712 protein-coding genes, 3 tRNA genes, 1 other RNA gene, 2 pseudogenes and 1 riboswitch (1 of these 719 cut by a window edge) are annotated in these 797,762 nt (G+C 47.3%); of the genes and pseudogenes, 157 read left to right on the plus strand and 561 right to left on the minus strand.

Annotation, left to right across the window (positions count from 1 at the left end; all coding sequences use genetic code 11):
• From treR to PIL01S_RS01945, 10 genes are all read right to left on the minus strand, one after another.
• Nucleotides 1–210, minus strand: partial view of a trehalose operon repressor gene (gene treR, locus PIL01S_RS01900; RefSeq protein WP_127536022.1) — the beginning only. It extends 501 nt beyond the left edge of the window; only the first 210 of its 711 coding nucleotides appear in the window; the start codon lies at nt 208–210; the stop codon falls past the left edge of the window.
• 113 nt (nt 211–323) lie between these two features.
• Nucleotides 324–977 (minus strand): carboxylesterase family protein, encoded by a 654-nt coding sequence (locus tag PIL01S_RS01905; protein ID WP_127536023.1) that lies wholly within the window; start codon nt 975–977, stop codon nt 324–326.
• A gap of 16 nt (nt 978–993) precedes the next feature.
• The gene (locus PIL01S_RS01910; RefSeq protein ID WP_127536024.1) at nt 994–2,010 is read right to left on the minus strand and encodes an SDR family oxidoreductase; all 1,017 of its coding nucleotides are present in this window, start codon (nt 2,008–2,010) and stop codon (nt 994–996) included.
• A 97-nt stretch (nt 2,011–2,107) separates the two neighbouring features.
• Complete coding sequence (locus tag PIL01S_RS01915; protein WP_095358366.1) at nt 2,108–2,533, minus strand: cupredoxin domain-containing protein; 426 nt, start codon at nt 2,531–2,533, stop codon at nt 2,108–2,110.
• Between the two features lie 229 nt (nt 2,534–2,762).
• A complete protein-coding gene (locus PIL01S_RS01920) occupies nt 2,763–3,710 on the minus strand; it encodes an EamA family transporter (RefSeq protein WP_127536025.1) in 948 nt (315 codons plus the stop codon).
• Nucleotides 3,711–4,050: 340 nt separating this feature from the next.
• Nucleotides 4,051–6,258: a DEAD/DEAH box helicase gene (locus PIL01S_RS01925; protein ID WP_127536026.1), complete on the minus strand. Its 2,208-nt coding sequence runs from the start codon at nt 6,256–6,258 to the stop codon at nt 4,051–4,053.
• On the minus strand, nt 6,255–7,598 hold the full coding sequence (locus PIL01S_RS01930; RefSeq protein WP_127536027.1) for an ATP-binding protein: 1,344 nt from the start codon (nt 7,596–7,598) through the stop codon (nt 6,255–6,257). Before PIL01S_RS01930 ends, PIL01S_RS01925 begins: the two co-directional genes overlap by 4 nt.
• 7 nt (nt 7,599–7,605) lie before the next feature.
• Nucleotides 7,606–9,195 carry a TerB N-terminal domain-containing protein gene (locus PIL01S_RS01935; protein WP_164764149.1) on the minus strand — a complete coding sequence of 530 codons (1,590 nt, stop codon included), beginning with the start codon at nt 9,193–9,195 and terminating at the stop codon, nt 7,606–7,608.
• A gap of 206 nt (nt 9,196–9,401) precedes the next feature.
• Nucleotides 9,402–11,945, minus strand: a complete 2,544-nt coding sequence (locus PIL01S_RS01940) for a diguanylate cyclase domain-containing protein (RefSeq protein ID WP_127536029.1) — start codon at nt 11,943–11,945, stop codon at nt 9,402–9,404.
• Between the two features lie 93 nt (nt 11,946–12,038).
• A complete protein-coding gene (locus PIL01S_RS01945; protein ID WP_127536030.1) occupies nt 12,039–12,632 on the minus strand; it encodes a biliverdin-producing heme oxygenase in 594 nt (197 codons plus the stop codon).
• Between the two features lie 419 nt (nt 12,633–13,051).
• Here PIL01S_RS01945 and PIL01S_RS01950 point away from each other — a divergent pair, with 419 nt between their 5' ends.
• The 4 genes from PIL01S_RS01950 to PIL01S_RS01965 all read left to right on the plus strand — a co-directional run bounded on the left by PIL01S_RS01950 (nt 13,052) and on the right by PIL01S_RS01965 (nt 15,777).
• Nucleotides 13,052–13,849 carry a Nif3-like dinuclear metal center hexameric protein gene (locus PIL01S_RS01950; protein ID WP_127536031.1) on the plus strand — a complete coding sequence of 266 codons (798 nt, stop codon included), beginning with the start codon at nt 13,052–13,054 and terminating at the stop codon, nt 13,847–13,849.
• A gap of 254 nt (nt 13,850–14,103) precedes the next feature.
• The gene (locus PIL01S_RS01955; RefSeq protein WP_110822416.1) at nt 14,104–14,529 is read left to right on the plus strand and encodes a DMT family transporter; all 426 of its coding nucleotides are present in this window, start codon (nt 14,104–14,106) and stop codon (nt 14,527–14,529) included.
• 46 nt (nt 14,530–14,575) lie between these two features.
• A complete protein-coding gene (locus tag PIL01S_RS01960) occupies nt 14,576–15,274 on the plus strand; it encodes a Crp/Fnr family transcriptional regulator (protein WP_127536032.1) in 699 nt (232 codons plus the stop codon).
• A gap of 17 nt (nt 15,275–15,291) precedes the next feature.
• Entirely contained in the window at nt 15,292–15,777 is a 486-nt protein-coding gene (locus tag PIL01S_RS01965; RefSeq protein WP_127536593.1) for a DMT family transporter, read from the plus strand.
• A gap of 96 nt (nt 15,778–15,873) precedes the next feature.
• Here the strand turns inward: PIL01S_RS01965 and PIL01S_RS01970 are convergent, their stop codons facing one another.
• From PIL01S_RS01970 to PIL01S_RS01990, 5 genes are all read right to left on the minus strand, one after another.
• Nucleotides 15,874–16,590, minus strand: a complete 717-nt coding sequence (locus PIL01S_RS01970; protein WP_127536594.1) for a YebC/PmpR family DNA-binding transcriptional regulator — start codon at nt 16,588–16,590, stop codon at nt 15,874–15,876.
• Nucleotides 16,591–16,878: 288 nt separating this feature from the next.
• Entirely contained in the window at nt 16,879–18,600 is a 1,722-nt protein-coding gene (gene cysI / locus PIL01S_RS01975) for an assimilatory sulfite reductase (NADPH) hemoprotein subunit (protein WP_127536033.1), read from the minus strand.
• Between the two features lie 50 nt (nt 18,601–18,650).
• On the minus strand, nt 18,651–20,486 hold the full coding sequence (locus PIL01S_RS01980) for an assimilatory sulfite reductase (NADPH) flavoprotein subunit (protein ID WP_127536034.1): 1,836 nt from the start codon (nt 20,484–20,486) through the stop codon (nt 18,651–18,653).
• A 252-nt stretch (nt 20,487–20,738) separates the two neighbouring features.
• Nucleotides 20,739–25,937 (minus strand): S-layer homology domain-containing protein, encoded by a 5,199-nt coding sequence (locus PIL01S_RS01985; protein ID WP_127536035.1) that lies wholly within the window; start codon nt 25,935–25,937, stop codon nt 20,739–20,741.
• A 487-nt stretch (nt 25,938–26,424) separates the two neighbouring features.
• Nucleotides 26,425–27,981, minus strand: coding sequence for an ABC-F family ATP-binding cassette domain-containing protein (locus tag PIL01S_RS01990; RefSeq protein ID WP_095287476.1), 1,557 nt, complete (start codon nt 27,979–27,981; stop codon nt 26,425–26,427).
• Between the two features lie 160 nt (nt 27,982–28,141).
• On the opposite strand from PIL01S_RS01990, the gene PIL01S_RS01995 reads away from it, so the two are divergent.
• On the plus strand, nt 28,142–28,594 hold the full coding sequence (locus tag PIL01S_RS01995) for an SET domain-containing protein (RefSeq protein WP_127536036.1): 453 nt from the start codon (nt 28,142–28,144) through the stop codon (nt 28,592–28,594).
• Between the two features lie 181 nt (nt 28,595–28,775).
• Here the strand turns inward: PIL01S_RS01995 and PIL01S_RS02000 are convergent, their stop codons facing one another.
• From PIL01S_RS02000 to PIL01S_RS02015, 4 genes are read right to left on the minus strand one after another with little or no spacing between them, the layout of a single operon-like run.
• Entirely contained in the window at nt 28,776–29,387 is a 612-nt protein-coding gene (locus PIL01S_RS02000) for a DUF1349 domain-containing protein (protein WP_127536037.1), read from the minus strand.
• A gap of 29 nt (nt 29,388–29,416) precedes the next feature.
• Nucleotides 29,417–30,760 carry a dihydrolipoyl dehydrogenase family protein gene (locus PIL01S_RS02005; protein WP_127536038.1) on the minus strand — a complete coding sequence of 448 codons (1,344 nt, stop codon included), beginning with the start codon at nt 30,758–30,760 and terminating at the stop codon, nt 29,417–29,419.
• A 35-nt stretch (nt 30,761–30,795) separates the two neighbouring features.
• Nucleotides 30,796–32,310, minus strand: coding sequence for an osmoprotectant update ABC transporter permease/substrate-binding subunit OpuFB (gene opuFB, locus PIL01S_RS02010; RefSeq protein ID WP_127536039.1), 1,515 nt, complete (start codon nt 32,308–32,310; stop codon nt 30,796–30,798).
• Nucleotides 32,303–33,307, minus strand: a complete 1,005-nt coding sequence (locus PIL01S_RS02015) for an ABC transporter ATP-binding protein (protein WP_127536040.1) — start codon at nt 33,305–33,307, stop codon at nt 32,303–32,305. The genes opuFB and PIL01S_RS02015 overlap by 8 nt, the downstream gene beginning before the upstream one ends.
• A gap of 221 nt (nt 33,308–33,528) precedes the next feature.
• Between PIL01S_RS02015 and PIL01S_RS02020 the strand changes: the two genes are divergently transcribed.
• On the plus strand, nt 33,529–33,891 hold the full coding sequence (locus PIL01S_RS02020; protein ID WP_127536041.1) for an iron-sulfur cluster biosynthesis family protein: 363 nt from the start codon (nt 33,529–33,531) through the stop codon (nt 33,889–33,891).
• A 265-nt stretch (nt 33,892–34,156) separates the two neighbouring features.
• The gene (locus PIL01S_RS02025) at nt 34,157–34,933 is read left to right on the plus strand and encodes a M15 family metallopeptidase (RefSeq protein WP_127536042.1); all 777 of its coding nucleotides are present in this window, start codon (nt 34,157–34,159) and stop codon (nt 34,931–34,933) included.
• Between the two features lie 145 nt (nt 34,934–35,078).
• On the opposite strand, the gene PIL01S_RS02030 is transcribed toward PIL01S_RS02025, so the two are convergent.
• Complete coding sequence (locus PIL01S_RS02030; RefSeq protein WP_127536043.1) at nt 35,079–35,318, minus strand: hypothetical protein; 240 nt, start codon at nt 35,316–35,318, stop codon at nt 35,079–35,081.
• Nucleotides 35,319–35,449: 131 nt separating this feature from the next.
• Between PIL01S_RS02030 and PIL01S_RS02035 the strand changes: the two genes are divergently transcribed.
• Together PIL01S_RS02035 and PIL01S_RS02040 are read left to right on the plus strand one after the other, a co-directional pair.
• Nucleotides 35,450–36,082 (plus strand): nitroreductase family protein, encoded by a 633-nt coding sequence (locus PIL01S_RS02035; protein ID WP_127536044.1) that lies wholly within the window; start codon nt 35,450–35,452, stop codon nt 36,080–36,082.
• A 164-nt stretch (nt 36,083–36,246) separates the two neighbouring features.
• Entirely contained in the window at nt 36,247–36,705 is a 459-nt protein-coding gene (locus tag PIL01S_RS02040; RefSeq protein ID WP_127536045.1) for an AraC family transcriptional regulator, read from the plus strand.
• 77 nt (nt 36,706–36,782) lie between these two features.
• Here PIL01S_RS02040 and PIL01S_RS02045 read toward each other — a convergent pair whose 3' ends face one another.
• From PIL01S_RS02045 to PIL01S_RS02055, 3 genes are all read right to left on the minus strand, one after another.
• On the minus strand, nt 36,783–38,027 hold the full coding sequence (locus PIL01S_RS02045; RefSeq protein WP_127536046.1) for an aminopeptidase: 1,245 nt from the start codon (nt 38,025–38,027) through the stop codon (nt 36,783–36,785).
• Between the two features lie 41 nt (nt 38,028–38,068).
• Entirely contained in the window at nt 38,069–39,679 is a 1,611-nt protein-coding gene (gene mbcS / locus PIL01S_RS02050) for an acyl-CoA synthetase MbcS (RefSeq protein ID WP_127536047.1), read from the minus strand.
• A 181-nt stretch (nt 39,680–39,860) separates the two neighbouring features.
• A complete protein-coding gene (locus PIL01S_RS02055) occupies nt 39,861–40,865 on the minus strand; it encodes an aldo/keto reductase (RefSeq protein WP_127536048.1) in 1,005 nt (334 codons plus the stop codon).
• 198 nt (nt 40,866–41,063) lie between these two features.
• On the opposite strand from PIL01S_RS02055, the gene PIL01S_RS02060 reads away from it, so the two are divergent.
• A complete protein-coding gene (locus PIL01S_RS02060; RefSeq protein WP_174818655.1) occupies nt 41,064–41,906 on the plus strand; it encodes an AraC family transcriptional regulator in 843 nt (280 codons plus the stop codon).
• Between the two features lie 89 nt (nt 41,907–41,995).
• Here the strand turns inward: PIL01S_RS02060 and PIL01S_RS02065 are convergent, their stop codons facing one another.
• The 13 genes from PIL01S_RS02065 to PIL01S_RS02125 form a co-directional block, all read right to left on the minus strand.
• Complete coding sequence (locus PIL01S_RS02065) at nt 41,996–42,394, minus strand: Asp23/Gls24 family envelope stress response protein (RefSeq protein ID WP_095358391.1); 399 nt, start codon at nt 42,392–42,394, stop codon at nt 41,996–41,998.
• A 232-nt stretch (nt 42,395–42,626) separates the two neighbouring features.
• The gene (locus PIL01S_RS02070; RefSeq protein WP_127536049.1) at nt 42,627–43,706 is read right to left on the minus strand and encodes an AI-2E family transporter; all 1,080 of its coding nucleotides are present in this window, start codon (nt 43,704–43,706) and stop codon (nt 42,627–42,629) included.
• Between the two features lie 93 nt (nt 43,707–43,799).
• The gene (locus tag PIL01S_RS02075) at nt 43,800–45,239 is read right to left on the minus strand and encodes a sensor histidine kinase (RefSeq protein WP_127536050.1); all 1,440 of its coding nucleotides are present in this window, start codon (nt 45,237–45,239) and stop codon (nt 43,800–43,802) included.
• The gene (locus tag PIL01S_RS02080) at nt 45,217–45,924 is read right to left on the minus strand and encodes a response regulator transcription factor (RefSeq protein ID WP_127536051.1); all 708 of its coding nucleotides are present in this window, start codon (nt 45,922–45,924) and stop codon (nt 45,217–45,219) included. The genes PIL01S_RS02075 and PIL01S_RS02080 overlap by 23 nt, the downstream gene beginning before the upstream one ends.
• Nucleotides 45,925–46,111: 187 nt before the next feature.
• Nucleotides 46,112–47,551 (minus strand): 4-hydroxyphenylacetate 3-hydroxylase family protein, encoded by a 1,440-nt coding sequence (locus tag PIL01S_RS02085; RefSeq protein ID WP_127536052.1) that lies wholly within the window; start codon nt 47,549–47,551, stop codon nt 46,112–46,114.
• 190 nt (nt 47,552–47,741) lie between these two features.
• Nucleotides 47,742–49,703, minus strand: a complete 1,962-nt coding sequence (locus tag PIL01S_RS02090; RefSeq protein WP_127536053.1) for an FtsX-like permease family protein — start codon at nt 49,701–49,703, stop codon at nt 47,742–47,744.
• On the minus strand, nt 49,678–50,448 hold the full coding sequence (locus tag PIL01S_RS02095; RefSeq protein WP_095358397.1) for an ABC transporter ATP-binding protein: 771 nt from the start codon (nt 50,446–50,448) through the stop codon (nt 49,678–49,680). Before PIL01S_RS02095 ends, PIL01S_RS02090 begins: the two co-directional genes overlap by 26 nt.
• Before the next feature lie 277 nt (nt 50,449–50,725).
• The gene (locus PIL01S_RS02100) at nt 50,726–51,709 is read right to left on the minus strand and encodes a sensor histidine kinase (protein WP_127536054.1); all 984 of its coding nucleotides are present in this window, start codon (nt 51,707–51,709) and stop codon (nt 50,726–50,728) included.
• On the minus strand, nt 51,706–52,410 hold the full coding sequence (locus PIL01S_RS02105) for a response regulator transcription factor (protein ID WP_127536055.1): 705 nt from the start codon (nt 52,408–52,410) through the stop codon (nt 51,706–51,708). The genes PIL01S_RS02100 and PIL01S_RS02105 overlap by 4 nt, the downstream gene beginning before the upstream one ends.
• A gap of 78 nt (nt 52,411–52,488) precedes the next feature.
• Nucleotides 52,489–53,835 carry a beta-N-acetylhexosaminidase gene (nagZ, locus tag PIL01S_RS02110; RefSeq protein ID WP_246058065.1) on the minus strand — a complete coding sequence of 449 codons (1,347 nt, stop codon included), beginning with the start codon at nt 53,833–53,835 and terminating at the stop codon, nt 52,489–52,491.
• A gap of 401 nt (nt 53,836–54,236) precedes the next feature.
• Nucleotides 54,237–55,340: an NADH:flavin oxidoreductase gene (locus tag PIL01S_RS02115; RefSeq protein WP_127536056.1), complete on the minus strand. Its 1,104-nt coding sequence runs from the start codon at nt 55,338–55,340 to the stop codon at nt 54,237–54,239.
• 258 nt (nt 55,341–55,598) lie between these two features.
• Entirely contained in the window at nt 55,599–56,912 is a 1,314-nt protein-coding gene (locus PIL01S_RS02120; protein ID WP_127536057.1) for a hypothetical protein, read from the minus strand.
• 215 nt (nt 56,913–57,127) lie between these two features.
• The gene (locus tag PIL01S_RS02125; protein ID WP_127536058.1) at nt 57,128–58,177 is read right to left on the minus strand and encodes a 2,3-butanediol dehydrogenase; all 1,050 of its coding nucleotides are present in this window, start codon (nt 58,175–58,177) and stop codon (nt 57,128–57,130) included.
• A 351-nt stretch (nt 58,178–58,528) separates the two neighbouring features.
• On the opposite strand from PIL01S_RS02125, the gene PIL01S_RS02130 reads away from it, so the two are divergent.
• Nucleotides 58,529–59,560: a LacI family DNA-binding transcriptional regulator gene (locus PIL01S_RS02130; RefSeq protein ID WP_127536059.1), complete on the plus strand. Its 1,032-nt coding sequence runs from the start codon at nt 58,529–58,531 to the stop codon at nt 59,558–59,560.
• Nucleotides 59,561–59,701: 141 nt separating this feature from the next.
• On the opposite strand, the gene PIL01S_RS02135 is transcribed toward PIL01S_RS02130, so the two are convergent.
• The 3 genes from PIL01S_RS02135 to PIL01S_RS02145 form a co-directional block, all read right to left on the minus strand.
• Nucleotides 59,702–60,673 carry a D-2-hydroxyacid dehydrogenase family protein gene (locus PIL01S_RS02135; RefSeq protein ID WP_127536060.1) on the minus strand — a complete coding sequence of 324 codons (972 nt, stop codon included), beginning with the start codon at nt 60,671–60,673 and terminating at the stop codon, nt 59,702–59,704.
• A 140-nt stretch (nt 60,674–60,813) separates the two neighbouring features.
• Complete coding sequence (locus PIL01S_RS02140; protein WP_127536061.1) at nt 60,814–61,902, minus strand: hypothetical protein; 1,089 nt, start codon at nt 61,900–61,902, stop codon at nt 60,814–60,816.
• The gene (locus PIL01S_RS02145) at nt 61,899–62,492 is read right to left on the minus strand and encodes a TetR/AcrR family transcriptional regulator (RefSeq protein ID WP_127536062.1); all 594 of its coding nucleotides are present in this window, start codon (nt 62,490–62,492) and stop codon (nt 61,899–61,901) included. The genes PIL01S_RS02140 and PIL01S_RS02145 overlap by 4 nt, the downstream gene beginning before the upstream one ends.
• A 227-nt stretch (nt 62,493–62,719) precedes the next feature.
• Between PIL01S_RS02145 and PIL01S_RS02150 the strand changes: the two genes are divergently transcribed.
• The gene (locus PIL01S_RS02150) at nt 62,720–63,970 is read left to right on the plus strand and encodes an MFS transporter (RefSeq protein ID WP_127536063.1); all 1,251 of its coding nucleotides are present in this window, start codon (nt 62,720–62,722) and stop codon (nt 63,968–63,970) included.
• A gap of 1 nt (nt 63,971) precedes the next feature.
• Here the strand turns inward: PIL01S_RS02150 and PIL01S_RS29405 are convergent, their stop codons facing one another.
• From PIL01S_RS29405 to PIL01S_RS02190, 9 genes are all read right to left on the minus strand, one after another.
• Nucleotides 63,972–64,133, minus strand: coding sequence for a hypothetical protein (locus tag PIL01S_RS29405; RefSeq protein WP_164764150.1), 162 nt, complete (start codon nt 64,131–64,133; stop codon nt 63,972–63,974).
• Between the two features lie 32 nt (nt 64,134–64,165).
• Nucleotides 64,166–64,627, minus strand: coding sequence for an SRPBCC family protein (locus tag PIL01S_RS02155; RefSeq protein ID WP_307720975.1), 462 nt, complete (start codon nt 64,625–64,627; stop codon nt 64,166–64,168).
• A gap of 152 nt (nt 64,628–64,779) precedes the next feature.
• A complete protein-coding gene (locus PIL01S_RS02160) occupies nt 64,780–65,883 on the minus strand; it encodes an HD-GYP domain-containing protein (RefSeq protein ID WP_127536065.1) in 1,104 nt (367 codons plus the stop codon).
• 276 nt (nt 65,884–66,159) lie between these two features.
• Nucleotides 66,160–67,995, minus strand: a complete 1,836-nt coding sequence (locus PIL01S_RS02165) for a UbiD family decarboxylase (RefSeq protein WP_127536066.1) — start codon at nt 67,993–67,995, stop codon at nt 66,160–66,162.
• A gap of 303 nt (nt 67,996–68,298) precedes the next feature.
• The gene (locus tag PIL01S_RS02170; RefSeq protein WP_127536067.1) at nt 68,299–69,591 is read right to left on the minus strand and encodes an amidohydrolase; all 1,293 of its coding nucleotides are present in this window, start codon (nt 69,589–69,591) and stop codon (nt 68,299–68,301) included.
• A gap of 77 nt (nt 69,592–69,668) precedes the next feature.
• A complete protein-coding gene (locus PIL01S_RS02175) occupies nt 69,669–69,962 on the minus strand; it encodes a hypothetical protein (protein WP_127536068.1) in 294 nt (97 codons plus the stop codon).
• A gap of 403 nt (nt 69,963–70,365) precedes the next feature.
• Nucleotides 70,366–71,235 carry a membrane protein insertase YidC gene (gene yidC, locus PIL01S_RS02180; protein WP_127536069.1) on the minus strand — a complete coding sequence of 290 codons (870 nt, stop codon included), beginning with the start codon at nt 71,233–71,235 and terminating at the stop codon, nt 70,366–70,368.
• Nucleotides 71,172–71,522, minus strand: coding sequence for a hypothetical protein (locus tag PIL01S_RS02185; protein ID WP_174818656.1), 351 nt, complete (start codon nt 71,520–71,522; stop codon nt 71,172–71,174). The genes yidC and PIL01S_RS02185 overlap by 64 nt, the downstream gene beginning before the upstream one ends.
• Before the next feature lie 92 nt (nt 71,523–71,614).
• Entirely contained in the window at nt 71,615–73,240 is a 1,626-nt protein-coding gene (locus PIL01S_RS02190; protein WP_164764151.1) for a DUF4153 domain-containing protein, read from the minus strand.
• Nucleotides 73,241–73,376: 136 nt separating this feature from the next.
• Here PIL01S_RS02190 and PIL01S_RS02195 point away from each other — a divergent pair, with 136 nt between their 5' ends.
• Nucleotides 73,377–75,098 (plus strand): ABC transporter substrate-binding protein, encoded by a 1,722-nt coding sequence (locus PIL01S_RS02195; protein WP_127536071.1) that lies wholly within the window; start codon nt 73,377–73,379, stop codon nt 75,096–75,098.
• Between the two features lie 46 nt (nt 75,099–75,144).
• On the opposite strand, the gene PIL01S_RS02200 is transcribed toward PIL01S_RS02195, so the two are convergent.
• The gene (locus PIL01S_RS02200; protein ID WP_127536072.1) at nt 75,145–76,482 is read right to left on the minus strand and encodes an FtsW/RodA/SpoVE family cell cycle protein; all 1,338 of its coding nucleotides are present in this window, start codon (nt 76,480–76,482) and stop codon (nt 75,145–75,147) included.
• Nucleotides 76,479–76,814, minus strand: a complete 336-nt coding sequence (locus tag PIL01S_RS02205) for a PadR family transcriptional regulator (RefSeq protein WP_127536073.1) — start codon at nt 76,812–76,814, stop codon at nt 76,479–76,481. The genes PIL01S_RS02200 and PIL01S_RS02205 overlap by 4 nt, the downstream gene beginning before the upstream one ends.
• 154 nt (nt 76,815–76,968) lie before the next feature.
• Between PIL01S_RS02205 and PIL01S_RS02210 the strand changes: the two genes are divergently transcribed.
• A complete protein-coding gene (locus PIL01S_RS02210; protein ID WP_127536074.1) occupies nt 76,969–77,553 on the plus strand; it encodes a P-loop nucleotide/nucleoside kinase family protein in 585 nt (194 codons plus the stop codon).
• 114 nt (nt 77,554–77,667) lie between these two features.
• Here PIL01S_RS02210 and PIL01S_RS02215 read toward each other — a convergent pair whose 3' ends face one another.
• Nucleotides 77,668–79,266: a hypothetical protein gene (locus PIL01S_RS02215; RefSeq protein WP_127536075.1), complete on the minus strand. Its 1,599-nt coding sequence runs from the start codon at nt 79,264–79,266 to the stop codon at nt 77,668–77,670.
• Nucleotides 79,267–79,762: 496 nt separating this feature from the next.
• On the minus strand, nt 79,763–80,602 hold the full coding sequence (locus PIL01S_RS02220) for a YitT family protein (protein WP_127536076.1): 840 nt from the start codon (nt 80,600–80,602) through the stop codon (nt 79,763–79,765).
• A 374-nt stretch (nt 80,603–80,976) separates the two neighbouring features.
• Here PIL01S_RS02220 and desA point away from each other — a divergent pair, with 374 nt between their 5' ends.
• From desA to PIL01S_RS02235, 3 genes are all read left to right on the plus strand, one after another.
• Nucleotides 80,977–82,035 (plus strand): Delta(5) desaturase DesA, encoded by a 1,059-nt coding sequence (desA, locus tag PIL01S_RS02225; RefSeq protein ID WP_127536077.1) that lies wholly within the window; start codon nt 80,977–80,979, stop codon nt 82,033–82,035.
• A 96-nt stretch (nt 82,036–82,131) separates the two neighbouring features.
• Complete coding sequence (locus tag PIL01S_RS02230) at nt 82,132–83,274, plus strand: sensor histidine kinase (RefSeq protein WP_127536078.1); 1,143 nt, start codon at nt 82,132–82,134, stop codon at nt 83,272–83,274.
• A 2-nt stretch (nt 83,275–83,276) separates the two neighbouring features.
• On the plus strand, nt 83,277–83,876 hold the full coding sequence (locus tag PIL01S_RS02235) for a response regulator transcription factor (protein WP_127536079.1): 600 nt from the start codon (nt 83,277–83,279) through the stop codon (nt 83,874–83,876).
• An 85-nt stretch (nt 83,877–83,961) separates the two neighbouring features.
• Here the strand turns inward: PIL01S_RS02235 and PIL01S_RS02240 are convergent, their stop codons facing one another.
• The 7 genes from PIL01S_RS02240 to PIL01S_RS02270 all read right to left on the minus strand — a co-directional run bounded on the left by PIL01S_RS02240 (nt 83,962) and on the right by PIL01S_RS02270 (nt 95,806).
• Nucleotides 83,962–84,867, minus strand: a complete 906-nt coding sequence (locus PIL01S_RS02240; RefSeq protein WP_127536080.1) for a hypothetical protein — start codon at nt 84,865–84,867, stop codon at nt 83,962–83,964.
• Between the two features lie 73 nt (nt 84,868–84,940).
• Nucleotides 84,941–85,681 carry a polysaccharide deacetylase family protein gene (locus PIL01S_RS02245; protein WP_127536081.1) on the minus strand — a complete coding sequence of 247 codons (741 nt, stop codon included), beginning with the start codon at nt 85,679–85,681 and terminating at the stop codon, nt 84,941–84,943.
• 395 nt (nt 85,682–86,076) lie between these two features.
• Nucleotides 86,077–86,580 carry a ferritin gene (locus PIL01S_RS02250; protein ID WP_095287527.1) on the minus strand — a complete coding sequence of 168 codons (504 nt, stop codon included), beginning with the start codon at nt 86,578–86,580 and terminating at the stop codon, nt 86,077–86,079.
• Nucleotides 86,581–86,771: 191 nt separating this feature from the next.
• Nucleotides 86,772–86,891, minus strand: coding sequence for a hypothetical protein (locus tag PIL01S_RS02255; RefSeq protein ID WP_017688846.1), 120 nt, complete (start codon nt 86,889–86,891; stop codon nt 86,772–86,774).
• Nucleotides 86,892–86,984: 93 nt separating this feature from the next.
• The gene (locus PIL01S_RS02260; RefSeq protein ID WP_095287528.1) at nt 86,985–87,242 is read right to left on the minus strand and encodes a YolD-like family protein; all 258 of its coding nucleotides are present in this window, start codon (nt 87,240–87,242) and stop codon (nt 86,985–86,987) included.
• 156 nt (nt 87,243–87,398) lie between these two features.
• Entirely contained in the window at nt 87,399–89,090 is a 1,692-nt protein-coding gene (locus tag PIL01S_RS02265; RefSeq protein WP_127536082.1) for a COG1361 family protein, read from the minus strand.
• Entirely contained in the window at nt 89,087–95,806 is a 6,720-nt protein-coding gene (locus PIL01S_RS02270; protein ID WP_246058093.1) for a DUF7507 domain-containing protein, read from the minus strand. The genes PIL01S_RS02265 and PIL01S_RS02270 overlap by 4 nt, the downstream gene beginning before the upstream one ends.
• Before the next feature lie 221 nt (nt 95,807–96,027).
• Between PIL01S_RS02270 and PIL01S_RS02275 the strand changes: the two genes are divergently transcribed.
• Nucleotides 96,028–97,152, plus strand: coding sequence for a GGDEF domain-containing protein (locus PIL01S_RS02275; protein ID WP_127536083.1), 1,125 nt, complete (start codon nt 96,028–96,030; stop codon nt 97,150–97,152).
• Between the two features lie 85 nt (nt 97,153–97,237).
• Here the strand turns inward: PIL01S_RS02275 and PIL01S_RS02280 are convergent, their stop codons facing one another.
• Together PIL01S_RS02280 and PIL01S_RS02285 are read right to left on the minus strand one after the other, a co-directional pair.
• Nucleotides 97,238–97,759 (minus strand): hypothetical protein, encoded by a 522-nt coding sequence (locus PIL01S_RS02280; protein WP_127536084.1) that lies wholly within the window; start codon nt 97,757–97,759, stop codon nt 97,238–97,240.
• A 27-nt stretch (nt 97,760–97,786) separates the two neighbouring features.
• On the minus strand, nt 97,787–99,451 hold the full coding sequence (locus PIL01S_RS02285) for a diguanylate cyclase domain-containing protein (protein ID WP_127536085.1): 1,665 nt from the start codon (nt 99,449–99,451) through the stop codon (nt 97,787–97,789).
• A gap of 321 nt (nt 99,452–99,772) precedes the next feature.
• Between PIL01S_RS02285 and PIL01S_RS02290 the strand changes: the two genes are divergently transcribed.
• The 6 genes from PIL01S_RS02290 to mnhG are packed head-to-tail and all read left to right on the plus strand — an operon-like array spanning nt 99,773 to nt 105,678.
• Nucleotides 99,773–102,724 (plus strand): Na+/H+ antiporter subunit A, encoded by a 2,952-nt coding sequence (locus PIL01S_RS02290; RefSeq protein ID WP_127536086.1) that lies wholly within the window; start codon nt 99,773–99,775, stop codon nt 102,722–102,724.
• 1 nt (nt 102,725) lies between these two features.
• Nucleotides 102,726–103,064, plus strand: a complete 339-nt coding sequence (locus PIL01S_RS02295; protein WP_095287534.1) for a Na(+)/H(+) antiporter subunit C — start codon at nt 102,726–102,728, stop codon at nt 103,062–103,064.
• Nucleotides 103,057–104,535 carry a Na+/H+ antiporter subunit D gene (locus tag PIL01S_RS02300; protein WP_127536087.1) on the plus strand — a complete coding sequence of 493 codons (1,479 nt, stop codon included), beginning with the start codon at nt 103,057–103,059 and terminating at the stop codon, nt 104,533–104,535. The genes PIL01S_RS02295 and PIL01S_RS02300 overlap by 8 nt, the downstream gene beginning before the upstream one ends.
• A gap of 6 nt (nt 104,536–104,541) precedes the next feature.
• Entirely contained in the window at nt 104,542–105,018 is a 477-nt protein-coding gene (locus tag PIL01S_RS02305; RefSeq protein ID WP_095287536.1) for a Na+/H+ antiporter subunit E, read from the plus strand.
• Nucleotides 105,018–105,302, plus strand: a complete 285-nt coding sequence (locus PIL01S_RS02310) for a Na(+)/H(+) antiporter subunit F1 (RefSeq protein WP_095287537.1) — start codon at nt 105,018–105,020, stop codon at nt 105,300–105,302. Before PIL01S_RS02305 ends, PIL01S_RS02310 begins: the two co-directional genes overlap by 1 nt.
• Nucleotides 105,286–105,678 (plus strand): monovalent cation/H(+) antiporter subunit G, encoded by a 393-nt coding sequence (gene mnhG, locus PIL01S_RS02315; protein ID WP_110822468.1) that lies wholly within the window; start codon nt 105,286–105,288, stop codon nt 105,676–105,678. The genes PIL01S_RS02310 and mnhG overlap by 17 nt, the downstream gene beginning before the upstream one ends.
• Before the next feature lie 107 nt (nt 105,679–105,785).
• On the opposite strand, the gene PIL01S_RS02320 is transcribed toward mnhG, so the two are convergent.
• The 4 genes from PIL01S_RS02320 to PIL01S_RS02335 all read right to left on the minus strand — a co-directional run bounded on the left by PIL01S_RS02320 (nt 105,786) and on the right by PIL01S_RS02335 (nt 111,338).
• Nucleotides 105,786–106,805, minus strand: a complete 1,020-nt coding sequence (locus PIL01S_RS02320; RefSeq protein ID WP_127536088.1) for an alpha/beta hydrolase family protein — start codon at nt 106,803–106,805, stop codon at nt 105,786–105,788.
• 288 nt (nt 106,806–107,093) lie between these two features.
• Nucleotides 107,094–109,292, minus strand: coding sequence for an MMPL family transporter (locus tag PIL01S_RS02325; protein ID WP_127536089.1), 2,199 nt, complete (start codon nt 109,290–109,292; stop codon nt 107,094–107,096).
• A gap of 258 nt (nt 109,293–109,550) precedes the next feature.
• Nucleotides 109,551–110,171 (minus strand): flavin reductase family protein, encoded by a 621-nt coding sequence (locus PIL01S_RS02330; protein WP_127536598.1) that lies wholly within the window; start codon nt 110,169–110,171, stop codon nt 109,551–109,553.
• 165 nt (nt 110,172–110,336) lie between these two features.
• Nucleotides 110,337–111,338: an iron-hydroxamate ABC transporter substrate-binding protein gene (locus PIL01S_RS02335; RefSeq protein WP_246058066.1), complete on the minus strand. Its 1,002-nt coding sequence runs from the start codon at nt 111,336–111,338 to the stop codon at nt 110,337–110,339.
• A gap of 250 nt (nt 111,339–111,588) precedes the next feature.
• Between PIL01S_RS02335 and PIL01S_RS02340 the strand changes: the two genes are divergently transcribed.
• Complete coding sequence (locus PIL01S_RS02340) at nt 111,589–112,179, plus strand: hypothetical protein (RefSeq protein WP_127536091.1); 591 nt, start codon at nt 111,589–111,591, stop codon at nt 112,177–112,179.
• A 62-nt stretch (nt 112,180–112,241) separates the two neighbouring features.
• Here the strand turns inward: PIL01S_RS02340 and PIL01S_RS02345 are convergent, their stop codons facing one another.
• Together PIL01S_RS02345 and PIL01S_RS02350 are read right to left on the minus strand one after the other, a co-directional pair.
• Nucleotides 112,242–113,468, minus strand: a complete 1,227-nt coding sequence (locus PIL01S_RS02345; protein ID WP_127536092.1) for a multidrug effflux MFS transporter — start codon at nt 113,466–113,468, stop codon at nt 112,242–112,244.
• 43 nt (nt 113,469–113,511) lie between these two features.
• Complete coding sequence (locus tag PIL01S_RS02350; protein ID WP_127536599.1) at nt 113,512–114,258, minus strand: GTP pyrophosphokinase; 747 nt, start codon at nt 114,256–114,258, stop codon at nt 113,512–113,514.
• Between the two features lie 242 nt (nt 114,259–114,500).
• On the opposite strand from PIL01S_RS02350, the gene PIL01S_RS02355 reads away from it, so the two are divergent.
• Together PIL01S_RS02355 and PIL01S_RS02360 are read left to right on the plus strand one after the other, a co-directional pair.
• Nucleotides 114,501–115,373: an alpha/beta hydrolase family protein gene (locus tag PIL01S_RS02355; protein ID WP_246058067.1), complete on the plus strand. Its 873-nt coding sequence runs from the start codon at nt 114,501–114,503 to the stop codon at nt 115,371–115,373.
• Nucleotides 115,374–115,465: 92 nt separating this feature from the next.
• Nucleotides 115,466–116,182 carry a YoaK family protein gene (locus PIL01S_RS02360; RefSeq protein ID WP_127536093.1) on the plus strand — a complete coding sequence of 239 codons (717 nt, stop codon included), beginning with the start codon at nt 115,466–115,468 and terminating at the stop codon, nt 116,180–116,182.
• Nucleotides 116,183–116,273: 91 nt separating this feature from the next.
• Here PIL01S_RS02360 and PIL01S_RS02365 read toward each other — a convergent pair whose 3' ends face one another.
• On the minus strand, nt 116,274–117,185 hold the full coding sequence (locus tag PIL01S_RS02365) for a LysR family transcriptional regulator (RefSeq protein ID WP_127536094.1): 912 nt from the start codon (nt 117,183–117,185) through the stop codon (nt 116,274–116,276).
• Nucleotides 117,186–117,323: 138 nt separating this feature from the next.
• Between PIL01S_RS02365 and PIL01S_RS02370 the strand changes: the two genes are divergently transcribed.
• From PIL01S_RS02370 to PIL01S_RS02380, 3 genes are all read left to right on the plus strand, one after another.
• Entirely contained in the window at nt 117,324–118,013 is a 690-nt protein-coding gene (locus tag PIL01S_RS02370) for an O-methyltransferase (protein ID WP_127536095.1), read from the plus strand.
• Nucleotides 118,014–118,112: 99 nt separating this feature from the next.
• Entirely contained in the window at nt 118,113–119,432 is a 1,320-nt protein-coding gene (locus PIL01S_RS02375) for an MFS transporter (protein ID WP_127536096.1), read from the plus strand.
• A 148-nt stretch (nt 119,433–119,580) separates the two neighbouring features.
• Nucleotides 119,581–120,702, plus strand: a complete 1,122-nt coding sequence (locus PIL01S_RS02380; RefSeq protein ID WP_246058068.1) for an AbrB family transcriptional regulator — start codon at nt 119,581–119,583, stop codon at nt 120,700–120,702.
• Between the two features lie 111 nt (nt 120,703–120,813).
• On the opposite strand, the gene PIL01S_RS02385 is transcribed toward PIL01S_RS02380, so the two are convergent.
• The 15 genes from PIL01S_RS02385 to PIL01S_RS02455 form a co-directional block, all read right to left on the minus strand.
• Nucleotides 120,814–121,017, minus strand: a complete 204-nt coding sequence (locus PIL01S_RS02385; protein ID WP_127536097.1) for a hypothetical protein — start codon at nt 121,015–121,017, stop codon at nt 120,814–120,816.
• 76 nt (nt 121,018–121,093) lie between these two features.
• Nucleotides 121,094–121,354 (minus strand): YkgJ family cysteine cluster protein, encoded by a 261-nt coding sequence (locus tag PIL01S_RS02390; RefSeq protein ID WP_127536098.1) that lies wholly within the window; start codon nt 121,352–121,354, stop codon nt 121,094–121,096.
• A gap of 42 nt (nt 121,355–121,396) precedes the next feature.
• Complete coding sequence (locus tag PIL01S_RS02395) at nt 121,397–122,248, minus strand: chemotaxis protein (protein ID WP_127536099.1); 852 nt, start codon at nt 122,246–122,248, stop codon at nt 121,397–121,399.
• 228 nt (nt 122,249–122,476) lie between these two features.
• The gene (treP, locus tag PIL01S_RS02400) at nt 122,477–124,492 is read right to left on the minus strand and encodes a PTS system trehalose-specific EIIBC component (protein WP_127536100.1); all 2,016 of its coding nucleotides are present in this window, start codon (nt 124,490–124,492) and stop codon (nt 122,477–122,479) included.
• 29 nt (nt 124,493–124,521) lie between these two features.
• Entirely contained in the window at nt 124,522–126,243 is a 1,722-nt protein-coding gene (gene treC / locus PIL01S_RS02405; RefSeq protein WP_127536101.1) for an alpha,alpha-phosphotrehalase, read from the minus strand.
• Between the two features lie 330 nt (nt 126,244–126,573).
• Nucleotides 126,574–127,926: a C4-dicarboxylate transporter DctA gene (gene dctA / locus PIL01S_RS02410; protein ID WP_127536102.1), complete on the minus strand. Its 1,353-nt coding sequence runs from the start codon at nt 127,924–127,926 to the stop codon at nt 126,574–126,576.
• Nucleotides 127,927–128,211: 285 nt separating this feature from the next.
• A complete protein-coding gene (locus PIL01S_RS02415; protein ID WP_127536103.1) occupies nt 128,212–128,904 on the minus strand; it encodes a metal-dependent hydrolase in 693 nt (230 codons plus the stop codon).
• A gap of 129 nt (nt 128,905–129,033) precedes the next feature.
• Entirely contained in the window at nt 129,034–130,761 is a 1,728-nt protein-coding gene (locus tag PIL01S_RS02420; RefSeq protein ID WP_281280762.1) for a glycoside hydrolase family 13 protein, read from the minus strand.
• A 165-nt stretch (nt 130,762–130,926) separates the two neighbouring features.
• Nucleotides 130,927–131,376 (minus strand): VanZ family protein, encoded by a 450-nt coding sequence (locus PIL01S_RS02425; RefSeq protein WP_127536104.1) that lies wholly within the window; start codon nt 131,374–131,376, stop codon nt 130,927–130,929.
• Nucleotides 131,377–131,418: 42 nt separating this feature from the next.
• A complete protein-coding gene (locus PIL01S_RS02430) occupies nt 131,419–132,285 on the minus strand; it encodes an AraC family transcriptional regulator (RefSeq protein ID WP_127536105.1) in 867 nt (288 codons plus the stop codon).
• Nucleotides 132,286–132,464: 179 nt separating this feature from the next.
• Entirely contained in the window at nt 132,465–134,897 is a 2,433-nt protein-coding gene (locus tag PIL01S_RS02435; RefSeq protein ID WP_127536106.1) for a glycogen/starch/alpha-glucan phosphorylase, read from the minus strand.
• A 299-nt stretch (nt 134,898–135,196) separates the two neighbouring features.
• Nucleotides 135,197–136,300: a glucose-1-phosphate adenylyltransferase subunit GlgD gene (glgD, locus tag PIL01S_RS02440; protein ID WP_127536107.1), complete on the minus strand. Its 1,104-nt coding sequence runs from the start codon at nt 136,298–136,300 to the stop codon at nt 135,197–135,199.
• Between the two features lie 26 nt (nt 136,301–136,326).
• A complete protein-coding gene (locus tag PIL01S_RS02445; RefSeq protein ID WP_127536108.1) occupies nt 136,327–137,496 on the minus strand; it encodes a glucose-1-phosphate adenylyltransferase in 1,170 nt (389 codons plus the stop codon).
• A gap of 551 nt (nt 137,497–138,047) precedes the next feature.
• Nucleotides 138,048–139,199, minus strand: coding sequence for an iron-containing alcohol dehydrogenase (locus PIL01S_RS02450; protein WP_127536109.1), 1,152 nt, complete (start codon nt 139,197–139,199; stop codon nt 138,048–138,050).
• A gap of 288 nt (nt 139,200–139,487) precedes the next feature.
• On the minus strand, nt 139,488–141,182 hold the full coding sequence (locus PIL01S_RS02455; RefSeq protein WP_127536110.1) for a M3 family oligoendopeptidase: 1,695 nt from the start codon (nt 141,180–141,182) through the stop codon (nt 139,488–139,490).
• 697 nt (nt 141,183–141,879) lie between these two features.
• Between PIL01S_RS02455 and PIL01S_RS02460 the strand changes: the two genes are divergently transcribed.
• Both PIL01S_RS02460 and PIL01S_RS02465 read left to right on the plus strand, forming a co-directional pair.
• Nucleotides 141,880–142,620: a hypothetical protein gene (locus PIL01S_RS02460; protein ID WP_127536111.1), complete on the plus strand. Its 741-nt coding sequence runs from the start codon at nt 141,880–141,882 to the stop codon at nt 142,618–142,620.
• 133 nt (nt 142,621–142,753) lie between these two features.
• Nucleotides 142,754–142,966, plus strand: a complete 213-nt coding sequence (locus PIL01S_RS02465) for a hypothetical protein (RefSeq protein ID WP_127536112.1) — start codon at nt 142,754–142,756, stop codon at nt 142,964–142,966.
• A 104-nt stretch (nt 142,967–143,070) separates the two neighbouring features.
• Here the strand turns inward: PIL01S_RS02465 and PIL01S_RS02470 are convergent, their stop codons facing one another.
• Nucleotides 143,071–145,809 (minus strand): PAS domain-containing hybrid sensor histidine kinase/response regulator, encoded by a 2,739-nt coding sequence (locus PIL01S_RS02470; RefSeq protein ID WP_127536113.1) that lies wholly within the window; start codon nt 145,807–145,809, stop codon nt 143,071–143,073.
• Between the two features lie 282 nt (nt 145,810–146,091).
• Here PIL01S_RS02470 and PIL01S_RS02475 point away from each other — a divergent pair, with 282 nt between their 5' ends.
• A complete protein-coding gene (locus PIL01S_RS02475; protein ID WP_127536114.1) occupies nt 146,092–146,916 on the plus strand; it encodes a protein-glutamine gamma-glutamyltransferase in 825 nt (274 codons plus the stop codon).
• Nucleotides 146,917–147,095: 179 nt separating this feature from the next.
• Here PIL01S_RS02475 and infC read toward each other — a convergent pair whose 3' ends face one another.
• From infC to PIL01S_RS02510, 7 genes are all read right to left on the minus strand, one after another.
• Nucleotides 147,096–147,587 (minus strand): translation initiation factor IF-3, encoded by a 492-nt coding sequence (gene infC / locus PIL01S_RS02480; RefSeq protein WP_127536115.1) that lies wholly within the window; start codon nt 147,585–147,587, stop codon nt 147,096–147,098.
• A gap of 97 nt (nt 147,588–147,684) precedes the next feature.
• Nucleotides 147,685–148,617, minus strand: coding sequence for a manganese-dependent inorganic pyrophosphatase (locus tag PIL01S_RS02485; RefSeq protein ID WP_127536116.1), 933 nt, complete (start codon nt 148,615–148,617; stop codon nt 147,685–147,687).
• Nucleotides 148,618–148,786: 169 nt separating this feature from the next.
• Complete coding sequence (locus PIL01S_RS02490) at nt 148,787–149,110, minus strand: (2Fe-2S) ferredoxin domain-containing protein (protein WP_127536603.1); 324 nt, start codon at nt 149,108–149,110, stop codon at nt 148,787–148,789.
• A gap of 107 nt (nt 149,111–149,217) precedes the next feature.
• A complete protein-coding gene (locus PIL01S_RS02495; RefSeq protein WP_246058070.1) occupies nt 149,218–149,991 on the minus strand; it encodes a metallophosphoesterase family protein in 774 nt (257 codons plus the stop codon).
• A 68-nt stretch (nt 149,992–150,059) separates the two neighbouring features.
• The gene (locus PIL01S_RS02500; protein ID WP_127536117.1) at nt 150,060–151,067 is read right to left on the minus strand and encodes an LLM class flavin-dependent oxidoreductase; all 1,008 of its coding nucleotides are present in this window, start codon (nt 151,065–151,067) and stop codon (nt 150,060–150,062) included.
• Nucleotides 151,068–151,311: 244 nt separating this feature from the next.
• On the minus strand, nt 151,312–153,249 hold the full coding sequence (locus PIL01S_RS02505) for an LTA synthase family protein (RefSeq protein WP_127536118.1): 1,938 nt from the start codon (nt 153,247–153,249) through the stop codon (nt 151,312–151,314).
• 218 nt (nt 153,250–153,467) lie between these two features.
• Entirely contained in the window at nt 153,468–155,582 is a 2,115-nt protein-coding gene (locus tag PIL01S_RS02510) for a putative PEP-binding protein (protein WP_164764152.1), read from the minus strand.
• A 251-nt stretch (nt 155,583–155,833) separates the two neighbouring features.
• Between PIL01S_RS02510 and PIL01S_RS02515 the strand changes: the two genes are divergently transcribed.
• Nucleotides 155,834–156,211 carry a VOC family protein gene (locus tag PIL01S_RS02515; RefSeq protein ID WP_127536120.1) on the plus strand — a complete coding sequence of 126 codons (378 nt, stop codon included), beginning with the start codon at nt 155,834–155,836 and terminating at the stop codon, nt 156,209–156,211.
• Nucleotides 156,212–156,317: 106 nt separating this feature from the next.
• On the opposite strand, the gene PIL01S_RS02520 is transcribed toward PIL01S_RS02515, so the two are convergent.
• The 10 genes from PIL01S_RS02520 to PIL01S_RS02565 all read right to left on the minus strand — a co-directional run bounded on the left by PIL01S_RS02520 (nt 156,318) and on the right by PIL01S_RS02565 (nt 165,947).
• Entirely contained in the window at nt 156,318–157,229 is a 912-nt protein-coding gene (locus PIL01S_RS02520; RefSeq protein WP_127536121.1) for a GNAT family N-acetyltransferase, read from the minus strand.
• A gap of 24 nt (nt 157,230–157,253) precedes the next feature.
• Nucleotides 157,254–158,912, minus strand: coding sequence for a helix-turn-helix domain-containing protein (locus tag PIL01S_RS02525; RefSeq protein WP_246058071.1), 1,659 nt, complete (start codon nt 158,910–158,912; stop codon nt 157,254–157,256).
• Between the two features lie 115 nt (nt 158,913–159,027).
• Nucleotides 159,028–160,035: an ABC transporter substrate-binding protein gene (locus PIL01S_RS02530; protein WP_127536122.1), complete on the minus strand. Its 1,008-nt coding sequence runs from the start codon at nt 160,033–160,035 to the stop codon at nt 159,028–159,030.
• 174 nt (nt 160,036–160,209) lie between these two features.
• A complete protein-coding gene (locus PIL01S_RS02535; RefSeq protein WP_127536123.1) occupies nt 160,210–160,587 on the minus strand; it encodes a hypothetical protein in 378 nt (125 codons plus the stop codon).
• The gene (locus PIL01S_RS02540; protein WP_127536124.1) at nt 160,587–161,273 is read right to left on the minus strand and encodes a 3'-5' exonuclease; all 687 of its coding nucleotides are present in this window, start codon (nt 161,271–161,273) and stop codon (nt 160,587–160,589) included. Before PIL01S_RS02540 ends, PIL01S_RS02535 begins: the two co-directional genes overlap by 1 nt.
• Complete coding sequence (locus PIL01S_RS02545) at nt 161,270–161,863, minus strand: histidine phosphatase family protein (protein WP_127536125.1); 594 nt, start codon at nt 161,861–161,863, stop codon at nt 161,270–161,272. The genes PIL01S_RS02540 and PIL01S_RS02545 overlap by 4 nt, the downstream gene beginning before the upstream one ends.
• A complete protein-coding gene (locus tag PIL01S_RS02550; protein WP_127536126.1) occupies nt 161,860–164,040 on the minus strand; it encodes a class I SAM-dependent methyltransferase in 2,181 nt (726 codons plus the stop codon). The genes PIL01S_RS02545 and PIL01S_RS02550 overlap by 4 nt, the downstream gene beginning before the upstream one ends.
• A gap of 30 nt (nt 164,041–164,070) precedes the next feature.
• Nucleotides 164,071–164,886 carry an aminoglycoside phosphotransferase family protein gene (locus tag PIL01S_RS02555; RefSeq protein ID WP_127536127.1) on the minus strand — a complete coding sequence of 272 codons (816 nt, stop codon included), beginning with the start codon at nt 164,884–164,886 and terminating at the stop codon, nt 164,071–164,073.
• A gap of 17 nt (nt 164,887–164,903) precedes the next feature.
• Nucleotides 164,904–165,494 (minus strand): GNAT family N-acetyltransferase, encoded by a 591-nt coding sequence (locus tag PIL01S_RS02560; RefSeq protein ID WP_174818657.1) that lies wholly within the window; start codon nt 165,492–165,494, stop codon nt 164,904–164,906.
• Nucleotides 165,495–165,500: 6 nt separating this feature from the next.
• Nucleotides 165,501–165,947, minus strand: coding sequence for a RidA family protein (locus tag PIL01S_RS02565; RefSeq protein ID WP_127536128.1), 447 nt, complete (start codon nt 165,945–165,947; stop codon nt 165,501–165,503).
• Nucleotides 165,948–166,318: 371 nt separating this feature from the next.
• On the opposite strand from PIL01S_RS02565, the gene PIL01S_RS02570 reads away from it, so the two are divergent.
• Nucleotides 166,319–167,263, plus strand: a complete 945-nt coding sequence (locus PIL01S_RS02570; RefSeq protein WP_127536129.1) for a glycoside hydrolase family protein — start codon at nt 166,319–166,321, stop codon at nt 167,261–167,263.
• Nucleotides 167,264–167,398: 135 nt separating this feature from the next.
• Here PIL01S_RS02570 and PIL01S_RS02575 read toward each other — a convergent pair whose 3' ends face one another.
• Nucleotides 167,399–168,271, minus strand: coding sequence for an AraC family transcriptional regulator (locus PIL01S_RS02575; RefSeq protein WP_127536130.1), 873 nt, complete (start codon nt 168,269–168,271; stop codon nt 167,399–167,401).
• Nucleotides 168,272–168,396: 125 nt separating this feature from the next.
• Between PIL01S_RS02575 and PIL01S_RS02580 the strand changes: the two genes are divergently transcribed.
• The 7 genes from PIL01S_RS02580 to PIL01S_RS02610 all read left to right on the plus strand — a co-directional run bounded on the left by PIL01S_RS02580 (nt 168,397) and on the right by PIL01S_RS02610 (nt 178,140).
• The gene (locus tag PIL01S_RS02580) at nt 168,397–169,686 is read left to right on the plus strand and encodes a Gfo/Idh/MocA family oxidoreductase (protein WP_127536131.1); all 1,290 of its coding nucleotides are present in this window, start codon (nt 168,397–168,399) and stop codon (nt 169,684–169,686) included.
• Nucleotides 169,687–169,819: 133 nt separating this feature from the next.
• Nucleotides 169,820–171,637: a cache domain-containing sensor histidine kinase gene (locus PIL01S_RS02585; RefSeq protein ID WP_127536132.1), complete on the plus strand. Its 1,818-nt coding sequence runs from the start codon at nt 169,820–169,822 to the stop codon at nt 171,635–171,637.
• Nucleotides 171,615–173,216 carry a response regulator transcription factor gene (locus tag PIL01S_RS02590; protein ID WP_127536133.1) on the plus strand — a complete coding sequence of 534 codons (1,602 nt, stop codon included), beginning with the start codon at nt 171,615–171,617 and terminating at the stop codon, nt 173,214–173,216. The genes PIL01S_RS02585 and PIL01S_RS02590 overlap by 23 nt, the downstream gene beginning before the upstream one ends.
• A 126-nt stretch (nt 173,217–173,342) precedes the next feature.
• A complete protein-coding gene (locus PIL01S_RS02595; RefSeq protein WP_127536134.1) occupies nt 173,343–174,257 on the plus strand; it encodes a carbohydrate ABC transporter permease in 915 nt (304 codons plus the stop codon).
• 5 nt (nt 174,258–174,262) lie between these two features.
• On the plus strand, nt 174,263–175,102 hold the full coding sequence (locus PIL01S_RS02600) for a carbohydrate ABC transporter permease (protein WP_127536135.1): 840 nt from the start codon (nt 174,263–174,265) through the stop codon (nt 175,100–175,102).
• A 42-nt stretch (nt 175,103–175,144) separates the two neighbouring features.
• A complete protein-coding gene (locus PIL01S_RS02605; protein ID WP_127536136.1) occupies nt 175,145–176,461 on the plus strand; it encodes an ABC transporter substrate-binding protein in 1,317 nt (438 codons plus the stop codon).
• 32 nt (nt 176,462–176,493) lie between these two features.
• Entirely contained in the window at nt 176,494–178,140 is a 1,647-nt protein-coding gene (locus tag PIL01S_RS02610; protein WP_127536137.1) for an MGH1-like glycoside hydrolase domain-containing protein, read from the plus strand.
• Between the two features lie 125 nt (nt 178,141–178,265).
• Here PIL01S_RS02610 and PIL01S_RS02615 read toward each other — a convergent pair whose 3' ends face one another.
• Nucleotides 178,266–178,610: a hypothetical protein gene (locus PIL01S_RS02615; protein WP_127536138.1), complete on the minus strand. Its 345-nt coding sequence runs from the start codon at nt 178,608–178,610 to the stop codon at nt 178,266–178,268.
• Nucleotides 178,611–178,731: 121 nt separating this feature from the next.
• Here PIL01S_RS02615 and PIL01S_RS02620 point away from each other — a divergent pair, with 121 nt between their 5' ends.
• A complete protein-coding gene (locus tag PIL01S_RS02620) occupies nt 178,732–179,139 on the plus strand; it encodes a hypothetical protein (RefSeq protein WP_095358485.1) in 408 nt (135 codons plus the stop codon).
• 186 nt (nt 179,140–179,325) lie between these two features.
• Here the strand turns inward: PIL01S_RS02620 and PIL01S_RS02625 are convergent, their stop codons facing one another.
• The 13 genes from PIL01S_RS02625 to PIL01S_RS02685 all read right to left on the minus strand — a co-directional run bounded on the left by PIL01S_RS02625 (nt 179,326) and on the right by PIL01S_RS02685 (nt 194,975).
• Nucleotides 179,326–182,499: a bifunctional cytochrome P450/NADPH--P450 reductase gene (locus PIL01S_RS02625; RefSeq protein WP_127536139.1), complete on the minus strand. Its 3,174-nt coding sequence runs from the start codon at nt 182,497–182,499 to the stop codon at nt 179,326–179,328.
• A gap of 363 nt (nt 182,500–182,862) precedes the next feature.
• Complete coding sequence (locus PIL01S_RS02630) at nt 182,863–183,420, minus strand: glutathione peroxidase (RefSeq protein WP_127536140.1); 558 nt, start codon at nt 183,418–183,420, stop codon at nt 182,863–182,865.
• Between the two features lie 236 nt (nt 183,421–183,656).
• Nucleotides 183,657–184,382 carry a LutC/YkgG family protein gene (locus tag PIL01S_RS02635; RefSeq protein WP_127536141.1) on the minus strand — a complete coding sequence of 242 codons (726 nt, stop codon included), beginning with the start codon at nt 184,380–184,382 and terminating at the stop codon, nt 183,657–183,659.
• Complete coding sequence (locus tag PIL01S_RS02640; protein ID WP_127536142.1) at nt 184,372–185,889, minus strand: LutB/LldF family L-lactate oxidation iron-sulfur protein; 1,518 nt, start codon at nt 185,887–185,889, stop codon at nt 184,372–184,374. Before PIL01S_RS02640 ends, PIL01S_RS02635 begins: the two co-directional genes overlap by 11 nt.
• Nucleotides 185,886–186,614, minus strand: a complete 729-nt coding sequence (locus tag PIL01S_RS02645; RefSeq protein ID WP_095287592.1) for a (Fe-S)-binding protein — start codon at nt 186,612–186,614, stop codon at nt 185,886–185,888. Before PIL01S_RS02645 ends, PIL01S_RS02640 begins: the two co-directional genes overlap by 4 nt.
• A gap of 92 nt (nt 186,615–186,706) precedes the next feature.
• Entirely contained in the window at nt 186,707–187,468 is a 762-nt protein-coding gene (locus tag PIL01S_RS02650) for a DeoR/GlpR family DNA-binding transcription regulator (protein WP_127536143.1), read from the minus strand.
• A gap of 2 nt (nt 187,469–187,470) precedes the next feature.
• Nucleotides 187,471–188,964 carry a rhamnulokinase gene (locus tag PIL01S_RS02655; protein WP_127536144.1) on the minus strand — a complete coding sequence of 498 codons (1,494 nt, stop codon included), beginning with the start codon at nt 188,962–188,964 and terminating at the stop codon, nt 187,471–187,473.
• A gap of 204 nt (nt 188,965–189,168) precedes the next feature.
• On the minus strand, nt 189,169–189,684 hold the full coding sequence (locus tag PIL01S_RS02660; protein ID WP_246058072.1) for a DUF2500 domain-containing protein: 516 nt from the start codon (nt 189,682–189,684) through the stop codon (nt 189,169–189,171).
• A gap of 108 nt (nt 189,685–189,792) precedes the next feature.
• Nucleotides 189,793–191,595, minus strand: coding sequence for an oligoendopeptidase F (gene pepF / locus PIL01S_RS02665; protein WP_127536145.1), 1,803 nt, complete (start codon nt 191,593–191,595; stop codon nt 189,793–189,795).
• 179 nt (nt 191,596–191,774) lie between these two features.
• Nucleotides 191,775–192,134 carry a winged helix-turn-helix transcriptional regulator gene (locus PIL01S_RS02670; protein ID WP_095287596.1) on the minus strand — a complete coding sequence of 120 codons (360 nt, stop codon included), beginning with the start codon at nt 192,132–192,134 and terminating at the stop codon, nt 191,775–191,777.
• A gap of 205 nt (nt 192,135–192,339) precedes the next feature.
• Entirely contained in the window at nt 192,340–192,903 is a 564-nt protein-coding gene (gene hxlB / locus PIL01S_RS02675; protein ID WP_127536146.1) for a 6-phospho-3-hexuloisomerase, read from the minus strand.
• 4 nt (nt 192,904–192,907) lie between these two features.
• Complete coding sequence (gene hxlA, locus PIL01S_RS02680; protein ID WP_090993813.1) at nt 192,908–193,540, minus strand: 3-hexulose-6-phosphate synthase; 633 nt, start codon at nt 193,538–193,540, stop codon at nt 192,908–192,910.
• A gap of 352 nt (nt 193,541–193,892) precedes the next feature.
• Nucleotides 193,893–194,975: a lactonase family protein gene (locus tag PIL01S_RS02685; RefSeq protein WP_127536147.1), complete on the minus strand. Its 1,083-nt coding sequence runs from the start codon at nt 194,973–194,975 to the stop codon at nt 193,893–193,895.
• Between the two features lie 214 nt (nt 194,976–195,189).
• Here PIL01S_RS02685 and PIL01S_RS02690 point away from each other — a divergent pair, with 214 nt between their 5' ends.
• Entirely contained in the window at nt 195,190–196,122 is a 933-nt protein-coding gene (locus tag PIL01S_RS02690) for an AEC family transporter (protein WP_127536148.1), read from the plus strand.
• Here PIL01S_RS02690 and PIL01S_RS02695 read toward each other — a convergent pair.
• The 5 genes from PIL01S_RS02695 to PIL01S_RS02715 form a co-directional block, all read right to left on the minus strand.
• Nucleotides 196,097–196,687, minus strand: a complete 591-nt coding sequence (locus tag PIL01S_RS02695; protein ID WP_127536149.1) for a DUF2062 domain-containing protein — start codon at nt 196,685–196,687, stop codon at nt 196,097–196,099. The two genes, PIL01S_RS02690 and PIL01S_RS02695, sit on opposite strands and share 26 nt — an antisense overlap.
• Before the next feature lie 56 nt (nt 196,688–196,743).
• Nucleotides 196,744–197,202, minus strand: a complete 459-nt coding sequence (locus PIL01S_RS02700) for an OsmC family protein (RefSeq protein WP_127536150.1) — start codon at nt 197,200–197,202, stop codon at nt 196,744–196,746.
• A gap of 242 nt (nt 197,203–197,444) precedes the next feature.
• Nucleotides 197,445–198,212 (minus strand): DeoR/GlpR family DNA-binding transcription regulator, encoded by a 768-nt coding sequence (locus PIL01S_RS02705; protein WP_095358499.1) that lies wholly within the window; start codon nt 198,210–198,212, stop codon nt 197,445–197,447.
• Between the two features lie 145 nt (nt 198,213–198,357).
• Nucleotides 198,358–199,488: an NADH-dependent flavin oxidoreductase gene (locus PIL01S_RS02710; protein ID WP_127536151.1), complete on the minus strand. Its 1,131-nt coding sequence runs from the start codon at nt 199,486–199,488 to the stop codon at nt 198,358–198,360.
• A 236-nt stretch (nt 199,489–199,724) separates the two neighbouring features.
• Nucleotides 199,725–200,402: an SOS response-associated peptidase gene (locus tag PIL01S_RS02715; protein ID WP_127536152.1), complete on the minus strand. Its 678-nt coding sequence runs from the start codon at nt 200,400–200,402 to the stop codon at nt 199,725–199,727.
• A 309-nt stretch (nt 200,403–200,711) separates the two neighbouring features.
• Here PIL01S_RS02715 and PIL01S_RS02720 point away from each other — a divergent pair, with 309 nt between their 5' ends.
• Nucleotides 200,712–202,709 (plus strand): beta-galactosidase, encoded by a 1,998-nt coding sequence (locus PIL01S_RS02720; RefSeq protein ID WP_127536153.1) that lies wholly within the window; start codon nt 200,712–200,714, stop codon nt 202,707–202,709.
• Nucleotides 202,710–202,824: 115 nt separating this feature from the next.
• Here PIL01S_RS02720 and PIL01S_RS02725 read toward each other — a convergent pair whose 3' ends face one another.
• From PIL01S_RS02725 to PIL01S_RS02735, 3 genes are all read right to left on the minus strand, one after another.
• Nucleotides 202,825–205,371 (minus strand): beta-mannosidase, encoded by a 2,547-nt coding sequence (locus tag PIL01S_RS02725; RefSeq protein WP_127536154.1) that lies wholly within the window; start codon nt 205,369–205,371, stop codon nt 202,825–202,827.
• Nucleotides 205,372–205,572: 201 nt separating this feature from the next.
• Entirely contained in the window at nt 205,573–206,613 is a 1,041-nt protein-coding gene (locus PIL01S_RS02730; protein WP_127536608.1) for a substrate-binding domain-containing protein, read from the minus strand.
• A 181-nt stretch (nt 206,614–206,794) separates the two neighbouring features.
• Nucleotides 206,795–207,742 (minus strand): DMT family transporter, encoded by a 948-nt coding sequence (locus PIL01S_RS02735; RefSeq protein ID WP_246058073.1) that lies wholly within the window; start codon nt 207,740–207,742, stop codon nt 206,795–206,797.
• 164 nt (nt 207,743–207,906) lie between these two features.
• On the opposite strand from PIL01S_RS02735, the gene PIL01S_RS02740 reads away from it, so the two are divergent.
• Entirely contained in the window at nt 207,907–208,782 is an 876-nt protein-coding gene (locus PIL01S_RS02740; RefSeq protein WP_127536155.1) for a LysR family transcriptional regulator, read from the plus strand.
• A gap of 31 nt (nt 208,783–208,813) precedes the next feature.
• On the opposite strand, the gene PIL01S_RS02745 is transcribed toward PIL01S_RS02740, so the two are convergent.
• From PIL01S_RS02745 to PIL01S_RS02775, 7 genes are all read right to left on the minus strand, one after another.
• The gene (locus PIL01S_RS02745; RefSeq protein ID WP_127536156.1) at nt 208,814–209,017 is read right to left on the minus strand and encodes a hypothetical protein; all 204 of its coding nucleotides are present in this window, start codon (nt 209,015–209,017) and stop codon (nt 208,814–208,816) included.
• Nucleotides 209,018–209,057: 40 nt separating this feature from the next.
• Nucleotides 209,058–209,540: a tetratricopeptide repeat protein gene (locus PIL01S_RS02750; RefSeq protein WP_127536157.1), complete on the minus strand. Its 483-nt coding sequence runs from the start codon at nt 209,538–209,540 to the stop codon at nt 209,058–209,060.
• A gap of 132 nt (nt 209,541–209,672) precedes the next feature.
• The gene (cyoE, locus tag PIL01S_RS02755; RefSeq protein WP_127536158.1) at nt 209,673–210,530 is read right to left on the minus strand and encodes a heme o synthase; all 858 of its coding nucleotides are present in this window, start codon (nt 210,528–210,530) and stop codon (nt 209,673–209,675) included.
• Nucleotides 210,531–210,682: 152 nt separating this feature from the next.
• Nucleotides 210,683–211,249 carry a hypothetical protein gene (locus PIL01S_RS02760; RefSeq protein ID WP_127536159.1) on the minus strand — a complete coding sequence of 189 codons (567 nt, stop codon included), beginning with the start codon at nt 211,247–211,249 and terminating at the stop codon, nt 210,683–210,685.
• A 198-nt stretch (nt 211,250–211,447) separates the two neighbouring features.
• Nucleotides 211,448–211,792, minus strand: coding sequence for a DUF3243 domain-containing protein (locus tag PIL01S_RS02765; RefSeq protein ID WP_095287616.1), 345 nt, complete (start codon nt 211,790–211,792; stop codon nt 211,448–211,450).
• A 94-nt stretch (nt 211,793–211,886) separates the two neighbouring features.
• Complete coding sequence (locus tag PIL01S_RS02770; protein ID WP_127536160.1) at nt 211,887–212,429, minus strand: MFS transporter; 543 nt, start codon at nt 212,427–212,429, stop codon at nt 211,887–211,889.
• Nucleotides 212,430–213,872, minus strand: coding sequence for an FAD-binding oxidoreductase (locus PIL01S_RS02775; protein ID WP_246058074.1), 1,443 nt, complete (start codon nt 213,870–213,872; stop codon nt 212,430–212,432).
• 125 nt (nt 213,873–213,997) lie between these two features.
• On the opposite strand from PIL01S_RS02775, the gene PIL01S_RS02780 reads away from it, so the two are divergent.
• Complete coding sequence (locus tag PIL01S_RS02780; RefSeq protein ID WP_127536161.1) at nt 213,998–214,189, plus strand: hypothetical protein; 192 nt, start codon at nt 213,998–214,000, stop codon at nt 214,187–214,189.
• Between the two features lie 107 nt (nt 214,190–214,296).
• On the opposite strand, the gene PIL01S_RS02785 is transcribed toward PIL01S_RS02780, so the two are convergent.
• From PIL01S_RS02785 to PIL01S_RS02930, 30 genes are all read right to left on the minus strand, one after another.
• The gene (locus tag PIL01S_RS02785; RefSeq protein ID WP_127536162.1) at nt 214,297–215,226 is read right to left on the minus strand and encodes an NAD(P)/FAD-dependent oxidoreductase; all 930 of its coding nucleotides are present in this window, start codon (nt 215,224–215,226) and stop codon (nt 214,297–214,299) included.
• A 187-nt stretch (nt 215,227–215,413) separates the two neighbouring features.
• Nucleotides 215,414–217,045, minus strand: coding sequence for an S-layer homology domain-containing protein (locus PIL01S_RS02790; protein WP_246058075.1), 1,632 nt, complete (start codon nt 217,043–217,045; stop codon nt 215,414–215,416).
• A gap of 104 nt (nt 217,046–217,149) precedes the next feature.
• A complete protein-coding gene (locus PIL01S_RS02795) occupies nt 217,150–217,752 on the minus strand; it encodes a nitroreductase family protein (protein ID WP_095287620.1) in 603 nt (200 codons plus the stop codon).
• 124 nt (nt 217,753–217,876) lie between these two features.
• On the minus strand, nt 217,877–218,125 hold the full coding sequence (locus PIL01S_RS02800) for a hypothetical protein (RefSeq protein ID WP_127536163.1): 249 nt from the start codon (nt 218,123–218,125) through the stop codon (nt 217,877–217,879).
• Between the two features lie 110 nt (nt 218,126–218,235).
• Nucleotides 218,236–218,991, minus strand: a complete 756-nt coding sequence (locus PIL01S_RS02805) for an acyl-[acyl-carrier-protein] thioesterase (protein ID WP_127536164.1) — start codon at nt 218,989–218,991, stop codon at nt 218,236–218,238.
• 70 nt (nt 218,992–219,061) lie between these two features.
• Nucleotides 219,062–219,919 (minus strand): helix-turn-helix transcriptional regulator, encoded by an 858-nt coding sequence (locus PIL01S_RS02810; protein ID WP_127536165.1) that lies wholly within the window; start codon nt 219,917–219,919, stop codon nt 219,062–219,064.
• 101 nt (nt 219,920–220,020) lie between these two features.
• Nucleotides 220,021–220,569, minus strand: coding sequence for a glutathione peroxidase (locus PIL01S_RS02815; protein ID WP_127536166.1), 549 nt, complete (start codon nt 220,567–220,569; stop codon nt 220,021–220,023).
• A 109-nt stretch (nt 220,570–220,678) separates the two neighbouring features.
• Entirely contained in the window at nt 220,679–221,314 is a 636-nt protein-coding gene (locus PIL01S_RS02820; protein WP_127536167.1) for a hypothetical protein, read from the minus strand.
• Between the two features lie 109 nt (nt 221,315–221,423).
• Nucleotides 221,424–222,077, minus strand: coding sequence for a GntR family transcriptional regulator (locus PIL01S_RS02825; RefSeq protein WP_164764153.1), 654 nt, complete (start codon nt 222,075–222,077; stop codon nt 221,424–221,426).
• A 157-nt stretch (nt 222,078–222,234) separates the two neighbouring features.
• Nucleotides 222,235–223,239: a tyrosine-protein phosphatase gene (locus tag PIL01S_RS02830; RefSeq protein ID WP_127536169.1), complete on the minus strand. Its 1,005-nt coding sequence runs from the start codon at nt 223,237–223,239 to the stop codon at nt 222,235–222,237.
• Nucleotides 223,240–223,286: 47 nt separating this feature from the next.
• The gene (phnE, locus tag PIL01S_RS02835; protein ID WP_127536170.1) at nt 223,287–224,126 is read right to left on the minus strand and encodes a phosphonate ABC transporter, permease protein PhnE; all 840 of its coding nucleotides are present in this window, start codon (nt 224,124–224,126) and stop codon (nt 223,287–223,289) included.
• Nucleotides 224,123–224,914 carry a phosphonate ABC transporter, permease protein PhnE gene (gene phnE, locus PIL01S_RS02840; RefSeq protein WP_127536171.1) on the minus strand — a complete coding sequence of 264 codons (792 nt, stop codon included), beginning with the start codon at nt 224,912–224,914 and terminating at the stop codon, nt 224,123–224,125. Before phnE (PIL01S_RS02840) ends, phnE (PIL01S_RS02835) begins: the two co-directional genes overlap by 4 nt.
• 1 nt (nt 224,915) lies before the next feature.
• Nucleotides 224,916–225,683 carry a phosphonate ABC transporter ATP-binding protein gene (gene phnC, locus PIL01S_RS02845; protein WP_127536172.1) on the minus strand — a complete coding sequence of 256 codons (768 nt, stop codon included), beginning with the start codon at nt 225,681–225,683 and terminating at the stop codon, nt 224,916–224,918.
• 32 nt (nt 225,684–225,715) lie between these two features.
• Nucleotides 225,716–226,636 carry a phosphate/phosphite/phosphonate ABC transporter substrate-binding protein gene (locus PIL01S_RS02850; protein WP_246058076.1) on the minus strand — a complete coding sequence of 307 codons (921 nt, stop codon included), beginning with the start codon at nt 226,634–226,636 and terminating at the stop codon, nt 225,716–225,718.
• Nucleotides 226,637–227,038: 402 nt separating this feature from the next.
• On the minus strand, nt 227,039–227,584 hold the full coding sequence (locus tag PIL01S_RS02855) for a GNAT family N-acetyltransferase (protein ID WP_127536173.1): 546 nt from the start codon (nt 227,582–227,584) through the stop codon (nt 227,039–227,041).
• Nucleotides 227,585–227,634: 50 nt separating this feature from the next.
• Nucleotides 227,635–228,129 (minus strand): P-loop NTPase family protein, encoded by a 495-nt coding sequence (locus PIL01S_RS02860; protein ID WP_127536174.1) that lies wholly within the window; start codon nt 228,127–228,129, stop codon nt 227,635–227,637.
• Nucleotides 228,130–228,147: 18 nt separating this feature from the next.
• Nucleotides 228,148–229,029, minus strand: a complete 882-nt coding sequence (locus PIL01S_RS02865; protein WP_127536612.1) for a methyltransferase domain-containing protein — start codon at nt 229,027–229,029, stop codon at nt 228,148–228,150.
• Between the two features lie 277 nt (nt 229,030–229,306).
• Nucleotides 229,307–230,083, minus strand: coding sequence for a class I SAM-dependent methyltransferase (locus PIL01S_RS02875; protein WP_127536175.1), 777 nt, complete (start codon nt 230,081–230,083; stop codon nt 229,307–229,309).
• A 67-nt stretch (nt 230,084–230,150) separates the two neighbouring features.
• Nucleotides 230,151–230,714: a GNAT family N-acetyltransferase gene (locus tag PIL01S_RS02880; RefSeq protein WP_371859915.1), complete on the minus strand. Its 564-nt coding sequence runs from the start codon at nt 230,712–230,714 to the stop codon at nt 230,151–230,153.
• Nucleotides 230,715–230,766: 52 nt separating this feature from the next.
• Complete coding sequence (locus PIL01S_RS29730; RefSeq protein WP_154893529.1) at nt 230,767–230,874, minus strand: creatininase family protein; 108 nt, start codon at nt 230,872–230,874, stop codon at nt 230,767–230,769.
• 83 nt (nt 230,875–230,957) lie between these two features.
• Nucleotides 230,958–231,455, minus strand: coding sequence for a GNAT family N-acetyltransferase (locus tag PIL01S_RS02885; RefSeq protein ID WP_164764154.1), 498 nt, complete (start codon nt 231,453–231,455; stop codon nt 230,958–230,960).
• 54 nt (nt 231,456–231,509) lie between these two features.
• Nucleotides 231,510–232,406 (minus strand): hypothetical protein, encoded by an 897-nt coding sequence (locus PIL01S_RS02890; RefSeq protein ID WP_127536178.1) that lies wholly within the window; start codon nt 232,404–232,406, stop codon nt 231,510–231,512.
• Nucleotides 232,403–232,654 carry a hypothetical protein gene (locus PIL01S_RS02895; RefSeq protein WP_127536179.1) on the minus strand — a complete coding sequence of 84 codons (252 nt, stop codon included), beginning with the start codon at nt 232,652–232,654 and terminating at the stop codon, nt 232,403–232,405. Before PIL01S_RS02895 ends, PIL01S_RS02890 begins: the two co-directional genes overlap by 4 nt.
• Nucleotides 232,655–232,666: 12 nt before the next feature.
• Complete coding sequence (locus PIL01S_RS02900; RefSeq protein WP_127536180.1) at nt 232,667–233,068, minus strand: NUDIX hydrolase; 402 nt, start codon at nt 233,066–233,068, stop codon at nt 232,667–232,669.
• 229 nt (nt 233,069–233,297) lie between these two features.
• Nucleotides 233,298–234,380, minus strand: coding sequence for a Gfo/Idh/MocA family protein (locus tag PIL01S_RS02905; protein ID WP_127536613.1), 1,083 nt, complete (start codon nt 234,378–234,380; stop codon nt 233,298–233,300).
• Nucleotides 234,381–234,446: 66 nt separating this feature from the next.
• On the minus strand, nt 234,447–235,619 hold the full coding sequence (locus PIL01S_RS02910) for a Gfo/Idh/MocA family protein (protein WP_127536181.1): 1,173 nt from the start codon (nt 235,617–235,619) through the stop codon (nt 234,447–234,449).
• On the minus strand, nt 235,616–236,506 hold the full coding sequence (locus tag PIL01S_RS02915; RefSeq protein ID WP_127536182.1) for a sugar phosphate isomerase/epimerase family protein: 891 nt from the start codon (nt 236,504–236,506) through the stop codon (nt 235,616–235,618). Before PIL01S_RS02915 ends, PIL01S_RS02910 begins: the two co-directional genes overlap by 4 nt.
• A gap of 267 nt (nt 236,507–236,773) precedes the next feature.
• Entirely contained in the window at nt 236,774–237,271 is a 498-nt protein-coding gene (locus PIL01S_RS02920; RefSeq protein WP_127536183.1) for a metallophosphoesterase family protein, read from the minus strand.
• A gap of 33 nt (nt 237,272–237,304) precedes the next feature.
• Nucleotides 237,305–237,739 carry an Rrf2 family transcriptional regulator gene (locus PIL01S_RS02925; protein WP_127536184.1) on the minus strand — a complete coding sequence of 145 codons (435 nt, stop codon included), beginning with the start codon at nt 237,737–237,739 and terminating at the stop codon, nt 237,305–237,307.
• A gap of 41 nt (nt 237,740–237,780) precedes the next feature.
• Nucleotides 237,781–238,158: a DivIVA domain-containing protein gene (locus tag PIL01S_RS02930; protein ID WP_095287646.1), complete on the minus strand. Its 378-nt coding sequence runs from the start codon at nt 238,156–238,158 to the stop codon at nt 237,781–237,783.
• A gap of 252 nt (nt 238,159–238,410) precedes the next feature.
• On the opposite strand from PIL01S_RS02930, the gene PIL01S_RS02935 reads away from it, so the two are divergent.
• On the plus strand, nt 238,411–238,977 hold the full coding sequence (locus tag PIL01S_RS02935) for a TraR/DksA C4-type zinc finger protein (protein WP_127536185.1): 567 nt from the start codon (nt 238,411–238,413) through the stop codon (nt 238,975–238,977).
• A gap of 131 nt (nt 238,978–239,108) precedes the next feature.
• On the opposite strand, the gene PIL01S_RS02940 is transcribed toward PIL01S_RS02935, so the two are convergent.
• The 5 genes from PIL01S_RS02940 to PIL01S_RS02960 form a co-directional block, all read right to left on the minus strand.
• Nucleotides 239,109–239,753: an ArsR/SmtB family transcription factor gene (locus tag PIL01S_RS02940; RefSeq protein WP_127536186.1), complete on the minus strand. Its 645-nt coding sequence runs from the start codon at nt 239,751–239,753 to the stop codon at nt 239,109–239,111.
• A 106-nt stretch (nt 239,754–239,859) separates the two neighbouring features.
• Nucleotides 239,860–241,137: an MFS transporter gene (locus PIL01S_RS02945; protein ID WP_127536187.1), complete on the minus strand. Its 1,278-nt coding sequence runs from the start codon at nt 241,135–241,137 to the stop codon at nt 239,860–239,862.
• A gap of 177 nt (nt 241,138–241,314) precedes the next feature.
• Nucleotides 241,315–242,319, minus strand: coding sequence for a Gfo/Idh/MocA family protein (locus PIL01S_RS02950; protein WP_127536188.1), 1,005 nt, complete (start codon nt 242,317–242,319; stop codon nt 241,315–241,317).
• 2 nt (nt 242,320–242,321) lie between these two features.
• Nucleotides 242,322–242,696 carry a helix-turn-helix transcriptional regulator gene (locus PIL01S_RS02955; RefSeq protein WP_095287651.1) on the minus strand — a complete coding sequence of 125 codons (375 nt, stop codon included), beginning with the start codon at nt 242,694–242,696 and terminating at the stop codon, nt 242,322–242,324.
• Between the two features lie 307 nt (nt 242,697–243,003).
• Entirely contained in the window at nt 243,004–244,152 is a 1,149-nt protein-coding gene (locus PIL01S_RS02960; protein ID WP_127536189.1) for an acyltransferase, read from the minus strand.
• Between the two features lie 63 nt (nt 244,153–244,215).
• Between PIL01S_RS02960 and PIL01S_RS02965 the strand changes: the two genes are divergently transcribed.
• Nucleotides 244,216–244,620 (plus strand): YidH family protein, encoded by a 405-nt coding sequence (locus PIL01S_RS02965; protein WP_127536190.1) that lies wholly within the window; start codon nt 244,216–244,218, stop codon nt 244,618–244,620.
• A gap of 193 nt (nt 244,621–244,813) precedes the next feature.
• Here PIL01S_RS02965 and PIL01S_RS02970 read toward each other — a convergent pair whose 3' ends face one another.
• From PIL01S_RS02970 to PIL01S_RS03020, 11 genes are all read right to left on the minus strand, one after another.
• Nucleotides 244,814–245,416, minus strand: a complete 603-nt coding sequence (locus tag PIL01S_RS02970; RefSeq protein ID WP_127536191.1) for a general stress protein — start codon at nt 245,414–245,416, stop codon at nt 244,814–244,816.
• A 233-nt stretch (nt 245,417–245,649) separates the two neighbouring features.
• Nucleotides 245,650–248,163, minus strand: coding sequence for an ATP-dependent helicase HrpB (gene hrpB, locus PIL01S_RS02975; protein WP_127536192.1), 2,514 nt, complete (start codon nt 248,161–248,163; stop codon nt 245,650–245,652).
• A gap of 114 nt (nt 248,164–248,277) precedes the next feature.
• On the minus strand, nt 248,278–249,084 hold the full coding sequence (locus PIL01S_RS02980; RefSeq protein ID WP_127536193.1) for an SDR family oxidoreductase: 807 nt from the start codon (nt 249,082–249,084) through the stop codon (nt 248,278–248,280).
• A gap of 209 nt (nt 249,085–249,293) precedes the next feature.
• Nucleotides 249,294–250,124 (minus strand): protein phosphatase 2C domain-containing protein, encoded by an 831-nt coding sequence (locus PIL01S_RS02985; protein WP_246058095.1) that lies wholly within the window; start codon nt 250,122–250,124, stop codon nt 249,294–249,296.
• 20 nt (nt 250,125–250,144) lie between these two features.
• Nucleotides 250,145–250,897: a vWA domain-containing protein gene (locus tag PIL01S_RS02990; RefSeq protein ID WP_095287658.1), complete on the minus strand. Its 753-nt coding sequence runs from the start codon at nt 250,895–250,897 to the stop codon at nt 250,145–250,147.
• Nucleotides 250,898–250,930: 33 nt separating this feature from the next.
• Complete coding sequence (locus PIL01S_RS02995) at nt 250,931–253,024, minus strand: protein kinase family protein (RefSeq protein WP_127536195.1); 2,094 nt, start codon at nt 253,022–253,024, stop codon at nt 250,931–250,933.
• Between the two features lie 156 nt (nt 253,025–253,180).
• Nucleotides 253,181–253,456 (minus strand): WXG100 family type VII secretion target, encoded by a 276-nt coding sequence (locus PIL01S_RS03000; protein ID WP_017689071.1) that lies wholly within the window; start codon nt 253,454–253,456, stop codon nt 253,181–253,183.
• Nucleotides 253,457–253,653: 197 nt separating this feature from the next.
• The gene (locus PIL01S_RS03005) at nt 253,654–254,202 is read right to left on the minus strand and encodes a WXG100 family type VII secretion target (RefSeq protein ID WP_095287660.1); all 549 of its coding nucleotides are present in this window, start codon (nt 254,200–254,202) and stop codon (nt 253,654–253,656) included.
• 6 nt (nt 254,203–254,208) lie between these two features.
• Nucleotides 254,209–255,039: a hypothetical protein gene (locus PIL01S_RS03010; RefSeq protein ID WP_095287661.1), complete on the minus strand. Its 831-nt coding sequence runs from the start codon at nt 255,037–255,039 to the stop codon at nt 254,209–254,211.
• Nucleotides 255,040–255,055: 16 nt separating this feature from the next.
• Entirely contained in the window at nt 255,056–259,060 is a 4,005-nt protein-coding gene (gene essC, locus PIL01S_RS03015; protein ID WP_127536196.1) for a type VII secretion protein EssC, read from the minus strand.
• 55 nt (nt 259,061–259,115) lie between these two features.
• Nucleotides 259,116–259,436, minus strand: a complete 321-nt coding sequence (locus tag PIL01S_RS03020; RefSeq protein WP_062326145.1) for a hypothetical protein — start codon at nt 259,434–259,436, stop codon at nt 259,116–259,118.
• 422 nt (nt 259,437–259,858) lie between these two features.
• Between PIL01S_RS03020 and PIL01S_RS03025 the strand changes: the two genes are divergently transcribed.
• Complete coding sequence (locus PIL01S_RS03025; protein WP_095287663.1) at nt 259,859–260,098, plus strand: hypothetical protein; 240 nt, start codon at nt 259,859–259,861, stop codon at nt 260,096–260,098.
• A 101-nt stretch (nt 260,099–260,199) separates the two neighbouring features.
• Here the strand turns inward: PIL01S_RS03025 and PIL01S_RS29415 are convergent, their stop codons facing one another.
• From PIL01S_RS29415 to PIL01S_RS03050, 6 genes are all read right to left on the minus strand, one after another.
• Entirely contained in the window at nt 260,200–260,352 is a 153-nt protein-coding gene (locus PIL01S_RS29415; protein WP_164764155.1) for a hypothetical protein, read from the minus strand.
• 202 nt (nt 260,353–260,554) lie between these two features.
• Complete coding sequence (locus PIL01S_RS03030) at nt 260,555–262,030, minus strand: aldehyde dehydrogenase family protein (protein ID WP_127536197.1); 1,476 nt, start codon at nt 262,028–262,030, stop codon at nt 260,555–260,557.
• A gap of 103 nt (nt 262,031–262,133) precedes the next feature.
• The gene (locus PIL01S_RS03035) at nt 262,134–262,679 is read right to left on the minus strand and encodes a GNAT family N-acetyltransferase (RefSeq protein WP_127536198.1); all 546 of its coding nucleotides are present in this window, start codon (nt 262,677–262,679) and stop codon (nt 262,134–262,136) included.
• A 114-nt stretch (nt 262,680–262,793) separates the two neighbouring features.
• The gene (locus PIL01S_RS03040) at nt 262,794–263,132 is read right to left on the minus strand and encodes a L,D-transpeptidase (protein WP_127536199.1); all 339 of its coding nucleotides are present in this window, start codon (nt 263,130–263,132) and stop codon (nt 262,794–262,796) included.
• 55 nt (nt 263,133–263,187) lie between these two features.
• On the minus strand, nt 263,188–264,267 hold the full coding sequence (gene rsgA, locus PIL01S_RS03045) for a ribosome small subunit-dependent GTPase A (RefSeq protein WP_127536614.1): 1,080 nt from the start codon (nt 264,265–264,267) through the stop codon (nt 263,188–263,190).
• A 524-nt stretch (nt 264,268–264,791) separates the two neighbouring features.
• Nucleotides 264,792–265,385 (minus strand): DUF2087 domain-containing protein, encoded by a 594-nt coding sequence (locus PIL01S_RS03050; RefSeq protein ID WP_095358552.1) that lies wholly within the window; start codon nt 265,383–265,385, stop codon nt 264,792–264,794.
• Nucleotides 265,386–265,555: 170 nt separating this feature from the next.
• On the opposite strand from PIL01S_RS03050, the gene PIL01S_RS03055 reads away from it, so the two are divergent.
• The 3 genes from PIL01S_RS03055 (at nt 265,556) to PIL01S_RS03065 (ending at nt 267,699) form a co-directional block, all read left to right on the plus strand.
• A complete protein-coding gene (locus PIL01S_RS03055) occupies nt 265,556–266,554 on the plus strand; it encodes a YpdA family putative bacillithiol disulfide reductase (RefSeq protein WP_127536200.1) in 999 nt (332 codons plus the stop codon).
• 5 nt (nt 266,555–266,559) lie between these two features.
• Complete coding sequence (locus PIL01S_RS03060; RefSeq protein WP_095287669.1) at nt 266,560–267,003, plus strand: DUF441 domain-containing protein; 444 nt, start codon at nt 266,560–266,562, stop codon at nt 267,001–267,003.
• A gap of 183 nt (nt 267,004–267,186) precedes the next feature.
• The gene (locus PIL01S_RS03065) at nt 267,187–267,699 is read left to right on the plus strand and encodes an ADP-heptose synthase (protein WP_095287670.1); all 513 of its coding nucleotides are present in this window, start codon (nt 267,187–267,189) and stop codon (nt 267,697–267,699) included.
• 83 nt (nt 267,700–267,782) lie between these two features.
• Here PIL01S_RS03065 and PIL01S_RS03070 read toward each other — a convergent pair whose 3' ends face one another.
• Complete coding sequence (locus tag PIL01S_RS03070; protein WP_127536201.1) at nt 267,783–268,232, minus strand: NUDIX domain-containing protein; 450 nt, start codon at nt 268,230–268,232, stop codon at nt 267,783–267,785.
• A 125-nt stretch (nt 268,233–268,357) separates the two neighbouring features.
• The gene (locus PIL01S_RS03075; RefSeq protein WP_127536202.1) at nt 268,358–268,654 is read right to left on the minus strand and encodes a HesB/YadR/YfhF family protein; all 297 of its coding nucleotides are present in this window, start codon (nt 268,652–268,654) and stop codon (nt 268,358–268,360) included.
• A 494-nt stretch (nt 268,655–269,148) separates the two neighbouring features.
• Between PIL01S_RS03075 and PIL01S_RS03080 the strand changes: the two genes are divergently transcribed.
• Together PIL01S_RS03080 and PIL01S_RS03085 are read left to right on the plus strand one after the other, a co-directional pair.
• The gene (locus tag PIL01S_RS03080; RefSeq protein ID WP_095358556.1) at nt 269,149–270,894 is read left to right on the plus strand and encodes an ABC transporter ATP-binding protein; all 1,746 of its coding nucleotides are present in this window, start codon (nt 269,149–269,151) and stop codon (nt 270,892–270,894) included.
• 12 nt (nt 270,895–270,906) lie between these two features.
• Entirely contained in the window at nt 270,907–272,997 is a 2,091-nt protein-coding gene (locus tag PIL01S_RS03085; RefSeq protein WP_127536203.1) for an ABC transporter ATP-binding protein, read from the plus strand.
• A 226-nt stretch (nt 272,998–273,223) separates the two neighbouring features.
• On the opposite strand, the gene PIL01S_RS03090 is transcribed toward PIL01S_RS03085, so the two are convergent.
• The 5 genes from PIL01S_RS03090 to argS all read right to left on the minus strand — a co-directional run bounded on the left by PIL01S_RS03090 (nt 273,224) and on the right by argS (nt 278,027).
• The gene (locus PIL01S_RS03090) at nt 273,224–273,871 is read right to left on the minus strand and encodes a YdcF family protein (protein WP_164764156.1); all 648 of its coding nucleotides are present in this window, start codon (nt 273,869–273,871) and stop codon (nt 273,224–273,226) included.
• On the minus strand, nt 273,864–274,418 hold the full coding sequence (locus PIL01S_RS03095) for a hypothetical protein (protein ID WP_246058078.1): 555 nt from the start codon (nt 274,416–274,418) through the stop codon (nt 273,864–273,866). The genes PIL01S_RS03090 and PIL01S_RS03095 overlap by 8 nt, the downstream gene beginning before the upstream one ends.
• Nucleotides 274,419–274,518: 100 nt before the next feature.
• Entirely contained in the window at nt 274,519–275,229 is a 711-nt protein-coding gene (locus PIL01S_RS03100) for a hypothetical protein (RefSeq protein WP_127536205.1), read from the minus strand.
• Nucleotides 275,226–276,293 (minus strand): ATP-binding cassette domain-containing protein, encoded by a 1,068-nt coding sequence (locus PIL01S_RS03105; protein ID WP_127536206.1) that lies wholly within the window; start codon nt 276,291–276,293, stop codon nt 275,226–275,228. Before PIL01S_RS03105 ends, PIL01S_RS03100 begins: the two co-directional genes overlap by 4 nt.
• Before the next feature lie 6 nt (nt 276,294–276,299).
• Nucleotides 276,300–278,027: an arginine--tRNA ligase gene (gene argS, locus PIL01S_RS03110; RefSeq protein WP_127536207.1), complete on the minus strand. Its 1,728-nt coding sequence runs from the start codon at nt 278,025–278,027 to the stop codon at nt 276,300–276,302.
• A 112-nt stretch (nt 278,028–278,139) separates the two neighbouring features.
• Between argS and PIL01S_RS03115 the strand changes: the two genes are divergently transcribed.
• The gene (locus tag PIL01S_RS03115) at nt 278,140–278,433 is read left to right on the plus strand and encodes a hypothetical protein (RefSeq protein ID WP_127536208.1); all 294 of its coding nucleotides are present in this window, start codon (nt 278,140–278,142) and stop codon (nt 278,431–278,433) included.
• 217 nt (nt 278,434–278,650) lie between these two features.
• On the opposite strand, the gene PIL01S_RS03120 is transcribed toward PIL01S_RS03115, so the two are convergent.
• The gene (locus PIL01S_RS03120; protein WP_095287680.1) at nt 278,651–278,986 is read right to left on the minus strand and encodes a four-helix bundle copper-binding protein; all 336 of its coding nucleotides are present in this window, start codon (nt 278,984–278,986) and stop codon (nt 278,651–278,653) included.
• A 67-nt stretch (nt 278,987–279,053) separates the two neighbouring features.
• Nucleotides 279,054–280,112 carry a CobW family GTP-binding protein gene (locus tag PIL01S_RS03125; protein WP_127536209.1) on the minus strand — a complete coding sequence of 353 codons (1,059 nt, stop codon included), beginning with the start codon at nt 280,110–280,112 and terminating at the stop codon, nt 279,054–279,056.
• A gap of 170 nt (nt 280,113–280,282) precedes the next feature.
• Between PIL01S_RS03125 and PIL01S_RS03130 the strand changes: the two genes are divergently transcribed.
• The gene (locus tag PIL01S_RS03130) at nt 280,283–280,801 is read left to right on the plus strand and encodes a MogA/MoaB family molybdenum cofactor biosynthesis protein (RefSeq protein WP_127536210.1); all 519 of its coding nucleotides are present in this window, start codon (nt 280,283–280,285) and stop codon (nt 280,799–280,801) included.
• A 97-nt stretch (nt 280,802–280,898) separates the two neighbouring features.
• Here PIL01S_RS03130 and PIL01S_RS03135 read toward each other — a convergent pair whose 3' ends face one another.
• The 104 genes from PIL01S_RS03135 to PIL01S_RS03650 all read right to left on the minus strand — a co-directional run bounded on the left by PIL01S_RS03135 (nt 280,899) and on the right by PIL01S_RS03650 (nt 388,296).
• Nucleotides 280,899–281,456: a hypothetical protein gene (locus PIL01S_RS03135; RefSeq protein WP_127536211.1), complete on the minus strand. Its 558-nt coding sequence runs from the start codon at nt 281,454–281,456 to the stop codon at nt 280,899–280,901.
• Nucleotides 281,457–281,533: 77 nt separating this feature from the next.
• Nucleotides 281,534–282,553 carry an acrylyl-CoA reductase family protein gene (locus tag PIL01S_RS03140; protein WP_127536212.1) on the minus strand — a complete coding sequence of 340 codons (1,020 nt, stop codon included), beginning with the start codon at nt 282,551–282,553 and terminating at the stop codon, nt 281,534–281,536.
• A gap of 36 nt (nt 282,554–282,589) precedes the next feature.
• Nucleotides 282,590–283,243, minus strand: coding sequence for a hypothetical protein (locus tag PIL01S_RS03145; protein WP_127536213.1), 654 nt, complete (start codon nt 283,241–283,243; stop codon nt 282,590–282,592).
• A 381-nt stretch (nt 283,244–283,624) separates the two neighbouring features.
• On the minus strand, nt 283,625–285,079 hold the full coding sequence (locus PIL01S_RS03150) for a nicotinate phosphoribosyltransferase (protein ID WP_127536214.1): 1,455 nt from the start codon (nt 285,077–285,079) through the stop codon (nt 283,625–283,627).
• Between the two features lie 162 nt (nt 285,080–285,241).
• Nucleotides 285,242–285,805 carry a cysteine hydrolase family protein gene (locus tag PIL01S_RS03155; RefSeq protein WP_127536215.1) on the minus strand — a complete coding sequence of 188 codons (564 nt, stop codon included), beginning with the start codon at nt 285,803–285,805 and terminating at the stop codon, nt 285,242–285,244.
• A gap of 69 nt (nt 285,806–285,874) precedes the next feature.
• Nucleotides 285,875–286,678, minus strand: coding sequence for an NUDIX hydrolase (locus tag PIL01S_RS03160; protein ID WP_095287688.1), 804 nt, complete (start codon nt 286,676–286,678; stop codon nt 285,875–285,877).
• A 58-nt stretch (nt 286,679–286,736) separates the two neighbouring features.
• Nucleotides 286,737–287,162, minus strand: a complete 426-nt coding sequence (locus PIL01S_RS03165) for a PaaI family thioesterase (RefSeq protein WP_095358569.1) — start codon at nt 287,160–287,162, stop codon at nt 286,737–286,739.
• A 299-nt stretch (nt 287,163–287,461) separates the two neighbouring features.
• A complete protein-coding gene (locus tag PIL01S_RS03170) occupies nt 287,462–287,875 on the minus strand; it encodes a YlbF/YmcA family competence regulator (protein WP_095287792.1) in 414 nt (137 codons plus the stop codon).
• A 314-nt stretch (nt 287,876–288,189) separates the two neighbouring features.
• Nucleotides 288,190–289,746: a tRNA (N6-isopentenyl adenosine(37)-C2)-methylthiotransferase MiaB gene (gene miaB, locus PIL01S_RS03175; RefSeq protein ID WP_127536216.1), complete on the minus strand. Its 1,557-nt coding sequence runs from the start codon at nt 289,744–289,746 to the stop codon at nt 288,190–288,192.
• A gap of 408 nt (nt 289,747–290,154) precedes the next feature.
• The gene (pduL, locus tag PIL01S_RS03180) at nt 290,155–290,727 is read right to left on the minus strand and encodes a phosphate propanoyltransferase (protein ID WP_017689107.1); all 573 of its coding nucleotides are present in this window, start codon (nt 290,725–290,727) and stop codon (nt 290,155–290,157) included.
• A gap of 200 nt (nt 290,728–290,927) precedes the next feature.
• A complete protein-coding gene (locus PIL01S_RS03185; RefSeq protein WP_127536217.1) occupies nt 290,928–291,893 on the minus strand; it encodes a dipeptidase in 966 nt (321 codons plus the stop codon).
• A gap of 102 nt (nt 291,894–291,995) precedes the next feature.
• Nucleotides 291,996–292,256 (minus strand): stage V sporulation protein S, encoded by a 261-nt coding sequence (locus tag PIL01S_RS03190; RefSeq protein WP_019005392.1) that lies wholly within the window; start codon nt 292,254–292,256, stop codon nt 291,996–291,998.
• 117 nt (nt 292,257–292,373) lie between these two features.
• On the minus strand, nt 292,374–293,168 hold the full coding sequence (locus tag PIL01S_RS03195) for a TIGR00282 family metallophosphoesterase (protein ID WP_095358572.1): 795 nt from the start codon (nt 293,166–293,168) through the stop codon (nt 292,374–292,376).
• Between the two features lie 155 nt (nt 293,169–293,323).
• On the minus strand, nt 293,324–294,865 hold the full coding sequence (gene rny, locus PIL01S_RS03200) for a ribonuclease Y (protein ID WP_127536218.1): 1,542 nt from the start codon (nt 294,863–294,865) through the stop codon (nt 293,324–293,326).
• 306 nt (nt 294,866–295,171) lie between these two features.
• Nucleotides 295,172–295,909: a regulatory protein RecX gene (locus PIL01S_RS03205; RefSeq protein WP_127536219.1), complete on the minus strand. Its 738-nt coding sequence runs from the start codon at nt 295,907–295,909 to the stop codon at nt 295,172–295,174.
• 265 nt (nt 295,910–296,174) lie between these two features.
• On the minus strand, nt 296,175–297,239 hold the full coding sequence (gene recA, locus PIL01S_RS03210; protein ID WP_095358574.1) for a recombinase RecA: 1,065 nt from the start codon (nt 297,237–297,239) through the stop codon (nt 296,175–296,177).
• A 237-nt stretch (nt 297,240–297,476) separates the two neighbouring features.
• A complete protein-coding gene (locus PIL01S_RS03215) occupies nt 297,477–298,733 on the minus strand; it encodes a competence/damage-inducible protein A (protein ID WP_095358575.1) in 1,257 nt (418 codons plus the stop codon).
• A 108-nt stretch (nt 298,734–298,841) separates the two neighbouring features.
• Entirely contained in the window at nt 298,842–299,429 is a 588-nt protein-coding gene (gene pgsA / locus PIL01S_RS03220; RefSeq protein WP_127536220.1) for a CDP-diacylglycerol--glycerol-3-phosphate 3-phosphatidyltransferase, read from the minus strand.
• Between the two features lie 321 nt (nt 299,430–299,750).
• Nucleotides 299,751–300,242 (minus strand): YajQ family cyclic di-GMP-binding protein, encoded by a 492-nt coding sequence (locus PIL01S_RS03225; protein ID WP_095287698.1) that lies wholly within the window; start codon nt 300,240–300,242, stop codon nt 299,751–299,753.
• A gap of 149 nt (nt 300,243–300,391) precedes the next feature.
• Complete coding sequence (locus PIL01S_RS29420; protein ID WP_164764158.1) at nt 300,392–300,556, minus strand: hypothetical protein; 165 nt, start codon at nt 300,554–300,556, stop codon at nt 300,392–300,394.
• 73 nt (nt 300,557–300,629) lie between these two features.
• A complete protein-coding gene (locus PIL01S_RS03230; protein ID WP_127536221.1) occupies nt 300,630–301,685 on the minus strand; it encodes a helix-turn-helix domain-containing protein in 1,056 nt (351 codons plus the stop codon).
• Between the two features lie 71 nt (nt 301,686–301,756).
• A complete protein-coding gene (locus PIL01S_RS03235; protein ID WP_095287700.1) occupies nt 301,757–302,524 on the minus strand; it encodes a DUF3388 domain-containing protein in 768 nt (255 codons plus the stop codon).
• Between the two features lie 187 nt (nt 302,525–302,711).
• On the minus strand, nt 302,712–302,975 hold the full coding sequence (locus PIL01S_RS03240) for a DUF3243 domain-containing protein (RefSeq protein ID WP_095287701.1): 264 nt from the start codon (nt 302,973–302,975) through the stop codon (nt 302,712–302,714).
• 120 nt (nt 302,976–303,095) lie between these two features.
• On the minus strand, nt 303,096–303,845 hold the full coding sequence (gene ymfI, locus PIL01S_RS03245; protein WP_371859909.1) for an elongation factor P 5-aminopentanone reductase: 750 nt from the start codon (nt 303,843–303,845) through the stop codon (nt 303,096–303,098).
• A gap of 22 nt (nt 303,846–303,867) precedes the next feature.
• Nucleotides 303,868–305,148, minus strand: coding sequence for an EF-P 5-aminopentanol modification-associated protein YfmH (yfmH, locus tag PIL01S_RS03250; protein ID WP_127536223.1), 1,281 nt, complete (start codon nt 305,146–305,148; stop codon nt 303,868–303,870).
• A 3-nt stretch (nt 305,149–305,151) separates the two neighbouring features.
• The gene (gene yfmF / locus PIL01S_RS03255; RefSeq protein WP_127536224.1) at nt 305,152–306,432 is read right to left on the minus strand and encodes an EF-P 5-aminopentanol modification-associated protein YfmF; all 1,281 of its coding nucleotides are present in this window, start codon (nt 306,430–306,432) and stop codon (nt 305,152–305,154) included.
• A gap of 130 nt (nt 306,433–306,562) precedes the next feature.
• Nucleotides 306,563–307,390: a spore cortex-lytic enzyme gene (sleB, locus tag PIL01S_RS03260; protein ID WP_127536225.1), complete on the minus strand. Its 828-nt coding sequence runs from the start codon at nt 307,388–307,390 to the stop codon at nt 306,563–306,565.
• A gap of 190 nt (nt 307,391–307,580) precedes the next feature.
• Nucleotides 307,581–310,310, minus strand: a complete 2,730-nt coding sequence (locus tag PIL01S_RS03265) for an FtsK/SpoIIIE family DNA translocase (protein WP_127536226.1) — start codon at nt 310,308–310,310, stop codon at nt 307,581–307,583.
• Nucleotides 310,311–310,400: 90 nt separating this feature from the next.
• Nucleotides 310,401–310,631 carry a YlzJ-like family protein gene (locus PIL01S_RS03270; protein ID WP_095287706.1) on the minus strand — a complete coding sequence of 77 codons (231 nt, stop codon included), beginning with the start codon at nt 310,629–310,631 and terminating at the stop codon, nt 310,401–310,403.
• Nucleotides 310,628–311,401: a ClpP family protease gene (locus PIL01S_RS03275; protein WP_371859910.1), complete on the minus strand. Its 774-nt coding sequence runs from the start codon at nt 311,399–311,401 to the stop codon at nt 310,628–310,630. Before PIL01S_RS03275 ends, PIL01S_RS03270 begins: the two co-directional genes overlap by 4 nt.
• A 216-nt stretch (nt 311,402–311,617) precedes the next feature.
• Nucleotides 311,618–313,297: a ribonuclease J gene (locus PIL01S_RS03280; RefSeq protein ID WP_095287708.1), complete on the minus strand. Its 1,680-nt coding sequence runs from the start codon at nt 313,295–313,297 to the stop codon at nt 311,618–311,620.
• Between the two features lie 473 nt (nt 313,298–313,770).
• Nucleotides 313,771–314,649 (minus strand): 4-hydroxy-tetrahydrodipicolinate synthase, encoded by an 879-nt coding sequence (gene dapA / locus PIL01S_RS03285; RefSeq protein WP_127536227.1) that lies wholly within the window; start codon nt 314,647–314,649, stop codon nt 313,771–313,773.
• A gap of 45 nt (nt 314,650–314,694) precedes the next feature.
• Nucleotides 314,695–315,912 carry an aspartate kinase gene (gene dapG, locus PIL01S_RS03290; RefSeq protein ID WP_127536228.1) on the minus strand — a complete coding sequence of 406 codons (1,218 nt, stop codon included), beginning with the start codon at nt 315,910–315,912 and terminating at the stop codon, nt 314,695–314,697.
• Nucleotides 315,913–316,328: 416 nt separating this feature from the next.
• On the minus strand, nt 316,329–316,925 hold the full coding sequence (locus tag PIL01S_RS03300) for a dipicolinate synthase subunit B (RefSeq protein ID WP_127536229.1): 597 nt from the start codon (nt 316,923–316,925) through the stop codon (nt 316,329–316,331).
• Nucleotides 316,922–317,821: a dipicolinate synthase subunit DpsA gene (gene dpsA, locus PIL01S_RS03305; protein ID WP_095358588.1), complete on the minus strand. Its 900-nt coding sequence runs from the start codon at nt 317,819–317,821 to the stop codon at nt 316,922–316,924. Before dpsA ends, PIL01S_RS03300 begins: the two co-directional genes overlap by 4 nt.
• A gap of 139 nt (nt 317,822–317,960) precedes the next feature.
• The gene (dut, locus tag PIL01S_RS03310; protein ID WP_170948039.1) at nt 317,961–318,407 is read right to left on the minus strand and encodes a dUTP diphosphatase; all 447 of its coding nucleotides are present in this window, start codon (nt 318,405–318,407) and stop codon (nt 317,961–317,963) included.
• Nucleotides 318,367–319,650 carry a M16 family metallopeptidase gene (locus PIL01S_RS03315; protein WP_127536230.1) on the minus strand — a complete coding sequence of 428 codons (1,284 nt, stop codon included), beginning with the start codon at nt 319,648–319,650 and terminating at the stop codon, nt 318,367–318,369. The genes dut and PIL01S_RS03315 overlap by 41 nt, the downstream gene beginning before the upstream one ends.
• A gap of 94 nt (nt 319,651–319,744) precedes the next feature.
• Complete coding sequence (locus PIL01S_RS03320) at nt 319,745–320,740, minus strand: polysaccharide deacetylase family protein (protein ID WP_127536231.1); 996 nt, start codon at nt 320,738–320,740, stop codon at nt 319,745–319,747.
• Nucleotides 320,741–320,916: 176 nt separating this feature from the next.
• On the minus strand, nt 320,917–323,019 hold the full coding sequence (gene pnp / locus PIL01S_RS03325) for a polyribonucleotide nucleotidyltransferase (protein ID WP_127536232.1): 2,103 nt from the start codon (nt 323,017–323,019) through the stop codon (nt 320,917–320,919).
• Between the two features lie 233 nt (nt 323,020–323,252).
• Nucleotides 323,253–323,522, minus strand: coding sequence for a 30S ribosomal protein S15 (rpsO, locus tag PIL01S_RS03330; protein WP_056700672.1), 270 nt, complete (start codon nt 323,520–323,522; stop codon nt 323,253–323,255).
• Nucleotides 323,523–323,681: 159 nt separating this feature from the next.
• The gene (locus PIL01S_RS03335; RefSeq protein WP_127536233.1) at nt 323,682–324,620 is read right to left on the minus strand and encodes a bifunctional riboflavin kinase/FAD synthetase; all 939 of its coding nucleotides are present in this window, start codon (nt 324,618–324,620) and stop codon (nt 323,682–323,684) included.
• A 70-nt stretch (nt 324,621–324,690) separates the two neighbouring features.
• Nucleotides 324,691–325,614, minus strand: coding sequence for a tRNA pseudouridine(55) synthase TruB (gene truB, locus PIL01S_RS03340; protein WP_127536234.1), 924 nt, complete (start codon nt 325,612–325,614; stop codon nt 324,691–324,693).
• Entirely contained in the window at nt 325,608–326,585 is a 978-nt protein-coding gene (locus PIL01S_RS03345; protein ID WP_127536235.1) for a DHH family phosphoesterase, read from the minus strand. Before PIL01S_RS03345 ends, truB begins: the two co-directional genes overlap by 7 nt.
• Before the next feature lie 19 nt (nt 326,586–326,604).
• Nucleotides 326,605–326,964 carry a 30S ribosome-binding factor RbfA gene (rbfA, locus tag PIL01S_RS03350; protein WP_095358595.1) on the minus strand — a complete coding sequence of 120 codons (360 nt, stop codon included), beginning with the start codon at nt 326,962–326,964 and terminating at the stop codon, nt 326,605–326,607.
• Nucleotides 326,965–326,989: 25 nt separating this feature from the next.
• Nucleotides 326,990–329,590, minus strand: a complete 2,601-nt coding sequence (gene infB / locus PIL01S_RS03355) for a translation initiation factor IF-2 (RefSeq protein ID WP_127536236.1) — start codon at nt 329,588–329,590, stop codon at nt 326,990–326,992.
• Entirely contained in the window at nt 329,583–329,912 is a 330-nt protein-coding gene (locus PIL01S_RS03360) for a L7Ae/L30e/S12e/Gadd45 family ribosomal protein (protein WP_170948040.1), read from the minus strand. Before PIL01S_RS03360 ends, infB begins: the two co-directional genes overlap by 8 nt.
• Nucleotides 329,902–330,210 (minus strand): RNase P modulator RnpM, encoded by a 309-nt coding sequence (rnpM, locus tag PIL01S_RS03365; RefSeq protein ID WP_095287722.1) that lies wholly within the window; start codon nt 330,208–330,210, stop codon nt 329,902–329,904. Before rnpM ends, PIL01S_RS03360 begins: the two co-directional genes overlap by 11 nt.
• A 26-nt stretch (nt 330,211–330,236) precedes the next feature.
• Nucleotides 330,237–331,334, minus strand: coding sequence for a transcription termination factor NusA (nusA, locus tag PIL01S_RS03370; RefSeq protein ID WP_095287723.1), 1,098 nt, complete (start codon nt 331,332–331,334; stop codon nt 330,237–330,239).
• A 123-nt stretch (nt 331,335–331,457) separates the two neighbouring features.
• Complete coding sequence (gene rimP / locus PIL01S_RS03375) at nt 331,458–331,919, minus strand: ribosome maturation factor RimP (protein WP_095287724.1); 462 nt, start codon at nt 331,917–331,919, stop codon at nt 331,458–331,460.
• Nucleotides 331,920–332,175: 256 nt separating this feature from the next.
• Entirely contained in the window at nt 332,176–336,498 is a 4,323-nt protein-coding gene (locus tag PIL01S_RS03380; RefSeq protein ID WP_127536237.1) for a PolC-type DNA polymerase III, read from the minus strand.
• Nucleotides 336,499–336,641: 143 nt separating this feature from the next.
• Nucleotides 336,642–338,096, minus strand: coding sequence for a proline--tRNA ligase (proS, locus tag PIL01S_RS03385; RefSeq protein ID WP_127536238.1), 1,455 nt, complete (start codon nt 338,094–338,096; stop codon nt 336,642–336,644).
• 62 nt (nt 338,097–338,158) lie between these two features.
• Nucleotides 338,159–339,430 (minus strand): RIP metalloprotease RseP, encoded by a 1,272-nt coding sequence (gene rseP / locus PIL01S_RS03390; protein WP_127536239.1) that lies wholly within the window; start codon nt 339,428–339,430, stop codon nt 338,159–338,161.
• A 112-nt stretch (nt 339,431–339,542) separates the two neighbouring features.
• A complete protein-coding gene (locus PIL01S_RS03395; RefSeq protein WP_127536240.1) occupies nt 339,543–340,682 on the minus strand; it encodes a 1-deoxy-D-xylulose-5-phosphate reductoisomerase in 1,140 nt (379 codons plus the stop codon).
• Nucleotides 340,683–340,759: 77 nt separating this feature from the next.
• Nucleotides 340,760–341,554, minus strand: a complete 795-nt coding sequence (locus PIL01S_RS03400; protein ID WP_127536241.1) for a phosphatidate cytidylyltransferase — start codon at nt 341,552–341,554, stop codon at nt 340,760–340,762.
• Nucleotides 341,555–341,570: 16 nt separating this feature from the next.
• A complete protein-coding gene (locus tag PIL01S_RS03405) occupies nt 341,571–342,338 on the minus strand; it encodes an isoprenyl transferase (RefSeq protein ID WP_095358604.1) in 768 nt (255 codons plus the stop codon).
• Between the two features lie 89 nt (nt 342,339–342,427).
• The gene (gene frr, locus PIL01S_RS03410) at nt 342,428–342,982 is read right to left on the minus strand and encodes a ribosome recycling factor (RefSeq protein ID WP_095287800.1); all 555 of its coding nucleotides are present in this window, start codon (nt 342,980–342,982) and stop codon (nt 342,428–342,430) included.
• On the minus strand, nt 342,982–343,710 hold the full coding sequence (pyrH, locus tag PIL01S_RS03415) for a UMP kinase (RefSeq protein ID WP_095287801.1): 729 nt from the start codon (nt 343,708–343,710) through the stop codon (nt 342,982–342,984). The genes frr and pyrH overlap by 1 nt, the downstream gene beginning before the upstream one ends.
• Nucleotides 343,711–343,939: 229 nt before the next feature.
• On the minus strand, nt 343,940–344,590 hold the full coding sequence (tsf, locus tag PIL01S_RS03420; protein ID WP_095287802.1) for a translation elongation factor Ts: 651 nt from the start codon (nt 344,588–344,590) through the stop codon (nt 343,940–343,942).
• Between the two features lie 120 nt (nt 344,591–344,710).
• Entirely contained in the window at nt 344,711–345,409 is a 699-nt protein-coding gene (gene rpsB / locus PIL01S_RS03425) for a 30S ribosomal protein S2 (RefSeq protein WP_047842496.1), read from the minus strand.
• Nucleotides 345,410–345,681: 272 nt separating this feature from the next.
• Nucleotides 345,682–346,317 (minus strand): endolytic transglycosylase MltG, encoded by a 636-nt coding sequence (locus PIL01S_RS03430; RefSeq protein ID WP_127536242.1) that lies wholly within the window; start codon nt 346,315–346,317, stop codon nt 345,682–345,684.
• Between the two features lie 3 nt (nt 346,318–346,320).
• Nucleotides 346,321–346,890: a DUF6115 domain-containing protein gene (locus tag PIL01S_RS03435; RefSeq protein WP_127536243.1), complete on the minus strand. Its 570-nt coding sequence runs from the start codon at nt 346,888–346,890 to the stop codon at nt 346,321–346,323.
• A gap of 66 nt (nt 346,891–346,956) precedes the next feature.
• The gene (locus PIL01S_RS03440) at nt 346,957–347,271 is read right to left on the minus strand and encodes a hypothetical protein (RefSeq protein ID WP_127536244.1); all 315 of its coding nucleotides are present in this window, start codon (nt 347,269–347,271) and stop codon (nt 346,957–346,959) included.
• Between the two features lie 51 nt (nt 347,272–347,322).
• Nucleotides 347,323–348,732: a DUF342 domain-containing protein gene (locus PIL01S_RS03445; protein ID WP_127536245.1), complete on the minus strand. Its 1,410-nt coding sequence runs from the start codon at nt 348,730–348,732 to the stop codon at nt 347,323–347,325.
• A 60-nt stretch (nt 348,733–348,792) separates the two neighbouring features.
• Nucleotides 348,793–349,581, minus strand: coding sequence for a FliA/WhiG family RNA polymerase sigma factor (locus PIL01S_RS03450; RefSeq protein ID WP_095287807.1), 789 nt, complete (start codon nt 349,579–349,581; stop codon nt 348,793–348,795).
• Nucleotides 349,582–349,596: 15 nt separating this feature from the next.
• Nucleotides 349,597–350,040 carry a hypothetical protein gene (locus PIL01S_RS03455; protein ID WP_127536246.1) on the minus strand — a complete coding sequence of 148 codons (444 nt, stop codon included), beginning with the start codon at nt 350,038–350,040 and terminating at the stop codon, nt 349,597–349,599.
• 4 nt (nt 350,041–350,044) lie between these two features.
• Nucleotides 350,045–350,542: a chemotaxis protein CheD gene (locus PIL01S_RS03460; RefSeq protein WP_095287809.1), complete on the minus strand. Its 498-nt coding sequence runs from the start codon at nt 350,540–350,542 to the stop codon at nt 350,045–350,047.
• A complete protein-coding gene (locus tag PIL01S_RS03465; protein WP_127536616.1) occupies nt 350,535–351,128 on the minus strand; it encodes a chemotaxis protein CheC in 594 nt (197 codons plus the stop codon). Before PIL01S_RS03465 ends, PIL01S_RS03460 begins: the two co-directional genes overlap by 8 nt.
• Nucleotides 351,129–351,164: 36 nt before the next feature.
• Entirely contained in the window at nt 351,165–351,623 is a 459-nt protein-coding gene (locus PIL01S_RS03470; protein ID WP_127536247.1) for a chemotaxis protein CheW, read from the minus strand.
• Nucleotides 351,624–351,659: 36 nt separating this feature from the next.
• On the minus strand, nt 351,660–353,726 hold the full coding sequence (locus tag PIL01S_RS03475) for a chemotaxis protein CheA (RefSeq protein WP_127536248.1): 2,067 nt from the start codon (nt 353,724–353,726) through the stop codon (nt 351,660–351,662).
• A gap of 33 nt (nt 353,727–353,759) precedes the next feature.
• Nucleotides 353,760–355,172 carry a protein-glutamate methylesterase/protein-glutamine glutaminase gene (locus PIL01S_RS03480; protein WP_127536249.1) on the minus strand — a complete coding sequence of 471 codons (1,413 nt, stop codon included), beginning with the start codon at nt 355,170–355,172 and terminating at the stop codon, nt 353,760–353,762.
• A 33-nt stretch (nt 355,173–355,205) separates the two neighbouring features.
• On the minus strand, nt 355,206–356,093 hold the full coding sequence (locus tag PIL01S_RS03485) for a MinD/ParA family protein (protein ID WP_127536250.1): 888 nt from the start codon (nt 356,091–356,093) through the stop codon (nt 355,206–355,208).
• A complete protein-coding gene (flhF, locus tag PIL01S_RS03490; RefSeq protein WP_127536251.1) occupies nt 356,090–357,445 on the minus strand; it encodes a flagellar biosynthesis protein FlhF in 1,356 nt (451 codons plus the stop codon). Before flhF ends, PIL01S_RS03485 begins: the two co-directional genes overlap by 4 nt.
• Nucleotides 357,442–359,475, minus strand: coding sequence for a flagellar biosynthesis protein FlhA (gene flhA, locus PIL01S_RS03495; protein ID WP_127536252.1), 2,034 nt, complete (start codon nt 359,473–359,475; stop codon nt 357,442–357,444). Before flhA ends, flhF begins: the two co-directional genes overlap by 4 nt.
• A gap of 24 nt (nt 359,476–359,499) precedes the next feature.
• The gene (gene flhB / locus PIL01S_RS03500; protein ID WP_127536253.1) at nt 359,500–360,582 is read right to left on the minus strand and encodes a flagellar biosynthesis protein FlhB; all 1,083 of its coding nucleotides are present in this window, start codon (nt 360,580–360,582) and stop codon (nt 359,500–359,502) included.
• A 23-nt stretch (nt 360,583–360,605) separates the two neighbouring features.
• Entirely contained in the window at nt 360,606–361,394 is a 789-nt protein-coding gene (fliR, locus tag PIL01S_RS03505; protein WP_127536254.1) for a flagellar biosynthetic protein FliR, read from the minus strand.
• Between the two features lie 10 nt (nt 361,395–361,404).
• Nucleotides 361,405–361,674, minus strand: a complete 270-nt coding sequence (gene fliQ / locus PIL01S_RS03510; protein ID WP_024630226.1) for a flagellar biosynthesis protein FliQ — start codon at nt 361,672–361,674, stop codon at nt 361,405–361,407.
• Nucleotides 361,675–361,699: 25 nt separating this feature from the next.
• Complete coding sequence (fliP, locus tag PIL01S_RS03515; RefSeq protein WP_095358618.1) at nt 361,700–362,455, minus strand: flagellar type III secretion system pore protein FliP; 756 nt, start codon at nt 362,453–362,455, stop codon at nt 361,700–361,702.
• Entirely contained in the window at nt 362,452–362,988 is a 537-nt protein-coding gene (locus PIL01S_RS03520; protein WP_246058098.1) for a flagellar biosynthetic protein FliO, read from the minus strand. The genes fliP and PIL01S_RS03520 overlap by 4 nt, the downstream gene beginning before the upstream one ends.
• A gap of 11 nt (nt 362,989–362,999) precedes the next feature.
• Complete coding sequence (locus PIL01S_RS03525) at nt 363,000–363,365, minus strand: response regulator (protein ID WP_095287820.1); 366 nt, start codon at nt 363,363–363,365, stop codon at nt 363,000–363,002.
• Between the two features lie 28 nt (nt 363,366–363,393).
• A complete protein-coding gene (gene fliY / locus PIL01S_RS03530) occupies nt 363,394–364,662 on the minus strand; it encodes a flagellar motor switch phosphatase FliY (RefSeq protein WP_127536256.1) in 1,269 nt (422 codons plus the stop codon).
• Nucleotides 364,652–365,650 carry a flagellar motor switch protein FliM gene (gene fliM / locus PIL01S_RS03535; protein ID WP_095287822.1) on the minus strand — a complete coding sequence of 333 codons (999 nt, stop codon included), beginning with the start codon at nt 365,648–365,650 and terminating at the stop codon, nt 364,652–364,654. Before fliM ends, fliY begins: the two co-directional genes overlap by 11 nt.
• A 39-nt stretch (nt 365,651–365,689) precedes the next feature.
• Nucleotides 365,690–366,151, minus strand: coding sequence for a flagellar basal body-associated FliL family protein (locus PIL01S_RS03540; protein WP_127536257.1), 462 nt, complete (start codon nt 366,149–366,151; stop codon nt 365,690–365,692).
• On the minus strand, nt 366,151–366,372 hold the full coding sequence (locus PIL01S_RS03545; protein ID WP_024630220.1) for a flagellar FlbD family protein: 222 nt from the start codon (nt 366,370–366,372) through the stop codon (nt 366,151–366,153). The genes PIL01S_RS03540 and PIL01S_RS03545 overlap by 1 nt, the downstream gene beginning before the upstream one ends.
• A gap of 68 nt (nt 366,373–366,440) precedes the next feature.
• A complete protein-coding gene (gene flgG / locus PIL01S_RS03550; RefSeq protein WP_095358621.1) occupies nt 366,441–367,256 on the minus strand; it encodes a flagellar basal body rod protein FlgG in 816 nt (271 codons plus the stop codon).
• 81 nt (nt 367,257–367,337) lie between these two features.
• Nucleotides 367,338–367,721: a TIGR02530 family flagellar biosynthesis protein gene (locus PIL01S_RS03555; RefSeq protein WP_127536258.1), complete on the minus strand. Its 384-nt coding sequence runs from the start codon at nt 367,719–367,721 to the stop codon at nt 367,338–367,340.
• On the minus strand, nt 367,718–368,260 hold the full coding sequence (locus PIL01S_RS03560; protein WP_127536259.1) for a flagellar hook capping FlgD N-terminal domain-containing protein: 543 nt from the start codon (nt 368,258–368,260) through the stop codon (nt 367,718–367,720). Before PIL01S_RS03560 ends, PIL01S_RS03555 begins: the two co-directional genes overlap by 4 nt.
• A gap of 20 nt (nt 368,261–368,280) precedes the next feature.
• Nucleotides 368,281–369,651 carry a flagellar hook-length control protein FliK gene (locus PIL01S_RS03565; RefSeq protein ID WP_127536260.1) on the minus strand — a complete coding sequence of 457 codons (1,371 nt, stop codon included), beginning with the start codon at nt 369,649–369,651 and terminating at the stop codon, nt 368,281–368,283.
• A 35-nt stretch (nt 369,652–369,686) separates the two neighbouring features.
• Entirely contained in the window at nt 369,687–370,625 is a 939-nt protein-coding gene (locus PIL01S_RS03570) for a MotE family protein (RefSeq protein ID WP_127536261.1), read from the minus strand.
• Between the two features lie 44 nt (nt 370,626–370,669).
• Nucleotides 370,670–371,122 carry a flagellar export protein FliJ gene (gene fliJ, locus PIL01S_RS03575; RefSeq protein WP_127536262.1) on the minus strand — a complete coding sequence of 151 codons (453 nt, stop codon included), beginning with the start codon at nt 371,120–371,122 and terminating at the stop codon, nt 370,670–370,672.
• 11 nt (nt 371,123–371,133) lie between these two features.
• Nucleotides 371,134–372,453 (minus strand): flagellar protein export ATPase FliI, encoded by a 1,320-nt coding sequence (gene fliI, locus PIL01S_RS03580; protein ID WP_127536263.1) that lies wholly within the window; start codon nt 372,451–372,453, stop codon nt 371,134–371,136.
• Complete coding sequence (locus PIL01S_RS03585; RefSeq protein ID WP_127536264.1) at nt 372,440–373,294, minus strand: FliH/SctL family protein; 855 nt, start codon at nt 373,292–373,294, stop codon at nt 372,440–372,442. The genes fliI and PIL01S_RS03585 overlap by 14 nt, the downstream gene beginning before the upstream one ends.
• Nucleotides 373,287–374,303: a flagellar motor switch protein FliG gene (gene fliG / locus PIL01S_RS03590; RefSeq protein WP_095287832.1), complete on the minus strand. Its 1,017-nt coding sequence runs from the start codon at nt 374,301–374,303 to the stop codon at nt 373,287–373,289. The genes PIL01S_RS03585 and fliG overlap by 8 nt, the downstream gene beginning before the upstream one ends.
• An 11-nt stretch (nt 374,304–374,314) precedes the next feature.
• On the minus strand, nt 374,315–375,898 hold the full coding sequence (gene fliF, locus PIL01S_RS03595) for a flagellar basal-body MS-ring/collar protein FliF (RefSeq protein WP_127536265.1): 1,584 nt from the start codon (nt 375,896–375,898) through the stop codon (nt 374,315–374,317).
• Nucleotides 375,899–376,045: 147 nt separating this feature from the next.
• Nucleotides 376,046–376,357, minus strand: a complete 312-nt coding sequence (gene fliE, locus PIL01S_RS03600) for a flagellar hook-basal body complex protein FliE (protein ID WP_127536266.1) — start codon at nt 376,355–376,357, stop codon at nt 376,046–376,048.
• Between the two features lie 57 nt (nt 376,358–376,414).
• A complete protein-coding gene (gene flgC, locus PIL01S_RS03605) occupies nt 376,415–376,864 on the minus strand; it encodes a flagellar basal body rod protein FlgC (RefSeq protein ID WP_127536267.1) in 450 nt (149 codons plus the stop codon).
• A gap of 5 nt (nt 376,865–376,869) precedes the next feature.
• Nucleotides 376,870–377,277 carry a flagellar basal body rod protein FlgB gene (flgB, locus tag PIL01S_RS03610; protein WP_127536268.1) on the minus strand — a complete coding sequence of 136 codons (408 nt, stop codon included), beginning with the start codon at nt 377,275–377,277 and terminating at the stop codon, nt 376,870–376,872.
• Between the two features lie 986 nt (nt 377,278–378,263).
• Complete coding sequence (gene hslU, locus PIL01S_RS03615) at nt 378,264–379,664, minus strand: ATP-dependent protease ATPase subunit HslU (protein WP_095287837.1); 1,401 nt, start codon at nt 379,662–379,664, stop codon at nt 378,264–378,266.
• A 129-nt stretch (nt 379,665–379,793) separates the two neighbouring features.
• On the minus strand, nt 379,794–380,336 hold the full coding sequence (hslV, locus tag PIL01S_RS03620; protein ID WP_095287838.1) for an ATP-dependent protease subunit HslV: 543 nt from the start codon (nt 380,334–380,336) through the stop codon (nt 379,794–379,796).
• Nucleotides 380,337–380,363: 27 nt separating this feature from the next.
• A complete protein-coding gene (gene trmFO / locus PIL01S_RS03625) occupies nt 380,364–381,707 on the minus strand; it encodes an FADH(2)-oxidizing methylenetetrahydrofolate--tRNA-(uracil(54)-C(5))-methyltransferase TrmFO (protein ID WP_371859911.1) in 1,344 nt (447 codons plus the stop codon).
• Nucleotides 381,708–381,722: 15 nt separating this feature from the next.
• Nucleotides 381,723–383,822, minus strand: coding sequence for a type I DNA topoisomerase (gene topA / locus PIL01S_RS03630; RefSeq protein ID WP_127536269.1), 2,100 nt, complete (start codon nt 383,820–383,822; stop codon nt 381,723–381,725).
• A gap of 111 nt (nt 383,823–383,933) precedes the next feature.
• The gene (gene dprA, locus PIL01S_RS03635; RefSeq protein WP_127536270.1) at nt 383,934–385,064 is read right to left on the minus strand and encodes a DNA-processing protein DprA; all 1,131 of its coding nucleotides are present in this window, start codon (nt 385,062–385,064) and stop codon (nt 383,934–383,936) included.
• Between the two features lie 243 nt (nt 385,065–385,307).
• The gene (sucD, locus tag PIL01S_RS03640) at nt 385,308–386,237 is read right to left on the minus strand and encodes a succinate--CoA ligase subunit alpha (RefSeq protein WP_095287842.1); all 930 of its coding nucleotides are present in this window, start codon (nt 386,235–386,237) and stop codon (nt 385,308–385,310) included.
• 183 nt (nt 386,238–386,420) lie between these two features.
• On the minus strand, nt 386,421–387,581 hold the full coding sequence (gene sucC / locus PIL01S_RS03645) for an ADP-forming succinate--CoA ligase subunit beta (RefSeq protein ID WP_095287843.1): 1,161 nt from the start codon (nt 387,579–387,581) through the stop codon (nt 386,421–386,423).
• 259 nt (nt 387,582–387,840) lie between these two features.
• Nucleotides 387,841–388,296 (minus strand): MarR family winged helix-turn-helix transcriptional regulator, encoded by a 456-nt coding sequence (locus PIL01S_RS03650; protein WP_095287844.1) that lies wholly within the window; start codon nt 388,294–388,296, stop codon nt 387,841–387,843.
• A gap of 228 nt (nt 388,297–388,524) precedes the next feature.
• Here PIL01S_RS03650 and PIL01S_RS03655 point away from each other — a divergent pair, with 228 nt between their 5' ends.
• Together PIL01S_RS03655 and PIL01S_RS03660 are read left to right on the plus strand one after the other, a co-directional pair.
• Complete coding sequence (locus PIL01S_RS03655) at nt 388,525–388,953, plus strand: organic hydroperoxide resistance protein (RefSeq protein WP_095287845.1); 429 nt, start codon at nt 388,525–388,527, stop codon at nt 388,951–388,953.
• Between the two features lie 275 nt (nt 388,954–389,228).
• Nucleotides 389,229–390,833: a YifB family Mg chelatase-like AAA ATPase gene (locus PIL01S_RS03660; RefSeq protein ID WP_127536271.1), complete on the plus strand. Its 1,605-nt coding sequence runs from the start codon at nt 389,229–389,231 to the stop codon at nt 390,831–390,833.
• Between the two features lie 146 nt (nt 390,834–390,979).
• Here PIL01S_RS03660 and PIL01S_RS03665 read toward each other — a convergent pair whose 3' ends face one another.
• From PIL01S_RS03665 to rplS, 8 genes are all read right to left on the minus strand, one after another.
• A complete protein-coding gene (locus PIL01S_RS03665; RefSeq protein ID WP_127536272.1) occupies nt 390,980–391,537 on the minus strand; it encodes a nitroreductase family protein in 558 nt (185 codons plus the stop codon).
• Nucleotides 391,538–391,796: 259 nt separating this feature from the next.
• The gene (locus PIL01S_RS03670) at nt 391,797–392,204 is read right to left on the minus strand and encodes a YraN family protein (protein ID WP_127536273.1); all 408 of its coding nucleotides are present in this window, start codon (nt 392,202–392,204) and stop codon (nt 391,797–391,799) included.
• Nucleotides 392,198–392,506, minus strand: coding sequence for an EscU/YscU/HrcU family type III secretion system export apparatus switch protein (locus PIL01S_RS03675; protein ID WP_127536274.1), 309 nt, complete (start codon nt 392,504–392,506; stop codon nt 392,198–392,200). Before PIL01S_RS03675 ends, PIL01S_RS03670 begins: the two co-directional genes overlap by 7 nt.
• A complete protein-coding gene (locus PIL01S_RS03680) occupies nt 392,503–394,557 on the minus strand; it encodes a DNA ligase (RefSeq protein ID WP_127536275.1) in 2,055 nt (684 codons plus the stop codon). The genes PIL01S_RS03675 and PIL01S_RS03680 overlap by 4 nt, the downstream gene beginning before the upstream one ends.
• Nucleotides 394,558–394,587: 30 nt before the next feature.
• Nucleotides 394,588–395,286 carry a ribonuclease HII gene (locus tag PIL01S_RS03685; protein ID WP_127536276.1) on the minus strand — a complete coding sequence of 233 codons (699 nt, stop codon included), beginning with the start codon at nt 395,284–395,286 and terminating at the stop codon, nt 394,588–394,590.
• Between the two features lie 547 nt (nt 395,287–395,833).
• Nucleotides 395,834–396,697 (minus strand): ribosome biogenesis GTPase YlqF, encoded by an 864-nt coding sequence (ylqF, locus tag PIL01S_RS03690; protein ID WP_095287850.1) that lies wholly within the window; start codon nt 396,695–396,697, stop codon nt 395,834–395,836.
• A 162-nt stretch (nt 396,698–396,859) separates the two neighbouring features.
• Nucleotides 396,860–397,477: a signal peptidase I gene (lepB, locus tag PIL01S_RS03695; protein ID WP_127536277.1), complete on the minus strand. Its 618-nt coding sequence runs from the start codon at nt 397,475–397,477 to the stop codon at nt 396,860–396,862.
• A gap of 299 nt (nt 397,478–397,776) precedes the next feature.
• Nucleotides 397,777–398,118, minus strand: coding sequence for a 50S ribosomal protein L19 (gene rplS, locus PIL01S_RS03700; protein ID WP_018883527.1), 342 nt, complete (start codon nt 398,116–398,118; stop codon nt 397,777–397,779).
• A 307-nt stretch (nt 398,119–398,425) separates the two neighbouring features.
• Between rplS and PIL01S_RS03705 the strand changes: the two genes are divergently transcribed.
• Nucleotides 398,426–399,391, plus strand: coding sequence for a polysaccharide deacetylase family protein (locus PIL01S_RS03705; RefSeq protein ID WP_127536278.1), 966 nt, complete (start codon nt 398,426–398,428; stop codon nt 399,389–399,391).
• A gap of 3 nt (nt 399,392–399,394) precedes the next feature.
• On the opposite strand, the gene PIL01S_RS03710 is transcribed toward PIL01S_RS03705, so the two are convergent.
• From PIL01S_RS03710 to PIL01S_RS03810, 21 genes are all read right to left on the minus strand, one after another.
• Nucleotides 399,395–400,642 (minus strand): hypothetical protein, encoded by a 1,248-nt coding sequence (locus tag PIL01S_RS03710; protein WP_127536279.1) that lies wholly within the window; start codon nt 400,640–400,642, stop codon nt 399,395–399,397.
• Between the two features lie 148 nt (nt 400,643–400,790).
• Nucleotides 400,791–401,168: a VOC family protein gene (locus PIL01S_RS03715; RefSeq protein ID WP_127536280.1), complete on the minus strand. Its 378-nt coding sequence runs from the start codon at nt 401,166–401,168 to the stop codon at nt 400,791–400,793.
• A gap of 226 nt (nt 401,169–401,394) precedes the next feature.
• Nucleotides 401,395–402,165, minus strand: coding sequence for a tRNA (guanosine(37)-N1)-methyltransferase TrmD (trmD, locus tag PIL01S_RS03720; protein ID WP_127536281.1), 771 nt, complete (start codon nt 402,163–402,165; stop codon nt 401,395–401,397).
• A gap of 1 nt (nt 402,166) precedes the next feature.
• A complete protein-coding gene (rimM, locus tag PIL01S_RS03725) occupies nt 402,167–402,679 on the minus strand; it encodes a ribosome maturation factor RimM (protein WP_127536282.1) in 513 nt (170 codons plus the stop codon).
• Nucleotides 402,680–402,927: 248 nt separating this feature from the next.
• Nucleotides 402,928–403,158, minus strand: a complete 231-nt coding sequence (locus tag PIL01S_RS03730) for a KH domain-containing protein (RefSeq protein ID WP_024630185.1) — start codon at nt 403,156–403,158, stop codon at nt 402,928–402,930.
• Between the two features lie 23 nt (nt 403,159–403,181).
• Nucleotides 403,182–403,454, minus strand: coding sequence for a 30S ribosomal protein S16 (rpsP, locus tag PIL01S_RS03735; protein ID WP_024630184.1), 273 nt, complete (start codon nt 403,452–403,454; stop codon nt 403,182–403,184).
• 54 nt (nt 403,455–403,508) lie between these two features.
• Complete coding sequence (gene ffh, locus PIL01S_RS03740) at nt 403,509–404,885, minus strand: signal recognition particle protein (protein WP_024630183.1); 1,377 nt, start codon at nt 404,883–404,885, stop codon at nt 403,509–403,511.
• Nucleotides 404,886–404,945: 60 nt separating this feature from the next.
• Complete coding sequence (locus PIL01S_RS03745; protein WP_127536283.1) at nt 404,946–405,296, minus strand: putative DNA-binding protein; 351 nt, start codon at nt 405,294–405,296, stop codon at nt 404,946–404,948.
• Between the two features lie 262 nt (nt 405,297–405,558).
• Nucleotides 405,559–406,206 (minus strand): PAQR family membrane homeostasis protein TrhA, encoded by a 648-nt coding sequence (gene trhA / locus PIL01S_RS03750; protein WP_064639088.1) that lies wholly within the window; start codon nt 406,204–406,206, stop codon nt 405,559–405,561.
• Between the two features lie 144 nt (nt 406,207–406,350).
• The gene (ftsY, locus tag PIL01S_RS03755; RefSeq protein WP_095287858.1) at nt 406,351–407,364 is read right to left on the minus strand and encodes a signal recognition particle-docking protein FtsY; all 1,014 of its coding nucleotides are present in this window, start codon (nt 407,362–407,364) and stop codon (nt 406,351–406,353) included.
• Between the two features lie 79 nt (nt 407,365–407,443).
• Nucleotides 407,444–411,019: a chromosome segregation protein SMC gene (smc, locus tag PIL01S_RS03760; protein WP_127536284.1), complete on the minus strand. Its 3,576-nt coding sequence runs from the start codon at nt 411,017–411,019 to the stop codon at nt 407,444–407,446.
• 196 nt (nt 411,020–411,215) lie between these two features.
• Nucleotides 411,216–411,914, minus strand: coding sequence for a ribonuclease III (gene rnc / locus PIL01S_RS03765; RefSeq protein ID WP_095287860.1), 699 nt, complete (start codon nt 411,912–411,914; stop codon nt 411,216–411,218).
• A gap of 13 nt (nt 411,915–411,927) precedes the next feature.
• The gene (gene fabF, locus PIL01S_RS03770) at nt 411,928–413,166 is read right to left on the minus strand and encodes a beta-ketoacyl-ACP synthase II (RefSeq protein ID WP_127536285.1); all 1,239 of its coding nucleotides are present in this window, start codon (nt 413,164–413,166) and stop codon (nt 411,928–411,930) included.
• Between the two features lie 178 nt (nt 413,167–413,344).
• Nucleotides 413,345–413,578 carry an acyl carrier protein gene (gene acpP, locus PIL01S_RS03775; RefSeq protein WP_024630176.1) on the minus strand — a complete coding sequence of 78 codons (234 nt, stop codon included), beginning with the start codon at nt 413,576–413,578 and terminating at the stop codon, nt 413,345–413,347.
• A gap of 152 nt (nt 413,579–413,730) precedes the next feature.
• Nucleotides 413,731–414,480, minus strand: coding sequence for a 3-oxoacyl-[acyl-carrier-protein] reductase (fabG, locus tag PIL01S_RS03780; protein ID WP_095358716.1), 750 nt, complete (start codon nt 414,478–414,480; stop codon nt 413,731–413,733).
• Nucleotides 414,481–414,517: 37 nt separating this feature from the next.
• On the minus strand, nt 414,518–415,450 hold the full coding sequence (gene fabD, locus PIL01S_RS03785) for an ACP S-malonyltransferase (protein ID WP_127536286.1): 933 nt from the start codon (nt 415,448–415,450) through the stop codon (nt 414,518–414,520).
• Between the two features lie 27 nt (nt 415,451–415,477).
• Nucleotides 415,478–416,467: a beta-ketoacyl-ACP synthase III gene (locus tag PIL01S_RS03790; RefSeq protein ID WP_127536287.1), complete on the minus strand. Its 990-nt coding sequence runs from the start codon at nt 416,465–416,467 to the stop codon at nt 415,478–415,480.
• Between the two features lie 8 nt (nt 416,468–416,475).
• Complete coding sequence (plsX, locus tag PIL01S_RS03795; RefSeq protein ID WP_127536288.1) at nt 416,476–417,471, minus strand: phosphate acyltransferase PlsX; 996 nt, start codon at nt 417,469–417,471, stop codon at nt 416,476–416,478.
• The gene (fapR, locus tag PIL01S_RS03800; RefSeq protein WP_221192561.1) at nt 417,468–418,016 is read right to left on the minus strand and encodes a transcription factor FapR; all 549 of its coding nucleotides are present in this window, start codon (nt 418,014–418,016) and stop codon (nt 417,468–417,470) included. The genes plsX and fapR overlap by 4 nt, the downstream gene beginning before the upstream one ends.
• A 416-nt stretch (nt 418,017–418,432) precedes the next feature.
• Entirely contained in the window at nt 418,433–418,606 is a 174-nt protein-coding gene (gene rpmF / locus PIL01S_RS03805) for a 50S ribosomal protein L32 (protein ID WP_090923906.1), read from the minus strand.
• A 63-nt stretch (nt 418,607–418,669) separates the two neighbouring features.
• A complete protein-coding gene (locus PIL01S_RS03810) occupies nt 418,670–419,176 on the minus strand; it encodes a YceD family protein (protein ID WP_127536290.1) in 507 nt (168 codons plus the stop codon).
• Nucleotides 419,177–419,631: 455 nt separating this feature from the next.
• Here PIL01S_RS03810 and hmpA point away from each other — a divergent pair, with 455 nt between their 5' ends.
• Both hmpA and PIL01S_RS03820 read left to right on the plus strand, forming a co-directional pair.
• The gene (gene hmpA / locus PIL01S_RS03815; protein ID WP_127536291.1) at nt 419,632–420,870 is read left to right on the plus strand and encodes an NO-inducible flavohemoprotein; all 1,239 of its coding nucleotides are present in this window, start codon (nt 419,632–419,634) and stop codon (nt 420,868–420,870) included.
• 256 nt (nt 420,871–421,126) lie between these two features.
• Nucleotides 421,127–422,359 carry a nucleotidyltransferase gene (locus PIL01S_RS03820; protein ID WP_127536292.1) on the plus strand — a complete coding sequence of 411 codons (1,233 nt, stop codon included), beginning with the start codon at nt 421,127–421,129 and terminating at the stop codon, nt 422,357–422,359.
• A gap of 160 nt (nt 422,360–422,519) precedes the next feature.
• Here the strand turns inward: PIL01S_RS03820 and PIL01S_RS03825 are convergent, their stop codons facing one another.
• Nucleotides 422,520–423,560, minus strand: coding sequence for a SepM family pheromone-processing serine protease (locus PIL01S_RS03825; protein ID WP_127536293.1), 1,041 nt, complete (start codon nt 423,558–423,560; stop codon nt 422,520–422,522).
• Nucleotides 423,561–423,765: 205 nt separating this feature from the next.
• Between PIL01S_RS03825 and PIL01S_RS03830 the strand changes: the two genes are divergently transcribed.
• Nucleotides 423,766–425,016, plus strand: a complete 1,251-nt coding sequence (locus PIL01S_RS03830) for a nucleoside recognition domain-containing protein (protein ID WP_127536294.1) — start codon at nt 423,766–423,768, stop codon at nt 425,014–425,016.
• Here PIL01S_RS03830 and coaD read toward each other — a convergent pair.
• The 14 genes from coaD to PIL01S_RS03905 all read right to left on the minus strand — a co-directional run bounded on the left by coaD (nt 424,994) and on the right by PIL01S_RS03905 (nt 441,237).
• Complete coding sequence (gene coaD, locus PIL01S_RS03835; RefSeq protein WP_110822714.1) at nt 424,994–425,500, minus strand: pantetheine-phosphate adenylyltransferase; 507 nt, start codon at nt 425,498–425,500, stop codon at nt 424,994–424,996. The genes PIL01S_RS03830 and coaD overlap by 23 nt on opposite strands.
• 1 nt (nt 425,501) lies before the next feature.
• Nucleotides 425,502–426,110 (minus strand): 16S rRNA (guanine(966)-N(2))-methyltransferase RsmD, encoded by a 609-nt coding sequence (gene rsmD / locus PIL01S_RS03840; RefSeq protein WP_095287869.1) that lies wholly within the window; start codon nt 426,108–426,110, stop codon nt 425,502–425,504.
• 415 nt (nt 426,111–426,525) lie between these two features.
• Nucleotides 426,526–426,834: a hypothetical protein gene (locus PIL01S_RS03850; protein WP_127536296.1), complete on the minus strand. Its 309-nt coding sequence runs from the start codon at nt 426,832–426,834 to the stop codon at nt 426,526–426,528.
• A gap of 111 nt (nt 426,835–426,945) precedes the next feature.
• Nucleotides 426,946–427,251 (minus strand): hypothetical protein, encoded by a 306-nt coding sequence (locus tag PIL01S_RS03855; RefSeq protein WP_127536297.1) that lies wholly within the window; start codon nt 427,249–427,251, stop codon nt 426,946–426,948.
• A 156-nt stretch (nt 427,252–427,407) separates the two neighbouring features.
• Nucleotides 427,408–430,455 (minus strand): beta-galactosidase, LacZ type, encoded by a 3,048-nt coding sequence (lacZ, locus tag PIL01S_RS03860; RefSeq protein ID WP_127536298.1) that lies wholly within the window; start codon nt 430,453–430,455, stop codon nt 427,408–427,410.
• A gap of 164 nt (nt 430,456–430,619) precedes the next feature.
• Nucleotides 430,620–431,450, minus strand: a complete 831-nt coding sequence (locus PIL01S_RS03865; RefSeq protein ID WP_127536299.1) for a carbohydrate ABC transporter permease — start codon at nt 431,448–431,450, stop codon at nt 430,620–430,622.
• A complete protein-coding gene (locus PIL01S_RS03870; RefSeq protein WP_095287984.1) occupies nt 431,443–432,330 on the minus strand; it encodes a carbohydrate ABC transporter permease in 888 nt (295 codons plus the stop codon). The genes PIL01S_RS03865 and PIL01S_RS03870 overlap by 8 nt, the downstream gene beginning before the upstream one ends.
• 146 nt (nt 432,331–432,476) lie before the next feature.
• Nucleotides 432,477–433,760: an ABC transporter substrate-binding protein gene (locus tag PIL01S_RS03875; RefSeq protein WP_371859916.1), complete on the minus strand. Its 1,284-nt coding sequence runs from the start codon at nt 433,758–433,760 to the stop codon at nt 432,477–432,479.
• Between the two features lie 364 nt (nt 433,761–434,124).
• Nucleotides 434,125–435,897 (minus strand): sensor histidine kinase, encoded by a 1,773-nt coding sequence (locus PIL01S_RS03880; RefSeq protein WP_127536301.1) that lies wholly within the window; start codon nt 435,895–435,897, stop codon nt 434,125–434,127.
• A gap of 18 nt (nt 435,898–435,915) precedes the next feature.
• Nucleotides 435,916–437,445 (minus strand): response regulator transcription factor, encoded by a 1,530-nt coding sequence (locus tag PIL01S_RS03885; protein ID WP_127536302.1) that lies wholly within the window; start codon nt 437,443–437,445, stop codon nt 435,916–435,918.
• Between the two features lie 353 nt (nt 437,446–437,798).
• On the minus strand, nt 437,799–438,689 hold the full coding sequence (locus tag PIL01S_RS03890; RefSeq protein WP_246058079.1) for an SMP-30/gluconolactonase/LRE family protein: 891 nt from the start codon (nt 438,687–438,689) through the stop codon (nt 437,799–437,801).
• Nucleotides 438,690–438,703: 14 nt separating this feature from the next.
• A complete protein-coding gene (locus tag PIL01S_RS03895) occupies nt 438,704–439,366 on the minus strand; it encodes an SGNH/GDSL hydrolase family protein (RefSeq protein WP_127536304.1) in 663 nt (220 codons plus the stop codon).
• 48 nt (nt 439,367–439,414) lie between these two features.
• The gene (locus PIL01S_RS03900; protein ID WP_174818658.1) at nt 439,415–440,206 is read right to left on the minus strand and encodes an alpha/beta hydrolase; all 792 of its coding nucleotides are present in this window, start codon (nt 440,204–440,206) and stop codon (nt 439,415–439,417) included.
• Between the two features lie 194 nt (nt 440,207–440,400).
• Nucleotides 440,401–441,237 (minus strand): AraC family transcriptional regulator, encoded by an 837-nt coding sequence (locus tag PIL01S_RS03905; RefSeq protein ID WP_127536305.1) that lies wholly within the window; start codon nt 441,235–441,237, stop codon nt 440,401–440,403.
• Between the two features lie 149 nt (nt 441,238–441,386).
• Between PIL01S_RS03905 and PIL01S_RS03910 the strand changes: the two genes are divergently transcribed.
• The 3 genes from PIL01S_RS03910 (at nt 441,387) to PIL01S_RS03920 (ending at nt 445,528) form a co-directional block, all read left to right on the plus strand.
• Nucleotides 441,387–443,414 (plus strand): beta-galactosidase, encoded by a 2,028-nt coding sequence (locus PIL01S_RS03910; RefSeq protein WP_127536307.1) that lies wholly within the window; start codon nt 441,387–441,389, stop codon nt 443,412–443,414.
• A 444-nt stretch (nt 443,415–443,858) separates the two neighbouring features.
• Nucleotides 443,859–444,830, plus strand: a complete 972-nt coding sequence (locus PIL01S_RS03915; RefSeq protein WP_127536309.1) for a helix-turn-helix transcriptional regulator — start codon at nt 443,859–443,861, stop codon at nt 444,828–444,830.
• A 17-nt stretch (nt 444,831–444,847) separates the two neighbouring features.
• Nucleotides 444,848–445,528, plus strand: a complete 681-nt coding sequence (locus PIL01S_RS03920; RefSeq protein ID WP_127536310.1) for an AlkZ-related protein — start codon at nt 444,848–444,850, stop codon at nt 445,526–445,528.
• 175 nt (nt 445,529–445,703) lie between these two features.
• On the opposite strand, the gene PIL01S_RS03925 is transcribed toward PIL01S_RS03920, so the two are convergent.
• Nucleotides 445,704–447,218, minus strand: a complete 1,515-nt coding sequence (locus PIL01S_RS03925) for a UxaA family hydrolase (protein WP_127536312.1) — start codon at nt 447,216–447,218, stop codon at nt 445,704–445,706.
• Entirely contained in the window at nt 447,215–448,732 is a 1,518-nt protein-coding gene (locus PIL01S_RS03930) for a tagaturonate reductase (protein WP_127536313.1), read from the minus strand. Before PIL01S_RS03930 ends, PIL01S_RS03925 begins: the two co-directional genes overlap by 4 nt.
• Nucleotides 448,733–448,930: 198 nt before the next feature.
• On the opposite strand from PIL01S_RS03930, the gene PIL01S_RS03935 reads away from it, so the two are divergent.
• The 3 genes from PIL01S_RS03935 (at nt 448,931) to PIL01S_RS03945 (ending at nt 452,576) form a co-directional block, all read left to right on the plus strand.
• Complete coding sequence (locus PIL01S_RS03935) at nt 448,931–449,800, plus strand: AraC family transcriptional regulator (protein ID WP_127536314.1); 870 nt, start codon at nt 448,931–448,933, stop codon at nt 449,798–449,800.
• Nucleotides 449,801–449,907: 107 nt separating this feature from the next.
• Nucleotides 449,908–451,881 carry an elongation factor G gene (locus PIL01S_RS03940; RefSeq protein ID WP_127536316.1) on the plus strand — a complete coding sequence of 658 codons (1,974 nt, stop codon included), beginning with the start codon at nt 449,908–449,910 and terminating at the stop codon, nt 451,879–451,881.
• 17 nt (nt 451,882–451,898) lie between these two features.
• Entirely contained in the window at nt 451,899–452,576 is a 678-nt protein-coding gene (locus tag PIL01S_RS03945) for a tetratricopeptide repeat protein (RefSeq protein ID WP_127536318.1), read from the plus strand.
• 138 nt (nt 452,577–452,714) lie between these two features.
• Here the strand turns inward: PIL01S_RS03945 and PIL01S_RS03950 are convergent, their stop codons facing one another.
• From PIL01S_RS03950 to rpiA, 13 genes are all read right to left on the minus strand, one after another.
• A complete protein-coding gene (locus PIL01S_RS03950; protein WP_127536319.1) occupies nt 452,715–453,770 on the minus strand; it encodes a phosphotransferase in 1,056 nt (351 codons plus the stop codon).
• Between the two features lie 143 nt (nt 453,771–453,913).
• Complete coding sequence (locus PIL01S_RS03955; protein ID WP_095358742.1) at nt 453,914–454,540, minus strand: GDSL-type esterase/lipase family protein; 627 nt, start codon at nt 454,538–454,540, stop codon at nt 453,914–453,916.
• A gap of 184 nt (nt 454,541–454,724) precedes the next feature.
• The gene (locus PIL01S_RS03960; protein ID WP_127536321.1) at nt 454,725–457,892 is read right to left on the minus strand and encodes an MMPL family transporter; all 3,168 of its coding nucleotides are present in this window, start codon (nt 457,890–457,892) and stop codon (nt 454,725–454,727) included.
• Nucleotides 457,889–458,347 (minus strand): MarR family winged helix-turn-helix transcriptional regulator, encoded by a 459-nt coding sequence (locus tag PIL01S_RS03965; RefSeq protein ID WP_127536322.1) that lies wholly within the window; start codon nt 458,345–458,347, stop codon nt 457,889–457,891. Before PIL01S_RS03965 ends, PIL01S_RS03960 begins: the two co-directional genes overlap by 4 nt.
• A gap of 229 nt (nt 458,348–458,576) precedes the next feature.
• Nucleotides 458,577–459,014 carry a GNAT family N-acetyltransferase gene (locus PIL01S_RS03970; RefSeq protein ID WP_127536324.1) on the minus strand — a complete coding sequence of 146 codons (438 nt, stop codon included), beginning with the start codon at nt 459,012–459,014 and terminating at the stop codon, nt 458,577–458,579.
• Nucleotides 459,015–459,079: 65 nt separating this feature from the next.
• Nucleotides 459,080–460,066 (minus strand): N-acetylglucosamine kinase, encoded by a 987-nt coding sequence (locus PIL01S_RS03975; RefSeq protein ID WP_164764159.1) that lies wholly within the window; start codon nt 460,064–460,066, stop codon nt 459,080–459,082.
• A 105-nt stretch (nt 460,067–460,171) separates the two neighbouring features.
• Entirely contained in the window at nt 460,172–460,885 is a 714-nt protein-coding gene (locus tag PIL01S_RS03980; RefSeq protein ID WP_127536327.1) for a class I SAM-dependent methyltransferase, read from the minus strand.
• 21 nt (nt 460,886–460,906) lie between these two features.
• Nucleotides 460,907–461,257, minus strand: coding sequence for a hypothetical protein (locus tag PIL01S_RS03985; protein ID WP_127536328.1), 351 nt, complete (start codon nt 461,255–461,257; stop codon nt 460,907–460,909).
• A gap of 61 nt (nt 461,258–461,318) precedes the next feature.
• On the minus strand, nt 461,319–462,272 hold the full coding sequence (locus PIL01S_RS03990; RefSeq protein ID WP_127536330.1) for an alpha/beta hydrolase: 954 nt from the start codon (nt 462,270–462,272) through the stop codon (nt 461,319–461,321).
• A gap of 131 nt (nt 462,273–462,403) precedes the next feature.
• Nucleotides 462,404–464,110: a hybrid sensor histidine kinase/response regulator gene (locus PIL01S_RS03995; protein WP_127536331.1), complete on the minus strand. Its 1,707-nt coding sequence runs from the start codon at nt 464,108–464,110 to the stop codon at nt 462,404–462,406.
• 14 nt (nt 464,111–464,124) lie between these two features.
• Nucleotides 464,125–465,213 (minus strand): cobalamin B12-binding domain-containing protein, encoded by a 1,089-nt coding sequence (locus tag PIL01S_RS04000; protein ID WP_127536332.1) that lies wholly within the window; start codon nt 465,211–465,213, stop codon nt 464,125–464,127.
• 240 nt (nt 465,214–465,453) lie between these two features.
• Nucleotides 465,454–465,915, minus strand: coding sequence for a MarR family winged helix-turn-helix transcriptional regulator (locus tag PIL01S_RS04005; protein ID WP_127536334.1), 462 nt, complete (start codon nt 465,913–465,915; stop codon nt 465,454–465,456).
• 145 nt (nt 465,916–466,060) lie between these two features.
• Nucleotides 466,061–466,732, minus strand: a complete 672-nt coding sequence (rpiA, locus tag PIL01S_RS04010) for a ribose-5-phosphate isomerase RpiA (protein WP_095358753.1) — start codon at nt 466,730–466,732, stop codon at nt 466,061–466,063.
• A gap of 666 nt (nt 466,733–467,398) precedes the next feature.
• On the opposite strand from rpiA, the gene PIL01S_RS04015 reads away from it, so the two are divergent.
• Both PIL01S_RS04015 and PIL01S_RS04020 read left to right on the plus strand, forming a co-directional pair.
• A complete protein-coding gene (locus PIL01S_RS04015) occupies nt 467,399–469,141 on the plus strand; it encodes a methyl-accepting chemotaxis protein (RefSeq protein ID WP_127536619.1) in 1,743 nt (580 codons plus the stop codon).
• 42 nt (nt 469,142–469,183) lie between these two features.
• Nucleotides 469,184–472,897 (plus strand): non-ribosomal peptide synthetase family protein, encoded by a 3,714-nt coding sequence (locus PIL01S_RS04020; protein WP_127536335.1) that lies wholly within the window; start codon nt 469,184–469,186, stop codon nt 472,895–472,897.
• 71 nt (nt 472,898–472,968) lie between these two features.
• Here the strand turns inward: PIL01S_RS04020 and PIL01S_RS04025 are convergent, their stop codons facing one another.
• The 3 genes from PIL01S_RS04025 to fucU all read right to left on the minus strand — a co-directional run bounded on the left by PIL01S_RS04025 (nt 472,969) and on the right by fucU (nt 474,826).
• Nucleotides 472,969–473,589, minus strand: coding sequence for a TraX family protein (locus tag PIL01S_RS04025; protein ID WP_246058080.1), 621 nt, complete (start codon nt 473,587–473,589; stop codon nt 472,969–472,971).
• A 57-nt stretch (nt 473,590–473,646) separates the two neighbouring features.
• Nucleotides 473,647–474,114 carry a GNAT family N-acetyltransferase gene (locus PIL01S_RS04030; RefSeq protein WP_127536337.1) on the minus strand — a complete coding sequence of 156 codons (468 nt, stop codon included), beginning with the start codon at nt 474,112–474,114 and terminating at the stop codon, nt 473,647–473,649.
• A gap of 238 nt (nt 474,115–474,352) precedes the next feature.
• The gene (gene fucU, locus PIL01S_RS04035; protein WP_127536339.1) at nt 474,353–474,826 is read right to left on the minus strand and encodes an L-fucose mutarotase; all 474 of its coding nucleotides are present in this window, start codon (nt 474,824–474,826) and stop codon (nt 474,353–474,355) included.
• A 248-nt stretch (nt 474,827–475,074) separates the two neighbouring features.
• Between fucU and PIL01S_RS04040 the strand changes: the two genes are divergently transcribed.
• Both PIL01S_RS04040 and PIL01S_RS04045 read left to right on the plus strand, forming a co-directional pair.
• A complete protein-coding gene (locus PIL01S_RS04040) occupies nt 475,075–475,497 on the plus strand; it encodes a MarR family winged helix-turn-helix transcriptional regulator (RefSeq protein WP_127536340.1) in 423 nt (140 codons plus the stop codon).
• 33 nt (nt 475,498–475,530) lie between these two features.
• Nucleotides 475,531–476,829, plus strand: coding sequence for an MFS transporter (locus tag PIL01S_RS04045; RefSeq protein WP_127536341.1), 1,299 nt, complete (start codon nt 475,531–475,533; stop codon nt 476,827–476,829).
• 96 nt (nt 476,830–476,925) lie between these two features.
• Here the strand turns inward: PIL01S_RS04045 and PIL01S_RS04050 are convergent, their stop codons facing one another.
• From PIL01S_RS04050 to yicI, 4 genes are all read right to left on the minus strand, one after another.
• Entirely contained in the window at nt 476,926–478,224 is a 1,299-nt protein-coding gene (locus PIL01S_RS04050; protein WP_127536343.1) for an MFS transporter, read from the minus strand.
• Nucleotides 478,225–478,415: 191 nt separating this feature from the next.
• On the minus strand, nt 478,416–481,343 hold the full coding sequence (locus PIL01S_RS04055) for a glycoside hydrolase family 3 C-terminal domain-containing protein (protein ID WP_127536344.1): 2,928 nt from the start codon (nt 481,341–481,343) through the stop codon (nt 478,416–478,418).
• A gap of 15 nt (nt 481,344–481,358) precedes the next feature.
• Nucleotides 481,359–482,384 (minus strand): phosphotransferase family protein, encoded by a 1,026-nt coding sequence (locus PIL01S_RS04060; protein WP_164764160.1) that lies wholly within the window; start codon nt 482,382–482,384, stop codon nt 481,359–481,361.
• Between the two features lie 137 nt (nt 482,385–482,521).
• Complete coding sequence (yicI, locus tag PIL01S_RS04065; RefSeq protein ID WP_127536347.1) at nt 482,522–484,840, minus strand: alpha-xylosidase; 2,319 nt, start codon at nt 484,838–484,840, stop codon at nt 482,522–482,524.
• Between the two features lie 174 nt (nt 484,841–485,014).
• Here yicI and PIL01S_RS04070 point away from each other — a divergent pair, with 174 nt between their 5' ends.
• Nucleotides 485,015–485,929 carry a helix-turn-helix domain-containing protein gene (locus PIL01S_RS04070; protein WP_127536348.1) on the plus strand — a complete coding sequence of 305 codons (915 nt, stop codon included), beginning with the start codon at nt 485,015–485,017 and terminating at the stop codon, nt 485,927–485,929.
• Nucleotides 485,930–486,008: 79 nt separating this feature from the next.
• Here PIL01S_RS04070 and PIL01S_RS04075 read toward each other — a convergent pair whose 3' ends face one another.
• The 20 genes from PIL01S_RS04075 to PIL01S_RS04170 form a co-directional block, all read right to left on the minus strand.
• On the minus strand, nt 486,009–486,926 hold the full coding sequence (locus tag PIL01S_RS04075; RefSeq protein ID WP_127536350.1) for a hypothetical protein: 918 nt from the start codon (nt 486,924–486,926) through the stop codon (nt 486,009–486,011).
• A gap of 437 nt (nt 486,927–487,363) precedes the next feature.
• The gene (gene ade, locus PIL01S_RS04080; protein WP_127536352.1) at nt 487,364–489,220 is read right to left on the minus strand and encodes an adenine deaminase; all 1,857 of its coding nucleotides are present in this window, start codon (nt 489,218–489,220) and stop codon (nt 487,364–487,366) included.
• Between the two features lie 279 nt (nt 489,221–489,499).
• Complete coding sequence (helD, locus tag PIL01S_RS04085; protein ID WP_127536353.1) at nt 489,500–491,875, minus strand: RNA polymerase recycling motor HelD; 2,376 nt, start codon at nt 491,873–491,875, stop codon at nt 489,500–489,502.
• A gap of 290 nt (nt 491,876–492,165) precedes the next feature.
• Nucleotides 492,166–492,627, minus strand: a complete 462-nt coding sequence (locus tag PIL01S_RS04090; protein ID WP_127536354.1) for a pyridoxamine 5'-phosphate oxidase family protein — start codon at nt 492,625–492,627, stop codon at nt 492,166–492,168.
• Nucleotides 492,628–492,759: 132 nt separating this feature from the next.
• Nucleotides 492,760–493,824, minus strand: coding sequence for an FUSC family protein (locus PIL01S_RS04095; protein ID WP_127536356.1), 1,065 nt, complete (start codon nt 493,822–493,824; stop codon nt 492,760–492,762).
• A gap of 361 nt (nt 493,825–494,185) precedes the next feature.
• Nucleotides 494,186–494,899 carry an HD domain-containing protein gene (locus PIL01S_RS04100; protein WP_246058081.1) on the minus strand — a complete coding sequence of 238 codons (714 nt, stop codon included), beginning with the start codon at nt 494,897–494,899 and terminating at the stop codon, nt 494,186–494,188.
• Nucleotides 494,900–494,901: 2 nt separating this feature from the next.
• Nucleotides 494,902–496,341: an NAD-dependent malic enzyme gene (locus tag PIL01S_RS04105; RefSeq protein ID WP_127536357.1), complete on the minus strand. Its 1,440-nt coding sequence runs from the start codon at nt 496,339–496,341 to the stop codon at nt 494,902–494,904.
• 176 nt (nt 496,342–496,517) lie between these two features.
• Complete coding sequence (locus PIL01S_RS04110) at nt 496,518–498,590, minus strand: beta-galactosidase (RefSeq protein WP_127536359.1); 2,073 nt, start codon at nt 498,588–498,590, stop codon at nt 496,518–496,520.
• Between the two features lie 36 nt (nt 498,591–498,626).
• Complete coding sequence (locus tag PIL01S_RS04115; RefSeq protein ID WP_246058082.1) at nt 498,627–499,739, minus strand: glycoside hydrolase family 53 protein; 1,113 nt, start codon at nt 499,737–499,739, stop codon at nt 498,627–498,629.
• Between the two features lie 38 nt (nt 499,740–499,777).
• The gene (locus tag PIL01S_RS04120; RefSeq protein WP_062321957.1) at nt 499,778–500,656 is read right to left on the minus strand and encodes a carbohydrate ABC transporter permease; all 879 of its coding nucleotides are present in this window, start codon (nt 500,654–500,656) and stop codon (nt 499,778–499,780) included.
• A 29-nt stretch (nt 500,657–500,685) separates the two neighbouring features.
• On the minus strand, nt 500,686–501,576 hold the full coding sequence (locus tag PIL01S_RS04125; RefSeq protein WP_127536363.1) for an ABC transporter permease: 891 nt from the start codon (nt 501,574–501,576) through the stop codon (nt 500,686–500,688).
• 247 nt (nt 501,577–501,823) lie between these two features.
• Entirely contained in the window at nt 501,824–503,506 is a 1,683-nt protein-coding gene (locus PIL01S_RS04130) for an extracellular solute-binding protein (protein ID WP_127536365.1), read from the minus strand.
• A 128-nt stretch (nt 503,507–503,634) separates the two neighbouring features.
• Complete coding sequence (locus PIL01S_RS04135; RefSeq protein ID WP_127536367.1) at nt 503,635–505,257, minus strand: response regulator; 1,623 nt, start codon at nt 505,255–505,257, stop codon at nt 503,635–503,637.
• Nucleotides 505,258–505,323: 66 nt separating this feature from the next.
• Nucleotides 505,324–507,090 carry a sensor histidine kinase gene (locus PIL01S_RS04140; RefSeq protein WP_127536369.1) on the minus strand — a complete coding sequence of 589 codons (1,767 nt, stop codon included), beginning with the start codon at nt 507,088–507,090 and terminating at the stop codon, nt 505,324–505,326.
• 306 nt (nt 507,091–507,396) lie between these two features.
• Complete coding sequence (locus PIL01S_RS04145) at nt 507,397–508,095, minus strand: hypothetical protein (protein WP_127536371.1); 699 nt, start codon at nt 508,093–508,095, stop codon at nt 507,397–507,399.
• Nucleotides 508,096–508,226: 131 nt separating this feature from the next.
• Nucleotides 508,227–509,750, minus strand: a complete 1,524-nt coding sequence (locus PIL01S_RS04150; protein WP_127536373.1) for an ABC transporter substrate-binding protein — start codon at nt 509,748–509,750, stop codon at nt 508,227–508,229.
• Between the two features lie 151 nt (nt 509,751–509,901).
• Nucleotides 509,902–510,810 carry a carbohydrate ABC transporter permease gene (locus PIL01S_RS04155; protein WP_127536375.1) on the minus strand — a complete coding sequence of 303 codons (909 nt, stop codon included), beginning with the start codon at nt 510,808–510,810 and terminating at the stop codon, nt 509,902–509,904.
• Nucleotides 510,811–510,828: 18 nt separating this feature from the next.
• A complete protein-coding gene (locus PIL01S_RS04160) occupies nt 510,829–511,815 on the minus strand; it encodes an ABC transporter permease (protein ID WP_174818659.1) in 987 nt (328 codons plus the stop codon).
• A gap of 197 nt (nt 511,816–512,012) precedes the next feature.
• The gene (locus tag PIL01S_RS04165) at nt 512,013–513,626 is read right to left on the minus strand and encodes a response regulator transcription factor (protein ID WP_127536376.1); all 1,614 of its coding nucleotides are present in this window, start codon (nt 513,624–513,626) and stop codon (nt 512,013–512,015) included.
• Nucleotides 513,627–513,630: 4 nt separating this feature from the next.
• The gene (locus PIL01S_RS04170; RefSeq protein ID WP_127536377.1) at nt 513,631–515,427 is read right to left on the minus strand and encodes a sensor histidine kinase; all 1,797 of its coding nucleotides are present in this window, start codon (nt 515,425–515,427) and stop codon (nt 513,631–513,633) included.
• Nucleotides 515,428–515,893: 466 nt separating this feature from the next.
• Here PIL01S_RS04170 and PIL01S_RS04175 point away from each other — a divergent pair, with 466 nt between their 5' ends.
• A complete protein-coding gene (locus PIL01S_RS04175; protein ID WP_371859917.1) occupies nt 515,894–517,267 on the plus strand; it encodes a hypothetical protein in 1,374 nt (457 codons plus the stop codon).
• A 14-nt stretch (nt 517,268–517,281) separates the two neighbouring features.
• Here PIL01S_RS04175 and PIL01S_RS04180 read toward each other — a convergent pair whose 3' ends face one another.
• From PIL01S_RS04180 to PIL01S_RS04190, 3 genes are all read right to left on the minus strand, one after another.
• On the minus strand, nt 517,282–517,848 hold the full coding sequence (locus PIL01S_RS04180; RefSeq protein ID WP_164764161.1) for a DUF4269 domain-containing protein: 567 nt from the start codon (nt 517,846–517,848) through the stop codon (nt 517,282–517,284).
• A gap of 49 nt (nt 517,849–517,897) precedes the next feature.
• The gene (locus PIL01S_RS04185; protein WP_095287993.1) at nt 517,898–518,104 is read right to left on the minus strand and encodes a YwbE family protein; all 207 of its coding nucleotides are present in this window, start codon (nt 518,102–518,104) and stop codon (nt 517,898–517,900) included.
• Nucleotides 518,105–518,233: 129 nt separating this feature from the next.
• Nucleotides 518,234–518,698, minus strand: a complete 465-nt coding sequence (locus PIL01S_RS04190; RefSeq protein WP_127536383.1) for a hypothetical protein — start codon at nt 518,696–518,698, stop codon at nt 518,234–518,236.
• Between the two features lie 159 nt (nt 518,699–518,857).
• Between PIL01S_RS04190 and PIL01S_RS04195 the strand changes: the two genes are divergently transcribed.
• Both PIL01S_RS04195 and PIL01S_RS04200 read left to right on the plus strand, forming a co-directional pair.
• A complete protein-coding gene (locus PIL01S_RS04195; protein WP_095287931.1) occupies nt 518,858–519,493 on the plus strand; it encodes an efflux RND transporter periplasmic adaptor subunit in 636 nt (211 codons plus the stop codon).
• Between the two features lie 9 nt (nt 519,494–519,502).
• On the plus strand, nt 519,503–521,044 hold the full coding sequence (locus PIL01S_RS04200; protein WP_127536384.1) for a DHA2 family efflux MFS transporter permease subunit: 1,542 nt from the start codon (nt 519,503–519,505) through the stop codon (nt 521,042–521,044).
• 77 nt (nt 521,045–521,121) lie between these two features.
• On the opposite strand, the gene PIL01S_RS04205 is transcribed toward PIL01S_RS04200, so the two are convergent.
• The 3 genes from PIL01S_RS04205 to PIL01S_RS04215 all read right to left on the minus strand — a co-directional run bounded on the left by PIL01S_RS04205 (nt 521,122) and on the right by PIL01S_RS04215 (nt 525,033).
• Entirely contained in the window at nt 521,122–521,886 is a 765-nt protein-coding gene (locus tag PIL01S_RS04205; protein ID WP_127536386.1) for a polysaccharide deacetylase family protein, read from the minus strand.
• A 67-nt stretch (nt 521,887–521,953) separates the two neighbouring features.
• Nucleotides 521,954–522,892, minus strand: a complete 939-nt coding sequence (locus PIL01S_RS04210; protein WP_127536387.1) for an aldo/keto reductase — start codon at nt 522,890–522,892, stop codon at nt 521,954–521,956.
• Nucleotides 522,893–523,008: 116 nt separating this feature from the next.
• Entirely contained in the window at nt 523,009–525,033 is a 2,025-nt protein-coding gene (locus tag PIL01S_RS04215) for a Na+/H+ antiporter (protein ID WP_127536389.1), read from the minus strand.
• Between the two features lie 210 nt (nt 525,034–525,243).
• Between PIL01S_RS04215 and PIL01S_RS04220 the strand changes: the two genes are divergently transcribed.
• Entirely contained in the window at nt 525,244–525,543 is a 300-nt protein-coding gene (locus PIL01S_RS04220) for a hypothetical protein (RefSeq protein ID WP_095287936.1), read from the plus strand.
• 86 nt (nt 525,544–525,629) lie between these two features.
• Here the strand turns inward: PIL01S_RS04220 and PIL01S_RS04225 are convergent, their stop codons facing one another.
• Nucleotides 525,630–526,112 carry a MarR family winged helix-turn-helix transcriptional regulator gene (locus PIL01S_RS04225; protein WP_095358788.1) on the minus strand — a complete coding sequence of 161 codons (483 nt, stop codon included), beginning with the start codon at nt 526,110–526,112 and terminating at the stop codon, nt 525,630–525,632.
• A gap of 188 nt (nt 526,113–526,300) precedes the next feature.
• Between PIL01S_RS04225 and PIL01S_RS04230 the strand changes: the two genes are divergently transcribed.
• A complete protein-coding gene (locus PIL01S_RS04230) occupies nt 526,301–526,825 on the plus strand; it encodes an NAD(P)H-dependent oxidoreductase (RefSeq protein WP_127536391.1) in 525 nt (174 codons plus the stop codon).
• Nucleotides 526,826–527,068: 243 nt separating this feature from the next.
• Nucleotides 527,069–528,208 (plus strand): FAD-dependent monooxygenase, encoded by a 1,140-nt coding sequence (locus PIL01S_RS04235; RefSeq protein WP_127536393.1) that lies wholly within the window; start codon nt 527,069–527,071, stop codon nt 528,206–528,208.
• A gap of 65 nt (nt 528,209–528,273) precedes the next feature.
• On the opposite strand, the gene PIL01S_RS04240 is transcribed toward PIL01S_RS04235, so the two are convergent.
• The 8 genes from PIL01S_RS04240 to PIL01S_RS04275 all read right to left on the minus strand — a co-directional run bounded on the left by PIL01S_RS04240 (nt 528,274) and on the right by PIL01S_RS04275 (nt 543,077).
• On the minus strand, nt 528,274–530,850 hold the full coding sequence (locus PIL01S_RS04240; protein ID WP_127536623.1) for a beta-mannosidase: 2,577 nt from the start codon (nt 530,848–530,850) through the stop codon (nt 528,274–528,276).
• A gap of 85 nt (nt 530,851–530,935) precedes the next feature.
• Entirely contained in the window at nt 530,936–532,522 is a 1,587-nt protein-coding gene (locus tag PIL01S_RS04245) for a helix-turn-helix domain-containing protein (protein ID WP_127536395.1), read from the minus strand.
• On the minus strand, nt 532,519–534,270 hold the full coding sequence (locus tag PIL01S_RS04250; RefSeq protein ID WP_127536397.1) for a sensor histidine kinase: 1,752 nt from the start codon (nt 534,268–534,270) through the stop codon (nt 532,519–532,521). The genes PIL01S_RS04245 and PIL01S_RS04250 overlap by 4 nt, the downstream gene beginning before the upstream one ends.
• Before the next feature lie 29 nt (nt 534,271–534,299).
• The gene (locus PIL01S_RS04255) at nt 534,300–535,154 is read right to left on the minus strand and encodes a carbohydrate ABC transporter permease (protein ID WP_227779400.1); all 855 of its coding nucleotides are present in this window, start codon (nt 535,152–535,154) and stop codon (nt 534,300–534,302) included.
• A gap of 39 nt (nt 535,155–535,193) precedes the next feature.
• The gene (locus tag PIL01S_RS04260; RefSeq protein ID WP_095287994.1) at nt 535,194–536,072 is read right to left on the minus strand and encodes a carbohydrate ABC transporter permease; all 879 of its coding nucleotides are present in this window, start codon (nt 536,070–536,072) and stop codon (nt 535,194–535,196) included.
• A gap of 171 nt (nt 536,073–536,243) precedes the next feature.
• Nucleotides 536,244–537,557, minus strand: a complete 1,314-nt coding sequence (locus PIL01S_RS04265) for an extracellular solute-binding protein (protein ID WP_127536401.1) — start codon at nt 537,555–537,557, stop codon at nt 536,244–536,246.
• Between the two features lie 207 nt (nt 537,558–537,764).
• Nucleotides 537,765–539,849: an acyltransferase family protein gene (locus PIL01S_RS04270; protein WP_127536404.1), complete on the minus strand. Its 2,085-nt coding sequence runs from the start codon at nt 539,847–539,849 to the stop codon at nt 537,765–537,767.
• A 591-nt stretch (nt 539,850–540,440) separates the two neighbouring features.
• Entirely contained in the window at nt 540,441–543,077 is a 2,637-nt protein-coding gene (locus PIL01S_RS04275) for an adenosylcobalamin-dependent ribonucleoside-diphosphate reductase (RefSeq protein WP_127536405.1), read from the minus strand.
• 334 nt (nt 543,078–543,411) lie between these two features.
• Between PIL01S_RS04275 and PIL01S_RS04280 the strand changes: the two genes are divergently transcribed.
• The 3 genes from PIL01S_RS04280 to PIL01S_RS04290 all read left to right on the plus strand — a co-directional run bounded on the left by PIL01S_RS04280 (nt 543,412) and on the right by PIL01S_RS04290 (nt 547,664).
• Nucleotides 543,412–545,172, plus strand: coding sequence for a DEAD/DEAH box helicase (locus PIL01S_RS04280; RefSeq protein ID WP_127536406.1), 1,761 nt, complete (start codon nt 543,412–543,414; stop codon nt 545,170–545,172).
• 2 nt (nt 545,173–545,174) lie between these two features.
• Nucleotides 545,175–546,425 carry a YqhG family protein gene (locus PIL01S_RS04285; RefSeq protein ID WP_127536407.1) on the plus strand — a complete coding sequence of 417 codons (1,251 nt, stop codon included), beginning with the start codon at nt 545,175–545,177 and terminating at the stop codon, nt 546,423–546,425.
• Nucleotides 546,426–546,605: 180 nt separating this feature from the next.
• Nucleotides 546,606–547,664 carry a hypothetical protein gene (locus tag PIL01S_RS04290; protein WP_127536408.1) on the plus strand — a complete coding sequence of 353 codons (1,059 nt, stop codon included), beginning with the start codon at nt 546,606–546,608 and terminating at the stop codon, nt 547,662–547,664.
• A 93-nt stretch (nt 547,665–547,757) separates the two neighbouring features.
• Here the strand turns inward: PIL01S_RS04290 and PIL01S_RS04295 are convergent, their stop codons facing one another.
• Entirely contained in the window at nt 547,758–547,982 is a 225-nt protein-coding gene (locus PIL01S_RS04295; protein WP_127536409.1) for a YqzE family protein, read from the minus strand.
• A 221-nt stretch (nt 547,983–548,203) separates the two neighbouring features.
• On the opposite strand from PIL01S_RS04295, the gene PIL01S_RS04300 reads away from it, so the two are divergent.
• Nucleotides 548,204–548,965, plus strand: a complete 762-nt coding sequence (locus tag PIL01S_RS04300) for an N-acetylmuramoyl-L-alanine amidase family protein (protein ID WP_127536410.1) — start codon at nt 548,204–548,206, stop codon at nt 548,963–548,965.
• Here PIL01S_RS04300 and PIL01S_RS04305 read toward each other — a convergent pair.
• The 4 genes from PIL01S_RS04305 to PIL01S_RS04320 all read right to left on the minus strand — a co-directional run bounded on the left by PIL01S_RS04305 (nt 548,940) and on the right by PIL01S_RS04320 (nt 553,580).
• Nucleotides 548,940–549,827: a divergent polysaccharide deacetylase family protein gene (locus PIL01S_RS04305; RefSeq protein ID WP_127536411.1), complete on the minus strand. Its 888-nt coding sequence runs from the start codon at nt 549,825–549,827 to the stop codon at nt 548,940–548,942. The two genes, PIL01S_RS04300 and PIL01S_RS04305, sit on opposite strands and share 26 nt — an antisense overlap.
• A 141-nt stretch (nt 549,828–549,968) precedes the next feature.
• The gene (locus PIL01S_RS04310) at nt 549,969–551,579 is read right to left on the minus strand and encodes an extracellular solute-binding protein (protein ID WP_127536412.1); all 1,611 of its coding nucleotides are present in this window, start codon (nt 551,577–551,579) and stop codon (nt 549,969–549,971) included.
• 129 nt (nt 551,580–551,708) lie between these two features.
• Nucleotides 551,709–552,602 (minus strand): carbohydrate ABC transporter permease, encoded by an 894-nt coding sequence (locus PIL01S_RS04315; protein WP_371859912.1) that lies wholly within the window; start codon nt 552,600–552,602, stop codon nt 551,709–551,711.
• Nucleotides 552,603–552,623: 21 nt separating this feature from the next.
• Nucleotides 552,624–553,580, minus strand: coding sequence for an ABC transporter permease (locus tag PIL01S_RS04320; RefSeq protein WP_095358806.1), 957 nt, complete (start codon nt 553,578–553,580; stop codon nt 552,624–552,626).
• Between the two features lie 223 nt (nt 553,581–553,803).
• Between PIL01S_RS04320 and PIL01S_RS04325 the strand changes: the two genes are divergently transcribed.
• Entirely contained in the window at nt 553,804–555,561 is a 1,758-nt protein-coding gene (locus PIL01S_RS04325) for a cache domain-containing sensor histidine kinase (RefSeq protein ID WP_127536414.1), read from the plus strand.
• 79 nt (nt 555,562–555,640) lie between these two features.
• Here PIL01S_RS04325 and PIL01S_RS04330 read toward each other — a convergent pair whose 3' ends face one another.
• The 12 genes from PIL01S_RS04330 to PIL01S_RS04385 form a co-directional block, all read right to left on the minus strand.
• On the minus strand, nt 555,641–559,447 hold the full coding sequence (locus PIL01S_RS04330) for an S-layer homology domain-containing protein (RefSeq protein WP_127536415.1): 3,807 nt from the start codon (nt 559,445–559,447) through the stop codon (nt 555,641–555,643).
• A gap of 257 nt (nt 559,448–559,704) precedes the next feature.
• Nucleotides 559,705–561,246 carry a response regulator gene (locus PIL01S_RS04335; RefSeq protein ID WP_127536416.1) on the minus strand — a complete coding sequence of 514 codons (1,542 nt, stop codon included), beginning with the start codon at nt 561,244–561,246 and terminating at the stop codon, nt 559,705–559,707.
• Between the two features lie 96 nt (nt 561,247–561,342).
• Nucleotides 561,343–563,673 (minus strand): glycoside hydrolase family 95 protein, encoded by a 2,331-nt coding sequence (locus tag PIL01S_RS04340; protein ID WP_127536417.1) that lies wholly within the window; start codon nt 563,671–563,673, stop codon nt 561,343–561,345.
• A 113-nt stretch (nt 563,674–563,786) separates the two neighbouring features.
• The gene (locus PIL01S_RS04345; protein WP_307720973.1) at nt 563,787–565,838 is read right to left on the minus strand and encodes an alpha-galactosidase; all 2,052 of its coding nucleotides are present in this window, start codon (nt 565,836–565,838) and stop codon (nt 563,787–563,789) included.
• A 150-nt stretch (nt 565,839–565,988) separates the two neighbouring features.
• Nucleotides 565,989–568,373, minus strand: coding sequence for a glycoside hydrolase family 95 protein (locus PIL01S_RS04350; protein ID WP_127536419.1), 2,385 nt, complete (start codon nt 568,371–568,373; stop codon nt 565,989–565,991).
• A 12-nt stretch (nt 568,374–568,385) separates the two neighbouring features.
• Nucleotides 568,386–570,155: a right-handed parallel beta-helix repeat-containing protein gene (locus PIL01S_RS04355; RefSeq protein WP_164764162.1), complete on the minus strand. Its 1,770-nt coding sequence runs from the start codon at nt 570,153–570,155 to the stop codon at nt 568,386–568,388.
• A 78-nt stretch (nt 570,156–570,233) separates the two neighbouring features.
• Nucleotides 570,234–571,880, minus strand: a complete 1,647-nt coding sequence (locus PIL01S_RS04360) for an extracellular solute-binding protein (RefSeq protein WP_127536421.1) — start codon at nt 571,878–571,880, stop codon at nt 570,234–570,236.
• A 63-nt stretch (nt 571,881–571,943) separates the two neighbouring features.
• On the minus strand, nt 571,944–572,843 hold the full coding sequence (locus tag PIL01S_RS04365) for a carbohydrate ABC transporter permease (RefSeq protein ID WP_174818660.1): 900 nt from the start codon (nt 572,841–572,843) through the stop codon (nt 571,944–571,946).
• Between the two features lie 17 nt (nt 572,844–572,860).
• Complete coding sequence (locus PIL01S_RS04370; protein ID WP_127536624.1) at nt 572,861–573,745, minus strand: ABC transporter permease; 885 nt, start codon at nt 573,743–573,745, stop codon at nt 572,861–572,863.
• A 322-nt stretch (nt 573,746–574,067) separates the two neighbouring features.
• Nucleotides 574,068–576,278, minus strand: coding sequence for a helix-turn-helix domain-containing protein (locus PIL01S_RS04375; protein ID WP_246058083.1), 2,211 nt, complete (start codon nt 576,276–576,278; stop codon nt 574,068–574,070).
• Between the two features lie 276 nt (nt 576,279–576,554).
• Nucleotides 576,555–580,442 carry a X2-like carbohydrate binding domain-containing protein gene (locus PIL01S_RS04380; RefSeq protein WP_246058100.1) on the minus strand — a complete coding sequence of 1,296 codons (3,888 nt, stop codon included), beginning with the start codon at nt 580,440–580,442 and terminating at the stop codon, nt 576,555–576,557.
• A gap of 339 nt (nt 580,443–580,781) precedes the next feature.
• A tRNA-Leu gene (locus PIL01S_RS04385) sits at nt 580,782–580,866 on the minus strand.
• Nucleotides 580,867–581,227: 361 nt separating this feature from the next.
• A riboswitch (cyclic di-AMP (ydaO/yuaA leader) is annotated at nt 581,228–581,359 on the plus strand.
• Nucleotides 581,360–581,364: 5 nt separating this feature from the next.
• Here PIL01S_RS04385 and PIL01S_RS04390 point away from each other — a divergent pair.
• Nucleotides 581,365–581,829 carry a C40 family peptidase gene (locus PIL01S_RS04390; protein WP_127536424.1) on the plus strand — a complete coding sequence of 155 codons (465 nt, stop codon included), beginning with the start codon at nt 581,365–581,367 and terminating at the stop codon, nt 581,827–581,829.
• An 80-nt stretch (nt 581,830–581,909) separates the two neighbouring features.
• Here PIL01S_RS04390 and PIL01S_RS04395 read toward each other — a convergent pair whose 3' ends face one another.
• The 4 genes from PIL01S_RS04395 to PIL01S_RS04410 all read right to left on the minus strand — a co-directional run bounded on the left by PIL01S_RS04395 (nt 581,910) and on the right by PIL01S_RS04410 (nt 583,709).
• Complete coding sequence (locus PIL01S_RS04395; protein ID WP_095358830.1) at nt 581,910–582,239, minus strand: carboxymuconolactone decarboxylase family protein; 330 nt, start codon at nt 582,237–582,239, stop codon at nt 581,910–581,912.
• A 125-nt stretch (nt 582,240–582,364) separates the two neighbouring features.
• The gene (locus PIL01S_RS04400; RefSeq protein ID WP_095287968.1) at nt 582,365–582,583 is read right to left on the minus strand and encodes a hypothetical protein; all 219 of its coding nucleotides are present in this window, start codon (nt 582,581–582,583) and stop codon (nt 582,365–582,367) included.
• Nucleotides 582,584–582,701: 118 nt separating this feature from the next.
• Entirely contained in the window at nt 582,702–583,031 is a 330-nt protein-coding gene (locus PIL01S_RS04405; protein WP_095287969.1) for a hypothetical protein, read from the minus strand.
• Nucleotides 583,032–583,127: 96 nt separating this feature from the next.
• Nucleotides 583,128–583,709 (minus strand): xanthine phosphoribosyltransferase, encoded by a 582-nt coding sequence (locus PIL01S_RS04410; protein ID WP_095358832.1) that lies wholly within the window; start codon nt 583,707–583,709, stop codon nt 583,128–583,130.
• A gap of 205 nt (nt 583,710–583,914) precedes the next feature.
• Between PIL01S_RS04410 and PIL01S_RS04415 the strand changes: the two genes are divergently transcribed.
• Nucleotides 583,915–584,973: a YkvI family membrane protein gene (locus PIL01S_RS04415; RefSeq protein WP_127536425.1), complete on the plus strand. Its 1,059-nt coding sequence runs from the start codon at nt 583,915–583,917 to the stop codon at nt 584,971–584,973.
• Nucleotides 584,974–585,082: 109 nt separating this feature from the next.
• Here the strand turns inward: PIL01S_RS04415 and PIL01S_RS04420 are convergent, their stop codons facing one another.
• Entirely contained in the window at nt 585,083–586,213 is a 1,131-nt protein-coding gene (locus PIL01S_RS04420) for a glycosyltransferase family 4 protein (RefSeq protein ID WP_127536426.1), read from the minus strand.
• A 190-nt stretch (nt 586,214–586,403) separates the two neighbouring features.
• Here PIL01S_RS04420 and PIL01S_RS04425 point away from each other — a divergent pair, with 190 nt between their 5' ends.
• Entirely contained in the window at nt 586,404–587,798 is a 1,395-nt protein-coding gene (locus PIL01S_RS04425) for an RsmB/NOP family class I SAM-dependent RNA methyltransferase (protein ID WP_127536427.1), read from the plus strand.
• A 121-nt stretch (nt 587,799–587,919) separates the two neighbouring features.
• Here the strand turns inward: PIL01S_RS04425 and PIL01S_RS04430 are convergent, their stop codons facing one another.
• The 3 genes from PIL01S_RS04430 to PIL01S_RS04440 all read right to left on the minus strand — a co-directional run bounded on the left by PIL01S_RS04430 (nt 587,920) and on the right by PIL01S_RS04440 (nt 590,536).
• Nucleotides 587,920–588,465: a GNAT family N-acetyltransferase gene (locus tag PIL01S_RS04430; RefSeq protein ID WP_127536428.1), complete on the minus strand. Its 546-nt coding sequence runs from the start codon at nt 588,463–588,465 to the stop codon at nt 587,920–587,922.
• A 101-nt stretch (nt 588,466–588,566) separates the two neighbouring features.
• Nucleotides 588,567–589,631, minus strand: coding sequence for a hypothetical protein (locus tag PIL01S_RS04435; RefSeq protein ID WP_127536429.1), 1,065 nt, complete (start codon nt 589,629–589,631; stop codon nt 588,567–588,569).
• Nucleotides 589,632–589,732: 101 nt separating this feature from the next.
• Nucleotides 589,733–590,536, minus strand: a complete 804-nt coding sequence (locus PIL01S_RS04440; RefSeq protein WP_127536430.1) for a Cof-type HAD-IIB family hydrolase — start codon at nt 590,534–590,536, stop codon at nt 589,733–589,735.
• A 342-nt stretch (nt 590,537–590,878) separates the two neighbouring features.
• Here PIL01S_RS04440 and PIL01S_RS04445 point away from each other — a divergent pair, with 342 nt between their 5' ends.
• Complete coding sequence (locus PIL01S_RS04445) at nt 590,879–591,142, plus strand: hypothetical protein (protein ID WP_127536431.1); 264 nt, start codon at nt 590,879–590,881, stop codon at nt 591,140–591,142.
• Here the strand turns inward: PIL01S_RS04445 and PIL01S_RS04450 are convergent.
• Together PIL01S_RS04450 and PIL01S_RS04455 are read right to left on the minus strand one after the other, a co-directional pair.
• Nucleotides 591,107–591,853: a pseudouridine synthase gene (locus PIL01S_RS04450; RefSeq protein WP_127536432.1), complete on the minus strand. Its 747-nt coding sequence runs from the start codon at nt 591,851–591,853 to the stop codon at nt 591,107–591,109. The genes PIL01S_RS04445 and PIL01S_RS04450 overlap by 36 nt on opposite strands.
• Nucleotides 591,850–593,505 (minus strand): RsmB/NOP family class I SAM-dependent RNA methyltransferase, encoded by a 1,656-nt coding sequence (locus tag PIL01S_RS04455; protein ID WP_127536433.1) that lies wholly within the window; start codon nt 593,503–593,505, stop codon nt 591,850–591,852. The genes PIL01S_RS04450 and PIL01S_RS04455 overlap by 4 nt, the downstream gene beginning before the upstream one ends.
• Nucleotides 593,506–593,722: 217 nt before the next feature.
• Between PIL01S_RS04455 and PIL01S_RS04460 the strand changes: the two genes are divergently transcribed.
• Entirely contained in the window at nt 593,723–594,268 is a 546-nt protein-coding gene (locus PIL01S_RS04460; protein ID WP_095287999.1) for a thioredoxin family protein, read from the plus strand.
• Between the two features lie 183 nt (nt 594,269–594,451).
• On the opposite strand, the gene PIL01S_RS04465 is transcribed toward PIL01S_RS04460, so the two are convergent.
• From PIL01S_RS04465 to PIL01S_RS04475, 3 genes are all read right to left on the minus strand, one after another.
• Nucleotides 594,452–594,952, minus strand: a complete 501-nt coding sequence (locus PIL01S_RS04465) for a DUF309 domain-containing protein (protein WP_127536434.1) — start codon at nt 594,950–594,952, stop codon at nt 594,452–594,454.
• A complete protein-coding gene (gene yjbM / locus PIL01S_RS04470; RefSeq protein WP_095288001.1) occupies nt 594,939–595,754 on the minus strand; it encodes a GTP diphosphokinase in 816 nt (271 codons plus the stop codon). Before yjbM ends, PIL01S_RS04465 begins: the two co-directional genes overlap by 14 nt.
• Before the next feature lie 140 nt (nt 595,755–595,894).
• Complete coding sequence (locus PIL01S_RS04475) at nt 595,895–596,992, minus strand: quinone-dependent dihydroorotate dehydrogenase (RefSeq protein ID WP_127536626.1); 1,098 nt, start codon at nt 596,990–596,992, stop codon at nt 595,895–595,897.
• Between the two features lie 270 nt (nt 596,993–597,262).
• Between PIL01S_RS04475 and PIL01S_RS29425 the strand changes: the two genes are divergently transcribed.
• A complete protein-coding gene (locus PIL01S_RS29425; RefSeq protein WP_164764163.1) occupies nt 597,263–597,400 on the plus strand; it encodes a hypothetical protein in 138 nt (45 codons plus the stop codon).
• Nucleotides 597,401–597,478: 78 nt separating this feature from the next.
• Here PIL01S_RS29425 and PIL01S_RS04480 read toward each other — a convergent pair whose 3' ends face one another.
• The 3 genes from PIL01S_RS04480 to PIL01S_RS04490 all read right to left on the minus strand — a co-directional run bounded on the left by PIL01S_RS04480 (nt 597,479) and on the right by PIL01S_RS04490 (nt 600,812).
• The gene (locus tag PIL01S_RS04480) at nt 597,479–598,918 is read right to left on the minus strand and encodes a L,D-transpeptidase family protein (RefSeq protein WP_127536435.1); all 1,440 of its coding nucleotides are present in this window, start codon (nt 598,916–598,918) and stop codon (nt 597,479–597,481) included.
• A gap of 231 nt (nt 598,919–599,149) precedes the next feature.
• On the minus strand, nt 599,150–599,392 hold the full coding sequence (locus PIL01S_RS04485) for a ferredoxin (protein ID WP_062322102.1): 243 nt from the start codon (nt 599,390–599,392) through the stop codon (nt 599,150–599,152).
• A 118-nt stretch (nt 599,393–599,510) separates the two neighbouring features.
• Nucleotides 599,511–600,812, minus strand: a complete 1,302-nt coding sequence (locus tag PIL01S_RS04490) for a DNA polymerase IV (protein WP_127536436.1) — start codon at nt 600,810–600,812, stop codon at nt 599,511–599,513.
• Between the two features lie 521 nt (nt 600,813–601,333).
• Between PIL01S_RS04490 and cimA the strand changes: the two genes are divergently transcribed.
• The gene (gene cimA / locus PIL01S_RS04495; RefSeq protein WP_127536437.1) at nt 601,334–602,953 is read left to right on the plus strand and encodes a citramalate synthase; all 1,620 of its coding nucleotides are present in this window, start codon (nt 601,334–601,336) and stop codon (nt 602,951–602,953) included.
• Between the two features lie 74 nt (nt 602,954–603,027).
• Here cimA and PIL01S_RS04500 read toward each other — a convergent pair whose 3' ends face one another.
• A complete protein-coding gene (locus PIL01S_RS04500; protein WP_127536438.1) occupies nt 603,028–603,576 on the minus strand; it encodes a TlpA family protein disulfide reductase in 549 nt (182 codons plus the stop codon).
• Nucleotides 603,577–603,819: 243 nt separating this feature from the next.
• On the opposite strand from PIL01S_RS04500, the gene PIL01S_RS04505 reads away from it, so the two are divergent.
• Nucleotides 603,820–604,308, plus strand: coding sequence for a M67 family metallopeptidase (locus PIL01S_RS04505; RefSeq protein WP_164764164.1), 489 nt, complete (start codon nt 603,820–603,822; stop codon nt 604,306–604,308).
• On the opposite strand, the gene PIL01S_RS04510 is transcribed toward PIL01S_RS04505, so the two are convergent.
• Genes PIL01S_RS04510 through PIL01S_RS04520 form a run of 3 tightly spaced genes read right to left on the minus strand, consistent with a single transcriptional unit; the run spans nt 604,294 to nt 607,559 of the window.
• Nucleotides 604,294–605,031: an exonuclease domain-containing protein gene (locus PIL01S_RS04510; RefSeq protein WP_127536440.1), complete on the minus strand. Its 738-nt coding sequence runs from the start codon at nt 605,029–605,031 to the stop codon at nt 604,294–604,296. The two genes, PIL01S_RS04505 and PIL01S_RS04510, sit on opposite strands and share 15 nt — an antisense overlap.
• A complete protein-coding gene (locus tag PIL01S_RS04515) occupies nt 605,028–606,113 on the minus strand; it encodes a DUF294 nucleotidyltransferase-like domain-containing protein (protein WP_127536627.1) in 1,086 nt (361 codons plus the stop codon). Before PIL01S_RS04515 ends, PIL01S_RS04510 begins: the two co-directional genes overlap by 4 nt.
• A gap of 42 nt (nt 606,114–606,155) precedes the next feature.
• Nucleotides 606,156–607,559, minus strand: coding sequence for an ammonium transporter (locus PIL01S_RS04520; RefSeq protein WP_127536441.1), 1,404 nt, complete (start codon nt 607,557–607,559; stop codon nt 606,156–606,158).
• 355 nt (nt 607,560–607,914) lie between these two features.
• Between PIL01S_RS04520 and PIL01S_RS04525 the strand changes: the two genes are divergently transcribed.
• Together PIL01S_RS04525 and PIL01S_RS04530 are read left to right on the plus strand one after the other, a co-directional pair.
• Nucleotides 607,915–608,343 carry a MerR family transcriptional regulator gene (locus PIL01S_RS04525; protein WP_127536442.1) on the plus strand — a complete coding sequence of 143 codons (429 nt, stop codon included), beginning with the start codon at nt 607,915–607,917 and terminating at the stop codon, nt 608,341–608,343.
• Nucleotides 608,344–608,371: 28 nt separating this feature from the next.
• Nucleotides 608,372–609,052 carry a zinc metallopeptidase gene (locus PIL01S_RS04530; protein ID WP_127536443.1) on the plus strand — a complete coding sequence of 227 codons (681 nt, stop codon included), beginning with the start codon at nt 608,372–608,374 and terminating at the stop codon, nt 609,050–609,052.
• Nucleotides 609,053–609,088: 36 nt separating this feature from the next.
• On the opposite strand, the gene PIL01S_RS04535 is transcribed toward PIL01S_RS04530, so the two are convergent.
• The gene (locus PIL01S_RS04535) at nt 609,089–610,000 is read right to left on the minus strand and encodes a LysR family transcriptional regulator (protein WP_127536444.1); all 912 of its coding nucleotides are present in this window, start codon (nt 609,998–610,000) and stop codon (nt 609,089–609,091) included.
• A 79-nt stretch (nt 610,001–610,079) separates the two neighbouring features.
• Nucleotides 610,080–610,709 carry a rhomboid family intramembrane serine protease gene (locus PIL01S_RS04540; RefSeq protein WP_127536445.1) on the minus strand — a complete coding sequence of 210 codons (630 nt, stop codon included), beginning with the start codon at nt 610,707–610,709 and terminating at the stop codon, nt 610,080–610,082.
• A gap of 146 nt (nt 610,710–610,855) precedes the next feature.
• On the opposite strand from PIL01S_RS04540, the gene tpx reads away from it, so the two are divergent.
• Nucleotides 610,856–611,374, plus strand: coding sequence for a thiol peroxidase (gene tpx, locus PIL01S_RS04545; RefSeq protein WP_095288013.1), 519 nt, complete (start codon nt 610,856–610,858; stop codon nt 611,372–611,374).
• 73 nt (nt 611,375–611,447) lie between these two features.
• Here tpx and PIL01S_RS04550 read toward each other — a convergent pair whose 3' ends face one another.
• The 4 genes from PIL01S_RS04550 to PIL01S_RS04565 all read right to left on the minus strand — a co-directional run bounded on the left by PIL01S_RS04550 (nt 611,448) and on the right by PIL01S_RS04565 (nt 614,858).
• Nucleotides 611,448–611,840, minus strand: coding sequence for a DUF1499 domain-containing protein (locus PIL01S_RS04550; protein WP_095288014.1), 393 nt, complete (start codon nt 611,838–611,840; stop codon nt 611,448–611,450).
• Nucleotides 611,841–612,024: 184 nt separating this feature from the next.
• A non-coding RNA gene (ssrS, locus tag PIL01S_RS04555) (6S RNA) lies at nt 612,025–612,217 on the minus strand.
• Between the two features lie 51 nt (nt 612,218–612,268).
• Nucleotides 612,269–613,078: a YesL family protein gene (locus PIL01S_RS04560; protein WP_127536446.1), complete on the minus strand. Its 810-nt coding sequence runs from the start codon at nt 613,076–613,078 to the stop codon at nt 612,269–612,271.
• A gap of 205 nt (nt 613,079–613,283) precedes the next feature.
• Complete coding sequence (locus PIL01S_RS04565) at nt 613,284–614,858, minus strand: DEAD/DEAH box helicase (protein WP_127536447.1); 1,575 nt, start codon at nt 614,856–614,858, stop codon at nt 613,284–613,286.
• A gap of 302 nt (nt 614,859–615,160) precedes the next feature.
• On the opposite strand from PIL01S_RS04565, the gene PIL01S_RS04570 reads away from it, so the two are divergent.
• The 4 genes from PIL01S_RS04570 (at nt 615,161) to PIL01S_RS04585 (ending at nt 619,234) form a co-directional block, all read left to right on the plus strand.
• Nucleotides 615,161–615,982, plus strand: a complete 822-nt coding sequence (locus PIL01S_RS04570) for a YitT family protein (RefSeq protein ID WP_095288017.1) — start codon at nt 615,161–615,163, stop codon at nt 615,980–615,982.
• A 174-nt stretch (nt 615,983–616,156) separates the two neighbouring features.
• Nucleotides 616,157–616,345, plus strand: coding sequence for a hypothetical protein (locus PIL01S_RS04575; protein WP_170948057.1), 189 nt, complete (start codon nt 616,157–616,159; stop codon nt 616,343–616,345).
• Between the two features lie 162 nt (nt 616,346–616,507).
• Nucleotides 616,508–617,689, plus strand: a complete 1,182-nt coding sequence (locus tag PIL01S_RS04580) for a putative glycoside hydrolase (protein ID WP_127536448.1) — start codon at nt 616,508–616,510, stop codon at nt 617,687–617,689.
• 180 nt (nt 617,690–617,869) lie between these two features.
• Nucleotides 617,870–619,234 (plus strand): MATE family efflux transporter, encoded by a 1,365-nt coding sequence (locus tag PIL01S_RS04585; RefSeq protein ID WP_127536628.1) that lies wholly within the window; start codon nt 617,870–617,872, stop codon nt 619,232–619,234.
• A 93-nt stretch (nt 619,235–619,327) separates the two neighbouring features.
• On the opposite strand, the gene pfkA is transcribed toward PIL01S_RS04585, so the two are convergent.
• Nucleotides 619,328–620,299 carry a 6-phosphofructokinase gene (gene pfkA, locus PIL01S_RS04590; protein WP_127536449.1) on the minus strand — a complete coding sequence of 324 codons (972 nt, stop codon included), beginning with the start codon at nt 620,297–620,299 and terminating at the stop codon, nt 619,328–619,330.
• A gap of 54 nt (nt 620,300–620,353) precedes the next feature.
• Nucleotides 620,354–621,379, minus strand: coding sequence for a tetraprenyl-beta-curcumene synthase family protein (locus PIL01S_RS04595; protein ID WP_127536629.1), 1,026 nt, complete (start codon nt 621,377–621,379; stop codon nt 620,354–620,356).
• A 233-nt stretch (nt 621,380–621,612) separates the two neighbouring features.
• Here PIL01S_RS04595 and PIL01S_RS04600 point away from each other — a divergent pair, with 233 nt between their 5' ends.
• Both PIL01S_RS04600 and PIL01S_RS04605 read left to right on the plus strand, forming a co-directional pair.
• Nucleotides 621,613–622,953, plus strand: coding sequence for a polysaccharide biosynthesis protein (locus PIL01S_RS04600; RefSeq protein WP_127536450.1), 1,341 nt, complete (start codon nt 621,613–621,615; stop codon nt 622,951–622,953).
• 35 nt (nt 622,954–622,988) lie between these two features.
• Nucleotides 622,989–624,167, plus strand: a complete 1,179-nt coding sequence (locus PIL01S_RS04605; RefSeq protein WP_127536451.1) for an MFS transporter — start codon at nt 622,989–622,991, stop codon at nt 624,165–624,167.
• Between the two features lie 128 nt (nt 624,168–624,295).
• On the opposite strand, the gene PIL01S_RS04610 is transcribed toward PIL01S_RS04605, so the two are convergent.
• Nucleotides 624,296–624,493, minus strand: coding sequence for a cold shock domain-containing protein (locus PIL01S_RS04610; protein WP_095288023.1), 198 nt, complete (start codon nt 624,491–624,493; stop codon nt 624,296–624,298).
• A gap of 163 nt (nt 624,494–624,656) precedes the next feature.
• On the opposite strand from PIL01S_RS04610, the gene PIL01S_RS04615 reads away from it, so the two are divergent.
• The 5 genes from PIL01S_RS04615 (at nt 624,657) to PIL01S_RS04635 (ending at nt 628,729) form a co-directional block, all read left to right on the plus strand.
• The gene (locus PIL01S_RS04615; protein ID WP_095288024.1) at nt 624,657–624,890 is read left to right on the plus strand and encodes a hypothetical protein; all 234 of its coding nucleotides are present in this window, start codon (nt 624,657–624,659) and stop codon (nt 624,888–624,890) included.
• A gap of 3 nt (nt 624,891–624,893) precedes the next feature.
• Nucleotides 624,894–625,079 (plus strand): hypothetical protein, encoded by a 186-nt coding sequence (locus PIL01S_RS04620; protein ID WP_095288025.1) that lies wholly within the window; start codon nt 624,894–624,896, stop codon nt 625,077–625,079.
• 197 nt (nt 625,080–625,276) lie between these two features.
• The gene (gene pepF / locus PIL01S_RS04625; RefSeq protein WP_127536452.1) at nt 625,277–627,067 is read left to right on the plus strand and encodes an oligoendopeptidase F; all 1,791 of its coding nucleotides are present in this window, start codon (nt 625,277–625,279) and stop codon (nt 627,065–627,067) included.
• A gap of 137 nt (nt 627,068–627,204) precedes the next feature.
• Nucleotides 627,205–627,588: a LapA family protein gene (locus tag PIL01S_RS04630; protein WP_127536453.1), complete on the plus strand. Its 384-nt coding sequence runs from the start codon at nt 627,205–627,207 to the stop codon at nt 627,586–627,588.
• A gap of 100 nt (nt 627,589–627,688) precedes the next feature.
• Nucleotides 627,689–628,729 carry a M42 family metallopeptidase gene (locus PIL01S_RS04635; RefSeq protein WP_127536454.1) on the plus strand — a complete coding sequence of 347 codons (1,041 nt, stop codon included), beginning with the start codon at nt 627,689–627,691 and terminating at the stop codon, nt 628,727–628,729.
• A 106-nt stretch (nt 628,730–628,835) separates the two neighbouring features.
• Here the strand turns inward: PIL01S_RS04635 and PIL01S_RS04640 are convergent, their stop codons facing one another.
• From PIL01S_RS04640 to PIL01S_RS04680, 9 genes are all read right to left on the minus strand, one after another.
• Nucleotides 628,836–629,774, minus strand: coding sequence for a hypothetical protein (locus tag PIL01S_RS04640; RefSeq protein ID WP_127536455.1), 939 nt, complete (start codon nt 629,772–629,774; stop codon nt 628,836–628,838).
• A 148-nt stretch (nt 629,775–629,922) separates the two neighbouring features.
• Nucleotides 629,923–631,854 carry an ABC-F family ATP-binding cassette domain-containing protein gene (locus tag PIL01S_RS04645; protein WP_127536456.1) on the minus strand — a complete coding sequence of 644 codons (1,932 nt, stop codon included), beginning with the start codon at nt 631,852–631,854 and terminating at the stop codon, nt 629,923–629,925.
• A 67-nt stretch (nt 631,855–631,921) separates the two neighbouring features.
• Nucleotides 631,922–632,500: a TetR/AcrR family transcriptional regulator gene (locus PIL01S_RS04650; protein ID WP_095288031.1), complete on the minus strand. Its 579-nt coding sequence runs from the start codon at nt 632,498–632,500 to the stop codon at nt 631,922–631,924.
• Nucleotides 632,501–632,513: 13 nt separating this feature from the next.
• On the minus strand, nt 632,514–633,323 hold the full coding sequence (locus PIL01S_RS04655; RefSeq protein WP_127536630.1) for a DUF92 domain-containing protein: 810 nt from the start codon (nt 633,321–633,323) through the stop codon (nt 632,514–632,516).
• A gap of 225 nt (nt 633,324–633,548) precedes the next feature.
• Nucleotides 633,549–634,322 carry an ABC transporter permease gene (locus PIL01S_RS04660; protein WP_095288032.1) on the minus strand — a complete coding sequence of 258 codons (774 nt, stop codon included), beginning with the start codon at nt 634,320–634,322 and terminating at the stop codon, nt 633,549–633,551.
• A gap of 17 nt (nt 634,323–634,339) precedes the next feature.
• On the minus strand, nt 634,340–635,116 hold the full coding sequence (locus PIL01S_RS04665; protein ID WP_127536457.1) for an ABC transporter ATP-binding protein: 777 nt from the start codon (nt 635,114–635,116) through the stop codon (nt 634,340–634,342).
• 25 nt (nt 635,117–635,141) lie between these two features.
• On the minus strand, nt 635,142–636,170 hold the full coding sequence (locus tag PIL01S_RS04670) for an ABC transporter substrate-binding protein (protein WP_127536458.1): 1,029 nt from the start codon (nt 636,168–636,170) through the stop codon (nt 635,142–635,144).
• A gap of 39 nt (nt 636,171–636,209) precedes the next feature.
• A complete protein-coding gene (locus PIL01S_RS04675; RefSeq protein WP_127536459.1) occupies nt 636,210–637,658 on the minus strand; it encodes an aryl-sulfate sulfotransferase in 1,449 nt (482 codons plus the stop codon).
• A 51-nt stretch (nt 637,659–637,709) separates the two neighbouring features.
• Entirely contained in the window at nt 637,710–638,267 is a 558-nt protein-coding gene (locus PIL01S_RS04680) for a MarR family winged helix-turn-helix transcriptional regulator (RefSeq protein ID WP_127536460.1), read from the minus strand.
• 356 nt (nt 638,268–638,623) lie between these two features.
• Here PIL01S_RS04680 and PIL01S_RS04685 point away from each other — a divergent pair, with 356 nt between their 5' ends.
• A complete protein-coding gene (locus PIL01S_RS04685) occupies nt 638,624–639,031 on the plus strand; it encodes an SHOCT domain-containing protein (protein WP_127536461.1) in 408 nt (135 codons plus the stop codon).
• A 110-nt stretch (nt 639,032–639,141) separates the two neighbouring features.
• On the opposite strand, the gene PIL01S_RS04690 is transcribed toward PIL01S_RS04685, so the two are convergent.
• The 6 genes from PIL01S_RS04690 to hemE form a co-directional block, all read right to left on the minus strand.
• A complete protein-coding gene (locus PIL01S_RS04690; protein WP_127536462.1) occupies nt 639,142–639,774 on the minus strand; it encodes a fumarylacetoacetate hydrolase family protein in 633 nt (210 codons plus the stop codon).
• A 51-nt stretch (nt 639,775–639,825) separates the two neighbouring features.
• Complete coding sequence (locus tag PIL01S_RS04695; protein WP_127536463.1) at nt 639,826–640,569, minus strand: glycerophosphodiester phosphodiesterase; 744 nt, start codon at nt 640,567–640,569, stop codon at nt 639,826–639,828.
• 34 nt (nt 640,570–640,603) lie between these two features.
• Nucleotides 640,604–642,028, minus strand: coding sequence for a CapA family protein (locus tag PIL01S_RS04700; RefSeq protein ID WP_127536464.1), 1,425 nt, complete (start codon nt 642,026–642,028; stop codon nt 640,604–640,606).
• Between the two features lie 163 nt (nt 642,029–642,191).
• Nucleotides 642,192–643,616 carry a protoporphyrinogen oxidase gene (gene hemY / locus PIL01S_RS04705; RefSeq protein WP_127536465.1) on the minus strand — a complete coding sequence of 475 codons (1,425 nt, stop codon included), beginning with the start codon at nt 643,614–643,616 and terminating at the stop codon, nt 642,192–642,194.
• The gene (hemH, locus tag PIL01S_RS04710; protein ID WP_127536466.1) at nt 643,616–644,566 is read right to left on the minus strand and encodes a ferrochelatase; all 951 of its coding nucleotides are present in this window, start codon (nt 644,564–644,566) and stop codon (nt 643,616–643,618) included. The genes hemY and hemH overlap by 1 nt, the downstream gene beginning before the upstream one ends.
• The gene (gene hemE / locus PIL01S_RS04715; RefSeq protein WP_127536467.1) at nt 644,559–645,623 is read right to left on the minus strand and encodes a uroporphyrinogen decarboxylase; all 1,065 of its coding nucleotides are present in this window, start codon (nt 645,621–645,623) and stop codon (nt 644,559–644,561) included. Before hemE ends, hemH begins: the two co-directional genes overlap by 8 nt.
• A 194-nt stretch (nt 645,624–645,817) precedes the next feature.
• Here hemE and PIL01S_RS04720 point away from each other — a divergent pair, with 194 nt between their 5' ends.
• Complete coding sequence (locus PIL01S_RS04720; protein ID WP_127536468.1) at nt 645,818–647,029, plus strand: MFS transporter; 1,212 nt, start codon at nt 645,818–645,820, stop codon at nt 647,027–647,029.
• Between the two features lie 90 nt (nt 647,030–647,119).
• On the opposite strand, the gene PIL01S_RS04725 is transcribed toward PIL01S_RS04720, so the two are convergent.
• Nucleotides 647,120–648,325, minus strand: coding sequence for a cytochrome P450 (locus PIL01S_RS04725; RefSeq protein ID WP_127536469.1), 1,206 nt, complete (start codon nt 648,323–648,325; stop codon nt 647,120–647,122).
• Between the two features lie 423 nt (nt 648,326–648,748).
• On the opposite strand from PIL01S_RS04725, the gene PIL01S_RS04730 reads away from it, so the two are divergent.
• A complete protein-coding gene (locus PIL01S_RS04730; RefSeq protein ID WP_127536470.1) occupies nt 648,749–649,963 on the plus strand; it encodes an asparaginase in 1,215 nt (404 codons plus the stop codon).
• A 640-nt stretch (nt 649,964–650,603) separates the two neighbouring features.
• Here the strand turns inward: PIL01S_RS04730 and PIL01S_RS04735 are convergent.
• Nucleotides 650,604–651,236: an O-methyltransferase gene (locus tag PIL01S_RS04735; protein ID WP_127536631.1), complete on the minus strand. Its 633-nt coding sequence runs from the start codon at nt 651,234–651,236 to the stop codon at nt 650,604–650,606.
• Nucleotides 651,237–651,478: 242 nt separating this feature from the next.
• On the opposite strand from PIL01S_RS04735, the gene PIL01S_RS04740 reads away from it, so the two are divergent.
• The 4 genes from PIL01S_RS04740 (at nt 651,479) to PIL01S_RS04755 (ending at nt 656,266) form a co-directional block, all read left to right on the plus strand.
• Nucleotides 651,479–652,630, plus strand: a complete 1,152-nt coding sequence (locus PIL01S_RS04740; protein WP_095358946.1) for a THUMP domain-containing class I SAM-dependent RNA methyltransferase — start codon at nt 651,479–651,481, stop codon at nt 652,628–652,630.
• A 202-nt stretch (nt 652,631–652,832) separates the two neighbouring features.
• Nucleotides 652,833–654,827 (plus strand): LTA synthase family protein, encoded by a 1,995-nt coding sequence (locus PIL01S_RS04745; protein WP_127536471.1) that lies wholly within the window; start codon nt 652,833–652,835, stop codon nt 654,825–654,827.
• An 81-nt stretch (nt 654,828–654,908) separates the two neighbouring features.
• The gene (locus tag PIL01S_RS04750) at nt 654,909–655,313 is read left to right on the plus strand and encodes a cytidine deaminase (RefSeq protein ID WP_127536632.1); all 405 of its coding nucleotides are present in this window, start codon (nt 654,909–654,911) and stop codon (nt 655,311–655,313) included.
• A gap of 215 nt (nt 655,314–655,528) precedes the next feature.
• Nucleotides 655,529–656,266 carry a DsbA family oxidoreductase gene (locus tag PIL01S_RS04755; RefSeq protein ID WP_110759554.1) on the plus strand — a complete coding sequence of 246 codons (738 nt, stop codon included), beginning with the start codon at nt 655,529–655,531 and terminating at the stop codon, nt 656,264–656,266.
• A gap of 151 nt (nt 656,267–656,417) precedes the next feature.
• Here PIL01S_RS04755 and PIL01S_RS04760 read toward each other — a convergent pair whose 3' ends face one another.
• From PIL01S_RS04760 to PIL01S_RS04770, 3 genes are all read right to left on the minus strand, one after another.
• Nucleotides 656,418–657,323, minus strand: a complete 906-nt coding sequence (locus PIL01S_RS04760; RefSeq protein WP_127536472.1) for a prenyltransferase — start codon at nt 657,321–657,323, stop codon at nt 656,418–656,420.
• 285 nt (nt 657,324–657,608) lie between these two features.
• A complete protein-coding gene (locus tag PIL01S_RS04765) occupies nt 657,609–658,439 on the minus strand; it encodes an aldo/keto reductase (protein ID WP_127536473.1) in 831 nt (276 codons plus the stop codon).
• 181 nt (nt 658,440–658,620) lie between these two features.
• Nucleotides 658,621–658,902 carry a hypothetical protein gene (locus PIL01S_RS04770; RefSeq protein WP_095358951.1) on the minus strand — a complete coding sequence of 94 codons (282 nt, stop codon included), beginning with the start codon at nt 658,900–658,902 and terminating at the stop codon, nt 658,621–658,623.
• 203 nt (nt 658,903–659,105) lie between these two features.
• On the opposite strand from PIL01S_RS04770, the gene PIL01S_RS04775 reads away from it, so the two are divergent.
• Nucleotides 659,106–659,504 (plus strand): hypothetical protein, encoded by a 399-nt coding sequence (locus tag PIL01S_RS04775; protein WP_164764166.1) that lies wholly within the window; start codon nt 659,106–659,108, stop codon nt 659,502–659,504.
• 81 nt (nt 659,505–659,585) lie between these two features.
• Here PIL01S_RS04775 and PIL01S_RS04780 read toward each other — a convergent pair whose 3' ends face one another.
• From PIL01S_RS04780 to PIL01S_RS04825, 10 genes and pseudogenes are all read right to left on the minus strand, one after another.
• The gene (locus PIL01S_RS04780) at nt 659,586–659,807 is read right to left on the minus strand and encodes a YuzB family protein (RefSeq protein ID WP_127536475.1); all 222 of its coding nucleotides are present in this window, start codon (nt 659,805–659,807) and stop codon (nt 659,586–659,588) included.
• Nucleotides 659,808–659,828: 21 nt separating this feature from the next.
• The gene (locus PIL01S_RS04785; protein WP_095288056.1) at nt 659,829–660,131 is read right to left on the minus strand and encodes a heme biosynthesis protein HemY; all 303 of its coding nucleotides are present in this window, start codon (nt 660,129–660,131) and stop codon (nt 659,829–659,831) included.
• Nucleotides 660,132–660,281: 150 nt separating this feature from the next.
• Nucleotides 660,282–660,533, minus strand: coding sequence for a hypothetical protein (locus tag PIL01S_RS04790; protein ID WP_095288057.1), 252 nt, complete (start codon nt 660,531–660,533; stop codon nt 660,282–660,284).
• Between the two features lie 148 nt (nt 660,534–660,681).
• A complete protein-coding gene (locus tag PIL01S_RS04795; RefSeq protein ID WP_127536476.1) occupies nt 660,682–661,914 on the minus strand; it encodes a M14 family metallopeptidase in 1,233 nt (410 codons plus the stop codon).
• Between the two features lie 238 nt (nt 661,915–662,152).
• Nucleotides 662,153–662,962 (minus strand): glutamate racemase, encoded by an 810-nt coding sequence (gene racE / locus PIL01S_RS04800; protein WP_095288100.1) that lies wholly within the window; start codon nt 662,960–662,962, stop codon nt 662,153–662,155.
• A 229-nt stretch (nt 662,963–663,191) separates the two neighbouring features.
• Complete coding sequence (locus PIL01S_RS04805) at nt 663,192–663,587, minus strand: YtxH domain-containing protein (RefSeq protein ID WP_127536477.1); 396 nt, start codon at nt 663,585–663,587, stop codon at nt 663,192–663,194.
• 179 nt (nt 663,588–663,766) lie between these two features.
• Entirely contained in the window at nt 663,767–664,732 is a 966-nt protein-coding gene (locus PIL01S_RS04810) for a DUF4261 domain-containing protein (RefSeq protein WP_164764167.1), read from the minus strand.
• An 11-nt stretch (nt 664,733–664,743) separates the two neighbouring features.
• Entirely contained in the window at nt 664,744–665,205 is a 462-nt protein-coding gene (locus PIL01S_RS04815; protein ID WP_127536479.1) for a DUF86 domain-containing protein, read from the minus strand.
• Nucleotides 665,206–665,380: 175 nt separating this feature from the next.
• Nucleotides 665,381–665,668, minus strand: coding sequence for a Dabb family protein (locus tag PIL01S_RS04820; RefSeq protein ID WP_127536480.1), 288 nt, complete (start codon nt 665,666–665,668; stop codon nt 665,381–665,383).
• 250 nt (nt 665,669–665,918) lie between these two features.
• Nucleotides 665,919–666,302 (minus strand): annotated as a pseudogene (locus PIL01S_RS04825) (phage holin family protein); the annotation flags it as partial.
• A 447-nt stretch (nt 666,303–666,749) separates the two neighbouring features.
• On the opposite strand from PIL01S_RS04825, the gene PIL01S_RS04830 reads away from it, so the two are divergent.
• Nucleotides 666,750–667,346 carry a helix-turn-helix domain-containing protein gene (locus tag PIL01S_RS04830; RefSeq protein WP_095288064.1) on the plus strand — a complete coding sequence of 199 codons (597 nt, stop codon included), beginning with the start codon at nt 666,750–666,752 and terminating at the stop codon, nt 667,344–667,346.
• 222 nt (nt 667,347–667,568) lie between these two features.
• Here the strand turns inward: PIL01S_RS04830 and PIL01S_RS04835 are convergent, their stop codons facing one another.
• A complete protein-coding gene (locus PIL01S_RS04835) occupies nt 667,569–668,717 on the minus strand; it encodes a sn-glycerol-1-phosphate dehydrogenase (RefSeq protein WP_127536482.1) in 1,149 nt (382 codons plus the stop codon).
• A gap of 158 nt (nt 668,718–668,875) precedes the next feature.
• Here PIL01S_RS04835 and PIL01S_RS04840 point away from each other — a divergent pair, with 158 nt between their 5' ends.
• Nucleotides 668,876–669,067, plus strand: coding sequence for a hypothetical protein (locus PIL01S_RS04840; protein ID WP_095358960.1), 192 nt, complete (start codon nt 668,876–668,878; stop codon nt 669,065–669,067).
• Nucleotides 669,068–669,183: 116 nt separating this feature from the next.
• On the opposite strand, the gene PIL01S_RS04845 is transcribed toward PIL01S_RS04840, so the two are convergent.
• Nucleotides 669,184–669,268: transfer RNA gene (locus PIL01S_RS04845), tRNA-Leu, on the minus strand.
• 218 nt (nt 669,269–669,486) lie between these two features.
• Between PIL01S_RS04845 and PIL01S_RS04850 the strand changes: the two genes are divergently transcribed.
• From PIL01S_RS04850 to PIL01S_RS04860, 3 genes are all read left to right on the plus strand, one after another.
• Nucleotides 669,487–670,680: an adenosylhomocysteinase gene (locus tag PIL01S_RS04850; protein WP_127536483.1), complete on the plus strand. Its 1,194-nt coding sequence runs from the start codon at nt 669,487–669,489 to the stop codon at nt 670,678–670,680.
• Between the two features lie 41 nt (nt 670,681–670,721).
• Nucleotides 670,722–671,714 carry a Gfo/Idh/MocA family protein gene (locus PIL01S_RS04855; RefSeq protein ID WP_127536484.1) on the plus strand — a complete coding sequence of 331 codons (993 nt, stop codon included), beginning with the start codon at nt 670,722–670,724 and terminating at the stop codon, nt 671,712–671,714.
• Between the two features lie 218 nt (nt 671,715–671,932).
• Nucleotides 671,933–672,295, plus strand: a complete 363-nt coding sequence (locus PIL01S_RS04860; RefSeq protein WP_095288069.1) for a winged helix-turn-helix transcriptional regulator — start codon at nt 671,933–671,935, stop codon at nt 672,293–672,295.
• Nucleotides 672,296–672,375: 80 nt separating this feature from the next.
• Here PIL01S_RS04860 and PIL01S_RS04865 read toward each other — a convergent pair whose 3' ends face one another.
• From PIL01S_RS04865 to PIL01S_RS04885, 5 genes are all read right to left on the minus strand, one after another.
• Entirely contained in the window at nt 672,376–673,995 is a 1,620-nt protein-coding gene (locus PIL01S_RS04865; RefSeq protein WP_127536485.1) for a sensor domain-containing diguanylate cyclase, read from the minus strand.
• 165 nt (nt 673,996–674,160) lie between these two features.
• Nucleotides 674,161–674,904, minus strand: a complete 744-nt coding sequence (locus tag PIL01S_RS04870; protein WP_246058084.1) for a spermidine synthase — start codon at nt 674,902–674,904, stop codon at nt 674,161–674,163.
• Nucleotides 674,905–675,135: 231 nt separating this feature from the next.
• Nucleotides 675,136–676,038, minus strand: coding sequence for a LysR family transcriptional regulator (locus PIL01S_RS04875; protein ID WP_127536487.1), 903 nt, complete (start codon nt 676,036–676,038; stop codon nt 675,136–675,138).
• 57 nt (nt 676,039–676,095) lie between these two features.
• A complete protein-coding gene (locus PIL01S_RS04880) occupies nt 676,096–676,833 on the minus strand; it encodes an SDR family oxidoreductase (RefSeq protein WP_127536488.1) in 738 nt (245 codons plus the stop codon).
• A 21-nt stretch (nt 676,834–676,854) separates the two neighbouring features.
• Nucleotides 676,855–677,136 (minus strand): Atu4866 domain-containing protein, encoded by a 282-nt coding sequence (locus PIL01S_RS04885; protein ID WP_127536489.1) that lies wholly within the window; start codon nt 677,134–677,136, stop codon nt 676,855–676,857.
• Nucleotides 677,137–677,298: 162 nt separating this feature from the next.
• Here PIL01S_RS04885 and PIL01S_RS04890 point away from each other — a divergent pair, with 162 nt between their 5' ends.
• A complete protein-coding gene (locus PIL01S_RS04890; RefSeq protein WP_127536490.1) occupies nt 677,299–678,225 on the plus strand; it encodes an AraC family transcriptional regulator in 927 nt (308 codons plus the stop codon).
• A gap of 81 nt (nt 678,226–678,306) precedes the next feature.
• Here PIL01S_RS04890 and PIL01S_RS04895 read toward each other — a convergent pair whose 3' ends face one another.
• Nucleotides 678,307–678,741: a MerR family transcriptional regulator gene (locus tag PIL01S_RS04895; protein WP_127536491.1), complete on the minus strand. Its 435-nt coding sequence runs from the start codon at nt 678,739–678,741 to the stop codon at nt 678,307–678,309.
• A 204-nt stretch (nt 678,742–678,945) separates the two neighbouring features.
• Here PIL01S_RS04895 and PIL01S_RS04900 point away from each other — a divergent pair, with 204 nt between their 5' ends.
• Nucleotides 678,946–679,827, plus strand: coding sequence for an SDR family NAD(P)-dependent oxidoreductase (locus PIL01S_RS04900; protein WP_127536492.1), 882 nt, complete (start codon nt 678,946–678,948; stop codon nt 679,825–679,827).
• 87 nt (nt 679,828–679,914) lie between these two features.
• On the opposite strand, the gene PIL01S_RS04905 is transcribed toward PIL01S_RS04900, so the two are convergent.
• Together PIL01S_RS04905 and PIL01S_RS04910 are read right to left on the minus strand one after the other, a co-directional pair.
• Complete coding sequence (locus PIL01S_RS04905; protein ID WP_127536493.1) at nt 679,915–680,433, minus strand: MarR family transcriptional regulator; 519 nt, start codon at nt 680,431–680,433, stop codon at nt 679,915–679,917.
• A gap of 137 nt (nt 680,434–680,570) precedes the next feature.
• Nucleotides 680,571–681,131: a nitroreductase family protein gene (locus PIL01S_RS04910; RefSeq protein WP_127536494.1), complete on the minus strand. Its 561-nt coding sequence runs from the start codon at nt 681,129–681,131 to the stop codon at nt 680,571–680,573.
• Between the two features lie 287 nt (nt 681,132–681,418).
• Here PIL01S_RS04910 and PIL01S_RS04915 point away from each other — a divergent pair, with 287 nt between their 5' ends.
• Nucleotides 681,419–682,582 carry an oxalate decarboxylase family bicupin gene (locus PIL01S_RS04915; protein ID WP_127536495.1) on the plus strand — a complete coding sequence of 388 codons (1,164 nt, stop codon included), beginning with the start codon at nt 681,419–681,421 and terminating at the stop codon, nt 682,580–682,582.
• Between the two features lie 78 nt (nt 682,583–682,660).
• Entirely contained in the window at nt 682,661–683,800 is a 1,140-nt protein-coding gene (locus PIL01S_RS04920; protein WP_127536496.1) for a zinc-dependent alcohol dehydrogenase, read from the plus strand.
• Nucleotides 683,801–683,917: 117 nt separating this feature from the next.
• Here the strand turns inward: PIL01S_RS04920 and PIL01S_RS04925 are convergent, their stop codons facing one another.
• The 8 genes from PIL01S_RS04925 to PIL01S_RS04960 form a co-directional block, all read right to left on the minus strand.
• Nucleotides 683,918–684,703 (minus strand): class I SAM-dependent methyltransferase, encoded by a 786-nt coding sequence (locus tag PIL01S_RS04925; protein WP_127536497.1) that lies wholly within the window; start codon nt 684,701–684,703, stop codon nt 683,918–683,920.
• A gap of 164 nt (nt 684,704–684,867) precedes the next feature.
• Nucleotides 684,868–686,844, minus strand: a complete 1,977-nt coding sequence (locus PIL01S_RS04930; protein ID WP_127536498.1) for a PTS fructose transporter subunit IIABC — start codon at nt 686,842–686,844, stop codon at nt 684,868–684,870.
• An 86-nt stretch (nt 686,845–686,930) separates the two neighbouring features.
• Nucleotides 686,931–687,842 carry a 1-phosphofructokinase gene (gene pfkB / locus PIL01S_RS04935; protein ID WP_127536499.1) on the minus strand — a complete coding sequence of 304 codons (912 nt, stop codon included), beginning with the start codon at nt 687,840–687,842 and terminating at the stop codon, nt 686,931–686,933.
• A gap of 2 nt (nt 687,843–687,844) precedes the next feature.
• A complete protein-coding gene (locus PIL01S_RS04940) occupies nt 687,845–688,591 on the minus strand; it encodes a DeoR/GlpR family DNA-binding transcription regulator (RefSeq protein ID WP_127536500.1) in 747 nt (248 codons plus the stop codon).
• A gap of 263 nt (nt 688,592–688,854) precedes the next feature.
• Nucleotides 688,855–689,229 (minus strand): hypothetical protein, encoded by a 375-nt coding sequence (locus PIL01S_RS04945; RefSeq protein WP_127536501.1) that lies wholly within the window; start codon nt 689,227–689,229, stop codon nt 688,855–688,857.
• Nucleotides 689,230–689,471: 242 nt separating this feature from the next.
• Nucleotides 689,472–690,899 (minus strand): NAD(P)-binding domain-containing protein, encoded by a 1,428-nt coding sequence (locus tag PIL01S_RS04950; RefSeq protein ID WP_127536502.1) that lies wholly within the window; start codon nt 690,897–690,899, stop codon nt 689,472–689,474.
• Between the two features lie 396 nt (nt 690,900–691,295).
• Nucleotides 691,296–692,249 (minus strand): SDR family NAD(P)-dependent oxidoreductase, encoded by a 954-nt coding sequence (locus PIL01S_RS04955; protein WP_174818663.1) that lies wholly within the window; start codon nt 692,247–692,249, stop codon nt 691,296–691,298.
• A 119-nt stretch (nt 692,250–692,368) separates the two neighbouring features.
• On the minus strand, nt 692,369–692,890 hold the full coding sequence (locus PIL01S_RS04960; protein WP_127536504.1) for a TetR/AcrR family transcriptional regulator: 522 nt from the start codon (nt 692,888–692,890) through the stop codon (nt 692,369–692,371).
• A 406-nt stretch (nt 692,891–693,296) separates the two neighbouring features.
• Here PIL01S_RS04960 and PIL01S_RS04965 point away from each other — a divergent pair, with 406 nt between their 5' ends.
• From PIL01S_RS04965 to PIL01S_RS04975, 3 genes are all read left to right on the plus strand, one after another.
• Nucleotides 693,297–693,716, plus strand: coding sequence for a MarR family winged helix-turn-helix transcriptional regulator (locus tag PIL01S_RS04965; RefSeq protein WP_127536505.1), 420 nt, complete (start codon nt 693,297–693,299; stop codon nt 693,714–693,716).
• A 32-nt stretch (nt 693,717–693,748) separates the two neighbouring features.
• Entirely contained in the window at nt 693,749–694,399 is a 651-nt protein-coding gene (locus PIL01S_RS04970; RefSeq protein WP_095358983.1) for a nitroreductase family protein, read from the plus strand.
• Nucleotides 694,400–694,488: 89 nt separating this feature from the next.
• Complete coding sequence (locus PIL01S_RS04975) at nt 694,489–694,785, plus strand: putative quinol monooxygenase (RefSeq protein ID WP_127536506.1); 297 nt, start codon at nt 694,489–694,491, stop codon at nt 694,783–694,785.
• Between the two features lie 187 nt (nt 694,786–694,972).
• Here the strand turns inward: PIL01S_RS04975 and PIL01S_RS04980 are convergent, their stop codons facing one another.
• From PIL01S_RS04980 to PIL01S_RS04995, 4 genes are all read right to left on the minus strand, one after another.
• The gene (locus PIL01S_RS04980; protein ID WP_174818664.1) at nt 694,973–695,731 is read right to left on the minus strand and encodes a hypothetical protein; all 759 of its coding nucleotides are present in this window, start codon (nt 695,729–695,731) and stop codon (nt 694,973–694,975) included.
• Between the two features lie 61 nt (nt 695,732–695,792).
• The gene (locus tag PIL01S_RS04985) at nt 695,793–696,518 is read right to left on the minus strand and encodes a class I adenylate-forming enzyme family protein (protein WP_164764168.1); all 726 of its coding nucleotides are present in this window, start codon (nt 696,516–696,518) and stop codon (nt 695,793–695,795) included.
• Nucleotides 696,509–697,072: an AMP-binding protein gene (locus tag PIL01S_RS04990; protein WP_127536508.1), complete on the minus strand. Its 564-nt coding sequence runs from the start codon at nt 697,070–697,072 to the stop codon at nt 696,509–696,511. The genes PIL01S_RS04985 and PIL01S_RS04990 overlap by 10 nt, the downstream gene beginning before the upstream one ends.
• Nucleotides 697,073–697,297: 225 nt before the next feature.
• On the minus strand, nt 697,298–698,782 hold the full coding sequence (locus tag PIL01S_RS04995) for an amidase family protein (protein WP_127536509.1): 1,485 nt from the start codon (nt 698,780–698,782) through the stop codon (nt 697,298–697,300).
• A 219-nt stretch (nt 698,783–699,001) separates the two neighbouring features.
• On the opposite strand from PIL01S_RS04995, the gene PIL01S_RS05000 reads away from it, so the two are divergent.
• Nucleotides 699,002–700,504 carry a hypothetical protein gene (locus PIL01S_RS05000; RefSeq protein WP_095288093.1) on the plus strand — a complete coding sequence of 501 codons (1,503 nt, stop codon included), beginning with the start codon at nt 699,002–699,004 and terminating at the stop codon, nt 700,502–700,504.
• A 917-nt stretch (nt 700,505–701,421) separates the two neighbouring features.
• Nucleotides 701,422–702,636, plus strand: a complete 1,215-nt coding sequence (locus tag PIL01S_RS05005; RefSeq protein ID WP_127536510.1) for a helix-turn-helix domain-containing protein — start codon at nt 701,422–701,424, stop codon at nt 702,634–702,636.
• Between the two features lie 636 nt (nt 702,637–703,272).
• Here the strand turns inward: PIL01S_RS05005 and PIL01S_RS05010 are convergent.
• Together PIL01S_RS05010 and PIL01S_RS05015 are read right to left on the minus strand one after the other, a co-directional pair.
• On the minus strand, nt 703,273–703,746 hold the full coding sequence (locus PIL01S_RS05010; protein ID WP_127536511.1) for an NUDIX domain-containing protein: 474 nt from the start codon (nt 703,744–703,746) through the stop codon (nt 703,273–703,275).
• A gap of 10 nt (nt 703,747–703,756) precedes the next feature.
• Nucleotides 703,757–704,602: an AraC family transcriptional regulator gene (locus tag PIL01S_RS05015; protein ID WP_127536512.1), complete on the minus strand. Its 846-nt coding sequence runs from the start codon at nt 704,600–704,602 to the stop codon at nt 703,757–703,759.
• Between the two features lie 241 nt (nt 704,603–704,843).
• Between PIL01S_RS05015 and PIL01S_RS05020 the strand changes: the two genes are divergently transcribed.
• Nucleotides 704,844–705,389 carry an RNA polymerase sigma factor gene (locus PIL01S_RS05020; protein ID WP_127536513.1) on the plus strand — a complete coding sequence of 182 codons (546 nt, stop codon included), beginning with the start codon at nt 704,844–704,846 and terminating at the stop codon, nt 705,387–705,389.
• Nucleotides 705,364–707,013, plus strand: a complete 1,650-nt coding sequence (locus PIL01S_RS05025; protein WP_127536514.1) for a DUF4179 domain-containing protein — start codon at nt 705,364–705,366, stop codon at nt 707,011–707,013. The genes PIL01S_RS05020 and PIL01S_RS05025 overlap by 26 nt, the downstream gene beginning before the upstream one ends.
• A 187-nt stretch (nt 707,014–707,200) precedes the next feature.
• On the opposite strand, the pseudogene PIL01S_RS05030 reads toward PIL01S_RS05025, so the two are convergent.
• From PIL01S_RS05030 to nrdR, 5 genes and pseudogenes are all read right to left on the minus strand, one after another.
• Nucleotides 707,201–707,350: pseudogene (locus PIL01S_RS05030) on the minus strand (BBE domain-containing protein); the annotation flags it as partial.
• Nucleotides 707,351–707,466: 116 nt separating this feature from the next.
• Complete coding sequence (locus tag PIL01S_RS05035; protein ID WP_127536515.1) at nt 707,467–707,988, minus strand: MarR family winged helix-turn-helix transcriptional regulator; 522 nt, start codon at nt 707,986–707,988, stop codon at nt 707,467–707,469.
• A 48-nt stretch (nt 707,989–708,036) separates the two neighbouring features.
• On the minus strand, nt 708,037–708,846 hold the full coding sequence (locus PIL01S_RS05040; RefSeq protein WP_127536516.1) for an alpha/beta hydrolase: 810 nt from the start codon (nt 708,844–708,846) through the stop codon (nt 708,037–708,039).
• A gap of 393 nt (nt 708,847–709,239) precedes the next feature.
• Nucleotides 709,240–709,312, minus strand: a tRNA-Ala gene (locus PIL01S_RS05045).
• Between the two features lie 185 nt (nt 709,313–709,497).
• Complete coding sequence (gene nrdR / locus PIL01S_RS05050) at nt 709,498–709,965, minus strand: transcriptional regulator NrdR (protein ID WP_095288107.1); 468 nt, start codon at nt 709,963–709,965, stop codon at nt 709,498–709,500.
• A 113-nt stretch (nt 709,966–710,078) separates the two neighbouring features.
• Between nrdR and PIL01S_RS05055 the strand changes: the two genes are divergently transcribed.
• A complete protein-coding gene (locus tag PIL01S_RS05055; RefSeq protein WP_095288108.1) occupies nt 710,079–710,303 on the plus strand; it encodes an alpha/beta-type small acid-soluble spore protein in 225 nt (74 codons plus the stop codon).
• 155 nt (nt 710,304–710,458) lie between these two features.
• Here the strand turns inward: PIL01S_RS05055 and PIL01S_RS05060 are convergent, their stop codons facing one another.
• From PIL01S_RS05060 to PIL01S_RS05115, 12 genes are all read right to left on the minus strand, one after another.
• Nucleotides 710,459–711,022 carry a lytic transglycosylase domain-containing protein gene (locus PIL01S_RS05060; protein ID WP_095358995.1) on the minus strand — a complete coding sequence of 188 codons (564 nt, stop codon included), beginning with the start codon at nt 711,020–711,022 and terminating at the stop codon, nt 710,459–710,461.
• A complete protein-coding gene (gene coaE, locus PIL01S_RS05065) occupies nt 711,019–711,615 on the minus strand; it encodes a dephospho-CoA kinase (RefSeq protein ID WP_127536517.1) in 597 nt (198 codons plus the stop codon). The genes PIL01S_RS05060 and coaE overlap by 4 nt, the downstream gene beginning before the upstream one ends.
• A 9-nt stretch (nt 711,616–711,624) precedes the next feature.
• Nucleotides 711,625–712,380: a manganese efflux pump gene (locus PIL01S_RS05070; RefSeq protein ID WP_127536518.1), complete on the minus strand. Its 756-nt coding sequence runs from the start codon at nt 712,378–712,380 to the stop codon at nt 711,625–711,627.
• A gap of 193 nt (nt 712,381–712,573) precedes the next feature.
• Complete coding sequence (mutM, locus tag PIL01S_RS05075) at nt 712,574–713,404, minus strand: DNA-formamidopyrimidine glycosylase (protein WP_095288112.1); 831 nt, start codon at nt 713,402–713,404, stop codon at nt 712,574–712,576.
• Nucleotides 713,405–713,518: 114 nt separating this feature from the next.
• A complete protein-coding gene (polA, locus tag PIL01S_RS05080) occupies nt 713,519–716,173 on the minus strand; it encodes a DNA polymerase I (RefSeq protein WP_127536519.1) in 2,655 nt (884 codons plus the stop codon).
• 222 nt (nt 716,174–716,395) lie between these two features.
• A complete protein-coding gene (gene phoU / locus PIL01S_RS05085) occupies nt 716,396–717,055 on the minus strand; it encodes a phosphate signaling complex protein PhoU (RefSeq protein WP_095288114.1) in 660 nt (219 codons plus the stop codon).
• Between the two features lie 64 nt (nt 717,056–717,119).
• The gene (pstB, locus tag PIL01S_RS05090) at nt 717,120–717,875 is read right to left on the minus strand and encodes a phosphate ABC transporter ATP-binding protein PstB (RefSeq protein ID WP_095288115.1); all 756 of its coding nucleotides are present in this window, start codon (nt 717,873–717,875) and stop codon (nt 717,120–717,122) included.
• A gap of 221 nt (nt 717,876–718,096) precedes the next feature.
• The gene (locus PIL01S_RS05095) at nt 718,097–719,281 is read right to left on the minus strand and encodes a methyl-accepting chemotaxis protein (protein ID WP_127536520.1); all 1,185 of its coding nucleotides are present in this window, start codon (nt 719,279–719,281) and stop codon (nt 718,097–718,099) included.
• Nucleotides 719,282–719,430: 149 nt separating this feature from the next.
• The gene (locus PIL01S_RS05100) at nt 719,431–720,162 is read right to left on the minus strand and encodes a response regulator transcription factor (RefSeq protein ID WP_127536521.1); all 732 of its coding nucleotides are present in this window, start codon (nt 720,160–720,162) and stop codon (nt 719,431–719,433) included.
• 117 nt (nt 720,163–720,279) lie between these two features.
• Complete coding sequence (gene pnpS, locus PIL01S_RS05105; RefSeq protein WP_127536522.1) at nt 720,280–722,109, minus strand: two-component system histidine kinase PnpS; 1,830 nt, start codon at nt 722,107–722,109, stop codon at nt 720,280–720,282.
• A 41-nt stretch (nt 722,110–722,150) separates the two neighbouring features.
• On the minus strand, nt 722,151–722,486 hold the full coding sequence (locus PIL01S_RS05110) for a cupin domain-containing protein (protein ID WP_127536523.1): 336 nt from the start codon (nt 722,484–722,486) through the stop codon (nt 722,151–722,153).
• Between the two features lie 292 nt (nt 722,487–722,778).
• The gene (locus PIL01S_RS05115; RefSeq protein WP_174818665.1) at nt 722,779–723,648 is read right to left on the minus strand and encodes an SDR family oxidoreductase; all 870 of its coding nucleotides are present in this window, start codon (nt 723,646–723,648) and stop codon (nt 722,779–722,781) included.
• 363 nt (nt 723,649–724,011) lie between these two features.
• On the opposite strand from PIL01S_RS05115, the gene PIL01S_RS05120 reads away from it, so the two are divergent.
• A complete protein-coding gene (locus tag PIL01S_RS05120; RefSeq protein WP_127536524.1) occupies nt 724,012–725,571 on the plus strand; it encodes a histidine kinase N-terminal 7TM domain-containing protein in 1,560 nt (519 codons plus the stop codon).
• A 156-nt stretch (nt 725,572–725,727) separates the two neighbouring features.
• On the opposite strand, the gene PIL01S_RS05125 is transcribed toward PIL01S_RS05120, so the two are convergent.
• The 4 genes from PIL01S_RS05125 to citZ all read right to left on the minus strand — a co-directional run bounded on the left by PIL01S_RS05125 (nt 725,728) and on the right by citZ (nt 729,800).
• Complete coding sequence (locus tag PIL01S_RS05125; RefSeq protein ID WP_127536525.1) at nt 725,728–726,153, minus strand: hypothetical protein; 426 nt, start codon at nt 726,151–726,153, stop codon at nt 725,728–725,730.
• Nucleotides 726,154–726,287: 134 nt separating this feature from the next.
• Nucleotides 726,288–727,229, minus strand: coding sequence for a malate dehydrogenase (gene mdh / locus PIL01S_RS05130; RefSeq protein WP_095288122.1), 942 nt, complete (start codon nt 727,227–727,229; stop codon nt 726,288–726,290).
• A 15-nt stretch (nt 727,230–727,244) separates the two neighbouring features.
• Nucleotides 727,245–728,537: an NADP-dependent isocitrate dehydrogenase gene (gene icd, locus PIL01S_RS05135; protein WP_095288123.1), complete on the minus strand. Its 1,293-nt coding sequence runs from the start codon at nt 728,535–728,537 to the stop codon at nt 727,245–727,247.
• 150 nt (nt 728,538–728,687) lie between these two features.
• A complete protein-coding gene (gene citZ, locus PIL01S_RS05140) occupies nt 728,688–729,800 on the minus strand; it encodes a citrate synthase (protein ID WP_127536526.1) in 1,113 nt (370 codons plus the stop codon).
• 469 nt (nt 729,801–730,269) lie between these two features.
• Here citZ and ytvI point away from each other — a divergent pair, with 469 nt between their 5' ends.
• A complete protein-coding gene (gene ytvI, locus PIL01S_RS05145) occupies nt 730,270–731,388 on the plus strand; it encodes a sporulation integral membrane protein YtvI (RefSeq protein WP_127536527.1) in 1,119 nt (372 codons plus the stop codon).
• An 88-nt stretch (nt 731,389–731,476) separates the two neighbouring features.
• Here ytvI and PIL01S_RS05150 read toward each other — a convergent pair whose 3' ends face one another.
• The 8 genes from PIL01S_RS05150 to PIL01S_RS05185 form a co-directional block, all read right to left on the minus strand.
• A complete protein-coding gene (locus tag PIL01S_RS05150) occupies nt 731,477–731,878 on the minus strand; it encodes an FxsA family protein (protein ID WP_127536528.1) in 402 nt (133 codons plus the stop codon).
• Nucleotides 731,879–732,385, minus strand: coding sequence for an acyl-CoA thioesterase (locus PIL01S_RS05155; RefSeq protein WP_127536529.1), 507 nt, complete (start codon nt 732,383–732,385; stop codon nt 731,879–731,881).
• A gap of 134 nt (nt 732,386–732,519) precedes the next feature.
• Nucleotides 732,520–733,947, minus strand: a complete 1,428-nt coding sequence (gene pyk / locus PIL01S_RS05160) for a pyruvate kinase (RefSeq protein ID WP_095288128.1) — start codon at nt 733,945–733,947, stop codon at nt 732,520–732,522.
• Nucleotides 733,948–734,054: 107 nt separating this feature from the next.
• Entirely contained in the window at nt 734,055–735,095 is a 1,041-nt protein-coding gene (locus tag PIL01S_RS05165) for an acetyl-CoA carboxylase carboxyltransferase subunit alpha (RefSeq protein ID WP_095288129.1), read from the minus strand.
• A complete protein-coding gene (gene accD / locus PIL01S_RS05170; RefSeq protein ID WP_095288130.1) occupies nt 735,096–735,989 on the minus strand; it encodes an acetyl-CoA carboxylase, carboxyltransferase subunit beta in 894 nt (297 codons plus the stop codon).
• 409 nt (nt 735,990–736,398) lie between these two features.
• Nucleotides 736,399–736,587, minus strand: coding sequence for a hypothetical protein (locus PIL01S_RS05175; RefSeq protein ID WP_017689496.1), 189 nt, complete (start codon nt 736,585–736,587; stop codon nt 736,399–736,401).
• Nucleotides 736,588–736,838: 251 nt separating this feature from the next.
• On the minus strand, nt 736,839–737,327 hold the full coding sequence (locus tag PIL01S_RS05180) for a phosphatidylglycerophosphatase A family protein (protein ID WP_095288131.1): 489 nt from the start codon (nt 737,325–737,327) through the stop codon (nt 736,839–736,841).
• Nucleotides 737,328–737,552: 225 nt separating this feature from the next.
• On the minus strand, nt 737,553–741,542 hold the full coding sequence (locus tag PIL01S_RS05185; protein ID WP_127536530.1) for a DNA polymerase III subunit alpha: 3,990 nt from the start codon (nt 741,540–741,542) through the stop codon (nt 737,553–737,555).
• Nucleotides 741,543–741,785: 243 nt separating this feature from the next.
• On the opposite strand from PIL01S_RS05185, the gene PIL01S_RS05190 reads away from it, so the two are divergent.
• From PIL01S_RS05190 to PIL01S_RS05200, 3 genes are all read left to right on the plus strand, one after another.
• Nucleotides 741,786–742,115, plus strand: a complete 330-nt coding sequence (locus PIL01S_RS05190) for a YtrH family sporulation protein (protein WP_095288133.1) — start codon at nt 741,786–741,788, stop codon at nt 742,113–742,115.
• 21 nt (nt 742,116–742,136) lie between these two features.
• A complete protein-coding gene (locus PIL01S_RS05195; protein WP_127536531.1) occupies nt 742,137–742,625 on the plus strand; it encodes a hypothetical protein in 489 nt (162 codons plus the stop codon).
• 95 nt (nt 742,626–742,720) lie between these two features.
• The gene (locus tag PIL01S_RS05200) at nt 742,721–743,062 is read left to right on the plus strand and encodes a YtpI family protein (protein ID WP_095359016.1); all 342 of its coding nucleotides are present in this window, start codon (nt 742,721–742,723) and stop codon (nt 743,060–743,062) included.
• A gap of 155 nt (nt 743,063–743,217) precedes the next feature.
• Here PIL01S_RS05200 and PIL01S_RS05205 read toward each other — a convergent pair whose 3' ends face one another.
• The 4 genes from PIL01S_RS05205 to PIL01S_RS29430 form a co-directional block, all read right to left on the minus strand.
• Complete coding sequence (locus PIL01S_RS05205; RefSeq protein WP_127536532.1) at nt 743,218–744,552, minus strand: DRTGG domain-containing protein; 1,335 nt, start codon at nt 744,550–744,552, stop codon at nt 743,218–743,220.
• Between the two features lie 172 nt (nt 744,553–744,724).
• Entirely contained in the window at nt 744,725–745,012 is a 288-nt protein-coding gene (locus tag PIL01S_RS05210; protein ID WP_076289792.1) for a hypothetical protein, read from the minus strand.
• A gap of 96 nt (nt 745,013–745,108) precedes the next feature.
• On the minus strand, nt 745,109–745,456 hold the full coding sequence (locus PIL01S_RS05215) for a YlbF/YmcA family competence regulator (RefSeq protein WP_095288137.1): 348 nt from the start codon (nt 745,454–745,456) through the stop codon (nt 745,109–745,111).
• An 80-nt stretch (nt 745,457–745,536) separates the two neighbouring features.
• Nucleotides 745,537–745,707 carry a hypothetical protein gene (locus PIL01S_RS29430; RefSeq protein WP_164764169.1) on the minus strand — a complete coding sequence of 57 codons (171 nt, stop codon included), beginning with the start codon at nt 745,705–745,707 and terminating at the stop codon, nt 745,537–745,539.
• Nucleotides 745,708–745,735: 28 nt separating this feature from the next.
• On the opposite strand from PIL01S_RS29430, the gene PIL01S_RS05220 reads away from it, so the two are divergent.
• Genes PIL01S_RS05220 through PIL01S_RS05240 form a run of 5 tightly spaced genes read left to right on the plus strand, consistent with a single transcriptional unit; the run spans nt 745,736 to nt 752,096 of the window.
• Nucleotides 745,736–747,103 carry a YheC/YheD family endospore coat-associated protein gene (locus PIL01S_RS05220; RefSeq protein ID WP_127536533.1) on the plus strand — a complete coding sequence of 456 codons (1,368 nt, stop codon included), beginning with the start codon at nt 745,736–745,738 and terminating at the stop codon, nt 747,101–747,103.
• 30 nt (nt 747,104–747,133) lie between these two features.
• Entirely contained in the window at nt 747,134–748,324 is a 1,191-nt protein-coding gene (locus PIL01S_RS05225; protein WP_127536534.1) for a YheC/YheD family endospore coat-associated protein, read from the plus strand.
• 60 nt (nt 748,325–748,384) lie between these two features.
• Entirely contained in the window at nt 748,385–749,758 is a 1,374-nt protein-coding gene (locus PIL01S_RS05230) for a YheC/YheD family endospore coat-associated protein (RefSeq protein WP_095288141.1), read from the plus strand.
• Entirely contained in the window at nt 749,758–750,864 is a 1,107-nt protein-coding gene (locus tag PIL01S_RS05235) for a YheC/YheD family endospore coat-associated protein (protein ID WP_127536535.1), read from the plus strand. The genes PIL01S_RS05230 and PIL01S_RS05235 overlap by 1 nt, the downstream gene beginning before the upstream one ends.
• 35 nt (nt 750,865–750,899) lie before the next feature.
• Complete coding sequence (locus PIL01S_RS05240) at nt 750,900–752,096, plus strand: YheC/YheD family endospore coat-associated protein (RefSeq protein ID WP_246058085.1); 1,197 nt, start codon at nt 750,900–750,902, stop codon at nt 752,094–752,096.
• Between the two features lie 160 nt (nt 752,097–752,256).
• Here PIL01S_RS05240 and PIL01S_RS05245 read toward each other — a convergent pair whose 3' ends face one another.
• A complete protein-coding gene (locus tag PIL01S_RS05245) occupies nt 752,257–752,943 on the minus strand; it encodes an HAD hydrolase-like protein (RefSeq protein ID WP_095359022.1) in 687 nt (228 codons plus the stop codon).
• Nucleotides 752,944–753,236: 293 nt separating this feature from the next.
• Between PIL01S_RS05245 and PIL01S_RS05250 the strand changes: the two genes are divergently transcribed.
• Nucleotides 753,237–754,955: a methyl-accepting chemotaxis protein gene (locus PIL01S_RS05250; protein ID WP_127536536.1), complete on the plus strand. Its 1,719-nt coding sequence runs from the start codon at nt 753,237–753,239 to the stop codon at nt 754,953–754,955.
• A gap of 145 nt (nt 754,956–755,100) precedes the next feature.
• On the opposite strand, the gene PIL01S_RS05255 is transcribed toward PIL01S_RS05250, so the two are convergent.
• On the minus strand, nt 755,101–756,090 hold the full coding sequence (locus PIL01S_RS05255) for a Gfo/Idh/MocA family protein (protein ID WP_127536537.1): 990 nt from the start codon (nt 756,088–756,090) through the stop codon (nt 755,101–755,103).
• A 415-nt stretch (nt 756,091–756,505) separates the two neighbouring features.
• On the opposite strand from PIL01S_RS05255, the gene PIL01S_RS05260 reads away from it, so the two are divergent.
• From PIL01S_RS05260 to PIL01S_RS05275, 4 genes are all read left to right on the plus strand, one after another.
• A complete protein-coding gene (locus PIL01S_RS05260) occupies nt 756,506–758,137 on the plus strand; it encodes a thiamine pyrophosphate-binding protein (RefSeq protein ID WP_127536538.1) in 1,632 nt (543 codons plus the stop codon).
• A gap of 11 nt (nt 758,138–758,148) precedes the next feature.
• On the plus strand, nt 758,149–758,517 hold the full coding sequence (locus PIL01S_RS05265) for a carboxymuconolactone decarboxylase family protein (RefSeq protein WP_127536539.1): 369 nt from the start codon (nt 758,149–758,151) through the stop codon (nt 758,515–758,517).
• 183 nt (nt 758,518–758,700) lie between these two features.
• Complete coding sequence (locus tag PIL01S_RS05270) at nt 758,701–759,051, plus strand: hypothetical protein (protein ID WP_095288149.1); 351 nt, start codon at nt 758,701–758,703, stop codon at nt 759,049–759,051.
• Nucleotides 759,052–759,105: 54 nt separating this feature from the next.
• On the plus strand, nt 759,106–760,098 hold the full coding sequence (locus PIL01S_RS05275) for a 3-oxoacyl-[acyl-carrier-protein] synthase III C-terminal domain-containing protein (protein WP_127536540.1): 993 nt from the start codon (nt 759,106–759,108) through the stop codon (nt 760,096–760,098).
• An 85-nt stretch (nt 760,099–760,183) separates the two neighbouring features.
• On the opposite strand, the gene PIL01S_RS05280 is transcribed toward PIL01S_RS05275, so the two are convergent.
• The 7 genes from PIL01S_RS05280 to PIL01S_RS05310 form a co-directional block, all read right to left on the minus strand.
• Nucleotides 760,184–760,753, minus strand: a complete 570-nt coding sequence (locus tag PIL01S_RS05280) for a manganese catalase family protein (protein ID WP_110821050.1) — start codon at nt 760,751–760,753, stop codon at nt 760,184–760,186.
• Between the two features lie 141 nt (nt 760,754–760,894).
• Nucleotides 760,895–761,170 (minus strand): spore coat protein CotJB, encoded by a 276-nt coding sequence (locus PIL01S_RS05285; protein ID WP_127536541.1) that lies wholly within the window; start codon nt 761,168–761,170, stop codon nt 760,895–760,897.
• Nucleotides 761,160–761,399 (minus strand): spore coat associated protein CotJA, encoded by a 240-nt coding sequence (locus tag PIL01S_RS05290; RefSeq protein WP_095359029.1) that lies wholly within the window; start codon nt 761,397–761,399, stop codon nt 761,160–761,162. The genes PIL01S_RS05285 and PIL01S_RS05290 overlap by 11 nt, the downstream gene beginning before the upstream one ends.
• Nucleotides 761,400–761,634: 235 nt before the next feature.
• Nucleotides 761,635–763,008 carry a hemolysin family protein gene (locus tag PIL01S_RS05295; RefSeq protein WP_127536542.1) on the minus strand — a complete coding sequence of 458 codons (1,374 nt, stop codon included), beginning with the start codon at nt 763,006–763,008 and terminating at the stop codon, nt 761,635–761,637.
• Nucleotides 763,009–763,066: 58 nt separating this feature from the next.
• Nucleotides 763,067–764,203 (minus strand): radical SAM/CxCxxxxC motif protein YfkAB, encoded by a 1,137-nt coding sequence (gene yfkAB, locus PIL01S_RS05300; RefSeq protein WP_095359031.1) that lies wholly within the window; start codon nt 764,201–764,203, stop codon nt 763,067–763,069.
• A 222-nt stretch (nt 764,204–764,425) separates the two neighbouring features.
• A complete protein-coding gene (locus PIL01S_RS05305; protein ID WP_246058086.1) occupies nt 764,426–765,544 on the minus strand; it encodes an HD-GYP domain-containing protein in 1,119 nt (372 codons plus the stop codon).
• Between the two features lie 69 nt (nt 765,545–765,613).
• The gene (locus PIL01S_RS05310; RefSeq protein ID WP_127536543.1) at nt 765,614–767,047 is read right to left on the minus strand and encodes a bifunctional metallophosphatase/5'-nucleotidase; all 1,434 of its coding nucleotides are present in this window, start codon (nt 767,045–767,047) and stop codon (nt 765,614–765,616) included.
• Between the two features lie 121 nt (nt 767,048–767,168).
• Here PIL01S_RS05310 and PIL01S_RS05315 point away from each other — a divergent pair, with 121 nt between their 5' ends.
• Together PIL01S_RS05315 and PIL01S_RS05320 are read left to right on the plus strand one after the other, a co-directional pair.
• Nucleotides 767,169–767,918, plus strand: a complete 750-nt coding sequence (locus tag PIL01S_RS05315; RefSeq protein WP_127536544.1) for a molybdenum cofactor biosynthesis protein — start codon at nt 767,169–767,171, stop codon at nt 767,916–767,918.
• Between the two features lie 120 nt (nt 767,919–768,038).
• Entirely contained in the window at nt 768,039–769,088 is a 1,050-nt protein-coding gene (locus PIL01S_RS05320) for an HD-GYP domain-containing protein (RefSeq protein WP_127536545.1), read from the plus strand.
• A gap of 139 nt (nt 769,089–769,227) precedes the next feature.
• On the opposite strand, the gene PIL01S_RS29735 is transcribed toward PIL01S_RS05320, so the two are convergent.
• The 9 genes from PIL01S_RS29735 to PIL01S_RS05360 form a co-directional block, all read right to left on the minus strand.
• Nucleotides 769,228–769,359 (minus strand): YjcZ family sporulation protein, encoded by a 132-nt coding sequence (locus tag PIL01S_RS29735; RefSeq protein ID WP_218029803.1) that lies wholly within the window; start codon nt 769,357–769,359, stop codon nt 769,228–769,230.
• Nucleotides 769,360–769,494: 135 nt separating this feature from the next.
• Nucleotides 769,495–770,217, minus strand: a complete 723-nt coding sequence (locus PIL01S_RS05325; RefSeq protein WP_127536546.1) for a M23 family metallopeptidase — start codon at nt 770,215–770,217, stop codon at nt 769,495–769,497.
• 200 nt (nt 770,218–770,417) lie between these two features.
• Entirely contained in the window at nt 770,418–771,815 is a 1,398-nt protein-coding gene (gene sufB / locus PIL01S_RS05330; RefSeq protein WP_095288223.1) for a Fe-S cluster assembly protein SufB, read from the minus strand.
• Between the two features lie 20 nt (nt 771,816–771,835).
• Nucleotides 771,836–772,267, minus strand: a complete 432-nt coding sequence (sufU, locus tag PIL01S_RS05335) for a Fe-S cluster assembly sulfur transfer protein SufU (protein ID WP_127536547.1) — start codon at nt 772,265–772,267, stop codon at nt 771,836–771,838.
• Complete coding sequence (locus PIL01S_RS05340) at nt 772,257–773,477, minus strand: cysteine desulfurase (protein ID WP_127536548.1); 1,221 nt, start codon at nt 773,475–773,477, stop codon at nt 772,257–772,259. Before PIL01S_RS05340 ends, sufU begins: the two co-directional genes overlap by 11 nt.
• Nucleotides 773,474–774,778: a Fe-S cluster assembly protein SufD gene (gene sufD, locus PIL01S_RS05345; RefSeq protein ID WP_095288226.1), complete on the minus strand. Its 1,305-nt coding sequence runs from the start codon at nt 774,776–774,778 to the stop codon at nt 773,474–773,476. Before sufD ends, PIL01S_RS05340 begins: the two co-directional genes overlap by 4 nt.
• A 24-nt stretch (nt 774,779–774,802) precedes the next feature.
• The gene (gene sufC, locus PIL01S_RS05350) at nt 774,803–775,585 is read right to left on the minus strand and encodes a Fe-S cluster assembly ATPase SufC (RefSeq protein WP_095288227.1); all 783 of its coding nucleotides are present in this window, start codon (nt 775,583–775,585) and stop codon (nt 774,803–774,805) included.
• 365 nt (nt 775,586–775,950) lie between these two features.
• A complete protein-coding gene (locus PIL01S_RS05355) occupies nt 775,951–776,526 on the minus strand; it encodes a DUF1802 family protein (RefSeq protein ID WP_127536549.1) in 576 nt (191 codons plus the stop codon).
• Nucleotides 776,527–776,664: 138 nt separating this feature from the next.
• A complete protein-coding gene (locus tag PIL01S_RS05360; protein WP_095288229.1) occupies nt 776,665–777,126 on the minus strand; it encodes a Dps family protein in 462 nt (153 codons plus the stop codon).
• A gap of 298 nt (nt 777,127–777,424) precedes the next feature.
• Between PIL01S_RS05360 and mtnK the strand changes: the two genes are divergently transcribed.
• Nucleotides 777,425–778,642, plus strand: a complete 1,218-nt coding sequence (gene mtnK, locus PIL01S_RS05365; protein ID WP_127536550.1) for an S-methyl-5-thioribose kinase — start codon at nt 777,425–777,427, stop codon at nt 778,640–778,642.
• A 22-nt stretch (nt 778,643–778,664) separates the two neighbouring features.
• A complete protein-coding gene (gene mtnA / locus PIL01S_RS05370) occupies nt 778,665–779,738 on the plus strand; it encodes an S-methyl-5-thioribose-1-phosphate isomerase (RefSeq protein ID WP_127536551.1) in 1,074 nt (357 codons plus the stop codon).
• Nucleotides 779,739–779,898: 160 nt separating this feature from the next.
• Here mtnA and PIL01S_RS05375 read toward each other — a convergent pair whose 3' ends face one another.
• Complete coding sequence (locus tag PIL01S_RS05375) at nt 779,899–780,201, minus strand: YunC family protein (RefSeq protein WP_095359044.1); 303 nt, start codon at nt 780,199–780,201, stop codon at nt 779,899–779,901.
• A gap of 336 nt (nt 780,202–780,537) precedes the next feature.
• On the opposite strand from PIL01S_RS05375, the gene PIL01S_RS05380 reads away from it, so the two are divergent.
• Nucleotides 780,538–781,113, plus strand: a complete 576-nt coding sequence (locus PIL01S_RS05380) for a hypothetical protein (RefSeq protein ID WP_127536552.1) — start codon at nt 780,538–780,540, stop codon at nt 781,111–781,113.
• A 139-nt stretch (nt 781,114–781,252) separates the two neighbouring features.
• Here PIL01S_RS05380 and PIL01S_RS05385 read toward each other — a convergent pair whose 3' ends face one another.
• Nucleotides 781,253–781,639 carry a DUF423 domain-containing protein gene (locus PIL01S_RS05385; RefSeq protein ID WP_127536553.1) on the minus strand — a complete coding sequence of 129 codons (387 nt, stop codon included), beginning with the start codon at nt 781,637–781,639 and terminating at the stop codon, nt 781,253–781,255.
• Between the two features lie 282 nt (nt 781,640–781,921).
• Between PIL01S_RS05385 and PIL01S_RS05390 the strand changes: the two genes are divergently transcribed.
• Both PIL01S_RS05390 and PIL01S_RS05395 read left to right on the plus strand, forming a co-directional pair.
• Nucleotides 781,922–782,356 carry a hypothetical protein gene (locus PIL01S_RS05390; protein ID WP_127536554.1) on the plus strand — a complete coding sequence of 145 codons (435 nt, stop codon included), beginning with the start codon at nt 781,922–781,924 and terminating at the stop codon, nt 782,354–782,356.
• Nucleotides 782,357–782,409: 53 nt separating this feature from the next.
• The gene (locus tag PIL01S_RS05395; RefSeq protein WP_127536555.1) at nt 782,410–783,258 is read left to right on the plus strand and encodes a DegV family protein; all 849 of its coding nucleotides are present in this window, start codon (nt 782,410–782,412) and stop codon (nt 783,256–783,258) included.
• A 103-nt stretch (nt 783,259–783,361) separates the two neighbouring features.
• Here the strand turns inward: PIL01S_RS05395 and pdaA are convergent, their stop codons facing one another.
• Both pdaA and PIL01S_RS05405 read right to left on the minus strand, forming a co-directional pair.
• Complete coding sequence (gene pdaA / locus PIL01S_RS05400) at nt 783,362–784,144, minus strand: delta-lactam-biosynthetic de-N-acetylase (RefSeq protein ID WP_127536556.1); 783 nt, start codon at nt 784,142–784,144, stop codon at nt 783,362–783,364.
• Nucleotides 784,145–784,264: 120 nt separating this feature from the next.
• Entirely contained in the window at nt 784,265–784,663 is a 399-nt protein-coding gene (locus PIL01S_RS05405) for a hypothetical protein (protein ID WP_127536557.1), read from the minus strand.
• A gap of 148 nt (nt 784,664–784,811) precedes the next feature.
• On the opposite strand from PIL01S_RS05405, the gene cysC reads away from it, so the two are divergent.
• Entirely contained in the window at nt 784,812–785,447 is a 636-nt protein-coding gene (gene cysC, locus PIL01S_RS05410) for an adenylyl-sulfate kinase (RefSeq protein ID WP_127536558.1), read from the plus strand.
• A gap of 104 nt (nt 785,448–785,551) precedes the next feature.
• On the opposite strand, the gene PIL01S_RS05415 is transcribed toward cysC, so the two are convergent.
• The 9 genes from PIL01S_RS05415 to PIL01S_RS05455 all read right to left on the minus strand — a co-directional run bounded on the left by PIL01S_RS05415 (nt 785,552) and on the right by PIL01S_RS05455 (nt 795,538).
• Nucleotides 785,552–787,390 (minus strand): ABC transporter ATP-binding protein, encoded by a 1,839-nt coding sequence (locus tag PIL01S_RS05415; protein WP_127536559.1) that lies wholly within the window; start codon nt 787,388–787,390, stop codon nt 785,552–785,554.
• 3 nt (nt 787,391–787,393) lie between these two features.
• Nucleotides 787,394–788,584 carry a nucleotidyltransferase domain-containing protein gene (locus PIL01S_RS05420; protein ID WP_127536560.1) on the minus strand — a complete coding sequence of 397 codons (1,191 nt, stop codon included), beginning with the start codon at nt 788,582–788,584 and terminating at the stop codon, nt 787,394–787,396.
• Nucleotides 788,574–789,056 (minus strand): lasso peptide biosynthesis B2 protein, encoded by a 483-nt coding sequence (locus PIL01S_RS05425; protein ID WP_127536561.1) that lies wholly within the window; start codon nt 789,054–789,056, stop codon nt 788,574–788,576. Before PIL01S_RS05425 ends, PIL01S_RS05420 begins: the two co-directional genes overlap by 11 nt.
• 4 nt (nt 789,057–789,060) lie before the next feature.
• Nucleotides 789,061–789,360, minus strand: coding sequence for a lasso peptide biosynthesis PqqD family chaperone (locus PIL01S_RS05430; RefSeq protein WP_127536562.1), 300 nt, complete (start codon nt 789,358–789,360; stop codon nt 789,061–789,063).
• Complete coding sequence (locus PIL01S_RS05435; protein WP_127536563.1) at nt 789,357–790,301, minus strand: HPr kinase/phosphorylase; 945 nt, start codon at nt 790,299–790,301, stop codon at nt 789,357–789,359. Before PIL01S_RS05435 ends, PIL01S_RS05430 begins: the two co-directional genes overlap by 4 nt.
• A gap of 134 nt (nt 790,302–790,435) precedes the next feature.
• On the minus strand, nt 790,436–790,567 hold the full coding sequence (locus PIL01S_RS05440; protein ID WP_127536564.1) for a paeninodin family lasso peptide: 132 nt from the start codon (nt 790,565–790,567) through the stop codon (nt 790,436–790,438).
• Between the two features lie 55 nt (nt 790,568–790,622).
• Entirely contained in the window at nt 790,623–792,560 is a 1,938-nt protein-coding gene (locus PIL01S_RS05445; RefSeq protein WP_127536565.1) for an asparagine synthase-related protein, read from the minus strand.
• On the minus strand, nt 792,557–793,828 hold the full coding sequence (locus PIL01S_RS05450) for a sulfotransferase family protein (protein ID WP_127536566.1): 1,272 nt from the start codon (nt 793,826–793,828) through the stop codon (nt 792,557–792,559). Before PIL01S_RS05450 ends, PIL01S_RS05445 begins: the two co-directional genes overlap by 4 nt.
• A 378-nt stretch (nt 793,829–794,206) precedes the next feature.
• The gene (locus tag PIL01S_RS05455) at nt 794,207–795,538 is read right to left on the minus strand and encodes an MFS transporter (RefSeq protein WP_127536567.1); all 1,332 of its coding nucleotides are present in this window, start codon (nt 795,536–795,538) and stop codon (nt 794,207–794,209) included.
• A 260-nt stretch (nt 795,539–795,798) separates the two neighbouring features.
• Here PIL01S_RS05455 and yhbH point away from each other — a divergent pair, with 260 nt between their 5' ends.
• Entirely contained in the window at nt 795,799–796,965 is a 1,167-nt protein-coding gene (yhbH, locus tag PIL01S_RS05460; RefSeq protein ID WP_095288248.1) for a sporulation protein YhbH, read from the plus strand.
• A partial coding sequence (locus tag PIL01S_RS05465) for a SpoVR family protein (protein ID WP_164764171.1) occupies nt 796,962–797,762 on the plus strand: 801 nt, incomplete at its 3' end. The genes yhbH and PIL01S_RS05465, both read left to right, overlap by 4 nt.

A 797,762-nucleotide genomic window follows, 5' to 3' on the forward strand; every position in this document is an offset into this window, starting at 1 on the left:
GATATCCAGTACAATGGATCCCTTGCCCTGAATTTTCTGAATGTAACCTTCTTCATACAGCATTTTCAGTGCTTTGCGTATCGTCTCTCTGGACGTCTGATAGCTTTCGGACAAATCAAGCTCCGATGGCAGTAGCGAACCTGCCTCGATCTCTCCCGTCCGAATATGTGCTGCGATATCTTCGTAGATTCGGATAAACTTGTTATTCATCATTCATCACCATAGTTCATTACCCTTTTTAATCATATTAGCAACCTATTATAGCATTATTGGCAGGGTTAATGCACTCGGTGGTTCTACCAGCACGGCTGATAAATAAATGTTTACAAGGAGTGACTCAGAAACCACTTATACAGGTCAGGATTGCTGTATGTCTCATCCCAAGCATTATGGTTCCCTTCCGGATAGACGGTCAGCTTCACGTTTGCCTCTATCGCTTCAAGGGCATCCACAATTCCTTGTGATTCCGAGAGAGGAACAACATCATCCTTGGCACCGTGAAATGCCCAGATCGGCACATCACGCAAGGCTTCTGCTCTGGATGGATCGATTCCCCCGCACACAGGGGCTGTTGCAGCAAATACATGGGGGTAGTCGATGGGCAGATGCCACGCCCCGTAACCGCCCATGCTTAATCCGGTTAGATATACTCTCTTCGGATCTGCAGGATAGTTCTCCAGCACATGTTCAACAATGGCATGCAGAGCTTCCTTTTCCATTGCCCAGAATTCATCCTCCGGACATTGAGGTGATATGACGATAAACGGAAAGCTCTTGTCCTGATCTACAATGTTCGGAAGTCCGTTCGCTTTCACCTTATTCAAGTCACTGCCGCGTTCGCCTGATCCATGAAGAAACAGAATAACAGGCCACTTCTGATCTGCTGGTTGGTCTTCCGTATCCGGAATGTGCAGCAAATAGTCCAATGTCAACGTTTTGGTTATTTCTTTGACGATTCGATGCCCCGTCTGGGTCATGACTGTCCCCTCACTTCTATTCTCTAATCTTCTTCAACGCTTCGTCCAAAGCTCCAACCACCTTGTCACACCAAACGTCAAATTCAGGATCTTCGGTTTGCAGCTGTGGATGATCCAGCATATAATGTATCGTTTTCCGTATTCCCTGATCCGCTCTCGTTGTTGCTACAAATTCAGGTACAAGCCTCTTGAGTTTGCTATTGTCGAATACGACCGTGTTGGCCTTATCTCCAAGCAAACCGCCGCGAAGGTCCTGATCACTGCATGCAGCCAAAAATTCCGAAGGGACATGAACCGCATTCAGCTTGACACCAAGTACTCCTGCGATAATTTCATAGATTTGGTTCCACGTCACGGACTCGTCTGAGGTAATATGTACAGACTCACCAATGGCATGGATATTCCCCATAAGACCGATAAAACCTTTGGCAAAATCACTATTATGCGTAATCGTCCATAGCGATGTGCCGTCACCGTGAATGATTACGGGTTTGCCTTCACGAATCCGCTTGAGAACCTGCCAGCTTCCTTTGGCTCCATGCACGCCAAGAGGCACAGACAGGTCACCATACGTATGGCTTGGACGTACAATCGTCACCGGAAAACCATGCTCCCGGTACTGCTTCATCAGATAGTCTTCACAAGCGATCTTATTGCGTGAATACTCCCAGTAGGGATTGGATAATGGTGTACCTTCCGTAATGCGATAGTCGGCAAGTGGTGTCTGATAGGCTGATGCCGAGCTTATAAATATGAACTGTTTGGTTTTGTCTTTAAATAAACGATAATCTCTTTCGAGCTGTGACGGGACAAAAGCGATAAAGTCTGCAACGACATCAAATTCAAGATCCGCAATAAGTTCTGCCACCCGTTCTTCATCGTTGATGTCGGCCTGCAGCACATTGACTTCCGCGGGCAGATCATCATTACGATTGCCGCGATTGATCAAGTAAAGCTCACAACCCTGACTGGCGAGCTGATGCGTAATTGCCGTACTGATTGTACCCGTTCCTCCAATAAATAGCGCTTTCATGTTAGGCCACCTCCAGATGAAATGTCTCACAAGTCCATGATAGCACGCATGCAAAAGAGGAGCAAAGCCAGCTTGTCACTGACTCTGCTCCTCTCGTTTAAACGACCTTAATTGTTCCGTATATCATGTACATGCCGCAGTGAATTTCATATTCTCCAGGCTGCAAATTTTCATCAACCGTGTAGTAGTTGTCTCCTTTTTGCATGTACAAATCCATTCCCAGATCCTGTGAACCAACCGATTTCACATGGGTGACTGACCGGGTAAGAATAAAATTAATTTTAGTGGGAACTCCTGCTTTAACCTCAATCACCCCAGGCTCGAATCCGTCATTACTTACATTCACATCAATGACTTCATATCCTTCCAATTCTTCAGACGTCTTCGCTTGTGCTGTTACCGAACTTCCTGCACCGGGAGACATATCCTTGCCCATGAAATAAACGAGAAATGATCCGAGTAATACAATAACAGCAAGGCCAAGCGTAAGCCACGGCCACATTTTCTTGATCGAGCTATTCATATCAGCATGCCTCTTTTCCTGAAATAAAAGTACAGCCTATATCATACCTTAACCTGCCGCATATGAAAATGGCTCCTATGGGCCATGTCAGATCATACTTAGCAAGTGAGGGCTCTATATCCAACTGAAAACTTCGTTTCATTAGAAAAAGCCTGATTGCTCAGGCTTCTCTAGTGTTTATATTTATATCCATGATAACTCTAGCGCATCCCCGGATTACTGGGGTTAGTTAAGAGGAATACTGCGGAGCACTTCGACTCCGTTTCAGCCTCAGCTTATACAACTCTGGCAGAGCAACGCCGATCAGAACGATAATAACGCCAAGCCATTGCAGTCCGCTGACATGCTCATGAAGTACGATGGAAGATAACAACACCGCAACCGGAAGCTCTACTGCACCCAGAATGCCTGCCATATCGCCCCCAATATGAGGAACCCCAATGGCAAACAACACTGGCGGAATGAAAGCACCGAAGAAACCGAGCAGTAATCCGAACACAAGCAGCTGGCTCCAGATCAGTCCGTTAAACAGGAATGTCGGCGGGAACAGAATGCAGAGCAGAACCAATCCGCCGGTAACCATCCACGCGCTGCGAAAGGCAGGATGTGCTGACGGGACAGCTTTGCCGCTAAACAGCACAAACAGTGAATAACTCACTGCCGCCATCAGTCCGAGTGCAATACCTAGACCGTTAAACTCGCTCAGTCCCTGCTCCAGGAAACCTGCAGCAAGAAGTGTACCTCCAAACAGAATAATCAGAGTTAGGAAGGTTACTTTGTCTGGACGTTGGCGTTTACTTACCGCCTGAATCAACACGCTAATCCAGGTAAACTGGAACAAGAGAATAATCGCGAGGGATGCGGGAATGTAACGTAATGACTGATAGTATACCAAACCTGTTATAACTGTTGGCGTTCCGGCAGCCATTAACAGTAGACGCTGCTTCCATGTCAGTCGCGTAAACACACTGGTCGCTGCTGTTTTGCTAGTCTGTGATCTGCGTTTTGTTTTAAATTTCGTATATAGTGCCAGCAACCAGGACAGGATGAAGCCCGTGACCAGCTGTGAACCAACAACCTCTCCGAGTTGATATCCTTCACCGTATGCCAGCACAACTATAGTGGACAAGATGCCATAGCTCATCGCTCCAGCGAGAACGGACAAATAGTATTTCATTATGAATAAACCTCCTGATGATCGATAATACGTCCGCATGTCTAATCCATGCCAAGGTCACAACCTGCCATCCAAACGCAAAAAATCCTAACTTCGAGCAAGGAATAAATGAAATTCCTGGCATCGTAGTTAGGAAGTATAGGCTTCCCGTAGAGACCCTCGCCCTGTGTACACTTTTGGCCTGCGAGGTTATACGAAATGAAGTATGCTTTTGTGATGTTACGTATGTGACGACTTTTCATATATTACATGGCAGGTGAGATGGTGTCAACCCCATCATTCCATTGAAGATGAAATTGGACAGCTAGGGGTATCGAACGATATCATCCAGGGCATTATCTCATTCAGGAGTCTCCCAAGCCAGCGTTTGTTCCAAACCCTCCTGTAAACCTTGCAGATCCAAGCCGTCCACGGCAAAGGCTTCCCTGATCAATGCAGGTGCCACAAATTCATCGTATTTGCCTAGATACGGGGCCTCGTCTTCCGCCAGCAGTCCTGATGCATCCTCAACGGTTCGGCATTCGCTCATAATCTCTGCCAGAAGTGTTCGTGCATCCACTTTACCAGAGACGACAAAATAATAAGGCTCCATGGGCACGACAGAACGCAGTGCAAATCGATCGGGCAGATTATGCTTCATCAATCGTTCCAGTGTTCGAAACGATTTGCTTCCCACCCAAGGGAGAACGTACAGGGAATCACCGCCAGCCGGAATAACCACCTGCTTCAGCAATCCGCTTTCCCGTGCCAACCGGCGTGCACGCTCCAAGCGATTCACCGCTTGTGGAGACAGATAAGGATAGATCACTGAATCCGATAGAACCTCACGCATTTTCTGAATGACCAGCGTATGAATGTCACCCCCTGCTCCAAGCCACAGGGTGTCCACTTTGCCTTTGGCCGCCTTCACATATACGGCTTTGTGTTTATGATCCACTTCTTCCACTTTCCACAGCTTTCCTGCAAGTGAAAAGCAATAGCCAGGCGGTGGAACTGTCGTAATCGAACCGATTTCCTCTGAACCATTCAGCACCTTGTGTTCCTCATCATCTTTGAAAACCGCGTAAAATCGATAATTATTAACCGTTTTTTCGCCAGTGAGTCCAATGATTAATGTCTGTTCTTCCGTCCACTGCAGATGATCGGTTTCAATCAAATAATTTAAGAACGTCTGGTACTGATCTGCCCGGATCTGACTGAACGGCGCAAGAGACAGCACGGCATACGCGAGTTCGCGTGGCTCCGCCTCCCCCATGCTTTTTAGCATGCTCATCGTCTGATGGTAGAGAACACCCATTGGCATTTTGCGAGCCTCAAGTGGTTCGACCCATTTGGTCTTCACATACAGTTCTATGACTGCAATGGCACGCAGCAGCGTCCATGGCATGCGAGCTGGAAGCTGCGCTTCTTCATCCTCTTCTTCCGGACAAACGAATAACATTTCCGAAGCCATGTCATCCCGTCTTCCTGACCTTCCCAGACGCTGGACAAAACTCGAAGCGCTGTAAGGGGCACCAAGCTGCACAACCCGTTCCAATTCACCAAGGTCAATCCCCAGTTCCAATGTTACCGTAGCCGCAGCTACTGCCGGACCCACCCCGGTCCGCAGGGCCGCTTCCGTCTCTTCGCGAAGCATGGCTGATATGCTTCCGTGATGTACATGGAATACATCCCTTTCTTCCCGCCGTGCAGCGACTCTTCTCATTTCAAGGATGGTCACTTCGGCATCCGTTCGGCTGTTGGTGAAGATTAGCGCCTTTTTGCGATGTGTACTCTCATAGATGAAATCGTAATAGGCTTTGCGTGCGTTGTGCAGATGTTCGGCCTGCTCCTCATCCCGGGCATCAGGAAAAGAGAAATGCTCCACCCGCAAGCGCAGCTTGCGGCCGCCTGGAGAAGACACTACATCTACCCCTTCCTGCGTTCCAGCTGCCAGCCATGAAGTTGCTGCCTCATAATCACTCAGCGTCGCAGATAATCCAACTCTGCGGGGTTTGCAGCCAGCCATCCGTTCAATCCGGGCCAATTCACTCAATACCTGAATGCCCCGATCTGCTCCCATGAATGCATGGACCTCGTCAATAATAACGTACCGCAAATCATGAAACAGGGCTGGTATGGCATTGGGACGGTTCATGAGCAAACCCTCCAGCGATTCCGGTGTAATCTGGAGCACGCCGGACGGATTACGCACCAAACGTGTTTTTTCCGCTTGAGGCACATCCCCGTGCCAGTGCCACACCGGTATGTTTCCCTCAGATAGCAGATCCTTCAGGCGCTCAAATTGATCATTAATCAGTGCCTTAAGTGGTCCGATGTACAGAATGCCCACCGATTTGGAAGGACGTTCATACAGCTCGGTCAGTGCAGGAAAAAAGGCTGCTTCAGTCTTGCCTGAAGCCGTTCCTGCCGCGATCAGCATATGATGCGGAGTATCGAAGCAGATATGACAAGCCTCAATCTGTGCAGGGCGAAGCGAATCCCATCTTTTTTTATAAATAAATTCCTGGACAAAAGGTGCCAGCCTGTAAAAAGGATTGTCCCTCATAATTCAAATTCCGCCAGAAAATCGTCCATCTCATCCGGAGCAGAAGATGCTGCCGTTCCTTTGCCGCCATCCTGTGGCTCGGCTGCCCGCTCCCCAAGCAATTGGGCATAGGTCACTTCCGGATTCTGGTGGAGCGTATGCAGTACATCCATAAAATCTCGCACTACTTCACGGGTTGTTAACAGCTCATCCGCCCCGAGACGGTTCACCGCCGTTTGCATGAAATCAACCAGATCTTCGTCCGTCAAGCTGGCACCGTAACCAAAATGAAGGGCATGAATCTGACGCAGCTTCTGCAACAGGATGAGAATCTCTTCATGAGATAACATCGCAAGCTTTAGAATGGGTCCTGTGTAATTCGCATATTCTCTCGCTGCATAACGACCATCGATCAGTCTGGAACGAAGCGCCTCATAACTAAACAATCCGCGTCTCTCATCCTCTACAAATTGCGGCGTACCGCCAACAAAGATGCCGAGGTGCTCCGCCTTGCCCTGCATTGTATCATTAAACATGGTCAGCAATTTCTCATAATTGCTCTGCCGAGAGATGCTATTTGTGATTTTGTACAGATTCACCGCTTCATCAATAAAGAGCAGCAATCCTTTATAACCTATACGTGCCGTAAACTCCGACCATAATTTGAAATAATCATACCAGTTGTCATCATCGATGATCACGCCGACAGCAAGTTCCTTTTTGGCTTCTGTCTTGGTGGCATACTCCCCTCTGAGCCAGCGAAGCGCAGCCTGTTTGCGATCATCATCTCCCAGCTTGTATCCGTTCCAGTACGAAGCAAGAACTTTGGCAAAATCAAAGCCGTGCACCAGGTTCTGCATTTCGTTCGTGACCGCGTAAATCTGCTTCTCCACCTCGGACGGCAAAGCAGGATCATCAGGTCGCAAGCCCTGGTTCTGCATCGTTTGCTGCTGCAGGGCAGCAATCCACTTTTGCAGGATCGGTTCAAGTGCTCCGCCATCCGGGCGAGTGCGCGTGGACAGACGGGTCATCAGTTCTCGGTACGTTGCAAGTCCTTGACCTTTGGTACCTACCAATCTTCGTTCTGGGGACAGGTCTGCGTCTGCTACAACGAACTCCCGGTCCATCGCATAGTTGCGAATCATTTGTAAAAGAAAGCTTTTCCCGCTGCCGTACCTTCCTGTAATTAGTTTAAATGCTGCTCCGCCTTCGGCAATGTTATCCAAATCACGCAATATTGCCTCTACTTCAGGCTTGCGGCCGACGGCAATCTGCTCCAGTCCAATTCGCGGCACAACACCCGCTGTCAATGAATTCACCAGCGCGGTGGTCAGCCGTTTCGGTATTTTTAGTTCTGTCACTGTCCTCTCACCTCTTCACATGTTCAAATACATTCATATATTCAGAAACAATCCGGTCACTGTCGATCAGCAGGTCACCAATCGTTTCCATGGCCAGATCGTTAATTTCATCAAGCAGAAGTGCAGGCATTGTTCCATATTGTTCAGCCACAAGGTTCAGTTCAGTATTGGGGTCCTCGCTGAGCAGAGCATGAATGGCCAGCACATGCTGAGGAGCAAGCTGGTCCGCCAAGTGGGTCCACTCTTCATCCAATTCCCCGGCAATCGCTTCCTCCCACTGCAAACGGACTGGCTTATGGTTCGTTGAGACGGCTTCGGAACGTTCAGCTAACGCCTCGTCATCCTCTGGTTCGAAAGAGTGATCCTTATTCTGTTCGGTCATGTATTTCACGGTGTCGTTCGCTTCTCCCTCAACGGCAGCCTGATGTTCAAAGGGAGTCGTTTCCTGTACCTTGTCGACATCTTCTTCAATCGTTAAAGCCTTGCGGACATATTCGCTCTCCTGCTGTAATGACGTCAGTTTCTCCGCATCAATTCGAATGATTGGTTTCTCGGCGGCATCTGCTTGTTTAGCGGCATATACCTTGTCCAAATATCGTTCGATCAAGCCTGCGAGTTCAGGTTCCAGAGTCTTTCCACGCAATCGGCCTCTGAATCCGAGCAGTTCCCGGCACTTGTTTTCGGTACATCGAAAGACGCGTGTAACCAATTGAACAAAATCCGAATTCTCTCCAACCGGAACATAGGATAAGGGGACCGTTTTCCCATAAAGGGTATCGTCATATACCGCTTTGCGAAACAGAACCCGCTCCGTTGTTCTCGGCTTATCCTGTATGAACTGGTCCGCGATCCCTGCCTGACGTGTTCGCAGCAGATAGGAATCGACGAGCACCATAACCTTGGGAATAACCTCTTCCAGAACTTCCTGGCCACCATCCCTATAAAATTTGCTGAGCGTGATGTCATAGTCATAATATCGCCGCAGCAGATTCAAGGAAACGTCGGAAATTCGATTCTGCATAATCCGCTGCATCTCCATATCCTGTATCTCAGCAGGAAGATATCCGCTTGAAATGTTCAGAATCTCGGACAACGGCATATCCAGTTGATGAACCAGCGTGTAATCCACGAGCCATTCCTGCATATAACCGTCCAGCTGCGGATTCCGGGCACGGTATTGTATCCATAACTGTTTCAGTTGATCAAAACCCGCTTGAGGATCTCTCCACCCTACTCCGTTAATCAACTCATACGTATGAACGAATACGTAGGACAGATCTGTATCCGGGAAACGTCCTTGCCTCACTTCCGACCTCCAGTACAAGTACCACTCGCGCTGGGACTCGTTCATGACACCATAAGTCGGCCAGTAGCTCATAAAGGGAACAAACGGAGCAGGATCTCCCTCCATTTTTTCAAGCTGCCGCGCCTCTTCCACGAATCGCTTCTCCGAAGACAATATGCTGCCACCAGCAGGGCTTGAATGAAATTGCCTGTAGGGAATGGTTGAACGTTCAGGCACCGGAACAGCCGAAGCTTCTGGCTCTTCGGTCAGATCGATCTCCATAAATTCCAACTGTCTTGAATGGTCTTTCATTGAAACTGTTTCACCATCCTCCATAAATCATAATGCGAACAAGTGTATCCATATGCCTCATTATAGCACTTGTCCTGTGACAATGGCGATGAGAATGCATTTTTCAAAAAAAGAAAGAATGGCGCTCAAACTGTTCTCCAGTTCAAACGCCACCCTATAATTAATCAACAGCCTTGATAAAATGAATCTGTGTCTATTGTGGGATATTATACCATGGTGATCCGATTTTTCCCTTCACTCTTGGATTGAAGCAGAGCCTGCGTTGCCTTTTCAATTAAATAAGACACGGCCAGACTCTCTTCAGGCACCATGACAGCACCGCCCACACTGACGGTAACGACTTCATCCGGGCTTGACGGGTCCCGCTGAATCTGAAGAGCAAGCACATGTTGCCTGATCTCATCTGCAAGCTGGTCAGCCTGTTCGGACGTTGTGCCCTTGAGTTTCAGCATAAACGTTCCTCCGCGCAGGCGGGAGATCAGCGCTTCATTCTGCTCACTAACGACAGCCAGCACTTCTCCAATCCATTGCAGGCAGAGATCACCGCCCTGAAGACCGTAGGTAGCATTATAGGATCGGAAATCATCGATATCAATAATCAGTAATCCCAAGCTGCATTTTTCCTGCAAACACGCATCCCAATCTTCCTGAAGCTGAGATTTAAATATGGATTGAATAGGCATCTCCGTTAATGGATCTGTATTAAGATAGTTTTGCAGCTGATTGGTTGTCTCCGTATAACCTTCCTGCTCGTGGTTGGATACTCCACTGTTCAGGACCACCATGACCGAAGGTTTGCCTGCGTGCGTCACCGAAGCAAGTGTAACTTCCAGGAGCAGGGAAGCTCCTGCAGCTGTTGTGAAATAGGACTGATTTGTGTACAAACGTGTATCATCCAATTTCAACTCCTCCAGATGCTGCTGTAAGACGGTTCTTGCATTATCGGGTACGAATTGGCTGAATTCCATGCCGTTCAGAAGCTTGGAGTTTTCATACCCCAGCAGTTCTGCCGCCCTGTTATTGCAGTATATAATCTTGCCATCCGTCAACGTAAAGAAGGCTACAGGTGAGAATTCCATCAGCTGTAAATAGCGTTGTTCATTTTGCCGCAAAATACGTGCATTTTGCAGTGCCTGCTCTTCGGCCTGAACCAGCTGATTTTCCGTTTGACGACGTACAATGCTTTTGAGCAAAGGCAGCACATTCAGCTCTTTTGTTGTCCATGGATAGGAGGTGGATTGTACAACCTCTCGCCATTTTTCAAACGATTTACGCGGAGAGAGACGCACTCCGTCATCAGTCTTTATAACTGCCTTGGCCGGGTCCCCAGCCCAATCAACAAGCTGGATCACTTCAGGCCGGAACCAGATCATATAATGATGCTCCCCGGGTGAAATTGCAACATAAATTACGCCAGACACTTTCTCCTTGTAGGCTAACGCAGGACCGTACTCCAAACTCAGCTTGGATGTATGATAACTGTAGTCCTCTGATTTACCCGCAAGCCAAGCGGCAAGCTCACGTACTTGTTCACGTGTCGGTGTATCGCCATATAACATTAATTTATCCTGATAGCAGATGGCCGCCCCGGAAGCACTCATGAGACCAAGTAACGTTTGCTCTTCACTCTCAAGCTCTTCCAGAATTCTGGAAGGACTGGTATTCCCGATAAATATGCTCGAAATCCGGGAAGCAGCTTCCCGCGACCTGATCTCTGCCTGATATTCATCCAGCTGTTGACGCTGGAACAATTCACTGGAGAAAAATGCACCGAGGAAGTTGCATAAGTTGCGGACACGGTGAGGTACATATCTGGCGGAGTTATGATGGCATGTAATGAGGCCCCACAGTTGATTGTCATGAATCAGAGAAATCGTTACTGTCGCCCCAACGCCCATGTTCTGTAAATATTCAATATGCAGTGGCGATACACTGCGCAGGACCGAAAGACTCAGATTGAGCGGTTTACCCGTCAAGGGCTGCAGTGTAGGGATGATCTCTACAGGTTTGTAATTGACATTAACGATGGTACGCAGCCAGTTCCGCAAATACAATTCACGTGCCTGTTTAGGAATATCCGAAGCCGGATAATGATGCCCGAGAAATGGTTCAAGCTGTTCCTCACGCGCTTCGGCAATGACCTTACCATTCCATTGCTCGTCAAATTCGTAAATCATAACCCGGTCATAACCGAGCATTTCCTTCACTTGCTCCGCTGCAATCTGACTGGCCTCAATTCGGCTGTCCGTGCTCTTAATCCGTCCAAAAAAGCGTGAGATCCACTCAAAATCATTACCTTCCATTGGTCTGCTCTCATTAGAAGGCTCCATCTCCAATATGAGCAAACCTTCGCTCTCATGGATCACCGACGTGAACACCTGATCATGTCCAGTGATGTTAATTGTGAGATCCATATATTGCAGATCTGAGGTTACAGAAGCACTGAAGCTGCGTGCAAGGATCTGGTGAAGACTTTCTCTGCCAATCAGATTTTCGAGAGGCAGACCGAGCACTTTATCGGTTTCAAGGCCAAGAAGCTCTTCTGTATTCTGACTGCATTGAACAATGGTAGGGACATTTTGGGTATTCACAGCCAAAAGCACACCATGAGGCTGAATGAAGCCGGGTATATGAATCGGTTCTTTATCGCAATTGTTTAGATCTATCGGATCATTGGTGTACACACCTTGATGAAGCAGCGTACGGTTCAGCAGATTATTATTATCTTTCCTGGACTTCGATTCGGCCATGGCCTGAAAAAAACCCCTCTCATGATATTCCAATATATAAATTTAAAAGGATTCTTTCATTACAAGTACTCGCTAATTACAAGTTTATATATCTCATTTTGTATTTATCCATTGGTCAAGCAGCCTGAAAGTTTCCGAAGCCGTATGAACCATTTCATTTTGATCTTCCTCGCTGTGAGCGAATTGAACCAGCTGCGCCATGAATTCGGCCCATCTTGTTCTGGTTTCCGAACCATAAGCGTTGAAATATTCAAGTCCGCGACCCGCTTCAATCGGCAAAAACTGAGAGAGACGTTTGGTTATGATCTGCCCTCCGTTAGTAGACCCTTCAATGACGTACAGATACCCGAACAATCGTGCAGGCGAAGATATATCCGGCAATTCCTCACATCTTGGCAGCCGCTTGATATCGTCATCACTGGAACCTAAATTACGCAGGTCGTTTTCAAGCAAAATGGCTTTGCCCCGGATTCCGTAATCAAGTCCTGTATTCTCCCAAAACGGCTGCTGCAGAGCATGTTCTTCCAGTGGTTTTAAGAAACCGTAAAATTTCTCTAGATATTCCTTATACTCTTCTAAGCTCACGGTTTGATTCATAATAGCCTTCGCATAGTCGTTCTGTTCCACTTGTCTGTGATAGTGAGCAGTCTCACTCTTTAGACGTTCCATAATGGTACTGGCTGTCATGTAATCACACCTTTCTCTACTTCCTTCATCAAGATTAAAACCAAACGAAAACCGCATGTTTAGTGCATGTTAAAAAAGATGCCTTCATTAATCCAGATAAAGATTCTATGTAAGTATACTTTTTCTCGCAGAAGAAAACTACTTGTACCCCGTACTGATACTTTTAGAACGTTTTATAAGGTTGTTAATGTACGTCCTCCCTCATATCTGTAGTCCATTCTCGTTGTATTACGATGTGAAAAGACCCCTAACATCATGTTTGCCGGAAGCCACCATTAATTTATTTCCGCTATTAACATTGTCATTCTAGCAGTGAAATACACCACCCGTTATTTAGCAGCACGTTACAATGGTTAATGCTGGAATTTCATCAAAATGATACACTGAGGATATATTCTTTCACTGGAGGTATCGTATTCATGGAGGTACGTGTTCAAGAAATTATCGATCATTTGACTGCTCATGTAGAATTGCGGGATAACACCGTGGATCAGTTAATTAGCGGATCGATGGATCAACTCGTCTCGGGCATCGTTGTTGCATTTATGCCCACTCAGCAGGTCATTGAACGTGCGGTTCAACAGGGAGCCAATCTGATCATCGCCCATGAGCCGCCCTTCTATAACCACCATAGTCATACGGATTGGCTAACCGGAGATCCTGTCTATCAGACAAAGCGCAACTTCATTGATGAAGCCGGAATTGCCATTTACCGCTGCCATGATTCCATTCACCAAGTTCAACCCGACGGCATCGCCGAAGGTTTAGTTCAAGCATTGGGATGGACATCCTTCCTTGAGAAAAGGAAGCCGGAAGCAGATATTCTTTCCTTTGATACGGGTATGACAGTTCAACAAATTGCAGAATATATCAAACAAACACTTCAAATTGAATATGTGCGCGTTGCCGGTAACTTAGAGATGACTTGCCAGCGTGCAGCGGTATTGGTTGGTTTTCGCGGTAATGGGAATCTAACCATCCCCCTGCTGCATAACGAACGATTGAACCTGATTATCGCAGGCGAGGGCTTCGAATGGGAAACACCGGAATACATACGTGATGCTGTACAGCAAGGCAGGCAGCAGGCTCTTATCATGATCGGACACGCCGAAAGCGAGTCTTCCGGGATGAAACTCCTTGCCATGAAGCTAGATCAAGCCTATCCTGAATTGCCTGTGACTTTTGTTGGAGAACAGCCTGTATATAACGTGCTTTAATTGATTTTGGCTTGATCGCTGCCCTCTGACGAAGAGGGCTTCTTTTTATTTTTCTTCAAAAAATCCTTAGTTGCTCTCTGATTGATTAAGTTTAGATTGTACGACCTCCACTTCGCTCACATGTGGATTTTTATGCTCCAATGTTGTACGCTGATGGCTATGGTTTTGGAGTTCAGGACATTTGTCCTTGGCGATCGGGGCACTTCTATCATTTAATAGAAGTCGAAGTAACACAGTGATAAGGAGCGTACAGCATGAAAGGAATTATTTTTGCATTACTTGGCGGTGCCTGCATTACGCTGCAAGGTGTGGCCAACACTCGGATTAGTACGGACATGGGTACATGGCAAGCCGCCACCATTACACAGTTTACCGGCTTTATCTTGGCAGCCATCATTCTGATGTTTGTCCGTGATGTCAATCTTCAGGGATTAAAACAAGTCAAACCGCTATATCTCGCTGGAGGAGCTTTCGGTGCGGTTATTATTTTCAGTGAAGTGTCTGCCATTCAACAAATTGGGGTAACCTTCACGATCTCTGCCCTGCTGATTGCACAGCTGTTCCTGACTTTTCTGGTCGACAGCAACGGGTGGTTTGGTGTCGTGAAGCAGAAGATGAAGCTGCCGCAATTTCTAGGCATAGCACTCATGATTACGGGTGTTATTATTATGAAACTGTAGTTTCTTTTTTAGTTTGCACAAGAACAGGTCGGGGGCGAAGTACTTTATGGAAGAAATCCATGATGAAAATCAATTGTTATACTACTTGAAGCAGTACCAGCTCGAAACCGTATTTCCCGAACCCCTGCGTCCTTTGATGACCGTATGTCATTTTGAAAAATGTGAATTGATCTGCCGCCAAGGTGAAGCATCCGAATACTTATATGTACTGGTAGAAGGCAAGATCAAGATTTTTACGACGTCCGCCCAGGATAAAACACTCGTGCTCTGCTTCAAAACCCCACTTGAAGTTGTTGGGGACGTGGAGTATGTCCGGGAAAGCCCTATCATTAATACCGTGCAGGCTGTCACACCTGTCGTCATGCTGCGTATCCACTACCGGCACCTGGTCGAACATGCAGGCGACTATGCCCCTTTGCTTAAATTTTTGCTAAAGATCATTTCTCATAAGTTCTACATCGATTCAAACTTCTCAAGCTTCAACCTGATGTACCCGGTTGAGGTACGGTTAGCCAGCTACCTCCTGTCCATCTCCACCGAGGAGGCGGGTGCCGTCGTACATGAGGGGCTGGATTCATTCAATCTGACGGACATTGCCAATCTGATCGGCACAAGCTACCGGCATCTAAACCGGGTCATTCAGAAGCTGTGTACAGACGGGTTCATTGAACGCAACCAAGGTTTTATTCAGGTCAAGGATCGAGCCGGTTTGCGTCAAATTGCAGGTCACAACATCTATGAATAAGGAGATTACAGCTAATGATTGTTACGGGTATTTTGCTCGCATTACTTGCAGGTTCACTCGTCAGTCTGCAAACCGTTTTTAATAGTAAAGTCAATGAAAAGACCGGGTCATGGTCCACGACAACCATGGTTCTTTTCACAGGATTTCTTGCATCGTTCCTGATTTCAATACTGGTAGAAGGCAAAAACACGTTCAGCTTTCAGCATATGCAGCCATGGTATTGGGTTAGTGGTGCTATCGGGGTAGGCGTCGTATTCTGTCTCGTTCAGGGAATGAAGCTGCTCGGGCCTACCTTTGCCATATCCATTGTCCTGACCTCCCAGCTGAGTTTTGCTCTCTTGTTTGATTCGATGGGTTGGCTTGGGCTGGAGAAGATCCCCTTCTCCTGGAATCAGCTGCTCGGGGTGCTTGTAATCGTGGGAGGAATTGTACTGTTCAAATTTGGCGGCAGTAAAAACAATACAGCGGAGAAACCTCGTCGAGCTCTGCGGTCCGATTCTTAATTACACATGCAAAAAAAGAGTGTCTTGCCATCATCAAGATGGATTAGACACTCTTTTTCTTATAGGCATAAGCAATAGGCAAGTATGCAAGTAATCTTATACAAACTCTACGTTGTGGTACACTTGCTGAACATCTTCAAGGTCTTCCAGGGCATCAATCAATTTTTCGAATTGAGCCTGTGCATCCTCGGGAAGTTCAATATGATTTTGTGCCAGCATGGTCAGCTCGGCTACAGTGAACTCGGTAACACCAGCAGCTTTGAAAGCTTCCTGTACGGCATGGAATTGGTCTGGCTCCGCGTATACGATCACGGCTTCATCCTCATCCACGATATCCCGCACATCAACGTCTGCTTCGAGCAGGATTTCCAGCACTTCTTCAGCGTTTTTGCCTTCTACTCCGATGACCGCAGTTGGATCAAACATGTAAGCAACCGAACCGCTGACACCCATGTTCCCGCCGTTTTTGTTGAACGCGGAGCGAACTTCAGGCGCAGTCCGGTTCACATTGTTGGTGAGTGCATCCACGATGACCATCGCACCATTCGGTCCGAAGCCTTCATAACGCAGCTCTTCATAGTTCTCGTCCCCGCTGCCTTTGGCCTTTTCCATCGCACGATCGATAATCGCTTTTGGTACATTATACGTTTTCGCACGTTCCAGCACGACTTTCAGCGCGCGGTTTGCCTCCGGGTCTGGTTCACCCTTCTTGGCAGCTACATAAATCTCAACGCCGAACTTGGCATAAACCCGGCTTGTATTTGCATCTTTTGAAGCTTTTTTTTCCTTAATATTATTCCACTTACGACCCATATCGTTTCCGCTCACTTTCAACATGTAATCTGCATTCTACCTAGTTATTATATCTTGTTGAGACTGCTTCAACAAGTTCAGTATGACGAAATAATGGTAATGTTTCATAGCAAACGGTCGTCAGATGCAGCCTGAAACATCATTTGACCTTTCATTAACCTTCTCGCTATCACCCAAATATGCTTCAGTTCCTATAGTATGACGAGCCTCGCCGAATACCAGTTCAATCAACGAATCTAGCACAAAGAGCATTCCCACAGGAATGCTCTTCTAACGAACGCAATTCAATCAGGCATGAAACTGCTGGCCGTCCAGCACTTCAGGCACATAACCGGCACGAATAACAAAATCACCGAAATGTTCCCCTTCATGACGTTCTCTCGCATACTGATGCACCATTGGAGTCAACGTATCCAGAATCTCTGCTTCACCAATATTTTCTTTATAAAGCTTGTTCAGACGATGACCCGTAAAGCTGCCACCCAGATACATATTGTATTTGCCCGGAGCCTTCCCAATAAACGAAATCTCGGCGAGCATTGGACGTGCACACCCGTTAGGGCATCCCGTCATGCGAATGACGATCTCTTCGTCTCTCAGCCCTGCTTCATCCAGAACTGGTTCCAGCTTGTCGATCAGGGACGGCAGGTAGCGCTCGGACTCTGCCATGGCAAGACCACAGGTTGGCAGTGCCACACACGCCATGGAGCTTCGGCGCAGTGCAGAATAATGAGCACCATCCGTAAGATTATACTGCTGAATCAGCGCTTCGATTTTTTTCTTCTTCTGACTGCTGATGTCCCCGATAATCAGGTTTTGGTTGGCTGTCAGCCGGAAATCGCCACTATGAATCTTGGCAATTTCGCGCAATCCCGTCATAAGCGGATATCCGTCGATATCTTTTACCCGTCCGTTTTGGATAAACAACGTATAATGCCATCTGCCATTGCTGCCTTTGACCCAGCCGTAACGATCTCCGTTATGATCAAAATGGTAAGCACGTGCTGCTTCCAAGCTCCAGCCCAGGCGGTTTGTCAATTCCTCCACGAACCAGGCGAGCCCGCGGTCATCGATGGTATATTTGAAGCGTGCATGCTTCCGTACTGCACGATCTCCATAGTCCCGCTGAATCGTGACCGTTTTCTCCGCAACATCAATCATTTGCTCCGGTGTGCAGAAGCCGATGACTTTGGACACTTGTGGATACGTCTTCGGATCACCATGCGACATCCCCATTCCGCCGCCTACCGACACGTTGAATCCCTGAAGCTTGCCGTTCTCGACGATGGCGATAAACCCGAGATCCTGGGAAAACACATCGACATCATTCGATGGAGGAACCGCAATCCCAATCTTGAACTTCCGCGGCAGATATACTTTGCCGTAGATAGGTTCCACTTCCTCGTCACTCGCTCCGGTATCGATCACTTTCTCCCCATCCAGCCACAACTCATGATATGCCCGAGTACGCGGATCCAGGTGGTTACTCACCTGACAAGCCCACTCATATACTTCTGCGTGCACATCGGACTGATTCGGGTTCGGATTACACATCACGTTCCGGTTCACATCTCCACACGCCGCAAGTGTGCTCAGCAGGGAATCGTTCACTTCACGAATCGTGTTTTTGAGGTCCCATTTCAATACACCATGAAGCTGGAAAGACTGACGTGTAGTCAAACGAATGGTTCCGTTCGCATATTTATGGGCGACTCGGTCCATCATGAGCCATTGCTCAGGAGTTACAATTCCGCCCGAAGCTCGTACACGCAGCATGAACTGGTAAGCAGGCTCAAGCTTCGACTTGTTTCGTTCGTTGCGCAGATCACGGTCATCCTGCATATAGCTTCCGTGATGCTTCATCAACCGGTTGTCATCCTCCGGAATCGAACCGCTAATGCGGTCCGCCAGCGTTTCAGTGAGACTGCCGCGCAAGTAATCACTTTTGATCTTTATATCTTCCACATCACTATTTGCGCGCTGTGGATTCAGTAAGTTATTATAAGCCATGCTGCTTTCTCCTCTCGTCTCTGCGGGTGCCTTCATCCGATATTTCCGAATTAATACACGTCCCGCTGATAACGTTTTTCCTGTTGCAACCTAGTCAGATACTCCGAGGCCTGCTCAGAAGTCAAACCGCCCTCTTGTTCAAGAATGGTAGCAAGTGCGCCATGAACATCATGCGCCATTTTCTTCTCATCACCGCACACATAGATAACTGCGCCTTCCTGAAGCCATTGATAAAGCTCTTTGCTATTCTCCAGCATCCGATGCTGAACATATACCTTATGCTCCGTATCCCGAGAGAAGGCCACATCCATCTTGGTGAGCACGCCGTCTTTGAGCCAGCGCTGCCATTCCGTTTGATATAGGAAATCCGTGAGGAAATGTTGATCCCCGTAAAACAACCACGTTTTGCCCTGTGCTCCCGTTTCTTCACGCTCACCCAGGAACGATCTGAATGGGGCTACTCCTGTTCCAGGCCCAATCATGATGATTGGGGCATCCGGGTTCTCCGGCAATTTGAAGTTCGGATTATGCTGAATGTACACGGGCAGGCTGTCACCTGCCTCAATCCGCTCTGCCAGATGAACTGAACAAACTCCATAACGTTCTCTTCCGCGCGCTTCGTAACGCACCGTACGCACCGTAAGATGTACTTCATCCGGGAATGACTTCGAACTGCTGGCGATGGAATATAAACGTGCAGGGATTTTACGAAGAACGGCAACAAATTCTCCGGCGGGTATGCCCTTCAGATTATAATCCTGTACCAGATCCAGCAGATCGCAGCTGTTCATAACATTGCGGAACTCGGCATCATTTGCGAGCAAATCGGCAAGTCCACTGTCGGGACTTAGTTTTGCAAGCTCCTGGACCACAGGTTTGGTCACAGCGGTAATTTCGAAATAGCGCAGTAACGCTTCATATACCGATACCTGCTCACCGGATTTGTTCACCGTTACACGTTCATCGGCATTCCATCCCATGGCTGCAATCAGCTCATATACCAGGCGAGGATGATTTTCCGGGAATACGCCCAGGCTGTCTCCCGGCTCGTAATCGAGATTGGAACCTTCCAGAGACAATTCGATATGACGAGTCTCCCGATCTGATCCCCTGCCGTTCAGATTAAGATTCTCCAGCACTTCTGCCTTGAATGGATTGGTCCGATTGTATTCAGATTCCCCGCCACTCACCGCAGCGACAACAGCTTCGCTGGATAGGGTGCCCGCAGTCGCTGGCGTGCTGCTAAGGGAGGCCAGAACGTCATTCATCCATTCCGCTGCCGCTTCGTCAAAATCAACGTCACAGTCTACACGAGGAACAATTGGAGTACCACCAAGCTCCTGCAGACGCTGGTCGAAATCCTTGCCAGTTTGGCAGAAGAACTCATACGACGTATCTCCCAGCGCCAGCACGGAATATTTTAATCCATCAAGCTTCGGAGCGCGTTTGCTGTTCAGGAACTCATGAAGCGGAATCGCATTATCCGGCGGCTCGCCTTCACCATGAGTACTGACAACAATGAGCAGATTCTCAATTTTTTTCAGTCCGTTCGGTTTGAAATCTCCCATTGATGATAACGTCACCTGAAGACCTTGCTCTTCCAATTTCTTAGCCAGCTTCTTGGATAATCCGCTGGAATTCCCTGTTTGGGATCCGTAGAGTACCGTTACTTCCCGGGAAGCCGGGGGTACACTGACAGCCGATACCGCTTCCGCTTGTACATTTGATGCTGCACCTGTTCCGGCCGCTACTGCTGCGATCCCCTGAATAGCTGTTAAATATCCGCTAAGCCAAGTCTTTTGTGAATCGTTCAATGTAGGAATAAGACGGTTGAGCAGCTCAACCTGTTCCTGATTAAAAGGGCTGTTTGTCACTTGAAGTTCCACCATTTGCCACCTCGCGCATTGCTTCAATTTTAATTCCTACTAAAATGATCAAATTTATTTCTACTCTCTAGAACCTAACACACCGGGTGTTGGGGGTCAATTTCAATCATTTTATAACATTTATCAGTTTCGCTGATAAAGGAACAATATGTACGAACTCACTCCATCTATGGTCATGCAAAAAAGACTTACTAAGACCTTCAATCCAGGTCTTAGTAAGCCTTTTTCTCCTACTTCGTTATATTGTTTCCGTCAGTTAGGCCACACCAATTTGTCCATCATGGCGTACACAAGCGCAGCCGATTCAGCACGGGTCGCTTCGGCAAGCGGCTTGACCTCGTCGTTGTACCCGCTAACGATACCAAGATCCACTAAAATGGCCACACTGTCCCGGGCATATGAACGGATTGCAGAAGCATCGCGGAAGCGAGCAAGGCTATCCGTGGAAGCCGATTCAAGTTCGACCAGCCCTGCTACCTCCAGAGCTCTTACCGTTAGCGTCATCATTTCCTGACGGGTGATGGTGTCTTCAGGCTTAAAGCGCCCATCTCCCGTGCCGCCAGTAATGCCAAGCGAGCGAGCGGCATTAACTGCTTCGTAGTACGAAGCGTCAGAACTTACATCCGAGAACGGAATGCCAGGCGCGCCATTCAAGCCGAGTGCCATAGTCAGCCACTGCACGTATTGACCGCGCGTCATCTCCTGTTTCGGATGTAATTGACGTTCGCTGCCGTTTTCAGTTGCATCCATGACGCCGCGGACAGCCAGTGCCTCCAATGCATTCTTGGCCCATGGCACCTCGGCAATATCTGCGAATTCCTGCTGTACAGATACGGCTGCATAATTTCCTGCTGCCGACGCTGCGGAGAATGCTACCTCCCTCTTCTCTTGATCGTAACGGCTTTGCGGCAACGGGGCTGCCACATGGTTCGCATTCCACGAGAACGCAACGATTCTATCTCGCTCTGCACCTTGCAGCGTTTGGTAAGGCAGGTGAAGATTCAGCTCATGTGTTTCTGGCCAAGCATCGCCATCCAAAACGAGTTCAAGGCGTACTCCATGCTTCGTTCCAAGTTGATCGGCGACTGTTTTGGGCAGCTCCATGCGGATGAATCGCACCTTAGCCAGTTCGTGGCCTGCCAAGTCTTCTGTTGACAGCGTCGCAGGAAGTTCTAGTGTTCCCAGTTCCGTAACGATATGGAACACACGCGATTCGCCTTGATCCGCCAATGCCGAGGCTGGCAGTGTCAATTCATAAGTGCTTGCCCCTGAGACTGGCTTCTGCCGAAGTTCGACCTGACGGAGGACTTTACCCGTAGAAGGTGCAGCTTGGAAGGCTTCTTGGATTACAGAAGCATCTACTTTCGTCTGCACGACCCCATCCTTATCTGCCACCCCTTGTAACTCAAGAATGGAACGATCCTTTTGTGGTTCAGGTTTTGGCGAAGAATTCCCTGGTGTTGGAGTACCAGACCCCGGTTGTCCTCCGGAATTGCTCGAGCCTCCGTTAGAATTTCCACCTGAACCATCGGAGCCGGATCCGCCCGGGGAAGGCGTATACGCTGGTACGTACACCGTTAACGGCTGGGTCAAGGCTTTGCTTTCATCCGAGGTTCGAGTAACCTCCAGTTCCAATCTCACCGCAGTTTCCTTGGATGGCGGCACGATTGTTCCATCGATTTGAATGACGGATGGTAACGAGCTTGCAGCGATCTTTACTATAAAGCCTTGCGGTACGACCGGTAGTTTTAACTGCTTGGCACCTGCAGAAGGCTCCTCCAAGGTTGTAATGCGTGCAGCCACATCAGCAGCGGTCTCTTCAGCGGTACGCACTAGATAAGCAGTAGATAAACCATGAATGGTACGCCCCGACGCGTCAAAGGCCTCCAATTTGTAATAGTAATCGGTGCCAAGACGCAGCCCGCTGTCGATGTATTCCCGCAGACTGCCGCTGTAAACGACATTATACTCACCCTGTTCCATGTTCGAACGGTAGAGCTTGTAGCTTGCCGCACCTAGCTGAGCATCCCAGCGAATCGAAGCACTCGTTGCATCCGCTATTTCAGCATTCAGCCCGGCCGTGTTGTCCATCGGTGGAACTGCACCCGGCTTGGCGATCACGATCCAGCTAATCAACGGGTCCTGTGATGCCGTATTACGCACCGTCAGTTCAAGCTTATTCTCCGTAACCGCAATACCTGTATGAGCTCTGACATTAGCAGGCGTATACGTCACCGGACCCGTGTTATTGCCGTTAATCAGGAAGTTTGCTCTGCGGGACGTATTGGTCCACGGATCGTTAAATCCTGCGTACACATCATAAGTTCCATTCGGCACTTCAAAGGTGTAGGTGAGATCGCTGCCCTTGGGTGAATTGCTCACATTGCCGCCGTTCAAATAGCGTACGGTGGAGTAGATATCCCCGCCAGCTGAACCGGATGGTAGTGCATCCGCACTAACATAACCCCAGTTTCGTCCTTCCGCCGGCGCATACATCTGGTCCGCCGTTCTCGGATTGGCTAGCGAACCTTTCATATATGCACCCATAAGCTTGTAATCACTCGTTTCGTAGCCGCCACTGTTCACGAAATAGAGCGCGTTCTCCGGTATGACATATACACGGACCGCCTGTTTCTTGTTGCCGTACTCCGGTGTCGTTACCTGCAGCGTAATCGGTCCCGGTTTGGCAAAATCCCCTGCAGTCATCGCCCGGTTATCCACCGTCCATACTGCTGGTGTTGGCACAAGCGACCCTCCATCCCGCACATTAACCGTTGTTGGCAGAGAAGGCACTTTCCCCAGAGGCACGGCCTCAGGCAGCGGATCAGCGATGTCCACTTTGCCCATTGAATTCAGCAGATCCGGTCTCCAGCTGTCATACCATTTTATTGCGATGTCAGATCCAATGCCGAACTCAATCGGTAAGAACACATATTTTGCACCATCATTCGAGAAGTTGCCCCCGTTCCACGTATCCCCCACGTAAATGAATTTCCCTTTTTCCGGGTCAACAGGAATGACCGATGTAGTCTGCGTGCCGAATGCCTTGCCTGGATCAGGATCGCTCGGCAGCGTACGTATGAATGGATTCGTCATCGTGGACCATGGACCAAAAATGTTATCCGCCACAGTTACCTTGTTTTCGTTCGGGGACCATCCTGATGCACCGGAGGTCAAAATGTAATATTTGCCTTGATATTTGAACATGGCGGGTGCCTCGCGTTGTCCACCCGGGAATACTCTGACGTAATCAACGCCGTATTCCGCCTGATACGTAGCATCTCGCACTGGATTGCTTTTCTCATCCGTGAGACCTTGCTTATGCCAGCCTGTAACATCACTGTAATCTTCGTTCAGTTTGGAGATATACAGTGTCAGGTTTTCCTCGCTGGAGTAGATGAGATATCCGGTACCATCCTCGTCCTTGAACAAAGTCATGTCACGCGCCATGCCCCGATCGCTTGGGAAGTAATCTTTCTCCCCTTCCGGGGCTCTATCCATCCGATAGCTCTTCTGGTAAACGAACGGTCCTGTAGGCGAATCGCTAATGGCATAACCCGCCTGCGCCTTTCCGTAATTAGCATTATCGTTGTAGGGATCCTTGTCTCCATCCATATGAGCCCACATGACGTACTTTTTCGTTTTGTCGTTATAGATGACCTTCGGTCGTTCAATGATCCGCCCTCTGCGGATATCCGCCCAGATGTCCACCTTGTCTTCACGTCCCACGTACAATTCGGAAATTAACGGATCCGTTTCGAAATCATCCATGGATTGAATCATCGTGAGTGCCATGCCTTCATCCGTCCAGTTCAGCAGATCTGTCGATGAATACACACGGATGCCAACGGCTGGCCATCCTCCCGTATGATATTCCCCATACCAGTAGTACTTTTCTGTCTGCTCATCGTAGAAAAAGCCAGCCCCATGTGCATCGATAGGCTTGCCATCCAGATCCGGCCATAACTGGCCCGGTGTAAAGCTCGTGCGAATTGTGGCAGCACTCAGCGGTGCAGATGCAGGAGAAGGAACGCCATCCACAGTTGCCTGAAGAATATAATAATATCCTGTGCCCATCGTCAGGCCGCTATCGTTAAACGTGTTAGCACTGCCGCTATAGACCTCCTGATACGTACCGCCTGCACTGGTGGCCCTGGATACGGAATACGTCACTTCGGAACCGGGCAGTGCATTCCACCCCAGGGTAATCGACGTACTGGTTACGTCCGAAACGGTAAATTCAGCGGGGGAATCCATCAAATACGTTGTCACCTCTGCAGCTGTATATTCGGACTCTCCGGCGGCATTGTAAGCCGTTACCCGATAGCTGTAGCCTTGGCCGGATGCAAGACCTTGATCCGTATAATTGAGTTCCTGGCCTTCGTACACCTGCTCATATTGCTCACTGCCCGCCTCAGAACGGACGATACGGTATCCGGTTGCCTTATCCACAGCTGGCCAAGACAATTTCACACTGGATGTATTCAGGGCCAGAGCCTTCAATTCTCCTGGAGCCTGCGGTGCGGTAGCTGCTGTCCGAACCTCAAGCGGTGCCGACCATAACGACTCCGTCATTCCCCCGTATTCGTAGGCGAGCTTGTAATAATAGACCGTATCGGTGATTAAACCATCGTCTACATAACCCAGTGATTCGGTATCCGCCACCAGGGAATATCCCGCTTCAGGCGAGGTGGAACGATACAGGCGATAGCTGGTCGCACCTGCTGTCTCGGTCCATTGCAGCGAGACCGAGGATGACGTCTGCCTATCGGCTGAGAGCACAGCATCGTTTCCTGGCGGCGGCTCGGCGATGATTACGTCATCTGCATGAACGGATTGCCAGCGATTTCGTATGCCGATGCTGCCTGCACTGTATGTCGTATCGATCAGATCGAATACCAAGCGATTTGCTCCGTTTTCGACGATGTACCCGCGAATGGAAGGTCCTGACAGTACTATTTCCAGGGTATACCATGTGTGTTTGGCAAAAGAATAATCCACTGACTTTAAGGTTGTATCCGCTCCATTCACCCGCTTGGAGAAGACGAGTTTATTGGCTGGAACCTGCATTTGAAAATAATAAAAATTGCTCTTATCCTGAAACCGCGGCAGCATTCCCGGATATCCCTGACCATCTCCTGTGTAAAAGCGCATGGACACCGTCATGTCGGACATGATGTCGCCGGTGGAGATGATGCCTTCCCCGGTATCGCTCTGAAAAAGCGTCTGGTTCGATGCGTCTGTAGGATCTGAGCTTACCTCCCATAGACCTGAGCTTACGTTCCATGCGGGTGATTCCGAGAAATCCCCATCAGAAAAATCGTCCTGCAGCAGCGTCCCAGGCATGTTGTAAGCATCAGCATATGTCTTGCCTGGCAGCATCAAAGGTCCGGAAGATAACACGAGCGTAGCAGATAACATGAATATGAGCGGCTTTCTGATTTTATCCAATATCCATTCTCTCCTTTGCCTCGGAAAATGAAAGCACGGTCCTGATAACACGGTGCTGTTATTCGGCATTACCTGTGTATCCAGCGCGCGGTAAGGCGTTTCACCTCCTCCATTAAATGAAATCGGTTTCATTGGAGGGCAAAAAAAGACCTGTCTCCCCTGCTAAGTGCAATGATCCCAATACGGATTACCGTGTCTTCTTTGCCCTAAGTAGTGAAACAGGTTGCTTATGTCATGTTAATGTAAGTGCTTTCTCGCATTATATTATCGCCTTATTGACGCTGTCAACCGCATCACCACTCGAACATTTTTCGCAGAACCACGCAAAAAAACACGCATCCTGCCTGCTTCCGGAAGCAAAATACGTGTTCTTTATTATTGGTTCGAGCTTGTTCGCAATTGTGCTCATTTGGCACCATTTAGCCGGGGCCAGAACGGATGTATTCTCTGATTACGACAAGTCTCATCTTTTCATTTCGACATCAATTTAAAATACTTTGGTTGTCCACGATTCGCAGTTCCATGTTTCCGTCACAACATCACGATAGAATTCCGGTTCGTGCGAAATCAATAGAATGCTGCCTTTGTAGGCTTTGAGCGCGCGTTTCAGCTCATCCTTGGCATCCACGTCTAGATGGTTCGTCGGCTCGTCGAGTACAAGCAGGTTGGTTTCGTTGTTGATCAGTTTGCACAGACGCACTTTAGCCTTTTCTCCACCACTCAGTACAGCAACCTTACTCTCAATGTGTTTCGTAGTCAGTCCACATTTCGCAAGTGCAGCACGAACCTCGAATTGTGTATAGGACGGGAACTCCTGCCAGATCTCTTCGATACAGGTATTGTAGTTCGCATCCTTCATTTCCTGCTGGAAGTACCCGATCTCCAGATGCTCCCCGCGCTGAACTGTTCCTTCCAGGGCCGGAATTTCACCCAAAATGCTGCGCATCAGGGTGGTTTTACCGATTCCGTTTGCACCCACGAGTGCAATCTTCTGACCACGCTCCATACGCAGATCCAGCGGTCTGGACAGTGGCTCGTTGTACCCGATCACCAGCCCTTTGGTTTCAAAAATAAGCTTGCCGGATGTTCTGGCATCACGGAAGTTGAACTGTGGCTTCGGCTTCTCCTTGGCGAGTTCAATCACATCCATTTTGTCGAGCTTCTTCTGTCTGGACATCGCCATGTTGCGTGTCGCCACACTGGCCTTATTACGTGCAACAAAATCCTTCAGATCGGCAATTTCCTGCTGCTGACGCTTGTAAGCCGATTCGAGCTGCTGCTTTTTCATTTCATAAACTTCCTGGAAGTGATCATAATCACCCACGTAACGGGTCAGATCCTGATTTTCCATGTGATAGATCAAGTTAATGACACTGTTCAGGAATGGAATATCATGCGAGATCAGAATAAATGCATTCTCATACTCTTGCAAATAACGCTTCAGCCATTCGATATGCTGTTCATCCAGATAGTTCGTCGGCTCGTCAAGGAGAAGAATATCCGGCTTTTCAAGCAACAGCTTAGCGAGCAGCACTTTGGTCCGTTGACCACCGCTCAGATCATTAACGTCCTTATCGAGACCGATATCCGTCAGACCCAGACCGCGTGCAGTCTCGTCCACTTTTGCATCAATCATATAAAAGTCCTGGTTGGTCAGGGTATCCTGGATGGTCCCGACATCCTCAAGCAGCTGTTCCAGTTCCTCGGGAGTAACGTCTCCCATCTTGCCATACATCTCGTTCATTTCCTGCTCCATGTCGAACAGGTATTGGAACGCACTGCGCAGGATATCACGAATGGATTGTCCCTTGTTCAGCACGGCATGCTGATCGAGATATCCCACGCGCATGCGCTTGGACCACTCGACTTTGCCCTCATCGGGCTGGAGCTTGCCAGTAATAATGTTCATGAAGGTGGATTTACCTTCACCATTGGCCCCAATCAGTCCAATGTGCTCGCCTTTCAACAGGCGGAAAGATACATCGTTAAAGATAGCACGGTCACCAAAACCGTGACTTAATTTTTCCACATTTAATATGCTCATTCATGACACCTTTTCTATATAGACTTCATTCCTGTATATTATAATCGTTATAACCTGCACAACTCAACGCCATATTTGCCTTATGTGCATGAATCGGTTAAAATTTGGCCTTAAACTACTATAGAACGGAGCTCTCTCAAGCGAGCATCAGGTGAACATTATGATTGAAGTAAAACAATCCAAATTGGGTGATGGCGAATTTAATCGAGGGGTTTTTGCCACAGTGGATATTCCCAAAGGCCAATTGATCCATCAGGCCCCGGTTGTCCCTTATCCCAACGAAGACCACGAACATGTCGAAAAAACGATCCTGGAGGATTATGTATTTGAGTACGGTGCCAACCACACCGCCATTTTGCTGGGATACGGCAGCTTGATCAATCATTCGTACGAGCCCAACGCAACCTATGATATCAACTTTGAAAACCATACATTTGACTTCTATGCTTATACAGATATCAAAGCGGGCGAAGAGATCCTGATCAATTACAATGGCGAAGAAGACAACATGGACCCGTTATGGTTCCTGGACGATTATGAAGATCGGATGCGTGAGCTGAACGAAGCTGAGGAACGTAACGAAGAGAATGGTGAGAACAACGAAACGAAGTAATTTGGGTGTAAAAATGAGTAATCCAGAGACAAGACAGAATAATCGCAGCGTTACATCTCGCGGAATTCCTGCTGAACATTCTGTCTGCTCCCTTCTCCAGAACGTAAACAAGCAAGCCTTCCACACAGGAAGGACTTGCTTGTTAGGCATGGAAAGAACCGTTCAACGGTTGCTATCGTTCTCAATCCAGTATCGGAGGATCGGTGTGCAAATCCTCGTCAGGTGTCGTTGTTCTCCACTTCGTGAATGCCACCTCAAACCCTGCACGCTTGGGTGAACACAGAAACGGACCCGCCTGCTTGTCCACCGGATAGGCAAAACGCGCCACCCGAATGGTTCGCCAAGGATGTTCGTCCGTACGCGCCCGAATGACTACCGCTTCGTTGTGGTAAGAAGCTCGAATGGTAACCTTACGTCCACCCCATTCCGGAACGGGAGATAGCGACCAGTCCGAGAAGTGATCCGTTACTACAGCGCCGACATGAACGACCCCATCGTTCACTTCTACTCCAGCCTTGATCCATTGTTCACGACTGTGCCAGAGCATTAAACCTGCTTGATCATAAAGTTCAGTAAAAGAGCTTAGATCAAACGTAATCTCGACGGCTTCTTTTCCGTCCCACGGCGACAGAAGGGCATGTCCATTTTGGTGACTGAATCCATAGAACGTGTTCTCCCAAAAATCACTGCCTTCCTGTGCCTCCACAATGAAACGTTCTCCCTCTTTACGGGTTGCAACCGGTTCAGTGGTCCATTTGGCATCTGATGTACCCAGAAATTGTGCTGCAGACATGTTTTCAACACCCTCCCATAATTAAAACGTTAAATCAAAGAGCTCAAATCCGATGCAGCCGTAGGATATGCAAAATTCAAGGTGCTTAACTGATCCGCTGTCAGTTCGAACTGAATGGCCATGGCAAACAGGTTAATCAGCTCTTCGGTCTCGCTGCCGAGTACATGGGCTCCCAGGATGCGTCCTGAGTCGTTGTCGATCACCACTTTGGCCATGGCATACTTCTCATTTGTCCGTTTATAAGTATACCATTGCGACATGTCATTTACCTTCACCTCGTAGCCTTCCTCCTGCGCTTGATCCACGCTAAGACCAACAGAGCCAAGAGATGGTACGGTAAACACGATGGACGGCATAACATTGTAGTTCGGCTTAGTATGATTGCCCTTCAGCAGATTCATGGCGACAGCCCGTGATTCCTGACCGGCAAGAGGCGTTAGAGGAAGCCCCTTCGTTGCAGCAACGTCACCGGCTGCATATACTTTGGGGTTGCTGGTGCTTTGTAAATACTCATTCACGGTAATACCTCTCTCACTACAACTGACCTTCCCCTTTTCCAGTTCCAACCCATCCACGTTAGGGATACGTCCCGCTCCATGCACGACCCTTCCACCATGCCACTGATGATCGGCTCCGTTCCGGGTACCACCGACCACGAAGGTCTCCCCCTGTTTCCGAATGGACTTCACTTCCGCGTTCAGATGAACGTGAATGCCGATCTCTTCCGATTTTCGAACCAGCAAGTCAACAAGCTCCGGATCAAACTGCTCCAGCGGCTGCTCTCCCCGGTGGATAATGTGCACCTCGCTTCCTGCTCTTGCAGCGATGTGAGCAAATTCAAACGCAATGTAACCTCCGCCCACCAAAACCAGTTGATTCGGAAGCTGTTCCAGTTCCAGAAAATCATCGCTGTAAAGAAGATGCTCTGAGCCATCTATTGGGAGCGGTGCAGGCTGCGCGCCTGTTGCAATCAGAATATGTTTTCCATGCAGAACTTCATCTCCCACACGAATGTGATCTTCATCTACAAAAGAAGCCTTGCCATGGAAGGTATCCATGCCGGCCTGTTTGAATTTATCCTCGCTGGCTCTCGGAATGCTCTCCGTAAATGTTCGTTTGAAGGCCATAAGTTCCCGCCAGTTTATGGTCGTTCTTCCCTGAACACCCTTCCCCAGCATTCGTTCATTCCAGTCGATCAGTTGAGCAGCTCCCGCTAATACTTTCTTCGGATCGCAGCCTCGCAGCGCGCAAGTTCCGCCAAATTCACGCTCATCAATCACGGCTATTTTCCAACCAGCTTCAGCACAGCGAGATACAACTGAATTCGCTGCACTTCCGGTTCCTATTGCGATTAAATCGTATACATGTGTCATGAATTGTCCCTCCTGTTCTCTTTTCCCATTGAAAATTATAGTAAACCCGCCTTCTGTAAATAGTCGGACGCTACCTGCTCCGGACGGGCTCCATTCACATTGACCTCATAATTCATCTGACGCATCTCATCATCAGTAATGCGTCCCGCCAGCTGATTCAGTATCTCGATCAGCTGCGGATAGGCATCTGCCGTCTCCTTGCGCAGCAGCGGAGCTCCCTGATATGGCGGAAATAGCTCCTGATCATCTTCAAGTACCACGAGATTATACTGCCTGAGCTCACTGTCCGTGGAATAGGCATCAACCAGATTAATATCACCTCGCTGAAGAGCTGCATATCGAAGTTTGGGTTCCATTGTGGCGACATTAGGAAACTGAATGCCATATTTCTTCTGTATCCCCAGATAACCGTCCTCACGGTCCGAGAATTCCAGTGTGAACCCAGCCTTAATCTGCTTCTGGGCAGACTTGAGGTCTGATATGGTTTTCAGGTTATATTGGTCGGAAACCTCCTGAGGGACCGCCAGCGTATATGTGTTGTTGTAATTCATCGGGTTCAAGAGCACCATACCAAATTGGCTAAGCATTCCGTCTCTTGCCTGTTCGTAAACCTGCGTGCGATCCGTATTAACAGCCGTTTCCTTCAAGAATTCTGATATTGCTGTACCAGTAAATTCGGGGTAGATATCAATGTCGCCGGATCGTAGAGCATTGAACAAAAACGGAGTCTTCCCCAAACCAGGTTTCAATTCAACCGTAAGATCTGTATGCTCCTCAATCAGCAGCTTGTACATGTTAATGAGAATCTCAGGCTCTGCATCCAGCTTACCCGCAATGACCAGGTCCTTCTGTCCGCCGCGGAATAATAGCGGAAGGGTAATCACAAGTATAGCGATTAAGGCCAGTGTACCAAGTGTACCCACCGTTTTTCGAAAAGACAGCCGTTGGAACTGCCTTAGCAGGACATCGAACAAAATCGCCAGTAATGCTGCCGGTATCGCACCTAAAATAATAAGTGATGTATCATTACGATCGATCCCGAGCAAAATCAGATCACCAAGGCCACCTGCGCCAATTAATGCTGCTAGAGTTGCGGTACCCACGATAAGAACCATTGCCGTACGAATCCCTGCCATAATGACAGGCGTTGCCAGCGGCAGCTCCACTTTGCTCAAACGCTGACGACTATTCATGCCCATCGCATTGGCGGCTTCAATCATGGAAGGGTCCACTTCGGTTATCCCTGTATAAGTATTGCGGAGTATCGGAAGCAGGGCATACACCACTAGTGCAATAATCGCTGGTACTGTACCGATACCGAACAGCGGAATGAGCAACCCAAGAAGAGCAAGTGATGGAATGGTCTGCAAGATAGCTGTAACACCGATGATCGGTTCAGCAACTTTGGGTTTTCGGGTCAGATAAATGCCGAGTGGAATTGCAATGAGAACGGCGAGAAACAGGGCGATAAATGAAATCTGGACATGCTCCAGAAGAGCTGTTAACAACTGCCCTTTGCGCTCATTAAATACCTCTGAGAATTTACTCATGGGTCTCACCCCGCTCTTGCAGCTGACCAGACCAGTACCTCAGCACATCCGCCCTGCTCACTTGTCCTACAATCTGATGATTCTTCTCAACCAGCAAGGTATCGTATGCATCCAAGACATCTAATAAATCCATCAATGTCATAGAAATCGGTACCGCTGTCTTGGCAGACTTCGGAACATGGCCTGGAGCAATAGATGTCATAATCGATTCAAGATTGAATTTTGACTGAATATGAGAAGACAAGTGCACGCTATGATCTTGAATCACATCTGTGCCAGGACTTCCGACAAAATGACGTACAAATTCATCCGCGGGGTTCTGTAACAGCTCTTCAGGTGTTCCCACCTGCAGTACTTGTCCATCCTTCAAAATACATATGCGATCCCCCAGCTTCATGGCTTCTTGTATGTCATGCGTAACAAACACAATCGTTTTCTTCATCTGACGCTGAATCTCCAGAATATCGTCCTGCAATTTCTCCCTGCTCATCGGGTCGAGCGCACTGAACGGTTCATCCATAAGTACAATCTCCGGATCAGCCGCCAGTGCCCGCAGTACGCCAATTCTTTGCTGCTGTCCACCCGACAGTTCTGCTGGTTTGCGATCACTGTAGATCTCTCCGCTTAAACCCACCATATCAAGCAAGTTATGTACCCGTTCATGAATCTGGGCAGGCTTCCATTTTCTCAATTCAGGAACAACAGCGATATTTTCGGCAATCGTCATGTGCGGAAACAAGGCGATCTGCTGCAGTACATACCCGATATTCCAGCGTAATTCGTGAATGTTAAATTCATCGATTGGCCGCTCCTGGATACGAATCGTTCCATCCGTTCGTTCAATCAGGCGATTTATCATTTTGAGCATCGTCGTTTTGCCGCAGCCGCTAGGCCCAATCATGACCAATAGTTCGCCTTTATTGATTTTGAGGTTAACCTGATGAAGAGCCTGGGTCCCATCAGGGTATTGCTTGGATACATTTTCGAATTCAATCATCCGTACGCGTCTCTCCTTTAATTAACCTTTCGTTCTCATCTATTTCCCCAAAAGAACACCCCAATAATCATTACTTTTGGCGAAGACCTTCTTCATATCGCATCGGACGTGTAGAAATTTATTTGCTTTGATTTTGGGGCAAGGTGGTATAATGAAAGGAGACCTTAATTTTCTATCATTTACATTTCAGGACCATTTTCAATATATAAGGAGTGAGCATTATGCATATTCAAATTACAGATCTGGCTGCAGTGAGATTAACTGAGAGCTTGAATGACCAACCTGGCTACTTCAAAGTGTTCTATGACACTGAAGGCTGTGGCTGTAACGGAATTCTGGTCCTCTTGATTGTAGATGAACCTGCTGCACTGGATGAGCAGATCGAGACCAACCTGGTTCCATTCTATGTTGATCCGAAACAACAATTAAATCTCGAACAGCATATGAAGCTGGATACGGAGGAAAACTATCCTTCTTTCACGTTGAGCAGTGATTCCGGTGTACTTAGCAGCAACGTTCGGGTTAGGGATACGCGAGCTGTAAATGCGGGAAAATCCAGTGCACCTGATGCATGCATGCTGTAAACAAGAACCGTTCATTTTCTTAAACAATCGTTGAACATTAAATATCCAGATAAGCAAAGGCTCTGCACTGAATGCAGAGTCTTTTTTTGTGTTCCTTTTGGCCAAATGAACGAAACTATGAATCTCGCATGATTTGTTTACAACTCGGAAACAATTGGAGAACCTCTTGATATAATCCTCTAGTATACTCGGTATATAGAAAAGCATGTCTGGAATTTATCGGATGCAGCATGCGAGAGATTCATCAACCCCGAGGAGGAACATCATGAAATCATCTACACGCAAATCTATCATATCCACGCTGCTCATAGGGTCTGTCTTAGCAGGTACTGCCTTCACTACATTGCCCTTTGGACCATCCATGACGCCAGTCGCATCGGCTGCCAGCTCCAGTTTCACTCAATTTTTGCACGATAACGCGCCAAGCCGCACTATTAAAACAAGCAGCAGCGGTCTCGCAACCGTAACGAATCTATCCAGCACCGTGGTACTGGTGAACAAAAAAAGAAATCTGCCTTCAACCTATGCACCAAAAGATTTGGTTGTACCCAACATTCCATTCAGCTTCTCCGGCTCCAGTCCGAAGAAACAAATGCGCAAGGTCGCTGCTACCGCGATTGAAAAGCTGTTTGCAGCAGCTAAAAAAGACGGCATTGATATCAAGGCCGTATCGGGTTACCGCTCCTATTCCACACAAAAATCGATTTTCGAACGCAATGCAAGTATCAAAGGTGAAGCCGTGGCCAATAAGACAAGTGCCCGCCCAGGTCAAAGTGAACATCAAACCGGGCTTGCCATGGATATCTCCAGTGCATCCGTCGGCTATGATCTGCAGCAAAGTTTCGGGAACACCAAAGAAGGCAAATGGCTGAAAGCCAATGCCCACAAGTACGGATTTATTATCCGCTACGGCAAGGATCAGGAGAAACTGACCGGTTATTCCTATGAACCTTGGCATGTGCGTTACGTCGGGGTTTATATCGCAGGGGAAATCACGAGTCAGAAACTGACCCTTGAACAATATCTGGAGCGTGCCAAATAACGAAGAGGTTGCTGTATATTAAGGAAAAAATGAATGAACCAGGAGCCGGAGCCCGGAAGGGGCATTCTGCTCCTGCATTCTGCACGATAACTACATGGTGCTTATAGTTAAGACATTATACGTTTCTGCAGCAACATTCTTATGATCAAAAACTGACCATTCTTTTGACTGCGAGAGGCAGTCGTTTCAAACCTTCGGTTCCCGCCCAGGAACCTGCTCCTGCCAGGAGTGCATTGTGACACAAATAAAATGCAGCATGGTAGGCAAGCGTGCCAACGATGATTTCCATGACCAAAAATCGCTTCAGTGTGGAGGATTGAATGACATATACCTTGAATTCGTGATAGGAGCTCTCCCTCCTGAATCTGGTGATGAACGTCCTCATGTTTCACCTCTACTGTTTTTATTTAAGGTTATGGCCCTTTGGTCTTGTCTTATTCGAAAATAATACTTACCAAAAGTAACCAAGCGTGTTATAGTCAATTTATACTTTATACATAAGCGAGGTAAACCACCATGAGTGCACTGGAAAACTTGGTCAAAAGCCGTAGATCCGCCGTTATTTTTGAAGAAGGTATCGAAATCCCGGAAGCCGATTTGCAGCAGATGTTCGCGTTAAACAAATTTGCCCCATCAGCCTTTAACCTTCAGCATACCCACTACCTGGTCTTGACCGACCCGGCCCAAAAAGAAAAAGCATACGAAGCCTCACAGCAATACAAAGTAAAAACAGCCTCGGCTGTCATCGTTGTTCTGGGTGATATCAAGGCTCACCACCACATCCGCACGATTAACGAAGGTTTACTGCATTTGGGTGTTCTCAATCCGTTTGAATATGAACAGGAGTCCCAAAGTGTGTTTGATTTCTACGAAGCCCGTGGAAGTGTGTTTCAGCGTGAAGACGCCATTCGTAATGCCAGCCTGTCGGCGATGCAGCTGATGCTGATTGCACAGGATATGGGATGGGATACGTGTCCAATGATTGGTTTTGACGCCGATGAACTGCAGAGCAGTCTGGATGTTCCCGAACATTACGTTCCTGTCATGATGATTACGATCGGTAAAAAGTCAGAAGCCAAACAACGCCCACGCGGCTATCGCAAACCCATTAACGAGTACGTCAGCTTTAATAAAATGCATGCAGAGTAAAATCATTCAAATAGATTTACCAAATGCCACGGTTCCGTGGCTTTTTTACATTTCATAGATCAGCTGCTCCGACTCTCCTTTTTCGAAAAGAGTTATGCAAATTTTTTTATACCATGTTAACATCCATCAAGTAAGAGAATTCCTTTGGGAAGGGAAGATAGAATATGGAAATGTCTATGGAACATCTGGCGGCATGCCGAATCGCTTATGTAAGGCAGGTCGGTCCTTATGGTTCTGCTAACGTCCAAGCTATGGACCAGTTAAAACAGTGGGCAAACGAGAAACGATTACTCACAGAAGCTGCCGTTTTATATGGCATACCTCAGGATAACCCATCAACGACACCACCGCACCACTGCAGATACGATGCCGCAATCGTGCTCCATGAACTTGAACTCCCTGAAGATGACACCATTGAGATTGGAGAGCTTCAGGGCGGGAACTATCTCATCTGCAAGGTTAGACACACGCCAGAAGGTATTCAGCAAGCATGGAATGAAATAATCCCTTATATGCAAAACAACCGTTATATCATGGATCACCAACCGGTTCTGGAGCGATATCGATGGGATCTCCTTGAACAGCATGAGTGTGAACTATGTGTGCCTGTGAAACAGGTCTAATCTAATCCGTTGGATAGCACAAAAAAAGTGACTTCATCATTGAAGTCACTTTTTCACTAGTCAACTCTGTAAAAATATTAAAATGCCCAGTTGCCTTTACGGAATACTGGCTCAATTGTGCCATCCTGCAGTTCGCCGTCAATGTCCAGTTCAGCCGACCCAATCATGAAGTCGACGTGAGTCAAACTCACATTGCACTCATGTTTAAGCAATTCCTCGTTGGACATCGTTGTGCCGTCCTTCATATTAAACGGATATGCGCTGCCTACAGCCAGATGGCAGGATGCATTCTCATCAATTCCGGTATTATAGAAAATACGATTCAGGTTCGAGATAGGTGAATCATGCGGCACAAGTGCCACCTCACCTAGATAACGTGCTCCTTCATCCGTAGCGAACAGGTTCTTCAGATGTTCTTCACCAGAAGCCGCTGTGAAAGCCACAACCTGACCGTCCTTAAACGTTATTCTCATCTGATCTACCAGCTGTCCGTTCAAGTTCAGAGGCATCGTACTGCTGACATAACCATTAACGCCGCTGCGCTTCGGCATGGTGAATACTTCTTCGGTTGGCATATTCGCAACCGTGTACACGCCCGCTTTATTCTCACTTCCGCCGCCACCCCAGATGTGATTGTCTACCAACTCAATTTTCAAGTCCGTTCCTGGTGCGCGGTAGTGTAGGCTCTTATAATTTTTCTCATTCAGCTGATCACTCTTCGTGTTCAGGGTGTCCAGATGCTGTCTCCAGTTCTGGATGGCATCACCGCCATCCACACGATTCATTTTGAAGATGGTGTCCCACATCACATTGATGCGCTCTTCCTCAGGTATGTCGGCAAACACCTTATTCGCCCATGCCTTGGTCGGCGCCTTGATCAGGCACCAGCTGATTTCATGGTTGCGCGTATATTTCGAATAACCGCGGCGTGCCTGGGCAGCCGCCTTGGTAGCACGTGAAACCTTGTCGGAATCAATTCCGTTATACAGTTCCGGGTCCGGTACTTTGATCGTTAAGGTAGCGCCGCCAGCTTCTGCAAATCTCTCCATCATGTCGCCTTTCCATGCCGGATAGTAATCGAAGCTGTCGTCAGAACCTTGCTGGAAACGACTGCGTGTAATTTGATCATCTTCAAAATCCACCTGTACATACTTGGCCCCGGCAGCGTATGCCTTCGCAACGATCAGGCGAGTAAACTCAAGCGTTTCGATAGGAGCTGTAACAAGCAGATCCTGTCCTTTTTGAATGTTCACGCCTACTTTGACCACCAGTTCTGCATATTGTTCCAACGATTGCTCAAACGTTTGCTCGAAATTACTCATAGGTCCATTCACTCCTGGTTCATATAGAATTAATTCATGTTTTACGCGTTTCTCTTTTCTTGCTCACGCAGTTCAATCCGGCGGATTTTGCCGGAGTTCGTCTTCGGCAGATCAGTTACAAATTCAATCTTACGTGGATATTTGTAAGGTGCGGTCCATTCCTTGACGTGATGTTGCAGTTCGCGCATTAGTTCTGGTGAAGCCAGAGACTCATCCCTTAGTACAACAAAGGCTTTGACCACATTCCCCCGAATTTCATCCGGACTGGCAACAACGGCGCACTCCTTCACACTGGCATGTTTCATAAGCGCTTCTTCCACCTCGAACGGTCCAATCGTATAACCCGAACTGATGATAATATCGTCACTGCGGCCTTCAAACCAGAAATACCCTTCTTCGTCTTTGCGCGCGCGGTCTCCGGTTACAAAATAATCCCCCCGCTGACTCGCTTCCTTCCGTCCCTCATCCTGATAGTACGTGCGGAACAAGGCCGGCATATCCTGATGAACCGCGATATCCCCCACTTCACCTGCTGGTTGAGGCTGCCCTTCTTCATTGATAATCTCGATTAGACCCGGCGTAATCGATTGTCCCATGGAGCCGATCCGAACAGGAGCATCCTTCAAACTGCCGATCAGCAATGTACTTTCGGTCTGACCGTAGCCATCACGGATGGTCAGGTTGAAGTGACGCTGGAAGATCTCAATGACTTCCTGATTAAGTGGTTCGCCTGCAGAAACTGCGCTGCGCAGTTTGGACAGGTCATAATGACCAAGATCGTCCGCTTTCGCCATAAGGCGGTACTCGGTCGGGGTGCAGCACAGGACGTTGATGCCATGCTCCTGCATTAGTTCCAGATAACGTTTAGGCTGGAATGACCCGTTATAAACCAGACCTGTTGCCCCTCTTCCGAGAACGGACAGGAACGGGCTCCAGATCCATTTTTGCCATCCCGGCGCGGCCGTGGCCCATACGATATCTGATGGCTGAATATCCAGCCATAACGTGGAAGCGATACGCAGGTGGGCATATCCCCAGCCGTGGCTATGTACAACGCCTTTTGGATTTCCGGTTGTGCCGGAAGTGTAGGCCAGAATGGCGATATCATCACGGTGTGTCTCTACGGCATTCATCTCATCCGACTGACCTTCCATCAGCTGATGTACGTTAACCCAGCCCTCAGCGGGAACGCTGCTATCGCCAGATGGTGATGCCACGATGCGGTGAGCCAGTGCAGGCAGGTCTGCATCCATTTTCTCCACTTCAGCCGTTGTCTCGGACCATACAATGACCGCACGCGCCTCGGAATGCCGCAGGCGGTACTCCAAGTCCTTGGCACGCAGCATTTCGGAAGAAGGAATCACGGCAATCCCGAGTTTCAGACAAGCGATATAAATGACATAGGCAATGATGCGGCGTGGTACCATGACCAGCACCCGATCACCCTTTTCAAAGCCCAAATCACGCAAGCCTCCGGCAAGACGGTTAGCCTGCTTAAACAACTCTCCGTACGTAATCTCTTCTAATTCTTTTTGATCGCTGAGCCATCTAAGTGCAATCCGATCTGACGGGTGGTTCTCCATCTCGGATGTCAGGTTATAGGTTTCAGGCGAAATCCACTGTTCAAAATTCAAATGGAGCCTCTCCTTCATATTTCAAATGTATAGCATCTATATATTATACCCTAAATCCTAGGACCAGGTGCTATGATATGAACACCTTTTTGAAAAAAAATAAACACAGGTCAATTATAATGAACTCTCATTACAACTGACTTGTGTTTATTCTCGCGATTTTATTCGTGATTTCTGAACGATTTGCGTTCCATTTATTTTACCAGGCGTAATTTCCAATCCCGTTCAGAATGCCTTCAATCTCATTCAATTCTTCGGTTGTCAGGCCAGGTGCCTTTAATGCGGCAACATTCTCTTCGATCTGTGAAACACGGCTTGCGCCAATCAATGCAGAGGTTACACGGTTGTCACGGAGTATCCAATTCAGCGCCAATTGGGAAATGGTTTGTTCTCTGCGCTCAGCAACGGCCTGAAGGGCTTCAAACTTGGCAATCCGTTCGTCTGTATAGGCTTCTGTTCTCATATTGCCTGTCGGGTTCGCTCTTTCTTCCTTGATCTTGTCCACGTATTTGTTCGTCAGTTGACCTCGCCCCAGAGGACAGAATGCAATGGAGCCTACGCCCTGCTCATCCAGTACATCCTGTAATCCGTCTTCGATCCAGCGGTTAAGCATGGAATAGTTCGGTTGGTGGACGAGGCAAGGCGTTCCCAGATTACGCAGAATGGCGACCGCTTCTCTTGTCTGCTCTGCATCATAGTTGGATAGTCCGACATACAGCGCTTTGCCCTGTCTTACGATATGATCCAGCGCAGCCATCGTTTCTTCCAGCGGTGTATTCGGATCCGGACGGTGATGATAGAAAATGTCCACATACTCAAGCCCCATCCGTCCAAGGCTCTGATCCAGGCTGGCAATCAGGTTTTTGCGGGAGCCCCACTCGCCATAGGGACCTTTCCACATGTAATATCCTGCTTTCGTCGAGATAAGAAGTTCATCCCGGTATGGACGCAGATGTTTTTTGAACAAGACGCCAAAGTTTTCCTCAGCAGATCCTGGAGGTGGTCCATAGTTGTTCGCCAGATCAAAATGGTTAATTCCCAGATCAAATGAACGCAGAATCATCTCTTCCTGAATATCCAGCGTGCGGTTTCCGCCAAAGTTCTGCCACAGGCCAAGCGCAATCTGCGGCAGTCTGATTCCGGATTTGCCGGAACGTGCATACTTCATCTCATCGTAACGCTGTTCATCAGCAGTATAAGGCATATCATTTTCTCTCATTTCTTGTTAAAGTGGGTGAATACCCTTTCATCTTAGTCAGTTTCGGTCCAAAACGATATGGCATATCGCTATAACCATATGGAATAATACTTGTTGTCTATTCATAAGATCACATCTATAATTCATATCCTCTTACTAAAAATATGTTAAAATGCAAGAATGAACTACACAGGAGTGAATGCCTTGATTACATATATGTTCAAAAACAATCCGTTCCAGGATCTGCAGCTCCTTCATTATGGAACCGAACCCTGCACACCGGGTCACCACTTCGGCCCAGCCATGCGGGATCATTACAAAATCCATTATATTTTGGATGGCAAGGGTACTTTTGAAGTCGGAGGCAAAACTTATGAACTGCATAAAGGGCAGGGCTTTCTCATTGTCCCCCATTCCGTCGTTCACTACAAGGCTGATCTGGAAGATCCGTGGGAATACAGCTGGGTTGCTTTTCAAGGAAATGCCTCCCATTCACTATTACAGCAGGCCTGTCTGTCGGAGCAGCATCCGATCTTCGAACTGGAAAATGACGATGAGATGCGTTCCTGTCTGCATCGCATGATTAGCTCCCGAAATACACACAAAGGTTGGGAGATCAGCATGACCGGATGGTTATACCAATTTTTCTCCATTCTGATTGATCATGCAAACGAAGACATCCTTCCACCCGAGCAAGAATTCTCCAAAGAAACGTATGTCACCCAGGTCATGGACTTTGTTGAGATGAACTATGCGAACCCGATCACGGTGCAATCCATTGCTTCTCATATCGGCTTGCAGCGCAGCTATCTGTGCTCCTTGTTCAAAGACCGGATGGGCACCAGCATTCAATCCTATTTGGTCAACTACCGGATGCGCAAGGCCGCCGAACTGACTCTCGATACCGGGTTGACCATTGGGGATATCTCCCGCTCTGTCGGGTATTCCGATCAGCTTCTCTTCTCCAAAATGTTCAAAAAGGTGATGGGCGAAGCCCCCACCCATTACCGTAAAAACAAAACAGCACCTTCCCGGTTAAGCAGTTAACGGGAAGGTGCTGTTTACTTACATAGAGCTCAGACAGATAACCTGTCCATCGCAAATATTCATTCATTTTCCGGAAGAGACCACCTCAGTCACACTTGCTCCTGCATGGATACACCGACGACATGCACTTTAATTTCATTGACGAGAATGCCTGTCATCTGTTCCACGGCCTGCTGTACATTGTGCTGGAGTTCCTTGCAGACTTGATGCATTTTGAACCCATACTGCACATTAATGCGGAGCTGAATGGAGGCTTGGTCATCTTTTACATCGACGTCAATGCCTTTCTGCAGGCTTTTGCCGCTGATGCTCTTCGCAATGCCTTCGGTCAATCCAACCGACATGGAAGAGATGCCGGAGGTTGCCTGTGCTGCAATCCCCACAATCTTGGATACGACATCATTAGAGATGTGAATGGCACCCATCCGGACGGCTTGAGGTTCGATGTATTCGGGTTCGATATATTCTTTAGGGATGATTTCAGACATGGTTCCCACTCCTTCTATGGTTAATGATAAATAAGATATAAAGTGCGAATAAAATTTTTACACGTTAACGGAGAGTGCAGTACCGATCTGGAGAAGCGAAGCGCTCGCCTTTATCACCAGAGTTTCTCCCTTATAGAGGGAATCAAAGAAACTCGGGGATAACAGCGATCGGAAGATGGTACTGCAATCGGAGTGACTGGGTGTAACAGCCCATCCATTTTATATCCTAAAATCAGGCATTCTGCCATTTCTCCTTGAAGAACAGCTGGTAGACCCGAACCAGAATAATTTTGACGATCATGTAGACAGGGATGATGATCAAGATGGCAATGATGCCGCCGAGATCCCCTGCACCCAGCACCAATATAATGGTGGTCAGCGGATGAATGTCGAGCTTTTTGCCAAACACATACGGAGCGACCAGATTGTCCTGAATTTGCTGGGCCACCAGAATAATAATCAGCGACCAGATCGCCACCGATGGCGACTGAATCAGACCGATAATGACAATGGGGATGGACGATACGATAGCACCGATAAACGGAACAAAGTTCATGATGACCGCAACGACGGTAAGCAGCAGTGCATACGGCAGACCAATGATCAGAAAACCGATATACATCAGTACGCCAAGTGCCAGGTTAACCAGCACTCTTCCGACAATAAAGCCACTCAGTGCCTGATCGATCTCAAGAACAACCTCACGGCTGTCTTTTTGGAACCGTTTTGGTGCGATATGCACCAGTTTGCGGCCGAATTTCTCTCCCTGTTTCAACATGTAGAACAAGATGATCGGGAACGTAAACAGAATGATCGCAAAGCTGGAAATGAGCGAGAACAATCCACTCACATAGTTGGTCACGAAGGTAAACCCTTTATTAATATAGTCCGTAAGCTGAGAAAACGGCGTGGATCCCTCTGGGAATAATGCCTTGATCGCTCCGTTCTGCTCCAGTTCTCTCAGCTGTACACTGAGTGAGTTAATCAAATTCGGTGCATTGTCCACCAGATTGATCAGCTGTTCACGCAAGGACGGCCATAACCCCACAATGAACAGGACGAGCAGCACACCGAAGACCAGATAGATCAGCAATATGCTGAGTGTTCGGTTCAGCTTCTTCCGTTCCATGTAATTCACGAGCGGCCTTAGCAGATAATAAAAGAATACGGACAGCATCATCGGCACTGTGATAACTGTAATCATGGTCACCAGCGGCTGAAAGATAAAGCTGACGCGTGATAGCAGGTAGATATTGACGAGCACCAGAGCCAGCGCGATGCTGAACCGGACAAACGAACTTGCTTTAAACAAAATGTTCCCCTCCACATAAACCTTTTCTTTTTGGGATTTTCTACAGGTTTTTTCTGCCCTCTTCGTTACCCGTTTAAATGTACATTCAACGTATCAGTTTGGAATTTGAATCGTAAACACGGTAGTCTCCTTGCCTCGCTGGGACAGGATCAATCGTCCGCCCATCTTCTCTGTATTTCGCCGGGCAATTGCGAGTCCAAGTCCGGTTCCGCCCGTACCAGTTCGTGCTTCATCTCCTCGTACAAATGGATCAAAAATGGTGCTCCACAGTTCCTGGGGAATACCGACCCCTGTGTCTGCAACCTCGATGACTACATGCGTACCCAGCGGAATCAATTCTACCCGCAGCTCTGTTCCCTTTGGATTGTAGGACAGCGCATTGGTAATGAGGTTTTGAATAACCCGTGACAGCAATTCAGGATCGTATCTGGCGTATATCTCCTGATCAGGTACCAGCACATGAAGCACAAATTGTTTCTGCTCAATCTCACCATAGGTATCGGCCATGACTTCACGCACGAATTCTCCGATCTCTCTTTTCTGGATCTGCATGTGATAATCGGGAGAGTCCACCTTAAGCAGTTCGAGCATATTCTGAATCATTCGTGCTACCTGAACGGACTTGTTATAAATATATCCAAGATAACGCTGCTGCCTTTCCTGATTTTCTACCCGTCCCTCCACGAGGGCCTGAGCATATCCCTGAATGGAGGTAATTGGTGTTTTCAGATCATGCGACAGATCCACGATCAACCGCTGTTTGCTCTCTTCCGCATAGCGCTTTTCTTCTGAGGTATTCTCGATGACATCTGCCATATAATTAAACGTCTCGCCGATCTGGACAAATTCCTTCTCTGCCGAGATGGACAAGCGTGTACTGTAATTTCCTTGAATCATCTGGGTAAGCCCCAGTGATAAAATACTCAGTGGTTTTTTGATTCGGCGTGCGACCCAATAGCTGTATACGAATATCAGGAGCAGAACGAATCCAACTCCGATCATGATGTAAAATGACAAAGGGTGCTTCAAATTGGTAATCAGCAAATTTTCATTCATACGGATACTCACCAGATCACGCGGTATTTTCAGCAGTACATACTTCGCATCTCTCTCTGCTGCGTAGGGAGAAATGGAATAATAATATGTACTATCGCTCCGATTCTCCAGTCCGGCATACAACTCCGACTCACTGTAATATGTAACTGCATCCTGCTTGACACCGATCTGGCGAATGACCGAACGATCTGCATCCAGAATCTCGATCCATCCTCCGCTATCCATCAGACGCTGTATTTCCTTGCTTGATGAGTCATCCTCAAGCCTCTTGCTCAATTCAGCTGCATAGACATGCGCCTCGACGTTCAGATCAGGATCAACCACCTGATCCGAAATGCGGAAATCCACGACATCCAGCGAAACCATGAGATAGACAATCAAGACAAGCAGCAGCAAAAAGAAGTTGAACAGCAGGAAGTCCAGTGTCAGGGACGTTTGCAAAAGTCGCGTTTCTCTAGCTTTCCGTTGGCGCTTCAATTTTGTATCCGAGTCCCCTTATCGTTTTTAAATATTCAGGTTGTCTGGAGTCGCGTTCGATCTTCTCACGAATGTTGCTGATGTGCACCATAATGGTGCTGTCTTCATGCGCGTAATAGTCCCCCCATACCGCCTCGTAGATTTTCTTGCGTGTAAATACCCGGCCAGGCTGCTCCAGCAGCAGATCCACAATTTTGTATTCCGTGGAGGTTAGGGTTACAGGCTTGCCCGATCGAAAAAGCACACATTTGGAGCGATCCAGCATAAGTTCACCAAGAACAAGATTGGTCTCCTGGGGTGCGGCGGATTCATGGGCGTCAAATTGATTCACACGTCTTAACAAAGCTTCTACACGAGCAACAATCTCCAGCGGATTAAACGGCTTTGAAATATAATCATCCGCACCGAGTCCAAGTCCGAGAATCTTGTCATGATCCTGGCTTTTGGCGGATAGAAACAGGACGGGCATATGATGGGTTGCCCTAATTTGCTTGATTAACTGAAGTCCATCCATTACAGGCATCATAATATCCAAAATGACAAGATCGATCGGTACAGAACGAATGCATTCCAGCGCCTCCGCTCCATTCGCGGCAGTCCTGATGTCATAGTCCTTTTCAAGGTACAGTTGAAGCAGTTCCACGATCTCTGGTTCATCATCTGCAATTAATACGGTGTATCTCATGTTATTCCTCTCATTTCTTCATTCCTCAATCATCGGCAGTGTATTCTTTTACATGTATCTTACTACTATATACCACGTCCCTTAAATCCACCTAAATCAAATCTAAAGATAACCTAAATAAAAGCCCTGGCATGTGCCGGGGCTCGTAATTCTATCCATGATCTCCATGCTGCTGAAGCTTCAATGACTACTTCATATGGAGCCAAGGCTCAACCTTTTTATTCAAACTTTCCTTATCATATTGTATATACTGGCCTGCACGGTTGCGAACCGGATCACCTGCGTAGTAACGCTCATAGAGATCATGCCTCGCCCCAAGTGCACTTCCGGTCAGATCCCAAGCCAGCTGAAACAGACGAATTTTCTCTGGCGCTTGCAGTGTCACTCCACCAAGATATTTGGCCATCAATGGTCCTACCGTTTCATCCAGATCGAATCTGCCTGACGGGATCTGAATCAGTCCACCAGCGGCAATGGTTTTCAGAATTTCAACCGCTCTCGGGTAATATCGGCTACCCAGATTACGAGCTGTCTCAATGTATTTGAATGACGGGAGCCAGTTGCCATGCGCATCTGGCTGCGCCTGGGCCTCTGAAGCAACGATCAAGCCCTCAATGGTCTGCATCTGGCTGATCATCTCTCCGAGTTGTTCCTGCACATTCAGGAATGAATCCACACCGATTTCCTGCGCAATGGCTGCTGTGACGGCTGTGATGAATTCCAGCTTGGCGTGCAGCCGAATGATGCTCTGATGGTAGGCCAGACTGGAAGAGGCTGCGTTACAGCGAACCTGCCACACGGCTTCCGGATTGTTGTGCAGCAGTACACGCTCCCATGGAACCAATACATCATCAAAAAATAATACAGCGTCCATCTCATCATAACGGGCACTGAGAGGATGAGCAGCATCCAACTGTGGAGCGGCAAAAGATTCACGGCAAATCAGATGTAAACCCGGACTTCCCACAGCAACAATCACCATATGTGCCAGTTCCGGCAGATGCCCCGGAATCCGCTGAATCGGATACGCAATAATATCATCTGCATAAGGAGCTGCGGTCGCCACCATCTTGGCACCCCGAACAATAATCCCTTCCGAGTTGGTTCTCACAATCCGCAGCATGGCATCTTCATCTTCCCCAACAGGCAGGGATCGGTTGATCTGTGGGTCACGCTGGACAATCGTCAGGAATTTATCTTTTCGTTTGGCCTCCTGATAGTAGGCTGCTATCTTATCTGCATACATGGGATCATGTCGTGTCATATCCTGACGTGTAGCATACCACCCGACAAGACGCGAGCGGGCATAATCCGACAGTCTGCTCATGACTCCATAGGTTCGATCCGACCAGAGTCGAAATGCTGCCGCTCTACAGCTGATATCCTGAAAAGAGTGGGGCACCCGAAAAGCCTGATGCACATAACTCCCCGTCTGTTCATCCCAATATGCCACTGTATCTCGTGTATCCGGATCATCCACCAAATCGAACAAGTTCTTAATGGTCTGCAGTGTTCCCTGAAAGGCGGGATGTTCGGTTACCCGGACACGCTTGCCATCCAGCCATACGTTTCGCTCATCATTCAATCGGTGTATGTAAGCTTGTCCGCGAGACATCGTGATGCTCATGATCCATCCTCCCTCTCAGGCAAAAAGCCTGCTATGGCTACCAATCTCAAAGTACAACTGTCATATACTGAAGTTATGTATGATACACACTTTGATACAATTTGTATCTAATGAAATAGTACTGTGTCCAGGATAGAAAAGTCAACAAACACCGAACGAAGCGTCCGATGTTTGCCTAAGTCATGCAAGTTTAGATTAATTTGGAGTACATATGGCGTAAATACCGCCAGCGCACAAGCGCAAAGAACAGGATCTGCATGGTGGCAAAAACGAAGAAGATACGCAGACTATATCCCATAACTGAAAAATCGACCAACTGCTGCAGCGCCACAAATGCCACCGAACTATGAATCAAAGCAATGAGTAATGGCAGGAAAAACATAAGCAGCAGCTGCTGAGTTACAATTTTACGAAGTTCAGGACGACTGAGTCCCATCTTGCCAATCATGCGATACTGTGCTTCATCCCTTTCCAGATCCGCGTAGAGTCTAAAATAGGTAAAGCTTGCCGCAAAGGTAAAGAAGACAATACCGATCAGACCGCTCAGGATCAAAATGATCCCATTGGTTTGTTTCGAATTCAGCCAGTCCACAACGAGAGCACTGAACATGAAGTAGCCTTTCGTACGCGGCCGATCCTGAATCGAATTAACCAGTTCAGGGGCGAAGGCCCGCGTGCCCATCCAATCCTCCACCACAAATTGAGTCATTTTATTGGAATAGTAATCTTCACTCAAGTCTAGGAATTCATTGTACGCTCGCTTCATCTTTTCAAACAATTCATCGGAAATGACGTAGATGTCCACTTTGAAATCAACAGGGATAACGATTTCGGTAGCTGGAGGAGACAGCTGAACCTGTTGATGATAATTTTCAACTTCAAGATCGACCTGTGTTGGTGAGAACCCCTGCTCCACTTGTTTACGCAGCTCTTTGCGTGCTACCAGATTCGATGGCGTCATAAAGGCCCCATTTTCCGTATCCAACGTGCGTTCTTCGTAACCAAGGGCCTTGGCCAGATAGTTGTATTCACTCAATTTGATGATATTGCTGCCAGTGTTATTCTCATACAGCTGGGTGTAGCTGCCTTTTACATAGGGGACCTCATGGTCAACAAGTGTTTCCTCAATCTGCCTGATATCCCCCTCTGCCTCAGGTGTATCCCATGAATTCGTGTAAGTGAATGCATACGGGTTCGTCATCGACGACAACCCTGGATCAGCGATCGCCAGCATGGTGCCAATGCCGGTAAATGCCGAGGCTGAGATGACACTTACCATGAAAAACATGACAGCATTGTCTTTCATGCGATACGTAAGCTCGGATAGAAACAGTACATTGGTTTTACGGAAAAACAAACGCTGATTTCGTTTTAATGCCCGAATGACATACACACTGAGCTGCGTGAACAGCAGGTATGTACCTGCGATAACCATAATGACACTCCCCAGGAGCAGCGGGAATGAGTATGTCACCCACACAAAAGTGAACACCCCAGCATAGCCACCGCCAATCAACAACACGGATAGAAACGCGAGCAAGCGTGATGCCTTCGGCTCCGGCTTCGGCTTTTCCTCCGATTTCACCAAATCAATCAGCGTTCCCTTGCGGATAAGCAGAGAAGAAGACAGTGCAATGACAGCAAACAGAATAAGGAATGCGACAGCTGTCAGAACGATTGCTTTTAATGGAAAATAAAATCGAAGACTGTTCTCCACAGCCAGCAGGGAACCGCAGATGAGCAGGATCAGTTTTCCGAAGATCATCCCCAGTCCAACACCCGCTGCAATGGCAGCAATCCCGATACACATGTTCTCCATAAACAGGAGCCGATTCATCTGCTTGCGTGTCATGCCGATGATCAGGAAGATACCAAATTCCTTCTTGCGTGTTTTCAGAAATGAACCGACCGAGTATAGCAAGAACAGGAATGAAAAGATAAAAATAATGATCTCTGCAATCATAAAGCCCTGATTGGCAAGCATAGTAACCGTTTCACTTGATCCCCTCAAACCATCCTTCAGATCCGGGTGAAACAGAAGCAGTGCATATGTGAAAAATATCATGACGGAAAATGTGCTGCTCAGAAAATGAGCCAAATAAATCCGTTTGTTGCGAACCACATTGTTAATGGCGAACTGGCGAAAATTCATGTCCTGACCCTCCCATTAGGGATAACACATTAATAATCTTTTGATAAAAAGCCGCTCGGTTATCGCCATAGTGAATCTCGTTATAGAGTTTGCCGTCCTTGATGAAGACGACCCGGCTGCAGTAGCTCGCTGCAACTGCATCATGTGTAACCAGCAGCATCGTCGCCTGATCCTCCTGATTGCGAAGCTCCAGCATCTCCATGACATCACGTGCCGCCTTCGAGTCCAGGTTGCCTGTTGGCTCATCCGCCAATATTAGTTTCGGCGAATGGATTAGTGCTCTGGCAATGGCCGTTCTCTGTGCCTGTCCCCCAGAAATCTCATAAGTCCGCTTGTCCAGAATCCCCTCAATCCCCAGCTTGCTTGCGAGCCGGTCCACACGAGCGTTCATCTCCCCCAGCGGCGTTCCATCGAGCGTAAGCGGCAGCACAATGTTCTCCTTCACCGTAAGGGTATTGAGCAGATTGAACGACTGAAATACAAATCCCAGCTCTTTGCGCCGGAACAGCGCAAGCTCATCCTGGTTCAGCTCGAACGGATTTTTCCCGGCAATGCGCAGTTCTCCTGATGTCGGATGGTCGATCGTGGAGATCATGTTGAGCAGTGTCGTTTTGCCGCTGCCGGATGGACCCATGATTCCTACAAATTCGCCTTCCTGGATGCTGAGGTCAATCCCCGATAATGCTTCATAGGAGACAATCCCTTTATAGATTTTGCTGATCTGTTTTACCGAGCATATTTCCATATGTACCACTCCTTTTTTACGTTGAACATGAGTCAACCATGACCCACTCGCATCTATTTATTCATTGGTTATTCATTAACACTCTTGATGCCCTGACTTCTGACTTCAGTTTAACCGAAGTTTCGGCTAATCTCCTATGGCTTAACCTTTCACTTGCATGACAAAGTTGTAAGGTTGCTTCAATTAAAACAAAAAAAGACGTCATTACCCCGGGGTAACAGACGTCGATTCTCTTGAACATTCCTCTTGGAAATCAATATAGAAAATATTCTACAGACTAGATGCTAAATGTAATCCGGACCGTCGTCCCTTCACCATATACCGATTCCAGATCGATCCGGTGATTCATTCGGGTCAGGACCTCTTTCACGATGTACAGCCCCATACCCGTTGACTCCTTGAAATGACGACCGTTCTCTCCCGTAAAGAAAGGCTGGAACACCCTGTTCAGATCTGACTTCGGAATACCGGCACCCTGATCTTGAACTTCAAGAATAATGGACCGTTCTGCTTTATATGCACGCAGGTATATCTTCTGTCCGTTACCAGAGGAGTATTTGATGGCATTGGAGAGCAGTTGCACGATGACAAAACGAATCCATTTGGCGTCCGATTGCACAATTAGCGAAGCATCCATCTGAATCTCCGGATAGACATGATTGCGAATGAAGAAACGCTTCAGCTCATGAATGGCCTCTTCGCCTGCTACCTTGAGTGTAACCGGTTCAACACTGAAGTCCTGTTCAAATGTGTCCAAACGCGCTACGTACAGCACCGTTTCCAATCCGCGTCTCATCTGATCTGCTTCCTCCCGAATACTCCTGAGACGCGGGTCATCGTCCTCCTGGTCCTGCACGGTCAGTTCAATCACGGATAATGGTGTCTTCATCTGGTGCACCCACTGATTCATAAATGTGAGATACTCCTGCTGGCGCTGCTCCAGACGATGGAGATGAGCATGATAATGACCATATTGTGAATCCAGCAGCTTCTCCAGCGCTACCGATAAGGGAACCATCTCTTCGAGCGGGACAAATTCATTAAGCGAATTCATGGGTTGTGTCATTCGGGTATAGAACGCCCTGTGAGACATATAACGGTACGTCAGGTAACCTGCAAATAAAAATAACCCCAGCGATACGGCATAGACAGCTGTCAGCACATGGTCGTAACCGTCATACCAAAATACGCCGACGACGGTAAGCAAGATGACGACCACCCAGCAAGTTAAAGCAAGGTGTTCTCTCATAAACAGCTTCATGATGGTGAAGCCGTATTCCAGTTTGCGTTTAACCGATAACCGGAACCCCTCACCGTTTCCAAAGCGTCTGTTATGCCTATTTCGGCCAATCGCTTGCGTACACGAGTTACATTGACACTGAGTGTATTGTCGTCTACAAAGGAGTCATCCCACAGTTTCTCCAGAATCGTCTCCCTGCTCACGAGCTTCGGACTACGACGAAGGAGCGTTTCCAGCAGTATCGTTTCCTTCTTCGTCAGCTGCACTTTGCGATCACCGAGCTGAATCTCCAGTCTTTCCAGGTATACGGTCAATCCTTCCAGCTCGACCTTGCGTTCTTCGTCACGGGCTGCGTAATCTCCATATACACGTCGCAGCTGACTTTTGATTTTGGCCATCACGATTTCATGTTCAAACGGCTTCGTAATATAATCATCCGCTCCGTTTTCCAGCGCCATCACCTGATCCATCTTGCCGCTCCGGGCGGAAATAAACAAAATCGGACACGTAGACATCGTACGGATCTGACGACACCAGTAGAATCCGTCATAGCTGGGCAAGTTGATATCCAGAAGAACAACATGTGGCTGGATCTGCTCAAATTGCTGTAACACTCGCTCAAAATCCTCTACCAGAACGGCTCTGTCCCCGTATCGTTCAATATGGGATTTCAGCAGTCCTGCAATTTTCGGATCATCTTCGACGATCATTATGGTATACATAAATGGGCCGCACCCCTAACCTGTAATAATGAAATGTAGTATATTCTCTCTCATTCCAAAATCATAACACAGGATGGATTACTCGGCATGAACCTGTTTGCGCCATTGTACAATGTCTGCGTTCAATTGCTTGAGGTCACCCGATGGTTGCTGCTCATCAGACAGCTTGTAAGACTGCTTCAGTGCCAGAATACGATACACGCTTTCATCAATTCGAGATTCGGTGATTTCCCCATTCTTCACCGCATTTTTCAATGTATCAAATATCGTTTTGGCACTTTCATAGCTGTGAGCCACGAGCAAAATATCACTGCCTGCCTGAACGGTCGCGATTGCAGCTTCATTCAGTTTATAATTTTTGGCGATTGCACCCATGCTGAGATCATCTGTAATGACGACGCCGTCGTAATTGAATTTGCCCCGCAGATGTTCACCAATAATGACATCCGATAACGAAGCAGGATGATCAGGATCCAGCTTAGGGAATAAAATGTGAGCCACCATTACAGCCTCCACATGCTCTTTCACCGCGGCCTGAAACGGAATCCACTCCAGCTCGGCCAGCTGCTTCTCTGTTTTGTTCACCACGGGAAGATCCAGATGGGAGTCCACCGACGTATCCCCATGACCGGGAAAATGCTTCACGACCGGAATCACTCCCTCGCTGCGCAGACCTTTCATCTCAGCGACGCCGAGACGAGACACAAGTTCAGCCGAACTGCCAAAGGAACGGTCGCCAATCACCGGATTGTTCGGATTGCTGTTGACGTCCAACACCGGAGCAAAATCCACATTAAAGCCTGCAAGTTGGATCTGTCTTGCCAGTAACCTACCCATGCTTTCCGCCAGTTCGGCGTCTTTCCTCGCTCCAACTTTACCATTAGAAGGAATACTCTGCACTTCATCCGGCATTCGGCTGACTTTGCCGCCCTCCTGGTCCACACTCATGAAGATCGGCACCGGATTGGAACGGTTTGCTTCCTTGATGGACTGCACAAAATCCGCTGTTCCCTGCAAAGTCGTCACGTTATTACCATAAAAAATGATGCCTCCTACCTTTTGGTCCGCAATCATTTGTTTGGCCTGGTCATCCAAAGCAGTCCCCTGTACCCCGGCCAAAATCATCTGTCCAATCTTTTCATCCAGCGAGAGCTGATCCAGCTGCTCCTGAACCGGATCTGCCTCTTCCTGAGGGGAAGCATTGTTCTGCTCATTATTCTCATCAGCTTCCTCCGCATCGGAATCACCACTGCCTTCCGGTGCAGCTTGTTGTTCCGTAGTAGAGCCTGTAGAGGAATTCGCTGTGGAGCCGGGCTTTTGCGTTTCTCCACATGCGGTAATGAGCATAAGGACTGCAATAATCAGAAATAACATATGCAACGAGTGTCTTCGTTTATTCTTTATAGAATCGTTATGTACATACAAGGAATGTCAACCTCCTAATTCATGTTGGAATGTGTACCGTAATGTTCAGGCATAACATTAACATAAGCAACTCTTTTTTCAAAATCACCTGCTTTAATTCAAAGAGTGAGATACGGGTCTGATTTGCCAAAAAAATGCTTGCATTTGAGCGTTGTAATATGGTTTCTAATGATTTTTTCAACGAAGGGCGTGGGCGTTGTATGGACAATGGGGTACATAAATGCGGGAGAGAAATGGTATTCTGTTGTGAATTTTTCATATGTTGAAATTATTATTATAGCAAGTTGAAAAAGCCGCCTTTCGGCGGCATTAGGTTGCTGTGGATTGCTCATTTTTTGTCTTCCTTTTTTACCTACAAGGAAGACAAAAGAAGAAAAATGCTGATAAATAGCTACTATTCACTAATTCAATGTTTTCAACACTTCAGTTGTAAATGGAATGATCTCGGACTGGCGTCCTTCACGCACTTTTGCAGGCCACTCCGGATCGCTTAGCAGTACACGTCCCAGAGCGATCAGTTCAAACTCCTTGTTCTCTAACATCGTATTCAATTGGTCCAAGTGAGCATCGCCAGTTCCCTGATTCTCGGTTGATCGGTCCACGAATTCGGCTTCCAGACCAACGGACCCAACGGATATCGCAGGTTTCCCGCTTAATTTTTGTGTCCACCCGGCAAGGTTTAATTCAGATCCTTCGAATTCCGGCAGCCAGAAGCGACGAGTCGAGCAATGAAAGATATCTACGCCCGCCGCAGCCAGTGGCGCAAGAAATTGCTCCAACTGTTCCGGGGTATCCACCAGGCGAGCATCATAATTGCCCATTTTCCATTGAGAGAAACGAAGCACGATCGGAAAATCCGGTCCAACTGCCTTGCGGCACGCTTCAATGACCTCGACTGCGAATTGTGTGCGTTTGACCAAGTCACCGCCATACTTGTCTGTACGACGATTGGTATGCTCCCAGAAAAACTGATCAATCAGGTATCCGTGAGCGCCATGCAATTCTATGCCATCGAACCCGATCCGCTTCGCATCTGCAGCTGCTTGTGCGAACGCTTGTACCAGGCCTTGGATCTCTTCTTCGGTTAAAGGTTCCCTGTTCTCTTCCCCTGCCATGCTGATGCCAGAGGGGCTTACAGGCTCCGCTTCTGCATGAGGCAGATCACCCGTACGCCTTGCGGTACCCACATGCCACAATTGAGGCATGATTTTACCGCCTGCGTCATGAACGGCTTGAACCACATTCGACCAGCCCTGGAGGGATTCATCACCATGAAATAACGGAATACTCGCACCACTTACAGAGGAAGGATGGTTAATCCCTGTCCCCTCCGTAATAATGAGCCCCACACCGCCAGCTGCTCTGCGTCTGTAATATTCAGCAACTTCCGGCCCGGGTACACCCTCTGGAGAGAAACCGCGAGTCATGGGTGCCATGACGATCCGATTGGACAATGTAAGCTTGTCTGAAGTGAAGGGTGTAAACAACGCTGAAGGTACATTCATTTGTTTATAGCTCCTTTATCTTGTGGAATGTCAGAACCCAATTACCTTTCCATTTTATGATTTGTGAGTTTTATTTTCAAACTCGCTAATGAAATGATCTATTATGTAACATAAAAAAATAGAGCATCCCCGCAGCAAGTGGCAATAATTACGCTGCTGTACGTGTACGCTCTGTGTTTACGTCTTTTTCATTTTAAATGATAACCAAAAATAGATATGAATCATAATATATACTCCCTACTCTTTCTAGCGTTCCCCTTAATCCGAATTCACAGGAATGTCATGGCGATGAACTCTGAGTATTTTGCCTGATGAAGGTGAGACGACGTCTGGATCCGTGCCCAAACCGAAATAGAAATCCCCTTCATGCTCTTCAAATGACTTCGCATACGTATCCTGGTTAAACCGGAGGATTTCATGCCAATTGATCAGATCCGTGGTTTGGTATACCCGGTTAATATACAGATTTTTATTTTGGAACGTGTAGGTGAGTACATATACTTTGCCGTCGCGCAAAAGCAAGTCTGTTGGCAATGCTTTGGCATCGGGTAAAATCACGCGCCTAGCCTGATTAATGGCTGTCATGACATTCAAGGATTTGGGAAGCAATTGACCGTCATTGAATACGCCACCAGCGATATAGACTAACTTGTTATCAAAGTTAACATTTTTCCCAATCTTGTTATACGGAATCGTGCCCTGCTGATAGGTCAGTCCCGGCAGGATTTTGTTACCGTAGATTACGACGTCTTTCTTCTCCAGGTTCGCATTAATCTCCAGGAAATTGGTTTTGTCATTCCAGATTTTATTGGCAGGATACATCATGCCGGATGCATACAGCTTGCCCCCCAGCTCAAACAGCGTGTATGCCCTTAGCCCGAACGTATTAATGTTTGCAAACTTCTGCCAGCTTACGCCCATATCATGTGAAATCAGAATCGTTGGCTTATCTTCTGTTCCGAGGGCGGCAAACATTTTGCCTTGAAACAGAGCAAGGTCATAAACGTGTACCCCAAGCGGAAGGTTGCGGTATTTCGTCCATACGTCCCCATCCAGCCGATAAAAGTTCCCGAGACTCCATTGCTCTCCGTCAGAATCATTTCCCGGAATATAGAGCTTGTCGTCCAGGACCTTGTAGATATCTATCTGCTCTTCATCCACAACCATTTTGGTTGATGGGACAATTCCCGGATTGCTGTTGCTGACTGCCTGCCTATTAAACGATGAGGTTGCTGTATCAAAATAAATGACCGGGATGGGACCCGAGTTCGGCGCTACCCCCATATTGCTGCTGTTGCCATGACCCAAATAGATCTTGTCTCTGTATAACTGCATATCCCACACATTATTGGCGTAAGGCGTTTTGGCAAAAGGTCGTCCAAGCAGCTCAATCTTGCTTGTCACATCCGCAGAATTGATGGGTACATTGGATACCTTCGCCATGGTCCGTTCAACAGTCGGCTTGCGCTCGGCCTTGTCACTGCTTTTGGGCTTGGCACTCCCTGTAAGCATCCAGCCCACGCTTGCAACGATGGTCAAAATTAGAGCTGCCCATTTCGTGTTGTTATGCACACCCGCTTCCTCCTTCGTTTTGAAATTGAATGCCTTTTCATATAAACGATACATATTGTATCTTTTTATATTATGTAAAACAGAACAAGCATGCAATACATTCCGCCCTTTTCAACAAAAATAGACAGCTTCATCCGAAGATGAGCTGCCTACGCGGGTACTCCATTTAGTCATAATGACTTCGTTTATTGAATTGAGAAGATTTCTGGTTGTGACTACTCGGCTTTGACCAGGATTTTCACCTGATTTTTCTCTTTCAGAAGAGCTTCGAATCCTTGATCCACCACTTCATCCAGCGAAATACGCTTGGTCACCAGCTTGTCTGCCGGGAAGAAGCCTTTATCCATCAGACTAATCACGGCCGGGAAAACATCCCGATAACCGATAATGCCGTTCACTGTACGTTCTTTCATGACGATAGAGTTAGGCAGAATCGGAGCCGCTTGCTCAAAAATGCTGACGATCATCAGCTCTCCGCCAATACGTGTCGAGTCGATCGCCTGCTGCAGCACAGGTGGAACACCTGTCACTTCATAAGCAACGTTCACGCCGCCTTGCGTACGTCTATGAATCTCTTCCACGACATTGTACTGGGTTGGATCAATAACGATAGCGCCGAGCTCTTCGGCTTTCGCTTTGCGTTCTTCAGATAGCTCTACTACATAAATGTCGGAGGCGCCGGAAGCTTTCAATGCTTCAATAACGAGCAAACCGATTGGACCCGCACCAAATACAGCTGCAGTATCGCCTACTTTCAGCTTGCTTTGACGCACGGCATGCAGCGCTACCGCAGAAGGTTCTACCAATGCTCCCTGTTCGTAGGAAATGGAGTCAGGGATGGCGTGTACCATATACTCTTCAGCTGTTACGTATTCGGAGAAACCTCCGCCCCCTCCGGCGAGACCGAGGAAACCCATCTGGTCGCACAGATTGTATCTTCCCTGTTTGCAGGCTTCACAATGTCCGCATGCATAGATAGGTTCAACGACAACACGGTCTCCTGCTTGAAAACGGGTAACACCTTCACCCACTTCAACGACTTGTCCCGAGAACTCGTGTCCCATCACTACAGGTGCTTGTTCGCCTGTTAGCGGATGCGGTGCTTGAGCTGGAATGAAAATCGGTCCTGCAGTGTATTCATGCAGGTCACTGCCGCAAATTCCGCACCATTCCACTTTTATTTTAACTTTCCCTTGTGCCGGGCTAGGTTCATCGATATTTTCCAGACGCAAATCTTTAACACCATGCCAACGTAATGCTTTCATCAATTTCATCTCCCAGATCATAGGTTTGAATATAACCGGAAACGTTTCCGTAGTTAAATATGTCATAGTTTAGATAGTCTGTCAAACACATTTTCCCATAAATACGTCGAATTCATGAATTTTTTGCCTTTACATGCAGCATGATAAAACCTGCTGCGATTGCCTCTATCCAAAGGTTTGCAGATTATACGCTCAAGAACGTATGGAATAAGTTAACACCCTGCTTACAGTTATAGGTCATGGAAAGTCTATTGACTTACAAAAAGTGTTATAATCAGAGTATACACATGAATTCAACACGAAATTACTATAGATTCGGAATCGTTTCCGGTGAAGTGAGGTTAGCCAAACGTGAGCAAAGAACAAAAAGTCACCATCAAGGATGTGGCGGAGTTAGCGGGAGTAGGCATTGCTACCGTCTCAAGAGCCATTAATAATTCTGAGGGTATCAGCAGCAAAACCAGAGATAAGGTCATGCAGGCCATTGAAGAGCTCGGTTTTGTTCCCAACACATCCGCTCAGAGTCTTAAAATTCGCCAGACCCACCAAATTGCCCTCGTTGTTCCGGATATACGAAATGCGATCATTCCAGAGATCTCCTGGTCTGTGGAGCAAACAGCTAAACAGCACGGCTATCACGTGGTACAGATTAATACGGCGGGGAATGCCCGCACAGAACTGGAAACCATTCGAAATATTAAAAAGCTGCATGTGGATGGCCTCATATTCATGCCGCTCGCTTATCCCAAAACGCTGCCAGGCTTGATCGATAAGGCTCCCCTTCCCATCTCCATGATTAACTACGGCAAAAGGCTTGAACCCGGCATGAAGGCAGATATCGTCTCTCTATCTCAGCCTGAGGGAAAGCTTGTGATGGAACATCTGATTAAAATTGGACGAACCCGGATTGCCTATGCGGGTGCCCCCAAGGACATCATTGAAGAGCGTTACCGTGCTTATGAACAAGCTCTGCCCCATGTCGATATATCACTTGTCTATTTCGGAGAAGATTTCTCCCTGAACACTGGAGCAAACGCTGCGGATTACTTCCATGGACTGACCCATATGCCAGACGCAGTCTACGCCATCAATGACATGGTAGCTATCGGATTGGTTAACCGATTCAAAGAATTGGGTATACGTGTGCCCGAAGATGTCGCCGTAGTTGGGGTCGATAATAATCAATGGACTACCGTCTCGTCCCCGAAGATCAGCTCGGTTTCCATTATGGGCGAAGAGGTTGCCAGGCTGGCAACAGAATTGCTGCTCAAACGAATCCGCGAGATGAGTACTTCTGACTATGAGCATATCCAGTTTGAACCCAGACTTATCGTACGCGAATCAAGCGTAGCGATGATTCGTCCCTCGTCACCACGTTCCTAATGGCTCATCCTGGATGGATGAAATGATAAATCACAAGCAAAAAAGGTGTCCCCGCAGCCATTAATCACGGCCTGAGGGTCACCTTTTTGTGGTCTGTATCGATTTAATGAAAACTGACGAGAACTGTGGCATGGTTTGTTATTACTTCACGATCAATTGTCTAATCGGGCTCCCTTTTAGAAACATCTCGATGTTTTCTACCGCATGATTATAATAGATTTCATAATTCCCTCGGGTCACATAACCCAAATGCGGTGTTGCCAGCACATTGGGCAAGGTTCGCATGATATGATTAACGGGTAAAGGTTCCTGTTCAAAGACATCAAGTCCCGCCCCGGCGATCAGACCATTTTGCAATGCCTCTACCATAGCCCCCTGATCCACAATTCCCGCACGGGATGTATTGATCAGCAATGCTGTCTTTTTCATCCGCTGGAATTCACCCTGTCCAATCAGATGACGAGTTCGTTCACTTAGCACCAGATGAATCGACACGATATCACTTTGCTCCAGCAGCTCTTCCTTTGTTTCGCACCAGATTACGCCTTGTTCTCCGGCTTGTCCAGGTGTCAAATTCTGACTCCAGGCCATGACGTTCATGCCAAAAGCCTTGGCAATCGCGGCCATCCGGGAACCGATCTTGCCCAATCCGAGCAGCCCGAGCGTCTTTCCGTACAAATCCATGCCGACCGTACTCTGCCAATTGCGATTGGATTTCAGCGCATTATTTTCTGTAACCAGCTGCCTGGACAGTCCCAAGATAAGCGCCCAGGTTAGTTCCGTCGGTGGATTGGAGCTGCCCTCTGTCCCACACACCGTGACTCCATGGCGTTCCGCAGCCTTAAGATCAATCGAGGCATTTCGCATCCCTGTTGTAATCAGCAGCTTCAGCTTGGGAAGCCTGGATATAACCGATTCAGGAAACGGCGTACGCTCACGCATCAGAATGACGATATCCATATCCTGCAGCTCCTGGATGACCTTTTCTTCCGAGCCCATGTAATGATTAAAGGTCTGAACCTCAACCCGATCTTGGACTGAACTCCAATCAGCCAATGATAGGGCGACGTTTTGGTAATCGTCCAATATGGCGCACCGTAATTTCGTTTGCAATATGTACCCCTCCTTCAAAATGCGTTGTATCCTACACCTACCCGTATTGTACCAATTCGACACCGGTCTGCCCAATGTCCTTAGACATAAAAAAAGAGCCGGAAGTCAGTTCCGCCTCTTCATTAACGAGCAACAAAACCTTAAAGCAAAGCATCCAGTTCAATCTCATGACTAACATATAGCTCCATCCTGGATCTCAATTGATTATACCGTTCTACTAACACATGATCCATTCCGAGTGCTTGCGCGATCACACCTAATATAGAATCATCCACATGTGGTGTACTCCAGCTAAACATCTGCTGATACAGGTTCAACATTGATTCTTGGCTCTGTTTAACATATCTAAGCGGGTGTGAGACGGATTCGAGTTTCAACTGCAGCAAGTCGTGGAACACATGAAACCGATGCTCCGCAGCCACGTTTCTTGTTAAACCTGCTTGAGAAGTCTGCACACTACTCACTTTATCTGTAAATGTAGCTAAGCCAGCTCCGTCCTTAAGATCTCTGATCAAATCCGAGAATGTTAATCCAACCATGGGCATGGCCATGTAGGCCCACCAATGACTGCCTGTTCCATTACCGTACAATTCCCAATTCGGATTCCATAACATACTTCGAATCTGTTCCTTCTGGGATGTTCCATACATCGCAACACCCCATACCAGCCCGCCATTGCAGTCTACTGACGCCTGTTGTCCCCATGCCAGAAGCTTGGGCACCATCTTATCAGCAGGAGCCCATTTTGCACATAATGCAGGGAGGATCTCCGGGAAAATAGCATTTCCGTAAACTTGCTCGAATTTATTTTTCAATCGCTGATGTTGATCCTCACAAGGCATGTGCAGCAAGGCCAAACAAGCATCTTTGGACAAATACCAATCATCTGTCATTACACAATCCACCAGATATTCGGTGCTGAGTGGATATCCCATGTAAGCCAGGACATGCAAAACGTCCCCGGGAACCCCCTCTTTTAGCTTTCCATTCACAAAACTACATTGATGAAGCTGCCGGGCAAGCTCCAAATCACCGCAACGCATGACGACTTCCAGCAGCAGTACATATCGGTAGTCCTCCGGATGCTCCAAATATAACTGGAGCAATGCCGCCGCGTCCTCCCGGTACCCATACCTCGCAATAACTCGGCAATAGGATTGAATCACACCCATATCCAGAGGATGGCCCAAATGAAACCATTCCAGTAATGCTTCGGTGGGCTGAATCATATCCATTCCCCTCCAATAATCAATAACGCCGCCTCAATACTTTGCTCTACAAACGAGCGGTCTGGCCCCGATTTCATTAATACAGTAAGTCCAATCATTGAAATAACCAAAGATTTTGCAGCTGCACTCGCATTCAGATCACCGGACAATTCTCCGGACCGCTGCCCCCGTTCGATCGTCTCCTGAAAAATCACTGCCAGATACATCTGATGCTCCCGGGTTAAAACGGCGAATTTCGAATCGTGCGGAGCCAGTTCAACCATCGTATTAATACAAAAACAACCGTGGCTCGGCTTGGATACATCCCCCTTCGCCCCAATGTGCTCAAACAGCGCACGAAATGCCTGTTTTACAGACCCTTCCTGCTGAAGCCTCGATCTAATTTGCGCGGCATGCAGAGTGGTATATCTGCGCAGCGCCGTCTCAAATAACTCTTTTTTGTCCCCGAACGCAGCATACAAACTGGGGCGTTGAATACCCATTGCGGAAGTCAGGTCAGTCAATGACGCTGCTTCAAACCCTTTATCCCAAAATATGCGCATGGCTGCATCAAGCACTTTATCGGTATCAAACTCCCGTTGTCTCACCATATTCTTTCTCCTTTTTATGTACCAATCGATATATTATATCGTAGCTTTCATTCATCATGATGTCAATTGTATCCCTCCATTAAATCATTGAATTAATAACAAAAATCTACTTTAAAAATATGCACAATTGACATTTGGATGATATATACAGTATGTTAATTCAGAATTATTATGTACTGACCAGTATAAAATTAAATTCAAAAATCCACTCTTGAAAGGTGACTCTCATGAATACTCCGATTCAACAGGTACACCCATCTTCAAAAGCTCATGCTGGCATGTCCCGACTTGTTGCGCTCCTCTTCGCTCTGTGCAGCGGACTTTCCGTAGCCAGCATTTATTATGCTCAGCCCCTTTTGGATGCCATGGCCAGAGATTTCCGGATCTCCCACTCACATATCGGCGTAATCATTACAGTGACCCAAGTCTGTTACGCCCTTGGACTCTTTTTTCTTGTTCCTCTCGGCGATCTGATTAACAGGCGAAAACTGATCATTGTGCAGATGCTCTTCTCCGTCGCGGCTCTGCTTGTCGTTGGCACCACATCATCTAGTTCCATCTTTTTCACAGCAATGGCACTCGTCGGATTACTGGCTGTTAATACTCAAGCGCTCGTTGCCTTTGCCGCAGCACTCGCTTCCCCTTCGGAACGCGGACGGATTGTAGGCCTCGTGACTAGCGGAATCGTGATTGGCATATTGCTCGCTCGAACGGTTGCGGGCACCCTGAATGATTGGATCGGCTGGAGATCGGTTTACCTGTTCTCGGCATCGCTAACATTGCTCGGCGTAGTCGCCCTGCTCCTTCTCCTGCCCAAGCATGAGCCTCAGCGAACAAAATTAAATTATGCTCAATTGCTTATTTCGGTAATACAACTCTATCGGGAGCTACCTATACTTCGAATTCGTGGCGTGCTGGGCATGCTTATTTTTACTGCTTTCAGCATTTTATGGACTGCCATGGTCCTTCCACTCAGCGCACCTCCATTCTCGTTGTCCCATACAGCCATCGGTGCTTTTGGTTTGGCAGGTGCCGCGGGTGCACTGGCTGCTGCCCGTGCCGGCAAACTCGCTGATCGGGGTCTTGGACAGCACACAACTGGATTCTCTCTTCTGCTTCTGCTCCTGTCCTGGCTGCCGATCGGCTTCGTTCATCAATCGTTATGGTTTCTGATCGTTGGCGTCATTGTGCTTGACCTCGCTGTACAGGCAGTCCACGTCACCAACCAGAGCCTGATCTATCAGGTTCGTCCTGAAGCACAGAGCCGTCTTACTGCTGCATACATGATATTTTACTCAGCGGGCAGTGCAACCGGATCTATTGCTTCGACTATGATGTACGCCTGGGCAGGATGGACGGGCGTATGCTGGCTGGGAGCAGCGGTGAGTGCAGCAGCATTCCTGTTCTGGGCTATTGACCGTTACTTACAACGGAATATGATCCAATCCTCTTGTGTTCCGGCACATAAAGGAAACTGAATTATTGTTCTAACTTAGAACATACAACAATGAACAGCGTTGCAAGCGGACCAAACAAGAGGGAGATCAGAAACCAGTTAAGCCCACTTCTGTTTTTCCCTTGAGCAAGTCCGGCATTAATTAACGCAAGGGTGCCCCAACCAACAAAATATTCGTTTCCCATCAAGATCACTCCCTATCACAAGTAATTTGTCGTCAGACCTGTTGGTTCTTCTGTTCCAGTATAGCTTTCAGCTTCGTATTGCGGCTTTGGATAAAAGCATGCATATAATGCTTTAAGACGAGCCGCTCAGCCAGTCTTCCCAACACACCGAGTGGTGCTTCAAATTTCAGCATGTCCCTCATGCAAGTGGTTTGGTCATCAATCCTGCTGAAATGATGTTCGTGACGCATGCTCTGGAATGCCCCTTTTACCATCTGATCGACAAACACATGCGGACGTTCATATTGCACGATACAGGAAGTCAGTTTCTGCCTTATGCCAAAATGAGTTGCTTGAAACGTCACCGTGTCGCCTGCACCTATTCTGCCGGAGGTCACGCCCGAAACAGCTCGTTCCCGTGTATGTTTCCATACCGTCTGTGTATGAACATCAATATCCCGGGCATAATCAAAACATTTTTCAATTGGAGCACGTATTGTAATTTCGGTGACCACTTCAATCAAGGTTTATCGCTCCTCAGGTAAAATGGATTTTGTACCCAGTATACGCTTGCTCTCCTTAGAGAACAATGCACCAAAAGCCGTTACACAAAAAGGTCCCCTGTCATTATGCAGGAGACCTTTTTGTACTCTAAACTTTTATAACCTTAAATAATCAGTTCTTTAATGGCAATGCTGCGTTCTTTGGACAAGTCACGATACTGCTCGGACTCGACCTTGACCAGTGGATTGAAGATGTCCGACGTATTATTCATGATGATTACCCCTTTTTCACCATTGCTCAGAAGCACTTGCTTGCCGATAAAGTTCGGGAGAAGGTGCTGCATCAGAGCCTGAACCGGCTTTTCATTCAACTTGCCAAACCCCATCGCATAGATGTCACGCAGATTATTGATTAGGTTCGGATTGCTGCCCCCGTGAATGCCGGATCTCATACCGATGTATACGTCAGCCACAGACACGATCTGCGTATAGGGATGGATTTCACTTTTATCCATTTGCATTGGATACCCCGAGCCATCCTCACGTTCATGGTGCTGAAGCGCTACAAGCGCAGTAGCCTCATCGGTCATAGAACTTTTGATGATATCATGGCCATAAATGGTATGACGCTGCAATTCCAGCTGTTCATCCGCCGTTAATGGTTCCACTTTGTTACGAATCCGATGGGACACTCTGCATTTGCCTATATCATGCAAATAGCCGCCACGGCTGATCTGATAGCTTTCCTTCTGGGAATAACCCATCCAGCTGGCAATATAGAAGGACAGCAATCCAACCTGAATGGAGTGTGTATAGTTGTTTACATCATCACGTTCCAGCATCATCAGGAGATGTACGACATCCTTTTGCTCGTCCAGTCCATCCACCATTGGCTGCAGTGCATCGTCCACCATGGTAGCATTGAATTTACCCACAGTAAGTGCTTCAAGAAATGCATTTTGGTAGTTATGTACAGTCTGTGTAAATTGGGATTTCATTTCTTCTTCAGGCGGTTCTTCCTTAATGCTCGAACCAGCTGCAATACTCGAACCGGCTGCAAATTTGGCTGCAGCGGCAAAAAACTCAGCTTCTGTTATTTCTTCTTCACGTGATTCAATATCTACATAGTCCACACGGTGCTGCATGAGCAAGGAAATATCCTCACTTTTGATTACAGTCCCTTTCCCGAGAATGTGCAACCCCGCATCGCTAAATGTATCCGCAGTCAGACGGTCTCCGTCTTGCAGGTTCATAATATGGATTCTCAATCGGTATTCCCCCTGAACATTCATTATAGTAACAGTACCCGATGGATTGGGTCCCCAAAATACCTATACTTCTTTATATCGATCATTTTCTTGATTTTCTGCATAGTTCAAACGACCTTAATCGCAAAAGGAAATACGAACGTGTAAGACTTTCTTCTCATTCATATTTCTTAAATAATCCCGGTTTTGCCGAATAAGGAACATGGAATGTTACGTTTCTTAGGATTGGAGAAATATAAAGAGCCCAAACTTCAGTTTGGGCCCTTTCCTATAGAGCTAAATTTTGACCGATGCCAGACTTGCTCCACTGACGAATAAACGTTCGATGCTTTTCTCAACCGCAGGATCAGGTATAAGCGGTGGTGCCTGATGCGGCTTCACCCGGGCATCAATAATCATCTGATCGCAGCCCCAGTGCTTATGCGAATAGCTGCTGTTTACCCCATACATGTCGTGAGATGGATTGCTGCGCGTAAATGTAGCCCATAAGAAGTTGCTGAGGCTTGCACTCAGGAAAGAGCTGTCATCGCACAGAATAATCAATGGACAGGAATCAAGTCCCCCTTGCTCCTTCAGCATATCCGTAAATTGCTGCATTTCCCGCGCCGTCTCTTCATAACTCGTAAAAGCAGACGTCTGAATCGATACAATCCCCGGCATAATCAGCTGCGCATTCGTATAACCACGAATATTCTTCAAGGTATCCGGCACTTCTGTGCACAGCTCCCGAATCTTCTCACCGTAGGCTGCAAAAACAACCTTACTGCCGGTATTTAACCCGGTTCCTGAGTAATCCAGTGTATCGATAGTGGTATTGGTATGGAAATGGATATCCCGCTGCAAATTCATGCGCTCCAGTATATAGGTCAGGAATTCCACTTCACGGTGGGTATCCAGCGGCTGCTGATCCTCAGCTGTAATAAACAGATACTTGGCCAGACTCAGCTGCCCCGTACCCAGAATACGGTTCGCAATGGTCAACAATTCCGTCGGCTGCTTCACCGTCTGATATGGCGTGTAACGCTCACTTCCGATTGCAAATAACAGAGGGTGCACCCCGGCAGCGTCTACGGCATGTACTTCTTTGACACCCGGAATCTCCTGTTTGATCGCATCGCCCGTAATTTCATGGATTAGATCACCAAATGCCGTATCCTCCTGCGGAGGACGACCGACTACCGTAAATGGCCAGATTGCATTAGGCTTTGCATACACTTTGTGCACTTTCATCAGCGGGAACTCATGCGTCAAACTGTAATAGCCCAGATGATCACCAAACGGTCCTTCCGGTTTTGTTTCACCTGGATAAATATCTCCGGTAATGACAAAATCAGCATCATTGCTAATACAGTATCCATCCTTGTAGCTATAACGGAAACGACGTCCAGCGAGCAGACCGGCGAAGGTCAGTTCACTGAGACCTTCAGGCAAGGGCATCACCGCAGACAGGGTATGAGCTGGAGGACCACCAATAAAGATACTGACTTTGAGCGGCTCTCCCTTTTTGACAGCCTTCGCCTGATGTATACCGATCCCGCGATGAATCTGATAGTGCAGCCCGATTTCCTTGTTCATTGCATAATCATTGCCGCTCAGCTGGACGCGGTACATACCCAAATTGGAGTTCATGATCCCCGGTTTATCCGGGTCCTCCGAATAAACCTGCGGCAACGTTACAAAGGCACCCCCATCCATGGGCCAATGCTTAATCAGCGGCAGATCGGAGATTTGAATTTCCTGAGCCGACACGGGCAGACTGATCGACTTCTGTTTGGGTAGCGCCTGCCACGCTGCAAGACCTGTGCTGATGTGCTGCAAAGGCGTCTTGAGCGCCTTCATTGGATCGTCCCGTACTGCCATGACCCGTTGTACGCCTTCGAGCGTGTTACGGAACATGAATTTGCAGCGCTCGAGTGTGCCAAACAGATTGGATACCGCCTGGAACTTCGAGCCTTTTACATTTTCAAACAACAGCGCCGGGCCTTTCGCCTCGTGCACTTTCATATGTATTGCGGCCATTTCCAGATTCGGGTCTACTTCTTCCTTAATCCGGATCAGATGTCCATGCTGCTCCAGATCGTTGATGCAATCTTCCATATTGCGATATTTCATGGGATGGCTCCATTCTTTTAATATAATATATATTTATGTTCATATATTCACATGGACGCGCAAACAAGAATTTGAACCAACCGCCTGAATCCACGTCCTAATCTACTTCATTCTAAAAGACTCACTCTTCACGTCTCTTCTATTTTATCAAATGATCTGCTAGTAAACAAAAAATATATATGATCCTCACTGACTAAGGTTAAAGATGGGAATTCAGAAATTACACTTCCGTGTATAGCAAGAAGGCCAGCTAAGAACCTCGGTTCCAGGCTGGCCTCCTTATCTTTCATACGTAAGAGAATATTAAATTCCCTCAACAATCCGCTTCGCCCTAACTTTCACCTCACGATAAAGTTCATCCTCATCGATCGTTAAGAGCTTCCTTCCTCTCATCAGAACCTGTCCGTTTACAATCGTCGTGTCTACGTCCGCACCATTTACGCTGTATGCAAGTAGAGACTCCAGCTCGTGTACAGGCTGAAGATGGGGCTTCTTCAGATCGATCAGAATCAGATCTGCCTTGCGCCCTGCCTCCAGCGTACCTACATCCTCCTGAAGCTTAAGCAGACCTGCGCTGCCCCGAGTAGCCATCTGCAGCACTTGCCTTGCCGGCAAGCGAGTCGGATCTCCGTAATCGAGTTTTTGCAGCCATGTTGCGGCTTTGATCTCTTCGAACATATCGACAGTTGTCGCACTACCGGCCCCATCTGTTCCGAGTCCGACTTGGATCTCCTGTGCAATCATGTCCGTGATGGGAGCAATACCGCAACCCAGCTTCAGATTGCTGACCGGATTGTGGGCTATGCCTCCACGCATGCCTTTTAGCCTGCCGATATCTCTTCGATTGAGGTGCACTCCGTGTGCAAGCAGCACATGTGCATTCTCGAACATGCCAGCTTCCTCAAGGTATTGCGTTGGGGTCATACCGTAACGTTCACGAATCTTCGCGACTTCTTCCTTCGTTTCGGCCAGATGGATATGAAGAGGGATATCTTCCTTTTCAGCCAGGGCAATGACTTCCATTAACGGTTCCATGGGACAGGTGTATGGCGAGTGCGGCCCGTACATCGTTGTAATTCTTCCATCCGCCTTGCCTGACCAGCGATGAACGAGATCAATGGCTTCCTGCATCCTACGGCCGCCGTCATTCTCCATGAATACCATTCCGCGCGTGAGAGATGCCCGAATGCCCGTTTTGGTTACGGCTTCAGCGATCTCATTCATGTGGATATACATATCTGCATAGGCGGTGGTACCTGATCGAATCATCTCGGCCATGGACAACAGGGCTCCCCAATAGATGTCTTCCGGCGTCATTTGTGCTTCAGCAGGCAGCATTTTGCGGTCCAGCCAGTCCATTAACCTCAGATCATCCGAGAACCCCCGAAGCAGACTCATCGGGGAATGCTGATGTGCATTAATCAGCCCCGGCATGGCAAGCATGTTTTTTCCATTCATGATGTCGTCACCCGGATTGGCCGCAAGGTGATGCGAGATCTCGGCAATCCGGTCTCCTTCAATACGAATATCCCCCAGGAAGGGGGCCTCTCCGTCTTTCATGGATAGAATCATCGCTTGCTGAATCAATATGCCCATTCGTTTCACAGCTCCTCTGGATTCAAGTACATAGCTCAGATCCAAAGGATAAGCCTTCACGTAACGGAAAGGTCAAGTCATGAATATTTCTGCATCGTGATCTTTCGATAACTTTGGATGAAAGGTTTGGGGTCCATTTTCACCATATAGGGATACACCCCAGTGCTTGTATGGAGGTAGAAAAATCCCCCCTCATTTCCCATTCTTCGAAAGGACATGTCGAATACATCCTTGATATGAAACTCGCGATATTTCGTTACAATTCTGTCTGAGTACAGGATCATGGATCGTTCGTTCGACTTGATCTCTTGCGCGAGACCGGTCACTTCCCTCTGTACTTTATAGTATGGCAGCACTGCAATACAGGTCATGATCCCCCTCCGCTCTTGTCATGATTCTGGTTCCATCATAGCAGATTGGAGAGGTCAGCCAAAATAATTAACTTAAATGATGACCAAGATGAGACTTCTGTAGTTTGCATCATTCGATTCCACACACTCCGGGATACTTTATATAGAGGATTAGGGCGTTCTCTATTTATATATTGAAGATTGGATGTGGATGGCTTACCACCCTTCTTCACAGTATATATCGCATTCAATGGTATATCTTATCCCGTTTCCAATTTAAGGATGATCGTGCCGTTTAAGAAAATGACGGAGGAACAAAAAAGAAGCGTAATCCATCTACGGATTACGCTTCTTTTGTTCTATTCGCTTGAGTACACCTAACCAGCTTGCGCTTCTCATAGCGTTTTTTGTTGATAAGTCACACCTAGGATTTTGCGGGTTTGGTTCCTTTGGCTGGTTTGATCTTTTTCTCCTGCAGGATTACCGTTTCCTGAGGATGTTCCACCGGATACAGTTTACGGAACAATAACGTCTGAAGGACAAGGAATGAACCGCCAACCGTCCAATAGAGCGGCATGGCTGCGGGTGCTGTCAGAGAGAAAAAGGCCATCATCAGCGGTGAAATGTACCCCATGATTGCAAACTGTTTCCGCTGTTCAGGTGCCATATTGGCCTGTGAAACTTTTGCCTGAATCAGGTAGATAACCGCAACCACAACAGCAAGCACATAATCGGGTGCCCCGAGTTTGAACCACAAAAAAGAATGTGAAGACAACTCTGGCGTTAGCCGGATTGCCGTGTATATCCCCGAAAGGATCGGCAGCTGAATCAACAGCGGCAAGCAGCCGATATTCAGTGGATTAAAATTATGCTTTTTGTACAACTCCATCGTCTCTTGGGAGAGCTTCTGACGATCTGCTGCGTCATTCTTGCCCTCGTATTTTTTCTTGAGTGCATCCATCTCGGGCTTCATGGCATTCATGATCACACGGGTTCCCTGCTGGGATTTGGCCTGGCGCATCATCAAAGGCAGCAGCGCAAGCCGAATGACCAAAGTAATCACGATAATGGAGACGCCGTAACTGCCACCAAAGATGGATGCAATGTGCTGAATCAGATACGACAGCGGAAATACAATATAGTGATTGAAGAATCCAGGTGTTGAAGCGTTAATCTCCGAAACATTGTTACTGCATCCGGCCAAAAGCATGACTGCAAATAAAATGGCAATCAGCCCATAAATCCGTCCCTTGCCAGATGTAAAAGTGAACCCCTTGCTTGTCTTATGTTCCATATATATCCTCCTCGTTGATTGAGTTTCAATGTGTCCAACGAGGATGTACAATCTGGCTCATCTTCATCCGGTGCTTCTCTACGTCTGATCATCCTGGTTAAATCTTCAGGTCTATGCTGTCCATCCAGCGTCAATGCAGGGAGTCCGGATTCGACGCCGTCTCCGTCTCCGCCTTCCATCCAGTACTCAGTCATTCCACAGTGCAGATGGGCAATGTAGGCATAGCTCACGGTGAAAATAAGCCCTATTGAGAATAAATAAGGTAATAACTCCTGAAGTTCAAACAAGGGATTCACCCCCTTTATAGGTTCATTTTTATATTATAACACTTACATATCCGTTTTGCATAAATTCACGGCTTAAATGCCATCATCGATCGCTATTCCGTTCTCAATTTGGACAATTCCTTCGCAGCCCTATATCTTGCCACATTAAAAGAAGGCCAGGAACTGCTGTTTTCTCTCTCATATATGTAACCTTCACGCTCCAATAAATGATCCTTCAGCGCCGGGAATTCCTCTTGCGCAAACTTCCGTAACTGCGGAATCGCATCGGCTGACAAATTCGCCAGATAAGCTGCATCAATGTTCCCTGTCTTATGGTAACGTTCCACGTTCAGCTCGGCGATCCGGTTATCCATACTCACATAATTGACAGCTGTATAAGCTGTAAGTGACAGTACAATGTACCAGCGAAGCAGTGGAATGGAGGTATATCGGATGCGTAAACCAGCTATGAAAAGCAGCAATGCCAGAAAAATCATAAATGCATGTACCAAGAAACGAATATACGTGTACCCGTAAGCCTGTTCGTACAGATGGAGACGCATAAACGCAGAATACAGCATGATGGCTGTGCAGCCTACAAGAATAAGCAGAAGCACCTGATGAATAATCGAAGCTGTTCTCCCACTCGGTCTGGTACATTGGAGTGCAACAATCAAAATGAAAAAGTTAATACTGGTGACCAGCACAAGTTCGGCAAAACCACTGCGGGCATATTCGGCGTAAGACAGGTCAGAGGGAAGATGCCCACTCCCTGCACCAAACAGGTAGGAAAACTGTACAAATACAAACAATACATACACACAGTTCATAACGAACAGCATGGTGCCCACGATGATGGGATCCAGCTTCACTGTTTCCCTGCCGGTACGGATGGCTTGTACAAGGGCTTTGGCTTCACCCGTCTTGCTTGATTCGGTTTCTGTATTCTGCTGGCCTGCATGGTCATGATCGGAGACCCGCACTGCTGCAGGTGATAACAAGGCTGCATTTTTCCAATGGGCGTTCTCCCTCTTCTCGGCTTCGTACTCCATAGGTTGAACGAATCCCCATACATAACTAAACAACAAAATGCCTCCTATGATAATCCAGAGGATTCTCGGAAATCCAGGTGTTAGAGTCAGATGGTTCAACCATTCCGGAAAACCAGACAAATATTGATTGAATACGCCATCTGCGGAAGTCAGCAATGCAACCACCACAATCAGGATCGGGAAGGATGCGGCCAGTCCAATGAAAACTTTGACCAGAACTGCTTTCTGGGACTTCCCCATTCCACGTCCCCCTGCTTTTACCACAATGCCTGCGATGGTCCCCCAGTGGCGAATCGATTGTGGCAGCAAATGATCCAGGGAGGTACCGATGATTCGGAGATCCCACCACTGCTTCCGCTTACGTCCAGCCAAATAAGTCATATGTAAAATAATCAAACCGGGGACGAACAGAAAATTGAGGACACGCAGCAGTTCATTGTCAAAAAGTAAAAAGGTTAGCGCGAGCATGAGTACGACCGCAGCCATCCATGCGTCAATCAGGGTTAAAGTCCGAATTCGATCCTTCGCAAACACATACATAAATGCATAAAAGAGAAGCACAAAAAGCAGATACGATACGCCCACCTCTCTTTCATAAAACAAATACTGATGAATGACCGCCAGCATCAAGGCAGACAACAGCGTAATCAAAGCACGATTCGGTGAAACCAGTATTTTCTCAATCATGGGAAAAACCTCCATTATCTTTCTAGACTTTATTCTAGATGATAAAATAAGAAGATAAAGAGAAATTATAGGAGATAAAATTTCTTATTTTAGTTCGGTTGCACCACCAGCTCTATTTCCGAGGAGGCTTGAAATCGTGAAACTGCATCAACAGTATTTGCTGCTTCATAACCGCTTTGGTGATATGACCGAGCATGAAGCTACTCTCTCCGAGCTTGCAGAACTGCTCGATTGCACACATCGAAATACGCTTACCATTGTCAAAAAAATGGCGGCCTGCGACTGGATTCGCTGGATCTCTCAGCGTGGCCGAGGTCGCAGGTCAACACTCACGCTGCTCGTACCAGCCGAACAGATCGCAGCAGAATATATGATGCAAGCCCTCAATCGCCGGGAATTACATCAAGCCGCTGAACAGGTGCGTGCCTTCTCCACCTCGACCATGATGCGGGAGCATTTAAACCACTGGCTGCTCGGTTACTCGGGCCATCATACGGAAGCAGGAGAGCATAACGAGCGTATTGATACGTTGAGGCTGCCACTTCAGCAGCAGCTTCATGCTCTTGATCCGCTGTATATTAATCTGCTTGCCGAGTCCTTTGTCACCAGTCATGTGTTTGATGGACTGGTTCAGCGTAATGAGCAAGGAGACATCGTTCCATGTCTTGCCCACACCTGGGATGTTAGCCCAGATCGGAAAACCTGGCTTTTTCATTTGCGCAAAGGTGTCTTGTTTCACAATGGAGTACGATTGACTGCAGGAGATGTAGTGCATACGTTTGCCAGGCTGCAGGCTACCGAGCGACGGACATTGTATCGAGATGTGAGCAGACAGATTCTGTCTGTCGAAGCCCTGAATTCGCTCACCATAGTTTTCCGACTCAAAGCACCGCATGAATTATTTCTGTCCTTTCTAGCCACAAGCCGTGCAGTCATAGTCCCTTCGGACAGTACCATGAAGCCTGGCGATGACAAGTCAGTTGAATCAACGTCCATGCCAAAGCCTGTTGGAACTGGCCCCTTCAAGGTGACGTTATGGGATGAACACCTGTGCAGACTGGAAGCATTCCCGGCCTACTTTCAAGGAAGAGCCCATCTGGACCGGGTGGATATTCTGCAGATTCCTTGGAGCGCCGAGACCGAATGGGGAGAACATGGCGAAGCGGAAACGCCTTTCTTCCACCTTGTTCCGAATCCGGCTGCCGCTAAGGGTGCTGACTGGATACAAATTAGTGCTGGCGTCATGGTGAACAAGCTGCTCACTTGTAACACGCAAAAAACCGGACCGCTCAGCGATCCGGCTATTCGATCTCATCTATATGAGTGTATTTCTGGCGTGATCCAATCCTCTGAAAAACCCTTGGACAAGGATCAGTCGATTCCCTTACAGCTGGCTACCATTCCACAATATCGGAAAGATGCTGCTGTGATAGCAGCCAAACTGGAACAATGTGGATATGCTTGCAAGATTCATACGGCAACGATGGAACAATTCAAAGGTCCATTGCGGATGGAGTCCGATCTCATTTTATTCTCCCTGATCCGGGACCGGGATGAAGAATTACGCAGAACAGACCTCTATCTAACCCTGTCGGAACATCTGGATGAACCCACACAATGGCGTGTGCAGATGATGCTGCAAACCGTTACGGAGTCACCATTAATGACAGATCGAACTGCAGGCCTTGACCGGATTGAACATTTCTTGCTGGACCACCATCTGATGTTTCATTTATCTGAGAAACCGGTGGAAACCGCCTATCTGCCTTCCGTGCGCGGGCTATCGTTTAATAGTCAGGGCTGGGTCAACTTGCGCCATATCTGGTTTCCATCTGGAAGTACAGTGTTAGAAGATTGAAAGACAAAATTACATTCAGTTAATGTCTGCATGATAATAGATCTGCTCATTGTATTGGTCTCGCCGTTTGTTGGCTTTTGTTGTTCTTCAGTGAAACGGTGTCTTTGCGGCGATACACACCAAGAAGCAATCCCATCATGGCATAATCAAAGATGAGATGGTTGCCGTATCCTATAAAAGGAAAGACCACACTTAAAATCGGAACTCTACCAGTGGTCATTGCCAGCGAATAAATCATCTGCAGTGCAAACATGGACGTAATAATGACGATAATCATTCGACCAAAGTCATCCCGAATGCGAGGGAGCGTATTTACCATACTTGCAACAAACCAGATGATAGCCACCAATAGCCCTATTCCGGCTGCCCAACCAAACACATCGATTAGCAGCACACCTGGGTAATCAAAATAACTCGTTTTAAATTGGTCAAATGCTGTGTCTAGCCCATTTCCCCACCATCCAGCTGATTGAAGGATGCCCGCGATGGAATGGTTGTAGTAGCCATTTCCCATTGAATCATCCTCAAGATTGAACACAACCAAGAATCTTTCCAAACGATGGTAAGAATCCGTTGTAAGCAACAACAATAAACCCATACTTGCAGTTATAACTGTGGCTATAGCTGTATAGAGCCATTTACGCGTGATCCAACCAAATAAAAATAGTGAAATGATCCCGAACATCACAAGGCGTACCCAATCCGATATCTGAAACAACAGTGCCGCCGGTAACGCCACCATCGCTATATAAGATAATATGGATTTGGCATTACAATTGAAACGAAGCTTGTCCAGCAAAATAGCACCTACAGCAAGTGGTAATACCCACATTGCAGCAGTAGTCAGATCTAATACAAATCCATATGCGTTATAGTATCTGTAAATCCCATTGATACTTGAGGATATCATTGAATTGATCATTAACATGGTATTAAGCAGGATATATATCCACCAAGCGCCTCTTCTCCATTTGCGATAATCGAAGAACATAAAGAAGGACATAAATAACATTCCTATGATAGTGTAAACCACTTGAATGTTATAAAAGTTCTGAAACCTATCATCCGCTACATTGGTTGTAAAAATCCACATCAAAAACAGGCTAACGATAGCTAAACTGATCAATCCGATTATCAGTCCCCAATGCATCCGATGACGATGCAGCCTATGCATGCTTTTGCCTACTGCTGCGGGATCACCCATTTGCTCTATGGCATACTCGGCTGCTTCTTCCTGAGTTAAGCCCTCCTGTTCCTTATCCAACATCATTTCTCTTATGTGGTTTCCCAATTCATCACGCAGATCGGTATGTACTTCACGAGCTTTGACTTGACTGCACATCTCGTCCAGATAACGTTTAATCTTATCGTGTTGATCCGTCATGTTAAGCCTCCCTCCCCAAGTACACGATCCACAGCACGACGGAATAAAAGCCACTCGGTTTTTTTGTGCTGCAAAGCCTCCACGCCCTTGTCTCGAATGGAATAGTATTTACGTTTTCGGCCATCTACCTCCATCCAATAGGATTCCACCCAACCTTCAATCTCCATGGCATGGAGGATGGGATATAATGTGCCTTCTTTCAAATTAAATACACCTTCCGATTGACGGTGAAGTTCTTTAATCAATTCATAACCGTAAAGTGGCTGATTGTGCAATAACGTCAAAATTAGAGTTTCTGTACTTCCTTTAATCATTTGTTTGTTTACATTCATATGAATTCTCCTCCTTTCTGTCATTCAAATTATTACATCGGAAACCTATGCATAGTTAATCTAGGTATTATACTACCTTATTCTTCCTTTTCTGTCTATCCATCGTTTCGATCTGCTTTGTGATAAAATAACTCTATTAAGGAGGGTGACTCTCATGAGTAAACTGATTTTCTTTCTCGGCGGTGCCGGCAGCGGCAAAACGACCCTGGCCAAGGCCCTTTCCCGTAAATATAAGGCAGCCTTCTTCGATATGGATATCCTGCTCCGCCCGGCAGCCGAGGCAATCATGACGCTTCAGGGACTAGATCCATCTGACCGGGATTCACCAGAATACAAACGCTTATGTCGTGATCTGGGATATCGCATCACAATGGATGCGGCCCTGGATAACGTTCAATTAGGAATCGATACTGTGGTCGTCGGACCTTTTACCAAAGAAACCGAAACAACGAATTGGATTGAGCAAGAGCTCAGCCGAATCGGACGCTCACTGGAAGATACGGATGTTCGCGTAGCCTACATTTATTTGGCGAACGAACAGTTGTATTACAAACGTATTGTGGCAAGACAATCTCCTCTTGATGAATATAAACTGGCTAACTGGGATACCTTCACCGCTTCCCTTGCCCGCAAGCAAGTGGCCTGGCCGCTGCCTGCTTCTTCCGTCGTTTATATTGATAATTCAGAGGAAGATGTGAATGTGGCTCTGTCCGAAGTTGAGAGACACATGTATAGGTAGTGAAAAGATTATTAATCTATTCCAGCAAGTGAATAGAAGTAGACAAAAAAGGATTGGATCGTTCCCATACGGGTTCGTTTCCAATCTCTCACAATCCCTACTAAGTATTTAAGGCTAATCGTATAAAAATTCTTTCCATTCTTTTATTAAACTTTCCAAATCAACATTGTATGTTTCTTTAACTTTTGTAATATCTGCATAAATCACCATGAATTTCTCTTTTCCATATGTTTGAATTAAATAATGGACGAATGAGGCTGCTTTGTTGTAATCATCCAGATCTTCGTTGTATCCTGGGTATCCTGAATTATATTTAAGAGAATCCAGTGGATTTTCCCATCCTTTCTTAGACGCCATATTAGCCCACACGTGCATGACTGCTATTAAATCTATGGGGTTAGATGGTTGATAAGATTGTCCCGTGTATTTTTCATATTTTTGAATTACATTGTAGAGTAGAGTATTTTCGTTTCTTCTTTCATAAGTGAAATTGAGGTCCTCTTTAGACTTGTTGTATACATACTGCCTGTTCTTAGCCTCAAATTCATACATTAAAGCTTCAGCAAGCCCTTCTGTTAAAGGATAGAAATCCGAAAAAATCCCCATACGAAAAGTTATTGCGTGAACAGTCTCATGTACCGCTCTGTAAGGTGGAACTTCAAAGACCTGATACAAGTCAATTGCGTAATCATCTCCTGATTTATATGTGAGCCCACCATAATTAGGCTTATATGCGTTTATATGTGGATAGATTGTAAACGTCAGCGGATGATCCAATGTGTAGTCCATCCAATTCTCTACATCACGAACACCTTGATTCAAATAGTTTTGATACTCAACTACCTGTTGATGAATCCAGTTTTCTTTTTTATATCTCGCTTTAACTTTATCTGAATGAACTTCAAACCAAATCTCTTCATATGAAAAAATATAACGATAACTTGTATCAATATCACTGTTAGGAGTTTCAATGAATTCACTCCAATATTGTCTTAGTAGATTTAAATCTACATTTTTATCCTTCAAGAATATATCAACAACAGACTGTAACTGTTCCTCTTGATCCAGATATTGAACAAACATATAGGCAATCTGTTGTGCTTCTCCCACAACTTCTTCGTCGAGATAATTGGGGATAAACCAGGCATCCCCGAAATCTGGATATCCCCAAGATTTTGCTTTGTTAATCCAATTATGGATACCTCCTTCTAATACGTCAGAGGACCTACTCACTTCATTATCATTTTGCCAATACAATTCCAGTCCAACACTTAACCAAGCAGGAAGTTTATAGTCACTCAAATAACTAACGACTGCCCCAAGAGACTGTTCCCGATCTTCAGATACAAATACACGGGTCAAACTATTATTAAAAGGGATTTCTCCATCCTTATTCAGATAAATTTGAATTGTTTTCTCCTTGCGAGGAATATCCAGATTATTCTGCATATTTCGGATAATGTATTCCACTTGATTTACAAATGCTTTGTTGTCAGCTTCATTAATGGTGCTAAAGTAATACTGAGCGTTCTCAGTGTTAGTTTTGGACACAAATCCTACTGCTTCGATCGAATCTATACTTTCAAAAGTCAACTCTTTTACATGGTGCGTGGATACAGAATCCCCCCATAACAATACGATTAATATAGAAAATACAAGTAATGTGAGAACCAGAGAGCGTTTTGTTATATCAATCACTCCTTCCGTGGTCATTGTTATGTTTTTATTTCAATACATCTTTTTTGTCTATCCTATATATAGAATATTATCCCATATTTATTTTATATTTCTATATATCTATCCTATCTGTGATCTAACTCACTTGGTATTAACTAAATCCAAATATGCTAGCCTTCCATTAAGTCCATTTTGGTATTTTAGACGTTTATATGTTTCCGAAATGATGACCCTTACATAGAATGAACTATCACTAGTCAGGAGGGGTCGCAATGAATAGAAAGAAGCATAGATGTCATCCACCCGTAACGAAATGTTATTACAAAAAGATTACCAAAACTTGTGTTACTAAAATCAAATATGTTCCCACCAAGGTTAAAAAGCACTGTCATGTCACTGTTAAGTACGGTGTAATCAGAAAAGGAACTCATCATTAATGAAAGTCTTAAAGCCCTTCTCGATGGAGAAGGGCTTTTTGGATACCAAAAAAAACCGCGGTCATCATTCACCACGGTTTTCTTCCATATATACATTATGTTTTGGATAGTTCGATAAATCCTTCGCCGAACACGTCACGAACATCGTGAATCGTGATAAACGCGATCTCATCCTCAGCACGTACAATCTTCTTCAACATGGGAACTTCCTGTTTGCTAATGACAATATAGAGAATTTCTTTCGGTGTTTTCGTATAGTAACCATGGCCCGACAGAACCGTTACACCGCGATCCATTTTCTCGATGACCTGCTTCGCAATCGCATCCTGTTTTGTCGAGATGATGGTAACCGCCTTTTTCGGATTCAGCCCTTCTATGATAAACTCCATCGTTTTGGTTCCAATAAACAGCATGACAATCGTACACATGAGTCCCTGTGCCCCGATAATGAAGAAAGAGGAGAACGCCACGATCAGATCAAAAAACAGAAGGCCATAGCTGATGTTCCAATCCAGATACTTATTGGCGAGTCTCGCCAAGATGACGGTTCCCGCGGTTGTGCCGCCAACTCTCACAATCAAACCAATCCCAAGACCGGCAAATAATCCCCCAAAAATCGTATTGATCCACAGCTCATGGGAATCAATCGTCCAACTCTCAGTCAGATGCAGGAACAAGGAATTGAACACCACTGCAATAATCGTATACACCGTCGTGGTCTTGTCCAGAAACCGATAACCCACAATTAACAAAATCCCGTTCAGAATCAAGTTCATTAAGCCGGGCGACCATTCGAGCAGATAATACAAAATAATGGTGATCCCCGTAACGCCACCCTCAGCAAGATCATTTGGAATGACGAACAGATTCACCGCCAGGGCAAATAAGAATGCCCCCGCCATAATAAATAAAATATCCGTTAATCGTTTCTTCATCATGTATTCCTTCCAATCCTTCAAAAATCAACCTATCCATCAGGCTCATAAGTTGTCATGTGCACTCACAATGATAGATTCTACCATGTCACCAGCAAAATTTGTATACATAATACAAATTGTTGCACGAAATGTGCAAAGGAATCGGAAAATCGCCTTCTGGTCAGCTCAATCCTGAGCGCCAAATGGACACCAACCATGACAAACGTCATGTGTCATCCTTGATATTCATCATTACAGATGGCTGACGTTTGTGACTTACCGGATGACATCGATTCTTTTACAATGGTAAAAACGCTTCCCTCCAAGACACATCAGGGAAACGCGGGTTATAGCCGTGCTTGGTTATAACGACTGAAGGAGGACTACCATTCATGAGCAGAGCAAAAGAAATGGCACTGAAAAAAGAAGTTACCCCTTACGAGAAAAATGATCTACGATTAAGTATCCGACAAATCATAAATACGATTCTTCCACTCTTCTTGTTGTGGGCAGCCGCTTACTACAGCTTATCTGTTTCGTATTGGCTAACCTTCCCGATTGCCTTGGTGGCATCCGGATTTGTACTTCGAACCTTCATTATTTTTCATGACTGCTGTCACGGTTCCTTTTTCAAAAACAAACGTGCCAATGACATTCTCGGTACCATTACAGGTGTATTGACCCTTACTCCCTACCAGCAATGGAAAGCGGAGCATTCCATCCACCATGCCACCAGCAGCAATCTCGACAAACGTGGAGTAGGCGATATCTGGGTCATGACGGTTGAAGAATACAAGGCAGCATCTCCTTGGGGACGGCTGTGGTATCGTATCTATCGTAATCCGTTTGTCATGTTTGGACTCGGTCCAATCTATGTATTCCTGATTGCTTATCGTTTTAATCGCAAGGCTGCTCGTCGCAAAGAACGCATCAACACACATCTGACTACGGTATTGATCGTCGCACTTTATGCATTCATGTCCTGGTTGGTCGGATGGCAGGCCTTTGTTATGGTGCAGGCTCCCGTCTTTTTCTTCTCCGGCTTCTTCGGAATCTGGCTGTTCTATGTTCAGCATCAGTTTGAAGACACCTACTTCGAGCATGAGGATGAATGGAGTTACGTTAAGGCTGCTGTAGAAGGCAGTTCGTATTACAAGCTGCCGAAGCTGCTGCAATGGATCAGCGGTAATATTGGATTTCACCATGTGCATCACCTGAGTCCGCGTGTACCGAACTATTACCTGGAAGAGGCACATAATGCGACACCACCGCTGCAAAAGGCAACGACAATTACCCTTCGTTCCAGTCTGGCAGCCCTTCGCTTCCGCCTGTGGGATGAGGAATCCAAACGATTTATCAGCTTCAGGGAAATCAAATCGATATACCGCAAGCCTTATGCCAAGCCACCTATACGCGTAACCAATCAAGCGGGTCTGACAGAGAAGCCTTAAACTCTGTCGGATTCGTTTTCTTGTATTCAGGCTGAAGTCGTGCTACAGTCAGGCTAAAGTTGGAGTACAAGAATCACGCTCAAGGAGGAGAATTCCATTCAAAAGTGGTCACAGCTCTTTTATAAAAATACAGGTTTAAATCCGTACGTATGGCTTGTCTTTTTCATCCTTCCTTTCTATTATATTTCGCAGTATTCAAAACTGTGGACCTTGGTGACAGGAATCGTGATCATTCTTGTCTTCTTTGTCTGTTATTTGCTTGCGTTCATCACCAAAGGCTGGCAGGTATATATGTGGATCGGTCTGCTGATAGCCATTTCCATAACGATGACGATCGCGTATGATTATGCATATTTCTCCCTGTTTCTAGCTTTTTTCATTGGGAATATTAAAAATAAAGCTGGCTTCATCACCCTGTATACGGTAAATCTGGCGGCTAGCTTTCTGACCATAAATTACGGATTTATCATTCAGAGCTCCAGGCTGCTTAGTCAATTTCCATTTGTATTCATCAGTCTGATGGCATCCATTCTTCTCCCGGTAAGCACGTATAACAAAAACAAACGGGAGCAGTTGGAGGGTCAGCTGGAAAATGCCAACAAACGACTGGATGATTTGGTCAAAATGGAAGAACGCCAGCGAATCGCTCGTGATCTGCATGATACCCTCGGACAGAAACTCTCCTTGATCGGCCTCAAAACCGATCTGGCGAAACGCCTGCTTCGTGTCAATCCCGAGCAGGCTGAGGCGGAGCTAAACGACTTGCGTCAAACGGCAAGCACAGCACTCAAGGAAGTTAGGGAAATGGTTACTACCATGCGCGGAACACAGCTGGTTGATGAATTGTACCGTGCCGAGCAGATCCTGAAGGCTGCTGCGATCGAGTTCAAGCTGGATGGCAACCCCAAGCTGCAGGACACCTCTCAGCTTAACGAAAATGTGATGGGGATGTGTCTGAAAGAGGCCGTTACGAATGTGGTCAAGCATAGCCAGGCAACAATGTGTACCATCAGCCTGAAAGAAACACCTTCCGATAACATATTAACTGTTCATGACAATGGAATTGGAATGGAACACAGTAATAACAAAGAACGCCGCGGTACAGGAATTCTTGGCATGAAGGAACGACTGGAATTTGTTAATGGTTGTCTGGATATTCGCTCGGGAACAAACATAGACGGGACGCAGCTTATTATTCAGGTACCGAAGCTGGTGCGCAAACCAATCAAGGAGGAATAAACATGATCAGAATCGTCATCGCCGAAGACCAACGCATGATGCTGGGTGCCCTCTCCTCCCTGCTTAATCTGGAAGAAGACATGGAAGTGGTTGGCCGGGCAAGCAACGGGCAGGAGGCGCTTGAACTCGTCCAGCAGCATACACCGGATATATGCCTAATGGACATTGAAATGCCTATCAAAAGTGGGCTGGAAGCTGCAGAGGAACTGAAAGGAACGAACTGCAAAGTCATTATCTTAACGACCTTTGCTCGAACAGGGTATTTCGAACGTGCACTAAAAGGCGGAGTTAGAGGTTACTTGTTAAAGGACAGTCCGATCGAGGAATTGGCTGAAGCCATACGCCAGGTTATGAACGGACGCCGGATCTTCGCCCCTGATCTGGTGGACGAGGCCTATGTAGAGGAAAATCCGCTTACGGAGCGAGAGAATGCCGTTCTCGGCCTCATGGCTGATGGCAAGAACACGAAGGAAATTGCCAAACACCTCTTTATTACAACCGGTACGGTCCGCAACTATATATCCATCATTTTGAACAAATTAAATGCAAGCAATCGGATTGAAGCCATCACCCGTTCCAAGGAAAAGGGCTGGTTCAAATGAAAGTACCGCTTCAACCCATTACGACACAAATAATAGCTTGGTCAGGAGCTTCCACTCCCAGCCAAGCTATTTTATTTACGTATATTTATTTGACCGATGCAACCATACCTAATGCGTTATTCGGCACCTGGTTCGTTTGCAGCTGATGGATTTGCTTGCCTTCCTGCCATGAGATCGTAACATTCACCGTTTTCCCGCCACTCGGATATTCCACGTTTACGAAGCCTTTGTCCTTCGGAGCAGGCAGTGTATGTGATTCCAGGTACTCGACCATTTTCTTGGCAATTCCCGGATTGTTCATCTTATCTTCGGAAACCGATCGGATTTGCAGCGTCCATCTGCCTTCCTTCCAGGTTAGATACTGACTCCCTGCGGCACCTTCGGCCATGCCTTTGATTCCATGTCCAAGATCAACTGACATTTCATCAGGAATGTTGTCCAGATCCGTATCCGGGAAAATCCCTGAACTATCCGGGTCCTTATAGGTTTTCACTTCATAGAATGCGAGCACCTCTGGTGCTTTAGTGGAAGACGTCAAAGAAGCATCATTGACCGGAATGGACTGATCTACGGAATAGAAATTCACTTTGAAAGCATCTGACGAATTGACAGGAATGGCTGCTGCCAGATGTTTACCTTTATCCAGGGCGAATGAAGTCGGCAGAACAGCATCCTTCATCTTCAACTGGCTGCGAATTTCCTGGATGACATCGTTCATGCTGGACTGTCCTTGTGTTCCGGTTGCCGCAGAAGTACTGGTGGAACCCTCTGAGCTATTTTCATTATTGGCCGTGCCTGCTGCCGTGTTGTTTCCTTCTGATGTGTTCGAAAAATCGGCCCCACCGCTCCCGGATTGAGTTTGCTCTTCAGAAGTCGAAGTAGGCGTATTGCTTGCCTGTGACGTATTGTTATCCTGCCCTCCACAACCTGCAAGCGCAAGTAACACAGCAGTGGTAACAGGAATGATGACCCAACGTTTTTGCTTTTTCATGATGATAGCCTCCTCGATGTCTTTATTTCCAGTGAACTATGTTTCATTATTACTTCCATAGAGTTTAACTAGATTAACGTTTATCGTTCCAGAAGTTAACTGGCTGTACTTTTTTGGTCAATACTTTGAACTGGTATCCTTCTGCTTTCAATGTTTTTAGCAATTGCGGAAGTACTTTTAACGTCGCTTCCTGATCATGCATGAGTACAACCGGTGTTGTACCGCTCTTCTGAACCGTGTGGATCTGCTTCATTACACTGTTGTAGACCTTTTGGTGATCTTTCTTGTATTTCCAATCTTCGGAGTCCACATTCCAATCCCAGAGGTGGAATCCACCCTGAGAAAGCAATACTTTACGGTAAGATGATTTGAGATATGGCTTACTGCCGTATGGTGTACGAACAAGACTTGTTTTAACTCCGGCAACTTTGTTCAGCGTCATATTCGCCTGCTGCATTTCCTTCAAGCCGCTATATGCCGATTGATAAAACTTGCTAGGAACGTGTGTGACACCATGAAGTCCCAAGCCATGCCCATCAGCAACAATCCGTTTCGTTGCTTTTTGAAATTGCTTCATTTCCGGTCCGAGCATAAAGAATGTCGCTTTGGCATGATACTGATCCAAGATATCCAGCAGTTGTCCTGTATGGGCTGTAGGCCCATCATCAAACGTAAGATATATGATCTTCGCATTCGCTTTTGCTCCAGCAGAGCTTGAAGCACTTGGCTTCGCGGATGCTGACTGAGGCAGCAGGAGTGGAATCATAAGTAAGATGGCGAGTGCAGCAATAAATGACTTGCGAATATGTAGCATAAATATAAATCTCCCTTGTGTCTCGTATTTCCCCGGGTGTCTTCGAATCTCTCATTGCATCCCTTGGCGATAATCCTAATACTAACAAAAAGGACATGCCTCATTCTCGCTTCAAATGCTACGTTCGAGTTACACTTTTGTCAGATTAACCAAGGAAATAAAACGAAATTGATAGATTTGCAGTGAAAATCATGCCCGTCAGGATAGATCTTTTTTGACATATGTTTCATTAACCTATTATGAATGATCTGATAGATTCAAGTTAGAAGTTGTTCCTTCTTTGATCCATTAGAACAAAAAAACACAGCAAAAAAGCCTGCACAAGGCAGGCTCTTCATATGTAGAACGGTATACTCCATGAACATGGAATACGTGTGACTAATTTGCACTCGCTATCACTCTGCAGGAGCGGTGAATGAACGTTTACCGAACTCAGCGTCAAGCATGTAGAAGGCATTGCTGTCTTTTTCAATACGGCGCAGCTTCTGAATGATGCTGTCAAACAACGCTTCTTCCTCTACCTGCTCATCAATGAACCATTTCAGGAAATACATTGTGGCATGCTCGCGTTCATTCAAGGCAAGGTCAGCCAGGTTGTAGAATTTTTTCGTGTTTTGCTGTTCATGTGCATATCCGTGCTCGAACACATCCAGCATGGAAGTATACTCATTTTTTGGTTCCGGCAAAGCCTCCAGTGTCGCGCGTTGTCCGCGATCATTCAGGAACTTGTATATTTTCATGCCATGGAATCGCTCTTCTTCAGCCTGTACAATGAAGAAATTCGCGAAGCCGTCCAGACTTTCACTGGAACAGTATGCTGCCATCGCGAGGTATACATGGGCAGAATAAAATTCAAAGTTCATCTGTTGGTTCAATGCTTGTGTTAGCTCTTTACTCATGTTCGACACACCTCATGCTTTCTCTAGGAATGGTCCTATTCTATCATAATGAACGTTCGACTGACATGGATTATCTACCTAATCGGCCAATGAACGAATTTATGTTCTTCATATGAGATGTGCAACGAATCAGAATAAAAGAAAGCTCTGCCGGAATGGCAGAGCTCTCTTCATTCATTTGGAGAAATGAATTATACCAAGAACGCTTTGGAGATGATAACCAACAGGATGAACAGAACCAGAATGGCACCTACAGAAGTGAAACCTCCGTATCCGTAGCCTCTTGTTTCTCCACCTAATACTTCGCTCATTGACCGTACCTCCTCTGCAACAGGTATGGGATATCTTATGCAGGAAGAGCGGGTTTGACCGGGCGAATGCCCTATTATTTAAAATTGCACTTCTTAATAACGGGGAGATTCCACCCGCATGATATCGAGAAAAGGTACTTTTGCCATGAACTCCTCTTCAGTGTGTTCAACATGTACCAGCCGAGTACGGGAATCCAGCTTAACAATAACCCCTTGCACCTGCTCTTCTTTCCCCCATACCGTCAACAGCACTTCCGAACGCTCATGATACGCTTCAACCAATTGATTCCCCAGCTCTTCCAGCTCAAATTCATCCCGTGTAGGTCTTTTTGCAACTTTTGCTTTTGCCAATGTGGAGGCCTCCTCTACAGCTAATCCGACGTCCCGATTCCACGGGTTGTTTGCCGAGGGCATATTCAATTAGTATACCATTCATTTGCGTTCGTGTAATGTCATGGAAGTCATTTGGAGCAAATTTCCCAATTCATCACTGTAAGTTGATTGACGTTATTCATCGCGGTATTCGATAACAATCGTGTACTCGTTCGACCGGGCTTCACCGCTTCTTCTCTGTCCATTGAGTTCATACGTATACAGGGCAGTCAGGAAACCATTCAGCGTTCCCGTCTCCTCTGGCGATAGCTGCGCTACATAAGAGATGTTTTTCTCCGCACCCGGGGCCAGTTCTCCCAGATGCAGATATCTTGGCGAAGAGTATTCGGGTATGTTCCATTGAACTTGACCTTCCGCTTGACCACGCCATTTGGCTCCCGGTGGAAGAACGCCTGTCAATTGTACACGAGCAGACAGAGAGCCTGTATTCTCGACGCGGACCTGAAAAATAACGGATCCTCCCTGCTCGACTAAATTGGGGTTTACTTCAACGTGGACCTTAATCATTGGGCTCTTCAGGTAGACTGTTACTTCGTTGGAAGCGGCCATGCGCTGCACCGTACGTGAATCAGGCAATCGATACGTATACAAGAGACGCGCCTGGTTCACCAGCTCGAATGATTCAGGCATCGCAGTCCCGTGTTCAATAATTTTGGCTTCAAATTGAATGTTAATGACAGACCGTGCTGTCAATGTTCCCAGGCTAACGCCTTTGACCGGATTGGCCCCGGGCCGCTTGACTCCATTCCAGCTAAGACTCCCCTCCAGAAAAGTCATGCCGGCTGGCAATGAATCTGACACCTTGGCATCCACCGCATAATTGCTTTCATTCGCTATAGTAATGTCATATCGTATGGTGTCATCGACTGAGGCAACTACAGGATGTACCCTCTTTTGAATCGAAATAAAAGGCTGGATGACTTCAAGTGTGACTTCGTTGGAATAAACGATCTCCTGCTTGCCCGCAGTAGTATACTCCAGCACCGCCTGAGTTGGAATGCTCTCAGCATCTCTTACCGAAACAACCTGTACCCGATATTGAATGGTAACCGTACTTCCGGGCTCAATGTCACCGATCTCTATTCCAGAATCGGGGGTCATCTGGGGGGCGAACATTCCATTGATTACAACACTTGCGGGAATAAACACAAGACCAGAAGCCAAAGCGATAGTCACCTTGGCACCTGTAGCTGTCAGAAAACCCGGATTGCTCACAACGACACTGTACAAAACAATATCCCCTGAAAAGGTCGGGATATGGTCCGACTGAAGGGCCACCTCCAGACGGGATGAAGCCAGAGTGACCTCAACCGTATTTGAAATTTCTCGCCCTGTAACCGTCCTGCCTTCCGGTGTTAGAAATTCATAGTTTACCTGCGCCTGATTCAACAGCTTCAGTGACGAAGGCAAACGCACAATGGCAACTTGAAAGTGGTAGCGCACTGTAGCTCCCGGTGCCACCTCCGCAGGAGGCAGCCCATGTTCGGGTGATGCCCCCGGTAACGGAATACCATCGCGAAGTACACTGTTCGGAAGGAGTGACGTATCTTCCGATAGCGGGTCGACTACATAAAAGATGGCTGTTCGATTCCCCGTATTCCTGACCTCAATCTGATAAGTTAGTGACTGCCCTAGTGCAGCTACAGTCACATTGCAGCCCTTTCTCACTTCCAGTTTGGGTCCAACCCATGGTGTAACTACGGTGTTGGAATAAGCCACCTGTTCCAGTTCAGTCGTACCCGAGCTGAATCGAACCAGTGACTGATTCTGTAGCCAGTGGGACAACGGACCGGAGGATTGGCTCATATCACCACGACCTCTACTCTGAATGTAACGGTAACCGAAGCACCAGCAGCAATCGATCCGAGCGTGATTCCTGTATTTGGATTACCGGTTGGCCGCGGCACTCCATCCACCGTTACACTTCCGGGTACAAACACCGTTCCTACAGGTACTGGGTCCACCATGACCACATTATTGACCACTTCAATGCCGGCATTCGTAACAACAACCGTGTAAGTAATTACATCACCGACAACAGCATCAATGGCGTTTGTGCTTTTGACAACAGTCACGTTAGGTGCAGATACTGGAATCACAAGGACGTTGGAAGACACCGTACCCGTCAACTGACGACCATCCGGCGGACTAAAGGTATAATCGGCCACGGCCTGGTTGACCAGCTGCTGATTCTGCGGTAATGTGTCCACGGTAACTTGCAGGGTGACGGTCACATTAACAGATCCACCTGGTGGTATGGTACCTACCACGATTCCGGCTTCCGGATTGGCACCTGGCTGTGGAACACCATCAATCAAGACACTGTTCGGAAGAAGCACAGCTCCATCCGGAATATTATCCGTCAATGTCAGATTTGCAGCAAGATTTCCGCTATTATTGATGGAGAACGAATAAACGATGGTGTCTCCGATCGTCGCATTGGATGTGTTTGCTGTCTTGGTCACGGCAATGATTGGTTGATAGATCGGTGTGATTACCGTATTCGAGTAAGAAGCACCCGAGAAGACACCCGATGTGAAGCTTACGGATGATTGACTGCTCACAACGGGTGGAGTAGGAAGCGAATTGACACGGACGGCATAGGATACTGCTACTGAGGCGCCGGGTGCAATTGTGCCGAGAGCAATTCCCAGGGCAGGATTAGCCGAGGCACGCGGCACACCGTCCACCAGAACGCTTCCGGAGACAAATGTTGTGGCAGGATCGATCGGATCACTCAGCACCACATTGTTAATTGGATCTATTCCGTTGTTGGTTACAACCATTTCGTATACGATCGTATCACCGACCACCGCATCTACCGCAGCTGTTGTCTTCGTTACACTTACATCCGGAGCAGACACCTGGATGTTGAGTGAATTGGAGGTTAGACTGCCACCCAGCGTTCTTCCGTCTGGCAGTGTATACGTAAAGGTTGCGGAAGCCTGATTCGTTATGGACTGGCTCAAAGGAAGGGTGACAATGACGACCGAGAACATGACCATGGTCGTTGTGGAAACGACGCCCAGCGGAATACCCGAAGCGGGGTCGGCCCCCGGTGCTGATGCCCCATTGATTATAACGCTATTCGGTACAAGCTCAGTCCCGGCTGGGATCGTATCGGTCAACGTAACGGATGCCCCGTAGTTCCCTGCATTGGAGATGGCGATGCTGTACACAACGGTATCCCCTACCGTGGCTATTGTCTGATCCCCCGTCTTGACGGCCGTCAGGATCGGCTGATACACCGGCGTTGTAACCGTATTGGAAAACGTTGTGGCTGAGAACACGCCTGATGTGAAGCTGACCGTGGACTGATTGTTCAAAACTGCACTTGCCGGGAGAGAAGTAACCCGCACACTAAATACAACGGTCACGGTTGCACCAGGCGCGATGGAACCGATGGTTATTCCGGTGGAAGGGTTGGCACCCGGGCGGAGCACACCATCTACAAATACGCCGGTTGGCGCTAGAACGGTGCTTGCCGGTAATGCATCCGTGAAGACTACATTGTTCACCGTCGCAATTCCGTTATTCGTTACAGCGACGCTGTACGTCACTATATCACCGACAGATACCGCCGTTGACGTCGTTGATTTCACCACATCGACGTCTGGAGCTGAAACCGAAATGGTTAGTACGTTGGACAGCACCGAACCTGTAATGGTCCGTCCGTCAGGCAAGGTGAAGGAAAGAGCCACCGAAGCCTGATTCACCAGCTGCTGTGGAGATGGTAAGGTATCCACGACTACAGAAAAAGTAATGGTTGTTGTTGCACCAGCAGCGACAGTCCCTGCCGAAATGCCTGTGGCTGGATTCGCGGCAGGCAGCGGCTGACCATTCACAATGACACTGTTCGGAACGAGAATGGTTCCCGCAGGGATATTGTCCGTCAAGTTAATTTGGGCACCATAGTTGCCCGTATTGGAAACGGTGACCGTGTAGCTAACCGTATCGCCGACCGTAGCGTTTTGTGTACTTGCTGTCTTTTGTACTGAAAGAATCGGCTGAAATACCGACGTGACCACCGTATTGGAAAATGTCGTGCTTGAGAATGCCCCTGAAGTAAAACTCACTGTGGAGCGATTGCTCAACTGCCCGCTTGGGGGAATCGAGTCGACACGGATACTGAAAGTAATGGTTGCGGAGGCTCCTGGAGCAAGTGTACCCAGCGATATCCCCCCTGCCGGATTGGCTGCGGGTTGCGCCACCCCGTTCACCGTCACACTGCCTGTGACAAAGGATGCGCCTGCAGGAATCGGATCCGACAATTGGATATTGTTTACGGGGGCTATACCGCTGTTCGTTACCAGAATGGAGTAAATAACGGTGTCGCCTAAAGCAGCCGCAGTCGAAGTTGTACTTTTAACGACAGCTACGTTTGGAGATGAAACCGGAAACGTCAGCGTATTCGAGGTAGCTGTTCCTGTTAAGGTTCGTCCGTCAGGAGGTGTAAAGGTAAAGGAAGATGTCGCAAAGTTGCTGAGCTGCTGCGGAGACGGAAGTGTATCCACGACCACAGCAAACGTAACAACTGCGGTTGCTCCAGCTGCTACAACGCCTACCGGGATGCCTGTTCCAGGCGTCGCTCCAGGCTGCGGCACACCAGATACCACAACACTGTTGGCTACAAAAGAAGTTGCAGCAGGAATGGTATCTGTGACGGTAACATTAGCCTGCAAATTGCCTGTGTTGCTGACAGTCACCGTGTATACGACCGTATCACCTACAGTTGCATTAACTGTATTGGCCGTTTTGACAAGTGCAATCTGCGGTTGAATGACCGGAGTCTCTGTTGTATTGGACGATGATGACCCCGAGAATGAACCGGATGTGAAGCTGACCGTCGACTGATTGTTAATCTGCGAAGGGATCGGCATGGTAATCGTCACCTCAAAAGTTACGGTAACCTCAGCTCCTGGAGCCAAAGTACCGATTGGAATGCCGGCGGTCGGATTGGAGAGCGGGAATGAAGTCCCGTTCACAATGACGCTTCCGGGTACAAATGGGGTATTCGGAGGAAGAGGGTTGACATATACCACATTGTTAACGGCTACGGTTCCATTGTTGCGAATAACAGATGTGTACCTGATGACATCCCCGACTACGCCGTACTCTACATTGTCACTGTTAACAATCGTTACATTGGGAAGAGAGACAGGAATCGTGATGGTGTTGGATGACGAGAATCCGGCAATTGTCCTTCCACTTGGAAGTGTGTAGGAGAACGAAGCGACCGCCTGGTTAGTCAACTGTCTTGAATCAGGCAAACTTGTGACCGTTGCGACAAAAGTAACGGTTGTACTTGAGTTCGCTGCAATGGATCCCAAACTAATACCTGTTGCCGGACTTACACCTGGTGTAGGTACACCATTAATGATGACACTGTTCGTACTGAAAACAGCTCCCGCAGGAATCGGATCCGTCAAGGTAACCGAAGCCGCGATATTACCTGTGTTGTTAATCTGAATGCTGTAATTAAAGGTATCTCCTACCGTCAGATTGGTTGTACTTGCTGATTTCACCACTTGAATGACGGGCTGAAATACAGGTGTACTAACCGTGATCGATGTAGAAACCCCATTAAAACTGCCCGACGTAAAAGCTGCACCTGCACGGTTGGTAACCGAACCTGTAGATGGAACAGAAGTCACTCTAGCCTGGTAGGTAACAGTGACGCTGCTTGAGCTGTTCAAGGTACCAACAGCAATGCCCGAAACGGGGCTTGCACTTCCCGCAGCTGTTCCATTAATGGTGACACTGCCTGGTACAAATTCTGAGCCGGACGGTGTATCCGAAATCACGAGATTTTGGACTGCACTTATGCCTGCATTGGTTGCAATGACCGTATAGGTGAGGATGTCGCCTACTGTCGCATCAGGTATATTCACGGTTTTGCTAATGGAAATATTCGGCGCTGATGCAGATATGCGAACGATATTGGACTGGCTGCTGCCTGAGAGATTCCGCCCACTGGGTAGTTGGTACGTATAGGTTGCAGTACCCTGATTCTCCAGTGTGGGCGGAGATGGAAGTGTATTGAGAGTAGCGCGAAACACCACCGTTGCCGTGGCTCCAGGCGAAAGACTGCCCAGCGTTATTCCGGTTAATGGGCTGGTTCCCGGACGCGCAGTACCATTCACCGTTACCGAATTCGGAACAAACGTCAGTCCTGTCGGGATGGTATCGGTTACCGTAACTTGGGCTGCTATGTTTCCGCTGTTTGTCACCACCAGTGTATAAGCAAGCTGATCCCCCAGTGTTGCATTCGTTTGACTCGCCGACTTGTTGATGGCGATGATCGGCTGGTACACAGGGGTTGTAATCGAATTGGAGTTGGAAATGCCCGTAAATGCACCTGAACTATAGGACACAGAAGCCCGATTAAGCAGCGAACCTGATGCAGGCAAGGCTTGAACCGTAAGCTGAAACGTCACCGTCGCGGAACTCCCTGCAGTCAGTGTTCCAATGGAGATACCACTATTCGGGTTAGCCGATGCTACTGCCCCTCCCCTTACAGTCACACTCCCGGGAACAAATGATGTTCCGGCAGGAAGAGAATCCGTAAGAATCACATTGTTAATCGGCTGAATACCGCCGTTCGTGGTCACCACGGTATAGGTGAATGTCTCCCCTACGGCTACATCGCTGACCGAAGCCGATTTAACCGCGGTTACATTGGGCAATGTCACCGGAATCGTCAAGGTGTTTGATGCTATTGTTCCTGTTATGGTCCGTCCGTCAGGCGAGTTGAACGAATATGAAGCGGTAGCCTGATCCACAAGGGTTGGCGGTGTAGGCAAGCTTGTGACAAGCACTTGAAAGGTGACAGTATTCGCGCTGCCTGCAGCAAGGCTGCCCAAATTCACACCAGTCGCCGGATTGGCACCTGCAATAACATTTCCGTTCAGGCGGAAGCTGCCTGCTACATACGAACTGCCACTTGGGATGTTATCTGTCAATGTGACGTTCGCCGCAACATTCCCTCCGTTATTTACCTGAAGCGTGTACGTTACCGTGTCACCCACCGTAGCATTGGTAGTACTCCCCGACTTCACAATGGACAGGTTCGGTGAATATACAGGAAGTGTGGAGTTGTTGGAGGGAATTACTCCTGTTATGGTCGGACCTCCTGCCACACTCTGAAACGTAAAAGCCGCATTGGCCGAATTCACAAGCTGCAGAATGCTTGCATCCTGTCCGATAAGCGCCCGGTAGGTTACAACAATACTGCTGGACAGGTTTAATGAACCCAGCGGAACGCCTGCGGTTATATCCAGTGTTGGACGAGATACACCTGCAACTGTGACGCTCCCTGGAATAAAAGTAAGTCCTGCAGGCAATGAGTCCGATAGCACCACACTGGCGGCACTGGCCGTACCTGCATTGGCAACGGTAACCGTATAGAGAATGCTATCCCCTGCTACCGCACCGGTGGCCGTTGATCCCTTCGATACGGTAATTCTTGGTGCGTTAATATCGACCTGAATGGCATTGCCGTTGACGATGTATGCATCTCCCGATGTTGTTAATGTCAACACGGCTGAAGATTGATTGTTAATCAGTCTGGCTGACACATCCACATTGGTTATGTCCCAGCCTTGTCGTCCGCCAGAAATGTTGGAGCCTGGTGCACCGTTGATCTGGTTCCGGGTTCCGAAGGTTCCTGTCGTGTTAAGTGCTCCGGTGTCTCCGTTGATTTGGGAAGCGAAAAAGTTGGCAGCCAGGTTGTTTGGTCCCGACAAGGCAACCGAAGTCGCCGACGTTGGTCCAAATAACGCCTGGTCTCCGGTCCGGTTTGCATCACCCTCCTGCGCACTGAACAGCGCTCTTCCCCCGAGCGTACCAGAGATCGGAGTCGCAAATCCTGTCAGTGTGGTAACTACCGGTGCGGAAGTCGATTGGACAAGCACGCCACCAGCCCGGAGTGACATGTTACGAAAAGGCAGGGCCGGATTTTGATAAATGACGCCTAGTGTCCAGCCTGCATGGTTGGCCGTGGCATCATTGTTAATAACGATCGTTCCTACGACTGCTCCGGTGATATATGTACCGGCTCCTCCACTTTGGACAAGCGACGTAACATTCGCAGAACGTACATAACCTGAGGCGCCGTTCCCCAGATCGAATTGATTGTATGTTGCCGGGTCAGGAGTAACGCTGGATGTCCCTGCAGGGGTGATAAACGTGACCGGATTGTTGATGGCTGCGCTCAGGTTCACATTACCATTTATATAGCTTCCGCCCCAGATCAACTCTGCGTATAGAACAGTACTCCCTGCAGGAAGGACGAGTATTGCAGCTGAGCTGTTACTCTGATACAAGCTTGTTGTACCTGCTGGATATGTCCCATAAGTCAAAGCCGTATTGGTCGTTGTGAATGCCCCAATACTGTCCTGTGTTCCTGGTACCCCTGCCGTTTCAGAACGACTCAAACCAAGTGTATTGCCTGTAAACGTAATTGCTCCCGTAGCGTTGACGGTTGAACGAACGACAAGAGGAATAGAGATCACCTCCTTCATCAAGGATTGTAATCATCGTATAAGACGGAGCCTTGTATCAGTCTATGAGGTTCATTCCGAAATTTGTTTGTCCCTGTGAAAAGTTTCTGCTCGGGTTCTGCGTTTATGTCACTTTGTTTTTACCCATTTAATTAACATTTGCGTTTTGCACAATCTGTTTTATAATCAACTAATACGAGAGTCATTCTGTCGTACCATTATGATGCAGTCAGCGGTGATATATGAAGAGTTTGTCAACACATAACAGTCATATCCCAACAGAATATGAATTCAAGCATTCCAAATGGATTAAAAAAATGCTCCATGCATACTGGGTTGTCGTAATCACACATTTCGTCGTTCAGGTCGGCTGTTTCCTCTTTCTGGACTATGATCGTACTCCTGAGGATTTCATCATTTATGTTTTATTTTGGCCCACAGCCTCAAGTATTGCTTCCATTATGATTGCCAGCTGGGTCGACCGGCGCTTCAGCAGTTATTCCTTTTATGCCATGTCGGCCGCCAGTACTGTCGTTGCCTGGACGATCATTCATGTCAATTATGACATTCGAATTATTCAAGCGATCAGCCTGCTTCCCATCTTTACGTCGGTTTTGTTTTTTAGCAGAAAACGGGTCTGGACCGCATGTTTGATGCAAACAACAGGTTATGTTTTGGTTCTGTTTGATTCAGGCTATCGTTCCTATTTGACTTCCTTTGACATGGTCTCCATCCCAGCCTTTCTCATTGTCGGTACATATGTAGCTCAGGTCATTGTCACAAGTGGTGTTGAGGTATTGGATGATCTCAAGGACAGCATGCTGGCCAAGCAGGAACTGATTGTACGAAATGCCATTATGACCAAGCAGTCCAAAACCGATGGGCTTACCAATCTGTATAACCAGAGCTCATTCAAAGACTATTACGATAAAGCATATGAGTATGCCAAGAGCGGTATGAGCCTTCATTTGGCTCTCATTGATATTGATGATTTCAAATCAATTAATGACACCTATGGACATCGGGTGGGCGATATCATTCTGGAGAAAGTTTCCCATGTCATTCAGGAGAACATCACTTCAAGCGATATTGCAGCCCGTTATGGCGGTGAGGAATTCGCATTGCTTATGTTTGAACAGTCCTTCGATCAGGCTTACGCTCTCGTGGAACAGATTCGTCAGAAAATAGCCCTGATGGGCCATTTGGAACTGGAGGGGAATTCCATCACCGTCAGTGTGGGACTCAAAGGTTTCAATGCCCGGCTAACCAAAGAAAAGCTGTTTGAAGAGGTGGATGCCTGTCTATACGCTGCCAAACGGACGGGTAAAAACAAAACCGTGACTTCCCTTGACCTTGTTGAGGTTTAGTAAATAGTAGAGACATCAAAAAAGTTGTACCGCAAACCGAATTCGGTTGTGCAGTACAACTTTTTTTATATCTAGAATATTCGTCTTACTCGGCCCATTCCCAGCGATGGGCATATTGCTCCAACTTGGGATGAAGCGTACCCGGCTGGCCATCAATAAGCAGACGAAGTTTCGTAATCCAGTCCTTGAACGAGTCGAACGATGCAAACAGATTCGCCATTTCAGAGGTGAGGTACAGAAAATGAGGCGCCGGGTATTCAGAAGTCAGATGACGCAGAGCCGAATCCATTGGTGTGTACTTCTTCCTCTTGCCTTCCAGTCCCTCCACCTTAATGCGGAACTCCGTATGATCTCGCTTCCACTCATGCAAGCGGTCCTCTCTCTTATAATACGGCTGTACCCCATCCTTGCTCATGCGCTTGACCGTGTTCTCATGCAGAGGATAAAGTACCAACTGTGTAAATGCGCGCGTATCTGAAGTGACTGCTGCATGTTGAAGTTGTTCATCGGTCACATGCTCGAATGAATCGTAGAAAATCAGTGTACCTTTCCGGCTTGCTGCAGGCGGTTCGTAACCGTACGGAACCGATGTATAATTTCCAGACATGATATTCCTCCAGTCCGTTATAAATGCTTATTTGTTTTGGGTATCCGGCTCATCCTGATCCTTGTTCAAATCCACATAGAATGTCATTTTATTCTTGCCCGAACGCTTCGATTCATACAAGGCTTCATCAGCCATACGGATAATTTCACTCGGATTGCCGCTGTTTGTCGGATACTCGGCACCACCGATACTACATCCAATGTGGATCCGCTCATATTCAATAATAAATGGTTTATTCAAGCTCAGGATAATCTCATCCGCATATGCTTGCGCCTCTTCTTTTGGATTAGCCCCAATGGAACGAAGTACAATGAGAAATTCATCGCCGCCCAAACGAACCGTAATTCCCTTGTCGTGACTTAGGGCCATCAAACGCTGCGCCACTTTTTGAAGCAGGACGTCTCCGGTTTGGTGTCCAAGGGTATCATTCACACTTTTGAATCCATCCAAATCCAGATAGAGGAAAGTCAAAGTATGATCCGTACTCTCCGTTTCAAGTGATTCCTCCAGATACACTTCGAGCGCTGTCCGGTTCGGCAAACCTGTCAGTTGGTCGTAATGGGCCAAATTCTGCATGAAAACAAGTTCCGAATCTTTATTGGTAAGCGCGGTTAGCATGCCCCTGAGTGAGCGGGACAACACTTCAATTTCCTTAATCCCCTTGTTCTCGGGAATCTGTACCTGATCACCTGCACGAAGTTGGTCTGCCACTTTGGTTAATCGTGTGATTGGCGATGAGATTAGGCGAGAAACCAGCCATCCAATGAGGGCAAACAATACGGTAACGGCAAGCCCAGCCCAAACGTTAAACCATAACATGTCGGATACGGAAGCAAAAGCCGTTGATTTGAGCTGGCGAACGACAACAGTCCAGCCAAGACCCGGATAATCCAGATGACCCTGGCTGTATGCGAGTCCGGTAACATATTCCTTTCCGTCAGCCCACTTCTCTATGGACCAGCTGGTCTTGTTGATCTCCGCTGTTTCCATTCCCGACAACTTCAAAGGTTTTCCAACCCATTCGTCAGGACCAAGCAGCACCGTATGCTCTCTCTTGCTCACAATGAACAATTCAATGTCCTTCTCCCGGTATTTCAAAGGCTCCAGGACGCCTTTCTCCACTTCTTTGGCCCATTCCCAGCTTAAATGCGCAGCCAGTACGCCTGCAACCTCACCATTTTTATATTTCAAAGGAAAGCTGATATCGACAAATTGCAGTGGTTCTCCTGTTGGATTCGGAAGCAGCTTGGCCAGAAGCACTGCATTATGTACGTCTCCGATAAACTTACCCTTGATTCCTTCCTGATACACAGGCCGTTCAGATAAATCTTCACCGCGCAATATACCGGCCGTTGAGGCTAACACTTTTCCTTTCGGATCCATGAATCCAACCCAGGAGAATGAGGGAAAGCTATTTTGTAGCTGATCCAACAGCATCTGGATATCAGCAGGTTCGAAGCGATCTTCAAGTGCAGCCATCTGGCCAAGAAGATCCAGTTCCCCTGAACGCGCCCACATGAAGCGATCCAGCTTGTCTGTTGTTTGAGAAGCCGTGCCGGTCAGTGAATGACCGATCTCGGTTTCAACAGCAACCGCTGATTTTTGACTGAAAATATAACCGATCGTTAATGTCACCAGCAAAGACAATATAGCGAAGGTCACGGTAAGTATGGTTCTGAGTTTGTAAGACATGTTGGCCTCCAATAATCGGTGAAACCATCCTGCTTCTTTAACACGAAACATGCTGTAAAGGGCACACGCGATGTCACCTATTCGTTTTCATCTTTATCGGAAATAATGACTTGTTTTATTATACATGCCTTGTGCATAATACGATTCCATTTGCTCCGTCAAAAATAACCGTGTTTCTTCCATTCAAAGAATAGTCACGATTCTGTATATACATACTTGGGTTATGAATATAGAGAGCAAGCATATCATCCAATGATGAGATGATCATTCAGCATGTCTGTACCACAGAGAGAACTTCAACTAGAAATTGGGGGTGTAATATTGAGCCTGCTTCATCTTGCTGTTATTTTCCCTTTTGCCATGGGGATTTTGCTTATGATGCTGAACCGCTTTTTCCGTCGAATACATATGGGGTGGCCGGTTCTTATTGTTCCGGCGGTGTTGTTCGGTTATTTTGCAAGCCTCATTCCTGCCGTGTCTCAGCGGAATATGGTCTCCGGTTATGTGCCCTGGATTCCGTCACTGGACATAGGATTTAATCTATATCTGGATGGCTTAAGTCTGCTATTAACACTACTTATTACCGGGATCGGGGTTCTGGTGGTGTTTTACTCCATTTACTACATGGACAAAAAAGAAGATTTGAACCGCTTCTATCTGTATTTGCTCATGTTTATGGGGGCCATGCTGGGCGTTGTACTATCCGATAACATGATTGTATTGTACGGATTCTGGGAACTTACAAGTATCACGTCATTCTTGCTGATCGCGTTTCATTACAAACGCAAAGCTTCCACTTCAGGCGCACAAAAGTCGTTTTTGATTACCGTATTTGGCGGGTTCGCCATGTTAGCGGGATTCATGATGATGTACTTGATGACTGGAACGTTTAGTATCCGTGCAACCATTACGGAATGGGGACAGATTCAGGATAGTGCATTATTTTTGCCTGCACTGGTGCTGATCCTGATCGGGGCATTTACCAAATCCGCGCAGTTTCCCTTCCACATCTGGCTGCCGGATGCGATGGAAGCTCCAACACCCGTCAGTGCATATCTGCATTCGGCCACAATGGTTAAGGCTGGCTTGTACGTTATAGCCCGCTTCACGCCCATCTTTGGGGGAGAGGGAACCTGGTTTTGGCTGGTCACTGGCGTAGGCCTCCTGACCTTATGTTATGGATCATTCCTTGCTGTGAAAAAGAACGACCTGAAAGCCATTCTCGCATATTCCACGATCTCACAGCTTGGATTAATCATGTCCCTGCTTGGCATCGGCTCCGCAGCACTCTACTTCGGTTATGGCGAGTCTTCTGCCGTCTATACAGTTGCAATTACAGCTGCCCTGCTTCATCTTTTCAATCACGCAACCTTCAAGGCAGCACTATTTATGGTCGTCGGTATTGTCGATCATGAAACAGGGACACGCGATATTCGCAAGCTCGGAGGACTGGCTTCCTTTATGCCTGTCACGTTCACTGTAGCGCTAGTGGGCGCACTTGCCATGGCGGGTATTCCGCCTTTCAACGGTTTCTTGAGTAAAGAGCTGTTCTTCCAAGCCATGGTTGAAGTGACACATCTGCGTATCTTCGGACTTGGTTCGTGGAGCATCCTATTGCCTGTACTCGCTTGGCTCGCCAGTGTATTTACTTTAATCTATGCGCTGATCATCGTGTTCAAAACGTTCCTCGGTAACCGCCGCACGGAGCTTCCGGCGGAGAAGCTGCATGAAGCTCCGGTTGGCATGCTGATTCCTCCGGTAATCCTCGGTGTACTTGTCATTACATTCGGACTTTTCCCGGATCTGCTGGCTGGATCGCTTATTGAGCCGGCGATGGCCTCCGTGCTTCCAGCGCTGCTGGACGGAAACGAGCATTTTGATGTTCACTTCTCCTTATGGCACGGAATAACACCGGAATTAATCATGACCATCGGTGTCATCATTCTTGGTATCACGTTGTATAAACTGTTACCTCGCTGGAGAAATGTGTATGAACATTACCCGCAGGGCCTGACCATTAACAATATGTATCATGTCATTCTGGATAATGTGCAGCATTATGCTCGCAAATGGACAGAAGCTTACATGAACGGATCAGTCCGCAATTACCTGGTGTACATCTTCTCGTTCACCGTTGCACTGCTTGTATATGCCTTTTTCCGCTCCGGCGAGAATATTACCTGGAATTTCAAAGGGCATGCTCCCTTCTCATTCTATGAAGCGGTGCTGCTTGTCGCCCTGATTGCTGCTGCAGTCTCCATTCCTTTTGCGAAAAACAGACTCTCTGCGGTCATTATGACTGGTGCTGTCGGGTACCTGGTTACGCTGTTATTTGTATTGTTCCGTGCACCCGATCTGGCATTAACCCAGATGATTGTGGAGACCGTGTCGGTTGCGCTGTTCCTGCTGTGCTTCTACCATCTGCCTGAACTTCAACGCGGACGGTCCAGCCGCAGGTATCTGAGCGTGAACATGATTGTCGCTATTGCGGTGGGCATCGTCATGACCTTCGTAGCCCTTGCCGCAAGCGGAACAGCTTCCCTGGAGAGCATCTCCACTTTCTTCATTCAGGAGAGCTATAACCTTGCAGGCGGCAAAAACGTGGTTAATGTGCTGCTCGTAGACTTCCGCGGCTTTGATACAATTCTGGAAATCATGGTGCTGGGGGTAGCCTCACTATCCATCTATTCCATGATCAATCTGAACCTGGAAGCCAAGGATCTCGGAGCGCGATTGAAGTTCCGTAAAAAAGAAGAAAGCAAAGATGACGATAATCTGGATGACGAAGCGGATAATACGAAAAAATATGGAAACCAGGAACGAAGCTCCTCCACTTGGGATACCGTTCCCTTACAGAGTAACGATGTGCTGCTGCAAACGACAACCAAAGTAGTCGTCTTTATCATTCTGACGTTTGCGCTGCATTTGTTCTTCGCAGGACATCATAATCCGGGCGGCGGTTTCATCGGAGGATTGGTCACGGCTGCTGCACTGGTCTTGATTGCTCTTGCATTCAGTACGGATACGGTACGCAAGGCGCTGCCGATCGATTTTCGTACGTTGACGGCTGTCGGATTGGCCATTGCCCTCTTGACGGGCGCCGGTTCCTTCTTATTCGGGGTTCCCTTCCTCAGCCAGACCTTCGGTTATTTCGAACTTCCTTTGCTGGGAGAGACCGAGCTTGCTACTGCGATGCTGTTCGACCTCGGCGTGTATATCGCTGTCCTTGGCGTCACCATGACCATCATTCTACAGATCGGGGAGGATCGCTGATATGGAAATATTGATGTGCGTTGCCGTTGGCATACTGTTTGCCGTCGCCGTCTTTTTAATCTTGTCACGGAGCCTGCTCCGTATTGTGTTAGGCATGTCCATCCTCACCCATGGGGTGCACCTGCTGCTGATTACGATGTCACGGCTTAAAACGGGTGCTCCTCCTCTACTCGGGGAAAAGGCGGAAAGCTATGTTGATCCGCTGCCACAGGCGCTGATTTTGACTTCCATTGTCATCAATTTCGGGCTAACCGCTTTCTTCTTTGTTCTGTCCTACCGATCTTATCTAAAATTGAGAACGGACGACATGGAAGAAGTAAGGGGGCGTCCATATGAATAATCTTGTGGTTCTACCTTTGCTGCTGCCGCTAATAACAGGTGTTATAACCATTCTCTTTTTCCGTAAAGTCCGTATACAGCGCATAGTCAGTGTCATTGGGACACTATTGACCGCTGCTGCATCAACCGTATTAATTACACAGGTGGCGAGTTCCGGCGTACAGACCCTTAATATGGGCGGTTGGGCCCCGCCATACGGTATCGTTCTTGTTGCTGATATGGTATCTGCCCTGCTCGTTGTGGCTGCTTCCATCATTGCTCTGGCATGTTTGCTGTATGCTTTTCGAAGCATAAACCAAGAGCGGGAAGAACATCATTTTTACGTCTTCTTTCATTTTCTGATTGCAGGCGTGAACGGTTCTTTTCTGACAGGTGACCTGTTCAACCTCTTTGTCTGCTTTGAACTGATGCTGATTTCTTCCTATGCACTTATCGTACTGGGAGGAACGGAAAGACAACTCCGAGAGACGATCAAATATGTCTTGATTAACATCGTGTCATCCGCATTGTTTGTTGCCTCTATTGGCTTCCTCTATTCGATAACAGGCACGCTGAATATGGCGGACTTGTCCAATCGGATTGCCGAAGTGGGTCAGAGTGGTGTAATTACACTGATTGCTGTCCTGTTTCTCATTGTGTTCAGCATCAAGGCCGGCCTATTCCTCTTCTTCTGGCTGTCCGGCTCCTATGCAGCTCCCCCTGCCGTGGTAACGGCTTTGTTCGCCGGATTGCTGACCAAAGTAGGGCTGTATGCGATTGTGCGCACATTCACGCTCATTTTTTATCATGATCCGGATTTCTTCAATGCCCTCATCGGCTGGATGGCTGGCGCAACCATGATTCTCGGGGTTATTGGCGCCATCTCCTATCGTGACGTGAACAAAATTTTGGTCTATAACGTGGTTGCAGGTGTCGGGTTTGTCGCCTTCGGCATGGCCGCTGCAAGTCGTCAGGCTCTGGAAGGGCTGCTCTTCTACATGCTGCATGACATGTTGATCAAAACGCTGCTCTTTTTGCTGGGAGGTGCCTTGATCGCCGTTGCGGGTACATCCAAACTTGAAAACATGGGTGGATTGCTCCATCGTTATCCGCTGCTTGGATGGATGTTCTTCATCAGTGCACTTGCACTGGCCGGTATTCCTCCATTCAGTGGTTTCCCGGGTAAGCTGCTGCTCTTCGAGGGTGGCTTGCAGGCCGGCCTTTACGGTCTTACGGGAATTGCGGTACTCTCCAGCCTGCTGATGCTCTACTCGGTCCTCCGTATTTTCATTCAGGCCTTCTGGGGCGAACCGCCAGCAGGTATCGTTAGACGGCCTTACGCGGTAAACGGACTCTTAATCCCTGCCGGCATCCTGTTCATATTTATTATCGTCATGGGCTTGGGGGCTGAAGGAATGTTTCAGCTAACCTCCCGCGCAGGCGACATTCTACTGCATCCCAATCTTTATATTGATGCAGTATTGAAGGAGTAGATGCTTATGGCCTTTCAGATCATACTGAATCTGATCATTGCCTTTGTATGGATGTTTCTGAACAATGCCTGGAATGGCGTTGGTTTTCTTATTGGTTACCTGCTCGGTCTACTGTTAATCGGAAGTATGCGGCGGTTCTTCCCCCAACGCTTCTATATCGTTCGAGTCTGGGCCATCATGAAGCTGCTCTACCTGCTGTTCAAGGAATTAATACGAGCGAGTATTGAGGTTATACGCCAGATCATCAAGCCCAGGCTTGAAATTCGTCCTGGCATTTTTACCTACCGGACTCAATTGTCTTCCGACTGGGAGGTTACCTTTTTATGCCTCCTCATCTCGCTCACACCGGGATCGTTACCACTTGAGATATCTGGGAATCAACGGAAGCTGTTCATTCATGCACTGGATATCAAGGATGAACAAAAAATGAGGGATGATATCAAAAATACGTTTGAAAAAGCCATTATGGAGGTGACGCGATAATGCTATCCTCAATGTTGTTTATATCCCTGCTTGTACTGTCCTTGGCCATCCTGGGTTGCTTGTACCGTGTGCTGCGCGGTCCTTCCATGGCTGACCGGATTACAGCTCTGGATACCATCGGCATTAACGTCATCGCCATTGTGGCTGTGCTGTCCATGATGCTTCACACGCAGGCCTATCTGGATATCATTCTGCTGATTGGTATTCTTGCTTTTCTCAGTACAGTCGCATTCGCACGATATATTGAACGGGGGGCGGTGTTCAAAAATGAAGGAGATCGTTAATGGAACCGCTGAAATTGCTATCGGTCTGATTGTTCTGTGCGGAGCTTTACTGAGTGCACTTAGCGCCTTTGGACTGATACGATTACCAGATGTTTACCTGCGTGCGCATGCCGCGACTAAAAGTACAACACTCGGTGTGTTTTGCGTACTCATCGGAACATTTTTCTTCTTCTGGTACTTCGATAACTACATTAGTGCACGCGTACTTCTTGGCATTGTGTTTGTCTTTATTACCGCTCCGGTTGCCGGGCATCTGAATGCACGCGCAGCATATCGGACAGACGTTCCACTCTGGGAGCAGAGCGTACAGGATGAACTTGAACCGCTGCTCAAAGGTAAAAAAGTCAACCATGAGGCCAAGGATATGATGGAATGATGAAGGTCCCCTTTTTCCATATTTGAAAAATCATAAACAACCCCGCAGCATACGCACCAGAGGCGTGTAGCTACGGGGTTATTTTTCATGTTCAGTGACGCGTTTTTTTATAAAAACCTGTCCAGCCAATCATACGCCTTGGCGCCACTGATTTCGTGCCCGCCTGTGAAGAAGTCTGCACCCAGAACATCTTGTGCACCCTCTTGTGCATAGATCTCCTCCAACCTTGCGAACGCTTCCCTTGCCGCAGCCTGTGGAAACACCCGATCCTCACTTCCTGCTTCAATGAATAATGGTCTTGGCACGATCAGTCCGATAATATCCGGCAGCTCCGCTTCCCGTAAGATGCCTGGAATGTAATTATCAAGACAGTGGTTCCGGTCCAGAATACTTGCTTGAAAGGTGCTGGCATATCCGCTGATGACCGTGGCCCGGAATCTTGCATCCAGCGCAGCAGTAAAGGCAGCAACGAGCCCTCCACCCGAGATGCCCATGATTCCAATCCTCTCTGCATCAACTTCAGGGCGGGTAGACAAATAATCGAGTACCCTCATCGTCTCGTAGACACGATGTCCGGCCAGTGTCTGTCCGGCCATGAGCAGATGGGCTGCAATCTTCGTGCAGGAGCTAATTCCTGGCGGTTCATCCTTATCCTCATCCAGTCTTCGATCACCGAATCCGAGCAATTCTGGAGCGGCAACCATGAACCCTCGCTGCACCAGGGATACGGCAAAATCCTTATGCAGTCCCGGTGCGGCGGTTCGAGGTGAGCCGTCAGGCTCCATGCCGCTTATCTCCCGGCTCCCATAACCATGGCCATGACAGGCAATCATGGCAGGAACAGGTGTATTTGTGTTACTTAACTCATTAGGAATCAATATGTATATTGGCATTCGCAATCCTGCATAGGTCGTTATTTCCACGCGTTCTCTTACGTAACCATCGCAGGCAATACGCTCCAGCACGACAGCTTGCAGCTCTGCATCCTCAACCGGGAAACCACCAAGTCGTTCACGTATTCCCGAACGCAGCTGTTCACTCCACTGTTCCAGAGGCTGTCCTGCCTGATATGCATAACGTCCGCGCTCAGTCGTTTGTTGTTGCAGATATGATTCAATCGCAGTCATTAATGGTATACCTCCTTGTTCATTCGCTGCATCAATCCATATGAAATAAAACATAATTGATGAACTAAACGGATCAAATCCGTACTATTTTCCAGTACATTATAGTGCAAGCCCATGGCCTATGAATTTAATATTCATGCCGCATTAACCCAAAACCCTGCTATTTTTATGAAAAAAGAGACATCCCCTATCCTGCAAAGCAGACTTCAGGAATCTCCCTTTATCATATGGTGGCTACCTTATAGGAACATTTTGCACACTTGGTAATCAGACCATGTTCATCAAGCGTTATGTTTTTTGTCCTGGGAGCCACCAATTCCATTTCCCCATCAGCTTCATTAGTGCTGGCACGAGCAGCAAACGAATGACTGTGACATCAATGAGCACCGCAGCAGTAATGCCAACGCCAAGCTGCTTCACTCCTTCCACATCTCCAAAGGCAAAAGGTATAGTCACAGCAAGCAGAATGGCTGCAGCCGATGTAATCAGTCGACCCGTTGATGCGAGTCCCTGCATGACCGCCTGGTCACTATCTCCTGTCAGACGATACATCTCCTGTATCCGGCTGAGCATAAATACGCCATAGTCCATTGAAATGCCGAAGACAAGTCCAGCGATAAACACCGGAATCATGATGGCAATCGCCGAGGGCTCCATCCCCAGATGCCCCTGATTGAAGACCAGCACCAAGACTCCAAACGAAGCTGTCAGGCTGAGTATATTCATCAGTATTGCTTTGATTGGAATCAGCAGCGAACGAAATGCCATCAGAAGTACAATGTAATTAGATACGATTACGAAAACCAGCACCTTGGGCAGCTGTCCCAAAATTTCCTGCATAATCTCAACTTGGGAAGCAGCTTCTCCGCCATAACGAATAGGTATCCCCTGAGCGCCTTGTTGCGCGTCCCGTTCATTCATCATGTTCAACCAGTTTGCAGCTTGTTCTGATCCTGGTGCTCCCTTGATGGTCGCCACCAGACGAATAGCATCCTCAGATACGTATGAGGAGAGAAGCGAATCGTGCAAGATCAGCTCGCTGCTCGCGCCTCCAATCTGCGAGGTTCTGTTCTGTCCTGGCCTGTACTTGTGATCCATTCCCCAGACGGATTCAATCTGAAGGACATTCTCATCCTTTTGCAATTCCCTTACCTTTCGAAGTGCCGTATTCCAGTGTAATGGGGTTAGCCTCTCTCCCGTTCCTCCGATGAGGATGTCAACGGAAGCGATGTCCTTTTGAGAGAAAACCTGCTGCATCCTCTCTGCAGCTTGTCTGGATTCTATGGTTGCGGGCAATGAGGTTGCGTCCGGAATCGCCATCTCCAACTGCTGAACCGGAAGCACGCAGAACAGCAGAATACCTGTACCCAACAAGGTCATCCGTAACGGTCGTTTCATCACTGTGCCAAACCATCGAAGCCATATGGAGGGTTTACGCGGCGGCGTACTGATTGCAAAATGCTTTTTTCGTTTAAAGATCCGCTGAGCATAGAGGGTAAGAATGGCTGGCAGTAAGGTCACATTAATTAACACGGATATCATCAGGACTGTCATGGCACCAAGCGAGACACTCAGAAACATGGGAAGTCTGATCCAGACCAGCGACAACAGGCCGAGCAGCACACAAGCGGCAGAAAACAAAACAGCCCTTCCGGCTGTACGCAGTGTCCTCTGGATAATCTCATACGAACTCTGCCCATGATCATGCGGATACAACTGCATCTCATCCCTATATCTGCTTATAATGATCAGCGCAAAATCGATGCTAAGCGCCATTCCCACCATCGGTATGACATTAATAACGAAATTCGAAAGTTCCACGTAATGCCCCATGAGAGAGGTCATCCCCATGGCTGTGACCACACCGACGACCCCCATAATTACGGCAACAAGGGCGGCATATAAACCTCGAAAGGCAAAACACAGAATAACCAGGGCAATGGGTAAGCCAACGACTTCCGCACGCTCCAGATCTCGAAAGCTCAACTGATTCACATCCTGCTGAACTACAGGCTTGCCGGTTAAACGAATAATTCCTTGATCATCTGCTGTATTCAGGGAACGAAGCTGCTCGGTGGGAGCATTCATCCGGTGTGCCGGTACATTAAAATCCAGGAGTGCATATGCCATGCCATCCCGCATCATTGCGCTTCTTCCAGCCTCAAATGGAGAGATTATGGTTGAAATATGGGGCAGCTTGGCTACCGCCTGTAAATGTCTGTTGACCCAATTCCGAAATTCTGCTGGAGAGGTGCCTGTCTGCTTTTCATAAACGACAATAATCGGATCATCCGGAATTCCGAAGTCTTCCTTGAGCATACGCTCAATATGATGTGCATCTCCATGAATCTGTTTCAACCCATGATCCTGAACAACACCGGGCAGATTCCATGCCCATACGGCGGATACCCCGATAATAAAAACCCAGCTGATCATGATGAACCGTGGATATCGGCCTATGAGGTAAGCAAGGCTGCGATAACCCATATCCAAGCTCCTCTTCTATCAGATTGTCATTTCATTCTTCATCTATGATGGCTAGCAGGGGCCTGCAATACAATCAAGTAACACACCAGAATAGTACAAGTCTATTCACGCCAGAATGAGTTTATGTTCAGCAAACAAGGAAAGACGGACAAGACCTGCACGTTCGCACAGGTTGTCCGTCTTGATCAGTCGATTTAGATAATCAGCCATTTGGATCCTACATGAAAAGATGAAAAGTAAATGACCAAGTGAATGACCTTATACAGGCCGAACTACCGTGAATCGCTCACCAAGTTTAGCGTAATCATTGCCCGCAAGCCGGCTTACGGGTTTAAGGTGATCCATCAAAATGTAGTGATGAGCGGGGTCATACACTTTTTCATTAAAGTGATACTGTACGATGCGAACGAGAAGCAGATCCGTTACAGGTTTTCCTTCGTCATTAGACACCGGAATATGCTGATACAGACGACATTCCATGCGAATCAGTGCTTCCTGTATTCCGGGCACCGCCACAACTGAACTTGGTACCGTCGTCAGGCTAGTTCGCTCCAGCTCGCTCTCATGCGGCTCAAGCAGTGCTGCTGTCTCGTTCATTTCGTTAACGATCGATTCGTCACAGATATGTACGACTAGCTCTTGCCCTGCAATCGCATTGCGGGCGGTATCTTTCATCACTCCATCCTTACGGTTAATGGAAATGGACAGCAACGGCGGATCGGAGCTAACGACATTAAAGAAACTAAACGGAGCTGCATTCACGACGCTGCCGTCCTCTGAAATGGTTGTGACAAAAGCAATCGGTCGCGGAACTACCGAACCACTCATCAATTTATAATTATCCCTGCTCGTCAGATCATTTGGATTCAATGTATACATCATAGACCTATCCCCTTTCTTAATCGGGAACGGATGGTTCCCACACCGACACTGTTACTTCGTAAGTATATATCGGGTTACACTAAAAAAACAAAAAACTCCCTGATGCCTATGGACACCAGAGAGTTGTACGATGACTTGCAGCACATATCATGTGCCATTCATTTATTTAACAATGCTTTTCTGAATATCTTCCAGAATTTGCGTGTTCGCTTGTACTCCGCTATACAACCAGCTGCTCGTGCTCTCAAACTCGTATACTTCTCCGTTTTTCACAGCAGGAATACTTTGCCACACTGCGTCTTTCAACGCTTCTGCCCCTGTTCCCTTATCACTGTTAACCAGGAAGAGATAGTCAGCATTCATATCTGCGATTCTTTCCAGGGAAACCTCGGACCAGTTACCAGTTGCTTTTGCCGATATTTCCTTCACAACTTCAGGCTGCTGCAGTCCGAGTTCATTGTACATGACTTCACCACTGGAGACATTGTTACTAACAACATAAAACTTGTTATTGAAGAGCCAGAGTGCTGCTGCAGTTTTCGTACCACCTGTTGCGGCAGTCACTTTTTCCTTAATTTCTTTTGCTTTTGCATCATAATCGTCAAGCGCTTTTTGAGCTTCATCTGATTTGTTCAACAGCTCGCCTATTTTCAAAAGAGCCTGACGCCAATCCTTGTTCACATCATCACCGAGTACATAAGTCGGGGCAATTTTGTTGTATTGTTCGTACTTCTCCCCTTCTACTGTACTCTCGGAACCCATAATGATCAGATCCGGTGAGAAGCTGGCAACAGCTTCAAAAGGAAGTTCGCTTGCAATAGTAGGCACTCCATTCAGAGTTCCTTGAAGATAATCCTGCACACTGCTACCATCACGTGCTGACCACTGAGCAGCTGGCTTAACGCCAAGTGTTACCAGATGATCTTCCAGATAGGAAGCGATAATGCGCTGTGGATTAGCTGGAATCGTCACATCATGACCCTGTGCATCTTTTACTGTGCGTTCTGTTGGAGCTTCTGTCTGTGTCTCAGTCTCCGTTGTAGTATTTGTCTCTCCTGCTGCAGTTCCATTATCTGCGGATTTCGTTCCGCATGCAGCCAGCCACAATGACATGACCATAATCGCGATTAGCAGCATGATTCCTTTTTTATTACTCTTTAACACGTGATTATCCCCTTTCATGATGAACATCTCAATATGAGCTGGTATGGCAATTTTAAAAGAACTCTATACCCTTCGGTATATAATCCCTGTATGTACTTGTCCATTTCCATTGACAATGATAATTGTTATCAACTGAGTTGTCAATCCGGTTTTACCTTTACCACGTTCGATAGCTCGTGATCCATTCACCTTTGGGCGAATGCCGCCATATGATGTTTTCAGAATACGACGACAGGAAGGATGTTCGTAGATGGATTACATCAATCATACTTATACAGGTTACGGAGAAGACCGCTCTGTTCAGTTTCCATTATTCCCGGGTGGCAGCCAGGGAGGGCAGCCCATCCAAGGAATTCCCGGAGGACAGGGATCTTTTCCCCCATACTTTCCAGGTGGAAGCATCGGCGGACAGCCACCGTTCTTTCCAGGAGGCGGTCAAGGTACGGTTCCAGGCGTTCCCGCACAGTTGTCGCAAGGCAATCTGCCTACCCTGTTAAGCGCCTATCCACGTCCGGTTGGGCAGCCACCAGCGGAGATGGTATTTCTCTACAATCTGATCAAAAGCAGCCCCGGGCTTCTGCCGTTGTTTATCCAGCAGCAACCACAGAATTTGACCCAGGCTGTGCAATTCGCCCAAACAGGCGTAACCGCCCCAAGGGATCAGAATCAGCGTGTACTGCAGAACTTTTGTTACAACCGTTGGTCCCTTGTATTCACCTACAATGACGTTTTTCTCATGTGGCCTGTCACTAATATCTTTGGTTTTGTCATCGGTTACTTCTATCCGTTCCTGACCCCTGGCATTTTGCTCAATACGCAAATCTTGTTCGCTCTTTGCTAACACACAAGCGCCCCACCCGAAGTTTAGACCTTCGAATGGGGCGCTTAGATATTTATATAGGATTAACGGGTCTGCTGACGGTGCCCACGCTTACCGACCATAACCAGATAGAGCAGTAAAGCCCCAAGGTCGGCACATGCGATAACGATCCCCATTGGCACCGCGGTTCCCTCTCCTCCCAAACCGACGAGCGGAGCTACAATCCCGCCAAAAAGGAATGTCATGACCCCTATAAGTGCAGAGGCACTGCCAGCTGACTTCTCCTGGTTGGCCATGGCCAGCGCGAAGGAAGCCGTGTTGACGAGACCCACACTGGAAACGACAAGAAATAACGGAACCAGGATGGAGATCAGATTTCCTCCCAATAGGATCGCAATGAGCAGAGATGTGCCTCCCACAGCAGCCGCAACGAGGCCAGCTATGAGCAAACGCGTTTCGGACACTTTACCCGCCAATCTCCCGGCAATCTGGCTTGCCAGAATGATTCCGAGTCCATTAACGGCAAAGCAGATACTGAACATTTGCGGAGAGACGCCGTAAATCTTTTGCAGTACAAATGGGGAACCCGATATATACGCGAACATTCCCGCTGCCACAAATCCTTGAGTCAATGCATAGCCCATGAACAGACGGTCGGCTGCGATTTGCCGGAATGTGACCAAGGTCTGCTTCAACCCTCCGCTGGATCGTCGTTCGGACGGCAGGGTCTCTCCAAGTCCAAATATAACGGCCAGTAACGTAAGCACCCCAATAATACTCAATAAGATAAAGACACCACGCCAGGAAGTATAAGCGAGCAGCTGCCCACCGATAATCGGTGCTGCGATAGGCGCTACCCCGTTAATAAGCATCAGCAGGGAGAAGAACCGGGTTAACTCCGGACCCGAATACACATCTCTTACCACTGCACGGGAAATAACAATTCCGGCTGCGCCCGCAGCCCCCTGAATAAAACGCAGCACAACAAAAGAACCCATTGTCGGACTCACCAGACATAGTATGGAAGCAATCGTATATAGCACAAGTCCTGCAATAAGCGGCGTACGACGTCCTCGTACATCACTAAGGGGACCTGCCAGCAGTTGCCCTGCAGCAAGCCCGACCATACAGGCTGTTAAACTAAGCTGTGCATACGAAGGAGAGGAATTGAAATCCTCAGCCAATGTAGGCAGTGCGGGCAGATACATATCCAGAGACAACGGACCGAAGGCAGACAGTGTCCCCAATATCAAGGCCATACGCACACGTGATGATGATTGATTATTTAAGGATGCTGATGAACTATTCATAGGGATTAAACTTGTTCCTTTCCTTACGATGTTTCCTGTTTACTTAGTGTTCTCCGTCACCAAGCAGACGAAGCAGGTTGGATGGCAGTGTAAACTGCTGATTATTAATGATAATGCGGCGCAGCTCCTCCTCATCCCGTTCATTCTCTGCGTCCTTGATCTCTTGAATCTCCCGATGAAGCCTCTCCATCTGTTGATCAAGGGCATTGGCGGAATCTGCTGCACTTTTTAATTCCTTGGTCAGATGTTCAGGAACGTCCTTATTGTATTTATAAAAGATTTTATGTTCAAGGCTCGCCCAGAAATCCATGGCAATGGTACGGATCTGAATCTCAACGCAGGCACGCTCTTCACCATTGGACATATAAACAGGTACATCTACCAAAAGGTGCAAGCTTTGATATCCATTGGGCTTCGGATTCTGGATATAGTCCTTCACTTCTAGCACACGCAGATCACTCTGATTGCACAGCATATCCTTGATCCGATAGATGTCCGAGATAAAGGAGCATGTGATACGAACGCCGGCAATGTCCTTGATATTTTTCTTGATGCTTTCGAAGGTCAGCTCGTGATTTTTGCGAAACATCTTATTCATGATGCTTTCAGGAGACTTCAATCTGGATTTCGTATGCTCAATCGGGCTGTAATCATGCAAGGACTGAAACTCTTCCTTTAAAACTTCAATTTTGGTTTCCATCTGATCGAGAGCAAATTTATAAATCATCATGAATCTGGTAATTTCGTATTTGAATTTCTTGAATTGGTCAATCGGATGTGGAGCGTTCATCATGGTTTTCTTCCTTTCTTTTATGCGCACTTGAGTAATTTACAGGTATAAGAATTCAGGCTGTCGCACCTGTCTCTGATTCATTATAAAACATATGGAGCCAATAAACGAATTTGTGACACATGGACAGTTAGCAAGTACGAGAGGTATGGGATCAGATTTTTGACACATGCTACATGGTATTCCATGTTCTACATCTTGTCATATTCACATCTATTGACCATGAAAGAGGTTGATTTTTCTTGCTGTATCAAGTGACCTATTCCTCTAGTGAATTCCGGGTTAAAGCGTATATGTATCTGCCCGAAGGCTGTATAATCTCTTCTCCTTGCCACAAGCATGAGACGGAAGAACGTATTGGAACTTATAACACGAGCTCATTACATGATGTGAAATTCCGGCTGCTGGCAAGTCGTTATCCTCCAACGCAAATCGATAACCATAAGCAAGAAAGTTGGCCTGTTCTTATCTACTGTCGCGGAGGCCTTGGCAACTATGGCGGCGTAAAAACGGCCTGGGTGGAGCAGTTTGCGCACAAAGGCTACATCGTGTTCGCTCCCTCCTATCGCGGCAATGAGGGCAGCGAAGGCCGGGACGAGTATGGTGGACATGATATTGAAGACGTGCGAGCCGCATACCGGCTAGTACAAGCACTTCCATATGCCGATTCTTCGCGTATTTCGCTTATGGGATTCTCCCGCGGGGCCATCAATGCTGTGCATACAGCTACCTTTTTCAACGAAGGCCCCTACCATGTACATAAACTTGTGCTTTGGAGCGGTGTTGCCGATGTCGAACGGACATATCAAGAGCGAACCGACCTGAGACGCACATTGAAACGTATTCTGGGCGGATCGCCCCGTGCTGTTCCCGAAGCCTATCTTGCCCGTTCTCCGCTGGCTGCCGTCTCCAAGCTCCGCTGCCCAGTGTTGATCATGCACGGTACAGAAGATACTCAAGTCAACTATAGTCATGGAACCCGTATGTATCATTGGTTGAAACGAAGAGGAATCGAAGTAACCTTTCATGCCTATGGGGGACAGAATCACTGGTTCCATGACAGTATCCATGCAGCCGCGGTAAACAACATGTTTGATTGGCTTGCTTCACCTTAGTTCCACACCATAAGTGAACGTACCGTCTTTATTTTATGAGATGATGCTGTATACTTGAGGGGTTGAGCATTTCTTGAAAGGACGGATTCACCATGCAGCAACCTCTGCAAAAGTATTCACTTCTGCTTCTATGTCTAGCGGCCGGAATGGTCGATGTCATTGGATATCTGGGACTGGGGCATGTACTTACCGCGAATATGACCGGTAATATCGTACTGCTGGGAATCGCGATTGCCCGTGCGCAGGAATTCATTGTGCTGCGTTCCCTTATTGCTCTGGCGGGCTTCATTGCCGGCAATGCCATTGCCGCACGCATGATCGGTACCCAACAGACCAAAAACGGATGGTCACCCCGTGTAACCCGTGTTTTTGTTGTCGAAAGCATCCTGCTTCTGATATTCGCGATCGTTATGATTAGCCCTTATTCAGAACAGTTTGCCTATCTGTTAATCGCCATACTGGCTGCTGCTATGGGAATGCAGACTACAGCTGCACGGCGGATCGGCATCGCCGGGATCTCCACCACCGTACTGACAAACAATCTTGCCGCAGTCATCGAAGATGCCGTAAGCATTATGCAGCGTCTCCGGCACACGAGTATAGGTTCATTGATGAAGGCTTCATCCAATGATTCGTACTTGCGGGTGTTTGCCGTAATCATTTATCTGATTGGTGTCATTGTCGCGGCACTTATGTTTCATAACATTCCTATGATTGCGGTCTGGATACCTGTTGTCGTGGTTGGAGGCGTGACTTTGCTTGCCCTATACCGGTTTAACGATCAGCAAGGTGTTACAGCAGAACGTTAACATTCGGGTTTGATATGCCATGTCAATCTTCATACAAAACATTCTGGGAGGCATGTCGTGTTCGTTTCCATTTCAGATATCCTCCATTCGTTTATCGGATATCATCTCCGATTATCCGGGATGCCTCCTGCCGAATTAGCTGTACCAGATGCTGCGCTGCAGGTGATAACACTTCACCAGCTCGGGTACACACGGCAATCTTATTTTTCAGATGAATTCCTCGGACATATACACGTGAAAGACGGCCCTCACGAACATCCTCCTTCACGACCAATGAGGATATAAAATTGGCTCCGTAACCGGCCTTTACCGCACTAATCGTTTCATTCAACCCGTTGAACTGCAGCGCAATTCGAGGGGCAGCCACGTTGTTCATACTGCATAGTGAGATTAGCCGCTCACGCGTCGCACTGCCTTCTTCACGCATGATGAAGGGTTCTGCTACCATCTGGGCCAAGTCCACTTCCCGATCAGCATACGGATGCGCTGGATGCACGACAAACCACATGTCATCCTCAAACAATTCATCCCAATGTACGCCTTGATGTGTAACCCCGCTCCCACCGTATACGGCAATCTCAGCCTCATATCGCAGCAGTTGATCAAAGGCCATCCGGGTATTGGTTGTACTGACCACAAGTTCCACATCTTCGTGCGTTTGCTTGAACTTCGCAATCCATCCAGGCAGCAAAAAATTAGAAGGCAAGTACGTTGCCGTTAATCGAATGATGCCTTTTTTCCCTTCCCGCATATCCTGCACAAAGTTCTCCACATCCTGTTCAAGCAAAAACAGACGTTCTGCGTATTCTTTTAACTGCACACCTACATCAGTAAGAACCAGTCGTCTACCCTCTGAAACAAATAAACGAATGCCCAGTTCATGTTCAAATTTCTTCACCTGTGACGAGACCGCAGGCTGGCTAATATTCAGTTCTTCTGCGGCGCGCGTAACGCCACCATATCTTACAATGGCATGGAACAATCGTAGTCCGTGCAAATTCATTTCCGTCACTCCTATGTCCGCAATATATAACTTTAATTTATGATTTTATACATAATATATATTTTATTTATGCATTTGTAATCATTATAGTTGAATTATGAAATTCAAACTATCGTTTTTGGAAAGGACGAAACCTTTATGAAAAACAATGATTATTCTTCTCTTGAGCACACTTGGAGTCAGGTCGACGACTATTTGAATCAGTTGCTTATTCCCTCGGATCCTCTGCTGGAACAAACGCTTCGTAGGAACACGGAAGCCGGATTGCCAGCCCATGATGTTGCTCCTAACCAAGGGAAATTCCTTCAGCTCCTGCTTCAAATCCACGGATCAGCACGTGTGCTTGAAATAGGTACGCTGGGTGCTTACAGCACGATCTGGATGGCAAGAGCACTGCCTGAGCACGGAAAAATCGTAACGCTTGAAGCTGATCCACATCATGCGGAAATCGCACGCACTAATCTGGTGCAGGCTGGGCTAATCGACAAGGTTGATCTGAGGATTGGACCTGCATTAACAACCCTTCCTGACGTTCAAGAAGACTACAGGGAGCCTTTTGATCTGATCTTCATTGATGCAGACAAACCGAGTAATCCCGATTACCTCCGATGGGCGCTCCGTCTGTCCCGGCCGGGAAGTCTGATTATCGGGGATAACATCGTCAGAGACGGTGAAGTGATCCATGCTGAGAGTACGGACCCCAGAGTTCAGGGCGTACGTCAATTTCTGAAGCTGATCGCCGATCACCCTCGTCTTGAAGCAACTGCACTGCAAACGGTAGGCAGCAAAGGGTATGATGGATTGGTGATCGCTCGTGTAATTGCGTAATTCAGCCTTATGACAAAATAAACAGTGGTCAATTCTTCCGCAAATCCCCCTTTCCTGTTACACTGGAATCACTGCACTGGTACGACTGGGGGATTACACTTGAGAGTTTTACGACAGATTCATGCTGAGATTCGGGGTTGGTCCCGAAATATTCAACTCTTTTTTCTGGCAAGCATCCTGTATCAGATCGGAAATGGCATGTTCTCGGTTTTGTACAATCTGTACATTCAGGGTCTGGGCTACAATGATACAATGAACGGCCAGATCGTAAGTATACAATCGTTAGCCACAGCGATCATGTTTGTACCTATCGGGCTTGGTGGTGATCGTTTCAGCCGAAAGAGACTGCTAATCGCAGGCGCTTTATTCAGCGGAATCTTCCTGATCGGCCGGTCGTTTGATTATTCGGCGAGTGGCCTGATCTGGTTTGCTGTATTTTCAGGGCTATTCGCAGGCGTCTTTCAGGTCCTGGCCATTCCTTTTCTGGCCGAAAATGTGAAGAAGAGTCAGCGGTTGAAGATGTTCAGCTACTACTCCTCCCTTGTGCTCGCCTCACAGGTGCTTGGAAGTCTAGGCGGCGGAGTGTTTGCCGACCTTCTGCACACACTGGGAATCGCCAAGGTTACTGGACTGCAAACCGTATTGTTCATTGGGGGTGCAGCAACTTTGGCAGCATTTATTCCGATGCTGTTTGTATCCGATGATAAGACTCCCGCACAGACTGTCACTACTGGTGCTGTTCCTGCGGTGGTTGCCTCTGAGGATAAAAATCTGTCTGCTACCGAACAGCCTGGGAATTTACAGGACAAAAAGAATGACTCCCGACTGATTGGTCAGTTTGTTATTACTCAATTACTGATTGGGTTCGGTTCCGGGCTGGTCGTCCCTTACCTGAATTTGTATTTTACCAACCGGTTTTCCGTTTCGCTAAGTGCGATGAGCTTACTTATTTCGCTTGGACAAATTATGACAATCGTCTCCATGCTGATCGGGCCGACGCTTGCCGCCAAAGTCGGAAGTGTCCGAGCTGTAGTCATATTTCAGGTGTTTTCCCTTCCATTTTTGTTGTTGACCGGCTTCACTAACGTACTTTTCATTGCTTCGGTCAGCTTTTTGTTCAGACAAGCTTTGATGAATGCAGCGAATCCGATTCAATCTGCCATTCTGGTAGACAGAGTTTCCGACAAGCGTCGCGGAATCGCCAATTCGCTGATGCAAACTGCATTTATGATTGGGTGGGCAACGATGGGACCTGTTCAATCCTACCTCGTAACCACATACGGCACGTACTGGGGATACGCCATTACGTTTAGTATAACGGGCGGTTTATACGTGATTTCCTCGCTGATGTACTATATGATGTTTAAAGAACCCAAACCTTCAGCACGTGTTCAGTTAAACGAATCAAGCACGCTGTAGCAAGTTCGCTTAACATGTCGTAGTTCGGGATGGCGAATCTTACAGGGGACGTATTTTATCATCAGGAGTGATCACACATGGTTCATACTCTTAATTCAGACTCATACTTACTGTCGATACAACCTGATCCAGCAGAAAGACCAAGCGGATGGAACTGATGCATAAGCTCAGTCCCTCCGCCTTTTTCCGATTCATTCTCAGTCTGTGCGTCTCGGTACTCGGCGGACTTCTGTTCACAGCCATCCACACCCCGATTCCCTGGCTGCTCGGCCCCATGGTATTTATGCTACTTGGGTCTCAGGTCGTTAAACTGCCGCTCCTGTGGCCTACGTCCATCCGGGATTATGGAATTCTGATCGTCGGTTATTCTATCGGGTTGTCACTGACAGCAGATGCATTGCAGGGCATTCTCCACCAGCTTCCCGTGATGCTGCTCATGACCCTGCTGTTGATTGGATTATGTACGTTAACCGCATACATCGCATCCAAGCTGACTGATTTTGACTTCCCTTCTCTCCTGGTCGGTAGTATTCCAGGCGGGTTGTCCCAAATGGTTTCGCTTGCGGAAGAAATGAAGTCCATTAATCTGACGCTGGTCACCTTCCTGCAAGTGACTCGGTTGATCTTGATTGTATTCTGTGTGCCTTTCCTGGTGTTCAGTCCATGGATTGGCGGTGCGGCGGGCGCTGCAGCTGATCCGCAAGCGGCCCAGGCGGCGTCATGGATGAATCTCTTTCCGGAGATCCTGCTCTATGGTCCGCTCTGTGTAGCTGGTGCCTGGGTTGCTCGTAAGCTTCGTTTTCCTACAGCGTTTATGCTTGGGCCAATGATTGTTATGTGTGTCATTCATCTGACTACAACCATGCAAACATCACCCTTGCCTTCCTCCTTGCTGAATATTTCGCAGCTGATGATTGGCAGTCATGTGGGTCTCATGCTAAGGCCTCAGCATCTACAGCGCAAAACACAGACCATTTCCCTCGCTGTGCTCAGCAGTGTTCTCCTCATTGCCGGCTCGCTTGGGTTAAGTTATGTACTCATGCAGCTGTTCTCTCTTTCAGCCGCTACCTCCCTGCTCAGCATGGCGCCAGGTGGAATGGATCAGATGAGTATCATGGCTCATGAAGTAAATGCCAACTTGTCCGTGGTGTCAGGGTATCAGCTGTTCCGGATCCTTTTTATTTTCTTCATAGTATCCTCTGTGTTAAAGCTGCTTCTCACACACATGCTGAAGAAAAAGGAAGAGCGTGTTCATTCCTCCAGACCCTGAGGGACAAGCACACCAAAAAAAGAGTATCCCTTGGTTGTTATCCATGGATACTCTTGGGTTTGATTTTACACGTTGAGCTTGTTTCGTGCAGGGTTCATTCTTCTTAGACACTTATGAGTACATACGATTATACATCCAGCTGACAATACCTACTGCAACCACCGCAGCAGTAATTACAAAAACATAATAGCCCGTTTTACTCTTCGATCCAGAAGTTTGCTTATCATAGAAGTCCGAGTTTCGTCGATAGAATCCCATCCACAGTTCAGCGATCATATTCGCTGTCACGACCAGAAATTGTTTGACCAGATGCATTAATCCCATGCTCCTCTCTACTCATACAACTTCTATAATAAGTGTAATTACCCTTTTTCAATAAAACAACTTCACGTTAGAATCCGGGTTTCGTTTCTTCCTCCAACCAGTTCAGAATATTAAAAGCCTCCTGATCCGAATCTCCACACATATCAACCGAAGCCTGTAATCCACTGCAAACAGCCGGACGATCCGGATGACCAAAGATGCTGCATCGATTATCAGCTGTCAGTTGTACGCACCGTACACCTGCCGGTTTACCATCTTCCATGCCTGGTATCGGTGAAGAGATGGATATGGCGATACAACATGCGGCACAGCCTGTCCTGCATTCCAAAGTAACTCCCCCTTCCAACAGTTGTATCCTAATACATAGATATCATTCACGATTCACCCAAGTCCAGGTACGTGCCAGTCCTTGGGCAATCCTGCGGTTCATGGCACGATTGACGAAGTATCCCCCATGACTGAGCGGATTCCAGCTCCCAATCAAACCACCTGAGTTAAGTTCTATATCTTCCTTGACCGCGGCTTCATAAGCCGGATCGATAGGTCGTAATGGATATCCAAGAATATCGTCCCGATCATAAAAATTAACCCATTCCCCCTCCAGCCCGGGAAAGTACTGCTGTGCAGCCATGGAGGATGGCACCTGAATCGGACTGCTAAAGTCATGATAACGTAGACTCCAAAGTGGCAGCGTCGTTCCGAACGAATAGAAATTGGTTAACGTATCTCCCCGCTCCAATGCAGAGGTTACATCCACGATCGATGGAACGCGGCTCGATGGAAACTGGAGATCATAAAAAAAATTGCTAGCAATGACAGCACCCAGGCTATGAGCAATCACGCAGAGCGGAGTTTCGGGACCGTTGCGCTGTGCGAGTACGTTCATGGCTCGGTTGAGGGTGCTGTGTACAGCGTCATAATTATGGCCTTGATGCTCAACAGGCTGATAGGCGACGGCATCCGCCAGATAGTGGATCACAAATCTGCGCAGCACCTGATAACTCAACCTCTGAGAGCTTACCAGCTGTTGGAACAGCGCCTCTTCCCTCTCTTCAAAGACATCCGCCCAGAAGACCGGCTCAATGTCCAAATATTTCTCCGCTGCACCACGCATGACCATCACTTGATCAAATTCCTTATGCAAACGTGAAATCAATTTATCCGCATAATCATCCTTTTGCATACCCAGTCCATGTATAACCATCACTGCTACACGAGTCATGGCTCTCCTCCTATCGTCCTTAGCACTAGGAACTCTCCTCAGAACCATATGAATAATTCATCCGTAACATGCATACACGCGGAGATCAACGATAGTCTATTTCAAATTTTAGTTATATATAGTGTATCATGACCCCAAAGAAAAACGAACCAGTTCCAGGCTCGCAGACCTGTACTGGTTCGTTTTGAATAGAAGAAAGCGAATATTTTTATAAGCTCAGGTGGGTAATTATCCCTTCAAATGAACGGTTAGTATACCATTGCGATTCGATGTAACGTCACCTGTAGTAACTTCCACCCGATCAACCATATCCTGCCCATCCGGAATAATGATTGGTGTAATGAGCGGATGTCCAGCAGCTTCAATGACATTACGATCAAATTCGAGCAGCGTCTGTCCCGCTCTTACATGTTCACCAGCTTCGACGTGCATGTTGAAGCCCTCGCCTTTCAGCGATACCGTGTTGATCCCAACATGGATCAAAATTTGCAAGCCGCTTGCATGTTCCAGAATGACCGCATGTTTGCTTTTGATAACATGTGCAACCTGGGCATCAAACGGGGCAACTACTTGATTGCCTGAAGGTTCAATGGCTACCCCTTCACCCATCTGTTTCTCGGCAAAAGCCGGATCCGGCACCTGGTCCAGCGGAACCGCTGTTCCTGTTAATGGTGCCATGACTTCCAGCGTGTTCACGGGTTCGTCTCCCACTTGTGCGTTTGTGCGTGTCCGTTCGGCTACAGCTGCATCCGTACCCGAAACCGCTGTATTGCTCGCGGAAACTGCGGTTGTTTTGCTTCCGGTTACTGCTTCAGCATTAGTGCTGCGATCTTGCTTTCTCAACTTCGCTCTGCCGAAAATCACCGTCAGGACGAATGGAACGATGAGCACAATTGCCATGCCGATAAAGAATACTCCCCATTTGTTAGGGAAGATCGACAGGAATCCGGGAACCCCGCCTACACCGATGGAGGTTGCCTGAACATTATTCAGGGTCAACAGCACGCCACCTATGGCAGAACCAACCATACCGAAGATAAACGGATAACGATAACGGATGTTTACCCCGAAGATTGCAGGCTCCGTAACACCAAGGAAAGCTGATACGGATGAAGTAGCCGCAAGTCCGCGCATCTTCTGTTCGCGCAGAACGAGCATCATTGCAAGTGCCGCAGAACCTTGGGCGATATTGGACAGCGCCAGCATCGGCCACAAGAAGGTACCTCCCTGACTACCAATCAATTGTACGTCTACCGCCAGGAACGTATGGTGCATACCGGTAATAACCAGCAATGCATATAGACCACCATAGATTAGACCACCAAGTGCCGCATAGGATTCATAAATATAAATCAGGCCAGATGTAATCGCATTCGCAATAGCGAACGTAACGGGACCAATGATGGTAAATGCAAGGAATCCGGTAACAAGTAACGTTACAGGGGCAACGACAAGCAGCTTGACGGAGTCATGCACTCTTTTGTTCAGGAAAATCTCAAGTTTGGCCAGCAGATAGGCCGAAACCAATACGGGCAGAACCTGTCCTTGATAACCAATTTTCTCAATATGCCAGCCGAAGAGATTCCAGGTTGGTACGGTGCCTTCATTTACTGCATTCGCATAGCTGTAGGCACTCAGCAGATCAGGGTGCACCAGGATCAGCCCAAGCACAATCCCCAGCAGCGGACTTCCGCCGAATCTTTTTACCGCTGACCAACCAATTAAGGCAGGAAGGAAGGTAAAGGCTGTGCTCGCAATGGTATTAATGATGGACGCAAGGTCCTTCCATGCCGGGTAGACATCAACCAGCGATTGTTCATCAAAGAATATGCCCGGCCCTGTCAAAATATTGTTGATTCCGAGCAGAAGACCGGCCGTAATTATGGCAGGCAGGATCGGAATAAAAATGTCTGACAGCGTTTTGATTGCGCGTTGGATCGGATTTTGCTTTTTGCCGGCAGCTGCCTTCACATCGTCCTTGGACGCACGGTCACCGCCTGTTATCTGGATCACCTCATCGTATACCTTATCGACAAGTCCAGGTCCGATAACAACCTGGAATTGACCTTGCGATGAAAATTGCCCTTTGACCAGATCATTCTGGTCCAGACCTTCCGTATCCACTTTACTCTCATCATACAAGGCGAACCGGAGTCGTGTGACACAGTGCGTCGCAGCTTCGATGTTTTCTTTTCCACCGACAGCCCGTACGATCTCCTCAACCTGTTTTCTATCGATTGCCATGTTGTCACTTCCTATTTAGATAATGTAATTTAGTCCTGTTGTGGTACAAGCCACATATAAGAAGCGTACGGACTAAGTGAGATGACTTGATCCAGAGCAGGTGCCACCTCTGTGTTGCCAATAAGCAGTTCAGCCGTTTTACCGGATACGTGATCGTTCCAGACCGCTGCTGGCAGTGAGAAGGATACCTCTCTCTTGCTGAAGTTGGACACAACGATCAATGTTGCATTGCCATTTGTCCGGGCATAAGCGAATACTTCGGGATGTGCATCATCCAGACGCTCATACAGACCGTCTGTCAGTACGGGGACCTGTTTGCGCAGTGCAATGAGCTTACGATAGTGATAGTAGATCGAATTCGGATCAGCCAATTGTTCAGCTACGTTTGTCGAAGGATAACGTTCATCTACTTTGATCCAAGGTGTACCTGTTGTGAATCCGGCGTTCTTGCTGTCATCCCATTGCATCGGCGTACGGGAGTTGTCTCGGGAGCGCTCTTTCACGATGGCAAAGGCTTCTTCCTCTGACTTTCCGCGTTCTTCCTGAAGCAAACGATACATATTCGTGGATTCAATGTCATGGAATTCGCTTACGTCATTCCAGACGGGATTCGGCATTCCGATCTCTTCACCTTGATAGACATAAGGCGTACCCTGCATGCCGTGAATGGTTGTTGCCAGCATTTTGGCACTCTCAGCACGGTAGTCCCCATCATCTGCGAAACGGGACAGCGCTCTCGGCTGATCATGGTTGTTAAGGAAGAGTGCGTTCCAGCCTCCACCTGCCTGCATTCCTGTCTGCCATTCACTGAACAAGCGTTTCATCGCTTCAAAATCATAAGGCATCAATTCCCACTTCTGCCCATTCGGATAATCCACCTTCAGGTGATGGAAATTGAACGTCATTGAAAATTCACGGGAAGCCGGGTTCGAGTAGCGGATGCAATGTTCCAGTGTTGTGGAAGACATCTCTCCAACCGTTACCATGTTGTAAGGACCGAATACTTCCTCATACATCTCGGTGATATATTCATGAACACGTGGTCCGTCCGTATAGAACTTGCGTCCATCGCCTGGTCCTTCGCTGCCGTCATCATTCGGGAAACGCTGATCCTTGGAGATTAGGTTAATGACGTCCATCCGGAAACCATCTACACCCTTTTCTGCCCAAAACTTGATCATGTCCCTTACAGCCTTGCGAACCTGTTCGTTTTCCCAGTTCAGATCGGCCTGGGTTTTGTCAAACAAAGTCAGGAAGTACTGCCCTGTCTGCTCGTCGTACTGCCAAGCGGGTCCGCCGAATTTGGACTGCCAGTTGTTTGGTACGCCGCCGTCCGGAGCCGGATCTTTCCAAATGTAATAATCCCGGTACGGATTATCCTTGGATGAACGCGCTTGCTTGAACCATTCATGTTCGGTTGACGAGTGGTTCACCACAATATCGATCATCAGTTTCATATCACGAGCCTTCAGGCCCTGCAATAATTCATCAAAATCTTCCATCGTACCAAAGTCCGGATTAATCTCGTAATAGTCCGCTACGTCGTAACCATTATCATTCTGCGGAGATACATATACCGGCTGCAGCCACACAATATCAATTCCGAGGTGCTGCAAATAATCAAGCTTCTCGGTCAGCCCCCGAATATCCCCGGTACCTGAACCCGTGGTGTCGTTGAAGCTCTTGGGATATACCTGATACACCGTGGAAGTTCTCCACCACGATGAGGAAGTTGTATCGTTTGAACTCATGTTAACGCCTCCAATAAGTTGTATTGCACATGATCAAGATCTCAGTTAACTACATTTCTATATTACATAAGTAAACATGTATATACAAGTTGAAACTACAATATACCTAGAATATTCCTCTTCTACACATTCCCCATTAATAATCGCTCTGTAACATAAATTTGCAGGTTTGCTTTTGGCAACTCCCTGATACATGTAGTGGTGAAGTAGTGGTGAACGCAAATAAACGTCTGCTTTCGCAGTGATAACACTGCAAAAACAGACGTCTTTATGGGTTGGTAGGTTCCCCTTGTAAGGGGGGGATACTCGTGAATCAAGACTCTGGCCTTTCTAAAGCATTTCGGGCGATACGGCTCTTTTCCCTTGTTCAGACCTATTTACTGGCATTGATGATATCGAGGCCTGTTCTTCACGTTCCAGTTCTGCAGCGGTGATCTCACCGGAAAGAACGGCGCGCATGCGCTTCTGATCCAGCAAACCTTCCCACTTGGCTACGACGAATGCGGCCACGCAATTGCCCATCAGATTCGTGAAGACACGCATCGTGTCCATGAAACGATCTGCTCCAAGCAGCAGCGCAACCGCAGCAACCGGGAATGCATTGAGCGCAGCCGCGGTAGCCGATAATGCAAGAAAGGCAGAACCGGGAACACCAGCCATCCCCTTAGAGCTTAGCATTAACACGAGCAGGATTGTGATCTCTTGTCCGAGCGTCAGGTCGATGCCTACCGCCTGAGCCAGAAATACGGTTGCAAGGGAAAGATAGATTGAAGCACCATCCAGATTGAACGAGTACCCTGTCGGAACAACGAGACCAACGACTGCTCGGTCACATCCCGCTTTCGTCAGCTTATCCATCATACGGGGCATAACCACTTCGGATGAACCTGTTCCAATCGCCAGCACGACTTCAGAACGGGTATATTTTACAAATTGTAAAAAGTTAAGACCGGTGATCCACCAAGCCGCAAGTGCAAGCATCACCAGGAACAACAAGGCAGCTCCATAGCAGGCAATGATAAGCATCCCGAATGAGGAGAGCGTGGAGGCTCCATACGCTCCAACCGTGTAGGCCATGGCACCAAACGCACCAATTGGAGCAAGTTTCATGATGTACCCAATAATCCGGAACAGAATTCCCAGTATATTCTCAATCAATGTGAGCACATTTTCCTTTGCTTTGTTCTCGGTTGCCGCCAGTGCCACTCCAAACAGACAGGCTACAAGTAATACTTGCAATAATGCATTTTGTGCGAAAGCGTCCACAACACTGGTCGGAATGATGTTCATGATAAAATCGACCACATGCGGCAGCTCGGATCCGTTCGTTTTGGCTTCAATGCCACTTGCATCAAGTGTTGAAGGATCAACATTCATGCTTGCACCGGGACGGAGCAGGTTGGCTGTACCGAGACCAAGGACGAGAGCAATCGTCGTTGCAATTTCAAACCATATAATCGCTTTGAGTCCGATTCGCCCAACCGACTTCAGATCACCGATTTTAGCAATACCTGTAACGATCACCATGAAAATAAGAGGTGCAATAATCATTTTAATCAATTTGATGAAGCCTGTTCCAAGCGGTTGCAGTAAGCTGCCCAAATCAGGCCACAAGATACCTACACCTATCCCGATGATCACCGCCACAATAATTTGGAAAAACAATGATTTCATAAATGACATGAACGTTCCCCCTATTTTCCGTTCCCTTCGGAACGTTGTTTACGTGTAGTTTTTTATAACATCCCCAACCAGCCTGCAACAATGAAAATTCAATATTTTTGTTATATGTACCAACTTCAAGCCCACTTTTTGAACCTAAAACCGAAAAAAAGCGAATATCACGTCAGTTATCATAACGTGATATTCGCCTTTGGCCGTATATTCGAATGTTATAAAATAGTGTTCATGTACAAAAAAAACGATTACGTAAATGAACGTGCTAACAATAATAATCATTCAATTCAATTAAAGCGTGATGGATTCGCCTGGTGCAAGGACCTGACCTTTCAGGCCTTTGGCAGCAAGTTGCTGTACAAAGTTCTCAGAATCCTGACGGATCACCGGGAATGTATCATAGTGCACCGGAATGGTCAGTTCTGCATTAAACCACTCCGCAGCCTGCAGTGCGTCTTCTGGGCCCATTGTGAAATGCCCGCCAATCGGCAGAAAAGCTACGTCGATCTGATGACGGTCACCAATCATTTTCATATCGCTGAACAAGCTTGTATCTCCGGCATGCAGAATGGTTTTACCACCTATGTTAATGATGAATCCTGCAGGCATTCCTGCATACATGATTCGCTGCTCCTCTTCAAGCACAATCCCCGAAGAATGGAACGCCTGAATCATTTTGGCCTGAGCAAAATCCAGATCTACTGTTCCGCCCATATTCATGCCAATGGTGTCCAGCCCTTTCCAGGACATGTATGTAGCCAGCTCCACGATGGCGACAACTTTGGCATTATTTGCCTTGGCAATCGGTTCGGCGTCGAGAATATGATCCATATGTGCATGCGTCAGCAAAACGGCATCGGTTTTGATGTCTTCCGGCTTGGTCACGGCCAGTTCATTGCCACGCAGGAACGGATCGATAATTAAAGACTTCTCCCCAGTACCCAATTGTACGCTGGAGTGTCCATGGTACGTCATTTTCAACATTTTAAGTCCTCCTGACAATTGGATGTGAGCAACCTCATTTCTCAAGTTCCGCTGCGTTCACATCCATCTTAATGGCATTTACCTACTTTATTATAAATCAAACCGTTTGCGGGAAGCAAAATGTCGCCTTCAGGATTGCAAACGGTAGACTCTGGCTTCATAGGGTTGCAGCAGAATGGTACCTTCATCCGTTGAATACCGTCTTTTCACATTGCTGATGACCAGCTTCGCACGTTCCTCTGTCCAGCCTTCTGGCCAGTGCATCTCCGGTTCATGCCCTCGAAAATTAAGGATGATGAGCATCTTCTCGTCATCCAGCGTACGTGTATAGGCATAAATGTCCGGATCATCTGGCAAGAGCAGTTCATACTCACCGTAGATCAGCACTTTGCTCTTCTTCCGAAGGGCAATTAGCTTACGATAATAATGCAATACGGATCCGGGGTCATTTTCAGCAGAAGCCACATTGATCTCTGTGTAGTTATCGTTGACCTGAATCCATGGCTCGCCTTCCGTAAACCCTGCATGCTCCGTGTCGTCCCACTGCATGGGTGTACGTGCGTTATCCCGGCTTTTCAGCCAGATCGCCTTCATAATGTCATTTTTGTCCCGCCCTTGGGCGATATAATGCCTGTAATAATTCATCGTTTCAATGTCTCGATACTGCTCGATATTCGGAAATGCAACGTTCGTCATGCCGATCTCCTCACCCTGATAGATGTAAGGTGTTCCTTCAAGGGTAAGCATCCAGGTAGCCAGCATCTGGGCAGACCGAACCCTGTAACGGCCATCGTCTCCGAAACGGGAAACCGGGCGCGGCTGATCATGATTGCCCATATAGTTGGCATTCCAGCCTCTACCGTGCAGGACAGTCTGCCAGCGGCTCATGATTTCCTTCAGTTCAGTCAGCTTCCACTCCCTGTAATTCCACTTCCCTATCCCCGAAGATTTGGCGTCCACAAACATATGCTCAAACTGAAACACCATATTCAGCTCGTTGCGATCTGTTCCCACGTAAGCAAGAGCCTGCTCCGGGCCCAGACCTGACGTCTCTCCGACGGTCATGGGACCATATGGCTTCAGAATCATGTCGTTTAACTTGTTCAATATGGAATGTACTTGTTCCAGGTTGGAGAACAGCTGATATGCTGGGACAACCGGCAGATTGTCAGGATTATGTGCACTGGGCAGTCCTTCAGCCTTGGCAATATGGGCTACCGCATCAAAACGGAACCCGTCCACCCCTTTTTGCAGCCACCAATGCACCATTTCGTACATCTCCTCGGCCATTTGTGGATTGTTCCAATTCAGATCAGGCTGATGCTCGGAGTACAAATGCAGATAGTATTCGTTCGTTTCGGGATCATGCTTCCACACGGACCCGCCGAAATAGGATTCCCAGTTATTCGGAACCTGACCGTTTTTACCTGATCGCCATATATAATAATCCCGTTTGGGATTGACCTTGGAGGAGCGGGATTCGGCAAACCAGGCATGCTCATCCGATGTGTGATTCAGCACCAGATCCATCATGATTTTGAGCCCTCTGCTGTGAGCCGCTGCGAGTAACCGGTCAAAATCCTCCATCGTGCCGAATTTGCGCATAATGGCATAGTAATCGCTGATATCATAACCGTTATCATGTCCGGGAGATTCATAAATGGGACAGATCCAGATGACGTCGATCCCCAGATCCGTCAAATAATCAAGCTTTTCATAAATGCCCTGCAAGTCACCGTGACCATCACCATCCGAATCCTTGAAACTGATGGGATAGATCTGATATACAACACTCTCTTTCCACCACACGATGTGGATCACCCCGTTTCCGCTCTTCACTAATTTTTGTCCGCACATTCGCATTATTCTGATATCTGTCATGAACATAGGTCATTTAAGTACAGAACAACCCGTTAATATGTTTTATCCGAAATGCCGTCTGTATAAACACAAACGTATCCCGAAGCATACAAAAAAGACCAAAATGAATTCCGCCTGAGTGGCAGACTTCTATTCTGATCTTCATGTCTTTATGAACTGTACAAACAGACGGAATGCAGTATAACCGATCCAGGCACCTAGGGTATTGAGGATGATATCATCCACGTCAAACGAACCCACACGTAAAACCAGCTGCGCCAATTCAACGGCAAGCAGCAGCAAAATAACAGTCCGTGTAAATTTCAACCCCGTTCGGCACGAACGGAACAACCAGGGAATCCATATGCCCAGTGGAATAAATAATACGATATTACCGAACAGGTTTTTTACCCAGGCCTCCGTACTGTATCTTTCCCTCTCTAGTAACAAGGGTCCGATCGTCTCAAGCGGAACAAGATTGTATTGATAACGATCCCCTGGGACCCTTCCATGAAGAAATAACAAATTCCCCATGATCCATATGTATGCTATTGCAAAAACGGCAACCAAGACCACGACCCAGGGCTTGTATATTCCCCTACCTATTTGCATGTACCAGTATCCTCCGGTAATGATTTCCGCAGTGCGGCTCCCTTATTTTACCGGAATATAGATCTTCATGTCCAACTGCTCAGGGGTGGATTTCCACACATCGGTTATCTCAAAATCAGGACCTTCCCTGCGTTCATAATTGGATTGGGGCAGCCAGCTGCCATAAATCATCTTGCGGATATCCTGTCCGGAACCATCCACTGTGAATTCGGCGTACAATCCCCCCGGGATCTCAAATGCTGTATAACCTGGTTGAAGTTGTACCTTGTCAGATGAAGTTTCCTCACCAACAAGAAATGTGAATGCACCATCATCCTCAAATTGACAGGCGACACCATAGGCCAAATCAGGACGTACTCGTTCAGGGATATTCATAAATTTCTGTTCTGAACCAAAATCATGATAGAATCCCGGAATTTCGTTATAGTGCTGGTCGTTATTCAAATTCGTGTGGTAAGCGTAACCTATGATTTGGATGGCCTTCATGGTAACAAGGCGTGGTTTGTTCATAATAAACTCTCCTCCCAGTCGGGTACGATAGTCGTTAAAGTCAATACTCTGCTGAATCTTAGCAGAAGCGGGCAGCTCATTCAGCTTGCGAAAGCGGGCCGGTGTCGTGCCCCAATGGGCAGTGAATGCTCTGGTGAAAGCTTCCTGCGAATGATATCCCCACTTCAAGGCCACATGGAGGATGCCATCTGCCGAGTCCAGCAATTGCCTAGCTGCTTCTGTCAGTCTGCGCTTGCGCACATATTCAAGCACGGTAAACCCGGTGATCGCCTGGAATAAACGCTGAAAATGAAACGCTGAAAAACCCGCGGCTGCCGCTGTCTGCCTCATGTTGAATTCATCTTGCAAATGCTCCTCAAGATACCCAATAGCCCGTTGTATTTGCGAGTAATGATCCATAACGAGTAATTTCCCTTTCTTCATAGAAATAGAGATGAATGCTGTCCTCTTGATTTGATTATCACTTAACGGAAGTTTATTTTTTTGATATTGCGTGCGGTATTCAACTCTTTTCCAATAAAAATAACACAACAAAGTCCCCTTGCATCAAGGGGACTTCATCTCCTGACTTATTTACCTCAGCCTTTCCAGTGTCCCGAAACCGGATGAATTCCCCAGATATCAGTAGCATATTCGCTAATAGTACGGTCACTGGAGAAGATACCGGATTGAGCCGTATTCAGAATCGTTTTATGTGACCAGCCGGGCACATCCCGATAAGCCTTATCAATGGCCGCGTGGGCATCGGCATAGGCAGCAAAGTCACGCAATACAAAATACTCATCTCCATGTGCCAGCAAGGAATCATAGATATCCCAAAATTCGCCTTCCCGACAACAGAACGGTCCTGGATGAACGAGCTGTTCTACCACTTCGCGAATGCGTTCATCCTGCTGTACAATTTCGTTAGGACGATAGCTGCCTGAACGATAATAATCCAGCACTTCATCCGCTCGCAGACCGAAGATAAACATATTCTCTTCTCCAACCTGCTCAGCCATTTCCACATTAGCCCCATCCATCGTACCAATGGTTAACGCGCCGTTCATCATAAACTTCATATTGCCCGTACCTGAAGCTTCCTTCCCTGCAGTGGAGATCTGTTCACTGACGTCCGCGGCCGGAATAATTTTTTCGGCCAGAGAGACGGAATAATTTTCGAGGAAAAATACCTTCAGCCGGTCATTTACCGCCTTATCCTTGTTCACGGTATCCGCGACCGTGTTGATCAGCTTGATGATTTTCTTCGCAAAATAATAACTTGGTGCAGCCTTCGCTCCAAAGATGAATGTACGTGGAACGATATCGAATGACGAGTCATTCTTAAGACGGTTATACAGGTGCATGACATGTAAAATGTTCAGAAGCTGGCGCTTGTAGCCATGCAGCCTTTTCACCTGTACATCAAAAATGGAATCCGGGTTAACCGCCGTTCCGGTATGATCCAAAATGTATGCCGCGAGCCGTTCCTTATTTTCGTGTTTAATGGACCTTAACTGCTGCTGGAATGATGCGTCGCCTGCAAATTCGGCGAGTTCATTCAATCTGCCTGGCTCTGTCATCCATTCACTACCGATCGTATCGGTAATCAGATTGGACAGTTTGGGATTCGCATGCATTAACCAGCGACGATGTGTTATCCCGTTCGTTTTGTTGTTAAAACGCTCTGGATACAAGGCATAGAACGGCGCCATCTCCCGCTCCTTCAAGATTTCGGTATGCAATGCAGCGACACCATTAATGCTGTGACTGCCGACAATCGCCAGATGTGCCATACGAACCTGATCGTTCGCAATGATAGCCAAATGCTGAATACGCTCCTGTTCTCCCGGATAACGATCCAGAAGCATGCCGCAGAATCGCTTGTTTATCTCTTCAATGATCATATAAATGCGTGGCAGCAGCTTGCTGATCATGGACACCGGCCATTTCTCCAGCGCCTCACTCAGCGTCGTATGATTGGTATAAGAAACGGTACGCGTTGTAATATCCCATGCTTCATCCCAACCATAACCCTTCACATCAATGAGAATGCGCATCAATTCCGGAATGACCAGCGTCGGGTGGGTATCATTGATGTGGAATGCCACCTTGTCTGGTAACCGGTCATATGAGAGTTCCAGCTTGTTAAACGTACGCAATGCACTCTGCACGCCAGCAGAGCACATGAAGTATTGCTGTTTCAAGCGAAGCAGCTTGCCCTCGTACTGGGAATCGTCCGGGTACAGAAATTCGGAGATCGATTCCACCGACCGGCTGTAATCCAGGTAACCGTAATAGTTCGAAGGGGTATCCATCGAGGTTTCCCTCTTCGGCTCTGCACTCCACAGGCGAAGCGTATTCACATGCGGCTGACCGTATCCAAGAACCGGAATATCGTAGGGTACCGCAACGACGGATTCCGCATCCTTGGTTACAAAATGATAATGTCCGTCCTGCTCGTAGGCCTCTACCCGGCCCCAGAACTGAACCTCGACCTTTTTGTCTGGCCGTCTTACTTCCCATTCATTGCCCTTATCGAGCCAGTTGTCCGGAAGCTCTACCTGATTGCCACCGATGATTTTTTGCTCAAACAATCCGTATTTGTACCGGATACCACAGCCATGGCCAGCGTAGCCGAGGGATGCGAGCGAGTCCAGAAAGCACGCAGCCAAACGGCCCAATCCGCCATTTCCCAGGCCGGCGTCCGATTCCTGTTCCTCAATGTCCTCCAATGAGAAGCCCAGCTCGGCGAGACTGTCGCGTACCAGTTCCAGTTCATTTACATTCAACAAATTGTTGCCCAGCAGACGTCCAATCAGGAATTCCAGCGAGAAGTAATATACCTGTTTATCCTGGCGCTGCTTGAATCCCTGATTCGACGCTGCCCAGTCCTGGCCCGCATACTCGCGAATCATGCTGCCCAGAACGTGATAGACGTCTTCGTTCGTAGCTTCTTCAAGTGGTTTGCCCAATTTGCTGACCAGATTCCGCCCAAATATACTCTTGAATGTTTCCTTGTTGTCAAACAAAAGCAGGTTCCTCCCGGTGAAATTCTGTAGGATGGTTTATATCATACGCTTCACTGCTCAAATCCAGCAAGTGCCCGTTCCGGTTACGAATCGTTCTTCCGATCGCCGTTATCCCTGGATTTTTTCAACTTTTTAATAAGGTGAAAATCCAGGGATAAATGCGAACGCTTTGCTTCTCCAGAATCGACTTCGTCCCCTTCACTACTTCTGCTCTTCCTGCTTGAGCATTGCAATTTCGCGTATAACCATCCTTCAGAATTTTTATTTTATTTATAGATGATATCGGTTAACAGCAGGTATTAGATAATAGTACTCTTAGCCAAGATATACGGGTTCGACGGGTCCCCGATGAGCGTCTGTCCACCAGTCAGTTTCACGTCTTTGTCCAGAATGACATTCTCCAGTACCGCATCTTCACCGATGTAACATTTCTGCATGATAATTGAGCCTTTAATTCTGGCTCCCTTCGCTACCTGCACTCCCCTGAACAAAATGCTGTTCTCCACTTCTCCGCCCACAATACATCCATTGGCAAGCAGTGAATGTTTGACCTCGGCCGTGTCGAGGTATTTCGCAGGTGCCTCGTATTTAATCTTGGTCTGCACGGGTTCTTCTCTGAAAAGTTGATCATACAGCCCCGTATTCAACAGCTCCATACTGTTGCGATAATAACTGTCAATGGAATTAATCACGGCATGATAGCCCTCATAAGCATAGGCCGCAATGTTTAAACCATCCGGATTTTTCTGTATGACATCACGGAAGAAATGGCTCTCGCCATGATCAATGCAGCGCTGGACCTGACGCAGGAACAACTCCTTTTTCATGATGAAAATTTCTGTATATATATTCGGGTGATCGGCGCTTTGGTGAATGTCCACCACATTACCGTTCCCGTCATGTTCAACTTTGACACAGGCATCGTGCTCAGGCAGCAGTTGATCCACTCTTTTGCAAATCAGCGTCACGTCTGCTCCCTTATTCACATGATATTGATAGGCATCCTGCAAATCTACTTTGGTCACATGCCGACTGCCGGCATGAACCACATATTCACCCGAACCGCGGTGAAAGAAATCAAGATTGTTGTGAAAATGCTGCAAATCCCCCTGTGACGTATCCGTTGGATCATTCCAGTCCGGCGGCAAGATGAACATGCCTCCATGTTTGCGATCCAGATCCCAGGGTTTGCCGTCACTCAGGTGATCCATTAACGAACGGTATTTGCGGCGGACAAATACCCCAATACTCTCTATGCCCGCATTCATCATATTGGATAATACAAAGTCGATTAGACGGTAACGGCCGGCGTAAGGAACCGCGGCTCCGCAGCGAAAGTACGTCAATTCCTTCAATTCCTCAAGTTCATGATCAAGGTTAATAACACCGATTAATGGTTTCATCGCATGCACCGTCCTTTGGGCTCAGATTAGACTTTAGTTGTCATTCCCTGTTGAAGCTGACGTTCCAATTCTTCATGGTCCACAAGCAATACGTCACTTTCATCCTCAGGCGCAGGGGATAGGTAGGTTCCATCCGGAATGACCAGCCCTTCCGCAATGATCGCTCTGTGAATGTGCACATTCTTCCCGATCTTCACCCGTGGCATGACGACAGAATCAATGACGGAACTGTGCTCTCCAACCTCCACCCCGTAGAACAGTATGGAGTGGTTAACCTCTCCATGTACGATACTGCCTTCACTTATAATGCAATTCCGCACCTTGGCTGCAGGTGAAATATACTGTGCCGGCTGATTCGGATTACGGGTGTAAATGCGCCAATTGGGATCATTCAGGTTGAGCGGTGTCTCCTCATCCAGCAGATCCATGTTGGACTCCCACAAACTGCGGATGGTACCTACGTCTTTCCAATAGCCTTCAAAAGGATAAGCGTATAAGGATTTTTCATTTTCAAGCAATAAGGGAATGATGTCTTTGCCAAAGTCGTATGAGGTGGATGCCTGTTGTTCGTCCTGAATCAGGAAACGTTTCAGTACATCCCACTTGAAGAGATAGATACCCATGGAAGCAAGTGTGCTTTTGGGTTCAGGAGGCTTTTCTTCGAATTCGTAGATGCGGTAATCATCGTGGGTGTTAAGCAGCCCAAACCGGCTGGCTTCTTCGAGCGGAACATCAATGACCGATATGGTGCAATCCGCGTCCTTTTCCTTGTGATACCTGAGCATTTTTTCATAATCCATTTTGTAAATGTGGTCCCCTGAAAGGATAAGTACATGCTCTGGATCGAATTGTTCAATAAAATTCAGGTTGCGGTAAATCGCATCTGCTGTGCCTCGGTACCAGTTACTACCGTCTTCACGTTCATGCGGTGGAAGGACGTATACCCCGCCATTTTTGCGGTCCAGATCCCAATCGCTGCCGATGCCGATGTAGGAGTGCAGTACCAGAGGTTCGTATTGTGTCAGTACACCAACGGTATCAATGCCTGAATTGGAGCAGTTGCTTAGAGGAAAATCAATAATCCGGTATGTCCCGCCAAAATATACAGCTGGCTTCGCCAGTGATTTGGTCAACCCTTTTAACCTTTTGCCTTGCCCTCCTGCGAGCAGCATCGCTACAACTTCTTTTTTTGCCATCATTACAGCCTCCTCCACGCGCATTCTTTCTGGTACATTTCAGAGCCCATAATCCATATTCTGTTGTTTGGACGCTGTTGTCATGATTAGGAGCACGCTGTACAGACAAACCATATCCATTGATATCGCAATCTCGCCCGAGACTGTAGCGGAACGTAATTCATTGTATGTCTGAGTAGGATGATCATTACAGAGTAGCCTTGACTTGCCGTGCAGAGGTGATTGGTGGAATTGAAATTAAGATGTACCCCGTGAGAAATGCAATCCATTATCCCTAATTAACATTAAACACGAAACGGGCTGGGGAATCTTGCTAGGAAACGTAAGACAAAAGTTCAGGCTGAAATCACTCCTTTTTGATGCTGCTGTGATTAGATTATTGTATTCGCTGTAGGGATTCAAAATCCTTTTGCTTTTGTACGATTGATTAAAATGGAAAAATAAGTAACTTCCCACCTTGGGACATGACAAAAAGCCAGGACTGTGCCCGGCTCATCGCCAGCTCATTTATCGTTTGTGAAAAAATACTGTTCATCGTGTTGTACTCGTATCTATATAATTTTGCGAAAAAGCTCCATCACTTCTTCTCTCGAAGGCTTATACGGATTGCCGGGGGCACAGGCGTCTTTCATCGCATTATCTGCAAGCAGCTCGAGATCAGGATCCGTCACGCCCAGCTCGGACAATTTCTCGGGAATGCCCACTTCCCTGGAGAGCTGGCGAATAGCGTCAATGACATACATGGAGCACTCTTCATCACTCTTATCCTTCACATTCATGCCGATGGCTTTGGCGATATGTCGGAATTTGCCGGGCACATGCTTCGCGTTCATCTCCTCCACATAAGGGAGCAGCATGGCGTTACATACGCCGTGCGGCAGATCGTACACCCCTCCAAGTTGATGTGCCATGGCATGCACATAGCCGAGACCCGCATTATTAAAAGCCATTCCTCCCAAGAAGCATGCATAGGTCATGTGCTCCCTGGCTTCAAGGTCGCTCCCGTCTCTGACCGCTCGTGGCAAATACTCAAAAATCAGTTCAACCGCTGCTGCAGCTGTCGCACTGGTCACTGTGAATCCGCCAGGCGTCACCATCGCTTCCACCGCATGGGTCAGAGCATCCATGCCTGTTGCAGCTGTCAGACTGGCTGGCTTGCTGAGCATCAATTCCGGATCGTTCACTGACAGAGAGACCAGACTGTTTCGATCCACCATTACCATTTTCACCTTGCGTTCCTCATCCGTAATCACGTAATTAATGGTCACCTCACTCGATGTACCTGCAGTCGTATTGATCGCTACAAGCGGTACAGACTTATGATGCGATTGATGCAATCCTTCGTAGTCCCGAATATGTCCACCATTGGTAGCAACAATGCCGATGGCTTTCGCTGCGTCCTGAGGTGAACCTCCGCCGATCGATATAATGGCATCACAGTCATGTTCCTGATACACTTTGAGACCTTCATGCACATTTTGACACGTAGGATTGGGCTGTATTTCATCATATACCACGTAGTCTAGCCCTGATTTTCTTAATATAGACAGTACTTGCTCAGCTACACCGGAAGAGATCAGCTGCCGATCGCTAACAACCAGTGCTTTGCGAATATCCATGTCCTGAATCATCTTGCCTGCTTCCTGTAAACATCCCCTGCCCATCAAGTTCACGGGCGGAACATAATAAGCATGTGTTGCCATCTGAACCAGCCTCCTGTAACCCCTGATTTACTGTCTTTATTGTAACTGAATCCGTTTTCAGATATAGTGAAATAAATCACATTCAGTGCAAAAATGTAACACTTCCGTACACCTTGTGCTTGCCTTGCCCTTGGCCCGCTCCTTCCTTCTACTTTCACAAGTTATAGCTGCACGCAAAAAAACGGCCTGAAACCAGAGGTTTCAAAGCCGCTTTTTATGAATGTTGTCATCCTATCATTTACCATCAACATGGTATGGACGATTGGTATCTGTTTGCACAAAACTTGCTTACAGAGCTTTATCGTCTACCCCATCCAGCCACGCTTCAATATCACCGATTACAGAAGAGACACAGCCATCCTCAAACGGGGAATTCAGACCAGCCAGTTCAACCAATCCTGTGAATGAGAGGCTTCCTCCCGCTTTGCACAGGGTCAGATAGTCGGCCCATGCAGACTTCATATCCTCGTTACTGCGTTTCCAGAACTGGAAGGCACAGATCTGAGCCAGCGTGTAGTCGATGTAATAGAACGGCGAGGAGAAAATGTGCCCCTGCTTATGCCAGAATCCACCTTGCTCCAGATAGGCATTATCCTTGTAGTTGATGTGTGGCAGGTACGTTTTCTCAATGTTGCGCCATGCCTGTTTACGCTCAGTCGGTGTTGCATCCGGGTTGGCATAGACGAAATGCTGGAATTCATCCACGGCAACGCCATAAGGAATAAAGAGCAAACCGGAGGACAGGTGATCAAACTTGTATTTGTCCGTATCTTCCTTGAAGAACAATTCCATCCACGGCCATGTGAAAAATTCCATGCTCATGGAATGAATCTCTGCCGATTCATAAGTCGGCCAGTTGTATTCCGGCACCTCAAAGTGACGGCTCTCATACACCTGGAACGCGTGACCGGCTTCGTGTGTCAGGACATCGATATCCCCGGATGTACCGTTAAAGTTCGAGAAAATAAATGGTACTTTATAATCATTCAGGAAGGTGCAATATCCACCGCCCTGCTTGCCCTTTTTACTAACCAAATCCATCAGTTCGTTCTCCGTCATCATCTGGAAGAACGTATCCGTCTCAGGGGACAGCTCAGCGTACATTTTTTTACCATTCTCAATAATCCAGTCCGGATCCCCTTTAGGAGTCGGGTTACCTGTCTTGAAGCTGAAGCCCTGGTCATAAAAATAGAGCGTATCTACATCGATCCGGCTGCGCTGACGCTCTCTGAGCTTTGTAGCCACAGGCACAATATAATCACGAACCTGCGCTCTGAAATTGGCAACCATTTCCGCGTTATAATCGGTACGATTCATGCGATCATAACCAAGTTCCACATAGGATGGATATCCTAATTTTTTGGCAATTTGCGTACGTACTTTTACAAGCTCATCGTAAATGCGGTCAAATTCCGCTTCGTGCTCAGCCATGAACGTATATCTTGCTTCCGAAGCGCGTTCCCGCATGGAACGATCTGTAGACAGTTCAAACGGATGCAGCTGTGGCAAGGTACGTTCTTCGCCTTCAAACGGAATTTTTGCGGAAGCAATCAATTGATTGTATTCCGTGGACAGCTTGTTCTCTTTTTGAAGATCCTCGATAATTTCCGGGCTGAAGGTCTTCAAGGACTGTTCTGCCAGCTGGAACAGCTGAGTTCCCCATTTTTGCTCCAGTTCTGCACGGAATTTCGAATTCACCAGTGCCCGGTAATAATCGGTGATGTACTCTTGAATAATCGGGGAGCTTTCATCCAGAAATTCGTTTTCAGCTTTGTAGAACGTATCATTCGTGTCAATCGAGTGACGGATATAGACCAGTTGCGCCATAGTCTCAAAATCACTTCGCAATGCGTTAATCTGATCCATAAATCCGCTTTGCTCATCCACCGTAGCCGCAGCTTCGAAACCTTTCAACAGCTCACGGAAAGATGTTTTGATTTTTTCCAGATCGGGACGTGTATACGTATATTCACTAAATTTCATTTATGTACACCCTTTCCTGTTAGGCATATTTCGGGAAATATCCCGAGTTGGACTAATCCCTATTATACAAAAGAGCAGCCTAAAAATCCCATCTTTACGAAAAATATTTGTCCATCGGTCAAATTGTGCGACACCTTTCGTTATATATATTACGCGCTTATGTAAGGTACAAACTTATATGTAAGTAACGTATTGTACAGAACAACAGGATAACATCTTGCCAAAACAAATAAACCTGCCTCGCAAACGCGCGAAGCAAGCTTATGGCTTGTCTCATGTCCATGTCATTTATGGTTTAGCTATTGTCTTTGTCAAGAATCTGAAAGAACCAGCCCATTCCGATCATTCCCACAACCATTACTGCAATTAGAATAATGATGTATGTCATGAATGTACCCCTCCCTGCATCCGATTGATCAACATACTATTTACAGTTTACACGGTGAAACGCCTTTTGAATTGTCCTAACATTGACAAAAATACGACATCTTTAATTTTAACATAAACTATTATTGCACAACCGTCGGATTGGCATCCAAAGTTCAAAGTGAACTTCCTGCAGACGGCATGACTTACCAGAAGTTTCATCCGTCATATTTCCGGTGTATACTATAAATCTATGATTAATAAGTAATGGCTTGAATGCAGCTTGTAGCATGGACTTATGCAAATCGCTTACGTAGAAAGGTTGAAATCAATGTCGTCGAATCGTATTCCCTTACGTCATCTATTTCTTACATTTATGCTTAGCCTCATGCTGATTATTCTATCCGCGTGTGCCGATGGAGAAGCTCATCTGACCGTCAACATGGATGGTTCAACCGATCTGGATCTGAACCTCGGCGTAACCGAATCCGCCCTCGGAAAGATTGGACAGGACAATCTGATGCCCATGCTCGAAGAAGCCCTGAAGAAAAACAACTTTCAAGCTGAGGTCGTGGACGACGGAGAACGGAAGCAGCTCTCAGCAACAACCCACTATGAGAAAAGCAATACCGCCGCCAGCTTCGATCTGTCCAAGCTTCCAAAAGGCATCCAGGTCGAGCAGTCCACGGAGCCAGGCTTCTTCACTTCCAGATTCCATGTTACTGCTACCGCTGACCTGATGGAATCCATGCCTGATGGGGAGATTAAGGATCAGATCAACAAGGTGCCCAGTTTCCTTAAAAATCTGCTGCTGAAAGATGTGAACTTCGATTTCAAATTGAGTCTGCCAATCAAAGCTGAAGATTCCAACGCGGACCTGGTTGAAGATCAGGGGAAGACATTAACCTGGCACGTTTCTCCCCTCAATTCGAATACACTGGATTTGACGGTACAGGTTCCCAACATTCGTAACATTATCATTACCGCAGTCATCGCTTTAATTGTCGTGGCTTCCCTGCTCATCTGGTTTTTCATCCGCCGCAAACGGACAAGACGTCGCCGCAAAGGATAACTTCAGCCGGTTAATGTGAAAACTGGAGCAGAATTGGATGTTTGACTTGCCAAACCGTGTTATGGATAGTAGAATACATCCGTACTGTGTGAACGGTTAACATTATGGAATAGCTAAAGAGGTGACAGGTTTCATGAATATCCGGGAATGCCCACTGCCTGGTATCGGAGTTAAGTACCAGTTTGATACAAAAAGCGGCAACCAACTGGTTCTTATTAAACACGAAGATGGACGCCGCGAATTGTTCTCTGTTGATCCTAGCGATCAGGAAGAACTTACATTGATTGCGGAACTGGAAGATGATGAATGCGTAACCCTCTCCGGGTTGATCGGAGGATGGTCCTGATCCTTTTTGGTCATGGACTATGGTTATAGACCTAAAAAAAACCTGCCCCTTTAACCGGGAGCAGGTTTTTTGGTTTCATCTCACTCTCTCATGTATCCAGCATTTTACCGATGAGCCCGGATATAAGGTACCCAAGTGCGCAGTACACGGGTAATTTCGGACGAACTGAACGGTTTACTGATAAAATCCTGCATTCCGCATTCCAGGCATGCTTCACGATCACTTGCCCCTGCAAATGCCGTTATAGCTGCGATGACCGGAATCTCGGGATGGCTTTGTCTTATTTTGCAGGTTGCTTCAATTCCGTCCATGATAGGCATTTTAATATCCATGAATACGATATCGTAGGATTCCCTTTGCAGTGCGCGCACTGCTTCCTCTCCATTCTCAACGATGTCACAGACCCCGCCAAGCTTACGGAGCAGTTCCTCCATCAGATGGCTGTTCACCGGTTGATCCTCAGCTATTAAAATGCGAATATTGGCTGCCAGTAGGGATTGATCTTCTTCCCAAGTATCATCTGCAGCTTCCATTCCGTCACCGGACTCATCCTGCCACTTCTCAAGCTGAAGTGTAAAATGGAACTCTGCTCCCTTGCCCATTTCACTATGCACCCCAATGGCACCATCCATGAGTTCAACCAGCTTTTTGCTGATCGCAAGTCCTAGACCGGTTCCACCATACTTACGATTAATGGCTGGATCAAGCTGGGAAAAGGACTGGAACAATTGATGCTGTTTGTCCACGGGGATGCCGATGCCCGTATCTTTCACGACAAAAGAAAGCAGAAGTTTGTCCGGATCGCCATCGTCCGTGACATTAGCATCCACACGAATCTGAATGCTGCCCTTCTCCGTAAATTTGACTGCATTGCCCACCAGATTGATCAGGATCTGACGAATCCGGGTCACGTCTCCTCTGACACGGTCAGGAATCCGGTCAGACATTTCACAAAACAGCTCTATATTTTTTTCGGCCGCTTTCAGGGCAAACAATTCCACAACACCCGCCAGCATCTCCTGGATATCCACTGCGTCACGTGACAGATCCATTTTACCTGCCTCAATTTTGCTGAAATCGAGTATTTCATTGAGAATATGGAGCAGCGATTCCCCACTATCGATGATGATCTCGGCGAATCCGGATTGCTCTGCATCAAGCTCTGTTTCCTTTAACAGATTAGCCATACCCATGATTCCATTCAGCGGTGTGCGCAGCTCATGACTCATAATCGCAAGAAATTCGGATTTGGCACGGTCTGCCTGTTCCGCTGCTTCCTTGGCACGAATGATGTCATTTACCGAAGTCATATCTCGGAACACCAGCACACCCCCGCGGGTATTTCCTTGATCCATAATCGGTTTCAGCTGGAATTCTGCAAGAAAACTGGAGCCGTCCTGTCTCCAGAAAACAGATTCCGAACGAGGCAGGCTGCGACCTTCACGAACAGCCTTTACAATCGGTGTTTCATTGGAAGGATAAGGGATGGCCTCGTTTTGCATTTGCAGAATGATATGCTCGAAGTGCACACCATTCATTTCTGTTGGACAGAATCCCATCATCTCGGCTGCAGCGGGGTTGGCAAATATCAATTTCCCGTTCTGGTCCAGTCCAATGACGCCTTCAGACATCGCATTCAGAATCAGGGCACGTTCGTAGCTTAGATTCTCGATCTCCTCCACATATTTTTTGGACTCGGTGATATCACTTGTAATTCCATACACGCCAACGACTCGATCCTCGAGGATAATGGGAACATTGATGACTCTGGTTTCAATTCTGCGTCCGTCCTGATGAATCAGCCCAATCTCATAACTCTGGGCCTTTCCTTTGACAGACTCTTCAAAATGATAGCGGGTTTTGGCCAGATCCACCGGATCAATCAAATGATCAAAGGATTGGCTGAGCAGTTCCTCCTTGGAATGTCCCGTCAAATGTTCCTGGCCGGCATTTGCTTTCAGCAAATTTCCATCCAGATCAAGGGATGCAACGCCTAGCGGGTTACAGTCAAAGAGTGACTGATACTCCTGCAGACTCTGCTCCTGTTTTTTGCTCTCCGTAATGTCCCGGGTCACTGCAATCATCTCCTGCAGGTTCCCTTCCTGGTCATAGATATAGTGAGTTATCGTATCTGCCCACACGACAGAACCATCCTTATGCAGCAGACGGTAGTTAATACGGTCTGGTGCCAGACCTTGGATCTGTCCTGAAACATATGCCTCTACGATTGGAATATCGCTCGGATGAATACAGAACAGTCCCGATTGACCCACGATTTCTTCTGGCTTGTAGCCCAGCATCCCAAGACTGGCGGGTGAAACATACTTGAAGGTCCGTTCCTGATCGGCGCAATGTATGGCAATAAGATCGAGAGAAGACTCTGTGAGTATGCGAGAGATTCGGGTGCTCTCCTCCAATTGTTTGCTCTGTTCAATCAAGTGCTGCTCCGCTTCCTTTTGTTTCGTGATATCAGCTGCCTGCACAAGCAAGTACAGCGGTTCATTGTTTTCTTCATCCCTTACGATACAAGCCCTAATCGTCGACCACAAAAGAGTACCGTCCTTGCGCTTTAACCGGACTTCCGTCTCATACATCTGGCTTACCCCATTCGTCATATCCCAGAAGTTGGACCTGAATCTCTCCATCTCCTGATCTACATCATGGATCATATGTACAATCGGTGAGTCGATTAGCTCATCTTCACTAAATCCCAGCATTTCACAAAACGCAGGATTCAGCTGGAGCCAACGTCCGTTCACATGCGAAGCAACAGCAATGCCGATTGGTGCATATTTGTATAATTGCTCAAACAGAGAGCGGCTCTCTGTAATTGGATTCGACACCGCTTATCCTCCTTTTTTCAAATTATTCTCTATTCCATATTATTCGTAATTAACTGCCTGTGCTGTACATAACTTCATCTATAGAGTAGTACCCCAAATAGGATGATGATTAAACGATATCCACTGAATCTTTTGCATGAATCGACATTTTGTGTGCGCTTTTACACGGGGATTGTTCAAACAGAGTACAATCCGGGTGCCAATCGTCATATAAATGAAAAGATACGCGTGAGGTTCCGTTCACACAAGCCCAAACATCTAACGAAACGGAGGTTGTCTTGTATGATCATCGTTGCGAATCAACCGCTAGATTTGGTACCTTCTCAGTGGTCTGCTTTTGAATGGCATTGGTTGCAGCAGCTTCAGAACAGACCGACCCTATATTCCTATCAGACCATGGATCATCTGCAATTCGAATGGAAGCTTCGCGCCTCTCTGGTTCATGCAGCTGAGGGATTGAATGCCAGCGGGGTCAGCTTTGCTTCATTTGAGAAATCAAGATGTAATCCCGCCTACTGGAATCTCAACAATGAGGGAGGATTTGAACTCAAACCGAATGTAACTCCTGCTGAAGGCATTCGGGATATTTGGAGGAATGGTTCCCTGTATGCATTTGAATGCGCAACAGCAACAGTCATTGTGCTGTACGGAGGGGTGCTCGAAAGTATTCGTGTAGAGGCCTTCAATTCACTCTTTCGGGACTTACTGCTCTTCGATTGGCACTATGACAGCGATCTGCGCTTAACCGAGAAGAACGGCAGCCATAACGCACTTCCCGGCGATGTACTTTATTTCAAAAACCCGGATGTCTCTTCCGAAACGCCAGAGTGGCAAGGGGAAAATACGATTATGCTCCGTGAAGATCTGTATTATGGTCATGGCATCGGTATTGCCTCTGGTGGACAGATTATTCGCACTTTGAATCAATTCCGCACTCCCGGAAGCCAAGTTTCGGCCTACTTGATGGATAACGTGATTTATCCCGATTTTTATTATCTATCCCGTTTCGCCGAAAATAGTGATCTGAATGCACCTGCAGGAACTACGCCTGTATTGCCTGGACAATTATATGTACGGATTGGCGGAAGTCGGTATCTCCGAACATGAAGCTGAACGTTGGGTTAACGAGGATTCAGAGAAAAGAAAAACGTTTGACCACAACATAAATAAAGCCCAAATGAAAACAGATTCACTGCCTTTTCATTGGGCTTCTTCGCATAAACTTATTGGGAGACCTCAACGGCTTTCCATTCTTCCGCATGCCAAGCACATAAATCAACCTGTTATTATGTGTTTGGGTCCAACTTGACAACAACCTGCTTGCCACTTACCTGAATACCTGTTGTTTTAGTGCCATATTCAGCCAGCGACTTGCTTAGCTGCTCAGCCCACTCCTTACCTGCGGCGCCTTCTTTGCTTCCGTGAACCTGTATGACCAGCTTAACCGAGTCACCTTTTTTCAAGATACGTTCCGCCTGAGCTTGTTTCGTATCCCGGTCATGGTCTTCCATCTGCAAGTTGAGACGAATCTCCTTAACCTTGCGTTTGTCCGGCGATTTGCCGGATTTTTTCTTCTCCTGCTGAGCTTCCTGTATGGCTGCTCCGGCACGGATGAGTTTGCAGGGTGGCGGGCTTGTCATCAGGGACAGGCATACCAGATCCACTTTATGCTGCTTGGCAAGTGCCAAAGCTTCTTTTGTGGACATAATACCGAGATCTTCGCCGTTCAGTCCGGTCAGCTCAATCTCGGATGCTTTGATCTTTTCGTTCTTAATCATGGTGTGTCCTCCTTTACGGCAAAAGCCCGTCCTGACCTATGACAGATCAGAGCAGGCTTGGATCAGACTAATGCTATGTTCTTGCCCGATGGTTCAATTACAGGTTATTGAATGCTTCGGTCAGAACAGGGACGATTTGTGATTTGCGAGATACGACGCCTTTCAGCAATGCCTTACTATCGGAAAGTGTCACATTGTAAGCTTGTTCAACCGCTTTGGTAGACTGACCGTAAGCCAGTGCAACGGAATCATTATTCAGAATGTCCGTTACTACGAATAGGAACAGATCCAGACCCTTACTTGAAATAATCGCTTCGATAGCTGCTTCAAGTTCAGGTTGTTTCACAAGCACATCGTTAACGTCAACGGCGTTTACTTGTGCAATTTCCACTTTGGCTTGTCCCATGGCAAACTCTTTGGCATCCAGGGAGATCAGTTCTGCAATTGTTTTCTGGCTCAGATCCGCGCCGGCTTTCAGCATGTCCAAACCGTAGCTGTCAGCATCTACACCCGCAATGGCAGCCAGCTCACGTGCTGCTGCTACATCCTGCTCTGTGCAAGTTGGGGATTTGAACAACAGGGAATCCGAAATGATCGCGGACAACATCAGTCCTGCAATCGGTGCGCTAATTTCAACGCCGTTTTCTTTGTACATTTTATTCAAAATGGTTGCTGTGCAACCTACTGGTTCTGCACGGAAATACAGAGGCTGGCTTGTTTCAAAGTTAGCGATACGGTGATGGTCAATAACTTCAGCTACAGTCACTTCCTCAATATCACTTACACTTTGCTGACGCTCATTGTGATCGACAAGAATAACCTTGTTTACTTCGTTCGCAGCCGTTTTGATCAGGCGTGGAGCTTCCACCTTAAAATGATCCAGTGCAAACTGGGTTTCACCGTTCACTTCACCAAGACGCACAGCTTCAACGTCCTGTCCCAGTTTAGTTTTGAGATCCGCATACGCAATTGCAGAACAGATCGTATCCGTGTCGGGATTTTTGTGACCAAAGATTAATGCTTTTTCCATATTTATAGCCCTCCGTCAATTGTGATTAGAATAATCATATCATAATTCAAATCATACCTTACTGATTATAGCGTCAATAAGACTTAATTCCAAACCCTTAACAGCGAATGGATTGAAATTCGTTCTCAGGGTCTGCTTCATCACTGGAAAAGGGAGAAACCCTGCAGTTTTATTCGGAGGCCGTTTGAGCCACGTTCGCAATCAGGTGACTCTCCAGCTTCTCCCCATCACAGAGAGCCTGTACCAATGCCCGGCCAGATTCCGGGGTCATTTTGCCATACCAGTCTCCCTGCGGATACACGATCGTCACACAAGCATCGTCACACTGCCCGTTACAGCGTGTTCGTGTTGTATGAATAAATCCACCGGCCTGCTGCTTCAGAATTTCATCCCGTACAGCCTGAGTGACTTCCTCTCCTTCGTTCCGCATGCAAGTTCCACCGTTGCAGAGCAGGATGTGGTGCTGAAGTTGATCCAGATTATAAATAGCCAAAACTCGGTTCATTCCCCTCGACTTCTATGATATGTATTGATTGATAATGAAGTATCTTTCATAAAAATATAAAGTAGCATACGGAACTTGGATAAGCAATGCAAATATTATTCTGCCGAGCCTTCTCCAGTCTCTCCCCTTTTCACATGAAACGTCTGTAAACTGCCATCCTCACCGATCTCAAGCAGGTTCAATTGCTCACCGTAAGCACATCCGCCATCTATGCCGATCTTGTCACCACTAGGATCAAACCAGATATCTGCGTAATCATGCAGGTTTTTCACTGGTGTGTGTCCGAATACCACCGTATCCGGAATGGATGTGGGCCTGGAGTAAAAGGCCTCCCGAATCCAAATAAAGTCCCGTTCAGGCTGGCTGCGCCAGTCCTTTACATCCGGATTAATTCCTGCATGCACAAAGATATAACCGGGTACTTCATGAACAAGGGGGAGTTCACTCAGAAAACGGAGGTGATGCTCGTATCGGCTGCGAATCCAGTTCTTGGCTTCCATGTAGGCAGTCCAATCAATCTGTTCTTCATCAAAACGGATCTCCACGTAACTGCCCAGTGTCTGCAATCCGCCATTGCGAATCCAGTGCAGATCATACTCTTCCACGTCATTCATTAGGGCTTTGACCATCATCGCATCATGATTACCCTTGATCACCACTACACCATGCTTCTCCCTAAGTTCCATGATCTGCTCAACCACCTGCCGACTTTTCGGTCCCCGGTCCACATAATCTCCAAGGAGAATCAGTTCATCCTGATTGAGGTCAACATGCACTTGACGAAGCAGCGCATTGAATTCATCATAACAGCCATGAATATCACTTATGATACATCTGCGAATGTGAATTCCCCCTCTCTGCTTACTCAAGAATACAATTGAAGCCCCGCATGGCGGGACTCCAACCTCTTAGAATATAAATTCCCGTTCAACCGGCTCTAATCCTTCTTAAGACCAAAAGCTTCAGCAATCAGGCCAAAAGAGCGCAGGCGTGCATCAAACGAATGAATAGCTGATGCAATAATGACCTCGTCTGCTTCATGACGTTCTGCCATGGCTGTAATTTTGTCCTTCACCTGATCTGGTGTACCAATAATGGAGAAGGAGCGGCGCTGGCGAATCTGTTCCATTTCCATCGCGGTATAAGGATAATTATGGACAGTTTCCAGCGAAGGAAATGAACTCTGCTCTAATCCTCTGCCCAGACGCAAAAAGAACAGCTCATTACTACGGGCCAGTTCCGCTGCTTCCTCCTCCGTCTCTGCACAGAAGGCCGCTACGGCAATCATGGAATGAGGTTTATCATTCAGAATCGATGGTTTGAAATGTCTGCGATAGTATTTCATCGCTTCTTCCCCGCCAGGTGTTCCGAAAAACTGTGCAAATGCATAGGATGTCCCCTGTGCTGCAGCAATCCGGGCTCCTTCCGAACTGGAACCCAGCAGCCATACTTCAGGTACCGTTGGTACAGATGGTCCGGCTACGAGGGATGCAAAACGGTGATCCTCTGGCAGCTGCTCGTGGAAATAACCGCCCAGGTCAGCAATTTGCTGCGGGAAAAATTGTACATTGGAAGCCTTGCCCTCATTCAGAGCCCGGCTCGCAATCGGCATGCCGCCTGGCGCTCTGCCAATGCCCAGGTCAATTCGTCCAGGGTGCAGTGCCTCCAGCAGACGGAAGTTCTCCGCGACTTTGTAGGCGCTGTAATGAGGCAGCATTACGCCGCCGGAACCAACCCGAATCCGATCGGTATGAGCTGCGACATGAGCGATCATAACCTCCGGACTGGAGAAGGACAATGCTCCGCCGCCATGATGCTCGGACATCCAGAACCTGGAGTACCCCAGTTCATCGGCATGCTTCGCTAACGTCACAGTCTCCTGCAGTGTTTCCTGCACACTGCGTCCTTCATTGATATGTCCATGTTCGAGTACACTAAGTTTCATCTATATTCATTCCTCTCGTCGAATGGGTTGCTGGCAGTATTTTTCTAATGCAAAATTCACACTCACTTCATTGTAACATTATTAATTACAGTTTCAAAATCTCTTTATTCTTATCTGTGGAATTGCAATTAAAAACATGTTCCTCTTTCTTCCTTAATATACAGGTTCCTTATACACTGAATCAAAAAGTGCCACCAGCAACCGCTGGTGGCACTTCCTATTTGAATGAAAGCTTTTTGTTCTATTATGGTGCTCGTTTGGGCAGCAGCTTCACATACTCGTCAGATAGCCTCATGAGGCTGAGCACATGCTCGTAATCGGAACGATACGGCTCCAGATCGGTAACCGGTTCATATGTTTTAAGTGAATATGCTGTTCCGTCATCAAAACCTGCACCTGGTATAAACATAATGTCATTGTTGACGAACGAGCCTGTCGGCAAGTAATACCGTATACCGAATGCATTGTGGTCCATATTCAGCAGGTCATGCCCAAATGCAGTGAACTGTTCTTCTTTTAACGAAACACCCATTAGGTTCATGACTGTAGGCAGAATATCGAGCTGACCACCAGGCTGTTCAATCAGTTGACCTTTAACCTGGTTTGGCGTGTGAATCAAGAGTGGGATATTAAAACGGCTCACCTTGCCATCATATGGAACATTCAGGCTCGCTTGAATCTGTTCGGTAATCTCGTCATTTGCGGGCAAGCCGAAGTGATCCCCATAGATAACGAGTGTTGTATTCTCCCATAGCCCGTTCGCTTTCAACTCATCAATGAGCTGACCGACTGCATAATCGGTGTAATTAATGGCCTGCAAATAATCGTGAAGCAATGTGTTCGTGATCGTTGCAGGAATGGTAATGCGCGCCCGATCCGCTGGAACCGTAAACGGCGAGTGGCTCGATGCGGTAATGAACTGGGCATAGAACGGCTGATTTGCCGCTTGATGCGCAGCCATTTTTTCCACACCTACACGATATAACTCCTCATCCGAAGGACCAAAATCGTTAAAGCGGTCATTCTCGAAGCTCGGCTTATCGAAATATCGATCAAAACCGAGGGCCGGATACATCTTGTTCCGATTCCAGAACGTCACGTCATTGACGTGGAAAGTCTCTGACTGGTAGCCTTCATTGCGAAGCAGCTTCGGTAGACTTGGCAGCTCGCGGTCGCTATATCCGGCTGACATCGGAACAACCCCGGTTGGATAGATGGACGTATTGGACATAAACTCGGCATCCGAGGTATTTCCCTGACCAATCTGTTGGAAGAAATGAGAGAAATAATAGCTTTCTTTGGCTAAATCGTTCAGTACCGGTGTCAATACCTGACCATCCAGTGAAGCGTTAATCGGGAAATTCTGAAAGGATTCCAATTGCAGTACAATTAAATTGCTGCCTTTGGCCTCACCAAAATATTTGGCTTTGATTGCCGATCCCTGGTTAGTTTTTTCCTGATATGGATATTGACTCACCAGTTGATTTATCTTGTCAATCGTTTCATTGATATTGCCATTCGCTATAGCTTCGTTTTCTTTGCTGGTTAATATCGCCGAGGACACCTGATAATTCAGAAATCCGAGATTCTCAGCTCGCACCAGTTCGTTATCAATAGTTTCGCCTTTGACAATAAAACTGCCTGACAGCACGATACAGAATGCAGCCGTAAGAGCTACCCCCAGCTTGCCCCAGTATCTTCTGCGCATTTTACCGAAATGCAAACCGCTGTCCCGGTAACTTCCGTTTCTGACACCCGACCGCCTGCGACGCATCATGAGCCAAACCGGCAGTGCAAGCACGATGTCAACAAAGAACAAAAAATGGGAAGGCCGTATCAGTGGTCCAATACTTCCCCGTACCTGTGCTACCTGCCCGATCTCGCTAAGCGCCGTATATGTGGGTACGGAGCTGAAATGCACGTTATACAGGGTTGCCGCAAACAGGACGAGGGAAAAGAGCAGGTTAAACCCGCCGTACACCATCCGCTTCCAGCGTTTCGGCACAATGAGATCCAGGATGCAGACGACAGTCAGAGCTCCTAATGCATCCGTCACAAGACCGATCCCGGACAGCCCTTGGAAAAAGAAATACCGCAAAAGCGACAGCTTCAGCAGCATAAGGATAAACAAGACGGCAAATAAAATCCGTGAGGAGGTCCGTTCGTTTTTGGAATTTAACATGGTCGCTTTCAACCCTTATCTGAAATTTTACGTTCGTTTTACAAAACGCATATTTCAGTATAACAGTTTTGCTATTTGTATTCCATGAACGGACCCAAATTCCTGTAACCAGCATCTTGCAGCATCCGGTCCCCGTTGTGATTAAGACAAGAACGCCTAATATAAATTATAATTCACCTATTGGAAGACATTCATTGACTCATGCCAATTGCCCTAGGTCAAGCTGTCGTCGATATATCATCATCCTGTACGTTACTATTCTGCATCCGTGCAATGAGTACGGCCTGTGCAGCGGCAATTCTGGCGAAAGCCACCTGTTCAGGTGGGCAACTTACGTAATCCATCCCCATACGCTGGCTGTAGGTAAAGGTACTCAGGTCAACATGTTCCTCCGCGCAGAGACCTACTCTCAAATGAGGTTTACGGAGCCGAGCCTGAACGACAGCGCGTTCCAGTAGTTGTTCTCCCCCATCCAGATGCAGAATCTCTGCTCCAAATGACAGGAAATCAGCCTGCCTGGCTGTATGTGCCACGGTCAGTGCCATTTGAGCCCCTTCAATCAGCGAGCCTACCCTGTAATGGCAGTGACGTCTCTCCTCCCCCAGAATCTGTTCAGCCACTTGATCAATCAGTTCTCTGATTACTTGCAGCTCGCTACCAGGTCCTCTTGACGTTACGAGAATCTCGGGGCGAACCCACAATCCCTGGCGAATACATTTGAGCGCTGCACGAAAGACGGCCTCTGCCTGCATTTCATAAATTTCCGGGAAAACGTTTCCAAGATGACATCCATACTGCCTGCTGATCGGATGCTGCTCGTGCAGCCGCTCTACAAGCCGGGCCATGCGACTAAGCTCCTCTTGATTTACATCAAGTCCTCTTGCATGCCCTGCCTGTAATCCTTCTTGACGTTCCACCAACTCATCCAAACCCGGGAGAAGTTCATATAATGGAGGATCGAATAGTCTTATCGTTACCGGAAATCCGTTCATTTCCTCGAAAATCTGCTCTACATCAGACTGCAGCATGGGCAGCAGCCGTTCCAGACCACGTTTGCGCTCAACGTCGGTTTCAGCCAGCACCATCTTTTGTACATAAGGCATCCGCGAGCTAGACAGTAACATATGATCGGTTCGGCAGATGCCAATTCCGTCGGCTCCAAACGTACGGGCCATGGCCGCATCACGAGGATGACTTGCATTTGCGAGTACCGTTATATTTTTCACATCATCGGCCCATTCAAGCAATTGCTGAAGTTCAGATGTGGGAATTACATTAGAAGACTCGACACGCAGCAGTGCCTCTTCCCTGGTTATCAGACCTTCATTTGCAAAATCCACTATCGTCCTGATCACAGCTTCAGGAGTTAAACGTGCATCCCGTGCTTGTAAAAGGTACAGCTTCCCCGACTCAATCACAAATTTAATTTCCTGAACAGCGGTGTTCACTCTCTCCAGCTCACAGCTCGCTTGCAACAGCTGGCCAACCAGCTCTGGTTCCGCATGTCTGATCTGTTCCAGTTCCTCCAGGTCATACCCTGAGCCTGCAAACGACATGTATTCGCCATAGATTCCTTGGGCCCCAGTCAACGGATGACGTGAGTAGATTGTACCGCTTCCGCAGCGGTCTCCGCACTCTCCATTCACCATCACTTGAATCAAAACGGGCATACCATAGACGATCGAAGTGGAGCTCAAGGTTTGGTTACGCAATCCTGGATCAGAAAGGGAGAATGCCTGGATGATCCTGTGTAGTTGAAACTGCACATCCTGAGGGAAAGAGGGATATCCCTGTTCTTCAATGACGTCTTTATATTGCGCAATAGCGTACTCTAATCTCGTTTCATCCAAACTCGTGATATCTCCCAATCGTTCATCGAAAACCTCAAGCGGGATGCCATGAACCAACCAGCCATAATTCTGCAGCAGCACCCGGTAGCAGTTGAGTGCATACGGGCGGTTGTTGATGCGCCGGGCAAGTCCCTCTACTGTAATGTCATTAAGTCCTACGCTTAGCAGCACCAAGGAGTTCGCATCCCGGGGAAGCACGTCACTGGATTGCACAGCAAGCAAAAGCGGGGCCTCCGGATCACCAAAGGCTGTGCCCGTATGCTGTTCCAGCTGACGGACTGCCCTGGCCAGATCTTCGGAACCTTCGGCAAAAGTTGTTTCTGAGCAGCTAAGGAACTCGTGACAGTGTTCCGTTGTAATGGTGAATCCTGCCGGAACAGGCCACCCCGCCTGACATAACTCCGCAAGCGCGGCTCCTTTACTGCCCAATAGTCCTTTCATCTCTGCCGTGCCTTCTTCCAACAGAACTACCCGTGTCGTCATTACAGCGCTCCCATCCGCCATTCCATGGCTATGCTTAGAGGTATTCAGTTGTTGCGAATCACCCTCTAGTTAATGGTATGATGCAAACGCGCAGTCAAGGACATCTGTGTACGCATTTTGTACTCGGAATGTAAACGTTGATCAAATGAGTTTTATGGTATTATAAAACTGACTCATACGAATGAACTTAAGAATGGCGAATCCTAGCATTTCAAGGTTGGATCAATACGATAACTGGGGAGTGAGTAACATTGTTTAGCAAAGTTGGTCAAATCATGTTGTATGTCAACGATCAGGACAAGGCCCTTCAATTTTGGACAGAAAAAGCAGGCTTTCACGTGGTCTCCGAAGTCAACGGCGAGGGTATGCGCTGGGTTGAAATTGCTCCTGAAGAAGGTGCCGAGACAACCATTATCCTTCACGACAAGGAATTCGTAGCCAAAATGTCTCCTGAGTTAAATCTGGGCACACCTTCGCTCATGTTTTTCACCAAAGATCTCGATGGGCTCTATGCAGACTTGGCCAGCAAGCAGGTTACGTTAGGTGAACTGGTTACGATTCCGGGTGGGAGAGTCTTCAACTTTGCAGATGATGAAAACAACTACTTCGCTGTCATGGAAAGAGCCTAGATTCGTGGAATATGGCTCTGTGCTCCACTCTTAGGCGAGCGCTCGATTTCCCTTCGTATTTACACAATAAAGGCGTCTGACAAAGAGTCAGCCGCCTTTTTAACTGTTATTCATACATATGATCTAATTGATAAAGCTCCAGCACATGCTCCGTTTCGAAGCCGGCTTTACGGTATAACGATAGTGCTCCAGAATTCATTTCATCTACACATAAACGGATTTCACTCACTTGGCTCTCCTGATTCAGCTCATATAACACCTTGTTCAGTAAAAGCGAACCCAGTCCCTGCCTGAAGTAATCCGGATTCACGGCAATATATTCAATATTTCCCTCACCAAATTCCGGATCAGCCTCGGCGTAGACATATCCATGAATCTCCCCTTCCGAGCCAGACAGAGCGTATAAATGATGGTGCTGCTTGCCTGAGCGCTGAATGAGTGTTTCACCATCGTAATACGTACCGGTAAAGGTGGAATCATGTAACTGGATAAAAGATGGATACTGATCTGGAGTCATGGTCTGAATCCTGTAATTTTCACCCTGATCCAGGCTTACTTTATTCAATGAGCGATTATGCAAAATAACCTGCCTGCTCTTGAGCTTAGCTCCCTTGTCCTTCATGAACGTGATGGCATTGGCATGATGTTCATTATAAAATCCGTAAACTTTCTGGATATGAATCCGGTTTTCTGCTAATTTGTTCATTCCCTGCTCCCACAAATAAGATGCTAATTCTTGCCAATGCTCTGGAGCACACTGAATAAATGGCCCCCACAATTCAGCAGTCCCCATATCCGTATCTGTATCCATCCCAAGCACTCCTGTCAGCTGCCCATCCTCATTCAGGGTACTAATCCACTGGTCTGGTTGATCACCGAAAGCATCCATCATTGCCTGCTCAATTTCAAGCGCATCCTTGCCGCAATACCCAATATGATGCTTATGGTGCTGATTCAACTCCGCAATAAATTTAGCGATCACTGACTTATCCATATTCTGAGTAATATTACGTTCCATGACTGCTCTCCTTCCAAAGGTAGTCTAAGCCAACACACGCAGGATATCATCGATTTTCTTCCCATGGGAGATAACCCCGTAATTCATCCAAGTTAGAAAATCCACTTCGTATACACATCCGTTTCTTACTGCTGAAAGCTGTCTCCATTCCCTGCTGTCCAGCAGCTTCCGTTCATCTCCGATCATTACAGAATCCAGACAGTCAAATGTAATAAATAAATAATCCGCCTGCAATAGCTTCAATTGATCAACGCTTATGCTAATTCTACGTTCTTTCAGTGCCCATTGCTGCACCAGAGGGTGTGGCGTTAAACCCAAATCCTGATACATCACAGGTCCCACATAACCCTGCTGTACACCGTACAACACAATCTCAGAGGCAGTGATCCGCAAGAAAGCTACCGTTTTTCCTTGCGCAGATCGTGTTAGTCGAGCCTTGGCCTCACGAGCCTTTTCTTCATATGAACCTACGACGTCCCTAACCCGATTTCCTTTTCCCAATACATCCGCCGTCGACCTCAATATGGAGCGCCAGTCCTCTCCTCTATGATGTACATAAAAAGTAGGTGCAACCTGCTCGAAACGGTCCAGATTCCACCGCTTATAGCCATCGTTCAGCATAATAAAGTCCGGCTTATGGCTCTCTTGGAACATCGCATCCTGATGGGACACATCGAATTCAGGAACATCATCCATCCCCAAATAATCCTGTCTGCCCCACAAATGGTGAGCGTATTGAAGCACAGGCTCCACGCCAAGCGCTAGCACAAAATCCTCCAAATATGGTGCAAATACTCGCACGTCCTGACGATAATGACGTCTGTATACTCCCGGTGAGATGCCTGCATATTGCTTAAACCGACGACTAAAATAGTACTCGTTACTGAATCCGACACTTTGGGCAATATCGTGCAGCCGATCATCTGTCTGCTGCAGCAGTTGTTTGGAACGTTCCAAGCGAATCGAATTCACATAATCCAGAGGAAGCTTGCCGGTCATCTCCTTGAATTGTCGCGTATAGCTGGACCTGGTAAGCCGGATACCTGCCGCCAGATCATCCACCGTAATGGGCTGGTTATAATGATCACGGATATAGCGAATGGATTGTTGTAAGCGAGTTCGATAATCCATGGAAGCATGGCTCGAATCATTTTGCAGAAGCAGCATCCGAAACCATTCCTGGAAACGAAGCTGCCAGTTCCATTGTTTCAGCCAATCCTCTGTCGCCTGCTGCTGTAACAGTTGATCCAATATATCCAGACAAGAGCTCCAGGGGGTGTAGGACAACTCAATAGGCGATGATGATTCCGTGATGACTTGCGACTGCGGAAAAGCAGGATTTGTCTCTTCGAGTGGAGTGGTGGATCCAATCTTGCTTGTCTCACCAGCGGTCAGATCAAGCTTATAATAATGCAGCTTGGATTCTGAACCATCTCCAGTTTGCAGGGGTAAGACGGGTATACCGGAAGCGAAAAAAAGAATCGTCCCTTTTTTTAACTTGAAGACGACATCTTGCGAAACCAGTTCTCCCTGTCCTTGGGTTACTACAACGATTGAATGGCCCTTCGACGATGTGCATTCTAAACCATTGTAAGGTTCCAAAACGGAGTTTTGAACGTATTGAATATGATGAAGTGAACACAGCCAGGGCATGGGAAGAATCTGTTCTATGGTATGAGACATTCGTCATCGTCCTTAATTGAGAATAGTTATCATTTAATTTAGTCTAAACGAAAAAAGAAAGCTCTTCAACCCTGGTTGAAGAACTTTCTTGTATACATTACCCTATCGATGTTCGTTATGGCGTCATTTTCTCCAGAAGATCATCCATTTTCATTGAGTTTGCTGTGATTGCCCCTGATTGCCAATACGACCTTTCCATCTTGTAGACCTGATTGCTTTTGACTGCAGGAAGGGATTTCCACAACTTGCTATCCAGCACCTTCAAAGCTTCCTTGTTCTCGGGAGAAGACCAGTCTCCATTGGATGGAAACACAATAATATGGTCCGCATCAAGCTCTGGAACAGCCTCTTCAGAAAGGATTTCCTGATATTCTTCCATCTTGCTTACCAGTGGATGCGGCGTTAAACCAAGCTCCGAATAGATAAATCCGGTAAATCGATTTTTAATACCGAACAATGCCAGTGTATTATCGCTGATATTCAGTCGGACAACCGCTACAGTCTCACCCCCAACCGCTTCCTGAAGCTTCGCCTTAGCGTCTGCAATCTTGGCCTCATATGCCGCAACAACTTCTTTACCCTTGTCCGGTTCACCTACAACATCGGCAATGGTCGTCAAGATCTGATTGGAATCCTGCAAAATGTCTTCTGGCAGGCGATACGTCGGTGCCACCTTTGAATACATCTCATATTGCTCCATGTCCACTCCACCATCCACTATGATGAGATCCGGATCATATTGCAATAAAGCTTCAATGCTGCCTGTGTTGTCAAATTGAGGCACATCCAGATCCAGATATTCCTGTACACCCCACATCGGATTATACCACTGCACTACAGGTGTGATATCCAGAGCCTTCAGGTAATCTTCCACATAGATCCCGGCTATACGCTGCGGATGTACCGGAATCGTTACATCTCCGAATTCATCCTGTACCACACGTGTTTCTGCTTCTTGGCTCGACTCGGAAGAATTGCCGCTGCCTGCAGTTGTATTCTCCGTTACTGGCGACTGAGCCTGTTCCTCCGATGCTCCGGAATTCGAACTGCATCCCGCTATGAAAACTGCGAGGACCAGAACTGTAATTCCCCAACCTTTAATCCCTTTACTAAAAGTTGCCATGCTACTCTCCACCCCTATGTAATCAGCTGTATTAAAGAGAATGCTTATCTACAATGATTATCATTCTCAATTAATGTCTAAGGTGAATTGTACCTTATGCCTTACCGCACTCACAATACACATTTGAATCCAATTTTTTATACAAACGAAAGCTACAGGCCACCCTTGCCCCTGCTAGAGCAGAGGCAGTTTTCCGTTATGGTAACTCTCAAGCAATTGACCTACGAAGGAATGCTCACTCTCACCCTGCAGCATTGCAGCCCCAATAAGGCCAATATCATCACTCACATAACCAGCCAATTCGGGATGCCCTGTATGGTGCAGCGTCTGTTTGAATGCCTGTTCCCTCGATGCACGAAGCAGTTCATCTTCCGCTATAGAATCAGCATCTTGTACCCACGTCTGGTATGCCGTCATCCATTCATCTGCAAAAACCGAATCATCGCGCTTGTCCAGGTAGCTGTCGATATCCAGCCCTTGAAACATCTCATTAGTAATGAGCCTGCCTTCATTAAGTTCTTTAAGAAGCTTCTCCGCCTCTCTTCTATTCATTAGGTATTCCCTCCATCTTCTGTGATGCTGCTGTACATTTCAGGTATTTTGAATCTTCGTATGCTGCGGGTCGGATCGGCTGTAAAATTATCCAGCCCTCTCTTCTCATACTCCCGCAGAAGGTGATCAAGTATGCGAGCTATGACGCCGCAATCCGCCAAGGCATCGTGCCTTCGAATGCCGTCTGTATTGATGTTATAATACTGAATCAAAAAATCCGTAGATATAACTTCACGCACTTCAGGATGAATATACGTGAACATCGCTTTTGTATCCAGCACCTTATTGCTAAACATCTTCACGCCAAATTGCTCGCAGTGACGCTTCAGTATAGGCAGATCATATTCATATCCAGCATGGGTTACGAGAATCTTCTCCCCGATAAACCTGGAAAATGAACGATAGGCTTCAACAAACGCAGGAGCAGACATCATATCTGCATTCGATATGCCCGTTAACTCTGCTACAGCATCCGGTATCGGTTTGCTAGCTCGTGACAGCGTGGAGAATGTTGATTGGCCAACCTCTCCACGTTTGTATTCCATCGCGCCGAATTGGGTTATGCTCTCCCGATCCGGAAGAATGCCTGTTCCCTCCAGATCAAATATGCAGTACAGATGCTCATGCAGCTTAGGGACATGCAGATCGTCGATTACATAATGATCAGGGTTAAATGTGATTTTCATATGTTCTCTCCCCCTTGCCACAGACGGGTGACCCCTTCCAATTCATGCTCCATATTAAACTCCAGTTTATAGATATCCGGCATCGTCGTGCTCTTCCAGAACTCATAACCGTAGGACGTATCATAGTGTTGGAATATAAGGGTCATCACATCTCCATGTGTGCCAATCACTACTTTTTGTCCAGCGTGTGTGTCCAGAATTCGCTCAATTACGGCTACCGCTCGTGCACCTGCCTGCTCCCCCGACTCTCCGCCAGGGTATGCAAAGGAAGGCGCAAGGTATAATCGCCGTTTGGATTCAAGAAAATTGGCATGCTTTACACGTTCATCGGATAATTGGCGCTCACGCAAATCTTCCTCCATAAACACAGGGGCGCTCGACCTGTCAGCCAGTTCCTGAATGGTATCAACCGCTCGCCGGTACGGACTGGAATAATACCATTGAATCTTCTCCTGACTGAGAACTTCTGCAACAATCGCTGCATCTCCACACCCACGCTCTGTGAGTCCTCGCTCTCGTTCCTGTCCTTCCACATAAGCGGATTTTGCATGCCGCACAAAATACAAGATGGTTCTGGACTCTTTACTCATCCGTCAGCCAGTCCCTTCTTCTTCTCAATCACAAGGAGGCAAGTACTGTCTGGCAAGGGTGCAGGCTGTCCGTCTTCCTTCATGAACACAATGCGTCCCTCAAGTGCCTCGGTATATCCTTCCTGAAGAAAATGCTCCAGCTTAATAATCTCTGCCTGCTCACCAAGTGCTTCACGAATACAGTTCTCGTAAGCCGATGGCGTAAAGATGCCGAACTGTTCCTGAATCTCGTGAACGTAAGCTTCTTCGCCCCACGTATACGTATACAGGAATTCCATGGCATCATTAATGTTAAGAACCGCCTCATTCTCAGCAACACGTTCAAACGTAATCTTCCGGCCCTGGAAGTCCTGAGCATATCGTTCCAGCCACTGCATACCATCCGGCTCCAAAAACCGAATCCGTCTATTCTGCTCTTGAGGCTCTGTCATAATGCCATCACGGATTAATATTCTTCCACCCGGCGACAGAACATGAAACGAACTTTGAAGTGCTGCGACAACCGTATCCGTGTTAAATCTCCGTCCATCCCGCTCTATATAGGAGTACAATTCATGCAGAATAGACGAAAAGATTACCGTATCCACGGTGCCTGGCTGTACGTATTGATCCAGCCTCAAGGCGTCCCCCTTCATGACCTGCCAGCGGTGACCTTCTCGCTGTTTCTTGCGCTCCAGCGCTTCGATGACATTGGCAGAAATATCAATGCCTATCGGCTCCACTTCCGGCTTCTCCTGCTCAATAAGATCCAGCAGAACTCCGCCACCTGGACCGATATCGAGTACACGCTTGCCAACGATGTAGTCCAGCAGCAGTTTTTTATAATCCCCCGAGCTGTTCATGTCCGCTAAATACGTCTCTTCATTATGGAACCGGTCATACGCATCACGCCGCAGTCCGAACAAATCGAAGAGCAGCAATACGGCCTTCTCATATAGCGGTGATTTCTCGGCTTCAATACAGAACGCAATTAGCTTCTCGGCCGCCGGCGAGAACTCAAAGGTCACAAAAACCGTATCCGGCAGATCCGGTTGACGTACTACGCGATGGGTCAAGTGCGGATAAACGACCGACTGTTCCTCTTCAATCTGCTTCCATGACCATTGCTCAAGGTACTTTTCAATCATTCGTTTTTTGTAGATGTTCAGCTTTTTGACACCTTTATAGTCGTAATACATCGTATTCATTAACGGTTCGAAACTGATATGACGTACATCATCTGAATTCGATTCCCTTTGAACCATGCCTTCACTATGCAGGGTGAGAAGGAACACTTTCACCATTTCCTGCAGGGAAAAATCCTGCAGGGCGGATTCCACATACCACAATGTACGACGAGACAGAGGAGCCAGCATGTTGTCTACATCAAGCTCTGTTTGCAGTTTAGCGTACGCCTCATCCAGGGCCTCGCCTTCGCGAATGGACGAGCTTCGGAGCCGGGATAAACGTTCCTTCAAAGGCCAGTCTGCATGATTCGGTTCGCTGATAATCCACCCAACCATTCGCTCTACTTCCGCTTTAACCTGCCGCCATAGCTTCGGATCAACACCAGCAATGATGCACTGGTTAAGCGCCATCAGAACCGTGTGCAATTCTTCAGCTGTCAGCCAGCCATGAGTGATAAAAGCATGCAGCGGAGCATTCTCGGCAAAGGGTATCTCCCCGCGTATGTATTGTCCAATCAGTCCATGCGTTCCAATGAGAGCATAGATCATTTCCTGTCTTGGCGTAGCTTCATTCTTCTGAATTGGATTCTCTTCATTGACCTCAACCACAGCTTTATCGTCATTACCGATGTTTCCTTTACTGCGATTAATAACATACTCCCTGTATAACTGTGCAGAACCCCTATTGTGTACAAACAGGTTCACCCCTGCGCGCTGCCATGCCTTCCTTTGCTGCACTGAGCCGGCCTTGGCTGTCTCCGACCAGACCAGTACTTCCTCCACGACCTCTCGTACCCAAAAGGAGACGTTCAGCTGATCCAGGACGTGCAAGGTCCGCTCGACGTAGTCCAGAACGGGATTGGTTCTCTCAAGGTCAGCCATGGAATAAATGCGTTCAAGATTAATATGGGGCTGCTCGGCCGCCGCCAGCAGCTGCAGCCATAATTGCTGCTTATCCTCTGGGATGTTGCCTGTTCTATAAGAATGTATGGCTTCTAATGAGTGCAGCATGTTGACATTCACCTCGTTATTTAGTTCAATTCATCTGTCTAGACGGTTCAATCGATCCTCCACAAGTTTCAGCACCCTTTCTGCTTCATTCCCCGGCAAACTCTCTTCCAGGCGAGCAGCTGCAACGGGCAGAATCCATCGTTCGATCTCCTGCCAGGTTACGCCTGATAGACGCATGTAATGGTTGATGTACCCGTCCACTATCGTATCACGAGACCTTTCAAACCCCAATCGTATCGCAGGATCAGCATCCTCCGGCAGCGATGCGCTCGTTAAGATGACCCAACTGCGTGCCACATCTCCTGCAGGATCGCCCGACATGCCTGTCATCCAATCGATAACATTGTAGGCGTTCTTCTTCTCGTTCATCATGATATTATCGGGATGATAATCACCGTGACAGATCTTTATTCGCTCAGGGAGACTGGTGAGATAATCAAGTATCCTGGCTTTATCCTCTGCAGACAGTAGCTGTGTTCTCTGAATCGCCCCTGACAAAACCTGCTTCTGTGAAGGCAGGACTCTCCCATCATCACTTTGGGCATGAAGCTCCTGATGACAGGCAGCCAGCTGATGTACCAGTTCTTGAAGGCTTGAAGACTGGTGGAACATCATGGAGAATATCGTATGACCTTCGATCCGTTCAAATACAATACCTGTACGATCTCCTTCAACCATAATTTTTCGTGCCTGAGGCACGGGTAGTTTCTTATCATTTAACAGCTGTGTAATTCTGAATTCATTCTGGATGGCTTCAAGCGGAAAGTTACGATGATACAGCTTCAAAATTTGATCGGAAGCGTGGGCGTAGATGTCCGCAGTTCGACCTTGACCAATAAGCTTCATACTTTAGCCTCCAGCGTTTATTCGAATTCCTTGCCCCTGATTTTGCTAAACACCATGACATCGACCAGGGTACCGGTACTGTCCCGGCGCATACTTCGCAGTATGCCTTCCAGGGTGTAACCTGCACGCTCAGCGACCTTGGCACTGCGTACATTCCGAGAATCACAGCGAATCTCCAGACGGTTAGCGTTCAGATATGTTATTGCAAATTGTTCAATTCCCCGGACAGCTTCCGTCATTAATCCTTCACCTGCACGCGACGATCTGATCCAGTAGCCGATCTCGAAGCAGCGTGCATTCCAATCGATACGATGCAGGCCGCTGCTGCCTACAAAATCATCAGTTTGCTTATCTCGCAAATGAAGAACGAGATCTGTCCGCTCCAAAAACTGTAATCTGGCTTTGCGGACATGTGCTTCGGATTCCTCAAGCGAAGGTACCTTTTCGGCAAATGGCAGCCATGGCCGCAGCTGCTCAACACTCTCCCGAATAGCCTCGTTGACTTCTGCGCCATCTTCCCACTCCGGAGCTCGGATCGTGAGACGAGCTGTGTCGAAGCGCTCGGGAAAAGATATCATAATTGGATTTATTGGTTCCATGTTAGACATATCGTCCTACTCCTCTACCTGGAATATCGAGTCCACAATAAGGGGGAGATTATCCCGGACGGAAACAGCTCCAAAAACCGAACGTGCATGCACGCCCTTTTCCTCAAATACATCCATCATTAGATCTGAAAACCCGTTCAACACCTTGTGGTGTTCCTGATAGGAAGCCGACGCGTTAACAAAACCCTGGACTTTGACCACACGTTTCACCAGGTCCAGTGAACCCAGCACATCCTGGACCACAGCGAGCACCTCAATCCCGGCATTTCGGGCAAATTCGTATCCCTGTTCGGTCGTGAAGTCCTCTCCCAATTTGCCACGCTCCACCGTATCCGGACCTTTCCCTGATACATACATTAACCCATTTACAATAACTGCATTGGCATACTTCGCAGCTGGAGCGCTTGCCTCAGGCAAAATAATCTCCAGTTCATTCAATCTCGCTGCTATCATCGCTTCCCCTCCCAAGAGACAGATATCCAAACGTAAATCTATCAATATATTACTATTTTGGATAAACATTAATATACGCTCGATCTTACGCTTAAGCAATGATTCGCTTTGAACATGATGAACTCTAACCTTTCGTTTTCTATGAATGTCACTTTGATGAAGTAACGTTATGCTCTAATCCCGCTACTTATAGTTTATCAGATCATCGGATCATCCAAAAACGCTTCTAAGATGCAATCCCCACTTCAGGATTAGCTCTTATATTAATTCTGATCTTTTGAAAACGTTATATTGTAATTCCTGTCATTCTCTATTACGATAGTTACAAACAAGTACAGCAATGATCTGTTTACTCAAAGGAGGACGTTATCTTGAATGCACCCTTATTTCGTGATCCCATCTTCGATGGAGCCGCTGATCCGGTCGTTGTATGGAACCGCGCTGAACAGACCTGGTGGATGATCTACACCAACCGCAGAGCTACCGCAGGAGGACCGAAATTTGCCTGGGTTCATGGCACGGATCTCGGCGTTGCCTCATCGTCCGATGGAGGACAGACGTGGACCTATCGTGGTACGTTAACCGGTTTGGAACATGAATGGGGACATAATACGTTCTGGGCGCCGGAAATTTTCTGGCATGATAACACGTATCACATGTATGTCAGTTATATTCAAGGCGTGCCCCATGACTGGCCGGATCATGACCGCCACATATTGCATTACACAAGCCCCGATCTGCTGACCTGGACATATCATGGCAAACTGGAGCTCAGCTCGGACCGTGTCATTGATGCCTGTATTTATCCGCTGCCAGATGGTCGTTTTCGGATGTGGTACAAGGATGAGACTAACGCTTCTCATACCTATGCCGCAGACAGCACAGATCTTTACCATTGGGATGTTATCGGTCCCGTCATTACAGGTCGCGCCCACGAAGGTCCCAACGTTTTTCGCTTTCATAACAGCTACTGGATGATCGTGGATGAATGGAGAGGACAGGCTGTATACCAATCGGATGATCTGGAGAATTGGGTATGGAACAGCATGATTCTCGATCAGCCGGGGACACGTGAAGACGATGGCGTTATCGGTTTGCATGCAGATGTAGTGGTCCAGGATGATACAGCTTATATTTTCTACTTCACCCATCCCGATCGCATTGAAGGAGTAGATCATGCCAGTGAGCCTGCTCGTCGTTCCTCCATTCAAGCTGCACGCCTGGATGTTGTGGATGGGGTTATGGTCTGTAATCGGGATGAAGAGCTGCAATTACAGCTACGTCCAGAGACGGAAGAAAGTCATATTTCTGTTTGAACCACATGAGGTAGATGATTAGCATCCTTTATATTGTGAAACAAACCCGAAAAGACCTGAACAAGTTCCTGCTGCTGCAGGCTTAATCAGGTCCTTTTGTATGATCAGTGCATGATCCTGTAATCGCTGCATCGATTATGATGGACGCGACTTCCCATCCCCCTGCCTGTATGTTCGTGGAGACATCTGTACGGTTCGCTTGAACACTTTGCCAAAATGAGAAAAGTTGCTGAAGCCTGCCCGCCAGGCGATCTCCGTAATGGAATCCTCGCTCTCGCGCAGCAGTCGCTGCGCTTCCTTCACGCGAAGCAAATTCAAATAATCAATGAAGGTAAAACCCGTGGTTTGTTTAAACAATCGACTGAGGTAATGCGGACTGATTCGAAATTCTGCCGCAACTTCTGGCAGGGTAAGAGGGTTCCGATAATTATCATTCAAGTAGCGAACAACGGCTTGTGTCTTGGGATGAAGGACCGGCTCGCTCTCTACTGGATATACCCTCCCCTGCTCCTGATTGCGATACGCGATCAGCAGCAATTCAATGGAGCGGTGGCGCAGCAGCAGGCTGCTTCCAGCCTTAGGCTGAATCATCTCATCGATCATTTCATGAATGATCCGTTCTATGGTTTCGCTAATAGGTGATGGAAACCTTAACATCGGAACTTCCCATTCAAAGGGCTCCTTTAATCCCTCCATCAACGCAGGGGCAATACTCATTTCTTTAAAAAGCTCCTGCTTCAGGTACAACACAATTCGTTCATGATCAGGCCTTCCGCTTTCCAGCGTCTTATGTACTGCATTTCGGTCAACGAATACAAAATCCCCTGCTTTGACATGGTAGGAACGGTCTTTAATAAAATAGATTCTTTCCCCCTTCAGGAGATAATAAAGCTCATAATGATCGTGGAGATGATCCGCGGTCATGGAATAATAGCCCACCCTGCGATCATATTCAATATCCAAATATCCGGTGGAATCGTGGTAATCCGCTCGAAACGGCTGTGACATGAAGCAGCCCCCTTTTCAAGGATTATAGCAAAATAAGCGGGGTTTGAAAGCGATTACGCAAAAAATGCGGCGAAAGAAGTATTCCCTTGTTATAGGCTAGAGCTATATTCAAGGAGGCGATAGATATGGGTAGCAAAAAACGCTATGTACTGGTCGGCACCGGTGGCCGTGCAGAATTTTTTTATGGAGCACTAGCGAAAAATTTCCGTGAACAATCCGAGCTTGCAGCTTTTTGTGATATTAATCAAACGCGGATGAATTATGCGAATCAACTGCTGAGAGAACGATATCAATACAAGGAGGTTCCTACCTATACAGCAGACCAGTTTGACCAGATGATTGAGAACGAGAAACCCGATGCCGTCATTGTGACCAGCGTTGACCGTACGCATCACAAGTACATTATTCGAGCGATGGAGCTTGGATGTGACGTCGTGACCGAGAAACCCATGACCATCGATGAGCACAAATGCCAGGATATCCTCGATGCTGCCAAACGAACCGGGCGAAATATCCGCGTTACCTTCAACTACCGATATGCTCCCCATCATACCAAGATTCGTGAGCTGATCATGAACGATACCATCGGTAAAGTAACCTCCGTTCATTTTGAATGGCTGCTTAATACCCGGCACGGTGCAGACTACTTCCGTCGCTGGCACCGCGACAAACGTAACAGCGGCGGCTTACTCGTTCATAAATCCACCCATCATTTTGATCTCGTCAATTTCTGGATTGGCTCCCAGCCCGAAACGGTCTTTGCCTTCGGCGATCTCATGTATTATGGGCGTGAAAATGCTGAAGAACGAGGCGTTACCCAATTTTATAACCGCGCAACGGGCAATCCGCTCGCTCAGGAAGATCCGTTTGCCCTCCATCTGGATTCGGATGCTCACCTCAAAGCGATGTACCTGGATGCGGAGCCCGAGGACGGCTACCAGCGCGATCAGAGCGTATTCGGGGATGGCATTAACATTGAGGATACGATGGGCGTGCTCGTCCAGTATCAGAACAAAGCCATTTTGACGTATTCGCTTGTCGCCTATCAGCCGTGGGAAGGATACCGTATAGCCATTAACGGCACCAAAGGCCGGATCGAGATGTCCATCGTTGAACAGTCCTATGTCAATTCACTCGGGGACAAAAGTCTCGAAGGTGCCCTGATCGGAAAAACCCTTCGTGTGCTGCCCATGTTCGATGCTCCATATGAAGTGCAAGTCGAAGAGAAAAAAGGCGGCCATGGCGGTGGAGACCCCGTTCTGCTTAATGATCTGTTCGGCGAGCCTGCAGAAGATCCGTATGCCCGTGCTGCCAACCATATTGATGGAGCAAGATCGATCCTGACCGGTATTGCAGCCAATCGTGCAATTTCAACCGGGATGCCGGTCCACATTAAGAACCTGGTTCAGTTTTAATTTGATGGAAAGTTGATCCTACAACGGTCATGATTCAAGGCTGCGTATTTACGCGGTCTTTTTTCCATTTGCAATCTCTTCTTAAGAACCAAAAGCGAACATTGATTAATCACCAAGTTGAAGGAGGAAATGGATGTTCTTTTCATTAAAAAGCCGATTAATTGCCTTAATTCTTGTCCTGTTCGTCCTCTCGTTCGGCACGCTCTCCTTCCTGTTGTTTGCGGAGTCCCGGGCTGTAATCCGTTCCTATATCGAATCCTCTGCTCTCGAGAAAATGGAGGAATACGGCTCTTACATCGATATGGTACAAATGCAAATTTATGATGTAGCCTCTCTCGTCTTCAATAGCGATATGGCGAAAAACTGGGATAATGCCATGAGTGATCCACAACTGTCCGAGGGAGAGAAAATGCTGGCTAACCTCGCCATGAGCCGCTTTCTGACGCAGGCAACGAACAGCTATACCAGCATTTCGGATGTGTCCATCTATCGGCTGAACGGGCTTCGGATTGGCGGCGAAAATCAGGTCGTTAACAATCCTTCGTTTTTGCAAGAACCATGGTATACGAACTTCTTCACATCCGGTGACAGGTGGCTCGCTGCACATACCGACGTTCATGAAAGGGTCAGGGACCATGGCAACCCGGTGGTCAGCCTGCTTATGCCTCTGGGTACCTTCCATCATGCTACAGCGCGGAATGTCATGAAGGTCAATGTAAGCGAGTCCTATTTTCTCGAACCCCTCAGCCGGATTCATCTGGCCAAGAACAGCACCATTTTTCTGCTAAATGAACAAGGGTTGCCCCTCCTCTCCCAACAAGCACATGAGCTTGGGACCGGAACTCTATCCGACATCGAACATATTCGAAACCGCACACCAAAATCAGGTGTTGAATACCTGACCAATGATGTGGGCGGGCGAGACATGATGGTATACAAAAAACTTGGGCGCACAGGCTGGACGCTGGTAGGTCTGGCACCGGAAAAAGAGATGTATTCCTCTCTGCATAAACTCCAGACGACAACATTCGTGGTGACAATTGCCGTAATCCTGGTGTCCCTGTGTGCTGCGGCCTGGCTGTCCTACGGCGTAACCAAGCCCTTAACCCGCCTGGTTCTGGCAATGAGACAGGTACAGCGGGGTGCGTTTGATCAGGCCGAATCCCTGCTTCCCCCAGACCAGAATGTGAAGAGCGAGATTAGTTATGTGATATCTACATTTCGCTACATGATCATCCGCCTCAGACAGCATATCCAGAATGAATTTGAGCTGAAGCTGCTTCGACAGCAGGCGGAGTATAAGGCTCTCCTCATGCAGATCAATCCGCATTTTATGTTCAACACGCTGGAACTGGTCAGCAGTCTCGCGATGCAGCGGCGAACGGACGAAACTGTGCAGGTCATTGAGGATCTTGGGAAAATGATGAGGTACTCCATGCATACGAATGATGATCGTGTGCCACTGGCTGAGGAACTCACCTACGTCCGCCACTACATCTCCATTCTTCAAACCCGCTTCGGACCCAAGCTCGATATTTCCACCCAAGAATCGGGCAGGCTGGATCACCTTGTCTTGGTCAAGTTTATTCTGCAGCCGCTGATCGAGAATGCAGTCAAATACAGTTTTCAACATCAAACGACTGCTCGGGTGCGTATTCGAATCTGCAGGAACAAGGAACGCCTGCACCTCCAGATTAAGGACAATGGTCCGGGGATGCCTCTGGACATCATCTCCAGACTGCAGGATCCTGAGACCGGTACAGCACAACTCGAACCGATGCTTCGCCATTCAAGCTGGCATATCGGACTTGGCAATGTGGTTGCCCGGTGCCGGCTGCATTACGGTTCCCTCTTTGCCATTCATATAACGAACGGGGATACCCAGGGCACTTGTATTGAACTGGTTCTACCCGTACAGGAGGAAAAACATGTACAACGTATTGATCGCTGATGATGAGATTGAGGTCCGTGAAGGCCTGAAGCTGAAAGCCGACTGGAGTGGAATGGGCTTTGCCATCTCAGGAGAGGCCGCAAACGGAGTGGAAGCCGCTCGGTTGCTCCAATCGGGACACTATGACTTGCTCCTGACTGATATGAATATGCCGGTCATGGATGGAGTGCAGCTGCTCGACATCTGTAGAACCCACAATCCATCCATCGAAATCATGATCATCACGGGATATGAGGACTTCCAATATGCCAGAGCCGGTGTTCGTAATCATGCCATGGACTACTTATTAAAGCCGGTAACCAGGGGAGAATTGAAAGCGGCTTTGATCAAAATCAAGGAGGAGCTGGATAAGAAACGCAAGGCTCGGGATGAATCCGAAAGGATCCAATGGCGCCTGTCCCAATACTATCAACAGATGAAAACACACTTTATTATGGATCTCGTCAAAGGTAACAAGCTCCCTCCTTCTTCACTGCCTGAACGAATCCGATTATTTCATCTGGAAGAATGGCAGCATTCCGAGGTCTGCTTCCTGACTGCAGGTTTGCGGGAAACAAACCATGCTCCTGCTTCCGAAATCCGGATTCCGGAGGACATGCATCTCCCATTCCAAATGGTCTGTCACGAGATTGCTGAATCTTATACGGGAACTGCACTTGTATTTCAGGACACAGCTCATCCTGGAATCATGCATTTCATGATCTTGGACGGAATGCAGCATGAATTCGTGGAAAGGCTCCGCATACAGATCATGTCCTATCTGACAATGGAAATGCAGATTGGAATTGGGCTGACGGTGGCTGGACTCGAACGCTGGAAGGAAGGGTACGTCCACTCCCTGCTGGCATGGAACCTGGCCGGACGCCAGTCTGGGTACGCTCAGACAACAGAGGTAACTGATCACAGTCCACTGATTCCCGAGGAGATCAACCGCGCCATGCATCGATGTCTTCTCCGAGGGGACCTGGATTCCTTTCGCAGCATGATTCGAAAAGAGCTGGACGATGCCTTTCACAGATCTACTTCCCGTTTAATCCGCTGTCTATTGCAAATTTCACTGCTGATGGAGTCTGCCGCCATGGACTACATGCGACATGCTTATGGCACACCATCTCGCTGGATCTCTCCTGAATGGGTACTGTGGCTGGAGACTCCCGAACAAGCAGAACGGCTGCTGATGCAATGGGCACAGGATTTTGTAGACGGGCAGCAGCCATCCGAGACCACAGAAGCAACCATGATCGAATCAGCGAAATGTTATATCGATGAAAACTACATGCAGGAAATTACGCTCACCTCCATCGCAGAGCAATTTAACTATCACCCTTCCTATTTCTCTGAAATGTTCAAGGAAGGTGCAGGCATCTCATTTATTCAATATTTGACGGAAACCCGGATGAAACACGCAACACGCTTACTGAAGGAAACTCAATTGAGTGTATGGGATATCACTGAGCTTACAGGCTTCTCTTCCCCGAGCTATTTCAGCGCCCGCTTCAAAAAGGTGCACCACATGAGTCCTTCCGAGTACCGGGTGCTTCAATCCGAAAAAATCACTAATGAGAATCCGAAGAAATGAGATTCCGGCCGCATCGGCTCCCAGGTAAGATGAGGTTATCAGGACGTTCATCGCTTATCATGTAAGCGGATTCAGTTATTGGAATTGTGAATGTTCAACCACTCTTAGCCTGAAGGGAGGCAAATCATGAAAAAAATGTCCACGCCCTTATATGGCCAGCAAAATAAGACAGCCTACTTGTTCCTGTTGCCTTGGCTGATCGGACTGTTCTGTCTAACGCTAGGGCCAATGGCTGCATCGCTGTACTTATCCATGACCAAATTCAATCTGTTATCACCGCCGACGTGGACGGGGCTCAGCAACTATGTGCAAATCTTCAGTGAAGACGATACATTTCGCAGATCGCTTGGACTGACCTTCTTTTATGTATTCTTGTCCGTCCCGCTCCGCCTCGCCTTTGCGCTGCTGATAGCGATGGCGCTAAACAAAGGCATTCGCGGCCTCGGTATTTATCGAACCGTGTATTACATCCCTTCCCTTTTGGGAGGAAGTGTTGCCATCGCCATCGTATGGCGCCAAATTTTTGACGGTAACGGACTCGTCAATCAATTCCTGAACTGGTTCGGCATAGCGGGACCTTCCTGGATTGCACATCCCGACTATGTCATTTATACCATAGTGACCTTATCCGTGTGGCAATTCGGTTCGGCGATGGTGATCTTCCTCGCTGGTCTGAAGCAGATTCCAGCCGACCTTTACGAAGCGTCGGATGTGGACGGTGCGAGCAAGCTGCGTCAATTTTTCCGCATCACGCTGCCCATGCTGTCACCGGTCATTTTTTTCAACCTGATCATGAGCATGATCAATTCCTTCCAGGCCTTCACTCCGGCATATGTCATCGGTGATGGTCGCGGAGGCCCACTTGATGCCACCATGTTCTACACCCTGTATTTGTATCTGAAAGGCTTCTCGTTCTTTGATATGGGTTACGCCTCGGCACTCGCCTGGATCATGTTGGTCATTATCGGTATATTCACAGCTATCGTCTTTCTCACATCCAGGTTCTGGGTATTCTATGGCGACAATCAGGAGGGGAGGTAATGCATATGCCGTTCAAACGAAAGCTCATTCAAACCGGGAGACACACGGTCATTGTTCTCCTTGGTCTGCTGATGCTGTACCCCGTGTTATGGCTGATCTTCAGTTCGTTCAAACCTAACCATCTAATCTTTACGAACAGCAGTCTGATTCCAACCAGCTTCACACTGGATCATTACGTGAATGGCTGGAAAGGATTACAGGGCGTTTCCTTCGGCCGATTCTTCGGCAATTCGGCACTCATCTCGGTCATGAGCGTTCTGGGAAATGTTATCTCCTGTTCGCTCGCTGCCTATGCTTTTTCCAGACTCCGCTTCAAGTTAAAAACGCTGTGGTTCAGCATCATGCTGGTCACGATTATGCTGCCTTACCATGTAACGCTTGTACCTCAATATATTCTGTATAACGAGCTGCAGTGGATCAATACGTATTTCCCGCTTATTTTGCCTAAATGGCTGGCACAGGACTCCTTCTTCATTCTGCTTATGGTGCAATTTATCCGCGGTATTCCGCGGGAGCTCGACGAGAGCGCAACGATTGACGGGTGCGGACAGTCGCAGATTTTTTTCCGAATCGTGGTGCCTCTCCTTGTTCCTGCATTGATCACAACGGCAATCTTCACCTTTATCTGGAGCTGGGATGATTTCTTCAGCCAGATGATTTACCTAAGCAAGATCGATCTGTTCACCGTACAGCTGGGCATACGTTCCCTGTTTGATCCATCAGGACAATCCGATTGGGGAGCATTGCTTGCCATGTCCACGTTATCCCTGCTCCCTGTAACGATCATCTTTTTGGTATTTCAGCGCTATTTTCTCGAAGGCATTGCTACTACCGGTCTGAAGTAAGTTCTATTTTCGCAATCACCATATTCGTTAGGAGGATGAACGATGTTTAAGCGACTCATGATGGGAATGGCCGCCTCACTCCTGCTATTTGCAACAGCCTGCTCGGGTACGGATCATACGGGTGCTGGCGGTAATACGGATCAAGGTAACGAATCAAACGGCCAGGTCGAACTGCGCATGATGTGGTGGGGTGATCAGAAACGGGCAGATATTACAAACGAAGCTCTTCAAGTCTTTCAGGAAAAACATCCGGACATCAAAATTGTAGGTGAATTCGCCCCTTCCTCCGGATATTTTGACAAATTGAATACACAGCTGGCATCAGGAACGGCACCCGATGTATTCTTCCTGGGTGGCAATGTGGTCGATTATGCCAAAAAGGATGTATTGCTCAACCTCGATCCATATGTCGGAAATGAACTGAACCTGGACGGCATGGATACCACCATGGTGGAATACGGTCGTCTTGACGGGAAGCTTCAGCATATTTCAGCCGGTGCCAATGCACGTGGAATTGTAATCAACAAGGCGTTGTTCGAAAAAGCAGGCATCCCTCTGCCTGAGACGGACTGGACCTGGGAAGATTATGCCGCAATCAGCAAGGAGCTCTCTGACAAGCTCGGCGATGGCATATTTGGAACGTATAACTTTACGGTGGACGGGATGGATATCTACCTGAAGCAGCGTGGCAAACAGCTGTATGACATGACCAACGGTACGTTGGGTTTTGCACAGGAGGACATTCTCGAATGGTTTCAATACTGGGAAAAGGCATCGGCCGACGGTGGTGTAGTCACACCTGAATTGCAGGTCTCCAATCCGCATGATGACACGAGCAAATCGCTGCTGATTACAGGCAAAGCGGCCATGACCCTGCTTCCGTCCAACCAGCTCGCTGCATTCCAGAGCTTGACGGAGGATCCGCTCATTCTGCATCCGGTTCCGCGCGGACCCAAAGGTACTGGCGTGGTATTTGAATCCAGTCAGGGATTGTCTGGCTATGCGAATACCAAACATCCCAAAGAGGTTGCCATGCTGATGGACTTCTGGATCAATGATCCGGATGCGGCCCGAATTCTTGGCAATGACCGCGGCGTCCCTGTTACGGAAACCAATCGGAATCTTCTTCAGGAAGAAGCCGGAGCCGTTGAAGAACTCGTTTATGACTATACCAATTTTGTATCTGAAGCCACCAAAACGGAGCCTTTTGACGTAAGTTATAACCCTCCTGGTTTTGCGGAATTCTCCAAGCTGGCTCAGACGACAACCCAGGAAATTGGATTTGGACGCAAAAGTGTCGAGGAGGCGGTATCCAGCTTCTACAGCGGTACGCTCCGGATTTTTGAATCCAACCAATAGCAATAACCATCACATCCCATTAGGAGGCGAACATGGCAGAAGCACTATTGAACCGGCTGCGCCAGATGTCCATTCCAAACCTTGTTCAGCCCAGTAAGCCGGAAGACGCAGCTATCTTGCAAGAGTGGCAGGAATCGGGAGTCCGTTTTGCCGCTTCGGGCGGAGGTCTGGAACAGGCTTATTATGCAGCAGTAGAGAAGCTGCTGGCCTGCATCGTTCCCATGAGAAGCGGAGATCCTGTTCTCCAGGAAGGAGGCATTTATCTCGGCTGCTGGCTGGAGAGCACGGGCACGATTAACGCAGAACTGCTCTCCCGCCTGCTTCCTTCCGTTTCCCGAGCAACCTATCTAAGCTTCGCAGCTCATCAGCGGGAGGATGGATTACTGCCTTACAAACTGACAGAGACTGGTCCCTCCTTCCGTCAGATTCAATTGGTTACTCCGCTTGCACGAAGTGTATGGAATCACTATCAGCTTCACGGTAAGGACCGGAGTTTCCTGAGTACGATGTATACAGCCATGACACGTTATGACGAATGGATTGCGAAGCACCGGGATACCCGGGGAACCGGATGTGTAGAGGCTTTCAGTACATTTGACACCGGACATGATCTATCACCCAGGTTCTGGCATGTGCCGGATACGCCTTACCAGAATGATCCCGGTGCATACCATCCGGATTCTCCGATATTGCCGTTCCTGGCACCGGATTTAACCGCCAATATCTATTGCCAGCGTATGTATATGTCCCGTATGGCAGAGGAACTTGGCGAATCGGGTCAGGAATGGAAAGCAAAAGCTGAATTCAGTCTGGACCGACTCTTTCGCTACTGTTATGACGAAGAGGATCAGTTCTTTTATGATCGTGATCGCAATGACAAGTTTGTTCGAGTTCAATCGGATGTGCTGCTGCGCGTGCTGGCCTGTGAGGTGGGTGATCATCATTTGTTCGACCAGCTGCTGCAAAGATATCTGCTCAATACAAGCAAGTTTTTTGCCCGATATCCATTTACGTCCCTGGCCATGGATGATCCCCGGTTCGACCCTTCATCCACCTATAACAGCTGGGGTGGGCCGTCTAATTTTCTGAGCCTCATTCGGGCTCCCCATGCCTTCGAACATCACCATCGCTATGTGGAATTGACATGGGTGCTGAATCCGATTCTGGCTGCGTTATCCAGAGCGAAGCGTTTTGCTCAAACCCTTAGTCCATGGACCGGTGAAGAAGGCTTCACGGATACCTACTCCCCAGCCATCCTGTGTCTACTTGATTTTGTGGAAAGGTTATCCGGCATTTTGCCTGTCGGTTCAGACCAGCTGTGGTTTACCGGACTTCTTCCCCCAGCCATGGATCATGGCGAAGAAGTTGCCCGGAGTACAGCGTACAGCCGAACGGTTGACGGGCAACCGTTTGAACTGGTGAACACTCCAGATCAAATGGTGGTCTATCGAAAAGGCAGCATTCATATTCAAGCTCCGGCTGGAATCCGGGTGATCACCGATCGTGATGGAAGGCTGGAAAGTATCATTGGAATGAGCGTGCGAACGATTGAGGGCGAGCTTACTTATCAGGGGAAGTCCCTTCCGATTCGAATTAAAGGAAATGAGATGCAGTGCTTCACTGGGGATGGTTTGCAAACCGTCCGGGATATTGGCATGATCTATCCAAGCTATCAATAGTAAAAAGGCGCAAGTGCAGAGAAGTCTCCATGCACCTGCGCCTTTGCTTGTCCAAAGCATGTCCATTACCGAGGAGAGTGTGTCCATTTCTCCCGGTTTATAATGCTACAGAGAAACAGACTCACTCAAGCTTTTCGCTGCCACGACGGGTGGCGATAAAACTCAATCGTATCAATGAAGCTTACGTTGTATTCCTGCTCTACTTCCGACAAATCCAGCAGTTTGCGATCAATTTCTTTTAATCCCATGACCACGTCATGCCGCAGCAGGTCCATTGCAATTTTGCCTACAAACCCGCCCTCGTTCTCCTTGTGTCGATTACGAAACTCTTCATTGTATATGAATTCCGGGGTAAAGGATGACTCCACAAACGCATTGACGAGTGTTAACTCTTTCCCTTCCTTGTGCACCGCAATATAGTAATTTCCGCGGTCATCCTTGACCAAATCTTTATTCAGTTCAACGTTCATTGGAATCACTCCCTATATCTTAAATAATGGGCCAATACGATAAAACATGGGCAGGCAATTGCTCACCACCTGACCTGATCCGTTCATATAGTAGGTATAAACGGAGAACGGAGGATGACTTATGAAGTGGCATCATCTCCATACAGGCAAAACGCTGCAACAGCGTCTGGCGGAGCTGCAGGGACATCTGGCCGAGCTCAATACACCGCGGTCAGGACTTGAACCAGGCCGGATCAAACGGGTGTATTCTCGCCATTTTATCAAAGTAAATCGACAATTGTTTATTCCGCTCAGCCTGTTGTCCATCCGTGTGTTTGATACACATCAGACACGCCGAGGTGTTCGAGTAGGCATTCGCACCGTGTTCCCATCCAAAAATGCTTTTCGAAATATCCGGCTGGTTGGCGTGGGACTTGATTATCTGGAGCTGCAGGGAACCGGCAAATTCCCTTCCCGCATCCTGTTTCCCCTGAGTCAGATCGAATCCATCCATCGTCCAACAATCAAAAAGAAAAAGCAGACACGTTAATCCGCGCTGTCCCCTCTAATCCATACGGCCCATTTCATTATAACGCAACCTGTATCGATTTGCCTGCTTAGCGCTTCACGCCAAAAACGGTGAGCACAGAATTTCTCTGTGTCTCACCGCGTAGTTCACCAATTGAAGCTTATCCATGTAATGAACACTGTATTCGACTCTACTTGGGTTATCTCATTATAGCCCTGTCCATACATCCTTGGCATAACGACCTTCCTGCTGTAAGCGTTCGAGCCATGCATCTGCCTCATCTACAGGCTTGCCACTAATGTCGGTGTATGCCTGCTTGAGTGTTGCCTCCACATCAGGAGCCATCTTGCTGCCGTCTCCGCAAATATACAGATGCCCGCCCTGCTCAAGCAGAGGAATCAGTTTTTCGGCGTCATCCCTCATCAGATGCTGAACATAACATTTATCCTGTCCATCGACTCTGGAAAAGGCAGTGTGAAGCTGGACAAGTCCTTCTTGCTGTGCCGCTTCAAGCTCATTTTTATACAAGTAATCATGCTCCGGATTGCGGCATCCAAAGTACAAATGAGCTTCGCCCACGCTCTGTCCTTGTTCCTTAAGAACCCGTCTTGCTTGCAGGAATCCACGGAATGGGGCCACTCCCGTTCCTGGACCCACCATAATAACCGGCACTTCTGGATCAGATGGCAGTTCAAACCCGGATTCAGGCGTTCGGATAAACATGATCACCTCTTCACCCGGTTTCAGGTTTGCCAGATAATTGGACGCTATACCTTTATACTCCCCTTGACCGCTCCAAGCCGGCGCTCGAACCACACTGACCGTAATACTGGCCTGCTCTGGCTGTACCCGAGGTGAACTTGAGATGGAGTAATATCTCGCTTTGAGTGAGGGCAACAGTTCGAGGAAGCGTTCGAACGGCATTTCACACGCCTCATACTTGACGAGATAATCCAGCATAGATACCCGCTTACCCCTCACTTCTTCCATATATACCGATTCGTCCAGAAGTGCTTCAAGCTCCTTCTTATGCGGCGGGCATACGGTGTAGGCTGCCAGCTCTCTCAGCTGGGCACGTGTTGCAGCCTCCTGCAATTCCACGCTGTGGCTGAGCAAGTCAACCAGATTAACCGGCTGATGCAGTGGCAAGTGCGCAGCGCTTCGACCAGATGCATCCAAAACCAGGTGTTCCGTACCCGTAAAACCATAACGTTTGAGTACACGCTCCACGAGTTCCGGTGGATTTTGCGGGAGAACCCCCAGATGATCGCCTTCCTTGTAAGTCATGCCTTCAGGCAGCTGAATCTCCAGATGACGCGTGCTGCGGAGGCTGCCAGCATCATGAAGTTCCCGATTCTCCAATACGTGAGCCGCATGGGCATCGTACGTATCTGCAAGTGGCGTCACCGCATGCCCACTGACAAATTGAACGGACAACGAGCTGCGCTCACTGCCTGAGCTGCTGTTCAACTTCAATCCCATTGCGTGTGCCAGATCCGGCCACAATTGTTCGCTCCAGTCCTCAACCTGTTTCTCGAAATCTCCGCTGGCATCACTTTCGCCAAGTGGGGATAACCGGCTTGCCCCCTTGGAAGAGAGCTGTTCATCAATCAAACGCGGAATACGCTGATACGTGCTGGCCCAGTTATGATCCCCGCAGCCAAGAACAGCAAAGCGCACGCCTTCAAAAGCATTGGCATCTGCATGCTGAATCCACTCCACAAAATTCTTGGCGTTGCTTGGCGGCTGACCATTGTAGGATGCACTAACAATAATGACGACACCTTCCTTCGGCAGGTTGCCTACCCGATTGTCCAGTGCCTCTACTTCGCTACGAAAGCCCTGATATCGCGCAGTATCTGCAATCTCACGTGCAATGCCTTCCGCAGTACCCAGGTTTGAACCGTACAGAACCAGCATCGGGGTATGATGTGCATTTGCCGTATCCAGCTCTTTTCGTTTGACAGCAGGAGCTGGCTCTTCCAACGCAACACCCGGTACAGCCATGACAGGCTGCCCACCACGGGCACGAACACGGATCGTGAAATGGTCCGGCTTGAGCGTCAAGGTCTCTTTCACCTTCAACTGATAATCCGTATGATCAATGAAGTCAAAATGTTTCAAAACCATGCCCAGCACCAGCGTTGCCTCCTGAAGCGCAAACTGCTGCCCAATACATGCCCGCTGACCGTTACCAAAGGGCTTATACGCATCGTGCGGTACCTTGCTTGGATCCTCAAATCGCTCCGGACGGAACTCTTCCACATCGTCACCCCAGGCATCGCGGTCACGATGCAGCTTGGGAATGAGCACACTAACGCTGTCCCCTTTTTTCAACGGATACTCTCCGGCGAGCACGGTATCTTCTTTGGCATAAAGGGAGAACGCCGGGGCTGTTGGCCACAGACGAAGTGCTTCGTTTAGTGCCATACGGATATATTTCAGACTCCGAACCTGATTATACGTTGGAACCGGATCCTTCAAAATCTGATCAGCCTCGGCTTGCGCCTTAGCCAGTTTATCCGGATTTTTCATCAAATAATAAATGGCAAAGGATAATAGTCCGCTCGTTGTCTCATGTCCTGCAATCAGGAACGTAATGATCTGGTAACGGATATTTTCGTCATCCAGTGTTTCTCCCGTCTCCGGGTCCTTACCGGTCAGCATATGGGATAACAGATCGTCTGCGCCCTCCTGAGGCTGTTCTTTGCGCTCGGCGATAATATGATCGACCAGCGCGAACATGGAGCGAATATCCTGCTCAAATTGTTTCTTTTTGCTAATCATCAATTTGTCCTGAAGACGGAGACGCTGCAGCGAACTCATGGATTCATCCAGAGCGTGAACCATGCTTGTAATAAAGGGGTGAGGTTCTTCCCGATAAAAGCTGTTAAACCGGTAATTGAATCCGCATAACCCGATCGTATCCAGCGTTAGACGTGTCATATCATCGGGTACATTTACCGTTTCATCAGGATTCAGCCTAGACCATTTCTGAACAAGCTGCACGGCCAGATCGATCATTTTATTATGATATCCCTGCATGGCACGCTGACTGAAGCTGGGCAGAAGCACATTATGTGCTTTTTTCCAATTAGGCTCATCCGTCCAACTTGTAAATAAGCCATCTCCAGCAAACGCACGAACTTTCGCAAGCGGTGCCCATACACGCTTGTCGAATTTGGATTCATCCGTCACCTCGGCAACCAGCTTATGACCCGAAATGTACAGCTCGCTCCGTCCCGGGTATTCCATTCGAAAGATCGGTCCGTATTCCTCAGCAAGCTTAACCAGGGATTGTACCGGTTCATCCAAGTTTAATTGTGGCAAGTTACCCAGTGGTCCAAAGGTTTTGGGCTGGGGTACTGACATTGACGACATCTTCTTCACTCCTATTCCAACTCATATGGTCGACTGATCATGAATAATGACACTGTTAACTTCAGCATTCGAATAAATAGGTATACCATCATTTTCTACAAGTACTCACATTTGATTCAAATCATGATAAAACATAATAGAACCAACTGACCAAATTGGTATATCGGTCAATTTTGAGTAAAAAAAATGAGGTGCTTCGTTATCTTACTTTTACCCTAACATTTCCAGTTCCAATCTTCAACAGTCTCAAAGTCATAGGACCATCGGGTCGCCCCTGCTCTTTGAACTAGGTGGTCCCTTGGCCTGAAACGGTTTCAGGCCTTCTCCACCCTTGATTTTTTCACGGCAGCTTCACCATGTAATCTAGCGTTTCTTCAGCAGTTCCCTGATTTTCGTTTCCATCATCATAGGTTCAACTGTCGTTTCATAGCGATCACTAACCTCGCCATCCGCTCGGATCAAAAACTTGGTGAAATTCCACTTGATCCCGTCCCCGTAATACAATGCAGGATGGTTTTCCCTTACAAAATGATCCATCCACCGACCTTCTTCCGTTTCGAGATCATATCCCTGGAATGTAGCCTTTTCGACCAGATGACGAAACAGAGGATGAATGGATGTTCCGGTAACCTCGATCTTATCAAACATCGAAAAGGTCACATGAAAATTACTTTTGCAATATTGGGTGATCTCTGCATTATTACCCGGTTCTTTATGGTTGAATTGATCGCAGGGAAACGCCAAAATTTCCAGTCCTTGCTCACCATACTTGTCATAGAGCTGCTGCAGCTCCGAAAATTGTCTGGAATAGCTGCACTTGCTGGCAGTGTTGACAATGAGCAGCACCTTCCCCTCAAACCTTGATAAATCAGCAATATGTCCATCCTTTGAAGAAACTTGATAAGAATAAATAGGATTCATATATAGGCCTCCCATAAGAAGTAGACTAAAATAGGCTCTTTACATAAATTATATCTGCGTTCATCTTATAGATGAAATATATAAAACATATTAACTTAATAGTTAACATCTATTATACATTGTGAAAGTATGCCAAAAAAACAACTGTCCTGAGAAGAGAACGGATCTACTCCATCGGACAGTTGCTGCGCTGGGTTATTAGATAATTGATACATTTGGAAGATTCCGACGTTCGCTTATCCCATAATCAGGCCGTATACTACGCCCGGACCATGTACACCAATCGTCAGGTCATTTTCAATATCGGAAGACCGACTTGGGCCGGAAATAAAATGGATACCTGCAGGAAGGTTCTCTCTTCCTGCTTCATCAAAGCGATTCAGCGTCTCGCCCAATCGGGTATGCAGGCGTTCTACCGGAATGATAATGATTAATACGGTTGGCAGAAGGCTCACAGCACGTCCCTTCTCTGGTGAAGACAGAACCGTCACTGAACCTGTGTAAGCAGTCGCATAATCCGCCATGACCACGCCAATATCGGCCTCTGCGGCCCGGGCTTTCCAGTCTTCATCCGGCTTGCTGTTCCATACGGAAATCTGTACTTCCGGCAGCTCTGCTTCAAGCTGCAATTCATCCAGTTCCTGTTCGTTCTGACGAATCACATATTTTGCTCCCAGTTCATTCGCTTTCGTTGTAATAAAGGTGGAAGCTTCATCCAAATTCTTCACCCGAACAATGTGGGCACCAACACTCACAAAGTTATCGGTAAATGCCTGTATACGTTTCTCTTCATCCCATTCCAGTTCATTCCAGAATGACGGCGCACCTCGAAAAGGCTGCGTTGGCGCATGATTTTGGCGGGGCCTTCTTAACTTGGAAGCAATACCATTCATGAACTTCTCCTGTTTCTCGCGCGACCGCTTCTCCAATTGGTTCAGCCACTGCTGATGCTCAGTGCTCATGCCTGCCGCCTCCTTGCTCCCGTTCTCGCAAAATGTGCTCCATTCGGTTGCGAACATTGCTATCCATTTCTTTTCGATCTTGATCCAGCTCCTGATCCAGCTTCCTCCACTGCTGGCGGAATGAACGTTTGGCCAGGCTCGGTGCAACTCGGTATGTGTTCCAGCCCTTGAGCGGACCAAGCTTGAGCGAGATCCCTTCATTACGCACAACAGCCTTCTGGCCAAGCTGGCCCAGACGAATAGCCGCACTGAAACGTTTGGAGCTGGACACCACAGCGGCAAATCCCTTCATGCCTGCTCCCTCCAGCTTGTTTCCGTGGCCTTCTTCAACCTTGCGTCTGCGTAAATACACGAGCATATCATGTAAAGGTATTTTGACAGGACAGGCCTCATAACAGGCCCCGCATAAACTCGAAGCACTGGCAATGTCGTTCCACTCGTCTATATTCCCATTCAGTGCTGGGGTCAACACCGCTCCAATCGGCCCGCTGTAGGTTCCACCATAGGCATGACCGCCTATATGACGGTATACCGGACAAGCGTTCAGACAGGCTCCGCAGCGTATGCAATTCAGCAGTTCCTGAAATTCAGGATCACCCAGCTGCAGAGATCTTCCATTATCCACGATAATAATATGCATCTCATCAGGACCATCCCCGTCTGCTGTTCGGCGCGGCCCGGTAATGCCTGACATATACATGGTCAATTTTTGTCCTGTAGCGGAACGCGGCAGCAGCGTGGCCATCACTTCAAGATCGGTCCAGGATGGAATGATACGCTCCATTCCCATCAAGGTAATCTGTGTCTTCGGTACAGTGGATACCATACGGGCGTTGCCTTCATTCTCGAACAGCACCATGGAGCCTGTCTCCGCAATGGCAAAGTTACAGCCCGTCATGCCAATGTCAGCCTCAAGAAATTTTTCACGCAGCTTTTTACGCACAAACCCGGCGAGCACGGTTGTATCCGGTTCGAGGGTTTCCCCTGCTTCTTTTGATAATAAATCCGCAATCTGATAACGATTTTTGTGAATCGCCGGAATAACGATATGTGAGGGGGCTTCCCCAGCCAACTGGATGATATATTCACCCAAATCGGTCTCAATGGCTTCAATGCCGGCAGATTCAAGCGCATGGTTCAGATGCACCTCTTCCGACACCATCGATTTGGATTTGACCACCGACGCAGCTTCATTGTGGGCCGCTATATCGAGCGCAATTGCGGCGGCCTCGGCCGATGTATCAGCAAAATGGATATGGACACCGTTAGCACGGGCGTTGTTGACGAATTCATTCAGATAATAATCCAGATGTGCGATCGTGTGCAGTCGAATCTGGCGGCCCCGTTCCCGCCATTCATCCCAGTTTCCGTGTTCCTCCGAAGCGGATTTCTTTCCGTTCCGCAGACGTTCTGTTGTGAACTTGACGGCTTTGCGCAGAAAATCATCATTGAGCGCGAGTTCCGCACGCTTCTTGACAGACACATCCATTACACCAGGCTGACTCATCCTGTTTGCACCCCCTCATACAGTAATTCCGCCAAATGCATGACACGCACCGGTTCATTCCGGTATCGCAGATTGCCTGCGATATTCATGAGACACGCCATATCCAGTCCAACAAGCACCTCGGCATCGGTCTCTTTGATATGATCAACTTTCTCGGTAACCATGGCGCCGGATATATCCGACATTTTTACAGCAAACGTTCCCCCGAACCCGCAGCAATCCTCTCCATAAGGAAGCGGTACAAATTCCAGCCCTTTCACTGCAGACAACAGCGCCATCGGTTCGTCTTTCACTCCGAGCAGCCTGCTGCCATGGCACGATGGATGGTACGTAACCTTGTGAGGGAAATGTGCTCCCAGATCCGTTATCCCGAGGACTTGCACCAGAAATTGCGTAAATTCATAGGCTTTCGCTTCCAGCCGTTTCGCCTTTTCGAGCCATACCGGATCATCCGCAAACAGCTCGGGATAATGATGAATCATATACGTGCAAGATCCCGAAGGACAAACTACAAAATCGCTGTCGTCAAATGCTTCCAGAATCGTTTTGGCTGCCACTCTCGTCTCATCCCAATACCCGCTATTATAAGAAGGCTGACCGCAGCAGGTTTGGACAGGTGGAAATTCCAACCGAACGCCGTGAGCGGCAAGCAGTCTGACCATCGCTTCTCCGACACGTGGGTAGATGGCATCGCTGAGGCAGGTAATGAACAAGGAGACCTTCATAAATACACGCTCCCATAATCAATTAGTAGTGGGTCTATTGAAGTTAACGCTAAGTATCAAAGTCAGAACAAGCAGACTATATGCCCATTTGCTTATACAGTCGTAATTTGGATGTCGTAGTCCTTCAAACGTTTCATGAGATCACCATCCAGCTGCTCATTGAGAATGACAGCATGAACCGCATTCAATCCGGTTACCCTGGCGAACGCTCGCACACCAAACTTGCTGGCATCTGCGAGCAAAATAACCTGGTCGGAGATGCCGACCATTTTCTGTTTCAACCTGGCTTGCAGTTCATTAGATTCACTAATTCCGCCACCATCCAGATGGACCCCCTTGCAGGACAAGAACAGTTTATCAACGTGATACGTTTCCAGTGAACGTTCGGCGAGCGGCCCGACAAACGATAGCGAACGCTGTGCCAATTGTCCCCCGGTAGAGATCACCTCTATCTTGTCCTTGCTGCTAAGTTCGGTCGCTACCTGAATCGAGTTGGTTAACACCGTCAGTGGGATATCCGGCATGTTCGCAGCCATATAACCTGCAGTGGTGCTGGCATCCAGGAGTATTCGATCCCCGGGGCGAATCATGGCAAGGGCTGCCTGAGCAATTCGCTTCTTCTCTTCCGCATGCGTCGTTTCCCTCACCCGATAGGGGATCTCCGGCTGATCATCCTTGATGCTCACAGCCCCCCCATGGGAGCGCTTTAATCGCCCGGCTTGCTCCAGCCGATCCAGATCGCGGCGAATGGTCTCTTCGGTTACCCTACAGCGATCACTTAGCTCGGACACACGCATGCTTCCGCTTTCATTAACCATCTCGACAATCCGATCATACCGCTCAGCAGCCAGCATGGTTACACCTCACTTCCGGCCTGTGATTTGGATGAGTCCGTTAACCTAAGAAATCTGCCGTATGCCTCTTCCCAAATCGAGCTGTCTTTCGGTTCATACACGGTTACCGGGAACGAATCACGAATGACCCTGCGAGCCTCCCAAATGTCCTTGAACGCTCCGCTGGCAATCCATTGGACAGCCATATTACCGATTGCACTGCCTTCTGCCGGTCCTGCCCATACCGGTCTGCCAATAGAGCTTGCTGTCCACTGGCACAGCAATTGATTCTGGATGCCTCCGCCGACCATGTGCAATCCATTAAAAGACTGACCCGATAATTGTTCCGTCCATTCCAGTACTCTTCTGTATTTCAGCGCAAGACTCTCCAGGATGGATCTGGCAATAGCTCCTTGGTCCTGTGGTTCCTGCTGTCCCGTATCTCGGCAATACTGGCGAATCCGAATCGTCATGTCACCTGCTGGCATAAACAGATCGTCATCAGGGTCAAACAAACTTGCAAATGGAGGAGCCGCTTCAGCTTGTTTTATTAATTCAGCGTAACTGATCCCCTTCCCCTGACGCTCCCATTCCCGCATGCTCTCCTGCAGGATCCAGAGTCCCATAATGTTCTTCAGTAGACGGAATGTTCCGCCAGCTCCGCCTTCGTTCGTAAAATTCAAGGCCAAACTTTCCGGAGTAATGGCAGGATGATCGATCTCCGTTCCCATCAAGGACCAGGTTCCACAGCTTAAGTAAGCAAACGAACGATCCGTTGCCGGGACAGCGACCACTGCTGAACCCGTATCATGTTCGGCTACTGCAATAACAGGAACTGCTGATATTCCCAATTCACCGGATATACTGCTGCGGAGTTGACCTACTCGTGTACCCGGCATCACCGCTTCACCAAACAGCTGATCCGAGACACCGATGTGAGCAAGTAATTCTCCGTCCCACTGCCCGCTCACCGGGTTGTAGAGCTGTGTTGTCGTTGCATTGGTAAACTCATTCACCGCTTCTCCAGTCAAAAAGTACCGAAGCAGGTCCGGAATCATAAGAAAACGATCTGCTGTATCAAGCAATGGTGAACCGTTCCGCTGCAGAGTTGCGAGCTGGTACAGGGTATTAAAACTTAGAAATTGAATGCCTGTTCGCTCGAAGATCCGCTGGGAGGTTAACTCATTGCGAATCTGTTCCATCATGCCGTTGAACTGCCCATCACGATAATGATAGGGGTTACCAAGCAATTCTCCATTGTGGCCCAGAAGTCCAAAGTCAACTCCCCAGGAGTCGATCCCCAAACTGCCTGGTTGCTCTCCCTGCTGCTTGACCAGGTGCAGACCTTGCAGCACTTCATGATGCAAACGCAGAATATCCCAGTACATTCGCTCGCCTGCCTTGACCGGCTCATTCTTGAATCGATGAACTTCGGTGGCCGTTATTCCCCGGTCATCCAGATGACCCAGCAGCGCCCTCCCGCTACCAGCTCCCAAATCATATGCCAACACGCTCACTGCTCTACACCAACCTTTCTATACAAATGTTGCTTTTTACCTGCGATTAATTGTTTGTTTGTTTTTGTTTAATACTGTTTTGCTTTATTTTACGAGTATATCACTGTTGTAAGCGTTTGAATACCCTGTGTTTTGTTCTTTCCCAACAAAAAAACGACCTGATCCCATGGATAAGTCGTTCTTATGTTTGGCATTCCGTTTGGATTACGTATAAAAGCGGCCATTACTTACGCCGGACTGGGGCTGCACATCTCTCTCGAAATGCTTGAACCTTGTGCCCTGGTATGTCAGCAAGCCTTGGTCATTTTCCACCAGCATGCCATAGTTGCTTCCGCCGACGTTCAGTTCCACACGTTCTCCATTATCCAGTTGAAATGTTGCGTAGTACCAGGTGGAAGCACTACTGTCCCCGCTCCCTCCGGTAACTTGGGTTCTCTTCGCTACCACGGTGCAGTGCAGCGTGAGCAGTGTTGCTGCATTATTAGAAGACCATGTTCGAACCCCTGAAATAATAACGTACACAATCACACATGCAATGATGAGAAATATAGCACCAATAAATATGGATCCGAATGCACTCATGGCCCCAAACTCATTAAATCCCGAAAAAAAACCTCCCTGATTCCCCTCAAATCCCGGCACACTATTCATGTCGTCAAATACACCGAAGCCGTCTGTGGTTAATCTGCCCATTGATGAGGATATGTTGATCGTCGTCATTCATCATCATTCCTTTCCGGCTCCAAAATAAGATGCACCGCCCCTTGCCAAGGAGACGGTGCACGTGGACAACCTTACTTGCCTTGTCCGTATACTATATGAGCTTAATTAGGAATACAGACGTTCAAGTTCATCAACCAGACTGCCAACATACGCCACGGCTGCACGAATCGGCTCAGGTCCGGACATGTCCACACCCGCAAGTTTCATTAGCTCTTGAGGTGCGAGACTACCTCCTGCTTTTAATGCTTCGAGCCAGCGATCCACGGCAGGCTGTCCTTCCTCGCGTATCAGTCCGGCAGCTGCAGTCGATGCCGTCAAACCGGCTGCATAGGTGTAAGGGTACAGACCCATATAGTAATGAGGCTGTCTCATCCAGGTTAGCTTCGCCCCTTCATCTACAACCAGGTCAGGACCCCAGAACGCGGAAAGAATGTTTCCTTTTAGCTCACTGAGCAGCTTGGCTGTAATCGGTTCATCCTTGGTCGCAAGTGCATATACTTGGCGCTGTAATTCACCTTCAAGCAGATGGGTTACGAAGTTATGGTAATACGTGTTGAGTAATTGCAAGATTACCCACCGACGCATTCTTGGATTGTCAGAGCGTTTTAAGAGATGATCAGCCAGCAGCATTTCATTCATGGTAGATGGTGCCTCAATGAAATATAGAGAAGGCCTTGTATTGGTGATCCGCTGATAGCGTCCGGCAAGCATGAAATGTCCAGCATGTCCGACTTCATGAGCGAGCGTAAACGCACCGCGCATATTGTTAGCCCATGAGATAAGGATATACGAATGCGCCCCGTAAATGGATGAACAGAAAGCACCCGTTGACTTGCCCGCATTATCTGCGTAATCCACCCAACGTTCGCTGAATGCCCGCTCCACAATCTCGCCGTATTCGGGTCCAAGCACAGCAAGCGCTTCACGGATGAGCGTGCAGGCTTCCTCATATGTAATGGCCGGACTGAATTCAGGATCCAGTGGAGCCTTGAGATCGCAGAACATAAGCTTGTCCAGCCCCAGCTCGCGTTTCTTGAGAGCCGCAAGTTTGCGCATATGCGGTGCAAGTTCCTGCTGAATGATATCCAGGATATTGTTGTACATCTCTTTGCTAACTTGCTGTGGGCTAAGCAGCATATCGGTTACGTCGTCGTAACCGCGAAGCCTGGATAGAACAACCTGTTTCTTCACTTCGGTTGCATAACCTTCGGCAAATGTATTTTTATAATCATTTAGCTTGGAGCTAAAGGCTGCATAAGCAGAACGGCGCAGCTTGGTATCGGAAGACATTTCGTAGTTATTTTCATAGAAAGACCAGGACAGTGGACGGTTGTTGTCTTCTCCATCCAGCGCATCGTCGAAAGTCATGTCTGCCAGTTTACCGCGGAGGTAGATCCGGTATGGCGAATCCAATACTTCACCGAGGGAAGCCAGCACCTTCTCCGTCTCCGGTGAGAGACGATGTGCTTTTTCCTGAAGAAGAAGGTTCAGGCTGCGAGCATAAGGCTCCAGTCCGGGAAGTTCTGCAATATAACGTTCAACTGTACCCTCGGGAAGATCCGCAATTTCCGAATTGACAAAAGACAAGGAAGACGACAGAAAAGATAGGATGTCTCCCGCTTTGGCCGAGTTCTCAATGTTTACCGGATTGGTACTATCCTCTGATTGTTTCAGTCGTGCGTAGGATGCGGTCTTAACAATCCGTTCCTGAAGTGCTTCACGAGCGTCCAGACAAGCCAGCAGCTGTTCGGCACCTTCGCCCAGACGTCCTTTGAACGTTTCAATATCGACAGCTGCTTCAGGAAGTGATCTGAGTTCCTGTTCCCACTCCGCATCAGTCCCGAACAAATCGGTCAGATTCCATGTCGACTCCTGGCTTACCTCGTCGCGTGTACGTATTTTTTCCATCTGTATATGTCCTCCTCCTTGCATTTCCAATATCTCTCATCGTATCATATTACGACCGTTTATACCTGACATCTCCCAAATTGAGACTTTTGGTTCAAGCTGAATCAAAATAAACCGCTAAGGTGTGGAAATATTCCATACCTCGGCGGTTTAGTTGACTTAGGTTATTTGACTAAGATTTATTCTGATTTCCAGATTACATTTTCCCCGTAATTTTTGCCCCAATCGTACATGGCTCGCAGAACTGGCATCAGACTGTGTCCATGGTCCGTCAAGCTGTATTCTACCCGAGGAGGGACTTCTGCATAAACCTTGCGCTCAATCAGCCGATCTTCCTCCAGCTCCCGAAGCTGGTTCGTCAGCATTTTTTGGGTGATATGAGGGATCAATCGTTTCAATTCACTGAATCGCTTGGTTCCTTCCAGGCCCAGATGCCACAATATAATTAGTTTCCATTTGCCGCCAATAACAGCAAGGGTCAATTCCTTCTCACAGTTGATTTCTTTCAGATTTATCCGTTCCTTGACTTCGGCTGCCATGGCTCCGAGCCCCCTTAGCTTACATTCTTATATCAATAGGTACATTATTCGATATAGCTTCTCTTAATTCTACTACAGCATGGCCCGAATGCATAGGAGACGTGACCTAGCACCGTATAAAGCATGACAGAAAGGACCGGCTCCCCTCTTCTATATGAGGGGCCCGGTCCTGCCTATGTTTTCTTCAAGATCTATGAGCGATCTTCTATTCCAGATTCGCGTGACGACCAAACATGTCCGCCCCAGTCATCTCTTTCTTTTTCATCAACGTGAGTACAAGAGCATCCATAGCAAGCAGCAATCCCTGTTCAAAAAGCGAACCCATCGGCTGAATCGTGACTGCTGCGCCTGACGTTGCCGTATCCTCTTTCGCAGATGCAGGCAGACGAACGACGGTGCTAGCCAATTGACCAATGGTGGACTCCGGCTTGATCGTGATCAGACCTACAGGAGCACCTGCTTTACTGGCCTTTTGAGCCATCGCCGCCAGACTGCCTGTTTCTCCCGAACCTGAGCATAACAAAAGGAAATCCTTCGGACTGATGCCTGGTGTGACAGTCTCCCCGACGACAAATACCCGGAGTCCCATCTGCATCAATCTCATGGCAAAAGCTTTTCCCATTAGTCCGGAGCGTCCGGCACCTGCCACAAAAATCTGTTCCGCAGCCAAAATATGCTCAGCCATCGCCTGCATCTCCGAATCGTCAATCTGGCTTAGTGTACGTTCCAGCTCCTTCAGAATGTCTGCTGCGTATTGTCTGCTGCTCATTCCGTTACCCTTGTTGAACGAGACGTTGCATTTCAGCCGCAACTTTGGCTTTGTCTGCTTGTCCAGTGATTCCGCCGCCCACAATGACCAGATCCGGTTGTGCTTTGATTACTTCAGGCAATGTTTCCAGCTTGATGCCGCCAGCTACAGCCGTTTTTGCGTTTTTCACAGCAGCTTTGATGGTTTGCAAATCTTCGAACGGGCTTTGTCCTTCAGCTTGCAGGTCATATCCTGTGTGTACACAGATGTAATCTACGCCAAGCGAATCAACTTCACGAGCACGTTGTTCAAGGTTAGGCACGTTGATCATGTCCACAAGAACTTGTTTGTTTTGTTTCTTCGCTTCTGCTACTGCACCTTTGATCGTACTGTCATTGGTTGCCCCAAGCACAGTGATCAGATCCGCACCAGCTTCAGCTGCTTTCATGATTTCATAACCACCAGCGTCCATAATTTTGAGGTCTGCAAGAACTTGCAAATTAGGGAATGCTTCTTTCATCGCTTTTACCGCGTGCAAACCTTCATTAATAACGATTGGCGTACCAATCTCAACGATATCGATATATTGTTCCACTTCTTTAACCAGAGCGATACCTTCAGGGATATTTACCAGATCGAGTGCGAGTTGCAATTTCATGATTCATTTCTCCTTTGTTGTTCAAGTATGAGTATTGCTGTATAGGATTCTAAATAATTAGCCTGCACCAATCAGCCTCTTCAGATGCATGCAATGTTTATCTTGGCTACTCATTCATTGTAGGGCCTGACTTTCCATTCAGGAAGTACGCACTTTGAAGTCAGGTAGTTACCTACACGATACTATTGATTAAATTTAGTTGTTATGTGAAGCGTAATAATCAGAATTAATTAAGGAACACTCTATGAGAAGTAGCGAATACAAAACTCTTCCTTACATCAATAAAAATACCCTGCCATAAGGCAGGGCATTATTTCATGTATCTATGCATGTACAGCTGGATCAATACGGTTTAGAAATAAACGGGTTTTACACATACCGGCTTGGAAGCACCTGTACTATGTCCTGTATATTTCAGACGTCCGCTTTCTTGATCTACAGTGAACGTAACGATGTTGTTGGTATCACGGTTAGCTGCAATGAGCAATTTACCGTTCGGTGTCAATGCAAAGTGACGTGGATGTTCACCTTCAGCAGAAACGTGTTCTACCAGTTTCAGATGTCCTGTTTTAGCGTCTGCTGCAAATACAACAATGCTGTCATGTCCACGGTTCGATCCGTATACAAAACGACCATCATTCGATACGGTAATTTCAGCAGTTGTATTTTCAGCGCCCTCATAACCATCCGGCAAGGTCGACACAGTGGATACTTCAGTCAACGTACCTGCTGCTGCATCATAACGGTAAGACGTAATGGAAGAATCGACTTCGTTAATCACATAAGCGAATTGGCCATTTGGATGGAACGCCAAGTGACGCGGACCTGCTCCTGCATGGGTTTTTGTTTCGCTATGCAGCACAAGCTCATTGTTGTCAGCATCGATCGTGTAGATGGCAATCTTGTCAGCACCCAAATCCTGTACCATCATGTATTTTCCATCCGGGCTGAAGAAAGCAGAGTGTACATGAGGCTTGTCCTGACGCTCTGGATGTGCGCCTTTACCCTCATGTTTTTTCTCATCCAAAAGCGCTCCGACTTCACCGTTATCCGTCAACGATTGCAGACCTACGAGTCCACCGTGATAGCTGGAAAGGATCAGGTAACGTCCAGAAGGATCACGCTGGATATGACATGGTGGAGCCGATATGGAATCGTTACGATTAAGCAAGGATAGTTTCCCTGTGGAAGGATCGATGTTCAGAGCAACCGCTTCGGACATTTTGTTTCCCTCTGGAGATACAGCTTCCCCAATCGCATACACTTTGTTGTTTTCGGCATTAACGTTTACAAATGTTGGGTTTTTCACACCCGAGATGCCGTCCAGCTTGCTTAAGCTGCCTGTATCCTCATTCAATTCATATGCGTAAATGCCCTCATTTTCCGCTTCGGCATAAGAGCCGACTAATACGAGCAAGCGTTTTGATTCACTCATTACAGTTTCCTCCTCTATGTGTATGTAGTCTAGTTGCACCTCTTCTATAATAAATCTGCCATATCAAAATAGCAATCCGTCAGCCATCTCCACGCTCAACATACAGGGGCTCATGCAAGTTATTGGAGAAATATCATGCGGGTATCCATTCACGATCCAGGACAACTTCTGCTATGATTAGATAGGTTTTTCATCATGAAAGGACTGAATTTCGTTGCTGCAATCATTTTTGCTTACGTTGTATCATGTTTTTTTGCCTATATCCCTGCCAGTCATCGGAGGTATTCTGTTAAAACGGTTCAAAAATTGGGATACCCGGTCACTGTCAACCTTCTCCCTCTATATTCTGAGCCCTGCGCTGATCTTTGATACGCTGCTTCATGCCGAAATTACCTGGACGGACGTCACAGGCACGTTCTGGTTTTCCATTATTAATCTGATCGCGTTATGGGCACTGGCCGAACTACTAAGCCGGATCTTCCACCTGGGTGCAAGCGAAAAAGCAGGACTCACCCTTGTCTCCACGTTTACAAACTGTGTGAATTACGGGCTCCCGCTCGTTTTGCTTGCCTTTGGACAACTGGGATTGGACAAGGCCTCGGTCTATGTGATCGGACAGATGATTATTGTGAATACGGTCGGGATCTTTTTTGCAGCCAGGTCGGAATTCACGGTCAAACATGCCATTTTATCCGTGTTCCGTATGCCGTCCATTTATGCCGCATTCATTGCAATCGTTCTGCGGTCCACCGGCATCAGTCTTCCTGAGGCTCTGGATGGTGGCATCGCGATGCTCGCAGCGGGGTATTCCCCGGTCGTGCTTGCCATATTGGGTGCACAGATGCTAAGACCACGCGGGTCCGCGGAGCCTTGGCAGCCCAATGTACGCCGGGCCTTCTGGACAGGACTTGTGGTGCGTCTTGCCGCTGCGCCTGTGCTATCTTACCTGATTCTGACCGCACTTCAGGTTGAAGGTATCTTATTCAGCGTACTGCTGATTCTGGCATCCATGCCAACGGCAGTAAACGCCGTTATTTTGGCTGAGCAATTCAATGCTTCACCGCAATTTGTATCCCGCTGCATTCTATGGACAACCGCAGCATCCATGGTCATTCTGCCGGTTATGATTGTGATGTCTTCCGGATAAGCACGGGTGCTGGTCCAGGAGACATCGCCGCTAGGCGGCGCTTCTCCATTCTTCGTTCATGGCGACGACGGAGAGCTCTGACATAGAAGAATTTGACCACAAAATACGAAATGAACCCCAGGATCACGCCAAAGACAGACATGCCTGCGAGGATATCAAGCCCACCCAGCAATAATTCGCTGAGCGCAGACCAGTTGCCGCGAAACAACTCCATGAAGGCACTCTCGTGCACAGGGCCCTGTCCCATGCTGTGCGCTGGCAATATCCATGACCCGATCTGCTTGGCTAGCGGCATGAGCAAAATCGGCAGAAATGTCAGTTTTCCAATCACATTGCCCACAATGGCTGCCGGAAGTGAACCGCCAGACAATCGCACAATGGGGTAAAACACGAGATAGATCAGTGATGCCGTGGAGATAACGATCAATTCGAGACCAAAACCGATCGCGAATCCGGTGGAGACCTTATGTGCTCCTCCGGGAGCACGTAACAATTTAAGAAAATTCAGCTTCAACGCACGTGTTAAACGCGCGAATCGGTTCGATTTGCTTTTCTGTGAATTCATACCGAACTTCCCCTTATTTTACACAAATGACGGCTCGCGCCGTCTCTTCATTTCTTTTAGACTGTTTTAACATCAGCTGTGACAATGACAGGCTGCGTTTCGATGGTTACATTCCCTGCGACCGCTCTTGTTATCATACAAGACTCTTCGGCCTTATGTGCAAGTCGATCCGCTTTGGTCAGCTCAGCCTCTGTTGCATTAGACTGAAGCACAATACGTGGTCGATGCACGATTCGTTCATAAGTAAATATGTTATTGGTGACATCCACCGTTGCTTCCGACTCCAGTGTCAGCTCATGCGGTGTAATATCCGAGCGTTCCAGCATGGCCGCCAGGGTAATTAGATAACAGGTAGAGGCTGCACCCAGCAGCATTTCATCCGGATTGGTTCCTGTACCTGGCCCCCCCATCTCCTGCGGGATGGATATGACCGATTTTAGTCCTCCAGCATCAATTGTGCCCTCACTGTTACGTCCACCGTTCCATACGGCTTTCAGATGAAAAGGATGTTTCATTTCACTCATTCCTTTCTTGAAAAGTAAAAAATGAATCTACACAAGAGAACTCCGAAGTCAGAAAACTTTCAATCGCTGTTATCCCCAGATTTTTTAATTCCCTTTTTATAGGGGAAATCCGTTGATAAGCGTATGCTTCCGATGTAGCTTTCTTTGCAGAAAGCTTGTAGCGAACGCTCCGCTTTTCCAGTTTTTCTGCCCTCTCCGTTCAAGTGTAGATATTCGGTTATACTTTTCTATAACTACACTCGTTTACATGGTATGGATTGTTCGTTCAGTGCGCTAACAAGCTCTTCGTTCAACCCCACATCGGTAATAACCTGTGTCACACTGCTGAGTTCTGCAACTCTCGTAAAAGCCTGTATATCGAACTTGCTCGAATCTGCGAGCAAAATAACTTCATCCGCAATACTGATCATCTTCTGTTTCACGAGAGCCTGCAATTCGTTCGATTCGCTGATGCCTTTGGTCAAATGTACCCCTTTGCAGGACAGAAACACCTTGTCCACATGGTAGGCATCCAGTGAACGTTCAGCGAGCGGGCCTACAAAAGACAATGACTTGGAAGCAAGCTGCCCTCCCGTAGCAATAACCCTGATCTGTTCCTTGCTGCTCAGTTCAGCGGCCACCTTGATGGAGTTGGTCAATACAGTCAGCTGAATATTCGGCAGCCCTGCAGCCATATACCATGCCGTTGTGCTGGCATCCAGTGCGATCCGGTCGCCTGGCTGTACCATCTTGATGGCTTCTTCGGCTATTCTGCGCTTTTCTTCAGCATGCGTAATCGCCCGTTCAGGATAAGGGATCTCTGCTTGTCCTTCTTCTTTATATTTTACGCTTACCGCACCGCCGTGGGATCTTCTAAGCCTGCCAGCCTGCTCCAGCTTGTCCAGATCGCGGCGAATCGTCTCCTCTGTCACCCCGCAGCGCTCACTAAGCTCGGTTACACGCATGCTTCCCTGCGCATCCACCCATTCCACAATTTTCTCATAACGTTCAGCCACGAGCATTATTCATTCACTCCAAACCGTTGATATCCAAGATGAATCCTGTACATCCCATCATACCACAGTGCTACCTGAAGGAGAATTTTATCGGGATGAAGAACGTGCAAAAAGAGGGAGCCTATGCTCCCTCCGTAATTGCTAAGATGTATTATTTATCGTCTGCCAAAGGGAACCAGCCCGGTGTGTTAATGATGGCATTCCACAATCCGTCAGGGATAACCAGTCGCTCTTGATCCGCTTTGGTCAAAACGGTCTCGATATCCTCTTCGCGTCCGCTCTCGATTTTCTCTACCCAGTCCGGTTCAATAATCAACTCACGTCCGATGGCAAGCAGTGGCACGCCAGTTTGAAGAGCTTCCGCTGCCTCGTCTGCCGTATGGATTGCACCTACACCAATAACCGGCAATTTGCCGCCTACACGTTCAAGGATAAATTCCATTCTGGAACGGGTATCTGCTTCGCCCCGGCGTGGTTTGGACCAGAACTCGTTCAGGGATACATGCAAGTAATCCAGGTTTTTTTCTTTCAGCGCGTCAATGAGTGCGTAAGTCTCTTCCATAGTCAAACCCGGTGTCTCCGGTTCTTCAGGAGAGAAACGGTATCCGACAATAAACGGAAGCTTGGTATGCTTCGCTACAACCTTATTCACTTCATCCACTACGGCCAGCGGGAATGTCAGGCGTTTCTCAATGCTGCCACCCCAGCGGTCTTCGCGGCGATTGGAATGCGGAGAGACGAACTGCTGGATCAAGTAACCGTTCGCACCGTGGATCTCTACACCGTCGAATCCAGCTTCAATGGCGCGACGTGTCGCTTCACCGAAATCGTTGATGATGGACGTAATCTCTTCGTCAGACAGTTCTCTCGGTTGAGGAGATTCTGGACGTTCACTGGCAACTGCACTTGGTGCTACCACTTGACCAGCGGGTACAGCTTGTTCCGGAGTGAGACGTCCGGCATGGAAGATCTGAAGTACTGCTTTGGAACCTTGTTGCTTGATCGTGTCAGCGAGGCGTTTCAAGCCCGGAACGAAGCTATCGTCATAGGCTGCAAATTGCGCCGGAAATCCGATACCGTTCGGTGTAACATACGTTACGGCAGTCACGGACATACCTGCACCGCCAGTGCGACGAGCATAATAAGCCAGTTCAGCATCCGAGACGGTACCGTCGGGATTCGAGGACATATGAGTCATAGGAGCGAGTACGATCCGGTTTTTGAGACTAATGCCGTTTGGTAGTGAAACTTGTTCAAACATTTGGCTATACTTTGGATTCATTCGTGGTTCCCTCCTGATTATAATATCTCTTTAAATAGATATATGAATACGTATTTCGATTACTGTAACTATTATAGTTACTATTACTCCATATTTCAACTTTTCATTTTCAAATCTTTTTGGACGATTCGATTCCTTCATTTATTAAACACAATCACGCCGCATCAAGCTCACAGCAAAAAGGGCGAAGTGAAATCCAACACTCCGCCCTATGGATCGCCATCCACAAAATGCGTTTAGAAATTGCGTACATATGCAAGCTTCAGATCCATCTCTTCCACACATTCATAACAATCATGTTCATCGTTAGCTACCATAGGTGTCACCGGGTACAGGTTCATATCTGTCGTATTGTACGATTTGAGTAGAGGTAGCAGCTGCGTCACCCGTGTATTGGACGGGTCAAGCCAGGTATTGATTTCATCTTCCGAGAGAATCGCCGGCATTTTGCTCCCGAACTCCCGGGTCACCATGTTCGCACCAGTCATTAGCATCGTACAGGTGCGAAGCGGCTGTTTGCGGGTATCTTTCCAAATTTCATATAACCCTGCGATACCAAACAACCCCCGATCCGGCATTACCACTCGTACCGCATAGCTTTTTTTGCCTTCCTTGCGCCAGTAATACAGTCCGTTACATGGGATAACGCACCGTTTCGTTTCCACCAGTTTGTAATAGGATGGGTTCTCATGCACAGTCATCAGGTTGGCATTGACGGCATCACGCCCCCAGAACGGAATAAATCCCCAGCGAAACTCGTCCAAAACCCGTTCACCGTCCTGATGCAAGATGATCGGCGTATGCTGCGTCGGACTAATATTATACCGGTTCTTGTAGTAATACATCACGCGTTCAATCTTGAAATGGTCCCTCACTTCATCCAGATCAGCTGCCAATGAAAAACGATTGCACATGCTTAACGCTTCCTTCCCTGTGTGAATTTGAATGTATTGTTTGTTATTAAAGGGAAATTATGCATGGCAATATGGAAAGTATTGATGCGCAACCCAAGCGTACAAGACGTTACATTCGAGACACTTTTGAAAATGACAAGATCATACTAATCATCACAACATGATGTTATACTCCGCTGAAAACATCCATTATACAATAAGTTAGAAGTACATTACGTATGCAAGATGATGCTGCTTACTATTGTCTGATACAGGCACAGCAGTTTCATGTGCAGTTAATCATTTTTATTGTAAAAGGAGCTAATTCATATGGAATTCAACCGTCCCGTTCAAATGGGCGTCGATTATTATCCAGAGCATTGGGACTCTACGTTATGGGAACAGGATGCCCGTTTGATGGCCGATAGCGGTATACACATTGTGCGTGTGGGTGAATTTGCGTGGAGCCGTATGGAGCCTGCGGATGGGCAGTTCGATTGGAAATGGCTTGATCAGGCCCTGGATATCCTGCACAGTCACGGATTAGAGATCATCATTGGAACCCCCACCATGACACCACCACGCTGGCTCACGGAGAAATGTCCGGATATTCTGCCTATCCTTCCAAATGGTCAACGATACTACGAAGGGGTTCGTGGCCACCGCTGCTATAACAGTCCGAGCATGAGAACATACAGTGCACGCATCGTGCAGAAACTGTCTGAACGTTATGCAAAGCACCCCGGAGTAGTAGGCTGGCAAACAGACAATGAATTCAGCTTCACGGATTGCCAGTGTCCCGCTTGTGCGGATGCTTTTCGGGAATGGGTTCAAGCGCGTTACTCTACGCTGGATCAAGTCAATCAACACTGGGGTACTGTGGTGTGGAGCGGTGAATACAGTGATTGGGAACAGATCACACCGCCCTATGGGGGATCTACGTTTCAGAATCCTTCATTTTTGTTGGACTATTCCCGTTTTCAGTCGGATTCCATCGTCGCCTTTCAGCAGATTCAGGTAGACATCATTCGCCGCAATTGTCCAGACCATGCGATTACGCATAATTTCCATAGTTATCCGCAGAAGGCGGATCAATATAAGATTGCAGCAGAGCTCGATTTCGCTTCTTTTGATTATTATCCGAATCCATCACCAAACAAAACCGAAACGGCACCATACAGTGGGGCACTGTCTCTGGATCTGACACGTGGCATCAAACGCCGCAATTTCTGGATTATGGAACAGCTAAGCGGACCGCCAGGATGCTGGTTTCCGATGTGGCGTGCACCCCGTCCGGGTTTTCTGCGTGCTTACTCGTGGCAGACCATAGCCCGCGGAGCAGATGCGGTTGTGCATTTCCGCTGGCGGAGTGCTACGGTAGGAGCAGAACAGTTCTGGCATGGCCTTATAGACCACAGCAATGTGCCCGGCCGGCGGTTTAAAGAATTCCAGCAGCTGTGCTCGGAGGTGAACAGACTCGGCGAGCGTCTCCAAGGTTCAACGCTGGATAATGAAGTTGCCATCCTGCATTCGCATGAGCAATTATACGCCCTGCATATTCAACCTCAGGCTGAAGGATTGAACTACTACGAAAATATAAAAGTATGGCATCGTGCCTTGACCAAATTGGGAATCAGTACAGATGTCATCCACTCTTCAGCACCACTGGATGGATATAAAATCATTATTGCTCCTCATCTGTACCTCCTGGACGAGGCAACCGCAGAGCGACTCCAGGCATTTGCAGCTGCAGGAGGAACCCTGATCCTTACACATCGTTCCGGCGTTAAGGATGACCATAATGTATGTGTGATGGCCCCGCTGCCGGGCTTGTTGTCCGCTTGTTCCGGTGTGAGAGTAACCGAATATGACTCGCTAGGCGGCGACACCATCATGATTCGGGATGATCAGGGCAATGAATATGCCGCATCTCAGTGGGCAGATGTGCTTGAACTCGATACGGCACAACCAATCGCTGTATATGCGGATCAATTCTATGCCGAAAGTGCAGCCGTTACGCGGAACCAGTGGGGTGAGGGTGAGGTCTATTACATAGCCACCCAGCCGGAAGAGGCCTATTTGCGCAAGTTACTGCGAACGATTGGAGACAACCGTGAGCTAGCGGGAATTGAGGCTCTACCTGACGGGGTCCAGATCACCACTCGAACGGGTCCGAATGGATCATTTCGTTTTATTCTGAACTTAAGCCCCGAACCTGTTTCCATCCAGTTGAATGATACCTATACGAGTGCGCTGGACGGCACAGTCAAGGAAGATCAGCTGCTACTGGACCGGTATGATCTTGAAATCCTCGAAATTGAAAAATAAGAAACATCCTTTAATCGTATTGTGAGATAGAGAAACTAAAAAAAGGCTCGGGTACACGACATGTTCACCCGGGCCTTTCACATTTGTTTATTCAACAATTAAATAATGCGTACAATTACAGTTTAATAAAATCAGCCATCGAACGAACCTCAATCTCACCAGCTTTCGAGGCAGCACCAGCATTCTGTAATCCTTCTCTGGACGTGAACTTGACCTTCACCGGAATGCCAGGAATGAGATCGAAGAAGTTATCGGAGAACACGCCTTCAGCTTCTGTAGAGATCCATACCTGTTTAGCCAGGGTGTCACTCTCCAGAACCAAATATGAACCATCGGACTCCTGCACTTCAGTCACCTGGATCGCAGCTTGCTTCAAGCCTAGATCCTTCGATGGTGCAAAATAGTGTTCCTGCACAATGTCTGCGTGACCCTTCTGCTTCAGTTCCAATCGCAACAGGGTTGCTGCCGCATCGTGGCCTTGGAGCCAGTCGGCGTTGTTCAGGGTCAGGACCTGTTTACCCGAATTCGATTCCAGAGTCACTGCGTGCTCTTCCTCCCGGTATACCGTACCATCGAACCCTATGAGGCGCACTTGCAATTGGCCTTCAACCGGCTGCAGCTGATCCGAAATCAGGTAAATATCCGTTCTATCTTCCTTCGTACCATCCACCGAGACCAGTACGTCACTGAAACTGCGTTTGGCATAATACTGCAAGGCCTTCCAGTTACCGAAGTAGTCCATGCCTGCCCAGGAAGCGACCGGCCAGCAATCATTCATCTGCCAGTAGAGTGTTCCCATACAGTACGGTTTACGGCGGCGATGTGCCTCAATGGCTGTTTTCATTGCTTCAGCCTGAAGCACCTGACTCATGTACAAGAAGGATGGGAAGTCCTTCGGTTCATGCATATACATGTCCATATACTGCTTGATCAGACGGTTACCTGCACCGTTCTTCTGGTGTGCCAGCATCACTTCGGATTCCAGTGCGAGATCCTCTTCCTCCGCATATTTGCGAACGGATTTGTATTCCGGGAACGACTGGAAGCCATATTCGCTCATAAAACGACCAACGTAAACATTGTAATTTTCAAAAGGTTCTACGCTGTGCCACACGCCCCAGTAGTGAATATCCCCTTCGGACGTCGATGGATTAGCATGCTGCTTCTCATCACCCGTCAGTGATACGAGTGGCGAAGATGGCCAATAGTCCACACCTGGCGCATAGGCTTCAACCACTTCCGGAAGAAGCTCATGGAAAATGGCTTCATAATCTGCCCAGATCTTCTCGCGCTGTTCGGCATTATAATCCTTTTTCCAGCCCCAGCCACCGTCTTCAATGTAATGAGCCCAAGCTGAGTCGATTTCGTTATTTCCGCACCACAGTACGATGCTTGGATGATTGCGCAAACGTTTCACATTATCGATGGCCTCATGTCTCACACTGTTCAGGAACGCTTCGTCACCCGGATACATGCTGCATGCAAACATAAAGTCCTGCCAAACCAGCAAGCCGTACTCATCGCATAATTCATAGAACACATCTTCTTCATAAATACCGCCGCCCCATACCCGCAGCATGTTCATGTTGGACTCGGCTGCTGAGACAATCTCATGCCGATAACGCTCTGCCGTAATCTCCGTAATAAAGCTGTCGTTTGGAATGTGATTGGCGCCTTTTGCAAAGACGGCAACACCGTTCAACTCAAAGTAGAAAGAAGCTCCAGCTTCATCCTTATCCCGCACCAGGCGAATAGATCGAAGTCCTGTCTTAACCGTCGAATCAGCCAAAACCTGTTCTCCTTTGAGCACTTCCGTAACAAAGGAGTACATATGCGGATCACCCAGTCCCCTGCTCCACCACAGCTTCGGTTCGTTAATCGAAACCGGAATTTCGATCGTTTGCACGCCTGCCTGCAGCGAAGCAGCCTGTTCCCATGTCTGACCATCTGTACCAATACGAATGATTGTTTCAATCGGGTTGAACGTTTCAACCTCCACGATGGCCGTCAGCGAGGCTGCGGAAGAGGTTACTTCATTTTGCCGGATGAATACATCATTGATTTTCACTTCGGACCAGCCTTCCAGACGCGCTTCACGCCAGATGCCACTGGTTACGAAGCGGGGACCCCAATCCCAACCGTAGTGATATGGTGCTTTCCGGGCAAAAATACTCACCCGTTTATCACCAAGTCCACCGACATCGGACTGATCATTGGAAGCAGGCAATGCATAACCCAACTTCTCAAGCTTGGGCAGATCTTCCTGGATCGGTGACCGAAAACGAATTCGGAGTACGTTGCCACTGGCCTTCACAATGGACTTCACATCCACATTCCACACGCGGAACATGTTGTCAGCGGATAATACGTGCTGGTCATTCACATATACATCCGCATATGTATCGAGACCGTCAAACACAATCTCCAAATGTTCCTGTGACAACAAATCCTCGTTTATATCAAAAACTGTCCGGTATTCCCAATCCTTCTTGTCAATCCACTGAACTTCTTTCTCGTTCGTTCCATAAAACGGGTCCGGAATCTTATCCAGTTTCAGCAAATCCGTATGCACACAGCCTGGCACCTGAGCCGGCAACCATTCTTGATCCTCACAAGCCTTGAACGTCCAATTTTGAAAAATCTGTGATTGTATTTTACTCATAACAGCCTCCGTTTATCGATGAAGTGTCTTAAGCGAAACAATTTGTTAGGTTTTGTTATTAAATTATATAATAACTTACAAAACAAAATTAACACGATAACCTACTTAACGTCAATCCGTTTTTCTTAAATAACAAAATAGGAAAACAAAAAAGAAATGAACGGTTCATTGTTCATGTCTTTTTCTCTATCCGATTAGCATCTATTCACCTTGATCTTGCTCACGAATGGCGTTGTACTCATCCCGGAAAACCAAATCGGAATAGATCAACTTCCGTTCATACGGCTCATGGGGATGATCCATACGCCATAATAATTGATCCACTGCCCTAATGCCAAGGTTTTCCTTATTGATATGAACCGTGGCCAGAATAGGCTCATCTACACTCGTATTATCAAACCCGGTCACCGCACAACGTTCAGGCACCGCTATACCTCGACTCTGCAAGGTACGCAGTACAATTACTGCTGTATGATCATTGGTGCAGACGATGACTTCTGGAATATCTTCTAACGGCATTTCGGTTATTGTCTTCTGAATGAGCTTAAGATCCGGTCCCAGTAAATCGGCCTGCTGCATCGTTGATAGCTGCATTTCTTCAAGCACCGTTCGGTATCCTAACCATCGCTCTCTGAAGCTTGCTGCATCAGGAAGCTGGCCGGCAAACTGGAATCGTCTGTACCCCTTGCTTACGAGCATCAGCACCAGTTCTTTCATACATTTGATATTATCCGTAAATACGGTATCCCCGTGAATGGCCGGGTCTTCATGATCCACCATCACGAGCGGGATTTGAAGTCTATAAATCTCAAGCAGTATAGGGGTGGAGATGGAACCCACGGTTATAATGCCGCTAATTGCTTCAGGATTAAGTACCGAGAACATCCGGTCCGAAGATGGTTCGGTTAATGTTAATATATCCATCCCCTGTTCGTTAAGGCGGGCAGAAATACCGTCAAATACAGGTCCCCAGTACAGTGAGGAGCGATTTTGGGAACGAATATTGGGAAACAAAATGAGAATCGTGCCAGACTGCCCTGGCTTGCTGCTGCGCATAGGCTGTGGCTCAACAGGATATCGCTTGGCTTCTGTTTTGAAATACCCCAGTTGACCTGCTGTTCTCACAATCATTTCCCTGGTTTGTTCACTCACCCCTGGTTTTCCCGTCAAAGCACGCGAGACTGCGAATTTTGACACCCCCGCAGCATCGGCGATTTGCTGCATGGTCACTTTTTTGCCCATATTACTCACTCACCCGTTCTCCCTTAATTTACATTTAGTGTAGCATAAAAAACATAATCCAACAAAACAAGTTGTAATTTTGTTTGTTTTGTTAGTCAAGACGGATTGCAATTCATACAAAAAAAGAGTTCGTCCACTCTTCTAGAAAGAGATGTTCGAACTCTTTTGTCTTATGCCCATTTTATATTCCGGAAGCTCCCTGCTCCCCTAGGTCTGCAGGCAATGTTCCCCGCTTCCTGCGCCAAAACCTGACGTCCAATGTTTTAATTTCTGTTATTAATACACCCAGCAGCATCAATGCGGCTCCCGTATATCCTTGCAGCGTCAATGTCTCTCCCTGGAAGCTAAAAGCAAAGGCTGCCGCAAACAGCGGTTCAAGAGAGAAAATGAGACTGGTCCGGGTAGGCGAGGCATGACGCTGAGCCAGTGTCTGAAGGATATATCCAATACCACTGCACAGTACCCCGAGTCCGAGAATAGCCACCCACGATTCCGGACTATCCGGCAACCGCGGACTCTCGAACAGGAATGTGGACCCGATTCCCCAGAGCGCTGCAACCCCCAGCTGAATGGTGCCAAGCGTTAAGGGATCATGTTTCGGAATATACCTTCCAGCAATCATGATATAAATAGCATACGTTAAAGCAGCCAAAATACACAGGATATCACCGGTATGCAGGCTAAGCTCATGCTGGAGTGTGAGCAGACCAAGTCCGGCAACAGCCACAATAATGCTAATCATCAGCCTTGTATCCGGCATGCGTCTATGTAATATGGTACTTAGGATCGGCACAAAGATTACGGCCAAACTAATCAGAAATCCTGCCTGCGAAGTCGTTGTCCGCTGTACGCCATAAGTAATCAGTACAAAAGCTGCAAATAATGCAGTACCCATAATGGTACCCGCCCCAAGTGTTTTCATATCCATTCGGAACAGTCGCCGGTGGAAAATAACCGCTGCGGCAATAAAAGCGATACTGAAGCGAAATGCGACCAAATTGAGTTCTTGCATGGACTCCAGACCTGACTTCATGAATAAATAGGAGGAACCCCAAATAACGGTTGCGAGCAGCATCTGTAGATCTGCCCTTCTTGAAACATTAACTTGTTTTCCAATGACTCTACCCACTCTGCTTCAACCTTCATTCTATGTATTGTTCTATGTTGAGTCCGTACAAATTCAACTCGCCTTGGCAAGTATAAACGATCTCTTTCCATTATAAAAATGAATATTTATAATAGTATTTATGAAATGAATTCATGTATTACTCACCGGAAGGAACGGATTGAATTATGTCATTGGTCAAGTATGAAATTCTGAATGCCGTCGTAGATTACGGAAGCCTTACCAAGGCTGCGGATGCCCTGAATATTACTCAGTCTGCCATCAGTCATGCCATTGCCAGTCTGGAGTCGGATTGTGGATTTACATTGTTGAATCGAGGCCGAACAGGTGTAAAGGTTACCGCTGAAGGGGAACGGATTCTTGGTTATACGCGTGAAATTTTGCGTTGGAACGAGCTCATGAACCAGGAAATATCACTGATTCGCGGAGCTGAGGTCGGTACAGTGCGCATTGGAACATTTGCCAGCGTCTCGACCCAATGGCTGCCTGGAATACTGAAGCAATTCCGCTTACGGCATCCGGGTATAGAGATCAAACTGTGGGAGGGTGACTATGCTGAAATCGAAGCCTGGCTGGCTGGCGGGGCTATTGATCTCGGCTTTTTATCCCTTGGCGAATCGATGTCTTATGAGAACATCCCATTGCAAAAAGACAGGATGATGTGCATCCTGCCTCTAGGTCATCCACTTGCAGATGAAACTTCTGTATCGTTTGAATTGCTGCTGGAACAGCCTTTTATCCTGCCCCGCTGGGGTGGTGACAATGAGATTGAACGTTTGATTCGGCAGCACGCCGCCAAGCTGAATGTAGTCTATGAAGTTGCTGAAGATCAGGCCATCATGGCCATGGTTCGAAACGGACTCGGGATCAGTCTCCTGCCTGAGATGGTATTACAAGGGCATACGAATGAACTGGAACTTGTACCACTCAGCGGCGACCCTTACCGTACCATTGGGCTAGCCTGCCCTTCTCTTGCCAATCTGTCTCCAGCCACCCGCCGTTTTATTGAAGCTGTACAAGAATGGCTGGCGGATACCCCTTAATCAGGATAGGGGAGTGTGCCTCCCCTTCCCCTTAACTCGCATTACTCACAAATTGTACAACGCCAATACATACCATGAGTACCAAAAGAACTGCCAATACCACAGCAAAGCCAATCAGAAATCGAATAGCGGGTGAACGCCGATTCCCCTGAAGATGAACTGCCAAATGATCCAGCTTCCCCTCAAGCCGGTCCATTCTTTCCTTGACTTGTTCCAGTTCTTTATTGGTGCTCATGATATCATCCCCTCTTATTAATGCTGAGTTAAAAAATGTTTTACTCCCAAATGCGATCGAGTTGACCCGAATAAAAGCGGATTGCCCTGCTGTAATCATGTATGCCTTGATCCGTCGATGTATCCGCCAGCTGAACCAGCAGCCGTTTCATGGCTTCCGCATGTTCCCCGGTATTGTAGAGTACCATGGCATAGAAGACTTCAAATTCCCGCTGCTCCGGAAATTCTTCCATTCCCGTTCCCAACCATTTCTTAGCCTGTTCATATTGACCCAAGGTCCGATATGTACTGCCGAGACCCAGAATGGCTCCTGCTCTGTCTTCCCCCGTTAATCCCTGGCTTAGCGCTGTTTCATAATATGGAACGGCTTGACGTTCCAATCCAAGTGAATCATGTGCCCAAGCCAATTGATACCATACGTTCGCATTGCCCGGTTCCTTCTCCGCGATGGAATGCAATAACTCGATCGCTTCCTGCGTCTTGCCTTCCTGTCTTAACCGTATTGCTTGCTCTAGTTGACCCATATCTCTACACCCTTTTTCCCTAAAATTATCCACTTAACATCTGTTAATTATAACAAAAAAAACACCTCTGGTCCTTAATGAAGACAATCAGCTTGTCCACACGTTGCTCCATAAGGCGTTCGTTTTGATGGGTTACCTCCAGGTCGTATTCACAACCATTAGGATAAAAATTAGCATTAGATAGTTAACCGAAATCAAAAAGTTGATTTTGGCCCATTTCTCGTCATCCTGCGTCTTCAACCCGCTAAGGGTATGGATGAACCAGACCACACTGCTTAGCAGCGACACGATCAGAAAAACCAGTCCAACGTAATCGTAGTAGTACAACAAAAATACAGCAGGGAGCAGCAGGAACACATAAGGGACCATTTGAAACTTGGTCCGTTTAATCCCCTTCACAACAGGCAAAAGCGGAAACCCCGCTGCACGATATTCCTCAACCCGCCGAATCCCGAGCGACCAGAAATGTGGCGGCTGCCATAAAAATAACAGTGCAAACAGCAACCATGCCCCCATATCAATCTGATTGGTCACCGCACAGTAACCAATGACCGGTGGCATCGCCCCGGCTATGCCGCCAAGAGAAGTGCTCCAGGTAGAGCTGCGCTTCAGCCACATCGTATAGATAACGATATAAGCAAACCACCCAAGAAGGGAAAGCCAGCCTGACAGCGGGTTGACCCAGACGTATAACACGGCGAAACCGGCAATACCCAGAATAATACCGTACCATAGCACAAAGGCGGGACGAAGATGGTTGATATACTCGATGCGTTTTTTGGTCCGCTCCATCTTCTGATCGAGTTCTCGATCCCAGTAATTGTTGATGACACATGCCGATGCGATAACCAAAGTAGATCCAATGATGACAAGCAGCAGGGATAACCACGAGATATCCCATTTTGAAGCGACCCAGAATCCTACCGCAACCGCAAATACATTGAGCCGCAGAAGTCTGGGCTTCGTTAATGCAATCATGTCTTTAAGCATGAGAAGCCTCCTGAACTATGTAAAAACACCATTCCAATAATGATACATGTACCTACAATGAATTACAATCTTCTTTAACATTTTGTCATAATCAAAAAAAGCATCCCTCACCGTTCTGGCGAACAGGAGGAATGCTAACTAAGCTCATAATGTTATGGGATATATTGCTGAACGATTTTTGTAACCTTGCCATCCTGCACAGTAAGGTGATATGGGAATACGGACAGATCCACAATGTTTTTGTTGTCGTACAAGGATTCAAATTTGCTGAGAGCAATAGATTCATTCCACTGGATTTCTGTTCCTTTAACCGTTCCATCGCGATCATACAGCTGCATCAGCACTTCGGCATTGCTGCTTACTTCAATCTTGTCCTGCTCCTTGCTGTCGTTGATAATATAGTATCCATCCGGAGCTCCATCTATACCCGAATCAGGGTTGCGCTGCTCGAACACTTTATCCGCTTCTTCTCCCTGATACCAACCAATCCTGTCCACAATCAAATAGAGTTTGCCATTCTCCTGCTGAAGCTCATCCACATAGGCTGTATACATCTCGGAATTGGCTGCCTGAGCTTCTTTTGCGGAAGCCTGTGAGGAACCGGCACTTTCCTCGGCATTCGCTGGTGTAAGCAAATATGTAGTAAGTCCAATGATACCAAGCAGCAGTGCAGCAGTACCAAGTATTTTTAATTTCCATTGTTTCGCCGCGTTCTTCATAGGCAGCATCTCTCCTTATATGAACGTTACTATTTCCTTAACCGGAAGGGTTTGTCTTCAAACGGTCATGTGAAAATTCATTTCAACTTTTACTAAAATCATCATACTTGTTTACAATCATTTAAAAGTATCAGCGAGATGAAAAATAGTTACAATAAAAAAAACCTTGAATGCCTCGCATCCAAGGTTTTTTTGCTTTTAATGAGTGTGCTGTGCAAGACGGACCAGCATATGAGCCAGCATATGTCGTTCCTCTTCCTTACCCACATTCCATAGCTCCTGCAGCAATTTCTCTTCACGATTACGCGGCTCTTCTTTGGCTGCCAGATAATCGGCTACCTTCTCAGCAATTTTGGCCATCTGCTCTTCACCCAGGCCAATGGATTCTCCCATAGCAATCCGTTTACCCAAATACTCTTTAAATGCATCAAAGTTTTGCAGAATCTGCTCTCTTTCCTCAGGTGCAATTTTGTCGATGGCATTCTCAACCTTCTCCGTTGCCACTTGACCATCTTTATGAATTACATGATTACTCTCATTCATTTTAAATTCCTCCTTGAGCGTAATAATTTGGCTTGTCATCTATAATATAAACGTCTCGCTGGAGTTTAATCAGGCTATTTCTGCACTTCATCTATTATCGGGTTGTTGCATCATTTGAGCGCCATATGGATATACTTCCCCAAACATACAACAAGGCACTTAGATAAAACAAAACATCAATCGTAAGCCAATCGATCAGCAGTCCACCGATAATCACGGCAAATCCTGATGCAGCTGATGTCCAGAAATGATAATTACCAACCGGCTTGCCCCGTCTGCCTGGGTCCGTATAATCTGCAAGCAGCACCCGTTCACTCATTCGCTGCATGGCATTGCAGAGCCCCATGATTACCTGCAGTAGCAATACCCATATGTAGCTTGTAATCCACGGAAAAGCAATCATTGCACCAGCCATGCCCAGCGAACTCATCATGAGCCACCGTTTGGCATACATGTCCAGACGAGGGGCCAGCCACTGTGATGCAGCCGCTGAACTGATTGTAAAAACAGCAAAGGCAAGGCCATATTTGGAGAAGCTGTTACCGAGATTTTTAAGAAACAACAAATAATAAGGATAAATCATACCCGAAGCAAGGGTAACCATGCTCTGTGAACGGACCAACCACTTCATATTCATTTACCGTTCCCCTCCGTATTGCTCCATAAAATAGTTCATAAATACATGCTCTGGATCGTACTGTTCCTTCGCTGCAAAAAAAACGTCCTTGTGAGCGTAGGCCTGTTCGAATTGATCTGCTGTGGCATATGCCTCATAAGGCAGGTAATAGGTCCCTTTGAAGCGGATCACTGAATCTATGATCTTCTGCAAACTAGCCTTGAACTTACCCTGTTCTTCGTCCGACAGTGAGGCATGGAATAGGCATACCAGACCGAACATGTCCTCTGTCGCATAGGATAGAACGGCTTCATCGTCTTGTGGCACATAACGAACGGTTATATTCAGCAGATCGAGTTTCTCTTGGGAAATAATCTCCCCCATCTCCTTAACGAAAGCAGGAAAAGCATCCATAGGGATAAAATACTCCTGCAGCAAGTCGTTAGTGCCGGGCTGATGATATTCCATAAACGCAGATGGAGAAGCCATCGCATTATTCCTACTGATCCTCGTTCCGTCCTGTGAATCGAAATATCGCTGCTGCAATTCCCAAAACCACTCTCTGCCCCAAACCGTTCCGCGATTAAGGTTGAAAAGAATCTTGGCAGGCAGCACGCCAGGTTCACGTACAGACATTTTATTATAATCCTGAAGCGAGGCTCCCGTATCAATAGCATAATTAAGAGCATACATATCGCTAAAATACCCTTCACCAGGCTGAAGTGAGATGCGGGCCAGATGCATCCGCATGTCCGGATCGCCAAGTACATTTTTACGGAAATACGTTGGGTACGCTGCGGCCTGAATTCGGTCTACGTTAAGTTGATATAATTCATCGTCCGTCAACGTCAGCGTCACATCCAAAATCAGGCCAAAGAGTCCATATCCGCCTAATACCAACGGAAATAATTCCGAATTGGACGAACGACTCACTTCCTGGATCTGCCCATCTGCAGTCAGGAGACGAAAGGACTCCACGCTCTGAATCAGTGATCCGCTGCGAAGCTCCCTCCCGTGGGCATTCACACTAATTGAACCTCCGACCGTAAAGATATTTTGAGACTGCATATTTTTGAGCGAAAGGCCATAAGGATTGATTGCACGCTGCACATCCGCCCATGTCGCTCCGGCCTGAACGGTTATCATTTTGGCTTCCGGTTGAATGTCCAGTATACGGTTATAAGAAGTCATATCAATAATGATGCCGTCCCGGTAATAGGTATGTCCGCCCTGACTATGACGTTGTCCTGCAATGGAGACTGTCAGATGATTCTCCCTTGCATCCTTCAGCAGCTCTACAAGCTGCTGTTCCTGATGCCCCTGCACGACTCGTTCCACTTTTACTGGGTGTAGGCGACTGTAGTCTGTAATGAGATATGGATTCTGATCTTCTCCTCCCGTTCTCCAGTACGTCCAAATACATAAAACGAGGAGCAGCAGGAGTACACCCATTTTTTTGAACACATAAATACCTCCTTCAACCCAAAACGTTTCAAACCCATTCCAGCGGTTAATCGTTTACATATACATTACAACGTTTGGAGATGTTAAGGAACACCTAGACCTGATTGATTAAGGAGGATATACGTATGAGTGAACCTAAAAAAGAAAAGAAAAACAAAGATCTTGAGCCAGGTGTCAATACTGTCCTTCATCCTGATCCCAACAATCCTGGCCCGACAGACATGATTGAGGATGCGATTGGAGATATCGTGGACAATATTTCTGGACATCCCAAAGACAAGTCGGCAGCAACCAACCGAAATAAATCAAACGAATAGAGTCTCAACCTATTTGCAGTTCAATCAAAAAAGTCCTTCAACCTAAACAGGCTGGAGGACTTTTCGTATGTCTATGAAAGGTAAAGCTAGTCGCACCGTGCTTGTGTCTACAACTGCTTCACCTTGTTTTCGTTTTTGATCTTCTGTAACTCCTTGTGAATCCAGATAGCTGCTATAGAGCCTTCGCCCATCGCTACCGTAGCTTGCTCCGCATGAAGTCCCAAATCCCCTGCAATCCAAACATTCGGGGCAGCCTGCAAACTGCGATGATCGGCTTCAACATGTTTATTATCAGCGATAACGGCTCCGAGCTGCTCTGCCAGCTCGAAATGTACCCGGTTGCCACCAAAAGCAATAAATCCGCGTTCTGATTCATAGATCTGCCCATCTTCGGTCAGTACCCCTGTAATATATCCGTCCTCTGTTTGTTGTACTTCCTGGACCGCAGCCTCAAGATAACGTACACCTGCCTCCTTCATGCTTCGGTGAAGCTCAGCAGAGATTGGTTTCTGTTCATGGTTGATATACAGAAGATCATTGGTACGCTCGATCAGAATCATGGCCATATTGGCACCAGCTTCTCCTGATCCCAGCAATATGGTGCGACGATCCTGAATTTCATAACCATCACAGTCCGGACACACGTAGACTGATCTGCCCAGTGTTGGCCTGAGTCCCGGAATCGCGGGGAAACGGTCACTAAGCCCGGTTGCCAGCAGCACAGTCCTTGCTGAATATAAGGTGCCTGAGGAACCCGTTAATTGAATCTGTTCTCCTACTCGTTCTGCTTTAACAATACGATCCTTTTCAAATGCAACTCCGGTCTTCTGAGCTTGCATTCTGCCTTTGGATCTTAATTCTTCACCTGATATACCCTCTGGAAATCCCAAAATATTATGATAGGTTCGGCACAAGGTTGACCTGCCTTCTCCAGCATCCACCACCAGCACCTGATGCGAACTGTAACGTCCCAGCTGAATGGCAGCCTGAAGTCCTGCGAGTCCGCCACCTACAATGATGCAATCATACTCTCGCAACCTTCATCTCCTCCAGTCCATCCTTTTGTCTTGGTCTCTGTAGATCGCTTCCGATCCTTCTATACATTAAACCGCTCAATCAGACTCAAACGTCCTAGCTCTAGCTTGTACAAAAAATAAATAACCCAAACCGTCCGCATGGTTCACGGTCCGATTTGGGTCCCTTATTCCTTACATTAGATTAACATTAAAATTGATATGATTCAATACGGGAAGCGTTGGAGATGGCATCCCAGACATCTGCTGTTTCCCCGCCCATATACCAATAAGCCAGCCCCGCTATCTTCCGGTCTGTACTCATTCTAACTTTGGCAGTTAAGGAGCGGCTCTCCTCTGCCCAGATGTATCTTGCCAAGCCGTTATTCGAATAACCAATAACATATTGCTCCAGACCTGCATTCCACTGTCTCACAGAGCCCACAGCACGTGCCCGAGTTCCCTGCTCCGCAAGTGTAATATCCCATGAACCTGTTGCCGGGCTAGCTGATGACCAGTCTCTGGTGTAGAGCGGAAGCGCCAAAATAACTTTGGCACGTACAACGTCTGTAAGCATGGTATCCAGTGCTCTTTCTACCCAAGGAAGTGAGGCAACCGAACCGGCTATAGGATCTCCATTCCAATGTTCCTCATATCCCATAAGGACCATGTAATCGGACACGGCGCCAAGCTTGGCATAATCAAATGCCTCGGTCCAGTCCGTACCCAGATCAGGAGACACATCCACTGAAACGACAGCACCAATCGTATGCAGCGAAGCAGCAAGCGACGTCACAAAAGCAGTCATGCCTGCCCGATCCGCTGGCAATACGTTCTCAAAATCCACATTAATACCATCCAATTGGTATTTCTTCACATAAGCAGTAACTTGAGTGATGACCGACGTCCTGTTGGCTGAACTGGATAACATCTGGTGCGTCATCGCAGCATCGGAACGATTGCCAAGCAGAGGCCAAACTTCCCGATTGGTTGACGATGCCCATGTGAGCAGCGCAGAGTCTGTATGGTCTGTAATCTGCATGCTGCTGTTTATAAAGAACCACCGGGGAACCAGTGTATTCACGTTGGATTGTTCAACCTGCTTCTTGAATTCCGCTGTAGTGGAGTTATACTGCCAGCCCAGTTGTATTCCCAAGGAATCAGCATTCTTAAGCTGCTGCGACCATTCTTTCTTTTGTAAAATGGCATCCAGCATGACGGCAGCTTCTTCGCGAGTCACCTGATCCTGCGGTCGGAATAAACCATCATTTCCACGCATCAGTCCGAGCTGATATACCTTCTGTACATAAGGCTTCGCCCATACCGAAATATCAGATGCATCAACATAAGTTGTAGACAAAAGTCCTGTAGAACCGGACGTCTGTTTCAGCATTCTCACGAGCAGGGCAGCCGCCTCTTCTCTCGTTATGGATGCGTTCGGTTGAAACGTTCCCTGCCCTTTCCCCTCCAGAATGGATAGATTGGTCATTGCAGAGACATTGCCATAATACCATTCCGTGCTACGGGTATCATTGTATGGACTAATATTATTTTTAACAGGTTTCAAACCGAGCAATCGAACTGCAAAAGTCGCAAATTCAGCTCGTGTCACGGCCTTCTTGGGTTCGAACCTGGTTTCTGACGTTCCGGCAGCAATACCCTCGTTCACCAAATGAGTTATCGCATCTTTCGCATAACTGGTGCTAATATCCTGGAACTGCTGTTTGGCCGTTGCTGCTTCCACCGAGATGGGGAAGACTGGTACTAGTCCAAGTATACATAGAGCAACGCACAAGACTGTTGCCACTCTTCGACCAGCATGTTTCTTTATTCTATTGTTCACATCAAAAAGCCTCGCTTCATTGGAGTACGATCTTACATCATCGTATCAAATTGAAGCGAGGCCGTATGTGTTTAAATGTTGGAAATCTGCCTAAAGCTTAATCCTTATTTGTGTACTTTTACACGCTCTTCAATCGGCTGGAATTCTTTCTCGCCTGGTGTTGCTGTTGGCTTACCAAATGGCATTTGAGCGATCAGTCTCCAGTGTTCTGGAATATTCCATTCTTGTTTCACTTTCTCATCAATCAGCGGGTTGTAGTGCTGCAGGGAAGCCCCGAGACCTTCCTGCTCCAATGCTGTCCAGATCACGAGCTGCAGCATGCCGTTGGATTGATTAGCCCAGATCGGGAAATTATCCGCATAGGCTGCAAAGTTCTGTTGAAGCTGTGCAATCACATTGTTGTCTTCAAAGAATAATACTGTACCGTATCCGCTGCGGAAACCGGCCATTTTCTCAGCTGTGGATTTGAAGGCTTCTGCATCCCCCACCACTTCACGCAAAATTTCTTCAGTGTGGTTCCACAGTTTGTCATGTTGTTCACCAAGCAAAACCACTGCACGGGAAGTTTGTGAGTTAAAAGAAGTTGGCGTATACTTTACGGCTTCCTCAACGATTTCTTGAATTTTGGCATCCGAGATCGTGGATTCCTTGCTGATTCCGTAATAGGATCTTCTGTTTTTCAAAGCGTCAAAGAAAGATTTAGACATAACGATTCGCCTCCACATTGGTTTAATATCAAGATTTTTTAAACTAACATTAGTAACTATAATATAGTAACATACATTAGTCAATAAACTATTTTATTTTCACTAAATATGCAAATATGCTAAATCAATCTTTATCGGTCTTCCTATAATCCGCACGGTATTTTTCTTCAGTCGAAGAATTGCTCTTGGTCTGATCCTTATTTTTCTCTTCTTGCTGTTCCATATTCAGGTCCTCTAAGGGGATGGGGTCCACGGTCTGCTCTTCTTCATACTGGTCAAGCAAACTTTCCTTCTCCGTCGGGTATTGTTCGGGATTATCGTGCGCATGTGCCTTATTCGGTTCTTTATTCTGACCCTGAACTTGATTTTTCATTCTTAAACGCCTCCTCTGGTTTCATTACCCTTTCTTTACCTTTTCTGCATGTCTTCTAAACACAGCAAAAAGACCACCCCAAGGATTTGGGCAGCCTTTAATCTCAATAATTAAGCAACGACCTCTTCAAAACTTAATCTTGCTTCAAAAATAATATTCTGCGCATCTGCTCCTGATCGTCCGCGAATCCATATAACGCCATCTATCGCTTCTGTTCGTTCCACAACCAGTTCTTCCTGCATTCGAATTTCCCGGTGATACGATATCTGCATGCCTGTCAGACGAGCAGCAAGTTCTTCAGCAGTAAGTGCGTCACAGCACACATCGGCATATCTCGCATTATTCATATGACCGTTGCTGTCCGTGCTGCTGTATCGAACGTTCAGGCGATAATCTTCCTGTGGCTCCAGTCCTGATGGAAGCATCACTTTCTCCGGGGGTTCACCCAGCGATAATTCGGGATGTGACTTTACTTCAAACGGCAGTGCTGCTGGTCTGAGGAGCTTTCGTTTCTCCAAATCGACAAGCGCCCAGGAAGTCCGTGCCTCCGCGATATGATTCCCCTCTGTGTCGGTAAGAACATAATCCCTCAGCCACATGACTCCTTTGTTGCCTTTATGCCAGGTCTGGAGACTGACTTCTTCCTCCAATCGAGCTTGGCGGATTATAGTCAAATCCGTTGTGATTAACATCCAGCCCAGCCCCTGATCCAGCATTTCCGATACGGTAATACCCATCCGGGCCAGATCGCGGTCTGCTGCAAGCTGCATATGTTCCAGCAATGCGGAAGGCTTGTATAATGACTTATAGTCCGATTCGGATGATCCAATTCTGTACTGAAATGCATAAGGTAGTTCCGTTGTCATTCCATTAAAACCTCCTTCGGTTCGAACCAATTGTGTGTATTGATAAGGGTAAATATCATGCCGTATTCCATCACTGGGTCCTGTGTAAGCGAGTACGATATAGATCAGGTGCACAGCCCACGTTTTGTTTGAATATGCGGCTGAAATGTGACAAACGCTTAAACCCCGACAACCTACTTGCCTCAGTAACCGAAATATCCGGTTGAAATTGAAATAACAGTTTGGCCTGATTAATACGGCGGTCATACAAATATTTGAATATGGTGCTGCCTGTCATTTCTTTGAACAACCCCGCCAGGTAAGGCTTGGATAAATGAAGCTCGTTCGCCAGATCATCCAAACCAATATCCTGCATATAATGCGTATCCACATAACCCATGATGTGCTGGACATGACGCTCCTTATCCGATGAAGGGCGATGATCCACCACGATACCATGGCAAATGCCAGCCACAAAATATAACAGGTCGCACAAACGTACTGTCATTCGTTCCTGTCTGAACTCGCCTGAATGGACCGATAGCTGATCCAGGTTCAGCAGCAGGGATTCGAATTCCGCCCGGATGTCACCCGTCAGATTGATTCGGCAGTTTCGGAGCTCATCAAAAGGCATAAGTACCTCGCTGATTCGATCTGGATGAAGGCTGCTGCGAATAAGTGATGGATCAAAGTGCAGTGTTGTGCGTTCATATAAGCCGCCAGGTACCGGATGAGCCCGATGAAGCGTCATCCCATGCATTAGAATCAGATCGCCAGGTTCCAGGCTGTACACACGGTCACCTATAATATAGGTGCACTCTCCGGCATGAAAATAATAGACCTCATAGTGCGGATGAGAATGAAATCCGTCTGACGCCCCGCTGGAAAAAATGCGCGTGGAACGATAACTGTATTCCAGCGGTGCATTAAACTGATGCATACGTGTCATTTTAAGCGCCCCCTATGGGAGAGGTTTTCTTATCTAGCATAGAAGCCATGAACGTACCGCTGTTCACGGTTCAACTCATGGCCTCTTCAAAATCTCTATAATTACAACAGCTGCTCAATGCTAGCCTGAACTTCATCCATGGAATCCACAGGTTCGAAGCGTTTGACTACTTGCCCTTCGGCATTAATCAGAAACTTCGTGAAGTTCCACTTGATTGCATCACCGTGCAGCCATTCAGGTGCCTTATCCGCGACCATTAACTTCAGCAGTTTGGCTTGCACATCAGACTCGTCAAACCCGGCGAAAGGTCCCGATTTTTTCAGAAAGTCATACAGGGGATGTGCCGTGTCGCCATTTACGTCCATTTTGGAGAACATGGGGAATTTCACACCATAATTAATCTGGCAGAACGAAGCCGCTTCTTCACTGCTTCCGGGCTCCTGTTCAGCAAATTGATTGCATGGAAAACCGATAACCTGAAGGCCTTGATCCTTATACTTATCGTAAAGCTTCTGGATATCATCAAACTGATGCGTATATTTGCATTTGCTTGCCGTATTCACAATCAGCACGGGCTTTCCTTCATATTGATAGAGCGGGAATCGTTCTCCGCTAGTTTTGGTAACTGTAAAATCGTAGATGGTTGCCATAGATTGGTGCACCTCGTTGTTATGTAGTATGTAGAATGATACGTGTTCTCTATTATATACGAAATGATCTCTGCTGTATTAAAAAAGTATGGACATCATCATTTCAATGCTACCTTAACGGATAGAGCAGTAGGATCGGTTCTTTGATTAGTGTCTCTTGGAACAGATAATTATGATCGGCTCCTACAATACACAGAATTCTCTTATTCGGATTCGAATCCATTGTGTTTTTCACCCGCTGAATCATGATTTGATTACGCACGACCCAGCGAATGTTGTGAGCTGTTGGATTGATCTCGTTTAACCATTCATATTTCAGGCGGGTCATCTCATCAAACTCCACCGAATTGAAGGGGATGTCTCCAGCTGCATGTGTACTCATTTGTTTGAAAAACCATCCATCGTCGATCTGCTGCAATTCTTCACGCCGCTCTTTGGAGTAACCTCCAAATGGATCGAAATTATTCCACACATCTAGTTCAAACCAGTCAATGGGTACAAATTCAATCTGGTTTTCCTCACATAATGGAAATATGAGCTCCCAATATTCGCTTGCCGGCTCTCCCCAATATCCCTTATTATTGCTGTCCTCGATGTATTTCTGCCAGCTTAACGGATGTACTTCTCCGCATATGATATCCGGTTTAAATTCAGTTATAAGAGATTCGTATAGGGCGAGTGAACAATTATATTTTTCTCTCAATTCCGGATTATGGATGGTTCCAAGTATACCTACAACAGTCATTTCCCTCACCTTCCTCTATCAAAATAAGCTGCCCGTTGAGGCAGCGTTATATAGTTTTGAAGCATTTGTCATATGAAAATAACCCATACCTTTTTCATAGAAAAAAAGGTTAAAACTGACCTGTAGCAAGCATACGCTCTCTGGTAATAGGAATGAGAGATAACACAACCTCTTGAGCTGCGTTATAATCATTGCTGGATAAGGCGTGCAGCGTATCCCGATTAATCCCGATTGCACTGTAGTGTTTGATATGTGGAGTTCGCTTGAAGCGGACGATGGAATACATGTAGAGTTTATCCCGGAAGGAATCAAACGTGTTCAGCATGACGCCATTGTTCAAGGATTCAACAATCTCCCGCATGAAAAGAAAATGATGTTCGGTATATAAAGGATAATCATTCCTTTTCTCGGCGGTTCGCTGAACCTCCACATGAGCTGCGAGCGATTCCAGATTTAAATAGATCTCTCGGTTCGGGTTTTTCATCATTTCAAAAGAGTAAAAAAGCATGGATTGTATCTGTTCAATTAGATCGAGAAATTCCTTCCCGCCGACATCCTTAACCAAGACACCGCGATTTTTGAGAGCAGTTACATAACCTTCTGATTCAAGACGAGCAATGGCATGACGAATCGGGGTACGGCTCATTTGGTACTCCTCCGCCAATTCGTTCTCAGATAGCAGGGTTTCGGGCATTAATTCTCCGCAGACCATTCGCTCACGCAGCATCATATATGCTGTATCGACAAGCGATATTTTGTTCATATCATAATCCCTTTCTCCCATTGATGAGGACTTCATTTGAATTTTAACGCAATCTACACATTTCACCCTATATTACCAGTCTTAGAAGAAGTTACGCAACCAGACGGAGGCAAGAAGGAGTCCGAGCACTGTATTCCAGTGTCTGGACTCCATTTTATTAAATCAGATATTTGTTTTGAAGAGCTATCCTTTGCTCTGAGGTAATGCCTAGTCCCTCAGAAAGATACTGCTCGAAAGACCCGTAGTTCTCATCGATTGCTTCGAGTGCAGCCTGGATGAAGGCCGCTTTCATCATTTCCGGGATCGCTCCCTGTAGTTCAGGCATTTGATCCATATATTTCTGATAGTCCTTGTTGCTTCCCGATAGGAAACGCTGCATGAGTCCGTCCACCGCGAGATTCGTTAGCTCGTAGTCTTCAATAACAACTTCTCGCGGCACACCCAAGGTGAGAAGAATCAATGCACATACAACTCCGGTTCGGTCTTTACCCGCGGCACAGTGGAATAAGGAAGTATCCCGCTCTTCTTTTAATAGTTCATTTAGGATAAGTGCACATTTCTCCGTATTTAATATCATGGCTTTGTAACCTGCATGCAGATCATGTCCGATCTTCTGCATTTCCTCCGGACTTGCTTCCGCCATAAAGGGAATATTCGTGTTGATCGCATGACCAATGGCTGGGCTTGGACGGCTGGTTACTTCAAAATCGCTGCGCAGATCACAAATCCAGTCAATGCCTAGCGCGGATGCCGTTTGCAGGTCCTGCTCACTAAGCTCATGCAGATCAGCAGATCGCAGCAGCATGCCCCAACGGGTCGTGCGGCCATCTTCTGTAAGGTAACCGCCCATATCCCGGAAATTAATTACGCCATCCGTGTAGATCATGCGGTCGTTAATGGTTGACACTGACCCATTCGTAAACTTCACATGATAATAGTTGCGGCCAGGAGACACCGTTCTCGTAAATACCGCTTCTGCCGGATCAATCTGTATATCCAGCAGCGTGCTGCTGGATTCAATAAATTCCGGACTAACAGAATGGTAAACTGCCTCCACCTCCATGTTCTCTGCCATATTCCAGGCTAACGCTATCCCGTTATTTTCGCTATACTTAGCCTGAACCGTAGGGCCTTGTTTTAAAAGTGAATTAGATGTTGACATTGATCTTCCTCCTCAAATTGATACACAATTTATGAAATTTGAATGAATTAGTTCTGACGTGTTTTTAGCTTCATTTTGTATCGGTTTGCCACAAACTCCACGCTGAATACCATGGCGAACACGACCAACCCGACAAATAAAGCTGCTGCAAAGTTATAGGATTTCATGGCATGAGTCATCTCATATCCAATACCTCCTGCGCCAACCGCACCAAGAATTGTGGATTCGGCAATACCGCCTTCCAGCTGCAGCACGCACCAGGCAATAAAGGCTGTCTTCACTGTAGGCAAAATACCCTGCATGACAATCTGCAGCCAGCTGGCACCCGTGGACTGCATCGCTTCGAGTACGCCCTTGTCGATTTCCTCCAGTGACTGGGCAAATACTTTGATAAGCATACCTGCAGCAGACACAGCAATCGCAAGCACTCCGGGAAGCGGTCCAAGACCCACAGACACGATAAAGATGAGAGCCCACACGATCGTAGGAATCGCACGAAGCAAGGAAGCCGCACTACGAATGATCCAAGCAACGAACGGATGAGGCGTCAAATTGCTTGCAGCCAAGAAGGAGAGAAAGAATGCTACGACGATCCCCAGCACCGATCCAAGAATGGCAACTTGCAATGACTCTACAGCCGCGAGCAGGACATGGCGCCAGGCCGAGAAATCAGGTGGAAACATGGTTCCCATGTAACCGCCGAGTTTCGTAAAGCCTTGGGCAATCTTGGCATAGTCGAACTGCAGCTGCACGAGACTGAATACAAAAAGCACAGCAATTAGCGGCAGACCGATGACTAACAGCTTGTTCCTTTTCGGCTTGGGTGGCTCTGGCATGGAAGTATACAGCGTAAAGGATGGCTTCACTTCGTTCATTCGCATACTCATATGATTCGCTCCCTTACACGATTGGTGATCGTTTCCACAACAAGAACGATAACGAGTACAAGCAGCACGGCCATGCTGGCTTCCTGATACTGAAACAACTTCAGTTTGGATTGCAGGATAAATCCGAGGCCACCGCCTCCAACCATGCCTACAATGGTGGATGCACGTACGTTGATTTCGAAGTTGTATAAGCTCCAGCCGATAAACCCGGGAAGGAATTGTGGAAATACGGCTTGGGACAACACTTGAAAATAACTTCCGCCAGCAGCACGAACCGCTTCTACCTGCCCCATGTCAATCTCTTCAAGCACCTCGGCAAAGGAACGCGTCAGCATCCCGATCGAGATCAGGATCAGCGACATCGTACCGACTACAGCACCCAGTCCAAACGCTGCAACAAGCAGAATCGTCCAGATAATGACCGGAATGTTACGAAACAGCGATGTAGCCGCACGAACAAATACCTGAAGGTAAGGATGCGGGCTTGTTGTGGCCGCGGCTAAAAAGGATAACATCCCTGCTACAACCGACCCGATGACCATCGCTACCACACTCATATAAAGGGTCTGCAGTGCAGGCTCAATGAGCTGGGAAAGCGAAGAAAGATCAGGTGGAAGAAAATCAAAAAAGATAAATCGGAAGCTCTCTCCTACCCCTGCGAACAAAGCTCCGAATGAAAACTCTGCGCCGATGGAAGACCAGATGATAAGAGCCAACAGCACGATAAAGAACAATATCGTCTGCGTGCGTTTCATTTTTCGGGCAGATTGCAACTGAGCCGCATTCATGTCAGGCTGTCTCCTTCACTTGGGGATTGGTCTGGTTGTAAATGAGCCGGATCATATCTTCCGTCAGTTCTTCAGGTGTTCCGTCAAAGACCTTGGACCCTTTATGAATGCCGATGATACGGGTTGCATATTTCTTCGCGATATCCACCTGATGCAGATTGCACAGGCAGGCAATGCCTTCCTCTTTGCAGATCGTATACAGATAATGCATGATCGTCTCCGAGGAAGCAGGGTCGAGACTGGCTATCGGTTCATCCGCCAGTATCAAATCCGGCTTCTGCGAAAGGGCACGTGCAATGCCTACTCTCTGCTGCTGACCTCCACTGAGCTCATCTGCTCTCTTGTACATCTGTTCATGTAAACCAACACGGTGAAGCATGACCTTGGCTGCTTCTGTATCTGCTTTGGAGTAGAGACCCAGTGCCCCTTTGAGCGGATTCATGTAGCCTAATCGTCCATGCAGCACGTTATTAAGAACGGATACCCGTGTGACCAGATTATACCCCTGAAAGATCATGCCCATATGACGGCGGAGTTCCCGAAGCTTCTTACCCTTGATGCCCATAGTTTCACTGCCTTTAAACTGGATCTTTCCGTTTGTCGGCTCGATCATTCGGTTCAGGCTTCGCAGCAAGGTGCTCTTCCCGGCGCCGCTCGGTCCAATGACGACAACGAATTCTCCGGCATTAATCGTCAGGTTCAAGTTATCAAGTGCTTTTGTTCCGTCGGGATATACCTTGGACAACCCTTCCACCTGTAAAAGTGTCATGTTATTTCCTCCTTATCTTTCACGTTTGAATTCTATTTCTTCAACAGTTCCTCTGGGGACATATCCAATGCTTTGGCGACTTCCCGGATTGGATCAAAATCACTGTCACTGCCTTCTACAAAACGGGCTGCGCCTACACTTTCGAGGAATTTAGGGTTTTTTGTATCATAGTCCAGCATAAGCTCACGGAGCTGTGTAACCAATTCTTCTGGCAAGTCTTGACGATAAAGCAGTGGAGCACCGCCGACGATCGGATCCGACTCGGCAATTACGCGGAAATCTTCTTCTTTAATAAGTCCTGATTCTGCCATCATCGGCACCATGAGACTTGACGTACCAATCGCATCCGCATTGCCGTTTGCCAGTGCAAGCAGTGATTTGTCATGTCCACCAGAGAACGCTACACTGCCGAAAAAGGAATCCAGCTCCTTATTGGAAAGACCCAGCTCTTTCATCAATGTGGCACGTGGGTACAAATTACCGGAGGTTGATGCCGGATCAGCAAACAAAAAATCTTTTCCTTTAAGGTCCTGTACACTTTGATATGGAGAGTCATTACGAACAAGGATGACCGTATTCGATTGTTGATCACTTTCGGAACGAACAAGCAGCTTGGCATTGGCCCGTTCCGTAGCAATGATGTAACCAAACGGCCCGATCAGTCCAATTTCGATTTTGCCTGCACGCAGGGCTTCGATGACCATGTTATAATCTTCAGCTACAAAAATTTCAGCAGGGATACCGGTTGCTTCTGTAATATCTGTTGCTAGCTGTTCCTGGGAACGGTTCATCTCGCCCTCTTCGCTTGGCATAATACCGATTCGGATGACTTCGGGCATTCCACCTTCACTCGAACTTGAGCTAGCTGAGGCCCCGCATCCCGACAGGATGACAAGCATAAATACAAGCGAGAGGATCAAGCTTTGATAACTTTTGCGTTTACTATTTTTCACAATGTATACCCTCCTGAAATGTGGTTGATTCCATACCGATATTTCTCTGGTACACAAGTAGGATACAAGTTGAATGTAAGAAGAATGATTTGGTAAATCACCGAATTTGTAAAACATTCAAGGGTATTAGTAGTCCTGAAATTGAATAAACATACTAAATTATGGAATCAATCACTATTTTCAGGGACATTAATCGTTGGATTCTGAATGGTAGGAGACGTGTTGACTTACTCATACAAGCGGGATCGTTTCATATCCAAGTATTAAAAAACGAGCAGAAAATGAAGTGGATATACCATCTCCCCTCATTGTTTGCTCGTTCATTTAAATGAAATGGAAATATAGCTGTGGAAGTTTTCTGCGATTTTACAATCGTAAGAAATCATTAGCTGCGTATATTTCCTATTTTCTTTTTACAATTCCATAATAGATCAGATTTTCGTATTGACCCTCTTTCTTCACATGATTCATGAGGACACCTTCCTGGTCCATGCCAATCTTTTGAAGAACTTTTCCAGATGCCGGATTAGAAGCAAAGTGTCGCCCATATACTTTATGATATTTTTTCACATGGAAAGCAAAATCCAACATCGCTTGTGAAGCTTCTGTCGCATAACCCTTTCCCCAATACGCCTCACCGATCCAATAAGCAATTTCGCCATGATCATACCGATGATCACAAGATAAGGCTATCGCGCCATATAGTGTTCCTGTTGCCCTATTGCAAATCGCAAATTCATAGTGTTTCCCTTTCTCGAAATTTTGTCGGTGATGCTGAATCCAGGATAACGCACAATCCAATGTGTAAGGGTAAGGTAACGTAAGCGTGCTTTTATAAATATTGTAGTTGTTACACAGCTCAGTTACGGCGGCAGCATCGGATTCGTCGAACAATCTCAGGCACAGCCGCTCCGTAGTCAACGTTTGTTGAATGGCATCATACTGCATGAGGGCTCTCTCTTTCCGCGATGCTTCGCTTTTTATTTCCTTCATAAAAATTATGAGTGGAGAAACTCATGTTTTTTGTTATCCGTTAAGATGATCAGTTTGTGATGATATGGATGCAATCTTTTTTCAAAATCCACCCGATTTCTCTCAAAATCCCTTGTCCATTTGTACATCATTTTTAACATCTGTACATCAGATGTGTAATGACTCTTTTCAATTCCTAGATTTTGTTTGATAAATCGCAAGAAAATTCTCATTTTCCGTTTCCACAAGGGTGTATCCAAAAAAATAATTGTATCTGCCATGTCCCATAAGCATCGGTAAGATGCCCGATCCGTTCCTTCGAATATCCATGCTCCGTGACGGTCAATGTCCTGAATCACCGCAATTTGCTCATCCGGTGTACGTTTATTTCTACCATGAGGTGTCTCATGATGGACTATCGTATCCAGCTCATACCACGGTATATTTATTTTTTGAGAGATTTCCTTAGCCAATGTCGTTTTGCCACTTGCCACAATACCCAGGATTATAATCTTTTTCATTTAAATCTCTCCTACGAATTACGCTCTTTGGACCGTTCCGAACGAAATTTTCATACTTGGTGCATACGTTAGCCAGGACTCCTGATTGAATCTCTTGGAAAACGTTAATTCAGCTTCATATTGCTCGCGTGCTTCCTCTGGCTGTAATTCTCTATTCACTAAGTTGTCTAAGCTCTCATCGGAATCATCAGGTTCCTGGCCAAACCCTTCTTCTCTCAATGAACCAAACAAAGCGCTTTTGCTGTCCATATCCATGTTCTGATCCAAAAAATTAACCTTATCACTCATCCTGCACTCCACGTTCTGTAAACCCAATTGACTCATTCGTATAGGCAGCCTTATCCCAATGTTCCCATCCTTACCTGTACGTCTGTAGTCGTTCTCAAATAGCTTTTGCAGGACGCCTAACTTCACTATTTGGCTTTGTTCAACACCATCCAGATGACAGTTCGCCATATTACCAATCCAATGTGGTTCGAAACAGATGACCTTTCCTTGATCCTTTACACTTCCAATCATCTTCTGTAGGATCACTTCTGAGTTATTCATATGTAATAAAAAAGCATGACTCACGGCAATGTCATACTTCTCTTCTACGTCTAAATGTTCTATGTCCCCTGATATAAACTCAGTCTGAAACGGAACGTTTGAGAACGTCTCTCTCGCTTCTTTTATCAATTCCTCCCCATTGTCCACTCCCGTATAGCTTGAACCTTCAGGCAACAATGGAAGAAGTTTAAGACCTAGGTATCCGAACCCGCAACCATAATCAATAATGCTTGCAGGATTGGTGATTTTCCACACGCACTGTACAAGAAATTGCAGGTAATCATCATTATAATAGAGCCCCCGCGTATTCCTCAGATATTCAATTTTGTTGTCCCAATAGTATTCAGACATCATTCCATGCTCCCTCCCTTTGTACGTTTTTTATAGAACTACTGATATATCGTTATTTACCGTTCTCTCAAATCATCCGGAAGTCTTACCATGAATCGATCCTGGTTTCTATGGAATTGATACTGTTCGTATAGTTCATGTGCATCTAATGTTCCGAGTAATCCCATTACATTTTTGAAGCGGTCCGATTGTGTGATTACTTCAATGAGTTTCTTGCCTAGGCCTTGTCCTCAGACGAAATTCATTGCCCCGCTCCTTCGGATATGTTTTGTTCTTCCTACAATAATTTTCTCCCTAAAAATAATGCCACTCTATGTTCTTTATAAATGGTTCCGCCTGATCTATCAATTGAATTTTTAATCTTATTTAATAAGATACCTTTTTGTTTATCAGGGAGCTGTCTATGCTTCGAATTCGTGTTAAGTAATGCAACGTAGTCGCCGCTTGAATATGTAAGAATTTCAGTATATTCTCGGACCATTACATTGGTAAAGATTCCTGTCTCCTCCGTGATTGCTCTTCTTTCTTCGATGGTTTCTTCGGGGGTTTGGAACATTGAATCGTCCAAATGTGGTGCAAGTTCTTTATAGTGTGATCGTATTTCGTTATGGAGCTCATCAAACATGGGCACATGTATGGTCCAAAAAAAGGCAATCGAACCCGAACTCTCAAGAACTTCCCATACTTTACGATAACCAAACTTGGGTTCGATAAAATGAAATGCTGTGCCTGAAATGGCTAACTTGAAAGGCCCCCCTTCACCGTTCCATTCTTCAAACGAGCTATTAATCACCTTGATCGTTTCGTAGGATTTAAATTTCTCTGCAGTGAACTGGGCCAATCTGTCACCATATTCAATACAGGTAATTTGTCTGTAATCTCTTTCGACCATTCCTCCCGTGGCTTGGCCTGTCCCACAACCAATCTCCAGAATTTTATCTTCTCTATCCAGATTTGAATAATCAAATATATCGTTATACATTTCATTTGGGTAGGTAGGTCTATATTTTTCATATTCATTTGCAATTGAATTAAACGTCTCTTTATTCTCCAATTCAATAACCTCCTACGGTTTCAATTTAGTATTCATCTAAATGAACTGAAGTGAATGGCAAGTATACTCAAAATTTTTGGCTCACCCATTCCTCTCTTAATAATCCCATACGGATCGAATCATAGTATGTATTATTGTAGAGGCGGCACTTCCGAAGTCTTCCTTCCAGCTGCATACCCAGTTTCTCTGCGACCTTCATCATTCTTTCATTTCCTGACCAAGTTGTTAATCCTACTCGGACTATAGGTAGCTTATCGAACAAATAGTCGATCCACATCTTCAACACAGCCGTTCCATATCCACCATTCCAATACTCAGGTTTATATATGACGATCCCCACTTCCATCCAATTGGACGGTTTGTGCTCCCAATAATAATTCACTGTGCCCACGATCTCATCATTAATTTGAATAATCATTCTGTAAGAGGGCTCACTGTCTTTTAGCATTTCCTTACTCGTATATTCTTGAAAAACAGTATAACTGACATGCTCCAACGGAAAATAAGGTGCGTCCCACTTTTTCCACTCCGGTTTTTCATCCTCATATATCAGCTCGTAAAGCTCAGGGATATCTTCGTGCTCTATCTCCCTTATTAGAACTTTATGATTTAACACCATGGTTTCACTAATGATCATAGAGTTTTAACTCCTATTCTTTTTCGATGTATTAGTCCTATGCCTATCAGTAAATCAGATAAGGGCCGAACTGCTCTGTTGCACCAACGGGTATAACGACGGTATCCAGGTTATGTTCAGTTAATTGTGCAGTCGTGTTCGTATAATCTAACAAAATAAATCTCCCTTCTTTTTAATCCATCTCATTACTTCATTGTCTGTAACTCTATTACGTTCATGAAGATCCAGCTTTCACATCTATAATTCCAATTCATATTTAAGCTGTTTTTTGGTGTTTCCTCCAATTAGTTCAACCTTTTCTTCTGTTTCTTTAAATCCACACTTCTCATAGAACCCTATTCCTATATCATTGTCTTTCGCTACCCAGGCAAACAGATACTTTATCGGTGCTAACACTTGAATATATCTCTGAATGAAGCCTGTTCCAATTCCCAGCTTGTGATATTCTGGCCGTATATAGATTCGGGTTAATTCATACTCTTCTTCATGAATTTGAGTTGTTTGGGCAAATCCAGTGATGACGTTGTTATATTCTGCTATCAAAAACTTTCGTTTGGAACTTTGCAGGTCTCTCTCTACAGAACGACTTAAGTTCTCAGTCGAATAAGCCTTACTTAGAAAGTTATGAATGTAATCTTGGGAGTAAATGTTCCCATAAGTGAACATCCATGTTTCTTTAGCGATGGATTGTATATGTGGGATATCCTCATTTGCAACGAATCTATATGTAATCATGTGGTCACCCCTCCCTCTACCGTTAAAAGTGTAATTTACAAGAAAATTCATGAGTTACAATGTTTCTTCTTTTCGGTATATTTCAAACCCGTATGCTTCCCACTCCTGCCTAAGTTCGTCCCAATTCATAATTCTCCATGGATTAAAAAATGTCTGACCATTTTTATTAAAAAATACATTGTGGCTAATATGGTAGGATGCATGCTGGACAATTCCACCTTCGTTCACCCAAACGACAACATCGCCATCATGTAATTCTTTTGTGTTAATAATAGAATAGTTAGCTCTCTTTAATCCTTCCAAAAATGTTTGGGGATGAACCCATTCATGGATGATCCATTCATGTTGATTTACAGCAAATAATGTTGCAGACAAGCAATTACCACCCGAAAGTAAAGGAAAAGTATTCGCATACACTCTTAAATGTGGCGGGGCCGATTCAGGCAATTCATCACATGTCCAATCATCCCATTTGGATGCGTATTCAATTAGTAGATTTTCTTTGATCTCATAAGGGAGTGTTCGCCATATCTCCCGATGTAGCACGATATACTGCTCTTCCTGACCCTGTACTAAATACTCCTCCGGAAAAGAATAATTAGTGCAGAAAGGCGTAAGCGGCAAAATTAAACCTCTGTTTAACTCAAATTGAATATGATTGATTTGCTTTTGTACATTCATAGATAGATTGGCAAACCATTCAGAATCACATACAACAACATATTGAACTTCACTCGATAAATTCCAGTACTCGAAACTGTTTACCAATTGAATGTGCTTATAAGAAGCGTGGTTAAAGAATTCTTCCTTAGGGATAATTAAAGTACGGCTAAGAGATTCAGCTATTAACGATAAGTCCTCTTCTTTAAGAAACAGAAAATCTCTTTCTGGTACATATATCTCCAACCAATGATCAATCACTTCATTTGGTGGTTCAATCTTTATTTTCATTTTTCTCTCCTCCGATAACTTCCCGGAAAGCCGGAAACGAGCAGCACAAATCCGATAAAAAACAGGAAGTAAACAAGCAAGCCTGAACCATTGTCATTCAGTGATACGATCTCTCTTGGATTGCCACCGGACGCATGACCAGCTTCCACAATCGCTGCAGATAGTCTTACGGAGATTCGCTCTATGGTTGCCAAGCCTACACTTCCCAACATCAGCGCCGCACCTAGTATCTTATTCGTATTATTCATATGTTAGCTCTCCTATTCAGCAAATTCGACTAAGAAGGGATGCATCTTGGCATCCAATGCATAATGGATTCGTTCCCGGAAATTCCCCCAAGTAATCATTTCATCTGCCTGTTCCAATGTGAAGAAACCAACCGCCTCACTCTCGTGACTAGTCGTAAGCGTGCCGCCTACAGGCTTACCGGTGAAAATATGGTTACATACTCCGCGAGTGATATTTTGGTACACACCACAAAATTGGATAAGTTCGATATCAATCCCGGTCTCCTCTTTCACTTCCCGAACGGCGGCTTGCCTGATTGTTTCTCCTTGTTCTACACATCCTTGCGGCATTTCCCATCCCCTTCTCCCTTTCATTAGCAATATCTCGTTATTTTCATTAAGGACGATTACACTTGCAGAGACGATAAATTTCATAAAAATCCCCCCTTGTGATTGATTTACTACCGATTCTCAATTCTAAAAAATACCCTTCAAATCTATGTAATCAAATTTACTATTATTTTTAACAACTCACCAACTTCATCCATGATAACCCATATAATGCCATTTGCGAAGCCATCTAATTAAAAAAGGCAACCTGGCTAAAGGCTGCCCTCTCAACATTGAAGATGACTTATAAACTATTCATTCACTTGAATAACGTTTACTTCGCGCCGGTGCTCCAGACAACTCTTTCACTCATGGCTTTATGCTGCGCAATCAGGCAAAGCTCTGCAGCTTTAAATGCATGTTCCTGTGTCATAGCTGTCTCCGTCCGCTCCAGACAATCCCGGATGAGATCTCCGAAGAACGGATAGCCGACCTGTCCTTTGACACTGTAACGGTATTCACCTTCATGGTTAACCAGATAGACCTGATCCCCCACCGGCTCTCTCGCGACGTCGATATATTTCCGTAATTCAATGTACCCGTCAGTTCCCAAAATGACAGTACGCCCATCACCCCATGTCCCGAGACCGTCTGGTGTGAACCAGTCTACCCGGAAGTAACCGGATGCCCCATTGTTTCCGATGAGTGACGCTTCACCGAAGTCCTCCAGTTCAGGGAATTGTGGATGATGGAAGTTATGCACCCGACTGAACGCCACTTCCGCATCCGTGCATGAGGCGAACGTGAGGAACTGTTCAATCTGATGACTTCCAATGTCACAGAGGATGCCGCCATATTTATCATGCTGGAAAAACCACTCCGGCCGTCCTGGAGCATTCAATCGATGCGGTCCTGTGCCCATCACTTGCACAACCTTACCGATGGCTCCTTGCTCAATCAGCTGCCCGGCATAGATTGCACTTTCGACATGCAGGCGCTCACTATAATAAACCATGTATTTCTTCCCGGTCCGTTTAACTTCTTCCCTTGCTCTAGATAATTGGTCCAATGTAGTGAATGGGGCTTTGTCGGTAAAATAATCCTTGCCTGACGCCAAAACCCTCATGCCTAGAGGAGCACGTTCCGAAGTAATGGCGGCTCCGGCCACTAACTGCACCTGATCATCTGCCAGCACTTGTTCTTCCGAAGCTGCGGCCTGTGCTTGTGGAAACTGTTTGCGAAATGCCTCCACTTTGGCAGGATCCGGATCATATACCCATTTTAGCGTTGCCCCTGCCTCCAACAAACCTCCAACCATACCATAGATGTGCCCATGATCGAGTGCTACGGCAGCAATAGTAAACTCACCAGGACCGCATACAACCTCTTTTTTCACACTTTTGGGTGCATAAAACATTCCATCTTTAGCCACGTTATCTCCACCTTTTCATTCGATTCAAGTACAATGCTTGATTTAACAGGCCTACTTAAATGTTTGCGTCAGATCCGCAGGCTGGCTGCTGCTGGAACTTTTGTCTTTCTTGGTGTTCGAACTGGCAATACGCTCCTGCAAATGTTCATAAAATAACTCTTCATCGATGGGCAGCTCAACCCAATTGTCCGTCCAGGTCGAGAGAAGCATCGCATTGGACAAGGTTAATCCGTGTATACCTTCTTCTCCTGGAGCAATGAGCGTGGCACCTGTTCGGATGGCGTCAATCCAGTTACGAATCAGTCCTGGGTGACCCGATTCAGTACCCGTAATCGGAACTTCACACTTCCAGCATTCCGGCTGTCCAAAACCTCCGGTAAACCGTTTATTGAATTCAGGCTCGGACTCCCGAAGGCGCCAGAATGTCAGCTGACCATCTTCAATCACGATTTTACCGCGGTCTCCGTTGACCTCGAATCGGTTGGTACCTGGAGCTTCACCCGTAGTAGTTACAAATACGCCTGTTGCTCCGTTTGCGTATTCCACATACGCTGTCACATCATCTTCCACTTCAATATCCCTGTACTTGCCAAACGAACAGAAGGCACGCATTCGCACAGGCATCATGCCGATGGTCCACTGCCACAAATCGAGCTGGTGAGGATCCTGATTGATCAGCACGCCACCTCCTTCACCTGCCCAGGTTGCCCGCCAACCGCCGGAGTCATAGTAACTCTGGGATCGGTACCAATTCGTGATGATCCAGTTCGTGCGTCTTACTTCCCCAAGTTCTCCTGAAGCAATAAGGTCTCTCAGTTTGATATACAGAGGATTCGTCCGCTGATTGTACATCATGGAAAACACTTTGCCGCTGGCTGCAGCAGCTTCGTTCATCTTGCGCACCTGTTTGGTGTAAACACCGGCTGGTTTCTCGATCATGACATGCAGACCGTGCTGAAAAGCCTGAATGGCCTGTTCCGGGTGATCATAATGAGGTGTTGCAATAATGACTGCATCAATGGTGCCGGATGCCATCATCTGCTCTGCATCCTGCCAGTAACTGACCGAAGCCGGGAAATTACTGGCCACCCAGCTCTCCATTTCCTTACGGACATCACATACGGCTACCAACTCCGCACCAGGCACATCTCCGGCAATCAGGGTTCTGGCATGTGCGGCACCCATGTTTCCAATGCCAATTACGGCTACTCGAATCAAACTCATACCTGTACCTCCTCTTCCAGACGACGCTCGATCTCGCCGAATACATCAGCAAAATGCTGCAACATCGCTTGAGAATTAAACTCTCCACTGAAATCTTCAATACCGTAATATCCGTCATATCCCACTGATTTCAGGTCACGGAACACTTGCATCCAATCCACGATACCTTCAGTCAGCGGTGACCAATGACATCTCCATTTCGCGGATACAGAACTTCCTGCACTCTCTCCACTTTGTTCCTCCTTGTACCAGGCTGCATTCTTCACATGGACGTGGGCAAGGTAAGGACCCAATAGTTCCAGTCCCATCCGATAATTTTCATATCCTTCGTGTACCATATTGCCTGGATCATACAACACGCCAACATGCTGGGCATCCAGCGACTGCACCAGTCGGTAGGCCAGTGAAGCGGTTGGAGCGATCGTTTGGTGATGCGTCTCTACCACGGCTTTGACGTTGTACTGCTGAGCCATCTGCTGCACTTCAGATAAATACCTAACGGCTTGGCTGTACAGCTCGGGATAACTGGTTTTACGATCATATCCCGGCACACCTACACGCATCATGGACGCACCCAGATCAGCCGCTGCCTGAAACGCCTGCTCGGTCGCTTGAAGATCTCCACAGCTCAGATACGGTACTAGTGCAATGGAACGTCGACCATGTTTTGCAGTCGCTTCACGAAAATCAGGGACCTGTTCCTCCCATTTGGCCGGATCAATTGAACTCCGATTATGCCTCCAAAAAGATGGTTCCTCCGTACGTGCGTCTTCCGGTATTCCGCGGAACCTCCACTCGATTCCGTCGATACCTGCTGATGCTGCCGCTGCAGCCAGTTCTTCTGCGTTCAGGTCAGGCGTCGCTACAGTAAATACAGACAGTTTCATCTTGGTCATCTCCTTATGTAAACGTATTCAAATTTATTGGATAAACGAATTGTATCATTCCTGCATATGCACAAATAGTGTTCTGCTCCAACAGATGAATTAGAGATAAACGTGAGGCAACATTCCCCATTCAGGGATAACTGTAACTTGGCTGCGGTGGATGTCACCATACTTCTTCAGGATATATTCCTACGCAAAAAAACATCCCTGTTCAGATGTTCATTCTGAATGGGGATGTCATAGTTATTTCATTAATTTAGTCGTTATCTATTTTCGATCAAAAAACACATGCTCAGCATGCAATTTTCCAAGACGAGTCGTCATAATTCCAAACGAATACTGCGGCTGGCGGCGCCGATCCGTCGGTGAACCCGGATTGAATATTAGCACATCATTGACGGTATGCATCAAGGGAATGTGCGAGTGGCCAAATATGATGGCATCTACCTGCTGACCAGCAAATGTATGAATGGCATTCTGCTCAGTCGTTTTCGATCCCTGGTGGCCATGAACCAGACCTAGACGCAAACCGTCCGCCTCCACGATGCGGGAAAAGCCCAGCTTTTTGCCAATTTCCGGCGGATCTGTATTGCCTGCTACGCCTGCAACGGGAGCATACTCGCTTAGCAGCTTGTATACACTCCAATCCGACCAGTCGCCTGCATGTAATATGAGGTCAGCCTCCGGCAGAGCTTGGAGCAATGGCTCCGGCAGCTGCTTAGCTCTTTTGGGCAAATGCGTATCCGAGATCACGATTATTTTCATATCCAAGCACACCTCCCTGGTTCAGACGATACCCTACTCAGCAGAAGGAGGCACAGTCTCCATCTGTGAGCAGGAACGTTCCATATCTTCAAGCGTAATGGATGCGAAGAACTGTTCGACTTTTGCCTCTGCCACCTGATACAGATTCGTCAGCAGACTGTCTATGCGAAGACCAACATCACAATTGGGGTTGCAATTGCCATGAATCGGAAATAGCGGACCTTCGTCCTTGGCAGCCTGATAGATCATGGCCAAGGTAATTTCACTAGCCGGCTTGGCGAGATAAAAACCTCTCGTTCCGGGAGAGGAATCGACCAGACCTGCCTTTTTCAGTCCGCCCAAAATACGTCGTACGACAACAGGGTTGGTGTTGACGCTTCCTGCAATCATTGCGGAAGTAATTCGTTCAGGCGCGCTGAAGGACAACAACAACAAACAATGCACACTGACCGAAAAATGTGTACTCATGATTAACCACCTTTAACGTAATATAATCCTGGTGCTTCAATCTATTCAGGGAACAGACTCTGTTCCGGACGTGCCTTGATTTTCAGCTGCCGCACGCTGTATTCCAGCTGCTTCACAATATCATCCAGCTGTTTGCGATCGATTTTCGTCGGATCATCCACGGGTCTGGCCGTCGACTTAAGATCCCGAATGGTGAGCTGCTGCTCCTGCCATTTATCCATCAGATCAGCAATATTGGCATAAAAGCGTTCATAATCCTTGATGACCAGGTCAAGATATGCATCGACTTCATCCGGATCATAGCCACGGAGTTTATAATTGAATTGTTTTTCATGAATTGATAAGGCATCGAGCTGTACGCCCAGTTGTTTAAACAATTGTCTCTGTTTATCCAATCTTCGTTTCATATGTTCATCCATCTTGACAACCTCCATTATAAGAAAAACGTCTATCGACGTATGTTCAAAAGCAGCCGGGACCGTCTCTCCAAGGAGCACGGTGCAATACGACTTCGCGGGGAAATCGCGGCAGTTTCTCTCTCTATTTTTATAACACATTATCGGCCAGATATAAAATCAAACGCCTCTTCAAGGATGCAAAATGATTGTATACCGCCAAAATCGGGTAAGGACAGACTACACACCCCTAAAGCGGGAAAGGAGCATGTCGTTATGAGTACATTAACCAAAGTTCAACTTCAGGAACTTCAGAGCGCTCTTCTGGAGCAGCGTGATAATCTGCAGCGTCATTTTGAATCCAACATGGAAGATGGTGCTCCAACTGCGTCGCTCAAAGATTCTACAGGTGAGCTGTCATCCTACGATAATCACCCGGCTGATGCGGGGACGGAGACATTTGAACGCAGCCGAGATCTGGCTGTAGACGATACATTAACGGATGAATTTAACCAGGTAATCGATGCCTTGGAGCGTATGGAAAAAGGAACCTACGGAACATGTGTCACTTGTGGACAGGATATTCCGTTTGAGAGGCTTCAGGCCATTCCATACACGGCCTACTGTATTGACGATACACCGAACCGGGAGCTCAGCAATGACCGCCCTGTGGAAGAGCAGGTAATGACCATGCCTCCAAGTGGTGCAGGAGAGGTGAGACAGCGGAATGCTGGCAAATTCGATCATGCTGAAGCTTGGGAAGCTGTTGAGGACTATGGTACATCCAATTCGCCAGCTACCGCAGCCAAACGTGAAGTTCGGGATTACGATGAGAACATGTAATTCTGATAATGATTGCCGACCTCTCTCCATGTAGATATGGTAGGGTTGAGCAGTCACCGTAGGTCCTCATCACACATCAAAAAGCCGCCTTCAGGCGGCCTTTTCTTTGTTGTGGCATCGGTCTCCCTGGATCATTTTTCCTTTGCATCGTCATTCGGCTTGAAACTCTGATCTCCCGGCTGATCCTGTGGCACTTTACTTTTCTTAGATTCAGTCGGTTCATCCACATGTTTGGACATTGTGGTAAACAGCTGAAAAACCTCTTGATCTTCCTTCTGTTCATTTCGCTTCTTATAAGGTTCACACATTTTTATGATATCCTTGTACAGCTTCTCGACTTCCTCACGGCTCGCATATAACGTCATGTCCGAGATTTGTCCAAACATGTTCTCACCGTGCTCCGCCTGTTTCATAAACATCTGGCGGCTCTGTTCATACATTCCATTAAACAGTTTAAGCGTCTCCGAGAGAAAAACCTGCTTCAGTGGCGAGTGGTCCTCATTTTCATGACGAAGATGGATTTCTCCCTGAAAGGGTTCGTAGTATTTGGCAATGATTCCATTAATCTCTCGCGTGGATACGATGGTAAGCAAACCAATCTTCTCCAGCTTTTTCACGTGATAATGTACTTTTGCGGGCACTTCCCCAAGTTTATCAGCTATTTCTTTCACGGTAGAAGGTCTTCCCTGTTTATTAAACATATTCAGGATCTGGATCCGATACGGGTCGGAGTAGATCTTGATCTCTTCGATCGTTGACAGTACTTTCTGCTGCATACCTGTATCCTCATTTCCGGGGTACCATTTGTCCTTATATGCATATTATACCGTTCAGTCTGGTCCCCGGTCAAAACAGGTCTTACAGAAAGATACAGGAATTAGGCTACATACTACGCCGGAATGTTTTGCTGAGCAGGAGCGATATGGCCGACACGGCAAGCAAAATGCCAAAAGCAATAAATAACACAGGCGTGGACAGCACTTCTGCTGCAGCACCCGCAACCAGACTTCCAAGCGGTATAGCACTTACGATCAGCATACTTTGTAGTGCAGACACCCTACCGAGCATACCCGCTGGCGTAACCTCCATCAGATATGAAGCGAGAGGGGTCGTAGCTAATGGTATGCCGAGGCCCATCATCAAGCAAAATATAGCTGCCAGCGGTAGCTGATAAGTGGACATATACGCAGGAAGCGCGGTCATGGCATAACTAAGACCCAGCATGGTAATCCCACTAATAATCAATACACTCTTCCGATATCTGCTGCCTCTGTGAGTCATCCACAATCCACTCAGCACCATACCACCAACCATTAACCCGCTCAGCAAACTTAAGCCCCCTGCTCCAGCATGCAAAATATCGATAACATATGGAGTTCGGAGAACATCGAATGGCATCAGGCAGAAGTTGACAAAGGCAAATAAAATGGAGCCAATCAGCAGCAGGGGATGCTTGCGCATGAAATGAAAGGCTTCAATCATATCCGAAAGCAAACTTCTGGGAGCATCTGTGGAGGATAACTTCTCAGTTGATCCTTCTTCCATGCTGGGATCGGATGGATAGACAACCCGGCTCATTAGCACAGCACTTAATGCAAACAGGCCAGCATCCATCAAAATCGTCCACGTTATTCCAACAGTTGCAATAAGAGCACCTGCTAAGGCAAGCCCGGCAAGTTCAGCCAATCGGGTAGCCGAAGACGACATGGCAATGCCGGAAAGCAGCATGGATTGCGGCAGCAATCGCGGCACGCTGGACATTTCGGCAGGTAATGAGAAGCATTCAAGCAGCGAATTCAGAATCGTGACGACGAACAAATGCCATACTTGCAGTTCTCCCATACCAAATAACAGAGCAGTTACGCCAACAAGCAGTCCCCGGCCCGAATTCGTCAGCACGATGACCTTCTTGAGAGATATGCGATCCACGACCGCTCCGGCAAAAAGGCCAAGCAGAATGTTCGGCAGAAAGTTGACTGCGAGCAGTGTACCCATCAATAGTTTGGAGCCCGTTAACATGTACACCATCCAACTATATGCAATGGAGTCAATGGAATCACCAAACCTCGCTACCATCTTCCCCAGCATAAACTGCATATAAGGTTTAACTCGTATTAATTCCCCAATCCCTGGCTTGTTTACCGCTGTGCCTTCTCTCATTATTCGTTCCGCCCTTCAACGTTAAAATATTTTTAATGTTAATATTATTTTAACGGAGAATTTCTGGAAATCAACCCCTTCGTGAAAATTTTTTTAACGTTTTGCCGATTAAGTTCACACGAAAAAACTCCATCCTGAAGGATGGAGTCTGGTTTACTCATTTTTTTAATCGTTTTTTTAAATCAATGAAACGCGCTGCCGTGTCCGTGCCGATTGCAAACAGGCATCAATCACCCGCATATTCGCTATCGTATTATCCGGAGTAAACGGCAGTGGTGTCCCATCCAGCACAGCGGCAGCAAAGGTTTCCGCCTGAAGAACATAAGAATTGGAGACGGATACCCGTTCTTCCCGACTGACGGAATCCGTGTGAACGATAATTTGCGGTGGAATATCACTATTCTCCCAGCCGAAGACTTTTGGCAACTCGATTCGTCCGTCTGTCCCGAGGATCTCCATCTCCGCCCTCCCGGAAGCCCACATGCCGCAATCAAACGTTAACGCCACGGATCCCGGAAATTCAACAAGCCCCGAAGCCATCATATCCACTCCATCATGTTCCTCGGAGAATAAGGCATGTACCGTAACCGCTTCGGGTTCCTGGCCCAGGTACATCCGTGCTGCCGAGATGGGATACACACCAAGGTCAAAGAGCGAGCCTCCGCCCATGTCCCGTTTGAACCTTACATTATCCTTATCATCCGCTGTATTACAGGTGAAGTTGCCATGGATGGCACGAACAGCACCAATCTCTCCACTCGCGATTATCTCCTGAACACGCCGATGCTTGGGATGATAACGATACATGATCGCCTCTGCAAATAGAACGCCGTGCTCCTTGCATACGTGAATCATTTCGGCAGACTCGTCCGCATTCAGTGCAGCTGGCTTCTCGCATAATACATGCTTTCCGGCCTGAGCTGCTTTTATCGTCCATTCCTTGTGCATGTGGTTAGGCAAAGGGATATATACGGCTTCAATATCCGGATCCGCAATGAGCTCTTCATAACTTCCATAGCATCTAGCAATGTCCAATTCTTCGGCGAGCGCTTCAGCCTTCTCCTTGCTTCGACTCGCAATAGCAAGCACTTCTCCTCGTTCGGATTGCTGGATTGCCGGAATGACCGCATTCTTGGCAATGGTGGAAGTACCGAGTACTCCCCACTGTAGCTGCTTATTCATGCTCATCTTCCTTTCGTCCCGTAATTGTCCTCTTCTGCCTTGTGCAGCATGCCTAGACAACGGTCTAGGTCTGCCTTGACCTGCTTTTTGTACAATTCGGCTTTTTCCGCTCCATCATCCGTAAAGTGATATAAAACGATTTCCTGAAAATCCACTTTGGGATCGCTACCCTTCAACTTCTTCGTCCGATAAAATACACCCTGCTGTACCAGTTCATGCAATGCCCGATATACCTCACTCTGAGGCGGAACATAGCCGTAATCTTTAAATTCCTGCTTCATGGCCTCCAGCATTTCGTAACCATATCCTCTGTGCTGTTCAACCATGGTAATGAGATACAGCTTGATAAATGCCCGCTGGGCGATCATAAAAGCCATGCTTGTTCCCCCTATCCTCTACCGCTCTACTTCATATTATAAAACTTGTGTTCGGTTTCTGCCATCATTCTCCGTTTTTCCCGGATAAGCAGCAGGTGAGAACTAAGCACAGGATAGATACGCAGATTAGTGTGGTAGAACGGCATTAGGGTTATTATTATGAATTTTTCATATAATGATTTTTTAAAATGAAAACCCAATTAAGATTCAGTTCGACAAAAGCAACTGCTGACTTGCATCCACAACCGTAGATCGCTACCATCAAAAATGATGACTTCTATTGTGAATTTTTCATTCATTGCCTCTTTCACTTTCTGAAATTGGTCTTCGGTACAGTACCCACGATCCATTTTCCCCAGCTTACACGCGAAATGCACCAAGTGAGCACACAGGATAGAGCTAAAGCAAGTACCCATGTCAGAATCATTCGTACAGTCGGATTTAGGCCCCATGCAACGTAAACATATTCATCTGGAATATAACTGTAGCGCAGCATGAGCATATGCATGAGATAACCGCCGTAAGAAACGCTGCCGATCCATCCAAGCCAGCCCACGGCCAGGTGATTCTGCAGTTTGCCTGCGAGCTGATACATGACCATGATCGACGCGAATAGATAGAGAGCCATATCCGGCCTGATCAAACTAACGGTATAAAATGTGATCTGAATGCCTTCCGGCTTTTGAAATTCCAGCATTAATAGATATGTAAACCGAAGACCCATGGTTATAAACACCGTCCAATATACCCAGCGCAGCCGATGAATCCACATGTTCCAGCTTTTAACGGATAATCCGGCAGCAGCACCTAGTACAAAATAAAAAAAGAAATACAGGAAATTGCGGTCGGCATAGGTTGTAAATACATCGGTCAGTACTGGAATATGGAGTCGTTCCATGACTCGTGCAATATTCCCCAATTGATCGGCTAACAAGAGGTATACAGCTCCTGTAATCAGGACAGCAATCAGGCGTCCACGTGAATCATAGCGGTTATATACATATCGTACGGCCTTTAGAAACAAGGGAAACAGCAAATAAAATTGAATCAGCATGATAATGTACCAAAAATGAGATGTGGTCTTGCCGGTAAGCAGCTTCAAACCAAGTTCAGGGAGATCCTGCCAGCCAATGCCGGCCCACCCCTGTGGTGTCAAGGTGAAATACACCAGAGACCACACGACATATGGTGCGATGACATCCGTTAATCGTTTCTGCATGAAACGTCCGTATTTCAGCTGCTCTCCTGTGTTATAAAACAAAACCATGCCCGTAATGAAAATAAATAAAGGGACGGCAAATTTGGAAGCCATCAGCAGGATTGCAAGCAGAACCCCATCTTCCAGGCCGGCTTCCGGAACCAGAGAGAAATGTGCAATGGAATGCTGGAGTACAACAGCTGCAAAGGCAATCCCCCTTAAACTTTCAATTTCAGCAATTCTTTCTTTTCGTGGCATAACGTTCAGCCGCCTTTCTTGGTTTTACAGTAAAAAATAAGTACAATGATAGTCGTATAAAAGATGAACGGAGGGATTCCTATCGCTGATTCCGAACTAGATACCCCCACAATTGACTCCAAATATGTACAACAGCATATGGCCAATGAGCGAACGTTTCTGGCCTGGGTTCGTACCGGAATAGCCATGGCCGGTATCGGATTCCTGGCTGCCGGATTGGGATTCAATTCTTCCTCTTATGACCAGATTGCACACATTGCCGCCATTATAACCGGAGTGATCTCACTCGTCAGCGGCATTGCCATCATTCTGTGTTCTGCTGCTTCGTATCACCGCAAACGCAGGCAAATTAATCAGCAAACCTTTCAAGCCTCAACCCGATTGATTCGCTTCCTGACGCTTACTCTGTTGGTCATTGGCCTGGCGCTTGCTGTTCTGCTCTATGTATTGTTATTCCCTGCTCCTTAGATTTACCTTTACACACAGTCAACACTGTATCATTATTCCAGGATGGAATTACAGGGACAAAAGCCGGCTTCCTCGAAGGAAACCGGCTTTTTGAGCGCCTGACGGCTCACATTGACCAAATCATGATTTATATGTGGTGCTCCTGTTTAACCTTGTATACCAATCCAGTGTGCTAGCCTGAACAATCCAAAGCTTACAGGAACGTGTTGTTTCCAAATCGTGCTGCTTTCTCCTGAGCTTCCAGTCTCCGCTCTTCCATATCGAGATCTGTTCGCTCTGCTGGCACATCCGTACCATGAGCTGCGTATCGATCACGATTCAGATAGCTCGTGTTGCTGAATACATCATAGACATCCGAATCGCGATCGGTGGAGTCAACAAGGAGAAGGATTTTGCCGTTTTGTACATATTCCTCATACTGTTTGGCATCCTCTTCGGGAATACCGAGTCCGACAAGCCCACCGACCAAACCGCCTGCACCGGCACCTACTGCCGCTCCCGTAAACGCTGCTGCAATCGGACCAGCCGCCAAAATTGGACCTATACCTGGAATGGCCAGAGCCCCGATACCAGCCAACAGCCCGGCTACGCCACCTAATACACCACCTGTGGCTGCACCTGCTGCCACACCTTCCGGCGCCTTGGTTCCCGTCTCTTCCCGGATGGCCTTCAACTCGTCCCGATCCTGCGTCACTACCGAAATTTCGTCTGAACTGAATCCTTGCGCTTTCAAGCCCTCTATGGCTTGAGATGCCTCACGTTCTGTATCAAAAACACCTACGATTTTCTTCTGCATAGTGAATTCCTCCTAATTATTTAAGAGTTCGCTTCGCTATGTTATTACCCGTACAATTCTCTTTCAAACGCTTCCAGCCATTATATCGTGCGCAAATACGAATAAATACAGCTTTATTCGCTTATAAAACATAAGCTTATGAAGTCATTCTCATCAAAGGGTTTCTCTGAAAAGCCAGATCAATATCCAAGCTTTTGTATATGCAATGGTGAGCGAAAAAAAGTTTTAATGCTCTAGCTGCGCGGCTTCGCCCGATTGGTCGCTATGGCCTCCAATGGATTGTCTGGCCAGTAATGCTTTGGATATCGGCCTTTCAGGTCTTTTTTCACCTCGAAATAAGTCTCCCGCCAAAAGTTCGTCAAATCCCGGGTCACCTGAACAGGCCGGTGCGCAGGGGACAGCAGATGCAGGGTTAACGGTACCCGACCTCCAGCAATACGCGGTGTATCCTGCTGCCCGAACATTTCCTGAAGTCGTACCGCGAGTGTAGGATCTCCAGGTCGGCTATAATCAACCGGAATGCGTGATCCGCTGGGAACCTGAATATGAGTTGGCGCCTCCCGGTCCAACTGCTGCCGTTGTTCCCAGCTCAATCCGCTAAGCAACACGTCCTGCATGGACAGTTTCTTCAGATCCGAAGCTGAACGCATTCCTGCCAGAAAAGGACTGAGTTGAACTTCGAGTTCCGCTGATACATGATCCGCCGCGAGATCCGGCCACCCCGGCAGATGACGATGCAGAAAACGCAATCTGTCCGCCAGCTGCCTGGATGATTTGGTCCAGGGCAGACAATCCTGACCTTCTGTGCGGATTCCGCTTAGCAGCGCCTCCAGCACCAGATCTTCCGGAGGCTGTGCGATACTGCTCTCCTTCATCAGGATTGCTCCAATTCGCAGCCTTCGATGAGCCCGCACACTTCGTGTGCTGCGATCCCATGCAATCTGCACATCCTCCTCTATGAGATCAGCACCGTAGTCCAGCAAGAGCTGCTCACCCACCGGTGCAGCCAGCAGGATGCGTGCATCCGCGCCCTGGTCGTCCGCCTCGGCAGCGACCAGATAGGCTGAACGGCTCAGCGACTCCGCCTGGCTGAGCCGTACCCCGCGGCCGCTGCTCAGCAGGTAGCGGCCGTCCTCCCGGCGCTGCCCGATCCGGTCGGGATAGGCGAAGGACAGCAGCAGGCCGCAGCTGTCCTCATCCGGCCGTTCCGGATCCTCCGGCGCCGGGCCGAGAGCCGTGCGCAGCTGTCGGCTCTCCTGGAGGATGCGCCGTACGGCAGCGATGTCTGCGACCGCCGCTGCCGCTTGCGGCGTACCGCTGCTGGCCGCCATCAGCAGCGCTTCCACGCGCGGGCGCAGGTCCGTGCCCGCGCCTGCACTGCTGCGGAGGCCGGCAGGCTCCTGCAGCAGTGCCGCCAGCATGCTGGCGTAGCTGGCCAGCCCAAGCTCCGCCGCGCGGAGCAGCATGCTGGCCAGTCGCGGATGCACGCCAAGCGCGTTCATCCGCCGCCCGAAGGGCGTGATGCGGCCTGCGTCATCCAGGCCGCCCAGCTGGCGCAGCAGCGCCTGTGCCTGGCCGTAGGCCGCGGCAGGCGGGACGTCCAGCCACTGCAGTTCTGCAGGGGACTGGACACCCCAGGCGGCAAGCTCAAGCGCCAGCGGTGCGAGGTCCGCGGAGGCAATCTCCGGTCTGGCTGTCTCCGGCAGACCGTCATGAACCTCTTCGCTCCACAATCTATAGCACACCCCTGGTGCTATTCGCCCTGCACGCCCCCGCCGTTGATCGGCTGATGCCTTGGACACCGGCTGGGTAACAAGCCGACTCATGCCTGTGCGCGGGGAAAATACGGATGCACGACTCAGTCCGGCATCAACAACCACTCTGACACCCGGAAGCGTAAGGCTTGATTCCGCTATGGAGGTGGACAGTACGACCTTACGATTTCCTTTCGCAGCTGGGCGCACAGCCTCATCCTGACGTTCAATCGGCATGCTGCCATACAGGGAATGCACCTCAACATGAGAAGAAAGATTAAGCTTCGACAGTTCCCGTTCTGTCCGGTGAATCTCTCTGGCTCCTGGAAGAAAGACCAGTACGTCCCCTTCCTGCTGTGCCAGAGCTTTTACAACCGCTTGAGCCGTGAACTCCTCCAGCACAGCAGAAGCGGGTTTTGATACATAACGGGTTTCCACTGGAAACGTGCGTCCCGGACAATCAATCGCATGGGTCCCTTCGCCAAGCAATGTACAGATTGGGTCAGGGTCCAGCGTTGCCGACATAATCAGCACCTTCAGATCCGGACGCAGCATCGCCCGTGACTCCAGAGCCAGAGCCAAACCAAGATCGCCGTGCAGGTGACGCTCATGAAACTCATCAAAGATAATCATCGCTGTATCTTCAAGCCCCTGATCCTGCTGAAGCATGCGTGTAAGTACCCCTTCTGTGACAACTTCGATCCGCGTTGCCTGACTGACCCGAGTGTCCATGCGGACACGGTACCCTACCGTCTGTCCCACGCTTTCATTCAGAGCTGCTGCCATCCGCACCGCAGCTGAGCGCGCCGCGAGTCTGCGGGGCTCCAGCATTATGATTTTACGCCCGTTTAGCCATGGATCCTCTAATAGGGATAGAGGTACTACGGTTGTTTTACCTGCCCCCGGCTCTGCAATAAGCACACCCGTATCCTGCACTCGAAATAGCTGTTTCAGCTCAGGCAAAACCTGTTGTATCGGTAATTCTATATTCATATTATCGCTCCTAATTCATAAGGCACCATGCAATATATCATCAATCCAAAGTGAATGTTAGCATTATAACAAAAAAAGCCGTCCCAGAGGAACGACTACTTTGGATCAGACGTATTATCGCAGCAACGATTCGGCGCCATCAATGACAATCTCTGCACCCGTAATGTGTTTGGATTCAGACGATGCCAGGAACGCGACGAGATTGGCCACATGCTCCGGCTGTCCAGGGCCATCTGCAAGCGGCTGCTCCCCTTCCGGGAACTCCATCGGAATAATGATTTGGTGCAATTCATCCGTTTTTACGGTGCTTTGATCAATATTAGTTGCGATGGCTCCCGGACATATGACATTAACCCGGATTTTGAACCTGGCCAATTCCAGTGCAGCCATCTTCGAAAAGGCAACCTGTCCCGCTTTCGATGTACTGTATGCCGACATCCCAAAGCTGGTGAACCGTTGGTTACCATTAATGGAACTCGTAATAACAATGCTTCCCCCGCCGCGTTTCTTCAGATGTGGGAGAGCGTACTTGATTGTAAAGAAGGTGCCATCCAGATTGGTCGTAATGATCCGCTGCCAATCCTCCACCTGAATTTCCTCAATTGGGGCCGAGACACCATTAATGCCTGCATTGGCAAACACAATGTCCAAACCGCCGAACAGCTCCACCGTTTCCAGCACCGCTTTTTCCACCCGGGCCGGATCGGAGATATCCACATCGAATGCGCGTGCAGCACCTGGATGTACGGCATTAATTTCGGCTTCCGTCTGAGAGATCCGATCATTCACCAGATCAAACAACGCAACGTGAGCACCTTCATTCGCCAATTTTAATGCCGTTGCCTTACCAATGCCGGAACCGGCTCCAGTAATGATAGCTATTTTGTTTGCAAACCGAGACTTGTCGTTATGTTGTGTCATGCTCCATTCCACTCCTTCTCAGCAATTATGTAAGAATGTACATCCAAGACTTGTGTATCAGCATGATGCAGCATGCTAACTAAGTAGATTCTTCACAAGATTACCCAAAAAGAGCGCCTTTTAAATCAATAACGACAAGTTTTTTCTCAGCTGATTTTTACCGCTAATTATACATATTCAAGACGAGTGACTTTTCTAAAGTAGTACATCTACCATTCCAGCTCAATGAAAGCGGCATCATCTTCAAGCCCGCCGGTATGTGCAGCATCCAGCAGTACCTGAATGTGTTCATCCGGAATATATGCCTGTATGGCATCCAGATCATTCAAACCATCTGTGTACAGCTGCAGACGAATTGGTTCATTGGATAGCTTCGCCTCATAAATATGAGGCTTGCCTCCAACTGACCCTTCCAGGGTTGACCAGCGTTCATTCGTCCGGCAGTGGTTCTGAAAAGCTCCGGATTGTTCCTGACCATTGCGCCATAGACGTATGCGCGAATCCCCTTGCCAAGCCATCCAGATACGACTTTTCCCCATACCGCGAGACAGCTCAATTCGACCACACACATACATCGCCTGGCTGCCTCTGCTTCGCTTCTCCATTAACACTTCGCGTAAAAGCAGGGGCGAGTTATCCAATGGCTGAATTTTCTTCAGCTGCTCGGATGCGGGAACCGTCAGTTCTTGAAGCAGATGCTCCATCGCTTCTGCCGTAGGATTAGAGGTTGTTTCCAACCACTCGAGGAGCGCATTGCCCAGAAAACGCGCGGCAAAATCACCAAGGTAACTCATGCCTACACCATCACACATGACGAACGTACATACATTTCCGTCCATGCGAACGGCAGCAAAGTCTTGACCCGAATCCCCCTGATGAACCGTCTCTGCAGCTCTTCCATAACCATAGCGACACTTAAAAGCACCCTGATAACGAGTAAGCGGCTGTTCTCCGGTCTGTGCGCTAACATAACGAAAGATTCCACGACGCTGCTTTCCTTGGCTTCCTCTCTCACCAGCAGGCAATGCTGCCAATCGCATCGTTCTCAAATAATCCCCTCCTATCTAACAGGCGTAGCAGCAGACATCTGAAACCCGATGGACACCAGTTCTGCACATGTGCCTGGCAGCATCATCAATGCACCGGGTGCGAGCAAATAGTCCGCCTCGACAAGCATTTCACGGTAACTTTCAGGCAGAACCGAAGACATATTGCGCAGCTTCTCTCCATGCTCATCCTTAAGAACGGTTTCCGGCGATATCCCCTTCCATCTTCTCGGTTCAGGGATAGGACCTTCCAATAGGTGATCGGATATAAAAATATTTTCGACGAGTACATTGCCATCAGGCACACTCATGCCCATAATTCGTTTGGCAATTGGTTCCGGATCTTCGCCCGTAGCCACTCCATCCGTCATATGACAGACGAGCGGCGCAGGACAATCCTGCATGTTCGGTATTTCAGCCTGCAGAATCTTCTCTGCCTGCAGAAAGGCTTTGGCCGAATCCGAGAAACGTTTAGGTGTCAGGTCTGGCAACGAACCAACCGCTGCAATTTCGTCGATTCCCTTAATTCCATTCAACAGGTCATAGACGTCATCGCTGTATGCAAGGATGGCAATCCGATAGCGAGGTGTCAATCGATTCCCTTTGGTTGAGCGAAACACCATCTGGCGTATGGCCAGGGCCAGGGCATCATAGACGACATCAATCCGTCTGCGGTTTTCCAGAACCATATTCATGGAGGCACTGATATCAATGAGATAAATAATAAGTGCGGGTGTGCGCTGGGATGCTTGTATTGTATAGTTCATCTGGGCCTGAGCCACCTCCGTCGTTCACATAATTTACAAGTTGGGAAGATTATAGTTGTTATTGCTCAAAAATTTATTAATTGCACTCATTCGCGCTGCGACCTTGCCTACCCCTTTGAAGTATGAAGCATCCGAGTTATACAAATTTTTGAAATCACGGGCATAGGATTCCGCATTTTCGATCTTTTTACCTTTTTGTGCATTATACGCCTTGTTATAATGTGCAATCAGCGTAACCACGTTCTGAGCACGTTTTTTCTTAAGTGCAGTCTTTCGAGCAGCTTCCTCGGCTGCTTTTTGCGCTTCCAGTTTGCGCTGTGCTTCAGCCGCTGCCTTGCGCTCCGCTTCCTGCTTCGCTACTTGAGCATCGTGCTCTTTCTTCCAGACCAGGTAGGCTTCATACTTTGCCTGCTTGTCATACTTCTCCTGCAGCGCCTTCTTGGCTGCTTCTTTCTTCTGCTGTTCCTGCTTTGCGAGATAAGCCTCGTATTTTGCCTGTTTATCGTATTTCGCCTGGAGAGCTTTCCGTTCTTCTTCCTTTTTCTGTGCTTCAGCCAATTTTTGCTTTTCCTCGGCTTCAAGCTTCGCCGCTTCGGCTTCCTGCTTCTTCCTCTCTTCTTCCTCCTGCTTCAGCGCAGCAGCCTTTGCGGCTTCTGCTTCTTCGGCAGCCTTGATCTCTGCCAGTCTTGCTGCTTCTTGTTCCTCCTGCTGCTTGACTTCCGCCTGATCAGCCAAAATTTTGACAGTCGGCACGGTACCGGCCAGCAATACAACAAGGACAGCGGAAGAGATCATGAACTTTTTGGATCTGTAAAAAGGAACGCGGACAGGCTGTGCAGCTTCTTCCTTGGGATTCAGTTTAGCATCCAGCCCGTTGATGGCGGCCTCAACTTCCATCTGCATCGCACTGTTAGCCGGAATGAAATGATACAGCGAACGGTATACTTCCAGGGCTGCTGCAGGCTTATCTTCATCCTCAAGAGCTCGGGCCTGCAGGAAGAGTCTGTTTACCACAGCTTCCTGTCCAGGAGGCACTTCAGGTATCGACGTGGACGAATGATGTCCATTAGCTGACTTCGAATCTGGTACGCCAGTATCCGGTGCACTTGCGACTGCCTGGCTCGCAGCTTCACCTTTTGCCGCATCTGCTGCTTGATCCTCAGGTTCCTTCACTCCGGCCGCTTCCGCCTGACTGGCATTAGCTGATGCCAAGGCAACAAACCATTCACCAAATGTTGGGCAGCTGCTCAGATCGTGACTCTCCCAGGCACGGATGAACAGATCGGATATTTTGGAACCCCATCGTTTCTGGAGTGAATCCCGCATAGCAAAATAGCGTTCACTCACCGTTTGCATTTCATGCTGGTCAAAATAACTTTCTCCCCATGCCTTCTCCACAATGGTCGAATCAGACCAGCTCAGCATCTCGGCGATAATAACTGCACCAGCAAAACGATCGGCATATGAGCTCCACAAACCACTGTGTACTGCCCGGTGAGCTGCATAACCAGGTGAACCGGCAAGTAGAGCATCTGGACGATCCATTTTGGAACCGTACATCTGCTCTACATCGACAAGTTCAACCGCGGATGGGGCTCCCAGGTTTTCCACTTCGGAAAAAAACGGAATCATCACATTGGGTGCGGACAAATCACAATGAGCAAGTCCTCGTTGCTCCATGGCCGAACCAGTCCCTGCTAGTGCTCTAGCCAACTTCAGACTTTCTTCTGCAGTCAGCTGTTTCTGATCACTGATTACGTCAAACCAGGTCAGACCCTGCACCCACGGCATCAAAACCGCGTACAACAAATCGGGATGTTCACCAATGAGCGCTCCGTTTCTTTCCGGAGTGAGCACATCACGCTTGCATACCTGCAAACCTGGCAGTTCACTATAAGGCTCCATATGCTCAGACTGATAGACCATAGCCGGGATACGGAATTTAGGGAAAAATACTTTTAGTGCTTTGGCCCCACTTATTGAACCATTTCGGGGTAATAACTGGTAAACGATCCCTTGCCTTCCGGCTTGGGCGTATGCCAGACCGGGCGCTGCCGGGTGCTGCCCAATGGTATAGGCAATGTCATTGATCACCACTTCATCCCCGGGATTCGGTTGAAAAGACATGCTCATCCCTCTCTCTGTCATTCTGTCATAGTGCAGCAAAAACCGGGAGTCGTAAAACGCCCGGTTTTTGCTGTAGTTATACATCTTCAGCTTGCTGCCTGCGTACGATCCAGTGCCGGGTCAGACATGACATCGGCCTGATCTATGTAAAGCAGTTTAGCGAGCTTGGTCAGCTGTACGGAATTTGTTGGCAATAGCCGTCAGTTCCGCGCTGATGCTGTTCAGCGTTTGAACGAATGATTGCATTTGTTTGCTTGCTTCCTGGAACTCTTGGAAGAAGCGTTGTTTCGTCATACCTTCCCATTGTCCTTCCATGCTAGTGATGGATTGAGTCAATGTAGAAACGATTTGCTGACTTTGCTCACCGCTTTGTTTGAATTGGTTGGAAACCTGATCAAGTTGTTCTGGGGTAACTAAAATGCGTCCTGCCATGTGTAAATTCCTCCTTGGTTTGTGCAATTAAATTTTTGCTTGTTCAAATTGTACTATACCAGGATCGATCGAACAAAAGCCGAAGGACCTAATCCTATTTACCCCATTTTTGGTGATTGAAACTTCCCCTAACAGACTATTTACATAAATGATTCACTTTCTGCTGTCCTTAATGCGCACTTCTGTAAACTGCCTAATCAGGATACCACAGGTTCGGTTCCTCTTCTCCCCCGAAAGGTGGGATCTGTGAATCTCCACGCTACAGGTTCAGGCTGCATCGCCTGGATCAATGTAGCCGGAGAACCGTCGGGCGGCGCAGCATCCTGCACCCGGTATACTGCCGCCACCGCGGAAAGGGGATCGGATACTACAGCAGCAGCTGCGGCGTGTGTAGGCATGATTTCCCCTACACGATTGTTTTCTAGAACGTTAAGCATATTGACCGCATTGCCATAGGCTGTGTTCACATGACTCAGCACTGTACGATACTCCATGTCTGCCTGCTGGAATAACAAGGCTTTGCGTCCCAATTGCACGCTTAAGTCCATAAAACGACGCACCGCATCTTCGCCAAGTCGCTTGCTGTGACTCCATTCACTCATCACCGCAGCCCGGGCCTCAATATCCCACTCCAGCGAATGGATTGCCTGTTCCAACACTGTCATCTTTTGCTGTATTTGCTCCGCCGCATACTGAATCTGCCTGCTCAGTGCCCGAAGCACATCCGGTTCCACACGAATGCGCATTTACCATCACCTTTCCTCTTCCCCTGCAGGCTGTTTAAGCCAGTCCAGCAGCATCTCGTGAAACTGTTCTCTCGTCGTCAGCGCCGCTACAAGCCAATCATCTGAAGCGGCTGTACTCATGCGGAACAACCAGTTGGATACAGAGCTAGCAGCGAATGCTGCTGACTGTGACTTCCAACCTTCTCCGTTCCATACAAGCAATCGCAGTTCACCATCTGATTCTTTGTTAACCAGACAACGTGCAAGAGCCAGCGAACCTTCCGGATCGTTCGTCTCCTGTGCCAGTTCATCAGCAACTGCAGATTCTTCTTTGTTGTTAAGCTCGTTCATAACATCATAGAATTTTTTCTTGGAGCACATCAATGCCGGCTTCTCCGCTGGTGAATGGCCACTCCATTTCATCCTTTGAATCAGGAAGTCAATCGCTTCACGAACGTTCCCGAGATCGGATAACCGGAAGGAGTCCGGTTCATCAGCAACACGGGAAACTTCAACGACCCGTTCGTCCGTGCAATGGATATAACTTTCATACGAAGTGCCACTGGATGTGTAGCGAATCCAGCAAGCCCTGTCTGACAATCCAGCAATGGCTACTCTGGAGAAAACGGTCGGTGTCATGATCAGCTCATTGCTGTCCTGATCCTGAATCAAATATCCCTTTTCGAGCAGAGAAGTTTTGACGTGCTCCCATTCCACAGCGATGTCTTCTGCCATGTAACCGCGGAAGGGGTCTTCAACGCCAAGCAATCGGTCTGAACCGAGAATCCCGGCCAGGAAAAAAAGTTCTTTTATTTGCAAAGTGACTACCTTTTGCTTGGAATCATGAACCGTCAACATTATGAGCCACCTCCCCTCAAACTACAACATGCCATCGGTCACGAATTTCAGAAATCCAATCTGTCATTTTCCAGGTGTCATCACAAGGAACTGCACCTTTAACCCTGGAATATTTGCGTTTAACATAATAACCTTGACCTGGTGGCAGTACCTTCAGCCCAGCTGAGCTGCCTCCAGATTCGGTATAAGGAATACGGAAGAACGAGAGATCGTTAGGGTCTAAAGTCCCGAACAACAATCCACTCTGGGAAGCCTTCACATCACTTACCCAGTCTGAACCAAACGTTGGGAAATCAGCTGGAACACCCGAAAGTATGACATGTATCCCGCGATCCCGTCCTTGACGAACAATCGCCCCCAATTGATCTTTCACATTAAAATCATTCAACTGTTTGGACAGAGTATCCGCATCATCGATGACAAGCACGATCTCCGGGCCACCCTTTAACTCGCCTCTTTTTAGAACTTCATCGTACAACTGTTGGATCACAGGCGCAAGCTGTTCTTCACGAGACACATGTCCGCGGACATGGGGCAAACTGCTGATCTCTCCCAGTCCTCCGGTACCATATCTCATATCTACCGTATATATTTGTACATCTTCAGGAGAAGCATGATACGCCAGAGATAACATCCATGTCAACAAAAATGTTGTTTTACCACCCTCCATGGGACTTGTGACCATAAAATGCGGACCTTCACGCAGGTTCAGCAAGAAAGGCTCGAGATCATCTGTCAACAAGCCTACAGGAACATTGACCGTCGAAAATTCTCCTACTTGGGCAAATGCCCCCGTACTTACAAGTAAATCCTTGAGCTTCACTTCTTCAGGAAGCGGAGCAATCTGCGGAGCCTCTTCTCCTGTCCAGCTATCCCGAATCTCTGTGATCAACCCGCGGAGAGCAGACGAACGTTTCCCTTCATCCTCACCGGACGATGGCAAAGCCGCCTGGAACATTAATGGTGGTACCTGTCCTTTTACAAGACCTCTGCCTGGTGGAAGCTGGCTTGGTGCCTTGGAAGGCCGTCCAACTGCATAATAATAGTCACTTGGATCGGATAGTTCAAAGGATACCGCGTTTGGTATGTTGCTTCTGAACTTCTCGAAGACATCTGTCACCCGATTCGCAGTCAGAATGAACGTAATTCCAAGACTTCCACCTTCACGAAGAATCGTTTCCAGCAGTTCATTCTCTTCTGGGTAAGCATTGCGGAATGATAGATAACCATCAATTACAACAACAATCTGTGGAACAGCTGCATGTGCTGTACGACGATAAGCCGAAATCGTTTTAACCCCTGCCTCCGAGATCATATCCTTGCGCTGTGCTGACAGCTTCAGAATATACCGGAAAAGACGCTTGATCCGATCCTCCTCTTCGGCCATCAGAACGCCACCGATCTGCGGCAGTCCTGTAAAGTCCTTCATCATCCGTCCCATATCAATAATGTATCCATGCCATGGATCCGTACGTCGAGAACGTGCCAGTGACATCAGCAAAGTCTGGACAAACGTCGTTTTACCCAAACCAGGCATACCGTACACAATCAAATGCCCTTGATCTACGGGGAGTGCAAGAGGCATCTGACGCTGGTTAGGCAGATCGTCAAGCAGACCAACCACCGGCTTCAATCCACTTGCTCCGCCGTCAAGCAGTAGCTCTCTGTGCTCTTCATCCTGCCAATCCGCTAGACTGTCCCATTCGAGCGTCTCTGGGAGGGGTGGCAGCCATGGACCAGGCAATCTTTTGATTCCTGCATCTGCGGCAGACTGTGCCACATAATCGATGAAGACCTGTAGTTGCTTAGGAACATCTTCGCCTTTGAGGACTGCCCTGCGTTCGCCAGTCAAAAGTGGTTCTCTCTTACCGTTAAGACGCACCTCCATGACAGGCAGTACAGTTGATGTGTCCTCCTGCTGGTTATAAGGCGCACCACTCCAGGCAAACTGCATTTCCTCAAATACCTCATCACTGCCGACCTGGAAATATCCGCGGCCCGGCTTGGTAATCCATGCTGCATTAGGGATTTTGATCATATCCCGGCTGTCTCCCTCGCTCTGTACACGAAGACAGATGCGGAAACGGGAGTTACTCCATATTTTGTCATCCACTACGCCTGCCGGCTTTTGAGTTGCCAGAATCAGATGGACACCCAGTGTTCGGCCAATAGCCGCAATACTAATCAACTCATCCATGAATTCCGGCTGGTCCCGTTTCAATTGGGCAAACTCATCAATAATAATGACCAAATGAGGCAATGGCTGTTCATGTCTGGAACGTAAAATCTTGTAATATTCATCAATGTGCTGAAGGTTACCGGCATCATTCAATATCTTCTGCCTTCTGACCAATTCGGCCCGAAGCGAGATATTGGCCCGTTCAATCAAATTGCCATCCAGGTTGGTGATTGTACCCACCACGTGAGGCAGGCCTACGAACGTATTGGACATCCCGCCACCTTTATAGTCAATTAACATAAAGGCCAGGTCATGGGGATGGAACTCGGCAGCCAGGGAAGCCACGATAGACTGAATGACCTCACTTTTACCTGAACCCGTCGTACCTGCGATCAATCCGTGTGGGCCGTGACCCTGACGTTCAATTTTATCATGCAAGTTGATGGCAATTTTCTTGCCACCTGCGCGCACGCCCATGGGTACAGGCAGCGTATCCGGATATCGTGTCTGGCCCCAGCGGGTGATTACATCTAGGTCTTCAACACGTGAGGTGCCAAGCATATCAAATAACGGAAGGATTTGCGGGATGTCCGAAGCGGAAGATCGCTTCAGCCGAATGGGAGACATGTAACGTGAGAGTGCCTCAGCGGTCTCTTTTGATATCACATCTGGTGTGTATGTCTGCTGTACAACGTCAGCATCTTCCGTTTTTTTGATGTACACGCCCTTGCCTTTGGATGCTTCCATGATCAATTGACAATGCATCGGAAGGGATTCCTTGCGGTTTGCCAGAATAATGGTACACACATCGATCTCCTGTGCAGATTCAAGCAATAATGGAAGAAGAGGCTCTTCTTCAATAAGCTGTGTGTCCGAGAGAACCACCACATAACATGGAGTCTGCACACTTTTTTTGTATCGGTCCTCTTTGTTGTTCCGACGACGGTTTAACACGGAAAACAAGCTGTCCGCCAATTGATGCGCACCGCTGTGCCTGTCGGCCATATAGCGTTGTCCCTGATCTTCATCCCAAATATGGGGTAACCAGCGCAGCCAGTCCCATTCCTTCGCTTCTTTCTCTTCATAAAAAGCAGCAATCTTCAATTCATCCGGCGAATGCCGCACCGTGAGTTGTGAAATGATGACGCGCAGGGAAGCAAGCACTTCCTCCCGATTCCCCACCAATCCCATCACTTTCGATTGGAACAGCGGGAGTGTAATGGAAGCATCGGGGACCGTCTCAAATTCTGCTGCAAGTTCATGAGCTGCCTCGATTAATTCATCTTTTTCATAACCATCCACTCGTGGAACCTGCAGTTTAATTCGGAATGGAATTTCTCCCGTACCGATCCGGACCTGCAAGAAATCGTCATCTTCCGGTGAACGCTCCCATAAGGAACTGTTACGATTCTTCACGACTTGGAGACAAACATTGGGATCACCATGAATCTCGTACAGGCTCTTGACCTGCTCGGCTTGAGCTTCCTTGAGCTCTTCACGGTGCTTATCCAGTTGTGCTCGGTACATGGCCTTACGTTCTTCGATCTTTTTGCGATACGTCTTTTTGTTACTCAGATACACAAAAAACGGAATGGTATATGACGTAAGCATCATCATGACAGTCATCATCTGAAACATCATATAACTGGGGTTGCCCATTTTGCCCGTCATGTTGATATATACGTAGAATCCGATACTGACCATCGTCATCATGATCGGTATTATAATAGAAATCATTGAAAACGTAGGTTTGCTCGGCTCCGTTGGAGGTCTGAGAATTTCCAGCCTTTCTTCCTTAAGAACCGGTGTCATTCTTGGAGAACGTTGATATAACACATTCACGAAGAGAAGACCTCCTTATCATTGGTTCGATAATGAATGTATACGTCAAGTAGCCTCATTCGTTGCTGTCCTGCTGAAATAATGAACGTCTTCCGTATACAGGTGCTTCTTCTGTAGTGGTGGAGAATGCCCGCTGAACCCGTACACAGCTTCCTTGCCGCAGGCCCGTTTCCATCAGCTGCTGCGAGTTCTGCGGAGAGAACCACAGACCTTCGGGAAATTTGGCTTCAAGGATGTATTGGATACCATCACCAGGCGCCTGTCCAAAGATCCGCACCCCCAGCAATGTTTTTAAATGTTCAATCGTACACTCATCCGGGACTTCAATGTCGAACCATTCACCTTCCTCCCGGCCGGAATACACGGTAAGAATCATCATAATCCCTCCCATGGTCTCATATGTAAATTGTCCTAATGTCAAATTAAATCAAAAAAATGCAGATGAATCGTTATTCCAACCCTATTTTCTTACATTAACACCCTGTTTGCAATGTACAACCTGTATTTTTGTTACATATGACCCACATAATTATTAAAATATCGTCCGATGGACTCAGAACTTTTGAGGCATTATTCACGTTAATCGTTGCGAGGATGCGAAAACGATTCTCTTTTTTCCATATAAATGGGAGAGAATATTCTGTATTCGGGACTTCCTATTCCTTCGTCCACAATCAAATTGTGAACACTTTTCAAACATTGCCCACCTTTATGTTTTCATAAGCTGATTTTAAGGTAATTTTAAGCATTGGAATTTAATATAACCAGTATGAAATAACTCTCGTGAGGTGATTTCTAGTGAGAACACTAATAACTTTTCAAAACAAATCAATCCCTGTATATTTCAATCAAGAAAACAAACAACCTATGCAAAAGACATTAAGACTGCTTAGTAGTGCCCTTGAGCATAAAATCAGTAATGGTAAACGCGCTCTGCAAAAATGTCTGCACTCTTTGATTAGCATTGAGATTGTCGGTTGTGAGGCCATTCTGCACAGCCGCAGTGAAAATGACTCTCTAGCCTTGTCGCTGTATTAAAGCAGAGTCGGTAAAGAAATTGCATATGCAAACAAGGAAAAGGAAGCTGTCCATGAAGACAAGCTTCCTTTTTTTGATGAAGGCAAGGTTCTCTATTTATTTTAATGTACTTTGCTGACAGCATAAGTAGTCTCATGCTCCTCTGCGATCTCGGCTCTGCGGATACGAATGACAAACAGCCGAACCAGATTGGCACGTGTATGCTCTTCCTGACAAGTGCTCAATTTTTTCAGAATAAAACGGTCAATGGACATGGAATTCAAGCCCCTTTACCTTTGGATTTACGGATCGGTACTCCCGTGTATCCATAAATAACCAGATTGGACGAGCCCCAAACAGCTTTTGCCTCGGATTTCTTCACGTCCAAATTCATGATGTAAAAACGTGCAAAAGCCCGTCACCTCAAGGCAGGAGCGGACTTTCGCATTCCATGTCGATCTATCTCGAACGATTGGTTTAATTGATGCCAGGGAAATCCCGGTATTGATGCTGCAGACTGATCCAACGGGTACGTGTGAATTTCTCGATGGCCCAATCGCCACCAAAGCGGCCAATTCCGGAAGATTTTTCGCCGCCAAACATGACATGTGCCTCATCATTTACAGATTGGTCATTCACATGCACCATGCCGGATTCAATGTTCTGGGCTACCCGGTAACCCCTCTCCAGATTGCTGGTGAATACAGAACCACTTAATCCATATGGTGTATCATTTGCTAGACGGACAGCTTCTTGCTCGTCCTCTGCACGCATGAGGACGGCCACCGGACCAAACAGTTCCTGTTGGACAATATCCTGTTCAGGTTTGACATCCACAAGCACCGTCGGTTCCAACACACTGCCCTTACCTGATCCGCCATGAAGCAAGCGCGCCCCCTCTTCCTGAGCAGTTTGGATCCATTCCAACAAGCGCCGTACTTCTTTTTCACGAATAAGGGGACCTACCATCGTTTCTGAATCTGCAGGATCGCCTGTCCGTATGCGCTTCGTTTTGTCCACGAACGATTTGACAAATTGGTCATATATATCGGCATGTATGATGATCCGGTTGAGTGCCATGCAGATCTGCCCCTGATGAAGAAATTTGCCAAAAACCGCAGCCTCGGCGGCTCGCTCAATGTCTGCGTCTTCGAGTACCACCATTGCATTATTACCGCCAAGCTCAAGTGCTGTTTCTTTCAAATGTTCTCCTGCCAGTTTTCCGATCCCCTGCCCGACTTTGGTCGATCCTGTAAAGGAAATCACCTTGGGAATGGGATGAGCAACAAAATAATCTCCTATTTCACCACCACTTCCGGCAACCACATTCAGGACACCTTCAGGTAATCCGGCTTGATGAAATAAATCCGCGATCAACCAGCCTGCCGTAATCGGCGTGTCCGATGCCGGCTTAATAACTACACCATTCCCGAGTGCAATGGCCGGAGCAACGGAGCGAAGACACAAATGGAGCGGGAAGTTCCATGGTCCAATGACTCCAACCACACCCTTGGGTTCGCGAATGACTCGGTTTTCTTTGCCTGGCGTGTTTGAAGGAATCAGCTCACCTTTCATTCGGTAGGGGAACGAAGCCGATTCATCCACGATACGTTTCGCTGCGGCAAACTCCGATTCTGCCTTAATACGCGTGCTCCCCGATTCTGTAATCAGCAGATTCAATATTTCTTCTTTGCGATCGGTCATCAAGGATGACACTTTTCGCAATATGCCTTCTTTTATACCTGGCAGGGACTTTCTCCATTCCAATGAGCTATTTTGGGCGGCTTCGTATGCCCGATCTATGTCCGTCTTACTGGAAGAACGCCAGGTTGCAATCACTTCCCCCGTATAAGGGTTCATGTTCTCCATCGTTTTCTCACCGGAGCCTTCTACCCAATCGCCATTAATATACTGTTTGGTCCAAGTTGCAGATGTTTTCTCCATTAAAGTCATCTGGATGCGCCTCCTAATCAGGATTAGATGTTCTTCTTCTATAAGAAGTGTAGTACTTCATTAACCTGATTAAAGATTGCGCAAACGCGTCACTCAGACTCTACTATTCAGATGGAGGCGCATCCTGTCTGGCAAAATCATTCAGCTTCTCCCAGCCGTAGGCTATCTCAATCAGATCTTGCCCTCCTATTCGTATGGGTTGTGTATGGACAGGACTTCCACCCATCTTTTCATAAAAACGGCATGCCGAATTTCGCTCCAATGCCCAGATCAACAGACGCTTCATGTCCAGAGAATGAAGATACCGAACAACTTGTACAGCCAGTTGCTGACCAATTCCCTTTTGCTGCACATCTTCGAGCAAATAAATGGCATATAACTCTGCATCATAAGGCAGCTTACCTTCGCGCTCCCTTCCTCCGCAGGCAAATCCGACAATATTCCCTCCCGGCTGTTCAGCCACCACCAGAATCTGATTTTTTTCGTCAGAGCGTATGGTTTGCTCCCATTGAGATATTCTTGATTCTGTAGTCAAATGATCCAAAAAATCATCCGGTATAATATTGCGATATGTCGTCTTCCAACTCTCAGTATGTACATAGGCAATTCCTTCTGCATCCCCTTCACGGGCTTGTCTGATCTGTATCAACGAACATTCACCTACCTCTCAGATTGTAGTGATTGTACATTATTATAAGCATGTTGATTCTATTTACCAAATCCATCCATATAGTCCAATTTAGGAAAGAGTAGCGATCAGCCCTTAGGGCCGGATCGTTACTCTTGTGCCTACAGATACCTTTGAAGAGAGATCCAACACATCTGGATTGTACATACGGATACATCCGTGTGATACAGACTTGCCGATAGACGAAGGTTCATTCGTCCCATGGATGCCATAATGAGGTTCAGATAACCCCATCCACAGTACACCAAAGGGTCCACCCGGATTGACTTGTTTATTGACAATGGTAAATTCCCCGTTTGGAGTCTGAGTAAGCATCTTGCCTGTTGCCACAGGATACCCCTTAACTACCTGATCGCCATCCAGAAGATATAACATGTGATCCGACAGATCTACAATAATTCTGTAATCCGGCATTATGACATCCCTCCTGACCTATTCTATGCTGAAGCCATAAGGATGCCCGCCTAATTTAGAGCTCTTCCCAATCGTTTACTCTCCGGGCATGTTTGGGTTTACGTGAATTCGCAGGTTTGCTTGTAGCCGTCCGCCGCTTGGAAGCAACTGCTTCTTTCCGCTGCTGATACTGCAATTCCTTCTGCATTTTCAGGTAATTGTTTAGCCTTTTTTCTTCCAGAGACCCATTTTGAATGGCTTCGGTAACAGCACAGCCCGCTTCACGTGTATGACTGCAGTCCACGAATCTGCATGCTTCAGCAAGTTGCTCAATTTCACCAAACGCCTGGGAAAGTCCATCATTGCCCTCGTCCCACAGGTTCAGCTCACGCATACCAGGTGTATCAATGAGTACAGCCCCTTGGGGCAAAACGAACATCTCCCGATGGGTTGTCGTATGTCTTCCACGGCTATCGTCCTCCCGGACGGATTGGGTAAGCTGTACATTCCGTCCCATCATCCAGTTGACAAGAGTAGACTTACCGCTTCCTGAAGAACCCGTCAAGGCTACTGTGGTCCCTGGCTGCAGATAGGTTTCAAGTGAAGCTTTTCCATGATCCTGGGCAGCTGACAGCGCCAGTACTTCAATGCCTGGGGCAATCCCTTCTACCATCGCCCTTTTTTCCTCTACATCAGTGCATAGATCACTCTTGCTCAAAACGATGACAGGTCTAACCCCTCCATTCCAGGCCATCATAATATACCGCTCCAACCGTCTAAGGTTAAAATCATGATTAAGCGCTGCGACGATCAGCAACGTATCCACGTTTGCAGCAATAAGCTGCTCTTTCGTTACGGACCCGGCAGCCTGCCTGGATACCCGGCTCTTCCTTGAGAGAATACCGTGAATTGTAGCCTCTTCTCCGGGCTCACCCGTCATTGCTACCCAATCCCCTACTGCAGGAAGTGTCCCTGTCTCCAGGTTGTCATGACGCATACGTCCTGATACCCTTCCCCAGCATTCGCCACCGTCTGTAATAAGACGCTGCAATTGTCCGTGGTCAGCTATGACTCGCGCAGGTTTTCTCAGTTGTTGTTCCATCCCGGATTGCTGCCAAAATTCCTGCCATTCAGCAGACCAGCCGTACTTCTCCATGTGATTGTTCAAATTAGAATTTCCTCCTAAATTATGTTTTTATAACTACCTACCCATGATGTGAACGAGCCCTCCAGATCGGATTAAACGCAAATAAAATAAACCACGAGTGATAAACCACCCGCGGCAATTCGAAGTTAACAGAATCAAGATCCCCCTATAAGCACTATCAGCAGAACGTTAAGTTTAACAACCTGCAGCATGCAATACAGGACACCCTTCTTTTCCGGTAATCAAAAAAAGCCACGGGTGCGTCACCCGTGACTTCATCTGCACATGTAATTATACTCAATGCGAATGTGAACATACCTGTCCAATCCACATACAATTACATGCTTTGATCCGTTCCGGAGACGCTGTCCATATTCAAATTAACGTATACTGCCGTTAGGTTTGTCATATAACATCGCCTCCCTTGTAGATTTATCCAACATGTTACACACTGTACTCTGCTTTTGTCAAGCCTAATTATAAATTGCCTGCCTGTTTTAATTTCATTGCTTTCATTTCTTTTATGATAATCGTTATTTTACCTGATCCCAGCGTGTCCACATTTCCTTCGGATTAAGCTCGTAGATCCCATCTTCCCGATACATAAATTGATGCATGATGAATTCACGGCGAATGGTGGCAAAATCCTCATGGTACGTACGAATAAATTCATTGATTTCTTTCTCCGTATACTTGCGTCCGAATTCAAGCTGTTCAACCAGATGACCAAGCACGATCAGCTTCTTCTTGTACTGGGCAGGAATTTGACGCAAGCGTCCATCTTTGGAAAAGAAATTTCGCATGACCGATGCTTTTAGCGTTTCGTTCACATCACTCATATCAGCTACCTCCTCCCTTTTAAAAATAAAGTCAACGGAAGCCTGAGCATGCTCCCGTATAAAGGATGGGTTGAGAGAGAAAAACACCGTATTTTTCTCTCTCCGTTCCTTGATCAATGCTGCTTCTCTCAACTTGGATGCGTGATGAGTAACTGTAGGCTGGGACAAATTCAGCTTTTCGGCAAGTGCCTGTCCGTGCAATTCACCCTCAGACAGCAATAACAGCATACGAAGCCGAGTAGGATCAGCCAGGGCTTTGTGGTAAGCCACAATTTTCTCCAGTTGCATAGGCGTCGCCTCTTTCGTTTAGATAAATATCTAATTTGATGTTAATCTTTTCTATCTATAAAGTCAAACCTGTTATTCGGAATTTTCTTCCGTCAATTCCTGGCGTGAACTGGCATTACATGACTATTTACGGTAGGATAATATTGCTTGAATGAAGGAGGAGTAAGAACATGGAAGATGTAATTATCATTGGTGGAGGACCTTGTGGTCTATCTGCTGCCATCGAATGTGAACGGCTGGGTCTGTCAGCTGTCATTGTAGAGAAGTACAATATTGTACAATCCATCTATCTGTATCCAACCCATATGCAATTTTTTAGCACAGCGGAACTGCTCGAGATCGGAAATGTCCCGTTCAGTTCGCCAAACGACAAACCTTTCCGCTACGAGGCACTCGCCTATTATCGCAAAGTAGCCGAACACTTCGGCCTGCGTGTTCATAATTATGAGGAAGCCCGCGAAATCAAACGTAGAGACGATGCAACCTTTGAAGTACATACGGTCAACCGCCGCGGGGAAAGCATTATTCATCAGGGACGCAATGTCGTTGTTGCAACAGGTTACTTCGACCACCCGAATTACCTCGGTATTCCGGGAGAAGACAAAGATAAAGTTACTCACTATTTCCGGGAAGCACATCCCTACACCCGTACGCGTGTTGCAATCATCGGAGGCAGCAATTCCGCCGTGGATGCAGCGATGGAACTCGTCCGTGTAGGCGCCCACATTGACATGGTATATCGGGGTACGGGTCTGTCCGAGCATATCAAGCCATGGGTACGCCCTCTATTTGAGAGCATGGTTCAAAAAGGCCGTATTACGCTCCATCTCGGTGCACGGGTTAATGAGATTTTGGATGATTCCATTCGCCTGCTTCATGCAGATGGATCAACAAGTGAACTTGATAACGACTTCGTACTGGCTTTGACCGGTTTCCGTCCAGACCGCAAACTGCTTTCTTCCGTCGGCGTTGAAATGTCAGATGACCTGGACAAACCTGTGTACAATGTGGAAACGATGGAAAGCAGCGTACCAGGAGTTTACGTTGGCGGAGTCATCGCCTCAGGACGCAATGCCAATGAAGTATTCATCGAATCCGGTCGCTGGCATGGAAAATATATTGCGGAGCATATCGTAAGTCGGCAACGCGGGCAGGCTGAAGGGAATTGAAATCCATGGATATGACCTCTTTGCTGTTGCTCGTGTTTGCAGCACTTGGTATTATCAGCAGCAATACACCTGTGACTGTAGCTATGGTATTTCTGCTCCTGTTACGTGTATTGAATGTGAACCAAGCCTTTCCTTGGCTTGAAAAATACGGACTTACGCTTGGCATTATCATCTTGACAATCGGGGTCATGGCGCCCCTTGCCAGCGGCAAGATGAGTCTGCAGACGATTGGAGAGTCTTTCCTTCACTGGAAATCGCTGCTCGCCATAGGTGTGGGCTTACTTGTGGCTTATCTGGGTGGACGGGGCGCTACGCTTATGAGTACGCAGCCAACAGTTGTTGCTGGGTTACTTATTGGAACCGTACTTGGGGTTGCCCTATTCAAAGGAGTCCCTGTAGGACCACTGATTGCGGCAGGAATACTGTCCCTGCTGCTCGGCAAATCCTGATTAAAGTTGGGACTTGACATTCTACTGACTGGCTGTATTTCCCACCGTTGTATGATATACTACTATTCATGCAATTCATGCATCCATGTCCATAGCAGAGAAATCAATTTAATTTGTATTCGTTTGCATAACCAAATTGATTCACCTCGCAATTATTAATGGCCGCAGGAGGATTCAGGTACCATGTCACGTCAGTTTATTACAGAAGCCGTGATGGTGGCTATTTACGGTCAATTGCTCGCGCCGCCCGCGCCTGTTGAATATATTGTTCCTTATACCACCGTCTTGGAGTTATATGAATTTCAGGTCAGCCCGGATCCTTTGATGGATAACCCTGCTGATGATCAGCATGTTAAATCGAAAATTAACGAGATTATTTCTTATTTTGAAGAACCGCTTAATAAGAAGAAGATCGAACGTGCCCTATCCGTTCCTTGGGCAAAAAGCCCGTCCATCCTGTTTGGTGATCAGGTGTCCATCGCTATTATCAATGCGGTGGATACAGCACAGTATGGTGAGTATTTCGATCCGATTGAGACAGAGCTGCTGCTCACTTCACAGCGCCTGAGCATCCCAATTCTCACGGATCAGGTTGAACTGATCGCACGAATTATAGAGTCATCGGCCCCTGTGCAAGTATTTGATATTGATGACTTTGATTTTGCGATGGACGAAGAACCGCTCGATCAGGTCTAGCTGATCTGAAGAGTTCTGTATGCGCATGTGATATAGACCAAAGAAGCCTTCCCCCGTTGGAAAGGCTTCTTTGGTCTTGCCGTTTAATCTAGTATTTTACCTTCAAGCAACATACGACTTAGACTATTCAGCACCGGAAGTGATCTCGGGTCAAAAAACTTCAACCCTGCCTCGCTGTTTACTCGCGATTCCACCAGACGATCCTGAATGATTCGGGCTCGGAACAGGGCGATCACATAATAATCTTCATCCCCGCTGGAATGCAGCTGTCTCAGGTCGGGACCCGAATGCAGTGTTTCAAGTGTCATGCTGTTTGCTGTCCATCCCGTCTCCTCCCACAATTCCCTGTGAGCTGTATCTTCAATGGCTTCGCCAGGACGCATTAGTCCAACGGGAATACGCCAATGACCTTGCTCGGCGTGCTGGATCAACAACAATTCACCTCGTTCGTTTTCAGCCCAAACTGCTGCCTTCACCAGAATATGGGAACGACGTGCAATATATTGGGCCAAATCTCGGGCTGGCGGATTCAATTCCTATCCCTCCTGTTCGAAGCCGGCAGAAGCCAGCGGTACAATCCATGCTTAGGCACATTTCACTCCAGTACCTTCACCTCGTTACACAGGTTGAACTGAAGGTATCGCAAGAACAACCCTGATTAGACCTCAGTATAACGATATTCGATATCTTGTCCTTCTTCCACTACATCGACATGCAGCTTGTGGCCTTTCAGGTACCAATAATCGTGATCTTCCATAAAAAAGCGAATCCCCGAAACTTCTGTTTGTTCAGCCGGATGGCGCGGTTCCTCAACAGCGATTCCCAGTGAAAAACCGGGGTGGAGACCTCCGCCGGAGCTATAACGCGCGAAGAATCGGATGCTGTCTCCTTCGTTCAAGTTTAGTTCGTCTTTATACCAGCGGGCAGCGCGGTCAGATACATGTATGGTACTCATTTGATGTCAGCTCCTTCTCTATATATATGTTACATCATATCGCTTGATGGGCTTGAGTTCAAACATTACACCACAGAAATAAACAAAAAGAGCTGCTCATGCAATTGTGAAAAAAGTTTGACAGATCCCAAAAGGCGGTGTTAAGATGCAAACATACGAGATCCACATTCAATTTATTTCCAAAACAGAAAGGGTGATTACGGTGTTTAACATTCATATGGATGGTCTATTCAGCTCACAATTAAATACCGGAGCGCCCTCGAAATCGTTATTCCGTACTTAAGTCAGCACTGCAGTAATCCTGAATAAGGTTACCTGCTGCGCACACTTTCGATACTTATGTTCAGCGGTGGCTCTGCTCTCGGAGCCATGCGCCGTATGATTGATATCCAAGACATACCGCCTGCGTGCGGTATGTCTTTTTTTGTGGGTAGAAACCGGTACACATGAGTAGATAACGTATTTCACTGACACTTGAAAGGAAGGGATACCACTTGTTCTCTGTACTCAAAAACCTGGCCTGGTTCTTCCGGCTGGAACGCAAACGATACCTGATTGGTGTCATTTTGCTCATTCTCGTGGGTGTAGCCGAACTGCTCCCCCCTCGTCTGCTAGGCAATGCCATTGACGAGATTGTGCGCGGTTCCATTACTGGCGCCTCACTCACACGTTACATTTTACTTATTCTAGGAACAGTCGTTATTATCTATCTGACCACGTACATATGGATGCACAAACTGTTTGGTGGTGCGAATCTGGTTGAACGCTTGTTGCGATCGCGTTTCATGGATCACCTGCTGCGGATGACCCCGCCCTTCTTTGAGAAGAACAGAACGGGAGATCTGATGGCTCGTGCGACCAACGACCTTCGTTCCATTGCCACAACAGCAGGCTTCGGCATGCTGACATTAACGGACTCAACTGCCTTTCTGGCTACCGTCTTGTTCGCGATGGGTTTTCTGGTGAGCTGGAAACTAACCCTTGCTGCAATTCTGCCATTACCATTTATCGCCATTGCCATGATGATCTACGGGAAAGCCGTCCATCAACGTTATACTTTGGCACAAGATGCATTCGGGGATATGAATGATCAGGTTCTTGAATCCATCGCGGGTATTCGTGTCGTTCGCGCTTATGTTCAGGAACGTCTGGATCAGAAGCGGTTTGCTGATGTCACCGAAGACGTTTATCGCAAAAACCTAGCTGTTGCCAAGATGGATGCACTGTTTGAACCTACGATTCGGCTGTGTGTCGGTCTCAGTTATGTAATTGCGTTAGCCTATGGGATTTATCTCGTGTTCCACAATGAAATTACCCTTGGAGATCTCGTATCGTTCAATATGTATCTGGGGATGATGATCTGGCCTATGTTTGCCATTGGCGAACTGATTAACCTGATGCAGCGTGGCAGCGCCTCACTGGACCGGGTTAACGAAACTTTATCTGTAGAGCCTGCTGTTCAGGACGTTGATCAGCCAGCACATATTACGAATCCTGAAGAGATCTCGATGCGTGATGTGACATTCCGCTATCCAAGTTCCACTGTCGATAATCTTAGCCATGTCAGCTTCTCGCTTCGCCGTGGTCAGACACTCGGTGTCGTGGGACGTACGGGAAGCGGTAAGTCCACCCTGCTCAAACAGCTGCTTCATGAATACCCTGCAGGTTCCGGTACATTAAGCATATCGGGCCATCCGATTCAGGAGATCGCCAAGGATGACTTACACAGCTGGATCGGTTACGTTCCGCAAGAGCAAGTGCTATTCTCCAAGTCAGTTCGTCAAAACATTCAATTCGGCAAGCCGGGTGCAAGTGATGAAGTCATTATGGAAGCCATCCGTACCGCAGCCTTTGATGGAGATTTGGGGACATTATCCGATGGACTGGATACCCTTGTTGGTGAAAAGGGAATTGCCCTGTCGGGGGGACAAAAACAGCGGGTATCTCTGGCACGTGCCTTTATTGCCGATCCGGATATTCTGATCCTCGATGATGCCTTATCTGCAGTCGATGCAAGAACGGAAGCCAAAATCATTGAAAATATACGCAACAAACGCTCGGGCAAAACCACGCTGATCTCAACGCACCGCCTGTCCGCCATTGAACACGCAGACCGGATCATCGTACTGGAGCACGGGAAAATTACGGAAGAAGGAACCCACCAGGAACTGCTTGCCATGAACGGCTGGTACCGTGAACAATATGAACGGCAGCAGGTGGAATCCAATCTGTCCACGTAGGAGGTCAACGTTTTGAAGTCGAATACAGGCAAAAGGCTGCTGCAATATGCCCTGAAAGCCAAAGGTACTTTTATTGCAGCATTAATCATGTTAACGATCGGTGTAGCGGCTGAGCTCGCCGGTCCGTTCATCGCCAAGTCGATGATTGACAATCATCTACTAGCCATTGAACAGCCGTTCTATGAAACGGGGGCTTCATCCGAAGCCGCTGTATACAACGGCAAGAATTACAAACGAGAAGGCAGATTCGAAGCCGGTGAAGTGAAAGGTGCCGAAGTCAGAGTACTGCAAGCCGGTAAAAGCTTTTATTTCGTCAATGAACCTGTAACTGCACCCGATGGAGATCGTTCATATGAAAATGGAACTTTGACGGTTACGCGTGCGGGTGAAGTGACCGGCCAATATGCGGCAGAGCCGCTTTCCGCGGGTGAACTCTTTGCTTTTTACAAACCTGAGATGCCAAGCATCTATCAATTAATTGTATATTACATGATCTTTCTCGTGATCTCGGTCATTATGGAGTTTGGTAAAACCTACTGGCTGCAATCCTCTGCAAACAAGGTTATTCAAAGGCTTCGTAATGATGTCTACGCCCATATTCAACGGCTGCCCGTACACTTTTTTGATAATCTTCCCGCAGGTAAAGTCGTTTCTAGGGTCACAAACGATACGGAAGCCGTTAAGGATCTGTTCGTTGCCGTGCTATCGAACTTTTTCTCAGGGATCATTACGATTACAGGTGTATATGTCGCCCTCTTCCTGCTGGATTTCCGCCTCGGACTGATCTCGTTGTTCGTTGTACCGATGCTGATTCTGTGGATTGTGCTCTATCGTAAATTCGCTACCCGTTACAATACCATTATTCGTTCACGGCTGAGTGAGATCAATGCGATCATTAATGAATCCATTCAAGGGATGTCCATTATTCGCGTATTCCGTCACCAGAAGCAGACCAAACAGGAATTCGAAGATCTGAACGACGATTATATGAAACATCAGAACAAAATGCTGAACTTAAACGCCTTCACTTCTCACAACCTGGTAAATGTATTGCGGAATATCGCCTTTGCCGTTGTTCTATGGTACTTCGGTTCCAGTGTGCTGGACGGCTCCAGTATTATATCACTGGGTGTTCTGTATGCATTCGTCGATGTTCTGGGTCGTTTGTTCCAACCGATCACCGGCATGGTCAACCAACTGGCGAACCTGGATTCCTCCCTCGTATCCGCTGGACGTGTCTTTGAGCTAATGGACGAACAGGGAGAACCGGTAACCGATGGCTCGATGCCAAGATACAAGGGAAATGTGGTATTTGACGATGTATCCTTCGCATATAAAAAGGACTTCGTGCTGAACAATATCTCGTTCAAAGCCTCACAGGGCCAAACTGTTGCCTTGGTTGGTCATACCGGTTCAGGTAAAAGCTCGATTATTAACCTGTTATTCAGGTTCTATGATCCGCAAAAAGGTAAGATTACCATCGACGGTCAGAACGTCAAGGAGTTGCCGAAACAGTGGATTCGGCAGCATATGGGGATCGTGCTTCAGGATCCCTATCTGTTCACCGGCACCATTGCGTCTAATGTAAGTCTTGGAGATGAGCACATTACTCGCGCACAGATCGAGCAAGCGCTTCGTGATGTAGGAGCAGAACGGATCCTGGCACATCTGCCTCAGGGATTCGATGAACCCGTTATCGAAAAAGGAAGTACGCTATCTGCCGGACAACGTCAATTAGTTTCTTTCGCCCGAGCACTCGCCTTTGATCCGGCTATTCTTATTCTCGACGAGGCAACGGCCAATATCGATACGGAAACGGAAGCCTTGATTCAAAATGCACTGGAAGTCCTCAAAAAAGGACGGACCACATTCATCATCGCGCACCGCCTCTCCACCATTCGTTCGGCTGACCAGATTCTGGTCCTGCACCGCGGTCGCATTGTGGAACAGGGTGCTCACGATGAACTGATGGAACTTCAAGGACGATATTATCAGATGTATCAGCTTCAACAAGGCGCACAAGCGGTTAGCGGGGGAAATGAGAGCAGCAGCTCAGGTCAGGTTATCCCTACAACCCCTTCCTTAGCTGGAGGTAATCTATAACTCTTTATTCATAAGACATTCATTGACTATACAATGTCCAAAGTTCTCTTATTCCCGCCCTGTGCGCAGACTTTCCGGTCTGCGCACAGGGCGTTTTCTATTGTAAACAAAGCGAAGTGTATAAGGAGGTTCATAAAACGAGGAGGCGTACGATTGAAATGTGATGGACTTATCACAGCTGCCCAGTTGTGCAAAAAGAAAAGACAACCCACAATTCGCCTGAAGGCTACTGCAGATTGTCTATCCATCCTTTTAGCGTATACCCCATGTATAACACAGTCTCTCGTGCCAAAAATGGAATTTGGCTGCGCCAGGTCTGATAGGCTGTCGTTTGTGTTGGAGATGGAACAGCATCCATGTCCAGTTGGCTTGCCAGCTTCATGGCCCGCTTCATATGCAGCGGGTCACTTACAATCGTATATTTCTGGTATCCTGCCTGATCCCCAATTGCAATGGTATTAACCAGGTTCTCCTCTGTAATTCTTGATTGTGTTTCGATCAGAATATCTCTTGGATCTACACCATGTTCAACTGCATAATCCTTTCCCACTTCCGCTTCAGAGCGCTCCCCATCACGTCCAGAACCGCCGGTAAAGATGAGTATGGGTATTGTACCCTGACGATATAATGCAATAGCATGTTCAATTCGCTCTCGAAATACAGGTGAAGGACGATCCCCTTCCACAGCAGCACCAAGAATGACAGCTGCATCACTTTGTCTGGTCGATTGCTCAGATGTGTATTCCGCGATCAGCCAGGCCGTAACTAGGGCCCAGAGAATTCCTATCAACACCAAGGATGTAATGGCAATGACCAGCCAGCTTCGCTTTCCTCTTTTTTTCCGTTTTCGTTCCCCTACCTTGCCTTCAATCAAGCTGATTCTCCTCTTCCATGCTTTGGGCATGCGAGCTCTCAGAATGCATATGTTCAAGTCGCCGCAGCGCCGCAGCCGACTCAGCATTTAATCCTAGCTGTGCAATCCAGGCGCCCGTGTATTGTTGTAGGCTGATCTCCAGCTCCTGCGCACGGTCTTTGAAATCCTCCAGTTCCTTGATCATGCGCGATCGTCCCTCAGGACTAAAGGTTTCATGAATTCGTTCCTTAAAGTAATGGTGCACAATGCTGTTCCGCTGCTTCCATAATTCATTCAACTGGCGGGTTTCTTCATCTGAAAACGTAAAGTGATGCTTAACCTCATGAATGAGTTGCCCAAGTGAACTGCTCATTTTCCGCTCGTATAGATCTTCCAGGTCTTCATCGGATACAACTTTGCCTTGAGACATTTTCATCAACAGGATCAGATTGACGAGCTGCTGCTCAAGAGCCTGTCCATAGTAAACAGCTAATCCATAGTATGCAAACAATTCTCTGGAGTGTTCGCTATCCAGCATGTCACCATGCTGCATGTCTGAGTTTTGCAAAAGCGAGCGCCCCTTTCATTCCCGTACCCATTTCCCGTTTTATGTTCCTCTATCGTAACTAAAGAAAGAGCAACATTCAAGTCGTAGGGATTAACGGCTTCTAACTCCGCAAATCCCTTCTTCCAGCCAGCCATATATGAACGGAGAGCAGGACGAATGCGTACATTACAGCCCACAGGATGGGCAATAAGATAGTTACCCACTTCGCTTCTTCAAATAACATCATTTCACGCACAAGATAGAAAGCTGGGGGCAAGACTTTGCTTAACCATTGCAGCCAGTTTGGCAACTGACTTGCGAGTGAACCCTGCACAAATGAAAGAAGAAGCATAATAATCAAACCAGGCAGACTGCGACTAAGCCGGGGAATATACGATTTTTGAAAGAAAAGACTTACAGCTAAACCCAGTAGAGATAATGCCAAATGTCCCGACCACGCCATCATCCACTCTCCGCCAGTCGGCGGTCTCTCGAACATACCAAACATCACAGGATACAACACGGTGATCACCACAAGCGCACATTGCATCAACCAGGTGCACCATAATTGGCCAAGGATAACTTTTCGTCGGTTTCCTGCATGCAGAACAAGCAATTGAATTTGCCCTGCTGGCTCTGCATTCATTACAGTCAATCCCAGCCAGGCAGACCCAAAAAATAGAAGCATGGCCGTAACACTATAACTGTCCGCCACCGGATTCGGCTGATATGAGTAGATCAGGAGCATGGCGATGATGTACATCACCACGGGTGCAAAATACTTCTGTGAACGGATGTATTGTCTGAGCAAATACCGGGTTAGATGAATCATGGAGACTCTCCTTCCATCGTGTCCAATCGAGAATGGGAGAAAGCAGGTTCGGTGGCGCTTTTCTTCCGATGATCGGCCGGATGATGACCTTCCAGCAAACGCTCCATATGTACTCGGCTTTCCTCTTGCAAAACAGACACAATCGAACCACCAGCCGCAATAATTTCATGGATCACATGATCCGTGGTACTGCGTTCAACTTTCCAGTCCCATACTACTTCGTTGCGATCATGCATCTCCCCATGACGATGGAGCTGTAAAACACCCTCCTGTTCAACAAGATTCGAATATGTATTTAGCAGCTCCATATTCGATCCTTTCATTAAACTCTGGATTTGGACAATGGGCTCTCCCAACTCTTTTAGATCATCGCGTTTCCAATGCCGTAATGCACGACCATTTTGAAGCACATAGACCTGATCGGCCATTCGCTCAATAAATAGCGGTTCATGACAAGCTGTCACAATGGAGGTGCCTTCCTTTTTCCATTGCTGCAGCAGGGTTACGACCGCCTCCTGGGCAGGAAGGTCCAGGCCGGATAATGGCTCATCCAGCAGCATGAGCCCATCTGGACCTGGCAGCATCGCTTGAATCAAATTGACCTTTTGAAGCGTTCCTTTGGATAACAGGGATAATTTCTGATCGAGCGCAGACCCAAGAAAAAGTAACTCACTCAGCTCGTTTATACGTTGTCGCAGCAACGCAGGTCGGATGCCACGAATCCGGCCCATTTCCCACAAATATTCGGCTGAAGTGAATGGCAAACGTGGCAATCCGTCAAGCGCATACATCTTCTTTTCTTTTATCGTCTGACACACCACGCCATGATCAGGAACCAGGAATCCTGCCAAGGTGCGCAGCAAGGTGCTTTTACCTGAACCATTTCTGCCCACCAACACAGCGCATTCTCCAGCTTCCACATGTAAATTAATCCCACTCAATACGGATACGCCTCCGAGACGTTTACTCACATGCTGAAGCGAGATCCCAACGGGCAACTTGCCTGCTTCATCATGTTTAGTACCATCTGCTTCACAACCAGTTCTACGCTTCCCCCATTTCACAGTACATCACATCCGCTCAGGTGCCCGGACGCCGAGCAAATAGAGACTGCGGACAATACGTTCAGCTGTGCACTTGGTTAGACTCACCCGGAACGGCCGTACTTCAGCGGGGGCGTCAGCGATCCGTTCGGCGTGATAGAAACGGTTGAATGCCTGAGCCAGATCAATTGCATACTTGGCAATCACCGAAGGTTCATTGCGCCCAACGGCTTTTTCAAGATATTGCGGATAATCAGCCAATAACTTAAGCAGCGTCCAAGAGGCGTCTCCAACGGTTGCTGTGTGACTTGCGTCATTATTGATCTCTGTATCATTCGAGCTAGTCGCTTGGCCATTCTCACTACTAATGTTCGTGTCCTTGACCTTGGCAAGTACACTGTTGATCCGAGCATAGGTGTACTGGACATAAGGTCCGGTCTCCCCTTCAAAACTGACCGCACTTTCCAAAGAGAAATCCACATCATTCAGGCGGTTATTGCGCAAATCACCAAAAACAATCGCTCCTACACCTACGGCTTCCGCAACGTCCTGCGCGTTGTCCAGGTTTGGATTCTTCTCTTCAATGATCTGTAAAGCCCGAGCAACCGCTTCATCCAGCACTTCCTGCAAAAAGACGACTTTACCGCGCCGGGTGGACATCTTCCGCCCTTCAAAGCGCATCAATCCGAACGGAATATGCTCACAGTTCGCAGCCCACTCATATCCCATCCGGGACAGTACGGCAAATACCTGTTTGAAATGCAGCTTTTGCTCTCCCCCAACGACATATAACAGCTTATCTGCCTTCATAACATCATGACGATAAACGGCTGTGGCCAAATCCCGTGTCGGATAGATGGTTGTTCCGTCCTTTTTGATTATCAGGCAAGGCGGCATATTTTCTTCCTCCAAACGCACGACTAACGCTCCGTCGCTCTCTTCCAGCAAACCCTTGGTTTTGAGATCTTCCACAACGGCTCCCATCTTGTCATTGTAGAAGCTCTCGCCGAGAGTATGATCAAACTGTACATTCAGACGTTCATACATCCGGTTAAATTCCTTCATGCTCACCTCAACAAAGAACGTCCATAACCGTCTGGCCTCTTCATCTCCCTGCTCCAGTTTGCGGAACCATTCACGGGCTTCGGTCTCCAGGGTTGGGTCATTCTCCGCTTCGTCGTGGAACCGTACATAGAGCTCAAGGGAAGTGCGGATAGGTTCTGCCTCAAGCGCTTCATCGTTACCCCAGCGTTTGTAGGCAGCAATTTGTTTCCCAAACTGGGTTCCCCAATCTCCAAGATGATTAACACTCACCGGGATATATCCCGCTTCACTGTATAACCGATATAGCGCTGCACCAATAACCGTTGAACGAAGATGTCCAATGCCGAACGGTTTCGCGATGTTGGGGGACGACATATCAATTAGTACGCGTGCATCCTTGCCAATATTGAGCTTACCGAACGAAGGTTGGCCCACCCATTCCAATAATTCCGAGGACCACTTTTCCCGGTTAAACTGGATATTCACATAAGGCCCTGCTGCTACAGCTGTAAAGTCTGCTGTCTTCAGTTCGCCGGCGATCTCCGCAGCAATCGCTGCAGGTGCTTTCTTGCGTGATTTGGCGAGTACAAAACAAGGGAATGCTGCATCCCCCAGCTCCGGTTGTGGCGGGATTTCCAAAAGCTTGAGAACCTCTTCTTCCTGCAGCCCCGTAAGAGGAGCAAGATGTGCTGCCGCTTGTTTCATTAACATAATAAACACTCCTTTGTCTGATATGGATTATCAAAAATAAAGAATAAAAAAAGCTCTCGTCTCTATAAAAGAGACGAGAGCTGATCTGACAGTTCCCGCGGTACCACTCTAGGTGAACAACCTCGTACTGCCACATGTCATATGGCGCCCGAAGCTGCTCCGCTTGGTGCGAATAACGGCCGCATGCCGGATTACCCTCATGAAGATGCTTCGTCTTTCACTCCAAAAAAGCATCACTTCGGATAACCATCTCACGGGTGCGGTTCACACAGGTCATGTCATACCGGCTTCCACCTGCTCCGGCTCGCTGTTAAGCATGATACTGGTTACTCTCCCGATCACGGATATTTATCGTTCATTCATTGCCATCATTATACATATCGCTTCTGACTTTAGCAACCTGTAGAAAATTAACATTCCCCGATGAAGGCAGCCCCGCTTCTATTATCCTGTTCTGTAGGCATCCCATTTGCGGTGCATGCTTTCTAGTGCTCGTCATCGCAAAAATCCCCTCCTGATTGCAACGTATCCGCACACCTGGTTTGATGTACTCTGCGTTGATTTCAAGAGGGGATTGCGCCAATTATATTTAAATCCATTTGGCCGCTCATTCATGCATCTATTTAAGCTACTGCTGCCATCAAACGGCAAGCTTCTGCACATTTACGGCAAGCTTCGGCGCATGCCTGACAGTGATCGTGTTCATGTTTGCTGCATTCCGCTGCACATGCTTCGCAAGCTTTTACGCAAAGTTCGCAAATTTCAGCGATGAAATCACTTCCACGCGTCATGGCTTGAGCAGCGAATCCACAAATTTCGGCACATTCGCGGTCCAGTCGGATACAGTCACGAAGCATCGCCAGATCGTATTCTTTCAAGCTGGATATGTAACATACATTGCAAGCATTCATGCACTCCAGGCAAGCATCAATACATTGTTGATATTGTTGTTGTGTCATTTAAAGTTACCTCCCAGGCAAAGTTTGCTATGCTTCTTAATACCCAGTTCGGAGGAACCTTGAATCATCAAGCCTGATTTATGGATTCCATTTCCAGTAATTGATGGCGAATGACAGCCTGGTCAAAATGCTCACCTATGAACACAGCCACATTGGGTACGTCTCCCTGAGGCGTGATTTTCATATAGTCCGATTCCCGATACGCATACTGAAACCAGAAACGGCTAGCTGTATCACTAAAGGAGAGAATACCCTTGGCTCGGTAAACATCCCGCGGCAATCCAGCTATAAACCGCTCAAAAGCTTCGCTGTTCACCGGCTGGTTAAAATAATGCGTATACACCATAACATGCTCATGTGATGCGTGCGGGGTATGATGTTCATGATGATGTTCATGACTATGACCACAACCATGCTCTGAACATGCCTCAGTATGGACGTGCTCTGTCGCAGCCTCTTGATGATCCGATTCAGCTGCAGCCTGATAGGCATGCACTCCATCCCCACTTTGAAGCAGCAGATCCATGTCGACTTCACATCTCACGGCTTGAATAACCGGGGCAAAACCGTTCCACTTCGTGAGCAGCTGCTGCAGATCACTTATTTCCTGTTCACCGACCCGGTCTGTTTTGTTCAGAATCAGTACCGAGGCACAGCGAATCTGCTCCTGCATCAGCTTGAACGTCTGCCCCTTCTGCTCTTGGTACAAGCCTGACAGATGTGCTGCATCCACAACGGTAATGAGACTTTTCAGCTCAAGACGCATGTACAAGGACGTCTCCGTCACGGCATCCAGAATTTCCATTGGGTTGGCTGCTCCCGTCGCTTCAATGACAATGACATCCGGCGACTCCTCCTGTACAAGATCAGCAAGCTGAAGACCCAAGTCGCCTCGTACCGTACAACAGATGCACCCCCCGAGCATTTCGGTCATGGGTACTTCAGCATCTACCACCTGACCATCGAGGTTTACCTCACCGAGCTCGTTCATGACTACTGCAGGACGCAAGCCTGCTTGCTGCCAATGTTCAATCAACTGCACAAGAAGCGTCGTTTTTCCGCTCCCCAAAAAACCTGACAATATATATACTGGTATGGACTTTTCTTTTTCACTCGTTACGCTCATTGCTATACACCTCTCTGGCTGACCATTGTATAAATCATTCTAATTCTATATCTAGCGAGTGTACACCATCCTGCAATCAATGTGCAATACGGAGCAATTCTCTCCGGCGCATTGCCTGAAACTGCCGAATGGTCTATGCTATGAGAAAATATGGATTAGGAGGATGTCTCATGACCAACTCAGTGGAACAACATCGTCGAGAAGCGCCGGACAAGGTCTCTTGCATGATTGTCACCGTATCCGATACCCGCACCAAGGACACGGATACCAGCGGACAACTCATGCATCAACTGCTGACCGAGGCAGGATATGAAATTGCCGAATATATCATTACACCAGACGAAACCGAGCGTATCCGCACCATTCTGCAGGATGCAGCCGTACGGGATGATATTGAAGCCGTACTGCTCAGTGGAGGTACCGGGATCGCTCCCAGAGATACAACGTATGAAGCCGTATCCTCCCTGCTTGACAAGGAACTGCCCGGCTTTGGTGAAATCTTTCGTTTCCTCAGTTATACAGAGGATATCGGTTCAGCTGCGATTCTGAGCAGAGCCGTAGCGGGAACGATTGGACGAACAGCTGTTTTCTCCATGCCGGGCTCCAAAGGTGCAGTCAAGCTGGCAATGGAAAAAATCATTATTCCAGAGCTGCGGCATGTGATGCGCGAAATATACAAACCCGTCTGAATCATCAGACGGGTTTGTCGTTTTCTATACATTTATTTAATTCATCCCATGAATGAACAAATAGTTTTAACGCTGCTGCCGCTTCCTGCCTCTGGGATCAGTTCAACTGATTCAGCACATGCTGGAACACCTGGGTTACCTTTTCTCCATAAATGTCCTTCTCCCCACCTGAAGCGGTGTATACAAGTGACACATACCCTTTGCTCCGAATCGTTGTTTGGCCAAGTGCATTTTCAATAACTGCCTGCTCGTCAGAAATACCGTACATTTCTTTCATTCGTGCGGTTCGTGTGTCCGGATCACCAAAAATGTGAACCTTTACAATATGTCGGCCGCTGCCATTCAGCAGGTACATATAGGAGATTCCACCTTCGCCATCATCTGCGGACATGTTGTTCATTAACTTGATGTCTTTGGCGGCAAAAGATTTATCCAGCTCCTGTATCAGTGGGCCGTTTAAGCCGTGTCCCTGACTCTTGGCCCTCATATTGCCCTCTTCCGTCGCTTGCCCGCTGTACACCTTTCGCTCCTGCTGAGCAGATTCATTTGAACAAGCAACAAGTGATCCCAGGCATAGTACGATCATAACTCCAGCAAACAAGCACCTCAATCCTCTTTCTACTGCCCACCGCGTTCCTTTTCTTCCAATAGACATACGTTTCCTTCCTTTCACACCACTTCTTGCTTCGTGGCAATCTTAGGTAGGATTAGCATGTCTAGGTGAAAAGAATCTTATTCGGTCGGTATGTCTGCCATCGTATTTACCACGGTACGACCGACCGCGCCACCCTGCAAAATGTTCTCCAGCGTGTGTGGCAGCTGTGCCCAGGTGATCTCCTGAATGCCCAGCTCCAGCGCGCGATCCGGCTTCCAATCCCCGCCAAGGAGGTTCCACAAGCGTTCCCGTCTCTCCATTGGACAATACACTGAATCAATCCCGATTAACTGAATGCCCCGCATGATAAACGGAAAAACGGTAGATTCAAACCGGGATCCAGCAGTCAATCCGGATACGGCAACTGCACCTCCATATTGAACCTGCTTCAGACGTTCGGCCAGTGCTGGGCCTGCGGCTGGATCAACAACCCCTGCCCACAGCTGTTTGCCCATCGCCCCTTTGGCCGGGGCGTCAGCTTCTTCGCGTGTAATAACGTGTGAGGCGCCCAGATCTATAAGCAACTTCTCCTGCTCTTTCTTTTTTCCAGTACTAGCCGTTACTTCAAAGCCAAGCTTCGCCAAAATGGCCACGGCCATACTCCCAACGCCGCCGGTTGCCCCCGTAACCAAAATCTTGCCCATGTCTGGTGTAACCCCTGCCTGAAGTAAAGCATCAACCGACAAAGCTGCCGTAAAACCAGCTGTACCGATTGCCATCGCTTCCTTCTCGCTGAGACCCGGTGGCAGCGGAACCAGCCACTCGCTCCGTAAACGAGCGTATCTGCTGTAGCCTCCAAAATGAGACACCCCGGGCTCAAAACCTGTGCTGATCACCCGGTCCCCCGGGGCAAATCGTCCACTTACGGACTCTTCTACCATACCTGCCAGGTCGATTCCAGGTACCATGGGATATTCACGAACAACTCCCCCTTTTTCAATTGTAGCGAGTCCGTCCTTATAATTGACACTGGAGTACTGTACTTGTACAGTCACATCTCCATTCGGTAGATCTTCTTTTTTCAACTGTTCTACAGATGCCTTAACTCCGCCTTGTTCTTGACTTCGGATGACATATGCCGGAAACGTATTCTCCATGTAAATCCTCTCCTTATGATTTTTGATTTTCTGATCTTAAGCTGCACTTCTTCTATCCACTACCAAATACACGAGTGGTCCAATCAGGGGCACCACCCCTGTTAATGCCCATATACGCGATCTGCGACTGAACACAGCATCCCTATAGATTGCAATAACGGAGAGCAGTGTCAGCACAACAAAATCAATCGTCATAATATGTACAAAGGAAGATTGCCTGAATGCTTCCATATATACAGCCGGATGGCCTTGAATGAATCCGTAGCATGCCGTACCCACCGTCAACAATAAAAGTATACCATGAGTCAGTTTGTGTCCTGCAATCCGCCCAATTATCGAGCTGCGGCGATAGCCAAAATGAAGATGTTCCCTTCCCCGTCTACTCCGCTTTGGTGACGACCTTGCGAAATAAGGAAGCAGTGCAAAGGCTCCCAAGCCAAAAGACAAGAGCACGAACGGCCAAACAGGCACACGGCTTCCACGCTCGTTTGCAGGTGTTTTTAACAGGAGACATGCGAAGATCGCTGGAAAAATGCCCAGCCATGAGAACACGGTCATCAACCATGCTTCCTTGCTCTGCAGCGTAATCAGCTCTTTGAACACAGGATCGCTCCCCACTGGCTTTCCAGGCGCCCAAATCCATGCATATGCCAAGAAGGCAAGCCAGATCATTCCCAAGATCCATTTCACGATGTACACCTCCCTCACTGTTTCATCCCCCGAGGCTGCATGCTTGAAACAGAAAACGTAAGATTCTAGAATTGCTCGCGAATTGGATCCTGGCCGTGCTGTCCATCTGCAACTCCCTAAGACTATGCGGATCCATAACTTCTGAACAATGCAGAATTTTGGCGTCTTTTGCCATTTCCCGAGAAATAATTATGCCCATGTCCAACTACATTCCGTCTTCAACCCTTAGTATACTGTGGCTCCTAGCCCATCTGTCGTGACGTTGGACACAGCCGCATGAATTCGTAAAGCCAAGCCTGAAGCCGATGGATGGTTGCAAAACAAATCCGAAACCAAAAAGGCATAACCCGGTAAAGATACCGATTATGCCTTCTTCCGTTCTCATTCCTCTGTGAATTGTACGTGTTCAGCAATCAGCTTCTGCTTCATATTCCATGCTGCCGGGCTGATGTTCACACGGTAAATCTCCGGATTGAGTTTACGCAAATACTCTGGCCAGAACAGATCCATCTGTTCACGGTGGTAGCTGCGGATTTCATCCAGGGTAGGCAGCTCATATACTTTCAACCCATTCACAAAGATTGGTTCAAGCATATTTACCGCTTCATAGCGCGTTACGGTCTTTTTGAGATACGGGTGTAGCGGGTTGAACAGCTTGAGCGGCCCGCCCTGAAGCGGCTGTTCTTCTCCAGGATAGCAGATATAGTCTGCAATGGCCTTACCATGCTTCGGATCAATGATCCGGAATACTTCTTTTTTGCCTGGGGTGGATACCTTCTCGGGATTCGCCGATATTTTGATCGTCGGCAGCATGGCACCATCCACTTCACGTTCGACCAGCTTGTAAACCCCGCCGAGGGATGGCTGGTCGGATGCCGTAATCAGCTGTGTACCTACGCCCCATGTATCGATGCGAGCGCCCTGAGCTTTCAGGTTGAAGATCGTGTTCTCATCCAGGTCATTGGACGCCACAATTTTAACGTAATCCAGTCCTGCCTCATCCAGCATTTGACGTGCCTGAATGGACAGGTAGGCAAGGTCACCGCTATCCAGCCGGATGGCATTCATTTTCTTGCCCTGGCTTTCGAGCATTTTGGCCGTTTTGATCGCATGAGGTACTCCACTGTTCAGCGTATCAAAGGTATCTACGAGCAGGGTCACCTGATCAGGCAGCACTTTGGCATAGACGTCAAACGCCTCCTGTTCACTCATGAAGCTCTGTACCCAAGAGTGAGCATGTGTTCCAGCTGTCGGAATGCCAAAACGTTCTCCTGCCAGCATGTTGGACGTTGCATGGAACCCAGCGACATATGATGCACGTGCACCCCATATGGCTGCATCGGCTTCCTGAGCCCGTCTGGTTCCGAATTCAAGCAGGGTGTCCTGACTCGCCACCTGTTTGATCCGTGACGCCTTCGTTGCAATCAAGGTCTGATAGTTCATGAAGTTAAGTATTGCCGTCTCCACCAGTTGGGTCTCCATAATGGAGCCTTCTACCCGAATGAGCGGTTCATCAGGGAAAACGAGCGCTCCTTCCTTCATGGAATGAATTGTCCCCTGAAATGAAAACTGGAGCAACTCTTCCAGAAAGACCGGATCGTAATTTTCCTCTTGTTTGGATAAATACTTGATGTCTTCCATGGTGAAGCGAAGCTGGCTAATATAGTTCACAATCCGTTCCAATCCGGCGAATACGGCATAACCGTTACCAAAAGGAAGCTTGCGGAAATAGGCTTCAAACACCGCTTTTCGTTTGTGAGTGCCATTCACCCAGTGTGCATACATCATATTAATTTGATATTTATCCGTATGTAAAGCCAGGCTAGTCGTCTGCATTTGTCTCATCCTCTCTGACTTCCGCTCGTTACACAAGTGTATCCTGTGCACTCGGTTCAACATGTGGAGACTCCTTACTTTTGTATCAGAACATGTGTAAAGATACGAGTCTCCGGATTATTTCCTGCTCATCATTTTATTAACAAATCACTGAACGCCAGGCTAAGCCCTTGCAAGTACGGTCTCACTGGCCTTAATGACCTGAGCTCCAAGGCTTGACTGAAAATGTCCGAGTGCCCATTCATGTCCCGCCGGGTTGAAGCTGGCAACAGCATCTTCATACACCGTAATGTGAAAACCTTTGTTGTACGCATCCACTGCCGTATGCAGAACGCAAATATCCGTACATACTCCGATCAGTGCGATGTCTGTAATCCCGCGTTCACGCAGCCTGAGTTCCAGGTCCGTACCAGAAAATGCGCTGTATCTTGTTTTGTCCATCCACCGAATATCTTCATGACGTTCCTGCATCACCTGTGCCAGACGGCCATATAGCTGCCTTCCTTCAGTCCCTCTAACATTATGCGGTGGGAAAAGAGCCGTTTCCGGATGGTACGGATCACTCTCTTCATGCAGATCAACTGCCATGATAACTTCATGCTTATTATTACAATATGCTTCCGTTATCGCGGCAACTGTCTCCTCAATATCAACCGCGGGCTGGCCTACAGGCAAGGACCCGTCCACGAAATCACGGGTAAAATCAATCACAATTAGTGCTTTCATCGTCCACACTCCCTTTTGAGAATAGGTTGGGTTGATCCAGATACACTCCTTAATGATAAACTTCCGAAATTAAGTATAGATCGACAGACGGGGTACAAGTTCCGTGAAACGATAAAGCTGTGCCGGACGCTGAGAGTACTGGTTGGAACTTAGGAGGTTCCCTTCTTCGTCTCGTACCTCTTCCACAATCCCTTTTCGACTGCGAGTGGAAGTGATTTTCCGAATGAAGTTTGGTTCTTCAAAATCAGGTACCACACTCTGAATGACCTGGTACAATTCGCTTAACGTAAAATCACGCGGCAGAAACTGTCTTGCAATCGTCGTTTCCAGCATCTGCTGCTGTATGCGGCGATATGCATCCTCAATGATTGTCCGGTGATCAAAGGCAAGCTCCAGCTCCTGCAATGCTTCCTGGATGGTAAACAGGCCCACATCTTCAGCATCATCCGCCGCCTGGCGATGTTCCAGCATCCATTCTTCTACAAGCGCGAAAAACGCATGGGAGATAATCCAACCTCTCGGATCCCGCCCGGGTTGACTATATACATTTAAATACTCCAGATGTCCGCCGTCGACACCGGTCTCCTCCATTAGCTCCCGCTTGGCAGCGTCATAGATGGACTCGTTTTCCTGACAGAATCCACCGGGCAAAGCCCAGCGACCTGCAAAAGGCCAGCCTTTGCGCTTGATCAGCATCACTTTCAGTTCACGAATAGGAAGTGTCTTGGTTACCGTCTTGCGTTCTCTCTTGGTTAAGGTGAACATCACGATATCCGCAGGAACGCCATCGGGGGTACGATATTTCTTGGAACTATAGGCAAGTGCTGCCTGTTCATCGTTCTCTTCATTGACGTGTTCGTAGTTTTCGCTCATGGGCACCACCGACTACTTTCATTTTGATAATCTCATTATGACATAATAATATCGTTTGTCAACCTTTGGATTCTGTACTTGGCGTTTTTGATCGTGCCACACGGAACGTGGCTGTTGCCATACATCCTAATGTACCTGATGCATCACGAATTTCCGCTTGGGCGGTGAGGCTCCGTCCGGCTTGGTGCAGCACCGTTGCTGTCACCATTAACTCACCCTGTTTCATCGGTGCCAGAAAATGTACATTCAGATTGGTCGTCACACAGCTGTCCACGGCCATCGCTGCTGTGGCTACCATCCCCATCGCTTGATCCATCAGGGAAGTAAGCACTCCGCCGTGAATAATCCCCATCGAATTCGTATGATGTTCGCCAGCCGTTAATGCGATCTGTACTTCCTTTTCATTCCCTTTGATATAACGACAACCCAGGAACCCCCAGAATCGTTCATTGCCCTCTTCGACCATTTTATCCAAAATATCCATTTTCCATTTCCCCTTTGTTGCACATTAATGTTATCGACTAAGTTGTCTATATTTTTCATTGTACCTGTAATTCTGCTGCGGACTCTCGGATGCTATCTCCTTTATACGGTTGATCATTACTAATAAGCCTGCTCTTGCCAGCCTGGTCTTATTCCTGTAAAGGCGTTCCTCAACCGTACACGCACAAAAGAACCCCACTGCGTGGAGCTCTTCGAAATGTATTTCAAGATCGATTGTGTTAGCTCCCTGTTCCTATAAGTCAAAAAAGGCACGGACCGCGTCCGCACCCTTCTTGTCCATTAACCGCAGCTGGTCGGAGGTGAATCCGTGCCTGCCTCCACATTCACTTTTTCGGAAACGGTATCCCGAATGACAGAGATGACAAGTTGAAGCAGGTAGTTGATATCGCTTTGGCTCTGCTGGAACTCGGTTACCAATGGGATGCTGTCCAGTTCATCCTGCAATTCTTCAATTTCCTGTTCAATTTTGCTGACCATCTCTGCATTTTTGAAGCTTTCGAAGGCAACAATCTCCTTCTGTTTCTTCTTGATTGTTGCAATCAATTGCTGGATACGCTCATGATCGCGAATTTTGGACTCAGCCTGTTGGAAGTGTCTTACTTCCTCGCTTGTGCCGAGCATATCAGCCAATTCTTTGGCTTTTCCCATAATGTCGTCGCGTATGACCAGATTGCGCGTATCGTAGGTAGGCATTCCATAATGGTTGTACTGCACTTCTTCTTCCTGCGCCACTGAAATCGCTCCATTTCTATGAGATATTATAAGATGATTTCCTAGCAATATTAGCTCCAAACGACTGCTAATTCCCGCTACGGTTACGGATCGTTCTTCCGATCGCTGTTGTCCCCAAGTTTCCCTGATTAAATTTTATCAAATGTTAGAACTACGGGAGAAAGGCGAACGCTACCGCTTCTACAGAATCGATTCCGTCCCCTGCGCTACTTTCGCTGTAACGTCCAAAACCTAATATCAAGCCACTCTAATTCATCTTATTCGGTTGTGTTGTATTACTGATTGGCAGCTACCGGCTCGGTGAGCAGGTTGCCACGGATATAAAAAGTCATCGGATCGGTAATTTCCACGTTCACAAATGTACCAATCAATTCTTTGGGTCCTTCGAAATGTACCAGCTTATTACTGCGTGTACGTCCTGCAAGGACGTTGGAATTCCGCTTGCTCTCACCCTCGACGAGTACTTCAACGATCTTGCCGCGCTGCTGTTCATTGCTTCTGTGGCTGTATTCGTTGATGGTTTCATTCAGGCGTTTCAAGCGTTCCTTCTTCACTTCCATTGGCACGTTATCCTCCATCACCGCAGCAGGCGTACCTTCGCGAGGAGAATAGATAAAGGTATAAGCAAAGTCATACCCTACTTCGCGCACCAGTGACAACGTGTCTTCGAACTGCTCATCTGTCTCACCTGGGAAACCAACGATAATGTCCGTGGTCAGAACGACATTAGGGATCGCTCTCTTAATCTTATCCGCCAGCTGGAGATAGTGTTCACGGCTGTACTTACGACTCATTCGCTTCAGCACTTCAGTGCTGCCAGACTGTACTGGGAGGTGGATATGTTCCACCAGGTTTCCTCCCTTGGCAAGCACCTCAATCAGTCGATCATCGAAATCCCGTGGGTGACTGGTTGTAAACCGTACACGGGGAATGTCGATTTTGCGAATATCGTCCATCAGGTCACCGAAGCTGTATTTCAGATCCGTAAAATCCTTGCCATAAGCATTCACATTCTGTCCAAGCAATGTGATTTCCTTGAATCCCTGTCTTGCCAGCTCACGAACTTCGGCGATTACATCTTCCGGTCTGCGACTGCGCTCTTTGCCCCGTGTAAATGGAACGATGCAATATGTACAGAATTTGTCACAGCCATACATGATATTCACCCAGCCGCGCATGCCTTCACGTTTCTTCGGCAGGTTCTCAATAATGTCGCCTTCCTTGGACCAAACCTCAACAACCATTTCCTTGCTGAAGAGTGCTTCCTGAATCAGATGCGGCAATCGGTGAACGTTATGCGTACCGAAGATCATATCCACAAAGCCATGCTTCTGCATGATTCGGTTCACGACACCTTCTTCCTGGGACATGCACCCGCATACGCCGAGCAGCAGTCCTGGACGCTCCGTCTTCAGCGTTTTGAGGTGACCCAGCTCACCAAACACCTTATCTTCCGCATTTTCACGGATGGCACATGTGTTCAACAATATAATGTCCGCCTCTTTGCGGTCCTCGGTTGCCTGATAACCCATGGATTCCAGGAGTCCCTTAATGGTCTCGGAATCATGCTCGTTCATCTGACAGCCGTACGTGTATACGATATAGTGTTTGCCTTTACCAATCGTTTTCAGTTCGTCCGGTACTGCATTCTCATAGAGCACCTGAACGTCTTCCTTGCCCCGTTGTTTCTCCTGACGATGATTAGGCTCCGACTTGATGTTGATCTCACGGCCCCGAATTCGAATCTTTTTGCTGAATTCATCTTGCGAAATTACTTTGGCATCGGAGAAATCAAAATACTGGGAGTAATCCTTTTTTGAGTCTTTAGCCATTTCCTTCGGTCACTCCTTACAGCCTCTATTAATAAAAGTTTCAAGTTCTTAAGACAACACGCTGCATCAGGCAGTTGTATATACGTTCGATATGAGCAGCAAGCTCTACAAAAAGTCACCATCTCATATTTCTAACTTCGTTATCTCTCTTGGATTCTTATCGATTTCATGCAATCTGCACCAAAAGAGCATTACATCAAATTATAACATGAACTGGGCTGTAATTCCACATTCCAAGCCGCCATTGATTTAACAATCCTACCATACAAACTCCGCCTCATACGTGACGCAAAATACAAAAACCCGAGCACAAACCCCTCCGCCGTGTAAAACAGCTTACCAGGATGTACTCAGGTTTTTTAAGTTGCTCCAACCGAAGAAAACTCAGTTGAATGTCGGTTCATTTGATTAGTCGATGATTTCAGCAGTGTCGCCGTTACGAGCACCAGCAGCATTTGCTTCATCTGTGTCAATATGCATGTCCAATGCGAAAGAGTCAGATACACGAGCCAGTACATTTTCAAGTACCAGACCACGATCTCCGCCGAGGCGAACTTTCAGCATTTGTTTGTCTTCGATGCCCCATTTAGCAGCATCGGAAGTATGGAAGTGGATATGACGGGCAGCAACGATAACACCTTTATCAATCGTAACTTCACCAGCTGGTCCTTTGATTGTGATGCCAGGTGTACCTTCAATGCTTCCGGACTCGCGAACAGGTGCCTTAACGCCAATGGCGAAAGAGTCTGTCATCGAGATTTCCAGTTGTGTCTCAGGACGCACAGGTCCAAGGATACGCACTTTATCAAACTGTCCTTTGGAACCGATAACTGCTACTGTTTCGTTCGCAGCATATTGACCAGGTTGGGACAGAGGTTTAAACTCAGTCAATTCGTAGCCTTTACCAAACAAAATTTCAACGTGCTCTTGGGATACATGAATGTGACGGGCAGATACGCCCACTGGTACTGTTTTACTCATCGTGAATTTCACTCCTTGTTTATCTGTGGCCTACGATTAGGCTCTTAACAATCCATTGGTATTATACCCCTTTTTGACGTGAAATGAAAACGAACTGCTGAAAATTCATGAAATACACTTATTTCACAATCAATAATCTCCTTATTCTGTAAAACAATCTGTATTGAATGCTGTGATCTCGCTGTTGTAATTGGTGTTTATTACAAATTCCCCTCAGGCAGATGTTTCCCAAGATAACTCATAGCATTATCCCACAACCAGCCGCGTACCAGCTTCTCGTCGTAATGTTGGAGAAGGGTTTCGATCAGCCTCGGATATTGGCCTGTGTGTTCAAGATCTTGAATGTATGTGGGTATTCCATCAAAATCTGAGCCCATCATCAGGTGCTGATCCCCGCCAAGCGAACAGATCTGTTCAATATGAGGCAGCAAATGTTCGATTCTAACTTCTCCCTCCTGCTTCACAAACCAGGGAACAAACGTTATCCCAATTCGCCCTTCCCGTGCAATGATAGCCCGGATCTGGTCATCCTTCAGATTACGCACATTTGGACAAACCGTATAGCTGTTGGAATGCGAAGCAATAAACGGACGCTCACTCAGCTCAGCCAGCTCCCAGAATCCCTTCTCCGTGAGATGTGATACATCCAGCAGCATGCCAATCCGGTTACAAAGGCGGACCAGCTCTCTGCCCCTCTCGGTCAATCCGGCTCCGCGCTTCTCCAACACACCATCAGCTGCCCAGTTGGCATAATTCCAGGTGAGCCCTACTATCCTTACTCCCATTTGGTAACATAGCTCTAGATAAAACAGGTTCCCCTCGAGTCCGTCTACACCTTCCAGCGTCAGCAGCCCCCAAGGATTAGTCGTTTGACCGACCTCACCAACCTGTTCCCGCCATAATAATTTGTTTACGCCCCCAAGCCGTTCAGGACTCTTCTCCACACGTGTGCGATATACTTCCAGCTGACCAACCACATGTTCAAACTTGCCCCTGCCGAGCACTTCAGGTAAGTAAATGGCAAATGCCTGCAGACCCACATTCCCTTGCTTCATCCGCTCCAGATTGACATCCAGTGTTGAACCATCTTCGAAGGACAGTTCTGATTGCATTAACATTTTGCTGAGCGCGTCACAGTGAAAATCGGCTACTTGCCACTTAGTCATGATTAAACCTCCCTATGTAAACCCTATTCTTATTAAGCCTATAGACAGAATGCAAAAAAACCTGTCTACTCTGTAAACAGGTTCAATGCATGATCACATGTATTATCTGGGCTCCACAATCAGCTTAATGGCCGTTCGATCCTCACCGTCTATCACAATGTCTGTAAAAGCTGGAATACAAATCAAGTCAACTCCGCTTGGTGCTACAAATCCCCGGGCTATCGCTACCGCTTTAATGGCTTGGTTCAGTGCTCCCGCTCCAATGGCCTGCAGTTCAGCATTTCCACGTTCACGAAGAACTCCTGCAAGTGCGCCGGCTACGGAATTGGGATTGGACTTTGCTGAAACTTTTAATACTTCCATGGTAAGTACCTCCCTGGGAATGTTGAATGTTTGTTTCCACTTACTAGATGTTATTCGCGGGAGGTAAAAAAATTCCTTCTTTTTAGACGGGTTTCCTTGCAAAATGGGACAATACCCCTATTCCATGCGCCACTCGTCTTCCATCAGGCGGATTTTTTCAATTTTGGTTGCTGCACCTGTGGACTCATCAATTTCAACGAATACACCGTGGAAATGCCACTTGCCGTCATCAACTACAAAGCGTACCGGCAGCTGGGTGTAAAATTTTCGCAGTACTGCTTCACGCTCCATACCGAGAATTCCATCTCGCGGCCCCACCATGCCCGCATCCGTCAAGTATGCTGTCCCACCAGGTAGAATACGGTCATCATTGCTTTGTACATGTGTATGTGTACCTACGACCAGTGACGCACGCCCATCCAGATGCCAGCCCATGGCAATTTTCTCGGAAGTCGCCTCGGCATGCATATCGACCAGAATGCATTTATGATCCCGGCGCAGCTCATCCACAATCTCATCCGCAACGCGGAATGGGCAATCAAGTGCGGGCAAAAAGGTACGACCCTGCAAATTCACGATCGCTAGCTCCTTGCCTTCACCTTTGACCACCGTGTATCCTCTGCCTGGTGTTCCTGGTGGAAAGTTGGCAGGTCGGATCATGCGTGGTTCGTCATCTATAAAATCAAAAATGTCCTTATTGTCCCAAGTATGATTGCCAAGCGTAATCCCGTGCACACCCCAGTTGAAAAATTCGTTGGCAATAGCCCCCGTAATTCCTCGGCCAGCTGCTGCATTTTCTCCATTTACAATAACCACATGTGGTTTATATTTCGTCTTCAGATATGGCAAGTTCTCCTTCAAAGCCTTACGTCCTACATTACCCACAATATCACCGATAAACAGCACTTTCATTGCATTGCCTCCTTAATTCCCCGCAAGCTTAGCTTGGTATAACCAGCATACATCTTTGCGGGCATCCCTAACCCATTAGTTCGTCCTATCAAGCCCATTGCCCGGCTTTTAACAGGAAAAGTGGCCCACTACAGCGGCCACTTTTCCTTAAAGCTCTATTTAGCGTATTCAACCGCCCGGGTTTCCCTGATGACGGTGACTTTGATATGACCCGGATAATCGAGCTCATTCTCGATCATCTTCGTAATGTCACGTGCGAGACGGAATGCTTCCGCATCGTCGATTTTTTCAGGCTGCACCATAACGCGAACTTCGCGTCCAGCTTGAATGGCATACGATTTCTCGACACCTTCGAACGATTCCGAAATCTCTTCCAGTTTCTCCAGTCGTTTGATATACGTCTCCAGTGTTTCGCGGCGTGCACCCGGTCTTGCTGCAGACAGTGCATCTGCTGCACCAACCAGCATGGCAATGACCGAAGTTGCTTCGCAATCCCCGTGATGGGACGCGATACTGTTGATTACTACCGGATGTTCTTTGTATTTCTTCGCCAGCTCCACGCCGATTTCAACGTGTGATCCTTCCACTTCGTGATCCAGCGCTTTACCGATATCATGCAGTAGACCTGCACGTCTTGCAAGTGTAATATCTTCTCCGAGTTCGCCAGCCATCAGTCCAGCCAGATAAGCGACCTCCATCGAATGCTTCAAGACGTTTTGACCGTAACTTGTACGGAACTTCAACCGGCCCAGTATTTTGATCAGATCCGGATGCAGACCATGTACACCCACTTCAAAGGTAGCTTGCTCACCATATTCACGGATGCGCTCGTCCACTTCTTTGCGGGATTTCTCCACCATCTCTTCAATGCGTGCCGGGTGAATGCGTCCGTCAGCCACCAATTTCTCGAGGGCAGTACGGGCAATCTCACGACGGATCGGGTCAAAGCCCGACAGAATAACTGCTTCTGGCGTATCATCGATAATAAGGTCAATCCCCGTAAGGGTTTCAAGTGCACGGATGTTACGTCCTTCACGACCGATAATCCGGCCTTTCATTTCTTCGTTAGGCAAAGTGACAACAGATACCGTTGTCTCTGCCACATGGTCAGCCGCACAACGCTGAATGGCAAGGGTAATAATTTCGCGGGATTTCTTGTCCGCTTCTTCCTTCGCCTGCTGTTCAATGTCCTTGATCATTTGAGCCGTCTCATGACGAACTTCCTGTTCTACGTTGGACAGTATGATACTGCGTGCATCTTCCATGGTGAGGTTGGATATACGCTCCAGCTCCGTCACCTGATTTTTGTAGATCATTTCGATCTGCTGCTGTGTCTCATCAATACGTTTCTCTTTGTTGGCCACTTGCTCTTCTTTACGTTCGAGTGATTCCATCTTTTTATCCAGCGACTCTTCTTTTTGCAACAATCGTCTTTCTTGTCGTTGAATTTCGTTCCGACGTTCACGAGTGTCTTTTTCAGCTTCGGCCCGAATGCGATGAATCTCATCCTTTGCTTCAAGCACCGTCTCTTTCTTCTGTGCTTCTGCCTCTTTCTTCGCGTTCTCAACGATCTGTACGGCAGCTTGTTCCGCACTGGAGATTTTAGCCTCTGCAAGAGATTTGCGAATAAAATATCCGACTCCGAACCCAATAACGAGCGCGGCCACAACGAGAACGATCGTGATTGCAATGTCCATACTGTTCACCTCCTCGTTGGTTCCTCCAAGGCACTCCTTGGGTCAATTTGCTGTTTTCAAACTTACATATGTTTGGGAATAACGATACCTACGGCGATCCCCCGCCGATTTTCATTTCAAGTGTACATGTTACCACGTACTATTCGCTGCCTTCAGCGAATCCATAATCATGAAGGGTAAATCCTAAGAAACCGAAACCGCTTTTTTGGAAGGAAAAAGGGTTGTCCATTTCTTACAGACTCATGTCCATTTTAGTATTTGACGAAAGAAATTGTCAAGAGAATGCAGTACACTGTGTGGTCTCTGTTAATCCCATGGTAACAACTCGTCATCTTCAGAATCTTCGACTTCATCTTCTTCAATTAAACAATTCACAACTTTACGTACCATATCCATAGGAAAACCGCGTCTCATCAAGAAGGGAAGCGTTTTGCGTTTCTTCTCTGCAACGTCCCCTTTGACTTGGTTCCACTTCTTCCGCCCTGCGGTCAAAGCTGTCTCAAACTCCACAGCCGCATCCACGCCTTCAAGCGCTTCAACGATGAGCTCATTGGCAATGCCCTTTTGACGCAGCTCTTGCCTTATCCACAGTTTTCCCTTCCTCTGCCCTGTCATACGCTGCCTTGTCCATTCCTTCGCAAACCCTTCATCGTCCACAAGCTTCTCCTGTTCAAGCCGATCCAGTACTTCTTCAATTAATGGTGCTGCAAACTCTTTCTGACGAAGTCGCTGGCTTAATTCATGCCTTGTACGCTGTTTGTGCTCTAAGTAACGCAATGCCTGAACATAGGTTTGCTGCCGCTCATCCGCTACTATGATCTCTTCGAGATCTTTCTTCACAAATGTGTTGCCCCGGGTCATTCGATATTTGATCATTACATCTTCCAGAACCGTAATCGAGTACATACCGAACGTGATCCGGTACCGGGCCTGCCTGCTTTTTGTTCGTTCTACCCGTGTAATCGTAAGTTCTTCGTTATCCGGGAATTGGGAGATCCCCTCTAGTTCTGCTGTTTCGTACAAATCATCATCATGTTGATCCATTCAGGTCTCTCCCTCCTTTTTGTTCAACTCTTTATCTTTCTGATTTCCTATCTACTTAAAGAAAACGGCAGACCAAAATGCAAAAAGCCGGGAATCCAACCCGGCACCAGCTCACTCAATAAATGTGCTAACAGCCCCTGTCCAATGGACAGGAGCTGTTAGACAGCGCGAGAAACACGCGCCGTCTCCCCTAGCAGGATCGGTACAATTCACCCCAATACGGGAAGTCCAGCAACACCTACTGGGGCCTCCCGGTCAGGAAGAATTACTCGTTAATCTCAAACAATTCTTGTTCTTCTGCTTCTTCTTTTTGTTGATCTTCGCTCGTTGGAGCTGGAACTACTGTCGTCAGATTGCTCGCTTCACGAATTTTTTGCTCGATCACTTGAGCGATCTCTTTATGTTCTTTCATAAACTGCTTCGCATTTTCACGACCTTGCCCCAGACGTTCGCCTTCGTAAGAATACCAAGCACCACTTTTATTAACGATATCGAGTTCTGTACCAATATCAATGATACTGCCCTCTCTCGAGATACCTTCACCATACATGATATCTACTTCTGCTTGTTTGAACGGTGGTGCAACTTTATTTTTGACAACCTTCACACGAGTACGGTTCCCGATGATGTCATTACCTGATTTAATACTCTCAATACGGCGAACATCCAAACGAACTGTAGAGTAGAATTTCAGGGCACGTCCACCAGGTGTTGTCTCAGGGTTACCAAACATTACGCCAACTTTTTCACGAAGCTGGTTGATAAAGATGGCAATGGTTTTGGATTTGCTGATTGCACCAGACAATTTACGCAACGCCTGAGACATCAGACGTGCTTGCAAACCAACGTGGGAGTCCCCCATTTCGCCTTCGATCTCAGCTTTTGGTACCAAGGCAGCAACAGAGTCAACAACGATAATGTCAACAGCACCACTGCGCACAAGTGCTTCAGCAATTTCCAATGCTTGTTCGCCCGTATCCGGCTGGGACAAAAGCAATTCATCAATGTTAACACCCAGTTTACTTGCATATTGAGGGTCAAGAGCATGCTCGGCATCGATAAATGCAGCTTGTCCACCGACTCTTTGCACTTCAGCAATCGCATGCAATGCTACAGTAGTTTTACCTGAAGATTCAGGTCCATATATTTCAACAATCCGGCCTTTAGGCAAGCCGCCTGTTCCAAGTGCTATATCCAGAGCCAAGGATCCGCTGGGTATGATTTCCACTTGCATGTGAGTTGACTCACCCAGTTTCATGATAGATCCTTTACCAAATTGCTTCTCTATTTGACGGAGCGCCATATCAAGCGCGGCACGACGGTCTGACAATATGCTCACACCCTTTACTGTTTATAAGATAATGATACCTTGTTTTAACACGTTTGCCAAGCTTTTTTTCGAACATACATTCGTTTTTTTTTATAAGGCCGAGGCGCCTCTTCCTGGGCAAAACTTGCAATGAGACAGAAAAAAGAACCGCAAACAAGGCTGAGTGCCCAATTCTACGGTTCTTCCGTCTGTTTTGATTATACTTGAATATCCCTGTAAAAGCAATTCAAGGTATACCTAGTCCATCGCGACAAGTTTGCGCCATAAGCGGTATAAAATAGCCTTGGTCGAACGGATGCGGACCGTCTCCCGATTACCGTTGATACGCAATTCGTGAATCTCCGTCTCTTTCCCCCGCTCAGCAAGAGCGATAAAAACCAGACCTGGTGGCTTACGCTCAGAGTAACCTGGACCTGCTACTCCTGTAACGGCCAGACCAAAGTCGGAATCACCGATCATGCGTACCTGCTCAGCCAATACTTTAGCAACTTCAGGGCTCACAGCCCCGGGAGCATCTTCACCCTCCAGATAGTCATGAGGAACATTCAGCAGCTTTTCCTTTATCTCGTTGGAATAACATACAATTCCGCCTTTGAGCATGGAAGCACTGCCAGGAACCGAAGTCAGGCTCTGCATAACAAGCCCTCCTGTACAGCTCTCAGCCGCGCTCAGGGTCAGACCCATATCAGCCATCATTGTTACAATTGTGTACTCTATAGGCACATCCTCGTTCGCGTAGAGGTGTTCAGGCAACCGTTCCCGAATGAGTACCTCCATGGCATCCAGCTTCTGTTTGGCCTCATTCTCACTCGGCGCCTTGGTGGACACCCGTACCGTTACCTCTCCCTCACTTGCATAAGGTGCAATCGTAGGATCAGTTTGGCTATCAATCAGGTCAAGCAGACGGTCTTCCAATGCCGACTCACCGATCCCGGCAAATTTCAACATTTTCGAATAAATCGGCATTTCTTTCGTAAGAACATGTTGGAACAACCAAGGTTTGACCTCCTGCTCAAACATGGGAATCAGTTCTTTTGGTGGCCCAGGCATGACAATATAATGCTTCCCGTTATCCGAGATGGCGTTACCTGCGGCAAGACCCGTTTCATTAGCCAGCGGGGTCCCTCCTTCAACCACGATGGCTTGACGCCGGTTATTCTCCGTCATCTCCACATTGCGATCCCTGAAGAAGCTTTCGATTTTATCCATTGCCATCCGATCAATATGTAGGCTGCGTCCCAACACAGCTGCTATGGCATCCTTGGTTAGATCATCCTGCGTTGGTCCGATACCGCCTGAGAACAAAATGACGTCAGCTCGCCCTTGAGCAATTCGAATGGCTTCACTGAGACGATTCAGATTGTCCCCTACCACCGTTTGAAAATAAACGTCAATCCCGATAGCAGCCAATTCACGGGATAAATATCTGGCATTCGTATTTACGATCTGTCCGAGCAGCAACTCTGTTCCGACTGCGATAATTTCTGCCTTCATTCAGCATCCTCCTGTACACAATGTGAGTGATCAAAGGGCAATAGGATGTTTTCCTATTGCCCTTTGCGCAAGCTGTCCTTCATAAATTACCCGTTTTACCTTAAACTTTTACGCTTTTGATAAATTAAGCAAATTTTTGTTTTTGATGAAATAATCAATGCCAGACCAAATCGTAATGATCGCTGCAGCCCAAACGGCTATAACATCAACATGTATCCCAGTATAAGAGAACGGGAAGTTGTTAAGCAGGAGCAAAACGATGGCTACAATCTGTATTACGGTTTTCAGTTTGCCCCAGTTGCTGGCCGCAACAACCGATCCATCCAGCAAAGCAATTTGGCGAAGGCCAGTCACCGCAAACTCCCGGCTGATAATGACGACAGCGATCCATGAGTCCAGCTTACCCATCTCAACAAGTGAAATGAGCACTGCAGTCACTAGTAGCTTGTCAGCCAGCGGGTCGAGCAGCTTGCCCAAATTGGTGACCATATTGTTTTTCCTTGCCAGGTATCCATCAATTCCATCCGTACTGGCTGCAATGATGAAAATAATGGCAGCGATTAGCTGATTATACGGAAGCGAAAAACTTCCAATCTGCATAGGCTCCGGATAAAATGGAAAGTCCACGAGCAGAAACACCATTAAAAAAGGGATTAAGCAAATTCGTGCAAGCGTAATCCGGTTGGGTAAATTCACAAGACGCCCTCCCTCTTATCCTCCAATACTTCAAACAATCATCCTAATCCCGTATCCATCATCCGGAAGGTGAACATGTAAAATGCACGGAGTACACCACTGATCTCATATGTAAAAACGCAAAAAATAAAGTCAACCGTTCAAACGCAAAATCGTTTAAAACGTTCCGGCGACCTCCAAAAGGTGTACTGCTTTTCACAAAGTCAGCAAAACGATGATGACTGGGCTTTATGCTTGATTGCTAGCAATGCACACTTAGTATAATATACGCCAATTGCAGTGTCAAAACACGTTTTTCACAACAAAATCGACGTAACAAACTTATTTGAAATTGGTATATTGCAAATCAAGAGGCAGATTGGCACCATTCAAAAGCTGCATAACGGCTTGCAAATCATTTTTACTCTTACCAGTTACCCGGAGCTGGTCCCCTTGAATCTGGCTCTTCACTTTCATTTTGGAATCACGAATCAGAATATTGATCTTTTTCGCGATATCCTGATCAATCCCCTGTTTAAAACTCAAACGCTGGCGCACTGTCCCGGATGAAGCTGGCTCCACTTTGCCATAGTCAATGTTTTTGAGCGGCAGATTCCGCTTCGCCATTTTGGATTGAAGTACATCAATAACAGCCTTAAGTTTGGTCTCATCATCGGATACAATTGTCAACGCATCCTTGTCCAGTTTCAAGCTGCTTTTGCTGCCTTTAAAATCGTATCGTGTGCTGATTTCCTTTTCCGTCTGTGTTACGGCATTCGTTAATTCCTGCAAGTCCATTTTGGACACGATGTCGAACGAATTCTCTGAGCTCAATCTGGTCACCCTTTCAATTAATCATTTGTTCTGTGTAACATTATAGAGGATTCGCCCCGGAAAAGTCTAATTTTGAGGGGTAAACAAACGAAAAAGCATTTTCAGCCACCGCTTTTGCAGTAACCAAAAATGCTTTAACGCACAGCAATCTAATATCGGCTGCGGTTGGGCTGTCTGAACATGTCGAGCACACCCAAAACGACGTGCGCAAGTCCGAAGCCCAAAATTCCGTAACCCCAAGCGCTTGGAGTCAAATAATAACCCAGGAGGCTGACAATGATTCCTAAACCTGTGACGATCCAGCTGACTGTCATAGCCATCCACCTCGCTTTACCGAAAGTTAACTGCTAGTGAAGACAAACTTATTGTCCCCCGCAGTTAATGCCCTTATTCGCCGCCTGTGGCAGAGCCTTCGGTTCCTGCATCGGAGCCTTCGACAGAGCTCGCATTCGTTCCGGTAGACGCGCCTGTGCTATCATCTCCCAATTGGAGACGAATCCGGTTGGTGGCCTTACCATCCGTTACGACTTGACCACCAACTTCAATGGTCGTAGCCGCAGCATATCCAGACTTAATGTATAAGCCGGTACTATCCAGATCAAACGACATACTGTCTCCATCGGCTGTCATACCAAATTGCAGTTTTTCTCCGCTTGAATTTTCACCTTTATACACTTCCAGCCAGCTCTGACCTGAAGCATTAATGGTAACCTTAACCGGTTGACCTGCACTTCCATTTACTTTGAAATTTGTAATATTACCTGATTTCCCATCTTCAGCAACCGTTACAGTCCCAGCATTATCTGCAGGCTCTTGATCTTCGGTGTCAACCGGGGTTTGTTCGTCCGTCTGACCTTCGGTACCCTCACCAGTCACGTCGGTCCCCCCACCATTGCCGCCTGCTTCTCCTTCTGCCTGACCGGTTTCTTGTCCTGCAGATTCGTTATCCGGTGGAGTGGACGCTTGACCGTTGTCCGTCGTCTCATCCGGTTGATCATTTGGCGTTTGCTGACTATCTGTAATTTTGGTTTGATCGACGCCTTGTGTATCCGCATCATCTCTGTTCATGACCACATACACGTACAGCAAGGCAACAATCAGAATCGGAAATGTCCACATTAACGCTACTGACATCCATCGATTGCTGCGCTCTACAGGTCGACTCGAACGTTTTTGAATCACGGGCTCCATGGTTGCTTCCGTTTCCTCTGCCGGTACATCTTTCTTGTGTCCCTCCAGCAGCTCATCAGGGTTTAGTCCCACTGTCTCCGCATAGGTTTTAATGAAAGCTCGCACATAGAAGCTGCCAGGAAGCACCTTATAGTCCCCAGCCTCTATTGCTTCCAAGTACCTCTTGCGAATTTTAGTCATTTCCTGTACATCGTCGAGACTCATCCCTTTTTGCAGCCGGGCCTCTCTTAACTGCTGACCCAGTTCAGACATGCTATCTCCTCCTTATGTTTATCTTTTTCTCTTTGGTTGTTGCTATCTATTCCATGATTCCGTACGGAGCATTACAGTTCGTCGGTGTAACTGGCCGTAAACGTATCATAAATAATTTCCTCATTCGGATTGTTGCGAAGTTCAATAATGATATCAAAATCGTTATAGTCATATTCTGATTCCTGCACAAAAATATCAGGATGCTCAATGACCTTGGTACTCGGCATCGTCATAATGTCCTGCAACAGATTATAATGCCGTTCACTGGAACGGATCGTACTTACAATACCATCAATGATGAAGACGTTGTTTGGGTTCATTTCATCCTCGGAGAGTTGGCTCCTTATCGTTTGACGAAGCAAAGTAGAAGAAACAAACGTCCATCGTTTCATCGCACAGACGCTACCGGCGATAATGGATTCCGTTTTTCCGACACGAGGCATGCCTCGAAGGCCAATCACCTGATTGCCTTCCCTTTTAAATACTTCACCCAAAAAGTCCACGAGTAACCCAAGTTCGTCCCGTGTGAAACGAAAAGTTTTGCGATCGTCCGAGTCGCGGTCAATGTACCGGCCATGACGCACAGCCAAGATGTCGACCAATTTGGGTTGGCGCAGAGCGGAAACCGTAATGCTGTTCACTTTTGCAAGCATTTCACCCAGCAAACGAATCTTCTCATCGTCGTCGGATTCGAGCAGCATTCCTCTTGTTTTGCCTTCAACACCATTAATGGTCAATATATTTACTTCAAGCATCCCCAGCATGGAGGCAATGTCCCCCAACAAACCGGGTCTGTTCTTATGTATTTTATATTCCATATACCATTGTTTAGATTCCATTTAAACACCCCGTAATGCAATATTCCACATTGTTCGACAGCAACAGATCGTGCCCGAAGGACACCGAACTGAGACATCTTCTAAAAATGGGTCACGTTAATGATATATAAAAAGAAAATGAATTACAAGAACAGGTCTGTAATCATTAGAGAAAAGCCCCCTTGCGGGAGCTTTCCATCGGTGGATCTTATGCGTTTTGTTTGGCCAATTTGACCATCAGGCGCGCAATCGTACGACGCTCTTCGGCATCGCCGACATCCCATATTTCCTTCAATGCCCGGTTGGAATGGTTCGCTGGATCCACTTTCTCATCCAGAAAGTCACCAATCTCATACGCAAGTTTGTTGATGGTATCTTCACTCATCCCCATCTTCTCTGCTTGCTGTACGCGATCACCCAAGAACTTTTTCCATGTGTCAAAACTGCTGAGCACCGTTTTTTCTGTTGACATGATAAATCCTCCTTAGCTGTCGCATGAGATTTAAAATCAACAGTTGTAATATGTGCCTATCGAGCAATTAATATTCAGGATAAATCATCCAGCAGCGAAGACCCACCAAACTGCAATTCTTCAGGTAAGCCAGCCGCCATTCGGGCTAATGATCTGGCCATTGATATATCCGGATTCCGGTAGCGCGAGGAAATAAACCAGGGAGGAAATTTCATCAGGCTGCGCAAGTCTGCCGGCTGGAATTTCCTCCTCCAGCATTTTCAATTCATCCTGATCCAGATGATTCAGCATGGAGGTCTGAACGGCTCCGGGGGCAACTGCATTTACAGTAACACCGGAAGGTGCCAGCTCTTTCGCAAGAGCTTTTGTAAAGGCATTTACGCCCCCTTTCGTGGTGGAGTACAGGACCTCACAAGATGCACCTGATAACCCCCAGATGGAGGATACGTTAATGATTCGTCCGTATCGCTGTGAAATCATGTGAGGCATCATGATCTGAGTACACAGAAATGTGCCTTTCAAATTAATGGCCATCACTTCATCCCATATTTCATCAGTCACGTCGGACAACAACCCATAATGCGATATGCCTGCGTTATTTACCAGAATGTCAGGCAATAATCCATGAGACTCCAATTTTTCACGCATACGATCAATTTGTTCCCGGCTGCGAAGATCTGCGGACACCGTCATGACTTTGCCGCTGCCCTTTTCCATGCACCTTCTCGCCGCTTCGTTGGCTGCCTCATGGGATTTCATGTAGTGAATAACCACGTTCATACCCACCATTGCAAACCGTTCTGCAATAGCTGCTCCTATACCTCCGCTTGCTCCAGTAACTAGTACTGTCATGTCTCCAATCGGCTTCATTTGTCCGGTTCCCCTCTCCATATTACGGACTCACGACAAGCGATACAGCCAGCTGTTCCCAGCGAATATGCTCTTCCAGTCTGCGATTTACTTCTTCCAATGTGATTGATTCATATATGGGAATCATGTTGAAAAAATCACCGCCACGGAACTGCTCACGGGTAAATTCATGTGCAATATTCTCTGGTGAATTGAGCATGCGCAAATATCCCCCGATTTTCTTTTTGCGTGCACGCTCAAAGTCCGAAGCTTCGAATCCCTTTTTAACAATAGCATCGACCTCTTCCCGTATGCGGGCCAGCAATAGATCCGGGTCTTTAGTATCACCACCAACAACAGAGAATGCATACTGCGGTGAACTAATGTATTCATGTCCGAAGCTATCCGAGATGAGATCTTCATCATACAGTTTTTGAAATAGGGCCGTGCTAGCGCCAAACAGAAGATCCATCATCAATTTGGTCGTCATATCACGCCGGAGCAGGTCTTCCCCCGAGAATCCAACATCCGTTTCCTTAAAGCCAAATAGACACTTGGGCAATGAAACCGCGAGCCGTGCTTCCCTCCTGGCCTCCACAACCCCAGCAGGCTCCTGTTCAAATATCCGTTTGATTTCACCTTGAGGCTCGTAGTTTTTCTCCGCCTGGTTCGAACGAACCATATCCATGACTTCTTGAGGTTCTACTCCACCTACAACAAATAAAAGCATATTGCTTGGATGATAAAACGTATTGTAACACGTATACAGCGTTTCTTTGGTTATCGTGCCGATCGATTCCACCGTTCCCGCAATATCGATATGGACTGGGTGTTTTTGGTACATTGCTTCAATCAATCCAAAATAGACACGCCAGTCCGGATTATCGGCATACATATTAATTTCTTGTGCAATAATGCCTTTTTCCTTTTCCACATTCTGGTCCGTAAAATAAGGATTTTGCACAAAGTTGACTAATGTTTGTATATTTTCATTCACATGTTCTGTCGCAGAAAACAAATATACAGTTTGGTCGAAACTCGTAAATGCATTGGCAGATGCCCCATTGGATGCAAAAGTTGCAAAAATATCACCTGTCGGCTCCTCAAACATTTTATGTTCCAGAAAATGAGCGATACCGTCGGGAACCTGAACTTCTTCCTGACCTTTCACCTGAAAATGATTATCCACAGAGCCGTATTTGGTTGCAAACGTGGCAAACGTTTTTTGGAATCCGGGTTTAGGCAATACATAGACATGAAGCCCATTATCCATGACTTCGTAATACAGCGTTTCCTGCAAATGTTCGTAATGTATGCTCTCCACCAGTTATTCCCCCTTCTCATCCCGCAAGAAGTAGATCGTGTCCAGACGGAATTGCTCTGCCGCCTCACGAACGTTTTCTTTGCTGATTTGCTCAACCTGAGCGAGCAGCTCGTCAGCGGTCCGCTCCTTACCCGATAACTGACGATTAAAGTCATACGCAATCATCTCAAAAGCCGAATCCTGCATTTCTTTGAGCAGATTGCGGATCATCGCTTTGGTCTGGGACATTTCCAGATCACTAATATTTCCATTTTTCATTTGATCTAACTGCTGCTTGATGATACTAACGGCTTTTTCATAATTCGGTATTTCAATTCCGGATTGAATCGTTGCAATGCCTTTATGTCCGTCATACCGGGAGGAGGCATAGTAGGCCAGACTCTCCTTTTCACGAACATTAACGAACAATTTGGAATGCGGATATCCTCCAAGAATGCCGTTGTACATTAATGCTGCTGCATACTGCGGGTCGCCATACGTAATGGACGTGCGGAGTCCCATATTCAGTTTACCTTGGTTAACATTTAGTCGTTCAACGACCGTTTCCACGTCTTTGTCACCGCGGACAGCCTGGTTTGTCACATAGTTAGAGGAATGGGTACGATTTACATCGAAGTGTTTTTGAACTAGACTCTCCACTTCTTCCAGCGTCGTGTCGCCTACGACATACAGATCCATGCTGGCCTGCTGCAGCCACGTCTGATAAGCGGTCGTTAACACATCGGGTTCGATTCCCGGCAGATCCTGACGTTTCCCTAACGGATGCAAGCGGTACGGCTCATTTTTACACATTTCCTCGATACTTCGCTCTGCCGCATAACGCATTTTATCATTAACAACAGACTCCAGCTGTTTGCGGACGGTCTCACGTTCTGAATGCACATAGGCCTTTCTGAAATGCCCATCTTCCATGGCCGGACGAGTAAGTACCTCTCCCAAAAATGCAAAGGATCGGTCCAATAGCTGCTCATCCCCGCCTACAAAGGAATCATTAATCGTGTCCATCCGGAACTGTACAATCTGATAGTCTCCACGTTTGTATACGTCAAAACCAAAACCAGCTCCATACAAATGCTCCAATTGTTCACGAAACTCCGTTGTTTCAGTATAAGACTGGGTTCCACGACGAAGCACAAATGGCGTAAGCGCTACTTTGGTGACCGTTTCTTCTTGCAGCGGGACTCCTGCATACAACGAGATGGCAAAAGTTTTGAAACGATTAGTGGGCAATACATGGATACGAAACTCCTTTTGACTGCCCCGTTCAAATCCTGATGTATTCAAATGTCAAAACCCCTTTACGGCGTCATTTGTTAGGCAATATTTCAGTAACTCTCAAGTGCAACAACCATTTTAACCCATGCAAAAGGCAAGAAGCAACCGAAGACGCGTCTTCTGGTTGCTTCCAACATCATCACATACAAAAGATATGCTGCCCAATTGTTTTCACCTGAGGACGGGTCCAGATCCACTTGGAAGTAGCCGTCTTGGGATTGAAGTAATACAGGCAGCCGCCGGATGGGTCCCAGCCATTCATTGCCTGCTCAACCGCTTTACGGGCCTGAGCATTGGGTTCCAGATAGATCTGCCCGTCAGCTACAGCGGTAAATGCACCGGGCTGGAAAATGACGCCGGATGGTGTATTTGGAAAACTCGGTGATTTAACGCGGTTCAATATGACTGCTGCTACAGCAACCTGACCTTCAAAGGGTTCTCCCCGGGATTCGCCATATACCGCATTGGCCATAATCTTAATTTCATTCTCCGATAAGCCCATGGAATTGGCGGAACCCATGTTGTCCTGCTCTTGGTTTGCATTATCGGTTTTGTCCGTACCCTGGCCTGACGATTCCTTGTGCAGTGGAGGCTCGGTCGGGGACCATTGTTTAGTTGCATTGTACAATCTCAGTTTAGTTTTAGCGCCAACCACGCCATCCGCTTTCATACCAAATTCAGATTGAAACCACTTTACGGATTTTAGCGTGCTGCTGCCAAAGTTACTATCGATTTTACCATTGTAAAAACCTAAGTACTTCAGTCTGCCTTGTAGCTCGTATACATCCTGCCCATAACTTCCATATTGCACGGTGTTGCTGCTGAAGGTGGGCAGCGATTTCTCTTCCACCTGGGAAGTATTTGGTTTGGATTCTTGGGTTGCCGAATGGTCAGGGAGCAAATAACGAATTCCCAATGCAGACATCAGCAAGATCGCAGTGAAAAGCCATATGTTCATTTTTCGCATCGACTGTGCTCTACCTTTCTCTTGTGGGATTAACAGAATCGCTAACGTTATTATGACAAGCCTGCTTGCTTCCTATGCACCAAATCATCCGATCATTGGACAACATGGCAAAACCTCAACGACCATCAACAACAAAAAAGCCCCCAACTTATTGTCAGGGGCTTGCATTAGATACAATCCTTAGTGCTACTTAAGAACTTATTTTGTTTTGTTGATATTGTTCCAGCGAAATTAGAACCTCCCTAGGCTTACTGCCCTCATACGGGCCAATAACGCCACGAGCCTCCATTGAGTCGATCAAACGTGCAGCGCGAGTATAACCCACACGCATGCGCCGCTGAAGCAAGGATACGGAAGCTTGCTTCGCTTCCAATATAATTTGTACAGCCTGCTCGTACAGTTCATCCTGTACTTCATCTGCCGCTTGAACGGAGTCATCGACTTCAGGAACAAGTGATTCATCGTACTGGGCTTCGCCTTGTCCACGCACATAATTAACAATATTCTCAACTTCTTCATCACTCATGAAGGCTCCCTGCACCCGTACAGGCTTGGAAGCGCCCATTGGCATAAACAGCATATCGCCGCGACCCAGCAGTTTCTCGGCTCCACCCATATCTAAGATCGTCCGGGAGTCCACCTGTGATGACACACCGAATGCGATCCGGGAAGGGATATTGGCTTTGATGACACCTGTAATGACATCTACGGAAGGCCGTTGCGTGGCGATGATGAGATGGATTCCGGCTGCACGCGCCATTTGCGCAAGACGGGCAATGGCATCTTCCACATCCCCGGCTGCAACCATCATCAGATCCGCAAGCTCGTCCACTATAACAACGATGTATGGCAACACGGCTGCCGGATTATCCTTCATCAGGTTGTTGTAACCTTCGACGTTCCGTGTACCCGATTTGGAGAACAGCTCATACCTTTTCTCCATCTCGACCACAATCTTTTTCAGGGCCAGCGAGGCTCTCTTGGGATCCGTAACTACCGGAGCCATCAGATGAGGAATACCATTGTATACATTAAGCTCAACCATTTTCGGATCGACCATCAGAAATTTCACTTCATCTGGTTTCGCTTTGTACAGAATACTTGTGATAATCCCGTTAATACATACCGATTTACCAGAACCCGTAGCACCTGCAACAAGCAAATGGGGCATACGAGCAAGGTTGCCGATGATGGTCTGACCAGAAATATCCCGTCCAAATGCAATAGTCACTTTGGATTCTGCATCCTGAAACGTGGATGTTTCCATAACCTCACGCATCGTTACAACGGAAACTTCACCGTTAGGCACTTCAATACCGATCGCTGATTTACCCGGAATCGGTGCTTCCATCCGGATATCCTTGGCCGCTAATGCCAGTGCAATATCATCAGTCAAACTTACAATTCGGCTAACTTTTACACCTATATCCGGCTGAATCTCATAACGCGTAACTGCTGGTCCTCTAACAACTTCAAGCACTTTCGCCCGCACACCGAAGCTTTCCAATGTGGCTTCAAGCTTCCGGGCAGTTTGCATATAATCTTTTTGATCCCCACCCTTACCGCCGTTATTAGGCTTAGCAAGCAGGCGGAACGAAGGGAGTTTATATGGCTTCGGAGGTGGTGGAGGCGGTTTAACAGGCTCCATCTCCTGCCCCTCAACACCTTCACCGGCCATCACCGAAGATGAATCATTTAACCCACCAGCTTGTCCTTCCGGGCTGTTCTCCATCTCACTCAGGTCATCAGCACCCGCCTCGTTTACAGGCCAATCCGCTCCATCTACCAATTCATCACTAATTTTGATCGGAATGTCGTCTTCCTGGCTGGAATCTGAAATGTCCTCAGGAAACGGATACGCATCGTCCAAATCGTCATCCTTCACATGATCCTCGGATCTGACGTGTTCGAAGAAATCACGAATAATCGGAGCTGAACTGGTTTTCGGTGCAGCCGTCCTTCCAGCAGAGGCTGGAACATCTGAGACAAATGACGGCTCTTCATTCCATGATTCTGCGAAATGATCCGGCTCAGCGCGGTATAACACTTGCTCTGCCGGTGGCTGCTCTTGCTCCATCTCTCGGTCTGATCTGGTTGTCTCCCGATCCGCACCCCACTTACCAAACAATTGAAAGAAAATGGGTGCTTTCCGCTTGGGAAGATGCATCTCTTCCAAGTCATCCTCTTCATCCTCTTCAATATCTGCCGGAATAGGCACCACTTTACGTGCTGCTCCACCTTTTTTTCCCGAGGATGTTGCTGCAGTTCGTGCGGATGGTCTGGACTCCAGCTTTTTGTAGATCGAACTGCCGGCATCCCATACCTTGGTTCTGAATATACGCACCAGATCGACATAGGACAGATTCGTAATCAGCATGAAACTGATAATAAACATCACGATCATGATCAAACGTGCGCCAAGACTGCCGAACAACCACAGGAACAGAGCAAACTGAGCAGCCCCAATGTAGCCGCCACTTATGTCCTTATTCAACATGGAATCACGTTCACCTGGGGCAGGTTGAAGCAGTTCGGTCTGCATATCGTTATGTACTTGTGTAATAACCGCTCCAGGCTCGAGCGCACCTACAGGGATAAGCTTCTGATGCATTGCAGATACGGTACTCATCAACGTTAAGGCAAACACCAGAAGAACAAGTCCGGTCTTGCGAGTAGTCCAACCGCTTGGCCACTTTCGATGAATCATAACCATCAATCCGTAGTAGATCCCAACCAGCGGAATGGCAAAATAGAACTTCCCTAGCATTAATCCAAACATTTTGGATAGTGAACGTCCTACCGTTGCTTCTCCGGATAGAGCGATAACCGCCAGAGTAATGAGCACAATACCATAGATTTCATATTTTAAAACGCCGCTGAACGCAGCGCCTTTTTTCTTCTTCTTTTTTCTTCTGGCCAAAATCAGGTCACCCCCAGAAGAATATTATACCATACAAATATAATCCGTACATATGTTCTTTTCTTGCCCTATTTGTCTTTTTTCGTCATGTTATGTTGGTCCCGGGTTACCTGAAAGAGGAACTTTGGAGCCAGGCATATTGGCGGGATCAAGGTACGCTTCTAGCGGGCAGTCAAGCAGACGCACGATAACAGCTTCGCTCTCACTAACCGGTCTGATCTGCATCAATAAACCGTTGATTTTGACTTCACGCGTATCCTCCCCTTCATTCCACATCCCCGACCAGAGATGCTCCGGCGGCATTACAGTATACATGGTCATTGTGTAAGCCCTCCTGCCTGCAGGGTCTGTCTCTTGTCTCCCATAAGTTTGTTCAGCTGGGCAATGGCTTGTCCAATACCTCCAACCGCATCCATTAATCCGTATTTGACTGCATCAGCACTCCCTACGGCAGTACCGATATCCCGGTTTAATTCCCCTGTCTTAAACATAAGTTCTTTGAACATGTCCTCTGAAATATTCGAATGCGTGGTAACAAAGCGAACAACTCGTTCCTGCATTTTCTCCATATATTCAAATGTTTGAGGAACCCCAATGACTAGTCCGTTCATCCGGATGGGATGGATCGTCATTGTTGCACTTCCGGCAATCAATGAATAGGTGGAAGCTACTGCGATTGGAACCCCAATGCTGTGTCCTCCCCCTATAACAACGGTAACGGTAGGCTTGCTCAGAGAAGCAATCATCTCGGCAATGGCCAACCCTGCCTCCACGTCTCCTCCCACGGTGTTCAGAATGATCAGGATGCCTTCAATCCGGGGATTCTGTTCAGCAGCAACCAATTGCGGGATAATATGCTCGTACTTCGTGGTTTTGTTTTGCGGAGGCAAAATCAAGTGACCTTCGACCTGTCCAATAATCGTCATACAGAAAATATTGGACTCTCCTGCAGGTGACTGAGTCTGTCCGAACTGCTGGATGGCCTCTGTAACGGGAGCCAATCCTTTGTCATCTTGTGCTGGCATGCCTGGTGTCTCTGTCTCGGGTTGATTCGACTTGGATGTCTGTTTGCCATTTATATACTCACTCATTAGATTAATCCCCTTCCCCATAACCATTTTAATGTATTCCTTAGTATGGGGAATTTTCCAGTCTACTTATACCCAATGAGTTGCCAAAAATCCCTCACATCCTCCATGAATCCAATCTGTAAAAAACAAAAAAAGCCCCTGATCTACGAGGAACCGTCCAATATTACTCGTAGTTCAGGGGCGACTGTGTGCCTGAATATATGATTTTAATGTATTTTAAACTTCCATGATAATTGGCAAAATCATCGGTCTGCGACGAGTTTGCTCATACAGGAAGCGTCCCAGTGCGTCTTTTACATTCGTTTTGAGTGAAGCCCATTCGTTTACGTTCTCACTCATCAACTTTTGCAGAGTGCTGCTGACAATACGGTTGGCTTCATCAAGCAATCCTTCGGATTCCCGTACGTATACAAATCCACGGGAGATGATATCCGGACCGGATACAATTTTACCATCCTGTTTGCTCAGAGTAACTACAACGACAAGAATACCATCTTGGGATAACAGTTTGCGATCACGCAATACGATGTTACCTACATCGCCTACACCCAATCCGTCGATCAGTACGTTGCCTGCAGTAACTTTACCAGCCTTGCGTGCTGCTCCGCCTTGAATCTCAACCACTTCACCGATATCTGTGATGAAGATGTTATCAGGGTCGATACCTACAGATTCAGCAAGAACGGCGTGGCGGCGCTGCATACGGAACTCCCCGTGAATTGGCAGGAAGAATTTAGGTTTCATCAGGTTAAGCATCAGCTTGAGCTCTTCCTGGCTACCGTGTCCGGATACGTGTACACCGCTGTTCGCACCACTGTAATGCACATTAGCTCCGAGACGGAACAGTTCATCAATGGTACGGCCCACATACTTCTCATTACCTGGTACCGGTGTTGCTGCGATAATAACTGTGTCTCCAGGAAGAATGTCTACTTTACGATGAGTAGAACGAGCCATCCGAGTCAATGCAGACATTGGCTCGCCTTGACTTCCTGTGCAGAGAATAACAACACGGTCAGCAGCCATTTTACCTACTTCTTCAGGTTCAATGATCATGCCGTCCGGAATATCCAGATAGCCCAGATCCGAAGCAATACCTACAACATTCACCATGCTGCGTCCAATGACAGCCACTTTGCGGCCAGTCACTTCTGCTGCATTAATGACCTGTTGAATCCGGTGTACGTTGGAAGCAAAGGTAGCCACAACAACGCGCTGGCTCGCTTTACGGAAGATATCTTCCAGAACGATCCCAACATTTTTCTCGGAAGGTGTAAAGCCTGGTTTCTCGGCATTGGTACTGTCAGACAAAAGAGCAAGTACGCCATTCGTACCGATCTGTGCCATACGTTGAAGATCCGCATATTGACCATTGACTGGTGTGTGGTCGAATTTGAAGTCACCTGTGTGAACTACAGCACCTTCTGGTGTTTCAACACATACACCAACGGAATCCGGAATACTATGGTTAGTAGCAAAGAAAGTTGCTTTCAATACCGATCCAAGTTGGATCTCGGAATCAGCATCAATCAGAATGCGTTTTGTTTCACCCAGCAAATTGGCTTCTTTCAGCTTGTTTTCCACCAGTCCGAGTGTAAGCTTGGTTCCGTATACAGGAACGTTAAGGTGTTTCAGAACATACGGCAATCCACCGATATGATCTTCGTGACCGTGAGTCAAAATGATACCTCTTACTTTGTCACGGTTCTCAGTCAAGTACGAAATGTCAGGAATGACAATGTCAATTCCAAGCATATCTTCTTCAGGGAATTTAAGGCCAGCATCTACGACTACAATGTCGTTAGCGTATTGGATGACATACATATTTTTACCAATCTCGCCTACGCCGCCCAGTGCAAAAATCATCAGTTTATCGTTATTATTTTTCTTAGACAAATGAATCTGAACCTCCTATGGTAGTTGGACGTCGTACCTTATTATTTTATTTATTGTAAGTTAAAAAAGTAATCTCCACATGACAAACCAATAGATAGGCATGTATGCAAAAGAACACCTTTATTCACGATATTTGGAAGAAGTTCTTCGAAGTAATTCCCCTTCACCAACAAGTTGGATTTGAAATGATTCCTTCTTAGCCGTTCCTTCCCTTTTCACCGCAAAGCCACATCTCGAAACGATGTCGCTTTCAATTTCAAAAAAATACCGCACCCAGTCACTTGACATCATTATACATGATTAAAAACAAAAAAAACAAGTCACTCTGTCGTTGAGCCCTAGGTTTCCCTTTATCAGCAAGGTTGAAACAACCCAAAAAAGCGAAAAAAGAACCGCTTCTTCTTTCGCAGAAGAGCGGTTCCTGTCTGTTTAAAATAGGTTACCACGATTAATAATTTCAAGACATGTGCCTGCTATTCATTAAACAAGGCACGGATAAAGCCCTGCTCGTCTTCGGTTGGAGCAATGAGCGGTAGACGTACAGAACCCACATTCATCCCACGTAACGTCAGTGCATATTTCACTGCAACCGGGTTCGGCAAAGGCTGAGGACACTCAAACAAACCTTTGAACACCGGGAAAAGCTGCTGATGCAACTTCGTTGCCTTTTGAGTGTCTCCGGCGACAAAGGAATCAATCATCTGCTTCATCTCTGAACCAACCACATGGCTCGCGACACTTACAATGCCGTATGCCCCTACCGTGATCGCTGGTAAGCCTGACGCATCGTCTCCCGTATATACTTTAAAGTGATCGGGTGCACCTGCAGCGACGAGTGTCACATGCTCCAAAGAAGCACATTCTTTCGTAGCCACGATATTCGGTATCTGAGCCAGGCGAAGCGTTGTGGCCGCAGACAAGCAGGCCGAGGTACGTCCTGGTACGTTATATAGCATCACAGGCAGTTTGGTTGAGCTCGCGATGGCTTCAAAATGTTGGAACATGCCTTCCTGGCTTGGTTTGTTGTAATAAGGAACGACCAAAAGGACCCCATCCACGCCGACACGTTCAGCTTCTTGAGTCAGATGGATCGAATGGGCAGTATTGTTAGACCCTGTTCCGGCAATGATTTTGCATCTTCCTGCAGCATGCTTTACTGCAAACTCAAAAAGCTGCACCTTCTCACTGTCGCTAAGTGTAGGAGATTCACCGGTCGTACCGGACACCACAAGTGCTTCAGATTTTTGATCTGCAATTAAATAGTCTATAAGCCTTGCAGTTTCCTCCCAATGAATCTCCCCCTGTTCGTTGAACGGAGTGACCATTGCTGTAATCAATCTTCCAAAGTCCAATTCGATTTCCTCCTTCAAAACAGGTCTGGCTCCGATCGCTTCTAATTACAGATGAAGTTCGAATGAGGTATGAAGCGCCCTCAGGGCCTGAACCATATCTTCTTTTTTTACAAGTACCCAGATGGTTGTGTTCGAATCTGCCGATTGCAAAATCTGAATGTCAGCCAGTGTTAACGATTCAACGATTCTTGCCATGATGCCAGGCACACCGTTAATTCCACCGCCGATCACCGAAACTTTGGCACAGCCGGACAGACTTTGAGGTTTAAGACCAATCTCTTGCAATACTTTAATTGCTTTTTCAGAGTCACTGTCAAATACCGTATAGACGACTCCTGAAGGGGTAACATTAATAAAATCAACACTAATCGAATTTTCAGCCATGGTTTTGAAGACTTTCAGCTGCAGCCGATCTGCGCCTCCAGGTACATCTACTGTGATTTGGGTAACATTGCTAACGTAAGCAATCCCCGTCACATAACGATCTACTATGCCTGTCTGCACATCCTGGAAGCCTTCCGGATGGGTAACAAGGGTTCCTTCGCTGTCTGCAAAAGTGGAACGCACGCGTACAGGAATTTGCGATTGCATTGCAATTTCAACTGCTCGGGGGTGAATAACCTTGGCCCCATGATGTGCCATATTACAGATCTCCGCATAACTCACCACAGTTAACGGACGTGCATCCTCTACAATTCGCGGATCGGCAGTCAGAATGCCGTTTACATCCGTATAGATATCCACCATCTCTGCATGAAGAGCAGCCCCAAGTGCCGTCGCTGATGTATCACTACCCCCACGGCCTAAAGTGGTAAAGTCCCCGCTCTCTGTCTGCCCTTGGAAACCAGTAACAATAACAACACGATTTTTTTGAAGCTCCTCCAGCACACGAACAGGACGGACATCCAAAATCCGGGCATTCCCGAAATTGTCGTCCGTCACAAAGCCTGCCTGCGCACCAGTTAGTACAGTTGTGGGAATGTTTTCATGTTCCAGAAGACTGCTGAGCGTTGTAGCTGATATGATTTCACCGCAGCACAACAATAAATCTTTTTCACGTGCAGACAGCGAATTACCATTTTGTGCAGCCCAGTCGAGCAGTGTATCTGTAGCATAAGGTTCACCCCGGCGGCCCATAGCGGACACAACAATGACAAGACTAAGTCCTGCCTCAAGTTCACGTTTAATATGACGGAGCACGTGCTCTCTCGCCTGAACTGTAGAGAGTGACGTGCCTCCAAATTTCTGTACCATGATACGCATCTTAATTCCTCCATTTGTGTACGCAAGAAGACTGGACACGGTCAAATCAACAAATGGATCAACCCAGGGAGCGTTCCGATGCAATAAATTCAGCAATGATTACGACATTATATGCCGTTTTTCCTCTGTAGATTGCTCAAAGCAATTCACAAACTGAAGCTCGGTTGTCACCGACCACGACATGCATATCTTCATGAACGCATCCCGCTTGCGATCATTTCACTGCAAGCAGGAATGCCCTTCAACGACAGGAACGCGTACACAGAAAGCTGTTAAACTTCCGACATATCGTCCCCCATGATTTTCTTTGTCTACCCTAACCAAGTTCAATTCTTCATGCGTATAACCGTTATCCTGGAACTTCTCCACTGTGAAATCAAACCCGTAAGCATTCGTTAAACTTGGTTAATAAACGATTAAGCCTGTGCAGAACGTTCCACAATCATTGGCTGTAACTGTTTACCTTCCAGAGCACTCCAGCATGCCTCTGGAATAAGTTCCATTTTTGCTACTAACGAGTTTGGTTTCTTCACCGGATCATCCTGCCCGAACGGTACAAAGTACATATATTTTGCCACAAGCAGTTTGGCGATGTTCGCGGCATTCAGTCCCAGACCATCATTTGTGGAGATGGCAAGCACTACCGGACGCTGATTCCGCATCTGGGCTTTGGCTGCCATCAGCACAGGGCTATCGGTCATCGCATTAGCCAGCTTACTGGTGGTGTTCCCTGTGCAGGGAGCAATCACGAGCACATCAAGCAATTTGGCTGGCCCGAGCGGTTCCGCCTCAACAATTGTAGAAATGATATCATTACCGGTTATATCTTTCAACTGTTTTTGCCAGTTCTGAGCCGTTCCAAAGCGTGTATCCGTTGTTAATACCGAATTGGAAATAATCGGAATAACATTTGCGCCCTCAGTCACAAACCGGCTAATTACCGGCATAACCTCTTCAAACGTACAATGAGAACCTGTAATCGCATAACCTACCGTTTTACCCTTCCAGTTCATAGTTCAACCTCCCGTGCGTTTTGTTCTTCCAAAAGCAAACGGATCAACACGTCGGCAATAATGCCGCCAGCCGTTTTGGGAGCAACAATGCCGGGGAGGCCTGGCGCTAGAAGCGCTTTAATGCCGCGTTTTTCAGCATATCTGAAATCGCAGCCGCCAGGAGCGGATGCGAGGTCAATAATGACTGCTTTTTGCGGCATTCTGGACAGGATTTGTGCTGTGATTATCATAGTCGGTATCGTATTAAAAAGCAAGTCAACTGCCCCGGTTTGAGCGGCCAAATCCGTTGTCATGAAAGGCTTCCAGCCCATGATGTTAGCACGAGCTGCATCTTCTTCCCGCCTGATTCCCACCCGTACATTTGCCCCTAGACCCTGGAGCGTTTTCGCCATTGTGAATCCTGTTCGGCCGAGCCCAAGCACAATACATTCCGACCCGTGGATCGTGAAGTCCGTCTCCCGAATCGCCATAGCGACCGCTCCCTCAGCTGTCGGTATCGAGTTGTAGAGCGCAATATCGTCACGATCCAATACCTCAATAAGCCGCAAGCCGTTATCCACGCACAACTCACGCAAAAATGGCTTTGCCATTCCTGTGAAAACAATACAATGCTCTGGCAATGCCGCTATCTGTTCTTTTTTGAGGAAAATCGGCAAGTCACTGAATGAGGTGCTCACTTTCCCCTGATCATCACATCCAACCACGGGCAGCACCAGCACATCCGCAGATGCCAATACCTCATCCTCCAGCTCATGATGTTCAATCCCCGGAATAGAACGCTCCAGCTTGTCGAAACCGACCACACTCACTGTGGCATCCAGCTCTGCGCATTTTTGAATGACTTCAAGCTGCCGCGCATCTCCGCCCAGGACTACTATCCGGACTCCGGTCAGCATCGGGACGTCACTCCTTTCACCACATGTATGCCTTATCGTATGCAGGGGCCCACAGGGGGGTGAAAACATTTCCTATCTCTTCACCAAACAAAAAAGGCCTTCCCGCATGGGAAGGCCCTTCATCATTCGTAGCCATTTATTATTTTCCGGTATGACCGAATCCACCTTCACCGCGAACCGTTTCCGAAAGCTCGCTCACTTCGGTTAGTTCAACAGCAGGCACAGTCTGAAACACGATCTGGGCAATGCGTTCACCCCGTACAATCGTGAATGGCTCCTGACCCAGATTAATCAAAAGCACTTTAACCTCACCCCGGTAATCCGCATCAATGGTACCCGGTGTGTTTAAACAGGTAATGCCGTGTTTGAACGCCAGGCCACTGCGTGGGCGAATCTGTGCTTCAAGGCCCGCAGGCATAGCCATAGCCAGACCTGTCGGAATCAGCGTGCGCTGTCCCGGCTGCAATACAACGTCCTCCTGAAGCGCAGCAACTACATCAAAGCCTGATGCAAGCTCCGACATTTTTTGTGGCAGTTTAATATCTTCATTGCCCGGCAACTTTTGAATTTGAACGTAATGCAACAAAATCATCCCTTCTTAATCCAGCAATAGTGCGATCAGAGGCACCGACCATAGCAAGCGCAAACGGCTCCGCGAACATCAGGTCAAGTACAGCATCGATATCTTCCATCGTTACTTGTTCAATTTTGGAGATCATTTCATCCAGCGTATGGTGTCTGCCCAGCATCAGTTCGTTTTTACCCAAACGATTCATCCGGCTTCCCGTGCTTTCCAAACTGAGAATCAGACTTCCCTTCAGCTGTTCTTTTCCTTTGCGCAGCTCATCTTCCGTCAGACCGTTAACTGCAAGATCCTGCAGAACCTCTTTGGTCAGGTCCAACACTTCTTTCGTTTGTTTTGGTGCAGTACCAGCATATATCGTGAACAGACCGCTGTCCGCATGAGAACTGTGATAGGAATATACGGAGTATGCCAGTCCGCGTTTTTCACGAATTTCCTGGAACAGTCTGGAGCTCATGCCGCCACCAATAGCATTGTTCAATACAACCATGGCAAACTGCAGTGGGTCTCCAATTTTGCAGCCCGGGAACGAAATACAGATGTGATTCTGTTCGGTTTTCTTCTTGTGAAAGAGCTGCCCACTCTGGAATTTAGGAACGGTGATCTGTTCTGCCGCACCATGAACGTCAAATGATCCAAAGTGTTTTTCCATCAACTCAATTACACTGTCATCAATATTACCTGCAATACTAATAACTGTGTTCTCAATGGTGTAGTGCTCTTTCATATAAGCACGCAGATCGTTCGAACCCATCGCTTTGAGTCGTTCCTCCGTACCCAAAATCGGGTAAGCCAGTGGATGCTCTCCATATGCAGCCGTAGCCATCAGATCATGTACCATATCATCCGGGGTATCCTCGTACATTGAAATCTCTTCCAGGATGACATTTTTCTCCTTGATGAGCTCGCCATCATCCATTTTGGAACGAAAAAACATGTCAGACAATACATCTACAGCGATAGGCAGATGCTCATCCAATACTTTAGCATAATAACACGTGTATTCTTTTGAAGTGAACGCGTTCACGTTACCGCCGATAGCATCAAACTGTTCCGCAATTGCCTTGGCATCGTAACGATCCGTTCCCTTGAACAACATGTGCTCAATAAAATGTGATACTCCATTGTTAACAGGCTGCTCGTTGCGCGATCCTGTCTTGACCCATATACCAAAAGACACGGAACGACAGGTCGGAATCTGTTCCATGACTACCCTGAGGCCATTGCCCAGCTGAATTTTTTTCACGGTTGGCCCTCCTACATCTCTATAATTGCCCTGATCTCCAAAAACGAAATCGACATTTGGTTCCAACTGTTTGATATTAACAAAAAAACGCCGCTCACTCAACCGCTGGAGCTTTTATGCGTTCCGAAGATAACGTCTCACTCACTGTACCAAGAACGAGGCCTTTCGCACGAATCGACTCAATCATGCCTTTCAGCGCTCCTGAAGAGGATGCAGTGGGATGCATCAAAATTAACGTACCCGCTTCCACTTTTGCCCCAATTTTATTTACAATGGAAGCTGAACTTGGCTTTCTCCAATCGACGGTGTCCAGTGTCCAGAGGACCGTTTGCAACCCCATGCTTGAGGCAATGTCTACAGTTTTCTGATTAAAGTCACCTGACGGGGGAGCAAACCAGCGGTTTTCCACCCCTAGCTTCTCTTTGAGCAGATCCTCTGTCTTACTTATCTCAAGTCTGGCCCGTTCTGCGCTCAATCGACTCATGTTCGGATGAGAGTACGCATGGTTGGACAGTTCATGACCTCGTTTCTGAATCTCTTTGGCGAGCTCGGCATTTTTCTTTAACCAGCTTCCATCCAGAAAAAAGGTCGCCTTTACCTTCTCAGCATCGAGCGTGTCAAGCATCGGGATAATATACTCATTCCCCCAAGCCACATTAATCATAAACGAGACCATCGGCTTTGCCGGATTTCCCCGGAATACCGGGTGAGCCCCAAGATCCTTGAGCTGGATTTCTGGTTCAACCTGACGATAAACATAAGAAATTTTGGTATTGAGGTTACCACCCAGTGCCTTGCGATACGTGGCTTCCACATCAATCTTTAAGCCGTTATATCCCGGTATTGCCTTCCATACCCTGTCCACTTTGGCGTTGACCGGGGCTATTTTTGTTTCGGCCGCTTTATCACGGATCGCCGACAACAGGGCATCCTCTCCAGTCGCCTCTTGAAACATATCAAATGCATTTTGTGTCCCCGGGCCATCCCGAATCTCCGTAATGTATGTACGTACACTGCCTACTTGTCCGACCAGTATGACAGCCGCCACACCCGCCAGAACTGCAACCAGCTTTTTGGATTGGTTTTTCACAGTTCCATCCTCCCGCCGTCTTTGTCCCCATCATATGAGGACAAGGGCAAGAATATGAACAAATTCAGGCAGTCTTTTGAAACCCATTAACGTTTCCGATTTTAGGCGTTAAAAAAAGAGCCAGAAATCACATTCTGTCTCTTCATTCAATGAATCTGTAATAATTAAGGCAGAGCTTAGGACTGCGCCGGAGCTTCAGCCGTCAATACTGCTTTGCGGGACAAGTTGATGCGACCTTGTTGGTCAATTTCCGTTACTTTAACGGTAATGGAATCACCTACGGCTACAACATCTTCTACTTTGGCAACACGTTCTGTTGACAGTTGTGAGATGTGAACCAGACCCTCTTTGTTCGGCAGAACTTCGACAAATGCACCGAATTTCTCAACACGTTTTACTTTGCCGACATAAATCTCGCCGACCAGCACTTCACGTACGATTCCTTCGATAATCGATTTTGCCTTATCGTTCATGTCCTGGTTGGAAGAAGCGATAAATACGCGTCCATCCTGTTCAATATCAATTTTAACACCAGTTTCCTCGATGATTTTATTGATAATTTTACCACCAGCACCGATAACATCACGGATTTTATCTGGATTAATATGCATAGTCGTAATTTTAGGCGCATATTGAGACAGCTGCTCACGCGGTGTTTTCATTACTTCGGTCATTTTGCCCAGGATATGCATACGGCCCTCTTTGGCTTGAGCCAAAGCTTCGGACAAAATTTGACGATCAATACCATCAATTTTAATATCCATCTGGATCGCTGTTACACCTTCAGGTGTTCCTGCCACTTTGAAGTCCATGTCACCCAGGTGATCTTCCATACCTTGAATATCACTAAGAATGGACACATGCTCTCCATCTTTGATGAGACCCATAGCTACCCCAGCAACCGGAGCTTTAATTGGTACACCAGCATCCATCATCGCAAGCGTACTTGCACAGATACTTGCTTGTGAAGTTGATCCGTTTGATTCCAATACTTCTGATACCAGACGAATTGTGTACGGGAAGTCCGTCTCCGAAGGAATAACTTTAGAAAGAGCACGTTCACCCAATGCACCATGTCCAATCTCACGACGGCCTGGAGCACGCAATGGACGAGCTTCACCCACGCTGAATGGCGGGAAGTTGTAATGATGCATGAAGCGTTTGGTTTCTTCCAAACTGATTCCGTCCAGAATCTGAACATCACCCAATGCACCCAAGGTACAAATGCTAAGTGCTTGTGTTTGACCACGTGTGAATAAACCGGAACCATGTGTACGCGGCAGCAATGATGTATCACACTCAATTGGACGAATCTCAGCAAGTCCACGTCCGTCAGGACGAACCTTATCATGTGTGATCAAGCGACGCACTTCTTCTTTGACGATGTCGTGCAGCACTTCTTTCACGTCTTTGAGCAGTTCAGGAGTCTCGATGTATTGCTCTTCAAAATGAGCAACAGTTTCGTCATTCACTGCATCAATCGCATCTTGACGAGCATGCTTCTCAGCGATTTTAACTGCTTCTACCAAGCGAGCACTCGCATATTCACGTACAACACTGTTCACTTCAGCATTTACAGCGTGCAGTTTTACAGCCATTTTTTCTTTGCCGGCCACTTTAACCAGTTCTTCAATGACAGCCACAATGTTCTTGATTTCATCATGTCCGAACATGATGGCTTCAAGCATGACTTCTTCCGGAACTTCGTTTGCTTCTGCCTCTACCATCATAATGGCATCTTTGGTTCCAGCAACAACGAGTTCAATTTCACTGACTTCAAGCTGTGCAATGGTTGGGTTGATAATGAATTCGCCATCAATACGTCCAACTTTTACGCCACCGATTGGCCCGTTGAATGGTACGTCCGAAATACTCAGTGCAGCCGATGTACCGATCATGGCAGCAATCTGTGGTTCACAGTCCTGATCAACACTCATAACGATGTTAAGAACTTGTACATCATTACGGAAACCTTCAGGGAACAATGGACGAATTGGACGGTCTGTCAGACGACTAGCAAGAATGGCTTTCTCGCTTGGTCTTCCTTCCCGTTTAATGAATCCGCCTGGAATTTTACCTACAGCATACAATCTTTCCTCATAGTTCACCGTGAGCGGGAAAAAGTCCAGATCTTTCGGTTCGCTTGATGCGGTAACAGTACACAAAACAACCGTATCTCCGTATGTTACTTTAACAGCAGCATTTGCCTGTTTAGCCAAACGTCCTGTTTCAAGCACAAGCGTTCTTCCACCAAGCTGCATTTCAACACGCTTTTCCATGAAATCCCTCCTTCTAATCGTTCCTAACACAATGGATTCTGCATTTTCTCAGTATTTCCTGCTTGTCCTGCATTCATTAACTTGCAAAACAAAAGCTCCTTGCGGAGCTGTCATCTACAAATATATGGCAACATGTTCATCTACAAAACAACCCGGCTGTAAACTCCGCTTCTCCCTCAATACAGAGGAACGACGGAAAACAGCCAGGTTGGTTTTGAAAACATGTACGATAATTAACGACGCAATCCGAGTTTCTCGATCAATGCGCTGTAACGTTTAACATCTTTGTTTTTCACGTAAGCCAAGAGCTTACGACGTTGACCTACCATTTTCAAAAGTCCACGACGTGAGTGGTGGTCTTTCTTATGCGTACGCAAGTGGTCTGTCAAACTTCTGATGTTTTCCGTAAGGATAGCAACTTGCACCTCAGGTGATCCAGTATCGGACTCATGAGTTTTGTGCTCGTCGATCAGTTGTTGTTTACGTTCTTGAGTCAATGCCATCCTATTCACCTCCTTCATTATAATCGCCATTAGCCTCGTTACCGCCGGTGAGAGCGTGCAACCAAGCCAAGGTTGTCTGTTGTCCAAAACGACAACGTAGTACATTATATCATAGTTGCCTAACCAAAGTAAATGTAAACATACATTTTACTCAGAATTTCAACCTAAGAGTCTTGCAGCAGTCAAGGCATCTTCCCGAATCTGGCTGATCAAAGCGTCGATGGAGTCAAACTTGCGTTCTTCCCGAATATAGTGAACCAGTTCGACCTTCAGTTCCTCATCATAGAGATGCCCTTCAAAATCAAGCACATGTACTTCAAATGTAGGCTTCATCCCGCTATCGTGGAACGTAGGCTTCACACCGAGGTTCATTACCCCTCGCAACGACTGCTCCCCATGATATACGCGTACAGCATACACACCTTTCGCTGGTGCCACATAATGATCTGTCAATTCGAGATTGGCAGTAGGGAAACCAATGGTCCGGCCGCGTTTCTCTCCGTGGATAACGGTTCCTCTGATACTGTATGGACGACCAAGCCACTGACTCGCTTCATCCATTTCTCCACGTTTAAGCAAACCACGAATTAAAGAACTGCTGACCTTCTCGCCATTAAGCAGGAATGGAGGTACAGTTTCCACAGCCATCTCATTGCTGCCCAGCGAACGAAGCATCTGTTCATCACCGGCTCCCTTGTGACCAAAACGGAAGTCAAAACCAACGACCGCCGTTCGTGTCTGAAGCGGAAAGAGCAGATCATGTACAAACTGCTCCGGTGTCAAATGTGAAAATTCTTCATTAAACTCCACAACATATAACACGTCAACGCCCATCTCTGCCAAGATATCTTCCTTATCTCTCAGGGGCGTCAAATAACCTTCATAATCTCCTTTGCGCATGACTTCCTTCGGATGCGGATGGAAGGTCATTACCGCTGACTGCATGCCCTTTTCACGAGCAATGCGGACAGCTGACAGAATGACGCTTGCATGTCCGAGATGCATTCCGTCAAATTGGCCAATGGCCAGCACCTGGGGTTGTCTACGCAATTCATCGGAAGTTAATGTCTGCGGATACGTTAGCATTACGGTTTTCATACAATCATTCACCTGCATTTCACTTGATAGACCGAGCTTAACATCACATGAACCTAAACTCAAGGCCTCTTTATTCCGGTAAAAATACCTTAACAGCTCGAACTGTTGGTTTATGTTCATCCCGTTCGAAAATACCGAGAAATGTGCCATCCTGAGCATATAACCGCAAAAGTCCTGGCTGCTCCACGGGCGGCTCCAATAAACGTGCAGACAATTTCTGACCTTGGAGAGCGCCTTTGGTGTTATCCTCTGGAACTTTGTGGGCAGGCATGTAGTCAACGGCATCATCTACCGAAATCAGCACTTCAGCCAGCGTACCTGCGGCCATGTGCTGTTCCACATCCTCAAATCGCAAGCACCGATCCGCTGTGATTCCCGCAGAAATGGTACGTTCAAGCTGTACCATGGTAGATGGGTATCCCAGTTCTCGGCCGATATCTACGCACAATGTTCGAATATATGTTCCTTTAGAACATAATGCCCGGAAGGAAATATCTGTCGTGTCGCCATGCGTTTCGATTCCGGTCAGTTCAATCTCGTAAATCGTAACCTCACGGCTCTTACGCTCCACTGTTTTGCCTTCACGTGCAAGCTCATACAGACGTTTACCGTCGACTTTTACTGCTGAATACATGGGTGGAACCTGCGAAATCGTACCTTTAAACTGATTCAGGACCTCAAGCACCTGTTCTTCGGTAACTTGGACTGGTTCTTCCGAACGTTCAATAACCTCACCTGTCAGATCCTCCGTGTCCGTAGACAGGCCCAATCGTAGTGTTGCCAAGTACTCTTTCGGAAGTTCCTGCATGTATTCGACTACCCGTGTGGCACGTCCGAGACACAGCGGAAGTACACCTGTAACTTGTGGGTCCAACGTTCCGGTGTGTCCAATACGCTTCATTTTCAGAATGCGCCGCATTTTGGCTACAACATCATGCGAGGTGAATCCTGCCGGCTTGTATACAGGCAAAATTCCTTCAAGTGGTTTTACCATTGCGCATTCACCTGCTTCAGCACTTTGGCTACGATCTCTTCCAACTCACCTTCCACACGACACCCGGCAGCCAGTACGTGGCCTCCTCCGCCAAATGTTTGTGCAAGCGCAGCAACATCGACTTTACCTGCCGACCGAAGAGACACTTTTACTGCGTTATTGTTGATGACTTTGAAAAAAATCCCCACTTCTACACCTTGAATATTACGGGGATAGTTTACAACGCCTTCGAGATCCTCATTAGCCGCTCCACAAGCAATCATATCTTCCGGCGTAATAACCACCCAAGCAATTTTTCCATCCTCTGTCATCTGCAGACTCGAAAGTGCCTGATTCAATATCCGAACTTGGGGAAGCGTAACCTGTTCAAGCAAAATTTGCGCAAGGTACGGTCCATTTACACCATGCTCAAGCAATTTGGATGCTGTTGACATTACATTTGGACTGGTATTCGCGTACCGGAACCCGCCTGTATCCGTAAGCAACCCTGTATATATAGCCGTTGCAGAATCTTGGTTCAACGTCACCGGGAACAAGTTTACAAAATCAAACAGGATCTCTGCAGTAGCTGCCGCATCCGGCTTAATGATATTAACCGTTCCATAAGCATCATTGGTGGGGTGGTGATCAATATTTAGAATAACAGCATCTTCTTCGAAATAATGGCGAGTTAGGCCCACTCTTGCAAAGTCTGCACAGTCTACACAAATCACTGCTTTATATTTACGCTGCGGTGGTTGTTCGGTCATGTTCACGATTTCGTCTGCACCCCACAAAAAACGCATCCGCTGCGGGATCTCACCTTCATTTATCATCGTGAATGTCTTCCCCAGACATGACAGCAGCCAGCCCACTGTTACCGTCGAGCTGACTGCGTCACCGTCCGGCTGTACATGCGACACGACCAGGTAATCATCATGCTCCAGCAGAAATTGCTTTCCTGCCTGAAGCGCCTGTTCATAAGTGTGCATTGCCGTCTCCTTTATGCTGTTACTGGGATTCGTTCTTGTCGGTACCGATGTCGCCAAGCAGCTTCTCAATACGGCTGCCATAAGCGATCGATTCGTCGATCTTGAATATCAATTCAGGTACATGGCGAAGTCTAATTCGCTTGCCCAGCTCGGAACGCAAAAATCCATTTGCTTTATCGAGTGCTTTAAGCGAGTTATCCTTTTGCTCCTGTTCACCGAAGACACTCAGATAAACTTTGGCTTGCGACAAGTCGTTAGTCACGTCGACACCTGTTACGGTAATGAAGCCGATACGTGGATCTTTCAGTTCGGACTGGATGAGCACGCTCAATTCTTTCTTGATCTGCTCGCCCACTCTACCTGTACGAATCTTGGCCATAGTTGTTCACCTCATGCTTCCTTGCTTATCGTTGTACCGTCTCCATAACAAAGGCTTCGATAACGTCGCCTTCTTTGAGATCGTTATAGTTATCAAGAGTAATACCACATTCGTAGCCTTGAGCTACTTCTTTGGCATCATCTTTGTAACGTTTCAGTGAATCAAGCTTACCTTCGTAAAGAACAATGCCATCACGAATCAAGCGTGCTTCCGCTGAGCGCGTAATTTTGCCGGAGGTAACCATACATCCTGCAATGGTACCCACTTTACTGATTTTGAACGTGCTCCGAACTTCAGCATGACCGATTACATTTTCTTTGTAGATCGGATCAAGCATTCCTTTCATCGCCTGTTCAATCTCTTCGATTACGCTATAGATGACACGGTGAAGACGAATGTCTACTTGCTCTTGATCTGCAGTTACTTTCGCCTGATTATCAGGACGAACGTTGAAACCGATCACGATGGCATTGGATGCCGCTGCCAAGATAATGTCGGATTCGGTAATTGCACCAGCACCGCTATGAATGATCTTCACGCGCACGCCTTCAACCTCGATTTTTGCAAGTGAACCTTTCAATGCTTCAACAGAACCTTGAACGTCACCTTTGATAATGACATTCAGATCTTTGATCTCGCCATCTTTGATGTGTTGGAACAGATCGTCCAGAGTTACACGTGTGTTGGTACCCAGATCAGATTCACGTTGCGTGATCGCACGTTTGTCAGCGATAGAACGAGCTTTACGCTCATCTTCAAATACCATGAATGGATCTCCAGCACCTGGAACTTCAGTCAACCCTGTGATCTCTACAGGAGTAGAAGGTCCAGCTTCTTTCAGACGGCGACCTTTATCATTCACCATCGCACGTACGCGACCGAAGCAGTTACCTGCTACAAAGGCATCTCCAACTTTCAACGTACCATGCTGTACCAAAATACGGGCAACTGGGCCGCGTCCTTTATCCAGCTCGGCTTCGATCACTGTACCACGGGCACGTTTGTCCGGGTTCGCTTTGTACTCGTTCACTTCAGCAACGAGCAGGATCATTTCAAGCAGACCTTCCAGACCCATTCTTTGTTTCGCCGAAACGTTAACAAAGATGGTGTCACCGCCCCATTCTTCCGGAACGAGTTCATAGTTGGTCAGTTCTTGTTTTACTTTGTCCGGATCTGCACCAGGCTTATCGATTTTGTTAACCGCAACGATAATAGGCAGACCCGCAGCTTTTGCGTGGTTAATAGCTTCAACAGTCTGTGGCATAACGCCGTCATCCGCAGCAACAACGATGATGGTAATATCCGTTACTTGTGCACCACGAGCACGCATCGCTGTAAACGCTTCGTGACCAGGTGTATCCAGGAACGTGATTTTTTTGTTGTTGATTTCTACTTGATAGGCACCGATATGCTGCGTGATTCCGCCAGCTTCGCCGCCCGTTACATTCGTGGAACGAATGGCATCAAGCAGTGTTGTTTTACCATGGTCAACGTGACCCATAATCGTTACAACTGGAGGACGGGATTGCAGATCCGCAGGATCATCGTTCTCTTCCACAGTTTCGAAACGATCGTCTTCAAGCACAATTTTCACTTCAACCTCAACACCGAATTCACCTGCGAGCAGAAGAATGGTATCGATATCAAGCTCTTGGTTAATTGTAGCCATAACACCCATACCAATGAGTTTCTTGATAACTTCGGAAGCATCTTTGTGAAGCAGCTTCGCTGTTTCACCCACAGTCATATCACCACGTACGATGATTTTCTTAGGTGTGTTATCAATTTTCTCGCGTTGTTGGTACTGCTGCTGGTTTCTGTTACGGTTGTTCTTGCCACCACGGTTACCGCGGAAGTTGCCGCCACGGTTGTCATCGTAACGACGTCCGCCGCCGCCACTGTTCGAACGGTTGCCGTTGTTATTACCGGAATTTCCTTGACCGCCTCTGCGCTGACCTTGACCTTGATTCTGTCCTTGGCCACCGCTGCGGTTACCGCCATTGCCAGTGTTGCTTGGCCCAGCGCTTCTCACTTGACCGCCACCACTGTTGTTAGGCCGTTGTCCTGAACCTTGTGGACGTGAAGCTGTGCTGCTTGTTCCGCCTTGTGGACGTGAAGCCGTACTACTTTGTCCGCCTTGTGAAGGTCTGGAACGATTACCTGTTTGTCCGCCCTGGCTGGAGCCTTGGGAAGAGTTCGTTCTGTTGCGGCTATCTTGGCCGCTGGGTCTTTGGGAGCCGTTGTTATTGTTTGAATTTGGTCTATTGTTCATACCTACCTGCTTTTCCTGTTGTATTTTTGTTTGTACGGGACTACCGGATGAATTACTGTTGTTCGGCGTGTTCGCTCCGCCGGCCGGCTTGTTGCTGTCCACTGTTTTTTCACTGCGCACGGACGAAGTAGCGACTGATTTTGCCTCGCTGCTCTGTTTGGATGCTGCAGTGGATTTTATATCTTTAAAAAATTGTTCCACCTTACCCACTGAACCATTCTCCATGACACTCATATGATTGTTTACGGGAATATCCAGTTTTTTAAGAATGGTTATAATTTCTTTGCTACTCATATTAATGGACTTCGCATATTCATAAACTCGCAATTTATCCTTGTTTTCCTGTTTACTCAATATACTCCACCTCCGACATTATACCGACTTGCTTGGAGATCATTTTTGCAAACCCACGGTCCGTTACCGCAAGAACAACCCGCGTTTCTTTACCGATACTTGAACCCAGACTATCCCGGTCAAATCCGATCACCAGCGGAACTTTGTAGGTTCCGCATTTGTCGCGAAATTTCTTCTGTGTATTGGCCGAGGCGTCACCCGCAACAATAACCATCTTAGCTTCGGAAGAACGGATCGCCTTGAGCACGATTTCTTCACCTGTCACCAGTTTGCCTGCGCGCATGGAGAGTCCCAGATAAGACAACGCTTTGTTATTCATCATGATCACGCTCCTGCGCTGCGATGAAATCATCTTCAACAGAAGCGAAATCAGCAGCCAATTGCTCGTAAATTTCAGGTGAAACCTTGCCCTTCAACGCCCGATCCAAAGACCGGTTTTTGAGTGCAAGTTTAAAACAGGATTCCTTGCCGCATAAATAAGCGCCACGTCCGGATTTTTTGCCAGTCAAATCGATCAGCACTTCATCCTCTGGCGTTTTAACGATACGGATCAGTTGCTTTTTGGGCATCATTTCTTGGCACGCCACACATTTGCGCAGCGGTACTTTTTTCTGTTTCATACGTTAGCGCCCCCCCGTGCTTTACTTTAATCGACGGAGACGGAATCTTGGTGCATTTCTGAAGAAGAATCTTTTTCTCTGCCGAATTCCTGTTCCGCCTGGCTCTCGCTCTTGATGTCGATTTTCCAGCCGGTAAGCTTCGCTGCCAGGCGGGCATTTTGGCCCTTGATGCCGATAGCGAGGGACAGTTGATAGTCCGGTACGATGACACGGGCCATCTTCTCTTCTTCAAACACTTGAACTTCCAACACTTTGGAAGGACTCAATGCATTAGCCACATATTCGTCTACCTGTTCGGAGTAACGAACGATGTCAATCTTTTCACCGCGCAGCTCACCCACAATGGTCTGCACGCGCATGCCTTTAGGGCCTACACATGATCCAACCGGATCAACTTCCTCATTGCGTGAATGTACGGCAATTTTGGAGCGGAAGCCCGCTTCACGTGCAACGGAGCGAATCTCAACGACTCCGTCAAAGATTTCAGGAACTTCCAGTTCAAAGAGACGTTTCAAAAGACCCGGATGTGTGCGGGACAAAATGATTTGCGGCCCTTTGGTCGTATTCTCGACCTTAGTGATGTATGCCTTAATACGGTCACCATGAACAAATTTTTCATTCGGCATCAATTCGGTTAACGGTAATGCCGCTTCGATTTTGCCCAGATCGATGTAGATATTGCGCAAATCCTGACGCTGCACCACTCCCGTAACGATATCCTCTTCCTTGTCTACGAAAGCGTTGTAGATCAGGCCGCGTTCGGCTTCACGAATCCGCTGGGTCACTACCTGTTTGGCAGTCTGTGCGGCGATACGTCCGAAATCGCGCGGCGTAACCTCAATCTCCGCAATATCTTCCAGCTGGAAGTGTGGGTTAATTTCACGTGCAGCAGGCAACGAAATTTCGGTGCGTGAATCGAGGACTTCCTCCACGATCAATTTGCGTGCGTATACACGAATAACTCCAGTGTTGCGGTTCATATCAACACGCACGTTTTGAGCGGTGTTGAAATTACGTTTGTAGCTGGAGATTAATGCCGCCTCAATCGCTTCAAACAGCACATCCTTGCTGATCCCTTTTTCCCGCTCCAATTCATTCATTGCTTCAATAAAATCCATACTCATGAATGTTGATCCCCCTTTCAAACATGGCATCTCATACGTAAAACGGCGAAAGGCTCAAAACTCATGAGCACCTTGCCGTTATCGTGAGATGTGTCTTTTTCATTAATAAAGTGAACAAGGCACTTAAAACAGAATGGCCAAGCGCGCACTGGCTACCTTATCATAAGGAACCGTGTACTGCTTCTTGCCTGCTTCGATCACAAGTTCCCCGTTATCAAAGGAAAGCAGTTTACCTTCAAACTCCTTCATTCCATTCACTGCTTCGTAGGTAGTAACAAATACGTTTTTCCCTACGGATTTTGCAACATCCTCCGCTTTTTTCAGTGGACGTTCAGCTCCCGGAGAAGACACTTCAAGGAAATAGACGGTTGGAATCGGATCGTTCTCATCCAGCTTGGCGCTCAGCTGTTCGCTGATCAAGACACAATCATCGATGTCGATGCCACCCTCTTTGTCGACATACACCCGTAAAAACCAGTTGCTGCCTTCTTTGACGTAATCGATGTCAACCAGCTCGAAGCCTTGTTCATTCAAGTAGGGTTGGATCATTTCTTCCACGGTAGATTTAATCTTCGTTGTGCTCAAAACCGATAACCTCCAACTTAGGTTACGCCGACATGTTAAGCCGACAATTTCGTAATACCCAAGATTCTTGTATACCAAAGACTAAAGAGTGGGTTTCCCCACTCTTCAGAAATTCGTACTATCTCGTTCACTTCAGAAATTATAACATAGTCTGGTAATAGTGACAAGTAAGCGATCTTTCAGGTCAATTGCGTACTAATGAAGAAAAAATTACGCAACCTTCTGACAGGCGTTTTTTTGACGGCTTAAGCTTCCATTAAAACAGGGATAATTGATTGCTTTCCGGAAGCCCCCGGAAACAGCCCATGCCAGACAACAGTTCGACAATCGTTTTACTTGCCTTGGATTTTTGCTGAAAATCTTCAATCGACAGAAACTCGCCATGATCTCTTGCCGCCGCAATATTACGTGCTGCATTATCACCGATTCCCGCCAGTGCAGAAAATGGAGGAACCAGTGCATTTCCGTCTACGATAAATTTCGTAGCTTCAGAACGATACAAATCAATCGGCTTGAGTGAGAATCCACGAGCTGCCATTTCCAGAGCCATCTCAAGCACAGGAAGCATGTTTTTTTCTTTTGGCGGTGCCTGGAAACCCAATTGTTCAATTTCAACAATTTTCCGATAGATCGCATCGTACCCCTGACACACCAGCTCGATGTCAAACTCATCTGCACGAACTGTAAAATAGGTTGCGTAGAATTCAATAGGATGATACAGCTTGAAGAATGCAGTACGAACTGCCGAAATGACATAAGCGGCCGCGTGGGCCTTCGGGAACATGTACTGGATTTTGAGACAAGAGTCAATGTACCATTGTGGCACTTTGCAGTTTTTCATCTCATCAATCCACTCCTGAGGCAACCCCCGCCCTTTACGAACACTCTCTGTAATCTTAAAGGCCAGACTTGCATCCATCCCCGCTTTATAGATGAGGAATAACATGATATCATCCCGGCAACCAATTACCGTTTTAATGTTACATGTACCGTTCTTGATCAATTCTTGTGCGTTTCCAAGCCATACCCCTGTTCCGTGGGACAATCCCGAAATCTGCAATAAATCGGCAAAAGACGACGGCTGGGATTCGACAAGCATTTGACGTACAAACTTCGTCCCCATCTCCGGCACACCAAAGGTTGCAACAGGTGAACGGATCTGTTCAGGAGTTACTCCCAGTGCTTCCGTAGAGTTAAACATGCTCATGACTTTTGGATCATTCATCGGAATGGTGGTTGGATCGACCCCGGTCAGATCCTGCAGCATCCGCATCATCGTCGGATCATCATGTCCTAGGATATCCAGTTTCAACAAATTCTCTTCAAAGGCATGATAATCAAAATGCGTTGTTTTCCACTCTGCAGTAACGTCATCCGCAGGATATTGAACAGGAGTGACATCTTCCACTTCAATATAATCCGGCACAACGACAATGCCCCCGGGATGCTGTCCCGTGCTCCGCTTGACTCCTGTACAACCTGAAGCCAGTCGATTCAATTCAGCTCCGCGCCATTTCTTATGATGCTCTTCCTCATATTTCTTGGCGAAACCAAAGGCTGTCTTCTCGGCAACGGTACCAATGGTTCCAGCCCGAAACACGCTTTTTTCACTAAAGAGTACTTTCGTGTAGTTGTGAGCATGTGGCTGGTAATCACCCGAAAAGTTCAAATCGATATCGGGAACCTTGTCCCCCTTAAAGCCAAGGAATGTCTCAAACGGTATATCTTGCCCTTCTCCCTTCAGTCTGCCTCCGCAGTCGGGGCATTCCTTCTCTGGAAGGTCGAATCCACTTGGTACACTTCCGTCCAGGAACCATTCGCTGTGCTTACATTCAGAGTTTACACAGATATAGTGAGCCGGAAGCGGATTAACCTCGGAGATGCCTAGGAAGGTTGCAACAACCGATGATCCTACAGATCCCCGGGAGCCTACCAGATAACCATCCTGATTCGATTTTTTCACCAGACGTTCCGAGATTAGATAGTTGGCGGAGAAACCGTATTTGATTATCGGCTGGAGCTCTTTCTCTAGGCGTGCCACTATGACTTCAGGCAGGTCTTCACCATATATCGACTTTGCCGTATTGTAGCAGGTGTTCCGAATTTCTTCGTCCGCACCTTCCAGTATTGGCGTAAACAGTTTGTCCGGGAACAGCTTGATTTCCTCAAAGCGATCAGCAAGTTCTATCGTATTCGTGACGACAACCTCGTAGGCTTTGTCCTGACCCAGGAACTGGAATTCCTCCAGCATTTCTGCAGTGGTTCTAAAATGGGCATCCGGTTTGCGCTGGTCTTTCAGCGGACTGAAACCGGTAATTCCGTGGATGGTAATATCCCGATAGATTTTATCCCTCGGCTCCAAATAATGCACATTGCCTGTAGCAATAACCGGCTTGTTCAATTTGGCTCCGATATCAACTACTTTACGAACCGCAAGTTTCAGTTCCTCCGGTGTGGCCACAAGTCCCTTGTCCACTAGATGCATATACATCGTGAGGGGTTGAATCTCCAAAATGTCGTAAAACTCGGCGATTTCTTCGGCCTCTTCCAGTGATTTATTCAGAACAGCCTCGAAGAACTCCCCTTTTTCACATCCGGATATAATAACCAGTCCTTCGCGCAAGCCGACCAGTTTGGACTTCGGAATACATGGGACACGCTTGAAGTATTCCGTATGAGACAAGGACACCAGCTTGTACAAATTCTTCTTGCCGACATCATTCAATGCGTAAATCCCGCAGTGGAATGGACGTGTATTCGACAGATCAACCCCAACGTAATCATTCAACCGGTCCAGCATGGTTAAGCCTTTTAACTGGGCTGCATCATTCACAAGTCCATTCAGGATTCCAGCAAGTGCAATCGTATCATCAATCGCCCGGTGATGGCTTTCCAGAGCGACTTTGTATTTGTCAGCCAATGTGTTCAGTCGGTGGTTTTTCATCTTTGGATACAAAAGCCGTGCCAATTCCAACGTATCCAGCACAGGGTTTGGCAGCTCAGGCATACCCAAATTTTTAAGGGACGCCTGGATAAAGCCCATATCGAATCGTGCATTGTGCGCGACCAGCACGCCGTCACCCGCAAACGCAACAAAGTCACGAATGACCGGTTCAAGCTCCGGTGCATCTTTGACCATCTCATCCGTAATGTTGGTCAATTGCTGAATGTTGTACGGAATTCGTTCATGTGGGTTTACAAAGGTGGCAAACCGGTCGATCTCTTTGCCCTCTTGTACTTTGACTGCAGCAATCTCAATAATCTTGTTCTGTGTAACGGATAGACCCGTCGTCTCGATATCGAATACGATGTAGGTCGCTGTTTTCAGATCAATTGGCTGTGGTGCCAAGACAACGGCAACGGAATCATTCACTACATTGGCCTCTAGGCCGTATATCATTTTGATGCCGTTTTTCTTCGCTGCTTTGGCTGCCTCCGGATAGACCTGTACTCCACCGTGATCTGTGACGGCAATTGCCGTGTGTCCCCACTCCGCAGCAGTTTTCACATATTTATCGATGGAGGTTACAGCATCCATGGTACTCATGGTTGAGTGCAGATGGAATTCCACCCGTTTCTCCTGCGCGGTATCTTTTCGTGATGGAGGTGCTTTAATTTCGGTCAGATCCGAAGGGATCATGGCCAGTTCAGGAATTTGCATAAACCGGTCGTACTCTACGCGTCCGCGAACCTTGACCCATTTCCCATTGGCCAGAAGGCTCAAGATTTTAACATCCTCTTTTGTCTTCGCAAACATCTTCATCTGCATCGAATCTGTAAAGTCGGTCAGATAGAAGGTAAACAGCGTATTTCCGTTCCGCAGCTCCTTGCGGTCCAGACCAAAGATCGAGCCCTGAAGCGTAATTTTCTTCTCTTCATCCTGAACTTCCTGCATCGGTACAGCTGGCTCCTTGATCTCATAGCCCATCTGCAAGCGTACATCGCCCTGATCTTCGTCTTCCGGAGCTTCCATTTCGGTCACTTCGCTCATCATCTGTTCGATGACCTGTCGCTCCTCAACCTTCTTCTGCGCCTGGAACTGCTCCATTGCTTCCTTATTGCTTCCCACTTCACCAACTTGTAGTTTAATGCGGAGCGGGAGATGAAAATACTTTTCATAGAAGGTTGAAATCGCTTGATCAATCTGTTTCTTGCGCGCCAGCTCCATCGATGTAGAATCACTCATGGTCAATTGCAGCAAATCTGCTTCACATTCAAAGGTAGTTCGGTTCATCCACCCATTTACGGATGGAATCTCGCGAGTGACCCATTCCAGAAACAGATTCCAATATTCACTGACAATATCACCTGGCTGCACTTGCTCTGTATACTTAAAACCAAATGTAATTTTGGCGATATGATTCATTTTCTCCTGAATATGCAGGCTAAAAGTACGATAGATCGGTGCAGGGACCAACGTATCCTTACAGATCAGGATATGCCATTCCCGGTTGCTGCGATTCGTCTCTACCTGTTCAATCCATCCGTCCAGAAAATAGGGATCGGTCAGACCTGCAGGTAGCTCTGCCTGTTTCATCAACAATTCAAACCGTTTTCGTTTCTCCTCGATTCCACTCATCGTGTTCCTCCTTGTACCCCCTTAAAACATGAAAAGCTTCTGCAATCAAAAATGTCCCCGATCCGAACCCGCACCGACTCATTTTATCCGACAGAAGCCTTCCATTACTTACTCATACGGTGAATATTCCTGTTAATGATGACCTAGTAGGCTCTTGCAAACACTACTGTGTTCTTCGCCTTTTCACCACAAGCCAGGCACGTATGCTTTTCTTCCGCAGGCTGGAACGGAATGTTCCGGCTTGTTGCACCTGTTACTTCTCTTACTTTATCTTCGCAAGCTTCGGAGCCGCACCAGCCGGCCAGCGTAAAGCCGCGTTTATTTTCCATCAATTCCTTCATCTCATCGAGCGTATCTACAGAGTAGAAGTTGTCCGACATAAATGTGCGTGCACGTTCCAGCATATCAGATTGAACCTGATTCAGCATATTCTGAATTTCTTCCACCAGATTCGCCTGCTCTACTACTTTTTTCTCACCTGTGATCCGAGACACAAGCACACATACACCATTTTCCATATCGCGAGGACCAATCTCGAGACGAACTGGAACTCCACGCATCTCGTATTCATTGAATTTCCAGCCTGGACGAACGTCGCTGCGGTCATCCATTTTAACACGAATGCCTGCTTTTTTCAGTTCATCGAACAGTTCGTCCGCACGACCCACAACGGCATCACGCGTTTTTGGCGGTCCAATCGGAATCATCACGACTTGGGTTGGTGCCACTTTTGGAGGAAGTGCCAGGCCACGATCATCTCCGTGTACCATGATCAGCGCACCGATCAAGCGTGTACTTACACCCCACGATGTTGTATACGCATGCTCAAGCACATTTTCCCGGCTGAGATACTGAATCTCAAATGCTTTTGCAAAGTTAGTACCCATGAAGTGAGAAGTTCCGGCCTGTACGGCACGTCCATCTTTCATCATCGCTTCGATGGAGTATGTATCCACCGCACCTGCAAATTTCTCTGAAGGCGTTTTTTGACCACTGATAACCGGGATAGCCAAATACTCTTCCACGACTTCGCGATAGATTTCAAGCATGCGCATCGTTTCTTCACGTGCTTCTTCTTCCGTCTCGTGAGCCGTATGACCTTCCTGCCAGAGGAATTCGCTTGTGCGTAAGAAAGGCAATGTTCTTTTCTCCCAACGAACAACGTTAGCCCACTGGTTGATCAGAACAGGCAGATCACGATAGGATTGAATCCATTTGGAATACATGTGACCAATGATGGTTTCGGAAGTCGGACGAATGGCCAGACGTTCTTCCAGCTTTTCACCACCAGCTTCGGTAACCCAAGGCAATTCCGGGTTAAATCCTTCAACATGCTCTTTTTCTTTTTGGAAAAAGCTCTCTGGAATGAACATCGGGAAATAAGCATTGCGATGGCCCGTTTCGCGGAAACGACGATCAAGTTCATCCTTGATATGTTCCCAGATCTCAAAGCCGTCCGGCTTGAACACAATACATCCGCGAACCGGCGAATAATCCATCAGATCGGCCTTTTTAATAACATCAATGTACCAACGGGAGAAATCCTCGCCCTGTGGTGTGATTTCAGTCACGAATTGTTTATCATTTTCCTTTGACATAAGACTCCAGCGTCCTCCCATAACGACCCTCTCTGCAAATTCAGAGTGTAGTCAAACCATAATTATCCGTTAATTAAACGTAGTATATCATTATATGTTACAGCCAGCATCAGTACAAACAGCATGGCAAAGCCTATAAAGTGAACCATGCCTTCACGGTTAGGATCAACAGGACGTCCTCTCAGCGCTTCAATTCCAAGGAATACCAATCGGCTGCCATCCAGCGCAGGTATTGGCAACAGGTTGAAGATTCCAAGGTACAAGCTCAAAATAGCAGCCCATCTTGTTAGCTGTTCAATGCCCTGTTTGGCAATCTGACCTGTTACTTCAAATGTACGTACCGGTCCGCCAATGTCGTCCATGTTAAACTGATTAATCAGATGTTTGAAACCTTCAAAGATGACTTTTGTGGTATCCACCATGGCTAAACCTGATACTTTGAACGTTTCTGCAAATCCAACAGATCGGGTTGGCAATGTTGGCACGATTCCTACCTTACCACCCTCTTGTCCCTCTACAGTGCGGGGCGTAATCGTTATATTGAACGTTTCATCTCCCCGACGCAGGGTCCATTCCATCGGCTTGTCTTTCGACTCAGCAATCATAGCCACCATTTTTTGCGAATCAATACCTATAGCCGTACCATTGATGGTTTCAATGATATCTCCTTCTTTCAGGTTGGCCTGGTCGGCAGCGCCGCCCTCAAGTACTTCACCGATTTGCAGATTTTTAGGGTTTTCCACAGGAACTCCCGCCATTTGTGCATATACGGCAAACAAGACAAAAGCCAGAATGAAGTTCATCAATGGTCCAGCAAAAATGGCCATCGCCCGTTGTCCAACCGTCTTGCTGCCAAACTGCCGGTCTTTCGGAGCAATTTGTGTTTGTTTACCGCGACTAACGAGCATTGCTTGTGGATGTATGCGGTAGTGTTGTACCTCTCCATCAACATCCAATTGCAGTTTCAACGCATTCTCCATATCAATGGAGATCACTTCACCACGTATTACATTTTTACGATTATCCAATTGGTCCAGATAAATCATTTTCACTTGATCATCCATCGGTCTAACCGCAATGGTCTGACCCTCTTGGATTTCTACAAGCTCGGGGTCTTCACCAGCCATACGTGCATATCCGCCAAATGGAAGCAAACGCAATGTAAACTGGGTCTCGTTTCTTTTATATGAGAACAATTTGGGACCAAAACCGATCGCAAATTCCCTTACAAGAATACCGGCGCGTTTGGCAAAATAATAATGCCCCCATTCATGAACCGTCACGATGACAAAGAACATGAGCACCGTTAGAAATACAACTTGTATGGTTTCCAATCCCTATCCATCCTCCTTCACGGCACGAACCGAAGTCTGTCCCTTTAGATTATCATTATTCCAAGGTGCCGCACAAGAGAATCACTTCTTCCATATTTGTGAGGAAAAAGGATTACAGACTAAAAGCATGTTTACGACTTTCCTGGTCACATCTTGCAATTTCTTCGAGATCAGGATTGTCCACATTGCGGTGTGCATCCAGCACGGAAGCAATAATATCCTCTATTTTAAGGAACGAAATCTCTTTGCGCAAGAAGCGTGCTACAGCAACCTCATTCGCGGCATTAAATGCCGTAGTTGCAGTCCCTCCCATTTTACCACACTCATAAGCCAGTCTTAAACAAGGGAACCGTTCCATATCCATCTCACGGAATTGCAGCTTGCCTGCTTGGGCCAAAGATAGTCGCTGTGCTGGTGAAGGCAGCCGATCAGGATAAGTTAACGCGTACTGAATCGGAACACGCATGTCCGGATTGCCAAGTTGAGCAATGATGCTCGTATCCTCAAATTCAACATAGGAATGTATGATACTCTCTGGGTGAAGCAGCACGTCAATCTGGTCATAGGTCAACCCGAACAGCCAATGAGCCTCTATTACTTCCAAGCCTTTATTCACCATCGTTGCGGAATCAATCGTGATTTTGGAGCCCATCGACCAATTGGGATGCTTCAGGGCATCTTCAACCGTAACATCCCGCAGCTGTTCACGTGAGAAATCGCGGAAAGAGCCCCCTGAGGCCGTAAGGGTAATTCCTGCTACCCGGTTACGGTTTTCTCCGTTCAAACATTGAAATATCGCAGAGTGCTCACTATCGATCGGCAGCAGAGAGACACCTTTTTCCACAGCTCGCGCTGTCACAATATGTCCTGCCGTCACCAGTGTTTCCTTATTGGCAAGCCCTATTTGTTTGCCTGCTTCAATGGCAGCCAGTGTTGATTCGAGCCCTACGCTCCCCATAACAGCTGTCACCACAGTATCTGCGTCTGTCCCGGCTGCCACTTCCACCAAGCCCTCTTTTCCATAGAAGAGCTGCGTTCCCGCAGGTAAGTGCGGGGCGACCGTATCAGCCAATTCTTTGGTACCTACCGATACCTTCTTTGGCCGATAGCGATTGGCTTGTTTGATTAAAAGTTCAGTATTCCCTCCGGCAGCCAGGCCCTCCACCTGAAAAAGCTCAGGATGCATGTCAACGACATCCAATGTTTGAGTTCCAATCGAACCGGTGGATCCGAGAATTGCTATTTTCTTCATGCTGCACCTCATCTTTATTTATCCATTGCGTGCATAATTTCGAATCCATTTGTTATACACGTCTTATGTTCAAAACATTAGTAAGGCAGAAGCATTAGTATATGTACAAATGGAAACACAACAATCCAGCTGTCGCACCGATCCAGAATGCCTCCATGCCCCGGAAGAAGGTTGCCGGAATCCTTAATATTGTACACACGTTTGTAAGCGGATTGGATTAGGTCTCCCATTTGGCCGACTACAGCACATGCGAGCCCAATCAATATTGCTCTCTGCCAAGATAACAAGCCATCCGATAACATCGCAAACACAACAGATGTTACAACGGCAATCACAATACCGCCCAACGCGCCCTCCACCGTTTTGTTAGGACTTATTGATGGCCATAATTTGTTTTTCCCCATAAGCTTCCCAACAAAGTAGGCACCAGCGTCACTGGCCCAGATCGAGCCTAATAATAGGAATGTCCAAAAGAGCCCGTGATGAAGGTGTCTGGACTCAGCAATATAATAAAAACCGATGCCTATATACAGTACACCCAAAAAGAGCATGGCTATTGTATTCACAGGAATCCTGTTCTTGGTTATCACCGAGGCCGTCATTAAAACAAGCATAACCAGCCAACTGATCTGGAACAGCGTCAGCGGTCTGCCTTCCCACACCATTTCCCATGGAAAGACAAGCGCAAAAACACCTACATATCCAATCAGGGCTACACCTGAAAAAGGTTGTACCCCCGTCATTTTCACAAATTCATAATAACCGATGAGAGCCATAAGCAGTACCAGGCCATGATACCAAGGTCCGCCCAGCATGCAAAAACCCAAAAACAACACACCTGCTACTATCCCTGTCGTTAATCGCTGTTTCAACGGCTTCATCCTCCATCTATTTCAAACCGCCGTAACGCCTTGTTCTGCGCTGATATTCGGCTACTGCTTCAAGCAAGTGCTGTTTGCCAAATTCGGGCCAGTATATATCCGTAAACCATAGCTCGCTATATGCAAGCTGCCAAAGCATAAAATTACTGAGCCTTAATTCTCCACTTGTCCGGATTAACAGATCCGGATCAGGCATATCCACAGTCAACATATGTTTGTCTATGAGCTCAGGTGTAATGTCTTCTGCCGAGAGTTCCCCCGACTGGACCTGCAGTGCAATCTGCTTCACACAGTCCGTCATTTCTCGACGACTTCCATAATTCATTGCAAAGTTCAATACAAGCCCCGTATTGTGTTCCGTGAGACGAATTGCTTCACGTAGGGCATTAACGGTATGTGAAGGTAACTTCTCTTCCTGCCCCATCATGCGTATGCGGACATTCTTTTCTATAAGTTCATCTAACTCAATCGCCAGAAATTCTTGTGGAAGTCTCATTAGAAAATCCACTTCTTCTTTTGGACGTGTCCAGTTTTCTGTCGAAAAAGCATACATCGTCAGATATTTGATGCCCAGTTCATCCGCCGCGATGGTTGCACGTTTCACTGCCTTCATGCCATTCTGATGCCCAGCTATGCGTGGCAGACCCAGACGTTTGGCCCATCGACCATTCCCGTCCATAATAATGGCAACGTGCTGCGGGATATTATCCTCGGATATAGTCAGCGTTTCCTGCTTTTCAGCCCCATTCCACCACGACCGAACCCGTTTGATCATTCCTGTTCCTCCAAAATCCCTGAAGTTTCTTCACCTGAAGACTAGAAAAAGAGACAAAACCCCACCGTATTGGAGGGGCTGCGCTTGTCTTACACTTCCATAATTTCTTTTTCTTTGGCAGCGAGTACCTTATCGACTTCAGCAATAAACTTGTCGGTCGATTTTTGGATATCGTCCTGATGTCTCCGGGACTCGTCCTCGGAAATCTCTGACTTCTCCATTTTTTTAATATCATCATTCGCATCACGACGAATGTTACGAATCGCAACTTTTCCTTCTTCGCCGAACTTTTTCGTCAGTTTTACGAGTTCTGTTCTGCGCTCCTCCGTAAGTGGAGGAATGGACAAACGAATCATATTACCATCGTTGGCCGGTGTTAATCCCAGATCCGACTTCATGATCGCACGTTCGATTTCGCCCATAGAAGATTTGTCCCATGGCTGAATCATCAGGGTACGGGAATCTGGTGTGCTAATATTCGCGAGTTGATTAAGTGGTGTCATTGCTCCATAGTACTCTACCTGAACCCGGTCCAGAAGAGCCGGAGTTGCACGTCCTGCACGCAAAGTGGCAAGATCACGACGTAACGCTTGAATTGCTTTATCCATACGTTCTTCGGCATGTTTTTTAACCGCTTCTGGCATTAATCTACACTCCCTTTAACGATTGTTCCGATGCGTTCACCCAGAACTACACGTTTGATGTTACCTTGTTCTGTAATGGCAAATACAATCAACGGAATGTTGTTGTCCATGCAGAGCGAGGACGCCGTCGAATCCATTACACCAAGATTTTTGTTAAGTACATCGAGGTAAGTCAATTGCTCATATTTCTCAGCTGTACTATCCTTGAACGGATCGGCCGAGTATACGCCATCAACTTTGTTTTTAGCCATCAGGATGACTTCTGCTTCGATCTCCGCTGCGCGCAGTGCTGCTGTTGTATCCGTGGAGAAGAACGGGTTACCTGTACCTGCTGCAAAAATAACGACACGGCCTTTCTCCAGATGACGAATAGCTCTGCGACGGATATATGGCTCTGCAATTTGCTGCATGGCAATTGAAGTCTGTACACGTGTAGGCACTTCAATCTGTTCCAATGCATCTTGCAGTGCTAGCGAGTTCATTACTGTAGCTAACATTCCCATATAGTCGGCTGTTGCTCGATCGATGCCGTTTTCGCTGCCGGCGATTCCGCGCCAGATGTTTCCGCCACCACATACGATGGCAACCTGCACACCAAGTTCAACAACTTCTTTTACCTGCTGAGCAATCGACGAGATCGTCTCTGCATCAATACCATAGCCGTTTTGACCGGAAAGGGACTCCCCACTAACCTTTAAGACAACGCGTTTGAATACTGGCTGTTCCAATTGTTCACCCTCCACTTTAAACTTGAGCACCTTCGGTGTTCAATCAACAAAACTTCTCGCGCATGGCCTCCTGCTTAAAAAGAAAGGAACACGACTGTGTTCCACTCTTTTAGAAAAACGATTAACCGGTTAGGCACTGTTTTCCTGAGATATAAGGGAGCTCTGCTTCGAAGTTTTATCATTCTTATATCTTCGAAAACCAATTTCTGCTTGCCGGTATAAAACCGTCTTATTTGTTCACTTGGGACATAACTTCTTCTACGAAGTTATCTACTTTTTTCTCCAAACCTTCACCCAGTTCGTAACGAACGAAACGACGGATGGAGATGTTCTCACCGATTTGGCTGATTTTTTCATTCAGCAATTGGGAGATTGTTTTGTCTGGATCTTTAACGAAAGTTTGTTCCATCAGGCAGTACTCTTCGTAGTATTTACCGATACGGCCTTCAACCATTTTCTCAACGATTTTTTCTGGTTTGCCTTCGTTCAGCGCTTGAGCTTTCAAGATTTCTTTTTCTTTTTCCAGCTCTTCTGCAGGAACTTCTTCACGAGTTACGAATTTCGGACTAGCTGCAGCGATTTGCATAGCGATGTCTTTAACGAAATCTTTGAATTGGTCTGTTTTACCTACGAAGTCAGTTTCGCAGTTAACTTCTACCAGGACACCGATACGGCCACCAGCGTGGATATAAGATTCTACAGTACCTTCAGTAGCTGCACGTCCTGCTTTGTTTGCAGCTGCGGAAAGACCTTTTTCACGCAGAATTTCAGCCGCTTTTGTGATATCACCATTTGCTTCTTCCAGTGCTTTTTTGCAATCGAGCATACCAGCGCCCGTTTTTTCACGAAGTTCTTTTACTGCACTCGCGTTAACTGCCATTATTAATTCCCTCCAAAATAAGTATTGTACGTACACGTACACTCTAAAAAAAGGGCAGTGAGAGGTTATCCACCTACCAACCACCCTTTTCATTTAGTTCATTCGTTATGTTCGAATCTATTAAGCGGAAGTTTCTTCGCCTTGGTTAGCTTCGATCACGGCATCAGCCATTTTACCTGTCAACAGCTTAACAGCGCGGATTGCATCGTCGTTACCTGGGATAACATAATCGATTTCGTCCGGATCGCAGTTTGTATCAACGATACCTACAATTGGGATACCCAATTTGCGAGCTTCAGCAACAGCGATACGCTCTTTGCGTGGATCGATGATGAACAGGGCGCTTGGCAGGCCTTTCATATTTTTAATACCGCCGAGGAATTTCTCCAGACGATCTTTTTCTTTGCGAAGCAAGATAACTTCTTTTTTAGGCAATACAGCGAATGTGCCGTCTTCTTCCCAAGCTTCCAGTTGTTTCAAACGATCAATACGTTTTTGAATCGTTTGGAAGTTAGTCAGAGTGCCGCCCAACCAACGTTGGTTAATGTAGAATTGACCAGCGCGTTCAGCTTCTTCTTTAACAGAATCTTGAGCTTGTTTCTTAGTACCCACGAAAAGAATTGTACCATTCTCTCCTGCGATTCCTTTAACGAAGTTGTAAGCCTCTTCGACTTTTTTCACCGTTTTTTGCAAATCGATGATGTAAATTCCGTTTCTTTCAGTGAAGATATAACGATCCATTTTTGGGTTCCAACGACGAGTTTGGTGACCGAAGTGTACCCCAGCTTCGAGAAGCTGCTTCATGGAGATTACTGCCATCTTCACACACCTCCTAATATGGTTTTTATTGTGTCCTCCGCCGGCATCATTTTTCGCCAAGACTCTCCATCAGGAAAGCACCCTCAACAAAATTAGCACATGCGTGTGTTTTAACACCGTTATCTAATATAGCATAACTGCTTGGCTGATGCAACAGTCTTTGAAAGCAAAATACCTAGTCGCACAACGTTTTTTATGTTATGTGGAATCTCCGACTATAATTATTGCCCAATTAGACTATAAAATAAAAGAACCGTCTTGCCTGAGTGTACTCAGCTTGACGGTTCTTGAGTAATTTTGGCGATGATGGATTCGAAGCTTTCCCCTTTTTCAAGTGCGTACGTTCCCACCTGAATCTTGGTGTTGATTCGCTCTGCCTTTCCCGCCTTAATGAAGGCCTGGGCATCATCTACTATGCCAGCTTTCTCGAGATTTCCAGCGACAATCGCCAAACTGTTACCAGAACGCACTCTAAATGTGACTGTTGCCTTTTGAGGCGTATTCGGTGACGATGGCTCTGCTGCTTTTGGCTCGCTCACATTATTCGGACTCTCATTGCCACTTGAGGCTGGCTGCTGAGGCTCTGTGGGAGCTTCCGGATCACTAGTATCCTCTGCTTTCTTCGGAGCAACAGCCGTTTCCCCCTGCATTTCACTGCTCTCCTGCTTTTTCTTTTGTACCCATTCGGCTTCCGTATATAGTTCGTCCTCTGTACCGACAAGCTTCAAATCCATGCTTTTGGCAGCCAACTCCAGCTCTTCCTTCGTCAGATTGGCTGCAGTTGCAGCCGGATCCGTTTCCAAACTGCTGTCAGATAGGGCGTTTTGTCCCACTGTGGCAAGCTGAAGCAGCACTGCTCCAATGATCATGCCCGTTCCAATTCCAATCCATAGGGAGCGCTTGTCCATCTCTTAGCCTTCCTCCCGTTCTGCCAGCTGAAGAATCAGCTGTACTTCTCCACGTTGTATGCCGGTCTGTTTTGCGATCGCATCCACTGACTTGCCTTCATCATACAAATGAAACACTTCTGAATACCGATCTTTGATTGACTCTCGCTCATTGACAGGCACTTGGCCACTTTGTGTTGGCTCAGTTTCTGAAATCTGCTTTGTGGCGTCATCTCTCATACTGGCCACAAGAGCCTGAGCCTGCAACGCATTGAATTCATCCTTTGAAATATCTGAAACATGATGGGTTTCGGACTCTTTGCTTTTTTCAAGTTCATTGAGACGCTTCTGCAATTCTTCAAGCTGCGTTTGCATGCGTTGATCTGCAGCTGCCGCCTCTCCCTTCATTTCAGCAACACGCTGAATAAGGGCATCATTATCGCTTTCGATTTCAGCCATATAATGTTCCAGTGTGGATTCCATCTCTTGCACTAATTGTTGGCTCGGTTCTGGCGTCTTATTTTTCTTGGGCATGATGAATGCATATGCAATGGCACAGGCACCTAATATGACAATAATAACCCATGGTGACAAATTGGTTCCTCTCCTTTGGATATCGCCTTCAAAGCTCAAGTCTTCATTTTTGTAATACGGAAAGGGTTACAATGACAGATCCACATGTTTTCCTTTGTACGGATGCTCCGCAGGTTTGACTTGCTCTGACATCTGGATCGTCTCCTGCTCCCGGGAACCCCCTTCGTGCTCTCCATTACTAGATTGACCGTCTCGTACACCTGTATGTGTTGTTTCTTCCATCGCTTCACTGCGCTGTCTTGCCTCTTCTGCTTCCTTGGCCGTTTGCACTGCCAGTAAATTCTGGTCCGTGACCGGCCGCTGCTGATATTCGCTCTGATACCGACCGGCTTCACTTGTTCGTGGTACTGCAATCTGCAACTCTACTGCCTTAAAACTCATACGCTCACCTCACGGTTTCGAATGGTTTTCTACCTGTGCCTGATGCTGTACTTAAACGAATGGAGTCATCGTAATGTCCCCGTCATGATAATAAAATGAAATTCTACTCACAGGATCTTTAATAAATTTGGTGTATCTGCCGATAACTATCTTAGAGCCTCCGTAAATCATCTTGAGAATATCCACCCTGGCTCTGCTCGTATCTTCCAATACTTTTTCAATTTCGAATATACGTGACTTGGTTTCCTCATTAAGACGAAGTGCCGACTTTTGTGTAGCCGTAAGCTTAACTCGCATAGCCATTTTGTCAGGACTCAGTTGTCCAGCAGCAGCTAATTGATCCAGCAGTACCAATGCTTTTTTCGTTTTGTCTAATGAATCCATCTGTTCCCTGAGCCCTTTACGCAATTCACTCAGTTCGTTACGCAATTTGGGTAGAACACCAACTTCAATCGAAGTTACTGTCGACATGCTGTTCCCCACAATTCGTGCTGAAACGTTCTCACCGGCTTGAATGGATCCACCAACAATAAGGCCTTTGGTGCCGGCACAGATCACGCTCCTGCCTGCACGGATATTGGAATGCATAATGCTTTGAGAGACGAGAACATCTTCACCTGCATCTACGTTACCTTCCTGAATAAAGGTGCATTTGACATTGTGACCCGCCTGAATAAGCCCTTTGTTATATCCGATAATACCACCAGTGATCTCAACAGAGCCCCCTGCTTCTAGCTCTGCGCCTTCGACACCGCCGACTACGCGAATGTCACCCGCAGCTTTTATTTTAAAACCAGTCAGTACATTGCCGCGTATGACCACCGTACCTACAAAATCAATATTACCGATATTGTAGTCTACATCGCCATTTATTTCGTATACCGGGAATACATTCAGTTTGTTCCCTTCCGTTTTGGTCACGAGTCCATCCAAAGCGGCATACATTGCAGATCCATCCGGATTAATAACAACATTTTTCCCCACTTTGAATCGTGCGTCTTTCCCTGGTCGAAAAGGAATTTGCTCACCAGTAACGGCCTGGCCTACTGAGCCATCCACTGGAGGAATGCGCTCGGCAATGATTTGACCTGATTTTACATTATTCAACCGAGTTACTTCTTTGTAATCCACCTTGCCATCTTCCGCTTCCAGAGGCCGCCGTTCACTCGCATCTTCCATGCCAACCAATACCTTGATGTACCCGTCTGTTCCAGGAACAGCCGCGATGCCTTCGGCGATCTTCAACTGCGTATTCATATAAGTTTCAGGTTGATTCACAAACACGAGCAGTGCCTCACGCAGCACACCATACTTAATGCCATGACCCGCAATAAACTGTTCCAGGTCATCCAGCGTGCAGGTGAAACCTTCTTCCTGCTTGGAAAACTCAAGGTAGGCCGTACTTTTATCTTCCGATAAAACAACGCTAAGGCATTGTTCCAAAGCAATTCGCTGTGTCAATGCAGTTCTTCCTCCTTTTAGACTTTCCACTCCCCGAAATCCGTGTAATCAAGCTTTCTATTAATCTTTGCGCATTAACAGATCCTTCTGTTTTTCGAGCGTTCCACGGAGTCTCAAAATGGCTTTGGAATGCAGCTGAGATATACGCGATGGTGAAAGAGACATCACTTCAGCGATTTCACTAAGCGATAAGTCTTCATAATACAAGAGGGAAACTACCGTTCTCTCTTTAACTGTCAGCTTATCGAGTCCCTGAACCAAAGCATCCTTCAGATAAAACTCGTTCACTTTGTAATCTGGATTTTTGGCCTTTTCATCGACCATTAAAGAAAGACGAGTCTCTGACTCTTCTTCCCGAATCGGGTCTTCAAGAGAGCACAGTGACATTACCGCCACTTCCTGGAGCATATGTTGGAAGTCCTTAGTCGACACGTCAAGATACTGACTCATTTCTTCATCGCTTACTGACCGTAGATAGGTTTGCTCCAGCTGCTGATAAGCATCTTCGATTCGTTTAGCCTTTTCTCGCACTGAACGGGGAACCCAGTCTCCTTGACGCAAACCATCCAGGATCGCTCCACGAACTCGCCATGAGGCGTACGTCTCAAATTGAAGGCCTCGTTCATAGTCGAATTTCTCAAGAGCATCGATTAGTCCCATGACGCCATTGCTCTCCAGATCATCTTTTGGGACATTTTTGGGTAATCCGACAGCCAAACGACCGGATACATAATTCACAATGTGAAGATATTTTTCAATTAAAGCTTTTTTGGCTTCAAGATCTCCGTGTTCTTTCCACTTTTCCCACAGATCAGCATGGTTCAAATGTGAAGCTTTACGCTCGTCCAATTGCTTTCACCCTCCTTATTTGTCTGTCAGGTGACGAACGGCCTGCGCCATTTCTTCCGGATCCTTGGTCCGGACCAGTTTAGGCGGATCCAAAGGGGCGAAACCCGTTGGAGCTTTCGTCTCGGATGGCGGAATCTCTTCCCCAGAGGAGGCGTTCTGTCCATTCTTGAGCAAGTCGTTTAGCTCTTGTCCATCGTCTTCGAGTTTAATGTCAACCTGCGAACCTCTCATTTCTGGACCAATTTGGGGATCATAATCGAAACCCTTACTTCCTGCGGACGGGGTCAGCAGCAACCCCAGCCCCCAGCGCAAACCAAAAGCAAGGGCGTACCAGGCTACGAATCCGATTAACCCGCGAATTAAACTGGTCATCAACAAATTGCTGCTGTATGCTACAAAAAAAGTCAGAATAAATCCGACTATGCCTGCTCCAAGATTAATGCGGTAGTTTCCTATCATAGTTTTATAATTCCTTTACACCCATTTGTACACTTCTAATATTTAAAATCCCTGTTTCACAGTCCATTTCAATGGTCCGGCCATAATTTCCACCAGTGTCTTCAGCAAGAAGAGGAATATTAAGCTTTTGCAACCATTCCCGGCAAGATTCCGCATTCCTCGGCCCAATACGCATGGTATCTCCAGCTCCTGAAAAAGCAAACATCTGAGCACCACCTGCCATTTTGGACACGATACGTGAACGAGATGCACCGAGTTTTAACATCTTTTCTAATAACTCAGGCAACGCCGTATCGGCATATTTAGCTGTGTTCAATTTTCCTTCTCTTGCAATCTCTGAAGAAGGAAGCATCACATGCGCCATTCCAGCCAGCTTCAAATGCGGATCATACATCGTTAACCCCACACAAGAACCAAGCCCTGTCGTGCGGATTATGCCAGGAAGGTGAGCAATGTTCAAATCCGCCATACCGACTTTAACGACGCTTTTTTCTTCAATCATGATCCAGAGGCACCCCTAAAGATTCAAATATCTTGGCAAATGACAATGGATCGGGAATCAGGAAAAATTGACCTTCCACCTGATCTTCTCCTTCGAAGAACGATGTGTCAATCAAAAGTGCATCGTCTCCCATTTCGCCAAATTGCAGCAGCCCATAGCTGAGTATTGCCCCTGCCATGTCAATGGCAAGTCCGGGAACCGTTGGATACATCGACAGTTTGGTGAAATCTGCAAGTGATGAAAGATATGATCCAGCCAGAATATTACCGATTTCCGATAACGCAGACTGTTCCATATCCGTAAACATGAGGCCCTCTTTCAGATCAAAACCAGCAAGCCGGTTCAGCAGCATTTTGGCGGCTTCCGGGGTCATCATGAAGAACAGATTACCTGGCGCCTCGCCTTCAACACGTAAAAAGACAGTCACCACGATTCGTTCGTCCCCGCCCACTTTTTCAGCTACTTCTTCAAAAGGGAGCATCTGTACTGTCGGCACGCCCATGTCAATCGGTCTATTTAGAAGTTGAGACAACGCCGTTGCGGCGTTGCCTGCTCCAATGTTACCGACCTCTTTGAGCACATCCATTTGGAATCCCTCAAATCGGTTGAAGATCTCCACGTGTTAGCCCTCAACACTTTCCAGCTGTACAACTTCGCTTTTATTCAATACTTCATGCAGATTAAGCATGATCAACAAACGCTCATTTTCCAATTTAGCCACTCCGCGCAGATATCTCGCTTTGACTCCACCCACCACTTCCGGCGGACTGTCAATTGCACTGCTCTTAATGTCAATTACGTCATTGGCTGCGTCAACGATGAATCCAACCTGCATGTCACCTACAGCTACAATGACAATTCGAGTTTGATCCGTATATTCTGTTTCTGGCAGAGAGAAACGACCACGCAAGTCGATAACAGGGATAACAACCCCGCGAAGATTAATAACCCCTTTTACGAAGGAAAATGTCTTAGGGACACGAGTAATCGGCATCATGCGTTCAATCGTCTGAACTTTATCAACCTCAATACCGTATTCTTCAGATCCTAGTTTAAAGACGATGACTTTCAATTCTTCCATGAATAAAACCTCCCTATAAGTGTAAGGCTTAGTTGCTTATTTAATAAATGCGTTAGGATCAACGATGAGAGCTACTTGTCCATCTCCCAGGATGGTTGCTCCGGAGATTCCTTCAATGGAAGGAAGATAGGTTCCCATTGATTTGAGAACAATCTCACTCTGTCCGATAAACTCTTCCACGGAAACCGCTGCTAGACGATCTCCTTTGCGGATGACAACGATTTCTGTTTCCGACTCATCCTCATCATTGAAATCAGGTACGCCAAACACTTCGTTTAACGACAAGTACGGAATGAGGGACTCACGGAACGTAATCATTTTATTACCATGAATATTACGAACTTGTTCACGCTGCACAATGGCCGTCTCCACGATGGAGGACAACGGAATCGCATATTTCTCGGAACCAACTCGTACAAGCATTGCAGCGATAATTGACAACGTCAATGGCAGTTGAACCGAGAAATTAGTGCCTTTGCCTGGTGTGGAATGAATGGTTACATTACCGCCAAGCGAAGTGATTTTGGATTTTACAACGTCCAAACCTACTCCGCGACCAGAGATATCCGAGATTTTGTCAGCTGTACTGAAACCAGGAGCGAATAAAAGCTGATTAACTTCATCGTCGCTCATCTTCGCACCCTGTTCTTCCGTCACGACACCGCGTTTAATGGCTGTTTGTAAAAGCTTCTCACGATAAATTCCTTTGCCGTCATCTTCAATCTCAATGAAAACATGGTTGCCACTGTGGAAAGCTCGAAGGTTAACTGTGCCCATTTCCGGTTTTCCGGCAGCAACACGTTCTGCGATTGATTCGACACCGTGGTCCACAGCGTTACGCAGCAAATGCACCAATGGGTCACCGATCTCGTCAATGACAGTACGATCCAATTCCGTTTCAGCACCGGTAATGACCAGGTCAATCTTTTTATCCAAGGTTTTGGCTAGGTCACGAATCATTCGTGGGAACCGGTTAAATACGGTATCTACAGGTACCATGCGCAGCTTGAGAACGATATTTTGCAGGTCTGAGCTGACTCTGCTGAGATGAGCCACAGTATCGGATAGATCATTATTACCCGTTTCACTTGCCAATTGCTCCAGACGCGACCGATCAATCAGCAATTCGCTGAATAAATTCATCAGTACATCCAATCGCTCAATATCCACTCGGATCGTACGCGAAGGTGCGGCTGCCTGTTTAGTTGGTGCAGCAGGTTTGGCTGCTGGTTTTTCTTCTGTTTTGACCGCAGTTGCGATCTCTTGTGATACAGCTGTTGCTATGGCGACTGTTTCAGCTTCAACTGCTGCTGCAGCCTGATTGGTCATCTGCTGAAGAGTTTCTTGATCCAGCTGAATGATTTTGGCACTTTCTATCTCTGAAATGCTTAAAATGCTTTTTTCCAGTTCCTGCGCTTCTTTGGTTGTTATGTAATACAACGAGAAACTGCGCTCAAACTTCTCCTGCTCAATATCCTGAACCGTAGGGAAAGACTTCACAACTTCACCCGAACGCTCCAAGAGATCAAAGACCATGTAGGCACGTACACCTTTCAGCTGGCTATCCTCACTAACAAGCACATCAATGTAGAAAACTCGATGCCCTTCCGCGATAGACTGGTCCAGAACAGAATATTGGAATTCGTCCAGATCAACAGCCGATGAAATGGTTTCTACCGGCTTAGCCGTTGTTGTAGCAGCTGGAGTTTCACCACCTGTCCATTCACCACTTTCAATAGCTTGAAGGGAAGCGACAATTGCGGAAACATCGGCTTTACCTTCTCCACCACTGGTAATATCCTGAACCATGGATTCAAGCGCGTCCAAACTCTTAAACAGAGTATCAAAAATATAGTCCTGCATTTTCAATTTCTCATTACGCACAAGATCTAACACATTCTCCATTTTGTGTGTCAATGATGCCAAATCCTCAAAGCCCATTGTTGCGGCCATACCTTTCAAAGTATGAGCAGAGCGGAAAATGACTTGGACTATACCCAGATCCTCCGGATTGCCTTCGAGTTGAAGCATGTTGTCGTTAAGGGATTGCAGATGATCATTAGACTCATCAATAAACATGGATAAGTATTGGTTCATGTCCATTGTGAGGCACCTCCTCCATGAGTTACACTCCGTTTATTTCACTGCTTGAACAAGTTTTGGGGCGATCTCCTGCAAAGGCAGAAGATGACGTACGCATTGCAGCTCTACAGCAGAACGCGGCATTCCATACACCACACAGGTCTCTTCATTTTCCGCAAAGGTAGACGTTACACCCGCTTCATACAACTTTTTCATCATTCTCGCTCCATCACTGCCCATACCGGTCAGCAAAACCAAATGCCGCTGAAGCGACGTAAAAGGCAACAAGGACTCAAACATCGTATCCACTGAAGGCCGATGGCCATTCACCGGATGTTGCTCCGTAAGCTTCAGAATATACTTTCCATCGGTTGCTTTACTTACGACGATGTGATATCCACCAGGAGCGATATAAGCAGAACCTTTCTTGAGAACCATACCTTCTTCAGCCTCAACGACATGCAGCGGACTGAAGGTATTCAGCCGTTGTGCCAGAGACCTTGTAAAGTTTGGCGGCATGTGCTGCACTATGATGACAGGTGCAGGCAAATCAGCAGGCAGTTCCTCAAGCAAAGTTTTAAGGGCCCTTGGACCTCCCGTAGAGCAGCCAATTGCGACAATTTTGTTGAATGCACTATCAGTCCCCGTTACTGCTTTTGGTAATGGTTGATTTGAGGATGCAGCCGTTTGCTCCATTGCCGACCGTATTGGCTCAACATTCCGCAACTCCTTCGGAGTATGAAGGGGCTTAATAGGTTTAGGCAACTTAGCGTCTCTTGTATCAGGAACACGATCTGGGCTCTTTGGAGCTTCCAGTTTTTTGTCTGGCCGCTCTTTTTTCTGATCCGCCAGTGGCATGTTTCGCTGCAGCACTTTGGACTGGGGTCGCTCACTTGGTTCACTGTTTGGCCTTGTAACTGGCTGAACAGGATCAATCCTTTTGTGAGCGGGTTCTCTGCGAACTTGTGCAGGAGCATCACGCTGTACTCGCTGAGATTGACGCAAGAGATGTTCCTGAATCTCTTTCGTCTGTTTCAAGGATTCCTCACGCTCTGCTTTTCGCTTGATTTCGTTCATGGCCGCCCGCATCCGCTCGACGAGGGCCTTGCCTACCTGAGCAATATCTTGATCATGTGAAATGGAAGGCTTGCGTATAAAATCAAAGGCTCCTGCCTCAAGCGCCATGATGGTTTCCTTCATACCTTGTTCATTGATACCTGATAGCATAATTACAGGCACCGATGACTTCTGCATGATCGACTTCAGTGCATCCAGCCCGTTCATCTCAGGCATTTCTACATCCATCGTAATTACATCAGGCTTTAAATCCACTGCTTTTTCAATTGCTTCCTTGCCGGTTGAAGCCGTTGCCGCAACTTTGAATTCCGGGTCAGCTTCAATTAGATCCGTGACAATTTTGCGCATAAAAGCGGAATCATCGACAACCAATACTTGATACACCGCCATGTTTTGTCCACCTCTGTTTCCTTTATTCAAGAATCATGTTGTCTTCCTAAGCCACTTTTTCATAAATCCCCTGATTCCTGTCAAGGTTCCGGCTTCGTTAACCCCAGGTTCAGCCAAATAGCGAAGGGCGAGTCGCTGTATGTCTCTGGAAGCCTTTGAATGGGGATAAGCCAAGCTGTAGGGCACTTGTCTCTTCACCGCTTTAACAACATTCGGATCTTCTGAAACATACCCAAGCAGGGGGATATCCGTTTGCAAAAACCGCTTGGCTACTCCTGCTATTTTGTCCGCCACCTGTTCCGACTCCTGTTCATTTTCAACACGGTTAACGATCATCCGAAAAGGTGTAGCATTTTCCTGACCATGCATCACTTTAACCAGTGCATATGCATCTGTTATGGACGTGGGTTCAGGTGTGGTTATAATCATACATTCGTCAGCTGCACCAATAAACTTCATATTCTCGCGGGAGAGCCCCGCTCCAGTATCAAATATGACATAGTCCATTTCCTGCGCAACCATTTCCACTTGCTCTGCAAAAAATTCCAAATCACGGTCCGACAACGAAAATAACTCTTTCATGCCAGATCCACCGGCAATGTAAGGTAGTCCATTCGCACCAAGCTGAATGATTTCCTGTATGGACTTCTGCCGATACAATAAATGATACAGATTATAGGGAGATGAAGTCCCCATAAGGACATCAATATTAGCCATACCGATATCTGCGTCAAATACGAGTACCTTCCTGCCCAACGTTTGCAGCGCAAGGGCAAAGTTCAACGTGAAATTGGATTTCCCTACCCCACCTTTGCCGCTAGCAATCGTTAAGATTTTCGAGGAGCGGCCACTGCGCTGGGTTTTGTCCAATCCGCTCGGTGCTGACACCAAACTTCGAAGAGAGGCTGCCTGGTCCTTCATTTTGCGAGTTCTCCCAGCAATTGTTTAGTCAATGAAGCCGGATCTGGTTTGAGCAAGTCATCCGGAACATTCTGTCCATTGGTCACATAGGCAAGTTTCAACGGGAAGTGATGCAGCAGATTAATCATTGGACCACAAGTGCCCGTTTCGTCCATCTTGGTGAAAATGATTTTATCCAACCCATACTTGCTGAAATGTTCGGTAATTTCAAACATGTCCGCGCTTTTGGATGTCATGCTCATGACGAGAAAGGTTTCACTGTTCTCTACTGGTGCAAGCAGGCTTTGCAACTCAGAAACGAGCAATTCGTTTCGATAATTTCTTCCTGCAGTATCCATGAAGATCAGGTCACAATCCTGCAAACGAGATATGGCTCGTTGTGTATCTCCTGGAGACTGTACAACCTCAAGTGGAACATTCAAGATGGAAGCGTACGTTCTAAGTTGTTCTACTGCTGATATACGGTACGTATCCGATGTAATGAATCCAACTTTCCGATGATGCTTAAACATCTGCTCAGCCGCCAGTTTGGCAATGGTTGTTGTTTTCCCCACACCTGTAGGTCCAGCAACATAAACAATACGAGTGCCGGGCAATATCCCCGCATCGATACGTTCCTCCAGAAACGTTAAAATCTGTTTCTGAACGGTTTGAACAATCTCATTTTCGTCCAGCTCTTTAGCATTCAGCTGCGTCTGAACCGTTTCAAACCATGACTCAAAAACTTCTGTCCGCACCTCTTGATTACTCAGCCGCTCTCTAAGAAAAAGAAACGCTTCAGGTACAGGGTCAGCCAATTCATTCTGTCTAGATAATTGAGTCATCATCTTTTTTAGTTCTTTCAGTTCAGACATCAGTTCTTGTTGGCCCTGTTTGTTTGGTTCCTGCACGGCAGGAGACGATGAACCCGAAAAATCCGCCCCTTCCGGTCGCGGTTTATAATCCGTGCTTGACTCAAATTTACCGCGCCCTCTATCTGAATCAATGTTTATCGATTCAGCATGAGCAGCGGTTTCCTTACGTTTTTCATCGGCGTATTGCTCAACAACCTGAGCAGACGATTCCGATTCACTCGCTTCGTTCACAAATGAACGAGCCGTCTGCCTGTACGCTTCAGGAACATACGAACGAGGCACTGACGCAACTTGGTTCTGTATCTGCTTCTTGGCTTCTTTTTTATCTTCCTCTTCAACCGCAGCTACAACTTCAATTCTCTTTTTGCGAAACATTCCCATCATTCCGCCCACCTTAATTTCTTTGGTGGACAGAATGACAGCGTTACTTCCCAGGTCTTTCCGAATTTGAAGCATAGCTTCGGGCATGGTCTCAACAATATATTGTTTTACTCTCATAAGTTCACCACTCCGACACTTTGGATTTCAACATTCGGTTCCAACTCACTATAGGAAAGCACCGGTATGTCCTGCATGGTACGTTCAATGACTTGACGCAGGTACATACGAATAGTTGGAGAAGTTAATACAACAGGTTGTTGACCTGATTGGATTAATCGATTGACCTGCTCGGTCAATTTTTGATACACACTTTGTGTAGACGCAGGATCCAGTGCAAGGTAACTTCCTTGATCGGATTGTTGTACACTTTCGGCAATTTTCTTTTCCAATCCAGGCCCAACGGTAATCACTCTAAGTGTTTCACCTTTTTGGGAGAACTGTTGGGTAATTTGACGGGAAAGCGATTGTCTTACGTACTCTGTCAGAACATCAGGGTCTTTGGTATACGTCCCATAGTCAGCCAGTGTCTCGAAAATTGTGACCATATCCCGGATGGAAATTTTCTCACGCAGAAGTTTTGCCAGCACTTTCTGTACATCCCCAATGCCCAAAACCGATGGAATCAGTTCATCGACAAGTGCAGCATAGTTCTCTCTGAGATTGTCCACAAGCGCCTTCGTCTCTTGTCGGCCGAGAAGCTCATGTGCGTGTTTCTTAATCAGTTCCGTCAGATGGGTAGCCACCACGGATGGCGGATCCACAACCGTGTAACCAGCAAGCTCAGCTCGGTCTTTGGTCACTTCGTCGATCCATAGAGCAGGAAGGCCAAAAGCCGGTTCCGTAGTTTCAATTCCTGTCACAGATTCTTCTTCGTACCCAGGGCTCATAGCCAGATAATGATTAAGCAGCAATTCACCGCCACCCACCACATTACCCTTGATCTTAATGACATACTCATTAGGTCTCAATTGAATATTGTCTCGAATCCGAATAACTGGGACAACGAGCCCTAATTCAAGCGCACATTGCCTACGTATCATAATAATCCGATCCAGTAGATCTCCGCCCTGCTGGTTATCGGCCAGAGGAATCAAACCGTAACCAAACTCGAACTCGATTGGATCAACCTGAAGCAAGTTAATTACACTTTCAGGACTTCTAACCTCTTCGATCTGTTGTTCCTCCTCCATCTGTTCTTCTGCCTCTTGTTTGGATTTCAGCGTATTTTGCATCCTCCATGCGGCAAAAGCCAGTATACCTGCCAAAGGTATGGTCGTAATGGCGTGAATTGGAGTGAAGAAACCAAGCATTGCTATTACAAAAGCTACAATATATATGAGCGTCGGGTATGTAAACAACTGCCCCGTAATATCATCTGCCAAGTTACCTTCGGATGACGCTCTAGTGACGATAAGACCCGCTGCTGTAGAAATCAGAAGTGCAGGAATCTGACTGACCAATCCATCCCCGATTGTTAATACAGAATAGGTGGACAACGCATCTGCAAACGAGAGACCATGTACGGTCATACCGATAATAAATCCACCAATGAGATTGATCAGCAAGATGATAATACTCGCGATCGCGTCTCCTTTTACGAATTTACTCGCACCGTCCATTGCACCGTAGAAGTCAGCCTCTCTCTCAATTTTGGAACGACGTTCACGGGCCTGTTGTTCATTGATCAAGCCTGCATTTAAGTCCGCATCAATACTCATCTGTTTACCAGGCATCGCATCGAGTGTAAACCGTGCCGCAACTTCAGCTACACGTTCCGAACCCTTGGTGATAACGATAAACTGAACAACGACCAGTATGAGGAAGACGATGAAACCAATAGCAATTTGACCGCCTGCGATCCAGCTACCAAAGGTAGCTACGACAGACCCGGCGTCTCCTTCTCCAAGGATCAGCTTTGTTGTTGAAATATTTAATGCTAGGCGAAACAGTGTAGTAATCAACAATAATGCCGGAAAGATGGAGAATTGCAACGCTTCCTTGCTGTTCATCGCTACGAGCAATATCATCAATGCAAGTGAAATGTTGACAACAAGCAGCATGTCCAACAACCAGGTTGGGATCGGGAGAATCATCATCAACACAATGCCAATGATACCCGCAAGGACAGCAATATCTTTTGTTTTCAATGAATGTACGGCCTCCGATCCCTTTTATTTCGTTCTGCCCTTTAATTTATATACATAAGCCAGCACTTCGGCTACCGCTTGAAACAAATCAGCCGGTATGGCGTCGCCAATCTCGGCCCTCTGGAACAATGCCCGTGCCAGCGGCTTGTTTTCCATTGTAATGACACCGTGCTCTTTGGCAATCTCCCTGATGCGCAAGGCGACGTAATCCTGACCTTTGGCAATAATCTGAGGTGCTTCCATCTCAGACCCTTCATACTTCAGCGCTACGGCGAAGTGCGTCGGGTTTGTGATGATCACATCTGCATTTGGAACCTCCTGCATCATGCGCTGTACAGCCATGCGACGCTGACGTTCCCTGATTTTACCCTTGATCAGCGGGTCACCTTCCATTTTTTTGTACTCGTCCTTGATGTCCTGTTTGGACATCCGAATGTTTTTCTCGTAATCATATTTCTGATACATGTAGTCGAACACTGCGAGTACCATTAAGGCCACAGCAATTTTGACACCCAGATTGAGGGTGATTGAAGCCGAAAAATGTAATATGGCATCCAAAGAAAAATGAGAAAGTGAAGCAATATCCGATTGATAACTTGTAATCGTACTGTAGACTAGATAACCGATAATCGACATTTTCAATATGGATTTTGCAAACTCCACTAATGAACGGAGTGAGAAAATGTTTTTGAAACCTTTGATTGGATCAAGCTTCTCAAGCTTTGGCTTCAATCCTTCTCCCACAAGTAGAAAACCAACCTGCATATAATTGACGATCAAGGCAACCACCGCCGCACCTATCAGTACGGGTGCTAGCAGCAGCATAACTTCAATGCCATAGCGCATCATAAGCGCCATTACATTTTCGCCGGTAATCTCCAAGCTCAGCCGATTTATAAAGATATCTGTAAATAACCGAACAATGCGTTCTTTGTAAAAATCACTGAAAACCATCATGATTAAAAAGGTGAACAGGAGAATGGATGCTCCGGAGATCTCCATACTTTTAACAACCTGTCCCTTTTTGCGGGTATCCTGCCTTTTTTTCGGGGTGGCTTTCTCCGTCTTCTCCCCTGCGAATAACTGAAGGTCAAGTTGAAATTTCATTTAAATCCTGTCCTCCGTTTCCTTTAGCCCGGCCTCTGTCCGATCGTTCCAAGCAACTTTTCCATAGATCTAAACATCGCTTCGAACAATTGGCTAAATACAAAGGCGAAGCTCGGAACCATCAAAAGCAATATGGCGATTCCCACCAGGACCTTTAACGGCATACCGACAGCAAACACATTGAATTGAGGAGCAGTTTTAGCCAAGAAACCCAATCCCACATCCGTCAAAAACAAAGCCACTACAATGGGTGCCGACATTTGGAAGGCAAGCATAAAGGCCTCACCTAACGTACGAACGAGAAACTCAGCAATACTACCGTCAGCCAATCGTATGAAAAAGGCATTGGATAAAGGTATCCAGCGATAGCTGTACACAATGGCGTCCAGAAGGTAGTGGTGTCCATTCATCGTCAGGAAAAGCAGCATAGCAAAAGCATATTTGAAATTACCTGTCAGCGGTGCAGAAGCACCCGTCATCGGATCAAATACATTCGCCATACCAAAGCCAATCTGAAGATCAATGAATGTTCCCGCCGTCTGCACGGCTGTCATGATCAGATAGGCTACGAAACCTAGCAACAATCCTATTAATATCTCCCGGATAATCAACAGAATGTAACTCAGATCGGTAGGCACTTCCTGATTCATGCCATAAACTACATAAACCGTTAATGTTACAAATGCCGAAAGACCAACCTTAATGGAATTCGGCACATTTCGAGCTGAGAATACTGGAGCAGTTACAAAAAATGATGCAATTCGACAAAACATAAGCAGAGCGACAGGAAAACTTTGCAACAATGTCTCCATGTGCGAAAGCCTACCCTATATATCTGTATAAATTATCGAGAATGTTATACGTGAAATCTACCAAAATATTTAAGATCCAAGGTCCGAATAAGAGCACTGCCAGAAGAACGGCAATAATTTTCGGTACAAAGGCTAATGTCTGCTCCTGAATTTGGGTCGTTGCTTGAAATACACTGATAATGAGACCCACAACTAGAGCAAGTATAAGCATGGGTGCGCTAGCCAGCAGCGACGTATATACTGCTTTCCCGGCCAGACCTATAATAAATTCTGAAGTCATGACCGTCCTCCTTCAACTTTCCTGCTCATGTGTTAAAGCTCAGCAGCAGTGACTTCACTACAAGATACCAACCGTCCACAAGGACAAATAGCAATATCTTAAAAGGTAATGAGATCATGACCGGTGGTAGCATCATCATCCCCATAGCCATGAGTGTACTTGCAACCACAATGTCTATGACTAGAAACGGAATGAAAATCATGAATCCCATCTGGAATGCTGTCTTTAATTCACTGATTGCATACGCTGGCACCATGACAGTGATCGGTATATCTTGATATGTTTCTGGTTTTTCGGTCTGATTATATTTCATAAAAAGCAGTAAATCTTTCTCCCTTGTGTGGGAGAACATAAATTTCTTAATGGGATCTTGTGCCTTTTCAAGCGCTTCCGTTTGCGTAATGTCTCCTTTGAGATAAGGCTGAAGAGCTACCTGATTAATGGAAGACAGCGTCGGTGACATGATAAACAGTGTCAGGAAGAGCGCTAAACCGACAAGCACCTGATTGGGTGGCATTTGTTGTGTCCCCAAGGATGTCCGTATAAAACCGAGAACGATAACAATTCGGGTGAAGCTGGTCATTAATACCAGTATTGCAGGCGCTATACTTAACACCGTAATTAACAGTATTATGGACAGAGAACTCGTACTTGGTGTTCCTCCATCTCCGCTTCCGATTTGGATATCGATGTTCGGTATCGGTTCGGCAAAGGCAACCGTCACAGATGCCAGGCTGATAAGCCCCATCAAACAACATGCTAGCCAAATCTTTTTCTTCATGAATCCCTCGACCGATCTGTAGTATTGTCTTCTTCCAGGAGCTTGTCCATCTTTTCTTTTCGGTTAGGCATCTGCCGTAGCTTCGACTCGAATAGCTCGTGAAAAGAGGCTGTATCCTCAAGTTCCATTTCCCTTGGTGGTTCTTGCTTACGGAAGCGGGATGCCAACTTGTTGATTAATGGTGAAAGGCTTCCCTGTTGTGAAGAAGCTTCTCTCTCAAATGAATCAACAATTCTCTGTGCCTCTTCCAAATCTGAAATTTTGTCTAGCAATTGTATATTTTCGCCAACACCGACCAGATAAACATTGCCACCAATTTCTATGATCTGAAGTGACTTGTTCGGCCCCAGCCCCACACCACCCAAAATGCGGACTGTGCCACTTCGGAACCACTGCTGATTCCGTTTGTTCAAAAAGCGGAGCAGGTAGACGATAAGGACCAGGATGACGGCCAGGACGACAATCACCCATACAAGCTGAAAATAATAGTTGGTCCCAATGTCAGCTCCTCCAGGAGTATCACCCTGCGCCATCATCATGTGTCTTAAACTCCCAGCGTTTTGCTGATCGCTTCGATGACCCGGTCAGACTGGAATGGCTTAACGATGAAATCTTTGGCACCAGCCTGAATCGCATCAATTACCATCGCTTGTTGTCCCATAGCTGAACACATAATGACTTTAGCGTTCGCATCGATTTTTTTGATTTCTTTCAGTGCTGCAATACCATCCATCTCAGGCATGGTAATATCCATCGTGATCAGATCAGGACGAAGTTCCTTAAATTTCTCAATTGCTTGTGCTCCATCCTGAGCCTCGCCAACGACCTCATATCCGTTTTTGGACAAAATGTCCCGGATCATCATTCTCATAAACGCAGCGTCGTCCACGACTAAAATTCGGTTTGCCATCTTGATTCAAGTCCTCCCTAAATTGTGCTTATTGTAATTTCTGAATTCGGTCCCATTGGCTTACGATATCTATAACACGAACACCAAAGTTTTCATCGATAACGACGACTTCTCCCTTAGCGATCAGTTTGTTATTGACCAAAATATCGACAGGTTCGCCGGCCAGTTTATCCAGCTCGACAATTGAACCTTGTGAGAGTTCCAATATATCCTTAATTTGCTTCTGGGTCCTTCCTAATTCTACGGTGACTTTAAGGGGAATGTCCATCAATAAATTCAAATTATTTTCGTCCACCTGACCGTAAGCCCCATTTTGCAAATTGGCGAACTGGACGGGTTGTACATTCACATTCCTGTTTGGCATACCGCCGTAGTGTTGTGGTGCACCATACGGTTGCTGTGGTGGCATCCCGTAAGGCTGTTGTGGCGGCATTCCTTGCGGCATACCCATTGGTGCCTGTCCATAACCATTATAGTCTGGAGCAGGCTGTTGAGGCGCCTGTGGAGGCATTTGCTGTTGAACCGGTGGTTGCTCCGGCGTCACAGGTGGAGCTGCCGCCGCTGGTGCTGCATGCGATGGTGTTGTCACAGGTGCATTAGCCGTTGATTCTTGTGCTCCGCCGATCAACATATCCACCATGTGTTTGGCGAAATCAACAGGCAAAAGCTGCATCAGATTGGAGTCAATCAGATCACCAATCAGGAGGCGAAACGATACTTGAATCAACGTTTCGTCATGCGGCAGACTGCTTACACCCTCGCCACTTTCCATATTGAGAATATCAATGCCTGGCGGAGAGATATTCACAAATCGGTTGAAAATCGTAGACATAGAGGTTGCTGATGAACCCATCATTTGGTTCATTGCTTCCTGTACTGCACTAATATGGATCTCATTCAGCTCTTCATCCGCAGGATTGCCTTCGCCTCCAAGCATCAGATCAGCAATTACTTGTGCATCGCGCTTTTTGATAACTAGTGAATTGATCCCTTCAAATCCATCCACATAATTGACATGTACTGCAACATGTGGCTTGGGAAACGCTTCTTCGAATTGCGAACGGCTGATAATGGATACCTTCGGTGTTGTAATATCTACTTTTAATCCCAATAGCGTGGACAGTGCTGTCGCTGCGCTACCAAACGTAATATTACCGATCTCCCCCAATGCATCTTGTTCCAGCTCAGTCAGAAAATCATCAACTGTTTTTTCAGCAGGTTCCGTGCTACCCATCGATTCGGATTGCCGGAGCAAAGCATCGATTTCTTCCTGGGACAAATAATCCTTACTCGTCAAATTCTTCAACTCCTTCGGTGACAATCTTATCTATTTGTACAGCCACACGGTCTTTTATCGTTCCCGGACTGCCCATATACTTCAACCTGTCGCCCACTTTGATGGATAATCCCTCATCAACCGGTTTGTTCAACGTAATGACATCGCCGACCGAAAGACCAAGGAATTCCGAGATCGAAATTCTGGATTCACCCAGTTCCGCAACAACTGGCAATTTGGCTTTGTTCACACGTTCTCTAAGGGCATCGTATTCTTCCGGCGCTCTTGTTTTCTTCTCTGAAACAAACCACTGATGTGTCGACAGCCTTGACATAATAGGTTCAAGAACGACATGCGGGATACACAAATTGATCATGCCCGTAGTGTCACCGATTTTGGTGCTCAGCGAGATCAAGGCAATCGTTTCGTTGGGTGATACGATCTGCATAAACTGTGGATTCGTCTCCAGTGCTTCCATTCTCGGCGATATGTCGAGCACTGTTTTCCAAGCTTCCTGCAAACTTTCGAACGCTCGGCTAAAGATCCGCTCCATAATTGTCGTTTCTATTTCAGTCATTGAAGCTATTTTAGTCGGCGCACTTCCCGTACCACCCAGCAATCGATCCAACATCGCATAACCAACATTGGGGTGGACCTCCAGCACCATTCGTCCTTGCAACGGTTCTGCTTCAAATATGTTTAATATCGTCATTTTAGGGATTGAACGAATAAATTCATCATAAGGCAACTGTTCGACCTGAACGACGTTAATTTGAACGAATGTCCGTAATTGGGCTGAAAAATAAGTGGTGAGAAAGCGTGCAAAGTTCTCGTGAATTCGAGTCAAACTTCGGATATGATCTTTGGAAAAGCGAACCGCCCGTTTAAAATCATACGATCTAATTTTTTTCTGAGTTTCTTCCTTTTTTAATTCCTCGGCATCCATCTCACCTGAGGAAAGTGCTGCTAATAGGGCATCAATCTCATTTTGTGATAATACATCCACCATGTTCTCACCCCCTTACCGTTTTACAGCGTGCTCTGTTCATTACATTGATGCCATCAAAAAATAAGTAAAGTTCGTGCTGCTCAGCTTCGGTTCAGGCAATGCTTCATTGATCAGTTTCGTCAGTTTTTCATTAAACTGAGAACGTCCCTTGGCTGTTTTTAACTCTTCTGGCTGTGCATCCGCAAAAGTCTGAACAATAATTGGTTTTACGGTAATTTCTTTAATTTTCTCGAAATCTTCTTTTGCTGTAGCGTCAGCCATTTTAAAAGCCAGGTTGACTTGTACAATGTGATTGGTGTCTGCCAAATTGGTTTTGATGTCGGTAATCTCGGAAGTAACCTCGACAATTTCATCGGCAGTCATCTTTTTGACTTCAGCAGCCGAAGCTACGTCTGTTTCAGCTTTGTTACCCGTCTGTCCTTGCATAAATACAAACACAACCACCACAATGAGTGTTATGGCAAGCAAAATCGTTGCCAGCCAAGGCATCATCTTTTTCATCAGGATTCCTCCGTTTGCTGCACTTTAATAGTGGCTGCCTGAACCCCGATTTCACGGTTGTAATCTTTGATTTTGGAAATGACTTCATCTGCCTTTTCAAGGACAATCAGTCTCTTACCAGTTACCAGAGTAATATACGTATCCGGCGTTTCTTCTACAATCTCTACCATCAGCGCATTTAACCACATGGGAGAACCATTTAACCGCGTTACCGAAATCATGCTAAGCCCCCTCTCGATCAATGTGGAGGAGCGAGCTCCTCCACGCATTAAAACTTTCTAATCAGCTATTAACGTTTCAGGTTAACAACTTCCTGAAGCACTTCATCAGATGTTGTGATGATCCGTGAGTTCGCCTGGAAACCACGTTGAGCGACGATCATCTCTGTAAACTCACCTGTCAAATCCACATTGGACATTTCCAGTTGGCCTGCAATAACCGCGCCTGTTCCAAATTCGGTGCTGTTCGCTGTTACAATTTCGAATTCGCCATCAGCATTGGCATTTGCAGTAATGCGGTACAAGTTACCACCGATCTTTTCCAGACCTTCCGGGTTGGTTACTTTACCGATCCCCAGTTGTGCACCAGCTTCAGTTGTACCATCATCCATCGTTTGGTTGATGATTCCATCTTGACCAATGGTGAACGAAACTACGGTATCATCCAGAGTGATTGGCTCGCCACCACTGTCCACAACGAACAAACCGTCTGAAGTTACAAGGTTACGGTTAGCATCCACATGGAAATCTCCTGCACGAGTCAAGAAAGGAACTTCTTGCTCTCCGCCAAGTGTTACTAGGAAGAAACCATCACCGTTAAGACGCAAGTCGGTTGGATTGTTCGTGGTCATTGGACTTCCCGCTAGATGCAGCGTATCAATCGAACCAACGGATACACCCAATCCGATTTGTTTTGCATTCACACCACCGTTTTCATCTCCTGGCGCTGTTACTCCCGCCGTTGTTTGGCTCATAATATCTTTGAACATAACCCGACTTCCTTTGAAGCCAACGGTGTTTACGTTTGCGATATTATTACCAATGACATCTAGTTTGGTTTGAAAACCCCGCATCCCGGAAACGCCAGAGTACATCGATTTCAACATGATTATAAATCCTCCCAGCCTTAATTTGGTTACCGCATCAGTCGGTCAGCGGTGTTCCGGCTCCCGAGAAGGGCCAGCCGGTTAAGATATGATTACTGCACTATCGATTTGTGTAAACACGTTATCCTTCATGCTTTCGCTATCCATAGCTGTGACTACAGTACGATTCTTGACATTGACGATAAAAGCCATATCCTGCATCAGGATCAGAGATTCTTTAGCACCTTTGGCCGCAGCCTTGTCCAGTGCCGTTCCAATCTGCTGCATCTGCTCACTTTTCAGCTCAATTCCACGCTGTTCCAATCTTTTGGCTGCATGGTTGCTTAGCTTAAGGAGATTATCCTCTAGCACTTGGGCAAAAGGTCTTTCTGGAGTGATTGCTGCTTCACTCTGTTTAGTGCGATTAAGCAAGTTCGGTGTTACTGGGCCTGTATATAGTTGTCCTACCGTTATTCGTTCACTCATAACGTGTTCCCACTATCTTGACCTGATGTTTTAGCTTCCTCGCTTTCGCTCACTGGTGTTGAACCATCAACAGTACTCTGATCTTGGGATGCTTCTTCCTCGATTGGAGCGGGATTCGAAACCTGGATAATTTCATTCAGCTCGATTTCGTCTTCGCCCACTTTAGCGTACTGTACACCATCCCGTACGATGATCGAATCAACAATTCCCTGACGAAGCGTTCCGCTGTCTTCTTTATTAGAAGAAAGCCAGCTTATTTCCCGTCCGATCATGCTTGAAACCGCACCAAGAGACTGATTCAGCGTTTTGAGCTGCGACGAAATGTTAACAAGCTGTTCAACCGAACTGAACTGTGCCATTTGAGCAATAAATTCCTTATCCTCCATAGGCTGCATCGGATCCTGGTTTTGAAGTTGGGTGATTAGTATTTTGAGAAACTGATCCTTCCCTAACTCCTTGGTAGCTGCACTAGTTGTTGCCGTGTTCGAAGCCGAGTAGTTCGGCCATGTATTATTGGTAGAAACAATTTCAGTAGCCAATATTTTCACCTCATTTCTAGTTAAGCTTTAGCAGTAAACGAGCCTCCCTGGAAGTCGTTTCCTTCCTCATTTTCACTGCGCCAATTCCTCAGTTCTTCCTGAAGGTTTGCCGTAGTTATTGCATCATCTGTTTGCTCTTCACGTTCCCGTGAACGGCGCTGATCCTGCGAGTTATTTCCTTGCTGGCGTCCGCCGTCATGATACATCTCAGAACCTAGGGAGCTGCTCTGAGTGACTTCGATTCTCTCCACTTGTATACCTTGGGATTGAAGCGAGGTACGAAGCTGTGTCATTTGCTGTTCAAGCATATCCTTCGCCATCGCATGTTCAGTCATGAAGCGTGCAACCAATTGTCCGTTCTGCAAGGTAATCTGTACATCCAGCTTACCCAGATGTTCTGGTCGAAGTGAGATCGTAGCTTCTGAAAAGCCTTTTTGCTGCACGATATCCAGCTTATTCACCACAAATTGCGTCATTTCCTTTGCAAACTGTGATGCCTGCATTACAGGTTCAGCTGGCTTAGCTACCGCTGTGCCCGAAGTACGCATGGATAACTCACCGGCTGTAATCACCTTCGAATGATCCATTTCTCCACCTTCACTTGCAGTCGACGAAGTGTTCACATCTGTTTCACCTATCACTTTAAGCTCTTTGGTAGAAGACGAAATTGCAGTCAATTCTTTCTCCGTAGATGGAGTAGCTTTGGTTTGTACACCTTGATCTTTTAATGAATCCATGGAATCAATGATAGTTTTAAGTTCTGTCCATCCTTTATTGCTGCTCAGATCAACTCCAGCCTCCTGCAGCTGATTCTGGAGGGTTTGAAGCAACTGCTTAAACTCAGCTGTATTTTTGGCTATAGGACTATCTGGTTCAGTCATGCTTGCAACCAACTGAGTAAGTACATCCTGCAGCACAAAGCGAACTGCAGCCGGGTGTTCAGTAAGATCCATCACCGCAGTAGCGTTAACGTTTGTTTGCACATTTACTGTTCCATCCGCTTTTTCGGTTTCAACGGAAGCACCGTTTAATTGGGCATACAGCTGTTGAATCATATTTTGCAATTCTGCCAGTAATGTCGGGTCATTTTCCAAAACTTCATCTAACGAATCCAAGTCACCAAACAACGAGTCCAGAACAGCTGTAAGAGACGTTTCTTCCCCTTCTTCACTAGTTGCAAGGGCTATAGCTAACGGATTTACAGTTAAACCCCCAGCAGTAGCCGAGTTGTTTTCTTCCGAAGTGGTACTATTCAATGACTGTGCCAGTGTTTGCAAAAAACCACCATCGGTCCCTGTAACCCCACCTTTAGATTGCGTTCCAGACGAAGTTTGTGCTGCTCCTGTTGTCTTTGAAGTGGATACTGAGGTCATTTGGTATACGATTGACATTTGTTTCACCTCCTTTCGGATTAAGAGCGTTCTACCTACTTATTTCCCATTAACCGGTTTAAGATTTTCGCTGTTTCAGCTGAATTCTCTGTAGACATATTCTCAAGTAATTGTGAGCGTGTAGCATCGTCTACCGAGTTTAAAATGGTCAATGTTTTATCTGGACTGAGTTTATACGTCTCTAGCAGCAATTTTGCTCCGCTTGAGGCTGACATCGAAGAGAACGTTTGGCTGAGCTGGGTTTTGTCCAGGTTTTTCGAATTGGTAGTTGATGTTGTTGTAGTTGCTGCCGTTTCTTTCTTCAATCTGGATTGCAGCGCATCCAGTGCCAGATCTCCGGAAGGTTTTGCATCCTTCATCATCATCGTGACATCTGCCGCCGTTTTCGGATCCATTTTCTCCAACACTTTCGTACGGGCAGTCGACTGCATCGCACTCAGAAGAAGCACCATTTCTTCATTGGTCATGTTCTGTAAAATCGGTGCCGCTTTGCTTGGACTCATGTCTGCGTACATTTTGGCCAAATCCTTAATCTGCTTCTGATAATCAGATTCGGTCTCCGGAACTTCGGCAGCCGCCGTTTCCGCCGCTTTTTCTGCTTCATCCAATTTCGCTTGAAGATCGCTTGCTTTTTTTGCTTCTGCCGTAGTAGCCTCTTTTGCTGCCTGTAGCTCTGTTTCTTTAGCTGCTACTTGAGACTTCAACTTTTCGATTGTTGCTTCAGCACTCTCAACTTGCTTTTCGCTTTCGTCCAGCTTTTCTTTTTCAGGATCCAGAACAGGATCAGGGACCCAATTCTTGACTACCGGAATTTTGTTAGCTAGCTCAAGCATGTTATTGCGAATATCCACATTAAATAAGGTCAGCAGTACACCGAGCAACACTACGGTGAAGACAATCGGGATTGAAATCATCAGAAACTTTTCCCAACCGCCACCTGACTCTTTCTCGATATCTGTGTCTTTAACAGCCATTATTTCATTCCTCCTTCACGAGACAACTTCGCTTGCGAAGCCCATCAGATTGCGCGTCCGGCCTTTGCAGCGAAGCGTACAGTAGCCATCTCGTCCAGATCGTTCTGTTCCCGGAGGAGCATCTCCTGCTGAAATTTGATCTTGGCTTTGTCTCTCGCTTCAAGCCACACTTTTTCATCAACCATCTTACCGTTCAAGAACGTCTGATTCCGCTGCACATTGACCTGAGCGTGTTTAACATCCGTATTCTTTTTGGAGATGCACTCATCCAGGTGATACACGTATCGCTGCATTTCTTGTAGACTGGATACAGAAGCTGTGCTCTCCGTTGCGGATTGAATGACACTAATCAGTTCGTTTTTATCATTCATAAGTTGTAGAAGGTGTTCTTCTTCTGTTTGAAGTTTGCCGATTGCTGTGGATAACATCCACTCCGCTTGTGTTTTTTCATTGCTTTTCAGGTCAACTACCTTCTGGAAATGATATCGAAATTTCATCGCTTAACCTTTCATCTCCTTGCAAATTCAAGAATCAAACGTTCCTGCACTTCACTCAGCGTTACTTTTTCGTCCACTTTTTGCTTGGTAAAGTTCCATATGCTTTCGATCTGATCCATCGCTTCATCAATAGCTACATTCGACCCTCTTTGATAAGCCCCAATGTTGATCAAATCTTCGGATTCTTTATAGACGGCCATCAATCGCTTCATATTATTAACGGCTTCCAGCTGCTCTTCAGGCGCAATATCTTTCATGACACGACTAATGCTTGCGAGCACATCGATTGCCGGAAAATGCCCTTTGTTCGCAATGGACCGATTCAGCACAATGTGACCGTCCAGAATTCCCCTAACGGCATCCGCTATCGGTTCATTCATATCGTCACCATCGACGAGCACCGTGTAAAATGCTGTTATGGAGCCGGTTGGCCCCGTCCCTGCACGTTCCAGCAATTTAGGCAAACTCGCAAATACAGAAGGTGTGTAACCTCTCATCGCTGGAGGTTCACCTACAGCAAGTCCAACTTCCCTTTGAGCCATGGCATAACGAGTAACGGAATCCATCATCAACATGACATTCATGCCTCTGTCCCTGAAATATTCCGCTATCGTGGTGGCAATGACTGCCCCCTTAATTCGAATCAATGCAGGTTGGTCTGAAGTAGCAACGATGACCACCGAGCGTTCCAGCCCTTCCGGCCCCAGATCTCGCTCAATAAAATCACGAACCTCGCGTCCCCGTTCACCTACGAGTGCAATAACATTTACATCAGCTGCCGTATTGCGAGCAATCATGCCCATCAATGTACTCTTACCAACACCCGATCCGGCAAAAATACCAACCCGCTGACCTTTACCAACGGTCAACAGACCGTCAATCGCTCTAACGCCTACACCCATGGTTTCCAGTACACGCGGCCGTTCCATAGGATTCACAGGTTTATTCGATGTGGAGAACATCGGCATTCTTGAAGGCAGCAGCGATCCATCCAGAGGTTGACCAAGTCCATCAAGCACTTTGCCCAGCAGCTCTGAACCAACCTGAACTCCAAGCGGCTTCCCGGTACCTACGACATCACACCCCGGACCAATCGATTGCAATTCACCCAAAGGCATCAGCAGCACTTTGTTATCCCGGAAACCAACGACTTCTGCTTGAATCGGCTTCTCTGATTTACCCGGGTAGATGTAGCATACGTCACCGATGCTTGCGTCAGGACCTTCGGATTCAACCATCAGCCCGATAACCTGTGTGACCTTACCATTAACCCGAACAGGATCAAATTGGCGTAAGTGCTCCATGTAACGCTGTGAACTAAGAACCTTCATGTTGATTTTTTCGCCCCTCATCCTCAAGTGCTATGCGGATCAGTTCTTTTTTTATTTCAGAAAGTTGTGTATCAATACGGGCATCGACGCTGCCAAACGATGAGCGAATGACACACCCTTTGTCTTTCACCGTTGCATCAGGCAATATTTGAAGTTCGGCCTGTGAGTCGATCGATAAGGACAACTCCTCACGCGCAGCTTGTACAAACGCAAACTGCTCTGGTGCTACACACAAGGCAATCATTCCTTGTTCACGTTTCCGTGACAGGTTCTGACGGATCAATTCAAGAGTATGCTCTGGTTCAACAGTGAGCTGCTTATCAATAACCTTCTCTGCAATTCCGCATGCCAGCTCTACAAGGAAAGGCTCTGCTTCTTGGATAATTTGATCTTTTGCTACATAAGCCTCTTGCAGTACTTCCTGGGCTTCTTTCATCATCTGTTCGATCTGCACTTGGAGATCCAGTTCAGCTTGTACTTTGCCTTCATCAAAACCCTGCTGAAAACCTTGTGAGCGCATCGCTTCAATTAAATGTTCATCCTGCTGACGCTGTTCCTGCCACCAGGTATCGATCTGCTCACGGGCTTCTTTAAGCATGCGTTCCGCTTCCTCGGAAGCTTCGCGTACCTGCTTTTCTGCAAACTCCTTGGCATCCTCCAGCATCTCCGCAGTCAGACGTTTAGTTTCTTCGTCTACACGAGCCTGTAACGCCCCTGTCTCTGCACCTTCTACTTCACTATCTGTTCCTTCAGTTTCAGGACCACCATAATGATGATGATTTTCAAGACGTTTGCGGTCATCAACCGGCACATACTGGAAAGATTTAATCAAATTAGACAATGATATCATCTCCTCCGCCGCGAGCGATAATGATCTCACCAGCTTCTTCCAGTCTACGGATCGTTCCTACGATACGAGTCTGGGCTTCTTCCACATCACGCAACCGAACAGGTCCCATGAATTCCATTTCTTCCTTGAATGTCTCGGACATCCGTTTGGACATGTTGCGGAACACTGCATCGCGAACTTCTTCGCTCGCCACTTTGAGTGCAAGCTGCAAGTCTGCGTTGTCGATATCGCGGATGATACGTTGAATTGAACGATCGTCCACGTTGACAATATCTTCGAATACAAACATGCGTTTTTTGATTTCTTCGGCAAGTTCCGGATCCTGAATTTCCAGAGAATCCAAAATGGTACGTTCCGTACCCCGGTCGACCCCATTCAAAATCTGTACGATCGACTCGATGCCGCCTGCGTTTGTATAATCCTGTGTAACCGTTGACGACAACTTTTGTTCCAATACACGTTCCACCTGAGAGATAACCTCAGGGGAGGTGCTGTCCATGACAGCGACTCTTCGTGCAACATCAGCCTGCTTCTCCTGAGGCAATGAGGATAGAATTGCTGCTGCCTGCTCGAATTGCAGGTAGGATAGTACCAAGGCAATCGTCTGTGGACTTTCGTTTTGAATAAAGTTTAATATTTGGTTTGGATCGGCTTTGCGTGCAAAGTCAAATGGTCTAACCTGCAGCGTAGCTGTCAAACGATTAATAACTTCAAGTGCTTTTTGTGATCCAAGTGCTTTCTCCAATATTTCTCTCGCGTAAGTAATACCGCCTTGAGAGATGTATTCCTGAGCCAGACAGATCTGGTGAAATTCCGCCATAATCATATCTTTTTCGGAAGCATCAACTTTGCGAACATTGGCAATCTCCAATGTTAATTGTTCAATCTCCTCATCACGCAGATGTTTGAAGATTTGTGCCGACACTTCCGGACCTAGTGTAATCAACAAAATTGCTGCTTTTTGTCTTCCAGTCAAACCTTGACTGCTTGCCTTTGCCAATGCGTTCACCTCTATTCGTCAGCCAGCCACGTACGCAGCAGATTGACGAATTCGTCTGGCTTTTTCTTCGCCAAACTCTCCAATTGTTTGCGCACTTGACTTTCGTTCGTTACACTGTCCAACGTAATGGACGGGAACTCTGTTGCTACTGGGAGAGGAATATCTTCTTCTTCCTCTTCGTTTTGTTTGCGTCGACGGCGTACGAGGAGGATAACGACTGCTGCGATTAACGCGGCCACCAATGCTCCTACGCCCCACATCATACCTGTTGATAGCTGGAATCCTGTTTCTGCAGCGGCTGCAGTCTGGAAACCTTGGGATATAACCGAAACTTTCTTGGTCAGATCAGCGTCTGTAATTACATCACCTGAATCTGCAAGTGAAGCTCGAACGATGTTCACCAAAATATTCTCAATTGCATCCTGGACAGGTTGTTGTAATTCTGTTTGTCCTTCAGGTGGTTCAACGGCTACGTTAATGGTTAAATCTTTTACAGTATAAGGACTAGAAATGATATCTTTGGCAATCCGATTGACTTCGTAGTTTACAGTGCTTGATGATTCCTCAGAAGTTGAATTCCCCGTTGCATCCGCTGAAGGATACCCAGGAACTTCTTCTTGACCGGTACCTGCGACACCGCCTGTTGGAGTACTCGCACCTGTATAACTCTTTTGAATCTCCTGGACACTGATCTCGATGCCCTTCATGTTCTCTTCATCAACAGGTGTAACCAGATTCTCTTTGCTTGTCACTTTATCGAAGTTAAGCTTGGAAGCAACGAGTACATTTACTTTGTCTTCGCCTACGATTTGAGACAGAAACTGTTTTACATTGTTGCGTACGTCATTTTCGAACTTCTTCTGCAAAGCCATGTTTTCCTGGACTTCGGAAGATAATCCACCACTGCCTCCACGGGCTGTTGGAATCAACTCGGCTTCATCCGTGTTGGTGATCGTAATGTTTTCAATCGGCAGGTTGGGAATAGCGGTTTTCACCAAGTTAAAATATCCATCCACTGCTGCCTGATTCGGGTGGTATCCTGGTTTAAACTGCAATGCTACGGAAGCGGATGCTTTGTCTTGCTCTTCCAGGCCGGCAAAGATATTATCTTTCGGCATATTGACCAAGACTTTTGCATCTTGAATGCCTTGCATGCGCTGGAGTAACTGTTCGACTTCTCCGTTAATGGCATTGTTGTATTTAACATCGAATTCTTTGTCTGTCATCCCGATCGGCGATGAAGACTCCTCGAATGATTTATATCCCAATGAACCATTCTGAATAATCCCTTGTGATCCTATGTTGACTTTTGCAAGTGCAACATCCGTGCTTGGTACCGATATGGTTTTCCCGTCTGCGCTTAATTTGTAGGGGATATTGGATGAATCCAGGTAGTTAATGACTCCTGCTGAGTCACTGGAATTCAAATCAGTAAATGCCACTTCATATTCTGTTTTGGACAGCTGCATAGTTAGTACAACCGCTGCCAGAATTAAAAATAAAAAGGTGGAAACCAGTAAAACTTTCTGTTTTTTGCTGAAGCTATTCCAATACTGGGTTACTTTATCCCTGTACTGGGCGATTCTCTCATTCACTCTGTCACCCCATCCGAAACTTTGCTTAGTCTGTCCCGAGCCATCAAAGTACTTCTATTACTAAAGTACGAGATCCGCCTCAGGAGCAGCATCGCAGCTGCTTGTTGTAATGATCAGCGCTGTTATCGAAGCGCAATCATGCTCTTTTTACATTTGCGTACGCATAATCTCTTGATACGCTTCGACTACTTTGTTTCGGACTTGCGACGTGAGTTGCAGACTCAACAGGGCCTGTTCTGAAGCGATCATTACCTGATCCACGTTCACATTCCCCAATAGAAATTGATTGGACATTTCATGTGCCTGAGTCTCCTGCGTTGCCACGGACCCTAATGCCTCTTGTAAGTATGTACCGAAGCTCTGAATGGTTTCGGCTGGTGTTGATGTTTTGCTAACGGAAGCATTTTGCATCTGCAACGGTTGAACTACCTGTGTGTTAAACATGTTGTTCTGAATCATCAATGTCTCCCCTTTATCCCATTATTCATGTTAAAACCTCATTGACATTACCGTAATCTATCTTCCGATCTCTAAAGCTTTTGTTATCATTGCTTTGGTTGAATTTAGCGCTGTTACGTTTGCCTCGTAGGACCGAGAAGCTGATATCATGTCAACCATCTCTTTCGCAATATCCACATTTGGCATATACACATACCCTTCAGCGTTGGCATCAGGATGAGAAGGATCATATACAGGTTTCAGAGGAGACTGATCTTCACGAATCTCTGATACTCTAACTCCCTCACCCGAGGACTTACCCCCCATCTGATTTTGCAGGATACTGCTAAACGAAGCTTTGTTTGGTTCGAGAACTACCATTTTTCTTTTGTAGGGAACGGCTTCACCATTCGATACACTGGCGCGAGTCGTCTCAGCATTAGCGATGTTTGAAGATATTACGTCCATCCTCAAACGTTGGGCTGTCAGGGCCGAGGAGCTAATGTTAAAACTGTTACTGATATTCACCTAAGTTATCTCCCTTCCACTCCAACACGCATCATTTTAATCTGTTCATTCACTTGTTGAATATAAGCGTTGTAACGCAACTGGTTCTCCGCCAGAAGACTCATTTCTTTGTCGATATCGACATTATTCTGGTTATTATTCATGGATGTCGAATGATCCATTGTTACTACAGGTGTAGGAACGGAAGAGGAAGGTCCTATGACAAAATGCCTTGAGTCCGTTACTTTTCCCTTAAGAACTGGCATATCTCCATCCGTTTGCTGCCTTAAAATCTCTTCAAAAGATACGTCAGAACGCTTGTAGTACGGGGTGTCCGCATTCGCAATGTTGTCTGCAATTGTTTGTTGTCTAGTGTTGGACGCATCGAGTGCACCTTGTAATCTTTTAAAGCTAATATCATTCAAAAGATTCACGATTTCCCTCCTCTCCTTAGAAATTATGGAAAAAGATTCAATCTTTTCCCCTTAAATTTGCTTATGTTTTTCGACAAAAACATTCGCCTTTTCACGTTTTTCTAGGACTTAAGTAGAATTAACTCTGATGTTGTCGTATAACATAAGTTTCTTCGAGATTGGCATTTATTACAATAAGAAAAAAGCCCTATCTTTTCTGAAAGAGAGGGCTTTTTGTGTATTTTCTGCAAATTATGAATTTTTTCGCAAATGTTGAGGCCCAAAACAAATTGGAGTTCACATCTACAAAACACACACTTAAACATTCTTAAAATTTATAACAGGCTCTTCCATCTTATTCCTGCCGTCACTTCATCGACTTCATCTACAATTGGGAAAATTTCTCTTAATTGTGTTAGCAATATTTGCCGTTGCAACAAGGTTTTTATTCATCATAACTTTAGAAGGAAACATTCAATACATTAAATAATGGACAAGCTAGCCTTCTTGCTTTACTTGTTTACCCTGATATAACACAACACTTTCTTAACAATTAAAAATCCGGTTACACCTGGTAGTCAACGAAAATATTTTACTACATCAGCGTATTACTCCGATCGACTTTTTGCGCATTTGCGCAAGTTTTGTCGGCAATGTAATTAAACCGATAACCAGACTTGGATAAAACAGACAACCTTATATTGGAAGCTATTCCACCCACAAACATGATATTTTTCAGATTCTTACGCCACCGGATCCAGACACCTGCGGCACAAGTCCTATTTTTTACTACTCTAAATGTAACTTCAATCTTTTTATCGGCTTTTCTCTGGAAATCCATTAGTCGGGAACAAAAAAAGGCAGCATCCATCTGCCATAAAGATAAGCAATCACCAACCGATCAGGATTATTCCTTCAACAGTAGTTCGTCTTATTTCTATTAAACAGTGAATACCACCATTAAACTTCAATATTATATATTGCTTCTGTTTATTAAGAAAGTCTTATTACAGAATATATTGACTCAGGTCACGATCCTGTGCAATATCGTTCAGTTTCTCGCGTACATACTCTGGAGTAATGACCATTCGCTCCAGCGTGAGCTCAGGTGCCTCATAGGACAAATCCTCAAGGAGTTTCTCAAGAATAGTATGCAGACGCCTAGCGCCAATATTCTCCGTATTTTGGTTTACGGATTCAGCAAGCTTGGCAATCTCACGAATGGCCTCATCCGAGAATTCGATTTCAATATTTTCAGTCCGCAGCAAGTCGACATATTGTTTAGTCAACGCATTTTGAGGTTCTGTCAAGATAGATACGAACTCCTCCAGAGATAAGCTATTCAACTCAACCCGAATTGGAAAGCGTCCTTGAAGCTCTGGGATCAGATCCGAAGGTTTAGCCACATGGAATGCTCCAGCCGCCATAAACAGAATATAATCGGTTTTGACAGGTCCGTACTTGGTCATCACAGTAGAACCTTCCACGATAGGCAAAATGTCCCGCTGCACCCCTTCACGCGATACATCCGGGCCGCTGCCGCGTCCCTGGCTGGCCACCTTGTCGATTTCGTCAATAAAAATGATACCCGTCTGTTCAGCTCTGCGAATGGACTCTTGTGTAACGTCATCCATGTCGATCAGCTTGCTTGCTTCTTCCTGGATCAGCACTTTACGAGCTTCTTTGATCGCCAGCTTGCGTTTTTTGGTGCGTCGCGGCAGCAGGCTTCCAAACATCTCCTGCATATTCATGCCCATCTGGTCATTTCCCTGCCCTGCAAACATATCCATCATATTCGGAGCTGTATCCTCAACATCAATCTCGATAATGTCTTCTTCCAGCTTACCGGATAACAAGTCGAATTTGATCTTGCGACGTCGCTCTGCGACATTGGTGTCCGGCTCTGGTTCTTCCTGCTCGGGCGTATTGTTTCCGTTATTGCCAAATATCATTTCAAACGGGTTACGTTGATTTTTGGACTTGGATTGGGAAGGAGCCAGAATATGTACGATGCGTTCATTGGCAGCTTCTTCAGCCTTGTCTTTTACCTTTTCGGTCCGTTCCAGCTTAACCATCCGCATGGACGTTTCAATCAGGTCACGGATCATGGATTCAACATCACGACCAACATAACCCACTTCCGTAAATTTCGTTGCCTCTACCTTTACAAAAGGGGCTCCCACCAGTTTAGCGAGACGGCGGGCAATTTCCGTTTTACCAACACCTGTCGGTCCGATCATTAATATGTTTTTAGGTACAATATCATCCTGCGTATGCTCTGGCAAAAGGCTGCGGCGATATCGATTGCGCAAGGCAACAGCCACCGATTTTTTGGCCTGTTTCTGACCCACAATATACTTATCAAGCTCTGCAACGATTTGTCTTGGTGTTAACGCTTGTGTTTGCATTTCGCTTCCCTCCTACCAGTCTACTTAAAATCCTGCATAGAAATATGTTATCAAAATTAGGGATAACCCCGCAAATTGATAGGAATAGCCCTAACGGCCATGCTCTATGTTTCAGTTTGCGGGGTTATATTACAGTTCTTCTACAATGATATTATTGTTGGTATACACACATAACTCTGCTGCCACCTGCAATGACTCACGGGCAATGTCTTTGGCTTCCAGGTTTGTTGCATGACGTTTCAATGCACGTGCAGCAGACAGAGCGAAGTTCCCACCAGAACCGATCGCAATGACATCGTCATCCGGCTCAATGATTTCGCCTCCACCAGAGATGAGCAGCATCCCTGTCTTATCCATAACGATAAGAAGTGCTTCAAGCTTGCGCAAAATGCGATCCTGCCGCCAGTCCTTGGCAAGCTCCACCGCGGCACGCTGCAGATTGCCATGATGCTCTTCCAGCTTACCCTCAAACTTTTCGAATAGTGTAATGGCATCCGCTACTGAACCGGCAAAACCAGCTACAACCTGTCCGCGGTATAGACGTCTTACTTTTTTGGCCGTATTTTTCATCACAACGCTTTGCCCCATAGTCACCTGACCATCTCCGGCAATCGCTGCCTTGCCATTATGACGAACTGCACAGATCGTTGTAGCATGAAATGACATATCCATGATTCAGCCTCCTCCCACGAAACTAATTTATACGCGTCCCGGAACGGTTAGACCTTCTGCAGCTGCAAAACGGGCAATACCATCCAATGCGCGCTGTGCAAGAGCTTCATTTTTTTCTTTTTTGTTACGGATCTTCGTTTCCAGTTTCGGCAGCAAGCCAAAGTTTGCATTCATCGGTTGGAAGTGTTTGAAGTCAGCCGTAGTAATATACTGTGCCATACTGCCCAGCGTTGTCTCTACAGGCAATACTACAAGTTCCTGTCCAAGCGCCGCTTTGGCTGCATTCATACCTGCAATCAGACCTGAAGCAGCAGATTCAACATACCCTTCAACACCTGTCATTTGTCCTGCAAAGAACAGATTTGGACGTTCCTTGAATTGATACGTCGGACGCAGCAATTTGGGAGAATTAATGAACGTATTGCGGTGCATAACACCATAACGTACAAACTCCGCATTTTCCAGGCCCGGGATTAGCGAGAATACCCGTTTCTGCTCTCCCCATTTCAGATGTGTCTGGAATCCAACCAGGTTATACAGCGTTCCTGCTGCGTTATCCTGTCTGAGTTGTACTACTGCGTGTGGCAGCTCCCCTGTATGCGGGTTAATGAGACCAACAGGTTTCATCGGACCAAACAGAGCCGTTTGTTTTCCTCGCTTCATCATGACTTCAATCGGCATGCAGCCTTCGAAGTAAATTTCCTTTTCAAACTCTTTTAATTGGGCAACCTCTGCCGTAATCAGAGCATCATAGAAGATATCAAACTCTTCTTCTGTCATCGGACAGTTTAGGTAGGCTGCCTCCCCTTTATCATAACGGGAAGCAAGGTACACCTTGTTCATGTCAATAGAGTCTTTTTCAATAATCGGAGCAGCTGCGTCGTAGAAATAGAAGTATTCCTCGCCCATCAGTGCCTTGATTTGTTCGGATAATGCTGGCGAAGTCAGTGGACCGGTAGCAACAACAACGATACCATCCTCTGGCAAGGAGGTCAGTTCTTCGTTGACCACCTCGATGAGTGGATGCTGATGAAGAGTGGAAGTAATCTCTCCCGAGAATCCATCGCGGTCAACAGCAAGTGCTCCTCCCGCTGGAACTGCATTTCGATCGGCTGCACCCAGTACCAGGGAGTTCAGCATTCTCATTTCTTCTTTCAGCACACCAACTGCATTAGTCAAACCGTTGGCACGCAGCGAATTGCTGCAAACCAGTTCTGCAAATTTATCAGTATGATGAGCCGGTGTTTTTACAACCGGTCTCATCTCATATAGCTTCACACGTACACCGCGACTTGCAATTTGCCAAGCTGCTTCAGTTCCTGCCAGCCCGGCACCAATTACCGTTACTACTTGTTCATTCGTCAAAATCATTTACCCCCATATATGCTAATCCGCTGTTTCTTCTTCCGGTTCCTCTACCGGTTCCTGATGGTCACAGGATGTACATTGCAAACGCGTCCCCTGCTTGTTTCGTTTCTCAACCATGAGAGAACCACAACTTGGACAAGGTTTGGCCGACGGTTTATCCCACGATACGAAATCACACTCTGGATACTTGTCGCAGCCATAGAAGATACGTCCTTTTTTACTACGACGTTCAACCACATGTCCTTCCTTACATTTCGGACAAGTTACGCCAATATCCTTAATAATCGGTTTGGTGTTCCGGCAGTCCGGAAATCCGGAGCACGCAAGAAACTTGCCGAACCGACCCAGTTTATACACAAGCGGCTTGCCGCATTTTTCGCAGATTTCGTCCGAGACCTCATCTTCAATCTCAATCTCTTTCATTTCTTCTTCTGCGAATTCGAGTCTTTTCTCAAATGATTCGTAAAATTCAGCAAGAACTTTGACCCAGTCTTCCGAGCCTTCTTCCACATGGTCAAGATCACCTTCCATATTGGCAGTGAACTCTACATTCAGAATTTCAGGGAAGAACTCCTCCATCTGCTCGATGACCAGTTCTCCAAGCTCGGTCGGCATGAATTTTTTCTCTTCGATTGCCACATATCCACGCTTCTGAATGGTTTCCAGGGTTGGTGCATATGTACTTGGACGCCCTATGCCCAGCTCTTCCAGCGTACGTACAAGTCTTGCTTCCGTATATCGGGGCGGCGGTTGAGTGAAGTGCTGTTTCGGTTCAATCTCCTGCTTCTCTAACCGATCACCATTTTTTAGTGGAGGCAGCAAACGATCTTCTTCCGTAGTACCATCATCGTTTCCTTCCACATAGACCTTCATGAAGCCCTGAAAACGAACCTTGGAGCCTGCTGCACGGAAAATGGTATCTCCAGCTGCGATATCCACAGAGAGTGTATCGAGGACAGCAGAAGACATCTGGCTAGCCACGAAGCGCTCCCATACCAGTTTATAAAGTCTGAACTGATCACGGCTCATAAATGATTTAATGGAATCCGGATCACGCAAAATGGATGTTGGACGAATAGCTTCGTGAGCATCCTGCGCATTGGCAGCCTTCTTGGAATAGTTTCTTGGCGTCTCAGGTGCAAAAGCTTCACCGTACTTGCCAACAATATATTCTTTGGCTTCTTCCTGAGCTGATGCTGCAATCCGGGTGGAGTCTGTACGCATATACGTAATGAGACCCACTGTGCCTTCTTTTCCGAGGTCTACGCCCTCATAGAGCTGTTGAGCAACCGACATCGTTTTGGAAGCCCTGAAATTCAATTTCCGTGCAGCCTCCTGCTGCAAAGAACTTGTCGTAAACGGAGCGGATGGATTCCGGCTGCGTTCTTTCTCTTTCACTTCTTTGACGGTAAAATCCGCATTCTCAATTTGTTTCAAAATAGCTTGTACTTCGGCTTCGCTTCCCAGTTCAGTTTTTGCACCGTTCAATTGATGGAACTTCGCTTCAAATGGATTGCCGTCAGCAGTCAGCTTCGCCGTAATGCTCCAGTATTCTTCTGGAGTAAAGTCATCGATTTCATTTTCGCGATCCAAAATGATTTTGACTGCCACCGACTGTACACGTCCAGCGGACAATCCTTTTTTGACTTTCTTCCATAATAAAGGACTGATTTTATATCCGACAAGCCGATCCAGAATTCGTCTGGCCTGCTGTGCATTAACCAAGTCCATGTTAATCTTGCGTGGTGTTTTGAACGCATCCTTGACTGCCTGCTTCGTAATTTCGTTGAAGACAACACGGCAATCCTCCGTGTCATCCAGTTCAAGTGCATGAGCCAAGTGCCATGCAATAGCCTCGCCTTCGCGATCCGGGTCAGCTGCGAGGTACACTTTTTTCACTTTCTTTCGTGCATCCTTCAGTTCTTTCAAAATTGAACCTTTGCCGCGGATCGTAATATATTTCGGATTAAAATCATTTTCCACCTCAACGCCGATCTGACTTTTCGGCAAATCGCGCACATGTCCCATCGAAGCCTTCACGATGAACTTGCTGCCTAAATATTTGCCGATTGTCTTCGCCTTTGAGGGCGACTCCACGATTACGAGTGAATCCGCCATAGGTTCATCCTCCTCTCAGTCATGAAACTGCTTGTTCCTTTTCATCCTTGTCAGCAATTAAATAACTTCCGTTAATAATCTATTTTCACATGCCGCGTGGTCACAGCATTGTCATACCCTTGCATATTTGGTTCCAGGTAATTGGCTAATCTGTTTTTTTATGATTAAAGATAACAGAACTGAATGCAAATGTCCAAAATCCCAACCGAGCTGCTCTACAAGTTGATCCAAAGATCTTTCGTCCTGCTCCAGTAGTGAGATGATCCTTCTCTCATCAGATGAGAGACTCACCTTAGGAAACATATCCGGATGATTACCTTCCCCCTTTTCTGGGGAACGTCCTCTATTGTAAGGAAGTTGTTCGGGATTTGGCAAGTCCATTCGGTACTCTTCAAGCAGATCATCCGCGCAAGTGACCAATTTTGCCCCCTGACGAATCAGATTATGTGACCCCCGACTCTTGGGTGATGTAATGGGGCCCGGAACAGCAAAGACATCTCTCCCTGCCTCCAGCGCAGCATCTGCAGTAATAAGAGAGCCGCTTCGAATATCCGCTTCTACAACCAGCGTTCCAAGTGTCAAACCGGCAATAATTCGATTACGCTCCGGAAATAGTCCTTGATGAGCACGTGTGCCTGGTGGATATTCCGACAGCAATAGACCTGTTTCAGCAATTTGCTCAGCTAGTTTTTTGTTCTCAGGTGGGTAGATCTTATCAATTCCTGTGCCAAAAACGGCAATGGTTTTACCTTTTGCACGAAGAGCGGCCTCATGACAAGTGCTATCAATACCACGGGCAAGACCACTTACTATGGTCAACCCTGCATGACAAAATTCTGTCGTCAGTTTCTCGCCTACTTTGCGACCATATACTGTTGGCATTCGAGTTCCTACCATGGCAATTGCCTTTGTATGTAACAAATTCATGTCCCCACGGCCGTACATAACCCAAGGTGCCTGAACGGTTTCCTTCATTAATATGGGGTATTGTTCATCCAGATAGGTAATAACCTGAATTCCTTGTTTATAAACCGCTTCACGCCTATGCTCAATCCAGTCTGCATCGAAAGTATTTACAAGCCTGGCGGCCTGATCTTTACGCAGCCCGGCTTGAATCCAATCTCCTTCGTCATAATGAAGCAAATCCGGAAGGTTATGCCCCCCTGTCATTAATTTCGAGATCGTTTTCTTCCCAACACCATCCATTTCATGCAAACCAAACAGAATCAAGCTTTTCTCCATTCTATAAGCCTCCCGAGCGGGAAGAACACTTCCCTCATATTGTGTAGGTTGTGACGACAGAATGCAAGCGTTTACTTTACAGAGAGCAATTCAGCTCTCTCATTTGGTAAGTAATTCAACGCAAAAAAGCAACCCTTCACCCAGTTTATGGGCAAAAGGTTGCTTACCTTTTCCGTATCACAATAGTCGGTTACCAGAGTAATAACATCTCCGCACCGTTTCTACTATTATAATGGAAAAGAATTAATGTGTCGTGCACAAATTTAAAATACCACGCTCTTCCAGTACGCTTACCAGAGTGGAGCCCATCTCGGCAGGCGTAGGCGCAACTTTGATACCGCAGGATTCAAGCTTCGCGATTTTTTCCTTGGCTGTACCTTTACCTCCTGAGATAATGGCACCAGCATGGCCCATCCGCTTGCCTGGAGGCGCAGTAACGCCACCGATAAATCCAACAACCGGTTTGGTCATATTGTCGCGTACCCACTCTGCTGCGTCTTCCTCTGCTGTACCACCGATCTCCCCGATCATGATGACAGCATGAGTCTGAGGATCTTCATTGAAACGTTTGAGGATATCAATGAATTCGGAACCTTTAACCGGGTCTCCCCCGATTCCTACCGCTGAAGACTGTCCAATTCCACGTGTAGTCAATTGATGAACAGCTTCATAGGTGAGCGTTCCACTACGGGAAACGACGCCAACATGTCCAGCCATATGGATATAGCCAGGCATGATCCCGATTTTACATTCACCCGGTGTAATAACACCAGGACAGTTCGGTCCGATCAATACAGTCTTTTTGCCTTCCATGAAACGGTCTACCTTCACCATATCAAGGACAGGGATACCTTCTGTAATACAGATTACAAGATCAAGCTCTGCGTCAACAGCTTCCATGATGGAATCCGCTGCGAAAGCTGGTGGAACATAGATAACGCTCGCTGTTGCACCTGTAGCTTCCTTCGCTTCTTGTACCGTATTGAATACCGGAAGACTAACGACTTTGCCATCTTCCAGCGTGATATCAACATTGGTCCCGCCTTTGCCTGGTGTAACACCGCCTACCATCTGGGTTCCGTAATCCAATGCGCCCTTCGTGTGGAACATTCCCGTTGAACCCGTAATGCCTTGCGTAATGACTTTTGTATTTTTATCGATCAAAATACTCACGTTGCTTCACATCCTTACGGTTATTTTTCAAGTTCCGGACAGCTCCGGCACTAAGAAAGCAATTTATATCATTCGATTCCATCGCTAGCGGGAACATGAATTAGACGGATTGAAGCATTCCGATCCAATTCATGAAGATTGCGAACCGCTCTTTGGATTGATATAAATGGCCCAGGAATGAACTTATTTTACGAGGGCAACGATTTTTTGTGCACCGTCGGCCATGGAATCAGCAGGTACAATATTCAGGCCGGATTCACCCAAAATCTGTTTGCCAAGCTCCACATTCGTTCCTTCAAGACGAACAACCAACGGTTTTGTGAGGCCAAGCTGCTTCGCTGCTTCAACCACACCGTTTGCAATGACATCACAGCGCATGATTCCGCCGAAAATGTTAACGAAGATGCCCGCAACTTTGGCGTCAGACAGAATGATTTTAAAAGCTTCTGTTACTTTCTCCGTTGTTGCACCGCCCCCAACATCAAGGAAGTTGGCCGGGTCTCCGCCGTAGTATTTGATGATATCCATCGTAGCCATCGCAAGTCCCGCACCGTTAACCATACAGCCGATGTTGCCATCAAGTGCTATGTAGCTGAGGTCGTATTTGGAAGCCTCGATTTCTTTTTCGTCTTCTTCATCCAAGTCGCGCAGTTCCAAAATATCCTTATGACGGAACAATGCGTTGGAATCAAAATTCAATTTCGCATCCAGCGCGATAACGTTTCCATCTCCAGTAACAACAAGAGGGTTGATCTCAGCAATGGAGCAATCTTTTTCCACAAATGCAGTGTACAATGCAAGCATGAATTTGACTGCTTTGTTCACCAATTCATTCGGAATATTAATGCTGTAGGCCAATTTACGTGCTTGGAACACTTGTAATCCAATAGCAGGGTCAATAACTTCTTTGAAAATTTTCTCAGGAGTAGCTTCAGCCACTTCTTCGATCTCCGTACCGCCTTCTTCGGATGCCATCATCACGACACGGCCCGTTGCACGGTCAACAACAACACCCACGTAGTACTCTTTGCGGATATCGCAGCCCTCTTCGATCAAAAGACGTTTTACTTCCTTGCCTTCCGGTCCGGTCTGATGTGTCACCAGTACTTTTCCCAAAATTTCGGAAGCATACGCTCTAACTTCGTCTGCGCTCTTCGCTACCTTTACGCCGCCGGCTTTTCCCCGGCCACCTGCGTGAATTTGCGCTTTGACTACAGTCACCGGACTGCCCAGTGCCTCTGCGGCCGCAACCGCTTCATCGACTGTATAAGCAACCTTCCCATTAGGAACGGCAACTCCATACTGTTTCAGTACTTCTTTTCCTTGATATTCATGGATATTCATTCTCGAATCCTCCTATCAACATGACTGCAACAAGGCGGGTTGGTTGACTACCAAAAGACAATTGTTGACTATTTTCACTTAAACCCAATTCATTGTAACACGTTTTTAAAACGCTTTCCTTAAAAAAGTAATGGTTAATAGACAGCTTTTTGATATGGATATCATCCCATATTGTGAATGCTTGGATATTAATGGAAAAAAACCTCAGACTAATATGTCTAAGGTTTCTCCTTTTCGTTATATCAAGATTATTTCCAGGTTATTTTCTAGCTTCTTTCATATTCGTCTCATGTACCTTCTGAAGAAGCCCTTTAAACTGACCAAGCAACGATTCAAATTCCGTACTGCTCAGGCAAGCATCCCCCTGAATAGAATCCGGAATGGACAGAGCCTTATTGCGAAGCTCCTTACCTGAATCAGTTAACGTAATAAGCACTTTGCGCTCATCCTGTGCTGAACGTTCACGATGAATGAGTCCGGCAGACTGCAGGCGTTTTAATAGCGGTGTCAACGTACCCGAATCCAAGTAGAGTGCCTCTCCGATTTCTTTAACCGTGCATTCCTCTCGCTCCCACAATACCATCATGACCAAATACTGCGAGTAGGTGACACCCAGTACCTCGAGATATGGCTGGTACATCTTCGTGATTTCACGTGAACAAGCATATATGGCAAAGCATAATTGGTTATCCAACTTCAAAGCATCCGTTTGCATAATATTAATCCCACCTGCCTATTTTACATTTAATTGCTTATAGAAAGCGCTGTGTTAAGCCTGCCTTTTGCATGCTTATCTACACATACTAAAAACTCTCTCTATATATATTATCACAAATTAGAAAAAAAACAGAATAATTGAGCACAAGGGATTTTACTTTTCTATTTTATTGTGCTAAATTAAATTGTATAAAATATAATTACAAGCACAAAGGAGCGAATTGACATGATGACTATTCAACAAAAAATGTATGAAACTACGGTAAAAGCAGTTGGCGGACGTAACGGTTATGTAGAATCCTCCAGTCCCGAACTTCGTTTAGATGTACGGACACCGAAAGAAATGGGCGGTGCAGGTGGAGAAGGTACCAACCCAGAGCAATTGTTTGCAGCAGGTTATGCGGCTTGTTTTGATAGTGCACTAAATATGGTTGCTCGCATGCAAAAAATCAAGCTAGAAGGTACTGAAGTCACAGCTACAGTTCATTTCGGAAAAGTGGAAGACGGTGGCTTCGGCATCGCGGCAACACTTGACGTTCTTGCAAAAGGCGTAGACAAGGCTACAGCTGAGAAGCTGGTAGAAGCAGCTCATCAAGCCTGCCCATACTCCCGTGCAACACGCGGCAATATTGATGTTGAACTAAACGTACTTTAATTAAATTTGTAAAACAGTTTCATTCCCTCTACTTTGAGATGGTTTGTATGATTAACGATATACCCTTTCCAAACAATGATTTTCTGATGATATCCACGAGAGCGGATAGATAAAAATTCAGAATTCAGGGTTAGAATTGCAGCGATGATGAAGACAGGTTGACGCCCTGATTTCTTTTATATACAATGCTTATTAGAAGCTGAGGAAGCACCTTAATTCGCACACTGGCCCGCATTATGCGCAGCCAAGTACGAAGTGAGGTGTTTCTTTTTATTATGTATGGAAAATTATATAGTGCATGTTTATATGGAATTGACGGGGTATTAATCGAAGTTGAAACGGATTTGTCCAATGGATTGCCCCAGACTTCCATTATCGGCTTGCCGGACTCGGCGATTCGTGAAGCGGTTGAGCGTGTTCGTGCTGCTGTAAAAAATTGCGGTTATCAATATCCATTACAACGGATTACGATTAATCTTGCCCCTGCTGACCTGCGTAAAGAAGGCTCTTCATTCGATCTTGCCATTGCCGTAGCTTTGCTAATGACAAGTGGGCAGCTCGTGCTGCCGTCCCAGGAAAGAACACTTTTACTCGGCGAACTCGCATTGGATGGCTCGGTTCGATCCGTACCTGGTGTACTTGCCATGGTGGATCTGGCCAAGCGTCAAGGCTTCACTTCCGTTCTCCTCCCCGTTGAGAATCTGGCAGAAGCTTCGTTAATTAGCGGTATTAACGTATATGGTATCAGCCATTTAAGAGATATCGCGCCAGATAAGCCTGATTCCCAGACGAAAGATGGGGTCTTGTCCAAAGCGGGAACGGTTGTTTTGAATAACTTCGCTCACCTTATTAAACCTGCTGCATATGAACAGACTTTCTCCAACCCCGATGCCAAGACTCAGATTCCGGCTTCGTTAAGCGATGACTACAGTGACGTCCTCGGCCAGCATCATGTGAAGCGTGCGCTGATGATTGCCGCAGCCGGGATGCATAATATACTGCTCGTGGGACCACCAGGGACTGGCAAAACGATGCTGATCAAACGTCTGCCCACGATTCTCCCTCCGTTATCAGAGGAAGAATCACTGGAAGTTACCAAAGTGCTAAGTGCTGCAGGGAAACTGAAAGAAACGTCCAACGGTTTAGTTACGGAACGCCCCTTCCGGTCACCACATCATACGATATCCACCTCCGGCCTCATCGGTGGGAGCGGTATTCCGAAGCCGGGTGAAGTCAGCCTTGCACACCGCGGTATTCTGTTCCTTGATGAGCTTCCTGAGTTTCATCGTCAAGTGCTTGAAGTTTTACGGCAGCCGCTGGAGGATCATACGGTCACCATAAGCCGGGCAAGAGCTGCTTTTACGTTTCCTGCACAGTTTATGCTTGCATGCTCCATGAATCCCTGCCCGTGCGGGTATTTGTCCGCTCAATCCGAGGATCAGCGCTGTATATGCAGCCCTTCCCGCGTTGCAGCTTATCGGGCCAAAATCTCGGGCCCTTTGCTGGATCGGATAGATCTGCAAGTCGAGGTTCCTCCACCTGGCGAATGGCGGAAGGCAGCACCTTCCCCTACTTCTGCCGAGATGCAAGCCAAAGTTGTCCATGCTCATCATATTCAGGCTAAGCGCTATGCCAACAGTTCTGTGCGTTGGAATAGTCAGTTATCCGGAAGACTGCTCCGCCGAACTGCACGTCTTCCCTCGGAAGCAGACCATCTGCTCCAGCACACACTGCAGGCCCTTAACTTAAGCATGCGTGCTCACGATCGCATTATCAAGATGGCACAAACGATTGCCGATCTGGATCATGACGGCGAAATTTTAACTACTCATGTGGCTGAGGCGATTCAGTATCGGCAGTTGGATTTGAATTTGTTTTAGACCCTCAACAGCCCCAGCTCATAATATATAAATTCACTTAAATGACGACACTAAAAAAAACCGTTCAGGTTATCTTCTTCGTTTCATTGAAAAGGAGACCTTGAACGGTTTATTGGTTAAGACACGGACAGGGCATTCTATTTTACTTAATCAAAAAGGGTAAGTTTGTCTTTGGCCGGTGTGCGTTCTTTCGCAGAAGGGATGACCTCCGGATAACCCATGTAGACCATACCGACAATTTTCTCACCAGCCTGAATCCCCAGTGGTTTGCGGAATTTCGGTGCATACAGGAAAGGCTTTGTTACCCAAAAGGTTCCAATATCTTCACTCCATGCGGCCAGCATAAAGTTCTGTACCAGTGCACTTACTGCAGCAAAGTCCTCATCCCATATATTTTGTCTTGGATCCTCTTCCAGAACCACAAGCATGATCGACGGTACCTGCAAAACATTGGCTGAAAATTTGTTATCTTCGCCCATCTCTGCCTCAATCGCATCTGCAAGCTTCTTCCGCCCGTCTCCGGTAAATAACAAAAATCTCCACGGCTCACGCAATTTATGGTTTGGTGCCCAGACAGCGGTATCCAACAGCTCGATAATTTGTTCTGTAGGCACAGCATCTTTCTTAAACTTTTTGACGGTACGCCGATTTTGAATGGCACTTCTTACATCATTGACTGTATCAATATTTGTAGATTTGGTCACTGAACTTACCTCCCTATTGAAAATTCTCCATCACAGTAAATTCCAACTGCGCTGCTAACGGACTTTTATAATAAATAAAATGCAATACGCTTGGTTGCATTCTTGATTATACAACGAACCGTTCTTCAGATTCAAAGAACGCCCATGGAATAAGTATTGGCTATGTTTCACACAAAAAAAGGTGTTTCTAAAATTTGAATTCACGAGAGAATCCATTCATTTTAGAAAACACCATGTTTAACTGATTCAGTTTATTAATTCAGAACGCATTTTCAATGTGCTCAACAGTTACAATCTGACCTGCCGGATCAAGCATCACAGCAACCACATCAAAACGAATTTGTAATTCTTTCCCTCTTGATTGTTGAAGGTATACGGCTGCCGTGGAACGAACCTGCTGCATCTTACGGAGATCTACCGATTCCTGCGGTGTACCATACTTTCCGGCTCCACTACGGCTTCGTACCTCAACAAAGACAAGCAAATCACCATGTGAAGCGATAATATCAATCTCACCACGGCGGCAACGCCAGTTTTGCTCAATAATATGATAATCTTGCTCACGCAGCCACCTGCAAGCCGCCTCTTCACCCAACTTGCCTTTTTGCTGACGCGTAAGTTTGGGAGTAGAGTTATGTCCAGGAGGTCCAGGTAGATGGCTCACCATGTATCCTCTCCCTCACGTCCGGATGCCAGCCGGTCTGCCTGATAAATATAGGTTAACACTTCAGCGACCAGCTGATACAGTTCGGCAGGAATTTGCTCGTCCAAGTCAAGCTTGGACAAAACTTCCACCAATGCAGCATCCTCCTGAACAGGAACACCGTTTTCCTTAGCTTTATCAAGGATAGCTTCCGCGACTTTGCCGCGGCCTTTGGCCACGACGACCGGCGCTTCACTTTCGCCGGGTACATATTTTAAGGCAACAGCCTTTTTGGAAAGAAGATCTGGCTGCGGCTCATCTTTCATACTCGCATATCCACCCCTTTGTAACGATCAGGGCTGAAGTCGGACGCATTTACTTTACGCTCAGCACCTGGTTCCTGGCCAACTGGCCAGGGCTCTGTCTTAAAGGTTAGTAATTGATAGCCCAGCTTATCCAGCGCCTCTTGAATCACTTCCCGCCCGCTATTCAGAAGCGGACCCATGCCCTCCCGATCGTTGAGAACCCGAAGGCTGACAATATTGTTGACGACATGTACATCTACCAGTGTTGGTCCGAGACTTTTCATATCCAGATCAAACCACAACCTGCAATTGGATGCATCCAGTTCACCGCGCTGACCACGCCGGGATTGGATCTGTACAGAAGCCGTTTCTTCTCCATTGGGTCCGGTAATCGGGATGAACCAGTGCATCTGGGCAAAGGTAGAGCCCCGGTCCGTTGTCAGCAACAACTGCTGACCCGTCAGATATTGCACAGCCTGCCCGGCGGCTTCCTTCAGGGCCGCCGGGGCACTGTCGCTGCTGGCAAGCTGCAGCAGCAAGCCCTTCAGCGAGTCCGCGGTGCCCGGACTCGCCGCTTCACCCACGCGCGCCTGCGCAGCCGCGCCGTGCACTGCCTGCTGCTCGTGCTCTGCACCGAGCAGCTTCAGCACGCGCCCCACCCACGGGTCTCCCTCGTGGGTGACAGGCGCGTGCTGTGCGGCAGCGCCCGCAGGTGCTGCCGCATTCCCCCCAGCCGGCTGCACATCAGCGCCGGCTGGTACAGGCTGCGGCACGCCTCCGGCAGCCGCAGCCGCCTGGCCGCCCGCAGGTGCAGGGGCGGCCTGTGCTGCCGCACCAGGCTGTGCCGGTGCGGCAGTGGACGCGCTGCGCAGCGCGTCCAGCAGGGCCAGCAGCTTCGGCGCCAGTTGAGCCGCCGTTGGTGCTGCTGCCCCTGTCTGCGCTGCTGCAGGCGAAGCGCTCGCAGCTGCAGGCGTCTCCGCGCGGCCATCTGGTCGCCCAGCCGCGCTTCCTTCCTGCTGGCCGGCAATCGCTCGTCCAGCTGCTACATCCGCTGCCGCCCCAGGTATACCCGGGCGGCCCGCTTCCGTGGCACGCTGGCTCTCTCCAGGAATTCCCGTCCCTGCCTGAATGCCTTGTCCTGATTTTCCGGCCGTTTCCGCTTGTCCGGCTCCAGATTTTATTGCGGTCTCAGCATCCCCCGAACCCTGGTTGGTCTGTATAGGTCCCCGCAAGTCTGCCGTGGCTTCCGCTGCGCCTTTGTTGGACAACGGAACATTACCTGCTCCTGCCGGCATTGTTGTAGCACCCTGCGGCAATGGTGCCGTTTGCCCAGAGGTTCCCGCCTGACGTCCTCCAGCCGTGGACACTCCCGAATCATCTGTCTGCTGCCCTCCGGCTACTGTTATAAGCAAACTACCAGACGCTGGCAGCTTTGATGTACCTACCTGTTCGCCCATGACCACGGTTTTGCCCGCATTCTGAGCAAGAAACGTTTCCAGCTGCTCCGTTAACCCATTTAGCAGCTGATGAAGGGGTGGACCAAATACCGTCTGATGCAATCCTTTTACCGTTTCAGCCGTAATCGGCAGACCACGCTGAAAAGCAATACCCGTTGCCTGCACCCACTCTTCCACAGGTATCTGAGCTGGTTTGACAGTCATCATACTTTGAACCATGGCCACATTATCCTTCGTAAGTGGCAACCCACTGCGCTGCATGGCAAGCAGTAGTTCCCGATTTCCCTTGGTATCCGGCAAACCTACCTCTTGAAGCAGATTGTTCAACGATGCTTGCGGCAATTCAGACAACGTGCCAGCCAGCGGCTTCATAACGGTCACGCCATTCTCTCCAGGCGGCTGCACTTGAAGTAGTGTGGTTTCTCCTGGGCGAAGTGGTGTCTCGAGCTTGGCACGTACTTGTACGCCCTGAATTTGCAGAACTGCCTCTCCACCATCCTCTGAGACACTTACGACAGATCCACGTACAACCTGACCCTCCTTAAGCTCTAACGGCTTGGCATTCCCCGGCTTGCTGTCTCCCAGGAGACCACGAATCATGGAGCTAATATTCACAGTTCTCTCCCTCCTTCCTGTACGTCTTGGTTAAAATAAAGTATGCTGCTCGCCGAGCAGATTGCCCAGAAAGCTCCGCCTGTGCATCGGCGTGGCTCCAAGAGCCATGATCTGTTCGCGATGAAACTTTGTTGCATATCCCTTATGTATCGACAGACCATACTCTGGATATAACGTCTCCCATTCCTCCTTGCAGAGCCGATCGCGGGTTACCTTCGCAATGATGGATGCTGCTGCGATGGACTGGCTGTTGGCATCCCCTTTGATAATGGAGATCTGAGGTACATTTACGTCCACTTTTTCGGCATCAACCAATAGATAGTCAGGTACACCGTTCAGGGCCTCCACGGCACGCTTCATTGCAAGTCTAGTGGCCTGTTTAATATTGAGACGATCAATCGTTTCTGCATCCGCAAAACCAACACCTACGGACAAAGCCTTTTCCATAATAACGTCATACAGCGCTTCACGCTTCTTCTCTGTTAGTTTTTTGGAATCATTAACACCTTCCAGTATCAGATCACGAGGCAATATGACAGCAGCTGCCACTACATCTCCGAATAGACATCCCCTGCCCACCTCATCAATTCCTGCAATTCGCTCAAAACCACTCTCCCAATACTCCCTCTCATGAATCAGCAGATCACGAGGTTCAATCTCTGCTTTTTTCTTCTTGGATTCAGAAGGTTCCATTGGTATCAGTTCATTCATTTCATTATGTTCAGTCATTGCTTTCATCTCCTCTACCCACGCAAGCTTTAACATGTTTCTCTCTATAAGTCATCAATGTCTCTTTTCCCTGAGTACGTTTGGGGAAGCCCTACATTTTTTTGACACCCTAATATGTTCAGTCCAAGTAAATCACTTAATCTCTTGATCACACCCTGAACGTGGTACTCTGTTATAGACGCAGATTCTAGCTCTTTGTTTTTCATATTAGCAAAAATTACTTCGTCTTCATTAGCACCCTGATATGCACATATGATAATAAGAGTTGGTTTCTTCATTTATCGGTATCTGAAGATTTAAATTGAAGATATCCTGTGATCAACCGGGCCAATTGCTTGAACTCTCATCATAGCACGATTTTTACACCTCAGATATATACACGAGACAATCTCATCCTTTCCTATTTGTGGTCATCTTTCATCCCTGCTTTTTTATTCATTGCTCTATCATAAGCTCCTTATTTTTTCTAAAATGAAAAAGCGACCGCTCCCGGTAATCCGGTAACGGCCGCTTCTTTCGGCTCACTATTGCAATATGCAAATCCGTTTTAATATGGAGCTTCCATAGAGAAGCGTCCCATCTTGCCTGCACGCAATTCACGCAGAAAAGCACGCGATGCTTTTTCCAGGTCCACACGTCCACCGCTAACAATACAGCCCCGTTTACGACCAACCTGTTCCATGATGGCTATAACGCTATCCGAATCATCTGCATCCTTGGAGAACTCCTGAAGCTCGTATCGTTCCTCAAGAGCATCCCAGTAGTAACGCATCAGGTAGCTAATTGCAAAGAAGGCGATATCCTCAGCATTGAGGATTTCCTCCTTGATGGCTCCTGTAACCGCAAGACGATAACCTACGTTCTGATCCTCGAATTTGGGCCACAAAATACCTGGCGTATCGAGCAGTTCCATCTCTTTGCCTACTTTAATCCATTGTTGACCCTTCGTTACACCAGGACGATCTCCCGTCGCTGCAATATTTCGTCCAGCAAGCCGGTTAATCAATGTGGATTTCCCTACGTTGGGAATACCTACAATGAGTGCACGAACGGCACGCGGGTTAATCCCCTTTGCCAGCTGACGGTCAATTTTCTCTTTGAGCAGCAACCGGGCCTGTGCCGGAATGTCTTTTACATTGGTACCTGTGGATGCATCCACAGGGAACGCAGTAATTCCTTCATTTTTGAAATGGGCAATCCATTCCTGTGTCACCTTGGCATCCGCAAGATCAGACTTGTTTAACAAAATCATGCGAGGCTTACCCTGTAAAATTTCATCAATCATCGGATTTCGGCTGGAGACAGGCAGACGGGCATCCAGCAGTTCGATGACCACGTCAATCAGCTTTAACTTATCCTGAATCTGGCGTCTGGCCCGGGTCATGTGACCTGGAAACCATTGTATCGTCACCTTGTCTTCACCTCATTATTTAATGATATATAAGCTAAAGCTACAATTCACTTGGTCCCTTCATTGGCAAAACACGTTTCCGGTCACGGGTATCCCCATTCTTATTTTGCCCTCTCTGGTATGGAGTAAACGATATATTTAGCTTATATATCCTGAACTTGATTAGTGGTTAATCCACTTGATATCACCGATCGGCCAGAAAATAACATCTGCACGTCCTACGATATCTTCTAGAGACACGTATCCAATCATTCGGCTATCCGTACTGTTCGGACGATTATCACCCATTACAAATACATGGCCTTCCGGTACCTTGCCATCCGGGAATTGCTCATTCGGGAAGTCCTTCACATTATAGGTTCCGCCATTCGCTTCGGCTGCGTCAATCGCTCCCTGAATGTATGTCTCATTCACTTTCTCCCCGTTTACCATAACCGTATCCCCACTCACCTGCACAGTATCACCCGCTACAGCAATGACACGTTTGATGAAATCACGTCCCTCAGAAGGAACATGGAATACGATAACCTCTCCGCGCTGTGGTTCCCGGATATCGTACAGGATTTCATTCACGATGACACGTTCACCTGTATGGAAATTCGGCTGCATGGAAGGTCCGTCCACGACAAACGGTTTGAATAATAACCATCGAATTAAAATAACGAGCACCAATGCGATCACAATCGCTTTGAGCCATTCGACAATCTCATTTTTGGCTTTTTTGGATCGACTGCCCTTCTCTTGAGCAGAATTGTCCTGGTGTTGAACTTCCTGTTCCATTATTGATCTTCCTCTCTTCACGGTACATGTTATAGCAGTTTACACATCCAGCTTTTCACATCATTCATTTCATTGAATTCATGCAAAATTCTCATATCAGTTATGTACTTCTACACGAGCATTTCATTTTAGTACAAATGATCCGCATATTACATATGCTCTAACTGATTACACAAGCCTCCCGGACTCTCACGCGTGTGCCGCCATACCATTTTACTCGGAAGTGTACCTCCGGTTCAACTTTTCCCGGACAAAAACGAAAAGGGCTTGTCTCCAAGCCCTCTCCGGTATCCGTTATATTAACGAATTTCTTTAATTCTCGCTGCTTTACCGCGTAGTTCACGAAGATAATAAAGCTTCGCACGACGCACTTTACCACGGCGAGCCACATCGATTTTATCGATTTTAGGGGAATGAAGCGGGAAAGTTCTTTCCACACCTACACCGTAAGAAATTTTACGAACTGTAAAAGTCTCACTGATTCCACCACCACGGCGCTTGATCACAACACCTTCGAACAATTGGATACGCTCACGAGTTCCCTCGATAACCTTAACGTGCACTTTCAAAGTGTCACCAGGACGAAAACTCGGAATATCTTTGCGAAGTTGTTCTTGAGTAATCGCTTGAACGATATTCATCTATGACTCCCTCCTTCCGTACAGGCGTTCATACTTCTTCCGGAGAACACCCTGTCTCCTTCATTATCCATAGAGGACCGCCGTATTCCACACAACAGAATTATTGTACCATGCCATATATTAAAACACAAGGAGAAATAAACATAATAACACAAACAACTCTTCCACCCGAAGTCAACCACATTACGGAAAAAATAATGTAACTTTCTGTCAAGAATGTTCGTCTATGATATAGCTTGGTAGAATAATGAATACCTGTCTCAATTGCACTAAGAAATGAAATTGTATAAGGAGAAACAACCGAACTATGAAACATTGGAAAAGATTTACCCTTGCGTCACTAGCCGCAGTCACTTGCATCATTACGCTATATGCCTATGCTGTTAGTCATCCGACAAATGCACTATCGCACAAAGCATGTACATCCTGGGACATGGTCAAGCGTAAAGCGTTCCTGATGTCACACACGGACTACTCTAGCAAGACCGGTCTGAATCTGGCTACCTTCCAAGTTGCGCCTGGTACAGCTACGGAAGTTCCTGTACTCATGTATCACTACATACAGCCCAAAGTGAATAATCACGAAACAGGAAACAAGTCCATTATTAATCTTGAGGATTTCGAAGACAATATGAAGTACTTGCATGATGAAGGGTACAATACGATTACATTGGAGCAGCTGGAAGACTATGTGAATGGTCTGATCTCACTACCCAAGAAGTCTATTGTCATCACTTTTGATGATGGATATCAGAACAATTATACACTTGCCTATCCCGTGCTCAAAAAATATAATTTTCATGCTTCTCTCTTTGTCATCGGCAGTAAGATTCAGGATCAGCCAGCTGATTTTGATCCCGCCAAAAAAACGTTTATCTCCGAACCGGAGATGAAGGCTGCAGCAGATGTATTTGAGTTTAACAGCCACACCTATAACTTGCATCATAAGGGGTTTATGCGGTGCGGTGAGAGCGTACCTGTAGGACTTGATACAAGCCTGCTGAACAATGATATCAGGATGATGAAGGAAAAGGGAATCGACACGCCATATTTGGCATATCCTTTCGGTTACACCAGCACGCAGATGATTTATCAGCTGCAGCAAAATGGGTATCGCATGGCCTTCTCGGTTCGCTCGGGTTTTGTTCGTCCGGGAGATAACCCGATGAAGCTCCCAAGACTAACGGTGACGACCGGAACGGATTTAGCCAAATTGCTTAACCCAGAGGCAGATCAGCCGGATATACTCCCTTTGGTCGACATTAGTCAATAGAATTTAAATCAACACTTCTCCGCCAGGATATAGAGTCGAGCTGTACAGTCTTTTGGACTGCGGCTCGGCTTTTTTGGATGTCCATGGGGTCAGTTCAATCTTGGAGCTGGAATACAGGACAGCTTCATTCGCGTCGTAGATAATGATCTGTTCCTTCCCGGTCTGACAGAGATCCGCATGTACGGCATATCCTTCTTTCCCGAATAATGCAACCGTTTGCATCTGTCCATCGACCAAAGAAGGCAGTACCCCTCCGCCTCTGCGATAAGCCAATATATAATCCAGTCCACTGTCATCCCAGTCCCGTACAGGTTCTATAATCGTTAGCCAGCCACGTGTAGTGCGATCTTCCTTCCAGAGTTCTTTTCCCTCGCAATCCAGCAAAAACATTCCGTCTTTACCATGCTCATCACCGCGGATGATACGATCAAGACCAGCGATCTGCAAACCGGGCAGCCCGTCACAAAACTCCCCTAACGCGATGTGCTGCGATTCAATAGAATCGGCATAGCGCCATATCTCATGGCCGTAACGGTCCATCATTACCGTCACACTGCCGCCTATAACTATTTCAATCTGACCATCACCGTTCACATCCCCAAACCAGATACAATCGGCATGATCGTCCAGATCAGTGCAAGACCATAGCAAGGTTCCGTCATGATCCAGCATGTCATAGCCTGCCATAACCTCATCCTTCCCATCTGCATCGATATCGTATACCCATGGGAAATGTCCTACATTGCCTTCGTGCTTCCATAGAAGATTGAAATCATGGTCAAGTGCCCATAAAGTTTTATACCGATCTTTGAGTAGGACATCCAGCTTCTGTTCATCCCCGGTCAGATTCGCAAGAATAATGCAGTCATGTGCCTCGTCACCCGGTAAAGAATGTGTGCTTTTAATATCTCCGGTTTTGCCGTCCAAAATTAGAAACTGCTTACCCATGATACAAATAACTTCATTGTTCCCGTCTCCATCCCAATCGGCAATTTGAGCGGGGTAATCCGATCCTGGACCACCAGCATCCGGATCAGGCTTTCCCAATTGCCAGAGGAGCTCTCCTTCCAGATCATATGCCGTCAGACAGGATACCTGATGCGGAACATAACGGTCATCGATTCCGCCGTCAGCTTGAACCAGCAGCATCTCTAATCGTCCATCTCCATTCAGATCCCCGAGAAGCATTTTGCATCGTTCCCCGGCTTTACTTATATCTATTCTGCCGATCTCGTAAGGCTGATGATACATCATCTTCCTCCTCCGTTTTATCGCTTTAGATTACTCACCCTAAATTTAGCATAAAGATCTCATCTGTTTTTGATAGCTCTTGTTCTGAATTCCTAAAAAATAAACATTCACATTGTATAATCATCCTGGATATGAATGCTGCCTCATCTTATTTAATCCATTCCAAAAACTCCAGCCTATTGCCAAAAGGATCGTGAACATAGAAGCGTTTTACTCCTTCATCCGTCCTCGCATCGTCATCTATGATATGAACCTGTTTGCCGCTTAAATGTTCTTTAAGTAAGTCCAGATTCTGAACGTGAAATGCTGGATGAGCTTTGGTAGCGGGCACAAAATCTTTTTGTACTCCAATATGAACCTGATGAGTTCCACATAGAAACCATACGCCACCACGTTTTTTTAAAGCTTCAGGTTTCGGAATTTCTGTCCATCCCATAAGGTTATGAAAAAATCTGCGTGCTTCCGCTTCGCATCCTTCTGGTGCCGCAAGTTGGACATGATCAAGACCATAAAAGTTATAATTCATTTCAGTAACCCCTCTACGTTTCATTTAGTGAAACAAAGTTTCATAATTACATTTTATAATAGTTTGCTTATTTAATCCATCTTTTTACATTTTCAATCATCACGAAATTTTCAGCATACCCTTCCACAACAACAAAAAAAAGACCAACCTCGTTACCTAAAGGGTGGCCTGTATATCTTGTAATCATCGCTTCGCTACTTACCATGCAATCTTAAAATATTTGCAGCTACTCGGAAGTCCGTTCCATCTCAGAACGAAGTTTATCGAGCCATATCCGTTCTTTTTCCGTCAATTCAGCAGTATCCAGCATATCCGGTCTGCGCTCCAACGTACGAATTAGAGATTGTTCTCTGCGCCATGCATCAATATTCAGATGATGTCCAGATAACAGCACGTCCGGTACCTTCATGCCTCTGAATTCAGGCGGTCGTGTATAATGCGGATATTCGAGGAGCCCTGTGCTGAACGAATCCGTCACGGCACTCGTCTCGTTTCCGAGTACACCCGGGATCAGACGAGCAACACTGTCAATGGCAACCATTGCAGGCAGCTCACCTCCGGTTAATACATAATCCCCAATGGATAATTCATCGGTGACGAGAAATTCGCGAATACGCTCATCATAGCCTTCATAATGTCCACAGATAAAAATCAGATGATCTTCTTGTACCAGTTCTTCTGCTTTTTTCTGTGTAAACGTCTCACCTTGCGGACACATTAGAATGATGCGAGGAGGTTTGCTCGATGCTGCTGACTCTTTGCTGCGTTTTTCAAGGACATCCTCCACAGCAGCAAAGATCGGATCAGGCTTTAATACCATCCCTCCGCCTCCACCATAAGGTGTATCATCAACCGTATTATGTTTATTCGTAGCATAATTCCGGAAATTTACTGCATTCAGTGACACGAGCCCCTTCGTCTGAGCTTTGCCAAGAATGCTTGTCCCGAATACACCTTCGAACATTTCTGGAAATAACGTTAGTACATCTACTCTCATGTTAAAGCAATCCTTCCATCAGATGAACCTTAACCAGTTTCTCATTCACATCGACATCAAGCACTACATCATCAATAACGGGTAACAGAATTTCCTTGCCTGCCGCCGTTTTAACAACCCATACGTCGTTGGCTCCAGGCGTCAGAATCTCGGAGATTGTTCCAAGGTTCTCACCTTCTTCTGTCACAACAGTACATCCAACGATTTGGTGGAAGTAATACTCATTCTCCTCCAGCTCAGCCAAGTTCTCTTTGGAGACTTTGGCTATGCCGCCTTTGAACTTTTCCACTTCATTAATATTTCCGTATTCCTTCAATCGAACGATATACATATTTTTATGCAATCGTGCCGATTCCACATGAACCAGTACAGGGTGGTTGTCGGGTGTAAACAAATAAAGCTCCGCATTTTTCGCAAAACGCACTTCCGGGAAATCGGTTAAAGGCATGATTTTCAACTCACCACGAATTCCGTGTGTATTGACGACTTTACCTACATTCATAAACTCTGCCATACGTTCCTCCTGCATTTCATTCAATATTGTTCATAGTCATGATTTTCTTACGATCGTTCCGGTTATAGATCGTTATTCGATCGCTGTTATCCTCTAAATTTAAATTTCATTATTCAAAGGTAAAAATTCAGTGATAAAGGCAGCGTGAGCGCTATTGATATTTGACGAGCTAGTCAATCATAGTATTTAAGTTTCAGCATGCACGAAAAGGGGCTAGGACATGCATCCTAACCCCCTTTCGTATATCTTTAAGATATGATATCGACGGTAACCCGTTTATCCATCTTAACTGCTGCTGATGTGACGACCGTACGAAGAGATTTTGCGATTCGCCCTTGTTTACCAATAACCTTCCCGACATCGTCAGGATGAACAGTTAACTCGTAAACGACAAGCCGGTCTTTCTCAACCGTCCGAACCGCCACATCTTCCGGATGATCGACCAAAGCCTTAGCAATTATGCTTACTAATTCTTCCATAGATGACCCTCCGAATCAGCACCTTATTTAGTCAATTTAGACTCGTGGAACTTCTTCATCACGCCCGCTTTGCTCAGCAAGTTGCGGACAGTGTCGGATGCTTGCGCACCGTTTTGAAGCCATTGCAATGCTTTATCTTCATCGATCTTAACAACAGCCGGTTGTTCAACCGGGTTGTAGTAACCGATCTCCTCGATAAAACGACCGTCACGTGGGGAACGGGAATCCGATACCACTACGCGGTAGAAAGGAGCTTTGTGAGCACCCATACGTTTCAGACGAATACGAACTGCCATTTGAAAATTCACCTCCTTCAATGAAATCTGTATATTCATTAATCATTGTTGAAATTAACGGAAAGGAAACTTCATTCCTTTGCCAAGACCCTTCAGCTGCTTCATTGCCTTGTTCTTGCCGCCTTTAGGTCCCATCATATCCGAGAACTGTTTCATCATGCGGCGCATTTCATCAAACTGCTTGATTAGGCGATTAACCTCGGCCAGAGATGTACCACTACCTGTAGCAATACGTTTCCGGCGACTATGATTGATCATGTCGGGGTTGCGTTTCTCCTCTGTAGTCATGGAGTACACAATCGCTTCAATCCGGCCCATTTGCTTGTCGTCCACTTTCAGGTCCTTGGCTTGCTTCATCTTGCCCATGCCGGGAATCATATCCATGATCTGATCGATAGGTCCCAGCTTCTTCACCTGATCCATTTGCTCCAGGAAATCCTCGAACGTAAATTCTGCATTACGCATTTTGCGTTCCATTTCCTTGGCTTTTTCGGTATCAATGTTGGATTGTGCTTTCTCAATCAGGGAAAGCATATCCCCCATGCCGAGGATCCGTGAAGCCATCCGTTCCGGATGGAAAGGCTCAAGAGCATCGAGCTTCTCGCCGAGTGACGCAAACTTGATCGGACAGCCAGTTACTGCTTTTACCGAAAGGGCAGCACCACCGCGCGTATCGCCGTCCAGTTTGGTCAAAACGACTCCGGTCAAGTCAAGCTGCTGGTTAAAGTGTTCCGCCACATTAACAGCATCCTGACCTGTCATACTATCGACCACAAGCAGGACTTCGTCCGGATTCACTACGCTGTGAATCTGGCGCAGTTCTTCCATCAGTTCCTCATCCACGTGCAAACGTCCCGCGGTATCGATGATGACATAGTCATTGCCGTTATCCTTAGCATGCTGCAGACCCTGACGTGCGATCTCCACCGGGCTTGTCTGATCTCCCAATGTAAACACCGGAGCCTTGATCTGTTCACCCAGTACTTGCAATTGCTTAATGGCTGCCGGACGATAAATATCACCCGCGACCAGCAATGGTCGGCTGTTTTGCTTTTGCAGCATTTTAGCCAGCTTACCGGATGTCGTCGTTTTACCAGCACCCTGCAAACCTACCATCATGAGCACCGTAGGCGGCTTGTTCGCTTTTGCCAGTTTCGACTGGCTTCCACCCATCAAGTCCGTCAGTTCCTTGTTAACGATGTCGATGATTACCATGCCTGGCGTGAAGCTTTCCATAACTTCCTTGCCGACAGCTTTCTCTTTCACCTTGGCGATGAATTCCTTGACCACTTTGAAGTTTACATCCGCTTCGAGCAATGCCAGACGTACCTCACGCATAGCTTCGGCAACATCTTCATCCGATACCTTGCCTTTGCCGCGCAGCTTGCTGAACACATTCTGCAATCGGGTCGTTAATCCTTCAAATGCCATGATCCCACCTCCTTAAGCTGTAATACTGTTTTTAGAACCGATACGTTCCGTCCCATTTTCTCATTCCCGGAGCTGGTGAACAATATCGTTTATTTGTTTGTTGTTATGAATGGAGACGCCTGCGCGTTCCAGTGCATTTTGCAATTCTTCAAGATTGCGGCTGCGTCGTTCGTGCTTCTCCAGCAAGCCAAGCTTGCTTTCGTAATTTTCCAGCACCTGCTCAGCACGCTTGATATGCTCATATACCGCCTGGCGGCTGATCTCAAACTCGGCTGCAATTTCACCAAGCGAGAAATCATCATGAAAGTAATATTTCAGAAATGTTTGCTGTTTCTCAGTAAGCAAACGTTCATAGAAAGCAAACAGCAAGTTAATCCGGTTTGTCTTCTCAAGCCGGTTTTCTTGACTCATATCAGGGCACTCCCTTCGTCAAGGAAAAACACTTTACACTCTTGCAACGTTCCTAATAATACCGAAAACAAATCAGGATGTCAAGCAAAAATACTTGTCACAATAAAAACGTTCATTTTGCACTCATTTTTCGTGACTATACGGTTGATCTTAGCCATTCCTATACAGCAGAATACGACCTGCTGCATCCTTAATATAGAACAAAAAAAACGAATGGGTCTCCACAGATGGAGCCGATTCGTTTTACACTATTTACCGTGTTCTAGCGAAGTGGTGTCAGGTACAGCAGTACCATGAAGAAATGAAGAATACTACCTGCCAACACAAAGAGATGCCAAATCGCATGGTGATACGGAAATCCACGCCACACATAAAAAAGCGTCCCCAGTGTATACATCAGACCTCCAGCAACCAGCAGCACGATTCCGCCTGTAGGAATGGCAGCCATAAGCGGTTGCCAGGCAATAACGATGAGCCAGCCCATCGCAATATAGAAAATCGTGGACATGAATAGAAACCTTTTCGTAAAAAACGCCTTAAAGATCACGCCGAATAATGCGATTCCCCAGATTACACCGAACAGGGTCCAACCAAGTGTGCCGCGAACAGCAATAAACAGAAGCGGAGTGTACGATCCCGCAATAAACAAATAAATGGAAGAATGGTCGAAAATCTCAAATAAATCTTTCATTTTCCCATCTTTCCATGCATGCACGAGTGTAGAGCTCGTATAGAGCAGCAACATGGTGATCCCATAGATCGTGAAACTGACCACATGCCAAGCCGTGCCTTTCATACTCGAAAATACAATCAACAGCACCAGTGCAGCTACACTGAGCGCAGCGCCGATTCCATGAGTCACTGCATTAGCGACTTCTTCACGGCGGGAATAGGTATAGGTATTGGCCATATCAACCGTCCTTTCTAGCCCTTTAGCCTTGCCTTCTGTATTCCCATTATACACGTATTGCCAGTGACATTACACGTGACACTTATCACGTATATCACTGGCAATACGGTTAACGCTATTAAATCATCCTATTTATTAATGGTTCTAAGAACTGGCTTCCTCATCTTCTGCGTCCTGATCCGGTTGCTCTTGGATCAGTCCGGCAAACAACGCATGCACGAATTGCTCGGAGTCGAATGGCTGCAGATCATCAATTTTCTCACCAAGACCTACCATCTTCACTGGCAGATCCAGTTCCTGACGAATGGCAACGACAATACCGCCTTTCGCCGTACCATCCAGCTTCGTCAGTACGAGTCCAGTCACGCCGCTTTTCTCCCCAAACAGTTTGGCCTGATTCAATGCATTCTGTCCAGTCGTCGCGTCGAGAACCATCAATACTTCATGTGGAGCTTCCGGGATTTCACGCTGAATAACACGATAGATCTTGTTAAGCTCCTCCATGAGATTGGATTTGTTCTGCAGACGACCTGCCGTATCGCAAAGCAAAACATCTGCTCCACGCTGTTTCGCTGCTTGCACAGCATCATACATAACCGCAGCCGGATCTGATCCGGCCTGCTGCTTGATGACTTCAACGCCGGCACGCTGTCCCCATACCTCTAGCTGCTCAATTGCACCGGCACGGAAGGTATCACCAGCAGCCATAATGACTTTTTTGCCCTGCTGTTTGAAACGATGTGCCAGCTTGCCGATCGTTGTTGTTTTACCTACGCCGTTGACACCGACAAACAGAATGACGGTAATGCCATCCGGATTCATCTTCAGTTCGTTATTTTGTTCACCGCGCAGGAGGTCTGTCAATTTCTCGGACAACACAGGCTGCAATTCAGCCGCGTCTTCAATTTTGCGTTTTTTAACCTCCACACGCAGGTCTTCAATCAGGTTCATGACGGTATTGACCCCAACATCCGCTCCAATCAGGATTTCTTCCAGTTCCTCATAGAATTCCTCATCGATCTTTTTGCGGCGAATAACGAGATCGGATACTTTCTCCACAAGCCCTTTACGAGTCTTCTCCAGTCCATCCTTGAACTGTTTTGTTACCGACTCCGTTTTGCTTGCAATGCTGTCTCTCAGCTTCTTAAAGAAACTCATAAAGCCCCTCCATCGTGTACGTAATCTTAGTGCTGTTTATTTAATTAACAAGTTCCTGATGCATATCGAATTGAATTCTTTAAGCACTGGCTATTTCGGCTTCCTCATCTTCCAGTCTAACCGAAACGAGCTTCGATACTCCGCCCTCTTCCATGGTGACACCGTATAGTACATCAGCTTCTTCCATTGTGCCCTTCCGGTGAGTAACAACGATAAACTGTGTCTGTTCGGAGAATTCCCGCAAATACTGGGCGAAACGTACCACATTGGCCTCATCCAGCGCTGCTTCGACTTCATCCAGCACACAGAACGGTACTGGCTTCACGTGCAGGATGGCGAATAGCAGCGCCATTGCCGTTAATGCGCGTTCTCCGCCAGATAAGAGCTGCAGGTTTTGCAGTTTCTTGCCTGGTGGCTGGGCAACGATATCAATTCCGGTTTCCAGAAGCCGTTCCGGGTCCATAAGAACCAGATCCGCACGCCCACCGCCAAATAGCTTGGTAAATACCGTACCAAACTCACGGCGGATTGCATCAAACGTTGTCTTGAAACGTTTAGCCATCTCATCTTCCATCTCACGGATGACTTGGTACAACGTCGTTTTAGCTTCCACCAGATCATTTTTCTGCTCATTCAGGAACTCGTAACGTTCATTAACCCGCTGGAATTCCTCAATCGCCCCAAGATTGACTTCTCCCAGAGCTGAGATGCTGCGCTTAAGCTTCTGCACTTCAGCCTGAGTGCTCTCTACATCTTCCGGTACTGGGTATCGCTCTTTCGCAAGCTCATAACCAAGTTCATAGTCGTCCATCAGTTTACGCAGTATGTTTTCGAGTTCAACATCAAGCCTGTTTACGGAAATTTCCGTCTGACGCATCTGTTCCTCTACCGCTTTTAACTGTGTACGCTGTTCCTTCGTTTCACTCTCAGCAAGTTCAAGCTTCTTCGACAATTCGCTTCGTGCAGCACGTTTGAAATCCAGCTGCTCGGAAGCTTCCGTTTTCTTCAGCTTGAACTGGTTCAGATCTTCAATCTGTTTGACGCTCTCCACCTGCGTTTTCTTTAGGTCTGCTTCCATGGAAGCCAGAAGTGTCCGATTCTGACGTAAATCTTTGACCAGCGACTCGACTTCCCGCTCCAATCGGCGCAGCTGCTCCTCATTAGAGAACCGTTCCTGATCCAGCTTACCCTCTCTGACTTTCAATTCGGTCAACTGGCTCTGCAGCTCTTCCTTCGCCGACTCATTCGCTTTGCGGGCAAACTCTGCAGCATGAATGGCACGGTGAGTTGCCTTCTCTTCTTCTTCAAGCTGCTCCAGCTTCTGCACAGCTGCTTCGCGTGCCGTATCCATCTCTTTGATTTCTTCGGTAAATCCACTTTTCTCCTGGCCAGCTACCGCAACCTGTTCCAACACATGGCGCAGCTCGTGCTCGACCTGTTTCATTTCCATCGATGCCTGCTGTTCGGCATTTCGTGTATCATCACCCGATTGACGCAGCTCATCCAGCTTGTCCTGACATTGTTCCAACTGGGTTTTCACATCGTCAACGCTGCGGTGCAGCTTCACAATCTGGTTTTCGGTATCCAAAATATCCTGATCCAGTTGATCCAGCTGCCGTTTCCGGCTGAGCAGACTTACATTTTTCTTGTGCTGGCTTCCCCCTGTCATGGAACCGCCCGCATTGACCACATCCCCTTCAAGGGTCACGACACGGAAACGGTACTGACAGCGTGCCGCAATTTTATTGGCGTATTCCAGCGTTTCGGCAATGATGACATTGCCGAGCAGGCTTCCAATGATATTCGCATAACGGGAATCGAAGTGTACGAGATCCGCACCAATTCCCACGAAACCATCCATGCCTTCAATCATGGAACGCTCACTGGAACCAACGGTACGTGGACGAATGACATCCAGCGGCAGGAATGTGGCTCTACCAAGCTGACGCTGCTTCAGAAATGCAATGGCCTGTCTGGAGACAGACTCGTTTTCCATAACGACATGCTGAAGTGCAGCACCCATTGCCGTCTCCACAGCCAATTCAATTTTTTCAGGAACTTTAACCAGTTCCGCCACGGCTCCATGTACACCACTAAGAGTGCCTTTGCGAGAAGCTTTGAGGACTTCTTTGACCCCAAGCATAAATCCGTCGAAATCATCCTGCATCTCTTTCATCGTATCCCGGCGGGATACCTGTGCTTCGCGCTTCTGTTCCCATTTTCGAACCGTGCTGCGGCTCTCTTCCAGCAGCTTTTGCAAAGATTGCAGTCGTTCACTTTCAGTTATATATCCGCCGCGCAAGTCACTGATCTCTTTACCCAAGCGGACTACTTTTTTCTCAATCTCGGCTTTTCGAGCTTCGAGCGTTTCCTTCTGCTCTTCCCACTTACCGGATTCCTCGGATGCACGGTTCATACGACGTTCAAGCGACTCTTTCTGCTGATCGGCGTACCGGATCTCGTTGCGCGTCTGAGCCATCTGGTTCATCAGTTCCAGCAAATTACCCTTAAGGCTTTCTTCCTGCTGCTGACTGATTCCGCCCGTAACGCCAATGAGCTTCGCCTCTTCTTCAGACAGACGGTTTCGCACGTCACCCAGTTCCTGCTCCAGCTTGCCAAACTTCTCGCGTAATGCAAGCAGCTCAGCCTCACGTTCCCGATGTCGATCTTCACTCGCAGCAAGTGTAACCGTGAGCTGCTCATGATTAGTTTGCAGATGACGAGAACGTTCTTTGAGCAATTCTCCAAGACCTTCACTTTTCTCCGTGGCTTCACTGAACTGCAGCAAGGCAGATTGCAGCTCTTCCGTCTCCGATTCCAGGATTCGCAGTGCATTCCGGTCGCTTTCCAGCTTGGCATCATGTGTGGAAACAATGGCGGCAAGACCAACTTCTTCTTCTTTTAGCGACTGTAACCGTTCATTCGCCTTGCTCCAGGACGCATGAATCTGTTCGATCTGGTAGACATACATGGAGATTTCCTTTGATTTGAGCTGTCCACGCAATTCCTTGTAGTGAATCGCTTTTTCCGACTGCTCTCTCAGCGGGCCTATCTGGTCCTCCAGCTCTGTAACCAAATCGTGAATTCGCAGCAAGTTCTGCTCTGTCTCGTCCAGCTTGCGTGTGGCATCCCGCTTACGGGATTTATACTTCACAATACCGGATGCCTCTTCAAAGATACCCCTGCGATCTTCAGAACGAGTACTCAAAATTTCCTCGATACGACCCTGTCCGATAATGGAGTAAGCTTCCTTACCGATCCCGGTATCCATAAACAATTCCGTTATATCTTTCAGCCGACAGGACTGTTTGTTAATAAAATATTCACTGTCCCCGCTGCGATGTACACGACGTGTCACTGTCACTTCACCAAAATCAAGGGCAAGCGCGTGATCTTCATTATCCAGCGTTAACGACACTTCACCGTAATTGACGGCTTTTCTTGCATCGCTGCCGGCAAAAATGATGTCTTCCATTTTGCCGCCCCGCAGTGATTTGGCACTTTGTTCCCCAAGCACCCAGCGAATCCCGTCTGAAATATTACTCTTGCCACTTCCGTTTGGACCTACTACAGCCGTAATGCCGCGAACGAATTCCATCTCTGTTTTGTCGGCGAATGACTTGAATCCACCCAGTTCAATTCGTTTCAGAAACATAGGGTATCCCGTCACCTCCTCTTGCTTATTTCATGTGCTCCTTCAGCGCTGATCTTGGATTAGGAATGAATCTTTCTTCCCCATCCTCTCTTTACAAAAAAAAGAGCAAAAAGCAGTCCGGCCGATAATTTCCGCCGGGGCGGACCCGAGGGGCTGCTCTTTGCTCTTCGTTTGTCTATGCGCTACCCGGTAAAGCTCAGGCTTCCGGAAGTTTCAATCGATCAAGCGCTGCGGATGCAGCCTGCTGCTCGGCTTCCTTTTTGGAACGTCCTGTACCTCTGCCAAGCCGTTCTTGACCCATATGGACCTCCGAGACAAACTCACGTTCATGGGCAGGGCCCCGTTCTTCGACGATCCGATACTCAAGAGCTCCCATATTGTGATGCTGAGTGAGTTCCTGCAGTTCCGTCTTGTAATCGCTCATCTGAAGCTTGCCGCCCAGAACGATCAACGGAAAAACATGCTGGTCCAGAAACGTTCTGACTGGCTCCAGTCCCTGATCCAGATACAATGCACCGATGAAAGATTCAAACACATCAGCCAGCAAAGCCGGCCGTGTTCGTCCTCCCGTCAGTTCCTCACCTTTACCAAGAAGTACATACTGACCAAAACCAAGTGCTTCTGCAAATTTGACGAGGGAAGGCTCGCAGACAATAGATGCCCGCAGCTTCGTTAGTTCACCTTCCGGACGGTTAGGATACAAATGATACAAGTATTCCGATACAGTCAACTCAAGCACCGCATCGCCCAAGAACTCCAGACGTTCGTTATCCTGGTGCTGACTGAATCGGTGTTCGTTTACATAGGAAGCATGGGTAAACGCTTGTTTTAGAAGCTGCCTGTTGTCAAATTTGATTTGAAGTTTGTGTTGTAACTGCTTCAGATCTTCACTCAAACGAACTAGCCCCTTATGCTTCAAATTTTTTGAGAATAATGGTAGCATTGTGACCGCCGAATCCAAACGAGTTGGACATGACTACGTTCACGTTGGTTTCACGCGGAACATTCGGAACATAATCCAGATCACATTCCGGATCCTGATTTTCCAAATTGATCGTAGGCGCGATTGTCTGATGAGTCAGAGACAATCCGCAGATTACGGCTTCCACGCCACCAGCTGCACCCAGCATGTGACCTGTCATGGATTTAGTGGAACTTACTGCAAGCTTGTACGCGTGATCACCAAACGCCTTTTTGATCGCCAGTGTTTCGGATCGGTCACCCACAGGAGTTGATGTACCGTGTGCATTGATGTAGTCCACTTCTTCCGGTTCAATTCCGGCATTGCGAAGAGCCATCTTCATGCAGCGTGCTGCTCCATCCGGATCCGGCTCAGTCATATGATGCGCATCGCCAGTCAGACCGTAACCGATCACTTCACCATAAATACGTGCACCACGTTTTTGAGCATGTTCCAAGGATTCCAGAATCAGAATACCTGCTCCTTCACCCATAACGAATCCGTCACGTCCTGTATCGAAAGGACGGCTTGCCTTAGCCGGCTCGTCATTGCGCGTAGACATCGCGCGCATTGCACAGAAACCAGCCAGACCCGTTGGTCTGATTGTCGCTTCCGCACCACCGCAGATCATCGCGTCTGCATCACCATTTGCAATCATCTTGAAAGAGTCCCCGATGGAATGCGTTCCTGTAGCGCAGGCTGTTACTACGTTGGTGTTCGGACCTTTAGCTCCGAGAGAAATCGACATTTGGCCAGAAGCCATGTTAGAGATCATCATAGGGATGAAGAATGGGCTAACCCTTTTTGGACCTTTTTGCAGCAATGCATTGTGCTGGTCCTCCCAAGTTCCCAGTCCGCCAATACCTGAACCGATAGATACGCCAAAGCGCTCGGCTTCGATGTTCTCATTAATTTTCAAACCACTGTCTTCAACAGCTTTGAAACCAGCTGCTACGGCAAATTGAACAAAACGGTCCATTTTGCGAGCATCTTTGCGATCCATATATTCATCCGGGTTGAAATCCTTAATTTCGGCAGCAATTTGTGTCGTGTATTCACTCACATCAAAGGCCTCAATCTGAGAGATTCCGGACTTGCCTGCCATTAAACTTCCCCAGAACGTTTCCAAATCTTTTCCGAGCGATGTCATTACGCCCATTCCGGTAATTACTACTCTTTGTTTCAAACCGACTCACCTCTATATCGACTGCTTGCGCAATTATTTTGTGGGAATATCCGCAAGCGGATGCTCACCCATCCCGATCCAAAAATCAAGCTGAATCAGCATCGCTGCGGAATGAGAAAAACCAATGAATGATGAGAAGTCCCGCCTGTTCGAAAACAGGTGCGGGACTGAATTGACTTTAGGTATGAGATTGTATGTAGTTTACAACTTCACCTACGGTCGTGATTTTTTCTGCATCTTCATCAGAGATTTCCAAATCGAATTCATCTTCCAATTCCATGACCAATTCTACTACATCCAAAGAATCAGCACCCAAATCTTCTTTGAAAGATGCTTCAAGTGTAACTTCAGCTTCGTCTGCGCCCAAGCGGTCGACGACGATGCGTTTTACACGCTCCAATACATCGGACATCCGGTTCACCTCCTCCTTGGTATTATACGAGAATCGCAGGCAAAATGCCATAGAAGACATATGCGGCTCCCGGCCGGGGAATCCGGCCTTTTTCCGGCATTTCGGATCGTCCAGCGCCTGTTCCCCGACTATTGATTTAAGTCCGGGAAGTTTTACATATACATGCCGCCATCGACGTGCAATGTCTGCCCTGTCATATACGATGAAGCTCCCGATGCCAGGAATGTAACAACTCCGGCAATTTCATCCGGCTGACCCAGTCGGGACAGCGGAATGCCACTCAGCATACCATCTACGAGTTCCTGTGACAATTCCTTGGTCATATCCGTCTCAATGAACCCAGGTGCTACACAGTTAACCGTGATGCCACGGGAAGCCAATTCACGAGCCGACGCCTTGGTCAGACCGATGACCCCCGCTTTGGCAGCAACATAGTTGGCTTGTCCGGCATTACCCAGAACACCAACCACAGAAGAGATATTGATAATTCTGCCCGAGCGTTGTTTCATCATTGGACGAGTAACGGCTTTAAGGCAGTTAAATACTCCTTTGAGATTGGTCTCAATAACCTGATCAAACTCTTCCTCTTTCATGCGCATGATCAGGTTATCACGTGTAATCCCTGCATTGTTAATCAGAATGTCAACATTTCCCCATGCTTCAAGAGTAGCCTTGACCATTTGTTCAGCTTCATCCATTACTCCAACATTCGCCTGAATGGTAATCGCCTGAACTCCCTTGGCACGAATCTCTTCCGCCACTTCTTCAGCAGCAGCCTGACTGCCTGCATAGTTTACGGCTACATTGGCACCAGCTTCAGCCAGAGCAAGTGCAATGCTGCGGCCAATCCCGCGAGATGCCCCTGTAACCAGTGCATTTTTACCTTCTAACGGTTTAGACAACCTAATTCCTCCTTTCCCCAAATAACCTGTCATTTAATCACTTTAATGCAGCTGCAGTCGCTTCAAGCGTTTCAAGACTGTTCACATTGTACAATTTTACGGATTTATCTGTTTTTTTAATCAATCCGGTCAATACACTTCCAGAACCAATCTCAATGAAGGTATCTACACCTTGCTCAATAAGCCATGTCACACTGTCTTCCCATAAAACCGGAGAATAGACCTGTTCCGTCAACAATTGTTGAACCTGTCCATTTTCCACAGGTCTTGCTGTCACGTTAGCGACTACAGGAACCTTGGCTGGCGAGAATGTTACGGTCTCCAGTTTCTCTGCCAGTTTCCCAGCAGCTTCCTTCATCAATGAGGAATGAAAAGGACCGCTAACTTCCAGTGGAATAGCACGCTTGCCGCCAGCTTCCTTCACCCGTTCCGCTACAGCAGCCACACCTTCCTTAACACCGGAAATAACAATTTGACCCGGACAGTTCATATTAGCCAGTTCAACCGCGTGACCCGTTTCGGATACGTCCCGGCAAAGCACCCCCAGCGCTTCCCGATCCGCACCCAGAACAGCAGCCATTGCTCCCTGCCCGCCTGGTACTGCTTGTTCCATATACTGACCACGTGCCCGTACAATGCTCACGGCGTCAGCAAATGACAGAACGCCCGCTGCAACGAGAGCACTGTATTCACCCAGACTGTGTCCAGCCGTATAGTCGGGCTCAATCCCTTTTTCTTTAAAAGCCTCAAGCAGTGCAATACTCGCAGTGAGCAGAGCCGGTTGCGTATTTGATGTCTGTTTCAACTCGGTCTCTGGTCCTTCAAACACGAGATTGCTCAGCGAGAAGCCCAGCACATCATCGGCTGTACGGAAAATTTCTGCTGCCGCAGGCACAGACTCATACGCGTCCTTGGCCATGCCTACAGCCTGTGATCCCTGTCCGGGAAATACAAATGCGATTTTGCTCATTAGATTTATCTCTCCCAGCTATCTAATTTACCAAACGAGTACAGAGGCACCCCAAGTCAGTCCGCCCCCGAATCCAACCATCAAGATGGTGTCGCCGGCTTTCATGCGGCCTTCTTCAGCCGCCTCCACCAATGCAAGCGGAATGGATGCTGCCGAAGTATTGGCGTATTTGTCTACGTTGACAACCACTTTTTCTTCCGGAAGCTCAAGTCGCTGCATGGCGGATTGAATGATACGAATATTGGCCTGATGAGGAACAAACAGATCCACGTCCGTGCGCTCCAAGGCTGCTTTACGCAGAACTTCATCCGTTGCTGTACCCATTACACGCACGGCAAATTTGAACACTTCACGGCCATTCATGTAAATGTAGTGTTTTTTATTCTCAACCGTCTCTGCGGACGCAGGCAGACGGGAACCGCCACCCTCCAGTTGAAGCAGGCCGCCACCAGCACCTTCCGCTCCAAGATCAAACGATTTGAATCCACGACCTTCAGGAACTTCGCCAATAACCACTGCGCCCGCTCCGTCACCGAACAATACGCATGTGTTACGGTCTGTATAGTCCGTAATCCGGGATAGACAATCCGCGCCAATAACAAGCGCGTTGTTATACATGCCGCTTTGGATAAAGCTGGTTGCTGTTGCCAGGCCATACACAAATCCTGAACATGCAGCGGACAAATCAAACGCCGCAGCGCCTTTGGCACCGAGCTTATCCTGCAAAATGCAGGCCGTAGACGGAAATGCTGAGTCCGGCGTAATTGTGGCTACGATGATCAGATCCAGATCACTGCCTGTCATTCCAGCAGACTCAAGCGCCTTCATCGCTGCTTCGTATGCCAGGTCTGAAGTCGCCTGATCCGGAGCTGCGATATGACGTTCCTTGATTCCAGTGCGGCTAACGATCCACTCGTCATTGGTATCTACCATTTTCTCAAGGTCACTGTTGGTCAAAATTTTCTCCGGTACATATTTCCCTGTACCGATAACCCCTACCGGGCGCAAATTATTCATGTCGTCACTCACTTCCCGCTAATTTCCTTAGATATGCTTTCCACCAATTGGTTCTGCACTGCAATTCTAGCTTGGCGTACAGCGTTTTTGATCGCATTGCCATCCGCTGATCCATGGCTCTTCACTACCAGTCTGCTCAACCCGAGAAGCGGCGCACCGCCATGCTCGGTATAATCCAGTTTCCGTTTCAGCCCGCGCAGCTCAGGCATCAGCACCGCTGCAGCCAGTTTGCTTTTGAGCGAAGATGAGAACTGTTCCTTAAGCAATGCAAAGATGGCACCTGCTGTGCCTTCCAGTGATTTCAGCAATATGTTGCCGGCAAATCCGTCACAGACAAGCACGTCACATGCACCTGTAAGTACATCGCGAGCTTCCACATTACCGACAAAACGAATCGGAAGCTGCTCCAGTAGCGGATAGGCGTGCTTCGTTAGTTCATTCCCTTTGCCCGGCTCCGTTCCGACATTGAGCAATCCCACTCGGGGTGAGTCGACTCCTTGTACTTTCTGCCGATATAAGCTACCCATAAGTCCATATTGTGCCAAATGTTCGGGCTTGGCATCCATGTTGGCACCCAGGTCAAGCGCAAGCACCCCAACATCATCTATTGTTGGAATCATCGGTGCAAGTGCCGGTCGTTCAATACCTTCCATGCGGCCCACCACCAGCAGACCAGTTGTCATAAGCGCTCCGGTATTACCTGCAGAGATCATGGCATCTGCTTCGCCTTCCTTAAGCATGCGGCCCGCGACCACCATGGAAGCATCCTTTTTGCGACGAACGGCCTTAACAGGTTCGTCATCCGAACCGATCACTTCCGAAGCATGACGAACAGACAGGTTAGCTGGCTTCGCAGCGGACTGATTCAAAAGCGGTTCCAGCTTGGCTTCATCGCCAACAAGCACGATCTGTGTATCTGCCCATTCCGTAGCGGCAGCAATTGCACCTTCTACCGTTGCCTGGGGTGCATGATCGCCTCCCATGGCATCAATGACGATTTTCATTCCAGATGACCTCCCTCTAGGCTGTCGTCTCCACCCGAACGGTAGATGACAAAGTTGCCTTGAAACACCATTTCCTCACCTACATAGGTGAAGACTTCAACTTTTGCTTTCCCCTTTTGACCCGAGATCGATCTCACATACGCTTTCGCAATACATTTCTCGGCCAGATGAACCGAACGAACAAATCGAATATCGGCCGAAGCCGTCAATGCAATCTCGTCATTAATGACAGCGACGGCCAGGGAGTTAGCCTGGGCAAATACATAGTGACCACGAGCAATTCCCGTCCTCGAAAACACATGCTCTTCCTTGATCTCAAACAAGGAGATCCCACTTTTGTCCAGCTGCAAATCTACAATATCACCGATAATCTCATGCAGAGGCAGCGAGCGTACCTGGTCATACGAACGCTCTGCCATCAGTTTCATTCGTTCACGAAGCTCGGGAATCCCCAGCTCCAGACGGTCGAGGCGAATCGTTTGAATACTCACCTTCAATTGGCGCGTAAGTTCCTGATCCGTCACAAACGGATTGTCTTCGATCATTTTGGTCAATTGCTGCTGCCTCTGTCTCTTCGGTACACGTTCGATGCCTGACACCCCCCGCTGTATCGTATAAGAAAGCGTCCCATGCAGGTCCGTTCTATCATTTCACTTCGTTCTCTATAATTGAGCCTCTGATCTTCAGAGGTTATTCAACACACGAATTTATGGTTCTTCTCTATGTAACCCCAAATCTTAGAACCTGGTACTAAAGCATAGTATATCTCATCCTGTGTCAAAAAGAAAGACTGGGCGGGCAAAAACCACTCTCTGCTAAACAGCCGCTCTCCTGCATTCTACGAATCTTTCTTCTTTAAACAATCAACCGAAGTCAGTCCAGCCCTTAACACGAACATGAATTTGAACATTCAAAAAAAGTAGTACCTCATCGAAATGAAGTACTACTTGATGTCTAACTATTATTGAGAGATGATCTCTCTTGCTTTGTACGTTCCGCACACTTTGCACACGTGGTGAGCAAGCTTCAATTCGCCGCATTGTTCACATTTCACCATGCCCGGTACAGCCAATTTAAAGTGAGTGCGACGTTTGTCGCGACGCGTCTTGGACGTTCTCCGTTGAGGTACTGCCATTATTCCCACCTCCTTATCAAAATCAACCTTTGCAGGTAGTTGTTACACTAGATTTTCATTTGCTCATTTAAAAAAATCCTTGAGCCCTGCAAGCCGCGGGTCGATAACTTCGTTATCGCAACCGCAGTCACCCTCGTTCAGCTCATGGCCACACTTTGGACATAGCCCTTTGCATGTATCGCTGCATAGCGGTATAAACGGTAGGTGCAGCAGAAAAGCTTCCTCGGCATATAGCTTCAGATCGATGTCCTCTCCATCCACATAGACAGTATCATCTTCTTCAGGCAAGTCCTCCGGCTGTTCTCCCTGCTTGAATTGCTCATGAAAATCAATATGAAGATGTTCACTAATCGGCTTGAGACAACGTGAGCACAACATGTCCACTCCTGCTGACACTTTGCCATGAACATCCACCACGCCCCCCGTTGCTTGTTCTGCAGATAAATCCGCAGTCAGCGGGGTAACGGCTGTGATATCTTGTCGGTTAGAAATCAGTTCCTTAATATCCCACTGTTCATTGAACTGCAGGGGTCGGTCACTGATAGCCACTTTGCGAAATGGCAATAACATTTCCCATCACTCCAAACGAAACCAATTTCATAATTCGTGTTAAATACTTTACGGCAGTTATACAGATCAAGTCTGATCGTTGTGCACTTCATATCTTGACTGTATGTATTCTGACGATTCATCGTTAAAAGTATTATGAAATTGACTTAACAAACAAAAATCATTATACCGATTTTCCAAGACGTTTGTCAACACTTTTAACTTTACACCCTTTTGGAAAAGAAAGATACCCGAACGATAAAAACACTCTTCAGCATTATAAACTTTCTCTCCGCCATACTACAAGCTAATCCTTTTACTTGCATGACGGACACATTTCTTTAATTATTCATGTGATGTAGATCACACGTCCCCCTTTAGACCCTATCTATACTTGCTATATGCCACGCATAATAGATAAATGGCGCAAGGTTATCCATCTAATTTGTCAATCCATTTATAGGAGGAAAAAATCCATGTTAAATGAAAATACAATTCGAGTGATTAAATCCACCGTACCAGTACTTGAAGTTCACGGCGAGGCCATTACCAGCCATTTCTATAAAACAATGTTTGCACATCATCCTGAACTGCTGAACATTTTCAATCACGCTAACCAAAAACAGGGACGGCAGCAGGCCGCTCTTGCCAATATGGTATACGCTGCTGCCCTGCATATTGATAATCTAGCCGCAGTCCTGCCAGCCGTGCGCCAGGTCGCGCACAAACACCGCAGTCTCGGCATCGCCCCGGAACAATACGAAATCGTGGGCACGTATTTGCTGAAAGCGATCAAGGATGTGCTGGGGGATGCTGCGACCGAGGAGATTATTTCTGCGTGGGCAGAAGCCTACAATGTCATTGCGGGTGTTTTTATTGGATTAGAGAAGGATCTGTACACAGCGAGCGAGAACCAAAACGGTGGCTGGGAAGGTTTCCGATCCTTCCAGGTTGCTAAAAAGGTAAAGGAGAACGACCTGATTACTTCCTTTTATCTGATGCCAACGGACGGCAACCTCATAGCAACATATCAACCTGGACAGTATATCAGCCTCCGGATGAAACCTGCGGGGAATGCCTATGCCCAAATTAGACAGTACAGCCTTTCGGAAGCTCCAGGAAAACCGTATTATCGCATTTCCGTTAAACGTGAGAGTGCTGTGATGGAACGACCAGATGGTGTAATATCCACCTATTTGCATGACCATATCACTGAAGGAGACTTGGTCGAATTGTCTGCTCCTGCAGGCGATTTCACACTGAACCCGGAGGATTCACGCGATGTCGTATTATTGAGCGGTGGCGTTGGCCTCACTCCGATGATCAGCATGTTGAACACGCTGGTTGACAGGAATGTCCAGCGTTCCGTCACTTTTGTTCATGCTGCCCTGAATGGCGAAGTTCATGCTTTCCGGGATCATGTAAATACATTGGCAGAACAGCATGAGAACGTACAGGCATTGTATTGTTATGCTCAGCCAACACCAGATGACCGCGAGCAATCGCGTTTTCACAGAGAGGGTTATATTGATGCAGCCTGGCTGTCACAGATGATCCGCGAGCCCCTGGAATCCGATTACTATTTGACCGGTTCTGTCCCCTTTATGCAGACGATGTATGCGGCACTGGGCGAGATTGGCGTTTCACCTGAGAATATTCATTATGAGTTCTTTGGTCCCAAAACAAACCTGATTCCTGCACCGGAAGCCATTTAATTTATCTCCAGAAGTAATAATAAAGGATCATCCATGACTCCCCTGAAAGCACGGGCCGTATTCATTTGAATGCGACACCGTGCTTTTTTGGCGTTTTCTTAACGCTTTTATTTGAATAACGATGCTCGTATCCCCTATTATTAAGCAAGACGTTTCTGCTCGGCGAAGCAGCAATGACATTAATCGACCAATGCGAACAAAATCCCAGTCAGGTATTGAAGATATATAACATTGTTATTGAAAGGAGTGCCCACTGATGAAAGCTGTAGGTGTGATTGTGGAATATAATCCGCTGCATAACGGACATGTCTATCACTTGAATGAGGCCAGACGTCTAAGCGGTGCAGATGCCCTTGTGGCCGTCATGAGCGGCCCTTTTCTCCAGCGCGGGGAACCCGCCATTGTGGGCAAAAGGGCTCGGACCGAGATGGCGCTGCACGCAGGAGCCGATCTGGTGATTGAGCTGCCGGTTGCTTATGCGGTACAACCGGCGGAATGGTTTGCCTTCGGTGCGGTCTCGCTGCTGCACCGCACCGGGGTCGTGGACTCGCTCTGCTTCGGCAGCGAGTCCGGCGACCTGGACAGCCTGCAGCGCATTGCGCGCGTGCTGGCTGTGGAGCCCGCAGGGCTGCGCGAGGACATCGCGCGCCGCCTGCGGGAAGGCGCCAGCTACCCCGCCGCGTACGCAGGCGCGGCAGCAGCGCTGGCGCCCGGCGGCGTGAGCGAAGCTGCCGCCGCCGCACTGCTCGGGCAGCCCAACAATTCGCTTGGGCTGCACTACCTGATCGCGCTGGAACGACTCGGCAGCGCGATCCAGCCCTTGACGACGGCACGCACCGGTGCCGCGTATCATGAGGCGACGCCCGGACCGGGGGCGATCGCCAGTGCAACAGCCGTCCGCCGCCTGCTGATGGCGGACGGGCCCCAGGCCGCCGCGCCGTATGTGCCGGCGGCAACACTTGCCATTCTGCTGCGCGAATGGCAAGCGGGAAGCGCTCCCGTGCACTGGGAGCGCTTCGCCCAGCCGCTGCTGCACACCGCGGCGACCCGCCGTGCCTCCGAGCTGGCAAATATCGCCGAAGTCACGGAAGGATTGGAGCACAGGCTGCTCCGCACACTGGCTCAGCTTCCGGAGCCATCGGTTGAATCGCTGCTGGATGCACTCAAAACCAGGCGGTATACGCGCACCAAGCTGCAGCGAATGTTGACCCATATTCTGTTGAATCATGCCAAGGCTGAATTTACCCCGGACATGCTAGCCGAAGGACCTGGTTATCTTCGTGTCCTTGGATTCAATTCACTGGGCCAAAGTCTCTTGAAACAGATGAAAACGGCTTCGTCCCTTCCTGTTGTGCTGAAACCCTCTGCCTTTACTCACAACCAGCTGGAGCTTGATGTGCAGGCACAAGCAGCGTATGCCCTCTCTTATGAGCAGACGGACACACGAGCCATGTATAGCGATTATTATGAGCCGCCAGTTCGATGCTAAACATTGTATTGTAAATAAATTGTTCATAAATGTTCTCATCAAAAAAATCCCCTATGTCGTGTCGTTTATTCAAACGATCGCATAGGGGATTTCCATTTGTCTGCTCTTACTTTTCCTTGATAACGCACTTGTTCCTAATCACATAATCCATTTCAAGCTTTTATGATTTGGCAGACAATGTTTTCAGATAAGCCAGGGCATCATCTACCGTATTCACAGGAACCAGCTTCATTTTAGTGCCAATCTGTTCGGCTTTGGCTTCGGCTTCCTGATAATTCTGTTTCGGAACGAAGAAAATCTCCGCCTCTTTTCGATCCGCAGCAACGATTTTATGCACCACACCACCAATTGGACCGACTACGCCTTCCTTGGTGATCGTGCCCGTGCCGGCTATTCGGTGACCTTGGGTAAGGTCCCCGGGAGTAAGCTGATTATAAATTTCCAGGGTAAACATCAATCCGGCCGAAGGACCCCCAACCTGAGTATCCGTAAACGTAATTTGTTTATTCGAATCTTCGGGTTTTACTTTCTGTACGGTTCCGATCATTACACCCAGCCCAGGCCGGGTAGCACCCGTTTTGCTGTCTTTTACTTCAATCAGCTTCACATCACGGCTAATCGTCTCGCCTCCGCGTTCCAATTGCATTTCTACCGTATCTCCCACTTTTTTATCCTTCAACAGGGCAGATAATACCGTGTTATCCGGTGTAGCTGTGCCATTCACACCCAGGATAATGTCACCAGGAGCAATATCTCCCTGTGGTTTCGGATCCTCCGACAAACCAAACACGAAGATATGTTCAGGAACAATGGAATACTTAACACCCGCCTGCTCATAAGCCGCTTCCATGGCGGAAGATTGGGAATCGCTCATGAACCATACCTGTTCGGCCGAGTACTCGGCTTCCGTTTTTCCTTGCAGGCGGTCTTCCTTTTTGTCAATTTGCATATTTCGGTTAAACAAGGACGTACCCAGCAAAAACACATTGGCATACGTTGCCGACACCGTCGTCATCATGAATACACCACGTTCTTCCTGGTCCCCATCCTTCACCGTAACCATCGGTTTTACTTCATCCGCGCTGCCAGGCATATAGATGATATATGGCGTTGGCATATACACTGCAACATAGACAACCAGAGCCACCACGATCACAAAGATCGAAGCTCTGAAGCCGCCAGATTTTCGAATCCGATTCATCGCATGAGCCCCCGTTCTTTGCGTTTCTTCCATAATTATAAGTCTAACATCCTCATTCTCACGCATACAATGGTACAGGCCGGATAGGCCGCAGTATTCTGTCGCTTGTCCGGTCAAGGCCGAACCGTCCTCTGGACGTCATTCGGCCGTCCAATCCGATTACTGCAGCCGAATGAATCGGCGCTATTTCATATGAGGTGAAACGATGACAATGCAGACCGAGGTTACAGGATCCAACCCGATCAGGTCGGTACTACTTAGTACCGGCGCTTTGTTACTGGTCGTCGCTGTAGTTGTATCTCCGAAAGATGCCTTCGATGCCTCCATTCAAGGGTTGGACATCTGGTGGAAAATTATCTTCCCGGCAATGCTTCCGTTTCTGATGCTGTCGCAAATGCTCACTGCATTTGGTTTTACAGACGCTCTCGGCGTCTTGCTGGGACCCCTGATGCAGCGTTGGTTTCGCCTACCCGGCGATGCTGGACTAGCCCTTGCCGTCGGCATGTGTGGAGGATTTCCTGCTGGGGCTGACACGGCGCAACGTTTGGTTCGGGATCAACAAATAACCGGCAAACAGGCCATTATTCTGGTCGCTGCAGCTCATTTCACCAATCCGATGATGATCATTTTGGTCATAGGTGCCGCTTTTCTTCACCAGCCTGCTGCCGGATACTTTCTGCTTATAATTCATTGGCTCAGTGGATGGATTGCTGCAATGATTGCCATTCGGCTCAATCGCCGTCGTCAAAAACAGACCACTACAGCCAGTCCCCCCAAACGGAGCCCGCAACATGGACTTTGGTTCCAAATGATGAACGCAGCCCGTGAAGCCCAGGCCCGAGATGGCCGCGGGTTCGGTAAACTGCTAGGTGACACCGTATCTCATGCGGTACAGACGCTAATGATGACTGGTGGTTACATCATCGGTTTTGCCGTGTTTATACGACTTCTGGGCCTGTACATCACACCCGGCAGTTCGGCTGCCCTCTGGCCTTCTGTATTGGAAGTGCATTTGGGCACATACCATTTAAGTCAAACGTCATGGGCTCCCATACTTACGATTTCCCTGATTGCTGCGGTTCTTGGTTGGGGCGGACTGTGCTCCCATTTACAAGTCTCAGCAGTGATGAAGTCAGCCGGATTGGCAGCCAAGAGCATGATCTATTTTGCTGCTGTACGTTTGCTTCATGCGTTGATTGCCTTTTCCTTAAGTGTCTTCCTATGGATACCCTTCAGCCGTTATAGTGCAGAGGTATGGGCTCCGTTCTGGCCTTCTGCAAGCGCGGATGAGACGACTCTGCTGCCGATGCAATCCCAGCTTGAAGGCAACACCGCTGCGGCAGAGATTTTATGGAGCAGCTTCCCGGCAGTCTGTATCGGACTTGCGATCATTCTTGCCATTATGATCAGCCTGTCGGGCTTGACCCACTGGTTTAACCGCCGTTTTTCTCGCTGATTTTCCGGCGAAGTGCAGTTTCCACTTCCGGGGACACCAGATCGGTTACATCTCCATGGTAATGAGCAATTTCCTTGACGATACTGGAGCTCAAATACGAATATTTCGGATTGGTCATCATAAAGATGGTTTCCGCATCCGGGTTCAGCTTGCTGTTGGTGGAAGCAAGCTGCAGCTCGTATTCAAAATCAGTCACGGATCGTATACCACGGACGATGACCTGAGCTTCCTTTTGCCGAACATAATTGGCTGTCAGATCACGGAAGCTATCCACTTCCACATTGGGCAGATGCCCTGTAACTTCTGTAATGAGCGCTTTACGCTCTTCCACCGTGAACAGTGGATTTTTGCTCATATTATTCAGTACAGCCACGATGACGCGGTCAAATTGCTTGGACGCCCTGGCGATAATGTCCAGATGGCCCATTGTTACGGGATCAAAACTCCCGGGATATACGGCAATCCGTTCCTGCCTGTGTATCATTTCAGTCATGAGGAGCCTCCTCTTCTGCTATGCTGTTTTCTCCATCATTCGATGCCTCAGGTGCATAATCATAGATGGACACAGCTGTCTCCCCATACACAGCCTTGCGCGTTTGTTCAAACGGGCCGAATTGCTCAGGGTAACTATATTTGGATTCATATTCAAGCACGATCGTCGCTTCCGGTTTAAGCAGTTCAAGTTCATGCATTGTAAGCATCAGCTCATCCCCGTTTTTCATCCGGTAAGGCGGATCGAGAAACACCAGATCAAATTGTGTCGTTCGCTTTGCAAGCGCCTTTAACGCACGACCTGCATCATTACGGTATATAGCTGCCTGATCCTCCAGCTTGGTTGCCTTCAGATTGGCGCGGATCACTTCAATACTTTTGGATTCCAAATCAACAAAAACAGCCTTGTCCATGCCGCGGCTCAGCGCCTCAATTCCGAGACCACCACTACCCGCAAACAAATCCAATGCTGTACCGCCCTCAAAATAAGGGCCAATCATGCTAAACAGCGCTTCCTTCACCTTGTCGGTGGTCGGACGTGTTCCATTGCCAGGAACAGCCTTCAGCGGTCTGCCTTTCGCACTCCCGGATACCACTCTCACTGATGAGTCACCTTTTCTCTCTATGTAAGTTTATTGATACAACTATCGTACCACACTCGGGTTCAGTTTGAAAAATAGTCTGTCTCCATTCATTTCAAAAAATTGTTGACCCGTTGTTGACGCATATGTATAAAAAGGAAACCTTTCGGCCATTCTATAATTATCGACATCACAAGTGTCGTAGACAACCGCGGAGAAGACTTACGTTTCCCCATAAGCTCTTCGTCCGGTTTCTCCTCTCCCATGAAAAATAGGCCCTCGAAAGAGGGCCTGTTTTTATTTGCTTTCAAATATGTATGGAAATCATTAATTAAGACGGTATGCAGTCCTCAATAAGATGTTACGGCTTATTCCACTTTAGCATCTGTTACGGGCTCCAACCAGCCGATTTCTTAGAGCCAAACTTCCATGTCATTCAGAAACCTCCATGATGCTCCGGCTGTTCATGGTTCTCCATCTCCCGGTATTTCCGATTGGAGCGCCGAAAGTTAACCATGGAGAACAGCAGAAGAACTACCGGTAAGAATAAATTCCAATACTGCTTAATAATCATCACAATACCGAAGAACGCTATCCCCAGCCAAACCAGAATTTCAATAGACTCAGCCCTGGTTAGCGTAAGCTTAAACGCTTTTTTGGAGATGAGACGAACGAGATAATACACGAGCACAGCATAGAACACACCCATACCCAGGATCGCAACTAGAGCAAATAACATTTCCATGAACATGCCCCTCTCACCTCCAAATTTGTTTACCTCAAGTTTCCTTATTTTACCACATAAGCAAAAGTGTGTCTTAACTTTGACTACCAAGAAATATTCTTTCTTTCCATGTTATTTCTCTTCCGTAATAACCGTTGCGTTGTAGATCACAACACGCTTTCCATTCAGATCAAATAGAACTTTATTGCCATATTCCGTATCCTGCACATCGATTTTCCCCTCATAGGTCTGGATCAATTCCCCGGAGTCACTGTACACTTTAACGATCCGCTCCAGACCTCCGGAATTGTTGGATCTCATCGTTTTCAGCGCCCGCTCACCCGAAGCCGTATTGAAATACCAGATGACACACCCCACAATGATACCGAGTACAGCCAGTACGGTAACCCAGACACCTGCTTTTGCCTTTCCGCTCATAATGAAGCCCCTCCCTTTGTTCCATGTCCCGTATAGTACGAAATAGCTTCGGTAGCGGTTTCATGGAATTACTCTTGTGCGACCATTTCTTCATAGCAAAACAGAGGTCATCCGATACACGGAGACCCCTGTTCTACATTTATTAGGATACGACTCTTACAGTGAACGAATGACAAATTCAAATTCCAGTTCGCCGTCCGAGGCAATGCGATATTCCGGATGAACCGGCGCACCCCAGCTATCATCACCGCCAACACCCATCTGTTTGCCTGCTACCGTAACCACCGTGTAATGTACTGGTGGCAGTTCGTATGCATGCTGTGCGTTCTCCAGTTCGAATGCCGTATAAGGCGATACGTTCAGCTCAACCGGAGCTGCAGAAGCTTCAATTTTGAAGCCGCGTCCTGCATCATCGGTCAGTTTTGCCCAGCGTACCCCTGTGCGGTTACCCGATTCCTGTGGTACCAGGTATGGCGCAACCGTATCCGCCACTTTACTGCCATGAATGCCCAAGCGTGCTCCAAATGCACGATCCGCATAGTTTTCTTCCGGACCCATGGCCAGCCATTCCACGTTGCCATATTCCGGTGACGTTTTGAAAGACAAGGCATGAATCGGAAGGTCAGGCAAGCCCGCTGTACCTTTGTAGGCGTTATGAACATGCACGCTTCCATCTGCACGCACAGTATAAGTCACTTTTACCTGCACATCTGCAGAAATGTTGAGCTTGTACGTGAATTCAATGCGATATTGATCCGGTTTCTGTTCTGCCTTCCACTCCACACATCTTGGCAGCAGACTAGCGGCATACCACGCACCAAGTTCGAAGCCCATGGCAGTTCCTTTATCATTATCCGTCGTCGCCCGCCAGAACAATGGCGCAGGAGGCTGAGCAATCGTCTCACGGCCTGACAGTTTGAGGGATACCAAAGTTCCGAAGGCTTTGGAGAACAGCACGTGAGTTTGACCTACACGGACACCAATGTTCACATCCCCTTCAACCACCTGAATATCATTTGTCAGATTCAGATCCTCTGCAGCTGTTACAGCTGAATCTTGTGTGAAGATAAATTGGCCAAACGCGACTTCGTCCCCTTTGTCCGCCCAGAGTGTAGCCGCTTTGAGAACAAACGCAGCATTAACCGCATATTCGCCACCAGCCAGAGTATCTGTATCCAGCGGAAGACTTACTGTTTTCTCGCTTTGTGCAGGTACATTGACCTCCAACGTTCCGTGCAGCACTTCATGTCCCTCACGTTCCAGGCTGTACACTAGTTCCAATGCTGATGTATCTGCAAACAGGTTTCCATTAATGATCTTGACCCCTTCACGATCCGGGAACAACTTAATATTTTGATACAGGAACTTCACTTCCTGCATTTTTGCTGTTACTTTGCGATCCGCATGCACGATGCCGTTCCCACAGAACGAGTAGTCCGAAGGACGATCGCCGAAATCTCCGCCGTATGCGAGGTATTCCTTGCCGTAACGGTCTTTCTTGTAAATGGATTGATCGATGTAATCCCAGATAAATCCACCCTGATACATCGGGTATTTGTCTTCCAATTCCGTATATTTGTGCATGCCACCGATGGAGTTACCCATGGCGTGCATGTACTCACAGCTGATGTAAGGCTTGGTCGGATTCGCATTCAGGAATTCCTCAATGTCTGCTGGCTTGGCATACATGCGACTCTCCATATCACTTGTCTCATCAAAACGACGATCATGGAAAACTCCCTCATAATGCACGAGACGCGTTGGGTCAGCTGATTTGAAGTATTGGGATACTTTATAGATAACTTCACCGCCATGTGACTCGTTACCACACGACCAGATCAGAATGGACGGGTGGTTTTTGTCACGCTCCACCATGGATACAGCCCGGTCCATGACAATGTCATGCCACTCTGGTTTATCTCCAGGAATGACCCAGGAAGGCTCAACGGCGCCAAGCTTTTGCCAGGAACCATGTGTCTCCAGGTTCATCTCATCAATAACATACAATCCGTATTCGTCACACAATTCATACCACAAGCTTTGATTCGGATAATGTGATGTACGAACCGCATTCATATTGTTCTGTTTAATGGTACGCACATCCCAGAGCATGTCCTCTTTGGTAATGGCACGGCCACGGCGCGGGTTGAACTCGTGACGGTTAACTCCTTTGAATACAATGCGTTTACCGTTGATATGCATCACTTTATCGATCATTTCAAATTTGCGGAAACCAACGGACTGAGGAACCACTTCAACCAGCTGACCTGCAGCATCATATACACGGATGTATAAACGATACAAATACGGTATTTCTGCACTCCATAGGTTTACCTTGCCGAACTCTTCTCGAAGACTAACCAGACCATTCGTAACTTCCACACCACCAAATGTTCTCAAAGCGTTCCCTTCAGCATCGCGCAGCTCAGCTTCAACTCGTGCTCCCGCAGCAGCTTTACCTTCCAGCTTCAGATCGAGGTTCAGCGTACCGTTGGTATAAGATTGGTCCAGGTCCGTTACCACACGCAGGTCCCGAATATGTGCTGCCGGTACCGTATAGAGATATACGTCTCTGAAAATGCCGGAGAAGCGCCAGAAATCCTGGTCTTCCAGCCAGCTGCCCGTGCTGCGTTGATATACTTCCACAGCCAGTTTGTTCTCTCCATCCTGAAGGAACGGCGTCAGATCGAAATCCGATGGAGTGAAACTATCTTCACCGTATCCCACGAACTGTCCATTAAGCCACACATAGAATGCGGATTCCACTCCCTGAAAGGAAATAAATACCGGATTGTTCTGCCATCCTGATGGCAGGTGGAACGTCCGAATATAGCTTCCAACTGCATTTTTGTCCTGTGGCAGTGCTGGCGGACGCAGTTCGTTCAGTCCATCCCAAGGGTATTGTGTATTTACATATTGAATTTGGCCATATCCTTGAAGCTGAATGTGACCAGGCACTTCGATGTCATCCCAGCCTTCACAGGAGTAATCCGATTGATAGAACAGCTCCGGCCGACAATCCGGACGTATGGCATAATTGAATTTCCAGGTTCCGTTCAGGTCATAACGCATTTTCATGGTTCCTGCAGCCTGAGCTTCCTCCATAGTGCTGTAATAACGATGATCCGAGTAAGCGTTTAGACGGTTGACCTCAAAAACGCTTACATTTCCCAGCCAGTTGATATCTGCTTGTGTTGCTTTCATCGGCTCTCTCTCCCTCTAGTGCGAAATGTATAGTATGAATTATTCAAGATTCAAACCTGTATTTCCTCTTCCAATAACAAACAGAAAGACAGAGGTACACCATTGCTGGTGTCCTCTGCGTTTTTTTTCTACATCAGTCTTTTCAGATGACATCCACTATTTCTTTATTTCACAGAACCAACCATACCAGCGACAAAGTGTTTCTGCATAATGAAGAACACTAATGCTGTAGGCAGCGTGGCGATGACGATCGCTGTCATGATCACCCCATAATCCGGCGAGTAGCTGGAGCCGAGATTGGAGATCAGCAATGGAATCGTTTGTTGATCTGGTGTCTGGAGCACAACGAGTGGCCACAGGTAGTTATTCCAGCTGCTCATGAATGTAATGATCGCAGCTGCCGCATATGTTGTTTTCATTGTAGGCATATAGATCTTCAGGAAGATACCCAGTTCGCTAAGACCGTCAATCCGGCCTGCTTCGAGCATCTCTTTCGGGAACATTTTGGTGTTCTGACGGAAGAAGAAGATCAGGAATGCTGTTGTGATGGTTGGCAGAATCACTGCGGCCATCGTATTAATACCCATAAACGGTGCAATTCCCGAGATGGTTGCAAACATCCGATAGAGTGGTACCATCAAGGCTGCGAACGGAATCATCATGGAAAGCAGCAGGATGTTGAAGACGATGTCACGTGATTTTGTCCGGTACACTTCAAAGCCGTAACCAGCCATGGAACCAATCAACAGCGCAAGCACTGTGGAAATAACGGATACAATGGCCGAGTTGCCAAGTGCCTGTACCAGATTGGTCGTATCCAGCAGCTTCGTAAAGTTATCCAGGAAAGCCGAGCCGGGTAACAGTCTGCCTCTGGTGACATCTACCGAAGCATTCGTGGAGCTGACGAGCATCCAGAAAAATGGGAAGATCGATATGAAGGCCACAAGGGACAGGAATACATAGGTGAAAATGCGTTTCACTTTGTTCTTAGCCATTTTTATCACCTGCCACTTTAAACTGGATGATGGACAATACAATAATCATCAGCACGATGGAATACGAAACGGTTGCCGCATATCCGAAGTCCGGTGAATATTTGAACGAAAGGTTATAGATGTATTGCGAGATGGACATCGTAGCATTACCCGGTCCACCCTTGGTGATGTTCATGATCTCATCAAAGATTTGCAAGGTACCAATCGTTGATGTAATGGACGTGAACAGAATAATCGGTTTGAGCAATGGTACTGTAATTTTGAAAAATTGAGTAAATGCATTTGCACCATCAATCCGTGCTGCTTCATAGATCGATTGATCGATATTTTGCAGGGAAGACAGATAGAAAATCATGTTATATCCGGTCCAACGCCAAGTTACGGCGATTATGATCGTAATTTTAGCCCAGAACGGGTCGGTGATCCATTGAATCGGTTCAGCAATGACATGCAGATTCATCAGGAATTGATTGACCATTCCATCTGCAGAGAACAAATACTTGAATACAACAGAGTAGGCAACCAGTGAGGTTACACAAGGCAAAAAGATTGCAGTACGGAAAAAGCTGCGGAAGCGCAGTGTGCTGTCATTCAACAGAACGGAAATGAACAATCCGAGAATGATCATGACAGGGACTTGAATGATCAGATACAAAAATGTATTCGATACGGCTGTACGGAATGTTGTATCAATAAACAATCTTTTATAGTTATCGAGCCCCGTAAATTCAAGATTGGCACCCACGCCAGACTTGAAAGATAAGAGCAGTGCCTGCAGCATCGGGTAGAAGTAGAATGCAACGATCCCAATGACAGCGAGCGAAATAAAAGCCCATCCAGTCAAATTATTTTTCTTTTGGAGACTGTCTCCTGTATTCATGGCTTTCACAGTATGGCTCCTCTCTCTCCATGCAACATGGATAGAACCCATGGAGCCTTCCACCATGTCCGGTCGGCTGTTTGCTTCGCCAGACGGTGGAACGGCTCCGATGCTTCCTTGGGTTCTATAAGTTACCGTGGATCATCTTAGTTTAATTGAGCTTCAGCTTGTTTTTGTGCATCAGCCAGAACGTCGTCGATCGCTTTGCCGTTCAGGAAGTTTTGCATTTCAACAACCAGAATGTCCTCGATTGCATATGTGTTAATACCGTAATTTACGCTAGGGATTTCTTCAGTCCATTTTGCGAAGTCTGCAAAGATTTTTTGTCCACCGAAGAACTCATCTGCTTTTTCAAATGCTTCACCTTCAGTAGCCGGTTTGTATGTTCCGATTGCGCCGATACCGTTCAGCAGGTCTTGATACAATTGTTTGTCAGAACCAAACGTGCTGCCCAGGAAGTCTGCAGCTTGATCTGCACCAGGAACATTGTTCATGACATACCAGGAGCTTCCTCCAAGGTTGGATGCATGTACAGAGTTTGGTTGACCAGCCATTTTAGGAAGCGGAGCTACCGCCCATTGACCGGATTGGGATGCTTCTTGACGAACGGATGGTGTAATCCAGTTACCTGTCGGGATCGTGGCTACGTCACCATTGTTAAATGCTGCTACGAACTGGCTCCAGTCGGAGTTCAGTTTAACCACATTGGCATCCATCATTGCTTTGTAGGTAACAAATGCTTCTTTCAGCGCTTCATTACCAGCCAGGTTAGGTGTTTTTCCATCTTCTTTGGAGTACCATGAACCAGCGGATTGAATCATCATACGAATCAGACCCAGGTCATTCGGATCAAGAGTGATCAGATCTTTACCTGTTTTTGCTTTAACATCTTTACCGATTTGGATGTAGTCATCCCACGTGATGTCTTGCAGATCTTCAGCTTTGTAACCAGCTTGCTCCAGCAGGTCTGTTCTGTAGTAGAGACCCGTTACACCGGAGTCAAATGGAACACCATATTGTTTGCCGTCATAAGCTGTCGGTCCCAATTTGTAATCGGCAAAGTCAGAAGCCGTGAAGTTGGAAGACAGATCCTTGAAGGCATCAGGGTAAGCATTCAGGAAGCTTTGTGCACGGTAGTCTTCAATTAGTACGATGTTTGGAAGACCATTGCTTGTTCCCGAGTTCAAACCTGTGTTAAGTTTTTGGATAATATCATTTTGTGCGTATTCAACAACGTTGATTTTTACATCAGGATGATCTTTAGCGTAAGCTTCTTTTGCTGTATTCAATGCAGCAATGTTGAACGATGGGTCCCATGCCCAGATCGTAATCTCATTGGATGCTTTCTCACCCTCGCTAGCCGTGTTGCCTCCTCCTCCGGAAGAACATGCGGACAACAGCAGGACAGTAACGAGCATCAATACCCACATTTTTTTCAAATCATTCAACTCCCCTTCAACCTCTTTGTGTGTAATTTGTTTGCGTTTTCTGAAAGCGGTTGCTTTCGATGTATTCATCTTATCATTCCCAAATCGGCATTCGTTAGTAATAATTTTGTACGGATTTGTCATCTTATTGCCACAATGAAAACCTTTACAGAAACCGTTTGCATTAAATTTGTTTTTTGGTAATTCCTTTTGATTTCGGAGTAGATCGAGCCAAAAATTTTACCATTAAAGCAAAAAACCGCTTTCATTTATCAAAATAAAAAAAGCCCTTCGTGTGGAACCACTCCACAGAAAGACTTTTGATCCGTGTTCGTTTGTAAGCTCATATTGCATCCGTGCCATTTCTTCAGCTTGTAATCAGAGGAAGTGTCACCGTCACTCTTGTCCCCTCGCCTGGTGTACTCATAATGGTCACACCATAAGGGGCACCATACAGCAGTTCAATCCGGTCATGTACATTACGAATACCAATGCCGCTAAACAGCTGCCGATTATTTTTGGGATTAGGCAAAGATTCCCCCATTGAAAACCCTTCAATGCCATCTCCGTTATCCATGATTTCGCATATCAGCGTTTCCCCTGCCCGTGAGACGAGAACATGAATGGTCCCGGTCTCTTTGCGGTTAAAGGCGTGGAAAAAGGCATTTTCAATAAACGGTTGGATGACAAGTTTGGGTACATGGTAGTGATTACAGTCGGGAGCTACATAGAAGGCCGCTTTGATTCGTCCACCATAACGGACATGATTGATGAAGACATAGTTCTTCAGGTTCTCCACTTCCTGCTCTACCATGACCGTCTCGCTTACATCGCTGATCGTATTTTGCAGTAAGGCAATCAATGCGTTGATCGTCTCTGCTGCCCGATCCTTGTTCCCCTGCTGCACGAGTACCTTCACCGAAGCCAGAGTATTATACAGAAAATGAGGATTAATCTGGCTTTGCAATGCCGCAAGTTCTGCATTGCGCTGTTCCCGCTGGGTCAATACGAGCTGATCCACATAGTCATGAAGCTCGTCAAGCATGTAATTGTACGCATGACCAAGCTGCCTGCTCTCATAACTTCCACTAACCGGAATGTAGTTATCGAGATCGCTTTTCGTAATATTGGACATTTGCTTCACGAGCCTGCGCAGCGACTTTGTAATCTGGTTGGTGATTAGAAACACCAGTACAAGCGCCCCAGCCACAATGGCTGCACAAATCAAGGCAATGGTTTTGAGATCAAGCAATTGTCCCACAGCCTGATTCTTATCAACGACATTAATAATATAGAAACGGTAAAACGGCAGATATTCGGACAGGACTACGCTGTCCTGCTCCATTACCTTTGCGTTTATACCATTATTATTGCTCTTCGTGGCCATTTGTCTGGCGTAAGATAGAAGATCCAGCTGTTTCGTACCAATCCATTCCTCCCGGTTGGAAGACACAATTTCCCCATTTTCATTGAGGATGACCACATCGTTGCCTCTACTCGTGAAACTGCTGTAAAACTGACGGAACACATTCTCTTTGATGGTTACATAGAGCGTTCCGTAAATCCGGCTCTGGGTCCGATCCGCCAATGCTTTGGTAGCTGAGATCATCTGCTGCGTGCCAACGTCGGTGTCCGTTCGGTAATCATCAAAAATCAACCGATTCGGTGTCTCCACAGCGTCGATCGTAATTGGCAGTTCTCTCAACTCCTCCAGCGACATCCTCAGGTGGGACCGGTCCGTAGAATAGGTACGCCCATTAATTCCGCTAATCGTAATGCCAACCTCATAGGATTCCATAATGGACTGGATACGGTCCATCGATTCCCTCATATTATAATAGGACTTGGCCATCGTGAGAGAATCCCCCTCTCCCTCCGACAGATAGCCGCGAATTGCCCCGCTTTGGCTTACGTTGTTGGAGACGGCCGCAATCGCATCATTAAAGGATTCGAAGGTGGTCTTAATCTGACTAAGCACCTTGGAGTTTGTGATGCTAAATGTCTCGGTAAACAGCTTCGTGGACATATGGACGGTAGTCCATAAAATAAGTACGGAAACGAGAACGATGCTTACCACCATGACGAGAAACAGCTTGGGAAACAATCCGAGACGTGATAATCCGTTCATCCATTTCTTCATGATCTTTTCCTTCTGACTTTATGCCCAGAATTTCCGACGATATCGGCTTGGTGACAGTCCGGTAAATTTTTTGAACACTTTGCAGAAATAGCTGTGATCCGAATAGCCTACCATGCTGCTGATTTCGGAAATGGTAACATCATCCGATCGCAAGAGTTCTTCTGCCTTCTCAATGCGAATTTTGTTCAGATATTCGTTGAATCCTTCTTTTTTATGTGATGAAAAATAACTGGATAGATACGATGGATTAAAATGAAAATGCTTCGCCACTTCAGCGAGACCGAGCGGCTGATCGAAATGCTCATGCATATATTCAAGCAGCATCTTCATATTGGGGTCACTGCGTTTACCTCCATCACCAGCCGTGCATTCCTGCACTTCCAGCATGAACTGATCAAGCACCTGCATGGCTTCATTCAGGCTTGAAGCTCCGTCCACGTTTTTGAAATAAGTATACTTGCTCTCTTCCAGAGCCGAAGATTGTACGTCCATATCCGCAAGGGTAATCGTTACGTTGAAAATCAGATTGCCCAAAAAGGATTTGATCTCGAACACATCAGCAATGTAGTCACGTCCCAGGGTAAGGGCATGCTCTTTCAGATACTCCCTGGCTGACTCGGTACGATTCCGCTTCACGTGCTGCAAAAACATATTAACATTAAACTGATAACCTGCCGTATGCAGTGGTGGAAGTTCGCTGAAGACAAGAATTGAACGGTCCTCATAATAAAAACGATATTCCATGAGTTTAATGAGTTGATTACGGTACACTTCACCCATCTGGTCAAAAGATGTAAAGCTGTCACTTAAGACCCAGCTGGGTCCTTTGATGCCTGCTCCATTTTCAATGGCCATCTCTTTGATCCGCCCGACCATCCACTCCTCTTTGGCAGGGTCTACATTCAGAAGGAATATAGGCATTTCACTCTCTACCGGTACCATGGCACATTCCACATCGGCCAGATAATTTAGCAGCTTGCTTTCGGTATCCTTCTGACTCAAGTGCGAATGTTTCCCAGAAACAAGGAGGCGAAAACAATGATGAGGAAACGTATCCCTGACCATAGCCATATCTTTTTCGTCTTCCAATGCAAAACCGGATAGCATCTTCTCCATGAACTGTCCCAGCTTCCACCCTTCATTTGAGGGCTCATACTGCAGTTCAGGAATTTTTCCGGCCGTTCGCTGAAGTACCTGCAGCAGCTCGTCGGTGTCCAGCTTTGGTTTCAAAATGTAATCTGCAGCTCCGTGCTGAAGCGTCGAACGCACATATTCGAATTCACTGAAGCTGCTGAGCACAATGACTTCAATCTGCGGCTGGCTCGCTTTAAGCGTTCTTACAAATGCTTCACCGTCCATGATTGGCATCACAATGTCGGTTATGACGATGTCAGGCTTCAGCAAACGTACCTGTTCCAGGCCTTCTTCACCATTGGATGCTTCTCCGACAATCTGGAATCCTTCCGATTCCCAATTCATATGATGCTTGATCCCCTGGCGTACCAGAAACTCATCGTCAACAATCAGCACCTTGCACAACCGGTTCATGATCGCGACCCCCTTGTCTAATCTTTCCTCTATGTCTCTACAGGTTATACCTTTTTTATATCGGATATAACGGCTCCCCCGTGTTAGCGGTTACAACAATTTTAAAGTTTTGGTTCTCTCTTTATATCCCATAATCGTTGTTAAATCAATGGAAATTGAAAGTCAGACGTATTCCTGAAAGAAAATCCACTCATTCATTTTACACTATTATTCGACAAAAAAAGAAGCCATGGTTCACCTAAAGACAATCGGTGTTCCAGGACTTCTCATCATATCTTACGATCTACTTAAAGTTCAATGATTACTTGAACAAACCAAAACGCTTCATCGTACATTGAAATTCCTGCTGTGAGTTAATCGGCCTGATGCACACTGCCATACGCATGGGTCTTCTGCCCTTTAACACCAGGCCTAATCACAAAGACAGAACCGGCATCGGGCGTCTCCACCAAACGTTCCTCACTAATGCCTATTCGGGCGGTTGTGATATAGAGATCCTCCAAGTCAGGCCCGCCAAAACAACAGGAGGTTACCTGGTCTGCAGGTACTTCAATCTGCTCCAGCAATTCTCCGTTGTGCGGGTTCCACCGTGTCACTCTTGCGCCGCCCCAATGAGCAACCCACAACATGCCCTCGCTATCCACCGTCATTCCGTCAGGAAAACCAAAGTCCTCCGGTACCGAAATAACACTTGTCCGATTCGTGATTTCACCTGCTGCGAGATCAAAATCAAATCGGTCAATGGAACGTGTAGGGGTATCGATATAGTACATCATTTGCTCATCCGGGCTCCAGCCCAGTCCATTGGAGGTAGACACATCTCGAACCATGGTTCGAACCGGTTTGCCTTCCTCGAGACAATACAATGAGCCTGCTTTACTTTCATCATGCAAACTCATTGTACCCGCCCAGAACCGACCAAGGGAATCACATTTCCCATCATTGAATCGATTGGTGGTTTTGTCGCTCTCGGGATCCTCGATTGCCTTCAATTCTCCCGTGCTCAGATGGTAAGTATGGAACCCGCTTCGGAGTGCCACAACAACTTCATCGCCGCGATAGGGAACAACAGCACCCACATGTTCACCTACATCGTAAGCCTGATCCTGCCCTGTTTGAGGATCATAGACATGTACCTTGTAACTTTCGATATCCACCCATAACAAACGATTGTGTTCTGCATCCCAGCTTGGACCTTCCCCCAGCCGTGCCGGGGTATGTACTGCAATGTTAAGCTTGCTCAAGCAATCACATCCTTTTATGATTTGGCGCCGCCTGACCATTCAAAACCGATGGCATCCAAAAATGCTTTGGACAAAATCATGTGGCCTGTTGCATCTGGATGAACACGGTCATAAGTCAGGACTGACGTATAGAAATGATCCCAGAACGGGACAAAGGCTGCCTGTGTATCCACCAAAATGGCATCAAACTCATTCGCTACCCTACGCACAGCTTCGCCATAGATATCCATCGTCGCGCGCATAGGATCTTCGGGATTGGCCTCCAGGTAATAAGGGGTCATCAAGACAAGTCCTTTTAGATTGGGGCGAACAGAAGCCACAAGTTCTCTCAAAGTGGATTCATACTCTTCCAAAAACACATGCGAATCTGTCGAAAATGGACGGTCGAACTGACGCCATACATCGTTAATGCCAATCATGATCGTCAACCAATCGGGCTTCAGATCAATAACGTCACGGTCCCAACGCTGCTTCAAATCACGAATGGTATTCCCACTATTACCCACATTCTGAATACGCAGCATCAATTCCGGATAAATGGAACGTAAAAGTGCGTATACCTGTGCAACGTAACCATGTCCGAGTCCTGAACTGCCCTCACCTACAGGATGTTCACGACCACAGTCCGTGATGGAATCACCGATGAAGAGCAGCTTGTCATTCTTTTGCAATTTCATAGTCGTATCTCCTTCGCCCTATAGCGCATTAAAATGAGGGGTAAACGGTTACCATCCTTGATTTTTGAGCCAAGTCAGCAACAGATCCGACCACGCCCGAACGGCATGATCATCTTCAGCAAGGCCCAGACCATGCGATCCTTTTTCGAATACATGCAGATCATAAGGAATGCCTTGGGCACCCAATGCAAGTGCATAACGCAAACTGTTCTCGACCGGCACGGCCTCGTCGTCACTCGTATGCCAGATAAATGCTTCAGGTGCGTCAGCTTTAACCTGCTGCTCTGCGCTAAATGCTCTAATCTGTTCAGGCGAGGCATCCGGTCCCAGCAGATTTTCGCGCGAACCAGCATGTCCGTATGATTCCATCGTTATAACCGGATAACAGAGAATAACCCGATCCGGACGTGAGCTTTCACGCTCAATCGGATCTTCGTGATTCGGCTGTCCCTTATCATACAGGGTACCAAGTGTAGCTGTAAGATGGCCGCCTGCAGAGAAGCCGAGTACAGCAATTTTGGAAGGATGGATACCAAATTCCTGGGCATGGGCGCGTACATATCGAATGGCACGCTGACCATCGGATAGTGGTGCCGGATGCTGGTGTGGCGCTACGCGGTATTTCAGCACAAATGCACTAATACCAGCGCGGTTGAGCAATTCGGCAATTGGGGCTCCTTCGTGATCTGCGAGAAACCCGTAACCGCCGCCGGGACAGACAATGACAGCGCTCTCGGAACCAGGCTGAATAAAAGGGATAAGGTGGGGCATTTCTTCTTCATGCCCTTTAGCCGCATGAGGTGCTGCGTGATCCCATAATGGAATGGTTGTTGTTGTCAACTTCTATCATCCTCTCTTAGTAGAACGGATACGATCATCCGCTTTCGTTTTCCAATTGAAGGAATCGATATCATCATACGGCAACTGCCCCCATGCATCAATACCTTCCTGGCATGACTTTTGTTCATAGGCTCATCGCGGGGAAGAAACACGGTCAGATATCGTAATCAAGAGCCGTACCCCTCCCTACTTCGCTATAAATATAACGTTCGAAACTGCTCAGGTGTTACACCTTCAATTCGCCGAAATGTCGCTACAAAATGGCTCGCATCGCGAAACCCGACGCGCGCAGCCGTCTCCTTCACAGTCAATTTGCTGTTCCCTGTCATCCATTCCTTGGATTTGCGAATCCGCAGAAGAATAAAATAACTGTAGGCCGTCATGCCAAATGATTGTTTAAATAACGTATTCAAATGCCTTGGTGTAATTCCTGGCACGGCAGCCATCTGTTCAAGACCTATATCGGGATCCGCATAATGCTGGTCCATGAATGCAATGAGCGGTGCTAGCCGTTCCACGGCATGCGAGATGGATGACCTGCTGCCAGTCATGCCGTGTTTCTTGAGCAGGATCAAAAAGCGGTACATATCGGCGGAAGCTTCCAGCCCGGACAAGTCCTGGTCGCTGCTGATGGAACCCAGCACCTCCCTGCCGTAGTTCTCCAGCGGGCTTCCTGCATCCCATTGATGAAGTGCCGCCTCTCCAAGTCCAAGTGCCTCGGTAATCGCCGGACACTGGGATCCGCCAAACGTTATATAGAGCGTCTCCCACTCCCCTATTGAAGGTACATATTCATGCGGCTCATTCGGAGGCAGGAGAATTCCGGAGCCTTCACCGAGGACTACAGTTGAACCAGCAAAATGGAACTCCCCAGCACCTTTCACCGTCTGAAGCCAGTGATAACAAGGATAGCCTGCAGGTCGGAGAACGTTCTCCTGATTGCCGTTATAACCAATGCTTTCGATATACAGCGGGAGCGGCTCTTCGCGCGGCGTCATGAAATATCTTCGATGTGTTGGTGAGATTAACATGGTGTTCTCCTCTCGATGGTAAGCGTCCAGCCAATACACAGCTGCTTCTCTCATTTCCATATTCTTATATGAATCATTACTTTTCTTATATTTTAAAAGCTATTTGAATCATATAATATACAATTATTCTTATACAAGAGGTGAATATATTGATTAGCAGCAAATTACCCAAAATGTTCTATGGCGGTGACTACAACCCTGAACAATGGGATCACGAGACCCATCTTGAAGACCTGCGCATGTTTAAACTGGCAGGGATTGATATTGCCACAATTAACGTTTTCTCCTGGGCTCTGATTCAGCCTGATGAGGTAACCTATAGATTTGAAGAATTGGATCAATTAATTAACAGTCTCTATGAAAACGGTGTCTACGTTTGTCTTGCTACCAGCACGGCTGCTCATCCTGCGTGGATGGCCAAAAAATATCCGGATGTACTGCGTGTGGATGCAGACGGACGCAAACGCAAATTCGGCGGACGCCATAATTCCTGTCCAAACAGCCCAACCTATCGCAAATATTCCGAGAAAATTGCCGATAAACTGGCGGAACGCTACAAAGACCATCCTGCTGTCCTGGTATGGCACATCTCCAACGAATACGGCGGAGACTGCTATTGCGACAACTGCGAGAAAGCCTTCCGTGTGTATCTGAAAGAGCGTTACAAGACGCTGGATCAGCTCAATCAAGCATGGAACACCAACTTCTGGGGCCACACCTTTTATGACTGGGACGAAATCGTTCTGCCAAGCAATCTGAGTGAGCACTGGGGTAACAACAACTCGACATTCCAAGGCATTTCCCTTGATTACTCCCGCTTCAACTCCGACAGCATGCTTGATTGTTACCGTTTGGAATATGATGCGATCAAGAAGCATGTCCCTGATTCCGTCGTAACAACGAACCTGATGGGATTCTTCAAGCAGCTTGATTATTTCAAATGGGCCAAATATATGGATATCATCTCTTGGGACAGCTATCCGGGTCTTGCCACCCCATTCAGCTTCACTGCCATGGCACATGATCTGATGCGCGGGCTGAAAGATGGTCAGCCATTCATGCTTATGGAACAGACACCAAGCCAGCAAAACTGGCAGCCGTACAACTCGCTGAAGCGTCCTGGGGTAATGCGACTGTGGAGCTATCAGACGATCGCACATGGCGCGGACACCATTATGTTCTTCCAGCTTCGCCGCTCCATCGGTGCATGCGAGAAGTATCATGGTGCGGTCATCGAGCACGTCGGACACGAGAATACACGTGTATTCCGCGAAGTCGCCCAGCTTGGCAAGGAGCTGCAATTGCTCGGTGACAAAACACTGGATGCTACGGTGGAATCCAAAGTGGCGATTGTGTTTGACTGGGATAACTGGTGGGCCATCGAGAAATCCAGCGGTCCTACCGTTGCCCTGAATTATGTGGATCAAATTCACAAATATTACGCCGCCTTTTTCCGCCGCAATATCCAAGTGGATATTGTCAGCGTGGATACCGATCTTAGCAAGTATGATATTGTTCTTGCTCCGGTACTTTATATGGTCAAACCGGGATTTGCCGCCAAACTGGAGAAGTTTGTTGAAGCCGGCGGAACGTTCCTGACCACATTCTTCAGCGGCATTGTCAATGAGAGTGACCTCGTCACAACAGGTGGTTATCCAGGTGAACTTCGTAAGCTGCTTGGCATCTGGGTCGAAGAGATCGACGCTCTGCTCCCTGAGCAGAAGAACAGTATCGTGCTGAAAGACACGTATGGTGATCTTCAAAGCAAATATGAATGCGGCATGCTGTGTGACCTGCTGCACAGTGAAGGTGCTGAAGTTATCGCCGAGTATGGAGATGATTTCTATCAAGGCATGCCTGTCGTAACCCGCAACAGGTTCGGTCAGGGTGAAGCATGGTATGTGGCTTCCGATCCGGAAGAACGCTTCCTGGATGGCCTGCTGGGACAGCTTGCGGCAGCCAAAAACATCCACCCTTTGCTCGAAACACCAGATGGTGTGGAAGTAAGCGCACGTACAAAAGACGGCAAGCAGTACCTCTTCGTCATGAACCACAATGCGACCACTCAGTCGTATGAACTTGGAAATGGTAAGGCACAGGACCTCTTAACGGATCGCGAACTCTCGGGTAGTGTGGAGATTGAGGGCCGCGGTGTTCAGCTGCTTGAGATGAAGTGAGTCAAGATGCAGTGACCCTATCATGTTGAAAAAGACAAAAAACAGAACGATAGGTAATCATTCGATACAACGTGTTACGATTAATCTTAACAATCATGCTTTTTCTTAAAAATTACGTGAATCTCAATCGATTAAGCTAGATATAAGCTTCTTATCATCATCCTAACTGCTACTTACCGTATCCGTATAACCGGATACGGTTTTTTGCCAACATTTATGGAGTTTTGGTGAGAAGGAAATATTACTCCATAGGGCGAATTTGGACGAGACACATATTATAAGGGCCCATGCCGGAAAAGCGCTCCCTCTCCCACCATTACTCAGCATAAATTCAGGTGTACATATGATTGGTGACACCCAAGATGTCACTAATTGGCTGCTATAATGGCTTTAGCACTCCGGCAACCTTTCCGGCGGCCTAACTCTCGAAACGGAGTGGCTGACATGAACAAAATAAATCGGCTTGCTGCCATCGTCATGGCATTACAGCACGGACTGGAAACAGCACATTCACTGGCAGACAAGTTTGAAGTGTCCCGTCGTACCATTTTGCGAGATATCCAGTCCCTCTCCGAGATGAACGTGCCGATTATTGCAATTTCCGGCCCTGGTGGCGGCTTTCGGCTTATGGAGGGTTATGTGCTGCCGCCACTGCAGCTGGATCCGGTGGAAGCAGCAACGCTCATATTCGCTCTTGAGGGAATTAGCCATTATGCAGATACACCTTTTCAAGAGAAACGCTGGACGGTTATGGATAAAATCAAAGGCATTATTCCGGATGACGTCATGGCTCGGATCGACCCCATGCTCAAACAGCTGAATCACTGTATCCCGGAGCGCAACTATATTCTTCAGCATCTGGAACCGCTCCTTGCATGCATTCCTGAACACGGTTGGTTGCGTATCCTGTATCGTTCGGCTGCACGCCAGCGCTGGATCCAGATCCGTCCGATTCGCATTTATGCTTCTGCAGGATTCTGGTACTGTGATGCATATTCGGAGGAACATGGGGAACAGCGTGTGTTTCGAGTAGACCGGATTCTGGAAGCTGAGTCTATTGACTCCTCCAAAACCAAACAGTTAACGATAGATGCCGAGCGTGAATTGAGCCAGCCTCGCCCTTTGGCAAAACCTGCCGTTCGTATCAGAGCACGTTTAAGCTACTGCGCCATGGTTGAGGCAGAACAAGACAGGCACATTGGTGAGAAATTGACAGAGATTGCCCCGGATCTCTGGGAGCTTTCTTTCCTCTGTCCAGCAGACCAATGGGAGTGGGCTGTTCGTTTCTTTTATCGTCTGGGCCGTGAAGCCGAAGTCATTGAACCCGAGGAACTCCGCAGCGAGATCAGGCAGCATGCCGAGGACGTGTACCGACTGTATGTGAGCACTAACCCGAATTCCTGTACAACTACATAAAAGGAGATGCCTTAACCATGATTACCGAGCCGATTGTAACCTATGAGGAAGCTGCCCAGCGTATACAGACAGCGGGATTGCTTCCACTCGCACCGTTATTTCCTGACTTTCCTTCTCTGTCTTCGTTAACGCCATCGGAAAATTGGCATACCGAATCTCCTCTCGATCCCTGGCTGTGGCGTTCACGCCTGGCTGAAGAAGGCGCTGCTGCATACGGCAAATTTGTCAAAAAGAAAGCGATCCTCATCTCGCGTGAATGTTTCCCTTGGGTGCACCGGTTGCTATCTGACAGCAGAACCATCCAGGAGCAATATGATGCCGGCCTGCTCTCCCGTGACGCATTCAAGCTCTATGAGCGAATCGAAGATCAGGAAGGCATTGATGGACGGGCATTACGTTCACAGGCTGGTTTCGGCGCCAAGGAAGATAAGAAGGCATTTGACCAAGGGCTACTGGATCTTCAAGGCAGTACAGTCGTTGTCATTAGCGGAACCAAGGAAAAGGAAGGTCTTGCAGAAGGCAAGGTGGCCTGGAACAGTTCTTCCTATGAGACGGCAGGTCACTGGATGAGCCGTCAGGGTATTGAACCCTTTAACGGCAGCATCACAGAAGCACGTGAACTTTTACTGGACAAGCTCGTTGAACACACGACTGAGGCTGGACTGGTAAAAATCAAAAAGGCGTTTGGCATCGTTTAGACCGACATCTTGCACTTAATTAAGATACAATCCACCAATAGAAATAGACCATTTGAGATTTTGAGTTTATATCTGTACACAACGAAAATCCCGGAGGCCAAATCACCATTGCCTACCGGGATTTTTAATGAGTCTATAAAGATATGCTATGCCAAGAAATCAAGGAATGTATAACCTATAGGATTACACCATCTTTGAATATGGCAATTTCCCTGAAACCATGCTGCTCACTAAGTGTCTGAGCACGTCCTGAGGCAATGTCAATCAACTGGCTGAAGAGCTGAACTTTCACGTCATCCATCGTCCGGCCTTCGAGCAGTTGACCTGCGTTGAAGTCGATCCAGTGTTTTTTTCGGTTCGCCAGATCCGATTGCGTTGCGATCTTGACCGTAGGTACCGGACCTCCGAATGGGGTTCCCCTTCCTGTGGTAAACAGTACAATGTGAGCACCTGCAGCTGACAATGCCGTGACCGACACCAAGTCATTACCAGGCGCCTCTACAATGTTCAAGCCGGTTTGGGTTACACGTTTTCCATAACGAAGCACATCAACGACGGAAGAACGACCGCCTTTTTGAGTACAACCCAATGATTTCTCTTCAAGTGTCGTTATGCCACCGGCTTTGTTACCAGGGGAAGGATTCTCATATATGTTCTGCCCATGGTTTACAAAGTATTGCTTGAATCCGTTAATCAAATCCACCAAATCACCGAAAACCTGTTCATTTGCAGCCCGATTCATCAAAATGGTCTCTGCCCCGAACATCTCTGGCACTTCGGTCAGAATGGCTGTCCCTCCTGCAGCAACCAGCATATCGGCAACCGAGCCCACTAGCGGATTAGCAGTGATGCCGGATAAACCATCTGAACCGCCACACTTCAATCCGATTTTGAGCTTGCTAAGTGGCAGCGGCTGGCGCTGTTCCAGCTCGGCAATCTCCACCAGCTCTTCCATCAGGCGCAAACCCTCTTCAAGTTCATCATCTGCTTCCTGTGCCTTGAGAAAACGAACCTTCCCCTGATATTCAGGTGCGATGCATTCGCGGAACTGGTCGACCTGATTATTTTCACAGCCCAATCCAATAACCAATACACCGCCTGCATTTGGATGTTCGACGAGGGAAGCCAGCAGCTGCTGGGTATACTTCAGATCATCGCCAAGCTGCGAGCAGCCGAATGGATGAGGGAAATGGTACACGCCGTCCACCCTGCTGCCGAACTGTGATTGCCCCATACGTGCCAGTGCCTCACACACCTTGTTGATGCATCCTACCGTATTAACGATCCATATTTCATTGCGTATGCCTGCCTCTCCATTAGGGCGCAAATAGCCATCAAATGTCCGTAAATGTTCCGGGGGCATATCGGCTTGAACGGATGCACCAGGCTGATACTCATAATCCAGCAAGCCATGCAGCCCTGTTTTCAGATTATGGCTATGAATCCAGTTCCCCTGTTCAATCCGTTCCTTGGCAATGCCGATGGAGAAACCATATTTCAGGACATCATCACCTGGTTCGATTCCATGTACAGCGATCTTATGCCCTTTGGGCACATCATCAAGCAGTGTAAATGAAACCCCGTCAGGGAGGTTGACCGTTTCTCCCTTTGTGTAATCACGAAGAGCTATGATCACATCATCCTGCGGCTGTATGGCAATCCAGTCATGCGTTGTACTTGTTGTATTCATTCCGTCTCACCTTCCAGTAAAACGATCTCATCAAGAAGCGCTTCGCGCAGTCCTCTTCGCTCATTCAGATTCTCTCCCCAAATGGTTGAGTCCGACAATACGGCAGCCAGCCTGTCGTTCAACTGCTGCCGGTCCCTTCGGAGTGAATCATAGTTCTCCCAGTGTGCAGTTAGGGCTGCAAGAACATCCGGGTCGTCCCTCAGCACAACGGATTCACCGTTGAAGCGATGTCCGTGGTATCCGTCTAACGTATTCACCGGGCGGTACAATAACAACAGTCCGGCAAACCCACGAACCAGGCGTGTCGGCCAGCTGTTCTGAGTTTGTTCATAAGATAATAAGGTAGGCAGAACACGCACCTTGAATTTGCCAATGGTATTTAACGCAATATCCTGAAGCTTATGATTGATATAGGGATTGAGGAATCGTTCGAATACCTCTTCAGCGTACTGGTCAAGTTGATGATCCGGCATATCCAGCGCAGGCACAATTTCCTGATGCACGGCTTCCCTGATCCATGGTCCAAATTCGGGATCCTCCATCGTTTCCCTCACATACTGCTTGCCTTGAAGAATGCCAAGAGAGGACATCAAGGTATGTGCGCCATTCAAAATACGAACCTTTCGCACCTGATAAGGCTTCAGATCTTTGACCCAGTGAACATTGAGTCCAGCCTGCTTCAGCGGCAATCTCTTGTCCAGTCCCTCATCAGCCTGGATGGCCCAGAAATGATAAGGCTCTGCCGTGTTAATCAGTTGATCCTCATAACCCCAGCGCCCTGCCAAAGTTTCGGCTTCTTCCTGAGTTGGCGCACCCGTCACGATTCGGTCAACCAAATTGTTCAGGAACAGGTTATGGTCTTTAATCCAATTACGGAATGCATCGGAATAGCCGAAGTCCTCACTGTGACGCAATACGCAGCTGCGCAGTACATCACCATTCCCTTCGAGCAATTCACATGGCAGATGAATTAATCCTCTCGAAGGATCACCCTCAAACCGTACATAACGCTGATGGAGAAACACGGTCAGCTTGCCTGGAAATGAAGAAACAGGCTCTCCTTCCACGTAATCCGACTGAATATATTTTAATCCCGACTCCGTCGTATTGGAGATAACAAACTCCAGTGAAGGAAGCTCGGCCAGTTCCAAAAATGCCTGCCATTCTTCATAAGGATTCATGCACTGGGAAAAGATCGAAATCATCTCGGTGCGCTCCACGGCTTTACCTTGAGAAAGACCTCGGGTAATCATGGTGTACAGTCCATCCTGATCCCGGATCTGCTCCAGCTTCGCCTTGCCCCCTGGCCTTGGCTGGGTAACCACCACACTGCCATGAAATTTGCCTTGTCTAGCACTCTCATGAAGCATCCAGTCCACAAATCCCCGCAAAAAGTTACCTTCTCCAATCTGCAGTACCTTTACGGGACGATCCATGATTTCCTTGCACTTTCGCTGCCCGTCGTTTCCCAACAGATTCAGCTTGAGTCTTGGTCGTTTGGTGCTCGCTGACATGCACACTCACCTCATCATTTATTTGTGATCATCCGAATCCGAATCCGATTCCATCTGTTATACCCATCAATTGAAAACGCTTTAAATTCATTGTATCATCAAAAAAAGGAAATTAAATTGCTTATATTGCGTTAAATATACTCTTTCATGACCAGGCGTGGTCTACCGTGTATTAATTAGCTTTAGAAAGGAGTCCTTATGGCACGCTCGCCCGTTCGCACAACCATCCAGTCAGATTCAGGCATTCCCTTTCGACTGGTCTATGCAGATACGAAAGCTCCCCAGAATGAACTGCCGGATCATCTGCATGATTGGCATGAAATCATTTACGTATATCGCGGTCAAGGGACCATTTTTATAGATACGGGTCTTGAAGACATGCAGACAGGGGATTTATTCATCATTCCTGGCAGTACAGTACACCGGGCTTTGCCGGACGAGATTAATCCTGTAACCTCTTCAGCTCTGTTTTTCAGTCCCGGATTACTGACTGCAGCTGCAGGAGGCAGTGCTTCAGTCCTGCTCTCCCTGTTCGAGCGATGCCGCAGACGCAGGGTTTATAAAAGACACCTGACCCCGGAGGAACAAGCCAAAGTGACTGCGTTTATTGAAGAAATCCATGCCGAATTCCAGATGGAGAATCAGCTAAGCGCCCATGCAGCCCTGCTTCGGCTTCAACTGCTGCTCATATTTCTTGAACGTCTCGAGGACGCCGGTCCTGCCCGCTCTGTTCATTCCAGTTCCGGTCCGAGCTGGCTGTCAGCCACCCTGTCCAATATTGACGATAAACTTCGGAGCGGCCTTTCCTTGTCAGACCTTGCTCTTCAGGCAGCAGTATCCCCTGCCCATTTCAGCCGGGCGTTCAAAAAATATACCGGCATGACGCTAACCGATTATGCCCTAGCCCGCCGGGTGATCATGGCGAAGGAACATCTGCTTCGGAACGATGACACCATGGCATCTGTAGCGGATGCCTGCGGCTTTGAGAGCCTGCCCCATTTTTATCGGCAATTCAAAAAAATTACGGGCACCACGCCTGCGGCTTACCGCAGAACGATGAATGGTTAATTTGCAAAAGTGTAACATATTCTTCCATACGGCCCTTGTGGTATGATAAAACGGAATAACAATGTCAGAAACGATACGTTTCTTCGGTCAGAGGAGCTTTAGATCCCATGCATAACGAATTCAATCGCCGAAATATCGGTATCTTTGCTCACGTAGATGCAGGCAAAACAACCACAACAGAACATATGTTATATCATGGCGGCATTGTTCGCAGCCCCGGCCGGGTAGATGACGGTACGGCAGCTACGGACTCCCTGGACATTGAGAGAGAACGCGGAATTTCCGTACAGGCAGCCATGACCTCCCTTACATGGAACAATACCGTGATCGACCTCGTCGATACCCCGGGACATATCGATTTTAGCTCTGAAGTTGAACGTTCCCTGCGTGTAATGGACGGTGCCATTCTCATTTTGTCAGCTGTGGAAGGGATTCAGTCCCAGAGTGAGACCATCTGGCACGCCTTGAGATCCCTTCGCATCCCCACCATTATTTATATCAATAAAATGGACCGGATTGGCGCCTCTGCAGCAGCCATTATGGAACAGGTTCACTCCACATTCTCTCCATTTGTATGCCCGGTACAATCCTGCGTAATGGATGAGGATTCATTCAACGGTGTTCATTCCTTATGGCATGATCAGGCGAATCAGCAAACGATTCCTGGACTCTTTGAGATGATTGCAGAACTGGATGAAGAGATCATGGAATCTTACATTAATGAAGTCCCTCTGCCATCAGAGCAGATCGATTCAACATTCCGCAAGCTGGTGCATCAAGGCGAGATATTTCCGGTTTGTTTTGGTGCGTCGGGGAAAGGGATTGGGGTATCCGAACTGCTTGATGCGGTTACCCGGTTCCTTCCACCTCCTGCAATCACAGAGGATCCTGCAGTATCGGGGGTCGTATTCAAAATTGAACGGAACAAAACGATGGGACGAACAGCTTACGTTCGCATGTACGGAGGCAGCATTCACAACCGGGACACGATCTATAACACGACCAGGGGACTGGAAGAAAAAGTGACTCAAATCCGCCAGATGGATGGTCGCAAATGGTCAGATACCGGAGCAGTACACAGCGGACAGATCGCCGCTCTTTACGGTCTAAGCGAGACGCATGTAGGTGACATTATAGGAAATCCAGACGCCGTTCCTCCCATGCACCAAATGGCAGTGCCTTTGCTGACAGTACAGGTACACGGCCAGGATCCGGCTCGTTACCCCGACCTTGTTGCTGCATTGCAGGAGTTAACCGATGAGGACCCGCTGCTTGACCTGCAATGGCTTCCAGAAGATCGGGAATTGCACCTCAAAGTCATGGGAACCATTCAGCTTGAGATCCTGTCGAGCTTGTTAAGCAGTCGTTTTGGACTGGGAGTTGTTTTCGACCCGCCTTCCGTCATTTACAAAGAAACGCTAAACGCTCCAGGTGAAGGGTTCATCGCCTATACGATGCCTAAACCCTGCTGGGCCATTCTTCGCTTCCAAATGGAGCCGCTGCCACGCGGAAGCGGTCTGATCTATGAATCCACCGTTCGAACAGACCAACTGCTGCTGCGGTATCAAAATGAAGTACAGCGACGTGTACCAGAGGCCCTGTCTCAGGGCATGTTCGGTTGGGAAGTCACCGATCTGAAGGTCACGCTTGTCGAAGGAGAGCATCATGTCTGGCATACGCATCCGCTGGACTTTGTCGTTGCTACGCCGATGGGAATCATGGATGGCCTGGCTCGTACAGGTACTAAGCTGCTGGAGCCGCTTCTGCAATTTCGCTTAACGGTACCGGAAGAATACGGAGGCAAGGCTCTAAGCGATCTTGTGCATATGCGAGCAACGTTTGAAGCTCCTGTTATTGGCGGCGGGAGATGTATTGTGGAAGGGCAGATTCCGCTAGCCTCTTCCATGGATTATCCGGTGAAGCTCCGCTCTGAGACCGGGGGACGGGGTGTACTTGTCACCTCTTTTGCCGGGTATCAGGATTGCCCTCCGGATGTGAAGCCGTTGCGCAAGCGCAGAGGCGTAAATCCGCTGGATCAATCCAAATATATTTTAAGCGTTCGTAATGCGATAACATCATAAACGGAGTTGAACTTGTTGTGCTGATTAAATTTTTGATATTCGGCCTTCTATGGCGGATTGTTGGCAATCCGTTTTTGGCTGTTCTGATTCTTCTCATTATTCTGTATTTCCTGGATCGTCGCTATGTCGGGGTGTTCCCCAGTTTTATGAAACCGATCAAACGCATGCGTACGATCTCACGGCTGCGTCAGCAGATTGCGATGAGTCCCAATGAAGTCTCTTCCAAGCTTGACCTGGCCAGACTTCTGATCGAACGCAAACGTTATAACGAAGCTTATGAATTGCTTCTTGAGCTTGAACGTCCCTATGAGCAATCTGCCGAATACTGGGAGGCATTGGGAACGACAGAACTTCACCTTGGTCACATGGAATCAGGTGAGCGGCATATCCTGCAGGCTCTCGACATCAATCCAAGAGTTAAGTATGGTCAGCCTTATCTAACCTTAGCCAATGCCTTTAAGGAGTCAGATCGAGACAAGGCATTGACATATGTACAACAATTCCAGGATATCCACTCATCCTCGAGTGAAGCTTATTACTTGCTGGGTTCCGTCTACCGTTCACTGGAACGCACCGCAGATGCCAAGCATGCCTATGAGCAATCCCTGAACGTCTACCGCTCCCTGCCAAAATACAAGAAGCGCCAGGAACGCCGCTGGGCTGTCCGCAGTTGGTTCCGCAAGCGCGGATTGTAGGCAACCCTATATGTCGACAAGTGTTCGGCATACGCTAAGGTAGAGTCGAATGCCCTTAATAAAAAGAACGCCGATTCTGTTTCAAAACAGAATCGGCGTTCTTTTGTTTATAATGGTTAAACAAAGGCAGCTGCCTGTTCACGTTAATAATTTGCGTAACCGCTCCTCATTACGATTCATCCAGAGGATCCGCTCTTGCAGCTTAATGATCTGGTTAACTGCAACATCGGGTTCATCCGTTCCTTCGAACATGCGACTGATAAAATGCATAACCACATCGAGACTGCGCAGCAGAATAAGCTGCGGAATAGCCAGCAGTTCATCCGGCTCCAGAATCACCTGTTTCCGAAATCCTCGGATCAGTCCTTCGAGCGCCTCCCACATCCATTCATCACTCTTGTCCATAGTTAGCAGGTCCGACATGGGAACAGCCAGCTCCATGACCCGCAGATCCCATGTGGCAAACTCAAAATCCAGAATGGAACAGATTCGGCCATCGTCGTCCGACAAGACGTTTGATGCGTTCACATCTCCGTGAACCAGTTGATGAGGCAGACGTTCCATCCCGTTTAGAGACTCGAACAAAGCTGGAAGCACAGGCAGCAGATCCTGCATTTCTTCTGCGCACGCCTGGAGCTCGCTAGGTGGTGACGTACATAGCTGTATCAATTTCTCTGGCGGACAGAGTGGATATGCCTGTTGAATTTGATAATAAGGTGGGTATACAGGTTCAAGTGATATTTCCAGTCTTGACAGAGCACCAGACAGCAAACCCGCCGCATGTCCCAGTTCAACAAGCTGATTTGGCCTATTCCACACCGGATTCTTGCCCGTATTATACGTAAAGAGGGCTGCGATTTTGTACTGTTCATTCCTCGGATCGTAAATGGAATGGAACGTGTGCCCATCCCCCTTTATAGCTTTGACTGGAGCTGGTACCATAAGTCCGAAGTCCGATTCTCTCAGTGCCGATAACACATGGTGCTCAAACGCAATTTTCACAAGATCCGTATGTGTTTCGTACACCCTGAGAACATAACGCTCGCCATCCAGTTTAAGCATATACGTTGTGTTGTTCATTCCGCCGTATCTGCGTTCCGCTTCCCAGCAGGATTGAGGTAGAAATACGGATATCACTTCCTGTATCAGCTGTCGTTCCAGATCCTCATGAGGACGTAAATGAATGTTGTGCACCGATTAATACTCCTTCATCTGTAATGTCTATATGAATCGACAAGATAAAATCCCTTATTCTCCCCATCTTAACGTATGCCCATATGCGGGTCCAGTCTGAATCAGGATACCCACAGCCATCTCGTAATGTCCTAATGAGTTCTTCAGTTAAAAGGTCTATACCCCATACGATTCAGTTGGTCCGCAATAACACGATACCCTCTTGCATTGGGATGAACACGATCCCAGAATAACAATTCCCGTTCATGCCCTTCAAAACGGTCGTACACCTGAGCACAGGCGTAGTTCCCCGACCCTGCACCATTCAGAAAGGAATTATACTGACGAACCCAATACGCTGCCTCTGCGGCTTGAGGATACGGGTTGTACAATCCGATCGTTCGGACCAAATAGGCACTGTTACCTTTTAACTGACGAATATGTCTCATGATCTGTGAAACGTTACTGCGGGTATCTCCAAGCACCTGTGTCATTTTACTTGCGCTTGGCATAGCTCCGCTCGCCTTGAATGTGCGAATGAGATCATTCCCGCCAATGGATATTGTAATAATGTCCGCTTCGCGCAGAGACTGTCTTACCCTCGTGTTGGAGGATACCATTTGCATCAGTTCACCTGAGGTTAATCCGTTGACCCCCATATTATCCATCGAGACAAATGTGCGAACATTCATTTCTGCCATTCTGCGGTACAAAGGAACAAAGCCGGTGCCCAGCAGCGCGCCTGTGCCTACCGTTAACGAGTCTCCAATGGCCGCATATCGATATACCATCACCGTCGCCCCTCTCTGCTAACTTATGACTGACTGCTATATCTATATGAAAGAACCGAAGACAAGGCGCGGGATGGTGTCCGTAGGCGCATACCTTTATTTTTTACGACATGCACATATTTCCTCAAAATGAAAAGCCCCTACGAAAATATTCATATTTCGTAGGGGCTTTATATGATTTTAACTACATGCTCATCGTACGGTCCGAATCCGCTGAATCATTCTGATCCTTATTAGGGAAAGGCCACCAGTTGGCCCGGCCGAACATCTTCACCATGACAGGCACGAAGAACGGCAGGAACAGCAATGAATACAGAACCAAACCACTAAGAACAACGGTAGCAATCTGCATCATGGAGAGAACTCCGGATGGATACATGGCAGCAAAGGTTCCGCTCAGAATAACGGCTGCTGACAGAATCACCGTACCCATGTTTTTCATGGCATACAGCATTGCATCCTGAACGCTCATGCCTTTATTTTCATTGAATCTATCCATCAGGAAGATACTGTAATCCACACCAAGCGCAATCAGCATTACGAATCCGAAGAATGGCGTAACCCAGCTGATGCCCGCAAAACCAAGGATATTCACGAATATCGCCTCGGTTAGAGCCATGGATGTGAAATAGGCCAGCAACAGGGAAACGATCAAATATAGCGGCATGATCACGGATCTCAGAAGCAGGACTAGAACGATAAATGTGCCTGCAAGCATGAGCATAACCGTGCGTGTGTAGTCGTTGTTGGAGATCTCCTGTAAATCAGCGAATGTGCTGGTTACCCCGCCGACAGCAATGTCTGCTTTTTCCAGCGCACTACCCTGTACCGCACGGTGAACCGCAGCTTCGATATCCGGTACGCGATCAATCGCTTCAATACCGTACGGATTTTCAGCGAAAATAACATCTATCGTCATGGTCTTCCGATCCTGGGACAGATACGTATCGAATACCTGTGCAAAGTCTTTGTTGCTCAACGCTTCTTCAGGTACATACCAGCCGGCCAGATCGGAATCCGGTGAATTCTGCAGCTGTGTCAAATAATCCTGTGCGGAATCAAGACCACCGGACACCTGCGCAATTCCATCCACACTCTGATTCAAACCATCTGTTAATTGGGTCAGCTGACCACTGAGGTCCGAGAAGCCTTGGCTAATTTTCTCCTGACCACCCTGAAGCTGGCTGAGTCCATCCTGGATGGAAGGAATCTCACTGATCACTTTACCTTGACCATCTGCTGCCTGCTTCAGCCCGGCTTCAAGCTGTCCTATTCCCGTTACAATCTGACCCAGCCCACTAGCCAGAGCCTGTTGTCCAGATGCAGCGGAAGTGAAGCCTTCGTTAGCCTGGTTGATCCCTGCAGCAGCTTGACTCAGATTGCTTTGAATCTGTCCTAGTGCCTGGGCAAGCTGGGCTGTACCTGTTCCCGTTTCCCCAAGTGTACCTTTGACCCGCAGATAGTCTGCGTCCTGCAGCAGTTCAGGGTATCTTTCTTCAAGCGCTGCAAATGATTCATTCAGACTGGTTAGCGCCGTAGATATGCCTGTCAGCTGCTGCTGAATTTCCCCGGTACCCTCGCCAAGCGCAGCTACGCCTGCACCAGCCTGACGGTAAGCGTCAAGCAGCTGATTACTCGCCTGAGCTAGCTGGTCAGCACTTGTTTTCGCCTGCTGCAGTCCTGCTTGCAAATCACCAGCACCGGCCGAGCCGTCACGAATTCCTTGCTCAATCTGCTGAAGACCTTCGGACAACTGGCTAATTCCCGATTGCAGCTGGGACGTACCTTTGCTCAGTTCTCCGGCACCATTTGCAGCTTCTTTGATCTGAGGTTCGTTCTTGCTTAATTGACTGCTGGCTTCGCTAAGACCATCACGAATTTTATCCAGACCCGTCTTGCCTTCACCGAGTCCGTCCGATAAAGTCCCCACTTGCTGAGTGACTTCGAAATCCTTGACCTCGTCACCCGTCGGACGTGTCATGCTGCGTACCCCGGAGATTCCCGGCACCTTCTCCACTTCGCGACTGATTTTCTCGGCTACGGCCATATATTTGGCATTGTCCATCGGTTCATCATTTTGGATCACAATCTGACCCGGCAGGGATTCCCCCGGACCAAAGCTTTCCGAGATAATGTTGAACGCTTTTACCGAATCATACTTCTCACCAATCTCATCCAAGCTGTTAAACGATAATTTCCCATCGTACGTGGCCAGAAGCGGCACGCAGACAGCTGCGACAATAAGCAGCGCAGCCCATGGACGTTTTAGAGAGAAGCGACCCGCTGCTCCATAGATCTTGCTCTCCGCATGTTCGAGTGAACCTTTGGAGGGCCAGAACAGCTTCTTGCCCAGCACCGCCATGAAGAACGGAACAATGGTAACCAGAGCAAGCATCATTACGGCAATGCCGACTGCGACTGCCACTGCGGAACGGTACAGCATAAACTGTGCAAAACCGATGGCGACAAAACCAACCAGCACGGCAAGAGCAGAGAAGAATACCGTTTTGCCTGCTGTCCGATAGGTTGCAATAATCGCTTCCCACGTCGTTTCATGATGGGCCAATTCTTCCTTGAATCGGCTGATGAGCAGGATACAGTAATCGGTACCAATCCCGAACATGACGGCAACCATGAAAATCTGCGTAAAGGTCGAAATCGGGAAATCCACCCCATCGACCAGGAATGCAACAATCTGCTGCGATACAATATAGCTGATACCCACGGTAAGCAGAGGGACAAATGGAGCTACAAACGAACGGAATACAAGGAACAATATGAGCAAAATAAATACAACCGTAATATACTCCGATTTCTTGAGTCCCTCCTGGGAACTCTCTACCGTATCTTCATCGATTAATCCTTTACCGGTTATGTAGTGTTCCACATTGACCGAGTCCAGCGTTTCATTAAGATCCTCACGCATTTCCTTGACAGTACGATCTCCCTGATCGATAGACAGGGACGTCAGGATCGTCTTTCCATCAGCAGAGATCATTTTGTCTGACAGTTCTGGCTGGGAGAAGGGCTCCAAGATGGACAAAATGCCGAGTTCTTCTTTCTTCGACTCCAGCTGCTTTACAGCCTTCTCAGCCTCTTGTTTGCCTACCGTACCCAAACCATCTGGGTTATAAAAAACAAGTGCCAGCTGACTGCCCTGCTGTTCGCCTTTTTGTGCAGCAGCTTCATCGAGGATGGCAGCTGCCTGGGTGGATGAGTACCCTTCCGGGACCGAAAACTGTCCTTTTTCCCGAATTAGTTCACTCATGTTGGGGGCTGTGAACATCAATACGGCGGCTACAACAACCCATAACCCCATCAACCACCATCTTGCTTTCAGAATCGTTCTCATTCGCTCTCCTGTCCTCCCTCATTCGTTAGCAAGGTCGCCAACTTCTCAAAGGATTCAATAAAATTCTGTACTTCTTCCGGCTTAAAATGAACCAGGTACGGCTCAAGAAGCTGCTGTATTTCCCGTTCTGTCTCGCGGTATACCTGACGGCCAGTATCTGTCAATGTCAGATATACCACTCTGCGATCCCGCTCATCTCCAGCCCGATGGACCAGATCCCGATCAACCAGCTTGTTAACCAGTGCCGTGATGCTGCTTTTTCCGACGCAGAGGAGCTCTGACAGATCAGATGGTGTGCAGGATGGTTTCTCTTCAATCAAACGGAGAGCACAGAACTGGTCTGTTGTCATGGTCTGCCCCACCTTTTCACGGATTCGCGTATCAAACTGTTTGGATACCAGGAACGATGCATCCAGATAACGGTTCACCAAACTTTTGGCATCCGGTGTATTCATGTTTATTCTCCTTTCTGTCCTTTCTGTCCATATAGTTCACTTATCGAACTATTCTTCAATGAAACTATTCTATATTGAAACTATAATGCAAAGCAATACTTTATTCCTGTTATTTTGTGTTTTCACGACAAAGAAACAGGGCGTAAGGCTTAGCTCCCGGCCAAGTCTCACGCCCTGTTTCTTGTTTTGTTACATTACGAAGGTCACCATGATTATGGTGATCCATCATCTATTCTTCGATTGCATCCTCGTCTTTTTCAAGTACACAACGGAATCGTTCGACACCTGGATATAACTCACCCAGGCTGTATACGACAAAGCCAGTATTACGATAAAATTCCACAGCTTCCTGGTCCGTTTCCGCGATGAGCTTGTCCGGATTATACTTCTCCAGCAGCTGTGCAATCATGCCACGGCCATAGTTTTTGAAACGGTTCTCCGGTAATACCGCAATATGTTGGATGGTAATCTCGCTGTTCCCCGTTTTCTCATACCCAACCAAGCCAACTAACTGTCCCTCATCCTCATATCCATCCAGCAGAAGCTCGTCCTTATTCACATATTGTTGCAGCGCTTGACCGACTTGCTCCGGGTCCGGAAAAACCGAGTAGGACAGCAATTCCTGCACTTCCGGCTCCTGTATGCGTGATTTTAGATTAATCAACACTCTTATACTCCTCCTATGACTTGCTTAATTCCGTTATCGTATTGTAGTCGTTAGCCTGTCAAAGTTCAAGTCTCATACCCTTGTAACTGACTCTGAAGCGCATTGAGAGTATCCTGATTCACCTTAATACCAGCCAATTGATAAGCATCCAAGATTGCGCCGCCAACGGCAGGCAGCTTGCTGGTTATGTAAACGAACTCTCTACTTGTAGATGGATGGTTTTGACCTAACCCTTTCTGAACGGCAGCCTTCATATAAGATGAGGTCAAGCAGCTTCCAGTCAGTGTGTAAGTGACCTGTTTAGATTGAAAACAGCTTGCCAGCATAAGAATACCTACAACAGCTGTATCTGCTGCCGAGTCACATACCCTCATCGCAAGTGGAATTTGCTGAATTGCTGCTTCCGTCACCAAGGGTGCCATTTGACTGAATTTGCGGTTCATCGCCTGTTTATCATCAGCAAACCCTGCGGCTCCAAGCGCTGCGAGCTCCGGCACTGAACGCACATTCCAATATGCAAGAATCTGTTCGATAAAGGAATGATCCTCTGCCTCATATCGGCCTGCCAGAATTGAATGCACGGTATCGTATGACAGAAAACGCGCTGCCGTCGGCGCATAGTGCCCAAATTGGTCGTTTCGGAGCCATACTTCCTGCTCCGTCCTGGCAAGGATCAAAGACCCTGTGCCTCCAATTGCCACGATTCCAGGCCTACCGTTAAAAGCAGCTGTATGAGCAATATGTGTATCGTTTACCGCACTTCTCCTCCCAAGGATGCCCGTTTTGGCAAGAACACCCTCGGCCCAGGTGAATTCTTCTTCCCGGTCCAGACCTGCCATACCGGCTTGAATGGCAGCCACCTGTTCTCCCTTAATGCCAGCCTGCTCCAGCGCTTCTGTAATGCCTCCGAGCACATGCTGCTCAGCATTGAAATCGTGATAACGATTACAACCTCCCTTTTCCACATAGGACAACAGTTGTCCATCTCCATCGGCTACGGCCACTCTTGTATGGCTTCCGCCACCATCAATGCCTACCACATATGTATTCATCGTATCCCCCATACTCTGATAATAGACTGTATTAACGACGTTTCCTTATGTCATAGAAAACAGAACTGCCGGGCTGCATAACCTCATACTTCCCGGCAGGTTCTGCTATTGCTTCTGTACGGCAAAACGAAGCAATTCGCAGCGGAACTGTGTCGGTTCATCGTACTTTTCTTCTTCAATGGTCTGAGTTACGTGTTCCTGAAGCAGGATATTCCATCCTGCATATGACTCTTCAAGCAATTCGGTGGCCTTGGCTGTTGACAGATTTAGTTCGATCAAAGGCTCAATTCGCCGTCCAGTGCTAATCTCCTGCTCCTCTACACTTGTACTCATCGTGATGCAATGAATCCCACCTGTGCGTGTCCCTGCCTGAAGACGACTTAGTGCTTCCAGAAAAGCATTTTCATCGGATACGTGCTCCAGACAGGAACAAGCTGCAATAAAATCAAAAGTATTCGGCCTGATATCATAATGCTCCACGTCTGCTTTCACGGCTTTTACCATATGATCAACCTGATATTTCTTCGCATATTTCCGAAGTCCTTCAACTGCTTCATCCAGCAGATCCACTCCAATAACCTCGCTGTCCGTTTGCTGCAGACGCTGTGCAATTGGAATGGTGTGTCGCCCTACACCGCATCCCAGATCAAGCACTCGCAGTTCCGATTTGTGTGCAAGCAAACGTTCCAGCATCTCCATCACCATTGGCATCGGTCTAGCCATCCACGTTCCGGCTTCAAATAGCTCATTATTCTGATAAAAGTTCGAATGGTAGCCTGCCTCCGCTTTGCGCGCTGCTTCGAATTGTTCATTTCCCATGAATGGCACCCCCGTAATAAACTAGAATTGGATTGTCAGCGTTCCTGAGATCGAAATAAGAATGATGGCCCAAATGATTAACACGAGCAGGGCACCTGTGACAAGCATCTTCCCGGTGTCCCTTTTGTAAGGATCGTCATTAAATAACATTACCCCGCCAATGGCAATCGCTATCGGAGGAAGAAGAATCGCAATTAAAATTAGCAGACCTATGGAGTAACGATCCAATAAACCCTCCTCGTATTCTTCCATTTGTGTAGTCTCCGCAGGAACGGTCTTCATTTCAACCAGATTGCCACATGCTTTGCATTTGAACTCGTCTACACCCATTTCCTGTTGACAGTAAGAACAGACTCTTCGTGATCGCGGCATGCTGCACCTCCCTGTTATAAGCACCTACTTTTAACTACCCGGCATATCTCATATCTAATATCTAATTCGCGCGCTCCATCGTTACCTTGTTCAGGAAAGCTTCAAGGACTTCCAAGTAACGCACACGATCCACCTGAAAAGCTGTACCGTGCCCTGCACGGGGAATGGTCAGCAGCTCTTTCTCCGTAGGACAAGCATCATAAAGCCGATACACCATCTCCGTCGGGACAAAGGTATCTGCCTCTCCATGAATAAATAGAACGGGAACCTGCACCTTGGCGAGCTGTTTGAGGGCCGATGCTTCCTCGAAGGAATACCCTGCCTTCCATCTGGAGATCAGACTTGTCACAGGGATAAATGGAAAGGGCGGTAATTTGTACAATTGTTTAAGCTGAAACGTAAGCTCATCCTTCACCGATGTATAGGAGCAGTCTGACACGATGGCTTTTACCTGATCCGGCAGAGACTCCCCGCCTGTCATAAGAACCGTTGCACCGCCCATGGAGATGCCATGCAGCACAATGTCTGTCTGGTTTCCCACCTTGTTGATCACCCAATGGACCCAATCGACGTAATCCTTCCGATCCAGCCAGCCGAATCCAATGACGTCTCCTTCACTGTGACCATGAGCGCGATCATCAGGCATGAGTACGTTACAGCCTCTTTTCTCTGCATAGTACCTTGCAAAACCGGCCATTTCTCTACCTCTCCCGGAATACCCGTGCGCCAGAATTACCGTCTGACTCGACTCCCCAGTTGAAGCCAACCATATTCCCTGCAATTTCAACCCATCGTGAGACGTGATGCTTACCATTTCGCCATCCTGCGTGTCCAACCACTCCAGGTCTGATGCACTGCTGATCAATTCATTATCCGGTTCAGGCATTAGATTCGGATTGTCGATTAGAAATGGTTTTGGCGCTCGGCGAATAGCTGTTTTGAAAAAGTATAGTCCTCCGATCCAAGTCGTAATAAGAATGACCAGAATAAGTGCGGTAGTCCCGTATATTAACATGAATGCTTCTTTCCCCCTCTCAAGATCTTCTGCCCCTAACACAGTTAAGGATACATGTTCTTATGTACACTCGTTTTCGGACGAAAAAACAGGCTTGCTGCCCTAACCTATTTCGTTAAGACAACAAACCCTTAAATGATGACTTTCTCCAAAGCTTCACAGGCCTCCTGATATGCTGGCATCAATTCACCCAGCAATGGCTCAGCCTTCCTCACTTGACCTGTTTTGGCAAGCTGTTCAATTCTGGCAAAAAGCGTTGAACAATATTCTATTCCGAGACTCAAACTGCCGGACTTCAGATCATGGGCACATTCAGCAGCAGCAATATGATCTCCGGAGACAACGTACCTGCGAAGCACCTCAATTTTGCCAGGTGTTTCGTTACGATACATGCCCAGCAGCATCTCAAGTATCGTCTCTTCGCCATCACTGTTCAGTTCGCCGATCTCTTTTACGATGCTCATATTCAGTACTTCCCGGAATTCCGGGGGATGCTGCCATTTTTGAATTACATTTTTTAAGGATTCCAATGTGAATGGCTTGCCAATGAAATCATTCATTCCAGCTTCAAGGCATTTCTCTTTCTCTCCATCCATGACGTTGCCTGTCATCGCAATTATTGGAATGGCATGACGCATTTCGTCCTGCTCCATGGCTCTTATTTTGCGTGTTGCCTCAAATCCATCCATAATCGGCATCATGTTATCCATCAGTATGATTCCATACCTCTTGCTAAGAAAGGCCGCAACAGCCTCTTCTCCGTTGGAAACCGAATCGACCTCGGTGATCCCAAGTTTCTTAAGTTGCATCAAAACAACCTGACGGTTAATCAGATTATCATCAGCCAACAGGATTGGCCGAGAATAGGGTTCCTGTAGTAAGGCGCCCGAATCATGTAATGTATCTTGTCCCGTCGGGACTGTGGTTTTTACATGTTCTGTCTTGCGTCCCATTGGAATTTCAAACCAAAATGTCGAGCCCTGGCTCTCTTGACTAATGACTCCAATCTGCCCCCCCATTAACCCCACAAGAGACTGGCATATGGATAACCCCAGGCCTGTTCCTTCATATTCCTTGGAACGGCCTTTTTCCGTTTGAACGTAGGGTTGGAACAAGGTTTTCTGATCTTCTTCGGCGATTCCGATTCCCGTATCCTTTACCTCAAATCGGATCCATTGAGAGTTCTCATCTTCCCGAACCAGGACAACTTGAATACATATTGATCCTTCTTTTGTAAATTTGTTGGCATTTTGAATCAGGTTCATCAAAACCTGTGTAATTCGTGTGGAGTCTCCCTCAAGAACCCCGGAAATTCGGGGATCACATTCCACGACCAGTTTGTTCCCATTTTGGATCACCTTGGGCTCCAGCAAACGAACGATATAGTTAAACGTAGGCTCCAGTTCGACATCTCCCATTTCAAGACGCATCTGACCTGCTTCCAGTTTGGAAAAGTCCAGTAGGTCCTGAATCAGCTTCAGCAGAAGTCTCGCTGCTTCTTGAATCACTTGAACCGAATGCTGCTGTTCTTCGGACAGGGAAGAATGCTGCAGAAGTTCAGCCATGCCTAATATTCCATTTAAGGGTGTACGGAAATCATGGCTGATTACGGCTATAAATGAACTTTTGGATTCCCCTGCGGATACTGCTTCTTTCCGAGCGGCATCCAGACTTGCGTTATTTTTAGCAAGCAGACGCTGAAGCGTCACCAGTTCATTGTTCATTTCCGAGAATTCACCAAGAATTCGCTCTTCCTGTTCCTTACTGCGAATAATCTGATCAGATAAATGCTCAATCGTTTTACGCAGCTTTTCGATCTCTCCAGCTTCATTAGACATTGCGTCATTCCTCTCTATTCGCGAATCATACCAACGTTGCAGTTGGCAGATTGCTGAGCCAGCAGACTTTCTGCGACGGCAACAGCCTCATCAGCTCCGGGAGCATAACCATCTGCCCCAACGGTCCTCCATAACTCCGGATCAATGTTGAATGGATAACCTCCTACCATGATTTTCACATGCGAGGTAGCCGGGTGATTACGAATCATTTGGATAAGTTCTTTGGCAAGATGAAGATGAAATGTCATCGTTACTGAAATAGCCACCACATCTCCCTGATGGCGCTCGATCGCCTCAAGCAGGCTGCCATTCGGAACATTTGCCCCTAGATAATACGTATCCCAACCTTCCATCTCAAACACGTCAGCAAGCATACGCAAACCGATCTCATGCTGCTCACTGCCTACACAGGCTGCAACCAGCTTTTTCTGCTGTGGCTCATGGATCAACCAGCGGGGATACAGCCGCGAGATAATAGCCTGTGTGGCTGCCGTACAAAAGTGCTCCTGAGCGACACTGATCTGGCTAAGCTGCCACAAGCGGCCTATTTCATATTGAGTGGGTTGAAAAATATAACGATAAATATCACGAATGCTTGCTCCGCTTTCCAGCTCGGCTTCAATAATGCCAAAAGCTTCTTGGCGTCTGCTATCCAGAAGGGCCTGCAAATAAGATTTGGCAGCATGGCCATATGGAAAAGATTCGTTAACGAATCCTTGTGCTACGTCATGATGCTGGGTTTGATAGATTCCCATTTCCAGATAATCTAGAACAAGTGACTTGGATGCATCATCAAACTCTTCTTCTAACGTCTCTTTGATTAGATTTAAATTAATGGCCAGATCATCCGCCGAAACGTGATAACCTGCCAGTAGCGTTTTGAGCCAAGATATATAATGAGTAAACAGGTTAGGACTCTTAACCAGAACGCTCTCAGCCAGATAATTCAAACTATATTGCGAATCCTGTTGAGTCCGCATTCTGCCATTTTCACCAAAACGTTCAAGCAACTCAGGTTGCAGCGTATACTGCTTCTCCGTTATTTTATCAGCCAGCCCACCTACTGCTTTCAGCAAGCGTTCCCCAGCTTCCTGATGGGTCATTACGTTATCCCTCCTCTTGCTGTGAATCGTATCAACCATCATGAAATATCCACGATAAGAGTCGATTCGATTTCAATCAGCTATTGATCGGGAAATGCTTTTATTATTATACATGAACTCCAGGGAGAAACATTTCATTTGGAGCTGCATATTAGAACAATTTTCCTATATTATGAGCATTCCTGCAAGTCATCTAGCCAGTTCATGCCCCTTTTTTTCACACAAAAAAACCGGCCTGCGTTATGAACGCAAGTCGGTTTTTCCTTCAGCAGCTAGTCCTAGCTTCTTCAATAGGCGAATGGCATCCGCTTTTTCCGATGGCTCTAAACCTTCCATCGCATCGATGATAACCTGATGATGTCCAGGGAATATTTGGGTGAATAGATTTCTTCCCTTTTCCGTCAATTCCGCGTAAATAACTCGGCGGTCTTCCTTGGATGCACGTCTAAACAGCAAATCCTTGTTTTGCAGCTTATCCACTACATAGGTTATATTCCCGCTGGACATTAGCACTTTCTCTCCGATTTTTTGCAAGGCTTGCGGGCCCTTATGATATAACAAATCCAGTACCCCGAATTCTGTCGTATTCAGTCCATGACTCTGGATGTCACGATTGGACCTTGATGTAACAGAATTGTATGCTCGGGCGAGAACCACGAATAATTGCAAAGATAGTTCCCGATTGTCCTCCGTATTCGGCATTTCCATAATCCTCCGTCAATGGTTTGCAAATTCAGGCTGCGCTTCGATGCCAAGCAGCGTTTTCATCCATCACACAGCACTTCTCAAAACAAGGCATTACAATCAATAAGCCAAGCACATGTATCCTAGGGTCATCTGATCGATCTTAGGAACGATGGCGCTCATCAATACTACCGTCATCTTTGGCCAGAATCACCGTATCGGCCATGTCAACGAACAAACCGTTATCGACTACGCCTGGCAGCATGTTGAGTTGTACGTTGAGCTCAGCCACGTTGACGATGGATTCCATCCGGCAATCCGCAATCAGGTTTCCGTTGTCCGTAAGGTAGCGCTCATCTTCATTCATACGCCATTCTGGTCGGCAGCCCAGCTTCTCCAGCGCCTGGAAGGTCCATTCCGATGCAAAAGGAACCACTTCTACCGGCAGTGGAAACTGACCCAACTGTTGAACCGCCTTGCTCCCATCAGCAACTATGATGAGTTTATCACTGTTAGCCGCCACGATTTTTTCACGTAAAAGAGCTCCGCCCCCGCCCTTGATCAGATTGAAATCAGGATCGACCTCATCTGCACCATCAATCGTAATATCCAGCCTTCCAATCTGGTCGAATGGGATGATCGGAATTCCCCACTCGCGAGCCAGCTTGTCCGAAGCTTCCGAAGTCGCCACAGCCTGGATTTGCAGCCCCTCGCGTACACGCTCTCCCAGTCTGCATATCGCAAAATATGCCGTCGAGCCTGTTCCGAGTCCAACCTTCATGCCGTCTTGAATGTATTCTGCCGCCCGCTCTGCTGCAATTTTTTTCAGATTCATCTAAAATAAACCCCCGCCTGCTTATGATTTGAAAAATGCACACTGTCTTTATTATAGATAAAACCGCTTCCGATGTATATCCATGCCGAATGCCATGCAGCAGGAAATTTGATCTAACGACAAATCCCGGATTTCTCCATTTCCTGCTATGTAAGTTTATGGTTAGTTAAAATGGTATAAGAAATCTGGCATACTACGTTTCCCTTAATTGACAAAAGGCCGTTCCTGCTCATTACAATAATTTTCAAGTCTGGAGTCATTCTTAAGTTTTAAAGGTGTTTTTTGTATCATCCTGTTATAAAATAAAGACGGAGACTAGAAAATGGAAATTCCTCCAAATAAACAGTTCTAAATACCTATGTAATAAGTGGTATGTCCGCAAATATGTAAATTATTAAAAAAGTTTTAACAAAACTATTCAATTTAACAACATTTCATACGACATATTAAGTATAGATGTGTTTTAATAATTAGACACCTATGGATTATGAGGTACAAAAGTCTCTGCATTAAGACTGCGAACCCAAGACCATGGTCGCATACATAAGCTCTGGAGGGGGATCAACAAATGACTTGATTGGCTGCATTCATGCAAGCAAATAAAAGGTTTGTTAATTACAAGAAGATCAGGAGTGGAATTTAGTGAAATCATTTAGTTGGAAAAGCATGTCCTTTTTCTCGAAAAACTTATTACTTTCATTCACCAACATCATTATTATCGGGGTTGCACTTATTGCGAGCAGCTATTACTTCCAAAAGACGGTTCTCGTAGACCAGCTGCATGGACAAGTAGAACAAATCACTAAAAAGTGGGCAGAGGGAATCAACCCAGCCGACGTAGAGGCAGCTATTGCTGAAGGCAGCTATGATGGAAAAGTGCAAGCCCAGTTACGTGCTTATTTCGATGAAATGCAAGAATACTACCCGAATATCGCCCAAGCTTATATCTTTGGTGTAGAGCTAGGCGGAGATACGAAAAGAGAAACTTCTCTCGTAGCCATGCCGACCAATCTGAGAGAAGCATTCCAGAGCGATAATGTTAATATTGGCGACATGTATGAACAACCCGTTGTTGTGGCGAATGCACTCAAAGAAATGCTTAATACGGACCGTCCAACCTTCACGACTTTCTATTCAGATGATTTTGGCACATGGACAACCATTGCTTATCCGATCAAGGACAGCAACGGCAAAATCTTCTCTTACTTTGCAGTCGATGCAGATGCAACAGCAGTACCTGCCGGACTGAAATCACTGCTTAAAAACGGTATCATCATTCTGGTTGCTTTCCTTCTGTTGTTCCTGATTATCCAATACCTAGTAGTTAAAAATACGCTATCCCCAATTCGTCACCTGATCAAAGGTATCGATGACGTTAGCCGGGGTAATTTGAATGTCAACATTCCGACAGGAAAAGACGACCTCGGACTTGTAAACGAGAAGTTCAACACGATGGTTCGCAAAATCAATGACACAATCGTTAAAGTGCAAGTCACCTCTCAAGAGGTTAACCAATCAGCCAAAGAGCTGTATGAGGTATCTGAGAAAAACAGCGAGAACGCCGATTCCATCAACAGCAATGTAACGCAAATCACTTCCAACATCCGTGGACAGGAACAGGCAAGTCTCGATAGTGCCCGTGCCATGGCCGAAATGGCGACTGTCATTCAAACGATTGCCAGCAGTTCCGCTAATGTAGCAGATGAAGCTTATGAAATGGAACGCCGTTCCCAACAGGGTAACACGGTTGTACGCCAAGTGTCTCAGCAAATGACACTGATTACGGAATCCGTGAAGAATACGGCTTCAGCAATCCAGGTTCTGGAGAGTCGTTCGCAGGAAATCGGAGATATCCTGAACATCATCTCCGGCATTTCCAGCCAAACCAACCTGCTTGCGTTGAATGCATCCATTGAGGCAGCTCGTGTTGGTGAAGAGGGCCGAGGATTTGCCGTTGTTGCTGGTGAAGTTCGTAAGCTTGCGGAACAATCCGAACAATCCACAAGCCAGATCGCCGTATTGATTGACGAGATTCAAACCGAGATCAAGCAAGCTGTCCGCGCAATGGAAAAAGGTACGGCAGAAGTCGATACCGGACTTGACGTTGCAGATCAGACAGGAAAGTTGTTTGAAGATATTCTGGAAGCTGCGAAGAAAGTATCGAATCAGATTCAGGAAGTTTCCAGTGCTACAGAAGAAATTTCTGCAAGTACAGAGGAAATGACTGCTACCGCAGATGATCTGTCTGCCAGCGTTAGCAAAACAGCAGAAAGCAGTGAGCGTATTGCCGCTTCTGTCGATGACCAGAAGGCTTCCCTGTCCACCCTTGTTGATTCTTCCACCCGTTTGAACAGCATGTCTGAGGAATTACAGGAATTGATCTCTCACTTTAATGTAAGCAAGTCCTAAAAAACGATAAAACGAACGTTATAATTAAGGAGGAAAATAGACGTGATCGATCATCACTCTTCATCTTCCCAGACCGTGGAATCTGAGTTGCCAGTTCTCCAGATTCCACTGGATTTTGGGCGCCGTCAACAATCATTTTCGTATGAATCAGCTCATATACAGCTGCAGCCAACACAGAGCCGTGAACTCACTCAGAAGTATGGCTCAACGTCGATTTATAACGCGCTCCTGTCGGCATATGCTGCCTTGTTGTTCCGGTTATCAGGAGAACAGGAATTAGGCATTGGCACGCTTGATCCGGATCGTTCTGCATCAGTTCTGCTGCTGCAGGTACATGGTAAGATGAGCTTCCGTGAGCTAATTCGTCAAATTACCCTTTTGCAAGAAAAAGAAGATTCGATGCAGCCGGGTGCTTACCCGGAAACCTTGTTTATGTTTAATAGTGTTCAGCTTCCTCAGGCTCCGCAGGTGCTCAATTGGAGTATCCGTGAGGAGCAGAATGTATACACTCTCGACTTGTTCTTTGATGCATCCCTTCTGAAAGAAGCAACCGTGCTGAGATACGCTGAGTACTATCAAACCCTGCTTCTCTCCATGCTTCGGGATGAAGACGTGGCCATTGGCTCCGTCGATATTTTGTCCGCCTCTGACCGGACGCTGTACCGCGAGATGAATGATACCTGTGTGACTGAACCTGAGCATCAGACCATTCATGGCTGGTTTGAAGCTACGGCTGCCGAGTATCCCGATTCGCCCGCAATCACGTCCCCATTTGGCCGGTATAGCTACAGAGAATTGAACGAACGTGCCAATCAAGTCGCACGCGTACTGTTATCCAACGGCCTGCAAAAGGGTGAGTTCGTCAGCATCTTCATGGAACGCAGTCTGGAAACGATCATTTCCCTGCTCGGCATTCTGAAGGCAGGCGGTGTTTACGTTCCGATTGACCCTGAACATCCGCAGGAACGCAATAGTTATATCGTGGAAGATACGGCTTCTTCTTTTGTTTTAACCAAGGAGTCCTCTCTAGCGGAAGCTTCACGGTTATTCTCGGGTATTCCTACCGTACGTCAAATTCTGGCTGTGGATGGACGCCTGGCCGGATTTGCAGCAAGTAATCCTAATCTGGATATTCAGGCAGACGATCTCGCTTACATCATCTACACCTCCGGATCCACAGGCAAACCCAAAGGCGCACTCGTTGCCCATCGCGGGGTTGTCAACCTTGGAAGTGTCGTGCAGCGCGATTGTGACATTCAAGCCGGGGACGTTTTGACTCAGTTTGCTACATACAGCTTCGATGCTTCCGTCTGGGATACGATCGGTGCACTGTTCTATGGAGCGGAATTGTATCTGTTATCTGCCGAGGAACGTGTATCTGTAGAGGAGTTCGCCACGGCAATCGAGCGCACAGGTACAACGATTATTACGATCCTGCCTACGATCTTCTTCAACCAGCTTGCATCCTATCTGTCAGACGAAGGGTTCCATAAGTTGGCCAAGGTTAAAATTATTACCGTTGCGGGCGAAGCCCTCTACGGAGAACAGGTTCGCGCCTTCCAGCGCAAATTTGGTAACCAGATCGATATCGTCAATGTGTACGGACCTACCGAATGTACTGTGGCGACAACGACACACCGGATCAGTGAACAGGTACCGGATCATGTGGCTAACATTCCGATTGGTAAACCGATTCATAACTACAAAGTGTATATCGTCAATGAAGAGCAGCAGCTCTGCCCTGTAGGCGTGCCTGGTGAAGTATATATTGCTACCCCTGCACTGGCGAAAGGATACTTGAATCAGCCAGAACGTACAGAGCAAGCCTTTATTGATAATCCTTTTGCAATCGATGAAAAAATCTACAAATCCGGTGATATTGCCAAGCTGCTTGATACCGGTTTGCTCGAATACGTTGGACGTAGTGATTCACAGCTGAAGATCCGCGGTCATCGGATTGAAATTGGTGAGATTGAGGATCATTTTGCTCGCCTTGAAGGGATTCAGGATGTTGTGGTCATTCCGAAGAAAGAATCGGACGGTCAGAACATGCTTGTGGGATATTTCACTTCCAAGGATGGCACCACTCTCTCCGTAGATCATATCAAAGCCCAACTGGCAGACAAGCTTCCATCCTATTTTGTACCGAAATGGATCTGTCAGCTTGATGAAATGCCTATCGCACCAACCGGCAAAATTCACCGGAAAGCGATGGTATCTCTACCAAACGAGGAAAGACATGAGAATCGGCCGAATCGGATCATGCCTGAGACAGAGACCGAGGCGATTATATTCAATGCGTGGAAAGAAATTCTCGGACATAGCGACTTTGGAATCGAAGACAGCTTCTTTACGATCGGTGGCGACTCCTTACGAGTAATCCATGTCCTGGTTATTCTGAAGCCGCACTATCCACAGCTGAAGATTGCCGACTTCTTTGCAGAGAAAACCATTCGTTCCCTGGCACTTCGGGTACAGTCACTTGCGCAGATTACTGAGCAAACTGCCCCATCCGGTGAGCACACGGGCGTAATGACGCAACTGGCAGAGCATCCGGTCGAATTGGCATCCCAACTGGGCTACCCTGAGATTCTTAAGCCGGAGCATGTTCTGCTAACAGGCGCTACAGGTTACCTTGGTTCACATGTGCTGCAGCAGCTCCTTCTTCATTCGGATGTGACAATCCATACGCTTGTTCGTCGTCCGTCTGACGGTAACACAGCCATGCAGCGTTTAAGCAAGGTTATGGAGGGATATTTCGGGCCTGAGATCAGTGCACTTCTCGCTTCACGTGTGGTGATTATCGAGGGAGATCTGGAGAAGCCTAACCTTGGTTTAACCGCTGAGCAAACCAGTAAGGTACAAGCCCGGATTGATCGTGTCATTCACTGTGCGGCAGACGTAAGACACTTTGGAGATGCTGAACAGTTTGCCAAAACCAATGTAGAGGGTACGGTAGCCCTGCTGAATCTGGTTCGCAGCAAACCCGGCGCTTCCTTCCATCATGTCTCGACCATGGGCATACCGGAAGATCTGGCGCTCAGTGGACAATGGGAATCATCCCTTCAGTATGACCGTTTCCCGGCAGATCTGCATGTAGAGAACCTGTACTCCGATAGCAAACTTGAAGCAGAGAAAGTACTGATGATTGCAGCAGAGGAAGGTGTACCGGTAAGCATCTACCGTGCGGGCAACCTGACATGTCATTCGGAAACGGGACGCTTCCAGTCCAATATCGACAGCAATGCCTTCTACCGGATGATCAAAGCGATGCTCCTTCTCGGCAAAGCTCCTGCTGCCGAATGGTTGGTTGATTTCACACCGATCGATTATGCAAGCCAGGCTATCGTGCATTTGGCTCTGCGTGATGACACGGCTGGACGGGTATTCCACATTTGTAATCCCGAGTCGATCCGTTACGATCGTTTGATTGCTTCCATCAATCGTGCGGGATATGAAGTCGAAACGCTGCCTTTTGATGAATATACCAGCTGGTTATTCGATTCATCCATCAGCAAGGATCCAGAGGCCCTGCAGCTCGCCATTGCCCAATTGGAAGGTGACGGTGCGAAGGATTCAGCCTACGTATATGCTTGCCCGGTAACAACAGCGTATGTAGAGCCAGCCGGAATTCACTGTGCAAAAGCAGATGACTCATTCATCTCCAGCATGCTGCAATATGCCGTTAACATTGGATATTTCCCTGCTGCTAATCAGCCGCAGCTTGACTCTTCCACATCTCATATTGTGGAGTAGGACCATTCATTCATAATAAACAAACAAGCCACCTGGCCGTCACTTCTGACAGCCCGGTGGCTTGTTTGTTTTTATGTCCAGCGTATTATAGCAATAATAGCAAGATGAGCCGGGTAAAAATAACGCCAGATCCACCTTGGTCCTTTCAAACGAAAACCTGCCCCGTAATACTGTGCAATGGCTATGCCCAACGTAGCCACTACGCTGTACATTTGGACTGAACTGCTATAAAGCTGGATATAAAGAGCCGTTAACAAAACATGCCCCAGCACCAGTACGGGTCCCTGGAAGTACCGGAATAACAGTACTAGCAGCAGTCCATACATGCCATAATCCATGGCCGTTATTTCCATAATTATGCCTGCCCCAACAACGATCGGGATACCCAGTAATCGGTTCGGCAGTTTGTCCAGTACCAGCAAAACCAGCAGGGACGACCACAGGGTCCACACGACGTTTAATGACAAGTGATTAAATGCCGCCATGAAAGGGATTTGAGAGAGCACAGCGATCCAAAAAAGACGCCAGATGTATTTTTGTACATTACGTGTATGCTTATACCCGATATAGACAGCAAATGCATATATGGGAAAAGCAATCCGCCCAATGATCCTCAGTTCCTCAACCTGCGGATAAAAGACAGCCCCTATATGATCGATCAGCATCGTGATCATGGCGATCCACTGCATCATTTTGAGTTCATCCCTCCCCTATCTATCTCTACTTCGAGTATACCTATTCCAAGTTAATCACACATTACGTTCATAATACAGGAAGTGATCGTCTTTCGCATACCCCTCTGATTCATATAACGCCTGTGCCTGTGTATTGTTAATCGCTGTGGATAAGGTTATTCGAATCGCCCCTGTCTCGCTGGCGAAGGCTTGTGCAGCCTGTATCAACTTGCGAGCTATACCTTGCTTGCGGTGATCCTTATGTACAAATAAATCGTTTAGCACCCATATGGACCCCATGGACACTGAACTAAAGCTTGGATATAACTGAACAAACCCGGCAATATTCCCTGGCCCAGGTTCCGTTTTGGAATCCGATTCTGCCATCCATATCACAGATTCATCCTTACTCAAACGCTCCTGAATGTACTTAATGGCCCTCTCCGTATCAGAAACCTGGTTGTAAAACATTCTGTACTGGTTAAATAATTCACCTATCTGCTGGGCATCATCAAACCCTGCCCTTCTAACCTGGTACACCATTTGTTTCTTCCTCCCTTAACCACGGAATGATTTTTCATATACTCTATTTATTTTAAGGCAATCACAACCATCTACCATTCATCAAGTGCATCAAAGTTTGCAATATATTTCGCTCCTTGGACCAAAATAAGTTCACTCGTACAGATTCCCTTGTCTCTTAATAATCCGATATAACGCAAAAAAGGCGAACAGGAGCGTAAGTGGCTCCGTCGCCATGGACTAATTACTCTATAGGAAATCACTTTAATTCCATACGTTGATTTTGCGGATCAGGATTTACATCAGGGAAAATGACCCCTTTTTTCAAGATGAGATTGGCATACTGGGCACGTTCACCGGTAGCAACGATGGCATAGGCACGAGAAGCCCTCTCATAGAACGAAAATCGTTCTTCTTGGTCGAAGGCGTCTGTGATGCCTTCATGCTCCAAGATCAGCCTGCGGTAATCCTCCCATATGATCGGAACAACCTGATCCCCCTCTACAACCTGCATGACGGCTGCAGGCCGTTCTGCATACGTATCAAGTGGATACAACCTCAAAATGGCCTCCAGTAACTCTACGGTTCCCAGCGCATCACAACGGATGAGATGCCTAGCATGGCTGGCTGCAGGGAAATTGCCATCAGCAAGCACCAATTCGTCCCCATGCCCCATCTCGGACATAATCTTAAGCAGTTCTGGAGAAATTATTGCAGGAATGTTTTTCAGCATACTCAGCTCTCCTTGTTAGCTCCACATCGAATGGAGCAGAATAACCTTCGGTATTCCAAGATGACATCCTTAACTTTCCACCTATGCAGTTCACTTCCATTCTATCAGGATTTTCTAACTTCGCACAATCCAATTTGAAAGTGGTTTCTTCCAATTTGCTTTGACAAAATTGGTTGCATCACATATAGTTGTTATAACAAGTAATTCGTTTGAAGATGATTTATAGGAAAGTGAGGAACGACGTTCGTATGGACTATTCGCTAGAGCAATCTGTCGGATTTATGCTGGGCTTCACATATCGCAAAGCCGCTGCTTTACTTGCAACCCGTTTTAAACCTTACGATATAACAACCGAGCAATTCTCTGTTCTGTTCAATATCGATAAGGGAGAAGGCGTGAACCAAAAGGAAGTTGCGAGTCGCGTTCTGAAGGATCAACCCACCACCGCACGCATTATTGATCTACTCGAGAAAAAGGGATGGGTTGAACGTCGGACCAGTGAACAGGATCGCAGAGCTTATCTCCTCTATCTGACTGCGGAAGGAAAAGCGTTGATCGATATTCTGGTTCCCATTGAAAGAGAAATGAATAAAGAACTTGCTGAAGGTATACCCGAAGACCAGATGGAAGCATTTAAACATACTCTTTCCCTCATCAATCACAACTTGTAATGAACTGAACATCTCAAGGGGGAATGAATTCATATGAAAGACCGTTCTACACAGGTTAAACTTTGGACCACCGATTTTATTTTGCTCATGCTCTGTAACTTCCTGCTTTTCCTACAGCTGCATATGATTGTTTCTCCTCTTCCTTCCTACGTACAGGAACGATTCCACGCGAATGCTTTTGAAGTCAGCTTATTCACCTGTCTGTTTGCGCTTAGTGCAATTGCAGCTCGCCTATACTCAGCCAAAGCACTCGAAAAAGGCCTTCGCAATGCCATGATCTACATCGGCCTGTCTGTAGCCCTTCTTGCTACCCTCGGGTATTATTTTGCTGCCGGCATAGCTGTTCTTCTGCTGCTGCGCATGATTTTCGGTGTTGGTTTCGGAATGAGCAGTACAGCCTTCCCAACCATGGCCTCTGACATCATTCCAGTTAAACGTATGGGAGAAGGTATGGGCTATTTCGGGTTATCTACCAGTCTTGCCATGTCCATGGGTCCCATTATCGGGGTTACGCTGCTGCAGGGTTCAGGATTCGTAACACTTATGCTGTGTACAGCAGCCGTAATCGTCGTCATCTATCCACTCAGTTATTCGTTAACACGTAAGAAAGCTGCACGTTCACATGCTGGTTCACCTCAAACTTCAGCTGGGCCCGCAGCGAACGTTTCCGGAACGAAGGAGAAAATTCCTTTTAATCGAAAATTAATCTTGCCCAGTGTGCTGAATTGTTTGTTATCGATCACCTATGGTGGACTTGTCGGATTCATTGTGTTGTATGGCAAAGAGGCCAATCTGGCCAACCCTGCTTTATTTTTCTTGTTTAACGCGTTAGCTGTATTGCTAGTCAGACCATTTGCAGGCAGATTGTATGACAGCAAGGGACCCAAAGCGCTGCTTATTCCTGGAGCGATTTTTGTGGCGATCGGACTGACTATCCTTTCTTTTGCAACGTCCATGCCGATTTTATTTGTCGCAGCATTTATATACGGCATTGGATATGGTTCCATGCAATCGTCACTGCAGACCTGGATGATTCAGATTGTAGCTCCAACCCAGCGCGGGATGGCGAATGGCATGTTCTTGAATACACTTGATTTGGGGATTGCTACGGGTGCTCTGCTGCTTGGTGCTATCGCCTCCATGACAAGCTACACGGACATGTACCGGTATTCTGTCATCTTCATGATTGTGTTCTTGCTGATCTATCTTATCCAAGGTAAACGAAGTGGAACTTTCGCAGTCACCGTCCATCCGTTACTTGCCCATACACATATATCGGGCACGGATTCAGACTCCAAAGAGTCCAGTTCCACCACATCCGCTGAAAAATAAAAAATTTTCGTCATAAATAAAAAACGCGTTTGCCGGTTGAGAATGATGTTCTCGCCAGCAAGCGCGTTTTTGTGTCTACGCATTAACGCAGTTCATTTAAAATGGACTTTTCTTACGCCTAACGGGTACCCGTCTAGGTACATGATGTGTCTCCGCATTCTGCTCCAACTTGTCAGGGGCTTCCCCCGAGCTGGGCTGTTTTCCTTTTTCAGGCTTAACCGCAAATAATGTGAGCAGGCCACCTACCGCTCCAGTAGCTGCAATTACAATAAAAAGAATAAAATGCGATGTACCAAGGAGAAGGGATACGACCGGTGGCCCCAAAGAAACGCCAATAAAACGCATACTGCTGAACAAGGCTGTAATCGTACCGCGCTGCGCTTTGTCAACGCCTTCAGTAATGAGTGCATCAAGACATGGAAGCGTGGCACCAATCCCTACACTACCCAGAGTGAACAATCCCACCACCATGTAGATGTTATCCCAGAGCCCCATAATGATCAAAGATCCGGTCAGAATCACAAGTCCCGTAAAACCCACCCACTTCATGCGAACCTTGCTCTTTCCAATCCATTTACCTGCGAGGAAAGATGACAAGCACAGAGCCGCCAGCGGAATCGCAAGCACCAGACCTTTAAGAACACCTTTCAGCTGGTATTCAGACTCCAGCGTCTCCGACAAATAAAAAAGCACGCCAAAAATAACAAACATGCAAATTCCACCGATGGCAAAAAGTGAATATAACCAGCGGCCTTTTTCTTTTAGCACTGTACGAACGGATGAGACAAACTCGGAGAAGGTCGGTGGCTTCTCTTTTTTCTTCGGCGTTTTTACCAGAAAAATAACGAGTACCAAGGAAAGCAAACAGAGCACCGGTATGGCCATAAATGGCAGGTACCACAGCCAAACAGCCAGCGCAGCACCCAAGATGGGACTTATGACTTTACCGAACGTATTGGATGTTTCGATGATACCCAAACTTTTGCTGACCTGCTTTTCGTCGTCAAACATGTCACCAACAAGGGGTATAACGATGGGAAAAGCTCCAGCGGCACCTATCCCTTGCAGAAGCCTTCCGCCAAGGATGGTCCAATACGCTATGCTTCCGTTCAGCATTAATGCAGCTCCGCCTGCTACCGCACCCCCTGCTGCAGCAATGATAAGGCTGGGGATGATGACCGCTTTACGTCCAAACCGATCAGACAGATACCCTGCAATCGGAATAAGCAGTATGGCAACCACTGCGTATACCGTGATAAGCATGCTGACCTTGAAAGACGATACTTTCAGTTCACGCTCAATTTGCGGAAGGATCGGAATCAGCATGGAGTTACCCAACGTCATAATTACCGGGATGGAAGCAAGTGCGACGAGGTCCCACTTTTTATCTTTCATGCCTTAACCACCTTTACGAGATCGGAAAACAACAATGTTAGTGTGGTTAGTTCGCCAATTGATTATACGGGATATGTAAAAAAGTTCAGTTACAGCATGATAAAAAAACCGTTCCGGTTTGTACAATCCGGAACGGTCTATGTGTATCATTCATCCTATTGGAACAGATCTTTTTCACTCCGCAGCAATGATTAACATTTTAATCTGAACTGCTGAATGGCAGCGCCACCTTGGAACACAATGGTTAAACGCTCAAGTTCCTGCTCAGATTGAAGTGGACATTGGACCGTTGTCCACTGCATGTCAGAGCGATCTTGGCCCGGTGTGGATACAGAACCATTCATGGGCACGGGACATGTTCCAAGAAGCGGCCCATCTGGCCCTCCAGAACGTATCTGCAGCTCGCCACCTTTTCCAAAAGCAGCTACCCGTGCTTCAAATGTATGCGCTCCTTGTGTTCCGTTATTCAGGAAAGCAATCCAGGACAGCTGATCTTCCTTATACAGTGGTTCTCCAGGAACAACCGCCCGAACTGCTGATCGTCCTTCCAAGCACTCGTCCATGAGCACACCTGCATACTCATCAAAATTCTCTGCAAATGTTGGCAAGTCCAATTGGCGGGCTGGTATAACCTCCCCTTCAATCTTCATATCGGCTGTCTGGCGAATATCTTCCGAGGAGCGTCCAGCCATGATGGACCAGGTCGCTGTCTCCACGCAATATCGGTCACGTGTGACATCCCAGAAGGCAAGCTTTTGAACAGGAATTTCAAAAGATACGGTCTGCACTTCGCCAGGTGTAAGATGGATACGCTTAAAGCCAATTAATTGCTTCAACGGCCGCTTCACTCGGGATGTCTGCGGACGCCCATAGATCTGCACTACTTCATCACTTGCAACTTCTCCCGCATTTCGAACCTGCACTTCAACCTTCAATACATCAGCTCCGGATACTCCCTTAATCCGCTGAGCGTCAATTGCATTGTATTCGAATGGAGAATAAGTCAAACCATGTCCAAATGGATATAGGACGGAACCTTCATGGTACATATATGTCGTACCGTTATTAATAATATCGTAGTCCATGATATCGGGAAGCTGTGACTCATCCTCATACCAGGTCATATTCAGTCTGCCTGCCGGAGCATATGTGCCAAGCAGCACATCCGCAACCGCATGACCAAGTTCTTGTCCTGCATGGGTCAAATATACAATGGCTGGAGCTATGTCCTTCAGTTCCTGAAGTGCAAATGGATAACTTCCCACAATTACGACTACGGTATTCGGATTTGCCTTGCAAACCTCCTTGACCAGACGGACTTGCTCAGACGGGAGCGTAAGACCAGGCCGATCAATTTCTTCCTTGCCGTTAATATAGGGACTGTTGCCGACAACGACTACAGATAGATCACTGACTTTTGCAGAAGCTGCTGCTCGCTTGATACCATCAATATCGACATGCTTCACCAGTCGTACAGGCTCCTTCGCTCCAATCACCGAATTACTCGCTTCAGATGCTTCCGTCCCAACTTCTGATGAATCTGCAACGGGTGCCAAAACATGCTTGCCCTGATATTCAGCAAGTCCTAAAGGAAGACCATTCCACGTCCGCAATAAGCTGCTGTTATCGATCTCGGGATCAAATTGCACAACTTCCTTAACAAACCATCCCCCGATCTCTGGGGCAATCGCCTGATATTTGCCTTGTTCGGTTAACGTAATATAGCGATTATTGTTCACGCTTCGCAGCGTGTGACTTCCCCATCCCCAATCCTGGTGAACGAACGCAGCCTTCTCCGCACTGCCTTCCGGAACGGCTACAACGGTTCCTTCATCTCCGATCGATAATACCTGCCCTTCCTGTGTCTGGAGGCTGATACGATCATTCCCGTCTTCATAGAGGATCTCAGCATCAGTCAATCTGTTCCGTAAACCATCTAATACGGTAATTCGATAAGGCAGCGTACCGCTATACCAATCAGTGAATACTGCATCCGCGAGAGGTCCAATCACGCTCACCTTGCGAAGTGCATCCGACTTTAATGGGAGCACCCCGTCATTTTTCAACAATACAATAGACTCTACCGCAGCTCGATAACTTAATTTGGCATGTTCCGGCGCACACAGGACAGACTCCGGTATAGACGCGTATGGATTAAGACCCGAGTGATCCAGTTGTCCAAGACGCATGCGAACACCAAAAATGTTGCGAATAGCCCGGTCCAGATCCTCTTCCTTCAGCAAATCTCGATCAAGGGCCTCTTGCAATGCAGCTACCACCAGATCCACTTCATCGGTCAGACAATCCACACCTGCCTTCAAGGCACCTGCCGCAGATTCGGCATGCGTCGCATGGTATCCATGATAGTTTACGGTTTGCGAGAGGTCTCCTCCGTCACAGACGATAAAACCGGGCATAGCCCATTCGCCCTTAACCACATCGTTCACATAAGGACTTTCTATCGCAGGCGTGCCGTTGATGGAATTATAGGCTGTCATCATGGACAAGGCACCACCTTCAACAAACGGTGTCTCGAATGCTTTAAGATAGTACTCGCGCAAGTTTCGCGGATCTATGCTGGATGAACAATTCAGCCGATCTTTCTCGTTATTGTTGGCGAAAAAGTGTTTCAACGTAGCTACCATTTTCAAATAAAATGAATGATTTCCCTGCATGCCTTGCACGAGAGCTGCTGACATCTCCCCAGTGAGTACAGGGTCTTCACCATAACCTTCTTCCGTTCTTCCCCAACGCGGGTCACGCTCCAGATCAACGGTTGGTGCCCACAGGGTCAAGCCGTGGCGTTCAGGTTCGCGATGGTGGTAGGCTCTGGCCTCATCCCCAATGACTGAACCAATTTCACGCATGAGTGTCGTATTCCATGTGCTTGAGAGTCCGAGAGGCTGCGGAAAAACGGTTGCTTCCCCTTTCCAAGCCACCCCATGGGCAGCTTCTCCTCCAACGTTGTATGCAGGAATCCCCAGCCGCGGGACAGCTGCTTCGCGTGTAGGAATCAGACTGATCTTCTCTTCTATCGTCAAACGTTTAATCAGGTCATCGAGTCTCTGTTCGAGTGGCAAAGCTGCATCCCACATGGGGTATTGTTCATATTCCTTCATACTTACTCCTCCTAGTTATTGGTATGGTTCAATCATCATTTTCCATTGTTCCATGAGGTCCAACGTACGTTGACAAAACTTCTGTCCGTCATGCGGCTGATCAACCTGATATTCATGAACGTAAGCATTAAAATAAGAGGACAATATTCTATAGGCCAGCCGGCGTGCCAGTCCCTGATCAGACATATCCAGAGCTTGACCGTAACCCTCGTGAAATGCTGGCGGTGCTGTGGACAAAATGGCTTCAAACTCCCTGTCGGCAAACATGGACCGATCTCCATCAATGATGGCGGCAATGTTCAAAGCGTCCTTATCATCCTTATCCTCATGAATCAACACGTTTGCTTCCCACAGATCGTTATGGACAAGTACGGGAACGGTCACCTCATCAAATAATTCGCTGTGATCCCGGAACATGCTCGTAATCTGTTCGCCAACACCCGGCATATATCCAACCTGCTCGGCTTTCCACGCTGTTTCTTCAGCAAAAGCCACTAGTACCTCGGACCAGCGATCCGATCCTTGGATGGTGCCGTCTCCTTGTGGCCAGCCGAAGGATTCACCCTGTATCCGATGCATGGCGGCAGTATATTTACCCAGCTCGCGGTAGAGCTTATCCTTTTCGGGTAACGAGATCGACGGGTGATTCAGCTGCTTGCTAGGAATAAACTCCATAAACATATAGGTTCTCGGAATGATCATGCCGCTGTTATCACACACAATGACATGGGGAGCCGGAATGCCTGCCTTCTGATAATAATCATAAACAATCGGTTCTGTTGTCATCATCGTGCGTTCAAAGGAAAACAACGGATCACTGGCCTTCCCCGCTTGCGGATCTATTCTTTCTGGGGCCAAACGCAAAATCACATCCGAATAAGCAGCATGCTCCAGCAGTACCCGGTAAGTTGTATTGAAAAGTCCGCCCTGCAAGAGGGAGTACCTTTTCACTTTGGTAGCGGTTCCAAAATTCTTCTCCACCAATTGATATAATATCCCGGTTGGAATAGCCCGGTGTAAGCCAGTAGAAATGGTACTCAATTTCTTCATTCTCCTATCTATTACTGACTATCCTCAATCATACTATGACTTGCTGGCTGCAGCTACTTCTGTCCATCTCCGTTGTAGACAAACAGAACGGCACCTTACGGTACCGTCCTCTAAGTCATGCGTGCAGATTACAATTGAATCGTGAGCGAGCTTACGCCTGCTGCTGCAGTTACTACGATGCCTTGTTCACCAGCTGTTTGGGATCCACCTTCAACACTGGATACACTTTCGATACCGCGAAGCACTACATTCCATGGCTTGCCTGCACCTTCAGCACGTACCTCCAGAACAGATCCATTACGGGTTACGTTAACAACCAATTCCTGTTCAGCCTGTTGATTCACAACTACCGCTTGTGCCGTGTTGCCATCAGCGAGCTCGAACAAGTGCAGGGAAACGTCACCAGCATAATCATAGTCCGGTTTGCTATTGGTTGCACCTACTGCAATCAAACTGTTTGGTTTGATCATCATTGGCAAGGTGCGGAAGTTGTGATTCTCACGTACGAAACGGCCGCCTTGTACTTTATTGCCTGTCAGGAAGTTTGTCCATGTTCCTTCTGGCAAGTAGTAAGTTACATCGCCTTCCTTATTAAAGATCGGCGCAACAAGTATGGAATCACCGAACATATATTGCGTATCCAGGCTGTAAGTAGCAGGATCTTCTGGGAACTCCAGCACCATGGCACGCATCATCGGAATGCCTTTTACAGTTGATTCCTGAGCAGAATTGTAAAGGTAAGGCATCAGGCTGTTTTTAAGTTTGGTGAAGTCACGAACAACGTCCACGGATTCCTCGTCAAACAGCCAAGGCACACGATACGAAGTACTTCCGTGTAGACGGCTGTGGGAAGACAACAGACCGAATTGTACCCAGCGTTTGTATACGTCAGGTGTCGCTGTATTTTCAAATCCGCTGATATCATGACTCCAGAAGCCGAAACCGGAAAGTCCGAGTGACAGACCGCCGCGAAGCGATTCAGCCATGGATTCATAAGTAGAAGAGCAGTCTCCGCCCCAGTGAACCGGGAACTGTTGACCACCTGCTGTTGCCGAGCGGGCAAACAGGGCAGCTTCATTCTTGCCAATTTTCTCTTCAAGCAATTCAAATACAGCTTTGTTATAGAGATGTGTATAGTAGTTATGCATTTTAACCGGATCAGAGCCATCAAAGTATACAACATCCGTCGGAATTCTTTCGCCGAAGTCTGTCTTGAATGAATCTACACCTTGATCAAGCAGTACTTCCAGCTTGCTCTTATACCACTTCACAGCATCCGGATTCGTGAAATCAACCAGAGCCATACCTGCTTGCCACATATCCCACTGCCACACGCTGCCATCAGCTGTTTTTACCAGATAACCGTTCTCCATACCTTCATCAAACAAGTAGGATTTTTCTGCAATATATGGGTTGATCCAAGCACATATTTTAAGGCCTTTGTCTTTCAAACGGCGAATCATGCCTTCCGGATCCGGGAACATCGCTTCATCCCATACAAAATCAGACCATTGGTATTCCTTCATCCAGAAGCAGTCAAAGTGGAATACGGAAAGTGGAAGATCACGTTCAGCCATGCCGTCTACGAAATGGTTAACGGTTGCTTCATCATAATCGGTTGTAAATGATGTTGTCAGCCACAGACCAAACGTCCATGCCGGTGGAAGGGCTGGTTTACCTGTTAATTTCGTATAGTTATCAAGTACATCCTTCGGATTGTCACCGCCGATAATAAAGTATTCTAAAGTCTCGCCTTCTACGCTGAACTGCACTTTAGATACATTTTCAGATGCAATTTCATATGATACGCGTTCAGGATGGTTTACGAATACACCATATCCTTTGCTGGACAAATAGAAAGGAATGTTCTTGTAGGACTGCTCGCTGCTTGTACCGCCGTCTTCATTCCATGTGTCAACCACTTGACCATTCTTAACAAATGGTGTGAAGCGCTCGCCCAGACCGTAAACGTATTCACCAACGCCAAGATCAAGCTGCTCGCGGAAGTATGCTTCTTTACTCGGACCTGTAATATAACCAGCCGCTCTCTGACCGCTGCCCGTAATCCGTTTTCCTTCATACAGGAAGCTGACGTCCCAGCCTTTGGTTTTGTCGATTTGAACTTCAAGATTGCCGCTTTTCAAAACAGCTCCTTGTTCATCTTGCGTGATGTCAACATTCACATCTTGATAGTTGAGTTCAAATTCAGGACTCTTTTTCACTCTTCCTTTGTGGTGATTCAAGGTTACACGAATAACGTTTGGCATAGGTGAGCTGTACGTTGCTTTCAGCAATGTACCGTTCAACGTATCACCTTTGGTACGAATATATTTAGTTGCCGCATATACGGTCAACGAATCCCCTTTTTGCACAATATCACGAATGTCAGTCGGGTTTTGAATGTGGTATCCTTCACGAGTCATCCAGAATCCATCAGTAAATTTCATGTTTTCTTTCCCCCTTCGGTTATACTATAATAATATTGATATTAAACATGGTTTTCTTCCGATATTTTGACCAAATATATCACGATTTTGATATTTCCTGTCCGATTATTGAACAAGATCACCAATCTGTGGAAACGATTACATTAATAATGATACCATAAAGGAGGACCTTCTATGGAACGCGAACGATTACGGGAGGACCGAATCCACGGTAATGCAATGTATCCCGTCAGTGTTTATCCGGATATTGAACAGCTTAATGGAGACAGCATTCTGGATTGCCACTGGCACGACGAGATGGAATTTACGATGGTTACTCAAGGCAGTGCCGTGTTTCAGATTGACATGAATACCGTAGAGGTGAAAGCGGGCGAGGCGATTTTTGTTAACCGCGGCGAAATTCATGCTGGCTATTTGAAAAGCGACCTTCCCTGCGTTTTTTCCTCCATCGTGTTCAGTCCGGAGCTGCTGGGCAGCCGCACCTTCGATGCCGTACAGGAGAAGTTTATCAGACCGCTCGTTCATAAGACACTTATCCCTCCATTTCATATGAAGCCGGAGGATGACTGGGGCCGTGAGATCCTGCTCCATCTGCAGCGTATTTTTGCCGATCATGCGAACGGTTCTGAAACCTGTGAGATGACAACCAAAGCCTACCTGTATCTCATTTTCGCTCGTATGTTTGAACACATGCGCCCTGCACCTGTGAAAGGTACCGTCCCGACAGGCAGCCATGACAAAGTGGAGCGACTCAAATCCGTCCTTGGCTACATTCACAAGCGCTATCCTGAGCCGCTGAAGCTGAAAGAGCTGGCCGATGAGGCCAATATGAGTGAAGGACACTTTTGTCGCTTTTTCAAGCAGATGGTACAGAAAAGTCCTGTCGACTATATTAACTACTACCGTGTGCAGCAAGCCTGTTACCAGCTCGAGAACACGGATCACAAAATCGTGGATATAGCCATGGATGTTGGCTTTGAACATCTGAGCTATTTCATCACCACATTCAAAAAACACAAAAATACCACCCCCTCGCAGTATCGGAAAATGTTTTATGAAAAGGTGGCTATGGAGCCTGCGCTTATATGAAGCAAAAAAGGTGCCTACAGCGATTATGCTGCAAGCACCTTTTATTATTCAATTTATTCTATAGCTCGTACCGCTTATATTATTTTAACGTTTTCCAGGAAGTGTATTCATGAATAGAGAATCCCTTAAATGAGGAGTGCTCTGCCGCCAACTTCTCCACCTGCTTCAGTTGAGATTCCATGTACGCTGAACCTTCTTCATAAAATGTAATGAAGTCGCCTTCCTTGCTCTGCTTCGTCTCTACGGCAATCGAGATCGTTTTGCCCAGCTGGGAAGCCTCTGCAAGCTCGTTCTTGGCCACGTCATAGATTGCTGCAGCCGTATCGCGGTATGCCATAATCGTGATCGCATCAAATTGGCGGATCATCCAGCTGCTCACAGCCATCGTTGAACCCGGAATCTTGTAATTATCCAGCCAGAAAGGCAAATCTGCTGCCACAGGCATATTCATCAGGGCAGCGCGGTCAACGATGTATTGAACATTCCCTTGCCACTGGGTAATGACGCTGGCCTGATTGGTTTTCCACTCCGGATGCACATGCGGTTCAATATCAAGATGAATCCCCGCAAATTTCTCGTTAGGTTCTACCTGATTCTGATAGGCTTCAATCCAGTCGAGGAAACTTGCAATCTGATCTCTGCTTTCGGTTAGCCCCCAAGCCGCTCTTCCATCCATCACATCGACAGCGATATTGTAAGCTCTGGCCTTACGAATGAAATCTGTATAATAAGGTATCTTCACATCGCGATTGATCTGCAGATAGACCGTGTTGATATCGTGATCCACGGCAAATTTCAGCACCTCTTGCGGATTCTTCTCAATCTGAGTGGTATCCCATACCCAGGTCGCTCTAATCGGCCCTTCCACGTTGCCATGGATCGATTCATAACTTTCTACAGAACCCTGTGCAATGGTCTTGGATGAGAACGTGACACCCGCAATCAGAACCAGACAGCTGATGATTTTAATAAAATGAAACCCCCGCTTGCTTTGCATATTTGTACACTCCCCTTGTAATTTACCGCTCCATCGTCGTAATACGGAAGAATGTTTGTCGTTTTACCCTTCATTTTATGAATTAGATAAACCATTCGTTTATGCATTTGCTTTCATATGCAATATCATCTTCTAGACTTACGACGAAAGGATCATATAAGATTATTTCGGGAATTCACACTTCTGTATTCATAGTTCTTAAGTCTCATTTATTAAAAAGATTTTAATTTACACAGAAAATTTCCACAACTTCTGTCGTTATTGCCATATATGAATGACCAACAGAAGACCTAGGAAGCGTTTTCTCTAAAAGAAACAAAAAAAGCCGCCATAAAGGCGACTTCCGTCTTACACAGAAACTTCATCCATCTGTATGTTATCATTTCTGTTTATCACATTCTTACAAACCAGCTAGCATGAGAAAACATGCTCTCAGGTTATGTTCCAGCAGGGGTAATGGGGCTACTTTCCGTTGTCTCGTCAAATAGTGTCACCAGCTCAATTCCCTCTGCCGAGATCCGTACTAACCCCTTATCCGACAAACGCAGCTCAGGAATAACGACCAGAGCAAGCAGGGAAAGTGTCATAAAGGCGTTATTCAGAGTACAGCCTGCCGATTGCAGTGCTTCGCTGATTGCAGCAGATTGTGCAGCGACTTCTTCAAAAGGCTCGGTGGACATTAATCCTGCGATCCGAAGTGGAAACTCGGTTACACCTTCATCCGTAATCACGGCAACCCCGCCTTGCATGCGAATTACCCGATTACCTGCCTCCGCCATCAAGGTATCATCGTTACCGATAATGAGAAGATTGTGACTGTCATGAGCTACTGTCATTGCAATGGCTGCAGGGCGTGTGAATCCAATGCCGCCGACAAGTGCAACTGCCTTGTTTCCGGTTTGCTTATGCCGTTCCAGTACTGCAATTTTGCAGATATCTCCCGTTGTGGACACAGCTACCTTACCGTTTTGCACAGGTACAGGAACATGTCTCTCTTTCGTATCCACATGGTTTTCGGTCACATGAATGATTTTGGCCCCGATGGCTCCCTCGACAATCGGCGCTTGCAGTTCCATATCTTTCGGCTGAATATTAGCCTCCAGCTTCACCGTATTCAACGCTTCTTCCGGATAAGTGAAGCTATCCCAGACGGCCGTCATCTTCCCATTCTCTGCGACAACATGCCCGGCAGCAATCGTCATGCCAACACGCACATCTGCCAGTCGGCCATCCAGTAAGATAATATCAGCTATATTGCCAGGGATAACGGCCCCAATATCACGAGCCACACCGAAACGTTCCGCTGTGTTTATCGTTGCCATTTGGAAGGCAGTCACGGGTTTGACCCCCTGCGAGATGGCCAGTCGGACGACGAAGTCCATGTGTCCTTCTTTGAGCAGCGATTCGGAACTCCGATCATCGGTCACCAGCATCATTCGGCGAGTATCCAGTCCCAGTTCGGTACAGGCTTTGATGGTTTCGGCCACATCATGCCAGGCTGATCCCTGCCGCATTTTGGCATACATGCCAAGTCTCAGACGCTCCACGACATCTTCCTTCGTCACACATTCATGGTCTCCAGTCACACCGCTTGCCGCATAAACAGGTAAACGCCAGTCATCCGCTGCCCAGGTAAAGTGACCGTCCGCCACCTTGCCGGCCCGCAGCGTAGCCTGGATTTCTCCTATCATCGTTTCATCCCCGTATACGACACCCGGGAAGTTCATGACCTCACCAAGCCCAATCATGTCAGGGCCCCAGGAGAGAGCCTCAGCCACTTCCTCAGGCCCGATATAAGCTCCTGTCGTCTCCAAACCAGGATGTGTTGAAGGCACACAGGAAGCCACCTGCATATAGGCTGCGAGCGGCGTCGTTCTCGCTTCATCCAGCATGAGCCGCAGACCCTTGAGTCCAAGTACGTTGGAAATCTCATGCGGGTCAAAAAAACCACCGGTTGTACCGGAAGGCAGTACGGCTCTCGCAAACTCCGTCACCTTCATCTGCGTGCTCTCAATGTGGCAATGTCCGTCCAGTAATCCTGGAGCAATGTATTTCCCTTTTGCTTCAATAATGCGTGTATGTTCTCCGATGGTATGACTCACATCTTTGCCAACATAGGCAATACGAGCTCCCTGCACCGCAACGGACATATCCGGCAAAATTTCACCCGAGATGACATTAACCAGCGTCCCTCCCCGAATGACTAATGTTGCCTTCATATCTCCTCGCGCTGTTGCTACCAGATCGGGCACACAATCTGCCATTAATGGCCGTTCAAAAGATGGTTTGTTCATGCCATCGCCTCCTTCATTCATTAACGATCCAAAAAAAATATATTGTTACGATTATATGAGTCCGCACGGCATGTGTAAAGAAAATTCCCACCAATTGTGCATGAGTACAAATTCAAGCTCCATAATTATCCATCAAACTAAACACATTCATTCTCATGTCAGGAATAGTTATCCAGACCAGTTCTTCCATTCCGTTTATCATAGTCAAAACCTTACCCTACATAGAAAGACTCCCGTTCGAGGGAACGGAAGTCTTCTGATATAGAAGGATCACCTTGTTTAATCTGTTTGAGCCGCAGATACATGATTAATGGCATATAATTGCTGCGGCTGTGAGGTTATGAACGGACTTGGTTTACCAAGGCTGTACACATGGAGCAGGTGCATCGCTCGGGTACACGCCGTATAGAACAGTTTGCGCTCGTGCTCCTGCGCATATTGTTCTGCTGACCCGTCATAGATCAGCACCGCATCAAACTCCACCCCTTTTGCAAGGTATGCCGGTATGACATGCACACCCCGTTCGAAGGCAAGTGTTGTCTTCTTGATCAATTTCGGTGCAGCAGGCAGTACACGGCTTAACGCCTCGTGAACTTCCTTGCTCTCTTCCGCCGTCTTACAGATTACCGCAACCGATTCATACTCTTCCTGAATGAGTTGGCTAAGATCCGCTGCAATCTTCTTCATATGCTCCTCCGTATTGGATGACACAATGACTGCCGGCTTCTCGCCGCTGCGATTGAACGGAATGATTTCTTCCCCACCGGGGACCATCCCCCTTGTAAACTCCACAATTTCCTGTGTTGAACGGTAGCTCCGCGTGAGTTCGATCACTTCGGTATTCTCTGGTCCATACAGATTTGTGAGTGGTCCAGTCCCACGAAGTACTGAAGAATGGGCATAGATCGCCTGATTAAAATCACCTAAGGCCGTTATTTTCGCCCGTGGAAACAGTCTTTTCATGAAAGCCAGCTGAAACGCAGAATAATCCTGGGCCTCGTCAATAATCACATGTCTTATATTCGAGTTGATATGGAATCCAAGCAGCAGCTCCCGCAAATACAGATAAGGTGTAATATCCTCATATGCCAGTTCCTGTACTTTCATTCGGCGAAGGGTCATGCTGCAGATTTCATCCCAGTGGGCAGGCAGTGCCTCGCCTTCCAGCAGTCGAATCATCTGTGCCTGGTCCTGGAACAGGTGCGCATACAACTGGCGAATATCCACGAATCGCAGCGATTTGATCCACTTCCGCAATGGCTTGAGCCGATCACTAACCACCATGCGGGCCAGGATCTCCCGTTCCTGTGCAAAATCATCGAATGTATCCACTTTCCCCTTTTGTTTGCGTTTCAGCCGCTGATAAGCACGCTGCAGATCTTCCGGTTCCATCAGATCCAGCTGCTGATCAACCCAAGGTGCTTCCAATTCGCTTTTGCCAAAGGCCGACAATTCCTTCAGCATCCAGTCCCGCAGCATTTCCAGACGATTCACCAGCTTCACGGATGACCCGAAGCTGTAGAATTTCTCAGCCATCGCCTCCGCTGTTACCACCGCCTGTCCCTGGAACCGCACCGGTTTGAATTTCATGCCTTCCGACATCAGGCTGTCCTTGAATCGAGTAATCACTTTCAGGAAGGCTTCGGAAGACTTGAAGCGGATGCCTGACATGCGCGCCGTGTAACCTGGATCCTCCATATTGGAGAGGACGTATTCAAGCTGAATGAATGGATCCTCCAGCTGATATTCGCGGCCAAGCCTGCGTTCCAGGTACTCCTGAAACGTCGTTTGCAGCATATTTTCTTCCCCAAGCTCAGGCAGTACCGTGGATACGTAACTGTTGAACATCGGGTTCGGCGAAAAGAGCACCATCTGATCGGCCTGCAAATGCTCGCGATACTTGTATAGCAGATAGGCTACGCGCTGCAGTGCAGCTGACGTTTTGCCGCTCCCGGCTGCTCCCTGCACAATCAGCATACGTGTACGGTCATTGCGGATAATTCGGTTTTGTTCCTTTTGAATGGTCGCCACAATGCTTTTCATTTGTGCATCCGATGTCCGGCTCAGCACCGCCTGAAGAAGTTCATCCCCAATCGTAACCCCGGTATCGAACATAAAACGGATACGTCCATCCCGAATGACAAACTGTCGTTTCATTTCGATATCGCCGCTGATTTCCCCGCTCGGTGTATGGTAAGTAATTGGTCCGGGGGCACCATCGTAATACAGATTGGATATCGGCGCTCGCCAGTCGTAGACCAGGAAGGACTCTTCCTTCTCATCCAGCAGTGAGGCAATACCCAGATAAATCCGCTCTGCAAGCGGATAACCGTCTTCCTTAAAATCGATACGTCCAAAATAGGGCGAGTGATGCAGTCGTTTCATTTTGTCCAGCGCTGCTGCCGTATTCAGATGACTGCGCTCCCGATCAGACAGGACCTGCGATTGCTGCCGCATGCTGGTCGATGTTTCCCCAACATCATCCGCCTCACTGAAGTTCATGGTGACTTCATCCCAGAAGTCCTTTCTCATCTCCACAACTTCATCCCGGAAGGACCCAACCTCCTTTTCAAGGTCGGTTATTTTCCGTTCGATCTGATCGGTTACGATGTCTACTCGCTGCTGCTCCTCGCTCCATTGCTGGTCAGTACTCATATGTTAATACGCCCCTCTTTCCCCGGATTGTGTCCTCAAAAGCCCATTTGACAAGCCCGAAAAGGCTATGGTATAATTAATTAGAAAGTAAACATTTTAATTTTATGTTAATTAGTTCTAATTTTCTGAAAACCATTTTTTATTGTACCAGTGACAGCGTCCCGATGCAAGCGGAGGCGTTTTTTGTTGTTTCTACCCTTAAACACTAACCTTATATACTAAGGGCATCGTTCCAATAGACCTCTTTATTATTACCCTCGAAATGGATGAATATAGATATGGTTTGTCTTCTATTGACGCAATTCTGTAATCGTCTCTTTCCATCTTGATATGGATGCTGCTTCGTCTTTTAGTTGAAACGTAATTCCTGTCGTGATGTCAGCATACGGAGCACGATCTATGCGTACGCCCGCCACTTGAGCCTCATACCGATCTCTAGGATGAATGGCTTCCTTTAACGGAGGAAGTGCTCTGATCTCCAAGCGCACATACAGCAACTTATGCTCATGTACGGCAATCAAGGTAGCCTTGCCTGTTCTGTTCATATTCATACTTGTTTGTGTCCCTGGCCATAATGCGAGTCTAAGTGTATCCGGGTTCATAGCAATAATCTCACCCACACTAATCATGGCCTGATGCGGCCATCCATCCTCTGACACGGTTAGCAGCTGCAAGGCCTCATGCTGTTTCTCCTCCAATTGATCACCACTCAGCCATTCAACAAATTCTGGATTAAGATGTTTATCGTTCATATTATTCTCCCTCAGTTCACTAAGATGACTTTCATCCATTGGTTATGTATACAAAACAACCCGGACACAGTTGTCCGGGCTACACGTTGTATTTCTATTGTATCTGATGGGGAAGCCTGTGTGCAATTGCTGTTAAGGCCACTTCAGCCAGTTCAGGATTTTATCCTGTGACTCGTTTTCTTCCGTGGAGCTATGCACATGTTCGGCAAGCCTGTTGAGTCGTTCCAGCTGATAGCCGTAATCGTATATTGCTGCAGCAACGATAGATAGTCTCAGCATGCCTTCCTGATCCATATCAAACTGGGATATGGCTTGTTCCATGAACCGATCATTATCCAATATGAACTGCGCAGCCTCTTCCCCATTCGGCTTCAACTTATCTTCAAATTTGAGCAAGGCATGCTCGTGGAATTTAATGACCAATTCGAGATGTGTATCAAAAAACTGATCCATTTCCGGCGTCCGCTGTGCCTGGAAATAATGCCGCTCCACGGAATCCAGCACGTCATACCCTTTTTGCAGGCTCAGCAGCATTTGTTTATATACAACCATCTGCCGGGTCTCGCTGAATTTGGAACGCTTCATTTTCTTCTGTTCTTCCTCAAACAAATTGTACTTATCCGAGAGCGATTTGATGGAACCACCCAGACTGCCCTTCTCATCCCTGAAAACGACTTCCTTGATCTCATCCGAGATGGACGTGCGTAACAGCAGAGACATGCTGTTGAACACATTCTGGATCTGCTTCACAAACTGCACCTTGGGCTTAGGCGGAAATACCGTGATATTAATGAGAAACGCAGATACAATACCAACAAGCGTCAGCAGGAACCGGTTCAATGCAAAATGCCAGTCACCTGAAGCTTCCATAATGGAAACGACGGTAACCAGAGTCAGCCCTACGGTCTCACCCATATTCAATTTAAGACAAATCATAATAACAAGCACAATGATCAATCCCACTGCGATTGGCTCATTGGACAATACCATACCGCCCAAGAGGGCAACAATGGCTCCAAGCGTAGTTGTCTGCAATTGATCCAGGAAATACTTCCAGGAACGATAGATTGATGGCTGCATCGCGAAGATGGCAGCTATGGCAGCCGGTACCGGTGACTGCGGATTCAAGAACATGCTCAGGTACAGAGCAAGCGTTACCGCAATTCCTGTCTTAAGCACGCGTGCTCCAAACGACACGGTAACCCCTCCTTACCTGTACTCTCATTTTGAACTAAACCATTAATAATCATTATTACCCCGTATTTCTTTTTTTGTTGAATTATTTTGATCCAATACTCCACTTTTTCATCCATTAACGATAACAGCAGCTCCTTTTATGTCCCGTAGCCATGTAACTTCAACATAATTTTTATCAGAACGACTTATTTTACCACGGACGCTATGTGGTTACCATGTGATTCCTCATAATGTTTATTTCACAAGATTAGATAACCTGTTTTCTTGCAAAAAAAGCAAACCTTTGGAATGTGGTATTTACCACCACCAAAGGTTTGCTAGTATATTGGTTTGGTTATCGTTCCACCAAGTACAAGGGTGCTTAACGATCTGTCCCTTCCCATTCCCGCTTGAACTGCTCCACGAACTCCACCATAAACGCATGGCGCTGCTCGGCCAGTTCCTTGCCATAGGATGTATTCATGAGATCCTTCAGTTTAAACAGCTTCTCGTAAAAGTGATTAATTGTCGTGCTCCGTCCATTTCGATATTCCTCCCGGGTCATCTGCTCCCGCGGCGGAAGGGCTGGATCATACATTTCACGGCCTCGCGCTCCTGCAAAAGCAAAAGTGCGTGCGATACCTATGGCCCCCATCGCATCCAGTCGGTCTGCATCCTGCACGACTTGAGCTTCCAGCGAAGAGACAGCCGGACGCTGCCCTCCTGCGAAGGAGATCGTGCTGATGATGTTAACAACAGCTTCCCGGGTGTCCGGTTCAAGCTGCTGATCATCCAGCCATCGATTCAGCTTCTCCATCCCGGCTTCCAGGCTTTCGTTCAGTTTCTCATCCGGCACATCATGCAGCAGTGCAGCCAGCTCACAGACAAAAGGGTCTGCTCCCATTCGATGGGCAAGCTCAACAGCAAGCGCCGTAACTCGTTCAATATGCGGCCAATCATGACCGTCCGTATGCTTCCCGGCATCCCCCTGGACAAAGGCTCGGGCGGCTCCAAGGATGGCCTCTCCGGCAGATGTACCATCTACATGCTCAGGATGTCCGGATATATTCATTGTCAGACTGGAATTGTCGTCCACGATTACTCTTCCCCGCCTTCTCGGACCTGTTCACGCGGCACACGCCGGGCAACACCAGTTCTCACTGCCGCTTCAACTACACGCTTACGGATCGACTTGACCACCTTATCATTGAATACGCTTGGAATAATATAATAACGCGTACGTTCCTCATCCGAGATGGCAGAAGCAATGGCCTTCGCGGCTGCGAGTTTCATTTCTTCATTAATCTCCGTCGCACGGCAGTCCAGAACTGCTCTGAACATCCCCGGGAAACAAAGCACGTTATTAATCTGATTCGGATAATCTGAACGGCCTGTAGCCATGACGGCCACGATATCCTCCGCTACAGCTGGCATAATCTCCGGTACCGGGTTTGCCATCGCAAATACGATAGGGTCCTCAGCCATGGATTGCACATCTTCACGGGTTAACAGATTGCCACGGGATAATCCGATAAACACGTCTGCTCCTCGAATAACATCCCGCAATGAACCCGACTCCAGCTCCGGATTGGTTCGCGAAGCATAATCACTCCATACCTCATTTTCATAGGTTTGTGTCCGTACAATCGCTCCCTCACGGTCAACACCGATTAATCGGCTTGCTCCAGCGGACAGGAGAATATTGCTGCAAGCCACCCCTGCGGCGCCAATACCACAGACGACGATTTTCACATCGTTAATGGATTTGCCGACAAGTTTGAGCGCATTAATCAGACCGGCATATAACACAACTGCGGTACCATGCTGGTCATCATGAAACACGGGAATGTCCAGTTCCTCATTCAGTCTTCGTTCAATTTCAAAGCATCGCGGAGATGAGATATCCTCCAGATTAATACCGCCAAAAGCAGGTGAAATCGCTTTCACCGTGCGAATGATCTCCTCGGTATCCTGTGTATCCAGGCAGATCGGGAATGCATCCACACCTGCAAACTGCTTAAACAGCATAGCCTTTCCTTCCATGACCGGCATCGCTGCACGAGGTCCAATGTTCCCTAGTCCGAGCACGGCACTGCCATCGGATACAACGGCAACCGTGTTCCGCTTGATGGTCAGCGAAAATGCCTTGCCCGGTTCATCGGCAATCGCCGAACATACACGAGCAACATCCGGTGTATAAACACGTGACAAGTCTTCCCGGTTATGAATCGGCGTTTTGGGAGTGACTTCGATTTTGCCGCCAAGGTGCAGCAGAAACGTGCGGTCAGACACGTTAATAATGGACACACCTTTGAGCTGGCGTACCGCTTCTATAATTTTGCTGTTATCCTGCGCATCCGTTACCGCAACTGTCAAGTCGCGCACACTCACATCCTGATTGGTCGAAATCACGTCGATGGCAATGATGTCTCCCCCAGCTTCCGAGATGGCCGAGGCCACTTCGCCAAACTTGATATCTTTCGTTGTCATTTCCAGCCGAATAATAATGCTGTTGCCGTCCAGATTTCTCTGATTCATTCCAATTCCTCCCAGACTGAAAGTCTTGAGTTGCACGTTACCTGTTTCTCTTCGCTGTACATGCACTCTTTTCCTTTATCTTGTCCAGAAAAAGTGACAACTGCTACATGACTTTATACAAAAAAAGACCGCCCTTACGTCTGATCTGACGTGTAGGACAGCCTTTCTCAGTTATCTTATTTTCGTGCAGCCGGTCTTCTCAAGACACGAATGTCATACGGCTGCAGATCCAAATGGGCATGAACTTCATCGCCACGAAGCAGATCCGTATAAGATTGCTTGTCCAGCTCCAGCTGCTTGGTTTCCGGCGTATAGTTCTGTACAAAAACATAGTCGGATGTACCATCAGTTCGCAGATGCGCAGTGACTCCTGCAGGAAGTTTGGTATCGAGTGCACGTTCAATTCCCAGATCTGCAATGAGCTTGCCATAGAAATCATCATAGAACGGTGCAGTGAAACGCGTTGCGATATAATACGCTTTACCGGACCCCAATCGGTTAACGGTCAATGCAGGTCGTCCGGCATAAAAGTCTGAACGATAGGTTGCCAGCGTCTCCGCCCCTTCCAGATGGATGAGATCACATAATTCAATTGCATCGTATTCAGCCTGCAGACCGAGTTCGTTTCCGCTCACAGGAATCGCCCCATTCTGATCCCGGTCATGCAACCCGTCGATCTCTTCGGACCAGATCCCAAGCGTTTTGCGAAGTGGTCCCGGGAAACCTCCCAGGAAGCATAGGTCATTCTCATTGACGATCCCTGACCAATAGGTTCCGACGAATGTACCTCCATTTTCCACAAATCGCTCAATCCGTTCACCTACACCTTCCCGAACGAGGTAGAGCATCGGTGCGATCAGCAATTTGTACTTCGAGAGATCGGCTTCCATATCGATCACGTCCACAGGTACTCCTTTTTTCCAAAATGCATCATAATGCCACTCTACCGTCTGCTCATACTTCACGCCAATATTACGCGGTCCCTGGGAATCCTTCACTGCCCAGCGGTTCTCCCAATCGAAAATGATGGCCACTTCTGCCGGTACGGACGTGCCTACAACCGCTTCCATTCCTTCGAGAGCCGTGCCTACGTCCGTCACATCCTTGAACACACGTGTGTGTTCATGTCCAACATGATCCACGACAGCACCATGCAGCTTCTCGCTGGAGCCTCTGCTCTTTCTCCATTGGAAGTACTGCACACTATCCGAACCATGCCCTACCGCTTGAAGAGAAGACAGCAGATGCATGCCTGGACGTTTCAGCTTGCTGGTCTCCTGCCAGTTCGTTGAACTTGGCGTACTCTCCATCAGCAGGAACGGCTGCCCGCCTTTGATCGAACGAACGATATCATGCATCATCGCTATTCGGGAAGCCAGTTTATCTTCCTCATCCGCATCATGCCATGTCGGGTAGCTGTCCCAAGACAGGAAGTCCAGAATATCGGCAAACTTCCAGTAGTTCAATCCTTCATAAAATTCCATCAGATTGGTTGTTACAGGCAGATCCGGATTACTTGCTTTGAGCGGTTTTGTTTCATGCACGATGAAGTCTGCTGTCTGATCCGTAACGAATCGCCGCCAGTCCAGATTCATGGCATGCACCTGTGTCTCACCATGCGGCGAAGGCGATTCCACCTGACTCCAGTCTGTAACCGTATGGCTCCAGAACGTAGTCCACCAGGAATGATTCAATTCATCCAGCGTGCCATATTTATTTTTCACCCAGCCGCGAAAAGCCTCCTGACAATAATCACAATGGCAATCGCCGCCAAATTCATTGGAAATATGCCAGCCGATCACCGCAGGATGCTGCGAATAACGTTCGGCGAGTTTGGTATTGATAGCCGTTACCTTTTCCCGGTATACAGGAGATGTATAACAATGGTTATGACGGAAACCGTGCAGGTTGCGAACCCGATTGGCTCCTACACGCAATACTTCCGGGTATTTGGCGGACATCCAGGCAGGTCTTGCACCGCTCGGCGTCGCGAGAAAGGCGTAGATTCCATTCGCTGCAAACGTATCCAAAACACGATCCAGCCATTCAAAGGTGTATACACCTTCCTCTGGTTCAAGGGATACCCATGAGAAGATGCCAATGGACATCACGTTGCACTTGGCAAGCTTCATCAGGCGGATATCTTCTTCCAGCACCTCAGGATATTTGAGCCATTGCTCCGGGTTATAATCTGCACCATGCAGCATGTGCGGCACCTTCGTACTTACAGGTGGATATTTATAAGTCATATTTCGAGTCTCCTTATCCTTATGTTGAATAGCTCTCTATCTGATCAATGCCGAGCCCTTCGGCGTATCCTTTTCCGATTTCTCCGAAGTTACATCAGCCTTCAAAGCTGTAAACGATTCCAATTTGCGGCCTTTAAAATCAAACATCGTCAAATTGCCCCAGTTGTTCGGATGTCCAACAGACCATTCCGGCTTACTCGGGATCCATGCAGGCTCCCAATAGTAAAAACCTTGACCCAATCCTCCCGGAACCTCACGAATAATCTGTAGTAAGTCCTGCAGGTAGCGCGCTTGCCCTTCCACACTTGCCGGATAACCTGGCAGCAGCAGATCTTCCTGATTCAGAATCCACTCGTGATCTTCGGGTTGTTCCAGTGTCCAGGGATAAGCGGTCTCAACCACGTTAATGGGCTTGCCGTATCTGGCGGCCAGGTCATGCAAATTGTCACGCAGCGCGTCCAATGTTCCATGCCACCAGGGATAGTACGAGAGTCCAATCGTATCGAACTCCACGCCAAGTGCTTCGAAACGGTCGTAAAACTTCCGGCTTTCCACGTTATCCCCGCCACGATCAATATGGATCATGATGTTGATATTGGAATCAACGGATTTAACAGCAGCAATACCGTACTTCACCAGGCCTGCAAAACGTTCCCACTGTTCGTCGGTGTCATGCTCTTCACCGCTCACCCGTCCTTCATCCCACAGCATGCCTGGGGTAATTTCATTCCCGACCTGTACCATGTCAGGCAGCGCGTCATGTTCTTTTAACGTGCGAAGCACATCTGCTGTATAGGTGCACACCGCCCGCTGAAGTTCCTCATAAGACAGATTCTCCCACGCTTTGGGCTTCCACTGGTTGGCTGGGTCTGCCCAGCGATCCGAGTAATGGAAGTCGAGCAGAAATTGCAGCCCTTGTTCTTTGATCCGTTTGGCAATCGTTACGGTTCGCTCCAGATTGCAGAATCCTCCGACAGGATCGTTCCAGATCCGCAGTCGAATCGCATTGGCACCGTTCAGCTTCAGGATGGACAGCAGGTCCTGTTCCTTGCCGTCCGTGTCGCTGTAGCTCCCTCCATGCTGTTCAATTTCATCCATAAAAGACACATCCATCCCAAGAATGAATGGCTTATTCTCCAAGTTGCTCACTTGTTCAACCTCCATTGGATTAGATTTAGCAACCAGGCTCAGCCTTTAACTGAACCCAGTGTCATGCCTTTAACAAAGAAACGCTGCAGGAACGGGTACACAATCAGAATTGGGGCGCTTCCGATAAAGATTTGTGCAGCTCTTACCGTGGTTTGAGAAATGGTCTCCATCTCTTTCGGGTTCATGGCCATCGTACTCATATCACGTTTGATAATGACGGTCTGCATGAAAGTAGCCAGCGGATAATCCTTAGCATTGTTCATATAGAGCAATCCGTCAAACCATGAGTTCCAGTGGAACACCATACTGAACAGTGCAATGGTCGCGATCGATGGCATGGAAATCGGCAGGAAAATACTGAACAACGTTCTGAAGTGATTCGCTCCATCCATCAGCGCCGCTTCCTCAAGCTCTTTCGGAATACCCCGGAAGAAGTTTAGCATCAGAATAACGAGGAATGTATTAACAGCTCCCGGCAGCACCAGCACCCAGAAGGAATCCATTAGGCCGATTTTCTGAATGACCATATAGAAGGGAACCAGTCCCCCATTGAAAATCATACTAAAAACGAAAATCCATGAATAGACGGTTCTTCCTTTAAATTCATTATTTTCTTTCGACAACGGGTAGGCCGCCAAAAAGGTAATCAGCAACGTAATTCCCGTACCAATAACGGTCCGCAGCAAGGAAATCCAGAGAGAGTTTAGGAAAATCGGATTATTCATCGTTTTTTTGTATGCTTCAAGTGAGAATCCTACCGGCCAGAGGCTGACGAGGTTGGCGTCTGCGGCAGCCTTGTTACTGAAGGATACAGCCAGGACATGAATCATCGGTACAATACACATAATGGCAACCAAAATGAGAAAACAAATATTAATGACGTTGAACACGCGATAAGGCGTTGATTTATGATACATCGTGGTCCCTTCTTTCTCCGTTCATTCGATTAGAATATACGATATCCGGCGTATTTTTTGGCTAGGCTGTATGATACAAGGATCAAGATCATGCTGATGACCGATTTAAACAATCCAATTGCGGTCGCGAAGCCCATCTCTCCATTTTCCAGCGCCGAGCGATATACGAATGTATCAATAATGTCGCCCGTTTGATATACGAGCGGGTTGTACAGGTTGAAAATCTGATCGAACCCAGCGTTAAGCACGTTGCCCAGTGCCAGTGTTCCAACCACCATCAGCATCGGTACAAGAGACGGGATGGTAATATGCAGCGTCTGCTTCCAGCGACCCGCTCCGTCAATCTCTGCTGCTTCATACAGCGCCGGGTTAATGCCGGCAAGGGCAGCCAGGAAGACAATCATGTTATAGCCGAATTCCTTCCACACATCCGTTAGAATGATCGTTGGTCGGAACCAGCTGTTATCGCCAAGGAAGAAATATGGCCCAAGTCCGAATGTCCCGAGTACCCGGTTCACCAGTCCTCCGGTGGATAACAGATCAATCAGAATTCCGCCCAGGATGACCCAAGACAAGAAGTGAGGCAGATACACCAAGGTTTGAATCGTTCGCTGGATCGCCATCTTGCGAACCTCATTGAGCAGAATCGCGAACACAAACGGGACAAACAAGTTAAAAATGAGTTTTAGCACAGCAATGATCAATGTATTCCAAATGACTTGCAGGCTGTCCTCGCGTTCAAATAAATATCTAAAATTATCAAGCCCGACCCACTCCGAGCCGCTGATGCCGAGCCATGGTTTGTAGTTCTGAAATGCCATAACAATTCCGCCCATAGGCACATAACTGAATATAATCAGAAAGATGATGGCTGGCAGCAGCATTACGTGAAATGGCCAAGTTCGTTTCAAAGTTCTCATGATTGCTCCCCCTGTAATTCTTCCTACTCAAGGCTTCCTGAGTGGCTTATACTGCGATTATATCAACCGTTTGCATAGGTCAAACAGCACATAAAAGCAATATAAATGGCACAAAAGCAACCACTTTGGACTAGCTGCATTTACAGCCATTCCTCCCTCTTGGGCTAGCACCCCTATCAAGCAAATCAAGCTCTCCTAACGACAAAAAAGCGCGCAGACCTGGCTGGTCTGCACGCTCCTTGTATTCTTATTTTTTCACACTGTCATACCACTCGTTGACCTCTTGTGTGATTTGGTCACCGCCACCCGATTTCCACGTTTGTACAAATGTATCGAACGCATCTACAGGATTTTTGCCATAAATAATTTCGTTGAATGCCTGATTCTCGATTTTGTTCAGATAGTCGAGCTTGGATTTCATCGTCGCTGTTGTAGGACCTGTAAACATGTTTTTGTACGAGATCTCTTCCTGACTGAGCAATACTTTTGCAGCAGCAGGGGTTTCTGGCCCATAGTTGACGGCCACGTCCTTCTCAAGCTTCGTCTCAGGCTCTTTGCCATCAGCCAGGTTCAGCAGTGCTTTCATCTGGGCATCCGGAATACGGGCACCATCACGCACAAGCAGATAACGGACAACGTTCACATATCCGCCCTCAATTTGATCAATCGGCAATTGTTTGCCGTCAGCATCCAATTGATAGTCATACTTTTCAAACAGACCGTTATCATACGGGCTTCCTGGTGCAGGATCCGCATAGTTGTCGAACAGGTAGTTCTCATAAGTAAAGAACGCTTCAGGATGCTCCATGTCTTTCTTAATTAGGATGACACCATTAACAAACTGTGTACCGTGACGCATGGCTTTACCTTCAGGTCCTACTGGAATTTCGATCGGCTTCCAAACGGCACTTGGCACATTTTTCACCGTATCCAGCAACGGCCATCCGCTCATCCAGTAAGGGCCTGGAATAATGCCGGCCGTACCCGCCACGGCAGGCTCTGCCGTTTTGTTCTCATCCCACAAAGCTGCTTCCTGCGGAATGTAACCTTTTTTGAGCCACTCGCTCAATTTGGTCAAACCTTGCTTCATGCCAGGGTTGATGGAGCCATACTCCAGCTTGCCATCTGCACCCAGATTCCATTGGAATGGCAGCGTACCGTATGCACCGAAGATCCAGGATGGATCACCCATCCAGGTGTTCATGGATGTTTTGAAACCGATACTCAGTGGAGTGACCTTGTCTGGAGCCAATCCATCCGGGTTATTATTTTTGAACGCTTCCATTACGGCTTCCAGTTCGTCAATCGTTTTTGGCGCTTTCATGTTCAGCTTGTCCAGCCAGTCCTGACGGATCCAGAGCAGGTAGTCATTGTTGTAGGCATAGTCGAGTACCGGTATACCCATTCTTTTGCCATCACGGCTGTACTGGTTCCATACGTTCGGATCCTGCTCCATTGCTTTCTTCCAAGTATCCGATGCGTATTTATCGAAAAGTGGACCGACTTCCTGATACATGCCGGAATCAATCAAATCCTGAGCCAGCAGGTTATCTCCTACCGTTACCACGTCAGGCATCTCTTGACCGGAAGACATGGCCAGACGAAGTTTTGTCGCGAATGCGTTGTTCGTATCTGTCACAGACCACAAGGATTTGATTTCAATTCCAAATTTGTCTTTGGCCCATTTGGTTGCCACGTTATTTTCCATCGATTCGCCATTTTTGAATTTCAGCTCAGGGTCAATTCCCCATGCTGTTGTAATCGTTACTGCCGGATCATATTTTTCTTTGTATTCGTTTTCAACGGCTGGCGTGCTGGAACCAGCACTCTCACCGCCACTGCCTCCACCGCATGCAGCAAGAATGACAGCCAAACACGTTGTCGTAGCCAGGAGCGGCAGCCATCTCTTTTTTGTAGATTTCGCTCTCATTGTTGTTCCCCCTCAATCAATCGTTTTGGTTACCCTTTCATTATAGGCCTGCCAGGCCTTTCAGCCTATGTCACGAAAACAAGATTTCTGCACCTTTGACAACCTATATATTGGAATGGAGGATGAAATTATGCCTGGTCACGGAATTCATTCGGCGTCATGCCGTAATGCTTTTTGAACATTTTGCTGAAATATTGCGGATTTTGATATCCAAGTTCACTCGTAATTTCGTAAATCTTCTTGTTGCTGTTCTTCAGCAGATACAGCGCACGTTCCATGCGCATGCGAATCATGTAGTCCCCAAGTCCTTCTCCCGTTTCGGCTTTGTAAATCTTCGACAGATACACGGGATGCAGGTATACCTTGTCGGCAATCATCTTCACGGACAGATCCTGTCCGGTATCTCTGGTAACCATCTCCTGAACCTGCTTGATGACATGCCTGCGGCTCTGGGTTCCCGCCTGATCGGATAACTCTTCCTGAAGCTTCGCAAGCATTTCCGTAGCCCAGCGTCGCAACCGTTCGGGAGATTGGATCAACTGATGTGCCAGCAGCAGGTCAAAACCTGCATGATCGATCTCGTGCACCAGGTGACCCTGCTTGTGGGCGATATACATGAACGCATTGGTCACAGACAAATACATCTCATACACGTGTTCTCTGGACAAACACACCCGATCTGCCGCGTCAAATACAGCATTAAGCTTGCTTGCTGCAGCTTCCCACTGCTTCGTTTCGAGCAACTGGGGCAAAACGGGAGGTTTATAGAGTTCTTCCAGCGCGTGCGCTGCATCGTTTTCCATCCGCAGGGATCTATCCTTGTCCATGAAAATAATCTTGTTCTCTTCCGGTCCGGAAAGGACCAGCGATCCCAGACTTCTGCGGTAAGCTGCAGTCATTTCTTTAAACGGAAACGGCGGTGTAACCACCATGGACAGATCTCCCTGCAGGTAACGAATGACATGCTCCCGGAAAGTATTCACCGGTCCGGTCAATGTCTCCTCGCTCATGGATGCTTCCTCCACCGGTCCCTGATGCTGTAAAAACATGACCAGACATTCATGCGGCCCTCGTCCAAACCAGACTCTGAATTGGTCCCCGAGAACTTCCTCTGCGATGTTGCCTACCGCAAAGTCCATCAGGTCGAGTGATTGCTGATCCATGGAAGAGAATCGGCCTGTAAGACGAATAAGGAGCATAACCACCGGTTCTTCGGGTTCAAGTCCAATCTCATATTGCTGCAGCTGTTCGCGAAGGGCACGCGTTGTAATTTCACGACCAAGCAGCAGATCATGCATCAGATTTTCACGCAAAATTTTATAATCCGATTTCCGGCTGTACAGGAGCCTATGATATTTATCAAACTCATCCCACTCCCCGCGGAGAGACGTAATCGCAGCAGAGACCGAAGCCATAAATTCCTCATCATTCACGGGTTTCAGAATATAATCGGATGCCTGCAGCTGAATTGCCTTTTTGGCATAATCAAAATCACTATGCCCTGTCAGCAGAATACAGCGGATATGAGACCATCTGCTGCTCACCTCTTCAATCAGGTCCAATCCGCTCATACCGGGCATACGAATATCGGTAACGACGATATCGACCGCATTTTCCTCCATAATCTCCAGCGCTTCCTTGCCGGACGCTGCACGAAGCACCGTCGTTACTCCGAGCTCTCCCCACGGAATGGTCATTTCCAGACTCTCCGTTACATACGTTTCGTCATCCACTAGCAGTATATCAATCAACGTTCGTCACTCCCTGTCTGCGACATTTGCAATATATATTTACTCTCAAAAAGCAATCAATGGTCGTCAATCACTCTGCATCGGCACTTCTTCCTCGTCTGTTTCATCTTCTGCTGGCCATGACAAGGCTACACAGAGACCCCCCAGTGGGGATTCGGTTATGTTAATGCCTGCCTGTTCTCCATACCGCAGCTGCAATCGTTGATTCACATTCCACAGACCACAACCCATATCCTGATCCATCGTGCCCGTGAGCTTGTCCAGCAGCTTATCCCGCTCCTCACTGGTCATGCCCTGTCCGTCATCTTCGACCTTTAGAATCATGACACCATTCTGTTTTTCTCCGGATACCCTGATCTCTCCAGCATCTGCATCGGCTTCAATGCCGTGAATGACCGCATTTTCAACCAAAGGCTGCACGATAAGAGGTGGAACCTCCTGTCTCATCATGCTGGCTGGCAGATCAATGCGGTAACGAATCCGATCCATGCGCATCTGCTGGATTTCGAGGTAACAGTTCACAAATTCGATTTCCTCGTTCAGCGGCACAACGTCACGTTCCTGTCTGGTTGTATAGCGATAGTATCTGGATAGATTGTGTGACATGGCTACCACGGCATCCACACGTTTCAATTTCGCCATACTCGTGATAAAAGAGAAACAGTTATAGAAGAAGTGCGGGTTAATCTGGGATTGCAATTGCTTCAATCGGGCTTCACGTACGTGAATCTGTTCCAGATACACATGCTCAAACAGCTGTTGAATCTGTTCCACCATGGAGTTGAATCGCTCGGACAAAAAGCTGAATTCATTCCGGCCCTTGGGCTTAATTCGTACCGAATAATCTTCCTGCTTCAATCGCTGGAATCCGCGAATAAGCTGCTTCACAGGTACCTGTACCTGAACGTACAACAGATAGGCGGCCAGGAAACTCATGCCGAGCAAACATATCATTGAAGAATAAAAAAGCACATTCGATTGATGAATGGGTTTCAATATATCGGATAACGGCATATAATCCACCAGATACCAGCCTGTCGTGCTGGATTTGACCGTATTCACCATGTAAGGTTCGTTGTCGATCACTACAGTGCGATTGTCCACATCCTGAAGGGTATGAATCGCCAGCTGGTCCATCAGCCGATTGGTCAACTCACGATCCGAGGTTCGGTTATAGATGACACCGGATTCCTCTCGATAATAGAAGGGATCATGTCTTCCATCATCCTTGAACTTGTCCAGCATATCCCGAATGTTATCGCTGTCAAATTCCAGCTTGATAATGGTCTCTGCATTCACCGCGGGGTCCTTAATCCCATAGGGAGAAGCGGTAATCCAGCTGAACATGAATTTCTCATCTTTCCCGTCCACAATCTTGCGGACATCCCAACCCGAAACCATACTTTCCCTGAGTGCCTGCTTGTCATAAAAACGGGCATCCCGTTCGGAGACAACCCTGCCCATGGAAGGGGAATATAAATATAATTTCGTTGTCCAGTTCGACGAACTTTCCTGAATACTCAGCTTGTTCTGGATCCGCTTGACCAGATTGATTGCATCGAGGTCAAAATACCGACTATCGGTATAAATCCGGCGGAAGCTCGCAATATCCGGATCATGGATGAGAAGATTAGGCCAGGACGATAACAGTTCAATGTGCGTATTCACCTGATTTTGAAAAAACTCAAGCTGGTTGCTATTGGAACGATTCAATTCATCCCTGAGTACGGCCGTCGTTTTGTGATTTGAGTACCAGTAAAGCAATACAACGGGGATCAACATAATCAGGATCAAGATCACCATTTTGGAAAACAGATTGGTCCGGTATGACATTATTCATCTCACCTTGTCTAAATTTGTCGTGACATTAATTGTAATGATGTAAGCGGTAAAAACAATCACTTTTTTTATCCACGCAGTTCTCCGCCCTTGTCCATTCACCAGACTCAATCAAACCGGCTCATTTATAGCGTAAGCGTTACCATATTGAGGATAAAGGTCACAAAACCAATATTTCTGCACTAAATGCAACTTCCACAACACAAAAAAGCCAGCCTATTGGCCAGCTCTTCGCGGATAACATCGCTATTGCATGCTTCTTGAAATTGGTTTCTATATGTATGTGTTCCTTGCTGAAACTTATGGTATGGCATAATCGAATACAATGTTCTGACCTTCTACCTCTACATCCAGCACAATATCCCTAAGCTTTCCCCTTACTTGAAGCGGTGACTGTGCAGAACCTGAAAATGCAAGTTTGCCGGTGAACGTGCCATGTGGCATGATTTCGAGATGAACCGGCTGGAGTTCAACGGACTTCAGAGCTTCGTATAAAGGATCATCCTGCTGTCTGTAACTTCTCGCCAAGTCGGGCAAAAGCACAGCTGCGACGGTCTGCCTGCTATAATTTTTAAGTGTGAGATCACAGCTTACTCTTGTATTTCCATCCAGAGCCACTTCGTACATGCAGGAGCTATCATTCTGAAGATATGATACACCATGGATACCAGTGGAACCCCATTTGGCGACATACATCACCTTATCTGTGATGTAGGAATAACTTAAAATAATGACCACGACGATCAGCCAGAGCTGTCTTGCCAGCCGAGGATACGAAGACTTTACTTCCTTGCGGGTTAGATAAAAACTGCATCCTAATAAACCTAGTCCTATAAATAGCGTAATATGTACACCGCTCATGTACGCCGTGGTATAGGGGGATAACCCTATTTTGGATAACATCCGATCTCCCACCGAGTAACCCAGGTGGTGATTAAACGTAAAAATGATCGCAAAAAGCAGCAAAATCGCAGAGAACGCTAATTTCGTCCTCGACACAGGAACACCCCCTATTTAGCCACCTGATTATATCATAATTTTCCTAATTATGGTGTACAATCCATATCAAAAAAAATAAATCAAGGCGTCTTCGACTATTGCCGAAAACACCTTGATCAGAAGAAGTATCGTTACTTGGCCAGGAATGCGTCGAGCTGTTCCTGTTTGGCTGCAATGATTTTATCGATACCTGCGGCCTTCAGCTTCTCCAGATACTTGGGAATCATTTCGTTTGGATCCACTGCTCCGGATGTCATGCCTGGTTTGAACTGTTTGTTCACGTTATTAACCGCTGCTATTTCGTTTTTGACGGACTGGCTGTTGAAGGTAAAACCAAGTGCAGGCGACTTGACTCCCTTGGCATTAAACTCCTTGAACTTCTCCCACTTCTGAGGATCTTCATTATCCCAGAGGAAGTTCAGGAACTGATTACCCAGCTGCCATTGGGCACCAGGATTATACGTGCGGCTGTTTGCATCCACGCCTTCAGGCAGCGTGATAATATTGTCTTGACCATCCTTTTTCACATAATGCTTGCCTTCGATTCCGAAATTCAACAGATTATTGATTTCCTTGTCCGAGTGGAGCAGGTTGATGACCTGCATCGCTTTTTCCGGCTGCTCGGAAGAACGCGAGATAGCCAGCATGGCACCGGAAGCATCACCGGTTGTGATGGTCGGCTCTGTCATTTCAATCTGAGTCAGCGGATATCCGACGTATCCTTCTTCTTCCTTGTCCTTCCCCGGTTTCATGCCGTCTGTCCACATAAACGCTTTACCTGCCTTCGCCTGATCTTTCGGGAAGACGTTGGAAGTTGCCGCATCGCTATTGATATACCCCGCTTGATACCATTTGCGTGCCAGTGCTGCGGCCTCCTTGAATTCAGGTGTCTCTACTTCGTTCAGCACAGTTGTTGTGCCAGCTGTCTTGGAGATGACTCCAGGTACGGATGCATCACCGAGATAATCCCAATCCAGATTCTCCAGCAGTCCGTTACCATTGGTGTTCGACATATAGAATGGAGTAACGGATGGTTCGTTTTCCTTGATTGTTTTCAGCAGAGGCTCCAGATCGGTCCACGTTTTTACCGTGGTCAGGTCAAGTTTGTATTTATCCGCGAGATCCTGGCGCACCAGAACACCACGTGTAGCTGCCAATTCCTTGTTTGTCGGAACGCCGTAGTTTACACCATCAACCTGGGAACCTTCCAGGAAAGCAGGGTCCAGATTTTTTTTGATATCCTGCCCATATTGATCAAGCAGGTCATTTAGGGGCAGGAACGCACCTTTGGCCACGTTGACGGTATAGTTCTGCCATGCCGCCGTGAAAATAATATCCGATTTTTCTCCGGAAGAAATCATCAGATTGAGCTTGTTATCCCACTGTCCCCAGTCGATTGCGTTAATCTTGAGCGTAGCTCCGATCTTGGGCTCCATTTTTTTATTAATCTCGGCTTCCACCAGTGCCACGTCTTTCTGTGGTGTCCCCGGGTAGTACAACGTTACCTCATATGGTTTGGCTGCATTTTCCCCTGAACCTCCGTTTTCTGCCCCTTGCGTTGTTCCGCCTTGGTCTGATGAACATCCGGCAAGCACCAGGCTGAATGCCATCACGGCTGCCGTAAGTCGCGTCCATACCTTCATTGATTTGATCAACTGAACCCCTCCCAATAATGTTGAACTTTTGCGCACACGATTTCCCCAATTCGCATGTAACCCGGATCTAACTCAGATCCTTCACTGCATTGTATATATGCCCTTTCATTCTATCTTGGGATCATCCACTACCCCGCTGACCGGGACGGAGTTATCCCTTCACAGCACCCACCGTCAGACCTTTAATGAAGTACCTTTGGAAGAACGGATAGGCCAGCACAATCGGACCGATGCCCACGACAGCCATCGCCATTTGCAGCGTTTTGTTAGGCAGATTCAACAATCCGCCCTGTGATGAAATCTGTGAAGAAACATTGGAGTTGGATGTTAAATATTGAATATCGAGCAGTGTTCGGTACATGAGGTACTGAAGGCTGATCGTCCGGTTATCAGAGATAAAAATCATACTGAGGTACCAGTCATTCCAGTAGTTCAGTGTGCTGAACAGTGCCACGGTGGCCATAACCGGTAAGGAGAGCGGCAGTACGATACGCGTAAACGTTCGGAGCTCACCTGCTCCATCAATCCGTGCCGATTCAAGAATGGATACCGGAATGGAATTGGCGAAGAATGTCCGCATCACCAGAACGAAGAACGGTGATAACAATAACGGCAATATCAAGGCCAGAATGGAATTTTTCAGATCCAGGACATTGACGTATACGAGATACCAGGGAACGAGCCCCCCGTTGAACAACATTGTGAAGAAAATAAAGAAGGCAAACCATCCGCGGTAAGGCAAATCCCTTCTGGAAAGCGGGTAGGCATATAGTGCAGTCAACGCCACGCTGGTAATGGTACCTACCACTGTCACGATGATGGAAATGCCGTAGGAATGGATAATCTGATCCATATCCTTGAACAGAAACTCATAAGCCGTCAGGCTAAACTTCTCGGGGATCAGCTTGTATCCGTTCGCAATGACGGTTGTCTCGTCCGAGAAGGAAATGGCGAAGACAAGCAAAATCGGAACGATGCAGGCTATGGCATAGAAGATGAACATCGCGTGTATAACGGACGCGGAACGCCGCGATACAGCAAGTGGGTCACGTGATTTCACAGCAGACTTGCCTCCTCTCTAAAATAATGCATTATCTTTATCCATTCTTCGGACGATCGTATTGGATACAAGCACAAGTACAAATCCGACAACAGCCTGATACAGTCCAGCCGCAGAAGACATCCCAATGTCGCCGCCAATGAGGAATGTGCGATAGACATAGGTATCCAGTACGTTCGTTACAGGGAACAATGCCCCCGATTCCAATGGAACCTGATAGAACAGACTAAAGTCCGCATAGAAGATTCGGCCGATCTGCAGCAAGGTCATGATGACAATGAGCGGAACGAGAAACGGAACCGTGATAAACCAGATCTGATGCCACTTGCTTGCTCCGTCCAGCACGGCGGCTTCGTAGTACTCCTCATCAATGCCTACGACTGCTGCGAGATAAATGACGGCATAGTATCCGATGTTTTTCCAGGTATTCACAATTGGCAAAATGTACGGCCAATACTTCGGCTCCGAGTACCAGTCAATGGGCTGCCCGCCAAAGAGCTGCAGGATCGTCGAGTTCATAAAACCTGAATCCTTGCCGAGAAACGCCAGAACCAGATAGCTAACCACGATCATGGATAAAAAGTAAGGCAGGAGCATCAAGGATTGATACAGTTTCGACATCGCTTTGTTCTTTACTTCATTGAGCAGGATCGCAAGCCCTACCCCCACAAACAGATTGAGCGCAATAAATACCGTGTTATACGCAAGTGTGTTGCGGGTGATCTCCCAAGCATCACTCGTTGAGAACAGGTACTTGAAGTTATCCCAACCGCTCCAGGGACTGCCCCAAATTCCGTCGGCGTAATTCACATTTTTGAAGGCAATGAGGACGCCGAACATCGGCATATAGTTGTTCACCAGCAGAAACAGAATCCCTGGCAAAAACATGAGATACAAGACCTTGAACTTACCAAGATTGTACAAAACAGACTTTCGCTTGCGGACTGATCTATCCGGTATATCCGCTACCCGTACACCCTTACCCGCCTGGGGTTGTGTCTTCATAACCTCTTCTCCCTCACTCCTCTTGATTTCCTTCCTCAGGATGAAGCACCGCTGTGTATCCTGTGGTTCAAGTATAACCGCGGGGAGCTCTGGCCCAATATCGGCTGTGGTGACCTTTTCACTTATCAAATGATGACATTTGTATGATACCAGATAAAATAAAAACAAAATAAAAGACGCAGCATGCTGCGTCAACGCTAGACCGTTCTGGACTGTTTACGAAACTCCTGCGGCGTAATGCCCGTGCACTTTTTAAACATTTTCGTGAAATGGGAGTAGTTATAATAGCCCACTTTGCCGGCAATATCCGTGACCTTTACGGTGGATTCAGATAACAAGGTTTTGGCTTTGTCTACCCGCCGCTGCAATATAAATTCAGAGAGAGACATTCCCTTCTCCTTCCGAAACAGCCGGGACAGATATGCTGGATTGAAGCCGGCAAACGACGCCAGTTCCTCACGCATCAGATCTTCGCCAATATGATTCTCGATATAAATGCATAGTTGGTCCACAATCGTCATCGGACTGTGATCATCCGGATACAGGATCGGAATGGCACGGTCAATCAGATCCATGGACCAAAGTTTTAATTGCGGCAAGGAGCGTGTAACCATACTTTCTTCAGGCTCACGCTCACCAGGGTACAGACTGCGTACGGATACATTTTTCTGATGAAGCAGGGGATAAACCACATGCAGCATGGCATGATAGAACAGGCGCAGAATCTCTGGAGATAACTGTTCCTGCGCAGCCAGCAGCTCGAATATTTCTTCCACGCGTTCCCGAAGATCATCCACTTTGCCGGTTTCAAACAAAATCGACAACTCCGAAAACCAGGGGATTGGCAGAAATCGGTCCTCCGGTTTCTTTCCCTGCTCATCATAAACGAATACTCCCTCAAGCTCTCTGATATTGCGTCGCTCCATATCCATCAGTTCATTCAGCAAACCCTGCAATTCGGTTACGGCCACGGGTGCACCTACGTAACAGGACAAGCGGCAGTAGAAATACGTCCCACATTCCCGAATATACAGCTGACAATTCTGTGCCACCTGGCTAGCAACAGGTACAACTCCATCCTGTTCATACGCAAGTACGATATTCAGACCGCTATGGTCCTGAAATACTTCTCCTGGCCGATCCCCAAGGATCATCTCCCTCGCTGCATTCCGAAGAGCATATTCCAGCACCTCCTCATCACGCAGATCGAATTCCCTTACCCATTCCTCTACCGATATGACAATCGGCAGAATACGGGCATGCGGGTCGATCTCCGCACCATAGACCTCGGCCAGCTCCTTCAGCCGTGGCTTGGTTAGAGTGACGCGCTGGGAAATGGCATCTTTCCAGAACCGCTCCGTCAGCAGTGGTTTGTGGGTTTGCCAGCGCTTGTATACCGACTCATATATTTCATTGGTACGCGAACGCTGCTCTCCGGCCTTGAGTTTATCCACGGCCTGCGTAACCACCTTAAGAAGTTGATCAGCTTGGGCAGGTTTTAGCACATAATCGAAGCTGTTTAACTTGAGCGCTGTCTGAGCATAGTCAAACAGGGCATGACCTGTCAGAAATATCGTCAGAATGCCCGGAGCATGCTTCAATACCCAGCTCTGCAGATCCAGACCAGTCTCTCCCGGCATTTCAATATCAGAGATCATGATCGAGATGGACTGGCTCTGAAGCACCATTCGTGCCTCTTCGGCATCACCCGCACTAAATACCCGATCAATGCCGGCCAAACGCCAATCAATCCCTTCTACCATGGCCTGAAGAGCATAAACCTCATCGTCCACGATTAATAGATTTCGCATCAGTTCAAGCTCCCCCTTCTTCCTCTTCCGTTTGGGCGGGCAGATACAGGATCACTGCCGCTCCACCAGCATTCAGGTTTTGGAACTCCAATTTGGCTGATTCATCGTATTTCACTAGCAAACGGTGAGCAACGTTCCAGATCCCGATGTGCTGTCCACTTGGGTCTTCCGCATACTTCCCTCGCTGGAGACGCGCAAGCATGTCTTGTTCGAAGCCGACACCGTTATCCTCTACTGTAACCCTTAGTGTAGTGTTGTGCTGTATAGCTTCAACCTCAGATTGTGGACTGGATAACGTTTTCGTTAAGTTGGCTGAGATGCGTATGACAAATGGTTCCGTACGCCGCCTAAATCCATGAATAATTGCATTTTCCACAAAAGGCTGGAGGGTTAAAGGCGGCAGTACAAAATGACCAAGACCTTCATCCACGTCAAGAGAAAAATCCAATTTGTTCGGGAACCTGAGCTTTTGAATCTCCAGATAGTGACGAATGTGCTCGAGTTCTTCATCCAGCCGGATAACGCGTTTGCCTGCCCGGAGACTAAACCGGAAATAATCGGCAAGATGTCCGGCCATCTGCTGGACCAGTTCATGTTTTTGCAGTGAAGCCAGGCTATGAATAATATTCAGGGAATTCAGGTAAAAGTGAGGGTTGATCTGCATCTGAAGCTGCTTGAATTCAGCCTCCCTGGTACGCAGCTGTTCTTCATAGACGTCGATTTTCAGATGCTGAATCTGGCTGGTCATCTGATTGAAGCTGTGAGTGACGAACTCTAATTCCGATGAAGTCGGCGGATCAAGCCTCACGTCGAGTTCTCCACGACTGACTCGTCTCATCCCTTTGATTAAAGTATTCATAGGTCGAAACAGCAACTGACGCAGGAAAATCAGGGCCGTGATCAAAATGACCGCTGCACCAATAGGCAGCAGGCGAATAATCTGCTGAAAGAACGGCAGGTTGCGCAGCATATCTTCTTCCGGCAACAAGACAATATAGTTCATGTCGGACATCGCCGAAGGCAAGCCGAGCATCAGGTACTGCCGTTCATCCCCCTTGGATGTAACCTCTGATATGACCTGGTAAGGATTCTCCAAACCGGAGAGATGTGCTGCAGCCAGCTTAATCTGCGCCAAGCTGAGGGCTGAACCGGACAGCGCTCCCCCATTGCTATCCACGATAACGGCACCTCCCCGTTCACCGGATTCAGTGAATTGTTCGGGGTGGTTCAGTGCATTCATATCCACAAGCGCACCAGCGTAGAACTGCTGATTAATTCGGACCGTTTTGACCAGTGCATTCCATCCACCACCGCGAACAATGCTCCATTCTGGCCGCTGAGTCTCATCATTCAATTGCGTCATCTGTACAGGCATGCTCTCCCGGACGAGTGACATTTTGATGTCATAACTGCCCGAAGTCGCCAGCAGCAGATCATCATTTACCGCATCATACAGAAAGAAAGAATCAATCAGATTGTAAAATCCGATATCGGTCATGAATTTGTTCATGATCCGCTGTTTCGCAATGATATAGTCCCCGCTGCCGTATTTCAGAAAAAAAAGCGAAATAATATCCGGGTCCCGCTCGCCCAGACTGTATAGGTATCGATTGGTCTCCTGCAGCACTCGCTCATTCTGCTCCACACTCTTCGCCAGATGATTCATGTTGGTTAGGGATACTTTGTCCCTGACGACTCGAATTGCATAGACATTGTTGTAATACAACAGCAGAAACAGCGGCAGCATGATCAGCGTTAAGCCAACCATGAATTTGAAGCGCAGTGAACGGATAAAGTTCATGGATTCCCGCCCTCTTATTCTATGTTTTATATGACCATTCACTCTGTAAACGTTATCAAAAACAAAAAACCTACTATTCTGTTTCTATTCCGACCTGCCGTTAAATTTCCATATTTCTTCCTTAACGGCGGCATGTTCATTGTAATCATGCTTATTACGTGCTGTATATATGATGAAGTGACCTTTCTCTGTCAGCTCTGGTGACCTGATCACGTCGTTCATTCGATATGTACCGTCTAATCAATTCTCCATTTGCAAAAAAATTCCTGCTGGTTGTCATACTCACACGTTCTACACAAAAAATAAAGCCTTCCAGCCCTCCTCTTCTCCATGAACGCCCGGTCCTGACATGCATACGATATATCACGCCTTAGGACTAAGGTGGAAGGAGGTATGCGGTGTGAATATTCAATTGGTACCGTTACATTATGTATATCTGGCTTTTATCGTGCTCATTGTGGCTGTCATGATACGGCGCCGGGATACGATGATTATCTGTGTTGCCGGGATTATGACGATTGGATTACTGGCAACAGAGACGTTAAGCGGTGCGGTGTCAGGAATCTTCAATAGTTTTGTATATGCTGCCAAAGAGCTGCTCAGCACGATCTTTATCATCTCGATCATTGTCGCCATGAGCCGGGTACTGATTCGCACAGGTATTAATGAAGTAATGGTTGCTCCACTAACCCGGTTTATTCGTTCTCCGCAGGTGGCCTATTGGGGAATTGGACTTATCATGATGACAGTCTCCCTGTTTTTTTGGCCTTCGCCAGCGGTAGCACTGGTCGGGGCAGTTTTGCTTCCCGTCGCCGTTCGTGTAGGACTTCCCCCCATTGGTGCTGCTATCGCAATGAATCTGTTCGGACATGGTATCGCCCTCTCGGGAGACTATATCATTCAAGGAGCTCCCAAACTGACGGCAGATGCAGCTGGCCTTCCGGTTACTTCCGTCATGACGGCAAGCATACCGCTGGTCCTCGTGATGGGCGCGGTATCCACACTGACGGCCTTTTGGATGTTACGAAATGAGATGAAAAGTGGCGCCCGCACTCAGATGCGTTCTCCTGTCCCAGGTGAACCTCTAATTGGGGCTTCTTCTCCTTCCGAATCCTTGCCGGGGGCCGGGGACGTACCCGTACAACAACGTCAAGCGATACCGATACGATTACAAAAGGCATTCGCCATACTTATTCCATTGTTATTCGCAGTGGATGTGATTCTGATGTTTGTTCTTAAGCTTCAGGGCGGGGACGCTACAGCCTTAATCGGAGGTACCGCCGTACTTATCCTCATCACGGTCACTCTCGCAGCACATCGGCATGAAGGCCCTGAAGAGACAACGAATTATTTAATTGAAGGCTTTCAGTTCGGCTTCAAAGTATTCGGTCCCGTTATCCCTATTGCAGCTTTCTTTTATCTGGGGGACGCAGCCATCACTGAATTGTTTAGTAACCCTCTACCCGATGGATCACATGGTATAGTCAATGATCTTGGTGTTGCTCTTGCGGGGCTGGTTCCCTTGAATGATACGGTAGGTGCGATCACAATGACCTTGATTGGAGCCGTTACAGGAATGGATGGTTCGGGGTTTTCAGGGATATCCCTGGTGGGGTCCATCGCTTCGATGTTTGCCGGCACAGCAGATTCAGCCCCCGTATTAACAGCACTCGGTCAGGTTGCTGCCATCTGGGTTGGCGGTGGTACCTTAATCCCTTGGGCTTTAATTCCAGCTGCTGCCATCTGCGGAGTCAATCCATTTGAACTGGCGCGTCGCAACCTGAAGCCTGTACTGCTTGGTTTAGTGGTTACGACGATCGTCGCCATCTTCTTACTATAATTAGTGCAAGCTTTTTACGTATTTTGAAAAGAAGTTCGCTGCCTGGCCCAGAGCCATAGCTCGTGCCTGCTCCAATGGGCTAGATGCAGCAGCTCCACATAAGGGTCACCCTGTAACCCCAGCACTGAGGCAAAGGCTGGCTCTGTCTTCAATCCACCCCATTTCAGTCGGCGGATCTCGTCGTGACCTTCTGCACCCCAGAGCTGCAGCAGCTCCCATTCGACTAACATGTGAAGGTAGGCATTTTGTTTATTGACCGGCAACGATTGGGCGTAAATCTCCAATGGCCAATCCTCAATCTGAAAAGAACAAGTCATGTAGGCACTAGGGATATCCATACCTAGCCCCGTTCCGCGTTGACACGAAAAATGCTCCATTCCGCTAAAATGCTGAGTCACTACCATCTCGAACGTGTTCAGATCGCGAACTTCACACAATATATCAAGATCACTGCCAGGAATGTCTATATCAATGGGTACGGTTCCTGCCGGATAAGGGGTATATGCCTCCAAAATGGAGAACAAACCACTCTGAAGAAGCACCCGGTAAGCATCCCGCTGCCGTTCGTTCCCGGATGCCAAATGTGCCAAAACCTCAGCAGTTGTCTTCATGGATTCTGAGGCAGACGAATCATTCCGCCGCTCCTGTAATCACCTGTTTTACACGACCAACTTGCCCACTTGTCAGACGAACCTTGATGCCATGGGGATGCGTGGGTGATTTGGTCAGCAAATCCTTGACGATCCCCCTTGTCAGTTTGCCTGTAGGCTGATCTTGCTTCAGTACGATATCTACTTCCAGACCAGGTTTAATGTTTACTCGTTGTTGTCCGTTCATCATGCAATCCTCTCCTTCCTCTTGCAACGTCAATCCATTCAGCTATGTTAGAGCAAAGCTTCATCTATTGTAAATCTTTTGGATTTAAAACAAAAGCCATGCCCGCTGCGTGGAAACGTGCTGCACCCTTTATTTCGGATCTGAATCCGGAGGAGATGATTTGCTCTTCATGTCCCGCAGAGCGGACCGGTAGACCTCATCGGCACTCTTTTCAATTTCATTAGAGGTGGACTCGACTGGTTCCTCTTGGGGTTCAGGTGGTTTGCGAAAATGAAGCAGAGCTTGACGGTACTCACTATCATTTCCTTTTGTTTGAGTTTCCTGCTGCCTGGCTTGGTGGCTCACTTCAATCTTGTTTTCCCGCAATTCCGTTTCCGTCTCTCTTGGTCCAGCCGGTTCCGTATAATCCACCGGGTCTGAAGAATCCAGCAATTGCTCATCTGTCTGCTCGTCCCCCTGCAGAAGGACAGGCTCTCGTTCTGTCTCAGCCGTTTGGGCAGCCCTGGCTTCTGCAGCTCTGCGGGTCGATCTTGAGTTAAAGATCATGAGAAAAATAACCCCTAGTAAAACAATTACGGCCAATATAATCAACATCTGAGCATCCTCCTTGTCATCGCCTGTGGCAACTTATCAATATATTGGTTCCCCAATCTGCGAATTATATTTCATGTTGTTTCGTATAGAGCAGCAGAGTACCGGGAATGCTCCAAACAGGATTGTCAGCAGAAGAACATATTAGGAGGAATGATCCACATGAACTCTCGTGCCATATTGATCAATATCATTGTCATTCTGGTGATTTTGGGGGCAGGTGCCGCAGGCATATACTACTACAACCAATCCACCAGCTACGTCAAGACGGATAATGCGTTAGTCACGGGTCAGCCCATATCCATTGCTTCCACCGTTAGCGGCGAACTCCAAACGTGGAAAGGCAAAGTAGGTACCTCGTACAATCAAGGGGATACGATCGGGACCGTCTCTGCAGGCGGTAAATCAACTCCAATTACCATGCCTGTTGCCGGCACCGTTGTCCAGGCGACCGCAGTGGAGAACTCATTGGTTTCTGCCGGTAATCCACTGGCTAGAGCCTATGATTTTAATAACTTGTATGTGACAGCGAATGTGGAAGAAACCGTCATCGACAAAATCAAAAGCGGACAAATCGTTGACGTATACATCGATGCATTTCCAGATACCACACTAACAGGCAAAGTAGATCAGATTGGGCTTGCTACGGCTTCCTCTTTTTCCCTACTGCCGTCGTCCAATACCAATGCCAATTACACCAAAGTTACGCAGGTTATACCGATTACCATTACGATTGAGGGTTACAAAGGTCTGGGTGTTGTCCCTGGCATGAGCGCCACTGTGCGCGTTCATATATAAGGTCTGCCGATGGATAATCAATTGCCGCTCGGAAGAACCATTGCCGTCCTGCTGCTCGGCGCCTTTATCGCCATTCTGAATCAGACTCTGCTTAATGTGGCGATCCCCCATCTGATGAATGATTTCAACGTCTCGGCTACAACAGTGCAATGGCTATCCACTGCCTATTTGCTCGTGAATGGGGTTCTCATCCCCATAACAGCCTATCTGATTGAGTCATTCGGGACCCGTAAACTGTTCACCACAGCGATGTTGCTGTTTACCGTTGGCTCTGCCATCTGCGCAATCAGTCCGGGATTTACAGTCATGCTGATTGGGCGTATTGTACAGGCCAGTGGTGCCGGCATTATCATGCCGCTGGTTATGAACGTATTTTTAACCGTATTTCCACCCGAAAAACGGGGAACAGCGATGGGAACCATGGGGATCGCCATGATGTTTGCTCCAGCTATTGGTCCTACCCTGTCAGGCTGGATCGTGGAGCATTACACTTGGCGCATTCTGTTCTACATGGTTATCCCGCTGGCTTTGCTTGATATCCTGTTTGCTTTTCTCTGGCTGCGAAATGTGTCCAAGCTCAGTTCTCCCAAATTCGATGCGTACGGTGCGCTCTTTTCAACGATCGGATTCGGATTTCTGCTGTATGGATTCAGCTCTGCCGGCGACAAGGGATGGAGCAGTGCAATTGTACTGTTGACATTGATCATCGGTATTCTGTTCATTACGTTCTTTGTTCTCAGGGAAACGGCAATGAAGCATCCACTGCTGGAGTTTCGTGTGTTTAAATACGATATTTTTACCATCTCTACATTGGTCAGTGCTACCATCAACATGGCCCTTTTCGGGGGGATGCTTCTGTTACCCATCTATCTCCAAAATATAAGAGGATTCTCCCCTCTGCAATCGGGTCTCTTGCTGCTGCCAGGTGCACTTCTGATGGGGGTTATGTCACCCATATCAGGAGCGCTATTCGATCGGATCGGCTCCCGCCCACTAGCCATTGTAGGCTTGCTGATCACTGCATTCTCTACCTTTGAGTTCAGCAAATTGACCGGGGAAACGCCTTATGGTCACATTATGATGCTGTATACTCTTCGGAGCTTCGGCATGTCCATGCTGATGATGTCCGTGCAGACCGAGGGCCTAAACCAGTTACCCCCTCATCTGACCAGTCACGGTACTGCCATGTCCAACACGATAAGACAGGTAGCTGGCTCGATTGGAACAGCCCTGCTGATTACCGTTATGGCTACACGGTCAGGCATTCATTTGGCTGACTACAGCAATACGGTCACGACAACCAATGTGCCCCTAACTGAACAAGTCGGGCTCCTAGGTTCGCAGATGGCTGCCGTAGCAGGCGTGCCAGCTGAACAGGGTTCTTCACTGGCGTTACAGCAGCTATACGGTATCGCAGTTCAGACCTCGACGATTGAAGGCATTAACGATGCCTTTATTGTTGCCACCTGGATTTCCATTATTGGTTTGCTCCTGTCGCTGTTTCTGCGGCGGGCAAGAGCCCGCCCTCGTGCGGTGAAGACAGAACAATAATCTTATTCCGGAAACATAACAAAAGCCGCCGTCTCTCCTAAGAGAAACCGGCGGCTTTTGTTATTATATTAGGAGCGCTATTTAAAGGAAACGCCATCCTTGCCTGCTTCTTTTGCCTTCACTGCAAGCAGTTCCGATACGGTGACAAAGCGGTATCCCTCTTGCTGAAGCTTGGGAAGAATTGTTTTGAGCGCAGCAACGGTCTGATTCCTTCCATCCACCTTGTCATGAAATAGAACAATATCCCCATTGCGTGCGTTTTTCAGCACCTTGTTCGTAATGACTGCTACCCCAGGTGAAGCCCAGTCCCGTGTGTCCTGATGCCAGGACCATAACACAATGGTATACCCTTTTTGTTTTGCAACATCAATGACCATGTCATTGTAAAATCCTCCGGGTGGTCGGAACAGCAGCGGACGTGGGACACCAGCATCCATAATGGATTGCTCGGCAGCCACCATATCCTGCGTAAACTTGTCCTTAGTGGTGGATTTAACCGCATAAGTGTGTGCATAAGTATGATTGGCCACTTCATGTCCTTCATGCTGCTCCTGCATGACCAGCTCAGGATACTTTTCCGCCCATTTACCCAGTACGAAAAAAGTGCCCTTAGCTTGGTACTGCTTAAGCAAAGCCAGAATCTGCGGGGTCTGTACCGGGTCAGGACCATCATCGAAGGTCAACGCAATGAGCTTGTCATGGGTAGGGACCTCCCAGACAATCTCTCCTCGTTCCTCGTAATATTGACGATTCTTCTGTACCGGCTTCGCATAGGCAGAGCTGGTGCCTAGCATGAGAATCAGGGTGAACAATCCGATCGTTCGGGCTGCCTTCAGGTTCATGTTTAAGTCCTCTCTTTATCGTCAAACGTAAACTCCCTGTTAGCATTTCCCGAAATGCCGGAACTATTTAACGGAAAATCTGGTCAATCACTGCGATCTCCTCGGCAGACAACTTCACATCCAAGGTTTTCAGATTGTTGATGACCTGCTCCGGTTTCTTCGCCCCTGGAATGAGTGCATCAATCGAAGGCTGAGTCAGGTACCAGGCCAGCACGAGATGTGCAACCTCGGCATTTTTGGATTCGGCAATGCTGCGGAGCTGTTCCACTTTGTCCAGATTGCGGATAAAGTTTTCACCAGTGAACAGCGGATTTTTGGCCCGTCCATCCTGGAATGTCGTATCCCGATTATATTTACCACCCAGCAGTCCGGCTGCCAGCGGAAAGTATGGAACAAAAGAAATTTCATGCTCTGCTGTGTACGGAAGCAGTTCTTTCTCAGCCTCTCGTTTGAACAGATTGTATTCGGATTGCAGCACATCCACATAACCATCCCGGTTCGCTTCACGCAGCTGTTCGATGGAGAAGTTGGATACACCGATCGCGCGGATTTTGCCATCGTCTTTCAGTTGTTTTAATGCACCTACTGCTTCATCCTTCGGTGTCTGCTCGTCCGGAAAATGGATGTAAAACAAGTCGATGTAATCCGTCTGAAGACGTTTCAAGGCTTCATCCACAGAAGCTTTCAGAAAAGCAGGAGAGTTATCGATCACCACGCTGCCATCCACGAATTTGTGGGCTGCCTTAGTGGCGATAATCGTTTGTTGACGCTGCCCCGTCTCCTTAAGTACCTCTCCAATTAAACGCTCTGAATGTTCAGGTCCATAGATGAAAGCCGTATCCACAAAGTTTATCCCTTGTTTCAGCGCTGTGCGAACCACTTCCTTGCCTGTTTCATCGTTCAGCATATCCGGGTAGATATTATGTCCCCCTACTGCGTTTGCACCCAATCCAATCGGGTTAACGAGCAAATCGGTTTTCCCCAAGCGAGTCTGTTGCTGTGCCATAATTCATCCATCTCCTTTTCCTGAGCGTTGGCTAAATGTTATCGTAAGTAGTTCTTCCTGCGATGAACCCATTATATCAGAGTCATATTCACATTTAAAATATCGGATTTATCGGATTAGCTATTTTTCAGTACGGTCGCTTCAACATCATTGATAAATCGGCGGAGCCTCGCAGCCACGTCTCGATTTATCTCACCATTCTCATACAACTGTTGTACCGTGTTACGTTGCTCTTGAATGGCTATCATTTGCAGTTCAAGCTTCTCCTGATTGAACGGATCTTCGGTCTTCCCCTTATTCCAGCTTCTCAGTCTGGCGATCACCCGCTCATACTTGGCAATCACGGACAGCGCCACAGGTCGATTGCCGTCGTTCATATGAGCCCGAATGGCTTTGATAGCCGCTTCCGAAGTACGAAGCTTAACCTGTCGAAACTGATCTGCATTTTCTAACATGAACGGCTGCTCAGGCTTCTCCGAGCGATTCGTAAACAGATGACCGAGCACACGTCCGATCTCACTAATGGAGAACATCATCTGCGTATTGGTGCGGTTAGCCAGCATCATTTCCTTACGGTCCAGCCAGCTGTTACATTTAAACGCCGCTTCGGATGCAATGACGTTCTCATCCATCATACTTTCAATTTCCTTGCGCTCCGCACGCGTGCCAATCAGGTTAATGGCCGTTTCCTGCTTCATGATGTCCTTGCGTTTGCCCGCCGTCATCTGTCCTGCAGCCTGCCTGATGTATTTCGATAAATCAGAGACTACAGCAAGTGCTGCGGCTTTGTTCTCGTCGGTCATCTCGGACTTGACTGCCCGAATGGCCGCATTAAGCATGATGTCCTGTGCCTTTCGCTCTGTCGTTTGCTGAGAGCCATCAGCAGCCTTTTCATCATTCTTGGCGAGTACTGGCAGAAACACGCTTGCAGCGATTAACGTAAACAGAATAACTCCGGCAGCCAGGAATATGATCAAGTCCCGTTCCGGGAAAGGGGACCCGTCCTGAAGCACATACGGGATGGAGAATGCACCCGCAAGGGTTACCGCGCCTCTCACACCCGACAGGGAAATAATGGTCATCTCTTTTAACCTTGGTTTTCCAATCGGGGACTTCTTGCGGAACCACTCGTTCCCCCGCCAGAACAGATAGATCCAGACAAAACGAAGCAATAACAACAATACGGATATTAATCCAACATACCCCAGAACTTGAAAATTGTTAAAGGTTACATTCTTAAAGATTGTATTCAGCACATCCGGAATCTGGACACCCAGAATGACAAACACCAAGCCATTTAAAATAAATAGAATTACGGACCATGTGCTTGCAGAGACAACCTGCATCTTCAACTGAACCGATTCAGTCCGGTCACGTTCAATGGCATGGATAATACCTCCCGCTACAACGGCCAAAATACCTGAAACGCCAATTTCTTCACTCACCAGATAAATAACGAATGGCGTAAGAATCTGCAGCAGCATATGCACGGTGACGTCTTCCATACCCAAACGCCGGATCCATACACCGAGCCGAATGAGCAGAAAGGATAATAGCGCACCTACCAGCAGTCCACCAATGGCAATGATGAGAAAGCTGAATGAAGCCTCCGCCAACGAGAAAACGCCTGTAACCGTTGCTGCGATGGCAAATTTAAACGCAACCAGGCCCGATGCATCATTCATCAAAGCTTCGCCTTCGAGAAGTCTATGTATGCTTTTGGGCAGATGTACACGCCCTGCCATGGCGCCAACTGCAACCGCATCGGTCGGGGACAGGATGGCTGCAAGGGCGAAAGCGGCAGGCAGCGGAATAGTGGGAATCAGCCAGTGAATGGCATAACCAGCCACAACTACGGTAACAAAGACCAAACCGAGTGCCAGCAGCAGAATGGGAGCCCTTAAATTCCACAGTTCATGCCTTGGTGTTCGTTTGCCATCGTTGTATAACAATGGCGCGATAAAGAGCACAAAAAACAGTTCCGGATTCAGTGGCAGATGTACCCCTGCAGGAAGAAGCGCAATGGCTACGCCGAGGACAATCTGAATGAGCGGAACCGGGATGAAAGGTACAAACCGGTTCAGGATGTTCGATAAACCGATGAGTACCAGCAATACAAGTACCGCAATAAACAATTCCATGATGGTAATCCCTTTCCCTAAATGAAGTAATAAACCCAATCGGAGTAGTCTTATTTTAACATATATCCGTTTTTGTTATAAAAATGTTGTCATATCCATTACCCTGATAGCGAAGACAAGTAGCTCAGAGTAACAATTCAGTTTGGATTTGTTTATAAGATGTTACAATATGCTCAGGACAATACCCGTTTGGAAAGGAACATGGTAACTATGGCATTTGGAATTAATCGGCAGGAGTTGTCAGAATGGAAAGACCGTGTATCACGCGGCGAACTTGCTTATCTTACTCATTTTTGGATAGACCCGCGTTTCCCGGGCATTACAAGCGTAACCAAAGTAGGCTGCTCGAATCTGGAACGCCTTGAACAATGGTGTCTGGAACACGGCCTTGATCCGCGCTATATCCATCGACGTCAGCCTTTTCCCCATTTTGACCTGCTTGGACAGAAACAAAAAGAAATCCTGATGGAGATTGGCCTAATGGACCACATTCAGCGATTCCACCTGTAATAATCAGCTAACATGAAAAAACGTCAGCCTTCAACATTCGTCCCAACACGGGGGCGAACCTTGAAGACTGACGCTTCAATGCCATTTTAACGATGTGTTTGTTCCAAAACCTTCATTTTTTCGAGCAGCTTCAGTTCAATTTTCTTAAGCATGCCTATCATCTGCTGCTGTTCTTCTTCCGTAAGCGCTTGTAACAGTTCCCATGTCATACGTCCACGGTTTGCAGTCAGGGATTTGGCCAGCTGCTCTCCATCTTCCGTCAGGGATAACCACACAATTCTTCGATCCTCTTCACTGCGTACCCGCTGAATCAACCCTTCACTCTCCAGCTGATTCAAAACAATGGTGGTAGCGCCAGATGATAAGCTGAGCTGCCTCGCCACATCGACAGCCATACAGCGCTGTTCCCTTAAAAGCATGCCCAATATATGACTCTTAGTCGGATTCAGTTTGCAGTTTGTTTCTGTTTTCTGCTGCTGGTCCAATACCTTATTTTTATATCTGAAGAAGGCCTCCAACAATTGATCAATGTTTGCCAATTGAGAGTTTTGCTCCGTATCCAGGCTCATAAACGTTCCTCCTGCCTTTCATCATAACCTTCCTAACATTGTAACATATTTGTACTTTTTTGTTTGTGAAAAATACGCTTGCTCCATGGATCCATTGTTGTTTGTAAAGTTCATGCTTATTTTTGCGATACATGTGACAAGCTACCTCATAGCATGATAAATGATGCATTTTGAGGAGGTAATGGAGCTTGAATATTTATATTGTTTTCGATAGCGAGGGCGGTCATACACAAGCGCTGGCCGAGGCGATTGCAGCCGGGGCAGCCAGTGTACACGGGGCCACCGTTCATCTGCACTCCACCGAAGAAGCAGATGTATACAAACTGGTGGAGATGGACGCCATTATATGGGGATGTCCAGGTCATTTTGGTTCAATCAGCTCCGGTCTGAAAAAATGGATCGACAAGCTGGGTTACCTATGGGCTCAGGGAAAACTCGTGGATAAAGTAGGTGCTGTATTCTGTACGATTGCCACAGAACATGGAGGGCTCGAATCAGCATTACTTCATCTGCTAACCCCGATGCTGCATCAGGGAATGATTATAACCGGTCTGCCAGGAAACTTTGCTGACAACGCCTTATATGGTTCTTATTATGGCGTTGGAGTTACCTGCCCAGTGGATAGTGACGTTCTGTTAAGCGATCAAGGAATTGCTCTTGGCAAAGCACTTGGAGAACGTGTCGCCCGAATCACCAATCGTCTGATCACCTAGACCGTGTTTCATTCGGAGGATGTATCTTACCTTTTTGTTCTCAAGCCTGCCCTCCCTTCAAGAAGCGGGAAAACAGCGCAGGCTTGAGTCCACCTTCTAAGCAAAGTCACAACTGCCTATTGCAAAATTGAAGCGTGTTTGTTTATAATAACTAGTATCTTAAAGTTACTTTTAGTTACTTAATAATTTTTATAAATTTGTTATCAGAAAGTAATATAATAACATAGCAAGGGAATTTTATATATGAATGACAATAATCCGTTACAAGTAGACGTCTGTATTGTTGGAGCCGGACCAGGCGGTGCCCTCCTGTCTTACTTGTTGAACCGCCAAGGAATATCAACAGCACTAATTGAGCGTCAACCTCATCTGCACAAGTCATTTCGCGGTGAACTGCTTAACCAGGACGGTGAAGCTGTGCTTAGCAAGCATGGACTCTATTCGGGCGTAGCACAGCTTGGAGCCATGCCTTTGGAGCAGATTCAATACTGGGAGAACGGACAGATTATCCACACGGTTTACCCTGTTGAGGGAGAATCGCATGTGGGCATCCACGTACCACAGGATCACCTGCTGGATTATATTGTTTCACAATCACAGGCCCTGCCGCACAATCACGAGACGGTACTATTTAATACGGTGATGACCGGACTGCTTAGAGATAAGACAGGAAAAACAGTAGGCATCAATGTTCGGCAAAATGGTGTTCCCGCTTCTATAGAAGCAGCCATTATTGTCGGAGCGGACGGGAGATTTTCTGCTGTACGAAAATACGCTGGCCTCAACCCGGATATACGCAAGCATGGTTATGATCTGTTATGGGCCCGAATTCCCGCGCCTGTAGGCTGGGAACCAGCCGTTCGTATGGCGAGCATGAACGGTCAGCAGCTGGCGCTGTTCTCCCAATACGGCGGGTATGTACAGATTGGCTGGAATATTCCACAGGGTTCCTTCTCCAAGCTGCGTGAGCAGCCCTTTGCCCCTTTTGTGGAGAAACTCGTTGAAGCTTTCCCGTGTCTCGCGGAATCGGTTGCTGCACATATTCAGACCTGGAGCGATTTTGTACTGTTATCCGTAGAGAGCAGTTATAGCGAGTCATGGACTCAGGACAATGTGGTTCTGCTCGGTGATGCGGCACATACCATGACGCCTACAGGAGCCTTTGGGCTCAATGCAGCGCTAGAAGATGCCGATGTACTTGCCGAAATTATCATTCAGATGGCCTCTGATCAATTTCAATCGATGGACCTATTGAGGCAGCTTCAGGTGATTCGCAGCAGCAAAGTGAAACAACAGCTTGCTCGTCAGGTGGAGATGGAATCCTCTTTTCAACAGCGTTACGAATCCATGCGCTACCAACCGCTCGAAATCGATAACATTTAATTCATATCAAACATGCCGATGGCTTCTGTTCAGAGGCCATCGGCATGTTTTGCTTCATTTTGCAATTATATTTCGCGACCGTTCATTGCACTTACCCGAAGCTCATTCAGGGGCAGCGACCTCATCTCTGGATGGCGCAAATACACAGTTCGGCTCTCCCCTGGAAGCAAGTCGAAATAGTTGTCACTGAATCGCACACGTCCCAGCGGAAGCTCCAGTTTAACCAATCTTGCGATGGCACCGCTGGCTGTAACGGTAACAGACTGCTCCTCCTCATTGACATGTACACTCAGCTGGGACAACGGCAGCGCGATATCCTTCGGATCACGCAGGAAATATCGGTTAAGCGGGGCAGCAAATCCTTCCGATACGAGTTCAATCATGACTTCTTCGGCACGTCTGCCCTGCAGCACTGCTGCTTCACTTAATACTCCAACCTTTGAAGAAGATTGGGGTTCAACCTCCACCTGCAGTGTATCCGAATATACTTTCTCACCATTCAGCTGATATACATTAATCCGGAGATGTCCATGTAACCCCTCAAGTTTATCGTTCACGACCCACAATGCAAGCGGATCGCCTGGCTCATGCTCCAGTGACAGTAGGATCGGATGGAAGAAGGTCTTCCCATAATAAAAGGATGCCTTGGGCAGCAGCTCATAATCAATCATGGACCAGCTCGTTCCCGGCCAGCTATCGTTCAGCTGCCACACAAGCGCGCCACTATTCCGGTGATTGATCCTCCGGAAATGTTCGATTCCGTACCGTAAGCCTTCTGCTTGAGTCAGCATCGAATAATTCATGTATTCTTCAATCGTTTGTGGAATGCCCGTGTAGCCTTCCATCAGAAGAATGCCCTTTTGGTGATTGGTATCCTTGTTGCGATAGGCCATCTCCGGACTTCCCCAGTAGAACTGCCCTTCAGGCATATTTTTCTCCAGCGTATAACGGTTGGCCGAAGCATGCATGCCGAATTCACTGCTGAACAAGGCATAATCCTTTTTAAAATTTTTAAATGTTACGCCCTCAATGCTGTAGTCGAGCAGCGGCAGTTCACCGTGTTTTCTTGGATAAACGGAACCATGCCAAACCTGCCAGTTGTGACGGTCGCCAACATCCGGATCATTGGCATCATTGCCATCCTTGTCTCCAAACGGTGAAGAGGGCCAATACGGACGGGAAGGATCCAGACGTTCCAGAGCCTCAGGAATCAGCTCATGATAGATCAGCTCCCCATAGAACGGACTGGTGATGTCTCCGCTGGCAGACTTCATATCGTAAAGCCAGTCAATCTCGTTATTGCCGCACCAGAGGGCAAGGGATGCCCGGTTCCGCAGCCTGATCACATTATTTTCAACTTCACATCTGACATTCTCCATAAAATCTTGATTGAAGTCAGGAAATAATGCATTGGCAAAGGCAAAATCCTGCCACACCAGCACCCCTAGCCGATCGCACTCATCATAAAAGACATCCTTCTCATAGATGCCGCCTGCCCACACCCGCAGCATATTCATGTTTCCTTCGACAGCCAGCTCAATGAGCTCCCGATATCTCGAGTCGGGAATAGCACCAATTAGATGATCAGCGGGTATCCAGTTTGCCCCCTTGGCATACATTTTGATTCCGTTCAGTATAAAAGCAAATGCGTCTTCTCCCTGTTCATTGTGGAGGGCAAGTTCAATGGTTCGTATCCCATAGGGCTCGCGATAACAGTCTACTTCAATTCCATCGGCGTATAGGACTACCTCCAGTGTATACAAATACGGTTCACCCAGATCATGCGTCCACCACAATCGCGGTGAAGGCACAGCCAGTGTTGTATCCGCCTGTCCGCCTTGGACAGTCAGCGCAGCAGCTTGAATCACTTCCTCACCGCCCGCATCCAACAAGCGGACATCACATGTCGTGACCACAGCTTGCTTCAGCTGCTGTCTGCTTCGGAAGGACATCACCGATTTCACTTTTGCCGTAACGTCGATAACCGCCTGTTCTTGGCTGACGGACTTGGTCTGGGCAAACACACTATCCAGCTTCGCTATCTTGTGTCTCTCCAACCGGACTGCACCCCAGATGCCGACAGTAACCATGCGCGGTCCCCAGTCCCAGCCGAAATTCATCGCTGCCTTGCGTAGCCAAGGCCGTTCCTTCGTATAGGATGACCAATCGAATGTCTCTTTGTCCCGGTTGTGCAGAGACAGCGGATCGAATCGAACTGCAATGGCGTTCCACCCATGGCGGACCAGTGACGTTACATTGAAGGTATGGGACATGAGCATATTGGCTGTTTTCCCCACCTCATGTCCGTTCACATAGACCGTTGCGAACGTATCCAAACCTTCGAAGACAAGCTCGAAATGTTCCTGACCCTCTTCCGCCTTCACCAGGTTAAAGTTGGTACGATACCACCATTCCTTTTGCTCGATCCAACGGCTCTTGGCATCGTTATGCCCGTAGTATGGCGGATCAATTATGCTCCGCGCCACCAAGGCCGAATGAACATCCCCTGGCACTTCCGCCCCGATCCAGAAACGGTCATCCAGTGCAGCAGCTGCAATGTCCATCGTCCGTTTTTCCAAGGCTTCAAAATGCTGGATCTTCCATTGACCTGACAAATCCTGACTTGAATCACTCTTCCTCATCATCATATGCCTCGCTCCCCAGATCCCTGAATCATTCCACATTATCGAAAACGTTTGCAGAAACAACTACAACCATTCGTGTCTGCTAACTTCCTGAAGGCTTGAATGCATATGCCTCTTCGCGAAATTCACTCGGGGTCTTGCCTGTATGTTTTTTGAACAGCCTGCTAAAGTATTTTACGTCTTCATACCCACTCATGGCAGCCACTTCACTGACTTTTGCAGGAGAGACTGCCAGCATCTCCATGGCCCGCCGAATACGCATATTCGTTACAAAATCCCCAAACGTTGTACCTGTCTCTTTCTTGAACAGTTCGCTGAGATGTCCCGGGTGCAAATGGATTTGACCAGCCACCTGCTGTAGACTGATTTCTTGAGCCAACCCGGATTCCATGTAGGCAATGGCCTTTTGCACATGCGAAGCCTGCCCCTGACCCATTTGGCTGTAATATGTATGCATCAGACCATATAAATGGTGAAACAGCATATCCTGAAGGTCCGCAGCATCTGCATCAGGATTCGGCAACCATGGATCATATCGTGCAGGCTCTTCTCTTCCTATTGCACGCATCGTGCGAACCAGCCAGCGTTGTCCTGCAATGACCGCGGAATGCAAACAGGCATTGAACGATTCCGGTGTTACCTCCGGATCCAACACGAGTTCTTTCACAAGCTCCCGCGTCCATGTGGTGAGCATGACAGGGTCATTATCGAGCAAAAGGGTCCCCAGCACGGTTTCCTCTTCATGCGTAAGTAATGTTTTACCACCCTTGCGGTTTTTTACATGCTCGATGCTCCAAATTTTATCGTCAAGCAGACTCATATATTGATACGCTGCGGATGCTGTTAAATAGCTTTCGTGAAGATGTATCTCGCCACTAACCGGATGCCCTACAGCTGCACGGAGCGTACATTTCAGGAGCTGCTCCATATGATTAACTACCGTTCCCAGCGTGTTCAGCAATTCCTGCTGCCTGCTCGTTATCTGCATTACACCAATAATCTGTTCCTTATGAATATGTGTCGCTGCACCAGGCAGCATATCCTCCAGCATATTTTGCACGGCAAATCTCAGAAGTGCAGCAGAAGAGCGACTCCATCCTTGCGCACGAATAACGAATACAACCTGCTGATAGACCTGATTGCCGTCCAATGACACACCAGCAGACTCCGCCGCGCCTGGCTTCAAAAATGCTGGACACGAACCTGTAATCACATCACCTTCAATAACCCACCGTTCAAACAACCGCTGTTTATTCTCCTGTAAAAGTCGCCCTTCCTTGGACTTTTCTGTCCAGCGGTCCATAACTCTTTGCTTGGCCTGAAGAACCGTTTTGATGATCTCTTCCGGTTTGCTCGTTTTTAACAGATAATCCGTCACACCCTGCCGAATCGCCTGCTGTGCATAAGAGAAGTCATCGTAGCCTGACAAAATAATGACCTCCATCTCAGGCAGCAATTGCAGTCCTTCATTTGCAAGTTCAAGCCCTGTCTTGCCAGTCATGCGGATGTCAGTCATCAGAATGTGCGGCCGCTCCTCAGCCAACCGGGACAACGCTTCTTCTGCCGAGGCTGCTGGTGTAAGGAGATCAATCCCCAGCTCGCCCCAGGCAATAACGCTGGCAAGTCCGGTGCGAATGATCACTTCATCATCGACAATCAGTAGTCTCATGGCGATTCCTCCAGAAAGGGTATGGAAAATGAAATACGGGTCCCTCCACCGACACGGCTGTCCATTTCAAGTTGAGAAGCCGCACCATAATGGAGCAGCAATCTCTCATTAACGTTGTGGATCCCGTAGCCACCAGCAGTGGGATTCACTTCCGGCAGTCTTTCCTTCAGCTGTTCCAGCCTCTCCTGGTCCATGCCGACACCATCATCCAGCACCAATACGTTCATTCGTGCTTCGTCCTGATCTTGACGAATCATGATGGTGATCGTTCCCGGACCATTCTTGGGCTGAATACCATGTATCATGGCATTCTCAACGAGCGGCTGCAGCAGAAGCTTCAGCATCATCCGCTGCTCCAGTGCAGGATCCACAATATAGTGCACCGAAAATTTATCAGGGAAGCGGATGGACTGCACCCGTACATAATGCTGGATATGGGCAACCTCCTGTCCAACAGGACAGAAATCCTTGCCGTTATTCAGGCTGATGCGCAGGAAATCACTTAAACCTTCGACCATATCCGCAATCCGGCTCTCTTTTGACATCAGGGCAATCCAGTGAATGGACGATAGGGTATTATACAGAAAGTGCGGATTGATCTGTGCCTGAAGTGCCCTGAGATCAGCTTCTTTCTTGCGGGCTTCACCTTGTATAACCTCTTCCTTCAGGCTCTCGATATGTGCACCGAGCAGATTGTAGCTCTCTCCCAGTCTGCCGATCTCATCATCACTCTCAGATCGAAACAAGGGCAGCGGCCGATCCGGGTCAATACGGGACAGGTGCCTGGTGAGCACACGGAGCGGCCTTGTCACGCGGCGGACGGTAAACCAGACCAGCCCTGCACAGATTACAGCAGAAGCCACCACGGCTACAGCCGTGAGAATCAGTATATAACCGTTCTCCGACTTGTATTGGTCGTAAGGAACTGTTCCAGTCAACGTCCATCCAGTCAGCTGTTCCGGGTAATAGAGCAGCGTCCGTTTGTTTTCTCCGCTGCCATACGTAGTCGTCCCGCTCTCACTATGCCGAATCAGCGTCTGCAATTCTGGTTCGACCTGCTCCAGAGTCTGCCCAAGCCGGGATTTATCCATAGAGGACAGGATCTCTCCGGATTGTCCGACCAGCTCCAGACGCCCTTCACCTCTGCCTAGTCCGAGCGCAGCCCAGTCTTTGGAAATGGCCTTTTCATCCAGGCTGATCGCGAGCCATCCGATGGGTCGATAATCATGAATGCTGCGGATGGGACGCACCAACGTGATCACATTTTGTATGCCTGCATAGTTGCGAACCGGATAGACGCCGGTCCACATTTTTACCGCATCGCCAGCAGGAGCTGGCGGATCGGAAGTACCCGGTTCATACCAGGTAGCCGTTGTCAGAACAGCATCAAACCGATCCGGATATATCGCTATATTCGCAATATATTTTTTAGACGCCGCCAGATTGGTCATCCTGCCGACAATATCCACGCGGTCCAGTTCATGATCTTCATTTCGGCTCAGATACTGCTGAATATCGCGCTCTCCAATCAGGAAAATCGAAATATTCTCGGCGTCCTGCAGCATGTAACGAAGATTGGCTTCCACCTGTTTCAGCGTGTCCATACCGGACAGCTTCGTTTTCTGCTCGGTAATGCGGGAAGAGATCAGAAATGCGAACAGACCCAGCGCCAGCAGCGGCACGATCATGGAGGCAGTTACGACAACCGAGAGCTTCCTCTGCAGCGATGATGTGAGCCAGCTTCCCAATTCTTTTCCTCCTCTGGATGCACCTTCGTTTAACCCTTAACCGCTCCAGCCGTCATGCCTTTCATCACCTGTTCCTGAAAAACAAGATATAGAATTATGGTCGGAATAACCGACAATGTCATGGCGGCCAGCGTTAATCCATAATCCGTCTGGTATCCGTCCGCGAAATTCGCAATCGCCAGCGGTAACGTTTTCAATCCTGTCTTGTTAATGAATACAAGTGCGAACGAAAAGTCGTTCCAAGCATGCAAAAAACTCAGAATCGTAACGGTAGACAAGGCAGGCACTGACATCGGCAGCATGATCCGGGTAAACAGTCCCCACAGACCTGTTCCATCGATAAACGCCGCCTCTTCAATATCACGTGGTACACTCGTCAGATATGCCGTCAGTACAAAGATGGCCGTTGGCAATGCAAAGGCCGTATACGGCAGGATTAATGCCCAATACGTATTCAATAGGGACATCTGCTTCATCAGAATGAACAAAGGAACCAGTGTGCTATGAATGGGAATCAGCATACCTACAACGAAAAAGGTCATGACCAGCCCTTTCCAGCGGAACTGGAATCGTGCAAGTATGAATGAGGCTAGAGCTGCAATAAACAAAGTCAAAATCAATGATCCCAATGATACCACCAGTGAGTTGCCAAATGCCGTACCCAATCTGGAGCTTTCCCATGCATTGGTGAAATTGGCTACATTCCATTGGGCCGGCAAACCAAATGGCCTGCTGTAGAAATCTTCATTCGTTTTGAACGCACTGATCACAAGCCAGTAAAACGGATACAATGTTAAAATACCATACACCGTCAGCAGCGTCCAAACAATTCCGCTGCGCAGCCGGCGAACCGGATGGCCTGAAGCTCTTCCTGGTGATGGCATCGTTACAGGTGTCGTACTCATTACAGTTCCCCCTCTCTTCTAATTCTCTTTTCTTTTGCGACTGGTCACCCACTGGCTTGTTCCGATAAGCAGCAAGGAGATCAATACAATGGTTGTCGAGATTGCACTACCGAAACCGTAACGGTAGGTTGTAAAGGTTGAATTATACATATACGTAGCGAGCAGCTCGGTTGCATGAGCCGGACCACCTTTGGTCATGATGTACACCAGATCAAACGATTTCAGACTGCCCGAAATACACAGAATGATCGCAACCTGCACGGTACCCCAGATCATGGGCAGTGAGATCGATACCAGCTTACGGATGCCCGAAGCGCCGTCAATTTTGGCAGCATCATGTATTTCACCAGGAATGTTTTGCAGTGCAGAGATGAAAATAATAAGGTACAAACCAACGAAGCTCCACAGCAGTGGCGGTACGAGAGAGAAGATGGCAATTTTATCGTCAGAAAGCCATTGCAGCTTCCAGCTCTCCAGGCCGAGCGCATCCAGCAGGAAGTTCAGGATCCCGATCTGCGGATGATAGATATACTGCCAGATCATGCCGATAACGACGGTAGACAAGACCATGGGCAGGAAGACAGCAGAGCGCAGGAAGCGCTGCAGCGGATTGCTTTTGTGTAAAATGACCGCGAGCATCAGCGCTAACGGAATCTGACCGAACACGGAGGCCAGTACAAAAATGACGTTATTTTTCAGTGCCCGCCAGAATACCGGGTCATGCCAGATCTCCACATAGTTATTCAGACCGATATATTTGGACTCCCCGATGCCGGACCAGTTGAAGAAGCCGTAATAGGCTGACCATACAACCGGAACAAATACAAACAATGCATATATGATGACTGCCGGAGCAAGCCCCAGCATAATAAAGCGACGACTGCGCAGTGCATTCATTCCTTCACTTCCCTTCATTAATGCCTTACATATCTCCTTCACACATTGAAAGCCTGCAAATGAAACGGAAAACCCCTCCCCTGCCGGGAAGGGGCTATACTGCTCAGTTAATCCCATGAAGTACGAATCACCGAGCGTTTTCAATCTACAACCTATTCCTCATCGATTCTGTTAATTGCCAGCGGCATTAGCCTGTGCAGCCTGAATTTTGGCAGCGATATCTTCCGCTTTGCCGCCCATCAGCAGTTCCTGCAATCCATTATTAATAACTTCAACCGTTGCAGACCCCAGCTTGGAATCGTAAACCGGATTAATCTTCACTTCCTGCATCAAGTCGTACAATTCGATGAACAATGGATGTGCCTTGGATTTATCCAGCTCAATGTTGTAGCTAACGAGTGTACTGCTGTCCAGCGTAGCCTTTTGGCCGTCAGGCCCTGCCAGGGCATAGAACAGCTCCATGGCTGCCTCTTTTTGGGCACCGCTCAGCTTTTTGCTTACACCCAGACCGGTACCTACCACACCTGATGTCGTTCTTGGCTCTCCTTCACCACCATCTACCGGGGGAAGAATAGTAATATGAGTGTTGTCCAATACCTCCGCAGGTGCGTTGTTCACCAGGTTCGCCAGGGCCCATCCACCATTCATGACCATGGCTGCTTTCCCCTGAAAATACAGCTGCATCATCTGGGTTTCGTCAATGCTGTTGAACCCATCCTGAAATGCTTTGCTGTTACCAAGCTCCTGCATTTTGTTTAACGCCTCAATAAACTGCGGATCCGTAAAACTGGCACCATCCTGGGCTGCTGCTTTCAGAAACCAATCTGTACCCGTAATCCGGTCTGCCAATGTACTGAAGATCGTCGATTGTGCAACCCAGTTGGCCTTGTTCCCCAGCGCCATTGGAATAACCTTGTTCTCATTAAACGTTGCAATGGCCTGTTCCAATTCGGCCCACGTTTCAGGAACTTTGACGTTATACTGTTTAAACAGTGCTTCGTTGTAATAAATGAAGGAACTTGGCGCCAGATTCATCGGCACGGAGTAGATGTTTCCGTCAACCGTATATCCATCCAGTGCATTCGGGATAAAGTTGTCCTTCCACTCCGGCTTCGCATCCAGCTCTGAGTTAATGGGCTGAAGCAGATCGCCTTTTACAAACTCTTTCGTCATGGCATCCGGCCACATAACAAACAAATCCGGCATTTCGTTTGCAGCTGCTACAGTACGGAGCCTTGTTTTAAGGCCGTCTGTCGGCAATCCCTCATCCACCACTTCAATATCCGGATGTGCTGCCCGGAAATCTTCAATAATTTTTCGCATGGCTACTGCCTTTGCATCCTGTCCGGTCCAGTTATGCCACAGCGTAACCGTGACTTTATCGCTGTTGCCCGTTCCCTCCGAACCATCACCGCCACTGCAGGCAGCGAGTACCATCGAAAACAAGGCAATTGCCACAAAACCCGAAAGCCATCTTTTTAACATCTCTATACTCCCCCTTGGCTGTTTGAATACCCTCATTGTAAATGGTAACGCTATCATAACGTAAGGTGACGATCCACGGATGGTGGGGTGAAAAATATCGGATGCCCTACCCAATAGCGTGTTACTTGTAATTAGAACAAAAAGAGCTCTCGATGGAGAGCTCTTTAAGCAAACAAACTATTTCGTATGAAAAAGAATAAGTTCAATTTATTTCATGCTGCTTTTGATAAGTGCCGCAAAAGCTTCCGAGCCTTCCTTCGTCAAATGTACGCCATCTTTTTCAAAGTACTCGTCGTGCCCTTCGCTTGCACTGTTCCAATCAATGAGGGAAACATTACTGTAAGATGAGGCTGCTTCGTTCAGTGCTCTGTTAACCGTTCGTTCCCAAGGACGAGGGACCCGGACAGTAACCAGATATACATGATTCTCATCCTTGAGGTAATCCAGCACGGAATCCAGACTTTTGGAATTGAATGAACCGTTGGTTCCCAGCTCAAGGACAACCTGATTGCCAAGTTGGTCGTTTCGTTTAAGCCCATCCAGGACATCGGCTGCCTCCCACATCTGACGACCAACATGACCATCCACGTGTACCCCGGACATATGTTGTTCCAAATAAGGCTTGGCATCCAGAATGACCGAATCCCCTATCACGGTATAGTGGATCTTGCCGTCTTCAGCAGGGGGAGCTTTGTCTCCACCCTCTTGCGAAGCATCTCCTGGCTGATCCGGGTTCCCCGCAGAATCAGTCCCGTTATCATCGGCATGATCCTTATTTCCAGCAGCATCTCCAGCAGTCTGGTTCGGCTCATCAGCGGCCGTTCCATCTCCTTCATCAGATGCCGGTTCCTCCGTTTTGGAAGGCGTATCTGGCTTCGACGTCTGCTCTGCTGGCTTGTCTTGCTGATTGCCACCATCATCTGCAGGCTTGTCATTCTTCTGCGGTGCCGGCTTCTGGCCGGAACCTGCAGTATCAACAGGAGCCGGAAGAACATCCTGTCCGATCTCTTCATGCACAGCATGTTCTCCATTCAATGTGGTAGACATCGATACAGAATGTGAGTCGGAGTTCGCTGCAGAGGAAATCATCATCTGTGACACGGTTAAGCACATAAACAGAGCTGACATCACCACTCCGCCCCGCTTCAACCAGATCTGATGCGTACTAATACCGTTTCGCCCTCTACCCCATAGCCGGGACCAGGTATCACGGAATCCGTTATAGCGGATTGGATTTTCGATAAACTTCAATGATAGCGAAGCCAGCACTACCGTTGCTGCAACCTGCAGAACCTTTCGAACCGGATGTAAACCTCCCGTATCGACCACAGGACTTGTCAGGATGATTACAGGATAATGCCAGAGATAGAGCCCATAGGAACGCTCCCCAATCCATCTCAGCGGTTTTGCACCAATCAGGCGTCCCAGCATCGAAGAGGGATGGGCCAACACAGCGACCAGCAGCGTAGTAGCTATGGCTTGAAGTACCATGCCCCCTTGGTAGAGCGATGGTTCATATTCACTGCTGTTCAGCATCATGTAGACCAGCAGGGCCAGTGCTGCCAAGCCCGATACATCGAGCACGGCTCGATTAAGGTTCGCAAGGGAGGAGGACAGTTTGCGGCTTGGCCACACAACAGCCAGGGCAGCCCCGGCCAGCAAGGCAAAAGCACGCGTGTCCGTACCATAGTACACACGGCTCGGGTCCAGATTCGGATTATATAGAATAGCCATTGCTCCAGCAGATAACTCAGCGGCAACGACAATAAAAACAACGAGCCATCCCTTTCTTTTGAACAGCTTAATTGAAAGGATAAGGAGCAGCGGCCACACCAGGTAAAACTGCTCTTCCACGGCAAGCGACCAGAAATGTCCGAACGGTGATGGAGGACCGAAACTCTCAAAATAGGATACTTGGTGGAAGATATACCACCAATTGCTTATGTATAATACACCCGATATAATGTCCCCACGCAGGGCAGCAAGCCGGGAAGGATCTGTGAAGAGAAGCCAAATCATGACCACTGCAGTCATGGTAAGCATGCCAGGCACGAGACGCCTGATTCGTCTCACCCAAAAATCACCGAGTGATATGCGTCCATGTTCCTGCCATTGGGACACAAGAATATCTGTAATCAGATAACCTGATAAAACAAAGAAAATGCCTACACCGAGCAAACCGCCGGGAATAAAACTCAGATTAAGATGATATCCAATCACAGCAAGCACGGCAATGGCCCGCAGACCATCCAATCCGTTCATATGCCGCCTGTTGTTCAACGTTTGTGACATTCGCGCCCCTCCTTGTTGCTTCGGGCCCACATCGTGGATGTCTGGGGCAGCTGCAAATCAGCTTGGCTTCGCATCGTGATTCTGGTTGTCATTAACATACGTATTGCACCTTTCGTCATTCATTTCCAATATATCGATCAACACTCACGTTTAGCATTATACGCTCAAGCGCAGTGAGATAAATTACAGCAGTAGTTACAAAGTGGTGAAACGATGTAACCTTTCCTGCCAGCTAATATAGCTGTAAAATCATACTCCAAAATTGTCGTTTAATACAGTCTTTTTCTTGGGCTGGGTAATATTACCTCACTACCATATCAATACAAAAAGACCGCCGACTTCCTCAGCAGCCACAATCCATTATAAACCTATCCTCAGCCGGATTGAAAGTTTTGCCCATAAATGCTTCTAGATGCCTAGGTCTCTGGAGGTGAAAAGGACGAATCCTCTTTTATTCCGGGAATCCTCTAGTTGAAATCATCCTCTGAAGCCCGCTGATTCTACGTCAGGTCATACAAAAAGGGCGACCAAAGTGCTGGTCACCCTTAACTGTATTCTACTCATCACATTAACCTGGATGATGTGTATCCTCTAATTACATTTGCTGTATCCACATTGGCTGCAAGTCTTGCAGCCTTCAATATTGATCAATGAAGCTGAACCGCAGGAAGGACACAAATCTCTCGATGCTGTAGAGGTTACTGACGGTTCGCCCACAATCACCGATTCAGAAATTCGATTCACACTCTGGTCTGCCTCTTCATTAGTAGAGGATGCACTCTCTTGAGGGGTGCTCTGTACATGGCTTTCGAGCGCCTTCGCTACTGCATCTGCGATGGACTCTACCCGGTTTACACCAAAGCCAATCGCTCCCGAACCACCGATGCCTTTCAGATGTTTGATAAGAAGTTCGACTTTATGTCCGTGATCACCATATCGCAGGAACAGGGAGCACACTCTTCCCAGCGCTTCCGCCATGGCGAATACATCGGAACCGGCTTTACCCACGTTCAGGAAGATCTCCGCAGGAATGCCGCCCAGGTCGTTGATCGTAATGTAAGCCATGCCAAACGGAGTATTTATTTTGTACGTTGCTCCCCGCAGCACCTGCGGACGACTCTTGTACTGTTTATCCAGTACTTTGGCAGCGGGCGAAGCCGCCACACTTGTTTTGCCCTCGTTCCCTGTCTCCGATGGTGCGGACGTGAAGGCTGTCGTTTCGTTTGCAGCACTCGTTTCTTTTACCGGATCTGTCACACTTGTTTGTTCACTGACTTCGCTCTTCGCCTCTTCCTTCTTCGTCGTGGATAGGACCTGTACATCGCGGCTACCGTCCCGGTAGATCGTGACTCCCTTACAACCGAGATCAAAAGCAAGCTCATACAACTGTGCCGTATCTTCAACCGAAAAATCAGCCGGACAGTTGGCCGTCTTCGAGATGGAGCTGTCCACCCACTGTTGAATCGCTGCCTGTACCCGAATATGATTTTCTGCTGACAGATCCATCGCCGTTACATAATAGTCAGGAAGTTCCTCGCCGGGGTGATCATCCAGCCACTCCTGGGCAATGGGGACAAACTGCTCATCGTAACCGAGCCGGCTTTGACGGAAATATTTAAACGCAAAGTAGGGTTCGATTCCTGTCGACGTACCCACCATCGTTCCCGTACTTCCTGTTGGGGCCTGCGTGATAAGCGTTACATTACGAATGCCTTGCTTACGGATGGCCTCTCCCACTTCCGGATAGGTCCCGACCAGATTTTTCATGAATCCACTCTGTAAATACGGCTCCACTTCAAAGGCAGGGAATGCTCCCTTCTCCGCCGCAATCTCTGCTGATGCGAGGTATGCTTCTTTTGCGATAAAGCCATACAGTTTATCCAGAAATTCAAGCGATTCCGGACTGCCGTACCGGATGCGCAGCTTAATCATCAACTCCGCGAGACCCATCGTGCCTAGTCCAACCCGGCGCTCCCGCTGCTGATTCTTCTGGTTTTCCTCAAAATGATAAGGAGTCGCATCAATCACATTGTCCAAAAATCTGGCCGAAATTCGTGTCGTCTCCGCCAGCTCCTGCCATGCTACATCATGACTGGTTTCATCGTAAAATTTGGATAAGTTGATAGCCGATAGATTGCAGACGCCCCATCCTGGCAGGCCTTGTTCGCCGCATGGATTGGTACATATAATCGGATTAAAATACCAGCTGTTGGACATCTGATTGTAGTACTCCATAAAGACAACACCCGGCTCTGCTGATTTCCAGGCCGATTCGATAATCGTACGCCATATATCCCGGGCCTTTACTGTGCGGTAATGGATAACCTGGTGCCCGGCTTCCTTCCATTGCTGCAGATCCCCGTTCCACTCGTTGTCATAATCGGGATCGCTCGTATCCGGAAAAACAAGTTCCCAGTCCCCGTCCTGTTTGACGGCTTCCATAAATGCGTTGCTCACGCATACGGACAGATTGGCATTGGTGACCTGCCCCATCGTTTGTTTGACGGTAATAAAATCCATCACATCCGGATGCCAGTCGTTCATCATCAGCATAAGTGCTCCCCTGCGGCTTCCTCCCTGTTCAATCAGTCCAGTGGTATAACTGAACAGGCCTCCCCAGGATACCGAACCGCTGGAAGATCCATTGACCCCTTTAACAACGGCACGACGCGGACGGAGTGACGACAGGTTGATGCCAACCCCGCCACCGCGAGCCATAATCTCCGTCATTTCAGTCAACGTTTTCATGATGCCACCCCGACTGTCCTGCGGAGAAGGAATGACATAACAGTTAAAGAGGGTCAGCTCATCGCTAGCACCCGCACCAGCAGCAATTCGGCCTCCCGGAACCAGCTTCCAATCGTCCAGGACAGCCCGGAACTTGGATTGCCACTTTTGCTGTTTTTCCGGAGTGGATTCTACAGATGCCATCGCTCTCGCGAGCCGGTCCCACATCTCCTCCGGTGTTTTTTCTATATTAAGTGTCAGCTTCTCCACTTCCGTCTGGATCGTTTCTCCACTGCGAGTCTTCACTTTCACCATCTGACCCTGCCGTTCCACGATTTCCCCCACTTCCTTTGTCGGAAACTTCGGGTCATCTTTCGTCAGAACGAGTACAACATCTCCTACCTTGGCATGGTTTGGATCAGCATCCTTCCAGGCATAACGGTCCAAAAATATTTTTTCACTTAGTCCTTCCAACTTGTGCGACAATTTGTTCGAATTCATTATGTTTAACAGCCTCCCCAAAAATCCCATTACATTTCTATTATGTGTTTAAATTATGCCAAAACACCACATATAGTGATTTATATTAACTATAGTACACCATATATTGATTTTCCATGTGACTTAAGTCACAGCTGCTCTTTCTATTCACCCTGTACTTGGACTAGCTCACTCTTACGCCATCAGACTCTCTCATTCAAAATTTGTGAATTTTTTTAGACATAAAGGTTCGAATTCGCACCTTATTTGGAGGTTGGTTATGAACTGCCTCTCATTCGTCCATACTATGAGCTACGAATAAAACGTCATCATGTATGGCAGGGGAGGCATCACCATGAACCGGAAACATCCGCTTCACATGAATCAACCTGCAGCAGAACTGCCCGTTCCGCTCGAATTCGATCGCAGCTGGCTGACCCAATTGGAGTCACGGCTCGATAAAGGCGGTCCTTGGGGAGATTACAGACTCTTTCAGCTTGGTATTCAAGCCGAAGAGACCAATCTGATTCCCAATTTTGATGAAATACAGTGTCTGAAGCATTTGCAAGGACTGACGCCGCTTCCGCACCAGATGGACACTGCACGCAAAGTATTATTTGAAATGTCAGGCCGTGCCATTCTTGCCGATGAGGTCGGTCTGGGAAAAACCATAGAAGCCGGTCTGATTTTGAAAGAATATATGGTCCGCGGTCTCGTATCCAAGGTCCTCATTCTCGTGCCTGCATCCCTTGTTCTTCAATGGGTACGAGAGCTGAATTCAAAGTTTGGCATTCCCGCAATTGCACAGAAAAAAGCCTATTCCTGGCAAAATGAAGTGGTTGTGGCTTCCATGGATACGGCTAAGCGAGATCCGCATAAGGACATCTTGCTGAGTACGGACTATGACATGATCATTATTGACGAAGCCCACAAACTCAAAAATAAAAAAACGACCAACTATCAATTCATGCTGAAACTGCGGAAAAAATATTGTCTGCTTTTGACTGCAACACCTGTACAAAATGACATGAGCGAGCTGTTCAATCTCATAAACTTGCTGAAGCCGGGCCAGCTGGGTCGTCAAGGTGACTTTAGTGCCAACTTTGTGGTGGATAAACGAATCCCCAAAAACCAGGAGCAGCTTAAGGACGAATTGTCCAAAGTCATGATCCGGAACCGCCGCGGTGAAGGACCAGTACAGTTCACCAAGCGGAATGTTTCCAATGTGAATTTGCAGCTATCTCCTGAAGAACAGGCACTCTATGATGGGGTAACTTCCTTTGTTAAAGATCAATATCAGGAGGCTGGTGGAAACCTGAGCAGCATGCTCTCCCTTGTTACGCTGCAGCGGGAAGTGTGCAGCAGCCGGGATGCAGTATTTGTTACGTTGGTCAATCTGTCCAAGAAGCTCCCGCTTGACTCCCCGCTCCGGGACAAAATTTGGGATCTGGTTGCCCATATCAAGGCCATTAAGGAAAATACGAAGGCCGAGAAAACGATGGAACTGATTCGAAACATGAATGAGAAAGTCATCATTTTCACCGAATACCGGGCCACGCAGGAGTATCTGCTGAATTATTTTCGCAACAACGGACTCACTGCTGTTCCTTATCGTGGCGGCATGAACCGGGGGAAAAAGGACTGGATGATGGACCTGTTCCGAGGTCGTGTTCAGGCCATGATCGCAACCGAAGCTGGTGGTGAAGGCATTAACCTTCAATTTTGCCACCACATGATTAATTTCGACCTGCCCTGGAACCCGATGCGTGTAGAGCAGCGAATTGGCAGGGTACATCGGCTGGGACAGCAAAATGACGTCAATATCTACAATCTGTCGACGACAGGCACAATTGAAGAACATATTCTGAATCTGCTGCATGAAAAGATCAACATGTTCGAGATGGTTATCGGCGGACTGGACGTTATTCTGGAACGCCTGGAGAAAAAGGAATCCATCGAAAAGAGTCTCTATAAAATCATGCTCGAATCCCAGAACGAAGATGACATTCGCCGGAAAATGGATTCGCTTGGACAATCACTGAATTCCATTCAGCGTGAAGTCGCCGATGAAGTGCCGTCCGTCTCCCTTCTGGATCTGGGAAAAGGAGGACACTGACCATGACCATGTCACCCCAAGAAGTTCAAGCCTATGTGACAACCTATCTCGAAGCCATGGAATGCCAGATCATGGAGCGTTCTCCTGCACATATAACTGTTAAACTATCGCCGGAAGCCGACAAGGCTCTAACCAACCGTCCGTACTATTGGGGATTTGTTGAGCGCACTGGAGCTCCGGCGGAGACGATGTCCTTTACGTTCGTATTTGATCCGGCAGCGCATCAGCAAGCCATCGAGGCAGCAGAAGCCAGAGCCGCTCAGGCATCTCCCTCGCTCTCTGCAAGTCAGAGCGGACCTGTCGGCCCAGGCAGCGCCGGGTCTGGTTCCGGACCAGATGCACCTAAAGAAACCATTCTTGGCCGCTATTTCGGCATTACTCCAGCTCTGCCACAGCTCGGGCCCGGCCGCATCCTGCGTGAAGATGTCGTCTATGGCAGTCGCAGACTGCAGCAGATATTCGAGGCAGCCCGTGAAGGCGGCGCATTCGTGAACCTGTTTGAGCAGGCACCCAAACGTCAGCTGCGCGCTGCCGCACCAGCTGTATATGAACCATGGCTTGGTGTATGTTTCAAAGTGGAATTCGCCTGTGATTTGAAACGGGAGGAGCTCCATTTTCTTGGTATCTCCCTTCGCACAGGTGAAATTATCGAACAATTCGGTTCCAAGCTGAACCGGCGAGACCTCAGCCCAAGGCTGGCTGAGAACATGCATGTCCAGACAGCCAAGGTATCGCTGTCGGATGCTGGAGCAGCACTCGAGAAACACCTTACCAGGCGGCTGCTGGAACTGGATTATGGTTGGGCTGAACAAGCCAAGGCACGACTGGACCTGGAACTCGCTGTGGTTGATGCGTATTACGAAGCCGTACTTAGGGAGGATACGCCTGAGGTTGAGTTAGACGACAATTCCACAGGAGATGGTCGTGATTCTGCTTCCACCGGGCAAGAGCTCGGGACTAATTCCATGAGAATTCAGTCTATTGCAGATGATCACTCCCATGTCCCTCCTGTGAATCGAATATCCGCAGGTATGGCTGGATTGGAGACACACTCGGATGCCGAACTTGCTGCTGAACAGGCTGTCCCTTTGGATGAGGAAACGGATACCGAGCAGGAGAAGGCACGCCAGGCAGTTCTGGACCGTGAAGCGATGAAACTGCAATACGAAACCCGCCGGACAGAAATGATCTGGCAGTATGAGCCCAAAGTGAAGGTCACGGCCATAAGCACCGGCATGTTTCATTTAAGATAGACGCAGACACTACTTTTCCAGCAAATGACGGCAAAAGTAGTGTTTATTCATGAGTAGCCACCCGACAGGTTGCAGCAACCTTTGCATGGCTTGTCCACTAGAATGAACCTAGAAGTGATCGTGCAGCGAATAATCGTCCCTGTTCGTCATAATGTACTCCAGAAAAAGAAGGTGTTAATTATGAACCAAATCTTCCATAGGCCATGGCTTGTCATCCGCCGGGCAGCAGGCGTGGGTGTCATGTGCCTTTTGGGTTTAACTACGTTGTCCACAACATTGCAGGCAGAAGATGTCTTAGGTTTGCAAGCAGCCACCACAGAACTTTCCTACCAGTTAACGACGGCAAAAAGCGATGCTTCCCATGCATCTGACAAGTTTGCTCCTGCTGTTGTTCAGCAGTTTGCTCTTCAACAAGTCAAGGCCTTGGGCTCCTTACAAAAGATGGACCAAGGCTGGAACCAGGCGCAGCTAGACTTTACGCCTCTTGGTCCCGGAACGCACAGCTGGCTTGTAAACGCTCATATCGATGGAACATCTGTTGGATATATGATCATTACAGCTAACCGTACAGGGAACCTGCAGCTAAGCGAGTACGGACAGGGAGAACAAAATCCGTATGACCTCTCTCTGCTGCTGCAGTCTCTTCAACGACATCATCTGAATCTGGAGGAATTGTCACATGCAGAAGACATCCAGTTACGTTATGCCTCCCCTCTTCTTGCCTATTGGAAAGTAGAACAATCCGGTGCTGGCACCATCTATATTGATGCAACCAACGGTGACACTTTACCGAATGGTGCTGTAAAGGCCATTGAGCGTGAATCTCGGGTTGAACATACTCGACTGCCTTCTCCTACGCTATCCGTGTCTGTACAACTCCAATCCAGAACAGATGAGGTGCCCAAGATTCCAGCCTTTTCAGCGGATCCGATCTACGTGCAACCGGATTTTAATCCTGCCGAAAATCTCTTGTGGATTACTTCGGAAGCCGTCCCTGTAAGAAGTTTGCAGCCGTTGATACAGCAGTGGAAAAACCATCAGGCCGTTGTCTTTTCGGCAGATGAGCGCAATGTATTATATGGAGGCCCTCTTCCTGTTACCGGATATCAGATTTGGAGAATGGATGATGGTTCGGAGCAAATGGAATATGTAGCGATTGGGGGACACTCTTCCGTAAAACGTTTCGTTCCGATCGACACGTTAATGAACGACGGTCATTTTTATACTTTCAAGCCGTGAAGCCGTGAGTTTTGTCAAGCTAACACAAATAAGACGCCTTCCTCTGATTTCAAAATCAGGAACGCGTCTTTTTATATTGTGGCTAAAAGCCGTTTATCCCTTTCCAGAGGAGCTTCGTTTATGCATTTTCCCACGTGGATCTAGTGCTTTTTCCTTTTTTCCTACCCACAATGATACGGCAAAGGGGAGCATGCCAAACCATTTCATCGCCCAGGGCTCTTTTACCTTGGAACGCCCTTTCCGCTCTTCCTTCGGTGTATCCATAAAATGAACAACCCGCTGCGTAATATACTTCACCAGCTCATCACTTTTGGCCATCCATCTCTGCCTCCTTCTTTAGCTGAGCCATTGTGCAAACTGCTCAACTGTAATGTGCAAGCTTACGATACATCTATTGTGTGCAGAACGGTCCATACATAAACATTTTTTTTGCTGCTAGGAGTATGAAATAACCAAGAATGCACAGTCTAATGCCAAAGGTATCCATCCTAATACGCTATTGCAAGAGATGCCTATGAGAAAAAGGAGCGTGCATATACATGGTTAAGCTGCTATCTGCATTAGTGGCATGGCTGATCGGGTTCAATACTGTATTAATGTTACCTGCGCAAGCAACCTCCGCGGTTATTGCGTCATCCTACCCCAACCAAAAATCAGTAAGTCCTTCCCTGCTGCCTGTAACGGATGGTGACAGTTATCGTTCCACGCACCATGCTTTTGCAGCTCCTGTCATCCTGCTGGATGTGGGACACGGGGGTATTGATGGGGGTACGTCAGAAAATGGGGTGCTTGAAAAAGACATCAATCTGGCGATCAGTCAAAAGGTGTACCTCCTGCTTCGCAGCAAAGGATATGCTGTCATCATCAACCGGCTGGGGGATTATGCCCTTAGTGACGAAAACCGCTGGCTGAACAGCAGATCCCGTCATCGCAGGGATCTGGCACAGCGCAAGAGTCTCAGCGAAGAAGTAAGCACGGATATTGTGGTCAGCATTCATGGAAACTGGAGTCCCAAATCGTCTACAAGGGGACCCGTTGTCCTTTACCAGAATGAAGGCAGAAGCTACCTTCTGGCAGCCTCCATCCAGAACGAGCTTAATCATCTCTATGGTACTCGGCGCGAGGTTGTTTGGGGCAAGCCTTTCTATCTGCTGAATCAGATCAAACACCCGGCCGTTATCGTTGAAACCGGATTTTTGAGCAATGCAGAAGACCGGGCTATGTTGAATAATCCGGCAGAGCAGAAACGCATTGCCCAGTCCATTGCCGATGGCATTATTTATTATTTGTCGGTAGTGTAGGGGCAGCGTGCCAGTGCCATACTTCACGGACCAGATCACCGATGCCAACAAACTCGATCTCACCCTTCAGCCGTGTGACGGATTCGCGAACAACGCTGGATGTATTTAGTCCCGTCTGACCCACATGTCCAATGACAACGCACATATTCTTCTCGAGGGCTCGCTTGGCTGCCAATTCCATCTGGTGACTAATATGCGGCTTAGAATTCTGGTCATCCAGAAATATATCGTTGCCAACCGGAGGCATGTTTTTGGAAACGGCGAGTTCACCCACAACCGAACGGAAATTGGTACGACTGTCTACAAAAAACAGTCCTCGTTCCCGGCAAACATCAAGCACAATAGACATGATTCGTTTGTCTGAAGTAACTTTAGAGCCCATATGATTGTTCATACCGATGGCGTAGGGAACATCATCAATCGCTTTCTCCACTCGTTCGCGGACCTCAGCATCCGTTAGATTGGATGTGATCGCACCAGGACCGAGCCATTCAGGTCTTCCTGATTTGGGTTCCATGGGCATGTGTACGATGACATCCATCCCTTTTTCATGTGCAGCGATAGCGTCTTTTTTGGTGGTGGACAAAAACGGCATGACGGCAAGCGTCAGCTTGACGGGCATGTCCAAAATCTCCGTCGTGCCTTTCATATTGTTGCCCGCATCATCAATGATGATCGCCATTCGTTTCGGCTGTGATTGGGATGGAGTCATTACCGCTGCCTGCGCAGGTTCTGTGACCAGTGATTCTGCATTACAGGTAAACGAGTTCACTCCATAAGTAATAAACAGCATACTCACCATCAACCATGCAGTTCGAATCGTCCATGTACTGGACTGTACTTTTCGTTTGGCCTTTTTCATCCATCGTTCCCTCCCTTGTTCGTTCCCCTCATTATTTGAACAATGAAGAAGGAATATGTTAGACAAAAAAAGCCTGTTCCTTGCATAAGAAAAAGCCCTCCTTTCGGAGAGCCTTCCACAATATCGTCCATTCCGTCCAGCTTACTTGGTTCCCCATACCTCCATGCGCTGAGCGTATTTCTGGTTGATAATATCCTCGACTTTCTCATCCCCTGCCTTTTTCATATCCTCGAGCATTTTGTCAAATATGGCATTGGCCTCTGCTTCAGTCGGGGCAATAATGGCTCTGGTAATGCTCTGGTCCATAATATCCTTGACCTTTTGTGCTGTCAGGGCTTCTGGTGTTCCCCCATCCGGATTGAGGTTATCATATTCAGCGGTATCCCATACCGAATCGCCCAGGCTCTTGATGGCTAGTTCATCTACTTCGCTGCGCTGATATTTGACGGCCATGTCGTACGGCTGACCGTTCGGATCCAACCCATTTTTGATAAACCATAGCCATTTACGAACCCCGCTGGTTTTCACCGTTTCATCCCAGTTATCCTTGAAGCTCTGCAGGAATGCGGGATCGGGTTGACGTTTGCCATCCACCATGGTGTATTGTTCGCCTTCCTTACCCCATAGGAGCAAGTGCTGTCCTTCATCACTCGCCAAATAGTTGAACAGCTTCATCGTTTCTTCCGGGTGTTTATTATTTTTGGTTATGGCAATGGCATCCCAGCCGAGCGAGCTTCTCGGTCCAAAGGTCGTTTGGGCCGGGTCTACACCAGGAGCTACGACTTTATATGCGAATAATTGATTCTTCTCACCGCCATCCTTCTTCAATGCGGCATTGCCGTTGCCCGGATCCCAGTACGCGCCTGGTGTGGAGAATACCGCACCTGTTGTTAGCTTCTGAATCCATGTTTGCGTTTTGCTAATGGCGAATTCCTTCTCAATCAATCCTTCTCGATATAGACGATTCATATATAACAGCATTTCACGATACTTCGGATCTTTGACATCATATTGCAATCTACCATTATTATCGTAATAGGTTTTTAAACCCCACATGCCCTTGAAGGTACCCAGATTCGCCCCCATATTCTCGCCATTCATCGTCATGGGAACCGACTCTTTACCATCAATCGTGCTGTATTTCTGTTTAAACTGTTTAAGCAGTGCTTCAAACTCATCTGTCGTGAGCGGCTCGGATCCATCCGCTTTCTCAGGAGCAAGCTCCTCCAGCAGGCTTTGCCTCATCAGCATACCGAAGACTGGATCACTGTCGAGTCCGTACCAGTTTGCCAGATAATAGTTTTTGCCGTCCGTATAACGTGTCTTGATCAACGTGTCCCCGTACATTTCCTTTAAATCTGCTCCATATTCCTCAATTAACTCATCCAGCGGAATGAAGGCTCCGCTAGAAATATATTTGTCCAGTGAGGCATCTCCCCGGCTCATCACCACGACATCGGGGTAATCTCCGCTCGCCAGCATCAAGCTCAGCTTCTCCGTCGGATTTCCCGTCGGCTGCTGTATGGAGATCTCTATTCCGGTTTTTTCAGTGATTTGCTGTGCAACCGCATCAGTGAATGGCTCACCTTTGGTATTACCATCAAACCAGGTCAGCGTGATCGGGCCTTGTTCAGCCCCTTTTTCATCTGTACTTGCGCTACCTGTCCCCTCGCTAGAAGAACAGCCCGCAAGCAAACCCACGACTAATGCAGCAGTAATACCCATAACCATCCATGTTTTTGTCTTTTTCATTGACACCCTAATTCCTCCCAATGAATGAAGTGACTTGCGTGTATTATGGAGCAAACCAATGAAGCTGTACCACCCCCCTTTCAGGAGTGCCCGCCGAGAGTTCTTCTCTGGCAGCCAGACCAGCAATGATTAACTCTTTACTGCTCCGAGCGTCATGCCTTTGACAAAATACTTCTGTAAAAACGGATAGACGAGAATGATTGGCAACGTAGCAACCATGGTCGCAGCCATTCGTATGGTGTCACTCGAAACAGCATTTCGCTTGGCTGAGTTGGCCAGCATCTGCGTTTGTGAGATCATCCCACCGGTCTGAAACTGACTCAGGATTTTGACAAGTACGGCTTGTAAGGTTTTCAAATCTGAGCTGTATGTGAATGCATAAGAGTCAAACCAGGAGTTCCAGTGTCCAATGGCCTGAAATAATCCCACTGTCGCGAGTACAGGCGTGGTCAGCGGCATAACAATTCGGAAAAAAATCGTAAGATCATTAGCTCCGTCGACCTTGGCTGATTCCTCAATCTCATGAGGAAGCTGCTCCATGAATGTTCGTACAATAATCATGTAAAACACATTCATCAGACTGGGCAGAATGAAGACGGAGAACGTATCAATCATGTTCAGCGCTTTGAGTACCATGTAATAGGGAATCAATCCGCCGCCAAAATACATCGTGAATATGAAGTACAAATTCCAACCCTTGCGCCCCACCAAATTCCGCCGGCTCAGCGGATACGCCAGCATCGTGATAACCAGCACCGAGAGCGGTGCACCGATCAGCGTTCGTTTGACTGTGACCCACAGCCCATTCAAAATCTCACTGTCTTTTAAAATCTGGCTGTAGCTGTCCAAGGTAGGCACGCGTGGCCACAAATAGACGCCGCCCCGAACCGTATCTTCCGCGCTATTCAAGGAGAGGACAAGTATATTCCAAAAAGGCAGAAATGTAACCAGTAAAACCAGGACCAGAATGAGATATACAAAGAACTTAAATATCCGATCACCGAATTTGTTCATTAACATCATGAGCACTCCTTTCCTTCTTGGTTAGAACAACGCCTGATCATTCACCTTTCTTGAGATCCGGTTCACAATAACAACGAGTATGAAAGCAACGACAGATTTGAACATTCCAACGGCAGCTCCGTATGAAAACATGCTGTTCTGCAAGCCGTATTTGTAGGCATAAATATCGATGACTTCCGAATACTCAAGTACAGTGTTGTTTTGCAGGAGATACTGCTGTTCAAAACCCGCATTCAGAATTCCGCCGACCGCAAGAATAGCCAGTATGACAATGGTTGGACGCAAAGCCGGCAGAGTAATATGCCACATTTGCTTAAATCTGCTCGCCCCATCTACCCTAGCAGCTTCATAAAGTTCAGGGTTAATGGAGGAAATGGCCGCAAGATACATAATGGCACTGAAGCCCATCTCTTTCCACATGTTGGACAAGGCGATAATCCACCAAAACAAAGGTCCATTTTGCAGGAAAGCGATCGGATCATCCACAATACCCAGCAGCACCAGAATATTATTGAGCATACCGTCTGAAGCCAGGAGCGTAATGACAATATTGGCCGCAATAACCCACGAGATGAAGTGGGGCAAATAGGATACCGTCTGTACAAAACGCTTGAAAAATCCCTGTCTGGCTTCATTCAGGACAAGCGCAAGGATGATTGGCGCAGGAAACCCGAACAGCAGTGTGAGCAAGCTCGTTGCGAGTGTATTGCGCATAACCCGATAGAAATCCCCTGTTGTGAAGAAATATTCAAACCACCGGAAGCCTACAAACTCCGCATGAAAAAACTGCCTAAAAAAAGACTCCCCTCCCGGCTGATAATTCGTAAATGCCATATACAGTCCGAACATGGGACCATAGGAAAACAGCAAGGTTGCAACGAAGGCAGGCAGCATAAGCACGAATAACCATTTTTGTTCTTTTAGTCTGCTGATCAGATTATTGCTCCTGACTGTTTTGATAGCGCTTACCTTATGCATCAGATGCCCTCCCCTTTCTTTATACCATCATGATTGGCCTGATTCAGATTCAGCTGATTACCTTTTTATCTTAATTTTGATAGCGCTTGCTTTCCATACTTCAATTCTCCGATAAATGCCGCTTTTTAAAGATGTTTTCGGTGAAAACCGTTATTGGATTTCCATATTTGGTCTGCTATGATGAACTCTATGTAAACACTTTCAATTGAGAGAGGGCTGCTCCATGCGTCCATTTTACCGAAAATACATTTACATGCCTTTTGTTGATTTAAGCTTCAGATCCAAACTCTTTCTTGTTTTTGTGCTGGTCACCATTATCCCGATGATGCTGCTGGTTTATTTCTCGTTCGAACTTACCAAATCCAAGCTGACGGAACAGCTGTACATCAACATGATGAATTCAACCGCCCAGATTGCCAAAAACCTGGAAAACAAACTCGATAGCTATGAACATATTTCGGCTTCCATTTATCTGGATAATCGACTTGCCAATTACCTGACAACAGAGTATCAGGATGATCCTTCCTATCTGGATGTTTATAATTACATTGGCAATCGCATCGATACCATTATGGCTGCCTACCCTGATTTTGATAGCGCATTCATTTATTCAGACAATCCGTCTTTGCCCAAAGATAACTACTATATCAAGCCCATTACACCCGAAGTTCAGGAGACCGAACTGGTCCAGAAGCTGAAACAGTCGTATGGTAATATCATTCACCTCTCCTCCCCGCAAACGGCGAATGGACCTGCTATGTTTACTCTTGCGAGGCTGCTGAATAATAATAGCAATCAATATCCATATGGGATGCTGGTATTCCAAATTTCCGAGTCGGTTATCTATTCGTTAATGGAGAAGGAAGCCGGAGGCAAAGATATTTTTATCATGAATGACCAAGGCGTTATTCTATCTTCTGCGGATAAAAAATTAATCAATACCCGGCTGCCAGAACTGCTTGATCCACATTTTGATGACTCTCTTTCCGGCAGATTCGACACGACCTATCAGGGCGTCAAAGCACTCGCCGTCTATAACACGCTCAAAAATGGCTGGAAGACCGTCTCCATCTTCCCATATGAAAGTATTATTCAAGATGCCAAATCACTGTCGCAGCTTATTATTAAAGTGTCCCTTGCCTTTATTGGTGTGGCCCTGCTGCTCATTTATATTACGGCCTCACTGTTCAGCAAACGCATCCGGACCTTAATCCGTATGATTCGCCGGATTGAACGTGGAGACTTCACTCCAACACATGAGGAACAATTGGGCAGTGATGAGATTGGACAGCTTCACTTCGCATTCCAGCAGATGACGATCCGGTTGAGAAGTCTCATCACCGAGGTATATCAAAAAGAACTGCAGAGCAAAGAAGCCGAGCTCGATCTTTTGCAGGCCCAGATTAACCCTCATTTTCTGTATAACACCCTGGGCTCGATCTCTTCTCTCGCGATTAAACATCAGGACCCGCAAATTCAGGAGATGGTATTAAATCTCGCCAAGTTTTATCGGATATCCCTAAACAAAGGAAAAAGTGTTCTGACCATTAATGAGGAGTTAAAATTAACGCAAAGCTATAACGCCATCCAGCTGATCCGATTCAAGGGGCAGTTAAATTTTATTTATACTATCGATCAGGCGATTTTACCCTACTCCACGGTTAAGCTTGCTCTCCAGCCATTTGTTGAAAATGCGATTATTCATGCCGTTTGGAATCAGGAAAGGCCGCTCAATATTCATATCAAGGGGGGCTTCGAAAATGACTCGATCATCCTCTCCGTCATGGATGACGGGATGGGCATGTCGCGTGAAACCCTTCTATCTCTACTTGAAGACAAACCAGGACGGGGATATGGTATTTCCAACGTGGACCGGCGGATTAAGCTGAAGTTTGGAGAGAATTACGGTGTCTACGTATACAGCAGATTGGGTGCGGGGACGACTGTGCAAATCATCCTTCCACAAAATGCCCTTTTATAACAATCATGAATGCCATTGTACTATTCTCTACAAAAATACGGAAATAGGGCTGCGGAATTGCTCCGCAGCCTTTGACGTTTTACTTCAGAATCAAATTGTAGATGACCTGTGCCGCTTCTGCCCGGGATGCAATCCCTTTGGGCTCAAACTTGGCATGTCTGTTTCCTTGAATCAGGCCCCGATTGGCTGCTTCAGTTACTGAATCAGCTGCCCATGGTGAAACCAGATTCATATCGCCGAATATGGTACCGTTGGTATTAACAGGCTCCTGATCCTTCCCCAAGGAATAGCCCTTCATTACCATGACTGCCATTTCCTCGCGAGTAATCGGCAGATCAGGTTCGAAGGCATCCCGACTTTTGCCGCTTACAATCCCTGCCTTGTACGCGATGGAGATGGGCGCAGCATACCAGCGATCTGCCGCTACATCGCGAAACTCCATTTCCCCGGCTGTGGTCAGTCCCAGGGAATGTACAAGCATTGAAGCGAACTCGGCCCTCGTGACCTCACGGCCTGGTTCAAACAGGCCTGCATGTGTACCTTGAACAATCAGCTTGGCCGTCAACTCATGAATAACAGGACTCGCCCAGTGGTAAGCAGGGACATCTGTGAAGGAGCGCTCCAGCTCCAATACAGCATATGTGCCGAATTCACTGATTTCCCCTGTCAGCACATTCGCTGCATATTCACCTCGGACAAATTCAAGCTTACCTTTATTTCCAATCTCATACATACCACCCTTAGACGTATCGAAACCTTCCACCGCATGCAGACTCAACACGACGGGCTTATCAAGCTTGGAGAGTGTTTCGTTTAACCCTGATTTGCTCTGAATGGTTATACTGGATTCGTAGATTTCACTCTTCAATGAAACCTTGGCTTGCGTCATGTCCTGTGCTGCGGCAATGATCTCATTACCTTTACTGCCAAGTGCAACCATCTTGAGAGAGACGATGCTGCCTTCCTGATGCTGTTCTGGCAGCTTATTCATAAGCTGCTGAAGCACTTCTGCAGGAATTTGAAGGCTTAGCTTGCCCAATTTCAACACCAGTGCGTGGTTTCCAAGCTGCTTGACAACAGCTGAGGATAACTGCACTTCCTGCGTGTCAGCCTTGATTTCCACTACGGCTTGACCTGACTCGTTGTTCGTTTCCAGCATATCTGCTGTGATGGACAGGGTTGTAGTCACACTTTCTTGATTACCATTGCTCTCATTTATGCTGCTGCCATGAGTATTGCCAGTGCTTCCTGAGTTTCCTGGCACTCCAGGGTTCCCAGGGTTCCCTGGATTCCCCGGGTTGCCCGGATTCCTCGGATTGCTCGGATTGCTCGGATTATCCTTCATTTCCGTCAATTTCACCAGTCTTGATTCAGCTGCTTCCAGCGTAACCGACCATGAACCCGATACGGACGAAACTTCGCCTGTCCAGAGGTCTTTTAGCGAATACGTTTGGGCTGCATTCAATCCGGCACGCTCCAAGTCGATCGTCCGCTCAGCGGAACTGTTCGCACTGTAGCTAAATAAGGCAAGGTAATAATCATCCCCATCCTTCAACACAAACGTATCCGCAGCATTCGCGTTGGTGTTGCCTTCAAGAGGCCTGAAAACTTTCCCTTTCCTCGCAACATTTAGAACATCCGTATTGTTGTACAGTGCTGTCATGTACTCCTGAGCCTTGGGATCATTCACATCATCGGAAGCCATCATGACCGTTCCCGCAATGACACCCGAGTTCACCCGGCTGCGGGCTTCCGTCAGACTTGAGGCTTTGGCCAGCACCAAATGGTCAGGGTCGGTATAGGAATATATGGTTCCATTTTGCCAGAAGCCGTAGGTCAGCGAGTTTAACATGTATTCTGTCTCGTTAATGCTGCCGTACGAATCGCATGAGATGCGTCTACTGTGCGCATATTGGCTTGGAAAGATCGGAGCAATGGAGGCACTGATGAACATTTTTCCGTCCAATCGCTTTTCCACATAACGCATACCTTGATTGTAAGCCTGAATGCCGGTGGTTACTTTCTCATCATAATGCTCCCCTTCCAGAGAACCGTGAGTCAGAAAATCCAGTTTGATGTAGGTGAAACCGAGATTTTTGAACTTATCCAGAAAATAATCCATCCGCATCTTGGCTCCGGGATGTGTCACGTCCAGGGGATAAGCCCCGTCCAGGGTAGGCAGCGGTTTGCCGGTAGAGTCCTTAAGCACGATATCGCCATAGGTATATTGGTTGTTGGTGCCTTCGACCGTCTGACTCATATTGTTTCCCCAATACACGAATGGTGCCCAATAGATCCCCGCATGCTGACCGTTGCCCTTTATAACGGATACAGCCTGTGCAAGTTCTTCATCGCTCAGGTTATCCCAGTAGGAATCCATGTTGATAAATACATTGCCCTCGTTATTAAAGTTCTCTAGGTTGTTCTTAAAATAGTTGGAGACATCCACAACGTTCTGATAAGACAGTATACTGCCATACGCTCCCCAGCTATTCCATCCAAAGGGAACGCCTTGCGGAAGTTCCGGATTTAATTCCAGTGGTGGCGTGATGATTGCATTGGCCTTACCGTATTCTTCAAGACCTGTCCGGTAATCACTGAACCCTCCCACCATAATCAACGGCGAGGACAGCTCCGTTCCCGTCAGACTGCCATGCGACTGGGTGTCTCTTGTTACATCAGTGGCAGCTCCGCCATATACGGAAAGTTCATGAATTCGGTTGGCAGATCCTTGCCAATCAATACCTGTTTTCCAAGTATCATGTGTTACCGAACCAATCACCAATCCATTACGTGTTGCGTTATTGAAGATGGCCGTCATTTCATAACTTGTATCTGTCCGGTTCATGGTTTGAGATTTATACCTAATCCAGGCATCATTGTCAAAAGGCACGGTGAGTATACGATTATCCGAGCTATCACCGATGTCCACCCCACCTGTATTGGTCACCGTAATCGGGGACATGTAATTCGTATGAATCTCCGTTTCCCCAATAGCATTTAAACCGGTCAGAAAATACGCCTTATCTTCATAGAAACGATACACCTGTTTCAACGTCGGTTTACCAGCAGATGTGTGGACAAATGAAAGCTCGATGCCTTTGCCAAATCCGTCTTCCAGTTCTATCGGTGTGCCAGTAGTGGTATGGTTCTCATAATCTTTGCTCTGCACGAGAGACTCATCACCGAGTTTCATGCTGCTGTATACGCCCCGAAGCTTCTGACCGTCAGCCCAGCTGTAACCAACCAATCCTGACTGGGTATTATAAGTTACTTCATAATGTTCGTTTGCCACGAGAAAACCGTACGTATAATCCGTTACCGATATTGCTCCATATTGATGTGTATCACCTGGTGTACCCAGGTCTTCTTCTCCACCGGGATTCCCGGGCTCTGTCTCACTATCATCCAATCCGGCAATGACAATTTTGTCGATATCAGGTGAATACCAATGGTTGTCATCGATCAGGATCGAGTTACTCCCTGCGTTCAAGGGCAGCGTAACATCATATGTGCCTACGGTATCCCAATCCGCAGTCTTCGGTGGTTCTTCGAATTGTTTTGCCCCGCCGTTGGCACTTATGTTGAACGGCCGGGGATCACCCGAAATGTAATAAACGACAACTTTATAATTTCCCGACTCGTTTACGATCACGTTATTGAATTGCAGCGAACTGCCTTGGTACATACCTCCGACCTTCTTGCCCCCCGATGCAGACGGGCTATCCGATACACTCGCATTTCCACTCAGCGTATTCCCATCCGCTTCGGCTTCATAGCTGTTAGGATCACTGGCACTTACCATGGCTGCCGTTGGACCGATACCTGTCACCAGACAGAAGATCAAAAGGATTATAAAGGATTTTTGCAGGACTCGTTCTAACATAACATCCCTCCAGCTTCAATAATTAGGCTAATGTCAGATTTGCATGGATGATGAAGCAGTGAATAACGTTTTTATGAAATCGCTTTCAATTTATGGTTTAGTTTCTCATCCTCCTTTGTGCTTCCGATGTAATAAGGGCTGGTTATTCGTTACATGCCTAATTGTAAAAAGAGCGACAGGAATGATCCATATCGCAATGTTACGATTCATATTTGAATTTCTCTCTTTTACACAACAATCGGGAGATTTATAAACGTTCAGATCGTTTTCCTGTATTCATTCGGCGTTACTCCTTCATTCTTAAGAAAAAGGGAAATGAAGTAGGACGTGCTCTCGTAGCCTACTCTCTGAGCAATATCATGAATCTTGAGCGAGCCATCCGCGAGCATCTCCCTTGCTTTGCCAAGCCGGATACGCGTCAAATAATCATGGATGGTCATTCCTGTCTTTTCCTTGAAAATGGACCGCAAATAGTTAGGTGACAGATAAACCTGTTCAGACAGGCTGTTAATCGTAACCGGATGATTGTAATTTTGATCAATGAGGGTGCGTACCTTATGAATCAGTTTTTCATTTTTATCCATAAATCGCTCTCCCAGCAGATTCACGGCATGACCTGCCGCATCCAGAATTAGCCCCTCTATCTCATGCAATGTCGATGCATTATAAATGGAGTGGTATAACTCTGCACGTTGAACTCCCTTCGAAAAGGGCTCCTGCACCTGTTCCAGCAGTTCATCGACGAGATCAATGGACCAGTCACATATCATCTTCTTCTTGATTCGCATGGCAGCCAGGGCTTCAATATATTGATGCAGCTTCTGTGCTGCCCACTCAAAATCCAGTTGATGTATGGCTTCAAACCATTCATTCTTCTCAAAAGGCGGCATATGTTCGCTGTACAATTGATTCGTTACGGCTTCTGCATGGATCATCGTTCCCGTTCCTTCGTAGAAACGTTCGTTCAGGATCACACGCATTTGCTCATATAAATCGTGGAGATTGGACAATTCGGCAGCTTCGGCGCCTACCGCTGCAGTCACCGTAAAATCGAGTGCACTTCGCATTGCCACTGCCAAGTCCTCCCATGCATAATATCCTGGCTGTTGGTCTGCTTCCATAAATAGTCCTGTCTCGCCTTCCTTGTAATCAACAAAGCTAGCCTTCAGATTCTTCGCCTGGAAATAGTAATTCAGATAAGACACTAGCCGGGTAGTACACTCCTCCAGACTCTGCTGCTCTTCTTCCGCTTCAATGGGATCGATACTGAACAAGGCCAAGGCGTACCGTGATGTCACGGGCAAACGGGTCAACCTGCTATAGTCGGATGCAAGATCCGCAGCACGAGTCGTATCTTTTTCATAGGACAGTTCCTTTAGAATCGTGGCTTTAGCAGCCTCTGTGGAACGTTTCTTGATTGCAACTTCTTCACAGCGCTGTTTCACCTTCGAAATAACGCTTTCAATTTCATTCAAATCAAGTGGTTTAAGCAAATATCCAACCGCTCCGACATGAAGCGCCGATTTCACATAATGGAATTCATCATGTCCCGTCAGGAACATCACTTGAATGGAATCATACAACTCATGTATTTTTCGAGCCAGGTCAATCCCGTTCATAATGGGCATCTGTACATCGGTAAGTACAATATCAGGCTGAAGGGCCTCAATCTTCTCCAAAGCCTCTCTGCCGTTGCTCGCTGTCCCAATAATGTAGATCCCCATCTCTTCCCAGCGAATGTAATCTCTCATCATCCCAAGCCCGAGCTCTTCGTCGTCTACGAGAAAAATACTGTACATTGAAGTCCCCTCCATTTAAGCTGTCTCTGTCTCTATTATATGTTTTCTCTCCCATTCGACCAGATCGGTTATGATACAATTGCTTATTTGCTTGATTCATTGATTGATCAAGTCCAGCTCACGATTAAAAGTGTAACTTCCTCCCGCTTCGGCCTGAAAAGTCGTTCTCCGCTCTCCTCTGCATACGGTGTACGTTCCAGACGTAAAAGTACGGATCGTGGCTGATGTCAGCTCCCCATCCTCCCAGACTGCATCTACTTCGCCATTGCCTTTGACTCTTAGCCCGTTTACCTTCCCTTTACTCCAAGCCTGCGGCAGTGCTGGCAAGAGATGAATTTCACCTGCGTAACTTTGCAGCAGCATCTCCGCAATGACCGCCGTTCCTCCGAAATTTCCGTCAATGACGAAAATATTGGTTTCCGCACCGGCAATGCCTGACTTGGAATACGTAAACAAATTATCGAAGCACAGTCCACTAATCAGATGCGAGACATGTTTGTAAGCCATTTCTCCATCATGCAGCCTCGCAAAACCAAGTCCAAACAGGGCAGCTGTAAATTCCACATCCTCCAGTTCCTCTTGCAGCATCCGGTTTTGCATCGTGACTCTTGCAGCCGCACTAAGCTCAGGTGTCCGCTCAGGCGTGATCTGATGCCCCGGATACAGGGCGAATAGATGTGACAGATGTCGATGCTCCGGCTGTGCTTCCTCATAGTCCTCCAGCCATTCCTGCAGCTGTCCTTTCTTCCCAATCTGCAGCGGTGGCAGCATATCAACAGCTTCTCTCAGTTGTTCACCGAACTCCTGGTCCCTATCCAACAGTTCAATCGACTTCAGGCAAAATTCAAACAATTCACGCACCAGAATCTGGTCTAATGTCGTTCCCATGGAGAGCTGGTGCACAGCACCGTCAGCTGTACCCGAATAGAAATGATTCTCCGGAGAATTGGATGGACCCGTCACCAGCCAACCATATTCGGGATGAATGTCCATATAGTCCAGATAGAATACTGCGGCTTCTTTGAGCACAGGATACGCCGTACTTTCCAGAAAAGCACGGTCCTGGCTATATTCATAATGCTCCATTAAGTGAGTGGCGAGCCACAGTCCTCCGGTAACATTCAACCCCCACGATGTATCCCAGCCGGGAAGTGTGAAACCCCAGACGTTAGAGAAGACATGCGCAACCCAGCCTTCACTGCCGTATAAGTTACGTGCCGTTGACTTTCCGGCTGCTGCCAGGTCTTCAACATACCTCATGAGCGGAAGATGGCTGTCTCCCAGGTTCGTAATCTCTGCCGGATAATAATTCATCTGGGTATTGATATCCAGGTGGTAATCACAGCTCCAGCCCATACGGCATGCTTCTCCGTCATTCCATATTCCTTGAAGATGAAGAGGAAGCGGAGAATTGGCACGCGAACCGGCAATGGTCAGATACCGGCCATATTGCAGAAATAGCGCAAAAAGCTGGGGATCATCATCCCCACCTCCAGCCAGCAGCCGGATGCGCTGATCTGTCGCCAGATTACTTTTGCTTGCAGTCCCAAGCTGAATGTCGACCTTGTTATACTGCTCTGCGTAATCCTCGATGTGATCCGTTCGCAGAAGGGAATATCCTTTGCCTAGTGCCTTATCGAGTATTACGCGGCTCTCCTGTTTCCACTCCGGTCCCGTTTTACGATAATCGGTACTGACCGTAAAGTAAATGGAGGCCTCATCTGCTCCATGGACGGTCAATCTTCCGTCTCTCCCGGTAACCGTACCGCCAGTCACAACAATCTTCACATACCCTTCGGCCGATACACCGCAGATCCCGTTGCTGTGGACATTTTCGGTAGCCTGGCCCTCAAACTTCAATGTACAGTCATCCATTGTTAAGCTGCGGAACGATCCCGCGTCTCCCTCCAGGCTGAGCGAAAAGGATACGCCCCCAGAGCGATCACTCCAAACCCTGGAAACAACCAGGTCGTCAGCATGTGAAGCAAAAACCTCATGATACACAGTTGTATCCTTGTTCCTCCAGGCAGCCTTGGCTAGCGCAAGGTTTAAGTCCAGCTCACGCCGAAAGCTTCCCTCTAGCATTTTGTCAGGGCCCTGCTCCGCAAATTGTATAACAACCTTGCACAACCCCAGATTGGTGCCAAAATTCTGCTTGTCGGGCTGCAAATATTGCTTCGCAAGACGATCTCCCTCATCATAATTGCCGGAATAGAACTGACGCCGTATCTCCTCCAGTGCCTTCTTCCCTCCTGCAAGAGCCGGTTCTGGATCTGCTTGACCGGACCAGTAGGTGACCTCACTCATGCTCCATACTTCACGATACGGTGCAGCCATGACCACAGCTCCCATTCTTCCGTTCCCGAGCGGCAAACCTTGATTCCAATTCACTGCTGGGGTTGAGTACCATAATGTAAAATCGTCCATTTCACGCCCTCCTGTTCTAATGGATTATCTGAATCTATAATCGCCGAAACCCAAATAAAGCGCGCTGTCTGTGTCCAACAAAAGCGCGCCTATTATTAGGTTAATGCAGATTGTTAGCTTCTTTTCATCGTTAATCTAAAAATTTTAGACTCTGCTGGTTCCAGCGTTACGCTCATGTGGCCAATGGTTTCCCCTTGTGCCCCTTCCCATAAATCCTGATAACTGTACACGGCACTTGCATCCAGTCCGGCTCTCTCCAGGGAAACCGTTCTATGTGTAGCATTCGCAGCATCAAAATTAAAAACGGCCATATAAAAACTCTTGTCGTCTGCCGATTCCAGTACAAATACGTCTGATGCCTGCTTTCCGTAATCTCCTTCCAGCGGACGGAACGTTCGGCCGAGTCGGGCGATGTTCATGATTTCCTTATTCGCAAGCCAGTCTTTTGCCCGCTCCGCAGCCTCTGCCTGACGGAAATCATCTCCGAGCAGCAATACCGTACCCGCAATCACCGAGGCGGTCAGACGGCTTCTTCCTTCGTGGCAGCCAGTTGCTTCCTGGTTGAAGCTCTTATACAGCACGGAATGGTCCGGATCATTGTAGCGGTACAGCGTATTGTTCATCCACCAGCCATGGGTCAATGAATTTAACAGGTATTCCGTATCCTGAAGCGTACCGAAGACATCGCAGGAAATGCGGCGACTGTGAGCGAAGGCGTACGGAAAGATCGGCGCAATGGACAGGTTGATGAAGAACGGGCGGCCAATGGCCTCCGGTGAGAGCTTTTGCTGTAAATAAAACATACCGTGGCGATAAGCTGCAATCCCTGTTGTGATGTCGGGGTCGTAATGCTGCCCTTCAAGGGCACCATGTGCAAGGAAGTCCAGCTTAATATACTCGAATCCTTCCGAGACAAATTTATTCGCAAACCAGTCCATTCTCAGCAGATTTCCGGGATGTGTCGGGTCTATAGCCAAACCGCCATCCACATCCGGCAAAACCTCGCCTTCCATGTCTCTCAGCAGAATATCCCCGTACGTATACTGACCATCCGTCCCTTCCACGACTTGGCTGAACTGTTCAGGGCTCCCCCAGAACGTAAATGGCGTCCAATACGTTCCGGCTCGGTGTCCGTTTTGCCGTACCCGGTCCAGCGCATCTTTCATCTGTTCAGGTGTAAAGTTGTCCCAGAAGGCATCAAAGTTAATGTATAAGGTCTCTTCGTTCTGGAAACCCAGAGACTGCACTTCCTTCTTCAAAAAGTCACTGGTCGACGTATACAAGTCATAATCGAGTTTACTCATCGCTGCTGACCAGCTGTTCCAGCCGACCGGAACGCCGCCCTTCCATGGCAGCGGGGCCTCCATCCAGGTGTTGGCATGGCCATAAGCTTCGAGTCCATCTCTATAATCTTCGTAAAATCCGATGAATGCGAGTGGTGATTCAATGATTTTTCCTGTAACATATCCATGCGGCTGGGAATCGCGGGTCAGCTCACTGACAGCTCCGCCATAGAGATCCAGCTCTTCAATGTGGCCGCTCTTCTCGCTTTTAAACCGGATTCCCGTTTTCCATACCTTATGCGTGAGTGAACCCAGAATCACTCCCCGGCGGCTATCCGGCTCGAACACGGCTGCAGCTTCATAGCTTTCGACATCCACTGGAGGTTTGACAACCGTGTATCGAACCCATTTGTCGTTATCATAAGGAATCCGCAGAATGCTGAACTCTTCCTGTTGATTTCCTGCGTTAAGTGATACCTGCTTGGATTGAACGACCGCGAAGCGATTGACCTTGATCTCTTTATCACTTTGAATTGTGCTCTGTACTAACACAAATGGTACAGACTCGTATACATAGAAATGCTGTTCTAATTGGGGAAGCTTGGACGACTGGTGCTGGATTACCAAATGCACTCCTTTGCCGAATCCTTCCCGGACAATGGCTTCCTTGCTTTTCAGCTCATGTCTCTCATAGTGTGCCGTGCTGTATTCCCGACCTTGCCAGCGAAAAGCGCTGTGGAAATGGTTAACTAGACAAGAGCGGTTGTCATTGCAGGAAGCCTCGCCATTTTCAAGATGAATCTCCAGATTTACATGGCCGTTGCTCACTTGGATCCGTGTGTCATTCTGCTGAACTTCAACGGCTGTATCGTTCGTTAGCATCATATGCCTCCTCGATGTTGCATGGTTGGTTGGCAGGAGCAGTCGTTCCCTCTCCCAAGTCTGCCCTCATTATAAAGACAGGACAGACCGTAATCCATGCACCGATCTTCCGATCCATATCCCGATTTAACACACTTCCTGGCAAAATGTTTACTGGTCACCCTCCACTGCAATACTGTACGTTTGGCCAGCTGATGTCGGAAATTTCAGTGTCGAGGCATTGATGCGGATCGCGTCCAACCGAGTGCCATTCGAAGTTACGATGAGCGGGACATCACTACGAAGTACACAATCCGTACCCAGCATGGAGGTGATCTGCGCTTCGGCGAGCTGTCCCCTATCCCACCTGATGCTAACTTCAAAACCGCCTCGGGCACGCAGCCCGGATACGCAGCCCTTCTGCCACGAATCCGGTAGGGCCGGAAGCAATTCAAGATACGAAAGGTGAGACTGCACCAGCATCTCGGCAATGCCGGCGGATGCAGCGAAATTGCCGTCAATCTGAAATGGCGGATGCGCGCCAAGCAGATTGGCGTACACTCCGCCGTGGTTGTACTGCTCCGTGTCCCCGTCCTGAACCAGGCGGAGCATGTTGGAGAGCAGTCGCAAGGAACGGTTACCATCCCGGAACCGACTCCAGAGTGCAACACGCCAGCCCAGGCTCCAGCCTGTACTTTCGTCTCCGCGACGCTCCAGTGAAGTTCTTGCCGCGGCAAACCATTCCGGCGTTTCCTCCTCGGACAACTGCCGTCCAGGATATACGCCTACAAGGTGCGAAGTATGCCGGTGGTAGGTATCCTCATCTTCGAAATCCTCCGACCATTCCTGAAGTTGACCATACTTACCGACTTGCAGCGGCTGCAGGCGTTCTCGTGCACGCTCCAGCTCCTTCCTGAATTCCATGTCTGTTCCAAGTCGTTCCGCAGCTTCCATGCAATTCGTGAACAACTCCCAGATCAGGGAAATATCCATCGTTGAACCCGAGCTGACTGCTGCTACACCTTCCGCTGTGCGAAATTTATGCTCTGGAGAAGTGGATGGGGCTGTAGTCCAATTTCCATTTCCATCGTCAATGAGCCAATCAAGTGCAAAGAGTGCCGCCTCCTTCATGATCGGATAGGCAGTTGTTCTCAAATACGCTTCGTCTCTGTTAAAGGCGTAATGCTCCCATAAGTGCTGAGTCAGCCATACGCCACCCATTGGCCAATATGCCCAGCTTGGATCTCCACCTCCGTAATTTCCAACCGGGGCTGTATGCGCCCATAGATCCGAGTTATGATGAGCCGTCCAGCCACGGGTACCATAGTTAACCTTTGCAGTCTCAGTACCTTTCTCTGCCAGATTACCGATCAGATCCAGCAGAGGCATATGGCACTCCGCCAAATTACAGACCTCAGCCGGCCAATAGTTCATCTCCGTGTTAATGTTCAAGGTATAATTGCTGCTCCATGGCGGGCGGGTGAGTGCATTCCATATTCCCTGAAGATTGGCGGCCTGTGTACCAGGGCGAGAACTTGAGATCAGCAAGTAGCGTCCATATTGAAAGAGCAGCTCCACAAGTCCCGGATCTTTTGCCGCATAGGTCGTAATCCGCTGGCTTGTAGACATCCCTTCCGGGGCGAGCGGCGTACCGAGGTGCAGTTTCACTCTGTCAAACAGGGAGCGATAATCCGAGATATGGGCGTCACGCAGACTTATATATGGCTGGGCTGTCGCCATGTTCAGTCGTGAATTATTCATCCCTGTGACCTCTCTTCCCTCCCCTTCAGGCATGTTGTCATAGCCATTAAAACTTGTAGCTGCACTGAAATAGAAGGTGGCAGCGGTTGCCCCCAACAGATGAATTCCTTGACTATCCACAATCACCTGTCCATCCTCTGCTATCACGGCCAGCTGTCCTTCGAAAACCATGCCCTTCCCGGCTTCCGGTTCACCGTATCTAATGGGATGATCGCTTGCAACATAGCTGGGATCCACATGTTCCGGAGCGGTACCCGATAATACGAAGCGATCTTCCTTTACTTGAAGTGTGTGCCGAAGCGGGCTGTCCAGAGCGGCATGCACATGGAGTTTCCCCTGTACACTTGCGGTCAGACGCAGCACAATCACCTGATGGGGATTCGAAGCAAACATCTCACGCTTGTAGGTGACGTTCCCAACCTGGTATTCAACGCTGTGCAGTGCCCGTTCTATATCCAGCGTCCGTTTGTAGGAATGATGAATCCCCCCATGCTCAAAACGAAGATGCAAATCTCCGAAGGGCAAGTAGGATTGCGTATAGGGTCCCTGCATCTCTCTCGTCAGCGTATCTGCCTCTTGGTAGCGTCTCTCCTGTATCAGCTTGCGAACCTTCGGCAAAACCTCCTTCGCACCCGGATTATTACCGTCCGTAGGATAGCCCGACCATAAAGTGTCCTCGTTCAGACTGATTTTCTCCTGCTCTACTCCTCCAAAAATCATGCCACCGAGACGACCATTACCTATGGGAAGCCCCTCGGTCCATACACTGGCGGGTTTGTCATATTGAAGTTTCATAGGTTCTCTCCCTCATTCCGTTTTGGTATTGCTAATGACTGTATTGCCTTGAATATCAGCTTCAGTGCAAGCGGTGACATGGACGAAGTCTTCAATGCAGGACCGCAGATCCACTCCGCCAGCACGAACGATTTTATTCGATGTGAAGACTAGTCCTGAGGTACTCTTGGCACACAAGAGCATAACGTTGCTGCACGTCTCGAATTGATTGTTCTGAATAATCACCTGCTTGTGAACGGGTAAACCCTCATCCATTTCTTCATTTTCCGGTGCAATGGAGATAACCGGGTATTCCTCGCTCCCACATTCAATGAAATGATTGCCTGTAATGGTCACATCTTCTACCCTCCCCGACTCATACCATGACTTGGCATCCGCCGCTACTAAAATAGCACTCATATGCATCCGTTCGAACACATTGTTAGCAATCCATACTTTACGCCGGGTGGTTACCAGAATGCCCCGAGTCGGGACCCTGGCAAAGTAGTTATTCACAATCTCTACCTCAGGTGTCCAGGTGATGTTCTCAATCACATCCTGGCTGCCTATATCTTCCGGAAGACCATGGGCCAGGGTCAAAATGAACTCGCGCGCACTTAGACGTTGAACCCCTACCACTTGGTTCGCTGCATAGGTGGTAAGAGAGCCAGCACGAACAAACTCAACCTCGTCCTCGGGGTAAAACGCAGGAAGACCATACGTCTGGGGATGCATGAAACGGACTTTTACGGAATTCTTCCCCATTCGCTCGATGATACGAAGATAGGTCCCATGCACATTAATGGAATCGTCGTGTGAACCTATCAAACGGCTGTCCTTCACAACGACCTTGCCTCCGCAGCTGGACAGGTGAAGAAAATCGGCGAAGCCGGCAACCGTTCTTCGAGTTTCAGGACGAGGAGTCATAATCATTCGGCGAAAAGTAAGATTACGACTGAATTGGCCCACAACACCAAGTCCATGCATGAAATGCAGACCAACATTTGCAAAGGTGACGTCTGAGCATTCGGTGATAAATACACCCACCTGGTCACGAAGCCCATCCCGGTTTTGCAGGACATGACCAAGGCCAACATCAGGGGAGAATTCAAAATGAAAACGAAGCAGCCTCGGCTCGATCTCCTCAACATTTTTCGCCTGCTCCAGCCAGTTGTCCATTCTCCATGTTGTATTGCGCAAGGGATCATAGGTCTGCATTGGCCCGTTCTTAAAGCTCCAACCCTCTCCGACCCAGGCCAGTTGTCCGTTAAGGATCTCATACCGGGAATCCGGATGAACCCTGGCATCAAAATAGCTGCTTCCCCTGTCTACAATCGTCATCTCGGTCACCGTTGGCTGGGCATAGTCAATACGCAGATTGCATATCTCCACACTGGTGCAACCATCCAGCACCAGCATCGTCTGCTTCCCGTGGAAAATAAACAATGAGTCGTTGCCTTCCAGTTTCAGTCCATTCAGACCTTTCAACCGCAAGCCAATCGTCTTGGTGATATCCGGGTTCTCTTCCTCACTGGCCGTATTTGAGATGTAATAAGTAGCCTGAATGGCCTCATGCGGATAAAAATGATACCTCCCTTGAGCACAATCCAGCACCACTGGTCCGGAGATTTGAGAAACCGCCTGAATGGCACGAGTCATGGCAGGCTGAGTATCCTGCTCCGAATCCGGCTGAGCCCCATAATCCGTTAATCGTATGATCACAGGCGCAGCCTCTGCAGCTTGTTTCGACCGATGAATGGTTATCCACCCCTTCTTGTTGGTCATTGAACGAAGACTATTCACATCATCCTTATGCTGTGGATGCAACAAACATCAGGTGCCTGGTCCAACTCAGGCACCTGATGTTCGAATCTTCACCTGCTATTTGGATGCCTCATAGGCCTTTTGCAAAATTTCAAGATAGCGGTCCAGCTTCAGGTTTTCCAGACCTTTGACATACGCATCCCAATCCTTGTTCAGGTCCTTGTTGCCCGTGATGAATTGAAGCTGGTTCTGTTCAATGTAGTTTCGGATATTGGTTTGCAGCAAGCTTGCTTCATCAATTTCGGAAGGATCAATCCATACGGACCAGATCGGGAACAGCTCTTCTGGCTCATGTCCTTCGTACAGCAGCGTAGCATCATACAGTCTGCGCTCATAACCGTCGGAAGCATAGATATCCGTGCCTTGAACAAAGGTATCCCGATACTCCTTAGGCATATAGAAATGAGCCATTCCGCTCCAGCCCGCATTGCGCGGCGCTTCTCCCTCAGCCATTGGAATCTGTTTAACCATCGGCTTGGAATCCTTGCCCAGTGCCACGTCGCCTTCTCCCGGATCGGTCCAATCGATTCCTTTCAGACCACTCGCCCCGTTCGTTTGACCTTCGGCAGTGAACATATAGTCCACCATTTTGATTAGAGCGATCTGCGCTTCTTCGCTTGCCTTGTTGGTAATGACGAATTTGGCTCCCGGAGATACGCCGCCTCCATCATGCGTTGCGTACGATACGCCTCCCGGTCCGGAAATCGGAGGTACAGGGTTATAATGTGCCGAGCGTGTATTGCCAGGATCAATGTTTACGAAGATTGCGGGGTGCATTCCTGCCCCGACGCCGAGAATTTCCGCATCTGCATTTTCCCCAATTTTCTTAAAGGCTTCAGCGTTCTGTGTAAAAGCTCCTGGATCAATGAGACCTGCATCGTACAACGATTTGATATAGGTCAATCCTTCCTTCCACTCCGGCGTAATGGCTGCGGATTGAACCTTTCCTCCGGTCATTTGCAGATAGTTGCGGTCATCATCGTACACAAAGGCATTCATGAGGAATGGGATGATGCGCACACCAAATTCTTCGATGGAACCGCTAAGAGGTACTTCATCGGCTTTGCCATTTCCGTTCGGGTCCTGCGTTTTGAACGCCTGCAGCACATTTTTGAATTCCTCCGTCGTGGTTGGCATCTCCAGATTGAGCTTTTTGAGCCAATCCGTATTCATCCACATCTTGCTCGGATAAGAGCAGTGGAAACATTCCGTATAAGCAACGAGGCCATAAATATTGCCATCCGGTGCTGTGTTAAGCGTTTTCAAATTTGAGTTACTTTCCATCGCTGCTTTGATGTTGGGAGCATATTGATCAATCAGATCGTTGAGCGGCAAGAGGACGCCCTGTTTGCCATATTTCAAAAGATCCGCTTGGGAGAATTGGTCAATGTAATGAGTAAGCAGGTAGGCATCGGGATAGTCGCCACTTGCCAGTGAGATCTGGCGCTTCTCCTTGGCTCCGTCCGATGGATTGATCTGCCAGTTGAATTTGATGTTGAACTTGTCTTCCACGAATTTGGTGAATTGGTTGGTCGGGATATCGATCCCCGATTCCTGTACGGAAAATACACTGATGTTCACCGGACCGTCTCCTGCAGCCGACTCTCCTGATTCAGGGCTTGACGAGTTGTCACTCGAGCATCCGCTCATTACCATTGTGAACACCATGAGCAGCATGAGTATGATTGTCAGACTTTTCTTCAAAATGGATCACTCCCTATAGTAATTTACCGGTGAAGAAAATGATTCCCTAACTCAAGCTGTGAATTAGCCCTTAATGGAACCAACCAGCATTCCCTGTACAAAATGACGCTGTACAAACGGATAGATCACCAGCACAGGCAATGTAGCCACCACAATCAAGGAATATTTTAACAGCTCGGCAAGCTGCTGTCTCTCCACCATTTTCGCCGCATCCATCGCCCCTGCACTGTTGTTCTGAATAATAATGCTGCGCAGAATGAGCTGTAACGGGAACAGATCAGCCGATTTAAGATAAATAAGAGCATCAAAATAAGCATTCCACTGCCCAACCGCATACATGAGTACCAGCACAGCGATAATGGGCTTGGATAGAGGGAGAACGATACTCCAGATGAAGCGCATGTCACTGCAGCCGTCCATCTCGCTGGCTTCCAGCAATTCCTCGGGAATGGACGATTTAAAGAAGGAACGGGCAATGATGACTTGCCATACCCAAATGGCATTAGGAATCAGCAGCGCCCAGCGTGTGTCGATCAGATGAAGCTGCTTCACAACCATATATGTCGGAATTAACCCGCCGCTGAAAATCATCGTAAAGGTGATAATCATCATTAAGGCATTGCGGCCAAAAAAGCTTCTGCGGGATAGCGGATAGGCAATCATGATGGTCAGGACCACACTGATAAACGTACCTACCACCGTATAAAAGATGGAATTACCGTACCCTTTTAAGATTTCAGGTGTGTTGAATAGTGCCTTGTAACCACGGAATGAAATATCTACAGGCCAGAGCCATACACGGCCAGAAGTGACTGCTGCCGGGCTGCTTAACGAGCTGCTGATAATAAAAATCAGAGGATAGATCACCGCCAGTACAACGAGACTGAGCACAATATAGATCGTAATCAGGAACGCTCTGTCGGCGGCAGATTCCCTAATCCTTTTTGGTACCGTTGCTGCCACTCGAGGACCCTCCTTTCCTACCAGATACTATTGTTGGTCACTCGTTTCGCCAAACCGTTCACGGTAACCAGCAAAACGAGATTAATCAGCGAGTTGAAAAGTCCGACCGCGGTCGCAAAGCTATAGTTGGCATTCAACAGGCCGATGCTGTAAACATAGGTTGCAATAATTTCAGAGCTGGCTAGGTTAAGCGGATTCTGCAGCAGGTAGACCTTTTCGAAGCCAATGGCCATGACATTCCCTACATTGAGAATCAAAATAATTACGATGGTCGGAACAAGGCCTGGGAGGTCGACGTGTCTGATCTTTTGAAACCGTGAAGCTCCATCAACTTTGGCCGCTTCATACAGCGTCGGATCAATTCCGGCAAGAGCTGCCAAATAGATCACTGCACTGTATCCTGCGGTTTGCCATATATCCGACCAGACATAGATGGATCGGAACATCCCGGGTTCGCCGAGGAAATTGACCGATTCAAGCCCGAAAAAATTCAGGGCAATGTTGGCAAAGCCAAGCCGCGGTGCCAGAAACAGCATGATAATGGATACCATTACGACTGTTGAAATGAAATAGGGCGCAAACGATACGAGCTGTACGAACTTTTTAAACTTCGTGCTCCGCACCTCATTAATCATAAGGGCTAAGATAATTGGAATCGGGAATCCCGCCAGCAGCAAATATCCGCTCAATATAATCGTGTTCTTCACCAGTGTCCAAAATAACGGATTTTCGAAGAACAGACGGAAGTTTTGCAGCCCCACCCAGGGACTTCCCCAAATACCCTTAATGACGTTATAGTCCTTAAAGGCAAGGACTGCATTAATCATTGGGTAATACTTGAAAATAAGAAAAAACAGCAAGGGTGGAATAACCAGTAAATGCAATTGCCAGTGCTTCCTCATTTTCCTGCGGGCATTGCTCCATAAGCTCGTTTCTTTTCTCTGTGGCAATGAACTGTGATTCACAACGACTTCCTTCTCCAGAACAACCCCCCCTGACTTCAGTCTGTGATGTTCAATGATGATAGCGCTTACTACATGTTGATCATAGTGGATTGAGATGGCTTATTAACAGGTACAATTGAGATGTAAAGCGTACAGTTATCCCTTTTTCGAGGGCACAAACCAGCAACAGAACGGCCATTTCTCCATATAAACCGCTAGATTGCACCAAAAAGACCGCATCGTCCTCTTGGGACAACACGGTCATAAGACCTGAATGATTTCATTCGTAAGGAGTCTGTCTATACACGCTTGGAGAAATACCATTCAATCGTTTAAAGGCACGCCGGAAGGAATGTGAACTGTTGTAACCCACTCTTGCTGCTATTTCGTCCACCGTATAATTACTGTCCCTTAACAGGATCATCGCCTGATCCATTCGCACTTTGATCAGATGATCAGAAAAATTAACCCCCGTATACTCCTTGAACAGTTGGGAAATGTATTTTTCAGGTCGCTCAACGTGTTCGGCAACACGATACAGAGTAAGCTCGGCATCCGAATACATCTCTGCAGTATACGCTTTGATCTGTTTAACGATTTGACTGTGGGTATCCTTCTTCTTGTTTGCAATCAGTCCGCACAGTTCTTCCATGATTTCGTACAATTCAGACTTAACGGTCTCCAGTGTCTCCGCGGACCCAATGTCGATGATCCGTCGTTTGACGTTTTCGATGGAATCGTATTCCGTAAATGCCTTTTTATCAAGCAGCTTGATAAAGGTTCCCTTCATCTCGCCAATCAGTTGATGTTTCATTTCCATGGATAGCTCCCGCTGTTCCATGTTCTGTACCATGATGGCTTCGACAATCCGCTTGGCTTCCTCAAGTTCTCCGGCCCGGATCGTTGTAATCAGTCGCTGCTCGGAGTCGAGCGGATAATAATAGGTCGTATTTTCGGTCTGTGTTTCACTGCTCCACACCATGCCCCTTTCGTTCATGTAGATGGCATATTCAAGAGCTTGATTGGCTTGGTCGAAGGAATCGCTGACCTCCGTCACGGACGAGAAATGATTGCCGAATCCCGACTGGATGGTGATCCGGTAATCATTAAACACAACCTGTGCCAACTCATCCATGGTCTGCGTAATATCTTCTACGGTGCGTTGTGTGCCAGCTTCCTCATCCGTTGAGAAAAACAAAGTGGCTACTTTATCCGATCCCCAATCGGTCATCAGTACATTAACACCAAGCTCGCTCAGCGCCTGCTTCAACAGCAACCGAGAAGCATTTAGTTCATTCAGGATATCAACGTTATCCATGCTGCCATAACCTTTGATCTGAACGAGACCCGCATATCCTGCTCCCTGATGCAAAAGAATATCCGCCTGTTCTGCAGCTGACAGAATCTCGTCACGTGATTTGAATTCACCCGAGATCAGGCGCTTCAAAAAAGCATCCCTTACGAGTGGCAGCTGGCGATTCAATTCTGTCTCGAGCAGCTTGTTCTTGGTGATCATATCCGAGATGTTTCCGCTTAGAAAATCAAACTCATTCCTGGAAGTCCCGTCATCTCGTCCGAATTGCTCCTTCATCACACTTAGCAGTCGATTGATTGGGGCGCTATGACGATAAGCAAGCACCAGACCTACGATCAGTCCAATCAGTAGTGTTCCACCTGTAATGAGCATGCTCATCTTCTTGATCTTGTTTGCATTTTCCAGAAGAAGGTCACGCGGAATCCCTGCCTGATATACCCAGCCGTTAGAATCCGATTGCGTAGTGATGACCAAATCATCCTTATAGAACTGACTAACCTTGTTCGGATCGAATTTCGGATCAGCGATCATCTTGGCCATCTCAGGTTCTCCACTGCCCTTCAGCGCAATGGTTCTCCCTTCCGCATCGCTAATGTGAACCCAGCCGCCATATCGGTCCGTCATACTGGACAGCAGTCCTACGATCATCTTCTCATCAATGACGACGACAGCTACCGCCGGCGAGGAATCGTTGAAGCTGTCCAAAGGCAGTGATTGCATATATGTAATGACCGAAGTTTGCTGGCCTCTGCTGACATAGGAACTGAGCGGCTTAATTTCACTACGATGCGTTTGTTGTAATACTTGCTTCATCCATTCCTCGAGGGACAGATCTGTATAATGAAAATCGGCATAATAATGATTCGGCCTGTAGGACGAACCCGGGGTAAGAATTAGATTATAATTGGCTAAATAAATATAATAATTTTGCAGGAAATCATTCGTCTGCCCAAATGTCAGCACATTCTCCATGGCTCGCCATATGCCATATACATTCGTTTCGTTATCCCTTTCATTCATTAGGACGTTCAGTTCCTGATTTACGGCAAGCTGTCTGGTGAAGCCCTCGACTTCAGCCATGCGCCGTTCCAATATTTCTTGGCCCTTCTCAAGCTGAGTAACCCCATTCTCAATGGAAATGGATTGCGTTACGGAAATCGAAGTCAGATAAGACATGTAGCCACCTATGCTGGGTATGACCAAAATGATGACATATGAAATGAGAAATTTCCGAAAAACACTGGAATTTCGAATGGGCAACCCCTCCATCCCCGAGTTGTTGGTAGCGCTATCATAATCACAGATTATATCATTTTTTGGCTTAGTCAAATGTTTTCTTGCTTGTGCAGCAGCTCATGCAATGCGCTTTACTGATGCAGCCCACCCTTTATTAAAATGATTCAGAAAGAAGGGGACCTATATGGTCCCCTTCTCAATTAGCACTATTTTCAGCTATTCAACCCATTGCTCTCCGCCACTTGCAGCAGGCTTCGAACCATGATTAACTGACGCTTCTTCAATATCTTCAAAAGCCCAATGGGAGGGTGATACATCCTTCCACTGAGGCTGTGAAACTCCCTTAAGTGGCCCTCTTCCCAGCGTCCGGTTAATGACAATAACGGCTTCTGCTCTTGTCAGCTCAGCATTCGGCCGGAAGGTGCCGTCCTTGTAACCTGTCAGGATTCCCAGCCCTTGGGCTTTTTGAATCGCCTCCTTAGCCCAATGACTGCCAATATCAGAGAACTCGCTGCCCTGCTTGGTCGTATCCGGAGCCAGGCTCACAGCCAAACTTGCCATCTCTGCACGGGTCAAGGACTGATTCGGTTTAAATGTGCCATCCTTGTAGCCTTGCATCAGTCCCATTTTTGCAACCTTGTCGATAGCTGCTGCTGCCCAATGGGAAGAACTCACATCACTGAACGTCACATCTGATGATGCAGCATCTTTTTCAACGACTTTGGCGAGTATGGTTGCCATCTCTGCACGAGTGATCTTGTTATTCGGTCTAAACAGTCCGTCCTTATAACCGTTAATATATGCCTCATGCCGAGTTGTCTCCGTATTCCCGGAAGGTTCCTCTCCTGCTTCTGTTTCCGGAACCGGAGTAACTGGAGGCTGTACAACAGGAGTTGACGGTCCACCCGGATTGGAAGGTCCAGATGGATTGCTCGGATTTGTTGGATTTGTTGGGTTTGTTGGCCCGCTGTCCCCAGCAGCTATCGTAAATTTCAGTTGATCCGTGAGCATGAGCTCACCGGACTTTTTGACCGCCTTCAGCGTATGCACACCACTTGTCAGGCCTGTTATGCTGTAGATTTCCTGCCTATTTTTACGTCCCTCACTGTACGTATCTACGGTTTGCACCAGATTTCCGTCGATGTAGATCTCCACCTCACCCTGCTGCGGCCCAGTCGGAGTAATCATACGGATGCCAGTACCTTTGAAGACATACTCAAAGGAATCACCGTTTACAGCCGAATAATGAACATCATTGAGATAATCGCCGCCAAAAACAAAACGGAGGTTCAACGTGCCGAGAGGCTGCGCAGCAAGGTAGGATTTTCTAAGCGTCACCCTATCCCCTGCTACCTCGTAATCGGTTCCCTTTACCAGCTCAAGTGAGTCATTCATAATCTTCTTGAAACTTTCCGGTTCCTGCAAAAGTGTCACTTCAATATCGGCTTGAGCAGATTCAGCTTTGTCAAAAACAGCACTCACTGGCTGAATGATATTGGGAATCTCCACCTTGAGGAAGTCAAGCAGCATGAACCGTCCCGACTTTTTCACGGCTTTAAGTGTATGCAGCCCATCTGGCAGCCCTGAGACACTATAGACCTTTTGCTGCGCCAAACGTCCGTCACGGTAAGCACTTACCGTTTCCTTAAACTCACCATCCACGTAAATATCCATGTCGCCCTGGGACGGATCCACTTCCGTAAAAAACTGAATACCCGTTCCTCTGAATTCATATTCAAAATAATCGCCGTTCTGCTCGGCGTAATGCACATCATCCTTATAGTCGCCAAATGCTCTCCCCGTGCTGCGTGACCAGTTGCCGCTATACTTGATTGCGGGATCGTCATTGTTAATCATCGCGAATCGGATTCCTGAGGTGTCAATAACCTTAATCGTCAGCGTCTGCGGATCCCCCGCGCTAAATACCACGTTAAACTTCGTTGTGCCAACGGGCAGCTGGGTGAGGTATTGTTTCTTGATCGTTAACGTGTTGTCAACGACATCGTAGTCATCTTCGCCGAGATTGCCCCCGTCGTATGTCACACCAGTTAACGTATTACCATTCAGGTTTAACGTGATCTTCACATCCGCCTGCTGATCCACTGCCTTATCAAAGTCTGCAGCGGTTGGACTTATTCCACTGTTCTGCCCATCAGACTCTTTTTCCCTGGTTACCTTGAGTGCATCCAGAAGCATGTATTGGCCCGATGCCTTAACGACCTTCATGGTATGTGTTCCACTTGGCAGATCTGTTTTGCTGTACAGCACCTGCTGGGTTTCCCTTTCTCCATCGGTATACGCGCTTACCTGTTCTGCCTCTCCATTATCGAGAATAATGCTCATGTCCCCCTGCTCTTGATGCTTCTCTGTCAGCAGCTCGATACCTGTACCTGTGAACGTGTATTCAAAATAATCGCCGTCTTTTTCTGTATAATGCACATCGTCATTGAAGTCCCCAAAACCTCTGCCAGTATTCGCATTCCACGAACCTGTGTAATGTATCTCACCGTCGTCATCGTTAACGTAGACCACCTCGGTAACCGTGGTATCCTCTCCAGCAATGGATGGTTCAGCAGCCAGTTCATCTGCTACATTGGAATTGCTCGCTGGATCAACAGTCGTTCTATCATTACTTGTGGAATCCTGAATTGCTATAGTCAGGTCCTGTGAACCCTCTAATTGTTCCTTGCCTCCATTTCGCTTCCAATCTCCGGTATAGCGCATGCCTGTATCATCGTCATTCACCGTCGATGTTCCGTTCAGTGCCTTGACTTTCAGCATTCGTGAAGCATGAGGCTCCAATAAACCACTGCTAAATCCCTCGTTAAAGGTACCCAGTTCAGAATGGCTCCACAGGTCACGGACCGATGCAGGTCCTTCCAGACCGATATCGCTCCAATTGACCTTGACCTCAGCACTCCGGTTGCCCAGATTAAACAGAGCCACACTGTACGTTCCATCTCCGTTATTGGCGTACCATACCTGCTGCTGGGTATCCATCGATACCGGGTGAGCCGGACGTCCAGCCTGATTGACAGCGATCACCTCATCATTGGTAAGAAGTTCAAGTCCATAGCTGTCCAGCCTGGTCATGTCATTCCCTGTATACAACGGTGCAGACGAGATCGCCCAGAATGTCATGGCTGTCTTCCGTTCATCCTTCGTGAGCCCATCCATGGAACCATTGCCAACGTTTAGCGAGTCAAAATCATTCCACCCGCCAGGGCCTGCATCACGCCACCAAAGCGCAGCGATTGGAAACAGTCGTGCAATATTAGCCCACTGCGTTAAACCCACATTGCTGTCGTATGCTTCGACATCCCAGTCAATACGCCATCCATTGGCGTGTTTTTTCCAGAAATCCACGTAGTTATGGTCCAGTGCCCATGAAAGCTCGAACCAGATATTATGCCTTGCCAAAGCTTTGGACCAGGCCTCCACATCTCCTCGTGCATCCCTGCTCAAATTGTTAATTCCTGATCCTGGAGTCACGCTGTCGAATTTGACAAAGTTAATCCCCCACTCGCCCAGTAGATCTGCGATGGAATCGATGTATTTCTGAGCACATGGATTCGAAAAATCAATCTTGTAGGTATACGCATTCCAAGCATCCATCACGGTAAGCGGCTGATATGCAATATCCTGCATTCGGCAAGCTCCGCCCGTCCCATAAATCTCGAGGTTTTTATTGTATGCATCAATGGACAATCCGGGAATCAGATAGATCCCGATCTTCTGACCATTGTTATGAACATAGTCGATAACCTCCTGGAATCCGTTCGGATACAGCTCTTTGTTGGGAATCGGTCTTCCGTATTCATCATTATCTCCGTTCCATCCCGCATCAATATTGATATATTCATAGCCATGAGCCTGTAACTTCTCGCGCATGGCATCCGATTGCTTCTTGATGCTCTCCGCTGATGTCCATTTTACGGAAGGGTCATACACCTGCATACTGTAACTGCTCCAGCCCATGTACGGTTTCTCAGCCAATGTTTTCTCCGCCGCTGCTTCAACCACACGACCTTTGGTCCCTGTAAAACCAAACTGAACTGCTGCAAAGATGAACACCAGAAAAACCATCGCCATCCGTTTGCCCATTCGCTTCAAATCATTCCTACCCCCTCTGAAATAGTGAATTCAAATCCATAATGATAGCGCTTTCCTTACGTGATAAGAGTAGTGGATGTATTATGCTCAGGATAGGTACAATTCGGAATTTTGCGTACATTTCACCATGAAAGCGGGGGTACAACAGCCATAGAACAGGCATTTCTCCCCCTTACACCGGAGATTATGCGAGTGAGCTGCTGCCATCAGATCGATTCGGAGGACGTTGTTTAGTAACGATGTGTGTATCGTAGTTTTGGTCAAGTAGAAAGACATAAAAAAAGGCCTCCCACAGGCGCTAGCCTAACGAGAAACCTTTTCTTCTTATGATGCGGTCGAGAGGACTCGAACCTCCACGGGGGGTTAGCCCACACGGACCTGAACCGTGCGCGTCTGCCAATTCCGCCACGACCGCATATAGCATATCTCCGAGATAACCTATCGCGGCGACAAGAAATAATATATCATGTGAAATTCAATGTGTCAACATTTAAATGATTTAGTATAAAACTACGATAACCGAAAGTTATAAAATCTGGTCGAGACCTGACTTTTCCTGTTGAGAATGAACCTTGCTATCCTCTACGACTCCAATTTACTTATTTGTCCAATTTATGTGCTGATGAAACACAAATTACGTTTTTGTCATCATAAATAAACATGGAGAACTACTATTTTCCACAAAAAGTCTTGAATTCCGTTAACATTGCAGAAGGAAGAAAGGTTTGACAATTACGCATTTATGCAATATAGTTTCAAAAGGTTACAAAAACTTAATTATTCATTTGCCGAGTTTCATGTTTGAAAACGGGGGAACCATTTTGGGTGAATTATTCTTATACATAGGAAATATAGGGAACCTTCTACCGAACCCTTAGCTAACTCCGTAGGCATCGAAGGGAGAACATTGATTTTGAAAAAACTGATCATTTCTATTTTTGGCGCAGCCGTTCTATTCACATCTGGTGCAGCAAGCACTGAGGCGAGCAGTATCAACACCGTCGTTAACAACATGACTGGAATTCCTTACAAGTGGGGCGGCACGACGCTGGCCGGGTTTGATTGCTCTGGATTTATGAGATATATCTTCCAAAAATATAGCATTGAATTGCCACGTACTTCACAGCAGCAAGCCAAGGCGGGTACTCCGGTATCCAAAGCCAATATCCGCACAGGTGATCTGGTATTCTTCAACACTTCAGGCAGCGGCATTTCTCATACAGGCGTATACATCGGGGGCGGACAATTCGCTCATGCTTCCAGCAGTAAAGGTGTCAGCATCACCAAAATGTCGAATCCCTATTTCAGTGACCGCTATGTAACAGCGCGCCGGGTGACCGGACAGTTTATGTATAACAAGATGCTTGGAAAAATATAAGTTGGACAAGAAACAGGCTCTGGATCATTCCAGAGCCTGTTTTGCTGTCTAGTTATTCAGACACACTTGCAGGAGAAACCTTAGTGCAATGCCTTTTGCACACGCATTGCGCCTTGAGACAGCGCGTGACCGCCGCCTACCGCTCCGGCTACCGCAACCGTCTCCATAATCTCCTGATCGGTTGCACCCTTCGCACGTGCCTCTTCTACGTGGTAAAACGTACATACTTCGTTATTGGCAAACAATCCGATGCCGAGGGCAATCAGCTGCTTGGTTTTGGCATCAATGGCACCTGACTGAAAGCATTCACCCGTAAATTCGTGATACGCTTTGACTACGCCAGGCAATACATCGCTTAATTCTCCAATCTGATCCTTGTAGGCATGTACCTTATCATTCATCAATGTCATGGCTACCCGCACATCCTCTCGGCTGATAAGTTTACGAATTCTCGCTGTACCTATCTTCTCTCCCGAGTGGCGGAATTATGCCAAAGCATCCATGGTAATTCCATGCATCCGTCTCCAGAGCGGCTCTATTCATCAGCCGGGCTTTGGCGCGGTTCGCTAAAGAGCTGATAGCGATAGCTGCGGTCCAGCTTGACCACACGTCTGTTCTGGCGACGGATAAGCACCTGTTCCCCATCCCATGCAACGACAATCCCTGTTACATCGTTGGACTCCAAACCATCCCGTACCACTCTTACTTTTTCACCCGATAAGCGCAGTGCATCCAATTCTGCATCACTAATCATGTCTATGGCTCCTATGTTCCAAAATAATTTACAAAAAGAGACCTAAATGAAGAGTCATTTAGGTCTCACGTGACTGTATTGGACTGTTATGTCATTCGAAAAATATCCCGACTGAAAGTTACCGCTGCGCGTGCTCTTTGCTGTCGTTCTTCTCGAACCAAAAATCAAGCACTTTGGCGGACATCACACGTTCTTCAAGGTACTCCACTTGATGTGGTGTAAATTGTTCTTTCCAAGCGAAGGACAACTCTTCACACAAGCCTACAATGGTCAGCAACTCTGACCAGGCAACATAGCGTTTGTACCAGAAAAATTGAGGATGTTCAATCATATAGGGATAAAGGTCATCAAATTCCGTATGTTTACAATCCAGGGCACGTTCAAAATGAACTTTCGACTCCGCCAGCTTTTCAATAAAAAATTGTTCTGATGCCGGTTGGTTCCCCATGGTGTTGCCTCCTCTCCCTAACATAACCCCATTATAAATGAAATCCGCGGTCATGCAAAGGCATTGTTCAAAAAATAGGCTTTTTCCTTTAAACTGTCACATTTGGTTATCGTCGAATTGCACGGTTCCATCATTCAGTGAACGAATGCGCACCAAGGCTTCCACCGGAATGCCCTGCTCACGGATCGTACGTGCACCGGCCTGAAAACATTTCTCGACCACGACACCGAATCCGACGAGCTCCGCCCCTGAACGTTCAATGATTTTAATGACACCGCGAGCTGCATCTCCGTTGGCGATAATATCGTCTATAAACAAAATACGGTCGTTCTCATGAATATATTCGCGGGATACCATAATATCGGTTACGATCCCTTTGGTAAAGGAAGGAACGCGTTCACAGTAGGCATCGGGATCTGCCAGAAGTGTCTTTTTTCGACGGGCAAATACGAGCGGCACCCCAAGTTCGTGAGCTGCGGCAAAAGCAACCGGGATCCCTGAAGACTCAACCGTTATGACCCGTGTCACTCCACTTTCACGAAAGCGAGCGGCAAACTCGCGGCCCATCTCCATTGTCAGTGCAGGATCAATCTGATGATTCAATAATCCGTCCAGCTTCAGCACCTGATCCGAGATGACTACGCCTTCTTGTAATATTCGTTGTTTTAATACTTCCATCATTCGACCTCCCAAGCCTATCCTATGAGGTAAAAGTATCATAGATGAGGCTGTCAGTTCAAGCGAAATCGGGCTTTCCTCCATCATTGGACGATTCTGGGGACGCAAAGCTTCTTACAATTGTCATGAGTTACCAGGGTCAAGCATACCTTGTACCATGGTACCCGCATGTCCAAACTATAATGGGGCCTGAGAGGGGAAACGCATGAAACAGGCATTCCGGGTGCTGCAGATCGCATTTACATACATCGGAACGGTTGTAGGAGCAGGCTTCGCGACAGGGCAGGAAATATTGCAGTTTTTTACCCAGTATGGCAAATGGGCCACCATCACCATTGGCTTATCGACCATACTATTTGTCTGGCTGGGCACCAAAATGATGCTCATCGCCCATGATACCGGCTCCCGCTCTTACGAGGACCTGAACAAGCACCTATTCGGCCATAAGGCTGGAAAGTGGATTACCTGGATAACGCTTCTGATACTTATTGGTGTAAACAGTGTAATGCTCGCCGGAGCAGGCTCTGTCTTCGTGGAGCATCTTGGACTGAATTACCAGACTGGCTTGATTATTACGATAGTGGGAACGTACCTGCTTCTTGGACGAGGCATCAAAGCCATATTGCAAATGAATAGCATTGTGGTACCGATGATGCTCCTGTTGTCCATTCTCATGATTACAAGCACCATACACCATCCCGGTGCCTTACGGTTCGTTACGCTGACTACAGATACCAATCCTATAAAGGTGTGGCTGTCTCCACTACTGTATTCATCTTTCAATCTGGTACTGGCCCAAGCTGTTCTGGTGCCGGTAGGCAATCAGATCCGTGATCGTAATGTCCTGAAATGGGGCGGTGTAATCGGCGGAATCGGCGTAGGCTTCATGCTGTTAGCCGCCCATTTCGCCATGTCAGCCCAGATGCCAGGTATCATGCAGTTCGAAATTCCGATGGGGAGCATCGCCTTCCAACTTGGATGGGCTGTGCAGTCTGTGTATGTAACTCTGATCTTCATGGAAATATTCACAACATTCGTCGCAGATATCTATGGTATGACTCTTCAGCTTGGTCAGCACTTACAAGTCCCCCCTAGATTAATTACATTAACCATTATGATGCTGTGCTACTCACTCAGCCAGTTTGGATTCAGTTCTCTTCTATCCATTCTCTATCCAATCTTCGGCAGCCTTGCCCTAGTCTGGGCCGGAAAATTGGTGATCGACCGTTGGGGAAGCTTTCGCACGAGACATAAAAACTTGTAAGTTATACTGCGTGCCAAAATGTATTATATTTTAATACCATATTCTCTCAAGCAAAAAGCCGCTGTTCTCACAGCGGCTTCTTCTGTTTATTTTATTCTCAAAAATGAATCTAGGCTTTGCTCGCGAATTGCAGGTACAACTTTTTCAGTTCATTAACCGATCGGCCCAAAGAATAGTGCGTTTTGGCCTTCTCACACGCCGAGCGTGCAAGTTCGTAACGATACGAAGGATCCAGCATAACTTTCTCCAACGCCTCAGCAAGTGCCGAGGGATCCTCAGGGGGAACGAGCAGCCCGTTGCTGCCGTTCTCGATCTGTTCAGGAATTCCGCCCACATCCGTACCTATAAGTGCAAGACAACTCAGCGCTGCCTCGGCAAACACGGAACCAAACGCCTCTGCCCTGGAAGGAAGTACAAATATATCGAAAAATGGCATGAACTCTTCCGGATGCAGGGTGTATCCATAAAAAATAGTCTCGTTATAGATACCCAAACGCTGAGCCAGTTCTTCCAAATCAGGTCGAATCGGACCATCCCCGATAATATGTAAAACATAGTCATGTCCTCGACCTTTGAGTTCCGCGCAGGCTTTGAACAAAATATCCAGTCCTTTGGCCGGGACAAGCCGGCATACCGTAACCAGCTGCGGGATCGCATTATCATGAGGAATGGGTTTAAAACGTTTCTCATCAAATCCGTTCGGAATAATGCCAATGACGTCAGGCTGCTTCACATAAGGAGTTAAATACTGCCGAAATGATTCGGAGACGGTTAACAACCGCTCTGCCTGATGCTCCAGCTCGCCGTAAATGGCAATCAAAAACTGATGATCCAGACCGTCTGGCTCGATTCTTCCATTCAGAATCAACTCACGCTCATAACTGGAGTGAATGGTTTGAATAAGCGGTGTATCGGGAAATACAGTTTTCATGGCAAGACCCGCAATGGGATGGTGAGCGTGAATCAAATCATAAGGCTTCTGGATCCGCAGCTTCGTCCACCATAAATAATCACGGTAAGTCTGCATATATTTTTGAACGACAGGACTTTCCTGATACTTGGTCCAATCGAACGTTTCGAACTGCACGTCCTCCCTGCCCTTGTTGCGAATTCGCTTCGGCAGCGAAAACAAGTCCATCTCCCACCTCGGGGAAGTAAACCTCTCCTGCATATACGGAATCATAGAGGATACACCTCCGGGCTGCTCCGGAGGAAAGAAAAGCGCCTGCAGCAATTTCACCGTTAGTTTCCCCCTTTCTAGCTTCAGTCTTTCAGTACATCTTCAATCATGATATATTAGAACGTATGTTTCAGTAAAGAAATAACTGTTTATTCCTCACCATTTTAACAACAACGTTGCAGCTTGCAGACCCTGAGGGTTATCCGGAAGGGTCATGCGGACAAGCTAATGAAAAGGAGAGCAACAAGACATGAGCAAGCCTTCACTCCCTGAGTCGTATATACATTATATTCGGGAAATGCTCGGCTCAGAAGCAGAAGCATTTATTGACAGCTACGATCAGCCTCGTGTACAGGGGTTGCGTTTTAACTCCCTTAAAGCTACACCAGAGCTCAAAAAGCAGGTGATAGAGCAGTTTAACCTGACCAAGGTTCCCTGGTGCGAGACGGGATACTACTATCAATCGAATGAGCGTCCTGGCAAACATGTGTATCATGCTGCAGGACTGTACTATATTCAGGAGCCCTCTGCGATGTCGGCGGTGGAGATGCTGAACCCACAACCGGGTGAGATCATCTTGGATCTCGCGGCTGCACCAGGCGGCAAAACAACCCACATTGCCTCACTCATGGAAGACCAGGGGCTGCTCGTTTCCAATGAAATTCATCCGGCCAGAGCCAAAATCTTGGCAGAGAACGTGGAACGAATGGGACTCTCTTCCGTTGTTGTTACAAGTGCAGCACCCGGAGAATTGTCGGCGCGCTTTCCTGCAGCCTTTGACCGGATTATGCTGGATGCCCCTTGCTCTGGCGAAGGTATGTTCCGCAAAGATCCGGATGCGGTCACCGAGTGGAGCGATGATCTGGTCACACTGTGTGTGAACAGACAATGGGACATTTTGCAGGATGCCTATATCATGCTTAAACCGGGCGGGACTTTGGCTTATTCCACTTGCACCTTCAATCGCGAAGAGAATGAAGGCATGATGGAACGTTTTGTTACCACTTATCCAGATCTGACTCTGGTACGGACTGAACGAATCTGGCCTCACCTGGCCCAGGGCGAGGGACACTTTGTAGCTGTAGTGACCAAAGCAGAATCCCAAGCTTATGCATCCCAAGAACAGGAAGAACAACCTCGCAAACGCAAAGATAAAAGAGGCAGGAATCCACGTCAAACGACAGCATCCAAAGAAGTAGAATCCGCGTGGAATGCTTATCTGGCCTGGAGTTCTGACCATACAGACACGGTAGCTAACGGAACTGGCAGACCTCTGCTTTTTGGTGAAGCTTTATATGTATTGCCAGAGCGTGCTGCACAGCTGCTGACCGATGATCGTTTAAACGGATTGAAGCTGCCCCGTCCAGGGCTTCATGTCGGTGACTGGAAAAAAGGGCGCTTCGAGCCTGCTCATGCACTCGCGCTGGCTCTGGGACAACTGGAGGCTGTCAACATGCAGCATGCAGCACTAGATGCAGAGACCAGCCAAGTGGCGGCATATCTTCGCGGTGAGAGCCTTCCTGCCGAAAGCGGAATTACCGGATGGACGCTTGTGACGTTCAACGGGCTTCCACTGGGGTGGGGAAAAGCCAGTGCAGGACAGTTAAAAAACCGTTTGCCTAAAGGCCTTAGACGCATGCAGTAGACTAACCCTATCACGACTCAAAGCCGGTGAGCATTAGTGCTCCCGGCTTTATTTTCCGTTCATTAATGGAGTTGAGTTAACAGGTTGATGAAATGAAATGACCTATTTTTTTAAATTTCATTTAGGATTGAAGTGGCTTCTCAAACGTACTATACCCATTCATTTTCCCCACAAAGGTATATCCGTTCCGAGGGTAAAATTCATTCAGCCTCTCATTGTCACCCACACAATCCAATCGCATGACGTGTTTGTTGTCAAATTGGATTCCACTGCTGGACCAACCCAAAATGTCCCGACCCAGTCCGGTACGGGCGTACTTTCTCCGAATGGCCAAACGATGCAAATAAACGGCGCCATCCGCTTGATGCGCTTGCGGTCCCCATAGCTCGGAATCCCAAGCACTTGGCTGCTGCATCAGAATAACCATGCCTGCCACATCGCCTTCTTTCTTGAACACAAACACATCACCGCGACGAATGGCCCCTGCTGTATCGTGGGAATCTTCACCTTTCAAAAGCGCACTCCACTGGGAAGATCCCTGGCTGCGTAACCATTCAGCTGTCTCCCTAAGCAAGGATAGTACATCTTCCGTGTCTTCCGGCTGAGCCTGCATTGCTCTAAAATCATCGTTAATATATTCTGTAATGATTGAAAATGAGTGCTTCATGGTTCTCCTCCAATTCCAGATCTCTTTAGAACTATTGGAACTATACCCGGAAATGAATTTTTCGTCAAAACAAATCAAAAAAGGTAAAAGGCATAAGCCTCTTACCCGTCGATCTTCGCTTCATCTATAATCTGGTTCCGGTACAGCATGGTAAGGTGCAATGTGTCGAATTCAAGGTCCTTGTCCAGTTCCTGAAGCAGCACCTCAACCAGATCCCGCCGCTGTGCACTGGTTCCGGGTACCTGATAATCCATATAGCCCGTCAGGTCGGCATGAGATGTATCAATGGTTGCTGTCCCCACAGGTAATCCGCCACGTTCTTGCAGAAATAGCTCATAGACCCTGAATTCACGGTCCTTGCGCACCAACATGACATAACAGGAATCCTCTGCTTCGTCTATCTCGTCTTCAGAATCATCCCAATCCTCGTATTCGGTAAACTCCTCTTCCTCCGAGTCATCCACAAAGTCGCGGTGTACCCACTCCATGGACTCCAGCTCAGTCCCCTGATGCCACATGCGAAGAGTAATCGTGTCGATCACTTCTTCGTCGAGTTCTCTTACGAGCAGCTCTGCCGCAGCATCAAGCTGGCTCTCGAGAGGCACGTCATACCAGTGTATCTCGCCTTGAATGTCGGCCCCATATTGTTTCAATGAAGCTTCTGCCAGCTCAGTCCCGTCAGCATCGTTAAACACATAGGTCGATATACTTCGTCCGGCGGTTACAAGCTCCATTTCCAGCACATGTTCCCGATCTTCATATGTAAAAGCTTCATCTGCTGTATCCGGAATTACGCGAGAGTCATCCACATCCAGGTCATCCAAGTATTCATCAGCCTCGTAATGCATATCATCCGACTCACGCTCTGGATCAAATTCCAGGTTTTGCAGAACCGAATGCAATGTGCCACAGCTGACCAGCACTTCATAATAGATCGCCTCCACTGCATCCGTAAGGGACCGGATATATGCATGAACCTGATCAATGATGTGCTTTTCCTCATCCGCTGAAACCAATTCCCGTTCCATCTGAAGACTGCCAGACAAACGGTCTCCTTCCCTATATACCAGCAGAAGTGAACCCGCGTATTGATCATTCACCATTATATCGAGCACTTCACCACCTGATGTACGCAGATCCGGAATCAGCTCCACTTTCTGTTTCATGTGCCTGTCCTCCTCCATTTCTAATGGTATTCTCATAGGTTACCCATGAGGCCAGTAGATTATGAAGCAGGAGCCTTTGAAAATGAAAAATGTGGTTGTTATTAGACAGCTAGGACGTGTTTTTGGACAGCATGCGCAACACCCTGCTCGTTGTTAGAGAGTGTCACTTCATCCGCAGCAGCCTTCACCTCTTCCGGCGAGTTGTCCATGGCAATCCCTATGCCTGCATAAGTCAGCATCGTGATATCATTGTAGTAATTGCCGATTGCCAAAATTTCTGAAGGTACAATACCTTTGGATTCAGCCAGTCTCTTCAGCGCCGCTCCCTTGGAGGCTTGCGGGTGCATCAGATCAATGAAAAAGTCTCCGCTGCGAGTCATGTAGTAAGGCAAATTCCAAGTTCCCCATTCCTGCTGAACCTTGTCCATCTGCTCTATGGGCCCAAACGCGGTGAATTTGGCAAGCGGTTCTGACAGGTCTGCCCACTGCGGAAGCTTTAAGGGCTCCATCATGAAGTTGTTGTACATCTCCCGAACCTGTAATTCCAATCCTTCCGGCTGATCCACATATAATCCAAATGCCGTGTTGATGTCAAAATGCACACCGTTTGTACGGCAATATGTGACAAAGGGCTCCAATCCCTGACCATCCATGGCAAATCTGTGCACAATTTCACGGCTCTCCACTTCGGCCGTCACGGCTCCGTTATGTGTAATCACATATCCGTCAAGCCCCATTCGCTTCATAAAAGGAATGGTGTTGGCCGGGCCTCTGCCCGAACACAGAACGATCTCGGCTCCCTGCCGGGAAGCACGGATCAGAATCTCTTGGGTCCATTCGGTAAGCTCATGATGATCATTAAGCAGCGTGCCATCTACGTCAAGCGCAATTAATTTGATTGTCATCGGGTCTTCACTCCTCAACTGTTTAAGTAATCGCACCCTCCCAAACCCTCCCTTCCGAGGTAGGGCCCCAGAGGGCTCTGCCCTCTGGACTCCCGTCTGTTGACCGGCGATGTGTCGGGTCTTGCTATGTGACGGTGGGTGTGGGAGCGCTTGTCTGCCTGGATCTCCGCTTATCGCGAAATCCAGGCCAAGCTTAAGTGCGACCATTTCGGGCAGCGCTTCGCCCTCTGCCCAGGCTCCCTGCTCCGCTCCGCGAAGGACGGGAGCTTGCGCCTGCGGCGCTGAGGGCAGGGCTTCGCCCTCTGCCCGGGCTCCCTGCTCCGCTTCGCGAAGGACGGGAGCTTGCGCCTGTGGCGCTTGAGGGCAGCGCTTCGCCCTCTGCCCAGGCTCCCTGCTCCGCTTCGCGAAGGGCGGGAGCTTGCGCCTGTGGCTTGCTGGGCAGCGCTCCGCCCTCTGCCCGGGCTCCCTGCTCCGCTCCGCGAAGGACGGGAGCTTGCGCCTGTGGCGCTGTGGGCAGGGCTTCGCCCTCTGCCCAGAGCTCCCTGCTCCGCTCCGCGAAGGACGGGAGCTTTACTTACGCAGACAGGCCAGCTCGTCTGCGGTTAGTTCACGGTATCTGCCGATCGGAAGCTCCTTATCCAGCTGAAGGTCGCCCATGGCTACCCTTTTCAGATAAACCACTCGTTTGCCTACAGCCTGGAACATCCGTTTCACCTGATGGAATTTGCCCTCGTGAATAATGAGAGAGATCGAAGAGATCACTCCCTCCTCCGTCTCCTCATGATGAAGCACAGTCAATTCGGCTGGCATGGCTTCATAACCGTCATCCAGCTGTATGCCGGACTTGAAGCGTTGAACATCCTCGTCATCCACTTTCCCCAGTACACGGGCTTCGTATGTTTTCGGTACATGCTTACGTGGAGATAACAGATCATGCGCAAGCGGACCGTCATTCGTCAGAATGAGCAATCCTTCTGTATCTTTATCCAGCCGCCCTACCGGGAACGGATCAAATACCCTGTCCTCTTTGCGGAGGAGATCCAGAACCGTTTTATCCCTGGCGTCTTCCGTTGCCGACACAACACCCGGAGGTTTATGCAGCATTAAATAAATCGTTTCACGGTATACGATACGCTCTCCATCAGCTTCAATGACATTGGTCTCTGGATTCACCTGCATACCACTATCCTTCACAGCTTGGCCATCGACAAAAATTCTGCCCTGCTTTACCATTTTTTTGAGTTCACTCCGGGTACCTACACCCATGTGACTTAGTATTTTGTCAAGACGCTGTGTTTTCTTTCCTTTGTCACTCATACCGATGTCCACCTCCAGCCAGCCGGGTACTCATTTTTCAGCACGCCATCCAGCCATTTGCCCCAACCAAGAGCATATCCATCGACGCATACCAGCGTATAACCTTTGGCAGCTGATCCAGGCTTGCACTCCAGGCGCGCTTCTTCGATATTCAGCGTTTCGCCCTTCAGGTACCTTACCGCTTCTCCACTTGCAGAAGCCAGGTTTATAACCCTTTTCGCCTCAGAACTGTTCAACGCACAAGCCAGTGGATGAGACGGAACAAACCTTCCGTTCTTTACGGTACCCATAAACCATCCGGGCCGGATCACTTTGAGCCCTTCCAGACGCGATGCGCCAACAGACGATTGATATACACGGTCACCGTAAAATACTGTTTCCCCAGGGAGTTCGAGTTCCAGATGCTCTTCTATAAATTGTTGATACACAGTCCCCGGGTCAATGTGCACCTGATCAGTTCCTCGACCTTTTCCACGATTGGACTTACGCGCATCACGCTCGTTGTTTCTTCCCGCTTTTCCCTCATTTTTTCCGCCTCGAGCTGGTTTTTCATTCCGTTCTCTCGATTCAGTTCTCATCAATCGTTCGCGTTTTCGGTCCGCTTTGCTGAACGGCTGAGTTACAGCAATTCCTTGATCCTCGGAGATCTTGGGTACAGTCTCCTTCTCATCCTCAACGCTGCTGATCCGCTCTGCAGAAGTCTCAGGACGATGCTGCAAAACAGCTACATAATGCCCTTCGCCCTCCAACAAGTGAGGCCACAATCTCGCTGTACCACGTGTTTGATCCAGTACAGCACCTGTTTTTTCTGCCGTTTCAGGCAGCATCTGGCGTACCCAATCCGGTCTTCCCGGAGCGAATCCGGCTGTTCCCGGAATATCATGAACAGTGAAGTCTGGATTGAGATTCAGAAATTCGGCGATCATGGCTTCATTTTCCTCCGGCGCAAACGTACACGTGGAATATACGATCGTTCCTCCCGGAGCGAGCAGCTTCGCAGCTGTCTCCAGAATATCCCGCTGCATTAGCACACACTTCTCTACCGAATGATGCTCCCATGACTTCACCATGTCTTCATCTTTCCGGAACATTCCCTCTCCTGAACAAGGAGCATCAATGAGTACCTTATTAAAATAATGCGGAAATGCACCGGCAATCCGTTCCGGCGACTCATTCAGGACAACAGCATTTCGCACACCGTACAACTCTACGTTTTTGGCAAGTGCTTTGGTCCGTTCGGAATGAATATCATTGGTCACCAGCACACCCTTACCCTGCAGCTTTGCTGCGATCTGGGTAGATTTACCGCCGGGTGCTGCACACAAATCCAGTACATGATCCCCTGGCTGAACGTCAAGCAGCTCCACCGGAGCCATCGCGCTTGGTTCCTGAATGTAATATAGCCCTGCATGATAGTACGGATGTAGGCCTGGTTTCACGCCATGCGGCACATAAAAGCCCGTCCCGCACCACGGAATGGGCCGCAAATCAAAAGGAGCCAATTCATCAAATTGCTCCATGGATATTTTTAACGTATTCACTCGAAGTCCCGCATGTGGAGACTGTTCATATGATTTCATAAATTGTTCAAACTCATCTCCGAGCAAGCTTTTCATGCGCTCGGCGAAGATTGAAGGTAGCTGTACAGCCATATTCACTCATCCTGTCCTGTTAAAATGCATATTGTTCTATGTTATCATATCCCGGTGTAGCTTTCCTATTGATTCACTGCATATTCCACTACAGCGTGTAATGTTGTATAATGACAAGTAGGTTGATTCTCGTGCAAAAAACGGGTGTTTATGTATATTATCCCAACCTTTATTTTTGCCAAAACTATATTTTGATATGATCGATGGGGGATGTCCAATGAAATCGAAGAAAAAGAAGAGTGCCTCAATCCTGATTTTCCTGGGTATATTCGTGGTCCTAATCGCAGCGCTTGTCGTAGTAAACCAACAATCCAAGAAACAAATGGACGCTGTGGAGAACGCTTATGGTATTGCAGCTTCCAAGCTTAACCCAGCTACACGCGAATTGCTCGATGATCCTAACTACCAACAGATTATTCTGCCGGATGATCTCAAATCCAAAATTGACAATAAGGAAAGCTTTTTCGTTTATTTCTTTGCCTCCGACTGCTCACATTGCCGGGCAACGACACCACAATTGATGCCGCTGGTAGACGAAGTAGGTATTGAGCTGCCACAATTCAATCTGCGTGAGTTCGATTCAGGCTGGACAGATTATAATATCGAATTTACACCTACGCTGGTTTATTATCAAGATGGCGTAGAGAAGGATCGCATGGTTGGCGGACTTCAGGAGAATGGTAGTGACAACGGTTATACGCTGGATGATTACAGACAATTTTTTGACAAGTACAAAGGCAGCTCCGCTGCTTCGGCAAGCTAAGAAATAATCGTTGACTACAAATCAACATCTCACTTCAAGTTGTGCATGTGGACAGGCTGTTCCATATTCACTCTGAGCTTCATAGCCAATAAAGGCAGACCAAAAAATCACCCCGGCCAATCCTTATCCAAGGTTCAGCCGGGGTGATTTATGTTATATCCGATATGCATCATGCCATCTATACTAATTCTGATTTTCGTCAAAATTGTTCGCCTGCTGCATTGCTTTCATTTTCTCTTCATAGATCCGTCCCCGCGTCGGGCTGCGACGCTGCGGAATGTTGGGTTTCAGTTCCTTAGATCGTTCTTGAAATGCATTAGTCAGTGTCTCATCCCAGATCCGTATGGTCAGATCCCTGTATGGAAAATGCTGCGATTCAGGACCTGCTAGTCCGCTGACCAGTCCCTTCACTTCCTCGACCAATTCTCCAAGTTCAATCCCTTTTGTACGTTCAGGATAATGCTCCAGCAGATCAATCGAACTCTGCAACATCATCCTCCCTCCACGAAGATTGCTGTTTCTGAAATGATATAAGCCAACTGCAATCTGCAGCAAGCCTTTATAAAAAGGATCCCGATCTAGTTCCAGCCACAGCTCTTCCAATACCTCATGGCATTCGAAGTAGTCCTGATCACGGTTAAAATAGATCAAATAATCAATATACAGCGGCTCATAGCTGCTCATCGGGATTTTCGCCCTTCCTAGCCGAATTCAGAAGAGCTTTCACATCGTCCAATAAATCTTTAAGTGCTTCCATGTCATGACGCTCCCAGCAGTCGTTAAAGCGCTTCTGAGCCTCAATGGCCTCATTGACGAGATGGTAGAAATACAACTGATGTATGATGGACAGTGTCTTGGAGACGATGTTTGAATCATCTTCAAACTCCTTCTGCGCTTCGAGGATCTGCAGCCGAATGGCTGACATCTCATTATCCAATACAAAAGCGGCTTCTGCCGTTTTCTTCAGCCTTGCCCGCATATCATCCGGCAGACTTTCCCGATATTTATAGCTCAGCGAGTGCTCAATCGTAGCCCAGAAGTTCATGGCCAGCGTCCGGATTTGGATCTCGGCCAGCACTTTCTTCTGTCCCAGAGCCGTCTGAACAGGATATTCAATAATCATATGGAAACTGCGATAACCGCTCTCTTTGAAGTTCGTAATATAATCTTTCTCAATCAATACCGTTAAATCCTTGCGTGCGCGGATGTACTCCGCCACTCTTCGAATATCATCCACAAATTGACACATAATACGAATTCCCGCAATATCCTCAATTCCCGTCTCTACCTGATCTAGTGGCACATTCAGACGTCTGGATTTCTCCAGAATGCTGGATATTTTTTTGACACGACCGGTAACAAATTCAATCGGGGCGTATTCTTCCCGTTTCTTCAGTTCCGCTCGCATTGTCTTGAATTTGACTTTCAATTCCTCTACCGCTTGTTCATAAGGAAGTAAAAATGTACCCCAGTCTCTACCGTCCATGCTTATGCCTCCTGTCTCTATAGCGTCCCCTGTTCTAGTCTATTATACATGATGTTCAGCGGGGGGAAGAGTCCCGTACGCAATCCGCTCTTCCAAGCTTCTATATTTTCGCTCCGGGGAACTTCTTATCCTTTATGTTCTTATCTGTGCTCTGCACCAACAGCCTCGGAGATATGACGATAGCCGTCTTTGCGCAATAGCTCACGCAATCCGGCATGGATACGCCGATTCACCTCAGGTCCTTCATAGATCAGAGCTGTGTATATTTCCACCAGACTTGCACCGGCTTTAATTTTTTCGTAGGCATCTTCGCTGGTAAAAATACCTCCGGAACCGATAATCGGAAGTTTCCCTTCCGTTTGACGATAGATGCGCCGAATAACCTCCGTGGAACGATCCCGCAGCGGTTTACCACTGAGTCCACCGGTTTCCTTGGCATGCTGATGGGACAAACCATCCCGATTAACCGTCGTGTTGGTGGCAATGATGCCGGCAACGCCGCTATCCGCAATCGTGCTGACCATATATTCAAGCTCCTGGTCGTTGACATCCGGTGCGATTTTGACCAGAACCGATTTGACCGATCCGCCTGCTTTTGTGCGTTGTGCTTCCATTTCACTCATCACCGCTGCAAGCAGTTCCTTCAATTCATTCCCATGTTGCAGGTTACGCAGATCCGGTGTATTTGGTGAACTGATATTCACGACGAACAAATCCGCATAAGCATACAGCGCCCGAATACATTTTTCATAATCCAGATGTGCTTCTTCATTAGGTGTAGCCTTGTTTTTGCCGATGTTGACTGCAACGGGAATACGACGCTCCTTCAGACGTGCCAATTCACCTGCCATTGCTTCCGCTCCAAGGTTGTTAAACCCCATCCGGTTCACCAGAGCTTCATCTGGAGGCAGACGGAACAGACGTGGCTGGTCATTGCCTGGCTGCGCGAGCGGTGTTACGGTGCCGACTTCCATGAACCCGAATCCAATGGATGAGAAACCCGTTACGGCCTGTCCGTTTTTGTCCAGACCTGCTGCGAGGCCCACTGGGGTGGGGAAATGACAGCCGAACATGTCGACAGCCAGATCTTCCGTTTCACGCACGCCATACATCACCCGCAAGCCGGAAGGTACCGGGCGAATACTGCCCATGCCGCTAAGGCCGCCAATAATCAGATGATGGGCCTGTTCAGGGTCCATTTTGAACAACAAGGGTTTAGCAAGACTTCTATATAACAAATCACTCACTCCGTTCTCGTCCGGTACGCCGTAAATATGCTTTCCCGTCTTTTTCATATGTAAAAAAACACTCTACACACAAGTCTATCCGTTTCTTCATCAAAAGGAAAGTAGTTTGCGCATAGACATTCTCATTTTAGCCATGTCTGCAAGCCACTTTAAACCTTATGGAAGAAATAATCCCGCATACTGGAAATGGCGTGGTGAATTCTTTACAATGGGAGCATGGCAACGATATACCAGTACCAATGAATGAAGGAGGGACAGCCCATGGCTCCCAAACGTAAACCGCCTGCTTTGCAGCAAAAGAAAGAAGAAGTCAATCGGAAAGCCATTGCTTGGACAGCGGCCAGCGTCATCGGATTGATCATTATTATCGGCGCACTCATCATTATCGCCAATATGTAAACGGTCAAACCGACTGCCAGTCCAGTACATAATGTTTCAGCTGGAGTACACGCCATCGTAACAGGTTACAGGAATCGATTAGTTCAGCCAATGATACGTCTTGTTTGGATTGTTTTGTTTGGGAACAAGCGTATGCTGATAGCGATCCTTCGCTTCCGGAACAAGGATGGTCTCTGGCAGCAGATTCGTTCCAATGCGTACCGGGGTGCCCTGAGGTGCGAGCGCAAACAGTTCCTCCACATCCCCAGTACTCATTCTCACACATCCAAGGGACTCATCCAGCCCAATACTGTCAGGCTCGTTGGTCCCGTGGATGGCATAATTCGTATCCGACAGCTGCATGCCTCTTGTCCCAAATTCCCCATCAGAGCGACCATTCGGATTCACGACTTTGTCCGTAATGACAAAAGTGCCTTCTGGTGTTCGCCCTCCCCCTAGCCCGACCTCATAATTGCGAATAATGGTATTACCGCTAATCAACGCAAGTCTGTGGTTGCTTTTATCGACTACGATCTCCAATGGATCCTGTAAAAAGAGTTCCCCTCCAAGCGTGTCTGCAAATGGACCATCTGCTTGCAGAGCAGGTGACTGTCCGGCTTGTTCCTGACCTGCTTGTTGACCTGCCTCTTCCTTTCCTTGCTTCTGCATCGCAAGTATTGCAGGAAACATGTCTTTCATCCCCGGTGCTGTCTCACCCAAAATGTTGTTTGGAAAAGGCTGCGCAAGCTGACTTACGTTTTTGGGCCAGGTTTTGTTTTGCTTATAGTATGTATGGATTGCACTGGACAACGATGCCGCTGATTCTTGTTTGGCTGTCCACACTTGTGCAAGCTGCTTGATGTCTTTTGAAACTTCCGGCGGTTCGCAGTTGCACTGGTCGGCATCGTAACTTTGGGCTGTTAATCTGCCGCTGCTATTTGTTTGCACAATATATTTTACCGGCATATTCCGTTTCCATAACGCCCATTCGTCAGAAGTCTGCATGCCCAGAACAGCGGAGGTCTCCACCTTAGGTCCCGCACCCGACCATGCAGCAGCAAGCGCAGTTTCTCCCTGCTGGTTCCCTCCGAATCTCGCAGCTGTAAAAACATTCGAATTGGTGATAGGAGCTGAAGCAGCTTCACGATCATCAGAGATTGAGCCATCCGCCCAATCATCATCTCCGGTTTCCAAAGCCGATGCCAACGCTTCAGCAGCATCACGATTGAATCCTGGAGCATCTGCAGGCGGTACCAGAGCAAGCACAAGCAGCATCAGCAGGGTCAGCCACATTTTGCGAATACGATGTTTCCTCTCCTTCTGTTCTCCCATCTCCACCAGCTTGTTTTGATAATCCACCCATATGTCTGCAGGAGCCTTACTCCGTTCAAATGCTTCGTATACTTCGCCCGCTTGCTGAAAACAATAGTTGGCCTTGCCTTCCTGACCTTCACGCACATACTCCTTACCGAGCAAATACCAGGCCATTTTATTATCAGGATGTTTCTTAACATATGTTCTTAGGTGAGTATTCTGCATCCGATCCTCCGCTTGATTTCGCTTTTTCCGTTACTATCTTTTATATCGGCATAGGACGGAATGAAATCCATAGGACTTGAGTACCCGGATGGAACGCAAAGCATTCGACAAAATATCACAACCCCTTCAACTATAGAACCCGCACCAACATGAATTTCTACGCACTAAAAAAGCACGTCCCACTGCCCTAAGACAGAGGAATGTGCTTCTTCGTGGTTATATGGTGTATGATTAGCCTTCTTTGTTGAAAGGTTCATCCGCTACTTTGATGGAATCCGTTGGGCAGCCATCACAAGCATCTTGCATATCGTCGAACAGGTCGTCCGGGATAGCCTTGATTCCTTGGTTAGCATCGCCATCAAAAATCACTTCTGCCAAGCCCTCATCATCATAGTCATAAATGTCAGGCGCCGTTGCTCCGCAAGCACCACATGCAATACATGTGTCTTTTTCAACCCAAGTGTACTTACTCATTACAATCTCTCCTCCTAAAATTCGAAACGTACAGTGTTTTTATCTAGAAAACATATTAAACCAAAGTAGAAGTAATTTCAAATTATTTTGACAACATCAAGAGTATATTATGCCCTATTTAATCAAGACTTTGCAAGTTATCTTTTTGCAGAGACGTGCCCCTCACCTTGTGATTACGGAGCAAAACGGAAGGGTCATCCCCAAGCATGCCCGCTGTTACAACAGCATTCTCTCCAAATTTGTCACGCAGCTGGTCCATAATGCGAATCAGATTCTCCTTTTTCGGCTTCTGTTCGTATTCAAACAGGTCCAGCTGTACAGCTGATTCCTCACGTGGAATCAAATTCTGAAGGGTAACTCCCAGCATGCGTACAGGCTTCCCACTACTCCAGTGCTTGGCAAATAATGCGCAGGCTTCCCGGTAGATTATCGTTGCATCCTCCGTAGGAACTTCCATCATCCGTGAACGGGTGATGGTTTTCATGTCCGGTGTTCGGATTGTAATCTGAATCCCCTGACTCAGCATCTCGTGCTTGCGCAAACGCCTGGCCACTTGGTCACTAATGTTGAGCAGTACACGGTGTACGTCCTCCATCTCGGTAATGTCCGCTGGTAGCGTTGTGGTATGCCCAATGGATTTGTTCGCTTCCCGTTCTGCCTGAACGGTAGAATGATTGATGCCATTGGCTGAATTCTTCAGCCAGGTACCGTTAACTCCGAATACATCCGTCAGCATCCGCTCATCCGATTTTGCAAGCTGTCCTATGGTTTCGATGCCCAGCTTTTTCAGTTTTTCAGCCGTCTTTTTGCCAATACCGAACAACTCATTGCAGGGTCTATGCCAGAGAATCTGAGGTACATCCCTCATTCGCAAGATGGAAATGCCGTTAGGTTTCTTCAGATCGGAAGCCATCTTTGCCAGCAATTTGTTGGGTGCAATGCCGATGGAACATGGAAGTCCCAGTTCTTCCCGAATTCGTTGCTGGATGCTCTCCGCAATTTCCATGGGAGTGCCGAACTGTTTAGAGCCTGTGATATCCAGATAACATTCATCTATTGAGGTTGCCTCCAGCAGTGGTGTATAACTGTAGGCTATTTTCATAAATGCTCTTGAGTATTGACGATATAGATGAAAATCAGGACGAATTACGATTAATTCCGGACATTTTTTCAACGCCTGATGGACGACCATGCCTGTTGAGATGCCTTTTCTTCGAGCCGTATATGAACACGTTACGATAACGCCTTTTCTTACTTCACTGCTGCCCGCTACAGCTGTTGCTTTTCCTCTGTATAGTTCCGGCTCTTCGGCTTCATGCACCGAGCAATAAAATGCGTTCATGTCGACATGCAAAATGACCCTTCCGGCGGCAGGATAATATCGATCCACATTCGTGTGACGTGTTTCATCCCCAGACATGTACCTCCGCCCTTTCGTACTCTAGTTAATGAAGCTTAAATATCTATTCACCCTATTATATCAAGTTCGTTATGTAAAATCAGTTACGTTTTATTTCCGAATGGATCGGATGATCGATCGAATAATTAGCCACCCTACACTTGCAAAAAGGACTAAAGCAATCAAGAAAATAATAATTGTATTTTCCCATACAAAATTCATTTATACTCCTCCTATTTACCATAAATCCCATTTACCAGTCAAAATCCAATATAACATACATTTCTCCATCATTCACTTATGTGATGATGGAGAAACAAAAAATTTGTTACACGAAACTGCGATTTCTGTGTAGCATTTGGCCATAATGGTGCTATAATAATTAATTATACAAATTCGCGACTTTAGGACAAATCAACACATGGAGTTTAACACAGTGTAGCGTTGCAGAACCGAAGGATTCACGTGCTAATTTATTTGAATACTTTCCCAACACAACATTCAACTTTTTAAAAAGCGCTTTATCTCAAAGGAGGATCTTCATGTCAAAGGCCATTTCCATCTTCGATACGACTTTACGTGACGGCACACAAGGGGAGGGTGTCAGTTTATCGGCAGATGACAAGCTTAAAATTGCCAAGAAACTCGACGACCTAGGTGCTCATTATATTGAAGGCGGAATTCCCGGCAGCAACACCAAGGACATTGAGTTTTTCAAAAGAGTGAAAGAATTAAATCTCAATGCCAAGGTTGTTGCTTTTGGCAGTACACGTCGCAAAGGAAGCATCGCCAGCGAAGACGCCAATTTGAAACGGATGATCGAATCCGGTGCACAAGCAGCAACATTGGTCGGTAAATCGTGGGATTTCCACGTCCATACCGCCTTGCAAACCACTTTAGAAGAGAATCTATCCATGATCTATGATTCCATTGCTTATTTGAAGCAAAATGGAATGGAAGTTATTTTCGATGCCGAGCACTTCTTCGACGGATTCAAGCATAACCCGGAGTATGCTCAAGCTGTGTTAACGAAAGCTCATGAAGCTGGTGCAGACTGGCTCGTGATGTGTGATACCAACGGCGGAACCATGCCGCATGAAGTATACGAGATTGTATCCAGACTCTCTGGAAGTCTCCCTCATGCTCATCTCGGAATCCATACACACAATGACTGTGAGCTGGCTGTCGCCAATACGCTTAGTGCTGTACAAGCTGGCGCCAGACAGGTTCAAGGCACGATGAACGGTTATGGAGAACGTTGCGGCAATGCCAATCTGGCTTCCATTATTCCGAACCTACAGCTCAAGCTTGGATATGAATGCGTGTCCGAAGATTCGATGAGACAGCTCACAAACGTAGCCCGCTATGTTAGCGAGATTGCCAATGTGAACATGCCGATCAACCAGCCTTATGTCGGTAATGCGGCCTTCGCTCATAAGGGCGGCATTCACGTCTCTGCTATCCTGCGTGATTCCCGTACTTACGAACATATTGTACCTGAACTTGTCGGGAACAAACAGCGTGTACTCGTTTCCGAGTTGGCTGGACAGAGCAACATCGTCTCCAAGGCACAGGAACTTGGACTGGAGTTCGATCCAAGCAGCGCCAATTCACGCCAGATCATTGAAAAAATCAAAGATTTGGAGCATCAAGGTTATCAGTTTGAAGGTGCAGACGCTTCCCTTGAGCTGCTCATTCGCGAAGCAAACGGAGATATGAAGGAACTGTTCACATTTGAATCCTTCAAAATGCTCGTGGAAAAAGCAGCCGACAAGTCCGTTGTCTCCGAAGCATTTGTTAAGCTCAATGTCGCTGGAACAAGTGTTTATACCGCTGCGGAGGGCAATGGTCCGGTCAACGCTCTCGATAATGCTCTTCGGAAAGCACTTGTCCAATATTTCCCTTCGCTTGCTAACATGCATCTCTCTGACTATAAAGTTCGTGTACTTGATGAGAAGGATGCCACAGCAGCCAAAGTACGTGTATTAATTGAATCCAAAAATACAGAGAATACATGGAATACGGTCGGCGTTTCCGAAAACGTCATTGAAGCCAGTTGGGAAGCCCTTGTTCACAGTTTCCGTTATGCCCTGCTTCAGGAAAAGTTACAGGACGAGCCGAATGTTGTCCACACAGCCATGCATGGATTAAGCAACCATTAACGCTTATTTCCCGGAAAATAAACGAAGCGCCTGTCTCCAAAATCACTGGGGACAGGCGCTTTTTATTTGACTCACTAGTTGATGACTTTCTTGATTTTACGCTCCAATTCCTTCTCTGGCAAAATGCCGAGTATGACTTCTTGAATAACCCCATTCTTGTCAATCAGAACATTTGTGGGAAAAGCGACACCATTATATTTTGCATAGGCTTCCCCGTCTTCATCAAGCAAAATAGGGAACGTCAGTTTGTATTCCTCCACAAAAGCTTTCGCATCTTTCAGCTTATCGTAAGGGGTTACATTGACTCCATACATATCCATTTCATCTTTATATTTAGCTGCCAAGGTATTAAGCGCTGGCGCTTCCTCCTTGCAGGGTTCACACCAGGAAGCCCAGAAGCTGACAAATACAGCCTTTTCCTTCGCTCCTCCTGCAGTATATGTTTTTCCATCCATGCCTTTAAGAGTGAACCCTGGGGCCAGCAATCCCGCTCTTGGTCCTGTTTCGGTTGGAAGCGGCTCTTCTTGTTTGAACACAGCAGCGATTCCGTTATCCGCATTTTGAGCCAGTGCAAATCCAATGAGCAATACAACACCAAGCAGTATGTATATGTTTCGTTTCATGGCTAGCCACCTTCTTGTAGAATCAGCATCTTGGGTATGACTTCATTACGGTTACTCATTGCAAGTGGTCCTAACCACTTGATACGTTTGCACATGGTGATGTCACTTATTCCTTGTTGTAAAATACTCTCTTTAATATTGTACCCTTTTCCTTTAAAATTTTACAATCAGGGATCATACAAATTCAAACAAAAAAAGGACCCCTGCCTAAGCAGGAGCCAAAGAGAGAGGGGTGAATACAAAATGGCAGCACTTCACGGACAGCAAAACACGATCTTCATTCCTTCTTCCGTAGAGCAAGAAATGTCGAAATACATGTACAATTCGCTGCCGCAGGAAGCCTGCGGGGTTGTGCTGGGTGAAGCTGCAGCGGGCGGCATACGAATCAGTCGGTTTCAGCCAATTCGCAACGTTGCGCCTAACCCGCTGCATCACTTCAGCCTGGATGAGGCGGAATGGATTCGTTGCATATTCAACGAGCCACAGCTCGTTGGTATCTTTCACTCACATCCGCAAACCAGTCCCGTACCGTCCCATCAGGACCTCATGGCCCTTCCAGCTTACGCTGAATTAATCAAGGTGTATCTGATCGGCACGCCTGCTCTGACAAGCAAGTCTGAACCTTGTATGCATTTGAATGGTTATGAGATCCTGTACAAAGTGAAAGACCCAAGTAAGTCAAATCAACAAAAGCGCTATGATCTTCAGCCAGCACAACTACGCATGACTTAAATGGGTATACAAGTCACCCAGTGTTTCTACATTTTTATGAGTCATATCCTCCAAATAACAGGACCATAGCTGCGCAGTCATCTTGGCATCTTCCAATGCATGATGACGTCCGTATATCGGTATCCCTCTTGATTCCAGCAGTTCATCGAGACCATATCCCGGTCTGTCCGGCTCCAGCCATCGAGCCAGCATCATGGTATCGATCAGCCGATGGGTCAGCCTCACCTTGGAGGTGCGCCACAGAGCAGCATTCAGAAATGCCCGATCATGCGCACTTGCATGTGCAACCAGTACACTGCCTCCAACAAAAGACATAAAATCATGCAACCCCTCCAGCAGTGTAGGTGCATCAACGCACATCTGCTGTGTGATACCTGTAAGTTCGGTAATGTGTTCTGGTACTGCAGCTTTGGATTGAACGAGTGTATAAAACTGTTCTCCCTCCAGCACTACACCACCACTGATGCGCACGGCGCCAAATGATAGAATCTCATCTCCATGCTGCGGAGAAAAACCTGTCGTCTCCAAATCGAACACAACGGCATCCAATTCATTCAGCGGCGTATGCAGAACTTCCGGTCTGCGCTGCTCCCTCATCATTGAGCGAATGAACGCCATGTGTTGCGCCGTTGGGGCCCCCATTATGGAAGCGATGGCAGAAGGAACCCCTCCCTGACGCAGCGAATTCCAAAATCCAGTATTGCCCCTTGCCGGCTCTCTCATGGACGTCTCCTTTCTGCAAAACGAAGTTGTCTTTGCAGTGCGCGATGCACACGTCGCACCTGTCCCAATGTATCCCGCAATTCATAATGCATCTGTTTTTGCTTCATTTGTTTCTCATCCAGAAAACCACTGCTCTGCTGCAGCCCACCTCTAATGACGACTGGTGTACTGCGTCTAAACTTCAGTGCTATCATAAAAGCACGCCCTGCCGCATCAAGCAGTGTAAGGGGAACCGCTTCAAGGGACACCAATCTCTGTATTCGCTTGAGCGTAGATGTTTCCTTAATTCCATGCTGGAGTGCCAGGAAACGCGCACTGTTTACTAGTGGAATATATAGTCCATACTTGACGTCGAATCCGCCAGCATGTTCACCAAACCTTTCTGTGACCACCTGACCGAGAATATTCAGGGTTGCCTTGTGTTTAACGGTATTGCGCAGGACAGCATCAGACAGCTCGGGAACAGCTCTGAACCCATCATAGAAGGCAGCAATCCATTCATCTGCCAGACCTTTCTCCCCTGCCACAAAACGCATATCCGAAGCAATGATCAAATTGCGTACAGGTTCCCACGCCAGATCTGACCTCCACGACCGAAGCTGTTCCTTCCAGGATTCCAGTGTTTTGCGCCATAACGGCTCTGAACACATCACTTTCCCTTCACATTTGGCATAGCCTAGCTCTTCAAGCATATCAGCCATTCGTCCCCCGAGTTGGGCAAAATACTCCTCTTTTCCCTCATGCGGGTTATCGCTGATGATCATGCCGTTGTCCTGATCACTCCATAATGTAGCTTCTTCCCTGCCCGAACTGCCAAAAACGATAAAGGCATAGGGGACGGGAGGTCGGCCGAAGCCTTCCTCTACCATCCCCTGGATGCATAACTCTACTGCTTTCCGGTATATCCGGTCATGCAGTTCATTTACCGTTTGGTACCACTCGATCGGCGACAAGGAAGCGGACAACAATTCCTGGAGCTCATTCTGCAATACTACACGTGCCTGGCGCAGCTCCTCGGTTGAAGCGGCACCATCGATCCCTTGATAGGACCAAGAATGGTTTATAAACGGGATAGGTTCCATCATGTCCTGCCTCCTTGAAGCGTGATTCAGTCACCATTCACCCTAGGAGCTGAACGTACCGCCACCGCTCGATTTACCTTCAATACTTTTCATTTGCTCAGGGTACCCGTAAGTACCGTGCTCACTAAGATCCAGACCCATGGTTTCCTCTTCTTCTGTTACACGGATACCCATGATGGCTTTCATTCCGCCGAGGATAATGAAGGAAACAACCAGTACGAAGGCGAATGCGCCAGCCAGACCCAAGAGTTGAACTCCCAGCTGGTGGAATCCACCGCCGTAGAACAGACCCGCTTGACCTACACCTGCATTTTCAGCAAGCTCCGGAGTTGCGAACAATCCTGTGGAAATCGCTCCCCACATACCAGCGATACCATGAACGGAGAAAGCGTAGATTGGATCGTCAATTCCTTTGCGATCGAAGTATTGAGCCGTGAAGAATGTAATAATACCTGCCAAAGCACCGATAACCAGAGCTGCCCAAGGTTCTACAAAGGCACAAGCACCTGTAATCGCAACGAGTGCCGCAAGAACACCGTTCAACATGCTTGGAATATCGGATTTACCAAGAACTGCCCACGAGATCAGCAGTGCAGCAACACCACCAGCAGCTGCGGCAACGTTAGTAGTCAATGCAACATAACCGAAGAATCCATCGCCCATAGCAGATAATGTACTACCTGGGTTAAAGCCGAACCAACCAATCCAGAGGATGATTACGCCGAGCACGGAATATACTTGGTTGTGACCTGGAATGATGTTAGGTTTGCCGTCTTTGTTATATTTACCAATACGCGGTTTCAAGAGGATCGTAGCTACCAATGCAGCTGTTGCACCCGTCAAGTGAACTACAGTTGAGCCTGCGAAGTCTTGCATACCCAGCTCTGCAAGCCAGCCGCCGCCCCATACCCAGTGGGCAACAACCGGATACATGATAATGGTATAAAGTGTTCCAAAAACAATATATACGCTCATTTTTGCACGTTCAGCCATACCACCGCAGGCAATGGCCAGAGATACCGCCGCAAAAGCGAGGTGGAATACAAATTTAATGGTAAGTGGGACATCGGAGAAGGCCAGTGATTCGAAGGATGCAGCCATTTGGTCACCACTCAGGAAAAATCCTGTTGTTCCAAAAAAGCTGTTTCCGTTACCGAAGCCAAGACCGAAGCCGAGAGCCCAGAAGGCAATAACCGAAATACCCAATGTCAGGATCGTCTTACCCGCAATGTGTCCTGCATTTTTCATTCTTGTTGAACCTGCTTCCAATAATGCAAATCCCCCTTGCATCAAGAAAACCAGCACAACAGCCAGAAACGTAAAGGCTGAGTTTAGACCGCTTTGAAGTTCGATGTTAGTCGGCCCCTCAGCTGCAGCAAACGCGCTGACTGGAAAAGCCAGTAAAGTAAGCATTAATAACACCGAAACCAACCATTTCTTTCTCATGTACCCCACTCCCTCTTATGTTAATTTTCTTCACATAACGTGAAACTCTTAATGTCATTATAAGCAGAAGACAGGAAAGTTGACAAGAGTATTTTAAACAAATCCAGAAATTATTTCTGGGAATAAAGTCATGCGTCTTTTTCTTGCACTTAAGTACATATTCATGTCCTATGAGCACATAGATATAGAAACACGATTTACGGCGGATCAAAGCATAACGTTTGACTGTACGGTTAAAGATCATGTATCATAACTATTAGTAAGAAAAAAATTGGGCGGAGTCTGTAAAGCCGCATGTGGAATCGAACAGTTCCCTACATTAGAACTTGCAAGCGAGGTGAATACCATTGGGGATATGAAACTTTTTCGGATTGGCGAACTAGCCAAGACCGCTGGTGTGAGTGAACGGACGATTGATTACTACACGAAGCTTGGTTTGATCGCTCCTGAAGAGCGCACTGAAAAAAACTATCGTCTATATAGTGATGAAACTTTAACCAGACTAGAACGTATTGTACAGATGAAACAAGAGAAGTATAGTCTCGACGAGATTAAACAATCTCTTGAGAAGTGGAGCCTGGTTAGCACAGAAGAGCAGGTTGCCAGTAAACTGACAACACTTGAGCTCCACGTACAACAACTCGAGCGAGAGGTCAACGAACTCAAACCGCTGCTTGGCGAAATGAAACCTGTACAAGCACGCAAAATGATGGCAGGCCTACTTACGAAAAGCGCCGGTACGATGGAAGCATTGAAGATCTTGCTTGAGAACACCATGATGTAGCTTAATATTAGAAAGCGGAGGAATGAATATGAGTTTTAATAACGGTATGTTCGTTTTGATCATTATCGCCTTTTTGCTCTCCTTATGGGCGCAATTTCGCGTTAAAAGTACATTCAACCGTTGGGCTGGCGTGCAAAACCTGAATGGCATGACCGGATACGATGCAGCTCGTCACATGCTTGATGCCAACGGTCTGCACGATGTTCCAATTGAACCCGTTCGCGGCGCCCTCTCAGACCACTACGATCCAATTAACCGGGTTGTACGATTGTCTGAACCTGTATATTATGAAAATTCGATATCAGCTGTTTCCGTAGCCTGTCACGAGGTCGGCCATGCGATACAGCACAAGGAAAGCTATCCGATGCTGGCACTTCGCCACCGGATCTTCCCGATTGTGAACTTCGCATCCGGACTTGCACCTTTTCTGTTGATTGCCGGTTTTATCTTCAATGCCATGAACCTTGTTGGTCTCGGTATTATCTTCTTCTCCGTTACCGTTGCGTTCCAGCTCATTACATTGCCAGTAGAGTTCAATGCCAGCAATCGCGCACGCGAAATTATGGTTTCTGAAGGATACATTAGAAACGAAGAAGAAAAAGGCGTAGCCAAGGTACTGAACGCTGCAGCGTTGACGTATGTGGCCGCTGCACTGATCTCCCTGCTTGAATTGATCCGTTACATCGGAATTTTCAACAGTCGCGACTAATCGAACATAATAGAAACAAAAACAATACCCCACCGTTTACTCGGATGGGGTATTGTTTTGCTGTAAACCGAAGTAGTTAAGTAAAAACGAACGAAATGATTGTGCCACAAGCGGCAATTTGTCATCCGCGCGATGGATTAATCCAATAGTCCGCGTTACTTTGGGATGAGAAATGGCCACATGTGCCGGTTGTAGTGGATTGGTCTGGAAAAGTGCCATTTCTGGCAGCAGACTCACTCCCATGCCCGCTGCAACCAACCCGCGAATGGTATCCGTCTCTTCACCTTCAAAAGCAATTTTCGGCGTAAACCCTGCTTCCAGGCAGGCATGCCACACGATCGGACGCAATGAGTACCCTTTGCTGAACAGTACAAATTTATCATCTTTGAGCTGTTCAAGTGCGATTTCCTCTTCTCCTGCAAGCGGGTGATTCGGAGGAAGAATGGCATGTAATTCTTCGGTTAGCACGATGTCACCTGCGACCTGATCATGCTTTTCCGGGAAAGGTGATATGAAAGCCAGATCCACCTCAGCAGACAGCACGTCACGAATGAGCGTCGGATACATGCCCTGTTTAAATCTGAATTTGACATTGGGATAACGCTGACGAAATGCGGCCACGACCGAAGGAATCAGATGGATACCCAGACTATGAGGAAAACCAATACGAATTTCACCATGTTCCGGATCCAAAAACTCATGAACTTCCCCGACTGCTTTGTCCAGATCCTTTAAAATCCCTTCAACACGTTTGCAGAAGAGCTGACCTACTGCGGTCAACTGCAGATTCCGCCCCTTTTGCATAAAGAGGTCAACACCCAGCTCTTCCTCCAGCTGATGAATCTGGCGACTCACTGCTGACTGTGCGACATGCAGCTCTTCAGCTGCCTGGGTCACATGCTCCTTTTGTGCCACTTTCAAAAAGTAATGCAACTGTCTTAATTCCACTCGCCTGATCTCTCCAATCTGCTATACCCTTCTTAGACCTGCCTGCATTCCGTCTTCAGATCATTACACCCATACTTGTTTATTGCTTTCTGAATTTCCTCGGCCTCCACAAACGGATAAGAAGTCCGTAAATAAAGAATCCACCCAACAATCCACCCAAATGAGCCATCCAGTTAATGCCCGACATGGCAAATGAGAAAATAATACCGAATGCAAGCAGTGTATACAACGTTTTGCGTGATGCTTCATCCATCATCGTCCGCTGGAACAGAGCAACATACAGAAACGCACCATAAATCCCGTAAATGGCTCCTGATGCACCTACAGAGATTGTTGTTTCTCCTGCAGAGTTATACCAGGCAAGAGCCAAAACATTACCCAGAACCCCGCTGCCCAGATACAATAAGCCATATCTTACCGATCCGAGCAAGCGCTCCATCGGAGGCGCAAATACAACCAGTGCAAAGCTGTTAAACAGCAGATGACTGAAACCTGCATGAAGAAAAATGGACGAAAAATATCTCCACCATTCTCCCGAGAAAAACTCATGGTTAGTCAAAGCACCAAATCTCAGCAATGTCATCATATTCGTCGATCCACCATTGGCAGCAAGTAATATAAACATCACGACATTGGCAACCAACAAAATTGACGTCAGCGGGAAAAACTTCAAATAACTTCTCCAATTTTCATACCGAATAAATATCATACGTTTTCCCTTTCACTCCACCCTGTTCAGATCTTCCTTCACTTGGTATTCATTATCATAATTGCACGCCCGAATTGGACAATGCCTTTCATAAAAGATTATAATGGATTTTGGCACGGATCACCAATTTAAGGAGGAACATTATTATGGCACAAGAACGTACAGGCGCAGCCACATTCAAAGGCAACCCTATTACATTGATCGGACCCGAATTGAAAGTGGGCGATCAAGCTCCCGATTTTACATTGAGCAAAAATCTGCTTGAAGATGCATCCCTGAAAGACTTCGCAGGCAAAATCAAACTGATTAGCGTAGTTCCTTCACTGGATACTGGAGTATGCGATGCCCAAACTCGCCGCTTCAATGTTGAAGCCGGGGACCTTGGCGACAATGTTGTCGTTTTGACGGTAAGCGTCGACCTTCCATTCGCACAGGAACGCTGGTGCGGAGCTGCCGGTGTAGACCGCGTTGTAACATTGTCCGATTACAAAACACGCTCTTTCGGCGAAAACTACGGTGTTCTGATCAAGGAATTCCAATTGGACATGCGTTCCATCTTCGTAGTGGATACCGAAGACCGGATTACATATGTGGAATATCTGCCTGAGATGACAGAATCCCCTAATTTCGAGCAAGCCATTGCTGCAGTAAAAGCTTTGCTGTAAAAGGAATCCACGTTCAGAACAAAAGCGAGGAAGGTTCACCTTCTCTCGCTTTTTGTTTTACCATCCATCTATTTTAATCGTTTGCCTTATATTTGGCGAGCTTCTTATCGAGTACAGAAAACAGATTCATGATTGTTCGATAATTGGAACCTAGATCTCCAAGCGAACCACGTGAAGCTGAATACATGTCTACTGCACTTCGAACCGGACTTACCGAAATAACAGAAACCGTAATATCCATGGTCCGCCCAAACGTCGTGCGTTTCTCCAGAATAATCTCTCCGACCGAAGGAACCTCATGAAGCACCTTATAACCCGGAATCTTTTTCAATGTTGAAGAAACTTCTTCCCAGGCTCTTTCTTTGGATAAATTATAATACCGTGTTTTTAATTTGGGATCCTTGGCTCGATCGCTGGTTCCCTCCATACTGCGGATGATACCGACGAGCGTTCTCTTTAAGGTCAAGACCTTTCCTCCTTTGAATGTAACCGTTCCATTTATGTATTCTAGTGTAACATTGTTCAGGTAGTAACAAAAGGGCGTACCGCGCTTTTAACGCAAATACACTGGTCAAAACATAAATTTCAAATAAAAAACACCCTGAGCTTCCTGGATTAGAGGAAAGAGTCAGGGTGCTGTACTTGTAAAATAGGAACCCGCCATGCCGTCCGGCTACATTGTCTTATGAACCTGCTTAGCAGGTGGGTGACCGCAATAATGTATTATTTGAAGTCCCCATGTCGTATAGACAGGGCGTTTCAGCAACATTCTGTGTAGATCTCCCGAAGACATCATCATTGGTTCAAAACAACGAATAACCGAAACGTACATCGCAGGATGTACAGTTATTATATCCCTAACCGCGTAAAAAGTAAATGGTGACGCCTCATGTTTTATTTTTGCAGATTTTCGTTTTTCACGTCTGAAGCTTCAAGATCACCGATTTTATCTACTCCATCATCATTTTGCGCTGCTTCTTCCTCTTCCTTCTTCTGCTGCATTTTCTCCATCTGCTCCTGCATTTTCATGAAGGTTGCGTAGAAGTTAAAGAATGCAAACCAGGCAATGATACTGATAATAAAGAAGACAAACAATACCGGATAGCGGAATCCAATGTAAAACAATAGTCCGCTTCCGAGCAATGTGGAGAACACACGAAACGGTCTGATCAGAGTCAAGAGTACTGCATTCTTAATAATGAGTCCGATTGACATATGATAGTGTACAACCATCGAAAAAAAGTTAAACAAGGAAACAAACAAAAGCAACAGCAGCACAAGCATGATAATTCCCACAAGCTGCATATTACGGAACTGTGTCATGTATACCGTGTAATCCAGATACATGATGGCAAAAAGCAAAGTGTAAAATATGCCCCCGATTAAGCTTTGTTTGTAGTTCTCTTTGTAACCTACAAAGAATGTACGGAAGATCGGTACATCCGTGTCACCCATATTCCATTTACGAACGACCGTAAAAAGGGCCGATGTTGCCGGAAACAGTGTAAGCGGTGCCACAATAGCTATAGCCCAGTTCATTTGCAATGATTCATTTGCGAGGTTCTGCTGCATAACGAGCAGTTTCATAATCAAGAAAAACAAGAACGGAGACGAACAAATAGCCCACAACAGATTGGTTGCGGCCAGTCTCGTAATCCACTCTGTAAGCCGATAGATCCCACCCATAGCTCCTTTAAATTCCAAACATTTCTCCTCCTCCGCAGCCTTGCGTATAACCTGAAGTCTAATATTAATATACCTTATTATTGATAGGAAAAGCCAGTACTTCCCGAAAACAGATCAGCAACCATGCTTGTTATGGGTTCTAAAGCGTAACGGATTCAGGGAATTTGAGACATAAAAAAAATGGAGCAGTTGCCTGCCCCATTTCTTAAATCAATCTTGCATATTATTCAAAAGAAGAATCTTTCGCAGGACGACGTCCTTCGTTGTTGCTTGGACGTGGTTTGCGGTCACGGTTGTAACCACCTTCTCTGCTTCCACCGCCACTACTGTTGCGATCGCGATTGTATCCTCCACGTCCGCCACCACTGCTGTTGCGGTCACGGTTGTAGCCACCGCCGCCACTGCTGCGGTTGCCGCTGTAACCTGATGGCTTACGTCCGCCAGAGCGAACATCCGGTTTACGACGTTTCGCACGGATCGGATCTTCAGGAGTCAGATCAACTTGAGCATCTTTTTTGTCGCCTGTAAGGAGCTTCAGGGAAGCTGACAACAGTTGAACAGAATCGTATTGCTCAAGCAATTGGATAGCGATACCTTTGTATTCGTTCAGTTCGCCATTTTGTACGATTTCGAGCAAACGTTCAGCTGTCAAACGTTGTTTTCCTTCTACTGCTTCAGCCAATGTTGGCAGAGGCTTACGAGGGATACGGTGACGAGTTACACGTTCAATAAAGTGCAGGTGATCAATCTCACGCGGTGTAACAAAGGACCAGGCAGCACCCTCTTTACCAGCACGTCCAGTACGACCGATACGGTGAACGTAGCTTTCCGGATCTTGCGGAAGGTCAAAGTTCACAACGTGTGTTACGCCGGATACGTCGAGACCACGTGCAGCAACGTCTGTTGCTACGAGTACATCAATGCTTCCATCACGGAATTTACGCATTACTGTATCACGTTGGTTCTGGGACAGGTCACCATGGAGACCGTCAGCAGAATATCCACGTTTTTGAAGAGCTTCAGCCAATTCGTCAACACGACGTTTTGTACGACCGAATACGATTGCGAGTTCTGGAGATTCCATATCAAGCAAACGGCTAAGCGCTTCGAATTTTTGACGCTCTGGCACTTCAATGTACGCTTGGTCAATCAAAGGTGCGCTAACTTGTTTCGGGATAACGGACACGTGCTCTGGGTTGTTCAAGAATTGCTGAGCCAATTTTTGAATGTTAGGAGGCATTGTTGCTGAGAAGAGCATCGTTTGACGATCAGCAGGGACTTGTTTCAGGATGGATTGAATATCCTCCATGAAGCCCATGTCGAGCATTTCATCTGCTTCATCCAATACAACAGTTTGTACATCTTCAAGTTTAATCGTTTTGCGGTTGATGTGATCCAGGAGACGTCCAGGTGTACCGATGATAATCTGTGGTTTTCTTTTCAGTGCACGGATTTGACGAACGATATCTTGTCCTCCGTAAATTGGCAGGGAGCGCAAACCTTTGAAGCGGGTAAGTTTTTCGATCTCTTCGGCAACTTGGATCGCAAGTTCACGTGTAGGTGCCATAATGAGGGCGCGGATTTTTTCGTCACTTTTGGAGATTTTGCTGATCAGCGGAATACCGAATGCAGCTGTTTTACCGGTACCTGTTTGAGCTTGGCCGATCAAATCTCTGCCTTCTAGCGCAATTGGGATCGATTTGGATTGAATCGGCGTCGCCTCTTCAAACCCGAGTTCGGTGATGGCTTGCAGCACCAGTGGTTCAAGATTAAAATCTACGAAATTTAAATTTGTCAAAATTATTCATACTCCTTCTATAGGGTGGACATGGTGGACAATCCACTTTGTTGTCTGTATTCTTAAGTAGCGTTAATATTTATAGGGTATCCCATATGGGCAAATTATTTTCATTATCAACATAATTCGTGAATGGGTCCCCAACATAAGACTAAAACTACATACATGTGTTTGAAACATTTCAAATTTTATCGTTCCATTTGGAAAAAGTTCCCTACTCAAGAATATCCACAAATCATTATATCACAAAACAATTCAAGATTACCAGCAATCTGGTTTTAAATATAAATGAGGTGATTAAATTGCCCAAAATAATATGGCACTCTTTAGTGATCATATTGGGTGCTGCAGCTATTGCCTGTGGCTTCAACTGGTTTTTGGTTCCCCATCAGCTGCTAAGCGGCGGGGTATCTGGTATTTCCATGCTTCTTGGTTATTTTACAAGTTTGAATCTTAGTATAATGTACTTTGTTCTCAACATTCCTCTGCTGGTCGCAGGTTGGTTTATTCTTGGACGACGATTTATTATATTAAGCATCGTATCGGTAGCTGCCACATCCTGGTTTATTGGATTGCTGCCTGTTTTTGTCGTGGCAACAGACCCTCTGCTCAGTTGTGTGTTCGGCGGCGTGCTCGTAGGTCTTGGTACAGGCATCTCCTTCCGTGTAGGCGGTTCTACAGGAGGACTCGACATTGTGGGTTCCATCTTCACGCGTTACCGGGATTTCCCCATTGGTACCGTTATGGCGGGTATGAATGGAGCTATTATTATGCTCGCTGGTTATCTGAACAATGACTGGAATATCGCTCTTGCCTCCATGGTTTCGATCTACATTACAGGTAAGGTGCTTGATCTGATCCATATCAGCCATGTCAAGGTGACATTGTACATTATCACGAACGAGACGGAAGCCATGTTGAAAAAATTGCTGGTTCGTCCCCGTGGTGTGACCAAGATCAAAACTCAGGGAGCATACACCGACATTGAAAAGGACATGTTAATGACAGTGACTACTCGTTATGAGCTGGTTGAGATTAAACGCATCATCAAGGAAACCGATCCAAATGCGTTCGTCAATATCGTTGAGACAGTCGGTGTCATGGGTTCTTTCCGCCGAAGTTGAGACACATGTACGGTTAACAATTTATATAATTGTGGTATAATAATTGTGCACGGCTCCTAAATATGATGTATAGCAGGATCTGCCCTTCACTTTCACAGGCCATATGCTTTTCCGATTCGCCCCGAATGACTTACCATTTTGGAATTCGAGTAGGAAAGGGTGATTATTGTGGATATGGAAACGGTAAAACTGTTTGAAATCGTCAACAGATGGTGCCCGGAAATGCTCCCTTTCTTGAAACCGAATGAGCTCGATTCACTTATTGTTCTCCGGGATGGGCTGGGCATTCTGGAGCAGGGAGACGCAATGGAAATCATTCAGTACAGTATTTGTGAGCATCAGAACGACATCTACATTCAATAATTTTTTTTTGATTAATCACGCCGCTTCTTGGGAGGTTCTCCTCGCAGGAAGCGGTTTTCATTTTTTCCGGAATGTTTCATCACTTGATTAATATGGTTAAAAGCCCAGAGGCTTTGTTATATAATTCAATCATGGAATGTACATAAAGGGAGTGGGAATAAAATGAATACGTTTTGGGCTTTACTGGCCATGGCCTTGGGAAGCTTCAGTGGAGTATCGGCAACAGCAGATCAGGGTGACCAGCAGCTTCAATCGTTAACAAATAGTTTTAACACCGCCATTATTCAATCCCAAAAGGATCAAGTCGTCATTGATGCGGATAATCCGCCTGCCAAAATTGACCCTCAGCCGGATGCTCCAGTTGTCAAAGGAATTTATGTTACGGCTTACAGTGCCGGCGGAGCCCGGATGAAGGAGCTGCTCGATCTGATTGATAACACAGAGCTTAACTCCATGGTCATTGATATCAAGGACGACCTCGGATACATAACCTACCCTACAGAGAACCAATCGTTACAGAAAATGGGCAAATCCCAACCGTTTATCCGGGATATTGACGCCTTGATGAAACGACTGCAAAAACACGAGGTCTACCCAATTGCACGGGTCGTTGTATTCAAAGATACGATCCTTGCCAAGAAAAATCCGGAGCTTTCCTTCCGAAACAAGGATGGATCGGTATGGGCCAATGGCAAAGGCGACAGTTTCGTTAATCCGTACAGCAAGGAAGTTTGGGACTATAATATTGAAATCGCCAAGGAAGCCGCCAAGCTAGGATTCAAGGAAATTCAATTTGACTACGTGCGTTTCCCAGAAGGTTTCGAGAACCGTGCCGATATATTAAAATACACCAAAACCGACAAATCGCGGGTCGATGTTGTTGCGGAATTTGTTCAATACGCCCGCAAGGAGCTTGCGCCTCTGGGTGTCCGGGTTTCGGTTGATATTTTCGGCTATGCGGCCTCTGTACCCGCAGCAGAAGGAATCGGTCAGGACTTTGTTAAAATCTCCGAAAATGTGGACGTGATCTCACCAATGGTCTATCCAAGTCACTACTCTACCGGATGGTATGGCGTAAAGGATCCTGACAAGGACCCTTACACAACGATCAAAGGCTCCATGGAGGATACACATAAGAAACTCGACCCAACCAAGGATCTCAAACCGGTAATTCGGCCTTGGATTCAGGACTTTACGGCCAGCTGGCTCGGCAGTGGACACTACATCAAATACGGCAAAAAGCAAGTTGAAGACCAGATTCGTGCAATGAAAGACATGGATGTGGATGAGTATCTGCTCTGGAATGCGTCCAATCGTTACACCTCAGGTGTGAACTATAAGTAAAGCACTCTTCCCTTAATTATTATCTTCCCGTTCCGCTGACGCGGAGCGGGATTTTTATTATTTTCGCCACGTAATTCCGGCCTTTCCCTGTTCAAACTCAGCAAAATCCACTACAATGAATAGCTGTCGTATGATAGTTTGATGATCATTCTTATGAATAGCGAGGCACTTCAAGTGAACATGACAACCACCCGTTTTTCGCAAAAAGTAAAGCAATTCCTGATCATATTTCTACCCATATTCACAACACAAATTGCCCTGTCTGCCATGTCTTTCTTCGACACCAATATGTCAGGCAAGTTTTCCCCTGCGGATCTCGCTGGTGTAGCTATTGGCACGAGTCTGTGGATGCCGGTACAAACCGGGCTTAGCGGTATTCTTATCGGAATCACCCCCGTGGTATCCCACCTGCTGGGTTCCAAGCGCAGTGATCAGATCGGCCACAGTGTGATCCAGGCACTCTATCTGGGCATCGCGGTGAGCCTAGCCGTTCTGGCCATCGGAGCCGTGGTACTTACCCCCATTCTGAACGGGATGCCCCTGGAGCCACGGGTTGCCCGGGTAGCTCTTTATTTCTTAAGCGCACTGGCTTTTGGCATCATTCCACTGTTCGGATATACCGTGCTGCGCAGTTTTATGGATGCACTTGGACAGACACGAATAACCATGTTAATTACGTTAGTGTCACTTCCGGTTAATATTTTGCTGAATTATCTGCTCATCTTCGGACGTTGGGGTTTCCCCCAGCTGGGAGGTGTGGGTGCAGGCGTCGCTACCGCGTGTACATACTGGATCATTTTTTTGATCAGCATCTTCTTTGTTCACCGGATTGAACCCTTCGCCCAGTATGGCGTGTTCCGCCATCTCTCCGGCATATCGCTGGGCAAATGGAAAGAATTGCTCAAAATCGGGGTACCCATCGGGTTCGCTACTTTTTTTGAAACGTCAATCTTTGCAGCCGTTACATTAATGATGAGCCGATTTGATACCATCACGATTGCTGCGCATCAGGCTGCTCTTAATTTCGCCTCTACGCTGTACATGCTGCCAGTGAGCATATGTATGGCCCTCACCATCCTGGTCGGTTACGAGGCGGGTGCAGGACGATTGAAAGATGCCAAACAGTACAGCTTGCTTGGCATCGGCGGAGCTATTGTACTCTCGCTGCTCACTGCAGTCGTATTGCTCGTGTTCGGGGAACAGATTGCAGGGTTGTATTCAAACGAGCAAGAGGTCATTGCGTTGACTCAGCATTTCCTGATATACGCCATCTTCTTTCAAATTTCAGATGCCATTGCAACACCGACTCAGGGTGCTCTTCGGGGATACAAAGACGTTAATCCTGCACTGATCATTACGTTTGTGGCTTATTGGATCATTGGTCTTCCAGTGGGGTACATTACAGCTACGTATACAGCACTTGGCGCTTTTGGATACTGGATCGGCTTGATTGCCGGCCTCGCGGTCGGTGCTACAGCACTACTATGGAGGCTGTTCCTGGTTCAGCGGAAAGCCGCCATTCGCATGATTAAGCAATCCCAATAAACCGATCGTTATAATGCAAACAGATCATAATGTTGATTCATACAAAAAAGAGCACAGCCCGTTTAGACGGCGCTGTGCTCTTTTGCTTGTTGTTTATTGAGATAAACGTTGTGCAAGCTCGTAGGTGTTCATATCGAAATCCTTTTTGGTGTTAACGACTTTATCGATGTCTGTCAGAACAAGCTCACCTTTGATAATGCCACACCCCTTGTCGGTCTCTCCCGCGATCAGGCTGCGCACAGCAAAGTCTCCCAGACGGCTGGCAAGGTTGCGGTCAAACGGAGTCGGCGTACCGCCACGTTGAATGTGACCCAGTACGGTTACACGCGGCTCATATGTCGGGCAGCGTTCCATCAGTTCTTTGGCCACATCTTCACCCTTGCCAACACCTTCGGCAACGATAATGATACTGTGGCGTTTGCCATGTGCGAAGTTGGCTTTCATCCGGTCTGCCACTTCATCCATGTCAAATGGAACTTCAGGCACCAGAATCGTTTCTGCACCCGAAGCCAGTCCGGCATGAAGCGCAATATCACCACAGTGGCGGCCCATAACTTCAACGATGGAAGAACGTTCGTGGGAAGACATGGTATCACGCAGTTTGTTGACTGCATCTACCACAACGCTTACTGCTGTATCGAACCCGATCGTGTAATCCGTAAACGAGATATCGTTGTCGATGGTTCCCGGAAGACCCATTGTATTGATACCGAGTTTACTCAGTTTGTTGGCACCATTGTAGGAGCCGTCCCCACCGATTACAACCAGACCATCGATGCCGCGTGCACGAAGGATATCGGCTCCCTTTTGCTGACCTTCAGCAGTATAGAACTCTTTGCAACGGGCGGATTGCAGAACCGTTCCCCCGCGCTGAATGATGTCACCTACACTACGCAGATCCATTGGGAATATATCGTTGTTCAACAGACCTTGGTACCCGCGTTGAACACCGTATACTTCAAGACCGTGGAACAGTCCGCTGCGAACGACCGCACGAACAGCCGCGTTCATTCCTTGTGAGTCACCACCGCTCGTTAAAACTGCGATTTTTTTTACTGCTGTCATGATGTTTCTTCCTCCTCTAGTTTCACTTCAGGCTTCCGCAACAAAGCGCCTGACTTACATATGCTTGCGAATCCAGCGACTGAAGATAAAGAAAAAAACTCTGGTCATTGGACTCTTCTTCATCAAACGCTTGGATATGGCGCGAACTTCCTGCTGTTCGCTGACTTTGGGATCAGACAGGTAAATGGCAAGCAGTCCTTCGATAATCATCCGGTGAAAAGCACTTCCCGGAATATTCTGCACATCACTGCGGGCCATCTCCACAATAAAAGCAATGCGGTCTAGCATCGTCTCCACATTTTCGTAATAATTGCAGAAGTTGAGATCTCCACCGATACGATCTTCATCCTGATCGATTAAATAATCGAGCATAATGTGCAATGCGCATACATGCGGAAAATAGGCAGTATGGATTGAGGCCGCCTGCTCTTCAGTCAGCTGATCATCACTCGCAGCCAGAAACAGCATGAATACGCCCAGCGTAGAGCCGGTAGCGGCGGCAAATTCGTTCCAACGGAACTGAGGTGTACGGTGGCGATGCTCTGCCCACCACTCGAGCAGTGCCGTTTCTCTCAGTTCCGGTTTGATGTGCTTATATACCTGCAGGTCCGTGTATAGGCCTGCCAGATCCTGAATTTGAGGCTTGGCGGACGCATATCCAGGCAGCTGACGTGTGAGCTCCTGACATGTCGTCACCAGATTCCGTAAGTATCCACCATCGTCCTGCTCCTCACGGAGCGCATAATAATTGACCGGTGTTGCTTCGGGATCTACCGCATCAAGCATGGATTGATGGAGAAGCCGAAAATCATTCGGGTCCATCGATGTGCTGCGGTCGCACAGATTGTCCAAATAATCACTAATGGTTTGATAAGAAACGATGAGCGGAATCAAGATGTGCCTCTTAGGCATATCGGGCATAGCATAAACCGTTCCACCCTCACAGTGAAACTGTTTGTCCTTGAGACTAGCCAGAGCCTGATTGCGCAATTCCTCATTCGGAATTTTCTCAGCCTTAGCTCTCCACTCAGCCAGTTCTTTCCGCGTTTCCGGAATGGTGTACTTATACACCCTTCTCATCAATTCCAGCGGTCCCCGCGGATATTGATGTCGACTTTGATTAGATTGGCTCAAAATAAATGTGCCTCCACTTGGTTGAATACGTATTAGAGCGATTTTTAACCAATCCCATTATAATATGAACCCCTTAATTGTACAAATGATCTACCGCATAATCACGGGAAAAAATCGCTTCCGCCAACTAGCCTTTGTGATATACTAAGCATATTTCATCCATCAAAGGAGTCGTTGACATGATGTCAAGTGAGCCTCTCTCGTGGAGACGGTTATTTGCTTTTTTTGTACCGCTCGGCATATCCGCCTCTTTGGTTACCATTTCTCACGTAATTATTAATAGTACACTCGCCAGATCCGCCCATCCGGAGACGGTCATTGCCAGCTACGCCATTGCAGGCAGCCTGCTGACCCTTACGGAACGCCCCTCCACACTGCTGCGGCAAACCTGTTCTGCGCTGGTTCGGGACCGCCTGTCCTTTCAGGCCCTCACTTTCGTCACCAAAATATTTCTCGCCTGTGTACTGCTGATCGGATTCTTGATCGTATACTCTCCCATTGGTACAGTGGTTTTTAAATATCTGTTCGGCGTGAGTCCCGATTTATTGTCCAAAGTAATTGATGTCTACGAAATCCTGATGTACGTCAGTATCTTCTCGGTCATTCGCAATATCTATCAAGGCATTATCATTACGAATAATCGGACCAAATGGCTGACGATAGGCATGTTATTCCGTCTTGGAGGCATGTATGGCCTATCCTTGTATTTCATCTATACAGACAGTATTAACAGTGGTCGTGTAGGCGCTATCATTTTTGCGGCAGGGATGATGATTGAAGCGCTCGTCAGTTTTCTTGAGGGAAACAGCATCAAGCGGAACATGCCAGCCAAGCTGGAGGATCATCCTGTCGAAAACAAAGGAGACGTTTTCCGCTTCTACAAACCGCTGCTGTTATCCAGTTTTGTCGCCTTGTTCATCGGACCTGTCATTAATATCGTGCTTGGCAAAACGACGGGTATTGCACTGGCCATCTCTTCTTTTGCTGTAGCCAGCAGTTTGATGCAGCTCATGTTAAGCTTTTTCACCTACATCCATCAAATTGTGCTTAATTTCTATGAGATTGATGCTAAACTGGTGAAAAAATTCGCACTGGTGACCGGATTTATTCCTTTTGCCATGACAGCAACCATAGCCTATACGCCTCTAGGTCCATGGGTACTGGAAAATGTAATGAGTGTTCAAGGAAACCTGCTGCAGCAAAGTTTGTGGACGCTGCGTGCCTTTGTGCTATTTCCGCTGATTTCGCCTTTTCTTGATTTCAGCAATGGGCTACTCCTGCTGCGGGGACAGACCAAAACGATGTTCCGCTCCCAGTCAGCCAATGCAATCTGTACCGTGATCGTCCTGCTCATTCTGGTTAGCATCTTCCCGGCTTGGAACGGCATGATTGGTGCAGTCGCCCAGTCACTAGGTCTGCTGGCAGAACTGATCATTGTATGGCTCGTCATCCGGCGCACGCAGAAGGAACCTTCCATGTCTGCCCCACCGTCCCGCAAGTCATCTTCACTTAAAGGCTAAATACTGAAATGTAATGAAGAATGGAGTCTCTCAACATGAAATTAAGTCACAACGCTCGCCCGGATCAAAACTGGCTGCGGGCACTTATGTTTACAATCTTCGGTTCGACCGTGCTGGTGGTATCCTATCTCCAGCTCTACTTCAGTCATCTGGGATTCAGCCGGGCCGAGATTGGCTACTTGTACGGTATCGGTCCACTTGTCTCCGTATTCTCCAACATGTTCTGGAGTATGGCCAGTGACCGCTACAAAACGGTTCGCAAAGTCATGATCATTCTGCTCGGCGGACAATTAATTACAGGCGTCATGCTCGCCAATGCGACGTCCTTTGGCCAAGTATTTATCTTGGTGACGTTATTTTACTTTTTCTATTATCCGGTCTACCCGCTTGCCGATACGATGGCAATTACCACTGCAAGCAAATACGGTCGAAATTTTACGTCCATTCGAGTTTTCGGCTCCATTGGCTATGCTTTTTTTGCATTAAGCATTGGTTATTTTCTTGGTTCTTTTGGACCCGGGTGGACGATGTGGGTGTGCGTTACACTTGCGGCCATGACACTTCTGATTGGTTTCCGGTTGCAGGATCAGAATGAACCCTCTGGAAGCAGTAGTAAAATGGAGCTCTCCGGGCTCTGGGCAATCCTGAAACGCAGAGATGTGCTGAGCTTTTTCGGATGTGTCTTCCTGCTGGCATTAGGGCATCGGATGAACGAAGCTTTTCTCACCATCACGCTGAAGGATCTCGGTGCCAGTGAAGGTCTGATCGGCTGGTCGCTGCTCATCTCTTCCGTGAGTGAAATTCCTATATTCCTGCTGCTCAGCAAGTATGGCAATCGGTACAAAGAGCTTCCGTTACTCACCTTTGCTGCACTTATGTATACCCTTCGTTTGTTTCTGATGTCTGTATCGGATACACCAGCGGCTGTTGTGGCCATTCAAACCATGCATAGCGTCACCTTTGGCATTTTCTATGTAACAGCCGTTCGTTATATTACCCGCCTTGTACCAGATGCGTATCGTGCGACAGGTATGGCCCTGTTCACCATCGTATGGTCAAGTGCCTCAGGTCTGCTCAGCGGAACCTTTGGCGGGTTGATATTGGATCATGCAGGCAGACAGGTCTTCTACCTCACAGCCATGGCCTTCTCACTCGCTGCACTGCTTGGTTTCATCCTGAAGCTGTTATCCAGCATGACCAAACGTGCACAATGATCGCACCTCGCTCTCTTTTATATCAATGAACACAAAAAAGCACAGTCTCCGTAGGGGGACTGTGCTTGGGTTCTTTATATTCAGCTAGAAGCCAATCATTTATAAGAAATCCGTCGAACGGAAAAATCTTACAATTTAATTACGTTAGCTGCTTGAGGACCACGGTTTCCATCAGTGATTTCGAATTCTACCGCTTGACCTTCTTCCAATGTTTTAAAGCCGTCGCCTTGGATTGCGGAGAAATGTACGAATACGTCCTCGCCGCCTTCAACTGAAATAAAGCCATAGCCTTTTTCTGCGTTAAACCATTTAACTGTACCTTTCAAATGAACAACCTCCTAAAAATATCGCCATCTATGGCGAATACCCTCATTATACTGTATGACTTTCCACTTTGCAATTTATCTTTTCAATAAATGCGGAAAAAATTTGCTTTGAAACGTAGGGTACGGTATCATTTTACCAAAACCGTAAGTTTGGAGACTATCTATGATTAAAAAACATGAAATATACAAAAGAGACAAGTGGAATATGATGACGGTAGAAGTACAAGGCAAATACCTCGTACTCCGTGAAATTTCAGAGGAATGGGGCGAAGAATGCCATACGTTTCTCAGCCGCCCTGCCTTGATGCACTGGGCTGAGCGCCGTTTTCCAAAAGCCGATTTCGAGAACCGCGAGGATGAATGGCGTCAGCTGATGGCTGCTTTCAAAGAGGTGTAATGAATGACGCTTGACTCAAGCAATGTTGTCATCTTCATTATCCTTGCCTTTTCACTGGGAGTTGTGCTTATTCTGGGACGCAGTTCCATCCCGGATCGACTGCGACGGGGAATGGCCCTTATAGCCACACTGCTTATCTGTTTTGCTTTTTTCCTGATCGTCTATTTCCTGGCCAACATGGGAGCCTAGTGCTCTCAAATATTTCAACCGGTCCGAGGCCATACTATACCGAATTGCTCGTATAGTCAGGAGGAAGGCCGTTGAAATATCGAAAATCACTGTTTGTCATACTAGTACTCAGTCTGATTCCTTCGTCTCTCTCCGCACAAGCGAGCGAGACGGGAGCAGATTGGTCTATACATCAACTTCATCAAAGGAGGATTCCCATGAGTCAATTATTGAAACGTTCCGAGGTGCCAACAGAACATACGTGGAAACTCGAAGATTTGTTCGCCGATCAAAAAGCCTGGGATCAGGAATACGAAGAAGTAACGTCTCTGACCAAGAAAGCCTCCGAATTTCAAGGTAAGCTGAACAAGCCGGAATCTCTTAAGGCATGTTTTGAACTCGAAGATGAGGTAAGTCTCAAAATTGAACGCCTTTTTGTGTATGCACGCATGCACCAAGATGAAGACACAGCTAATCCTACATACCAAAACCTGTCCCAAAAAGCGCAAAAGCTGAGTGTGCGTGTCGGAGAAGCTCTTTCCTTTGTCACACCAGAAATCCTCTCTCTGCCGGATGATCAGCTGGATGCATTCATTGCAGATGAGAAACTGTCTGCATTCAAGTTCACACTGGAAGAGATGAAACGTGAGAAGGCGCATGTCTTGAGCAAAACGGAAGAAGCCCTGCTTGCACAGGTGGGCAACTTGTCCCAAGCGCCGCAAACCATCTTCAGCATGCTGAATAATGCTGATCTCAAGTTCCCGAAAATTAAGGATGAACACGGCAACGAAGTGGAGCTTACCCACGGAAGTTACATTCAATTCCTGGAGAACCCTAATCGCGAAGTTCGCGAACGTGCCTTCAAAGCGGTGTATGAAACGTACGCCAAACAGAAGAACACGATCGCTGCAGCCCTGAATGCCAATGTCACCAAAAACATGTTCTATGCGAATGTCCGGAAGTACCCTTCCGTAATGGAAATGTCACTGTATGGTGACAACATTCCAACAGAGGTTTACACCAACCTGGTGGACACTATTCATGAAAGCCTCCCGCTCCTGCACCGTTATATGGATCTGCGCAAAAAATTACTCGGTGTGGATCAATTGCATATGTATGACTTGTTCGCTCCTCTGGTTGATGAGTATAAAATGGACATCACTTATGAAGAAGCGAAACAGACCGTCAAAGATGGCTTGAAACCGCTGGGCGAGGATTATGCGAATACATTGCAGGCTGGATATGATGACCGCTGGATTGACGTATATGAGAACGAAAACAAACGTTCAGGTGCTTACAGCTGGGGTGCATACGGCACACACCCATACGTCCTGCTTAACCATAAAGACAATCTGAACAGCATGTTTACACTGGCACATGAAATGGGTCATGCTCTGCATTCCTATTATTCGGATACTACCCTTCCGTATCGGGATGCACAGTACACCATCTTCCTGGCAGAGGTTGCATCCACAACCAATGAGGCATTGCTGATGGATTACCTGCTTAACAAATCCACGGATCCGAAGGAAAAACTGTATCTGTTGACCTATTATGCAGATCAATTCCGTACAACTGTGTTCCGTCAAACGATGTTTGCCGAATTTGAGAAAATCATTCATGAGCGTGCTGAACAGGGTGAGGCCCTTACACCGCAGCTGCTGTCTGAAATTTATTACGACCTCAATGTCCAATACCATGGAAACAGCATGGCTGTGGATAAGGATATTGAGATGGAATGGGCACGTATCCCCCATTTCTACAACAGCTTCTACGTTTACAAATACGCAACCGGGTTCTCTGCAGCAACGAGCTTCTCCAAACAGATTCTCGAAGAAGGTCAGCCTGCGGTAGACCGTTATCTTGGCTTCCTCAAGAGTGGTGGAAGTGACTACTCCATCAATATTCTAAAAAAAGCAGGCGTGGATATGTCTTCTCCACAGCCAATTCGCGAAGCCATGAGTGTCTTCAAAGAATTGATTGAACAGATGGAACAATTGACTAAATAAAGTTGTCTCTCTGTTACATGCGACCTGCATCCCTTGCCCATTTCGGGCAAGGGATTTTATAATCAAGCCAGATGCACAGCGCCTTCTTTGGGGTAATGCATTCGTATTCCTGAATTGTTCAACAAGGAGGCACCACCATGAAAATGCAATGGACCCTCATCGCAGGTCTTGTTTTTGCACTTCTTACCGGAATCTTCGCTGTTATTAATGTGGATTCCGTGCAGGTTAACCTGCTGTTTAACACGGTTCAAATCCCCCTGATTTTGCTGATTCTGGGCTGTACCCTGATTGGTGGAATCATTGTCGGATCCTATGGCATTTTCCGTCAGTATCGATTGCAGCGTGAGAACAAGCAATTGAAATTGCGTGTAACCGAATTGGAGAACACGGCTTCGAGCTATTCTTCACCGGGTTCCACCGCGACAATGGAAGCCTTCGAAACAACTGAAACGGATCGCTTGGCTGAGACGGATTCCATCCAGAGTCAGCAACGCAAAGGAAATTCTGCAGATTCGTTGTAAGAAGAACAAGCAGCCTGCTGGCATAAGGAATGGATGTCCCATTCGACCAGACAGGCTGTATTCTTGTTTGGGAACACTGATTATGAGGAGGAATCTCTATATGAATTTTACAATTAATGAATCCTACGTCCTGGACCTTCTGAAAAGGCTGCTGGATACTCCGAGTCCAAGTGGCTACACACACCACATTATCGAGATGATCCGGGAAGAAGCACAATCATTGAATATTTCATTTGAATTAAATAACAAAGGCGGAGCGGTACTCACTTTGCCTGGGCAGGATGCCTCCAAGACTATTGGACTCAGTGCACATGTGGATACGCTAGGCGCGATGGTACGTTCCATCACTTCTTACGGTACGCTCAAACTAACCTCTGTGGGTGGATTCACCATGCACAGTATTGAAAACGAGTATTGCACGATCCACACACGGGATGGCAAAACATATACCGGTACGATTCTCTCCCTGCACCCTTCGGTTCATGTCTACCCTGATGCCCGTACCTTTGAGCGTAAGGAAAGCCATATGGAAGTTCGTATTGATGAAGTGGTTTCATCCAAGGAAGATGTTCTTGAACTCGGTATCGGCGTCGGTGACTTTATTTCTTTCGATGCACGTGCGGTTATTACGCCAAGCGGTTATATCAAGTCACGTCATCTGGATGACAAAGCTAGTGTAGCTGCCCTTTTCGGCATTTTGGAATCTGCTTATCGGGAAGGCTGGAAACCTCTACATAACGTCTCTCTGCTTATTTCGAATTACGAAGAAGTTGGACATGGCGCCTCATATATCCCGTCCGAGATCAGTGAATTGATCGCCGTAGATATGGGGGCAATGGGTGACGATCTCAGCTGTAAAGAAACGGATGTATCCATCTGCGCCAAAGACTCCTCAGGTCCATATGACTATGACATGACGAGTCGCCTGATTGAACTTGCCAAGCAAGCAAATCTCGATTATGTCGTTGATATTTATCCTCAATACGGCTCAGATGGCAGTGCTGCCTTGCGAGGTGGAAACAACATTCGTGCTGCACTGATTGGCCCTGGGGTACATGCGTCCCATTCGATGGAGCGCACGCACAAGGATGCCGTTCTGAATACAGCCAGACTGCTCGCTTCATACATCACAACCAAGTAATCACCCTTATAAACTTCAGGAATATAGGAAGATGCCAGCAACAGCTCACATCGCTGTCTGGCATCTTTTTTTTACCCTATCATGTTCTCCTAACTGGACATCTACCTTAATCAGCCTGCTCCACATACTGACGATATTGCTGCTCGATTTGGGTTACTTCCCTCTCATGATCACGAATTTCATTTTTTAACACATGTAATGTACGACGGACGGTAAGACGGCCATCCTCCACCTGGGATTCGGCTTTTCGGATTTTGTCTTGCACCATCCAATCCACAAAGAGATTATCGAAGAAATAATCTGCAAAGGATAATAATCCCCCAAGCTCCAGATCAGCGTGTACTGCCATTTTCACATCTTCAAGCTCCTTCTGGAATCGCTTCAAATGTCTTCCCGCTTCCGTTAAGGCAGATTGAGCGTCATCCATACGACCGCGTTTGATATGAGTGGATATCATACCTCCGCCCATCATGTCGTATATTCCCCAATTCCCTGCAGACTTGAGCGCATCCCCCGCACGGCCCAGTGCACTGAGCAGGCGTTCTCCTTCGCGGTCTGCCTCCTTAAGTTCCTTCATTTCTCCGCGTAAATGCTCCAGATCCTCTGCCAATTGCCTAAGTTCATCGTGATTCGCCAGCAGTTGATTTTCCTTTTTGCCCCACAGCACCTTGTAATCATTTTCCCAGAATCGATATTTACTCTGCTCATCCAGTTCGCGCTGCACTTCTTTCCTCTGCTCATGAATGTCTTGTAACATTTGGCATGCTGTATCATACCCAGCCTTACTCTCCATTAATTCGAGTTCTTCCTTCTCCAGCTTCTCCTGCTTTTTGCCAATCAAATTATAGAAAAATGCAGATAAGGTCATGCCATTCAGCCGGTCCACATCATTCTGCTCCTTCTGGAGATGCTCCAGGCGCCGCTGTACTTTCGCCTTCCACTCGGCTTCTTCCTGGTTCAACTTCTCCAGGCGATTGTTCCATTTCTCGTAAATTCTCCCCTTTTCCTTGAGCACAGCCAGTTGTTCATTCAATTCTTTGTACATAAATGTGGTGTTCTCTCCTTTCACTGGAATTATTTCCTTACTACTTACAACGTAATGGATATGGCTAACGTTTCATATAAAAAAATCGCCATCCTTCAAAACAAGGCCTTAAGCCCTATTTTAAAGGATGACGATTTGTACTTTTTGATTAGGATTTGCTTTTCTCAATCTGCTCTGCAAGCTCATTCAGGAACGTCCAACGTTCCATCAGTTCTTCCAGATGACGCTCTGCTTCAGCCTGCTCTGCCATGAGTTCCTGCAAACGGGCTGAATCACTGAAGGATTCCTCCATCGCCGTGTTGATCCGCGCAAGGTTAGCCTCCGCTTTCTCAATATTCTCGTCGATCTGATCATACTCCCGTTGTTCCTTGAAGCTAAACTTCAGCTTCGGCTTGGCCGTAGATGCAGCAGGCTTAACCTCATCTGTTTTTGCTTTTTTCGCTGCTGACCCAATATCGCCCACCTGAGAAGCTCCCGGTGCATTCTTCAGCATCCATTCGGCATACTCACTGTAGTCGCCAACATGTACCCGGATGGCTCCATTGCCCTCGAAGGCCAGCACCTTATCCACTGTACGGTCCAGGAAATAGCGATCATGGGAGACAACGAAAACAACACCCGGGAAGTCATCCAGGTAATCTTCGAGTACCGCCAGCGTCTGAATATCCAGATCGTTCGTTGGCTCATCCAGCAGCAATACATTGGGCGCAGCCATCAATATACGCAGCAGATATAGACGACGTTTCTCCCCACCTGACAGACGGGATATTGGCGTCCACTGCGACGCAGGAGTAAAGAGAAACCGCTCCAGCATCTGGGCTGCCGTGATCAGGGATCCATCCGCCGTCCGTACATTCTCGGCCACTTCCTTGATATATTCTATGACACGCAGAGATTCATTCATCTCCTGATGCTCTTGCGTGAAATAGCCCAGATTAACGGTAGGACCGAGGACGACTTCTCCAGCATCCGGTTCCAATTTGCCTGAGATCAGCTGCAGCAGAGTCGATTTACCACTGCCATTCGGACCCACGATACCTACCCGGTCACCAGGCACGGCGATATAGTTCAGGTCCTCAATTAATTTGCGTCCACCTGCGGATTTGGATAAGTGCTCAATCTCCAGAATCTTCTTGCCCAAACGAGTAGAGCCTACCGAAACCTCCAATGAGCCAGAGCGATTCGGCCCCTGTTGATCCTTGAGCTGTTCGAAACGGTCAATTCTTGCTTTTTGTTTTGTGGTCCGCGCCTTGGCCCCGCGACGGATCCAGGCAAGCTCTGTACGGAGCAGGTTTTGCCGTTTTTGCTCTGAGGCTGATTCGCGCTCTTCCCGCTCTGCCTTAAGTTCAAGGAAGCGGGTGTAGTTTGCTTCATAACGGAACAAACGCCCATGATCCAGCTCCAGCATCACATTCGCCACACGATCCAGGAAGTAGCGATCATGCGTAATCATGAGGAGTGCACCACGACGTTTTTGCAGATATTGCTCCAGCCAAACGACAGAATCATTATCGATATGGTTCGTCGGCTCATCCAGAATAAGAAGCTCACAGGGGTGAATCAGCGCAGACGCTAAAGCCACCCTCTTGCGTTGTCCTCCGGACAATGTCCCCATTAGCGCGTCAAATTGACGGATACCCAGTTTGGACAGAATGCTTTTGGCTTCACTTTCCATCTGCCAGGTCTGAAGCTGCTCCATCTGTTGATTCAGACGCAATAACCGCTCTTGCAAGGCAGGATCGGATGGGTTCAATTCCAACAGTTCCATCGTCTCCGTGTATTCACGCACTGTTTTCATCTCTGGGCTATCGCCCTCGAATACTTGCTGCAGTACGGTATTGTCAGGGTTAAACTCAGGATTCTGCGCCAAAAACTGAATACGGACATCATTTCCGATGGCAATCTGCCCCTCATCAGCCGGTTCCATGCCTGCAATTACACGCAGAAACGTGGACTTTCCCGTTCCGTTTACGCCAACGACGCCGATCTTATCCTGATCTCCCATGCCAAACGAGGCGTCCTTGAACAATATTTTTTCGCCATAGCTTTTTGAAATTTGCTCTACCGTCATTATGTTCATTGCTCGTTACCCACTTCTCTGTAAATTGAGATTCAACAGTCTCTTGATTCCATACTCATGATGATACTTATACTTGTAAAAAAGAACGACAACCGTCCAGAAATAGTGCCGCTGCAAAAGCAATCCGTTTATTCAGATCTTCCTCATTGAACTCCGGATTCAGCATAATATCCATCTTCAATCGATCCAAAATCCCGATATAGGCTTCTGCCAAAAGCACAGGCTCAGGTACACTTGCACTTTTCAGCACCTCACACACCATGCTCATATACTCATTCATAAAGGCCTTCATGAATTTCATTAGATCCGGATCGTTATTAGGTGCCATAAAAAACAGCTTCGTATGATTGCGCCGCTCGTAATAATAAGTCAGGTGCGTCTTGGCGATTGCGCCAAGCTTCTCACCTGTATTCTCCTGAGATTTCAAGGCATAATCAAGCCTGCTGATAAAACTGTTACAGTCCCGCTTGGAAACCGCGACGAATAGTTGTTCCTTGCTCTTGAAATATAAATAAATGGTGCCTTTTGCAATGCCAGCTTCTTCAGCAATATCGGACATTTTCGTCTCATAAAATCCTTTTGATCCAAAAATACCATAAGCCGCATCCAAAATAGCCTCCGACTTGTCTCCCTGCACAGTGCTCACTTGCACTCCCTCCCTACAGCGCCAAAATAATACCCAAACCGATAGCCACACATCCTCCGATCACCGAACTCAGCACGTTGACCAGATCGTTGCTCATCCATGTCCAGCCTCGTGCGCGAACGGTCTTGTGGCCACAGTGTTCACTGACCTCAACTTCACGGCCGCATTCAGTACAACGATACATCAACTGGACTGTTGCTCCAAGGTAGGAATCGGCAAATGCTCCAGCCAATCCACCTACAAGACCAACACACGTCCAGCTCAGAAATCCGAGCGTTTCAAAGTCCGCGATCCAAGAAAAGAAAAATGCCCCTGCTCCAATTAATGCTCCGCCTATTGCCGCCGCTGTTGTCCCAAGTAACGACACACCACCGGAAGCGCCCGGAGTCAGCACCCTCCAACTCACCACGGAACGTGGCGGCTTACGGCTCAGGCTTCCGAGTTCGGTAGCCCAGGTATCGGATGTTACGGTTGCCATTACACCAATGAAAGCATAGATCCAGGCCGGATGTGGAAATATCCAGTATCCCAAACATAGAAGCATGCCCATTCCGCCGTTGGCAAACACTTGCCCTGCATCCCGATTGCCTGTCTTGGCATACGATTTCTCCAGCTCCTGCTTGCGTTCCTTACGATACTTGGACAACAAGGTTGAAGTTATGAAAAACAACAGCAGTGTGCCAAACCAAAACAAGTTGCCTGCCCCGTAATAGATCGTTCCCATCAACACAGCTGCCAAGCAACCGGACAGGGTTAGCGACTTCTTCGCGTAGGCTGCACCCGCCACAATAAAAGCGCATACGGCGCCGATAATCCAGTCCATAATCTCTCCTGCATGTGGCAGCATCTATGGTCCACATGACGTTTATGTTATTTTTGAAATTCAATTATACCACGGTTTGAGCCCAATGCCGAAACTCCCGTTGCAGGCATGACAAAAACCTGATCCGGCAGCATAGTAAGCTGCGAATCAGGTCTGCTAGATGAAATATAATTGATCGAAACTGCCCTTTTATAACAATCATCGCGTCGTCCGCTTCGCACGGTGTCAGCCTCTCTTGACCCCGCCGATGACACCATACCGATACAATACACGGCGACCAAACCAGTTGAACAAACGATCCGTGAGAAAACCCATGAATCCCAAGGAGATGAGACCAACAAAAATCCAGTCCGTCCGGAAAAATAACCGTGAATTCCAGATCAGATAACCTACGCCTTCATTAGAAGCAATCATCTCTGCACCGATAATGGCCATATAGGAAGTTCCCATCGCCAATCGAATACCTGTGAAAATGTATGGGGTCGTAGCAGGGACAACCACATGCAGCAAAATCTGCCACTCATTCGCGCCCATACTGCGGGCTGAACGAATCTTATCCTCTTCAATGGACAGGACACCCGTCAGTGTATTCAGTACAACAATGAAAAATGTCGCATACATGATCAGTGCAATCTTGGACTGTTCCCCAATGCCAAACCAGACCAGGAACAATGTAATGAAAGCAATCGGCGGGATAAATCGAATAAAATTAAGGAAGGGTTCGGCAAACAGACGGATGATGTGAACCTTGCCGATAAGCAGCCCTACCGGAATGGCAATGACACTTCCCAGCACCCATCCGGCCAGTACACGTGTGAAGCTGATCCCGATATACTGCATGAGTGTGCCATCCGCAATTAATTCGCGAGCACCCTGCACAGTATCCCATGGACCAGGAATCACGTCCGGCCCGTAGAGCAATGCACCAAGCTGCCATATCAGAATGACTGTAACCCACAATATCGGTACAGACACCCACTTTTTCTCCAACCATTTCATGGTCCAGATCACCTCAGTTATTCTTCAAAATGGCTTTGAATCTGATCGTACAGGCTATTGAATTCAGCCGAAGCAATATTTCTCGGATAAGACTGAACGTTATGGTAAATGTCCGTTATATTCGACGAAGGTCCCACTGACATGATTCCGATCCGTTCACCGAGCAATAGAGCCTCCTGAATGTCATGGGTAACAAAAATAACGGTCTTATGTGTTTCCCTCCAGATATTCACCAGTTCCTTCTGCATGACTCTTCGAGTCATGGCATCCAGCGCACCGAAAGGTTCATCCATGAGCAGAATCTCGGAGTCATTGGCGAGCACCCGCGCCAGTTGTACCCGCTGCTTCATGCCTCCCGACAGCTCCTTCGGATACTTCCCTTCATGTCCTCCCAACCCCACGAGCTGAATGTATCGGTCCGAAATCGTACGGCGTTCAGATTTGGGCACCTTGGACATCCGAAGTCCGAATTCAACATTTTCCCTTACGGTAAGCCACGGAAAGAGTGAGGAATCCGCCTGTTGGAACACCATCGCACGATCCCTTCCAGGTCTGTCAATCTCCTTGTTATTCACTTTAAGCTGTCCGCCCGACTTGGAGATAAAACCGGCAATCATATTAAGTAACGTTGATTTTCCGCAGCCGCTGGGACCAAGCAGAACGAAGAATTCGCCGCCCTTGATCACCAGATCAACATCCTTGATAATGTAATGCACTTCTCCATTGGTTGGAGCGTTGTAGGTCTTTCGAAGCTGTTCAATATGAATCGAGTGACGATCTGCGGGTAAGGACATAAGGACACCTCCAGTACGTTTTGGGTTATTCGGTATATGTTACTTTATCCGGCAATGCCTGTTTCAGAAGTGCCAGGTTTAACTTGTCTTTGAGATCAAAATCCTGCTCAATGATTCCGTTATCCACCATGTATTGCTTTTGTCCCGCCAAACTATCATAAGCTTCCTGGGTAAAGCCAACGACCCACGGATTGATGGGAAGATCCTTCAAAGTTGCTTCCTTGGGCTGTTTTGTCTCCTTGTACATTAGATCCGCTACCTCATCAGGATGAGCTTGGGCATATGTTGAAGCTTGATCCAGCGCCACAAGAAATCCCTTTACCGTTTCCGGATTCGCTTCAATGAATTCATTGCTTGCAACCAATCCCATGCCAAGCCTTACCGGAGTCTGGGACATATCTGTCAGCTGGTGCACGCCTTCGAGCGTATCGAACTTGTCGGTTAATGCAGATCCGATAACCCAAGTGGCATCCAGTTCCCCTTGCTTCAATGCAATATAGGACTCATCGAAGGCCCCTTGCCCAATCTGCTTCACATCACCAAGCGCAAGCCCCTGATCCTTCAAATACTCATCCCACAGATAAGGAATGAATGTTCCTCGAATAAAGCTTACGCTCTTGCCCTTCAAGTCTGCACCCGTCTGGATCTCCTCCTTGGCATACAGCTTCCATGCAGCTGCTGCTTCATCCGTTGTCTGACCCGCAGAAGCGATGATCGAATAATCCCCTTTGGCCAGAGCGTTCAACACCGGGAAGTCAGCACCATAGGCAATGTCGACCTGTTTGATAAACAGTGCATTCACGCCTTCTGCCGGAGAACCAAACGTGATACTCTCTGCATCAATGCCTTGGCTTTCAAAGAACCCTTTGGCAATGGCTACCCTGAACGTCGGGTTTGTGCTCGTATCCGCTATGCGGATCTTTATCTTGGCGGCACTACCTGCGGAGCCGCCTTTCGCTTCGGACACCGTTCCGTTTGAAGAACATCCGGAGATGATAAAAGTTATGGAGAGGAGCAGCAGGAATGCTCCCTTTAAAATGGCTGTTTTTTTCACAACATGCACCCCGTTCAATCAATTTATCCTCGGCTACCGTTAACTGCCTTGTTTTCCTTCATCCGATGTTGCTACGCAAGCTGCTCCTTCAACAAACGGCAGTGTTGTCTCTACACTGACTACCGAGTCAGAGCCTTTGGCTGCGGCTCCCGGCACTCTGTAGACCGATACATCAATGGCTTCGATCGCCACCTCTTCAGGCTTCTCCAGTTGAGGAACCCATTGATATGGAACCCGATAAGAACGATAAACCATATTGGTATTACGCCCATCCTTGTATGGAGAAATATATTCCCACACCAGCTCATGCTCTGCTGTAACTTCAAACAATCGGCCATTGGACCCTTCGGTGATCAACGTGTTACCGTTAGGCAAGCGCTGGGCTGAGCTAATATATGGGCTGTAGAATTTATAAGAATCGGTTGGAACGGAAAAGCCAGCTTCGGCAGAGGTATATTGCCACACAACCTCCAGTGTCAACGGGTCAATCTCAAGTACGCGTGAATGATCACGGACCGCGTGTTTCAAGCCATATGGAGAAGCCGGATTCGGAAGACCATAACCTGCCCATCCTCCATTATCAAACACCAGCAGATTGCCCTCGCCCGGCAGTCCTTGTGGAATGATATGCGCATGATGCTGACCGATAATGGTGCCGATATGCTTCGCTTCAGGAGAGGAATAATCCGGGCCGAGTTTCCAAACAATTTTGCCGCTCTGTCTGTCCGTAATGGCAATAATGTTGGCTTCTCTGGCATCCCATATGATGTTATCCGGGTTAAAGCGCTCGTCTCCCGCTTCATAGAACCGGTTGGGGCCAACATAGGAAGCCGAGTTAATATGCAGCCAATCACCTACACCCCCACCAAGGTGACCAAATGAACGCGTATTCGGGTCACGGTACAATACATTGCGTGCAGCCTCGTCAAAGCCCAGTTCTTCAAAATGCTCGTTCGGAAGCCATTCCCACAACACATTGCCTTCCCAATCCACTTCAATAATGGCATCATCAAGCAAAGGTTTATCCGAGATTTGCGGATTGCTTACGTTTTTGTGCGCCAGGATCAGTGTCTTGCCACCCTGTGTTTTCGGAGCAAGACCAGGAGCATAATACCCTACCGGATTGCCCTCACGCTGATAATCATGGTGCTGGCGGGCGTACCACAATGGTTCGTATCCCGGATCTTCAATATGTTCGTAGCTATTGTATTTCCACACGATGTTGCCATCCCAGTCCACCTGAACCAGGTCCACATTATCCTGAATACCGAACTTTGGATCTCTTCTGCCCGTGCTACCCAGCACATAACCTCCGGGGAAAATCTTAGCCGGAAATCCGAGCAGTCCTTTCCAGAGGTGAACTTCCTTCCCGTTCATATCAATTAATACAACGCCTTCTTCACCTGCCTGGTACACGGTGTAACCACCCCAAGCCTTTTCCGGATTATACAGCGTTGCTCCCGTTGGATAAATTGTTGAGTGTCCCATCGTTCTCATCTCTCCCTTGGATTGTTAATTTCATTCACTACAGTTCAAGCATTAATAACTGAGATAATTGTTCTTTCCGGAATTCCCCTTTCGCTTCTGTTCAAGGTCGTTGTCCACAGACGGATCTGTCTCATCTCTCGTGTTGCTCTCGGCAAGCTTCAGCAGTGTATCTGAGAATCCTTCCAGATTCGCGATCACCCGCTCATACAATTGGCTTTGCTGTTCCAGTTCCGCAGTGGTAAATCCCTCAAACAGAAGCGTGATACATCGGGCACCGATATTGCTATTGCGGGCATACATCTCCCTACCTTTGGCGGTTATATCGAGCAGGACGGTACGGCGATCGTCTTCCTTGCGTCTGCGGATCGTTAATCCCTTTTTCTCCAGCTTGTCAGTCAATGCAGTAATGGCACCCGAAGTGAAATCCAATTGATCGGCCAGGTCCCCGAGCCGCTGTTCTCCTTCACGAATGATTTTGTGCAGGATGAGCATACCTGGCAGGCTAATGCCTTCCACCGTTATGCGATCCCGCTCCTTGACGAATCGCCTGACCATCTTGCGGAACAGCCAATCCGTTTTCTCCAACGCATCCCAATCACTCTCGTTCATTTCATTTCCTCCTATCCAACCCAAACGTTAGCAAGTGCGCAAAAAGGCTCCCGAAGACATTCCATATGGAGTAGTCCCGGGAGCCTTTGGTGGTCCAATCAGCTCGCATCCGTATTCAAATTTATTTCACTGTTCATTTAATGAGTGTTAAAATAATTGAGTTCATCATATAACCTACTAACCCAACCTGTCAAGTAAGAATTAAAAGTTATTTATTCTTTTTTTGCCTGTTAGGATTTATTTATGCCATTTTAAGTTTCACTTCAGCTTCTCCGGTTAAACTAATCTCAGATCAAAACAACAAGATTAAGCTACGATTCCCTTCGTACTTAAATAGAGAAGCGAGGATGACAAGAATGAATATAAAACGTGTAATGTTTGTGGGTACGATGATTGTAACCATGTCTTTTGCGGGAACCGCCTGGAGCAAATCAGCCATTTCTCCGATCCCCTTGACGGAGTGGTCCATCGTAAGTCTAAATACCAAAGATGATGACAAGGATGAGCTGCTGACTGCACTGAACCATTCCTCTGAGGAAGATCTGTATCAGGATCTGTATGCAGGCAAATCACTCAAAACCATTGCAGACGAGAATGATGGAGATTTCAGTCAGGTCGTGGCTTTGCAGGTCAACCAACTCAGGCAGCAGCTGGATGATCGACTGGCAAGCGGAAGTATCACCCAAGAGCAATATGAGGCACAACATGCGGAAATCGAACAAATTGTTCTGGAAAGCGCCCGTACCTCTTACGAGTGGGCCTAAACGTGTACAGATGCGTGTTCATTTATCTTCAAAAATCACGTCAAAAAGGAGCGGTTTCCCGCCCCTGAATGGATGACTGTATAATTATAATTCATACGGAACTTACAGGATTATTTCGCTGCTGCAATGGTACATTTCCCAACGGATTGACCATCCCAGGCGAGCTCAAGCACATCTCCCTCTACGGTTGGTCCCACACCCTCCGGTGTCCCGGTAAAGATGATATCGCCTGTACCAAGACCATAGTGATGTCCTACATAATCCACAATGTGTTGAAGGTCAAAAATCATGTTGCGAATGTTGCCTCGCTGCACTTCAACACCATTTTTGGTCAGCGTAAAGTCTTTTGCAAGCAAAGCTTCCGTACCGGAAAAGGCCTGAAAACCACTTACAGGTGCGGAATTTTTGAATCCTTTGGCCGCAGTCCACGGGTGGCCTTTCTTCTTGATGACCGACTGTACATCACGCAGCGTAAAATCAATGCCAAATGCATACGATTCGATCAAATCCTCTACAGCAACCCCTGGTTCATAACTCCGGCCGATTTGAACGACCAGTTCAGCTTCATAGTGAACTTCCCCACGGGAAGCAGGTAATTCAATCGCCTCTCCATTCATGGGTACAACCGCATGCGAAGGCTTCATGAAGATCATTGGTTCGTCCGGAACCGCGTTACCCAGCTCTTCCGCATGAAGTTTATAATTGCGTCCTACACAGTATACGTTACGAATCGTTGAGAGCATCGGAATACGACCACCTTTATTGGATTAATTAGCGAATATGGACCCTGATCTTTATGCCCGATTGCTCGACTTTTGCAATGCCTGATTCCAAGCGTCAGGACGATTCGTGCACAGCATGAGCTCGGGATCAATTGCAGCGAGGCGCTTCATAATGATCTTATCATCTACGGTCCAGGCCATGACCTGAATGCCATCGTTCTTCATTTCCTGCATCAGTGATTTGTCCATGTTGGTGTAACCGATCGATAGGAACCCGCATTGCAGCTGACGAAGTCTCGCTAATAGATCTCCTGGACGTGCATCAATAATGAGACCTGTAGTGATTTCGGGTGCAAGTTTTTTGGATTCAGTCAGAGCAGCAGGTTCAAAGGAAGTGAAAACGACTTCGTCTTGCATATTTCTTTTTCGTACTTCCTCAATAACGGCTGCCGGCAACCCCGGATACATGTCTCCCTGTGTTTTCAGCTCAATGTTCAGACGTACTTTGCCCTTGCAGCTGTCCAACACTTCGCTCAGAGCCGGTACGCGTTCCCCCGCATAGGCCTTGGACTTCCAGCTCCCTGCATCCAGCTTCTGAATATCAGACCAGTTGGTCTCCCGTACAAGCCCTTCTCCATTCGTCGTCCGGTTGAACGAAAAGTCATGAATGACTACAGGCACGCCATCGCGGGACAATTGCACGTCCAGTTCGATCCAAGTTACATAAGGCTGCTCCATGGCCAGCTGAAAAGCTGCCATCGTATTCTCAGGTGCTGTGGAAGAAAATCCACGGTGTGCTACACATAGGTTACTCATGTATTCCCACTCCTTAGACGTATTCATTCTTGTATCAGCTTGTTGAAGCTACTCCATTTGCATCAAACCGAATGCCTGGTGAGAGCTTAGTCATCTGCTCCAATAACAGCTTATTGGCTTCACCTATCATTGGAATGGCCTGACCAAGCCCCGCCTCATATGGAATGACCTTCATGCTGCACTTCGCTTCAGCGCTGCATTCTGCCTGAAAAACAGCTGTTTTCCAGGTTTCTTCCGTCGTTGATTTCGAAAAAATAAAATTGCCTGTGCTATATGCGATCCACTTGCCCTTATAATACTCTACTCCTTGAAGCACGTGAGGATGCCCACCAATGACGAGATCAGCCCCAGCATCCACAAACTCATGTGCCAGTCTGGTCTGGTCATCATTGGGTGTACTGACTCGCTCTTCTCCCCAATGTGCTACCACGATCACAAGATCCGCCTTCTGACGAGCTTCTTGAATCGCGTTTACCGCCCCTGTAGAATCATAGGTTTCTGCAACACCAGCACGATTCCCTTCCGCTTTCCAGGTCGATTCCGGCACAACCCGGCTGAAGCCAAGCAGTGCGATCTTAATGCCTTTCCGTTCCAGATAGGCAGGCGCATACGCCTCGTCCCTGTTCATTCCGGCCCCAGTATGCGCAATATCATACTCCTGAAGGTAGGTTAGTGTGTCGACGAGTCCTTCAACACCCTGATCCAAAATGTGATTGTTGGCCAGATTTACTGCGTCAAATCCGGCAGCAGCCATCGCTGCCAATGCTTTTGGCGAAGATTTGTAAACAAATGATTTGTTCTCAGCAGCTGACCCACCCAGCGTCACGGGAGTCTCCAGGTTGCCCACGGTCAGATCATCGTTCTTGAACAGACCGCCAAGCTTGGCATAAGGGTAATCGTAGCCATTCTTATCCAACAATTCGGCCACCTTGCCAGAGAACTGAATATCACCAACAAAATTAATGGTTACGTTCTTCCCTGATCCTGTAGGCTGTGGAACCGTTGTTTGGGCTCCGGAACTTTCATTGTCCTTCGGATTTGATGGTTTGGCTGTTCCCGTCCCTGTTTGTCCTTCTTCGGACCCTTTAACCGACTCCTTACTGCCCGACTCCGTTGTTTCACCGCCGGATGAAACGCTCTCATCTTCAGCAGTTTCTGACTCCGGACTGGTTACTTCCATAGAATCTTGTTCTGCATCCGGATCTGCATCTGACTCCGCTTCAGGCGAATCCAACTCATCGCCACCTTTGGCATCCTCCTGATCCGCAGGTTGTTGCTCTTTTACCACAGCTTCATTTGTCGCCGGCTCCGCTTGCTGTTTCTGCATCTCTGCTGCGTAATATATGCTTACCCCTCCGATTGCAGCAATCAGAAACAGATTGATCATCCAGATAATACGTCTGCGTGCACGTTTTTCTTTTTTCTTTTGATTACTTCGATTAGATCTTGGGGGATACATAGGCAGCTCCTCTTCTTCTACAGCAATCCTTTATCATTATATCAGGCATATCCTGGATTTCCATCATTCAATTCACTTGTAAATAAATATCCTGCATGAAAAAAGCTGCCTCTCCTACAGAATGAATTCATTCCGCAGGAAAGGCAGCCTTATATTGGCTGCATTAGTGCACAGCCAGCTTTTGAACTGCCTGAAGCGACATTTCTTTTGCCTGTTTGATACAGTCCGGCAAACCTACTCCTTCATAACCAGCACCAGCAATGTAAACACCCGGCAGCTTACTGCCTAGTTCCTCACGCAGTGCTGCAATATGCTGAAGATGGCCTACGGGATACTGCGGCATGGATTTGCGTAGGCGGGTAATCTCCGAGAAGATCGGAACGGCCTCTACACCCATCGTTTCCCGCAGATCCTTGAGCACCAGAGCCGTCAGCGCATCATCGGGAAGTTCTACATTTTGCTCGTCTCCGGAGCGGCCGACGTAACAACGCAGCAGCACTTTGTCATCCGGACTGGTGTGCAGCCATTTGGTCGATGTCCAGGTACAGGCTGTAATATTCCGCCCTTCCTTGCGTGGAACGAGGAAGCCTGAACCATCAAATACATGTTCAATATCCTTTTTCTCAAAAGCAAGGACTACATTGGCTACAGATACGTAATTAATTGCATCCAGCGCAGAGGTGTCCACATGCGGTTTGAGCAGTTCAGATGCCACATACGTCGGGACTGTAACAATCACGTCATCCGCTTCAATACGCTCCCCGTTATTGAGCTGCACACTGTACCTCGTTTGACCACCTTGCTGAACATCCAATGATAGAACAGACGTATTCAGGCGTTGGTCCACATCCTGCATATCGTGAACCAAGGCGTGAACAAGACTCTGAAGTCCTTGGCGAAAATTCAAGAACGCACTTTTCTTCGTTCCCGTATGTGTCTCTGCAGGTTTACGACCTGTCATCATGCCGCGGATCAGACTACCATAATCCCGTTCCACTTCACCGAATTGCGGGAATGTCGCCTGAAGACTCAGACGACGCATATCCCCGGCATAAATACCGGCAAGCAGAGGCTCGGTCAGGTTTTCAAGCACCTCCGGACCGAGACGCCGTTCAATCATGTAACCGAGGGATTCATCTTCCGCGCTACGGCGCGGTGGAATAAAGAAATCCATCAACGCGCGCAGCTTCCCTGCCGGAGAAACCAGGCCACTTCTCAGAAACGGCTTCAACTCTGTTGGTATTCCGAGCACAAGTCCAGCAGGCATGGGGTGAAGCTTGCCCCGCTGCATAATATACGTTTTTTTGGATTCCGGATTTTGGCTTACCAGTTCATGATCAATTTCCAATTCCTTGGCGAGATCAATCATGGCAGTTTTGCGAGCCAGGAATGAATCTGGGCCTTTTTCAATGACAAACCCATCCCGGTGCAGCGTCTCAATCATTCCACCCATGGACGAACTTTTTTCAATCAGTGTAATTTGCGGTTCAATCCCGGCTTCCCGGTAATGCTTCCGAATATAAAATGCCGCGCTGAGGCCCGTCAGGCCTCCACCAACGACAACAACACGACGTTTCTGGTCTTCCATTACACATCCGACCCTTGCTGCCACTGGCTAATGATGACGTCACTTAACGTCTCCATATAGAGAGGATCACTGTTGAGCGAATCGATCCGCATTAGGCGCATGTCAATCTCCTTGGCAATCGCTTTGGCCTCAATATCCAGATCATAGAGTACTTCAAGATGATCAGAGACGAACCCAATGGGTGCAACCAGCACATCCTCAATCTGTTCCCGGGACAGTTCCTGAAGTGTGTCCAAAATATCCGGACCAAGCCACGGTTCAGCCGTACGTCCAGCACTTTGCCATGTAAATTGCCAGTTGCTAATACCTACACGTGATGCAATGACTTCGGAGGTTTCAAGCAATTGCTGCGGATAAGGATCACCTAGACTTACGATCCGCTCAGGCAAGCTGTGTGCACTGAACAAGACTCGTACATCCCCACGCTTCGCACCAGCCTCTTCGAATTCATCCAGCTTGGCACTGACACGGGAAGAGAGAGCCTGGATCAGCTTAGGATGCAGGTGGTAGCTCTCAACAAATGTCATTTGAATTCCAAGTTCCTCTGCTTTTTCACGAGCACGCTTGATGTAGCTGCCCACACTCATTGTGGAATAGTGAGGAGCAAGTACAACACCGATTGCTGTCTGAATTCCGTCCTTCGCCATCTGTTCCACACCATCTTCAATAAATGGATGAGCATGCTTCAGACCTTGATAACAACGGAACTCCACTCCGTTCGTACGTTCATCCTGGCTCAGCGTCTCTTGCAGAGCCTTAACCTGATTATCGGTATTTTCACGAAGCGGGAAAACGCCCCCAACGATAGCCTCATACCGATCCGTCAGTTCCTTCAGTTGTTCCGGCTCAGGCGGACGTCCTCTACGAATATGTGTGTAGTACGCTTCAATACTTTCCATATTTTCAGGTGTGCCATAAGACATCACCAGTACACCTACGGTATTAGTCATTGCTAACCGTCACCCCCGTCTTCAAAACTTCTGCAGAATATTCATGAATATATGCCGTAAGTTCTCTCAATTTTTCAAGAGAAGCTTCCGGGAACAAGCCATGTCCCAGATTAAAAATATAACCCGGCTCCTTGATGCTTTCATCAATAATGACTTTTGCCTGCTGCTTAATCAAATCCATCGGTGCTGTCAGCACATAGGGATCCAGATTGCCTTGTACGGCAAATTTGCCACCCAGTCTCTTGCGGCCTTCTGTGATGGAAACTCTCCAGTCCAGACCGATTACATTGGCTTGCAGATCCGTCAGAGTCGGTAGCAGTTCACCGGAGGCCACACCAGGGAAATAGATTTTCGGTACATTCAAATCCGATAATTCGGTAAAGATACGGGTAATCGTCGGCAACACATACGTTTTGAAATCATTTGGAGAAAGGGCTCCAACCCAGCTGTCGAATAGCTGAAAAGCCTTGCCTCCATTAGCAATATGTGCACGGACATATGTAATTACCATATCACCTAGTTTTTGCATGAGCTTATGCCATACTTCAGGCTCGCTGTACATCATGGTTTTGGTCCGAATGTAGCCCTTTGAAGGACGCCCCTCGATCAGATAACTGGCAATGGTAAACGGTGCGCCCGCAAATGTGATGAGGGGAACATCCAATTCCTTGTCCAGAATCCGAATGGTTTCCAAAATATGCGACAGGTCCCCTTCGACATCGATCGGACGCAAACGATCCACATCTGCCGCCGAACGTATAGGGTTATCAATAACGGGACCAATATTTTTTACAATATCAAAATCAATGCCCAAAGACGCAACCGGATTCATAATATCGGAGTACAAAATAGCCGCATCCACACCGAGTTTACGTACCGGCATGAGTGTAACTTCAGCTGCGAGCTCTGGCCTGCGGCAAATTTCGAGCAAAGAGTACTTTTCCTTAATTTTACGATATTCAGGATCATAACGCCCAGCCTGACGCATGTACCATACAGGAACACGGTCTACTTGCTGCTTGAAGCTGGCTCGAATCAAACGATCATTATAGCTCATGTAAGAAGCCTCCAATAGTTTTTGGACTCATAACTCTCATTATGCCCTTTTTGAAGAGCTGTAACAACCACGTGCCGCTCTGTTCCGATGACAATACTATGACATTCCTTACATCGCATCATCCATATGCCAATTATGGTATAATGAAAGAATGGTGTTTTTTCCACGAATTACAGAAAGGGAGTGAAAGCACTTTGAAAACTTGGAAAGTAAACCTCATTGTGCTTTGGTTTGGACAGTTTCTGGTCAATTCGGGCATGACCATGATTACGCCTTTTTTATCCTTATACCTTGCCAAGGATTTAGGCGTCGTCGGTGAGCACGAGATTGGCATATGGGCGGGATTTATATTTGCTGCCAATTTCCTCACTTCATTTTTGTTCCAGCCCTTGTGGGGCAAACTGTCCGATAAGTATGGACGTAAAATTATGCTGCTGCGCTCCGGATTCGGGATGGCGATTGTGATCGCGCTCATGGGATTTGCCCAAAATCCCTGGCAGCTCCTCTTGTTGCGTTTGCTCAACGGTACCATCTCCGGTTTTAATCCGGCAGCCGTTTCCCTAATCTCGGGAACAACGCCCAAGGATCGCATGGGTTTCGCCATGGGGATAAGTCAGTCCGGACAGGTAGCCGGAACGATTCTCGGTCCGCTGATCGGCGGTTTGCTTGCGGATGCCGTTGGCTTCCGGCCCATATTCTACATTACAGGTGGCCTCATCTTTGCTGCATCGCTGCTGGCCATGTTCCTTGTTCGGGAAAAATTCGACCGCAAGGAAGCGGCCAAACTGCCTGAACAATCCGTTTTGTCCGGACTGAAGGAATTGAACAAGTCACCACAGCTGCCCGCATTGTTTGCTGTAACGTTCCTGCTGCAGTTTGCGATGATCAGCCCCATGTCACTCTTGCCGCTGTATGTACAGAAGCTGCATGCATCGGATGTAAACGTGGCATTCTGGGCAGGTCTTGTCGGTGCTGTTACCGGACTATCCAACATGGCCATGTCTCCAATACTCGGCAAGCTCAGTGATCGTATTGGAGCACACAAGGTATTGACCTTCTCTCTTATAGGTACGGGACTGCTGCTAATTCCACAAGCCTTCGTACAATCGGTATGGCAGCTCATTTTGGTACGTTTCGCCATGGGTGTATTCATGGGTGGTTTGCTGCCTAGCGTCAACGCCTTGATTCGAGCCTACACTCCAGATGGCATGATCAGTCGTGCTTTCAGTTTCAATACGAGTACGCTCGCTCTCGGGAATATGCTCGGAGCCGTAATCGGCGGTTTTATGGCAGGATTTATCGGCATTGAGGGATTGTTTATCGTATCTGGCGGACTCCTGTTAATCAATATGGTATGGGTTCGATTCAAACTATACAAAAAGCCTGCTCTCGTCAGGGAATCCTGAGCAGGACATCCCTTCACTTGGAACGCATCACCAAAAGCCGCATTCATTGCCCTAGGGACAAAGAATGCGGCTTTTTTCGTTATCACTTTGTTAAGACTGCTTAACGTGCTCAAATAGAATAGGGTATTCCTTCACACCAAATACAAACGCACTCTGGATTGGCTGCAGTGTCGTTCCCGGAACAAGCTTGATATCCTGCATCTGCTGCAGCATGGTGTGGAGTACAACTCTCGCCTCCAGACGGGCTAACGGGGCTCCCAGGCAAAAGTGAATGCCAAATCCAAATCCCATGTGCCGGTTCGGTTTGCGATCCTCGATAAATTGTTCTGCATCGCCGAAAACTTCGCTATCCCGATTGGCCGAACCCACCCACGAAATAACCTGAGTTCCCTCCTGAATGGCCTGCCCGTTCAATTCAACCGTTTCTTTAGCTACACGTCCAATCGCAACAATCGGCGGGTAGTAACGCAGCGTCTCCTCAACAGCTGATGCAACGTGCTCTGGATGTTCACGCAGCCGCTGCTGCAGCTCGGGTTGTTCTGCAAGAATGCGAACTGCATTGGTAATCAGATTGGTCGTCGTTTCATTACCTGCTGCAAGCAGCAAAATGCAAAAACCAACCAGTTCCTCCTCGCTCAGCTTCTTCCCTTCAATCTCTGCTGCCAGCAGCAAAGAGATTAAATCATCCTGTGGCTCCTGCCTACGTTCTTCCATAATGGCTGTAAAATAGATGGCCAGCTCCTGTTGATTTCGTTTTTTCTCTTCCATAAGCTCCTGAAAAGCTTCATCACTGTCATTGCGCGCCCCCTTAACCAAGGCGTCCGACCATACTTTAAACTTCTGCCGGTCTTTTGCAGGGACTCCCAGGAGTTCCGCAATGACGATAACAGGCAGCGGAGTCGCCAGATCATCGACCAGGTTCATTTGACCTTGGGACAACCGGGGAGTGATTAATTCATCGGCAATCTCCTGAATGCGCGGAGCAAGCGCTTCTATGGCCCTCGGTGTGAATGCCTGATTAACCAAGTCCCTTAACTGCTTGTGTTTGGGCGGATCCGTTGTAAGCATACTGGTGTTTGCACGATCACGTGCGGAAGAAAACAACTTGGGATTTTTCAGGACGTACTGCACATCTTCATAACGAAAGATATCCCAGCATTCACGGTGCTCATCGTATCGGACTGGAGTATTCTCACGAAGTTCGGCGTACACCTGGAAGGGAGATAGCTGCTGCTCTACTGCTTCCAGTTCCCGGATCGGAATATAATTGGCATACTTTCTGGGTGCTCGGTTCATCGTCATTCCTCCAATCGCTAATATATATTTATTTACATATAAGAAACACCATATATTATAGACTTTACTGTATGGTCATACAAATATTTGGCAATAATTGAGCCTCTTCTCCTAGGGAATGCCATTTAAATCCCACGAACCTCATTTTTCAATCAGGATAAAAGTCTTAGATGTCATTTTAATTAACACAAAAATCCCTACCGAGCTCTACCTCTCCTTTCATTTCTACTTTTAGCGGTTTATATTTATTCATTTAACCTTATAAATAATAGTTTTACTCTGAATATCTATCTATATAACGTTATAATCTCCGTTTTTCTACTATTGTCATATTAGTTAACATCAAATACAATCATCTCAATTGATTTACATAATATTCCGAACAAACATCACATGTTACTAACCTGAAGGAGAGTGCTAATTATGAGTAAACATTCAAATCTTCGTCCCTGGGCTGTATGGAGTACTGCTGCTTTAACCGCTCTGACCATCTCTTTGTCCCCAGTCGGAACTTATGCTGCTCAAGCAGCGACTGTAGAAGTGAGCGGAACAACAAGTGCGGTACAGTCCACTTCGCCTAGTACTCCAGCACGGAATACATCCATTCCGGCCTTGCCTCAATCCTCCAAACAATCTGCATTACCTAATGTACTTGTCATTGGAACAGGCGGAACGATTGCCGGTCAATCCGAGGATGCAACCAGCTTCCAAAATTACAAGGCAGGCACACTCCCCATTGAAGAAATGGTTGACGCGTTACCCGACAAACAGAAGATAGCAGATGTTAGCACGCTCCAATTCGGCAACTCAGGTTCTGGTTCATATACCATGGCAGATCTATACGATTTATCCCTTACCGTAGACAAGGCACTTGCACAGTATGACAGTGTCGTGGTTACGACAGGTACGGATACCATGGAGGAGATCGCTTATTTCCTTGACATGACGGTGCAGAGCGATAAGCCTGTGGTCATTACCGGCTCCATGCGACCATGGACCGTTATCGGTTCAGATGCCCAAGCGAACCTGTACAACGCCATCAAACTTGCGGGAAGCGGACGCACTACCTCGTTCGGAACGGTATTGATGCTGAACGACACGATTCAGCTTGCACGTGGTGTAACCAAAACGAATGACTATCGTACGGATACATTTGAGACGCCAATGCTCGGTGCTGTTGGTTACATCGATGAAGAGAATATCCGAATCTACCGTGCTCCGGCACGTGCACTGAAGCCTGAAGGCACAGCCAAGCCGGCATTTGATCTGAGCAAGATTACGAAGGCTGATCTGGCGAAAGTTGAAATTGCCATCTCCTATCAGGAAGCTGGCGGGGAAGCGATTGAAGGTTTCGTACGCGGCGGAGCCAAAGGAATTGTAACCTCCGGTACCGGAGCAGGCGGCATCTCCAGAGCAATGGGACAGGCCCGTACGAAAGCAATTGAAGAGGGCGTCATCTTTGTAACCACGACCCGTACAGGTTCAGGAAGTGTATATGGCGGCGGCAACGGTGTCATTGCCGGGGACAACCTCAGCCCTCAACAGGCACGTATTTTGCTCATGCTCGGCCTGTCATTCAGTGATGATTTTGAAACGATTAAAAAATGGTTTGAAACATACGGTACACCTGAAGTTTAATAGCTCTCATACTTTTATCCTTATTTTATAAAATGGCAAAAAGAGATGAACCCAGGCCCTGTGATCAGGGATGTGTTCATCTCTTTTTTGCGTTTTCAATTGTGTGTATTACTTTTCAACAACGCGGTGGGCTATTAATCCAATCAAAAGCGCAGCGAATTGTTCTTCATAAAAAATTAATCAATCCTTATATAAATTTTCTGATTAATTTCAAATACATTCTTATTTAATAAAATAATACTTAAAAAGATAAAAAATCAAAAGAACTAACACTGCAATAAGTACAAAATAAACTGGTAGTATTAAAAATGGCGTGTATATGTTAAGAAAATGAAATACGAAACCTGAGATCAGAAGCAAAGAAAGAAAAATGAATAAAGGTCTCAATTTAACACCTCTATATATAGAAATTTATAACTCCTTTTATACAATATTACCATAAAATTTCCTGAAAGGTAGTTATGACACCTTCTTCACTAATAATAAATTCATATTTAGATAAGATCTCAATAAAAAATCATTCTTAACGATCAATATTTTTCAAACTAAAAAAACTCCGACAGAATCAAGAATTTCCTCACTAACACAAGAGCGTGAGATCATGATTCATCGGAGTTTGATCTTTAGAAAATTTCCACTTCTACTTCACCCAGGCCAGCGCCAAGCCATCATAATCCGGCAACATGGTGGTGACAAGGCGCGGGTCACTCGCCATCTGCTCATTGAAACGACGCACAGCAAGCACAGCCGGGCCTTGCTTGTCCGGATTCAGCGTACGACCACGAAGGAAACAATTATCGCCTACAATGACAGCACCCGGCCGGGCCAGCTTAATAGCATAATCGAGATACACAGGATAATTCTCCTTATCTGCGTCAATAAAGAAGAAATCGAATGTGCGACCTTCCTGTTCCAATTGCTTCAGGCTGTCAGCCGCCGGGCCAATGCGATACTCTACCTTTTCGCCGAAGCCACCTTCCTCCAGATGCCCACGAGCCATCGCCGCGTATTCTTCTTTCAATTCCAGCGACGTCAGAGTTCCTCCTTCACTCATGCCGCGAGCAAGGCATATACCGCTGTAACCGCCCAATACGCCGATTTCCAGCACAGCCTCTGCCTTTGATGTCTTGGCGAGAAACGTAAGCAAACGGCCATATGCCGGTGCAACCGACACCTCAGGCATGTTGTTTGAACGGATGGCCTCTTTCACCTTTAATAACAGCTCATCCTCTTGAAATAATTGATTTACATATTCGTCAGGGGTAAGATTCACCACGTATATCCTCCTTGGACACTTGGACTGCTTTCCTTATGGATGCCAATGTTCTATAATGAATGTTTGTTATCAACACAGGCGGTTAGACTACAGTATCACCTGCTTCTTTAGCGAGCTTAGCGCTCACCGCATTTCTCATTGTAAGTTTTTTCACGGAATGCGGCAAGGCCGCACCGTTACTATACAGCTGGATGAAGGCATCGTCCTCTTCCGCTTGAAATGGAGTTGAAATGAAACACATGGCTCAATTGCAATTAATTGCGACCTCAGCAATGGGACTTGAGGCTGTTGTAGCTCGGGAATTGAAACAGCTGGGGTATGAGGATGTTACGGTCGAGAACGGCCGGGTTGTATTTACTGGAGATTATATTGATATTTGCCGCTGCAACTTGTGGCTGAGAAGTTCTGACCGTGTCCTTATCAAGATGGGTGAATTCCCGGCAACCACATTTGACGAATTGTTTGAAGGTACCAAAGCACTCCCTTGGGAAGAATGGATCCCAGCGAACGGTGAATTCCCTGTCGAAGGCCGCTCCCACAAATCCCAACTGAGCAGCGTCCCTGCCTCCCAAGGTATCGTGAAAAAAGCGATCGTTGAGAAACTGAAGCTGACACATAACACCGAATGGTTCCCCGAGAACGGGGCTCGTTATGTCATTGAAGTGATTTTGCTGAATGACCGCGCCCTGCTTACACTCGACACGACCGGACCAGGACTTCACAAACGGGGTTATCGTAAACTGGTGACGGAGGCTCCACTGAAAGAAACACTCGCTGCAGCGCTTATTCAGCTTAGTCGCTGGAACGTATCCCGCCCCTTCTATGATCCGTGCTGCGGTTCAGGCACCATGCTGATCGAAGCAGCCATGATCGGGTGGAACATCGCACCAGGACTGCGCCGCTCCTTCAACTCCGAGAATTGGGATGTCATCCCTAAAGAACTGTGGGAACAGGCTCGCGAGGAGGCATTTGATGCTGTTCGTGACGACGTTCCATTGCAGATTTCGGGTAGTGATATTGACCCTGAAGCGATCGAGGTAGCGCAGGCAGCGATCAAAAGTGCAGGATTTGCCAAGGATATTGAGGTCAGCGTACTGCCTGCACACCGCGCAAGACCTCAAGGGCAGTATGGTGTAATTATCACCAATCCGCCATATGGTGAACGCCTGAGCGAAGAGAAGGACGTCTTGAAGCTGATCCGCTCCTTAGGCCGCAGTTATCTCGAGATGCCGACTTGGTCCTTTTTTGCCATCACTTCAACCAAATCCTTCGAAGAAGCTTTTGGCCGTAAAGCGGATAAACGCCGCAAACTGTTTAACGGACGCATTGAGACCCAATACTATCAGTACTTGGGGCCGTTACCTCCGCGGAATTCATCACCGAAACAGTAATGATACGATTCAAACAGAACGCTCCTGCCTTCACGGCTGGGGCGTTTTTTTGTACGGTTATGCAACCAATGATCTGCATGAAGCACATCTGCTAGGGGCATAGTTGAAATGCCATGAAGGAGAGCTATAATGAATGGAGCCCTGTTTTTTACACTCCGTTAACATTAAATGAACAAAACACTGCAACTGGGAGGGAACCTTGATGGTCATCTCACAGCCTACACGCAGCATGACGCCGCGTAGGCTTCTTAATCATCCACTTACGTTATATCTCATTTTTCTAGTGCTGATGCTGCTGAAACTCATGTGGCTTCATCACAACCTGCACGCCTATAACATCACCATGGGTCTCCTGGATAAAGTCATTGCCATCGGCTCTTTGCTGCTCCTGTCCTTCTGGACCTGGTGGCTGCCTAGACGGGGCATGATCTTGTCTCTTGTCGTTCTCAATCTGCTCCTCACAGCGCTGATCTATGCCGATATGGTTTATTATCGATACTTTCAGGACTTTCTAACGATCCCTGTGTTAATGCAGGCCAGACAAGTTGACGCTCTGGGCGACAGCATTGCTACGCTCATACACGCCAGTGACTTGTGGTTCTTCGCAGACTGGCTTGCCATCATTCCGTATGGGGCAATCCTGCTATTCAGCAGGCGAAATCGTATCTCCCGTTTGTCTACAACCAGTAACGGGTTGGGGAATTACTCCAATTACCGCAGCAAGAAAAGAGGCATGCGCAGACTCACTGCAGGCGGCATTGCCTTGGTGCTCGGACTGTGTCTTGCGGTGGGGCCAATCTATTTTTACAGTAAAACGTGGGCCAAGGGGCTGTTCGACAATAATTGGTGGAACGTCTCCATGTACAACGTGACCGGACTTCTCGCTTTTCATGGATATGATCTGTACAACTATGCAAAAGACCATATCGGTTCCGGCCCCGAAGCCGATCCTGCAGATGTCGAGCAAGCCAAATCCTTTTTTGCTGACAGACAGAATAACGCTTCTAGTGAAAATGCCCTGTTTGGCAAGTACAAGGATAGTAATCTCATCATCGTTCAAGGAGAAGCCTTCATGAATTTCATGATCGGGCAAAGTATCGGTGGTCAGGAAATCACGCCGCATTTTAACGAACTGATGAAGGAAAGCCAATATTACAGTCATTTTTATCACCAAACAGGTCAGGGCAGAACATCGGATGCCGATTTTGGAGCCAATATTTCACTCCACCCACTGCCTGTTGGATCAGCTTTTGTTCGGTACGCAGACCACGCATATGATTCTTTGCCTTCAATACTGAAGGACAATGGATACAGCACCAATGTTTTTCATGCGTACGAGAGTGGATTTTGGAACCGTTATACAATGTATCAGAACATGAACTACGACAAATTTTACAGCAAAAATGATTTTGAACAGGATGATCCACTGGGCTGGTCCCTGTCTGATGAGTCTTTTTTCAGGCAATCCGTTCAGAAGATGGACAGCGAGATTACCGAGCCGTTCTATTCCTTCCTCATCACACTCAGCAGTCATCATCCATATGCACTCCCGCAGGATAAACAGCAGCTTGATGTAGGTGAGTTCGAGGGCACGATGTTTGGTGATTACCTGCAATCCGTTCATTATGTGGATTCTGCACTGGGCAGTATGGTGGAAGATCTGAAGAACCGAGGATTATGGGACAAAACCATCTTCATGTTCTATGGGGATCACGATAATTCGATCAAAGAACAAGCGCAGTATGAGCAGTTCCTTGGACGGTCCCTGAATGAACTGGATATGGAGCAAATCATGAATGAGGTCCCGCTGCTGGTGCATCTGCCGGACGGAGCCGAAGCAGGAACCGTAGACCAACCTACCGGACAACTGGATATCACTCCATCAGCGCTTCATTTGCTCGGCATCACAGATGAATATTATCACATGGGGAACGACATCTATGACGGATCATCCCGAACCGTTGTATTGAGAAGTGGTGCATTCACTGACGGTTCGGTGTTTTATATCCCTTCAGACGATTATATTTACGAGAACGGTTCATGTTATGATCTGTCCACCCGCAACAAGACAGACATCAGTGCGTGCAATTCCGGACATGATGAAGCTTTGAAGAGATTGCATGTGTCCGATACCGTCATAACGTATGACCTTATCCGGCAATTCCGTGAAGAAAACAGCGCAGAACCTGCTTCCTAGACACAGCTAATGCCAATGTCTTCGTATAGCAGCTTTTGATTAAAGGAGAAACATAAAATCATGACAATTCAATCCGAACCCTTGTCCATTGAACAAAAATTATATGATGAAGCGGCGAACTTTGTGAAGCATCGCTACCCTCAGGGTTGGGGCGGTGCAGCAGCAGTTTATACCGCAGCGGGTTCGCTGTTAATCAGCGTTGCTCCGGAAGTGATCAATGATGCCACACACCTGTGCATGGAGACGGGCGCCTACCTCGAAGCACATAAATTAAACGAGAAAGTTACTCACTCCATCTGCGTGGCACGAGATGACGAACATTCGGAATTCAAAGTGCTTACTCCTTGCGGGGTATGTCAGGAACGTTTATTTTTCTGGGGTGAAGATGTCAAAGCCGCTGTATATGACCCGGATGGAAGGTTAATCTATAAAAGACTGGACGAAATCCAGCCTTACCACTGGTCCCAGGCTTATCAGGACAAATAGGGATACAGTTCTGCTTCTTTATGTAATTCAAGTATTCAGGTACTTCCGAATCGAGCATTTCCACCTTTAATTACCACAAAAGTGTTAAGCGTGCAGCCCACTGCATGTTTAGCACTTCTTTTTTTGGAACAGCCCGATACCTGCCTTGCGTTATTTAGAAAGTCGCTTTATAATTGTAACTAAAATAGTTTCATTTATATGGAGGTTTAAAAAGAATGATTATTGAAATATGGTCTGACTTTATGTGTCCTTTCTGTTATATTGGCAAACGCCGTTTGGAAAATGTATTGGCTCAGTTCCCACACCGTGATGAAGTGAAACTGCAATTCAAAAGCTTCGAGCTGGATTCTAATGCTGAACTGAACAGCGGCAAAACGAACGCGGAATATCTGGCTGCCAAATACAATATGAGCGTGGAACAGGCAAAGGGCATGAATGCTCAAATGAATGCCAATGCCCGTACGGCCGGATTGGAATATAACATTGATGAGATGATCCCAACCAACTCGTTCTCCGCTCACCGCCTGACCCACTGGGCAGATACACAAGGCAAAATGCTTGAACTCAGCGAGCGTTTGTTCAAGGCCATTTTCATAGAAGGCAAACATGCTGGTGACACTGATGTACTGATTCAACTGGCCGAGGAAGTGGGTCTGGATCGCAACGCAGCTGCCGAGGTGTTGGCCAGCAATCAATTCGCGGAGCAGGTTCGTGCAGATCAGGCTGAAGGCGAGCAATTAGGCATTCGCGGCGTGCCATTCTTCGTATTCGACCGCAAATTCGCGGTATCAGGCGCGCAGCCGGACGACGTGTTCCGTGATGCCATTCAGAAGGCGTGGGATGAGCGCTCCCCTTTCACCATGGTTGAATCCAGCACAGCTAACGCCGATGCCGGCGGTGTGTGCACTGATGATGGATGCGAAGTACCGCAATCCGATAAACCATCCAAATAACACAAAAGCAGCAGGAGCAAGGGCAATCCCCTGAACCTGCTGCTTTTTTTCAACTTAAATCTAATTAATCCTTACGTAAAATTCATCCATATAAAATAAATAAAAAGTCCGACCTGCCTGACGCAGGACCGGACCCTATTTATACCCTCTTTTAGAGCAGCAGCCCTACGCACATGATTAGACCGCAGAGCACAGATGATTGCTGGGAAGCTCCCATAAGCGGCAGATACGTCTCGGACGGATTAACCTTGCCCAGTGATTTATAAACCTTATACATTGGGATAACGGAAATAATCGCGACAAGACCATAAACGGGCAAAGCATGGAACACCACACTTACGATCAAAAGGACATAAGCAAGGATCGTCATCAGCTTGGATAGACGAAGCGCCCGCTCTTCCCCCCACATGACGACCAGCGTCTTCTTGCCGATTTCACGGTCCGCACGCCAGTGCAGAAAATGATGGTTAAATAGCAGCATGGTGGTCAGCATGCCGACCGGCAAGGACAGTAGCAGCGGCGCAAGCGCAAACTCTCCTGTCTGTACATAGTAAGCACCCAGAACTGGCAGGATACCAAAGGAAACAAATATCCCGATCTCACTATAGCCTTTTCCGCGGTAGCCGAATTTAATTGGCGGCGCAACATAGAAATAAGCGATCAAAGCCCCGATCAGCGCAATAGCCAGGATCGGCCAACCGCTGACGATCGTAAGAATAAGACCACAGACCCCAGCCAGCACAAGGAATCCCCAGGTAATAGCCGCAAATTTCTTCTCGGTCATGGTTCCCGAAGTCAGAAACCCGGAGTGCGTCGAAATCGCACCTTCCGTCTCCGTTGCTTGGGTATCGGTTCCGTTCCGATAATCCCATAGATCGTTTACCATATTGGAAAAAATATGAGCTGACACCGCGCCTACTAGCGTCAGCAAAAACAAAAGAAAATGAAATTCTTTCTGCATGGCGTAGGCAGAGATGGTGCCTAGTATTACCGGAACAACCATTACCGTTACGGAATACAGTCGAGTCATATTTTTAAATAAAGCCCAATTACTCATGATGTATTTATGCCTCCTATGATGCTAAATCTTTAACACTTTGTGACGACGTTCACATAATATTAGATTATACACCAAATTGACATTGTTGTGATAGGAAATTTTTGTTCGTTATTACGACTGAATCTCTTCGGTTGCATGCGTTAAACGTTTTCCTTTAACAGAAGCATCACTTAGGAAGCATCCCTCGAACCCAAGTCGGGCAGCAATTTTGAAAGAGAGAAAAGGCCCTCTCCTTCTTGAAGAGGACCTTTCAGTTTATGGCATAGACATTGCTATCCTTACTCAATCCCAAAAGAGTTGATCCGGATGCGGCCCGGTTCTCTTACCAGAATCCAAGGCATCAATCGATCTAAGTTCATCCGGCGTTAACTCAAAATCAAAAATGTCTGCATTCTCACGAATCCGTTCGGGTGTAACGGACTTCGGTATGGTCACAATCTGATTTTGAATATCCCAGCGCAAAATGATCTGTGCCGGCGTCTTTCCATATTTTTGGGCAAGGCCCTTTAACGTGGATTCATTGTTCAGTTTTCCTCGCATGATGGGGCTCCAGGCTTCCAGCTGAATTCCCTGCTCCCCGCAGAAATCCTGCAGTTCCTGCTGAATCAGACCTGGATGCAGTTCCACCTGATTGACAGCAGGTACCGTTCCACCTTCATCTATGATTTCGCGCAAATGATGGATTTGGAAATTACTCACACCAATCGCCCGTACGCTTCCTTCGCTATATAGACGTTCGAATGCTCTCCACGTCTCCTTGTACTGGTCTCTTCCCGGCCAGTGAATTAAATATAGATCAATGACATTCAGTCCCAGTGCCTTCTGACTGGCCTCAAATGCTCTGAGCGTCGAATCGTAACCCTGATCCTCGTTCCAGAGCTTGGTTGTCACAAACAGCTCATTGCGGGCAATTCCACTGCTCGCAATGGCTTGTCCCACTTCTTCTTCATTCCCGTAGACAGATGCCGTATCAATACTGCGATATCCTACTTCCAATGCCGTCTCAACCGCTTGCTGCACTTCCTTACCCTTTGCTCTATATGTTCCAAATCCTAGCCAAGGCATCGTTACCCCATTATTCAGAATCGTGCAATCTGTAATATGTTTGGTCATTCTGTACCTCCCGTATGGAATTTGGCTGCTCAAGGTTTATTAACCTTCTGACAGAAATTTAAGCGTTCCCTTATCTTACTGTCCAGGGCGACCTATTTCCGGGAGATTCTTGAAAAGGCAGCATGAAAAAAAAGAACCCGCAACGCTCTATGGCATGCGGGTTCTGGTGTGACAGGAACAGCTATTGATTCCCTTGCCCGTTCTGACTCTGGATGGAGTTCAATCTTCTCTTCTCCTCAGAGAACATCTCTTCTGCCAGCTCGACACCCTGTCCTCCAAGCGAACGTTCAGCCTGAAGCATCGCCTGCTCCGTATGCGCCAATCGGCGCTCGGCCTGTTCAATGGTCTGCTCTGTAGGATGTGACATGGCCTGAGATACGGCAAAATGAAGTTTGTTCACTGCATTCTGCGCCTGAGATACGGTCGTATTCGCTTGCAAACTGGAATCATAACGCTTCGGCATGAGTTATTCCTCCTTGGGATCATGTTCCTGTTACCCCTTTAGGATGGATGATGAGGTCCTGCCTTATTCTTCTTTTGCATAAACAATTTATGAATGCAATGTCGTGACTCCATTTGAACCTGCATCATCCCCATGGTTGTAACCTTCCCCTAACTCACTGCGTTTATCTTATAGATGACTTTTTAGAAGAAAGAGGTGGTTGTTTGAAAAACCTGAGGATTCCGGTCATCATGTTGACTTTGTTATTGATAACCAGTGGCTGTGCTTCTGCAACGTATGAAATAACGGGTTATACAAGTTCCTCCATTATTGCCGATATTCCAGTTCCGACGAATGCCAAACCATTAAAAGTCACGACAGACTCAGCAAACCCCAATATTAAAATAAGTGAAACGTATGAATTGAAACATATCGGAGGTGAACAAGGCCTTTATACGCCTGCTGATTATTTTCAGAAATTACACGATGAAGGGTGGGTAGAGTTGGAGGAGAACCAAATGGGACATGTTCATTTCTTCAAAAAAAACGACACGGTAGTCGCTATCGAAATACGTGAGGATACCTTTGAAATTCATGAAATGAAAAAAGACGCTCCCCTATAATCCTCCCTAAGGTTCTTGGAACATTAAAAATACTACCAAGTTATCTCTGTGCACAAAAAAAGAGAGGCATCAGCCTCTCTTTTACTTCACGAATTTTGCGACTTTTGTCAGCACTTCTTCTTCCGTCGGCGCACTAATGTACCGACCGTTGATAAACACAAAAGCACGCTTCGCACACGGACCACAGTACGATTTACACCCAATCTTGATCTCCGTATCCGGAGCCATTTTCTCCAGCTTGGGTACAATCGACTTCAGTCTGATATGATTACACTTTTCGCATACGCGGATATCGTTAGCCATGAGTTCCCCTTCTTCGCAGCCTTAGTGGTCGCCGTGGTTGCCTTTGGAAGGGTTCGTGATGACAAATCCTTCTTGAGGAAGGTACAGGTAGTCAATTTTAACGCCATCCAGAAGTGGTTGATCATTCTCAAGAATAACATCGATCTCTTTGTCCGTAGATACTACGGTATCGTTTTCTTTAGGCGTGTCCAGATCAAGACCGTAGTGAGCGTGGTCACCGTGAGCATGCGTGATAACTACACGAAGTTTTTTCCCTTCGTTTTCGGGCTTGTCCAGCTCCAATTTCAATACTTTGGCAGCATTACGAGTAATTTTGCAGTTCATTTCGACTTCATCTCCTATATTGTAATTGCTGGTTCCAACAATTTCAGCATTTCTAAACTCCAGCATCTATTGTAAAGAAAGTTACTCCGCTTCGCAATAACATTGATGCAAAATCAAAGGTAAACCGTATCGATCTACCTCATGATTCCTTTAGGCGCGGGAGGGTAGCACCGGATATTTACGCTCCGCACGGCTGACAAACCAGTTCATGAGCAGCAAAGTAACACCAATATCATCGATAGGCATAAAAGGCATGACATCCGGTAGAACCCAATACAGTATGACCGGGATGATGAACAGCAGTTTCTCATGCAAAGGGATCTGCGGAGCCCGCAATAGGCGGGGCAGTCTCTTGAACACTTCAGTCCATCGTTTGAACGACAGCAGTCTTCTCCACTTCATGTGAATCCCTCCATATTCTTCATGAGCCAATGAAGGCGCATGATCGTATTCCACTCATTACCCTTTTAAGAATAGTATGATAACCAAAAAAAGACGGGACGCTGTCACAGCGCCCGTATGTTATATACGAAATGGGAAGCTTGAAGTTTCATGACAGGGCTTCTGTTCCGGTTTCCCCATCCGACAGCAGCTCAGCCAGCAGCAGACCTACCTCGACGCAGATATCATCAAACTGTTCAACAGGTAGTGGGTTGACGCCGAGTCCGACTTCCACCGTGAAGCCCGGCTTCCGAAACTGTTGAATGAACCAGTCCTTGTATCCCGCATCGCTTCCACCTAATTTAACTGCTTTGTAACCCGAGGCCCGTGCCAACCTGCGCGATAACGGCGCACTCTCTCTGGGCTCCAAATCACGGTAATTCCAATAGATCTCTTGCCCCTGACTGTGCAGGGAAACGACAGCAGCGAAGCTGTGTTGTTCTGTCCACTCTGCAAGTGCCTTTGCTTCTGGCTCAGATAACGGTGCCTTGCCTGCATAGTCTCGGGGACCGGGTGATGTAATGCCTCTCCGCGCTGCCTCTTCCTCCCAGTGAGCCGGAAATTGATCGTTCAGATCAACCCCTCTGATATTGGCTTTCCAATGGGTAAAATGTGGACGTCCAGCATTCCATGCAAGCAGCTGCTTGGCATGTGGATGTCTGTTTACAACCCCCTCCTGAACGAGCTCCACTCCATCCGGATTGACCATAGGCACGACCCACAATGTCGTTTCCTGCATCCAACGCTCTGTCCTGAATTGTTGCCAAGGCACGCTGTCAGTGTATGCCCTCGCATATTCTTCAACAAAACGCATGATTACCGCACTCGTAAGCCATTCATTGGCATGAACGGAAGCATTAACGTGAATATGGCGCGGTCCTTCCCCAATCTTTACGTAGGGTATAGCCTTCCCCATGACGCTTGCACCGATTGTACCTGTGGAGATGAACGGATAATGCTTCTCAAGCAAAGCGACATCCCGGCTCAATTCACGGTAACCGTATTCACCCTGTAACCTGACAATAGTTTTACCATTTGAATCCGGAATATGAATACACCGCCCACACCAATCCTCAATGTTCGCAAATTCGGGATTGGCGTCACGCAGCTCTTTTTCATTCAGGCCAAAACGTTCTGCGATCCACCCCACGTTTTCCCCAGGCTGAACAGCATATCTGCGACCGGTTCCCGGCAGGATTCGCAGCATCTGCCCGGCAAACAAGTAGGGTTGCGCTGCTGCCTCCGGGTTCAGGGCAGCCAGCAATGCCCTCGTCATGTGGTGCGCAGAGGCAATACGGGATAAGGTATCCCCTGACTGAACAATAATCCACTGAAGCTCCATGGTGTCTCCTTTCCCGGCAGGAGAATGCAGTTCTCCCCGTCCTATGCTCTTATTGTGCTACCCTAATATGTATGCGAACCCGGTTGTCCGTCATGTGACATGAATCACGCGAGCCTTTTTCATGCGCTGTTATTCGAGTAAATAAAAAACCGGAGCGCCAGGGCTCCGGAAATGACCGATGAGTGCAGTGGGTTAAGCTTCAACCTCAACTCCAATATGAATGGGTAATACTGCTAAGTTACGTTAATCGGGTGACCTGCCAAACAACAGGGGTTTTCGAGATTTGTTCTCCCAACCACTGGCGGGTAATATTCTGGAACATGCGCGGGTCTCCCGTACAGAAAAATTGATGCACCGGTGTCTCATCCCCACTTGCCAGCTTTCGTTTATCATACAAAATCGTACTGATTTCCCTCGCCGTCTCATCTGCCGAACTGATCAATTTCACTTCCTGTCCCATGACTTCCTGGATCGTTTCCATGAGAAATGGATAGTGGGTACAACCCAAAATGAGACAGTCAATTGGCTGTTGTTTGATCTGACCCAACGACTGCTCCACCGCAAGTGTTGTTTGTTCGGAACGAAATTCACCCTGCTCTACCAGAGGCACCAATGCGGGGCAAGCCTGACTGACGACATCAATATAGGGGGATAACTGCTTAAGTGCCGAAGTATATGCACCACTTCCTATCGTTCCCACTGTACCGATTACGCCAATGCGCCCTGTTCGAGTAGCCGTAATGGCAGCACGTGCCCCGGGATGGATGACCCCAATGACAGGCACATTCACCTTCGCCCGGATATAGTCAAGGGCTGCAGCCGTGGCTGTGTTACAGGCGATAACGATAACCTTCGGATCGAACTGGATCAAGAAATCAACGATTTGTTCCGTAAATTGTTTAACTTGTTCGGACGAACGGGGTCCGTACGGTGTCCGGGCAGTATCTCCAAAATAAATGATCTTTTCCCGCGGGAGCTGACGCATCACTTCCTTGGCGACGGTCAATCCCCCTACACCGGAGTCTAATATAGCGATTGCTTGCTGCACGAACACACCGCTTCCTTCTTCATTGAATTGGTTCTGATAACGATTTGGGTTCCAGAGCTTTCTTCCTACCGTATGATTATTCCGGCAAAAAGGTACCTACATCTTACCCGATTTCATCTCAGGGTTCAAATAAAACACCGCACGCTGCGGCTTCCACATCATTGTCGCACACAACAAAGCAGGCTCTCCTCATTCTTCGAGGAAAGCCTGCTTATTGCCAAGCATTGCTTCAGATATTGTCTTTTGAATCATCTGCAGTCAGCTTCGCAACGACCTCAATGCCAGACTCATTTTCATCGTTATTCACAGAAGAATCTACCGACGAATCCGAGTCGGTAATGACAGCAGATACACGTAATTCCTTCCCTTCAGCGCAATTCCGCCAGGATTGGATATCCTGGATGACAACGTCTGCCGTTTCTTTTACTTTGGATACGATCTGTGAGCTTTGTTCGCCGACCTTAACGGCCAGTTCCTGACCTTTCTCGGTGACCTGACGCGCACCTTCCGAAATATCCTGACGCAGCTCACGTCCGGATTTAGGCGCCAACAGCAGCGCTGTTACAGAACCCACTACCGAACCGATCAATGCTCCCCACAACAAACTTTTGTTTGAATCCTTCACGTTGCATCTCTCCCTTTACCTTAATGAAGTACCGGATACCAAGCAACAATACATCTTGATGCTTATTGATCCGGGCGAATGCCTACTCTGTTGATGCAGTATAAGCAGCAAGGGCTTGACCTGACACTCCAGATAGCAAAAACTTTTTAAATCCCGTATTGCGCATTAGAATGTCAGCATTAATGATGCCGAGAAGATTCGAGCGGCTGTGCAACATGGGCATCTCCCGGATCGAGATCAATGACATAACGGCCAGGCGCAATCAGCGCAGCCTGATGCTCACAGCGCCAGCGTCTTCCTCCAGAAGAGCCCAGTGTCTGTCCGTCCTGCAGAACATCACCCTGATCGAATATGTAATAGGCTGCCCCAAGCAATGTCTGGGCTACCGTATCCGGATCCAGTCCCGTAAAGTGACACTGCACATCGGGAACACCGAGCGCGGACAACCCAACGGTATCCATAACCAGTTCACGCTGTTCTTCCGTTCCACCTGCCTGATACATGCGGACATTCATTGCTCCATAGAGATGTTCTTCCCGCTTCTGTGACTGAATGTAAGCCTCCGGCTCAACCAGCTTGTCACTGCCGTACCAATACATCCCCTCACAAGGCAGAACTTCCATGACTGCCTGGAGCGTATTCTGGAACAATTCCAGACGCTGTTTGCGAGACATGGCTGCAGAGAACATATCATGAAGCCGGATCGAATACTGCGCTGTCTTCACGGTCTCTCCTGCTTCCGGCCAGTGCCAGGCTTGCTGCACTGCCCCACCGAAGCGGGAACGATCCTTGATCTCGTTCACAGGAAGCATGCAGGTCTGTGCAGGTATATTCCCTTCCTCAAATGAAACCGGATGATCCATATGATAGAAAACAAGCATGTCCAGGTTATGCTCTGGAGTATCACTTTTCCCGATCTCCGTCGCTGCCTCATCCGTCTTATTCTGTGAGGCGCGTTGATCATTGACCTGCTTCACAGCCAGACGGACTTGTCCGGTATAACGAGTAAGTGCATTCTGCAGCCGGATCCGGTCTATTTTAGGTTGCTCTCGAAATAACAGCTCTACCATATAAACAGGGTGAAATCCGGAAGGAATATCATTCGCTTCATTTTTCTCTATTTCATCTTGCCTTTCATTTGTCATGCTGGTTCCCCTCATTCCTTACTCTGTCCCTCGGTATGACCTTGCTGAAATGGACCAAGTTCTTTTTCCACATAGATACTAACCTGCTCAGCAAACTGTTCCAGAATAGATGGTACCTCTGCGCTTAACGGGTGCAATTCTCCCCGCTCCCAGCTGAAGTAATCCTGTACCAGCGGCTTGCGCAGCGACACGAGACGCTTCAGCACCTCGTAAGTCGAAACGTCAAATACCTTCTCTTCGTGATTGATTTGAATAATGTCATCATAACTGCTGGCATCCCGCATAATGAAACCATCAATAAGATAACTTCCCACATCCGTTACAATCTCAATAGCCAGATGAAGACAGCGTTCCTGGACCAGACCAAGCATAAGACTGCCATCCCAAGCTTGCGTTGCCCGGCGGAGCCCTTCGGCTACTTCCGGCACGGCAGCAAGTCTGCGGGCAATCTGTTCTCTGTTTACGTAATACAATGCAGTCACTTCCCGTTCAGTGAATTATCGATTCCGTTTCCCTCTTCGCTTAAGCCAGAATAGCATCACCGGACAAGCGATCAAAAACACGATAAAAATATATAAAAATTCCATAACGTCTCTTAAATCGCTCATGCCCAGTCTCCTTTAACAACTGCAGAATGAAATGATTAAATTAGATCTCGTAATCCACTGCGATCGACTGTTCTCTGACCTCGTTCATATACTGGATGACTTCCTGATGAAGCGGGTGGACCTGGTAGGCCTGCAGATCTTCCAGTGATGCAAATTCGGCTGTCAATGAGATGTCGAAAGATCTGTCAGAGCGAAGCACATCCACGCCAACTTCCAATGAGATCAGGACATCAATTTTGCCTTGCAAGTTGCGAAGAACGTTTGCAGCAGCCTCAATGGTTTCTGGAGAACGATCTTTCATTTTAAAAAGAACAATATGTTTAATCATTGAACAAGCACCCCGTTTGCATATATTAGTGGAAATGAATGAATTTTCGTGTAACCAAAATATATCATAACGTTAGTTATTGCGAAAGGATACTTGTAAACGTTCTCTAAACGATAAAACAATGCTATGCTGAACTGTTCTTTTTTGCATTATCTTCATCCTGTGCAGGAGATGTCTCTTCTGAAGGGGTTTTCGAATCAGCTTCAGGTGCCTCTACTTGCGGTTTGGACCACTCCCGATCCGAAAGGTCTTCCTGTTTCTTCAGCACGGCAATGGCTTGTCTGAGCTTATCAGGCAGCGGAAGACCAATCCTGGCATAGTTTTCAGTAATGGAAATTAACTCGTTAACCAAGTAGAAGTAGATGGCTCCTCCCTTGATAATGTCTGTTCCCATAAGCAGATCAATACGGTGAGCAAGAAGGATAACGGTCAGCATTAGCCCCTTGCGGGCAAGTCCCCAGAACCCGATGTTGCTATTTAACCCTGTTCCCGACCTCACCGCTGCAGCGAGACCTGTAACATAATCCACAGCCATCGCAATGACAAGCAGACTCAGCAATTCATCCCAAACGCCAAAAGCAAACGTTACGAACGCTCCGGAAATTGCAGCAAAGGTATTTACGGCTGGACTCACGTTTTCACCCCTCTCTCTGAATTGATCATTATACAAAATATGTAAGAGTTAGAGATTTTGACAGACCAATCGCCCGGTTCAACTTGCGGATTTTATTTTCGGATTTGTGCACATCATTCCGGGATAAAGATTAGTACTGTCCCAATTTTTTGGTGGATTTTAGGTAATAATCCGCATCATATCAACTAAAATCAGAGAAAAGTATAAAAGTCCTATAAATAGTCTTAAAGACCTAATTTATTGGTTTTCATGTTCTCTTTGATCCCTGAAATTTAGTGAAACATTGTAATCTAGGAATATACTAGGAAACGAATTGCACATACCCTAGTCCATAATTCCCTCCTTTAACTTTCTCAAAGGATTGAGCCCAATCCAAACCAGTGCACCTGGCACTTGAAAGTACCCCGGTTCTTATTGTAGTATTTGGTTAAAAAAATCGGAGGAAATATGCCTAATCAACCAGAACAACATTCCATCCAGGCGTGGTCTCTGATCAACCGTAAATACTTGGGAAAAGGCGTCCGTGTTAAACGATTCCGTAAACCGACACGCTGTCAAATCCGAAACCGCGTTCTTCTAGCCGTGCTGATGGCCAATGATATCAAGTTGTCCCAGCTTGCCGAAGATCTATCCATCTCATCACGCAGCGTGAGCGCGTGGGTGTATGAGGGGCGGATACCCGGCAGTACCAATTTGGACAAAGCGTGCCAATTGCTAGGCTACCCGCGTCACATTCTCTTCAATGAAGAAGTGGTACGCAAAAGCCCGGTCATTTGTCAGCCCGAGCCTTCCCGTTTCATGAAGCGTACGGTGACCCGATCTCCGGTTAGCAACCGTATTCTGACAGGCTTGTGTATGGTCCATGATCTGTCGGTGACAGATGTCAGCCACTGGATCGGGGTTCATCCCGGCACTTTCCGCAAATGGCTGCATCAGGGAACGCTGCCTTCTGCCGCGTTTCAGGAACAAGCGGAACAATTTTTCCGCATCCCGAAAACCATCTTGTTCGCAGATGTCATCCTGAAAGACCGTCGCAACAACTAAATAAGCGAACAAACAAAAGGCTCTGTTCTTCCCACACGGGAAGACAGAGCCTTTTTAAATGAAACATACCTCTTGATACACCTGTCACGTGCATCCCCTTCACTTTGCTCCAGCAACTTGTTCGAACTTATAATAAACCGCTGTCGTATTTGTACGTACAAATAAGGCCGAAGCACAGAGCCATTCCGATATTTTTTATCCGATGTACAGGTTGGTTTTATTTTAAACTACGTTCAAAGATTCATTAATATATTTGAGTCCGGTATATCGCTCTCTAAGTGTATGTGCCGTTGCAAATGCATGTTCCACCATATCCGGTGTAACCCCAAGCTGATCTGTTGTGGTCGGACCCCCAACCTGCTCAAGCCATGCCGTAAGCTGTGACGCATCAGGTAAAGTAGCATACACATCAAAAACAGGTTCTCGGGACAGACTCGCAAGTTCCTTGTAGCGCTCTGTAAGAAGCACGCAAGCTACGCCGACTTTGGCCCCATGCAGAACAGGTTTCCGGCCCGCTACCATCAATTCCATCTCCCAACGATGAGAAATATGATGCTCACCGCCGGATGCCGGACGGGAATGATCAATAATTAGCATGGAGGCACCGGAAATGATTAGCGCATCCATCAATGCGGTTATACCCTCAGCTCTTCCTTCGGCGATGGCTTGCACATTTTCGATGCAGGCCGTCAGCGCTTCTTTCGTCATCCGATAAGCAACCGGACAGAATGGCTCCCCGCCCAGGTCACGCGACACAATCCAATCTGCCAGAGACGTATATTTGCCTAACATATCACCGAATCCCGCCGCCGTCATTGCTTGGGGAGCCTGCTGGGTAATGTCAATATCCGCAAAAATCGCTTCGGGCGGTACAGCCTGAAACGTCTGCTTGATGCCGCTTACAATGAGCGGCGCTCCTGCTGAAGTGAAGCCATCAACCGATGCCGCTGTTGGGACAGACAGAAATGGCTTGTTCATTTTGGCACAGACAAATCGCACCAGATCATGTATGGTCCCCGATCCCACTGCGATAATGGCCTGAGTCATTTGTTTTACACCAAGCAGTACCTGCACAATCGCAGCCTCATCGGCAATGATATCCCCCGCACTGTTCTCCGGCATCTGGAATTCATCCGCTATGAGGCCCGCATCCCGCAGGCTTTTTACCACCTCATAACCCGCCGCAGGACCTGTCTGGCCATCATATACCACAGTAACCTGGTTATAGCCCTGTTCCAACAGGTACCCCGGTAATCTACGAATTGCACCATGTTCCAAAAAGACCTGCATTTGCACCAGCCGATGATCATGTCCACAGGTACACTGCTGTGCTTCCGCATTCCAAGCGGCAATGCGTTCGTTCATATTCATGTGTTCGTAACCTCCCGTTTCTAAGTTCATGCATATTTGCACTGGAAAAGCCACACAATGAGTATAGGAAAAATTTCAATGATTTTCCTGTTCACACTTTACTTCTTGTACCCGTATTTTGCAAATGTTTTGACAAACTATTTGAAGCAGGTGATCCAATGCAGCTCGGCAAAGATACAGGCCTATCTCTCGGTTTTCTTGCAGGAACGACCCTGGGCAGCGGGATTGCGTTCTTGTTCCAATTTCAGGCGTATGAAGTGGTCGGCAGCGTTTCCTTTTTCGGCATCATTGGTGCCTTGTCCGGACTATGGACAGCGATTTTCTTACGCCAGCGCCAGCGTCAACACTAACAACCGAACCAAGAGGACACATAACCAAAGCCTGTTTCAGGACATTTCAATTCGTAGAAAAATAAAAAAAAGGTTCGAGAGATTGCAAAAGCAATCTTCGAACCTTTTTTCTTCGATGCGGTCGAGAGGACTCGAACCTCCACGGGGGGTTAGCCCACACGGACCTGAACCGTGCGCGTCTGCCAATTCCGCCACGACCGCATAATATGTATCTTTTCATCCTTGATGAAAAGCATCCGGTTAAACCATTTCTCGTTTCACCGTAATTAAGAGTATACAGGCTCTGGAAGAAGAATGCAATACTTTTTTTATGATCTGAAATGGATAGGACATATGTCCTTTTATAGAAATTAAAAACCTCCTATCGTAAACATCACCAACTGTCCTCAAGGACAGACAACCTATGGATAGAGAGGAATATGAGCAAACCTATGAACATGACACCTGAAATTATTGAAGAAGGAAAACGACATATTCATTGGACAGAAATGCATATGCCCCTCCTCGCTGCACTAAAATCCCGATTTTCCAAAGAACGCCCCTTTGCTGGCCTTACCATTGGAATTTGTATTCACGTAGAGCCTAAGACGGCGGTTCTATGCCGAACCCTACAGGCTGGTGGAGCCAACGTTGTACTAACAGGAAGCCCAGGCACAACCAAGGATGCAGTTGCTGCTGCACTTATCGCCGAAGGCATTCCCGTGTATGGACAACGTTCAGATGAACGCCGTCAGCATATGCACAATATTCATCGCGTGCTTGAACACCAGCCGCATCTTCTCATGGATAATGGAGCCGATCTGGCTCGCACTCTCATTCAGCACTATGACCATAGTGCGCTCATTGGCGGAACAGAAGAAACCACGACAGGAGCCAATCTGCTGCGTGAAGAAACAGGGGTGGAAGTGACCTTCCCGATTATTGTCATTAATGATAGTCCTCTCAAGCGCATCATGGAAAATGAACATGGCGTGGGTCAGACCATTATTGAAGGATTCATGCGCACCACGAACCTGATTCTGCCTACAAGACGCTTCGTTATCGTAGGATATGGTTCCTGTGGACGTGGGATTGCCCGATATCTGCGTAATCTAGGCAGCCAGGTTATTGTGGTTGAGACCGATCCTATCGCTGGACTCGAAGCTGCTCTGGATGGATTTCGCGTAGCGAAGCTGGAAGAAACGTTCGCTTTTGCCCAGGTTTACATCACGGTTACAGGTCGCCCGAGTGCCATCTCAATGGAACACTTTAATCAGATGAACGATGGTATCATTCTTGCCAACGCTGGACATTTCTCCTGGGAAATGGACCTGGACGGACTTCGACAGGAAGCTGCACATACCGAACGTCTTACAACAGATATCGAACAATTCACCCTTGCGAATGGCCGACGGCTCATGCTGCTTACCCAAGGTGAGATGCTTAATCTTGCAGGTGGAAGCGGAAATCCTGCCGAGACGATGGATCTGGGCTTGTCCCTTCAGGCTGCATCCCTGCTCTATCTTGTTCAGCAGCGTCAGCATCTGGTAAATGGACCACAGCCTGTTCCTCATATCGTCAACTCGGAGATTGCAAGCCAGATGCTGTACCATTTGAGCGAGAAAGCTGTTTAGATTGACAAAAATGGTTCGATCAACAATGAAGGAGAATGGTTATGACTCAAACGAATCTTTGTTTCATCGGTGCCGGATTTCATGCAACGACCAATATCTACCCTTCTGCTGTAGAAGCAGGGGCTACCATCCAGGCCATCTCCACTCGCAGTATTGAACGTTCTCAAGCCGCTTTGCTGCGATATGGCAGCACAGGATCAGCATATGATAACGCAACTCTCATGCTGCAAAACGAAGACTGCAACAACGTTGTTGTGGTAGCTCAACCTCGGGATCAATCGTCTCTCGCCATGGAATGCATCAAGGCAGGCAAGAATGTCTATGTTGACAAACCCCTTGGCTGGACTGCCAGAGAAGCTGCAGAAATTGCAGATGCGGCCGAACAGGCTGGCGTTGTACTAATGGTAGGATTTATGAAACGCTACGCGCCTATATATATGAAATTAAAGGAACTGATTGATGGTGGTTCGATGGGTAGAACGCGTTCATTTCAGATGAAATTTGCTGTTGACAGTACTCCATTTTGCAAGAATGAAGAACAGTTTATGAAGCTTGCTGCCATCCACATGGTCGATCTGATGCGTTTCCTCTTCGGCGAGGTACAGCAAGTGACGGGTACCACAGTCAAGGATGGGGAACATATTAATCAGAGCATCTCCCTGAAATTTGATAACGGTATTGTGGGCAGTGCCTACTTCGCAGGCATGAGTGCATGGTCACGCGAAAGCGAAAGCGTACTGGTTACATTCGATCATGGTTTTGCGTCAGCAGATGAAATGAATACACTTACCGTTCATCACTCTCGTACCTCAGACAGCCTCCCCTGGAAGGCTCTTGAAGAGCAGGATACGGTCTATACTCCTTCCAGCTCTCCCATGTCAGGCGCATACCGCGATCTCTACCTTCGTGGATTTGTAGGCGAGATGACGCATTTCATGTCATGCTGCCACAATAATTCGCTTCCGCATTCAAGCGGCAAGGATAATGTCGGAACGATGGCCCTGTGTGATACCATCTTGTCTTCACTGGTCTAACAACTAAATGTTACTGTATACCCTCAATCTTACACCAACCCGTTGTTTCGTATAACGAAACCGGGTTTTTCACTATACATTGCACCTTTTCTTTAATCCGGTATCCAGGGTTTATAATCCGAATCAGACATGGTATGCTTTGAAGACAATATACACACATTTTAGGTACGTAGTGCTTAAATTGATACTATACACATAGCTGACGGAGGTGCAGATAGATGAAAAAAATTTCAACCGAGACTTGCCCCAAACCCTATGGCTGCGCCGTAGAAGTTACACTTAGCGTTATTGGAGGAAAATGGAAAGGAGCCATCCTGTATCACTTGTTTTCGGGTTCCTTGCGATTCAATGAACTCCGAAAGTTATTTCCCGACATTACGCAGCGAATGCTCACCTTGCAATTAAGAGAATTGGAGAGCAGCGGGATTGTACACCGGGAAATCTACCCTCAAGTGCCACCCAAAGTGGAATACTCACTTACGCCATTTGGGGAAACACTCCGTCCGATCATATTCAGCATGCGGGACTGGGGAGAAACCTATACAAATGAAGTCGTCCAAGCCAAGTCACAGGAAGTATAGTGAACGCAAAAAAAGCTGATTCCTTCTCATAAGGGACCAGCTTTTTATAGTGTATTTCATAGGCGATCTTCCCGGCCTGTTTATGACCTTTCTACGGTCTGAATGGTCACGGTACGATTGCGCCCTTCTTCCTTCGCCTGATACAGAGCTGTGTCCGCGAGATGGAACAGCTCCGTCGCTGAAGATGAATGCAGCGGATATTCGGCAACCCCTGCCGATATCGTCACGGAGCGATCGATCGGCATGATACTCTCCTCAACCGTTACACGAATAAATTCAGCAATCTGATAGGCGGTTTCAGCTCCGGTATCGCGCAGCAGCACGACAAACTCCTCCCCGCCGAAGCGGGAACTCACATCCTGCGGCCGAACGGCCAGCCTGATCAGACCTGCAATATGCTTCAGAACCTCGTCTCCAGCATGATGCCCGAACGTATCGTTAATGGATTTGAAGCGGTCAATATCCAGAACAATAATCGAGAATGGCGTCTGTTCATCAATCCATTGCTGAATGACTTCTTCAAATGTTCTGCGGTTCGTCATGCCTGTCAGTACATCCGTTCTGGCATCATAGGTAAGCTGGTCCGTTTGCTTGCGAAAGTTCACCAATGCACCCAAAACCGTGCGGGTTAACAAATCGGCCTCCCTGTTCCAATGCGGTTTCATCGTTGGCAGGTCCACTTTGCCCTGATCCACCTGATTAACCAGATTGGCCAGATAGACAAATGGACTCGCCAGTTTACGCGCTACCCGAATGACAATCAGGGTCAGGAGGAGAAACGGAACGGAAGTATACAGCAATAACATGCGAATATGCTCATTTAACTGATCATACACCGTCTGAGTTGGAGATACGACCACGACGCCCCAATCGGTAGCAGGCACCTTCTGATACCCGGCAAGCGAATCTATGCCAGCCAGATTTTTATACTGCTCCTTACCGGTTTGATCATCCATCAGCTTTTGTACAATTTCATTTTTTCTGATGTCCTCACCAATTCTTTTGGTATCTGGATGAAATAAAAGCGTGCCCTTGGCATCGACAATAAAAAAATATGAACCATTGCTTGTCCTCAGCTGACTTCCAAAAGAGAGGTTCAGGATATTATTCTCCTGCAGATAGATGTTACCGCCAATAGTCCCCTTAAATTGTCCAGCTGCATCGAAGATCGGTTCACTGACAAAAACATTTCTGCGCTTCGTCCTTGGGGTCTGATAGGCTTCGGAAATATAGGGCGCCTTAAGCTCCATCGCTTTTTTGGCTGCCTCAGATGAAACATGCGCCCCGACGGATAAACCCGAATACGGCGACATGCTGCGTATCACACCCTTCTCATCCACAAGGGCTACAGAGTTAAAATAATTGCTGCTGCGTTGGATCAATTCCAGCGTCGAATCCAACTTTTCCGTATCTGAATAGTCCATCTGAGGAAAATAGTCTGCAGCATATTTCAAGCTGCTCTGCATGGACTGAAATAGCGAATCCAGTGTCTGACTCATTTGAGCTGCGCTTGAATAATTAAGAGACAAGGTATTGTCAATGAGAGACTGCTTCTGCGTTGTGTAAGACGAAATAAACATGATTGTTAAGGTCATCAGCACCGAAATGGTGACCAGCCCACTGAGCAAGGCAGGAAGGCTGATTTTTTTATAGGTTCTCGCTTTTCTTCGCCATCTGGATGCTTTTTTCTTTGCGATCATTAGTGCTTTCCCCCGGATTTTCATGAAAAGGCATATTCTCACTATTCTATACGAAAGTTGTTATGAATGTATTAATTTTGTGTGAATATTTTACAGTTTCTTCAATTAAAATTGACAACTCCATGACAAGCTTTATAAATCAGGCGTCTGTCTTCTTCTCCAGAATCAAAGCTCGTCCTCGATGATGTATCCTTCCCCAGGCTCCTGTTCCACAAACCCAGCCATAGAGCGCGATTGGAAGTCAATAGGAGCATCGCTTCCCACCAGAATTCGATTCTGTATCTCATCCTGCGTTTCCGCAGGCAGTGCAAATGAACGTGTGTAATCAAACTGGTCAGCCATCGTTGCATATATCGCGTTTACAAGTCTGTCATTGCCCGCACGCCCAAATACATTCAACAGTACGCTTCCACCAGACCGCAGCTTGCTTTGAGCCATCGTAAAGAAAGATCTGGAGGTAAACTGCTTCGGCGTTCCTGCTGCGGTAAATGCATCGATAATAATATAATCATACGTTTCTGCTGGTTCCTGCTGCAGCAGCTCCCGGCCATCTCCCACCATGACTGCAGTGCCCTCATATCCAAATAGCGTCTTGCTTAATTCAACCACTTCCTCGTCCAACTCGGCGATCTTCACCTGGCGGTTTGACAGATAAGTCGAGAGCGTACCAATTCCGTGCCCTACTACAAAAACCTTTTCGTATTCAGGCGTATTGCGCTCCATTAGATGAACCATCGCCCTTGGGTATTCAAGCAGCATTCGTGAAGGCTCATCGAGATCCATGGCTCCCTGAACAGCCTCGTTCGAAAACTCCAAAACCCGGAAATGTCCCTTTTCCCCATAAAGCCTGGTTGTATCATATACGGTTAACGCATGCTGCTCACTCATATTCCGATATAAAACTCTCACGAGCTGTACTCCTCTCAAGTTCCATCCATTACATGTAAATAAACTATTTTTCATTATAACAATTCTCTATCGCCGTACTCCATAAAAATGAGAAAAAACCGTTCACGGTTACCCGGAAACGGTTTTGAATGGCTTGAGATAAGCTCACAAATTTTAATAATGACCAAACCCGAATACGGGAGTGGAGCAGGTTCGCATATTTTTCAGGAAAATCCCAACTTGTCCGTACAGTCAGGACCCTATGGCCTCATGCAAAGCTTTGACATATTCCACACCCAGATTGGAAAGAGAGGTGCTTTTGTGGCTGATCCAGCCCACATTGATCGATTCCTCGCACTCCAGCGGAACAGGAATGATCTCATTTCCGTTCAAATCAGCGCTGAGAACACCTGTTGAAATGGTATACCCATTCAGACCAATCAGTAGGTTAAACAACGTCGCCCGGTCATTGACCTGGATACTCTTGGGATGGGATAACGTACTCAGAATCTCTTCGGAAAAATGAAAAGAGTTGTACTCCCCTTGGTCAAATGACAGGTAAGGGTAGTCCTTCAGCTGCTCAATCGCCACGGATGCTTGCTTAGCCAGAGGGTTCTTCACACTGATGAAGATGTGCGGTTTGGCTATAAAGAGGCTTGTGAACACCAGACCGGCATCCTTTAACAATTTGTTAATGACCTTGGCATTGAACTCGTTCAAATACAGAATCCCAATTTCACTTCGCAGGCTCTTTACATCCTGTATAATTTCATATGTCTTTGTTTCCCGCAGTGCCAGCTCATATTCATCTTGACCATACTGCTGTACCAGACGTACAAAGGCATTCACGGCAAACGCATAATGCTGGGTGGATACCGAGAAATGCTGTGGAGAAGGCTTGGCATTCAAGTAACGATTCTCCAGCAATTCTGCCTGCTCCACGACCTGCCTGGCATAACTCAGAAATTCCACGCCTTCTTTGGACAGTGAGATTCCCTTGTTTGTACGTTCAAAAATGGTAATACGCATCTCTTGTTCCAAATCACGGATCGCGTTCGAAAGGCTCGGCTGGGAAATAAATAGCCGTTTGGCCGCTTCATTCATGGAGCCGCGCGTGGCAACTTCAATCACATATTTTAATTGTTGCAGAGTCAACGTGTTATTCCTCTTTTCGTATAGTTGGTTCTATTATATACCAAAAGAGTGTTCGCCTTAAACGAGACTTGCTGTTGGTCTGACGACAATTTCATTGACATCTACCTCAGCAGGTTGGCTAATTGCATACAAGATGCTCTGGGCAATGGCCGATGCCGGGATGGAAATACGCCGATAATCCTTCATGAAATCACGCGCTCCGACATCCGTGATCGTCTCGGCAAGCTCCGATTCGGTTACCCCTGGAGAAACAAGTGTTACCCGAATATCCCCACCCACTTCCAGACGTAAACCCTCCGTGATCGCACGGACTGCGTATTTGGTTGCACAATAGACGGATGCTGTCGGTGTTACGGCATAGGCACCAATCGAAGCGATGTTGATAAATTGGCCAGCACCCTGCTTTCTCATGACAGGTAACCCAGCTGCTATCCCGTGTAGCACTCCCCGAATATTGACATCAATCATTCGATTCCACTCATCCACTTTTAAGGCTTCAAGAGGAGATAAAGGCATCAAACCCGCATTGTTGATAACCACATCCAGACGACCGTAGCGGGTTAGCGCCAGATCTACAATACTCTGCATTTCTTCCAGCCGGGTTACATCGAGTGCCTGAACCTCTACGGATCCACCCTCAGAACGGATGGAAGATGCGAGTGCATGCAAACGTTCAACACGTCTAGCCCCAATAACCACGTGAGCCCCTTGCTGTGCCAGCAATCGAGCCGTCGCTTCTCCAATTCCGCTGCTAGCACCTGTAATGACAACGACTTTTCCTTTTACATTAAACATGTGAAATCCGCTCCTTTACCATTAGTTATTTTTATTTGTTTCTCTGTACAAAACCATGCCTGCGTGATATAAAATACCTTCTACAAAGTCTCCATCCGCTGTAAAACCCGTATCATCCACATATTCAATATGATCTCCTTCCACGACATAACGTCCTTGATATGCACTTTTCCTCTGACCTCTGGCTTCATCATATCGACCATTCGAGAGCAGTTCATGGCGGATATAACCATCCTTTGTCACCCACATGCCAACATAAGGGTGTCCATGTTCCGGTCTGTTACCTGATGGATTGTATTCCATTTCCCAACCTCCTTGCGTTTTTCAAAAGCTTCAATTGCTTATCCTTATTATGTAGGAGATCATCTCACACCAGATAGAAGATTCCCCCAACAATCTTGCCTATTCCTCCAGAAGATTCTAGAATAAAATAAACCGATTCGAAAAAAGGAGGTTGTATGCTCCATGACTTCATCACTACATATGGATGAGGATGTCACGTTTCAGATGCAGGAATTGGCTCATCTTATCGGGCGTTTTACCCTAAAAGACGGAATTCATTCCACGGCTATCCCTGCGCTCTCTTTGATTCGTGCCTCGGAGATATCTCAACCCATATATTCTGTTCAACAACCTGCTCTCTGCATTGTCGCTCAAGGATCTAAGTTAGTCATACTGGGCCGGGAGAGTTATACCTATGACGAGACACAATATTTGGTAGCTTCAGTAAACTTGCCTATTTCAGGACAAGTGGTTCAAGCTACTGCAGATAAGCCATATCTATGTATGCGACTTGATTTTGACTCTGGTCAGATTTTCGATCTGATACAAGACCCGACTGCTCTACAATTCAAACCGGACAACTCAACCCAGCGTGGATTATTTGTCAGCTCTAACAAGGTCCCGCTTCTTGAAGCCATCATCCGATTGGTTCGGCTGCTCGATACTCCAGAAGATATTCCAATACTCGCTCCACTGATTATCCGTGAAATTTTATATCGAATTATTCAGGATGAACACGGACATTCAATAAAACAATTTGCCGTTCAAAACAGCCACGCACAGCACATCGCCAAGGTGATCGAAGTCATCCAATCCGAATATGACAAACCGCTGCGCGTGGACCAGCTTGCCGCCATGGTTAATATGAGTTCCTCCTCACTTCACTACCATTTCAAAGCCATCACCGCCATGAGCCCCATACAATTTCAAAAACAAATCCGGTTGCAGGAAGCCAGAAGTATGCTCATTGCCGGTTCAACTGATGCTGCCGATGCCGCATTTCAGGTTGGATACGAGAGCCCTTCCCAATTCAGCAGGGAATATGCCCGAATGTATGGTCTGCCACCAAAAAGCGATATCCAACGTCTTCGTCATGCGCTGCAAATTTGAGTGTTAATCGCAATCAAAAAGAACCCGCGTCGTCCAGACGTGGGTTCTCGGGTGTAATGAATGTTATTGGGATGGTGTCCATCAGGAGAACATGTTCTTTTTCTCAAAAACCGACATCTGATTCTCTCCAGTTATAGGACATTCATCAGGAAACAAGCTCCGCTTGTTCAGCTTCTCATCGATAAAATCAACGACCTGCTGCAGCGAGGCAATCTGCGCTTCTATTTTCATTCGATGGCTCACCAGCATCTCACGCTCTTCCGGGAATTCGTCCAGATTCGAATCCATCGACATGTGCAGGTAAGGCTTCATATCCTCCAGAGACATACCTGTCTTTTTTAGACAAGAAATAAGTTTCATGGTCCGAATATCCTCTTGACGGTATACACGGTGCCTGTTCGCCTTCCGATCTGCCCGCGGCAGAAGCTGAATCTTCTCATAATATCGAATCGTATCTTCCGATAATCCCGCCTTCTCCGCTGTTTCCTTAATGGAATATAGTGCCTCATTACTCATCCGCCTCAGCCTCCTTTGCCCTCATACCTTCATCTTACAACTTGGAGTCAGCTCCAAGTCAAGCCGGATCCAGCCCTACAACCAATCAACATGAATGTTCAAAATTCATTCGATCCAACTGCTTGACTTGGAGTCGACTCCAAATTATAGAATGAGCGCAGCATACAGATTGGTTCTGTAATTCCCAACAAAATGGAGGTAACTATGAATAAACCAAACAAACTTCACACCGCGCTGATTACGGGCTCAACCTCAGGAATTGGCCTCGAGCTGACCCGCTCGTTATTGGCCGAAGGATGGCAGGTCATCGGCCTCAACCGTTCACCTTTTCCGGCAGAGCAAGGCGATATTCAACGTGCATTACGTTCAGGGCAGCTTCATTTGGTTCAGGCCAACCTGACCAACTACGAAAGTCTGAAAATCGCGCTCGATCAGATTAAACTCCAATTGGATACGATTGATGTCCTGTTTAATAACGCAGGGGGCAGTGCGGCAGAGCTTCGTTTTTCTGACCAAGGGCATGAAATGCACTTTGAACTTCAAACCATCGTTCCTTATATCATTTATATGGAGTTATATGATCTTATACGCAGGGGCACTTTCAAGACGGTTGTTAATACTTCAACGAGTGCATTCAGTATGGTCCGACAGTTCAACCTGGACATTCTGGAACGTCCAACCGAATTCAAAAAGCTGTTTGGTCCATATGCCACCTCGAAGCTTGGCCTCTCCTTATGGACACGCGAGGCGGCTGAGGCGGCGAAGTCAGATGGCATTCGTCTTCTGAGCGTAGATCCTGGAGGTAACAATACTTTACGCGGCAGCAAAAAATCCGGTTTGCCCTTTTACATCAAGCCTGTCATGAAACTGTTCTTCCCTCCTCCAAGTCACGGTGCTTCGTTACTGTATAGTGCCGCATTCTCACAGACCAATCACGAATCAGGTACGTTCCTGATAAAAAATAAACCGACTGAACTTCGTTTCAAAGAGCAAGGTCCCATCATTTTGAAGCGGGTACATGAAATTTACGAGCAAGAGTTTCTATTTTCAATCCCTGCAGGAAGTGGAAATCAAAAAAGCGATTAACAACTGGAAAGACTGTACTTTGGCAAGTAACATTCTCCCCGTGTCACCACGGGGGTTCTCTCCATTTCAGTTTTGTTCCCTGTCAAATCACTCTTCCTCCAAGCCATCCATTAAACTTCGAGTATCCAACTGCTCATAGAAACGAGTCAAATCCAGCACAAATCTCTTTAAAAATTCAAGCTCCATTTTGTTATATTCGCCCAGAAAACGGAGGAATTGATTTTCAATCTTTTCGTGCAGATCGGCATGAACGTGAAACAGCTTTTTGCCTGGTGAGGTTAACCGGAAATAAATCTCCTTTTTGTTGTCATTTAACTGTGTCTTTCGAAGCCATCCTTGCTTCAGCAGTTTATGGGCCACTTTGGAGGTGTTCCCTTTGCTGAGCTCCATTCGTTCAGCTATGGAAGTCAGATTAATGGGTTCGTGTTCCCCAATACACGCAATCACATGCACATCCGTCATGTTCATAGCTGCGTCTGATGACAGAGTCTCGCGAATAATATTCATGAAGAATAGATTTTCCTGGTCATCCTTTTGTTCTTTTTGATGCAAAAGCTTAATAAACAATCCATAAATGTAACGCAGATCCGTCTGTTCCTGATCCATAGTTTCCCCAACCTTTTCTTCTCTCGGTCTATTATGCAAGCTAGGCTTGAATAACTTATATTATACACCGAAGTTTGTTTCATCGGAAACAATATAATCAGAATTAATACGATATTTATCAACCTCCTGTTCCGGGACTACAGCAGGGTAAGCTTTTGTTCAGCGGAAGTGCGTGACTTGGGTTTCGGTGTTTTGTCGAAGTACCCCATATGCAGCACACCGACGATTCGCTCATCTGTCTTCACGCTCAAACCCTCGCAAAAAATGGGGGAATGAATGTATTCCATCGTGGACCAAATCATACCTAGTCCCCGTTCCCAGGCAAGTAGTTGAAAATTCTGAATAACGCAGCTTACTGCCGCATAGTCTTCTTCCTGCTTATGGTGATCCTTTTCATTCTTCATTACCACAATAAGGTGCGCAGGCATGCGGCTGATCTTATTTTTCAGCGCCTGCTGCAGTTTGCCGGGCATCAACTTCATCAATTTCATGTTTTGCACCGATTCCAGCATCAGACTGGCCACATGTTCTTTTGCTTCTGCACGCTCAGCGAGAATAAAACGCCAGGGTTCTCGCATGCCATGATTAGGTGCCCAGACCGCATCATTAAGCAATTCAACAATTAAGTCTGTGGACACCGGTTGTGCAGTAAAGCTGCGGATACTTCGTCGAGAGCGAATCGTATCGGCTATTGTCATATGAACTTCCTCATTTCCGAATAAGTATGTATACCGCTTGTAGTTTTTTGTTTCATGTGAAACAATATCAGGGTACTATGAAATGCGATGAACGTCAATCCTTATGTTTCAAGCCACAAACGAGCAATGCCAGAAGCGTCCTCCTTCATGTCTTAAGAGTTTGTGGCACAGACAAGCCATGGATCCCGTCTCCACCCTGTCTTTCATAATATCCAGGCCCTGCTTCATAAATGTATGAGTGACGACAAGGTATGCTTCAGCATGATCTGAACTGGAGGGATAGACGAATGACCAAAGGATCACAACCTAACGGTAAACCAACCATTGTTCCACAACCAATCCGAAGAGACGGGGCAGGCGGGCCGGATTTGGGTCCACGTGATGTCATGAGAGACCTTGAAAATCCGGATATGCTGGTTCCTCCAGCAACGGATGCAGGGCTTCTCCCCAATCTGAAAATGTCCTTTTCCGATACACATATGCAGTTAAATCATGGCGGATGGTCACGCGAGATTACAGTGCGAGATCTGCCCATTGCCACGACTCTAGCTGGGGTCAACATGAGTTTGACTCCAGGCGGCGTACGGGAACTCCACTGGCACCAGCAATCCGAGTGGGCTTATATGATCTGGGGAACGGCAAGAATCACATCTGTGGATCAGGAGGGCCGGAATTTTATCGCTGATGTCGGACCTGGAGACCTGTGGTTCTTTCCCAAAGGCCTGCCCCATTCCATTCAGGGACTGGAAGAGGGCTGTGAATTTTTGCTTGTTTTTGATGATGGTTCCTTCTCCGATCTCAACACGTTATCCATTTCAGACTGGTTCGCGCACACCCCTGCAGAGGTATTGTCTGTCAATTTTGGAGTACCTGAATCTGCATTTCAGTCCAGGCCGACAGATCAGATTTATATTTTTCAGGATCAGGTTCCGGGTTCACTTGCGAGTCAGGAGATTCCTTCACCCTATGGTACTGTCCCCTTTTCATTCAAACACCGCTTGCTGGCTCAGGAGCCGCTTATAACGCCGGGAGGAAGTGTACGCATCGTGGATTCCACCAACTTCCCTATCTCCACAACCGTCGCTGCTGCACTGGTCGAGATTAAGCCTGGTGGCATGCGTGAATTACACTGGCATCCGAATGCGGATGAATGGCAGTATTATCTCACGGGACAAGGAAGAATGACGGTGTTCGGCGGCAATGGTACGGCACGCACATTCAATTACAGAGCCGGAGATGTAGGGTATGTTCCAGTAGCCATGGGGCACTATGTTCAAAACACAGGCAGCGATACCTTATGGTTTTTGGAGATCTTCCGAAGTGACCGTTTTGAAGATATCTCATTGAACCAATGGATGGCACTTACACCTCGTGAACTTGTCCGCGACAATCTGAACGCGCCAACGGAGCTGCTTGATGCACTGCGCAAAGTGAAATGGCCTGTCGTTTAATTTCATATGTACCTCTATCAAATGGTCCCAAACGGGGTAATTCTCAGAGAACTACTATACGATAGGAGGAATATGATGATGAGAGCCGTTACTTTTCAAGGGACCAAGGATATTCAGGTAAAGCAGGTTGAAGATCCAAGACTGCAACAAAAGGATGACATTATCGTTCGTATTACTTCTACAGCCATATGTGGATCAGATCTTCATATTTATCAGGGAGCATTACCCGCTGAAAAGGATTATGTCATCGGTCATGAACCGATGGGAATCGTGGAGGAAGTCGGTCCTGAAGTGACACGCGTAAAAAAGGGGGACCGTGTGGTCCTGCCTTTTAACATTTCTTGTGGCGAATGCTTCTATTGCAACCATGACATGGAAAGCCAATGTGACAATTCCAACGGTAACCCGGATATTCACACCGGTGGTTATTTCGGATTTACGGAACGGTATGGCAATCACCCTGGTGGTCAGGCGGAATTCCTGCGTGTGCCTTACGGAAATTTCATGCCGTTTGTCATTCCGGAATCCTGTGAATTGGAAGACGAAGCCTTGCTGTTTCTATCCGATGTTCTTCCTACCGCGTACTGGAGTGTCGAAAATGCCGGCGTTAAACCTGGAGATACGGTAACCGTACTGGGCAGTGGGCCAATTGGCTTGATGACCCAGAAGTTTGCCTGGATGAAAGGCGCGAAGCGGGTTATCGCTGTTGACCGCCTTCCGTATCGCCTCGACAAAGCCAAGCGTATGAATGATGTGGAAACCTTCAATTTTGAAGCTTATGATGACATGGGCGCACATATCCGCGAGATTACGGGTGGCGGTACCGAAGTGGTCATCGACTGTGTCGGCATGGACGGTAAAAAATCCACTTTGGAGGAAATCGGACAGAAGCTGAAGCTTCACGGTGGTGCCCTGAGTGCCATCGAAATTGGTATGAAAGCCGTACGCAAATTCGGTACATTCCAGCTTACAGGTGTGTACGGTTCGTCCTACAACATGTTCCCACTGGGCAGTATGTTTGAACGCAACATCAATCTTAAAATGGGACAGGCTCCTGTCATCCACTATATGCCGGAATTGTTCCGCAAGATTACAGCAGGTGAATTCGATCCGACCGAGATTGTTTCCCATCGCATTGCGCTGGAAAATGCCAGTGAGGCGTATCGGATCTTCAACGATCATGAAGACGAATGTACCAAAGTTGTGCTGAAACCTTAATGTAGGAGCATGAGCACAGCAATAAGGCAGATGTCCTTGTACAGGTCATCTGCCTTTTGCGTTGTTATTCATATGCCAGACAGGATGAAAAATGGTATCCTTGTTGCATCTCTTGAACTATCTAGCTTTCGAGGCTTGAATGAGTACACTTTCTCCCCCAAAGCTTGACAGCTTATTCGGTACTGCCTCTTCGAACCGGAAGAACTTTTTAATGACCGAAGGTGCACATAGCATGCTTGCTTCAAGCTCCCGTACATCCGCTTCAGGCAGTCCAGCACGCTTGCACCAATCTTCAAAGAGGAAGGTTTTCTCGAAGGAAACCATTGCTTCCACGCGATATTCCGCCACTTCCATCATTCGAATCCACTCCGACTTGCGCCATGCACGAACATGACTGGGATCGCGGCGCTTTTCTACTTCATTGTAGAATTGATCATATTCATCACGCTCCGGTGCCACGTTGTCTATCAGCAGCAGTCTTCCACCTGGTTTCGTTACCCGGAACGCCTCCGTTAGAAAAGAAAAAACATCGGGAAAATGGTGCGCAGCGATCCTGCAGGTGACGATATCGAAGACATCATCTTCGAAGGGTAATTGCTCCGCATCTCCCGGTACAAAATTCACGTTCTGATGACCGCTCTCCCTAATAAAGCGTTCAGCTACCTGGAGCATCTCCTCTGTCAAATCCAAAGCCGTTACCTGCTTAACAAGAGGGGCCAGTGCACACGCAACGTGTCCTCCTCCCGTTGCTATATCAAGTACATGCATATCAGGACTTGCCCCAGATGAAGCCACCAGCACATCCAGATCCTTGCCCTTGGCATGCAGGGGACTGGTCACATACTTCTCGGCATTTTTGCCGAATTGCTGCTGCACTTGTCCTTTCATTCCGTCATGAGTCATACTGCTTCCTCCTTGCCTAATGTTCCGATAGATGAAACATCGTTTCAAAAGTTAAATTATTGTAACTATTTTAGCACAGATCAGGGCCAAGCGAAAATATAAAAAGCATTCCCTGAATGAAGCCACTCAGGAAATGCCTTGGTATTGTTACATTAGAACACTGCTTATTTTACAACCGTTGGTGACTTTTTCCACAATCCCAATACCAGACCTGAGATTACTGCACCGATCGCAACGGCCAGCAGGAACAACAGAGCATGGTTAGCCAGTGCTGCTACGAAAATTCCTCCGTGCGGAGCTGGTACGTTAATGCTCCAGAGCTGTGTTAGTCCACCTGCAACGGCCGAACCAATGATACAGGATGTTAGTACACGCAGCGGGTCTGCCGCAGCGAATGGAATGGCACCTTCAGTAATGAAGGATAATCCGAGTACATAGTTCGTTAAGCCGGATTTGCGTTCTTGTTCCGTGAATTTGGACTTAAAGAACGTGGAAGCCAGAGCGATGGCCAGAGGTGGCACCATCCCGCCTGCCATTACGGCAGCCATCCAAGCACCGTCCGTGTTGCCGCTTGATGTGAATACACCAATGGCAAATGTATACGCTGCTTTGTTGAACGGTCCACCCATATCAATGGACATCATGCCGCCAAGCAATAATCCAAGCAATACAGCATTTCCTGTTCCGAGATTTCCAAGTGCATCTACAAGCCACGTGTTAAGCGAGCCAAAGATCGGATCGAAGACATAGTAACTGATTGCACCAACAATGAGCAATCCGAGTACAGGATACAGCAGAATGGGTTTCAGACCGTCAATGGCTTTAGGCAAGCCTCTGAGCAGCTTACGCAAACCGATAACAACATAACCAGCAAGGAAACCGGCTGCAAGTCCGCCAAGGAAACCAGCATTGGAGTTCACGGCCATCAATCCACCAACCATACCTGGCATCAGGGCTGGACGGTCACCAATACTCATTGCGATAAATCCGGCCAGTACCGGAATGAGGAAGTGGAATGCACCCGTTCCGCCGCCAATCGTCTGCAGCAGCTGAAAGAGAGGATTATCCTCGCCCGCAAGCTGTTCGATCAGGAACGAAATAGCAAGGAGGATTCCTCCACCCACGACAAACGGAAGCATATGTGAAATCCCGTTCATCAGATCCTTATAGATCTTGCTGCCTACGCTCATTTTGCTCGCGCTCGCTCCGTCTTCCTTCATATTGCTGCCGCCTTGGCTGCGATAGATTGGAGCATCTCCATTCACCGCTTTGCGAATCAGCTCTTCAGACTTACGAATTCCGTCGCTTACCGGTCTTTGCAGTACCGGCTTGCCGTCAAACCGGGCCATCTCCACATTTTTATCTGCCGCGACGATAACCCCTTTGGCACGAGCAATCTCATCTGCGGTCAAAACGTTCTGTGCTCCCTCGGAACCATTGGTCTCTACGCGGATATTAATGCCCATTTCCTGAGCTTTCTTCTTGAGTGCATCCTCAGCCATGAAGGTATGTGCAATTCCCGTTGGACATGCTGTAACAGCTACGACGAAATCTTCTGAATTCTCATTACCTACAATGACGCCAGGAGTTTGCTGCGGTGCAGAATCTGCTTCACTTGCGGCTTTTGCGGCTTTTGCAGCCTTTTCGGCTTTCGCTTTCTCCTTGGCAGCTTCTTTCTCCGCTGCTTCCTCCTGTTTCGCATCAAATAATGCACTTACTTCTGCAGGCGTATCTGTACTCATCAGTTGAGCAATGAAATCGCTATCAATCAGCAGCCTGGAAAGAGCAGCGAGTGTGCGAAGATGGGTATTACCTGCACCTTCAGGAGCAGCAATCATGAAAAAGATATGAGCCGGCTCATCATCAAGCGCTGCAAAATCCAATCCATTTTTGCTTTTTGCAAATACTACTGTTGGTTCATTCACTGCAGATGTCTTCGCATGGGGCATGGCAATACCGCCGCCAATTCCTGTGCTGGACTCTGCCTCCCTTTTATAGATCATTTCCTTAAACAGAACTGGATCATTAATGCGTCCACTTTTGTTCAGACTTGCAATGAGTTCATCAATTGCTTCATCTTTGGTTGTGGCTTGCAGGTCCATGATCATCGTTTCCTGGATCATCAGGTCTGTTATTCTCATCTGTTACACTCCCCTTGAGTTCAGTCGGCCTGCGCTTGTCAGGCCGAATTTATAAATTACAATTGGCTTGCCTCGGACATGTCGATCTACAATTTGGTGATGGTAACCTCGTCTCGAAGCTCTTCAATGAATTCGCGTGTAGCAAGATCATCCGAGAAAGCCGTTGCACTTCCGGAAGCGACTCCCGTACGGAAGGCTTCAAGGATATCACCATTTAATACATAAGTGCCTACGAATCCTCCGATCATGGAATCTCCAGCCCCAACCGAATTTTTCACCATTCCTTTTGGCACACTCGCGTGGTACACATCCGATCCGGTAATGAACAGGGCTCCATCTCCGGCCATGGAGATTAATACTTGCTTGGCCCCTGCCTCCAGAAGCTTGCGACCGTACAAGACCAGCTCTTCCCGAGTTTCGATATTAACCCCGAAAAGTTCAGCGAGCTCGTGATGATTCGGCTTCACCAGCAATGGCTTATGCACCAGTGCTTCCATTAATGCCGGTCCAGTGGTATCAATGACGAACTCTGCACCCGTCTGCTTGCAGACCTGAATGAGACGATCATAAAAATCAGTTCCCAGAGATGGCGGAATGCTACCCGATAGAACGACGATATCTCCCGTTTGCAGCGAGGAGAGTTTCTGCAGCAGTTGTGCTGCTTCTTCTTCACGAATGGCCGGGCCAAGACCGTTGATTTCCGTCTCGTCTCCATGCTTCAACTTGATATTGATCCGCGTATCATCCGCAATGGTAACAAAATCAGTCTGTATCTGATCTTCCTGCAACTTGTCATTAATGAAACGACCTGTGAATCCACCAAGGAATCCAATCGCCGTGTTACCTGCTCCCAGCTGATTCAGCACACGTGATACATTGATGCCTTTACCACCTGGAAGCTTCAAATCCCGATTCATGCGATTCAATCCGCCGAGCTTCAGGTCATCCACTTCCACGATGTAATCAATGGAAGGATTAAGTGTTATCGTATATATCATTGTTATCCCTCAATTATTTTAGTTTTCTGCTCTATTACGGCTCGCCAGTGCTCTGGCATCTGCTCGGTAATCAGATCTGCCTCCTCCAGCTCAAACAACTTGGCAAACGTAATTTCACCGATCTTGCTGGAATCTGCCAGCACGTAAGATTTCCCGGACAATTGATGCGCCCTTCTCTTAATCAAGGCTTCCTCCGGGTCAGGAGTCGTATACCCCATCTCGGGATCCACACCGTTGGTTCCAAGAAAACATTTATCAAAACGGAAGTTGTCCATATTTTGTAATGCTATACTTCCGATGACGGCTTTGGTATGGATTTTCATCATGCCACCAAGCAAATAACTTCTAATCCGCTTGCTAACGAGCGCTTCCACATGGGATAGACCGTTGGTCACCACAGTTACGTCCTTGGCTTCAATATAGGGAATCATGGCCAGCGTCGTCGTACCTGCATCCAGATAGATACAATCGCCATTTTCGATCTCCTGTGCAGCCAAACGAGCAATCGTCACTTTTTGTTGAATGTTTTTGGATGTTTTCTCTTCCATGCCTGGCTCGAGCGTCTTTTCGTTCATCAGTGCTGCCCCGCCATGGATGCGTTTCAGCATCTGACGGCTCTCCAAGTCAATTAAATCGCGTCTTATCGTTGATTCGGAAGCACCCAGCACGTCGACAAGTTCCTGTAATTTAACTATCCCTTGTTGATGTAAGCGCTCTATAATTGCAGCATATCGTTCTTCAGTCAGCATCTTCATTCCTCCAACTGCTTCTATAGTAACATAAATTCCGCAAAAAACAATCATTTTCGTTCAAAATAATTTATAAACCTTCAGAAACTAGCATCTTTCGACTTTTGTACTCCATTATCTCCCATAATATTAACTAAAACGTTCACAATCATCCAATACTAAAATCCTATATCTGTGTCCCAATATCTTACCAAGGCTATCCCTTGCCTTTTTATATCAAAAAATCCTGCAGCCGTTCATCGCATACAGGATCATCACAGGCATTACTGGTTTATTCCCGGTTTGGGTTTAAGCCATTTTCCATCTTCATTTATAAACGCACCCTTAAAACGCCCCATTTCGAGCTGTTCAATCAGCTTCTGCTCATCGGTAGCCAGAATCTCAGCGAGCTGTTCAGAGTTGTAATAATCATTGGGGTCATAATCCAACCAGAGTGGAACCGCCGTATCATACAATTCCTTAATCATATTCTCAAACGATTGTCTTCCCAGATCCTCCATATCCTTATAAAACTGCAGAGGATGAGATACCATATTTCGAAAAGACTTGTTCTCCAGATTCATCCAAAGTGTATTACAAGCCTGTACACTCATATAATTTTGCTCGACATCGAAGAACTGAATATCTTCAATCTTCATGTATTTCTCCTGAAACGCAACAATCTTGATTATGGGTACACCCCGCTTACGTGAAGCTTTCTTCAAATGAGCTCTAAACTGTTCGTAGGTCATTTCTTTCATCAACGTACACCTGCCCTTTACATGTTCCATTCGACATTTTACAACAAAACCATGCAGAGTGTAAGTTCTCCTATAAAATAAACAAACCGCACAGCAGAAACTCACTGTACGGTTTGAAATGTGGCTACAATAAGGTTGGTTCAGCTGGGAACGCTGCTTTTTACCCAAGATGCTGTGAACTCCCGCTCATCGTAATCAAAAAATTGCTGTAAGATCGTCTCCCGATCATCCAAAAACAGCTGGTCCGCTATGGCTGACACCAGTTTAGGAACTGCGCTTTTGGTGCCCGAGATAGCAGAAGCGGACAGACCACAGCTTGCAAGGGCAGAGTAATTGAAAACAAACAGCCCGTGCAGCTGTGACGCGCCTGCTTCACTTCGGCTCGTCATCGCAAATCCGGAAGTAAGGAAGGGATGTGCATCCAGCAGCTCATTGCGCTGCTCAGACGGCGCTTCATAACAATCCGCCCAACGAGCAATATGACTTTCCACCAGTTTGAGTTCCGGCCGCAATGCGGGATCACTTAGCAGCCCGGTACTAATCACCAGAAAATCAAAAGCAAATTTTCCCTTGGCTGTTGTCACTACGGCTCCATCCTCGTTTGCTTCCACACCGAGCCAGGGTGAATTCAAATGCAGTTCAAAGCCCGGCCAGGCTGCTGCCCGGTTGAAGGTATCATTGGTTGGAGGTTGATTGTATTGAAAAAAGTGTGAAATTACCGCATATTTATCAGCTGCCCCTAATGCATGAAAACGTTCAATCATCCCGGATTGCTCCATCTGGCGTATGGGATTGACACTTGGAAGTTGTGCTCGCCGCACAAACACATGTGCTTCAGCAACTCCTGCAGCAAGCGCAAAACTTGCATTATCAAAAGCGGAAGCTCCTCCCCCTAATACGGCAATTCTTTTGCCGCGCAACCGTTCAAAATCAATAGCCTCGGAAGTATGAGCATACAGTTCTCTCGGCAGTCGTTCTGCAATCATGGAAGGTACGTGCCATTCTCCTCCTCCCTGTATGCCGGTAGCCAGCACGACTTTTCGCGCCAGCAGCGTGCCGGAATCGACACCGGAACCCTCCACATGAAGTCGGTGAATCCCCTCAGATGCGGGTTCAATCAATTTTAGCTTTACTTCATTGATTACAGGCAGATTCAGCACGTCTCGATACCACCGCAAATAATTCATCCAATCCCCGCGCGGAATCTTGTCCACCGCTTCCCAGCCTTCCAGTCCAAACTGAGCCTCCCACCAAGAACGAAAGGTTAGGGATGGAATACCCAGATCAATGGACGTCAGATGTTTAGGAGTACGTAGGGTCGTCATACGGGCGTATGTTTCCCAAGGCCCTTCCAGTCCGGCTTTATTTTCGTCAATAACCAAAATGTTAGAAATTCGCTCACGCAGTAGGCCAAAAGCTGCTCCCAGGCCGCTCTGTCCTCCTCCTACAATAATCACGTCATATACATGACCCTCAGCATGTTTCATGGAACGCACCCAGTTTGCACCGCCATAGGCCAAATATGCGAGATCTTCTTTTACTCGTTGATTCAAAGCTTCCAGGCTCATGATCCCCAACCCTTTCAAGATACATTAATCGATTTCGATTCAATCTCAGCCATACGTTAAGTTTATGTCATATTTAATCCATTTTCAGTGCAATCGCTGCATCTACGACATTTATATTAGCGTTAGTATATGGGTTGCCTTTACTTTTTTGAATATGACGGAAGCTTTATTGTCATCCAATCTAAAAATAGCTAACATGCTTGTTGACCGTTACGAAATACACCCTCAAATAATTGTTGTCCGTTACTGAAAGTTGGATGTCATCGTTATGACCAAGGCGTACATATATAAAAAAGACCCGGGTATTGCTTCCGGATCTGTCTGTCATTCATAATCAGTATTCATTTATTTGCTTAGTTAGTGATTAATCAATTACTAAACATTAAAAAATGTAATTTACTTTTTCTGAAGCTGTGCAATGGTTTCAGCAATTCCTTCTGCGAAAGGCGTCGCCTTCACAGGACCAATGTTACGTTCATACTTCTGTCTGCTTAAGACGAGTGGCTCCTTGGTTAGGTATAACATCTCTACGACTTCCTTCATGACCGGCACCCCCAGCCCAATCAGGGACAGTCCTATTTTCCCAAGTCCCATGACTGGTTTCGTTACACCCGCCGCCCTCTGTGCGATCCTAACGATCTCTTTGCCTGCAATAATGCCAGCACCGGGTATATTCCAGTTCTGATTGTAGGTGTTCTCCCTGCTTGCCAGTTCCACTACCATAACCGCTGCATCTGGCAGATAGATATATTCCCGTGGTGTTTCCATATTGCCGATGAAAAAAGCCATTTTCCCCTTAGCGATCGATTCAAGTGTTGATCCCAGATAAGAGGCTTCATTCGCGGTCGGACCATAATAATCAGGCAAACGTACAATCATGACTTGTGCTCTGGACCACCTGCTGCTGAATAACATCTGCTCGTAGGCGAGTCTTGTTTTTCCTTTGCGGGTATGCGGCTGCTTCGGATGTTCTTCCGTTACTTCGTTCATTTGCCTTCTCCCGTATGGGTAGATCCCATCAATGACCACCACTTTCAGACTCAGCTGTTCAGCTGCCTTCATAACGGATTCACCCAGTGGTAGGAGTCTTCTCTCCATCTCATGGTAAGGCACGTTGGCACAGTGGAACATCACATCCGCATTCTGGGAAGCAGCGACTATTTCATCTGGGTTAAATGCATCACCCACAGCGAGCTGGAGATGATCCGGGAAACCCAGCTTTGCTGCAAGCTGTTCCAATTTGTGCCGTGAACGTCCATAGGCAACCGTTGCGATCCCCCGCTTAATCAATTCCTGTGTAATGGCAGCACCCGTTCCGCCTGTTGCACCAATAACAATTGCCTTTTTCATCTCCATACATCCTCTCACTCATTAAGTTATTGATCAATTACTTACAACTCCTGAACACAATATAACGCATATTTAGTGATTGATCAATAACTAATTTTGAAAAAGGGTATTTACCCTTCCTATCTCTCTTTGAGCTCAGGCATATCCAGTGCTATTGAGACATTGCATAACATGCCGATCGCCAGGAAAACCAACGTTCTTTGCTTCGCTTCGGCAATGCCAGCATGGCTAAAAGCATTCAGAACCATGGTTCTCACTTCACTGAACCCTTTCTGCATCGCTTGACGAATCACTTCTTCCTGAATGGTCTGAGCTTGCATCTGAAGCAGGATTTCACTTTGGTGTGATTCCAGAATCTTCTCATATGCGTCTATCAATTCGCGCTCCAGTTGATCCGATGCTGCTGTTTCTACAACCTGTCGAAATGAATCAATGACTCGCGTCCATGATACTTCCAGTGCGGACAGCAGCAGGGCTTCCTTCGTTTTGAAAAAGCGAAAAATATAAGGCTGCGAAATCTGAGCCCTCTCAGCCACTTGTGCTGTCGTTGCACGGTAGTATCCGATTTCTGCAAATACGTCAATTGCCGCTGAGATAATGTCGTTCCGCCGATTAACTGAAGCCGTTGTATCTTTGGCCATGTCGTTTCACCTCTAACTGTAGTAATTAATTGATCAATAGCTTGAAGTATATAGGATAACAGCTGTTTTTGTAAAATATAGCCCTCTTCTACTTAAAAGTTCTTCATTTTTATAGTTGATAGCCCTTCTGACTTAAATATAATCTCAATATTTATGACTATAACAGGACATCCTACTGCATAGCGTGATTACGAAGGAATCCGATTGATGTGCATATTTTTTCATATTATTTTGGGTTGCAAAACAAAAAGAGGCATGATATATTAATTGAGCAGTCAATGATTGACATGTCAATTGTTGAGGCATCCATTATTTTTATCAACACTGGCATCGTAAAAAAGGCCACAATCGGATTGTGTGAACATAAGCCGTTGTTCATGTCCAGATTCACCCGGGAGGTCTAGTCATGACACGTATCGTTTCTAAGGAAGAGCAGATTATCAATCTTCTTAATGCTCTTGGCAACAAAGTCAGCCCGAAGTTCGAGCGGTGCACAGGAATCAGTTCATCCCGCTTTGAGATTCTGTATGAATTGGATCAGGTCGACGAGATCAACCAATCGATGCTGCAAAAAATCATCAATATCGACAGTGCTGCCATTACCCGCCATTTGAAGCAGCTCGAAGCGGACGGCATGGTGACCAGACGCAAAAATCCGGAAGACAACCGTGTTACCTTTGTTCGTCTTACCGATGATGGCCGGAAACATATTGAGGGTTACAAAGTAGAGAAAAAGAATTTCATTCATCAGATATTACATGATTTCAATGAAGATGAGATTCAGGCCCTTGCAAACTATCTGGAACGCATGCAGAACAATTTCTGATCAACTTTATCTATAGAGGAGAGATCCACTGAATGAGTAGCTTTCAAAGTACATTTCAAAAAACGAACGATTTTAACGAGATCACATACGGCCGTCGTTCCGTTAAACTTTATGATCCAGAGGTAAAAATCAGTCGTGAAGAGATGACCGAGATTCTGGCCGAAGCTTCTCGTGCCCCATCCTCCATCAACTTGCAGCCTTGGCGCTTCCTGGTTGTGGACACAGCTGAGGGTAAAGAGAAGCTTGCTCCTCTTGCCAGATTCAATCAAAATCAGGTGTTGACTTCTTCTGCAGTTATCGGTGTATTTGTTGACATGAACAACATCGAATATATGGAAGAAATCTTCGGCAAAGCGGTAGAGCTTGGTTATATGCCACAAGAAGTAAAAGATATGCAGTTGGCTAAAGTAATGCCTTATTACAAGGTTATGCCAGAATCTGCTCTTCGCGATGTCAACCTGATTGATGCAGGTCTGGTATCCATGCAATTGATGCTGGTTGCCCGTGCTCACGGTTATGATACCAACCCTATTGGCGGTTACGAAAAAGATCAAATCGCTGAAGCGTTCGGTATGGACAAAGAACGCTATCAACCGGTTATGCTGATCTCCATGGGTAAATCAGCCAAAGAGGGTCATCCATCCTACCGTCTGCCAGTTGATACGATTACAACTTGGGCATAATTGATGTATCACACTTTTCATTGAACTGCGTCACCCTTAACTATTGGCAACAATCAAACAATTTATATACATTACGGAGGTAAACACACATGATTATCATTCACGCACACCTGTCCATTAAACCGGATCAAGAGCAAGCATTCCTCGCAGCAGCCAAAGAACTCGTTGCAGCAACTCGCAATGAAGAAGGCAACATCAGCTATGTTCTGAACAAAAGCACTGAACAAGAACATCAATATACCATGATCGAATTGTGGAAAGACGAAGCAGCTACAGCAGCTCACAACGCAAGCGCTCATTTCCAAGGATTTGTTCAACAAGCAGCAGCATTCATGGCTGCACCGATGAACGTGGAAGTATTCGCTGGCGAAGCTGTTAAACACTAAAATTAAGACCACATTAGGTCATTTGCAAGCATCTAGCTCCAATGTGTCCTAATAAACAACAAAAAGCCGTCTCCGAAGTCATTTGACTTTGGGGACGGCTTTTTGCCTTGGATGCGACTATCGGAGCTGATGTTCTGAACACAAGAAGAGCGAGGATCCACGTAGGTGAATCCCTTATTCGTTCCTGCTACAAACCCGCAGCTGCTTTAAGTTGTTTTCTCTGGGATGTAATTAATGTGCCCAGTTTTTCTGTTCCAAAGGCTCCTGCGGAGAAAGCATTGGCCTTCGGGTAGTACACCATTCTAAATGATGTACCATCTTGAAGGTGTACACGCAAAAAAATGCCGGTTTCATGCTTTGCTTTTTGGTAGACCTCATCAAAACCAACATATGTTAAAGGCAGCAGCTCGTTAACGAATTCTGTGGCTATTTCTTGGGGAAAGTCCCCGATCACACTGCCATCATTGCCACTTTCAAGGCTAACTTTCTTTACTTTACCTTCGATATCCAAGAGACCGCCCATTGTTTTGGCATTGGGATTTTCATTTACTTGATACATTTTATGATCCGCTACAACGCGAAAGTGAGACTTATAACCTTTTAGTTCATAGATGTCCGTTCCAATTGGAAGAAATGCAGCATCTCCATTGGCAGTCACGTGATCCGCACATGCATGTTCATTCAGCATATACGAGACTTCTCCTATCCTTTCCCCTATATTCTCTGCCGGTACGGCTTGGTCATTGTTATGGAAGTATAAAATACCATCAATCATTACAAAATCAATCCATTCGATAACCCCGGGGCATGGCTTTTTCTCTTCATTTATCACAAATTCAGGGTTAGCTTCCTGAGACTTCTGCTTATTCACTGTACCGCAGCTAACCAAAACAACCAAACTGCATAATAAAAACCAACGCATGTTCCGATATTGAAACAGCCCCATTGATATCACCTCATCTTATTAAACAAGGAAACCGGGGCCTGAGTTACAACCTTTTTTCGTATCACTTTCCCGTCTCTTCTTGCAGATTAATTTTTAGCAGATGGGAAAATCGCATGCGCAAACTTTTTTTGTCTACCTTATCTACAGCAGTTCGAGGCAGAGAATCGAGAATGTAGATCTTTGTTGGCCATTTATATCGTGCTAGCCTAGGTTCGCAAAACGCCCACAATTGTTCCAGCTTTAAACTCCCCCCGTCACTTAGAACGATGCAAGCTACAAGTTCCTCCCCTTCCCTGGGGAGAGGGATTCCAATAACCGCCACTTCCTTAACCTGTGCATGACCCACTAATACTTGTTCCACTTCAGGACAGAACACATTGGAACCGTTGATGATGACCATATCCTTAAGACGATCTAATACATATAGATATCCCTCACCATCAAGACAACCAACATCCCCGGTGTGAATCCATCCATTCTCTTTTATTTCATTTGTGGTCTCTAGTTGACGCCAGTACCCCAACATCGTTTGGGCTCCACGAACTACAATTTCGCCAGACTCATTTTCTGCTGCATCTTGTCCATCTTGAGTAACGATCCGAACCTGAAAAGCTTTTTCTCCTTGTGCAGCTAGGTCGTTAGGACGGCCTACTGATCGTAGAACCATTAGATTATCCATATGATGTACAGGTAGTAGTCGACTAATTGCCATACCACATTCTGCTTGAGAGTAGTTGTTCACGATCAACGCCTCTGTGAAATGTTCGACCGCTTTAATTAGTTCCAAGCAGACATACTGCGATGAGAATGCATTACTCCTTTGGGTCTGCCTGTTGTTCCTCCTGTATAAATCAATACAGCGATATCATCCAATTGACGGTCAAAGACCTCAGCGGGAATAGGTGCTAGATCCTGATGTAAAATAGCTGTCATCGAATTAGAAACTGAACTTTCTTCAGCAGAATAAAGGATTGGAGGTCGCGAGAGAAGTTTTACAGCGGAATATGCTGTATTAGCGTAATCATTATCATGAACTAGGAATTTGGGTTCAGCGTCTTCAAGAATCGCTGCAATCTCTGGGACACTTAGTAACGGTGAAATCGCTGTCGGTATCGCACCCACTTCAACGGCTGCATAAAGGGAAACAACCAGCTGCGGATCCGGATGCCCGAGAAGAGCAAGACGATCTCCTGGTCGAAGTCCATTCGCATAGAAGGCACGCCCAAGTTTTTCAACGAGATGATGCAGCTCACCGTATGTGATAGTATGTCCATGCCGCCTAAGTGCAGGTGCATCAGAAAACAATCGTACTGCCTCAGGTAGTCGTTCAAATAGAAACATGATACCTCCCCTTTATCTGGTATGAGTACTAGGATTAAGGAGATCATATCATATTGCTGGAAATACTAAGCATAACTCTTTTCAATGAATCTCATCAGCTTACCTGATAATGTTTAACTCTCACTAGTCTTGTTAATCAATAAAACGGCAACCTGTTGTGGTTACCGTCTATTGGTGGTTAGCTGTACTGTATGTTTCAGATATTTTGTTTGATTTTCAAACGGTTTAGAGCTCATCGTTAGGCGCAAAACGTAAATTGGTCGCTTGTTCGTACGCGTACGCCAGTCGGAAAAGAATCGGCTCGCTGTAGGCGGTTCCGACAAACGTAATCCCCTGTGGCCCTTTGGTCGTATAGCCATCTTCACCAATAATACCTGTGTCGACGTACTCGCCGGGAACAGTAATTACAGGATACCCAGCGCGTGCAGACACATCGAGTCCTTCCTCATTGCCCAGGAAGATCAGCGCATCTAATTGATTCTCACGGATTGCATGGTCGATGCCTTGTTCCCGTGAAAGCTGACGATTAAGCTGCAAACTCTCGGCGTACTCCGGTTCAGATAAGGTACCACTTGTTTCATTCGACCAGATCAGCGTATCCTGTCCATATTTAAGCGCAGCATCAGCATTTGCCTCATTATAAGCGATAAGTTCATCTAACGTTTTAACGTATGCACCGGGACCCGCTTTGGCCAGATAGTCATTTATCCCTTTTTTAAATTCATAACGCATCACGTCCCAGTCCCACTTCGCACTCTCGCAAGGCAATGACACCGGATCAACAATGATTGCTCCCTGTTCTCTGCATAGACTGATTGCCCGTTCGATAACTGCTGCTCGTGCTTCATCCAGTTCCTCATAGTAGAATCGCGGAACGCCGATTCTTGCGCCTTGCAGTCCGTTCGCATCCAGAAAGGGTGTATAATCGGTATAGGCTTTCCGTCCTTTCTCGTGCATCGCCGCATCATCCGGATCCACTGCCGTCATTGCACCAAGCAAAATGGCTGCATCTCTTACCGTACGTGTCATTGGCCCGGCCGAATCCTGGCTATAGGTAATGGGGATAATCCCTGTACGACTGACCAGACCAATCGTCGGCTTAAGGCCAACAAGGCTGTTTTGCGAGGCTGGACTAATAATTGAACCTGATGTTTCTGTCCCTATGGCGGCGGTACACAAATTGGCAGCGACGGCTGCTGCAGAGCCCGAACTCGATCCCCCAACGAACAGCTCTCCAGGACCGTAAGGATTCAACGTCTGTCCGCCCCTTGAGCTGTATCCGGACCACATGGTGCTCGACATGAAGTTTGCCCATTCCGTCATGTTTGCCTTTCCCAGGAATACGGCTCCAGCCGCTCTTAACTGTGCAGCCACCATTGAATCTGACTGTGCAATATGTTCTGCTAGCGCGACTGAACCCCCACTGGTATGCATGTGATCTCCTGTATCGATATTATCCTTGAGCAGGATGGGGATACCATGAAGTGGTCCGCGCACTCCCTGTTCCCTTCGCTCCGCGTCAAGCGCGACAGCTTCCTCAATCGCGTCCGGATTGACTTCGAGTACTGAATTCAGGTTAGGGTCGAGTCTCGTAATTCGCTCCAAATACCAACGAACGCAGACCTCCGACGATATCAATCCGGATTCCATCGCAGACTGTAGCGAAGTGATGTCTGCCTCTATTAAAAGTTCATTTAACGTTCTATCCATATAGTCTCTCCTTTTGGCCATCTACTACTTAGGGTTCGACGAATCTGACTGTTGTCCTCTTGCCTCCTAGCAGAGATACGAAGCAATATACAGGAAGAGATCGACATGGATCTCGTGTCATTTCCCTATACCAAATCCTTTTCCATGATAATCCCTGCCCTAATGGACATGAAGTTATGATATATTTTTAAGGAGAAGTTTTTTTAAGGGAGAATGGTTATGGTTAAACTTTCGCTTTTTGCAATTACCAAGACAATTGAGTGCTTACCACCAAGAATTGTCGATCATCTATACATGTATGTGTACAAAGAAACGACCAGCACCTCAAAAGAGACGTGGCTGTTTGAGCTAATCAAGGAGCTCTTAATCCAGAATTTTGGATTTGATACGCCTCATCTGGAAGACCACGTTGAGATTCGGGATAAAAATTATCGCAAAAGACAACAGAGCAAAAAGTACTGGCTCAAGAAATTTAAAGAGGAACTGGATTCCGTGCCAAACAATCCTGTTCTGATTGAGATTAGCTCTTGGAAACTTGCGCTTGAGCAAATGAAGGCATCGAATGCGGGGCTGGATATCGTTGCTGAATCCGAAAGATTGATTGGCGTAAAGGACCTGAATGATTTACCCGCTTTACGTTTGCAACAAATCAGTGAGTGGGCAACCACCAGCTCCACGTATCTCACGGACTATCGTTACTTGTCGAGTAAAAAAACCAATCAGATCAAAAAGGCCATCGACACCGACCTGCACTTTATTGTGGCTGATATTATTGATAAACACGATCTAACCAATGCTGTCGATGTGCAGCCTCATGGCCTGATCGAAGATGTCGTTTTTGCGGAAAAATCAACAAACCTGAAGATCCGAATGGAATTGGACGAAATCACCAATAAACAAACCTATTTTGATGATTATGAGATCAGTGACAATGAGTTCCTGCGCACCATTATCAAGGTTGAGGATGGAGATTTCCTGCTCGCGGATAAAAGCCTTACGAAATCACTGGATGGTACTGATCGGGATATCATTTTCTATGTCCTTTCCCAGAAGGATGAATCCTTTTACACAGATCGGACGATCACGGTTGATATTTCCAAGCTGGTCAGCAAAGCTTATAATTCTTCTGGGGTTAAAAACTACGTTGAGATTGAGAAAAGATTGCGTAAAATCAGGTCGTTTGGCTTTCAGGCCGTGATTAAGAAGAAGTCTGAAAAGGCAAGATCCGGTTCTGCCGACTGGTCCATATTTGACTCGGTTGTCATCAACTCCAATCCGAATGGCAGACGTTATGCCGAAATTGTTATCGGTACGTACTTCCACCAGCAATACATTAATCAACAGACCGTCAAAATCTATAGAGACAGCCTCAACTCCATTGAAGGAAACATCTCGAAAATTTTGGTCCATGCATTACAGAAAGAACGTCTGGAGCGGTATGTACAAGGGAACCAATTCATCGATATCTTCCCGCTCAGCTATTTCTTGCGTAAAGTCCGAATGGACAAAAGAAAAACGGAACAAAACATGAAAAAGATTCAGGACGCGCTTGAGGAGTTCAAAAGCCTGAATTTCCTGATTGCCGATTATAAACGACTTCATTCCTCGTTTGAGATCTCGTTTATTCCATTAACACATACGGAAATGCATGACTTTTTCGATCAAGCCGAGCCGCCTATTCAGCTTACCTTTCCTATACAGACTGAACTTATTGGAGAATGAACCTCATTCTCCATTTTTTTTTTGCTTATGTAGGTTTTCCTGCAGCCCCATCTACCCTGATGATTAGAAATATTAACTTTTTGTAGTGCTGCTTGATTGAATTTTTATTACTCATTTCTCGTACTGGCATTATATTATTACTTTTTTTTCGTACTTCATTTCGTAATAAAAATAAATATCCCACTACAACGCCATTAGTGCAATTCCCCCACATTATTTTATTACGAAAACAACGTACCTAATTTCATTTTCTTACCTTTTATTCGTACTTTAATTGATTATTCACAATATACAATGCTCTGAAAAGACAGTCTCATTTTTATTACGAAAAACTCGTACTTCGATTCGCTGTTTCAAGCTTTACGCTATAGGGTACCGACCTAAATATTAACGTAATTCTCACTTATTTTTCGTACTTTCTAATAATTATTACTCAAAACTCGTACCTTAATAAATTTATTACGAATTCCACGTACTAAAATGAACAAAAAAAAGTTCTAGTTGTGTCGAGTACAACCTAAATGCAAGCTTGTAGCCCTATTTTTAATTTTCTAACTTTTTTCTCGTACTATATGTATGGTCGTCAAATTACGTTTCGTTCTTCATTTCTATTTTTATTACGCATTTCTCGTACTTTTCATGGTGTTCCCAATTAAATAGACGGATGCTATAATCTATTTATAGTAAATGGAAAGCTAATAAAAATCTCTGTTAAAATAAAAAAAAAGAACCCAACGATATCGTTCTAATAAGTGGATAGTTTGGCGACTGGCACTTATTAAAACCACGAAAAGTCGGGGTCTTGGTCTTGCTTCTTTTTTGATGTGTTCATTATAGCATGTCTTCTAAAAAAACAAAAGCCAAAACCCTTATTTTCCATACCCATTTTTACAGTTGGGAGTTAAGGAGAGGCGCAGATGAAACACCATCCTGATCTATTCGATGCACAGACCCTACATCATGACACTCGTTTGCTTTTCAAACTTAAACTCCTGCTGGGTACCGTTTGCGCATATGGCGGAGAAGTTCCTCTTTCTCAGACCGAACTCGCTAAACGAATGGGTACCTCCACTTATCGAATCCGAATTCTTCTCCACAAGTTAGAACACGAAGGTATTATTCACTACAATAACGCTGGTACATTGTTCTTTGACCGTTATATCTTTGTACGTGATCAAGCAGAAGTTTCACAGGAAACGCTCTATGCCAAAAATTTTGCCTTTTTTACTTGCGATGAATTTCTGTCTGAAGATCGAAATGTTCAACGCTTTGTGCTTCATTATGTTGGCAAAGAGCTTATCTATATTCCAGGCAATTTCCGCTGGGGTTACATCAATGATCTTTATGGGCCAACTGGACTTCTTAATATACGTACGCCAAAAGAAGCGATCACGATTCTTAAGAAGGCTTCCAAATATCTGAAGATCAAAATACATACGGAAAACTTCCAAGTACTGAACGTTCACTCCAAATGGATTGACATGGGTGAAATCTATTCTGAAGGTGCTGAGCTGTGGGTGACCAAACAGCTTATGAAGCATCGTTTTTGTTGTGACTTTATATCCCGGAAAGCGGTTTGGCAAATAGCAAAAGTCATGGAAGATTACTATGCGAAATTTGGATATGAGTATGCAACTGAAATTTTCGACCATGCTCTTTTTAGCATTCAAAATTATAAAAGACGGTCACAGACATTCTTTAACATGATCTACAGAGAAGATTCTTCCTATATTGTGAATGAAGAAAAGAATGAACTGAATGAGATCAGTGCTTATTTTCGGTCCATTATGGAATCAGCCGAGTTAAACTATGCGGTACAACTATCTGTGGAGCTTGAGCAGATCAAGCAGAAGAAACACATGGCGGAGACCAACCTCTCTGCCAATGATGAGATCTCCATGATGAATCAAGAACTAATCGAAGCAGCACATAGCCAACAAGTTAAAGTGTGGGACAAACTTCGTCTCATTCATTCTTGCTGGCTTAATCGTTTCAGACAACATCCGGAATGGTTTATCCAGCATTATTACCGGATCAGAACTCTTCCAGCTCCAATTCTGGAGATCAAGATGGAAATTGAGAAGTATATGAATAGACAAAAAAATACTCAATCTCAAGCGCACATCGTCTAATTTCTATAGGGTTAGATTTATTTGTGCATCCTTATCATTCATTTCAGTCTAACTTGTGTTGCAGTGGTTCTACGAATAGTAGAATGACTGCTATTTGTTTTTTTCTACTCTACTCTTATTGCGAGCTTTTAGTTGGATTTAGTTAGATTGGCACTTTCAATAGCGGAATAGAAGTCATCTCATAACTTCCTGTGAATCCCAATTTCGCCATTAAAGCTGTGGATAACGTTTTATCTCATGTGGTTTTGTAGCATAGATAATGTTTATATTGATTTTGTTCATTTGGATGCATAGATCATTAATGGGTATTTCAATTCATGTCGTGTTGGTTTGGCGTTTCCTGATGTGTACCTTACCGTTATCATTTTGCATAAAAATAAGGGCTTTCCATATCTAAATTTATCCAGATACAGAAGCCCTTATGGATCAAGCCTTTTGAGACACTTTTGTTGCTTGTAAAAAGGTATTAATGAAAGGTGTTAATCTATGGTTTTAAAAAATGGTGTTGAACTAAGATATTGAACTAAGGTGTTGATGAAGGGTATTGAAAGGCATTTAAACACCTTCATCTTCAAAATATAGAAAACAACATTGAACGGAGTGAACTCCTCACTCTTTCCTATCTAGACTAGAACCTTATTCGATATTATCCGCTGTAATACCATCCTTCAACGTACTTTCCCACCATATTGATGTATCTCCTCTGACAAGCTGTGGGATTAACTTACGGAGTGGATAAGGCTGCAAATGATGCGCAGCAAGCTCATACACAGACGCCCAATAGAATTCAATATGAGACTCGAGAGATACAGGAGATTGTAACAGATCCAGTTCAGGGACTTTCACTCTGAAAATCTGGTTCATTTCGCAATGGAGCTCCTTATTTTTCTCCCACTGATGCTCTACCGAGCCTAAATATCCATCGATGTAACATGACAGCCCCAGTTCCTCTTCGATTTCTCTTTTTAGGGCATCCGGTGCGCTTTCACCAAATTCAATGTGACCTCCTGGCAAGAACGTATTTTGATGACCAATGGCATGGGCGAGCAGAACCTGATCCTGACTGATTATAATTCCTCTTGCCAGATGATGAAATTTCGAAGTTATCACCTTCACCCCCTTATTTAATCGGTATCCAGATTTGTGGCGCATGATCAGGACCTGCATAAACCTCTAATTCGGGTGTCCCGGCATGCTCATAAGGATTGGATGGAAACCATTCGGAAACAATCTGTTTCCATAGATTCTGCAAGCTCTCAGGCAGAGGTCCCTTTACTTCAAATACACTCCATTTGGAAGCAGGGATGGTGAGGGAAGACAAACCTTCTGGTATTTCACCATGATAAGCTGTACCAATCCAGTACTCCATTTGCTTCTCCTCGATCTCGGTCTGATCTACACAGACTCCAAGTAATCCTTGAATAGCTCCATTATTCAAAGCCAATAAACGATCTTCTGTTCCGTTCGCATAGGCTTCTTCCCACATTTTAGGGATTTCCCTTAAATTCTCTCCATCTGCATAAGAGTAAGCTTGCTTGATTCCAACTAACGTAAATGCAGCCTGTTCAACAATTTTATAATCCATCGGTTCCGCTCCTTTTAAACTTACTTGAATAGCCAAGCGATTATACGACTTAACTGAGGTGCTGCTTTTTCGTACCTCACTTGGTGCAACCCCATGCTGTCTGCGAAAAGCTTTGGAGAAAGATTCAGGAGTGTCATATCCGTATTTGTACGCCAGATCAATAATTTTCTGTTCACTCTGTACAAGTTCATGTGCTGCCAGTGTTAATCGTCTCCGCCGTATATATTCGAATACGGTAACATCTGTTAATAGCGTAAACGTACGTTGAAAATAAAAAGGCGAGATATGAGCCTGTGCTGCGATTTGCTCTATCGTTACATTTTCGAGTAGATGCTCTTCGATATACTGTATAGCCTTCTGCAACGATTCAATCCAGTTCATACGGTTGACCACTCCTTGATTTCTATAATAGAGGAATACTTGTTTTGCGGCCTGTCTTTATTTGCTTTGATCTGTCCGGCCCTAGTCTTTTATGGTAACTGTTAATCTGTTCAACTCATGAGGAATCAACCATAATGGATTATCTTAGCACGTTCTTCATCGGAAGACAGGATAAAAAAAGTGAATCATTTTTGACCCTCACTTGTCTATTATATATCCCAACAAGAAAGGAGTAGCGGAAGTGACCGAGCATGAACTCTTCTATTCTTACAACAAAGATGTATATCGTACCTGCTTGTATATGCTCAAAAACATTCAGGATGCCGAGGATGTATGCCATGATGTGTTTGTAACTGTGTTTCGGCAGGACTGGAGAAATGTTACACACCTCAAGGCCTGGATTATGCGGATCGCCATGAATCATTGCCTCAACATTATTCGAAAAAACAAAGTCAAAAATGACAAACAAGACCAACTACAGAACTTACATGAACACGAGGTTCTTGCTAGAGGTTCGGTCGATGGAATAGTTATGGCTAAGTTATCCTTCGCTGAATTGGAACAGCAATTGCGCCAATTGCCTGACAAGCTGCGAAGTGTTGTAACCCTGCGGTACATTGGTGATCTATCTGTTGCGGAAATCTCGGAAATCCTCAATATACGTCAGGGTACCGTTCGATCCAGATTGCACAAGGCTCTTAAATTGATGCGAAAGAAACTGGAGTACTATGAGAAGGTTAACATGAGAGGAGAGAACCGTTTTGAATACAGCAGAATCCAAAATTAAGAATCACATGAAACAATCAGACCACATTGAATATCCGGATTTTGATAAGATGTTTAACAGCATACAGATGGACGAGCTTCGGGTAGCAGATCAGCTCAAGGAAAGATCACAGCGCGGTAAGACGAAAGTTGCTATTGTCCTGGGTGTATCTGTAGCGGTAATGGCCACTCCAGTATATGCAGCCTTTCAATATGATTGGAGTGATGTCCTATCCCATAAGTCCGGAATTGAGTCAGCTCTCCAAGCAGGATATGGTCAGTCTATTGAACAAAGCGTCACAGCTCACGGAGTCACCTTAACGGTGCATAACGCTTTTGTGGATGATAACCGAACCGTCCTTCTCTATACGATTAAACCCGGCATGGAAACAGACGGAGCAGAAATCAGATATGATCAGATCGTTTTGAAAGACAGTGAAGATACACCTATTGAAGGACACTATTATCAACAATGGAACGAAGAGCAAGGTGTGTATCAGGGATACTTCGAAACGGACTGGGTGATGTCTGAGAACCAATCCGATCTACAATTCGCCATTACAGGTGTTCGATATTTGCAAGACATTCAGGAGGACATTACACTCGATCCGAAGGACAATAGTACTCAGAAATTTAATATACAAAAGGACGGAATCGAAACGGTAGAAGTACAATCCTTCCAGCACACGGAAGATCAAATCATGATTCGTTCCAACGTGACTTTTACAGATACGGCGTTGAAGGAACAGACTTGGGCCAGAATCACAGCTTATGATCCAAACGGGAACATGATTAAAGAAACAGAAAGCCCTATATACGGTACTAATGGTGCAACCGGAACATACTCCAGCACACAAATATTTAACGAGCAGCAGTTCAAAGAGAGCGCAGATCATTTCACCTTCACGTATACACATGAGAAAGAGCGAACAGATGGAACCTGGAACGTCAATCTCTCCTTGTCTCAACAGCAGATGGAAACGGGGACAGTCAAGAAAGAAATGGATATTCCACTGCAGTCATTGGATGGAGAGGCTAGAATCAGTGGGTTAGTGGTGACGCCAACCCAGATTCGAGTAACTATTGATCACCAAGAAGACTACTACAGAGTGCCATACCGGACTTATCAGTTGGAAGTGGGTGGCAGCATGTTGGAAGGCTACGTTTCCGTCGAAGGCACGTTAAATCCTAACCAGACCGAACTGCGATTTGAGCAGAACGTTTCGTCTCTCATGGATGTAAGTTCTGTGGCCAACAAACCCATAACCTTAATCGCGAAGGACAGAGTTGATGAGCATGCTGGTGGTCAGACTTCTATTCATCTAAAGAATATTTCGACTCAGCCACAGACGATAACAAGTGATTACGAAGGATTCCATATCAACTGGACCTATTTTCTCAAGGATGGCAACCTATACGTTGGTTCGTTTAGCCCTGAGCCTACATTTGGCGGGATTAACCAAACCTATTTCCTTGATCAGGGAGAAAAGCATTATTTAACGCCGCTGTATTTCAACGACTCTGATAATAAACATACGGAAGTATTCCAAGATTTTAAGGGTAAAGACATCGATCTTTATGTATCGAACTATACGACGATGAAGCCGGATGGAGATTTACGAATTCCACTTAATAGCACTAAATAGTAACCAAACCTTGTCCAAGTTGAAAAAACTATTGTGCAAAAAAATGCCCTTGTTCAAGGGCATTTTTCTTATTCCTTTACGAAGCTTAGTTAAATTATCGATTCCAGATCTGAGATGGCTACGTCTGATATGTCGCTCACAGCCCTCTGTCCAACTGCTAAGCTGATGCATCTGTAAACTTGCTATTTTAACTTTGCATCTTCGCACGAATGATGCTTTGCGAATTATTGAACACATTTTTTGAATCATACTTAGCTTTGACTCTCTGTAATCTGGCATAGTTGGCCACATAGTAAACCGGCCCTGAGTTCTTAATTCCCTGATCGGGAACGTTAATTTAACAAAAAGGGAATTTCCCTTCAAGTTAAATACCTTGAAAAAAATCCCCTTTTGTTAGAGCACAATCCATACAAGCTGACCTGAACGATGAATTTACATCAATAATTCTAAAATTTAATCGCTGCCCGGATCAATTTTAATGAGTTTGCGCGGTTCCTGTTCCTTCTCACCATACCAAACCAGCACATCTGCGAACAGATCTATAATGCGAATAAAACTCTCCTTGTCGGCTGTTGAAATTTGGTCTGCATGCATAAAGATATCGTCAAAGCAAAGCTCACGGACAAATTCAGTGTACTTTGCATATACCTCGCGCCCTTTCGCCGAAGGTTTGACATAAATGTCTTTGCGGTTACCGCTTAGATGATATTTTTCGAGCAAGCCTTTTTCCGTCAGATTCTTCACATTCTTGGAAAATGTACTGCGGCTAACGCCCAAACGTGCGGCCATCTCTGACATTTTCTCCTCCTTATCCTCTGCTTCCAGAATATATTCCAGGGTCTGGATCTGAGAGGCGGAGAACATCACGTCAGTACCATAGCTTCGCTGCAGTTTATAGGTGTTCGAATATGCATTGCCGTACTTGATAATTTTCTCAATCAGGGTCCGATGGTCGCCCATCCAATCTAATTTCATGAGTAATCCCTTTCATAGTTAGATTCTCTTTCCTTTACTCTACTGAAATTAGATATGTTTTTCAATCCATGTAATGGCTTCTTCTATGACTTCATGTCTAGTCGGTTCATTAAATATTTCATGCATGAGATGTGCATAGATCTTCAACGTTTTGTCAGTCGAGGCAATGTCGCCGTAGAATTCACGTGAATCCAGTTCGCTCACCAGCCCATCGTTTGCTCCATGCAGAACGAGCACCGGGTCCACAAACTGCTTGGCATGTTCTTTTAACCATGCCACGCCATTCCCCAGGCTATTAAAAAGATCCACAGAAATTTGTTTTTCTACCAGCGGGTCACTTGCGTAAGCGGATACAACTTCAGGGTCGCTGCATACGCCACTGCCAAGCTCATTAGGGAAATACGTCCCTGTAGGAAGATCAAGCGGCAGTTCACCAGCAACCTTCGTATTATAACGGGTAAGTGCTCCTGATAAAACAATACCTTTGACCTTGCCTGGATATTTCGTGCCAAATGATGAGGTTGCAAATCCGCCCATGCTATGCCCAATGACGAATACGGGAAGGTCATTGCTCTCTTGCAAGGCCCTATCAACTACGACATTCACATCCTCGATGATTTGGTGAAAATCACTGTAAAATGTACGCTTTCCTTCAGATCTCGCATGACCACGATGGTCGAATCGATATACGTTGCAACCACGTTTGTTTAATTGCTTCGTCAACTCATCATAACGCCCGGCATGCTCGCACAGCCCATGAACAATGACCACGGCTGCCTTCGCATCTTCGGCTGTATCCTTGCTGAAATAAAGTTGTGTTCCGTCAAACGATTTAATCGTTGTCTCACTGTGGTTCATATTCATCCCATCCTTTTCATGGTGCTAAAGCATCCAAGAGATCACATCATTGAGCCTTGAGCACATTTAGTAAGCATTACCATGTCCACTAATCCAAAGATATTTAATCTTCAGTGAAGATTATATTGTTTCCTATAGAAATAATATAACATCAGTCTTTTGCTTGTGTCCATCATTTTTTTAAGCGTTTACATAAAAATCAAAAAGGGAATCACTGCACTGATCGGAGCCATTATCAATGTAGCTCCGTCCAGTTCAATCAATGCCCTTCAAGTCGAGTTCATAATGCGATTATTTTTTGGAGTAAGACAATATGAGCGTTTTGGCAACAGACACGGGAAAAGAGATCCATAAAAAGCAAAAACCTCTTGGATACCAAGAGGTTTTCGAGTATGGAGCCTAGGGGGATCGAACCCCTGACCTCATCGCTGCCAGCGATGCGCTCTCCCAGCTGAGCTAAGGCCCCACATTAAATATGTACTTGTCCGCTTCAGCGATGTTCCACAGGCGACTCCTATATCATATAAAATGCAGCTTTAGCTGTCAATAACTTTTTCAGAAGGCAAAGTGTTTGGAGAAGAACAACCTCTGTACAGACAAGAACACTCATAATTACAAGCCCAGACTGCTCTTCTCCCTTAATCCACTTCTTTAATCGTCGAGATCCTCTTTGGACAACAACGATTTTAGTTCTTTCATGAACATATTGATGTCTTTGAATTGGCGATACACGGAAGCGAACCGCACATAGGCAACTTCATCAACCGGGAACAACTGCTCCATCAACAGCTCGCCAATTTGGCGGCTTTCCACTTCAGCTTCAGCAGTGTTACGCAGTGACTTCTCCACCTCGGAAACCATCATCTCCAGCGTCTCTACAGAGACAGGACGTTTCTCACAAGCCCGAATAAGGCCACGGAGAATTTTGTCGCGACTAAACTCTTCACGGCTGCCATCTTTCTTGATCACGATCAGCGGTGTCTCTTCGACCATTTCAAACGTTGTAAAACGGCGACTGCACTGCTCGCACTCACGACGACGGCGGATGGATTTTGATTCATTAGCAGGCCTAGAATCCAGCACTTTTGTACCCAGATAGGCGCAATAAGGACATTTCAACTCAGATCACTTCCCATGTTTTTCTTTTACCATAAATTCCCTGTCACTTCTAGTTATGAAAATCGCATTGAAGACACATAATACTTTTACCAACCGCGAGGAGGTGAACAGCAATGGCACAAAACAGCAACGGTAACTCCAACAACTTGGTAGTAACTCGCGCTTCCGCAGCACTGGAGCAATTGAAATATGAAGTTGCTCAAGAACTCGGAATCAGCATCCCACAAGACGGATACCAAGGTAACATGACTTCTTACGAGAACGGTTCGATCGGTGGATACATCACGAAACGTCTGGTAACAATTGCAGAACAGCAATTGGCAGGTCAATACCAATAATATCTGCATTGTAATACGTTAGACAGAGGAGCATGGAGCGGCCGGTGAATAACCGGCCTGCTCTGTGCTTCTACTATTAAATAAGACATACGATATCAAAATTCAATTCAAACCGATTGTACTCCAGACTACCGCATAATCCAAGCAATTAGCGATTAGAACGTATTATAGATCTTTACATACTGATTATAATAATAAATGACTCGTTGTACATAGTGCCGGGTTTCTCCAAAAGGAATATCTTTGACTGTCTCGAAGGAGCCATCCCAGACACCATCTCTGATCCATCCACTTACTTTGCCTGGTCCGGCATTGTAAGCGGCAATCATGGCCGTTTCATTGCCGTCAAACTGTTCTGAGAGGTTACGCAGGTACCATGTCCCAAGCTGAATGTTCCTGCCCGGTTCATGTTTCAGCTCCTCTAACGAGGTCCCGGGAATTTTGGCCTGCTCCATGATCCAGTTGGCCGTATCCGGCATCAGCTGCATCAGCCCGATGGCACCTCTTCTGGATTCCTTGCTTGTCTTGAAATTGGTTTCCACCTTGATGATGGAAGCGATAAGGAAAGGGTCTACCTCATAGCTCTGAGACTGCGCACGAATCTCTTCCTTGTAATGAATCGGATAAAACCACGCCATCCAGTTTGTATTCAGGAACAGCACCAATACAAATGAAACAAACATCAACAGCAGTACCCGTTTCTTACGCAGTAACTTCATATCAGACCCTTATGCTGCAAAAATGAAATAACCTGCTGCTCCGTCTCCGACCATAAGCCGCTGTTGTCAATGACCACGTCAGCACGCTGCTTCTTATGTTCAATATCCATCTGCGCATTAATACGGGCGTCAGCCTGTTCCTCTGTCATGCCATCCCGACTCATCAGCCGCTCCCGCTGCACGGATCTTGGGACGTAAACAACGACAACCTCATCAAATCCTTTTTCCAGACCGGATTCAAACAATAAAGGAATATCCGATACCACAAGCTTGTCCGGATAGGCTTCTTCATATGCAGCAGCACGCTCCCGCATCTCCTGGCGAATAGCCGGATGTGTGATTGCCTCGAGCGCTTTACGCTCCTCGGGATTTTGAAACACAATGCTGCCCAGCTTTTTACGGTCCAGTGTTCCGTCTTCATTTAATATGGCTTGTCCAAACCGCTGAACAGCGGCAGCCAAAACAGGATGCCCGGGCATCATGACCTCCCGGGCAATCACGTCTGCATCAATCAGCAGCGCTCCCTTACTGGCAAGAAGGGCGGAAACACTGCTCTTTCCCGTTGCGATCCCGCCGGTTAAGCCAATATTCATCGTTTCACCTCATAACAGCTTCATTATTCCCATAATCATCAGTAACAACGCAGGAAGTACGGACAGTCTTCTCATCCAGCGCAGAGCTGAAAAGCGCAATCCAACTTTCATGCCTATTAACAGAAATGCGCCACTGAACAGCGCGATGACAAGTGCAGTCCACAATGTGGGGAAACCGAGCAAAGCAGCTCCGAGCCCTGCACCGAAGGCATCCAGTGACAGCGCGATTCCAAGCCACATCGCTTCCTGAGCAGATATGCTTCCCGAATTGTCCATATCTGCTTTGGAAGGACTGCGTAATATTTGAATGACAACTCCTAATTTCCGCAGTTCCAGTGTAAATACCATGCGTTCCAGCGATCCGCCGGATACAGATGGTTCAAGATCAAGTGCCAGCACTTGATTTCTGCCTTTGACCGGCGCTGCATGGATTGCTTGCTCTTCATCTCCGACTGCTTCCGTTCCCTCTTCCGATTCGAGGCGATCCTTCCCCTGCTTACGGATCAACTGAATTAATGACCACGCACCGATGGCAATCAGAATAACCGCACCAACGAACGAAGCCACATCAGGAGATACCACATGGGATAGCAGAACTCCCACCTGCATGGACAACGCAATGACCAACCCCGAACAAATGGAGATGACAGCAATGGATAACAGCGGGATCTTCGTCCTGCGCAGCCCGTATGTAATCCCGACACCAAAACCATCTAAACTAAGCGCCAAAGCAAGCGCCAGCAATGAAATAAAATGATGCAGCACCCTGGATTCCTCCCCTGTGCGGGAACTCGTTTCCACCTACCGTTACAGGTAGGTATTCGCCCGCTTATTTCTGCCATATCAGTATATGGAGGGAGTAATCCATGGGTGCTACGTTTTAATCATTTCGTTCATTCCGGTACAAATTCAAACCGTTAGCGTGTAAACGACAATTTCAATTTGTATCTTCTTTGGGTTACTTTAGTGGTTGGCACTTCGGACAGTAATGCGTCCCGCGACCGCCAACAACGCTTTTCTCAATCAATGTACCACACGTTGTACAAGGCTCGGATTTGCGACCATAGATTTTCAGTTGATGCTGAAACATGCCCATCTCACCTTGTCCATTAACATACGATTTGATGGAGGATCCACCTGCATTCACGGCATCCTGCAGCGTAGCTACAATAGCCTCGTGCAGCACCGTCAATTGGGCTTCAGTCAGCGTCTTGGCAATGGTTTCGGGGTGAATGCCTGCGCGAAAAAGGGCTTCGTCCACATAAATATTCCCGATGCCAACGACATATGCCTGATTTAACAATACTGCCTTGATTTTGGTTGTCCGTTTACCAACCGCCTCACGAAATGCGGCCACGGTAAATGCCGGATCCAGCGGCTCAAGGCCGAGCTTCAACAAAGGTTTGGATACGAGCTCTTCGCCCGCTGCAAACAAATGCATGGTTCCAAACTGTCGTACGTCCTTGTATCTCAATTCCGTACCATCTGTGAAGTGAAAGATAACATGGGTATGCTTCTCCACTTCTTCGTGCTGCTCGTATACGCCGTATCGACCTTCCATCCGCAGATGGGAGACCAGTACCAGCCCGTCCAACAAAATCCGTAAAAACTTCCCTCTGCGCTCCACTCCGATGATGGTGTGTCCTGCGAGTTCCAGTGCAAATGCATCTATATCGTCCGGCCGCTGAATGATGCGCGGCAAGTTAACGGTTACGCGTTCAATGGTCTTACCAACAACAAGCTGATTCAATGTTCTTCTGACTGTTTCGACTTCCGGTAATTCCGGCATGATGTTCTCACCTCCCCTATATTATAACGGAAGTTGAGCTTCAGCGGGACCCCTTCTTCTGTCGAATCCTTGTGAGGAAATGTTTGTAAATAAACGGAAATACATGCCGGTTGGTTATTTGGCTTCGTACCAGTTTTCCCCGAAACTTACTTCTGCTTTAAGCGGTACCGAGAGCTCCAATGCTTTTTCCATAACGGATGGCACCAGCTCCTTCATCAGCTCCAGCTCATCCGCAGGTACTTCAAATACAAGTTCGTCATGTACCTGAAGCAGCATACGACTCTTCAATTGGCGTTCCCGTAGCGCTTCATCCATCTGTACCATGGCCAGCTTGATGATATCTGCCGCTGTTCCCTGAATAGGTGTATTCATCGCCGTACGTTCTGCGAAGGAACGCAGATTGAAGTTGCTGGCATTAATCTCTGGCAGGTAGCGACGTCGTTCCAACAGCGTTTTAACGTAGCCATCCTGGCGAGCTTCCTTCACAATGTCATCCATATATCGGCGCACACCCTGGAAGACTTCAAAATACTGATCGATGAACTGTGCTGCCTCTTTACGCGTAATATGCAGATTCTGAGACAATCCATAATCACTTATTCCATACACGATACCAAAGTTAACTGCTTTGGCGGAACGACGCATATCCCCATCCACATCTTCAGGCTTCACACCAAATACATCCGAAGCAGTCTTGGTATGAATATCCATATCATTGACAAACGCTTCCTTCAAGCGCTCATCATCCGAAATATGGGCCAGTACACGCAGTTCAATCTGGGAATAGTCTGCTGCCAGAATGGACCATCCTGGCTCGGAAGGAACAAATACCTTCCGGATTTTGCGACCTTCTTCCATCCGAATCGGAATGTTCTGCAAGTTAGGGAATTGACTGCTAAGTCGTCCCGTTGCAGCAATGGTCTGACGATAATACGTATGCACCTTGCCATCCCGATCAGAAATCTCTTTAAGCAAGCCCTCCACATAAGTGGATTGCAGTTTGGCAAGCTGACGATATTGCAGAATATGCTTGACCACATCATTATAAGGAGCCAATTTCTCCAAAACTTCCGCATCTGTGGAATAGCCTGTTTTTGTTTTTTTCACCACTGGCAAACCCAGTCTATCAAACAAAATCTCACCCAGCTGCTTCGGTGAATTCAGATTGAATTCTGTACCGGATAGTCGGTAAATCTCCGCCATCAGCCTGCTGATCTGTTCCTCGAACTCACGTCCCAAGGCCTGCAGATCTGCTGTATTCGCTTTAATCCCCTGTTTCTCCATGTCTGCCAGAATGCGTGATAACGGCATCTCCAATTCGTGAAAGAGCGCGTTCATCTCATCATTCTCAAGTGCCTGCTCCTGAAGAGGAATAATGGCAGCCACGGCAGCAGCCTTCCGGCACAGGAAATCGCCCAGGATTTCTACATCAGGCACCTTGTATCTTGCACCCTTCCCCATAACCGTGTCGTCTTCAGCCAGGGAAGGCAAGCCATACTTCGAAGTTAAGCCGCTAATGGTCTGATTGGATTCCGTCGGGTCAAGCAAGTAGGCAGCAAGCTGCACATCGAAGGATGCTCCGGCGAATTCAAGACCATGCGCGTGCAGAGCTAGATCGACGCGGTGCAGATCATAACCACGTTTGGGCTTGTCCGGATTACCAAGCCATTCACGAACCGGGACCGCTGCTTCAGAATGTAACACCTCGGGTGAAAGGAAGACATACGTCTCACCTGATCCAATCGCTACCCCAATCAATTTCGCTTGATGTGGATTATCACCATGGGTCTCCACGTGGAGAACATCAATGGATTCCAGGGAACCAAACAGCTCGCCAATCGTTTCTTCTGTAGCAATCGTGGATTCCACTTCGGCAGCCGGTACCGCTTCAGCTGCAGAGCCTGCACTCCCACTGAATGACAAGCGTTCAAGCAAGGATTTGAATTCAAGCTTGGCCAGTGCTGGCCCTGCCTGTTCTTCCTTTAACCCGGCGAACTGCATGTCATCCCAGGTTTGCTCCAGTGGCACTTCTCGGTGAATGGTCGCCAGCTGTTTGCTCATCCGGGCATCTTCGGCATGTGCCTCAATCTTTTCTTTCATTTTACCTTTCAATTCACCTGTGCCGTTCAATACTTCCTCGACAGAACCGAATTGATGCAGAAGTTTCAAGGCAGTCTTCTCTCCAACTCCCGGAATACCCGGAATATTATCCGACGCATCGCCCATCAGGCCTTTGAGATCGATAATTTGGAGTGGCGTCAGACCATACCGTTCCTTAATTTGAGCAGGGTCATACAGTTCGATATCCGTTACCCCTTTGCGCGTGAGACCGATATGTACATGTTCGGAGGCAAGCTGCAGCATATCCTTGTCACCCGATACAACCAATACCTGTCTTCCAGCCTCGTCTGCGCGTTTGGTTAGCGTTCCGATGATATCGTCCGCTTCAAACCCGGCCAGCTCAAACTGGGCAATACCCAATCCTTGCAGCAATTCTTTGAGTAATGGAAATTGTTCCGACAGCTCGGGTGGTGTTTTTTCACGGCCACCTTTATACTCCTGGTAACCTTCGTGACGGAAAGTGACTTTGCCAGCATCAAATGCCACCATGACATGGGTTGGCTTATGCTCTTCCAGCAATCGGAGCAGCATGGTGGTGAAGCCATACACCGCATTGGTATGCAATCCTTTCGAATTCGTCAGAGGAGGCATTGCAAAAAACGCCCGGTAAATAATGCTATTTCCATCTATGAGAATAAACTTTTCCATTCCAGCACCTCACGTATCGTATGGTCAAACCCTCAAGTACATCTACTCTCATGATAACATACACACCTGTTACAACAAAAAAGATTGGGCATCTTTTTACACATTCCATCCAGCAAAAAAAGAACTCTCTCCACAGACAGCCTGTCGTTTGCAGGCTGCCGGGAAAAAGTCCCTTGTTTTTGCAGCAAATCGTCCCCAATTCCACTGATTTGCCGTTACTGATTATTGGTTCAAATCCGGACGCTTACCTGTTACCAGATAAACCGTGCTCTCCCCAATGTTGGTTGCATGATCGCCTATGCGTTCAATATAGCGTCCTACCAACATGAGCAGCATGGCCTGAGAGGCCTGAGTTGGATGAGAGGTCATGAAACTGTATAGATCTCCAATCATATGACTGTACAGCTGGTCCACCTGATCATCCGTTTGTGCCATTTTGTAAGCCAGATCCGTATTTTCCTTCAGGAACGACTCGATGGATTCATCAATCATCTCTTTGACGATTTCCGCCATACGCGGGATATCCACAAGTGGCTTAATCAGCTCCTGGCCTTCCATACGAAGCGTCACTTTGGCAACGTCCAAGGCGAGATCGCCCATACGCTCGAGATCACTTGAGATTTTGAACGCCACAATAATACGGCGCAAATCCTTCGCGACTGGCTGCTGGGTAATAATGAGCTTGGAGCCCAGTTCCATGATTTTGTCTTCAAGCGCATTCAGATTCGCATCATTCTTGATGATGACCTGAGCTTTCTCAGCATCCAATGTCCGTAAACTCTCAATGGCACCATCCAATGCCGTTCCTACATGCTCACCCATTTGCCGAAGCAAAATGCGAAGCTCTTCAAGCTCCTGATCAAATTCTTTCCTGCGAATCATAGGTTTCCATGTCCCCCTTGTCCATCATCTCCGGATACGCCGGGTTCGTTCGAATTCAGCTTGCTTAACCGAACCGTCCGGATATATAATCCTCGGTTCGGGAATCCTGGGGCGTGGAGAACAGCGTTTCTGTATCAGCGGCCTCCACAACTTCACCATTCAGGAAAAATACTGTCTTACCCGATACGCGGGCAGCCTGATGCATGTTGTGGGTTACCATGACGATGGTGTACTTGTTGTGCAGTTCCTTGACCAGTTCCTCGATCTTTAATGTCGAGATGGGGTCCAGGGCCGAAGTGGCTTCATCCATTAGCAGTACATCAGGCTGTACCGCGAGGGCTCGTGCAATACAGAGTCGCTGCTGTTGACCGCCGGACAGACTAAGCGCCGATTTTTTGAGTACATCCTTGACCTCATCCCACAATGCAGCGTGCACAAGACTTTGCTCAACCAACTGGTCCAGCTCCGCCTTCTGGGTAACACCGTGCAAACGGGGGCCGTATGCGACATTATCATAGATTGATTTTGGAAAAGGATTGGGCTGCTGAAACACCATGCCTACTCGTTTGCGCAGCGTTTCAACTTCGATTTCATTACTGTAGATATCCGATCCATCGAGCAGAACTTGTCCCTCGACACGTACTCCCGGAATCATGTCATTCATCCGGTTTAATGTACGGAGCAACGTGGATTTACCACAACCTGACGGTCCAATGAATGCAGTTACGGTTCGTTCCGGCAGGTCCATTGATATATTTTTAAGCGCATGATGCGTATCATAGTACAAATTAAGTCCTTCAATGTGAATGAGTTCCTTCATGGATGTTCACTTCTCCTTCGCTGGAGGGACAAACCAAGCTCCCTTTACGTTGAGGCCGAGGCCAGATCAATAATCTTCAGCATCTCGGTCATCCTTAATATCCTACCTTCTTATTGTAAAAAGAGTATCACTTTCATGTTAACGGAATGTAAAAAGACATCCTTCAACAAGCCATGACCTTCCCATTCCGATCACAGATGGTAAATGATGTCTATCTTTGTTTACAATTCTCCCCCAGAAATCATAGAATCCAGTTTTTTTCGGATATAATCCGCCACTTCTCCAGTCTGCTTGCCTTCCTCTGCGATGTTGGCAGCAATATGCAGCATACCTTCCACGGCGGAGTTTAAACGATTGAAAGCTTCACTTCCTTCGGTAACATGTACGGAGCTGTCGTCAATTTCAGCAGCACTGGCGCGAACCAGTTCAACGGTTTGTCTGGTTAGTTCACCGATCCCTTCGAGTAATGAGGACATATCTCCCGCAACCTCACGAGTTTGTTTGGCTAAGGCCCGAATCTCGCTGGCAACAACCTGGAAGCCTCGCCCATACTCGCCAGCGTGAGCTGCCTCGATGGAAGCATTCATCGCAAGCAACGCACTCTGATCGGCCAGAGAACGAATGGAACGTGCCATGCCCGCTCCGGTTTCTATTGAGGTCAGCATATCATTCGCATGCTTGCGCTGTCCTCCCATGTGCTGATGTACGCGGTTATACGAAGCCTCAACCTGCATAAGACTGCTTGCGCCCTGTTCAGACAATTGAATAATTTGTTTCGCATCTTCTCCCGTCTTTCCAGCGGATTGAACCAGTTTGGTAATCGACTCATGAATCCGGGATATTTCTTTCTGGCTCTCGGTAATGGTGTGAACACGTTCTTCTCCAGCCTCGTGCTGCATCCTTCTGGAAAGGGACATGAGATCCCGCATGGTTAATACGCCAAGCAGCCTGTTCTCCTCCGTTACAATGATGCAATCATAGAAATGCTCCTCACTTCGTGACAAGGCTACATCAATCACTTCTGGCGCATCAGCTAGTACATCCACGACTACCGGAGATGAATTAGCAACATGCGATATGGACTTGCGATAAAACAAATCCGCGGCGAAACGTCCATTCAGTATTCGATACAAGGTATCCCGCATCAATAACCCCAGCGGGCGATTCTGATCGTCACCCAATACAACACATGGATATTTCTGTTCCTGACTCAGTATGCTAGCAGCCTCTCCACAAGTGGTATGCACCCCCACCATGGGAACCTGACGGCAGTACTCTCGGATGGCCACCTGGTTGTTAAGGGTTAATTCTGTAAGATCATCCTGAGTTAAACGAATCGAGTCATCCTCATGCTTATATGTATCTTCTACGGATAGATCAGGCTTTTCTTCGAGCAACGTGGGCATAAATGCGCAATCTCCTTTACGTATGAGCTCCGTCCTGAGATGGGTTATGTAGGTCCTAAGAATCACTCGGACAAGTTCATGCTACTCCCTCGATGTAAAGGAAAATAAAGGTTTATGTAAATTGGACGTAAAATAAAACTCCCCGATCATTACGAATTTGAATGATGGGGAGTTTTTCTTTTTACAACCAGTTTATAACCTACACCTCGAATGGAATCAATGTGTACGGATTCCGGGTCCAGCTCCAGCTTTTTACGCAATGAACTTACATGAACGTCTACGGTGCGCTGGCCTCCAATATAATCGAAGCCCCAGACCGCATTCATCAGGTCATCACGTGTAAGAACAACGCCTGGCTTCTTGGCTAAGTAGAGCAGAACTTCAAATTCTTTGGGACGCAGACTTATGGATTGTCCACCCAGCGTCACTTCATACTTCAGTGGATAGATCTCAAGTTCGCCCAGTACAATTCGTGAACCATCCTTGTCCTCTGGCTGCGGCAGGTCATCACCATTGGAATATCTTCTTAATACGGCGTCCACCCTGGCCAGCAGTTCCGACACGCCAAAGGGCTTCGTGATATAGTCGTCAGCTCCGGATTTCAGACCCTGTACCACCTCGGCTTCACCGTTCTTCGCCGTAAGGATGATGACGGGTGTAGTTACACCCTGAACTCTTAATTTGTTCAGAATATCCAGACCGTTCATTCCGGGCAGCATCAGATCCAGCAGAATCAAATCAAAGTCCTGCGAAACTGCACGGTCATATCCTGAAGATCCATGATCCTCAGCGGTAACGTCATAACCTTCCTGTGTAAGGTTGTACGTAAGCAATCTCGATAATGTAGGTTCATCTTCAATAACTAGCAAACGCTGTGCCATGATACCCCTTCTCTCCTTATAGGTTGTCTGTTGCCACAACACTTTTTATATCATAGCACTTATTTGTTAACGCTGTGTAAAGCAATTCATTCGATTTTACAATTCACTTCTTCAGGCCTAGATTTCTTCATCCTGTATCAGGGGAAGGATGACCTTGAACGTTGTACCCATGCCAAGTTCACTCTCAACCGATAACTTGCCGTGGTGCAGCTCAACCAGATGTTTCACAATGGATAACCCAAGCCCCGTACCACCAGAGTTGCGTGATCTTCCTTTGTCTACCCGGTAGAAACGTTCAAAAATTCTCGGCAGGTCCTTCTTCGGAATACCAATCCCGGTGTCCGATACTGCAAATACCACCTGTTCCTCGGTTTCACCATGTTCGACTGTCACCTGTAATTTAACACGTCCCCCTTCAGGAGTGTAGTTAATCCCGTTCGAGAGCAGGTTAATGAAAATCTGTTTCATTTTATCCTCGTCGGCCTCGATATACAGCTCCTCTGGCACAAACATCTGCAAACGAATCTGCTTCTTCTCTGCCACTTTGGATAGTGTACCCAGAACCATCTCGAAGAACGAATGCACATGTACAGGAGAACATTGCAGCGGTGCCCGCTTGGATTCGATCTTGGATAACTCCAGAATATCCCCAATTAACCGGTTTAATCGATCGCCTTCGTCATAGATGATCTGCAAGAATGACCGTTCCGTCTCTTTGTCCTGCACTCCCCCGCTGAGCAGCGTCTCAGCAAACCCTTTGACCGCGGCCACAGGAGTCTTCAATTCATGGGAAACATTCGCTACGAACTCACTGCGCATCGACTCCAGTCTGCGTATCGCCGTAACATCCTGCAATAGGAACAGCATCCCGCGGTATCCGCCATCATCTTCAGTCATCGGAACACCGTCAATACGAATCAGACGTTCCTCGGGGTTAAAAATACTTACCTCCTCATGCATCCGTTCCTGAACAGCTACACTTTCTTCAATCGTCCGCGTCAATTCATAATGTTTCTTCAATTCGATATAGGGTTTGCCTGTCACGCGTTCCGATTGAATACCCAGCATACGCTCTGCTTCCCGGTTAACCAGTGCAATGGATTGGGAGGCATCAATCATGACAATGCCGCCTGCCATGTTGGCCAGGACACTCTGAAGTAGTGCCTCATTATCACGAATCGTTTTGAGCTGTGTCTGTAGACTGTCAGCCATTCCGTTAATTGCCAGTCCAAGCTGTCCAATTTCGTCTCTGCGTGTTACCTTTACCCGTGCATCATATTCCAGTTTGGTAATCCGATGAGCTACCTTCGTGATGTGTTCGATCGGTGAGGTTAATCCCCGAGCAACCCGGTAACTAACCAGAGCCACAATCAGGAACAACAGCCCCAAGGCTACAAACATGATTAACCAGCCACGTTGTAACCCCTGGTCCACAGCAGCCAAACTCATGGATAATCGGATGTAACCATCGAATTCTCCGCCTGGTATTTCTACCATGTCACTTTGATCCGAGTTCACGGGCAGAGCGACATATAACATATCTTCTCCCAGTGTCTCACTGAAACGGATGGACTGGCCATAGCCATCACCAACTGCACCCTTGATTTCTTCCCGGTCATGGTGATTATCCATTGTAGCAGGATCACTCTCTGAATCACCAATGACCGTTCCATCCCGATTAATAAACGTTACCCTTGAATCGGTGAGCTTCTCCAGCTCGCCTGCACGATCTGAATAGTACTTTCTTGTTTCAGCCGAGGTTGGATCGGTCGCATCGTGGAAAGGAAACGTCGCCTTCAGCAAATTGATTTCACGCACCATCGTTTGTTCCAGAGCCGTGGTGTGTGTAGTTTTAAATACTCTGCCCATCGTATATCCAGCCACAATGACGGATACACCAATCAATATCATCATGATGATGGAAAGGCGAACTCGAAACGGTCTCATTAATCTCTTCCTTTTTTAGTTAATCTCAATTATAGGTCAGTTCACTCTATCCGATCGCCACGTGTGCCTGGCAGTGAAACGACCAGGAACTCTACTTCATCTGCACTTGTATTTTGCATCTGATGAGGCACACCTGGTGGAATCTCCAGTCCTTCATGTGGCTCAAGTGTATACTCCACGCCATCAAGCTCCATACACGCCACTCCGCTCAGGATAAAAAAGAATTGGCGGCTTACGTTATGGTAATGACGTATTTCAGCTGTTCCTGCAGGCATGCGTTCATGAATAATGCTTAAACCTTCGTTCTGCACGAGATGCCATCCATCACATTGTGCACCCCATATGTAATGTGCTGCGTTTTGTTTGCTAATCTTCATGTTGTATCCTCCCGATAGGTATGTTCCGTCTATCATATCACAGTTGCCTTTGGGACAGATTCGTTTCTAATTGAAACCAGAACGACATAAAGTGCTTTTACGGTACGAGGTCCAAGAGAACCATTTATCAAGAATATCATGTAACTATCATTTCTGATCCTGACTTTTGTAAACATAGCACAGAAATTTGGGAACATTGTCAAAAAAACATAAAGACGTACCGCCAGCATTAGCTGAACGATACGTCTTTAGATATGTGTGTTGAAAGTATTAACTCAAACCAAGCATCATTTTATCCGTTAACGACTTCGCCACCGTTGATGTGAATGACTTGTCCACTTACATAGGATGAATCATCCGAAGCGAGATATACATATGCAGGAGCCAGCTCATCCGGTTGACCAGGACGTTTCATCGGCTGCGTAGCGCCGAATTCGCTCACCTTTTTCTCATCAAATGTCGATGGAATCAGTGGTGTCCAGATTGGGCCTGGAGCTACCGCATTTACACGAATGCCTTTTTCAATAACATTCATGGACAGGGAACGCGTGAACGATGTAATCGCTCCTTTGGTGGACGAATAGTCGAGCAGAGTTGGGCTACCTCGATAGGCTGTGATGGACGTCGTGTTGATGATTGTGCTGCCTTGCTTCAGATGTGGCAGGGCTGCCTGCGTGATATAAAACATCCCGAAGATATTGGTGCGGAACGTCCGCTCCAGCTGTTCAGGCGTAATATCCTCCAGCTGCTGCTGTGGGTGCTGCTCGGCCGCATTGTTAACCACAATATCCAGCTTGCCCAGCTGCTCTACCGTCTGTTGAACAGCTTTCTTGGCAAATGAATCATCACCAATGTCTCCGGCAATCAGGATACACTTGCGTCCTTCCTGTTCCACTTGACGTTTGGTTTCTTCTGCATCCTGGTGCTCGCTCAGGTATACAATGGCTACATCCGCGCCCTCTTTGGCATACGTAACGGCAACTGCACGCCCGATTCCACTGTCACCTCCGGTAATAAGGGCAACTTTGTCCAATAATTTGTCAGCCGCCTTATACTGCGGTTTTTCGAACTCCGGCTTAGGGTGCATCTCCGATTCAATTCCGGGACGCTGGTCCTGATGTTGTGCTGGCATCGTTTTTTGCGATTGTGTATTGGTTGACATTTCACATTCTCCTCTCAAAATGAATGGCTCTAAACTTCTCATTCTGTAGGATGGCATGAACAGTACAGATTATTCCTGCTGCAGCTGACATCATCCAAAACTCACTTCTGCTGTCTCGATACTTACTTACCACTCTCTTTTGGAGGTCAAACAGAAAATATAATGAATTAAAGATTGTACCAAATTTCGATTATTTTTCGAAAATGACCTGTTTCATGACACAAATTGTATTCCTATGCTGCTTGGGCTGATGTACAATGTACAGTATACAAATGTGATTTTAGTACCTTATACCCGGTATATATCCTGCGTTCGATCAAGCATCTTAAATAACAGATTCTCAATCTGACATGGAGCCAATCAATGGAATCGCACATTAACGCTTATATATCCCTTGTAACCACTTCAGCCGTCCTGAATGTTTTTTTGTGTGTATACACCTATTTTAGAAGAGCAGAAATTTCAAGAGCCAACGTATTTATGCTCTATACGGCTGCCTTATCCGTTTATACCTTTGGTTATGCCATTGAGCTCGCCAGCAATACACTGGAACAAATGAAATTCTGGACGGTAGTGGAGTACATGGGCATGCCTTTCTCCGCCTCCCTCGGCTTGATCCTGATGATCCAGTACACGGGCAAGTCACTATCGAAAAAGGCAACTGCAGCGTTGTTCGTCATTCCGACGATTACGCTCTTCATGGTTGCAACCAATGACTATCACCATTTGTTCTATAAAAAAGTATGGCTTCGAACAGATAGTTCTGTTCCTTTGATGGATATTGCCGCTGGCCAATGGTATGTTGTTCACGGAGCATTTACGTTTTCATGTCTATTATGTGCGTGTCTGATCCTCATTGCGCAATGGAAGCACACCAAGAAAATGTATCGCCGTCAGCTGCTTACATTGATTACATCCCAACTGATACCGATGACGGGTGCCTTTCTTTATTTAATGGGACTGACGCCAGGAGGAATGGATCCTGTGCCGGTACTCATGTGTGTCACTTCATCCATGTACATCTGGGCAATCCTGTCTTCTCGCTTGTTGACCATCGTTCCTATAGCCAAAGACAGTATCTTTGAGAGCATGCGCGAGGGCGTTATTGTCCTGGATGGTTCGAATCGTCTGGTCGATTACAACAAAGCGCTGCGCGATATGCTGCCTGAACTGGAGACAAGCATGGTTGGACAGCCGCTGAATGATATCTGGCTTTCACTGGCCGGAGAGACTTTTCCCGTGGAATATGGAAGAGAAGGCCTACAGACGGATCTCTATTGGCAGTTACATGGGCAGACGGTCTGTTATCAGGTCAGAACATCTTATGTGCATAACAAAAACGGAGAGACCGTTGGAAGCTTGATCATGCTAATCGATATTACGGAGCAGCGGTTTCTGCAAGAACAATTGAAGCAGCTAGCTTATTTCGACGGTTTGACCAAAATATACAATCGGACGCAGTTCCTGCATAAAGGCCGTGAAATACTGAACGAGGCACAGCTTAGCCATCAGCCTGCAACTTTTATTCTATTTGATATCGATCATTTTAAACGGATCAACGACACTTATGGACACGAAGTTGGGGATCAGGCCCTTGTTCATGTCGTCTCGGTATGTAATCGTTATTTGAACTCTGAAATGGTGTTCGCCCGGTATGGCGGAGAGGAATTTGTCATTGCCCTGCCGAATGCAGCTCTTCAGGATGGAAAGCAGCTAGCCGAGCAGTTACGTGTCGCTTTGCTGAATGACCCTCTTCATGTGGAGGGAAGTCTTGTTCCCATTACTTCAAGCTTTGGGGTTGCCCAGTATAGCAGTGAAACGGATTCACTTGAATCCTTGCTTCGGGATGCCGATAGTGCATTATACGAGTCCAAACGAAATGGGCGCAATGCTGTATTTGCTCATTCAGTCAGCCTTACCTAATCCAATATGGTAAGCAAATAAAAATAGACAGCCTCATGGGTTGTCTATTTTTGATACTAACATGATTACCTTGCCTGCTTGTCTACCCGCATTTTATGCAAGCGTTTTAGATTCTGGTTAACTGGCTGTATCGAGCAATATCTTGCAGATAACTAGTTAGATTATCGTGCGATCAACCATAAGATAAACCATAATGAGCAAGAGGACAGCCAGTATTGTACTGAACGTACGAATCTTGCCCTGCTCGGGGCTCACATCACGGTTGCTTTTCACACCTTCTGCTGCGAGACGCAGCGGTTTACCCATAATACCGCCAATGGCAGCAATGGCGAGCAATAAAACAACAACGACACCCATCCACAGGTAGGAATACTCACCCTTGGTCATCAGATATCCGCCTGTGAGAAGCTGGATAACCAATCCATACTGGGCAATGCGGTTCAAGGAACGAACCGATGTGAATGCGCCTTCCTGTGCCGCAGCATTCAGCGTGCGGATCTTACCAACAACGAACGGCAAGATCAGATAGAACCCCATGGATAGCGCTCCAATGATATGGAGCAAATACATAATCATTGTCAAAATTTCCATCCTCCTCATTATTTTCAGTGTGCTATACATCACATCCCATTATACTGGGGAACTTATCCAAAGAAAAGAAAACCTCCGGGTTTCCGGAGGTTTTCTCACTTTCCATGTTCAAGAAGTTTTCAAACTTATATGGTCACGACTGAAATGACGTTTCGAACAGAATCCGCAGACTTGTCGAGTCCCGCCTTTTCTTCAGGTGTGAGCTCGAGTTCAAATACTTTCTCAATCCCGTTACCACCCAGAATGGTTGGCACACCGAGGAACAAGTCGTTATAACCATACTCGCCTTCCAAGTAAGCAATCACTGGGATGATCCGTTTTTTGTCCTTCAAAATGGCTTCGGTCATCTGAACCAGTGAAGCGGCTGGGGCATAATAGGCACTTCCGTTACCCAGCAGATTGACAATTTCGCCGCCGCCAACACGTGTGCGCTGTACGATGGATTCAATGCGATCTGCCGGAATCAATGTGTCAATTGGAATACCACCAACGCTTGAATAACGAACAAGTGGTACCATGTCGTCTCCGTGGCCACCAAGAACGAAACCACGAACATCCTCAACGGATACATTTAGCTCTTGCGCAATGAATGTGCAATAACGCGCTGTATCCAGGACACCGGATTGGCCGATAACTCGGTTTTTAGGAAATCCTAGTGTTTTATATGCAGCATAAGTCATCGCATCTACCGGGTTACTCAGAATAATGACGATGGAATCAGGGCAATATTTTTTCACATTTTCACACACGGACTTCACGATTCCAGCGTTGGTATTGACCAGATCATCACGGCTCATTCCCGGCTTGCGGGCAATACCTGCAGTGATAATCACAATGTCTGAACCTGCCGCATCTTCGTAGTTTGAAGTTCCGACGATATTACTGTCAAAGCCTTGAACAGGGCTCGCTTCCAGCATATCAAGTGCTTTACCTTTAGTCGGGTTTTCCAATTGAGGAATATCAACCAGCACAACGTCTCCAAGCTCCTTTTGGGCAAGCATTAGAGCGGTTGTTGCTCCGGTAAATCCGGCACCGACTACTGTGATTTTTTTGCGCTGAATAGTCATGCCTCTCAACTCCCCTTACAGGTTTTTAATGATTTGATCAGCGAATTCAGAGCATTTAACTTCAGTAGCACCATCCATTAGACGTGCGAAGTCATACGTTACGGTTTTGTTGTTGATGGAAGTTTCCATACCTTTGTAGATCAGGTTTGCTGCTTCTTGCCATCCCAGGTGCTCAAGCAACATAACGCCAGACAGGATAACGGAACCAGGGTTCACGACGTCTTTGTCCGCATACTTAGGTGCAGTACCGTGTGTAGCTTCGAAGATCGCATGGCCTGTTACATAGTTGATGTTCGCTCCTGGAGCGATACCGATACCACCAACTTGTGCAGCAAGGGCGTCGGACAGGTAGTCACCGTTCAGGTTCAATGTAGCAATAACATCGAATTCGCCTGGACGAGTCAATACTTGTTGCAGAGCAATGTCGGCAATCGCATCTTTAACAATGATTTTACCTGCATCTTCAGCTGCTTTTTGAGCTGCATTCGCTGCATCTGTACCTTCTTTTTCCTTGATGATGTCGTATTGTGCCCAAGTGAACACTTTATCGCCGAACTCTTCCTCAGCGACTTCATAACCCCAGTTTTTGAAGGCACCTTCAGTAAATTTCATGATGTTGCCTTTGTGTACCAATGTCACGCTCTTACGGTTGTGATCGATGGCGTATTGAACTGCTGCACGTACCAGACGTTTGGAACCTTCGGAAGATACTGGCTTGATACCGATACCTGAAGTTTCAGGGAAACGGATTTTGTTAACGCCCATTTCCTGTTGCAGGAACTGAATCACTTTTTTCACTTCATCGGAACCTTCAGCATACTCGATACCTGCGTAGATATCTTCTGTATTTTCACGGAAAATGACCATGTCTACCAGTTCAGGACGTTTAACCGGGGAAGGCACTCCGTCGAAATAGCGTACAGGACGCAGGCAAGTGTACAGGTCAAGCTCCTGACGCAATGCTACGTTCAGGGAACGAATTCCGCCACCGATTGGCGTCGTCAGAGGTCCTTTGATGGCTACGATATACTCACGAATGGCTTCAAGCGTATCATTCGGCAACCACTCACCGTATGTATTGAATGCTTTCTCACCAGCAAACACTTCATACCATGCAATTTTTTTGCTGCCATCATATGCTTTTTCTACAGCTGCATCCAATACACGCTTGGAAGCTTTCCAGATGTCGCGGCCTGTACCGTCACCTTCGATAAAAGGAATGATCGGGTTATTAGGCACTTGCAGTGTTCCGTTATCAATCTGAATTTTTTCCCCTTCAGTTGGATGAGCGAATTTTTCTAATTTCATAATCATAATTCCTCCTAGAGTGTTGGTATAATTCCGGTATCATGATACCGCTTGTCTTATCGAAGGAAGGGTCTTGATGTCTGACCAGGCTTGCTGCCAGTTTTCGGGACCCTTCACCCCATCCAGTTTATTATACTGGTTTTCCGTCTATTAGCGAAGCTCAACAGAAATGTAACGTTGATCCGTTGGACCTGTATATTCTGCACGCGGGCGAATAATGCGGTTATCCGCAAGCTGCTCCAGAATATGAGCTGTCCATCCGGATACCCGGCTGATGGCAAAGATCGGCGTGAACAGTTCCTGTTCAATACCCAGCTGGGTATACACGGAAGCGGAATAGAAATCCACGTTCGGCTTCAACCCTTTTTGTCCGGTAACCAGTTCTTCAATCTTAACAGACATGTCATAAAGGCGGGTGTCATTGTTCATGCTGCCCAGCTCTTTGGACATCTTCTGCAGGTGTTTGGCACGTGGATCACCATTTTTGTATACACGGTGTCCGAAGCCCATGATTTTCTCACGATTGTTCAGCTTCTCCTGAATCGCTGCTTCCAGACGATCCGGCGTGCCGATCTCATTCAACATTTTCATGACGGCTTCATTCGCACCACCATGCAGGGGTCCCTTCAGTGCGCCAATAGCGGAAGTTACGCCTGAATAAATGTCGGAGAGCGTAGCTACGGTTACCCGTGCTGCAAACGTCGAAGCATTCAGTTCATGATCGGCGTGCAGAACCAGAGCCTGATCCAGCGCTTTAACTGCCGTATCGGAAGGTTCTTCACCTGTCATCATGTACAGGAAATTCTCAGCGATGGAAGCGCCTTCTTTAGGAGCCACAGGCTCTTTTCCCTGACGGATGCGGGCGATGGCTGCCACAATGGTTGGCAATTGAGCCTGCAACTTGACCGCTTTATTTTCATTAGCTTCAGCTGTCATCTCGTCAGCCTGCTCATCATACAGTCCCAGAGCGGATACTGCAGAACGCAGTGCTGCCATGGTACTCATGTTTTTCGGATACAATCGGATTTGTGCAATCAACTCGCTCGGAATCGGCGCGTAATCGCTCAGGCTTTTACGAAGGGATTTCAATTCATCCGTATTGGGCAATTTGCCGAACCACAGCAAATAAGCAACTTCTTCAAAGCTTGCGTGTTCAGCCAAATCGTCAATATTGTAGCCACGGTATGTAAGTACACCGTCTACAATGGAACTGATCGAAGAGGTTGTTGCAACGATGCCTTCCAGACCTTTGGTAGCTGTCATATTACATCTCTCCTTTAATAAACGAAATCAAGAAACCACAAAGCATGATGAAGCTCTTAGAAAAGCATAATAATTGGTGTTGAAAACATTTACAATTCATTAAATAGTAAAACCGTCAAAATTCGGGTTTCTTATCTGTCAATCGGTATTTCCTTATAACATCATACTGGATTTTGTCGGTTATGTGAACATCACCAAAGGCCATTCGCACATCAAACTTCTTTATCACGCCTATAAATCATTTTTGAAAGCCTTTACAAAAACAAGGTTGACATTTTATCCTATTTATATAATTCTGTGCGCCTGCTCCATGAATATTGCTATATATCCGTGTGTTCTGGCATACTCTAGGCAAAAGAAAATAAATGCTCCTTGGCAGGCCAAACAAACGTTTCAAAACGCTGCAATTGCTCTATATTAACTAGATAGCTTCTATGCTGATCGAAATTGTTAGAAGGAGACGTGACGTTTGGACAGAATTATTATGAAACGCCTACTGCGCGGCTTGTGGGTCATTATTGCGACCGTTCTGATCGCCTTTGCCATATACTTGCTGTTCCCGCTTCTATACCCCTTTGTCATCGCATGGATTATTGCTTATGCGATGAATCCACTGGTGAAGCTGCTTCAGGACAAAGCCCGCTTTCCACGCTGGTTAGCCGTAACCCTTTCATTAATCGTCTATTTCGGGGCAATCGTTGTGATACTTTCCGCAGCAGTAACCCGGATGGTAAAAGAAGTGATATCACTCACCACGAGTTTTGACCTGCATGTGGACGAGATTAAGGAAACCTTTGTCCGCTGGACCCAAAACGATACGATTCAGAACCTGATCGGACAGATTAACGAATTTTATAAGGAAAATCCTAACTATCAGGAAACGATCAACAGCAATATCAGCAAAACAACCGAAACGGTAGGTACCGCTGTCAGCGATCTGGTTACTGGATTTTTCAATATGATTTTGGGTCTGCTGACCTCGCTTCCCAACATGGGAGCAGTTTTAATTGTCGTTCTGCTCTCGACGTTCTTTATTAGCAAAAGCTGGACCCGCCACGGCATTACAGTCTCGGGATGGGTGCCTTCTTCAATCCGCAAACCGATTACGGACATATGGAACGACTTAAAGAAAGCATTGTTCGGCTATGCTCGTGCTCAGCTGATCATGATTTCCATAACTGCGGTATTTGTCATGATTGGATTGCTCATCTTACAGGTGAAGTCTGCTTTCACCATAGCTCTGCTAATCGGGCTGGTTGATCTTTTGCCTTATCTTGGCGTTGGACTGGTCATGGTTCCATGGGCAGCATACCTGTTTATGAACGGAGACCTCTATCTCGGGATTGGTATTTCGGTCGTTTATCTCATCGTACTGATTGCGAGACAGATCATTGAGCCAAAGGTGCTGGCAAGCAGTGTAGGTCTGGATCCACTTGCGACACTGGTGGGCATGTTTGTTGGATTGAAGCTCTTTGGCGTACTGGGCCTGATCATCGGTCCTGTCAGCTTGGTCATCCTTGATGCCTTCAATCGTGCGAATGTGCTGCGCGATCTGAGAACGTACATCATCAATGGCCGGGTCCGATAGCTTTTGTACATTTTTTAATACATCAAAAAGGCTCCTTCTGCAGGAAAGATCTGCGCGAAGGAGCCTTTAATAATGAATCAACACCATATTACGGACGGCGGTAGAACGTGATGCTGCCGTTTTTCATTTTTTTCTCAAGCCAACCCAGGAAAAATAAGCGGTACACTGCACGTGTTAACGGAAATACCAGGGTAAATCCGATGATATCCGTAACAAACCCTGGAATCAACAGCAAGAAACCACCCACAAAAATAAAAAGTCCGTCTACCATTTTCCGTCCAGGCACTTTACCGCGTTCCATCTCGGTTTTGGCATCGACGAGTACTTTTCGCCCTTCAAATTGCAGCATCGCTATACCAATCAAGGACGTGAGAATCATGAGAAGCAAGGTCTTCCCGGCTCCGATCCAGTCACTCATCAGAATGAATCCAAACAATTCAATAACCGGAACGAATAATAATATAGCCCACATCCATTTTCGCATTACCAATTACTCCTTTCCTGAGAGCCACACTTTCTCCAGTGCGCTATAGAGCTCAGGGGCGGCTTTATCCAGTCTTACCGGCTTCCAATCTCCATTCACCCACACATGCTGGGTAGAGCCTGTAACCAGTCGTTCTCCCGGAAGCGATTCATCAGAAGCCCATAGCTGCTCTCCAATGCCGAATTGTACAGCAAGGTCTTCGGTCATGCGTCTTACGTCGTACTCATAATTTAATCGAAGACCACTAAATGCAACAATTCGGGTGAATATCATAATCTCATCATCATACTTTGCAGGCTTATGATACTTCACATCCAGTCCAGTTACGGGAAGCAGTAGCCCCTGTTCCTCCATTTTACGATATGTATACCCCATTTGGCGAATCATCTCGGTTCGACCGATTTCAAACCAATTCAAATAGTTGGCGTGATAGACCACACCCATCTGATCACTCTCTTGATAGCGTACACGCAGACGTGCCGCATACCAGTTTCCATGGTGCTGTTCTTTCATGTTAACGGCCTCCTTCGGTCTACCATTTATACGTATTCATCCAGTAAAAGTGTCATAAAGATGGAAAAAAGCAACGGGACAATTGCCCCATTGCTTCATTGCTGTTTTGATCCATCTAAAACTTAATTGTTCAATTAAGCGTTGTTTGGAATTTGGCTTACTTTGATCAGGTTGGTAGAACCGGAGCGACCCAGAGGTACACCCGCAGTGATGACAACCAGATCCCCTTCTTTGACGATTCCGGATTTCAAACCGCCTTCGATTGCATTCTCAAACAAGGAATCCGTTGAGTCACAACGTCTGCCTTTCACCGGTGTAACACCCCAAGCCAGTGCAAGACGACGGGAAGTTCTATCTTCCGTAGTCACAGCAATGATTGGAGCTTCCGGACGGTATTTGGAAACCATACGAGCCGTATGGCCAGATTCAGTCGAAGTGATGATCGCTTTTGCGTTCAGATCTTGAGCGGACAGCGCAACGGATTGGCTGATTGCCTCTGTAACAGTTGTTTGTTGTGCAACACGTTGTTTCAGATACAGCTCTTGATAAGGCAGAGCGGACTCTGCTTTTTCAGCGATACGGGACATTGTCAGAACGGATTCAACCGGGTATTTACCCGCAGCTGTCTCACCAGACAACATGATTGCATCTGTTCCATCGAAGATTGCATTCGCAACGTCACTTGCTTCCGCACGAGTTGGACGCGGGTTGCGTTGCATGGAATCCAGCATTTGTGTAGCTGTAATAACCGGTTTGCCTGCAACATTACATTTTTCGATCATGCGTTTTTGTACCAATGGTACTTCTTCCGCAGGAATTTCCACACCAAGGTCACCACGAGCTACCATCAAGCCATCAGACACTTCAAGGATCTCATCCAGGTTGTCTACGCCTTGTTGGTTCTCAATTTTGGAGATGATTTGGATATGTCCAGCATTGTGTTTCTCAAGCAGTTCACGAATCTCAAGCACGTCACTTGCTTTACGAACAAAAGAAGCCGCGATGAAATCGATACCTTGCTCGATACCAAATACGATATCGTTCGCATCTTTTTCAGTGATACCCGGCAGAGAAATGGCAACGCCTGGAACGTTAACACCTTTTTTGCTTTTGATCGTTCCGCCGTTCACGATACGGCATTTGATCTCGGTGCCTTGCACTTCCACCACAGTCAGTCCGATCAGACCGTCGTCGATCAGAATTGTAGATCCCGGCTCAACATCATTTGGAAGATCTGCATACGTAATGGAAAGACGTTCTTTGGTTCCCAGAATTTCTTCTGTTGTCAAAGTGATGTACTCGTCCTGAACCAGTTCAATCGGTTCAACTTCGAGTTTACCTGTCCGAATTTCCGGTCCTTTGGTGTCCAGCAGGATTGCTACGGTTTTGTTCAACTCTTCGCATGCTTGGCGAATCGCTTTGATCCGTCCGCCGTGCTCATCGAAATCACCGTGGGAGAAGTTCAGACGGGCCACGTTCATACCGGCCATAATCAGTTTTTTGGTGTTCTCCAGTGATTCACTGGATGGACCGATTGTACATACAATTTTCGTTTTGCGCATTTTGGGTTTCCTCCGATTTTAAAAGGTCTCTCTGTATATGTCTTTTTTCTTTTTCCAACTATTAAATTTACTATACTTTCGTTCTTTTGTATAGGAAATTCGTCACATCATTCTGCATTTCCCGACAAATTATTCACTGCATCCACTCGAACGGGCTCCTCCGGAGCTTCAACTGGGGCCGGTGGCGTTGGAGATTCGAACGTAACCGATCCGATTTTGCGGAATTTCTCATACCGATCCTGCTTCAGCTGATCCCCGCTCCAGCCTTTCATCTCTTCCAGATGACGAACCAGAGCTTCGCTGATCGCTGCTGCAGCACCTTCATAATCCCGATGCGCACCACCACGTGGTTCAGGAACAATTTCTTCGATAACTTCCATCTCCAGCAGATCCTTGGCTGTTATCTTCATCGCTTCCGCTGCCTGATCTGCCTTGGACGCATCTTTCCACAGGATGGACGCTGCACCATTCGGAGAGATCGCTGAATAAATGGCATGCTCCAGCATGAGTACACGATTGCCTACAGCCAAGGCGAGTGCGCCGCCGCTTCCACCCTCGCCGATAACCACAACAATTACAGGCACCGTGAGCTTCGCCATTTCAATCAGGTTACGGGCGATGGCTTCCGATTGACCTCTCTCTTCTGCAGTATTACCCGGATAAGCTCCTTTAGTATCAACAAATGTAATAATTGGACGACCAAATTTGTTCGCCTGCTTCATCAGCCGCAGTCCTTTGCGGAAACCTTCCGGATGCGCGCTCCCGAAAAAGCGGGCGATATTATCCTTTGTATCTTTCCCCCGCTGTTGTCCGATGACGGTTACCGTTCTTCCATTCAGTTTCGCAAGGCCGCCAACGACGGCCAAATCGTCGCCAAACATCCGATCACCATGAAGTTCGATAAAATCGGTAAAAATCAGCTGGATCAGGTCAAGTGCAGTTGGACGCTGTTGATGACGCGCCAGATGCATTTTCTGAGCTGCCGTTATGCCGGAATAAATCTCTTCTTCAAGTCTATGATAACGTTCCTCCAGGCGGGCGATTTCATCAGTGAAATCAATGCCCTTCTCCTGTCCAAACTGTACAAGCTCCTCAATCTTTTTGCGCATCTCAACCAGAGGCGCTTCATATGGCAACTCACCCGCCATTTAGACCCCTCCTTTTTCGCTGTGCATATCCAGAAGCTTGGCAAGGGTCGTACGAAGTTCCTTCCGGTGAATCACCAAGTCCAACTGACCATGCTGCATATTAAATTCTGCCGTCTGGAAATCCTCAGGCAGCTTCTGACGAATGGTTTGCTCAATAACAATTCGGCCGGCAAAGCCAAATACGGCACCTGGTTCAGCGATGTTGATATCGCCCAGACTGGCGAAACTCGCTGATACCCCACCGGTGGTCGGGTCCGTGATGACCGAAATATAAAGGCCTCCCTGTTCATCCAAACGAGCCAGTGCCGCACTTGTTTTGGCCATCTGCATCAAGCTGAGGATACTCTCCTGCATCCGCGCTCCACCAGAGGTCGAGAAAATAATCAGGGGCAAGTTTTTCTCCGTCGCGTGCTCTACAGCACGAGTAATTTTCTCCCCTACAACAGAACCCATGCTGCCTGTGAAGAAATCAAAGCTCATGACAGCAACAACCACAGGTAAACCTTCAATTGTTCCTTCTCCTGTAATTACAGCTTCCTTCAAGCCTGACTTCAGGCGCTGCTGCTCCAGCTTGCTGCTGTATCCCGGAAAACCAAGCGGATCAACCGAAACCATGTCGGCATCCAGCTCAACAAAGCCTTGCTCGTCCAAAACCATGGCAATACGCTCCATGGCATTCAAGCGCATGTGATAGCCGCAAGCAGGACATACTTTCAGATTTTTCTCCAATTCCTTGCTATATTGAATCGTGCCGCATTTGCTGCACTTGTTCATAAGTCCTTCAGGGATTTCACGCTTTGGACGTTCTACGACTTCCTGGCCTTCGCCACGAACCGCACGCTCGGAAGGTATGGTAGCGTACTTCCGTTTTTTCTGGAATATATCTTTGAACACAACTACACCTCTCCAGCCGTTGATTTGATAGCCGCACCCTGCAGTACATCGCGAAAAGCGACTTCTACAGAGGTACTGCGGTGAACCGTTTACGACCCACACGCTGCAATGGGCCTTGTCCAGGCATTCACAACAAAAAAATCCGCCGGCATAAGGCAAGAATCAGTGGCTTCTATCAGCACGATTGATGTTACCTGTATTACCGAAAGATTGTTGCGCGAAATACTTGAACTTGTCTCGGTAGGGTCTCCGGGAGCAGCCTGGTCAGTCCATAGCCTAACAAAAAAAGAAGGAAGGACAGCAGCATACAATACATGCAAGTCGATTCCTCTCTCCGCTTGCGCGGTCAGCCCCTTATGTACCGATGGTACTTTCTTCTTCGCCAAGGCACCTCTGATGTTGAATCAAATCAGGAATGCAGAATCGAATTCAGCACTTCCTGGACTTCTTCCAATTCCCCAGAAGGGACGCGAATCTCAAATTGCTGCTTGGATAAACTGATGGGACGGGTCTGTACCAGAAAACCTTCTTCCGAAAGCTTGGTCTTAATCTTGTCCGCAACCTTTGCTGTCGGTGCAATGTAAATCACCGTCCACATGCCATGTCCGCCCCCTAAGCTAATGTTCAGAGCCCGTATATTGGACTAATGATACCATACCTCCGTTTTTTTCTGCAAGGAAGGGTTCAGGACCTTAGGGGAGAAAACGGGATCTTGGGGGACATTTGTCCCACTAGGATAACCGATACGCTTAACACTTCGTCTGATATTTTGGCAAGGGAGATAAGACGTTCAGGTTCTCCAGGGCAGCACCTGCCGCCCTGAATGTCCTGCAGCTAGGGAGGAAATTATTAATCGGTAGGGTATTTTTTAGCATTGAGATTTTTGTGGGCAATACGTGCGGAAGCCGCAGCAGCCAGACCGGCGACCAGATCATCCAGGAAGACATGAATGCCTGATCCATCTTCATTCAGATCGTGAATGACGCCTATTTTTTCTTTATCCAGGTAACCAAAACTGGTTAAACCAATCATGCCATACACATGGGTAATGCCAAGGGCCAGAGTCTCGTCCACTCCATACAGGGATTCATCCGCTTCCATAATGGCCTGCAGCGGCTGGGGCAAAAGACGTTTTTCAGCCAGTTCATCCAGAGCAATGCCAGTATACAGCGTATACTGAACCTCTCTTTTTTGTAGTACAGACTTCACACTTGTTACACAATCATCCATTGTCAGTTCCGGGTGGTACCCTTTTTGCAGACGATATACAATTTCAGCGATTGCATCAATCTGTACACCCCGCCGGGCCAGCATAGCTTCTACGATTTCATATGACATATCTCGACCTCCCGCATCGCTCCCCCGAGGACCGCGAGGTCCTTCGGTGTTCTCAAGTGTATGCGGCTACCCAGCAAAACGTTCATAAAAAAACACAAATGGACTTCTGTCCGGGGTTAAACGGGGCTCCGCAGACAGCAGTCTCACTTGGTTTGGCCAAACAAAAGAACCCGTCCGGCATAACCGGACAGGTTCCTCCTTTGGCGATGGGCGCTGCCAAGGCCATTACTTGATTTTAACTGTACCCTCGCCCAGCATCTGTTCCATCTCGGAGAACAGTGTAGGAGACGGTTTAATCCGGTAAGCATCGCTTAACGCGAGCAGCTTCTGCTGCTGCTCATAGAAAAGTACCGTTGCAACCGGACCCGGATGCTGTTGGAGCAGCTGCTTCAAACGTGTCAGCAGTTCCGGTTTCTCGGACTGTGGAGTGATCTTCACGAACACCCGCTGCTGTGCGGGCTGAGACCGGCGAATCTGCTCAGATCCACTGGCAGAAACGGTGCTGCCTGGCGGCGATGCAGGCGTCGCCTCAGCCTTGCCTGCGCCTTCCTCTCGGTGCGCTGCTGCCAGCCCTCCACCTGCGCTGCTGCGTACAGCTCCAGCTGCTGCTCCAGCCCCCGCACCGGCTGGCTGCCGTGCCGGTGCCGCCGGCCGGGAAGGGCTGCCGCTGCCGGGCTTCCCGCGCCGTTCGCGGCTGCGCAGCTGCTGTTCCAGTGCCGCCTGTGTGAGCGGCGCCACCTCCTCAGCCAGCAGCTTAAACCCTTCGTCCTGCTGCTGCACTTTGGCACGCACGACGAGCAGTTCGCCTTTCCCGACATGCTGCTGGCTCCGCCGCCATACTTCGGGAAAGAGAACCACTTCGCATCGTTCAATCTGGTCTTCCAGCTCCATGAACGCCATGGCCTTGCCCTGTTTCGTCGTGATCGACTTCACGGACACCACCATCCCGGCAGCAACGGCCATCGTATCGTCGGCCGCTTCGGTCAGCTCCATAATCCGGTCTGCCCCGCTCGATTCGAGCACATCTTCATAATCGTCAAGCGGATGACCGGAGAGATAGAGACCCAACAATTCCCGCTCAAGCTCCAGCTGCTGAGTGGCCGAATACGCAGGGATCTGTGGATATTCAATCTCCCAGTTGGGTGTCTCAACAAAATCAAACAGCTGAATCTGCAGATCCTCGCGCTCCTTGCGCCACTTCAGAGCAGCTTCCACCGTCTCGTCCAGCATCGCGAGCAGCTGAGCCCGGTGTCCCGGTAAAGTGTCAAAAGCTCCCGCCTGAATCAATGATTCAATGACACGTTTGTTGCAGACACGCAGATCAACACGGCGACAAAAATCGAGCAAACTGTCGAATGGGCGCTCCTTGCGGACGAGCATGATACTCTCCATAGCTTGGGTGCCGACATTCTTCACAGCAGCCAGTCCAAAACGGATAGAACCGGATGCAAATACCTCAGCTTGATTCTGGTCCACTCCGCCGGATAAACCCGTTTCATCCTGATCTACATGTTTTATCGCCGACGCTTCACTACCGTTTCCAGATAACCCCTCTTGTTTCAGGTCTTCAGGAATTACAGTCGAAGCTTGCCAGCCATATGAATCATCACCTTCTTCGGGCATTGGGCCTGGGTCATCCGGCAATGGTGCATCACCATATTCTTCCTGGCCGGGATGATCATACATATGATTTTCGGTGTTGTTCCCATTGTCTATGTCGGACCTGTCAGTCAGATTGTTCTCCGGTTTACCGGTTACTGCAAAGACTGGAGTAAACAGAATGCCGCTCTCGTTGACGTCAGGCGGCAGGACTTCAATTCCCATACGTCGACATTCCACGACGTATTCCGCAACCTTGCGGTGACTGCCCATAACAGCGGTCAGCATGGAAGCCATAAAATGAACCGGGTAATGAGCCTTCAGATATGCGGTCTGGAACGCCAGTACACCATATGCCGCGGCGTGGGCACGCGGGAAACCGTAGTTGGCAAACTTCACGATCATGTCATAGACCAGGTCCGCTTCTTCCTCGCTATAGCCTTGTTTGAGACTGCCCTGAACGAAATGTCCACGTTCCAGATCGAGCACTTCCCGTTTCTTCTTGGACACGGCTCGGCGCAGCAAGTCTGCTTCCCCCAGTGAGAACCCCGCCATGCGTGAAGCAATCTGCATGATCTGTTCCTGATAGACGATGATGCCATACGTATCCTTAAGGATGGATTCCAGATCGGCATGGGGATAATCGACCTCAATTTGTCCATGCTTGCCCTGAATATACTTGGAGATGAACTCCATTGGACCCGGACGATACAAAGCGAGAACGGAGATGATGTCTTCAAATACCGTCGGCTTCAGATCCTTCAGCACACGACGCATGCCCGCCGATTCCAGCTGGAATATGCCCATCGTGTCGCCACGGCCAAGCATCTCATACGTCTTTGCATCATCATCCGCGATATAGCGGAAATCCGGAACTTGGCCTTCTTCCCCGATCCAACGCAGGCAGCGTTCAATAATGGAAAGGGTCCGCAGTCCGAGAAAGTCCATCTTGAGCAGCCCGATTGACTCCAGATTTTCCATCGAGTATTGGGTTAGCGCAGTGCCCTCGCTTCCTTCCTGAAGCGGAACGGCATCGGTCAGGGGATCGCGTGATATAACGACCCCGGCAGCATGCGTGGAGGCATGGCGCGGCATGCCTTCTACCTTCATGGCCATGTCCAGCAGTTCACGGGTTTTCGGCTTCGTTTCATATAAAGCCTTCAGTTCAGGCGTTGCTTCCATGGCACGCCGGATGTTGATCCCGAGCTGGGCAGGAATGAGCTTCGCTGCCTTATCCACCTCGCCATAAGGTACATTTAACGCCCGTCCAACATCCCTTACTGCTGCACGTGCAGCCATTGTACCAAAGGTAATAATCTGTGCCACATGTGCTTTTCCGTATTTGGCTGCGACATAATCAATAACTTCATCCCGTCGCTCATCGCTGAAATCGATATCGATATCGGGCATGGAAATGCGTTCAGGATTCAGGAAACGTTCAAAGAGCAGGTTATATTTCATCGGATCAACATCAGTAATATGCAGTGTATAGGCAACAAGGCTTCCCGCCGAGGAACCCCGCCCTGGGCCAGTAACGATCCCTTGTCTATGGGCATAAGCGATAAAATCCCATACGATCAGGAAGTAATCCGAGAATCCCATACTGTCGATGACCTGAAGTTCATAGTTCAATCGCTGCTCCAAGTCGGAACGAAGGGCCGAATCCGTCCAGCGTTCTGAGCCGGCATATCGTTCCTTCATGCCTTTTTCACAGAGCTCTCTCAGGTACTGAGAAGGACTCTGTCCCTCAGGAAGCGGTCTGTATTCAGGCAAGATGGACTTGCCAAATTCCAGCTGCAGTTCACAGGAATCGGCAATACGAACCGTATTCTTCAGCGCTTCTTCCACATGAGGGAACAAGCGGGCCATCTCCTGCTCACTTTTCAAATACAGCTGATTGGTACCAATCCGAAGACGACTCTCATCATCAACGGTTTTCCCGGTTCCGATACAAATGAGCACATCCTGAAGTTCAGCGTCCGCTTCGGACAAGTAATGCACATCATTGGTAGCTACAAGCGGAATATCCAGTTCCTCGGCTAGACGAATCAATTGGGGATTGACTCTTTTCTGCTCTGCGAGGCCGTGATCCTGAAGCTCCAGATAGAAATCAGGACCAAAAATATGTTTATAACGAAGCGCAGCCCGCCGAGCCTCTTCTTCCCGTCCATGCAGCAAATGCTGAGGCACTTCTCCTCCCAGACAAGCACTCAGACAGATAATGCCCTCGTGATGGGCAGCCAAACTCTCCATATCAATACGTGGCTTGTAATGGAAACCTTCCAAATGCCCAATAGAGCATAATTTCATCAGGTTGCGGTAACCTGTCATGTTCTTCGCCAGCAAAATCAAGTGGTGAATGGGCTGATCCTTGCGGCTGCCCCGCTCCTTGCGGGACCCTGCGGTCATGTATGCCTCACAACCGATAATCGGCTTGATGCCTCGTTCGATACAGGCTTTATAAAAGGGAACAGCGCCGTACATGACGCCGTGATCGGTCAATGCGAGTGTGGTCATCCCAAGATCTGCGGCCTGGTTCACGAGATCCGGAATACGCGCAGCGCCGTCCAGCAAACTATATTCACTATGAACGTGCAAATGCACAAAAGAACTCATGTTCGTTACTTCCTTTCGCCGCGGATAGCTGCAGCATCTGTCTTCAGAGCCCAGGTGCTGCCTATCTTTCTTCTATATGAATACAATAACTAAATAAAATTTCAGCACGTACAACCGTACTTTATTATTCTATTTTATCATATCGTCCGGGGGCACGCCCATACAATAAGAGTACAAGCCGCTCCCCCTGTTTCGGGCCACTGACAGGAGGTGCGCTGCTGGGTCTGAAAGGGGTGTTAGCGGGTGAGCACATTTTTATCCAAAGCCATTCTTGATTTCTTTATTGCGTTTGGCATTGTGCTGGGCGGTGCGATGATCGGAGGAATTGGTGCTGTTATCTCTCTCCAGCCTCCGACTCAGACGATGCTTGATATTTCCGGCAAAATCAAGATATGGGCGCTTGCAGCCGCAGTTGGGGGCACCATCGATCCGATGCGTGTCATTGAGAGCAACGTTCTCGACGGCAATCTGTCGCCAGCGGTCAAGCAAATTTTGTATCTGATCTCGGCCTTTATGGGCGCTCATATGGGAACCGAACTCGTAAAATGGGTATGCGGCGGAGGGCGGGGTTAATATGGCACCGGGACTGAGCCCATGAGGATTCCGCCTTTTTCACGCTACCGCCCGCTTATGCGCATGACAGCCGTGTTTGTCCTTGGAATGATCGCGGGAAGCGCTGTATACAACGGTGTATTTCACCTGAGCTATAACAAACTCTGGCTAACCAATCAGGAGTTGCAGCTCCAGCTGCATCAGAATGAGGAGGATATCAAAACGCTGAAAAAATACAGTAAACGGCAAACCGTCATTAAGGAAATTAAGGTGCGCGCTGAAGAGTCTGACAAAGGTCCGGACGAGGCTTCTCTGAAAATCATGCTGCAGAAGCTGGGGGACGAGCTTGAGGTTCTTCGTGGTCGTGATGTATTTAATATCGATGAGTACAGCAAAATGACCCGCATCATGTTGAACCAGAAAGTATACACGGTAAGAGAAAAAGAATACACCGTTCAGGTCAAAACCATGCTTGTTATGGAAGGCGTACTTCAGGTTTGGGTACAAATTCGGATGCATGTTCCGGCTTAACCACTGGGAAGCAGCTAGAAAAAACTGCCCTTGTCCCTGGCTCGCGTGGTACAATAAGGGCAGTAAATGCTTTCCAGAAAAGGAGCTGCTCATTCGTGTTGATTGATGTTCTCAAGTATGTCCTGATCGCCATATTCGCTCTAGCCATGGTCTGCTCGGCGCTGAACAGCATTCGTTCGTACCGGGCCGCGAATGCCGCTGACGCTGGCCTTTACCGTTCATGGACCAATATTTGGATGGGTGGCATGCTGATTGTATTGTCCATAATCCTCATGTTTGTCTTCACCGGATCGAGCCTCTCTATTGTTGTGGAAGCGCTCTTTCTGATTATTGGGGCCTACAATCTGTTCGCTGGCTTGCGCAACCGCAGCTACTTTGCCCGTCTACGGGAGCACAGCGGAAATCAGTCAGGCAGCGCGTCCAGGCAGTCTGTTTAATGCACGCAGTTATAATTTATCTGCAGCGAAAAGAGGATATTCCACTCATCAATACATGTCTGAATGCGGCGTGAACAGCAGTTCGACATGTACCGATGAGTGCGGATATCCTCTTTGTTATATATTTGGGAGCAGTGATTCACTGATCACCTGAACTAGGCGTGGTCAATTGATTGCAGCGTCATGACCGCTTTGCATACGACATTTCCTTCACGGGTAATGACAATGTCCATTTTGCAGGTTCGGCGGCTCGTCTCCAGAATGACGGGTCGAACCAAAATCTGATCCTCAATCTGCACCGGATGGACAAAATACGTCGTCACATTATCCACAACATAATCGTTGCCCGTAACATCCCAGGCAGCCCGCCGTCCCGCCTGCGTCATGACGTTCAGCAGTACCCCTTCAGAGATCGTGCCCAGGTCTGTCGCCATCTGCGGAATAATGAATCCATGAAACATCAATTCATTCTGTTCTCCGCGTTCCTCCGCAAATCCGTTCCAGATCAGATGATCAAAGGTCTCGCCGAGCTGAGGCTGCTTCTGCGCGTCGCGCATGGCCTGCAGTACTTCCTTCCGCGTAATCGAGGCAATTAGCTTCCGATTGCGATCCACAATGGGCAGAAAGTCAATGCCTTCCCAAGTCATAATCTGCGCGGCAGAAGCCAGTGAGGTTTGCAGCGAGGCTGTAACCGGGCGGCGCACGACGCATTTCTCAATGCTCTGGTCTTCCAGAAGTTCGCTCACATCCTTCAGGCTGACAATGCCGATAACACGATTCCATTCGTCAACTACCGGGAAGCGATGATCTCCCGTTTCGGCAACCAGCTTGTGAAAATCAGCGGCAGAGCTGGTGACCTTGAGCACTTGAAGACGGGGTTTCTGACCGATAATATCCTCGACAAGCATGATTTTTTTCTTGATCAATCGGTCAAAGATTGCTCGGTTAATCATGGAAGCCACGGTGAATGTATCATGTCTGGAAGAAATAATCGGCAGTCCCAGCTCATCAGCCAGCAATCGGACTTCACGACTTGTGCCGAATCCGCCGGTAATGAGTACACCCGCTCCCTGCTCAAGCGCAAGTGAATGGGCATTATCCCGATTACCTACAATAAGCAGACTTCCGGCATCTATATAGCGGGCCATGGCCTGCTCTTTCATCGCACCAATCACATACTTGTGGAGTGGTTTGGCTAAGCCATCACTGCCTCCGAGCACATGACCTTCCACAATGGTGACCACATCGGCAAAGGTCAGCTGTTCTGACATGCCGCGCGGTCTCTTTTCGATCCGTACCGTTCCAATCCGTTCCTTGGTTACTACCAGCCCGAAGTTCTCTGCTTCCTTGACTGCTCGATATGCTGTCCCTTCACTTACGCCAAGCTCTCTTGCCAGGCCACGGACCGATATTTTACTGCCGACTTTTAATTGCTCGATATGCTGCAGCAGCTGTTCGTGCTTCGTTACATTCTCTTCCTGTCCGTCCATCTGTACCACCCCCGAAGATGCATCTGTACTATTCTGTATCTATTATAACACGCTCCGAGGAAAATAACCCCATCCCCCCCCCTCTTCGTTTATCAACGCAAAAAGACCGATTCCCCTTCGGATTGAAGGATCATCGGTCTTCGGATTCTGTCCTGACGCCTTGATGCAAGGCTTATACAGACTTGCTCTGCTCCTGCTTGTCCACCAGCTTCATCTCCCACTGCCGCAGCTTGGCCCGGCGAACAGCTTCCAGTGCACGCTTCTTCTCTTCATCTACACCGAGAATGAAATGAAGGTGCGCACCAATGATTAATAGGGAGAACAGCACCCATACGATGCCAAAAATATTAACCCAGTCCATTCCACCAGCGAAGGAAATTCGCGGCAGCGCGATAACCAGCATTGACAGAGCGATAAGCAGATAGATCACATGTTTTGCCTTTTTCAACCTTTTCACCATACACAGCTCCTTCGTTCTTGATCGACTCTATATGTCTAGTCTATGAACGGGAACTGTGCAATATGAAAGATTCAGACAAATAACCTGTTAAACGTCTTACGCCTCAGCACCGCCATACAGATGGCCCAGGCTGTCAGCAATAATTTTGTTCACATCTTCAATGATCACGCTCAGACGACGCTCCGCATCAAATAGGCGACGGATGTTGAGATTCAGGCTCAGTACCTCAAACAGCTTCTCCATTTTCTCCATCTCGTCCGGTGCCGGCATGTCGCCGCTCATCATGCGCTGCTGCAATTCCATTTGTTGATCACGGAAGCTGTCCAGCATGCGTTTCGCCTCCGGGTCAGCTTCGATCAGCTTCATCGCGGAAGTAATTTCTTCCACCTCGCTGCTTTCTCTCAGTGCTTTGGCCAGATCATTGGCTTTGTCATAAATATTCACTATTATTCCTCCTCAATTTGGATTGTTCTGCTGCTATTCAATCATTCCCTCATTTTTCTCGTCGCAACGTTCACCCGTGTTTATACACGCATTTCTCTTCTCTCAAACAATGGCTGACCCAGACAGGTCATCGATTCCGAAGTCAAATCAATTGCATTTAATCCAAATGGGTCAATCACCAAGGGGTATATGTCCTCATATGATGAAGCACATGCCATGTTCAGATGCCGTTCAACTTCGAGATCAGACATCAAGTTGCCGCCCGGAAGGAGATCCGTGATGTCCACTAAAAAAGTAACGATTCAGGTTACCGGCTCGGGCATCCTGCAGGACGACGTCATCATGCTGGGCGAAGGGGTGCTCAAGGCCCTTAAAATCCCTTCGGGAAGGCCGCTTCAGCTTCAATTCGGCTCTTACCGCCGTGAAGTCACCGTTATTCCGGTTCCTAGATATGACGGCCTTCGCATCAATCAGACGGTAGCCAGCAAGACCGGCCTGGTTCCCCGTTCGGTCCTGAGTGTATCCTATCGTTCAGCCAGCCGTACGCTGCGCCTTGGACCCTTCATCAGTGTGCTGGTAAGCCAGGATTATCCCGATCAGCCCGATCGGCCCTTTGGCTCCATCACGATGTTCTGCCATGAGCTGGTGAAGGCCTGCCGTAAGCAGGGCGCCTATGTATCCTTTTTCACACCAGAGGATATCGGAGCGGTAACGGGTCATATTCAGGGCTGGGTGTATGATGACGGCTGGAAAAAGACGGTTCTGCCCATTGCAGACGTCGTCAATAACAGGCTGACATCCCGTAAGCTTGAGAACAAACCTAGCGTACAGCATTTCATGAAAGAAGTAAAATCTCTCTACGGCACACAAACCTTTAATGAAAAGTTCCTGGATAAAAATGAAGTGTTTGATGCCTTGAAGTCCATTACAACGCTCAAAAGGGTCCTGCCGGAGTCTCATCTGCTGAAGTCCTCTGCCACGCTCAAAACGATGTGCACCCGGTATCCGGTTGTATTTCTCAAGCCTGTGCGAGGTTCGCTTGGCAAAGGAATCATCCGGGTCTCCCGTCAAATTGACGGCAGTTTCCTTACACTCGCAACCAGTGTTGGGGGCACCCGCAAACAAACGTATACTTCCCTGGATAAACTCTATGCCAGTCTGTCCGGAAAAATGAAAACGACGCGATACCAGATCCAGCAAGGCCTGTCACTCATCGATAACAGCGGCAGGCCCGTCGACTTCCGTGCCCTCGTACAAAAAAACAGATCAGGCAAATGGAGTGTTACATCCATCGTGGCCCGTATTGCCGGAGGCAGCCACTATGTATCGAATCTAGCCCGCGGCGGAAGCCTCAGTACCGTTAAGGATGCTGTGGCCAAAACCCAGCTTCCTGGATCAGCCAAAGCCTCCGCTTTTGCCAATCTTCATACGGCAGCGCTCGACATTGCCAAAGGAATTGAGCATGCGATTCCAGCCCATTTCGGTGAACTTGGTATTGATCTTGCGATGGATACCACTGGTCGTGTCTGGCTGCTCGAGGTTAATTCGAAACCGTCCAAGAATGACAATACGCCACTGAGCGAGAGTAAAATCCGGCCCTCTGTCAAAGCCATGCTGGAATACTCCACGTATCTGGCCGGATTCTGAAGAGTGATCCATTACAGGAGGTGCATTTCGATGCCATCATCGCCGCAAACATCAACCATAGCCATCCTGGTCCGTGGTGCTGAGGGATCACCGCCGTTCTCGGATGAACTCTTTTGCCGTCGTCTCAGTTTGGAGAGTCATCGCTATAACTTGAATATCATCGTGCTGCCCATATCCGCTGATCGAGATAACCCTTTACCAGAAAAAGGATACATTTACCGTAACGAACAATGGAAAACAGCTCCTGTTCACGGGGTGCAGATGCTTATGGATCGCTGCCTGCTGCCACTTCCAAGGCGATGGAGACAGCAGCTTCATGAACTTGCTTTATCGGGCAGTGGGCACATCAGACCCTACTGGTCTGTTTCCCTGCCGGGTAAATGGAAAGTCCACCGGGCACTGTCTCGGGAAAAACAGCTGAGCGGCCTTCTCGTCCCTACCGTACTCCTTCAACCTCATGCTCCATGGGAGCAGTGGCTGAAACGATGGCCCAAGGGACTTTTCTTCAAGCCTGTTTCAGGAACCCATGGCAAGGAAACATTTCGTCTAACCCAAGAAAATGATACCCCCACCTGGGTTATTGAAGGCAGAGATCAGGACAATGAACGTTTTCAGCGTAGATTTTATACACCTCATGCGCTCTCAACCTGGCTTGAATCCAAGATTTCCAGTCGCCGGATGATCATGCAGCCATATCTGGACCTGAGTCATAATGGGCATCCATTCGACATCCGTGCCCTGGTGCAAAAAAACAAACACGGACGCTGGACCCTGACGGGATGCATGGTTCGTGAGGGTGCCGAAGGCTCCCTTACCTCCAATTTGCATGGCGGAGGAAAGGCCTATCCAGCTCACTCTTATCTTATGAATCGATACGGGAGTATGCGTGCCAACACCATTCAAGAAGGGATCCATCATGCTGCTGCTCTAATCCCTCCCTTGCTGGAGGGTCAATTCGGCAGACTTGCTGAATTGGGACTGGATTTTGGAGCAGATTCGACAGGTCGTCTCTGGCTGCTTGAGGTCAATTCGAAGCCAGGGCGCTCTTCATTCGCAGAGGCAGGCGATCGACACATGCAGACACTGACATACACCCAGCCGCTTGCCTATGCTCGTTATTTGCTGCAACAACATGTTCTCACGGACGTCGTTCGTCCAATGAAAATGCCGAATACATCCAGCACAGCTGGCCTGAAACCCATCCCGATTCAAGGCGGCTAGGCCCGCAGCGCCCGCTTGCCATGGAGCCGAAGGATTTTTTTCAGGATAGGAGGATAAATCATGAGTTTGACCTTTTGCAATCTGCATTTTACGCAGCAACCGGATAAAGTGGTTTATGTATCCAACGCATTAATGAAAAGTCTGAATCTATCCGGCAAAAAAACGATACATCTGCGGTTTGGGCGAGACCGGGTGCCTGCAACCATCAAACCGATCAAGAAGGCAGGGAAACATCTCTATCTCGCCTCGGGCATACGCAATCTGATGAACGTTCCCAAGCGGGGCAGCATCTATCTGCGCAACCTGCAAAATGATGAAGTCCAGCTCGGTCCACTAATTGGAGTATTGTCCGATGGACCTGCAACGAGCTCGAATCCGTTTGGCTCCCGTACCGGGTTCATCAAGCAATTGCTCCGGGAAGGCAGCCGTAAATCCTATATCTATGCGTTCACTCCAAGGGATATTAACTGGCAGAATGAAACGGTATCCGGTTTTTTTCTGAACGAAAATGGAAGCTTTGTTCGGAAAACGGTCCCTTTGCCAGACGTCGTGTACAACAGGTTACCCAGCCGCCGTTCCGATTTCTCGCCTGCCATCAATCAACTGAGGGAACGGTTTGTCCGTCGTAAGATCCCATTTTTCAACTGGAGCTTTTTCAATAAATCGGACATCTACAAGCTGCTGGAGAATGATCCTGAAGCAGGTAGATATATTCCAGAATCGATCACCAATCCGACTGTCGAACAAATGAGAGAAATGCTGGAACGACACCAGTTTGTATATTACAAGCCGACGGCGGGAAGTCTCGGTAACGGAATTTATCGGTTGACCTATTCGCCCAAACGCGGATATTTCGCACGCTACCGGAAGAAAGGCGGCAATGCCCTCCTACGCTTCGGTTCATTCAACGGCCTAATGCGCATGCTTCAGGGCAGGCATGGAAAACAGCTGCGAGGCTACGTCGTACAGCAGGGCATCCGGCTCATTGAGATCGATGAGTGTCCGATTGATTTTCGCTTCCATATGCACAAAAACGGGAGCAATCAATGGGTCGTCGTCGGTATCGGTGCCAAGAAGGCTGGTCGGGGCAGCGTGACTACCCACATCAAAAACGGCGGCTCCCTGATGACCCCTGAACAGGCGCTCAGCCGTAACTTCGGCGAACGTGCGGGAGAAGTGCTGCAGCAGGCCAAATCCGTCGCTATTACACTGGCCCAGGCGATTGAAACCCAGCACCAGCATCTGATTGGTGAGATTGGCTTTGATCTGGGCATTGATCAGGAGGAACATGTATGGATGTTCGAAGCAAACGCCAAACCCGGGCGCTCCATCTTCCGTCACCCTTCACTCCGGGTGGAGGGAAAATCATCGGTGGAGCACATTTTGGAACACTGCCTGTATTTGAGCAAATTCCGGAAGAGGGACGGCATTTGATGAGCCTTCATGATGATTTCAAACCTGTCATTGCCGTGTTGACCATGCACGACGACCACCGGGGATTCAGGGGAAACCATCAAAATTTTCTGGACATTATACAGACAGGCGAAAACATGGGTTATCAGGTGTATATCGTCACTGTAAGAGATCTGAACGTGAGCGGTCCTACGGTTAAGGGCTATACGTACAACAAAGGGAGCGGAAAATGGACTTCACAGTCCTTCCCTCTCCCTCATGTGCTGTACAATCGCATTCCCTATCGGGAAGATGAGCGAAAGCCTTCCGTTCAGCGAAAAATTGAGGAATGCAAGCAATCGGGGATTGAGCTGTATAATCCGTTTTTCTTCAATAAATGGGATCTGTTCGAATGGCTGAAGAAGTCCAAATCTACCCAGCACCTGATCCCTCATACACGCCGGATGCGAAGTGCTACTACGCTGGGTACGGTGCTGCGGGCATTTCCCTATCTCTATCTGAAGCCGGAGAGCGGAAAAGCGGGAAAAGGCATTATGATGCTGAAGTTTCAGGAAAAGGAACGTCTGCCGTTCCGGCTCAGAATACAAAGCTCCCGAAAGAGCACCACGTATAAGGCAGCAACACTTGCGAAGTTATGGTCTCGTATTCGCCGGGAAACCGGGCATACACCTTATATCATGCAGCAAGGAATCGAACTTGCCTCATCCCGCAAACGCCCCTTCGATCTACGCGTTCTGGTACAGAAGAATGGCAAAGGACAGTGGAGTGTAACAGGGGTGGGTGCAAGACTGGCGGGTTCACGAAGCATTACAACCCACGTTCCACGCGGAGGCAGCGTCGAAGATCCCGAGAAGCTTCTTACCGAACTGTTCGGGGAAGAAACAACAACTGCACTAATGAAAAAAGTCAGATCGACATCATTAACGATCGCCCGTCAGGTTGAACGAGGCTCTGGCCACACGCTTGGGGAGATGTCTATGGACCTTGGCATCGATGATCTCGGAGAAATCTGGTTCTTCGAAGCCAATGCGAAACCGATGAAATTCGATGAACCCCAGATTCGTAAAAAGTCATTGGAACGCATTTTCCAATATAGCGCCTATCTGGCCCGCCAGTCCAAACGATAATGGAAAGGAATAACAGCTAAAGAAGGTGATTGTTTGTGTCCTCACCTGTTCTAGGCATTATGACGTTGTACTTAAACGAACATCGCGCCTTGGAAGAACGGAGCATCTACCGCAGAATGATCCTTGAAGGACGCAAGCGGGGACTCGACATTTACGTGTTCACACCTGCGGATGTACATCCCGGTGGCAAACAGATCGAGGCGATGGTCTTCCATTCGGAAAAGGGATGGTCCAGGGAATGGCGCCCATTTCCGGACATGATCTTCGACCGCTGCCGCATACAGCGAAATCGCAGATTCCAGCAGCTGCTCGCCTTTCGCGAGAAATACGGGCACATGCTTTTCCTAAACCGGCCGCTTCGCAATAAATGGACCATACATCAGACCCTCTCGGCAAGATCCGCCTTTCGTGAACATTTGCCGGAGACCGTTCTGTTCCAGGATATGTCTGATGTCAATCGAATGCTTAAAGCTTCTTCGCTGATCTATTTGAAGCCCATAAACGGAACAGGCGGACGTGGAATCCTGCGGATCGAACGCAACAGTAGCGACACTAACATGGTCCTTGTCCAGGGACGTGATCAGAAACGGCGTATCATTACCCCGCGCAAGGTCCATTTATCAAGGCTCGGTTCTCTGCTCCAGCATTGGAACATGAAAGATAAATATTTGGTTCAGGAAGGTATTCAGCTCCAGCTCCCAAATGGCCGTGTACACGATTATCGCATGCTTGTACAGAAGAATGGCGAGGGAGAATGGGAGCTGACCGGCTGTGCTGGGCGCATGGGAGCTGAGAAGAGTGTAACATCGAATCTGCATGGCGGCGGTCAGGCTGTTCCCATGCACCGATTGATGAAACAATGGATCACCGATGAGGAACTGAGGGATGAGATTAATGCCACAGCCGAGAAACTCGGCATTTCAGTGGCCTCATTCCTGGAAGATACGTACGGTGATCTGTGTGAGCTTGCTCTGGACTTGGCGATTGACAAGGATGGCCGCATCTTCCTGCTTGAAGTGAATCCCAAACCGGCACGAGAGGTATTTGCACGGATTGGTGAGCGGAATATCTATTACAAAGCAATTACTCAGCCACTGGAGTATGCTCTCTGGGTGTACCGCAACCGGACAGTTAGTACTCCGAACAAGGTGAAAGTAACCAAACCAGTAACCAAACCAGTAACCGGTAAGACCACCGTAGCCCGGAGGTCCCGGAAATCAAGATTAAAGTAGCCGTTTCACTTTGGATTCGGCCTCCATGCATCTTAAATCGATACTCATTGCATATCAAAGAGCCTTTATCTCTTCCACGCCCGTTTAACAGGCTTCGGAGATAAAGGCTCTTCCGGTTTTGAACGCTGATTCAGATCAGTTCTAGATGTAGTGCTGCTTGCTATTCAGCTTCTCTGTATAGACGAGTAAGCTCGGTAAAGTCAGAGATTAATACATCTGATCCAGCAAGTTCTTCATCACGACCGAAGCCGGCATATGCACAGCCAATGACAGTCTGTCCATTCATTTTTCCTGCTTCAACGTCGGACGAGCGGTCTCCTACCATCCAGGCATCCTGAATCCGGTGTTTTTCGAGGAGTATTTGTACCAGGTTTACCTTGGAAGGTGTCTTGTATTGTCCTGCACTGTATACGCCTTCGAATAAAGGCATAATCTCGTGTGCAAACGCAACCCCTTTGACATAGTCCTCCAGTCCATTACTCGCAACAAACAAACGAACACCTTGTTCCTTGAGGGCTTGAAGCGTCTCTTTTACATGCGGGTAAAGTTGGGAACTTCCCTGGTCAAGTCCCTCGATTTCCAATTGAAGCAGCAATTCATCCGCACGACGATGTGCCGCTTCAGAAGCTTCCGGCATGACCACTTTCCATATATCTTCGAGCAGCATACCCAAGCTTCCCAGCATCCGTTCCTCGGGAGGTGTCTCCCCTTCGAAATGTCCTTCGGCACGCAGTGTATCAAAAAGCTTTTGATAAGCAGGCAACAGCAGGGTCTCTGTCTGGAACAACGTTCCGTCCATATCAAAAATCATCGCTTCCGGTTTTCGCAATACAGTCTCTTTACTCATTTCCAGGATTCGTTCCTTTCGGATTGAAATATGTAATCAGCATCATACCCTTTCCATGATAAACAAAAACGTTTGGCAGTGTAAACCAAACACTGTAAAAGGTTTATTCGGTCATGCTTCATGTGTCGATACAAACTATATACAAAATATAAACGAACTATGTACAAACTTACTTTCATAACGTATAATACTGAAAAATAGTTCTTAAGACTCCCGATCCATAAGTCCTGTAAGTTGCCTTTTTTCAAGTTTTTTCGACAAATACATATAACCAAAAGAAAGGAAAAGGAATCATGAAGAAACGGAGAACATTCAAAATTTTTTATAAAATCGGGCTGGGTTACCTGCTTGTATTGGCGGTACTAGCTGGAAGCATTTTACTGATTCAGAACAGTATTGGTCAGCTGCAGGAAGAACTGGATTATCTCGTCGATCACGACATGAAAGTGCATTCCTTGACGTATGAATTGGAGAAAAACATGGTGGATATGGAGACTGGACAGCGTGGTTACGTGATCACTGGACAGGAAAGTTACCTGGAGCCGTATATATCGGGAAAAGAGCAGCTAATCGAGCTCAAGGAGCAGTTAGCCGGCCTTATCTCCAATAACCCGGCTCAACTGACATTATTGCAAGATATACATAGCTCCATGAATGATTGGATTCAAGTGGCCGGAGAGCCGGTTGTCTCCCTGCGTCAGGCTAATAATCTGGATGCCATCCGTCAGTTTTTTGCAACAGATCCAGGCAAAGCAGATATGGACGAGATCCGCAGTTCCCTAATTACTTTCCGGAACAACGAACTGGCTTTGACAGAATCACGTACAGAAGCATTAAAACAGAAAAACACGATCCTGAACTGGGAACTCTACGGAGCTCTAATTCTTGTTGCCCTTATATCCATCTTTGCGGCATTCATTTTGTCCCGTGCCATTGTCAAAAACATTCGTACTGTTAACCATGCGCTGAATGACATCGGTTCCTCCAATGGTGACCTGACCCTGCGCATCGCTACCCCAATGAGGGATGAGACAAGAGAACTCGCCGAGTCTGCGAATACGATGCTGTTTGGTTTGCAGCAAATGATGCTGGACATCCAGCGCAATGCCACTGTTCTTAGCACCGCATCGGATCGTATGGATAAAGGTGTGGCAGACAGCCACCTGGCCAGTAAAGAAGTAGCCACAGCCATGGAACGAGTAGCTGAAGGGGCAGATGAGCAGGTTGCTCTTACCCAAACGATGGTCGCTGCAGTGCAACAATCCCAGACCGGACTCAGCCGGGTGGCCGCATCTGCTGCAGACGTGGCTGAACGGGCGGTACGCACCGAATCCATAGCCATCGATGGGCAGCAGCGTATTGACAATGCGGTTGGCAAAATGGGAGTTATTGAGCAATCCTTCTTCTCTGTACAGGAAGCCATTAATGATATTTCCAAGATGTCTGACCAAGTCATTAATATTGCGGATGCCATGTCAGGGATCGCGAGACAAACCAATCTGCTAGCATTGAATGCCGGAATTGAGGCTGCACGCGCAGGAGAAAATGGACGCGGCTTCGCAGTTGTCGCAGCAGAGATTCGCAACCTTGCGGACCAAAGCGCAACATCTGCCAAGGAAATTACAAGCATATTGGAAACTGTGGTCGCAGGTGTTCATAGCACAGTGGATGTTGTGGATGAGAGCACGGTTCATGTTAATGAGGGACTGCGAACCATCGAGGACGCAGGCCATGCCTTTGCCAATATTACACAACATATACATGACCTTAGCGGTCAAATGATGGATGTATCCGCGGTGGTTGAAGAGCTCACTACGGGCAGTGAAGCTGTCATGAACTCCATTAACGAAGTATCGATCGTTGTGGAAGATACTGCATCCGCTACGGAGGAAGTATCCGCTATGACCGAAGAACAGCTTGCCTCCCTGCAGGAAATGAGTGATACTTCCAAACAGCTGAATCAAATGTCCGATGCACTCGACGAACTGGTAAAACGATTCAAGCTGGCTTAACCGTGTGATTACAACAGCTAAAACAAAAAAAGCAGCTTCCACTTAAGGCAGCTGCTCTTTTTGTATAATTTATTTCTGCAAGAGTATAAAATAGTTAAGCAGATTGTTGCTTTCAGCATCTAATCCAAGACGGCAACACTACCGACTAGCGGCTGATCTGGATCGTGTTCCCCTCCGGATTACGCAGAGCTTCCAACACCAACTGGGCACGGTATCCATCGTTAAAATCATAGATTTTCGCCGGCTGTCCCTGAATACGAGCAATGACATGCTTGATAACTGGCAGCTCTCCCATCGATTCATCTACCTCTACGGGTGCAAGCGGCTGGCCAACTGGCCCCATCATCAGTTCTTCCCAGTTCTCCAGAGCGATCGTGCCTTCAGTTCCGTAAACGACCATGGATACTCGTTCCTTACCTGCAAAATGAGCCATTCCATTAAGCTGAATACGAGTTCCGTCCTCCAGCTTCATTACAGCCTGTACCTCATGTTCACATTCTTCCGCATTATCGGGGTACTGGACTTCGCTGCTTACCTCTGTAATTGGGCCAAACACATGCTGTATCATATGGATCCAGTGGATGCCCACTTCAAGGATAAAGCCCCCCTGCTCACGGCTTGAAATCCATGAATTCTGCTGCCATGCACGCGGCCACTGAGGGAATTGCAGAATCAGCTCTATTTTGCGAATCGCACCTATGCTGCGCTGCTCCACCAGTTCCTGCAGCTTCATTACAGAAGGTTCATGAGGCATGGAGAAATGAATGGCATGAATTACCCCTGCCTGCTCCGCGGCCTCAAGCATCTCTCTCGCCTCTTCTGTACTGTTCGCCAGGGGTTTCTCGCAAAACACATGGATCTTCCGCTTTAAAGCCTCCATGACGACAGGATAATGAAATTTAGGCGGTACTGCAATGTACAATAGATCAATTTCATGTTCATCCAGCAGCTGCATGTAATCGCTATATGCGCTAATTTCTGCATGGGATTCAGTAAAGTTCCTAAGCGATTCATCGTGTGCTTCACATACGGCTACAAGCTTAATACTTCCATTCAGCTCTGCTTGCTCCGCCTGTTGAATCATATGTAAACCCATCTTTCCTAACCCGATCACAGCCATTTTTAATAGTGTCACTATGTCTCCTCCAATCTGATTTCCATTATAACAGAAGTTAAATGGGGTCCGTTTTCTTGCGTTAACATGCAAAGAAAAGCATATAGCTCAATGCTTATAATCAATTAAAGGTTACGTCTATATCTGATGTCCTCATTTTACATATAATGTAAAGCATCCTCATTAGGGCATTGGTTGCAGGAATATATAACCATTTCATTTTCCTATATCCATTAAGCAGTTAAGCGTTACCAACTTAAGAATCAGGTACTTTTGCTTATAAAAATAAGTTGACAAAAAACCACATAAAAAGATAACCTTCGTATTAACAAGGATATATTTCCTTTTACAACCTTAGACAAGCACTTGCATTCGAAAAAAATTGGATTATACCCTATGGGTCTTAAAACCTATTTTATGAAGCGAGGTGTCCCGCATGAAAACCGTTGCGGACTATTTAGCAGAAACGCTGCACAAGCTTGGTGTTACTCACGTCTTCGGTATTATTGGAAAATCGATATGCCCTGCTGTTCTGAAGATGGTGGACCACGGCCTAGAGTTCATACCAGGTCGCCACGAATCCAGTTCAGGATTTGCAGCAGCTGGTTACGCTCTCCAAACCGGAAGGCTGGGTGTTGCATTCGCGACTTCAGGTCCGGGTGGAACCAATCTTTTAACCGCTGCAGCTCATGCCAAAGCCAATAACCTTCCGGTGTTGTTTATTACCGGGCATCAATCCATTCAGGAATTAGGCATTCCACAGTGCCAGGACTCTTCCTCCTATCTGGCCGATCTCGCAGAGATGTTCAAACCCGCTACGTTATTCAGCAAACTGGTGGAGCGTGGCGACCACTTCGGCACATTGCTCAATCATGCTCTCTCCATTGCACTTGGCCCGAACAAAGGTCCGGTTCATCTGTGTCTACCCTTTGACGTTCAGACCGAACTGCTTGCTGAATGCCGAATTGTCATGCCTGAACCCGAGCCTCTAATTAGCATCTCTAACCTTAATCGAATTCTTCCCCTTCTTCACAAGTCCAGTCACCCATTAATTATCGCAGGCAAAGGTGTCAATCGAGCCAGAGCTCATGACGAGCTATTGCAGCTTGCAGAACAATTTCAAATTCCTGTCATCACGACGCCCGGTGGGAAAGGTGCTATCGCCTGGAACCATCCGTTATATCATGGACCTTGTGGTGTCGGGGGCTTCCCCCATGCCGATGAATTGCTCAACCAAAGTGACCTCTATATCGTGCTTGGGTCGCGGCTGAGTGACATGACGATCTGCAATCTCAAACCGGAGAATCATCCTGAACATCTCATTCAGTTCGATTCGGATCCTGCCTTTGTCGGTAAAATACTCCACTCACAAACCTTACATATTACTGGCGATCTAAAAGACAATCTGCAGTTTCTGCTGGGTACCCTGGCCGAATATGAAGCTCCCGAGAGAGAGTCGACGGCAGTAGACTATACGGTCCCCCTGCCAATGCTGCCTAACCTCTCCCTTGCATCGATTTTGGATGAATTGAGCGATATGCTGCCGTATGATCATACCTTATTTGTTGATGACGGAAGTCACGGCTTCCATGCTGTTCAGCGTTATAAAGTGAAGAAACCTGGCAGTTTTGTATTTGACGCATACTTCGCCTGTATGGGAAATGCCATTGGTATGGCGATCGGCGCCAAGGCAGCAGCACCAGACGAGACGATCGTCTGTATAACAGGCGACGGATGCTTCATGATGCTCGGAGCCGAAATCAATACCGCTGTATGCCACAATCTGCCGGTCATCTTCATCGTAGTGAATAATAAACAGCTGGATATGGCGCTCAAAGGCATGCAAAAAACAACAGGCCGGATCGACGGGACCTTGTTTGAAGTGCCTATGGATGCGTCGAAGTTTGCTGAAGCTCTCGGAGCAGCCGCATTTCGGGCAGAAACACATGGCGAGTTCACCGCTGCACTCAAGGCAGCACAAGAACTGAAACAAGTCGCTGTAATCGAGCTGTTGACGGATCGCGATGAGATTCCGCCTACGGCCCATCGTACCGTGAATTTGAACTAGGAGGAGCAAAAATGAGTGAGCAGGTTGTTCAGGGGCTGGAGCGTTTCGCTAATCTTTCTGGAGAGTACGGAGCCAAAGCCTTGGCCCCCATCAAGGAACACTTTCCCGAGCTGGCAGAATTCATTATGGGTACAGCTTACGGAGACATTTTCGGGCGCACCAGCATTTCGGATCAATGGAAAGAAGTTGCCGTTATCTCCTCACTAATTACACAAGGGCAGTTTGAACAACTGGGTGTTCATTATGTTATGGCACTTCGTGTTGGAGTAACTGTGGAGGAGCTCAAAGGAATTCTGCTGCATTTGGCACCTTGTGTAGGGGCGCCGCGTATTATTAGTGCATTTAACGTCCTACTTGCGACGCTAAACGAAATCCAATAATTAACTATTCTACATTTTTATACACGATTCGACTTTATTCTTGATCTCATTACATCTACGCCTTTATAATATGGGTAAATTATCCTCGATCTCAGCTTACATCGTAGAAGCCAGTAACGGTGGCGATAACACCTTGTCCCTGGTAGCAGGATAGCCTAACTCATTTAAAGGAGAGAGACAATTATGGGAAGCTTTATACTCAAGACTGACGTTCCAAACAAGGTGCTTAACATTGAACTGGAGGGATCTTTCTCTCAAGAAGATGGATTGCGTTCCATCTCGGCTTATCAGGATACGATTGCTCCTATTGACCCAACGGAATATGAACTGCGTATCGACTGCAAAAAGCTGAATGTCACCGCTCCGGAAATTGTACCTCTGCTCGAAGGCTGCCTGGCTCTATTCAAAAAGGACGGCTTCAAAAAGGTTGTACTCACACTTGAAAATAATGCCATTTTGAAAATGCAGTTGTCCAGGCTTGGACGTGCTGTCGGACTGGACAACCTCGAAATTATATCTACCGTTACCACCTAATAAATCAGGCGGACAAGTTGTGGATTCACCCGTCCGCTCAAGAGGAGAATGAAGATGGCCGGGATTCGTATTGTGGATATGGATATTTATCATCCAGCGCACCAGGTGGACAATGACTTTTACATTGAACATTTTGATGCGAGAGGGGTAGATATTCGGGGATTGTTAAAAGCGCTTGGGCGTGATAAGCGTTACAAAATTAACAACGATGACGAGAACTCACTAAGCATGGCTTATGAGGCAGCCAGTAACCTTTTGGAAAAGACCGGACTGACCGGGGCGGATATCGACCTGATTGCCTATGCAAGTCAAACGCCGGAATACATTTTCCCTACGAATTCCTTAATGATTCATCGTTTAATTAATGGTGCATCCCATACCATCTGTATCGACAGCAACGCCAATTGTGCCGGAATGACGGCAGCCTTTGAACAGGTGAGCAGGCAGATGCTGGGGAATCCCCGAATTCGAAGAGCACTGATTATCGGTTCAGATTATGTAGCCCCGCACGCGAGTCCAGATGATCCTGTCTACTATGCTAATTTTGGCGATGCAGCAGCGGCTGTCATCATAGAACGCGACGAACAGGCTACCGGATTCATTGATTCTATCTATCAAACGGATACCTGTGTGTACGGTAATTCCCTCTTTCCTGCAGAAGGGCTAGCGAAACTGGGTCAGACCGGGGTGGATGCAGGAGCTTTTCATGTAAAATTCACACCGTTTGATGATTCGATCTGCGTCGATGCCGCTTCTGAATCTATTCTTACACTGTTAGGACGTAACGAGATTGCAGCAGATCAGATCAAAGCAGCCTGCTTCTCCCAGTTATCCATCGGTAATATTCGTGCGGTATCGGAGAACATTGGGATCGCTAATGATGTTGCCGTCTACATTGGAGACGAATTCGGCTATACTTCAACCAGCAGTCCTTTTATTGCCTTGCATCGAGCCATAACCTCAGGTCAGGTCGAGCGTGGTGATAAAGTATTGTTCTGGACGGTCGGAGCCGGGTGGCAAAATGTTGCCATGGTGGTCGAATACTAAGCTGGTCCTCAAACCAAAAGAAGGATGTCCTTTTTCACTTTAAGGGACATCCTTCTTTTTAATATGTGCAAGGAAGGTTGCATGATTAGAAGATCTTCTTGGTTTCCCGATCATCCTTCAGGATCTCGACCGCCTCACGGAAACGAAGCGAATGCACAATCTCCCGTTCCCGCAGAAACTTCAGGCTATCCTGCAGATCCACATCATCCGTCAGATCAATTAACCATTGATATGTAGCCCTAGCCTTCTCTTCCGCAGCAATATCTTCATACAGATCTGCAATAGGGTCACCCTTTGCTTGGATGTAGGTTGCAGTGAAAGGCACACCTGCGGCATTACTGTAAAAGAGTGCCTTGTCATGGTTCACATAGTGAGCATCCAGGCCTGCCTTCTCCAGCTGTTCAATGGTTGCATCCTTGGTTAGTTTGTAGATCATTGTTGCGATCATCTCAAGATGGGCAAATTCCTCTGTAGCGATGTCATTCAACAGACCGATAATTTTGTCCGGAATGGTATATCGCTGATTCATATACCGAAGGGCTGCAGCCAGTTCCCCGTCTGCTCCACCATACTGTTCCATCAGCAATTTGGCCATATGAGGATCACATTTACTTACCCTAACAGGATATTGCAGCTTTTTCTCGTATACCCACATGTTGGACGATCCCTCCTTCAAAAATGTGAACTGAATGTGATCCAATTTGGATAGTTGATACTTCCACTTCCCGGGTATCCTGATTCTGCGCTTCCAGAAAACCCGGGTACAGTATGCTTTCGCTATCAACTCAAACGTTCATTACACCTGCCAAGGCCAGGGTGCCTCTGACCACTGCCAAGGATACTTGGAGAACGCATGCCCAAAGTTCATGAGCGGTCCATACAGCTGCTGAAATTCATGGGCTACCCTCATCCGCTCCTGGCTAAACTTGTTATACTGTTCAATACTCTGATAGTCCCCCGGGTGAGTATCCAGATACAGATTCAGCTCCACCAGTACAAAATCCAAGGCTTGCAGTTCCTCCAGCAACTCATAATATCTGGCGTCACACGCTTTTGCTGTTTCAGGCTCCATCTGCTCCTACCTCCCTCCCCTTTGTTTTTTTGGATGTATAAGGACTGTATAGTGCAGGCCACAATGTTCCGAGTCTCAGCGCTTCTGCCGGACTATATTGGGGCCAGCCCATCGGCTGGAAAGGGATAAATAACTGCGGAGGAACAAGGTAGGTTTTAATTTCAATCGGTTTACACGGATCAAACGGCCCCACGAAAGGGGCATATGCGCGAAGCTGTGGATCAATCATTTCCAAACGCCTCCCTTCACTGAAATTTGGTCACTCGTCGGTAGGCGACCAAAACCCTTGCTTTTCCCGTCTATTATCCATATGTCATCGTTCATAAGTTAATCCCAAATCAGCTGAAAAAGCTTTCGGGACTTCTCAGGTTTTGTTCATTAACAAAAAAAAGACCCTTGGTTACTCCCCACGGGAAGTGTTCCAAAGGTCACATTCATTTCATTATGGTAGTCCATGTACATCACTACTTGTCCGATTCGGGAACGTCCTGAGCCTCATCCAAAGCAGCAGCTTCTTCTTCAGAGACCGGGCTCTTATACACCTTGACTCGGGTAATTCGCAGCCGGGTGGATTCCTCCACTTCAAAAACATAGCCGTTCTGCACCCGCGTTTTACCTTTGGCTGGACTACCTTCAAGCTCTTTGAACAACCAACCGCCAATGGTATCCACTTCTTCATCATCAATGATGGCCCCGGTCCATTCATGAACTTCTTCAATGAGGGATCGTCCATCTATGGAGAAGGAATCACCGCTGCGTTCCATATGAGGTCGCTCATCCTCGAACTCATCGTATAGATCCCCTACGATCTCCTCCAGAATTTCCTCCGCCGTCAGTAATCCGGCGGTGCCGCCATATTCGTCAACAACAAGGGTCATCTGGGAATGCTTTTTCTGCATCAGTTGAAGGACGTGGCTGATTTCCATGGATTCCGGAACGTTCAAGATGGGCCGCACAAGTGAAGCCAGGTCCTGCTGCTGTTCCGGGGCTGCCAAAAGCAGATCCGTAATATGGATAAATCCGATAATTTCGTCTTTATCCTCAACGGCAACAGGATAACGGGAATGCTTCGTTGCATTAATAATCTTCAAGTTCTCTTCCAGGGACAGATGGGTATACAGACAATCCATATCTGTACGTGGCAGCATGACTTCACGAGCAAGCATATCGGAGAAATCAAAGATGTTATCCATCAGTTTGATTTCATCCTTGTCAATGACGCCACTCTTCGCACTCTGCTTCATCAAGATTCGAAGTTCATCTTCAGAATGGGCTTCTCCTTCACTCGCAGGCTCTATCCCTGCCAATCGCAGCAGCGCATTGGCCGATGCATTGAGAATCCAGATGAATGGAAAAAAGATTTTGTAGAACAGCAGAAGTGGTGCCGACAATAGCAGAGCCACGCCATCTGTTTTTTGAATAGCAAGCGACTTCGGTGCAAGTTCTCCAAGTACAATATGCAGAAACGTAATAATACAGAATCCGACGATAACGGAAACGGTAGAGATCAGTCCTGTATCCGCCACACCCAGTTTGAACATAAGCGGCTCTACCAGTAATTCGGAAATGGCGGGTTCACCGAGCCAGCCAAGTCCCAGGGATGTCAGGGTAATGCCGAACTGGGTTGCCGACAAGTAAGCATCCAGTTTTCCATTTACCTTCAGTGCATACCCAGCCAGCCGATTCCCCTCGCTCTGCAATTGAGTCAACCGGGTCTGTCTGACTTTAACCAGAGAAAATTCTGCTGCGACAAATACGCCATTCAAGAAGACGAGCAGAAAAACGCAAACCAAATTGAACACCAATTGCCCAAGATGAAATTCGGTATGAATATCCAAGTCAACACTCCCCTTTTTCTATCTATTTCAGGAATATACCTGGAATATCAGCGCCTAATCAGCGCGTAATTGCTTTTCTGGATTTGAAATCCACACCTTTATAATACATGTCCGCCACCAACAGGTTAGGGCCGCAGCAGGACGCAGCATCACAGTGACAGTTAACGGTCTGATTAAGCGGATGCTCCGCTGACCATTCATGGAACACATCATCCAGCTTCCGATCCCGAATGTTGCCAAAGGCAGGGATGTCAGCAAAATCCGTAACGTACACATTGCCTGTAAACATGTTGACGTTAACGCGATTTCGACCATCTGGATCATTGCGTACGGTCACATTAGGCTCACTGTACAGGCGATTGATCAATTCCCGATCCTGGTCGGCCGCACTGCAAGCAAAGAATGGAAGTGTTCCGAACAACATCCACATGTCTTTGTCGCGCACATCCAGCAACCGATGAATGGCTGCACGCATATGGTCCAGAGACAGGACAGGTAATGTGGAAGCAAAATTCGAGTTATACATCGGATGTACTTCATGACGTACACAGCCCATCTCCCGAATCAGTTGATGGATCCCCTCCAACTTATCATGCGTACGGAAATTAATCATGGATTCAGCAGAGATAAACATGCCTGCTTCACTCAGTTTGCGCGAATTTTCTATCATTTTCTCATACATTTTCACCGCTACTTCACGCTTGACAGGTCTGCCGCTGTTGGCAAAACCGACTTGATGGAAATCATCGGCATTCAGGTAGTTGAATGAGATGTGCATCACATCAAGGTATGGCAGCAGTTTCTCGTAACGACTGAGATCAAGCGTCAGGTTAGAGTTGATCTGTGACCTGATGCCGCGCTCCTTGGCATATTTCAGCAGCGGGATGATCATTTCATCAACTGTCTTTTGACTGAAACTTGGCTCACCACCTGTCAAACTGATGGTCTGCAGATGCTCCACTTCGTCCAGCCGCTTCAGCATTAGAGGCAGTGGCAGTGCGGGAGCTTCACGCATCGTGAGCATATCCCCTACAGCACAGTGCTCGCATCGCATATTGCACAGATGAGTCACGGTCATTTCAACACTGGTTAACACGTGGCGTCCATATGTACGCAAAGAGCCGATCGGATCCCATGGATCATTAGTCGGCGATAAAGGCATCGGTTCAACCGATCCTGAGTTTAGCATGGTCATTGTTCTTCACCTTATTCCTTTTATTAACCTAAAAAGTTTTATTTACATCATACTTCGGCATGATCTTTTTGGAGCTATCTTTTATCATAGCACAATTTCGAACGCTTCGGCATGAAGTGCTCTGTCCATTACATGACAAAAACGCCCATACAACTCCAGGGCCAACCTGGCCCGGATATTGCTATGAGCGCAGTCTCCCTGCTGGCAATAACTTAACAGCGATCAAGAAAATTCATCACAGGAAGGAGTCGGAGGCACGCCCTCATCGCCTTCAACACCAGTAATCATAACCGATAGGGCTGTGGACAGATCGATTTCGTAAGGAGCCTTTAACGTCTGTCCATCAGCATTCTTCAACACCCGAATCCGCGGCCGCTGCGGGATACGTGAATCGATGGATGCAACGACGCCGACTTCCCCTGTACTCAGCGTCACAGATAGACCTACGGGATAAATTGCCACACAGTCACGGAATTTCTCCAGCATGCGCTGTTCATACAACGAGCCAGATCCAGTATATAATACCTCAACTGCCTGATGAGGGAGCAATGACTTACGGTATACGCGATTACTCGTCATCGCGTCATACGAGTCAGCCAGTGCAATCCACTTGGCATACTCATGAATTTGAGGACCCTTGAGGCCAAACGGATAGCCACTACCGTCGATTCGCTCATGGTGCTGCAGGGCACAATGTGCTGCCAGCAGCGGTATGCCAGGTTCATCTTTTAAGATACGATGTCCATATGTAGTATGCTGCTGAATGAGTTTAAATTCCTCATCCGTCAATTTCGCTGGTTTATGCAAAACAACTGGATCAATCTGTGTCTTTCCTATATCATGCAGCAAGGCACCCAGTCCTATTTCCATCAGCTGCTGTCTGGAATACCCTGAGGCGACGCCCAAAACCAGTGTGTACACACATACGTTCAAGGAGTGGTTGTACAGATCAAGATCACTGGAATTCATATCCATCAGCATGATCATTGCTTCCTTTTGACCGCCGATGTCCTCCAAAATGGTATTCATCAGTCCACTCAGCGCTTTGCCAAAATGCGGAATCCGGCTTTTGGTCTTCAAACCTGACATACTCTGAAACTGCTGCTTGATTTCTACCAGTGCCCTGCGTCTGGTTTCCTCCTGAAGCATATCGGGAACGATAATATCCTCTGTTGCTGCTTCCTTAATATATACGTAACCTACGCCGAGGTCTTTTAGACGTCTAATCAACCGCTCGGTCAGTTCCACATCTTCACTAAGCAGAACCAAACCCTCTTCGCTATAAATCCGTTTCCCCAGCTTCATGCCAGGCTGCAATAGGTTTATATGTACCAAACGCACAGCCTATCCTCTCCCGCTCCGTAGATGTAATTTCCACTAGCCGCCGCTTCAGCAGAAGGCAAGTACTCGTTAATTTCTTTCATGCCAGCGGGATCGCAGGCTATCATCCAACGCCCCTGGTCTTTTTAATTCGATCTCCAGCAGATCCCGTATAAATTCAGGAAGTCGGTATGCAATTTCGGTTCCCCGGGCTAACGAAGGGTATCCCACATTAAATGTAAACATGTCTAGTGTTCCGACCACGTATTCCTGTTCATCACCCATAGGCTTACCACCGACATATAATGCATTAATTTTTTGATATGGAGGACCGGCTGGATCATACTCCACCTCAATCCCATCCACACACAGCGTACCAAGTATTTTCCCGCGAAATCCAAATCCGATGATGGGCTTGTCCGTATACTCCTGAAGCAAAGACTGCTCCAGCGCTTCACGAATCTCTCTGCCTTTCAGCCTTATTGTACAAGCATTGATCGGAGAAGGACATAGGGAATGCAGCATTCCCTTGCTGATGTCCCCTTGCGGAAGTTCACCAAGGAGTTGGCCAGCGTTAACCAGCGACAGCTCCGCTCCCGTGAAATGCCTTACTGCCTGTGCAAGCAGCGAAGCGAATGGTGATTCCTTCTCATATTTTATCGGAAGAGTACGGTTAATTATTACAGCTGTCTGTCCAAGAGCTCGCTCTGCCTCCGTACGATGTGCGGCGATAGCCAGTGCAACCTTCTCATCCAGCATCTGATCCTTCAATGGAAAACAGCCACTACTAACCAGTCTAGGCTTGTTCGCACTGCTATCCCGCTCTAGTACGACTTTACCAAGCCACTGACCGAATTTTCCGGCTGCTCCCAGCACCGCATTCCCAATGACCAGAGGTTCCTCAAGCACATGGTGTGTGTGTCCGCCAAGAATAACGTCAATGCCCTCAATCTGCTCCGCGAGTTTCCGGTCCGTTGATAAACCCAGATGGGAGAGTATTATGACGATATCCACATTAGGGCGCAACGCTTCAACTTGCTCACGCAGTGTTTCCACAGGGTCAAGCAGCTTCCATCCCAGCAAGCCGTAAAAAGCAGTAAACGGTGCAGTAGCTCCGAGCAAACCTATCCGAAATGGTCCTTTGTCCACAATAAGGGATGAGTTCATCCAAACTGGAGGCAGACCACTGGCCTCTTCCACAACATTTCCGCACACGACAGGACACAATAGTCCCGAATAGGACTGTGCCAGCTGCTCCGGTGTAAATGTCAGTCCCTCGTTATTGCCAATCGTTATGGCATCATACCCCGTCAAATTAATCACATCAACGTTGGCTCCCCCAAGTGTCCCCTCTGTCTCTACGGCCATACGATCCATATGATCTCCGATATCCAGAACTAGAACGTTTTCGCTCCGTTCTCTCTCTTGTGCAATCATGGCGGCGATAGAGCTCATGGAACCAAAATGACTGTGGATGTCATTGGTGTGCAGAATGGTTAACGTTTGTTTTTCCTTGGTGCTCATCACACCGCCTCCTCTCAGTCCTTGCCTAACGTACATTCCTCTAATAGATAAGCATAACATTTTCCGCGTCGTTATGATATATTGAAAGGGTTTAGAGATAAAAAAGAGGTGACGCATAAGCATGATATTAACCATACAACTGTTTGCAGGTATTGCTGAACGTCTGGGCACGTCGCTGCTTGAATATGAATATACGGAAAGTCCTTTGACCGCAGCTCTTCTCAAAGAAAGCCTGGCACTCGCCTATCCAGAGGCTGCATCACAGATTCGAACGTCCTTTCTGGCGGTAAACCAGCAGTATGCTCCGGCCGATACCTTGATTAAGCCCGAAGATGAACTTGCCTTAATTCCCCCTGTTTCAGGAGGTGACGGTACTGAAGGGTCTGAGGATGAGCATAGGTCTTCACTCTCCGAACATCGTACTCCGGACGGTATGTTTATGATTACGAAGTCCCCCTTGTCTGTCGAAGCAACAACAGCTCTGGTCATAACCGCAAACCACGGGGCAGCACTGACTTTTGTAGGTACTACTCGTGAAATGACCGGGGATCAGCGAACGGTCCATCTGGAATATGAAGCGTATGTACCGATGGCACTTTCTCAGATGGCTAACATCGGAAGTGAAATCTCCGAGCGCTGGCCAGGTGTCAGATGTGCAATCAGCCACCGGATCGGTCAGGTTGACGTTGCAGAGATTAGTGTTATTATTGCCGTCTCCTCGCCTCACCGCAGTGATTGTTATGATGCCAGCCGCTACGCTATTGAAAGACTGAAACAAACGGTCCCGATCTGGAAAAAGGAAATATGGGACGATGGTTCCGAGTGGAAGGGGCATCAACTGGGACCCTGGAACCCCTTGGACAATTTATAAATAGTCATTCCACCTCTTGCAAGGCTAATTAAATTAGTAAATAAGTCGTTGTCAACCCATTTTTTTCTTGTTATTATAAGCATATATGTCGATATAAGTCGAGGAAAAGGTGGTTTATACGTGAGAGTGCATGTTACTGATCTTAAACCTGGTGATCTGTTAAAAAATGATGTATACAACAGTTCAGGTCTCCACATGCTGATGAAAGGTTCCTTACTCAGCGAAGATGATATTACCAAATTGCTGCAACATGGAATCGATTACGCAGATGTAGAACATACAACATCCGACCTACACTCTGATACGCAAACCATGCCTTCCGATCAGACCCGTCTGTTAACTACCTTGTTTGACGATACGATCAAAGGTACCGAATCTCTGTTTCAGCAAGCGATGGAGAAAGGGTTTATTGACGAAGCTCAGGTCGATGAAATATTGATTAACCTGACAACTCAACTGGAGAAACAGAAGGATGTCGTTTCCCTTCTACTTATGCTTGACGGCGATAATGATTATACCTACAACCATTCATTGCAAGTGGGAATGCTCGCATTTTATATTGCTGGCTGGATGGGCTACAATCCTGAAGAATGCCTGACCGTAGCAAAAGCAGGTTATCTGCACGATATTGGAAAATCCAAAATTTCTCCTGAAATGCTACATAAACCGGGAAAACTAACCCCGGAAGAATTCGAAGAAATGAAGAAACATACGTTATATGGATATGAGATTGTTAAAGCGTCCACGCAGGATGAGATTCTGGCAACGGTCGCCCTTCAGCATCATGAGCGGGAAGACGGAAGCGGCTATCCTCATGGACTGAAAGGGAACGATATTCATCCGTATGCCCGTATTACGGCCGTAGCTGACGTGTACAGCGCCATGACGACCAACCGGGTATATCAGACCAAGCAGGAGTTAATCTCCGTGCTGTGCGAGCTGTACAGCCTGAGCTTTGGCCAACTAAATGGAGAAGCTACCCAGGAGCTTATCAAACATATGCTGCCCAATTTTATAGGAAAAAGGGTACTGCTCACCTCGGGGGAAACTGGCATCATCGTCATGAATAACCCTGCAGACTATTTCCGTCCCCTTGTTCAGACATCCACAGCCTTTATTGATTTAGCGAAAGAAAGAGATATCGCCATCGTTGAAATTTATATTCAATAGCTTCCATGGTTTCGTAGCAGCACGTAGAAAAAATGAATGATTACGAAGAAATACATTAATACGAACTTATTTTATGAAAGTAAAAAGGGAAGCCGATTTTTCGGCTTCCCTTTTGCTTTAATCAGGTTTGATGCGCGTATTAAACGCAGAATGCTTTAGTGATGATAACCAACAGAATGAACAATACCAAGATTGCGCCTACCGATGTGAATGGGTTGTATCCACCAATTCCGCCTACGTTGCCACCACAACCATATCCTACCTCGCTCATGTGATTGCCTCCTCTTCATCAGGTATACCCTAACATATGATCTTGCAGGGTAAGCGAACCGGGCGAAATGGCAATATTCGATAAATGGTTTTTTGCCTGCTTCAATACGAATCATCGTAATCAGCACGCTGGCCCTCATTGTTTTCCCGAATCGGACGAGACCTGAATTCCTTTTTCCTTGCGATACATAATAACCAGCAGTCTCCAGAAGTCGTAACTGCCTGTATCCGTCATGATATAAGAACGATAGTAATGATACGCCTCAGCTGCCCAAGGCGGACAGGGCATATTGGATAGATTCTTCTGCTGCGCGATCCAGGACGCCTGAGCTTCCAGCGTCTTCTCCATCGCTTCAAAAGCTTTCTTCTCTTCACTTGTCATCGGCAGAGCCTCCTGCTCTTCAGATGTGGAACCGAATTCCGCTTGCAAATATGCTCCAGGCTCAACCACTCCATCCACACTGGCTGTATACCCGTAAGACGGGGTACTCGCTTTGCGAATCTCATAATGGACATGGGGTCCGGTGCTCTGTCCTGTACTCCCTTGATTACCTAAGAGCTGACCTCGTTTCACTTGCTGACCTACCCTTACCGCAATTCGCGACAGATGGGCGTAACAATGCAGATACCCACGATGATCCTGGACAGCCACTGTAAGCCCATAACCGCCGAATCCGGAGCCCGTAGCTCCTTCAGCGGCAAATCGCACGGTCCCTTCCATAAAGGCGTATACAGGGCCATTCCAAGGTTCTGTGACGAGGTCAATTCCCCGATGGAACGTTTGTCCACCATGAATTGGATGAATGCGATAACCAAACGAACTTGTAATGCGATATCCTACAAAAGGATTGAAGCTCATAGATTCACCATCCTTTTCTATCAATAGATGCAGCAATCTATGAAATCGCTTGTGCTGTTGAACCTATTTTATGCGAAAAACAACGATTCAACCATCCGGTTTTCTGCCATACAAGTCCGCTTTTTCATATAAATCGGATTATTTTCGTGCACAAAAAACAAGGACCGGAGGAAATCCCCCGGTCCTTGTGCAGGCAGCAATTAACCAATGCTGCCTTCCATTTCGAATTTGATCAATCTGTTCATTTCTACCGCATATTCCATTGGCAATTCCTTAGTAAACGGCTCAATGAAGCCCATGATGATCATTTGTGTTGCTTCAGCTTCGGTCAGACCACGGCTCATCAGATAGAAGAGTTGGTCCTCAGATACTTTCGATACCGTAGCTTCATGCTCCAGCATAATGTTGTCATTCATGATTTCATTGTAAGGAATTGTATCCGATGTGGACTCATTATCCAGGATGAGCGTATCACATTTGATATTGGACTTGGCACCTTCTGCTTGACGACCAAAGGAAGCCAGACCACGGTAGGTTACTTTACCACCATGCTTACTGATGGATTTGGATACAATTGTTGAAGTCGTGTCCGGAGCCAAGTGGATCATTTTCGCACCTGCATCCTGATGCTGATTTTTACCAGCTACAGCGATGGAAAGTACGGAACCTTTTGCTCCACGGCCTTTCAGTACAACGGCTGGATATTTCATCGTCAGTTTGGAACCGATGTTACCATCGACCCATTCCATGGTTGCATTTTCTTCAGCAACTGCACGTTTGGTAACCAGGTTGTAGATGTTTGGTGCCCAGTTTTGGATCGTTGTGTAACGGACACGGGCATTTTTCTTACAGATGATCTCAACCACGGCACTGTGAAGTGAGTTCGTGCTGTAAATTGGAGCTGTACAGCCCTCAACATAGTGAACGAAGCTGTCTTCGTCAGCAATGATCAGTGTACGCTCGAATTGTCCCATATTCTCGGAGTTAATCCGGAAATAGGCTTGCAGAGGCACTTCACATTTAACGCCCTTAGGCACGTAGATGAAGCTTCCTCCGGACCATACGGCACTGTTCAGTGCTGCAAATTTGTTGTCCGCTGGCGGAATTACCGTAGCGAAGTATTCACGCAGGATTTCCGGGTGCTCTCTAAGAGCCGTATCGGTATCCATGAAGATTACGCCTTGATCTTCAAGTTCCTTTTGCATGTTGTGGTATACAACCTCAGATTCATACTGAGCCGATACCCCTGCAAGGAACTTTTGCTCTGCTTCAGGAATACCCAGTTTATCAAAGGTTTCCTTGATTTCGGAAGGTACCTCTTCCCATGTTTTCCCTTGTTTTTCAGAAGGACGAACATAGTACTGGATATCGTTGAAATCCAGCTCGTCGAGATCTCCGCCCCATTTTGGCATTGGCATTTTCTCGAATTGTTTCAGTGCTTTCAAACGGAACTCGAGCATCCACTCCGGTTCGTTTTTAATCCGGGAAATTTCGGTAACGACTTCTGCAGTCAGACCTTTACCGGTTTGAAAGATGGATTTGTGCTCGTCGCGAAAACCATATTTATACTCTTCCATTTCTGGTGCTTTTTTAGCCATCTTGCTCTACCTCCCTATCGTTATTGTACATTGTCCTCTTCGTCAATTCCTTTGCGTAAAGCATTCCAGGCCAGAGTGGCACATTTGATGCGTGCAGGGAACTTGTTCACACCGGATAGGGCTTCGAGATCTTCATAATCGTCGAAATCGACTTCTTCCCCTTTCATCAGTGAGGAAAAACGGTCAGCCATATCGAGTGCCTGTTCCATCGATTTGCCTTTCACAGCATCGGTCATCATGGACGCCGACGACATGCTGATGGAACAGCCTTCACCCGTATACTTGGCTTCCTGGACGATTCCGTCTTTCAGTAAAAGCTGCAATGAAATCCGGTCGCCGCACGTAGGATTGTTCAAATTCACCGTGACAGCGTCATTATCAAACGTTCCGCGATTACGCGGATTTTTGTAGTGGTCCATTATAACACGCCGGTACAGATCATCAAGTTGCATCGCCAAAATACTCCTTTGTCTGAATTAAGGCGCTGACAAGCCGGTCCACATCTTGTTCAGTATTATATAGATAGAAGCTGGCACGAGCTGTTGAGCTGACTTGCAGCCAGCGCATAAGCGGCTGGCAGCAGTGGTGTCCGGCACGAATGGCTACACCACTCGCATCCAGTACAGTTGCCACATCATGTGGATGTACATCCCCCAGGTTGAAAGTGACCACACCAACATGACGCTTCGCTGGACCATAGATGGTCAGCCCATCAATCTCTGCCATACGTTCTGTTGCATAAGCTGCCAATACACTTTCATGATGGGCAATCTCATCCATGCCAATCTGCTCCAGAAAATCGATGGCTGCACCCAGACCTACCGCACCTGCGATAATAGGGGTTCCGCCTTCGAATTTCCACGGAAGCTCTTTCCAATTGGAGTCATAGAGACCAACCTCATCAATCATTTCACCGCCGAACTCAACCGGTTCCATGGACTCCAGCAGCGCCTTTTTGCCGTAAAGCGCACCGATTCCGGTTGGTCCGCACATTTTGTGACCAGACAATGCATAGAAATCACAGTCGAGATCCTGTACGTCCACCTTCATATGCGGAGTGCTCTGTGCGCCATCTACAACAATGACAGCGCCATTGCGGTGTGCAATTTCAGCAATTTGTTTTACCGGATGAATGACACCCATGACATTGGATACATAAGCGATTGCTACAATTTTTGTTTTGTTCGTAATCGTCTTCTCCACATCTGCCAAATCGATATTGCCATCCGGCTGAAGCGGAATGTATTTCAATGTTGCACCTGTCTCCTTGGCTACTTGCTGCCAAGGAATCAGGTTGCTGTGATGTTCCATCGGTGTAATAACGATCTCGTCGCCTTCTTTGCAGACAGACCGGCCGTAGGACGAAGCCACCAAATTGAGGGCCGTTGTTGTCCCACGGGTGAAAATGATCTCTTGTGTACGACGTGCATTGATAAACTTGGCAACCTTCTCGCGTGCACCTTCATAGGCATCCGTAGCCCGGCTTCCAAGTGTATGCACACCGCGATGCACATTGGAGTTCTCAAATTCATAATAATGCTTAATCGCATTGATAACGGCCAGCGGCTTCTGGGAAGTCGCTGCGTTATCTAAATATACGAGCGGGTGTCCGTTAATTTCCTGGTGGAGGATCGGGAACTGCTCGCGGATGGATGGATTCATTGTCCCAATTTCCGTTCAATAAGGGACTGCAATTGGGTACGCAGTGCTTCCAGAGGAATATCCGCCACCACCGGAGCCAGGAAGCCGTAGATAATCAGACGTTCAGCATCCGTACGGTTAATCCCGCGAGACATCAAGTAATGGATCTGTTCAGCATTGACTTGACCTACGGAAGCCGCGTGACCTGCTGTAACATCGTCCTCGTCGATCAGAAGGATTGGGTTGGCATCTCCGCGTGCTTTCGGGCTCAGCATCAATACTTTCTCTGTTTGCTGACCGTCCGCTTTGGTTGCACCTTTCTCAATCTTCGTAATTCCGTTGATAATGGCAGAAGCTTCTTCACGCATAACTGCGCGAGTAATCATCTGGCTCGGCGTGTTTTTGCCGAAGTGACGAGCTTCTGTAGTGTAGTTGATTTTTTGGGATCCGGAACCAACAGCGATGACTTTCGAATCCGAGCTGGAGCCATTGCCTTTCAGCACGGACATCGTGTTGCTGGCTGTATCGCCGTTGTTCATTTCACCAACGATCCACTCGATTGTTCCATCGTTCTCAACCACTGCACGGCGGAAGGAAACGTCAGTAACATTCGTAGACAGCTGATGAACAGAGGCGAAACGTACTTTTGCACCGGATTTTACGAAGACTTCCACGACACCGTTATGGAAAACAGGTGCAGACAGTTCGCCGGAAACATAGTTGTCAACGTAAGTTACAGAGCTGTTCGCTTCAGCAACAACGAGGACATGAGGTGCAAATGTAGCAGTTGCATCATCTGTGAGCAAAACAGCTTGAAGCGGAACTTCAATTTCCACATTTTTAGGAACATACAGGAATACTCCACCGTTCCAGAGAGCCGCATGCAGAGCAGCAAGAGAATGCTCATCAGCCTTCACAGCTGTGTTCAGGTAAGGTTTTACCAGATCACCATGCTCGCGAACCGCAGTAGCCAGATCCGTGAAAATAACGCCTTTGGCTGCCAGATCCGCAGATACTTTGGAGTATACTGTGCTGGAATTGCGCTGGATAACCAGACTGCCTTCAGCTTGATCCTGAACGAGATCTTTAATCGAAGCAGGTACTTCTTCCAGAGAAGAAATAGCTTCACTTGCTTTATATGTGCCATATTCGCTGACATTCCAGCGTTCGATTTTCTGTTTTTCCAGTTTCGGAAGCGCAAGACCACTTGCAAGCTTAAGGGCTTCAAGCCGCTGCTCGGTCAACCAGCCGGGTTCGTTGTTACTTTCCGACAAGGCGCGAAGCGCTTCAGATTCAACCGGAAGAATTGTTTGTGTAGTCATTGATTATCCTCCTCCGTTTTGTCTTTACGCTTCTTGGCCTACAGTTTCATCCGTGATTCCCAGCTCTTCCTTAACCCAGTCATATCCTTCTGCTTCCAGACGGTGAGCCAGTTCAGGTCCGCCAGATTTCACGATACGACCTTGCATCATAACGTGCACATAATCAGGTGTGATGTAGTTCAACAAACGCTGATAGTGAGTGATGATAAGGAATCCACGATCTTCGCTCTTCATTGCATTTACACCATTTGCTACAATTTTCAGCGCGTCGATATCCAGACCGGAGTCGATCTCATCAAGAACTACGATTTTTGGATCAAGCAGCATCATTTGCAGAATCTCGTTACGTTTTTTCTCACCACCGGAGAAACCTTCGTTCAGGTAACGGTGTGCAAACTCTGGGTTCATGTCGAGCTCTTTCATTTTGCCTTCCATTTGACGAATGAACTTGATCAGGGAGATCTCGTTACCTTCGCCGCGGCGTGCGTTAATTGCACTGCGCAGGAAGTCGGAGTTCGTTACGCCTGCGATTTCGCTCGGATATTGCATAGCCAGGAATAGACCTGCACGCGCACGCTCATCTACTGCCATATCCAGTACATCTTCACCATCAAGGGTTACTGTACCGTCTGTTACTTCATATTTAGGGTGACCCATCAGAGCCGATGCCAATGTGGATTTACCTGTTCCGTTCGGACCCATGATTGCGTGGATTTCTCCACCTTTCATTTCCAGGTTAATGCCTTTCAGGATTTCTTTACCTTCGATCGTCGCTTTCAGACCTTCAATGACGAAATTCGTAGCCATGTGTATTGTTTCCCTCCATTGATTAAATTGATGTTTGCTGTCGAAAACGAAAAAGCGCCTATTAAATATCTGAACAGGGCTTCCCCTGAATTTCTACAAGTACCGCAATTTCCAAAGCAATAATCACTTTAGAATAATTCTAAACTGATTCTCATTGATTATCAAGTCATTTCCGAGAACACTTGTCCTCTCAGGAAACATGATTCTACCTGATTCTATAATAAAAGCCGGTTTGAATCAAATGAGAAACCGTTATTTCTTCCAACTCACAGTGAGAAAAATCACTGTAATTGATTATTTCATTCCATATTAATCTGCCAAAAAGGGCTTATCCATAATCTGGACAAGCCCTTCCTTATTTCATTTTATATTTTGAGCATATCGTTAATCTTCTGTACCTGTTCGTCAAAATCCGCAACATCCACCACCGGCGTCATTTCGCGCGGCACCGGACCATTCGGAATGGAAATCCAGGAACGGCACCCATTATATTCGGGCAGCACCGGTATTTCCATCGGTTCATTCAAACGGTACACACGGAGTATCAATACATGTAACGGATCTTTCCGTTTCCACTTCAAGCGGTCTTCGGCAAAATCCGATGTCCACATATGAAAGTCATGAAGTCGGTCCAGCATTTCCTGATCTCTGATCTCCAAATCCTGTATCACTTCGGCATATGCAGTGATACGGATTGTCGAAGCTTCGGGCACCCATTCGGCCAGTGATTCTTCAACATACGAATGATCTGAGGACTTAATCAGTTCTTTACGCTGATGTTCATAAGTCGGATACAGATAAAATGCCGGACTTTTCAACTCAAAATGCCTGGTTTCCTCCACAATACCGCCTTTGCGCATCACCAGAATCTGGCGACCGTTTTCCAGCGCTTTAATTGCGGAAGCCCACTCTTTTAATGCCGGTATCGTTGTGCCTAACATGCGGATCTCCTCCCGTAATCTGTCTTGTCAGCAGTATAGACGCTTTGTCTGTTCCTGACAACAGCTTAAGATCAAGGGTTTAGGAAGTGCTCCTTTATAGAAGACATTAACTTTATTACACGGCTCTATAGCTGTGGCTTAACCCAAGAAGGAACGCAGCATCCACATGTGTTTCTCCAGATCGGCTTTGAAACCGGTCAGCATGTCGGATGTCGGTTGGTCTTCTGCAGCTTCCGCTACTTCGATACCTTCCTGGTACTCATTGGACAGCGTAGCAAAGTCCTCGATCAGGTTTTGCACCATTGTTTTTGCATCTTCGCCACCTGCAGCTTCCTGGATGGAAGCGAGCTCCAGATACTCTTTCATAGTAGCTGCAGGGCTGCCTTTAAGCGTAAGAATACGCTCAGCGATTTCATCCATTTGTACAGTAACTTCATTATAGAACTCTTCAAATTTCACATGCAGCGTGAAAAAGTTTGGTCCTTTTACATACCAGTGATAGTTATGGATTTTGACGTACAGGACGTTCAGGTTAGCTACCTGACGATTAAGTACTTGTTCTACTGATTTCGCTTGATCTGTTTTGTTTTTTGTAGCCATGTGAATCCCATCCTTTATTATAAAATTAGTCTATTATGTTGGGTTGACAGATGAATCTGCCTTACATAACAGAGAGTTAAACAGTTCGTCACCGCTGCATAGCGGCTGGCCTTGTAGGTGGTAATTTGTGAACCGTCCGGCCTATTTGTTTTTACCCTGGCACACCTGCTTCGAAACAAGTCCAATAGGGCTGGCCTTAAAAAAAGGGTACAAAAAACGGGTTAATTCCGATATACTGACTTATACCAAGCAAAGAAGTGGGTTTTCCTGTTTCTTCATATATATGGAGGTGGCATCCTTGTCTCAATATCACCCGTTAACCCCCCAAGAAGCAATCGAGCTGGCCAAAACCTTACCGGGTCCATTTACGGCAGATGCAAATCTGGAATGCCGTGAGATCGGAGACGGTAATCTGAATTTGGTTTTCCATATCACGGATCAGAACTCCGATAAAAGTATCATTATCAAACAGGCCCTTCCTTATGCGAAAGTCGTTGGCGAATCTTGGCCTCTGTCTCTGGTTCGTGCCCGGATTGAACGCGAAATTCTCCAGGAAGAGTATCGTCTCTGCCCGGGGATGGTGCCAGAAGTGTATCACTATGATGATGATCTCGCTTTGACGGTTATGGAAGATCTCAGTGATCATGTGATTATGCGCAAAGGCCTCATTGAAGGTGTCACATACCCTCTCTTCGCACAGCATATTGGAGAATTCATGGCAAGAACGCTTTTCTTCACATCCGATCTCGGCATGAATCAACAGTTGAAGAAGGAAAAGCAGGGTCGATTCGTGAATCCGGATCAGTGTAAAATCACGGAAGATCTGATCTTTGACGAACCATACCGGATCGCTGAGAAAAACAATTATGAAGCTTCCATCGAGGACGAGGCTGAAGCCCTTCGCACAGACGGAGCATTGCATCTGGAAGTGGCCCTGCTTCGGGAAAAATTCCTCACACATGGACAAGCTCTGATTCATGGTGACCTTCACACGGGAAGTATTTTTGTCACACCAGAGTCGACCAAAGTTATTGATCCCGAGTTTGCCTACTATGGTCCAATGGGATTCGACGTGGGTGCTGTACTCGCCAACCTGCTTTTGAACTATGCTTCTCTGCCAGGATGGATTCAGGATGAAAACGCACTGCGTGATCGCGAAACGCTGTTGCTTGATATGGTTCGTGATGTATGGAATGAATTTGAGACCCGCTTCCGTGCATTATGGGAATCTGATCTCGTTGATCCAATGGCGAAAGCCCCGGGATACCAAGACCTTTATGTACAACAATTGTTCAGAGATTCCATTGGCTTCGCGGGTGCGAAAATGGTACGCCGCATTGTCGGCCTTGCCCACGTGGCAGATATTGATACGATTCAGGATGCTACAGAACGTGAACGTGCTCAGCGCAAAGCACTTGCTATTGGTAAAACGTTAATCAAGAGCAACCGTCGACTGAATACCATTGGTGAAGTGCTGGACCTTGTGTCCACAGCCATCTCCTCAATCAAAGTTTAAACTTAGGAACGGAGGAACATCCATGACAACCCCTAAACATCAGCCTCTGTCCTCCCTCAATTGGAAACAGGACAAGCTTGAAATGCTTGATCAACGCCTTCTGCCCGAAACCATTCTCATGCTTAAGCTATACACGCCTGAAGAAGTGTGGGAAGCCATTCACTCCATGAAAGTCCGCGGTGCTCCAGCTATCGGAATCGCTGCTGCGTTCGGTGTCGTATTGGGGGCTAAAGCTTACGATGGACTTTTCATTCAAGGCTGGCTTGATCATGTAAAATCCATTTGCGCCCATCTGGCCACTTCACGCCCAACAGCGGTGAATCTGTTCTGGGCACTGGATCGAATGATGCAAAAGGCAAGTGATCTGGCCGAAGCTGGAACAAGCATCGAAGATAGCAATGCTGCACTCGAAGCAGAAGCTCTCCTGATTCAAAAAGAAGATGAAGAGGTTTGCCGGATGATCGGAGAACATGCCCTCCCACTCTTCGAAGATGGTATGGGTGTGCTTACGCACTGCAACGCTGGTGGACTTGCCACAGCCAAATACGGCACAGCAACCGCACCAATGTATCTCGCTCAGGAACGTGGCATTCAACTCAAAGTTTTTGCAGACGAAACTCGTCCTGTTCTTCAAGGCGCACGGCTTACCGCTTTTGAACTACAGCAGGCGGGTATCGATGTTACCCTTCTGTGTGACAATATGGCAGGTATGGTGATGTCCAAAGGATGGATCCAAGCCGTTATTGTTGGTACAGACCGCGTTGCGGCAAACGGTGATGTGGCGAACAAAATCGGAACCTACAGCGTAGCGGTGCTTGCCAAAGCGCACAATATTCCGTTTTATGTGGCCAGCCCGCTGTCCACCATTGACTTGTCCACACCTTCCGGGGATCTCATCCCGATTGAGGAGCGTTCTGCCGAGGAAGTAACCGAAGGCTTTGGCAAACGTACAGCACCACAAGGGGTGAAAGTATTTAACCCTGCATTTGATGTAACACCTAATGAGTATGTAACAGCAATCATTACGGAAAAAGGTGTCGTGCGTGCTCCGTTCAAAGAAAACCTAGCTGCCTTGTTTGCCAAGGAAGAAGTATAATGTTGTATCTGACTTAGATGCTGCACATAAAAAAAGGGCTCCGCAGGGGCCCTTTTACTTTTACTTTATAAAACCATTGCAGAATCCGGTCCAGCCACAAGCAGAACTTTTTCGAAGCTATCTCAGCTGCTCACTTCGTTTCAACGGACGTTGTCCTGGATCAGATCATCTTCAGCAATGCCTCTACACCTGTCATACCAACCGTTATGCCCATCGCTTCAGCTTCGGTTGTGACGGACTCCATCGGTGCGTGCAGCAGCTGATCCAGCGTTCTCACCCCAACCGCTCGAGCTGCAATAATCTTGCGATCCCCAAGCTTTTCGTTAAGTAATCCGACATCAAGTGCTCCACACATGATATATCCTTTGGATGTGTTTATTGTCAGTAACGTCGTTTTGGGTAACTTCACTTCCACCCCAACCAGCACATGCTCTCCAACTACAATCGGCTCCATGCTCACCATAATCTCACGATCCACCTCCTATTCCCGCAGGTCAGGATAATTGTATGCCCCATTCCCAGTCTCGGTGTGGACACCTGCGGAAAACAAACTAAAAGGCTTAAAAAGGTCACTTTAAATTTAAAAAGGATCCTTTAAGATTCATACTAAACTTCTCACGACATCCCATAACATTAAATAGATGCAGAATATGTATCTGGCCATATGAAAACTGTATCAGATTCGTAGTATTGCTCGTTATTTTCTGCGCCTCTAGTACTATGATTATTGCCACATTAATGATATAGTGAATTGAAGCGTATTTATCGACTGACATATCTACAAACGGGGCTGGGATGAATGAAGGAAACCTTATCCAACGGAGAAGAAGTTGGCTTTTTATTTAATGTCGACATTCTTATCAAAAGCCGCTCGAATGCCTTGGCGCTACAGTCCCTGTTGGAGCTCATGAACAAAGAGGAACAAATTGCGGACTTTCGCATTCAATCTGGCTTAGAGCTTGGCAAGATTATTGAAGCAACGATCCAGTCCAGGAAAGATTCGATCACCTCCCTTCACCACGAACGGAAAAAATCTCAATTGAGCGGACTGAAAACAGCTCCATCGAATCAATCAACAAATTCATCAAACTCGGCAAAACCACAAGACCAAAAGGAAACGGTTTCTTCTCAGAATTTAGCTGCACCAGAATCAGCCAGTTCTTCTCAGAGAAATTCCTTTGATGAATGGATTGATACCCTCATTAAGGAAAACCGGCTTACACGAATTGTGGTCAACAACAAGAACGGCAAACATCAGAGTATTCCATGCCGCATTTTGAATTTTGATCGGGATAACAGCATTGTAAGTGTCTACCATGTAGATGAAAAACAGGTCTACTCATTCCGAACGAATGAAATTGACGAGTTTTTGTAGATCCATTACGAACGCAAACCAAAAAAAGCAGCTTACGTGGAAATTTCACATTATTCCTCGTAAGCTGCTTTTTCCATTCTCATGTAAGCTGGTTCCTACTTCTCGCGGACAATTGACCAGTTGGGTAGTCACACCCTAATTAGGAGCGCTCTTTCCCTCGTTGCCACACATCTAAGGCAAATAACAGCCATCCAGCAATAAAAGCAACTCCACCAATAGGTGTAATGGCACCTAAAACTTTGATGCCCGTAATACTAAGTACATACAAGCTGCCGGAGAACACAATAATACCGATAAACAACAGACGCGCTGCCCATTTTAGCTTGGAGGACACCCCAAGTTGACCAGCTGTTAACCCAACAATCAACAGGGCCAGGGCATGAATCATGTGATACTGCACTCCGGTTTCATATACGGCAATCGCATCTGCACCGATTTTTTCCTTAAGCATATGGGCACCGAACGCGCCAATCGCTACAGACAGCATTGTCATTACCGCTCCAACTGTCATCCATACTCGTTGCATTTTCACTTCTCTCCCCTTATGTCATGTCACACTAATGTTTATTTTAGCGAATCTCTGAGCTGTTTACCAGTTCAGTGGGATGTTATGAGCTTCCATACATATGGCGTTGAGATGTGGATCGAAAGGTTGGTCTGATGCGGCATAAAGGAAAGAGAAACCTTGATTTTTATCGGTAGTTGTGGAAAAGTAAAAGGGTCTGTACTCCTGTAACCATCAGGAGAATCACCATGCTTAAATGAGGTTAATAACAATCAATAACGAGTAGGGAGGGATATGATATTAATGGAACATCAAAATACGTATGAACAAGCCGGCAGCAATGATCCTTTTGCAACCAATCCTGCAGATCCAACAGATCCCGTACTGAACAGAACGAAACATTCAGGTCCGGGTATCGCAAGTTTTGTCATTGGACTGGTAGCACTCTTGGGTTTTATTTTGACCTTCTTCCTCGCCACCATTGCACTCAGCAGTGCTCTTGGGACGATAACACAACCTGTGCAGGTTGAGGAAATTGCTTTACATCCAGCTGTATTGATGGCATCCCTGTTTATCCTGGTTTGCCTTGTTCTAAATCTGGCCGGTCTTATTCTCGGAGTCATCGGCCTTGTGCTTAAAAATCGTAAAAAGGTATTTCCCATTATCGGTACAATCCTTAACGGTATCATGATCCTTACATTTGCAGGACTCATTCTGGCAGGCATTTATATGACGTAAAACAACCAGACCACAACCATTTAGCCAAATTCTCGTATCCAAAGGAGATCGACATGTCAAGAATCAAAATTTTTGCAGATAGCACGAGTGATCTGAATCCAGACTGGATTAAGACTCACGATATCGGGATTATTCCGTTGTACGTTGTATTCGGTGATGAATCCCTGAAGGATAGTGTTGAGATCACACCTGAACAGCTGTATGAGCGCGTAAGCAAGGACGGACGACTGCCCAAAACGGCTGCTCCATCCCCTGCTGATTTCATGAAGGCTTTTCAACCATACATAGAACAAGGGGACGACATCCTGTATATCAGTTTGTCTTCTGAGCTATCATCCACTTATCAAAACGCACTGCTGGCAAGTTCAGAGTTTCCCGAAGGCCGTATCTCTGTTGTGGACTCACTTAATCTTTCCTCCGGCATAGGACTGCTTGTCATGAAGGCAGTGCATGCTGCGCAGAAAGGTCAGAGCTTGAAAGAAATCACTCATTTAGTTGAAGCAGTGAAGCCCAATGTACGGACCGAATTTGTGATTGATACTTTGGAATATCTGCACAAGGGTGGACGCTGTTCAGGCATGCAAAACCTGATCGGAAGCCTGCTCAAGATTCGCCCGGTCATTCGCGTAACAGATGGCAAGATGTCACCAGCCTACAAAGTCCGTGGAAAAAGGGAAAAGGCGCTGGATCAAATGCTGCAAAATACACTCAGCGAAAAGCATCAGATCGACACAGACCTCATCATTGTTGTACATACCATGGCTGAAGAGGATGCACTTGAGCTGCAGAAATCCCTGCAGGAACAAACGGGTGGACGGGTTGAATTAACTACAGCAGGATGTGTAATCTGCAGCCATTGCGGACCCAAAACAATAGGTATCATCTATAACAAGGTTTTGTAAAAAAGCAATACACGTTGATCGTTGGTTAAACGACGATAACCAAGCGCATAAAGGGCATCCTGGCTGCACACAGCCAAGGATGCCCTTTTACATTGCTCCTATACTAATAACTTTTTGTTTTCAAGTCATTCAAGCTCTTGAACGCATATCCTTGTTTCCGTGCTTCATCTATGATCGAGCCCAGTGCCTCTGTGTTATCTTTGGAGACTGAATGCAGGAGAATAACTGCGCCAGGATGTAATTGTTTGAGCACCTGTTGACGTGCATAGTCAGCTCCGCGCTGTACATTGACATCCCAGTCCTTGTAAGCCAGTGACCAGAATACATTGATGTACCCCTGAGCATGGCTCTCCGCAAGCGTACGGTTATTGAAAATACCACGAGGCGGACGCAAAAAAGTGGCTTGCTGGCCGGTTAAACGATTCACTTCCGCTTTCACCTGTTCAAGCTCTGTTTTCAGCTTTTCGTTGGATACCCGGGTCATATCCGGATGGCTCCAGGAATGGTTGCCAACAATATGTCCCTCAGCTGCCATGCGCTTTACCAGTTCCGGCTGATCCTTCAGATAATGACCAGTGACGAAAAATGCGGCAGGAACTTTCTTATCACGCAGCACATCCAGAATGGCAGGTGTAAACCCATTCTCATATCCGTTATCAAACGTGAGATACAATTCTTTTTGTTTGGTATCCCCCAAAAAGATCGCTTCATTATTTTCCAGGATCGACTTAAAACCTTCCTGGTCAATAGAGGGCAGCTGCCCGTTTTGGCTTTTCTTGAAGCCAAAGTGATATGCTCCGGTAACGGGCGATGCTTCGGTGTGCACCGGAAAAATGCTGAACGCCGATACGGCAGTCAACAGCATATATAAAACCAGTCGCTTCATTTTCAACCGCTCCTGTTCCTGAATAATGGGTTGTCGCTTCCTATCACGAGCCCCTTCAGGTAATATGCCACCGGAACAGCGAATGTATGTACCTCTTCAATGACACTTGCCATGACCGTATTAGAATCGTTTGTTGCTTTGCTCGGGTTGATGTAGCAATTCAATTAATGTTTGCGGCTTCCCGCTGGAGGACAACCATTCCCTGACCGTTTCGATCGCCTTTGTTTGCCCGTCACCACGGTCACGCCAGGTGAGCAGTTCGATCACCTTAATAATAAGTGCAGACATGCTGTCGTAATCCATCTCTGAACGATCTGCGCGCATCTTATGATATAGCGCCTCTTGCTCCCAATCGAGCAATATCTCTTCCCCAATCGTTGGTTTCATTAAGGTGTAAGCCCTATTACACCCCGAGCATCGTACGGTACTTATCTGTTGTGCAGCAAAACTCACAAGGATGTCATGCTCACAGTCCGCACATTGAAAGCTAACCTGTATGTTCTGTATTTTTTCGTTCATATTGCTCTTCCTCCTGCTATGGGTGTACTACTTCTATACCCGAAAATGATGAAGTTCACGCTAAACCTCAGATCATTATAGATCGTGCTATATTCTTGTAAATATGTTAAAATATATTACAAATCATGAGTTGGAGAGGCGGATTTCCATGTCGAAGGAAGAGCGCAATATTACTTGGCAGCAATCGAGTTTAAGCAGGCATGCACGGGAATTACATAACGGCCATCGCAGCCGTGCGTTGTGGTTTACCGGATTATCCGGTGCTGGTAAATCCTCACTTGCATTTGCCTTGGAACAGCATCTACATGGCCGAGGCGTTCGTTGTTATGTACTTGATGGAGACAATGTGCGTCATGGGCTCAATCGCGATCTTGGTTTTACATCGGAAGATCGACAAGAGAATTTACGCCGCATTGGTGAAGTGGCCAAATTGATGGTGGATGCCGGGTTACTCGTTCTTTCAGCCTTTATTTCTCCTCATGCACAGGATCGGGAAATGGTCAGACAATTATTTGAGCCTGAAGATTTTATTGAAATTTATGTGCAGTGTTCCATCGAAGAATGTGAAAGGCGCGATCCGAAAGGGTTGTACAAAAAAGCACGCAGCGGGGATATTCCCCATTTCACCGGAATCTCGGCACCTTATGATGTTCCAGAGGATCCTTCACTGATTATTGATACGGAACAACTGCCTTTGGACGAAGCCGTCCAAAAGATAGTGCAGTACCTCGAATTGACAGGTGCACTTCAGCTTCCCCTCGCTCCTACTACCAGTCAGATTTAATCCGAATATGTATGGATTCAGGTTATGGACCCATTATAGAAAAAAGGCACAGTGACGATCCTGTGCCTTTTTTGAATGTGCGTGAGTATGATTTCATCCATCTGTTACTGGCCTACAACACCGGCCTGCATATTCAACAACTTGCTGAAGGTTCCTACCGGGTCAGTGGATAATTGTTGGTACCCTCCCTGCTGGATTACTCGGCCTTCCTCCAGTACAATCACCCGATCCGCGGTGCGAATCGTGGACAAGCGATGGGCTATTACAATAATGGTAACATGTCCTTTGAGTCGTTCAAGCGCCTCATGAATGTGCTGCTCATTCTCACTATCCAGCGCACTTGTGGCTTCATCCAAAATGAGTACAGACGGATTGCGCAGCATCGCTCTTGCCAGTACCAGACGCTGGCGTTCCCCTCCGGATAAACGAATCCCACGATCTCCAATCATCGTATCCAATCCGTGAGGAAGTTTGCGGACAAATGCTGCTGAGGAGGAAAACTGCAAGGCTTGCCACATCTGTTCCTCACTCGCGTCAGGGTCAACCAGTCGCAGGTTCTCACGAATGCTTGTATGGAACAGAAATGGATCCTGGGACACATATCCAATTGAACTTCTCCACGCCAATAACTGCTCCTCAGACAGTGGAACACCATCAATGAGGATTTGCCCACTTTCTGGACGGACAAGCCCCATAATAAGATCAATCAAGGTACTCTTTCCAGCACCTGATTTACCCACAATGGCTGTCATCCCTTTCGCAGGAATGGATGCACTAACATTTTCGAGCGAATAAGATGAACTGCCCTCATAGCGGTAATTGACATTTATACATTCGATGGATCGCATCAGTTCAAGCGGCTGAATCGGATGAATGTCTTTTTCGGTAGTCCGGTTTGAAGCTCCTGCACCTGTGGTAGAACGACTAATTTCACGACTTAAATTGGTTTCAGCCTGCAGCTTTCTGACGAGCTGAAAGGCGGGCAGCATTGAGCTAATATACTCCAGATTGGACTGAATGGATGTAAACCTGGGCCACAGCCGGGAGAAAATGAGAATGATCAGCAGTAAACTTGCCGGAGGTACAGCAAGAACACGCAGTGACAGGTAGATGAAGGCGGCAATAATAACAGCCGATGATACGCGGTGAATGAGCTGTGTTCCACTGTTCAACTGGCTGAATTGAATGACATTTCGCTCGATGCGTTTGCATATTTTTTCAAACCATCCGATATGCGACTCCTCAAGCATGTTGCTCTTGATATCCTTGATACCGTTAAAATGCTCTGTAATACCATTGTAATAGTGCTGGGATAGCTCGGATGTCTGATCACCGATCTGCTTGGCCCGCTGCACGAACTTCTTGAGCACGAAGAACAACAGAAGTCCAAAGACGAGTACAATCGCAGTTAACTTCGCAGATAGCCAAAAAGCGAGCCCAATCTGAATAGCTGTAAAAATCAAGGACGCAGCCATTTGCAGGATCAGATTCGTGCCTTGACTGACTCGTGCAAGTTCTGTCGTTAATATATGGTTAAAATCGGATTTTCGTTTTTGGAGAAAAAAAGACCATTTGGCCATAATAATGGCCCGGTACGTTTCCTGTCGCAAAGTTCTTATAAACTGCTGTTGAATTCGGGTATTTCGAATCGTCTGCATACGTTGGAGCCAGGCCTGTCCGGAGAGGATAACCACGAAAATGCTCAATATCAATACTAATTGACTGTTGTCGGAAAGATGACCTAACCATTCGGACAGCCAGGATAACTGTAAACCGGTTGTACCCATCTCAAATATACCGATCAAACTTAACATCGGGACTAGCATATAAATGCCAATTCCCTCCATTAAACTAATGCAGATCATACCTAATAAGTTCCAATAGAGAATGGGTCCTGTTACATCACGAAGCTTGCGCATATAAAATCGAAGTTCTGAAATCATTCGTTAACCCCTTTCCGTCATCGCGTTCCTTTTCATTCGCCGCCAGAACCAGAGGAAAGGACGTAACGGAAAATACAGAAAGTGCAAAGAGCGCGGAAGCGGCATTTGTTCCACATCCCAGGTACTTGGATATAATCGTTCAATGAAGAAAAACAACTTCTGTCTGGTACTTCTCAGTGCAAACAGATAGGAGCGGTAACTACGTAAATTCGCCGGCGTGTCCAGCATATCATTCATAAATAACACACCATGCTTAGCGAGCCGTTCTCCTGCGCGTTCTTGAGAGGACATCAAGCTGCGATAATCAGTACCCAGTGGTGTGTTCATCAGGACGGATACAAGGCGAAGCGCTTGGGCACCAATAACGAGCCGCCCTTCAGCTTTCAGGCGTCTGGTTAACAGGTTTACATCTACAGGCATGCTGCGAATCATCTGATCGATGTCCATGAGCCAGCGCAATCTGAACCAGCCATGTCGGGCGCCGTGAGTTACCAGATATGCCCATAAGTCTTCTCTTTCCAGCATGCGGATCGGGGTTTGCGTGTACGTACTGAACCGACTGCGCTGCCACAGCAACTCAAAATCCGTTTCTTTTCCGGAATCCGGATTAAGCCGCCAGTGGATCTCCACTTGAGTTTTCTTGAGAGGATGCTTGTAACAGATATGATGCTCCCGCCACTTCCAGCTCTGCACGGTTCGGCGCCGTTTACCTTCCTTGGATGCATAACCGAGTGTTTCCAGAATCTGTTCGGCAGACTCCACATCATCAAAAGGAATGAGAATGTCCAAATCCTTGGATGTTCTTAAAGATACATCTCCGTAGAGATCGTGGGCGAGCGCTGGTCCTTTTAACGTAATACTCCGAATTCCCTGTTCGTTAAAAGCTCTGCAGACCTGTTCCATCTCCGCGGTCAGATGCAGCATGCGAAACGTATTCGCCGTATATTCCTGCCTTAAACTCTCTACAACAGACGCAGGAATGAAGGGAGATTCTAATGTTTTGAGTTTCATATATAGGACCGAGTACAATCTGTGATGGTAGACAAGTCGTAAAAAGAGCTTCCAGTCTATACCTTCGGTTATAGCTTTGACTCCTTCCAGAGCAAGTCCGTGCAGCTCATCTTTCATAATTGTCAAAATGAGCTTGAGCTCCTGCGGAAACCCTTTTGTATAGTCATCAAATTCAGGATTCATAGACAATTTCTCCAGTTCCCTTCTCCGGACAACGCTTGCCAAACACGCCGACAACCGTATATTGGTCCATAGTATCTGCTCCGGTTACGATAATTTTCCCACTTCGCAGCCAGGCATGAGCCATCATTTGTCCTTGCTTATTGCGCGCAGTTCCCATGTACAGCGTACTCTCTATTTTGCGGCGTTCCAGCATCTTCATTGCAGCGATCGCCATGACTAGACAGCGGCTTTCCCATAATGTGTACTTGCTCGCGAGCAAAATGGCCTTGGAAACATGTCTAATCGCTATAATCTGATTTCGACTCAATCCGTTCATCGAGGTTTCATATTGTGCTGAGCCGAGCCCAGGGGCGATTTTGGCAAAAGGTCTTGCTTTGAGGATTCGTGCCCACCCCAAATGAATGTAAGCCTCCCATACCATAAGCCTGACTTCACGGGGCAATGAACGATAAGCTTTGATTTTGCGTAGCATCGTCTTAATCCTCGTGAACAACGTCGATTAATCCCTCACGGGACATGTGCTCAAGAAACGGAATGACTTGCACTTGACATGTATCTGTATCAATCTCGTACTCGGAAGCCAGAATATCAACCAAGTCGGCGATTGTACGTTCCTGAGACAGCAGTTCCCAGATGCGCCCGCCGGTACTGCCCAGATTGTAGTATTTTCCACTTTGGATACTCATCATGACCTTTTCTCCGCCCATATCACTGACAAGATTGCCTTCCTTCTGCTTCACACGATCTTTCCAATCGAATTGTTTTGTACTTTTCATTGTTCTGTGTGCACCCCTTTGCGTACATGATCTGTGATCCGTTCAACCATCTCAAATGCAGTAAAATCAGAACCTGACCTCGTCAATCTACAAATTTCTATGCTCGCTGATAATCTGGAAACGGTCTCGAACAGCCACTGTGCAAGGCCTTGTCTTGCGACAAGAGTACTTCGGAAGGTATGTGTACACAGCAGATGAAGTCTTTCCAATCCGTGAACCTGCGTCAATTGAATCGGCTTCCTTACGTCATCCGGTTTGGGATTCAGCTCGAAAATGCCGGCAAGCGGGACAGCTCTCTCATGAAAATAATGCTGAACCGGTATTGCATACTTGGTTATCTCGGCATGCACGGTGGCATAATTCTCTTCTTTCATGCCAAACCCATCCAGGCTGGGCTGCCACAGCTTCTGCTGTGGATACCCTGGAGATACAATAGCTCTTCCTCCGGCATCCCAGGTTAACGCAACGACGTCATCGGTCAGAAGAGGATACCCGCGTGAAGCGAGAGCTGCCGATAAAGTGGATTTCCCAGCACCTGAATGCCCCACAAATGCATAAGCCCAGCCATCAATAACCACAGCACTTCCGTGTAGTGGCAGGATGCCCCGCTGCATCATGATGACAGCCATGCAAGTACCGAGAATAAACAATCGGACTTTTTTTTCATCAGCGTCCTGTTTAGGGTTAACGATAATTCTGCGTCCTTGCTCAATCAGGAAGATGCCTGTATCTTCAATTCGAAAAAAAAGGCTGCCGTCACGAGATACGAAATTTTCATTCCCCACATTCCACGCTTCCCAAAGCGCGGTTAAATCGGCAGACTGGATATGTACGTCAATATCACCAGCATCCTGACTACTGTTCTGCACGATCTGGAGTTCTGGCATTTGAAATTGGCTTAGCCAACGCAATCCATATGCTTCATACTGCACAGGCAACAATGAATGACTCCTCCTTAGCAATGCTGAATGTAAAAAAGCCCTTATATTCATAGGAATCAAATATAAGGGCGGAGGCGAAAAGATGTTGTCTTTCCGCCCTTTAAGTATGATAGCTCTTCGTAAAACTTAATAACTTAGGAAGTTGGATCGTAGAGATCAGCATCGTGCTCGGAGATCCAGTCGATTTGTCTGAATCCAGTTCCAGCCATAGTTTGGTTCACTTCCAACACTTCCAGTGCAGGTGCTTGCCATTCTTTCTTTTCCATTGTTGTCACCTCCTTTCAAGAGTCTACAATGCTGCCTAGTATGTAAATCTAACGTTCAAAATTTGCGGATAAAGCGGTAGACAATCAGGCTGTGCATCATCAAACGCATATCCGGGTGTGAAGCAAGTTCAGGCCGTGGTTGTGGAATGTTTTTAAGCGCCAACTGTATGCGGTCGGTGTTTAATATGCCGGCTACACGACTATCAGAACAAAGTGTCTGCACTTCTGCGGTAAAAGCACCCCAATCAGGGATCATCCGGTGCAGCCAATCCGCGGGCTGTATGCCGCGAACACGTTGATTAAGCCTTACCTTATCAGGCAATTCAGGTGAAGTTGCACGCCGGATCAGGGAGCGATCTGTTCCCTTGCTGACATACTGTTCGATGGGCACCGACAGGCAAAATTGAATGACGCGGGCATCACTGGTGGGGTCGCGCTCCCATGCCCGATAACGCAAGGAACATTTGGTGGCGACTGCTCCATTCTTGTTTGCTATGGCCAGATTGTTGAATTTCTCGGCTCTTACTTTCAGCGCATCGGCTCTAGCGCCTCCCTGAAGCATAACCAGTGATCCAAGTCTCTCCAGCACCCCGGTTCTGCTCGCAAATTCCGGATGTATAAGTTGGCTCGTCGCGACATTGGCAGCACCCTTCGAGGCAGTATGGAAACGTTCCGGGTAGGCTTTTTGTGCGGTAATACGAGCAATTCTGGAAAATTTCATGCCTGTTCGCTGGGAATATTGCCTCATCTCCTGCAGCATGCGGATCCAGCGGCCGCGTTTCATCAGACTGGCGTAATAGTCCAGTGCAGGCCCCCAGGAAATGGTGAAATTCCCCCTGGCTCCTGTAAGGAGAACACCTGCATCCTGCTGGCTTGCCTTTTCGTAAAATCCTCGGATCCAGAATGAATTTTCGAAATACTTATAAGGCATTTCCATCATGTCCAGCCAGGTATCGATCTCACTAAAAGGACTTCTGCCCTCGAAATCAAGATAGTTCTCCGATATATTCCCGATATGATCCACTGTGGAGCGAATGAAAGGTCGTTCATCAGCGAGCAGCGTTTTGGAAGTATAATCCGTAAAATCAGACACTGGCACGTAACTGTACGCATTCAGCCTCTTCCCCTGACTGCGCAGGGAGCCGGAAGCAAAGCCGACAACAGCACCGGAATCCAGTCCACCGCTCAATGCAGCCGCTACCTGCCGATGGGTTCGTAAGCGGGCACTGACTGCCTGAGTGAATACATCACGGAATGCTTCAACGTATTCCCCATCGGATTTGAGAAGCAGCGGCTCTACTTCGTCCCAGCGATGATACTGCTTCAGTTCCACTTGGAGAGTGGCTGCTCGGAAGACCAGGGTATGAGCAGGTGGTAACTGGTTCACTCCACAATAAGCCGTCATGTGAATATCTGCCGAGCCATGCATTTCCGGGATGGCCAGAAATTCGGATAACCAGGTCTCATTCAAGTCCTTGGTTACCCCTTCCAGATCAAGCAAAGGGCCAATAAGTGTGCAGAATGAGAAACGTTTGCCGTCATGCCGATAATACAACGTCCTCATGCCGGTGATATCCCTCGCTGCAAACAATGTCCGCTTGCGGTCATCCCAGATTGCAAAAGCAAAGTCCCCAATCAGCTTGCTGGCTGCTTGTTCACCCCATTGCTGATAGGCTCGCAAGATCAGTTCACTGTCCGAGAGGACGGACAACTGGCTTCTGGAGATGAATAACTGATCAGCGAGCTGCTCCCGGTTATCCAAAATAGCATCCGCGGTTATCGTGAGACCACTGACCTCATCAACCAAAGGCAGCTTCTCATGGACTGACTCGGGTGTGATCCACTGAGCATGACAACTCAGGAATGCCTGATTCCCTTTCCAAACGCCGGTTGTATCCGCCGGAATATGTCCCAGGCTCGCGTACAGGCGCCAGCTATCTTCCCAAAACGCTTCCTGACCATCGGTATGAACAATTCCCGCTATGGCACTCATGACTTTCCTCCCCGAAGTATCTTTCGCTGGGATGCCCACGCACTGATTTGGTTACCAAATGGAATCCAGGATTTAATTCGCTGAAGCTTGCTATGAGCAGAAGCCAGCTGCCTCTTCAATCGTTCCTGCTCACTGTATCCTCGCTCCAAGCGGTTATCTGCTGCACGAAGTGCTGCTTCCAATTGTCTGATTGTGGCAAGCGCAGCTAAGGTTGGATCTGTATCGGACTCCGAACGGTGGGCTGCTCCGTGCATCTCATCTCTCGTCGTACTTATGGATGGGGATCCCTGTATGCTGTAATGTGGTTGCCATCTGCAACCCGTTGCTTCCGTAAACTGATGGCCAAGTCGTTCAATGACTTCCTGATCCGGGGCTGCTTCATAACGGACTCCTGTCCATTGTTCCGCCTCTTGCAGCTGTTCAGAGTAACCCATACGATGGAACACGTCTGCCCCCAGAACACGGCAATATGTTTCGACTTCAGTTGTACTTAGTATACTTTTCCAGTTGTTAACAGAATTTTTGTGTGCTTCTTGATGCGTGGACAAGAACGGGTCTCCGACCCCCATACTGTAGAACATGTTGGATTTCGAACTGTTTACATGAAGGCCATATTGCTCCATTCCCTCTTCATATCCAACGCCGAGAAACTCACACAACTTTTCGACTTCTTCTTTAGGCTTGGAGACCAGCTGTTCATAACGAAGCTCATATGCATTTGCATGCTTTACTGCAAAATAATCATTTAAGCGAAGCAAGCCGAGCGTAAGATCAACGGCTTTCATATTCAGATGTGGGCTTTTTAGACTGCTGACCAGATCAAACCCTTCTCCTTGGTTACGATTAACTTTCTTGTAGGAGGCAGCGATGGAGAGTGGATTACGCTGAAGGTGGATACGCTTGGACTCTGGAAAAAGTCGATCCAGCCATTCGAGCATATAGTAATAACGCGGAGATTTATCGACAACGAAATCTGCTGCATTCCCCTGCAGAAATCCGTTATATATTTCAAGAGCAAAGCTCCTGCATGCCTTTTCATATACATCATCTGAGACCATGGAACTATAAAATTGACGAATAATGGGGCTTCCTCCGTAAGGACGAGCATCCGCTTTCGACAGATCCACCAGATTCATCAGAAACCACATTTCCTGGGTTGCAAATATGCGGCTGTGGTTCTGCAGCATGACGGTGGATAGTGAGCTTCCACTACGAGGGACACAGAGTAATAAGACAAGTCCGTTACCTTGAACATCTACCACCGGCATCCCCTCCTCTGTCCGAATATAATGAGCATGCAGTTGGTCATCGAATTCTCATCCTTTTTTCTGAAGAAACAGAAGATGTACAAATCCAATTCTATGATGTTTCGACATCTTTCAGATACGTTGTGTATTCATAGTTTTACTCTATGATACAAAATGTATCATGTCAATCTTTTATTTTCACTTTTTCATAATTTCCTTTTCCGTTCACTCTTTTCCCTCCACCGGCAACTCAGCACTCCATACTTATTCCACTGTACCTACGAAATATGACTGTGCACAAACATGAAAAAACTCCGAATCTGTTTCTGATAAACAGTTCCGGAGCAGCTATTTTTTTATTATTTCTTTTCAAAAAAAAGGTTGTGTTTTATTGATCCACTATGCCTTAGCGTTCACTCCAGGAGAAGGGGCAATGGATTCCAAAATACGGCTGTCTTCCCGATCTGCCTCAAGTGCGTCGTTCATGCCTTGCTTCACTTTAACTGTCATTAGAACGGCCATACCTGCAAGGAAGAAAAAGAGCAGGGAAAGAATGCCCCACCTGCTTGAACCCGTAATCTGGCCCACCCAGCCAAAAACAAACGGGCCGAAAATGGATGAAAATTTGCCGGTGATGTTAACAAAGCCAAAATACTCCCCTGTTCTGCCTGAAGGCATCAGGTTGCTAAACAATGAACGGGCAGTCGATTGACTGACACCTTGCACTACGCCAACGAGCCCGGCAAGCAAGTAGAAATGGATGGCTTCTGTCATGAAATATCCGAGGATGACAATACACACGTAGATGGACAGACTCAACATCAATATCTGCTTCGCTCCCCAGCGCTGTGCCCATGCGCCAAGCAGCAAGGTGCATGGGAAACCGATAAATTGGGTGAGCAGCAACGCAAGCATCAGATCGGCTGTCCCGATGCCAATACTTGTCCCATAGATTGTCGCCATTAGAATGATCGTATTGATGCCGTCATTAAAAAACCAAAAAGCCACCAGCATTCGGATCAGCTGGGGAAAACGAAGCATCTGGCGAAAGGTTTGGCGCAATCTGCGTATGCCTACCTCTGCGTATCCCTTCCACGATTCAGGCATATCCGGTGCCGCAGGACGACGGGGAGCATGACGGAACAGCGGGATGGAGAATAACAGCCACCAGAGCGCTACGGAGATAAAGGCAAGTCTGGTACCTGCCAGTGTACTTCCCATCCCGAACCAACCAGGCTGCTGGATCATGAGCATGTTGACTGCCAGCAGTAATCCACCGCCAATGTAACCATATGCATACCCTTTGGATGAGATCATATCCCTGCGGTCCGCAGGCACGAGATCCGGCAGCATCGCATCATAGAAGGTATTACTGCCGGCAAATCCAATGGTCGAGATGACAAGCAAGGCTGAAGCCAGCAGCCAGTCCCCTTCCCCAACCGTGCTGAAGCCCAGTGTTGCGATCATTCCTGTGATAGCAAATACGCGCAGAAAATCCCCTTTACGGCCAGACAGATCCGACAACGCTCCCAGCAGCGGGGTTAGCAAGGCCACACATAACATCCCGATCGAGTGCGTATAGGCCAGATAAGATGCTGCTGTGCCTTCATCCAGTGTTGCCGCAGCTACCGAAGCGTAGAAGACCGGAAGAACAGCGGCCAGTACTGTGGTCGCGTATGCAGAATTGGCCCAGTCGTACATAATCCAAGCTTTAACGGCCCGTTTATCCAAGTAGAATCCTTCCTTTTCATGCATTCCTGAGAGAATGCCAATTCAATGCCTGTCCCTATTTTAAAGGAAGTTTGTCATACTGGTTCATCGTTTCTGTAAAAAGTTCGAGCTGCATCAGGCATTTTGAGCCGTGATCGAAATTGCACTCGCGTAAATTGTATCATTTTATCTCCTCTCGCATCACATATCGTCCCCGCCGGTGAATATACTTAATTACCGACAGGCCAAACTGTGCCGCGTAATTAATGGGGGGTGCCTACATGTCAAATTCACACCAGCCTTACTCGTTCGTCGTATCCCGGGAAGATTGGTCGCTTCACCGCAAAGGGTACCAGGACCAGCAGCGCCATCAGCAAAAGGTTAAGGATGTCATTAAGCAAAATCTGCCTGATCTGATTACGGAAGAAAACATTATCATGTCCGATGGACAACAAATCATCAAGGTACCGATCCGCAGTCTGGATGAGTACCGTTTTGTGTATAACTACCAAAAGCAAAAACATGTCGGTCAAGGCGACGGTGACAGTCAGGTCGGAGATGTCATCGGTCGTGATCCTGCCTCACAAAAACCGGGCAAAGGCGAAAAAGCCGGAGATCAGCCTGGTCATGATATCGTAGAAGCCGAAGTCAGTATTGAAGAACTGGAAGATATGCTGTTCTCTGAACTTGAGCTTCCGGATCTGAAGCAGAAAGACAAGGATCAGATTGAAACACATACCGTGGTTTTCAATGATATCCGCAAAAAAGGTATGCAGTCCAACATTGACAAGAAACGAACCATTCTTGAAAATCTCCGGCGCAACGCCACAACCGGGAATCCCGGTATTCATCATATCAGTCCGGATGATTTGCGTTACAAGACATGGGAAGACAAAATTATTCCGCAGTCCAACGCCGTCATTATCGCCATGATGGATACTTCTGGGTCTATGGGTTCTTTTGAAAAGTACTGCGCTCGCAGCTTCTTCTTCTGGATGACCCGTTTTCTGCGCCGCCAATACGAGAAGGTTGAAATTGTGTTCCTGGCTCACCATACGGAAGCCAAAGAAGTGACGGAAGAGGAATTTTTCACACGCGGCGAGAGCGGAGGAACGATCTGCTCCTCTGTATATATGAAGGCTCTTGATATCATTGATCGGCGTTACCCTCCTTCCAGTTACAATATCTATCCGTTTCATTTCTCGGATGGGGATAACCTCACCTCGGATAATGAACGCTGCGTGAAACTGATTGGTGAGCTAATGAAGCGCAGCAACATGTTTGGATATGGAGAGGTCAATCAATATAACCGCAGCAGTACATTAATGTCAGCTTACCGACATATTAAGATGGATCAGTTTATGTACTATGTGATCAAAGAAAAAGGCGAAGTGTACAAAGCTTTGCGCAGCTTTTTCCAGAAACGGGAAGGAGGCAGCGTAAGATGACAGATGAAATCCGCGACCTTGAATACGCCATTGCCGAGATTATGGAGATTGCCGATGGATTCGGCCTGGATTATTATCCGATGCGTTATGAGATCTGCCCGTCAGACATCATCTATACCTTCGGAGCCTACGGGATGCCAACAAGGTTCAGTCACTGGAGCTTTGGGAAAACCTTTCACAAGATGAAGATGCAGTATGATTTTGGCCTCAGTAAAATTTATGAACTCGTCATTAACTCCAACCCTTGCTATGCCTTCCTGCTGGATGGCAATTCCCTGATTCAGAACAAATTGATCGTGGCCCACGTGCTTGCGCACTGTGACTTCTTCAAAAACAATGCCCGTTTCTCCAAATCGAACCGCAATATGGTCGAAAGCATGGCCGCCACGGCGGACCGGATCAGCAACTACGAAATGGAGTACGGAACCGAAGCTGTTGAGTCATTCATTGATGCCGTGATCGCCATTCAGGAACATGTAGACCCTCAACTCATCAAACCCCGTCATTTGGACAAACAACGTTATATGGAGATGAAAATGCGGGAGCAGCGTGGTGAAAAGGCACCACGTCCAGAAGGACGATATGACGACTTATGGTCGCTTGACGATATGCAGAAAGAGGAAGCTCCATCCGAAGGAATTCAGGTTCATCACTTCCCGCCCGAACCGGAAAAGGACATCATGTGGTTTATTCAGGAGTTCTCGGAAGTGCTGACGGATTGGCAGCGGGATATCATGAGCATGATGCGTGAAGAGATGCTGTACTTCTGGCCTCAGATGGAAACCAAGATCATGAAT

The organism is Paenibacillus illinoisensis NBRC 15959 (assembly GCF_004000925.1).
GTDB classification, from domain to species: domain Bacteria; phylum Bacillota; class Bacilli; order Paenibacillales; family Paenibacillaceae; genus Paenibacillus; species Paenibacillus illinoisensis.

Bases quoted from the DNA above. Each gene is read 5' to 3' on its own strand.
- PIL01S_RS01905 (WP_127536023.1), bottom strand. From the start codon at position 977: ATGACCCAGACGGGGCATCGAATCGTCAAAGAAATAACCAAAACGTTG.
- PIL01S_RS01910 (WP_127536024.1), bottom strand. From the start codon at position 2,010: ATGAAAGCGCTATTTATTGGAGGAACGGGTACAATCAGTACGGCAATT.
- PIL01S_RS01915 (WP_095358366.1), bottom strand. From the start codon at position 2,533: ATGAATAGCTCGATCAAGAAAATGTGGCCGTGGCTTACGCTTGGCCTT.
- PIL01S_RS01920 (WP_127536025.1), bottom strand. From the start codon at position 3,710: ATGAAATACTATTTGTCCGTTCTCGCTGGAGCGATGAGCTATGGCATC.
- PIL01S_RS01925 (WP_127536026.1), bottom strand. From the start codon at position 6,258: ATGAGGGACAATCCTTTTTACAGGCTGGCACCTTTTGTCCAGGAATTT.
- PIL01S_RS01935 (WP_164764149.1), bottom strand. From the start codon at position 9,195: ATGAAAGACCATTCAAGACAGTTGGAATTTATGGAGATCGATCTGACC.
- PIL01S_RS01940 (WP_127536029.1), bottom strand. From the start codon at position 11,945: ATGGCCGAATCGAAGTCCAGGAAAGATAATAATAATCTGCTGAACCGT.
- PIL01S_RS01945 (WP_127536030.1), bottom strand. From the start codon at position 12,632: ATGACAGCCAGTACCATTATGGAACGTCTAAAGAGTGAGACTGCTCAC.
- PIL01S_RS01950 (WP_127536031.1), top strand. From the start codon at position 13,052: ATGGAGGTACGTGTTCAAGAAATTATCGATCATTTGACTGCTCATGTA.
- PIL01S_RS01955 (WP_110822416.1), top strand. From the start codon at position 14,104: ATGAAAGGAATTATTTTTGCATTACTTGGCGGTGCCTGCATTACGCTG.
- PIL01S_RS01960 (WP_127536032.1), top strand. From the start codon at position 14,576: ATGGAAGAAATCCATGATGAAAATCAATTGTTATACTACTTGAAGCAG.
- PIL01S_RS01970 (WP_127536594.1), bottom strand. From the start codon at position 16,590: ATGGGTCGTAAGTGGAATAATATTAAGGAAAAAAAAGCTTCAAAAGAT.
- cysI (WP_127536033.1), bottom strand. From the start codon at position 18,600: ATGGCTTATAATAACTTACTGAATCCACAGCGCGCAAATAGTGATGTG.
- PIL01S_RS01990 (WP_095287476.1), bottom strand. From the start codon at position 27,981: ATGAGCATATTAAATGTGGAAAAATTAAGTCACGGTTTTGGTGACCGT.
- PIL01S_RS01995 (WP_127536036.1), top strand. From the start codon at position 28,142: ATGATTGAAGTAAAACAATCCAAATTGGGTGATGGCGAATTTAATCGA.
- PIL01S_RS02000 (WP_127536037.1), bottom strand. From the start codon at position 29,387: ATGTCTGCAGCACAATTTCTGGGTACATCAGATGCCAAATGGACCACT.
- PIL01S_RS02005 (WP_127536038.1), bottom strand. From the start codon at position 30,760: ATGACACATGTATACGATTTAATCGCAATAGGAACCGGAAGTGCAGCG.
- opuFB (WP_127536039.1), bottom strand. From the start codon at position 32,310: ATGAGTAAATTCTCAGAGGTATTTAATGAGCGCAAAGGGCAGTTGTTA.
- PIL01S_RS02015 (WP_127536040.1), bottom strand. From the start codon at position 33,307: ATGATTGAATTCGAAAATGTATCCAAGCAATACCCTGATGGGACCCAG.
- PIL01S_RS02020 (WP_127536041.1), top strand. From the start codon at position 33,529: ATGCATATTCAAATTACAGATCTGGCTGCAGTGAGATTAACTGAGAGC.
- PIL01S_RS02025 (WP_127536042.1), top strand. From the start codon at position 34,157: ATGAAATCATCTACACGCAAATCTATCATATCCACGCTGCTCATAGGG.
- PIL01S_RS02030 (WP_127536043.1), bottom strand. From the start codon at position 35,318: ATGAGGACGTTCATCACCAGATTCAGGAGGGAGAGCTCCTATCACGAA.
- PIL01S_RS02035 (WP_127536044.1), top strand. From the start codon at position 35,450: ATGAGTGCACTGGAAAACTTGGTCAAAAGCCGTAGATCCGCCGTTATT.
- PIL01S_RS02040 (WP_127536045.1), top strand. From the start codon at position 36,247: ATGGAAATGTCTATGGAACATCTGGCGGCATGCCGAATCGCTTATGTA.
- PIL01S_RS02045 (WP_127536046.1), bottom strand. From the start codon at position 38,027: ATGAGTAATTTCGAGCAAACGTTTGAGCAATCGTTGGAACAATATGCA.
- mbcS (WP_127536047.1), bottom strand. From the start codon at position 39,679: ATGAAGGAGAGGCTCCATTTGAATTTTGAACAGTGGATTTCGCCTGAA.
- PIL01S_RS02055 (WP_127536048.1), bottom strand. From the start codon at position 40,865: ATGCCTTATACTGCTGATGAACAGCGTTACGATGAGATGAAGTATGCA.
- PIL01S_RS02065 (WP_095358391.1), bottom strand. From the start codon at position 42,394: ATGTCTGAAATCATCCCTAAAGAATATATCGAACCCGAATACATCGAA.
- PIL01S_RS02080 (WP_127536051.1), bottom strand. From the start codon at position 45,924: ATGAGATACACCGTATTAATTGCAGATGATGAACCAGAGATCGTGGAA.
- PIL01S_RS02085 (WP_127536052.1), bottom strand. From the start codon at position 47,551: ATGAGCATCACGATGTCTCGCGGACAAGCTTACATACACCGATTGAAT.
- PIL01S_RS02090 (WP_127536053.1), bottom strand. From the start codon at position 49,703: ATGAATTTTCGCCAGTTCGCCATTAACAATGTGGTTCGCAACAAACGG.
- PIL01S_RS02095 (WP_095358397.1), bottom strand. From the start codon at position 50,448: ATGGAAATATGCTCGGTAAAACAGATCAGCAAAATCTATAAAGGGATT.
- PIL01S_RS02100 (WP_127536054.1), bottom strand. From the start codon at position 51,709: ATGAAGCTGTTTATGAGAGAACACCTTGCTTTAACTTGCTGGGTGGTC.
- PIL01S_RS02105 (WP_127536055.1), bottom strand. From the start codon at position 52,410: ATGTATACCATAATGATCGTCGAAGATGATCCGAAAATTGCAGGACTG.
- PIL01S_RS02115 (WP_127536056.1), bottom strand. From the start codon at position 55,340: ATGAATGTACCTTCAGCGTTGTTTACACCCTTCACTTCAGACAAGCTT.
- PIL01S_RS02125 (WP_127536058.1), bottom strand. From the start codon at position 58,177: ATGAAAGCATTACGTTGGCATGGTGTTAAAGATTTGCGTCTGGAAAAT.
- PIL01S_RS02140 (WP_127536061.1), bottom strand. From the start codon at position 61,902: ATGATTCAGCCCACCGAAGCATTACTGGAATGGTTTCATTTGGGCCAT.
- PIL01S_RS02145 (WP_127536062.1), bottom strand. From the start codon at position 62,492: ATGGTGAGACAACGGGAGTTTGATACCGATAAAGTGCTTGATGCAGCC.
- PIL01S_RS02150 (WP_127536063.1), top strand. From the start codon at position 62,720: ATGAATACTCCGATTCAACAGGTACACCCATCTTCAAAAGCTCATGCT.
- PIL01S_RS29405 (WP_164764150.1), bottom strand. From the start codon at position 64,133: ATGGGAAACGAATATTTTGTTGGTTGGGGCACCCTTGCGTTAATTAAT.
- PIL01S_RS02165 (WP_127536066.1), bottom strand. From the start codon at position 67,995: ATGAAATATCGCAATATGGAAGATTGCATCAACGATCTGGAGCAGCAT.
- PIL01S_RS02170 (WP_127536067.1), bottom strand. From the start codon at position 69,591: ATGGGCATATTGATTCAGCAAGCGATGATTCTATCCATGAAAGACGGA.
- PIL01S_RS02175 (WP_127536068.1), bottom strand. From the start codon at position 69,962: ATGACCTGTATTGCAGTGCTGCCATACTATAAAGTACAGAGGGAAGTG.
- yidC (WP_127536069.1), bottom strand. From the start codon at position 71,235: ATGGAACATAAGACAAGCAAGGGGTTCACTTTTACATCTGGCAAGGGA.
- PIL01S_RS02190 (WP_164764151.1), bottom strand. From the start codon at position 73,240: ATGATTGAGAAAATACTGGTTTCACCGAATCGTGCTTTGATTACGCTG.
- PIL01S_RS02200 (WP_127536072.1), bottom strand. From the start codon at position 76,482: ATGACGGATCAACACGATAAGATTAAACGTTATCTGGACGAGATGTGC.
- PIL01S_RS02205 (WP_127536073.1), bottom strand. From the start codon at position 76,814: ATGAATGTAAACAAACAAATGATTAAAGGAAGTACAGAAACTCTAATT.
- PIL01S_RS02210 (WP_127536074.1), top strand. From the start codon at position 76,969: ATGAGTAAACTGATTTTCTTTCTCGGCGGTGCCGGCAGCGGCAAAACG.
- PIL01S_RS02215 (WP_127536075.1), bottom strand. From the start codon at position 79,266: ATGACCACGGAAGGAGTGATTGATATAACAAAACGCTCTCTGGTTCTC.
- PIL01S_RS02220 (WP_127536076.1), bottom strand. From the start codon at position 80,602: ATGAAGAAACGATTAACGGATATTTTATTTATTATGGCGGGGGCATTC.
- desA (WP_127536077.1), top strand. From the start codon at position 80,977: ATGAGCAGAGCAAAAGAAATGGCACTGAAAAAAGAAGTTACCCCTTAC.
- PIL01S_RS02235 (WP_127536079.1), top strand. From the start codon at position 83,277: ATGATCAGAATCGTCATCGCCGAAGACCAACGCATGATGCTGGGTGCC.
- PIL01S_RS02240 (WP_127536080.1), bottom strand. From the start codon at position 84,867: ATGAAAAAGCAAAAACGTTGGGTCATCATTCCTGTTACCACTGCTGTG.
- PIL01S_RS02245 (WP_127536081.1), bottom strand. From the start codon at position 85,681: ATGCTACATATTCGCAAGTCATTTATTGCTGCACTCGCCATCTTACTT.
- PIL01S_RS02250 (WP_095287527.1), bottom strand. From the start codon at position 86,580: ATGAGTAAAGAGCTAACACAAGCATTGAACCAACAGATGAACTTTGAA.
- PIL01S_RS02255 (WP_017688846.1), bottom strand. From the start codon at position 86,891: ATGAGCGAAGTATTAGGTGGAGAAACAAGAGGCTACGGATACGGAGGT.
- PIL01S_RS02265 (WP_127536082.1), bottom strand. From the start codon at position 89,090: ATGAGCCAATCCTCCGGTCCGTTGTCCCACTGGCTACAGAATCAGTCA.
- PIL01S_RS02270 (WP_246058093.1), bottom strand. From the start codon at position 95,806: ATGAAGGAGGTGATCTCTATTCCTCTTGTCGTTCGTTCAACCGTCAAC.
- PIL01S_RS02275 (WP_127536083.1), top strand. From the start codon at position 96,028: ATGAAGAGTTTGTCAACACATAACAGTCATATCCCAACAGAATATGAA.
- PIL01S_RS02280 (WP_127536084.1), bottom strand. From the start codon at position 97,759: ATGTCTGGAAATTATACATCGGTTCCGTACGGTTACGAACCGCCTGCA.
- PIL01S_RS02285 (WP_127536085.1), bottom strand. From the start codon at position 99,451: ATGTCTTACAAACTCAGAACCATACTTACCGTGACCTTCGCTATATTG.
- PIL01S_RS02295 (WP_095287534.1), top strand. From the start codon at position 102,726: ATGGAAATATTGATGTGCGTTGCCGTTGGCATACTGTTTGCCGTCGCC.
- PIL01S_RS02300 (WP_127536087.1), top strand. From the start codon at position 103,057: ATGAATAATCTTGTGGTTCTACCTTTGCTGCTGCCGCTAATAACAGGT.
- PIL01S_RS02305 (WP_095287536.1), top strand. From the start codon at position 104,542: ATGGCCTTTCAGATCATACTGAATCTGATCATTGCCTTTGTATGGATG.
- PIL01S_RS02310 (WP_095287537.1), top strand. From the start codon at position 105,018: ATGCTATCCTCAATGTTGTTTATATCCCTGCTTGTACTGTCCTTGGCC.
- mnhG (WP_110822468.1), top strand. From the start codon at position 105,286: ATGAAGGAGATCGTTAATGGAACCGCTGAAATTGCTATCGGTCTGATT.
- PIL01S_RS02320 (WP_127536088.1), bottom strand. From the start codon at position 106,805: ATGACTGCGATTGAATCATATCTGCAACAACAAACGACTGAGCGCGGA.
- PIL01S_RS02325 (WP_127536089.1), bottom strand. From the start codon at position 109,292: ATGGGTTATCGCAGCCTTGCTTACCTCATAGGCCGATATCCACGGTTC.
- PIL01S_RS02330 (WP_127536598.1), bottom strand. From the start codon at position 110,171: ATGTATACATTGAATCCAAATGATCTGACGAGCAGGGATAATTATAAA.
- PIL01S_RS02340 (WP_127536091.1), top strand. From the start codon at position 111,589: ATGGATTACATCAATCATACTTATACAGGTTACGGAGAAGACCGCTCT.
- PIL01S_RS02345 (WP_127536092.1), bottom strand. From the start codon at position 113,468: ATGAATAGTTCATCAGCATCCTTAAATAATCAATCATCATCACGTGTG.
- PIL01S_RS02350 (WP_127536599.1), bottom strand. From the start codon at position 114,258: ATGAACGCTCCACATCCGATTGACCAATTCAAGAAATTCAAATACGAA.
- PIL01S_RS02360 (WP_127536093.1), top strand. From the start codon at position 115,466: ATGCAGCAACCTCTGCAAAAGTATTCACTTCTGCTTCTATGTCTAGCG.
- PIL01S_RS02365 (WP_127536094.1), bottom strand. From the start codon at position 117,185: ATGAATTTGCACGGACTACGATTGTTCCATGCCATTGTAAGATATGGT.
- PIL01S_RS02370 (WP_127536095.1), top strand. From the start codon at position 117,324: ATGAAAAACAATGATTATTCTTCTCTTGAGCACACTTGGAGTCAGGTC.
- PIL01S_RS02380 (WP_246058068.1), top strand. From the start codon at position 119,581: ATGGAACTGATGCATAAGCTCAGTCCCTCCGCCTTTTTCCGATTCATT.
- PIL01S_RS02385 (WP_127536097.1), bottom strand. From the start codon at position 121,017: ATGCATCTGGTCAAACAATTTCTGGTCGTGACAGCGAATATGATCGCT.
- PIL01S_RS02395 (WP_127536099.1), bottom strand. From the start codon at position 122,248: ATGACTCGTGTAGCAGTGATGGTTATACATGGACTGGGTATGCAAAAG.
- treP (WP_127536100.1), bottom strand. From the start codon at position 124,492: ATGGCAATCGATAGAAAACAGGTTGAGGAGATCGTACGGGCTGTCGGT.
- treC (WP_127536101.1), bottom strand. From the start codon at position 126,243: ATGAGTTCAAACGATACAACTTCCTCATCGTGGTGGAGAACTTCCACG.
- dctA (WP_127536102.1), bottom strand. From the start codon at position 127,926: ATGTCATTTATGAAATCATTGTTTTTCCAAATTATTGTGGCGGTGATC.
- PIL01S_RS02415 (WP_127536103.1), bottom strand. From the start codon at position 128,904: ATGTTGAAAATGACGTACCATGGACACTCCAGCGTACAATTGGGTACT.
- PIL01S_RS02420 (WP_281280762.1), bottom strand. From the start codon at position 130,761: ATGTGCGGACAAAAATTAGTGAAGAGCGGAAACGGGGTGATCCACATC.
- PIL01S_RS02425 (WP_127536104.1), bottom strand. From the start codon at position 131,376: ATGCAAATAGGTAGGGGAATATACAAGCCCTGGGTCGTGGTCTTGGTT.
- PIL01S_RS02430 (WP_127536105.1), bottom strand. From the start codon at position 132,285: ATGGATCATTACTCGCAAATACAACGGGCTATTGGGTATCTTGAGGAG.
- glgD (WP_127536107.1), bottom strand. From the start codon at position 136,300: ATGAAACCATTAATCGGTGTTATTAACCTTGATCATGAACTTGAGGAA.
- PIL01S_RS02445 (WP_127536108.1), bottom strand. From the start codon at position 137,496: ATGGCAAAAAAAGAAGTTGTAGCGATGCTGCTCGCAGGAGGGCAAGGC.
- PIL01S_RS02450 (WP_127536109.1), bottom strand. From the start codon at position 139,199: ATGGCAACACATGCTTATTATGTTCCGCCCGTGAACTTGATGGGCAGG.
- PIL01S_RS02455 (WP_127536110.1), bottom strand. From the start codon at position 141,182: ATGAAATTTAGTGAATATACGTATACACGTCCCGATCTGGAAAAAATC.
- PIL01S_RS02460 (WP_127536111.1), top strand. From the start codon at position 141,880: ATGTCGTCGAATCGTATTCCCTTACGTCATCTATTTCTTACATTTATG.
- PIL01S_RS02465 (WP_127536112.1), top strand. From the start codon at position 142,754: ATGAATATCCGGGAATGCCCACTGCCTGGTATCGGAGTTAAGTACCAG.
- PIL01S_RS02475 (WP_127536114.1), top strand. From the start codon at position 146,092: ATGATCATCGTTGCGAATCAACCGCTAGATTTGGTACCTTCTCAGTGG.
- infC (WP_127536115.1), bottom strand. From the start codon at position 147,587: ATGATTAAGAACGAAAAGATCAAAGCATCCGAGATTGAGCTGACCGGA.
- PIL01S_RS02485 (WP_127536116.1), bottom strand. From the start codon at position 148,617: ATGGAAAAAGCATTAATCTTTGGTCACAAAAATCCCGACACGGATACG.
- PIL01S_RS02500 (WP_127536117.1), bottom strand. From the start codon at position 151,067: ATGAAACTTAGTGTACTCGAACATGGACATATCAATGAAGGACGCAGT.
- PIL01S_RS02505 (WP_127536118.1), bottom strand. From the start codon at position 153,249: ATGTTAAATTCCAAAAACGAACGGACCTCCTCACGGATTTTATTTGCC.
- PIL01S_RS02510 (WP_164764152.1), bottom strand. From the start codon at position 155,582: ATGACGACACGGGTAGTTCTGTTGGAAGAAGGCACGGCAGAGATGAAA.
- PIL01S_RS02520 (WP_127536121.1), bottom strand. From the start codon at position 157,229: ATGGAACGTAATATTACTCAGAATATGGATAAGTCAGTGATCGCTAAA.
- PIL01S_RS02525 (WP_246058071.1), bottom strand. From the start codon at position 158,912: ATGTCTCATACCATAGAACAGATTCTTCCCATGCCCTGGCTGTGTTCA.
- PIL01S_RS02530 (WP_127536122.1), bottom strand. From the start codon at position 160,035: ATGGCAACTTTTAGTAAAGGGATTAAAGGTTGGGGAATTACAGTTCTG.
- PIL01S_RS02535 (WP_127536123.1), bottom strand. From the start codon at position 160,587: ATGAATAGAAGAGAGGCGGAGAAGCTTCTTAAAGAACTTAATGAAGGC.
- PIL01S_RS02540 (WP_127536124.1), bottom strand. From the start codon at position 161,273: ATGAAAATCACATTTAACCCTGATCATTATGTAATCGACGATCTGCAT.
- PIL01S_RS02545 (WP_127536125.1), bottom strand. From the start codon at position 161,863: ATGAGTAAAGAGTCCAGAACCATCTTGTATTTTGTGCGGCATGCAAAA.
- PIL01S_RS02550 (WP_127536126.1), bottom strand. From the start codon at position 164,040: ATGCTGCACTCATTAGAAGCCATACATTCTTATAGAACAGGCAACATC.
- PIL01S_RS02555 (WP_127536127.1), bottom strand. From the start codon at position 164,886: ATGAAGCTTATTGGTCAAGGTCGAACTGCGGACATCTACGCCCACGCT.
- PIL01S_RS02560 (WP_174818657.1), bottom strand. From the start codon at position 165,494: ATGTCTAACATGGAACCAATAAATCCAATTATGATATCTTTTCCCGAG.
- PIL01S_RS02565 (WP_127536128.1), bottom strand. From the start codon at position 165,947: ATGATAGCAGCGAGATTGAATGAACTGGAGATTATTTTGCCTGAGGCA.
- PIL01S_RS02575 (WP_127536130.1), bottom strand. From the start codon at position 168,271: ATGTCACAGCCGTTTCGAGCGGATTACCACGATTCCACCGGATATTTG.
- PIL01S_RS02580 (WP_127536131.1), top strand. From the start codon at position 168,397: ATGGGTAGCAAAAAACGCTATGTACTGGTCGGCACCGGTGGCCGTGCA.
- PIL01S_RS02585 (WP_127536132.1), top strand. From the start codon at position 169,820: ATGTTCTTTTCATTAAAAAGCCGATTAATTGCCTTAATTCTTGTCCTG.
- PIL01S_RS02590 (WP_127536133.1), top strand. From the start codon at position 171,615: ATGTACAACGTATTGATCGCTGATGATGAGATTGAGGTCCGTGAAGGC.
- PIL01S_RS02595 (WP_127536134.1), top strand. From the start codon at position 173,343: ATGAAAAAAATGTCCACGCCCTTATATGGCCAGCAAAATAAGACAGCC.
- PIL01S_RS02600 (WP_127536135.1), top strand. From the start codon at position 174,263: ATGCCGTTCAAACGAAAGCTCATTCAAACCGGGAGACACACGGTCATT.
- PIL01S_RS02605 (WP_127536136.1), top strand. From the start codon at position 175,145: ATGTTTAAGCGACTCATGATGGGAATGGCCGCCTCACTCCTGCTATTT.
- PIL01S_RS02610 (WP_127536137.1), top strand. From the start codon at position 176,494: ATGGCAGAAGCACTATTGAACCGGCTGCGCCAGATGTCCATTCCAAAC.
- PIL01S_RS02615 (WP_127536138.1), bottom strand. From the start codon at position 178,610: ATGAACGTTGAACTGAATAAAGATTTGGTCAAGGATGACCGCGGAAAT.
- PIL01S_RS02620 (WP_095358485.1), top strand. From the start codon at position 178,732: ATGAAGTGGCATCATCTCCATACAGGCAAAACGCTGCAACAGCGTCTG.
- PIL01S_RS02625 (WP_127536139.1), bottom strand. From the start codon at position 182,499: ATGTCGTCAATGTCAGTACCCCAGCCCAAAACCTTTGGACCACTGGGT.
- PIL01S_RS02630 (WP_127536140.1), bottom strand. From the start codon at position 183,420: ATGAATCCTATTTATTCTTATCAAGTTTCTTCAAAGGATGGACATATT.
- PIL01S_RS02635 (WP_127536141.1), bottom strand. From the start codon at position 184,382: ATGAGCACTGAGCATCAGCAGTGGCTGAACCAATTGGAGAAGCGGTCG.
- PIL01S_RS02640 (WP_127536142.1), bottom strand. From the start codon at position 185,889: ATGAGTCAGCCTGGTGTAATGGATGTGTCTGTCAAGAAGCGTGCGGAA.
- PIL01S_RS02645 (WP_095287592.1), bottom strand. From the start codon at position 186,614: ATGAAGGTCTCCTTGTTCATTACCTGCCTCAGCGATGCCATCTACCCA.
- PIL01S_RS02650 (WP_127536143.1), bottom strand. From the start codon at position 187,468: ATGCTGGCTGCTGAGCGGTATGATCGGATTGTCGAGATGGTTAATGAA.
- PIL01S_RS02660 (WP_246058072.1), bottom strand. From the start codon at position 189,684: ATGACGACGATCAACATATCCTCATCAATGGGCAGATTAACCACAGAC.
- pepF (WP_127536145.1), bottom strand. From the start codon at position 191,595: ATGGAAAAAATACGTACACGCGACGAGGTAAGCCAGGAGTCGACATGG.
- PIL01S_RS02670 (WP_095287596.1), bottom strand. From the start codon at position 192,134: ATGGCAGCCGAAGTCAAGGAACGGATAAATCTGAAAGAAATCAACTGT.
- hxlB (WP_127536146.1), bottom strand. From the start codon at position 192,903: ATGAGCAGCAGACAATACGCAGCAGACATTCTGAAGGAGCTGGAACGT.
- hxlA (WP_090993813.1), bottom strand. From the start codon at position 193,540: ATGAAATTGCAACTCGCACTCGATCTGGTAAATATCCCTGAAGGTATC.
- PIL01S_RS02685 (WP_127536147.1), bottom strand. From the start codon at position 194,975: ATGAGTGAATCAAAACGCTTGCTCGTATTAGTCGGCTCTTATGCCGAA.
- PIL01S_RS02695 (WP_127536149.1), bottom strand. From the start codon at position 196,687: ATGAATTCACAGAAAAGCAAATCGAACCGATTCGCGCGTTTAACACGT.
- PIL01S_RS02700 (WP_127536150.1), bottom strand. From the start codon at position 197,202: ATGAAACATCCTTTTCATCTGAAAGCCGTATGGAACGGTGGACGTAAC.
- PIL01S_RS02705 (WP_095358499.1), bottom strand. From the start codon at position 198,212: ATGCTCGTGGCTGAACGTTATGAGAAAATTGTGGAATGGGTGGATGCG.
- PIL01S_RS02710 (WP_127536151.1), bottom strand. From the start codon at position 199,488: ATGAATCCAAAGTATAGCCAAATGTTTGAACAAGTTTCACTACCAAAC.
- PIL01S_RS02715 (WP_127536152.1), bottom strand. From the start codon at position 200,402: ATGTGCAATCGTTTTTCATTGGCAGCTGATCTGGATGAAGTGAGGGAC.
- PIL01S_RS02720 (WP_127536153.1), top strand. From the start codon at position 200,712: ATGGAATTCAACCGTCCCGTTCAAATGGGCGTCGATTATTATCCAGAG.
- PIL01S_RS02725 (WP_127536154.1), bottom strand. From the start codon at position 205,371: ATGAGTAAAATACAATCACAGATTTTTCAAAATTGGACGTTCAAGGCT.
- PIL01S_RS02730 (WP_127536608.1), bottom strand. From the start codon at position 206,613: ATGGGCAAAAAAGTGACCATGCAGCAAATCGCCGATGCTGCGGGGGTG.
- PIL01S_RS02740 (WP_127536155.1), top strand. From the start codon at position 207,907: ATGTCATTGGTCAAGTATGAAATTCTGAATGCCGTCGTAGATTACGGA.
- PIL01S_RS02745 (WP_127536156.1), bottom strand. From the start codon at position 209,017: ATGAGCACCAATAAAGAACTGGAACAAGTCAAGGAAAGAATGGACCGG.
- PIL01S_RS02750 (WP_127536157.1), bottom strand. From the start codon at position 209,540: ATGGGTCAACTAGAGCAAGCAATACGGTTAAGACAGGAAGGCAAGACG.
- cyoE (WP_127536158.1), bottom strand. From the start codon at position 210,530: ATGCTTAAAGACATGATTGCATTAACGAAGCCCAGACTTCTGCGGCTC.
- PIL01S_RS02760 (WP_127536159.1), bottom strand. From the start codon at position 211,249: ATGAAGAACGCGGCGAAACAATGGAAATTAAAAATACTTGGTACTGCT.
- PIL01S_RS02765 (WP_095287616.1), bottom strand. From the start codon at position 211,792: ATGAATGAGAGTAATCATGTAATTCATAAAGATGGTCAAGTGGCAACG.
- PIL01S_RS02770 (WP_127536160.1), bottom strand. From the start codon at position 212,429: ATGAATATGAAGTGGTTGGTCCGTTCACAGAGCATGGTTACCCTTGCT.
- PIL01S_RS02780 (WP_127536161.1), top strand. From the start codon at position 213,998: ATGAGTGAACCTAAAAAAGAAAAGAAAAACAAAGATCTTGAGCCAGGT.
- PIL01S_RS02795 (WP_095287620.1), bottom strand. From the start codon at position 217,752: ATGTCTAAATCTTTCTTTGACGCTTTGAAAAACAGAAGATCCTATTAC.
- PIL01S_RS02800 (WP_127536163.1), bottom strand. From the start codon at position 218,125: ATGAAAAATCAAGTTCAGGGTCAGAATAAAGAACCGAATAAGGCACAT.
- PIL01S_RS02805 (WP_127536164.1), bottom strand. From the start codon at position 218,991: ATGACAACGGAACTACCTTATGCATTTCAGTACAGAATTGGATCATCC.
- PIL01S_RS02810 (WP_127536165.1), bottom strand. From the start codon at position 219,919: ATGACACGTATGCATCAGTTTAATGCACCGCTGGAATACAGTTATCGT.
- PIL01S_RS02815 (WP_127536166.1), bottom strand. From the start codon at position 220,569: ATGGCAACCATCTACGATTTTACAGTTACCAAAACTAGCGGAGAACGA.
- PIL01S_RS02820 (WP_127536167.1), bottom strand. From the start codon at position 221,314: ATGACTGTTGTAGGTATACTTGGAACCATCCATAATCCGGAATTGAGA.
- PIL01S_RS02825 (WP_164764153.1), bottom strand. From the start codon at position 222,077: ATGAACAAAATATCGCTTGTCGATACAGCATATATGATGCTGCGTGAG.
- PIL01S_RS02830 (WP_127536169.1), bottom strand. From the start codon at position 223,239: ATGTCAACATCTAATTCACTTTTAAAACAAGGCCCTACGGTTCAGGCT.
- phnE (WP_127536170.1), bottom strand. From the start codon at position 224,126: ATGAGTATGCGAATGAACGAAGTGAAGCCATCCTTTACGCTGTATACT.
- phnE (WP_127536171.1), bottom strand. From the start codon at position 224,914: ATGAATGCGGCTCAGTTGCAATCTGCCCGAAAAATGAAACGCACGCAG.
- phnC (WP_127536172.1), bottom strand. From the start codon at position 225,683: ATGACACTTTTACAGGTGGAAGGGTTGTCCAAGGTATATCCCGACGGA.
- PIL01S_RS02855 (WP_127536173.1), bottom strand. From the start codon at position 227,584: ATGCAGTATGATGCCATTCAACAAACGTTGACTACGGAGCGGCTGTGC.
- PIL01S_RS02860 (WP_127536174.1), bottom strand. From the start codon at position 228,129: ATGAAAAAGATTATAATCCTGGGTATTGTGGCAAGTGGCAAAACGACA.
- PIL01S_RS02865 (WP_127536612.1), bottom strand. From the start codon at position 229,029: ATGTCTGAATACTATTGGGACAACAAAATTGAATATCTGAGGAATACG.
- PIL01S_RS02885 (WP_164764154.1), bottom strand. From the start codon at position 231,455: ATGATTACATATAGATTCGTTGCAAATGAGGATATCCCACATATACAA.
- PIL01S_RS02890 (WP_127536178.1), bottom strand. From the start codon at position 232,406: ATGAAAATAAAGATTGAACCACCAAATGAAGTGATTGATCATTGGTTG.
- PIL01S_RS02895 (WP_127536179.1), bottom strand. From the start codon at position 232,654: ATGAATAATACGAATAAGATACTAGGTGCGGCGCTGATGTTGGGAAGT.
- PIL01S_RS02900 (WP_127536180.1), bottom strand. From the start codon at position 233,068: ATGAAATTTATCGTCTCTGCAAGTGTAATCGTCCTTAATGAAAATAAC.
- PIL01S_RS02905 (WP_127536613.1), bottom strand. From the start codon at position 234,380: ATGTTTTATGCACCCAAAAGTGTGAAAAAAGAGGTTGTATGCGGTCCT.
- PIL01S_RS02910 (WP_127536181.1), bottom strand. From the start codon at position 235,619: ATGAGTTTGATTCGAGTAGCCGTAATTGGCATTGGAAACATGGGTGCC.
- PIL01S_RS02915 (WP_127536182.1), bottom strand. From the start codon at position 236,506: ATGAAACTGTCTGTATTTACTGTAGCGACGCCTGACCTGAACGCAGAA.
- PIL01S_RS02920 (WP_127536183.1), bottom strand. From the start codon at position 237,271: ATGAAAATAATCGTGATCTCGGATACGCATTTGCCCAAAAGAGCTAAG.
- PIL01S_RS02925 (WP_127536184.1), bottom strand. From the start codon at position 237,739: ATGAGTACACATTTTTCGGTCAGTGTGCATTGTTTGTTGTTGTTGTCC.
- PIL01S_RS02930 (WP_095287646.1), bottom strand. From the start codon at position 238,158: ATGGATGAACATATGAAACGAAGATTGGATAAACAGAGACAATTGTTT.
- PIL01S_RS02935 (WP_127536185.1), top strand. From the start codon at position 238,411: ATGAGTACATTAACCAAAGTTCAACTTCAGGAACTTCAGAGCGCTCTT.
- PIL01S_RS02940 (WP_127536186.1), bottom strand. From the start codon at position 239,753: ATGCAGCAGAAAGTACTGTCAACGATCGAAGAGATCAAGATCTACTCC.
- PIL01S_RS02945 (WP_127536187.1), bottom strand. From the start codon at position 241,137: ATGAGAGAAGGCACAGCGGTAAACAAGCCAGGGATTGGGGAATTAATA.
- PIL01S_RS02950 (WP_127536188.1), bottom strand. From the start codon at position 242,319: ATGAATAAGCAGCTACAGTGGGGAGTACTCGGTACTTCCACCATTGCC.
- PIL01S_RS02955 (WP_095287651.1), bottom strand. From the start codon at position 242,696: ATGGCTTTTATGATCGCCCAGCGGGCATTTATCAAGCTGTATCTCATT.
- PIL01S_RS02960 (WP_127536189.1), bottom strand. From the start codon at position 244,152: ATGCCACGAAAAGAAAGAATTGCTGAAATTGAAAGTTTAAGGGGGATT.
- PIL01S_RS02965 (WP_127536190.1), top strand. From the start codon at position 244,216: ATGAACGGAGGGATTCCTATCGCTGATTCCGAACTAGATACCCCCACA.
- PIL01S_RS02970 (WP_127536191.1), bottom strand. From the start codon at position 245,416: ATGCAGAAGAAAATCGTAGGTGTTTTTGATACAGAACGTGAGGCATCT.
- hrpB (WP_127536192.1), bottom strand. From the start codon at position 248,163: ATGAATATAGAATTACCGATACAACAGGTTTTGCCTGAGCTGAAACAG.
- PIL01S_RS02980 (WP_127536193.1), bottom strand. From the start codon at position 249,084: ATGACACAACATAACGACAAGTCTCGGTTTGCAAACAAAATAGCTATC.
- PIL01S_RS02985 (WP_246058095.1), bottom strand. From the start codon at position 250,124: ATGCGATTGGCAGCATTGCCTGCTGGTGAGAGAGGAAGCCAAGGAAAG.
- PIL01S_RS02990 (WP_095287658.1), bottom strand. From the start codon at position 250,897: ATGAACTATACAATACAAGCATCCCAGCGCACACCCGCACTTATTATT.
- PIL01S_RS02995 (WP_127536195.1), bottom strand. From the start codon at position 253,024: ATGTCTTTTCAACCGAATCCCGGGGATGAAGTGGTGATCAATGACATT.
- PIL01S_RS03000 (WP_017689071.1), bottom strand. From the start codon at position 253,456: ATGGCAGGACGCATTTTAGTTACCCCAGAACAACTTGATCAGGTTTCC.
- PIL01S_RS03005 (WP_095287660.1), bottom strand. From the start codon at position 254,202: ATGCGCATTCGTGTGGAACCGGATGTGCTTCGGGCACTGAGCAGGCAG.
- PIL01S_RS03010 (WP_095287661.1), bottom strand. From the start codon at position 255,039: ATGTTGACGGTTCATGATTCCAAGCAAAAGGTAGTCACTTTGCAAATA.
- PIL01S_RS03020 (WP_062326145.1), bottom strand. From the start codon at position 259,436: ATGATTCTTACCGTGTATTCCGGCCGGGAGGAAGGTGAATGGTTCGAC.
- PIL01S_RS29415 (WP_164764155.1), bottom strand. From the start codon at position 260,352: ATGTCCATTGACCGTTTTATTCTGAAAAAATTGAGCACTTGTCAGGAA.
- PIL01S_RS03030 (WP_127536197.1), bottom strand. From the start codon at position 262,030: ATGACTTTAATGGAGAAAACATCTGCAACTTGGACCAAACAGTATATT.
- PIL01S_RS03040 (WP_127536199.1), bottom strand. From the start codon at position 263,132: ATGCCGGATTACAGAATTATTGTAGATCTGTCGGATCACATGTTATAT.
- rsgA (WP_127536614.1), bottom strand. From the start codon at position 264,267: ATGGAGAAGTACGGCTGGTCTGCTGAATGGCAGGAATTTTGGCAGCAA.
- PIL01S_RS03050 (WP_095358552.1), bottom strand. From the start codon at position 265,385: ATGCAACTGGAGAAAATTGTGGCTTACCACAAAGCCCTGGCTGATCCT.
- PIL01S_RS03055 (WP_127536200.1), top strand. From the start codon at position 265,556: ATGGAAGATGTAATTATCATTGGTGGAGGACCTTGTGGTCTATCTGCT.
- PIL01S_RS03060 (WP_095287669.1), top strand. From the start codon at position 266,560: ATGGATATGACCTCTTTGCTGTTGCTCGTGTTTGCAGCACTTGGTATT.
- PIL01S_RS03065 (WP_095287670.1), top strand. From the start codon at position 267,187: ATGTCACGTCAGTTTATTACAGAAGCCGTGATGGTGGCTATTTACGGT.
- PIL01S_RS03075 (WP_127536202.1), bottom strand. From the start codon at position 268,654: ATGAGTACCATACATGTATCTGACCGCGCTGCCCGCTGGTATAAAGAC.
- PIL01S_RS03100 (WP_127536205.1), bottom strand. From the start codon at position 275,229: ATGATTCATCTAACCCGGTATTTGCTCAGACAATACATCCGTTCACAG.
- argS (WP_127536207.1), bottom strand. From the start codon at position 278,027: ATGTTAATGAAACAAGCGGCAGCACATCTTGCTCCTCTTACGGGGCTG.
- PIL01S_RS03120 (WP_095287680.1), bottom strand. From the start codon at position 278,986: ATGACACAACAACAATATCAACAATGTATTGATGCTTGCCTGGAGTGC.
- PIL01S_RS03125 (WP_127536209.1), bottom strand. From the start codon at position 280,112: ATGAGCGTAACGAGTGAAAAAGAAAAGTCCATACCAGTATATATATTG.
- PIL01S_RS03130 (WP_127536210.1), top strand. From the start codon at position 280,283: ATGACCAACTCAGTGGAACAACATCGTCGAGAAGCGCCGGACAAGGTC.
- PIL01S_RS03135 (WP_127536211.1), bottom strand. From the start codon at position 281,456: ATGTCTATTGGAAGAAAAGGAACGCGGTGGGCAGTAGAAAGAGGATTG.
- PIL01S_RS03140 (WP_127536212.1), bottom strand. From the start codon at position 282,553: ATGGAGAATACGTTTCCGGCATATGTCATCCGAAGTCAAGAACAAGGC.
- PIL01S_RS03150 (WP_127536214.1), bottom strand. From the start codon at position 285,079: ATGCAGACGACTAGCCTGGCTTTACATACGGATAAATATCAAATTAAT.
- PIL01S_RS03155 (WP_127536215.1), bottom strand. From the start codon at position 285,805: ATGAAAGCACTAATTGTGATTGATTTTACCCGTGATTTCGTGGACGGG.
- PIL01S_RS03160 (WP_095287688.1), bottom strand. From the start codon at position 286,678: ATGAGCGAAAACTACGAACACGTCAATGAAGAGAACGATGAACAGGCA.
- PIL01S_RS03165 (WP_095358569.1), bottom strand. From the start codon at position 287,162: ATGGATATTTTGGATAAAATGGTCGAAGAGGGCAATGAACGATTCTGG.
- PIL01S_RS03170 (WP_095287792.1), bottom strand. From the start codon at position 287,875: ATGCCTACCTACGATACGCGCAATCTGGTCATACGCGACGACATTATG.
- miaB (WP_127536216.1), bottom strand. From the start codon at position 289,746: ATGGCTAAAGACTCAAAAAAGGATTACTCCCAGTATTTTGATTTCTCC.
- pduL (WP_017689107.1), bottom strand. From the start codon at position 290,727: ATGAGTAAAACAGTACCAGTGGGCGTATCTGCCCGTCACATTCATGTA.
- PIL01S_RS03185 (WP_127536217.1), bottom strand. From the start codon at position 291,893: ATGACTAAGTGGCAAGTAGCCGATTTTCACTGTGACGCGCTCAGCAAA.
- PIL01S_RS03190 (WP_019005392.1), bottom strand. From the start codon at position 292,256: ATGGAAGTATTAAAAGTTTCAGCAAAGTCCAATCCCAATTCCGTAGCC.
- PIL01S_RS03195 (WP_095358572.1), bottom strand. From the start codon at position 293,168: ATGAAAGTGCTGTTTATCGGTGATATTGTGGGTAATGTAGGACGTAAG.
- rny (WP_127536218.1), bottom strand. From the start codon at position 294,865: ATGGACATTGCAATCACGATCGTTCTCGTTGTGGCCGCGCTCGTTATT.
- PIL01S_RS03205 (WP_127536219.1), bottom strand. From the start codon at position 295,909: ATGGATCAACATGATGATGATTTGTACGAAACAGCAGAACTAGAGGGG.
- PIL01S_RS03215 (WP_095358575.1), bottom strand. From the start codon at position 298,733: ATGAAGGCAGAAATTATCGCAGTCGGAACAGAGTTGCTGCTCGGACAG.
- PIL01S_RS29420 (WP_164764158.1), bottom strand. From the start codon at position 300,556: ATGACAGTCAGCTGGATCGTCACAGGTTTAGGAATCATTGTCAGCCTC.
- PIL01S_RS03230 (WP_127536221.1), bottom strand. From the start codon at position 301,685: ATGTCTGAACTGGGTCAGCAGTTAAGAGAGGCCCGGCTGCAAAAAGGG.
- PIL01S_RS03235 (WP_095287700.1), bottom strand. From the start codon at position 302,524: ATGGAATCTAAACAATGGTATATGGAATATAAAATACATAAGAACAGA.
- PIL01S_RS03240 (WP_095287701.1), bottom strand. From the start codon at position 302,975: ATGTCAACAGAAAAAACGGTGCTCAGCAGTTTTGACACATGGAAAAAG.
- ymfI (WP_371859909.1), bottom strand. From the start codon at position 303,845: ATGAAGCCGATTGGAGACATGACAGTACTAGTTACTGGAGCAAGCGGA.
- sleB (WP_127536225.1), bottom strand. From the start codon at position 307,390: ATGCGAAAAATGAACATATGGCTTTTCACTGCGATCTTGCTGATGTCT.
- PIL01S_RS03270 (WP_095287706.1), bottom strand. From the start codon at position 310,631: ATGACCATGTATACTGTAATGCCGCCGGAGCATCTCTGGTCGGGGATG.
- PIL01S_RS03275 (WP_371859910.1), bottom strand. From the start codon at position 311,401: ATGAGTGAGTATATAAATGGCAAACAGACATCCAAGTCGAATCAACCC.
- dapG (WP_127536228.1), bottom strand. From the start codon at position 315,912: ATGCGTATCATGGTACAGAAATTTGGAGGCACGTCACTCTCTACAGTT.
- PIL01S_RS03300 (WP_127536229.1), bottom strand. From the start codon at position 316,925: ATGAACTGGAAGGGTAAAACGGTAGGTTATGCGATTACAGGTTCTCAT.
- dpsA (WP_095358588.1), bottom strand. From the start codon at position 317,821: ATGCTGACCGGAGTCCGGATAGTAGTCCTGGGCGGAGATGCGCGGCAG.
- pnp (WP_127536232.1), bottom strand. From the start codon at position 323,019: ATGGAAAAGCGTGTTGAAATGCAGCTTGGTGGAAGAACGCTTGTGCTT.
- rpsO (WP_056700672.1), bottom strand. From the start codon at position 323,522: ATGGCATTGACTCAAGAACGTAAACAACAACTGATCGACGAGCACAAA.
- PIL01S_RS03335 (WP_127536233.1), bottom strand. From the start codon at position 324,620: ATGAAAACCGTAATGCTAACGTATCCGCAGACATTAACTTCCGATGAA.
- truB (WP_127536234.1), bottom strand. From the start codon at position 325,614: ATGGTAAAACCACTTGAAGGAATTTTGCCTGTATACAAGCCGGCAGGA.
- PIL01S_RS03345 (WP_127536235.1), bottom strand. From the start codon at position 326,585: ATGCACACTTATGAACAGGCGCTTCAGGCAGGAAAGCAATTTCTGCTG.
- rbfA (WP_095358595.1), bottom strand. From the start codon at position 326,964: ATGGCCAAGATTCGTACAGGTAGAGTGGGCGAGCAGATCAAGAAAGAA.
- PIL01S_RS03360 (WP_170948040.1), bottom strand. From the start codon at position 329,912: ATGATGAATAACAAAGCGTTGTCTTATCTGGGACTCTCCATGCGCGCA.
- rnpM (WP_095287722.1), bottom strand. From the start codon at position 330,210: ATGAAACAGAAAAAAGTACCGCTGCGCAAATGTGTGGCGTGCCAAGAA.
- nusA (WP_095287723.1), bottom strand. From the start codon at position 331,334: ATGAGTATGGATTTTATTGAAGCAATGAATGAATTGGAGCGGGAAAAA.
- PIL01S_RS03380 (WP_127536237.1), bottom strand. From the start codon at position 336,498: ATGAGTGGAATCGAGGAGAAACGAAAACGGTTTGAATTGTTGATGAAA.
- proS (WP_127536238.1), bottom strand. From the start codon at position 338,096: ATGTCAAAGGAAAATGATAAACAATTCGTGACTGAAATCACACCACAG.
- PIL01S_RS03395 (WP_127536240.1), bottom strand. From the start codon at position 340,682: ATGAAGAAAATAGCAATTCTCGGATCCACCGGTTCGATTGGAACTCAA.
- PIL01S_RS03405 (WP_095358604.1), bottom strand. From the start codon at position 342,338: ATGATCAAACGGGTTCGGTCGTGGTGGAATGGGGCTGAAAAGCAGGAA.
- frr (WP_095287800.1), bottom strand. From the start codon at position 342,982: ATGCCAGAAGCGGTTAAAAAACATGCCGAAGAACGTATGGATAAAGCA.
- tsf (WP_095287802.1), bottom strand. From the start codon at position 344,590: ATGGCAGTTAACGCGAGTGCAGTAAAAGAACTTCGTGAAAAAACGGGC.
- rpsB (WP_047842496.1), bottom strand. From the start codon at position 345,409: ATGGCAGTAATCTCCATGAAGCAGCTTCTCGAAGCTGGGGTACACTTC.
- PIL01S_RS03430 (WP_127536242.1), bottom strand. From the start codon at position 346,317: ATGGACAAGCGCTCCCTATGGATTGGAATTGGAACGGGCATGATCATT.
- PIL01S_RS03440 (WP_127536244.1), bottom strand. From the start codon at position 347,271: ATGAGTTTTAAGGCAGTAGAGTTGCAGATTGCAGTACCACGAACAAGT.
- PIL01S_RS03455 (WP_127536246.1), bottom strand. From the start codon at position 350,040: ATGATAGGAAACTACCGCATTAATCTTGGAGCAGGCATAGTCGGATTT.
- PIL01S_RS03460 (WP_095287809.1), bottom strand. From the start codon at position 350,542: ATGATTGAAGAAAAAAGCGTCGTTAAAGTCGGTATGGCGGATTTGAAC.
- PIL01S_RS03465 (WP_127536616.1), bottom strand. From the start codon at position 351,128: ATGGATGTGCTCAAAGAGGTCGGTAACATTGGAGCAGGCAACGCCGCA.
- PIL01S_RS03470 (WP_127536247.1), bottom strand. From the start codon at position 351,623: ATGGAAGAATTGAAAGTCATCGTCTTTAAACTAGGATCTGAAGAATAC.
- PIL01S_RS03475 (WP_127536248.1), bottom strand. From the start codon at position 353,726: ATGGACATGAACCAATACTTATCCATGTTTATTGATGAGTCTAATGAT.
- PIL01S_RS03480 (WP_127536249.1), bottom strand. From the start codon at position 355,172: ATGGCGGTGTATCAAGTATTGGTTGTCGATGATTCCGCTTTTATGCGC.
- PIL01S_RS03485 (WP_127536250.1), bottom strand. From the start codon at position 356,093: ATGAAGGACCAGGCAGCCTCTCTTCGAAGTTTGGTGTCAGCACCGAGC.
- flhF (WP_127536251.1), bottom strand. From the start codon at position 357,445: ATGAGAGTAAAACAATATATTGTTGAGACCATGCCCGAAGCTATGCTT.
- flhB (WP_127536253.1), bottom strand. From the start codon at position 360,582: ATGAAATTTCAACTTGACCTTCAGTTATTCGCAGGGGAGAAGACGGAG.
- fliR (WP_127536254.1), bottom strand. From the start codon at position 361,394: ATGGAGACATTGTTGCAAAGTTTTCCTGTCGCTCTGCTTATGTTTTGT.
- fliQ (WP_024630226.1), bottom strand. From the start codon at position 361,674: ATGACTTCAGAATTTATTATAGGTCTGGCCGGGAAAGCAGTATATACG.
- fliP (WP_095358618.1), bottom strand. From the start codon at position 362,455: ATGAAGAAAAAGATTTGGCTAGCATGTTGTTTGATGGGGCTTATCAGC.
- PIL01S_RS03520 (WP_246058098.1), bottom strand. From the start codon at position 362,988: ATGGCGCAGGGTGATACTCCTGGAGGAGCTGACATTGGGACCAACTAT.
- PIL01S_RS03525 (WP_095287820.1), bottom strand. From the start codon at position 363,365: ATGGCAAACCGAATTTTAGTCGTGGACGACGCTGCGTTTATGAGAATG.
- fliM (WP_095287822.1), bottom strand. From the start codon at position 365,650: ATGGTGGATGTATTATCACAAAATGAGATTGATGCCCTATTAGCAGCA.
- PIL01S_RS03540 (WP_127536257.1), bottom strand. From the start codon at position 366,151: ATGAAAAAGATGATGCCTTGGCTGGCAACGATTTTGCTTGCCATAACA.
- PIL01S_RS03545 (WP_024630220.1), bottom strand. From the start codon at position 366,372: ATGATTTCGGTAACGCGGTTAAATGGTTCTCCCATGTGGTTAAATGCG.
- flgG (WP_095358621.1), bottom strand. From the start codon at position 367,256: ATGTTGAAATCGATGTACTCTGGCGTTTCCGGGATGCGGGGTTTTCAA.
- PIL01S_RS03555 (WP_127536258.1), bottom strand. From the start codon at position 367,721: ATGAGTGAACGAATAACGGTAGGACAACTATATACAGGCCCAGTAACA.
- PIL01S_RS03565 (WP_127536260.1), bottom strand. From the start codon at position 369,651: ATGTCAATCGTATACCAAATGACCTCAGTATCCACTTCAAAGACAACA.
- PIL01S_RS03570 (WP_127536261.1), bottom strand. From the start codon at position 370,625: ATGGCTGTTAAAGACACAGATATCGAGAAAGAGTCAGGTGGCGGTTGG.
- fliJ (WP_127536262.1), bottom strand. From the start codon at position 371,122: ATGAAATTTCGATATCATTTCCAGAAGGTAGTTGACCTGAAAAGCAAT.
- fliI (WP_127536263.1), bottom strand. From the start codon at position 372,453: ATGAAGGTTCTTAGTTCACAGCGTTACATGGAGCACTTACGCCAATTT.
- fliE (WP_127536266.1), bottom strand. From the start codon at position 376,357: ATGATTCAGAACAACATGTTTAACACACAGGTAGTTCAACCGTTGCAG.
- hslU (WP_095287837.1), bottom strand. From the start codon at position 379,664: ATGCAAACACAAGCGTTAACACCAAGACAAATCGTTGCAGAGCTTGAT.
- hslV (WP_095287838.1), bottom strand. From the start codon at position 380,336: ATGGATATGTCATTTCATGCTACAACGATCTGTGCAGTTCGTCATAAT.
- trmFO (WP_371859911.1), bottom strand. From the start codon at position 381,707: ATGATTTTGACGAATGAACAAGTAGTAACGGTAATTGGTGCCGGGCTG.
- topA (WP_127536269.1), bottom strand. From the start codon at position 383,822: ATGGCGGATTCACTCGTAATCGTGGAGTCGCCCTCAAAGGCGAAGACA.
- dprA (WP_127536270.1), bottom strand. From the start codon at position 385,064: ATGGAGAAAAGCTTGATTCTGTTTGGTTTGCATGAAATGGATGGTGTT.
- sucC (WP_095287843.1), bottom strand. From the start codon at position 387,581: ATGAATATCCATGAATATCAAGGAAAAGAAGTACTGAAACAGTATGGA.
- PIL01S_RS03650 (WP_095287844.1), bottom strand. From the start codon at position 388,296: ATGCAAACGGATGCTTTGAAGTTGGATAACCAATTATGCTTTGCCATA.
- PIL01S_RS03655 (WP_095287845.1), top strand. From the start codon at position 388,525: ATGATGACTATTCAACAAAAAATGTATGAAACTACGGTAAAAGCAGTT.
- PIL01S_RS03660 (WP_127536271.1), top strand. From the start codon at position 389,229: ATGTATGGAAAATTATATAGTGCATGTTTATATGGAATTGACGGGGTA.
- PIL01S_RS03670 (WP_127536273.1), bottom strand. From the start codon at position 392,204: ATGGTGAGCCATCTACCTGGACCTCCTGGACATAACTCTACTCCCAAA.
- PIL01S_RS03675 (WP_127536274.1), bottom strand. From the start codon at position 392,506: ATGAAAGATGAGCCGCAGCCAGATCTTCTTTCCAAAAAGGCTGTTGCC.
- PIL01S_RS03685 (WP_127536276.1), bottom strand. From the start codon at position 395,286: ATGACTGAACATAATGAAATGAATGAACTGATACCAATGGAACCTTCT.
- lepB (WP_127536277.1), bottom strand. From the start codon at position 397,477: ATGGAACAGGAAGTTCAACACCAGGACAATTCTGCTCAAGAGAAGGGC.
- rplS (WP_018883527.1), bottom strand. From the start codon at position 398,118: ATGAATATCGTTCAAGCGATTACTCAAGAACAACTTCGCAAAGATATT.
- PIL01S_RS03705 (WP_127536278.1), top strand. From the start codon at position 398,426: ATGAAACATTGGAAAAGATTTACCCTTGCGTCACTAGCCGCAGTCACT.
- PIL01S_RS03710 (WP_127536279.1), bottom strand. From the start codon at position 400,642: ATGTATCATCAGCCTTACGAGATCGGCAGAATAGATATAAGTAAAGCC.
- PIL01S_RS03715 (WP_127536280.1), bottom strand. From the start codon at position 401,168: ATGAATTATAACTTTTATGGTCTTGATCATGTCCAACTTGCGGCACCA.
- trmD (WP_127536281.1), bottom strand. From the start codon at position 402,165: ATGAGAGTAGATGTACTAACGTTATTTCCAGAAATGTTCGAAGGTGTA.
- rimM (WP_127536282.1), bottom strand. From the start codon at position 402,679: ATGGCAGAGTTTATGAATGTAGGTAAAGTCGTCAATACACACGGAATT.
- PIL01S_RS03730 (WP_024630185.1), bottom strand. From the start codon at position 403,158: ATGGAAGAATTAGTAAGCATAATTGCTAAGGCTTTGGTCGATCATCCG.
- rpsP (WP_024630184.1), bottom strand. From the start codon at position 403,454: ATGGCAGTTCGTATTCGTCTGAAACGTATGGGTGCTCACAAAGCTCCT.
- ffh (WP_024630183.1), bottom strand. From the start codon at position 404,885: ATGGCATTTGAAGGATTAACGACCCGATTGCAGAATGTGTTCAGCAAG.
- PIL01S_RS03745 (WP_127536283.1), bottom strand. From the start codon at position 405,296: ATGAGTCAAGAAAACCGGCTTGAGAAGACAAACCGGATTAACTTGCTG.
- trhA (WP_064639088.1), bottom strand. From the start codon at position 406,206: ATGGCCAATACCTATACCTATTCCCGCCGTGAAGAAGTCGCTAATGCA.
- ftsY (WP_095287858.1), bottom strand. From the start codon at position 407,364: ATGAGTTTCTTTAAGAAGCTGAGAGACAGCATTGCAAGCAAAACGGAG.
- smc (WP_127536284.1), bottom strand. From the start codon at position 411,019: ATGTTTCTGAAACGAATTGAACTGGGTGGATTCAAGTCATTCGCCGAC.
- acpP (WP_024630176.1), bottom strand. From the start codon at position 413,578: ATGTCCGATGTATTGGAGCGTGTAAAACGCATCGTCGTCGACCGCTTG.
- fabD (WP_127536286.1), bottom strand. From the start codon at position 415,450: ATGAGCAAAATCGCATTTGTATTTCCCGGACAGGGATCACAGGCTGTA.
- PIL01S_RS03790 (WP_127536287.1), bottom strand. From the start codon at position 416,467: ATGAATAATTTGCGCCCGGTAGGGGTTATCGGTACAGGGAAATATGTA.
- plsX (WP_127536288.1), bottom strand. From the start codon at position 417,471: ATGAAAATCGTCATTGATGCCATGGGAGGCGATCATGCACCCCAGGCA.
- fapR (WP_221192561.1), bottom strand. From the start codon at position 418,016: ATGATCGAAGACAATCCGTTTGTGACGGATCAGGAACTTACGCGCCAA.
- rpmF (WP_090923906.1), bottom strand. From the start codon at position 418,606: ATGGCAGTACCTCAACGGAGAACGTCCAAGACGCGTCGCGACAAACGT.
- PIL01S_RS03810 (WP_127536290.1), bottom strand. From the start codon at position 419,176: ATGTTATTGCCATTTCGCAAAGTGGCTATCAGTGACCGACCCCTGCAG.
- hmpA (WP_127536291.1), top strand. From the start codon at position 419,632: ATGTTAAATGAAAATACAATTCGAGTGATTAAATCCACCGTACCAGTA.
- PIL01S_RS03820 (WP_127536292.1), top strand. From the start codon at position 421,127: ATGAAAGCTGTAGGTGTGATTGTGGAATATAATCCGCTGCATAACGGA.
- PIL01S_RS03825 (WP_127536293.1), bottom strand. From the start codon at position 423,560: ATGAATCGGATTCGAAAATCTGGCGGCTTCAGAGCTTCGATCTTTGTG.
- PIL01S_RS03830 (WP_127536294.1), top strand. From the start codon at position 423,766: ATGACAATGCAGACCGAGGTTACAGGATCCAACCCGATCAGGTCGGTA.
- coaD (WP_110822714.1), bottom strand. From the start codon at position 425,500: ATGATACACAGGCAGGAACGGATTGCCGTATATCCCGGGAGTTTTGAT.
- PIL01S_RS03850 (WP_127536296.1), bottom strand. From the start codon at position 426,834: ATGGAAATGTTATTTGCTCTAGTTGCGATCCTGGGTATGGGTGTGTTC.
- PIL01S_RS03855 (WP_127536297.1), bottom strand. From the start codon at position 427,251: ATGAGCGGAAAGGCAAAAGCAGGTGTCTGGGTTACCGTACTGGCTGTA.
- lacZ (WP_127536298.1), bottom strand. From the start codon at position 430,455: ATGAAAGCAACACAAGCAGATATCAACTGGCTGGGAAATGTAAGCGTT.
- PIL01S_RS03865 (WP_127536299.1), bottom strand. From the start codon at position 431,450: ATGGCTAAGAACAAAGTGAAACGCATTTTCACCTATGTATTCCTGTCC.
- PIL01S_RS03870 (WP_095287984.1), bottom strand. From the start codon at position 432,330: ATGAATACAGGAGACAGTCTCCAAAAGAAAAATAATTTGACTGGATGG.
- PIL01S_RS03875 (WP_371859916.1), bottom strand. From the start codon at position 433,760: ATGTGGGTATTGATGCTCGTTACTGTCCTGCTGTTGTCCGCATGTTCT.
- PIL01S_RS03880 (WP_127536301.1), bottom strand. From the start codon at position 435,897: ATGAAGAAATGGATGAACGGATTATCACGTCTCGGATTGTTTCCCAAG.
- PIL01S_RS03885 (WP_127536302.1), bottom strand. From the start codon at position 437,445: ATGAACCGGTTGTGCAAGGTGCTGATTGTTGACGATGAGTTTCTGGTA.
- PIL01S_RS03895 (WP_127536304.1), bottom strand. From the start codon at position 439,366: ATGAAATTGCAAAAGAATGACAAGCTGCTCTTCATCGGTGATTCCATC.
- PIL01S_RS03905 (WP_127536305.1), bottom strand. From the start codon at position 441,237: ATGTTAATCTCACCAACACATCGAAGATATTTCATGACGCCGCGCGAA.
- PIL01S_RS03915 (WP_127536309.1), top strand. From the start codon at position 443,859: ATGAACAAAATAAATCGGCTTGCTGCCATCGTCATGGCATTACAGCAC.
- PIL01S_RS03920 (WP_127536310.1), top strand. From the start codon at position 444,848: ATGATTACCGAGCCGATTGTAACCTATGAGGAAGCTGCCCAGCGTATA.
- PIL01S_RS03925 (WP_127536312.1), bottom strand. From the start codon at position 447,218: ATGAATACAACAAGTACAACGCATGACTGGATTGCCATACAGCCGCAG.
- PIL01S_RS03930 (WP_127536313.1), bottom strand. From the start codon at position 448,732: ATGTCAGCGAGCACCAAACGACCAAGACTCAAGCTGAATCTGTTGGGA.
- PIL01S_RS03935 (WP_127536314.1), top strand. From the start codon at position 448,931: ATGGCACGCTCGCCCGTTCGCACAACCATCCAGTCAGATTCAGGCATT.
- PIL01S_RS03940 (WP_127536316.1), top strand. From the start codon at position 449,908: ATGCATAACGAATTCAATCGCCGAAATATCGGTATCTTTGCTCACGTA.
- PIL01S_RS03955 (WP_095358742.1), bottom strand. From the start codon at position 454,540: ATGGTATATCGATATGCGGCCATTGGAGACTCGTTAACGGTAGGCACA.
- PIL01S_RS03960 (WP_127536321.1), bottom strand. From the start codon at position 457,892: ATGAGAACGATTCTGAAAGCAAGATGGTGGTTGATGGGGTTATGGGTT.
- PIL01S_RS03965 (WP_127536322.1), bottom strand. From the start codon at position 458,347: ATGAATACACCGGATGCCAAAAGTTTGGTGAACCGTTATCTGGATGCA.
- PIL01S_RS03975 (WP_164764159.1), bottom strand. From the start codon at position 460,066: ATGAATACATATGTGGTAGGCATTGATGGTGGCGGAAGCCATACAAGA.
- PIL01S_RS03980 (WP_127536327.1), bottom strand. From the start codon at position 460,885: ATGGGAAATGAACAATTCGAAGCAGCGCGCAAAGCGGAGGCAGGCTAC.
- PIL01S_RS03985 (WP_127536328.1), bottom strand. From the start codon at position 461,257: ATGCCGCGATCACGAAGAGTCTGTTCTTACTGTCAACAGGAAATGGGT.
- PIL01S_RS03990 (WP_127536330.1), bottom strand. From the start codon at position 462,272: ATGTTAATATACGGGACTACCGCACTTATTCTGGTCATTCTTATTACG.
- PIL01S_RS03995 (WP_127536331.1), bottom strand. From the start codon at position 464,110: ATGTCTAATGAAGCTGGAGAGATCGAAAAGCTGCGTAAAACGATTGAG.
- PIL01S_RS04000 (WP_127536332.1), bottom strand. From the start codon at position 465,213: ATGACCCATCAGGAAGCTGGGGAACGCTTGCTGAAAGCAGTAGGTGGG.
- PIL01S_RS04005 (WP_127536334.1), bottom strand. From the start codon at position 465,915: ATGCCGAATACGGAGGACAATCGGGAACTATCTTTGCAATTATTCGTG.
- rpiA (WP_095358753.1), bottom strand. From the start codon at position 466,732: ATGAATCTGAAAAAAATTGCAGCAGAGCGGGCGGCAGAATACATTCAA.
- PIL01S_RS04015 (WP_127536619.1), top strand. From the start codon at position 467,399: ATGTCCTTTTTCTCGAAAAACTTATTACTTTCATTCACCAACATCATT.
- PIL01S_RS04025 (WP_246058080.1), bottom strand. From the start codon at position 473,589: ATGATGCAGTGGATCGCCATGATCACGATGCTGATCGATCATATAGGG.
- PIL01S_RS04030 (WP_127536337.1), bottom strand. From the start codon at position 474,114: ATGGTGTACCAGGTTAGAAGGGCAGGGTTTGATGATGCCCAGCAGATA.
- fucU (WP_127536339.1), bottom strand. From the start codon at position 474,826: ATGCTGAAAAACATTCCTGCAATAATTTCTCCAGAACTGCTTAAGATT.
- PIL01S_RS04040 (WP_127536340.1), top strand. From the start codon at position 475,075: ATGGACTATTCGCTAGAGCAATCTGTCGGATTTATGCTGGGCTTCACA.
- PIL01S_RS04045 (WP_127536341.1), top strand. From the start codon at position 475,531: ATGAAAGACCGTTCTACACAGGTTAAACTTTGGACCACCGATTTTATT.
- PIL01S_RS04050 (WP_127536343.1), bottom strand. From the start codon at position 478,224: ATGAAAGATAAAAAGTGGGACCTCGTCGCACTTGCTTCCATCCCGGTA.
- PIL01S_RS04055 (WP_127536344.1), bottom strand. From the start codon at position 481,343: ATGAAGGAATATGAACAATACCCCATGTGGGATGCAGCTTTGCCACTC.
- yicI (WP_127536347.1), bottom strand. From the start codon at position 484,840: ATGAAATTTACTGATGGATTCTGGATGACTCGTGAAGGATACCACATT.
- PIL01S_RS04070 (WP_127536348.1), top strand. From the start codon at position 485,015: ATGGAACGCGAACGATTACGGGAGGACCGAATCCACGGTAATGCAATG.
- PIL01S_RS04075 (WP_127536350.1), bottom strand. From the start codon at position 486,926: ATGCAAAGCAAGCGGGGGTTTCATTTTATTAAAATCATCAGCTGTCTG.
- ade (WP_127536352.1), bottom strand. From the start codon at position 489,220: ATGAACAAACCATCTTTTGAACGGCCATTAATGGCAGATTGTGTGCCC.
- helD (WP_127536353.1), bottom strand. From the start codon at position 491,875: ATGAGTACTGACCAGCAATGGAGCGAGGAGCAGCAGCGAGTAGACATC.
- PIL01S_RS04090 (WP_127536354.1), bottom strand. From the start codon at position 492,627: ATGAACGATAAACATCTTAATCCAGAATTTGTTGAATGGCTGAGTGGT.
- PIL01S_RS04105 (WP_127536357.1), bottom strand. From the start codon at position 496,341: ATGAATCAGAGAAATCTGGACGGCAACAGCATTATTATTCGGCTGGAA.
- PIL01S_RS04110 (WP_127536359.1), bottom strand. From the start codon at position 498,590: ATGACTTATAAATATCCACCTGTAAGTACGAAGGTGCCGCACATGCTG.
- PIL01S_RS04120 (WP_062321957.1), bottom strand. From the start codon at position 500,656: ATGTATCATAAATCAACGCCTTATCGCGTGTTCAACGTCATTAATATT.
- PIL01S_RS04125 (WP_127536363.1), bottom strand. From the start codon at position 501,576: ATGAGAACTTTGAAACGAACTTGGCCATTTCACGTAATGCTGCTGCCA.
- PIL01S_RS04130 (WP_127536365.1), bottom strand. From the start codon at position 503,506: ATGAGAGCGAAATCTACAAAAAAGAGATGGCTGCCGCTCCTGGCTACG.
- PIL01S_RS04140 (WP_127536369.1), bottom strand. From the start codon at position 507,090: ATGTCATACCGGACCAATCTGTTTTCCAAAATGGTGATCTTGATCCTG.
- PIL01S_RS04160 (WP_174818659.1), bottom strand. From the start codon at position 511,815: ATGAAGACACAACCCCAGGCGGGTAAGGGTGTACGGGTAGCGGATATA.
- PIL01S_RS04165 (WP_127536376.1), bottom strand. From the start codon at position 513,626: ATGCGAAATCTATTAATCGTGGACGATGAGGTTTATGCTCTTCAGGCC.
- PIL01S_RS04170 (WP_127536377.1), bottom strand. From the start codon at position 515,427: ATGAACTTTATCCGTTCACTGCGCTTCAAATTCATGGTTGGCTTAACG.
- PIL01S_RS04175 (WP_371859917.1), top strand. From the start codon at position 515,894: ATGATACGGCGCCGGGATACGATGATTATCTGTGTTGCCGGGATTATG.
- PIL01S_RS04185 (WP_095287993.1), bottom strand. From the start codon at position 518,104: ATGAACGGACAACAACGAGTAAACATTAAACCTGGTCTGGAAGTAGAT.
- PIL01S_RS04190 (WP_127536383.1), bottom strand. From the start codon at position 518,698: ATGTTGATTATATTGGCCGTAATTGTTTTACTAGGGGTTATTTTTCTC.
- PIL01S_RS04195 (WP_095287931.1), top strand. From the start codon at position 518,858: ATGAACTCTCGTGCCATATTGATCAATATCATTGTCATTCTGGTGATT.
- PIL01S_RS04200 (WP_127536384.1), top strand. From the start codon at position 519,503: ATGGATAATCAATTGCCGCTCGGAAGAACCATTGCCGTCCTGCTGCTC.
- PIL01S_RS04205 (WP_127536386.1), bottom strand. From the start codon at position 521,886: ATGAACCTGAAGGCAGCCCGAACGATCGGATTGTTCACCCTGATTCTC.
- PIL01S_RS04210 (WP_127536387.1), bottom strand. From the start codon at position 522,892: ATGGCACAGCAACAGACTCGCTTGGGGAAAACCGATTTGCTCGTTAAC.
- PIL01S_RS04215 (WP_127536389.1), bottom strand. From the start codon at position 525,033: ATGGAATTGTTTATTGCGGTACTTGTATTGCTGGTACTCATCGGTTTA.
- PIL01S_RS04220 (WP_095287936.1), top strand. From the start codon at position 525,244: ATGGCATTTGGAATTAATCGGCAGGAGTTGTCAGAATGGAAAGACCGT.
- PIL01S_RS04225 (WP_095358788.1), bottom strand. From the start codon at position 526,112: ATGAGCCTGGATACGGAGCAAAACTCTCAATTGGCAAACATTGATCAA.
- PIL01S_RS04235 (WP_127536393.1), top strand. From the start codon at position 527,069: ATGAATGACAATAATCCGTTACAAGTAGACGTCTGTATTGTTGGAGCC.
- PIL01S_RS04240 (WP_127536623.1), bottom strand. From the start codon at position 530,850: ATGAGGAAGAGTGATTCAAGTCAGGATTTGTCAGGTCAATGGAAGATC.
- PIL01S_RS04245 (WP_127536395.1), bottom strand. From the start codon at position 532,522: ATGAGACTACTGATTGTCGATGATGAAGTGATCATTCGCACCGGACTT.
- PIL01S_RS04255 (WP_227779400.1), bottom strand. From the start codon at position 535,154: ATGCCATCACCAGGAAGAGCTTCAGGCCATCCGGTTCGCCGGCTGCGC.
- PIL01S_RS04260 (WP_095287994.1), bottom strand. From the start codon at position 536,072: ATGAATGCACTGCGCAGTCGTCGCTTTATTATGCTGGGGCTTGCTCCG.
- PIL01S_RS04265 (WP_127536401.1), bottom strand. From the start codon at position 537,557: ATGTTAAAAAGATGGCTTTCGGGTTTTGTGGCAATTGCCTTGTTTTCG.
- PIL01S_RS04270 (WP_127536404.1), bottom strand. From the start codon at position 539,849: ATGTCACAAACGTTGAACAACAGGCGGCATATGAACGGATTGGATGGT.
- PIL01S_RS04275 (WP_127536405.1), bottom strand. From the start codon at position 543,077: ATGAATTCGAACAAATTGTCGCACAAGTTGGAAGGACTAAGTGAAAAA.
- PIL01S_RS04280 (WP_127536406.1), top strand. From the start codon at position 543,412: ATGAACCGGAAACATCCGCTTCACATGAATCAACCTGCAGCAGAACTG.
- PIL01S_RS04285 (WP_127536407.1), top strand. From the start codon at position 545,175: ATGACCATGTCACCCCAAGAAGTTCAAGCCTATGTGACAACCTATCTC.
- PIL01S_RS04290 (WP_127536408.1), top strand. From the start codon at position 546,606: ATGAACCAAATCTTCCATAGGCCATGGCTTGTCATCCGCCGGGCAGCA.
- PIL01S_RS04295 (WP_127536409.1), bottom strand. From the start codon at position 547,982: ATGGCCAAAAGTGATGAGCTGGTGAAGTATATTACGCAGCGGGTTGTT.
- PIL01S_RS04300 (WP_127536410.1), top strand. From the start codon at position 548,204: ATGGTTAAGCTGCTATCTGCATTAGTGGCATGGCTGATCGGGTTCAAT.
- PIL01S_RS04305 (WP_127536411.1), bottom strand. From the start codon at position 549,827: ATGAAAAAGGCCAAACGAAAAGTACAGTCCAGTACATGGACGATTCGA.
- PIL01S_RS04310 (WP_127536412.1), bottom strand. From the start codon at position 551,579: ATGAAAAAGACAAAAACATGGATGGTTATGGGTATTACTGCTGCATTA.
- PIL01S_RS04315 (WP_371859912.1), bottom strand. From the start codon at position 552,602: ATGATGTTAATGAACAAATTCGGTGATCGGATATTTAAGTTCTTTGTA.
- PIL01S_RS04320 (WP_095358806.1), bottom strand. From the start codon at position 553,580: ATGCATAAGGTAAGCGCTATCAAAACAGTCAGGAGCAATAATCTGATC.
- PIL01S_RS04325 (WP_127536414.1), top strand. From the start codon at position 553,804: ATGCGTCCATTTTACCGAAAATACATTTACATGCCTTTTGTTGATTTA.
- PIL01S_RS04330 (WP_127536415.1), bottom strand. From the start codon at position 559,447: ATGTTAGAACGAGTCCTGCAAAAATCCTTTATAATCCTTTTGATCTTC.
- PIL01S_RS04335 (WP_127536416.1), bottom strand. From the start codon at position 561,246: ATGTACAGTATTTTTCTCGTAGACGACGAAGAGCTCGGGCTTGGGATG.
- PIL01S_RS04340 (WP_127536417.1), bottom strand. From the start codon at position 563,673: ATGGACGATTTTACATTATGGTACTCAACCCCAGCAGTGAATTGGAAT.
- PIL01S_RS04345 (WP_307720973.1), bottom strand. From the start codon at position 565,838: ATGCTAACGAACGATACAGCCGTTGAAGTTCAGCAGAATGACACACGG.
- PIL01S_RS04350 (WP_127536419.1), bottom strand. From the start codon at position 568,373: ATGAAACTTCAATATGACAAACCCGCCAGTGTATGGACCGAGGGGCTT.
- PIL01S_RS04370 (WP_127536624.1), bottom strand. From the start codon at position 573,745: ATGAGGAAGCACTGGCAATTGCATTTACTGGTTATTCCACCCTTGCTG.
- PIL01S_RS04375 (WP_246058083.1), bottom strand. From the start codon at position 576,278: ATGTCTTATCTGACTTCGATTTCCGTAACGCAATCCATTTCCATTGAG.
- PIL01S_RS04380 (WP_246058100.1), bottom strand. From the start codon at position 580,442: ATGGGCAAACGGATGGCGATGGTTTTTCTGGTGTTCATCTTTGCAGCA.
- PIL01S_RS04395 (WP_095358830.1), bottom strand. From the start codon at position 582,239: ATGACATTGATGAATGATAAGGTACATGCCTACAAGGATCAGATTGGA.
- PIL01S_RS04400 (WP_095287968.1), bottom strand. From the start codon at position 582,583: ATGATTAGTGATGCAGAATTGGATGCACTGCGCTTATCGGGTGAAAAA.
- PIL01S_RS04405 (WP_095287969.1), bottom strand. From the start codon at position 583,031: ATGGGGAACCAACCGGCATCAGAACAATTTTTTATTGAAAAGCTGGCG.
- PIL01S_RS04410 (WP_095358832.1), bottom strand. From the start codon at position 583,709: ATGGAAGTATTAAAACAACGAATATTACAAGAAGGCGTAGTCATCTCG.
- PIL01S_RS04415 (WP_127536425.1), top strand. From the start codon at position 583,915: ATGAAACAGGCATTCCGGGTGCTGCAGATCGCATTTACATACATCGGA.
- PIL01S_RS04425 (WP_127536427.1), top strand. From the start codon at position 586,404: ATGAGCAAGCCTTCACTCCCTGAGTCGTATATACATTATATTCGGGAA.
- PIL01S_RS04430 (WP_127536428.1), bottom strand. From the start codon at position 588,465: ATGAAGCACTCATTTTCAATCATTACAGAATATATTAACGATGATTTT.
- PIL01S_RS04435 (WP_127536429.1), bottom strand. From the start codon at position 589,631: ATGAAACAGAAAGTGGAGCTGATTCCGGATCTGCGTACATCAGGTGGT.
- PIL01S_RS04440 (WP_127536430.1), bottom strand. From the start codon at position 590,536: ATGACAATCAAATTAATTGCGCTTGACGTAGATGGCACGCTGCTTAAT.
- PIL01S_RS04450 (WP_127536432.1), bottom strand. From the start codon at position 591,853: ATGAGTGACAAAGGAAAGAAAACACAGCGTCTTGACAAAATACTAAGT.
- PIL01S_RS04455 (WP_127536433.1), bottom strand. From the start codon at position 593,505: ATGGCTGTACAGCTACCTTCAATCTTCGCCGAGCGCATGAAAAGCTTG.
- PIL01S_RS04460 (WP_095287999.1), top strand. From the start codon at position 593,723: ATGAAATCGAAGAAAAAGAAGAGTGCCTCAATCCTGATTTTCCTGGGT.
- PIL01S_RS04465 (WP_127536434.1), bottom strand. From the start codon at position 594,952: ATGAGCAGCTATGAGCCGCTGTATATTGATTATTTGATCTATTTTAAC.
- yjbM (WP_095288001.1), bottom strand. From the start codon at position 595,754: ATGGACGGTAGAGACTGGGGTACATTTTTACTTCCTTATGAACAAGCG.
- PIL01S_RS29425 (WP_164764163.1), top strand. From the start codon at position 597,263: ATGGCTCCCAAACGTAAACCGCCTGCTTTGCAGCAAAAGAAAGAAGAA.
- PIL01S_RS04480 (WP_127536435.1), bottom strand. From the start codon at position 598,918: ATGCAGAATACTCACCTAAGAACATATGTTAAGAAACATCCTGATAAT.
- PIL01S_RS04485 (WP_062322102.1), bottom strand. From the start codon at position 599,392: ATGAGTAAGTACACTTGGGTTGAAAAAGACACATGTATTGCATGTGGT.
- PIL01S_RS04490 (WP_127536436.1), bottom strand. From the start codon at position 600,812: ATGTCTGGGGATGAAACACGTCACACGAATGTGGATCGATATTATCCT.
- cimA (WP_127536437.1), top strand. From the start codon at position 601,334: ATGTCAAAGGCCATTTCCATCTTCGATACGACTTTACGTGACGGCACA.
- PIL01S_RS04500 (WP_127536438.1), bottom strand. From the start codon at position 603,576: ATGAAACGAAACATATACATACTGCTTGGTGTTGTATTGCTCATTGGA.
- PIL01S_RS04505 (WP_164764164.1), top strand. From the start codon at position 603,820: ATGGCAGCACTTCACGGACAGCAAAACACGATCTTCATTCCTTCTTCC.
- PIL01S_RS04510 (WP_127536440.1), bottom strand. From the start codon at position 605,031: ATGAGAGAGCCGGCAAGGGGCAATACTGGATTTTGGAATTCGCTGCGT.
- PIL01S_RS04515 (WP_127536627.1), bottom strand. From the start codon at position 606,113: ATGGAACCTATCCCGTTTATAAACCATTCTTGGTCCTATCAAGGGATC.
- PIL01S_RS04520 (WP_127536441.1), bottom strand. From the start codon at position 607,559: ATGAGAAAGAAATGGTTGGTTTCGGTGTTATTAATGCTTACTTTACTG.
- PIL01S_RS04525 (WP_127536442.1), top strand. From the start codon at position 607,915: ATGAAACTTTTTCGGATTGGCGAACTAGCCAAGACCGCTGGTGTGAGT.
- PIL01S_RS04530 (WP_127536443.1), top strand. From the start codon at position 608,372: ATGAGTTTTAATAACGGTATGTTCGTTTTGATCATTATCGCCTTTTTG.
- PIL01S_RS04540 (WP_127536445.1), bottom strand. From the start codon at position 610,709: ATGATATTTATTCGGTATGAAAATTGGAGAAGTTATTTGAAGTTTTTC.
- tpx (WP_095288013.1), top strand. From the start codon at position 610,856: ATGGCACAAGAACGTACAGGCGCAGCCACATTCAAAGGCAACCCTATT.
- PIL01S_RS04575 (WP_170948057.1), top strand. From the start codon at position 616,157: ATGGAAACGGTAAAACTGTTTGAAATCGTCAACAGATGGTGCCCGGAA.
- PIL01S_RS04580 (WP_127536448.1), top strand. From the start codon at position 616,508: ATGAATACGTTTTGGGCTTTACTGGCCATGGCCTTGGGAAGCTTCAGT.
- PIL01S_RS04585 (WP_127536628.1), top strand. From the start codon at position 617,870: ATGACAACCACCCGTTTTTCGCAAAAAGTAAAGCAATTCCTGATCATA.
- pfkA (WP_127536449.1), bottom strand. From the start codon at position 620,299: ATGACAGCAGTAAAAAAAATCGCAGTTTTAACGAGCGGTGGTGACTCA.
- PIL01S_RS04595 (WP_127536629.1), bottom strand. From the start codon at position 621,379: ATGAGAAGGGTGTATAAGTACACCATTCCGGAAACGCGGAAAGAACTG.
- PIL01S_RS04600 (WP_127536450.1), top strand. From the start codon at position 621,613: ATGATGTCAAGTGAGCCTCTCTCGTGGAGACGGTTATTTGCTTTTTTT.
- PIL01S_RS04605 (WP_127536451.1), top strand. From the start codon at position 622,989: ATGAAATTAAGTCACAACGCTCGCCCGGATCAAAACTGGCTGCGGGCA.
- PIL01S_RS04615 (WP_095288024.1), top strand. From the start codon at position 624,657: ATGATTAAAAAACATGAAATATACAAAAGAGACAAGTGGAATATGATG.
- PIL01S_RS04620 (WP_095288025.1), top strand. From the start codon at position 624,894: ATGACGCTTGACTCAAGCAATGTTGTCATCTTCATTATCCTTGCCTTT.
- pepF (WP_127536452.1), top strand. From the start codon at position 625,277: ATGAGTCAATTATTGAAACGTTCCGAGGTGCCAACAGAACATACGTGG.
- PIL01S_RS04630 (WP_127536453.1), top strand. From the start codon at position 627,205: ATGAAAATGCAATGGACCCTCATCGCAGGTCTTGTTTTTGCACTTCTT.
- PIL01S_RS04635 (WP_127536454.1), top strand. From the start codon at position 627,689: ATGAATTTTACAATTAATGAATCCTACGTCCTGGACCTTCTGAAAAGG.
- PIL01S_RS04640 (WP_127536455.1), bottom strand. From the start codon at position 629,774: ATGTACAAAGAATTGAATGAACAACTGGCTGTGCTCAAGGAAAAGGGG.
- PIL01S_RS04645 (WP_127536456.1), bottom strand. From the start codon at position 631,854: ATGAACATAATGACGGTAGAGCAAATTTCAAAAAGCTATGGCGAAAAA.
- PIL01S_RS04655 (WP_127536630.1), bottom strand. From the start codon at position 633,323: ATGGACTGGATTATCGGCGCCGTATGCGCTTTTATTGTGGCGGGTGCA.
- PIL01S_RS04660 (WP_095288032.1), bottom strand. From the start codon at position 634,322: ATGAAATGGTTGGAGAAAAAGTGGGTGTCTGTACCGATATTGTGGGTT.
- PIL01S_RS04665 (WP_127536457.1), bottom strand. From the start codon at position 635,116: ATGTCCTTACCCGCAGATCGTCACTCGATTCATATTGAACAGCTTCGA.
- PIL01S_RS04675 (WP_127536459.1), bottom strand. From the start codon at position 637,658: ATGGGACACTCAACAATTTATCCAACGGGAGCAACGCTGTATAATCCG.
- PIL01S_RS04680 (WP_127536460.1), bottom strand. From the start codon at position 638,267: ATGAACGAGAGTGATTGGGATGCGTTGGAGAAAACGGATTGGCTGTTC.
- PIL01S_RS04685 (WP_127536461.1), top strand. From the start codon at position 638,624: ATGAATATAAAACGTGTAATGTTTGTGGGTACGATGATTGTAACCATG.
- PIL01S_RS04690 (WP_127536462.1), bottom strand. From the start codon at position 639,774: ATGCTCTCAACGATTCGTAACGTATACTGTGTAGGACGCAATTATAAA.
- PIL01S_RS04695 (WP_127536463.1), bottom strand. From the start codon at position 640,569: ATGAGTAACCTATGTGTAGCACACCGTGGATTTTCTTCCACAGCACCT.
- PIL01S_RS04700 (WP_127536464.1), bottom strand. From the start codon at position 642,028: ATGTATCCCCCAAGATCTAATCGAAGTAATCAAAAGAAAAAAGAAAAA.
- hemY (WP_127536465.1), bottom strand. From the start codon at position 643,616: ATGGAAGACCAGAAACGTCGTGTTGTTGTCGTTGGTGGAGGCCTGACG.
- hemH (WP_127536466.1), bottom strand. From the start codon at position 644,566: ATGACTAATACCGTAGGTGTACTGGTGATGTCTTATGGCACACCTGAA.
- hemE (WP_127536467.1), bottom strand. From the start codon at position 645,623: ATGAGCTATAATGATCGTTTGATTCGAGCCAGCTTCAAGCAGCAAGTA.
- PIL01S_RS04725 (WP_127536469.1), bottom strand. From the start codon at position 648,325: ATGAACCGAGCACCCAGAAAGTATGCCAATTATATTCCGATCCGGGAA.
- PIL01S_RS04730 (WP_127536470.1), top strand. From the start codon at position 648,749: ATGAGTAAACATTCAAATCTTCGTCCCTGGGCTGTATGGAGTACTGCT.
- PIL01S_RS04740 (WP_095358946.1), top strand. From the start codon at position 651,479: ATGGCTCAATTGCAATTAATTGCGACCTCAGCAATGGGACTTGAGGCT.
- PIL01S_RS04745 (WP_127536471.1), top strand. From the start codon at position 652,833: ATGGTCATCTCACAGCCTACACGCAGCATGACGCCGCGTAGGCTTCTT.
- PIL01S_RS04755 (WP_110759554.1), top strand. From the start codon at position 655,529: ATGATTATTGAAATATGGTCTGACTTTATGTGTCCTTTCTGTTATATT.
- PIL01S_RS04760 (WP_127536472.1), bottom strand. From the start codon at position 657,323: ATGAGTAATTGGGCTTTATTTAAAAATATGACTCGACTGTATTCCGTA.
- PIL01S_RS04765 (WP_127536473.1), bottom strand. From the start codon at position 658,439: ATGACCAAACATATTACAGATTGCACGATTCTGAATAATGGGGTAACG.
- PIL01S_RS04770 (WP_095358951.1), bottom strand. From the start codon at position 658,902: ATGCCGAAGCGTTATGATTCCAGTTTGCAAGCGAATACGACCGTATCT.
- PIL01S_RS04780 (WP_127536475.1), bottom strand. From the start codon at position 659,807: ATGGCTAACGATATCCGCGTATGCGAAAAGTGTAATCATATCAGACTG.
- PIL01S_RS04785 (WP_095288056.1), bottom strand. From the start codon at position 660,131: ATGAACTGCAAAATTACTCGTAATGCTGCCAAAGTATTGAAATTGGAG.
- PIL01S_RS04790 (WP_095288057.1), bottom strand. From the start codon at position 660,533: ATGAAGTGGAGAAGACTGCTGTCGTTCAAACGATGGACTGAAGTGTTC.
- PIL01S_RS04795 (WP_127536476.1), bottom strand. From the start codon at position 661,914: ATGGAGCTTCAGTGGATTATTGTTCAGTCAGGGGATACCTTATCCCGT.
- PIL01S_RS04810 (WP_164764167.1), bottom strand. From the start codon at position 664,732: ATGACAAATGAAAGGCAAGATGAAATAGAGAAAAATGAAGCGAATGAT.
- PIL01S_RS04820 (WP_127536480.1), bottom strand. From the start codon at position 665,668: ATGATTAAACATATTGTTCTTTTTAAAATGAAAGATCGTTCTCCAGAA.
- PIL01S_RS04830 (WP_095288064.1), top strand. From the start codon at position 666,750: ATGCCTAATCAACCAGAACAACATTCCATCCAGGCGTGGTCTCTGATC.
- PIL01S_RS04835 (WP_127536482.1), bottom strand. From the start codon at position 668,717: ATGAATATGAACGAACGCATTGCCGCTTGGAATGCGGAAGCACAGCAG.
- PIL01S_RS04840 (WP_095358960.1), top strand. From the start codon at position 668,876: ATGCAGCTCGGCAAAGATACAGGCCTATCTCTCGGTTTTCTTGCAGGA.
- PIL01S_RS04850 (WP_127536483.1), top strand. From the start codon at position 669,487: ATGAGCAAACCTATGAACATGACACCTGAAATTATTGAAGAAGGAAAA.
- PIL01S_RS04855 (WP_127536484.1), top strand. From the start codon at position 670,722: ATGACTCAAACGAATCTTTGTTTCATCGGTGCCGGATTTCATGCAACG.
- PIL01S_RS04860 (WP_095288069.1), top strand. From the start codon at position 671,933: ATGAAAAAAATTTCAACCGAGACTTGCCCCAAACCCTATGGCTGCGCC.
- PIL01S_RS04865 (WP_127536485.1), bottom strand. From the start codon at position 673,995: ATGATCGCAAAGAAAAAAGCATCCAGATGGCGAAGAAAAGCGAGAACC.
- PIL01S_RS04880 (WP_127536488.1), bottom strand. From the start codon at position 676,833: ATGTTTAATGTAAAAGGAAAAGTCGTTGTCATTACAGGTGCTAGCAGC.
- PIL01S_RS04885 (WP_127536489.1), bottom strand. From the start codon at position 677,136: ATGGAATACAATCCATCAGGTAACAGACCGGAACATGGACACCCTTAT.
- PIL01S_RS04890 (WP_127536490.1), top strand. From the start codon at position 677,299: ATGACTTCATCACTACATATGGATGAGGATGTCACGTTTCAGATGCAG.
- PIL01S_RS04895 (WP_127536491.1), bottom strand. From the start codon at position 678,741: ATGAGTAATGAGGCACTATATTCCATTAAGGAAACAGCGGAGAAGGCG.
- PIL01S_RS04900 (WP_127536492.1), top strand. From the start codon at position 678,946: ATGAATAAACCAAACAAACTTCACACCGCGCTGATTACGGGCTCAACC.
- PIL01S_RS04905 (WP_127536493.1), bottom strand. From the start codon at position 680,433: ATGGATCAGGAACAGACGGATCTGCGTTACATTTATGGATTGTTTATT.
- PIL01S_RS04910 (WP_127536494.1), bottom strand. From the start codon at position 681,131: ATGACAATAGCCGATACGATTCGCTCTCGACGAAGTATCCGCAGCTTT.
- PIL01S_RS04915 (WP_127536495.1), top strand. From the start codon at position 681,419: ATGACCAAAGGATCACAACCTAACGGTAAACCAACCATTGTTCCACAA.
- PIL01S_RS04920 (WP_127536496.1), top strand. From the start codon at position 682,661: ATGAGAGCCGTTACTTTTCAAGGGACCAAGGATATTCAGGTAAAGCAG.
- PIL01S_RS04925 (WP_127536497.1), bottom strand. From the start codon at position 684,703: ATGACTCATGACGGAATGAAAGGACAAGTGCAGCAGCAATTCGGCAAA.
- PIL01S_RS04930 (WP_127536498.1), bottom strand. From the start codon at position 686,844: ATGAGAATAACAGACCTGATGATCCAGGAAACGATGATCATGGACCTG.
- pfkB (WP_127536499.1), bottom strand. From the start codon at position 687,842: ATGATATATACGATAACACTTAATCCTTCCATTGATTACATCGTGGAA.
- PIL01S_RS04940 (WP_127536500.1), bottom strand. From the start codon at position 688,591: ATGCTGACTGAAGAACGATATGCTGCAATTATAGAGCGCTTACATCAA.
- PIL01S_RS04945 (WP_127536501.1), bottom strand. From the start codon at position 689,229: ATGAAGATTGAAGATATTCAGTTCTTCGATGTCGAGCAAAATTATATG.
- PIL01S_RS04950 (WP_127536502.1), bottom strand. From the start codon at position 690,899: ATGAGCCTGGAAGCTTTGAATCAACGAGTAAAAGAAGATCTCGCATAT.
- PIL01S_RS04955 (WP_174818663.1), bottom strand. From the start codon at position 692,249: ATGAAAAAGGCAATTGTTATTGGTGCAACAGGCGGAACGGGTGCTGCC.
- PIL01S_RS04960 (WP_127536504.1), bottom strand. From the start codon at position 692,890: ATGGCCAAAGATACAACGGCTTCAGTTAATCGGCGGAACGACATTATC.
- PIL01S_RS04965 (WP_127536505.1), top strand. From the start codon at position 693,297: ATGACACGTATCGTTTCTAAGGAAGAGCAGATTATCAATCTTCTTAAT.
- PIL01S_RS04970 (WP_095358983.1), top strand. From the start codon at position 693,749: ATGAGTAGCTTTCAAAGTACATTTCAAAAAACGAACGATTTTAACGAG.
- PIL01S_RS04975 (WP_127536506.1), top strand. From the start codon at position 694,489: ATGATTATCATTCACGCACACCTGTCCATTAAACCGGATCAAGAGCAA.
- PIL01S_RS04980 (WP_174818664.1), bottom strand. From the start codon at position 695,731: ATGGGGCTGTTTCAATATCGGAACATGCGTTGGTTTTTATTATGCAGT.
- PIL01S_RS04990 (WP_127536508.1), bottom strand. From the start codon at position 697,072: ATGTTTCTATTTGAACGACTACCTGAGGCAGTACGATTGTTTTCTGAT.
- PIL01S_RS04995 (WP_127536509.1), bottom strand. From the start codon at position 698,782: ATGGATAGAACGTTAAATGAACTTTTAATAGAGGCAGACATCACTTCG.
- PIL01S_RS05000 (WP_095288093.1), top strand. From the start codon at position 699,002: ATGGTTAAACTTTCGCTTTTTGCAATTACCAAGACAATTGAGTGCTTA.
- PIL01S_RS05005 (WP_127536510.1), top strand. From the start codon at position 701,422: ATGAAACACCATCCTGATCTATTCGATGCACAGACCCTACATCATGAC.
- PIL01S_RS05015 (WP_127536512.1), bottom strand. From the start codon at position 704,602: ATGAACTGGATTGAATCGTTGCAGAAGGCTATACAGTATATCGAAGAG.
- PIL01S_RS05035 (WP_127536515.1), bottom strand. From the start codon at position 707,988: ATGAAATTAGATTGGATGGGCGACCATCGGACCCTGATTGAGAAAATT.
- PIL01S_RS05040 (WP_127536516.1), bottom strand. From the start codon at position 708,846: ATGAACCACAGTGAGACAACGATTAAATCGTTTGACGGAACACAACTT.
- PIL01S_RS05055 (WP_095288108.1), top strand. From the start codon at position 710,079: ATGGCACAAAACAGCAACGGTAACTCCAACAACTTGGTAGTAACTCGC.
- PIL01S_RS05060 (WP_095358995.1), bottom strand. From the start codon at position 711,022: ATGAAGTTACTGCGTAAGAAACGGGTACTGCTGTTGATGTTTGTTTCA.
- coaE (WP_127536517.1), bottom strand. From the start codon at position 711,615: ATGAATATTGGCTTAACCGGCGGGATCGCAACGGGAAAGAGCAGTGTT.
- mutM (WP_095288112.1), bottom strand. From the start codon at position 713,404: ATGCCGGAATTACCGGAAGTCGAAACAGTCAGAAGAACATTGAATCAG.
- polA (WP_127536519.1), bottom strand. From the start codon at position 716,173: ATGGAAAAGTTTATTCTCATAGATGGAAATAGCATTATTTACCGGGCG.
- phoU (WP_095288114.1), bottom strand. From the start codon at position 717,055: ATGATTCGCAGGAAAGAATTTGATCAGGAGCTTGAAGAGCTTCGCATT.
- pstB (WP_095288115.1), bottom strand. From the start codon at position 717,875: ATGAAGGAACTCATTCACATTGAAGGACTTAATTTGTACTATGATACG.
- PIL01S_RS05095 (WP_127536520.1), bottom strand. From the start codon at position 719,281: ATGCCCACGTTGCTCGAAGAAAAGCCTGATCTATCCGTAGAAGATACA.
- PIL01S_RS05100 (WP_127536521.1), bottom strand. From the start codon at position 720,162: ATGGCACAGCGTTTGCTAGTTATTGAAGATGAACCTACATTATCGAGA.
- pnpS (WP_127536522.1), bottom strand. From the start codon at position 722,109: ATGAGACCGTTTCGAGTTCGCCTTTCCATCATCATGATGATATTGATT.
- PIL01S_RS05110 (WP_127536523.1), bottom strand. From the start codon at position 722,486: ATGAAGATTAGCAAACAAAACGCAGCACATTACATATGGGGTGCACAA.
- PIL01S_RS05115 (WP_174818665.1), bottom strand. From the start codon at position 723,648: ATGTCAACCAATACACAATCGCAAAAAACGATGCCAGCACAACATCAG.
- PIL01S_RS05120 (WP_127536524.1), top strand. From the start codon at position 724,012: ATGGAATCGCACATTAACGCTTATATATCCCTTGTAACCACTTCAGCC.
- mdh (WP_095288122.1), bottom strand. From the start codon at position 727,229: ATGACTATTCAGCGCAAAAAAATCACAGTAGTCGGTGCCGGATTTACC.
- icd (WP_095288123.1), bottom strand. From the start codon at position 728,537: ATGAAATTAGAAAAATTCGCTCATCCAACTGAAGGGGAAAAAATTCAG.
- citZ (WP_127536526.1), bottom strand. From the start codon at position 729,800: ATGACAGCTACCAAAGGTCTGGAAGGCATCGTTGCAACAACCTCTTCG.
- PIL01S_RS05155 (WP_127536529.1), bottom strand. From the start codon at position 732,385: ATGAAAGAACAGCACCATGGAAACTGGTATGCGGCACGTCTGCGTGTA.
- pyk (WP_095288128.1), bottom strand. From the start codon at position 733,947: ATGCGCAAAACGAAAATTGTATGTACAATCGGTCCATCCAGTGAATCA.
- PIL01S_RS05165 (WP_095288129.1), bottom strand. From the start codon at position 735,095: ATGGCGGGTGAGTTGCCATATGAAGCGCCTCTGGTTGAGATGCGCAAA.
- PIL01S_RS05175 (WP_017689496.1), bottom strand. From the start codon at position 736,587: ATGTGGACGGTGATTTACATTGCACCGACAGCAAAGGTTGCGGACAAG.
- PIL01S_RS05180 (WP_095288131.1), bottom strand. From the start codon at position 737,327: ATGTCATATGAAATCGTAGAAGCTATGCTGGCCCGGCGGGGTGTACAG.
- PIL01S_RS05185 (WP_127536530.1), bottom strand. From the start codon at position 741,542: ATGAGTTCTTTTGTGCATTTGCACGTTCATAGTGAATATAGTTTGCTG.
- PIL01S_RS05195 (WP_127536531.1), top strand. From the start codon at position 742,137: ATGAGGATTCCGCCTTTTTCACGCTACCGCCCGCTTATGCGCATGACA.
- PIL01S_RS05205 (WP_127536532.1), bottom strand. From the start codon at position 744,552: ATGGACGGACAGGAAGAGAATGTAACGAAGCACGAACAGCTGCTGCAG.
- PIL01S_RS05210 (WP_076289792.1), bottom strand. From the start codon at position 745,012: ATGGTGAAAAGGTTGAAAAAGGCAAAACATGTGATCTATCTGCTTATC.
- PIL01S_RS29430 (WP_164764169.1), bottom strand. From the start codon at position 745,707: ATGTCTGATCTCGAAGTTGAACGGCATCTGAACATGGCATGTGCTTCA.
- PIL01S_RS05220 (WP_127536533.1), top strand. From the start codon at position 745,736: ATGTCCACTAAAAAAGTAACGATTCAGGTTACCGGCTCGGGCATCCTG.
- PIL01S_RS05225 (WP_127536534.1), top strand. From the start codon at position 747,134: ATGCCATCATCGCCGCAAACATCAACCATAGCCATCCTGGTCCGTGGT.
- PIL01S_RS05230 (WP_095288141.1), top strand. From the start codon at position 748,385: ATGAGTTTGACCTTTTGCAATCTGCATTTTACGCAGCAACCGGATAAA.
- PIL01S_RS05235 (WP_127536535.1), top strand. From the start codon at position 749,758: ATGAGCCTTCATGATGATTTCAAACCTGTCATTGCCGTGTTGACCATG.
- PIL01S_RS05245 (WP_095359022.1), bottom strand. From the start codon at position 752,943: ATGAGTAAAGAGACTGTATTGCGAAAACCGGAAGCGATGATTTTTGAT.
- PIL01S_RS05250 (WP_127536536.1), top strand. From the start codon at position 753,237: ATGAAGAAACGGAGAACATTCAAAATTTTTTATAAAATCGGGCTGGGT.
- PIL01S_RS05260 (WP_127536538.1), top strand. From the start codon at position 756,506: ATGAAAACCGTTGCGGACTATTTAGCAGAAACGCTGCACAAGCTTGGT.
- PIL01S_RS05265 (WP_127536539.1), top strand. From the start codon at position 758,149: ATGAGTGAGCAGGTTGTTCAGGGGCTGGAGCGTTTCGCTAATCTTTCT.
- PIL01S_RS05270 (WP_095288149.1), top strand. From the start codon at position 758,701: ATGGGAAGCTTTATACTCAAGACTGACGTTCCAAACAAGGTGCTTAAC.
- PIL01S_RS05275 (WP_127536540.1), top strand. From the start codon at position 759,106: ATGGCCGGGATTCGTATTGTGGATATGGATATTTATCATCCAGCGCAC.
- PIL01S_RS05280 (WP_110821050.1), bottom strand. From the start codon at position 760,753: ATGTGGGTATACGAGAAAAAGCTGCAATATCCTGTTAGGGTAAGTAAA.
- PIL01S_RS05285 (WP_127536541.1), bottom strand. From the start codon at position 761,170: ATGGAGCCTGAAACAGCAAAAGCGTGTGACGCCAGATATTATGAGTTG.
- PIL01S_RS05290 (WP_095359029.1), bottom strand. From the start codon at position 761,399: ATGATTGATCCACAGCTTCGCGCATATGCCCCTTTCGTGGGGCCGTTT.
- yfkAB (WP_095359031.1), bottom strand. From the start codon at position 764,203: ATGACCATGCTAAACTCAGGATCGGTTGAACCGATGCCTTTATCGCCG.
- PIL01S_RS05310 (WP_127536543.1), bottom strand. From the start codon at position 767,047: ATGAGCACCAAGGAAAAACAAACGTTAACCATTCTGCACACCAATGAC.
- PIL01S_RS05315 (WP_127536544.1), top strand. From the start codon at position 767,169: ATGATATTAACCATACAACTGTTTGCAGGTATTGCTGAACGTCTGGGC.
- PIL01S_RS29735 (WP_218029803.1), bottom strand. From the start codon at position 769,359: ATGAGCGAGGTAGGATATGGTTGTGGTGGCAACGTAGGCGGAATTGGT.
- PIL01S_RS05325 (WP_127536546.1), bottom strand. From the start codon at position 770,217: ATGAGCTTCAATCCTTTTGTAGGATATCGCATTACAAGTTCGTTTGGT.
- sufB (WP_095288223.1), bottom strand. From the start codon at position 771,815: ATGGCTAAAAAAGCACCAGAAATGGAAGAGTATAAATATGGTTTTCGC.
- sufU (WP_127536547.1), bottom strand. From the start codon at position 772,267: ATGCAACTTGATGATCTGTACCGGCGTGTTATAATGGACCACTACAAA.
- PIL01S_RS05340 (WP_127536548.1), bottom strand. From the start codon at position 773,477: ATGAATCCATCCATCCGCGAGCAGTTCCCGATCCTCCACCAGGAAATT.
- sufD (WP_095288226.1), bottom strand. From the start codon at position 774,778: ATGACTACACAAACAATTCTTCCGGTTGAATCTGAAGCGCTTCGCGCC.
- sufC (WP_095288227.1), bottom strand. From the start codon at position 775,585: ATGGCTACGAATTTCGTCATTGAAGGTCTGAAAGCGACGATCGAAGGT.
- PIL01S_RS05355 (WP_127536549.1), bottom strand. From the start codon at position 776,526: ATGTTAGGCACAACGATACCGGCATTAAAAGAGTGGGCTTCCGCAATT.
- PIL01S_RS05360 (WP_095288229.1), bottom strand. From the start codon at position 777,126: ATGGCTACAAAAAACAAAACAGATCAAGCGAAATCAGTAGAACAAGTA.
- mtnA (WP_127536551.1), top strand. From the start codon at position 778,665: ATGACAACCCCTAAACATCAGCCTCTGTCCTCCCTCAATTGGAAACAG.
- PIL01S_RS05375 (WP_095359044.1), bottom strand. From the start codon at position 780,201: ATGGTGAGCATGGAGCCGATTGTAGTTGGAGAGCATGTGCTGGTTGGG.
- PIL01S_RS05380 (WP_127536552.1), top strand. From the start codon at position 780,538: ATGAAGGAAACCTTATCCAACGGAGAAGAAGTTGGCTTTTTATTTAAT.
- PIL01S_RS05385 (WP_127536553.1), bottom strand. From the start codon at position 781,639: ATGCAACGAGTATGGATGACAGTTGGAGCGGTAATGACAATGCTGTCT.
- PIL01S_RS05390 (WP_127536554.1), top strand. From the start codon at position 781,922: ATGGAACATCAAAATACGTATGAACAAGCCGGCAGCAATGATCCTTTT.
- PIL01S_RS05395 (WP_127536555.1), top strand. From the start codon at position 782,410: ATGTCAAGAATCAAAATTTTTGCAGATAGCACGAGTGATCTGAATCCA.
- pdaA (WP_127536556.1), bottom strand. From the start codon at position 784,144: ATGAAGCGACTGGTTTTATATATGCTGTTGACTGCCGTATCGGCGTTC.
- PIL01S_RS05405 (WP_127536557.1), bottom strand. From the start codon at position 784,663: ATGAACGAAAAAATACAGAACATACAGGTTAGCTTTCAATGTGCGGAC.
- cysC (WP_127536558.1), top strand. From the start codon at position 784,812: ATGTCGAAGGAAGAGCGCAATATTACTTGGCAGCAATCGAGTTTAAGC.
- PIL01S_RS05415 (WP_127536559.1), bottom strand. From the start codon at position 787,390: ATGATTTCAGAACTTCGATTTTATATGCGCAAGCTTCGTGATGTAACA.
- PIL01S_RS05420 (WP_127536560.1), bottom strand. From the start codon at position 788,584: ATGAATCCTGAATTTGATGACTATACAAAAGGGTTTCCGCAGGAGCTC.
- PIL01S_RS05425 (WP_127536561.1), bottom strand. From the start codon at position 789,056: ATGCTACGCAAAATCAAAGCTTATCGTTCATTGCCCCGTGAAGTCAGG.
- PIL01S_RS05430 (WP_127536562.1), bottom strand. From the start codon at position 789,360: ATGAAAAGTACAAAACAATTCGATTGGAAAGATCGTGTGAAGCAGAAG.
- PIL01S_RS05440 (WP_127536564.1), bottom strand. From the start codon at position 790,567: ATGGAAAAGAAAGAATGGCAAGCACCTGCACTGGAAGTGTTGGAAGTG.
- PIL01S_RS05445 (WP_127536565.1), bottom strand. From the start codon at position 792,560: ATGAGTGCCATAGCGGGAATTGTTCATACCGATGGTCAGGAAGCGTTT.
- PIL01S_RS05450 (WP_127536566.1), bottom strand. From the start codon at position 793,828: ATGCCGGTGGTAGATGTTCAAGGTAACGGACTTGTCTTATTACTCTGT.
- yhbH (WP_095288248.1), top strand. From the start codon at position 795,799: ATGTCAAATTCACACCAGCCTTACTCGTTCGTCGTATCCCGGGAAGAT.